The organism is Burkholderia sp. Ed8, assembly GCF_040761425.1.
GTDB classification, from domain to species: domain Bacteria; phylum Pseudomonadota; class Gammaproteobacteria; order Burkholderiales; family Burkholderiaceae; genus Burkholderia; species Burkholderia seminalis.
The window spans coordinates 1,528,010-2,450,755 of the sequence record NZ_CP142885.1; the positions used below are offsets into that span (position 1 = coordinate 1,528,010).

General features: G+C 67.1%; 804 protein-coding genes, 26 pseudogenes and 1 riboswitch (2 of these 831 only partly in view). Of the genes and pseudogenes, 398 read left to right on the forward strand and 432 right to left on the reverse strand.

Annotated elements, in window-relative coordinates; all coding sequences use genetic code 11:
• The 6 genes from VXM69_RS07065 to VXM69_RS07090 form a co-directional block, all read left to right on the forward strand.
• Positions 1-601, forward strand: the 3' portion of a protein-coding gene (locus VXM69_RS07065; RefSeq protein ID WP_069245929.1) for an alpha-E domain-containing protein. The gene continues 341 nt to the left of window position 1, outside the view; 601 of the gene's 942 nt are visible here — the last part of the coding sequence; its start codon lies off the left edge, out of view; the stop codon is at positions 599-601.
• An 8-nt stretch (positions 602-609) separates the two neighbouring features.
• Complete coding sequence (locus VXM69_RS07070) at positions 610-1,587, forward strand: transglutaminase family protein (RefSeq protein ID WP_034191645.1); 978 nt, start codon at positions 610-612, stop codon at positions 1,585-1,587.
• Positions 1,588-1,680: 93 nt separating this feature from the next.
• Entirely contained in the window at positions 1,681-5,094 is a 3,414-nt protein-coding gene (locus VXM69_RS07075; RefSeq protein WP_034191644.1) for a DUF2126 domain-containing protein, read from the forward strand.
• A gap of 199 nt (positions 5,095-5,293) precedes the next feature.
• Positions 5,294-7,900, forward strand: a complete 2,607-nt coding sequence (locus VXM69_RS07080; protein WP_034191643.1) for a circularly permuted type 2 ATP-grasp protein — start codon at positions 5,294-5,296, stop codon at positions 7,898-7,900.
• Positions 7,894-8,919: a transglutaminase family protein gene (locus tag VXM69_RS07085; protein WP_226227616.1), complete on the forward strand. Its 1,026-nt coding sequence runs from the start codon at positions 7,894-7,896 to the stop codon at positions 8,917-8,919. The genes VXM69_RS07080 and VXM69_RS07085 overlap by 7 nt, the downstream gene beginning before the upstream one ends.
• 180 nt (positions 8,920-9,099) lie before the next feature.
• The gene (locus VXM69_RS07090; protein WP_059556695.1) at positions 9,100-9,372 is read left to right on the forward strand and encodes a hypothetical protein; all 273 of its coding nucleotides are present in this window, start codon (positions 9,100-9,102) and stop codon (positions 9,370-9,372) included.
• Positions 9,373-9,439: 67 nt separating this feature from the next.
• Here the strand turns inward: VXM69_RS07090 and pip are convergent, their stop codons facing one another.
• Entirely contained in the window at positions 9,440-10,372 is a 933-nt protein-coding gene (gene pip, locus VXM69_RS07095) for a prolyl aminopeptidase (protein WP_124669410.1), read from the reverse strand.
• Positions 10,373-10,695: 323 nt separating this feature from the next.
• Between pip and VXM69_RS07100 the strand changes: the two genes are divergently transcribed.
• A complete protein-coding gene (locus VXM69_RS07100) occupies positions 10,696-11,847 on the forward strand; it encodes an acyltransferase (protein ID WP_049032984.1) in 1,152 nt (383 codons plus the stop codon).
• Positions 11,848-11,869: 22 nt separating this feature from the next.
• On the opposite strand, the gene VXM69_RS07105 is transcribed toward VXM69_RS07100, so the two are convergent.
• Positions 11,870-12,688, reverse strand: a complete 819-nt coding sequence (locus VXM69_RS07105) for a multidrug ABC transporter ATPase (RefSeq protein ID WP_226252081.1) — start codon at positions 12,686-12,688, stop codon at positions 11,870-11,872.
• 143 nt (positions 12,689-12,831) lie between these two features.
• Positions 12,832-13,644, reverse strand: a complete 813-nt coding sequence (locus tag VXM69_RS07110; RefSeq protein WP_367188335.1) for a DNA-binding transcriptional regulator — start codon at positions 13,642-13,644, stop codon at positions 12,832-12,834.
• A gap of 163 nt (positions 13,645-13,807) precedes the next feature.
• Between VXM69_RS07110 and VXM69_RS07115 the strand changes: the two genes are divergently transcribed.
• The 7 genes from VXM69_RS07115 to VXM69_RS07145 are packed head-to-tail and all read left to right on the forward strand — an operon-like array spanning position 13,808 to position 21,600.
• Positions 13,808-15,655, forward strand: a complete 1,848-nt coding sequence (locus VXM69_RS07115) for a bifunctional 3-(3-hydroxy-phenyl)propionate/3-hydroxycinnamic acid hydroxylase (protein ID WP_301743124.1) — start codon at positions 13,808-13,810, stop codon at positions 15,653-15,655.
• A gap of 1 nt (position 15,656) precedes the next feature.
• Entirely contained in the window at positions 15,657-16,610 is a 954-nt protein-coding gene (locus tag VXM69_RS07120) for a 3-carboxyethylcatechol 2,3-dioxygenase (protein ID WP_049032992.1), read from the forward strand.
• 4 nt (positions 16,611-16,614) lie between these two features.
• Positions 16,615-17,403, forward strand: a complete 789-nt coding sequence (mhpD, locus tag VXM69_RS07125; protein WP_059556408.1) for a 2-keto-4-pentenoate hydratase — start codon at positions 16,615-16,617, stop codon at positions 17,401-17,403.
• 17 nt (positions 17,404-17,420) lie between these two features.
• Complete coding sequence (locus VXM69_RS07130) at positions 17,421-18,368, forward strand: acetaldehyde dehydrogenase (acetylating) (RefSeq protein ID WP_034191634.1); 948 nt, start codon at positions 17,421-17,423, stop codon at positions 18,366-18,368.
• A gap of 15 nt (positions 18,369-18,383) precedes the next feature.
• Entirely contained in the window at positions 18,384-19,406 is a 1,023-nt protein-coding gene (dmpG, locus tag VXM69_RS07135) for a 4-hydroxy-2-oxovalerate aldolase (RefSeq protein WP_311767387.1), read from the forward strand.
• Between the two features lie 59 nt (positions 19,407-19,465).
• Positions 19,466-20,719 carry a 3-(3-hydroxy-phenyl)propionate transporter MhpT gene (mhpT, locus tag VXM69_RS07140; RefSeq protein ID WP_034191632.1) on the forward strand — a complete coding sequence of 418 codons (1,254 nt, stop codon included), beginning with the start codon at positions 19,466-19,468 and terminating at the stop codon, positions 20,717-20,719.
• Positions 20,720-20,733: 14 nt separating this feature from the next.
• Complete coding sequence (locus tag VXM69_RS07145) at positions 20,734-21,600, forward strand: alpha/beta fold hydrolase (protein WP_034191631.1); 867 nt, start codon at positions 20,734-20,736, stop codon at positions 21,598-21,600.
• Between the two features lie 182 nt (positions 21,601-21,782).
• On the opposite strand, the gene VXM69_RS07150 is transcribed toward VXM69_RS07145, so the two are convergent.
• From VXM69_RS07150 to VXM69_RS07180, 7 genes and pseudogenes are all read right to left on the reverse strand, one after another.
• Positions 21,783-22,847: a 2-aminoethylphosphonate aminotransferase gene (locus VXM69_RS07150; RefSeq protein WP_059556412.1), complete on the reverse strand. Its 1,065-nt coding sequence runs from the start codon at positions 22,845-22,847 to the stop codon at positions 21,783-21,785.
• The gene (gene aepY, locus VXM69_RS07155; protein ID WP_367188336.1) at positions 22,847-24,028 is read right to left on the reverse strand and encodes a phosphonopyruvate decarboxylase; all 1,182 of its coding nucleotides are present in this window, start codon (positions 24,026-24,028) and stop codon (positions 22,847-22,849) included. The genes VXM69_RS07150 and aepY overlap by 1 nt, the downstream gene beginning before the upstream one ends.
• Positions 24,025-25,710 carry a phosphoenolpyruvate mutase gene (gene aepX, locus VXM69_RS07160; protein WP_034191628.1) on the reverse strand — a complete coding sequence of 562 codons (1,686 nt, stop codon included), beginning with the start codon at positions 25,708-25,710 and terminating at the stop codon, positions 24,025-24,027. The genes aepY and aepX overlap by 4 nt, the downstream gene beginning before the upstream one ends.
• Entirely contained in the window at positions 25,707-26,474 is a 768-nt protein-coding gene (locus VXM69_RS07165) for a phosphocholine cytidylyltransferase family protein (RefSeq protein ID WP_034191627.1), read from the reverse strand. The genes aepX and VXM69_RS07165 overlap by 4 nt, the downstream gene beginning before the upstream one ends.
• 35 nt (positions 26,475-26,509) lie before the next feature.
• Positions 26,510-27,511: an HpnL family protein gene (locus VXM69_RS07170; protein WP_034191626.1), complete on the reverse strand. Its 1,002-nt coding sequence runs from the start codon at positions 27,509-27,511 to the stop codon at positions 26,510-26,512.
• On the reverse strand, positions 27,508-28,317 hold the full coding sequence (locus VXM69_RS07175) for a 2OG-Fe(II) oxygenase (RefSeq protein ID WP_034191625.1): 810 nt from the start codon (positions 28,315-28,317) through the stop codon (positions 27,508-27,510). Before VXM69_RS07175 ends, VXM69_RS07170 begins: the two co-directional genes overlap by 4 nt.
• Positions 28,314-28,993, reverse strand: a pseudogene (locus VXM69_RS07180) (CDP-alcohol phosphatidyltransferase family protein). Before VXM69_RS07180 ends, VXM69_RS07175 begins: the two are co-directional and overlap by 4 nt.
• Before the next feature lie 662 nt (positions 28,994-29,655).
• Between VXM69_RS07180 and VXM69_RS07185 the strand changes: the two are divergent.
• Complete coding sequence (locus tag VXM69_RS07185) at positions 29,656-31,170, forward strand: acetyl-CoA hydrolase/transferase family protein (RefSeq protein ID WP_059556415.1); 1,515 nt, start codon at positions 29,656-29,658, stop codon at positions 31,168-31,170.
• Between the two features lie 30 nt (positions 31,171-31,200).
• Here VXM69_RS07185 and VXM69_RS07190 read toward each other — a convergent pair whose 3' ends face one another.
• Positions 31,201-32,730, reverse strand: a complete 1,530-nt coding sequence (locus VXM69_RS07190) for a DHA2 family efflux MFS transporter permease subunit (RefSeq protein ID WP_034191622.1) — start codon at positions 32,728-32,730, stop codon at positions 31,201-31,203.
• Between the two features lie 135 nt (positions 32,731-32,865).
• Between VXM69_RS07190 and VXM69_RS07195 the strand changes: the two genes are divergently transcribed.
• From VXM69_RS07195 to VXM69_RS07205, 3 genes are all read left to right on the forward strand, one after another.
• A complete protein-coding gene (locus tag VXM69_RS07195) occupies positions 32,866-33,306 on the forward strand; it encodes a MarR family winged helix-turn-helix transcriptional regulator (protein WP_034191621.1) in 441 nt (146 codons plus the stop codon).
• A 242-nt stretch (positions 33,307-33,548) separates the two neighbouring features.
• The gene (locus tag VXM69_RS07200) at positions 33,549-33,974 is read left to right on the forward strand and encodes a helix-turn-helix domain-containing protein (protein WP_049029977.1); all 426 of its coding nucleotides are present in this window, start codon (positions 33,549-33,551) and stop codon (positions 33,972-33,974) included.
• Between the two features lie 98 nt (positions 33,975-34,072).
• Positions 34,073-34,864, forward strand: a complete 792-nt coding sequence (locus VXM69_RS07205) for a hypothetical protein (RefSeq protein ID WP_156444721.1) — start codon at positions 34,073-34,075, stop codon at positions 34,862-34,864.
• Between the two features lies 1 nt (position 34,865).
• Here the strand turns inward: VXM69_RS07205 and VXM69_RS07210 are convergent, their stop codons facing one another.
• Together VXM69_RS07210 and VXM69_RS07215 are read right to left on the reverse strand one after the other, a co-directional pair.
• The gene (locus VXM69_RS07210; RefSeq protein WP_069705274.1) at positions 34,866-35,747 is read right to left on the reverse strand and encodes a helix-hairpin-helix domain-containing protein; all 882 of its coding nucleotides are present in this window, start codon (positions 35,745-35,747) and stop codon (positions 34,866-34,868) included.
• 188 nt (positions 35,748-35,935) lie between these two features.
• Positions 35,936-37,471 carry a sigma-70 family RNA polymerase sigma factor gene (locus VXM69_RS07215; RefSeq protein WP_367188337.1) on the reverse strand — a complete coding sequence of 512 codons (1,536 nt, stop codon included), beginning with the start codon at positions 37,469-37,471 and terminating at the stop codon, positions 35,936-35,938.
• Between the two features lie 293 nt (positions 37,472-37,764).
• Here VXM69_RS07215 and VXM69_RS07220 point away from each other — a divergent pair, with 293 nt between their 5' ends.
• Complete coding sequence (locus VXM69_RS07220) at positions 37,765-38,190, forward strand: hypothetical protein (protein ID WP_034191617.1); 426 nt, start codon at positions 37,765-37,767, stop codon at positions 38,188-38,190.
• A 43-nt stretch (positions 38,191-38,233) separates the two neighbouring features.
• Complete coding sequence (locus VXM69_RS07225) at positions 38,234-39,046, forward strand: peptide-binding protein (protein WP_034191616.1); 813 nt, start codon at positions 38,234-38,236, stop codon at positions 39,044-39,046.
• A 126-nt stretch (positions 39,047-39,172) separates the two neighbouring features.
• Here the strand turns inward: VXM69_RS07225 and ilvD are convergent, their stop codons facing one another.
• The 5 genes from ilvD to VXM69_RS07250 form a co-directional block, all read right to left on the reverse strand.
• Positions 39,173-41,032 carry a dihydroxy-acid dehydratase gene (gene ilvD / locus VXM69_RS07230; protein WP_367188338.1) on the reverse strand — a complete coding sequence of 620 codons (1,860 nt, stop codon included), beginning with the start codon at positions 41,030-41,032 and terminating at the stop codon, positions 39,173-39,175.
• Between the two features lie 270 nt (positions 41,033-41,302).
• Positions 41,303-42,325 (reverse strand): Ldh family oxidoreductase, encoded by a 1,023-nt coding sequence (locus tag VXM69_RS07235; protein ID WP_034191614.1) that lies wholly within the window; start codon positions 42,323-42,325, stop codon positions 41,303-41,305.
• Positions 42,318-43,910 (reverse strand): aldehyde dehydrogenase (NADP(+)), encoded by a 1,593-nt coding sequence (locus VXM69_RS07240; protein WP_367188339.1) that lies wholly within the window; start codon positions 43,908-43,910, stop codon positions 42,318-42,320. The genes VXM69_RS07235 and VXM69_RS07240 overlap by 8 nt, the downstream gene beginning before the upstream one ends.
• A gap of 75 nt (positions 43,911-43,985) precedes the next feature.
• On the reverse strand, positions 43,986-45,611 hold the full coding sequence (locus tag VXM69_RS07245; RefSeq protein WP_367188340.1) for an APC family permease: 1,626 nt from the start codon (positions 45,609-45,611) through the stop codon (positions 43,986-43,988).
• A 231-nt stretch (positions 45,612-45,842) separates the two neighbouring features.
• A complete protein-coding gene (locus tag VXM69_RS07250; RefSeq protein WP_034191611.1) occupies positions 45,843-46,763 on the reverse strand; it encodes a dihydrodipicolinate synthase family protein in 921 nt (306 codons plus the stop codon).
• Between the two features lie 251 nt (positions 46,764-47,014).
• On the opposite strand from VXM69_RS07250, the gene VXM69_RS07255 reads away from it, so the two are divergent.
• The 7 genes from VXM69_RS07255 to VXM69_RS07285 all read left to right on the forward strand — a co-directional run bounded on the left by VXM69_RS07255 (position 47,015) and on the right by VXM69_RS07285 (position 52,018).
• Positions 47,015-47,947, forward strand: coding sequence for a 4-hydroxyproline epimerase (locus VXM69_RS07255; protein ID WP_367189229.1), 933 nt, complete (start codon positions 47,015-47,017; stop codon positions 47,945-47,947).
• Positions 47,944-49,071: an NAD(P)/FAD-dependent oxidoreductase gene (locus VXM69_RS07260; RefSeq protein ID WP_367188341.1), complete on the forward strand. Its 1,128-nt coding sequence runs from the start codon at positions 47,944-47,946 to the stop codon at positions 49,069-49,071. The genes VXM69_RS07255 and VXM69_RS07260 overlap by 4 nt, the downstream gene beginning before the upstream one ends.
• Positions 49,068-49,301, forward strand: coding sequence for a 2Fe-2S iron-sulfur cluster-binding protein (locus VXM69_RS07265; protein ID WP_012338331.1), 234 nt, complete (start codon positions 49,068-49,070; stop codon positions 49,299-49,301). Before VXM69_RS07260 ends, VXM69_RS07265 begins: the two co-directional genes overlap by 4 nt.
• Positions 49,298-50,566, forward strand: a complete 1,269-nt coding sequence (locus VXM69_RS07270) for an FAD-dependent oxidoreductase (protein WP_367188342.1) — start codon at positions 49,298-49,300, stop codon at positions 50,564-50,566. The genes VXM69_RS07265 and VXM69_RS07270 overlap by 4 nt, the downstream gene beginning before the upstream one ends.
• A 253-nt stretch (positions 50,567-50,819) precedes the next feature.
• The gene (locus tag VXM69_RS07275) at positions 50,820-51,170 is read left to right on the forward strand and encodes a helix-turn-helix transcriptional regulator (RefSeq protein ID WP_034191608.1); all 351 of its coding nucleotides are present in this window, start codon (positions 50,820-50,822) and stop codon (positions 51,168-51,170) included.
• Positions 51,160-51,594: a YeeE/YedE family protein gene (locus VXM69_RS07280; protein ID WP_049030563.1), complete on the forward strand. Its 435-nt coding sequence runs from the start codon at positions 51,160-51,162 to the stop codon at positions 51,592-51,594. The genes VXM69_RS07275 and VXM69_RS07280 overlap by 11 nt, the downstream gene beginning before the upstream one ends.
• Before the next feature lies 1 nt (position 51,595).
• Positions 51,596-52,018, forward strand: a complete 423-nt coding sequence (locus VXM69_RS07285) for a DUF6691 family protein (RefSeq protein WP_034191606.1) — start codon at positions 51,596-51,598, stop codon at positions 52,016-52,018.
• Between the two features lie 129 nt (positions 52,019-52,147).
• Here VXM69_RS07285 and VXM69_RS07290 read toward each other — a convergent pair whose 3' ends face one another.
• Positions 52,148-52,498, reverse strand: a complete 351-nt coding sequence (locus tag VXM69_RS07290; protein WP_069705283.1) for a hypothetical protein — start codon at positions 52,496-52,498, stop codon at positions 52,148-52,150.
• A 203-nt stretch (positions 52,499-52,701) separates the two neighbouring features.
• On the opposite strand from VXM69_RS07290, the gene VXM69_RS07295 reads away from it, so the two are divergent.
• Entirely contained in the window at positions 52,702-54,186 is a 1,485-nt protein-coding gene (locus VXM69_RS07295) for a PLP-dependent aminotransferase family protein (protein ID WP_034191699.1), read from the forward strand.
• Positions 54,187-54,267: 81 nt separating this feature from the next.
• On the opposite strand, the gene VXM69_RS07300 is transcribed toward VXM69_RS07295, so the two are convergent.
• From VXM69_RS07300 to VXM69_RS07310, 3 genes are all read right to left on the reverse strand, one after another.
• The gene (locus tag VXM69_RS07300; protein ID WP_034191604.1) at positions 54,268-54,543 is read right to left on the reverse strand and encodes a hypothetical protein; all 276 of its coding nucleotides are present in this window, start codon (positions 54,541-54,543) and stop codon (positions 54,268-54,270) included.
• A gap of 97 nt (positions 54,544-54,640) precedes the next feature.
• Entirely contained in the window at positions 54,641-55,954 is a 1,314-nt protein-coding gene (locus VXM69_RS07305; RefSeq protein ID WP_367189230.1) for a cytochrome-c peroxidase, read from the reverse strand.
• 68 nt (positions 55,955-56,022) lie between these two features.
• A complete protein-coding gene (locus VXM69_RS07310; protein ID WP_034191602.1) occupies positions 56,023-57,486 on the reverse strand; it encodes a metallophosphoesterase in 1,464 nt (487 codons plus the stop codon).
• Positions 57,487-57,646: 160 nt separating this feature from the next.
• On the opposite strand from VXM69_RS07310, the gene VXM69_RS07315 reads away from it, so the two are divergent.
• Positions 57,647-58,495 (forward strand): class I SAM-dependent methyltransferase, encoded by an 849-nt coding sequence (locus VXM69_RS07315; RefSeq protein ID WP_367188343.1) that lies wholly within the window; start codon positions 57,647-57,649, stop codon positions 58,493-58,495.
• Between the two features lie 98 nt (positions 58,496-58,593).
• On the opposite strand, the gene VXM69_RS07320 is transcribed toward VXM69_RS07315, so the two are convergent.
• The 5 genes from VXM69_RS07320 to VXM69_RS07340 all read right to left on the reverse strand — a co-directional run bounded on the left by VXM69_RS07320 (position 58,594) and on the right by VXM69_RS07340 (position 66,308).
• Positions 58,594-58,905, reverse strand: a complete 312-nt coding sequence (locus tag VXM69_RS07320; protein WP_034191600.1) for a hypothetical protein — start codon at positions 58,903-58,905, stop codon at positions 58,594-58,596.
• 61 nt (positions 58,906-58,966) lie between these two features.
• Entirely contained in the window at positions 58,967-60,988 is a 2,022-nt protein-coding gene (locus VXM69_RS07325) for a BCCT family transporter (protein WP_367188344.1), read from the reverse strand.
• 306 nt (positions 60,989-61,294) lie between these two features.
• A complete protein-coding gene (locus VXM69_RS07330) occupies positions 61,295-62,482 on the reverse strand; it encodes a porin (protein ID WP_367188345.1) in 1,188 nt (395 codons plus the stop codon).
• 106 nt (positions 62,483-62,588) lie between these two features.
• A complete protein-coding gene (locus tag VXM69_RS07335) occupies positions 62,589-65,009 on the reverse strand; it encodes a TIM-barrel domain-containing protein (protein WP_367188346.1) in 2,421 nt (806 codons plus the stop codon).
• A 27-nt stretch (positions 65,010-65,036) separates the two neighbouring features.
• On the reverse strand, positions 65,037-66,308 hold the full coding sequence (locus VXM69_RS07340) for an MFS transporter (RefSeq protein ID WP_034191596.1): 1,272 nt from the start codon (positions 66,306-66,308) through the stop codon (positions 65,037-65,039).
• A 468-nt stretch (positions 66,309-66,776) separates the two neighbouring features.
• Between VXM69_RS07340 and VXM69_RS07345 the strand changes: the two genes are divergently transcribed.
• From VXM69_RS07345 to VXM69_RS07380, 8 genes are all read left to right on the forward strand, one after another.
• Positions 66,777-67,721 (forward strand): MurR/RpiR family transcriptional regulator, encoded by a 945-nt coding sequence (locus VXM69_RS07345; RefSeq protein WP_049030772.1) that lies wholly within the window; start codon positions 66,777-66,779, stop codon positions 67,719-67,721.
• On the forward strand, positions 67,718-68,704 hold the full coding sequence (locus VXM69_RS07350) for an isoaspartyl peptidase/L-asparaginase family protein (protein WP_049030774.1): 987 nt from the start codon (positions 67,718-67,720) through the stop codon (positions 68,702-68,704). Before VXM69_RS07345 ends, VXM69_RS07350 begins: the two co-directional genes overlap by 4 nt.
• A gap of 27 nt (positions 68,705-68,731) precedes the next feature.
• On the forward strand, positions 68,732-70,636 hold the full coding sequence (locus VXM69_RS07355; RefSeq protein ID WP_034191593.1) for a dipeptide ABC transporter ATP-binding protein: 1,905 nt from the start codon (positions 68,732-68,734) through the stop codon (positions 70,634-70,636).
• 129 nt (positions 70,637-70,765) lie between these two features.
• A complete protein-coding gene (gene gsiB, locus VXM69_RS07360) occupies positions 70,766-72,328 on the forward strand; it encodes a glutathione ABC transporter substrate-binding protein GsiB (RefSeq protein ID WP_034191592.1) in 1,563 nt (520 codons plus the stop codon).
• Between the two features lie 67 nt (positions 72,329-72,395).
• Positions 72,396-73,316, forward strand: a complete 921-nt coding sequence (gene gsiC, locus VXM69_RS07365; RefSeq protein WP_034191591.1) for a glutathione ABC transporter permease GsiC — start codon at positions 72,396-72,398, stop codon at positions 73,314-73,316.
• Between the two features lie 7 nt (positions 73,317-73,323).
• Entirely contained in the window at positions 73,324-74,217 is an 894-nt protein-coding gene (gene gsiD, locus VXM69_RS07370) for a glutathione ABC transporter permease GsiD (RefSeq protein WP_034191590.1), read from the forward strand.
• On the forward strand, positions 74,217-75,299 hold the full coding sequence (locus tag VXM69_RS07375; RefSeq protein WP_367188347.1) for a P1 family peptidase: 1,083 nt from the start codon (positions 74,217-74,219) through the stop codon (positions 75,297-75,299). Before gsiD ends, VXM69_RS07375 begins: the two co-directional genes overlap by 1 nt.
• Entirely contained in the window at positions 75,296-76,123 is an 828-nt protein-coding gene (locus VXM69_RS07380; protein WP_034191588.1) for a M55 family metallopeptidase, read from the forward strand. Before VXM69_RS07375 ends, VXM69_RS07380 begins: the two co-directional genes overlap by 4 nt.
• A 35-nt stretch (positions 76,124-76,158) precedes the next feature.
• Here the strand turns inward: VXM69_RS07380 and VXM69_RS07385 are convergent.
• A pseudogene (locus VXM69_RS07385) lies at positions 76,159-76,937 on the reverse strand (alpha/beta fold hydrolase).
• Positions 76,938-77,079: 142 nt separating this feature from the next.
• Between VXM69_RS07385 and VXM69_RS07390 the strand changes: the two are divergent.
• Positions 77,080-77,859, forward strand: a complete 780-nt coding sequence (locus VXM69_RS07390; protein WP_034191586.1) for a helix-turn-helix domain-containing protein — start codon at positions 77,080-77,082, stop codon at positions 77,857-77,859.
• A 429-nt stretch (positions 77,860-78,288) separates the two neighbouring features.
• Here the strand turns inward: VXM69_RS07390 and pcaG are convergent, their stop codons facing one another.
• The 3 genes from pcaG to VXM69_RS07405 form a co-directional block, all read right to left on the reverse strand.
• A complete protein-coding gene (gene pcaG / locus VXM69_RS07395; RefSeq protein WP_034191585.1) occupies positions 78,289-78,882 on the reverse strand; it encodes a protocatechuate 3,4-dioxygenase subunit alpha in 594 nt (197 codons plus the stop codon).
• 3 nt (positions 78,883-78,885) lie between these two features.
• Positions 78,886-79,593, reverse strand: coding sequence for a protocatechuate 3,4-dioxygenase subunit beta (gene pcaH, locus VXM69_RS07400; protein WP_006489685.1), 708 nt, complete (start codon positions 79,591-79,593; stop codon positions 78,886-78,888).
• A 277-nt stretch (positions 79,594-79,870) separates the two neighbouring features.
• The gene (locus VXM69_RS07405) at positions 79,871-80,446 is read right to left on the reverse strand and encodes a YiiX/YebB-like N1pC/P60 family cysteine hydrolase (RefSeq protein ID WP_034191584.1); all 576 of its coding nucleotides are present in this window, start codon (positions 80,444-80,446) and stop codon (positions 79,871-79,873) included.
• Between the two features lie 120 nt (positions 80,447-80,566).
• On the opposite strand from VXM69_RS07405, the gene VXM69_RS07410 reads away from it, so the two are divergent.
• The 4 genes from VXM69_RS07410 to VXM69_RS07425 all read left to right on the forward strand — a co-directional run bounded on the left by VXM69_RS07410 (position 80,567) and on the right by VXM69_RS07425 (position 83,224).
• Positions 80,567-81,304 (forward strand): helix-turn-helix domain-containing protein, encoded by a 738-nt coding sequence (locus VXM69_RS07410; RefSeq protein ID WP_034191583.1) that lies wholly within the window; start codon positions 80,567-80,569, stop codon positions 81,302-81,304.
• A 77-nt stretch (positions 81,305-81,381) separates the two neighbouring features.
• Positions 81,382-82,368 (forward strand): pca operon transcription factor PcaQ, encoded by a 987-nt coding sequence (pcaQ, locus tag VXM69_RS07415; protein WP_034191582.1) that lies wholly within the window; start codon positions 81,382-81,384, stop codon positions 82,366-82,368.
• Positions 82,369-82,495: 127 nt separating this feature from the next.
• Positions 82,496-82,855, forward strand: a complete 360-nt coding sequence (locus VXM69_RS07420) for a type II toxin-antitoxin system RelE/ParE family toxin (RefSeq protein ID WP_124669396.1) — start codon at positions 82,496-82,498, stop codon at positions 82,853-82,855.
• 72 nt (positions 82,856-82,927) lie between these two features.
• Positions 82,928-83,224, forward strand: coding sequence for an XRE family transcriptional regulator (locus VXM69_RS07425; RefSeq protein WP_034191581.1), 297 nt, complete (start codon positions 82,928-82,930; stop codon positions 83,222-83,224).
• A 92-nt stretch (positions 83,225-83,316) separates the two neighbouring features.
• Here the strand turns inward: VXM69_RS07425 and VXM69_RS07430 are convergent, their stop codons facing one another.
• The 3 genes from VXM69_RS07430 to VXM69_RS07440 all read right to left on the reverse strand — a co-directional run bounded on the left by VXM69_RS07430 (position 83,317) and on the right by VXM69_RS07440 (position 89,914).
• Entirely contained in the window at positions 83,317-84,591 is a 1,275-nt protein-coding gene (locus VXM69_RS07430) for an APC family permease (RefSeq protein WP_034191580.1), read from the reverse strand.
• A gap of 141 nt (positions 84,592-84,732) precedes the next feature.
• A complete protein-coding gene (locus tag VXM69_RS07435) occupies positions 84,733-89,199 on the reverse strand; it encodes a DEAD/DEAH box helicase (RefSeq protein WP_367188348.1) in 4,467 nt (1,488 codons plus the stop codon).
• A 190-nt stretch (positions 89,200-89,389) separates the two neighbouring features.
• Positions 89,390-89,914 (reverse strand): metal-dependent hydrolase, encoded by a 525-nt coding sequence (locus VXM69_RS07440; protein ID WP_034191578.1) that lies wholly within the window; start codon positions 89,912-89,914, stop codon positions 89,390-89,392.
• A gap of 410 nt (positions 89,915-90,324) precedes the next feature.
• Here VXM69_RS07440 and ggt (VXM69_RS07445) point away from each other — a divergent pair, with 410 nt between their 5' ends.
• On the forward strand, positions 90,325-92,046 hold the full coding sequence (ggt, locus tag VXM69_RS07445; RefSeq protein ID WP_034191577.1) for a gamma-glutamyltransferase: 1,722 nt from the start codon (positions 90,325-90,327) through the stop codon (positions 92,044-92,046).
• A 256-nt stretch (positions 92,047-92,302) separates the two neighbouring features.
• On the opposite strand, the gene VXM69_RS07450 is transcribed toward ggt (VXM69_RS07445), so the two are convergent.
• Entirely contained in the window at positions 92,303-94,726 is a 2,424-nt protein-coding gene (locus VXM69_RS07450) for a right-handed parallel beta-helix repeat-containing protein (RefSeq protein ID WP_367188349.1), read from the reverse strand.
• Positions 94,727-95,205: 479 nt separating this feature from the next.
• The gene (locus VXM69_RS07455) at positions 95,206-96,129 is read right to left on the reverse strand and encodes an alpha/beta fold hydrolase (protein ID WP_200087469.1); all 924 of its coding nucleotides are present in this window, start codon (positions 96,127-96,129) and stop codon (positions 95,206-95,208) included.
• A 352-nt stretch (positions 96,130-96,481) separates the two neighbouring features.
• On the opposite strand from VXM69_RS07455, the gene VXM69_RS07460 reads away from it, so the two are divergent.
• Positions 96,482-96,931: a helix-turn-helix domain-containing protein gene (locus tag VXM69_RS07460; protein WP_226227593.1), complete on the forward strand. Its 450-nt coding sequence runs from the start codon at positions 96,482-96,484 to the stop codon at positions 96,929-96,931.
• A 21-nt stretch (positions 96,932-96,952) separates the two neighbouring features.
• On the opposite strand, the pseudogene VXM69_RS07465 reads toward VXM69_RS07460, so the two are convergent.
• Positions 96,953-97,137, reverse strand: a pseudogene (locus VXM69_RS07465) (ISL3 family transposase); the annotation flags it as partial.
• A gap of 8 nt (positions 97,138-97,145) precedes the next feature.
• Positions 97,146-98,561 carry a TolC family protein gene (locus VXM69_RS07470; RefSeq protein ID WP_367188350.1) on the reverse strand — a complete coding sequence of 472 codons (1,416 nt, stop codon included), beginning with the start codon at positions 98,559-98,561 and terminating at the stop codon, positions 97,146-97,148.
• Positions 98,562-98,839: 278 nt separating this feature from the next.
• Between VXM69_RS07470 and VXM69_RS07475 the strand changes: the two genes are divergently transcribed.
• The 7 genes from VXM69_RS07475 to ppk2 all read left to right on the forward strand — a co-directional run bounded on the left by VXM69_RS07475 (position 98,840) and on the right by ppk2 (position 106,426).
• Positions 98,840-99,016 carry a hypothetical protein gene (locus VXM69_RS07475; protein WP_006479216.1) on the forward strand — a complete coding sequence of 59 codons (177 nt, stop codon included), beginning with the start codon at positions 98,840-98,842 and terminating at the stop codon, positions 99,014-99,016.
• A gap of 225 nt (positions 99,017-99,241) precedes the next feature.
• Positions 99,242-99,427, forward strand: coding sequence for a hypothetical protein (locus tag VXM69_RS07480; protein ID WP_027791386.1), 186 nt, complete (start codon positions 99,242-99,244; stop codon positions 99,425-99,427).
• Between the two features lie 131 nt (positions 99,428-99,558).
• On the forward strand, positions 99,559-101,679 hold the full coding sequence (locus VXM69_RS07485) for a peptidase domain-containing ABC transporter (RefSeq protein WP_367188351.1): 2,121 nt from the start codon (positions 99,559-99,561) through the stop codon (positions 101,677-101,679).
• Complete coding sequence (locus VXM69_RS07490; protein ID WP_367188352.1) at positions 101,676-102,680, forward strand: hypothetical protein; 1,005 nt, start codon at positions 101,676-101,678, stop codon at positions 102,678-102,680. The genes VXM69_RS07485 and VXM69_RS07490 overlap by 4 nt, the downstream gene beginning before the upstream one ends.
• A 12-nt stretch (positions 102,681-102,692) precedes the next feature.
• Positions 102,693-103,988 carry an HlyD family efflux transporter periplasmic adaptor subunit gene (locus tag VXM69_RS07495; protein WP_226252101.1) on the forward strand — a complete coding sequence of 432 codons (1,296 nt, stop codon included), beginning with the start codon at positions 102,693-102,695 and terminating at the stop codon, positions 103,986-103,988.
• Between the two features lie 4 nt (positions 103,989-103,992).
• Entirely contained in the window at positions 103,993-105,387 is a 1,395-nt protein-coding gene (locus tag VXM69_RS07500; protein ID WP_367188353.1) for an OmpW family protein, read from the forward strand.
• 88 nt (positions 105,388-105,475) lie between these two features.
• Positions 105,476-106,426: a polyphosphate kinase 2 gene (gene ppk2 / locus VXM69_RS07505; RefSeq protein ID WP_034191570.1), complete on the forward strand. Its 951-nt coding sequence runs from the start codon at positions 105,476-105,478 to the stop codon at positions 106,424-106,426.
• A gap of 60 nt (positions 106,427-106,486) precedes the next feature.
• Here ppk2 and VXM69_RS07510 read toward each other — a convergent pair whose 3' ends face one another.
• Together VXM69_RS07510 and VXM69_RS07515 are read right to left on the reverse strand one after the other, a co-directional pair.
• Positions 106,487-107,074 (reverse strand): YigZ family protein, encoded by a 588-nt coding sequence (locus VXM69_RS07510; RefSeq protein ID WP_034191569.1) that lies wholly within the window; start codon positions 107,072-107,074, stop codon positions 106,487-106,489.
• A 354-nt stretch (positions 107,075-107,428) separates the two neighbouring features.
• The gene (locus tag VXM69_RS07515; RefSeq protein ID WP_059556698.1) at positions 107,429-108,286 is read right to left on the reverse strand and encodes a LysR family transcriptional regulator; all 858 of its coding nucleotides are present in this window, start codon (positions 108,284-108,286) and stop codon (positions 107,429-107,431) included.
• 130 nt (positions 108,287-108,416) lie between these two features.
• Between VXM69_RS07515 and VXM69_RS07520 the strand changes: the two genes are divergently transcribed.
• Both VXM69_RS07520 and VXM69_RS07525 read left to right on the forward strand, forming a co-directional pair.
• On the forward strand, positions 108,417-108,995 hold the full coding sequence (locus tag VXM69_RS07520) for a DUF4865 family protein (RefSeq protein WP_197423856.1): 579 nt from the start codon (positions 108,417-108,419) through the stop codon (positions 108,993-108,995).
• Positions 108,992-109,117, forward strand: a complete 126-nt coding sequence (locus VXM69_RS07525) for a hypothetical protein (protein ID WP_257786268.1) — start codon at positions 108,992-108,994, stop codon at positions 109,115-109,117. The genes VXM69_RS07520 and VXM69_RS07525 overlap by 4 nt, the downstream gene beginning before the upstream one ends.
• Before the next feature lie 65 nt (positions 109,118-109,182).
• Here the strand turns inward: VXM69_RS07525 and VXM69_RS07530 are convergent, their stop codons facing one another.
• The 3 genes from VXM69_RS07530 to VXM69_RS07540 form a co-directional block, all read right to left on the reverse strand.
• Positions 109,183-111,384, reverse strand: coding sequence for a glycoside hydrolase family 3 C-terminal domain-containing protein (locus tag VXM69_RS07530; RefSeq protein ID WP_034191695.1), 2,202 nt, complete (start codon positions 111,382-111,384; stop codon positions 109,183-109,185).
• 450 nt (positions 111,385-111,834) lie between these two features.
• The gene (locus VXM69_RS07535; RefSeq protein WP_034191566.1) at positions 111,835-112,893 is read right to left on the reverse strand and encodes a glycosyltransferase family 2 protein; all 1,059 of its coding nucleotides are present in this window, start codon (positions 112,891-112,893) and stop codon (positions 111,835-111,837) included.
• A 75-nt stretch (positions 112,894-112,968) separates the two neighbouring features.
• On the reverse strand, positions 112,969-114,225 hold the full coding sequence (locus VXM69_RS07540; RefSeq protein WP_034191694.1) for an oligosaccharide flippase family protein: 1,257 nt from the start codon (positions 114,223-114,225) through the stop codon (positions 112,969-112,971).
• A 488-nt stretch (positions 114,226-114,713) separates the two neighbouring features.
• Here VXM69_RS07540 and VXM69_RS07545 point away from each other — a divergent pair, with 488 nt between their 5' ends.
• The 7 genes from VXM69_RS07545 (at position 114,714) to VXM69_RS07575 (ending at position 124,652) form a co-directional block, all read left to right on the forward strand.
• Positions 114,714-116,564 carry an alpha/beta hydrolase gene (locus tag VXM69_RS07545; protein ID WP_034191565.1) on the forward strand — a complete coding sequence of 617 codons (1,851 nt, stop codon included), beginning with the start codon at positions 114,714-114,716 and terminating at the stop codon, positions 116,562-116,564.
• A gap of 192 nt (positions 116,565-116,756) precedes the next feature.
• Positions 116,757-117,164: a hypothetical protein gene (locus VXM69_RS07550; RefSeq protein WP_367188354.1), complete on the forward strand. Its 408-nt coding sequence runs from the start codon at positions 116,757-116,759 to the stop codon at positions 117,162-117,164.
• Positions 117,165-117,262: 98 nt separating this feature from the next.
• A complete protein-coding gene (locus tag VXM69_RS07555) occupies positions 117,263-118,471 on the forward strand; it encodes a polysaccharide biosynthesis/export family protein (RefSeq protein WP_367188355.1) in 1,209 nt (402 codons plus the stop codon).
• A 55-nt stretch (positions 118,472-118,526) separates the two neighbouring features.
• Entirely contained in the window at positions 118,527-120,794 is a 2,268-nt protein-coding gene (locus tag VXM69_RS07560; protein ID WP_034191563.1) for a polysaccharide biosynthesis tyrosine autokinase, read from the forward strand.
• A 61-nt stretch (positions 120,795-120,855) separates the two neighbouring features.
• A complete protein-coding gene (locus VXM69_RS07565; RefSeq protein WP_034191562.1) occupies positions 120,856-122,208 on the forward strand; it encodes a hypothetical protein in 1,353 nt (450 codons plus the stop codon).
• 108 nt (positions 122,209-122,316) lie between these two features.
• Positions 122,317-123,375 carry an acyltransferase family protein gene (locus VXM69_RS07570; protein WP_059556448.1) on the forward strand — a complete coding sequence of 353 codons (1,059 nt, stop codon included), beginning with the start codon at positions 122,317-122,319 and terminating at the stop codon, positions 123,373-123,375.
• Positions 123,372-124,652, forward strand: a complete 1,281-nt coding sequence (locus VXM69_RS07575; RefSeq protein WP_156444722.1) for a right-handed parallel beta-helix repeat-containing protein — start codon at positions 123,372-123,374, stop codon at positions 124,650-124,652. Before VXM69_RS07570 ends, VXM69_RS07575 begins: the two co-directional genes overlap by 4 nt.
• A 36-nt stretch (positions 124,653-124,688) precedes the next feature.
• Here the strand turns inward: VXM69_RS07575 and VXM69_RS07580 are convergent, their stop codons facing one another.
• Both VXM69_RS07580 and VXM69_RS07585 read right to left on the reverse strand, forming a co-directional pair.
• Entirely contained in the window at positions 124,689-126,251 is a 1,563-nt protein-coding gene (locus VXM69_RS07580) for a mannose-1-phosphate guanylyltransferase/mannose-6-phosphate isomerase (protein WP_034191560.1), read from the reverse strand.
• Positions 126,248-126,910 (reverse strand): GNAT family N-acetyltransferase, encoded by a 663-nt coding sequence (locus VXM69_RS07585; RefSeq protein WP_080288009.1) that lies wholly within the window; start codon positions 126,908-126,910, stop codon positions 126,248-126,250. The genes VXM69_RS07580 and VXM69_RS07585 overlap by 4 nt, the downstream gene beginning before the upstream one ends.
• A 239-nt stretch (positions 126,911-127,149) precedes the next feature.
• Between VXM69_RS07585 and VXM69_RS07590 the strand changes: the two genes are divergently transcribed.
• Together VXM69_RS07590 and VXM69_RS07595 are read left to right on the forward strand one after the other, a co-directional pair.
• On the forward strand, positions 127,150-128,367 hold the full coding sequence (locus VXM69_RS07590) for a glycosyltransferase family 4 protein (RefSeq protein ID WP_080288016.1): 1,218 nt from the start codon (positions 127,150-127,152) through the stop codon (positions 128,365-128,367).
• Positions 128,368-129,066: 699 nt separating this feature from the next.
• Positions 129,067-130,458, forward strand: coding sequence for a sigma 54-interacting transcriptional regulator (locus tag VXM69_RS07595; protein WP_367188356.1), 1,392 nt, complete (start codon positions 129,067-129,069; stop codon positions 130,456-130,458).
• Positions 130,459-130,518: 60 nt separating this feature from the next.
• On the opposite strand, the gene VXM69_RS07600 is transcribed toward VXM69_RS07595, so the two are convergent.
• The 6 genes from VXM69_RS07600 to VXM69_RS07625 form a co-directional block, all read right to left on the reverse strand.
• Positions 130,519-132,969 carry a glycoside hydrolase family 2 protein gene (locus tag VXM69_RS07600; RefSeq protein ID WP_367188357.1) on the reverse strand — a complete coding sequence of 817 codons (2,451 nt, stop codon included), beginning with the start codon at positions 132,967-132,969 and terminating at the stop codon, positions 130,519-130,521.
• A gap of 29 nt (positions 132,970-132,998) precedes the next feature.
• Complete coding sequence (locus tag VXM69_RS07605; RefSeq protein WP_034191689.1) at positions 132,999-134,054, reverse strand: DUF1839 family protein; 1,056 nt, start codon at positions 134,052-134,054, stop codon at positions 132,999-133,001.
• Positions 134,051-135,025 (reverse strand): amino acid--[acyl-carrier-protein] ligase, encoded by a 975-nt coding sequence (locus VXM69_RS07610; RefSeq protein ID WP_034191557.1) that lies wholly within the window; start codon positions 135,023-135,025, stop codon positions 134,051-134,053. Before VXM69_RS07610 ends, VXM69_RS07605 begins: the two co-directional genes overlap by 4 nt.
• Entirely contained in the window at positions 135,022-136,218 is a 1,197-nt protein-coding gene (locus tag VXM69_RS07615; RefSeq protein ID WP_034191556.1) for an acyl-CoA dehydrogenase family protein, read from the reverse strand. The genes VXM69_RS07610 and VXM69_RS07615 overlap by 4 nt, the downstream gene beginning before the upstream one ends.
• Complete coding sequence (locus VXM69_RS07620; RefSeq protein ID WP_006490451.1) at positions 136,215-136,466, reverse strand: acyl carrier protein; 252 nt, start codon at positions 136,464-136,466, stop codon at positions 136,215-136,217. The genes VXM69_RS07615 and VXM69_RS07620 overlap by 4 nt, the downstream gene beginning before the upstream one ends.
• Positions 136,467-136,633: 167 nt before the next feature.
• Positions 136,634-137,416, reverse strand: a complete 783-nt coding sequence (locus VXM69_RS07625) for a Crp/Fnr family transcriptional regulator (RefSeq protein WP_034191555.1) — start codon at positions 137,414-137,416, stop codon at positions 136,634-136,636.
• Between the two features lie 919 nt (positions 137,417-138,335).
• On the opposite strand from VXM69_RS07625, the gene VXM69_RS07630 reads away from it, so the two are divergent.
• The 5 genes from VXM69_RS07630 to polX all read left to right on the forward strand — a co-directional run bounded on the left by VXM69_RS07630 (position 138,336) and on the right by polX (position 144,476).
• Positions 138,336-139,118, forward strand: a complete 783-nt coding sequence (locus VXM69_RS07630) for a Crp/Fnr family transcriptional regulator (RefSeq protein ID WP_034191554.1) — start codon at positions 138,336-138,338, stop codon at positions 139,116-139,118.
• A 2-nt stretch (positions 139,119-139,120) separates the two neighbouring features.
• The gene (locus tag VXM69_RS07635) at positions 139,121-140,536 is read left to right on the forward strand and encodes an undecaprenyl-phosphate glucose phosphotransferase (RefSeq protein ID WP_367188358.1); all 1,416 of its coding nucleotides are present in this window, start codon (positions 139,121-139,123) and stop codon (positions 140,534-140,536) included.
• A gap of 285 nt (positions 140,537-140,821) precedes the next feature.
• Positions 140,822-141,862, forward strand: a complete 1,041-nt coding sequence (locus VXM69_RS07640; protein ID WP_226103918.1) for a glycosyltransferase family 1 protein — start codon at positions 140,822-140,824, stop codon at positions 141,860-141,862.
• A gap of 301 nt (positions 141,863-142,163) precedes the next feature.
• Positions 142,164-142,556 carry a TraR/DksA family transcriptional regulator gene (locus VXM69_RS07645; RefSeq protein ID WP_034191552.1) on the forward strand — a complete coding sequence of 131 codons (393 nt, stop codon included), beginning with the start codon at positions 142,164-142,166 and terminating at the stop codon, positions 142,554-142,556.
• Positions 142,557-142,709: 153 nt separating this feature from the next.
• Complete coding sequence (polX, locus tag VXM69_RS07650) at positions 142,710-144,476, forward strand: DNA polymerase/3'-5' exonuclease PolX (protein ID WP_367188359.1); 1,767 nt, start codon at positions 142,710-142,712, stop codon at positions 144,474-144,476.
• 53 nt (positions 144,477-144,529) lie between these two features.
• Here polX and ald read toward each other — a convergent pair whose 3' ends face one another.
• Positions 144,530-145,645, reverse strand: coding sequence for an alanine dehydrogenase (gene ald, locus VXM69_RS07655; protein WP_367188360.1), 1,116 nt, complete (start codon positions 145,643-145,645; stop codon positions 144,530-144,532).
• 284 nt (positions 145,646-145,929) lie between these two features.
• Here ald and VXM69_RS07660 point away from each other — a divergent pair, with 284 nt between their 5' ends.
• Positions 145,930-146,346, forward strand: coding sequence for a DUF3995 domain-containing protein (locus tag VXM69_RS07660; protein ID WP_200087458.1), 417 nt, complete (start codon positions 145,930-145,932; stop codon positions 146,344-146,346).
• 12 nt (positions 146,347-146,358) lie between these two features.
• On the opposite strand, the gene VXM69_RS07665 is transcribed toward VXM69_RS07660, so the two are convergent.
• The gene (locus tag VXM69_RS07665) at positions 146,359-146,943 is read right to left on the reverse strand and encodes an RNA 2'-phosphotransferase (protein ID WP_069705309.1); all 585 of its coding nucleotides are present in this window, start codon (positions 146,941-146,943) and stop codon (positions 146,359-146,361) included.
• Between the two features lie 610 nt (positions 146,944-147,553).
• Between VXM69_RS07665 and VXM69_RS07670 the strand changes: the two genes are divergently transcribed.
• The 4 genes from VXM69_RS07670 (at position 147,554) to VXM69_RS07685 (ending at position 153,414) form a co-directional block, all read left to right on the forward strand.
• Positions 147,554-148,294, forward strand: a complete 741-nt coding sequence (locus VXM69_RS07670; protein WP_034191685.1) for a gluconate 2-dehydrogenase subunit 3 family protein — start codon at positions 147,554-147,556, stop codon at positions 148,292-148,294.
• On the forward strand, positions 148,294-150,072 hold the full coding sequence (locus tag VXM69_RS07675) for a GMC family oxidoreductase (RefSeq protein ID WP_200087453.1): 1,779 nt from the start codon (positions 148,294-148,296) through the stop codon (positions 150,070-150,072). The genes VXM69_RS07670 and VXM69_RS07675 overlap by 1 nt, the downstream gene beginning before the upstream one ends.
• Positions 150,069-151,490 (forward strand): cytochrome c, encoded by a 1,422-nt coding sequence (locus VXM69_RS07680; protein WP_034191548.1) that lies wholly within the window; start codon positions 150,069-150,071, stop codon positions 151,488-151,490. Before VXM69_RS07675 ends, VXM69_RS07680 begins: the two co-directional genes overlap by 4 nt.
• A 208-nt stretch (positions 151,491-151,698) precedes the next feature.
• Entirely contained in the window at positions 151,699-153,414 is a 1,716-nt protein-coding gene (locus VXM69_RS07685; protein WP_034191547.1) for a cation:proton antiporter, read from the forward strand.
• Between the two features lie 78 nt (positions 153,415-153,492).
• On the opposite strand, the pseudogene VXM69_RS07690 reads toward VXM69_RS07685, so the two are convergent.
• The 3 genes and pseudogenes from VXM69_RS07690 to VXM69_RS07700 form a co-directional block, all read right to left on the reverse strand.
• Positions 153,493-153,849: pseudogene (locus tag VXM69_RS07690) on the reverse strand (SDR family oxidoreductase); the annotation flags it as partial.
• A gap of 139 nt (positions 153,850-153,988) precedes the next feature.
• Positions 153,989-155,881, reverse strand: coding sequence for a peptidoglycan D,D-transpeptidase FtsI family protein (locus VXM69_RS07695; protein WP_367188361.1), 1,893 nt, complete (start codon positions 155,879-155,881; stop codon positions 153,989-153,991).
• A gap of 421 nt (positions 155,882-156,302) precedes the next feature.
• Positions 156,303-156,647 carry a DUF3564 family protein gene (locus VXM69_RS07700; RefSeq protein WP_034191545.1) on the reverse strand — a complete coding sequence of 115 codons (345 nt, stop codon included), beginning with the start codon at positions 156,645-156,647 and terminating at the stop codon, positions 156,303-156,305.
• A gap of 648 nt (positions 156,648-157,295) precedes the next feature.
• Here VXM69_RS07700 and VXM69_RS07705 point away from each other — a divergent pair.
• Positions 157,296-158,507, forward strand: a complete 1,212-nt coding sequence (locus VXM69_RS07705; RefSeq protein ID WP_059556453.1) for an SDR family oxidoreductase — start codon at positions 157,296-157,298, stop codon at positions 158,505-158,507.
• Positions 158,508-158,556: 49 nt separating this feature from the next.
• On the opposite strand, the gene hpaR is transcribed toward VXM69_RS07705, so the two are convergent.
• Complete coding sequence (gene hpaR / locus VXM69_RS07710; RefSeq protein ID WP_034191543.1) at positions 158,557-158,997, reverse strand: homoprotocatechuate degradation operon regulator HpaR; 441 nt, start codon at positions 158,995-158,997, stop codon at positions 158,557-158,559.
• 152 nt (positions 158,998-159,149) lie between these two features.
• Between hpaR and VXM69_RS07715 the strand changes: the two genes are divergently transcribed.
• From VXM69_RS07715 to hpaI, 7 genes are read left to right on the forward strand one after another with little or no spacing between them, the layout of a single operon-like run.
• Positions 159,150-159,839 (forward strand): fumarylacetoacetate hydrolase family protein, encoded by a 690-nt coding sequence (locus tag VXM69_RS07715; RefSeq protein ID WP_034191542.1) that lies wholly within the window; start codon positions 159,150-159,152, stop codon positions 159,837-159,839.
• Positions 159,836-160,600, forward strand: coding sequence for a fumarylacetoacetate hydrolase family protein (locus VXM69_RS07720; protein WP_034191541.1), 765 nt, complete (start codon positions 159,836-159,838; stop codon positions 160,598-160,600). The genes VXM69_RS07715 and VXM69_RS07720 overlap by 4 nt, the downstream gene beginning before the upstream one ends.
• 22 nt (positions 160,601-160,622) lie before the next feature.
• A complete protein-coding gene (gene hpaE / locus VXM69_RS07725; RefSeq protein WP_034191540.1) occupies positions 160,623-162,086 on the forward strand; it encodes a 5-carboxymethyl-2-hydroxymuconate semialdehyde dehydrogenase in 1,464 nt (487 codons plus the stop codon).
• A gap of 42 nt (positions 162,087-162,128) precedes the next feature.
• Positions 162,129-162,977: a 3,4-dihydroxyphenylacetate 2,3-dioxygenase gene (gene hpaD, locus VXM69_RS07730; protein WP_059556454.1), complete on the forward strand. Its 849-nt coding sequence runs from the start codon at positions 162,129-162,131 to the stop codon at positions 162,975-162,977.
• A 44-nt stretch (positions 162,978-163,021) separates the two neighbouring features.
• Positions 163,022-163,414, forward strand: coding sequence for a 5-carboxymethyl-2-hydroxymuconate Delta-isomerase (locus VXM69_RS07735; RefSeq protein ID WP_034191538.1), 393 nt, complete (start codon positions 163,022-163,024; stop codon positions 163,412-163,414).
• 20 nt (positions 163,415-163,434) lie between these two features.
• Positions 163,435-164,238, forward strand: coding sequence for a 2-oxo-hept-4-ene-1,7-dioate hydratase (hpaH, locus tag VXM69_RS07740; RefSeq protein ID WP_049036266.1), 804 nt, complete (start codon positions 163,435-163,437; stop codon positions 164,236-164,238).
• A gap of 11 nt (positions 164,239-164,249) precedes the next feature.
• A complete protein-coding gene (gene hpaI / locus VXM69_RS07745; protein WP_367188362.1) occupies positions 164,250-165,056 on the forward strand; it encodes a 4-hydroxy-2-oxoheptanedioate aldolase in 807 nt (268 codons plus the stop codon).
• Positions 165,057-165,114: 58 nt separating this feature from the next.
• On the opposite strand, the gene VXM69_RS07750 is transcribed toward hpaI, so the two are convergent.
• A complete protein-coding gene (locus VXM69_RS07750) occupies positions 165,115-165,279 on the reverse strand; it encodes a hypothetical protein (protein WP_367188363.1) in 165 nt (54 codons plus the stop codon).
• 15 nt (positions 165,280-165,294) lie between these two features.
• The gene (locus VXM69_RS07755) at positions 165,295-166,095 is read right to left on the reverse strand and encodes a helix-turn-helix domain-containing protein (protein WP_049036262.1); all 801 of its coding nucleotides are present in this window, start codon (positions 166,093-166,095) and stop codon (positions 165,295-165,297) included.
• Positions 166,096-166,190: 95 nt separating this feature from the next.
• Here VXM69_RS07755 and VXM69_RS07760 point away from each other — a divergent pair, with 95 nt between their 5' ends.
• Complete coding sequence (locus VXM69_RS07760; RefSeq protein ID WP_034191534.1) at positions 166,191-166,442, forward strand: hypothetical protein; 252 nt, start codon at positions 166,191-166,193, stop codon at positions 166,440-166,442.
• Between the two features lie 46 nt (positions 166,443-166,488).
• Entirely contained in the window at positions 166,489-167,454 is a 966-nt protein-coding gene (locus VXM69_RS07765) for a zinc-binding alcohol dehydrogenase family protein (protein ID WP_367188364.1), read from the forward strand.
• Positions 167,455-167,595: 141 nt separating this feature from the next.
• Here VXM69_RS07765 and VXM69_RS07770 read toward each other — a convergent pair whose 3' ends face one another.
• From VXM69_RS07770 to VXM69_RS07790, 5 genes are all read right to left on the reverse strand, one after another.
• A complete protein-coding gene (locus tag VXM69_RS07770) occupies positions 167,596-168,687 on the reverse strand; it encodes a porin (RefSeq protein ID WP_034191532.1) in 1,092 nt (363 codons plus the stop codon).
• A 142-nt stretch (positions 168,688-168,829) separates the two neighbouring features.
• A complete protein-coding gene (locus tag VXM69_RS07775; protein WP_034191531.1) occupies positions 168,830-169,897 on the reverse strand; it encodes an ABC transporter ATP-binding protein in 1,068 nt (355 codons plus the stop codon).
• Positions 169,890-171,662 (reverse strand): iron ABC transporter permease, encoded by a 1,773-nt coding sequence (locus VXM69_RS07780; RefSeq protein WP_034191530.1) that lies wholly within the window; start codon positions 171,660-171,662, stop codon positions 169,890-169,892. Before VXM69_RS07780 ends, VXM69_RS07775 begins: the two co-directional genes overlap by 8 nt.
• Positions 171,663-171,775: 113 nt before the next feature.
• Positions 171,776-172,876, reverse strand: a complete 1,101-nt coding sequence (locus tag VXM69_RS07785) for an ABC transporter substrate-binding protein (RefSeq protein ID WP_034191529.1) — start codon at positions 172,874-172,876, stop codon at positions 171,776-171,778.
• Between the two features lie 216 nt (positions 172,877-173,092).
• Entirely contained in the window at positions 173,093-174,565 is a 1,473-nt protein-coding gene (locus VXM69_RS07790; protein ID WP_367188365.1) for a PLP-dependent aminotransferase family protein, read from the reverse strand.
• A gap of 103 nt (positions 174,566-174,668) precedes the next feature.
• On the opposite strand from VXM69_RS07790, the gene VXM69_RS07795 reads away from it, so the two are divergent.
• The 3 genes from VXM69_RS07795 to VXM69_RS07805 all read left to right on the forward strand — a co-directional run bounded on the left by VXM69_RS07795 (position 174,669) and on the right by VXM69_RS07805 (position 178,128).
• Complete coding sequence (locus tag VXM69_RS07795) at positions 174,669-175,904, forward strand: multidrug effflux MFS transporter (protein ID WP_059556459.1); 1,236 nt, start codon at positions 174,669-174,671, stop codon at positions 175,902-175,904.
• A 125-nt stretch (positions 175,905-176,029) separates the two neighbouring features.
• The gene (locus tag VXM69_RS07800) at positions 176,030-176,710 is read left to right on the forward strand and encodes a response regulator (protein WP_059556460.1); all 681 of its coding nucleotides are present in this window, start codon (positions 176,030-176,032) and stop codon (positions 176,708-176,710) included.
• Complete coding sequence (locus tag VXM69_RS07805; protein WP_367188366.1) at positions 176,707-178,128, forward strand: sensor histidine kinase N-terminal domain-containing protein; 1,422 nt, start codon at positions 176,707-176,709, stop codon at positions 178,126-178,128. The genes VXM69_RS07800 and VXM69_RS07805 overlap by 4 nt, the downstream gene beginning before the upstream one ends.
• A gap of 42 nt (positions 178,129-178,170) precedes the next feature.
• On the opposite strand, the gene VXM69_RS07810 is transcribed toward VXM69_RS07805, so the two are convergent.
• The 8 genes from VXM69_RS07810 to VXM69_RS07845 all read right to left on the reverse strand — a co-directional run bounded on the left by VXM69_RS07810 (position 178,171) and on the right by VXM69_RS07845 (position 186,268).
• Positions 178,171-179,037, reverse strand: coding sequence for an MOSC N-terminal beta barrel domain-containing protein (locus VXM69_RS07810; RefSeq protein ID WP_049029624.1), 867 nt, complete (start codon positions 179,035-179,037; stop codon positions 178,171-178,173).
• 89 nt (positions 179,038-179,126) lie between these two features.
• Positions 179,127-180,080 carry an ABC transporter substrate-binding protein gene (locus VXM69_RS07815; protein WP_367188367.1) on the reverse strand — a complete coding sequence of 318 codons (954 nt, stop codon included), beginning with the start codon at positions 180,078-180,080 and terminating at the stop codon, positions 179,127-179,129.
• Positions 180,081-180,114: 34 nt separating this feature from the next.
• Positions 180,115-181,299 carry a cytochrome c gene (locus VXM69_RS07820; RefSeq protein WP_367188368.1) on the reverse strand — a complete coding sequence of 395 codons (1,185 nt, stop codon included), beginning with the start codon at positions 181,297-181,299 and terminating at the stop codon, positions 180,115-180,117.
• Between the two features lie 50 nt (positions 181,300-181,349).
• Complete coding sequence (locus tag VXM69_RS07825) at positions 181,350-182,165, reverse strand: ABC transporter ATP-binding protein (RefSeq protein ID WP_034191522.1); 816 nt, start codon at positions 182,163-182,165, stop codon at positions 181,350-181,352.
• Positions 182,159-183,250 carry an ABC transporter permease gene (locus tag VXM69_RS07830; protein WP_069705320.1) on the reverse strand — a complete coding sequence of 364 codons (1,092 nt, stop codon included), beginning with the start codon at positions 183,248-183,250 and terminating at the stop codon, positions 182,159-182,161. The genes VXM69_RS07825 and VXM69_RS07830 overlap by 7 nt, the downstream gene beginning before the upstream one ends.
• Before the next feature lie 4 nt (positions 183,251-183,254).
• Positions 183,255-184,289: an ABC transporter substrate-binding protein gene (locus VXM69_RS07835; RefSeq protein WP_034191520.1), complete on the reverse strand. Its 1,035-nt coding sequence runs from the start codon at positions 184,287-184,289 to the stop codon at positions 183,255-183,257.
• A 30-nt stretch (positions 184,290-184,319) separates the two neighbouring features.
• The gene (locus VXM69_RS07840; RefSeq protein ID WP_034191519.1) at positions 184,320-185,159 is read right to left on the reverse strand and encodes a class II aldolase/adducin family protein; all 840 of its coding nucleotides are present in this window, start codon (positions 185,157-185,159) and stop codon (positions 184,320-184,322) included.
• Between the two features lie 23 nt (positions 185,160-185,182).
• Positions 185,183-186,268: an LLM class flavin-dependent oxidoreductase gene (locus tag VXM69_RS07845; RefSeq protein WP_049032552.1), complete on the reverse strand. Its 1,086-nt coding sequence runs from the start codon at positions 186,266-186,268 to the stop codon at positions 185,183-185,185.
• Between the two features lie 214 nt (positions 186,269-186,482).
• Here VXM69_RS07845 and VXM69_RS07850 point away from each other — a divergent pair, with 214 nt between their 5' ends.
• Positions 186,483-187,817 carry an acyl-CoA dehydrogenase family protein gene (locus tag VXM69_RS07850; RefSeq protein WP_226227573.1) on the forward strand — a complete coding sequence of 445 codons (1,335 nt, stop codon included), beginning with the start codon at positions 186,483-186,485 and terminating at the stop codon, positions 187,815-187,817.
• Positions 187,818-187,878: 61 nt separating this feature from the next.
• Here VXM69_RS07850 and VXM69_RS07855 read toward each other — a convergent pair whose 3' ends face one another.
• Positions 187,879-188,853: a LysR family transcriptional regulator gene (locus tag VXM69_RS07855; protein WP_185733047.1), complete on the reverse strand. Its 975-nt coding sequence runs from the start codon at positions 188,851-188,853 to the stop codon at positions 187,879-187,881.
• 17 nt (positions 188,854-188,870) lie between these two features.
• On the opposite strand from VXM69_RS07855, the gene VXM69_RS07860 reads away from it, so the two are divergent.
• Both VXM69_RS07860 and VXM69_RS07865 read left to right on the forward strand, forming a co-directional pair.
• On the forward strand, positions 188,871-189,437 hold the full coding sequence (locus tag VXM69_RS07860) for a cysteine dioxygenase (protein WP_034191515.1): 567 nt from the start codon (positions 188,871-188,873) through the stop codon (positions 189,435-189,437).
• A 99-nt stretch (positions 189,438-189,536) separates the two neighbouring features.
• On the forward strand, positions 189,537-191,162 hold the full coding sequence (locus tag VXM69_RS07865; RefSeq protein ID WP_367188369.1) for a rhodanese-related sulfurtransferase: 1,626 nt from the start codon (positions 189,537-189,539) through the stop codon (positions 191,160-191,162).
• Positions 191,163-191,205: 43 nt separating this feature from the next.
• On the opposite strand, the gene VXM69_RS07870 is transcribed toward VXM69_RS07865, so the two are convergent.
• Positions 191,206-192,348, reverse strand: coding sequence for a glycerophosphodiester phosphodiesterase (locus VXM69_RS07870; RefSeq protein WP_059556467.1), 1,143 nt, complete (start codon positions 192,346-192,348; stop codon positions 191,206-191,208).
• A gap of 374 nt (positions 192,349-192,722) precedes the next feature.
• Here VXM69_RS07870 and VXM69_RS07875 point away from each other — a divergent pair, with 374 nt between their 5' ends.
• Together VXM69_RS07875 and VXM69_RS07880 are read left to right on the forward strand one after the other, a co-directional pair.
• Positions 192,723-193,787, forward strand: a complete 1,065-nt coding sequence (locus VXM69_RS07875) for a phytoene/squalene synthase family protein (protein WP_367188370.1) — start codon at positions 192,723-192,725, stop codon at positions 193,785-193,787.
• A gap of 477 nt (positions 193,788-194,264) precedes the next feature.
• Positions 194,265-195,482 (forward strand): porin, encoded by a 1,218-nt coding sequence (locus tag VXM69_RS07880; protein ID WP_049034896.1) that lies wholly within the window; start codon positions 194,265-194,267, stop codon positions 195,480-195,482.
• A gap of 89 nt (positions 195,483-195,571) precedes the next feature.
• Here VXM69_RS07880 and VXM69_RS07885 read toward each other — a convergent pair whose 3' ends face one another.
• From VXM69_RS07885 to VXM69_RS07920, 8 genes are all read right to left on the reverse strand, one after another.
• Positions 195,572-197,062: an efflux transporter outer membrane subunit gene (locus tag VXM69_RS07885; protein WP_367188371.1), complete on the reverse strand. Its 1,491-nt coding sequence runs from the start codon at positions 197,060-197,062 to the stop codon at positions 195,572-195,574.
• 10 nt (positions 197,063-197,072) lie between these two features.
• Positions 197,073-198,227, reverse strand: coding sequence for an ABC transporter permease (locus VXM69_RS07890; RefSeq protein ID WP_059556470.1), 1,155 nt, complete (start codon positions 198,225-198,227; stop codon positions 197,073-197,075).
• On the reverse strand, positions 198,224-199,171 hold the full coding sequence (locus VXM69_RS07895) for an ABC transporter ATP-binding protein (protein WP_034191508.1): 948 nt from the start codon (positions 199,169-199,171) through the stop codon (positions 198,224-198,226). The genes VXM69_RS07890 and VXM69_RS07895 overlap by 4 nt, the downstream gene beginning before the upstream one ends.
• Positions 199,168-200,133: an HlyD family secretion protein gene (locus tag VXM69_RS07900; protein ID WP_367188372.1), complete on the reverse strand. Its 966-nt coding sequence runs from the start codon at positions 200,131-200,133 to the stop codon at positions 199,168-199,170. The genes VXM69_RS07895 and VXM69_RS07900 overlap by 4 nt, the downstream gene beginning before the upstream one ends.
• Entirely contained in the window at positions 200,130-200,828 is a 699-nt protein-coding gene (locus VXM69_RS07905; RefSeq protein ID WP_034191506.1) for a TetR/AcrR family transcriptional regulator, read from the reverse strand. Before VXM69_RS07905 ends, VXM69_RS07900 begins: the two co-directional genes overlap by 4 nt.
• Positions 200,829-201,038: 210 nt before the next feature.
• Complete coding sequence (locus VXM69_RS07910; RefSeq protein WP_049032703.1) at positions 201,039-201,458, reverse strand: cupin domain-containing protein; 420 nt, start codon at positions 201,456-201,458, stop codon at positions 201,039-201,041.
• A gap of 10 nt (positions 201,459-201,468) precedes the next feature.
• Complete coding sequence (locus VXM69_RS07915; protein ID WP_049032701.1) at positions 201,469-201,906, reverse strand: carboxymuconolactone decarboxylase family protein; 438 nt, start codon at positions 201,904-201,906, stop codon at positions 201,469-201,471.
• 94 nt (positions 201,907-202,000) lie between these two features.
• Positions 202,001-203,485 carry a PLP-dependent aminotransferase family protein gene (locus tag VXM69_RS07920; protein WP_367188373.1) on the reverse strand — a complete coding sequence of 495 codons (1,485 nt, stop codon included), beginning with the start codon at positions 203,483-203,485 and terminating at the stop codon, positions 202,001-202,003.
• 164 nt (positions 203,486-203,649) lie between these two features.
• On the opposite strand from VXM69_RS07920, the gene VXM69_RS07925 reads away from it, so the two are divergent.
• Together VXM69_RS07925 and VXM69_RS07930 are read left to right on the forward strand one after the other, a co-directional pair.
• The gene (locus VXM69_RS07925) at positions 203,650-204,567 is read left to right on the forward strand and encodes a LysR family transcriptional regulator (RefSeq protein ID WP_034191502.1); all 918 of its coding nucleotides are present in this window, start codon (positions 203,650-203,652) and stop codon (positions 204,565-204,567) included.
• Between the two features lie 121 nt (positions 204,568-204,688).
• On the forward strand, positions 204,689-205,438 hold the full coding sequence (locus VXM69_RS07930; protein WP_367188374.1) for an SDR family oxidoreductase: 750 nt from the start codon (positions 204,689-204,691) through the stop codon (positions 205,436-205,438).
• A 90-nt stretch (positions 205,439-205,528) separates the two neighbouring features.
• Here VXM69_RS07930 and VXM69_RS07935 read toward each other — a convergent pair whose 3' ends face one another.
• Positions 205,529-207,151: a glycoside hydrolase family 32 protein gene (locus VXM69_RS07935; protein WP_367188375.1), complete on the reverse strand. Its 1,623-nt coding sequence runs from the start codon at positions 207,149-207,151 to the stop codon at positions 205,529-205,531.
• A 163-nt stretch (positions 207,152-207,314) separates the two neighbouring features.
• Positions 207,315-208,898 (reverse strand): glycoside hydrolase family 68 protein, encoded by a 1,584-nt coding sequence (locus tag VXM69_RS07940; protein ID WP_034191500.1) that lies wholly within the window; start codon positions 208,896-208,898, stop codon positions 207,315-207,317.
• 187 nt (positions 208,899-209,085) lie between these two features.
• Between VXM69_RS07940 and VXM69_RS07945 the strand changes: the two genes are divergently transcribed.
• From VXM69_RS07945 to VXM69_RS07970, 6 genes are all read left to right on the forward strand, one after another.
• The gene (locus VXM69_RS07945; protein ID WP_124608386.1) at positions 209,086-210,099 is read left to right on the forward strand and encodes a substrate-binding domain-containing protein; all 1,014 of its coding nucleotides are present in this window, start codon (positions 209,086-209,088) and stop codon (positions 210,097-210,099) included.
• Between the two features lie 150 nt (positions 210,100-210,249).
• Positions 210,250-210,426, forward strand: coding sequence for a hypothetical protein (locus tag VXM69_RS07950; RefSeq protein WP_367188376.1), 177 nt, complete (start codon positions 210,250-210,252; stop codon positions 210,424-210,426).
• Between the two features lie 85 nt (positions 210,427-210,511).
• Complete coding sequence (locus VXM69_RS07955; protein WP_059556477.1) at positions 210,512-211,198, forward strand: type 1 glutamine amidotransferase domain-containing protein; 687 nt, start codon at positions 210,512-210,514, stop codon at positions 211,196-211,198.
• A 141-nt stretch (positions 211,199-211,339) separates the two neighbouring features.
• Complete coding sequence (locus VXM69_RS07960) at positions 211,340-212,449, forward strand: NADH:flavin oxidoreductase/NADH oxidase (RefSeq protein WP_124608385.1); 1,110 nt, start codon at positions 211,340-211,342, stop codon at positions 212,447-212,449.
• A 124-nt stretch (positions 212,450-212,573) separates the two neighbouring features.
• Positions 212,574-213,644, forward strand: a complete 1,071-nt coding sequence (locus tag VXM69_RS07965; RefSeq protein ID WP_034191496.1) for an AI-2E family transporter — start codon at positions 212,574-212,576, stop codon at positions 213,642-213,644.
• A gap of 212 nt (positions 213,645-213,856) precedes the next feature.
• Positions 213,857-214,231: a hypothetical protein gene (locus VXM69_RS07970; protein WP_034191495.1), complete on the forward strand. Its 375-nt coding sequence runs from the start codon at positions 213,857-213,859 to the stop codon at positions 214,229-214,231.
• 27 nt (positions 214,232-214,258) lie between these two features.
• Here VXM69_RS07970 and VXM69_RS07975 read toward each other — a convergent pair whose 3' ends face one another.
• The 3 genes from VXM69_RS07975 to VXM69_RS07985 all read right to left on the reverse strand — a co-directional run bounded on the left by VXM69_RS07975 (position 214,259) and on the right by VXM69_RS07985 (position 216,765).
• Positions 214,259-215,053 (reverse strand): SDR family NAD(P)-dependent oxidoreductase, encoded by a 795-nt coding sequence (locus VXM69_RS07975; protein WP_049029691.1) that lies wholly within the window; start codon positions 215,051-215,053, stop codon positions 214,259-214,261.
• A gap of 404 nt (positions 215,054-215,457) precedes the next feature.
• Positions 215,458-216,012, reverse strand: a complete 555-nt coding sequence (locus VXM69_RS07980) for an inclusion body family protein (RefSeq protein WP_034191493.1) — start codon at positions 216,010-216,012, stop codon at positions 215,458-215,460.
• Between the two features lie 120 nt (positions 216,013-216,132).
• Positions 216,133-216,765, reverse strand: a complete 633-nt coding sequence (locus VXM69_RS07985) for an AidA/PixA family protein (protein WP_226227561.1) — start codon at positions 216,763-216,765, stop codon at positions 216,133-216,135.
• 382 nt (positions 216,766-217,147) lie between these two features.
• On the opposite strand from VXM69_RS07985, the gene VXM69_RS07990 reads away from it, so the two are divergent.
• Both VXM69_RS07990 and VXM69_RS07995 read left to right on the forward strand, forming a co-directional pair.
• Entirely contained in the window at positions 217,148-217,705 is a 558-nt protein-coding gene (locus tag VXM69_RS07990; protein WP_034191491.1) for an inclusion body family protein, read from the forward strand.
• Positions 217,706-217,977: 272 nt separating this feature from the next.
• Positions 217,978-218,823: an AraC family transcriptional regulator gene (locus VXM69_RS07995; protein ID WP_367188377.1), complete on the forward strand. Its 846-nt coding sequence runs from the start codon at positions 217,978-217,980 to the stop codon at positions 218,821-218,823.
• A gap of 12 nt (positions 218,824-218,835) precedes the next feature.
• Here the strand turns inward: VXM69_RS07995 and VXM69_RS08000 are convergent, their stop codons facing one another.
• From VXM69_RS08000 to nthA, 4 genes are all read right to left on the reverse strand, one after another.
• A complete protein-coding gene (locus tag VXM69_RS08000) occupies positions 218,836-219,423 on the reverse strand; it encodes a LysE family translocator (protein WP_049031615.1) in 588 nt (195 codons plus the stop codon).
• Between the two features lie 184 nt (positions 219,424-219,607).
• Positions 219,608-220,810: a GTP-binding protein gene (locus tag VXM69_RS08005; RefSeq protein ID WP_367188378.1), complete on the reverse strand. Its 1,203-nt coding sequence runs from the start codon at positions 220,808-220,810 to the stop codon at positions 219,608-219,610.
• A 55-nt stretch (positions 220,811-220,865) separates the two neighbouring features.
• Positions 220,866-221,519: a nitrile hydratase subunit beta gene (gene nthB, locus VXM69_RS08010; RefSeq protein ID WP_034191488.1), complete on the reverse strand. Its 654-nt coding sequence runs from the start codon at positions 221,517-221,519 to the stop codon at positions 220,866-220,868.
• A gap of 43 nt (positions 221,520-221,562) precedes the next feature.
• Positions 221,563-222,162, reverse strand: a complete 600-nt coding sequence (gene nthA, locus VXM69_RS08015; RefSeq protein ID WP_034191487.1) for a nitrile hydratase subunit alpha — start codon at positions 222,160-222,162, stop codon at positions 221,563-221,565.
• A gap of 524 nt (positions 222,163-222,686) precedes the next feature.
• On the opposite strand from nthA, the gene VXM69_RS08020 reads away from it, so the two are divergent.
• From VXM69_RS08020 to VXM69_RS08035, 4 genes are all read left to right on the forward strand, one after another.
• On the forward strand, positions 222,687-223,583 hold the full coding sequence (locus VXM69_RS08020; RefSeq protein ID WP_034191486.1) for a transporter: 897 nt from the start codon (positions 222,687-222,689) through the stop codon (positions 223,581-223,583).
• A gap of 95 nt (positions 223,584-223,678) precedes the next feature.
• Positions 223,679-224,737, forward strand: coding sequence for a phenylacetaldoxime dehydratase family protein (locus VXM69_RS08025; RefSeq protein ID WP_367188379.1), 1,059 nt, complete (start codon positions 223,679-223,681; stop codon positions 224,735-224,737).
• A 55-nt stretch (positions 224,738-224,792) separates the two neighbouring features.
• The gene (locus tag VXM69_RS08030; protein ID WP_034191484.1) at positions 224,793-226,319 is read left to right on the forward strand and encodes an amidase; all 1,527 of its coding nucleotides are present in this window, start codon (positions 224,793-224,795) and stop codon (positions 226,317-226,319) included.
• Between the two features lie 144 nt (positions 226,320-226,463).
• Positions 226,464-227,504, forward strand: a complete 1,041-nt coding sequence (locus VXM69_RS08035) for a helix-turn-helix domain-containing protein (protein ID WP_367188380.1) — start codon at positions 226,464-226,466, stop codon at positions 227,502-227,504.
• A 78-nt stretch (positions 227,505-227,582) separates the two neighbouring features.
• Here VXM69_RS08035 and VXM69_RS08040 read toward each other — a convergent pair whose 3' ends face one another.
• The 6 genes from VXM69_RS08040 to VXM69_RS08065 all read right to left on the reverse strand — a co-directional run bounded on the left by VXM69_RS08040 (position 227,583) and on the right by VXM69_RS08065 (position 236,624).
• Positions 227,583-229,049: a heavy metal sensor histidine kinase gene (locus tag VXM69_RS08040; protein WP_367188381.1), complete on the reverse strand. Its 1,467-nt coding sequence runs from the start codon at positions 229,047-229,049 to the stop codon at positions 227,583-227,585.
• Entirely contained in the window at positions 229,046-229,741 is a 696-nt protein-coding gene (locus VXM69_RS08045; RefSeq protein WP_034191481.1) for a heavy metal response regulator transcription factor, read from the reverse strand. The genes VXM69_RS08040 and VXM69_RS08045 overlap by 4 nt, the downstream gene beginning before the upstream one ends.
• Positions 229,742-229,762: 21 nt before the next feature.
• A complete protein-coding gene (locus tag VXM69_RS08050; protein ID WP_034191480.1) occupies positions 229,763-231,262 on the reverse strand; it encodes an efflux transporter outer membrane subunit in 1,500 nt (499 codons plus the stop codon).
• Complete coding sequence (locus VXM69_RS08055) at positions 231,259-232,488, reverse strand: efflux RND transporter periplasmic adaptor subunit (protein ID WP_059556485.1); 1,230 nt, start codon at positions 232,486-232,488, stop codon at positions 231,259-231,261. Before VXM69_RS08055 ends, VXM69_RS08050 begins: the two co-directional genes overlap by 4 nt.
• A gap of 38 nt (positions 232,489-232,526) precedes the next feature.
• Entirely contained in the window at positions 232,527-235,694 is a 3,168-nt protein-coding gene (locus tag VXM69_RS08060; RefSeq protein WP_367188382.1) for an efflux RND transporter permease subunit, read from the reverse strand.
• A 186-nt stretch (positions 235,695-235,880) separates the two neighbouring features.
• Positions 235,881-236,624 (reverse strand): Crp/Fnr family transcriptional regulator, encoded by a 744-nt coding sequence (locus VXM69_RS08065; RefSeq protein ID WP_059556486.1) that lies wholly within the window; start codon positions 236,622-236,624, stop codon positions 235,881-235,883.
• A 168-nt stretch (positions 236,625-236,792) separates the two neighbouring features.
• On the opposite strand from VXM69_RS08065, the gene VXM69_RS08070 reads away from it, so the two are divergent.
• On the forward strand, positions 236,793-238,445 hold the full coding sequence (locus VXM69_RS08070; RefSeq protein WP_049030310.1) for an acyl-CoA synthetase: 1,653 nt from the start codon (positions 236,793-236,795) through the stop codon (positions 238,443-238,445).
• A gap of 32 nt (positions 238,446-238,477) precedes the next feature.
• On the opposite strand, the gene VXM69_RS08075 is transcribed toward VXM69_RS08070, so the two are convergent.
• The 4 genes from VXM69_RS08075 to VXM69_RS08090 all read right to left on the reverse strand — a co-directional run bounded on the left by VXM69_RS08075 (position 238,478) and on the right by VXM69_RS08090 (position 243,068).
• A complete protein-coding gene (locus VXM69_RS08075) occupies positions 238,478-240,460 on the reverse strand; it encodes a methyl-accepting chemotaxis protein (RefSeq protein WP_034191475.1) in 1,983 nt (660 codons plus the stop codon).
• 161 nt (positions 240,461-240,621) lie between these two features.
• Entirely contained in the window at positions 240,622-241,053 is a 432-nt protein-coding gene (locus tag VXM69_RS08080; protein ID WP_049031149.1) for a YqaA family protein, read from the reverse strand.
• Between the two features lie 61 nt (positions 241,054-241,114).
• Positions 241,115-242,290, reverse strand: a complete 1,176-nt coding sequence (gene kch, locus VXM69_RS08085) for a voltage-gated potassium channel protein (RefSeq protein WP_367188383.1) — start codon at positions 242,288-242,290, stop codon at positions 241,115-241,117.
• Between the two features lie 121 nt (positions 242,291-242,411).
• On the reverse strand, positions 242,412-243,068 hold the full coding sequence (locus VXM69_RS08090) for a LysE family translocator (protein ID WP_367188384.1): 657 nt from the start codon (positions 243,066-243,068) through the stop codon (positions 242,412-242,414).
• Positions 243,069-243,353: 285 nt separating this feature from the next.
• Here VXM69_RS08090 and VXM69_RS08095 point away from each other — a divergent pair, with 285 nt between their 5' ends.
• Positions 243,354-243,836, forward strand: a complete 483-nt coding sequence (locus VXM69_RS08095; protein WP_034191471.1) for an Lrp/AsnC family transcriptional regulator — start codon at positions 243,354-243,356, stop codon at positions 243,834-243,836.
• Between the two features lie 324 nt (positions 243,837-244,160).
• Here the strand turns inward: VXM69_RS08095 and VXM69_RS08100 are convergent, their stop codons facing one another.
• Positions 244,161-244,304 carry a hypothetical protein gene (locus tag VXM69_RS08100; RefSeq protein ID WP_167361898.1) on the reverse strand — a complete coding sequence of 48 codons (144 nt, stop codon included), beginning with the start codon at positions 244,302-244,304 and terminating at the stop codon, positions 244,161-244,163.
• Positions 244,305-244,536: 232 nt separating this feature from the next.
• Positions 244,537-246,195 carry an IclR family transcriptional regulator gene (locus VXM69_RS08105; RefSeq protein WP_367188385.1) on the reverse strand — a complete coding sequence of 553 codons (1,659 nt, stop codon included), beginning with the start codon at positions 246,193-246,195 and terminating at the stop codon, positions 244,537-244,539.
• 176 nt (positions 246,196-246,371) lie between these two features.
• On the opposite strand from VXM69_RS08105, the gene VXM69_RS08110 reads away from it, so the two are divergent.
• The 3 genes from VXM69_RS08110 (at position 246,372) to VXM69_RS08120 (ending at position 250,320) form a co-directional block, all read left to right on the forward strand.
• Positions 246,372-247,331, forward strand: coding sequence for an MBL fold metallo-hydrolase (locus tag VXM69_RS08110; protein ID WP_006482658.1), 960 nt, complete (start codon positions 246,372-246,374; stop codon positions 247,329-247,331).
• A gap of 179 nt (positions 247,332-247,510) precedes the next feature.
• Entirely contained in the window at positions 247,511-248,857 is a 1,347-nt protein-coding gene (locus VXM69_RS08115; RefSeq protein ID WP_367188386.1) for an MFS transporter, read from the forward strand.
• A gap of 86 nt (positions 248,858-248,943) precedes the next feature.
• On the forward strand, positions 248,944-250,320 hold the full coding sequence (locus VXM69_RS08120) for an MFS transporter (protein WP_367188387.1): 1,377 nt from the start codon (positions 248,944-248,946) through the stop codon (positions 250,318-250,320).
• Between the two features lie 54 nt (positions 250,321-250,374).
• On the opposite strand, the gene VXM69_RS08125 is transcribed toward VXM69_RS08120, so the two are convergent.
• The gene (locus VXM69_RS08125) at positions 250,375-252,159 is read right to left on the reverse strand and encodes a diguanylate cyclase (RefSeq protein ID WP_367188388.1); all 1,785 of its coding nucleotides are present in this window, start codon (positions 252,157-252,159) and stop codon (positions 250,375-250,377) included.
• A gap of 334 nt (positions 252,160-252,493) precedes the next feature.
• The gene (locus VXM69_RS08130) at positions 252,494-253,288 is read right to left on the reverse strand and encodes an SDR family oxidoreductase (protein WP_034191466.1); all 795 of its coding nucleotides are present in this window, start codon (positions 253,286-253,288) and stop codon (positions 252,494-252,496) included.
• A 136-nt stretch (positions 253,289-253,424) separates the two neighbouring features.
• Here VXM69_RS08130 and VXM69_RS08135 point away from each other — a divergent pair, with 136 nt between their 5' ends.
• Positions 253,425-254,384 (forward strand): GlxA family transcriptional regulator, encoded by a 960-nt coding sequence (locus VXM69_RS08135; protein WP_124608373.1) that lies wholly within the window; start codon positions 253,425-253,427, stop codon positions 254,382-254,384.
• Between the two features lie 65 nt (positions 254,385-254,449).
• On the forward strand, positions 254,450-255,598 hold the full coding sequence (locus VXM69_RS08140) for an epoxide hydrolase family protein (RefSeq protein ID WP_367188389.1): 1,149 nt from the start codon (positions 254,450-254,452) through the stop codon (positions 255,596-255,598).
• Positions 255,599-255,619: 21 nt separating this feature from the next.
• On the opposite strand, the gene VXM69_RS08145 is transcribed toward VXM69_RS08140, so the two are convergent.
• Positions 255,620-256,111 carry a 2,4'-dihydroxyacetophenone dioxygenase family protein gene (locus tag VXM69_RS08145; RefSeq protein WP_034191463.1) on the reverse strand — a complete coding sequence of 164 codons (492 nt, stop codon included), beginning with the start codon at positions 256,109-256,111 and terminating at the stop codon, positions 255,620-255,622.
• A 168-nt stretch (positions 256,112-256,279) separates the two neighbouring features.
• On the opposite strand from VXM69_RS08145, the gene VXM69_RS08150 reads away from it, so the two are divergent.
• Genes VXM69_RS08150 through VXM69_RS08160 form a run of 3 tightly spaced genes read left to right on the forward strand, consistent with a single transcriptional unit; the run spans position 256,280 to position 258,376 of the window.
• A complete protein-coding gene (locus VXM69_RS08150; protein ID WP_367188390.1) occupies positions 256,280-256,750 on the forward strand; it encodes a MarR family winged helix-turn-helix transcriptional regulator in 471 nt (156 codons plus the stop codon).
• Between the two features lie 37 nt (positions 256,751-256,787).
• The gene (locus VXM69_RS08155) at positions 256,788-257,123 is read left to right on the forward strand and encodes a hypothetical protein (protein ID WP_034191461.1); all 336 of its coding nucleotides are present in this window, start codon (positions 256,788-256,790) and stop codon (positions 257,121-257,123) included.
• Entirely contained in the window at positions 257,120-258,376 is a 1,257-nt protein-coding gene (locus VXM69_RS08160) for an MFS transporter (protein WP_034191460.1), read from the forward strand. The genes VXM69_RS08155 and VXM69_RS08160 overlap by 4 nt, the downstream gene beginning before the upstream one ends.
• A gap of 88 nt (positions 258,377-258,464) precedes the next feature.
• On the opposite strand, the gene VXM69_RS08165 is transcribed toward VXM69_RS08160, so the two are convergent.
• Positions 258,465-259,415 carry a LysR family transcriptional regulator gene (locus VXM69_RS08165; protein ID WP_049028381.1) on the reverse strand — a complete coding sequence of 317 codons (951 nt, stop codon included), beginning with the start codon at positions 259,413-259,415 and terminating at the stop codon, positions 258,465-258,467.
• 105 nt (positions 259,416-259,520) lie between these two features.
• On the opposite strand from VXM69_RS08165, the gene VXM69_RS08170 reads away from it, so the two are divergent.
• Both VXM69_RS08170 and VXM69_RS08175 read left to right on the forward strand, forming a co-directional pair.
• A complete protein-coding gene (locus VXM69_RS08170) occupies positions 259,521-260,876 on the forward strand; it encodes an aspartate aminotransferase family protein (RefSeq protein WP_034191682.1) in 1,356 nt (451 codons plus the stop codon).
• 48 nt (positions 260,877-260,924) lie between these two features.
• Complete coding sequence (locus VXM69_RS08175; RefSeq protein WP_059556496.1) at positions 260,925-262,442, forward strand: CoA-acylating methylmalonate-semialdehyde dehydrogenase; 1,518 nt, start codon at positions 260,925-260,927, stop codon at positions 262,440-262,442.
• Positions 262,443-262,556: 114 nt separating this feature from the next.
• On the opposite strand, the gene VXM69_RS08180 is transcribed toward VXM69_RS08175, so the two are convergent.
• The 3 genes from VXM69_RS08180 to VXM69_RS08190 form a co-directional block, all read right to left on the reverse strand.
• Positions 262,557-262,931 carry a hypothetical protein gene (locus tag VXM69_RS08180; RefSeq protein WP_049028502.1) on the reverse strand — a complete coding sequence of 125 codons (375 nt, stop codon included), beginning with the start codon at positions 262,929-262,931 and terminating at the stop codon, positions 262,557-262,559.
• Positions 262,932-263,214: 283 nt separating this feature from the next.
• A complete protein-coding gene (locus VXM69_RS08185) occupies positions 263,215-263,373 on the reverse strand; it encodes an EamA family transporter (RefSeq protein WP_367188391.1) in 159 nt (52 codons plus the stop codon).
• The gene (locus tag VXM69_RS08190; RefSeq protein WP_367188392.1) at positions 263,364-264,302 is read right to left on the reverse strand and encodes a helix-turn-helix domain-containing protein; all 939 of its coding nucleotides are present in this window, start codon (positions 264,300-264,302) and stop codon (positions 263,364-263,366) included. The genes VXM69_RS08185 and VXM69_RS08190 overlap by 10 nt, the downstream gene beginning before the upstream one ends.
• 147 nt (positions 264,303-264,449) lie before the next feature.
• Here VXM69_RS08190 and VXM69_RS08195 point away from each other — a divergent pair, with 147 nt between their 5' ends.
• Complete coding sequence (locus tag VXM69_RS08195; protein WP_320338949.1) at positions 264,450-265,841, forward strand: cytochrome P450; 1,392 nt, start codon at positions 264,450-264,452, stop codon at positions 265,839-265,841.
• A 172-nt stretch (positions 265,842-266,013) separates the two neighbouring features.
• Positions 266,014-266,319, forward strand: a complete 306-nt coding sequence (locus VXM69_RS08200) for a panthothenate synthetase (protein WP_367188393.1) — start codon at positions 266,014-266,016, stop codon at positions 266,317-266,319.
• Between the two features lie 72 nt (positions 266,320-266,391).
• Here VXM69_RS08200 and VXM69_RS08205 read toward each other — a convergent pair whose 3' ends face one another.
• Both VXM69_RS08205 and VXM69_RS08210 read right to left on the reverse strand, forming a co-directional pair.
• Positions 266,392-266,775 (reverse strand): hypothetical protein, encoded by a 384-nt coding sequence (locus tag VXM69_RS08205; protein ID WP_367188394.1) that lies wholly within the window; start codon positions 266,773-266,775, stop codon positions 266,392-266,394.
• A gap of 138 nt (positions 266,776-266,913) precedes the next feature.
• Positions 266,914-267,714, reverse strand: a complete 801-nt coding sequence (locus VXM69_RS08210) for a LuxR C-terminal-related transcriptional regulator (protein ID WP_034191454.1) — start codon at positions 267,712-267,714, stop codon at positions 266,914-266,916.
• 132 nt (positions 267,715-267,846) lie between these two features.
• On the opposite strand from VXM69_RS08210, the gene VXM69_RS08215 reads away from it, so the two are divergent.
• Both VXM69_RS08215 and VXM69_RS08220 read left to right on the forward strand, forming a co-directional pair.
• Positions 267,847-269,253 (forward strand): APC family permease, encoded by a 1,407-nt coding sequence (locus tag VXM69_RS08215; RefSeq protein WP_049028342.1) that lies wholly within the window; start codon positions 267,847-267,849, stop codon positions 269,251-269,253.
• A gap of 64 nt (positions 269,254-269,317) precedes the next feature.
• Positions 269,318-270,427 (forward strand): P1 family peptidase, encoded by a 1,110-nt coding sequence (locus VXM69_RS08220; RefSeq protein ID WP_049028341.1) that lies wholly within the window; start codon positions 269,318-269,320, stop codon positions 270,425-270,427.
• Between the two features lie 138 nt (positions 270,428-270,565).
• Here VXM69_RS08220 and VXM69_RS08225 read toward each other — a convergent pair whose 3' ends face one another.
• The gene (locus tag VXM69_RS08225; RefSeq protein WP_034191451.1) at positions 270,566-270,778 is read right to left on the reverse strand and encodes a hypothetical protein; all 213 of its coding nucleotides are present in this window, start codon (positions 270,776-270,778) and stop codon (positions 270,566-270,568) included.
• Between the two features lie 137 nt (positions 270,779-270,915).
• Positions 270,916-273,099: an FUSC family protein gene (locus VXM69_RS08230; RefSeq protein ID WP_034191450.1), complete on the reverse strand. Its 2,184-nt coding sequence runs from the start codon at positions 273,097-273,099 to the stop codon at positions 270,916-270,918.
• A gap of 189 nt (positions 273,100-273,288) precedes the next feature.
• Between VXM69_RS08230 and VXM69_RS08235 the strand changes: the two genes are divergently transcribed.
• Entirely contained in the window at positions 273,289-274,236 is a 948-nt protein-coding gene (locus VXM69_RS08235; RefSeq protein ID WP_034191449.1) for a LysR family transcriptional regulator, read from the forward strand.
• A gap of 111 nt (positions 274,237-274,347) precedes the next feature.
• Here VXM69_RS08235 and VXM69_RS08240 read toward each other — a convergent pair whose 3' ends face one another.
• Positions 274,348-274,650 carry a DUF4148 domain-containing protein gene (locus VXM69_RS08240; protein WP_367188395.1) on the reverse strand — a complete coding sequence of 101 codons (303 nt, stop codon included), beginning with the start codon at positions 274,648-274,650 and terminating at the stop codon, positions 274,348-274,350.
• Positions 274,651-274,856: 206 nt separating this feature from the next.
• On the reverse strand, positions 274,857-275,999 hold the full coding sequence (locus VXM69_RS08245) for a porin (RefSeq protein WP_367188396.1): 1,143 nt from the start codon (positions 275,997-275,999) through the stop codon (positions 274,857-274,859).
• Here VXM69_RS08245 and VXM69_RS08250 point away from each other — a divergent pair.
• From VXM69_RS08250 to VXM69_RS08260, 3 genes are all read left to right on the forward strand, one after another.
• On the forward strand, positions 275,998-276,171 hold the full coding sequence (locus VXM69_RS08250; RefSeq protein ID WP_154233832.1) for a hypothetical protein: 174 nt from the start codon (positions 275,998-276,000) through the stop codon (positions 276,169-276,171). The genes VXM69_RS08245 and VXM69_RS08250 overlap by 2 nt on opposite strands.
• A 166-nt stretch (positions 276,172-276,337) precedes the next feature.
• Positions 276,338-277,579, forward strand: coding sequence for a cytosine deaminase (gene codA / locus VXM69_RS08255; protein WP_034191446.1), 1,242 nt, complete (start codon positions 276,338-276,340; stop codon positions 277,577-277,579).
• A gap of 164 nt (positions 277,580-277,743) precedes the next feature.
• The gene (locus VXM69_RS08260) at positions 277,744-279,078 is read left to right on the forward strand and encodes a chloride channel protein (RefSeq protein WP_034191679.1); all 1,335 of its coding nucleotides are present in this window, start codon (positions 277,744-277,746) and stop codon (positions 279,076-279,078) included.
• Positions 279,079-279,349: 271 nt separating this feature from the next.
• Here VXM69_RS08260 and VXM69_RS08265 read toward each other — a convergent pair whose 3' ends face one another.
• From VXM69_RS08265 to VXM69_RS08280, 4 genes are all read right to left on the reverse strand, one after another.
• The gene (locus VXM69_RS08265) at positions 279,350-280,678 is read right to left on the reverse strand and encodes an MFS transporter (RefSeq protein WP_034191445.1); all 1,329 of its coding nucleotides are present in this window, start codon (positions 280,676-280,678) and stop codon (positions 279,350-279,352) included.
• Positions 280,679-280,899: 221 nt separating this feature from the next.
• Positions 280,900-281,832, reverse strand: a complete 933-nt coding sequence (locus VXM69_RS08270; protein WP_034191444.1) for a 3-keto-5-aminohexanoate cleavage protein — start codon at positions 281,830-281,832, stop codon at positions 280,900-280,902.
• Between the two features lie 35 nt (positions 281,833-281,867).
• A complete protein-coding gene (locus VXM69_RS08275) occupies positions 281,868-282,674 on the reverse strand; it encodes an SDR family oxidoreductase (RefSeq protein WP_034191443.1) in 807 nt (268 codons plus the stop codon).
• A gap of 58 nt (positions 282,675-282,732) precedes the next feature.
• A complete protein-coding gene (locus VXM69_RS08280; RefSeq protein WP_034191442.1) occupies positions 282,733-283,443 on the reverse strand; it encodes a GntR family transcriptional regulator in 711 nt (236 codons plus the stop codon).
• A 181-nt stretch (positions 283,444-283,624) separates the two neighbouring features.
• Between VXM69_RS08280 and VXM69_RS08285 the strand changes: the two are divergent.
• Positions 283,625-283,672 (forward strand): annotated as a pseudogene (locus tag VXM69_RS08285) (hypothetical protein); the annotation flags it as partial.
• Positions 283,673-283,852: 180 nt separating this feature from the next.
• Here the strand turns inward: VXM69_RS08285 and VXM69_RS08290 are convergent.
• On the reverse strand, positions 283,853-284,644 hold the full coding sequence (locus tag VXM69_RS08290; protein ID WP_367188397.1) for an IclR family transcriptional regulator: 792 nt from the start codon (positions 284,642-284,644) through the stop codon (positions 283,853-283,855).
• A 161-nt stretch (positions 284,645-284,805) separates the two neighbouring features.
• On the opposite strand from VXM69_RS08290, the gene VXM69_RS08295 reads away from it, so the two are divergent.
• The 5 genes from VXM69_RS08295 to VXM69_RS08315 all read left to right on the forward strand — a co-directional run bounded on the left by VXM69_RS08295 (position 284,806) and on the right by VXM69_RS08315 (position 289,197).
• The gene (locus VXM69_RS08295; protein ID WP_034191440.1) at positions 284,806-285,582 is read left to right on the forward strand and encodes an ABC transporter substrate-binding protein; all 777 of its coding nucleotides are present in this window, start codon (positions 284,806-284,808) and stop codon (positions 285,580-285,582) included.
• A gap of 88 nt (positions 285,583-285,670) precedes the next feature.
• Positions 285,671-286,327, forward strand: a complete 657-nt coding sequence (locus VXM69_RS08300; RefSeq protein ID WP_034191439.1) for an amino acid ABC transporter permease — start codon at positions 285,671-285,673, stop codon at positions 286,325-286,327.
• Positions 286,324-287,079, forward strand: coding sequence for an amino acid ABC transporter ATP-binding protein (locus VXM69_RS08305; RefSeq protein ID WP_301740878.1), 756 nt, complete (start codon positions 286,324-286,326; stop codon positions 287,077-287,079). The genes VXM69_RS08300 and VXM69_RS08305 overlap by 4 nt, the downstream gene beginning before the upstream one ends.
• Complete coding sequence (locus tag VXM69_RS08310; protein WP_367188398.1) at positions 287,076-288,386, forward strand: NAD(P)/FAD-dependent oxidoreductase; 1,311 nt, start codon at positions 287,076-287,078, stop codon at positions 288,384-288,386. Before VXM69_RS08305 ends, VXM69_RS08310 begins: the two co-directional genes overlap by 4 nt.
• A 79-nt stretch (positions 288,387-288,465) precedes the next feature.
• Positions 288,466-289,197 (forward strand): class I SAM-dependent methyltransferase, encoded by a 732-nt coding sequence (locus tag VXM69_RS08315; RefSeq protein ID WP_034191436.1) that lies wholly within the window; start codon positions 288,466-288,468, stop codon positions 289,195-289,197.
• 24 nt (positions 289,198-289,221) lie between these two features.
• On the opposite strand, the gene VXM69_RS08320 is transcribed toward VXM69_RS08315, so the two are convergent.
• Together VXM69_RS08320 and VXM69_RS08325 are read right to left on the reverse strand one after the other, a co-directional pair.
• Positions 289,222-290,643 (reverse strand): cytochrome c peroxidase, encoded by a 1,422-nt coding sequence (locus VXM69_RS08320; RefSeq protein ID WP_059556508.1) that lies wholly within the window; start codon positions 290,641-290,643, stop codon positions 289,222-289,224.
• A 95-nt stretch (positions 290,644-290,738) separates the two neighbouring features.
• Positions 290,739-292,412, reverse strand: a complete 1,674-nt coding sequence (locus tag VXM69_RS08325; protein ID WP_034191434.1) for an alkaline phosphatase family protein — start codon at positions 292,410-292,412, stop codon at positions 290,739-290,741.
• Between the two features lie 404 nt (positions 292,413-292,816).
• Here VXM69_RS08325 and VXM69_RS08330 point away from each other — a divergent pair, with 404 nt between their 5' ends.
• Entirely contained in the window at positions 292,817-293,674 is an 858-nt protein-coding gene (locus tag VXM69_RS08330) for an EamA family transporter (protein WP_367188399.1), read from the forward strand.
• Positions 293,675-294,132: 458 nt separating this feature from the next.
• Here the strand turns inward: VXM69_RS08330 and VXM69_RS08335 are convergent.
• Together VXM69_RS08335 and VXM69_RS08340 are read right to left on the reverse strand one after the other, a co-directional pair.
• Positions 294,133-294,761: pseudogene (locus VXM69_RS08335) on the reverse strand (T6SS effector amidase Tae4 family protein).
• Between the two features lie 399 nt (positions 294,762-295,160).
• Entirely contained in the window at positions 295,161-295,634 is a 474-nt protein-coding gene (locus tag VXM69_RS08340; protein ID WP_049032428.1) for an Lrp/AsnC family transcriptional regulator, read from the reverse strand.
• Between the two features lie 322 nt (positions 295,635-295,956).
• Between VXM69_RS08340 and VXM69_RS08345 the strand changes: the two genes are divergently transcribed.
• The 6 genes from VXM69_RS08345 (at position 295,957) to VXM69_RS08370 (ending at position 300,298) form a co-directional block, all read left to right on the forward strand.
• Positions 295,957-297,342, forward strand: a complete 1,386-nt coding sequence (locus VXM69_RS08345) for an amino acid permease (RefSeq protein ID WP_034191430.1) — start codon at positions 295,957-295,959, stop codon at positions 297,340-297,342.
• 45 nt (positions 297,343-297,387) lie between these two features.
• A complete protein-coding gene (locus tag VXM69_RS08350) occupies positions 297,388-298,590 on the forward strand; it encodes an amino acid aminotransferase (RefSeq protein WP_034191429.1) in 1,203 nt (400 codons plus the stop codon).
• Positions 298,591-298,760: 170 nt separating this feature from the next.
• Positions 298,761-299,159 carry a DUF488 domain-containing protein gene (locus tag VXM69_RS08355; protein ID WP_034191428.1) on the forward strand — a complete coding sequence of 133 codons (399 nt, stop codon included), beginning with the start codon at positions 298,761-298,763 and terminating at the stop codon, positions 299,157-299,159.
• 111 nt (positions 299,160-299,270) lie between these two features.
• Positions 299,271-299,561, forward strand: a complete 291-nt coding sequence (locus VXM69_RS08360; RefSeq protein ID WP_034191427.1) for a DUF1488 domain-containing protein — start codon at positions 299,271-299,273, stop codon at positions 299,559-299,561.
• A gap of 16 nt (positions 299,562-299,577) precedes the next feature.
• Positions 299,578-299,817 carry a hypothetical protein gene (locus VXM69_RS08365; RefSeq protein ID WP_034191426.1) on the forward strand — a complete coding sequence of 80 codons (240 nt, stop codon included), beginning with the start codon at positions 299,578-299,580 and terminating at the stop codon, positions 299,815-299,817.
• Positions 299,818-299,971: 154 nt separating this feature from the next.
• The gene (locus VXM69_RS08370) at positions 299,972-300,298 is read left to right on the forward strand and encodes a hypothetical protein (protein WP_034191425.1); all 327 of its coding nucleotides are present in this window, start codon (positions 299,972-299,974) and stop codon (positions 300,296-300,298) included.
• Between the two features lie 14 nt (positions 300,299-300,312).
• Here VXM69_RS08370 and VXM69_RS08375 read toward each other — a convergent pair whose 3' ends face one another.
• The 3 genes from VXM69_RS08375 to lhpI form a co-directional block, all read right to left on the reverse strand.
• Positions 300,313-301,089 (reverse strand): helix-turn-helix domain-containing protein, encoded by a 777-nt coding sequence (locus VXM69_RS08375; RefSeq protein WP_034191424.1) that lies wholly within the window; start codon positions 301,087-301,089, stop codon positions 300,313-300,315.
• A gap of 16 nt (positions 301,090-301,105) precedes the next feature.
• Positions 301,106-301,510, reverse strand: a complete 405-nt coding sequence (locus VXM69_RS08380) for a response regulator transcription factor (protein WP_034191423.1) — start codon at positions 301,508-301,510, stop codon at positions 301,106-301,108.
• 151 nt (positions 301,511-301,661) lie between these two features.
• On the reverse strand, positions 301,662-302,597 hold the full coding sequence (gene lhpI, locus VXM69_RS08385; RefSeq protein ID WP_034191677.1) for a bifunctional Delta(1)-pyrroline-2-carboxylate/Delta(1)-piperideine-2-carboxylate reductase: 936 nt from the start codon (positions 302,595-302,597) through the stop codon (positions 301,662-301,664).
• Positions 302,598-302,859: 262 nt separating this feature from the next.
• Here lhpI and VXM69_RS08390 point away from each other — a divergent pair, with 262 nt between their 5' ends.
• The 6 genes from VXM69_RS08390 (at position 302,860) to VXM69_RS08415 (ending at position 310,175) form a co-directional block, all read left to right on the forward strand.
• Positions 302,860-303,597 (forward strand): GntR family transcriptional regulator, encoded by a 738-nt coding sequence (locus VXM69_RS08390; RefSeq protein WP_034191422.1) that lies wholly within the window; start codon positions 302,860-302,862, stop codon positions 303,595-303,597.
• 126 nt (positions 303,598-303,723) lie between these two features.
• On the forward strand, positions 303,724-304,845 hold the full coding sequence (locus VXM69_RS08395) for a branched-chain amino acid ABC transporter substrate-binding protein (RefSeq protein ID WP_059556510.1): 1,122 nt from the start codon (positions 303,724-303,726) through the stop codon (positions 304,843-304,845).
• Positions 304,846-304,914: 69 nt separating this feature from the next.
• Entirely contained in the window at positions 304,915-305,922 is a 1,008-nt protein-coding gene (gene lhpH / locus VXM69_RS08400; RefSeq protein WP_059556511.1) for a trans-3-hydroxy-L-proline dehydratase, read from the forward strand.
• 173 nt (positions 305,923-306,095) lie between these two features.
• Entirely contained in the window at positions 306,096-308,672 is a 2,577-nt protein-coding gene (locus tag VXM69_RS08405; protein ID WP_367188400.1) for a penicillin-binding protein 1A, read from the forward strand.
• A gap of 79 nt (positions 308,673-308,751) precedes the next feature.
• The gene (locus tag VXM69_RS08410; RefSeq protein ID WP_367188401.1) at positions 308,752-309,621 is read left to right on the forward strand and encodes a PilZ domain-containing protein; all 870 of its coding nucleotides are present in this window, start codon (positions 308,752-308,754) and stop codon (positions 309,619-309,621) included.
• Between the two features lie 224 nt (positions 309,622-309,845).
• Positions 309,846-310,175 (forward strand): DUF4148 domain-containing protein, encoded by a 330-nt coding sequence (locus VXM69_RS08415; RefSeq protein WP_034191417.1) that lies wholly within the window; start codon positions 309,846-309,848, stop codon positions 310,173-310,175.
• Positions 310,176-310,275: 100 nt separating this feature from the next.
• Here VXM69_RS08415 and VXM69_RS08420 read toward each other — a convergent pair whose 3' ends face one another.
• From VXM69_RS08420 to VXM69_RS08430, 3 genes are read right to left on the reverse strand one after another with little or no spacing between them, the layout of a single operon-like run.
• Positions 310,276-311,169: a DMT family transporter gene (locus VXM69_RS08420; protein WP_051701101.1), complete on the reverse strand. Its 894-nt coding sequence runs from the start codon at positions 311,167-311,169 to the stop codon at positions 310,276-310,278.
• An 8-nt stretch (positions 311,170-311,177) separates the two neighbouring features.
• Positions 311,178-311,966 (reverse strand): DUF2182 domain-containing protein, encoded by a 789-nt coding sequence (locus tag VXM69_RS08425; protein WP_124608355.1) that lies wholly within the window; start codon positions 311,964-311,966, stop codon positions 311,178-311,180.
• Positions 311,967-311,989: 23 nt separating this feature from the next.
• A complete protein-coding gene (locus tag VXM69_RS08430; RefSeq protein ID WP_034191415.1) occupies positions 311,990-312,592 on the reverse strand; it encodes a DUF1326 domain-containing protein in 603 nt (200 codons plus the stop codon).
• Between the two features lie 325 nt (positions 312,593-312,917).
• Between VXM69_RS08430 and VXM69_RS08435 the strand changes: the two genes are divergently transcribed.
• Complete coding sequence (locus tag VXM69_RS08435; protein ID WP_367188402.1) at positions 312,918-313,322, forward strand: lysozyme inhibitor LprI family protein; 405 nt, start codon at positions 312,918-312,920, stop codon at positions 313,320-313,322.
• Positions 313,323-313,361: 39 nt separating this feature from the next.
• Here VXM69_RS08435 and VXM69_RS08440 read toward each other — a convergent pair whose 3' ends face one another.
• Positions 313,362-314,009, reverse strand: coding sequence for a response regulator transcription factor (locus tag VXM69_RS08440; RefSeq protein ID WP_006483707.1), 648 nt, complete (start codon positions 314,007-314,009; stop codon positions 313,362-313,364).
• Positions 314,006-316,120, reverse strand: coding sequence for a PAS domain S-box protein (locus VXM69_RS08445; protein WP_367188403.1), 2,115 nt, complete (start codon positions 316,118-316,120; stop codon positions 314,006-314,008). Before VXM69_RS08445 ends, VXM69_RS08440 begins: the two co-directional genes overlap by 4 nt.
• A 321-nt stretch (positions 316,121-316,441) precedes the next feature.
• Here VXM69_RS08445 and VXM69_RS08450 point away from each other — a divergent pair, with 321 nt between their 5' ends.
• The 5 genes from VXM69_RS08450 to VXM69_RS08470 all read left to right on the forward strand — a co-directional run bounded on the left by VXM69_RS08450 (position 316,442) and on the right by VXM69_RS08470 (position 321,919).
• On the forward strand, positions 316,442-316,912 hold the full coding sequence (locus VXM69_RS08450) for a universal stress protein (RefSeq protein ID WP_049030937.1): 471 nt from the start codon (positions 316,442-316,444) through the stop codon (positions 316,910-316,912).
• A gap of 307 nt (positions 316,913-317,219) precedes the next feature.
• Positions 317,220-317,726, forward strand: coding sequence for a cupin domain-containing protein (locus VXM69_RS08455; RefSeq protein ID WP_034191411.1), 507 nt, complete (start codon positions 317,220-317,222; stop codon positions 317,724-317,726).
• Between the two features lie 187 nt (positions 317,727-317,913).
• A complete protein-coding gene (locus VXM69_RS08460) occupies positions 317,914-318,939 on the forward strand; it encodes a DedA family protein/thiosulfate sulfurtransferase GlpE (protein ID WP_034191410.1) in 1,026 nt (341 codons plus the stop codon).
• 442 nt (positions 318,940-319,381) lie between these two features.
• Positions 319,382-320,764, forward strand: coding sequence for an amino acid permease (locus VXM69_RS08465; RefSeq protein ID WP_034191409.1), 1,383 nt, complete (start codon positions 319,382-319,384; stop codon positions 320,762-320,764).
• A 219-nt stretch (positions 320,765-320,983) separates the two neighbouring features.
• Positions 320,984-321,919 carry a universal stress protein gene (locus tag VXM69_RS08470; RefSeq protein WP_034191675.1) on the forward strand — a complete coding sequence of 312 codons (936 nt, stop codon included), beginning with the start codon at positions 320,984-320,986 and terminating at the stop codon, positions 321,917-321,919.
• 390 nt (positions 321,920-322,309) lie between these two features.
• On the opposite strand, the gene VXM69_RS08475 is transcribed toward VXM69_RS08470, so the two are convergent.
• Together VXM69_RS08475 and VXM69_RS08480 are read right to left on the reverse strand one after the other, a co-directional pair.
• The gene (locus VXM69_RS08475; protein ID WP_141727400.1) at positions 322,310-322,495 is read right to left on the reverse strand and encodes a hypothetical protein; all 186 of its coding nucleotides are present in this window, start codon (positions 322,493-322,495) and stop codon (positions 322,310-322,312) included.
• Positions 322,471-322,905 (reverse strand): hypothetical protein, encoded by a 435-nt coding sequence (locus VXM69_RS08480; protein WP_367188404.1) that lies wholly within the window; start codon positions 322,903-322,905, stop codon positions 322,471-322,473. The genes VXM69_RS08475 and VXM69_RS08480 overlap by 25 nt, the downstream gene beginning before the upstream one ends.
• 561 nt (positions 322,906-323,466) lie before the next feature.
• On the opposite strand from VXM69_RS08480, the gene VXM69_RS08485 reads away from it, so the two are divergent.
• Together VXM69_RS08485 and VXM69_RS08490 are read left to right on the forward strand one after the other, a co-directional pair.
• Positions 323,467-323,721 carry a DUF3562 domain-containing protein gene (locus VXM69_RS08485; protein ID WP_034191407.1) on the forward strand — a complete coding sequence of 85 codons (255 nt, stop codon included), beginning with the start codon at positions 323,467-323,469 and terminating at the stop codon, positions 323,719-323,721.
• A 244-nt stretch (positions 323,722-323,965) separates the two neighbouring features.
• The gene (locus tag VXM69_RS08490) at positions 323,966-325,765 is read left to right on the forward strand and encodes a methyl-accepting chemotaxis protein (RefSeq protein WP_034191406.1); all 1,800 of its coding nucleotides are present in this window, start codon (positions 323,966-323,968) and stop codon (positions 325,763-325,765) included.
• 28 nt (positions 325,766-325,793) lie between these two features.
• Here the strand turns inward: VXM69_RS08490 and VXM69_RS08495 are convergent, their stop codons facing one another.
• Entirely contained in the window at positions 325,794-326,831 is a 1,038-nt protein-coding gene (locus tag VXM69_RS08495) for a sigma-54 interaction domain-containing protein (RefSeq protein ID WP_367189231.1), read from the reverse strand.
• A gap of 381 nt (positions 326,832-327,212) precedes the next feature.
• On the opposite strand from VXM69_RS08495, the gene VXM69_RS08500 reads away from it, so the two are divergent.
• The 3 genes and pseudogenes from VXM69_RS08500 (at position 327,213) to VXM69_RS08510 (ending at position 330,323) form a co-directional block, all read left to right on the forward strand.
• Positions 327,213-329,201 (forward strand): ATP-binding protein, encoded by a 1,989-nt coding sequence (locus VXM69_RS08500; RefSeq protein ID WP_367188405.1) that lies wholly within the window; start codon positions 327,213-327,215, stop codon positions 329,199-329,201.
• A gap of 36 nt (positions 329,202-329,237) precedes the next feature.
• Positions 329,238-329,647, forward strand: a pseudogene (locus tag VXM69_RS08505) (BON domain-containing protein).
• Between the two features lie 52 nt (positions 329,648-329,699).
• On the forward strand, positions 329,700-330,323 hold the full coding sequence (locus VXM69_RS08510; RefSeq protein ID WP_124608348.1) for a DUF4142 domain-containing protein: 624 nt from the start codon (positions 329,700-329,702) through the stop codon (positions 330,321-330,323).
• 6 nt (positions 330,324-330,329) lie between these two features.
• Here VXM69_RS08510 and VXM69_RS08515 read toward each other — a convergent pair whose 3' ends face one another.
• From VXM69_RS08515 to VXM69_RS08525, 3 genes are all read right to left on the reverse strand, one after another.
• Complete coding sequence (locus VXM69_RS08515; protein ID WP_367188406.1) at positions 330,330-330,833, reverse strand: PRC-barrel domain-containing protein; 504 nt, start codon at positions 330,831-330,833, stop codon at positions 330,330-330,332.
• 30 nt (positions 330,834-330,863) lie between these two features.
• Positions 330,864-331,295, reverse strand: a complete 432-nt coding sequence (locus tag VXM69_RS08520; RefSeq protein WP_034191673.1) for a CBS domain-containing protein — start codon at positions 331,293-331,295, stop codon at positions 330,864-330,866.
• 338 nt (positions 331,296-331,633) lie between these two features.
• On the reverse strand, positions 331,634-331,882 hold the full coding sequence (locus VXM69_RS08525; protein ID WP_034191401.1) for a hypothetical protein: 249 nt from the start codon (positions 331,880-331,882) through the stop codon (positions 331,634-331,636).
• 143 nt (positions 331,883-332,025) lie between these two features.
• Here VXM69_RS08525 and VXM69_RS08530 point away from each other — a divergent pair, with 143 nt between their 5' ends.
• The 5 genes from VXM69_RS08530 to VXM69_RS08550 all read left to right on the forward strand — a co-directional run bounded on the left by VXM69_RS08530 (position 332,026) and on the right by VXM69_RS08550 (position 338,117).
• Entirely contained in the window at positions 332,026-332,325 is a 300-nt protein-coding gene (locus tag VXM69_RS08530) for a hypothetical protein (RefSeq protein WP_049028584.1), read from the forward strand.
• Between the two features lie 304 nt (positions 332,326-332,629).
• On the forward strand, positions 332,630-332,941 hold the full coding sequence (locus VXM69_RS08535) for a hypothetical protein (protein ID WP_034191672.1): 312 nt from the start codon (positions 332,630-332,632) through the stop codon (positions 332,939-332,941).
• Positions 332,942-333,145: 204 nt separating this feature from the next.
• On the forward strand, positions 333,146-334,027 hold the full coding sequence (locus tag VXM69_RS08540; protein WP_049028585.1) for a MipA/OmpV family protein: 882 nt from the start codon (positions 333,146-333,148) through the stop codon (positions 334,025-334,027).
• Between the two features lie 95 nt (positions 334,028-334,122).
• Positions 334,123-335,820: a VRR-NUC domain-containing protein gene (locus tag VXM69_RS08545; protein ID WP_367188407.1), complete on the forward strand. Its 1,698-nt coding sequence runs from the start codon at positions 334,123-334,125 to the stop codon at positions 335,818-335,820.
• Positions 335,817-338,117: an ATP-dependent DNA helicase gene (locus tag VXM69_RS08550; RefSeq protein ID WP_034191397.1), complete on the forward strand. Its 2,301-nt coding sequence runs from the start codon at positions 335,817-335,819 to the stop codon at positions 338,115-338,117. Before VXM69_RS08545 ends, VXM69_RS08550 begins: the two co-directional genes overlap by 4 nt.
• A gap of 24 nt (positions 338,118-338,141) precedes the next feature.
• On the opposite strand, the gene VXM69_RS08555 is transcribed toward VXM69_RS08550, so the two are convergent.
• Positions 338,142-338,912: an IclR family transcriptional regulator C-terminal domain-containing protein gene (locus VXM69_RS08555; RefSeq protein WP_034191396.1), complete on the reverse strand. Its 771-nt coding sequence runs from the start codon at positions 338,910-338,912 to the stop codon at positions 338,142-338,144.
• Between the two features lie 115 nt (positions 338,913-339,027).
• Here VXM69_RS08555 and VXM69_RS08560 point away from each other — a divergent pair, with 115 nt between their 5' ends.
• On the forward strand, positions 339,028-339,642 hold the full coding sequence (locus VXM69_RS08560) for a hypothetical protein (RefSeq protein WP_034191395.1): 615 nt from the start codon (positions 339,028-339,030) through the stop codon (positions 339,640-339,642).
• Between the two features lie 92 nt (positions 339,643-339,734).
• Here VXM69_RS08560 and VXM69_RS08565 read toward each other — a convergent pair whose 3' ends face one another.
• Entirely contained in the window at positions 339,735-341,036 is a 1,302-nt protein-coding gene (locus VXM69_RS08565) for a UDP-N-acetylglucosamine 1-carboxyvinyltransferase (RefSeq protein WP_034191394.1), read from the reverse strand.
• Positions 341,037-341,360: 324 nt separating this feature from the next.
• Here VXM69_RS08565 and VXM69_RS08570 point away from each other — a divergent pair, with 324 nt between their 5' ends.
• The gene (locus tag VXM69_RS08570; RefSeq protein WP_367188408.1) at positions 341,361-341,978 is read left to right on the forward strand and encodes an HNH endonuclease; all 618 of its coding nucleotides are present in this window, start codon (positions 341,361-341,363) and stop codon (positions 341,976-341,978) included.
• 33 nt (positions 341,979-342,011) lie between these two features.
• On the opposite strand, the gene shiA is transcribed toward VXM69_RS08570, so the two are convergent.
• On the reverse strand, positions 342,012-343,319 hold the full coding sequence (shiA, locus tag VXM69_RS08575; RefSeq protein WP_049028589.1) for a shikimate transporter: 1,308 nt from the start codon (positions 343,317-343,319) through the stop codon (positions 342,012-342,014).
• Between the two features lie 356 nt (positions 343,320-343,675).
• Between shiA and VXM69_RS08580 the strand changes: the two genes are divergently transcribed.
• Positions 343,676-344,803: a 4-hydroxyphenylpyruvate dioxygenase family protein gene (locus VXM69_RS08580; protein WP_034191392.1), complete on the forward strand. Its 1,128-nt coding sequence runs from the start codon at positions 343,676-343,678 to the stop codon at positions 344,801-344,803.
• A 263-nt stretch (positions 344,804-345,066) separates the two neighbouring features.
• Here the strand turns inward: VXM69_RS08580 and VXM69_RS08585 are convergent, their stop codons facing one another.
• The gene (locus VXM69_RS08585; RefSeq protein ID WP_367188409.1) at positions 345,067-345,732 is read right to left on the reverse strand and encodes a cation diffusion facilitator family transporter; all 666 of its coding nucleotides are present in this window, start codon (positions 345,730-345,732) and stop codon (positions 345,067-345,069) included.
• 373 nt (positions 345,733-346,105) lie between these two features.
• Between VXM69_RS08585 and VXM69_RS08590 the strand changes: the two genes are divergently transcribed.
• Positions 346,106-347,125: a DNA-binding protein gene (locus VXM69_RS08590; protein ID WP_367189232.1), complete on the forward strand. Its 1,020-nt coding sequence runs from the start codon at positions 346,106-346,108 to the stop codon at positions 347,123-347,125.
• A 131-nt stretch (positions 347,126-347,256) separates the two neighbouring features.
• On the opposite strand, the gene VXM69_RS08595 is transcribed toward VXM69_RS08590, so the two are convergent.
• A complete protein-coding gene (locus tag VXM69_RS08595) occupies positions 347,257-348,828 on the reverse strand; it encodes a hypothetical protein (protein WP_367188410.1) in 1,572 nt (523 codons plus the stop codon).
• A 295-nt stretch (positions 348,829-349,123) separates the two neighbouring features.
• Here VXM69_RS08595 and VXM69_RS08600 point away from each other — a divergent pair, with 295 nt between their 5' ends.
• The 8 genes and pseudogenes from VXM69_RS08600 to VXM69_RS08635 all read left to right on the forward strand — a co-directional run.
• Positions 349,124-349,744 (forward strand): TetR/AcrR family transcriptional regulator, encoded by a 621-nt coding sequence (locus VXM69_RS08600; RefSeq protein WP_034191388.1) that lies wholly within the window; start codon positions 349,124-349,126, stop codon positions 349,742-349,744.
• Between the two features lie 222 nt (positions 349,745-349,966).
• Positions 349,967-351,025, forward strand: coding sequence for an NADP-dependent oxidoreductase (locus VXM69_RS08605; RefSeq protein WP_367188411.1), 1,059 nt, complete (start codon positions 349,967-349,969; stop codon positions 351,023-351,025).
• A 93-nt stretch (positions 351,026-351,118) separates the two neighbouring features.
• Positions 351,119-351,418, forward strand: a complete 300-nt coding sequence (locus VXM69_RS08610) for a putative quinol monooxygenase (RefSeq protein ID WP_034191386.1) — start codon at positions 351,119-351,121, stop codon at positions 351,416-351,418.
• A gap of 134 nt (positions 351,419-351,552) precedes the next feature.
• A complete protein-coding gene (locus VXM69_RS08615; RefSeq protein ID WP_021162722.1) occupies positions 351,553-352,008 on the forward strand; it encodes a (2Fe-2S)-binding protein in 456 nt (151 codons plus the stop codon).
• 1 nt (position 352,009) lies between these two features.
• Positions 352,010-354,229 carry a xanthine dehydrogenase family protein molybdopterin-binding subunit gene (locus tag VXM69_RS08620; protein ID WP_034191385.1) on the forward strand — a complete coding sequence of 740 codons (2,220 nt, stop codon included), beginning with the start codon at positions 352,010-352,012 and terminating at the stop codon, positions 354,227-354,229.
• A 14-nt stretch (positions 354,230-354,243) separates the two neighbouring features.
• Positions 354,244-355,542 (forward strand): cytochrome c, encoded by a 1,299-nt coding sequence (locus VXM69_RS08625; protein WP_175027508.1) that lies wholly within the window; start codon positions 354,244-354,246, stop codon positions 355,540-355,542.
• Positions 355,543-355,692: 150 nt separating this feature from the next.
• Positions 355,693-357,138, forward strand: a complete 1,446-nt coding sequence (locus VXM69_RS08630; protein WP_367188412.1) for an NAD-dependent succinate-semialdehyde dehydrogenase — start codon at positions 355,693-355,695, stop codon at positions 357,136-357,138.
• Positions 357,139-357,427: 289 nt separating this feature from the next.
• Positions 357,428-357,865, forward strand: a pseudogene (locus tag VXM69_RS08635) (helix-turn-helix domain-containing protein); the annotation flags it as partial.
• Between the two features lie 187 nt (positions 357,866-358,052).
• Here VXM69_RS08635 and VXM69_RS08640 read toward each other — a convergent pair.
• Entirely contained in the window at positions 358,053-358,922 is an 870-nt protein-coding gene (locus VXM69_RS08640; RefSeq protein ID WP_367188413.1) for a LysR family transcriptional regulator, read from the reverse strand.
• Between the two features lie 138 nt (positions 358,923-359,060).
• Between VXM69_RS08640 and VXM69_RS08645 the strand changes: the two genes are divergently transcribed.
• Together VXM69_RS08645 and VXM69_RS08650 are read left to right on the forward strand one after the other, a co-directional pair.
• Positions 359,061-359,807 carry a glucose 1-dehydrogenase gene (locus VXM69_RS08645; RefSeq protein ID WP_034191381.1) on the forward strand — a complete coding sequence of 249 codons (747 nt, stop codon included), beginning with the start codon at positions 359,061-359,063 and terminating at the stop codon, positions 359,805-359,807.
• Between the two features lie 142 nt (positions 359,808-359,949).
• Positions 359,950-360,780 (forward strand): oxidoreductase, encoded by an 831-nt coding sequence (locus VXM69_RS08650; protein WP_367188414.1) that lies wholly within the window; start codon positions 359,950-359,952, stop codon positions 360,778-360,780.
• 124 nt (positions 360,781-360,904) lie between these two features.
• Here the strand turns inward: VXM69_RS08650 and VXM69_RS08655 are convergent, their stop codons facing one another.
• The 8 genes from VXM69_RS08655 to VXM69_RS08690 form a co-directional block, all read right to left on the reverse strand.
• Entirely contained in the window at positions 360,905-361,519 is a 615-nt protein-coding gene (locus VXM69_RS08655) for a hypothetical protein (protein ID WP_034191379.1), read from the reverse strand.
• Between the two features lie 63 nt (positions 361,520-361,582).
• On the reverse strand, positions 361,583-362,374 hold the full coding sequence (locus VXM69_RS08660) for a molybdopterin-dependent oxidoreductase (RefSeq protein WP_034191378.1): 792 nt from the start codon (positions 362,372-362,374) through the stop codon (positions 361,583-361,585).
• Positions 362,375-362,376: 2 nt separating this feature from the next.
• Positions 362,377-362,970 carry a cytochrome b/b6 domain-containing protein gene (locus VXM69_RS08665; protein ID WP_049031686.1) on the reverse strand — a complete coding sequence of 198 codons (594 nt, stop codon included), beginning with the start codon at positions 362,968-362,970 and terminating at the stop codon, positions 362,377-362,379.
• A 187-nt stretch (positions 362,971-363,157) separates the two neighbouring features.
• The gene (locus VXM69_RS08670; protein WP_367188415.1) at positions 363,158-363,352 is read right to left on the reverse strand and encodes a hypothetical protein; all 195 of its coding nucleotides are present in this window, start codon (positions 363,350-363,352) and stop codon (positions 363,158-363,160) included.
• 71 nt (positions 363,353-363,423) lie between these two features.
• Positions 363,424-363,624, reverse strand: a complete 201-nt coding sequence (locus VXM69_RS08675) for a hypothetical protein (protein ID WP_367188416.1) — start codon at positions 363,622-363,624, stop codon at positions 363,424-363,426.
• A gap of 29 nt (positions 363,625-363,653) precedes the next feature.
• The gene (locus tag VXM69_RS08680; protein ID WP_367188417.1) at positions 363,654-363,821 is read right to left on the reverse strand and encodes a hypothetical protein; all 168 of its coding nucleotides are present in this window, start codon (positions 363,819-363,821) and stop codon (positions 363,654-363,656) included.
• On the reverse strand, positions 363,803-364,204 hold the full coding sequence (locus VXM69_RS08685) for an acyl-CoA thioesterase (RefSeq protein ID WP_367188418.1): 402 nt from the start codon (positions 364,202-364,204) through the stop codon (positions 363,803-363,805). The genes VXM69_RS08680 and VXM69_RS08685 overlap by 19 nt, the downstream gene beginning before the upstream one ends.
• Positions 364,205-364,422: 218 nt before the next feature.
• Positions 364,423-365,907 (reverse strand): HD domain-containing phosphohydrolase, encoded by a 1,485-nt coding sequence (locus tag VXM69_RS08690; protein WP_367188419.1) that lies wholly within the window; start codon positions 365,905-365,907, stop codon positions 364,423-364,425.
• Positions 365,908-366,107: 200 nt separating this feature from the next.
• On the opposite strand from VXM69_RS08690, the gene VXM69_RS08695 reads away from it, so the two are divergent.
• The 9 genes from VXM69_RS08695 (at position 366,108) to VXM69_RS08735 (ending at position 374,357) form a co-directional block, all read left to right on the forward strand.
• A complete protein-coding gene (locus VXM69_RS08695) occupies positions 366,108-366,704 on the forward strand; it encodes a TetR/AcrR family transcriptional regulator (RefSeq protein ID WP_059556538.1) in 597 nt (198 codons plus the stop codon).
• A 49-nt stretch (positions 366,705-366,753) separates the two neighbouring features.
• Complete coding sequence (locus VXM69_RS08700; protein ID WP_124669318.1) at positions 366,754-368,235, forward strand: MFS transporter; 1,482 nt, start codon at positions 366,754-366,756, stop codon at positions 368,233-368,235.
• A 50-nt stretch (positions 368,236-368,285) separates the two neighbouring features.
• Positions 368,286-368,441, forward strand: coding sequence for a hypothetical protein (locus VXM69_RS08705; protein WP_367188420.1), 156 nt, complete (start codon positions 368,286-368,288; stop codon positions 368,439-368,441).
• An 11-nt stretch (positions 368,442-368,452) separates the two neighbouring features.
• The gene (locus VXM69_RS08710) at positions 368,453-368,593 is read left to right on the forward strand and encodes a hypothetical protein (RefSeq protein WP_367188421.1); all 141 of its coding nucleotides are present in this window, start codon (positions 368,453-368,455) and stop codon (positions 368,591-368,593) included.
• A 131-nt stretch (positions 368,594-368,724) separates the two neighbouring features.
• Positions 368,725-369,024: a hypothetical protein gene (locus VXM69_RS08715; protein ID WP_367188422.1), complete on the forward strand. Its 300-nt coding sequence runs from the start codon at positions 368,725-368,727 to the stop codon at positions 369,022-369,024.
• Positions 369,025-369,215: 191 nt separating this feature from the next.
• Positions 369,216-369,791: a DUF308 domain-containing protein gene (locus tag VXM69_RS08720; RefSeq protein WP_367188423.1), complete on the forward strand. Its 576-nt coding sequence runs from the start codon at positions 369,216-369,218 to the stop codon at positions 369,789-369,791.
• An 809-nt stretch (positions 369,792-370,600) separates the two neighbouring features.
• The gene (locus VXM69_RS08725; RefSeq protein ID WP_367188424.1) at positions 370,601-372,016 is read left to right on the forward strand and encodes a sugar porter family MFS transporter; all 1,416 of its coding nucleotides are present in this window, start codon (positions 370,601-370,603) and stop codon (positions 372,014-372,016) included.
• 55 nt (positions 372,017-372,071) lie between these two features.
• Complete coding sequence (locus VXM69_RS08730) at positions 372,072-372,800, forward strand: HAD family phosphatase (protein ID WP_034191368.1); 729 nt, start codon at positions 372,072-372,074, stop codon at positions 372,798-372,800.
• A 24-nt stretch (positions 372,801-372,824) separates the two neighbouring features.
• Positions 372,825-374,357: a mannitol dehydrogenase family protein gene (locus tag VXM69_RS08735; protein WP_367188425.1), complete on the forward strand. Its 1,533-nt coding sequence runs from the start codon at positions 372,825-372,827 to the stop codon at positions 374,355-374,357.
• A 132-nt stretch (positions 374,358-374,489) separates the two neighbouring features.
• Here the strand turns inward: VXM69_RS08735 and VXM69_RS08740 are convergent, their stop codons facing one another.
• A complete protein-coding gene (locus VXM69_RS08740; protein ID WP_367188426.1) occupies positions 374,490-376,451 on the reverse strand; it encodes an FUSC family protein in 1,962 nt (653 codons plus the stop codon).
• 100 nt (positions 376,452-376,551) lie between these two features.
• Entirely contained in the window at positions 376,552-377,649 is a 1,098-nt protein-coding gene (locus VXM69_RS08745) for a branched-chain amino acid aminotransferase (RefSeq protein ID WP_367188427.1), read from the reverse strand.
• Positions 377,650-377,832: 183 nt separating this feature from the next.
• Here VXM69_RS08745 and VXM69_RS08750 point away from each other — a divergent pair, with 183 nt between their 5' ends.
• The gene (locus tag VXM69_RS08750) at positions 377,833-378,291 is read left to right on the forward strand and encodes an Lrp/AsnC family transcriptional regulator (RefSeq protein WP_034191669.1); all 459 of its coding nucleotides are present in this window, start codon (positions 377,833-377,835) and stop codon (positions 378,289-378,291) included.
• A 301-nt stretch (positions 378,292-378,592) separates the two neighbouring features.
• Here the strand turns inward: VXM69_RS08750 and VXM69_RS08755 are convergent, their stop codons facing one another.
• On the reverse strand, positions 378,593-379,741 hold the full coding sequence (locus VXM69_RS08755) for a porin (RefSeq protein ID WP_367188428.1): 1,149 nt from the start codon (positions 379,739-379,741) through the stop codon (positions 378,593-378,595).
• Between the two features lie 660 nt (positions 379,742-380,401).
• On the opposite strand from VXM69_RS08755, the gene VXM69_RS08760 reads away from it, so the two are divergent.
• The gene (locus tag VXM69_RS08760) at positions 380,402-381,325 is read left to right on the forward strand and encodes a LysR family transcriptional regulator (protein WP_034191665.1); all 924 of its coding nucleotides are present in this window, start codon (positions 380,402-380,404) and stop codon (positions 381,323-381,325) included.
• A 30-nt stretch (positions 381,326-381,355) separates the two neighbouring features.
• Positions 381,356-382,672: a C4-dicarboxylate transporter DctA gene (gene dctA, locus VXM69_RS08765; protein WP_049034044.1), complete on the forward strand. Its 1,317-nt coding sequence runs from the start codon at positions 381,356-381,358 to the stop codon at positions 382,670-382,672.
• 40 nt (positions 382,673-382,712) lie between these two features.
• Here the strand turns inward: dctA and VXM69_RS08770 are convergent, their stop codons facing one another.
• The 3 genes from VXM69_RS08770 to VXM69_RS08780 form a co-directional block, all read right to left on the reverse strand.
• Complete coding sequence (locus tag VXM69_RS08770) at positions 382,713-383,495, reverse strand: substrate-binding domain-containing protein (protein ID WP_367188429.1); 783 nt, start codon at positions 383,493-383,495, stop codon at positions 382,713-382,715.
• A 52-nt stretch (positions 383,496-383,547) separates the two neighbouring features.
• On the reverse strand, positions 383,548-384,843 hold the full coding sequence (locus tag VXM69_RS08775; protein WP_034191358.1) for an MFS transporter: 1,296 nt from the start codon (positions 384,841-384,843) through the stop codon (positions 383,548-383,550).
• 255 nt (positions 384,844-385,098) lie between these two features.
• Positions 385,099-385,998: a LysR family transcriptional regulator gene (locus VXM69_RS08780; protein WP_200088405.1), complete on the reverse strand. Its 900-nt coding sequence runs from the start codon at positions 385,996-385,998 to the stop codon at positions 385,099-385,101.
• 111 nt (positions 385,999-386,109) lie between these two features.
• Between VXM69_RS08780 and VXM69_RS08785 the strand changes: the two genes are divergently transcribed.
• From VXM69_RS08785 to VXM69_RS08795, 3 genes are all read left to right on the forward strand, one after another.
• The gene (locus VXM69_RS08785; RefSeq protein WP_034191356.1) at positions 386,110-386,973 is read left to right on the forward strand and encodes an NmrA/HSCARG family protein; all 864 of its coding nucleotides are present in this window, start codon (positions 386,110-386,112) and stop codon (positions 386,971-386,973) included.
• A gap of 244 nt (positions 386,974-387,217) precedes the next feature.
• The gene (locus VXM69_RS08790; RefSeq protein ID WP_034191355.1) at positions 387,218-387,532 is read left to right on the forward strand and encodes a hypothetical protein; all 315 of its coding nucleotides are present in this window, start codon (positions 387,218-387,220) and stop codon (positions 387,530-387,532) included.
• Positions 387,533-387,886: 354 nt separating this feature from the next.
• Positions 387,887-388,033, forward strand: coding sequence for a hypothetical protein (locus VXM69_RS08795; RefSeq protein ID WP_154233829.1), 147 nt, complete (start codon positions 387,887-387,889; stop codon positions 388,031-388,033).
• Positions 388,034-388,064: 31 nt separating this feature from the next.
• Here the strand turns inward: VXM69_RS08795 and VXM69_RS08800 are convergent, their stop codons facing one another.
• A complete protein-coding gene (locus VXM69_RS08800) occupies positions 388,065-388,352 on the reverse strand; it encodes a hypothetical protein (RefSeq protein WP_080288006.1) in 288 nt (95 codons plus the stop codon).
• A 738-nt stretch (positions 388,353-389,090) separates the two neighbouring features.
• Between VXM69_RS08800 and VXM69_RS08805 the strand changes: the two genes are divergently transcribed.
• On the forward strand, positions 389,091-389,402 hold the full coding sequence (locus VXM69_RS08805) for a hypothetical protein (RefSeq protein ID WP_367188430.1): 312 nt from the start codon (positions 389,091-389,093) through the stop codon (positions 389,400-389,402).
• A gap of 231 nt (positions 389,403-389,633) precedes the next feature.
• Here VXM69_RS08805 and VXM69_RS08810 read toward each other — a convergent pair whose 3' ends face one another.
• Complete coding sequence (locus tag VXM69_RS08810; RefSeq protein ID WP_226252167.1) at positions 389,634-390,341, reverse strand: hypothetical protein; 708 nt, start codon at positions 390,339-390,341, stop codon at positions 389,634-389,636.
• Positions 390,342-390,848: 507 nt separating this feature from the next.
• Between VXM69_RS08810 and VXM69_RS08815 the strand changes: the two are divergent.
• The 5 genes and pseudogenes from VXM69_RS08815 to pal all read left to right on the forward strand — a co-directional run.
• Positions 390,849-391,184 (forward strand): annotated as a pseudogene (locus tag VXM69_RS08815) (DUF6597 domain-containing transcriptional factor); the annotation flags it as partial.
• 48 nt (positions 391,185-391,232) lie between these two features.
• Positions 391,233-391,340: pseudogene (locus VXM69_RS08820) on the forward strand (VOC family protein); the annotation flags it as partial.
• A 32-nt stretch (positions 391,341-391,372) separates the two neighbouring features.
• Entirely contained in the window at positions 391,373-391,951 is a 579-nt protein-coding gene (locus tag VXM69_RS08825) for a hypothetical protein (RefSeq protein ID WP_367188431.1), read from the forward strand.
• A 239-nt stretch (positions 391,952-392,190) separates the two neighbouring features.
• A complete protein-coding gene (locus VXM69_RS08830; protein WP_082744611.1) occupies positions 392,191-393,402 on the forward strand; it encodes a porin in 1,212 nt (403 codons plus the stop codon).
• 373 nt (positions 393,403-393,775) lie between these two features.
• On the forward strand, positions 393,776-394,267 hold the full coding sequence (gene pal / locus VXM69_RS08835) for a peptidoglycan-associated lipoprotein Pal (RefSeq protein ID WP_034191351.1): 492 nt from the start codon (positions 393,776-393,778) through the stop codon (positions 394,265-394,267).
• 139 nt (positions 394,268-394,406) lie between these two features.
• Here pal and VXM69_RS08840 read toward each other — a convergent pair whose 3' ends face one another.
• A complete protein-coding gene (locus VXM69_RS08840) occupies positions 394,407-395,018 on the reverse strand; it encodes a hypothetical protein (protein WP_367188432.1) in 612 nt (203 codons plus the stop codon).
• Between the two features lie 65 nt (positions 395,019-395,083).
• Between VXM69_RS08840 and VXM69_RS08845 the strand changes: the two genes are divergently transcribed.
• Positions 395,084-395,242, forward strand: coding sequence for a hypothetical protein (locus VXM69_RS08845; RefSeq protein ID WP_167361899.1), 159 nt, complete (start codon positions 395,084-395,086; stop codon positions 395,240-395,242).
• Positions 395,243-395,327: 85 nt separating this feature from the next.
• Here the strand turns inward: VXM69_RS08845 and VXM69_RS08850 are convergent, their stop codons facing one another.
• The 3 genes from VXM69_RS08850 to VXM69_RS08860 are packed head-to-tail and all read right to left on the reverse strand — an operon-like array spanning position 395,328 to position 400,152.
• The gene (locus tag VXM69_RS08850) at positions 395,328-396,587 is read right to left on the reverse strand and encodes a c-type cytochrome (RefSeq protein WP_367188433.1); all 1,260 of its coding nucleotides are present in this window, start codon (positions 396,585-396,587) and stop codon (positions 395,328-395,330) included.
• Complete coding sequence (locus VXM69_RS08855) at positions 396,584-397,276, reverse strand: (2Fe-2S)-binding protein (protein WP_069704748.1); 693 nt, start codon at positions 397,274-397,276, stop codon at positions 396,584-396,586. Before VXM69_RS08855 ends, VXM69_RS08850 begins: the two co-directional genes overlap by 4 nt.
• Complete coding sequence (locus VXM69_RS08860; RefSeq protein WP_367188434.1) at positions 397,273-400,152, reverse strand: xanthine dehydrogenase family protein molybdopterin-binding subunit; 2,880 nt, start codon at positions 400,150-400,152, stop codon at positions 397,273-397,275. The genes VXM69_RS08855 and VXM69_RS08860 overlap by 4 nt, the downstream gene beginning before the upstream one ends.
• A gap of 470 nt (positions 400,153-400,622) precedes the next feature.
• On the opposite strand from VXM69_RS08860, the gene VXM69_RS08865 reads away from it, so the two are divergent.
• Both VXM69_RS08865 and VXM69_RS08870 read left to right on the forward strand, forming a co-directional pair.
• Complete coding sequence (locus tag VXM69_RS08865; protein ID WP_069704746.1) at positions 400,623-402,170, forward strand: sensor domain-containing diguanylate cyclase; 1,548 nt, start codon at positions 400,623-400,625, stop codon at positions 402,168-402,170.
• A gap of 263 nt (positions 402,171-402,433) precedes the next feature.
• Positions 402,434-402,709, forward strand: coding sequence for a hypothetical protein (locus tag VXM69_RS08870; RefSeq protein WP_034191344.1), 276 nt, complete (start codon positions 402,434-402,436; stop codon positions 402,707-402,709).
• A gap of 208 nt (positions 402,710-402,917) precedes the next feature.
• Here VXM69_RS08870 and VXM69_RS08875 read toward each other — a convergent pair whose 3' ends face one another.
• Positions 402,918-403,973, reverse strand: a complete 1,056-nt coding sequence (locus tag VXM69_RS08875) for an aldo/keto reductase (protein WP_367188435.1) — start codon at positions 403,971-403,973, stop codon at positions 402,918-402,920.
• 81 nt (positions 403,974-404,054) lie between these two features.
• On the reverse strand, positions 404,055-404,636 hold the full coding sequence (locus tag VXM69_RS08880) for a flavodoxin family protein (RefSeq protein ID WP_034191342.1): 582 nt from the start codon (positions 404,634-404,636) through the stop codon (positions 404,055-404,057).
• Positions 404,637-404,754: 118 nt separating this feature from the next.
• Between VXM69_RS08880 and VXM69_RS08885 the strand changes: the two genes are divergently transcribed.
• On the forward strand, positions 404,755-405,660 hold the full coding sequence (locus VXM69_RS08885) for a LysR family transcriptional regulator (RefSeq protein ID WP_034191341.1): 906 nt from the start codon (positions 404,755-404,757) through the stop codon (positions 405,658-405,660).
• A gap of 77 nt (positions 405,661-405,737) precedes the next feature.
• Entirely contained in the window at positions 405,738-406,772 is a 1,035-nt protein-coding gene (locus tag VXM69_RS08890) for a succinylglutamate desuccinylase/aspartoacylase family protein (protein ID WP_034191340.1), read from the forward strand.
• Positions 406,773-406,889: 117 nt separating this feature from the next.
• On the opposite strand, the gene VXM69_RS08895 is transcribed toward VXM69_RS08890, so the two are convergent.
• The 3 genes from VXM69_RS08895 to VXM69_RS08905 all read right to left on the reverse strand — a co-directional run bounded on the left by VXM69_RS08895 (position 406,890) and on the right by VXM69_RS08905 (position 409,588).
• Entirely contained in the window at positions 406,890-407,828 is a 939-nt protein-coding gene (locus VXM69_RS08895; protein WP_367188436.1) for a PLP-dependent cysteine synthase family protein, read from the reverse strand.
• 47 nt (positions 407,829-407,875) lie between these two features.
• Positions 407,876-408,283 carry an MAPEG family protein gene (locus tag VXM69_RS08900; RefSeq protein ID WP_049030608.1) on the reverse strand — a complete coding sequence of 136 codons (408 nt, stop codon included), beginning with the start codon at positions 408,281-408,283 and terminating at the stop codon, positions 407,876-407,878.
• Positions 408,284-408,616: 333 nt separating this feature from the next.
• Positions 408,617-409,588, reverse strand: coding sequence for a GlxA family transcriptional regulator (locus tag VXM69_RS08905; protein WP_367188437.1), 972 nt, complete (start codon positions 409,586-409,588; stop codon positions 408,617-408,619).
• A 112-nt stretch (positions 409,589-409,700) separates the two neighbouring features.
• Between VXM69_RS08905 and VXM69_RS08910 the strand changes: the two genes are divergently transcribed.
• From VXM69_RS08910 to VXM69_RS08920, 3 genes are read left to right on the forward strand one after another with little or no spacing between them, the layout of a single operon-like run.
• Complete coding sequence (locus VXM69_RS08910) at positions 409,701-410,417, forward strand: GNAT family N-acetyltransferase (protein ID WP_367188438.1); 717 nt, start codon at positions 409,701-409,703, stop codon at positions 410,415-410,417.
• 25 nt (positions 410,418-410,442) lie between these two features.
• Positions 410,443-411,432, forward strand: a complete 990-nt coding sequence (locus VXM69_RS08915; protein WP_367188439.1) for an SDR family oxidoreductase — start codon at positions 410,443-410,445, stop codon at positions 411,430-411,432.
• 44 nt (positions 411,433-411,476) lie between these two features.
• Positions 411,477-412,400, forward strand: a complete 924-nt coding sequence (locus VXM69_RS08920; protein ID WP_049030612.1) for a recombination-associated protein RdgC — start codon at positions 411,477-411,479, stop codon at positions 412,398-412,400.
• Between the two features lie 96 nt (positions 412,401-412,496).
• On the opposite strand, the gene VXM69_RS08925 is transcribed toward VXM69_RS08920, so the two are convergent.
• Positions 412,497-413,567, reverse strand: a complete 1,071-nt coding sequence (locus VXM69_RS08925; RefSeq protein ID WP_034191334.1) for a double zinc ribbon family protein — start codon at positions 413,565-413,567, stop codon at positions 412,497-412,499.
• A 257-nt stretch (positions 413,568-413,824) separates the two neighbouring features.
• A complete protein-coding gene (locus VXM69_RS08930; RefSeq protein WP_049030614.1) occupies positions 413,825-414,226 on the reverse strand; it encodes a hypothetical protein in 402 nt (133 codons plus the stop codon).
• A gap of 528 nt (positions 414,227-414,754) precedes the next feature.
• Between VXM69_RS08930 and VXM69_RS08935 the strand changes: the two genes are divergently transcribed.
• Genes VXM69_RS08935 through VXM69_RS08960 form a run of 6 tightly spaced genes read left to right on the forward strand, consistent with a single transcriptional unit; the run spans position 414,755 to position 421,607 of the window.
• Positions 414,755-415,315, forward strand: coding sequence for a GNAT family N-acetyltransferase (locus tag VXM69_RS08935; RefSeq protein WP_034191332.1), 561 nt, complete (start codon positions 414,755-414,757; stop codon positions 415,313-415,315).
• 58 nt (positions 415,316-415,373) lie between these two features.
• Entirely contained in the window at positions 415,374-416,321 is a 948-nt protein-coding gene (locus VXM69_RS08940) for an ABC transporter substrate-binding protein (RefSeq protein ID WP_034191331.1), read from the forward strand.
• A 52-nt stretch (positions 416,322-416,373) separates the two neighbouring features.
• The gene (locus VXM69_RS08945; RefSeq protein ID WP_367188440.1) at positions 416,374-417,423 is read left to right on the forward strand and encodes an LLM class flavin-dependent oxidoreductase; all 1,050 of its coding nucleotides are present in this window, start codon (positions 416,374-416,376) and stop codon (positions 417,421-417,423) included.
• Positions 417,424-417,430: 7 nt separating this feature from the next.
• Positions 417,431-418,783 (forward strand): LLM class flavin-dependent oxidoreductase, encoded by a 1,353-nt coding sequence (locus VXM69_RS08950; protein WP_367188441.1) that lies wholly within the window; start codon positions 417,431-417,433, stop codon positions 418,781-418,783.
• A gap of 60 nt (positions 418,784-418,843) precedes the next feature.
• Positions 418,844-420,640: an amino acid ABC transporter permease/ATP-binding protein gene (locus VXM69_RS08955; protein WP_124609821.1), complete on the forward strand. Its 1,797-nt coding sequence runs from the start codon at positions 418,844-418,846 to the stop codon at positions 420,638-420,640.
• 34 nt (positions 420,641-420,674) lie between these two features.
• A complete protein-coding gene (locus VXM69_RS08960; protein WP_059556561.1) occupies positions 420,675-421,607 on the forward strand; it encodes an ABC transporter substrate-binding protein in 933 nt (310 codons plus the stop codon).
• 70 nt (positions 421,608-421,677) lie between these two features.
• On the opposite strand, the gene VXM69_RS08965 is transcribed toward VXM69_RS08960, so the two are convergent.
• Positions 421,678-422,772, reverse strand: coding sequence for an LLM class flavin-dependent oxidoreductase (locus tag VXM69_RS08965; RefSeq protein WP_343727145.1), 1,095 nt, complete (start codon positions 422,770-422,772; stop codon positions 421,678-421,680).
• A gap of 61 nt (positions 422,773-422,833) precedes the next feature.
• Positions 422,834-423,781: an ABC transporter substrate-binding protein gene (locus VXM69_RS08970; protein ID WP_049035346.1), complete on the reverse strand. Its 948-nt coding sequence runs from the start codon at positions 423,779-423,781 to the stop codon at positions 422,834-422,836.
• Positions 423,782-424,128: 347 nt separating this feature from the next.
• Here VXM69_RS08970 and VXM69_RS08975 point away from each other — a divergent pair, with 347 nt between their 5' ends.
• The 3 genes from VXM69_RS08975 to VXM69_RS08985 all read left to right on the forward strand — a co-directional run bounded on the left by VXM69_RS08975 (position 424,129) and on the right by VXM69_RS08985 (position 427,375).
• Entirely contained in the window at positions 424,129-425,046 is a 918-nt protein-coding gene (locus VXM69_RS08975) for an alpha/beta hydrolase (protein WP_367188442.1), read from the forward strand.
• Positions 425,043-425,474, forward strand: a complete 432-nt coding sequence (locus VXM69_RS08980; RefSeq protein ID WP_034191324.1) for a MarR family transcriptional regulator — start codon at positions 425,043-425,045, stop codon at positions 425,472-425,474. The genes VXM69_RS08975 and VXM69_RS08980 overlap by 4 nt, the downstream gene beginning before the upstream one ends.
• A gap of 455 nt (positions 425,475-425,929) precedes the next feature.
• On the forward strand, positions 425,930-427,375 hold the full coding sequence (locus VXM69_RS08985) for a sialidase family protein (protein WP_367188443.1): 1,446 nt from the start codon (positions 425,930-425,932) through the stop codon (positions 427,373-427,375).
• 69 nt (positions 427,376-427,444) lie between these two features.
• Here VXM69_RS08985 and adhP read toward each other — a convergent pair whose 3' ends face one another.
• Complete coding sequence (gene adhP, locus VXM69_RS08990; protein ID WP_059556564.1) at positions 427,445-428,473, reverse strand: alcohol dehydrogenase AdhP; 1,029 nt, start codon at positions 428,471-428,473, stop codon at positions 427,445-427,447.
• 401 nt (positions 428,474-428,874) lie between these two features.
• On the opposite strand from adhP, the gene VXM69_RS08995 reads away from it, so the two are divergent.
• The 3 genes from VXM69_RS08995 (at position 428,875) to otsA (ending at position 434,859) form a co-directional block, all read left to right on the forward strand.
• Positions 428,875-430,953 (forward strand): TonB-dependent receptor, encoded by a 2,079-nt coding sequence (locus tag VXM69_RS08995; protein WP_226227486.1) that lies wholly within the window; start codon positions 428,875-428,877, stop codon positions 430,951-430,953.
• 459 nt (positions 430,954-431,412) lie between these two features.
• A complete protein-coding gene (locus tag VXM69_RS09000) occupies positions 431,413-433,032 on the forward strand; it encodes a methyl-accepting chemotaxis protein (RefSeq protein WP_367188444.1) in 1,620 nt (539 codons plus the stop codon).
• Positions 433,033-433,452: 420 nt separating this feature from the next.
• Entirely contained in the window at positions 433,453-434,859 is a 1,407-nt protein-coding gene (otsA, locus tag VXM69_RS09005) for an alpha,alpha-trehalose-phosphate synthase (UDP-forming) (protein ID WP_034191319.1), read from the forward strand.
• A 15-nt stretch (positions 434,860-434,874) separates the two neighbouring features.
• Here the strand turns inward: otsA and VXM69_RS09010 are convergent, their stop codons facing one another.
• Both VXM69_RS09010 and ftsH read right to left on the reverse strand, forming a co-directional pair.
• Entirely contained in the window at positions 434,875-435,342 is a 468-nt protein-coding gene (locus tag VXM69_RS09010; protein WP_367188445.1) for an OsmC family protein, read from the reverse strand.
• An 85-nt stretch (positions 435,343-435,427) separates the two neighbouring features.
• The gene (gene ftsH / locus VXM69_RS09015) at positions 435,428-437,401 is read right to left on the reverse strand and encodes an ATP-dependent zinc metalloprotease FtsH (RefSeq protein WP_367188446.1); all 1,974 of its coding nucleotides are present in this window, start codon (positions 437,399-437,401) and stop codon (positions 435,428-435,430) included.
• A 479-nt stretch (positions 437,402-437,880) separates the two neighbouring features.
• Here ftsH and VXM69_RS09020 point away from each other — a divergent pair, with 479 nt between their 5' ends.
• The gene (locus VXM69_RS09020; RefSeq protein ID WP_367188447.1) at positions 437,881-439,545 is read left to right on the forward strand and encodes an acid phosphatase; all 1,665 of its coding nucleotides are present in this window, start codon (positions 437,881-437,883) and stop codon (positions 439,543-439,545) included.
• Positions 439,546-439,832: 287 nt separating this feature from the next.
• On the opposite strand, the gene VXM69_RS09025 is transcribed toward VXM69_RS09020, so the two are convergent.
• Together VXM69_RS09025 and VXM69_RS09030 are read right to left on the reverse strand one after the other, a co-directional pair.
• Positions 439,833-441,698, reverse strand: a complete 1,866-nt coding sequence (locus VXM69_RS09025) for a phosphoenolpyruvate carboxykinase (GTP) (protein ID WP_059556571.1) — start codon at positions 441,696-441,698, stop codon at positions 439,833-439,835.
• Positions 441,699-442,224: 526 nt separating this feature from the next.
• Positions 442,225-442,384, reverse strand: a pseudogene (locus tag VXM69_RS09030) (SDR family oxidoreductase); the annotation flags it as partial.
• A gap of 3 nt (positions 442,385-442,387) precedes the next feature.
• Between VXM69_RS09030 and VXM69_RS09035 the strand changes: the two are divergent.
• Positions 442,388-442,569 (forward strand): annotated as a pseudogene (locus tag VXM69_RS09035) (hypothetical protein); the annotation flags it as partial.
• 71 nt (positions 442,570-442,640) lie between these two features.
• On the opposite strand, the gene VXM69_RS09040 reads toward VXM69_RS09035, so the two are convergent.
• Complete coding sequence (locus tag VXM69_RS09040) at positions 442,641-444,227, reverse strand: isocitrate lyase (protein WP_034191313.1); 1,587 nt, start codon at positions 444,225-444,227, stop codon at positions 442,641-442,643.
• Between the two features lie 404 nt (positions 444,228-444,631).
• Between VXM69_RS09040 and VXM69_RS09045 the strand changes: the two genes are divergently transcribed.
• From VXM69_RS09045 to VXM69_RS09080, 8 genes are all read left to right on the forward strand, one after another.
• Positions 444,632-445,153 (forward strand): YbaK/prolyl-tRNA synthetase associated domain-containing protein, encoded by a 522-nt coding sequence (locus VXM69_RS09045; RefSeq protein WP_049034883.1) that lies wholly within the window; start codon positions 444,632-444,634, stop codon positions 445,151-445,153.
• A complete protein-coding gene (locus VXM69_RS09050; RefSeq protein WP_049034881.1) occupies positions 445,150-445,788 on the forward strand; it encodes a transcriptional regulator in 639 nt (212 codons plus the stop codon). The genes VXM69_RS09045 and VXM69_RS09050 overlap by 4 nt, the downstream gene beginning before the upstream one ends.
• 50 nt (positions 445,789-445,838) lie before the next feature.
• Positions 445,839-446,813: a threo-3-hydroxy-L-aspartate ammonia-lyase gene (locus tag VXM69_RS09055; RefSeq protein WP_059556573.1), complete on the forward strand. Its 975-nt coding sequence runs from the start codon at positions 445,839-445,841 to the stop codon at positions 446,811-446,813.
• A gap of 128 nt (positions 446,814-446,941) precedes the next feature.
• Complete coding sequence (locus VXM69_RS09060) at positions 446,942-447,190, forward strand: hypothetical protein (RefSeq protein WP_034191309.1); 249 nt, start codon at positions 446,942-446,944, stop codon at positions 447,188-447,190.
• A gap of 417 nt (positions 447,191-447,607) precedes the next feature.
• Positions 447,608-447,801: riboswitch (cobalamin riboswitch) on the forward strand.
• A gap of 214 nt (positions 447,802-448,015) precedes the next feature.
• Positions 448,016-449,944, forward strand: coding sequence for a TonB-dependent receptor (locus VXM69_RS09065; RefSeq protein WP_367188448.1), 1,929 nt, complete (start codon positions 448,016-448,018; stop codon positions 449,942-449,944).
• Positions 449,945-450,074: 130 nt separating this feature from the next.
• Positions 450,075-450,647 (forward strand): TetR/AcrR family transcriptional regulator, encoded by a 573-nt coding sequence (locus tag VXM69_RS09070; RefSeq protein WP_069704728.1) that lies wholly within the window; start codon positions 450,075-450,077, stop codon positions 450,645-450,647.
• 22 nt (positions 450,648-450,669) lie between these two features.
• Positions 450,670-451,665: an alpha/beta hydrolase gene (locus tag VXM69_RS09075; RefSeq protein WP_367188449.1), complete on the forward strand. Its 996-nt coding sequence runs from the start codon at positions 450,670-450,672 to the stop codon at positions 451,663-451,665.
• Positions 451,666-451,672: 7 nt separating this feature from the next.
• A complete protein-coding gene (locus VXM69_RS09080; protein ID WP_367188450.1) occupies positions 451,673-452,080 on the forward strand; it encodes a DUF6331 family protein in 408 nt (135 codons plus the stop codon).
• Here VXM69_RS09080 and VXM69_RS09085 read toward each other — a convergent pair.
• Positions 452,077-452,709 carry a LysE family translocator gene (locus tag VXM69_RS09085; RefSeq protein WP_367188451.1) on the reverse strand — a complete coding sequence of 211 codons (633 nt, stop codon included), beginning with the start codon at positions 452,707-452,709 and terminating at the stop codon, positions 452,077-452,079. The two genes, VXM69_RS09080 and VXM69_RS09085, sit on opposite strands and share 4 nt — an antisense overlap.
• Before the next feature lie 114 nt (positions 452,710-452,823).
• Here VXM69_RS09085 and VXM69_RS09090 point away from each other — a divergent pair, with 114 nt between their 5' ends.
• Positions 452,824-453,285, forward strand: a complete 462-nt coding sequence (locus VXM69_RS09090; RefSeq protein WP_367188452.1) for an Lrp/AsnC family transcriptional regulator — start codon at positions 452,824-452,826, stop codon at positions 453,283-453,285.
• Positions 453,286-453,405: 120 nt separating this feature from the next.
• Here VXM69_RS09090 and VXM69_RS09095 read toward each other — a convergent pair whose 3' ends face one another.
• The 15 genes from VXM69_RS09095 to VXM69_RS09165 all read right to left on the reverse strand — a co-directional run bounded on the left by VXM69_RS09095 (position 453,406) and on the right by VXM69_RS09165 (position 468,631).
• Entirely contained in the window at positions 453,406-454,725 is a 1,320-nt protein-coding gene (locus VXM69_RS09095; RefSeq protein WP_367188453.1) for a collagen-like triple helix repeat-containing protein, read from the reverse strand.
• A 280-nt stretch (positions 454,726-455,005) separates the two neighbouring features.
• Positions 455,006-455,353, reverse strand: coding sequence for a copper-binding protein (locus tag VXM69_RS09100; RefSeq protein ID WP_124669953.1), 348 nt, complete (start codon positions 455,351-455,353; stop codon positions 455,006-455,008).
• An 83-nt stretch (positions 455,354-455,436) separates the two neighbouring features.
• A complete protein-coding gene (locus tag VXM69_RS09105; RefSeq protein ID WP_367188454.1) occupies positions 455,437-456,228 on the reverse strand; it encodes a DUF2182 domain-containing protein in 792 nt (263 codons plus the stop codon).
• Entirely contained in the window at positions 456,225-456,869 is a 645-nt protein-coding gene (locus VXM69_RS09110) for a DUF1326 domain-containing protein (protein WP_049036321.1), read from the reverse strand. The genes VXM69_RS09105 and VXM69_RS09110 overlap by 4 nt, the downstream gene beginning before the upstream one ends.
• A gap of 167 nt (positions 456,870-457,036) precedes the next feature.
• On the reverse strand, positions 457,037-457,336 hold the full coding sequence (locus tag VXM69_RS09115) for a hypothetical protein (protein WP_034191297.1): 300 nt from the start codon (positions 457,334-457,336) through the stop codon (positions 457,037-457,039).
• Positions 457,337-457,552: 216 nt separating this feature from the next.
• Positions 457,553-457,801, reverse strand: coding sequence for a hypothetical protein (locus VXM69_RS09120; RefSeq protein ID WP_049036319.1), 249 nt, complete (start codon positions 457,799-457,801; stop codon positions 457,553-457,555).
• A 424-nt stretch (positions 457,802-458,225) separates the two neighbouring features.
• Positions 458,226-459,695 (reverse strand): efflux transporter outer membrane subunit, encoded by a 1,470-nt coding sequence (locus VXM69_RS09125; protein ID WP_367188455.1) that lies wholly within the window; start codon positions 459,693-459,695, stop codon positions 458,226-458,228.
• 6 nt (positions 459,696-459,701) lie between these two features.
• Positions 459,702-460,832, reverse strand: coding sequence for an ABC transporter permease (locus VXM69_RS09130; protein WP_367188456.1), 1,131 nt, complete (start codon positions 460,830-460,832; stop codon positions 459,702-459,704).
• A gap of 2 nt (positions 460,833-460,834) precedes the next feature.
• Complete coding sequence (locus VXM69_RS09135) at positions 460,835-461,749, reverse strand: ABC transporter ATP-binding protein (RefSeq protein ID WP_226227475.1); 915 nt, start codon at positions 461,747-461,749, stop codon at positions 460,835-460,837.
• A gap of 8 nt (positions 461,750-461,757) precedes the next feature.
• Positions 461,758-462,882 (reverse strand): HlyD family secretion protein, encoded by a 1,125-nt coding sequence (locus VXM69_RS09140; protein WP_367188457.1) that lies wholly within the window; start codon positions 462,880-462,882, stop codon positions 461,758-461,760.
• The gene (locus VXM69_RS09145; protein WP_367188458.1) at positions 462,765-463,979 is read right to left on the reverse strand and encodes an alpha/beta hydrolase family protein; all 1,215 of its coding nucleotides are present in this window, start codon (positions 463,977-463,979) and stop codon (positions 462,765-462,767) included. The genes VXM69_RS09140 and VXM69_RS09145 overlap by 118 nt, the downstream gene beginning before the upstream one ends.
• Positions 463,972-465,180: a phosphoadenosine phosphosulfate reductase family protein gene (locus VXM69_RS09150; RefSeq protein ID WP_367188459.1), complete on the reverse strand. Its 1,209-nt coding sequence runs from the start codon at positions 465,178-465,180 to the stop codon at positions 463,972-463,974. Before VXM69_RS09150 ends, VXM69_RS09145 begins: the two co-directional genes overlap by 8 nt.
• Positions 465,177-466,430: a hypothetical protein gene (locus tag VXM69_RS09155; RefSeq protein ID WP_367188460.1), complete on the reverse strand. Its 1,254-nt coding sequence runs from the start codon at positions 466,428-466,430 to the stop codon at positions 465,177-465,179. Before VXM69_RS09155 ends, VXM69_RS09150 begins: the two co-directional genes overlap by 4 nt.
• Before the next feature lie 705 nt (positions 466,431-467,135).
• Positions 467,136-467,387 carry a hypothetical protein gene (locus VXM69_RS09160; RefSeq protein ID WP_059556586.1) on the reverse strand — a complete coding sequence of 84 codons (252 nt, stop codon included), beginning with the start codon at positions 467,385-467,387 and terminating at the stop codon, positions 467,136-467,138.
• Positions 467,384-468,631 (reverse strand): alkaline phosphatase family protein, encoded by a 1,248-nt coding sequence (locus VXM69_RS09165; RefSeq protein WP_367188461.1) that lies wholly within the window; start codon positions 468,629-468,631, stop codon positions 467,384-467,386. Before VXM69_RS09165 ends, VXM69_RS09160 begins: the two co-directional genes overlap by 4 nt.
• A 401-nt stretch (positions 468,632-469,032) precedes the next feature.
• Here VXM69_RS09165 and VXM69_RS09170 point away from each other — a divergent pair, with 401 nt between their 5' ends.
• Positions 469,033-469,839: an alpha/beta fold hydrolase gene (locus VXM69_RS09170; protein WP_367188462.1), complete on the forward strand. Its 807-nt coding sequence runs from the start codon at positions 469,033-469,035 to the stop codon at positions 469,837-469,839.
• Between the two features lie 174 nt (positions 469,840-470,013).
• On the opposite strand, the gene infA is transcribed toward VXM69_RS09170, so the two are convergent.
• The 11 genes from infA to urtA all read right to left on the reverse strand — a co-directional run bounded on the left by infA (position 470,014) and on the right by urtA (position 479,220).
• Positions 470,014-470,277: a translation initiation factor IF-1 gene (gene infA, locus VXM69_RS09175; RefSeq protein WP_006483034.1), complete on the reverse strand. Its 264-nt coding sequence runs from the start codon at positions 470,275-470,277 to the stop codon at positions 470,014-470,016.
• Positions 470,278-470,744: 467 nt separating this feature from the next.
• On the reverse strand, positions 470,745-470,948 hold the full coding sequence (locus VXM69_RS09180; protein WP_006483056.1) for a cold-shock protein: 204 nt from the start codon (positions 470,946-470,948) through the stop codon (positions 470,745-470,747).
• 282 nt (positions 470,949-471,230) lie between these two features.
• Positions 471,231-471,392 (reverse strand): hypothetical protein, encoded by a 162-nt coding sequence (locus tag VXM69_RS09185; protein ID WP_367188463.1) that lies wholly within the window; start codon positions 471,390-471,392, stop codon positions 471,231-471,233.
• A 90-nt stretch (positions 471,393-471,482) separates the two neighbouring features.
• Complete coding sequence (locus tag VXM69_RS09190) at positions 471,483-472,508, reverse strand: aliphatic amidase (RefSeq protein ID WP_069704718.1); 1,026 nt, start codon at positions 472,506-472,508, stop codon at positions 471,483-471,485.
• 77 nt (positions 472,509-472,585) lie between these two features.
• Positions 472,586-472,921 carry an FmdB family zinc ribbon protein gene (locus VXM69_RS09195; RefSeq protein ID WP_069704717.1) on the reverse strand — a complete coding sequence of 112 codons (336 nt, stop codon included), beginning with the start codon at positions 472,919-472,921 and terminating at the stop codon, positions 472,586-472,588.
• 37 nt (positions 472,922-472,958) lie between these two features.
• Positions 472,959-474,197, reverse strand: a complete 1,239-nt coding sequence (fmdA, locus tag VXM69_RS09200; protein ID WP_049036105.1) for a formamidase — start codon at positions 474,195-474,197, stop codon at positions 472,959-472,961.
• Positions 474,198-474,258: 61 nt separating this feature from the next.
• Complete coding sequence (urtE, locus tag VXM69_RS09205) at positions 474,259-474,948, reverse strand: urea ABC transporter ATP-binding subunit UrtE (protein ID WP_367188464.1); 690 nt, start codon at positions 474,946-474,948, stop codon at positions 474,259-474,261.
• A gap of 34 nt (positions 474,949-474,982) precedes the next feature.
• Positions 474,983-475,726 carry an urea ABC transporter ATP-binding protein UrtD gene (gene urtD, locus VXM69_RS09210; protein ID WP_034191287.1) on the reverse strand — a complete coding sequence of 248 codons (744 nt, stop codon included), beginning with the start codon at positions 475,724-475,726 and terminating at the stop codon, positions 474,983-474,985.
• Between the two features lie 3 nt (positions 475,727-475,729).
• Positions 475,730-476,899 (reverse strand): urea ABC transporter permease subunit UrtC, encoded by a 1,170-nt coding sequence (gene urtC / locus VXM69_RS09215; protein ID WP_069704714.1) that lies wholly within the window; start codon positions 476,897-476,899, stop codon positions 475,730-475,732.
• A gap of 73 nt (positions 476,900-476,972) precedes the next feature.
• On the reverse strand, positions 476,973-477,890 hold the full coding sequence (gene urtB, locus VXM69_RS09220) for an urea ABC transporter permease subunit UrtB (RefSeq protein ID WP_034191655.1): 918 nt from the start codon (positions 477,888-477,890) through the stop codon (positions 476,973-476,975).
• 55 nt (positions 477,891-477,945) lie between these two features.
• The gene (gene urtA, locus VXM69_RS09225; protein WP_034191285.1) at positions 477,946-479,220 is read right to left on the reverse strand and encodes an urea ABC transporter substrate-binding protein; all 1,275 of its coding nucleotides are present in this window, start codon (positions 479,218-479,220) and stop codon (positions 477,946-477,948) included.
• 224 nt (positions 479,221-479,444) lie between these two features.
• Here urtA and VXM69_RS09230 point away from each other — a divergent pair, with 224 nt between their 5' ends.
• From VXM69_RS09230 to VXM69_RS09240, 3 genes and pseudogenes are all read left to right on the forward strand, one after another.
• A complete protein-coding gene (locus VXM69_RS09230) occupies positions 479,445-482,882 on the forward strand; it encodes an ATP-binding protein (protein ID WP_367188465.1) in 3,438 nt (1,145 codons plus the stop codon).
• 67 nt (positions 482,883-482,949) lie between these two features.
• Positions 482,950-483,888, forward strand: a complete 939-nt coding sequence (locus tag VXM69_RS09235; protein ID WP_034191654.1) for a response regulator — start codon at positions 482,950-482,952, stop codon at positions 483,886-483,888.
• Between the two features lie 248 nt (positions 483,889-484,136).
• A pseudogene (locus tag VXM69_RS09240) lies at positions 484,137-484,253 on the forward strand (transposase); the annotation flags it as partial.
• 319 nt (positions 484,254-484,572) lie between these two features.
• On the opposite strand, the gene VXM69_RS09245 reads toward VXM69_RS09240, so the two are convergent.
• The gene (locus VXM69_RS09245) at positions 484,573-484,656 is read right to left on the reverse strand and encodes a hypothetical protein (RefSeq protein WP_241012851.1); all 84 of its coding nucleotides are present in this window, start codon (positions 484,654-484,656) and stop codon (positions 484,573-484,575) included.
• Positions 484,657-485,238: 582 nt separating this feature from the next.
• On the opposite strand from VXM69_RS09245, the gene VXM69_RS09250 reads away from it, so the two are divergent.
• Complete coding sequence (locus VXM69_RS09250; protein WP_367188466.1) at positions 485,239-487,404, forward strand: hypothetical protein; 2,166 nt, start codon at positions 485,239-485,241, stop codon at positions 487,402-487,404.
• 224 nt (positions 487,405-487,628) lie between these two features.
• Here the strand turns inward: VXM69_RS09250 and VXM69_RS09255 are convergent, their stop codons facing one another.
• The gene (locus VXM69_RS09255) at positions 487,629-488,306 is read right to left on the reverse strand and encodes a hypothetical protein (RefSeq protein ID WP_080287996.1); all 678 of its coding nucleotides are present in this window, start codon (positions 488,304-488,306) and stop codon (positions 487,629-487,631) included.
• A gap of 750 nt (positions 488,307-489,056) precedes the next feature.
• Here VXM69_RS09255 and VXM69_RS09260 point away from each other — a divergent pair.
• Complete coding sequence (locus VXM69_RS09260) at positions 489,057-490,445, forward strand: DHA2 family efflux MFS transporter permease subunit (protein WP_049036097.1); 1,389 nt, start codon at positions 489,057-489,059, stop codon at positions 490,443-490,445.
• Between the two features lie 9 nt (positions 490,446-490,454).
• Here VXM69_RS09260 and VXM69_RS09265 read toward each other — a convergent pair whose 3' ends face one another.
• Positions 490,455-490,835, reverse strand: coding sequence for a DUF4377 domain-containing protein (locus VXM69_RS09265; protein ID WP_049036095.1), 381 nt, complete (start codon positions 490,833-490,835; stop codon positions 490,455-490,457).
• A 138-nt stretch (positions 490,836-490,973) separates the two neighbouring features.
• Here VXM69_RS09265 and VXM69_RS09270 point away from each other — a divergent pair, with 138 nt between their 5' ends.
• The 4 genes from VXM69_RS09270 (at position 490,974) to VXM69_RS09285 (ending at position 493,387) form a co-directional block, all read left to right on the forward strand.
• Positions 490,974-491,135: a hypothetical protein gene (locus VXM69_RS09270; RefSeq protein WP_241012848.1), complete on the forward strand. Its 162-nt coding sequence runs from the start codon at positions 490,974-490,976 to the stop codon at positions 491,133-491,135.
• Between the two features lie 105 nt (positions 491,136-491,240).
• Positions 491,241-491,405: a hypothetical protein gene (locus VXM69_RS09275; protein ID WP_226103898.1), complete on the forward strand. Its 165-nt coding sequence runs from the start codon at positions 491,241-491,243 to the stop codon at positions 491,403-491,405.
• 166 nt (positions 491,406-491,571) lie between these two features.
• Entirely contained in the window at positions 491,572-492,018 is a 447-nt protein-coding gene (locus tag VXM69_RS09280; protein WP_059556594.1) for a hypothetical protein, read from the forward strand.
• A 172-nt stretch (positions 492,019-492,190) separates the two neighbouring features.
• Positions 492,191-493,387: a tyrosine-type recombinase/integrase gene (locus VXM69_RS09285; RefSeq protein WP_367188467.1), complete on the forward strand. Its 1,197-nt coding sequence runs from the start codon at positions 492,191-492,193 to the stop codon at positions 493,385-493,387.
• Between the two features lie 70 nt (positions 493,388-493,457).
• On the opposite strand, the gene VXM69_RS09290 is transcribed toward VXM69_RS09285, so the two are convergent.
• The 7 genes from VXM69_RS09290 to VXM69_RS09320 all read right to left on the reverse strand — a co-directional run bounded on the left by VXM69_RS09290 (position 493,458) and on the right by VXM69_RS09320 (position 498,758).
• Complete coding sequence (locus VXM69_RS09290) at positions 493,458-493,676, reverse strand: YXWGXW repeat-containing protein (protein WP_049031193.1); 219 nt, start codon at positions 493,674-493,676, stop codon at positions 493,458-493,460.
• 57 nt (positions 493,677-493,733) lie between these two features.
• Positions 493,734-494,897, reverse strand: a complete 1,164-nt coding sequence (locus VXM69_RS09295; RefSeq protein WP_175027822.1) for a DUF1501 domain-containing protein — start codon at positions 494,895-494,897, stop codon at positions 493,734-493,736.
• The gene (locus VXM69_RS09300; protein WP_343727158.1) at positions 494,894-496,288 is read right to left on the reverse strand and encodes a DUF1800 domain-containing protein; all 1,395 of its coding nucleotides are present in this window, start codon (positions 496,286-496,288) and stop codon (positions 494,894-494,896) included. The genes VXM69_RS09295 and VXM69_RS09300 overlap by 4 nt, the downstream gene beginning before the upstream one ends.
• A gap of 254 nt (positions 496,289-496,542) precedes the next feature.
• Positions 496,543-497,046 (reverse strand): periplasmic heavy metal sensor, encoded by a 504-nt coding sequence (locus VXM69_RS09305; RefSeq protein WP_049031188.1) that lies wholly within the window; start codon positions 497,044-497,046, stop codon positions 496,543-496,545.
• Positions 497,043-497,462 (reverse strand): hypothetical protein, encoded by a 420-nt coding sequence (locus tag VXM69_RS09310; RefSeq protein WP_034191273.1) that lies wholly within the window; start codon positions 497,460-497,462, stop codon positions 497,043-497,045. The genes VXM69_RS09305 and VXM69_RS09310 overlap by 4 nt, the downstream gene beginning before the upstream one ends.
• A complete protein-coding gene (locus VXM69_RS09315) occupies positions 497,459-498,232 on the reverse strand; it encodes an RNA polymerase sigma factor (RefSeq protein ID WP_082744618.1) in 774 nt (257 codons plus the stop codon). Before VXM69_RS09315 ends, VXM69_RS09310 begins: the two co-directional genes overlap by 4 nt.
• Before the next feature lie 226 nt (positions 498,233-498,458).
• A complete protein-coding gene (locus tag VXM69_RS09320; RefSeq protein WP_034191652.1) occupies positions 498,459-498,758 on the reverse strand; it encodes a YXWGXW repeat-containing protein in 300 nt (99 codons plus the stop codon).
• 322 nt (positions 498,759-499,080) lie between these two features.
• Here VXM69_RS09320 and VXM69_RS09325 point away from each other — a divergent pair, with 322 nt between their 5' ends.
• From VXM69_RS09325 to yddG, 3 genes are all read left to right on the forward strand, one after another.
• Complete coding sequence (locus tag VXM69_RS09325) at positions 499,081-500,766, forward strand: purple acid phosphatase family protein (RefSeq protein ID WP_367188468.1); 1,686 nt, start codon at positions 499,081-499,083, stop codon at positions 500,764-500,766.
• 104 nt (positions 500,767-500,870) lie between these two features.
• Positions 500,871-501,152 carry a hypothetical protein gene (locus VXM69_RS09330; RefSeq protein ID WP_367188469.1) on the forward strand — a complete coding sequence of 94 codons (282 nt, stop codon included), beginning with the start codon at positions 500,871-500,873 and terminating at the stop codon, positions 501,150-501,152.
• Between the two features lie 184 nt (positions 501,153-501,336).
• Complete coding sequence (yddG, locus tag VXM69_RS09335) at positions 501,337-502,281, forward strand: aromatic amino acid DMT transporter YddG (RefSeq protein ID WP_367188470.1); 945 nt, start codon at positions 501,337-501,339, stop codon at positions 502,279-502,281.
• 69 nt (positions 502,282-502,350) lie between these two features.
• On the opposite strand, the gene VXM69_RS09340 is transcribed toward yddG, so the two are convergent.
• Together VXM69_RS09340 and VXM69_RS09345 are read right to left on the reverse strand one after the other, a co-directional pair.
• Entirely contained in the window at positions 502,351-502,983 is a 633-nt protein-coding gene (locus VXM69_RS09340; protein ID WP_034191268.1) for a LysE family translocator, read from the reverse strand.
• 118 nt (positions 502,984-503,101) lie between these two features.
• Positions 503,102-503,998: a LysR family transcriptional regulator gene (locus VXM69_RS09345; protein ID WP_034191267.1), complete on the reverse strand. Its 897-nt coding sequence runs from the start codon at positions 503,996-503,998 to the stop codon at positions 503,102-503,104.
• A gap of 274 nt (positions 503,999-504,272) precedes the next feature.
• Between VXM69_RS09345 and VXM69_RS09350 the strand changes: the two genes are divergently transcribed.
• Entirely contained in the window at positions 504,273-505,118 is an 846-nt protein-coding gene (locus VXM69_RS09350; protein WP_034191266.1) for a sulfite exporter TauE/SafE family protein, read from the forward strand.
• A 369-nt stretch (positions 505,119-505,487) separates the two neighbouring features.
• Here VXM69_RS09350 and VXM69_RS09355 read toward each other — a convergent pair whose 3' ends face one another.
• The gene (locus VXM69_RS09355) at positions 505,488-506,438 is read right to left on the reverse strand and encodes a LysR substrate-binding domain-containing protein (RefSeq protein ID WP_367188471.1); all 951 of its coding nucleotides are present in this window, start codon (positions 506,436-506,438) and stop codon (positions 505,488-505,490) included.
• On the opposite strand from VXM69_RS09355, the gene VXM69_RS09360 reads away from it, so the two are divergent.
• The 3 genes from VXM69_RS09360 to VXM69_RS09370 all read left to right on the forward strand — a co-directional run bounded on the left by VXM69_RS09360 (position 506,437) and on the right by VXM69_RS09370 (position 508,754).
• Positions 506,437-507,867 (forward strand): D-serine ammonia-lyase, encoded by a 1,431-nt coding sequence (locus VXM69_RS09360; protein ID WP_367188472.1) that lies wholly within the window; start codon positions 506,437-506,439, stop codon positions 507,865-507,867. The two genes, VXM69_RS09355 and VXM69_RS09360, sit on opposite strands and share 2 nt — an antisense overlap.
• 53 nt (positions 507,868-507,920) lie before the next feature.
• A complete protein-coding gene (locus VXM69_RS09365) occupies positions 507,921-508,175 on the forward strand; it encodes a hypothetical protein (RefSeq protein WP_027791787.1) in 255 nt (84 codons plus the stop codon).
• A gap of 279 nt (positions 508,176-508,454) precedes the next feature.
• Positions 508,455-508,754: a DUF4148 domain-containing protein gene (locus VXM69_RS09370; RefSeq protein WP_367188473.1), complete on the forward strand. Its 300-nt coding sequence runs from the start codon at positions 508,455-508,457 to the stop codon at positions 508,752-508,754.
• A 97-nt stretch (positions 508,755-508,851) separates the two neighbouring features.
• Here VXM69_RS09370 and VXM69_RS09375 read toward each other — a convergent pair whose 3' ends face one another.
• The 3 genes from VXM69_RS09375 to VXM69_RS09385 all read right to left on the reverse strand — a co-directional run bounded on the left by VXM69_RS09375 (position 508,852) and on the right by VXM69_RS09385 (position 512,657).
• A complete protein-coding gene (locus VXM69_RS09375; protein ID WP_124608848.1) occupies positions 508,852-510,627 on the reverse strand; it encodes a GGDEF domain-containing protein in 1,776 nt (591 codons plus the stop codon).
• Positions 510,624-511,754, reverse strand: a complete 1,131-nt coding sequence (locus tag VXM69_RS09380; RefSeq protein ID WP_034191651.1) for an extracellular solute-binding protein — start codon at positions 511,752-511,754, stop codon at positions 510,624-510,626. The genes VXM69_RS09375 and VXM69_RS09380 overlap by 4 nt, the downstream gene beginning before the upstream one ends.
• 180 nt (positions 511,755-511,934) lie before the next feature.
• Positions 511,935-512,657 carry a FadR/GntR family transcriptional regulator gene (locus VXM69_RS09385; RefSeq protein WP_069704699.1) on the reverse strand — a complete coding sequence of 241 codons (723 nt, stop codon included), beginning with the start codon at positions 512,655-512,657 and terminating at the stop codon, positions 511,935-511,937.
• Between the two features lie 266 nt (positions 512,658-512,923).
• Between VXM69_RS09385 and uxuA the strand changes: the two genes are divergently transcribed.
• From uxuA to VXM69_RS09415, 6 genes are all read left to right on the forward strand, one after another.
• Positions 512,924-513,985, forward strand: a complete 1,062-nt coding sequence (uxuA, locus tag VXM69_RS09390) for a mannonate dehydratase (protein WP_175028555.1) — start codon at positions 512,924-512,926, stop codon at positions 513,983-513,985.
• Positions 513,986-514,056: 71 nt separating this feature from the next.
• Positions 514,057-515,367, forward strand: a complete 1,311-nt coding sequence (locus tag VXM69_RS09395) for an MFS transporter (protein WP_367188474.1) — start codon at positions 514,057-514,059, stop codon at positions 515,365-515,367.
• A gap of 128 nt (positions 515,368-515,495) precedes the next feature.
• Positions 515,496-516,929 (forward strand): PLP-dependent aminotransferase family protein, encoded by a 1,434-nt coding sequence (locus VXM69_RS09400; RefSeq protein ID WP_343727165.1) that lies wholly within the window; start codon positions 515,496-515,498, stop codon positions 516,927-516,929.
• Positions 516,930-517,030: 101 nt separating this feature from the next.
• On the forward strand, positions 517,031-517,426 hold the full coding sequence (locus VXM69_RS09405; RefSeq protein ID WP_034191259.1) for a hypothetical protein: 396 nt from the start codon (positions 517,031-517,033) through the stop codon (positions 517,424-517,426).
• A 203-nt stretch (positions 517,427-517,629) separates the two neighbouring features.
• Positions 517,630-519,414 (forward strand): nitrite/sulfite reductase, encoded by a 1,785-nt coding sequence (locus tag VXM69_RS09410; protein ID WP_367188475.1) that lies wholly within the window; start codon positions 517,630-517,632, stop codon positions 519,412-519,414.
• Positions 519,411-519,866, forward strand: a complete 456-nt coding sequence (locus tag VXM69_RS09415; RefSeq protein ID WP_124669931.1) for a DUF934 domain-containing protein — start codon at positions 519,411-519,413, stop codon at positions 519,864-519,866. The genes VXM69_RS09410 and VXM69_RS09415 overlap by 4 nt, the downstream gene beginning before the upstream one ends.
• Positions 519,867-519,945: 79 nt before the next feature.
• Here the strand turns inward: VXM69_RS09415 and VXM69_RS09420 are convergent, their stop codons facing one another.
• The 7 genes from VXM69_RS09420 to VXM69_RS09450 all read right to left on the reverse strand — a co-directional run bounded on the left by VXM69_RS09420 (position 519,946) and on the right by VXM69_RS09450 (position 529,241).
• Positions 519,946-521,226: a virulence factor family protein gene (locus VXM69_RS09420; protein ID WP_367188476.1), complete on the reverse strand. Its 1,281-nt coding sequence runs from the start codon at positions 521,224-521,226 to the stop codon at positions 519,946-519,948.
• A complete protein-coding gene (gene mprF, locus VXM69_RS09425) occupies positions 521,223-523,817 on the reverse strand; it encodes a bifunctional lysylphosphatidylglycerol flippase/synthetase MprF (RefSeq protein WP_124669929.1) in 2,595 nt (864 codons plus the stop codon). The genes VXM69_RS09420 and mprF overlap by 4 nt, the downstream gene beginning before the upstream one ends.
• A gap of 494 nt (positions 523,818-524,311) precedes the next feature.
• Positions 524,312-524,650 (reverse strand): hypothetical protein, encoded by a 339-nt coding sequence (locus VXM69_RS09430; RefSeq protein WP_034191254.1) that lies wholly within the window; start codon positions 524,648-524,650, stop codon positions 524,312-524,314.
• On the reverse strand, positions 524,647-525,837 hold the full coding sequence (locus tag VXM69_RS09435; protein WP_343727170.1) for a hypothetical protein: 1,191 nt from the start codon (positions 525,835-525,837) through the stop codon (positions 524,647-524,649). The genes VXM69_RS09430 and VXM69_RS09435 overlap by 4 nt, the downstream gene beginning before the upstream one ends.
• A 15-nt stretch (positions 525,838-525,852) precedes the next feature.
• Entirely contained in the window at positions 525,853-527,292 is a 1,440-nt protein-coding gene (locus VXM69_RS09440) for a UbiA family prenyltransferase (protein WP_034191649.1), read from the reverse strand.
• A 516-nt stretch (positions 527,293-527,808) separates the two neighbouring features.
• Positions 527,809-528,243 (reverse strand): hypothetical protein, encoded by a 435-nt coding sequence (locus VXM69_RS09445; RefSeq protein ID WP_301740982.1) that lies wholly within the window; start codon positions 528,241-528,243, stop codon positions 527,809-527,811.
• An 83-nt stretch (positions 528,244-528,326) separates the two neighbouring features.
• Positions 528,327-529,241 carry a LysR family transcriptional regulator gene (locus tag VXM69_RS09450; RefSeq protein WP_034191251.1) on the reverse strand — a complete coding sequence of 305 codons (915 nt, stop codon included), beginning with the start codon at positions 529,239-529,241 and terminating at the stop codon, positions 528,327-528,329.
• Between the two features lie 95 nt (positions 529,242-529,336).
• Between VXM69_RS09450 and VXM69_RS09455 the strand changes: the two genes are divergently transcribed.
• Together VXM69_RS09455 and VXM69_RS09460 are read left to right on the forward strand one after the other, a co-directional pair.
• The gene (locus VXM69_RS09455; protein WP_069704690.1) at positions 529,337-529,780 is read left to right on the forward strand and encodes a heme-binding protein; all 444 of its coding nucleotides are present in this window, start codon (positions 529,337-529,339) and stop codon (positions 529,778-529,780) included.
• A 4-nt stretch (positions 529,781-529,784) separates the two neighbouring features.
• Positions 529,785-530,561, forward strand: coding sequence for an SDR family oxidoreductase (locus tag VXM69_RS09460; RefSeq protein WP_034191249.1), 777 nt, complete (start codon positions 529,785-529,787; stop codon positions 530,559-530,561).
• Between the two features lie 45 nt (positions 530,562-530,606).
• Here VXM69_RS09460 and VXM69_RS09465 read toward each other — a convergent pair whose 3' ends face one another.
• From VXM69_RS09465 to VXM69_RS09480, 4 genes are read right to left on the reverse strand one after another with little or no spacing between them, the layout of a single operon-like run.
• The gene (locus VXM69_RS09465) at positions 530,607-534,794 is read right to left on the reverse strand and encodes a molybdopterin-dependent oxidoreductase (RefSeq protein WP_367188477.1); all 4,188 of its coding nucleotides are present in this window, start codon (positions 534,792-534,794) and stop codon (positions 530,607-530,609) included.
• Positions 534,795-534,810: 16 nt separating this feature from the next.
• Positions 534,811-535,155 (reverse strand): nitrite reductase small subunit NirD, encoded by a 345-nt coding sequence (gene nirD, locus VXM69_RS09470; protein ID WP_034191247.1) that lies wholly within the window; start codon positions 535,153-535,155, stop codon positions 534,811-534,813.
• A 31-nt stretch (positions 535,156-535,186) separates the two neighbouring features.
• Complete coding sequence (nirB, locus tag VXM69_RS09475) at positions 535,187-537,772, reverse strand: nitrite reductase large subunit NirB (RefSeq protein WP_367188478.1); 2,586 nt, start codon at positions 537,770-537,772, stop codon at positions 535,187-535,189.
• 21 nt (positions 537,773-537,793) lie between these two features.
• Entirely contained in the window at positions 537,794-539,119 is a 1,326-nt protein-coding gene (locus VXM69_RS09480; protein WP_175028562.1) for an MFS transporter, read from the reverse strand.
• 608 nt (positions 539,120-539,727) lie between these two features.
• Between VXM69_RS09480 and cobA the strand changes: the two genes are divergently transcribed.
• The 7 genes from cobA to VXM69_RS09515 all read left to right on the forward strand — a co-directional run bounded on the left by cobA (position 539,728) and on the right by VXM69_RS09515 (position 545,690).
• Entirely contained in the window at positions 539,728-540,489 is a 762-nt protein-coding gene (gene cobA / locus VXM69_RS09485; RefSeq protein ID WP_049030155.1) for a uroporphyrinogen-III C-methyltransferase, read from the forward strand.
• A 120-nt stretch (positions 540,490-540,609) separates the two neighbouring features.
• Positions 540,610-541,206, forward strand: coding sequence for an ANTAR domain-containing response regulator (locus VXM69_RS09490; RefSeq protein ID WP_034191244.1), 597 nt, complete (start codon positions 540,610-540,612; stop codon positions 541,204-541,206).
• Between the two features lie 5 nt (positions 541,207-541,211).
• Complete coding sequence (locus VXM69_RS09495) at positions 541,212-542,264, forward strand: CmpA/NrtA family ABC transporter substrate-binding protein (RefSeq protein WP_034191243.1); 1,053 nt, start codon at positions 541,212-541,214, stop codon at positions 542,262-542,264.
• Positions 542,265-542,388: 124 nt separating this feature from the next.
• Positions 542,389-542,988, forward strand: a complete 600-nt coding sequence (locus VXM69_RS09500) for a uracil-DNA glycosylase family protein (protein ID WP_367188479.1) — start codon at positions 542,389-542,391, stop codon at positions 542,986-542,988.
• A gap of 61 nt (positions 542,989-543,049) precedes the next feature.
• Positions 543,050-543,832, forward strand: a complete 783-nt coding sequence (locus tag VXM69_RS09505; protein WP_367188480.1) for a YkgJ family cysteine cluster protein — start codon at positions 543,050-543,052, stop codon at positions 543,830-543,832.
• Between the two features lie 91 nt (positions 543,833-543,923).
• Entirely contained in the window at positions 543,924-544,865 is a 942-nt protein-coding gene (locus tag VXM69_RS09510) for a helix-turn-helix transcriptional regulator (protein WP_059556617.1), read from the forward strand.
• A gap of 126 nt (positions 544,866-544,991) precedes the next feature.
• Entirely contained in the window at positions 544,992-545,690 is a 699-nt protein-coding gene (locus VXM69_RS09515) for a fumarylacetoacetate hydrolase family protein (RefSeq protein WP_046548002.1), read from the forward strand.
• A gap of 55 nt (positions 545,691-545,745) precedes the next feature.
• Here the strand turns inward: VXM69_RS09515 and VXM69_RS09520 are convergent, their stop codons facing one another.
• The 4 genes from VXM69_RS09520 to VXM69_RS09535 all read right to left on the reverse strand — a co-directional run bounded on the left by VXM69_RS09520 (position 545,746) and on the right by VXM69_RS09535 (position 551,122).
• A complete protein-coding gene (locus tag VXM69_RS09520) occupies positions 545,746-546,291 on the reverse strand; it encodes a DUF4303 domain-containing protein (protein ID WP_034191238.1) in 546 nt (181 codons plus the stop codon).
• 124 nt (positions 546,292-546,415) lie between these two features.
• The gene (locus VXM69_RS09525; protein ID WP_367188481.1) at positions 546,416-547,627 is read right to left on the reverse strand and encodes an MFS transporter; all 1,212 of its coding nucleotides are present in this window, start codon (positions 547,625-547,627) and stop codon (positions 546,416-546,418) included.
• Positions 547,628-547,854: 227 nt separating this feature from the next.
• Positions 547,855-549,435 carry a trypsin-like peptidase domain-containing protein gene (locus VXM69_RS09530; protein WP_124669921.1) on the reverse strand — a complete coding sequence of 527 codons (1,581 nt, stop codon included), beginning with the start codon at positions 549,433-549,435 and terminating at the stop codon, positions 547,855-547,857.
• A gap of 214 nt (positions 549,436-549,649) precedes the next feature.
• Positions 549,650-551,122, reverse strand: coding sequence for a PLP-dependent aminotransferase family protein (locus tag VXM69_RS09535; RefSeq protein ID WP_367188482.1), 1,473 nt, complete (start codon positions 551,120-551,122; stop codon positions 549,650-549,652).
• Positions 551,123-551,303: 181 nt separating this feature from the next.
• On the opposite strand from VXM69_RS09535, the gene VXM69_RS09540 reads away from it, so the two are divergent.
• On the forward strand, positions 551,304-552,506 hold the full coding sequence (locus VXM69_RS09540) for a GNAT family N-acetyltransferase (RefSeq protein ID WP_301740990.1): 1,203 nt from the start codon (positions 551,304-551,306) through the stop codon (positions 552,504-552,506).
• A 29-nt stretch (positions 552,507-552,535) separates the two neighbouring features.
• Here VXM69_RS09540 and VXM69_RS09545 read toward each other — a convergent pair whose 3' ends face one another.
• Both VXM69_RS09545 and VXM69_RS09550 read right to left on the reverse strand, forming a co-directional pair.
• Complete coding sequence (locus VXM69_RS09545) at positions 552,536-553,015, reverse strand: DUF3331 domain-containing protein (RefSeq protein ID WP_367188483.1); 480 nt, start codon at positions 553,013-553,015, stop codon at positions 552,536-552,538.
• Positions 553,016-553,056: 41 nt separating this feature from the next.
• Entirely contained in the window at positions 553,057-554,268 is a 1,212-nt protein-coding gene (locus tag VXM69_RS09550; protein WP_367188484.1) for a CynX/NimT family MFS transporter, read from the reverse strand.
• A 589-nt stretch (positions 554,269-554,857) separates the two neighbouring features.
• On the opposite strand from VXM69_RS09550, the gene VXM69_RS09555 reads away from it, so the two are divergent.
• From VXM69_RS09555 to VXM69_RS09570, 4 genes are all read left to right on the forward strand, one after another.
• Positions 554,858-555,922, forward strand: coding sequence for a 2,3-butanediol dehydrogenase (locus VXM69_RS09555; RefSeq protein ID WP_367189233.1), 1,065 nt, complete (start codon positions 554,858-554,860; stop codon positions 555,920-555,922).
• 396 nt (positions 555,923-556,318) lie between these two features.
• Positions 556,319-558,193, forward strand: a complete 1,875-nt coding sequence (locus VXM69_RS09560) for a sensor histidine kinase (RefSeq protein ID WP_367188485.1) — start codon at positions 556,319-556,321, stop codon at positions 558,191-558,193.
• 142 nt (positions 558,194-558,335) lie between these two features.
• Positions 558,336-558,992 carry a VC0807 family protein gene (locus tag VXM69_RS09565; protein WP_034191647.1) on the forward strand — a complete coding sequence of 219 codons (657 nt, stop codon included), beginning with the start codon at positions 558,336-558,338 and terminating at the stop codon, positions 558,990-558,992.
• Between the two features lie 104 nt (positions 558,993-559,096).
• A complete protein-coding gene (locus VXM69_RS09570; protein WP_367188486.1) occupies positions 559,097-559,963 on the forward strand; it encodes a lysostaphin resistance A-like protein in 867 nt (288 codons plus the stop codon).
• Between the two features lie 35 nt (positions 559,964-559,998).
• On the opposite strand, the gene VXM69_RS09575 is transcribed toward VXM69_RS09570, so the two are convergent.
• The 5 genes from VXM69_RS09575 to VXM69_RS09595 all read right to left on the reverse strand — a co-directional run bounded on the left by VXM69_RS09575 (position 559,999) and on the right by VXM69_RS09595 (position 565,715).
• Positions 559,999-560,988: an aldo/keto reductase gene (locus tag VXM69_RS09575; protein ID WP_367188487.1), complete on the reverse strand. Its 990-nt coding sequence runs from the start codon at positions 560,986-560,988 to the stop codon at positions 559,999-560,001.
• A 145-nt stretch (positions 560,989-561,133) separates the two neighbouring features.
• Positions 561,134-561,814, reverse strand: coding sequence for a MarC family protein (locus VXM69_RS09580; RefSeq protein WP_034191227.1), 681 nt, complete (start codon positions 561,812-561,814; stop codon positions 561,134-561,136).
• A gap of 127 nt (positions 561,815-561,941) precedes the next feature.
• Positions 561,942-562,742, reverse strand: coding sequence for an enoyl-CoA hydratase-related protein (locus VXM69_RS09585; RefSeq protein ID WP_367188488.1), 801 nt, complete (start codon positions 562,740-562,742; stop codon positions 561,942-561,944).
• Between the two features lie 38 nt (positions 562,743-562,780).
• Positions 562,781-564,103, reverse strand: a complete 1,323-nt coding sequence (gene paaK / locus VXM69_RS09590) for a phenylacetate--CoA ligase PaaK (RefSeq protein WP_301740994.1) — start codon at positions 564,101-564,103, stop codon at positions 562,781-562,783.
• 55 nt (positions 564,104-564,158) lie between these two features.
• Entirely contained in the window at positions 564,159-565,715 is a 1,557-nt protein-coding gene (locus VXM69_RS09595; protein ID WP_367188489.1) for a 3-hydroxyacyl-CoA dehydrogenase, read from the reverse strand.
• Between the two features lie 549 nt (positions 565,716-566,264).
• Here VXM69_RS09595 and VXM69_RS09600 point away from each other — a divergent pair.
• Entirely contained in the window at positions 566,265-567,353 is a 1,089-nt protein-coding gene (locus VXM69_RS09600) for a calcium:proton antiporter (RefSeq protein WP_034187870.1), read from the forward strand.
• Between the two features lie 90 nt (positions 567,354-567,443).
• On the opposite strand, the gene VXM69_RS09605 is transcribed toward VXM69_RS09600, so the two are convergent.
• The 9 genes from VXM69_RS09605 to VXM69_RS09645 form a co-directional block, all read right to left on the reverse strand.
• Positions 567,444-568,577, reverse strand: a complete 1,134-nt coding sequence (locus VXM69_RS09605) for a transporter substrate-binding domain-containing protein (RefSeq protein ID WP_034187871.1) — start codon at positions 568,575-568,577, stop codon at positions 567,444-567,446.
• A gap of 20 nt (positions 568,578-568,597) precedes the next feature.
• The gene (locus VXM69_RS09610; RefSeq protein WP_034187872.1) at positions 568,598-569,368 is read right to left on the reverse strand and encodes a hypothetical protein; all 771 of its coding nucleotides are present in this window, start codon (positions 569,366-569,368) and stop codon (positions 568,598-568,600) included.
• Between the two features lie 136 nt (positions 569,369-569,504).
• Positions 569,505-569,750: a hypothetical protein gene (locus tag VXM69_RS09615; protein WP_367188490.1), complete on the reverse strand. Its 246-nt coding sequence runs from the start codon at positions 569,748-569,750 to the stop codon at positions 569,505-569,507.
• A gap of 247 nt (positions 569,751-569,997) precedes the next feature.
• The gene (locus tag VXM69_RS09620; protein WP_367188491.1) at positions 569,998-570,852 is read right to left on the reverse strand and encodes an amidohydrolase; all 855 of its coding nucleotides are present in this window, start codon (positions 570,850-570,852) and stop codon (positions 569,998-570,000) included.
• Positions 570,849-571,871 carry an NAD(P)-dependent oxidoreductase gene (locus VXM69_RS09625; RefSeq protein ID WP_367188492.1) on the reverse strand — a complete coding sequence of 341 codons (1,023 nt, stop codon included), beginning with the start codon at positions 571,869-571,871 and terminating at the stop codon, positions 570,849-570,851. Before VXM69_RS09625 ends, VXM69_RS09620 begins: the two co-directional genes overlap by 4 nt.
• Complete coding sequence (locus VXM69_RS09630; RefSeq protein ID WP_034187876.1) at positions 571,868-572,950, reverse strand: LacI family DNA-binding transcriptional regulator; 1,083 nt, start codon at positions 572,948-572,950, stop codon at positions 571,868-571,870. The genes VXM69_RS09625 and VXM69_RS09630 overlap by 4 nt, the downstream gene beginning before the upstream one ends.
• Positions 572,951-572,958: 8 nt before the next feature.
• Entirely contained in the window at positions 572,959-574,845 is a 1,887-nt protein-coding gene (locus VXM69_RS09635) for a TRAP transporter large permease subunit (RefSeq protein ID WP_082744620.1), read from the reverse strand.
• A gap of 3 nt (positions 574,846-574,848) precedes the next feature.
• Positions 574,849-575,880, reverse strand: a complete 1,032-nt coding sequence (locus VXM69_RS09640; protein WP_034187878.1) for a TRAP transporter substrate-binding protein — start codon at positions 575,878-575,880, stop codon at positions 574,849-574,851.
• A 276-nt stretch (positions 575,881-576,156) separates the two neighbouring features.
• A complete protein-coding gene (locus tag VXM69_RS09645; protein WP_034187879.1) occupies positions 576,157-577,065 on the reverse strand; it encodes a LysR substrate-binding domain-containing protein in 909 nt (302 codons plus the stop codon).
• A 113-nt stretch (positions 577,066-577,178) separates the two neighbouring features.
• Here VXM69_RS09645 and VXM69_RS09650 point away from each other — a divergent pair, with 113 nt between their 5' ends.
• Together VXM69_RS09650 and VXM69_RS09655 are read left to right on the forward strand one after the other, a co-directional pair.
• The gene (locus VXM69_RS09650) at positions 577,179-578,117 is read left to right on the forward strand and encodes a 2-hydroxyacid dehydrogenase (protein WP_367188493.1); all 939 of its coding nucleotides are present in this window, start codon (positions 577,179-577,181) and stop codon (positions 578,115-578,117) included.
• Positions 578,118-578,193: 76 nt separating this feature from the next.
• Positions 578,194-579,558: an MFS transporter gene (locus VXM69_RS09655; protein WP_343727189.1), complete on the forward strand. Its 1,365-nt coding sequence runs from the start codon at positions 578,194-578,196 to the stop codon at positions 579,556-579,558.
• A gap of 27 nt (positions 579,559-579,585) precedes the next feature.
• Here VXM69_RS09655 and VXM69_RS09660 read toward each other — a convergent pair whose 3' ends face one another.
• A complete protein-coding gene (locus VXM69_RS09660) occupies positions 579,586-580,554 on the reverse strand; it encodes a LysR family transcriptional regulator (protein ID WP_034187882.1) in 969 nt (322 codons plus the stop codon).
• A gap of 365 nt (positions 580,555-580,919) precedes the next feature.
• On the opposite strand from VXM69_RS09660, the gene VXM69_RS09665 reads away from it, so the two are divergent.
• From VXM69_RS09665 to VXM69_RS09680, 4 genes are all read left to right on the forward strand, one after another.
• Positions 580,920-582,095: an HPP family protein gene (locus VXM69_RS09665; RefSeq protein WP_367188494.1), complete on the forward strand. Its 1,176-nt coding sequence runs from the start codon at positions 580,920-580,922 to the stop codon at positions 582,093-582,095.
• 123 nt (positions 582,096-582,218) lie between these two features.
• The gene (locus VXM69_RS09670) at positions 582,219-582,632 is read left to right on the forward strand and encodes a MarR family winged helix-turn-helix transcriptional regulator (RefSeq protein WP_034187884.1); all 414 of its coding nucleotides are present in this window, start codon (positions 582,219-582,221) and stop codon (positions 582,630-582,632) included.
• A 20-nt stretch (positions 582,633-582,652) separates the two neighbouring features.
• Complete coding sequence (locus VXM69_RS09675) at positions 582,653-584,440, forward strand: chloride channel protein (protein ID WP_367188495.1); 1,788 nt, start codon at positions 582,653-582,655, stop codon at positions 584,438-584,440.
• 412 nt (positions 584,441-584,852) lie between these two features.
• Positions 584,853-585,188, forward strand: coding sequence for a hypothetical protein (locus VXM69_RS09680; RefSeq protein WP_367188496.1), 336 nt, complete (start codon positions 584,853-584,855; stop codon positions 585,186-585,188).
• Positions 585,189-585,275: 87 nt separating this feature from the next.
• Here the strand turns inward: VXM69_RS09680 and VXM69_RS09685 are convergent, their stop codons facing one another.
• Both VXM69_RS09685 and VXM69_RS09690 read right to left on the reverse strand, forming a co-directional pair.
• A complete protein-coding gene (locus VXM69_RS09685; RefSeq protein ID WP_006478890.1) occupies positions 585,276-585,596 on the reverse strand; it encodes a pyrimidine/purine nucleoside phosphorylase in 321 nt (106 codons plus the stop codon).
• A 173-nt stretch (positions 585,597-585,769) separates the two neighbouring features.
• Positions 585,770-586,672, reverse strand: coding sequence for a LysR substrate-binding domain-containing protein (locus VXM69_RS09690; protein WP_367188497.1), 903 nt, complete (start codon positions 586,670-586,672; stop codon positions 585,770-585,772).
• Between the two features lie 180 nt (positions 586,673-586,852).
• Between VXM69_RS09690 and VXM69_RS09695 the strand changes: the two genes are divergently transcribed.
• Positions 586,853-588,037 carry a M20 aminoacylase family protein gene (locus VXM69_RS09695; protein ID WP_175028121.1) on the forward strand — a complete coding sequence of 395 codons (1,185 nt, stop codon included), beginning with the start codon at positions 586,853-586,855 and terminating at the stop codon, positions 588,035-588,037.
• A 42-nt stretch (positions 588,038-588,079) separates the two neighbouring features.
• Positions 588,080-589,399: an MFS transporter gene (locus VXM69_RS09700; protein ID WP_069704662.1), complete on the forward strand. Its 1,320-nt coding sequence runs from the start codon at positions 588,080-588,082 to the stop codon at positions 589,397-589,399.
• A 620-nt stretch (positions 589,400-590,019) separates the two neighbouring features.
• Here VXM69_RS09700 and VXM69_RS09705 read toward each other — a convergent pair.
• The 9 genes from VXM69_RS09705 to VXM69_RS09745 form a co-directional block, all read right to left on the reverse strand.
• Positions 590,020-590,274 carry a PAAR domain-containing protein gene (locus tag VXM69_RS09705; protein WP_367188498.1) on the reverse strand — a complete coding sequence of 85 codons (255 nt, stop codon included), beginning with the start codon at positions 590,272-590,274 and terminating at the stop codon, positions 590,020-590,022.
• Positions 590,264-591,097 (reverse strand): tetratricopeptide repeat protein, encoded by an 834-nt coding sequence (locus VXM69_RS09710; RefSeq protein ID WP_367188499.1) that lies wholly within the window; start codon positions 591,095-591,097, stop codon positions 590,264-590,266. Before VXM69_RS09710 ends, VXM69_RS09705 begins: the two co-directional genes overlap by 11 nt.
• Positions 591,081-594,026, reverse strand: a complete 2,946-nt coding sequence (locus tag VXM69_RS09715) for a lytic transglycosylase domain-containing protein (protein ID WP_367188500.1) — start codon at positions 594,024-594,026, stop codon at positions 591,081-591,083. Before VXM69_RS09715 ends, VXM69_RS09710 begins: the two co-directional genes overlap by 17 nt.
• Before the next feature lie 59 nt (positions 594,027-594,085).
• Positions 594,086-596,590 carry a type VI secretion system Vgr family protein gene (locus VXM69_RS09720; protein WP_367188501.1) on the reverse strand — a complete coding sequence of 835 codons (2,505 nt, stop codon included), beginning with the start codon at positions 596,588-596,590 and terminating at the stop codon, positions 594,086-594,088.
• A 784-nt stretch (positions 596,591-597,374) separates the two neighbouring features.
• On the reverse strand, positions 597,375-598,478 hold the full coding sequence (locus VXM69_RS09725) for a porin (protein WP_034187891.1): 1,104 nt from the start codon (positions 598,476-598,478) through the stop codon (positions 597,375-597,377).
• A gap of 63 nt (positions 598,479-598,541) precedes the next feature.
• Positions 598,542-598,961 (reverse strand): DoxX family protein, encoded by a 420-nt coding sequence (locus VXM69_RS09730; RefSeq protein ID WP_034187892.1) that lies wholly within the window; start codon positions 598,959-598,961, stop codon positions 598,542-598,544.
• Between the two features lie 172 nt (positions 598,962-599,133).
• Positions 599,134-600,411: a c-type cytochrome gene (locus VXM69_RS09735; RefSeq protein WP_367188502.1), complete on the reverse strand. Its 1,278-nt coding sequence runs from the start codon at positions 600,409-600,411 to the stop codon at positions 599,134-599,136.
• A gap of 2 nt (positions 600,412-600,413) precedes the next feature.
• The gene (locus tag VXM69_RS09740; protein WP_034187894.1) at positions 600,414-602,033 is read right to left on the reverse strand and encodes a GMC family oxidoreductase; all 1,620 of its coding nucleotides are present in this window, start codon (positions 602,031-602,033) and stop codon (positions 600,414-600,416) included.
• Positions 602,033-602,539, reverse strand: a complete 507-nt coding sequence (locus VXM69_RS09745) for a sugar dehydrogenase complex small subunit (protein WP_049028374.1) — start codon at positions 602,537-602,539, stop codon at positions 602,033-602,035. Before VXM69_RS09745 ends, VXM69_RS09740 begins: the two co-directional genes overlap by 1 nt.
• Before the next feature lie 305 nt (positions 602,540-602,844).
• Here VXM69_RS09745 and VXM69_RS09750 point away from each other — a divergent pair, with 305 nt between their 5' ends.
• The 3 genes from VXM69_RS09750 to VXM69_RS09760 all read left to right on the forward strand — a co-directional run bounded on the left by VXM69_RS09750 (position 602,845) and on the right by VXM69_RS09760 (position 611,977).
• Positions 602,845-608,880 carry an alpha-2-macroglobulin gene (locus VXM69_RS09750; protein ID WP_367188503.1) on the forward strand — a complete coding sequence of 2,012 codons (6,036 nt, stop codon included), beginning with the start codon at positions 602,845-602,847 and terminating at the stop codon, positions 608,878-608,880.
• Positions 608,881-608,890: 10 nt separating this feature from the next.
• Positions 608,891-611,128 (forward strand): penicillin-binding protein 1C, encoded by a 2,238-nt coding sequence (gene pbpC, locus VXM69_RS09755; RefSeq protein ID WP_034187897.1) that lies wholly within the window; start codon positions 608,891-608,893, stop codon positions 611,126-611,128.
• A gap of 159 nt (positions 611,129-611,287) precedes the next feature.
• Positions 611,288-611,977, forward strand: coding sequence for a hypothetical protein (locus VXM69_RS09760; protein WP_301741008.1), 690 nt, complete (start codon positions 611,288-611,290; stop codon positions 611,975-611,977).
• Between the two features lie 22 nt (positions 611,978-611,999).
• Here VXM69_RS09760 and VXM69_RS09765 read toward each other — a convergent pair whose 3' ends face one another.
• Together VXM69_RS09765 and VXM69_RS09770 are read right to left on the reverse strand one after the other, a co-directional pair.
• The gene (locus VXM69_RS09765; RefSeq protein ID WP_034187899.1) at positions 612,000-612,521 is read right to left on the reverse strand and encodes a GNAT family protein; all 522 of its coding nucleotides are present in this window, start codon (positions 612,519-612,521) and stop codon (positions 612,000-612,002) included.
• Positions 612,522-612,538: 17 nt separating this feature from the next.
• Positions 612,539-613,786: a multidrug effflux MFS transporter gene (locus VXM69_RS09770; protein ID WP_301741009.1), complete on the reverse strand. Its 1,248-nt coding sequence runs from the start codon at positions 613,784-613,786 to the stop codon at positions 612,539-612,541.
• A gap of 295 nt (positions 613,787-614,081) precedes the next feature.
• Here VXM69_RS09770 and VXM69_RS09775 point away from each other — a divergent pair, with 295 nt between their 5' ends.
• The 3 genes from VXM69_RS09775 to VXM69_RS09785 all read left to right on the forward strand — a co-directional run bounded on the left by VXM69_RS09775 (position 614,082) and on the right by VXM69_RS09785 (position 616,526).
• On the forward strand, positions 614,082-614,615 hold the full coding sequence (locus VXM69_RS09775) for a hypothetical protein (RefSeq protein ID WP_049031138.1): 534 nt from the start codon (positions 614,082-614,084) through the stop codon (positions 614,613-614,615).
• Positions 614,616-614,905: 290 nt separating this feature from the next.
• Positions 614,906-615,766, forward strand: coding sequence for a DUF1989 domain-containing protein (locus VXM69_RS09780; RefSeq protein ID WP_124608809.1), 861 nt, complete (start codon positions 614,906-614,908; stop codon positions 615,764-615,766).
• Between the two features lie 85 nt (positions 615,767-615,851).
• Entirely contained in the window at positions 615,852-616,526 is a 675-nt protein-coding gene (locus VXM69_RS09785; RefSeq protein WP_034187904.1) for a GntR family transcriptional regulator, read from the forward strand.
• A 49-nt stretch (positions 616,527-616,575) separates the two neighbouring features.
• Here the strand turns inward: VXM69_RS09785 and VXM69_RS09790 are convergent, their stop codons facing one another.
• The 4 genes from VXM69_RS09790 to VXM69_RS09805 all read right to left on the reverse strand — a co-directional run bounded on the left by VXM69_RS09790 (position 616,576) and on the right by VXM69_RS09805 (position 620,822).
• Positions 616,576-616,974, reverse strand: a complete 399-nt coding sequence (locus VXM69_RS09790) for an ectoine synthase (RefSeq protein WP_034187905.1) — start codon at positions 616,972-616,974, stop codon at positions 616,576-616,578.
• 61 nt (positions 616,975-617,035) lie between these two features.
• Positions 617,036-618,376 carry an amidase family protein gene (locus VXM69_RS09795; RefSeq protein WP_367188504.1) on the reverse strand — a complete coding sequence of 447 codons (1,341 nt, stop codon included), beginning with the start codon at positions 618,374-618,376 and terminating at the stop codon, positions 617,036-617,038.
• A 23-nt stretch (positions 618,377-618,399) separates the two neighbouring features.
• Positions 618,400-619,902 carry an amino acid ABC transporter permease/ATP-binding protein gene (locus VXM69_RS09800; protein WP_226252237.1) on the reverse strand — a complete coding sequence of 501 codons (1,503 nt, stop codon included), beginning with the start codon at positions 619,900-619,902 and terminating at the stop codon, positions 618,400-618,402.
• 77 nt (positions 619,903-619,979) lie between these two features.
• On the reverse strand, positions 619,980-620,822 hold the full coding sequence (locus tag VXM69_RS09805) for a transporter substrate-binding domain-containing protein (RefSeq protein ID WP_367188505.1): 843 nt from the start codon (positions 620,820-620,822) through the stop codon (positions 619,980-619,982).
• On the opposite strand from VXM69_RS09805, the gene VXM69_RS09810 reads away from it, so the two are divergent.
• Positions 620,821-620,958 (forward strand): hypothetical protein, encoded by a 138-nt coding sequence (locus VXM69_RS09810; RefSeq protein ID WP_154233740.1) that lies wholly within the window; start codon positions 620,821-620,823, stop codon positions 620,956-620,958. The two genes, VXM69_RS09805 and VXM69_RS09810, sit on opposite strands and share 2 nt — an antisense overlap.
• Positions 620,959-621,317: 359 nt before the next feature.
• Here VXM69_RS09810 and VXM69_RS09815 read toward each other — a convergent pair whose 3' ends face one another.
• The gene (locus tag VXM69_RS09815; protein WP_049034956.1) at positions 621,318-622,214 is read right to left on the reverse strand and encodes a glutamate/aspartate ABC transporter substrate-binding protein; all 897 of its coding nucleotides are present in this window, start codon (positions 622,212-622,214) and stop codon (positions 621,318-621,320) included.
• Between the two features lie 423 nt (positions 622,215-622,637).
• Between VXM69_RS09815 and VXM69_RS09820 the strand changes: the two genes are divergently transcribed.
• From VXM69_RS09820 to VXM69_RS09830, 3 genes are all read left to right on the forward strand, one after another.
• Positions 622,638-624,293, forward strand: coding sequence for a S8 family peptidase (locus tag VXM69_RS09820; protein ID WP_124608806.1), 1,656 nt, complete (start codon positions 622,638-622,640; stop codon positions 624,291-624,293).
• Positions 624,294-625,009: 716 nt separating this feature from the next.
• Positions 625,010-627,775 (forward strand): magnesium-translocating P-type ATPase, encoded by a 2,766-nt coding sequence (mgtA, locus tag VXM69_RS09825; protein ID WP_034187994.1) that lies wholly within the window; start codon positions 625,010-625,012, stop codon positions 627,773-627,775.
• Positions 627,776-627,872: 97 nt separating this feature from the next.
• Positions 627,873-628,616 carry a transporter gene (locus tag VXM69_RS09830; RefSeq protein ID WP_367188506.1) on the forward strand — a complete coding sequence of 248 codons (744 nt, stop codon included), beginning with the start codon at positions 627,873-627,875 and terminating at the stop codon, positions 628,614-628,616.
• A gap of 68 nt (positions 628,617-628,684) precedes the next feature.
• On the opposite strand, the gene VXM69_RS09835 is transcribed toward VXM69_RS09830, so the two are convergent.
• Positions 628,685-628,969 carry a hypothetical protein gene (locus VXM69_RS09835; protein ID WP_034187995.1) on the reverse strand — a complete coding sequence of 95 codons (285 nt, stop codon included), beginning with the start codon at positions 628,967-628,969 and terminating at the stop codon, positions 628,685-628,687.
• Between the two features lie 73 nt (positions 628,970-629,042).
• On the reverse strand, positions 629,043-629,918 hold the full coding sequence (locus VXM69_RS09840) for a LysR family transcriptional regulator (protein ID WP_367188507.1): 876 nt from the start codon (positions 629,916-629,918) through the stop codon (positions 629,043-629,045).
• A 51-nt stretch (positions 629,919-629,969) separates the two neighbouring features.
• Here VXM69_RS09840 and VXM69_RS09845 point away from each other — a divergent pair, with 51 nt between their 5' ends.
• The 6 genes from VXM69_RS09845 (at position 629,970) to VXM69_RS09870 (ending at position 634,402) form a co-directional block, all read left to right on the forward strand.
• Positions 629,970-630,248, forward strand: a complete 279-nt coding sequence (locus tag VXM69_RS09845) for a hypothetical protein (protein WP_069704789.1) — start codon at positions 629,970-629,972, stop codon at positions 630,246-630,248.
• Positions 630,249-630,431: 183 nt separating this feature from the next.
• Positions 630,432-631,514 (forward strand): serine hydrolase, encoded by a 1,083-nt coding sequence (locus VXM69_RS09850; RefSeq protein WP_059556646.1) that lies wholly within the window; start codon positions 630,432-630,434, stop codon positions 631,512-631,514.
• Between the two features lie 42 nt (positions 631,515-631,556).
• Positions 631,557-631,790, forward strand: a complete 234-nt coding sequence (locus VXM69_RS09855; protein ID WP_034187913.1) for a hypothetical protein — start codon at positions 631,557-631,559, stop codon at positions 631,788-631,790.
• Positions 631,791-631,875: 85 nt separating this feature from the next.
• A complete protein-coding gene (locus tag VXM69_RS09860; RefSeq protein WP_034187914.1) occupies positions 631,876-632,319 on the forward strand; it encodes a MarR family transcriptional regulator in 444 nt (147 codons plus the stop codon).
• A 68-nt stretch (positions 632,320-632,387) separates the two neighbouring features.
• Complete coding sequence (locus VXM69_RS09865) at positions 632,388-632,951, forward strand: isochorismatase family protein (protein WP_069704652.1); 564 nt, start codon at positions 632,388-632,390, stop codon at positions 632,949-632,951.
• Entirely contained in the window at positions 632,948-634,402 is a 1,455-nt protein-coding gene (locus VXM69_RS09870) for a DHA2 family efflux MFS transporter permease subunit (protein WP_034187916.1), read from the forward strand. The genes VXM69_RS09865 and VXM69_RS09870 overlap by 4 nt, the downstream gene beginning before the upstream one ends.
• Before the next feature lie 36 nt (positions 634,403-634,438).
• On the opposite strand, the gene VXM69_RS09875 is transcribed toward VXM69_RS09870, so the two are convergent.
• On the reverse strand, positions 634,439-635,092 hold the full coding sequence (locus VXM69_RS09875; RefSeq protein WP_080287815.1) for a LysE family transporter: 654 nt from the start codon (positions 635,090-635,092) through the stop codon (positions 634,439-634,441).
• Positions 635,093-635,143: 51 nt separating this feature from the next.
• Here VXM69_RS09875 and VXM69_RS09880 point away from each other — a divergent pair, with 51 nt between their 5' ends.
• Complete coding sequence (locus VXM69_RS09880; RefSeq protein WP_069704650.1) at positions 635,144-636,010, forward strand: LysR substrate-binding domain-containing protein; 867 nt, start codon at positions 635,144-635,146, stop codon at positions 636,008-636,010.
• Between the two features lie 12 nt (positions 636,011-636,022).
• Here the strand turns inward: VXM69_RS09880 and VXM69_RS09885 are convergent, their stop codons facing one another.
• Positions 636,023-637,744, reverse strand: a complete 1,722-nt coding sequence (locus VXM69_RS09885; RefSeq protein ID WP_367188508.1) for a SulP family inorganic anion transporter — start codon at positions 637,742-637,744, stop codon at positions 636,023-636,025.
• Here VXM69_RS09885 and VXM69_RS09890 point away from each other — a divergent pair.
• Both VXM69_RS09890 and VXM69_RS09895 read left to right on the forward strand, forming a co-directional pair.
• Positions 637,743-638,039: a hypothetical protein gene (locus VXM69_RS09890; protein WP_367188509.1), complete on the forward strand. Its 297-nt coding sequence runs from the start codon at positions 637,743-637,745 to the stop codon at positions 638,037-638,039. The two genes, VXM69_RS09885 and VXM69_RS09890, sit on opposite strands and share 2 nt — an antisense overlap.
• Positions 638,040-638,240: 201 nt before the next feature.
• On the forward strand, positions 638,241-639,452 hold the full coding sequence (locus tag VXM69_RS09895) for a mechanosensitive ion channel family protein (protein ID WP_367188510.1): 1,212 nt from the start codon (positions 638,241-638,243) through the stop codon (positions 639,450-639,452).
• Between the two features lie 48 nt (positions 639,453-639,500).
• Here the strand turns inward: VXM69_RS09895 and VXM69_RS09900 are convergent, their stop codons facing one another.
• On the reverse strand, positions 639,501-640,922 hold the full coding sequence (locus VXM69_RS09900; RefSeq protein WP_034187921.1) for a PLP-dependent aminotransferase family protein: 1,422 nt from the start codon (positions 640,920-640,922) through the stop codon (positions 639,501-639,503).
• Positions 640,923-641,077: 155 nt separating this feature from the next.
• On the opposite strand from VXM69_RS09900, the gene VXM69_RS09905 reads away from it, so the two are divergent.
• Together VXM69_RS09905 and VXM69_RS09910 are read left to right on the forward strand one after the other, a co-directional pair.
• Complete coding sequence (locus VXM69_RS09905) at positions 641,078-643,402, forward strand: FdhF/YdeP family oxidoreductase (protein ID WP_367188511.1); 2,325 nt, start codon at positions 641,078-641,080, stop codon at positions 643,400-643,402.
• Between the two features lie 12 nt (positions 643,403-643,414).
• Complete coding sequence (locus tag VXM69_RS09910; RefSeq protein ID WP_034187923.1) at positions 643,415-644,335, forward strand: bestrophin family protein; 921 nt, start codon at positions 643,415-643,417, stop codon at positions 644,333-644,335.
• Positions 644,336-644,340: 5 nt separating this feature from the next.
• Here VXM69_RS09910 and VXM69_RS09915 read toward each other — a convergent pair whose 3' ends face one another.
• Complete coding sequence (locus VXM69_RS09915; protein ID WP_367188512.1) at positions 644,341-646,371, reverse strand: FUSC family protein; 2,031 nt, start codon at positions 646,369-646,371, stop codon at positions 644,341-644,343.
• 146 nt (positions 646,372-646,517) lie between these two features.
• Between VXM69_RS09915 and VXM69_RS09920 the strand changes: the two genes are divergently transcribed.
• The 6 genes from VXM69_RS09920 (at position 646,518) to VXM69_RS09945 (ending at position 653,636) form a co-directional block, all read left to right on the forward strand.
• A complete protein-coding gene (locus tag VXM69_RS09920) occupies positions 646,518-647,420 on the forward strand; it encodes a LysR family transcriptional regulator (RefSeq protein ID WP_069704645.1) in 903 nt (300 codons plus the stop codon).
• Between the two features lie 381 nt (positions 647,421-647,801).
• Entirely contained in the window at positions 647,802-649,361 is a 1,560-nt protein-coding gene (locus VXM69_RS09925; RefSeq protein WP_367188513.1) for a DHA2 family efflux MFS transporter permease subunit, read from the forward strand.
• Between the two features lie 179 nt (positions 649,362-649,540).
• Positions 649,541-649,870: a hypothetical protein gene (locus VXM69_RS09930; RefSeq protein WP_059556656.1), complete on the forward strand. Its 330-nt coding sequence runs from the start codon at positions 649,541-649,543 to the stop codon at positions 649,868-649,870.
• A 268-nt stretch (positions 649,871-650,138) separates the two neighbouring features.
• On the forward strand, positions 650,139-650,471 hold the full coding sequence (locus VXM69_RS09935; protein WP_034187928.1) for a sugar ABC transporter ATPase: 333 nt from the start codon (positions 650,139-650,141) through the stop codon (positions 650,469-650,471).
• 124 nt (positions 650,472-650,595) lie between these two features.
• Positions 650,596-652,185, forward strand: a complete 1,590-nt coding sequence (locus VXM69_RS09940; protein ID WP_069704644.1) for an ABC transporter substrate-binding protein — start codon at positions 650,596-650,598, stop codon at positions 652,183-652,185.
• Positions 652,186-652,382: 197 nt separating this feature from the next.
• Positions 652,383-653,636 (forward strand): hypothetical protein, encoded by a 1,254-nt coding sequence (locus tag VXM69_RS09945; RefSeq protein WP_367188514.1) that lies wholly within the window; start codon positions 652,383-652,385, stop codon positions 653,634-653,636.
• A 15-nt stretch (positions 653,637-653,651) separates the two neighbouring features.
• Here the strand turns inward: VXM69_RS09945 and VXM69_RS09950 are convergent, their stop codons facing one another.
• Both VXM69_RS09950 and VXM69_RS09955 read right to left on the reverse strand, forming a co-directional pair.
• Complete coding sequence (locus tag VXM69_RS09950; protein WP_367188515.1) at positions 653,652-654,959, reverse strand: Nramp family divalent metal transporter; 1,308 nt, start codon at positions 654,957-654,959, stop codon at positions 653,652-653,654.
• A 105-nt stretch (positions 654,960-655,064) separates the two neighbouring features.
• The gene (locus tag VXM69_RS09955) at positions 655,065-656,321 is read right to left on the reverse strand and encodes an oxalate decarboxylase family bicupin (RefSeq protein WP_367188516.1); all 1,257 of its coding nucleotides are present in this window, start codon (positions 656,319-656,321) and stop codon (positions 655,065-655,067) included.
• Between the two features lie 398 nt (positions 656,322-656,719).
• Between VXM69_RS09955 and sapR the strand changes: the two genes are divergently transcribed.
• From sapR to VXM69_RS10000, 9 genes are all read left to right on the forward strand, one after another.
• Complete coding sequence (gene sapR, locus VXM69_RS09960; RefSeq protein ID WP_367188517.1) at positions 656,720-657,619, forward strand: sap1 transcriptional regulator SapR; 900 nt, start codon at positions 656,720-656,722, stop codon at positions 657,617-657,619.
• Between the two features lie 17 nt (positions 657,620-657,636).
• Positions 657,637-658,200 (forward strand): D-alanyl-D-alanine dipeptidase, encoded by a 564-nt coding sequence (gene ddpX, locus VXM69_RS09965; protein ID WP_175027744.1) that lies wholly within the window; start codon positions 657,637-657,639, stop codon positions 658,198-658,200.
• Between the two features lie 61 nt (positions 658,201-658,261).
• Complete coding sequence (locus VXM69_RS09970) at positions 658,262-659,863, forward strand: ABC transporter substrate-binding protein (RefSeq protein ID WP_124608797.1); 1,602 nt, start codon at positions 658,262-658,264, stop codon at positions 659,861-659,863.
• Positions 659,864-659,873: 10 nt separating this feature from the next.
• Positions 659,874-660,944 (forward strand): ABC transporter permease, encoded by a 1,071-nt coding sequence (locus VXM69_RS09975; RefSeq protein WP_367188518.1) that lies wholly within the window; start codon positions 659,874-659,876, stop codon positions 660,942-660,944.
• A 65-nt stretch (positions 660,945-661,009) separates the two neighbouring features.
• Positions 661,010-661,924, forward strand: a complete 915-nt coding sequence (gene nikC, locus VXM69_RS09980; protein ID WP_124670990.1) for a nickel transporter permease — start codon at positions 661,010-661,012, stop codon at positions 661,922-661,924.
• Between the two features lies 1 nt (position 661,925).
• Entirely contained in the window at positions 661,926-662,819 is an 894-nt protein-coding gene (locus tag VXM69_RS09985; RefSeq protein WP_059556662.1) for an ABC transporter ATP-binding protein, read from the forward strand.
• Positions 662,816-663,592, forward strand: coding sequence for an ABC transporter ATP-binding protein (locus tag VXM69_RS09990; RefSeq protein ID WP_034187938.1), 777 nt, complete (start codon positions 662,816-662,818; stop codon positions 663,590-663,592). Before VXM69_RS09985 ends, VXM69_RS09990 begins: the two co-directional genes overlap by 4 nt.
• 129 nt (positions 663,593-663,721) lie before the next feature.
• Entirely contained in the window at positions 663,722-663,976 is a 255-nt protein-coding gene (locus VXM69_RS09995) for a GlsB/YeaQ/YmgE family stress response membrane protein (protein WP_034187939.1), read from the forward strand.
• A gap of 363 nt (positions 663,977-664,339) precedes the next feature.
• Complete coding sequence (locus VXM69_RS10000; RefSeq protein WP_034187940.1) at positions 664,340-664,675, forward strand: type 1 fimbrial protein; 336 nt, start codon at positions 664,340-664,342, stop codon at positions 664,673-664,675.
• Positions 664,676-664,711: 36 nt separating this feature from the next.
• Here VXM69_RS10000 and VXM69_RS10005 read toward each other — a convergent pair whose 3' ends face one another.
• The 3 genes from VXM69_RS10005 to VXM69_RS10015 form a co-directional block, all read right to left on the reverse strand.
• Positions 664,712-665,584 carry a LysR substrate-binding domain-containing protein gene (locus VXM69_RS10005; protein WP_034187999.1) on the reverse strand — a complete coding sequence of 291 codons (873 nt, stop codon included), beginning with the start codon at positions 665,582-665,584 and terminating at the stop codon, positions 664,712-664,714.
• Between the two features lie 107 nt (positions 665,585-665,691).
• Complete coding sequence (bla, locus tag VXM69_RS10010) at positions 665,692-666,591, reverse strand: class A beta-lactamase (protein ID WP_367188519.1); 900 nt, start codon at positions 666,589-666,591, stop codon at positions 665,692-665,694.
• A 210-nt stretch (positions 666,592-666,801) separates the two neighbouring features.
• Positions 666,802-667,653, reverse strand: coding sequence for a peptidoglycan DD-metalloendopeptidase family protein (locus VXM69_RS10015; protein ID WP_367188520.1), 852 nt, complete (start codon positions 667,651-667,653; stop codon positions 666,802-666,804).
• Positions 667,654-668,150: 497 nt separating this feature from the next.
• Here VXM69_RS10015 and VXM69_RS10020 point away from each other — a divergent pair, with 497 nt between their 5' ends.
• The 3 genes from VXM69_RS10020 to VXM69_RS10030 all read left to right on the forward strand — a co-directional run bounded on the left by VXM69_RS10020 (position 668,151) and on the right by VXM69_RS10030 (position 672,138).
• Positions 668,151-669,047 carry a LysR substrate-binding domain-containing protein gene (locus VXM69_RS10020; RefSeq protein WP_034187943.1) on the forward strand — a complete coding sequence of 299 codons (897 nt, stop codon included), beginning with the start codon at positions 668,151-668,153 and terminating at the stop codon, positions 669,045-669,047.
• A gap of 35 nt (positions 669,048-669,082) precedes the next feature.
• Positions 669,083-669,469 (forward strand): ester cyclase, encoded by a 387-nt coding sequence (locus tag VXM69_RS10025; protein WP_367188521.1) that lies wholly within the window; start codon positions 669,083-669,085, stop codon positions 669,467-669,469.
• Positions 669,470-669,966: 497 nt separating this feature from the next.
• The gene (locus tag VXM69_RS10030; protein ID WP_367188522.1) at positions 669,967-672,138 is read left to right on the forward strand and encodes a hypothetical protein; all 2,172 of its coding nucleotides are present in this window, start codon (positions 669,967-669,969) and stop codon (positions 672,136-672,138) included.
• 104 nt (positions 672,139-672,242) lie between these two features.
• Here the strand turns inward: VXM69_RS10030 and VXM69_RS10035 are convergent, their stop codons facing one another.
• Complete coding sequence (locus tag VXM69_RS10035) at positions 672,243-672,983, reverse strand: sulfite exporter TauE/SafE family protein (protein ID WP_367188523.1); 741 nt, start codon at positions 672,981-672,983, stop codon at positions 672,243-672,245.
• A gap of 114 nt (positions 672,984-673,097) precedes the next feature.
• Positions 673,098-674,099 carry an aldo/keto reductase gene (locus VXM69_RS10040; protein WP_034187946.1) on the reverse strand — a complete coding sequence of 334 codons (1,002 nt, stop codon included), beginning with the start codon at positions 674,097-674,099 and terminating at the stop codon, positions 673,098-673,100.
• Between the two features lie 142 nt (positions 674,100-674,241).
• Here VXM69_RS10040 and VXM69_RS10045 point away from each other — a divergent pair, with 142 nt between their 5' ends.
• Positions 674,242-675,153 (forward strand): LysR family transcriptional regulator, encoded by a 912-nt coding sequence (locus VXM69_RS10045; RefSeq protein WP_034187947.1) that lies wholly within the window; start codon positions 674,242-674,244, stop codon positions 675,151-675,153.
• 37 nt (positions 675,154-675,190) lie between these two features.
• Here VXM69_RS10045 and VXM69_RS10050 read toward each other — a convergent pair whose 3' ends face one another.
• Positions 675,191-676,345 carry a porin gene (locus VXM69_RS10050; RefSeq protein WP_034187948.1) on the reverse strand — a complete coding sequence of 385 codons (1,155 nt, stop codon included), beginning with the start codon at positions 676,343-676,345 and terminating at the stop codon, positions 675,191-675,193.
• 381 nt (positions 676,346-676,726) lie between these two features.
• Between VXM69_RS10050 and VXM69_RS10055 the strand changes: the two genes are divergently transcribed.
• Together VXM69_RS10055 and VXM69_RS10060 are read left to right on the forward strand one after the other, a co-directional pair.
• Entirely contained in the window at positions 676,727-677,824 is a 1,098-nt protein-coding gene (locus VXM69_RS10055; RefSeq protein ID WP_034188001.1) for an OpgC domain-containing protein, read from the forward strand.
• A 61-nt stretch (positions 677,825-677,885) separates the two neighbouring features.
• Complete coding sequence (locus VXM69_RS10060) at positions 677,886-678,821, forward strand: alpha/beta hydrolase (protein ID WP_367188524.1); 936 nt, start codon at positions 677,886-677,888, stop codon at positions 678,819-678,821.
• A 51-nt stretch (positions 678,822-678,872) separates the two neighbouring features.
• Here the strand turns inward: VXM69_RS10060 and VXM69_RS10065 are convergent, their stop codons facing one another.
• Complete coding sequence (locus VXM69_RS10065; RefSeq protein WP_367188525.1) at positions 678,873-680,087, reverse strand: FAD-dependent monooxygenase; 1,215 nt, start codon at positions 680,085-680,087, stop codon at positions 678,873-678,875.
• Positions 680,088-680,253: 166 nt separating this feature from the next.
• Here VXM69_RS10065 and VXM69_RS10070 point away from each other — a divergent pair, with 166 nt between their 5' ends.
• Complete coding sequence (locus tag VXM69_RS10070; RefSeq protein ID WP_034187951.1) at positions 680,254-681,198, forward strand: LysR family transcriptional regulator; 945 nt, start codon at positions 680,254-680,256, stop codon at positions 681,196-681,198.
• 140 nt (positions 681,199-681,338) lie between these two features.
• On the forward strand, positions 681,339-682,097 hold the full coding sequence (locus VXM69_RS10075) for an SDR family oxidoreductase (protein ID WP_034187952.1): 759 nt from the start codon (positions 681,339-681,341) through the stop codon (positions 682,095-682,097).
• 60 nt (positions 682,098-682,157) lie between these two features.
• On the opposite strand, the gene VXM69_RS10080 is transcribed toward VXM69_RS10075, so the two are convergent.
• The 14 genes from VXM69_RS10080 to VXM69_RS10145 all read right to left on the reverse strand — a co-directional run bounded on the left by VXM69_RS10080 (position 682,158) and on the right by VXM69_RS10145 (position 697,532).
• The gene (locus VXM69_RS10080) at positions 682,158-682,607 is read right to left on the reverse strand and encodes a Fis family transcriptional regulator (RefSeq protein WP_069704631.1); all 450 of its coding nucleotides are present in this window, start codon (positions 682,605-682,607) and stop codon (positions 682,158-682,160) included.
• Positions 682,608-682,629: 22 nt separating this feature from the next.
• Positions 682,630-684,105: a metalloprotease TldD gene (gene tldD, locus VXM69_RS10085; protein ID WP_069704630.1), complete on the reverse strand. Its 1,476-nt coding sequence runs from the start codon at positions 684,103-684,105 to the stop codon at positions 682,630-682,632.
• A gap of 12 nt (positions 684,106-684,117) precedes the next feature.
• On the reverse strand, positions 684,118-685,476 hold the full coding sequence (locus VXM69_RS10090; protein WP_367188526.1) for a TldD/PmbA family protein: 1,359 nt from the start codon (positions 685,474-685,476) through the stop codon (positions 684,118-684,120).
• A 42-nt stretch (positions 685,477-685,518) separates the two neighbouring features.
• Positions 685,519-686,742, reverse strand: a complete 1,224-nt coding sequence (gene trxA / locus VXM69_RS10095; RefSeq protein ID WP_367188527.1) for a thioredoxin — start codon at positions 686,740-686,742, stop codon at positions 685,519-685,521.
• A 79-nt stretch (positions 686,743-686,821) separates the two neighbouring features.
• On the reverse strand, positions 686,822-688,603 hold the full coding sequence (locus VXM69_RS10100; RefSeq protein WP_124608783.1) for an ABC transporter ATP-binding protein/permease: 1,782 nt from the start codon (positions 688,601-688,603) through the stop codon (positions 686,822-686,824).
• The gene (locus VXM69_RS10105) at positions 688,600-689,022 is read right to left on the reverse strand and encodes a biopolymer transporter ExbD (protein WP_080287816.1); all 423 of its coding nucleotides are present in this window, start codon (positions 689,020-689,022) and stop codon (positions 688,600-688,602) included. Before VXM69_RS10105 ends, VXM69_RS10100 begins: the two co-directional genes overlap by 4 nt.
• Before the next feature lie 13 nt (positions 689,023-689,035).
• Positions 689,036-689,770, reverse strand: coding sequence for a MotA/TolQ/ExbB proton channel family protein (locus VXM69_RS10110; RefSeq protein ID WP_367188528.1), 735 nt, complete (start codon positions 689,768-689,770; stop codon positions 689,036-689,038).
• Between the two features lie 22 nt (positions 689,771-689,792).
• Positions 689,793-690,539 carry an energy transducer TonB gene (locus VXM69_RS10115; RefSeq protein WP_238594131.1) on the reverse strand — a complete coding sequence of 249 codons (747 nt, stop codon included), beginning with the start codon at positions 690,537-690,539 and terminating at the stop codon, positions 689,793-689,795.
• A gap of 31 nt (positions 690,540-690,570) precedes the next feature.
• Entirely contained in the window at positions 690,571-692,919 is a 2,349-nt protein-coding gene (locus VXM69_RS10120) for a TonB-dependent receptor (RefSeq protein WP_167361913.1), read from the reverse strand.
• A gap of 352 nt (positions 692,920-693,271) precedes the next feature.
• A complete protein-coding gene (locus VXM69_RS10125) occupies positions 693,272-693,733 on the reverse strand; it encodes an Lrp/AsnC family transcriptional regulator (RefSeq protein ID WP_034188004.1) in 462 nt (153 codons plus the stop codon).
• 135 nt (positions 693,734-693,868) lie between these two features.
• A complete protein-coding gene (locus VXM69_RS10130) occupies positions 693,869-694,843 on the reverse strand; it encodes a DUF4880 domain-containing protein (protein ID WP_059556675.1) in 975 nt (324 codons plus the stop codon).
• A complete protein-coding gene (locus VXM69_RS10135) occupies positions 694,825-695,376 on the reverse strand; it encodes a sigma-70 family RNA polymerase sigma factor (protein WP_034187960.1) in 552 nt (183 codons plus the stop codon). The genes VXM69_RS10130 and VXM69_RS10135 overlap by 19 nt, the downstream gene beginning before the upstream one ends.
• 433 nt (positions 695,377-695,809) lie before the next feature.
• A complete protein-coding gene (locus tag VXM69_RS10140; RefSeq protein WP_367188529.1) occupies positions 695,810-696,691 on the reverse strand; it encodes a type 1 glutamine amidotransferase domain-containing protein in 882 nt (293 codons plus the stop codon).
• Positions 696,692-696,722: 31 nt separating this feature from the next.
• Positions 696,723-697,532 (reverse strand): SDR family oxidoreductase, encoded by an 810-nt coding sequence (locus VXM69_RS10145; RefSeq protein WP_059556676.1) that lies wholly within the window; start codon positions 697,530-697,532, stop codon positions 696,723-696,725.
• A gap of 508 nt (positions 697,533-698,040) precedes the next feature.
• On the opposite strand from VXM69_RS10145, the gene VXM69_RS10150 reads away from it, so the two are divergent.
• Positions 698,041-698,988: a GlxA family transcriptional regulator gene (locus VXM69_RS10150; RefSeq protein WP_367188530.1), complete on the forward strand. Its 948-nt coding sequence runs from the start codon at positions 698,041-698,043 to the stop codon at positions 698,986-698,988.
• A gap of 104 nt (positions 698,989-699,092) precedes the next feature.
• Here VXM69_RS10150 and VXM69_RS10155 read toward each other — a convergent pair whose 3' ends face one another.
• Together VXM69_RS10155 and VXM69_RS10160 are read right to left on the reverse strand one after the other, a co-directional pair.
• Positions 699,093-699,488 (reverse strand): hypothetical protein, encoded by a 396-nt coding sequence (locus VXM69_RS10155; RefSeq protein WP_034188006.1) that lies wholly within the window; start codon positions 699,486-699,488, stop codon positions 699,093-699,095.
• Positions 699,489-699,621: 133 nt separating this feature from the next.
• Positions 699,622-700,530, reverse strand: a complete 909-nt coding sequence (locus VXM69_RS10160) for a LysR family transcriptional regulator (protein ID WP_367188531.1) — start codon at positions 700,528-700,530, stop codon at positions 699,622-699,624.
• Between the two features lie 99 nt (positions 700,531-700,629).
• Between VXM69_RS10160 and VXM69_RS10165 the strand changes: the two genes are divergently transcribed.
• Both VXM69_RS10165 and VXM69_RS10170 read left to right on the forward strand, forming a co-directional pair.
• Entirely contained in the window at positions 700,630-701,022 is a 393-nt protein-coding gene (locus VXM69_RS10165) for a tautomerase family protein (protein WP_034187964.1), read from the forward strand.
• Positions 701,023-701,531: 509 nt separating this feature from the next.
• Positions 701,532-702,716 (forward strand): diguanylate cyclase, encoded by a 1,185-nt coding sequence (locus VXM69_RS10170; RefSeq protein WP_059556722.1) that lies wholly within the window; start codon positions 701,532-701,534, stop codon positions 702,714-702,716.
• 517 nt (positions 702,717-703,233) lie between these two features.
• Here VXM69_RS10170 and VXM69_RS10175 read toward each other — a convergent pair.
• The 5 genes and pseudogenes from VXM69_RS10175 to VXM69_RS10195 form a co-directional block, all read right to left on the reverse strand.
• A complete protein-coding gene (locus VXM69_RS10175; RefSeq protein WP_367188532.1) occupies positions 703,234-704,145 on the reverse strand; it encodes an alpha/beta hydrolase family protein in 912 nt (303 codons plus the stop codon).
• A 195-nt stretch (positions 704,146-704,340) separates the two neighbouring features.
• Positions 704,341-704,553: pseudogene (locus tag VXM69_RS10180) on the reverse strand (methyl-accepting chemotaxis protein); the annotation flags it as partial.
• A 614-nt stretch (positions 704,554-705,167) separates the two neighbouring features.
• On the reverse strand, positions 705,168-705,428 hold the full coding sequence (locus tag VXM69_RS10185; protein WP_034187966.1) for a GlsB/YeaQ/YmgE family stress response membrane protein: 261 nt from the start codon (positions 705,426-705,428) through the stop codon (positions 705,168-705,170).
• Between the two features lie 6 nt (positions 705,429-705,434).
• Positions 705,435-706,112 (reverse strand): YfdX family protein, encoded by a 678-nt coding sequence (locus VXM69_RS10190; RefSeq protein ID WP_367188533.1) that lies wholly within the window; start codon positions 706,110-706,112, stop codon positions 705,435-705,437.
• Between the two features lie 322 nt (positions 706,113-706,434).
• Positions 706,435-706,612: pseudogene (locus VXM69_RS10195) on the reverse strand (IS3 family transposase); the annotation flags it as partial.
• A gap of 456 nt (positions 706,613-707,068) precedes the next feature.
• On the opposite strand from VXM69_RS10195, the gene VXM69_RS10200 reads away from it, so the two are divergent.
• From VXM69_RS10200 to VXM69_RS10225, 6 genes are all read left to right on the forward strand, one after another.
• Positions 707,069-708,568 (forward strand): sensor histidine kinase, encoded by a 1,500-nt coding sequence (locus VXM69_RS10200; protein ID WP_367188534.1) that lies wholly within the window; start codon positions 707,069-707,071, stop codon positions 708,566-708,568.
• Positions 708,550-709,929 (forward strand): sigma-54 dependent transcriptional regulator, encoded by a 1,380-nt coding sequence (locus tag VXM69_RS10205; protein ID WP_124608775.1) that lies wholly within the window; start codon positions 708,550-708,552, stop codon positions 709,927-709,929. The genes VXM69_RS10200 and VXM69_RS10205 overlap by 19 nt, the downstream gene beginning before the upstream one ends.
• Before the next feature lie 331 nt (positions 709,930-710,260).
• Positions 710,261-711,991, forward strand: a complete 1,731-nt coding sequence (locus VXM69_RS10210; RefSeq protein ID WP_069704620.1) for a methyl-accepting chemotaxis protein — start codon at positions 710,261-710,263, stop codon at positions 711,989-711,991.
• Positions 711,992-712,025: 34 nt separating this feature from the next.
• Positions 712,026-712,556, forward strand: coding sequence for a chemotaxis protein CheW (locus VXM69_RS10215; RefSeq protein WP_367188535.1), 531 nt, complete (start codon positions 712,026-712,028; stop codon positions 712,554-712,556).
• Positions 712,553-712,990 (forward strand): hypothetical protein, encoded by a 438-nt coding sequence (locus VXM69_RS10220; RefSeq protein ID WP_141685029.1) that lies wholly within the window; start codon positions 712,553-712,555, stop codon positions 712,988-712,990. Before VXM69_RS10215 ends, VXM69_RS10220 begins: the two co-directional genes overlap by 4 nt.
• Before the next feature lie 383 nt (positions 712,991-713,373).
• The gene (locus VXM69_RS10225; RefSeq protein WP_034187971.1) at positions 713,374-713,643 is read left to right on the forward strand and encodes a hypothetical protein; all 270 of its coding nucleotides are present in this window, start codon (positions 713,374-713,376) and stop codon (positions 713,641-713,643) included.
• A gap of 209 nt (positions 713,644-713,852) precedes the next feature.
• On the opposite strand, the gene VXM69_RS10230 is transcribed toward VXM69_RS10225, so the two are convergent.
• Complete coding sequence (locus VXM69_RS10230; RefSeq protein ID WP_069704618.1) at positions 713,853-715,421, reverse strand: methyl-accepting chemotaxis protein; 1,569 nt, start codon at positions 715,419-715,421, stop codon at positions 713,853-713,855.
• A 516-nt stretch (positions 715,422-715,937) separates the two neighbouring features.
• Between VXM69_RS10230 and VXM69_RS10235 the strand changes: the two genes are divergently transcribed.
• Positions 715,938-716,354 (forward strand): hypothetical protein, encoded by a 417-nt coding sequence (locus tag VXM69_RS10235; protein WP_367188536.1) that lies wholly within the window; start codon positions 715,938-715,940, stop codon positions 716,352-716,354.
• Here the strand turns inward: VXM69_RS10235 and VXM69_RS10240 are convergent.
• The 8 genes from VXM69_RS10240 to VXM69_RS10275 form a co-directional block, all read right to left on the reverse strand.
• Positions 716,316-717,290: an endo alpha-1,4 polygalactosaminidase gene (locus tag VXM69_RS10240; protein WP_367188537.1), complete on the reverse strand. Its 975-nt coding sequence runs from the start codon at positions 717,288-717,290 to the stop codon at positions 716,316-716,318. The genes VXM69_RS10235 and VXM69_RS10240 overlap by 39 nt on opposite strands.
• Positions 717,291-717,296: 6 nt before the next feature.
• Positions 717,297-718,670 (reverse strand): exopolysaccharide Pel transporter PelG, encoded by a 1,374-nt coding sequence (gene pelG, locus VXM69_RS10245; RefSeq protein ID WP_367188538.1) that lies wholly within the window; start codon positions 718,668-718,670, stop codon positions 717,297-717,299.
• The gene (pelF, locus tag VXM69_RS10250) at positions 718,670-720,316 is read right to left on the reverse strand and encodes a GT4 family glycosyltransferase PelF (RefSeq protein ID WP_367188539.1); all 1,647 of its coding nucleotides are present in this window, start codon (positions 720,314-720,316) and stop codon (positions 718,670-718,672) included. The genes pelG and pelF overlap by 1 nt, the downstream gene beginning before the upstream one ends.
• Positions 720,313-721,347 (reverse strand): hypothetical protein, encoded by a 1,035-nt coding sequence (locus VXM69_RS10255; RefSeq protein WP_059556724.1) that lies wholly within the window; start codon positions 721,345-721,347, stop codon positions 720,313-720,315. Before VXM69_RS10255 ends, pelF begins: the two co-directional genes overlap by 4 nt.
• Before the next feature lie 64 nt (positions 721,348-721,411).
• Positions 721,412-722,872 carry a PelD GGDEF domain-containing protein gene (locus tag VXM69_RS10260; protein WP_367188540.1) on the reverse strand — a complete coding sequence of 487 codons (1,461 nt, stop codon included), beginning with the start codon at positions 722,870-722,872 and terminating at the stop codon, positions 721,412-721,414.
• 34 nt (positions 722,873-722,906) lie between these two features.
• Positions 722,907-723,404 (reverse strand): penicillin-binding protein activator LpoB, encoded by a 498-nt coding sequence (locus VXM69_RS10265; protein WP_080287820.1) that lies wholly within the window; start codon positions 723,402-723,404, stop codon positions 722,907-722,909.
• 171 nt (positions 723,405-723,575) lie between these two features.
• Positions 723,576-727,796, reverse strand: coding sequence for a tetratricopeptide repeat protein (locus VXM69_RS10270; protein ID WP_367189234.1), 4,221 nt, complete (start codon positions 727,794-727,796; stop codon positions 723,576-723,578).
• Positions 727,699-730,401, reverse strand: coding sequence for a sugar ABC transporter (locus VXM69_RS10275; RefSeq protein ID WP_367189235.1), 2,703 nt, complete (start codon positions 730,399-730,401; stop codon positions 727,699-727,701). The genes VXM69_RS10270 and VXM69_RS10275 overlap by 98 nt, the downstream gene beginning before the upstream one ends.
• 306 nt (positions 730,402-730,707) lie before the next feature.
• On the opposite strand from VXM69_RS10275, the gene VXM69_RS10280 reads away from it, so the two are divergent.
• A complete protein-coding gene (locus VXM69_RS10280; protein WP_367188541.1) occupies positions 730,708-731,079 on the forward strand; it encodes a hypothetical protein in 372 nt (123 codons plus the stop codon).
• 502 nt (positions 731,080-731,581) lie between these two features.
• Here the strand turns inward: VXM69_RS10280 and VXM69_RS10285 are convergent.
• From VXM69_RS10285 to VXM69_RS10295, 3 genes and pseudogenes are all read right to left on the reverse strand, one after another.
• Positions 731,582-731,950, reverse strand: a pseudogene (locus VXM69_RS10285) (2Fe-2S ferredoxin); the annotation flags it as partial.
• Between the two features lie 425 nt (positions 731,951-732,375).
• Positions 732,376-733,470, reverse strand: coding sequence for a potassium channel protein (locus tag VXM69_RS10290; RefSeq protein ID WP_034187980.1), 1,095 nt, complete (start codon positions 733,468-733,470; stop codon positions 732,376-732,378).
• A gap of 60 nt (positions 733,471-733,530) precedes the next feature.
• Complete coding sequence (locus tag VXM69_RS10295) at positions 733,531-734,865, reverse strand: NAD(P)/FAD-dependent oxidoreductase (RefSeq protein WP_367188542.1); 1,335 nt, start codon at positions 734,863-734,865, stop codon at positions 733,531-733,533.
• Between the two features lie 226 nt (positions 734,866-735,091).
• Here VXM69_RS10295 and VXM69_RS10300 point away from each other — a divergent pair, with 226 nt between their 5' ends.
• The 6 genes from VXM69_RS10300 (at position 735,092) to VXM69_RS10325 (ending at position 740,452) form a co-directional block, all read left to right on the forward strand.
• Positions 735,092-735,946, forward strand: coding sequence for a helix-turn-helix domain-containing protein (locus tag VXM69_RS10300; RefSeq protein WP_034187982.1), 855 nt, complete (start codon positions 735,092-735,094; stop codon positions 735,944-735,946).
• Positions 735,947-736,064: 118 nt separating this feature from the next.
• Positions 736,065-737,732: an ATP-dependent helicase gene (locus VXM69_RS10305; protein ID WP_175027766.1), complete on the forward strand. Its 1,668-nt coding sequence runs from the start codon at positions 736,065-736,067 to the stop codon at positions 737,730-737,732.
• A gap of 243 nt (positions 737,733-737,975) precedes the next feature.
• Positions 737,976-738,838, forward strand: a protein-coding gene (locus VXM69_RS10310; protein WP_367188543.1) for an IS5 family transposase whose coding sequence is annotated in 2 segments (ribosomal slippage) — positions 737,976-738,324 and positions 738,324-738,838 — 864 coding nt in all. Because the reading frame shifts where the segments join, the coding sequence is not laid out codon by codon here.
• A gap of 323 nt (positions 738,839-739,161) precedes the next feature.
• On the forward strand, positions 739,162-739,506 hold the full coding sequence (locus VXM69_RS10315) for a DUF6402 family protein (RefSeq protein ID WP_367188544.1): 345 nt from the start codon (positions 739,162-739,164) through the stop codon (positions 739,504-739,506).
• On the forward strand, positions 739,503-740,054 hold the full coding sequence (locus VXM69_RS10320; RefSeq protein ID WP_367189236.1) for a DUF6402 family protein: 552 nt from the start codon (positions 739,503-739,505) through the stop codon (positions 740,052-740,054). Before VXM69_RS10315 ends, VXM69_RS10320 begins: the two co-directional genes overlap by 4 nt.
• Positions 740,055-740,080: 26 nt before the next feature.
• Positions 740,081-740,452 carry a hypothetical protein gene (locus VXM69_RS10325; protein ID WP_226103996.1) on the forward strand — a complete coding sequence of 124 codons (372 nt, stop codon included), beginning with the start codon at positions 740,081-740,083 and terminating at the stop codon, positions 740,450-740,452.
• 72 nt (positions 740,453-740,524) lie between these two features.
• Here VXM69_RS10325 and VXM69_RS10330 read toward each other — a convergent pair whose 3' ends face one another.
• Positions 740,525-742,084, reverse strand: a complete 1,560-nt coding sequence (locus VXM69_RS10330; RefSeq protein ID WP_034187984.1) for a methyl-accepting chemotaxis protein — start codon at positions 742,082-742,084, stop codon at positions 740,525-740,527.
• Positions 742,085-742,315: 231 nt separating this feature from the next.
• Here VXM69_RS10330 and VXM69_RS10335 point away from each other — a divergent pair, with 231 nt between their 5' ends.
• A complete protein-coding gene (locus VXM69_RS10335; protein ID WP_367188545.1) occupies positions 742,316-743,830 on the forward strand; it encodes an MDR family MFS transporter in 1,515 nt (504 codons plus the stop codon).
• A gap of 59 nt (positions 743,831-743,889) precedes the next feature.
• On the opposite strand, the gene VXM69_RS10340 is transcribed toward VXM69_RS10335, so the two are convergent.
• On the reverse strand, positions 743,890-744,888 hold the full coding sequence (locus VXM69_RS10340) for a quinone oxidoreductase (protein ID WP_367188546.1): 999 nt from the start codon (positions 744,886-744,888) through the stop codon (positions 743,890-743,892).
• Positions 744,889-745,019: 131 nt separating this feature from the next.
• Between VXM69_RS10340 and VXM69_RS10345 the strand changes: the two genes are divergently transcribed.
• The 5 genes from VXM69_RS10345 (at position 745,020) to ilvA (ending at position 750,332) form a co-directional block, all read left to right on the forward strand.
• Positions 745,020-745,892 carry a LysR family transcriptional regulator gene (locus VXM69_RS10345; protein ID WP_367188547.1) on the forward strand — a complete coding sequence of 291 codons (873 nt, stop codon included), beginning with the start codon at positions 745,020-745,022 and terminating at the stop codon, positions 745,890-745,892.
• 88 nt (positions 745,893-745,980) lie between these two features.
• Positions 745,981-746,523: a GNAT family N-acetyltransferase gene (locus tag VXM69_RS10350; protein ID WP_034187988.1), complete on the forward strand. Its 543-nt coding sequence runs from the start codon at positions 745,981-745,983 to the stop codon at positions 746,521-746,523.
• A gap of 27 nt (positions 746,524-746,550) precedes the next feature.
• A complete protein-coding gene (locus VXM69_RS10355) occupies positions 746,551-747,399 on the forward strand; it encodes a MerR family transcriptional regulator (RefSeq protein WP_367188548.1) in 849 nt (282 codons plus the stop codon).
• Positions 747,400-747,522: 123 nt separating this feature from the next.
• Positions 747,523-748,503, forward strand: coding sequence for a sulfonate ABC transporter substrate-binding protein (locus VXM69_RS10360; protein WP_367188549.1), 981 nt, complete (start codon positions 747,523-747,525; stop codon positions 748,501-748,503).
• Between the two features lie 248 nt (positions 748,504-748,751).
• The gene (gene ilvA / locus VXM69_RS10365; RefSeq protein ID WP_367188550.1) at positions 748,752-750,332 is read left to right on the forward strand and encodes a threonine ammonia-lyase, biosynthetic; all 1,581 of its coding nucleotides are present in this window, start codon (positions 748,752-748,754) and stop codon (positions 750,330-750,332) included.
• A 57-nt stretch (positions 750,333-750,389) separates the two neighbouring features.
• Here ilvA and speB read toward each other — a convergent pair whose 3' ends face one another.
• On the reverse strand, positions 750,390-751,358 hold the full coding sequence (gene speB / locus VXM69_RS10370; RefSeq protein ID WP_175904016.1) for an agmatinase: 969 nt from the start codon (positions 751,356-751,358) through the stop codon (positions 750,390-750,392).
• 356 nt (positions 751,359-751,714) lie between these two features.
• On the opposite strand from speB, the gene VXM69_RS10375 reads away from it, so the two are divergent.
• The 5 genes from VXM69_RS10375 (at position 751,715) to VXM69_RS10395 (ending at position 756,988) form a co-directional block, all read left to right on the forward strand.
• Positions 751,715-752,386: a lysoplasmalogenase gene (locus VXM69_RS10375; protein ID WP_367188551.1), complete on the forward strand. Its 672-nt coding sequence runs from the start codon at positions 751,715-751,717 to the stop codon at positions 752,384-752,386.
• Between the two features lie 246 nt (positions 752,387-752,632).
• On the forward strand, positions 752,633-754,210 hold the full coding sequence (locus VXM69_RS10380) for a flavin-containing monooxygenase (RefSeq protein ID WP_367188552.1): 1,578 nt from the start codon (positions 752,633-752,635) through the stop codon (positions 754,208-754,210).
• A 21-nt stretch (positions 754,211-754,231) separates the two neighbouring features.
• Positions 754,232-755,170, forward strand: coding sequence for an SDR family oxidoreductase (locus VXM69_RS10385; RefSeq protein WP_200088559.1), 939 nt, complete (start codon positions 754,232-754,234; stop codon positions 755,168-755,170).
• Positions 755,167-756,072, forward strand: a complete 906-nt coding sequence (locus VXM69_RS10390; RefSeq protein WP_034189867.1) for a metal-dependent hydrolase — start codon at positions 755,167-755,169, stop codon at positions 756,070-756,072. Before VXM69_RS10385 ends, VXM69_RS10390 begins: the two co-directional genes overlap by 4 nt.
• Positions 756,073-756,076: 4 nt before the next feature.
• Positions 756,077-756,988: an alpha/beta fold hydrolase gene (locus tag VXM69_RS10395; RefSeq protein ID WP_367188553.1), complete on the forward strand. Its 912-nt coding sequence runs from the start codon at positions 756,077-756,079 to the stop codon at positions 756,986-756,988.
• Here the strand turns inward: VXM69_RS10395 and VXM69_RS10400 are convergent.
• Positions 756,943-757,503 (reverse strand): putative glycolipid-binding domain-containing protein, encoded by a 561-nt coding sequence (locus VXM69_RS10400; protein WP_367188554.1) that lies wholly within the window; start codon positions 757,501-757,503, stop codon positions 756,943-756,945. The two genes, VXM69_RS10395 and VXM69_RS10400, sit on opposite strands and share 46 nt — an antisense overlap.
• 256 nt (positions 757,504-757,759) lie before the next feature.
• On the opposite strand from VXM69_RS10400, the gene VXM69_RS10405 reads away from it, so the two are divergent.
• From VXM69_RS10405 to VXM69_RS10420, 4 genes are all read left to right on the forward strand, one after another.
• Positions 757,760-758,653 carry an urea transporter gene (locus tag VXM69_RS10405; protein ID WP_226253200.1) on the forward strand — a complete coding sequence of 298 codons (894 nt, stop codon included), beginning with the start codon at positions 757,760-757,762 and terminating at the stop codon, positions 758,651-758,653.
• Positions 758,628-759,404 (forward strand): class II aldolase/adducin family protein, encoded by a 777-nt coding sequence (locus VXM69_RS10410; RefSeq protein ID WP_367188555.1) that lies wholly within the window; start codon positions 758,628-758,630, stop codon positions 759,402-759,404. Before VXM69_RS10405 ends, VXM69_RS10410 begins: the two co-directional genes overlap by 26 nt.
• 57 nt (positions 759,405-759,461) lie before the next feature.
• Complete coding sequence (locus tag VXM69_RS10415; protein WP_124610038.1) at positions 759,462-759,650, forward strand: 4-oxalocrotonate tautomerase; 189 nt, start codon at positions 759,462-759,464, stop codon at positions 759,648-759,650.
• A 165-nt stretch (positions 759,651-759,815) separates the two neighbouring features.
• Positions 759,816-764,657 (forward strand): NAD-glutamate dehydrogenase, encoded by a 4,842-nt coding sequence (locus VXM69_RS10420; protein WP_367188556.1) that lies wholly within the window; start codon positions 759,816-759,818, stop codon positions 764,655-764,657.
• Positions 764,658-764,661: 4 nt separating this feature from the next.
• Here the strand turns inward: VXM69_RS10420 and VXM69_RS10425 are convergent, their stop codons facing one another.
• The 6 genes from VXM69_RS10425 to VXM69_RS10450 all read right to left on the reverse strand — a co-directional run bounded on the left by VXM69_RS10425 (position 764,662) and on the right by VXM69_RS10450 (position 769,655).
• Positions 764,662-765,522, reverse strand: a complete 861-nt coding sequence (locus VXM69_RS10425) for a class I SAM-dependent methyltransferase (protein ID WP_059557602.1) — start codon at positions 765,520-765,522, stop codon at positions 764,662-764,664.
• Between the two features lie 7 nt (positions 765,523-765,529).
• On the reverse strand, positions 765,530-765,880 hold the full coding sequence (locus VXM69_RS10430) for a glyoxalase/bleomycin resistance/extradiol dioxygenase family protein (protein WP_034189875.1): 351 nt from the start codon (positions 765,878-765,880) through the stop codon (positions 765,530-765,532).
• A gap of 1 nt (position 765,881) precedes the next feature.
• Entirely contained in the window at positions 765,882-766,058 is a 177-nt protein-coding gene (locus VXM69_RS10435) for a ribbon-helix-helix protein, CopG family (protein WP_034189876.1), read from the reverse strand.
• Between the two features lie 114 nt (positions 766,059-766,172).
• A complete protein-coding gene (locus VXM69_RS10440) occupies positions 766,173-767,006 on the reverse strand; it encodes an arylamine N-acetyltransferase (RefSeq protein WP_124671094.1) in 834 nt (277 codons plus the stop codon).
• A 133-nt stretch (positions 767,007-767,139) separates the two neighbouring features.
• Positions 767,140-767,829 carry a hypothetical protein gene (locus VXM69_RS10445; RefSeq protein WP_049030883.1) on the reverse strand — a complete coding sequence of 230 codons (690 nt, stop codon included), beginning with the start codon at positions 767,827-767,829 and terminating at the stop codon, positions 767,140-767,142.
• A 341-nt stretch (positions 767,830-768,170) separates the two neighbouring features.
• Positions 768,171-769,655 carry an amidase gene (locus VXM69_RS10450; protein WP_034189879.1) on the reverse strand — a complete coding sequence of 495 codons (1,485 nt, stop codon included), beginning with the start codon at positions 769,653-769,655 and terminating at the stop codon, positions 768,171-768,173.
• Between the two features lie 368 nt (positions 769,656-770,023).
• Between VXM69_RS10450 and VXM69_RS10455 the strand changes: the two genes are divergently transcribed.
• Both VXM69_RS10455 and VXM69_RS10460 read left to right on the forward strand, forming a co-directional pair.
• Positions 770,024-770,458: a universal stress protein gene (locus tag VXM69_RS10455; RefSeq protein WP_034189880.1), complete on the forward strand. Its 435-nt coding sequence runs from the start codon at positions 770,024-770,026 to the stop codon at positions 770,456-770,458.
• Positions 770,459-771,016: 558 nt separating this feature from the next.
• Positions 771,017-771,265 carry a hypothetical protein gene (locus VXM69_RS10460; protein WP_034189881.1) on the forward strand — a complete coding sequence of 83 codons (249 nt, stop codon included), beginning with the start codon at positions 771,017-771,019 and terminating at the stop codon, positions 771,263-771,265.
• A gap of 78 nt (positions 771,266-771,343) precedes the next feature.
• Here the strand turns inward: VXM69_RS10460 and VXM69_RS10465 are convergent.
• Positions 771,344-772,161 (reverse strand): IS5 family transposase gene (locus tag VXM69_RS10465; RefSeq protein WP_175908046.1). Its coding sequence is split into 2 segments (ribosomal slippage): positions 771,344-771,813 and positions 771,813-772,161, totalling 819 coding nucleotides; the frame shifts between segments, so codons are not numbered across the junction.
• 138 nt (positions 772,162-772,299) lie between these two features.
• Between VXM69_RS10465 and VXM69_RS10470 the strand changes: the two genes are divergently transcribed.
• Positions 772,300-772,773: a nuclear transport factor 2 family protein gene (locus tag VXM69_RS10470; RefSeq protein ID WP_034189882.1), complete on the forward strand. Its 474-nt coding sequence runs from the start codon at positions 772,300-772,302 to the stop codon at positions 772,771-772,773.
• A gap of 22 nt (positions 772,774-772,795) precedes the next feature.
• Here the strand turns inward: VXM69_RS10470 and VXM69_RS10475 are convergent, their stop codons facing one another.
• Complete coding sequence (locus VXM69_RS10475; RefSeq protein WP_226227949.1) at positions 772,796-773,737, reverse strand: BPL-N domain-containing protein; 942 nt, start codon at positions 773,735-773,737, stop codon at positions 772,796-772,798.
• A gap of 229 nt (positions 773,738-773,966) precedes the next feature.
• On the opposite strand from VXM69_RS10475, the gene acnB reads away from it, so the two are divergent.
• Positions 773,967-776,552, forward strand: coding sequence for a bifunctional aconitate hydratase 2/2-methylisocitrate dehydratase (gene acnB, locus VXM69_RS10480; protein WP_034189884.1), 2,586 nt, complete (start codon positions 773,967-773,969; stop codon positions 776,550-776,552).
• Positions 776,553-776,666: 114 nt separating this feature from the next.
• Here acnB and VXM69_RS10485 read toward each other — a convergent pair whose 3' ends face one another.
• The 17 genes from VXM69_RS10485 to VXM69_RS10565 all read right to left on the reverse strand — a co-directional run bounded on the left by VXM69_RS10485 (position 776,667) and on the right by VXM69_RS10565 (position 791,789).
• Positions 776,667-777,179, reverse strand: a complete 513-nt coding sequence (locus VXM69_RS10485) for a DUF4274 domain-containing protein (RefSeq protein ID WP_367188557.1) — start codon at positions 777,177-777,179, stop codon at positions 776,667-776,669.
• A 75-nt stretch (positions 777,180-777,254) separates the two neighbouring features.
• Complete coding sequence (locus VXM69_RS10490) at positions 777,255-777,668, reverse strand: PPC domain-containing DNA-binding protein (protein ID WP_367188558.1); 414 nt, start codon at positions 777,666-777,668, stop codon at positions 777,255-777,257.
• 76 nt (positions 777,669-777,744) lie between these two features.
• On the reverse strand, positions 777,745-778,296 hold the full coding sequence (locus VXM69_RS10495) for a GNAT family N-acetyltransferase (RefSeq protein ID WP_049032715.1): 552 nt from the start codon (positions 778,294-778,296) through the stop codon (positions 777,745-777,747).
• Positions 778,297-778,469: 173 nt separating this feature from the next.
• Positions 778,470-779,870 (reverse strand): MFS transporter, encoded by a 1,401-nt coding sequence (locus VXM69_RS10500; RefSeq protein WP_034189888.1) that lies wholly within the window; start codon positions 779,868-779,870, stop codon positions 778,470-778,472.
• A 27-nt stretch (positions 779,871-779,897) separates the two neighbouring features.
• Positions 779,898-781,142, reverse strand: coding sequence for an FAD-dependent oxidoreductase (locus VXM69_RS10505; RefSeq protein ID WP_034189889.1), 1,245 nt, complete (start codon positions 781,140-781,142; stop codon positions 779,898-779,900).
• Complete coding sequence (locus VXM69_RS10510) at positions 781,139-782,101, reverse strand: VOC family protein (RefSeq protein ID WP_034189890.1); 963 nt, start codon at positions 782,099-782,101, stop codon at positions 781,139-781,141. Before VXM69_RS10510 ends, VXM69_RS10505 begins: the two co-directional genes overlap by 4 nt.
• Before the next feature lie 18 nt (positions 782,102-782,119).
• Positions 782,120-783,610, reverse strand: coding sequence for an aldehyde dehydrogenase (locus VXM69_RS10515; RefSeq protein WP_034189891.1), 1,491 nt, complete (start codon positions 783,608-783,610; stop codon positions 782,120-782,122).
• 72 nt (positions 783,611-783,682) lie between these two features.
• On the reverse strand, positions 783,683-784,498 hold the full coding sequence (locus VXM69_RS10520; protein WP_034189892.1) for an aspartate dehydrogenase: 816 nt from the start codon (positions 784,496-784,498) through the stop codon (positions 783,683-783,685).
• A complete protein-coding gene (locus tag VXM69_RS10525) occupies positions 784,491-786,158 on the reverse strand; it encodes a thiamine pyrophosphate-binding protein (RefSeq protein ID WP_049030515.1) in 1,668 nt (555 codons plus the stop codon). The genes VXM69_RS10520 and VXM69_RS10525 overlap by 8 nt, the downstream gene beginning before the upstream one ends.
• Positions 786,151-786,948 carry an SDR family oxidoreductase gene (locus VXM69_RS10530; protein ID WP_049030514.1) on the reverse strand — a complete coding sequence of 266 codons (798 nt, stop codon included), beginning with the start codon at positions 786,946-786,948 and terminating at the stop codon, positions 786,151-786,153. The genes VXM69_RS10525 and VXM69_RS10530 overlap by 8 nt, the downstream gene beginning before the upstream one ends.
• Positions 786,945-787,802 carry an IclR family transcriptional regulator gene (locus tag VXM69_RS10535; RefSeq protein ID WP_034189895.1) on the reverse strand — a complete coding sequence of 286 codons (858 nt, stop codon included), beginning with the start codon at positions 787,800-787,802 and terminating at the stop codon, positions 786,945-786,947. The genes VXM69_RS10530 and VXM69_RS10535 overlap by 4 nt, the downstream gene beginning before the upstream one ends.
• On the reverse strand, positions 787,799-788,695 hold the full coding sequence (locus VXM69_RS10540) for an alpha/beta fold hydrolase (protein ID WP_034189896.1): 897 nt from the start codon (positions 788,693-788,695) through the stop codon (positions 787,799-787,801). Before VXM69_RS10540 ends, VXM69_RS10535 begins: the two co-directional genes overlap by 4 nt.
• Positions 788,696-788,713: 18 nt before the next feature.
• Entirely contained in the window at positions 788,714-789,241 is a 528-nt protein-coding gene (locus VXM69_RS10545) for a cupin domain-containing protein (protein WP_034189947.1), read from the reverse strand.
• Between the two features lie 29 nt (positions 789,242-789,270).
• Positions 789,271-790,041: an SDR family oxidoreductase gene (locus tag VXM69_RS10550; RefSeq protein WP_034189897.1), complete on the reverse strand. Its 771-nt coding sequence runs from the start codon at positions 790,039-790,041 to the stop codon at positions 789,271-789,273.
• Positions 790,034-791,104, reverse strand: coding sequence for an aromatic ring-hydroxylating dioxygenase subunit alpha (locus VXM69_RS10555; protein WP_034189898.1), 1,071 nt, complete (start codon positions 791,102-791,104; stop codon positions 790,034-790,036). Before VXM69_RS10555 ends, VXM69_RS10550 begins: the two co-directional genes overlap by 8 nt.
• A gap of 54 nt (positions 791,105-791,158) precedes the next feature.
• On the reverse strand, positions 791,159-791,470 hold the full coding sequence (locus VXM69_RS10560) for a recombinase-like helix-turn-helix domain-containing protein (RefSeq protein WP_034189899.1): 312 nt from the start codon (positions 791,468-791,470) through the stop codon (positions 791,159-791,161).
• Position 791,471: 1 nt separating this feature from the next.
• Positions 791,472-791,789, reverse strand: coding sequence for a non-heme iron oxygenase ferredoxin subunit (locus VXM69_RS10565; protein WP_006489883.1), 318 nt, complete (start codon positions 791,787-791,789; stop codon positions 791,472-791,474).
• A 446-nt stretch (positions 791,790-792,235) separates the two neighbouring features.
• Here VXM69_RS10565 and VXM69_RS10570 point away from each other — a divergent pair, with 446 nt between their 5' ends.
• Complete coding sequence (locus VXM69_RS10570) at positions 792,236-793,315, forward strand: porin (RefSeq protein ID WP_034189900.1); 1,080 nt, start codon at positions 792,236-792,238, stop codon at positions 793,313-793,315.
• 101 nt (positions 793,316-793,416) lie between these two features.
• Here the strand turns inward: VXM69_RS10570 and VXM69_RS10575 are convergent, their stop codons facing one another.
• From VXM69_RS10575 to VXM69_RS10595, 5 genes are all read right to left on the reverse strand, one after another.
• The gene (locus VXM69_RS10575) at positions 793,417-794,310 is read right to left on the reverse strand and encodes an IclR family transcriptional regulator (protein ID WP_367188559.1); all 894 of its coding nucleotides are present in this window, start codon (positions 794,308-794,310) and stop codon (positions 793,417-793,419) included.
• 269 nt (positions 794,311-794,579) lie between these two features.
• Entirely contained in the window at positions 794,580-795,059 is a 480-nt protein-coding gene (gene tecA / locus VXM69_RS10580) for a type 6 secretion system effector deamidase TecA (protein ID WP_049035372.1), read from the reverse strand.
• A 99-nt stretch (positions 795,060-795,158) separates the two neighbouring features.
• Positions 795,159-795,344, reverse strand: coding sequence for a hypothetical protein (locus tag VXM69_RS10585; RefSeq protein WP_059557587.1), 186 nt, complete (start codon positions 795,342-795,344; stop codon positions 795,159-795,161).
• 135 nt (positions 795,345-795,479) lie between these two features.
• Positions 795,480-795,686, reverse strand: coding sequence for a hypothetical protein (locus VXM69_RS10590; protein ID WP_034189904.1), 207 nt, complete (start codon positions 795,684-795,686; stop codon positions 795,480-795,482).
• A gap of 303 nt (positions 795,687-795,989) precedes the next feature.
• The gene (locus VXM69_RS10595; protein ID WP_034189905.1) at positions 795,990-796,586 is read right to left on the reverse strand and encodes an alpha-ketoglutarate-dependent dioxygenase AlkB; all 597 of its coding nucleotides are present in this window, start codon (positions 796,584-796,586) and stop codon (positions 795,990-795,992) included.
• 237 nt (positions 796,587-796,823) lie between these two features.
• On the opposite strand from VXM69_RS10595, the gene VXM69_RS10600 reads away from it, so the two are divergent.
• Complete coding sequence (locus tag VXM69_RS10600) at positions 796,824-797,411, forward strand: malonic semialdehyde reductase (RefSeq protein ID WP_069706392.1); 588 nt, start codon at positions 796,824-796,826, stop codon at positions 797,409-797,411.
• 49 nt (positions 797,412-797,460) lie between these two features.
• Here the strand turns inward: VXM69_RS10600 and VXM69_RS10605 are convergent, their stop codons facing one another.
• Positions 797,461-798,606 carry a metallophosphoesterase gene (locus VXM69_RS10605; protein ID WP_200088587.1) on the reverse strand — a complete coding sequence of 382 codons (1,146 nt, stop codon included), beginning with the start codon at positions 798,604-798,606 and terminating at the stop codon, positions 797,461-797,463.
• Positions 798,607-798,839: 233 nt separating this feature from the next.
• On the opposite strand from VXM69_RS10605, the pseudogene VXM69_RS10610 reads away from it, so the two are divergent.
• The 6 genes and pseudogenes from VXM69_RS10610 to VXM69_RS10635 form a co-directional block, all read left to right on the forward strand.
• Positions 798,840-799,448 (forward strand): annotated as a pseudogene (locus tag VXM69_RS10610) (LysR substrate-binding domain-containing protein); the annotation flags it as partial.
• Positions 799,449-799,544: 96 nt separating this feature from the next.
• On the forward strand, positions 799,545-799,838 hold the full coding sequence (locus tag VXM69_RS10615; RefSeq protein WP_034189907.1) for a hypothetical protein: 294 nt from the start codon (positions 799,545-799,547) through the stop codon (positions 799,836-799,838).
• Positions 799,835-800,884, forward strand: a complete 1,050-nt coding sequence (mdtN, locus tag VXM69_RS10620) for a multidrug transporter subunit MdtN (RefSeq protein ID WP_034189908.1) — start codon at positions 799,835-799,837, stop codon at positions 800,882-800,884. The genes VXM69_RS10615 and mdtN overlap by 4 nt, the downstream gene beginning before the upstream one ends.
• On the forward strand, positions 800,865-802,895 hold the full coding sequence (locus VXM69_RS10625; protein WP_367188560.1) for an FUSC family protein: 2,031 nt from the start codon (positions 800,865-800,867) through the stop codon (positions 802,893-802,895). Before mdtN ends, VXM69_RS10625 begins: the two co-directional genes overlap by 20 nt.
• Complete coding sequence (locus tag VXM69_RS10630) at positions 802,882-804,426, forward strand: TolC family protein (protein ID WP_367188561.1); 1,545 nt, start codon at positions 802,882-802,884, stop codon at positions 804,424-804,426. The genes VXM69_RS10625 and VXM69_RS10630 overlap by 14 nt, the downstream gene beginning before the upstream one ends.
• Before the next feature lie 307 nt (positions 804,427-804,733).
• Positions 804,734-805,441, forward strand: a complete 708-nt coding sequence (locus tag VXM69_RS10635; protein WP_006483946.1) for an MgtC/SapB family protein — start codon at positions 804,734-804,736, stop codon at positions 805,439-805,441.
• A gap of 42 nt (positions 805,442-805,483) precedes the next feature.
• On the opposite strand, the gene VXM69_RS10640 is transcribed toward VXM69_RS10635, so the two are convergent.
• On the reverse strand, positions 805,484-806,203 hold the full coding sequence (locus tag VXM69_RS10640; protein ID WP_034189911.1) for an autoinducer binding domain-containing protein: 720 nt from the start codon (positions 806,201-806,203) through the stop codon (positions 805,484-805,486).
• A 73-nt stretch (positions 806,204-806,276) separates the two neighbouring features.
• On the opposite strand from VXM69_RS10640, the gene VXM69_RS10645 reads away from it, so the two are divergent.
• The 3 genes from VXM69_RS10645 (at position 806,277) to VXM69_RS10655 (ending at position 808,354) form a co-directional block, all read left to right on the forward strand.
• Complete coding sequence (locus tag VXM69_RS10645) at positions 806,277-806,720, forward strand: DUF4902 domain-containing protein (RefSeq protein WP_034189912.1); 444 nt, start codon at positions 806,277-806,279, stop codon at positions 806,718-806,720.
• A gap of 209 nt (positions 806,721-806,929) precedes the next feature.
• A complete protein-coding gene (locus tag VXM69_RS10650) occupies positions 806,930-807,538 on the forward strand; it encodes an acyl-homoserine-lactone synthase (RefSeq protein ID WP_049035377.1) in 609 nt (202 codons plus the stop codon).
• A gap of 51 nt (positions 807,539-807,589) precedes the next feature.
• On the forward strand, positions 807,590-808,354 hold the full coding sequence (locus VXM69_RS10655) for a hypothetical protein (protein WP_367188562.1): 765 nt from the start codon (positions 807,590-807,592) through the stop codon (positions 808,352-808,354).
• Positions 808,355-808,529: 175 nt separating this feature from the next.
• Here VXM69_RS10655 and VXM69_RS10660 read toward each other — a convergent pair whose 3' ends face one another.
• Complete coding sequence (locus VXM69_RS10660) at positions 808,530-808,820, reverse strand: hypothetical protein (protein ID WP_367188563.1); 291 nt, start codon at positions 808,818-808,820, stop codon at positions 808,530-808,532.
• 353 nt (positions 808,821-809,173) lie between these two features.
• On the opposite strand from VXM69_RS10660, the gene VXM69_RS10665 reads away from it, so the two are divergent.
• On the forward strand, positions 809,174-809,503 hold the full coding sequence (locus tag VXM69_RS10665; protein ID WP_367188564.1) for a VOC family protein: 330 nt from the start codon (positions 809,174-809,176) through the stop codon (positions 809,501-809,503).
• Positions 809,504-809,524: 21 nt separating this feature from the next.
• Here the strand turns inward: VXM69_RS10665 and VXM69_RS10670 are convergent, their stop codons facing one another.
• Both VXM69_RS10670 and ribA read right to left on the reverse strand, forming a co-directional pair.
• A complete protein-coding gene (locus VXM69_RS10670; protein ID WP_367188565.1) occupies positions 809,525-810,091 on the reverse strand; it encodes a GNAT family N-acetyltransferase in 567 nt (188 codons plus the stop codon).
• A gap of 156 nt (positions 810,092-810,247) precedes the next feature.
• The gene (gene ribA, locus VXM69_RS10675; protein WP_034189918.1) at positions 810,248-810,898 is read right to left on the reverse strand and encodes a GTP cyclohydrolase II; all 651 of its coding nucleotides are present in this window, start codon (positions 810,896-810,898) and stop codon (positions 810,248-810,250) included.
• Positions 810,899-811,076: 178 nt separating this feature from the next.
• Between ribA and VXM69_RS10680 the strand changes: the two genes are divergently transcribed.
• Positions 811,077-811,535, forward strand: a complete 459-nt coding sequence (locus tag VXM69_RS10680; RefSeq protein ID WP_034189919.1) for a CBS domain-containing protein — start codon at positions 811,077-811,079, stop codon at positions 811,533-811,535.
• Positions 811,536-811,691: 156 nt separating this feature from the next.
• Here the strand turns inward: VXM69_RS10680 and VXM69_RS10685 are convergent, their stop codons facing one another.
• Entirely contained in the window at positions 811,692-812,021 is a 330-nt protein-coding gene (locus tag VXM69_RS10685; protein ID WP_034189920.1) for a DUF4148 domain-containing protein, read from the reverse strand.
• 514 nt (positions 812,022-812,535) lie between these two features.
• Between VXM69_RS10685 and VXM69_RS10690 the strand changes: the two genes are divergently transcribed.
• Positions 812,536-812,934, forward strand: a complete 399-nt coding sequence (locus tag VXM69_RS10690) for a GreA/GreB family elongation factor (protein WP_034189921.1) — start codon at positions 812,536-812,538, stop codon at positions 812,932-812,934.
• 179 nt (positions 812,935-813,113) lie between these two features.
• On the opposite strand, the gene VXM69_RS10695 is transcribed toward VXM69_RS10690, so the two are convergent.
• Complete coding sequence (locus VXM69_RS10695) at positions 813,114-814,229, reverse strand: porin (RefSeq protein WP_034189922.1); 1,116 nt, start codon at positions 814,227-814,229, stop codon at positions 813,114-813,116.
• A gap of 587 nt (positions 814,230-814,816) precedes the next feature.
• Between VXM69_RS10695 and VXM69_RS10700 the strand changes: the two genes are divergently transcribed.
• Positions 814,817-815,188 carry a YXWGXW repeat-containing protein gene (locus tag VXM69_RS10700; protein ID WP_034189923.1) on the forward strand — a complete coding sequence of 124 codons (372 nt, stop codon included), beginning with the start codon at positions 814,817-814,819 and terminating at the stop codon, positions 815,186-815,188.
• 293 nt (positions 815,189-815,481) lie between these two features.
• On the opposite strand, the gene VXM69_RS10705 is transcribed toward VXM69_RS10700, so the two are convergent.
• Positions 815,482-815,868 (reverse strand): helix-turn-helix domain-containing protein, encoded by a 387-nt coding sequence (locus VXM69_RS10705; protein WP_034189924.1) that lies wholly within the window; start codon positions 815,866-815,868, stop codon positions 815,482-815,484.
• Positions 815,869-816,200: 332 nt separating this feature from the next.
• Between VXM69_RS10705 and VXM69_RS10710 the strand changes: the two genes are divergently transcribed.
• The 3 genes from VXM69_RS10710 to VXM69_RS10720 all read left to right on the forward strand — a co-directional run bounded on the left by VXM69_RS10710 (position 816,201) and on the right by VXM69_RS10720 (position 819,626).
• Complete coding sequence (locus tag VXM69_RS10710; RefSeq protein ID WP_226227654.1) at positions 816,201-816,677, forward strand: nuclear transport factor 2 family protein; 477 nt, start codon at positions 816,201-816,203, stop codon at positions 816,675-816,677.
• A 128-nt stretch (positions 816,678-816,805) separates the two neighbouring features.
• Entirely contained in the window at positions 816,806-817,621 is an 816-nt protein-coding gene (locus VXM69_RS10715) for a helix-turn-helix transcriptional regulator (protein WP_226104071.1), read from the forward strand.
• Positions 817,622-818,000: 379 nt separating this feature from the next.
• Positions 818,001-819,626: an amidohydrolase gene (locus VXM69_RS10720; RefSeq protein WP_124671082.1), complete on the forward strand. Its 1,626-nt coding sequence runs from the start codon at positions 818,001-818,003 to the stop codon at positions 819,624-819,626.
• A 19-nt stretch (positions 819,627-819,645) separates the two neighbouring features.
• Here VXM69_RS10720 and VXM69_RS10725 read toward each other — a convergent pair whose 3' ends face one another.
• The 3 genes and pseudogenes from VXM69_RS10725 to VXM69_RS10735 all read right to left on the reverse strand — a co-directional run.
• Complete coding sequence (locus tag VXM69_RS10725) at positions 819,646-820,257, reverse strand: cysteine hydrolase family protein (RefSeq protein ID WP_034189928.1); 612 nt, start codon at positions 820,255-820,257, stop codon at positions 819,646-819,648.
• 175 nt (positions 820,258-820,432) lie between these two features.
• Positions 820,433-821,683 carry an MFS transporter gene (locus VXM69_RS10730; RefSeq protein WP_367188566.1) on the reverse strand — a complete coding sequence of 417 codons (1,251 nt, stop codon included), beginning with the start codon at positions 821,681-821,683 and terminating at the stop codon, positions 820,433-820,435.
• Positions 821,684-821,834: 151 nt separating this feature from the next.
• A pseudogene (locus VXM69_RS10735) lies at positions 821,835-821,978 on the reverse strand (MFS transporter); the annotation flags it as partial.
• Between the two features lie 33 nt (positions 821,979-822,011).
• On the opposite strand from VXM69_RS10735, the gene VXM69_RS10740 reads away from it, so the two are divergent.
• On the forward strand, positions 822,012-822,140 hold the full coding sequence (locus VXM69_RS10740; RefSeq protein ID WP_319001338.1) for a hypothetical protein: 129 nt from the start codon (positions 822,012-822,014) through the stop codon (positions 822,138-822,140).
• 27 nt (positions 822,141-822,167) lie between these two features.
• Positions 822,168-822,296 (forward strand): annotated as a pseudogene (locus VXM69_RS10745) (SDR family oxidoreductase); the annotation flags it as partial.
• A gap of 99 nt (positions 822,297-822,395) precedes the next feature.
• Here VXM69_RS10745 and VXM69_RS10750 read toward each other — a convergent pair.
• The 5 genes and pseudogenes from VXM69_RS10750 to VXM69_RS10770 all read right to left on the reverse strand — a co-directional run bounded on the left by VXM69_RS10750 (position 822,396) and on the right by VXM69_RS10770 (position 830,173).
• Positions 822,396-823,913, reverse strand: a complete 1,518-nt coding sequence (locus VXM69_RS10750) for a cytosine permease (RefSeq protein ID WP_069706364.1) — start codon at positions 823,911-823,913, stop codon at positions 822,396-822,398.
• Between the two features lie 197 nt (positions 823,914-824,110).
• A pseudogene (locus tag VXM69_RS10755) lies at positions 824,111-824,266 on the reverse strand (glutathione S-transferase); the annotation flags it as partial.
• A gap of 15 nt (positions 824,267-824,281) precedes the next feature.
• Complete coding sequence (locus VXM69_RS10760) at positions 824,282-825,793, reverse strand: efflux transporter outer membrane subunit (protein WP_367188567.1); 1,512 nt, start codon at positions 825,791-825,793, stop codon at positions 824,282-824,284.
• Positions 825,790-828,963 carry an efflux RND transporter permease subunit gene (locus tag VXM69_RS10765; protein WP_367188568.1) on the reverse strand — a complete coding sequence of 1,058 codons (3,174 nt, stop codon included), beginning with the start codon at positions 828,961-828,963 and terminating at the stop codon, positions 825,790-825,792. Before VXM69_RS10765 ends, VXM69_RS10760 begins: the two co-directional genes overlap by 4 nt.
• Before the next feature lie 13 nt (positions 828,964-828,976).
• A complete protein-coding gene (locus tag VXM69_RS10770; protein ID WP_367188569.1) occupies positions 828,977-830,173 on the reverse strand; it encodes an efflux RND transporter periplasmic adaptor subunit in 1,197 nt (398 codons plus the stop codon).
• A gap of 79 nt (positions 830,174-830,252) precedes the next feature.
• Between VXM69_RS10770 and soxR the strand changes: the two genes are divergently transcribed.
• Positions 830,253-830,732 (forward strand): redox-sensitive transcriptional activator SoxR, encoded by a 480-nt coding sequence (soxR, locus tag VXM69_RS10775; RefSeq protein WP_049036574.1) that lies wholly within the window; start codon positions 830,253-830,255, stop codon positions 830,730-830,732.
• 39 nt (positions 830,733-830,771) lie between these two features.
• Here the strand turns inward: soxR and VXM69_RS10780 are convergent, their stop codons facing one another.
• The gene (locus VXM69_RS10780) at positions 830,772-831,533 is read right to left on the reverse strand and encodes an SDR family NAD(P)-dependent oxidoreductase (RefSeq protein WP_367188570.1); all 762 of its coding nucleotides are present in this window, start codon (positions 831,531-831,533) and stop codon (positions 830,772-830,774) included.
• 108 nt (positions 831,534-831,641) lie between these two features.
• On the opposite strand from VXM69_RS10780, the gene VXM69_RS10785 reads away from it, so the two are divergent.
• A complete protein-coding gene (locus VXM69_RS10785) occupies positions 831,642-832,553 on the forward strand; it encodes a LysR family transcriptional regulator (RefSeq protein ID WP_034189937.1) in 912 nt (303 codons plus the stop codon).
• A 27-nt stretch (positions 832,554-832,580) separates the two neighbouring features.
• Here VXM69_RS10785 and VXM69_RS10790 read toward each other — a convergent pair whose 3' ends face one another.
• Positions 832,581-833,234: a TetR/AcrR family transcriptional regulator gene (locus VXM69_RS10790; protein WP_034189938.1), complete on the reverse strand. Its 654-nt coding sequence runs from the start codon at positions 833,232-833,234 to the stop codon at positions 832,581-832,583.
• 147 nt (positions 833,235-833,381) lie between these two features.
• Here VXM69_RS10790 and VXM69_RS10795 point away from each other — a divergent pair, with 147 nt between their 5' ends.
• From VXM69_RS10795 to VXM69_RS10805, 3 genes are all read left to right on the forward strand, one after another.
• On the forward strand, positions 833,382-834,674 hold the full coding sequence (locus VXM69_RS10795) for an NAD(P)/FAD-dependent oxidoreductase (protein WP_034189939.1): 1,293 nt from the start codon (positions 833,382-833,384) through the stop codon (positions 834,672-834,674).
• Between the two features lie 43 nt (positions 834,675-834,717).
• Positions 834,718-835,107: a DUF3331 domain-containing protein gene (locus VXM69_RS10800; RefSeq protein WP_034189940.1), complete on the forward strand. Its 390-nt coding sequence runs from the start codon at positions 834,718-834,720 to the stop codon at positions 835,105-835,107.
• Positions 835,108-835,285: 178 nt separating this feature from the next.
• Positions 835,286-836,320: a terpene synthase family protein gene (locus tag VXM69_RS10805; RefSeq protein ID WP_367188571.1), complete on the forward strand. Its 1,035-nt coding sequence runs from the start codon at positions 835,286-835,288 to the stop codon at positions 836,318-836,320.
• 59 nt (positions 836,321-836,379) lie between these two features.
• Here the strand turns inward: VXM69_RS10805 and VXM69_RS10810 are convergent, their stop codons facing one another.
• Together VXM69_RS10810 and ggt (VXM69_RS10815) are read right to left on the reverse strand one after the other, a co-directional pair.
• The gene (locus tag VXM69_RS10810) at positions 836,380-837,708 is read right to left on the reverse strand and encodes a dicarboxylate/amino acid:cation symporter (protein ID WP_034189942.1); all 1,329 of its coding nucleotides are present in this window, start codon (positions 837,706-837,708) and stop codon (positions 836,380-836,382) included.
• A 184-nt stretch (positions 837,709-837,892) separates the two neighbouring features.
• Positions 837,893-839,644, reverse strand: a complete 1,752-nt coding sequence (gene ggt, locus VXM69_RS10815) for a gamma-glutamyltransferase (RefSeq protein WP_367188572.1) — start codon at positions 839,642-839,644, stop codon at positions 837,893-837,895.
• 338 nt (positions 839,645-839,982) lie between these two features.
• Between ggt (VXM69_RS10815) and VXM69_RS10820 the strand changes: the two genes are divergently transcribed.
• Positions 839,983-840,861 carry a MurR/RpiR family transcriptional regulator gene (locus VXM69_RS10820; RefSeq protein WP_034189944.1) on the forward strand — a complete coding sequence of 293 codons (879 nt, stop codon included), beginning with the start codon at positions 839,983-839,985 and terminating at the stop codon, positions 840,859-840,861.
• Positions 840,862-840,888: 27 nt separating this feature from the next.
• Here the strand turns inward: VXM69_RS10820 and VXM69_RS10825 are convergent, their stop codons facing one another.
• The 3 genes from VXM69_RS10825 to VXM69_RS10835 form a co-directional block, all read right to left on the reverse strand.
• Entirely contained in the window at positions 840,889-842,238 is a 1,350-nt protein-coding gene (locus VXM69_RS10825; RefSeq protein ID WP_367188573.1) for an AAA-associated domain-containing protein, read from the reverse strand.
• 11 nt (positions 842,239-842,249) lie between these two features.
• Positions 842,250-844,004, reverse strand: a complete 1,755-nt coding sequence (locus VXM69_RS10830; RefSeq protein WP_034189508.1) for an ABC transporter permease subunit — start codon at positions 844,002-844,004, stop codon at positions 842,250-842,252.
• A gap of 101 nt (positions 844,005-844,105) precedes the next feature.
• Positions 844,106-844,333 (reverse strand): phosphate transporter, encoded by a 228-nt coding sequence (locus VXM69_RS10835; protein ID WP_367188574.1) that lies wholly within the window; start codon positions 844,331-844,333, stop codon positions 844,106-844,108.
• A gap of 257 nt (positions 844,334-844,590) precedes the next feature.
• Here VXM69_RS10835 and VXM69_RS10840 point away from each other — a divergent pair, with 257 nt between their 5' ends.
• From VXM69_RS10840 to VXM69_RS10855, 4 genes are all read left to right on the forward strand, one after another.
• Positions 844,591-845,535: a metallophosphoesterase gene (locus tag VXM69_RS10840; protein WP_367188575.1), complete on the forward strand. Its 945-nt coding sequence runs from the start codon at positions 844,591-844,593 to the stop codon at positions 845,533-845,535.
• A 19-nt stretch (positions 845,536-845,554) separates the two neighbouring features.
• Positions 845,555-845,896 (forward strand): plastocyanin/azurin family copper-binding protein, encoded by a 342-nt coding sequence (locus VXM69_RS10845; RefSeq protein ID WP_034189505.1) that lies wholly within the window; start codon positions 845,555-845,557, stop codon positions 845,894-845,896.
• Between the two features lie 92 nt (positions 845,897-845,988).
• Positions 845,989-846,450, forward strand: coding sequence for a cupin domain-containing protein (locus VXM69_RS10850; RefSeq protein WP_367188576.1), 462 nt, complete (start codon positions 845,989-845,991; stop codon positions 846,448-846,450).
• A 144-nt stretch (positions 846,451-846,594) separates the two neighbouring features.
• On the forward strand, positions 846,595-847,734 hold the full coding sequence (locus VXM69_RS10855; RefSeq protein ID WP_034189503.1) for a patatin-like phospholipase family protein: 1,140 nt from the start codon (positions 846,595-846,597) through the stop codon (positions 847,732-847,734).
• A 281-nt stretch (positions 847,735-848,015) separates the two neighbouring features.
• Here VXM69_RS10855 and VXM69_RS10860 read toward each other — a convergent pair.
• From VXM69_RS10860 to VXM69_RS10930, 15 genes and pseudogenes are all read right to left on the reverse strand, one after another.
• Positions 848,016-848,984: pseudogene (locus VXM69_RS10860) on the reverse strand (D-2-hydroxyacid dehydrogenase family protein); the annotation flags it as partial.
• 127 nt (positions 848,985-849,111) lie between these two features.
• A complete protein-coding gene (locus VXM69_RS10865; protein WP_367188577.1) occupies positions 849,112-850,287 on the reverse strand; it encodes an alpha/beta hydrolase in 1,176 nt (391 codons plus the stop codon).
• Positions 850,288-850,372: 85 nt separating this feature from the next.
• A complete protein-coding gene (locus VXM69_RS10870; protein WP_367188578.1) occupies positions 850,373-851,335 on the reverse strand; it encodes an MFS transporter in 963 nt (320 codons plus the stop codon).
• A gap of 25 nt (positions 851,336-851,360) precedes the next feature.
• Positions 851,361-851,873 (reverse strand): annotated as a pseudogene (locus tag VXM69_RS10875) (MFS transporter); the annotation flags it as partial.
• Positions 851,758-852,450 (reverse strand): HAD family hydrolase, encoded by a 693-nt coding sequence (locus VXM69_RS10880; RefSeq protein ID WP_069706345.1) that lies wholly within the window; start codon positions 852,448-852,450, stop codon positions 851,758-851,760. The pseudogene VXM69_RS10875 and the gene VXM69_RS10880, both read right to left, overlap by 116 nt.
• 84 nt (positions 852,451-852,534) lie before the next feature.
• Positions 852,535-852,846, reverse strand: coding sequence for a winged helix-turn-helix transcriptional regulator (locus VXM69_RS10885; RefSeq protein ID WP_226104046.1), 312 nt, complete (start codon positions 852,844-852,846; stop codon positions 852,535-852,537).
• 89 nt (positions 852,847-852,935) lie between these two features.
• Complete coding sequence (locus VXM69_RS10890; RefSeq protein WP_367188579.1) at positions 852,936-853,199, reverse strand: hypothetical protein; 264 nt, start codon at positions 853,197-853,199, stop codon at positions 852,936-852,938.
• 37 nt (positions 853,200-853,236) lie between these two features.
• Positions 853,237-854,538 (reverse strand): MSMEG_0569 family flavin-dependent oxidoreductase, encoded by a 1,302-nt coding sequence (locus VXM69_RS10895; protein ID WP_200088856.1) that lies wholly within the window; start codon positions 854,536-854,538, stop codon positions 853,237-853,239.
• Positions 854,539-854,594: 56 nt separating this feature from the next.
• Positions 854,595-854,879 (reverse strand): MSMEG_0570 family nitrogen starvation response protein, encoded by a 285-nt coding sequence (locus VXM69_RS10900; RefSeq protein WP_034189497.1) that lies wholly within the window; start codon positions 854,877-854,879, stop codon positions 854,595-854,597.
• Between the two features lie 9 nt (positions 854,880-854,888).
• Complete coding sequence (locus VXM69_RS10905; protein WP_367188580.1) at positions 854,889-856,073, reverse strand: MSMEG_0565 family glycosyltransferase; 1,185 nt, start codon at positions 856,071-856,073, stop codon at positions 854,889-854,891.
• Positions 856,070-857,056: a sll0787 family AIR synthase-like protein gene (locus VXM69_RS10910; protein ID WP_367188581.1), complete on the reverse strand. Its 987-nt coding sequence runs from the start codon at positions 857,054-857,056 to the stop codon at positions 856,070-856,072. Before VXM69_RS10910 ends, VXM69_RS10905 begins: the two co-directional genes overlap by 4 nt.
• The gene (locus tag VXM69_RS10915; protein WP_124607758.1) at positions 857,053-857,613 is read right to left on the reverse strand and encodes an MSMEG_0567/Sll0786 family nitrogen starvation N-acetyltransferase; all 561 of its coding nucleotides are present in this window, start codon (positions 857,611-857,613) and stop codon (positions 857,053-857,055) included. Before VXM69_RS10915 ends, VXM69_RS10910 begins: the two co-directional genes overlap by 4 nt.
• Before the next feature lie 2 nt (positions 857,614-857,615).
• A complete protein-coding gene (locus VXM69_RS10920) occupies positions 857,616-858,686 on the reverse strand; it encodes an MSMEG_0568 family radical SAM protein (protein WP_034189542.1) in 1,071 nt (356 codons plus the stop codon).
• Positions 858,679-859,701, reverse strand: a complete 1,023-nt coding sequence (locus VXM69_RS10925; RefSeq protein WP_343727514.1) for a Nit6803 family nitrilase — start codon at positions 859,699-859,701, stop codon at positions 858,679-858,681. The genes VXM69_RS10920 and VXM69_RS10925 overlap by 8 nt, the downstream gene beginning before the upstream one ends.
• A gap of 19 nt (positions 859,702-859,720) precedes the next feature.
• Positions 859,721-860,203, reverse strand: a complete 483-nt coding sequence (locus VXM69_RS10930) for an MSMEG_0572/Sll0783 family nitrogen starvation response protein (RefSeq protein ID WP_034189492.1) — start codon at positions 860,201-860,203, stop codon at positions 859,721-859,723.
• A gap of 382 nt (positions 860,204-860,585) precedes the next feature.
• On the opposite strand from VXM69_RS10930, the gene VXM69_RS10935 reads away from it, so the two are divergent.
• Entirely contained in the window at positions 860,586-861,977 is a 1,392-nt protein-coding gene (locus VXM69_RS10935) for a PLP-dependent aminotransferase family protein (RefSeq protein ID WP_367189237.1), read from the forward strand.
• Positions 861,978-862,111: 134 nt separating this feature from the next.
• Here VXM69_RS10935 and VXM69_RS10940 read toward each other — a convergent pair whose 3' ends face one another.
• Positions 862,112-863,170, reverse strand: a complete 1,059-nt coding sequence (locus tag VXM69_RS10940) for a porin (RefSeq protein ID WP_367188582.1) — start codon at positions 863,168-863,170, stop codon at positions 862,112-862,114.
• A gap of 449 nt (positions 863,171-863,619) precedes the next feature.
• Here VXM69_RS10940 and VXM69_RS10945 point away from each other — a divergent pair, with 449 nt between their 5' ends.
• Positions 863,620-864,354, forward strand: coding sequence for a helix-turn-helix transcriptional regulator (locus VXM69_RS10945; RefSeq protein WP_034189490.1), 735 nt, complete (start codon positions 863,620-863,622; stop codon positions 864,352-864,354).
• Between the two features lie 65 nt (positions 864,355-864,419).
• On the opposite strand, the gene VXM69_RS10950 is transcribed toward VXM69_RS10945, so the two are convergent.
• The 12 genes from VXM69_RS10950 to mdlC all read right to left on the reverse strand — a co-directional run bounded on the left by VXM69_RS10950 (position 864,420) and on the right by mdlC (position 880,122).
• Entirely contained in the window at positions 864,420-865,127 is a 708-nt protein-coding gene (locus VXM69_RS10950) for an ABC transporter ATP-binding protein (RefSeq protein ID WP_226253269.1), read from the reverse strand.
• Complete coding sequence (locus VXM69_RS10955; RefSeq protein WP_367188583.1) at positions 865,124-866,899, reverse strand: ATP-binding cassette domain-containing protein; 1,776 nt, start codon at positions 866,897-866,899, stop codon at positions 865,124-865,126. Before VXM69_RS10955 ends, VXM69_RS10950 begins: the two co-directional genes overlap by 4 nt.
• Positions 866,877-867,722 (reverse strand): branched-chain amino acid ABC transporter permease, encoded by an 846-nt coding sequence (locus VXM69_RS10960; RefSeq protein ID WP_124670334.1) that lies wholly within the window; start codon positions 867,720-867,722, stop codon positions 866,877-866,879. The genes VXM69_RS10955 and VXM69_RS10960 overlap by 23 nt, the downstream gene beginning before the upstream one ends.
• Positions 867,723-867,726: 4 nt before the next feature.
• Positions 867,727-868,911 (reverse strand): substrate-binding domain-containing protein, encoded by a 1,185-nt coding sequence (locus VXM69_RS10965; RefSeq protein WP_367188584.1) that lies wholly within the window; start codon positions 868,909-868,911, stop codon positions 867,727-867,729.
• On the reverse strand, positions 868,908-870,368 hold the full coding sequence (gene iaaH / locus VXM69_RS10970; RefSeq protein WP_226253272.1) for an indoleacetamide hydrolase: 1,461 nt from the start codon (positions 870,366-870,368) through the stop codon (positions 868,908-868,910). Before iaaH ends, VXM69_RS10965 begins: the two co-directional genes overlap by 4 nt.
• Positions 870,369-870,563: 195 nt before the next feature.
• On the reverse strand, positions 870,564-871,796 hold the full coding sequence (locus tag VXM69_RS10975) for an MFS transporter (RefSeq protein ID WP_367188585.1): 1,233 nt from the start codon (positions 871,794-871,796) through the stop codon (positions 870,564-870,566).
• Positions 871,797-871,929: 133 nt separating this feature from the next.
• Positions 871,930-872,982 (reverse strand): carbon-nitrogen hydrolase family protein, encoded by a 1,053-nt coding sequence (locus tag VXM69_RS10980; protein WP_049031827.1) that lies wholly within the window; start codon positions 872,980-872,982, stop codon positions 871,930-871,932.
• Positions 872,983-873,134: 152 nt separating this feature from the next.
• Positions 873,135-874,094 carry a helix-turn-helix domain-containing protein gene (locus VXM69_RS10985; RefSeq protein ID WP_367188586.1) on the reverse strand — a complete coding sequence of 320 codons (960 nt, stop codon included), beginning with the start codon at positions 874,092-874,094 and terminating at the stop codon, positions 873,135-873,137.
• A 68-nt stretch (positions 874,095-874,162) separates the two neighbouring features.
• Positions 874,163-875,302 (reverse strand): alpha-hydroxy-acid oxidizing protein, encoded by a 1,140-nt coding sequence (locus tag VXM69_RS10990; protein ID WP_301741092.1) that lies wholly within the window; start codon positions 875,300-875,302, stop codon positions 874,163-874,165.
• 113 nt (positions 875,303-875,415) lie between these two features.
• Positions 875,416-876,762 carry an MFS transporter gene (locus VXM69_RS10995; RefSeq protein ID WP_367188587.1) on the reverse strand — a complete coding sequence of 449 codons (1,347 nt, stop codon included), beginning with the start codon at positions 876,760-876,762 and terminating at the stop codon, positions 875,416-875,418.
• Positions 876,763-877,025: 263 nt separating this feature from the next.
• Positions 877,026-878,477, reverse strand: coding sequence for an aldehyde dehydrogenase (locus VXM69_RS11000; protein ID WP_367188588.1), 1,452 nt, complete (start codon positions 878,475-878,477; stop codon positions 877,026-877,028).
• Between the two features lie 55 nt (positions 878,478-878,532).
• Positions 878,533-880,122, reverse strand: coding sequence for a benzoylformate decarboxylase (gene mdlC / locus VXM69_RS11005; RefSeq protein WP_175028328.1), 1,590 nt, complete (start codon positions 880,120-880,122; stop codon positions 878,533-878,535).
• A gap of 309 nt (positions 880,123-880,431) precedes the next feature.
• On the opposite strand from mdlC, the gene VXM69_RS11010 reads away from it, so the two are divergent.
• Positions 880,432-881,343, forward strand: coding sequence for a LysR family transcriptional regulator (locus VXM69_RS11010; protein ID WP_034189481.1), 912 nt, complete (start codon positions 880,432-880,434; stop codon positions 881,341-881,343).
• A gap of 257 nt (positions 881,344-881,600) precedes the next feature.
• On the opposite strand, the gene VXM69_RS11015 is transcribed toward VXM69_RS11010, so the two are convergent.
• Entirely contained in the window at positions 881,601-882,593 is a 993-nt protein-coding gene (locus tag VXM69_RS11015; protein WP_367188589.1) for an IS5 family transposase, read from the reverse strand.
• 165 nt (positions 882,594-882,758) lie between these two features.
• Between VXM69_RS11015 and VXM69_RS11020 the strand changes: the two genes are divergently transcribed.
• A protein-coding gene (locus VXM69_RS11020; protein WP_088578745.1) for an IS3 family transposase occupies positions 882,759-883,900 on the forward strand; the annotation gives its coding sequence in 2 pieces (ribosomal slippage) (positions 882,759-883,011 and positions 883,011-883,900; 1,143 coding nt in all).
• A gap of 35 nt (positions 883,901-883,935) precedes the next feature.
• Here VXM69_RS11020 and VXM69_RS11025 read toward each other — a convergent pair.
• From VXM69_RS11025 to VXM69_RS11045, 5 genes are read right to left on the reverse strand one after another with little or no spacing between them, the layout of a single operon-like run.
• Entirely contained in the window at positions 883,936-885,138 is a 1,203-nt protein-coding gene (locus tag VXM69_RS11025; protein WP_059619758.1) for an L-dopachrome tautomerase-related protein, read from the reverse strand.
• A 30-nt stretch (positions 885,139-885,168) separates the two neighbouring features.
• Positions 885,169-885,459 (reverse strand): putative quinol monooxygenase, encoded by a 291-nt coding sequence (locus VXM69_RS11030; protein WP_059619756.1) that lies wholly within the window; start codon positions 885,457-885,459, stop codon positions 885,169-885,171.
• Positions 885,460-885,473: 14 nt separating this feature from the next.
• Positions 885,474-886,268 (reverse strand): SDR family NAD(P)-dependent oxidoreductase, encoded by a 795-nt coding sequence (locus VXM69_RS11035; RefSeq protein WP_059619754.1) that lies wholly within the window; start codon positions 886,266-886,268, stop codon positions 885,474-885,476.
• 56 nt (positions 886,269-886,324) lie between these two features.
• A complete protein-coding gene (locus VXM69_RS11040) occupies positions 886,325-887,158 on the reverse strand; it encodes a type 1 glutamine amidotransferase domain-containing protein (RefSeq protein ID WP_226112741.1) in 834 nt (277 codons plus the stop codon).
• 29 nt (positions 887,159-887,187) lie between these two features.
• A complete protein-coding gene (locus VXM69_RS11045) occupies positions 887,188-887,901 on the reverse strand; it encodes a type 1 glutamine amidotransferase domain-containing protein (RefSeq protein WP_069707189.1) in 714 nt (237 codons plus the stop codon).
• Positions 887,902-888,021: 120 nt separating this feature from the next.
• Between VXM69_RS11045 and VXM69_RS11050 the strand changes: the two genes are divergently transcribed.
• Positions 888,022-888,936 carry a LysR family transcriptional regulator gene (locus VXM69_RS11050; protein ID WP_059694766.1) on the forward strand — a complete coding sequence of 305 codons (915 nt, stop codon included), beginning with the start codon at positions 888,022-888,024 and terminating at the stop codon, positions 888,934-888,936.
• A gap of 187 nt (positions 888,937-889,123) precedes the next feature.
• Here VXM69_RS11050 and VXM69_RS11055 read toward each other — a convergent pair whose 3' ends face one another.
• Positions 889,124-889,978, reverse strand: a complete 855-nt coding sequence (locus VXM69_RS11055; RefSeq protein ID WP_059619746.1) for a LysR substrate-binding domain-containing protein — start codon at positions 889,976-889,978, stop codon at positions 889,124-889,126.
• A gap of 105 nt (positions 889,979-890,083) precedes the next feature.
• Here VXM69_RS11055 and VXM69_RS11060 point away from each other — a divergent pair, with 105 nt between their 5' ends.
• Positions 890,084-890,788, forward strand: coding sequence for a haloacid dehalogenase type II (locus VXM69_RS11060; protein ID WP_059619760.1), 705 nt, complete (start codon positions 890,084-890,086; stop codon positions 890,786-890,788).
• 708 nt (positions 890,789-891,496) lie between these two features.
• Here the strand turns inward: VXM69_RS11060 and VXM69_RS11065 are convergent.
• The 6 genes from VXM69_RS11065 to VXM69_RS11090 form a co-directional block, all read right to left on the reverse strand.
• The gene (locus tag VXM69_RS11065) at positions 891,497-892,213 is read right to left on the reverse strand and encodes an ABC transporter ATP-binding protein (protein WP_034186304.1); all 717 of its coding nucleotides are present in this window, start codon (positions 892,211-892,213) and stop codon (positions 891,497-891,499) included.
• The gene (locus VXM69_RS11070) at positions 892,213-892,989 is read right to left on the reverse strand and encodes an ABC transporter ATP-binding protein (RefSeq protein WP_034178806.1); all 777 of its coding nucleotides are present in this window, start codon (positions 892,987-892,989) and stop codon (positions 892,213-892,215) included. Before VXM69_RS11070 ends, VXM69_RS11065 begins: the two co-directional genes overlap by 1 nt.
• Positions 892,990-893,013: 24 nt before the next feature.
• On the reverse strand, positions 893,014-894,183 hold the full coding sequence (locus VXM69_RS11075) for an ABC transporter ATP-binding protein (RefSeq protein ID WP_034186305.1): 1,170 nt from the start codon (positions 894,181-894,183) through the stop codon (positions 893,014-893,016).
• 18 nt (positions 894,184-894,201) lie between these two features.
• Positions 894,202-895,152 (reverse strand): branched-chain amino acid ABC transporter permease, encoded by a 951-nt coding sequence (locus tag VXM69_RS11080; RefSeq protein ID WP_021156797.1) that lies wholly within the window; start codon positions 895,150-895,152, stop codon positions 894,202-894,204.
• 74 nt (positions 895,153-895,226) lie between these two features.
• The gene (locus VXM69_RS11085) at positions 895,227-896,579 is read right to left on the reverse strand and encodes a branched-chain amino acid ABC transporter substrate-binding protein (RefSeq protein ID WP_367188590.1); all 1,353 of its coding nucleotides are present in this window, start codon (positions 896,577-896,579) and stop codon (positions 895,227-895,229) included.
• Complete coding sequence (locus VXM69_RS11090; RefSeq protein WP_021156795.1) at positions 896,461-897,234, reverse strand: aldolase; 774 nt, start codon at positions 897,232-897,234, stop codon at positions 896,461-896,463. Before VXM69_RS11090 ends, VXM69_RS11085 begins: the two co-directional genes overlap by 119 nt.
• Positions 897,235-897,395: 161 nt before the next feature.
• On the opposite strand from VXM69_RS11090, the gene VXM69_RS11095 reads away from it, so the two are divergent.
• The 4 genes from VXM69_RS11095 (at position 897,396) to VXM69_RS11110 (ending at position 902,994) form a co-directional block, all read left to right on the forward strand.
• Positions 897,396-898,799: a PLP-dependent aminotransferase family protein gene (locus VXM69_RS11095; protein WP_042972937.1), complete on the forward strand. Its 1,404-nt coding sequence runs from the start codon at positions 897,396-897,398 to the stop codon at positions 898,797-898,799.
• Between the two features lie 329 nt (positions 898,800-899,128).
• Positions 899,129-900,538, forward strand: coding sequence for a DUF4147 domain-containing protein (locus VXM69_RS11100; RefSeq protein WP_059692650.1), 1,410 nt, complete (start codon positions 899,129-899,131; stop codon positions 900,536-900,538).
• 1 nt (position 900,539) lies between these two features.
• Positions 900,540-901,814: an enolase C-terminal domain-like protein gene (locus VXM69_RS11105; RefSeq protein WP_059692652.1), complete on the forward strand. Its 1,275-nt coding sequence runs from the start codon at positions 900,540-900,542 to the stop codon at positions 901,812-901,814.
• A gap of 61 nt (positions 901,815-901,875) precedes the next feature.
• Positions 901,876-902,994 (forward strand): tyramine oxidase subunit B, encoded by a 1,119-nt coding sequence (locus tag VXM69_RS11110; RefSeq protein ID WP_059620796.1) that lies wholly within the window; start codon positions 901,876-901,878, stop codon positions 902,992-902,994.
• Positions 902,995-903,268: 274 nt separating this feature from the next.
• Here the strand turns inward: VXM69_RS11110 and VXM69_RS11115 are convergent.
• The 3 genes and pseudogenes from VXM69_RS11115 to VXM69_RS11125 all read right to left on the reverse strand — a co-directional run bounded on the left by VXM69_RS11115 (position 903,269) and on the right by VXM69_RS11125 (position 906,228).
• Positions 903,269-904,479, reverse strand: a pseudogene (locus tag VXM69_RS11115) (IS3 family transposase).
• Between the two features lie 27 nt (positions 904,480-904,506).
• Positions 904,507-905,263: pseudogene (locus VXM69_RS11120) on the reverse strand (IS5 family transposase).
• A gap of 386 nt (positions 905,264-905,649) precedes the next feature.
• Positions 905,650-906,228 (reverse strand): hypothetical protein, encoded by a 579-nt coding sequence (locus VXM69_RS11125; RefSeq protein ID WP_367189238.1) that lies wholly within the window; start codon positions 906,226-906,228, stop codon positions 905,650-905,652.
• A 72-nt stretch (positions 906,229-906,300) separates the two neighbouring features.
• Here VXM69_RS11125 and VXM69_RS11130 point away from each other — a divergent pair.
• A protein-coding gene (locus VXM69_RS11130; protein WP_175907396.1) for an IS3 family transposase occupies positions 906,301-907,463 on the forward strand; the annotation gives its coding sequence in 2 pieces (ribosomal slippage) (positions 906,301-906,556 and positions 906,556-907,463; 1,164 coding nt in all).
• Between the two features lie 3 nt (positions 907,464-907,466).
• On the opposite strand, the gene VXM69_RS11135 is transcribed toward VXM69_RS11130, so the two are convergent.
• Positions 907,467-908,900, reverse strand: a complete 1,434-nt coding sequence (locus tag VXM69_RS11135) for an ATP-binding protein (RefSeq protein ID WP_367188591.1) — start codon at positions 908,898-908,900, stop codon at positions 907,467-907,469.
• Positions 908,901-908,985: 85 nt separating this feature from the next.
• On the opposite strand from VXM69_RS11135, the pseudogene VXM69_RS11140 reads away from it, so the two are divergent.
• Positions 908,986-909,287, forward strand: a pseudogene (locus VXM69_RS11140) (integrase); the annotation flags it as partial.
• 11 nt (positions 909,288-909,298) lie between these two features.
• Here the strand turns inward: VXM69_RS11140 and VXM69_RS11145 are convergent.
• Positions 909,299-910,332, reverse strand: a pseudogene (locus tag VXM69_RS11145) (YhcG family protein).
• Positions 910,333-911,369: 1,037 nt separating this feature from the next.
• On the opposite strand from VXM69_RS11145, the gene VXM69_RS11150 reads away from it, so the two are divergent.
• Both VXM69_RS11150 and VXM69_RS11155 read left to right on the forward strand, forming a co-directional pair.
• A complete protein-coding gene (locus VXM69_RS11150; protein ID WP_034189475.1) occupies positions 911,370-911,678 on the forward strand; it encodes a helix-turn-helix transcriptional regulator in 309 nt (102 codons plus the stop codon).
• 81 nt (positions 911,679-911,759) lie between these two features.
• The gene (locus VXM69_RS11155) at positions 911,760-912,821 is read left to right on the forward strand and encodes an alkene reductase (protein ID WP_034189474.1); all 1,062 of its coding nucleotides are present in this window, start codon (positions 911,760-911,762) and stop codon (positions 912,819-912,821) included.
• 18 nt (positions 912,822-912,839) lie between these two features.
• On the opposite strand, the gene VXM69_RS11160 is transcribed toward VXM69_RS11155, so the two are convergent.
• Positions 912,840-913,367, reverse strand: coding sequence for a GNAT family N-acetyltransferase (locus VXM69_RS11160; protein ID WP_367188592.1), 528 nt, complete (start codon positions 913,365-913,367; stop codon positions 912,840-912,842).
• An 87-nt stretch (positions 913,368-913,454) separates the two neighbouring features.
• Between VXM69_RS11160 and VXM69_RS11165 the strand changes: the two genes are divergently transcribed.
• Positions 913,455-914,066 carry a LysE family translocator gene (locus VXM69_RS11165; protein WP_226253282.1) on the forward strand — a complete coding sequence of 204 codons (612 nt, stop codon included), beginning with the start codon at positions 913,455-913,457 and terminating at the stop codon, positions 914,064-914,066.
• 51 nt (positions 914,067-914,117) lie between these two features.
• The gene (locus VXM69_RS11170; protein WP_367188593.1) at positions 914,118-915,074 is read left to right on the forward strand and encodes an alpha/beta hydrolase family protein; all 957 of its coding nucleotides are present in this window, start codon (positions 914,118-914,120) and stop codon (positions 915,072-915,074) included.
• Here VXM69_RS11170 and VXM69_RS11175 read toward each other — a convergent pair whose 3' ends face one another.
• Complete coding sequence (locus VXM69_RS11175) at positions 915,075-915,995, reverse strand: phosphatidylinositol-specific phospholipase C (RefSeq protein ID WP_367188594.1); 921 nt, start codon at positions 915,993-915,995, stop codon at positions 915,075-915,077. It abuts the gene before it with no gap.
• A gap of 6 nt (positions 915,996-916,001) precedes the next feature.
• On the opposite strand from VXM69_RS11175, the gene VXM69_RS11180 reads away from it, so the two are divergent.
• Positions 916,002-917,024, forward strand: coding sequence for a LacI family DNA-binding transcriptional regulator (locus VXM69_RS11180; RefSeq protein ID WP_049031765.1), 1,023 nt, complete (start codon positions 916,002-916,004; stop codon positions 917,022-917,024).
• Positions 917,025-917,056: 32 nt separating this feature from the next.
• On the opposite strand, the gene VXM69_RS11185 is transcribed toward VXM69_RS11180, so the two are convergent.
• The 6 genes from VXM69_RS11185 to VXM69_RS11210 all read right to left on the reverse strand — a co-directional run.
• Entirely contained in the window at positions 917,057-917,944 is an 888-nt protein-coding gene (locus tag VXM69_RS11185; protein WP_167361903.1) for a carbohydrate ABC transporter permease, read from the reverse strand.
• A complete protein-coding gene (locus tag VXM69_RS11190) occupies positions 917,914-918,783 on the reverse strand; it encodes a carbohydrate ABC transporter permease (RefSeq protein WP_034189469.1) in 870 nt (289 codons plus the stop codon). The genes VXM69_RS11185 and VXM69_RS11190 overlap by 31 nt, the downstream gene beginning before the upstream one ends.
• 34 nt (positions 918,784-918,817) lie before the next feature.
• The gene (locus tag VXM69_RS11195) at positions 918,818-920,056 is read right to left on the reverse strand and encodes an ABC transporter substrate-binding protein (protein WP_367188595.1); all 1,239 of its coding nucleotides are present in this window, start codon (positions 920,054-920,056) and stop codon (positions 918,818-918,820) included.
• A 195-nt stretch (positions 920,057-920,251) separates the two neighbouring features.
• Positions 920,252-921,460: a porin gene (locus VXM69_RS11200; RefSeq protein WP_367188596.1), complete on the reverse strand. Its 1,209-nt coding sequence runs from the start codon at positions 921,458-921,460 to the stop codon at positions 920,252-920,254.
• 166 nt (positions 921,461-921,626) lie between these two features.
• The gene (locus VXM69_RS11205) at positions 921,627-922,565 is read right to left on the reverse strand and encodes a helix-turn-helix domain-containing protein (RefSeq protein WP_034189533.1); all 939 of its coding nucleotides are present in this window, start codon (positions 922,563-922,565) and stop codon (positions 921,627-921,629) included.
• A 69-nt stretch (positions 922,566-922,634) separates the two neighbouring features.
• Positions 922,635-922,746, reverse strand: partial view of a DUF3156 family protein gene (locus VXM69_RS11210; RefSeq protein ID WP_034189466.1) — the 3' end only. It continues 476 nt past the right edge of the window; 112 of the gene's 588 nt are visible here — the last part of the coding sequence; the start codon falls outside the window, past its right edge — the gene reads right to left on this strand; its stop codon occupies positions 922,635-922,637.

Sequence of the window (922,746 nt, forward strand, 5' to 3'; positions counted from 1 at the left end):
GCTCGCGCTGCGCCGCGCGCTGGCGCAGCCGGTGCCGGAGAGCGAGCTGCCGGCCGTGCTCGACGAAGTGAAGCGCGAAACCGCGCTGATCCTCGGCAGCTTCTACAGCACGATGCTGCGCAACGAGATCTTCGATTTCGCGCAGATCGGCGCATTCATCGAGCGCGCGGACAACACCGCGCGGATCATCGACGTGAAGTACCACCTGCTGCTGCCGTCGGTATCGCACGTCGGCACGATCCTCGACAACTACCAGTGGGAGACGATCCTGCGCTGCGTCGCCGCGCACCGTTCGTACCGCTGGGTGTACGACGTGCAGTACAAGCCGATGAACATCGCCGACTACCTGATCCTGAACGGCCGCATGCCGCGTTCGCTGCGTTATTGCTACGGACGCGTCGTGTCGAGCCTGAACCTGCTTGCAAAGGATTACGGCGTGACACACCCGTGTCACGACACGGCCACGAAGATCCTGCAAATGCTGTCCGATACCTCGGTCGAGCGGATCTTCAAGAGCGGGCTGCACGAGTTCCTGACCGACTTCATCGGCCGCAACAACAGCCTCGGGCTCGAAATCGCCCAGGCTTACAACTTCGACTGAGACTTGCCATGCGACTCGCCATTCGACACATTTCGCGTTATCAGTTCGACGATCAAGCCACCCATGCGCTGCAACGGCTGCGGCTGCGCCCGCAGTCCGGCCCCGGGCAGACGGTGCGCGCGTGGCAGGTCACGATCGACGGCGTCGAGCCGTCGCTGTCTTACGCCGACGGGCTCGGCAACCGGATCGACCTCGTGCGTCACGACCGCGGCGCGAAGGCCGAGATCGTCGTCGTCGCGGCCGGCGTCGTCGAGACGCAGGACCGCGCGGGCATTCTCGGGAATCCGGAGGGCTATGCGCCGCCGTGGATCTTCGAGCGCGAGACCGCGCTCACGAAGGCGGGCGATACCGTGCGCGAACTCACGGAAGCGCTGCCGATCGAGCCGCACGGCCTCGACGCATTGCACTGGCTGATGACGGAAGTGCACGACCGCATCGCGTATGCGCCGAACCTGGCCGCCGACGTGCCCGTCGACGCGGAAACCGCGCTGCAAAGCGGCGAGGGCACGAGCCGCGACCATGCGCATGCGTTCATCGCGGCCGCGCGCGTGCTGAAGATTCCCGCGCGCTACATCTCGGGCTACGTGCTCGCCGACAGCGCGATGCAGCGCATCGCCGATGCGAAGCAGAACGCGGGCGACGTCGAGGAGGAGGAAGCGCTCGCGCTGCAGAGCGGCGAGGGCATGCAGCAGATGCTCGGCGCATCGCATGCCGCGCAATCGCAAGGGCTGCCGCAACCGGCGCTCGGCGCGCAGCCGCAGGCCGCCGCGCTGATGCAGCAGCCGGCCGGCCATGCATGGGCCGAGGCGTACGTGGAGGGGCTCGGCTGGGTCGGGTTCGATCCGTTCATGAACCGCTGCCCGGACGAGCGCTACGTGCGCATCGCGGTCGGCCTCGATTATCGCGACGCGCAGCCGGTGACGGGGCTCGGCGCGACGGCCGTCGGCGTCGAGATCAGCGTCGTGCAGTCGCCCGAGCTCGTCTGACCCCGCGCACGCTTTCGCCGAATCCGCCATGCCGGGCCGCCGCGTCGAGTGCGACGCGGCGCGCGCGGCCGGCCCAACCCGAACCGAGTTCCCATGTCCATCCACGTCGCGCTGCATCACACCACCCGCTATCGCTACGACCGGCTCGTCAACCTCGGCCCGCAGGTCGTGCGGCTGCGGCCCGCGCCGCATTGCCGGACGCCGATCCTTGCGTACTCGATGACGGTCGAGCCCGCGCAGCACTTCATCAACTGGCAGCAGGACCCGTTCTCGAACTATCTCGCGCGGCTCGTGTTTCCGGAGCGCACCGAGCACTTCGAGATCACGATCGATCTCGTCGCCGAGATGTCGGTGTACAACCCGTTCGACTTCTTCCTCGAAGCGAGCGCCGAGCAATACCCGTTCAGCTATGACGATGCGCTGAAGACCGAGCTCGCGCCGTATCTCGTGTGCGATCCGCAGACGAGCGCGTCGCCGTTGTTCCGCACGTATCTCGACGGCGTCGATCGCACGCCGGCCGGCACCGTGAACTTCCTCGTCGCGCTGAACCAGCAGCTTCAGCACGACATCGGCTATCTCGTGCGGATGGAGCCCGGCGTGCAGACGCCCGAGCAGACGCTCGAGCTCGCGTCCGGCTCGTGCCGCGACAGCGCGTGGCTGCTCGTGCAGCTGTGCCGTCATCTCGGCATCGCCGCGCGTTTCGTGTCGGGCTACCTGATCCAGCTCACGCCCGACGTGAAGTCGCTCGATGGTCCGAGCGGCACGTCGGTGGACTTCACCGACCTGCACGCGTGGTGCGAGGTGTACCTCCCGGGCGCCGGCTGGATCGGCTTCGACCCGACGTCGGGCCTGCTCGCGGGCGAAGGGCATATTCCGCTCGCCTGCACGCCGCAGCCGACGAGCGCCGCGCCGGTCGAAGGGCTGATCGACGAGTGCGAGGTGTCGTTCGAGCACGAGATGACCGTGACGCGCGTGTACGAATCGCCGCGCGTGACGAAACCGTATACGGAATCGCAGTGGGACGCCGTGCTGGCGCTCGGCACGCAGGTCGACGGCGCGCTGGCGGCCGGCGACGTGCGGCTCACGCAGGGCGGCGAGCCGACCTTCGTGTCGATCGACGATCGCGACGGCGCCGAGTGGAACACCGATGCGCTCGGCCCGACCAAGCGCGGCTACGCGACCGAACTCGTGCAGCGGCTGCGCGCCGAGTACGGCGACGGCGGTTTCCTGCATTTCGGGCAGGGCAAGTGGTATCCGGGCGAGCAGCTGCCGCGCTGGGCATTGTCGATCTTCTGGCGCGCGGACGGCCAGCCCGTGTGGCACGATCCGTCGCTGTTCGCCGACGAGCGCGAGCCGTCCGCGTACACGACCGACGACGCGAAGCGCTTCATCGATGCGCTCGCCGCGCGGCTGAACCTGACCGACGAATTCATCCAGCCCGGCTACGAGGATGTCTGGTACTACCTGTGGCGCGAGCGCCGGCTGCCCGTCAACGTCGATCCGTTCGACTCGCGACTCGACGACGAGCTCGAGCGCGCGCGGCTGCGCAAGGTGTTCGACCAGCAGCTCGACAGCGTGGTCGGCTACGTGCTGCCGGTCAAGCGCACGGACGATGCACCGGGTCTCGACGGGCCGCGCTGGCAGACGGGCCCGTGGTTCTTCCGTGACGAGCGGATGTATCTCGTGCCGGGCGATTCGCCGATGGGCTATCGACTGCCGCTCGATTCGCTGCCGTGGGCCTCGCGCGCCGACCATCCGTACCTGGTCGAACGCGATCCGTTCGCGCCGCGCAGCGCGCTGCCGGACGCCGCCGCGATCCGTGCGCGCTATGCGGGCCCGGCCGACGCGCCGCGCTACCTGTCCGGCGTGCATCGCGAAGCGCCTGCGCAGACGGTCATGCAGTGGCGTGACGACGGCACGGCCGCGGGCGGGCGCGCGTCAGCGCACGATCCGCAGCGCCGGCCCGAGCGCTTCGAATCGGCCGCGTGGATCACGCGCACCGCGCTGTGCGCCGAGGTGCGCAACGGCATCCTGTACCTGTTCATGCCGCCGCTCGCCGCGCTCGAGGATTATCTCGACCTGCTCGGCGCGATCGAGCTGACCGCGCACGCGCTCGGCGTGAAGCTCGTGCTCGAAGGCTATCCGCCGCCGCGCGATGCGCGGCTGAAGCTGCTGCAGGTGACGCCCGATCCCGGCGTGATCGAGGTGAACATCCATCCGGCCGCGAGCTTCGACGAACTCGTCGACCACACGGAATTCCTGTACGACGCCGCGTGGCAGTCGCGGCTGTGCAGCGAGAAATTCATGGTCGACGGCCGTCACGTCGGCACGGGCGGCGGCAACCACTTCGTGCTCGGCGGTGCGACGCCGGCCGACAGCCCGTTCCTGCGCCGCCCGGACCTGCTCGCGAGCCTGATCGCGTACTGGCACAACCATCCGTCGCTGTCGTACCTGTTCTCGGGGCTGTTCATCGGGCCGACGAGCCAGGCACCGCGCGTCGACGAGGCGCGCAACGACCAGCTGTACGAACTCGACATCGCGTTCGCCGAGATCCAGCGCAACAAGCTGCTGTTCGGGCAGGACATGCCGCCGTGGCTCGTCGACCGCGTGCTGCGCAACCTGCTGATCGACGTGACGGGCAACACGCACCGCAGCGAGTTCTGCATCGACAAGCTGTATTCGCCCGATTCGTCGACCGGCCGGCTCGGCCTGCTCGAGCTGCGCGCGTTCGAGATGCCGCCGCACGCACGGATGAGCATCGTGCAGCAACTGTTGCTGCGCGCCCTGGTCGCGCGTTTCTGGGCCGCGCCGTACACGACGCCGCTCACGCGCTGGGGCACCGCGCTGCACGACCGCTTCATGCTGCCCGAGTTTCTTCAGATGGATTTCGACGATGTGCTGGCCGAACTGCGCGAGGCCGGTTTTGCGTTCGATCCGGCGTGGTTCGCACCGCACTTCGAATTCCGCTTCCCGCTGTTCGGCCAGATCGCGGTGAACGGCATGCAGCTGTCGTTGCGCGGCGCACTGGAACCGTGGCACGTGATGGGCGAGGAGGGCGCGCCCGGCGGCACGGTCCGTTACGTCGATTCGTCGGTCGAACGGCTCGAGGTGCGCGTGACGGGGCTGAACGACAACCGGCACGTCGTGACCGTCAACGGCCGCGCGCTGCCGCTGCAGCCGACCGGCACCGTCGGCGAGTACGTCGCGGGCGTGCGCTACAAGGCGTGGTCGCCGCCGTCCGCGCTGCATCCGACCATCGGCGTGCATGCGCCGCTCACGTTCGACATCGTCGATACGTGGCTGCAGCGCTCGCTCGGCGGCTGTCGTTATCACGTCGCGCATCCGGGCGGGCGCAACTACGCGACGTTCCCGGTCAATGCATACGAAGCCGAGAGCCGCCGGCTCGCACGCTTCGTCGAGATGGGGCATACGCCGGGGCGGATGGATGTCGCGGCTGCCGCGCCGAGCCGCGAATTCCCGTTCACGCTCGACTTGCGGCGGCCGTGATCCAGTAACGACGGGGTGGACGACGATGCGCGGCTCGCGATCTCCCGGCGGCCTCGCCGGAATGCTAGGATGCGGGCAGATTGCGGCCGCGCGCCGAGGCTTGCCGCCCCGATGGCGGCGCGCGTGCGCGGCCGCACCCTGACGACGGAACGACATCGTGCCGCCCATTGATACCGACCATCTCGCCGCCCTCGACGCGATGCCCACGCTTTTCGATACCGGCGCGCAGCCGGACGCCGCCGAACTGGCCGCCGCGCTCGCGGCGCCGGCGGCCGCCGGCCGCTACGACGAACTGCGCGGCAGCGCGGCCGGCCTGATCGCGCCTGCGCTCGCGCCCGCGTGGCGCAGCTTCTTTACGTCGATCGGCAGCGACGGCGTGGCCGATCTCGATCGCCGCGCCGATGCGCTGCACCGGAGCATGCGCGAGAACGGCCTGTTCTACCAGCTGCACGAGCAGCGCGCCGGCGACGGCGCGGCCGGCCCGTGGTCGCTCGACCTGCTGCCGATGATCGTCACGCCCGACGACTGGGTCGCGATCGAGCGCGGCGTGCTGCAGCGCGTGCGGCTGCTCAACGCGACGCTGGCCGACCTGTACGGGCCGCAGACCATCCTGCAGCGCGGGCTGCTGCCGCCCGCGCTCGTCACCGGCCACCCCGGCTACCTGCGCGCGATGCGCGGCGCGCGCGTGCCGGGCGATACCTGGCTGCACGTCGTCGCGTTCGATCTCGCGCGCGGCCCGGACGGGCAGTGGCGGATCGTCGCGCAGCATACGCAGGGCGCGGCCGGGCTCGGCTACCTGCTCGAAAACCGCCTGATCGTGTCGCGGCTCTTTCCGCGCGGGTTTCGCGGGCTGCGCGTGCAGCGCCTCGCGTCCGCCTATCGCGCGCTGCTGCAGAGCATGCAGTCGCTCAGCCCGGCCCGCAAGAACTCGCGGATCGTGCTGCTGACGCCGGGGCCGCACAGCGCGACGTATTTCGAGCATGCGTATCTCGCGCGCTATCTCGGCCTCACGCTCGTCGAGGGCGGCGACCTGACCGCGCGCGACAACCGCGTCTTCCTGAAGACGCTGCGCGGGCTCGAACCGGTGCACGGCATCCTGCGGCGCGTCGACGACGCGTGGCTCGATCCGCTCGAACTGCGGCCCGATTCGATGCTCGGCGTGCCGGGGCTGCTGCAGGCCGTGCGCGCGGGCAACGTGCTGCTCGCGAACGCACCGGGCTCGGGCTTCCTCGAATCGCCGGCGATGCTCGGCTTCATGCCGCGCCTCGCCGAAGCGCTGCTCGGCGAAACGTTGACGCTGCCGGCCGTGCATTCGTGGTGGTGCGGCGAGGCGGCTGCCTGCGACGATGCGCTGCCGCAGCTTGCGCGCGGCATCGTGAAGGCCTCCTATCCACCCGAGGTGCAGGCCGGCGGCGCGTTCGAGCCGGTGATCGGCGCACGGCTCACGCAGGCGCAGCTGGCCGCATGGCGCGCCCGGATCCTCGCGCGGCCCGAACACTACACGGTGCAGGCCGACCTGCCGCTGTCGCAGGCGCCGACCTGGCCGCGGCCCGACACGCCCGAGGGCAACGGCAGCGCACGCATCGTGCCGAAGCCGCTGCTGCTGCGCGTGTTCGCGCTCGCCGACGGCGCGCAGCGCTGGCGGCTCCTGCCCGGCGGGCTGTCGCGGGTCGGCACGCGCGACACGCTGTTCAATGCGCCGATGCCGCACGGCGGCAGCACCGTCGATACCTGGGTGATGACCGAGGGCATCGTCGATTCGACGACGCTGCTGCAAACGCACCTCGGCCCCGACGACCTCGTCGAGCGACCGCGCGCGATCGCGAGCCGTGCGGCCGAGAACCTGTTCTGGCTCGGCCGTTACACCGAACGCGCGACCAACCTGATGCGCCTCGCGCGCGCCGCGCTCGAAAGGCTGCGCGGCGAAGACGACGTCGACAGCCCCGCGCATCTGGAACTGATCGATACGCTGTGCCGCGACACGGGCCTGATCGCGGCCGACGCGCCGAATGCCGTCGACGCGCCGCGCGCGTTCCAGCATGCGCTTGCGACGTCGCTGACGCGCGGCGCCGATCGCACGTCGGGCATCGCGTCGTGCCTGTTCGGGATGCGCGGCGCCGCCGCCGCGATCCGCGAACGGCTGTCCAGCGATCAGTGGCGGTTGATCGACGACGCGACGCAACTGTTCGCGGACAGCGCCGGGCAGCCGGAGGCCGAGGAGCAGATCGGTAACGAGGCGCTGCAGCTGCTGGAGCGCCTCGGCCTGCTGCTCGGCGCGATCACCGGTGCGCAGACCGACAACATGACGCGCGACGACGGCTGGCGCCTGCTGTCGATCGGCCGGCAGATCGACCGGCTGGACTTCCTGTGCAGCGTGCTGAAGTTCGCCTTCGAGGAGGGTGTCGTGCACCGGCAGGACGGTTTCGAACTCGTGCTCGAACTGTTCGACAGCACGATCACGTTCCGCTCGCGTTTCCAGCGCGGCTTCGACGTCGCGCCGCTGCTGTCGCTCGTCGTGCTCGACACCGACAATCCGCGTTCGCTCGGCTGGGTCGTGCAGGCGCTGCGCGGCCGGCTGACGAAGGTCGAGCGCAGCGAAGGCTATGCGCTGTCCGAGCTGGCCGAGACGATTCCGGACGTGCCCGCGTGGTCGCTGCACGAACTGTGCGAAACCGTTGACGGCGGCCGGCACGACAAACTGCTCGATGCGCTCGACACGACCGTGAAGGCGGTCTGGGAACTGTCGAACCGCATCGGCGAACGCTACTTCAGCCACGTGCGCGAGGCGGGCAGGACGCTATGGTGACGACGAAAGGCGCGGTGAAGGCGCCGTCCGGTGCAGGCAAGACACGACCGGCAGCCGCGCCGGCCGCCATGGCGCCCGGCCGGTTGCTGCGTGTCACGCACGACACCGAATACCGTTACGCGGCGCGCGTCGAATCCGCGCAGCACCAGGCACGCCTGCAACCGCTCGTGACGCCGCGCCAGCAGGTGCTGTCGTTCTCGCTCGACATCGAGCCCGTGCCGGAATCGGTCTGCACGGAGATCGACGCGTTCGGCAACGCGCGCGCGTCGTTCGCACTGAACCAGCCGCACGACGCGCTGCTCGTGCGCAGCCGCAGCACGGTGCGCGTGACGCCGCCCGTGTGGTCGCTTGGCGCCCGCGGCGAGCCGCCGCCCGCGATCGCGCATCCCGACGCAAGGCAGGCGACCGAATGGGAAGCCGTGCGCGACCGCTTGCGGTTTCGTGCGGGGCAGCCTTACGACGCGGCGAGCGAATTCCTGTTCGCGTCGCCGCACGTCGCCTGCGATCCCGAGCTCGCCGCTTATGCGGCCGCGAGCTTCACGCCGCGACGGCCGCTCGTGCAGGCCGCCTGGGACCTGATGCGGCGCGTGCACGCCGATTTCGCCTATACACCGAACAGCACCGACATCACGACGTCGGCGCTCGATGCGCTGCGGTTGCGCAAGGGCGTCTGCCAGGATTTCGCGCACGTGATGATCGGCGCGCTGCGCTCGCTCGGGCTGGCCGCGCGTTACGTCAGCGGCTACCTGCTCACGCAGCCGCCGCCCGGGCAACCGCGGCTGATCGGTGCCGATGCGTCGCATGCGTGGGTCGAGGTGTACGACCCGGCATGGCCCGAGGACAACGGCTGGCTGCAGCTCGATCCGACCAACGACCGCGCGCCGGGCGACGACTACGTGATGCTGTCGGTCGGTCGCGACTATGCGGACGTCACGCCGCTGCGCGGCGTGATCCGCGGCGGCGGTGCGGATCAGGAGCTGAAGGTGGGCGTGACGGTCGAGCCGCTCGATGCGCCGTAACGCGGGCCTTCCGTGAGGGCGGTTTCCGGTTTAAGTCTTCGTTAATACTGCACGCCTAGCATGGTGATGCCGGTGGACGGTCCGGACTCCGGTCCGGTGCGCCGGCGGCACGCGCGGGTGCGTCGACGTCACGGCGCCGCGCCGTCGCGCGTCGCCATTTCCTTGCAACGGCGGCAGACCATGATCAAGCACTTCGACTACACGCTCGGCGGCGAGACGATCTCGCTCTGCGCGAGCTTCGGCGCGGGCCCGGCATTCCGCCGCGTGCTCGTGAGCCGCGCGGATTCGATGGAGACGCTGGTGGTGCTCGACGCGCGCGGCCTGTCGGGCCTGCTGAAGGTGGCGACCGAAGAACCGGAGGGGCTGCTCGACGACGCAATTCGCAAGGTCGGCGACGAGCAGCTTGTCGAGCGCGCGATCAGCGGCAGGACGATCGTCGAAGCCGCGCTTTGATCGCGGCGGCGCCTAGGTGTGCCGGCAGGCATCGCAGCACGCACTGCGATGCGTTGCACCCTATGGACTACGCGGCGAACCGGTCCGTCGCCGCGATCAACGCTTCGAGGATCCCCGGCTCGTTGTAGGCGTGCCCGGCGCCGGGCACGATCTCGAACGTCGCCTCCGGCCACGCCTTCGACAGTTCCCATGCGGTGCGTGCTGGCGTCGCGACGTCGTAGCGGCCCTGCACGATCACGCCCGGAATGCCGGCGAGGCGATGCGCGTCGCGCAGCAACTGACCTTCCTCGACGAAGCCCTCGTTCACGAAGTAGTGGTTTTCGATTCGCGCGAACGCGAGCGCGTAGTGGCCGTCCGCGAAGTGCGCGGCGAGCGCCGGGTCGGGCAGCAGCGTGATCGTGCGGCCTTCCCAGATGCTCCATGCGCGAGCCGCCTCGAGCTTCGCGGCTTCGTCGTCGCCGGTCAGCCGGCGATGGTAGGCGGCCATCAGGTCACCGCGCTCGGCTTCCGGAATCGGCGCAACGAAGTCCTCCCACAGATCCGGGAACAGCCACGACGCGCCTTCCTGGTAGTACCACAGCAGTTCCGCGCGCCGCATCGTGAAGATGCCGCGCACGATCAGCGCGCTCACGCGTTCGGGGTGCGTTTCCGCGTACGCGATCGCCAGCGCGCTGCCCCAGGAACCGCCGAACACGAGCCATTGCTCGGCGCCGACCATCTCGCGCAGGCGTTCGATATCGGCGACCAGATGCCACGTCGTGTTGTTCTCGAGGCTCGCATGCGGCGTCGAGCGCCCGCAGCCGCGCTGGTCGAACAGCAGGATGTCGTAGCGCTCGGGGTCGAACAGGCGGCGATGGTCGGGGCTGCAGCCGGCGCCGGGGCCGCCGTGCAGGAACACGGCGGGCTTGCCGGCCGGGTTGCCGCAGCGCTCCCAGTAGATGCGATGGCCGTCGCCGGTGTCGAGGTGGCCGTGGGCGTAGGGTTCGATCGGTGGGTACACAGGCAGGCTCCGGATGAGGGTCGACTGGAGGCGGACGAGTGCGGGCCGGTATCCGTGCGGGGGCGGTACTTCGGATGTTGCTGCGCCGCAAAAACGTTGCGTGGGCATCGGTCCGGTCGTCGCCGGGCAAGGCTTGTCATTATGCCCATTCGCCGCGCCGGGCGCCGGCTCGTTCGGACGTGTGCGGCCGCAGCTGGCGGCGCGGCGATTTTTGAAGCAATTTCATTCCGATATTTTTCATACAAAATCCGGCGGCATATCGGCATGCCAGTCGGCGCGCCGGTCATCTCCTGTTTCTAACCCGTGCCAACGGAAACGAGCCGATGAACCATCGCGTCACGCAGTTGACCGGGTTGCGCGCCGTCGCGGTCGCGATGGTGGTGGTCGGGCACGCCGAACATGTGCTGCCGGGCGGCTACACGGGCTGGTATGCGCCGTTGCGGCTGATTGCCGACGGCCGGCTCGGGGTCCTGATCTTCTTCGTCCTGAGCGGTTTCCTGATCACCAACGTGCTGCGCGCCGAGTTCGCGCGCACCGGCGGCATTGCGTTGACGTCGTTCTACGTGCGTCGCGCGCTGCGGATCTGGCCGGCCTGCTACGTCTATCTCGCGGCCGTTGCGGTCGTCGCGTTCGCCGGCTGGTTCGACGTCGATCGCCGGCAGTGGCTGTATGCGGCGCTGCATCTGTGGAATTACTCGGCGTGGTTCGGGCTGACCGGCGACAACGCGCTGCATCCGGACGGCGCGTGGTATCTCGGTCATTTCTGGTCGCTCGCGCTCGAAGAGCAGTTCTACTGGTTCTGGCCGCTGCTGTTCGGGTTCGGCATGCGCCGCGCCGGCACGCGCTGGCTGGCCGCGTTGATCCTGATCGTGCCGCTGGTGCGCGCCGTCACGTATTTCGTTGCACCGGCGTTGCGCGGGCAACTCGGGATGATGCTTCACACCGGCGTCGATCCGATCCTGATCGGGTGTTATGCGTCGCTCAACCGGGAACGGCTCGAAGCGTGGATCGGCGCGTGGCGAGGCGAGGCGCGCATCGTGACGGCGATCGTCATCGTCGTGCTGCTCGGCATGCCGCTCGCCGAACACCGGCTCGGCGGCTTCTGGAACGCGACTTACGGCGTGACGCTCGAAGCCGCGTTGATCGCGATCGTGATCGTCGTGCTGAATTTCCGCGGCGAGTTCTGGTGCGCGCGCTGGCTGCGCGCGCGGCCGGTCGTGTTCATCGGCACGATCTCGTTCAGTCTGTATCTGTGGCAGCAGCCGTTCGCGAATCCCGATCTGCCGGTCGTGCATGCGTTTCCGCTCGGCATCGTGTGGGCGCTGCTGGCCGCGACGGCCAGCTACTTCCTCGTCGAGAAACCGTTCCTGCGGTTGAAGGATCGCTATACGGCACGCGAGGCGCGACGTGTGCGGGACGATGCGCTGCGGATGCCCGCGTCGGGCGACGGGATCGGGCCGAAGGTGGCGGAGTAGGCGGGCGCGGGCTGACGCGCCGTTACTTGAAGCGCTTCATCGCGGCGGGCGGATACCAGAAGTTTCGGAACATGTCGATGCCGTATGACTTGCCGTCGTAGCGGACGATCGTGCGTGCGGTGCGCTTGCCCGTCTCGGCGTATTCGTTGTCCTTGCGTTGGCTCTTCGTGATGCGTGCGGTGATCGACAGGTCTGCGAAGCCGTGGCTGGCGGTCTTTTCGACGGCGATCGTCATGTGGGCATCCTCGCTGATCGCGTCACCCATGCCGGCACCGCACGCCGCACCTTCGACGCTGACCCAGCCGTAGAGATTGGTGCCGAACACCGGGCGGATGCGGTTGCCTTCGCGCACCCACAGCGTCAATTCTTCGCTGGCGTCCGCATCCGGACAGCTCGGCCCGCGCGCGCTGCTCGTGAACACGACGCCAAATGCGCGGACCTCGGGCGACAGGCGGTACGGCGCCGTATCGATGCGATAGCTGTTCTCGCCGATCTCGGTCGCCGCATCCTCCTGAACCACCGACTTGTCGGCCGCGACGACCTTGTCGCCCTCGACGAGCGCGACGACCTGCAGCTTGTCGCTTTCGTCCGGATTCTTGCTTTTGGGCAGCGAATCGAACGCGACGGCCGCGATCGTCGTGCCCGGCGCGTTCGGCATGACCTTGCACGCGGACGCGACGACGAGCCGGTTCGCGTCGCGCGTCGCGATGCGTGCGCTCGCGATGCCGGCCCAACGGGCGACGGCCGTGACGGCAGCGTCGCTGCAAGGTTGGCTGTCGGCGGCGTGGGCGGTGGGTACGGCGGCGAGCGCCAGCAAGGGAACGAAGTGATGGATTCTCATGGTCTCGATGAAAAAACGGGTTCTTCCAAGCTCATTCGGGTGCGCGGGGGAGAGCGTCGATTGTCAGCCATGCTCGGCCGCCCGTCGCGGTCGGCACATCGTCATTCGCGCGTCCGTTCATGCCATTCAGCCTGTCTGGGAGACTACGTTGATGCGCGGGAACGAGCCGCGGGTTCCCGCCGCAATGCTTCGGCAATATCCGCTGCTGCTTTTTGCAGCTCGGGCACATAGCGGCGAGCGGCATCCTGGAGACTGACGGCGCGTGACAGGAAGACGACATTGAGGCTGGCGATCACGCGTTCGTCCGCGCTGATCGCGACCGCCACCGCACCGATTTTCGCCTGCGCGGTCCAGTCGCCGTGATTCGATCCGAAACCGTCCTCGCGCACCCGTCGGATCAGCTTGCGCACGAGCGCATCGTTTTTCGCGAACGCCTGTTGCTCTTCACCGCCGGCACCGGAGCGCAACAGTTCCAGAATATCCTCGCGCTCCTCGTCGGGGCACATCGCGAAGTAGGCCCGGCCAGCCGCGGTCAGCAAGATAGGCAAACGCCGCCCGACCATCGAGCGATGAAACGACAGCCGGCTGAAGCGATGTGTCGTCTCGCGGATGATCATTGCGTCGCCGTCGGGTGTGGTCAGATCGGATGGCCACGCGACGCGCTGCAGGAGCTGCCCCATGATCGGCGGCGCCACGGTGGCGATGCGCTCGGTATCGGTGAAGCCCTCGCTCAAGGAACGTACGGCGAGCGTCAGGCGGAAACTGTCGTCCGACGTGCTGCGGCGCACGAATCCTTCGTCCATCAAGGTTTCGAGCAGGCGGCGCACCGTGGTGCGATGCAGGCCGGTCAGATCGGCGATCTGCTGGCTCGTTGCACGCCCGTCTTCCATCGCATTCAGCGTCCGCAGCACCTGGAGGCCGCGCGCCAGTCCGCGCACGTTCGTGTAGGTTGTCACGTAAAAATCCCATTGAAATCAATCATGTGCATTCTATGCACATTCCGGAGATTTTGTTGAGGGTGTTTTCCGCCCTCCATAAACTGCGTGCATAAGTTGAACGATCGAGCGCCAGGCGCTTCGTCGGTTCAGCACATCGGACAAGCCCAGTCAGGAGACAAGCATGCGCCCCGCCTTTGAACCGGCGGCCGGCAACGGCCGCGCTCATCCTCACGAAACGACACATCGTTCGATCGACGCCGATGTCGCCATCATCGGCGCGGGCCCGGTCGGCCTGATGATCGCGAACCTGCTCGGCCTGCAGGGCGTGCGCGTCGTCCTCATCGAGAAGCTCGCGCAGATCATCGACTATCCGCGGGCGATCGGCCTCGACGACGAAGCGCTGCGCGTATTCCAGTCGGTCGGCCTGGTCGACGAACTGCTTCCGCACACCACGCCGAATCACTGGATGCGCTTCACGCTGAAAGGGAAGTGCTTCGCGTCGATCGAGCCGCGCACCGACGAGTTCGGCTGGCCGCGCCGCAATGCGTTCATCCAGCCGCTCGCCGATCGGATTCTGTACGGCGGTCTCGAGCGTTTCGAGAATGTGTCGACGCTGCTTGGCCACGGCGTCGACAGCTTCGCGCAGGACGAGTGCGGTGTGACCATAGAGGCGACAGACGCGCACGGTGCAAAGACGACGATCCGCGCCGCATACATGGTCGGCGCGGACGGCGGCAACAGTTTCGTGCGTCGCACGCTCGACGTGCCGTTCGAAGGCCGCACGAAGCCGAATCAATGGATCGTGATCGACGTGCGCAACGACCCGATCGGCTCTCCGCATGTCTATCTGCATTGCGACGCGCGGCGTCCGTACGTGTCGGCGGCGCTGCCGCACGGGATCCGGCGCTTCGAATTCATGGTGATGCCGGGCGAGACGGAGGAGGAACTGTCGAAGCCGGAGAACATGGCGGCGTTGGTGCGCGGGGTGGTCGACGACCCCGACAAGGTCGACTACATTCGTCAGCGGGTCTATACGCACAACGCGCGGCTCGCGAGCACGTTCCGCGTCAAGCGCATCCTGCTCGCGGGAGACGCCGCGCACATCATGCCGGTGTGGCAGGGGCAGGGCTACAACAGCGGCATTCGCGACGCGAGCAATCTCGGCTGGAAGCTTGCGATGGTCGTGAAAGGCACCGCGCGCGACACGCTGCTCGATACCTACACGATGGAGCGGCGCGCCCATGCACGCTCGATGATCCACCTCTCGGAAGTCGCGGGCGATATCTTCGCGCCGACGAGCTTCGTCGGATCGAAAGTGCGTGACGCGTTCGTGCGCTGCTTCGATGTGCTGCCCGCCATGCAGCGCTATTTCGTCGAGATGCGCTTCAAGCCGATGCCGCGCTATGAAGAAGGTGTCGTGCTGCTGGCGCGCCGCGCGCGGTCCGAAGGGCTGCTCGCGCGCATGATCGCGAAGCGCGGACACGGCGCGTTCGGGCGGCTGGTCGGTCTGATGAGCGAGAAACGTGAATCGCTGATCGGGCGGATGGTGCATGGCCGCGATGCGGAGGCTGGCACCCCCGTGGGCCGCATGTTCATCCAGCCGCGCGTGCGTCGCGTGGATGGCAGCATCGTCCGGCTCGACGATGCGATTGGCAACCGCTTCGCGATCGTGGGATGGGGCTCGGACCCGACGTTCGGCCTGACGCCCGAGGCGCGCCGCATCTGGACCGCGCTTGGGGGGTGTTTCGTGATCGCCAAGCCCGACCCGCAGCTCGCGTTCCACGATGACGTGCCCGAAGACGTGATCGCCATTGGCGATGTCGATTCGCGCCTGCGCGACTGGTTCGCGCGCGTGCCGGAATCGGTCGTGCTGTTGCGGCCCGACCGCTTCGTGGCCGGCATGTGCTCGCCGCAAAGCGTATCGGGTTGCGTGTCGCAGCTTGCGCAAAGGCTGTCGCTTGCCGTGACGACGGGCGCGACGATCAACGACGCGACGTTCCCGCATGCCGCCGACCTGGTAGGGGCCTGAAATGCCGATTCATCTCGAATGCATGTCGCACACGCCGCTGCACGGCTACTTCGATCCGGCGCCGGCGGTCGTCGCGGAAGTCGAGCAGGTGCAGCGCGCGGCGCGCGAGCGGGTCGACGCGTTCGATCCGGAGTTGGTGATCGTGTTCGCGCCTGACCACTACAACGGATTTTTCTACGACGTGATGCCGCAGTTCTGCATCGGCGTGAGCGCGACGGCCATCGGCGATTTCGGCAGCGCGGCCGGCCCGTTGCCCGTCGACCGCGATGTGGCGCTCGCGCTTGCCGATGCGACGCTCGCGAGCGATATCGACGTCGCCGTGTCGTATCGCATGCAGGTCGATCACGGCTGCGCGCAGGCACTCGAGGTACTCACGGGCGGCATCGACCGCTATCCCGTGGTGCCCGTTTTCATCAACTCGGTCGCGCCGCCGATGGCGTCGTGCCGCCGCGCGCGACTGCTCGGCGATGCGATCGGCCGTACCGTCGCGCGCATGAACCGGCGCGTGTTGCTGATCGGCTCGGGCGGCATTTCGCATGAGCCGCCGGTGCCGGAAATCGCGGGCGCGGACGATATCGTCGCGGAACGGCTGATCGCTGGGCGCAACCCGTCACCGGCGTCGCGCGATGCGCGGCAATCCCGCACCGTCGCGGCGGCCAAGGCATTCGCAGCGGGCGACAGCCGCCTGCATCCGCTCAATCCCGCATGGGACCACATGTTTCTCGAATGGCTCGAACGCGGTGAACTCACCGCAGCCGATGGCCTCACGAACGAAGCGATCACGCGCGATGCAGGCAAGTCCGCGCACGAGATTCGCACGTGGGTCGCCGCATTCGGTGCACTTGCGGCGAGCGGTCCTTACGCGGCTTCGATCGATTACTACCGCGCGATTCCGGAATGGATCGCCGGCTTCGGCGCGATGCACGCGCGAGAACAGGCCCTTTCCAGGAGATAGAACCATGTCGGATGACAACAGCATGCTTTCGATGGCCGCGCGCCTGCGTGAAGCGCAGGCCTCGCGCCGGACGATCGCGCCGCTGCGCGAGACGTGTCCCGAAGGCGACGCGACACTCGCCTACGCGATCCAGCAGATCAACAACGACTTGCGCACGGCGAACGGCGAGCGCGTCGTCGGCAGGAAGATCGGCCTGACTTCGCCCGCGGTGCAGAAGCAGCTTGGCGTTGATCAGCCCGACTTCGGCGCGTTGTTCGCGTCGATGGCGTACGGCGACAGCCAGCCGATGCCGCTCGCCTCGTTGATTCAGCCGAAGGTCGAAGCGGAGATCGCGCTCGTGCTCGAACGCGACCTGACCGCCGAAAAACACACCTACGCGGATCTGATTTCAGCGACCGCGTATGCGGTGGCCGCGATCGAGGTGGTCGACAGTCGCATCCGCGACTGGGACATCCGGTTTTTCGACACCGTCGCGGACAACGCGTCGAGCGCGCTGTTCGTGCTCGGCAGCCGCCCGGTCCTGCTGCGCGATATCGAGCTGACCGCTTGTGCAATGACGCTCACGCAGGACGGCGAAGTCCTGTCACGCGGCAATGGCGGCGCGTGCCTCGGCAATCCGCTGAATGCGGCGGCGTGGCTCGCGGACCGGATGGTTCGACTCGGCACGCCGCTGCGCGCGGGCGACATCGTGCTGACGGGCGCGCTTGGCCCGATGGTCGCGGTGAAGGCGGCCGGCACTTATACGGCGCATATCGAAGGGCTCGGCAGTGTGCGCGCCAGTTTCAGCGAATGACGGACGGAGACATTCCCATGGCAACAGAGAACACCAGGTGCAAAGCCGCGATCATCGGATCCGGCAACATCGGCACCGACCTGATGATCAAGATCATGCGCCGCAGCAGGCATCTCGAAGTCGCGGCGATGGTCGGCATCGATCCTGCCTCGGACGGCCTCGCGCGCGCCGCAAGGCTCGGGGTGGCGACGACGCATGAAGGCGTGGAAGGGCTGGCGCGCCTGCCCGTGTTCGACGAGATCGACTTCGTGTTCGATGCGACGTCGGCCGGCGCGCATGTGAAGAACGACGCGTTCCTGCGCGCGCTCAAGCCCGGCATTCGCGTGATCGACCTGACGCCCGCCGCCATCGGCCCGTACTGCGTACCGGTGGTGAACCTCGACGCGCATCTCGATGCGCCGAACGTGAACATGGTCACGTGCGGCGGACAGGCGACGATTCCAATGGTTGCCGCCGTGTCGCGGGTCGCAAGGGTGCATTACGCGGAGATCGTCGCATCGATCAGCAGCAAGTCGGCAGGACCCGGCACGCGCGCCAACATCGACGAGTTCACGGAGACGACGTCGAAGGCGATCGAAGCGGTCGGCCGCGCCGGCAAGGGCAAGGCGATCATCGTGCTCAACCCGGCCGAGCCTCCGCTGATGATGCGCGACACGGTCTATGTGCTGTCCGAGGCGGCAGACCGGGCGCTGATCGAAACGTCGGTTGGCGAGATGGCCGCTGCCATCCAGTCCTATGTGCCCGGCTATCGCCTGAAGCAGTCCGTGCAGTTCGACGACATCCCCTCCGACGCGCCGTTGCATATTCCCGGACTCGGCCATTTCAGCGGACTGAAGACCTCGATCTTCATCGAAGTGGAAGGCGCGGCCCATTATCTGCCGGCCTACGCGGGCAATCTCGACATCATGACTTCCGCCGCGCTGGCAACGGCCGAACGCATGGCCGCGTCGGTTGTGAACGCCTGAAGCAGGGAGCACCCGATCATGGACAAGAAACTCTATATCTCCGACGTGACGCTGCGCGACGGCATGCACGCGATCCGTCATCAGTATTCGATTCGGAACGTGCAGGACATTGCCCGCGCGCTGGACGAGGCGAAGGTCGACAGCATCGAGGTCGCACACGGTGACGGCCTGCAGGGTTCGAGCTTCAACTACGGCTTCGGCGCGCACAGTGATCTGGAATGGATCGAGGCGGTGGCCGATGTGGTCAAGCACGCGAAAATCGCGACACTGCTGCTGCCCGGCATCGGCACGATCCACGACCTGAAGGCCGCGTACGACGCGGGCGCGCGTGTCGTCCGTGTCGCGACCCATTGCACGGAAGCGGACATTTCGAAGCAGCACATCGAGTATGCGCGCAGCCTCGGCATGGACACCGTCGGCTTTCTGATGATGAGCCACATGACCACGCCTGACCACCTCGCGATCGAGGCGAGGAAGATGGAAAGCTATGGCGCGACCTGCGTGTACGTGGTCGATTCGGGCGGCGCGATGAACATGAACGACATCCGTGCGCGCTTCAAGGCGCTCAAGGCCGTGCTTCGCCCCGAGACCCACACGGGCATGCATGCCCATCACAACCTGAGCCTCGGCGTGGCCAACTCGATCGTTGCGGTCGAGGAGGGCTGCGACCGCATCGATGCGAGTCTGGCGGGCATGGGGGCGGGCGCGGGCAATGCCCCGCTCGAAGTGTTCGTCGCGGCGGCCGAGCGCCTTGGCTGGCATCACGGCACCGATCTATATCGCCTGCTCGACGCGGCCGACGATCTCGTGCGCCCGTTGCAGGACCGGCCGGTGCGCGTGGACCGCGAAACGCTCGCGCTCGGCTATGCGGGCGTGTATTCGAGCTTCCTGCGGCATGCCGAAATCGCGGCGAAGAAGTACGGCCTGAAAGCGGTCGACATTCTCGTCGAACTGGGCAAGCGACGCATGGTGGGCGGTCAGGAAGACATGATCGTCGACGTTGCGCTCGATCTGAAGAAGCGCGAAGCCAGCGCCTGAACCACACGCGTATGCCAGGCGCCGTGAAGAGCGCCGCATCGTTCAACCTGGAGACATCAATGAAAACGTCAACGGCTTCTCCCCCGCGCGCCGGCGGCGCCATCACCATCGGGCTGTGCCTCGCGGTTGCCCTCCTCGAGGGTCTCGACCTGCAATCCACCGGCGTCGCCGCGCCGCGCATGGCACACGAGTTCCATCTCGCCGTCGCGCAGCTCGGCTGGGCATTCGGCATCGGCGCGCTCGGCCTGTTGCCGGGTGCGGCGATTGGCGGCAGGCTCGCGGATCGCATTGGCCGCAAGCGCGTGCTGATGATGTCGGTCGCGCTGTTCGGGATATTTTCGATTGCAACGACTCAGGTGTGGGATCTGCAGAGCCTGCTCATCGCGCGTTTTCTCACGGGCCTCGGCCTGGGCGCTGCGATGCCGAACCTGATCGCGCTGTGCGCGGAAGCGGCGGCGCCCGGGCGACGCAGCACGGCGGTCGGTGCGATGTACTGCGGCATGCCGTTCGGTGCGGCGCTCGCGGCAGTGATCGGCATCGTCAGCCCGGGCGCCGAGGGCTGGCGGCACATCTTCTATGTCGGCGGGATCGGGCCGCTGCTGACCTTGCCGCTGCTGGCGATTTTCCTGAAGGAGTCGACGTACTTCGTCGCGGCAAGCCGGGGCGCGACCCGCGAGTCGAAGGACGGCATCGTGCGCGCGCTCTTCAGTGACGGGCGCGCGGCGACGACCCTCTCGCTGTGGATCAGCTATCTGGGGACGCTGATCGTGCTGTACTTCCTGATGAACTGGCTGCCATCGATGGTGCTCTCGCGCGGCCTCACGCCGGTACAGGCGAGCATCGTGCAGATGATGTTCAACATCGGCGGTGGTGTCGGCGCAATCGTGATCGCGGGGTTGATGGATCGCATTGGCAAGCGGCCGGTCGTGGTCGGCATGTACACGGGCATCGCGACTGCGTTACTGGCGCTCGCCAGCGCGACGGGCAGCGTGTCGATGGCATGGGGCGGCCTGCTGGCGGGGTTGTTTCTCGTCGGCACGCAGTCGGTGCTGTATGCGCTCGCCGGTGCAACGTATCCGACGCGCGTGCGCGGCACGGGTGTCGGCGCGGCGGTGGCCGTTGGCCGGGTGGGATCGATGGTCGGCCCGCTGATCGCCGGGCAACTGCTGGCGTTAGGCCAGAGCGCGTCGATGCTCGTGATCTCGAGCATTCCGCTCATCGTGATCGCGGCGCTCGGTGCGCTCACCGTGGTCGCGAAATCTCCGCGCGAGTCGACCAACGGCTCGCACACCCTTGGAACCGAATCGATCTGACGAAGGACATCGACATGACTGACACCGTGATTCATACCGAAGCCGCGACCAGCAAGTACATGAACGTGATGGAAGGCGGTAGGGAGCTGCGTGTGCACTACAACGACACCGGCGCGGGCGGGCAAGCGCTCGTTCTGCTGCACGGCTCCGGTCCGGGCGCGAGCGGCTGGGCGAACTTCCATCGCAATGTGGACGCGTTCGCGAATGCGGGTTATCGCGTGATCCTCGTCGACTGTCCCGGCTGGGGCAAGAGCGATTCGATCGTCTGTACCGGCTCTCGCTCCGACCTCAACGCGCGCGTGCTGAAGGGCGTGCTGGATGCGCTCGGCGTCGAGCGCGCGCATCTCGTCGGCAACTCGATGGGCGGGCATAGCGCGGTGGCCTTCGCGCTGTCGTATCCCGAGCGCGTCGGCAAGCTGGTGCTGATGGGCGGCGGCACGGGCGGTCCGAGCCAGTTTGTGCCGATGCCGACCGAAGGCATCAAGCTGCTGCAAGGGTTGTATCGCGCCCCGACGCTCGAGAACCTGAAGAAGATGCTCAATGTGTTCGTCTACGACGCGAGCACGATGACCGAAGAGCTGATGCAGACGCGGCTCGATAATATGCTCGCGCGGCGCGATCATCTCGAGAATTTCGTGAAGAGTCTGGCGGCCAATCCGAAGCAGTTTCCGGACTACGGTCACCGACTGAACGAGATTCAGGCGCCGGCGCTCGTGATCTGGGGACGCGATGACCGTTTCGTGCCCATGGATGTCGGGCTGCGGCTCGTTTGGGGGATGCCGAACGCCGATCTGACCGTGTTCGGGCGCTGCGGGCACTGGGCGCAATGGGAGCACGCGGAGCGATTCAACCGGATGGTGCTGGAGTTCCTGCACCAATGACAAAGGGTTGCATCGGTGCTGGCCGTTTGGCGTCCTCGCCCTCCTTTCGACGGGAGGGGGCGGTGCTTTGGAAGCGGCCGGCGTCGTACGACCGAGATGGGTCGACGCACGACACCCGTGGAATTCCTCGAACCAGAAAAAAGGCCCTTGCGGGCCTTCGATCGACGAGAAAGGGCGGCCGTTTAACGCGTCAGCGCCGTAAACCCTTCCAGCAACCGCTCGACGTCAGCCGCCTGAATCGCGCCCATCGTCGAGATCCGGAACAGTTCCTTCGACAGCCCGCCTTGCCCCGCGTAAATCACGAAGCCGCGCGCCTTCAGCCCGTCGTGCAGCGCTTCGTACGTGACGCCTTGCGGCAGCCGATACGCGCGCAGCACGACCGACGACGCGCCTTCCGGCAGCACCAGCGGCATCCCGCGCGCAGCGAGCCCGGCCTGCGCCTGATCGGCGAGCGCCTTGTAATGCGCATGGCGCGCACGCCAGCCGCCGGCTTCATCAAATTCGCGCAGCGCCTCGACGAGCGCATAGTACGCATGCACGGACGGCGTAAACGGCGTGTTCCGCTGATCCTGCAGCTTCGCGAGACGGCCGAGATCGAGATAGTAAGTACGGCTTGCAGCCTTCGCGAGCGCGCGGCGTCGCACGATCACGAACGCCGCGCCAGGCACCCCGTGCAGGCACTTGTTCGCGGTCGCGGCAACCGCATCGATGTCGCCACCGGCGAAGTCGATCGCTTCCGCGCCGAAGCTGCTGACGCCGTCGACGAGCATCTTCACGCCGCGCGCGCGGCAGACTTCCGCGATCGCGCCGAGGTCGTTCAGGCGGCCCGTCGTCGTTTCGTGATGGATCACCGCGACGTGCGTGTAGCCGCCCGCGTCGAGGCGCGCGGCAATCTGCGCGGGATCCGGGGCCTGCATCCATTCATGCTTCAGCACGTCGTGCGCGATGCCGTACTGCGTCGCGATCTGCGTGATCCGCTCGCCGTACACGCCGTTCTCGATCACGAGCAGCTTGCCGTCCTGCGGCACGAGCGCCGCGATCATGCTTTCGACGGCCGCCGTGCCCGAGCCCGTCATCAGCACGGCCGTCCATTCGGCCGGGTCGAGTTCGTACGCGGCGACGAGGCGCGCACGCGCCTCATCCTGCAGATCGAAGAATTCGCTTTCGCGGTGGCACAGATCGGGTTGCAGCAGGCTGCGGCGCACGCGCTCGGTGAGCGTGACCGGGCCGGGGTTCAGCAGCAGCATCAATGGGCTCCTTCAACGTGTGCTTCGGTCTGCGTGGCGCCGATGTGCCGCATCAGACGGGTCTTGACCTCGACCGGCGTGACGGTCGGGCGGGGCAGGCCGTCGGGCACGCCCGTGCGGATCGCGACGCGCACGAACCGCGCGCCGTCGCCCGATGCGGCCAGCGTCGCATCGAGCACGTCGAGCGTGTCGCCTTCGAGCGCCGACGCATAGCCGCATGCGGCCGCGACGCCCGCGAACGACACATGCTGCGACACGGTTGCCTGGCCGCCCGTCGATTCGTGCGCGCCGTTGTCGAGCAGCACGTGCGTGAGGTTGGCCGGGCCGTAGGTGCCGAGCGTCGCGAACACGCCCATGCGCATCAGCGCGGCGCCGTCGCCGTCGACGGCGACCACGCGCAGGTCGGGGCGCGCGAGCGCGAGGCCGAGCGCGAGCGGCGTCACGCAACCCATCGAGCCGACCATGTACAGCTGGTTCGGGCGATCGTCGAGCGCGTAGAGTTCGCGGCCGCAGAAGCCGGTCGACGCGAGCACGACGGTCGAATCGACCGGCGTGTGCGCGATCACGCGCCGCAGCGCGTCGTGGCGGGTCGGCCATGCATCGGCCGACACGGCGCGCGACGACGATTGCGCGGCGACATGCGCGCGCGGCTTGGCGGCCGGGTTCGCCTTCAGTTCATACGGCGCGACGCTGCCTTTCTGCATCACGAGCGCGTACGGGCGGCCCGTCGCGTCCATGTGCGCGATCGCGCGGTCGAGTGCCGGGCCGACCTGTTCGGGGTCGGTCGGGAACGTCTCCCACGGAATCTCCATCGTGTCGAGCATCGCGGGCGTGATCGGGCCCATCAGCGCATGCTGCGGCTCGTCGGCGACGCCCGGCTGGCCGCGCCACGTGACGATCAGCAGCTGCGGCAGGCGGAACGTCCAGGTCAGCGACGTGAGCGGGCTCACCGCGTTGCCGAGTCCCGAGTTCTGCATCATCGCGATCCCGCGCTTGCCGCCGAGCGTCGCGCCCGCGATCAGCGCGACCGCGTCGCCTTCGTTCGCGGCCGACACGTAGTTCAGCGTCGGGTCCTGCAGCACGTAGTTGATGAACGGCGTCAGGTACGAGCAGGGCACGCCCGCGTACCAGTCGAAGCCGCGTTCGCGCGCGGCCTCGACGAACTGGGCCGCTTCGATCATTGCGCGCCCCCGTTGCCGGCGCCCGGTTCGGACAGCGGCGTCTGGCCGTGCGCGAAGTCGCCCGCGCGGCGGAAGTCCTCGAGGTCGTTGACCCCGCGCCAGTGGCCGTGCACGTACTGCACCTCGATCTTCTCGCCGGCGGCGATCAGTTCGTTGAGCAGCGACGGAATGTCGAGCGTGTCGAAATCAGGGCGCGCCTGCAGCGTCGCGAGCATCGCCTTCAGGCGCTCGACACCGGCGCCGCGCACGTTCAGCAGGCCGATCCAGCGGCCGTGCGGCGTGCCCGCGGCAACGTCGCTCGACACGCGCTGCAGGTAGGTCTTCTGGCCGAACAGGCCGCGATCGTCGGCGGCCGAGCAGAGGGCGAAGTCGCGCACGCTCTGATTGGTCTCGGTGAGCGACGAATCGACCACCACGCTGAACTCGGCCTCGCTCTCCGCGAGGTCGCGCACGATGTAGCTGCGGAACAGCAGGTCGCCGTACGAGATCACGGTGTCGCCCGTCAGGCGTTCGGCCGCGCAGGCGAGCGACGCGAGCTCGCCGGTCTGCGCGTGGCGCTCGTTGACGACGAGCTTGATGCCCGACGTATCGATCGCATCGGCGCGATAGCCGCCAACCACGGTGATGTCGTTCACGCCGTGCGTCTTGAAGCCGTCGACGAGCCAGCGCAGCAGCGGCTTGCCGGCGACCGGCAGCATGACCTTCGGCTTGTCTTCGGTCACGGCTTCGAGGCCCTTGCCGCGGCTCGCGGCGAGCACGATCGCGGCATTCGACGCGCGCGACGACGACGACAGGTAGATACGCTCGGCCGCCGAGTACTCGTCGGCGTCCTGCAGGCGGAAGATCTCGTTGACCGATGCCACGCGGTCCTCGACGTTGATCAGCGTTTCGCTTTCGTGGATCTCGCGCGCGGTCGCCTGCATCGCGGATGCCGACGCGCGGATCAGATGATTCGCCCAGATCACGGTGCTGATGCCGGCTTGGCGGAACACGTCGGTCGGCGTGCTGTAGTACTTGGTCGGCACGATCACGAGCGGCGCCTTGCCGCTCCATTCGCGCGCGAACTGCAGGATCTCGTCCGGGCGCGACAGCTTGCTGTGGATCAGGATCGCGTCGGCGCCGGCCTCCGCATACGCGTTCGCGCGGCGCAGCGCCTCGTCCATGCCCCAGCCGGCGATCAGCGCCTCGACGCGCGCGACGATCGAGAAGTCGGGATCGGTCTGCGAATCCTTGCCGGCCTTGATCTTGCCGCAGAACTCGTCGATTTCCGCGAGCGGCTGGCGCTCGCCGCCGATGAAGCTGTTCGTCTTCGGGAACTGCTTGTCCTCGATGCACACGCCCGCGATGCCGCGCTGTTCGAGCTTCTTCACGAGGCGGCGCACGTTGTTGAAGTTGCCGTAGCCGGTGTCGCCGTCGAGCAGGATCGGCAGGTCGCTCGCGTCGGCCATGAATTCGAGCACGTCGACGACCTGCGTCCAGCTCGCTTCGTTGTTGTCGCGCACGCCGAACTGCGCGGAGATCGCGAGGCCCGACGCCCAGATCCCCTTGAAGCCGGCTTCGCGGACGATGCGCGCGGACAGGCCGTTGTGCGCTTCCATCAGGAATTCGAGGTCGCTGCTGACGAGCATGCGGCGCAGGCGCGCGCTGCGCGATTCGGTGAAGTTGGGTTCGCGTGCGTTCATCGTGCGGCTCCTGCGGTCGTGCGTTGAATCAGGGGGAGGATGTCTTGGGTCGCGCGGGCGACGTCGTTCGGGAAGTCGATCTCGATCCACGGCGAGCCGGTGACGTCGGCCACGTCGAACGAATGGCCGCCTTCGAGCAGCAGGTCGCGCACGGCTTCCTCGTGCGGCAGGTTCGCGCGGCCGCTGTCGACGTAGCCCGCGACGATCGTCGCGAGGCGGCGGGCGGTGCCTTCGGTGAAGCGGAAGAAGCCGACCGATTCGCCGATCGTGTCGTAGTCGAGGTCGACCGCGAGCTGCTTGCGCAGTTCGACCGGCACGCCGTTCTTCAGGCACAGCTTGACGGGCTCGTCGCCGGCCTCGAAGTCGCGGTCGATCAGCAGGCGGTCGACCGCCTGGTCGGCATCGGCCACCAGCGCATGCAGGATGTTCTCGTCGTACAGCACGTCCGCGTCCATCAGCAGCACGTCGCCGCCGCGCGTCATCGCATCGGCGACGGTATGCACGGTCAGCACGCTGCCGAGGTCGTAGCGGTCGTTGATCACGATCTCGGCCTGGCGGCCGAGGCGCTTCAGTTCCTGCTCGACCTTCTCGTGCTGAAAGCCGAGCCCGAGCACGATCTCGTCGACGCCCGCGGCGTCGAGTACGCGCAGATGGCGCTCGAGCAGCGACACGTCGTCGAAGCGCAGCAGGCACTTCGGGAACTGCGCTTCGGGCGGTTGTTGCAGGCGCAAGCCGAGGCCTGCCGCAAGAATGATGGCTCGCATGGGTTCTCCAACCAAAAAGCCGGCGATCTGAACGATCAGTCGGCGAGCGGCTGCGGCGCACGGCGCCGCTGCCAGTTTCTTTCACTGAAATGCAGATAGAGCAGCCCGGGCAGGCCGAGCGCGAGTTCACGCGCGCGCTTCGCGAGCGACAGCGCGAGCGCCGCGTCGGGCGGCAGTCCGACCAGCGGGGCGAGCAGCAGGTAGCCGCCTTCCTGCGCACCGAGCGAGCCGGGGATCGCGAAGGCCGCGCCGCGGATCGCCTGGCCGACGCTTTCCAGCAGCAGCGCGTCGAGCCAGCTCACCGGGTGCCCGAGGAAGTGCAGGGCGAGCCACACTTCCGCGGTGCCGACGATCCAGCCGACGAGGCTCAGCGCGAACGTCTTCGCGACCTTCGCGCGATCGCGGTACAGCGCGCCGACCGCGTCGTCGATCGCATCGGCGCGCGTGGCCAGCGACGACCAGTCGCGCGGGCCGAGCAGCTTCGACGCGAGGCGCAGGCCGCGGCCGAACAGCCCGCGCCGCTGCGCCGCGTAGAACAGCAACGCAAGCGCGCCGAGCACGCCGGTCGCGATCAGCGCGGGCGTGCGCAGGTGCGCGACCGACTCGTGCGTCGCATACAGGCTGAATGCGGCGACGCCGATCAACGCGAAGGCCATTTGGGCAAGCGCCTGCATCGTCGTGCTGACGGTCACGGCCGCCGCCGCGTCGGCCATTCGCGTGCCGCGCTGCGCGAGGTGGCGCACCATCAGCACGGGGCCGCCGATCTGCCCGGCGGGCAGCAGGCTGTTGACCGATTCGCCGACCCAGCGCGCGCGCAGCGCGTTGCCGAGATCGGCACCGGGCTGCCCGCGGCGGAACATGGCGGAGATCGCCGTCGCATCGATCACGAGCGGCACGACATGGAACGCCGCGACGAGCGCGAGACCCCAGCCGGCCGCGAGGAACGTGGACGCGACCGCGCCGATGCCCTGCCAGGCAAGGAGTGCGATGAAGAGTGCGGTCCCGAGGGACAGCAGGATGAGGCCCGCGCGCGTCATGACCCGGTCGTGCGTCGCGTCGCCAGTTGCTTGAACACCTGGCGGAAACCGAAATACGCGATCGCGTCCTTCATGTTCGAGATGAAGCGCTTCCACGGCCGCATGCCGGGGTTCGTCACGTATTCGAACGTGAGCGACACGCGCATCTCGTTCTGGCCGAGCGGCGTGATGCGGTGACGCAGCTTGTCGCCGTCGAACAGCACGATGCCGCCGTCGGCGATCTGCACCGAGCCCGGTTCGTCGGCGACGTCCGGGTTGCGCGTGTGCAGCTCGTAGTCGAGCCGGCACGACGATTCGTCGATCACGCCGATCAGCAGCGTGTAGCGACGGCCATCGTAGTACGACGTGTCGTAATGCCAGCCGATGTGGTCGCCGGGCTTTGTGTAGTAATACAGCGCGTACGCGTGCGGATCGTCGTCCGGCGACAGCATCAGCTTGTCGCCCGTGACTTTCTCGAGGAAGCCGATCAGCGCCTTCGAGCGATAGAGCTCGGCGATGTACGGCGCCTGCTCGTCGATCGTATGACGGCTCACGCTGCCGCCCTGCTTGTGGCCGGGCAGGTAATTGCGGTTCAGGCCGGCCTGCATCGCGCGGGCGGCGCTCGCGAGTTTCGCGTGCGCGTCGGCGGGCAGGAACGTGTCGAGGTACAGGAACGAGCCCTGGCGCGTGTAGTCGCCGCGCAGGCGGTCGAGGTCGAGCCGGCCGACGCGGTCGGCCACGGTGCGATCGGGGTCGGCTGCGGCCGCGCGCACGGGCGCGGGGCGTGCCGGGCTCAGCACGGAGTCGTCGCGCGTGCTAGGAGTCATTTGGAAGCCTGGATTTCGGTTGAATTCCGCGGAGCGTTGCCACGGCGGACGATGCGCCACCAGTCGATCACGACCCATGCGGCGAACAGCGGGGCACCGATCGATGCCGCGAGCAGGAACGGCTCGACGCCGTCGACGAGCGTCACGATCGGCAGCAGGTACAGCACGTCTTCGGTTTCGAAGCCGCCTGCGAACGCCTGCTTGGTGCCGGCCTTGCCGGCGATCGATTCGATCCGCATGCGCAGGAAGAAGATCAGCGCGACGGCCGCACCGGCCACCGCGCCCAGCAGCACCGGCGACGCGGCCATCTGGCCGCCCTGGGCGACGATGCCGAGCCCCATGCTGACGAACAGCGCGACCGTGACGAGCGCATCGGCCGCGAGATCGTAAAAATGACCGATCTTGCTGGACTTGCCGCTGATGCGCGCGAGTTCGCCGTCGGTGTGGTCGACGAAGTTCGACAGCACGATCAGGAACGCGCCGGCATTGCTCCAGCCGAAGCCGCCGTGCGCAAGGCACCAGGCACCGGCGAGGCCGATCAGCAGACGAAGGGTAGTCAGGTGATTCGGGGTGACCGGCGTATCGACGAGCGGTCGGACAAGCGAGCGCGCGAGCCGCGCATCCCAGGTGCGTGGCAGGGGGGCTCGGCGCGTGTGGCGGTTTTTCTTTGGTCCATCGGCGAAATATATACGGAATTGTAATTTGTTGCTTTTTATTCGATCAATGTCCTGACATGCGGGAGTGTTACCGCGTCTTGCACGTATCGGCCGGCCGAAGCCGGATGCGCGACAGGGCGGCCGATCGGGACGGCAGGCGGCGTCGCCGGGCCCGTCTTCCAGTGTGGTTCGCGTCACGCCGCTGTCAAGGACGGGCGGGCCTCGCGGGCCGATGCGGCGGAGATTTTCGCGCGCGGCGGCGAGCCGTGCGCAGCGCATGCGACGTTGACGTGCGTCAGGTCCGGCAAAGCATCATCGGGCGACAATCGGCCGCGCCGCGACTTCATCGGCCATTGCCGATATCGGGCGGCGAATTGCAATGGAAATCCGCCGATTGATGCGCGACGGTTGGCGATCGTCGTCCGGCCATTCGCTCCGATGCTTTCGCGCACCTTTCGGGTGCATCGGGCGGCGCGGATCGACTGTCACAGAACGGTCGTTCGATACCCGGCATATTCGGCAAGGATCTTTTGCATCCAGCGGACATTTCGCGGCGACGGCCTCTGCGATACTCCGGCCATGCCTGTGGTGCCGGCCGCCCCGCGCGGCCCCAAGGGCTTCATGTCGCTCAGGAGACACCCCCCGCGACGTCAACGACAGACCCCAGCGTCAGAAACCTGCCATGTCTTCATCACGCATCCTCGCTCCCGCCCTGCGTTCGCTCGTCCGCACCGCCGACGAAGCCGCCGCGCTGATCCGTCCCGGCATGACCGTCGCTATGAGCGGCTTCACCGGTTCGGGCTATCCGAAGGCCGTCCCGGCCGCGCTTGCCGCCCATATCGACGCGGCGCACGCGCGCGGCGAGGACTTCCGGATCAACGTGCTGACCGGCGCGTCGACCGCGCCCGAACTCGACGGCGCGCTCGCCCGCACCGACGGCATCTCGATGCGGCTGCCTTACCAGTCCGACCCGACGCTGCGCGACAAGATCAACGGCGGCGAAGTCGATTACCAGGACGTCCACCTGAGCCACGTCGCGCAGTACGCGTGGTTCGGGCTGTACGGCGATCTCGACGTCGCGATCGTCGAGGTCGCGGGCATCCGCGAGGACGGGCTGCTGATCCCGTCCGCGTCGATCGGCAACAACAAGACCTGGCTCGAACGCGCCAAGCACGTGATCCTCGAGGTGAATGCGCGCCAGCCGCTCGGCCTCGACGGGATGCACGACATCTATTACGGCACCGCGCTGCCGCCGCATCGCAAGCCGATTCCGCTGACGAAGAGCGACGACCGCATCGGCGAGCCGTACCTGCGCTGCCCGGCCGACAAGATCGTCGCGATCGTCGAGACCGACGCGCCCGATCGCAGCAATGCGTTCTCCGCGCCGGACGCGACGTCGAAGCAGATCGCGCTGCAGCTGATCGACTTCCTGCGCCACGAAGTGAAGCGCGGCCGCCTGCCGGAAAACCTGCTGCCGCTGCAGTCGGGCGTCGGCAACATCACGAACGCGGTGCTCGCGGAGCTCAGCTCGGCCGGCTTCTCGAACCTGACGGCCTATACCGAAGTGATCCAGGACGGCATGCTCGACCTGCTCGACGACGGCACGCTGAGCTTCGCGTCGGCCACCGCGTTGTCGCTGAGCCCGGCCGCCGTGCAGCGCTTCGCCGACGAAATCGCGACGTTCCGCGAAAAGATCGTGCTGCGCCCGCAGGAGATCAGCAACCATCCGGAGCTCGTGCGCCGCCTCGGCTGCATCGCGATGAACGGGATGATCGAGGCCGACATCTACGGCAACGTGAACTCGACGCACGTGATGGGCACGAAGATCCAGAACGGTATCGGCGGCTCGGGCGACTTCGCGCGCAACGGCTATCTGTCGTGCTTCATGTCGGCGAGCACCGCGAAGGGCGGCGCGATCTCGCGGATCGTGCCGATGGCGAGCCACGTCGACCATACCGAGCACGACGTCGCGGTGGTCGTCACCGAGCAGGGCCTGGCCGACCTGCGCGGCCTGTCGCCGAAGCAGCGCGCGCGCAAGATCATCGCGACCTGCGCGCATCCCGACTACCGGCCGATGCTCGAGGACTACTTCGAGCGCGCGTCGCGCGAGAGCTTCGGCAAGCACACGCCGCACCTGCTCGCCGAGGCGCTGTCGTGGCACGAGCGCTACGTGCGGACCGGCACGATGAAGGTCTGACGCGGCGTCGGACGGGCGCATGCGCGCCCGTCAGTCCATCGCCGCGTGCGCGACGTCGACGCTCGCCGTTTTCTGCGGCGGGCGGATCAGCAGCAACAGCGGGATCATCAGCAGCGTCGCCACGAACATCAGCTTGAAGTCGTTCAGGTAAGCGATCATCGCCGCCTGCTGGTTGATCGTGCGATCGAGCAGCGCGATGTCGAGGCGGCTGCCGGCCAGCGCCTGCACGGCCGGGTCGAACGGCGTGATGTGGGTCGCGAGGTCGGCATGCGCGACCTGCGTGTTGCGCGTCATCAGCGTCTGCACGATCGAGATGCCGATACTGCTGCCGATGTTGCGCATCAGGCTGTAGGTGGCCGTGCCGTCCGCGCGCAACTCCGGCGGCAGCGTCGAGAACGACAGCGCGCTCAGCGGCACGAACACGAGCCCCAGCCCGAAGCCCTGGACCACGCCCGGCCACACGATGTCCGATTCGGACAGCACGACCGTGTACTGCATCATCTGCCACAGCGCGAGCGCGGAAATCGCGAGCCCCGCGAGCAGCAGCATCCGTGCATCCACGTATTTCAGCAGCCTGCCGACGAGCAGCATCGCGATCATCGTGCCGGCGCCGCTCGGCGCGGTGACGAGGCCCGTCGTCGCGACCGGGTAGCCCATCAGGTTCTGCAGCATCGGCGGCAGCAGGGCGCGCGTCGCGTACAACACCGCGCCGACGACGAAGATGAACAGCGTACCCGTCGCGAAGTTCGGGTCGCGCAGCAGCTCCGACTTGAAGAACGATGCCTTGCCGACGGTCGCCGTATGCACGAGGAAGAACGCGAAGCTGAGCGCCGCGACGAGCGCCTCGATGCGGATCTCGTACGAACCGAACCAGTCGAGCTGTTCGCCGCGGTCGAGCATGGCCTGGAACGCGCCGATCGCGAGCGCCAGCGTCGCGAAGCCGAACGCATCGAATTTCACGTGCGGGCGCGGCGCGCGTGCCGGCAGGAAGGTCATCACGCCGGCGAGCGCGAACGCGCCGATCGGCACGTTGATGAAGAACACCCAGCGCCAGTTGTAGCTGTCGGTGAGCCAGCCGCCGAGCGTCGGGCCGAGGATCGGGCCGACCATCACGCCCATCCCCCAGATCGCCATCGCCTGGCCTTGTTTCTCGCGCGGGTTGATGTCGAGCAGGATCGACTGCGACAGCGGCACCAGCGCGGCGCCGAACACGCCCTGCAGCAGCCGCGCACCGACGATCTGCACGAGCGTCTCGGACAGCCCGCACAGCGCCGACGCCACCGTGAAACCCGCGATCGACACGATCAGCAGCCGCTTGACGCTCAACCGGTCGGACAGCCAGCCGGTGAGCGGCGTCGCGATCGCCGCGGCGACGATGTAGGAGGTCAGCACCCACGTGATTTCGTCCTGCGACGCGGACAGCGTGCCCTGCATGTGCGGCAGCGCGACGTTCGCGATCGTGCTGTCGAGGGTCTGGATCAGCGTGGCGAGCATGATCGACAGGGTCAGCATCGGCCGGTTCAGGGCGGGCGAGGCGGGGGCGTCGGCGGCGGGGTTCAAGCGGGTGTCTCCGTCGGGCGATCGCCGTGGGCGGCGATCCGGTATGGTTCAAATTATAAGCATGCTTATTATAAAGCCACTTATTGCCTGGGCGCGAGCCGCGGCCCGCCGGCGGCTTGACCCTATAATCGGCGGATGGACAAGACTTACGAGAACCGGATCGGTTACCTGATCGCCGACGTGGCTCGCCTGAACGGACGCCTGTTCGACCGGCGCGCGAAGCGCATCGGGCTGACGCGGGCACAAAGCCGCGTGCTCGCGTACCTGACGTGGAAGGGCGAGATGAACCAGGCGCGGCTGGCCGAATGGCTCGAGATCACGCCGATCTCGCTGACGCGCCTGCTCGACCGGATGGAAAGCTACGGCTGGATCGAACGCATCGCGAACGACGACGACCGCCGCGCGTTCGTGATCCGGTTGACCGACAAGGCGCGGGAGATCTTTCCGCAGATGCTCGAAGTGGGCGATACCGTCGCCGACGACGGGCTGCGCGGCTTCACGTCCGACGAGCGCGATACGCTGGTGCGGCTGCTCGGACGCGTGCGTCACAACCTGATCGATTGCGGCGGGGAGTGACGCGGGCGCCCGTTCGGGCGCACCGGCGGCCGGCTGAGCGAGCGCTACCCGGCGCGGCTCGTGTCATGCCGGGTGTTCAACGGACCGGCACCGCGAGCGCGAACACCGCGACCCAGGGACCCGCCCCGTACGATGGCCGTTGCGTGGCGCGGCGCAATACGGGGCGGTTTCATGGCGTTTCAGGCTTGCGTTCGCGTAGTCGAGTCACTATCTTGCAACTTCAAGTTCACTTGAGGTCAAGCATGAGCCGTCTGGACATTGCCGAGGTGGCGCGGCGCTCGGGATTGCCCGCGTCGACGCTGCGCTACTACGAGGAAAAAGGGTTGATCGTTCCGGTCGGCCGGCACGGGCTGCGGCGGCAATACGACGAATCGGTGCTGGAGCGTCTGGCACTGATCGCGCTCGGCCGCGAGGCCGGTTTCTCGCTCGACGACATCCTCGCGATGGTCGGCACGGACGGCCAGCCCGCGATCGATCGCGCGAAGCTCGACGGCAAGGCCGACGAACTCGACCGCACGATCCGCCGTCTCGGCGCCGTGCGCGACATGCTGCGGCACGCGGCCGTGTGCCCGGCGCCGAGCCACCTCGAATGTCCGTCGTTCCGGAAGCTGCTGCGCATCGCCGCGCATCGTCATCCGGCGCGTCGCACGAAGACGGACGGTGCGTAGGCCGTGAGCGCGCGCGATGCGCGGGTGGCAGTCGCAGTCCGGCGAAAGTCGAAAACGAACACGGAAAACAACGGGGTTGCCGCGTGTCGATATTGCTCGTGCCATTGCTTGTGCTTTATGTGCTTCCGGCCGCGTATGCGGCATCGAAGGTCGGGCCGCATTACGGGTTTCTCGCGGGGTGCGCGACGATGGCGGGGGTGCTGGCGGCGCAGACCATGCTGCTGACGTGGGGCGCCGCGGCGGTGAAACGGCGGCGTGGGGCCGGCGGGCAGCCTGGGGCGACCGTGCCGGCCGAACCCGCCGATGGCCGCGAGGCCGAGCCCGAAGACGAGGCGGCCGACGCGCCCGGCGTGCAGCTTCGATACGGCGAGCATGCGCGATTCAAGCAACTGGTTCTGATTGCCGGCGCCGCGCACAGCGGCGTCGCGCGTCGTTTCTACGACAAGGCGAAGCAGGCGATCGAAGCGTTCGTGGAAGTCGAGGCGGGGCGCGACGGTTCGGGCGCGGCGATGGTGCGGGCGGCCGACCTGGCGCCGGCGGACGGCCTGTCGCCGCCGGCGGACGAAACGCTGACCGTGTTCGTGTCGGACGACGGCGCGTGGTCGGGGTTTCGCGTCGGCGACGACAGCTTCCGGTTTCGCCACGGTGCGATCACGGGGCTGCGACTCACGATGGTGATGCCGGTTCGCTGGAACGGCGACTACATGGTGACGTTCCGGTTCGACGTGCCGAAACGGGGAGCGGTCGGCGCATACGTCACGCATTCGACGTGGTTCGATCTCGGCGTGGCACATGCCGAACGCCGGTCACGCGCGCTCATCCGTGCCTGTCGCGAGATCGCGTCCGTGCTCGACGTGGCGTTCGATGTCGACGAAACCTCGGACGACTGACTCATCCCGCGTAATACACGCGGCATTCCATCTCGCGCCCACGCACGATGCGCTTGCCGACGAGCGAGCCGTACGTTTCGGTGAAGACGGTGCGCTGGTGCTCGCGCTGCACGGCGTCGTAGAAATAGAGCGAGACCCAGTCCGTCGGGCGGTCGGCCTCCGGCGTGCGCATCGCGGCATGCAGGCTCAGCGCGGTGAAATGCCAGCCGCCCTTGGTCATGTGCATCACCGGCGGCGGCACATAGCCATCCGCGTTCAGGCGCCGGTGCGCGAGCGTCGGCAGCATGCCGGCGGCCGCCTTGTGGCGGTACTGGCGGTCGATGTAGAGCAGCAGTTCGACGGGCGGCTCCGTGCCGGGGCCGGCATGTTGCATGTGACCCTGCCAGCGCCGGCGCCGGCTCAGCACGTCGTCGAGCGCGGTGCGGATGCCGGCCGCGCGCCGCGGGCCGACCCCCGCGATCGTTTCGAGCTGGCCGTTGCGAGCCGCGCGTTCGAGTTCCTCGAGCGTATCGATGTGCAGCAGGTCGTGGATGCGCAGCGCGAGCGCATGGCCGATGCCCGGCACGGCTTCGAACGCGGACGCGCGCTGGGCGTCGCCGCACAGCCGGTCGAGCTGGCGCCAGCGGCCCGTCACCAGCAACTCGGCGATCGCCTGCGCGACGCCCGTGCCGATTTCGGGTAGCGCGCCGAGCGCGTCGATGCCGCCGGATTCGAACACGGTGCGGATATCGCGGTCGAGCGCCTCGACCGTCTCGGCCGACGCGCGGTAGGCGGCGACCCGGTAAGGATTCGCGCCCTGGTCGGCCAGCCGCTGCGCGGCCTCGCGCAGGCAGGTCGCGATGTGGCGGTTTTCCTCGAACGTTTGGCTGGCGGTCGTCTGCATGGCGAGGGACCTGGGGAAGCTCAAACGGAATGGACGCGGCGAACGATGCGCCGGTCGGCCTTTTCCACCATTGTCGCGGCACGCGACGAAGAAAACTTGATGCACGTCAATGGCAAACGTAGCACATGCGCGAAGCGCACGGTCGTGCCGGTTGGCGGCACGACCGTGCGGCGCGGGTGCGCTTACGCTTACGCGTCGAGGAACGACTGCGCGTTCTCGGCCTCGGCTGCCGTGCGCAGCGCGGCGAGCGCCCGTTTCTCGATCTGCCGCACGCGTTCGCGCGACATGCCCGCGTCCTGCGCGATCGCGTCGTACGTATCGGGCTCGGCGCCGCCGAGGCCGAACCGCCGGCTCAGCACGTCGGCCTCGGCCGGCGTGACCGACCGGAGCAGCGACCGCACGCAGTCGCGCATGCGGGTGTCGGCCAGTCGCTCGAACGGGCTGGCCGAGGTTTGATCCTCGATCAGTTCCACGAGCCCGGTGTCCGCGTCGGGCAGCGGCGTGTCGAGCGACACCGGTTCGGCCGGCAGGGCGAGCACCGCGCGCAGTTTGTCCTCGGCCAGGCCGGTTTCGGCCGCGAGCTCGGCAGGCGTCGCCCGCCGGCCCGTGCGCTGGCGAAAGCGCAGCGCATGCCGCTGCACGCGCTGGTACTGGTCGCCGACGTGTACCGGCACGCGGATCGTGCGCGAGCGATCGGCAACGGCACGCGTGATCGCCTGACGAATCCACCAGGTCGCATAGGTCGAGAACTTGAACCCGCGCCGGTATTCGAACTTCTCGATCGCGCGCATCAGGCCGAGGCAACCGTCCTGCACGAGATCGGACAGGTCGACGCCGCGGTTCATGTGCTTGCGCGCGATCGACAGCACGAGCCGCAGGTTTGCCTCGAGCATCGCGCGCGTCGCGTCGCGCACTTTCTGCTGGCCGTCGCGCAGCGCGGCCCCCAATGCCCGCCGCGCGACCGCGTCGAAGCGGGCGGCTTCGCCCGTCGCGGCGTCGTGCGGCGCGGTCGCGAGCGCGTGCACGGCGCGGCTGGCGTCGTCGATGGCCGGGGCCGCCCATGGCAGCGAACCGAGCAGGGCGGCCATGGCGTTGCGCGCGTCGCGATAGGCGTCGGAACGGAAGCCGTGCGCGTGCAACGCGTCGCGCAACGTCGAGACGGCTGCCTGCAGCACGTCGTAGCGGGCGGGTTCGGGCGTGTCGCCGTCCTCTTCGTCAACCGTGCCGGTGGCGGCGGCCGCACCCGTTGCCCGGTGACGCGCAAGCAGCGCGTCGACCGCCGCCGGATACCCCGCGATCGCGTGCAGCACCTGATGGCGCCCCGTCTCGATTTCGCGGGCGAGCACGATTTCGCCTTCGCGCGTCAGCAGCGGCACCGCCTGCATGCGCCGCATGTAGAGCGCGAGCGGATCGGTCGACGCACTCGTGCCGCGTGCGAGTTCGCCGAGCATGGCCCGGCCTTCGTCGAGCGTGTCGCGATCGACGTCGACCGGCGCCGCGGCGGCGAACGGTGCGGGCGCGGCCGGCTCGTCGAGCACGGCGATGCCGATGTCGGCAAGCGCGGCGCGCACGACGTCGAGCGCATCGGGGCTGTCGCTTTCGGGCGGCAGCGCGTCGACGAGGTCGGCGTGTGTCAGATAACCCTGTTCGCCGGCAAGCGCCAGCAACTGGATGATCGGATCGAGCGGTGTGTCCGCCCGGGAAGTGGGGCGTGGCGTAGTCATGTCGATGGCGGCGCGAGCCGCGTTCCTGTCGGGGCGGGCCGAAGCTCGCCGGTTTGCGGTGGCCGGTTGTTCGCGAACGCTCGTCCGCGCCGGTCAGCCTGACATCGTTCAAGTTGAGGGCATTTGCGCCAACTTCAACGTGGGCGCCGCGGACGAGCAGCACACCGCGTGCCCGCGCCATCCGGGCCAGGAAACAAAAAGTAACCGATCATACGCGCGGAAATCTGCAGGGGACGTAAGCTAGAGTCAGGCGCGCGCCCGGCGGCGGCGCGCGGATTCTGCCGGAGCACGAGATGAACCCGATTCCCGCCGCGAGGCCTGCCGTCATCGCGCTGGCCGCGCTGACGCTCGGCGGCTGCTACTACACGAGCCCGTACGGTTATGCGCCTTATTACGCACCGGCGCCCGCGACGGTGTCACAGCGTGAAATTCCGGTTGCGCCGGCCACGCCCGGTCCGGCCCCTTCCACGGTACCAGCCACCCCGGACTACGTCGAAGCGCCGGCGCCGGTATATGTCGCGCCGGCCTATGTGCCGGCGCCGTATCCATACTACGCCCCCGCGTATTACCCGGGCTGGTACGGGCCACCCGTCACGATCGGCTTCTGGGGCCGCTGGGGCGGCGGCGGATACTGGGGCGGGCGCGGCGGCTACTGGCATCGTCCGTGGGGCGGCGGGCATTGGGGTGGCGGCCACTGGGGCGGCGGCCATCGGCACTGATCGGCATCGGCCGGCGCGCGGCGGCACCGCGCGGGAGAGCATCATGAGAAATACGTTTGTCCGCAGCCTGTGTGTCGTCCTGGTGGGCCTGGCGGCCGCGCCGGGCATGGCCGACGCGCAGAGCAGCGCTTACACGAATTCGCCGGCCGAGCTGTTTGCCGGGCCGGCGCCCGATTATCCGGTGGTCGCGCAGATCCCGCCCGATACCGCGCTGGACGTATTCGGCTGCCTGAGCGATTACTCGTGGTGCGACGTCGCGCTGCCGGGCGTGCGCGGCTGGATCGATGCGCAGTTGCTCGAATATCCGTACCAGGGCAGCTACGTACCGTTGCTCGAATACGGCGCGATCATCGGGGTCCCGGTGACGGGATTCGCGATCGCCGCGTACTGGGATCGCTATTACCGGCACCGGCCGTGGTACCACGACCGCGATCGCTGGGCGCATCGTCCGGAGCCGCGGCTCGGCCCCGGCGGCATGCCGCCGGGACAAGGCCGTCCGCAGCCGGGCGGGCCGATGCAGGGGGCGCCGGGCGGCCCGCCGCCCGTGCACGACGCGCGGCCGTCGGCCGCACGCGGCGGCTGGAACGGCGCGATTCGCACACCGCCACCGGCAGCGCCGGCGCCTTCACCGATGCCGGGAGGCGCGGGCAACGCGCGTCCCGCCAACCCGCCGCCGGCCGTGGTGCGCCCGCAGCCCGCGCCGGGTGGCGAGGCGCGGCCGATGCCGCCGCCGGTGCGCCAGGGAGGCGGGGGCGGCGGCGGTTACGCGCGGCCTCAAGGCGGCGGAAACGGTGGCGGTAACCACGGCGGCGGAGGTGGCGGGGGCGGTGGCGGCCCCGAGGAATTCCGTCATTGACGTCGCCGGCGCCGCGGATCTCCCCGTGCGCCGGACGAAAAAAAGCCGCTCCGGAGAGCGGCTTTCGATTCGGGCTTGCGGTCGGTTGCGTGGCCGGCAACCGATCGCCGGCATGCGCCCGTTGCGTCAGTCGTCGAGCAGCGACAGATCGCGCACGGCGCCCTTGTCGGCCGACATGACCAGTTTCGCGTACGCCTTCAGTGCGGCGGACACCTTGCGCGGACGCGGCTGCGCCGGCTTCCAGCCCTTCGCGTTCTGCTCCTCGCGGCGGCGCGCCAGTTCCTCGTCCGACACCAGCACGTTGATCGTGCGGTTCGGGATGTCGATGCGGATCTTGTCGCCGTCGCGCACGAGGCCGATCGCGCCGCCTGCTGCCGCTTCCGGCGAGCAGTGACCGATCGACAGGCCCGACGTACCGCCCGAGAAGCGGCCGTCCGTCAGCAGCGCGCAGGCCTTGCCGAGGCCCTTCGACTTGATGTAGCTGGTCGGGTAGAGCATTTCCTGCATGCCGGGGCCGCCCTTCGGGCCTTCGTAGCGCACGATCACCACGTCGCCGGCCTTGACCTTGTCGTTCAGGATGTTTTCGACTGCCTCATCCTGCGACTCGGTGACATGCGCCGTGCCTTCGAACACGAGGATGCTCTCGTCGACGCCGGCCGTCTTCACCACGCAGCCGTCGAGTGCGATGTTGCCCGTCAATACAGCGAGGCCGCCTTCCTTCGAGAACGCATGCTCGTACGAGCGGATGCAGCCTTCGGCCCGATCGAGGTCGAGGCTCGGCCAGCGCGTGTTCTGGCTGAACGCGACCTGCGTCGGGATGCCGGCCGGGCCGGCCTGGTAGAACGTGCGGACCGTTTCGTCCAGCGTGCGGACGATGTCCCACTGGTCGAGCGCGTCCTTCAGCGTCGGCGCGTGGATGGTCGGCACGTCGGTGTGCAGCTTGCCGGCGCGGTCGAGCTCGCCGAGGATCGCCATGATGCCGCCGGCGCGATGCACGTCCTCGATGTGGTACTTGTTCGTGTTCGGCGCGACCTTGCACAGCTGCGGCACGACGCGCGACAGGCGGTCGATGTCCTTCATCGTGAAGTCGATGCCGGCTTCCTGCGCGATCGCCAGCAGGTGCAGGATCGTGTTGGTCGAGCCGCCCATCGCGATGTCGAGCGTCATCGCGTTTTCGAACGCCTTGAAGCCGACCGAGCGCGGCAGCACGCGTTCGTCGTCCTGCTCGTAGTGCTGGCGCGTCAGTTCGACGATGCGGCGGCCGGCACGCTTGAACAGCTGTTCGCGATCGGCGTGCGTGGCCACCACGGTGCCGTTGCCGGGCAGCGACAGGCCGAGCGCTTCGGTCAGGCAGTTCATCGAGTTCGCGGTGAACATGCCCGAGCACGAACCGCAGGTCGGGCAGGCCGAGCGTTCGACTTCGGCGACTTCGGCGTCGGAATACGACGGATCGACCGCGATCACCATCGCGTCGACGAGGTCGAGCTTCTTCACTTCGATGGCCTTGGTGACCGGGTTCGCGAGACGCGTCTTGCCGGCTTCCATCGGGCCGCCCGACACGAAGATCACCGGAATGTTCAGGCGCATCGCGGCCATCAGCATCCCCGGGGTGATCTTGTCGCAGTTCGAGATGCACACCATCGCGTCCGCGCAGTGCGCGTTCACCATGTACTCGACCGAGTCGGCGATGATGTCGCGGCTCGGCAGCGAATACAGCATGCCGTCGTGGCCCATCGCGATGCCGTCGTCGACCGCGATCGTGTTGAATTCCTTCGCGACGCCGCCGGCGGCTTCGATCTCGCGCGCGACGAGCTGGCCGAGATCCTTCAGGTGCACGTGCCCGGGCACGAACTGCGTGAACGAGTTGACGACCGCGATGATCGGCTTCGAGAAATCGTCGTCTTTCATGCCGGTGGCGCGCCACAGCGAGCGCGCACCTGCCATGTTGCGGCCGGCGGTGGAGGTTTTGGAACGGTAAGTGGGCATTGTGGTTGCTGAAGAAAGATCGCGGGAAAAGGGTGGAGGCACGGGAATAAAGGCCTCTCTCGCGCCCGTGCGAACAACCTCTTGAGCTGCGCCCTGGGCAAACCCATCGATTATCCCACAGCCGCCGCGGGCGTGGCGGCCATGAGCCGGCGACGGGCCGGTGCCGCGCGACGGGCGGGGCGGCGGCGTGCTGCCCGCCTGGCCGGTTCGGGAAGCGGCGCAGACGCCTGCGCGTCGACGACGAATGCGCGCCGCCCCCGTGCCCGGGCGTCAGTCGAGCAGCGTCAGGATCTCGTCGTACAGTGCCTTCGGAACCCGCACGCCGTTCGCGATGCTGCGCGCGCGGGCGTCGAAGCGCCGCTGCGACGGCAGCCGCGCACCCTGCGCGACGATCGACTCGAACATCCGTTCGCCGCGTGCGAGCCCCGCGTCGAGATCGTCGCCGAGGAACACCTTCGGGTCGAACGCGATCACGAGCTCGCCGTGGCACGGCGTCGCGCCGACGCCTTCGTCGAAATCCATCGATTCGCGGCTCGTCATGTCGCCGATCAGCGCGCCGCCGAGCAATTCGACCATCGCCGCGAGCGCCGAGCCCTTGTGGCCGCCGAAGGTGCGCATCGCGCCCTGCAGCGCGGCCTTCGGATCGGTGGTCGGCCGGCCGTCGGCGTCGATCGCCCAGTGCGACGGAATCGCCTTGCCCTGCTTGGCGTGCAGCTCGATGTCGCCGCGCGCGATCGCGCTCGTCGCGAAATCGAACACGAACGGCTCGCCGCCCGGGCGCGGCCACGCGAACGCGATCGGATTGGTGCCGAACACGGGTTCGCGGCCGCCTTCCGGTGCGACCCAGCTATGGCTCGGGTTCATCGCGATGCCGACCAGCCCTTCGGCCGCGATCGCCTCGACTTCGGGCCACAGCGCCGAGAAGTGGTAGCAGTGGTTGATCGTCATCGCGGCGATCCCGTGCTGCTTCGCCATCTCGACGAGCACCGGCAGCCCGGTTTCGAAGCTCAGCAGCGAGAAGCCGCGATGCGCGTCGACGGAGACGATCGACGACGACAGCTTGCGCAGCGTCGGCACGGCTTGCGGATCGACCTTGCCCTTTTTCAGCGAGCGCACGCAGACGAGCAGCCGGTACACGCCGTGCGAATGGCACTCGTCGCGCTGGCCTTGCGTGATCACGCTGGCGATGGCCCGCGCATGCGCGTCGGACATCCCGTGGTGCGTCAGCACGCGCAGCGCGAGCGCATGGACTTCAGCGAGCGACAGGACGACTTCGGCGGTTTGCTCAGTCATGATTCACCTCGCGCGGCGCGGGCACGCCGTCGATGCGCTGCGGCACGTGCAGCGGATTGCCGTCGCGCAGCGCGTCCGGCAGCAGCGCATCCGGCAGGTCCTGGTACGACACCGGGCGCAGGAAGCGCTCGATCGCGCGTGCGCCGACGGACGTCGTGCGCGTGTCGGACGTCGCCGGGAACGGGCCGCCGTGCACCATCGCGTGGCCGACTTCGACGCCCGTGCCGAAGCCGTTGACGAGAATGCGGCCGGCCTTGCGTTCGAGCGTCGGGCGCAGCGCGGCGAACAGCGCCGCGTCGCCGTCGGCCAGGTGCGCGGCGATCGTCAATTGGCCTTCGAGCGACTTCAGCACGCGATGCAGCGTATCGGCATCCGCGCAGCGGACGATCAGCGATGCGGGACCGAACACTTCGTCGCGCAGTTCAGGGTGCGCGATGAACGCGTCGGCCGAGGTCGCGAACAGCGCCGCACGGGCCTGATGGCGGCCGCCTTCCACGCCTTCGGCCAGCAGCTCGACCGCATCGTGATGGCGTAGCGCCGCGACGCCTTGCGCATAGCTCGCATGAATGGGCGGCGTCAGCATCGTCTGTGCGGCCGCCGTGCGCACGGCATCGGCCGCCGCGGCTTCGAACGCGCGCAGCGCGGGGCCGTCGACGGCGAGCACCAGGCCGGGGTTCGTGCAGAACTGGCCGGCGCCGAGCGTGAGCGATGCGACGAATTGCGGCGCGATCGTTTCGTGGCGCGCCTCGAGCGCGGCGGGGCACAGCAGCACGGGATTGATCGAGCTCATTTCCGCATAGACCGGAATCGGCTCGGGGCGCGCGGCCGCGATATGCATCAGCGCGACGCCGCCGCGGCGCGAGCCGGTGAAGCCGACGGCCTTGATGCGCGGATCGGCGACGAGCGCCTGGCCGATCTCGCGCGATGCGTCGAACAGCAGCGAGAACACGCCGGCCGGCATCCCGCATTCGCGGGCGGCCTGCTGGATCGCGCGGCCAACGCGTTCCGACGTGCCCGGATGCGCGGAATGGGCCTTCACGATCACCGGGCAGCCGGCCGCGAGCGCCGACGCCGTATCGCCGCCGGCGACCGAGAACGCGAGCGGGAAGTTCGACGCGCCGAACACGGCGACGGGCCCCACCGCGACGTTGCGCAGCCGCAGGTCGACACGCGGCAGCGGCTTGCGCTCGGGGCGCGCCGGATCGATCCGCGCGTCGAGAAACCCGCCGTCGCGCACGAGCGACGCGAACAGCGCGAGCTGGCCGACCGTGCGGCCGCGTTCGCCTTCGACGCGTGCGCGCGGCAGCCCCGTCTCGATGACGCAACGCTCGATCAGGTCGTCGCCGAGCGCCATGATGTGGCGGCCGATCGCGTCGAGAAACGCGGCGCGGGCGTCGAGCGACGTTTCGCGATAGATGTCGAACGCGTCGTCGGCGAGCGCGCAGGCCGTCTCCAGGTCGTGCAGGCTCGCGCCGCCGAAAGCCGGTTCGAGCGGTTCGCCGGTGGTGGCGGCGATCGCGTGGAGGGTGCCGTTCTGTCCGGTGACGGCGGACTGGCCGATCAGCAGTTGACCTGTGAGTTGCATGGTTTTCCTCGGAAAAAGCAGGGACCGGGCGTGGTGCGCCCGGCCGCGGGGAGCATGGAAAAGGGCGCGGGCGCGTCAGTCCTCGTCGTCGTCGAGCCGCAGCTTGTCGGCACGCACGCCGGTGCGGGCGCCCCAGTAGTAGATGACGAGCGCGACGGCCGCGACGACGGCCGTGTCGTACGGATGCGCGAGACGGCCCGTGCCGCCGAAGCCGCCGAGATACGACAGCACGATCATCGCGGCATAGAACGCGATCAGCCACGCCGACGAGCGCACTTGCTCGGCGAGGCTCAGGTGCGCGGTCGGCACCCAGCGGCGGCACGCGAGATAGATGACGAACATCGCGATCTGCAGGCCCAGCAGCCAGGACACGGTGCTCCAGCCCGACCAGTAGACGATCAGCGCGGCGATCACGAACGAAGCGGGGCCGGTGAGGCCGAATGCGCTCGCACGGAACGGCCGCGGCAGGTCGGGCGCGGTGCGGCGCAGCGCGGCGACCGAGACCGGCGCGACCGCATAGCTCAGCACGAGCGCGGCCGATACGATGTTGATCAGCGCTTCCCACGACGGAAACGGCAGCGTCCAGAAGATCGCGAGGCCGAAGGTGAGCCACAGGCCTGCACGCGGGATGCCCGACGCTTCGTCGACGCGCGTGAACACCTTGAAGAACGTGCCCGTCTTCGCCCAGCCGTAGACGACACGCGGCGTCGCGTTCATGTAGATGTTGCCGCAGCCGCTCGGCGAGATCATCGCGTCGGCGACGACCATCACCGCGAGCCAGCCGACGCCGAGCGCGAGCGCGATGTCGCGGTACGGCAGCGAGAACGCCTTGCTTACGTCGTGCCAGCCGGCGGCGAGCATCGCCGTGGGGATGCTGCCGATGAACGCGAGCTGCAGCAGCACGTAGATCAGTGTCGACAGCAGGATCGACAGGATCAGCGCGATCGGGATCGTGCGCTGCGGATTGCGCACCTCGCTCGCGACCGACACGATCGGCGTGAGCCCGAGGTACGCGAAGATGATGCCGCCGGCGGACACGGCCATCTCGATGCCCGGCAGGCCGAACGGCGCGAAGCCTTGCACGGTCAGGTTCGCGGGCTTGAAGAACGTGAACAGCACGCCGATCACCGCGAGCGGCACGATGAACTTGAAGATGCTGATGATGTTGTTCGCCTTCGCGAACGTCTTCACGCTCGAATAGTTCAGGTAAAAGAAGAAGCAGAGCAGCGCGGCCTGCACGAGCCAGCCGAGCGTCGTCGGGTCGCTCGAGCCTTCGGCCGTCAGGCCCGGAAACCACGCGGCCGCGTACTGGCGCGCGGCGACGACTTCGATCGCGATCAGGCTCGAAAAGGCGATCAGCGTGATGAAGCCCATCAGGTAGCCGAGCAGCGGGCCGTGCGAGAACACCGGATAACGCACGACGCCGCCGGCGCGCGGCAGCGCGGCGCCGAGTTCGCAGTAGACGATGCCGAGCAGCAGCACCGCGAAGCCGCCGAGCAGCCACGAGAAGATGCCGGCCGGGCCTGCGATCGTCGACACGTGACTCGCGGCGAACAGCCACCCCGAACCGAAAATGGCGCCGAGACCGATGAACGTGAGATCGGTCAGCGACAGCTGTTTCTTGAATTTGCCGTGACCCGCGTCGGGGGCCGCGGAACGGGAAAGCGGGACGGACGGGTGAGCGTTGCCTTGGCCTGGCATGGGCTTGTCTCCTGGGGGAAGGGCGGTGCCGGCGCGAGCTGCGCGCGCTCCGACGGAGCAGCGCGCACGCCGGCCGGCCGGCGTCGCCCGGTTCGAACGACCGGGGCGGGCCGCGGGCCGTTCACGTGCGGCGCGGGCGGGCGCCGGCGCAAACGGGCCCGCGGGCCAATGCCGGACCGGAGGCGGCGGCGTGCGGCCTGGGAAGCCTGCGTGCCGCCGCGGGGGCGTCGATCAGAGACCGACGTCGGGCAGTGCCGGGCGCGTGTCGAGCGCCTTCGCGACGATCGCCTTCACTTCGGCGAGCGTGTCGCCCTGCAGCGCGAGGCGCGGCGGACGCGTGATCGCGCTGCCGCGGCCGACCAGTTCTTCGCACAGCTTGATGCACTGCACGAGGTCGGGGCGGGCATCGAGGTGCAGCAGCGGCATGAACCAGCGGTACAGCGCGAGCGCTTCGTCGAAACGCTTTTGCTTCGCGAGGCGGAACAGCGTCTCGCCTTCCTTCGGGAACGCGTTCGACATGCCCGACACCCAGCCTTCGGCGCCGACCGCGATGCTCTCGACCACGACGTCGTCGAGGCCCGCGAACAGCACGAAGCGATCGCCGACCGCGTTGCGCAGGTCGATGAAGCGGCGCGTATCGCCCGACGAATCCTTGAAGCAGACGATGTTCTCGCAATCCTGCAGCGCGATCAGCACGTCGGGCGTCACGTCGTTCTTGTAGATCGGCGGGTTGTTGTAGACCATCACCGGCAGGTCGGTGCTCGTCGCGACCGCGCGGAAGTGCGCGGCGGTTTCGTGCGGCTTCGCCGAGTACACGAGCGCGGGCATCACCATCACGCCGTCGACGCCGACGCGCTGCGCTTCGCGCACCGTGTTGCGCGCGAATTCGGTGGTGAATTCGGCGATGCCGGCGATCACCGGGATCTTGCCGCCGGCCGCGTCGCGCGCGGCCTCGATCACCTGGAGCTTCTCGCTCGTCGACAGCGACGTGTTTTCGCCGACCGTGCCGCAGACCACGAGGCCCGACACGCCGTCGTTCACCAGGTTCTTGACCACGCGGTGCGTGGCGTCGATGTCGAGGGAAAAGTCCGGCTTGAACTGGGTGCTGACGGCCGGGAAAACCCCGGTCCACTGAATGGCTTTGCGGCTCACTGAAATCTCCTACGTTCGTATCGGTCGGCCGACAGGGGTGTCGGTGTGGCAACCAGTATCGCCGCGCAAACGCCCATCACGCTTGAGTCGTATCGCGGAGCAAAATGACGAAATCGGCACAGCGGCCGGCAGGGGCGCGAGGGGCGCGCCGCACTATGCCGATTTCGTCGTCGTCCTCATCGAAAAGCCACAAGCGGACGGACGCGCGACGGAGGAAGCTATGCTCCTTTCCCCACTTCGGACGGCTCATGATGAAGCGCATCCAGATCATCGATTCGCACACGGGCGGCGAACCCACTCGGCTCGTCGTGTCCGGTTTCCCGTCGCTCGGCAGCGGCACGATGGCCGAGCGCCGCGACGTGCTCGCGCGCGAGCACGACCGTTACCGCACCGCGTGCATCCTCGAGCCGCGCGGCAGCGACGTGCTGGTCGGCGCGCTGCTGTGCGAACCCGTGTCGCCGGATGCGGCGGCCGGCGTGATCTTCTTCAACAATAGCGGCTATCTCGGGATGTGCGGGCACGGCACGATCGGCGTCGTGCGCACGCTGCATCACCTGGGCCGCATCGCACCCGGCGTGCACCGGATCGAGACGCCCGTCGGCACCGTCGAGGCGACGCTGCACGACGACCTGTCGGTCAGCGTGCGCAACGTGCCCGCGTATCGCCATGCGCAGGGCGTCGCGCTCGACGTGCCGGGATATGGCCCCGTGAAGGGCGACATCGCGTGGGGCGGCAACTGGTTCTTCCTGATCAGCGACCACGGGCAGCGCGTTGCCGGCGACAACGTCGCGGCGCTCACCGCGTACGCGTCGGCCGTGCGCGAAGGGCTCGAACGCGCGGGCATCACCGGCGCGAACGGCGGCGAGATCGACCACATCGAGCTGTTCGCCGACGATCCCGAGCACGACAGCCGCAGCTTCGTGCTGTGCCCGGGCCTCGCGTACGACCGTTCGCCGTGTGGCACCGGCACCAGCGCGAAGCTCGCGTGCCTCGCGGCCGACGGCAAGCTCGCGCCGGGCGTCGTGTGGCGGCAGGCGAGCGTGATCGGCAGCGTGTTCCACGCCAGCTACGAGCAGGCCGACGGCGGCATCGTGCCGACGATTCGCGGCAGCGCGCACCTGAGCGCCGAAGCGACGCTGCTGATCGAGGAAGACGATCCGTTCGGCTGGGGCATCGGGTCGTGAGCGACACGAAGACCGACGTCGTCGTGATCGGCGCCGGCATCGTCGGCGCGGCGTGCGTGCACGAACTCGCGCAGCGCGGGCTGCGCGTGCTGGTCGTCGACGATGCGAGCGGCGGCGCGACCGGCGCGGGCATGGGCCACCTCGTCGCGATGGACGACAACGCGGCCGAGCTTGCGCTGAGCCATTACTCGATCGAACTGTGGCGGGCGTTGAGCGGCGAGATGCCCGAAGGCTGCGCGTACCGTGATTGCGGCACGCTGTGGCTCGCGGCCGATGCGCACGAGATGGATCTGGCACGCGCGAAGCAGGCGACGCTTGCCGCGCACGGCGTGGCCGGCGAGCTGATCGACGCGGCGACGCTCGCGCGACTGGAGCCGATGCTGCGCACGGGGCTCGGCGGTGCGCTGAAGGTTCCGGGCGACGCGATTCTCTACGCGCCGGTGACCGCGACCTGGCTGTTGCAGCGCGCACCGCGCATCACGTTGCGCCGCGACCGGGCCGTCGCCGTCGACGGGCCGAGCGTGACGCTCGCGAGCGGCGACACGCTGCGCGCGGAGCGTGTAGTGGTCGCGAACGGCGTTGCGGCGCGCACGCTGCTGCCCGAGTTGCCGCTGCGCCCGAAAAAGGGCCATCTGCTGATTACCGATCGCTATCCGGGCCACGTGTCGCACCAGCTCGTCGAGCTCGGTTATGCGGCAAGCGCGCATGCGAGCGACGGCACGTCGGTCGCGTTCAACGTGCAGCCGCGGCCGACCGGCCAGTTGCTGATCGGCTCGTCGCGCCAGTTCGACACCGAGGATGCGCGTGTCGAGCCGCCCGTGCTGGCGCGGATGCTGCGCCGCGCGGTGGGTTACCTGCCCGGTCTGGCCGACCTGAACGGCATCCGATCGTGGACGGGCTTCCGTTCCGCGAGCCCCGACGGCCTGCCGTTGCTCGGCGAGCACCCGGCGCGCCCGGGCGTGTGGCTCGCGGTCGGGCACGAAGGGCTCGGCGTGACGACCGCGCCGGGCAGCGCGCGGCTCGTCGCCGCGCTGATGGCCGGCGAGCGGCCGCCGATCGATGTCGAACCGTATTTGCCGGGACGTTTCCTGACGACGTCCCCCGTAGCCGGAGCGCTTTCATGATCATTCACCTGGACGGCCGCGCGCTGACGGTGGCCGACGGCGCGACCGTCGCGGCCGCCGTCGCGGCGAGCGGCGACGACACGACCCGCGTGTCGTGCACGGGCGCGGCGCGTGCGCCGTTTTGCGGGATGGGCATCTGCCAGGAATGCCGGATGACGATCGACGGCCGGCGCCGGCTGGCTTGCCAGACGCTGTGCCGCGACGGGATGCAGGTGGAGCGTACGCGATGAAACAGGAACGACTGAGCGTCGACGTCGCGATCGTCGGCGCGGGCCCGGCCGGGTTGTCGGCCGCACGGGCCGCCGCGCAAGGCGGCGCGACGGTCGCGATCGTCGACGACAATCCGCGCGCGGGCGGGCAGATCTGGCGGCAAGGGGCGGCGGCCGCGCCGGTGCCGGCCGCCGCCGAACGGCTCGCCGTGCTGCGGCAACCGAACGTCACGCATCTCGCGGCGACGCGCATCGTCGCCGAAACGCAGCCGGGCACGCTGCTGCTCGAGGACGACGAACGCGGGCTGCTGCTCGATTTCCGGACGCTGATTCTTTGCTGCGGCGCGCGTGAGCTGCTGCTGCCGTTTCCGGGCTGGACGCTGCCGGGCGTCACCGGTGCGGGCGGTTTGCAGGCGCTGATCAAGTACGGCCTCGACGTGCGCGGGCAGCGCACGGTCGTCGCAGGCAGCGGGCCGCTGCTGCTGGCGAGCGCGGCGACGGCCCGCCAGGCCGGCGCGCGCGTGTCGCACGTGCTCGAACAGGCCGCATGGGGCGACGTGGCCGGTTTCGGCGCGGGATTGTGGCGCTGGCCGTCGAAGCTCGCGCAGGCCGCGAAGCTCGTCACGGCCGTGTACCGGCCCGATGCGCACGTCGTCGAGGCGTTCGGCGACACGCGGCTCGAACGTGTACGGATCCGTCAGGGCGATCGCGCGTTCGACGTCGACTGCGACCGGCTCGCGTGCGGTTTCGGCCTCGTGCCGAATACGGTGCTGCCGAGCCATCTCGGCTGCCGGATCGAGAACGGCGCGGTGGCGGTCGATGCGCACCAGCGGACGAGCCGCGACGGCTGCTTCGCCGCCGGCGAGTGCACGGGCGTCGGCGGCAGCGAACTCGCGATGGTCGAAGGCGAGATCGCCGGGCTGGCGGCGACCGGGCAGACGGCGCAACTGGCCGCGCGCATCGCACGGCGCGCGCACTGGCAGGCTTTTGCGGATGCCGTGCGCGAGCGCTTTGCGATCCGCGAGCCGGTTCGCCGGCTCGCGCGGCCGGAGACGCTGCTGTGCCGCTGCGAGGATGTGTGTTTCGGCGCCGTCGCGCAGGCGCCCGGCTGGACGGCTGCGAAGCTGCAGTCGCGTTGCGGGATGGGGGCGTGCCAGGGCCGCGTATGCGGCGCGGCCGCGCAAGCGCTGTTCGGCTGGACGCCGCCGGTGCCGCGCACGCCGCTCGTGCCCGCGCGGGTCGGCACGCTGATGCTCGACGGCACGGCATCCTGCGACGGCGCGTGACGCTGCGCGTCGGGGTGGCCCGGTTCGCGCCGGGCCGCCCCGATTACTCGACCTTCACTTTCTCCCATCCGCCGACTTGCGGCGCCGCACGGGCGCGCAGGCACTCGATCGTGGTTCCGTGCTTTCTGATCGTTGCGATCGACGGGTTCGATACCGGTAAAGGTGTACGGCGAGGGTGTTAGCAGGCACGCGGTAGGTGTCAATAATATATAGATTGATATAATATTGATTCTTTAATTGATGTCCTGCCTCGATGAACGACGCGCTTCCCGCCGGGCTGCCCGAGCCCGATCAGATGCGCGCCGCCGCGGAATCGGCGTGCGCGCTCCTCAAGGTGCTGTCGAATCCCGACCGGCTGCTGCTGCTGTGCGAACTGTCGCAGGGCGAGCGCTGCGTCGGCGATCTCGAAACGCGGCTGGACATCCGCCAGCCGACGCTGTCCCAGCAACTCGGCGTGTTGCGGGACAACGCGCTGGTCCGGACGCGCCGTGACGGCAAGAACATTCACTATTCGCTCGACAGCGCGGCCGCGATCGCGGTGATGGGCGTGCTGTACGAGCAGTTCTGCGGTGCGGCCGCGAAGGAGAAGCGCGATGCAGCTTGATGCGCTTCATTTCACGCCATGGCTGTCGCTGGCCGGCGGCGCGCTGATCGGGCTCGCGGCCGCGTGGCTCGTCGCGTTCAACGGCCGGATCGCCGGCATCAGCGGCATCGTCGGCGGCCTGTTGACGGCGGGTTCGGGGGAGCGCGGCTGGCGTATCGCGTTCGTCGGCGGATTGATCGTCGCGCCGGTCGTGATGCACGTCGTCGGCGCCGGGCTGACGCCGCAGGTCGACGCCGGCTGGCCCGAACTGCTGGCGGCCGGCCTGCTGGTCGGAATCGGCACGCGGTACGCGGGCGGCTGCACGAGCGGCCACGGTGTGTGCGGGATGTCGCGCGGCGCGCTGCGGTCGGTGGTCGCGACGGCGACCTTCATGGCCGCGGGTTTCGCGACCGTCTTCGTGCGGCTGCACGTGCTGGGAGGCTGACATGCAGGCAGCATTCGCGTTTCTGGCCGGCCTGCTGTTCGGCGTCGGCCTCATCGTGTCGGGCATGGCCAATCCGCAGAAGGTGCTCGGTTTTCTCGACCTGGCGGGCCGCTGGGATCCGTCGCTCGCGTTCGTGATGGCCGGCGCGACGGGCGTGGCCGTGTTCGCGTTCGCGTGGGCGAAGCGCCGGACACGGTCGTGGCTCGGCCTGCCGATCCGGTTGCCGGCGCTGCGCGCGATCACCGTGCGCCTGGTCGCAGGCAGTGCGGTGTTCGGTATCGGCTGGGGGATGGCGGGGTTCTGTCCGGGGCCCGCGATCGTGTCGATCGGCTTCGGGTCGGTCAAGGGGATCGCGTTCGTCGTCGCGATGCTGGCCGGGATGGCGATGTTCGAATGGGTCGAGCGCCGCCGGAACGGCCATTGATGTGGCCGCCGCCGCATGCCGGGCAGGTTGCGGCGGTCGCAAGGCGGCATGGAGCCGAACGCGTCCTTCGGTCGGCTGCGATGATGGGGGATCTGCCAACCGCGTATCGAGGCGGGGCAGGTTCCGATATCAGGAATGCTCGCGCACGTGACGGCCACCACGCACTCGCCCGGACAGCCGGCGCAGGAGCCCGCGCCACGCCGCGCGCAAACCTCGCGGGCTCGAGGGCGCCACGACCGTCGTACTGACCGAGCCGGCCCCGCCGGCCGACAACGCCACGTGGCCGGCCGTGTCGAACGTCAGACACTCGCCTTCGTCGAGCACGCGACGGATGTATTGCGGCGCGTCGGGCAGCCACTCGAGCCCGTCGTGACGCAACGTGACCGCGAGCGCGCCGTCCAGCACGATCACCTGGCTGCCCTTGTCGAACCACGCAAAGTGGCTTTGTCCTGCGTCGAGTCGGATGTGTTGCGTCCGCATGGCGATTCCTTTTTCCCGGTTGCGCGGCCTCGCGATGGCGAAGCGATTGCGTGCAGTCAGGTTAGGGAAACGGGCGCAGGCGCGACAGATTCAGGGGACGGGAATCTGTTGCGGTGCAAGCGTCGATTTCGTACGGCTGTATCGGCGGTTTTTTCGCGGATCTGTATCTGGCGCGCGCTGGGCCGCGCGGGCACGATCGTTTGATGACGCCTTTCACCGACACCTCCCGTACGCCATTACCGCTGGGCGGCGAGCCGCTTTACGAACGGCTCGCCGAGCATTACCGGCGCATCATCGCGGCCGGCACGCTGTCGCCCGGCGACCGGATGCCGTCGGTGCGTGCGTTCATGGCGCAGCACGGCGTGAGCCTGTCGACCGCCACGCAGACGTATCGGCGGCTCGAGGATACGGGCTGGTGCGAGGCGAGGCCGCGGTCGGGCTACTTTGTGCGGCGCCGCGCGGCGGCCACGCTCGCCATGCTGCCGGAAAGCGACGGGCCGCCGTTGCGCGTCGAGCCGCCGTTCGCGGGCCTGCACGAACGCGTGTCGCGCGTGATCGATCGCGCGAACACGGTGCCCGACGCGTTGAATTTCGGCGGCGCATCTGCGCTCGCCACGTTGTATCCGGCCGAGCGCCTGCAGGCTCTGGCCATCCGGCTGCTGCGGCGCAAACCCACGTTGCTTACCGACGCGGGGCCTGTCGGCGGTTCGCCCGAATTCCGGCAGACGATGGCCAAACGCGCGCTGTCGTATGGCGTGACGGTGACGCCGGACGACGTGATGTCGACGAGCGGTGGCGTCGATGCCGTGAATCTCGCGTTGCGCGCGGTGGCGCGCCCTGGCGACACGATCGCGATCGAATCGCCGGCCTTTTTCGGTCTGATCCAGCTGCTCGAAAGCCTTGGCCTGCGTGCGCTGGAAATCCCGGCGAGCCCGACGACCGGGTTATCGATCGAGGCGCTCGAAGTGGCGCTGACCGTGTATCCGGATATTCGGGCCGTGGTCGTCGTGCCGAACCTGCAGAACCCGCTCGGTTGCGTGATGCCCGACGACCGCAAGGCCGCGCTCGTCGCGCTGTGCTCGCGCCAAGGCGTGGCCGTGATCGAGGACGAGCCGTATCGCGAGCTCGTCGAAGCGCCCTGGCCGGTCAAGCCGGTCAAGGCATGGGACCGCGACGGCACGGTGATCTACTGCCCGTCGCTCAACAAGGTGCTGGCTCCCGGGATGCGGCTCGGCTGGATGAGTGCGGGACGCTGGCATGCGCGCGTGAGGATGCTGAAGTTCGCGCATAGTCGGCACAACGCCGCGCTGTTGCAGGCCGTGGCGGCCGAATTCGTCGGCTCGGGTGCGTTCGACCGCCATCTGCATCGCTTTCGTGAGCAACTGCGTGTGCAGCGCGACGTGACGATCGATGCGATCGCACGACATTTCCCGGCCGGCACACGGATGAACCAGCCGCTGGGCGGGATGCTGCTGTGGATCGCCTTGCCGGACGGCGTGCGCTCCGAGGCGCTGTTCGATGCCGCGCTGGCGCGCGGGATCAGGATCGCGCCCGGGTCGATCTTCTCGAATTCCGACCGCTTCGACGGCTATATCCGGCTGGCCTGCACGCGCGTGTTCGATGCGGCGCACGAAGCGGCGTTCGAAACGCTCGGCCGCCTCGTCCGGGAAGCCACGGCGGCAGCATAGGCGCGGCGGCAACCGGCCGGACTGGCGAATACGCGAGCCCTCCGGCTTGCCGAGACGCCGCAGTGGCAAGCCGCCGCCATTTCATCGGCTGGCCGAATGTGTGGCGAGGTGCTGGCGGATCAGCGACAGGTAGCGATCGCCGACCGAGAAATCGCGTGCGGCGCGCGGCCGGTCGGCCTGACGCAGCGTGGCCGGCGCGCTCATGCCCAGATACCGGCACACGGCGGACGGAAAGGGCTTGCGCGTATGCCCGAGCTGGCGAGCCGCGCGCTCGACGCGGGCATCGCCGACCTGGGCGCGAAGCCATGCCAGCACTTGGCGATCGGCTTCGTTGACGATACGGACCAGATGTTCCATCTCGCACCTCACTGTTCATAAATACAGTACTGTAAATATAACCAGTGTTTGCGGTGACCGCAAGCGGGTGCGCGTGCGATTGGCCGTCCGGCCAGGGTCAACGCGCTGGCGCGGCGGTACGCGTCATCCGGGCAGCGGGCGCCTGGGCGGCCGCGACCGCCGTGTAGCGCGCGTCGGTCAGCGCGCCGAGGAACGCGACGATGTCGTCGATTTCCGCATCGGTCAGCGCGGGCGGCGTGCCGGGCCGGCGGTTCATCGGCGTCGAGTTGACGTTGATGTTGCCGCGATAGGCGGCCGGCACGTCGTCGAACGTGTTGGCGCCGTGATACCAGAAGCCGGGATCGGTCGAGCGCGTGTTGTAGAACGCGACCGCGTCGCGCAGTGTCGTGAACACGCCGTTGTGCATGAACGTCTGCTTGACCGCGACGTTGCGCAGCCCCGGCGTGCGCAGGTAGCCGCACCACTGCGTCGGCTCGGGCCAGCGCAGCCGACGGGCGGTGTCACACAGCCCGTTGTCGAAATGACGCGGGTCGCGGTTCGCCGGCAGCGCGCGGTTACGCGGCACCGCGATTGCGTCGTAGCCGAAATCGGTGAACAGCGAGCGTTCCGGGCGGCTCGACGTATCCGACAGCGTATGGCAGGTCATGCAGTTGCCCTTGTCCGGATTCCGGAACAGCGCGAGGCCGCGCATCTCGGCTGGCGCCAGCGGCGTGCGCGTGCGCAGGAACGCGTCGAAGCGCGACGTGAACGGCGCCATCTCGTCGCTCTGCAGATAGGCCTCGACGGCCGAACCCAGCGCGCGCACCAGTTGCCCGGGATCGCGCCGCACCGGCGCGCCGAAGCGCGCGGCGAGATCGGCCGCGAGTTCCGTCGCGTTGACCTTGCGCAGCAGCGCGGCCGGCGACCGGTTGTTCATCTCGTTCGGATCGAACAGCGGCCCGCGAATCTGCTCGGCGAGCGTATCCGCGCGGCCGTCACCGAACAGGCCGCCGAACGGCGACGGCGCGGGCGCATCGTCGTCCTGGTAGAAGTGGCGGCGCGGCACGTAGCGCACGTAGAGCAGGGACGGCGCGTTGCGCTGGCTGAAGCGCCCGGGCCGGCTGCCTTCCGGCACGCCGGGCCCGGCGAGCGACGCGGCCGACAGCGTCGGCGCGAATGCGCGGCCCGGATCGTGGCAGCCCGCGCACGACAGGCCGCGCGGCTCGGACAGCCGCGGGTCGACGAAGATCCGCCGGCCGAGCGCGACGAGCATTGGGTCGGGCGCGAAGCGCGCGGCGGCCGCATCGATCTTGCCGGTCACCTGCGGCGTGCCGGTGCCGATCGTGTCGACGACGCGCGACGGCGGCGCACCCGGGAGCAGTACCGTTTCGGCCGGCGCGGCATGGGCCGCGAGCGTCAGGCCGGCGAGCACGGCGACGGAAAGCGTGCGCAGCGCCTGCCGGCCGCGCACCACGCGGCCGTTACGTCGGACGGCTTCACTCACGGCGCAATGAACCCCGTCTTGTCGCAGGCGAGCGTCGTGCCGGACTGGTCGCACGACGCGAGCAGCTTGCCCGCCGCCGAATACGCATGGAACACCCAGCCCGTCGCGGGCGCCGCGCGGCGCTCCATGATCAGGAAGCCGAAGCTGTTGTTGTGCGACAGCCGCTCGATCACGGCGCCCGGTGCGGGCGTCAGGCCGGCCGGGAACGGATCGGGCAGCGCGACGTCGAGGTTGTCGCCGCCGTTGCCGGACACGATCGTCGCCGGGTGTCCGGACGAGAAGTTGATCGCCTGGAAGTCGTGCACGTGGCCGTGCAGCGCGACATGCACGCCCGGCGGATAGTACGCCTGCGCGTTGAGGCTCGACATGACCGACTGCAGGGCGAGGTTGCCCGGCGCGGGCGTGCTGCCGGCGATCGGCGCGAACGCGAGGATCGGATGATGGTTCGTGAAGATCGTCGTCGTCATGCCGGCCTTCGACGCGAGCGATGCGACCGTCTGGAACTGCTTCTGGTAAATGCCGAATTGCGCGTCGGTCGTCTTGAGCGGCGTGCGGCCGACCTTCGCGGTATCGAACACGATCACCTGCGAGCCGCCGCCGAGCGATACCGCGTAGGGTTCCGAATAGTTCGCGTTGTTGTCGTTGGCCGGATCGTCGCACGAGCGGGCCGCCGCATACGGACGCGGATCGAGGAAGCGGAACCAGCCCTGGCCCGCGCGCGCGCATTCCTCGTGGTTGCCCCGCACGACGACCCACGGCGCCTTCGCGAGCAGCGGCGCGGCCGGGCGGAACAGGTCGGCCTGCCACGTATCCCAGCCGTAGCCCCACGGGCTGTCCTTGCAGCCGGCGATGTCCGGCGGGCACGCGTTCTCGCGATAGTGGTAGTCGCCGATGTGCAGGACGAGATCGGGCGACAGCTTCGCGACGCTGGCCGCGATCGTGTTCAGCGGCCAGACCGTCGCGTCGTTGCACGCCTGCCATGCGTTGTCGGCCTTTTTCATCCGGCAGCCGGTGTCCGCGATGATCGCGATGCGCTGCGGCTGCGCTTTCGGCAGCGGCAGCGTGCGGCCTGCGACGCTCGCCGCCTGCGCGCCGGCCGGCAGCGTCGTTTCGCAGACGGAGACCGGGAAGCTCGACGGCTTCGAATCGGCCGGATCGCTGGCGGTCGGCCGCTGGGCCGGCGTTGCGGCGCCCGCGCGCAGCGCCATGCGCGACAGCTTGCCGTCGACGGTCAGTTGCGGGCACAGGGGCTCGCTGGCCGACGCGGGCGTGTAGTTCGTGATGACGCGCGCGATCGCCTGGTTCGCCTCGCCGATCTCGACCCAGGCGGCCTGGACGTTGGCCGAGGCGCTGGCCGGATCGTCCGGCGTATCGATGTGATTCGAGCACGCGGCAAGCGCGGCGAGGGCAACAACGGGAGCGCAGCGCACGAGCAGGGTGCGCGTGAGGAATCGTCGCATGAGAGGCACCGTAGGAAAGCCGTCAACGATACGCAGCGCGAATGTAAGAAATGTGAAAAGCAGGATGCGGCGGCGCGCGCATACCGGCGGGCCTTGACCTCAAGCCGGCTTGAAGCAGCACAGTCCGGTTCATCATTCACGAACCAGAAGGGAGTCGACGATGGAAACCAGCCGGCCCAACGAAGCGCAGTCCGCCCTGTGGAACGGCCCGTCGGGGCGCGCGTGGGTCGACGTGCAGGAAACGATCGACCGGATGTTCGCGCCGCTCGAGACGTTGCTTGCGGATGCGGAGGCCGTGTCATCCGGCAGCAATGTGCTCGACGTCGGCTGCGGCACCGGCGCCGTCACGCTCGCGATCGCGCGGCGGCTCGGCGCGAATGCGCACTGCACGGGCATCGATATCTCGGCGCGGATGATCGACGCCGCGCGGGCGCGTGCCGAACGCAGCGGCGTGCATGCGCGATTCGTGCGCGCGGACGTGCAGACGCATGCATTCGAGCCCGCGAGCGTCGACCTGATCGTGTCGCGCCTCGGCGTGATGTTCTTCGACGACCCGGTCCGGGCGTTCGCGAACCTGCGGCAGGCGGCGCGGCCGGACGCGCGGATGCGGGTCGTCGCGTGGCGCGGTGCGGCCGACAACCCGTTCATGACGACGGCCGAGCGGGCCGCCGCGCCGCTGCTGCCGAACTTGCCCGCACGGCAGCCCGGCGCGCCGGGCCAGTTCGCGTTCGGCGACCGGCAGCGGATCGTGTCGGTGCTGGCGGACAGCGGCTGGGCCGACGTGGAGATCGAGCCGGTCGACAGAGTATGCGTGCTGCCCGCGGCCGCGCTGGACGAGTACATCGCCCGGCTGGGTCCGGTCGGCCTTGCCCTGCTGGAGGCGGACGAAGCTACCCGGCGCCGCGTGGTCGACACGGTGCGTGCCGCGTTCGAGCATTACGTGCGCGGCGCCGAGGTGCGCTTCGATGCGGCGTGCTGGCTCGTGACGGCGCGCGCGCCGTCCGCGTAGCGTGATGGCGATAAAACGGAGCAACGCGCATCGGTGCCGGCATGGCCCGCTTGCGCGGCGCCGTTCACGCCTGAGGAAACCGCGCTGCGCGGTGCGTGTCAGGGTTTCCTCGCGCGCAGCATCAGCCACGCGCAACCGCCGGCCACCAGCGCGAGGCCGAGCAGGACCGCCTCGACGCCAAGCGCGAAACCGGGCGGCATTTCACCGGTGTCGGGCACGGGCGACAGGTTGCCGCCCATTGCGACGGCGCCGCCCGTCAGCAGTGCCATGCAGACGATCCAGTAGATCTTGCCGCGTGCTGCGGCCGCGCGGATTCGCCACAGCGCGATGCAGGCGCCGCCGAGATACAGCAGCGCGAGCGTGCCGAGCGCGACGAGGTCGGCGGAGCGGCTTTGCAGGAGCGCATTCATCGCGACGCTCCGTCGGGCGTGGCCGACCGGTACGGCGAAACGATGCGAGCCGCGTGCGTGCTCATTCGGCCTCCGTCGCATGTCCCGGCGCGCGGCTCAGCAGATGCGTGCGCTTGTCGGCGGCGAGCGACACGTAGCGTTCGTACTGGCGCAGCACGTCGGCGATCACCTCGTCGCCGCGCAGGTATTCGACGTCGTAGCCGAGCCGGCCGTCCTCGAAGAACGTGACGATCCCGTACACGTGCTCGCGTGCCGCATCGGGCTCGGCCGCCTCGCGCACGAGAAACGCCGCCGCGGATTTCGCCGTCACGCGCACGCCGTACACGAAGTCGCGATGCTCGGCGGTCGGCACGGTAAGCCGCACCGCATCGTCGCTGTCGCGCTGCACGTGCGCATCGACGCCGCTCGCGCGCAATTCGGCGGCCACCTTGCGCAACGCCGGCTCGACCGTTTCCGCGACGAACTGGCGCGCTTCGGCCTCGGTCGTCTGCCGCAGGATGTGCGTCAACCGATGGCGCCAGTGCTGGCCGGTCCAGAAGCTCGTTGCCGGCGCCACGTCCTGCGAATAGTGCGCACGATCGGCCGCGAGCCCGCGCCACAGCCCGTAGCACAGCGCGAGCATGATGATCGCGACCGGCAGCGCGGCGATCAGCGTCATCGCCTGCAGCGCGCCGAGCCCGCCCGCGACGAGCAGCACCGCCGCCGTCACGCCGAGCAGCACGGCCCAGAACAGCCGCTGCCACACGGGCGAGTGTGCGTTGCCGCGGGTCGCGATCTGGTCGATCACGAAGGCGCCCGAATCGGCGGACGTGACGAAGAACACGGCGATCAGCACGATCGCGGCGATCGACAGCAGTTGCGTCAACGGCAGGAAATCGAAGAAGCGGAACAGCAGCGCGTCGACGTTGGTGGCCGTCTGCGCAAGCGCGCCGGCCGCGCCGTGCGTATCGAGCCAGATCGCGCTGTTGCCGAACACGGTCATCCACACGAGGTTGAACGCGGTCGGCACGAGCAGCACGCCGATCACGAACTGGCGGATCGTGCGGCCGCGCGAAATGCGCGCGATGAACATCCCGACGAACGGCGACCACGACACCCACCACGCCCAGTAGAGGATCGTCCAGCCGCCGAACCAGCCTTCCTCGCGCGGCGACGCATACGCGTAAGTGCGGAACGACAGGTCGACGAGACTCGACAGGTACTGGCCGACGTTGTCGACGAGCGCGCGGAACAGGAACAGCGTCGGGCCGGCGACGGCCACGAAGGCGAGCAGCAGGAACGCGAGCAGCAGGTTCAGTTCGGACAGCCGCCGCACACCCTTGTCGAGACCGGTCGCGGCCGACACGCCCGCGAGGATCACGACGACCGCGACGAGCCCGATGCGGAATACGTTGCTGCCGGTGTCCCAGCCGACGACCGTATGCAGGCCCGCGCTCAGCTGCATCACGCCGTAGCCGAGCGTCGTCGCGATGCCGGCGACCGTGCCGACCAGCGCGAATGCGTCGACGGTGTGACCGATCCAGCCGTCGATGCGCTCGCGCAGCACCGGATACAGCCCCGAGCGCAGCGTCAGCGGCAAGTTGTAGCGAAAGCCGAAGTACGCGAGCACGAGCCCCATCAGCCCGTAGATCGCCCACGCGTGGAAGCCCCAGTGGAAGAACGTCATCAGCATCGCTTCGCGCGCGGCGGCGGGCGTGCCGGGATCGACGGTCGGCGGTTTCAGGAAATGCTGCATCGGCTCGCCGACGCCGAAATACATGAGGCCGATGCCCATGCCGGCCGCGAACAGCATGGCCGTCCACGATACGAAGCTGAATTCGGGTTCGGCATCGTCGGGACCGAGGCGGATGTTGCCGAAGCCGCTGGCGGCGATCAGCACGAGAAACACGAGGAAGCCGGTGACGGCGAGCACGTAGAACCAGTCGAAGCGTGCGATGACCCACTGCTGGCCGGCGGAGAACAACGCGCCGGCTTCGCTCGGGTGCAGCGCGCACACGACGAGCAGCGCGCCGATCACGGCGAGCGCGGGCAGGACGACTTGCGGCTTGAACGTCGTGCGGGGCGAGGGACGGGAATCCGGCATGGCGGGCATCCAGTTGTGGGCGCAACGAGGCGCAACGCCGCCCGGCGCGCGTGTCGCGCGTCGGACCCTGATACGGCGTGCGTCGAGTGTACCGCGGTGTCAGGACTGCAAGAAGGGGCATGCAGAAGGGATTAATCTGACGAATTGTAAGGTATCGGCGCGATCCGGCAAACCTGCGCCGTGGCGCGGCAGGCGGACGGGACGGGGAACACGGCGCGGCGGCCGGACATCGGGCGCCCGGACGGCGCATGCGGAATGCGCATCGTCCGGGGCGTCGGCAGCGCGCTGGAGGCGCTGCCGGCAGGTTCAGAACGTGACGGCGATGCCGGCCATGCCGACGAACTGGCCGTGCGTGGTCGACGGCGTGAGCTGCTGCGAATCGCCCACGATCGGCGCCGCGTCGACGATGTGGCCGGCGCCTTGCGCGCCGAGCGTCTGTCCGCTCGAATGCGTGTACGCCTGCAGCGCATAGAGCGTCGTGCGTTTCGACAGGCTGTACGACTCCTTCAGCGAGTACTGCTGGTAGCGGGCCGCGCTCGCGACGCCGTTCGCTTTCGACGCGAGCGTGTAAGCGAACGCGCCGGCCACCGAGAACGCCGGCGTGAAGCGGTACGCGGCAAGCGCGCCGTAGGTATTGAACACGGCCGTGTCGGTGAATGCCGAGCCGTTGCCGGGCAGGTATTTCACGTTCGAATAGTTGAGGCCCATCGTGAGGTCGCCGAGCGTGTAGTTGCCGGCCGCCGCGACCTGTTCGACGGCCTTCGCGGTCTGGTAGCCCTGGTTCAGCACGGACACCGCGAAGCTGCCCGACGCCGCGGTGGCCGGGTTCAGGAAGCCGGCCGACGAGCCCGAGCTGTTGATCCGGAGGTAGCCGGCCGCGATCCCGACCGGCCCGTTCGCATAGCGCAGCGCGGCGCTGAACGTGTTGCCCTTGCCGGTCGCGCCGGCGATGCCGCCGAATGCGTACATCGCGCTCGCGGACAGCCCCGAGAAAGTCGGCGACGTATAGGTGACCGAGTTGTTCACGCGGATCGTCGTGTCGAGGCCGTCGATGTCGCCCGGATGCGCGCCCGTCGCGCCGGTCAGCCAGCTGCTCGATGCGTACGGGCCGACGAACAGGAAGTAGGGCGTGTACTGGCGGCCGGCCGTCAGCGTGCCATAGTGATCGTTGCGCAGGCCGACGAACGCCTGGCGGTTGAACAGCGTGCCGGCGGCGGCCTGCGCGCCCGTGTTCAGGTTGAAGCCGGACTGCAGGTCGAAGATCGCGTGCGTGCCGCCGCCGAGATCCTCGTCGCCGCGCAGGCCGAACTTCGACGCATACAGGTTGCCGTCGCGCATGTAGATATTCGAATGGCCCTGCTGGTTGTTCACGTACGCGATCGAATCGTCGACGACGCCGTACAGCGTCACGCTGCTCTGCGCGTGGGCGGCGGTCGTGCCGAGCGAGGCGGCCGATAAAATCAGGATTGCATAACGGTTGACGGGTGCTTTCATTGTCGATCTCCAGGTCTCTTCATCTTTCCAACGGGGCGGGAGGCTGGGGTGCCTCCTCTGTGGCGGACTGCGGGCCGCGCGAACGGCCCGCCTGATCGGGCTTGCGTCAGTCGTCGAACGCGACGACGATGCGGCGCCATGCGCCGTCCTGCGCATCCTGCTCGACGCGCGCGCCGCGCACGGCGACGGGGCCTTGCAGCGACGCCGGCAGCAGGATCTCGACGCGCTCGGCCGGGCGGGCCGGGCGGCCGTCCCAGCGCACCGACACGCCGAGCGCGCCGGATGCCTCGCGGCCGGTTTCGATCCGCCACAGTCCGTATTCGCCGTCGCGCCAGGCTTCCGTTTCGCCGTCGTCCTCGACGCATTCGCCGGACGCGACACCGTCCTCGATGCGTGGCGCGACGAGGAAGCCGCGCGTGTCGCCGCGCGCGCCGAAGTGCTGGGCCGCGACGTTCAGCGGCAGCACGCGGCCTTCGCGCAGCAGCATCACGGGCGTGTCGAGCGGGGCGGGCAGCGTCACGCTTGCGCCGCCGTCGAACGCCTGCGCGCTCGCGCAGCACATCCAGCGCGCGCCGGACGGCAGGTAAACCGTGCGCGCCGTCTGGCCGGGATCGACGACCGGCGCGACGAGCAGCGCGTCGCCGAGCATCATGTCGTCGCAGGCGTCGTAGCAGCGCGCATCGCCGGGGAAATCGGCGAGGGTCGGTCGCAGCACGGGCTCGTAGCGCGTCGTCGACAGCCACAGCAGGTGGTAGAGGTAGGGCAGCAGCCGGTAGCGCTGCTTGATCAGCGACGCGATCTGCGCGGTGATCTCCGGATACATCCACGGCTCGTTGACGGTGCCGTCGTCGTTCCACGAATGGATGCTGAAGCGCGGCATGAAGATGCCGAACTGCACCCAGCGCAGCAGCAGCTCGGGCGACGGCGCGGGGCCGGAGAAGCCGCCGATGTCGTGGCCGACGTTCGACACGCCCGACAGCGCGAGCCCGAGACCCATCTTCAGGTTGTAGCGCAGCGTTTCCCACGACGTGTAGTTGTCGCCGGACCAGGTCTGCACGTAGCGCTGCATGCCTGCGCCGCCGGCGCGCGACACGAGGAACGGCCGCCGCGCCGGCGCATGCGCACGCTGCGCGTCGCGCGACGCGCGCATCATCAGCATCGTCTGCAGCACCTTCGCCTCGCGCGCCGGGAACGGCTGGCCGAAGCCGTGCGCGATCGCGTCGGGCGACCAGATCTCGTATTCGTTGTTGTCGTTCCAGGTCGATTCGATTCCATAGTCGAGCAGCGCCGAGGTGACCTGCTCGCGCCACCAGCGGTACGCATCCGGCTGCGTGAAGTCGATATAGGCGCCGACCTCGTCCCAGAACTGCACCCATGCGGGCTCGCCGGACGCCGAGCGGATCAGCAGCCCGCGCTTCGCGGCATCGTCGAACGCGGGATGGTCGCGCAGCAGGCACGGCTTGATGTTCGCGCACAGGCGGATGCCGTGGTCGCGGTAATGCTGCACGAAACCCTTCGCGTCGGGAAACTTGTCGCGATTCCAGTTGAACACGTAGCGCTTCGCGCCGATCGACGTGTAGCCCGACGACAGGTGGAACGAATCGCACAGGATGTCGTGCGTGTCGCACTGCTCGACGAACTGGTTCATCTGCTGCTGCGCGTCCGGCGCGTCGGTGTAGCTCATCGTCGAGCCCGAATAGCCGAGCCCCCATTTCGGCGTGCGCGCGGGGCGCCCGGTGAGCCACGTGAAGCGCCGCGCGGCCGCGAGCGGCGTGTCGGGCGAGGCGATGAAGTAGTAGTCGAGATCGCCGTGCTCGGCGACGAAATAGCGGTACGGGCCGTGATAGTTGTCGAGTTCGCGGCCCATGTCGAACGTGCAGTCCGACAGCGTGTCGTAGAACAGCCCGAAGCCCTGGCACGCGTCGGGCGACCACGTGATGTAGAACGGGATGTGCTTGTACAGCGGGTCCGTATGCTTCGCGCTGTAGCCCATCGCGTCGATGTTGCGCATCTCGAAGCGCGCGCCCGTGCGGTCGAGTTCGCCCGCGCGTTCGCCGAGGCCGAAGACCTTGTCGCCGCGTTCGCGCGCGACGTAGTGATACGCGCGATCGTCCCACCAGCCGAAGTTGTACGCCTGCGTCGCACGGTCGGCGAGCGCGACGCGCCAGGCGCCGTCCGCCCCGCGCATCGACCACGTGCAATGGCCGCCTTGCCGGCGTACCGCGAGCCGGATCTGCGCGGTTTCGACCAACAGGACGTCGTCGTCCTCGGCGAGGGAAAAGGCGGGCAGCGTGAAGCCGTCGAGGTCGAGGCGGTCGCGCCCGTCGAGCGGCACGTCGTCGAGGCCCGGCGCGATCGTCCACGTGCGCGGGTTGCGCGCGGTCGCGTCGGGCAGCACGCGCACCCGCACGATGTCGTCCTCGAGCACGAAGATCTCGACGGTGGCGCCCGTTTCGGACGCGAGCAGCACGCGGTTCGCGTGCGTGGCGGCGACGCGGAACACGGGCGGATGAAGAAGCGAAGTCATGGATACGATTCCTGGTGAGAGCGAATGTCAGGCGTGCTGCGCGAGCAGGCGTTCCTGCTTCGACTGCCCGCGGATCAGCACCGCGAGCAGCGTCACGCCGATGATGTCGAACAGGCCGAGGCACGCGAACAGCGGCGCGTAGCCGATCTTGTCGGCGAGCGCGCCGACCAGCAGCGAGAAACCGAGCCCGCCGATCCACGCGGCCATTCCCGCGAAGCCGCTCGCGGTGCCGACTTCCTCGGAATCGAACACGTCGGCCGACAGCGTGTTGACGAGCGCGGAGATCATCTGGTGCGCGAAACCGCCGACGCAGAACAGCGCGATGGCCGTGTACGGCGACGACACGAGGCCGATCATCGCGGGCCCGAGCATCAGCACCGCGCCGAGCGCGACGCCGGCGACGCGCGACCACACGAGCGGCAGCTTGAAGCGCTTCGCGAGATACGGCGACAGGTAGCCGCCCGCGATGCCGCCGGCGTCGGCCGCGAGGAACGGCATCCACGCGAAGATCGCGATCTGCGTGAGCGGCATGTGGCGCTCGGTCGCGAGGTACAGCGGAATCCAGAAGCTGAAGGTCTGCCAGGCGGGTTCGGCGAAGAAGCGCGGCAGCGCGATGGCCCAGAAGCGCCGCGCGGTGACGACGTCGCGGATACGGCGCTTCGACACGGGCGGCATCGTCGCCTGGCCGTCGCGGATCAGCGTGCGTTCCTGCGGCGAGATGCGCGGATGCTCGGCGGGCGACCGGTACTGCGTGTACCAGAGCGCGGCCCATACGAACCCGAGCGCGCCGGTGGCCATGAACGCGGCCTGCCAGCCGAACCGCATCGACAGGAACACGACGAGCGGCGGGGCGATCGCGGCGCCGAGCGACGTGCCTGCATTGAAGTAGCCGACCGCGACGGACTTCTCGCGATCGGGAAACCATTCGGCGACAGCCTTCATCCCCGACGGAATCGCGGCGGCTTCGAACAGCCCCAGGAAACCGCGCAGGATGCCGAGCGACAACCAGCCCGACGCGAAACCATGCGCGACGCCGACCACCGACCACAGCATCGCGAACAGCGCGAAGCCGAGCCGCAGCCCGATCAGGTCGACGATGAATCCGCATACCGGCTGCATGATCGTGTAGCCGATCTGGAAGGCCCCGACGATGTACGAATACTGTTGCGTCGAGATCGCAAACACCTGCTTCAGCTCGGGCGCGAGCACCGCGAGGGAATTCCGTGCGAGGTAGTTGAGGATCGTGCCGAGACACACGAGCACGATGATCCACCAGCGCAATGCCTTGACTGTTTTCACTGCTGTCTCCTGTTGGGCAGGGCGGGCATGCGACACCTGCCTTGAACCATGCGAGCCGTCCGATCAGGACGGCTCTTTCACCTTATTTGTACGATGTCTGATCATCTTGGACACCGGTTTCCATCGGTTTATATCGAAATCAAGCGGTTCGAGCGAACATTTCGTGACCGTCTGACGTCTTTGTTATCTGACGACTGATCATTTTCGAGCATCCTATGTTCGAATTCGAATCCGGTCAACGTGAATTTGCATTCGAACGAACATGATCGGGGTTTTCCCGATAAGCGGACGGCAGCGGCGCACGAAGACGGCCGCGGCGCGTGCCGAATGCCCGCGTGGCGGGGCTGTGCGACGGCTGGACGCGCGGCGCCCGTCGGATGGGGCGTGACAACCCTGATGAAAATTTATTTCTTTCCGGAATCTGGATTGTGTAAATTGATTTTCATCATCCTTGCAACGACCCTTCGCATGACGCCTCTCGTTCCGCCCGATGCCATTCACGACGAACCCGCGATCGCCGAGCGGATCGCGTCGGCGATGCCGTTGATGACGCCGATTCACCGGCGCATGGGCGAGTTCGTGCTCGCGAACCCGTTTCGCGCGGCGACGATGCGGATCGACGAGCTCGCGCAGGCCGTGAATGCGTCGATCGCGACCGCGAACCGCTTCGCGAAGGCGCTCGGTTTCGACGGCTATCCGGCGATGCGCGCGGCGCTCGTGCGCGGCTTCGAGGCGACGCTCGGGCCGGTCGAGCGGCTGCGTTCCGCGCAGGAGCAGGAGCCCGGCGTACGCGGCGCGGTATGGATCGACGCGGTATTCGACCAGGCCGTCGCGAACATCGGGAGCACGCGCGCGCAACTCGATGCGGCCGACGTCGAGGCCGCGGTCGAGGCGATCGTCGGCGCGCGGCGCGTGCTGATCCTCGGCGCCGGGTCGAGCGCGTTCCTGGCCGGGCTGATGGAGCACGGGCTGTCCGTGTGCCATGACAGCGTGCAGTCGCTCGCGCTGCTCGGCGGCCCTTCGCACGCGGCACGGCGCCTGTACACGGCCGATTCGCGCGACCTCGTGATCGCGCTCGCGTTTCCGCGCTACGTGAAGGACACGGTCGAGCTGGCCCGTCGTGCGGCGGCGCGCGGCGCGCGCGTGCTCGGCATCTCGGACGGTCCGCAATCGCCGCTGGCGCCGATCGCGTCGTTGAACCTGTACGTCAAGGCCGAACGGCGTTTCGCCGCCACGTCGGAAGCCGCCGTGCTCACGATGATCGAGGCGTTGATCGACGCGGTCGCGCTGCGTACGCACCGGTCCGCGAAATCCGCCGCCGAAATGACCGAATTCCTGCTGCCTTGGCTCGTGCAGCCGCAGGCGGCGTTGCCGGCCGTCAACCCTTCTTCCCCCGGTCCGAAAAAATCATGACTTCACCCGCGATCGTCGCGATTCACGGCGGCGCAGGCACGATCCTGCGCGAAGCGATGGATACCGACACCGAACGCCGATACCGTGGCGAACTGACCGCGATCCTGCAGGCCGCGCAGCAGGTGCTGGCCGACGGCGGCAGCGCGCTCGACGCCGTCACCGTCGCCGTGCGCATGCTCGAGGACTGCCCGCTGTTCAACGCCGGGCGCGGCGCCGTCTACACGGCCGAAGGCAAGCACGAACTCGACGCGGCGGTCATGGACGGCGCGACGCTCGGCGCCGGCGCGATCTGCTGCGCGACGCGCGTGCGCAATCCGGTGCTGGCCGCACGACGCGTGATGGAGGCGAGCGAGCACGTGCTGTTCGCCGGCGCGGGCGCCGATGCGTTCGCGGCCGCGCAGGGGCTCGAGCTTGCGGAACCCGGCTACTTCGACACCGAAGCGCGGCATGCGCAGTGGCTCAAGGCGCGTGCGACGGCCGGTGCGATGCTCGACCACGATGCGGCGACGTTCGCGTTCGGCAAGTCGCAGCCGGCCGAGCCGCTCGATCCGGACCGCAAGCACGGCACGGTCGGCGCGGTCGCGTGCGACCTGCACGGCCACATCGCGGCGGCGACGTCGACGGGCGGCATCACGAACAAGCAGCCGGGGCGGGTGGGCGATTCGCCGATCATCGGCGCGGGCTGTTATGCCGACGACGCGACTTGCGCGGTATCGTCGACGGGTACCGGCGAAATGTTCATCCGGCTCGCGACCGCGCACGACGTCGCCGCGCAGATGGCGTATCGCGGCGCGTCGCTCGCCGACGCGGCACACGACGTCGTGATGAACAAGCTGCCGCGCCTGGCTGGCCGCGGCGGGATCATCGCGGTCGATGCTCAGGGCAACGTCGCGATGCCGTTCAACACCGAAGGGATGTACCGCGGTTACGCGCGCGTCGGGGAGGCGCCGGTCGTCGGCATCTACCGCGACGATGCGGCCTGATTCCGGATCGCACGAGGAGAACCCCGCATGACTTCGAGCCGAACCCCATCCGGCCTCGTGCTGCCCGAACAGCGCGTGGTGGCCGTCGACGACCTGTCGGTCACGTTCCGCCGCGAAGGCGCGACGTTCGACGCGGTGCGCAACGTGTCGTTTCACGTCGACCGCGGCGAGACGCTCGCGATCGTCGGCGAATCGGGCTCCGGCAAATCGGTCACGTCGCTCGCGCTAATGCGGCTCGTCGAGCACGGCGGCGGCGCGATCACGGGCGGCCGGATCGCGTTCCGGCGCCGCGGCGGCGCGCTCGTCGATCTGGCGCAGGCGAGCGCCGCGACGATGCGCGGCATTCGCGGCGCGGACATCGCGATGATCTTCCAGGAGCCGATGACGTCGCTGAACCCGGTGTTCACGGTCGGCGACCAGATCAGCGAGGCGATCGCGCTGCACCAGTCGAAGAGCGCGGCCGAGGCGCGCGCGGAAGCGCTGAGGCTGCTCGATCTCGTGCGCATTCCGGAAGCGCGCCGCGTGTTCGCGCGTTATCCCCACCAGCTGTCGGGCGGGATGCGGCAGCGCGTGATGATTGCGATGGCGCTGTCGTGCCGGCCCGCGCTGCTGATCGCCGACGAACCGACGACCGCGCTCGACGTGACGATCCAGGCGCAGATCCTGCAACTGGTGCGCGGGCTGCAGGACGAAATGAACATGGGCGTGATCTTCATCACGCACGACATGGGCGTGGTCGCCGAAGTGGCCGATCGCGTGCTCGTGATGTATCGCGGCGAGAAGGTCGAGGAGGGCGAGTCGGACCGCATCTTCGCGGCGCCGGCGCATCGCTACACGCGGGCGCTGCTCGCGGCCGTGCCGCGGCTCGGCTCGATGCAGGGCACCGACGCGCCCGAGAAATTCCCGTTGCTGAAGGTGGACGCGAGCACGACGGCACCGGCGCCGGCCACGGCGCCCGCCGCGAACGACGATGCACAGCCGCCCGTCGATCGCGCCGCGCCGCCGATCCTGCGCGTGCGCGATCTCGTCACGCGCTTTCCGGTGAGAAGTGGCGTGTTCGGCCGCGTGTCGCAGTACGTGCATGCGGTCGAGCGCGTGAGTTTCGAGCTGCGCGCGGGCGAGACGCTTGCGCTCGTCGGCGAATCGGGCTGCGGCAAGTCGACCACCGGCCGTTCGCTGCTGCGCCTCGTCGAATCGCAGAGCGGTTCGATCGAATTCGACGGCCGCGACATCAGCGCGATGAAGGGCGCGGACCTGCAGGCGCTGCGCCGGAACATCCAGTTCATCTTCCAGGATCCGTTCGCGTCGCTGAACCCGCGCCTGACGGTCGGCTTCTCGATCATGGAGCCGTTGCTCGTGCACGGCGTCGCGAGCGGCAGCGAGGCGCAGGCGCGCGTCGACTGGCTGCTCGACAAGGTCGGCCTGCCGCCCGAGGCCGCGCGCCGCTATCCGCACGAATTCTCGGGCGGCCAGCGCCAGCGGATCGCGATCGCGCGTGCGCTCGCGCTGAACCCGAAGGTCGTGATCGCCGACGAGTCGGTGTCGGCGCTCGACGTGTCGGTGCAGGCGCAGATCGTCAACCTGATGCTCGACCTGCAGCGCGAGCTCGGCGTCGCGTACCTGTTCATCTCGCACGACATGGCGGTGGTCGAGCGCATCAGCCATCGCGTCGCGGTGATGTATCTCGGCCAGATCGTCGAGATCGGCCCGCGCCGCGCGGTGTTCGAGGCGCCGCAGCATCCGTACACGAAGAAGCTGATGAGCGCGGTGCCGGTGGCCGACCCCGCGCGCCGGCATGCGCCGCGCCAGCTCGCGGCGGACGAAATCCCGAGCCCGATCCGCGCGATCGGCGACGACCCGGTCGTCGCGCCGCTCGTCGCGGTCGGCCCCGATCATTACGTCGCGACGCATCGCGTCGGCGGCGCGTATTGAGCGCGCGGCAGGTTGCATATGGACCGCAGCTGCGCACGAGCGAGACAACGGCGTCTTTATCCCGAGCGGGTGCAGTCACGCCGCGATTTCCACCACGCGTTACCGAATCATCCACAGGAGCCCAGCAAGATGAACAAGCCGTATTCGTTCCCGATGTTCCGTCCGCGCGCGCTGTTCGCGGCGGGGGCCGGCGCGCTCGCGCTGTCGGTCGCGGTGCCCGCGTTCGCGCAGCAGAATGTCGTGGTCGCCGTGTACTCGACGTTCACGACGATGGACCCGTACGACGCGAACGATACCGTGTCGCAGGCCGTCGTCAAGTCGTTCTACGAGGGGCTGTTCGGTTTCGACCGAAACATGAAGCTCGTCAACGTCCTGGCGACCAGCTACACGGCGTCGCCGGACGCGAAGGTGTACACGGTCAAGCTGCGCGAGGGCGTGAAATTCCACGACGGCACCGACTTCAACGCGGCCGCGGTGAAGGCGAACTTCGATCGCGTGACCGACCCGGCGAACAAGCTGAAGCGTTACGGCCTGTTCCGCGTGATCGAAAAGACCGAAGTGGTCGATCCGACCACGGTGCGGTTCACGTTGCGCGAGCCGTTCTCGGCGTTCATCAATACGCTCGCGCACCCGTCGGCGGTGATGATCTCGCCGGCCGCGCTGAAGAAGTGGGGGCGCGACGTGTCGCTGCATCCGGTCGGCACCGGGCCGTTCGAATTCGTCGAATGGAAGCAGACCGACGACATGAAGGTGAAGAAATTCGCCGGCTACTGGAAGAAGGGTTATCCGAAGGTCGACACCATCGACTGGAAACCGGTGGTCGACAACAACACGCGCGCCGCACTGATCAAGACGGGCGAGGCGGATTTCGCGTTCACGATTCCGTTCGAGCAGGCGAGCGACCTCAAGAGCAACCCGAAGATCGAGCTGATCGAGTCGCCGTCGATTATCCAGCGCTACATCTCGCTGAACACGCAGCAGAAGCCGTTCGACAACCCGAAGGTGCGTGAAGCGCTGAACTACGCGGTCAACAAGGAAGCGCTCGCGAAGGTCGTGTTCGCCGGCTACGCGACGCCTCAGACCGGCGTGGTGCCGATGGGCGTCGAATATGGGACGAAGCTCGGGCCCTGGCCGTACGACCCGGCGAAGGCGCGTGCGTTGCTGAAGGAAGCCGGTTATCCGGACGGATTCGAATCGACGCTCTGGTCCGCGTACAACCATTCGACGGCGCAGAAGCTGATCCAGTTCGTCCAGCAGCAGCTTGCGCAGGTCGGCGTGAAGGTGCGCGTGCAGGCACTCGAGGCCGGCGAGCGGGTCGCGAAGGTCGAGAGCGCGCAGGATCCGGCAGCCGCGCCGGTGCGGATGTACTACAGCGGCTGGTCGGCATCGACGGGCGAAGCGAACTGGGCACTGACGCCGCTGCTCGCGTCGGCATCGGCGCCGCCGAAGCTCTACAACACCGCGTACTACAAGAGCAGTGCCGTCGACGACGATCTCGCGAAGGCGCTGGAGACGACCGACCGTGCGAAGAAGGCCGCGCTTTACGCCGACGCGCAGAAGCAGGTGTGGACCGACGCGCCGTGGATTTTCCTGGTGCAGGAGAAGATCGTCTATGCGCGCAACAAGCGATTGCACGGCATGTACGTGATGCCGGACGGTTCGTTCAACTTCGACGAAATCTCGGTGAAATGACGGCGGCTTGCCCGCCACGCGGTGCCGGCGGCGCAAGCCGCCGGTGCGCTGATTCGATCGGTGCCCCATGCTGAATTTCCTCGTCAAACGCCTGTTCGGCCTGCTGCCCACGCTCGCGATCGTCGCGGTGCTGGTGTTCCTGTTCGTGCACCTGCTGCCGGGCGACCCGGCGCGGCTCGCGGCTGGCCCCGAAGCCGACGACGCGACGGTCGCGCTCGTGCGTGCCGATCTCGGGCTCGACCGGCCGCTGCCCGCGCAATTCGTGAATTTCTTCGCGAAAATCGCGCACGGCGATTTCGGCACGTCGACGCGCAGCAAGCGGCCGGTCTCGACCGAGATCGGCGAACGTTTCATGCCGACGCTGATGCTGACGCTCGTCAGCATGGTGTGGTCGACGCTGTTCGGCATGGCGATCGGGATTGCGTCGGCGGTCTGGCGCAATCGCTGGCCCGACCGTCTCGGCATGACGATCGCGGTGTCGGGTATTTCGTTTCCGGCGTTCGCGCTCGGCATGCTGCTGATGGAAGTCTTCTCGGTGAAGCTCGGCTGGCTGCCGGTCGTGCCGGACGGCTCGTGGAAGAGCTACGTGCTGCCGTCGCTGACGCTCGGCGCGGCGGTCGCGGCCGTGATGGCGCGCTTCACGCGCGCGTCGTTCGTCGAGGTGCTGAACGAGGACTTCGTGCGCACCGCGCGAGCGAAGGGTGTGCACGAGCCGATGGTCGTGCTCAAGCACTGCCTGCGCAACGCGATGATCCCGGTCGTCACGATGATGGGGCTGCAGTTCGGCTTCCTGCTCGGCGGCTCGATCGTCGTCGAGGTCGTGTTCAACTGGCCGGGCCTCGGCCGCCTGCTCGTCGATGCGGTGACGATGCGCGACTACCCGGTGATCCAGGCGATCGTGCTGCTGTTCTCGCTCGAATTCATCCTGATCAACCTGACCGTCGACGTGCTGTACGCGGTCATCAACCCGACCATCCGGTTCAAGTGAGGCGCGCATGAACGCGACTGTCCAGACCGCGGCGCCGGCCGCATCGAGCGCGATCCGCACGCCGTGGCGCGAATTCTGGCGCAAGTTCCGCAAGCAGACCGTCGCGCTCGTCGCGGGCGGCTTCGTGCTCGCGCTCGTCGTGCTGGCGTTCGTCGGCCCGCACATCGTGCCGTTCGACCCGGAGAACTATTTCGACTACGACGCGCTGAACGCGGGGCCGTCGGCCGTGCACTGGTTCGGCGTCGATTCGCTCGGCCGCGACATCTTCAGCCGGATCGTCACGGGTACCCGCATCTCGCTCGCGGCCGGCTTCTTCTCCGTTGCGCTCGGCGCGGTGATCGGCACGTTCTTCGGGCTGCTCGCCGGCTACTACGAAGGCTGGTGGGACCGCATCACGATGCGTATCGCCGACGTGCTGTTCGCGTTCCCGGGCATCCTGCTCGCGATCGGCGTGGTGGCGATCCTCGGCAACGGGATGGTCAACGTGATCTGCGCGGTCGCGATCTTCAGCATCCCGGCGTTCGCGCGGCTCGTGCGCGGCAACACGCTGATGCTCAAGCACATGACCTACGTCGAGGCCGCGCGCAGCATCGGCGCGTCGGACTGGACGATCATCGTGCGGCACATCCTGCCGGGCACCGTGTCGTCGGTCGTCGTCTACTTCACGATGCGGATCGGCACGTCGATCATCACGGCCGCGAGCCTGTCGTTCCTCGGGCTCGGCGCGCAGCCGCCGACGCCGGAGTGGGGCGCGATGCTCAACGAGGCGCGCGCGGACATGGTGACGGCGCCGCACATCGCCATTTTTCCGAGTCTCGCGATCTTCCTGACCGTCCTTGCGTTCAACCTGCTCGGCGACGGGCTGCGCGACGCGCTCGATCCGAAGCTGGAGCGCCGCTGATGCGGGTGGCGCCGATGTGGAGTGCCACGTTGCCGGCCGGGCCGCGCGGCACGATCGCCGACGTGCCGGGCGTGACGGTCGGCCATTGCACGCTCGATGCCGGGGACGTGCAGACGGGCGTGACCGTCGTGAAGCCGCATCCGGGCGACGTGTACCGCAGCAAGGTGCCGGCGGGGGCCGCCGTGATCAACGGCTTCGGCAAGAGCGTCGGGCTCGTGCAGGTCGACGAACTCGGCACGCTAGAAACGCCGATCGCGCTGACCAATACGTTCGGCGTCGGCGCGGTGGCCCAGGCGCAGATCCGTGCGGCGATCGCCGCGAATCCGCGGATCGGCCGCGACTGGTCGACCGTCAATCCGCTCGTGTTCGAGTGCAACGACGGTTACCTGAACGATATCCAGGCATTCGCGGTCACGGCCGCGCATTACGACGACGCGTGCCGCACGGCCTCCCGCGACGTCGCACGCGGTGCGGTGGGGGCGGGGCGCGGGATGTCGTGTTTCGACCTGAAGGGCGGGATCGGCTCCGCATCACGCGTGGTGTTCGCGGCTGGCCGGCCCTACACGGTCGGTGCGCTCGTGCTCGCGAATTTCGGCCGACTGCCGATGCTGACGCTCGGCGGCGTGCCGCTCGGGCGCGTCGTCGCGCAACGGCGTGCGGCCGATGCCGCGCATGCGGCGCCGCCCGAGCAGGGCTCGATCATCCTGTTGCTGGCCACCGATGCGCCGCTCGACGCGCGGCAGTTGTCGCGCCTCGCGCGCCGCGCAGGCGCGGGGCTGGCGCGTACCGGTTCCGTCTACGGCCACGGCAGCGGCGATATCGCGCTTGCATTCTCGACGGCCTGCACGATCGCGCACGACGCAACGACGATCGCGTTGCCGGCTCTCGTGGCCGATGCGGCGCTCGATCCGCTGTTCATGGCCGCGGCCGAAAGCGTCGAGCACGCGATCGCCGACGCGTTGCTGCAGGCCGTGACGGTCGCCGGGCGCGACGGGCACGTGCGGCAATCGCTGCGTGACGCAGTGCCCGATCTCGACCGCTTGTTCAACGAAAATAACGAAGGGCATCCGACCCAGTCATGAAAATTCTGATCTCGACCGACATCGAGGGCGTCGCCGGCGTATTCGCCATCGAGCAGACGCGCGCGGGTAATCCGGAGTACGAACGCGCGCGCCGCTGGATGACCGCCGAGGCGAACGCGGCGATCGAAGGCGCGTTCGCGGGCGGCGCGCAGGCCGTGTGGGTCAACGATTCGCACGGCGGCTATCGCAACCTGCTGCCCGACGGGCTCGATGCGCGCGCCCGCGTCGTGCTCGGCAAGCCGCGCATGCTCGGGATGATGGCGGGCCTGGAACAGCAGCCCGACCTCGTGTTCATGATCGGCTATCACGCGAAGTCGCAGACGCGCGGCGTGCTTGCGCACACGATCAACAGCTTCGCGTTCACGCAGGTGTGGCTGAACGGCGTCGAGCTCGGCGAAGCCGGGCTGTACGGCGCGCTGGCGCACGAATATGGCGCGCGCGTCGCGCTCGCCACGGGCGACGACGTGTTCGCCGGGGAAACGCAGCCGCTGTTTCCGGATGCCCGTTTCGAGACGGTCAAGACGGCCGGCGGCGCATCGAGCGGTGATACGCTCACGCCCTCCGCGTCGTGTGCGCGGATCGCGGCCGCCGCGCGCGAGACGGTCGCGCACGCGCTGTCGGCGGGGTGGCACGCGGGTGCCCATCGGCCCGCGCCGGCTGCTTGCACGCTGCGCGTGCAGACGGCCGCGCAGGCCGACCTGTTCGGCGTGCTGCCGTCGCTCGAGCGCGTCGATGCGGTGACGCTGCGCTTCGACGGGCCGTCGGTCGAGCACGTGGTGCGCACGCTGAACAGCCTGTCGGCCATGTCGTTCATGCTGCGGTGATGCGCGCCGCCACGATGCCGCGTGCGTGCGGCCGGTCAGTCGACGACGGCGGGGCGGGCCATCGCGGCGAGCAGGAACGCTTCCATCGCCGCGACCAACGCGAGCGGCGTCTCGTTCATCGGATAGTGGCCCGCGTTGCGCAGCACGTCGACGGTCGCGAGCGGATAGCGCCGCAGGTAGGTGCGGGCCATCAGCGCCGCGTCGAACGCCGGATCGTGTTCGCCGATCAGCACTTTGACCGGATGCGTACCGGCGATCTCGCTGCTGAAATCCGTATCGGCCCACGCGCGGAAGTACGCGCCGAAAGCCTGCGCCGACGAACAGGCTGCCGAATACGCGGCTTTCCACTCGACCCAGGCGGCGGGCAGGCGGCTGCCGGTGCTGCGGTCGATGATGGTTCGGCGATCGGCGACGTGGTCGGCGGCGCGCTCGAATAACGCGCGTCGTGCGGTGTCGAACGGCAGGCCGCCGCACGGCACGGGCGCGATCGGCACCAGCGCGCGCACCCGGTCGGGCGCGATGGCGGCGATCTTCTCGATCGCCATGCCGCCCATCGAATGGCCGACGAGGCTGAAGGTCGGGAAGCCGAGCGCGTCGGCGAGCGCGAGCGTGTCGGCGGCGATTTCGTCGATCGTATAGTCGCCGCGTGCGTCGCGCATGCGGCCGTAGCCTCGGTAGTCCATGAAGACATAACTGAAATGCTCGCGCGACAGCCACGCTTCGACGGGGTCGAATGCGCGGGCGTCGCCGAACCAGCCGTGCAGCACGAGAACAGGGTGGGGCCCTCCCCCACGCGATGAAACGTATTCGGCATGTCCGCTCCGATGAGGTTGCAATCCGGCCGATCAGGCCGACGGGTCTTGCGGCCGAGAGGTCGCGCAACGGTGGAGCGGATCGTAGATCGATCGAAGGCGACCCGCCTTCGATATCGGGTCATTGATGATGGAATTCGGGCCGTGAGAAATACGCTGCTAGATCCCTACGAACACCTTCCGCGGAGCGTGGTCGTGACCGCCAACGACTATGCGGCCGGCACGACGTTTCCGGAGCACGCGCATGGGCGCGGGCAATTCGCGTTCGCGTCGCGCGGCACGATCAGCGTGTCGACGCCGCACGGGCGCTGGCTGGTACCGCCGCAGCGCGCGTGCTGGGTGCCGGCCGGCGTGCGGCACGAAATGACGATGACCGGGCCGGTCACGATGCTCAACACGTTCGTGTCCGCCGATGCCGCGCAGGCGGCCGGTTTGCCCGGGCAGTGCGGCGTCTATGGCGTGTCGCCGCTGCTGCGGCAACTGATCGACGACGCGATCGACCTGCCGGCCCTGTACGACGTCGACGGGCGTGCCGGCAAGCTGATGGACCTGCTGGTCGCGGAAATCGCGACGATGCCGCGCCTGTCGCTGCATGCGCCGCTGCCGTCCGATGCAAGGCTCGCGAAAGTGTGCCGGCACCTGTTCGCGTCGCCGTCGATCGCGGCCGATCTCGACCAGGTCGCGGCCGACGCGGGCGTGAGCCGGCGGACGTTCACGCGGCAGTTCCGCGCGCAGACGGGCGTGAGTTTTGCCGCGTGGCGCCAGCAGGTGTGCATGCTCGCGGCGATTGCCCGCCTGACCGACGGGCAGCCGGTGACGCGCGTCGCGCTCGATCTCGGGTATGCGAGCGCAAGCGCGTTCACGTCGGCGTTCCGCCGCATCCTCGGCGATACGCCGAGCCGGTATCTGGAGATTCGGCGCTAGCCGGCCGCAACCGCAAAAAAATACGCGCCCGCCAAATTCGGTCGGACGCGTTTAAAGGCACTCGGTCAGAAAAAAATGCGCGAACAACCCGTTGGGCCGTTTCGCGCATTACCTGTGTAATTGTTGCCTCTTCAGATTTAATCCTTGTTGCTCGTTGCAGATAACGAAGGATACGCCGCATAACGCGCAAACGATATCCCGTTGGTTCGACGATCCATGTGCGGTCGCAGCATGCGTTTCGATCACGCGTTTGAAGTCGGGGCAAGACGCCACGGCCAACAGGCATTCGCGGCCGCCACGCGCCACGATGCGACGCATCATCGAATGATGGCGACGGCGCATGAAAAACGCCGCGTGATGCGATGCCTGTCGGTATCGCGCCACGCGGCGGGCGGTTGCGTGCGACGCCGGCCTGTGCCGGCGCAAGCGTCAAACGTCGAAGAACACCGTTTCGTCAGGCCCCTGCATGCGGATGTCGAAGCGGTAGACGACCGGACGGCCCGGTTGCGCGTCGCGTTTCGCGACGAGCGTCGCGCGGCGCTCGGCCGGCACCGCGTTCAGCACGGGGTCGGTGGCGTTCGCCGCGGCTTCGTCGTCGAAGTACACGCGCGTGAACGCATGGGTGAGGATCCCGCGCATCATCACGGTCACGTTGATGTGCGGTGCCTCGTCGGCGGCGATGCGGCCCGGCTTCACCGTCTCGACGACGAAGCGTTGTTGCGCGTCGGTGCCCGTGCCGACCCGCGCGAAACCCGTGAAGCCGGAGGCCGCGATGTCGGCGCGCGAGGCCGGGTAGCGGCCCGCGCTGTCCACCTGCGTGAATTCGAGCACCGCGTCGCCGACGACGTTGCCGTCGCCGTCGAACACCTGGCCGACCAGCAGCACGTGCTCGCCTTCGGCGTGCGCCGCGGCGATCGTCGGCGTGAACAGGCTCTTCAGGTCATAGTCGTATTGCTGCGGGCACAGGCCGTACGCGAAGTACGGGCCGACCGTCTGCGAAGGGGTTTGCTTCAGCGTCGTCATGGTTCAGCGCTCCATCGGGGTGGCGTCGCGGCCGCGCAGCACGATGTCGAATTCGTAGCCGAGCGCATAGCCTTCTTCGGTGATGTCCATCGAGAAGCGCGAGATCAGGCGATCGCGCGCGGCCTCGGGCGTGCCCTGGAAGATCGGGTCGTACGCGAGCAGCGGATCGCCGGGGAAGTACATCTGCGTGACGAGACGCGAGCCGAAGTAATCGCCGAACAGCGAGAAGTGGATGTGATTCGGGCGCCACGCGTTCGGATGGTTGCCCCACGGATACGCGCCGGGCTTGATCGTCAGGAAGCGGTAGCGGCCTTCGTCGTCGGTCAGGCAGCGGCCGGCGCCGAGGAAGTTCGGGTCGAGCGGCGCGTCGTGCTGGTCGACCTTGTGCACGTAGCGGCCGGCCGCGTTCGCCTGCCACACCTCGACGAGCGTGTTGCGCACGGGCTTGCCGCCTTCATCGAGCACGCGGCCCGTGACGACCATGCGCTCGCCGAGCGGCTCGCCGTTCTTCACGGCGTTCTTCGTCAGGTCGTGGTCGAGCGCGCCGAGATCCTCGGCGCCGTAGACGGGCGCGTACTGGTCGCGCAGCTTCTCTTTCAGCGGGATCAGCGGGCGGGTCGGGCCGCGTTTCACCGACGAGCGGTACTCGGGGTGGACATAGGCCGGATGCGACGGCCAGTCGCGCGGCGTGAGGATCGTGGGGGAATCCATCGGGCGTCTCCTGTTAGGTTTTTCGCAAAGTGGATGGCATGACTTTAGCCAATCCGGAAAGTTATGCAAAATGACCTTTTTTCGTCGGACGCATAACCATTCGTTATGGACGACACGCCCATGAAAAATCCGCCGGACAGGATGCCTGTCCGGCGGATGAAAGCGATCGGGCTTCGCGTCGTCGATGACGACCCCGTGCACGGCCCTCCAGCCAGCCCGTCGCTATTTTTTGTCGTTTGTTCTTGTCGTTATGCGGTCTCCCTGAGCGCGCCCGTTGTCAGCGGCGGGCGGGATCGAACACGATCCCGTCGAATTCGAGCGACAGCGCGTCGCTGCGCAACAGCGCGGCCGGCGTCGCGGTCCGCTCGGCACCCAGCACGTCGAATACGTATTGCGCGCAGAATCCGCGCCGCACCCGCGGGTTGAAGCGATGGCCGAGCAGTGCGTCGATGCGCTGTTCGGCCATCGCGTGCGTCTGGCGCTGAGCGTCGGCCGACGGCGCCGCGATACGGCGCGCCAGCGCGATGCGCCCGCCTTCGGTATGGGCGACGAAGCGCGACAGCGGCGTGAGCTTCGTCCACGCCAATGCAGCGGATTCGGCGATCACCGGTTCGTCGCCCGACGTATCGACGACGATGCCGAAGCGGTTGGTCCACGCACCCGCCGAAGCCGTCGTGCCTGCCGCGTCGCTCGGCGCCCTTGCCGGCACGCGGATGAATACGAGATCGCCGACATGCGCGCCGGCGGCCAGCGTGCGGACGGTCGCAAGCGGCAACGTGCGATCGGTGTCGCGTGCCTCGCGCGGGGCTGTGTCATGCGGTGGGTACGCGGCGGTTTCGGTTCGGGTGGTCATTTCGGCTTCGTCGTCGAGTGACAGGACGGAGCGGATTATGCGGACAAGTAACGATAAGTGTTAATTTGCCTGTGCGAGTAGCCTAATATTCGACCTGAAGCATCATTTTTCGATACCAAAATGACCGAAACCGCCCAACTCATCGACACGCTGAAGCGCCAGTTGAAGGCGCAGGGCATGACCTACCGCGACGTCGCGCGGGCGCTCGACGTCTCCGAGACGAGCGTGAAACGGCTGTTCGCCAGCGGCCGATTCACGCTGGAGCGTCTGGCGGAGATCGCGCAACTGCTCGGCTATACGCTGGCCGAGCTCGTGCAGGAGGCGTCGGTATCGGCGCCGCGGCTGCACGTGCTGACCGAACAGCAGGAGGCGCTGCTCGTGTCGGACGAGAAACTGCTGCTCGTGGCCGTCTGCGCGATCAACTACTGGACCGTGCAGGACATCGTGTCGGCCTATCAGGTGACGAAGGCCGAGTGCGTGAAATACCTGCTGATGCTCGACCGGATGAACGTCGTCGCGCTGCTGCCGGGCGACCGGATTCGCGTGCGCGTCGCGCGCGACTTCGACTGGCTGCCGGGCGGGCCGATCCGCCGGTACTTCCATGCGCATGCGCTCGGCGATTTTCTCGACAGCCGCTTCGACGGCGCCGGCGAGACGATGACGTTCTCGCAAGGGATGCTGACCGAGGCCGCCGCCGCGGAGCTCGAACTGGAGTTGCGCCGGCTGCGCAACAAGGCGGCCGCGCTGCATGCGGAATCGTCGTCCGCGCCGCTCGGGCAGAAGCATGGCACGGGCCTGCTGATCGCGAAGCGGATCTGGGAGCCGGCGGGGTTCCACGCGCTGCGACGCGGCACGTGATATCGCGCCGAGTGCTTGGGGCTATCCGGAAAGTTATGCAAAATGGCATTTCATCGTCATCTGCATAACCGCCCGTTATGAATAATCGTATCGCCGACGGCCGCGTCAAGTTCCGGCACCTGCAGTGTTTTCTCGCGGTCGCGCAGTTGGGCGGCGTGCAGAAGGCCGCCGAAAGCCTGTCGATCACGCAGCCGGCCGTGTCGAAGACGATCGCCGAACTGGAGGCGATCCTCGGCGTGAAGCTGTTCGAACGCGGCCGGCAGGGTGCACAGCCGACCCGCGAAGCGCGGTTGTTCATGCCGCACGCGAACGCCTGCGTGCTGGCATTGCGGCAAGGCGTCGGGCTGCTCGCGCGCGAGGGCGGGGCCGCCGCGGCGACGCTCGAAATCGGCATGCTGCCGACCGTCGCGGCCTCGCTCGCGCCCGCGCTGATGAAGGCGCTGGCCGCACGCTGGCCGCGCGTCGTCGTGCGGATCGCGACGGCCGCGAACGCCGATCTGCTCGAGCGCCTGAAATCCGGCGCGATCGAGTGCGCGATCGGGCGCCTGTCGGAGCCGGAGCGGATGATCGGGCTCGCGTTCGAGCAGTTGTACAACGAGCCGCTCGTCGCGGTGGTGCGGGCCGGGCATCCGCTGCTCGCGAGCGCGGCGCCCGCTGCCGAACTCGCACGCTATCCGGTCGTGCTGCCGCCGTTCGGCACGCTGATCCGGCAGTCGGCCGAGCAACTGCTCGGCGCATGCGGCGCACCGCCGCTGGATTCGTTCATCGAGGTGCTGTCGGTATCGGTCGCCCGCGCGCTGGCGCTCGAGAACGACGCAGTCTGGTTCGTGCCGCTCTATGCAGCCGAATACGACCTGTCGGCCGGTGCGCTGGCGCGCCTGCCGCTGCCGTCCGCGGGCACCGACGAGCCGGTCGGGCTCGTGCTGCGTACCGATGCGCAGCCGTCGCCGGTTGCGCGAACGCTGATCGACGCGGTGCGCGACATCGCGCGGTCGCGGTTCGGCGAGGCGGGCGCGCACCGCGCGCCACGTCCCGCGCGCAAGCCAGCCCGCAACGGCGATTGATCCGTCGGGCTGCACGGGCCGTGCGATGCGATCCGTTTTCCCGCGGCCGGATCGGCCATTCGGCCAGTAGCGATCCACATGGTGCTTGGCATATCGTACCGTTTTTGGTACGATCGGCGACAAGACGATGGCGAGACAGCAGATCCAGGTCACGCTCGGCGTGCGGTTCTTCCGCACGGCCCGTGGCAACGAGCCGGTGCGCGAATGGCTCAACGCGCTCGGGCAAGCGGAGCGAAGGGCGATCGGCGAGGAGATCAAGACCGTGCAGCTCGGCTGGCCGCTCGGCATGCCGCTGGTCCGGAAGATGGCGAAGGATCTGTGGGAGATCCGGGTGATGCTGCCGGGGCGGAGTGCCCGCGTGCTGTTCACGGTCTCCGGCGGCACGATGGTCCTGTTGCACGGCTTCTTCAAGCAGTCGCGGGCCACGCCGCCGGACGATCTTGCCGTCACCGTCGCGCGCCTGAAAGCGCTGGCGCACGCCACCTGAATTCCCCGGTTGCGCCGGAATGCCTCGCCTCGACGGTCGGGCAGCCGGCAACGCCCTGCACTGGAGTACGACATGACGACCACGAACAACCCGTATATCGGCAGCGATTTCGACGCCTTCCTCGAGGCGGAAGGCAATCTCGAGGCGGCCACCGCGACCGCGATCAAGCGCGTGATCGCGTGGCAGATCGGCGAGGAAATGAAGGCGCAGCACATCACGAAAACCGCGATGGCGGCGCGGATGAAAACCAGTCGCGCCGCGCTCAACCGGCTGCTCGACGAATCCGACACGAGCCTCACGCTGGCGACGCTCGCGAGCGCGGCCGCCGCACTCGGCAAGCGGCTCAGTTTCGCGCTGGTGCCGGCCTGACCGGCGTGAAGTCGTCGCGCCCGGCGTTCGGGACGGCGCCCTTCGCAGGCGGCCGGCCACAAGCGGGCACGCGTCGGCCCGCTTGCCCCGGGTCATTTGCGTGACGCGGTCACCTGCAGATAAAGCAGCGCAGCGCCCGCGAGCAGCAGCGGGCACAGGAAATACCATCCGGTCGTGAGGAACAACCCGGCGACCGCGACCAGCGAAACCCACGCGCAGCGGTACGCGATCCCGCCGCGCGGCAACAACTTCAACGCGGCCGCGGCGCCAAGCCCGTACACCATCACGAAACATCCGGACGTGACGAGCACGAGCGGCTTGGGGCCGACGTCCGAGAGCGTCGTCGCGGCCAGCGCGACGGCTGCAAGCAAGGCGATCACGCCGAGGCTGCGGCGCGGCACGCCGCCGACCTGGCTGCCCTGCGCGAGCCAAGCGGGCAATGCGCCGTCGCGTCCGAGCGCCGCGCCGAGCTTGGCCGCGCCCGCGAAATACGCGTTCATCGTGCCGAGCGTGAGCAGCAGCGCGGCGGCCGCCGCCAGCACCTGCGCATGGCCGCCGATACCGCCCGCGATCAGCTCGGCGAGCGGCGCCCCTGATGCGCCGGCCGACGGCCCGAGCACCATCACGCTCGCGGCGGCGACCGACAGGTACAGGAACCCGACGACCACGACCGCGATACCGGCCGAGCGCGGCATGTCGTGCGCGGGCCGGCGGAATTCGGCCGCGAGATGCGTGATCGCTTCCCAGCCGGCGAAGCTCCATACCAGCAGCGCGGCGGCCTGGCCGACCGCGAGCCAGCCGTGCGGGGCGAACGGCTGCAGGTTCGCGGAGCGCGCATGCGGCGCGGACGCCAGCACCGCGGCGAGCAGCAGCGTGACGAGCAGCGCCGACAGCACGAGTTGCATGCGGCCCGATACGGTGACGCCGAAGGCGTTCGCGGCCGACACGGTCGCGATCAGCGCCGCGGCCGTGACGATGATCGTCGTGTGCCCGCCGCCCGTGACGGCCGCGACGTAGGCGCCGCCGAACATCGCGGCGGCCGGTGCGCCGGCCGGCACCGCGAAATAGAAGCACCAGCCGACGATGGCCGCGGCTTTCGGGCCGAATGCGCGCCGTGCGTAGGTCGAGACACCGCCGGAATCGGGATAACGTGCGCCGAGCGCGGCGAAGGTGGCCGCAAGCGGCCCCGACAGCACGACGAGTGCGGCCCATGCAAGCAGCGAGGCCGGGCCCGCGACCTCCGCGGCAAGCGCGGGCAGCGCGATCACGCCCGTGCCGAGCACGGCGCCGATATACAGCGCGGCGCCCTGGAAAATGGTCAATGAGCCCGCGTGACGAGCGGCGGGCGAATCGGCATGCGACGACATGAGCGGCAGTCTCCGGAAGGCTTGTTGTGTGCGGGTGATCGCGCGCAAAGCCCGCGCGGTCAGTCGCTCGATGCTACCGGAACGATCGCGGCAATGCGGCGTGGCGATCAGTAGTCCGTGTGACGTGCGTGTCAGCCGATGTCAGCAGTGGCGCGCGAGCCGCAGGCGCGCGTCCTCGCGCGCGCCGGGCGACAGGTCGGGCGCATAGTGGAACGTGCCCGACACGAGCGACGCGATGGGCACGCCGTCGCGGAACAGCACGCGATTGCCTGCCAGCGCCGGCACCTTGTCGCCGGGCAGCAGCGTGCCGGCGAGGTTCAGCGGGTCGGCGCCCGTCACGCACACGTATTGCCCGTCGCCCGGTTGCCGCCTGAGTTCGCGCAGGATCGGGATGGCCTCGGGCAGCGCGAACTGCTCGCCGGCGAGTCCGGCCACGAAACGTCCGCCGCGAATCTCGCCGCGCGCTTCGAGCCGTTGCAGCACGCGCACGAGTTCGCGCCAGCTCGGCAGCCAGTCGGCCTCGCGTTCGAGCAGCCGCCAGAACACGACGCCGTAACGGCGCAGCAGCGTCCAGACGATGTGTTCGAGTGCGTCGGGATCGGTCGTGGCCGGCCCGCGTTTCGGCGTGGGGCCGTCGACCGGCGGCGCGTGACGCTGCACGAGTGCCCAGCGGCCCGCGTCGTCCATCCCGCCGATCAGCGCGCCGCCGCGTCGCGTGCGCGGTGCATAGGTCGCGCCGCGCTTCACGGCCGGTTTCAGCAACGCGCGCAGGCCGGCGTAGCTGTCCGCGTTCACGAGGCCGGCCGACACGAGTTCGCCGAGCGCCTGCTCGAGCTCGACGGGCAGCATGTGCAGGTCGTCGAGCAAGGCATCGAAGAACATCGCGCCGTGCGCGGCGAGTGCCTCGCGTACCTGCGTGGCGCGTGCCGACAGCGCCGGTTGCGCATCGGGATCGCGCAGCGCCTGCCAGGCGGAAAGATGGCGGCGCGGCAGCAGCACGATCGGCGTCGTTTTCACGGGCGTGCCGGCCGCCCGTGCGGGTGCGCCGATGCGTGTCCAGACCAGCTTGCCCGAGCGGCACAGCTCGTCGAGGCCGCCGGCCATGTAGTCGGTCAGCCGCGCGGGCAGCAGCGCGTCTTCCCACGCGCTCGCCGCGGCCTCGTAGCCTTCGAGCTGTTCGACCACGGCCGCGAGTGCGTCGCGGCCCGTGCCGCGCGTGTCGGGTGTCAGGTGCTGCCAGTGGAACAGGAAGCGCATGAAATCGGCGCGTTCGACCGGTTCGATCTCGCGGCGCAGCCGCTTTACCGTATAGCGATGAATGCGCGCAAGCAGATGACGTTCGCACCATTCGTCGGTCGTCGCGCCGGGCGTGAAGCGGCCGCGCATCACGTAGCCTTCGCGCTCCAGCGCAGCGAGTGCCGTCGCGATCGCCGAAGCCGGCAGGCCGAGCGGTGCGGCGATCGCGTCGAGCGCGAGCGGCCCGAAGCCCGTGAGCCGTGCACGGGTCACGTCGACGAGGGCCGCATCCGCGTCCCATGGCTGTGCGCAGGCGGCCGGTACCTTGAGCGCCGGCGTCGGGCGCGCATCGGGATGCAGCGCGCGCACGCACACGAGCCGCTCGACCGGTACCCACAGCACGGCGCCGCCCGGCGTAACGAGCTTCGTCGCGCGGCGGCGTTCGGCGAGCGCCGCGAGCAGGTCGGGCCAGCCTGCGTGTGCGTGCGCTTCGCCGTCGGTGATGCACGCGAGCGTGAGCAGCGCATCGTGCATTTCATCGACGTCGCGCACGAGCGGCCAGGCTTCGTCGCGCACCGCGTCGATCGCGTCGGCGTCGAGCGCGCCGAGATCGTCGGCCGATTCGGGGTCGCTCCAGCGGCGCGACTGCACGGCCTGCGTGCGGCGCTCCTCGAGCGGCGCGTCGTCGAGGAACGCGTAGGGCTTCGCGTTCAGGATTTCGGCCGCGAGCGGCGACGGCGCGGGCAGGTCGCGCGCGACGAGCTCGATCGCGCCGCTTTCGATCCGGCGCAGCAGCGCGAGCCAGCCGTCGGTGTCCATTGCATCGTGCAGGCAGTCGTCGAGTGTCTGGTCGACGAGCGGGTGGTGCGGAATCTCGCGTTCGCCGACGATGTTCTCGAGGCACGCGACCTGATCGGGGAACACGGTCGCGAGCAAGTCCTCGCTCTTCATCCGCTGCAGTTGCGGCGCGGTGCGCCGGCCGCCGGTGAAGCGCGGGAGCGCAAGCGCGGTCGTCGCATTCCAGCGCCAGCGCACGCCGAACATCGGCGCGTCGAGCAGCGCCTGGACCAGCACGTGCTCGGCGCTGGCCGAACGCAGGTAGCGCCACACGTCGTCGAGCGCGAAGCTGTGCGCGAGCGACAGCGACAGGATGATCGCGTCGTCGGTCGCGGCGGCCTGCAGCTCGAAGTTGAAGCTGCGGCAGAAGCGCTTGCGCAGCGCGAGCCCCCAGGCGCGATTGATGCGGCTGCCGAACGGCGAGTGGATCACGAGCTGCGTGCCGCCCGATTCGTCGAAGAAACGCTCCATCACGAGCGTGTCCTGCGTGGGCAGCGCACCGAGCGCGGCGCGGGCACGGGCGAGGTAGTCGACGATCTGGCGCGCGGCGTCCGGCGACAGGCCGAGCGCGTCGACGAGCCAGCGCAAGGCGGGCGCGAGGCGGCTTTCGGCGGAGGAGAGCGCGGTGCCCGCTTCGGCTGTCGCATCGGGTTTCGCGTCGCTCGCGGCCTGGCCGGCCGCACGCTTGCGCCCACCGGCGCGGGCGCCTTCGCCGGCCAGCCGGTCGCCGTCGGCGAACAGCCCGTCGAGCCGCGCGCGCAGCCGGCCGACCGCCGCCGACAGTTCGTCGCTGCGCCCCGGCGCCTCGCCGAGCCAGAACGGAATGTTCGGCGACTGGCCTTGGGCGTCCTCGACGCGCACGCGGCCCGTTTCCACGCGAATGATCCGGTACGACTGGTTGCCGAGCTGGAACACGTCGCCGGCCACGCTTTCGATCGCGAAATCCTCGTTGACGGTGCCGACCTGGATGCCCTGCGGTTCGAGCAGGACCGCGTAGTCGGCCATGTCGGGGATCGTGCCGCCCGACGTGGTCGCGGTCATCATCGCATTGCGGCGCCCGCGCACGGTGCCGCCGACCACGTCGCGATGCAGGTACGCGCCGCGCACGCCGCGACGGCTCGTGAAGCCTTCGGCGAGCATCTTCATCACTTCGTCGAAGCGCTCGCGTGTCAGCCTTGCGTACGGCGCGGCACGCGTGAAGCTCGCGTACAGCGCGTCTTCCTGCCACTCCGCACACGCGACTTCGGCCACGATCTGCTGCGCGAGCACGTCGAGCGGCGCTTCGGGAATCCGCAACGCGTCGAGTTCGCCGCGTTGCACGCAGTCGAGCAGTGCCGCGCATTCGACGAGCTCGTCGCGCGACAGCGGGAAGAGGCGCCCCTTCGGCACGCCGCCGACGTGGTGCCCCGAACGGCCGACGCGCTGCAGGAACGGCGCGATGCCGCGCGGCGAGCCGACCTGGCAGACGAGATCGACGTCGCCGATGTCGATGCCGAGTTCAAGCGACGCGGTCGCGACGAGCAGCTTCAGTTCGCCGCGCTTCAGGCGTTGCTCGGCATCGAAGCGGTGTTCCTTGGCCAGGCTGCCGTGATGCGCGGCGATCGCATCCTTGCCGAGCCGGTCGGCGAGATGGCGCGCCATGCGCTCGGCGGTGCGCCGCGTGTTGACGAACACGAGCGTCGTGCGATGCGCGGCGGCGAGCCCGGCGATGCGGTCGTACACCTGTTCCCACACGTCTGTGGCCATCACCGGTTCGAGCGGCACGTTCGGCAGTTCGAGCGCGAGGTCGCGCTCGCGCGTGTGGCCGGTGTCGACGATCGTACAGTCGCGCGGCGCATCGGCCGGGCCGCCGACCAGGAAGCGCGCGACCGCGTCGATCGGCTTTTGCGTCGCCGACAGCCCGATGCGCGGCAGCGCGCGGCCGGCCAGCGCATCGAGGCGTTCGAGCGACAGCGCGAGATGGCTGCCGCGCTTGGACGACGCGAGCGCATGGATCTCGTCGACGATCACCGAGCGCACGTTCGACAGCATTTGCCGCCCGGAGGTGGACGACAGCAGCACGTACAGCGATTCGGGCGTGGTGACGAGGATGTGCGGCGCGCGCTTGCGCAGTGCGGCACGCTCGGCCTGCGTGGTGTCGCCGGTACGCACCGCGGTGCGGATCGCCGGCACCGGCAGGCCGAGTTGCGCGAGCGATTCGGCGATGCCGGCGAGCGGCGCGTCGAGGTTCACGTGGATGTCGTTCGACAGCGCCTTCAGCGGCGACACGTAGACGACCAGCGTGGCATCGGGCAGCGTGCCGTCGTGCGCCAGCGCATCGCGCACCAGATCGTCGAGCGCGCACAGGAACGCGGTGAGCGTCTTGCCGGAGCCGGTCGGCGCGGCGACGAGCGTCGACCGGCCGGCTTTGATGTGGGGCCACGCGAGCGCCTGCGCGCCGGTCGGCGCGGCAAACGTGCGGCGGAACCACGCGGCCACGGCCGGGTGGAACACGTCGAGCGCACGGGCGGCAGGGCGGGTAGCGGTGACGTCCATCGGAGCGTTGAAATGGGGTGCGAGTGCGCGGGCGAACCGCGCATGAATCGAATCGTCAGTGTGCCAGACGTCGCGGGTGCGTGCCGGGCAGGCCTATCGACGATTCATCTTCAGATGGGGGCTCGCGGCGCGCTTTCAACGAACCGAAAGTTGCGTGCCATTCTTCGCGTCGAATGGCGACGGATTGCAACTAAACGCGATGCAGCCAGCCGAGCCAGTGTTCGAGCAGCGGCGCGCGCGACCACAGCGATTGCGCGAGCCACAGCGTGCCGCCCCAGGCGGCGGCCACGACGATCAGGTCGCAATGCCCGCTGTTCCACAGGTTGAGCGAGTGACGCCGCCAGATCCACGGCACGCCGAGCGGGTTCGGCCAGTCGGCGAGCAGGTGCATCACGCCGCCGCAGGCGAAGCCGAACAGCGGTGCGGCCCACAGCGGATGCGGATGATGAGTCAGCCCGTGCCATCCGAGCGCAAGCAGCGCGACCCAGCCGATGCCCCAGTGCGTGACGGTGCGATGCGTGATCCACAGGCGGCGCTTGCGGGTCCACCAGGCGACTTCGAGCCAGTCGGGTGCGGTGCCGCCGGCGACGCCCGCGACGAACGCGGCGAGCATGCCGGTGTGCCAGGGGCCGGTGGCGCCGGTTTGCGCGACGAGGACGGCGGCGGCGACGCCGGCCGCGAAGCCGGACGCATGATGTGCGTTGTGTGATGCCATAGGGAGCGAGACAAGCAAACGTGAAGCGGCACGTGAACGAAACAGCGATGTCGTGCGAAAGCGGGGCGCTATCTTCTCAGATCGACCCGCGCTGCGGGAGGGGCGTTTGCAGATTTTTTTGCGTGTGCCGCGTGGCAGGCGGCGAGGTTCGCAACTTTTCGGTTTTGCGCGCTGCGTGACGGCGTGCATCGGGCGCGCAACGCATGCCGTTTCGACCGATTCGTTTGGCCGTCGCGGCGCTGCAATGTGACCGCGCGCACACGATCGGCATGCCGTCGTTGCATGCCGCGTGTTCGACCCTTATTGTCCCCCTATACTACGAAGCCGGCCGATCGCCGCCGGCGCGCCGGCGGTCATCGACGGATCAGGTGCCTTTCCTGCCTGAAGGAGATCCACATGGGGGACATGCAATGACTACGCTGAATCGCTTCAAATCATCCGCTGCCGTGCTTGCGACGATGGCCGGCATCGGGTTTATGCCGAACGCGCCCGCCTATGCGAAAGGGCCGCAGCCGGCGGTCCTGACGAGTTCGGCCGTCGCGGTGGCCGACAAGTACAGCGCGGATGCCGCGGAGCGGATCTTCAAGGAAGGCGGCAACGCAATCGATGCGGCGGTTGCGATCGCCTTCACGCTCGCCGTCACGTATCCGGAAGCCGGCAACATCGGCGGCGGCGGCTTCATGACGATCTACAAGGACGGCAAGCCGTACTTCATCGACTACCGCGAGCGCGCGCCGCTCGCCGCGACGAAGGACATGTACCTCGACAAGGACGGCAACGTCGTCAAGGGCATGAGCCTGTACGGTCCGCGCGCGGTCGGCGTGCCGGGCACGGTCGCCGGCATGTGGGAAGCGCAGAAGCGCTTCGGCAAGCTGAAGTGGAAGCAGGTGCTCGCGCCGGCGATCCACTATGCGCGCGACGGTTTCGTCGTCGACGAGCAACTCGCGCAGCGCGGCGTCGATGCATCGAAGGAATTCGGCGGCAAGACCAACTTCGACAAATACTTCTCCGGGCTGAAGGCCGGCGCGAACTTCAAGCAACCCGACCTCGCCGACGTGCTCACGCGCATCGCGAACGACGGCGCGGAAGGTTTCTACAAGGGCAAGACGGCCGAACTGATCGCCGCGTCGATGAAGACCGGCGACGGCAACGGGCTGATCACCACCGAGGATCTCGCGCAGTATCGTGCGGTGTGGCGCCAGCCGGTGCAGGCGAAGTGGAACGGCTACGACGTGATCACCGCGCCGCCGCCGAGCTCGGGCGGCATCGGCCTTGTGCAGTTGCTGAAGATGAAGGCCGACCTCAAGCAGGACTTCGAGGGCGTGAAGCTCAATTCGCCGCAGTACATCCACCTCGTCGCGGAAATCGAGAAACGCGTGTTCGCGGACCGTGCGCAGTATCTCGGCGATCCCGACTTCTACAAGGTGCCGATCGCGCAGTTGACCGACGACGCCTACATCGCGAAGCGGGCGGCCGAGGTCAACCCGAAGGAGCCGTCGGACACGAAGAGCGTGCAGCCGGGCCTCGGCACGACGATGCCGGAGAAGGCCGAAACGACGCACTTCTCGGTCGTCGACAAGTGGGGCAACGCGGTGTCGAACACGTACACGATCAACGGATACTTCGGCTCGGGCGTGATCGCCGACGGCACGGGCATCGTGCTGAACGACGAGATGGACGACTTCTCCGCGAAGCCGGGTGTCGCGAACATGTTCGGCGTGGTCGGCAGCGACGCGAACGCGATCGAACCGAAGAAGCGCCCGCTGTCGTCGATGTCGCCGACGATCATGACGAAGGACGGCAAGGTGTCGCTCGTGATCGGCACGCCGGGCGGCTCTCGCATCTTCACGTCGATCTTCCAGGTGATCAACAACATCTATGACTTCAAGATGCCGTTGAAGGAAGCGGTCGGCGCGATGCGCTTCCATCACCAGCTGCTGCCGCCGAACACGATCTTCTGGGAGCCGTACCACCCGATCGAAGGCGAGCTCGCGAAGCAGATCGAGGCGCGCGGCTACACGCTGAAGGGGCAGGATTTCAGCGGCGACATCCAGGTCATCAAGATCGACGGCAAGACGCCGGAAGCGATGGCCGATCCGCGCGGGCGCGGTGTGACGCGGGTTATTCGCTGACGGGAGCCTGTTGCGTGATCGCCGCGGCGGTCGCGCGAACGGCGCTTGACGTCGGGCAAGAGTCCGGCGCGGATAAGACGGTGAGCCCGATCCCCACCGAGCAGACTACGCCGAGTGGGGTCGGGCGATTTTGCGTTGCCGTCGCACTGCTGCTGTTCTGCCGGAACGGAACTTGCGTCGATCCAGACCCAAGGTGGGAGCGCGGTGTGTCGTATCCGGTCTGTACCCCCGCGTCAATCCCGCAGTCGCGTACGTGCTATTGCCCCAGTCTCGGAATCATCGTGACAGTGGGGGCGACGGTATAGGCCACCGTCATTGCGTCGCCCGACTTGAGATCGATCATTCCGTTCGTCAAGCCGCTCGCATAGGCGGCTTGCCCGTTTCGGGAGACATTGATTGACAAGACGGTGCCTCCGGCGATCGACATGCTGACCGCGCTCAGGTTGTTGTTCGTGAACGTCCACGGCGAAGCGCCGACTGTCGGAAAAACGAGATCCATCTGCACATAGGGAGCGGCAAACCCGTTTTGGGCGAAATTGTCTTCATTCCACGATATGTTGTTCCACGAAGCAGCATAAATAAAGTTGCCGACTGCTCGGGGATAATTGACCGGTTGAGCCAGATAATTTCCTCTCAATTTGAGGGATGCCCCTGCCGAGAGTGTTGCGATCGTGATAAGACAGCCAAATGCGTTGCAGCAACCGATGTTTTCTCCAATGTTGCTATTAATGTCCGTAGAATGCGAGCACGAACCATCGAAATAAATACCGTCCTTCGCGATACCGGATAGTTGATTATTCGAAACGATACACTCGCTAGTGGCAGACAGGAAGATTCCGGCGGATGTGCTCAATGAACCTGTTCCGGTGAATGTAATGGATGCGCCGTTTGCAATTCCGCTGCCGGTGAAATTGTTGGACAGCGTGACGGTCGGGCCATTTCCGTTACCGGAGACCGACGTCACGTAAGTGCCGACCGGGATATTCGTTCCGGATACGCCTTGTCCCACCGCACAGCCGCGTGCCGACGGATACGGTGTAAACGTCAGCGTATTGGTCCCTGCCGCCGCTGCGGCCGAGGTCGTGATCGTTTGAGATGTCGTGCAGACCATCGGCGTAAAGACGATGGATGCACCGCTCGCGACGGTGCCGGTCGTCGCCTTGCTGAGCGTCACCGAGGTCGCCGTCACACCAGTCACGAAGGTGCCGGCCGCGATGTTGGTCCCGCTGACGCTTTGTCCGATCGACACGCCTGTCGTTTCGTTGCCGGGCGACCCGAAACCGTAGTTGTCGTTATAGGTGACGCCGGTTGTCGAGGCGAATGTCAACGACGTAGCGGCACTCGCAGTGGAAGCGGTTGTCACGATCGTCGCACCGAACAGTCCGACACCGGAAAAGACCACGATTCCGCCACTCGGTACGGTTGCATTCTGGCTCAGCGTGACTGTCGATACACCTGCCGATACGACCGTGCCTATCGCTATGCTCGTCGATCCATTGAAATACCACGCCGTCATGCCGACCGCGACACCCGGGGTATTGGCGAAGTTCAGCGTCGTCGATGCCGAGGTCGCACTGATCGTCGTCAACGTGAATCCGTTCTTGTTGTTCGGATCCCAGCCATTGACTATCGCGTTCTGTGAAATGTTGACCTGAATGTGGGTGCCGCCGGATGCCCCTAAAAAGATCGGGTATCCCGCCGAATTCTTGATCGTGTTGTTGATGATTGAAATGTTGGAGTTGTTGGATCCATTGGCTGTGGTTAAATGCAACGCTCCGTAAGAATTTGGGGCGTTCGGAAGGTTGGGGCGGGCGACGATATCGGATGATATGCCGCACGTATCCAGGATGTTGTCGGTTACTCTTATATTGTCGTTGCCGTACGTTTGATAGCCGGATTCCGAGGCAATATAAATTCCCGCGCACTGGGAGTTATAAATATGGTTTCCGGAGACCGTTAGGTCTTGAGCGCCAACAATGGCAATGCCGCGTGCATATTTGGTCTGATCGACACGATTGTTTGCAATGATGATGCGGCGGGGGCGGGCACGATCGCTTTGATATCCGACAATAGCAAACGCGTCATCGCCACCATTGATCACTTCGTTGTTTACGATCGTAATGTCCGAACTTGCTCCGGTAACATGGAAGCCGTCGTGCCAGACATTGAGCACCGTATTTCCGAATACTTTCCCGTTCACACAGGCACGCATCATGATAGCCTGACTCGCGGCATTGTTGATCTGGCATCCGGATATCTCGAACTGGCTGCACGCTTCCAAATTGATTGGCCCGGCGTTTTCGTTGGCATAGTATCCGGTCGCGTTTTTCGAGAAAAACCGCAAATTCTGGATTTTTAAATTGCTGATGTTTTTCCAGTATATTGATGCATTTTGGCCTTGCGATGTAGTGCACTGGAGAACTGAATTCCAGCCGGCCCCGATAATCGATGCGGTTGCAGTCAGTGTATTGCTGTATAGATAGACGCCGGGAGGGAAATAAAGAGGCGTCCCGGCATTGAATGCTACTTGGAGCGCTGCTGTATCGTCAGTCACGCCGTCGCCCATGACGCCGAAGCGTCTTACACTCGTCGGAAGGTCGACCAACTCCTGTAAAAGCGTGCGCGGAATCAGTCCGGTTGCCGTGCCTACGATATAGGTTGCCGGGATTTCTGTTGTCATTGGAATACTCCTTGTTATCGCAATTAATCAACGGGAATTAAAATGAGATTTTTTTAATGATCGGCGGCCATTCCGATTGAATTCACCGTTTGAGCGGTACGGGAAAAATTGACCCTTGCAATGGAGTTCACCGATTCATTTTCGAGATTTCAAGATCGATACTCCGTTCATTTGATTAAATGAAAGGATGCGAGCAGTATTCATGATACGTCTTGAGTCCGAGGTGGGCGTGATTTCTTTGAGAACGGTGCGGAAGACAACAGATTATATTTCCGGGCGGAGCGGACGATTATATTTGCGGCGACTACTGGTCGCCTTAAACGTACGCCAGCATGACAATGGATGTCCGCTGTAATGGTACGTCGTCGACAGGCACCGAAAATTGCCCGGCGCGATTGGTGTCCGCACCAGAATCCAATCCGGTGAATGGTCGCCGGAAGGAAACGCGTTGCGAAGCTTGCTCCGGCGATGACCGGCGTTCAAGCGGTGGCCCGGATGAAGCCGGCGATCCGCTTGGCGATGGCGTCGGGCGCATCCTCGAAGCAGTAGTGCCCGACGCCCGCCAGCCGCTCGACGGGCGCGGACGGAAACAACGCGGTGAAAAGCGGCAGGAAGTGTTCCGCGCCGAGCGTCCGGTCGGCATCTCCCCAGAGCGCGAGCGCGGGTTTGCCGCGTATCGCGCGCAGTGCCGCCGCATCGGGCTCCTCGAACCGGTGCGCGCCGGCGGCAAAGCCGCGGGCCCAGCCGATCGCGCCGAGACAGTCGGCCGGTTGCGCGAACGGCGCTCCGTACGCGGCGATCCACGTGTCGGTGATGACCGCGTGGTTCTCGAACCCGTTCAGCTTCAGCGTGCTCAGGATGTTGAAGCCGAGCTGACCGAGCACCGTTTCGAGCGTATCGTCGGCCGCCGCGCGCATGATCCACTGGAACCACGGCGCCTCGCGAGCATTCGCATTCAGGCGCTCGACGAGATCGGGCTGGCCGAACGGCGTTGGTCCGTTCGCCGACACGATGCGCCGGATCCGGTCCGGATGACGTGCGGCGAGCCCCATGCCGACCGGGCCGCCGAAATCGTGCATCACGAGCGTGATGCGCTCGAGGCCGCGCGCGAGCACGAAGCGCTCGAGGTTGTCGATGTGGTCCTGCAGCCAGTAGCTGCGGTCCCGCGGCGTCGCGCTTTTGCCGAATCCCATGTGATCGGGCACGACGACGCGGTACGTCGGACGCAGCGTTGTCACCAGATGGCGGAACAGGTAACCCCACGTAGGTTCGCCATGCAGGCACAGGACGGTTTCGCCGTCGCGCGGTCCTTCGTCCACGTAGTGCATCCGGAAGCCGGATGCATCGTCGAAATGCGGGGCGAAGGGAAAGGTGCCGTCGAACGCGGCATCGGACCGGATCATCGAACGCTCCTTCGGTAGTCGAGTAGTTTGGTTTCAATGTGAAACCGAATGGAAGCGTAGGACATGAGGTTTCAAGTTGCAACCAGAAGCGCGATCCGGTCGATTGCCGCCGGGTGTCGTCGTTGATGCGTGGCGAAGCGTTGGAAAGCGATGATGGCGTGATTGACGAATCAATCGGCTTGAATCTCAGGCCAATCGGAGTCGAAACCTCCGCGCCGTTCGCCGATCGCGAACAGTCGGGTTCGCCCCATTGATCTTTGGGTGGACGGGTTTTATATTGCAACCATTCATTTCAATGGAAAACGACTGCCGCTCAGCCTGCCCACAGGGAACGGCGTAACCGCACGCACCGATGAACCGACGAACCACGCACGAAGATTCCCTTTGCGGCGTTGCCCGCCCGCTCGATGCGATCGGCGACGGGTGGTCGCTACTGATCGTGCGTGACGCGTTCGACGGGCTGAGCCGTTTCGGCGAATTCCAGAAAAACCTCGGCCTCGCGAAGAACATCCTGGCGGCTCGCCTGCGCAACCTGGTCGCGCACGGGATCATGGACATCGTGCCGGCCGCCGACGGCGGCGCGCATCACGAGTACGTGCTGACCGAGAAGGGGCGCGGGCTGTTTCCGCTGCTGGTCGCATTGCGGCAGTGGGGTGAGGATTTCTGCTTCGAACCGGACGAGGCGCACGTGCTGCTCGTCGACCGGAAAACCGGACTGCCGATCAGGAAGCTGGAGCTTCGTTCGCAGGACGGGCGCGTGCTCGGGCCGGAAGACACGGTCGTGCTGCCGCCGCCCGGCTGACATGCGGGATTATCCTTCCGGCTGCATGCTGGCCGCTTGAAGCGGCTTCTCGCAGGCCTCGGCGAAGCGCTTCGTCGCTCTGCGGTAGCGGCCGCGCCGCGCCGGTTTTTCCAGTCGGGTGCCGCCGCGGCATTCGCAGCGGACCCGCCGGCGAGGCACACGCGACACCAGCGGGTTTCGAACCGCGGCAGATCGCGCATGCATCGAACCGCCGTCAGCTCCGGTCGTTCGCCGCGTTGCTTTCGAGAAAGCTGTCCACCGCGATCAGCGACTGCTCGTCGAGCGTGCCGAGCACGCTTTTCAGCTTCAGTTGCAGCTTCAGCGCATCGAGGTAACTGTCGAACAGCTTCTGCCGGATACCCGAGATGTCCCGCCGCAGGTTCAGCGTTTCGTACGTCGTGCTGTAACCGACCTGATGCGCTTTCATCGACGAATCGTACGCGAGCCGCGCGGCCTGCAGCGACTGCTGCAGCGCGCGGATGCGCTTGCCGACCGATTCGAGCGCGGACAGCGCCTCGCGATGATCGGTGCCCAGTTGCTCCTCGACCTCGCGCAGCCGGTTGCGGTATTGCTCGGTCACGTGCTCGGCTTCCACCTGCCGGTAGTACACGCTGCCGCCGGAGAAGATCGGAATCGTCACCTGCACGCCGAACGCGCTCTGATGGAAGTCGGACCGATCGGTGAGCCCGCGCAGGTTCGGGTTGAGCCCGCGCGAATACGACGCGAACAGGTCGACGGTCGGCAAGTGCTCGGCGCCGACGCGCTTGGCGGCGAGCCGCGCGACCTGTACGTCGCGATACGCCTGACGGTACGCGGGGTTGTCCTGCGGCACGTAGTCGCCGGACGGAATGCGCGGCGACGACCCGCGCATCGCGAGCCGGGGCCAGCGCGTGAAGTCGATCGTCGAGCCGAGCAGTGTCTCGTAGCGTGCGCGCCGCGCGTCGACGTCGGTCTGCGCGAGCGCTTCGTCGGATTGGGCGAGGCTGCGGCGCGCCTCGATTTCGGCGGTGTCGCCGATCGTCTTCATCCCGAGTTGCGCCATGCGCCGCGTGTCGCTTTCGAGCCGTGCCAGCGCGCTGACCTCGTCGTCGGCCGACTGCAGTTTCTCGCGCGCGCTCAGCAGGTCGAAGCACGCGTTCGCGACGCGCAGGATCAGGTCCTGCTTCGCGACCTCGAGTTTCTGCTTCGCCGATTCCTCGTACTCGGTCGCGCGCCGCATGTCGTACAGGTAGGGCACGTTGAACAGGGCCTGCGTGATCTGGGCGGAACCGTATGCGGCATTGCTCGAGCCGCTGACGTCGATGCCGAACAGGTTCGCATGCGTACCGTAGCGCCCCCATTCGAGTTGCGCGGCGGCTTGCGGCAGCATCTGCGCGCGCGCTTCGGGGAATTTCTGGCGGGCCGCGTCGTATTCGCTGCGCGCCTGCAGATAGCGCGGATCGTGCACCGATGCGTACTGGTAGGCGGTGTCGAGGCAGAACGCGTGCGCGTTCGTGGTCGCACCGATAACCGTTACAGCGATCAGTGTCATGGTTGCAAGTCGGGGATTCCACCTAGTTGGAAATCTTGATAAGGAAATACCCGCATTCCGCGTTGCCGATCCGCCATTCGCGCGCCTCGTTTCAAACATGGTCGTCTCCGTCTCCTGCCCGTGCCGCAACGCATTGCGGCGGGATTTAAACGTTTTGAAATTGAAATTCAAAAAACATGAATGTCGCTTAGCCGTCATACATCGGAAATTGCGACTGTAAGAGTGTGTCCTCCATTGAATTCCGATGCGACCGCATGATAGCCTGATTTCGGCTGGTAATCGCGGTGATTATTAGATTAACAAGTCGCTAGGGATTAAAAGCCGTTTGTCTTTCAATGAAGGTTCTTTGCATCATCTTTATTTTTTACGAGGAGAGAATGATGAAGGTCATGACGACGGAACAGGTCAGGAATGTGCATGGCGGCGGGGCGATCAGCTCGCTGGGCAGCCTCGCCGTTGACGCCGCGCCGGTGGTGACCGCGCTCGGCCAGTTCCTGCCGAGCCTCGGCAATTACCTGCAGAACCCGAAGACGTTCAACAACACCGGCAAGTAACCGCCGTGCGCGGGGAGGCGCCCCCCGCGCGAGATGCCGCGAAACAGAAGGAAAAGAATCGATCGCCGCAGTGGCAATTAAGCGACTCCGGAATGCATTATTTCGGAATCGGGCGATTATCAGGAGGCAGGAGTGCCGGATTATCTCCGTAATAAAGTAAACGGCCATTGAGTTTTCGATTGGCTGACGGCTGCAGGCATTCCGACAATATAAAGGCCACAACAAATGCGAGACATCACGGAAGAACAGGCCCGCCAGATTCGTGGCGGCGCGTCGCTTTACTCCAATTCGGCTGCCTATACGGTCGATCTCGTCAACCAGTCGATCGGGACCACGCTGCAGGGCCTGATGACCCAGTACCAGACCCGCGCCGTCGAACAGTTCCGGATGTCGCTCGGCTCGTCGCGCTGAGCGGCCGGTAACACCGGTCTTCCGCCGCGGCCGGCAGTGCGCCGGCTGCGCCCATGCGTATCGCGCACGACCCGCCACGGGCCCGCACGGCAGGCCCGGGCGGCGTGTCGTCGCGCCCCGGGTGCCCGACCATGCTCTTCAATACGCGCAAAGTCCGTCCGGTCCTGCAGGACGAGGTGACGGAGTGCGGCCTGGCCTGCCTCGCGATGATCGCGTCGTGGCACGGGCGCGAAACGACGTTGCGCACGCTGCGCAACCGCTATCCGGTGCGGATCGATTCCGGGCTGTCGTTCTTCGACCTGATGGAGATCTCGAACGATCTCGGGCTGCGCGCGCGCGGGTTGCAGTTCGACGCGGGAGAACTCGACGCGCTCAAGACGCCGTGCATCCTGCATTGGGGGATGAACCACTATGTCGTGCTGACGAAGGTCGGCTACGGCAGCGTGCACATCGTCGACCCCGCGCTCGGCGAGACGAAGCTGCCGCTCGCGCAGGCGCTCACGCACATCACCGGTTATGCGCTCGAACTGAATCCGGACATCGGCTTCACGCGGGCGGGTCCGACCGACCGGATCCGGTTGCGCGACTACCTCGCAGGGCTGACGGGCATCCGCAAGAGCCTCGCGATCGGCATCGCGGGCGGCGTTGCCGCGCAGCTCCTGCTGCTGCTCGGCCCGTCGTACGTGCAGCTGACGATCGACGAGGCGCTGAAGAAGACCGACGTCGACATCCTGTACCTGCTGACGATCCTGTTCGCGATCGTGTTCCTGTTCGACACGCTGTACGCGAACCTCGTCGGCAACATCAAGAGCTACCTGCGCAACATCGTGTCGCAGCAGCTGTCGGCGAACATGGTCGGCCATCTCGCGCGGCTGCCGATCGGCTATTTCCTGTTCCACAACACCGGCGATTCGATTTCGCGCGTGTCGTCGGTGTCGGAGGTCGGGCGCTTTCTCGTCGACGGGCTGGTCGGCGGGCTGCTGAATATCGTCACCTGCACCCTGACGCTCGTGCTGATGTTGTACTACAGCCCGGTGCTGGCCGGCATCAGCCTCGCGGGGATGGTGCTGTTCGCGCTGAGCCGGCTCGCGATCCAGCCGCGGCTGCAGGACGCGATGTCGCAGATCCTCACGCGCGGCGCGCAAGCCGATGCGCTGCTGATCGAGAACATCCGTTCCGCGCATTCGATCAAGCTGCTGTCGGCCGAGACCGCGCGCAGCAGCCTGTGGGTCAATGCGTTCACGCAGAAGCTGCAGGCGATGCGCCAGCAGGAGCGGCTGCAACTGCTGTTCGATGCGATCTCGAAAGGGATCGTGCACGTCGAGCAACTCGTGATCGTCACGTACGGCGCGTGGCTCGTGATGCACGGACAGAGCACGATCGGCGTGATCTACGCGTTCATCCAGTACAAGAACCTGTTCGCCGACAAGTTCATCGATTCGATCCAGCTCCATGTGCGCCGCAAGGTGCTGCAGGTGCACATGGACCGCGTCGCCGACGTGCTGCAGACCGAGACCGAGGAGCCCGCGCCGGATGCGGTCGTACGGCCGGTCGGCGGATTCGACGGCGCGCTGTCGATCCGCGCGCTGTCGTACACGCCGAAGGGCGGCAACCGTCCGATCCTGCGCGACATCGCGCTCGACGTGCCGGCCGGCGCCAAGATCGCGATCGTCGGCCGCACCGGCAGCGGCAAGACGACGCTGTTGAACCTGATCTGCGGGCTCGTGCGCCCGGACCCGGGCACGCTGTTCGTCGGCGGCGTCGATCTCGCGGAAGTGAACCTGCGGCAGTACCGCAAGCATCTCGCGGCCGTCACGCAGTCCGACCAGCTGTTTCGCGGGACGATCCGCGACAACATCACGAACTTCGCGCCGGCGCCGCGGATCGGCGCGATGTTCGACGCGGCGAAGCTCGCCTGCATCCACGACGAGATCGAGCGGCTCGACCACCGCTACGACACGCCGCTCGGCGATACGCAGAAGTTCCTGTCGGCCGGCCAGATGCAACGGCTGCTGATCGCGCGGGCGCTGTATTGCGAGCCGCGCCTGCTGATCCTCGACGAGTTTTCGTCGAACCTCGACCAGGCGACGACGCACGAGATCTGCCGCAACGTGTTGACGCTGCCGTGCACGATCGTGCTCGTCACGCACGACGCGTCGATCCTGTCGATGGTCGACCGCATCTACCAGATGCACGACGGCGTATTGACCGACGCGACCGGCGCGTGGCACGCGGCCGAGGAGGCGCGGTGATGCTCGGACGGCTCTTCCTGCTCAATCCGTTCTCGTATGCGTTCCTGCTGCGCCGCGCGGTGCGTGCGGTCGCGCTGCGTACGTCGCCCGCGTTCGGGCTGCGGCTGATGCGCTGGTGCTCGGGCGCATGCCTGCGCTGCTTTCCGCCCATTCGCGAATCGATCGAACGCGCGGTCGCCTACATGCTGAGCGCACACCTGAACGACGATCCGCGGCGCGTGCGGGAAGTATCGGCCGCGATCTTGCGCGAGCTGTTCGAGGCCGAGTTCGCCGGACTCAAGCTGCGCACGCACAGCCTCGCGTCGATGAAGTCGATGATCGACGGGATGGCGTGCGAAGGCGACGATCAATTGCGCGCGGCGCTCGCACGCGGCGGCCCGCTGATGCTCGCGGGGCTGCACTTCGGCAACCTGATGCTGTTCGTCACGAAACTGCGCTTCATGATTCCCGACGACCGCAAGCTGATGGTGATCCTGCATCGCGACGCGCCCGGCGCGTTCTTCGACGATGCGCTGCGGCTCGTCGCCGAATACGGCGCGGGCGACGTCGAGTTCATCGACATCGAGGAGCGCGTGCATCTGCGGCGGCTGATCACGAGCCTGCGGCGCGAAGCGCCCGTGTTCCTGCTGTTTTCCGACCTGCACGGCAAGTTCGGCAAGACCAACCGCTGCCGGCTCGGCGGGCGCTGGGTGCGGATGGCCGGCGGCGGCGTGAAGCTCGCGGTCGAACAGGGGATTCCGCTGCTCGTCGCGTATGCGACGGGCGTGCCGTTTCGCGATCGCTGCGCGGTGCATTTCACCGGGCTCGCGGCCAGCCCGCTCGCGCCGATGCTCGGGGCGGACGACGACGCATCGCCGGTGCGCGCGACGCACCAGCGCATCGTCGACCGCCTCGAACAGGCGCTCGTGCGCCAGCCCGAGCAATGGCATTTCTGGGAACACTTCACGCCTTACCTGATGCCGACGCCGCTGCTCGATGCGGCCGCGCGGCGTCGCGCCTGACGAGCCTGCCCCATGCCGATCTGGAATTCCGCCCTCCAAGAACATAAGCCGTCGCGCAAGCTCGCGCGCGGCACCACTTTCGGCACCGTGATCCACGGCGTCGTCGACGTGCCGGTGTCGATGCGGTTTTTCTGCTACCTGTCGCTGGCGATGTTCGCGATGTTCGTGACGGCGCTCGTCGAACTGAGCTACGCGAATACCGAGAGCGTGTCGGGGATGCTGACGCCGCGCTCGGGGCTGATCGGCGTCGGCGCGCCGCCGGGCTGGGCGGTGCGCGACATCTACGTCGGCAAGGACCAGCAGGTGAAGGCCGGCCAGCGGCTGATGGCGGTGACGCGCGACACGAGCTTCGTCAGCCAGGCGAACAACGTGCAGGGCATGCGTGCGGCGCTCGACCGGCAACGCGTGGAGGTGACGCAGCAGATCGACGCGGCACGGCTCGAATACCGGTCGTCGGTGCAGCAGATCAACCAGCAGATCGCCGCGCAAGGCGAGAGCCGTGGGCTGATCGACCGGCAGATCCAGGACCAGAAGCGCATCGTCGACGAGTACGGCGAACGGCGCGCACGCGTGAAGCAGCTGCTCGACGAGCAGGTCGTGACGCTCGAACAGTACAACCAGGTCAACACGCAGTACCTGCAGGCCGGGCAGGCGTACCAGGACCTGCTGCTGCGCCGCGCCGAGCTCGCGAAGAACGCGATGAAGCTGCGCGGCGACCTCGACACGATGCAGAGCAAGTACGACGGCGCGAACGCGGAACTGAAGATCAAGCAGGAGGAGCTGAACGCGAAGGAATACAACATCGACGAGAACGTGAACCAGGTGCTGTACGCGCCGGCCGACGGGCAGATCGTGCGGCTCGACGTCGTGCAGGGCGGTGTGATCGACCCGCCGGGCACGCGCGTCGTCGAGATCCTGCCCGCGCAGGCCGACGGGCTGATCGCCGAGGTCTACATTCCGTCGTCGAAGGCCGGCTTCGTGAAGAAGGGGCAGGAAGTGAAGGTTGCGTACGCAAGCTATCCGGTCGAGAAGTTCGGCACCTATCGCGGCAAGGTGTTGTCGATCTCGCCGGTCGCGTTTTCGGCGAAGGAGCTGAACCTGCCGGGCGATGCGGCCGCGCCGCAGACCTACTTCAAGACCTGGGTCGAACTCGCCGATCGAACGCCGTCCTTCGAGGGGCGGCCGCTGTCGCTGCGGGCCGGGATGATGCTGAAGGCCGACGTCGTGCTGGAGCGGCGCAGCCTGCTCGAATGGCTGTTCGAGCCGCTGTACCGGATCCGCCAGCGCCTGTTCGGCGTGCCGGCCTGAGCCGATGGCGAATCGCGACATTACCCGCCGCCGCGCGCGGCCGGGCGCCGTGCGTCCGTTGTCGCGCTGGCTCGGCGCGACGCTGTTCGCGTGCGCGGCTGCCGCGCACGGCGCGCCGCAGCCGGACGGCGATGCCGCGCCGCGCTGGCAGGCCGGTGCCGACGGGATCGGCTTCTGGCCGGGCGGCGATGCGGACGGGTTCGACGCGAGCGCGTGGGCGACCGATGCAGGGCCGGCGCGCGGCGGGCGCGATGGCGCTGGGGCCGGCGTGTCGCCGCTCGACCCCGTCCCGTTGAGCGCACGCAAGATCACGCTCGGGCAGCGCACCGGTGAAGCGGGGCGCGCGTGCGCGGGAGCGCGCGACGATGGCGTTGACGGTATCGGCTTCGACGACAACGGCGCGGACGACGGCTGCGCGCCGGCCGCGCCGCGCGAGGCAACGGCGGATGACGCATCGGCTGGCGGCGTGGTCCACGCCGGCCGGATGCCGTACGAACTGCATCCGGTCGATCCGTCGCGGCTGCCCGATCTGCCGGCCGCGCAGGCGCCGCCGTTGCTCGAGCAGCTGATGGGCGACGACCGCAACATGGTCGGCCTTGGCTGGCACTTCGTCGGGACGACCGGCCGGTCGACGCCCGTGACGACGCATACCGACGCGCTCGGGCTGAACAGCTTCCAGAACGCCGGGTCGAGCCTGTCGCTCAGCAATACGAACACGCTGGCGTTCACGTTCACCCACTTTTTATCGGAGCACTGGGCGGCCGAACTCGGCGCGGGCATTCCGCCGGTGCTGACGCTGCGCGGGCACGGCAGCATCGCGCTGCCGCTCGAGCGCATCTTTGCCGGCGTCCAGGGGCGTTTTCCGCTGATCGACCTTGCGAACACGCAAAGCAATCCGCTCGCGACCACGCGCGCGTGGCTCGGGTCCGTCGTGTTCAAGTACTACCTCGGCGAGCGCGACGATCGCTTCCGGCCGTTCGCGGGCATCGGCGTCAGCTACACGCGCTTCACGAACACGAACCTGAACCCCGTGTTCCAGCGCAAGCTCGCGTCGCTCGGCGGGCTGCTCGCGGCAGGCGCGGACATCGGCAGCCTGCAGTCGCTGTTGCTCGACCCGGCGATGTTCCAGCGGATCTGGGATGCCGGCGGCGACCTGCTGCTGTCGGGGCGGACCAATGTATCGGCGAAGGTGAAGAGCGTGTGGGAGCCGGTGTTCACCGTCGGCGCGAGCTACCAGATCACGCGCCGGCTCTGGATCACGGGGATGGTCACCTATATCCCGCTGCGGACGAAGATCACGCTCGACATCAGCCAGCCGAACCGGACGCTTGCATCGAACACCTTCGATATTTCGGCCAATCCGGTGCTGGCCAGCGTGCTGCTGAACTTCCGCTTCTGACGGTCCCGGCGGCCGGTTTTCATCAATTTGACGCGCGACGCTGGGATAATGGCGAAGTTTGGCCGCGTCAATGATGGAAGGAGGCCCCATGGGCGACAAAGATACCCGCACCGAGACCGACAACCTTGCCGATTCGAGCTCGATGGAAGCGCGTCAGCGCCGCTTCGAGGAAGATCTCGTCGACGCATACGACGAAGAACTCGAAATGGAGCTCGACGACCGTCGCTTCGACGACGGCGACGACTTGCTGTTTTCGCAGGCGCGTCGCGAGGCACGCAAGCAGTATTTCCGCGAGCTGTTCCGGCTGCAGGGCGAACTCGTGAAACTGCAGGACTGGGTCGTGAGCACCGGGCACCGGCTCGTCGTCATTTTCGAAGGGCGCGACGCGGCCGGCAAGGGTGGCGTGATCAAGCGGATCACGCAGCGCCTGAATCCGCGCGTGTGCCGTGTCGCCGCGCTGCCCGCGCCGAACAACCGCGAGCGCACGCAATGGTACTTCCAGCGCTACGTCGCGCATCTGCCGGCCGGCGGCGAGATCGTGCTGTTCGACCGCAGCTGGTACAACCGCGCGGGCGTCGAGCGCGTGATGAATTTCTGTACCGACGACGAGTACGAGGAGTTCTTCCGGTCGGTACCCGAGTTCGAGAAGATGCTCGTGCGCAGCGGCATCCAGATCGTCAAGTACTGGTTCTCGATCACCGATCACGAGCAGGAAGTGCGTTTCCAGGCGCGGATCCAGGATCCGCTGAAGCAGTGGAAGCTGAGCCCGATGGACCTCGAAAGCCGGCGCCGCTGGGAGGCTTATACGGCCGCGAAGGAGGAGATGCTGCAGCGCACGCATATTCCCGAGGCGCCGTGGTGGGTCGTGCAGGCCGTCGACAAGAAGCGCGCGCGGCTGAACTGCATCCACCATCTGCTGGGCCAGGTGCCGTATCACGAGGTGCCGCACCCGTCGATCGACCTGCCGCCGCGCGAGCATCACGAGGACTACATCCGCCGGCCGACGCCGGACGACATGATCGTGCCGGATACTTACTGACGCAGGAATGCGCCTGGCAGCGTCAGGCAAAGCGGGGAAGGCAGGTGCCTTGCCCGCGCGTCACAGGTCCGGAAACCCCGAGCGCCCCTGGGTCAGGTCGAACAATTCGGCCCTCGCATCGGCCTCGGCGGTTTCCGGCAGCTTGATCACCAGTTTCACCGTCATGCCGTACGTGCTGTCCACCAGTTCGTATCCGGCCTGTTCGATCCAGCGGCGCACGCGCGCCTCCTCCGGGTAGCCGATCTCGATCGCGAGCCGCGTCTGGCGAATGCGCTCGATGCGCTCGGCATCGAGCAGCGCCGAGGCGATCGCATCCGTATAGGCGCGCACCAGTCCGCCCGCGCCGAGCTTCACCCCGCCGTAGTAACGCACGACCGCGCCGAGCACGCCGTCGAGATCGTGATGGCGCAGCACTTCGAGAATGGGCCGGCCGGCCGTGCCCGACGGCTCGCCGTCGTCCGACATGCCCGACTGGCCGCCGGCCAGCAGCGCCCAGCACACATGGGTGGCCGTCGGATGCGCGTCGCGCAGGCGTTGCAGCGCCTGCATCGCGGCATCGCGGTCGTCGACCGGGATCGCGAGCCCGATGAAGCGGCTCTTGCGGATCTCGAGTTCGCGGATATAGGTGGTGGCGAGCGTGTAACTCATGCGCCGCGAGCAACAGGTAAGGAAGTCAAGGTGATGATGGCCTGGCGATGCTGGGATATCGGCCCGCACGTGGATGGCACCTGCACGCGCGGACGGGACGAAACGGGAATTTTACCGTGGTGCGCATCGAAGCATTTCGATGCGGTCGAAACCCGGCTCGGGCGATGTGCCGGATACGAAGACGCAGACGAAGATGGCCACCGTGCGCGAGCATGCCGCCCGTCGAACGACCGTGGGCTCCCGAGGTCGATCGCGTGGATAGCTGAAGGGCGGCCCCGCGCTCGTTGAACCGGTCGCGCAGCGGGCGCATGGTTTTCCCCGTGAGAGGTTCGGAACGCACCCGTGCGTGCGACGTCAACGTACCCCGATCGACGACCGCAGCGCCGCGCCGAGCGTGCGCAGTGCCTGCCGGGCGCGCGCGTCGGTCAGGCTGGAATGGAGCACCACGTCGCGCGCCGGCAACGGCGGCAGCCCGTATCGCGTTCCGACGTCGACCGTGCCGGCGGGCGCCACGCGATGCCCGAGCGCCGCGACGGCCAGCCCCGCGGATACCGCCGCGCCGATCGTCGCGATACCGCCGCCGACGAACACCTCGGTCCACGGAACACCGGCCTCGTCCAGTGCGCCAACGGCCATGCGCCGCACGCTGCAAGGTTCGGCCTGCGTGGCCAGCCGCAGCGGTTGCGGCGGATGGTACTCGAAATCGGCTGCGGCCATCCAGCCGAACGATTCCGACAGGATGGTCTCGCCGTCGAGCCGCCGGCTGTCGTGCTGCAGCGCGACGGCCGCGTCGAGCTGGCCGCGGTCGAATGCATCGAGCACGTCGCGCGACGCCGCGACGCGGATCTCCAGCACGAGTGTCGGCTCCGCTTCGCTCATGCGTCGCAGCAGCATCGGCAGATCGGCGCCGACGACATGGTGGCTGACGCCGATCACCAGCCGCCGCTGGCCCGTGCCGAACGCGCCGATTGCGCCGTGGTGCGCGGCCACCAGCTCGCGCGCCGGCTCGAGGAACGCGGTGCCGTCGGCCGACAGGCGGACCTGCCGCGGCGTGCGCTCCAGCAGGCGGCGGCCGAGCCCCTCTTCGAGCCGCTTGATCTTCAGGCTCACGGCCGATTGCGTCGTGTCCATCGCTTCCGCGGCTCGCGTGAAGCTCTTGAGGTCGGCGGTCAGCACGAACGCTTGCACGGCTTCGATGTCGAGCGTTTTCATCGCGCACTCATCCATTTAAGAATCGAATCATTGAAATATGATGCCATCGTCTTTTCAAATGATTCAAGGTCTTCTACGCTGTTCGCACGTTTTCCTGAATGTCACCCGTTGCTTTCGCCAGGAGTCGACCATGCTGACCGCGTACTACGTGCACCGCCTGCCGGCGGACTACGACCTCGACATCATCCGCAACCGCGTGCGCGAACGCGGCGCGCTCTGGGACGACACGCCCGATCTGCTGTTCAAGGGGTTCCTGCTGCGCGAGGCCGGCCGTTACGGCGCGACGGAAAACGGCTATGCGTCTTTTTATCTGTGGCGTAACGAACAGGCGTTCGCGCGGTTCGTGACGGCCGGCCGCTATCGGGTCGTGACGGACAGCTTCGGGCGCGCGCCGATCGAAACCCAGGTCGTGCTCGAGGCTCGCAAGGGCCGTGCGTCGACGGGACGCTTCGCGCGTTTGGAAACCCTCGATATTCCGCCGGATGCCGACCTCGACGCGACGCTTGCAGGAGAGATCGCGCGCAATCGCGAAACGGCGGCACGGCAGGGCGTGGTGGCCGCTGTCGTCAGTCTCGACCCGCTGCGCTGGCGACTGACGCGGGCCGTCGTCACGGAGCACGAACCGGACGAGGGTGGCACGGGTACGGTGTATCAGGTCCTGCACCTGGCGCGGCCGTTGCTCGATACGCTGGAAGCGGGTGGTGCGTGATGGCCGGCATCGGGTCGCGATTGCCGGCCGGCCTGGTGGTTGCCGCGCATCTGGCCGGCGTGGCCGCGGCGATCGTCGCGATGGCCGCGCTCGCGGCGGTGCTGGCGCTGCTGCTCCGGTAACGCCGCTCGAACGATCGGCAAAGACGGGGAGCCGGGCACGCGGCTCCCCGCGGGTTCACCGGCGATCAGTTGCCTTGAAGCCGGATATCGCGCGACGACGCACCGACATACACCGTCCCGCCCGAGACGACCCGCCAGCCGTTACGCGACGTGTCCCACACGCTTTGCATCCGCGGCGACACGGTCACGCGCACGCGCCGCGCTTCGCCCGGATTCAGCCGGATCTTCTCCCAGCCGACCAGCCGTTTCGGCGGCTCGTCCTTGTACGGCACGCCGAGATAGACCTGCGGCGTTTCCGCGCCGGCGACACGCCCGTCGTTGCGCACCGTGAATGCGACGCTCAGCGAGCCGTCCCATTGTCTCGACACCGACAGTCCCGAGTACGCGAAGTGCGTATAGGACAGCCCGTAGCCGAACTCGAACATCGGCTTGATGTTGCGCGCGTCGTACCAGCGATAGCCCATGTTCAGCTTTTCCGCGTAGACGGGATCGTTGTCGAACGCGCCGTTTTGCCCCCAGGTCGGCGAGTCCTGATCGCGCGCCGGGAACGTGACGGGCAGCTTGCCGGACGGATTCACCGCGCCGAACAGCACGTTCGCGATCGCCTTGCCGCCGGCTTCGCCCGGATACCACGCCTCGACGATCGCCGATACGTTGTCCTTCCAAGGCATCAGCACCGGATTGCCGCTCTGGACGACGACGATCGTGTGCGGATTCGCACGCGCGACGGCTTCGACGAGCGCATCCTGGTTCGACGGATTCGCGAGGCTCAGGCTCTGCAGGTCGCCGAAATCCTCGCCGGCCGGTTGCGCGACCACGACGATCGCGACGTCCGAGCGGCCCGCGAGCGCCGCGGCCTGGTCGATCTCCTGCTGCGTGTACGCGCGGAACGGCGACTGCTGATCGCTGTTGCCCGCGTACGTGACCTGCGCGGCCGGCGCGAGCGCGCGAATGGCCGCGACGATCGGCACGTCGACCTTCAGCCACGGATTGCGCCACCAGCTGCAGCCCGTCGACGACCCGAACGTCAGGCCGCCGCAGCCCGCGAACGAACCCGAAACCGGATCGCGCGTGTTGCCGGAGCCGCCGCCGGACAGCACGGCCGCATCCGCGTGGCCGCCGATCACGGCGATACGCGACAGCGCCGCCGCGGCCAGCGGCAACTGGTTGCCGTCGTTCTTCAGCAGCACGATCGACTGCTCGGCGGCTGCCTGCGCGAACCGGTTCGCGGCCGCGAAATCGATCGTGCCGCCGCCCTTGGCCGGATCGTCCATCACGCCGACGCGGATCATCACGGCGAGCTTGCGGCGCACCATGTCGTCGAGGCGCGCGGTCGACACCGAGCCGTTCGCGATCGCCTGCTTGACGGCCGCCGGGGTGAGGTAGACGGTCGGCCCGACGTCTTCTTCCTCGTCGAGCCCGGCGTTGATCGCGGCCGCGGTGCTGTGCGCGGCGCCCCAGTCGGACTGCACCTGGCCCTGGAAGCCCCATTCGTTCTTCAGCACGTCGTTCAGCAGGTGAGGGTTTTCGCACGCATACGTGCCGTTCAGGCGGTTGTAGCTGCACATCACGCTGCCGGGGCGGCCGCGCTTCGCGGCGATCTCGAACGGCAGCAGGTAAAGCTCGCGCAGCGTGCGTTCGTCGATCTGCGTGTTGCCGCCCATCCGGCCGTGCTCCTGTTCGTTGCCGGCGTAGTGCTTGATCGTCGCGATGACCTTCTGCCGCTGCGTGGCGAGCGTGCGTTCGGCGAGCAGGTCGCCGGCAAGCAGCGGATCTTCGCCGAGATACTCGAACAGGCGGCCGCCGCGCGGCTCGCGCGCGAGATTGGTGCCGCCCGCGAGGCCCATGCCGAATCCTTGCGCGCGCAACTGGATCGCGACCTGCTTGCCATAGTCGTACGACAGCCGGCGATCCCAGCTCGCGGCGACGGCGATCGTCGCCGGGAACGTGGTGCTGGCCTGCGAGGTGCTGCCGGAGCCCGTCGCCGAATCCACCATGTTGAGATCGGGAATGCCGAGCCGAGGCACACCCTGGATGTAGCCGGCACCGCCGCCCGGCACCTTGGACATTTCGTATTGCGAATGAATGAACTGGAGCTTCTCGTCGAGCGTCATCTTGCGCACGAGCAGGTCGGCGCGCCGCTGCGCGGCGGCTGACGCGAATGCGTCGGTCGCGTCGCCCTGCGAATTGAAATCGGCGTTGCCGGCGTAGGCGGTGGTGCAGAGGGTCGCTGCCAGCACGACGGCCGGCCAGAGGGTGTCCCGCATGTTGCTCTCCATGATCGTATTGCCGGTTGTTCGAATGATGTCTGGAGCTGCGCACGTCCGATGGATTCGCACCGGACGTATTCGGCTGGCGATGCAGGGTGGTTGCGCGTCGGCATGCCAGGCCGGGCGGGGAATCGTTACGGCCGCTTGGGCCCGATCGAACATCGAGGACGGCGACGCGGACCGTCCGACACTGCCGAATCGGATGTAGCGATTCTCTGCAGCGACCAATCGTACGAATGTAGTTTGACTACAGCATCGGTGTTTGTACCGATACGTACGATCTTTTTTCGACGCGGTGGAGCGGTGGGAGGAAAAGGCGGTCAACGTTCCCGATGGGGATCGGATGGCGGGGTAAGAAGTACCTGGATACAGGTGTTTTCATGCGGCAATGCAGCGGTGCAGGAGACCCGTCTCGTTGCGCGTGCATCGAATTGACTCCAGCCGTCGCTAGCGGGCCGCGGTTCGCGGTTCGGTCGTCGGGCGAACGCGCGCGAGCGGATTCGCGATATAGCGAATCGCGCGGTCGCTGAGCGTCGACGATGGCAGCAGGCACGCGAGAGACAGGCCGGTGACGGCCAGTTTCTTGAACGGCCGCCAGAACGGATTGCGCAGCACGGTATGCCAGTAGCGTCCCGAATCGGACAGGAACCAGCGCCAGCGGCGCGCGAGCGGCGCGCGGTACAGCGTGCTCGCGAAGTGCGCCTTTTCGATCGAGAAGTCGAACGGTTCGCCCGGCAGCGCTTCGTGAAGCCGCGAGCCGGCAATGGCACGCAGCGTCGACCATCGGCGCGCCGCCTTCAACGCACCCGTGGCCGCATCTTCCGCATTGGCAAATGCAAGATCGGCCGTGTCGCGGTTGACTTCGCTATCGGCAGGGGTAGCCGGCCGATGAACACGATAGCCGCCGAGCGTCGCGTCGATCATGTGAATGGCACCGAGCAGTGCGATCCCGTAGATCGCATAGAAATCGGCGCCGTGCAGGTTGTCGGGCGTGACGGGTACCGGGAAGATGCGCCTGAGCGCGTCGCTCCGGTATGCGTTACCCGACGCAGGCGGCGACGGATAAAGCCAGCCCGCGCGCAGCAGGCGGCCGCAATCGGTGGCCACGCCCGACTGTGGGACCGTGACGCCCGTCGCGATGCCTTCTCGCGTCATCACGTCGAGCCGGAAATGCACCTTCACGAAGTCGCCGGAGGCGAACGCGGCCAGCACGCGGGCGGCCGCGTCGCGGTAGAGCAGGTCGTCCGCGTCGAGCAGCAGCACGTAAGGGGTCAGGACATGCTCCAGCGCGCGGTTGTAGGCGGCGACCTGGCCGCAATTCTCCTGGAAGACTGCCACGATGCGATCCCCGTACGAGCGGATGATGTCGCGGGAGTCGTCGGTCGAACCGTCGTCGACCACGAGGACGCGGATGTCGTTGGCGGTCTGGGCAAGCGCGGAGTCGATCGCGGCACGCAGATAGACGCCGTGGTTGTAGTTGCAGATTGCAATGGTCAGGTCTGCCATGAGCGGCTCCCGCGTGAATTCGGTTCAGGCATTTCGGCGCGGGGAACGGGTGCCACGCCATCGTGCGGCCGCGTGCTAGCGGCGCGCAATGGAACTGCCGGGCAGCGGAATGCCGGCACGATAGACGACGGCCGCGAGCGCGGCGGCGACTGCGGCCTCCGCGAGCAGAACGGCGGCCGCGGCACCCAGTTCCGCAAAGTACTTCGCGAGGACGGGAAGCAGCACGATGTTCAGGATGCCGGACGACATCAGGATACGCGTGAATGCCGTCTTCATGCCGAGTGGCAGCATGGTCTGCACGCCGAACAGGTCGGTCATGCCGGCCATGAACGGGATGAATGCCATCCAGCGCAGTACGTGAACCGTCGGCTCGTACGACGGGCCATACAGGATACGCACGGCCAGCGGCGCCCCGAAGAAAATCACGAGCGAGATGCCGAGCACCATCACGACCTGTACGACGAACAGTTTGCGCAGGAACGAGAACGCGTCGTTGCGCGCATGCCGCATCAGGTAGTTGATGCGCGGATAGGTGGCGGCCTTCAGCGGCTGGAGCAGGCTGAGCGCCGCGCGGATCAGCTTGTCGCCGGCCGCGAAGTAGCCGGCCGCGACGTTGCCCGACACGAAGCCGAGCAACACGGTGTTGGTCGACGCATAGAACGCAATCGACGTCGACGCGAGAAACACTTGCCAGCCGCCTTTCAGCGATTCGGCGATGTCGGCCACGCCGACGCGGACGAAGTCGATTTCGCGATGAAAGTACAGGTAGACGGCCAGCGCGATCGCCGATAGCACCGGCACAGCGGCGTTGACGATCATCGCGCGATCGATGTCCGCCGGGCTGTGTACGAGCGCGAACATCGCGGGCAGGCTCAACACCCGGCCGACGAACAGGATCACGCTGAGTGCGCGCAGCTTCTCCATGCCCTGGAAATACCAGCCGGGCGTGAATGCGACGCCGGCCACCATGCCGAAGCCGATCAGCAGCAGGTCGCGGTCATCGCCGAAGCGCCCGATCAGCAGGGTCAGCAGCACCAGCACGACGAAGCAGATGGCCGCGATTCCGATCTGCGCATACAGCGTCGCCCAGAAGATGCGTGAGCGCTCGGCGCGGTCGTCGCGTGCGAGTGCTATGCGCGGCGTGGCGGTCAGGTCGAAGCTGTAGCTCGTGCAGTTGGTGAGATACGCGATCACCGCCAGCGAGAACGCGAGCTGGCCATAGCCTTCCGGGCCCAGTGCGTGCGTCAGCAGCGGCGCGATCAGCAGCGGCACCGCATACATCGAAATCTGCAGCGTCAGCAGCAGCAGGAAGTTCTTCTTGAGGTTTGACATTCGCTCGGTCGGCGCCGTTGGGTATCGCATGGCGGCGGGTTGCGTGCAGCCGTACGGATGCGCGGCCGGTCGGCGCTGACCCGGCTGCGAGGATTCGCGAACCGTTCCGGTGCCGGTTTCGACCGGCGATGCCGGCACGGCCACATCGGATGGTGGCCATGATACGGGGCGAGCAACGCGGCATTGTTCGCGAGCCTACCGTTCGCGGATTCCGTTCGCATGACGGAACGAATCGCTAAAGGGGCACGGCGTTGCGTCGTGTCGGTGATGAATGCATTTGTAAGCTGGCGCACCGAAGCCCGATCGGGCCCAATGATCTAATCACACGCATGGAACACGGCAAGCGGGCCGCGCAGGGGCGCGGCGGATGACTGCGGCCGGTTCCTGCCAGCACCGGCCAGCGGCCGGAGTCGCGACATCGTGTATTCCGGTGTCGCCGCTGGCACGGTTGTGCACGGAATAACAAATACTGCTCCGAGGAGTACCGAGTGAAGCCGATAACGTTCGGCAGCTGCGTTGGGTGGCTGCACGAAGGACAGACGGCGCAGGGCGTGATCCTGTGCGAATCGCTGGGCCACGAAGCTGCATGGACGCACAAGCTCATGCGGGCCGTCGCGGAGCGTCTCGCCCGTGCGGGCGTGACGGTGTTGCGGTTCAACTATCCATGCGCCGGCGATTCGCCCGGCGACGACCTCGATGCCGGGCGGCATGCCGCCAGCATCGACAGCATTCATCGTGCGATCGACCTGTTGCGGGACGAAGCCGGCGTGACCACCGTGACGCTCGTCGGCATTCGGGCGGGCGCGCTGTTCGCGATGCTGGCCGCTGCAGGTCGGTGCACGTTGCCGCGCGTCGATGCGGTGGTCGCGCTGTCGCCGGTCGTGCGCGGCCGTGCGTACCTGCGCGAGCTGTCGTTCGTGCATCGTCAGTGGCTCGATACGATGCCGCCTGCGACCCGCGCCGCGCATCGCGACGAACCGTGCATGAACGTGCTCGGACATCGCTTCCCGGCCGAATTTGTCGATGCGCTGAAGGCCGTCGATCTGTGCGACGTCGTGCGCGATGCGCTGGCGCTGCCCGGCGCGATGCTGCTGATCCAGCCGGAGCAGGGCGACGGACCGGCGTTGCGCGACGCACTGCTGGCGCGCGGCGTGAACGTGACGTGCGAACCGTTCCGTGAATGGCCGACGACGATGCTGGACGGCACGCGCTCGCACCTGCCACACGCGGCGATCGACACGGTGGTGAACTGGGTCGTCGCGCGTGCTCCGGGCCGGGGCGTCGCTGCCGGCGTTCCGCTACGCGCCGCCCACGCATGGAGTGGTGAGTCGGCCGTTGCGCTCGACATGGGCGACATGACGGAGCAAGTCGTCGCGGTCGGCCCGGGCCGGCTGGTTGGCGTGCTGTGCCGCCCGGCCGACATGCCGCCTGCCACGCCGGTCGGTCCGGCGCTCGTGATCGCGAACACGTCGACGAATCCACGCAGTGGCGAAGGGCGCTTTGGCGTGCGACTGGCCCGCACGCTGGCGCGGGCCGGCGTGACGACGTTGCGGATCGACGTGAATGGTGTCGGCGACAGCGGGCCCGATGCACCGGACGACCAGTCGGGCGTCGTGTATTCGCCGCAGGCGATCGACGACGTCGCGGCAGCGGCGGACTGGTTGCGCGCGCTCGGTCATCCGGACGTCGTCGCGGCCGGCATCTGTTCGGGCGCCTATGCGGCGTTGCATGCGGCAGTGAAAACGGTATCGCTCGGCGGCGTGATCGCGATCAACCTCGCGCGTTTCGTGTGGCCGGCCGGGCTCACGCTCGAAGCGGCGCAGAAGCAGCGGATCAACTCGGTGCGCGGCTACTGGCTGTCGGTGCGTGACTGGCGGCGCTGGAAGCGGCTCGTCCTCGAACGGCGCGACGTGCGCCCGATCCTGCGCGCGGTGGCCGCCAACGTTATCGCGCGCGTCAGCGTGCCCGTGAAGACGGCGGCCGCGCGCGTCGGCTGGAAGCCGCGCGCCGGTACGCCGCGCGGCGTGATGCGCGAACTTGCGCAACGCAACGTCCGGACGATGCTCGTCTACGGTGCACTCGATCCCGGTATCGACGACGTCCGGCGTCACTTCGGCGCGGTCGAACATGCGTTTCGGCGCTCGCGCCACGTGCGCCTGCACCTGATGCCGCAGGTCGACCACGCCTTGTATGGCATTGCGGGAACCGCCGCCGTGATCGATCTCTGCACGCAGGCGTTGAGCGGCGACTGGGGCTGGATGGTAGTACGCGACGCCAATCCGTCGGCACCCGACACGGCCGATCGACCTTATGCGAACGTGTCGGTCAGAAGTTCCTGATGCGCGTCGCGCGACGCTGGGCGGTTAGCGGGGTGCGATCCTCGTTCGTATGAAGATCGGCTTTCGGTGGGCTTGATCACAGACGTGCCTGTCGCGCTGGTGTCCAATCCCGTATCGGCGCCCGAGCCATTGCGTCGGCGCGCGACGGGGCGGCTTCAGTTCGTGTCACCACGTTGCGTATAGGGCGAAGCGGTGTACGGCGATGCGTACAGCGTGCCGGTATCCCATGCGCCATCGCCGGGTGCGCTGGCCTCTTTCGGGCGGCCCGGCCGCTTCGGCGCGAGCGGCCGGCGCAGCGCCCCGCGGGCACGCGATTCCGGCTCCGCGTCGGCGTGGATGCCGGGAAGCGCAAGGCCGGGCGCAGCGGAATCGGAATTCGGCGTCGCGGAGCTGACCGTCGCCGTCTGGGCGGAACGTTGCCGGGGGATCGGCAGGGCCGGCAAGACTGCCCTCGGCGAGATGAAGGTCGACGTATCGGCCGGGTCGGGGTGCAACGATTGGGCATCGGCGGCGCAGGCGATGCCGGCCGACAGGATGCAGATGAGCGACGAAAGCGATAAAGAGCAGTTCATGACGAATCGTACGGAAGACGTGCGGTGACGAGGGGCGCGCGGCACCGCAATGCGAGCCGCGCAGGCAAGCGTAATGCCGGAACCTGTCGCATTCGGCGGGTTACCGCACAGTTTCGGAAGGACACCATGTCAACGACGACGCAAAGGCAATCGACATACGCGATGCGGCAGTCACGCACGCGCTGGCTGTCGCACGTGGCGCTGGCGGCGACCGTGTGCACGCTGAGCGCGTGTGCGCTTTCACCGGGCATGACGTATCACCCGCCGGCCGAACGCGACGCGAACGCGCGCGTGAGCGCCGACGCATCGGGCGCGGGCGGCCTCGACGGCGTGCAGAACGTGTCGAGCGAAGACCTGATCGAGATCACACCGGCATTCGTCGAGCAGCAGCATGCGGCACAGCAGGCGAACGTCGACGCCGAAATCCGCCAGTTGTTCGGTACGCCGAAGCCCTACGTGATTGGCCCCGGCGACGTGCTGAACATCGTCGTGTGGGATCACCCCGAACTGAACCTGCCGACGACCCAGACGACGGGCGGCGGCGATGGTGTGGGCGCGAGTTCGGTCGCGACCGGCTACACGGTGGACGCAAGCGGCAGCGTGCAATTCGCGTATGCCGGCCTCGTGCACGTGGCGGGGCTGACCGAGGCGCAAGCGCGCGCGGTGCTGACCAAGCGGCTCGGCGAGTACGTGCGCAATCCGCAGATCGCGGTGCGCGTTCAGGCGTATCGCAGCAAGCGCGTCTATCTCGACGGCGAAGTACGCACTCCGGGGCTGCAGATCGTCAACGACATGCCGATGACGCTGCCCGAGGCAATCGACCGCGCAGGCGGATTTACCGCGACGGCCGACCGCTCGCAGGTATCAGTGACGCGCGGCGACAAGACCGTGATGGTGAGCCTTCCGGCGATGCTGGCCGCAGGCATCAACCCGACGAACATCCTGCTGCGGGACGGTGATCTCGTGCGCGTGCGCGCGGCGAGCGACAGCAAGGTGTTCGTGCTAGGCGAAGTGTCGCGTCCGGCGACGCTGACGCTGACCGATGGCCGGATGAGCCTTGGCGAAGCGCTCGGCGACACGGGCGGCGTCAGCCAGTACACCGCGGATGCGCGGCAGGTGTTCGTGGTGCGGCGCGGGCCCGGCAACCGGCCGCAGGTCTATCACCTCGACGGACGCTCGCCGGCGTCGTTCGCGCTGGCCGACCGGTTCCCGCTCGAGCGCCGCGATGTGGTGTTCGTCGACGCGTCGTCGCTGGTGCGCTGGAGCCGCGTCGTCAACTTGCTGATTCCGTCGTCTGCGCAGGGTGCGCTGACGGCCAAGGCCATTTCGCCGTGAACCTCGTGACGGATCGCATAATCGCGATGCGTCGCGTCTACGGGACCGATCCTGTATGAACGCTCAGACTCTCCCCGACCCGCACGACGGACCCACGTTGCGGCCGTCCTATCCGTACCGCCGCTACTGGGCCATGCTCCATGGTGGGCGGCGGCTGATTCTGTGCACGGCGCTCGCCGGTGCGCTGGCCGGGACCCTCTATGCGCTCTGCGCGCGCCCGGTCTACCGGACCGACATCCTGTTTCAGGTCGAGCAGAGCCCGACCGAGTCGAAAACGAACTCGCCGCCCGGCGATCCGTCTTCGGTGTTCGACCTGAAAACCGATGCATCGACCGAGATCGAGGTGCTGAAATCGCGAGCGGTGATGGCGCGTGCGGTCGACGATACCAATCTGGCCATCGATGCGCGGCCGCATTACCTGCCGGTCATCGGCTGGCGGCTGGTGAACGCGGCCGACGGGCTGTCGTCGCCGCTGCCCGGCGGTTACGTGTATGGCACGGAGCGCATCGACGTCCCGACCTTCGACGTGCCGAAGCGTTTCGTCGGTAAGCGTTTCGCACTCGTTGTCGGCAACGGCGGCACCTATACGCTGCAGCGCACGGGGTGGCTCGGCAGGAGCGGGCCCGTCTGGCAGGGCAGGATCGGCCAACCACTGCACGTCGAAACACCGCAGGGGCCGCTCGACGTGTTCGTGCGCGAAGTCGCGGGCGAGCCGGGCGCACGCTTCGACTTGACGCGCTACGGCGACGAAGAGGCGACCGCGTGGCTGCAGAAGAACGCACTGATCTCGGAGCGCGGCAAGCAGTCGAACATGATCGGCGTGACGCTCGACGGCCCCGATCCCGTGCACGACAGCCGCGTGCTCAATGCGGTCGGCGACGCGTATCTGGCGCAGAACACGCAGCGCAAGTCCGAAGCGGCCGACAAGCTGATCCGCTTCATGGATGCACAGCTGCCGCAACTGAAGGCGCAACTCGAAAAGGCCGAAAGCCGCTTCAACGCGTTTCGCGCATCGCACGGCACAGTCAATACGAGCGATGAAGGGCTCGCGTTGCGTCAGCAGTCGGTCGACATCGAGACGCGCGTGCAGACGCTGCAGCAGCGCCGCGAGGAATTGCTGACGCGGTTCATGCCCAAGCATCCGGCCGTCGTGGCCGTCGATGCGCAGCTCGCCGATGCGCAACACTCGCTCGACACGGTGCGCAAGCAGATCCAGCAACTGCCGACCGTCGAGCAGGGCGTGCTGCAGCTGCAGCGTGACGTGGCCGTCGATACCGCGCTCTATACGAACCTGCTCAACACGCGTCAGCAGATGATCCTCGCGCGGGCTAGCAAGACCGGAACGGTGCGCATCGTCGATGCGGCAAGGATCGCCGAGACGCCCACCGGGCCGCATCGCGGGATGGCCGTGATCGCGTCGTTGCTTCTCGGCCTGCTGGCGGGCGCCGCGATCGTGATCGTGCGACAGCGCGTTGCCGGCACGATCGGTGATGCCGAGGAAATCGAATGGTCGACGGGCCTGACGGTGTTCGCGGCGGTGCCACACAGCCCGCCGTCTGGACAGAACCCGCCGCCGTCGAAGGCCGCGCGGCGGCGCAACGGGCGCCAGCCGTCACTGCCGACGGCACCGGAGGGCGCGGCCCTCGAAAGCCTGCGCAATTTCCGCACGGCGCTGCAACTGGCGATGCCCGACGCGCCGAATCGCATCGTGCTGATCTCAGGGCCGACGACGGGCGTCGGCAAGTCGTTCGTCGCGGCGAATCTCGCGTCGCTGGCGGGCGCCGCGAAACGGCGCGTGCTGTTGATCGACGCGGATCTGCGGAAGGGTTCACTGCACGAGCAGTTCCGCTTCAGTCGTGCGCCGGGCCTGTCGGATGTCGTGGGCGGCACGCACGGGTTCGACCAGGCGCTCAAGCGCGACGCGATGCCCGGTCTCGATTTCATGCCGATGGGCAACGTCGTGCCCGACCCGGGTGAATTGCTGCTCCAGCCCGCGTTCACCGAACTGATCGAGCGCGCCGCGTCACATTACGACATGGTCGTGATCGACGGTCCGCCGCTGCTGCCGGTGGCCGACGCGCTGGTACTTGGGCGCCTGGCTGGAACCGTGTTTCTCGTCGCGCGCAGCGGCGTGACGACGCTGACGGAACTCGACGAAAGCGCGCGACGGCTCGAGCACGCGCAAATCGCCGTACGCGGCGTGATCCTGAACGACTTCAAGGGCTCGCCGGGGCGGTACGACTACGGTTACACGCATGAGAACACTCATCAGGCCGCATCCGGCTACGCAGGCGTAATGGGCGCGCGCGGCCCGGCCCGCTGAGCGGCGGATGCGTGGCGTCGCCCGGCGAGGCGCATGTGCGTGAAGCAATGGAACGGACATCATGAACAAACGAGTGGCGGCCGGCTCGCGAGCGCGACTGCAGCGGCCGGCGAGGCGCGGCGGAGCGGCGCACACCGGCCGCGCGGCCGGTTACGCAGGTTACTGGTGGGAGGATCCGGCACGGCTCGTGCTGCTCTTCATCCTGCCGTTGTACGGGCTGCTTTCGATGAGCCTGCTCGGCGATCAGAAGTCGATCGCGCGCATCTATTTCGACGGGTATTCCGCGTTTGCGGGCGGCCTGTTCCTGCTGGTGCTGACAGCGGCCGCGTGGTTCGCGACGACCGATGCGCAGGTCCGGAAGGGGCCAGGCGACAGAGCGGCCGAGCTGTCGCCGCACGTGCTCGATTTCGTGTTCGCGCTCGCGCTGTTCGGCTATCTCGTGATGATGAGCGGCGTGCTTGCACATCCGGCCGTGCTGCTGTCGTTCCTCACCGGCACGGCGAACACGTTCGAGCTGATCGAACTGAAAGGGCGCGTCACGGGCCTGAGTTCGTTCACGCAGGCTACGGCACCGTTCGTCGCGCTCTATTTCTACGTATTCAGGACGCCGGTCAAGGGCTTCAACCGCTACAAGGCGTACCTGGCCGTGCTGGTCGTACTGACGCTGTTGCGCAGTTTCATCTTCGCGGAGCGGCTCGCGATCATCGAGGTTGCGCTGCCGTTCGCGCTGATGGTCGTGCGGTTCCGGCTCGGCCGCAAGCGGCTGCGACTGCTGGCGCTTGGGCCGTACGCGGCGATCCCGCTGCTGCTCGGCCTGTTCATCGTGAACGAATACAACCGGTCGTGGGAAACCTACTACATCAACATCTACGACAACATCCTCGATTTCGCACTCGAACGCCTGGGCCTGTACTACTCGACGTCGCTGAACAACGGTGCCGGGATCCTCAACGTGCTCGGCTGGGGCAGCGGGCATCCGATGTTCACGTTCGACTGGCTGTTGCACTTTCCGCTGATCGGCGCGACGCTCCAGCCGTGGCTCGACTCGGGCGACAGTGTCGACCTGTTCCTGAACAGCTATGCCGATCCCGAGTTCAACAATCCATCCGGCATCTTCGTCCACTTCTACGAGTGGGGCTGGTTCGGGCTGTTGAACGCGGCGTTCGCCGGCTGGGTGTTCGGGCGCGGCTACGCGGGGTGGCGTCGCGGGAGCGGATTCTGGTGCTGCGCGCACGCGGTGCTGTACGTGTCTCTGATGGAAATACTGCGGATTCCAAACCTGTTCAGTGGCCGGGACTTCGTGCCGATCGTGCTGCTGGTCGTCGTGTTCCGATACTTCGTAAAGCGGCCGGAACGGACATCGTCCGTGGCCGTACGCGGCGCAGCGATCCGGCACACGCCCGACATCGGTTAACTGTCGTCCAGCCCACAGTATTCCGCGGCGAGCGTGCATAGAGTGGAGCTTCTCACGACCATTCGCCACGCGAGCGGGCCCGGACGGGGCCGCGGCATCGACCTTTACATGAATACGACTGCACGCGAAACCAGCCTGGATGTCGCCCGCGGCGCCGGCATCATTCTTGTCGTATACGGGCACGTCCTGCGCGGCGCCGTTTCGTCGGGGCTCGTGCCGGCCGGCGTGCCCGATACCGTGTTTGCGTGGATCGACTACGTGATCTACACGTTTCACATGCCACTGTTCTTCTTCCTGTCCGGGCTGCACGTCTGCCACTCGTTGCGTGGCGCGCCGAAACGGTTCATCGGATCGAAAGTGCGCACGATCGTCTATCCGTACCTGTTGTGGTCGGTCCTGCAAGGCGGCGTGCAGATTGCGATGGCGTCGCGTGGCACCAATCATCCGTTCACGTTCGGAGACCTGCTCTCGATCGGATGGCGGCCGTTCGCGCAGTTCTGGTTCCTGTACGCGCTGATGCTATGCATGATCGCCGCGTGGCTGTTTGCACGATGGGTGCCGGTGTTCCCCCAGGTGCCGATGGCGCCGCGCATCCGTGGTGCGCTCCTGGCAAGCGCGGTGCTCGGGCTCGCGATCGGAACGGTGACGCAATGGGGCATCGTGTCGACCGCGCTGATGAACTGGCCGTTCTTCGTGGCCGGCGTCGTCGCGTCGCGTGCGTTGCCGGGCTGGCTCGAACGCAACAGCCATCCTGCGATGTGCGGGCTGACGGCGGTCGCCTTTGTCGCGGCAGTCGCCTTCGCGCACGGCGTCGGAAGCGCGACGAGCATTTGGGCCGTTCCCGCCGCGTTCGCCGGCATCACGCTGATGCTGCAGCTTGCATACCGCCATGCAGCGTCGTCCGCGCGTGCCGGCTGGCTCGCGGCGATCGGTTACGCGTCGATGCCGATCTACCTGATGCATATCCTGGTGATGGCCGGCGTGCGCATCGTGCTGATGCGCGTCGGCGTCGGCAGTCTCGCGACGCACCTCGTGCTCGGTACGCTCGCCGGCGTGGCGGTGCCGATGATGGCTTATCTGATTGCGCTGCGCACTGGCACCGCGCGTATCGCCGGCTTTCCGGCGTGGCCTGGGCGCGGCGCGGCGGCGCGTCCGCAACCGGCATGACACGCGTGGGCTTGACTCACAAGACCGGGCGCCGATGCCGTTCCCGTCTTTGCTGTGTGATGCTTGGTATGTGGATGATCACCGGTCCCACCGTCACGGTCCACGCTGGGACGGCATTTCAAACCGAACAGACGTCGATCGGCTCGGCCGTGCCGGATGCCCGTGTCGCCCCGGCGCCCGACGGCGCCGATCAGGCCGACGCACTGCAACGCGCGCTGGATGCGCTGCAGCCGGGCCAGCGACTCGTGTTCGCGCCGGGGCGCTACATCGTTGACCGCTCGCTCGTCGTTCGGCAGGCGCAGGTCGTGCTGTCGGGCTACGGCGCGACGCTGATCGCGACCGTGCCGGACGACCAGACGATCGAGATGCGCGGCACCGGCACGACGATCGCCGGATTCAGGCTGGTGGGAACGGGTACGACGCGGATGGGCACGCCCGGGTCGACCAAGATCGAAGTGACGGGGCACGACGTGCAGGTGCTCGACAACGCGATCGACGGTGGTGGTGGCGGCATCTTCGTATTCGGCGGAACGGACGTCGCGATCGTCGGCAACGAGGTGCTGTCGACGCTGGCCGACGGCATCCACATCACGCATGGCGCGCGTAACGTGCTGGTCAAGGGCAACCTCGTGCGCGGCACCGGCGACGACATGATCGCCGTGGTGAGCTACCAGGGCGACGGCGTGCTCAGCCGCAACGTGCTGATCACCGGCAACTCGCTCGAAGGTAACGCGTGGGGGCGCGGCATCACGGTGGTCGGCGGTGCCGACGTGACGATCGAGAACAACGTCGTGCGCAACGTGCAGGTGAGCGCGGGCATTCTCGTCGCGCAGGAGGACAGCTTCCGGACTTACGGCGCGTCCGGCGTGCTGGTCGAGAACAACGAGATTTCGGATATCCAGACCGCGGCCGTGCGTACCGATCCGCGCCCGCTCACGCAGCAGGCCGCGATCGACGTCAGCACGTGGTCGGGCTCGGTGACGCGCGTGGCCGTGATCGGCAACCGCGTGTCGCGCGCACGGTTCGCCGGCATTCGCGTGTGGGGAAACGTATCGCAGTACCGGATCGCGGACAACCGCTTCTCCGCGATCGGCGGCATGCCCGTGCAGGTAGGCGGGGGCGGAGGCTGCCCCTCGGGTGGCGCGCAGGCCGGGTCGTGCGGGGCGCAGGTTGTGCAGCAAGCATTGGCCGACAAGGTCGGGGCGGACCCCTCGGCGTTGCCGCGCGTGCGTGAAGCGCTCAGGCAGGCGCGCCCGTCGCGGCGCGGCATCGATTGACGACTCGATGCACGCGCCGGCAGGCGCGGCCCGCGATTAGCGGACGACGTCTCCCTCCACCACTTGCACGTTCGACACCGCGTGCCGTTCCGGCAGCGTGTCGACGACGGGGCGCCCGTACTGGTCGTCGAAGCGCACGATGTCGTCCTCGCCGAGATAGTTGCCCGACTGCACCTCGATGATTTCCAGCGGAATCCGGCCGGGATTCTCGAGACGATGGACTTCGCCGACGGCGATGTACGTCGACTCGTTCTCGCTGAGCAGAAAGGTCTCGTTGCCGCGCGTCACCTTCGCGGTGCCGCGCACGACGATCCAGTGCTCGGCGCGGTGATAGTGCATCTGCAACGACAGCCGCTTGCCCGGTTCGACGACGATCCGCTTCACCTGGAACCGCTCGCCGAGATCGATCGAATCGTAGTGCCCCCACGGACGCTGCACCTTGCGGTGCTCGCTCGCCTGCGGGCGCCGGTCGCTCTTCAGGCGCGCGACGATGTTCTTCACGCGCTGCACGTCGTGCTTGTTCGCGACGAGCACCGCGTCGGGCGTTTCGATCACGACGACATCCTTCATCCCGACGCACGCGACGAGACGACCCTCGGAGCGCACGAGGCTGTCCTGCGTGTCCTCGAACACGATCGGGCCGCGGGCGACGTTGCCGTGATCGTCCTTCGGCATGATTTCCCAGATCGCATCCCACGTGCCGACGTCCGACCAGCCGGCCGAAAGCGGCACCACGATGCCCTCGATGCCGAGTTCGCTGTGGTCGGCGAGACGCTCCATGACCGCGTAGTCGATCGAGTCGGACGGGCAGGCGTCGAAGGCCGCCGCGTCGATCCGGAAGAACGGATCCTCGGCGACGCCCGCTCGCCATGCCGACTCGCAGGCCGTGTGGATCTCGGGCGCCAGCGCGCGAATCGCGTTGAGCCAGACCGAGGCGCGCGTGACGAAAATCCCGCTGTTCCACCAGTAGTCGCCCGATTGCAGGTAGCGCTCGGCGAGCACCGCGTCGGGCTTCTCGACGAAGCGTCCGATCGAATAGCCGCCTTGACCGCCATGGCGGCTCGTCCGCGGCTCGCCCACCCGGATATAGCCGTAGCCCGTTTCCGCGCGGCGCGGCAGCACGCCGAGCGTGACGATCGCGCCTTCCTGCGCGTAACGCGCCGCGCGTGCGATCGCGTCCTGGAACGCGCCGACATCGGCGATCACGTGATCGGCCGGCATCACGGCGAGCACGGGATCGTCCGCGAGCGCGCTGGCGTCGAGCGCGGCGAGCGTGAGCGCCGGTGCCGTATTGCGCGCGGCCGGTTCGAGCAGGATGCGCGCGGGCGCCGCACGGTCGACCACTTGAGCGGCGCTCATGATGCGATGCTGTTCGCCGCATACCAGCAACAGCGTGTCGCCCAGCGCCGCGTTCGCGATGCCGTTCAGGCGGCGTGCGGTCGCCGACAGCGGCGATTCGTTCGACGTCAGTTCGATCAGCTGCTTCGGATACTGTTCGCGCGACAGCGGCCAAAGGCGCGTGCCGGAACCGCCGGCGAGGATGACCGGCAGGATGCGTGGCAGGTCAGGCTCGGGAACCGGGCGTAGGGTGCGGGTCATCGGTTGGCTCCGGTATCGGCGGGCAGCCGGTTGTGTACGCGGCCGTCGGCGCGCGCGTCTTCGGTTCGGGGCCGGGCGGTCGAAACGGCCCGGGACAGCAGCTGGCGCAACGCGCCGGCGGCGCGGTCGGCCGGCCGGATCATGCCGACGAACGGCGCGCCCTGTTCGAGATACGGTCCGTATGCCTTGCGGAATCCGAAACGTTTGTAGAACGCCTGGCGCGGCTCGGGAACGTGCATGCGCAGCGCGGCGTCCGGCCACGCGGCCAGCGCGGCGGTCAGGGCACGTTCGAGCAGGTGCTCGAGCGTATCGCCGTCGCGGCACGCTTCGCTCGTCAGTACCTTGTCGATCACGACGTCCGGATCGATGTCGTCGCCGGGCAGGATCCGTGCGTAGGCCGCGACTTCCGCCGTGTCGCCGTTGCACACGGTCGCATAGACGTGCAATGCGCCCGCGTCCTTGCCGTCGATGTCGAGATGGGTATGCGCATCCTCGACGACCAGCACGGCGTTGCGTGCGCGCAGGATTGCATAGAGATCGACGGCGCTCAGATGTTCGAATTCACAACAATGCCATTCCATGATGCGGTCCTCGTGTGAAACCTTCAGCACGCCGTGCCGCACGGACGCGTTCGTTCCGTGCGGTGTGGCGATGACCATGATGCGGATGGCGTGCGCGCCGGTCTGTTCGAAAGCGCACTCACGGTCCGGTTTGTCGTCCCGCTCGCAGTCCGGCAAACCGGACCGTGAACAGCACGACGGTTCCGGCGCGCCGACAGCAGCGCAATGTGCGATAGCACACATCGGTCGTGGCGGGGCTTTCCGATAATTGGCACGACATGGGGCCGTGTTGCGCGGCTGACCCATATCGAACGTCAATGAAGAATCGGGAGCGGTACTTGAAGATTGCGATCGTTCATGACTGGCTGGTCGTGCCTGGCGGCGCCGAACGCGTGCTGGCGCACATGATCGACTGCTTTCCGCAGGCCGACGTCTACAGCCTCGTCGATTTCCTCGAGGATCGTGACTGCCTGCGCGGCCGCGCGGTGCGCACGTCCTTCATCCAGAAGCTGCCGTTCGCGCGCACGCGCTACCGCAGCTACCTGCCGTTGTTTCCGCTGGCGATCGAGCAGTTCGACCTGTCGGCCTACGACGTCGTGCTGTCGAGTTCGTATGCGGTCGCGAAGGGCGTGCTGACCGGCCCGGACCAGTTTCACGCCAGCTACGTGCATTCGCCCGTGCGCTACGCATGGGACCTGCAGCACCAGTACCTGAACGAGGCCGGGCTCGCGCGCGGGCCGAAATCGGCGATCGCGCGGGCGCTCCTGCATTACATCCGCAACTGGGATGCGCGCTCGGCGAACGGCGTCGATCGCGTGGCCGCGAATTCGCACTTCATCGCACGCCGCATTCGCAAGACCTACCGGCGCGACGCGACGGTGATCTATCCGCCGGTCGACGTCGACCACCTGTCGCTGCGCCCGGACAAGGACGCGTTCTACCTGACCGCGTCGCGGCTCGTGCCGTACAAGCGGATCGACCTGATCGTCGAGGCGTTCTCGCGTACGCCCGAACGCCGCCTCGTCGTGATCGGCGACGGGCCGGAGATGGCGAAAATCCGCGCGCTGGCCGGGCCGAACGTCACGCTGCTCGGCTACCAGCCGTTCGACGTGCTGCACGACCACCTGCAGCGCGCGCGCGCATTCGTGTTCGCGGCGGAAGAGGATTTCGGCATTTCGCCGGTCGAGGCACAGGCCTGCGGCACGCCGGTGATCGCGTACGGGAAGGGCGGCGTGCGCGAATCGGTGCGCGCATGGCCGGGCACCGGCGCAACGGGGCTGTTCTACCGCGCACAGACGGTCGACGCGCTGCTCGACGCACTAGCCCGTTTCGAAGCGCTGCCGCGCGGGTCGATCGATCCGCATGCATGTCGCGCGAATGCCGAATTCTTCGGCTCGGCGCGCTTTCGGGACGAGTTTACGCGCTTCGTGATGGACGGCTATGCTGCGTTACAGGAGGAAATGGCCGGCCCCGCCGGTTTCACGCCGGGCGACGACGCATCCGCCGTGGACGGCATGCGCGACCGGCCGGTCCGGCAGGGCGAGACGGCACTGTGAGCCCGGGCGGCGATCGTGCCGGTTGATTACGGTATGTAACGGTCGGGCGACCCGCGCGCGGCACCGAGACGGCCCGGCCGGCCGGCGGCACGCACGATTATGCGGTACATGGAATGCGGTGCCGGTTTTTTTCTCGGATTTCGATGAAAATCACATCCAATCGACGGCGCCAATCTCGCGGAAAAGTAGTATTTGGCACTGATTGACGGGAATGCTCGTAGATAATCAAATCTCAGTGGCCAAAGGGGTGTCGCGCGGGGCGACCCGGCTGCGTAACCGCCTGATTCAGGATTATCTTTTGGTAACAAGACCATCGCGAAACGGGGTGTAAATTCACGAACGGATCACATGCGGCGGTCATTCCGCAAGCGGGTTGGCCGCCGTCCGGTTCAGCATCGGGCGCGACTGTCGTGTACGACGCGACGCACATGCGGACGGATGTTCCGTTTGCCGACGTGTCCCGCCTGACGGCGGGTCGCTTCAAAGCCGGAATGTCGCGGCTCCCGCAGCCGCGCGTTCCGTTCGAGTTCGATGACAACGAGGCCGGGTGACACATCCGGCTCGACCTCCGGGGGTTCTCGCCGTGTGCAGATTCGATCTTCGCCAAGACTGCGGCAACGCAGCGCGAAAAGGCGGCCATGCGCCGCCGGCCGCGGCGCACACGAACGGGTCACGGAGTGAAGAAAGTGATGGGTCGTTATGAATATGCCAATAACGCGCGATAAGAGCGCCGGCGCGGGGAGCGGTAACGGGCAGCGTCCGCTGATCTACTGGACGCAGTCGCCTTCCGTGATGCTGCGAAAGGAATTGTCGCGCCGCGACTGGAAAGTGTCGGTCGTCGCGCATGCGAACGAGTTCCGCGACACGTCCGGCGAAATCACCTGCGGCATCCTCGATCTCAGCGGCGGCCATGCCGATGCGATCGGCAGCATCGCGTCGACCTGCGCGTCGATGCGCGACGTCGTGTGGGTCGCGCTCGTCGACGTCGGCCAGACCGCGTCGCCGAACGTGCGCGCGCTGTTGCGCGACTATTGCTTCGACTACGTCACGTTGCCCGCGTCGCATCAGCGGATCGCCGATACGGTCGGCCATGCGTACGGCATGGAGTGCCTGTTTGCCCGCGACCGCGAACAGCTCGAATCGGAGGAGAAGGGCATCGTCGGCACCTGCAGCGCGATGCTGCGGCTGTTCGATACGGTGCGGCGTTTCGCGCGCACCGACGCACCGGTATTCGTGTTCGGCGAAACGGGCACCGGCAAGGAACTGACGGCCGTCGCGATCCATCGCCATTCGGAACGGCGCAACGGCCCGTTCGTCGCGGTCAACTGCGGCGCGATTCCGCCGCATCTGCTGCAGTCCGAGTTGTTCGGCTACGAGCGCGGCGCGTTTACCGGCGCGAACGCGCGCAAGATCGGTTATGTCGAAGCCGCGAACGGCGGCACGCTGCTGCTCGACGAAATCGGCGACCTGCCGCACGAGAGCCAGGCGAGCCTGCTGCGGTTTCTGCAGGAGCGTTCGATTCACCGGCTCGGCGGCAGCGATCCGGTGCCGGTCGACGTCCGGATCGTGTCGGCCACGCACGTCGACCTGCGCGATGCGATGGAGGAGGGCCGTTTTCGTGCCGACCTGTTCCACCGTCTGTGCGTGATGCGTATCGACCAGCCGCCGCTGCGCGCGCGCGGCAAGGACATCGAACTGCTCGCGCATCACATGCTCGAACGTTTCCGCGGCGACGCGCGCCATCGCGTGCGCGGTTTCTCGACCGATGCGATCACCGCGCTGTACAAGCACGACTGGCCGGGCAATGTCCGCGAACTGATCAACCGCGTGCGCCGTGCGGTCGTGATGACGGAAGGGCGGCTGATCACCGCGCGGGATCTCGAGCTCGAATACTGTCTCGATGCGGCGTCGCCGTCGGTGGCCGACATCCGCAAGTCGATCGAGCGCGAGGCGATCGAAACGGCGCTGCTGCGCACGCGCGGCCGCGTCGCGGCCTCCGCGCGCGAACTCGGCGTGTCGCGCGCGACGCTGTATCGCTGGATGGAGGCGTACGGCATCGAGCGGCCGCGCGGGACGGGCTCGTCCGACTGAGCGGTTCGATCGGGCGGGGATGGAACACGCTCGCGGCACACGGCGGCCGCGAGCGCCGCATCAACCGGCGTGCGTCGCGCGCACCGCGCGCGCGGCATTCACTGCACGGATGTCCACCGCAGGCGGCACGTCGTCGCTCGCCGGATTGTGCCCGGCCGATTGCAGCGGAACGAGCGCGACGCGCGCCGGCGTGCCCGGCGCGAGGTGGAACCAGTCGTCGCGCGGCATGAAGCCCGGTGCGTCGATCTGCACGTGGCGCGCGACGTGCCGCGTGTCGATGTCGACATGCCACGTGCCACCGGTGCGCGATACGCACGCCTCGATTCCGAGTTCGCGGCGCGCCAGTACGGCCGGATGGGTGCGGGACGGGAAATGGAACGCCTGCGACAGCAGGGTGCCGTCGTCGGTGCGCAGCGTCGCGACAACGGTGTCGTGTTCGCAGGGCCCGAAACGGTATGCATAGGTCCAGTCGAAGAAACGGCCGAGCAGGTCGGCCGAGCCGATCCGCATCGCGTCGTGCGCGGCGATCCGCACCGGGCAGCCGGCCCGCGCGACCGGCGTGCGGCCGTCGCGCAGCGCGACCAGCTCGATCGACGCCGACAGCGGCGCCGGGTGCTCGTTGACCACATGCACGTCGAGCCCGTTCAAGCCTTCGTCGACGAGCAGCACCTGGACTGGCTGCAGCACTTGCCGCAGCGCATACCACGCCGATTTCGGCCGGTGCGCGGCGTCGATCACCCCCCATCCTGCTCCGGGCATCACGTCCTGGAACTGCCACACGAGCGCGCCGGCGCAGCGCGAGCCGGTGCGCCGCCACTCCGAGAACGTTTCGCGCATCAGGTCGGCGATCACCGCGCGCGACAGCTCGAAGTAGCGGGCCGGATCCTCGCGCCGCAGCCGGTCGGGCGCGACGTCGTACAGCGTCCGCAGATAGTGGTCGCGGACATCCTCGAAATCCCACGACGTGCCGGGGTCGCGCGGCACGGCCGTCTTCCAGCGCGGCTCGTGCACGCCGGGCCAGCCGAGCTCCGCGAGCGTCGCATCGCACGGCACGTTCGCGAACGCGAGGCATTCGCTCGCGAAGCGCACGTCGGCGCGGCGCGCGTCGTCGAGCGGGCGCAGGTACGCGCCGACGCCGTAGTAGTGCGACACGCGTTCGCGCGGCGTGAACGGCAGCACGCCGCCGTCGGGCGAATCGGGCACGTACGGGACGTCGGGGCGGCGTGCGGCCGCGTGGCCGGCCAGCCGCTCGGCCGTCAGCTCGAGGAAGCGCTGCTTCGGCGCGAGTCCCGACATCGCGGCCTGTTGTGCGATCTCGCTGCCGCCGCACAGCACCGCCAGCGACGGCGAAGCGCCGCGGCGCGCGAGAAACTGATCCGCCTCGCGATCGACGTTGTCCGCGAACGCGGGATCGTCGAGCGCGTAGTCGAAGTTCGCGAACATGAAGTCCTGCCAGACCAGCAGCCCGAGCCGGTCGCACCATGCGTGGAACGCGTCGGCCTCATAGGTCATCGTGCCGCCGACGCGGATCATGTTGAAGCCGGCGTCGCGTGCGAGCCCGAGCAGGCGGCCGTAGGCCGCGTCGTCCGCGTGCAGCGCGAGCGGGGCGGCGCTGCTCCAGCACGCGCCGCGCGCGAACACCGGTACGCCGTTGATGCGCAACCCGAAGCCCTTGCCGTCGGCGCCGCCGTCAACCTCGATCGTGCGGAAGCCGGTCGAGCCGAGCGGCCGCCGTTCGTCGCCGATATGCAGCGTGATCTCGTAGAGTGCCGGTTCGCCGTGCGTATGCGGCCACCAGCGACGCACGCTGGGCACGGCGACGCTGGCGCGCAGGCGGTCGGTGCCGGTGCGTTCCAGCGTCGCATGATGCTCGCCGCACGACAGCCGCGCGGCGATGCTGTCGGGCAGCGGCGCGGCGAACGCCAGTTCCGCGTCGAGCCAGCCCGTGTCGCCTTCGATGCGCGCCTGCAGGCGCGCATCGACCAGGACGGGGCCGTGGGCCGGATCGAGCACCTCGACGGGCCGCCACGGGCCGGCCGGTACCGCCGGCGGAAACCAGCCCGGCATGTGCCCGAACAACGATGCGCGGACCGTGCGCAACGCGGCCGGCTCGGCGAGCCGCGTGCGCCAGCGCGCCCGGCGCGGCGCGCGCGCGTCGCGCAGCCGCGGCGCGAGCGCGCGAAAGCAGAGCGTCAGCCGGTGCGTGCCGTCGAGCGACACGGGTACGTCGTGCGTGACGAACATGCTGTCGGAGCGGAGGATCGGCGTGTCGTCGAGCCAGGCCTGCGCGAGCGTCGCGAGGCCGTGGAAGCGCAGCACGCGCGGCCCGTGCCCGCGCAGCTCGATCCGGTACCAGTGGTCGCGCTCGTCGAGCGAGCGCGCATCGTCGACCCGGCCGGCCAGCGTGAGCGCCTGCGCGACCGTGCCGGGCACGGGCGCCGCGATCCAGCCGGCGTCATCCGCCGGAAGGTCGCACGGTTCCCGCACGGCGCCCGTGGCCGTCGCGAGCATCGACCACGCGGGCAGGGCTCGCGCGCGCGTCACCGCATGACCGGCACGGGCGCCGCGTCGCTGCGCACGGGCGCGACATGTCGCAGCGGCGCGCCGATCTGCCGCGCGCAGGCGACGAGGTCGGCATACGCGGCCTCGATCGCCTCGAGCGTCGAGTCACCGCGTTCTTCCTTGCCGCGCGCGCAGGCGCGCGCAAGCCGGAATTCCAGCACCATCGCTTCCGACGCGATGCGATCGCACGCGGCGCGGATCTCGGCGAACGGCCCGACGCAGCCGCTGGCCTGCAGCCAGCGTGCGTAGTGGCCGAACAGTTCGAAGTTTGCGCCGAGCTGCCGCACCGAATTGAACGAGTACGCGTGGAAGTGCTCGAGCGGTGCATCGGCGAGGGTCCGTGCGTCGGTCTGCAACTGCCGCCGGAAGGCGGCGATCGGATTGACGACCGGCAGGCGCCGCAGGTGACGCTGCAGCGCGGCGAGCGATGCGTCGCAGAGCGCGCGCTCGTCGAGCGGCGTAAACCGCCGTTTCGCGCATTCGACGTACGGCGGCAGCGTCATCGGCGAACTGCCGCCGACGAGCCCGTTGTAGTCGAAATCCTCGGCCACGTAGTAACCGCTGTTATGGAAATAGCCGATCTGGTGCTTCACGCGGTCGATGGCGTCGATGCCGATCGTCGTCTTCGTGTGTTGTGTGCGATAGCTGCTGCCGCGCGTGTCGGGCAGGAACCACGCGTCGACCTCGACGATCATCAGGTGGCCGCGCGCGACCTGGGTCTCGATGTGCTGGTCGAGCGGTTCGTAGATCGAATGTTCCTGCACGACGATCCCGTAGAGCCGCTCCAGTTCGTCGTGCGGAAACTTGAAGAACGTGAACTGGTCGCCCTCGAAATCGAGCGCGATCGTAAACGGCAGCGCCGCGTACGGATTCAGGCCCCACCACCGGAGCACCTCGAGCCACATGTCGACGTAGCAGTTGGTCTGCTTCCAGACCATCTCCTGACTGTGCAGCGGGTGCGGCCGGTAGTGGCGTGCGCGGTGGCGCACGTCCTCGAACGACGCGTCTTCGCCGTCGCGGGAGACGAACCTCATCGCGCGCCCCACAGTACGTCGCGCACCTCGACCGGCCATGCGTCGATGTCGAAGCCGTGGTGGCGGAACAGCGCGAGCGTGAGCCGTTCGAGGCCGAAGCCGACGCAGCCGGTGTGCGCGACGTCGTCCGTTGCGGTGCGGATGTTCCACAGCAGGCCGAAATGGTCCATGTGGTAGTTGAAGCTCAGGCACGCGGTCTGACGGTCGTCGTGCTCGATCGGGATCAGCAGCTCGAACTTCAGGTTCTGCTCGCGCTGGCTGTTCGCGACGATCTTGCCGCCCCGGCCGAAGAACGGATCGTTGGCGAGATCGATCGCATTCGGAAGGCGCAGCGCCTCGATCATCCGCGTGCCGCGCTCGATCCACGTTTCGCGGAACGCGACGATCTGTTCGGGCGTGCCGATGCGCACGTACTCGCGCATCCGGAACAGCTGCATGCGGGTCGGGTCGAGCGACGGCTCGTGCCGGAAGCAGTACGAGAACACGTCGACGATCCGGCCGTCGGCGGGCAGCGCCCCCGCGCGCGCGACGACCGGATAGACCGGGTAGCACGCGGCCGGCGTCATCACGACGTAGGTCGGCTTCTGGCTTTCGGTCCAATCGTCGCCGCGATCGAGGCACTGCAGCACGCGCTGGTGCTGGTGTTCGTCGCCGCAGAACGCGTGCACGCTGCCGGCCAGCTGCGGGAAGCTCTTCATGTATTCGCTGCGCTCGAACTCGATGCGGCTCATCGCCGGCGGGAAGCGCAGCACTTCGGCTTGCTGGTCGGCGCCGACGCGCGTGACGAATGCGTCGAGCGCTTCGACGACGCGCTCGAATCGTTCGCTGCGGCCGAACAGGCCCTGGATGCCGGTCGAGACCAGCAGGCCCGCGTCGATCAGTTCGTCGCGCAGCGGGTTGACGCCCGCGCGGTCGAGCGGCGCGTCGGCGGGAGTGGAGGCGGCGGAGGGCACGGCGAGGCGATCGTTCACGTATGTTTCTCCAGCGTCGCAGGACGCAGCGCGAGCAGCAGGCTCGCAGTGTTGGCGGCAATGCGGTCGTTGCTGATCATCAGCGGCGCCGCGAGCAGGTCGCGAATGTGACGGCCGATGCTGAACGGCGTGCCTTGCTTGTAGCCGGCCATCCCGCAGATCATCATCGCCTGGTGCGCGACTTCGAGCGCGGTCGTCGACACGTAGGTCTTCAGCGTGTTGATCTCGGCGGCCCGGGCCATGCTGGCCGACCACGAGCTGGTCGACGCGTTCGCGTGGAGGCGCAGCACGGCGTCGACACGGGCCTGCATCGCCTGCATCAGCGCGAGCGATTCGGCGATGCGCCGCGCCGCGGGCGACGGCGCGCCGTCGGTCTGGCGCGCCTGTGCGCGGAAGAACTGGTGCGCGCGATGGAACGCGTCGCCGGCCACGCCGATCCAGACGGCGGCCCACAGGATGTGCGACACCGGCACCATCGTTTCTTCGGCGATCTTCGCGAACGGGACCGGCAGGCACTGGACAGCGGCGCCTTGCGCATCGAGCACGAAGCCGTTGCTGCAGGTGCCGCGCATCCCGAGCGTGTCCCATTCGCCGCGGCGCGTGAGCGTATAGCCGTCGCGCAGCAGCGTGACGAGCACCTGCTCGGAGGCCGGGGCGTCGGCGTCGCGGCGTGCGGTCGCGAGGATGCCGTCCGCATAGTCGCCGTACGAGATCGTCGGCGCGGATTTGCGCAGCCGGAACCCGCCGCCGTCGGTTTCGAGCGCGCACTGGCTCGCGCGCAGGTTGCCGCCGACGCCGTCTTCCGACGTCGCCGACGCGAGCAGCCACTGGTGGCGCACGAGCTGTTGCAGGAACAGCTTGTGCCAGCCCTGGTCGGCAGCATGGTCGACGATGCAGGCGACCTGGATCTGGTGCATCGCGAACACCATCGCCGACGACGCGCAGGCCTGGCCGAGGATCGAGCAGGCCGACGCGATATCTTCCAGCGACGCGCCCGCGCCGCCGAGATGGGTCGGCACCATCGCGCCGAGCAGCCGGCGCGCGCGCATTGCCTCGATCGCCTCGACGGGGCAGCGCGCGTCGCGATCGACCGCATCCGCGTGCTGCGCGGCGATCTGTGCGACGGCGTGCGCGGCCTCGTCGAGCCGATGCGATTCGCTGTCGGCCGCGAGTTCGGGAAGCGGCGCGCTCATGCGGAATGCTCGGTGCGTTGCAGGGTGGCGATCGTGTCCGCGAGTGCGTCGATGCTGCGGAACAGGTTGCGGTTCAGCATCTCGTCGGGAATCTCGATGTTGAACTGCTTCTCGATCGCGAGCATCAGCTGGATCGTGTCGAGCGAGGAGAGGCCCGCTTCGTAGAGGTCGTCCCCGTCGCCGATCGAATCGATCGCGGCTTCGAGGTGGGCGACGTGCTTGAGGATGGTTCTGATTTCGTTTTTCACGTGCTGCTCCGGCGTGCGTGGTGTCGTCCGCTCGGGCAGACGCGCGATGTGCGCTGACGTCCCCCCGGCAGTCCGGCATCAGTAGACCATTGGCAGGCACGGCGTTCTGTTCGCCACCCTACAATCGGCTGACCCGGCGTGCTCGCGGTGCCGGGCCGGTCCGTCGATCACGCGCGCGATGCGGCCGGCACGCCCGAGTCGGCCGACAGAATGCGCTTCATTTCGTCGCGCACGATCGCGCGGCAGCCACACGACATCCTTTCGAGGCCGTCGAGGTCGGCAAGCTCGATCGAGCTGCGGTATTGCCGGATCAGGCCGAGCTTCTGGATTTCGCCCGCGGCATCCGTGACCGTTTCGCGCCGCACGCCCAGCATCTGCGCGAGCATGCTGTGCGTCACCTGGATCTCGATGCTGCGCGTGCGGTCGTACGCGAGCAGGAACCATCTGCATAGCTGATGTTTCAGCACGTGATGCCGGCTGCAGAACGTGATCTGCGACACCTGCGCCATCAGCAGACGCACGCAGACGAACACGAGATGGCGGATCACCGGCGATGCGTCGAACGCGGCGGCGAATACGCGCCGGTCGAGCCGGTAGACGAAGCCGTCGCGGCAGGCCACCGCACGGCAGGGCATCCGGCCGCTGCCGCCGATCACGTCGTCGCAGACCACGCTCTCGCTGCCGATCTCCGCCACCTCCAGCGTCATGCCGCCGGACGACACGTACTGCAGCGAGATCGCCGTCGTGACCGGCAGGTACACCGCGGTGAGCATTTCACCGGGTTCGCACAGCACTTGCCCCGATTTCAGGTGAACGAGCTGCAGGTGGGGTGCCAGCGTGGCGAGTTCGTCGCGGTCGATGGCCGCGAGAAACCGGTTGGCATCGAAGCTGTGGGAAAGCTCGATCATGCCGTTCGCATAGGCGACGGCGTCGTTGGCCTGGAGAGTCACGGCACATCCTCGTAGGGTGGCGATCTCGCGTCGTCGTGGCGGTCCCGTGAAAACGGGATTCAGCACGATCGTGCGAATTTGTGTTCATCGAAAATCGAATGACGATGCTGCGAAAAGGCTAGCACGCGACTGAAATCGATCAATTGCACATTACGTCATCTTGCAAAGTTTGACGATTTTGGCTGAGCGCAAACGTTATGCGGATTTAATGATTCATTTCCGTCGAATTAATCATCCGGAAATGGAATGCCGAGCGGGTCCGTCATTCGATCTTGTTCGGGAATCAATCGGATGACGGTGTGCATCGTACGTGAAAATCATCGGGCGCACGTTGAACATTATTTGACAAATAAACGGGGCTCGCCTGAATGTCTATCAGAATCAATTGCTTGCATGCGATATGTGCGACAGGTAACAGAGTGCGGAATGCGTAAGTCGATTCAATTTTGAGACAGTTTCAAACGAGCGCATGAAGCACGGTGACGGCGGGAAGCGTCGTCCCGATCATCACGGAAACAATTGAAAATCGGCTGTAAGTGTTTGAACGACAAGCTTCGCGGCCCCGATCCGTTTGCCCCGGCTCGATGCAGAAGAATTGTTCAGTCAAATCAATTGCGGTGTCCGTCGCCGGAAGAGTGTCCGGAAATGAGACGCTTTTTATGGTGCGAGGCCGAATATTCGGGCGATCCAAATCGAGTGTGATTCATATATTAAGGATGGGCGGCTATTGGCACGTAAATCGCTTATTCGAATTCGCGTGTCGAAACGGGGCGGCCGACTCAATTCGGCGGTAACAAGTCGATGGTCGGTCGGAATCAGGGTTGTGGGCCGCAACCGTTGTCAACGTCCGGACGCGCATTGCGATAACGAGTTCCGTGCACGCGGCTGCAGGCGGTGCGGACAATAAAGGGATACAGACATGCTTCATCTTCACTCGAGCTACACGGCGAACGCCATCCTCGATGCACTCCCGGAGGACAGCATCCGCACTATCGCACCGCATCTCGAACTGGTCCGGATCAAGGCCGGCATGCTCGACCGGGTCGGCGAGCCGATGCGCCATCTGTATTTTCCGACGACGGCGATGATGTCGGTGCAGCACCTGATGGAGGACGGCGCGATGGTCGAGGTGGCGGTGGTCGGCCGTGAAGGCGTGGTCGGCCTCGGGACGCTGGTGGGCGGCATCGCGGCGTCGAACCGGGTCGAGGTGCGCATCGGCGGGATGGCGTATCGCGTGCCGAGTTGCGTGATGCGTGCCGAATTCGAGCGATCGCCGCAGACGTACCGGCTGCTGCTCAACTACTGCCAGGCGACGATGGCGCAGATCTCGCGCAGCGCGCTGTGCAACCGTCATCACTCGGTCAGCGAGCAGTTGAGCCGCTGGCTGCTGCTCGCGCACGACCGCATCGACGGCGACGAGCTGGCCGTCACGCAGCAGACGATCGCGAACATGCTCGGCGTGCGGCGCGAAGGCGTGACGGAGGCCGCCGGCAACCTGCAGGAAGCCGGATTGATCCGGCAGCGCCGCGGCCGCATCACGGTGCTCGACCGCGACGGGCTCGAACACCACGCGTGCGAATGCTACGACCTGATTCGCGCCGACTATCGCCGGTTGCTCGGGGCGCGCGGGAATGCGAGGCCGGCGCCGGTTCGCCCGCGCCTGCCGGAGGTGCATCGCGGATTCCCGGCACATGGTGCATGACGATGCAGTCGACGTCCGGTGGAACGAATGCGATGCGGCGTGCCGCGATCGCGGCGCTCGATGTCGTGCTCGTGCTGGCGGGGGCGCTTGCGGCGCAGGCCGCGTCCGGCCTCGCATGGCGTGAGTTGTCCGATGCGCAGCGCGGTGCGATCGCGCTGCTGTGCGTGCTGACGGTGGCGCTGCTGCCGCGCTACCTGCGCACCGTGCGTGGCGGCGTGGCGGTGCGGGGCGGCGCGCACGTGCTGACCCAGACGATGGTGGCGGTCGTCTGCGCGAGCGTGCTGACGGTGGCCGCCGCGATGTGGATCATGAATCGAGGCGGCACCGTCACGACACGCTGGCTCGTGCACACGGTGCTGGCCGGCGACGCGGCGTTGCTGCTCGGCCGCGCCGCGCTGCTGGCCGTCGTGCTGACACGCAACGACCCGCGTGCGCGGCAACGCCGTGTCGCCGTGGTCGGCGCAACGGCATACGGGCGCGTGGCGGTCGAGCGGATGCAGCTCGCGCCGAACGGCCCGTTCGTGGCGGCATGCGTCTTCGATGACGACGCACCGGCCGCCGCGAACGGCATCGGCGGCGTGCCGGTGATCGACGACTGGGCCACGCTGCGCGACATGATCCGCAACGGCGAGATCGACGAAGTGTGGCTCACGTTGCCGATGTCGCACGAATGGCGGATCCAGCGCATCGTGCGCGAGTTGCGCGACGAGTTCGTCGAGCTGCGGCTGCTGCCCGATGTGCGGCAGATGGCGGTCGTCGATCGCTCCGCGACCGACGTGCTCGGCATGCCGGCGATCAATCTCGCGACCACGCCGAGCTCGGCGCCGGAGCTGTGGGCGAAGTTCGCGTTCGACCGGCTGTTCGCGTTCGGCGTGCTGATTCCGTTGCTGCCGCTGCTGTCGATCCTGGCGATCGCGGTCAAGCTGTCGTCGCCGGGGCCCGTGCTGTTCAGGCAGCGCCGCAAGGGCGTGGACGGCCGCGAGTTCGACATCCTGAAGTTCCGGACGATGCGTGTGCATCGCGCGCAGCCGGGCGTCTTGCGGCAGGCCTCGCGCAACGACGCGCGCATCACGCGCGTCGGCGCATTCCTGCGGCGCACGTCGCTCGACGAGCTGCCGCAGTTCTTCAACGTGCTGTTCGGGCAGATGTCGGTCGTCGGGCCGCGCCCGCACGCGATCGAACACGACGACCTCTATCGGCAACTGATCGACTGCTACATGTACCGCTATCGCGTGCGTCCGGGCATCACCGGATGGGCGCAGGTGAACGGCTATCGCGGCGAGACGCGCAAGGTCGAGGCGATGGCGGCGCGCGTGAAATTCGATCTTTTCTACATGCAGAACTGGAGCTTCTGGTTCGACATGAAGATCATCCTGTTGACGGTCGTGCGCGGCTTCATCGGCCGCAACGCTTTCTGAGGATGGCGAATCGTCCGGAAAGCCGGGCGTTGTGCGGTCGAACGTACCGACCGGATCGGCGGCGGCGGACACACTGACGGCACAGCAGCATTCCGCTCAGCGGGGTGTCCGGCGGCGCCTCATCGTGCCGCAGCCATCGGAACAGTCACGATCATGTCAACGTCGATTCGGGAGCGCAGCGCACCGGTACTGCAGGAAGCGCGCGCGGAACGGGACGTCGGTGCCGCCGCGCAAACCGCGCGGTTGCGGCGCCTCGCAATCAACGGAAAATTCACGGCGCAGCGCATGACCGGCGTTCAGCGCGTGGCCTACGAACTGACGGCCGAACTCGCGCGCCTCGCGAATGCCGGTGACGAACCGTCGCTCGTCGTGCCGGTCGATCACGATCCGGCGGCCATGCCGGCCGGCGCACGGCCGCAGACCGTCGGGCGCCGGCACGGCGCGCTGTGGGAGCAATGGACGCTGCCGCGCACGACGCGCGGACGAACCCTGTTGAGCCTGTGCAACATCGGCCCGCTGGTGAAGCGCGATCAGCTGCTGATGATTCACGATGCGGCGGTCTTCGATCTGCCGGCCGGTTATTCGCTCGCATTCCGTCTGTGGTACCGCTTCGCGTTCTCGATCCTGAAGCGGCGCGCGCGTCATATCGTGACGGTGTCGCATTTTTCGCGGGCACGGCTGGCCGCCCGGCTCGGGGTACCGCCGGCGCGCCTGTCGGTCGTACCGGGCGCGGTGGATCACATCGACCGGATCGACGCCGATCCGGGCGTGCTGTCGCGCCTGAATCTCGAGACGGACGGCTATGTGCTGTTCGTCGGATCGCTCGCGCCGGGAAAGAATCTCGTGCGCGCACTGGCCGCGATCGCGTTGATGCGGGCGTCGCACCCGACGTTGCGCTTCGTGATCGCGGGCGGTGCCAATGCGAAGATATTCGGGGTACGGGAGGCAGGCCTGCGCGAGGACGATCCCTACGTCACGTGGGCCGGTTACGTGACCGATGGCGAACTGAAAGCGCTGTACGAGCACGCCGGATGCTTTGTTTTCCCATCGTTGTACGAAGGATTTGGCTTGCCGCCGCTCGAGGCGATGCGGTGCGGTTGCCCCGTCATCGTGTCGCACGAGGGCTCGCTGCCGGAAGTCTGCGGCGGCGCGGCGCTGTTCTGCGATGCCTATTCGCCGCCGGACATCGCCGCCGCAATCGCTCGCGTGATGGACGATCCCGAACTGCGGGCGCGGCTGCGCACGACGGGCCGCGAGCATGCGCGGCGGTACAGCTGGCAGCGCTCGGCGCGCGCGTTGCTCGATATCGTCCGCGCCGATACCTGACGGGCGGTGACGCGGTCCGACGCAACGGCTGGGTCGATCCCGGCGGCGTCTGCGTCGGACGAATCCGGCGACGCCGCGTTTCACATCCGTCCCCGATTTTCGGGCGTGCGGACGGCCTGCTGATTCCGGTCAACACACGCGTGTTCAATGGGTTTATCCTGCGTCGAATGCGTCCGGCGCTTCGTGCTGCCGGGCGCGTATCCGGACGCGCGGCGACGGCGGTCACGCAGTTTCGCCGCGCACCGGCGCGACACCGCGCGCCGTACGCTTTCGCGCGGAACCCGGAACAGGAGAGACGGCCATGGCGCTCGACCCACAACAACGGCAGACGCTGAAACAGCGGCTGAACGAGAGCGAGCAGGCGCTGCGTGCGGAGATCCGCGCGAGCGAGGACCAGCGCGCGTCGGAATCCTACGCGGACCTTGCCGGCGCGGCGCCGGACGAGGGCGACGAGGCGAACGCGGACCTGTTCGTCGACGTCGATCACGCATTGATCGGCATGAGGCTGACCGAACTGCGCGCGATCGGCCGCGCCCTGCAGCGGATGCGCGACGGCAGTTACGGCGAATGCATCGATTGCGACGGCGCGGTGGGCTACGAGCGGCTGCTGGCGCGCCCGGCCGCCGAGCGCTGCACGCATTGCCAGTCGATCTACGAGCGGCACTACGCGACGACCCCGCGCGCTTCCCTCTGACGTCGCGGCCGCAACGGCGCTGCACGCGATGCGCAGCGGGCGTACGATGAAGGACGGGCGCCCGGTGGCGTCGACCTGCGATGCCGACGGGCGGGCAGGCGCCGTGGCGCCAGTACGCGGCGCCATCCACGTGGAAGGGGAGCCACGCCGATCATGCCGATCCACAATGCCGAGTGCGCGGCCGTATTCGCCGAGATCGCCGACATGCTCGAGATCCAGGGCGCCAATCCGTTTCGCGTGCGGGCCTACCGCAACGCCGCACGGACGATTGCCGACTACGGTCGCGATATTCCGACGATGATCGCGAACGGCGACGATCTCGGCAAGATTCCGTCGATCGGTCCGGATCTTGCGTCGAAGCTGCGCGAGATCGCCGCGACCGGCACCTGCGAGCTGCAGCAAACGCTGCGCCATGCGTTGCCGGGTGCGATCGTCGAGTTGCTCGACGTGCCGGGGCTGGGCGCGAAACGCGTGAAGGCGCTGCATGATGCGCTGCACGTCGATTCGCTCGAACAGTTGCGTGCCGAAGCGAAAAACGGCCACGTGCGCGAGCTGCCGGGCTTCGGCGCGAAAACCGAAGCCCATCTGCTCGAAGCGATCGACGATCGCCTGCAGCGCGAGCCGCAACGCTTCCTGCTGCCCGACGCCGCGCGGTCGCTGATGCCGTTGCTCGACCGCCTGCGCGCGGTCGCGGGCGTCGGCAAGGCCGTGCCGGCCGGCAGTTTTCGTCGTCGCCGCGAAACCGTCGGCGATCTCGACATTCTCGTCACCGCACGCGACCCGGCCGCCGTCGCCGATGCGTTCGTCGGCCACGGCGATGTGGCGCGTGTGCTCGCGCACGGCAAGACGAAGTCGAGCGTCGTACTCGCCAACGGTTTGCAGGTCGACCTGCGCGTGGTCGATGTCGATGCGTTCGGCGCGGCGCTCGTCTACTTCACCGGATCGAAGGCGCACAATATTGCGCTGCGCAGGATCGCGCAGGCCGGCGGGCTGAAGATCAACGAATACGGCGTGTTTCGCGGCGACGAGCGGATTGCCGGCGACACGGAGGCCTCGGTCTATGCCGCCATCGGGTTGAACGAGGTGCCGCCCGAGCTGCGCGAGGATCGCGGCGAGATCGATGCGTCGCGCGCCGGCACGCTGCCGGCCCTGGTCGAACGCAGGCATCTCCACGGCGACCTGCATGCGCATACCGACGCGTCGGGCGGCCGCGACGGCCTGCGCGCGATGGCCGACGCGGCCCGTGCGCGCGGGCTCGCATATCTGGCGATCACCGATCGCGCCCCGCCTGCCGACGGCGGCCGCCACGACTTCGAGTGGCTTGCGCGACAGCTGGACGAGATCGATCGCATCAATGCGTCGTTCGACGATTTCGTGCTGCTCAAGGGCGTGGAGGCCGGTATTCGCGAGGACGGCAGCCTCGAGGTGCCCGACGCGATGCTCGGCCGGCTCGATCTCGTGGTCGGAGCCGTCCGCGATCACTTCGACTTGCCGCGCCAGGCACAGACCGATCGTCTGCTGCGCGCGATGGACCACCCGCATTTCACGATTCTCGCGCACCCGACCGGCCGCATGCTCGGCGAACGCGAGGCAGTCGAACTCGACGTGCCGCGCATGATTGCCCAGGCCGCGGCGCGCGGCTGCTTCGTCGAACTCGATGCACAGCCGCGGCGGCTCGATTTGCCCGACATCTGGTGCCGCGAGGCCGCGCGGGCCGGCGTGCGGGTCGCGATCGGTTCCGATGCGTACGGCACGGACGAATTCGACAATCTCGCGTACGGCATCGATCAGGCGCGACGCGGCTGGCTCACGCGGCGGGATGTGCTGAACACGTGCACGCTCGCGCAACTGCGGCCGCTGCTGGCACGGACGATGGGCGAGGGCGGCGGGACGAAGCGGAGCCGGTCGAAGGGGGGATGAACGCGGGCGGCAACGCATGCTGCCCGCCGTGCGTTCATGTCATTCCGGCACGGTCACGCGAGCATGCCGGTCGCCGGCACATAGGGCAGGCCGAGCGCCAGCGCGACCGCTTCGTACGTGATGTGCCCGTCGCAGACGTTCAGGCCCGCGCGCAGATGCGGATCGTCGGTCATCGCCTGCTTCCAGCCCTTGTCGGCGAGCGCGAGCGCATGCCCGAGCGTCGCGTTGTTCAGCGCGAAGGTCGACGTGCGCGCGACCGCGCCGGGCATGTTCGCGACGCAGTAGTGCACGACGCCGTCGACGACGAAGGTCGGGTCGGCATGCGTCGTCGCATGCGAGGTCTCGAAGCAGCCGCCCTGGTCGATCGCGACGTCGACGACGACGGCACCCTTGCGCATCGTCGCGATCATGTCGCGCGTGACGAGGCGCGGCGCCGATGCGCCCGGCACGAGCACCGCACCGATCACGACGTCGGCGTCGCGCACGGCTGCGTCGACCGTATGCGCATTCGAGCAGACGGTCGAAATCCGGTTGGCGAACACGAGGTCGAGCTGGCGCAACCGGTTGACGTTGTTGTCGAGCACGGTGACGCGTGCGCCGAGGCCGACCGCCATCTGCAGCGCGCCGGTGCCCACGACACCCGCGCCGAGCACGACGACGTGCGCGGCCGGCACGCCGGGCACGCCGGCCATCAGCAGGCCGCGGCCGCCGCGCGGGCTTTCGAGGTGGGTTGCCGCGACCTGGATCGACATGCGTCCGGCCACCTCGCTCATCGGCGCGAGCAGCGGCAGGCCGCCGCCGGGGCCCGTCACGGTTTCGTACGCGACGCAGACCGCGCCGGATTTCACGAGCGCGGCCGCCTGGTCGGGATCGGGCGCGAGATGCAGGTACGCGTAGAGGATCTGGCCGCGTCGCAGCATCGCGCATTCGGCCGGCTGCGGCTCCTTGACCTTGATGATCATGTCGGCGCGCGCGAAGACTTCGTCGGCGCCGTCGCAGAGCGATGCGCCGGCGGCGGTGTAGTCGTCGTCGAGCAGGCCGATCGCGGTGCCCGCGCCGCGCTGCACGAGCACGCGATGGCCGTGCCGCGTGAGTTCGTGCGCGCCGGCCGGCGTGAGGCCGACGCGATATTCGTGGTTCTTGATCTCCTTCGGCACACCGATCAGCATGAGTCGCCTCCATGGCCTTCGTTATCGTTGTCGTGCGGTCGGTACGATGCTGCGGCGTGCCGACCGCGGTACTGGAATAACAGGGTAGTAGCGCGCGAAGGGAAGTCAAGCGGCCGGCCCGGGCGACCGGCACGCGCACTGCATCGCACCACGTGCTGCCACGGGTTGCGACCGCAGGTCGCAATGCACGCGTCGCCGGGTTTCGGTATCGTCATGCGTGGCGCGGGCCGGGGCCGCGCGCCGGAACCCTTCCGGCAGAACAACGAGACAAGGACACGAACGACATGACCGGCGCGTATTTCAGCGTGCCGACGCTTTGCGCGATCGCGCTCGTACACGTCTACTGGGCGTTGGGCGGGCGGCGCGGCAAGCGTGCGGCGATTCCGGAACTGGATGGCGTGCCGCTGCTGCGGCCGACCGTGATCGGCACGCTTGCCGTCGCGGCGGCGCTGCTGGGCGGCGCATGCGTGGTGGCCGCACGTGCCGGCTGGCTGGGGCGTAACGCGTATCCCGGCACGATCGCGTTCGCGGTCGTTGCGCTCGCACTGATCTTCGCGGTGCGCGCCGTCGGCGATTTCCGCTACGTCGGCTTCTTCAAGCGCATTCGCGGGTCGCGTTTCGCACGGATGGACTCGCTGTATTACTCGCCGCTGTGCGCGGCGCTGGCGCTGTCCATCGCGTCGATGTTCTGGCCGCGGTGAGCGGCGGGCGGTTCAACCCGCGGGCGCATCGATCGGCGCAAGGCATTCGGCCGGCACGGCGTCGGTCAGCCAGACGCCGTTTTCGGCAATGAAGAACGTGCGGCCCTGCCGGTGCATGCGCTGCGCGTCGACCTCGAGAATCACCGGCACGCCGTAGCGCGCGCCAACCGCCCGTGCCGTCCCGATGTCGGCCGACAGGTGCACGTGATGCCGGGCGCCGGGTTTCAGTCCTTGCGCACGAATCGAATCGAGGAAGCGCGTCGCCGTGCCGTGATAGAGGCGCTCGGGCGGCTGCGCGGCCGGATAACGCCGCTGCACGACGGGCGTCGAATGGCCCTGCACCGCGCGAATGCGCTGACCGTCGTCGGAAAGCGCGAAGCGCTGCTTGTCGCTGGTTGCACAGACGCTTTCGATCGTCGCGCGATCGAGCCGGTGTCCGTGACGGGCGGCGCCGGCAATCAACCGACCGATATCGGCCCAGCCTTGCGCATCGAGTTGCAGGCCGATCGCCTGCGGCTCGTGGCGTAGCAGGTAGCTCAGATATTTGCTGATGCTGGTCGAATCGGGCGCCAGCGATTTGTTTTTCCGGGTGTTCATGAGCGGAGGAGGCTACCAGAGCACGGCGCGCTCCGACGCCGTCGCGTGGTGCCGCGTGGCTGGAAAGAGACAGCTCTCCGGGTACGTCCACCAGGCAACGAACGCCTGCCTGCCCCCTTCATCCACCTGCGATCGCGCGCATCCTTGCGCATTCCGGTTTTCAGATTTTTCAATTGTTGCGATTTTTGATGCATTGAATTGCATCGAACCCTGTAGCAATGGAACCGGTTCCAGCTATAATTCGCCGCACTCGTCGCCGGGCCCTAAAGAGGGTCGTGCACGTTGCGCTTGCCGTCGGCAAACGCGGCGCCTAAGTTGAACAAGGGTCATGGCGATGGCAGCAGATGCCGGTCGAAAGGCCGCTATTTGTCTGACGATAGGGTCCGTTAAGAGGTCGATCCGTGCAGCGCGCCGCCGTCGCCGGCGCGACGCGCGGCCGCATGAAGGCGTCACCGTGCATCGCGCGGCCGTTGCCCGCATCGAGGTTGTTCGCAACATATGAAGAACAGGCCGGCCAGCCGCATGCGGCACGGCTTCCGGCCGGCCACGCGGCATGCGGAATGCGGAATGCGCGTGGCCGGCGCCGATCCCCAACGATCAACATCCGACCATGTCCACGCCACCTGACAAACCCAACTCGCGCCGCCGTTTCCTGCGCACGTCGGTCGCGCTCGTGCCGATCGCGTCGGTCGCCGGCTGCGACCTGCGCTCGTCGTCGCCGTCCGCGACGACGGCCGGCAGCGCGCCCGCCGCATCGTCCAGCGCCGAGCGCGCCCCGTACAAGCCGACCTTCTTCGATGCGAAGGAGTGGGCGTTCGTCCAGGCCGCCGTCGACCGGCTTATCCCGGCCGACGCCGAAGGCCCCGGCGCGCTCGAATCGGGCGTGCCCGAATTCATCGACCGCCAGATGGAGACGCCGTATGCGCACGGCGCGACGTGGTACATGCAGGGGCCGTTCCAGCAGGGCGTGCCCGAGCTGGGCTACCAGTTGAAGCTGGTGCCCCGCGACATCTACCGGCTCGGCATCGCGGCCGTCAACCGTTATTGCGAAAAGGCGCACGGCAAGGCGTTCGCGGATCTCGACGCACCGACGCGCGACACCGTGCTCGGCGCGCTGGAGAAGGGCGCCGCGCAGATCGACGACGTCCCGCCCGGCGTGTTCTTCGGCCAGTTGCTGCAGAACACGCGCGAAGGTTATTTCTGCGATCCGGTGCACGGCGGCAATCACGACATGGCCGCGTGGAAGATGATCGGCTTTCCGGGCGCACGCGCGGACTTCATGGATTTCGTCAACCAGAGCGGCAAGCCCTATCCGTACGGGCCCGTCTCGATCAACGGGGAGCGCAGCTGATGGCCGCAGAGAAAAAGCCGCATGTCGATGCGGTGATCGTCGGCTTCGGCTGGACCGGTGCGATTCTCGCGAAGGAACTGACCGAAGCGGGCCTGAAGGTCGTCGCGCTCGAGCGCGGCGAATATCGCGATACGTACCCGGACGGCGCGTATCCGAACACGATCGACGAGCTGACGTACAACATCCGCAAGAAGCTGTTCCTCGACCTGTCGAAGACGACCGTGTCGATCCGCCACGGCCTGCAGGACATCGCGCTGCCGTACCGGCAGCTCGCCGCGTTCCTGCCGGGCGAAGGCGTCGGCGGCGCGGGGCTGCACTGGTCGGGCGTGCATTTCCGGATCACGCCGGAAGAGCTGCGCCTGCGCAGCCACTATGAAGAGCGCTACGGCCGGAAGTTCATCCCCGAAGGGATGACGATCCAGGATACGGGCGTGACCTACGACGAGCTCGAACCGCATTTCGACTTCGCCGAAAAGGTGTTCGGCACGTCGGGGCAGGCGTACAAGGTCGGCGGCAAGGTGGTCGGCGACGGCAACGTGTTCGAGGCGAACCGCAGCGACAACTTCCCGCTGCCCGCGCAGCTCAATACGTATTCGGCGCAGCGCTTCTTCGACGCCGCCAAGTCGCTCGGCCTGCATCCGTACCGGCTGCCGTCGGCGAACACGTCGGGCCCGTACACGAACCCGTACGGCGTGCAGATGGGCCCGTGCAACTTCTGCGGCTACTGCAGCGGTTACGCGTGCTACATGTACTCGAAGGCGTCGCCGAACCTGAACATCCTGCCCGCGCTGAAGCAGGCGCCGAACTTCGAGCTGCGCTCGAAGTGCCACGTGCTGCGGGTCGACCTCGACGACACGAAGAAGCGCGCGACCGGCGTGACCTACGTCGATCCGGCCGGGCGCGAAGTGCACCAGCCGGCCGATCTCGTGATCGTGGCCGCGTTCCAGTATCACAACGTGCACCTGCTGCTGCTGTCGGGCATCGGCAAGCCGTACGACCCGGTCTCGGGCGAGGGTGTCGTGGGCCGCAATTTCGCGTACCAGAACCTGTCGACGATCAAGGCGTTTTTCGACAAGGACACCTACACGAATCCGTTCATCGGCGCGGGCGGCAACGGCGTCGCGGTGGACGATTTCAACGCGGACAACTTCGACCACGGCCCGCTCGGCTTCGTCGGCGGTTCGCCGCTGTGGGTGAACCAGGCCGGCGTGAAGCCGATCAGCGGCATCGCGACGCCGCCCGGCACGCCGCAGTGGGGTTCCGCGTGGAAGAAGGCCGTCAAGGACAACTACGCGCACACGATCTCGATGGACGCGCACGGCACCAACATGTCGTACCGCGACGTGTATCTCGACCTCGACCCGACCTATCGCGATTCGTACGGTCAGCCGCTGTTGCGGATGACGTTCGACTGGAAGGACAACGACATCAAGATGGCGCAATACGTGACCGGGCAGATGAAGAAGATCGCGGAAGCGATGGGGCCGAAGGCGATCAGCGTGTCGACGCGCGAGTTCGGCAAGCACTTCGATTCGCGCGCCTACCAGACGACCCACCTCGTCGGCGGCGCGATCATGGGCACCGACCCGAAGACGAGCGTGCTGAACCGCTACCTGCAGTGCTGGGACGTGCACAACGTGTTCGTGATGGGCGCGTCCGCGCTGCCGCAGGGCATCGGCTACAACCCGACCGGGATCATCGCGGCGCTGGCCTACTGGTCGGCACGCGCGATCCGCGAGCAATACCTGAAAAATCCTGCCCCGCTGGTGACCGTATGAAGAGGACGATGAATTCCCTCGCCACGCGCCGCATGTCCTCGTGGTCGCGTGCCCTGGCGGCCGCGGCGAGCTGGGCCGTGTTCGGCCTCGCCGGCACGACGGCCGTCGCGCAACCGGCGGCGCCCGCCGCGGCTTCCGGCCCGGCGGCTGCACCGGTGGCCCGGTCGGCCGACGCGAGCCTGGTCAAGCGCGGCGAATACCTCGCGCGCGCCGGCGACTGTATCGCATGCCACACCGCGAGCGGCGGCAAGCCGTTCGCCGGCGGGCTGAAGTTCGACACGCCGATCGGCGGCATCTACTCGACGAACATCACGCCGGACCCGAAGACGGGTCTCGGCGGCTGGACTTACGAGGACTTCACGCGCGCGGTGCGCGAGGGCGTGCGCAAGAACGGCGACACGATGTATCCGGCCATGCCGTTCCCGTCGTATTCGCGCCTGACCGACGACGACATGAAGGCGCTGTACGCGTACTTCATGCACGGCGTCGCGCCCGTCGAGCACGAGAACCGCGCGGTCGACATCGTGTGGCCGCTGTCGATGCGCTGGCCGCTCGGGATCTGGCGCAAGCTGTTCGCGCCGGCGCCGAAGCCGTTCGATGCGGCGCCGTACACCGATCCGGTGGTCGCGCGCGGCGCGTATCTCGTACAGGGCCTCGGCCACTGCGGCGCGTGCCACACGCCGCGCGCGCCGACGATGCAGGAGCGCGGGCTGACCGATGCGGACGGCCCGGACTTCCTGGCCGGCGGCGCGGCGATCGACGGCTGGGTGCCGACGAGCCTGCGCGGCGAGCCGCGCACGGGCCTGGGGACGTGGAACGAAGCCGAGATCGTGCAGTTCCTGAAGACGGGCCGCACGCTGCGCACGGCCGCGTTCGGCGGGATGACGGACGTGGTCGGCCACAGCATGCAGCACATGACCGACGACGACCTGAACGCGATCGCGCGCTACCTGAAGACGCTGCCGCCGCGCGTGCAGGGCGAGCAGCCGCACGTGTACGACGCGGCCGCCGCGAAGGCGCTGCAGACGGGCGACGCGAGCAAGCCGGGCGCGGCCGTCTATCGCGACAACTGCATGGCCTGCCACCGCAGCGACGGCCACGGCTACACGCGCGTGTTCCCGGCGCTGGCCGGCAACCCGGTCGTGCAGGGGGACGATCCGACCTCGCTGATCCACGTCGTGCTGGAAGGCAGCGCGCTGGAGGGGACGCGCACCGCGCCGTCGACCTTCACGATGCCGCCGTTCGGCTGGCGCCTGTCGGACCAGGAAGTCGCCGACGTGTCGAACTTCGTGCGCACGAGCTGGGGCAACACGGGTGCGCCGGTGACGGCCGCGCAAGTCGCGAAGGTGCGCAAGAGCGTGCCGTCGACGCGGCCGGAGCCGCCGCCGGGCGCGCGGTTCCCGCAAGCGTCGCGCTGACGCGGGCGGCGGGGCGCCGGCCCCGCCGGTTCGACCCGTTTCAGGGCGCCGGCCGCGACGTGCGGCGCCCGTCGTTTCGCCGGGGTTGCACCCCGCAAAAGCGCGCGGCCGCGTGAATTTTTCGCGGCCGCGCGCCATTCTTCCGCCTCATCCCTTATCCTTTCACTCTTGAACCTTACTAAATAGTTACAAGAGCTTGGGAGGGGGGATGCCTCATGACGTCAGCCTGATTGCGTTGCTCGCGGCCGGTTTCGGTCTCGCGATGATCTTCGGTTACCTCGCGTCGCTGCTGAAAATGCCGCCGCTGGTCGGCTATCTGCTCGCCGGGATCGTGATCGGCCCCGGCACGCCCGGTTTCGTCGGCGACCTGTCGCTCGCGCAACAGCTCGCGGAAGTGGGCGTGATGCTGCTGATGTTCGGCGTCGGCCTGCATTTTTCGCTCGGCGATCTGCTCGCGGTGCGCAAGATCGCGCTGCCGGGCGCGGTCGTCCAGATTACCGTCGCGACGCTGCTCGGCGGCGGGCTCGCGCTCACGTGGGGCTGGAGCCTCGGCGCGGCGCTGGTGTTCGGGCTCGCCTTGTCGGTCGCGAGTACCGTCGTGCTGCTGCGCGCGCTGGAAGGACGCGGGCTCGTCGAGACGGTCAACGGGCGCATCGCGGTCGGCTGGCTGGTCGTCGAGGATCTCGTGATGGTGCTCGTGCTGGTGCTGCTGCCGCCCGTCGCGGGGCTGCTCGGCGGCACGCCGCCCGGCGATACGCATGCGGCGGGCGGCAGCGTGTGGGGCACGCTCGGCGTCACGATGCTGAAGGTCGCGGCGTTCATCGCGCTGATGCTGGTGGTCGGCAAGCGCGTGTTTCCGCGCATTCTGTGGCTCGTCGCGCGCACCGGCTCGCGCGAGCTGTTCACGCTGTGCATGATCGCGGCCGCGGTCGGGATCGCGTTCGGCGCGGCGAAGCTGTTCGACGTGTCGTTCGCGCTCGGCGCGTTCTTCGCCGGGATGATGATGCGCGAGTCGGAATTCAGTCGGCGCGCGGCCGATGAGACCTTGCCGCTGCGCGACGCGTTCTCGGTGCTGTTCTTCATCTCGGTCGGCATGCTGTTCGACCCGAAGGTGCTGCTCGAGGAGCCGCTGCACGTGATCGAGGTCGCGGCGATCGTGCTGGTCGGCAAGACGCTCGCGGCCGTCGCGCTCGTGATCGCGTTCCGCTATCCGCTGAACACCGCGCTGACGGTCGGCGCGGGCCTCGCGCAGATCGGCGAATTCTCGTTCATTCTCGCGGGGCTCGGGCGTGCGCTCGGGCTCTTGTCGGCCGAGGGGCAGAGCCTGATCCTGGCGGTCGCGCTGATTTCGATCGCGATGAACACGCTGCTGTTCGCGATGATCGACCCGGCGCTCGTGTGGATCCGCAAGCATTCGGCGTTCGCGCGCAAGCTCGAGGCGCGCGACGATCCGCTCGCCGCGCTGCCGATGTCGACGCCGCAGACCCACTTGACCGGGCAGGTCGTGATCGTCGGCTACGGCAAGGTCGGCACGCGGATCGCGCATGCGCTGGACGAGCGCGGGATCGCCTATGTCGTCGTCGAGCAGAATCGCGAGCTCGTCGAGAAGCTGCGCGCGGACGGCATCGCGGCCGTGTCGGGCGACGCGATCGAGCCGATCGTGCTCGTGCAGGCGCATATCGCGCGGGCCGGGATGCTGGTCGTCACGCTGCCCGACGTGTTCGACGTGCGGCAGATCGTCGAGATCTCGCGCACGCTCAACCCGACGCTCGAGGTCGTGCTGTGCACCAACAGCGGCGACGAGGCCGCGCTGCTGTCCAGCGAGGGTGTCGGCACCGTGTTCATGGGCGAGACCGAACTCGCGCGCGGGATGACCGAGCACGTGCTCGGCCGGATGGTGAAGCCGGTCGCGGCCGCGCATTGACGGCGCGCGGCATCGCGCCGCGCACCGGGCAGCGCGCGGCGGCCCGGGCGGCCGCCGGCCCTGCGGGCTTCGGTGTCGGTAGAACGTCTCGAGCGTCGGTTCCCGCGCCATCACCACGCGATTGCCGGCCAGCAGGCCGCCGCCCACCGGCAGCGCGACGCCGGTGATGATCCGAGCGGCCGGCGAACTCAGGAACGGCGCGGCCTGCGCGACGTCGTCGGGCGTCGCGAAATCGTCGGGCGGATACCCCTTTCTCGATTGCTCGAACACCTGCGGATTGCGCCGCACGCGCGCTTCCGACGCGGGTGTCTTCACCGTGCCGGGCAGCACGATGTTCGCGCGCGCGCCGTCGCGGCCCTATTCGATCGCCAGCGATTTCGTGTCGCTGATCAGCCCGGCCTTGGCCGCGCTGTAGGCCGGATGTTGTAGTCGGGCGCACCGGCAAGGCCGCCTGCGGCGCGCAAATATTGCAGGAGGACGCGGCGGGAACCCTCAAATGATGCGGGGCGTTCCTGGAACGTGGGATGAAAGCGGGGAGGGGCGACGCGCATCCGGCATCGCCCGGACGGCATCGTCAGCCTGCGGCAGCCTTCGCCGGCGCGGCCGTGCCGGATCGTGCGGCCGTCTCGAGCGGCGCGGATGGTTTCCGCGCGGCAGCCGTCCGGGCCGGCGAGGCCTTCGGCGCGCCTACCGTCTTCTGCGGCGCAGCCGCTTTTGCCGGCGCATTCTTCTCGGGCTCGACCGGCGCATCGGGCGGTACGCCGAGCAATTGCAGCGAGCCGCTCGTGACCGACGCGAACACCGGGCCGGCCACCGTGCCGCCGTAGTAGCCCTTGCCGCGCGGCTCGTCGATCATCACGGCGACGATCAGGCGCGGGTTACTCATCGGCGCCATCCCCGCGAACAGCGCGCGGTACTTGCCCTTTGCATAGGTCGCGCCGACCTGCTTGCGCGCGGTACCGGTCTTGCCGCCGATCCGGTAGCCGTCGACGCGCGCGCGGCGCCCCGTACCGCCTTCGCCGACCGCCATCTCGAGCATCGAGCGGATCGACGCGGCCGTTTGCGGCGACGTCACGCGGTGGCCGCGATGCGCGTCGATCGTCTGCTGATCGGTGCCGTTCTTCAGCAGCGACACCGGGTGCAGCGTGCCGTCGCCCGCATAAGCCGTGTAGGTCTGCGCGATCTGCAGCAGCGACATCGACAGGCCGTAGCCGTAAGCCATCGTCGCCTGCTCGATCGGCCGCCAGCGCTTGTAGCCGCGCAGCCGGCCCGACGCCACGCCCGGGAACGTCAGTTCCGGCGCGCGGCCGATCCCGTACTCCTGGTACTTGTTCCAGATCGTTTCGGCGGGCAGGTTCAGCGCGAGCTTCGCGAGCGCGACGTTGCTCGACTTCTGCAGCGCCTGCGAAACCGTCAGCGACCCGTGGTTCGACGTGTCGTGAATCACGGCCGGGCCGATCTTGTAGGTGCCGGGCGACGTGTTGATGATCGTGTTCGGCGTGACCTTGCGTTCGTCGATCGACAGCGCGACGACGAGCGGCTTGATCGTCGAGCCCGGTTCGAACGTGTCGATCACCGCGCGGTTGCGCAACTGCTGGCCGGTCAGGCGGGCACGATCGTTCGGGTCGAAGGTCGGGTAGTTCGCGAGCGCGAGGATCTCGCCGTTCTGCGCGTCGAGCACGACGACGCTGCCTGCCACCGCGTTGTTCTCGATCACGGCGGCCTTGAGCTGGCTGTACGCGAGCTGCTGGATGCGGCGATCGATCGTCAGTTCGATCGTCGCGCCGTGCTGCGCGGGGACGAGCGGGCGCGTATCCGACACGATGCGGCCGAGCCGGTCGCGGATCACCTCACGTTGCCCCGACGTGCCTTGCAGGCGTGCATTCGCCGCGAGTTCGACGCCTTCCTGGCCCTTGTCCTCGACGTTCGTGAAGCCGACCACGTGCGCGGCCGATTCGCCTTCCGGATAGAAGCGCTTCGAATCGGCGATCTGCGTGATGCCGTCGATCGCGAGCTTGTCGAGGCGGCCCGCGGTATCGGCGTCCACCTGCCGCTTGAGCAGCACGAAGGTCTTCTCGTTGCCCAGACGCCGCTTCACCTCGACGAGCGGCATGTCGAGCAGCTTGGCGATCTGCGGGTAGTCGGTATCGGCGACCTGTTTCGGGTTCGCCCAGATTTCATAGGTCGACAGGCTGACCGCGAGCATCGCGCCGTTGCGGTCGACGATGCGACCGCGCATCGCGTCGAGCTCGATCGTGCGCTGGTAGCGCTTCTGGCCCTGTCCGACATAGAAATCCTGGTTTGCGACCTGCACCCAGAAGGCCCGCGCGATCAGCGCGGCGAACGCGAGGAACACGACGATCACGATCAACCTCGAGCGCCACATCGGCAGGCGCGACGCGAGCATCGGATTCTTGGTCGCGGCCGCGTACGGATCGGCGGGGTGGGTCTTCTTTTTCACGCTCATGCAATGGCCGGTTCGGGCCGCCCGTCGGCGGCAAATCAGTCTGGATAATGCGATTGTAATAAATGAGTAAACGTCGTGTGGGGAAAGTGTGTTCCGGCCCCGTGAAAAAACGTCAAAACGGCGACTTGGCCGGACATGAAAAACGAAGGCAGCAAAAAAGCACGGCGAAAGCGGGCGGCCGACGTCACGGCAGGTAACGGGGGGATGCTCGGCAGGGGGGCGATCCGGGGAGGCGGATTCGGGTGCCGGTCGAGCGCGACCGCCGACGCAGCGCGATCAATTGCCCGGGCCTCGATTATTTCTTTATGCCCGAAAATGAGAAACGCCCCGAAAGGGGGCGTCGATAATCATGAATATCGAAATGAATATCACTGATACCGGAATAAACCCGAAAACCGCAGACGATTTACCTTGATGAATGCTATCGGGCAACGGAAATGAATTCCCGGTATTCCGGCTGGGTCGTGCAGCGATCGACCGCCTGCAGCCGCCATGCACCGGCGTGGTCGCCGGCGAGGACGGCAGGGCCCTGTTCGCGCTGCGTCGCGCCGAACGACAGCCCCTTCAGCTGGCACACGGCGTTGCCGCCATCGGCCGCGCAGAGCGCCATCGCGCCCTCGACGTCGCGGACCTTGCCCCAGGCCGGGAGATCGATGCCCTGATGTGCCTCGCGCGACCACAGTCCCTCGTCGGTATCGACCCATAGAACCGCGAAAGCGTGCCGGGTTGCCGATTCGCTGCCATTAATCCGAATGGTGAGGCGCATTGTGATCGTCTCCTGAAAAATTGACGCATTCGACCGTTTTGACTTGATCAGTCTAGATAGACTGGTGTGAAACGCAAGTGATAATCCTCAAACAATCCTTATTGAGTTCATTCCGGTTTCAGATGGAACGACGTCTGACGATTCATGGTCGTTTCGGAGGCACTTGCCATTACGGGCGTTAGCGGGGATCGCGGTGTCGAGAGGCGCGTCGAAGGCGGTCGGGAGATGGGATGACCCGCGCGCGGGGCGCGTCGATCTGTCGCGCGCGACCGGCCACCGAAACGGTGCCGACGGATGCGACATGGCGCAGTCGGGACACCGACCGGGCGGACGTTTCGTCGTGCCGACGGCGGGTCCGGCACGACACACTCCGACAATCGCGTACAAATCGGCACACTTTCACGAAACTTTCGGGACAGACTTGCATTCGGTCGGGCCCCACACTGGGAAGGTCCCGATCCTGTGCCGCGGACGCCCGTCCGCGGCGGCTGCCGCCATCTCGTGCCAGAGAGCGATCGACGCGATCGCAGGCCGCACGCCCGATCGGGACTGCCGGGGCCGCGTCAGCCCCGGCCCGGCCGGTGAGCCGTGCGCGGCCCGCAACCGCGGGCACCGCGCCGCCCGGCCGATTCTTCGAAGGAGACTATCGTGCTGATCTGGAAAACCGCGTTGTCGCTCAACTGGCGGACGAGCCTCGTGTCGCCGGCCAGCGCACCGGTCGCGGCGGCGAACGTCGGGCGCCTGGTGCTGACCGGCGCAACCGGCTTCATCGGCAGTACCGTGCTGACGGCGCTCGTCAATGCAGGGCTGCTCGAACGCATCGTGTGCGTCGTGCGCGCGCAGGATCGCGGCCACGCCGTCGCGCGGCTGCGCGAGGCGGCGCTGCGCGCGGGGCTTGCGCCGTACTGGGCGTCGCGCCTGACCGATGCGAACGTGATCGTCGGCGCGCTCGGCGACGTGTGGCACGGCGCCGATGCGCCACGCCTCGCCGGGGCGACGCACGTGATTCACTGCGCCGGCCATGCGTCGCCGGCCGACGGCGCGCATCTGCAGGCCGACATCGCCGATGCGGTGCATTTCGCCGAACGCTTCGCGCGCGCGCCGCGCCTGCAGCGTTTCGTGTACGTCGGCACGGCCTATGCGCACGCGGGCCGCGGCGGGATCGTGCAGGAACAGGCGGCGGGCGCTGCGGCGAACGACCCGGCGCACGACGACGAAGGCCTGCCGGGTGCGGTGCTCGCGGCCGATTATCTGCACGCGAAGGCCGAAACCGAACAGCGCCTGCGCGCGCTCGGGCTGCCGCTCGTCGTCGTGCGGCCGTCGCATGTGGTCGGTCATACGGTGCTCGGCACGCGGCCCGCGCCGAATTCGTTCTGGATGTTCCGGCTCGCGCATGCCGCGCGTCGCTTCACCGCGCGGCCGATGACGCGCATCGACATCGTGTCGGTGGACGACGTGGCGCGCGCGACGATGCTGCTGGCCGTGAAGCCGACGCTCGCCCACGACGTCTATCACGTGTCGGCCGGCGACGAGGCGCCGCAGGTCGCGCAGATCGTGCGGGCGATGGACGAGGCGGCGGGGATGACGGGTGCGCCGCGCTACGCGGCGTGTGCGCCGGCGGAACTGCCGCTCGTGGTGCGAGACGTGCTCGGGCGGGCCGATCCGGCACTTGAGCGCGTGATCGGCCGTGCATTGCAGCGCTGCGGGGAATTCGCGACGGTCGATCGCGTGTTCGACAACCGTCGCGTGCGCGACGAAATCGATTTCGAGCCGTTGCCGTTCATCGATTACGTCGAGGAGTGCATGCGCACGTCGCGCGGCGTGGCCGTGACCGAGTTGATGCGCGGCGCGTTGCACTGACTGCCCGCGCCGCACCCGTTCCCGCGCGCGGCGGGAGCGGGCGCTTTCCTTATGCGTTGCCGCCGAGTTCGATGAGCCGGTCGAGCGCGCGGTAGATGTCTTCCAGGCCGTCCTCGCCGAAGCGCGACTCGAGTTGCCGGTATTGCTCGTCGATGCGCGGACCGATCTCCGTCACCAGCTTCCTGCTTTGCGGCGTCAGGCTGACCAGCAGCCGGCGCTGATCTTCCTGCGCGCGCGTGCGCGTGATCAGGCCGTCGCGCTCCATCCGTTCCAGCACGCCGGTGAGGCTCGGGCTCAGGATGCAGCAGCGCCTGGCGATCTGTCCCGCCTCGAGCGCCTGCGCCGGTTCGCCGTCGAGCACGCGGATGATCCGCCATTGCTGTTCGGTCAACGCGAATTCCTTGAGAATGGGGCGAAACAGACCCATCAGCGTTTCGCGGGCCTCGAGCAGCAGCATGGCCAGGTTGCGATGGTCGAGCGTACGGTTCATCGGGGTGGGTAAAGGACGGGGACGTATCAATCTTAACAGCCGAAGGAGATGGATTTCGCGTATCAGGGTAATCGAGGTTGCCAGCGTGCGATTGTTTACTTAAGATATTAACTATTGACGATGCGCCGCGACGCGCGGCAGGGGAATGACGCATGGAGCTGTCTTGCACGACCGCCGCGGCGCCGCCGTTGCCGGTCGCCATCGGTACCGTCTATGGCGCACTGCTCAACGAGCGCGTCGCGCTCGACGCGCTCGGCGACGCGGTGAACGCGCCGCCTTACGGCCGCCCGCCGCAGGCGCCGATCCTGTACATCAAACCCGCCAACACGCATGCGGGCGACGGCGCCGCCGTCGTCGTGCCGGCCGGCGTCGACGCGCTGGAAATCGGCGCGTCGGTGGCCGTCGTGTTCGCCCGGCGCGCGACGCGCGTGCCGGCCGCGCAGGCGCTCGACTACGTGCACGGCTTCACGCTCGCGAGCGACGTGTCGGTGCCGCACCCCGATTACTACCGCCCGGCCGTGCGCTTCAAGTGCCGTGACGGCTTCTGCCCGCTGGGCCCGGCCATCGTGCCGGCCGCCGCGCTCGGCGACGTCGACGCGATCGGCCTGACGGTGCGGATCGACGGCGAACTGGCCGTGTCCGCGTCGACCGCCACGCTGATCCGCCCGGTGCGCGAACTGATCGCCGATGTGACCGCGTTCATGTCGTTCGATGCGGGCGACGTGCTGTTGCTCGGCGTCGCGGGCGGCGCACCGCGCGCCCGCGCGGGCAGCACGATCGAGATTTCGGCCGCCGGGATCGGCACGCTGCGGCATACGCTGATTGCGGAGGAAGCACGATGAAGACGGCGCGCGTGATCTACAACGGCGCACTGCATGCGGCCGAACCGGCCGGCGACGGCACGATCCGCCTCGATACGGGGCGCGTGGTCGCCGAGGAGGCGGTGGCGTGGCTGCCGCCCGTCGCGCCGCGCACGACGTTCGCGCTCGGCCTCAACTACGCCGACCACGCGAAGGAACTCGCGTTCAAGGCGCCGAGCGAGCCGCTGATCTTCCTGAAGGGACCGAACACGTTCATCGGCCACCGGTCGCGCACCGTGCGCCCGGCGGATGCGACGCACATGCACTACGAGTGCGAACTGGCCGTCGTGATCGGACGGCCCGCGCGCAACGTGAGCCGTGCGCAGGCCGTCGACTACGTGGCCGGCTACACGGTCGCGAACGACTACGCGATCCGCGACTATCTCGAGAACTACTATCGCCCGAACCTGCGCGTGAAGAACCGCGATACCTGCACGCCGCTCGGGCCATGGTTCGTCAGCCGCGACGAGATCGGCGACGCGGGCGACCTGATGCTGCGCACGACCGTGAACGGCCACGAGACGCAGCGCGGCAGCACGCGCGACATGATCTTCGACGTGCCGGCGCTGATCGAGCACATCAGCGGCTTCATGACGCTCGCGCCGGGCGACCTGATCCTGACCGGCACGCCCGAGGGGCTGGCGGACACGCAGCCGGGCGACGAGGTCGTGACCGAGATCGAAGGGATTGGCCGGCTCGTGAACACGATCGTCGGCGAAGCAGACTACTATCGCGCCGGCTGAGCCCGTCGCCCAAGGAGAGCACATGACCATCAAGCACTGGATCGACGGCCGCGAAGTCGAGAGCCGCGAGACCTTCACGACGCTGAACCCCGCGACGGGCGACGTCATCACCGACGTCGCGTCGGGCGGCGAGGCCGAGGTCGACGCGGCCGTGCGCGCGGCGAAGGCGGCGTTCCCGAAATGGGCGAACACGCCCGCGAAGGCGCGCGCGAAGCTGATGCGCAAGCTCGGCGAGCTGATCGAGAAGAACGTGCCGATGCTCGCGGCGCTGGAGACGCAGGACACCGGCCTGCCGATCGCGCAGACGAGCAAGCAGCTGATTCCGCGCGCCTCGGAGAACTTCAATTTCTTCGCGGAAGTGTGCGTGCAGATGAACGGCCGCACGTATCCGGTCGACGACCAGATGCTGAACTACACGCTGTACCAGCCGGTGGGCGTGTGCGCGCTGGTGTCGCCATGGAACGTGCCGTTCATGACGGCCACGTGGAAGACGGCGCCGTGCCTCGCGCTCGGCAATACGGCCGTGCTGAAGATGTCGGAACTGTCGCCGCTGACGGCCGACCAGCTCGGCCGGCTCGCGCTCGAAGCCGGCATTCCGCCCGGCGTGCTGAACGTCGTGCAGGGCTACGGCGCGACGGCCGGCGACGCGCTCGTGCGCCATCCCGACGTGCGCGCGGTGTCGTTCACCGGCGGCACCGTGACGGGCAAGCGGATCATGGAGCGCGCGGGCCTCAAGAAGTATTCGATGGAGCTCGGCGGCAAGTCGCCGGTGCTGATCTTCGACGACGCCGATTTCGACCGCGCGCTCGACGCGTCGCTGTTCACGATCTTCTCGATCAACGGCGAACGGTGCACCGCCGGTTCGCGGATCTTCGTGCAGCGCACGATCTACGACCGCTTCGTGCAGGAATTCGCGCGCCGCGCGAACAACCTGGTGGTCGGCGACCCGGCCGATCCGGGCACGAATCTCGGCGCGATGATCACGCGCCAGCACTGGGAGAAGGTGACGGGCTACATTCGCATCGGCGAGCAGGAAGGCGCGCGCGTGGTCGCGGGCGGCGCGGACAAGCCGGCCGGGCTGCCCGCGCATCTGCGCAACGGCAACTTCGTGCGCCCGACCGTGTTCGCCGACGTCGACAACAGGATGCGTATCGCGCAGGAAGAGATCTTCGGGCCGGTCGCCTGCATCATTCCGTTCGAGGACGAAGACGAAGGGCTGCGGCTCGCGAACGACACCGCGTATGGCCTTGCGTCGTATATCTGGACGCAGGACGTCGGCAAGGTGCATCGTCTCGCACGCGGGATCGAGGCCGGGATGGTGTTCGTGAACAGTCAGAACGTGCGCGACCTGCGCCAGCCGTTCGGCGGCGTGAAGGAGTCGGGCACCGGGCGAGAGGGCGGCGAGTACAGTTTCGAGGTGTTCGCGGAGATCAAGAACGTGTGCATCTCGATGGGTTCGCACCACATCCCGCGCTGGGGCGTGTGACGGTCGTTTCGCCGCGATAACGAACCAAACGGAGACTGAACGATGGGCAAACTGTCCCTCGCCGCGAAGATCACGCACGTGCCGTCGATGTATCTGTCGGAACTGCCCGGCAGGCATCACGGTTGCCGCGAGGCGGCGATCCGCGGCCACCAGCTGATCGGCGAGCGCTGCCGCGCGCTCGGCGTCGACACGATCGTCGTGTCGGACGTGCACTGGCTCGTCAATGCCGGTTATCACGTGAACTGCAACGCGCGGTTCTCGGGCACGTACACGAGCAACGAGCTGCCGCATTTCATCCGCGACATGACGTACGCGTATCCGGGCAACCCGGCGCTCGGCCGGCTGATCGCCGAGACGGCCACCGGGCGCGGCATCGCGACGCGCGCGCACGAGATCGACAGCCTGGAACTCGAATACGGCACGCTCGTGCCGATGCGCTACATGAACGGCGACCAGCATTTCAAGGTCGTGTCGATCGCCGGCTGGTGCATGTGGCATCAGCTCGACGAAAGCCGCCGCTTCGGCGAGGCGCTGCTCGAGGCGATCGAGAAGAGCGATTCGAACGTCGCGTTCCTCGCGAGCGGCTCGTTGTCGCACCGCTTCAACGACAACGGCAGCCCCGAGGAATCGATCCACCAGATCAGCCGCGAATTCTTCCGCCAGGTCGACCTGCGCGTGGTCGAGCTGTGGAAGCAGGGCGATTTCAAGACCTTCTGCGCGATGCTGCCCGAGTACAACCTCCATTGCCACGGCGAAGGCGGGATGCACGACACGGCGATGCTGCTCGGGCTGCTCGGCTGGGATCGTTACGACAAGCCGGTCGAGATCGTCACCGACTATTTCGCGAGTTCGGGCACCGGGCAGATCAACGCGATCTTTCCGCTCGCCTGAGCGCTGCCGCCTGCCAAGCAATCGAATCCGAACGGAGATTTGCCATGCCACACATCGTCGTCGAATACACCGCGAACATCCGCGACGACGCGCGCATTCCCGCGCTGCTGCGCACGATCAACGCGACGCTGATCGCGCAGGGCGGCGTGTTCCCGACCGGCGGCATCCGCTCGCGCGCGCTCGAACTGCAGGACTACTGCGTCGCCGACGGCACGGAGGACGACGCCTTCGTCCACGTGACGCTGAAGATCGGCTCGGGGCGTACCGACGCGCAGAAGAAGGCCGCGTGCGATGCGCTGTTCGATGCGATCAAGGCGCATTTCGCCGAGCTGTACGCGAAACGCTACCTCGCGCTGTCGATGGAACTGACCGAGTTCAGCGAAAGCGGCTCGTACAAGCACAACAACATCCACGCCCGCTACAAGCGGGCCGGCTGAACCCCATTCCCGATCCGACCATGCTCGAACCCGCCCTCATCGACCAGCTCGCGCGGCGTCTGCACGACGCCGAGCGCGAGCGCACGCAGATCCGCCAGATCTCGCTCGACCATCCCGACATCACGATCGACGACGCGTATGCGATCCAGCGCGCGTGGGTGACCCTCAAGCTCGCGGAAGGCCGCACGCTGAAGGGGCACAAGATCGGCCTCACGTCGAAGGCGATGCAGAACACGTCGCAGATCGACGAGCCCGACTACGGCGCGCTGCTCGACGACATGTTCTTCGACGACGGCGGCACGATCCCGACCGGCCGCTTCATCGTGCCGCGCGTCGAGGTCGAACTCGCGTTCGTGCTCGGCAAGCGGCTCTCGGGCCCGAACTGCACGATCTTCGACGTGTACGACGCGGTCGATTACGTCGTGCCCGCGCTCGAGATCATCGACGCGCGCAGCCAGTCCATCGACCCCGATACGAAACGGCCGCGCAAGGTGTTCGACACGATCGCCGACAACGCCGCGAACGCGGGCGTCGTGATCGGCGGCCGGCCGGTGCGGCCGCAGGACGTCGACCTGCGCTGGGTCGCGGCGATCATGTCGCGCAACGGCGTGGTCGAGGAAACGGGCGTCGCGGCCGGCGTGCTGAACCATCCGGCGAACGGCGTCGCGTGGCTCGCGAACCGGCTGTCGCGTTTCGGCGTCGCGCTGGAACCCGGGCAGATCGTGCTCGGCGGGTCGTTCACGCGGCCGTGTGCGGCGCGGCCGGGCGATACGTTCAGCGTCGACTACGGCCCGCTCGGGACGATCCAGTGCCATTTCGAGTGAGGTAGCGAACGATGCAGATTCCGTCGAATGTCTTCAAGGCCGCGCTCGCGCGCGGCGACGCGCAGATCGGGCTGTGGCTCGGGCTCGCGAATCCGTACAGCGCCGAGGTCGTCGCGGGCGCGGGATTCGACTGGTTGCTGATCGACGGCGAGCATGCGCCGAACACGGTGCCGACGATCCTCGCGCAGTTGCAGGCGATCGCGCCGTATCCGTCGCATCCGGTCGTGCGCGTGCCGTGGAACGATCCGGTGATCGTCAAGCAGGTGCTCGATCTCGGGGCGCAGACGCTGCTGGTGCCGATGGTGCAGAGCGCCGACGAAGCGCGCGCGGCCGTGGCCGCGACGCGTTACCCGCCGCACGGGATGCGCGGCGTCGGCAGTGCGCTGGCACGCGCGTCGCGGTGGAGTCGTGTGGGCGACTACCTGCATCGCGCGAACGACGAGATGGCCGTGCTCGTGCAGGTCGAGACACGCGCGGGGCTCGATGCGATCGATGCGATCGCGCGGGTCGAAGGCGTCGACGGCGTGTTCATCGGGCCGGCTGACCTGGCCGCCGATCTCGGGCATCTCGGCAATCCGGGCCACCCGGTCGTGCAGGCCGCGATCGACGGCGCGATCCGGATGATCAAGGCGGCCGGCAAGGCGCCGGGCATTCTGAGCGCGGATGAGGCGGCCGCGCGACGCTATCTGGACGCGGGCGCGCTGTTCGTCGCGGTCGGGGTCGATACGACGCTGCTCGCGAGGAGCGCGGAGCGGCTGGCGGCGCAGTTCAAGGGGAAGGGGGGCAAGGCCGCGGAGAAGGGCGACGGCACGTATTGAACGAAACGGACAGACCGTTTATAGAGGGCGATATCACTTTTCGTTTATTGCGAAAAAATCATGCCATCCAGAACCCCAGTTTGGAGCGCGCGATGCCCCACACCACGATGTCCGCTACGATCTGCCCGTCGAGCGCGAGATGCGGGCGGCTGTCGAAGGGCAGCGTGCCTACCGGACGATCATCTGAATTGAACCGGATTCCGCGAATCGTTTGACGTTTCAAGCCGGTCGCGTGTTGTTACCGTGCGTCGATTGTCGATGTCCCCCCGTTCTCCATATACCGTCCAGGCGTCGTCCCCAACGCCCGCCGGAACATGTCGATGAACGCGCTCACGTTGTCGTACCCGAGATCGAGCGCGATCGTCGTCACCGGCACGTCATCGGCGATTCTCTCCAGCGCCCGCAGCAACCTGGCCTGCTGACGCCACTGCGCGAACGTCAGCCCCGTCTCGGCGACGAAGCGGCGGCTCATCGTTCGCGCACTGATGCCGGCCCATGCGGCCCATTCCTCCAGCCGCCGGTTGTCCGCGAGATTCGTGGCCAGCGCATCGGTGATCTTCATCAGCCGCGCGTCTCGCGGCCGTACCAGTCCCAGTGCCTCGACCTCCGACGACGCGATTTCGTCCAGGATCACGTCGGCGATGCGCGTTTGCGCGGCATCCAGTTCCGAATCGCCCCAGCTTGCCGCGCGCTGCACGGCTTCACGCAGCAGCGGTGTCGTGCGGATCGCGCGCGGCGCGGCCGGCAGTGCCGCGCAGCGTGCTTCGGCGACGAACGCCGACCAGCCGGAAATCGGCCCGAACGAACGCAACGAATGCCGGCAATGCGGCGGAATCCAGATCGCGTGAATGGCCGGCACGACCCAGGCCTGGTCATCGAGGCCGATCGTCAGCAGCCCGCTCAGCGCGCCGACAAGCTGGCCGCGCGCATGCGAATGCGGCGCGGTCACGCGCGGGTCGCGTTGCGACAGCACGGCGGCGACCACGAACGGGCCGTCGTCGGACGTGACGAATCGGGCGGGCAGAAGCGGATCGGACATGGCCGGATATCGGTATCGAATGGCTGTTATACCGGAGATTGGCCGGCTTCGCACGCCTACACTGCATCCATCGATGACAACCGGAGTACGACGCGATGCGAGCCGAACAGATGCTTCCCGACCATGCCGACCGGATCGAAACCGGCGGAACGACAATCCGCAAGGGGACCGTCGGCGCGTTCCTGGTCAACGCGCGCGTGTTGACCGACCCGCACGCCGAGCCCGCCGACCGGGCGCGCGCGGAGGCCGACGCGATCGACGCATTGCCGGCGCTGCGCGCGCTCGGCCTGTTCGACGTGCTGGAAGTGCGCGATCCCGCGCTGCGCGCGTGGCTCGACGCACGCTGATGCGCAGCTGAACCGTCGATCGAGATCCCCGATTCAAGGAGTCACCATGAAAGCAGCAGTCGTGACGGGCGCCGGCGAGCGTCCCGTTCAGATGGAATTCGATGCGCCGCGCGCGATGCCGGGCCACAGCCTGATCGACGTGACGGCGTCCGCGCTGAGCCGGCTCGCGCAGGCGCGCGCGGCCGGCACGCATTACTCGTCGGACGGGCGTTATCCGTTCGTCGTCGGCGTCGACGGGGTGGGCCGCCGTCTCGACGACGGGCAGCGCGTCTACTTCTTCGGCGCACCCGCCCCGTTCGGCGCGATGGCCGAGCGCACGATCGCGCCCGATACGCGGTGCGTGCCGCTGCCCGATTCGCTCGACGACGTCACGGCGGCGGCGATCGCGATTCCCGGGATGTCGTCGTGGGCGGCGCTGACCGAGCGCGCGCGGCTCGTCGCGGGCGAGACGGTACTCGTCAACGGTGCGACGGGTACGTCGGGGCGGCTGGCAGTGCGGATCGCGAAGCATCTCGGCGCCGCGAAGGTGATCGCGACGGGCCGCAACGCAGCCGCGCTGCAGGCGTTGCCGAGCGCCGGTGCGGATGCGGTCGTGTCGCTGCAACAGGACGACGCACATCTGGCACGCGCGCTCGAACCGCATTTCCGCGAAGGTGTGGACGTCGTGCTCGACTATCTGTGGGGCGCCAGCGCGCAGACGCTGTTGCTTGCCGCCGCGAAGGCGACGCCCGACGGCCGCCGGCTGCGATTCGTGCAGATCGGCTCGATCGGCGGCGCGGACGTGCTGCTGCCGGGCGCGGTGCTGCGGGCGACCGCGATCGAACTGATGGGCAGCGGCATCGGCAGCGTGTCGCTGCCCCGCTTGCTGGCGTCGGTGCGCGGTGTGTTCGACGCGGCCGGGCCGGCCGGCCTCGCGATCGACACGCGCACGGTGCCGCTGTCGGCCGTGGGCGAACACTGGGGCGATACGAACAGTCTCGTGCGCCCGGTGTTCACGATGCTCGGCGAGTGAGCGGCGCATCGAAACGCAGCGCGCCGGACGTGACGCGAGGGGCACGCTGGGCGGCGGCGGCCGGCGGTTCGCCGCGATGCCGCCGCGCGTGGCCTGGCTGAACGGCGGTCGACCGACTGCCGCCGTCCGCCGGCCCGGGTGTCAGAACCGCTGCTGGATCCCCGCCGTGACGCCGACCTGGGTCGTGCCGTATCCCGCGAAATCGCGCGACACGCCAACCTTCTGGTCGTGTTTCGCGATCGCGAACGCGCCGGCCGCGTACAGCACCGTGCGCTTCGACAGCGCGTAGTTCGCGCGCATCGACACCAGCGTCGGATCGGCATCGCTGCCGCCCTTGATGTTCTGGTGATAGACGGCCGCGATCAGCGAGAACGCCGGCGTGAACTGATACGACCCGCCGAGCCAGTACGTGTCGCTCAGCTGGTTCGCCGCCGTGGTGCGGAACGTGCGTTTGTAGTTGCGGTAGCCGGCCATCGTCTTCAGGTTGCCGAAGTCGTAGCTCAGGCCGGCATGGACGCCCTGGATATAGTTGACCGTATCGGCCGGCGTGACGCTGTCGGCCGCGCCGTTCTGCCGGTCGAACGTGACGACCGCCGCGAACGGGCCTTTCTCGTAGCCGACCGCGAAGTCGTATTTCGAGCTGGTCTTCACGCTGCCCGGCACGTTGCCGAAGCCGTACAACGCGCCGAACTTGAAGCCGCTGAATTCGCCGTCGTAGCGCACCGCGTTCGACGAGCGCGTGAACATGCCGTCCTTGCGGCCGCCCGTCGCCGTCGACGCCGAGGCCCACGAGTAGTTCTGCGCGTAACCCATCGGGTCGAACGGCAGCATGTAGTCGTAGGTGACGGTGTAGTTGCGGCCGAGCGTCAGTTCGCCCCATTTGCTCTTCAGGCCGACCGTCGCGCGGCGCGCGAAGATCGAGTCGGGGCCGTCGTCGAGCGCGCCGTTCGCGAGGTCGATCCCGCTTTCGAGTCGGAACACGGCCTTCAGCCCGCCGCCGAGATCCTCGACGCCGCGCAAGCCCCAGCGCGAGGTGTTCTTGTTGCCCGACTTGAGCTTGACCGAACTGCCGCCTTCGGGCGCCGCATGGTTCGTGTATTCGATGCCGGCATCCATGATCCCGTACATCGTGACCGACGACTGCGCGTGCGCGGCGCCTGCCGCGAGTCCGGCGACGGCGGCCGATCCGGTCAGGACGGCGGCGCGAAGGGAACGCTCTGCGCGTGATTTCATTGGCGGTGTCTCCTTGGTTCTTGTGGGTTGGGTGAGTCGGTTAGGCGCGCATCCGCCCGCGGCGGACACCGGGAGGCGTCCGCCGGACGGGAGGTCCATGCGTGGCGGGATGCGCGGCGGCACGTGAGCCGCCGCGACCGGGTCAGCCCGCTTTCGCGAACGCCCAGCAGTCGTTGGTCGGGAATTCGATCCAGTGCTTGCCGGCCGCGCGCGGCACGTGGCCGAACGCGCGCAGGCGCATGTCGCCGCAATGGAACAGGTATTCCCAGCGGTCGCCGAGATACATCGACGTGACGAGGTCGGCCTGCAGCCGGTTCGCGCCCGGGCCGTCGGTGACCTGCACGCGTTCGAGGCGGATCACGGCCTGCGCGTCCTGGCCCGGCGCGAGCGTGTCGCGGGCCAGCGCCCGCAGTTCCCAGCCGTCGCCGGCGAGCGTCACGCATTCGCCGTCGATCGCGGCGACGCGCGCATCGATCCGGTTGTTGCTGCCCATGAATTCGGCGGTGTACAGCGAGCGCGGCGCGCCGTACAGCTCGGCCGGCGTGCCTTCCTGTTCGATGCGGCCGTTGCGCAGCAGCAGGATGCGGTCGGACATCGCCATCGCCTCGGTCTGGTCGTGCGTCACGCACAGGGCCGACAGCCCGAGCGACACGATCAGCTCGCGCAGCCACGCACGCGCTTCCTCGCGCAGCTTCGCGTCGAGGTTCGACAGCGGCTCGTCGAGCAGGATCACCGGCGGGTTGTAGACGAGCGCGCGTGCGATCGCGACGCGCTGCTGCTGGCCGCCCGACAGCTGGTGCGGAAAACGTTCCGCGAGATGGCCGAGGCCGAGCTGGTCGAGCGCGGTCTGCACGCGGCGCTTCTGTTCGGCCGGGGCGACGCGGCGCAGCTTCAGTCCGTAGCCGACGTTGTCGGCGACGGTGCGGTGCGGCCACAGCGCGTACGACTGGAACACGAGGCCGAGCGAGCGCTGCTCGACGGGCAGGTCGACGCGTTTCGCGCCGTCGAAGAACACGCGGTCGTCGAGCTGGATGCGGCCGTCGGACGGCTGTTCGAGGCCGGCCACCGCGCGCAGCAGCGTGGTCTTGCCGCTGCCCGACGCGCCGAGCAGGCACACGACTTCGCCGGCCTTCAGTTCGAACGACACGCCCTTGAGGATCGGATTGGCGCCGTAGCTGAGGTGCAGGTCGTCGACGATGAGCTTATCCATGAAGTTTCACTCCGAAGCGCAGGGCCACGCCGAGACCGGCGCCGACCATCGCGATGTTGATGACAGAAAGCGCGGCGACCTGGTCGACGGCGCCGGTCGCCCACAGCGACACGAGCAGCGCGCCGATCACTTCGGTGCCGGGCGACAGCAGGTAGACGGCCGTCGAGTATTCGCGCTCGAAGATCATGAAGATCAGCAGCCACGCGGCGAGCAGGCCGAAGCGCACGAGCGGCAGCGTCACGTCGAGCGACACGCGGCTGCGCGTCGCGCCGACGCTGCGGCCGGCTTCCTCGAGTTCCGGGCCGACCTGCAGCAGCGCGCTCTGGATGAGGCGCATCCCGTACGCGAGCCACACGACCGTGTACGCGATCCAGATGCTCCACATCGAGTTCTTCAGTTCGCGCAGGCCTGGCACGAACAGGAAGATCCACAGGAACGCGAGACCGGCGAGCAGGCCCGGCACCGCGCGCGGCAGCAGCACGAGGTAGTCGAGCAGCTTGGTCGCCCAGTCGGGGCGGCGGTGGCCGGCGAACGCGACGAGCGAGTAGAAGCCGATCGCGAGCGCGCCGCCGATCACGCCGATGCCGAGCGTGTTGACGATCGCGCGCACCAGGTTGTCCTGCTCGAACAGCTCGATGAAGTTCGACAGCGTCAGCACTTCGGCGAGCGCGACGCCTTCGCCCCAGTTGGTCACGAATGCGCGCAGCACGATGCCCGAGATCGGCACGATCACGGTCAGCATCAGCCACAGCACGACGATCGCGAGCGCGACCCAGCGCCACACGCCGAGCGGCAGCACCGTCGTCCGGCCGGCCTTGCCCTTCACGGTGACGAAGCGGTTCGCGGTCTTCAGCAGGCGGCGCTGCAGCAGCACGAGCGGGAACGTGATCGCGACGATGCACACGGCGACCGCGGCCATCAGGTGATACGACGGCACGCCGAGCTTGTTGGTCAGCTTGTACAGGTAGGTCGCGAGCACCAGGTGGCCTTCCGGATCGCCGAGCACGAGCGGCAGCCCGAACACTTCGAAGCCGAGGAAGAACACGAGCACGCCGGCGAACAGCAGCGCGGGCATCGTCATCGGCAGGCTCACGTCGAGCGCGACGCGGAACGGGCGGGCGCCCGCCACGCGCGCGGCTTCCTCGACGTCCGAGCCGAGGTTGCGCAACGCGGCCGACGAATACAGGTACACGTGCGGCACGTGCGTGAGGCCGACGATCACCGTGATCGCGAAGACCGAGTACACGTTCCAGGGGATGTTCTGTACCCCGAACAGTTCCTTGAACCACACCGAGTAGAAGCCGACCGGTCCGGCCGCGACCACGTAGCCGAACGCGAGCACCATCGGCGACACGAACACGGGCGTGAGCAGCAGCGGTTCGAGCCAGCGACGGCCGGGCAGGTCGGTGCGCACCATCAGGAACGCGAGGATGCCGCCGAGCGGGATCGAGATGAACAGCATCCCGCCGGCGATGATGAACGAGTTCTTCACGGCCGACCAGAAATCGGGATCGCTGAAGACGAAACGGAAGCCGTCGATGCCGAGCGTCTTGTTCGCGTCGAAGAACGGCGCGGACAGCAGGCTCTGGAACAGGATGAAGCCGAGCGGCAGTGCGACCGCGATGGTGAGTACCGCGACGACGATCCAGCGCAGCATGCCGGCGAGCGGCTGCAGGCTGTTGACCGGCAGCGCGGGAATCGCGTCGCGCGGGCCGGCGGCGGGTGGCGCGGCCGGTGCCGTGCCGGGGGTGCTGGTTGAAAGCATGAGTTCGCCCCTGCGGCCATCCGGATGGCCGCCTCAAGGAAGTCGGTAAGGGGAAGGGCCGCCCGCGCGACGTGCGGCGGGCGGCCGTGGGTCGGCCGGAGCCGGTCAGCGGATCAGCTCTTGATCGCCTGCTGCCATTGCTTCAGGAACGCGAGCCGCTTCGACTGGTCCAGATAGACGAGCAGGCCGGTGCCGATCTGGATCGGCTTCAGCGAATCGCCGAGTTCCTTCGTGAGGCTCGCGGCCGACGTCTCGCCGGTCACGTCCGTGCGGATCGCGTACAGGTTCGCCTGGTTCGCGATCATGGTCTGGCCGCGTTTCGACAGCAGGTAGTCCACCCACAGCTTGGCGGCGTTCGGGTTTTTCGCCTTCTTCGAGATGGTGGCGAGGCGGCTCACGATCTGCGTGTAGTCCTTCGGAAACACGTATCCGATGGACTTGTCCTTCTTCGCCTTCGCGTACGCATACGAACCGATGATGTTGTAGCCGATCAGGTTCTCGCCCGACGAGATGCGCTCCATCATCGCGCCGGTGCTCGACTGCAGCTTCGGGCCCGTCGCGCCGATCGCCTTCACGAGTTCCCACGTGACCTTCTCGTTCAGGTGCGCGTCCTGCGTCAGCGCGTTGAAGCCGACGCCGGATTTCTCGACGTCGTACGTCGTGAGCTTGCCCTTGAACTTGTCCGGTTGCGACGCGAGCAGCTTGATCAGCTCGGCGCGCGTCTTCGGCACTTCGTTCTCGGGGATCAGGCGCTTGTTGTAGACGATCGCGAGCGGCTCGAAGGTCGTGCCGTACGCCTGCTTCTGGTACTGCGCCCATTGCGGCACGTTCGGGCTTTCGGGCGAATCGTAGGCCGCCATCAGGCCGTCGTTGACGAGCTTGACCTGCAGGTCCATCGCGGAGCTCCACAGCACGTCGGCGCTGGTGCTGCTCGCCGCGTTTTCGCTGATGTAGCGGTTGTACAGCTCGGTGCTGTTCATGTCGTTGTACTCGACCTTCACGCCGTACAGGCTTTCGAAGTCCTTGATCAGCGGGCGCACGAGGCCCGTGTCGGTCGTCGAGTAGACGATCAGCTTGCCTTCCTTCTTCGCGGCGTCGATCACGCCCTGGTAATTACCCGGATACCCGGCCGGAACCTGCGCGACGGCGCCGCCGGCGGCAGTGCCCAGGACGATCGCCAGTGCGGCGGCAACGCGCTTCGGTGCAAACGACATGTCTTCCTCCAGTTATGCGTGGTGTTGTTCGAGTGACGCGGATGTTAATTGCGGGGCACTTTCAGCCTGCTTTCATTCCCGTTCACAATCGCGTCGTTTGCGTCATGGATTTCCCGAGGTCGCGGCGGCGGCCGCCGCGGGTTGCGCGGCGTGCGGCATGGTTCGGACGGGAACAGAAGCGGGGCCGGGCAGGCGCGGGAACGCCCGCAACGACCGCTAGGCGGAGGCCGCCAGCAACTGGCCGAGGATCCGGCCGCCATGCCGTGCATGCGCGGCCGTCAGCGCGGAATATCCGACGACGACACCCGCTTCACGCCGGGCGCTTCGGCAGAATTCGCGGATCGGCTGCAACGCGATGCCGGCTGCGCGGGCCCGGGCGATAACCGTCGCGTCGTCCGTCCCGGGCGGCAGCCACAGCACGAAATGAAAGCCCGCGTGCTCGCCGGATACCGCGAACCGTCCGCCGGCGTGCTTCGCCAGCTGCTCGAGCACGATGTCGCGCCGCTGGCGGTACGCGTGCCGCGCGGCGCGCAGGTGCTTCGCGAAATCGCCGCTGGCGATGAAGCGGGCCAGCGCCAGTTGCGGCGCTGCGCCGACCGCGCGCGCGGTCGCATGCCACACGGCCGACAGCGCCGGCCGCAGCGCTTTCGGTACGACCATGAAGCCGATGCGCAGCCCCGAGAACAGCGTCTTGTTGAACGAGCCGCAGTAGATCACGCGGTCGCACGCGTCGAGCGATTTCAGCGCGGGCAGCGGGGCGGTCTGGTAGCTGAATTCGCCGTCGTAGTCGTCTTCGACGATCCACGCGCGGCCGCGCTGCGCCCAGTCGAGCAGTTCGAGCCGGCGCGACACCGAGATCGTGACGCCGAGCGGTGCCTGATGCGCGGGCGTCACGTAGACGGCACGCGCATCGGGATGCCGGTGCAGCGACGCCGTGTCGATGCCTTCCCGATCGACCGGCACGTCGATCACGGTCGCGCCCGCGATCGTGAAGATCTGCCACGCCGACACGTAGCCGGGATCTTCCATCAGCACCGTCGAGCCCGGCGCGAGCACCGTGCGCGCGACGAGGTCGATCGAATGGCGGATGCCGGTCGTGATGAAGATGTCGCCGGCGTCGCACGGAATGCCGCGATATTCGCGCAGGTACGCGGCGATTTCGTCGCGGAGGCTGTCGACGCCTTGCGCGGGCGTCGCGCCGAGCTCGTTGGCCGTCGCGGCAAGCAGGCTCGCGCCGAGCGCCTTCTTCCATTGCTGCATCGGCATCAGGCCGGGATCGGCGAGCCGCGCGACGAACGGGACGCCCGGGCGCACGCCGTGTTCGGATTCGGACTCGTCCGGGCCGCCTGCCGGCTCGCGGTGTGCGTTGCCGGGACGAGGCTGCGCGGCCGCGCGCAGATAGCTGTCCGGCACCACCGCGCAGACGCGCGTGCCGGACCCTCGCGTGCGGGCGATGTAGCCCTCGGCGCACAGGATGTCGTACGCCGCTTCGACGGTGCCGCGCGCGATGTCCCAGCGCACGGCCAGCGTCCGGCTGGACGGCAGCGGGCTGTCGGCAGGCAGCAGGCGCTTCAGGATCGCGTCGCGAATCGTGTCGGCAATGCATTCCTGCTTCGACGACGGGCTGCCGGCCGACAGCCCGGAAGGGCGCGGCAGATCGAGCGGAATCGCGGCTTTGCCTCGCGGCATAGTGGTCCAGTCGGTGGTCGATTTAATGGTCCTTCAGCTTATATCACTTTCCCCTTAGATTGCTGTCGACCCTTTCTCCTCGGACCGGAAACGGACTTGCCGCATGAAGACACGCTCATTGCCCCAGCGGGGCTGGTTGTTCCTGTTGATGCTCGTCGTGTGCCTGCCGCGCGTCACGATCGATGCATACCTGCCGTCGCTGCCCGCGATGGCGGACGCGCTGCACGGCACCGACGCCCAATTGCAGCTCACGCTCACCCTCTACATGGTCGGCTATGCGCTGTCGATGCTGGTGTCGGGGCCGTTGTCCGACCGTTACGGGCGCCGTCCCGTGCTGCTCGGCGGTCTGTGCGTGTACGTCGTCGCGAGCGTGGCGTGCGCGCTGTCGAGCGGCGTCGCGGCCCTCATCGTCGCGCGCATCTTTCAGGCGCTCGGCGGCTGCACCGGCACGGTGATCGGCCGCGTCATCGTGCGCGAGCGCTTTCCGGCCGCGACGCAGGCCACGATGCTCGGCCATATCTCGGCCGGCATGGCGCTGTCGCCGGTGGTCGCGCCGCTGGCCGGCAGCGCGATCGCCGCGTGGCTCGGCTGGCGCGGCGTGTTCGGATGGCTCGCGGCGGGCGGGCTGGTCGCGACCGCGATGGTGCTGCGCGTGCTGCCCGAGACGCGCGAACAGGCCGCGCGGCCGGCGCCGGGCCCCGGGCTCCTGCGGACCTACGCCGGCCTGCTGCGCGAGCGACGTTTCCTGCGCTACTCGCTCGCGATCAGCTTCGTTTACTGCACGTACTACCCGTTCATCGCGGAATCGTCGACGCTGTTCCAGCGGCAGATCGGCGTGTCCGGCCCGGTCTATGCGGCGATCTTCGGCGTGACCGTGTTCGGCTACCTGATCGGCTCGAGCGCGTTCGCGCGGACCGGCGGGCGCTGGCAAGCCGATTCGGTCATCGCGGCGGCGGCCGCCGTGAATCTGGCCGGCGCCGCCATGCTGTGGGCCGGCGGCGCGCTCGCCCCGATGTCGGTGGCCGCGCTGGTCGTGCCGATGTTCGTCGTGATGATCGCGGTCGGGATCGCGATTCCGGCGTGCCAGTTCGCGGTGATGCAGCCGTATACGCAGATCGCCGGCACCGCGTCGGGGCTGTTCTTCTTTATCCAGATGGCGATCACGGCCGCGTGCGGCGGCGTGCTGGCGTGGCTGTCGGACGGCACCGCGCACCCGATGATCGTCGTGACGGCCGGCGCGAGCGTCGCGTTCGTCGCGGTGGTCGTCGGCCTTCGCGAGCGGCATGCGGCCGGCGATGCGCGCTTCGCGGCGCCCGGTCATCCCGCCGCGGAACGCTGAGCGGCGGCCGTCGGCGGCGCGCGCGGCGGCTTGGCGGCCCCCGCGCAACCCGTGTTTCCGCGAGGCGTCGACATGGAAAGGATCATGTAATGTAGCGGCCTGTCGCTGACCTTACCGGAATCCCCATGCGCGTGCTGCTCGTCGAAGACAATCCGAATCTGGCCCAGTCGCTGAGCGATGCGCTGAGCGCCGCGCGCTTCGCGGTCGATCACATGGCGGACGGCGAGGCGGCGGACCACGTGCTGCGCACGCAGGATTACGCGCTGGTGATCCTCGATCTCGGGCTGCCGAAGCTCGACGGGCTGGAGGTGCTGCGGCGGCTGCGCGCGCGCCGCAACCCGGTGCCGGTGCTGATCCTCACCGCGCACGGGTCGGTCGAGGACCGCGTGAAGGGACTCGATCTCGGCGCCGACGACTATCTCGCGAAGCCGTTCGAGCTGACCGAGCTGGAGGCGCGCGCCCGCGCGCTGATCCGGCGCAGCCTCGGCCACGAGCATTCGCGCGTCGAATGCGGGCCGCTTTCGTACGACAGCATCGATCGCAGCTTCCATCTCGCGGGCGAGCCGCTGTCGCTCACGCCGCGCGAGCGCTCGGTGCTCGAGGTGCTGATCCTGCGCAACGGCCGCGCGATCAACAAGGACACGCTGTCGGAAAAGATCTTCGGGCTCGACGAGTCGGTCAATGCCGATGCGATCGAAATCTACGTGTACCGGTTGCGCAAGAAGCTGGAGAACACGGGTGTCGCGATCGTCACGCTGCGCGGGCTCGGTTATCTGCTCGAAGCGAAGGCGGAGAACGACGAATGATTCGCCCGAACCTGCGCACGCAGGTCGCGCTGTGGCTGCTGCTGCCGCTGCTCGGGCTGCTCGCGCTCGACTCGTGGCTCACGTACCAGCGCGCGATGAACGCCGCGCACGTCGCGTTCGACCGTACGCTGTCGTCGTCGCTGAAGTCGATCCGCGAAGGCGTGCGGCTCAACGACGGCGAGATCGAGGTCGACCTGCCGTATCTCGCGCTCGAAATGCTCGAATCGAGCGACGGAGGCAAGATCTACTACCTGATCCGCGAGGACAACGGCCACACGATCACCGGCTACCCGGACTTGCCGCTGCCGCAGGGACGCGACGCGGGCGACGGCGAACTGTTCGTCACGCGCTACTACGACGTCGTGTATCGCGGCGAGCAGTTGCGGATGGCCGCGCTGCGCATCCCGGTGCACGACGTGCCGACCGCGCAGTCGCGCATCGTGTGGGTGATGGTCGGCGAGACGATCGAGGCGCGCCAGGCGCTCGCGCGCGAGATCCTGGTCGGGTCGCTGCTGCAGGAGGGCCTGCTCGTCGTGCTCGCGCTCGGGATCGTGTGGCTCGGCGTCGGGCGCGGGCTGCGGCCGCTGAACCGGCTGTCGGCCACCGTGGCCGCGCGCAGCGAGGACGACACGACGCCGCTCGATACCGGTGCGATGCCGAGCGAGCTCACGCCGCTCGTCGATTCGATCAACCAGTACATCGGCCGCACGCAGCGGATGCAGGTCGCGCGGCGCCGCTTCTTCGCCGATGCGGCCCATCAGCTGAAGACGCCGCTCGCGGCCGTGCAGGCCGGCGTCGAACTCGCGCTGCGGCCCGACGAGCAGCCGCGCGCGAACGGGCACCTGCGGCGTGCGAACGGCGCGGTGCGGCAGGCCGCGAAGATCGTCCAGCAACTGCTGTCGCTGTCGCGGCTCGATTCGGACAGCGGCCATGCGGTCGCGCACAAGCCGGTCGAACTGCACCGGCTCGCGCGCAGCGTGACACTCGACTGGTCGCCGGTCGCCCGGGCGCGCGACATCGATTTCGGCTTCGAGCACGAGGCCGATGTCGACGTGCTCGGGCAGCCCGATCTGCTCGGCGAGATGGTCGGCAACCTGATCGACAACGCGATCCGCTATGCGGGCGACCACGCGGTGATCACGGTGCGCGTGTCGCGCGACGGCGAGCACGCGCGGCTCGACGTGATCGACAACGGGCCGGGCATCCCGGCGGACGAGCGCGACGCGGTGTTCGAGCGTTTCCATCGCGGCAGCAAGACGCAGACGGTCGAGGGAACGGGGCTCGGGTTGTCGATCGTGCGGGAGATCGCACGCGTGCATCAGGGCAGCGTGACGCTGGCCGATGCGGCCGGCGGCGGACTGATCGTGACGATCCGGCTACCGGCGGCGGCGACCGAGGCGGTGCCGCGCGCCGCGTGATCGCGCGTGAGAACGCGGGACGGGAAAGGGCGGTGGTCCGGCTCAGTCGCCGAACCCGATCTCCGCTTCGACCGGCTGGCCGATTTCGAGCCACGCACCGGCGCCTTCGACGACGATCGCATTGATGCCGAACGTCAGCGCGTCGTCGTGGTTCGGGTTCGCGCGATAGGTCTGCAGCGTGTCGGTCGGCTCGTGCGGCCAGGCGGGGTCGGGCGCGCCGGTGGCCTGGTCGATCGTCGGCATCGGGCAGCGCGTGCACAGCTTCACGAGGCGCAGCCGCACCGGCGTGTCGCCGTCGGCGTCGAGGTGTTCGACGAAATCCTCCTCGTACGCGTCGAGATCCGACACGACGATGTTCGGGCGGAAGCGGTTCATCGGAATCGCCGGCGCGCCTTTCGCGGCGAGCCGCGCGTTCAGGTCGTCGAGCGACGACTGCCCGATCACGAGCAGCGGATAGCCGTCCGCGAACTGCGTGTGCGTTTCGATCTCGCCGGTCCATTTGCGGTTGCAGCCGCGGCGCGCGTCGGGCCCGAAGCGCGCGAGCTTCGTCGGCGTACCGAGGTATTCGGTGAGCCACGCGGCCGTGTCGGCGCCCGTGTCGATCGCGTCGACGGTGTCGCGCCAGACGGTCGCCGCCATCCCGGGCGTCGCGGGCGATGCGTCGCCGTCGAGCGGCGTGCGGATTTCCGGCATGCCCGGCGCGTTCAGCACGAGCGCGTCGTTGTCGAATGCCGTGCGGATCAGCGCGAGGCGCGGGTGCGTGCGCTGCGTGATCATCTGCCCGTCGGGATCGGTGATCAGCCAGTGGCGGTCGTACGCGAGGCCCGTTTCGAGCAGTTGCGCACGCGTCAGCGCGATGCCGGCGCAGGATTTGATCGGATAGACGAAGAGTTCGGTGATGGCTGGCATGACGCTGGCTGAACGCGGGATGGTCGAATCGCGATTGTGCCAGATCGTGCCGAAGCCGTTTGGGCCGTTGCACGCTGCCGCGCGGCCGTTCAGGCGAGCGGAAAGCCCGTATCGAACGTCGTGCGCACGTCGAGCGGCTGGCGCAGCAGCCCGGCCTTCAGGTAGAAGTCGGCCGTGCGCTGCTGTTCGGCGATCACCGTCGCGTCGATCGGCAGCCAGCGCGTGTTGCGGCGCTCGAACTGCAGCTTCGCGGCGGCCGGCGGAATGCCGATGATGCGCGCGAGCGCCGCCGAATACGCGTCGACGTGCCGGTACGACCACGTCTGCGCGCGCACGACGCGCCGCAGGAAATCGTGCAGCACGTCGCGCTTCGACGCGATCGCCGCGTCGGTCGCCGCGAGATAGCTGAGGCCCGACCACAGCCCGCGGCCGTTGACCAGCACGCGTGCGCGGCCGCTCGTTTCGGCGAGCGCCGTGTAGGGCTCCCAGGTCGCCCATGCGTCGATCGAACCGGTGGCGAGCGCCAGCATCGTGTCGGCCGGCGGCAGGAAGCGGAACGACACCGCATCGGGCGGCAGGCCGGCCGCGTCGAGCGCCTTCAGCGTGACGAAATGGCCGATCGAGCCGCGCGTGGTGCCGATGCGCTTGCCCTTCAGGTCGGCCGCGCCTTTCAGCGCCGCGTCGGGTTGCACGAGCACGGCCGTGCCGTACGGATCGGAACGGTTCGCGCCGATCACCTTGATGCGGGCGCCCGACGCGAGCGCGAAGATCACCGGCGCGTCGCCGATCGGGCCGCAGTCGACGGCCGCCGCGTTCAGGGCTTCGGCGAGCGGCGCGGCGGCCGGGAATTCGGTCCACGCGATGTCGTACGCGAGGCCGTTCAGTTCGCCGGCCGCTTCGAGCAGCGCGCGCAGCCCGCCTTTCTGGTCGCCGGCGCGCAGCAGCGGCCGTGCGCCCGATTGCGCGCGCAGTGCGGCAGGCGCCGCGGCGATCGTGGCGAGGGCGGTCGCCTGTGCGAGGAAATGGCGTCGGGTCGGATTCATCGTGGAGTTCGGTTGGAAGAACGGGTTCAGGGATTCAATGCGGGAGCCCGGCCTGCACGTCGCGCACGGGTTCGGTGTCGACGCGCAGCAGCAGGGCGGTCAGCGCGTCGCCGCCGGCGGCCGGCACGGTCGGTCGTGCCGCCGCACTCGAGCGGCACAGCAGGTCGGCATCCGACCAGCCGGCGCTGCCCGGCAACGCGCGCGCCCGCAGCCAGCCTCGGCGATCGGCGAGCAGTTGCGTGCCGCCGAGCGCATCGGGCGCGATGCCGGCAATCGTGGCGAACGCGCGCCACGTATCGGGCGTCGTCGCGACGCAGTTCGCGCGCGTGCCGATCGAGGGCGCCGCGACGGACGCGCCGCGTTCGGTGACGAGCAAGGTTTGCCAGCGCGCGTCTTCCGGCGGCGGCGTCGCGCCCGGCGCGAGCGCGACGATCCGCACGCGCTGGCCTTCGCGCCAGCGATCGAGCGGTTGCGGCGCGGCGTCGCCGCAGCGCACGTCGAGCGCCGGCAGCGGGACGGGCACCGGCCATGCGCCTTCCGCCTGCGCGCCGCTGCCCGCGGCCAGCGCCTTCAGGTAGTCGAGCACGGCCCACGTGTCCTGCGGGCCGAGTGTCGCGGCGAACCCGGGCATCGTCGACGCGCCGTGCTCGTCGCGTGTGCCGTGCCGCACGCGCCAGAACAGTTCGCCGTCGAGGCGCCGCGCGAGCAGCGTGCCGGCAAAGGTCGGCGGCCAGTGCGCGAGCGTGGCCGCGAGCGGCCCTTCGCCACGGCCGTCCGCGCCATGGCACGCGGCGCAGTGTTGCGCATACAGGTGCGCGCCGCGCATCACGCTCGATACGGAAAACGGCGCGGGATCGCGCTGGAAGCTCGTCGGCACGGCCGGCGCGAGCCACAGCGGCGAAGGCGGCCACGGCGCGAACCACGCGACGGCCAGCGCGGCGAGCGCGGAGGCGACACGCCGCCTGCGCGAAACGAGCGCGATGCAGGCGAGCACGACCGCCAGTGCCGTCGCTGCGCACGCGAACGCGAGTTGCCGCGTCAGTCCGGCATCGATGCGCAGCGTTTCGAGCGCGATACGGTGCGCCCATGGCCACGCGCCCTGACCGTCCGCGTCCGCCGTCAGGCCGAGCGCGTGCAGCACACGTGCCAGCGCGATTTGCGCGCGATACAGCAGTTGCAGGAACGCGATCGCCCAGTTGGAGAAGAGCGGTGCGTTCATCGCACGCGCCAGAGCCGGGCGGCGACCGGACGTCGAACGGCACCCGCCATCTACCAGCTCGCGTCGAGTCCGAGATGCCGCAGCGCGTCGTGGCGCAATTCGGCGAGGCGCGGGTCGCCGCGATGGCGCGGGTAGGGCAGGTCGACGTGCAATTCGGCGACGATCCGTGCCGGGCGGGGACCGAACACGATCACGCGCTGCGCGAGGAACAGCGCTTCCTCGACGTCGTGCGTGACGAGCAGCGCGGAGAAACCGTCGCGTTGCCACAGCGCGGTCAGCTCGGCCTGCATCGTGAGCCGCGTCAGCGAATCGAGCTTGCCGAGCGGCTCGTCGAGAATCAGCAGGCGCGGATCGTTGACGAGCGCGCGGGCGAGCGCGACGCGTTGCGCCATCCCGCCGGACAGCTGATGCGGGAACACGTTCGCGAAGTCCTGCAGCCCGACGCGCGCGAGCGCATCGTCGACGCGATGCTGCGCGGTGCGCGCCACGCCGCGCGCTTCGAGGCCGAGTGCGACGTTCGCGCGCACGCGCCGCCACGGGTACAGCGTCGGGTCCTGGAACACGACGATGCGCGACGGATCGGGGCGCTCGATCGGCACGCCGTCCTGCGCGATGCGGCCTTGCCGTGCCGCGTCGAGCCCCGCGACGAGGCGCAGCAGCGTCGATTTCCCGCAACCGCTCGGGCCGAGCAGCGCGACGAATTCGCCGGCCGCGACCGACAGCGTGACGTCGTCGAGCACCGGCAGCGCACCGCCGGGCCCGTCGAACGCATGGCTCACGCGGCGAATGTCGATGCGCGCGCCGCGTGGCGCGGTGACGGCGGGTGCGGCAACAACGGGGGAGTCCAGCACGGCGGCGCTTACCATTTGACGGTTCCTTTCTGCCACGCGAGCACACGGTCGCGCACCGCGAACAGCAGCGCGATCAGCCCGGAAAACAGCAGCGCCATCACGATCAGCGCCGCATACATGTTCACGTACGACGCCCAGCCCTGCGCCCAGCTCAGGTACCAGCCGAGCCCCGACTTCACGCCCATCATTTCCGCGACGACCAGCACCGTGAACGACGCGCTCAGCCCCATGAAGATGCCGACGAACACGTGCGGCAGCGCGGCCGGAATCGCGACGCGCAGCACGAGGAAGCGCGCGTTCGCGCCGAGCGTGCGCGCGACGTCGTAGTACTGCTTGTTGACGCTCGCGACGCCCGACCACGTGAGCACCGCGACCGGGAAGCCGGTGGCGAGCGCGATCAGGAACGCGGCGGCCGAATAGCTCGACGGGAAGAAGTAGAACGTGAGGGGCAGCAGCGCGGTGGCCGGCACGGGGCCGAGCACGCGCAGCACCGGATGCACCCAGTAGCCGATCCGGCGCGACCAGCCGATCGACACGCCCACCGCGAAGCCGACCGCGACGCCGTACGCAAACCCGAGCGCGAGCAGCCTCAGCGTATTGCCGGCGCTGCCCGCGAGTCGCGGCCAGTCGTCGACGTAGACCTCGATCAGCGCCTGCGGCGGCGCGAAGAACGGCGTCGGCAGCCAGCCGGTTTTCGCGGTGACGATCTCCCACGCGGCGAGCACGAGCGGCAACGCGACGAGCCACGGCCCGGCCGGGCGTACGCGGGCGAGCCGCGTGCGCGTGGCGGGGACGAGATGGCCGAGCGTCGCGGCGGCGAGCAGCAGTGCGGCGATCGTCCACGCGGCCGTGCCGAACGTGTCGGTGTACGCCCAGTCGCTGAAGCCGACAATGCGGTTCGGCCACAGTTGCGTGAGCGCGCCGAGCGCGGCCCACGCGAATGCGGCGACGATCCCGGTCGGCCAGAGGCGAGCGCGGCGCGCTTCGGCGGCCTGCGTGGCTTCGCAGGCCGTGCAGGCGACGCGCGCGGACGGGGCGGCACTGCCGCCGGCAGGTGCCGGCGCAGTGCGGGTGGCGGAAGCGTGTTCGATCGTCGACATCGCGTTACCCCAGTACGTTGGCGTAGACCTGCTGCGCGAAGCGCTGCGGGTCCGTGCTCTTCTTCAGCACGCTGATGCGGCGGAAGTCGTCCGCATAGAATGCGATCTCCTGCTGCAGGTCGACGTTGGTCGGGTGATGCGTATAGGTGAGCGTCGCGTACAGCTTGCGCAGATCCTCGGGGTCGATCTTCGGCGAGTATTTCGCGAACACCTTCGCGGCTTCGTTCGGGTTGTCGTGCGTGTATTCGGTGGCCTGCACGATCGAGCGCGCGAGTGCGGCGGCCGACGGCCGGTCGTTGCGGACGAGATCGCCGCGCGCGCCGATCACGCAGCACACCTTGCGCGCGTATTCGCCGGACAGGTTCGTCGCGAGTTCCGTGTACGCGCCGTTGCTGCGCTTCTCGAGCAGATAGAGGTTCGGGTCGCCGTCGGCGATCGCGTGAATCTCGCCCTTGTCGACCGCGACGCCGAGCAGGTCGGCCGGATACTGCCGCCAGGTGATGTCGCGCTCGGGATCGATCCCGTTCTTCGCGAGCAGGATCGAGAAGAAGTGCTTGCCGGGCGCGGCCAGATCGCTGACGCCGACCGTCTTGCCCTTCAGCGCCTGCAGCGTCGTGACGCCGGCCGCCTTCGCGCCGAGCAGCCGCACGCAACCGCCGTGCGAACTGCCGATGATCTTCACGTCGAAGCCGGCTTCGAGCGGCTTGAGCCAGCGGTGGATCATCCCGACCGCCGCATCGGCCTTGCCGGTCGCGATCGATTCGAGCAGCTGGTCGGTCGAGCCGCTGTAGTTGATCAGCTCGACCTTCAGGCCGTTTTTCTCGAAGAAGCCGCGCTCCTGCGCGACGACGATCGGCGTCAGGCAGAACGCGTTCTGGTTCCACGCGAACGTGAGCTTCTTCAGCGGCGGCGCGGACCATGCCTTGCGGCCGAGCGTGATCGCCGGCGCGGCGAGCGCGGCGGCGCCGGCCGCGCGCAGCAGCCGGCGGCGTTTGTCGTCGTGCGCGCCGGCGGGCGCGGGTGCGGTGGTGTGGGTCATCGTCTGGTCTCCGGTCTTGCGGAAAGGCGCTCAGTCGAGCAGGTCGGGTTCGTCGGCGAGGACGCGCGCGAACAGGCTGTCGAACGCATGCAGCGCACCGTCGGGGCCGCCGATCTGGCCGTGCGTGTGGCGCGCGGTGGCGTGATCGATCGGCTGCGGCGTGCCGGCCGCTTCCGCCAGCAACTGCGTGTGCGCGACGTTGTCGAGCGCGATGTACCACCATGCGGCGGCCTCGACCGTCGGGCCGGCCGTCAGGATCCCGTGGTTCTTCAGGATCACGCCCTTGTGCGTGCTGCCGTCCGGTTTCGCGAGCGCATCGGCGATCCGTGCGCCTTCGCTGGTATCGACGACCATCCCCGTGAAATCGTCGAACAGCGCGTGATCCTCGTAGAACACGCATGCGTCCTGCGTGAGCGGATCGAGCGGACGGCCGAGTGTCGACCACGCCTTGCCGTAGGTCGAGTGCGTGTGCGCCGCGGCGACGACGTGCGGATGGGCTTCGTGGATCGCCGCATGGATCGCGAATGCGGCCTTGTTCAGCGGCCGCGTGCCGATCGCGGTCTCGCCGCGGGCATTCACGAGCAGCAGGTCGGACACCTTGATCTGCGAGAAATGCACGCCGAGCGGGTTCACCCAGAAGTGATCGGGCAACTCCGGATCGCGCGCGGTGATGTGGCCGGCGAGGCCCGACGCGAAACCGAAGCGCGCGAACAGGCGGAACGCGGCCGCGAGCCGCTCCTGCCGGTGGCGGCGTTCGGCGGCGACGTCGGTGCGCGGCGCGGTCGGGTCGAACCAGAAATGCTGGCGTGGCGCTTCGGCGAGTTCGAGGCCCGATGCGGTGCGCACGGGCGAGGACAGGACGGCGGACATGATGAGGTATCGCTCCGTTGGGCTCAGGCGGCGCGACGTGCGGCGTCGCGGGCGGCGACGGCGCCGCGCACGCGCGGAATCAGTTCGCGGCCGTAGTCGATCGCGTCTTCCAGCGGGTCGAAGCCGCGGATCAGGAAGGTCGTCACGCCGAGGTCGTAGTAGTCGAGCAGCGCATCGGCGACCTGCTCGGGTGTGCCGACGAGCGCCGTCGAGTTCGAGCGTGCGCCGGTGAGCTTCGCGATCTCGGTCCACAGCCGCTTGTCGACGCGCGAGCCGCGATCGGCTGCGGCAAGCAGGCGGCGCGCGCCTTCACTCTGCTGCGGGCCGCCGGCGCCGAGGCCGGCCGCTTCGCGCAGGCGGCGCGTTTCGTCGAGGATGCGGTGCGCGCGCGCCCACGCTTCGTCTTCGGTCGCGGCGAGGATCGGGCGGAACGACACCGAGAAGCGCACCTGCCGGCCGTGCTTTGCGGCTTCGGCGCGCACGCGGGTGGTCAGGTCGCGCACCTGGTCGAGCGACTCGCCCCACAGCGCATAGACGTCCGCGTGCTTGCCGGCCACCGCGAGCGCGGCTTCCGACGCGCCGCCGAAGTAGATCGGCACATGCGGCTGCTGGAACGGCTTCACTTCCGAAAAACCCTGCGTGAACCGGTAGTGCGCGCCGTCGTGATCGAACGGCTGCGCTTCGGTCCAGATCCGCCGAAGGATGCCGAGGTATTCGTCGGTGCGTGCATAACGCGCGTCATGGTCGAGGAAATCGCCGTCGCGCTGCTGCTCGCTGTCCGAGCCGCCGGAGATGAAGTGCACGGCGAGCCGGCCGCGGCTGAACTGGTCGAGCGTCGCGATCTGCCGCGCGGCGAGCGTCGGCGCGGTGAAGCCCGGACGATGCGCGAGCATGAAATGGATGCGCTCGGTCGCGGCCGCGGCGAACGCGATCGTGAGCGTCGCCGACGGGCCGGTCGAATGGTGCGGCACGAGGATCCGGTCGAAGCCGGCCGTTTCGTGGGCGCGCGCGAAGTCGCGCACGTAGTCGGGATCGACCACGGGGCCGGACGCCGGGTGGATTTCCGACTGCTTCTGGCTCTGGATCATGCCGATGAATTCGACGCTCATCTGGGTCTCCGGTGCGGGGATGTCCCGGCGCACGGCCGGGCAGGAATGGAGCGCAGGTTAACGCCGGGATCATGCGGAACGGAAATAATCAATCCCGATTTGAATATCAGATTTGCATGGTTTGGGCCGGATTGCGTTACGCATACGCTGTGGGCTCGTGAATGATCGGGCGCGCGTTGGCGCCGTGTTTGCACTCCCCAGGGAATCCGTCTCGATGTCCGCTAGCCTTGCCGCTTCCTCGCCGTCACCGCAGCCTGCGCTGCGTCTCCTGCCTGCCGACCCGGCCGACGATGCGAACGACGCACGCGTCGCCGCGCTGCTCGACCGCCTCGCGCCCGACCTGGCCGCCGATGCGGCCCGCAACGACGCCGACGGCCGTTTTCCGCACGAGAACTTCGCGCGGCTGCATCGCGCGGGGCTGATCGCGCAGGTCGTGCCGCGCGAGCATGGCGGCGCCGGTGCAACGCTCGCGCGGGCGAGCCGGATCGTGGCCGCCATCGCGCGGGCTGATCCGGCGACCGCGCTGGTGCTGACGATGACCTATCTGCAGCATCGCGCGCTCGGCCGCGCCGACAACCGCTGGCCGGCCCCGGTGCGGCGCGCGGTGTTCGACAGCGCGGTTGCGCACGGCGCGCTGATCAACGCGCTGCGCGTCGAGCCGGCGCTCGGATCGCCGTCGCGCGGCGGGCTGCCGGCCACCATCGCGCGCCGCGACGGCGACGGCTGGCGGCTGTCCGGCCACAAGCTCTACAGCACCGGCATTCCGGCACTGCGCTGGCTGGCCGTGTGGGCGCGCACCGACGAACGGGAGCCGCGCGTCGGCGTGTTCCTCGTGCCGCGCGACCGTGACGCCGATGGCGAGCGCATCCGCGTGATCGAAAGCTGGAACCACCTCGGCTTGCGCGCATCGGGCAGCCACGAAGTCGTCTTCGACGACGTGCGGCTGCCGGCCGATCACGCGGTCGACGTGCGTGCACCGGGAGAGTGGGCCGTGTCGGCCGCGACCCATGCGGATGCCGACGCGCAGGCCGACCAGCAGGCGTGGATGGTCGTGCTGCTCGGCAGCCTGTACGACGCGGTCGCGCGGGCGTCGCGCGACTGGCTGGTCGAATTCGCGACGACGCGTGCGCCGAGCGGGCTCGGTGCGCCGCTCGCGACGTTGCCGCGCGTGCAGGAAGCGGTCGGCGAAATCGAGGGCTGGCTGCACACGAACCGCGTGCTGCTCGACGATCTCGTCGCGCGCACCGATGCGGGCAATGCGCCGTCGGTCACGACGAGCGGCCTCGTCAAGCGAACCGTGACCGAGCACGCGATCCGCACGGTCGAGCAGGCGTTGAAGCTGTCGGGCAATCATGGGCTGAGCCGCGCCAATCCGCTCGAACGCCACTATCGCGACGTGCTGTGCAGCCGCGTGCATACGCCGCAGGACGACGCGATCGCGGTGGCGGCGGGGCGGGCAGCGCTCGACGCGGCGAGCGCGAGCGACACGACGGCCGGGGCGGGCGCAGCGCCACGCGACGACGCCGAACGCGGTCGACCCGATGCGTGAGCGCGGCAGGGTTGCCGCGCAGGGAAACCGGGCGGCGCGCAGCAGGCGCCGCCCCGTCCGATCAAGCGGCCTTGCCGTGCGACTGCTCGGGTACCGCGAACGCCGTGCGCGCATGCGCGGCAACGGCCGCGAGCGGCGCGTCGAAGCGGGCCGCATCGTGCCGGCGCAGCAGCCACAGATCGATCTGCGGCTTGAAATCGGCGAGCGGCACGATGTCGAGCGCGTCGCGCAGCGGGCTGCCTTCGACGAGCGGCAGCGGCATCAGCCCGATACCGAAGCCGTTCGCGACGCTCTGCAGTTGCAGGTCGCGGCCGTAGGCGTCGAGCGTGACCGGCATCGGCAGGCCCTGCGCGTCGAGCGCGCGCCGCAGCCCCGCGCGAAAGCCGCAGCCGTCGGGATTGAGCACCCAGCCGCGCGCGTGGCAATCGGCGAGCCGGTAGCTGCGGCGCGGCCAGTCGCCCTTGCGGCCGACCGCGACGAGCCGCGTGGCCAGCAGCCGTTCGCCCTCGACGTGCGCCGGCAGCACCATCTCGCGTGCGAGGAACACGAGCGCCGCGTCGAGTTCGCGGCGCGCGACGCGCTCGACGAGCGCGCCGCCCCAGGCCGTCGCGACCTGGGTCGCGAGCGCCGGCCACTGCGCGGCGAGTTCGGCGATCAGGGCGGGCAGCATCAGTTCGCCGAGTCCCTGCGTGAGCCCGAGCCGGAATTCGCCGGCGGGCGGCTGCTCGCCGGCCGTCAGCTCGCGCAGCGCATCGACCTCGCGCAGGATCGCGCGACACTGCTCGAAGACCCGCCGGCCGATGTCGGTCGGGCGCGGCGGCTTCGTGTTGCGGTCGAGCAGGGTCACGCCGAGCGCTTCCTCGAGATTCTGGACGCGCCGCGTGATCGCGGGCTGCGTCATCCCGAGCTCGGCCGCGGCCTGGCTCAGGGTCTGGCAGCGGACGACCGCTGCAAAAGCATCGATATCGCTAATTTTCATGTTTGTTCTGCATGGTCTTTCGGGTGCATCATGACGATCCATCATATTCGGCATCATATTCGAGGAGACGGCCGATGAGTACGCTTTCGTTGCAGCAGACGCCGCTGCGTCCGTTCGTCGACGGTCTGGGCACGCTGCTCGCGTCCGGCGCGAACGAGGCGCGCATTCTCGACGAGGGCGGCGCGCTGCTCGCCGCCCTCGTCGAACACGACGACTGGTTGCCCGACGCGTTCGCGCAGCCCGATCCCGAGCGCTATCGGCAATACCTGCTGCATCTCGACCCGGACGAGCGGTTCTCGGTCGTCAGCTTCGTGTGGGGGCCCGGCCAGACGACGCCGATCCACAACCACACGGTGTGGGGGCTGATCGGGATGCTGCGCGGCGGCGAGTTCTCGCAGCCTTACCGGTTCGACGCGGCAGGCAAGCCGGTGCCGGCCGGCGACGCCGTGCGGCTGGCGCCGGGCGAGGTCGAAGCCGTGTCGCCGCGCATCGGCGACGTGCATCGCGTGACCAACGCGTTCGCCGATCGCGTGTCGATCAGCATCCACGTGTACGGCGCGAACATCGGCAAGGTCGAGCGTGCCGTGTTCCTGGACGACGGCACCGTGAAGCCTTTCGTGTCGGGCTATTCGAATGCCTGACGCGGAGCCCGTCGGCGCGGCCCGTGCGGGCATGCGCCGGCAGCACCCGGATCGACCCGTTTCGCTTTTTTCACCGACTTCAACGTTTTCAGAGACATCGTGACGCAATCCGCCGATTCCCTTTCCCGTTTTCCCGTCGCGTCGTACCAGGAGGTGCGCGCGCGGCTGCTGGCCCGCGACGAGCTCGCGCTGATCGACGTACGGGAGGAAGATCCGTACGCGCAGGGCCATCCGCTGTGGGCCGCCAATTTTCCGCTGTCGAAACTCGAACTCGACGCGTGGACGCGGATTCCGCGCCGCGATACGCCGATCGTCGTGTTCGGCGAAGCGGGCGGCGAGGATCTCGCGCCGCGCGCGGCCGAGAAGCTCGCGCAGCTCGGCTACACCGACGTGCGGTTGCTCGACGGCGGTCTCGCCGGCTGGCTGGCCGCGGGCGGCGAACTGTTCATCGACGTGAACGTGCCGAGCAAGTCGTTCGGCGAATGGGTCGAGGCCGAGCGTCATACGCCGTCGCTTTCGGCGCAGGAGGTGCAGGCGCTGATCGATGCGAAGGCCGACGTCGTGATCGTCGATGCGCGCCGGTTCGACGAATACCAGACGATGACCATTCCGACGTCGACGAGCGTGCCGGGCGCGGAGCTCGTGCTGCGCGTGCGCGCGCTCGCGCCGGATCCGGCGACGCAGGTGGTCGTCAACTGCGCGGGCCGCACGCGCAGCATCATCGGCACGCAGTCGCTCGTCAACGCGGGGCTGCCGAATCCGGTCGCGGCACTGCGCAACGGCACGATCGGCTGGACGCTGGCCGGCCAGACGCTCGAGCATGGCGCGGCGCGCCGCTTTCCGGACGAGATCGACGCGACGCAGCGCGCGCAAGCGCGCCAGGCCGCCCGGGCGGTGGCCGAACGCGCCGGCGTGCCGCGGATCGCGCTGGCCGACGTCGCGGCGCTCGACGAGCCGGGTCGCACGCTGTACCGCTTCGACGTGCGCACGCCGGAGGAATACGAGGCCGGCCACCTGCCGGGCTTCCTGAGCACGCCGGGCGGCCAGCTCGTGCAGGAGACCGATCATCACGCGGCCGTGCGCGGCGCGCGGATCGTGCTCGCCGACGACGACGGCGTGCGCGCGGACATGACCGCGTCGTGGCTCGCGCAGATGGGCTGGGACGTGCGCGTCGTGGAACCGGCCGGCGCGGCGGCGTTCGGCGAGCGCGGCCAGCCGCCGCGCGACGTGCCGGCGACGCCGCCCGCGACCGAGGTGTCGCCCGCGACGCTCGCGGGCTGGCTGAAGGAAGCGGCGCCCGGCGAACTCGCGATCGTCGACGTGACGGCCAGCGCGAATTACGTGAAGCGCCATGTTCCGGGCGCGTGGTTCGCCGTGCGTGCGCAGTTGCGTGACGCGCTTGCCGCGATCCCGCCGGCGAAGCGCTATGTGTTCACGTGCGGATCGAGCCTGCTGGCGCGGTTCGCTGCGGACGATGCGCGCGCGCTGCTGCCGGCGTCGGCCGGCATCTCGGTGCTGACCGGCGGCACGGCCGCGTGGATCGACGCCGGACTGCCGCTCGAAAGCGGCGAGACGCGTCTCGCGTCGCCGCGCGTCGACCGCTACCGGCGCCCGTACGAAGGCACCGACAATGCGGCCGCCGCGATGCAGGCGTATCTCGACTGGGAATACGGGCTGGTCGACCAGTTGAAGCGGGACGGCACGCACCACTTCAACGTGATCTGACCGATACGGTGCGACCGGGCGCGCCGCGCCCGGTTCGCGCGTGTCAGCGCTTGAACGTATCGACGGCCGTGCGGCCGACGGCCGGATCGTCGGTGAAGAAGCCGTCGATACCCGCGCGCAGGTACGCCTGGATCTCGCGCACCGAGCCCGCCGTGTTGCGCGTGGCCGGCGTGCCGCCATCCTTCAGCGACGCGGGCAGGAAGTTGTTCTCCGGGCGGAACGTGTACGGATGCACGACGAGGCCGGCCTCGTGCGCGTCGCGCACGTACGGTGTCGGCTGCTGCAGCGTGCCGTCCGCGGCGACCGCGATGATCGACGTCTTGTACGGCCCCACGCCGTTCGCATAGGTCGCGATCTCGCGCATGCCGTCGCGCGTCGACAGGTCGCCGTAGGTGCGCTTGTCGTTCGCCTTCACGAAGTCGTACGGGCGCTGGCCGGCTTCGTCCATCAGCTGCACGAGCTTCCAGTTCGGCTGGGTCGACTTGATCCGGTTGCGGATCGTCTTCAGGTTCGCGACCTCGAACGACTGGATGTAGACGGTCGCCGTGCGCGACGTGTAGGTATCCTTCAGCAGCGCGTCGACGAGACGGTCCTCGAGCGGCAGATTGATCGACTGGAAGTAGGTGGGATGCTTGGTTTCCGGATACAGGTGGATCGTGCGGCCGGTCTGCGCGGACATCTGCTTCGCAAGCGCGACGATCTCGTCGAACGTCGGGATCTCGAACTGGTCGTTGTACGCGGTGTTCGCGGGGCGCACCTGCGGAATGCGCTCGCGTGCGCGCAGCGTCTTCAGTTCGGCGAGCGTGAAATCCTCGGTGAACCAGCCGGTCAGCTGCGCGCCGTCGATCGTCTTGGTCGCCTTGCGGCTCGCGAACTGCGGCAGCGCGGACACGTTCGTCGTGCCCGAGATCTCGTTCTCGTGGCGCGCGACGAGCACGCCGTCGCGCGTCGACACGAGGTCGGGCTCGATCACGTCCGCGCCGTCCTCGATCGCCTTGCGGTACGACGCCAGCGTGTGTTCGGGGCGCAGCGCGCTCGCGCCGCGATGGCCGACCACCTGGACCTTCGCGGAAATCGGCTGGGCGGGATCGCGCGTCAGATCGTCGCCGCCGCACGCGGCGAGCAGGAACGCGGCGGCACAGGCGAACGGGACGTAGCGCGGAGAGGTCGGGCGCTTGAAGAGCATGTCGATGAACCTTCGAAACGGGAGTCGGAAAAGGGGCGGTCGGTCCGTCGGCGCGGCAGGGGGCCGTGCCACACGGGATCGAGCGGTGCGCGATCGTCGCACCGAATAATTACATATGTATTACTTCGACCTTTCCATTCTGCTTTTTCAGGTCGCGATGCGCGTGGCGGGGGCGTCGACGATGGCCTGGCGGGCGCCGCGATCCGGCCGCCGCCGGCGGCCCGCGCGCCGGATGCACTAAACTTGCGGGAATTTTGCATCGCCGCGCCGGGGCGGACGCCCGCCTGACGCGACGATGCGGCGACTCGCGGCCGGCGCGGGCGCCCGGCGCCCGTGGGCGTCCGGGGCCCGCGCCGGCCGATTTTCCCCGACCCATGACGACTCGAACCGATTCCGCCTTCCTGCTCGGCGACCTGCTGAAGAACGTTTCCCGCTCCTTCTACCTGACGCTGCGCGTGCTGCCCGACGGCATGCGCGACCCGGTCGGCCTCGCGTACCTGCTCGCGCGCGCGGCCGACACGATCGCCGACACCGCGCTCGTCGCGCCCGATCGCCGTGCGGCGCTGCTGACCGGCCTGCGCGACGAGATCGAGCGCCTCGGCGACGGCGTGGCGTTGTCGCGCGCGCTCGAGGACGTGACGCGGATGCAGACCGATTCGCACGAGCATGTGCTGCTCGGCTCGATGGTGCCGATGCTCGCGCTGTTGCGCGCGCAGCCGGATGCGGATCGCGCGTCGATCCGCAAGGTCGTCGCGACGCTCACGTCGGGGATGGAATTCGACCTGCGCACGTTCCCCGACGAGCAGTCGGGGCAGGTCGCGTCGCTGCCGACGCGCGACGCGCTCGACCGCTACACGTACCTCGTCGCCGGCTGCGTCGGCGAGTTCTGGACCGACATGACGGGCGCGCACACGCGCGCCGCGCGCGGCTGGGACCTGCCGGACATGCGCGGGAAGGGCATCCGGTTCGGCAAGGCGCTGCAGATGACCAACATCCTGCGCGACTGCGCGAAGGACCTGCGCATCGGCCGCTGCTATCTGCCTGACGACGTGCTGGGCGCGCACGGGGTGAGCGTGGCCGACCTGATGGAACCGGACGCGTCGGCGCGCGCGCGCGGCGTGCTGGTCGACCTGTTGCGCGTGACGCTCGACCAGTATCGCGACGCCTGCCGGTACACACTCGCGATCCCGCGCCGTTTCGTGCGGCTGCGGCTCGCGTGCCTGTGGCCGATCATGATCGGCCTCGAAACGCTCGAGCTGCTGGCCGGCCACGATGCCTGGCTCGATCCGGCCAAGCAGGCCAAGGTGCCGAGAAAGCGCATCTACCGGATCATGGCGTCGTCGCTCGCGCTGGTCGGTTCGAACGCGGCGATCCGGGCGCGCACGACCGCGCTGGCGGACGCGGTGGCCGCGCGGCTCGCCGGCCCGGCATCGCGCTGACACGCGCCGGCGCGGCGCGCCGGCATCCCCTTCGGCCCGCGTTCGCCGGGCCCGTCCTGTCCGATTTTCCCCACACGAACTGAAACGTTTTCATGATTTCGTTTCGCGAAACATGGGTGTCATGAACGTCAGCGATCCTGCGCGGCGGCGTGAATCGCGGCGTCAGCTGCGATCGCGCATTTGTAAGATGATTTTTTGCCGAAGGCGTCTGACAACATCGGACGGTCGTGTTGCACCAGTAAAAATGTAAAGCTAGGGTTTTCACCGGGAAATGCCGGAAAGGCCCACCGCGTAAGCGTTTTCAGGTGTTATGTAACCGCTTGGTGAACCCGCGCGTTGCGTCGATCATACGATGACCGACTGCACATGTTGGGAAACGATTGGTAATCCGTCAGAATCGCGTCGGCATGTACTCGCACATGTGTCAGTCATAAAACCACACCAGAAAAGAAATCATTCTTTGAGGACGGAGAATCAATGAAAAAGCGCGTCGCTTTCGCCATGACGGCAGTGGGCCTTGCAGCCGCTACCGCCGCCCACGCCCAGAGCAGCGTGACCCTGTACGGTATCGTCGACAACGGTATCGCTTGGCAGAACAACTCGTCGAGCACCGGCGCGGTCTCGGGTGGTCACTCGAAGGTGCAAATGTCCACGGGCGTGTGGGCAGGCAGCCGCTTCGGCCTGAAGGGCAGCGAAGATCTCGGCGGCGGCACGAAGGCGATTTTCCAGTTGGAAGCCGGCGTCAACACGGCTAACGGCTCGTCGCAGTGGACCAACGGCATCTTCACGCGTCAGGCATGGGTCGGGATGACCAACGCCACGTACGGTACGCTGACGGCCGGCCGCCAGTACACCGCGTACTACACGCTGCTGTCGCCGTACAGCCCGACGACCTGGCTGACCGGCTATTACGGCGCGCACCCGGGCGATATCGATTCGCTGGATACCAGCTACCGCGCGAACAACTCGCTCGTCTACATGTCGCCGAAGTTCTACGGCTTCACGGTCGGCGGTTCGTACTCGTTCGGCGGCGTGGCAGGCGCGACGAACCGCGGCTCGACGTGGAGCGCGGCGATCCAGTACCTGAACGGCCCGGCAGGCATCGCGGTCGGCTACCAGAAGGTCAACAACGCGACGCTGGGTGGCGGCGCGTGGGGCGCGAACTCGACGGTCCAGAACGGCCTGACGGCAACGGGCGACGGCAACCAGCCGGCAGTCTCGTCGATCAACAACGGCTACGCGACCGCGCAATCGCAGCAACGTGTCGCCGTGACGGCGGGCTACCAGTTCACGCCGGCATGGGACATTTCGGCGTCGTACTCGAACGTCCAGTACACGCCGGGCGTCGGTTCGTCGTTCCGCAACACGGCGATCTTCAACACGGCTGGCGCCGTGCTGCACTGGAAGGCAGCGGCTCAGTGGGACTTCGCGGCGGGCTACTCGTACACGGCGGCAACGCAGTCGAACGGCATCACGAGCTCGGCCAAGTACCACCAGGTCACGCTGTCGCAGTACTACAGCCTGTCGAAGCGCACGGGCCTGTACGCGGTCGAGGCTTACCAGCACGCCAGCGGCAACACGCTGAGCAAGACTGGCGGCGTCCAGGTGGCCACGACGTCGATCGGCGACGGCGTGGGCGCAGGTTCGAAGCAGAACCAGATCGGCGTCGGCGTCGGCCTGATCCACCGCTTCTGATGTCGCGCGGCGCGCGAGCGCCGCTTGCGGCATGCGGTACGAAAAAACCGGCCTTCGGGCCGGTTTTTTCATGGGTGCTGCCGTCTCGTTCATTTCACCGTCTCGTCCGTCCAGTTCCCCGCCAGCGCCTGGAACAGCGCCGCCGTATCGGCCAGCCGGTCGGCCTGCGCGCGCGTGCGGTCGAGCGCCGTCTGCAGCGCCTGCCGCTGTGCATCGAGCAGCTCGAACGTGCCGATCCCGCCCGCCATGTAGCGGTCGCCGGCAATCGCATGGGTGGCGGCCGCTTCCCGTGCGGCCGTGTCCCGCGCCTGCAAGGCGGCCGCATCGTGTTCGACCGCGCGCATCGCGTCGGCCACCTGTTGAAGCGCCAGCAATACGGTTTCCCGATAACTCGCGAATGCCGCGTCGTAGGCCGCCTCCGCCGCGCGCTTTCTCGCGCGCAGTTCGCCGCCGTGGAAAAGCGGCTGCGTGAGACCGAGGCCGACATTCCATACATTGAGCCCGCCGACGATATCCGCGATGCGCGTGCGCTCCGAACCGATTCCCGCCGAAATCGAGAAACGCGGATACAGGTTCGCGGTGGCCACGCCGACGTTCGCGCTCGCCTGATGCAGCACGGCTTCCGCCGCGCGGATGTCGGGTCGTTCGCGGGCGAGCGTCGACGGCAGCGCGACGGGCAGCGCGCGCGGCAGCGCCAGCGCATCGAGCGCGAGTTCGGGCAGCACGGCATCCGATGGCGCCGCGCCGAGCAGGATCGCGAGCCGGTGGCCGGCCTGCCCGAGGCGGGCCGCGAGCGGCGGCAGCGACGCCTGCGTCTGCGCGAGCAGCGCGCGTTGCGCGTGCACGTCGGCTTGCGACACGCCGCCTGCCGCATAACGCGCTTCGACGATGCGCAACTGCCGCGCCTGCGCGTCGACGAGCTGCCGCGTGAGCGCGACCTGTTGCGCGAGCGAGGCGCGCAGGATCGCGGTGGCGACGACGTTGCCCGCAAGCGTCAGCCGTGCGGCGTCGAGCGTGTAGGCCTGATAGTCGACCTGCGCACGCAGTGCTTCGAGCGCGCGCCGGTTGCCGCCAAACACATCGAGCGCGTACGACACGCTGACCGACGCGTCGTACAGCGTAAACGGCCCGGGGTTCGGCACGTTGGCCGGCAGCCCGAACGCGGTGGTATCGACTTGCTCGCGCGTGGCGGACAGGTTCGCGTCGACACGCGGCAGCATCGTCGCGCCGGCTTCGGCCGCATGGTTCTGCCGCGCTTCGTCGAGCCGCGCGCGGGCTTCGGCGAGCGTCGGACTGTTTTGCCACGCGGTGTCGACGAGCCGGTTCAACGGTTCGGAGCCGAACCGTGTCCACCAGCGCCGCGGCGTGTGGTCGGCCGACGAGAAAATCTGCGCGTCGCCGGCCGGGCCGCTGGCGGCGGCCGTCGTCGCGGGCAGCTCGCCGCGCGTGTACTGCCGCGCGGCCGGTGCGGCGGGCGGGCGGAAGTCCGGCCCGACCGCGCATCCGGCGACGAGCAGCGCCGCGGCGGCCAATGCGCAGCCGGCGGCAGTGCGGAAGGGGTGATGCGGGGCCGGTGTCATCGCATGCGGCCTAATCGAGCGTGCGCCGGTAGAAGCGCAGCGCGACGCCCATCACGACGACGGTGAACAGCGCGACCGGCCACACGGACGGCCACAGGTCGGCCCAGCCGTTGCCTTTCAGCAGGATGCCGCGCACGAGGCGGTTGAAGTAGGTGAGCGGCAGCAGGTTGCCGATGACCTGCGCCCACTTCGGCATGCCGGCGAACGGGAACATGAAACCCGACAGCAGGATGTTCGGCAGGAAGTAGAACACCGCGAGCTGCATCGCCTGCAACTGGTTCTGCGCGAGCGACGACAGCGTGATGCCGACCGTCAGGTTCGCGGCGATGAACAGCAGTGCCGACAGGTACAGCGCGAACACGCCGCCGACGAACGGCACGTCGAACACGAAGCGCGACGCGGCGACGATGATCGACACCTGGATCAGCCCGATCAGCACGTACGGGACGATCTTGCCCGTCATCACCTCGAGCGGCCGCACGGGCGTCGCGAGCAGGTTCTCCATCGTGCCGCGCTCGCGTTCGCGCGTGATCGCGAGACCCGTCATCATCACCATCGTCATCGTCAGGATCACGCCCATCAGGCCCGGCACGACGTTGTACTGCGTGATGCCTTCCGGGTTGTACAGCCGGTGCAGCACGACGTCGAACGCGGCCGGGCGGCCGTTCAGGTGCGCGAGCGGCCCCGTCAGGTCCTTGTTGGCGACCGGTTGCACGAGGCCCGGCAGCGCGCCGATCGCCGACGCCGTGGCGACGGGGTCGGTCGCGTCCGCCTCGACCAGCAGCGCCGGGCGCTCGCCGCGCAGCAGCCGCCGCGAGAAATCGGCCGGCACGCTCAGCACGAACTGCACGTCGCCGCGTGCGAGCGCACGGCGGCCGGCCGCCTCGTCGGGCAAGGTGTCGACGATGTCGAAGTACGCGGAATTGCGCATCGCGGCGATGAAGCTGCGCGCGAACGGGCTGCCGTCGGCGACGATCACGGCGGTCGGCAGGTGCTTCGGATCGGTGTTGATCGCGAAGCCGAACAGCGCGAGCTGGATGATCGGCACGCCGACGATCATCGCGAAGGTCACGCGATCGCGGCGCAGCTGCAGGAACTCCTTCAGCACGATGCTCCACCAGCGCGCGACCGAGAACGATTCACGCAGGCCCGCCCACGCGTTCATGGCGACACCCGGCCGGGCGGCGCGGACGCGCGGCCCATCATGTAGATGAACACGTCCTCGAGCCCGGTGTCGATCGGCACGACCTGCAGCGGCGTATCGCGGGCGACCTGTTCGAGCGTCGCGTCGAGCCGCGCGCGGTCGCGGCCGCTCACGTGCAGCGCCGAGCCGAACACGACCGTCTGGTCGACGCCCGGCATCGTGCGCAGCCGCGCGGACAATTCGGTCAGGTGCTCGCCGGCGATCGCGCGGGTCGCAAGCCCTTGCGATGCGACGATCTCGGCCGACGTGCCCTGCGCGAGCAGTTCGCCGTACGCGATGTACGCGAGCTTGTGGCAGCGCTCGGCCTCGTCCATGTAGTGCGTGCTGACGAGCACCGAGATCCCGCGCGCGGCGAGCCGGTGCAGCTCCTCCCAGAAATCGCGGCGCGCGGCCGGGTCGACGCCGGCGGTCGGCTCGTCGAGCAGCAGCAGCTCGGGCTCGTGCAGCATGCACGCGGCCAGCGCGAGGCGCTGCTTCCAGCCGCCCGACAGCGCGCCCGTGAGCTGGTCGGCGCGGCTCGCGAGGCCGAGCCCGTCGAGCGCGCGCGCGACGGCCGCCTTGCGGTCGCGCATCCCGTACACGCGGGCGACGAAGTCGAGGTTCTCGCGGATCGACAGGTCTTCCCAGTAGGAGAAGCGCTGCGTCATGTAGCCGACGCGCCGCTTGATCTGCGCGCTGTCGCGCACGATGTCGTAGCCGAGGCAGGTTCCGCTGCCCGCATCCGGCGTGAGCAATCCGCACATCATCCGGATCGACGTCGTCTTGCCGCTGCCGTTCGGTCCGAGAAAACCGAAGATCTCGCCGCGCGCGACGCGCAGCGACACGTCCTTCACGACGTGCTTGTCGCCGAACCGCTTGTTCAACCGGTCGACGTCGATCGCGTACGGGGCGGGCGGCGCGTTCATCGCACGCTCACGGCGACGGGCTGGCCCGGATGCAGCTTCGGCGCATCGGCGGCGGCGGGGCGCGCCTCGATCATGAACACGAGCTTGGTGCGGCTCTCGTTGCTGTAGATCACGGGCGGCGTGTATTCGGCCTCGCTCGACACATAGGTGATGCGCGCGGGCACGTCGGCCGCGCAGCCGTCGCAATGGATCGCGACCGTGTGCCCCGGCGCGAGCGAGGCGATGGCCGCTTCCGGCACGAAGAAGCGCACCTTCAGGTTCTGCGGCGGCAACATCTGCACGACCGGGTTGCCGGCCTGCACCCATTCGCCGACGCGGTACAGCGTGTCGTACACGCGTCCGGCGCCCGGCGCGGCAACGCGCTTCTGGTCGAGCTTCCATTGCGCTTCGGCCACGGCCGCCTGCGCGGCGTCGACCTGTGCGGCTTGCGCGGCGACCTGTTGCGCGCGGCCCGGCAGGCGCGCGACGTCGACCTGCTTTTGCAGCTCGCGCATCTGCGCGGCCGTCGTCTGCGCGGCCGTGCGCGAATCGTCGAGTTGCTGCTTCGACAGGCCGCCGGCCGCGTACTGGCGTTCGTCGCGCGCGAGTTGCGCGGCGGCCCGCGCAGCTTGTGCGCTGGCCTGCGCGAGCTGCGCCTGCGTGACGGCGATTTCCGGCGGACGCTTGCCGGTCTGCAGGTCGGCCAGCTGCGCGCGTGCGGCCTCGAGCTGATGCTGCGCCTGGCGCAGCGAGGCCGTTTCGCTGACGGCTTCGAGCGAGAACGCCGGCGTGCCGGCGGCGACGGCCTGACCCCGCTCGACCGCCAGTTGCGTGAGCGTGCCCGACTGCGACGACGACAGGTACACGAATTCGCCTTCGACATAACCCTGGTAGGTCGTGCCGCTACCCGTCGAGCGTTCGCAGCCGGCGAGCAGTGCGATCGCGGCGGCCAGCGCCGGCAGGCGCGAGCGGGTCGCGTTCACGATGGCCTCCGCGGCGACGGGCCGCGTGCGCGCGGCGCGGCCGCGGGCGGCTGCATGCCCGAGCCGAGCAGCGCGCGCACGTGCCGGTGCAACGTGTCGCGGTCGATCGGCGGCAGGCCGCGCGCGCTGTGCCACAGCTTCGCGGTGGCGAGCGGCAGCATCACGAGCGCGATGATCGAGTGGAACAGGAACGCCGGTTCGAGCGCCGGATTCAGCGTGCCGGCCTGCTGCGCGGCGCGAATGCGTTCGGCGAAGCCGCCGATATGGTCGAGCGGGATGCGCCGGACCATCCGCTCGCGCAGCAACCCGCCTTCGTGGACGATCTCGCGCAGCCAGATCGACGGCAGCCACGGCATGCGGTGCGTGACGTCGAAGAAGCGGTCGACGAGTTCGGCGACGAGCGCGAACGGATCGTTCTCGATCCGCGGTTCGGTCGGCCGCCACACGAACGCGATGACCTGCGCGAGCCGCTCCTCGACGATCGCGTCGAGCAACTGCTCGCGGTTCGTGAAGTAGTAGTGGACCATCGCCGACGTGACGCCGGCGGCCGCCGCGATCTGCGCGACCGTCGTCGCGGCGATGCCGCGCTCGGCGAACAACGCGATCGCGACGTCGAGCATATGGCCGCGCAGGTCGAAATCGTCCACCGACGGGCGGCGCCCGCGCGGCCTGGCGACGGTGGCTTTCGCGTTCATGAAATCGACGCTAATTGATGAGTTAGTTAATTTCAAGGAAGGGTTTTCGCCGCCCTTGATCTCGATCAGGCGTGCGTCGAATCCGGCCACGGACGCGCGGGGCGCCACGTCGCGGCACGCAGTGCGCCGCCGGTGGCATGTAGGGAGCAGTTAACGGGGAAAGGGCGAGCGGGCGCGCGCCAGCGGTAGCGCACGCGCCCCGCCAAGGGGTTACCGATCGATCGGCGACTTCAGCGGTTCGTGCTCGCCGGTCAGGCCGAACACGACGAGCTGCGCGGGCTCGGTCGCGCTTGCGTTGCGCGACACCGGGTGGCGCGAGCCGGGTGCCTCGTACCAGCCCTCGCCGGCGCGGTAGCGGCGCAGCGGGCCGTCGTTCACCTGCGACAGCACTTCGCCTTTCGACACGACGGCAAACACCGAGCCGAGGTGCCGGTGTGGGGCGGACGCCTGGCCGGGCGCATAGTCGACGGTCGCGACGACGACGCGCTTGCCGGGCGCTTCGGGCACGGCCTGCTGCATGATCGCGTGAACGCTGTCGCCGGCATCGTGCGCGAAGGCGGCGGCCGGCAGCGCGGCGCCGAGCACGAGCGCGGCGCCCAGAACGGTGCGATGGAGCGGGGAGCGGGTCATTGCCGGTTCCTTACTCGGGCATCTTGCGGAACGCGATCGCGAAGCGGTTCCACGTGTTGATCGTCGCGATCAGCATCGACAGGTCGAACAGTTCCTCGTCGGTGAAGTGCGGCTTGACGGCTTCCCAGACGGCGTCCGGCACGTGGTTGTCGGCCACCAGCGTCAGCGCCTCGGTCCATTCCAGCGCCGCGCGTTCGCGCTCGGTGAAGAACGGCGTTTCGCGCCACACTACGACGGTCGCGAGACGGCGGTCGGTTTCGCCGCCCTTGCGCGCGTCGGTCGTGTGCATGTCGACACAGAATGCACAGCCGTTGATCTGCGACGCGCGCAGGCGGACGAGTTCGGCGAGCGGCTTCTCGATCGAGCTCTTCGCGATGAAGTCCTCGGCGTTGCGCATCACCTTGATGGCGTTCGGGCTGGCGGTATAGAAGTTCAGGCGCGGTTGCATGGCAGGTCCTTTTGGTGGGTGGCGCCGGGGCGGCGCGACAGGACCCACTTTACGAAACCGACTGGCCTGCTTGAATAGCCAATTCCGTGGAAATTCAGGTAACCAGTGATGGTCCGCCGGCCCCGCCCGCGCCGAGCAGCCCGGCCAGTTTCGCGAGCGCCGTGTCGATGCGCAGCGCGTCGATCCCGCCATAGCCGAACAGCAGCCCCGCGCGCACCGGCACGCCGACGTGAAACGCCGAGATTCCGTACAGGCCGATGTCCTGCGCACGCGCCGCGCGGACCAGTGCCGCTTCGTCGAGGCCCGGCTTCAGGTGCGCGGCGAGGTGGATGCCGGCGGTCGGCACGATCGCGTCGAACCACGGCGCGAGTTCGCCGCGCAGATGCGCGATCAGCATCTTGCGTCGCGCGTCGTAGTGCTTCTGCACGCGCTTCAGGTGCCGGGCGAAATCGCCTTCGAGCATGAAGCGCGCGAGCGCCGCCTGCGTCAGCGTGCAGGTGTGCCAGTCGACGATCTGCTTCGCCTTGGCCAGCGCGCCGCGCAGCGCGCGCGGCGGAATCGCGTAGCCGATCCGCAGTTCGGGAAAGATCGTCTTCGAGAACGTGCCGACGTACGCGACGAGGCCCGTGCGGTCGAGGCTCTTCAGCGATTCGACCGGCCGGCCCTCGAAGCGGAATTCGCCGTCGTAGTCGTCCTCGATGATCACCGCGCGGCGGCGCTGCGCCCATTCGAGCAGCGCGATGCGCCGTTCCAGCGTCATCGGCATCCCGAGCGGGAACTGGTGCGACGGCGTCACGTAGACGAGCCGGGTTTCGTCGGGCAGGCGGCCGGTGACGAGGCCGTGCGCGTCGACCGGTACGCCGATCACGGTCGCGCCGAGCGATGCGAACGCGGCGCGCGCGGGCGGATAACCGGGATCCTCGACCGCGACCACGTCGCCAGGCCGCACGACGACACGCGCGAGCAGGTCGAGCGCCTGTTGCGCGCCGTGCGTGACGAGCACGTCGTCCCAGCCGCACGCGACCGCGCGGCTGAACGCGACGTAGCGCGCGATCGCGCCGCGCAGCTGCGGGTCGCCGGCCGGGTCGTGATACTGGCCGCGGCCGCGCGCCTGCTGGCGCAGCGCGTGATGCAGGCAGCGCCGCCATGCGTCGAACGGGAACAGCGTCTTGTCGGTCACGCCGCCGCGGAAGTCGAAGCCCGGCGCATCCTGCGGCGCGGGCATCGCGAGCGCGTCGGGCAGGTCGTTCCACAGCGCGCGGGCGTCGACCGCATCGACACGCGGCGTGGCGTCGACGATCGACGGCGCCGGCATCGCCGCCGCGTGCGGCACGCGCGCGAGGCCGTCCGCGACGAACGTGCCGTCGCCCGCGCGCGTAGTCAGGTAGCCCTCGGCGACGAGGCGCTCGAACGCGTCGAGCGTCGTCTTGCGCGACACGCCGAGCTGTTTCGCGAGATCGCGCGTCGACGGCAGCCGCGCGCCGCCTTCGAGGCGCCCGTCGACGATCGCCGTGCGCAGCTGCCGGAAGATCTGCCCCGTCAGGTCGTGACGGCCTTCGATGCGGATCGCGATGTCCATCGCAGTGGTTACCTCGATCGTGACGATTCAATGCCGATCAGGATACCGGAAGTCGGCGGACGGATCGGCAGCGTGCCGGCGCGAGCGCCGCCCGCATCGCGCGATTGGACCGCAGGCCGCCGCTGCCTTACGATCCACGACACCCTTACCCCTGGAGCGACCTCATGCTGTCCGAAGACGAACTGGCGCTGCTCGACGCGATCCGTGCCACCGGCAGCCTGTCGCGTGCGGCCGCGCGGCTCGGCAAGGCGCCGTCGACGGTGTCGCACGCGGCGCGCCAGCTCGAAACGCGGTTCGACGCGCTGCTGTTCGACCGGCGCGGCTACCGGCTGCAGCTCACGCCGGCCGGACAGGTGCTGGCCGACGAGGCGGCACGGCTGGCGCTGGACGTCGCGCGGCTCACGCAGCGCGTCCGGCAGATCGCGAGCGGCTGGGAGGACCGGCTGTGGATCGTCAGCGACGAGGTGCTGGAGTTCGACACGCTGCTGCCGGTCGTCCGCGCGTTCGACGCGCTCGATTCCGGCGTGTCGCTGCGCTTCACGCACGAAGTGCTCGGCGGCACCTGGGAAGCGCTGCGCGACGGCCGCGCGGACCTGGTGGTCGGCGCGACCAACGAGCCGCCGGCGATTCCCGGCTTCAAATGGTTCGAGCTCGGCGCGATGGAATGGGTGTTCGCGGTGTCGCCGCGCCATCCGCTGGCCGCCGCGGGCGGCGTGCTGACGCGCGACGCGATCGGCGCGCATCGCGCGGTCGTCGTCGCCGATTCGTCGCGGCGCGCGGCCGGCCGTGCGTACGGGCTGCTCGGCGGCCAGCCCGTGCTCGCGGTGCCGTCGATGCGCGCGAAGATCCTCGCGCAGCGCGACGCGCTCGGGGTCGGCTGGGTGCCGCGCCGGCGTGTCACGTCGCTGCTTGCGCGCGGCGAACTGGTCGAGAAACAGACGGCCGATCCGCGCGAGCCGAACCTGCTGTACGTGGCGTGGCATGGCGAGCGCGACGGCCGCGCGCTGCAATGGTGGCTCGAGCAACTGCGCGAGCCGCGCCTCGCGCAGCGGCTGCTCGACGGGATCGACGTCGTCGGCTGAAGCGGCCGCCCAAACATGTTCGATGTTTTCGAACATGTTCGTCGCGCCCGTCGTACGGCAAGGCCGCACGCCGGGCGCATCCTGTGTTCACGGTCAACTCACCGGTTCACAGGAGAACATCATGCAACGCTTCGAAGGAAAAACGGTCCTCGTCACGGGCGGCAACAGCGGCATCGGCCTGGCGGCCGCTAAGGCATTCGCGGCCGAAGGCGCGCGGGTCATCATCACCGGGCGCGACGCCCAGACGCTGGAAGCCGCCCGGCAATCGCTCGGCGAAGGCGCGCTGGCGATCCGCAACGAGGCCGGCAGCGTCGCGTCGGCGCGCGCGCTGGCCGACGCGATCGCGACGGCGGGCGCCCGGCTCGACGCCGTGTTCATCAACGCGGGCGTCGCGAAGCTCGCGCCGTTCGCCGACAGCGACGAGGCCATGTGGGACCTCGTGTTCAACGCCAACGTGAAGGGCGCGTATTTCCAGATCCAGTCGCTGGTGCCGCTGCTGAACCGCGGCGCGTCGATCGTGATCAACGGTTCGATCAACGCGCATATCGGGATGCCCGGCTCGTCGGTGTACGCGGCGAGTAAGGCGGCCGTCAATTCGTTCGCGAAGACGCTGTCGACGGAACTGTTGCCGCACGGCGTGCGCGTGAACGTCGTCAGCCCGGGACCGGTGCAGACGCCGCTGTACGGCAAGCTCGGGCTCGATGCGGCGACGCTCGACGAGACGGCCGACAAGATCAAGGGCCTTGTCCCGGTCGGTCGTTTCGGTACGCCGGAAGAAATCGCGTCGACGGTGCTGCACCTGAGCGCGGCGGAATCGGCGTTCATCGTCGGCGCGGAAATCATCGCGTCGGGCGGAATGGGCCTGCTCTGATCCGCGACACCGACGAAGGCCATTCGCCGGGCGCCGCGGCGCCCGGGCGGACAGCCCCGCCACGCGCGGGACGGAGCAGACGAACCGCGCCTAGCGGGCGGCGCAGGCGCCGGCTTCGAGCTGCCTCACCGTGAGCCCGGAGAATGTCGCGCGGCCGTGCTCGGCGAACACGGCGACGCGGTCCGCATCGAGCGGCGGAAAGACCAGGTCGGTCAGCGCCACGCGGCCGCCGTTCGCGAACACTTCGACCGAGCCGCGATCGACGACGATCTCGAGCCGCACTTGGCCGCGCTCGAGCGGCAGGTCCACGATGTGTTCGCGGCTGAACTTGTCGGCGAAATGCGTTTCGCCCGAGCGGGAACGGTCGAGCGTCAGCGTGCGTTTCGCCGTGTCGTAGACGATCCGGGTGCCGGTCGACCCGTCTGCGGAACCCCGGACGATCAGGCCGGCGCGCGCCGCTTGCCGCGGCGCCATCGTCACCGTGATGCGCTGGACCACGCCGCGCGTCGCGGCCGGCAGCACGCGCGTCGCGGAGTCGACCGTGAGGTCGCCTGCGTGCACGACGGGCCGGCTGTCCGCCCACGCATCGAATGCGGCGGCCGGCGTGACGAAGAGCGTCGGTTCGCCGTCGATCGTCTTCAGCGACAGTTCGCGCGGCAGGGTGGTCGCGCCGCGCCACGGCGCAGTCGGCGCTTTCGCCGCGTAATCCCAGTTGCTCATCCACGCGATCGCGACGGGCCGCGCGCCGGGCGCGCCCGAGAACGTGCCGGCCGCGTAGAAGTCCGCGCCGTGATCGACCCAGCGGAATTGCGCGGGATCGGAGCCGGCGGGCGCAATGTGGTCGGGCACGAACGTGCGGCCGTCGAAATCGCCGACGAAATACATCGCCCCGGAACCGCCCGCGATCGACCACGGGTTGACGTTGACGATCATGACCCACCTGATGCGTTGCGGATCGTCGTCGAGCGGCAGCGGCACGAGGTCCGGCATTTCCCACAGCGCGCCGTCGTGCGGCACGCCCGGCCGCGTGAAGTCGCTCAGGAAATTCCAGTGGATCAGGTCGTCGGAGCGATAGAGCTTCACGACGTGCGCGTCGGCGACGACCGTCGTCATCAGCCAGTAGCCGCCCGGCGCATACCACGACACTTTCGGGTCGCGAAATTCCTTCGATTCCGGATCGAGCGTGAGCACCGGGTTGTGCGCATACGGCTGCCAGGTCGTGCCCTGGTCGAGGCTGTACGCGAGCGACTGGGCCTGGACGCCCGGTGCGTGACCCGAGCCGGGCTTGTAGACGCTCGTATACAGCGCGACGAGCGGCGTGCGGCCCGGTTTGCCGAGACCGGACGTGTTCAGCGTGTCGGCGACGATCGAGCCGGAGAAGATTTCCTCCGATGCGTTCGCGCGCATCGCGACCGGCTCTTCGCGCCAGTGGACGAGATCGGTGCTCGTCGCATGGCCCCACGACATGTTGCCCCAGTCGTTGCCGAGCGGATTGTATTGATAGAACAGGTGATAACGACCGTTGTCGTAGACGAGCCCGTTCGGATCGTTCATCCAGTTGCGCTGCGGCGTGTAGTGAAGCGCGGGCCGCCATTGCGGCGTGCCCTGGCCGGCCGGTGCGTCGCACGGGGCGGCGGCGACCTGCGAGCACGCCAGGCAGGCGAGCAGCAACCGGGCGATCCGGAAGGTAAGGCGGAAAGACGTCGAATTCATGCGCGGTACCGTGCTTCGTCGGGCGAAGCGGGCAAGGGGCGCATGCCGCGTTCGACGGCGGCACGCGCGTGTGTTCGAAAAAAAAGGGAGGCGCACACGCGACACGCGCGATATGCGCCTCCTCGACCCCGGGCTTTACCGGCTTTCTTTGTGGTTGGTTATCCTAATTGACCTGGCTGCTGCCGTCGTTGTGGCCGGCCCCGGTTGCAGGCAGGTTCGCGGGGATGTCGCCGTAGCCGCCGAGCCCGCCGCTTCCGTAGGCGCGGTCGACCGCCGTCGACGTGCCGTTGATGCGCACTTTCACCGTCGGCGCGAGCGTGCCGCCGCGGCGCGGGCCGATCGCATCGATGAACGACTCGACGAGCCCGCCCGGCATCACGTAGTGCGAATACGACTGGAATTCGCGCGGGTTCTGGTTCGGATCCTGCGAATACGGCGCACCGGCCGGCGCGGAGAAGTCGGTCGGGTTGCCGAGCACGAGCCCGCTGCCGCCGTTCAGCGGCAGGAAGTCGCTGCGGATCCCGTTGCCGACGAAGCCGTACACGCCGTCCGGGCCGTCGACGCCGGCCGCCATCGTCGTGCGGTGACTGATCGTGAACAGGTAGTACTTGCCGTCCTTCAGGTAGATCTGCGGCCGCTCGGTCTGGTCGTCGACGCAGTTCGCCGACAGGATAGGCGGCAGGAACTTCCACTCGGTCAGTTGCGGGTTCGTGGCGATCGCGAGGCCGACATTGGCCTTTTGATACACTGCGCCCGAATTCATCACCGCGTTGAGATCCTCCTTGTACGGATCGTTCGCCGCGTAGCCCAGGTCGGCGTCGGTACAGGTGCGTGCGCCGCGCGGGCCGCCCGTGTTGCCTTCGAAGACCATGTAGGTCTTGCCCGGATGCGCGGGGTCGGTGAACACGAACGGATCGCGGAACGAGAAGTAGGTGTTCTGCTGGCCGGTCTGGTAGTACTTGCCGTCCGGCTCCAGCAGCGCCTTGTGATCGTCGAAGCCGCTGAACCACACGTGCTTGTCGTCGGCATGGATGTGGCCGTCGGTGCGCGTGATGATCGCCTGCGGCGGCGTGATGTCGGCGCCGCCGGGCGCCGAGCGGTTGAACGACGTCGCGGTGTAGTAGAGGCTGACGTTGTCGCCGTGCGTGAGGCGAGCCGAGCCCGACCATTCGGCGTTGTTGGTCATCGGCGCGGTGCCGAACACCCTGGCGCTTGCGCCGTCCGGGAACAGGTGGCCGCCCCAGGTCCAGCCGCCGTTCGCGGGGCGCTGCGACGCGGGGATGCCCGCGCGGCGGTAGAAGAAGCCGATGCGCGCATGGACGTGACGGTCGTCGAACGTGTAGCCCGCGTGCGGATCGGCGGTGAGCGAAAAGATCACCTCCCAGCCCTTGTAGCTGAGCTGGTTGGCGCGCAGGTCGGCCAGCGGCCAGGTGTCCCACACCCACACGTTCGAGTTGATCAGCGGGAAATCCTGCGGGATGTCCGGCATCGTCAGCGCTTGCGGCAGCGAGTTCCGGTCGGCGCCGGCGGTGTGCGATTGCGCGACGATCTGGCGGATGTCCGCGCGCGTCCAGCGCATCGTGAAGTTGCCTTCGGGATCGTAGGCTTGCTGGGAGTGAGGCGTGGGCATGGGCGCGCCCGTGCCGCCGGACTGCGCGTGCGCGACGGACGCGAAGGCGGCGAGTGCGCCGCCAGCGAGCAGCAAACGCCGGGTCGTCGCCGGGCGGAAAAAGGGAAAGTATGTCATCTCGTCGTCGTTTCCTGGGAAGGTGAAAGTGAACGGCTGAGTGGGCATCGATGTCCAAACCGGTTTGGATGCTATTTCAAACCGGTTTGGACGTCAAAAGATAATTATTTGACGGTAATCACTACCGACAGGAAACAATTGCCGCAAATCGGCATGCCGTGCGGCGCATGAAGGGCGAGGAACGACGGTGAAGGTGAATCTGAAGGCGCTATCGGATGCGCTCGGGCTGTCGCGCACGACGGTCAGCCGCGCGTTGAACGGTTACGACGACGTCAGCGAGGCAACCCGCGAACGCGTCGCGCGGGCGGCGCGGGAAATGGGCTACGTGGCCGATCCGACCGCGCGCCGGCTGGCGACCGGTCGAGCGGACATGATCGGAATCGTTTATCCGTTCGGTGCGGGCGATCTTGGCGATCCGCGTTTCGGCGAGGTTGTCGCGGGCATGACCGAGCGGCTCGCCGAGCGCAATCTCGATTTCATCATCGCGTCCGCGCGACCGAACGCGGAGCTGGAGACCTATCGGCGGATCGTCGACGGCAAACTGGTCGACGGGCTGATCGTCGCGCGCACGCTCGTCGACGATCCGCGCATCGCGTACCTGCAATCGAGCGCGTTTCCGTACGTCGCGTACGGCCGCACGCAGGCGACCGAACCGTACGCGTGGTTCGATTTCGACAACGAGGCCGGCGCGCGCGATGCGGTGCGCAGGCTGATCGCCTTCGGGCATCGGCGCATCGCGATGATCAGCGCGCCGCTGGTGCTGAATTTCGCCGCACAGCGGCGCGCCGGTTTTCTGTCGGCGTTGCGCGAAACGGGCATCGAACCCGATCCGGCGCTGCTCGTCGAGTGCCCGTTCACGCACGATGGCGGGTGGCAGGCCATGCGGGCATTGCTCGCGCGAGACGAGCGGCCGACGGCGCTGCTCGTCGACAACAACATCGCGGGCGGCGGCGCGTTCCGTGCGCTCGCCGACAGCGGGTTGCGCCTGGGCGCGGACATGTCGCTGATCGTTTATGACGGCGTGCCGCCGGACGTCACGCATCCGTATCGCGTGACGGCCGTCGTGCAGCCGACCGGGCATGCGTCGGGGCGCGCGCTGGCGGAACTCATGCTGCGGCTGCTGGGCGACGGCGTGCACGCGCATCGGCTCGAGGCGCCGGCCATCGAGGCCGGCGACACCGACGGCCCGCTGCGCGGCTAGCCGGACGGGAACGGTGCGGGGCGCGATCGGCCCCGCGCGCGTTGCCGGGCCGGGTCCGGCATCGGGCGTGATGGAAAGGCCATGACGGCGGCAGGGGCGAATGCCCGTTTTTCTAGACGACCGGTCTAATCCGGCCTATCATCTGGCCTCATGAATGCGACGACGTATTCGGGCGTGGACGACACGGACGCGAAAATGCCATTTCGTGCTGCGATGCTGTCCATGCGGCGAGACGCCGTCGTTTTATTTGGCTCGTTTCTAGACGACTGGTCTAATAAAGACGTGGTATTCGGCGCGATCGATCGCACGATGACGCGCCAGCGCTGACTAACCGACAGGCGTACCGCGCCGACCGGCCATCGCCGGTTGCGCGGCCCTGTTCCCCCGTTCATTTTCGAAGGAGTGTCCGATCATGAAGATTCTGGTTGTCCTGACCTCGCACGACACGCTCGGCGACACCGGCAAGAAGACCGGCTTCTGGCTCGAGGAACTGGCCGCGCCGTACTACGCGTTCAAGGATGCGGGCGTCGAACTGACGCTCGCATCGCCGAAGGGCGGCCAACCGCCGCTCGACCCGAAAAGCAGCGATCCGTCCGCGCAGACCGACGCCACGCGCCGCTTCGACGCCGATGCGGCAGCCAAGGCGCAGCTCGCGTCGACGCACAAGCTGACCGACGTGTCGGTGGACGACTACGACGCCGTGTTCTACCCGGGCGGCCACGGCCCGCTGTGGGATCTCGCCGAGGATCTGCATTCGATCGGCCTGATCGAGCGCGCGCTCGCCGCCGGCAAGCCGGTCGCGGCCGTCTGCCACGCGCCGGGCGTGTTGCGCCACGTGAAGAACCCGCAGACCGGCGAATCGGTGGTGCGCGGCAAGCGCGCGACGGGTTTCACCAACAGCGAGGAAGCCGCCGTCGAACTGACGGAAGTCGTGCCGTTCCTCGTCGAGGACATGCTGAAGACCAACGGCGCGGAATTCGAGCGCAGCGCCGACTGGGCGCCGCACGTCGTCACCGACGGGCTGCTGATCACGGGGCAGAACCCCGCGTCGTCGGCGCCCGCTGCCGAGGCATTGCTCGCCAAGCTCGGCCGCCGCTGACCGCATGGCGCCGGCCGGTCCGGCGCCGTTCCCGTTTCGTCGCCGGGCACGGCCGGCCCGCCGACGGCCCGTATCGTTCCGCCGTGCGCATCGCGCGGCGCGTTCCCTGTCGTTTTGCAGAACCAAGCAAAGGAGTCGTGGATGTCTGCCCTGTTCGAACCGTTCAAACTCAAGGATGTCACGCTGCGCAACCGTATCGCGGTGCCGCCGATGTGCCAGTACGTCGCCGAAGACGGCGTCGTCAACGACTGGCATCACGTGCATCTGGCCGGCATCGCGCGCGGCGGCGCGGGTCTCGTGATCGCGGAGGCGACGGCCGTGTCGCCGGAAGGGCGCATCACGCCGGGCTGCGCGGGGCTGTGGAACGATGCGCAGGCCGAAGCGTTCGCGCCGTCGGTCGCGGCGATCAAGGCGGCCGGCTCGGTACCCGGCATCCAGATCGCGCATGCGGGCCGCAAGGCGAGCGCGAACCGTCCGTGGGAAGGCGACGACCATATCGCCGACGGCGATCCGCGCGGCTGGCAGACCATCGCACCGTCGGCCGTGCCGTTCGGCGCGCACCTGCCGAAAGTGCCGCGTGAAATGACGCACGACGATATCGCCCGCGTGCAGGCCGATTTCGTCGCATCGGCGAAGCGTGCGCGCGATCTCGGCTTCGAGTGGCTCGAACTGCACTTCGCGCACGGTTACCTGGGCCAGAGCTTCTTCTCGGTGCATTCGAACCACCGTACCGACGAATATGGCGGCTCGGCGGAGAATCGCGGCCGCTTCCTCGTCGACACGCTCGCGGCCGTGCGCAAGGTCTGGCCCGAGCACCTGCCGTTGACCGCGCGCCTTGGCGTGATCGAATACGACGGCCGTGACGAAGAGACGCTCGCCGAGTCGATCGCGCTCACGCAGCGGATGAAGCGGGAAGGGCTCGACATGCTGAGCGTGTCGGTCGGCTTCTCGACACCCGCCGCGCAGATTCCATGGGGCCCGGCGTTCCTCGCGCCGATCGCCGAGCGCGTGCGCCGCGAGGTCGGGCTGCCGGTGTCGTCCGCATGGGGGATCGACACGCCGCAACTGGCGAACCGCGTGGTGGCCGACGCGCAGCTCGATCTCGTGATGGTCGGCCGCGCGCATCTGGCCGATCCGCACTGGCCGTACTACGCGGCCAAGCAGCTCGGCGTCGAGCGTCCGTCGTGGACGCTGCCCGCGCCGTACGCGCACTGGCTCGAGCGTTACCGGATCGCCGACAAGGCGGCCTGAGCCGCCTTCACGACACGGCGCGCGCATATTGCGCGTCGCCGATCCGGCGCCGATGGATAGAATGGCGGTTCATGCAGGCCGGTTGCCTGCGCGAACCGCCATTTTTCATTTCGACAGAGGTGCCATGGGCGCACATGTCCCGTCGTCTCCCGATTCCGCCGCACGGCCGCGCGCGCAGCAGATTGCCCGCGTCGTGCTGTATGCGGCGCTGCTGGTGCTCGCGCTGTGGATCATCCGCGACTTCATTCCCGCCATCGCATGGGCCTGCGTGATCGCCATCGCGATGTGGCCGCTGCTCAAACGCTTCGAATCGCATCGGCTGTTCCGTGACCGGCCGACGCTGATCGCGACCGTCATCACGGCCGCGATCTCGTTGCTCGTCGTGCTGCCGGTCGCGGTCGCGACCATCCAGGCGATCGGGCAGGCGCACGACCTGCGCGAGTGGTTGAAGTCGGTCCAGGACAGCGGCATTCCGTTGCCGGACGTCGTCAGCCGGCTGCCTTACGGCTCGGCGCAGATCACCGAATGGTGGCAGGCCAATCTCGGCCATCCGCTGCATGCGGCCAGCGCGATGCACGGCGTCAGCAGCGAGAAATTCCTCGCGTACGGGCGGCAGTTCGGCACGAAGGTCGCGCATGTGCTGCTCGAATTCGGCTTCATGCTCGTCACGCTGTTCGTGATCCTGCGCGCGGGCCACAAGCTGTCGGGCGCATTGCTGCAGGGCGCGCGGCGCGCGTTCGGGCACAACGGCGCGGAACTGATCGACCGGATGGTCAAGGCCGTGTACGGCACCGTGACGGGGCTCGTCGTCGTCGGGCTCGGCGAGGGTGCGCTGCTCGGCATCGCGTATGCGTTGGCCGGCGTCCCGCACGCGGCGCTGCTCGGCCTCGTCACGGCGATTGCCGCGATGCTGCCGTTCTGCGCGCCGATCGTGTTCTGCGGCGCGGCGCTCTGGTTGTTCGTGCAGGGTGCGACGGTGTGGGCCGTCGTGGTGGCCGTGCTCGGTTTCGTCGTCGTGTTCGTCGCCGAGCATTTCGTGCGGCCGGTGCTGATCGGCGGCTCGACGCGGCTGCCGTTCCTGCTGGTGCTGTTCGGCATCCTCGGCGGCGCCGAGACGTTCGGCCTGATCGGGCTGTTCGTCGGCCCCGCGCTGATGACGGTGCTGACGATGCTGTGGGCCGAGTGGATCGCGTGACGATGCGCGACGTTGTGCCGATTTGACGCATCGGCGCGGCGGGTTCGATGCGCGTACAAGCATGCGCGGGCCGCAACGACCGGGCTTGCGCGCGGGCATGACCTGCAGGGATTCGTATAAAGATCTCTACATTTCTTTTCGATCCGGACCCAAAGGTCGAGTAGCATGGGGCTTTCGATCACGCCGGCATGGCGCAGCAGATTTTCCCAAGCATGCGATTGATTCCGATGTCCCGTCCCGCAGCGATGCTGTCTCTGGCCGCAGGCTGCCTGATGTTGCACGGTTGCGCCTGGTTCGACGCGTGGCTGCCGTTCTCGTATTCGCGCACGCCGCTCGCGCGGGCCGCGTCGCGGCACGGCGCGACGCGCGCCGATGTCGTCCGCGCGGCCGGCAACCCGCGCAGCGTCTGGATGGTCCGTAACGGCAGCGGCGTCTGCTACAACTACTTCATCGAGCACGGCAACGATCACCGGACGTACTTCGTCGTGTTCGACAAGGCCGGCGTCGTCACGCAGTACGGCTTCGACACCTGCATGGACGCCGATCGCAAGGGCGCGCTCCAGCCGGGCAAGGCCGCTTCGCGCTAGTGCGCGGCGGCCCGCGGGCGCCGGCCGTTACGCAATCGTATCGACCACGCCGCCATCGACACGCAGCGCGGCGCCGGTCGTCGCCGAAGCCTGCGGCGAGCACACGTAGACCACCAGGTTCGCGACTTCCTCGGGCGTCGCGGGCCGCTGGATGATCGAGCTCGAGCGGTGATTGCGCACGAACTCCACGGCCACGTCGTCGACGCTGCGGCCGGATGCGTCGGCCGTTTCCTTCAGCATCGCGCGCACGCCGTCCGACATCGTCGGCCCCGGCAGCACCGAATTGACGGTGACGCTGGTGCCGGCCGCGAGCTTCGCGAGGCCGCGCGCGATCGACAGTTGCGCGGTTTTCGTGAACCCGTAATGAATCATGTCGACCGGGATGTTCAGGCCCGATTCCGACGAAATGAACACGACGCGCCCGGCATTGCGTTCGATCATCCCCTTCAGGTAATGCCGTGCGAGCCGCACGCCGGACATCACGTTCATCTGGAAGTAATGTTCCCACTCGGCGTCGTCGATCTCGAAGAACGCCTTCAGGCCGTAGATGCCCGCATTGTTGACGAGGATGTCGGCCTCGGGCGTGTGCTGCGTGATGCGCGCGACGCCGGCTGCGTCGGACAGGTCGGCGGCGACGCCCTCGAAGCTTGCGCCGGGCACTGCCGCGCGCAGTTGCGCGAGCGCCGATTGCACCGACGCGTCGCTGCGGCCGTTGACGACGACGCGCGCACCGGCGCGCGCGAGCCCTTCGGCGATCGCGAGCCCGATGCCGGCGGTGGAAGCGGTGACGACCGCGGTCTTGCCTTTCAGATCGATGTGCATGAGCGTGACGAGAGAGGAGTGAACGGGAACCGCCGCGTGTGCCGCGGCGGACGAAACTCAAAGCTTAGGAGAATTTCGAGCAACAGGCCATCCCGCCCGTGGGGCGGCGGCGTTGACGCACACACTCCGGATGCGGACGTGAAGCGCTGCCCGTTCGTGAGTCGCGGATGCGCGAGATCCCGGTCGGCTCAGGTTGGCTGAGCGCGAGACCGGGATCGCGCGCGTGCTTCGCCCGCGGGGAACCCCGCCAATGACGCGTTTGCGGGCTGCGATGGCGGCATGTGTGCATCCGGTGCGGATGGATCGGCGCCACAGCCGACGCTGGCGGATGTCGCGGATGCCGCCGGTCCGTCTCGTGCCCCTTGCTCGCAGCCTTTGCGAAGCACGCCAATGGCAGGCAAATATCACGAGCACATGACGAACCAGTCCCACCAGTAGTATCCCACCAGCTCCTGTGTACTTCGTTCCAGCGTATAGAGTCCGAAGCAGGCGCCAAGCGTTTCTATCCCGCTCGTTCGTGCCTTGGCACCGATGCTGACGAAAGTGTGCGACTTCTTCAGCGGCGGCAGGCCGTCGGACGTTTCAGGGTTCAGCTGCACGGCCGTCACTTCAAGGAAGTCCTGCGTGAACTGGTTGAAAACCTGCTGGCCGAAGAGGTGCGAAACCTGATAAACGAGCACGGCCTCGTCCGCGTTCCCATAGAGGGACACCGCCCTGAGTGAAACGGTGTCGCCCGGTAACAGCGTCAGACGTGATTCAGCGGCGCCATTTCCGATCGCCCCACCGCGTGCCCCGGTGTAAAGCAGGCGTACGGCGCGATGGTCGATGGCGGTCGGTGCCCCGGGCTGCTTGCTCGGATTCGGGTACCTCGTCTTGATGTATTCCGTGTCGATTACGGCCAGGATGTCGATTTGCTGCGCGGTCGGGTCGAGATTGATGCTTCCAAGATCGGCTGTCATACGTGGTGCTCCATTCGGGTTCTGTCGCGGAAAGGGGCGGCGCCCGGTCAGGCGCCGTGCAAGACTTGCCGGCTGGATCGCCTCCGTCCGGCTTCGGAGCGAGTGGCCGGGGCGCTTGCCTCAACTGGCGGTGGCTTGCCAGGTCCAGAAGAAGTAGCCGAACAACGTCTTCTTGTTTTGATCCCGCGTATAAAGTGCAAAACACGCACCGAGGTTCTCGGATCCGGAAGAACCTGCTACGGCATTGAGGCTTTGAAACGCCTGGGATTGCGCCGAGATCGCGATGACGTCGGGCGTTTCCGCGGCGCTCGGTGCGTCGGCCTCGACGATGTTGTGCACGGCAAACCGGCTGAAGACCCGATCCCCCGAGAAGTGCCGCACGTCGTAGATCACCGCCGCATCGCCCGAGTTGTCGGACAGCGACGTCCCCATCAGGGATACGCTGTCGTGAACCTGCAGCTTCAGGCCCAGCGTGCCCGTTCCTTCCGAACTGCTCACGCCCGGCAGGCGGCTGCTGAGCATGAACGCGGCATTGCTGGTGATGGCCGTCGGGGCGGATGCGTTCCTGCTCGGGTTGGGATAATGTGCCTTGACATAATGCGTGTCGATAACCGCAAGAATGTGAATGAATTGAGCGGTCTTTTCCAGGTTGATGCTGTCCAGGTCGACTTTCATTGGAATGCCTCCGTGGTAGGTCAATTGCCCGTTTGGTGCGAATGGCGCATCGGCGATGCGCTCTTTCAGTATCGTCAATTTATATTCATCTTTGTACCTGTCAGGTTTGATGGGGGATCTATTTTAGTAGCGCGTATTTTATTTAGGGGCGGGAGGTGGTTCTGGCGAGGTCGTGGAATCAACGTGCTGGCGGGGATGGTGTGATCCTTCCATTACGTGTTCGCGCGATATTGTTTGTGAGCAGCGCGCGGGTGCGCTTCGACTTGTGTAATTGGCTGTAATTGATTTTTGTGATTTTCCTGCTACCGGAAATTGGATTATTGATTGTGGGCTGCAATGATCGTTATCGTGTAATTGGTTGTAATTGATTGTTCTGGTCAAAATAAGGATATTGATCGTGACGCACTAATGACGTGTCGTCGGATTTCAATTACCAACGTTGAATGATTGGAGGTTAACCATGGCTTCCGAAGTCACCCTTGCATCAAGCGCGCAGGACATCAACATCATCGTGGTTATCGACACGGAATGGGTCAAGAGAACGTACCCGACTCCGAGCCAGAACCCGGGCAGTCCGACGGGCATCGCTCACAATGGCCAGTTCATGATTTGCACCGGCGCGCGCGGCATCAAGGGGCAGGGTACGGCCGACCTGGAAATCACCGCCTACCCGCGTGACCGCATCATGTTCACCGGCGTGTCGATCTACGACAACTCCGACGACGCCGTGATCATCTACGACATCAAGCACTACAAGGGTGATCAGGTGTTCAACCAGTTCAACTGCAACACGGTCGTCCGCAACGGTGCGGTGGAACCCGATCCGGAATCGCATACCCGAAATGGCCTCCCGGCCAAGCAGAAGCAGCTCACGTTCGCGACCTTCGACTCGTCGGTCAGGAACAGCGGCACCGAGTATTTCGGCGTTTGCTTCGCGCTTTACAAGCTCGTCGGCGGGCAGAAGCAGGAACTGTTCGGCTACTACTGGTGGGATCCGAAGATCTACGTTCCGGCCTGACCTCATCCGCTCGACTCGAGCGCGGGAGCAACGGGAAATGCGTGTCGACACCGGGCGAAGCGCGGGCATGTGGGAGCCGTGTCTTCGTCAGTGTCGAGGCGTCGGCTGAGGCAGGGTTGTGCCCACGGGAATTTCCGTGGGCACAATGCACGTTTGACGGCAGCCCGTTCGTTTTTGTTTGCCGCCGCGAATCCTGCAGGCGGGCGCAGGTTGCGCGGCGCCGCACAGTCTTGTACGGTGAGCGTTCGCCGTCCGAACCGGGAGCCCGCCGCGTGAGCCGTACCGCCAACCGATCCATCGATCCGTCGCCGTTCTGGCGCGATGCGGCGCTGCCGTTCATCGAAGCGCGCACTGTCGACGACGGCCGCGAGATCTGTTACGCGAAACATACGCACGACACGTTTTCGGTGGGCGCGATCGTCGGCGGCACGAGTACCTACGTGAACGGCGCGACGCACGCGCACGTCGGGCGCGGCGTGCTCGTCATCATCGATCCGGAACAGGTGCATGCGTGCAACCCGCACGGCCCCGACGCGTGGGCGTACCGGATGCTCTATGTCGACGTGTCGTGGCTCACACGGCTGCAGCATGCGCTGGGCCGTGATCCGAATGGCGATTTTCGCGGGTTTTCGCCGAAATTGACGGAACGGGGCGACCTGTTCGCGCAATTTGGCGGTTTCTATCGCACGCTCGTGTCGCCTTCCGGCGATCCGCTCGGCAAGGAAAGCGCGGCGGTCGAATTCTTCACGCAACTGCACGGCGCGCTCGATCGCGAGCCGCCCGACCCGCGGCCGGGCGACGACAACGCCAAGCTCGCGCGCGCGGCCGACTACATCGCGGCACATTGCCGCGAGGGCGTGACGCTCGATGCGATCTGCGCGGCCGCCGACCTGTCGCCGTCGTACCTGATCCGCGCGTTCAACGCGCGCTACGGGATGACGCCGCACGCGTTCCTGATCGATCGCCGTGTCCAGTACGGCCGTACCGAGCTGCGCCGCGGCCGGCCGATCGCCGAAGTCGCGCTCGACGCCGGTTTTGCCGACCAGGCCCATTTCCAGCGCGCGTTCCGGCGCATCGCGGCCGCGACGCCCGGACAGTACCGCAGCGCGATGCGCTGACCGGCGGCGCGGCTACACGTCGAGCAGGAACAGCGCGCTGCCCGCGAGCAGCAGCGCCATCAACCGGTTGAACACGCGCATGCGCCGCGCGTTCGCGAGCCGGTGCCGCAGCGACGCGCCCGCGTACGCCCAGCAGGCGATCGACGCGAAGCAGATCACCAGATACAGCGCGGCGAATTGCCAGACCTGTGCACGGTCGCCATCGGCCGCGTACGCGCCCATCGCGGCCACGCACGCGAGCCATGCCTTCGGATTGAGCCACTGCATCGCGGCGCCGGCCGCCGCCGACGGGCCGGCCACGTCCGGGTCGGCCGACAGCCGGCCGTCGTCGAGCGCGAGCCGCAGCGCCAGGTAGAGCAGGAACGCGATTCCCGACCACTGCGTGGCCGTCGTCAGCATCGGCCAGCGCGCGAGCGCGGCGTGCAGCCCGAGGCCGATCAGCAGGAACAGCGCGACGAAGCCGAGCGTCGCGCCGGCCGCATACCGCAGGCTTGCGCCGAGACCGTGGCGCGCGCCCGCGCTGAGCGCGACGATGTTGACGGGACCGGGCGTGATCGAGGACGCCAGCGCGAACGCGGCCATCGAAACCAGCATGCTCATTGATTGCCTCCATGCGAATGTCAAAGTCGCATCGAGACTAAAGAAGCCGCGCGTGCCGGTATTGAAGAAAACTGCCCTCGGCGGCGCTGCCGGAATTCGGGTAACGCCGAACCGGGTATAGCGCTCACCGGTGCTCGAAAGTCGTTGGACGCAGGCGTTGCAACCGAAGGCATCGCGTCTCACGTCACGGACGGGCGGCCGCCGCGAGCGCGTCGAACGCGTCAGCTTCCGGAAGGCGCCGCCATGACTCCGGGCCCGCATCGATTTCCTCGACCGTCAGCAGGCACGCATCGAGTTCGCGACGCAACCGGTCGTGATCGACCGACTGCCCGATGAACACGATTTCCTGCCGACAATCCCCTGCCGGCTCCTCCCATTTCTTCAGCACGCCGTCGCGGCGATAGTCGTCGTGCGGCCAGTCCGACTGCGGGATGAATCGCCACCATCGCCCGACGTAACCCCACTGGAACGCGCCGCCCGTCTGCACCAGCATGGCGATGTCGGTATACCGGTGCGCAGCCCAGACATAACCCTTGCAGCGCAGCAGCCGGCCGTTGTCCCACGGACGACGCAGCCAGGCGAGCAGGCGCGCCGGATGAAACGGCGCACGTTCGCGATAGGTCCACGACGCGATCGCGTACGCATCCGATTCCGACGGGCGTTCGTCGATCTGCATGCGCTGCATCCATCCCGGCGATTCGACCAGCGCCGGCAGATCGAAGCGCCGGGTATCCAGCACGTCCGACGGATCGACCTTGCCGTGCTGCATCGGCAGGATTCGCGCAGCCGGATTCAGCGACGCAAGCATCGCGCGCAGCCGGTCGAAACCCGCATGGCCGATCCGGTCGAGACGGCTCACGAGGATCACGTTCGCGTATTCGACTTGCTCGAGCAGCAGGTCCGACAGCTTGCGCGGCGGGCCGGAATGGCCGTCGTTCGCGAGCGCCGCGTCGTGCGCGACCGGTTCGGCCGATGCGATCATGTCCTCGAACGTCTCGCCGTCGACCACCGTGACGAGCGTGTCCAGCCGTGCCAGCTCGCTCAGGCTGAAACCGTCCCGATCGAGAAACGCAAACGTCTCCGCGACCGGCATCGGCTCCGAGATGCCGGTCGATTCGATCAGCAGATAATCGAAGCGGCGCTGCCGCGCGAGCGTGCTGATCTGCTCGAGCAGGTCGGCGCGCAGCGTGCAGCAGATGCAGCCGTTGCTCATCTCGACCAGTTCGTCCTCGCCTCGATGCAGCTCGACGTTGCGCCGCACGTCGTCGGCGTCGATGTTCACTTCGCTCATGTCGTTGACGATCACGGCGACCTTCAGTCCTGCGCGATTGCGCAGGATGTGGTTCAGCAACGTCGTTTTCCCGGCGCCGAGGAAGCCGGACAGCACGGTGACCGGAATCCTCGGGCCGGGGCGGCCGGCGCGCCTGGCGTCCCCGGCGTCGTCATGCGCTCGGCCCGGACGCGCGATCCAGGTAGCCTTCGAACAGGTCGACCACGACGTAGCCGTCGTCGGCGGCGTCGCCCCACAGATCCTTCACGCGGAACTCGACATGGTAGGTCGGCTGATGCGCGGCGCCGGTGTCGCCGTGGCCGATCGCGTCCGGGAAGGGCCACGATTCGGTCGTCCGGTGCAGCACGACGCCTTCCTTGCCGCGAACGTAGCCCGGCGCGCGGATGTGTCCGCTGACGTATTCGTCGCGAACGACGACACGCTCGCCGACCTCGAACCGCGTCGAGTCGGGCGGAGCCGCGCGTCCGCCGGATGTCGGCGGGTTGGCGAGCCGGAAATGCGAACCGAGCGCGCGGTCGAGTTCATCCTGCGTGAGCACGCCGGTTTCGACGAGCAATGTCGCCGTCGCGATCACGTAGCGCTCGTAGTAGCGCGTGCCGACATGCTGGCGTACATCGATGCGTTCGACCGCGTGACGTACCTCGTCGACGCTGAATTTTTTCAGTTGGTCCACGCCGACGAACATCAGGCTGTACGCGAGATGTTCCCAGTCTTCCTTGAAGACCGGCTTGTAGCCGAGACTGTTGATCGTATGCGGCACCGGGCCGAAACCCTGGAAGCCGCCGAGGTCGTGAAAGCCGTCCATATGTGATCTCCGAGATGAAGGACGAAAGCGAAACGGGGGCGAGTCAGTGCGCGCGCGGCAGCGCGACGCCGATCAGCACGTCCTTCGTGACGAGCGTGCGCAGTTGTTCCTCGCTCATCTGCTCGCTGCCGGCCGGCCGCACGGGCAGCACGAGATAGCGGGTTTCGGCGGTCGTATCCCAGACCTTCACGACGACGTCGTCGGGCAGGTCGGTGCCGAGTTCGCGCAGCACAGTGCGGCCCTCGCGGACGAGTCGCGCACGATATTCGAAGCCCTTGTACCACTCGGGCGGCAGCCCGAGGACCGGCCAGTTCGTGCATGAGCACAGGCTGCAGACGATCACGTTCTTCAGCGTGGGCGTGTCTTCGAGCGCGACGATGTATTCGCCCTGCGGGCCGGTGTAGCCGAATTGCGCGCATGCGGCCGTGCCGTCCTTCAGCAGCAGTTCGCGAAACGCCGGGTCGACCCACGCACGCGCGACGATGCGCGCGCCGTTGGCCGGATCCCAGGTCGTGGACATCAGCTCGGTCAGGCCTTCTATATAGCCGTCGGGGATCAGGTTCTTCTCTTTCATCACGCGAAACAGCGCCCAGGCACGTTCGCCGGGCGTCGAGACCGTTTCCGCGGAAGGGGTCGTACTCATCGTGGGGGCTCCTTGTGGTGGTTCGGGTTGACCGCCGCCACGGCGTCGGGACGGCCCTGGCGGGGGTGGCCGCGTGGTGTCGGTCACGCTCGACGAGCAGGGTAAGAAGAGAAAAAGCACGGTTCTTTGCCGGCACGGATCGGAAACTATGCTGAGACGGCCCCGTGGCGCGGCGTGGGGCCGGCGCGCACGGATGCACGGCGATGGGCGGCAATGGGCGGCAATGGGCGGGGCACCCGACACGAAAACCGTGGCAGCCGGCGCACGTTTTGCGACCGCTGCATGACATCGGAAGCGCAGGTCCGCCACAGCCAATTTCTTGTTCCGCCGGAAAACAGAACTGCGGATTTTGCCTTCCTATTCTCATCCTCAAGCGACGGCCGTTCGATGTCGCGAATCGCCGGCATCCCCGATGGACCGGCGGAACAACAGTCAGCCAGCACCCCCGCGATTCCACCATCCGGCGACGGTTCCCGTTCGTCGTGCGTCGAGCGTGGCGGTGTCTGCGCAACCAGGTGAGGAGCATGATGGACAACGTCAACAGAATGAAACTGAAGCGAATCGCGCGCTGGATCGGTTTGTCGCTGATCGCCGTCGCATCGCATTACGCGGGCGCGGTCGAGGTCGATCCCGGCGACTACGAGCAGTATCCGGCCGGCGCGACGATCGGCGTGCTGTACTACAACTATTCCGCGACGAACGCGTACTACGCGAACGGCCACCGGACGTCGGATTTCGACCTGCAGTCGAATGTCGGCATCGCCCGCCTGCTGCACGTGTTCCAGCTCACCGACAGGCTCACGATCGATCCGCAGGTGTTGCTGCCGTTCGGTCACATCAGCAGCTTTGGCAACGCCGGCGCGCTTGGCAGTACGAACGGTGTCGGCGACGTGATCCTGACCGCGCCGTTGAAATTCCGCCTCAACGACGCGAAGGACGTCGTCGCCGCGACGGTCTACGTCTACGCGCCGACCGGGAGCTACGACCAGAACCGCGGTCTCAATCTCGGCGCCAACCGCTGGTCGCTCGATTTCCAGGCGGCCTACATCAAGCACTTTTCGCCGCAGTGGGCGCTCGATCTCGTCGGCGACGCGATCTGGTACGGCAACAACACGTCGTACGGCGCGAGCGGCGCGACGCTGCATCAGCGGATGAGCTACAGCGCACAGGCGATGGTGCGTTACATGCCCGATCCGGGCACGTCGCTCGCGGTCGGCATCACCCAGCTCTGGGGCGGTGAAACGAGCGTCGACGGTGCGGACAACAACGACGCGCTTCGCACGACGCGCCTGCGGCTCACCGCGGCGAAATTCGTGACGAAGTCCGATCAGGTGCAAATCCAGCTCGGCACCGACCTGAGCGTGCGCAACGGCCCGAAGAACAGTGTGCTCGCGGGCCTGCGCTACGCGCACATCTTCTGACCGGCCGCATGCGCCGGGATACGCCCGGTGCATGTCGCTCCGTGTCCCCAACGTCGATACCTCGACACCCGATTCCCTTTCCAGAGAGGTCATGCATGGAATCCGCCATCGACAAACACCTGGTCTGCCCGCGGACGCTGTCGCGCCGCGTCGCCGATGACTACCAGCCGCCGTTCCCGATGTACGTCGCCCGGGCCGCCGAAGACCTGAGCCAGGTCGTGATGGGCTATTTCGGCGTGCAATACAGCGGCGCCGACAAGCGCGCGGCGGCGCTGGCCGCGTTGCGCCGGATCGTCGCCGATTTCGGCGTGCAGGACGGCCCGAACAACTTCGATCTGACGCAACACACCGACGACCAGGGTTACGAGAACCTGATCGCCGTCGGCTACTGGCGCGATCCGGCCGCGTATGCGCGCTGGATCGCGTCGCCGGCACTCGTCGAATGGTGGACCTCCGACGCGCGCCTCGCGGACGGCATCGGCTACTTCCGGGAAATCGTCGCGCCGCGCGCCGAGCAGTTCGAGACGCTCTACGCATTCACGAACGATTTCCCCGGCGTCGGTGCGATCATGGACGGCGTCAGCGGCGAGATCGAGGAGCACGGTTACTGGGGATCGATGCGCGACCGGTTCCCGATCTCGCAGACGGACTGGATGCGCGCGGACGGCGAGTTGCGCATCGTCGAGGGCGATCCGGCCCGCGGCGGCCGCGTGGTCGTGCTGGCGCACGACAACATCGCGCTGATTCGCTCCGGCCAGGACTGGCGCGCGGCCGAACACGACGAGCGCCGGCTGTATATCGAGGAGATCGAGCCGACGCTGCGCAGCGGAATGGACTTCCTGCGCGACAACGGCACGGACGTCGGCTGCTACAGCAACCGCTACGTGCGCTCGATCGATCTCGACGGCAACGTGCTCGACGAGAGCTACAACATCGGCCACTGGCGCTCGCTCGACCGCCTCGAACGATGGGCCGAATCCCATCCGACGCACCTGCGGATCTTCGTCACCTTCTTCCGCGTCGTCACCGGGTTGTCGAAACTGCGGCTGTATCACGAGGTTTCCGTCTTCGACGCGAAGCATCAGGTCTACGAATACGTGAACTGCCATCCGCGCACCGGGATGATGCGCGACGCCGTCGCCATCGCCCGCTGAATCCCGCCGGCACCGCCGGGGCCGGCGGTGCCGCTTACCGAACTGGAGAACGTCGATGGCCATCAAACGCCCGACTCGCGAACAACTGTCCGATATTGCAGCCGGCTTCGGCTTTCATCTCGATTCCCGCCAACTCGCCGACTACGACGATGCGCTGCAGGCGAACTTCGACGCCTACGATGCGATCGACGCGCTGCCCGACTATCTGCCCGTCGTCGCGTATCCGCGCACGCCCGGCTACCGCCCGGAAGGCGACGAGAACCGTTACGGCGCGTGGGCGCGCAAGAGCACGATCCACGGCGCCGCCGACGGCAAGCTGCGCGGCAAGACGGTGGTCGTGAAAGACAACATCTGCGTCGCCGGCGTGCCGATGCGCAATGGCTCGACCACGTTCGAGGGCTACGTGCCCGACGTCGATGCGACCGTCGTCACGCGGGTGCTCGACGCCGGCGGCACGATCGCCGGCAAGTCGACCTGCGAGTACTACTGCTTTTCCGGCGGCTCGCACACGAGCGCGTCGGGGCCGGTGCACAATCCGCGCAAGGCAGGGCACTCGTCCGGCGGCTCGTCGTCGGGCAGCGGCGCGCTCGTTGCGAGCGGCGAGGTCGACATGGCGCTCGGCGGCGACCAGGGCGGCTCGGTCCGGATCCCGTCCGCCTATTGCGGCATCTACGGGATGAAGCCGACGCACGGGCTCGTGCCGTATACCGGCGCGATGCCGATCGAGGCGACCGTCGATCATCTGGGACCGATGACGGGCAACGTGCTCGACAACGCGCTGCTGCTCGACGTGATCGCGGGCGACGACGGGCTCGATCCGCGCCAGCGGGCGCTGCCGCCGCGCGCCGATTATCTCGGCGCGATCCGCGACGGCATCGCGGGACTGCGGATCGGCATCCTGCGCGAGGCGTTCGGGCTCGCGAATTCGGAGAACGTGGTCGACGAGGCCGTGCGGGCCGCCGCGTACCGGTTGCACAAGCTCGGCGCGCGCGTCGACGAAGTGTCGGTGCCGCTGCATGCGGCCGGCACCGCGATCTGGCTGCCGATCGCGGCCGAGGGGGCGACGCAGCAGATGATGAAGGGCAACAGCCACGGTTTCAACTGGGGCGGCCTGTACGTGACCGGCATGATCGATCACCACGCGGGCTGGCGCGAGCGCGCCGACGAGTTGCCGGATACCGTGAAGGTGACGATGCTGCTCGGCGAATATTTCACGAGCCGGTATCGCGGGCGCTACTACGCGAAGAGCCAGAACCTCGCGCGGCGCTTGCGATCGGCTTACGACGCGGCGCTGCAGTCGTATGACGTATTGCTGATGCCGACCGTGCCGATGCGCGCGTCGAAGCTGCCGGCGCCCGGTTGCGCGATGTCCGAGTCGCTGACGCGGGCGTTCGAGATGCTCGCGAATACCGCGCCGTTCGACGTGTCCGGGCATCCGGCGATGTCGCTGCCGTGCGGGGTCGCCGACGACCTGCCGATCGGGCTGCAACTGGTCGGGCGCCGTTTCGACGAAGCGACGCTCTACCGCGTGGCGTATGCGTATGAACAGTCGTCCGACTGGCGTCGGACGACGTACGCGTGACATGCACGGCGCGGTAGCGCGCGGCCGCCGCGCCGCGTGCCGGTTCGACCGGCAACGCGGCGTGCGCGGTCATCGATTGGACAAGGCGCTTTTGAACGGGCACGCTATCGGCTGCGTGTTTGCCAACCCCTGTAGGGCACGATCATGACGATGCGTCCTCTCCCGCGCGCCGCAAGCGGCTACGCGCCCGGTCCGGCGTCCGGCAGCCCGCTGGACGAACGGACGAACGCGGCCATCGAGGTGCCGATCGACGGCTCGGTCAGCCAGCGTATCGAATTCTGGCGCGAGACGATTCTGCGCCTGTTCGCGGACGTGCAGATCGCCGCCGTGCAGAAAGCCGATTTCTTCGGCCGGGTGCGGCAGCGCAAGTGCGAAAAGATGCGAATCTCGGAAATCCACGCGAGCGAGCAGGCCGTGATCCGGCGTTATCGCCAGGCGCGCAGCGAGTACGAGGACAAGTATTTCGGGGTCTTGATGCTCGAGGGCAGCCAGTCGGTCGAGCAGGACGGCAAGATCGTCACGCTGCACCCCGGGGATTTCGCGATCTACGACGCGACACGGCCTCACCACCTGCAGTTCGGCCAGTCGTGGCGCGAGATCGTCGTCAGCATTCCCCGCGCGACCCTGAACCAGCTCGTCGTCGGGATGGAGCACCGCACGGCGTGCCCGACGCAAACCGGGGACGGCGTCGGCAGCGTCATGCGTGCGTTTCTCGAGCAGATGTCGTCGCAGATCCGCAGCGTGACCGAGGACGAGATGCGGCAGTTGTCGGATACCGCGATCTCGCTGATCGCGATGACGCTGGGGGGCATGCAGCGCAACGACCTCGCGCAGTCGAGGATGAAGGCGTTGACGCTGACGCGCGTGAAGCGGCATGTGCTCGAGCACCTGCACGACCCGGAGCTGAACCCGATGCTGATCGAGCAGTCGATCGGGATTTCGTCGCGGTACATCAACAAGCTGTTCGAGGCCGAGGAGACGTCGCTGATGCGTTACGTGTGGAACCTGCGGCTGGAACGGTGCGCGCAGGATCTCGCGAATCCGCAATGCGCGGCGCTGCGCGTGTCCGACGTCGCATTGCGCTGGGGATTCAACGACATGTCGCATTTCAGCCGCGTGTTTCGCGAGCGGTTCGCGATGTCGCCGCGGGCGTGGCGCGAGCAGGGCGGCAAGCCGCGCGCGTAATGCGTCCCGGGCCGGGCCGCGTTCGTGGCCGGCCAGCGCCGATCGGCGGCGGCCGGACGTCGACAGGCTCGGCCGACTTCAGTGCAGCGCCCGCGGCGCGTGCGCCGGCCGCGAATCGGCGGAGTCGACCACGCCGGTTGCACCGGTTGCGTCGCCCGCGCGCAGCGGTCCGCCCGCGCAGGGCTCCGTCGACACCGAGAAGCCGAACGTATTGACGCCGCCCGCGCACGCGACGAACACGCCGCCGCCGTGCATCTCGGCCACGGCCTTGACGATCGACAGCCCGAGCCCGTGGTTCTCCTTGCTGTTCGCGCGTGCTTCCTCGAGCCGGTAGAAGCGCTCGAACACGTGCGAGCGCTGCACCGGATCGATCGGCTCGCCGGGGTTCGACACGGCCATCTCGACGAGCGTGTCGCGGCGCGTGATCGTCACTTGTAACGTCGCGCCGGGCGCGGAATGCTGGATCGCGTTGATCAGCAGGTTCGTCATCGCGCGGCGGAACAGCGACGGATCGACGGCCGCGCGCGCATCGCCGTGCAGTTCGGCGTGCAAGTGCGCCTCGTCGAGCGGGATCTCGAGGAAATCGAGCATGCGCCGCACCTCGTCGGCGAGCGACACGTCCTTCAGGTCGGCCGCGCGTTCGCCGCGGTCGCTGCGCGACAGGAACAGCATGTCGTTGATGATCACGCGCAGCCGCTCGAATTCCTCGAGGTTCGACTGCAGCGTCTGGCGCATCCGGTCGACCGAGCGGTCACGGCTCGTCAGCGCGACCTGGGTCTGGCCGATCAGGATGCTGATCGGCGTGCGCAGCTCGTGCGCGACGTCCGCGTTGAACGCCTCGAGTCGCGCGTAGGTTTGCTGGATCCGTTCGAGCGCGCCGTTGAACGATGTCGCGAGATCGCGCAGCTCGGTGGGCAGCGCGTCGGTCTGCAGCCGCTGGCGGCGGTTCGTCGCGCTCACGCTCGCCGCGTCCTGCGACAGCCGGTCGAGCGGCGCGAGCCCGAAGCGCGCGACCGCGCGGCTCAGCAGCAGCGTGATGACGGTCGCTGTCGCGATCAGCGCGGCCAGCGTCCAGCCGAAGCGGCGCAGCATCCGCTGCGTGCGTTCGCACGAGGTCGCGACGACCAGCTGCAGCGTCGGCCGCTCGTCGGCGCCGGGCAGCGTGACGGTCTTGGTCATCACCGCGTAGCTGCTGTCGTTGAGCTGGTAGCGCTGGAACGCGCCGAACGGCGGGTCGAGCGGCACGCCGTCGACGGGGCTGCCGAAGCGGAACGCGGGGTTGTCGCTGACGACCTGATAATGCGTCGAACCGTCGGGCGGTTCGAGATCGGCGAGTTTTTCCTGCATCAGGCGGCCGCGCGCGGCCGTGGTCGCGTGCGACACGATCATCGCGGCGACCTTGGCGCGCGTGTCGAGCGTCGCGCGCAACTCGGCGAACAGCTGGCGCTCCATCATCACGAACAGCCCGCAGCCGACCAGCGTGAACACGAGCAGCGACACGATGCCGAACATCGCCGAGAGTCGCAGGATGATCGAGCGTTTCATGCCCGCCGCTCCGTGTCGCCGTCCTCGCGCGCCTCGAGCACGTAGCCCATCCCGCGGATCGTGTGCAGCAGCTTGTCCGCGAACGGGCCGTCGAGCTTCGCGCGCAGCCGCTTGATCGCCGTCTCGACGACGTTCGCGTTGCTGTCGAAGTTCACGTCCCACACCAGTTCGGCGATCGTCGTCTTCGACAGCACCTCGCCGCTGCGCCGGGCCAGCACGCCGAGCAGCTGGAATTCCTGCGCGGTCAGGTCGAGCCGCGTGCCGTCGCGCGTCGCGCGGCGGCCGATCAGGTCGACGCGCAGGTCGCCGATCGAGATCAGCGTCGACTCCTGCACGCGCGCGCGGCGTGTCAGCGCGCGCAGCCGTTCAATCAGCTCGAGGAACGAGAAGGGCTTGGTCAGGTAGTCGTCGGCGCCGCCGCGCAGCCCGCGCACGCGATCGTCGACGCGGTCGCGCGCGGTCAGCATGATGACGGGCGTCTGCTTCTGCGTGCGCAGCGCGCGCAGCACGCCGAAGCCGTCGAGCTTCGGCAGCATCACGTCGAGCACGACCACGTCGTAGTCGAATTCGACGGCTTTCCATGCGCCGTCCTCGCCGTCGAGCGCGGTATCGACGACCCAGCCTTCCTCGGTCAGGCCGCTCTTCAGGTATTCGACGACTTTCGGTTCGTCTTCGACGATCAGGACTTTCATAGGGTTGTCCGCCTAATCGGGTTAAGGGCCGACGCTCTCGGCGCGCGGCGGGGCCGCGGCCGCGACGTCGGACGGCGCGGCGCCGTCCCAGCCGCCGCCGAGCGCCTTCGCGAGAAACACGACGAGCGCCGCGCGCTGGCCCTGGATCTGCACGGCCTGGCGCTCGCTCGTCAGGAGTTGCTGCTGGGCCGTCAGCACGTCGATGAACGGCGTCAGGCCACCCGCGTAGCGGTCCTGCGCGAGCGACACGAGCTTGCGCGCGTCGTCGACGGCCGCCGATGCCTGCTGCGCGGCGTCGGCGAGCACCGACAGGCCCGTGACCGCATTTTGCACCTCCTGGAACGCGGTGAGCACGGTTTGCCGGTAGCTGGCCTGCGCGGCGACGTAGCCGGCCTGCGCGAAATCGACGCCGGCCTTCAGCCTGCCGCCTTCGAACAGCGGCTGGCTGAGCGACCCGCCGACCGACCACAGCAGCGCCGGCACGGTGAACAGGCCCGCGAACCGCGTCGCGTCCCAGCCGATGTCCGGCGACAGCGTGATGCGCGGGAAATACGCGGCGCGCGCGACGCCGATCTGTGCGTTCGCGGCGGCCATCGCGCGCTCGGCCGACGCGACGTCGGGCCGCCGCTGCAGCAGGTCGCTCGGCATGCCGGTCGGCAGCGCGGGCGCGTTGATCGGCACCACGCGCGGGGGCAGCGAGAAGGCGGGGGCCGGCGTGCCGACCAGCGTCGCGATCGCGGTTTCGACCTGCGCGCGCTGCTGGATCAGCAACTGCGCCTGCGTGCGCGTCGCGTCGAGCTGCGCGCGCTGCTGCAGCAGATCGAGACCCGACACCGCACCGAGGTCGTGGCGCGCGCTCACGTAGTCGAGCGCCTTCTGCTGCAGGTCGATCGACCGCTTGACGACGTCGATCTCGGTATCGAGCTCGCGCAGCGCGAAATAGCTCGACGCGAGATCGGCGCTCAGCACGAGGCGCGCGTTCGCGAAATCATCGCGCGCCTGCTCGGTGGTCGCCTGCGCCGATTCGACGCTGCGCCGCACGCGGCCGAACAGGTCGAGTTCGTAGCTGACGGCCGCGCCGACCTGGACGTCGTTCTGCACGGTCGACATGCTTTGCGTCGCGTAGTTGGTCTGCGGCCGGTCGGCGGAGATCTTGAAGCGCTGGCCGCTCGCGGTCAGGCCGACGGCCGGATACTGGGCTGACGCGACCGACGCGAGCGTCGCTTTCGCCTGGTCGTAGCGCGCGGCCACGGCCTTCAGGTTCTGGTTGTTGCGCAGCGCGTCGGTTTCGAGTGCGTCGAGTTGCGGATCGCCGAACGCGGTCCACCACGCGGGGTCGAGCGGCGCGCGGGCCGGCGCGGCCGGGTGCCAGTACGCGTCGGCTGGATCGAGCCGCCAGGCGGCCGGCGTGTCGACGGCCGGGCGCTGGTAGTCGGGGCCGACCGTGCAGCCGGCGAGGACGGTTGCCGCCGCGACGGCGGCGAGCGCCGCGGGCCGCACGCGTGCGCGCGACGCGATCACGACTTCGCTCCCGCGACGGAGGAGGCGGGCTGCGCGGCCGGTGCCTGCACGACGACCTTGTCGCCGTTCGCGAGCGCGTCGCTCGGGTTCGCGACGAGGCGGTCGTTCGGCGTGAGCGGGCCGTCGACTTCGAGCGTCTGGCCGATCGTGCGCACGACCGTCACCTGCTTCAGGTGGACCTGGCCGTTCGCATCGACGGTCGCGACCGTCGGGCCTTCGCCGCGGAACAGCAGCGTATTGGCCGGCACCTGCAGGCGGCCGATCGGCGTCATCGGCAGCGTGGCCTGCACGTACGCGCCGGGCAGCAGCCGCCCGTCGGGGTTCGGCAGCGTGATCTCGATCTGCAGCGAGCGCGTCGCGACGTCGATCGCCTCGGACGTGCGCGTGATCGTGCCGTCGAAGGTCCGGCCCGGCAGCTCGGCCTGCGCGACGCTCACGTGCTGGCCGACCTTCACCTGCTGCGCGTAGGCCTGCGGCACCTGGACGTACAGGCGCAGCCGGTCGGCCTGCACGACCGTGAACAGCGCACGGCCCGCGTTGCCGGAACTGACGAGATCGCCGACGTCGACGTTGCGCTGTGTGACGATCCCGTCGATCGGCGCGGCGATCCGCTGGAAACCCTTCAGCTCGGTGAGCCGGCGCATGTTCGCATCGGCCGCGGCGAGGTTCGCGGTGCCCTGGTTGAACGCGCCTTGCCGGTCGTCGAGTTCCTGCTGCGACACGGCATCGCGCTGGCGCAGCTGCTGCGCGCGGTCGAACGACGTCTTCGCGAGCGCGAGCGCGGCCTGCGCCTGCTGGCGTTGCGCGGTGGCCTGCGCGAGTTCCTGGTTCAACTCGGGCGTGTCGAGTTCGGCGAGCGTTTGCCCCTGCTTCACGTGCGTGCCGATGTCGGCCTGCCAGCGCAGCACGTAGCCGCTCGCCCGCGCATAGATCGGCGCCTCGACGAAGCCGCGCAGCGTGCCGGGCAGCGTCAGCTTGCCGCCGGTGGCCGCGTCGACCGGGTGCACGACGGTCACGTACTGGCGCGTGTTCTGCTCGGCGACAGCGTCGAGCCGGTGGCCGTTCAGCACGTTGACGACGATCGTCCGCGCGGCGCCGGCGGCCAGCAGCACGCCGATCACGATCAGGACGATGCGCCCGCGCCGCGACACCGACGTGCGCGTCGGCAGATGCATGCCGTGTTCGTCCACCTGGATGCCGACGGCGCTGTGATGTTTCTCTTCCATGAATTCAACCAATTCAACCGGGTAGGGGGGGACGAAAGTCAGTGTCCGGCCTGACGCGCACGTCGGCGGGCCAGCCGCGCATGCACGCCGCCGAACACGAGCGGCACGAACAGCAACGTCGAAACGGTCGCGAACAGCAGTCCGCCGATCACCGCGCGGCCGAGCGGCGCGTTCTGCTCGGCGCCTTCGCCGAGACCGAGCGCCATCGGCACCATCCCGATGATCATCGCGAGCGCCGTCATCAGCACCGGCCGGATCCGCGTCGCGCCGGCCTCCAGCGCGGCCGTGAGCGGCGGCGCGCCGGCCGCGAGGCGCTGGCGCGCGAACGACACGACCAGGATGCTGTTCGCGGTCGCGACGCCGACCGTCATGATCGCGCCGGTCAGCGCGGGCACGCTCAGGTGCGTGCCGGTGATGAACAGCATCCACGCGATGCCGGCGAGCGCGGCCGGCATCGCGCTGATGATGATCAGCGGGTCGAGCCACGACTGGAAGTTGACGACGATCAGCAGGTAGACGAGCACGATCGCCATCGCGACGCCCGCGCCGAGGCCGAGATACGACGTGCGCATCGTCTCGATCTGGCCGCGCATCGTCAGGTCGGTGCCGCGCGGCAGCGTCGCGCGCGCATCCGCCACGATGCGGTCGATCTCGCCCGCGACCGCGCCGAGATCGCGGCCCTCGACGCTCACGTACACGTCGATCGCGGGGCGGATGTTGTAGTGCGTGATCACGGCCGGGTTCGCGGTGCTGCGCACCTGCACGAGGTTGCCGAGCAGCTGCAGCGGCGTGCCCGTGCGGCCGCTCGCCGAGATCGGCGTGCCGAGCAGGTCGTCGACCGACGAGATGCTGTATTGCGGGGTCTGGATCTGCAGCGGGTACTGCACGCCGGTGCGCGGGTTGATCCAGAACGACGGCGTCGTCTGCGAACTGCCGGACAACGAGATCAGCATGTTCTGCGCGACGTTCTGCGCGGAGAGGTTGAGCTGCTGCATGCGCGTACGATCCATGTCGGCCAGCAGGGTCGGTTCGTCGTTGCGTTGCAGCACGTGCACGTCGACGGCGCCGGGGATTTGCCTGAACTTTTTCATCAGGCTGCTCGCGATGGTCATGTTACTCGCGAGATCGTTGCCGAGCACCTGCACGTCGATCGCGGCCGGCTGACCGAAGTTGAGGATCTGCGTGATGATGTCCGACGGCTGGAAGAAGAACTCGACGCCCGGGAAGCGCCGGGGCAGCAGCGTGCGCAGCGTCTGCACGTAGTGCTGGGTCGCGCGGTGGCCCGGTTTCAGCGCGATCAGCAGCTCGCCGTCGAGCGTACCGATCGTGCCGGCGTTGCTGTACGACAGGTTGATGCCGCTCACCGGCAGGCCGAGGTTGTCGACGATCGCGCCGAGCTCGTCGGCCGGCACGGTTTCGCGGATCACGCGCTCGACCTGGTCGGCGAGGCGCGCGGTTTCCTCGATCCGGTAGCCGGTCGGCGCGCGCATGTGCAGGCGGATGTTGCCGGAATCGGCGTTCGGGAAGAAGTCGCGGCCGAGCACGAAAACCAGGCCCGTCGACAGCACGCAGAAGCCGAGGAAGCACATCGCGTAGAAGCGGCGGCGCACCAGCAGGATGCTCAGCAGCACGATGTACCACGCACGCAGCCGCTCGAACGCGCGATTGAACGCGTGATGGATGCGCGCGAAGCGCGACGTCGAATGGTCGGGGCCGGTGCCCGCCTGCTGCGGGCGGAACAGCAGCATCGCGAGCGTCGGCACCAGCGTGCGCGACAGCACGTACGACGCGAGCATCGCGAACACGACGGCTTCGGCGAGCGGCACGAACAGGAAGCGCGCGACGCCCGTCAGGAAGAACATCGGCACGAACACGATGCAGATGCACAGCGTCGACACGAACGCGGGCACCGCGATCTCGCCCGCGCCTTCGAGGATCGCGTCGTGCAGGTTGGTGCCGAGATGCAGGTGCCGCTCGATGTTCTCGATCGTGACGGTCGCGTCGTCGACGAGAATGCCGACCGCGAGCGCGAGCCCGCCGAGCGTCATGATGTTGATGGTCTCGCCGAGCGCGGACAGCGCGATCAGCGACGTGAAGATCGACAGCGGGATCGAGATCGCGATGATCAGCGTGCTGCGCCAGTTGCCGAGGAACAGCAGGATCATCATCGCGGTCAGCACGGCGGCGATCAGCGCCTCGTGGATCACGCCCTGGACGGCCGCGTTGACGAACACCGACTGGTCGAACAACGGCGTGATCGTGAGCCCTTCGGGTAGCGTCGGGATCACCTTCGGCAGCAGCGCCTTCAGGTCCGACACGACCTTCAGCGTGGACGCGTCGCCGCTTTTCAGGATCGAGATGAGCACGCCGCGCTGGCCGTTCTGCCGCACGACGTTGGTCTGCGGCGCGAAGCCGTCGCGCACCGCCGCGACCTCGCGCAGGTAGGTCGTCGCGCCGTTGACGGTCTGGATCGGCAGGTTGCTGATGTCGGCGACGGTGTCGGCCGACGCGTTCGTGTCGATCCGGTATTCGGTCGGGCCCATCTTCGCGGTGCCGGTCGGCAGCACGAGATTCTGCGCGTTCACCGCGTTGACGATGTCGGCCGGCGTCAGGCCTTTCGCCTGCAGCGCCTGCGGATCGAGGTCGATCGCGACCACGCGCGTGCGGCCGCCGTACGGGAACGGGATCTGCACGCCGGGCACCGTGATCAGCTGCGGGCGCAGGAAGTTGAGCGCGATGTCGGCGAGCGACTGTTCGCTGAGCGTCTTGCTCGACAGCCCGAGCTGGATCACCGGGATGCTCGACGCCGAATAGGTGATCACGAGCGGCGGCGTCGCCCCCTGCGGCATCTGTCGCACGATCGCCTGCGCGGAGGACACCGTCTGCGCGATCGCCGTCTGCACGTTGGCGCCCGGCTGCAGGAACACCTTCACGACGGCGATGCCGGGCAGCGACGTCGATTCGACGTGCTGGATGTTGTTGACGGTCGTCGTCAGGATCCGTTCATGGACGGACGTGATCCGGTTGGTCATCTCCGTCGCGGAGAAGCCGCTGTAATTCCAGATGACGCTGATCACGGGGATGTTGATCGCGGGCAGCACGTCGACCGGTGTGCGCATCAGCGCCAGCGGGGTGGCCAGCACGATCATGATGGCCATGACGATGAACGTGTAGGGGCGCCTGAGCGCGAGATTGACGATCCACATGGAGGCGGCGGGACAGGCGGTGATCAGGCGTCGGTGAAGGGAACCCGAATGATAGGCGTCGGCGTGGAACGGGTTACTGTCGCGAAACTGGCGGAACTGTCAGGTTGGGGCGGGCGGGTGGTCGGCCGATTCCGCAGACGGAAGGCATGCGTCGCGATGGCGGCGGTTTCGTCGATCGTGCCGCGTTCACAGCTGCTCCATCCCGAAGCGCGCGAGCGCGCGCAGATCGACGACCTCGATCTGGTTGTACGCGAGCCGCAACGCGCCGAGCTTCTCGAGCTGCTGCAGCGCCTGGTTGATCCGTTGCCGCGACACGCCGACGAGCATCCCCAGTTCCTCCTGCGAGATCGACAGCGACGGGCCGGTGTCCGGATACAGGTCGGGGTTGAACAGCTGCGCGAGCGCCTGCGCGACGCGCGCGTCGACGTCGAGCAGCCGGCTGTTCTGGATCGACGCGATGAATTCGCCCATCCGGTTGTTCAGCTGATGAATCACGAAGCGCGTGAACGGCAGGCTGGTATCGAGCAGCGCGTGGAAGGTGTCGACCGGCACGAACAGCACGGTCGAGCGCTGGATCGCGACGACCTCGTACTTGCGCAGCTCGCGCTTGATCACGCTGCCTTCGCCGAACCAGCCGCCCGACGGCACGCCGGAAAACGTGCAGCCGCGCCCCGACACGTTGAAGATCGCGAGCTTCAGCAGCCCCTGGTGCACGCCGATCCAGTATTCGGACGGCGCGAGCCGGCGCGCGATCACGTCGCCGGCCTCGCATTGCTCGACGTGCGACTGCGCGAGCACGAGCGCCTGGTGCTCGGGCGCGAGCGTGCGGAACCACGCGCACTGGCCGAACAGCGTCGCCAGGGCGGGCAGCGGGCCCGGTTCGGGAAGCGGGTCGGCCGCGTCGGGCGGCGCTACGGGGTGATCGTGCATGGGTGCGGGTTTGCGAGGATAGGGATAACGCGCAGCGCTCGAAAGGCACTCTGTCGTTTCGATGACAGACGGCTCACAATAACGCCCGTTAGGCTGTCGGCAATTGAACCACATCAAAACGATCCGGGGTGCATGCACGCCGGTCGGCAGAATACGGGAGACAGGATCATGACGCAGATGTTCGAGGCCGGACTCGGCCGCCGCGACGCCAATTACGTGCCGCTCACCCCGATCGACTTCCTGGTCCGGACGGCCGAAGTCTACGGCGAGCGCGTGGCGATCGTGCACGGCGACGTGCGGCGCACGTGGGGCGAGACCTACACGCGTGCGAAGCAACTGGCGAGCGCGCTTGCGCGGGCCGGCGTCGAGCGCGGCGACACGGTCGCGGCGATGCTGCCGAACATCCCGGCGATGGTCGAGGCGCACTTCGGCGTGCCGATGGCCGGCGCGGTGCTCAACACGATCAACACGCGCCTCGACGTGCCGTCGGTGCTGTTCATGCTTCGTCACGGCGAGGCGAAGGTGCTGATCGTCGACACCGAGTACGCGGAGTTCGCGCATCGCGCGGCGCTCGAGGTGCCGGGCCTGAAGATCGTCAGCGTGGCCGACGCGATGCCGGCCGATCCCGAGCGGTTCGCGGGCGCGACCGACTACGAGGCGTTCGTGGCCGGCGGCGATGCCGACTACGCGTGGACGCCGCCCGCCGACGAGTGGGACGCGATCGCGCTGAACTACACGTCCGGCACGACCGGCGACCCGAAGGGCGTCGTCTACCATCACCGCGGCGCGTATCTCGCGGCGGTCAGCAACCTCCTCGAATGGGACATGCCGAAGCACGCGGTGTATCTGTGGACGCTGCCGATGTTCCACTGCAACGGCTGGTGCTTCCCGTGGGCGGTCGCCGCGCGCGCGGGCGTGAACGTGTGCCTGCGCAGGTTCGACGCGAAGACCGTGTTCGACCTGATCCGCCGCGAGCGCGTCACGCATTACTGCGGCGCGCCGATCGTGCAGAGCGCGATCGCGAACGCGCCGGCGGAATTCCGCGCCGGAATCGACCACACGGTGCACGCGATGGTCGCGGGTGCGGCGCCCGCGCCGGCCGTGATCGCGAAGATGAAGGAGATCGGCTTCGACCTGCTGCACGTGTACGGGCTGACCGAGGTCTACGGCCCGGCGACCGTCTGCGCGAAGCAGGCGCACTGGGACGAACTGCCCGACGAGGACCGCGCCCGGCTCAATGCGCGCCAGGGCGTGCGCTACCACCTCGAGGCGGGCGCGACGGTGCTCGATCCCGACACGATGACGCCGGTGCCGGCCGACGGCGAGACGCTCGGCGAGATCATGTTCCGCGGCAACATCTGCATGAAGGGCTACCTGAAGAACCCGAAGGCGACCGACGAGGCGTTCCACGGCGGCTGGTTCCATACGGGCGATCTCGCGGTGCTGATGCCGGACGGCTATATCCGGATCAAGGATCGCAAGAAGGACATCATCATCTCGGGCGGCGAGAACATCTCGAGCATCGAGGTCGAGGACGCGCTGTACCGCCATCCGGCCGTCGCCGTCGCGGCGGTCGTCGCGATGCCCGACCCGAAATGGGGCGAGGTGCCGTGCGCGTTCGTCGAGCTGCGCGAAGGCGCGAGCGCCACCGAGGCGGAGATCGTCGCGCATTGCCGGCAACTGCTGGCGGGCTTCAAGGTGCCGAAGGCCGTGCGCTTCGGCGAGCTGCCGAAGACGTCGACCGGCAAGATCCAGAAGTTCCAGCTGCGCAACGCGGTCGGCTCGGACAAGGCGATCGACCTGGCGGGCGACAAGAAGTAGGCGCGGCGCCGGGCCCGATCATCCGGCGTCCGTCACGCGTCGCGTTCGAGCCGGAACACGCTGACCGCGTCCGACAGCTGCGCGGCCTGGTCGCGCAGCGCGACGGCCGCGCGCTCGGCGTCCGAGATCAGCATCGCGTTCTGCTGCGTCGCGTCGCCGATCTGCGTGACGGCGAGGTTGACCTGCTCGATGCCGGTCGATTGCTCGCGCGACGCGGCGCTGATCTCGCCGATCAGCGTGCGGACCTGGTCGACCCGCGCGACGATCTCGCGCATCGTGCCGCGCGCGGCGTCCGCGATCCGGTAACCCTGTTCGACCGTCGTCGACGATTCGGCGCTCAGCGCGTCGATCTCCTTGACGGCGGCCGCGCTGCGCTGCGCAAGCGCGCGCACCTCGGCCGCGACCACCGCGAACCCCTTGCCGTGCTCGCCCGCACGGGCGGCCTCGACGGCCGCGTTCAGCGCGAGGATGTTGGTCTGGAACGCGATGCCTTCGATCGTACCGGTGATCTCGGCGATCCGGCGCGTCGCGCGGCCGATGTCGTCCATCGTCGCGGCCACGCGCTGCACCGCGGCGTCGCCGTTCGTCGCGGCGGCCGACGCGTCCGCGACCAGCATGTTGGCTTGCGCCGCATGCTCGGCGCTCTGCTGCACGGCGGCGGTGATCTGTTCCATGCTGGCGGCCGTCTGTTCGACGCTGCTCGCCTGCGTCGCGATCCGCGCGGCGATGTCGCCGCTGCCGGCCGCGATGCCGACCGTGCCGTGCGCGATGTCGGCCGAGCTGTTGCGTACCTGCGCGACGATCCGCGCGAGGCCGTCGCCGATGCCGTCGACCGCCTGCACGAGCCGGCCGATCTCGTCGTTGCCGGCGCTGCCGCGCGCGTGCGCGCCGTCGCGGATGCGCACGCTGAGATCGCCCGCCGCGTAGCGCTCGGAGGCGCGGGCGGCGGCTTCCAGCGGCCGGCTCACGACACGCCGCACGACGATCACGAACAGCGTCGCGAACGCCGCGACGAGCACCGCGCCGATCATCAGGAAGCGGTTGCGGGTGGCGCGCATGGCGGCGAGCAGTTCGTCGTCGAGCGCGATGCCGCCGACGAGCCACTGCCACTGCGGAATCGTCGTGAACGACACGAATTTCGCGGTCGGGCCGCTGTCGTGCGCGGCCGGGTCGGTCGACGTGTACGCGAGCCGCCCCTGGCCGGCCGCGAGCATCCGCGCATACGGCGCACGCGTGTCGTCGGCGGGTTGGCCGGCCGCATCGGGATGCACGACGAAGGTGCCGCGCGACGGGCCCTGCGACGCATCGAGCACGAAGTAGTAGCCGTTGTCGCCGATCTTCAGCGAGCGGATGCCGTCTTCGACGAGCTTGAGTTCGTTGCCGATGTCGAGGCCGACGAACAGCGCGCCGATCACGCGGCCGCTCGCGTCGGTCACCGGCTTGTACTGCGTGATGTACGGCCGGCCGAACAGCCTCGCGAGGCCGGTATAGCTGCGCCCGGCGACCAGCGGCGCATACGCGGGCCCGGCGCGGTCGAGCCGGGTGCCGACGGCGCGCGCGCCGTCCTGCTTCTTCAGCGACGTCGTGATGCGCACGAAATCGTCGCCGTCGCGCGCGAAGATCGTCGCGATCGCGCCGCTTTTCTTCAGGAACTGGTCGGGAATCGCGTAGTCGAGGTCGAGCGGCTGGCCGCCCGCGAGGAGGGTCGGCGCGGCGACGCCGCCGATGTCGACCGTGCGGGCCGCGTCGAGCGAGAAATCGGCCGGCAGGAAGCTCGCGAACAGCGTCATCGAGCGGTTCGCTTCGGCGGTCAGGGCCTTGTCGAACAGGTCGACCATCGCGCGGATCGACTGCTCCTTGTCGGCGATCCGCAGATGGGCTTCTTCAGCGAGCTGCTGGCCGGCGAAATGGGCGAGCGTCCACGCGAACACGGTAAACAGCAGGGCGACGAGCACGCACGCCAGCGCGGCCAGACGCGCGCCGACGCTCACCCGGCCCAATGGGGTCGATCTCATGAAACATCCTGAGTGGGGAGAGTGAGAGGGGCGGAACGCACGCGTCACCGCAGTCCGTAAGGAAAACGGCAGATTCGGCGAAATCTTTAGCGGGACGAAGCCGGCGGCGCCGCGAACGGGCGTTGCCGGAGGTCGGTGGCGCGCGTCGGCCGGTCAGCGGGTCAGTGCGTCACGAGCCACGCGACGGCCAGGTAGCGGCCGACTTTCGCGATCGTCACGATGACGAGAAAGGTCGGCAGCGGCTCGCGCAGCACGCCGGCGATCATCGTCAGCGGATCGCCGATGACCGGCGCCCAGCTGAGCAGCAGCGACCAGCGGCCGTAGCGCCCGTACCAGCGCTCGGCGCGCGCGAGCGCGGACGGCTTGACCGGAAACCAGCGGCGGTCGCGGAAGTGCTCGATGCCGCGCCCGAGCGCCCAGTTGATCGCCGAGCCGGCGACGTTGCCGATGCTCGCGACGAGCACCAGCGCCCACACGGGTTCGCGCCCGGCGAGCAGCAGGCCCGCGAGCACGGCTTCGGACTGGAGCGGGAACAGGGTCGCGGCGACCATCGACACGGCGAACAGGCCGCCGTAAGTGAGCAATTCGGACATCGCGCGATTGTACCGGCCGAATGCCGGCCGGCCCGGATCAGGCGATCACGGGCGCACGGTGCTAGGTGGCGCCGGCCGTGCCGAACAGCAGGTGCGAGATCAACGACTTGTCGACCGGTTCGTCGTTGAGCGTGCTGGCGAGCAGTTCGCCCGCGAGTTGCTGCGGCGAGAACACCATGTCGGGTTTCAGCAGGCGCAGCCGTTCGAGGTTGCGCTGCTGGTTCACGAGCGCGACCGTTCGCACCGTCGGCGCGATCTCGCGGATCGCGAGGATGACGAACGCGTTCTCGGCGTCGTCGGAGCGCAGCGCGAGCACGGCACGCGCGGTCGCCGCGCCGGCGCTTTCCAGCACCGCATGATCGGCCGCGTCGCCGACGATCAGGTCGGTCGAGGCCGCGTAGTTGTGCTCGACGCCGGCCGGCACGACGACGGTCACCGCGTAGCCGCGCTTGCGCAGCCCGTCATGTACTGCGTGCGCAACCGGCGTCGCGCCGACGATCAGGAAATGATGCTTGCGGATCACGTTCGACAGGCCTCCCTTGACGATCCGTTTCAGATTGCCGCCGATCACGGGGCCGACGACCGCGCTGATCGATGTCGCGAACACGGTGATGCCGAGCACGATCACCGAGGCGGTGAACAGCCGCGCGGTCGGCGCGTGCGGGACGATGTCGCCGTAGCCGACCGTCGACATCGACACGATCGAGAAATAGACGGCGGTGGCGAGATCGTGGACGGGCGGCGTGAATTCGTCGCCGAGGTACAGCACGCCGAAGGTCGCGTAGATCAGCAGCGACACGATGCTCAGCAACGCGAACAGGCTGCTCGCGGCGATGCTCGCGCGGTCGAAGTGCCGCCAGTAATAGAGCAGCGCGACGACCAGCACGGCCGTGTAGACGAACACCGCGTGGCTGCGATAGCCGCCGAGCATGCTGATCGCGGCGGCCGCGACCAGCAGCACGATCGACAGCACCCACGCGACGCGGGCGCGCAGCACGATGCCGATGGCCATCGCCGCGAGGCCGGCCGCGACGACGACTTGCGGCAGCACGACGAGCCCCGCGGTGTCGACGAGGTTCAGCGCATCGGCGAGCCACGCGTGATGCAGGCCGAGCCGCGCATGCTCGACGACGGGGCGCAGCACCATCAACGCATCGAGCGCGAGAAGGAGGGCGAGATACCAGTGCAGGCCGATCGGCGCGAACAGGCGCCGCAGGCGGGTAGTGACGTGCTTCATTCAGTCGCCCGGTGGCCCGGGCATGTCCAACGAACCAGCCGCTACCCTAAAGCATTCGGCGAGCGGCTGCTTTTTCGCGGGGCTCGACGGCGGCCGCGACGAAGCCGGCAGACCGGGCCGTTCAGTTCCACCCGACCATGATCGCGCCCATTCCGACGAGCAGCCCGCCCGTCACGCGGTTCATCGCGCGCATCCGCGTCGGCCGCTGCAGCGCGCGGCTCAGCCGGTGCGAGAACAGCGCCATCGACGCGACGCCGCCCGCGAACAGCAACGCGAACGTCGTCGCGAGCAGCAGGAATTGAAGGTTCAGGCTCCAGTCGGCATTCGGGCTGATGAACTGCGGAAAGAACGACGGAAAGAACAGCAGCGTTTTCGGATTCAGGCCGGAGGTCGCGACGCCGCGCCAGAACAGCGCGCGGTCGGTGTCGGTGTCCTGCCGGGCGATCGCGGCTCCGGCCGCGGCATCGGTGGACGGAGCGGATGCGTTGGCCGGCGCCCGGCTGAGCCATTGCCTGGCGCCGAGCCACACGAGATACGCGGCGCCGGCCCAGCGCAGCGCGGTCAAGGCATGCGCGCTGACATGCACCAGCGAATTCAGGCACAGCGCGGTCAGCGCGAGTTGCAGCAGCACCGCGAGCGTGCCGCCCCACACGCACGGCAGCGCGCGGCGCCAGCCGGCGCGCAGCGCCTGGTTCATCGTGAGCAGGTTGACGGGACCGGGGGCGTAGATCAGGACGACGGAAGCAGCGAGGAACGACAGATAAAGCTTGAACGACATGACGGGAGTGCAGGAACAGGGCCGCGGGCACCGGCCCTGCACGCGGTCGGATAGGCGTGCGGGCGGCGGGGAATCGCATGCCTGCGGCCCGGCACCGCAACTCGTGATTGCGGCCGTGCGTCCCGCTGCGAAGGGGTGGTCGCGGGGAGCGTGCCGGGCAGCAGGCATGGTGAAAATGTATCAAGCGGCCCGGTTAAAAGGCTTCCTGTTTTCCGGCTAAACGGGCCTGAAACCGGAATCCTGTTCAGCTAGAATGCTGATTTTAAGTAGAAGATTCTTTTCATCATGGCTACCCGCGAACGCACGCCGAGAACGCTCGACAACCAGGACCGCAAGATCCTGGGCGCATTGCAGAAAAACGCGCGCCTGTCGAACGCCGAACTCGCCGAACAGATCGGCATGTCGACCACCGCCTGCTGGAACCGCACGCGGCAACTCGAACTCGACGGCTACATCGACGGGTACGTCGCGCTGGTCAACCAGCGCATGCTCGGCTACGCGGACATCGTGATCCTCGAAGTCACGCTCGATCGCCACGAGGACGACGCGCTCGCGCGTTTCGGTTCGGAGCTGGCGGCGCTGCCGGAAGTGCTCGAGGCGTATCTGGTGTCCGGCGAGTACGACTACTGGATCAAGGTCGCGGTGGACGGCACGGCCGGCTACGAGCGCTTCCTGCGCGAAAAGCTGTACCGGATTTCGAGCATCCGCCACAGCCGCTCGATGTTCGCGCTGCGTTGCATGAAGGACGTGCCTTCGATCCAGGTGTGATGGGGTGCGGAGGGAGGCTGGCCGTCGTTGAAACGACGGCGCGTGCGGCTGCGGGCGGGGCGCGGAGAAAACCGCCAAAGGGCCGACAGGCAGGGCTCGCCGGCGGAGTCCGCAGGCGAGCGCGCAAAACGGATGAATCTTCCGGTGGCGGCGGTCCGGCGCAATCGTGCGCCGGCTATCGGCCTTGAAGCGGCCTCGAGATGACCTTCAAACGCTCGCGGCGCGGTGAGCACGGCCGGCCGGGACGAGCCCGGCCTGTTTCCACGCCGGCACCGCCATGTTCCGATGCCCGACGCAGCGGCCGCTGGCGGCCGGTCGGCCTGCTCAGCGCGGCAGGCGCGCGTGTGCTTGCGCGATGATTTCGCAGTTCTCGAGGTGGAGCGCCCACGCTTCTGCAAGCAGCTCGCTCACACGTGCGAGCCAGCCGGTGGATTGGGTGGAACGGTTGGAGACGTTGGACGTTTGCATGGTGAAGCCCCGTATAGGTGGCGAGTTAGGGATAACCCTAATCATAGCGGAGCATCACCGCCTTGTGAAATGCGATTTCGTTATATGAGAATTCCTGACACTTTATGTTGCTGCCGCGCAACATGCATGTCTGACCGCGTTTGCGTCGCGGACAGGCGTGCCGAGGCCGTCCCGGCCAGGCTTCGCGGGAAGCGGGACAGGGGAAGTCGAGCGTAGGGGAAACGGGGCGCGATTACCGGCCGATCCACCCGAACCGCCAGGACAGTCGCCGCGTCGCGGCGAGCAGCGCCTGTGCGAGGTCGCTGTCCGGCCCGCGCGGGAAGCCGCGCGACGAGCCGATGATCGCGATCACGAGCCGGATGCTGCCGGTGTGATCGAACACGGGCGCGGCGACCGTGCCGATGCCCGGCACCGGCGCGTCGAATGCGAAATCGAGTTCGTCCGCGCGAATCGCCGCGAGCCGCGCACGGAATGCGGCGTCGTCCGGCGCGGTGCGGCTGCCCGCGAGGCGCACGGGCTCGTTGGCGAGCAGGTCGGCCAGCACGTCCTCGGACATGCCGGACGCGAAGAGCCGGCCGATCGCCGTATTGACGAGCGACATCACGGTGCCGACCTGCAGGCTCACGTGCTGCGGCCGTGCCGATTCCTCGAGACGGATCACGGTCGGGCCGAGCGGGCCGAGCGTCGCGGCGGCGACGCTCATGTCGGTCGCGGCGGCCAGCGCGACGATCTCGGCTTCCGCGTCGCGCGTCGGCGACACGCGCTGCATCGCGATCAGGCCGAGCGCCTGCGCGAGCGGGCCGCCGTCGAAGCAGCCGGCGTCGTCGCGGCTCAGCAGGCCGATCTTCTGCAGGCTGACGAGATGGGGGAACGCCTTCGCGGCCGGCATGCCGGCTGCCGCCGCGAGATCGCGCAACGGCAGCGCGCGGCCCGCCGACACCAGCGCGAGCAGCAGGTCGCCGGTGCTGTCGAGCGCGTTGATCCCGCGTTGCGCCTTCGCGTCGTCGGCCAGTGCCGGTGGCACGCGAGCCGGGCCCGCTGCCGGCGCGGGCAGCGGTTCGGCCTGGTTCGCCCTTTCCGCGCCGAGCGACGCGGTGGCCTGCCGCGCTGCTTCGCGCAAGGCCGTCGCAATCGGGCCGTGCCAGTCGACATCGATCGACCCGCTCGAACCGATCACCGTCAACGCAAGCTGCAGACGCCCGTGCGCGTCGAGGACGGGCACGCACATCGCGCTGACGCCGGGGCTCGGCCGGTCGATGCCGCGCTCGATGCCGCGTGCGCGGATCGCCTCGCGTTCGGCCTGCTGCACGTCCGCGTCCGGCGCCGGCTGCACGCCCTCGGCGCCCGCGAGCGTCTCGCCCGCGCCGGCCTGGCTCGCCGCCATCGCGTCGAGCTGCGCGGGTTCGCCGAATGCGCGGAACACGCGGCCGGTCGCCGTCGTGTCGAGCGACATCACCGAGCCGACGTGCAGGTTCACATGCAACGGATAACCACCGTGCTCGATGCGCACGATCGTCGGGCCGAGCGCGCCCGGCACCGACAGCGCGACGCTCAGGCCCACGGCTTCGGCGAGTCGCACCGCGTGCGGCAGCGTCGCGCGGTAGGCCGGTTGACGCTCGATCGACATCAGCCCGAGCCGCAGCGACAGCGGGCCCGGCTCGTAGTTGCCGGTGATCGCGTCGCGCTTCACGAGCGCGAGCCGCGTCAGGCTGACGAGATAGGTATGCGCCTGCGCGGTCGACAGGTCGGCCGCCGCGGCCAGTTCCGACAGCCCGAGCGGCTTGCGCCGGCGCGCGAGCGCGTCGAGCAGCCGGCCGCCGACCTCGACACTCTGGATGCCGCGCTGCGCCTTGGGCGGCGCATCGTCCGCGCTGACTTCGTGGTTCTGCACGCGATGATTCTTCCTTGACGAAACCCCGCATGGTATCCGACGCCATTTATCGCGCCAGCCCGCAGGTTTACCCGTATTAGACAATAGCAAGCGACTTTGTCATTGACAAATATTCGATGCGGGAAGATGATCCGCTCACTCCCCTCAACACATGGCTCGCAGCCACGGAACGCAACATGGCCAAAGCATTCGCCTCCCAAGCCGATCTGGAAGAGAAGAAAGTCACCTGGACGAAGCTGTCCGAGAACGCCTACGCGTACACCGCCGAAGGCGACCCGAACTCGGGCGTGATCATCGGCGACGACAGCGTGCTGATCGTCGACACGACCGCGACGCCCGCGATGGCGCAGGACCTGATCGCGAAGATCCGCAGCGTGACCGACAAGCCGATCAAGCACGTGGTGCTGTCGCATTACCACGCGGTGCGCGTGCTCGGCGCGTCCGCGTATTTCGACGAAGGCGCGCAGCACGTGATCGCGAGCCGCGGCACGTACGAGATGATCGTCGAGCGCGGCGAGGCCGACATGAAGTCGGAGATCGAACGCTTCCCGCGCCTGTTCGCCGGCGTCGAGACGGTGCCGGGCCTGACCTGGCCGACGCTCGTGTTCGAGCGCGAGATCACGCTGTTCCTCGGCAAGCTCGAGGTGAAGATCATGCACGTCGGCTCGGGTCACACGAAGGGCGACACGATCGTCTGGCTGCCGTCGCAGAAGGTGCTGTTCTCGGGCGACCTCGTCGAGTACGACGCCGCGTGCTACTGCGGCGATGCGCAGCTCGAACAGTGGCCGGCCACGCTCGAGGCGCTGCGCGCGCTCGGCGCCGAGAAGCTCGTGCCGGGCCGCGGCCCCGCGCTGCTGAACCCGGCGGAGGTGAACAAGGGCCTCGACTACACGAAGGATTTCGTCACGACGCTGCTCGCGCAGGGCCGCAAGGCCGTCGAGCGCAATCTCGACCTGAAGGCGGCGATGGCGCTCACGCGCGAAGCGATGGACCCGAAGTTCGGCCACGTGTTCATCTACGAACACTGCCTGCCGTTCGACGTGTCGCGCGCCTTCGACGAAGCGAGCGGCATCGCGCATCCGCGCATCTGGACCGCGCAGCGCGACAAGGACATGTGGGCCGCGCTGCAGGACTGAGCGGCACACGACGGCGAGCGCTGACGTAGGCATCGCCGTTTCCCCGACGGTTGCGGCATCCGCGGCGGCAGTGCGCCGCGGTGCCGGCAGCCGGATCCGGTCTCACAAGAAAGCAGGGCGCACGCACGCCCTCGGAGACTGCCGCGCGCGCGAATCGCGCGGCCCGTTTGGAGAGAGACATGCCCCAATCGCTTCCCGCCGGAGCGACGCTCGCGCACGCGCATGCGCCGGCTTCGGTATCCGAATTCAGCGACGCGCAACTGTTCCGCAAGATCGCGTGGCGGATCGTCCCGTTCCTGTTCCTCTGCTACGTCGTGTCGTTTCTCGACCGCATCAACATCGGCTTCGCGCAGTTGCAGATGAAGCACGATCTCGGCTTCAGCGATGCGATGTACGGCCTCGGCGCCGCGGTGTTCTACGTCGGCTACGTATTCTGCGAAGTGCCGAGCAACATGCTGCTCGCGCGCTTCGGCGCGCGCCGCACGTTCATGCGGATCATGCTGCTGTGGGGTCTCGCGTCGACCGGGATGATGTTCGTGTCGCAGCCGTCGCACTTCTACGTGCTGCGCTTCCTGCTCGGCGTGTTCGAAGCCGGCTTCTTCCCCGGCATCGTGCTGTACCTGACCTACTGGTTCCCGGCGAACCGGCGCGCGGCGGCGATCTCGGTGTTCTTCGCGGGCGTCGCGGTGGCCGGCGTGCTCGGCGGCCTGCTGTCGGGCTGGATCATGCGCGACATGAGCGGCGTGCTCGGGCTGCACGGCTGGCAATGGATGTTCGCGATCGAAGGCGCGCCGGCGATCCTGCTCGCGTTCGTCGCGTTCACGTTCCTGGTCGACCGGCCGCAGGACGCCGCATGGCTCACGGCCGACGACAAGGCGCGCGTCGCCGCGCTGTGCGCCGAAGGCCGCGGGCACGGCAGCGCGCACGACGGGCGCAGCGTGATGGCCGCGCTCGCGAACCCGCGCGTGTACCTGTTCGCGTTCATCTATTTTTCGCTGACCTGCGCGTCGCTGACGCTCAACTTCTGGATGCCGCTGATGATCCGCGACTTCGGCGTGACCGATGTCGTCGCGGTGAGCCTCTACACGGTCGTGCCGAACGCGGTCGGCGCGGTCGGGCTGGTGCTGATCGCGCGCCGCTCGGACCGCACCGGCGAGCGTCGCAAGCACTTCGCGTGCTGCACGATCGGCGGCGGGCTCGCGCTCGCGGCGCTGACGCTGCACCTGCACAGCTTCGCCGCGATGCTCGCGTGCCTGTCGATCGCGGCGACGCTGATCTTTGCCGCGCTGCCGATCTTCTGGGCCGTACCGACCCGCTACCTGTCGGGCAACGCGGCCGCGGCCGGGATCGCGCTGATCAGCAGCCTCGGGATCACGAGCGGCATCGTCAGCCCGTGGGTGATCGGGATGATCCGCACGCGCACCGGCAGCATGGATCTCGCCGTGTACCTGCTCGCCGCGCTGCTGGTGGCCAGCGGCGCCGCGCTGATGCTCGGCGTGAAGGGCGAAAGCGCGCCACGCGGCTGAGCACGTGACGACCGGTCGCGGCCCGCGGGCGGCGGCGGCCGGCGCTTCCTCTTCGCCCGCACCCGAATCCATCGAGGAGACGATCGATGTCAGCCCCTCTTCACGCGCACGCCGCACCGGCCGCCGCGTCCGCCGCCGGTTCGACGGATGCGGCCGACGACGATGCGCTGTACCGCCGTATCGGCCTGCGGATCGTGCCGTTCCTGTTCATCTGCTACATCGTGTCGATCCTCGATCGCAGCAACATCGGCTTCGCGCAGTTGCAGATGCGGCAGGATCTTGGCCTGACCGACGCGATGTACAGCCTCGGCGCGGTGCTGTTCTTCGTCGGCTACGTGCTGTTCGAGGTGCCGAGCAACGCGCTGCTGCGCCGCTTCGGCGCGCGCCGCACGTTCGCGCGGATCATGTGCCTGTGGGGCGCGGTGTCGGTCGCGATGATCACCGTCGACAGCGCCAGGCACTTCTACGTGCTGCGCTTCCTGCTCGGGCTGTTCGAGGCCGGGTTCTTTCCGGGCGTGGTGTTCTACCTGACGTACTGGTACCCGGCGCGGCGGCGCGCGTCGGTGCTGTCGATCTTCTACGCGGGCGTCGCGGTGGCCGGGATGGTCGGCGGGCTGCTGTCGGGCTGGCTCATGCGCGGGATGTCCGGCGTGATGGGGCTGCACGGCTGGCAATGGATGTTCGCGATCGAAGGCGCGCCCGCGATCCTGCTCGGCGTGGTCGCGTGGTTCTGGCTGTGCGACCGGCCGGAGCACGCGCGCTGGCTGTCCGACGCCGAGCGCGAGCGGCTCGCGGCGGACCTGGCCGCCGACCGCGCCCGCACGGGCGCGCCGGCGCCGCATTCGCTGCGGCAGGTGCTGGCCGAACCGCGCACGTACCTGTTCGCGTTCATCTACTTCTCGTTGACCACCGCGCTGCTGATGCTGCTGTTCTGGATGCCGCTGATGATCCGCGAATTCGGCATTCACGACGTCGTGCAGATCAGCCTGCTGTCGGTCGTGCCGAATGCGATCGGCGCGGCCGGCCTGATCGCGATCGCGCGGCGCTCGGACCGCAAGCGCGAACGGCGCCGCCACTTCGCCGCCTGTGCGTTCGGCGGCGCGGCGGCGCTCGCGCTGCTGACGCTGCACCTGCCGAGCATCGTCGCGATGATGGCGCTGCTGTCGATCGCGGCGACGCTGATCTTCGCCGCGCATCCGGTGTTCTGGGCCGTGCCGTCCGCGTATTTCTCGGGCGCCGGCGCGGCGGGCGGGATCGCGCTGATCAGCAGCATCGGCGTGTCGAGCGGGATGATCACGCCCTGGCTCGTCGGGCTGATCCGTACGCGAACCGGCAGCATGGATCCGGCGATGCTGATGATCGCGGCGCTGCTGGCCGCGTGCGCGATCGCGATGCTGCTGGGCGTGCGGCGCGGCGAGGCGGGTGTGCGGGCGGCGCCGCGCCTTGACGGCGAGGCCGCGTGACCGGGCGGCGGCGGGATGCCGTCGTCCCGTTCCCGGCGGAAGCGGGCGCCGCGGCTACGCCCGATACACCTCGATCCGGTTGCGGCCGCGTTCCTTCGCGAGATAGAGCGCCTTGTCGGCGCGCGACAGCGCCTGGTAGGCACCCAGGTCCGATTCCCGCATCGCGTCGATGCCGATGCTGACGGTCAGCACGATCTGCTCGTCCTCGTGCGTGAGCTGCGTCTGCCGCGCGCGCTGCTGCACGCGCCGCGCAAAGGCCAGCGCCGTCTCGAGGTCCGATCCCGGCAGCACGATCGCGAACTCCTCGCCGCCGACCCGGCCCACGATGCAGTCCGGCCCGGTTTCCGCGAGCAGCAGCCGCGCGAAATGCCGCAGCGCGCGGTCGCCGAGCGGGTGGCCCCAGCGGTCGTTCAGCGCCTTGAAGTGATCGAGGTCGAGCATCAGCACGGCGGCAGCGTGGCCGGTCGCGCGTACGCCGCGTAGCGCCGCTTCGCTTTGCCGCATGAACGCATGGCGATTCGACAGTTGCGTCAGATGGTCGGTCGTCGCCATCCGGTGCAATTCGGCCTCGATGTGCTTGCGGTCGGTCGCATCGGTGATGAAGCCGTGCCACACGGTGCCGCCGTCGATCGTGCGCTGCGGGCGCGCATCGCCTTCGCGCCAGCGCAGGCCCTGCCCGGGCAGCAGCACGCGATACTCGAGACGCCACGGCGTCAGGTGCACCGACGATTCCTGCAGCGACTGCCGATAGGCGGCCAGGTCGGCCGGATGGATCCGCATCTCGACCGTGTCCGCCTGGCGGGCGAGCTGCTCGGACGTCAGTTCGTAGATGTCGCGGACACCGGCGCTCGCATACGAGAAGAAGCGGCGCCCGCCGGCGGTCTGCCGCAACTGGAATACGAGCCCGGGAACCTGGTCGGTGAGGTCCGTGACGAGCGCGGCCGAGTCGAGCAGCCGCTCGGCGAGCTCGCGCAGCGCGGTGATGTCGGTGGTCGTGCCGACCATCCGCAGCGCGCGGCCGTTGCCGTCGCGCGCGATCACCTTGCCGCGGCTGCGGATCCACTTGTACGTGCCGTCCTTGCAGCGGATGCGGTGCTCGACTTCGTAGCTGTCGGTCCGGCTCTCGAAATGGGCGAGCATCGCGGCCTTCACGTCGTCGGCGTCGTCCGGGTGCAGGCGTTCGTAAGCGTCCTCGATCCGGTTGCTCAGCTCGTGCGGCGCGTAGCCGAGCATCGCCTTCCACGCCGGCGAATAATGGATCTCGCCGGTTTCCACGTTGCGATCCCACACGCCGGTGCCGCTTTCGGTCAGCGCCAGCGCCGTCAGCGTGCTGTGCTCCTCGACGCGCGCCAGCCGTTCGCGCAACGCGGTTTCCGTGAGGGCGCGGGCCAGCGCGCGCTCGGCCACGACCGCGAGGTCGAGCAGCAGCGCGCATGGCGTGCCGTCGAGCGTCAGGGGGGTGTCGTTGGCGATGCACAGCGTGCCGAGCGTCGTGCCGTCGGCAGCGGTCAGCTCACAGGCCGCGACGATGTGCGGCGCGTGCGGCGGGCCGTCGTCGCATCGCAGGTCGTGTATGACGTAGCGTCTGCCGGCGGACGGGGCGCGTTCGACGTGCGCTGGAAAACAGTCGACCGGAAGCGGGTCGGGCACGGCTCCGTCGGCCGCCAGCACGCGTTGCGTGCCGCGGCCGGCGCGCGCGACGAACGCGCCGGCCGCGCGTGCATGCGCACGCGCAATACGGCAGACGGCGACGAGTTCGGGCAGCGCCGCAAGCGCCGGCTGCTTGTCGGCGGGATCGCGTGCGGCGGCCGGCGCGTCGCCGGTCTCGGTGATGAACATACGGAACCGCCTGGTCGAATTCCGCAACGGACGATTGCCCTCGTGATCGGACGGGGTTGCGTGGGGACTGCAATCGCAGAGCTTACTGTCGCGCGGAATGCGTGGCAAGCGTGTCGGAATCGATGGGTGGCACCGGTCATTTGTGCCGTCGGAGAACGAATTCGCGAGAGCGTTCCCGCAGACGAATCGAGCGTTCCGCGCCGGCCCGTCAACCTGCCGCCGAACGCCGGGCGACCGTCGGTCGAGTCGTCGCCGGGCATCGCCGTGTTCCGTCACGTTTGCCGGCGTTCGATCCGTTGGCCGGCCCCGCTCGGCGCGGGGCCGGCGCGATCGATCAGCTCGCGTAGCGCGGTGCGGGCGTATCGGACGACAGGTGCGGCGCCATCGTGCGGCGTGCGGTCTCGTATGCGTCCCATTCGTCGCCCGCGTGCAGCGACGGGATCGTCACGAGTTCGCCGCGATCGAAGCCGACGAGTGCCGCGTCGACCATGTCGGGCGCCGTCATCACGATTTCCTTCGGCAGGTGCTCGAGCGGCAGGCCGCCCGTCTGCCAGAAATCGGTGGCCGTCGCGCCCGGCAGCACGGCCTGCACCCGTACGCCCTTGTCGGCGAGTTCGTGATGCAGCGACTGGCTGAACGCGAGCACGAACGCCTTGCTGCCGCCATACACGCCGTTCAGCGTTTCCGGCGAGATCGCGACGATCGACGAAATGTTGATCACGGCGCCGCCGCCGCGCGCGACGAAGCCGGGCACGGCCGCGTAGGTCAGGCGCGTGAGCGCCGTCACGTTCAGGTCGATCATCCGCGTCATCGCGTCGACGTCGCTGTCGAGCAGCGGCGCATGCGTGCCGATGCCCGCGTTGTTCACGAGCAGCGTGATGCTCGCGTCCTGCTTGAGCTTCGCCTCGACGGCGGCGAGCGCCGCGCGGTCGTTGAGGTCCGCGTCGACGATCTCGACGCTGCGCTGCGTGTCGTTCGTGATGCGCTCGGCGAGGGCGCTCAGCCGGTCGCGATTGCGCGCGACCAGGATCAGGTCGTAGCCGCGGCGCGCGAGGCGGTCCGCGTAGACGGCGCCGATGCCCGACGAGGCGCCGGTAATGAGGGCGGTACCGCGATGTGCTTGCGTCATGATGTGCTCCGTTTCGGTGGGAATGGCCGGATGGCGTGAAGCCATTCTGGCGCCGAAGTGCGGCGACACAAATGACGTAGATGGGTATGATTCAGGACATCGGGCCGATGACCGCGCCCGGGACCGGAGAATCCTCATGCACCGAATCGGCTTTCTGATCAGCGACGGCTTCCAGATCATGGCGCTCGCCGCGCAGTCGGTGTTCGAGTACGCGAACATGGGCACGCGCGAGCCGTTCTACGTGATGGACAGCTATTCGGTCGACGGCGGCGACGTGCGCTCGTCGCTCGGGCTGACGGTCGCGACGCGCGCGCTGCGCGGGCGGATCGACGTCGATACGTGGATCGTCGCGGGCGTCAACGATCCGCTCGTCTCGCCGGCGCCGGCCGGCGTCGTCACCTACCTGAGGCGCGCGAATGCGCGCGCGCGGCGGATCGCCGGCATCTGCACGGGCGCGTTCGTGCTGGCCGAGGCCGGGCTGCTCGCGCAGCGCCGCGCGACCACGCACTGGGCGTTCGGCCGCGACATGCAGCGGCACTACCCGGAGATTCGCGTCGAGGAAGACCGGATCTACATCGTCGACGGGCCGATCTGGACCTCGGCCGGGATGACGGCCGGGCTGGACCTCGCGCTCGCGATGGTGGAAAAGGACCTGGGCGCCGACGCCGCGCGCTCGGTCGCGCACAAGCTCGTGATGCACCAGCGCCGCGGCGGCGGCCAGTCGCAGCATTCCGAAATGCTCGATCTCGCGCCGAAATCCGACCGGATCCAGAACGCGCTGAACTATGCGCGGCGCAACCTCGGCCGCGCGCTGACCGTCGAGGAACTCGCCGAAGCCGTCCACCTGAGCCCGCGCCAGTTCAGCCGGGTGTTCACGCTCGAAACGGGGCAGTCGCCGGCGAAGGCGATCGAACGGCTGCGGCTCGAATCCGCGCGGCTGATGATCGAGCAGAGCCGCCATCCGCTCGACGTGATCGCGAAGGAGAACGGCTTTCGCGACCGCCGGCACATGCGCGAGGCGTTCGTGCGCGGGTTCGGCGTGCCGCCGCAGGCGATGCGGCGCGACGCGCGGCTGGACGAACGGGAAACGGGCTGACGCGGGCGCCAGCGCGGCCCGGGAAAAGCGCGCAAAATCTCCGGCACCCTTCGTGAGGAGACACCGTGCCCGCCGAGCCGTTCCACATTGCGATACCCGACCATGCGCTGGACGACCTGCGCCGGCGGCTGCGCGACAGCCGCCCGCCGCTGCTGACACCCGCCGAGCCTTGGCAGCAGGGCGTCGACGGCGCGTGGCTGCGCGAACTGGTTGCATACTGGGCCGAAGGCTTCGACTGGCGTGCGGTGGAGCGTGCGCTGAACCGGTTGCCGCAGTTCGTTGCCGACGTAAGCGGGCAGCGCGTGCATTTCATTTACCGGCGCGGGGCGGGACCGAAACCTTATCCGCTCGTCATCACGCACGGCTGGCCGGGCTCCGTGTTCGAATTCGACGCGCTGATCGACCGCCTGTGCGACCCGGCGGCCTTCGGCGGCGATCCCGACGATGCGTTCGACGTCGTCGTGCCGTCGTTGCCCGGCTTCCTGTTTTCACCCGCGCCCGGGGCGCCGGGCATGGCGGCATTCCAGGTCGCCGACCGCTGGGCGGCGTTGATGTCCGGTCTCGGTTATCGGCGCTTCGGTGCGCAGGGCGGCGATCTCGGCGCGGGCGTGTCGATCGCGCTCGGCGCGCGACATGCCGACCGGGTGGACGGCATCCATCTGAACTACCTGCCCGGCAGTTACGAGCCGCCGGCCGACGCGGCGTTGCCGTTGACCGGAGACGAGCAGGCCTTCCTGACGCAGCGCGGCGAGTGGGCCGCGCTGGAAGGCGGATACGCCCATATGCACATGACCAAGCCGCAGACGCTGGCCGTCGCGCTCAACGATTCGCCGGCCGGGCTGGCCGCATGGATCGCCGAGAAATTCCGCGCGTGGAGCGATTGCGACGGCGACGTCGCGCGGCGGTTTTCGCACGATACGCTGCTGACCGGCATCTCGCTCTACTGGTTCACCGGCTGCATCGGCTCGTCGATGCAGATGTATTGGGAAAACCGGCTGCAGCCCATGCGCTTCGCGGCCGGGCAACGCGTGGCGGTGCCCGTCGCGTATGCGCGTTTCCCGAAGGAAATCGGCCGGCCGCCGCGCAGCTGGCTCGAACGCGTATTCGACGTCGTGCAGTGGACCGACATGCCGAGCGGCGGCCATTTTGCCGCGATGGAGGAGCCGGATCTGCTGGCCGACGACGTGCGGCGATTCTTCCGGCGGTTTCGGTAATGCGCGGCCGGGCTGTCTGGCTTACCGCGTGACGAACGGCGCGGCGTCGTCCGGTGCGGTGCGCGCATGCTTGCGCTGGCGCAGCAGCGCGACGCGGCAATTCTCGCGCGCGGTCTCGCGGCCGTCGTCGTCGAGCAGCACGAGGTCGCCGCGCATCACGTTCAGCGTGATCACGTCCTCGCCCGGCGCGCCGAGCGTTTCCGGCGTATGCACCGAGCCGGCCGGTTCGAGCACGGTCGAGCCGGCGTGCGCGACCCAGTCGTACTCCCGGTAGCGCCACGCACCCTGCAGCGTATGGACGAACACCTCGCCGTCGTGACGGTGGCGCGGCAGCGTGCCGCCGGCCGGCATCTTCAGCAGCGCGGTGAGCGTGTCCTCGGCCGCATTGATGTGCAGGTACTTGATCGCGAGCCCCGGCAGGTCGGCGCTCATCGGCAGCCACGGCAGCGCGTCGCCGGGCAGGCACGAGATCGGCGGCAGGTCGGTGGAGGGCGGGGCGGGCGGCTGCGTCATGGCGGGAGGCGGAGCGGAAATGGGGAGTCAGCATTATCGCAGAGCCGCTTCGCACGGCGGAACGCGGCTGTTCTCGGCGACGCGGGTCTGGCCGGGCCCACGATCCTGACAACCTGAAATATACAGTTAAACTGTACAGTTAAACTGCCGATGTGATATCGTGGCGCCATGAACACGCGATCGTCCCCCTCCGATGCGCGCCCGCTTGCCGGGCTCGCCGGCGAACTCCGCATCTCGGTCGGCAAGCTGATACGGCGCATGCGGGAGCAGACCCATCCGAACGACCTCACTTCATCGCAGAAATCGGTGCTGCTGCGGCTCGACCGCGACGGCCCGGCTACCGTATCGGCGCTGGCCCGTGCCGAAAGCGTGCGCCCGCAGTCGATGCGCGTGACGGTCGCGACGCTCGAGGCGCTCGGCGCCGTCAGCGGCGCGGCCGACCCGACCGACGGCCGGCAGACGCTGATCGCGCTCACCCCCGGGTTTCGCAAGATGCTGCAGGCCAACCGTGCAGCCAAGGACGACTGGCTGTTCCGCGCGCTGCACGCGCAGCTGTCGGCGGCGGAACAGGCCGAGCTCGCCGCTGCCGTGAAGCTGCTGCAGCGGCTCGCCGAATTCCAGGATCCCGCCCGCCCGTGAACCGCCTCGGCCCGCACGCCGAAAGGACCGCCCGACCATGAACCTCCTGCATCTCGTGTCGTACTTCTTCGGCGGCGCGTTTCTCGCGAACGTCGTGCCGCATCTCGTCAGCGGGCTGCGCGGCGAGCCGTTCCAGACGCCGTTCGCGAATCCGTCCGGCCGCGGGCTGTCGTCGTCCACCGTGAATGTCGTGTGGGGCGTCGTGAACCTCGCGATCGCCTACGCGCTCGTGTGCCGCGTCGGCGATTTCGATCTGAGAAGCACGGCCGACGCCGCGGCGCTCGGGCTCGGCATCCTCGCGCTCGGCCTGTTCCTCGCGTGGCACTTCGGCACCCTGCACGGCGGCAACGAGCCCGGCCGGAAGCGGCCATGAGCGTGCCGGCGGCGGGCGTGTTCCGCTCGCTTCGCAGCTTCAACTATCGGGTCTGGGCGATCGGCTCGCTGGTGTCGAACATCGGCACCTGGGTGCAGCGTACCGCGCAGGACTGGCTCGTCCTCACGCAACTCACGCATCACGACGCGTCGGCCGTCGGCACGGTGATGGCGCTGCAGTTCGGGCCGCAGCTGCTGCTGTTGCCGTGGACCGGCTACGCGGCCGACCGCTTCGACCAGCGCAAGCTGCTGATGACGACCCAGGCGCTGATGGGCGTGCTGGCGCTGGCGCTCGGCATGCTGACGGTCACGGGCGCCGCACGGCTCGAGCACGTGTACGTTTTTGCGTTCCTGTTCGGCTGTGCGTCGGCGTTCGACGCGCCGGTGCGGCAGACCTTCGTCGCGGAACTGGTCGGCGATCGCGAGCTGGCGAATGCGGTCGCGCTCAATTCGACGTCGTTCAACGCCGCGCGGATGATCGGCCCGGCGGCGGCGGGGTTCATGATCGCGTCGGTCGGCACGGGCTGGGCATTCGTTGCCAACGGGCTCAGCTTCTTCGCGGTGCTGGCATCGCTGCTGCTGCTCCGGGAGGACGAACTGCGCGCGAACCTGCGCGCGGGCCGCTCGCGCGGCGGGCTGCTCGACGGCTTCCGCTACGTGTGGCACCGCGAGGACCTGAAGGCGATCCTCGTGATGCTGTTCCTGATCGGCACGTTCGGGCTCAACTTCCAGCTGTTCATCTCGACGATGGCCGCCAGCGTGTTTCACGTCGATGCGCGCGGGTTCGGGTTCCTGTCGTCGATGATGGCGGTCGGCACGGTGTCCGGCGCGCTGCTGGCGGCCCGCCGCGAGCAGCCGCGCTTCGGGCATCTGTGGTTCGGCGCGGCGCTGTTCGGGCTCGGTTGCACGTTCGCCGCGCTGGCGCCCGGCTACTGGCTGTTCGCGGCCGCGCTCGTGCTGACGGGCGTCGCCGCGATCACCTTCATGAACTCGACCAACAGCCTGATGCAGCTGTCCACCGAGCCGGCGATGCGCGGCCGCGTGATGGCGCTGCGCCTCGCGGTCGCGCTCGGCGGCACGCCGATCGGCGCGCCGGTGGCCGGCTGGGTCGCGAACCATCTCGGCCCGCGCTGGGCGCTCGGCGTCGGCGCGGCGTCCGGTTTTGCCGCGGCGCTCGTCGCGACGCATTTCGTGAAGCGCAACCGCGACACGCTGCGCGCGGGACGCGCGGTCGAACAGCGCGACGCTGCGTGATGCACGCAAGGCGGCGGGCGGCGCGTCCGCCCGTCATGCGATGCCGCCGCCGGGAAACGGATTCGCCGGGATGACCCGCGCGAGCTGTCTACGCCGCCGGCCGCACGGCCGCATGCGCGGCTTCCAGGCACGACTGGAACAGCAGCGCGGCCCGCGACGGCCGCGGCGAGCGCCGCAGCAGGCTCACGAACCGGCACCGGTAATTGAACCGGTGCGGCGCGATCGGCTGCATCAGCCCCTTGTTTTCGAAACTTTCCGCGTAGTGGTCGGGCAGGAAGCCGAGGTAGCGGCCGGACAGGATCAGCGTCGCGATCGACTCCTGGTCCGACGCGGTCGCGCTGCGCGTGAGCTTCGCGCGATGACTCAGCTCCATGTTCGGTGAATGGAAGCCGAGCCCGGCGAACGCGTGGTCGCGGATCGTCGTCCACGTGAGCTTGCCGTGCGGCGCATCGAACAGCGGATGCTGACGGCCGCAGTAGAGCAGCATCCGTTCGTCGAACAGCTCCGCATACTCGAGGCTGCCCGAATTGCGGTGCGCGGGAATGATCCCGACCTGATAGCTGCCGTCGATGATCCCGCGCTCGACTTCGTTGATCGACGCGACATGCAGGTTCAGCGTGACGTCGGGCGCCTCGTCGGCGAATTGGCGGATCGCGTCGCCGAGGCGTGCATGCGGGTTGGTGGCCGTCTTGTCGAACACGGCGACGTGCAATTCTCCGCCCATCTTGTCGTGAATGCCGTCGATCCTGCTGCGAAATGCTTCCATCGACGCCAGCAGGCGCAGCGTCTCCTCGTACACCGTCTGGCCTTCCGGCGTCAGCGTGAAGCCGGCGCGGCCGCGCCGGCACAGCACCAGGCCGAGGCGCGTTTCGAGATCCTTCACGTGCCGACTGATCGTCGAGATGCCGATATTCAGTTCCAGTTCGGCCGCCGCCATCCCGCCGCACTGCACGACGCCCTTGAAGACCCGCAGCAGGCGCAGGTCCATGTCGCTGAGCTGCCCCAGCAGCGCGCGGCTCTTCGGTTTCTTTGCTTGCATTGTTGAGCAAGTGAACATTGATATTGCGATATTCAAAAGACTAATTGGCGTCCCGACAATGTGCAACATCATCACAAGGAAGAGGGGCGCGCCGCGCCGACCGACATGACCGACATCACCACCGCCCAGCACGACGACACGAACCTGCGCACCGACGCCGCGTGGCTCGACGCGCACTGGATGCCGTTCACGGCCAATCGCCAGTTCAAGGCCGATCCGCGCATGATCGTGTCGGGCAAGGGCGCGTATTACACGGACGCCGAAGGCCGCAAGATCTTCGACGGCCTGTCGGGCCTCTGGTGCACGGGCCTCGGTCACGGCCGCACGGAGATCGTCGAGGCCGTGAGCCGCCAGATCGCGCAGCTCGACTACGCGCCGGCATTCCAGTTCGGCCACCCGAAATCGTTCGAACTCGCGAACAAGATCAAGGAACTGACGCCGGCCGGCCTCGACTACGTGTTCTTCACGGGCTCGGGTTCGGAAGCCGCCGACACGTCGCTGAAGCTGGCCCGCGCATACTGGCGCGCGAAGGGCAAGGGCACGAAGACGCGCCTGATCGGCCGCGAGAAGGGTTACCACGGCGTGAACTTCGGCGGCATCTCGGTCGGCGGGATCGGGCCGAATCGCAAGCTGTTCGGCCAGGGCCTCGACGCCGATTTCCTGCCGCACACGCAACTCGCCGAGAACAAGTTCTCGCGCGGGATGCCCGAGCACGGCGCCGAGCTGGCCGACCGCCTGCTCGAGCTGATCGCGCTGCACGACGCGTCGAACATCGCGGCCGTGATCGTCGAGCCGTTTTCCGGTTCGGCGGGCGTGGTCGTGCCGCCGAAGGGCTATCTGAAGCGCCTGCGCGACATCTGTACCGCGCACGACATCCTGCTGATCTTCGACGAGGTCATCACGGGCTTCGGCCGTGCCGGTGCGATGACGGGCGCCGACGCATTCGGCGTGGTGCCGGACATCATGAACTTCGCGAAGCAGGTGACGAACGGCGCGCAGCCGCTCGGCGGCGTGATCGCGACGAAGGAGATCTACGACACGTTCATGGCCGCGGGCGGCCCCGAGTACATGCTCGAGTTCCCGCACGGCTACACGTATTCGGCGCACCCGGTCGCGTGCGCGGCCGGCGTCGCGGCGCTGGACCTGCTGGTGAAGGAGGACGCGGTGGCCCGCGTGCGCGATCTCGCGCCGCATTTCGAGGCGGCCGTGCACGGGCTGAAGGGCCAGCGCCACATCGCGGACATCCGCAACTACGGGCTGGCGGCCGGCCTGACGATCGCGGCACTGCCGGGCGAGCCGGCACGACGTCCGTACGAGATCGCGATGCGCTGCTGGGCGAAGGGCTTCTACGTGCGCTACGGCGGCGACACGATCCAGCTCGCGCCGCCGTTCATCGCCGAGAAGCGCGAGATCGACAACCTGGTCAACGCGCTGTCCGACGCACTGAACGAAGTGGACTGAGCCGCGGCTCGCCCCCGCGACAACCGCATTCACGAAAGAGCCTCAACGATGAAACACGACAGCAACGTCACCTCCACCATCGGCCACCTGATCGACGGCAAGCGCGTCGACGGCGGCCACCGCGTCCAGCCGGTGTTCGACCCGGCCACCGGCGAATCGGACAAGAGCGTCGCGCTCGCCGACAAGCCGACCGTCGAAGCCGCGATCGCGTCCGCGCAGGCCGCGTTCCCGGCGTGGCGCAACACGCCGCCGCTGAAGCGCGCGCGCGTGATGAGCCGCTTCAAGACGCTGCTCGAAGAGCATGCCGACGAGCTGTGCGCGCTGATCACGGCCGAGCACGGCAAGGTGCTCGCCGACGCGATGGGCGAACTGCAGCGCGGGATCGAGAACGTCGAATACGCGACGTACGTGCCCGAGCTGCTGAAGGGTGAGCACAGCAAGAACGTCGGCCCCGCGATCGATTCGTGGAGCGAGTTCCAGGCGCTCGGCGTCGTCTCCGGCATCACGCCGTTCAACTTCCCGGTGATGGTGCCGCTGTGGATGTGGCCGATGGCCGTCGCGTGCGGCAACACGTTCGTGCTGAAGCCGTCCGAGCGCACGCCGTCGTCGACGCTGCGCATGGCCGAGCTCGCGCTCGAGGCCGGCCTGCCGCCGGGCGTGCTGAACGTCGTGAACGGCGACAAGGAAGCGGTCGACACGATCCTGACCGACCCGCGCGTGAAAGCCGTGAGCTTCGTCGGCTCGACGCCGATCGCCGAATACATCTACTCGACCGGCTGCGCGCACGGCAAGCGCGTGCAGGCGCTCGGCGGCGCGAAGAACTTCGCGGTCGTGATGCCGGACGCCGACATCGGCAATGCGGTGAACGCGCTGATGGGCGCCGCGTACGGCTCGTGCGGCGAGCGCTGCATGGCGATTCCGCTCGTCGTCGCGATCGGCGACGAGACGGGCGACCAGGTCGTCGCGGGGTTGAAGGCCGAGATCGAGAAGATGAAGGTCGGCCCGGGCAACGGCGCGGGTGTCGACATGGGCCCGCTCGTGACGCGGCAGCACTTCGAGAAGGTGACGGGCTTCGTCGATGCGGGCGTCGCGGCGGGCGCGACGCTCGTCGTCGACGGCCGCGGCGTGAAGGTCGACGGCCACGACGGCGGCTACTACCTCGGCCCGTGCCTGTTCGACAACGTGAAGCCCGGCATGCCGATCTACCAGCACGAGATCTTCGGGCCCGTGCTCGGCGTGATCCGCCTGAAGTCGCTCGACGAGGCGATGGCGCTGATCGACGCGCACGAATACGGCAACGGCACGTGCCTGTTCACGCGCGACGGCGAGGCCGCGCGTTACTTCAGCGACAACATCCAGATCGGCATGGTCGGCATCAACGTGCCGCTGCCGGTGCCGGTCGCGTACCACTCGTTCGGCGGCTGGAAGCGTTCGCTGTTCGGCGACCTGCACGCATACGGCCCGGACGCCGTGCGTTTCTACACGAAACGCAAGACGATCACGCAGCGCTGGCCGTCGGCCGGCGTGCGCGAAGGGACGGTATTCAGCTTCCCGTCGAGCCGCTGACGCGCAAGCCGGCTGCACGCAGCCGGCGCGACGTGCCGAAGCCTGCCCCGGTCGACGATCGGGGCAGGCTTTTTTGCTTGTGCACGGATCGGGCGGAAGGCGGCGGAAGGACGCTTACGGCGCAACCACGTGCCACATGTTCTTGAAGTTGTCGCCGTTGCGGTCGCCCTGTTTCATGTCCTTCGAGAAGAAGTACAGCGGCTTGCCCTTGTAGGCCCATTGCGGGCTGCCGTCGTCGCGCTTGACGATCGTGTAGGGGCCGACCGGGACGTCGGTCGCGCTGGCCTTGTAGGGCGGCCAGAAGGATTCGCACTGGCCCGTGCAGGCGCTGGTGCCGGCATTGGGTTTGTCGTGGTCGAACGTGTAGACGGTCATCCCGTTGGCGGCGACGAGCGCGCCGTTTTCTTCCTTCGTGATGGAACCCTGGGCCGTAGCCGAAGCGGATGCAATGGCGAGCAGAGCGGAGCTGACGAGCAGCACGGCTTTCATGTGTGCCTCCTGATAGTCCGGTGGGCGGCCGCAACCGCGCGCACGGGCAAGCGTGCGCGACGATCGCGATGAATGGTGCCGGAACGCGATGCCGTTGCCGTTCGCGAGCTTGACGCGGGATCGCATGGCGGCAAACGGGGCGCCTTCTTCACGATAGGCGGTTTTGCGCGGGGCTGCGAGAAGATCGGGGGGCATATCGGCCGCGCGTAGGCATCGCGCAACGGCGCGGCGATTGCCTGCGCGCCGGTATTCCGTCCCCGAACGCGCGGCGCACGCCGACGCGTCAGCGTCTGGCGCGATTGGTCAGCGCGACGCCCGTGATCACGAGCACGCCGCCGGCCAGTATCGACGGCGACAGCGGTTTGCCGAGCAGCGCGACCGACGGCAGTACGCCGAACACGGGTACCCGGTTCGTGAACACGGCGGCGCGGGCTACACCCACAGCTGGTACATCCAGAACGATTCGTCGTCGGCGAAGCGCCGCACGAATTCGGTCGGCGCAAAGCCCGTGATGCGCCGCGTCGCGCGGCTCAGGTGGGCCTGGTCGGCAAAGCCTTCATCCAGCGCCAGCGCCGCCCAGTCGACCGGCTCGCCGGCTTCCTGCCGCGCCCGCGCGGCAAAGAACGCGCCTTCGCTGCGCACCAGCGTATGCCAGTCGCGCAACGAACGCCCGCTGTACGCCTTGATGCGCCGCTCGACCTGGCGCGCGCTGTGCGTGTGCCGCCATTCGCGTGCCTGCAGCGCGAGCCGTTCGGCCCAGCTGCGGCCCGCGTCGCGCAGCGACGACAGCGGCGTCGTGCCGCCGCGCAGCGCGCGCCAGCGCGGCGCCAGGTGGCGGTCGAGCGCGGCCAGCGCCGCGGCGTCGCCGTCCGCCTCGGCCAATGCGTCGAGCAGCGGCCGCCAGCCGTCGTCGAGCGCAATACGCGCATCGACGAAGCGGTCGTGAATCTCGGGCAGCCCGATCCCGAACAGCACGCGGGCCGCGTCGGCATGGAAGCAGACGATGCCGCCCTGACCGGTGGTCGGCGCCCAACTGACGGTCGGCGCCGACTGGCTGCCGGAGAGCGTAGCCGACGCGCCGAACGCGCGCCAGCGCGGGCCGTCGGGCGCGCTCTCGACGAGCCCCGCGTCGAGAGCGCGATACCACGCGAGACAGACGAGCGGTGACGCCGGGAAGTGCGTCAGCCGCTGCGCAGCGTCCAGCGCGAAGCCGCGCGTGTCGCGGCAGATGATCGCGACCACCGCGCCTTGCAACGCGGCCGGCGCCGGATACAGCCGCGCATGCGGCGCGCGGCCGCCGCGCAGCACGCGCGGCGCGCGCGCGAGCGGATCGGGGCATGGCGGCAGGATCGGGGGCGGGCCGGAGCACATGACGCCGGAGTATAGGGACGGCCTGCATGCGTGTCGATGTCGTTTGCGTTCAAGACCGCCGCCGCATCGCCTCGGACAATCCGCCGCATGAACCCGCGAACCTCCTCCCCATGTCCCTTCCATGCGGGCGCCGCAGCGCCGGCGCCCGTGCTTCACCCGCCCGGCGTATGGCCGCCGGGGCCGCGCGCCGGCCTGACGGGGTGGTCGTTGCTGCGCGCGATGTCGCGCGACCTGCTCGGCACGCTCGCGGGCTGGCAGCGCGAGCATGGCGACGTCGTGCACTTGCGCATGTGGCCCGAGCACGTGGTGGCCGTGACCGATCCCGCGCTCGCGCGCGAACTGCTGGTCACGCATCACGATGCGCTCGTGCGCTGGGAGCGCGGCATCCGCGTGTTCTCGCAGGTACACGGGCACAGCGTGCTGGTGGCCGAAGGCGACGCATGGCGCGACAAGCGGCACGCGTTGCAGCCGAATTTCATGCCGAAGCCGGTACAGGCGTTCGTTCCGGCGATCGCCGCGACGGCCGGCCATGCGCTCGCGCAATGGCCCGCGCACGACGCGCGTTGGCCGATCGAAAGCGCGCTGACGTCGCTCGCGATGGACGTGATCATGCGCACGATGTTTTCCGATGCGATCGGCGAGGATGCGCGCGTGGCCGAGGCCGCCGTGCGCACGGTGAGCGCCGTGTCCAATGCCGAGTTCTACCAGCCAGTGAGCGCACCGGACTGGATGCCGTGGAAGCGCGGCAAGGCGCGGGCGCTCGCGGTGCTGAACGGGCTGATCGACCGGCAACTGCATGTGCGTCTCGACCGTCCCGAGCACGGCTGGCCCGACGATCTGCTGTCGCGCCTGCTGCGGCTGCATCGCGCCGACGCGCGCGTCTGGCCGCTGCAGGCCGTGCGCGACGAATGCATGACGGCGTTCCTGGCCGGACACGAGACGGCCGCCGCCACGTTGACCTGGTGGGCGTGGAGCATGGCGGCGCATCCGGACGTGCAGGCTGCCGCGCGGGACGAGGTCGTGCGCGTGCTGGACGGCCGCGCGCCGAGCGCCGACACGCGCCCGGCATTGCGCTACCTGACGCAGACGCTCGAGGAAACGATGCGGCTGTACCCGGCGGCGCCGATCCTGATCAGCCGTCGCGCATCGCGGCCGGTTGCGCTGGGCGCCTGGCAGTTTCCCGCGCGGACGCTGTTCATGCTGCCGTTGCAGTTGATGCATCTCGACGAACGCTGGTTTCCCGAGCCGCATGCGTTCCGGCCGGCGCGCTTCGCCGACGACGCGCCGCCGCTGCCGCGCGGCGCGTACATGCCGTTCGGCACCGGCCCGCGCGTGTGCCTCGGGCAGCATCTGGCGATGACGGAGATGACCGTGGTGGCCGCGATGCTCCTGCAGCGCTACGTGCTGTCGGTTCCGCCCGGCATGGCGCCGCCGCGACCGGTGTTGAACGTGACGCTGCGGCCGCGGCAGGCGTTGCATCTGGCGATCGCGTCGCCGGGGCTGACGGCCGAGGCGGCCTCGGCACAAGGGCCGGCGTGACCGAGCCGGTCACGCGCGCATCGCGCGAGTGACGACCGTTCGAGCGATGCCGTGTCGTCGAATCGTCGGAACGTGAATGCATGCCGGCAACGGTGTTCGGCGCCCTGGCGCGGCGTCGCGCAGCACCTATGCTTGAAGGGCCCAGGCCGGGCGGACCCAACGGAGGACGGTCATGCGCATGCTTCTCAACATACGAATTCCTCACGAGCCGTTCAATACGCTGGTGCGCGACGGCAGCGTCGGCGACGTGATCTCGCGAATACTCGAGGCGGTCAAGCCGGAGGCCGTGTATTTCACGGAGCAGAGCGGCTGGCGCGGCGCGGTCGTGATCGTCAATCTGGACGACCCGTCGCAAATCCCGGCGCTCGCGGAGCCGTGGTTCCTGATGTTGAATGCGGACTGCGAGTTCCGCGTGGTGATGCTGCCGGACGATCTGCGGAACGCCGGGCTCGCGCAACTCGGCGCGAAGTGGCGGTAGCAGGATGCCGCGCATGGCCGTGCCCCTGCCCGACAACGGGGCGGGAGGCATGGCGCGGCGTTCGCGTGCCGACTATCGCGCAGGCGGCGACGGCTCGACGGGTGCCGCCGGCCGGTCTTTCGGCCTGCACAGCAACAGCAGGCCGCTCAGCGCCGCCGCGCCGAGGAAAACGAAAAAGCACCGCGCGTTCCATGCGTTCAGGCTGTCGGATGCCACGCCGCCGGCGTTTCCGGCCGTGGTGCCGGCTTCGAGCAGGAACGTGAAGACCGCCGGCACCGGCGCGGAGCCCAGGTAGGCGAGGAATGCGAACTGCAGCCGGCCGCGCGTCAGGATCGACCAGACGTCCTTGCCCATCAGGCAGGCGGCCAGCACCACGGGCGGCACGAGCACGATCGAAGCGGCGCTGACGGCACACAGCAGCAGCCAGCCAAGTCCGATGAGCGGAACGAGCGACATGAATCGGGTCTCCTGTATCGGGGCGGCCGTGTGGTCGGCGAAACCTCCGTGCCTGCTTCACCGGCCGATCACGGCGCGAATCGATGCACGGATAGTGCCCGATTCCGCGCCCGTTGCCATCTACCGCGATCGAGGCGTTCACCCGGCCGCATCTTCCCCGAGCGCCCGGATGAACCGCGAAAACAGCTCGGGCTGCGATGAAATCCCGAGCTTCGCGTACAGATGGCGCCGATGCACCTTCACCGTTTCGGGCGATATCGCCAGCCGCTCGGCGATCGCCTTCGACGAATTGCCGCGCAGCACCATGCGCGCGATCGACATCTCGCGGTCGGTCAGCACGCCCGCGCCGAAGCGCGCGAGCGCCTGCTCGACGCGCGCGCCGAGATCGGCGTCGGGCGTCGCGCGTGCGGCGTCGCCCACCAGCCGCCAGTGCTGCCGCATCGCCGCGAGCACCCACGGCATCGCGGCCGTCAGCTTGCCGAGCGGCTCGACGTCGAAGCGCGCGGCCGCGCCGAGCGACAGCGACAGCAGCGTATCGGCGTTCGGCCGCACGAGAATCTGGATCTCGTCGTCGCCGACCGCATCGCGGAAATAGCTGAGGAAATATTCGCTTTGCCGGAACAGGTCGGGCGCGACTTCCTCGAGCCGGTAGCAGCCGTCGGCGAGCCCGTCGTGCGCGGCCTGCAGGAACGGGTCGAGCAGATACACGCCGTTCAGGTAGAGCGGCACGGGCGATGCGTTGTCGGTGCCGCCGGTGTCGTATTCGTCGAGCACGAGCGGCACGCCGTCGCGGCCGACCGCGGTCGCGAGCGCGTTGTCGAACGGCACCATTTCGTTGAGCAGCAGCACCAGGAACCGCCAGAAGCGCGGCTGGCCGAGATGATCGATTGCGCGGCCAAGCGCCTGATGCATCGCGATTTCGGAAAAGAGACGATCCATACCACCACCGGAAGGGCGTAACACGAAGGGGGAATAGCGGTCCTGAAATTGGCTTCCTAGACTGCCACGCAATCAATCGGGCCCGAGTATGGGTGTTCAAAAATTGGCAGCAAAGGAGCACAGGAGAACGAAATGGCGATGATGTCGGAATCGACGGGTAGCCTGCAAGCGGCGCCTGCAACGGAAGACGCGCCGCGCGCGCTGTCGCAGACGCTCAGCGTGCGCGACGCGGTGATGATCACCGTATCGGGCGTGACGCCTGCCAGCTCGATCTTCGTGATCGCGCCGTTCGCGATCCAGCAGGCCGGCAGCGGTGCCGTGCTGTCGTTCGTGCTCGGCGGCGTGCTTGCACTGGCGTTCGCGCTTTGCTACGCGGAGCTCAGCGCCGCGCACCGCAGCGCGGGCGGCGAATACGTGATGGCCAAGCGCGTATTCGGCACGCTGCCCGGCTACCTGACCTTCATCACGGTGCTGTCCGTCAGCGTGTTCATCCCGGCCGTGCTCGCGAGCGGCGCCGCGCCCTACCTGAACAACGCGCTCGGCACGCACTTCGGCAACCAGTCGGTCGCGCTGACGATCGTGCTGCTCAGCTATCTGCTCGGCATGCTGAACATCAAGACGAACGCGTGGATCACCGGCGCGTTCCTGGTCGTCGAGATCGGCGTGCTGATGCTGATCGCGGGGCTCGGCTTCGGTTCGCCGCATCGCGGCGCCGACGTGCTGATCGCGCCGGTCGTCGCGAGCGGCAACGCGCTCGTGCCGGCGACGCTCGCGGCCATCGTGCCGGCGATCGGCACCGCGATCTTCTGCTACAACGGCTTCGGCTCGGCCGCGTATCTCGCGGAAGACCTGCGCGGCGGCAACCGCAACGTCGCGAAGGCGGTGATCTATTCGCTGCTCGTGATCCTCGTCGTCGAACTGGTGCCGCTCACCGCGATCGTGCTCGGCGCGCCGTCGCTCACGGAACTGACGAAGAGTGCCGACCCGATCGGCTATGTGGTGCGTTCGCTGAGCAACCCGGCCGTGTCGCGCGTGGTCAGCGGCGGGATCTTCCTGTCGGTGTTCAACGCGATCATCGCGATCGTGATCACGATGGGCCGCCTGCTGTACAGCAGCGGCCGGCATGCACTCTGGTCGCGCGCCTGCAACCGCGCATTCTCGACGATCCATCCGCGCCTCCAATCGCCGTGGCTCGCGACGCTCGCGCTGGCGGTGCCGTCGGCCGGGCTCGTGTTCGTGTCGAGCCTCGACGAGCTGACCGCGTTCACGGTCGACCTGCTGCTGCTGATCTACCTGGTCGTCGGGCTGGCCGCGCTCGCGAGCCGGTTCGTGCGTCGCGACGTCGAGCATCATTACCGGATGCCGCTGTGGCCCGTGACGCCGCTCGTCGCGGTGGCCGGCGCGGCCTACACGCTGTACACGACGCTGGCGACCGCGACGAAGTCGACCGACCTGATCATCATCGCGGGGCTGCTGGCCGCCGCACTCGTGATGTACGGGGTATGGGCGCGCCACAGCGAAGCGTTCCGCGCGCTCTGAGCGTCGGATCGACACCTTGCAGCATCGACATACCGAACCACGGAAAGACTGGAGGAACTGCATCATGCGCACGAGGGATCTCGGCATCCGCATCGGGCTCGGCACGCCGGGCCGCTTCAACGCGATCACGGACGTACCGGGCGTGCGGGTCGGACATTGCACGCTGAACGTCGAGAACGGCGACGCATCGATCCGCACCGGCGTGACCGTCATCGAGCCGCGCGCGGGCGCCGCGCACGATTCGCCGTGCTTCGCGGGCGTGCACGTGCTGAACGGCAACGGTGACGCGACGGGGCTCGAATGGATCCGCGAGGCCGGCCTGCTGACGACGCCGATCGCCTATACGAACACGCACAGCGTCGGCACGGTGCGCGACGCGCTCGTCGCGAACGAGCGTGCAGCGGCGGCCGGCCGCGTGTACTGGTGCATGCCGGTCGTGATGGAAACCTACGACGGGCTGCTGAACGACATCTGGGGGCAGCACGTGAGCGCCGCGCACCTGCAGCGCGCGCTGGCCGCCGCGCAGTCGGGGCCGGTCGCGGAAGGAGGCGTCGGCGGCGGCACGGGGATGATCTGCCACGAGTTCAAGGGCGGCATCGGCACCGCCTCGCGCGTGCTCGCGAACGATGCGGGCGGCTGGACCGTCGGCGCGCTCGTCCAGGCAAACTACGGCGTGCGCGAAATGCTGCGGGTGGCCGGCTACCCGGTCGGCGAGGTGCTGCGGCACGTGCATTCGCCGTTCCGCGACCAGGGCGCCAAAGGCGAGCCGGGCATGGGATCGATCGTCGTGACGCTCGCGACCGATGCGCCGCTTCTGCCGCATCAGTGCACGCGCCTCGCGCAGCGCGCGAGCGTCGGGCTCGCACGCGTCGGCGGCGGTACCGAGGATTCGAGCGGCGACGTCTTCCTGGCATTCGCAACGGGCAACGACGGCCTGCCCGCGGCGAACTACGGCAGCAAGGGCGCGCCGACCACCGATCTGAAGATGGTCAACAACGACCACATTTCCGCGCTGTTCGTCGCGGCGGCGGAAGCGGTGGAGGAAGCGATCGTGAATGCGCTGGTCGCGGGCGGCGACGTCGAATCGCGCGGTGCGCGGGTCGAGGGGCTCGGGCAGGCGCGCCTGCTCGATGCGTTGCGCGAAGTGGGGTGGCGGCCGGGGCGCGGCGCCTGAAACGGCGAGCGCCGCTTCAATCGAAGCGGCGTGGAACGGGGCGGCGATGCGGCGATCGGCCGGACCGCCGTCCGCCCGCGCATGCGATGCATGCCGTGCGGGCGATGCGGGCCTGGCCGTGACGACGCGGCGTCATGCTCAGCTGCCGAAGTAGATGTTGCAGAAGCTGACCGGGCCGACACAGGCGTTCGGGTCTTCCTGCTTCGATTGCGAACGATCGACACGGCCCGCGGCCTTGACGGCTTCGGCGCGGTTCGCCTGTTGCGGTGCGGCGTCCGCCGGCGCCGGCTGTGCGTGGGCGACAGCGGCGGTGAGCGACAGGGCAACGAGGGCGAGGTGCAGCGGCTTCATTTTGGGTTCTCCTGGGTGAGTGCCAGTCGCGCTGGCAGTGAGGAAACTATAGGCTCGCACTGCTTAAAGATTAATCACCGGGGCTGTAGAGCTTATTTCCATCCGGAACAAGGATCCCGTTGCGCACGCATCGATCCTCAATGGCGGCGCCGGTTGAACGGCGCATCCTTGTCGAGCAGCGCGGTGCGCATGAAGTGCAGGCAGCCGACGATCCGCTGCATGCTCCGGCGCGCATCGGGCACCGCGTACCAGGCCTGCAGTGTGTGCTGCGCCGCGCGGATCGCGAGATTCACCGATTTCAGCGTGCGTGCGTGATGGCCGGGCGTCGGGTCGTCGAAGAAGCGCGGCAGCTCGTGCAGCACCGCGTCGATCGAGGTGGTCCAGCGCAGCGTCTGCGGCGGTTTCGAGGCACTGAACGCGCGCAGCTCGTCGCGCAGGTCGATCACGGCGTGGCCGACCTCGAGCGTCGACAGCATCCAGCGCATGGCGTCGCGGTGCTGCCGGGTACGCCGCACGAGCAGCGTGCGCAGTTGCGCCATCAGGTCGTGCGTACTCGACTGGAAACGCTGCGCGAGGCCGACCGGCGCGCCTTCGCACGCGAGCGTGACCTGGCGGCGCAGGTCGTGGGCGATGCGGCCGGTGAGCCACGGCATGTGGGTCGGGAAGACGACCGCGAACACGAGCGAGCACGCGAGCATCGCGACGACGATCGCCAGCCCGTTGTTGATCAGCACTTCGGGCGTATACGCGATCGCGTTGTCGGGGCCGGCGAGCAGGCAGAAGAACACCGCGAAGCCGATCCCGTAGCCGGACAGGCCGGGCCGCATGGCCAGGAACGCGCCGAGGCCGAGCACCGGCGCGAGTGTCGCGCACAGCAGCGGGAAGCCGTCGATGTTCGGATACACGTAGCACAGGAACACGTAGCCGACGGCGGTCGCGAACGCCGCGCCGACGCTCATTTGCGCGACGAACTTCGGCGCGCGCGGCGACGTCGAGCTGAGCGCGCACGCGATCGCGGTGGCGATCACGGCGAGCGAGCCGCTCGGCCATTCGGACGCGATCCAGAACGCACTCATCGCGCCGACGGCCACTACCGTGCGCAGGAACGCGAAGCCGACGAAGAACGCATTGGTCTTCACTGCGTAATGCGTGACGGAGCGCTCGAACGCGTGATCGTCCTGGTCGAGCGACGCGTAGGTATCGGCGTAGCCGAGGTATTCGCCGATGAAGCGGTACATCAGCTCGATCGCGGTATCGAAGTCGAGCAGGCCGCCCGCGGCATGTTCCTCGATGGTTCGGCGCGACGCGCGCGCGGCCTTCGGCAATGCACCGTGGAAGCGGCGCAGTTCGAGCAGCGCGCCGGTGGCCGGCGTGATGCCGCGCGGCCGCTCGTCGCGCAGTGCCGCGAAGCGCAGGGCGAGCGCGTCGACGTGCGGCGCGAGCGCAGCGAGCACCGCGTCCGACTGGTTCGCGCGCAGGCGCTTGACGAGTTGGTGCAGCGCATGCAGCCGCGTGCAGGCATTCATGAACTCGCTGTTCAGCCGCGCAAGGCGGCGGCTGCGCGCGCGAATGTGCGGATCCTCGAACGACGCGAACGCGCGGTTGGCCTCGAAACCGACGATGTCGTCGACGAAATCGGCGAAGCGCCGCTCGAAATCGCCGCGCGCGACGTCGCCAGCCAGCGCACCGGCGGCGAACGCCGCGAATGTCGCATGGCGCGCGCTCAGCGAGCGCATCAGCGCCTTCGCGGAACTCAGCGGCAGGATCAGCGCGCTGACCGCGCCCGAGCAGGCGATGCCGAGCGCGACTTCCGCGGCGCGGGTGAGCGCGGACTGGAACAGCGTCTGCGGCGTCATCACGGCCGGCAGGCCGATCAGCGCGGCCGTGTAGCCGGCGAGCACGAAGCCGTACCAGCGGAAGTGGCGGTTGCGTACCGCGAGCGCGATACAGCCGCCGATCCACAGCGTGATGCCGGCCATGTACAGCTCGGGCTGCTGCGCGAACAGCCCGCCGAGCGCGAGCGCGGCGACGAGGCCGGCCGCCGTGCCGAGCACGCGATAGAAGCTCTTCGCGAACACCATGCCCGAGAGCGGCTGCATCAGCACGAACACGGTCGTCATCGCCGTGCGCGGCTGGGACATCTCGAGGCGCATCGCGATGCCCATCGCCAGCAGTGCCGCAAGCACGGTTTTCGCGAGATGCAGCCAGATCAGCCCGTCGCGGGTCGCCCAGTCGCGCGCGGCGTCGCCGAGCGGTTCGAGCCAGGCCCTCCATCGCGCGGGTTCGATGGAAGATTGCTCGATCGCAGGTGGTGGCTTCATGAAAAGAGGGGGCCGGGGCGGGGCCGCGGCGCATCCGAACGGGTCCGTTCGACTGGTGAGGCGCCGATTGTAGGAGTGCGGCGCGTGCGCATTAACGCAGCTCCGGGGAAACGATAGTTGCAGCCGGAGTAACAATCTGTCGCATCCAGTGGAGGAAAATAGCGGTTCCGCTACAGGTTGCTCACAGGAATGGATACCCTACAAAACATGCGGGTGTTTTCGCGCGTCGTCGAGACGGGCAGCTTCACGGCCGCGGCGCAATCGCTGAATTCGACGACGGGCGCGATGTCGCGCGCGGTGTCGGAACTCGAGGCGCGGCTGCGCACCCGTCTGATGAATCGCTCGACACGCCGTCTCGCGCTCACGTCGGCCGGCGAAAGCTATCTGCGGCGCTGCCGCCAGATCCTCGCCGACGTCGACCGTGCGGAAGAAGAAGCGAGTTGCGCGCACGAACGGCCAGCCGGCGTGTTGCGCATGCACAGCTTCGCGAGCGTCGGTCACCACTACGTATTGCCCGCGCTGACGCGTTATCACGCGCAGTTCCCGGACGTGTCGATCGAGCTGTCGCTGTCGCAGCGCATGCCCGACCTGTTCGACGGCACCAGCGACATGGCCGTCGTGACCGCGTCGTCACTGCCCGATTCGGAACTCGTGTCGCACCTGCTCGGCTCCACGTTCAGCATCCTGTGCGCGTCGCCCGACTATGTGAAACGGCACGGTGCGCCGGCCCGTCCGCAGGATCTCGCCGCGCATGCGTGCCTGACGCTGTGCACGCCCGCGTTCCCGACGCACGAGTGGGTGCTCGAGGGCCCCGAAGGCGTCGAGCAGATCCACGTCTCGGGGCCGGTGCAGACCAATACGGCCGAATCGCTCGCACTGGCGATCCGCGACGGCATCGGGATCGGCATGCTGCCGCTGTACGCGGCGATCGACGCACTGCGCGACGGGACGCTCGTGCGCGTGTTGCCCGCGCACATCCTGCAGAAGATGAACGTGTACGCGCTGTATCCGTCGCGCCGTTTCGTCGATGCGAAGGTGCGGACCTGGGTCGAGATGCTGCGTGCGCAGGTGCCGGGCATGATCGCGCGCGACGTCGAGATGCTGAACGCGATCGACCGCGAACCGCAGGCTGCCTGAAGGCCTGCACGCCGGGCGCACACGGGGGCGCCGTGTCCTGTCCGGCTTCTTCACGCATGCGCGAGACGCGCGTTGCCCGCGGAACATCCCTCGCGCGGGCGAGGCGCGTCGTCACGGCGCGGGCTTCGCCGCCGCGCCGGATTCGGTGGCCGGCTGGCCGGCCGGGCCGTACGCGGCCTGCCCGGCCTTGTGTTCCGCGAGGCGCTTCGCCTGCAGCCGTTGCTGCGCGGCCATGATGTCGTCCGGATAGTTGTCGGCTTCACCGCGCGCCGGGTTGTAACCGACCGATTCGAGATCGATCAGTTCCTGCAGCACCTGCGCGCGCGTGACGGGCGCCTGTGCCTGCTGGGCGAACGACAGGGCCGGTGCGGCAAGCAGGACGGCAGCGGCGGCGGTAACGACGAGCGATTTCACGGGGTTCTCCTGAATACGGGGTAGGTGGACGGATCGATGCGTGATGCATGACCCGAGCCTTCGACGCCAGTCTACGTAGCGGTCGCACGCACAAAAACCCCGATTCCCGGCAGGCTGCCTTCCAGATGGAACAACATTGGCGGCGCATCGCGCGTGGCGCACGAACCGATGTTCCGTGCGCCACGCGCGACGCGGCATCACGCCGTTCAGAAGCGCGTGCGCATGCCGATCGTGCCGACGACCTGGTTCGCCGTGCTCGATGCGCCGCCCGACGTGTTGATGAACGCCTGGTAGCCGCGGCCCGACGCGTGCTGAAACATCGCTTCCGCGTACAGGTCGGTGCGGCGCGACAGCTTGTATACGGCCTGCAGGTCGACCTGGTGCCACTTCGGATCCGAGCCGTGCTTGCTGTCGGGATTCGACACGCTGGCGTCCGTGTACACGTAGGCGACGCCGAGGCTGACCGCCGGGGTGACCGCGTAGCGCACGTTCACGTCGTAGTTGTTGAATGCGACCTGGCCGGTGGCGCCGAACGAGCCCGTGTTGTCGTACTGCGAGCGCGTGTAGACGAAGCCGACCGTCGCCGGGCCGAACACGTAGCCGACGCCGCCGCCGTAGGCGCGCATGCGGTCCGAACCGATCGACCAGCCGCCCTGGTTCACGCTCTTTGCCTCGGCCAAATCGGTCGCGCCGGGGCTCGCGCTCGTCGAGCCCTTCGTGCCGTTCATCTGCAGGTACGCGCCGGCCAGCTTGAGCGGGCCGTTCGTGTAGCTCGCCGCGACGCTGTACGCGCGGTTGGCGCTGAAGTTCGTCGAGTTCGAGAACGCGTACATCGCGCCGACCTTGAAACCGGCGAGCGAATCGCTCGTGTACTTGACCGCGTTGTTGATGCGCAGCGAGTGGTTCAGGTTGTCGTTGTCGAACGGATGCGCGAAGCCCGCATCGCCGAAATCGCCGGCCGTCGCGGACAGCGGCGCGACGAAGTCGACCATCGTGTCGTACTGGCGGCCGAGCGTCAGCGTGCCATAGCCGGCCTGGCTCAGGCCGACGTACGCGTGACGGCCGAACAGCTTGCCGTCTTGGCCGAGGCCGCCGTTGTTCACGTTGAAGCCGTTCTCGAGCACGAACAGCGCCTTCAGGCCGCCGCCGAGATCCTCGGTGCCGCGCAGGCCGAAACGGCTGCCGTTGACCGTGCCGCTGGCCATGCGCCACTGCGACGCGCCGTTCACGTTGTTGGTATAGGCGATGCCGGCGTCGATCAGGCCGTACAGCGTGACCGAGCTCTGCGCATGGGCGAGCGGCGCGAACAGGGCGGCCGCGCATGCACCGGCGATCAGGGTTTTTTTCATGGTGAAGCTCCTGCGTGTGGGACGGGAAACCAAAGTTCGGCGCAAGTATAGGAACGCCCTGCGCGCGCGCGGCCGCCGGCGCGGCGAGCGCACCTTTCCGGATCCGGCAAGAGTCCTTCACAAAACCGACATGTCGCGCGGCGTGCGCGCGAGGCCGGCGGTTTTCACGTGATCGCCGACGCCGGGCTTCCGTCCGGCCGTGGCCGGCTGTCGTGCCGACGCAACATGCGCGGCGCGTGCGCGCATCGATGTTTTTCATCCATACTGGTCACCGGGATCGCACGGCCGCCGGCGCCAATCGCGCGGCGCGCGTCATGCATACAACAAGGGGCCTCCACATGAATCTGTTCAACGTACGCTTGCGCGGCCGCGACGGCCTGTTCACGATCGGCATCGACGGCGGCACGATCGCGCGGATCGATGCGCAATCCGCGCCGATCGCGCCGGCGAACCCCGGCGATATCGACGGCGGCGGCCGGCTCGCGATTCCGCCGCTCGTCGAGCCGCATATCCACCTCGATGCGGTGCTGACGGCCGGCGAGCCGGCATGGAACATGAGCGGCACGCTGTTCGAGGGCATCGAGCGCTGGGCCGAACGCAAGGCGACGATCACGCACGAGGACACGAAAGCGCGCGCGCATGCGGCGATCGGCATGCTGCGCGACCACGGAATCCAGCACGTGCGCACGCACGTCGACGTGACCGATCCGACGCTCGCCGCGCTGAAGGCGATGCTGGAAGTGAAGGACGAGGCGCGCGGGCTGATCGACCTGCAGATCGTCGCGTTTCCGCAGGAGGGCATCGAATCGTTCGACGGCGGCCGCGCGTTGATGGAGCAGGCGATCGACCTCGGCGCGGATGTCGTCGGCGGCATTCCGCATTTCGAGAACACGCGCGAGCAGGGCGTCAGCTCGATCGGCTTCCTGATGGACCTCGCGGAACGCACCGGCTGCCTCGTCGACGTGCATTGCGACGAGACCGACGACCCGCATTCGCGCTTTCTGGAAGTGCTCGCCGAAGCCGCGCGCGTGCGCGGAATGGGCGCCCGCGTGACCGCGAGCCACACGACCGCGATGGGCTCGTACGACAACGCGTACTGCTCGAAGCTGTTCCGGCTGCTGAAGCGCGCGGGCCTGAACTTCATCTCGTGCCCGACCGAGAGCATCCACCTGCAAGGACGTTTCGATACGTTTCCGAAGCGGCGCGGCGTCACGCGCGTCGCCGAACTCGACCGCGCCGGGCTCAACGTGTGCTTCGGGCAGGATTCGATCAAGGATCCGTGGTATCCGCTCGGCAACGGCAACATCCTGCGCGTGCTCGACGCGGGCCTCCATATCTGCCACATGATGGGTTACGAGGACCTGCAGCGCTGCCTCGACTTCGTGACCGACCACAGCGCGACGGCGCTGCATCTCGGCGACGGCTACGGCATCGCGGCCGGGCGTCCGGCGAATCTCGTGGTGCTCGATGCGGACAGCGACTACGAAGCCGTGCGCCGGCAGGCGAAGGCCACGCTGTCGGTTCGCCACGGGAAGGTGATCATGCGGCGCGAACCGGAGCGCGTGACGTATCCGGACTGACGCGGAAGGCGGGGCGCACGGCCTCGTCCGATCGCATGTATTCATCGAATGCATGAGTCGATGCTAAAAATACGTTTGTCTCATGATCGGTGCGGGCCTACGATGCGGTCCTGACGACGGTGCGCGTGTTGCGCGCCGTCCTTTCGATCCCGTTCGCCGACCTCATGCGCCTCGATCTGCCGTCCGCTCCCGCATCCTCTCCGCCGCCTGCCAGCCCGTTCGCGCGGATGGCCGTCGTCACGGTCCTGACCGGTCTTGGCGCGGGCCTGGGCGGCATGCTGCTCGCGCTGCTGCTGCATGCGATCCAGCACATCGCGTACGGCTACAGCATCGCGCACGTGATCGGTTCCGAGAGCTTCCTCGGCGGGGTGACCGGCGCCGATCCGCTGCGCCGGGTCGCGGTGCTGACCGTCTGCGGAATCGTCGCCGGTGGCGGCTGGTGGGCGCTCTACCGGTATGGCCGGCCGCTCGTCAGCATCCGCCGCGCGGTGCGTGCGGCCGATCCGCGGATGCCGTTCGTCAGCACGACGGTTCACGCGCTGCTGCAGATCGTCACCGTTGCGCTCGGCTCGCCGCTGGGCCGCGAAGTCGCACCGCGCGAGATCGGTTCGCTGCTGGCAGGGCGGTTTGCGCACGCCGCGGGGCTCACGCCCGACGACTGCCGGCTGATGGTCGCGTGCGGCGCCGGCGCGGGCCTCGCGGCGGTCTACAACGTGCCGCTCGGCGGCGCGATCTTCGTGCTCGAAGTGCTGCTCGGCACGTTCGAGCTGCGTGCGCTGGTCGTCGCGGTCGTGACCTCGGCGATCGCGGCGGCCGTCGCGTGGATCGGCCTCGGCAACGAGCACCAGTACACGGTGCCGCCGTTCGTGCTGAGCACGCCGCTCGTCGCGTGGTCGATCGTCTGCGGGCCGCTGTTCGGTTTCGCCGCATACGGTTTCGTGCGGCTCACGACCCGCGCGCGGGCGAACGCGCCGAAAGACTGGCGGCTGCCCCTGTTCGCGCTGGTCAATTTCGTCGTGATCGGTGTGCTCGCGATGGGGTTTCCTCAACTGCTCGGCAACGGCAAGGGGCCGGCGTCGCTGGGTTTCGACGGCACGCTGACGATCGGCCTGGCCGCTGCGTTGCTCGTGCTGAAGGTGCTGATCGAGGCAGGCAGCCTGCGGGCCGGCGCGGAGGGCGGGCTGCTGACGCCGGGCCTGGCGAACGGCGCACTGATCGGCGTCGTGCTCGGCGGGCTGTGGAGCCTCGTGTGGCCGGGCGCGTCGATCGGCGGGTGTGCGCTGATCGGCGCGACCGCGTTCCTGGCCGCGTCGATGCAAATGCCGATCACGGCCGTGGTGCTGCTGCTCGAATTCACGCGCGCGAATCACGACAGCCTCGTGCCGATGCTGCTGGCCGTGGCCGGCTCGCTCGTTGCGTACCGGTTCGCGCAGCGGCTGGCGGAGCGACGGGCGAGTGCGGTTGCCGCCGTGAACGCGCCTGCGACGACGGCGCGCTGACGCGCTCGAGCGGCTGAGGGCGGGCCACGTCGTCTGTGTCGATTCGGCGCCGCTTACCGGGTCGCCGAGGTGTCGCGGCGCGGTGCGCGGGGTTCCTCGTGCTGCGTTTCGTGCAAAAGGGCCCGCGCTCGAGGTCATGGGATACGTCGTGACGACGCGCCAGTTTTCGGGCGCGGGGTGTGTGGCGCGGATGGATCTGTTCTGATCGAGCGGGGCGAGATCCGGGCGGCGTGCTCCGTCCGCATCTCGCCATCCCGGATCCGGCCCGCCGTCAGCCGTGCGATCGTGCGGCCCGGCGTTCGTGCCCGTGACGCAACGCGAGACTCGCGAACGCGGCGACGAGGAGCGCGGCGGCCAGCAGGGTCAGCCCGTTCTTCGCATTGCCGGTGGCCTGTTCGATCGCGCCGACGACGGTCGGCCCGACGAAGCCGCCGAGCAACCCGCACGTATTCACGAGCCCGAGTCCGCCCGCCAGTGCGCTACCGGCCAGCCGCGACGCGGGAAACGTGAAGACGATCGATTGCACGACGAAGAACATCGATGCGGCCACGCACACGCACAGGAGCCCCGCAACCGGCGACGTATGCGCCGCGCCGACCATCCCGGCCGCCATCACGACCAGCCCCGCGCACAGCATCCGGCGCGCATGCCGTGACTCGCGTGCAAAGCGCGGCAGCGTTGCGGCGCCGCATGCGGCGGCGAGCCAGGGCAGCGCGGTCAACAACCCCACCGCGAACGGCGAGAAGCGTCCCGAGGCGCCGATGATGCCCGGCAGGAAGAAAATCACCGTATAGATGGTCAACTGGTGGCAGAAGTACACGAAGATCGCGAGCCAGATCTGCGGATCGCGCAGTGCCGCGCCGAACGCATGCCCGCCGTGCGTGCCGACGCCCGCATCCTGCTCGGCGGCCAGCGTGCGTTCGAGTGCGCGTCCGGTCTCCGGGGCAAGCCACGGCGCGGTGCCCGGACGATCCGGCAACCGTGCCCACACGACGAAGGCGAGCAGGATCGCCGGAATCCCTTCGACGACGAACAGCCATTGCCAGCCGTGGAAACCGAGCGTGCCGTCGAGTTCGATCAGCGCGCCGGCCAGCGGGCCGCCGACGATGTTTGCGATGCACACCCCGAGCAGGAAGTAGCCGGTGGCGCGCGCACGCTCCTCGCGGCCGAACCAGTACGTCAGGTACAGCATCACGCCGGGAAACAGCCCGGCTTCGGCGGCCCCGAGCAGCAGGCGCATCACGTAGAACGACGTCTCGCCGCGGACGAACGCCATCGCGATCGACAGCGCGCCCCAGGTGATCATGATCCGCGTGATCCAGAAGCGGGCACCGACGCGATGCATGATCAGGTTGCTCGGGATTTCGAAGAGCGCATAGGTCAGGAAGAACAGCCCCGCGCCGAGTCCGTACGCGGCCGATGAAATGCCGAGATCGACTCCCATCGAATGTTTGGCGAACGCGATGTTGGTGCGGTCGAGAAAGCTGATCACGTATGCGGCGATCAGCAACGGCATGAGTTTGCGGAACAGCAGCCGGTTCAGCGACGCGCTCGCGTCGCCGGCGGCGGAAGGCAGGGCCTGGGCGTGATGAGTGGACATGCGGACGACTCCGGTAAGGGCGAACCGGCGCGCACGGCAAGCACGGTGCGCCGCGTTCGGCAAATGCCGCTGCGGGGCATGCAGCGGATGGGCAGACGACGGAGCCGCGCCGGCGGCGCTCGAACGGAGCGGGGCGATGATGGGCGTCCGGGCGCCGGCCGGCTCGGGCCGGCGCCTTGTCACTGCGCTTGCGGGTTCGGGGGTCGGGGTGCGACCCGCGGTCAGAAATTCACCGCGTCGCCGCCCTTGAGTGCGAGCATCGCGCGCGCTTCGGCCGGTGTCGCGATCTCCAGCGACAGGCCTTCGAGCACCTGGCGCATTTTCAGCACCTGCGCGGCGCTCGATTCCGCGAGCTTGCCCGGCGCGATCCACAGCGAATCCTCGAGTCCGACGCGCACGTTCGCGCCTTGTGCCGCGCCGATCGTCGCGAGCGGAATCTGGTTGCGGCCGGCACCGAGGATCGACCACACGTAGTCGCCGCCGAACAGGCGGTCGGCCGTGCGGCGCATGTGCATCAGGTCTTCCGGATGGGCACCGATCCCGCCGAGCAGGCCGAACACGCTTTGCACGAAGAACGGCGGCTTCGCGAGCCCGCGGTCGACAAAATGCGCAAGGTTGTACAGGTGCGAAATGTCGTAGCACTCGAATTCGAAACGCGTACCGTTCGCTCCGCAGCGCGTGAGGATCGTCTCGATGTCGGCGAAAGTGTTCTTGAACACCAGGTCGCGGCTCTTCTCGAGGTGTTCGCGTTCCCACGGATGCTTCAGCTCCCGAAAGCGCTCGAGCATCGGGTACAGCCCGAAGTTCATCGACCCCATGTTCAGCGAAGCGACCTCGGGCTGGAAATGCAGCGCGGGCTGCAGCCGTTCGTCGACCGTCATGTGCGGGCTACCGCCCGACGTGAGGTTGATCACCGCGTCGGTTTGCGCCTTGATGCGCGGCAGGAATTCGGCGAACACCGCCGGATCCTGGGTCGGCTTGCCGTCGGACGGATGGCGCGCGTGGAGGTGCAGGATCGCCGCGCCGGCCTCGGCGGCCGCGACGGCGGCCGTTTCGATCTCGTGCGGCGTCACGGGCAGGTACGGCGACATCGACGGCGTGTGGATCGCGCCGGTGGGCGCACAGGTGATGATGACTTTGCGAGCGTTTGCCACGGATGGATTCCTTTCGGTGAACGATGCCGGGTGCGTCACAGCACTTCGACGTTGCCGCAGACGGAGATGGCCTGCCCCGTGATTCCGTGCCCGCCCGGCGAGCACAGGAACAGCGCGGTCGCGGCGATTTCGGCCGGGTCGGTCATGCGCCGCAGCGAGATCTTCTCGAGATAGCGCTTCTCCATTTCGTCGTAACCGATGCCCAGTTGCTGCGCGCGTGCGTCGATCACGCGGCGCATCCGCGGGCCGCGCACGATGCCGGGCTGAATCGCATTCACGCGGATGCCGAGCGGGCCCAGTTCGATCGCGAGGCTCTTCACGAGGCCGACCACGGCCCATTTCGTCGCGGCGTACGGCGTGCGGAACGCGTAGCCGAGCCGCCCGGCGACCGACGACAACGCGATGATCGCGCCGCCATGTTTCGCGTCGCGCAGCAGCGGCACCGCACGGCGCGCGAACTGGAACTGTGCGTTCAGGTTGATCGCGACGGTTTGTTCCCACTGCACGGGGTCGATCTCGTCGATGCCGCCGGTCGGGCCGGCGATCCCCGCGTTGTTGACCAGCACGTCGAGGCCGCCGAGCGTCGCCGCGACGTCGTCGAACACGCGTTCGACGGCGGCCGGATCGGATACGTCCGCCAGCGTCGCGCTGATCGCACCGGCCCCGGCGCGCGGCGGCCGGTCGGCGAGTGCGGCCAGCGCGGCTGGCGACGCGTCGCACACATGCACGCGGGCGCCGCACTCGGCGAACGCGTCGGCGATGTCGAGGCCGATGCCCGATGCGCCGCCCGTCACGAGGACGCGCAGGCCGTCATAGGGTTTCAGCAGGTCGGAAGCTGTCATGCCGGGTTGTCTCCATCGTTGATGTTGTAGGATCGCAGCCGCCCGCGGCGGGCGGCCGCTACGGCTTTGCGTTCACGGTTCGCGGGGCCTGTTCGGCCCGCAAGGTTTCGGCGAGATCGTGTGCGGCGCCGCCGATGTCGAGCGCGATGCCGGCCCGCACGCCGGTGCCGTCGCGCCGTTCGAGGGCGTCGACGATCGCGCGGTGCGCGTCCATCGAGCGCCGCATGTGCGGGATGTCGAGCGCGACCATGTTCAGGAACGGCCCGACCCGCATCCACAAGTTCTCGACGATCGCGAGCGTGCTTTCGCTGGCGCCGTGCGCGTAGATCGCGCTGTGGAAGGCGAAATTGCTTTGCAGGTAAGCGCGCGAGCGGCCGGCTTCGACGTGCGCCTGCATCGTCTCGCAGGTCTTGCGCACGGCCGCGATCTGCGCGTCGCTCATTCGTCCGCACGCACGCTCGGCGATGCAGCCCTCGAGTGCGATCCGCACGTCGCGCAGTTCGTCGAGCATGTCGAGCGTCATCGGCGGCACGACGAGCGCGCGATTCGGGCCGTCGACCAGCGCGCGCTCGGCGCGCAGCCGCGTGAGCGCGGCGCGCACGGGCATCGTCGACGAACCGACCGCCTCGGCGACGCTGCGCAGGCTCAACGCCTGGCCGGGCGCGAAACGGCCGCTCATCAGCGCTTCGCGCAGTTGCTGGTAGACCTTGTCGGCCATCGTTTCCTGTTCGATGGCTTTCAGTGCGGGCGGGACGATACGAGGCGCCAAGGCGGGGTTCTCCTGGGTTTGATCTGCGATCTGTGATCACACTTGCGATAGGCGAAGTGTTGACGATGCGGCGGGCGGAGTCAAGACGAACGGGATCGGGGAAAACGCCGAGGAAGGGCAGACGAGGAGTTGACGGCCAGGTACCGATTCGGAGCATGCGCCGGACGTCATTCACGCACGGGTGGCGAAGCATCTGGCGCGGGATTATCGACATCCGGTCGTCGAAACGGATGTCGGCGACGTGAAGTTCGACTACCTGAAGTGCGTCGATCTGTACCACGGCAAAGCACGGGACGCCGCGGCGAAACAACGCGTGTGCACCCGAACGGTACCTATCGGACCAAGAAGCCGCAGAAGCCGCGCTGACGATCAAACGCCGTCGTACACCGCGCCTTCCGCGCCACGAACCCTACTCGAGCGTCCTGATCGAATTGCTGATGCCGCGCGCGCAGTCGATCACGGCCGGCGCGAGCTTGCGGCGCGCGTCGTCGAAGGTCCAGCGGCTCGTCGGCGCAACCACGTGCACGGCCGCCACCGGCTGCCCCTGGCTGCCGAGCACGGGCGCCGCGATCGACATGTCGCCGATGAACAGTTCTTCCTGGTTGGTGGCGTAGCCTTCGCGCCGCGCGCCGTCGAGCAGCACGACCAGTTCGTCGAGCGCCGTGACCGTGCGCGGCGTGTGCGGCGGGCGCGCCATGGCGTCGAGACGCGCGCGCGCGTCGCCGGGCGGCAGCGCGCTCAGGAATGCGCGGCCGCAGCCGGTGCAATACATCGGGATGCGGCTGCCGATCGGCATGTGGATCGGCACGAACTTCGTCGACACGAAACGCGCGACGTACACCATCTCGTCCTCGTCCGGCTCGGTGAGGTTGGTGGTTTCGCCGGTCAGGTTCGTGAGCTCCGACAGAAACGGATTCGCCACGTCGATCAGCGTATCGGCCGCGAGATAGTTGAAGCCGATCCGCATCACGTGCGGCGTGAGCTGGTAGCGCCGCGTGACCGGATGCTTGCGGATGTAGCCGAGCTTCTCGAGCGTATAGACCATGCGCTGCGCCGAGCTTTTCGTCATGCCCGCGGCGTCGGCCACTTCCGCCAGCGTCATCGTGCGCCGCTTCGCGCTGAACGCGCGCAACACGTTCAGCCCTTTCTCCAGCGACTGGTTGAACAGCAGGTCGTTTGACTGATCGGGCGACGTTTCCATGGGCAAGGGGCCGAATCGATTCGATAACGCATCATAGCGTATCGCATATCGATACTCAAAAATCTTTTCTCGATATTTTTGATTCGTTTTAAGATCGAGTCATCGTCGCAGTGTCGATCCGCGACCAGTCGGCGCACCGAAGTATTCGAGAAGGAGGCACCATGGTTTCGTTCATCAAGCGGTTCGGCGCACTGGCCGCCGGTTTCGCCACCTGCATCGCGCTCGGCGCGGCATCGCCCGGCGCCGCCGCGGCCGAGCCGACGCTGAAGGTCGGCGCGACGGCCACTGGCGTGCCGTTCACGTTTCTCGACGTCAAGAGCAATTCGATCCAGGGGATGATGGTCGATGCGATCACCGCGGCCGGGCAGTCGGCCGGCTTTCGCGTCGACGTGCAGCAGACCGTGTTCTCGGCGCTGATCCCGTCGCTCACCACGCAGAAGATCGACATCATCTCGGCCGCGATGCTGAAGACGCCGGCGCGCCAGCAGGTCGTCGACTTTTCCGACACGGTCTATTCGTTCGGCGAAGGCCTGATCGTGAAGGCGGACGACCCGGGCCGCTACACGTCGATGGACGATTTCAAGGGGCAGGTGGTCGGCGCGCAGGTCGGTACGGCGTTCGTCGACGCGCTCAACAAGAAGGGCATCTTCAAGGAAGTCCGGACCTACGATTCGATCGCGGACATCATGCGCGACGTCGCGCTCGGGCGCATCAAGGCCGGCTTCGCCGACCAGCCGATCGTCGCGTACCAGATCGAACACGGCGTCAACCGTCAGGTGCGGCTCGTGCCCGAATACCAGAGCGTCGTGAAGGGGCAGGTCTGCTTCATCGTGCGCAAGGGCGACACGGCAACGCTCGAGCAGCTCAACGGCGCGATCCGCAAGATGAAGAGCGACGGCACGCTGCAGCAGATCCTGCAGAAGTGGCACATGAGCTGAGCGCCCGTCCGGGAGGCCCGGACGATATCGCCCGCGTGTCGCGGGCACCCACTGCGGCGCGTCGCCAGGCCGTCGCATAGGAGACCTCATGTTTTTTCAGAACGCGATCGATTTCCTGCCGATCCTGCTGAAGGGCGCGGTGGTCACGATCGAGATCACGGCATGCGCGTTCGTGCTCAGCTCGGTGCTCGGGCTGATCCTCGCATTGCTGAAGGTGTCGCGCAACCGTGTCGTGGCGACGGCCGGCAGCACGGTCGTCAACGTGATCCGCGGGCTGCCGATCATCGTGCAGCTGTTCTACATGTATTTCGTGCTGCCCGATCTCGGCATCCAGCTGTCGGCGTTCCAGGCCGGCGTGCTCGGCCTCGGCATCGCGTACTCCGCCTACCAGGCGGAAAACTTCCGCGCCGGCATCGAGGCGATCGACCGCGGCCAGATCGAGGCCGCGCACGCGATCGGCATGCGCGGCCCGATGATCATGCGGCGCGTGGTGCTGCCGCAGGCGTTCCGCATCGCGCTGCCGCCGTACGGCAACACGCTCGTGATGCTGCTGAAGGATTCATCGGTCGCATCGACGATCACGGTCGCGGAGATCACGCGCGCCGGGCAGCTGATCGCGTCGTCGACGTTCCAGAACATGAGCGTCTATACGCTCGTCGCGTTGCTGTACCTCGCGCTGGGCCTGCCGCTGATGTTCGGCGTGAACCGGCTCGGCAAGCGGCTCTCGCTGAGGAGAAGCACATGATCCGGATCGATGCGATACACAAGCGTTTCCAGCAGCACGCCGTGCTGAAGGGCGTGAGCCTCGACGTGCAGCAGGGTGAGGTCGTGTGCCTGATCGGGCCGTCTGGCTCGGGCAAGTCGACCGTGCTGCGCTGTATCAACGGCTTCGAGACTTACGACGAAGGGTCGATCACGATCGACGGCGTGAAGGTCGATGCGCATTCGAAACGCATTCACGAGCTGCGGATGCGGGTCGGCATGGTCTTCCAGCGCTTCAACCTGTTCGCGCACCGCACGGCGCTCGAGAACGTGCTGGAGGGGCCCGTCCACGTGCGGCGCAGGCCGGCCGCGCAAGCGCGCGAGCAGGCCCGCGCGCTGCTCGACAAGGTCGGGCTCGCGCACCGGATGAACGCATACCCGTCCGAACTGTCGGGCGGGCAGCAGCAGCGCGTCGCGATCGCACGCGCGCTCGCGATGGAGCCGCAGGCGATCCTGTTCGACGAACCGACCTCGGCGCTCGACCCCGAACTCGTCGGCGAGGTGCTCGGCGTGATGCGCGGGCTCGCGCGCGACGGCATGACCATGGTGGTCGTCACGCACGAAATGGCGTTCGCCCGCGAGGTGGCCGATCGCGTGTGCTTCCTGCACGACGGCACCATCTGCGAAAGCGGCGCCGCGCGCGACGTGCTCACGCAGCCAAAGCATCCCCGCACGCAGGAATTCCTGCGTCGCCTGCTGGCGTCGGACGACGCCGCCAACCCGGATCGAACATGAGTGCAAGGAACGCGGCACCCGGATGGCCCGACACGCAGTGGCCCGATTCGCTGTGGGCGGCGACCGCCGCACCGGCGCCCGATACCCACGCGCTCGATGCGTCCGCGTCGTGCGACGTCGCGATCGTCGGCGCCGGCTTCACCGGCCTGTCGACCGCGCTCCATCTGGCCGAACGCGGCGTGAACGTGCGTGTGATCGACGGCGCGCAGCCGGGCTGGGGGGCGTCGGGCCGCAACGGCGGGCAGGTGATTCCGGGCCTGAAATACGATCCCGACGAACTGATCCGCCGGTTCGGCGACGAGGCCGGCGAGCAGCTTGCCGGCGTGGTCGGCGGGGCGGCCGACACGGTGTTCGACCTGATCGCGCGGCACGCGATCGATTGCGACGCGCGTCGCCACGGCTGGATCCAGCCGGCGCCGACCGCCGCGATGCTCGAGACGGTCGCGCGGCGCGCGCAGCAATGGGCCGCGCGGGGCGCGCCGGTCGAATTGCTCGGTCGCGACGACGTCGCGCGCCGGCTCGGCACCGGCGCCTACGCGGGCGGCTGGATCGATCGCCGCGCGGGCAGCGTGCAGCCGCTCAGCTATACGCGCGGCCTCGTGCGCGCCGCACAGGCGAGCGGGGCGGTCGTGCACGGGCTGACGCGCGCCGTCGGGCTGACGCGTGCCGGCGGTCGCTGGCAGGTCGCGACCGCCGGCGGCGCGACGGTATCGGCCGACCGCGTCGTGCTCGCGACCAATGGCTATACCGACGGACTGTGGCCCGGCTTGCGCCAGTCGGTGATCGCCGCGAACAGCTTCATCGTCGCGACGCAACCGCTCGCGCCGGAACTCGGCCGCGACATTCTCGCCGGCGGCGAAGTCGCATCGGATGCGCGGCGCCTGCTGCTGTACTTCCGGCGCGATGCGGCGGGACGCCTGCTGATGGGCGGTCGCGGCCCGTTCGCGGAACCGCGTGCGGCGAGCGACTGGCGCCATCTCGAGCGTGCGGCGACGCTGCTGTATCCGCAACTCAAGGGCGTCCGGTTCGAATACCGCTGGGCCGGACGCGTCGCGATCACCGCGGATTTCATGCCGCACGTGCACGAGCCGGCGCCGGGCGTGACGATCGCGCTCGGCTACAACGGGCGCGGCATCGCGATGGCGACGACGCTCGGCAAGCATCTGGCCGCGCACCTGTCGGGCGACGCGCAACTGCCGCTGCCGTTCCGCGTCACGCCGATCCGGCCGATTCCGTTTCACGGGCTGCAGCGCTTCTATATCGCGGCCGGCGTGGCCTGGTACCGGCTGCTCGACAGCCTGTCGTAACGCAGGCGGGAAGCAGGATCGCCAACCGTCGTCCGATCGGGCAGAATCGACACTCCCAGTTTCCGCCGACGGATGCCGCATGACCGATCCGAACGAATCGCCCGGCCGCCGCGCCTATGCGAGCTTCGCGCAACGCTACGCGGACATCGCGCCGACGAAGGCGCACAACGCGCTGTACGAACGGCCGGCGACGCTGGCGCTGCTCGGCGACGTCGACGGCCTGACGGTGCTCGACGCCGGGTGCGGCCCCGGCATCTGCAGCGAACACTTGGCGCACCGCGGCGCGACCGTGCATGCGTTCGACGTCACGCCGGAGATGGTCGCGCTCGCGCGAACGCGCTGCGACGGCCTCGCGGTCGACATCGTGGAAGGCGACCTGGAGGCGCCGCTCGCGTGGCTGCCGGATCATGCGGTCGACAAGGTGCTGTGCTCGCTCGCGCTCGACTACGTGCGCGATCTCGCGCCGACGCTGCGCGAATTCAGGCGCGTCGCGCGCCCCGGCGCGACGCTCGTGTTCTCGATGGCGCATCCGATGCGCGACTGGATGGACGAACGGACGCGCGGGGAAGGCACGTACTTCGACACGTCACGCTTCGGTTTCCACTGGTCGGGGTTCGGCGAGCCGAGGCCCTACGTCGAAGCCTGGCGGCGGCCGCTGGCCGACATCCTGAATGCGCTCGCCGACGGCGGCTGGCGGCTCGACCGGTTCGTCGAACCGAAGCCGCTGCCGGAGATGAGGGCGGCGTCGGAACGGCTCCACGCGGAACTGTCGCTGGCGCCGGCCTTCCTGTGCATCCGCGCGCGCCGCTGATGCGGCGCGACGCCCGAGCGGCGTTCAGTGCCGTGCCGGCTCGTCGTTCAGCGTGCCGAGAAACGCCTCGATGTCCTTGATGTCCTGCGCGGTCATCGCGGGCTTGTCGCCCGGCTTGCGGTCGAACGGCGCGTCGGTCACGTCGACGTTCGCGCGATATTTCGGCGGGAGGTCGTCGTACTCGTCGACCTTGCCGTCCGCGCCGCGCGAATAGAACTTCTGCGGCGAGATGCTGCGCTCGTTGTAGAACGCCATCACCTGGTCGAGCGTATGGAACACGCCGTTGTGGAAGAACACGCGGCGCGTCGCCGAGTTGCGCAGCGTCGGCGTCAGGAACATCCCGCAATACTGCGTCTGGTCCTTCAGGTCGTCGCGGAACGGTCCGCACACGCCGAGATCGTGGAACGCCGGGTTGCGGTTCTGCGCAAGCGCCTGGTTGCGCGGCGCACCGAGCGCCTCGTACTGGTAATCGGTGAACATCGGCGGCAACCCGTCCTTGCCGGGTTTCGACAGATGGCAGCCCGCGCAATTCGCCTTGTCCGGATCGTTGAACAGGCGCAGGCCGCGCAGCTCGGCCTGCGTGAGGCGCGCGCGGCCTTCGAGCCAGCGGTCGTACTTGCTGTTGTACGGATGGAACGACGGATCCTCGACCTGGTAGCGCGCGATCGCGAACATCGCCTCCGACACCGCGAGCTGCGGGCTGTCGAACACGCGCGCGCCGAACAGTTGCACCAGCTGCGCGCGGTGCGACGACTGCGCGAGCTTGCGCGCCACGTCGTCGATGCTCGCGTTCGCCATCTCGACCGGATTCAGCAGCGGGCCGAACGCCTGCTGCTGCAGCGTGTCGGCGCGGCCGTCCCAGAACATCCCGCCTTGCGGCACGAGCTGCGGCGCGGCCGACGTGCCGGCCACCTTCTGCGCCTTGACGACGCCGGCCGCCGACGCGGCCTGCTGCGCGACGCTCGGCGCGGCGTCGTTTTCGCCGGCATCCGGGCCGATGCTGAAGTTCGGCTGGCGGTACAGGTACATCAGCGACGGCGGCGGGCGATAGCCCTGCTGCGTCATCGCGAGGCCGCCCGGCTGCACGTCGAGCGCATTCGGCGGCCCGTACGCGTGGTCGGGGCTGTGGCACGACGCGCACGACTGCTTGCCCGACGCGGACAGCGACGGATCGTGGAACAGCGCGCGCCCGAGCTGCGCGACCGCCGACAGCGGCTGCGCGGCGGGCCGCTGCAGCACGACCGGATGCGGGTTCGCGCCGGTCCAGTCGGCGACGACGGTGCCGATGGCCGCCGGCACCCGCGCGGGAAACGCGATCGCGAACGCGCCGTAGCCGAGCACGGCCGCGCCGAACACGAACGCCGCGCGGCGCGGCAGGCGGGAAGGGGCGCGCGGCGCGGGGGTGCCGGAGGCGTCGGAAGAGGGGAACGCGGGTCGGGCTGTCATGCTGTCGATCGGAACTCGGGCGCCGCTCGACGCGGCGCGTTAAATGGAAACGGCCGGCGCGCGAGGCGCCGGCCATGCGGTCGGGCAGGCGACGCTCAGATCGCCGGTGCGGCGCTCAGTGCGGTGCCGAGCGTCGGGTCAAGGTACAGCGGCGTCGTGTTCGGCTTCGACGTGAAGTCGAACAGGTTGCGCAGGTCGCCCGCGGTCGCATCGAACGAACCGCCGCCGATGCGCTGCCCGCCGAGCCAGTTGTCCTCGATGAAGCGTACGACGGACGCCTGGTCGAGCATCGTGTGGTCGACGTAGTTCTGCTTCGCATACGGCGAGATCACGACCAGCGGAATGCGCACGCCCGGGCCGCAGCGGCCGTTCACGGTCGCGCCGTTCACGCCGGTGGTGCCGCCCGTGCCGCACTTGCCGGCGCCGTTGACCTGGTCGACCGGGTCCGACGATGCGTGCGTCGGCGCCGTGTACACGTGGTCGTACCAGCCGTCCGAGTCGTCGTACGTGACGATCACGGCCGTGTTCTGCCAGTCCGGCTGCTGCTGCAGGAAGTTGACGACCTTGGTCACGAACGCCTGCTCGTCGAGCGGATCCGAATAGCCCGCATGCCCGTCCTGCGCGGCCGGCGCCTTCAGGTAGCTGACCGACGGGAAGTTGCCGGCCTTCACGGCGGCGAAGAAGTCGTCCGTGTCGTACTGGTGGTTCGCCGGCTCGGCGGTCTTGCCGTCGGCCTGGAAGCTCGAACCGATCGCCGCGACCGAGCTCGGGCGCGTGTGCTGCGGGTTCGCGGTCGACGCGTAGTACTGGAACCAGTTGTGGTGCGGGATGTAGTCGGCCGTCGCGGCGTTCACGGCGGTGGCGACCGTGCTGCGCGCGCAGCCCGTCGTACCGTTGCCGTTCGTCGTCGACAGGTTGAAGCCGCCCATGAAGCCGCCCCACGTGATCTTCGCGCCGTTCAGCAGGTCGCCGATGTTCTTGCCCGTCATCATCGCCTGGTCGGTCGTGCTCGAGCACACGTCGAAGCCCGGGTCGACGTCGTTGATCATCGTGAAGCCGCCCTGGCCGTCATTGATGTAGTACGAGCTGGCCGCGAGCGTCGACGGCTGCTTCGACGTCTTGACGATCTGCATCCCGTTGGTCTGGCCGGATACCACGTTCAGCGCGCCGGGCGTCGACGGGCCGTAGACCGTCGTGAACGTGTTGTCGCTCATCGCGAAGCGCTGCGCGTAGTTCCACAGCGCGGTCACGGTGTTGCCGTCGAAGTAGCCCATCACCTGGCCCTTCGTGCCGAACGCGCCGGCGCCGCCGGACGAGCCCTTGCCGGTGTACTTCGGGAACAGGTCGGCGAGGCCGTTGTCCTCGGCCTGCTGCTCGGCCGTGTACGCGTGGTTCTGGTCGGCGGTCGCGGCCTGCGTGCGGTCGAGGCGGAACGGGTTCGCCGCGTCGGTGCCGTTGGCCGTGTTCGTGAAGTTCGGGTTCGCGGTCAGCAGCGTGCCCGTCAGCCCGTTCGACGTCGGCGTGCCCGCTTTCGCGGTGAACGCCGGTTCGCCCGACGGGTTCGTCGCGTTCGGATAGGTGCCGAAGTAGTGGTCGAACGAGATGTTCTCGCCGTAGATCACGACCACGTGCTTGATCGGCGTGGCGGTCTGCAGCGCATCCTGCGACGACACGGCGGGCGTCGACGTGGGATCGTCGCTGCCGCCGCAGGCGAACAGCGCCAGCGCCGCGGCTGCGCAGGCGGTGACGAGCAAGGCTTGACGGAACATCGGGAAACTCCAGGTAAGGTCTTCGAGGGTGGGGCGCGGCTCCGTCGCCGCGGCGTGTCGGTCGGCGCGGAGCGCGTGAGAGAGCACGCGCATTGAAACAGCAGCATATGAAGATATGGGGACGGAGTGGTTTCGTGACGGTTGCACCGCGGTATCGATTCCATTACGCCGGCACGAGGCGCGAAAGAGAACGGAAAGGGGCAGACCGCGTGCGGCCGCCGCGGCAGGTGCCGCGGCGCGGCGGGCCGCGGCCGCCGATGCCGCGCCGGGCGGGGCGGCGCACGGCCGGCGGGCGCGTTCGCGCCGCCGCGCACGCCGACGTTTTTGACAATCCGGTGACGGATTCATACGATGAACGCCCTGCGGCGACGATCGACGTCGGCGCGCGTCTGCGAGTATTCATCGTGCCGATTCCCGTCCTGTTTGCCGTGCTGTGCGCCGCGTTCCTCCATGCGGCGTGGAACGCGCTGGTCCGCGGCAGCGGCGACCGGCTGCGTTCGGCCACCGTGCTGCAGATCGCGATCGGGCTGTTCGCGCTGCTGTTCCTGCCGGCCGCCGCGCCCATTTCAGCGTCGAGCTGGTTGTGCGTCGTCGCGTCGGCGGTGCTGCACGTCGTCTACACGTTGCTGCTCGTGCGCGCGTACGAGCATGGCGACCTGACCGTCGCGTATCCGGTCGCGCGCGGCACCGCGCCGCTGCTCGTCACGCTCGGCGCGGCGGCGTTCGCGGGCGAGCGGCTGAACGTCGGCGCGCAAGGCGGGCTCGTGCTGATCTGCGCGGGCATCCTGGCGATCGGGCTGGATCGCGGGCGCGGCGCAACGCATCCGATCGCGAGGGTGCTGCCGACCGCGTTCGCGACCGGCGTGTCGATCGCGGCGTACAGCGTGGTCGACGGGATCGGCGTGCGCGAGAGCGGCAACACGGTCGGCTATACCGCGTGGATGTTCGTGCTGACGGGCGCGATGATGGCCGCGTACTACCGGCTGCGCGCGGGGCCGTTGCGGCTGACGCAGGCGGTCGGCGAAACGGCGAAGGCCGCATGCGGCGGGGTGTTCGCCGCGCTTGCGTACGGCATCGTCATCTGGGCGATGGACCGGGCGCCGATGGGGCCGGTGTCGGCGCTGCGCGAGACGAGCGTGGTGTTCGCGGCGCTGATCGCGCGCGTGTATCTCGGCGAGCGGCTGACGCCGCGCCGGGCGGCAGGGTGCGTGGTGATTGCTTGCGGGGCGTTGTTGATCAGTGCGTTCGAGGCAGTGCGGTGAGCATTGACGACAGTCGCAAGTTTAGGCGGTTGCAGACGAAATCGTCACACGCACCGATGTAACGGGCTGTCGCTTGACGGGGCGAGGCGGCGCACAAACTGCGTTGCGCCGCTCCGGTGATCCGGCCTAGCTGAAGAGACCTAGCGCAGGCGCCGCGTAGCTCGCGAGATGAAAAACGACGACGAATAGCGTAGCCATAACGAACACGTTTCCCCATCTACGCGACGACCAGCGCCGATAAGCGAACGCATTGATGACGGCAAAGAGGACCGAGGGCCACAACGTGAGTGCGAGCAGACCGACCACGAATACCGCCTGAGGAGCGCAGTGCTCCATGTCGTTGCAGCCGGTCGAATGTGACGGTGTAGTGGGCCAATGAATTCGGCTGAACGTGTAAAGGGATGCCCAGGTAACGAGCAAGCCCCATATGAATCCGCCGAGGGTGACGGCCAGCCGTTTCATTCAACTTCCCAGAAAAGGATTTCGTTCGAATTGGCGAGGTCCGAGTACCAGTTTCCGCGTCGGCCCCGAAGATAATCGAGCGGGTTAATCATGGACGGCACGCCAATGCGAAATCGCCAGAACGACGCAGCCGAGGGTGTGAGCGTGTCCTTGTTCCACAGATCGATATGTCCGCCGCTGAATGCGTCAGCCGAATCACCGTCCTGCCGCCAATAACCGAAGAAATAGACGATACCGGTTCGGCCTTTTACCTTGTCCTGCCAATCCTGTCCGGTGATATTTTCCGGCTTGCCCAAGCCAAGGAATGGGCGAAGCTTCGACCATTCGGCTAGTTCGTAGGCGCGGGTCGCAGTTGCCTTCCCATCCAGGATGAGGCGTCCGAGCGTTCGTTTTCCTGGCATGGGCTTCAATACTTTCTGAGAAAACGACTTCATGCCGCGATTGCGTGGAAAGTTACGCTCATCCGGATCGCGCATTGATTTTTATACTCGCCGGTCGGGTCATCATATGGATCCTTCTTCGGATATGCGTTCCAAAGCTCCCGAAATGTCAGTGTTTTGAGCTGTACCGTTTTTTGAGAATGCGGCGTGTCATTGGTGCGGACTTTCGTGGACGGGTTCGGCATCGGCTACGCCCCATATGTGGCGGCGATGACGAATCCGACGGAAGCGGTCGGATCGCTGGCTGTTGCTACGGCGGGTTGCATAGTCGATTCCTGATGCATTAAGGAATCGAAGACGATCGCTGATTAGAAACAAGTCGCCTATTAGACTTGTACGACTTTTCGTGGAATTTGCTACCGATTGATGGGCGTCCCATTAATCGGTGCCCTCGCACGATGCCGCAGTCGAACACGTTTTCCGGGCAATATCGATCACGACAGACATGCTGCGACAGCTACGCTGCGCAGGAAAGCGCAGCCTGTGGCCCTGCGAGCTGCTCAACGCCTGCCTGACGCAGCCGGAACCATGATGATGCCTGCGGCACCGGCGACCTTCGCGTGAACACCTCGCCCGCGCGGGTGTTACGCTTCCACCGGCATCGCGCTCGTACACTTGATTTCGTCGAGGCACACGCTCGAATGCACGCCGCTCACGCCGGGGATGCGCATCAGCGTCTCGAGCAGGAATCGCGACAGCCCCTTCAGATCGTGCGCGACGACTTTCAGCACGTAGTCGATGTCGCCCGTCACCGAGAAACATTCCTGGATCTGCGCGAGATCCGACACGAGTTTCTGGAACTTCGACAAATCGCGGATATGCCCGCGCTCCATCGTCACATGCACGAACGCGGTGACGCCGAAGCCGAGCGTGTCGGCGCAGAGCCGGGTTTCGTAACGGCGGATCGCGCCGATTTCCTCCAGCCGGCGATGGCGCCGCAACGTCTGCGCGGGCGACAGTCCCACGGCCTTCGCCAGATCGAGGTTCGACGCGCGGCCGTTCTCCTGCAGCACCGACAGCAAGTGGCGATCGATGCGATCGAGAACCGGGTCAGGCATTTTTGTTTCCTCATTCGTCTCCTGGATGCAATCTTATCTCATAATGTAGGGTTTGCATGAGCGGGTTACGCAACCCGATTTCGCGGTCGCGACGCTAAACTGACCCCGGATTTTCGTATGCGGCCGCGGCAGCGCGGCGTGGGCGGAGGAGTCGGCGGCCAGTGTGGCCGGCACGCCGACGCAAATCGGTTGCCGCCTCACGCGAAGATTGCAGTCCCCAACCCGGCGCCCCCACGAACGGTCGCCGGCACAGTAAAACAGCGCCCGGCACACCGAGGCGCGCCGCACCGCGTCAGGCGGAGGCGGACAGAGTGGAGAAGACATGGTTTCTGGTAACGAGAGCGACGGCCTGAAGCGCGGGCTGAAGAACCGGCACATCCAGCTGATTGCGCTCGGCGGCGCGCTCGGCACGGGGCTGTTCCTCGGCATCGCGCAGACGATCAAGATGGCCGGCCCGTCCGTGCTGCTCGGCTATGCGGTGGCCGGCATCGTCGCGTTCTTCATCATGCGCCAGCTCGGCGAGATGGTCGTCGACGAGCCCGTCGCCGGCTCGTTCAGCTTTTTCGCGAACAAGTACGTCGGCCACTTCACCGGCTTCCTGTCGGGCTGGAACTACTGGGTGCTGTACATCCTCGTCAGCATGGCCGAGTTGTCCGCCGTCGGGATCTACGTGCAGTACTGGTGGCCCGGCGTGCCGACCTGGGTGTCGGCGCTGGTGTTCTTCGTCGCGATCAACCTGCTCAACCTGGCGAGCGTGAAGTCGTACGGCGAGACGGAATTCTGGTTCTCGATCATCAAGGTCGCCGCGATCGTCGGCATGATCGGCTTCGGCGGCTGGCTGCTCGCGAGCGGCCACGCGGGGCCGGAGGCGAGCGTGCGGAACCTGTGGCAGCACGGCGGCTTCTTCCCGAACGGCGTGTCGGGGCTCGTGATGTCGATGGCCGCGATCATGTTCTCGTTCGGCGGGCTGGAGCTGATCGGCATCACCGCGGCCGAGGCCGACGATCCGAAGCACAGCATTCCTCGCGCGACCAACCAGGTGATCTACCGGATCCTGATTTTCTACATCGGCGCGCTCGCGGTGCTGCTGTCGCTGTATCCGTGGGAAAAGGTCGTCACCGGCGGCAGCCCGTTCGTGCTGATCTTCCACGCGCTGAGCAGCAACGTGGTCGCCAACGTGCTGAACGTGGTCGTGCTGACGGCCGCGCTGTCGGTCTACAACAGCGGGGTGTACAGCAACAGCCGGATGCTGTTCGGCCTCGCGCAGCAGGGCAACGCGCCGAAGGTGCTGTGCTCGGTGAACAAGCGCGGCATTCCGCTCGCCGCGCTCGGCGCGTCGGCGCTCGCGACCGGCGTGTGCGTGCTGGTCAACTACTTCATGCCGGGCAAGGCGTTCGAGGTGCTGATGGGCCTCGTCGTGTCGGCGCTGATCATCAACTGGGCGATGATCAGCCTGATCCACCTGAAGTTCCGCCAGGCCAAGCGCGCGGCCGGGGAGAAGACTTCCTTCCGCAGTCTGGGCTATCCTTTCACGAATTACCTGTGCCTGGCATTCATGGCCGGCATTCTCGTCGTGATGTACCTGACGCCGGATCTCCGCCTGTCGGTGTACCTGATCCCGGTATGGCTCGCGGTGCTCGCGATCGGGTATCGCTTCCGTCAGAAGAATGCAGGCTTTGCGATGCACGACGGCGCCTCCGCACGCTGACGCAGGCCACGACCGATCATTCTTCCAAACGAGACCGACATAGCCATGTTCGAACACATCGACGCGTACCCGGGCGACCCGATCCTGACGCTCAACGAGAACTTCCAGAAAGATCCGCGCGACCAGAAGGTCAACCTGAGCATCGGGATCTATTTCGACGCCGAAGGCCGGATTCCGGTGATGGGCGCCGTGCGCGAAGCCGAAACCGCGCTGCAGCGCGACAGCGGCCCGAAGCCGTACCTGCCGATGGTCGGCCTGGCCGCGTACCGCGACGCCGTGCAATCGCTCGTGTTCGGCGCCGATCACCCGGCCCGCGCGGCCGGCCGCATCGCGACGCTGCAGACGCTCGGCGGCTCGGGCGCACTGAAGGTCGGCGCCGATTTCCTGAAGCGCTATTTCCCGGATGCGCAGGTGTGGCTCAGCGATCCGAGCTGGGAAAACCACCGCTTCATCTTCGAGCGCGCCGGCTTCACGGTGAATACCTACCCGTACTACGACGAGGCGACGGGCGGCCTGAAGTTCGACGCGATGCTCGCGGCGATCGACGCGCTGCCGGCGCGCAGCATCGTGCTGCTGCATGCGTGCTGCCATAACCCGACCGGCGTCGACCTCGACGAAGGCCAGTGGGAGAAACTGATCGACGTGATCGAGGCGCGCGGGCTGCTGCCGTTCGTCGACATGGCGTACCAGGGCTTCGGCGCGGGTCTCGACGCGGACGCGTTCGCGGTGCGCGAACTGGCTCGCCGCGGCGTGCCGACGCTCGTCGCGAACTCGTTCTCGAAGAACTTCTCGCTGTACGGCGAGCGCGTGGGCGGGCTGAGCGTCGTCTGCGAAGACGCAGCCGCGGCCGAGCGCGTGCTCGGCCAGCTGGCCGGCGCCGTGCGCTCGAACTACAGCAACCCGCAAACCTACGGTGCGAAGGTCGTCGCGGCCGTGCTGGGCACGCCGGCACTGCGCAAGCAATGGGAAGAGGAGCTGTCGGCCATGTGCCGCCGCATCGCGCGGATGCGCCAGTCGATCCACGACGGCCTGCGCGACCACGTCGGCGGCGAGGCGCTCACGCGCTACGTGAAGCAGCGCGGGATGTTCACATACACGGGCCTGACCGAATCGCAGGTCGACGCGCTGCGCGAAGTGCACGGCGTGTACATCCTGCGTTCGGGCCGGATGTGCGTGGCGGGCCTGAACGACTCGAACGTCGGCATCGTCGCGGACGCGATCGGCAAGGTGCTGAAGAGCGGCGTCTGAGCGCGGCGCGCTCCGGCGCGCACCGAACGACGCAGGATGAGCCGGCTGTCCCCCGTCGCGGGGGGCAGCCGGTTTTTTCTTGCGCGGCGGCAACGTGCGCCGGAAGACAGACGCGACGGCGCGTGCGGCGGTACGATGCGGCATCGGACGCAACACGAAAAGGGAGCGACATGGGCATCCGGATCATCCGGCTCGGCACGCCGCGCGCGGCCGGCGAGGGGCTGCGGATCGGCACGGTGCGGCGGCCGCCGCGCGGCGTACCTAAGGCGGAATTCGCGTCGCGCGACTACTATGATGTATGGCTGCCGACGCTGTCGCCGAGTGCCGAACTCGTTGCCCAGGCACAGGCCGCCGAAACCGACGCCGAATGGAATGCATTCAAGCGCCACTTTCGCGCGGAGATGGCGCAGGGCGACCCGGCGAAGGTGCTGGACCTGCTGGCGGCGCTGTCGGCCACCACGGCGTTCTCGATCGGCTGCTACTGCGAAGACGAGCGCCATTGCCACCGCAGCGTGCTGCGCGAGCTGCTCGCGCAGCGCGGCGCGGCGATCGAGCCCGACGCGGGCTGAAGCCGCGTCGCGCGGCTGCACCGGGATCGTGCGGTGCAGCGGACCGCTTGACGTGGGTCAAGCGCGCGGCCGCGCGCGCCACTATGCTCTCGTCATGGAGCCATCACGACGATGACAGGCCGACCGATGCACATCACTTTTCCGCCCGAGCCGCCCGAATATTGCGCGCGCGACCTGGTCGTCGCGTTTTCGGCGCTGGTCGACGGACGTTGCGTACAGTGCGCGGTCACGGCCGAGGCGCTGGAAGACCATTTCGGCGCGCGGTCGCTGCTCGAAAGCGACCTGCTGACCGCATTCGACGGGCACCGCCCGGCGATCGAGGCGATGGCGCGACGGATGCTCGAGGAAATCGGCGGCCGGCCGGTGCTGCTGCACAGCGGCCACTTCCGGCTCGAAGGCTGATACCGCAGGAGGGCGCATGACACTGCAGGGCAACATTCACGAACGCGACTGGTCGGTCGAAGTCGAGACGCGACCGTGCGAATCGGGCGAGTTCCGCTGCCGCGTGTCCGTCGAGCACGGCGCCGGTGCCGCGCGGTTTCATCATACGTTCGAGCACAGTCACGCGTATCCGACCGAGCGCGAGGCCATGATCGAAGGGCTGCGCGCCGGCATGACCTGGATCGAGATGAAGACGTCGCAGGTCTTCAACGTATGAACGGACCCGCGCCAGGACGGCGCGGGAGGATTGTCGGCCGGGCCGCGATCGCAGAATCGCGCCACGCCACGGGAAACGCGTGCCGCCGCATCGTGTGCGGGCGGGCGCATGCAAGGCGGTCGACGAGCGGGCGGCCCCGTCGGGAGAGTAGGAGATGGGCGTGGGCATGCAGATCGCCTGCCGGGGATTCACCGGGTCCGCCGCGGTGGAAGCCGAGGCCGGCGCGCAGCTGGTGCGGCTCGAGCGGTTCCGCGCGCTGATCGGCGGCTGCCACCTCGCGATCGAATCGCGCGTGGCGACCGATGGCGTGCGGCTGTACGACGTGCGGCTCGACCTGGTGATGCACGACGCGGCGCTCAGGCCGCTGCCGCCATGCGCGGGAAACGACCTCGACGACGCGCTGCGCCGCGCATTCGCCCAGGCCGAGCAGGCGCTGATCGCGTGGCAGGCGAGCGGCGCAAGGGCGGCGCTGCGCCGATGATCCGGCGTCGCGCGTCAGACCTGCGCGAGCGCGTGCGCGTCGAGGATGCGCACGCGCTTGCCGCGCGTTTCGACCAGCGCGTCGCGATGGAACCGCGAGAACATCCGGCTGACGGTTTCGAGCTTCATCCCGAGATAGCAGCCGATTTCCTCGCGCGTCATCCGCAGGTTGAATTCGGTCGCCGAATAACCGCGCGCTTCGAAACGGGACGACAGGTTCAGCAGGAAATGCGCGACGCGCTGTTCGGCCGACATCGTGCCGAGCAGCAGCATCTGGCTCGATTCGCGAACGATCTCGCTGCTCAGCATCTGGTAGAGGAAGTGCTGCATCGGCTTGATCTCGCGGCAGGCGGCTTCGAGCGCGCCGAACGGAATGATGCACACGACGCTGTCCTCCAGCGCGATCGCGTCGCAGCAATGCTGGCCGCTGCCGATGCCGTCCATCCCGAGCGTTTCGCCGGCGATCTGGAAGCCCGTCACGTGCTCGCGGCCGTCGCGATGCATCATCACCGTCTTGAACGAACCCGCGCGCACCGCATAGATGCTCTGGAACGGATCGTCGATGCGGAACAGCGCGTCACCCTGGCGAACGTGCCGGGTCGTGCAGATGATCGAGTCGAGGCGGCCGTACTCGGCGGCCGTCAGGTGCGGCAGGCACATCGAGCGCATCGCGCAGGCCGAGCAGCGTGCGGCCGGATGTTTGGCGGCGTCGGCGCGCGCGGCCGCGCGCAGCGGAATCGTTGGCCGGGGTACGACGGAGACGTCGGCGGCGCAGGCGGTGGCTGTGGACATAAGTCACTCCGGCTCGTCAGGGGTGGTGCACACGAGCGTGCACCAGGGATTCGATGACACGGCATGCGGCGTCGAATTCGACGGTCTTGTCGAAGAAGTAGTCGGCTCCCGCCGTCGCGCATGCCTCTCTGAATGCCGGCGCCGAATGATTCGTCAGCACGATCGTGACGATGCGCGGTGCGACCTTCGACAGCATCCCGATGAGGGCGAGGCCGCTGCCGTCCGCGAGCCGCACGTCGACGATCACGACATCCGCCCGGCAACTGCGGATGTGCGTCCACGCGTCCTGGCCGTCTTCCGCTTCGCCCACGACGGCGACGCCGCGGATCGCGCCGACGAGCAGCGCGATCCGCTGACGGACGGCGACGGCGTGATCGACGAGAAACACCCTGAGCGCGGCGGGTGACAGGCTGGCATTCATGCCGGCAGTATCGTGTTGCGCCGCCGAAATTGAAATCGGCCGAATTGGAAGTTCGTGTAGGCCGCTTCGACGCGTTGTAGGGCGTTTCCTACAACGCGTCCGGGAAACCGCCGGCGCGGCTCCGATGTTGCCGCGATATGCCGGTACGCGGTCAGCCGGCGCCGCGTGCCTCGAGCGCATCGCGCGCCGTGCGGCACGCGGCGAGATCCCATGCAGCGCAGCCGACGCTCTTGAACAGCATCGGCCCGCCGCGCGCGAACGTGCCGTTCAGCACGTCGGCGAGCGACGCGACGTGCTGCCAGTCGACCTGCGCGACGATCAGGTCGCCGGCCTCGTGGCGCGCGCCGGCCGGATCGTCGACGACGAGCCGGCTGCCGTGCACGGTGTTCGCGCCGATCTCGGCGGCATCCGCGGTGAACGCGCCGACGCCGACCACGAGCCGGCCCTCGCGCGCGGCTTCCCGGTAGACGGGCGTGCGGCTCGTCGTCAGCGTGACGACGACGTCGATCGCGTCGGGAATCGCTTCGCCGTCGAGCGGTGCGAGCCGCGGCGCCTGCGCGCGATGCGCCGCGCAGAACGCGGCCGCGCTGTCGGCGCGCGTGCCGCGCACGTGGAGGCGCGCTTCCGGGAAGATCGCCGCGAGCGCTTCCGCGTGATTGGCCGCCTGCTTGCCGGTGCCGATCAGCAGGACGTCGCGCGGCGCGGCGCCATGCAGCGCCTCGATGCCGAGCGCGGTGACGGCCGCCGTGCGGCGGCCGGTGACCGTCGGGCCGTCGAGCGCGAAGCGCAGTTCGCCCGTGGTCGCGTCGTACGCGCTCACCTGGCCGAGGATCGTCGGCAGGCCGCGCGTGCCGTTACCGGGGCAGACGTTCACGAGCTTGTGGCTCGCGAGGTCGCGCGCGCTCGACGGCATCGACAGCATCACGCCGCCGGCCTGCAGCGGCACGACGAGGCGCTCGGGGCTGACGATCTCGCCCGCCGCATACTCGGCAACGGCTTGCCTGAGCGTGGCGAGCAGCGCCGGGTAGTCGAGCAATGCGGCCGTGTCGGCCGCATCGAAAACGGGAATCGGGGAAAGGGCGGTCATCGTGTACGTCGTATGCGTCGTGAGCGTGGACGGCGGGCGCATGCCGCGCCCGCCACGGGGCTGCCGGATACCGCGACACCAGGCAGCGTGGATCGAATCTATACCACTTTCTGGCGCACCCGCAACCCAGAAAATAAAGCGTCGAGCCGGTTTTGGTTCTAATATCTGTCCAGAAGGGTTGCCGTGGCGCGATACCGGCGCCGCTCCGGTATAGTGCGAACCCATTCCAGATCCACGCCCGCGACCGGGCAGGAGCCATACGATGATGTCCGCGCGTCCCGAATCAATCGAAGGCGGTTTCCGGCCGCTGCAGATCTACGAGCAGGTAGCCGAGAAGATCCGCGACGAAATCCGCGCCGGGCGCTACGCGGCCGAGTCGCGCCTGCCGTCCGAGCGCGAGCTCGCCGCGCTGTTCCAGGTCGGCCGGCCGGCCGTGCGCGAGGCGCTCGGCGCGCTGCAGAACGAAGGGCTGGTGTTCACGAAGCGCAATTCGGGCACCTATGTCGTCGCGGCGCCGCTCGACGTGCTCGCGCGGCGCGGCGACGCGCCGATGGCGTCCGAGGCCGACTTCAGCCCGACGTCGACACTCGACGTCCGGCTGATCCTGGAGCCCGCGATCGCACGTCTCGCGGCCGCCCATGGCCGCGCCGATCCCGGTGCCGAGCGTTATCTCGCGCAGATGGAAACCATCACCGACGTCGACGATCCGCACCAGCGCGCGCTCTGGAACGAGAGCGACCGGCTGTTCCACCGGCAGCTCGCGCTGATGACGGGCGACGCGCTGATGGTGAAGATCGCGGACGAAGTCGCGAAGACGATGGACCAGCCGCTGTGGAAACGGCTGAAGGACGACGGCATCTACGACGCGGGCCGGATCCGGCTCTACGTGTCCGAGCACCGGCTGATCTACGAGGCGATCGTGTCGGGCGATGCCGATGCGGCCGCGTTCTACGTCGAACAGCACATCCGCCGCGTGCGGCGCGACATCGCGCCGAAGTAGAACGAATCCGCGCGAATGCATTCTGGTCTTAAATATGACCAAAATTCCGAAATTATTTTGAAATTGCTTGCGGTGTGACCACGTGTGTCCTACATTGGTTTCACTCAAAACCAATCAGGAGACATCATGCGACACCTCGTTACCGCGCTCTCGGTGGCCGTTGCCGCCGGCGCGCTGACTTCCGCGCACGCGCAGGAAGTCGTGATGATCGGCCATTCGGCGCCGCTCACCGGGCCGCAGGCCGCGAACGGCAAGGACAACGAAAACGGCGCGCGGCTCGCCGTGGACGAACTCAACAAGGCCGGCATCAAGGTCGCCGGCAAGGCCGTCACGTTCAAACTGGTTTCCGAAGACGACCAGGCCGACCCGAAGGCCGGCGTGCAGGTCGCGCAGAACCTCGTCGACAAGGGCGTCGTCGCGGTGCTCGGACCGTACAACTCGGGCGTCGCGATCCCCGCGTCGCGCGTGTACTCGACTGCCGGCGTGCCGATCCTGCCGGTCGCGTCGAACCCGGCGCTGACGAAGCAGGGCTTCAAGAACATCTTCCGGATCGGCGCGAGCGACGAACAGCTCGGCGGCACGATGGCGACGTTCGCCGCGAAGACGCTGAACGCGAAGACGGCCGCCGTGATCGACGATCGCACCGCTTACGGGCAGGGCGTTGCCGAGCAGTTCATGAACGTCGCGAAGGCGAACGGGATCCGGATCGTCGACCAGGAGTACACGAACTCGTCGGCCACCGACTTCCTCGGCATCCTCACCAAGATCAAGGCCGGCAACCCCGACGTGATCTTCCTCGGCGGTTATGCGGCGCAGGGCGCGCCGATGGCCAAGCAGATGAAGCAGCGCGGGCTGCGCGCGAAGCTGCTCGGCGGCGACGGCATCTGCTCGGCGGACATGGGCAAGGTCGCGGGCGACGCGGCATCGATCGTCTACTGCGCGCAGGGCGGCGTCGCGCTCGAGAAGACGGCGGCCGGACGCGCGTTCCTGAAGAAGTACCACGACACCTATCACACCGATACGCAGGTCTATGGCGTCAACTACTACGACGGGATGAAGCTGCTCGCCGACGCGATGGTCAAGGCCGGTACGACCACCGACAAGGCGAAGCTGATCGCGCAGCTCGCGAAGTCGAACTATGCGGGCGTCGCGGGCACCTATTCGTTCGACGCGAACGGCGACCTGAAGGGCGCGCCGACGACCGTCTACGTGATCCGCAACGGCCTGCCGGAGCCGTACGCGAAGTAACCGGCGCCCACGCTTGCCACCGGACGGCGGCGCGGCCGCCGTCCTTCGTTTCAACGCATCCGATTCGACATGAAAATTTCCCGATCCCTTTCCACCGTCGAAGTCCATACGGGCGGCGAAGCGTTCCGCATCGTCACGAGCGGGCTGCCGCGCCTGCCCGGCGACACGATCGTCCAGCGCCGCGCGTGGCTCAAGGCGCACGCCGACGAGATCCGCCGCGCGCTGATGTTCGAGCCGCGCGGCCACGCCGACATGTACGGCGGCTACCTGACCGAGCCGGTCTCGCCGAATGCCGATTTCGGCGTGATCTTCGTGCACAACGAAGGCTACAGCGACCATTGCGGGCACGGCGTGATCGCCTTGTCGACCGCCGCCGTCGAGCTCGGCTGGGTGCAGCGCACGGTGCCGGAAACGCGGGTCGGCATCGACGCGCCGTGCGGCTTCATCGAGGCCTTCGTCCGGTGGGACGGCGAGCATGCGGGGCCCGTGCGCTTCGTCAACGTGCCGTCGTTCATCTGGCAGCGCGACGTGTCGGTCGAGACGCCGTCGTTCGGCACCGTGACCGGCGACATCGCGTACGGCGGCGCGTTCTATTTCTACGTCGACGGTGCGCCGTTCGACCTGCCGGTGCGCGAGTCGGCGGTCGAGAAACTGATCCGCTTCGGCGCGGAAGTGAAGGCCGCCGCGAACGCGAAGTACCCGGTCGTGCATCCGGAAATCCCGGAGATCAACCACATCTACGGCACGATCATCGCGAACGCGCCGCGCCATCCGGGCTCGACGCAGGCGAACTGCTGCGTGTTCGCGGATCGCGAGGTCGACCGTTCGCCCACGGGCTCCGGCACCGGCGGCCGTGTCGCGCAGCTGTACCAGCGCGGGTTGCTCGCGGCCGGCGACACGCTCGTCAACGAATCGATCGTCGGCACGGTCTTCAAGGGGCGCGTGCTGCGCGAAACGACGGTCGGCGACATCCCGGCCGTGATTCCGGAGGTGGAGGGCAGTGCGCACATCTGCGGGTTCGCGAACTGGATCGTCGACGAGCGCGATCCGCTGACTTACGGCTTCCTCGTGCGCTGAACGGCGGCGCCGATCAGCCGCCGTCGAGCCGTTTCCCGGTTGTCGTACCAGGTTTGGCGCGTCGTTCCCGTTGCGGGGCACGCGCCTTTTTTGCGTGCGCAACACGGGCGCAGCCGCGCGGCGCGCGCCCGCGCAACGCCGCCGCGGCCGTGGGGCCGCGCGAGTTTGGTACGATGCAGCCTTTTCAGCCGAGCTCCACCCGCGTGAATCGCCGAAACGTGTCGTCAGTGCGTGCCTTCTGTGCCAGATGGGTCGCGCGCGCCCAACCCGTCGCGGCTGCCGCCGTGGCGCGGGTCAAGCCTCTCGCCGCCACCGCGTGGCGCCATCTCCGTCACCCGACGCGCCGCGGCGTGCTCCTCACGGGCGCCGCCGTGCCGGCGCTGTTCGTGGCGTACGTGGTCGTGCTGATCCCGTTCACGCCGGGCATCGGCGACATCCGCAAGGCGCGCGTCGACCAGCCGGCGCAGGTGCTGTCCGCCGACGGCAAGCTGCTGGCCGAATTCAAGCCGTCCAACCGCGAGTGGGTGCCGCTCAAGCAGATCTCGCCGCACATGGTCGACGCGCTGATCGCGACCGAGGATCACCGCTTCTACGCGCATCACGGCCTCGACTGGAAGCGCACGGCATCGGCCGCGCTCCATACGTTCTCCGGCAGCCGCCAGGGCGGCTCGACGATCACGCAGCAACTCGCCCGCAACCTGTATCCGGACGAGATCGGCCGCGCGCCGACGCTCACCCGCAAGGTGAAGGAGGCGATCACCGCGCTGAAGATCGAGGCGGTCTACAGCAAGGACCAGATCCTCGAAACCTACCTGAACACGGTGCCGTTCCTGTACAACGCGTACGGCGTCGAGATGGCCGCGCGCACCTACTTCGACAAGTCGGCCGACGAGCTCGACGTGCTCGACAGCGCGACGCTCGTCGGGATGCTGAAGGGCAACAGCTACTACAACCCGGTGCTGAACCCGGAGCGCGCGCTGCAGCGGCGCAATACGGTGCTCGGCCAGATGGTGAAGTACGGCAAGCTGTCGCCGGCGCAGTTCGCGCAGCTGCAGCGCCGGCCGCTGCGCATCGATTTCGAGCGCCAGAAGGAGCCGCCGGGGCCGGCGCCGCACTTCGCGCAGCAGTTGCGCAAGTGGTTGATCGCGTGGGCCGACCGCAACGACTACAACATCTACTCGGACGGGCTGATCGTGCGCACGACGATCGACTCGCGGCTGCAGCAGATGGCGACGCAGGCGCTCACGCTGCAGGGTAACCAGTTGCAGGGCATCGCGAACGGCGCATGGAGCGGCCGCGACGGCTGCGGCACCGACAACGAGGTGTTCCGCACCTTCATGCGCGAGTCGCCCGAGTACAAGGCCGCGCAGGACGCCGGCAAGGACGACGCGGCCGCGATGAAGCTGCTCGCGGCCGACCGCGGCTTCATGCGCGCGCTGTGCAAGGCGAAGACCGACGTTCAGGCGGGTTTCCTCGCGATCGATCCGCGTGACGGGCAGATCCGCGCCTGGGTCGGCAGCCGCGATTTCGCCCGCGAGCCGTTCGACCACGTCGCGCAGGCGCGGCGCCAGCCCGGCTCGACGTTCAAGCCGTTCGTCTATGGTGTCGCGTTCGCGAAGGGAATGAAGCCGGACGACACGTTCATCGACCAGCCGGTCGAGATCCCGCTGAAGGGCGGCGAGATCTGGCGGCCGAACGACGACGTGCCGCCGACCGGCAAGCCGATGACGCTGCGCGACGCGGTCGCGCTGTCGCGCAACCGGATCACCGCGCAGGTGATGGAGCAGGTCGGGCCGGCCGCGGTCGCGCGGCTCGCGCGCGACATGGGCGTGCGCGAAAGCCCGCTCGAACGCGTGCCGTCGCTCGCGCTCGGCACGAGCCCGGTCACGCTCAAGGAGATGGTCGCGTCTTACGCGACGATCGCGAACGGCGGGCTGTACGTCGAGCCGCAGATGGTCACGCGCATCGAGAACCGCCAGGGCGAGGTGCTCGCCGAATACGCGCCGGCGCCGCCCGAACGGGCGCTCGACGCCGAAACCGACAAGACGCTGCTCGGCGTGATGCGCGACGTCGTGACGCGCGGCACGGGCGGCAGCATCCGCACGCGTTTCGGGATCCGCGGCGACGTGGCCGGCAAGACGGGCACGACGCAGGACAACGCGGACGGCTGGTTCATCCTGATGCAGCCGGGCCTCGTCGCCGGCGCGTGGGTCGGCTTCGACGACGGCCGCGTGACGCTGCGCAGCGACTACTGGGGGCAGGGCGCGCACAGCGCGCTGCCGATCGTCGGCGATTTCTTCCAGCGTGCGCAACGCGCCCGCCTCGTCGACGCGAAGGCGAAGTTCGATACCGAGCCGTCACCCGGCTGGTTCGCGTCGCTGCGCGAGCGTGTGACGGACCTGTTCGACACGTGGTTCCCGCCCGAATCGAAGAAGGCGTCCGCGCCCGTCAGGACACAGCGTATCGAGCGTCCGCCCGAGGTCGACGAAGGTGCGGCTTCGGATGCGTCGGCCGCATCGGCACCCGAGGCCGCGTCCGGCGGTCTCGTCGAGGAATGGGTGCCGGCGTCCGAAGTGGCCGCATCGGCCGCCGCGTTGTCGGCGGGCGCGTCCCAACCGCAGCCCGTGCAGCCGCCGGCGAGCGCCGGCACGACGAGCGGCGGCAGCGCGGGCCTTGGTGCGGCGCCTGCCGCCGCGCCGATGCAGCCGCCGGCGCCGTCCGCGCCCGACGCGAGCGGCGCTTCCCAGTAACGACGCCGTTCAGATTTCGCGCGATGCTGCCGTAATCAAGTTGTCACGACAGCTCGCGCGGTCGCTCCGCGCCTCTCCGATGCGGCTTTCCACCGACTACGTCGCACTCGCGCGCGACGATCTCCGCGCCGGCGTTCCGCTCGGCTTCGATCTCTACGATGCCGACGGCGCCGCACTGCTGCCGGCCGGCACGACACTGCGCGATGCCGCGCAGCACGCTTTCCTGTTCGACCATTTCCGGCCCATGCGCCGTCGCGACGACGCCGATCCGCGCGCGCAGGCCGCGATGCCGCCGGCCACGCGCATGGGACTGTCGGCGGGTGCCGCGATCGGCATCCGCCGCCGGGTCGGCACGACACGCGCGTTGCAGCGCTGCCGGCTGATCGGCGTCGCCGCATCGGGCGCGCTGTTCGTCGAGCCGCAGCCGGCGGCCGTGCTGGAATTCGCGCGCGGCGACGACATCGAGGCGGTCGCGATCGGCCGCGCCGCGGTGTCCCGTTTCGGTGCGACGATCGAGGCGGTGCAGGCGTCGGGGGCCGCGCCGTTCATGATCCTGTCGCCTCCCGGCTTCGTCGACCGGCTGCGCACGCGCGCGGAGCCGCGCGTGCCGGTGCGGATCGCGGCCTGCTGCGCGGGCGGAGCGGACCCTGCGGAAGGCATCGGGATGGTGCGCGACATCAGCCTGAACGGGCTGTCGATTGCCGTCGACCGGACGATCGCCGCAACCGGCGAGCCGTTGCGCGTGCTGCTCCCGTATGCGGCCGCCGACCGGGTCGAACTGCTGGCGCTCGACGGCACGGTGCGCGCCGTCCATGCCGATCCGGCGACGCCGGCGCTGACGCTGCATCACACGGCGTTCGGCGAACCCGCCGACGGCGACCGGGTCCGCCTGAAGGCGCTGCTGTTCGACCGGCTGATGGCGTCGGCGGATACCGATCGCCTGCGCTGACGGGCGGCCGGCGCACGGCGGACAGCGCATCGAGGTATTCGGTGCGTGAGCGCCGATAATCATCTGATGAATCGGCTTATTCCCGCGAGATTGTACGGTTTCCGTCAACAGTGAATTTGCGATTTAAGTATTTACCCTGATAGCCGCGACTCCTAGACTTCTACTCATGCGCAACGACCCCGAGTCCGAAGCGCCTGATAAAACAATCCTGGAGGTAACGCATCATGAAATCGCTGATCAAGGCAGTTGCACTGGCCGCCCTCGTGGCCGCACCGGTCGTCTCGTTCGCCCAATCGAACCAACAGCCGCTGACGCGCGCGCAAGTGCGCGCCGAGTTGGTCCAGCTCGAAAAGGCCGGCTACAACCCGAACGACTGGATGAACTACCCGGAAAACATCCAGGCCGCGCAAGCGAAGATCGCCGCAGCGCAAAACACCGGCGCGCAAGCCGACGCAACGGGCTACGGCGCGAATGCCGCCGCCACGTCGCAGTCGGGCCAGCGCGTGGTCGTGCCGGCCGCCGCCGATCGCTCGTCGGTGTACTTCGGCCACTAAGCCGGCAGGCGCCCGCGAGGGTGCCGGACTGGCCGCTTCCGCTGAACCCGCGCACGGTGTCCGCCGTGCGCGGGTTTTGCATTTGGGCGGCCGATCGGCATCACGACCCGGCGCCCGCATGGCGGGCACGGCTCGCGAGCACGGCGGCGACACCGCCGAGGATCGCGGCCGACGCGAGCGCGAGACGCCAGGTCGGCTGCTCCGACAAGAACAGCACGGCGCCGCACGCGGCGATCGGCGGCACCGACAACTGGACCGCCGCGGCGCGCATCGCGGTCAGGTGCCGCAGCGCGGCGTACCAGATCACGTAGCCGATGCCCGAAGTCAGCGCGCCGGACAGCACGGCGAGCGCGATGCCGGCCGGTGTCAGGTGAAGGCGGCCGGCGAGCGCGGCGCTCAACGCGAGTGCCAGCGGCGCGGCCCGCATGAAATTGCCGGCGGTCGCCGCGACCGGATCGGCGGTCCGACGGCCGCGTATCGAATAGATGCCCCATGCAATGCCGGCGACCGTCATCAGTGCGGCGCCGCCCGGCGTCGGCGCGGCGAGCCCCGGCGAGACCAGATACAGCAACCCGGCCAGCGCCGCGCCGAATCCGGCCCAGCCCGCGGGAGCAAACCGTTCGCCGGCGCGCCAGCCGGCCGCGAACATCGTCAGTTGCACCGCGCCGAACAGGATCAGCGCGCCGGTGGCGGCGCTGACGGTCAGGTACGCGAACGAGAAGCATGCGACATACGCGAACAGCATCGCCGCCGCAGGCCAGTCCGCCGGCTGGGCGGCCCGCCGCGCCCCCGCGCGTGCGACGAGCGCGAGCATCAGCGCGCCTGACACGAGGCGCACGGTGCCGAAGCTGGCCGCGTCGATCCGGCCGGCCTGCAGCGCAAGCCGGCACAGCAGCGAGTTCGATGCGAACGCAAGCATCGCGACCGACGTCAGCACGGCGGCGCGTGCGCCCGGCCGCACGTGCGACGCGAGTGCGGAGGCGGGCGGGCGCATCGCGGGCCTCACGCGTGACCGGCGACGATCAGCACGGCCGCGCCGAACAGCGCGGCACCGAGCGGCGCGGTGAGTTGCCGTCCCCACACGGCGTTCTTTTCGAGGGCCATCAGCGCGGCGAGCGACAGCATCCAGCCGAGACTGCCCGCACCGACGACGAACATCAGCAGCATCAGCGCCCAGCAGCAGCCGACGCAGAACAGGCCGTGACTGGCGCCCAGCGCGAACGCGTGCCGCAACGGCGAGCGGCCGCGCCAGTGGCCGATCACGAAACCGAGCGGCGTGCGGCAACGTTCGAGACAGCGCGCCTTCAGTCCGCTGAACTGAAACGCGCCGGCCAGCGCAAGGACGGCCGCGCCGATCAGCCAGCCGCGCCACGCCAGCGCCGGCACGTGCGCGACGCCCGCCAGCAGCAGCGCGTGCAGGCCATGCGCGACGAGACCGAAGCCGCTCCATGCCGCGACGTAGCCGAGGCCGACGAGTGCGAGCAGCCGCGCGCGGTCGGGGCGCCCCGCCACGACGCGTGAGAACGTGTCGAACAGCGTCAGCGTCGTCGGCAGCATCATTGCGAGGATCATCAGCGCCCAGGCGGCCGCGTCGAACGCGGCCGGCAGCCACAGCGCGCCGCCCGGCAGCGCGCGGCACAGCGTGCTGAACGGCAACGACGACGCGTTCTCGCCGTGCTCGAGATAGCGCCCGTACGGGCTGCGCGTCCATGCCCACAGCGTGACCCACGCGAATCCGACGAGACTCGCGAGCACGAACGGAAACAGTCGCCGGTGCAGCCGCGCGGCCATGGTCGGTTACGTGCGGCCGCGATTCATGCGTCGAACTGGAACGTGCTCTGCAGCGCGTTGTGATTCTTCAGATCGACGTCGATGCCGATCGCCGCGTTCTTCGACCGGTAGACGGGCGCCTTGCCGACGAACACGGGGGCGCCGGGTACCGTCGAGAACACGGTATCCGCCAGCGTCGTCTGCGCGCCGCTCGGGCCGAGATACGGTTCGAGTTCCGCGTGGTAGTCGGTGCCGATCGACAGCGTGCCGCGGGCGCCGACGACATCGAACGTGATCGGCGCGCGTTCGACCGACACGACCTTGCCGATCAGTTTCGCGAGCTCGGCGATCGGGCCGCCGGCCTGGCCCGTATAGACCTTGAGGAGCGCCTGCTCCTGCGCGTCGGATGCGGTGTCGCTCACGTAGATCGCGGCCGTCCAGTTGCCTTGCAGGATGTTGCCCGGCACGCGGCACACCGCGGCGATCGTGTTGCCGCCGACGTCGACGCCGTCGACGGTGCCCTTGTCGACGTGCCACGCGACGATGGTGTCGCAGACGCCGAAATCCGGATCCTCGCCGATCCAGCACGGGCAGAGTACGCGGCAGTTGCAGACCTCGAGCAGACGGCCTTCCAGGTGATAGCTCATGATTTCCTCCAGGGGAGCGACGGCGCTTGCGCGTTGTGCTGGGCGGAGGAAACCGGCTGACGAAACGTCACGCCCGCTCGGCGTCGCGAACGCGAAATGCGCTGAGGAATGCGGTGGAAGCGAAGACGGGATGGATGCGATAGCGCGGCCTGAAACGGCGTATCGATTTTCCAGTGTAGGCGTGCGGGGCCGATATGCAAGGCGCCGGCTGACAAGCGTCTGCGCGTGCGCTAGCATCGCGGACGGTGTCGCCGCGCGCCGAGGCGCGGCAGGGCAACCGGCCCGGCACCGGGTTCCGCATTTCAACGAACAACAAGGAGCATCCATGCGTGTCTTGACCGGTCTGTTGTGCTCGCTGGCGCTGCTGGCGAACGTCGCCCATGCACAGGCGAATTGTGCGGACGCGGCGGATCAGGTGGCGATGACGGCATGTGCCGATCGCGCGTACAGGAAATCCGACGGCGAGCTGAACCGGACCTACCAGGCCGTCACCGCGCGCCTGCGCGATGCGCGGCCGCTTGCCGACAAGCTCGTGAACGCGCAGCGCGCGTGGATTGCCTACCGCGATGCCGAATGCGGTTTCTCCAGCGCGAACGCGGAGGGCGGCAGCGCGTATCCGATGGTCGTATCGACCTGCCTCGACGATCTGACGAAAGTGCGTACCGAAACGCTGAAGGGTTATCTGTCCTGCGAGGAAGGCGATCTCGCGTGCCCGGTGCCCGGCAAGTAAAGGGCAGGCGCGGGCCCGGCCGGGCCCGCGATACGCCGGCTAGACGTCGTCCGTCTCGTCGAGCAGCTTGTGCCGCATCGCGTACCGCACCAGCGCCGCTTCGTGCGGCATCTGCATCTTTTCCAGGATTCGCGTCTTGTAGGTGCTGACGGTCTTCGCGCTCACGCACAGCGCGTTCGCGATCTCGGTCAGCGTCTGGCCGGCGGCGATCCGCCGGAACACGTCGAATTCGCGATCGGACAGCCGCTGGTGCGGCAGCGTCTCGGCCGGCTCGTTCAGGCTCTGCGCGAACTGCTCGGCCATCGCGAGGCTCACGTAGACGCCGCCCGACGCCACCTTCGTGACCGCGCCGACCAGCTCGGCGCTCGCGCTTTCCTTCGTCAGATAACCGGACGCACCCGCGCGGAACGCACGCACCGCGTATTGCTGCTCCGCGTGCATCGTCAGCACGAGCACGCGCAGCGCGGGTTTCTCGTCCTTGATCTGCTTGATCAGCTCGACGCCGTTGCGGCCCGGCATCGACAGGTCGAGCACGAGCACCTGCGCGGGCGTCGCGCGTACGAGCGCGATCGTCGACGGGCCGTCGCAAGCCTCGCCGGCCACCTCGAATCCGGTGGCGTTCTGGAGGATGTGCCGCAGACCGTCGCGTACGAGCGTATGGTCGTCGGCGATGAGCACCTTGATCATGTGATGAGCGTTTCCTGTTGAACGGTACTGAGCGGAAATGCGACGGTAATCGAGAAGCCGCGCGCGAGCGCGGTGTCGATCGTCACGGTGCCGCCGAGCATGTGTGCGCGTTCGCGAATCCCGATCAGGCCGAACGACTTGTCCTCGTGGGCCGGCGCGCCGTGGGCCGCGCGGCGGCCGTTGTCCGCGACGCGCAGCACGCAGAAGCCTTCCTCGATGTCGAGCCGCAGCGCGACGCGTGTCGCGTCCGCATGACGCGCGACGTTCGTCAGCGCTTCCTGGACGATGCGGAACAGCGTGGTCGCGCCCGCGCTGGTGAACGTGAGGCCGCCCGTTTCGATGTGGCGTTCGACATCGATTCCGTAGCGGTTCGTGAAATCGTTCGCGAACCATTCGATCGCGGGCACGAGGCCGAGATCGTCGAGCATCACCGGGCGCAGGTCGGCCGCGATGCGCCGCACCGACGCGACCGTCGCGTCGATCAGCCGCCGCATGCCCTGCAGGTGCGTCTGCACGCCCGCGTCGGGCTGCGCGCGGCCGGGCATCCGCAATTGCTGCTCGACGACCGACAAGTCCATTTTCAGCGCGGTGAGCTGCTGGCCGAGGTCGTCGTGCAGTTCGCGTGCGATCCGCGTCTTTTCTTCTTCGCGCACGTTCTGCAGGTTCGCCGACAGCTCGCGCAATTCCTCGCGCGACTGCTTCAGCGCGTTCTCGGCGCGCAGCCGCTCGGTGATGTCGCGCAGCATCACGGTATAGAGCTTGCCCGACGCGTCGCGGATCTGCGAGATCGATGCCTCGATCGGGAATTCCTCGCCGTTCGCGCGCAGCCCGAACAGCACGCGCTGGCGGCCCATCTGCCGTTCGGAGACGCCCGTCACGCCGAACTGGTCGACGTGCTTCGCGTGCGCGGCGCGGAACCGCTCGGGGATGAAGCGCGACAGCGGCGCGCCGATCGCCTCCATCGCGGACACGCCGAACACCTGCTCGGCCATCGGATTGAAGATCACGACCGTCTGCTTCTCGTCGATCGTGATGATCGCTTCCATCGACGAACGGATGATGCCCATCATCCGCGCCTCGTTGAGGATGCCGCGGCTGCTCGCGCCGGCATCGGCGGCCGCGCCGGCGCGGCCGCGCAGCAGCGCATGGACGAGCGCCGCGAACGCGAACGACGCGATCAGCCCCGCGGCGAGCACGGTGCCGGCCGCGCGCTGCGCGCCGGTCGCGCTCGGGCGGCCGTCCGCGGAATAGGCGAGCGACAGCGCGGTGCCGCCGAAATTCAGCACGTCGGTGCGCCGCATCAGGTCGGGCGATGCCGACGCTTCGTCGGTCGTCGACTCGACGCTGGCGATCGCGCGCGGATCGCCGCCGGCCGTCATCCGCAGGTCGATTCCGCGTTCCGCGTCGAGCGCGCGCTCGACCAGGCGCCGCGGGCTCAGCGCCGCGAACAGCACCCCGTCGACGCCGGCTTCGCGCGTGCCGGACGGCGTGACGGCCGCATGCGGCGAGGTGGTCACGGGCAGGAACAGCGTCAGCGTGCGGGCGTCGCGGGAGGTATCGTCGTCGACCGGGTGGACGCCGAGCGCGATGTCGCCGCTCTGCAGCGCGCGTGTGAGCGGCGCCGCGTCGGATGCGCCGAAGCGGACGACCGGCGAGTTCGAGGCGGGCGCGCTGAGCGCCGCGGCCGCGAGCGGGCCGGCCGGCAACGGCTTCGCGCCGGCGAGGGCGCCGCGGGCGGCGGGCGTCAGCGGCGCATAGCCGATCTGCCGGACCGGCGAGCGGGCGCTGTCGAGAGCGAGCGTCTCCGCGTACCGGCGCCATTGCTCGGGCGTCATGCCCGGGACGAGACCGAACGCGCCGCGCGCGCCTTCGAGCACGGCGACACCGGTCTGCAGCTCGTGGCGCAGCATCGCGCTCACGTGCGTCGTGCGGCGTTCGAAGCGCGCATGCACCGCGCCTTGCCACTGCTCGCGCACCAGCAGCGCGACGCACAGCGACAGCAGGGCGCCGGCGCACAGCGCAACGACGCCAGCCGCGAGCGGCTGGCGTAACATGGTCGGGAGGCGCGTGGGCCCTCGGGCGTCACGCGTCGGGGTTCCACTGGCGGTCATTCAATGGCCATGACTGTTGTTCGGGCTGCCCGGGGCACTCGGGCAGCGCAGCAAAACCGGGGAAAACTCGCACCGGTTGCGTGTAGCGTCTGTTTTCGAGATGAAATTGTGCGCGGTTTACGCATTTTTTGTAATAGGGTCACCTGAAATTGCGGCAGGCGGCGTGAAGCAGCGAGTCCGCCGGCCGCGCTTGACGCGCGTCAAGTGGCGCGTCGGCACGTGGGGCAGACTGTTCGGCAGGCCAGCCGGCACCGGGCCGGCTGGCGATAACGGGCCGCCGCGGCGCGATGCGCGACGCGTGCCCGGTCGGAGGGACGGACCATGTACAAGCGGATTTTCGTCGGGCTCGACGGCAGCCCGAGCGCGCGTCTCGCGCTGAACGAGGCGATCCGGATCGCGGCGGCGTCCGGCGGTGAAGTCACCTGCGCGTATGTCGTCGAGCACCGGCCTCAACTCGTCGACGTCGACGCGGGCTTCGCGGCCGAGCACGACGGCGATGCGGCCGCGACCGATGCCGTGACGCCGGTGCTCGACGACGCGAAAGCGGCGCTCGCGCAGCAGCGTGTGGCCGGCTCCGTGCGTGCGCTCGACGCATACGGCGAGGATGTCGCCACCGTGCTGATGCGCACGGCGGCCGAAGCCGACGCGGACCTGATCGTGATGGGCACGAGCGGCCGGCACGGCCTGCGCCGGCTGCTGCTCGGCAGCGTCGCGGAATCGCTGCTGCGCGCGGCCGACCGGCCCGTGCTGCTGGTGCGGCACGACGAGCCCGGTACGCCGGCGGCGGCGTAGCACGCGGTCCGGCGCAACTGCATGGGCTGCCGCGAACGGAACGCGGCAGCGCGCGTGCACCGGCAGTCTGTCCGCTGAAACGCTCGACGTCCTTGGCGGCGCATCGCGCGCACCCGAATGTCCGCGATTGCACGCGCACGGTTGCATCCCGACATGCAGTTCTGGCAGCATCGACCGGAGTCCGCTCGATCGCCGCGCGCATGGCCGCGGCGACGACGCAGGGGTATCCGGCTGGAACCGGTCGCACGGGCGATGAACCGGGCCGGCCGCCGGATGCCGGTTACCTACCTTACCGACGTCATCCGCCATGCCGATCTCCGCCCCCGACCTGATTCGCCAGTTCGACCTGCAGCCGCATCCCGAAGGCGGCTATTTCCGCGAAACCTACCGCGCGACCGATTCGGTCGTGCGGCCGGCCGACGGTGCGCCACGCGCCGCGTCGACCGCGATCTACTACCTGCTGTGCGACGGCGCGTATTCGTCGTGGCACCGGATCCGCTCCGACGAAGTCTGGCATTTCTACGCGGGCGATCCGATCGAAGTGTGGGTGCTCGACGCGCGCGACGGGCTGACGATTCATCGGCTCGGCAACCCGCTCACGCATCCGGGCACGGTGTTCCAGGCGGTCGTGCCGGCCGGGCGCTGGTTCGGCGCGCGCTGCGCGTCGCCCGAGCACGTCGCGCTCGTCGGCTGCACGGTGGCGCCCGGGTTCGAGTTTGCGGAATTCGAGCTGGCCGACGCGGCCGCGCTGGCGGCCGCGTTTCCCGATTACGCGGAACACGTCGCCCGGCTCGCGCCGCGCGCCGACGTGTGACCGTCACGGTTGTGCAACCATCGGCGCGAAGCCCGTGCCGACGGTGCGTGTTCCGCGCGAGCGCGGCCAAACCCGTTTAGAATGCCGGTGATGCACGTGGTCGGCTGCGGACGTGCCGCGGTGGCCGTTGCACTGCCGTACCGACGGCCCCCGTCGCGCGGCCCGCATGCTTTCCAGGAGCGCCGCCGTGTGGCACTTTCCCATCGCTATTCCATCGTCGCTCGGCCCGTGGGCCGTGTTCGCGAGCGTGTTGATCACGCAGCTCGGCGTGCCGGTGCCGGCCGTGCCGATGCTGATTCTCGGCGGGACGATGGCGGCCATGGGGCAGGCGTCCTGGGCCAGCATGTTCGCGGCGGCGATCGGCGCGACGATGCTGGCCGATTCGATGTGGTTCTTCATGGGCCGTACGCGCGGCCGGCGCCTGCTGAACGGCCTCGTGCGCTTCTCGCTGTCGCTCGACACGACGCTGCGCTTTGCCCGTAACGTATTCGAAAGATACGGTGCGCCGCTGCTGGTGCTGTCGAAATTCCTGCCCGGCCTCGGCCTCGTATCGGCACCGCTGCTCGGCACGACCGCGATCGGCGTCGGCGTGTTCCTGTTCTGGGATCTGGCCGGTGCATCGCTGTGGGCCGCGTTCTGGCTGGTCGGCGGCGCGGCCATTCACGACCAGATCGTCCAGTTCGTGCTGTGGGTGCGCGCGAGCGGCGGCACGATCCTCGATGCGTTCCTCGCCATCTTCATCACGTTCCTGCTGTACCGCTGGGTGCGCCGCGTGCAGTTCCGCCGCTATCTCGCGCAGGTGCGCATCTCGCCGCCGCAACTCGTCGAGATGATGACGTCGGACGAGCCGCCGCTGATCTTCGACGCGCGGCCGAAGGCGATCCGCGAGCGCGAGCCGTACCGGATCGCCGGCGCGGTGCCGGTCGATCTCGATTCGCCGGACCTGCTCGACCCGGAAATGCTGAAACGGCCGATCGTCGTCTATTGCGTGTGTCCGAACGAGGCCACGGCCAAGCGTCTGATCGCGAAGATGCAGCGCAAGAAGATGATCCACAACATCCGGGCGCTGAAGGGCGGCCTCGATGCGTGGGAAAAGCATGGTTATCCGGTCGAGCCGCTGCCGGCCGATCTCGATTCGTCGCGTTATTTCGTGCGGCCGGATCACGGTGCGCTCGAAGGCGAATATACGGTGCGGGCGACGTTATCGAAATAATGCGCGTGCCGTGACGCGCGTATTCAAATCCGACCACCGATTTCACGCGCCGCGATTTTTACGAAAATCGGCTGGCGCGAAACCTCCGATCCTCCCTATAATCCCGCCTGCATATTGCGTGCGCATGATCGCGCACATTCGACGCGTGTCCGTTCACGCCGAAAGCGATTGATCCCGTCGTCGCCCGCCACGCGCACAGCCGCGTCAGACGGGCCGCACGGGCGTATTCCGTGAAAGGCCCGATCCGTTTTCCGGATTGCTCCGGAGCATACGGATAATCCGCGGCGATTCCCATCGGATTGACGCAGTATCCGCGTCGTTTCTCATTCGGAAAATGACGGCGGAGATTATTTCGTTTTCGGTTGCCGAAATAGGCATGAATGGTCGCGCATTGACATCGACACAATGACGGCGGCCCGCTCGCGGCTGCCAGGAGACGGACTTGAAACAACCAGAAGACCAGTTGCACCGCGGGCTGGAGGAACGGCACATCAACCTGATGGCGCTCGGCGCGACGATCGGCGTCGGCCTGTTCCTGGGCTCGGCCACCGCGATCCGCACGGCCGGCCCGGCCATTCTGCTGACCTATCTGCTGGGCGGCATCGCGATCTTCCTGATCATGCGCGCACTCGGCGAAATGGCGATCACCAATCCGGTCGCCGGCGCGTTCAGCCGTTACGCGCGCGACTACCTGGGACCGCTCGCCGGCTACCTGACCGGCTGGACCTACTGGTTCGTGTGGATCGTCACCTGCATGGCGGAAATCACGGCGGTCGGCGTCTACATGCACATGTGGTTCCCCGGCGTGCCGAACTGGATCTGGGCGCTCGCGGCGCTCATGGCGATGGGCTCGGTGAACTTCATCGCGGTCAAGCTGTATGGCGAATTCGAGTTCTGGTTCGCGCTGATCAAGATCGTCACGATCGTACTGATGATCATCGGCGGCGGCCTGATGATCGCGTTCGGCATCGGCAACGGCGGGGTCGCGACCGGCATCTCGAACCTGTGGTCGCACGGCGGCTTCATGCCGAACGGGATCAACGGCGTGATCGCCGCGCTGCCTATCGTGATGTTCGCGTATCTGGGCGTCGAGATGCTCGGCCTCACGGCCGGCGAAGCGCGCAACCCGGAAAAGTCGCTGACGAAGGCCGTGAACTCGGTGTTCTGGCGCGTGCTGATTTTCTACATCGGCGCGCTGTTCGTGATCATGTCGCTGTATCCGTGGGACCAGATCGGCACGCAGGGCAGCCCGTTCGTGATGACGTTCTCGCGGCTCGGCATTCCGGCGGCCGCCGGCATCATCAATTTCGTCGTGCTGACCGCGGCGCTGTCGTCGTGCAACAGCGGCCTGTTCAGCACCGCGCGGATGCTCTACAACCTCGCGCAGCAGGGTCAGGCGCCGGCCATGCTCGGCCGCGTGAACCGCAACGGCGTGCCGGTGTACGGCGTGATCGTGTCGGTCGCGCTGTTGCTGATCGGCGTGCTGCTCAACTATCTCGCGCCGCAGCACGTGTTCACGTGGCTCACGTCGGTGTCGACGTTCGGCGCGATCTGGACGTGGTGCGTGATCCTGATCGCGCAGATGCGCTTTCGCCGCATGCTGTCGGCCGACAAGATCGCGCGCCTGCCGATCCGCGTGCCGTTCTATCCGCTCGGTTCGTTCGTCGCGCTCGGTTTTCTCGTGCTGGTCGTCGTGCTGATGGCGTTGACGCCCGATACGCGCGTCGCGCTCGTGATCGGGCCCGTGTGGATCGTGCTGCTTGGCGTCGCGTATGCGCTGTTCTACGCGAACCGTCCGGCCGCCTCGATACCGACGAAGCCGTAAGCGCCGGGGCAGGGAGCCGCGCGATCGTTGATCGCGATCATGCACCGGCGGGCGGGACGACCTATGCTGAACGAATCGCTTGTCCGCGCTTCGCGTGGCTATCCGCCGATCCCCGCGACCGCGGCGTCCACCCGGCCGCCGCGCGCCGCTGCCGCGCGAGGCTCCCGTCGTCGTTCCGCGACGACGCGCACGCACCGCGCACGCACGGAGGCCTTCGCCATGCAGCCTGCCCAGTCCATCCCGACGCTCGCGCGGATCGCGCTGGCCGTCGATCCCACGCCCGAATCGCTGTCCGCCGCACGCTACGTGCACACGCTGCTGCGTCCCGGCATGCGATTGCGCATCGTCTGCGTGATCGACAACCCGCGGCTCGTCCTGCCGGACATCCCGCGCATCGACGCGCTGCTGACCTCCGCGCGCGAGGAGATGATCGGCGAAGCGAACGCCATCAACGCGCGGATCGCGGCGCTGTTTGCCGACAGCGGCATCGAGGTCGAGCAGGCCGTCATCGATACATCGGTCACGGGCGGCACGGTCGCCGATGCGCTGGTGAACGACACGTCGGCGTGGCAGGCGGACGCGCTGGTGGTCGGTGCGAATCCGCACCACGGGCTGCTGCGGCTCGTCGAGGGCGCGATGTCGGACACGCTGTCGAAGCGTGCGCGCTGTGCGCTGCTGATCGTACCGGCTGCCTACGCCCGGCCGTCGGAGGGTGAGCTGCAACGGCTGATGTTCGCGGTCGACGGCAGCGAGCCGTCGCTGCACGCGGTGCGCGTCGGGCTCGGCTTCGCGGCACCGACGACGTTGTTGTACGCCGCCTACGTGATCGATCGCGCGATTCGTCTGACCGATATCGTGCCGGTGCGTGCGCTCGAGGATGCGTACCGTGCGGAGGGCGAGGAGGCGCTCGCGAAAGTCGCGCCGCTGTTTCATGCGACCGGGAATCCGACCAAGCGCGGCATCGTCGAAACGCGTCCGACCAGCGACGACGTGGCGCATGCACTGATGCGCGATGCCGTGCACTGGCGAGCGGAGCTGCTGGTGATCGGCACGCATGGCCGGCGCGGCATTGCCGCCTGGCTGATCGGCAGCGTCGCACGCCGTGTCGCGCATCTTGCCCAGGTGCCCGTGTTGCTCGTGCGGGGCGCCGCGTGAGTGGCAAGAACGATGCGACATCTTGCACGAAGCCGATGTCGATTGACCTGCATCAGAAACGGCATGCGCTTCGCGTGAGACAGTAATGGAACAACCGGCCGCGACGATGGTCTTTCGTGCATGGGCGACGACAGCCATGCCTGCATGACAAGCATCGAAATCGCCGATCCGGCCGGCCGCGTCGACGGCGCGTTCAAATCGTCGCAACCATTTCCGGAGCCGCGCCATCGACTGCATGGCGTGTCATCCGACCGAGAACTCTCTGGCACGAGGGTAGGCAGCCCGCGGCTGCCTTGGAGGACGGGCGGGGTGCACGCACCCCGTCCGCTTTCCGCCTGGCTGGCCCCGTCGGATCACTTTCCCCGCAGGTATTGTTTTGCATGCGGCCGTTCAGAACGGCACGTATGGGCGCGCGATGTCGAGGCCGATCGCGGCGAAGGTCGAGCCCGGCGCGGCGCCGCCGCATTCATGCGGCGGCAGCAGGCGCGGCGGAAGTGTCGCGGCGCGCAGCCATCGCACGGCCGCGTGCCGTGCATCGACTGCAGGCGTGTTCAGGTGGTGCGAAGAATCGAGCACAGGTCGTGCCGGCGGACGACGCCGCGTCGCACGTGCGAGCGCGGGTGCACGACGTGCATCGGCCCGCATGCGTTGCACGCGCGGCTGCGCAGCCGGTTCGCATGCGGCCAGCCGGGGCGAGCCTTGCGGCGCGGCTCCGATTCGTCCGGCGCGTCGCTCGCCTGTCGCGCGCCGAGCGCCGCGGCGAACCGCTGCAGCGCGAGGATCGACCCCGCGACGCTCTGGTACTTTTCGCGGCCGATCTGCCCGTCGAGCGTGACGAGCAGTCCGGCTTCGCGAGCGAGCGCGAGCAAGGTGTCGAGATCGTCGGACGGACGGTTGCCGGCCGATACGGTCCGGGCGGGCAGGGCGCGCGCGTTGCCCGACGCGCGCCGCTGGCCGTCCCGGCCCGGGAAGTTGCGATGTGCCATGGTTGGTCTCCTGCGCCAGGCCCCGCGTGCCTCGCTCGATGGCTGGCTGGGCGATGATCCGGCATGAACGCGTTGTTCATGGCATCAGTATCGTGTGGCGGCAGCAGGCTGCCAAGCGGCGCGCGCTGAAGTCGTTGTCAGGTATTGCGCGGCGCGTATCGGAATCCGCTGACACGCATCGCGGCCAATTGGCCGTTCGTCCGCCGGCCGTCGATCCGGCTCATTCGTTCCGATGAATGAACCGGGTGACGGGCGTCGCTTGACTCAGGTTTTCGGCCGGTCTATGGTCTGCCGTGCATCTGCGTCGAGCGGGGGACCATCGCCCGCCTGTCGCCGGTGTCGCGCCCCGGGGTGGCGTGGCAGCACGTCCAGTCTCGTTCGCGGGCCGTTTACGCCGCGAATCAAGCGCGGCCGGTTCGGGAACGGATCGGCACGGCGGCACGCAACGTGCCGTTGATCGCGCGCAAACACGCGCCGGCGCATCGCACGCCGCGCGGCCGACCCGTGTCTAAGCTTCCAGTACCGTCGTTTCTTTATTCCTCGACTGTCAGGAGTCTGTCGATGTCCAGGGACAATTTGCTCGATTCACTGAAGGAAATCGCCGAGCAGCGTGCGATCGGCGCGGATCAGTTGCGTGCGATGCTCGACGATGAGGTGCGTGTGTTGTCGTCCGGCGCACGCGTGCACGACTACATCCACGTGTTCGCGATCCGGAACCTGCGCGAACGGATGCGGCAGCGGGACGATTTCGACGCCGACACGCAGGCCCGCGCGGCGCCGGCGGAAGCCGATCCGCGCCCGAGCGTCCGCCTGTGACAGGCGATTGCCGCGGCTGACACGGACCGTCGCCGGCCGCGGCCGAATCGCGCTCGACCGCTTTCAAGCGGGGCCAGCCGCCTCGGTTTCGCAGCGCGCAACCTGACGATCCGCTGACAGCTGCCACCTCTTTCGCCATCCATTTCATTGAATTGTCACAACGGCCTCAAGTAAGTGGCGCGATTGCCGTTTACCCGGTGAATTCGTCCACCGGGCGTTCGCGCTCCCTTACCGAGTCGTTGCCATGTTTTCGTCCATCCGCGCCCGCATCCTTGCCGCGTGCGTCGCCATTGTCGTATTCGCGCTCGTCGCCAGCACACTGATCAACTACTTCATCGCGCGCTCGTACAACGACGACGCGATCGACCGCAACCTGACCTCCGTCGCGAGCGGCCACGTGGTCGGGATCGCCGACTGGGTCGCGACCCGGAGCCGGATGATCGCGTCGCTGCAGGATGCGGCGCTCGCGCCCGATCCGCTGCCGGTGTTCAAGCAGATGGCCACGGCCGGCGGCTTCACGAACGTCTACGCTGGCTATGCCGACAAGGCGTTCCGCTTCTCCGACCCGACCGGCATCCCGCCCGACTACGATCCGACCGGCCGCCCGTGGTACAAGCAGGCCGCGCAAGCCGGCAAGCCGGTCGTCACGCCGCCTTACGTCGATGCCGGCACCGGCAACCTCGTCGTCACGTTCGCGGTGCCGATCCTGCGTGACGGTGCGCTGAAGGGCGTCGTTGCCGCGGACGTCGCGATGGACAGCGTGATCGCCAACGTGAAGTCGATCCGCCCGACGCCCGCGAGCTTCGGGATGCTGGTCGACAGCAGCGGCCACGTCGTCGCGCATCCGGACCCGAAGCTCACGCTGAAGCCGGTCGCCGACGTGTCGCCGGAACTCGGCGCGACGGGCGCGGCGACGATCGCGGCCGCGACGGCCCCCGTCGAGGTGAGCGTCGGCGGCGACGCGAAGCTGGTGCGTGCGCGCCCCGTGCCGGGCACCGACTGGTATGCGCTGGTGCTGCTCGACAAGGCTGAGGCGACGGCCGGCATGCGCTCGCTGCTGACCGCGTCGCTGATCACGCTGGTCGTGATCGTCGGCGTCGCGTCGCTGATCATCGGCGCGATCACCGCGACCGCGTTCCGCCGCCTGTCGCAGGTCCGCCAGGCGATGGCCGCGATCGGCTCGGGCGCCGGCGACCTGACGCAGCGCCTGCCGGCCGAAGGCCGCGACGAAGTCGCCGACATCGCGCGCTCGTTCAACAGCTTCGTCGACAAGCTGAACGACGTGATGCGCGAGATCCGCGACGCGAGCGAATCGGTGCGCACGGCCGCGAACGAGATCGCGGCGGGCAACCAGGACCTGTCGTCGCGGACCGAATCGGCCGCGGCGAGCCTCGAGGAGACGGCTGCGTCGATGGAAGAGATCACCGCGACCGTCGGCCAGTCGGCGGCCGCCGCCGGCCAGGCCGACGAGCGCGCGGCGGCGGCCTCGCGGATCGCGTCGCACGGCGGCGTGGTCGTGTCGGACGTCGTCGCGACAATGGAGAAGATCGAGGAAGCGTCCGGCCGGATCGGCGACATCATCGGCGTGATCGACGGGATCGCGTTCCAGACCAACATCCTCGCATTGAACGCGGCCGTCGAAGCGGCGCGTGCGGGCGAGCAAGGCCGCGGCTTCGCGGTCGTCGCGCAGGAAGTGCGCAGCCTTGCGCAACGCAGCGCGCAGGCCGCGCGCGAAGTGAAGGTGCTGGTCGAATCGACGGTCGCGAGCGTGTCGGCCGGCTCCGGGCAGGTGCGCCAGGCCGGCGACACGATGCGCGAGATCGTGTCCAACGTGTCGAACGTGACGACCATCATCTCCGAGATCACGCATGCCGCGAACGAGCAGACGCGCGGCATCCAGGAAGTGAACCGCGCGGTCACGCAGCTCGATGAAATGGTCCAGCAGAACGCGGCGCTCGTCGAACAGTCGACCGCCGCGGCGACCGCGCTGCAGTCGCAGGCGAATGCGCTGGCGACGACGGTCGGGCGGTTCAAGGTCGCGTAACCGCGGCCGGAAAGCGCCGCCGCCGCGCTCAGGAGCAGCCGCCGTCGCGCATCAGCGCGAGCCGGTTGTAGAGCGTTTTCAGGCTGATGCCGAGCGCCTTGGCCGCGCGCGGCTTGTTGCCGTCGAAGTGGCGCAGCGTGGCGGCGATGAAGCGTTGCTGCGCATGGTGCAGCGTCGCGCCGAGCGGCAGCGCCATCGCGCCCTCCGACGTGCGGTCGGGCGGCATCGGCTGCTTCGGCAGCGTCACGTCGATGCCGTCGTCCGACAGGATGTACGCACGCTCGATCGTGTTGTGCAGCTCGCGCACGTTGCCGGGCCACGAGTATGCGCGAAGTGCCGCGATCGCCGCGTCGGTCAGCCGCTTGTGCGAGCGGTGCCGCGCATTCAGCGTGTCGACGAATTCCTGCGCGATCGTCTCGACGTCGCCGTCGCGCTGGCGCAGCGGCGGTACGTACAGCGCGAACGCGGCGAGCCGGTAGAACAGGTCCTCGCGCAGCCGGCCGTCGCGCACGGCGTCGGCCGGGTTGTGGCGCGTGGCCGACACGATGCGCACGTCGAGCGGAATCGGCTCGGTGCCGCCCACCCGCACGATCACGTTCGATTCGATCGCCCGCAGCAGCTTCACCTGCAGCGCCGCGGGCATCTCGGCGATCTCGTCGAGCAGCAGCGTGCCGCCGCGCGCGGCCTCGAAAAAGCCCTCCCGCTGCGCGATCGCGCCCGTGAAACTGCCTTTCTCGTGCCCGAACAATTGCGACTCGGCGATATCGGGTGGAATCGCGCCGCAATTCACGGGCACGAACGGGCCGTCGCGCCGCGCACTCAGATCGTGCAGCCGGCGCGCGACGATGTCCTTGCCGACCCCGCTTTCGCCGGCAATCATCACGCTGGCGCGGGTCGGCGCGATTTTCTCGATGCGGCCGAGCAGCGTGCGCATCGCGGAGGACCGGCCGGACAGCCGGCGGCCGTCTGCGCGCTGCTTCGACCGGTTTGCGGTTTCATTCATCGGTATAGGCGGGCCGTTTTGAAATTCGGCATCACGCGTTCCGTTCATTGCAATATTTATCATCGACAGCGAAACGGCCGCGAAGGTGCCGCGGAATAGTAATTTCCAATGTCCGCGACGGGGACGGAAGAATTCGCCCATCGGTGTCCGGGCTCACCGGGAAAGGCAGCTCGATCGAGGGTCGGACTCGCGCCTTTTTACAGAAAGCCGATGAAAAAAGGCGGTCGCGACCGCTTTCGGCCGAAGCAGCGGCCAGCCTGCATCGGCGCCGGACCGCCTGCGCTCATGCACCGTCCCGCCATCCTCGCCGGATCATCGCGTCACGCCCGTCCCGGGCACATGGCTTGCGGATGTCTCCGGGCCCGCCCGGCACGCTCGACGGTATCTCGGATGGCCGAACGGTACGACGCCGCACGACGGGAACCGGCGCGAGGCAAGGATGCAATGAAGACCCTGACCCATGAGCTGTTGCGGCAGGGTGCATGGGTCGTGCTGGCCGTCGGGCTGGCGTCCGCGCTGCAGGCGTGGGCGATTCACGCCGTCGGCGGGCACGCGCCATTTGCGCCGCTGCCTTTTTATGCGGGGGTTGCGGCTGCCGCATGGCTGACGTCGTTCGGTGGCGGCCTTGCCGCGGCCGTCGTGAGCGTGGCCGTGATGGGCACGCTGTGGTGGCGCGATGCGCCGCTGGCCACGCTGCTCGCGCAGGCCGGCGCGTTCGTCGCGATCAGCTTCGTCGAGTGCGTGCTGGTGGCGGCGGTGAAGCCGCTGATCGCGAACGATCGCCTGCACGCAGTCGACGACGATGACGACGCGAACACCGAAGCGCGCCCGCTGCATCGCGAGCCCGCGCCGCTCGCACGCGATCCCGACGACAGCCTCTTGCGCCGGGTGGTCGACGCGTCGCCCGATGCGATCGTCGGCGTCGACACCACGCGCCGGATCACGAGCTTGAACCCGGCCGCGCGCCGGCTCTTCGGGCTCGACGCGGCGCAGGCAAGCGGGCGCGACGTCGCCGAGATGATCACGCCGCGCTGGCTGCGGCGGCATCCGGTGCCCGCGACGTTCGCGAACCTGCATGCGCCGGTCGGGCCGCTCGACGTACTGTGCGTGCGGCGCGACGGCGGCCGTTTTCGCGCGACCTTCGCCGCGTCGCCGATCGTCGATGCGCAGGGCAACTGCACGGGCCTGTCGATGACGCTGCGCGAGGCGCGCGAACGCCGCCGCGGCGAGCGGCGCGATCTGCGCTCGTTGCGCGGCGCCCGCGACGCGCGTGCGCAGGCCGACACCGCGAACCGGCTGAAGGATGAATTGCTCGCCACGGTGTCGCACGAGCTGCGCACACCGCTGAACGTGATCTACGGATGGGTCGAGGTGCTGCGCAACGTGGACGGGCATGGGCTCGCGGAGCAGGCGATCGACGCGATCGATCGCAGCGCGCGGTCGCTGTCGCACATGGTCGGCGACCTGCTCGACGCGTCGTCGCTCGCGACGGGCCGGCTGCGTCTCGAACGCGTGCCGGTCGATCTCGTGCGCGTCGTGCGCGATGCAACGCGCGAGCTCGCTGCAACCGCGCAGGCGAACGGCCTCGAACTGTCGGCGGCGTACACGATGCCCGCCTGCGTGATTCCGGCCGATGGCGAGCGCGTGCGCCAGGTGCTGTCGAACCTGTTGTCGAACGCGATCAAGTTCACGCCGGCGGGCGGCCGCGTCACCGTATCGCTGACGCGTGCGGGCGAACGCGTGCGGCTGTCGGTCGCCGATACGGGCCAAGGGATCGCACCGGAATACCTGCCGCATCTGTTCGAGACCTTCAGCCGCCCCGAAGGCGCGTTCGCGTCGCCGAAGCGCGGCCTCGGGCTCGGCCTGTCGATCGTGCGCAACATCGCGCAGCTGCACGGCGGCGACGTCGTCGCGACGAGCGCCGGCCCCGGACGCGGGATGACCGTGACGGTCACGCTGCCGGCCGGCTGGGACGCCGACGACCCGGCCGAGAATCGGGCGCGCCGCGCAGGCGGGCCCGACTCGGTCGCGCTCGACGGCCAGCGCGTGCTCGTCGTCGACGACGACGCCACCTCGCGCGCGAGCCTCGCCGCGGCGCTCGAAACGATGGGCGCGCAGGTGTCGACCGCGCAGTCGGGGCACGACGCGCTCGACGCGGTGGCGCAGCATCCACCGAGCGTCGTACTGTCGGATCTTGCGATGCCGGACGGCGACGGTTTCTGGTTGCTCGACCGGATTCGCCATTTGCCGGGCGGCAGCGGGCACTTGCCGGTCGTCGCGGTCACCGCGCACGCCGGCAAGGCCGACCGCCACCGTGTGCTGGCCGCTGGCTTCGATGCGTATCTGTGCAAGCCGGTCGACATGCCGACGCTCGCGAGCGTGATCGTCGACGTCGCGCCGGACGATGCGCAGCGCGGGAAACGGCGCGGCTGAGCGCAGCCCGGCGACAACGGAACGAGGGAGGCATCGATGGATGCAGCGGAAACCAGGCGGTGCAACGGCGCGGGCAGCAAGCAGGCGCGGCGGCGGCGCATGCGGCCGGTCGTGTCGATCGCGAGCCTGCTGATGCTGTCGTGTTCATGGATCGCGACACCCCGTCATGCAGCGGCCGACGAGGGCGTCGGTGCGAAGCTCGCGAGCCAGGCGTCGGCCGTCGGCGGCCAGATCCGCGATGCGACGCTCGCGTCCCGCGTCAGGGCCGCGCTCGTCGCCGAACGCGGATTGGCGTCCGGCGACATCGACGTCCAGGTTCGTCATCGTGTCGCCGAACTGTCGGGCAGCGTGCCCGACGAACGGCAGCGCGCGACCGCGATCCGCGTGGCGCGCGACGTCGACGGCGTACGCGGGTGAGCGACAAGCTGCAGATCCGCCGGAAGTAACGTGACGCGCGGGCAGCGCCGGCCCGCTCCGTCGCGGCACACGGAGGTCAGGATGACCAGGAGCCCGAGAAAACGGCACGGTCGCCCGCGGGTGACCCTCGCGCTGGCTGCCGCCGTCGGCGTACTGGCGCTGGCGTATTCGCACGCGCAGACGCCGCCCGCGTCGTCGATACAGGTCGCGCCGGGCGTCGTCCGCCCCGGCACGACCGCCGACGAGGCCGGCATGACGCAGCGGCCCACCGGCATCGATGCCGAGTTCGTCGACAAGGCAGGCATGCTCGACAAGGTCGAACGGCAAGCCAGCCAGCTCGCGCTCGACCGTGCGTCGAATCCCGCCGTGAAGGCGTTCGCGCGCCGGATGATCGACGATCACGCCCGCATCGCCGGCGAATTGCGGCAGCTCGGCGCGCAAAAGGGCGTACCGGTACAGGCGCGGATGCTGGTCGATCCGGCGGTGACGGCGTTGCGGACGAAGGAGGGCCATGCGTTCGACACCGCATATGTCGCGCTGGCGGGCCCGCGAGCGCATGAGGAGGCGATCCGGCTGTACGAAGCCGAAGCGAGGAACGGCCGTGATCCGCAGCTTCGCGCGTTCGCGGCCGGCACGCTGGCGACGCTGAACGCGCATCTGGCCGCCGCGCGGCAACTCGCACGGACCGTCGCGGCCGCGCACTGACCGGCATCAACGGCGCCGCTTGGCGTCCTCGGGACCGTCCGGCGACGCCTCGTGCGGCGGCGAGTCGAGTGCCGTTTCGCCTTCCTCGATCAGCCAGTACGGCGCACTGCCGTAGTACGCATGCAGCGCCCCGGCCCAGTCCGGATCGGCCATCGCGGGCCAGCAGTCCGGGTCGAAGCCGGGCGCGTCGCGCACGAGTTCGGTCGCGACCGGCAGCACGAAGCATGTGCGCTCGACGTCGAGCTCCAGCATGCTCCACGGCACCGCGAGCAGCTTGCCGCCGAGCCCGCGCATGCCGCCCGACGCGACGACCGCGTAGGCGACGCGGCCGGCCCGCACGTCGAGCATGATGTTCGCCACCTGGCCGATGTCGTCACCTTCGACCGTCAGCACGCGATCGCCCGCGAGTGTCCGGGCGGCCATCACGTCAGGCCCCGGCCCGCGGCCGGTCGGGCGGCGATCGCCGCCCACGATGCGCGTGTCGCCGCGCGACGCTCTGTCCATAGTCATCGATCTTCTCCTGGTCGAAGCCGCGGGCGGTCAGCGCCGGCGCGGCAGCGACACGTCCTCGAGCGTATTGGCCAGCTCGTCGCGTTCGGGGCCGCCCGCGCGTGTCGCGATGTCGCCGAGCGACACGATGCCGACCACCCGGCGGTCGCGGTCGAGCACCGGCAAGCGATGCAGTTGCACGTCGGCCATCCGTTGCTGAACGTCGCCGACGCCGTCGTCCTCGACACACCACTGCACGGGCGCGGATGCGACGGCCAGCACCGGCGTATCGGGCGCATGGCCGTGCGACAGTCCGCGCACCGCCAGGTCGCGGTCCGTGACGATCGCGACGAGTTCGGTGCCGTCGCAAACGGGCAGCACGCCGATATCGAAGCGCTGCATCAGTTCGGCTGCATGGCGAATCGTGTCGGTCGGTGCGACGCACACCACGTCGCGCGACATGATCTCGTTGACGCGATACATGAACGCCTCCTTCGTGAGCAGGACGAAACGGGAGCAGATGCCGTGCCGCGCGCACTGCGCATGCGCCGGGCCTCGACGGCCGCGCAACGGAGAAATTTGCCAGCCCGCTTGTACATCTTCCACGGCGGCTGCCGCGACGGGCGGCGCGACACGTCAGTGGCCGACGCCCGTCATGACGACGATGGCCAGCACCACTGCGCTCTCGATGGCGGCCAGCGCGGCGACGCCGGCGGCGCCGCTGATCTCATGCCATCTGCGTTCGAGGTGTTTCATCAGATCGCTCCGAATGGGTCCGGCCCGCCGATGCGGCGGTGCGCATCGCGAGCCGGGTGCCGCCGTCAGCCGTGATCGCGGGGCGGGGAAGGGGCGTGCGGCGCGCGACGTTCGTGCTTGCCGGACGGCTTGGCGGGGTCGATACGGGTCGCGCCGCCGACGGCGGGCGGATCGCTGGCCGGAAACGTCTCCTCGAGCCCTTCGTCGATGCGTTCCTCCGTCTTGTCTTCGGACGGTGGGCGCGACGGGGCGAGACGGAACGGTCCGGCAGCCGGTGACACGGCGTCGCGGCGGCCGGTGGCGTAAGCGGTCATGGTCGAACCTCCTTGGTCATGGATGCACGCGCAAGCGCCGTGCCCGTGACGGGCCGACGGCACGACGCTTGCGCGCCGGGGAATCCGGACGCGCACGCGGGACATGAGCCGCGTGCCGTCCGCATGGACAAGAGGACATCGTGATGAATGCAACCAGGGAAAGGATACGTTACGACGCGAACGTCTGCGGCGGCGATTTCGCCAGCGTGCGCGCGCGATTCGCCGCGTGGAAGCGCGAATCGCTGGTCTATCGGCCCGAGCGGCGGATGTTCGACGGCAAGGACGAGGTACGCGAACTGAACGACACCGTCTACGACGGCCCCGAGCGTGCGCAGCGGGCGCTCGTCGCGCATTGCGCGCCGTCCGATCCGTTCGCGCTCGCGGTTCGGCTGAACGCGGAGGGGCGCATGATGTGGCTGGTGATGGCGGCCTATGACGACTGAGCGGCCGCATGCATGACGGGTAAGAGCGGGCACGCCGCTTGCGCGCGCTCGCGGCGCCATCGAGAGGCGCGCGCCGTCGCGCAGGAGAAACATGAAGACGCCATCCACGCTGCACCGCCCCGAACCGACGACCCCCGACGTCGACCCGCATCCGGTACCGCCCGGCCCCGACGATCCGGTCGACCCGCCCGTGCCCGACGGGCTGCCGCAGGGCGACCCGCCGTCGAACCCGCCGCCGATGCGGATGCCGGGCGGAAGCGGGGCGCCACAACCGGCCGCGCGAACACTGAAAAGGAGGACCGTCATGGACATTCACGTGCAATCACCCGACAAGCGCGCGATCGCTCAGGTGCTGGGCCGCTATTTCGAATCGCGTTCGCTGCGCTATCACATCGAGGAACTGCCGGGCGGCGTGCTGCAGATCGGCTTTCGCGCCAGCGGCCGCCCGGCCGCCGTCACCGTGTCGTTCGACGATGCCGCGTACGACGCTTATACGCACTGGGACGCCAGCCAGAAACAGCTGGCGCTCGGCCGGCTCGCCGACGGCTTCTCGCGAATGATGTCGTCGCGCAGCCCGGCCGCGCTGGCCGGCGACTATCACGTCGAGCGTTTCTGATTCCGCCATCCAACACCGGCGCGTGCCGGAATCCGGCAAAGTGCCCGCGCACAACGGGCGCTTTGCGTCTGCGCGCGTGTCGCGTAGGATGTCCGTTAATTCAGCGCACGCTACGTTCGCGCAGCACGCTGCCGTGCCGGTGCCGCCGCCGACGCGCGATGCGCTTTCCCCCAGGTTCGTTTCGCGCAACCGACGGAGACCACCTTGGCCACAGTTGCTCGCCTGTTGCTGTCACCCGGCACCCGCCGGTTCGTATCCGGTCTTTCGGCATTCGCGGCGCTCGCCGCGTCCGGCGCCCGCGACGCGTCGGCCCAGACGCCTTCGCCGCTCGGCGAATGGCAATACTCGGCGGGCGTGCCGCTCCAGAAACTGTTCGACCCGAACATTCCGACCTGGCAGGTCAGCCTCGGCGCCGCGATGACGCTGCAGCCCCGCTACGCGGGCTCGGATCGTTATCGCGTGATGGGCGGCCCGAACGTCGACATCCGCTACCGCGACCTGTTTTTCCTGTCGACGGGCGAAGGCCTCGGCGCGAACGTGCTGCGCGGGCCGAACTGGCGCGTGAGCCTGTCGGTCGGCTATGACCTCGGGCGCCGCTCGGCCGACGATCTCGGCCACCTGAACGGCCTCGACAACATCAATGCGGCGCCCGTGATGAAACTGGCGGCCGATTACGTGATCTCGAAGGATTTCCCGCTCGTGCTGCGTGCGGATGTCCGGCGCAGCATCGGCGGCTCGAACGGCTGGACCGGCGATTTCTCCGCGTACATGCCGATGCCGGGCAGCAACGAGAATTTCTTCTGGTTCGCGGGGCCGACCGTGTCGTTCGCCGACTCGCGCTACATGAACAGCTGGTTCGGCGTGAACCCGGGCGCCGCCGCGCGCTCCGGGCTGCCGGCCTATTCGTCGGGCGCGGGGATCAAGTCGGCCGGCGTCGGCGTGACGATGGTGTGGTTCGTGAACAAGCACTGGTTCGTCACGATGGACGGCGCGCTCGAGCAGCTCGTCGGCCGCGCGGCGCGCAGCCCGATCACGCAGCAGTCGACCAACGGCGTGTTCGACATGTCGGTGAATTACCAGTTCTGACCGCGCCGGGCCGCGGAGGGCCGATGCCGCACGCGGCATCGGCCGTCACATTTGATATGATTCCGACCTGTACAAACGTACAGTGATCGATCTCCGTGACGCCTGCTTCGCCGACGCCCCCGGCGTTTTACTACCTGACCAATTTCGAACGCGCGCTGGCCTGGCTCGGCGAGCGTTACGACGACCTGTTCGACGCGCACGAGCACACGTTCGTCCGGCAGTTCGCGACGCTGCCGCAGCCGTCGCGCGCGCTGCTCGTGCGGATGCTGATGCGCAGCGGGTCCGACTTCCGCGCGAGCAAGCTCGTGTACGACGAAATCGGCTGCACGCTCGACGCGGCCGCGCCGCTCGTCGCGCTCGACTGGGTCGACCCGGCGCCCGCGCTCACGCTCGACGCGCTGTTCGCGCTGTCGACCAAGGCCGACCTGCTGCACATCTTCCCGTCGCTCGCGGCGCATGCGGGCGAGCGCAAGCCCGAATGGCTCGAACGGCTGCGGGCCATGTACGACGACACCGCGCAGCCGCTCGACGCGTGGTGCGCGCAGGCCGGCGACCGTGTGCTGCGCGTGACGGTCGGCGCATTGTGCGACCGGCTGCGGCTGATGTTCTTCGGCAATCTCCATCAGGACTGGAGCGAGTTCGTGCTCGCCGATCTCGGCGTGTTCCAGTACGAAAGCGTGCCGATCGCGCCGTCGTCGCGCGCGTTCCAGCAGCGCGGCGACGTCGACGCGTATCTCGCGCTTCAGACGTGCCGCGACGCGCTCGATGCGTGGCCCGACGACGTGCCGTTCGACGACCTGACGCGCGCGATCGATGCGGTCGGCTGCGCGCAGCCATGGCTCGCGACGCGTCGCGCGAAACTGCTGTTCGCGCTCGGGCAGACCTGCGAGCGGCGGGCCGACTGGGACGCCGCGCTCGACGCGTATGCGCGCAGCGCGTGGCCCGGCAGCCGCCACCGGCGCATCCGCGTGCTCGAGCGCTGCGGGCGCGACGCCGACGCGCTCGCGCTGGCGCTCGATGCGCGCGGCCGCTTCGAGAGCGACGAGGAACGCCAGCGCGTCGAGCGCATGCTGCCGCGTCTGCTGCGCCGCGCCGGCCAGCGCGTCGAACGTGCGGCAGCCGCGGCCGACGTGCCGCGCGAGACGCTCGTGCTCGCGCGTCCCGACGCGTTCGTCAGCGTCGAATTCGCGGTGCGCGATCATCTCGCGCAGCCGGCGGCGCCGGTCCATTACGTCGAAAACACGCTGATCAATTCGCTGTTCGGCCTGCTGTGCTGGGAGCCCGTGTTCGCGGCGGTGCCCGGTGCGTTCTTCCACCCGTTCCAGCGCGGCCCGGCCGACCTGCACGCGCCCGATTTCGCCGTGCGCCGGGCGGACGCATTCGACGCCTGTTTCGCGCAGCTCGATTCGGGCGCGTACCGCGACACGATCCGCCGGCATTTCGCGACGAAGGCGGGGTTGCAGTCGCCGTTCGTATTCTGGGGCGTGCTGACCGACGCGCTGCTCGAAGAGGCGCTCGCGTGCCTGCCGCCCGAGCACCTGCGGCTGTGGTTCACGCGCCTGCTCGCGGATATCCGCAGCAACCGCTCCGGGCTGCCCGATCTGGTCAGCTTCTGGCCCGATGAGCGCCGTTACGAGCTGATCGAGGTGAAAGGCCCCGGCGACCGGTTGCAGGACAACCAGACGCGCTGGCTCGCCTACTGCGTCGCGCACGGCATGCCGGTGCGCGTCGTCGACGTGGCATGGGCCGGCGAGGGCGTGGCGCGCGCGGAAGCGGCGGGGCTGTCCGCATGAGCTACGTCGTCGCGGTGCGTGCGATGTGCGAGTTCACCGCGCGGCGCGGCGATCTCGACCTGCGCTTCACGCCCGCGCCGACCGCGCTCGAAGGCATCGCCGGCCACGGCGCGGTCACGTCGAAGCGCGGCGCGCGCTACGAAACCGAGATCGCGCTGACGGGCACGTGGGGCACGCTCACCGTGCGCGGTCGCGCGGACGGCTACGATCCCGTGGCGAACCGCATCGAGGAGATCAAGACCTATCGCGGCAGCTTAGACGCGATGCCGGCCAACCACCGCACGCTGCACTGGGCGCAGGCGAAGGTCTATGCGCACCTGATGTGCGACGCGCGCGGCCTGAAGGAAATCGACGTCGCGCTCGTGTATTTCGACATCGTGTCCGAGCGCGAGACCGTGCTGACCGAGACGCTCGATGCCGGCACGCTCGCCACGTTCTTCGCCGAGCAATGTGCATGCTTCGTCGGCTGGGCCGAGCGCGAAACGGCTCATCGCGCCGCACGCGATGCGGCGCTGCGTGCGCTGGCATTTCCGCACGGGCAGTTCCGCAGCGGCCAGCGCGAGCTGGCGGTCTCGGTCTATCGCGCGGCGCGCGACGCGCGCTGCCTGATGGCGCAGGCGCCGACCGGCATCGGCAAGACGCTCGGCACCGTGTTTCCCCTGCTGAAGGCGTGCGGCGAGGGCGAACTCGACCACGTATTCTTCCTGACCGCGAAAACGCCCGGCCGGGCGCTCGCGCTCGAAGCGGCGACGACGCTCGGCGCCGGCACGCGCGCGCTGCCGCTGCGCGTGCTGGAACTCGTCGCGCGCGACAAGGCGTGCGAGCATCCGGACAGCGCGTGCCATGGCGAATCGTGCCCGCTCGCGAAAGGCTTCTACGACCGGCTGCCGGCCGCGCGCGATGCGGCGATCGAGGCCGGGCTGCTCGATCGCGATACCGTGCGCACGGCCGCGCGGGCTCACGACGTCTGTCCGTACTACCTGTCGCAGGAACTCGCGCGCTGGTCGGACATGGTGATCGGCGACTACAACTACTACTACGACGGCAGCGCGATGCTGCATACGCTCGCGCAGCAGAACCAGTGGCGCGTCGGCGTGCTCGTCGACGAAGCGCACAACCTGCTCGACCGCGCGCGCAGGATGTACAGCGCGTCGCTCGATCCGTTCGCGTTCGCGGCCGCCCGCGAAGCTGCGCCGGCGGCGCTGCGCAAGGCGTTCGACCGGCTCGCTCGTGCCTGGGGCACGGTCAATCGCGCGCAGACCGAGCGTTATGCCGCGTATCCGGACGTGCCGGGCCCGATCGTGTCGGCCGTGCAGAACCTTGTCGCGGCGATCGGCGAACACCTGACCGACGCGCCGCGCGCGAACGGCGATGCGCTGCTGCGATTTCATTTCGACGCGATCCAGTTCGGCGTACTCGCCGAAGCGTTCGACAGCGCATCGATCTTCGACGCGACGCTGCATGGCGAACCGATGCCGCGCCAGCCGGCGCTCGATGGCGTCGCCTCGGCGAGCCGGCGCCGCCGCGTCCAGTCGACGCTGTGCGTGCGCAACGTGATTCCGGCCGGCTTTCTGGCCGCGCGCTACGACACCGCACGCGCGACCGTGCTGTTCTCGGGCACGCTGAGCCCGTTCCATTTCTATCGCGACACGCTCGGGCTGCCGAGCGATACCGGCTGGCTCGACGTCGACGGGCCGTTCCGCGCCGAGCAGCTGACGGTGCGCGTCGCGAGTCACGTGTCGACGCGCTGGCGCGATCGCGACCGGTCGCTCGAACCGATCGCCGACCTGATCGCCGCGCAATACGCGACGCGGCCCGGCAACTACCTCGGTTTCCTCAGCAGCTTCGACTACCTCGGGCGCGTGGTCGCGCTGATGCAAACGCGCCATCCCGACGTGCCCGTATGGGCTCAGGCGCCCGGCATGGCCGAAAGCGAGCGCGACGCGTTTCTCGCGCGCTTCGACGCGGGCGGGCGCGGCGTCGGCTTCGCCGTGCTGGGCGGGGCGTTTTCGGAAGGCGTGGACCTGGTCGGCGAGCGGCTGATCGGCGCGTTCATCGCGACGCTCGGGCTGCCGCAGGTCAACGACATCAACGAGCAGATGCGGCGCACGATGGAGGCGCGTTTCGGCAACGGCTACGACTACATGTACCTGTATCCGGGCTTGCAGAAGGTCGTGCAGGCGGCCGGGCGCGTGATCCGCACCGAGCACGACGAAGGTGTCGTGCACCTGATCGACGACCGGTATCGCAGGCGCGAAGTGCGCGACCTGCTGCCGCGATGGTGGCGGATCGGATGACGGAGCTGGTGGGGCTGCCCGCCGCTACAGCACGTTGAGCATCGCGAGTGCGGCTTCCTGCAGGTGCGGCAGCACGCGCCGCACGGCTGCGTCGGCCGTCTCCGCGCCGATCGGCATGTTCGTGCTCAGTGCGGCGACCACTTCGCCGTGACGGTTCTTCAGCGGCACCGCGATCCCGCGCACGCCGACCTGCAATTGCTGCTCGATCGCCGCGAAACCGGCGTCGCGCGCATGGTCCACCTGTTCGAGCAGCCGCGCCTTGTTGGTGATCGTATGCGGCGTGAACGGCGGCAGCTCGGTTTCGTCGAGCCACGCGCGCACGGCCTCGCGATCGGGGTGATGGGCGAGCAGCACGACCCCCGGCGACGTCAGCGGCGCCGGCACGCGTGCGCCGAGCACGAAGCCGGTCGTCATCACCCGCGACACGCCATTGCGCGCGATGAACACCAGTTCCCAGCCATCGAGCACGCTGACGTACGCCGATTCGTTCAGCGACGCGCTCAGTTGTTGCAGATAGGGCTGGACCGTGCGCGGCAGACGCGCCGAATCGAAGTACGACCAGCCGACCCGCAGCACGCGCGGCGTGAGGCCGTACAGCTTGCCGTCGGTGTACACGTAGCCGAGCGATTCGAGCGTCAGCAGGTAGCGTCGCGCGGCCGTGCGCGTGAGGCCCGTGCGGGCGGCGGCCTGCGTGGGCGTCATGCGCGCGTGCTGGCTGTCGAAGGCTTCGAGGATCATCAGGCCTTTTTCGAGGCCGGCTATCCAGTCGCGTCGGTCGAGCTCGGGCTTTTTCATCGGTGGATGGCGAAACGCGTGTGCGCGGTGAGCGCGCAGAATTGGGCGATTATCGCGCAGATCGACCGGGCTGGCGAAGCCGCGCTAGAATCGCCGCTCCGACTGGAACAGAACAATGAAAATCCGAGAATCCGCCCTGGCCGCGCTCGCCGCGGCCGTGCCGCTGCTTGCCGCGGCGAATCCCGCGACTGGCGACGCAACCCTCCCCAAACCGGCCGTCGACATCCGTGCGTGGCCCCGCATGGCGTCGCCGGCATTCGGCTGCTACGTCGAAACGACGTTCGGTTACCGCGACAAACGCTTCAATTGCGCGCTCAAGAAGTACCGGAACGCGGGCGACGCATGCAAGAACACGAAGGCGTACTACGAAGGCCCGGCGTTCCCCGACCGGCTCGCGGCCAGCGTGCATCCGCTCGCGACGAAGGTCGACCTGGACTGGGAGCATGGCAACCTGCAAATGGTCACGGTCACGCTGAAGGGAACGTGGAACGAAGCGGAGGTGCGCAAGGCATTCGGGCTGCCGCGTGCGGAGGGAAGCAAGCTGACCGAGGCGGAACTGCGGTCGCAGCCGGGCAATGTGATGGATACGAGCGTCCAGTATCCGTCGGCCGCGCTCGATGAACGCCTCGCGAAGCGGCCGAGCAACCCTGCACGCGGCACGACGGCCGTGATGCTCAATGGATTCGACCACATGGGCGCCGGCGACGCCGATTGCAGTGGCGGCGAGTAACGCGGGAAGGGGGCCTGGCAGAGGCCGGCGGCCGGTCAAAGCCGCCACGTGAACGCGGCGCCCGAATCGCGCGCGCCGCGTGCTTCAGCGCGTTACTCGCTGCTCGTCCACTCGACGTTCGCGCCGACGGACCGCAAGTTCTCGACGAAATGCGGATGCGCGCGGCGAATCGGCAGCGCGTTCATGATTTCCGAGCGGCCTTCGATGCTCGCGGCGACCATCAGCAGCGCGATCGCGACGCGGATGATGTACGGGCTCTCGACGCGTGCCGGCGTCAGTTGCAGCCCGCCGAACGTGATCAGCCGGTGCGGATCGGACAGCAGCACGTGCGCGCCGAACTTCGACAACTCGCCGGACCAGCCGAGCGCGCCGTCGTAGACCTTGTTCCAGAACATCGCGCTGCCTTCCGCCCGCACGCCGAGTGCGATGAAGATCGGCAGCAGGTCGACCGGCAGGTACGGCCATGGCGCGGCTTCGACCTTGGTCAGGATGTTCTGCGTGAACGGCCGGCGCACGCGCAGCGGGCCGTCGCGTTCCGCGCGCGACCAGCCGTCGCGGTGCGTGACGTTGACGCCGAACTTCGCGAACGTGCGATCGATCAGCGGGAAATGCTCGGGCGACGAGTTGCGTACCGTGATGTCGCCGCCGGTGATCGCGCCGAGCGCGAGGAACGTCGCGATCTCGTGGAAATCCTCGGCGAAGCGGAACTCGCCGCCGCCGAGCTTGCCGCCGCCCGTCACGCACAGCCGCGACGTGCCGATGCCCTCGATCGAGACGCCGATCATCGCGAGGAACTGGCAGAACTCCTGCACGTGCGGCTCGGACGCCGCGTTCATCAGCGTCGACGTGCCGCTCGCGGCCGTCGCGCACAGCGCGAAGTTCTCGGTGGTCGTCACCGACGCGTAGTCGAACCAGTGATCGTTGGCCGTCAGCGGGCCGTCGGTGCGAACGATCAGCGAATCGGGCGTGCGCTCGATGTGCGCGCCAAAGCGCTCGAATACCTCGACGTGCGGGTCGATCTCGCGCACGCCGAGCGTGCAGCCCTTCACGTCGTTCTCGAGGCGCGCGACGCCGAAGCGCGCGAGCAGCGGCGGAATCAGCATGATCGACGAGCGCATCGCCTCGGGCAGCCGGTGGACGGCCGGATCGAACCTGGTGTTGCGATGGTGGAGTTCGAGCAGGCCGGTCGTGAAGTCGACCGACACGTCGCTGCCGAGCGTGCGGAAGATGTCGAGGATCTTGCGCACGTCGGTGATGTCCGGCACGCCGACGAGGCGCAACGGCTGATCGGTCAACAGGGTGGCGCACAGAATCGGCAGGACGGCGTTCTTGTTCGCGGACGGCTTGATGTCCCCGCGCAGCGGAGTGCCGCCGTGGACGATGAGATTCGACATGATATGGGGGCGTATCGGTGACTGACGTAGGCCCATATGATGCCATTGGTCGGCCGGTGGCGTGGAATGTTCAGAGGGGAAAAGGGGGAATCGGGCGCGCGATTGACGGTGTTTGACGTTGGCCGCTGCTGACATTGGCATGCCGATGTTACTGGGATCGGATCGGTTTCTTATCTCGTAAAATCGAGACCGGAATTCCTAACACGGCCCTTCATGTCGACACCAACACCGCAATCCCTCCCAACTGACGACGTTTCTACGAGTGCCGATGGGCGGCCGTGGACGCCTGACGAACTTCGCTCGTCGGTCGACGAATATCTCAAAATGCTCGAGCGCGAGCGCTCGGGGCAGTCCTACGTCAAGAAAGCGGTGTACGACAGGCTGGCCGTGCAATTCAATCGCACGGCGAAAGCATTCGAGTACCGGATGCAAAACATTTCGTATGTGCTCGCGCTCATGGGCCGTCAATGGCTTCCTGGGCTCAAGCCCGCAAAAAACGTCGGCTCGAATGGCGTGTTGATCGAGCGATTCATCAACGAACTGGAACAGCGGTCGGCCGCTCCAATCGTGAAATTCGAACTCGACGTGCGCGACGCATTGAAAAAGCCGCAGATTGTGCCGCCTTTGGGCAACGCGAGTCCTGCGGTCACCAGTGCAACCGTGACCCAGATTCGCCGCGATCCGGCAGTCAAGGCTTGGGTGTTGGCGCAAGCGAATGGGATTTGCGAATGTTGCAACGAGCCCGCGCCGTTCAAGGGCGCCGACGGGCTGCCGTATCTGGAGGCGCACCACGTCCGCAAACTAGCGGAGCGGGGCCCCGATCTCGTGTCGAACACAGTAGCCGTTTGCCCGAACTGCCACCGCGAACTGCATTACGGCGAAGGCGCCCGGCACCTCGTCGAACGCCTCTACGCACAGCTGCCGCGCCTCGTTCGCGCGTAGCCGGCGACGCTCGCCGGCCACGCACTCATTCCCTCACCCCGCCGCGCGCATTCGCGCGGCGACCACCAGCGAGATCAGGCAGCCCACCGCGAGATAGCCTGCGACCAGGTGCCACGAACCGCCGGCCAGGCTGACGAGGCCGACCGCGATGAACGGCGTGAACCCGCCGCCGACGACGCTCGCGAACTGGTAGCCGACACCCGCGCCGCTGTAGCGGTACTCGGCGCCGAACAGCTCGGTGAACAGCGGCTGCTGGACGCTTACGACCATGTCGTGCGCGGCGTTCGCCAACAGGATCGAGAAGATCACGATCCAGGCGATCGACCGCGCCTCCAGCGCGACGAAGAACGGCACCGCGGACGCCAGCCCGATCAGCGCGCCGATCAGGTAGATCCGGCGCAGGCCGTAACGGTCCGCCAGCCACGCGAAGCACGGGATCGTCACGCAGCTCACCGCGCCGACCAGCAGGCCGATGTTCAGGAACAGGTCGCGCGACATGCCGAGGTTCGTCGTCGAATAGCTGAGCGCGAACGCGGTGACGATATACATCGTGAACAGTTCGGCGAGCCGCAGCGCGATGATCAGCAGGAACGCCTTCGGATGGCGCGTCAGTGCTTCCAGCACCGGCAGGCGAAGCTTGCGATTGCCGTGCTCGACCTTCTCGACGAACTCCTGCGACTCGTCCATGTTCTTGCGGACCCACAGCCCGATCAGCACCAGCACGATGCTGAACACGAACGGCAGGCGCCAGCCCCACGACTTGAACGCGGCCTCGCCGAGCGTATGACTCAGGATCGACACGATGCCCGTTGCCAGCACGAGGCCGACACCGTAGCCGACCTGCACGCCGCTGCTGTAGAACGCCTTCTTTTGCTTGGGCGCGCTCTCGACGGCCATCAGCGCCGCGCCACCCCATTCGCCGCCTACCGCGAAACCCTGGATCGCGCGCATCAGCACCAGCAGCACGGGCGCCCACCAGCCGATCGTCGCGAATGTCGGCAGCAGGCCGATCGCGACCGTCGACAGCCCCATCAGCATCACGGTCAGCACCAGCATCCGCTTGCGCCCGAGCCGGTCGCCGTAGTGACCGAACACGACGCCGCCGAGCGGCCGGAACAGGAAGCCGACGCCGAACGTCGCGAACGCCGCGAGCGTGCCCATCGTCGGGCTGACTTTCGGGAAGAACTCGGAATTGAATACCAGCGCGGCGACGATCCCGTACAGCAGGAAGTCGTACCAGTCGACGACGGCGCCGACGAAGCTGCCGATCGCGGCCTTGCGGGCCTGGTTGCGGGCTCGGGCGCCGGCCGCGGCGTCGAGGGTGTCGAAGGTTGGGGTCATGGCGGTGTCTCCTGGCACGGCGCATCGTGGAATCGTGGCGGCGCCGCGTTCGATGCTGCATTGAAGTCGATGGGTGAACGGAGAATAGGGTGCGCGCCGCATGGCGGCAATTGGCCAAACGGACGAAATGCGCGATTATCGTTCAAATTCGTGCGATTATCGAACGCTTTTCGGGTTTGCACTAGGCGTCGTGACGATATCCCGTTCGGCCAGGGTGTGCCGTCGTGAACGATCTGGTTAAAATCTGCAGCATCGACAATTCGCCCGTTCGGCGCGGATGCGTGGTCCACCATCAGCCGCGCACGCCGCACGCGACGGGCGCCATCCCCATCGACCGCATGCCCCCGGAGACTGGAATGCCCGGCAATTCCCACCCCCTGCCCAGCGATACGCCGCCCGTTGCCGATCCGGCCGCCAATCCGCTCGGAATGGCCGGCCTCGAATTCGTCGAATTCGCTGCGCCCGTGCCGGAGGCGCTCGCGCAGCGCTTCGAGCAGCTCGGGTTCAAGGCGATTGCACGCCACGTCAGCAAGAACGTCACGCTGTACCGGCAGGGGCAGATGCACTTTCTGATCAATGCCGAGCCTGATTCGTTCGCCGCGCGCTATGCGGAGGAATACGGGATGGGCGTCTGCGCGATCGGGTTGCGGGTGGCGAGCGCCCGGCGCGCGTTCGAACGCGCGATCGAGCTCGGCGCGTGGGCGTTCGAGGGTGAAAAGGTCGGCGTGGGCGAGCTGAAGATCCCGGCGATCCAGGGCATCGGCGATTCGCACCTGTATTTCGTCGACCGCTGGCGCGGGCGGGGCGGCCAGCGCGGCGGCGTCGGCGACATCTCGATCTTCGACATCGATTTCCGGCCGATCGACATCGCCACCGCGCACACCGATCTCGACTGCGTCGGCGTCGGCCTGCAGCAGGTCGACCACTTCACGCAAACCGTCGGCGCCGGGCGCATGCGGGAGTGGCTGGATTTCTACCATGACCTGCTGCATTTTCGCGAGATCCACGAAATCGATGCCCACTGGCATGTGTCCGAGGAATCGCGTGTGATGGTGTCGCCGTGCGGCGCGGTGCGGATTCCGGTCTACGAGGAAGGCACGCGGCGCACCGAGCTGATGCACGCGTATCTGCCCGATCATCCGGGTGAGGGCGTGCAGCACGTCGCGCTGGCCACCGACGACATCCTGTCGTGCGTCGATGCGCTGCGTGCGAACGGCGTCGAATTCATCGAGCCGCCCGCGCGCTATTACGACGACGTCGATGCGCGGCTGCCGGGGCACGGCGTCGATCTCGATGCGCTGCGCCGCCGTGCGGTGCTGGTCGACGGCGAGATCGGCAGCGACGGCGTGCCGAAGCTGTTCTTCCAGACCTTCGTGAAGCGCCGGCCCGGTGAGATTTTCTTCGAGATCGTGCAGCGCCAGGGGCACCACGGGTTCGGCGAAGGAAACCTCGCGGCGCTCGCCCGCGCGCGCGCCGCCGGCTGAGCGGTCAGGCGCCGGAGCACACGGCGCGTACGCACCCGCGCGCGCTCTTTTCGAAGGCGGGTGTCACGCGGCAGGCAACGCTCATGCGGATTCCGCTCGGAAGTGCGGTGCCGCTCGGGTAAGTGGCCAAGCCATCGGCATTGGGCGAGGCATCGTGAATTGCGCGGTGGCGACGGCATTCTGCAAAAGAGGCTCGCACCGTGCGAGCCTCTTCTTCATGCCGTGCCGCCGAGGGCATGTATCGGACGTTCACCCCGCCGCGTTCACGATCCGCGCGTCGATCGATTCGCCCACCCGACGAGCGCCGGCCATTGCGCGCAGCCGCGCCGGACGAACCCGGCGCCCGTGCGGATCACGAGCGCGCCGATCGCGAGCGCGGCCACGTCGTCAAGGCGGGCGAAGCCGACCAGCGCCGCGCTCATCGCGAGCGCCGCCAGCAACGACGACAGCGCATCGGTACGCACATGCCAGCCGGTTGCCTCGAGCAGCGCGGAACCGGTCTCGCGCGCCTTGCGCAGCATCCAGTGCGACAACGTGGCCTTGCCGACGAGCGTGACGGCAACGAGCGGGAGCGTCGCCGCACCCGGCTGCACGACGGGCGGCGCATCGAACCGGTTCATCGCCTGCCAGATCATCTGCGCGCCGGTCGCGACGAGCAGCGCGCCGAGGCCCGCGAGCGCGAGCGGTTCGTAGGTCGGACGCCGCTCCGGCGGCAGGCGTGCGTCGAGCCGGCATGCGACGAGGATCAGCGCATCGGCCGCGAGGTCGATCGCGGCATGCGCGACATCCGCGAGCAGCCCCGACGAATGCGCGGACCACGCCGCGGCCGTCTCGGCGGCGAGCAGCATCAGGTTGATCGCGAGGCTGACGGCGAGGGCGCGCGACGTGGCCGCATAAAGGTGGGGCGTGGCGCGAGACGTGCGCTGCATGGCGGATTCGTCTGTCGATAGCGTGGGTCAGCCCCGAACGCTACCGATCGACGGTGGCAGATCCATGACAGTCGATGCGGCATCAGCGGTCTGCACTGCGCGCGCATCGGCCGGGTTCCGCGATCTTCGGTTTTTCAGTTGACACCGCAAGGCAGGGCGGCCGGCTTTCCAGCGCAGCTGTAGCAGCGTGTTTGCCATGCAGCCTGGGGCAAGGCGAAAGCGAGGCAGTCGATCATGTGCCGCGATATCGAACAGGAGAGCGACGCCCATTGAATTCAACATTATAGAAATAATGTCAAATTAAAGTCCGTGATTGATTGGATATTTAATGGTTTACGTTATATTATTTACAAAATTCCCGACGAACACCGCCATGTCCGACTTCGCTGCCGACGAACCACGCCTGACCGCCGAAATCGAGCGCCTCAAGGCCGACTTCCCGAAAACTCGCGAGCTCTACCGCGAAGCCTGCGCGCTGCTGTTCTTCCGCTTCGGCATCACGCCTACGGCAAACCGCCTGTATCAGCTCGTCCGCAAGGGCAGCATGAGCACGCCGACGGCCGTCCTCGGCGAGTTCTGGGCCGAGCTGCGGGAGAAGAGCCGCGTGCGCATCGAGCATCCCGATTTGCCGGCCGATCTGCAGGCGGCAGCCGGCGAGCTGGTCGCCGCACTATGGAGCCGGTCGAGCACCGATGCCGCTGCCGCGCTTGATGCGCTGCGCGCGGAAGTCGAAGCAGAGCGCGCCGCGGCGAAAGCGGAGGTCACGACGCGGCAGGCCGAGCTGGCCCGCACCGAAACCGCGCTGGAGCAACGCACGGCTGCGTTGCTGGCTGCGCAGGTACGCATTCAGGAACTGGAGCAGGCGAGGGCGGCCGACGAAGCCTCGCGGCAAGCGCTGCAAGCGGATATCGAACGCCTGAAGGCCGACAACACGGAAGCCGACCGCGCACTCGCGCAGGCACGTGCGGATTTCACGACCCAGCTCGACCGGTTGCGCGACGACGCGGGCCGCGCCGAGGAACGCCTGCGCGCGTCGGAAAAACGGGCGCTTCAGGAGATCGATCGCGAGCGGCTCGCGGCCGCGCGATTGCAAAAGGAACTCGACGCGACCGCATCGCGCATGGAGCAACGCGATGCGCGGCACCGAAAGGACATCGCCGACCTGCAGACGCAACTCGGCGACGCGCTGCATCGTTGCGGCGTGCTTCAGGGGCAACTCGACGGCGCGCAGGCGACCGATGCGGCACGCGTCAAGGAACTGGATACGTTGCGGCGCGAGATGGCGGTACTCGCCCGCCGGGCGCCGCTGCGCGGCGTCAAGACGGCACCTGCCGCGCAGCGGGAAGAGCGGAAGGCCCGCACGAGAAAGCGCACCGGCGAAGCGGCGGGTTGACCGCCTACCCGCGAGCATGTGCCGACCGATGTCGACGCACGCCTCGAGCGCCGACCGGCAGCCGGCCCGCCCCGACGCAACGCAACGCAACGCAACGCATTCGAACGCGAAACGGCTCGCTCCGACTCCGCTCAACTCGTCACATACCGAGACGGCAACGGCGGCGCATCGGCCGGAATCGTCACGAGCGACGTATTCAGCCAGCCCTGCGGCGTACCGTTCGACTGCGCATAGGCGCCGACGTACGGCATCATCCGCGTCGTCTGGTAGACCTGCGGCGTCCAGCCGGCCGGCGCGAGGAAGATCGACGTCGCGCGCTTCTCGCTGTACGCGGACGCGCCGTACGTCGAGATGTTCCACAGCGTCTGCTGATACGTCGCGTAGTCGGCGTTGTGACGTGAGCCGCCGGCCTGCCATCCTTCGAGCTGGATGAACGTGTTGTACGTACCGGCACCCGCGAGCAGGTTGTTCACGGTGCGCCCGTACAGGAACGACAGGATCAGCCCGCAGTTCACCGGCGCGAAATCGTTGCCGACGCTCAGGTAGTAACGGCCCGTCGTGTTCACGACCGACGCATAGTGCGAATTGCCGATATCCGTCGACGTCGTCAGCCCGCTCGCGCCCATGAAGCTGTCGAACGCCTGCATCGTGACGCCCGCCGGCAGATCGCTCGTCGCACTGATCGCGACGAGGTGCGAACCGGCCGCCAGCAGTGTCAGGAACGCGGACAACGTCGCCGCGACCCAGTTGCCCTGCGCGTCGACGAACGGAAACGCGCGATAGCCCGTCAGCGAGAAAACCGCCGGATCCGTGCCGGCCTGCCACGCGATCTGCGGCACCCACATCGTCAGCGGGCCGGCGTTCGACGCGCTCGACACGTACTGCTTCAGCGCATCGACGAGCTGCGCATCGGCGCCGGGCAGCACGGTGTACGACGCGCCTTTCTGCCAGCGCTGCACCCATTGCGAGACGAAGCCCGCGAGCTGGCCGCCGGTGAAGTCGGCAGGCGGCACATAGCCGAGCGGCCCGGTGCCCTGGTACGCAGACTGGATGGCCGCGGCTGTGCGCACGCTGCTGCCGAACATGCTGTTCGCGAAATCCTGGCAGTTGTTGGACGGCGGCGTCGCGAGTTGCGCGAGCGGGACGACCCATGCGCCGTTCGCGGTCGCGACGCCGCGATACAAGGTGAGATTCGCGACCGAGTCGTGGCCGGGAAACGTCGCGGCGTCGGCGCCCGACACGTAGCCGGCCGACGGCGTGACGCCGACGGTGGTCGGCTGCGAGCCGAACGGATGCGTGTAGGCAATCGCGAACGACGCGTCGCCGCCGGCGAGGCTGAACGACCCCGTGCAATCGCCCCAGCTGTTCGATGCGCGGACGGCCGTCGATTGCCCGGTTGCGACCAACGCTTGCGATGCCTGCGGCGTCGAGCCGCTCTGGCTCGCCGCATTGCCGAACGCGAGCGACGTCGACGGGATCGCATTGGTGACGTTGATCGTGATCGAGCGGTCGGCGATGCCGTAGCTGCGCGCGGCCGGATTCGCGCCGCCGGTCGCGGCCAACGACGACGCGGATGTCGTGTTGCCGTCGCCGCCGCAAGCGGCCAGCGTGCCGACGAGCGGCGACAGGGTCAGCGCGGCGCCGCGCTGGATGAAGCGCCGGCGGGTCGGCGCGGGCGGGCGAGCGGGTTTCGAGGCGGTCATGGGGCGTTCCTGGTCACGGGTTCGAGAGGAGGCAACGACGATCCGGCGCATTGCACACGTGTGCAATGCCGGCTGCTGTTGGGCCACCGCCGGCACTTGCGCCGCGCGTATTTAAGCGGGAGATCGATGAAACGCCTGCGACGAAACCGAGTCGCCCGTGTGACGCCGCGCACGCCGTGGCGGGGGGGGCGCCGCCGGGCATTGGGCGCGCGCCGGGGATCGGGTAAAGTGCCGCTCAACATGCCGGTTCGACGTCGCTAGACGACCGGTCTAATCGTTGCTACCATACGCCATCATGAATGCATCTTCAGGCGCGGAAGTTCGCCAGCACATCCTGAATATCGCGAAGCCGATCATGCTCCACAAGGGGTTTTCGGCGGTCGGTCTGAACGAGATTCTCGCTGCGGCGGGCATCCCGAAGGGCTCGTTCTACCATTACTTCGGCTCGAAAGAGGCATTCGGCGAAGCGCTGCTCGAATCGTATTTCGAAGGCTATCTCGCGCATCTCGACAACCTGCTCAAGCAGCAGGCCGGCACCGGCGCCGAGCGCCTGATGACGTACTGGGGCAACTGGCTGCACACGCAGTGCGCGGACGATCCGGAAGGCAAGTGCCTTGCGGTGAAACTCGGCGCGGAAGTGTCGGACCTGTCGGAGGCGATGCGTGCGGTGCTGCGACGCGGCACGAGCCAGATCATCGAACGGCTCGCGGGCGGCATCGAGGCCGGGCTGGCCGACGGCTCGCTGCGCGCGGTCGACGATCCGGCGTACACGGCCGCGATCCTGTACGAGCTGTGGCTGGGCGCGACGCTGCTGGAAAAGATTCACCGCAACCGCCAGCCGCTCGAAAGAGCGATGGTCGAAACGCGGCGCATGCTGAACCTGCCGCCGGCCGCGCAGGGCGGTGCGCCGTCGTAAACCGGGCGCGCTTCCGCGCGCCTTGTTTTTGCCCTGATTCTAGACGACTGGTCTACTCAAATCCGCATGACGAATGCTTCACGCCGCGTTACGCTGTCCCGATTGTCCCAACCGCCCGTGTGCGCCCACGCCGGCGTGAACGCCGGCGCGCATCTTCTGCTGATCCACCCCTGATCCGATCGTGCTCACGAAGCACCTTCATTCCTGTCGACGGAGGCCCACATGCCGCAAAGCAAGACCACAAACCGCCAGATCATCCTGAATTCGCGCCCGGTCGGCGCCCCGACACCGGACAACTTCCGCGCCGAAACCGGCGACGTGCCGACGCCGGGCGCCGGCCAGGTGCTGCTGCGCACGATCTGGTTGTCGCTCGATCCGTACATGCGCGGCCGGATGAACGACACGCCGTCCTACGCGCCGCCTGCCGAGCTCGGCCAGCCGATGGTCGGCGGCACGGTCAGCCAAGTCGTAACGTCGAACCTGCCTGCCTTCCGCGAAGGTGATCTCGTCGTCGCCGGAGCCGGCTGGCAGGACTATGCGCTGTCGGACGGACGCGACCTGATCCCGCTCGGCCGCGATTTCGCGCATCCGTCGTTTGCCCTCGGCGTGCTCGGCATGCCGGGCTTCACCGCGTACACGGGGTTGCTGAAGATCGGCGAGCCGAAAGCCGGCGAGACGGTGGTCGTCGCGGCAGCGAGCGGCGCGGTCGGCGCAGTGGTCGGCCAGATCGCGAAGCTGAAGGGCTGCCGCGTGGTCGGCGTCGCGGGCGGCGCCGACAAGTGCGCGTACGTGACCGGCACGCTCGGCTTCGACGCATGCGTCGACCATCGCGATCTGGCGTTCGCCGCGAAGCTGAAGGACGCGTGCCCGAACGGCATCGACGTCTATTTCGAGAACGTGGGCGGCGCGGTGTTCGACGCGGTCTGGCCGCTGCTGAACGACCATGCGCGCGTGCCCGTCTGCGGGATCATTGCGCATTACAACGACACGGCATACGACGACAAGGCCGTGTCGACCGGCCGCGATCGCGTGCCGGCGCTGATGGGCACGATCCTGCGCAAGCGCATCCGGATGCAGGGTTTCATCATCCTCGATCACTATGCGACCGGCTATGCGCCATTCCTGAAGGACATGAGCGAGTGGGTCGCGCAGGGCAAGGTGAAGACGCGCGAGGACGTCGTTCCCGAGCTTGCCGACGCACCGGAAGCCCTGATCGGCTTGCTTGCCGGCAAGAATTTCGGCAAGGTCGTCGTGCGCGTCGGCCCGGACGAACTGGCTTGATCTCGCGGTACGACCACCCGCATGCGTTGCACGCTGGCGTCGCGCGCCGCCAGCTTGTGGCATGCTCGATTCCGTTTCCAAAGGAGTGACGACATGGCGCTTCACGTAATCGCTTCGCTGTTCGTGAAACCCGAACATGCGCAGGCCGCCGAGGCCGAACTGCGCAGCATGGTCGCGAAGACGCGTACCGAACCGGGCAACCGGCGCTACGACCTGTTCCGCGAACAGGACGGCTCGCCGAACCTGCACCTGTACGAGATCTACGACGACCAGGCCGCGTTCGACGCGCACCTCGCGAGCCCGTATTTCGGCGAATTCCGTGTGAAGTCGGCCGACTGGTTCACGGCGCCGCCGGTCATCAAGGTGCTGTCGGGCATCGACGTGGCCGAGTAACGATGCAGTACCCCCACGCGGCTCGCCCCCATCAGGGCCGCGCGGCATCCGTTGCGCACCGCGCAGCGGACATGAAGAAAACACGGCGCAACGTCGTTCGCGCCGCTTCCCCAATACACCGGCCCGGAGGCTGAATGGTCACCCTCAACATCAACGGCGAAACCCGCACGGTCGACGCCCCCGACGACATGCCCTTGCTCTGGGTACTGCGCGACGTCGTCGGCCTGACCGGCACCAAGTTCGGCTGCGGAATCGCGCAATGCGGCGCGTGCACCGTGCATCTCGACGGCGTCGCCGCACGTTCGTGCGTCCTGCCGGTCGCGGCCGTCGCGGGCCGCAAGATCACGACGATCGAAGCCGTCGGCGCGACGCCGGCCGGCCACAAGGTCCAGCAGGCATGGCGCGAGCTCGACGTCGTCCAGTGCGGCTACTGCCAGTCGGGGCAGGTGATGGCGGCCACCGCGCTGATCGCGTCGAACCCCAACCCGAGCGACGCCGACATCGACGCGGCGATGGCCGGCAATATCTGCCGCTGCGGCACGTACAACCGGATTCGCGCGGCCGTGAAGCAAGCCGCGAAGGAGGCCTGACATGTCGCGAGGATTGATCGAAGCAGGTCGGGCCGGCGCGGGCGTGTCGCGCCGTTCGTTCCTCAAACTCGGCATGTCGCTTGGCGCGGCGGCCGGCGGCGGATTGCTGCTCGGCTTCAGCCTGCCGGCGGCGGGCGACGATGCGCGGCGCTCGGTGATCGGCGGTGACGCGGCCGAACCGGCGCAGCCCGGCGTGTTCGCGCCGAACGCGTTCGTGCAGATCGACCGTGCCGGCAAGGTCACGCTGGTGATGCCGAAAGTCGAGATGGGGCAGGGTGTCTATACGGCGCTGCCGATGCTGATCGCCGAGGAGCTCGAAGTGCCGCTGTCGAACGTGACGCTCGACCACGCGCCGCCGAACGAGAAACTGTTCATGGATCCGCTGCTCGGCGGCCAGCTCACCGGCGGCTCGACGTCGGTGCGTTATGCGTGGGAACCGATGCGCCGCGCGGGCGCCACCGCGCGCACGCTGCTGGTCTCGGCGGCCGCGAAACAATGGAACGTCGATCCGGCCACCTGCCGCGCGGCGAACGGCGAAGTGCAGCATCCGCCCAGCGGCCGGCGCGCATCGTACGGCCAGTTGGCCGACGCCGCGGCGAAACTGCCGGTGCCGAAGGACGTCGTCCTGAAGAAGCCCGAGGATTTCAAGCTGATCGGCACGCCCGCGAAGCGCCTCGACTCGCCGGAGAAGGTCGACGGCACCGCGCAGTTCGGGCTCGACGTGCGCCTGCCCGGCATGCTGTACGCGGTGATCGTGAACAGCCCGGTATTCGGCGGCACGGTCGCGAGCGTCGACGATACGGTCGCGAAAAAGATTCCCGGCGTGCGCCAGGTCGTGCGCGTCGACAACGCGGTCGCGGTGGTCGGCGATCACACGTGGGCCGCGAAGCGCGGCGCATCGGCACTCGTCGTGAAGTGGAACGAGGGCGCGGGCGCGAAGGTGTCGACCAAGGATCTGTTCGCGGATCTCGCGCAGGCGGCGGCGAACGGCAAGGGCGCGGTCGCACGCAAGGAAGGGGACGTCGGCAAGGCATTCGCGAACGCGAAGACGCGCGTCGACGCCGTCTACGAACAGCCGTTGCTCGCGCACGCGACGATGGAGCCGGTGAACTGCACGGTGCATGTGCGCGGCGACGGCTGCGAGATCTGGGTCGGCACGCAGGTGCCGACGCGCGCGGTTGACACCGCGCAGCAACTCACGGGCCTGTCGCCCGACAAGATCGTCGTGCACAACCATCTGCTCGGCGGCGGCTTCGGGCGTCGGCTCGAGACCGACATGATCGGCCAGGCCGTGAAGGTCGGCAAGCAGGTCAACGCGCCGGTGAAGGTGATCTGGACACGCGAGGAAGACGTTCAGCACGACATGTACCGGCCGTGCTACTACGACAAGATTTCGGCCGGCCTCGACGCGAACGGCAAGCCCGTCGCATGGCAGCACCGGATCGTCGGTTCGTCGATCATGGCACGCTTCGCGCCGCCCGCATTCCAGAACGGCGTCGATCCCGACGCGGTCGAGGTCGCGGCCGAACTGCCGTACGACCTGCCGAACCAGCTCGTCGACTACGTGCGCCAGGAGCCGCGCCACGTGCCGACCGCGTTCTGGCGCGGCGTCGGGCCGACCCGGGGCACGTTCGTCGTCGAGAGCTTCATCGACGAACTCGCCGCGCAGACCAAGACCGACCCCGTGCAATATCGCCGCGCGCTGCTCGACAAGACGCCGCGCGCACGCAACGTGCTCGACGTCGCGACGAAGGCGGCCGGCTGGGGCGCGTCGTTGCCGAAGGGGCAGGGGCGGGGCGTGTCGGTGATGCACGCGTTCGGCAGCTTCTTCTCGATCGTCATCGACGTCGCGGTGGACGGCGGCGAGGTGCAGGTCAAGCGCGCCGTGTGCGCGGTCGATTGCGGGATGGTCGTCAATCCGAACACGATCGAGGCGCAGGTGCAGGGCGGCATCATCTTCGGGATCACGGGCGCGCTGTACGGCGAGATCACGATCGAGGACGGCCGCGTGATGCAGAGCAACTTTACCGACTACCGGATGATGCGGATCAACGAGACGCCGCCGATCGAGGTCCATCTGGTCAAGAGCGGCGAAGCGCCGGGCGGGATCGGCGAGCCGGGCACGGCGGCGACGGCGGCGGCGCTGTCGAACGCGATCTTCGCGGCGACCGGCACGCGGCTGCGCAAGCTGCCGGTCGGCAACCAGCTGAAGACGGCTTGAGGGAGGGGACGACCATGCGAAACCTCACCCTGAACACGCTCAGCGCATCGCTGCTTGCATTGTCCGTGCTGCTGGCCGGCACGATCGCGCATGCCGCGGAAACGGCACCGACCGACAGCGCGCTCGTCGCGCGCGGCGCCTATCTCGCGAAAGCCGGCGACTGCGTTGCGTGCCACACCGCGCCGCGCGGTACGCCGTTCGCGGGCGGCCTGAAGATGGTCACGCCGATGGGCGCGATCTACACGACCAACATCACGCCCGATCCGGAGACGGGCATCGGCGGCTATACGGAAGCCGAGTTCGCGGGCGCGCTGCGCAAGGGCGTCGCGAAGGACGGCCACAACCTGTATCCGGCGATGCCGTATCCGTCGTACGCGAAGCTGAAGGACGACGACGTGAAGGCGCTGTATGCGTACTTCATGCACGGCGTCGAGCCGGTCAAGCAGGCGAACCGGCCGTCCGACATTCCCTGGCCGCTCAACATGCGCTGGCCGCTCGCGCTGTGGAACATGGTGTTCCTCGACTCGACGCCTTATGCCGACAAGCCGGACAAGGACGCGATGTGGAACCGCGGCGCCTATCTCGTGCAGGGGCTCGGGCACTGCGGGTCGTGCCACACGCCGCGCGGTGTCGGCTTCCAGGAGAAGGCACTCGACGAACGCGGCTCGGCGTTCCTGTCGGGTGCGTCGATCGACAACTGGTTCGCGTCGAACCTGACCGGCGAGCACAATACGGGGCTCGGCCGCTGGAACGAGGCCGAGGTCGCGCAGTTCCTGAAGACCGGCGCGAACCGTCACGCGACCGCGTTCGGCTCGATGGTGAGCGTGATCAACCACAGCACGCAGGCGTTGACGGACGACGACCTGGCCGCGATGTCGCGCTACCTGAAATCGCTGCCGGCCGCAGGCGGCACCGGTGCGCCGCCGTACAGCTACGATCCGAAGGCGACGCAGGTGGCGCTGGGCCGGCCGGCAGCCGATCCGGGCGCGAAGGTGTATAACGCTTACTGCCTGCATTGCCACGGTGCGGACGGGCGCGGTTACGCGCCGCTGCTCGCGCCGCTCGCCGGCAATCCGAACGTGCTCGAGGCCGATGCATCGTCGCTGATCAACGTGACGCTGAACGGCAGCGACACGCTCGTGATCGGCGGTGTGCCGTCCGCCTATCCGATGCCGGCGTTCTCGAACCAGCTGAACGACCAGCAGATCGCCGACGTGCTGACGTTCATGCGCGCCGGCTGGAACAACGGCGCGCCGGCCGTGCAGGCGGCGGACGTCGCGAAACTCCGCAAGGCGACGGCGGCCGCGCACTGAGCGCGGCGCGATGCGGGACGACGGCGGGCCGCGCCTGTCGTCGACACCGCCGGGTGCGTGCCTGCCCCGGCGGCCTGGCTCTTTCTGTCAACCGGCGCGCGGCTGTTCGCGGCAGCGCGCCTTCAATCGACGCAATGTAGGGGTGTCTGGATGGCTAACGTGACTTATACGGATACGCAACTGCTGATCGACGGCGAGTGGGTCGACGCCGCGAGCGGCAAGACGATCGACGTCGTGAACCCGGCGACCGGCAAGCCGATCGGCAAGGTGGCCCACGCGGGCATCGCCGATCTCGACCGTGCGCTCGCCGCCGCGCAGCGCGGTTTCGAAACGTGGCGCAAGGTGCCCGCGCACGAGCGCGCGGCGACGATGCGCAAGGCCGCCGCACTCGTGCGCGAACGCGCCGACGCGATCGCGCAGCTGATGACGCAGGAGCAGGGCAAGCCGCTCACCGAAGCACGCGTCGAAGTGCTGTCGGCCGCCGACATCATCGAATGGTTCGCGGACGAAGGCCGCCGTGTGTACGGCCGGATCGTGCCGCCGCGCAACCTCGGCGCGCAGCAGACGGTCGTGAAGGAACCGGTCGGCCCGGTTGCCGCATTCACGCCGTGGAATTTCCCGGTCAACCAGGTCGTGCGCAAGCTGAGCGCGGCGCTCGCGACCGGCTGTTCGTTCCTCGTGAAGGCGCCGGAAGAAACCCCCGCGTCGCCGGCCGCGCTGTTGCGCGCGTTCGTCGACGCCGGCGTGCCGGCCGGCGTGATCGGCCTCGTGTACGGCGATCCTGCCGAAATCTCGTCGTACCTGATCCCGCACCCGGTGATCCGCAAGGTCACGTTCACCGGTTCGACGCCGGTCGGCAAGCAGCTTGCCTCGCTGGCCGGCCTGCACATGAAGCGCGCGACGATGGAGCTGGGCGGCCACGCACCGGTGATCGTCGCGGAAGACGCCGACGTCTCGCTCGCGGTGAAGGCCGCCGGCGGTGCGAAGTTCCGCAACGCAGGGCAGGTCTGCATTTCGCCCACGCGCTTCCTCGTGCACAACAGCATCCGTGACGAATTCACGCGTGCGCTGGTCAAGCATGCGGAAGGGCTGAAGGTCGGCAACGGTCTCGAGGAAGGCACGACGCTCGGTGCGCTCGCGAACCCGCGCCGCCTCACCGCGATGGCGTCGGTCGTCGACAACGCACGCAAGGTCGGTGCGCGCATCGAAACCGGCGGCGAGCGGATCGGCTCGGAAGGCAACTTCTTCGCGCCGACCGTGATCGCGGACGTGCCGCTCGAAGCGGACGTGTTCAACAACGAGCCGTTCGGCCCGGTCGCGGCGATTCGCGGCTTCGACAAGCTCGAGGACGCGATCGCCGAAGCGAACCGTCTGCCGTTCGGGCTGGCCGGCTATGCGTTCACGCGTTCGTTCGCGAACGTGCATCTGCTCACGCAGCGCCTGGAAGTCGGGATGCTGTGGATCAACCAGCCGGCAACGCCGTGGCCGGAAATGCCGTTCGGCGGCGTGAAGGATTCGGGCTATGGGTCGGAAGGCGGGCCGGAAGCGCTCGAGCCGTACCTCGTCACGAAGTCGGTCACGGTGATGGCCGTCTGACGCGTGTCGCGTGTGCCCGCTACGGCGGGCATTTTTTCAGGTTTCGCGTGTCACCGGGCGCATGCCATGCACGGCATGCGCCCGATAATTGCTTAAGCGCTTTGTCGGAAGGATTTATCACGATCGAAGATCGTCGGGACGTGCGGGAAAACGGGGTAGCCGTCATCCAATATTTGATTTTACATAACGTGAATTATCGACAGTTTGGATTGTAGTGGCTAGATTGAAATGTCCGCTTTCGTGCCGCGTAAGCTGTCCGGCCGCCGGGTGTCCGGCGCCGGAGGCTGCGATGGCTGCAACGGGGCGGATCACGATGACGATGCGCGAGCTGGACCGATTCAAGGTCATTCAGGACGTGGCGGATGGCAAGCTCAAGCCGTGGCGTGCGGCGGAACGGCTGGAACTGACGACCCGGCAGATTCGCCGGCTGGTCGCCCGACTTCGGGAACATGGCGCGGCGGGTTTGGTATCGGGACACCGATCGAAGCCCGGCAACCGTCGGCTGGACCCAGGAGCCGCCGACCGGGCGCTATCGGTCATCCGTGATCGCTACGCCGATTTCGGACCGACACTGGCTTGCGAGAAGCGCTGGGAATGTCACGGCATTCGGCTGGCCAAGGAGACGGTCCGGAAGCTGATGACGGAGGCTGGCTTGTGGATTCCGCGCCGGCAGCGGCCGCCGAAGGTTTATCAGCCGCGAGCGCGTCGGGCGTGCCTGGGTGAACTGAGCCACGCCGTTTCAGGCGGCAGACATGGATGCCGCAATTCTGCAGGTTACATCTCGAGCGGAATCGAACCAGCGGTCCGCCAAGGCCCGTGGATAAACGCAAGCGCCCTGCTGCTTCAGGCTCGGTGCTTCAACGCTGAATGACGCAAAGGCCGATGAAACATGCGACATCTGTATTGAGCTGGCGCTACGGCATCTGAATCCGGGATTCGCTCAGCATCGTATCGGCGATATCGAGCATCGCGCGCAAGCGATCCATATGCCGAAGGTCATGGTGATAACCCACCCATATGTCTCTGGACGGTGGCGGCTCCGGCGTTTCGATGCGCAGCAGTGCCGATGTCGCGTCGCCCAGCGGCCGTGGCAGGACCGCCATGCCCATGCCTGCCCCACACATCCTGGCCTGAACGGCGCGGCTCGTGCTGGTGAAGACACGCCGCGACCGAGGGAACCTGTCGAGCAGCCAGGCGACATCGGGGAAGTGAGATTGCGCCGTGTTCATCACGATCAACCCCACCGAAGCAGGATCATGCCGCAACGCACGTACGGTTTCGGCCGTGCCGTAAAGACCGTACGGAACGCCCATCAGGCGGCGCTGAACGATGTCCGGTTCGGTGAAAGGAACGATCCGGAAGGCCAGGTCGGCCTCGCGGCGTGACAGGCTCAGCAATCGGTAACTCGCGATCACTTCCGGCACCACGGCCGGATGACGGCGCGCCAGTTCCGCCAGAACCGGCGCGAGCACGTAGCCGGCGAACCACTCCGCGCACGATATACGCAAGATGCCTTCGAGGCGGTCTTGATTACCGGCCAGACGCCGTTCCATGGCCAGCGCCGCGTTTTCCATGGCTTCGGCCAGGCTCAGCACGGTATCCCCGGCGTCCGTGAGCACGAGCCCATCCGCGGTCCTGCGAAACAACGCCTGCCCGGCTTCATCCTCGAGTGCCTTGATCCGGCGGCCGATCGTCGGATGGCTCACGCCCAGGCTTCGGGCTGCCGCACCGAAAGATCCGCCCCGCTTGACCGCCAGAAAGACCCGGACATCACTCCATTCCATTGCGATGGATCGTCGTTCAAAAATGTACGCCAAATATACAAGAACGACCATTCACAAACAATTGTGTGAGCCTCACGATGGTGACTTTCATCAACCGAACCGCCCCGCCGGGGGCCAACGTCTGCGGAGCGTGAAGTCATGGACAAGTTGAAGGGCAAGGTCGCGATCGTGACGGGAGCATCGAAAGGAATAGGCGCAGGCATCGCGCGCCAGCTGGCGGCCGACGGCGCACAGGTCGTCGTCAACTACGGATCCAGCGCGAGCGGTGCCGACAAGGTCGTCGCGGACATTCAGGCCGCCGGCGGGCAGGCATTGGCGGTGCGCGCCGACGTGACGAACAAGACGGAGGTCGAGGCGCTCGTCAACGTAGCCGTCGACCATTTCGGACGGTTGGATATCGTGGTGAACAACGCCGGCGTCTATCAGTTCGCCAGAATCGAGGAGACCACCGAGGCGCGCTACCGCGAGCAATTCGACATCAACGTTCTCGGCCCGCTGCTGGTCGTCGGGGCCGCGGCGCCGCATCTCGGCAAAGGCAGCAGCATCGTCAACATCGGTTCCAACGTGACGCGCGTCCTGCCGGCCGAAAGTGCGATCTACAGCGGCACGAAAGGCGCCATCGACGCCATCACCGGCGTGCTCTCGCGGGAGCTCGGCCCGCGCGGCATCCGGGTCAATGCCGTGAACCCCGGCCTGGTGGAAACGGAGGGCACCCATGCTGCCGCGGTGATCGGCTCGGACTTCGAAACATGGAACGCGGACCAGACACCGCTTGGCCGTATCGGCCAGGTGCGGGACATCGCGCCGATCGTTTCGTTTCTCGCGTCGGACGACTCGGGGTGGATGACGGGCGAGATCGTCCTTGCGTCGGGCGGCATGCGCTGACGCGGCCTGCTCGCGGGCATGCACGCCGTGCGCAACAGACATGAGCGCTTCCACGGGAAACATGTCGGTTCCGCACCGGCGCGCATGTTGGCATGCCCCGTCGAGCGAATCGAACCACAGCATCGAATGAAAGGAGAAACGCATGAACAAAACCTGGTTGATCACCGGCTGCTCCGGCGGCTTCGGCCTGCATCTCGCACGCACGGCGGCCGCGCGCGGCGACCACGTGGTGGCAACGGCGCGTGCGCCGGAAACGCTACGCGATCTCGCTCGGCATTACCCGGACACGCTGCGTGTTGCAGCGTTGGACGTGACGAAGCCGGAGACGATACAAGCGGCCATTGCCTTGACTGCCGAAACGTTCGGCAGGTTGGACGTGCTGGTCAATAACGCCGGGCATGGATTCATGGGGGCGATCGAAGAAGGCACCCCGGAGGAATACCGGCCGTTATTCGATGTGAACGTCTTCGGACTCGTCGAGACGACGCGTGCGGCATTGCCGCTGATGCGACGCACCGGAGGTGGCAGGATCGTAAACCTGTCGTCCGGTGCCGGTATCGCCGGTTCGGGTGGCCGCGGCTATTACAACGCGACGAAGTTTGCGGTCGAAGGCCTGTCCGAGGCACTCGCGCAGGAAGTCGAACCGATGGGCATTCGCGTGATCATCGTCGAGCCGGGTCCGTTTCGAACCGAATTCCTGGGGCGCTCGATCGCGGTCGCCAGGCAGCAGATCAGCGACTATGCGGCAACCGCCGGCTCCGCGCGCAGCTACCGCGACAGCAACGACGGACATCAGGCAGGCGATCCTGCCAAAGCCGCCGCGGTAATGATTCAGGCAATCGACTCGGACGATCCGCCCTTGCACCTGCCGATCGGGCCGAACGCTCATGCCATTGCGGAGCGCAAGCTGAAGGCGTTCCGCCAGGACATCGACGCGTGGCGTGCGCTGTCCATCGCAACCGACTTCGATTGATGGCGCCGGGCCGACGTGACGGTCGGCCCGAACACGGAATCGCGGACGCGCCGCCCGGTCCTCGCACATCGGTTCGATCGGGTTGCACGCCGGCGAACGACGTGTCGCCCGCCGGGCGGCCGGCTTACATCGGAGGTGCGACGCCATCCTTCTCGACCACGATCTGGCGTCCGTCGTAGGCCCCGTCCTTGCCCGGCGTGGCCACGACGAAGATCTTCTTGCCCGTCGACAAATCGGCGCGCGTCGCCGGGACGAGCGTCACGACCGGTGCGTCGGGCGGCACCGTGATCGTGTTGCTGCCGCCCTTGTACGACAGCTTGAGATCGCGCCCGCTCGTGCCTTGAACGACCGTATCGACACTGGCGTTCGTCATCGTGCTGTTCGCGGCGAGATCCCATGCATAGTGGCCTTCACCCATGCCGCGCGCGGCTTCGGGGAACACGAGCACTTCCTTCGCGATCAACTTGCCGTTCTCGCCCGGCATGGCCGCCGCGCCGACATAGGAACCGGGTTTGATATCGGAAAGCTGAATCGCCTTCACCGCGTTCACGTTGGCCGACGGTGCGACATTGATGAGCACGGTCTCGCCGCTGCGGCGGTGTACCTTCAGGCTGCTGCCGGAAAACGAGACGATGTCGCCGCGAATGCGCTCGGGCTTGCTCGCAGCGGATTGCGCGAGCGCACTGCCGGCCAGCGTGGCCGCGACGACGGAAGCGACGAGTTTGAGTCGAATGGACATGAATGCTCCTTTGAAGAGGTTGCGATCGAGAATGTCACCGGCGCGATATCCAGGGCCAAGGGCTCAGGAACCGCCAAACCAGTTGTATCCCTGGTTTTCCCAATAACCGCCCGGGAATGCGTTGGTCACCGTGATGGCGACGATATGTTTGGGATTCTTGTATCCGAGCTTGGTCGGCATGCGCAGCTTCATCGGGAAGCCGTACTTCGCCGGCAAGACACTGCCGTCATAGGTGAGCGTCAGCAGCGTTTGCGGATGGAGCGCAGTCGGCATGTCGATGCTCGTCCAGTAGTTGTCGGCGCAATGCAGCGCGACGTACTTCGCGGTGGTGTCGGCGCCGGCGCGCAACAGGAAGTCCGAAAATCGCACGCCGCCCCACTTCCCGATCGCGCTCCACCCTTCGATGCAGATATGCCGCGTGACCTGGCTTTCCTGCGGCAGCGCACGGAGTTCGTCGAGCGTCCACGCACGCTTGCCTTTGACCAGTCCGCCGACCTGGAGCCGATATCTCGCCGCATCCACGTCCGGCACCTGATCGATGTCGTAATACGCATTGAACGGGAAAGGCCGCGCGATCATCGACTCCGGATAGGTCGGCGCAAGCTTGCGCGGATCGAACAGCAACGCCTGCACGTCGTCGTTGAACGACGACACGCGGCGCAGCATCGTGTTCACTGACTGGTCGTCGGTCAGCTCGCAGCCGGAAAGCAGCATCAGTCCGCCGAGCGTGAGGATTCGCTTGCCGAACAGGCGGCGTTGCGTCGACTGGAGTGCGTTGCGCGCATCCTTGACGATCGCATCCGCATCGAGCTGCGAGACGCGATCGGCGTGGGGGGAACGTTTTGGCTCATGCATGATCAGCGCCCTCGAATCATCGTCAGCAGTGAGCGCGGAACGAGCGCGACCATCACGATGTGAACGGCAAAAAAACCGACGATCACGCTCATGGCGACGAAATGAACGACGCGCGCGTTGTCGAATCCACCCATCAATGTCCGCAGGACCGGGAACTGCACCGGTTTCCAGATAGCGAGCCCCGACAGCACGAGCAGCCCGATATCGAGGAGCACGCCGAGATACGCGAACTTCTGCACGGCGTTGTACCGTGCCGGATCGTCATGACCCAGCTTTCCGCGCAGCGCGGCGGCGAGGTCGGAAAAGACCGCCCGCATGCCGAGCGGCAGCAGCTTCCTGCGCAACCGCCCGGTTGCAATGCCGAGCACGAGATAGGCGAACAGGTTGCCGGCCAGGATCCACATCGCCGCGAAGTGCCACAGGAGCGCACCGCCCAGCCAGCCGCCAAGCGTGATGGAAGGCGGAAACGTAACCGTCCTGAAAATCGGCGATGCGTTGTAGACCTGCCAGCCGCTCAGGCACAGGGCGATGACTGCGGCGGCATTGAGCCAGTGGAAAAGACGAACCCACAGCGGATGAATCGTCGAGCGCTTCAAAGCGAACGTCCTCGTAACCTTGCGGATGGTGCGCGGGCCATGCCGTGGTGACATGGGCGTGACGAGAAGGATCGCAATTGCCGCGACGCGCCGGTATCGGTCGAACGACCGACCCCGGTCGGACTCCTGCCGAGCCGATGTACAGGCGGCCGGCCGGAACAACGGCGGCAGGCCGCCGAGGGACGCGTCAGCGCGGGCCGACCAGCCGCAGGTACGCTTCGACGTCGAGCACGCTCAGCCCCTCGCGCGTATTGAAGGTGGCGGATTTATCCCGCCACATGCCGTCACCGTGCCCGAAAGCGACCCGATAGCGCGCCATCACGTCGTCGGGGGCGGCGGCCAGGTCGGCGTTCAGTGTGTCGAGACTCCATGCCGTCTTCACGAAGACGCGCCGGTGACTCGCTCGACGGGCTCAGCCAGGCGGCGCCGGCACCTGGACGCCTTTGTTGACGCTCAGGGGTTCGTGAGCAGGACCCGGATGGTCAGCTTGTCCGCGTCTTTGGGGGGCGTGGCGGTCACCCTCGTGTCCCAGCTGCCGAACGCATGCACCGCGCCGCAACCGAACTGCCCTGCCCCCGGGACGATCATGTCGTCGGCCACGCCGACCGCCATACTGCCGGCGCCGACGAAGGCCATGGCGACCGCTGACAGCATGTCCGCACCCGGCTACGCATCGCGGTGCGTCAGGTTTGCAGGACCGATTCCGCACGCACCGTCATCCCGCCCTCGGCCCGGCTCCATTGCACGACCCATTCGGGCAGATCGGGCGATGGCTGGGTCACGCCGATCCGCGCCAGTAGTTCGTCGGTCGGCACGGTGCCGCCGCCGCGCTTCAGGAACCGCGTTCGCACGACGCCGAGCGCGACCTCGGCCCCGCCACGCCACGCCTGAACCCCTGCTCCAGAAACACATGTTTTTCGTCCCAACCGATCACACGCGTCGTGACGTCGTAACGCTCCCACAAATGCAGCGATCGATGAAATCGTATCGTCTCGAGCGTGACGACGGGATACCACTTTTGCGCATTGACGCGCGGCCACACGCGCGAGCGCAGCAACAGATCGACCCGCCCCAGATCGAGAATGGCGAAGTAGCGGCCATTCGTCATGTGGCGCAGCACATCGAGGTCATTGGGCCACACGCGGAACGGCGTGACGCAGGTGTCGAGGACATGCAGTCGCCGACGTCGCCGGCTCAGCAGGAACGTAACGCACAAACGCAACAGTAGATTCATGAATGGTGGGGGTTGACGGTGCCGGGGCAGCGCGCGCGTCGCGGCATTCGTACCGAAGGGGAAGCCATCGAAGCGCCCCAGATTACGCGACGACCCATGCCACGCGTATCGGTCGAGTGACCGATACGGCTGGAGTGACCGCCCGGCGCTGGCGGCCCGCTCGCGCGACGGCGACATCGCCGAATCACGATACGTTGCGACCGGGCAAGGCTCTATCGCTACAGCAGCCCCATCGCCGACGCCTTGAGTGTGGCTGCCGCGCGCGTCGAGCAATCGAGCTTACGAAACATGCTTTCGACGTGGGTGCGCACGGTGCTCGGGCTCATCGCGAGCGCGCGCGCGGCTTCCTTGTTGCTCGCGCCGCGCGAGATCACGCGCAGCACGTCCATCTCCCGCGCCGACAGCCGCGCCCCCTGCGTGGCGCGTTTCGCGAACCGTCCGCCCGTGGGTGCCGGCTCCACGATCGCATCGACCGCTTCGTTGCTCAACCGGCCGCGCTCGACCTCTTCGCGCAACACCTGCCTGGCGGCTTCGGCCGACAGCGCGTCGCGCCAGGGCCGTGGCGAACGCAGCGCCACCCACGCTACCGAGGCGGCCAGCACACGCGCCTCGAGCGTCAACGCACGGCCGGCTGCCCCGCGGAAGTATCCCGATCCGTCCTGCCGCTCGTAAGCGTGGGAAGCGAGCTCGGCGGCCTCGGCGAGGGCCCCGGTTTGCCTGCCGGCGCGCGCCGTCCAGTACGGCACCAGCCGAATCTTTTCCCACGCGCTGGCCGGCAGCGTCTCGCGCTGATTCCACACCGCGTTGGGGACGGCGGCACGGCCTATACCGTGAATCAACGCAGCCTGGTAGACGCGCGCCTGCGCCGTTCGATCGAGTGCAAGCCGCTCGCAGCTTGCCGCCGCGGTCGTCGCGACCGCACGCGAAAAGCCCGTCATCCAGGGCAACTTGAGATCGATCACATCGGCGATCAGTTCGGCCGAGGTCATCCGTTGCATGTCGGGCGTGATCAGCGCGGCGTCGAAATCGTCGAGCGTCGCACGCCCGACCTCCTCCAGCCAGCCGCTTGCGTTCCTGACGGCCGTTCCGACGAGATGGGCCGGATATCGAATGTCGGAACGCTGCTCGATGAGCTCGAGCGCCCGCTCGATGCCATAGGTACGACCGAAAACCTCCAGGTCGCCCGCCAGCGCGACCACAAACACGGGCATCGGCACCGCGTCGCGAGCCATGTTCGCGGGAAACCCCGCGCCATCCCACGTTTCGAAGATGTGACGGAGCGACGTTGCCGTCATGCCGGACAGGCCCGACATGCTCGCAATCTCTCCCGATACCTCGCAGTGAGTCTGCGCGAGCGGCAACATGACGGACGCTGCGCCACCCAGCGCCTCCAGCGGCGCCGCCCAGTCGGATCGTCCCTCGAGCATCGCCAGCCTGATCGCGATGTCGTCGCCGAACACGTCGGCGAAGCCCGCCGCGTTCGCGGTGCAGCCCGACCAGCGCAGCAGCGCCACCTCGCGCACCGTATCGCAAGTCTGCGAATCGAGCCCGGCCGCGCGCGCGAGTCGCGCCGCCAGCCATCCGGTGCGCAATGAATGGTCGGTCGGCTGTCCCATGCTGAGGTCGCCGACGAACGCGAGCGCTCTTACCGAATCGAACACCCGCAGCGTGTTCTGGTTTGCATCGACGTCGAACGTGGGCATGGACACGGAAAATCGTGGAGATCACCGCAGATCATACGCGAGGCCTACGATGCGATGTACGCGGCGCTTCGCCCCCCGCGACGGTGCGCAGCGTCCGCGTGAACAGGCACCCTGCCGTTACATGCGCATTGACATCGGAACCGATCGGTCCATATAATGAAGGCCACTTTCAAGCACCGCATCATTTGCGATACTGACCGATGGCAAATCCGGCTGGCGTGGGCCGCCCCCGCGAATTCGAACTTGGCGATGCCGCGCGCGACGCGATGGACGTTTTCTGGGACCACGGCTATGAAGGCGCGTCCCTGCCCGACCTGATGGCCGGCACCGGCTTGTCGCGCGGCAGTCTCTACAAGGCATTCGGCGACAAGAAGGCGCTGCTGCTGGCAGCGCTCGACCTGTACATGGCCGACGGGCTCAAGGCGACCGCGGACATCCTGTCGCAACCCGGCCCCGTGAAGGATGCGATTCGCGACTCGCTGCTGCGCTATGCGCACCTGTCCGTCGGCGAGGCGGGCCGGCGGGGGTGCCTCGCGGTCGCGATGACCACCGAACTGGCCGCGCGCGACGCGGATGTCGCGGAGCGCACGGGGCGCATGTTCCGGCGCCTGCAGCAGCTCTATGCGGGCGCGATCGTCCGCGGCCAGGCGAGCGGCGAGATCGCCGAGCAGGACGAACAGGTGTTGGCGCGTCTGCTCGTCTGCCAGGTCGAAGGCATGCGCGTGCTGGGGAAAACCGGCGTACCCGAGCGCGACATGCTCGCGCTGGTCGACCGCACGATGCGCCTCCTCGACTGAATTTTTTTACCCAATTTGGAACCAATCGGTTCCGTATGGAGAGCCGTTGATGTCACAAAATGATCCCGTCTCGCCCGACCCGCGTCGCTGGGCGATGTTTTCGGTCCTGCTCGTCGGCGCGTTCCTGCCGCCGCTGGACTTCTTCATCATCAATGTCGCGCTGCCGTCGATCCGCGCGGAGCTGGGCGCCTCGTCGTCGGCCGAGCAACTCGTCATTTCGTCGTATGCCGGACTGTACGCGGTGACGCTGATCACCGGCGGGCGGTTGGGCGACCTGTTCGGCCGCGGTCGCATGTTCTTTCTCGGGTTGATCGGATTTGCGACGGCCTCGATGCTGTGCGGCCTCGCCAGCTCGCCGTGGACGCTCATCGTCGGTCGCGCATTGCAGGGCGTGACGGCCGCGATCATGGCGCCGCAGGCGCTCGCCTCGATCCAGGCGATCTTCCCGGAAGCGGAGAAGCCGCTCGCGCTCAGCCTGTATGGCGCGGTGTTCGGCCTCGCCGCCGTGGTCGGGCAGGCGCTGGGCGGGATCCTGATCTCGCTGAACCTGCTGAACCTGGGTTGGCGCACGATCTTCCTCGTCAATCTGCCGCTGGCGATTCTGGTCGTGCTGTTCGGGATTCCGCTGTTGAAGGAAACGCGCGCGCAGCATGCGCGCAAGCTCGACCTCGGCGGCACCGCGCTGTCGATGCTGACGCTGGGCGCGCTGATCGTGCCGCTGATCGAGGGACGCGAAGCGGGCTGGCCCGTCTGGGCATGGGTGTCGCTGCTCGCGGTGCCGGCCCTCGCCGCGTGCTTCTGGCGCTACGAGCGTCGGCTGGGCAGCCGCGGCGGCGCACCGCTGCTCGATCCGGCCGCGCTGCGCGCGCCAGGGCTGGGACGGGCATTGCTGATCGCGCTGCTGCTGTATGCGATCGGTGGGTTTTTCCTGCTGTTTTCGGTGTATCTGCAAAACGCGTTGCACGTCGACGCGCTGAGCGCGGGCCTCGTGTTCTTGCCGTTCGGCGTGGGGTTCCTGCTCGGGCCGTTGTCGACGCCTTTCTGCACACGTGTCATCGGCGCTTACGTCAATCCGTTCGGCATGGGGCTGGAGGTCGTCGGGCTCGTCGGCCTCGCGTGGTTGATCGATGCCACGCCGATCGGGATGCCGCTCGCGTCGGTCCCGCTCGCCGCCGCGCTGTTCGTCATCGGTTTCGGACAGGGGCTCGCGCTGCCCACGCTGATGCGCATGGTGACCGGGCGCGTCGCACCGGCGCTTTCCGGCATGATCGCCGGCATTGCCAGTTCGACGCTGCAGGTCAGCACGTCGCTCAGCGTCGCGATCATCGGCGGAATTTTCTATACGGTCCTCGGCACGCGCCAGGATCCGGCCGCCATTGCGCACGCGTTCATCGTCGCGCTTCTCTCGATTTCGTTGTTCCTCGCCGCCGGCGCCGCGCTGGGCATCTCGCTCGCTCGCGCGCCCGCCGCGCCGACCTCGGTGCGGGCGGCCGCCCGGCCGGGCTTCGGCCCTGAACGCAATCGGCCGTAGTCGCCCGTCTCGACATTCATCGTTGCATCAGTCCAACCTGGAGAGGCCTCATGTATTTCGTCGTTTCCTATCGCCGAGCCGCGGGTACCCGGTTCGATGTTCGCTACTACGTCGAGCAACACATTCCGCTGGTGGAGAAATCCTGGAAACGGTACGGGCTCGAATATGTCGATGCCTTCTTCCCCTCAGAGAGGACAGCGAACTGATCGTCGTGGCGATGTGCCGCTTCGCGGATCGGGCCGCGCTGGACGCCGCGTTCGCGTCGGCGGAGGCGGCGGACGTCATGGCCGACATCGACGCGTTCACCGATATCGCGCCCGATCGGCACATCACGGATGTCGTCTCGTACGCGCAGTAACGGCGGTTGCGCGCCGCCATGCGTCAGTTCTGGCCGGCTCCATCGGTTATTTGTCCGATGGCCCCCGCGAACGGCCGGATGCCAGGATAGGCAACCGTCACGCGAGTGACCGAACCGTGAGGGCGGCCGCCATGTCGGAACGTCAGCGCTTCATCGTTGCATTGGCGAGCGGCCTGCCCCGGGCGCTCGGCGTATTTGCCGTGCTGTCGGGGGTGCTGCGGATCGGCATCGCCGTGGCGCGCCGGCGAGATGCCGATACGTCATGGCGAACGATCTTGGCCGGCGCGCGAACGGCACTGGCCGGCGCGCTGCTTTCCTGCGAAGCGATGGGTGCCGTCTACTTCGCGATCGCGGCGCTGAGCGACCGATGGGCGGACGCCGGCGCGCCTGCGCCAGATCGCCCGGCACGAGAGAACGACGGGCCGACCTGAACGGCACAACCGTCATTGTCGATACGCGAGATACCCTGCATCGGCCTGGGCAACCGCCGAACCTTCACCATCGGACATCCGACCGATAGCGGCAGCCCCCGACGATTGAGATACTCGGCGCATTGGAGATCCGGTCAGCTGCGCCCCTGCCCGCCGACCGGCACGATGATTCGATATACAAAGGAGTACAAATGGTTAACAGCCGCCCCGAATTCCATGCTCCAGCCGACGGTCGATGGCTGAAACGGTACTACTTTTCCAGGGCGATATTCTCGCTGATCTGGGTCGCGCTGGCGTTTTCCGTCGGGCGGCAGAGCGCGGCCTGCGCAGCGATCCTGTTGGTCGTTTATCCGGCCTGGGACGCGCTCGCCAATTTCGTCGACCTGGCTCGCAGCGGCGGGACGGCAGCAAATCGTACGCAGGCGGTCAACGTCGCGATCAGCGCCGTCGCGACCCTGGCGGTATTAGCGGCGTTGAATGCTGGCATGCACGCGGTACTCACGGTGTTCGGCATCTGGGCCATTCTCTCCGGTGCGCTTCAGCTCGGCACCGCCGTGCGTCGTTGGAAGCATATCGGCGCGCAGTGGGTGATGGTCCTGAGCGGTGCGCAATCAGCGCTGGCCGGTTTGTTCTTCATTGTCCAAAGCCACGCATCCATGCCGCCCGCGATCGTGAAGATCGCAGGCTACGCGGCGATCGGCGCCCTCTATTTCCTGATATCGGCCGTTTGGCTGCAGGTGCGGCGGATGCAGCGCAGCAAGTCGTGAGCACCGGATAAATCTCCGTGCACCCGCAGCGCCCTCCCATGCTCAACGCATGGATCAGCGGCGTCTGGAATGACCTCGGAGGCGCCGCGCGCGGATCGGTGCGATCAGATCCGCGAAGGTGGCGGTATCGACGGCCGCGAGCCGAGCAACGAGAAATGTGCCGCCCCGACTTTCACCCACAGCTTGCCGCCAGATTGCGGGCATGTGGCCCACATGATTTCGTAGACTTGATCTTTTGCTCCTTTTCTGGATAATTGTTCATGACTCGGGCGACAAGCTCCTTGTAGATTTCGCCACGAGACCCTAGCCCGCCAGCCTCCCTCGGCTGGCATCCCCTTTTCGGCACCTCATTGTTGGGTCCGCCGAAATACCCTCACGACTCCAGCCGGCAACGGCGGAATCGTTCGCCTGCCACGCAGGCCGTGAAGCGCCAGAGGAGACACTGGCGCCTTGCTCCAAAGTGCGGCTCCAGATCGTGCTCAACCAGAGGAATCGTCACGCCCTCGATCCAAACCGGTTTGGATGGGCCGCGAACGGTTTCCACACTCGGTGACCGACATGACCAGGCAATCCCCCCGGGTACAAACCGGAAGTCCACCCTATCGGCGCGTTCCATTTGCCCGACGCGGCGGCATGCCGCCCGGCCACGTCCACGCGCTCACCTGAGCGTCCGTCTGCGCCGTCCTGCTCCGCGACTTCAGTGAAGCGTTGCCACTCGTGCGGCGGCGCCTTTTACCGGAGCGGGCGCATGTCGTCACGTTACGCGTTCGTTCACCCCGCGCGACGCACGCATTACAAGGAAAACCGTCATGGCTTCTGATTCTGCCTTTCCCGGCACACCCGCGGCCCGCCCCCGGCCCACCCCGTCCGCCTACATGCGTACCGTCGCATCGATCGCGGCGATCGCCGGCGGGCTCTACGGATACGACACCGGCATCATTTCGGGCGCCCTGCCCCTCATCGCGCGTGAGTTCGAGCTCGACTACCGCGCTCAAGAGCTCGTCGCCGCGGCGATCCTGCTCGGCGCAGTGATCGGTGCACTGGCCGGCACCCGCATGTCGGCCGCACTCGGACGCCGCAAGACCATCACGATCGTCTCGGCGATCTATGCGGCCGGCGTGCTGGCTGCCGCACTATCGCCCGACGTGTGGTCCCTTGCCGCATCGCGGCTCGTGCTCGGATTCGCGGTCGGCGGCTCGACGCAGATCGTGCCGACCTACATCGCGGAGCTCGCGGAGCCGGACAAGCGAGGTCGCCTGGTGACCTACTTCAACGTATCGATCGGCATCGGCATCCTGCTCGCAGCATTGATCGGCGTCGCAGGCAACGACCTGTTTCCTTGGCGTGCGATGATCGGCATCGCCGTCGTCCCGTCGGTGATCCTGATGTATGGCATGACCAGACTGCCGCGCAGCCCGCGCTGGCTCGTCGAGCAGGATCGCATCGCCGACGCGCATGGCGAGTTGTCGAAGGTTCGGGAATCTCAAGCAGCCGTCCGGCACGAGATTGCCGATATCCGGGATGTGGTCGAGCGACAACAGCACAGCGCAACATCGGGCTGGCGCACGATGCGCGAGCCCTGGGTACGCCCCGCCCTCGTTGCCGGCCTCGGCGTCGCCGCGTTCACCCAGCTCAGCGGCATCGAGATGATGATCTATTACACGCCGACGTTCCTGCGCGACGCGGGATTCGGGGCGTCGGCATCGCTCTGGGCCGCACTCGGCGTCGCGGTCACCTATCTCGTGATGACCTTCATCGGCAAGCTGATCGTCGACCATGTCGGCCGCCGCACGCTCAGCCTCGCGACGCTGCCCGTCGCGGCAGCCAGCCTTGTCCTGCTTGGCTGCCTGCTGCGCGGCGACGTCGTTTCGCCCATGCGGCAACTGTGGATCGTCGCGTGCCTGATCGCGTTCATGGTGTTCAACGCCGGCGGTATCCAGGTGATCGGCTGGCTGACGGGCGCGGAAATCTATCCCGTCGCGATTCGCAACCAGGCCACCGGCGCGCACGCCGCGATGCTGTGGGGCTCGAACCTGCTGCTGACCGGAACTGCGCTGACCGTGACCAAATGGCTCGGTGTCGGCGGCGCGATGTGGGCATACGCGGGTCTCAACGCGCTCGCATGGGTGTTCATCTACTTGATGGTGCCGGAAACGCGCGGTCGCAGTCTCGAGGACATCGAGCGCGCATTGAAGCGCGGAACCTTCGGACCGCGCCATTCATGATCGCCCCCAGTCAAGACAGTCGCATCGATCCCGTCCTCCCATCACGGAAACCGACATGAACGAACTTACTGCCACTCGTCGACTTTCGGACTATGCGCTCATCAGCGATTGCGATGGCGTGCTCGTCAACAGCGAGGCAATCGCCGAACACATCATCGTGACTCGCCTCGAGCACCGGTGGGCGCTCGCCGGCCTTCGCGACGTCGTGCGCCCCATGCTCGGCATGCGCGCCGAGCAACTGCTGCGCGCCGTCGCAACCATCGTCGATCGGCCTCTCGACGACGACACGGTCGAGGCGATTCGCATGGACGTCCACGCAAGCGCGGTGAATGCGCCGGCCATCGACGGCGTGCGCGACGCATTCGACGCCATTCCGCTCGTCAAGGCGTGCGCGAGCAACAGCGATCTTTCCTACGTGCGCAGCGTGGTCGACCGGATCGGCCTGGCCGACATTTTCGGCGAACGATTGTTGACGGCCGACCAGGTGCCCTCGCCGAAGCCCGCCCCCGATGTCTATTTGGCCGCCGCCGTTCGCATGCACGTCGCGCCCGAACGCTGCATCGTCATCGAAGACAGCGCGACGGGTACCGCAGCCGCGATCGCCGCCGGCATGACCGTACTCGGTTTCGTGGGCGCCGCGCATGCGGCACGAACGCAAACGGACAAATTGCGCGCTGCAGGTGCGTCCGTCGTTTTCGACGACATGGCCGCGCTGCCGTCCCTCGTCGAACGCTGGCTGCAACAGATGCACGAAGCGACGCCCGATTTGCGCGTGCGCGCCTGACCTCCCTCGACCAGGAAACACCCCATGATCATGAATGACAACGCTTCCATGCTGGAGCGCGAGGATGCCGCGCTCCAGCCGCTCTCCCATGCCACCATCGGACGGGCCGCGCCGCACGTCGCCGTTCCTGGATACGATCATCATCGCCTGACGGCGGGCATCGCGCATATCGGTGTCGGCAATTTCCACCGCGCACATCAGGCGCGCTACATCGACCATCTGCTGCATCTGCCCGGTCACGAAAACTGGGCAATATGCGGAATCGGGCTGGGTAACAGCCGGTCCTCGATCGCAAAGGCCGATGCGCTCCGCGCACAGGATTGCCTCTATACGCTGACGGAGTTCTCGAGCGACGGCACGACAACCGTGCGCGTCATCGGTGCCATGATCGAGTATCTGCACGCACCGAGCGATCCCGAGGCGGTACTGGCCAGGCTTGCCGATCCAGCGATCCGGATCGTATCGCTGACGATCACGGAAGGCGGTTACAACCTCGACGAGACGACCGGCGCATTTCGGTTCGATGCGCCCGACGTCGCATACGATCTCCTGGGTGGGCCACCCCGTACCGCGTTCGGGTTTATCGTCGAAGCGCTCAGACGGCGCCGTGCCGCGAACGTACTGCCCTTCACCGTGATGTCCTGCGACAATCTGCGCGGTAACGGCGATACCGCACGACGCGCGGTGCTCGATTTCGCGCGTGCGGTCGACGTCGATCTCGCTGCCTGGATCGAGCGTTACGTCGCGTTCCCGAACAGCATGGTCGATCGGATCGCGCCGCAGGTGACGGACGCGGTTCGCCTGCGCGCCAACCGGTCGTCAGGCATTGACGACACGGCGCCCGTCGTTGCCGAAACGTTCTCGCAATGGGTGGTCGAGGACAGTTTCAGCGCTGGACGCCCGGCATTCGACGCCGCGGGTGTCGAATTGCGCGACGACGTCCATGCGTACGAGGCAATGAAGGGGCGCATGCTGAACGCTTCTCACATGTTGCTCGCTTATCCGGCGATTCTGTTGGGACATCGCTTCGTCCATGACGCAATGGCTGATCGCGATCTCGCCGCGCTGCTCGACACCTTCCTCACCCGGGACGTCGGCCCGATCCTCACGCTGCCGCACGGCGTGTCCGCGCGCGCCTATGCTCAAGATACGCTCGCGCGCTTCCGCAACGCCGCACTGGGCGACCAGTTGCTGCGCGTCGCGCACGACGGCACGTCGAAGATCCCGGTGTTTCATGAAAAGACCATCGGGGCACTGATCGCGCACAACGGCGACATGCGCCGTGAAGCACTGCTGCTGGCTTGCTTTCAGCATTACCTGAAGGGTATCGACGATCTCGGCCGCCCGTTCGCCGTCAGCGAACCGCGGTTCGATGCAGCGGATCTCGATCGCGTGCAAAGCGGCGATCCGCTTGCGATCCTCAACTCGAAGCCGTTCGCCGCTCTGGGCCTCGATGCCCACGCGAGATTCATCGAGCCATTCCGCACGATGCAGGCCGCCGTGGCACGAGGCAGGACTCGCGATGCGATCCGGCTCGCGCTCGATCCGGATGCTTGAACGACGTATCGCGACCAGAACATCGGTCGCGCGAATGCTCCCGTCCGGGCAATGCGCTGGACGATCGTCCGAATGATCTGCGGATAGCGGGTACCGCCGACGACGGCATGTCGGCGCCCCGCCCCGGCGAGATCAGCCGGTTCCGGCCGCACCCGCACTCGCGTCGGCGAGCAAGGGGGGAGTGATGCGAGAGCCGCAGTTGTCCCGACCATCGTTCCTTGCCCGGCTCTTTCCGAACAGCGCGTCCTCGAATACCCGATTGAGTTCGATCAACTTCGCGTCGAGCCGGGCCAGGTCCCGCTGGGGCGGTAACGGATGATCACCGGACATTGAGAGCGGCCCGTGCGCGACGTGCGCGGCCGCATCGAGTCGAATCGAGCCGCTGCGATCCAGATCGCGCATCAACGCATCGATTCGTGTAACGATGACCGCGCGCGCATGCCGCTCGAATGGGACCACCGGGTCATCGGCATCAACAGGCAGGCGTGTCGCTACGATTCGGCCATACAGCCAGCAGTAGCGCAGCGTGTCCGACAACCGTCGCGCATCGCCGGATACACGGCGCATGCGCCACGCGGCCAGCGGCCTGATGGCCAGGCGCACCTCGTGAAAACGGCGATCGGCCGCGCGCGTCTGCGCCGTCCCCGGCCGCGTGCCGTCGTCGCGTTCGTGCACGAGTTCGCGCAGCGCCGCCAACAGGCTGTGCGAGCGCGTCGCAATGTGGCGCGACGCCGCCAGCGGCATCACCAGCATCGCCGCCGCGAGCGACACCGCACAGCCGATCAACACCTCGCCGATACGCAGTTCGGCAAGCGGGCCGATCTCGAACCCCAGTTGCGCATAGACGAGGCCGATCAGCACCGTGAGGAAAAAAACGCCGCGCCCATATGCATGCAGGATGTGGTACGCCCAGGCAAACACACAAACGCCCATTACGATGACCACGAGTGCATTCGCATGATGAATGGCACCAACGACGAGTACGCTCGCGAGCGCGCCGGCGAGCGTACCGGCGACACGTTGCGCGCCGCGATAGATCGTGTCCGCGCACGAATACGTACCAAAGAACACGACGAATGTGCTGAGCACCGCCCACATCCACCGCTCCGACGACAGCGTCTCGCCGATCAACATCGCGGCGAACGCAGCCGCCGCGGCGCGGATCGCCGGCAACCATGCGAGCGTGCGCCATCCGGCGATCCACGGAACCACGGGCGCGCGCTGCGGCGTCACGGGCGGACGTGTGACGGTCATGCGCGCCACCACTTCGCCGGCTACGGTATCGAAGCGAGCAATCGCGGCGCGTAGCGCCGCGGCGGCAACGTCGGTCCGATCGTGGTTCAGCACGCGTCGAGCCGCCGCGATCTCCAATGCGACGAGCGCGGCGTGCAACGCGTGCGCGTCGCCTTCATCGAGTGTCGATGCGTGATGCTCGAGTGCGATGGCGGCCTCGTTCAGCGCCAGTAAATGCGCCATCGCGTCCAATGCGCCGGCGGCCGGCACGTCACTCCGTGCGATGCATGCCGCTTGCAGCGATACCGAGCGCGCGATGAGCCGGGGCGTGCGCGCCGCATGCATCGGCAACAGCGTCCGGCAGACGAATACGACACTCGCGAGGCCTGCGATCGACATCACCAGCATGCGGCCGACCTGTGGCGCGATCGGATGCAGATAGAGACCGAGGTAGTACATGGCAATCGCCAGGAACGCGCATCCGATCGTGCGCGGCCCCCGGGTCTGGCACAGCATCGAACAGAACAGGACGAGCACGAAACCTGCCTTGCCAACGGCTGGCCAAGCGCTCACGACGGCGGCCGCGGCGAAACTCGCGCAGGCGACGCCGTACTGCCATGCAAGCGATTCATACCAGTCCAGCCGATGAGCATCACGCAGGAAAAGCGGTGCGATCATCGCAAAAAGTATTCCAACGGCGCCGGTGGTGATCGCAAAACCGAGGTGAAGCGCCAGTGCAATGCCGAACGCGCCGGCGAGCAAGCTCGCCAGCGCGGCGCGCACACCGCCCAGCAGCCGATGAAGACCGGGGTCGACAATAAACAGGCGGTCAATGGCACGCGACAACGAAACAGCTGACATGATCGAAGAATTCCAAGAGGCAGCGCGGCTGTTTCCGGCCGAACGCCGGCCGCGGCTTTCATGACGGCCCTCGCGAGTCGTGAGGGCCGCGTTGCCGAACTCAAAACACGCGGTCCACCCAGCCGTGGCGATCGGCTTCGCGCCCGTTCTGGATATCGAGCAGCGCCGCCTTCAGGCGCAATGTGACCGGCCCCGCGCCACCATCGCCGATCGTGAAGTCGTACGCACGGCCCTTCACCCGGCCGATCGCCGTCACGGCCGCCGCCGTGCCGCATGCGAACGCCTCGACCAGACGGCCGCTGCGTGCATCCGCCTGCCACTGCTCGATCGTGTAGCCCTCCTCCCGCACCGTGTAATTCATATCCCGGGCCAGCGTGATCAACGACGCGCGCGTGATGCCTGGCAGAATCGTTCCGTTCAGCGGCGGCGTCTGGATCGACCCGTCGTCGAACACGAAGAACACGTTCATCCCCCCCAGTTCCTCGACCCAGCGGCGTTCGACCGCATCCAGAAACACCACCTGCTCGCAGCCTTCGCGGATCGCCTCCGCCTGGGCAGCCAGGCTGGCTGCATAGTTGCCGCCGCATTTCGCGTCGCCCGTGCCGCCCGGTGCCGCCCGCGTGTAGTGTTCCGACACCCACAGCGTCACGCCCGACGCGCCGCTCTTGAAGTACGCGCCGACCGGCGTCGCGATCACGCAGTACAGGTACTCGGGCGACGGCTTCACGCCGAGCACCGCCTCCGTCGCGATCATGAACGGACGCAAATACAGGGCCGCCCCGTCGAACGCCGGAATCCAGTCACGATCGACCCGGACCAGCGCGCGTACCGATTCGACGAACATCGCCTCCGGCAACGGTGCCATCGAGAGCCGCTCGGCCGAATGGCGAAAGCGCCGCGCATTCGCATCGGGACGGAATAAGGCCGCGCCGCCGTCCGGCAACCGGTAGGCCTTCAAGCCCTCGAAAATTTCCTGCGCGTAGTGCAGCACGAGCGTCGCCGGATCGAATCGAAACGACTCGCGCGGCCCGATTTTCGCGTGATGCCACCCTTGTTCCGCCGAGTACCGGATCGTCACCATGTGGTCCGTGAAGACACGGCCGAAACCGGGATTGTCGAGCAGCGCGGTGCGCTCGGCGGCCTCGACAGGGTGAGGATTTCTTTCGAATTCGAAGTCCTGGACAGGACTGGCGCTCATCTTTTGCTCCTTGATCGGCAGCGGGACCGTTCCGGCTGCTACGGACAAAAATTTATCGTAGAAAAAATAATTTCCGGTTGCGTGTTCGACCTAAGATGAAACCGGTTTGGCAATTCAATGCTTCAAAAGTCGAACATTCAGGCATCGTGTGCCTCAATCGAACAAGCTGGGTCAATGGCCGTGATCGAACTGGACGAAATGGACCGTCGCATTCTGAGAGTGCTTCAGGAAGACGGGCGAATCCAGAATGTGGAACTGGCGCAGAAGGTGGGCTTGTCGCCGTCGCCGTGCCTGCGTCGAGTCAAGCAGCTGGAGCAGGCCGGCGTCATCGAGCGCTACTCGGCGCTGCTCGACGCATCGAAGATCGGTGCGGGGCTGACTGTCTTCGTCCGCATCTGGCTGACAAGCCAGGACGCGAAAACCGTCGACCATTTCACCGAGGTGGTCCAACGTCTTCCACAGGTTCTCGAATGCCACTTGATGGCGGGCGATTGCGATTGCCTGCTGCGCGTCGTGACCGCCAATATCGACGCCTATCGGAAATTCCAGATCGATCACCTGACCCGGATCGACGGCGTGCAGAGCGTGAAAACCGAGATTCCGATGCAGAAGATCAAGCAGACTTCCGTGCTGCCGCTTTGATCGCGCACGCCGCTGCGAAAGTGAATCGATACCGCCCCGGGCCGGCAGTGCATGGAGATCCACGAAAGCGACGATCGATGGGGCGCGTCATGGCGAGCGCTTGGCCCGTGATGCGGACACCGTCAGGCAGTTTCGCGCGCGATGCGGCACGCGGCGGTTGGCAGTGTATCGCCGACGACAGCGGGTCGGTAACCCGCCGCAGCAAGATCGGTCGGTTCCTGTCGAACCGGAACTCGTGTCGGCGATTGAGGGGTGAGATGGGGGGCGCGGAGGCTGCATGACTCCGCGAACGGCATTGGTGTCAGAAATGATGCAGCAGCGCGATACGCGCGACATATTGATTCGGGCCTGACGAGATATCGGCGGCGCCCGGAATGTACGCGTAGTCGAAGTCGGTTCCGGTGTGCGCGTTCATCGCATGCTGATAGACGCCCTCCACAAATACCGATGTGCGTTTCGACAAGTCGTAATTCAACTTCGTGCTCAGTTGATGCCACTTCGGATTGAACGCGCCGACCGTCGACGCGACGCGGGCCTGAGTGTACGTATATGCCGCGCCGATGTAGAACGCGGTCGTGAAGTGATAGAGGCCGTTCACCTCGAAGTTGTCGAACTTCCACGATTTCCACGCACCGCCCGCCGGCTGCGTCGTACCGGTGAAATACGCGTTCGAAGTCGGATCGTAGACGTCGACGTGCGAATACGTGAATCCCACCAGCGCGTTCGAGAACGCATAATTCACGCCGATGCCGATGTTCTGCTGCGACGATGCATCGAACGTATTGTCGCCGGTGATCGCGCCGGTCGAATCGGCATTGCTTGCGTGATTGATCTTCAAATACGACGCGCCGACCGTCAGCCCGCCCTGCTGGTATTGCAGCGCGGCGCCATACAGGCGGTTGTTCGCGAAGCCACCCGCCTGATTGCTGAATCCATACATCGCCTCCGCGGTGACGCCGTGCCACACCGGCGACACGTACTTGACCGCGTTATTCACGCGAAACGAGTAGTCGGTGTTGTCGTTGTCGTACGGATGCGAGAACAGGTAGCCGGTCCAGTTGCCGTTGGCGGTGAGCGGCGAGAAGATGTCGACGCTCGGATCGTACTGGCGACCGAACGTCAGGGTGCCGTACCGATCCGACGCGATGCCGACGAAGGCTTGGCGGCCGAATTCCCGGCCACCTTGGTTCATTTTGCCGGTGTTGACGTCGAAACCGCTTTCGAGCGTGAAAATCGCTTGGTAGCCTCCGCCAAGATCTTCCGTGCCCTTGATACCCCAGCGGCTGCCGTAGTCATAGCCGCTTTGCAATTGCACGGTTCCGTGGCTGCGTGCGTTGCTCGTGTAGTTGATACCGTCCTCGATCTTGCCGTAGAGTGTCACGCTGCTCTGCGCATGCGCGGTGGCAGCAAGCAAGGTGGCGGGTGCGATGATCCCCCAACGCATTCTCATGACGATTTACCCCCAGGTCTTTCGTTTTCCGGTCGTAACGCTTCCGCGCTCCGTATATGCCGCGTCGAGGCTGCTCGGCGATGCGACGGGCGCAGTGTAATGAGCCGATTTTTTTCTGTTAGCCCCTCGCGGTGGGAAGGTGCTCTCCAGAATGGGGGATATTTGTCGGCGCGAAATAGGGCTAGCGGGCTGGTGGAAAGTGGACCGGCCCCCGCCACGACAGCCGTGATCTCGTGAGAAGCGCGTGATCTATCAACCGCATACGATGCGTAGCCAGCCGCCGCGGAGACGCGAAGCGGCGGTGCGCCCGCAGCTGGCTCGAACGAGCGCTTGCCGCGGCCGCGCCACTTTCCGTGCGACCGCCCCCTTTCTGCCGGCAACGCCTTGCCGTCACCTCCGTGGACCGTGCCGCATCTTCCTCACCATCGCATCGAACAGCTTGATCGCGAACCGGTCATGGCGGATCAACTGCGCCGCAAGCTCCGAACAGCGCGCCTTGATCGCATCCGCCAGTTAGGAAGCGCCTCAAGGAAGATCGGTTCGCGGCGCGGCCGGGCAGCACGCCGCGCCGCGTTATCGTTGCCGCGTGGACAGCGGGACACGCATGGCGCGAGCGGAATCATGCACAATGCTCGCCATTAGCGTGGTGGAGACTTGTGCGTGGCGATCAACTTCGATTTAACCGACTTGCAGGCATTTCGCGCCGTCGTGGAAACGGGCAGCTTCCGAAAGGCCGCGGACGCCGTCAGTATTTCCCAGCCGGCCCTGAGCCGCCGGATCGACAAGCTCGAGGAAGCGCTCGGCGTGCGGCTCTTCGAGCGCACCACGCGCAGCGTCTCGCTCACCACCGTCGGTCGCGTGTTCGCGCAGAGTGCCGAACAACTGCTGGACGACCTCGATGCCGCGCTGCTCGGCATTCGCGACGTGTCATCGAGCCGCCTGGGTCATGTGACGATCGCCTGTGTGCCGTCGGTCGCCTACTACTTCCTGCCCGCCGTCATCGCGCGCTATCATCAGCGCTTTCCGCGCATCAGGGTGAAACTGCTCGATGCAAGCGCCAACGAGGTGCTCGGGGCCGTCATCAGCGGCGAGGCGGATTTCGGCGTGAGTTTCATCGGCAGCCAGGAGGCGGAGATCGAGTTCAAGGTGTTGCTCCAGGAGCGGTTCGTTGCCGCCTGTCGCCGCGACCACCCGCTCGCTCGCAAGAAGCGCGTGACCTGGAGCGAGCTTTACGAGCACGATTATGTGTCGGTCGACAAGACTTCCGGCAACCGTCTGCTGCTGGACCAGGCGCTGGCTGCCGTCGCGCCGCGCACGCCGAGCGTCTGCGAGACACGCCACGTGACGACCCTGCTCGGCTTGATCGAAGCGGGGCTCGGCGTCGCCGCAGTGCCTTCGATGGCGATGCCCGGGCATGACCACCCTATACTCACGAGCGTGCCGCTCGTCGAACCGGTCGTCAAACGACGCGTGGGCATCGTCAAGCGGCGCGGACGCCCCCTCACGCCGGCCGCCGAGGCATTCCATCAGATGGTCATCGAGGCCAGGCGTGGCGGTATCGCCAGCAGCGGCGCATCGGCATAACGACCACAGAGAGACACGAAGGAACGGATGGTGAGGTTGGCCAGACTGCTTGGATCGCTTTACGTGCAGGTTCTGCTCGCGATGTTGCTCGGCATCGGCATCGGTCACGCATGGCCGGCGGCGGGCGCGATGCTCAAGCCCCTCAGCGATGCATTCGTCGGCCTGGTGAAGATGACCATCGCCCCGATCGTCTTTTGCACGATCGTCTCGGGCATCACGTCGCTGGCGGACGGGAAGGCCATCGGCCGCACGATCGTGCGGGCGCTGGCGCTCTTCTATCTGTTGACCGCCGCCGCGCTCGCGTTCGGGCTCGTCACCGCATACGTGCTGCAACCGGGCGCCGGCATGCACATCGATGTCCACCACCTGGACGCGAGCATCCTCGCTCCGTATGCGAAGCATGCGGAGCCGCGCGACCTCGTGGCGTTCGGACTCGGCATGATTCCGGACACGATGCTCGGCGCGTTTGCGAAAGGCGAAGTGTTGCCGGTGCTGCTGCTGTCGCTGTTGTTCGGTTTCTCGCTGAATGCGCATCCGCGGGCCGGCCGGCCCGTGCTTGCGCTGATCGACGGTGTCGCCCAGGTCGTCTTTCGCGTGCTCGGGATGATCATGCGGCTCGCGCCGCTCGGCGCATTCGGCGCGATGGCGTTCACGGTCGGCCGATTCGGCATCGGGTCGGTCGGCTCGCTTGCGAAGCTGATGGCGTCCTTCTACGTGGCCTGCGTGCTGTTCGTCGTGCTGGTGCTCGCACCGCTCGCGCGACTGCACGGTTTCGCGCTGTGGCGGCTTCTGCGCTACATGCGCGAAGAGTTGCTCATCGTCCTCGCGACATCGTCCACGGAGCCGGTCCTGCCGCGTCTGATCGTCAAGCTGGAAGCGCTCGGCTGCGAAAAAGGCGTCGTGGGACTCGTGCTGCCGGCGGGTTATTCGTTCAATCTGGACGGAACCGCGATCTATCTGACGCTCGCGGCATTGTTCATCGCGCAAGCGTGCGACGTGCCCCTCTCCGCGTCGCAGATCGCGACGATGCTCGCGATCATGCTGCTTACCTCCAAGGGAGCAGCCGGCGTATCCGGCAGCGGGCTCGTCGCGCTGGTCGCGACGCTCGCCGTCATGCCCGACCTGCCCGTCGCCGGGGTCGCGCTGCTGGTCGGCATCGATCGCTTCATGTCCGAGGCGCGAGCGCTGACGAGCGTGATCAGCAATGCCTGCGCGGTGATCTTCGTGTCGTCGTGGGAAGGCGCGTGCGATCGGACACGCCTGGCGCAGCGGCTCGCCATGGCCGGGCCGGCCTCCCCTGACGGGCCCGATCAAAACACGGCCACGCCAGATGCCGGCCGGCGGTGACGGGAAGGCGGTCTGACGCAGGCCTTCCCGCCGATCGGGCTCAATGAGCGGATGCGGAATCCAGCCCGGTCGATTTCACGTCGGCCTGCACGTCGGGCGACGCAAGATAGTCCAGTAGCGCCTTCGCTTCCTTCGGATGCTGCGCACCGACGGGGATGCCGGCAGCGAAGCGCGTGACCGACTGCAGCGATTCGGGAATCTTGCCGACGAAGGTCGCACCGGGGACGGGCAGCAGCTCGCTGACCTGCTGGAAGCCGATTTCATAGTCGCCGTTCGCGACGACCGACGCCACCGGAATCCGCGGGATCATCTTCGCCTTCAACTTCACCTGCTCCTCGATGCCGAGCTTCTTGAACAGTTCGCGTTCGATATACACGCCGCTCGCGCTGTCCGAATAGGCGATCGACTTCGCGTGCAGCAGCACCTGCTTGAGACCTTCTGCGGTGCTGATGTCCGGCTTTGCCGCGCCGTCGCGCACCACCATGCCGATGCGCGAGTCGGCCAGCTCGACGCGGGAGCCGGGGATGACCTTCCCTTGCTTGATCAGTTCGTCCAGCGCGTAGCCGACCATGATGACGGCGTCGGCGGGCTCGCCGCGCGCGAGCCGGTTCGGAATCGCCTGGGGCGCCTGGCCCATCGACGGGCCGAGCGCGGTGTCGAGCGTATTGCCGGTCGCGGCCGCGAAACGGGGGCCGAGCAGTTTGTAGGCGGCGGTGAAGCCACCCGAGCTCATCACGTGGAGCTCGGCCGCCTGTACGTTGGCAGCAAACGCCGAGGCGGCGACAAGCGCGGTGACGCAAAATTTCAGGAGCGGATTTCTCATGGTCGTGGTCATGCGAATTCGTGTGTGAGTGAAGTTCCGGATGGGCCGGACATCAATGCGCCGGCGTGAGCGTCGCCGTGCGGTGACGATAGAGCGCGAAAGTCGCAAGCAGCGCGCACACCGCGGCGAAGCTCATCCAGTAGCCCGGCGCGGCCTTGTCGCCCGTCATGTGGATGAGCGCGGTCGAGATGGCCGGCGTGAAGCCGCCGAATACGGCCGTCGCAAGGCTGTAGGCGAGCGAGAAGCCCGCGACGCGCACCTGCACCGGCATCACTTCGGTGAGCGCGACGACCATCGCACCGTTGTAGATCCCGTACATGAACGAGAGCCAGAGCAGGACGAGCAGCATGTTGACGAACGACGGCGCGTGAGCCAGCAGCGAGAGCGCCGGGTAGGCGGTCACGACGGTGAGCATCGTCATGCCGACCAGCAGCGGACGGCGGCCGATCCGGTCGGACAGCGCACCGCCGATCGGCAGCCATACGAAATTCGACACACCGACGCAAAGCGTCACGAGCAGGCTGTCGGCGGTGCTCAGATGCAGCACCGTCTTGCCGAAGGTCGGCGCGTACACCGTGATCAGGTAGAAGCTCGTGGTGGTCATCGCGACCAGCATCATGCCGGCGATCACGATGCCCCAGTTCTGGACCAGCGTACCGAACACTTCCTTCATGCCCGGACGATGCTTGCGAGCCTTGAACTCCTGGGTTTCCTCCAGGTTGCGGCGCAGCATGAAGATGAACGGGACGATCATGCAGCCGACGAAGAACGGCACGCGCCATCCCCACGATGCGATCGCCGATGCGCTCAGCCACTGGTTGAGCGCGAAGCCCAGGCCCGCCGCGACGACGATCGCGACCTGCTGGCTGGCCGACTGCCAGCTCGTGAAGAAGCCCTTGCGGCCGGGCGTCGCCAGCTCGGCGAGATAGACCGATACGCCGCCCAGCTCGGCACCCGCGGAGAAGCCCTGCAGCAGCCGCCCGATCAGCACGAGCGCGGGCGCCAGCAGGCCGATCGTCGCGTAGCCCGGCACGAACGCGATCAGGATGGTGCCGCTGGCCATGATCGACAGCGTGACGATCAGGCCCTTGCGGCGGCCGACCTCGTCGATGTACGCGCCCAGCACGATGGCGCCCAGCGGCCGCATCAGGAAGCCGGCGCCGAACACGGCGAAGGTCATCATCAACGACGCGAACTCGCTTTGCGCGGGAAAGAAGACATTGGCGATCTGCGTGGCGTAAAAGCCGAACAGGAAGAAGTCGAACTGCTCGAGAAAATTGCCGGCCGTGACGCGAAAGATCGCAGCGGCCTTCGAACGTTCGGCCGGAAGGCTGGACGAGGGGTGCATCTGGGTGTCTCCTGAAAAACCTGAAATACGCGGGAGGGGATGGTGGATTGTCGTTTTGTCGAATGTTCGCCCGGCATCGATCAAACGATAAGTGCGATTTTTGGAAGGATTGATGCAACAAGGTTATCAATCGGCGTGGCCTCGCCGGTTTCGGTCAGCGCCTGTCCGCCGAACGTCGCGCCGCACGGAGGCGGGACGTCACGATCCCTCGCTCGCCTCGTGCGGCAAGGCGTGCGAGCCGAGGCCGGCGCCGTTTCACCGCGCCGGTTCGGTATAGGCAGCCAGTTCTTCCGGCTTTCCGGACGGGAACGCATCCTTCAGGTGATCGAGAAATGCGGAAACGCGGACGCTCAGCAATCGCCGGGACGGATACAGCGCCCACAGCGCGATTTCGGGGCCCGGTACGTCGCCCCAGATGACGAGCGTGCCGGCGGCCAGATCGCCGCTCACGAGCGATACCGGGAGGCAAGCCGCGCCCAGTCCCAGACGTACCGTGTCGCGCACCATGGCCACCGACGACAGCCGGGCCACGGGCTCGATCGCGATGCGTGATGCTCCGGCGGGCCCCGTGACGTCCCATGCGGTGCGCCGGCCGTCGCCCCCGCGCACGACGGCCGGTACGGGTGCCTCGCCGGTGGGCCGCGCCAGCTCGGGCCTCGCGACGACGACGAGCCGGTCGCGCAGGAACACGCGCCCGATCAGGCTTTCGTCGGGGTCCGGGTTCACGCGGATCACGAGGTCGTACCCTTCCTCGATCATGTCGACGGGCCGGTCTTCCGTCGTCACCTCGAGCCGGATCTCCGGGTATTTCAGCGCGAACGTCGCCACCAGCTTCCCCATCGCGAACTGGGAAAAAAGCATCGGCGCGCTGATGCGCAGCCGGCCGCGCGGCCGCTCGCTCCCCGACGCAATCGCCGACGCGCTGTCCGCGAGCTCCGCGAGCAGCGTGCCCGTCCGCTCGTAGAGCGCGCGCCCTTCCTGCGTGAGCTTCACGCCGCGCGAGCCGCGCTCGAACAGGCGCAGCGACAGACTGTTCTCCAGCTCCGCGACGCGGCGCGACAGCGTCGCCTTCGGGCGCCCCGCCACCCGCGCGGCTTCGCCGAAGCTGCCATGACGGGCGACGAGATTGAAATCGGCGAGCGCAAGGAGGTCCATGTGTTCCACCAGTGAGACGATACGTCTATTTACCACACCTTCCGGATCGTTTGTGGATCACCTACCTTACGTGGGCAGGTCAACCCAACCGAAATTCCAGGAGCGAACATCATGACCATTCTCGTAACCGGCGCCACCGGCCGTGTGGGCCGCCAGGTCGTCCGTCAACTCGTCGATCGCGGCGTCGACGTGCGCGTGCTGGTACGCGATCCGTCCCGAGCCGACTTCCCCGCCGCGGTAACCGTCGCGCAGGGCGACATGCTCGACATCGACGCGCTTCGCACGGCCTTCTCCGGCGTACGCACGCTGTTTCTGCTCAACGGCGTAGCGGGCGACGAATTCACACAGGCGCTGATCGCGCTGAACCTCGCCCGCGAATCGGGGATCGAGCGCGTCGTCTATCTGTCCGTCCTGCACGCCGACCGTTTCGTGAACGTGCCGCACTTCGCGGTGAAATCCGGCGCCGAGCGGATGATCGAGCAGATGGGCTTCAGCGCGACGATCCTGCGGCCGGCGTATTTCATGGATAACGAATCGATGGTCAAGGACGTGATCGTCGAGCACGGCATCTACCCGATCCCGATCGGCAGCAAGGGCGTCGCGATGGTCGACGTGCGCGACATCGCGGAAGTGGCGGCACTCGAACTGATCCGCCGCCACGACGCGCCCGGCAAGCTGCCGGTCGAGACGCTCAACCTGGTCGGGCCGGACACGCTGACGGGCCCGCAACTGGCGGCCGTCTGGTCGGACACGCTCGGCCGCCCGATTGCCTACGGCGGCGACGATCCCTCCCCGTTCGAACACAACTTCGCGCAGTTCATGCCGAAATGGATGGCCTACGAAATGCGGCTGATGGCCGAGCGGTACGTCAGCGACGGCATGGTGCCGGAAGCAGGCGATGTCGAGCGGCTGACCGCGATCCTCGGCCGCCCGCTGCGGACGTATCGCGACTTCGCGGCAGCCCTCGTCCGCTGAGCGCGATACCGGGCCTTCAAGCTCCGTGCGGCCGTGCGAGCTGTTGCACGCGGGGAACCGGTCGCCGTGCCGGGCCGGTTCCCCGCGACCGCCATGCTGTCGGCGCCTCGGCAGCGGCCCGCCTCGTCAGAAATCGCCTCTGCCGGACTGTCTCGCGGCACCCGCGGCCATCGCACGACATGACCGATCTTCGCCGGATCGTCGCGCGGCGTTAGAATAGCGCCCCTTCTCATGGGAGACGACAATGTCCTGGTTCGTTTACGAAGTGCCCGAATATCACGAAGACGCTGCGCGCGTCGAGCCCTTCAGCGATCTGCGCAGCCGTGTGCTGGAAGTCGGTGGCTTCCCCATGGCGGACGAACTGGAAAGCGTGCGCGAGAACGCCGCGGCGACAGCGGACACGCCCGAGCGTCCCCTGCGGACGCCGGAAAATCCGCAGGTCTTTCCGATTCCCTACGCCGAATCCATGATCCTGGTCGGGTTCATCTTCGATCTGAAGCGCGAATTCCGGCAACTGGTCGTGTCGCCCGTCGAAATGCCCTGGCTGAAAGACGCGTAAAAGGCGGCCGGCGCGGAAACCGACGGGAGCGTCTTGTCTGCTCTGGCGCCCGGCCCGTCCGGATATCCAGCCAATGTTGCCGAATACCGCGCGTTGGGACGGGCGGCTTGCTCGTTGGCCTGAATCGACGCGCGATCGCGATGCCCGAAGACACCGGCGGAAGCGCCGGACGCGTACCCGAAATCAGTTCGACGATTGAGTGTGGCGACGACCGTTTGAATCCGCCCGGTACACCCGTCAAGGCTTCCGGTCGCTACTCGGGCAAGCGGCCATTACCTGTAGCACGAACCGTCGACGCGGTTGCCGGGGCAATGCCGCCGTGGGCGGTTTGTTAGCACCCCGAAGATCGGGCGCATGAACCGACGCGTCTATCGCGCGCGTGACGCAGCGCGTGCCGGTGTATTCGACTACATCGAGCGCTTCCGCCATCCGCACCGTCGACGGTCGACGCCGAACTTCGTCAGCCCGGCTCAGTTCGAGCGACGTATGACGGGCGAGTGAACCCGTCCGGGAGAACGGGGAAAGACCGCTTTCAGAAATCCACGACCGAAGCCCCGCTCACCTTCCCGTCGATGATGTCCTTGCCTTGCTGTCGTGCCGCACGCCGTGCCACTCCGAAATCGGAGAACGTGTGCGGCTGGTTCAGCCGGAAAACGCGGCTTGCGGGGGAGCTTGCTATCGAGGACGGACGGCATATGCGCACCGCAATGTCATACCCTTCGGCATAACGCGAATGCCTGTCGAAGCGGATGAACGTGCGGGCGAAGACAAGAGGATGAAGTTCGTACCCCTTGTAGAGAAGAAGCGGATATGTCGGCATGTTGGTGACTCCACAAGGGGAGACCCACTATACACGGAACAGGTAGCGCAGGGTGACGCAGATTTTCGAAGCGCGCCGACTGCAGGTACCCGCGCCCGCCGCGCGATGGTCGCGCTCTGGCGTGCCCGTGACATCGAGCCGAAGCTGCCCGGTCGCCTCTCGACGTGATGAGAAAACATCGAGCCCGCACGCCTCGTCGCGGCCGAAATAAAACGGTTGCGCGCCCGGCGATACGCGTATGATGGGTTCATCCGGGCCGTATGCGCGAACCGCCGACTCCCCCCTCCAGCTTGGGCCTTGCCATGGCTTGGGCACCGTATTTCCCAATCTCTTCAACTCGTCGCGCCGTGCGGCAGCTGCACCGCACAGAACCGGTTCTTGTACCGCTTTTCGGAATCCACGTGTTCTCGCCGGGCATCAAGTCGAGATGCAAATCTTAATCAAAAGGCGGCGAACATGAACTGGTACTGCGATGTGGAACGCGAGCTGGTCCATATCAGGCGAGCCATCGGGCTGCTTGAACGAGCACAGCACGCCTTCATCAACAAATCGTCTGTAAGCGATCCTGCATATTGGCGAGTCAGGCTCGACAAACTCCGCAGGCAATCTGATCGAAACAAGGTCCTTGAACTCCAAGTGGACGAGCTGCTAGGGCGCCTCGCGGGAATTCAAGGGGCGCGCTGCGGCAAATAGGCCCCTGTTTCGTCACCCGCCGACTTCAAACTCGGGAGCAACATCATGATCGACGCCAGCCCAAGCAACACGTTTCGACATCTCCCACTCTCGCCGGAGCAGGACACGGAAATCCGGCACTATATCAAGCGGAAAAAGCAAAGGGGCGAGCAATGGGATACCCCCGAGCTGGCAATGATGCTCGGAGACATGCTTGCCCCTCCGCCAAGCGACGATGATGCGCCGGAGCGTACCTTCGAGGAAACGAAACTGGCCTGCGAGTTTGCATTGGCATCGATCGACGAAGCCATGGAATCCGTTTCTGCAAGCGAGGAACGGCTCGCCGCGGTGGAAGCCGAGGAAATGAAGCACCGGTGACAGCGGTTTGCCGGCGCTCACGCGCCGTGCCAGCGGCTGGTCGATCACTCGCTGCGGCCCGAAGTCAGGTATGCCTTGATCCACGACGCCACGAGCGACGATTCGTGAAATCGCCCGGGCGTCGCCCTCCGGTGCGCGACCGGCGACTTTTGACCCATTTCGTCATCACCTCGAGCATGCGCGAGCTTGATCGATTCCAGTCGACCGCTCACATCCGCTTGTCCCCGCGCGTCAACACGGCACCCGCCCGCCAACGCCATTGCCCATCATCGTGCACCAGCGCTGGGTCTCTACCTGCGGCTGCGGATACGGCAATCCGGTCCGCGGATCGATCGAGTCGAGCGGATTCGGTCCCGGGGGATGGTTTGCCGCGTGCCTCGCGGCGGTCTCCGCCATCTGTTTCGCGGTCTCCGCACGTTGTCGAGCGAGGTCCGCCTTCTGCTCGGCATCCACTTTCTTCGTCATGGTCACCAGCCGTGCGAACTGCGGATCGCGAACATCCTGAAGCGGCGGGAAAGGCGGCGCAACCGGCATGAAGAGCACCGGACCGTCATATCTCGGCACCGCCAGTTTCGACGGCTTGCCGAAATCCGCGGCCATGCTGATCTCCCACATGCCGACGTTCATGCCGAGCGCATGCTCGTAGTGCCGGTTCACGTCCGCGATACCGAGCGGCCCGGACGGCGCGGGCAACGGCTGAAGAGCGGGCGGCAGCGTTTGCCGGGCGGCAGGATACATCGCGCGCACCCAGCTCACCGCGGCGACCGAGTATTGATAGAGCATCGCGTCGTACTTTTCCAGCACTTGCGCGCGACTATAGCCGCCGGGATTCTCGAACAACGGCTTGTACGCCGCGAGGCTATCGAGGTACCGCATGTTGTCGTTTCGCTGCTGGGCAACGAACTGCTGCTGAGGATCGGCCGGAGCGGACGAAGTCACGGCAGCGCATCCGGTGAGCAGGCTGGCGACGAATGCGACGCTCGCCGTCGTTCGTGGTGCCGACCGGGGTCGACGCAAGATATTGGGCATCGGGAACGCAGTGAAGAGTAGTGGAATTGTCGTGAACCGGCGATCTGCCGACGCCGGCGCGGCAGTCGCCGCGCTCGCCCTATTCTGCCCCGCCCCCTCGCCGTTCCCGGTGGATTTGCGTCTCGTCCTGGTGGATTCCGGCCTCGGGATCGCGGGCGCATGGGCATCCGCCGTTCGTCGAGCGGCACTGACATTCCCGCGAACGGTCTGGCATCAAGCCCGAACCCGCGGCTTCCTCCGTCCGCAGGCGCCGTCGCATCCGCGGCGCGCCTCCCGCCGATGGCGTCAATCCATGCCTCCCGGCAACGCCGACAACGTCGGCGTCCATCCGCCATCCGCAGTAGAATCCGCGTGATCAGCACCGAACGGCTTGGCCGCGCATCCCGCGCGCCGTGCCGCCGACGATCACGGGAACCCATGATCCTCAGCCGCCGCCCCGGCGGATATCTGCGGCGCTTCATCGACTCGGTGTGGGCCTCGTATCCGCCGTTTCCGATCCGAAACGAACATTGCCGCGAGCGCGTGCTGCCGACCGGCGCGGTCCACCTCGCGATCCGGCTCGACGCGGATCCGTTGCGCCTCTTCGATCACGCCGCCGACCAGACCGGCCGAACGATCGGCGTCGCCGTGATCGGCGGCCCACGGGCGGCCCCGTATATCAAGGACGTCGCCGTTCCGGTACCGACCGTCGGCGCGCTGATTCGGCCGGGCGCGGTCCGGCTCGTCACCGGTGTACCGGCATCGGCTCTCTACGGCCTGCACCTGTCGCTCGACGATTTGTGGGGCGCCGCCGCTTCCGGCCTACGCGACCCGTTCGGTTACGACTGATTGATCGGACAGACGATCGAAGCGGTCGAACCCGACGAAATGCAGCGGCGTTACACCGCGCTGCTGTCGGGCGATCAGTAGCAGGTTTGCGCCGCCCCCGCCCGACATTCGCGATGCACTGCCACCCCGGCGACATCAGCCGGTTTTTCCTGTGCGTGCCGACGTTGCACTTGAACCGCCCTGCGCCGGCCGAATCGTTCCTGGCTGCTGCCGTCGATGCCGGCTACGAACTCGGGCATGTGCTGCGCGACTACCCGCGGGTTCGCTATCGGCCGCTCGACTTCCACTCCCTGTGCCGGCAAAGCCTGTCCGTGCTCGACGACACGCTGCCGGCCGACCTGACGGGCGACATGCCGCTCGGATGGCGCGGCGCGCACTGGGCAGCCCTGCTGATCGCGCTATCGGGTGACGCGCGCTATCTGCCGCATCTGGACGAAGCCAGGCGCCATCGCGGTGTCGAATGGGCAGGCGAGCTTGCCGAGGCCGCGTCGTGCCCCGATGCGCGATCGTCGGCCTTCCGTTGCTGCCGATCGATCGTGCAGTTGCGCAACCAGCTCGCCGCGTTGCCGCGCGTCACCGTCCGGCTGCGACGCGGACTCACGCCCGACGCGCTCGAAGCCCGGGCGAGCGCCGTGCGGGCCGCGTATCGGAATGGCGGCCTCGACACCGCGCTGGCGATGGCCCGCCGTTAAGCGTTCGACGAACGATCACGCGCCCCCGGCTCGAACCGCCGGACGCCGCGACACACGTCCCGCTCCGGCCTGAATCCCCGCAGCCGCCCCCGAGATTCCATTCGATTTCGCAGAGGACCTTTCCTGTGCAACGCCTTAATCGACGGCCGCACGATCTCCAATAATGGCCGCTCGATCCGTCGGCCGGTACGCCGATGCGACCCGCCGGCCATCGCGCCGGATCAACGATAAAAACTCCTATGCACTCCTACCAGATGAACAAGCATGCCGGCGCATGCGTCGCGGGGACCGTCATTGCCGCCTGCCTGACCGGCATCGCACCGGGCATCGCGCACGCCCAGAGCAGCGTGACGCTGTACGGCCTGATCGATACGTCGATCACCTACGCGACCAACCAGCGCACGCAGGGCGCGGGATCGCCCGGCAGCGGCACCGTCGCGCTGACGAGCGGCGCACTGAACGCATCGCGCTGGGGGCTGCGTGGCCGCGAGGACCTCGGCGGCGGGATGGCCGCGGTCTTCGCGCTCGAGAACGGCTTCTCGGGCACGAACGGCAAGCTGTCGCAGAAAGGCGTCGACCTGTTCGGCCGTCAGGCCTGGGTCGGCGTGAGTTCGAAGACGGCCGGCACGTTCACCTTCGGCCGCCAGTACGACCTGATTCTCGACTTCGTGACGCCGCTCGGCGCGTCCGGCCCCGGCTGGGGCGGCAACCTCGCGGTCCACCCGTACGACAACGACGATTCGAACCGCAACATCCGCATCAACAACGCGGTGAAGTACACGAGCCCGACGTACCGCGGGCTGACGTTCGGCGCGATGTTCGGCTTCTCGAACACGGCCGGCCAGTTCTCCAACAACGCGGCATGGAGCGCGGGGGTGTCGTATGCGAACGGGCCGTTGAAGCTCGGCGCCGGCTACCTGAAGATCAGCCGCGACCGCAATGCGCCGAACCCGGACGGCGCACTGAGCACGGCCGACGGCTCGGCGACGATCACGGGCGGCAACCAGCAGATCTGGGCGATGGCCGGACGTTATGCGTTCGGGCCGCACTCGGTCGGCGCCGCGTGGTCGCACTCGACCACCGACGGCGTGACGGGCGTGCTTCAGGGCAGCAACATCGCACCGCTGAAGGGAGAATCGCTGGTGTTCGACAACTTCACGGTCGACGGCCGCTACTTCGTCACGCGTGCGCTGAGCGTCGCCGCCGCATACACGTACACGATGGGCCGCTTCGACACACGCACGGGCCAGACGCGCCCGAAATGGAACCAGGTCGTCGCTCAGGCCGACTATGCGCTGTCGAAGCGCACGGACGCCTATCTCGAAGGCGTCTACCAGAGCGTGAGCGGCGGTAACGGCAATCCGGCGTTCAATGCGACCGTCTGGACGCTGACGCCATCGGCGAACAGCAACCAGGTGGTCGTCGCGCTGGGGCTGCGGCACAAGTTCTGACGAGGCGGCGGCGGACGGCATCCCGCACGCCCGATCGCCGTGAGCCGCGCGATCAGGCCGCACAAAAGCGCGACCTGATCGCTGTGGCTCGGCTCACCGCGCGCGGCGGGCGGGAACAGGAATGCCGCCCGACTGTCGCGTTTGCGCAAAAAATGCGAAGAAACTGGTCACGATGTGACATTTTTCCTAATCTGTTTGCAGCGACGCCGTATTTCGGCGTTCCGGCCGCAACACTCTTTCATCTGGCGCACCACCGGCTTACGAACCTGCATCACGTCGACGAAGCCGACCCTTTCGCGCCATGGCGGCCGGACAGCTGCGTGCAGCCCGCACGCGCCGCGCTTTCAACGCAGTCAACCGCTGGAGACGAACGATGAGCAAAATGAACCGATTTGCGGTCCTGTCAATTTTCGTACTGCTGGCGGGTTGCCACAACGCGGCGAAAACGCCCGAGAATGCCGGCGCGGCGCCCACGCCTTCGAGCGAAGCCGTCGCGACGGTGTCTGCCGACGAGCTCGACAATCCGAACGGCCCGCTTGCCAAGCGCAGCATCTACTTCGATTTCGACCAGTACACCGTGAAGCCCGAGTTCCAGTCGCTGCTGCAGGCGCACGCCGACTACCTGCGCAGCCATCCCGCGCGCCGCGTGCTGATCCAGGGCAACACCGACGAACGCGGCACGTCCGAATACAACCTCGCGCTCGGCCAGCGCCGGTCGCAGGCCGTGTTCAGCGCGCTCCAGACGCTCGGCGTCCCGGCCACGCAGCTCGAGGCCGTCAGCCTCGGCAAGGAAAAGCCGGTCGCGCTCGGTCACGACGAGGATGCGTGGGCGCAGAACCGCCGCGCCGATCTCGTCTATCGTTGATCCACCGCCGCGCGGGCGGCATTCGCGCCAAGCGAAGGCAACGCACGCCGCCGGCCGCAGTCGCGGCCGCGTGGTGCCGTCCGGCTTGCCCGGCTCATGCGCGTCACCGCGCAGGCGCCCGTCGCGCGGCACGTCGCCTTCAACGCCGCCGTTCGAGCCGCCGGTGCAGCCAGTGCGACATCACCGCCGACGTCACGATCGCATCGAGCGTCGCGATCGCGTTGATGTCGCCCACCTTGTCGGCCTTGATCATCCAGGCCACGAGCAGGACATAACCGATCATCGCGCCGGCGCCCACGATCGTGCCCAGCAACACGAACCAGCGCCGCCGGACCTGTGGGCCGATCGCGCCCATGATGCCGCCGGTCGCCATCGCCGGCAGGAAGTAGCCGAACACGAACGACGCGAAGAAAATCAGCGGCACCATGCCGGCGCTGACTGTCAGCACGTGCCATGACGGGCCGTCGATCAGCGACCATGCGATCAGCATCACCGCCGGCCAGACGAGCGACGCGACCAGCGGGCCGCCGATGGCAAACGACAGACAGCCGAATACGGCACGGCGGGACAGGCGCGAGGAATGGCGCGGCGGGCGCTCGACGGTAGCACTCATGGTTCTTGTAGTCGGAATCGGAATGGCGGCGTGCCGGAGTGTACCAAGGCGACGCCCGCCGCCGTCGATCCGGCCGCTTCGCGCACGGCGATAGGCAAAAACCATGGAATAAACGCCCCGCCCGACGCGTTTCGTCATCGCGCAGACGCGTGGTTCATGCGAACCGGCCTGTCCGGCAGCCTGCGCGCTGCAAGGAGATCGCGATGAAATCGGCAACCTTGGCCGCGATGCTGATCGCGGCGCTGATGCTTGTCCTGTCGGCGGGATGTACGTCGTCGGGCAGCGGCGTGTCGCAAGGACCCGGCATGAGCCGCTATGGCGGCTCGGGAGGAAGCGGAGGGGGCGGCGGCGGCGGTTATTGAAACGCCGCCGGAAAAGGGGCGGGGCATCGCGCGCGAGCGCCGGAAACCGGCTGCCTCGCGCACGATGCCCCGCCCCGGGCACGACTTAACGCATCGCCTTCACGTCGGCCGGCGTGACGCTCGCGGGCTGGCCGCCCCACGTCGCGCGCAGGTAGTTCGCGAGCTGCGCGAGCTCGTCGTCGCTGAGCGTACGCGCGAAGCCCGGCATCGCCTGCAGGTTTTCGAAGCCGGCGAACTTCTGCTCGTCGATGCCGTCGAGCATCGCGACCAGCAGGTTGCGCGGATCGCCCTGGCGCACCGTCGAGTTGCCGTTCATCGGCACCGCGACGTGCGGCTTGCCTTCGCCGTTGAAGCCGTGGCACCCCGCGCAGACCGCCAGATACACCGAGCGGCCCGCCGCAAGCTGCGCGGCATCGGCGGACACCGGCTTCACCGGTTGCGGCGCAGGCGGCGTATCGCCGAGCAGGTACACCGACAGCGCGCGCAGGTCGTCCTTCGTCATGTATTGCGTGCTCAGGTGCACGACCGGATACATCTCGCCGAACGCCGAGCCTTGCGGCGCGATGCCGACGCCGAAGAACGTCTGCAGGTCGGTGCCCGTCCAGCCGCGCGCGGCAAGGCCGGCCGGCGTGATGTCGGGCGCGGCCACGCGGCCGAGCGCCGCGCCGGCGAACGGCTTCGCACCGTCGAGCTGGCCCGTGAACGCACGCGGCGTATGGCATTCCGCGCAGTGGCCGAGCGCGCCCGCGAGATAGCGACCGCGCTGCCAGTCGGCGGATTGCCCGACCGACGCGTCCGGCAGGCTGTCCTTCAGGAACACCATGTCCCAGAAGACCATGCCGAAGCGCAGGTTGTACGGGAACTTCAGGTCGTGCGCGCGGTTTTCCTGCGCGACGGGCTTGACCGTCATCAGGTACGCGTACATCGCATCGGCATCGGCGCGCGTGAGCTGCCGGTACGACGTGTACGGCATCGACGGATACAGGCGCTTGCCGGGCGCCTTGCCGTCGTGCAGCGCGGCGTAGAAATCGTCCGCGCTCCAGCTGCCGATCCCGTGATCCTTGTCGGGCGTGATGTTCGAGCCGTAGAACGTGCCGAACGGCGATTCGAGCGCCGCGCCGCCGGCGAACGGCGCGCCGTCCTTCGCGGTGTGGCACGCCGCGCAGTCGGCGGCCTTGACGAGATAGCGGCCGCGCGCGACCTGGTCGGCGCCGGGCGCGCCGGTAGCCGCGCTCGGGACCGGCGTGTCGTGGCCGCCGCACGCCGCGAGCAGCAGCGCGCAGGCCGCCGCGAGCGCGGGCAGGCCCGCGGCCCGCACGACACGAAAAGCGAATGTGCGTTTCATGCGGCGTCCTTCACGAGTCCCGGCGTCGTCAGCACCACGTCCTTGACGGCTTCGTAGTAACGGACATAGCCCGTGCAGCGGCAGATGTGCGCGTCGAGCGCCTCGGTGATCGTGCGCTCGACGTCGGCCTTCGCGATCGGCTCGCGCTTCAGGCGTTCGATCAGCACGGTCGCCGCGTTGACGAAGCCCGGCGTGCAGTAGCCGCACTGGAAGCTGAAGTGCTCCAGGAATTTCTGCTGGACCGGCGACAGCTCGACCACTTCGCCGGCTTCGTTGCGCTTCGCGTGGCCTTCGATCGTGCGGATCGAACGGCCGTGGAAGAAGTGCGCGCCGGTGATGCAGGTGCGCATCTCCTCGCTGGTGCCGTCCGGCTTGTCGACGATCACGACGCATGCGTGGCAAATGCCCTGCCCGCAGCCGAGCCGCGAACCGGTGAGACCCGCGTACTCGTGCAGGAACTCGATCATCATCAGCCCTTCCGGCACCTGCATCGGGCCGACGGACTTGCCGTTGATATTGACCGACAGCGGCTTCTGCTGGAACCGGACGAGCGGCCGCTCGACGGCGGCCGGCGCAGCCGGCGCGGCGGCAACGGATGCCGGTGCGGCCGAAGCCGCGGCCGGTGCGGAAGCGCCGGTCGCAGCCGCGCCGGCGCTCGCGGCCGAAGCCGCGGTTTGGGCGGTCGTCATGCGAGCACCTCCTGAATCTTTTGCGGGGTCACCGGCAGGTCGGTGAAACGATGGCCGATCGCGTGCGCGATGCCGTTCACGATCGCGCCGACGACGGGAATCATCACCACTTCCGCGACGCCCTTCGGCGGATCGGTCTCGGACAGCGGCGGCAGCACGTCGCCCGTTTGCGTCCACACGGCGACGTCCGACGCGCGCGGCAACTGATAGCGGTTGAAGTTCCACGTGCCGTTGCCGGGGCCGTCCTCGTAGAGCGGCAGGTACTCGTGCAGCGCATGGCCGATGCCCATCGCGAGGCCGCCCTGCAACTGGCCCGACACGAGCTGCGGCGAGATCTGGTTGCCGCATTCCATGATCGAGTGGTGCGTGAGCAGCTCGACCTTGCCGGTCGCTTCATGCACGGCCAGCTCGACGAGCGTGCCGACCGCCGTGTAGTACGTGACGGCCGCGTTGTTGCGGCTCGTCGGCGGGATGAACACGCGCTTGCGGTCCAGCACGCGATAACCGTTCGCCGTCGGCGCCAGCGTGCCGTGCATCGCGGTCGCGCCGGCCGGCGCGGCGGTGCCCGGCACCGGGCCGCTGTCGGCGCCCGTCTTCGGCGCGCCGACACGCAGCGACAGCCCGTCGATCGGCAGACGTTCAACCGTGCCACCCACTTCGAACTCGGCATCGGTCCACTGCCAGCGATTGAACACGTGCACGACGGCGCCGGTCGGCAGGCCGAGCGCATGCGCCTGCTTCGCGAGCTGTTCGAACGTCAGCGGCTCGAGGCCGTCGGCGGTCAGCTTGCCGTCGACCCAGCGCGCGTCCTCTATACGAATCGTGTACGGCGCGGCCTGGCCGCCGCCGAGGCCGCGCGTCCAGATCGACATCGCGGCCGGCCACAGGCCGTAGCGGAACACCGCACGTGCGGCTTCGCGCGTGCTGTGCGTGAAGTAGTACGCCGAGTTCGTCGCGCTCGACGGCGACGCGTAGCCCGGCGACCAGCGCGGGTTCGCGCTCAGGCGATCCTGGTCGGCCTGCGACATCAGGTACGGACCGCCGCTCGTCTCGACCGGCAGGTCCGGCCATTCGGTCACGGCCACACGCACGTCCGTCGCCGGACGACCGAGCCATTTCGCGACCGCGACGGCCTGCGACGTCGACATCCCGGTGCCGATCTCGGCCGCCGTGTGCTGCAGCGACACCTTGCCGTTCTCGTCGAACTCGACCTTCGCGAACGACGCTTCCGCGCCCGTGCCGAAATCCTTCTGCACGCATGCGAAGCCGACGCCGTAGCGCTGGCCCGGGTGCGCCGCCTCGAATTCGGCCTTGCGCGCGACGCGACGCGTCCACAGCGGATGCTGCCTCGCGCGCTCCAGCACCTCGTCGACGCGCAGCGCGCCGGCGGGAATCGCCCCCTGCGTGTTCTTCATCCCCGAACGCAGCGCGTTGCGCAGACGAAAATCGATCGGATCGATGTTCAGCTGCGCGGCGATCTCGTCGACGGCCATCTCGGTCGCGGCCATGCTCTGCAGCGTGCCGTAGCCGCGTGCGGAGCCGGCGTCGATCGCGCGCGACGCGATCGCGACGGCGGCGAGGTCGCTCTTCGGGAAGTAGTAGATCGATTGCGCGGCCGTGGCGCCGACCATCGCGACCGACGGCGAGAAGTTCGAGCGCCCGCCGCCGTTCGCCTCGAAGTCGCCCTTGAACGACTGCAGCAGGCCCGTGTTGCGGTCGACCGCGATCCGGTAGCGCATCTTGAACGCGTGACGCTTCAGCGACGTCTGGAACTGCTCGTAGCGATCGTTCGCGAAACGCACCGGACGCCCGTCCGCGTACAGCGCGCAGACAAGGCCGTAGAACGGCACGTTGAAGTGATCCTTCGAGCCGTAGCCGACCGTGTAGCACGGATGCACGAACAGCTTCTTCACCGGGAAGCGGCATTTCGCGACCATCGCGGCCGCGTTCTCCGACACTTCGAGCGGCGACTGCGTCGGCACGACGAGGTGCAGCGCCTGCGTCGCGGCGTCGTACCAGCAGTTCGCGTTGTCGGGTTCGAGCGCGGCCGTGTCGACCGACTGTGTGTTGTATTCGCGCTCGAACACGAGCCAGTCGGCCGACGGATGGTCGAGCTCGCCGGCGATCTGCCCGGCCAGGAACATGCCCTGCTCGTCGAGCTTGCCGTGCTCCTTGCCGTCCGGCCACACCGGCAGGTGCTTGCGCATCATGCTCGGGAAGATCGGCGCGTCCTTCAGGCTCGAATAGACATCGTCGTCATAGGCCGTCTTGCCGCCCACGCGCACGTAGCGGAAGGTCCCCCACGGGTCGCGCTCGAGCGGGCCCGTGACCGCGCCGTAGCGGATCACGTCGTCGCGGAACTTGAGCGCGTTCTTCGCGAAACGGAAGCGCGCGAATTCGTGATAGATGAGGATCGCGACCGCATGACCGAGGTACGCGGGCGTCTTGCCGGCCGGCAACAGCATGTCGTCGCCGTAGAACGCCGGGAACGCGACGCCGTCGCGCGCGAGATCGTCGGCCGTGACCACGCGGTCCGGCTTCAGGTCGTCGCCGAGCAGCGACAGGTCGAAACCCTCGTACGCACGGTCGGCCTGCGTGACGCGGAGGATCAGCGCATGCGACTGCTGCTGCGGCCAGTGCGGCATGTCGGCGGCGCGCACGTCGCGGGCGAACACTTTCGCGCCCGTGACCTTCGCGATGCCGTCGATGCGGAATTGGGGGATGCCGGTGACGCTATCCCATTTGACAGGGGTGAGGAGTTTTTCTTCGAAGAGCGCCGCGAATGCGCGGCTGCCGAGGGGCGCGACATACACCGCGACGCCCGCCAGCACGCTGGCTTTCAGAAAACCCCGCCGTGACAGGCCGTGGTTTTTCATTGGGGGGAACCTCCTGATGCGGCTCGGACGGCGATCGGGTGTCGCGACGTTCGGAGCGGCGCGCATTCTGGCATTGTTTTAGATATATCGCCTATAGTATTTCCCGCATGAAATACTTATTGAATTTCTTATAACGGGATTCAGCCGGACTGTGGCGGGCGGTCGCGGCGCACATTCGTCCGCGTCGACCGCGGGTTCGCTCCGGCCCCGGCCATCCTGGCGGCATGCGGCAAGCATGCGCGATGCATCGTTCCGCTCGCAGCGATGCGGCCCGCGCGCCGGCGAATGCGCAAGACTTTCGCAGGCAGCGCTGACGCCCCACCTCCGACGCGGTGCGCGGTGCTGCCGGCCGGCCCGCATCGCGCATTTTTCATGGTAATGTCGTGCGCATCCGGCACCGGCCGGTGCTTCCGCCACGTGCCGTGCGGGCACCGCCAGCCATCGCGACATCGTGTCGAGGTAAAAAGACCATGGCAGTCAGGACATCCCTCCTGAACTCCGTTCTCGCCACTCCTCCCTCCGGCAACCACCGCGTGACGGCCGCGCTGCGCCCGTCGATGCTCGTGACGTTGTTCGAGGACGTGCGCCCGATGGCGCTGTCCGGGCTCGCGAGCAGCTTCGTCGCGGCCGTCGCCCTGCTTCGGCTGCAGCAGCTCTGGTGCCTCGCCTGGCTCGTCGCCGACTTCGGCCTGCTCATCGCGCGGCTCGCGATCGCACGCGCGTACGCCGTGCGGCGCGATGCCGGCGACGACCGCGCCGAATACTGGGCGATGCGCTACGCGCCCGTCTCGCTCGTCGCGTGCTTCGTGCTCGGCCTCGGCGTGATGGGCTGCGTGCAGGCCGTCGACGTCGAGCTCGGCACGCTGTCGGTGATGGTCGCCGGCGGCGTGTTCGGCGGGATCGCGTCGCGCAATTCGGCGCTGCCGCGGCTCGCGATGACGCAGGTCACGCTCGGCGTGCTGCCGATCGGCGTCGGCGCCCTGCTCGCCCACCGGTCGGGCGCCTGGCTGCTGGTGCCGCCGCTCGTGATCTACCTCGCCGCGATGCGCACGGTCGTCCAGCGACACTACCGCGTGCTCGTCGCGCTGATCGCCGCACGCCAGCGCAACGCCGAACTCGTCGCGCGCTTCGACGCCGCGCTCACCTATATGCCGCACGGCCTGTGCATGATCGACGGCGACAGCCGCGTGATCGTCGCGAACCGGCGCACCGCGCAGCTGTTCGGATCGCCGCGCGAGATCATGCTCGATGCGCCGTTGCCCGACGTCGTTGCCGCGCTCGGCGCGAACGCCGTGGCCGATTCCGGCGCCGGCCTCGCCGCGCAGTGCAACGCGTGGCTGCGCCGCGCCGAACCGGAGCCGTTCGACATCGCGCTGGCCGACGGCCGCCAGCTCGAACTGACGCGCCATCGCGTGCCGGACGGCAATGCGGTGATCATCGTGGAGGATGTCACCGCGCGCCGCCAGACCGAACAACATATCCGCCACCTCGCGCGGCACGATGCGCTGACGGGTTTGCCGAACCGCCACGAACTGCATGCGGAGCTCACGCGACGGCTCGCACGCCGGCCGCGCCTGCCGGGCCCTGCCTTCGCCGTCATGTATCTCGATCTCGACGGCTTCAAGGCGATCAACGACCGCTTCGGCCACCAGGCCGGCGACGAAGTGCTCACGCAGGTCGCCGAGCGGCTCGGCAAGACGCTGCCGCCTGGCGAGCTCGCGGCGCGCATCGGCGGCGACGAGTTCATCGTCGCGATCGACGACACGACGATGCAGGCGTGCTCGGTCCTCGCCGCGCGCATCATCCGGCAGGTCTCGGCGCCGTACGCGCTGTCGATCGGCGAGACCGTCTGCATCGGCATCAGCATCGGCATCGCGCTCGACGACGGCCACGGCTCGCCCGACGAACTGATCCGGCAGGCCGACAGCGCGCTGTACGACGCGAAGTCCGCCGGCAAGGGCATCTACTGCTTCTACTCGAGCGGCAGCCGCCGCGTGGTGCCGGCCGCCGCGAGCTGACCGGGCAGCGCCTGCGCCGCCCGCCGCCTCACCGTCCTTTCCCTGCCCGTCGTATCGTCCCGATGAGTCAATTCCGAAACGCATGACGGGTTCGCGCGTGACGTCGCGCATTCGCGTGTCACGTGACATGTTCCGTAACATCGCCGCTTGCCGCGCATCATGTTGACGGCAGAAGCCGGCACGTTCGACGCAGTGCAAGGCTTTTCATGGTTGGCACCCTTATTGCTCCCTGTCAGGGAAACAGGTTGTCAGGGAGACCCAACATGAATACCGTCGAAGTCCTCAGCCGCAGCGAAACCATCGACGAACTGGATGTGATCGACGGCGCATCGCTGATCCGCCGACTCGTGTCCGAGCGCCGCATGCCGGCCGCGCGCGAAGCCGCCTGCGTCGACAATCCGCCGCTGACACTGTACGGCGCGTTTCGCCAGGGCATCGCCGATCACGGCACGCGACGCGCGAATCCGTATCGCGCCGGCAGCCGTTTCTGGGCACTGTGGGAAGAAGGACGTCTCGAAGCTGAAACATCGGGCCGATAAGCCGGTCGCACGTGCCGGCCCCTGTCGCGACAAGGGACCGGCGCGAAATTCGATGCCCGGATGCGGCCCGCCACGCGCCGCATGCATTCAACGCTGCAACATCCGCGCGATCTCGCGTTGCCGTTCTCGTCGATCGAAATGAACCTGTCGCGGTTGACGAAGCAACGAGGTCGCCTCGCCCGCTCGAACGCCCGCGAGGCGTGCCGGCTTATTTCGACGCGACGCCCGTAAAAGGCCGCGGCACCCTGCTCGCGTCCTGACGATCGATCATCCAACCCGGATAGGCGGGCGGCAACGCGCTCACGGCGTCCAGGCCGGCCAGTTCATCCGCGGTCAGGACGACGTCGACCGCGCCGAGATTGTCTTCGAGCTGCTCGATCCGTTTGGCGCCGACGATGACGCTCGTGACATGCGGCTTCGCCAGCAACCAGGCCAGCGCGATCCGCGCGACCGAGACCCCGTGCGCGTCGGCGATCGAGCGCATCGCGGCGACGCACGGCCACGCGCGCTCGAGGTCGACCGGCGGAAAGTCGAAATGACTGCGTCGCGAGCCGTCCTCGGCGGACGCACCGGGACCGAACTTCCCCGACAGCAACCCGCCGGCAAGCGGCGACCAGACCAGCAACCCCATCTGCTCGTCGATCGCGAGCGGCACCAGTTCGCGCTCCACGTCGCGTCCGGCGATGGAATAGTAGGCCTGCAGCGTCTCGAAGCGCGTCGCATGGAGCCCCTGGCTCAGGCCAAGCGCCTTGCCGATTTTTCCCGCGCGCCAGTTGGAGACACCGACATGGCGAACCAGTCCCTGGCGCGTCAGATCGTCAAGCGCGCGCAACGTCTCCTCGACCGGCGTGACGGAATCGCTGGCGTGTATCTGGTAAAGATCGATGTGGTCGACCTGGAGGCGTTCCAGGCTGCGCTGCACGGCGTCCATGATGTGGCCGCGCGACGCGCCCTGGTCGTTGGGCTTCGGGCTCATCGCGCCGGCCGTCTTGGTCGCCAGCACGATCTCGTTGCGCGGGACGCCGATGTCCCGCAGCGCCTGTCCGACGAGGCGTTCGGACTGGCCGAACGAGTAGACGTCGGCGGTATCGATGAAGTTGATTCCCGCGTCCAGCCCGCGGGCAATCAGCCGGGTCGCGTCGCGTTGATCCAGTGCGCCGATCGCCGCCCACATGCCGGCATCCGCATTGCCGCCCAGCGTCATCGTGCCGAGACACAGCTCCGAGACATACAGGCCGGTGCGGCCCAGTCGCTTGTATTTCATGGTCGTTTTCCTTCAGGATCGGCTGAAAAAACGCGGCGGCGTCCTGCCGGACGCACCGCGCATGCAAGGACTTCGGATGACTCAGCGCTGCCCGGTCCGAAACCGTCCGGCGATCGTCGCGACGCGCGCGCCGTAGCGGCGGGCGGTCTCGAGATCCCCCGGCGACATCTCGTCGGGCGACGCGTCGGCCGGCGTCTGCGCCATCGGCGCGATATAGGAGCCCATGCGGTTCAGGTCGTCACGTGCCGATGCCTTCAGGTTCGCCGGCTTGATGTCCATGCTCACCCAGATGCCGCCGTGCTGCCCGGCCAGCAGAACGAAGTATTCGAGCGTATTGAGCTTGTCGCCGTTGATGCTCGCGCTGTTGGTGAAGCCGCCGAAGATCTTGTCGCGCCACGCGCCGTCGAACCAGGCCTTCGACGACGCATCGGCGAACTTCTTGAACTGCCAGCTGGGGCCGCCCATGTAGGTCGGCGAGCCGAACAGGATCGCGTCGGCGCCGGCCAGCGTGTCCCACGCGTCCTCCGCGATGTTGCCGTCGGCGTCGATCGCGACGAGTACGGCACCGGCGCCCTCGGCGACCGCCGCGGCCAGCCGTCGAGTATGGCCATAGCCGGAGTGGTAGACCACGGCCGTCCTGGCCGGAGAAACGTGTTGCGTCATGGTGGTGCCCTTCCATCGAGGTCGTCGTCGGGTGACGACGTCGGAAAGCACTCTACTGAGTCGCAACTGAGTTATAAATGATGGCCGATTGAACGTTCTGTTACTCCGTGAGTGAACAATGCAAAACCTCGATGCGCTGTTGATCTTTGCGCGTGTCGCCGAAATGACGAGCTTCACGCGGGCGGCCGAAAGTCTCGGCATCCAGAAAGGCCGTGTCTCGATGGTGATCCGTCAACTCGAGCGCGACGTCGGCGTGGCGCTGCTGCATCGAACCACGCGCAGCGTGCAGCTGACCGACGACGGCCGCGCGTTCTATTCGCGCGCACGGGACCTGCTGGCCGACGTCCAGGAGCTGCAATCGATGTTCGCCGCCGACGGCGCCCGCCTGCGGGGAAGGTTGCGCGTCGACATGCCGACCGAGCTGGCGCGCAGCGTCGTGGTTCCCGCGCTCCCGCAACTGATGGCGGCACACCCGGAGCTGGAACTGGAGCTGTCGAGCACCGATCGGCGCGTCGATCTCGTGCAGGAAGGATTCGATTGCGTGATCCGCCTGGGTCCGATCGTCGACGAGACGCTGATCGCCCGTCCGTTGGGCCGGCTGCGCATGATCAATGCGGCAAGTCCCGGTTATCTGGCGCGGTATGGCGTACCGCATACGCTCGACGACCTGCTCCGCGACGGCCACCGGATGGTCCAGTACTCGCTGACGCTCGGCGCCCGGCATGCCGGCTGGGAATATCCGAGCGGCGACGGTTATGCGACGCTTGCGCTGCCGAGCGCGATGCAGGTCAACAACGTGCAGACCTATCATGCGGCCGGGCTTGCCGGCATCGGGTTGATCCAGGCCGGTTATTCAGGGGTCGCGACTCACGTCGCCAGCGGCGCGCTGGTGGAAGTGCTGCCCGACCTGCGGCCGGAACCGCTCGCCGCGTCGCTCGTCGTGGCCCATCGGCGCAATCTGTCGCCGCGCGTCCGGGCGTTCATGGATTGGATCGAACGGGTACTGGCGCCGTATTTCGATTGAGGGCACGTGGAGGTTCGGCGCGGCACACCGCCGTTTCCCGATAAGATGGCAGATTCCGTTCATCGAACGAAGCTGCCATGACCGCCTCCTCTTCACACCGCAACCCCATTCACTGCGAAATCGATCTCGACGCGCAAGGCAAGCACGCGGGCTACCTGCGGCTGCCGCATTCCGTGCACCGCTCGGCATACGGCTGGCTGCCGATCCCGATCGCGTCGATCCGCAACGGCGACGGCCCGGTCGCGCTCGTGATGGCCGGCAACCACGGCGATGAATACGAAGGCCAGATCATCGTGTCGCAACTGATGCGCGAGATCGAACCCGAGATGGTGAGCGGGCAACTGATCCTGCTGCCGATGGCGAATTTCCCGGCGGCCGATGCCGGCCTGCGCGTGTCGCCGCTCGACGAAGGCAACCTGAACCGCAGCTTCCCCGGCGACCCGACCGGCACGCCGACGCAGATGATCGCCCACTACATCGAGCATGCGCTGCTGTCGCGCGCGCAGTACCTGGTCGACCTGCATTCGGGCGGCAGCTCGCTGCTGTACCAGGGCGGCAACATGCTCGCGATCGATCCGCTCGACGCCGACGAGGCCGCGAAGCTCAACGGGCTGCTGGTCGCGTTCGGGTTGCAGAATGCGCTGCTGCATGCGCCGAATCCCGTGCATTCGGCGTCGGCCGCGCGCCGGCAAGGCGCGATCTCGATCGTGACCGAACTCGGCGGCGCCGGCATGGCCGATCCGTCGCTGATCCGGCTCGGCCGCCACGGGCTGCTGCATTACCTCGGTTATATCGGCCTGCTGCACGGCGCGCTCGTGCCCGACGCGCCGCCGACCGTCACGCGCTTCATGCGTGTCGACGGCGATCGTCATTTCGTCTATGCGTACGAGCGCGGGCTGTACGAGCCGCTCGTCGAACTCGGCGACCAGGTGAAGGCCGGGCAGCCGGCGGCATGGGTGCATTTCCCCGATACGCCGTTGCGCGAACCGGTGCTGCACCGGTTCAAGGGCGATGGCGAGGTGGTGTGCAAGCGCGTGCCCGCGCAGGTGCAGCGGGGGGATTGCATGTTTCAGCTGGCGGAGTTGTCGACGCCGCCGCGTGTCGTCGAGTGATCGACGCGACGGGCGCACGGGGAAGTCGCGGATACCGGATGGCCTGCCCGCGACCCGCGCCGCGAATGCGGGCGGTTGCCGCCCGGTGCAAAACGATGCGGCGCCGATGCATGGCCGTCAGGCGAGCGTTTGCGCGAACGACTTCAGGTACTTCATGCCCGTGTCGCACATGATCGTCACGATCGTGGCGTCCGGGCCGAGCCGTTCGGCAACGCGCAATGCGTCGGTTACGTTGGCGCCGGTCGACGTACCGCAGAACAGCCCCTCCTCGGCCGCCAGCCGGAACGCCATCGCTTTCGCGTCCTCCGTGGACACCCGCTCGAGTTCGTCGGCGATGCCGTCGCGCCAAAGCGGCACGACATAACCCGCGCCGATCCCGTCGATCCTGTGCGCCCCGGTCGCCCCGCCCGACAGCACCGCGGATTCGGCCGGCTCCACGCCGGCGATCCGAATGCGTGCATCGTGTTCGCGCAAGCGCCGCGATATCCCGCGCAGCGACGCAGCCGTACCGACACTCTGGACGAAGCCGTCGAGACGCCCGCCGGTCTGCTCCCAGATCTCGTCGGCCATCTTCGTATAGGCATTGAGCTGATCGGTATTTTCCATCTGCGCAGTGATGTATGCGCCCGTCTCGCCGGCAATTCGATGCGCTTCGCGAATCATGTCCTTCGTCAACTTCTCGGTTTGCCTGCCGTTGTCGCTGGGAACGAGCGTCAGCTTCGCGCCGAGCAGACGCATGTGATCCAGTTTCTCCCTCGAGAACGCGTCCGATGACACCAGATGGAGCGGATGCCGCTTGACGGCGCACACCAGCGCAAGCGATACGCCCGTGCTGCCGCCGGTGTATTCGACCACCGCACCGCCGGGCTTCAAGCGCCCATCGCGTTCGGGCGCTTCGATCATCTCGAGCGCGATCCGGTCCTTCATGCTGCCGGTCGGATTCTGACTTTCCAGCTTGACGAAAAGGCGCGCGCCGTTCTTTGGAACAACGTTGCGCAACGGGACGAGTGACGTGTTGCCAATCGTGTCGAGGAGATTGCTCGGCGTCGATTTCATGGTGACCTCTGAAAGAAGCGAACGGGTAAAACGCAAACAGGCGGCGGTTAGCTCGCGTGTCCGAGCAACACCACGGCGAACGTGAGCGTCGCCGCGAAGCCGGCAAGGAAAGCGATCGTGCGCACGACAGGAATGCCTGCGGCGTAGACAACGTAATGAATCAGCCGAGCGCCCAGATAGAGCCTGGCCGAGAACACCGTCGCCGGGCTGCTCGCCCCCGTCATCGCGCACATCAGCACGAGCGGGGCGAACACGGCGAGATTCTCGATCGCGTTCGCATGCGCGCGCCGTGCACGTTCTGCCCACGGCGGGCCGGGCGGAGCGGACGGGTCGGGATTGTTCAAGGCCGCCATCAGGCCATGCGTCGCGATTCTGGCCAGCATGTAGGGGATCCACATCAGCAACGTCGCGATCGCAGTAAGCGTCAGCAGGTGGAGTTCGGGCGAGCGTGTCATCGGATGGGCCCTGTCGGACTGAAGGTGCAGGACAGATCTGCGGTTGCCGGAAATGCTTCGCAGTCTAGACGCGCGACGAGGCCCTCGCCATAGTCATAAATGACATTAATAGCGACAATCGCGACATCCCATCGATATGGAATTCACCCGTCTTTTTGATCGGGACGATGCATCGGCGAAACGTCGCGCAAACGGCCACGCGTCGCCCATCGGATTCATTCAGGCCGTACGCGACACCAGCTTGCCCGGGACCGGGCCCAGTGGGACATGACCGCGCAGGATGTATTCAGGATTGCTTTCGAGATTGATCCAGCCTTCGTCGACGCCTCACGGTCAACGACCCAGCCGGCTGTTGGCCCGGAGCTCCCGCACCCCACGGCCGAGCCTGCGGCGCAACAACGCCCGCAACGTCGCCGCATCCGCATAGCCGACCTCGCTTGCGATCCTTTCCAGGTCGTACCCCATCGACACGAGATGCTGCGCCCGTTCGATCCGGATATCCTGGAAAAACGCCAAGGGCGACTTCCCGAGTACCGCCTCGGTACGGCGCTGCAACGTGCGCGGCCCGACGGCCAGGGCGGCGGCGGCCGTCTGAAGCGAAAAACCCACGGAAAGATTCTCGCGAGCCCATCGCTCGAATCGAGCGACCAGCGGATCCGCGTGCGCAAGGTAATCCGGAATGACGTATTCGGCCTGTGACGAACGCTTGTCGATCAGCATGAAACGCGCAACGAGCGTGGCCAGTTCGGGACTCGCTTGACGCAGCAACCAGAGCGCAAGGTCGAGATGCCCCATTGCCGATCCTGCCGTCACCAGACGATCCGCAGCGACGACCATGCGCGAATCGTTCAGGTCCACGGCCGGATAACGTTGACGAAAGAACGGCGAGAGCGACCAGGTGGTCGTCGCCTCGCGATGATCCAGAAGCCCGGCTTCCGCCAGCACGAACGTACCGATGCAAGCGGCGGCGACGCCGACGCCATCGGCATGCCACGCCCGAAGGTGCGCCATTGCATCGCGCACATCCGGACGCTCCAGTGCCTCGATCAGGCGCTCCGGCTGTCTGATGCCAGGCGCGGGCACGACCACCCAGTCGACGTGGCGTACGCTGCTTGCCGGCTCCGCCAGCATGGACAGTCCGTGCGCGGTCCGGACGCGTCTGCGTACGCCCACTACCCCGACGTCGAAGGGCGGCACGGCAAAGCCCCGGGCAGCAGCCAGTTCATTGGCCATCGCGAAGGTATCCAGAAGCACCGTAAGGCCGGTGTCGAATAGCCCTTCAAGGGCCAGAATGGATAATCTCATGTCGTAAACACATCCATTAATGTCATTTACGACTATAGCCCGCTTTCCGGGGAAAACCTAGACTGCACAGCGTTGCAGCGAAGATTCCAGCTGCCTGGCAAAGGGGAAAAGCATGAGCGGTTCGGAACCTGTCGGCCTCGACCATCCCGTCTGGTTGGCCCTCACGACGAAGCAGGCGCACCTCGGACAAGGTGACGCGCTCGCGCGTCGATACCATCCCGATGTGGCGCCTTTTGCCGCGCTGGCCGCCGAAACGCCCGCCGCATACCGGGCGCTCCAAGCCCTCTTACGGCCTCGCGAGCAACTCGCCTTGCTATCCGTCGAACCGATTGGCCCGGTCGACGGACTTCAAACAGAGCAGGCGGGCGTGATCCATCAAATGGTCGCCTCGCCTCTCGATGCGGGAAGGAGCGATAACGAGGCAATCGTTCGGTTAGGCGCCGCCGACGCGAACGATATGCTCGAACTGGCCCGGAGAACCAAGCCGGGACCTTTCGGCAAGCGGACCGTCGCAACGGGCAATTACATCGGCATTCGCGAACGGGGGCGTCTTGTTGCGATGGCCGGCGAACGCATGCGCATCGCCGGATACGTCGAGATCAGCGCCGTTTGCGTGGATGACGCGCATCGCGGCAACGGACTCGCCGGGCGGCTCGTGAACGTCTTGCGGCGGGAAATCGGGCAGCGCGGCGAAACACCGTTTCTGCACGTATTCAGCGACAACGTTTCCGCGATTCGGCTGTATGAGGGCCTGGGGTTCCAATTACGTCGCACGTTTCATCTCAACCGCATCGGACAGGCTCACGCCGATTCGGTTGCGGCTCTCTAACCTTGCTTGCTGGAAAACACTCGACATGTCCAAAACCATTCTGATCACCGGCGCCAGCAGCGGCTTCGGCCGCGATACGGCGGAGACGCTCTCGGCGGCCGGGCACCGCGTATTCGCGTCGATGCGCGACATCGCCGGCCGCAATCGGCCGCATGCCGACGCCCTTCGGGCAACAGGCGTGCACGTCGTCGAACTCGACGTGACGGACGACGCGTCCGTCGAGCGCGCCGTCGCTTCCGTGCTGGACGATGCCGGGCATCTCGACGTCCTGGTCAACAACGCCGGTATCGGATCGGCGGGTATTTCCGAGGCGTTCACGACGAAGCAGGTACAGGCACTCTTCGACGTGAATGTATTCGGCATCCAGCGAACGTCGCGGGCAGTACTTCCGACTTTCAGGAAACAGGGCGAAGGCCTGATCGTGAACATCGGCTCGATACTCGGCCGCGTGACGTTTCCGTTCTTCGGTCTCTATGGCGCATCGAAGTTCGCGCTTGAAGCGCTGACCGACAGCTATCGTTACGAGTTGTCGACGTTGGGCATCGACGTCGTTCTCGTTCAACCCAGCAACTATCCGACGAATATCTTCGCGAGCGCGCAACGGCCCTCCGACGCCGCGCGCGCCCCCGGCTACGGTGAAGTCGGTGCGATTCCGGACAAGATGGTGGAGACCCTGATGACGCTGTTCGCGAGCGACGACGCGCCGAATCCGCACGACGTCGCCGAAGCGATCGTGCAGTTGGTCGAACAAGCAAACGGTACGCGCCCACCGCGTTGGGTCGTCGGACAGTCATTCGGTACGGACGCCCTCAATGCCCAATCGGCCTCGATTCAGGCGCAGGTGCTCGACGGCCTCGGACTGGCGCACCTCGCCGAGCCGAAAGACGATCCGCGGCGGCTTGAGGGTGCGGCCGACGCAGAAGCCCATATCGCCCAGCGGCACTGCCCCCGTCAGCTTCGCGCCGGCCGACGGCCGTCATTTCCGTCGAGGGCGATGACGGCTACTCACTGCTGAAGCCGTCCCTGTCATATAGAATGACGCGCTTTGCCCGTACACCTATGTGGTTCAAGAACCTTCAGCTTCATCGTCTTCCGGCGCCCTGGGCCGTTACCCCCGATCAGATGGAAAAATGGCTGGCGCCCCACGCGTTCCAGCCGGCCAACAGCCTCGAGATGCAGCGCCACGGCTGGGCGTCGCCGCGTGACGACGGCGCGCTCGTGTATTCGATCAACCGGCAGATGCTGCTGGTGTTTCGCGCCGAAAAGAAGCTGCTCCCGGCATCCGTCGTCAACCAGGTGACCAAGGCGCGGGCGCTTGAAGTCGAGGAACAGCAGGGCTTCAAGGTCGGGCGAAAGCAGATGCGCGAACTCAAGGAGCAGGTCACCGACGAGCTGCTGCCGCGCGCGTTCACCATTCGCCGCGACACCCGCGTGTGGATCGATACGGCGAACGGCTGGCTCGTCATCGATGCGGCAGCACAGGCGCTCGCCGACGACGTGCGCGGCCTGCTCGTCAAATCGATCGATCAGTTGCCGCTCGCCGGCGTTCAGGTGGCGCTGTCGCCGGTCGCCGCGATGACGGATTGGCTGCTGTCGGGGGACGCGCCGGGCGGATTCACCGTGGACCAGGACGCCGAGCTGCGCTCGACCGGCGAAGGCGGCGCCACCGTGCGATACGTCGGCCACGCGCTGGAAACGAACGACATGCGCCGGCACATCGAGGCCGGCAAGCAATGCATGCGCCTCGCGATGACCTGGAACGACAGGATCTCGTTCGTGCTGACACCGTCGCTGACGATCAAGCGTGTCACGCCGCTCGACGTGATCAAGGAAGCCGCGGATCCCACTGCCCAGAACGACGACGAACGCTTCGACTCGGACGTCGCGCTGATGACCGGTGAACTCGCGCGGATGTTGACCGATCTCGTCGATATCCTGGGTGGCGATCAGCAGGACGCGATTCAACGGGCGGCCGCGGCCTGAACGCCGTCGCGGGGCGACGCTCGTCGGCCGCGCGCCGAAGCAGCCGCCGGCCGGCGTCGGCGCCGCTGCGATTGCGGGTTGCCCGCATGCCGGCCGTCAATCGGACGACGCCGGCGACGCGTTTCCCTGCGGCGCACCGCACTGATGACAATGCGGGAAGAAATAGAAATTCCGGCCGCCGCATCCGCATACGTTGAAGAGCCGCAATCCGCAATGCACGCAGAACGTGGCATCGTCGCCGCCGAGATTCCATTGCTTGTCGCATGACGGGCAGCGCTTTTTCTCGAGCGAGCGAACGGCCTTTTCGTATCCGATCGTCCGTGCACGTTCCCCCTGGTCCTGCTGCAGTTCGAGCCGCTTGCGTTCGGCATAACGCTGAAAGGCCTTCATCATGTAGAGGCCGGCGAATACCGTGAGCACAATGCCGACCAGGACCCGGACGTAGCCACCGAAATTCGGCAGGTACGGGACCAGTTCGATGAAAAACGCGCTCAGCGCGAACAGGCCGAAACCATAGACGAAAGGCCAATAGCGCGCGTTGCGGTAGCGGATGAACAACCCGATCGCGATCAGCAGGATCGGCAGCGTCAGCGCCAGCCGCAGTCCGAACACCTGCAACTCGTAATGCCGGGTCGCCGCGTCGAAGCGTTTTTCGGCTGCGGCGTCCGCGTCGGCGATCTGCGTGTCGACTTCAGTCTGCCGCGATGCCAGTGCCCGTTGCTGGTCGCCGATCGCGTCGATCTGATGCTGCCAGTTGGTCACCACCGCCTGGAGCGTATCGAGCTTGCGGGTTCTCGCCAGAATGTCCGGGTCCCTCGCACTGTCTCCCGTCGCCGAGCGGGTTGCCAGCCAGTTGCGGAAGCTTTCCTTCTCGGCCGCGTACGCCTTCGCGGCGCGGCCGCGCGCCACTTCCATCGTGCTCGCCTGCTCGGCGAGCGCGTCGCGCCGGGCCTGCAGATCGCGCCGCGCCGCGTCCAGGCGCGCTTTCGTCGGCGCATCGGCGAATTGCTCGATGACGGGCGGCCCGCCGCTCGGGGCGAACGCCATGTCGCGAATCACGAGACTGCCGAGCATGTTCAGAAAAACGGCGAAGACGATTGCAATCACCCATGAAGCGAGTCGCAGCAGCCGCGCTGGACGGGTCAGGCCATCGCTCGAAATCCTCATTGTTTTGCCCTTGTTGGAATGGTCATGACCGGATTTGAGTCAGCCCTTTCGGCTGCGCCGGTATTGCCGCCACGTCTTGTACAGGGACGGACGGCACGCGCGCTGGCCGATCATCCGCGCGCGACGGCCATTGAAGAATATCGCATGTTCAAGCGGCCCCTGAACGCCGTTCGGACCGGCACGGCAGCCAGGTAGCCGTGTCGTCAGGTCGGCGCCGCTCCGCTCGGCCGGGCAGGTTCGGCATGCCGGCGCGCAAGCTATCCGAAAACGCGCGCCCAAATCGCACGAAGGCGTCGCGCGCGGTCTTCGAGGAGATAGGAGGCTGCCAGCGCCAAGAGCCCTGAAATGACGCCCGTCAGGATGTGCTCGACATAGGGGATGCGGTAGTGACTCGTGTGCGAATACGCGTCGCCCAGCGTCGTCAGGATGCCGACGACCAGCGCGTTGCCGAATCGGTGCGCGTAGAGTTTCGCCGCGGGCGTGAAAGTCAGGAGGACGGCCAGGAGTCCGGTAAGCAGGCCGGTATGAAAGGCAATGGTCCAGTGGGCAACGCTCATGATATTGCCCCAGCTTCCCGGCATGCAGGTCATGCATGCGCTGGTAGGCTGCCAGAAACGCTGCGCAAACAGTCTGACGCGGTGCTTCCACTCGGATGCCATGATGCATTCCCGTCAATGCCGTTGTCCCGGCCCACGCCACCACACGTATCGTCGAAACGGTTTGTTGACCTTCAAAGAGCTTGCCGCCCTCGTCACGGATGGGTTGGCCGTGCGCCGTAGAAGCCGGGCGATAGCGGGAGCATGGGGCAATACTACCGGCAAGATCGGCGCCCGGAAAGCCGATCGCGGCGAAACGCCACCTGCTCCTGTCGGCAAATCCCCCACCTTCCTGTTCGTCGGTCACCCGCCAAACGGCCGTGGCTTCGCGCAGCACCCGGTTGCCCCACCCCACGCCGGTTGCGAGCCTTCTGACGCCGCCTGCGAAATCCTTATCGAAATTGCTTCGTTCGCCTTTGCCCGTCCCGCCGCTAACGTGTTCGAAACGGCGGCGGCGCGCCCTCGGCATCGCAGGATGCGCAGCAACCGCCGCCATCACGACAACCGCGCCGCGATAACGGAACAGACCGGACGGGCCGCGTGCCCGCACCCCGCCAGGAACGTCCGCATCGCGCGCCCTTCGCGATGCCCATGGCCACGAACGACCGCATCATCGACACGACGCCGCTCGACGTCCGCGCGCAACCGCTGATCGACGCGCTGATCGACGAGTATTCGACCCGTTACGACGCATACCGCCCGGACAGCCGCGCGTCCGCGCGCGACGAACTCGCGCGCTACCCGGCCGACCTGTTCGCGCCGCCCGAAGGCGCATTCGTCCTGCTGCTGCGCGACGGCGAGACGATCGGCGGCGGCGCGTTCAAGCGCTACGACGCGCAGACCGCCGAACTCAAACGCATCTGGACGCGCACCGACCTGCGCCGCCAAGGCCTCGCGCGACGCATCGTCGAAGCGCTCGAACTGCGCGCCGCGCGGCAGGGCTACCGCCGCCTCTACCTGACCACCGGCTTTCGCCAGCCCGAAGCGTGGGCGCTGTACGACCGCACCGGCTATACGCGGCTGTTCGATGCGTCGATCGACCCGGAAGCGTATTTCCACCTGCGCTTCGGCAAGGATCTCGTCGATCCGTCGCGCACCTCGACGCTCGCCGACCTGTGGGCGCCCGTGCCCGAACCGGTGCTGCCGCGCTGACGGCGCCGCGCCGGACACCTCATTTCTCGCCTTCCGCCTTCCACCACAGGACGTTTTCATGCACCGAGCCGTACCGCTTTCTTCCCGCACCGTGCGCACGCTGGCCGCCGCGCTGATCGGCCTCACCGCCTTCGCTGCCGCGGCAGCCGCCGCGACGTTCGACCTGAGCCCCGAGCAGCGCGGCCGTCCGCGCGGCACGGCCGACGCGGCGGTCGAGCGCGCGGTGCCCGCGTCGTTCAAGTTCGCGGAGCCCGGCACGCTGACGATCGGCATCGCGCCGAGCCTGCCGCCGATCAGCTCGTATGCGACCGACGCGCGCACGGTGATCGGCTTCGACGCCGACATCGGCCAGCTCGTGTCCGACAGCCTCGGCCGCAAGCTGAAGATCGTCGCGCTCGCGTGGGCCGACTGGCCGCTCGCGCTCGAATCGGGGAAAGTCGACGCGGTGATCTCGAACGTGACCGTCACCGAGGAACGCAAGCAGAAGCTCGATTTCTCGACGTATCGCAAGGATCAGGTCGGCTTCTACGTGCGCAACGACAGCAAGATCCAGGCGATCCGCGAGCCAAAGGACGTCGCCGGCCTGCGCATCGTGACCGACGCCGGCACCAACCAGGAAAAGATCCTGCTCGCCTGGGATCGCGAGAACGTCGCGCACGGGCTGAAACCGGTGCAGATCCAGTACTACGACGACCAGGCGATGCGCATCGTCGCCGTGCAGTCGGGCCGGGCCGATGCGGTGTTCAGCGTGAACTCGGTGCTCGCGTACCAGAGCGCGCAGCAAGGCAAGACGCGGCTCGTCGGCGCGATCAGCGGCGGCTGGCCGCGTACGGCCGACATCGCGATCGCGACGCGTCGCGGCAGCGGCCTCGCCGATCCGCTGACCGTCGCGCTGAACGGGCTGATCAAGAACGGCCGCTACCAGCAGGTGCTCGATCGCTGGAACCTCGCGTCCGAAGCGATCGACCAGTCACGCACGAATCCGCCGGGGCTGCCGAAGAGCTGAACACCGCGCGCCACCACCGCCCATCCCCGCTCACGCAGGAACGACGCCCATCATGTCTTATTCGCTTTCGCTGCTGGACAAGAGTCCGATCGCCGACGGCGCGACCGCCGCCGACGCGCTGCGCTTCACCACCACACTCGCGCGGCGCGCCGAACAGCTCGGCTACGCGCGTTTCTGGGTCGCCGAGCATCACGGCACACCGGGCTTCGCGAGTTCTGCGCCGGAAATCGTCGTCGCGCACCTGCTCGCGCATACGTCCCGGATCCGGATCGGCTCGGGCGGCGTGATGCTGCAGCACTACAGCCCGTTCAAGGTCGCCGAGACGTTCAAGCTGCTGGCCGCGCTCGCGCCCGGCCGCGTCGATCTCGGCATCGGCAAGGCGCCTGGTGGCCTGCCGCTGACCACACGCGCGCTGCAGTGGTTTCACGACAAGGCGCGCAAGCCCGACTTCGCGGGCCAGCTCGCGGAGCTCGACGCGTTTCTCGGCTGGGGCGTCGCCGAAGATCATCCGCTCGCCGGCGCGGTCGCGATGCCGGTGGCGCCGCAACCGCCCGAGCGCATCCTGCTCGGCGGCTCGCCGGAAAGCGGTGCGCTCGCCGCGCGCAACGGCTGGCGCTTCTGCTACGCGGGCCATTTCAACGGCGACGATGCGAATCTCGAACGCTCGCTCGATGCATACCGCGGCGCGGGCGGCACGAAGCCGCTCGTCGCGCTGTATGCGGTCGCCGCGCCGACGCGCGACGAAGCCGAGCAATTGATCGGGCCGCTGAAGATCTTCAAGCTGCAGTTCGCGGGCGGGCAGAGCTTCAACCTCGCCAGCGCGCAGGCGGCCGCCGAATTCGCGCGGCAAAGCGGCGCGTCCGACTACCGGATCGACGAACTGCGCCCGACCGTGCTGGCCGATACGCCCGAGCGCATCCACCGCGCGCTCGACGCGTTGAGCCGGCGGCTCGACGTCGATGCATTCGTGATCGATTCGCCGGTGACCGACTACGCGGCGCGGCTCGCGTCGGCCGAATGGCTCGGCGGCGCGCTGTCGGCCACCCCGTTGCGGGCGGCCCTCGCGGCCGACCGCGCCCTCTCCCCTGACCAGAACGCGTGACGCTCCCATGACGACCCGACGATCGATCCCCTTCGGCCTGATGCTGCAAGGCGCAGGCAGCCACATGAACGCATGGCGGCATCCGAGCAACCCGCCGGACGCGAGCATCAACCTCGACTTCGCGATCGGCGTCGCGCGCAAGGCGGAAGCCGCCGGCATCGCGTTCGCGTTCGTCGCGGACGGCCTCTACATCAACGAGAAGTCGATCCCGCACTTCCTGAACCGCTTCGAGCCACTGACCGTGTTGTCGGCGCTGGCGGTCGCGACGAAGAAGATCGGGCTCGCGGGCACGATCTCGACGTCGTACAGCGAGCCGTTCACGGTCGCGCGCCAGCTCGCGTCGCTCGATGCGATCAGCGGCGGCCGCGCGGGCTGGAACGTCGTGACGACGCCGCTCGAAGGCACCGCGAGGAATTTCGGCAAGGCGCATCCCGATCACGAACTGCGCTACGAGATCGCCGACGAATACCTCGACGTCGTGCAGGGCCTGTGGGACAGCTGGGACGACGACGCATTCGTGCGCGACCGCGCGACCGGCCGTTTCTTCGATCGCGACAAGCTCCACACGCTCAACCACCACGGCCGCTTCTTCCAGGTCGCGGGGCCGCTGAACATCCAGCGCTCGCCGCAGGGGCAGCCGGTGATCTTCCAGGCCGGCTCGTCCGACACCGGGATCGGACTCGCGGGCAAGTACGCGGACGCCGTGTTCACGCATTCGCCGTCGATCGAGGAAACGGCCGCGTTCACGCGGCGCGTGAAGCAGAGCGCGCTCGAGCACGGGCGGCAAGCCGGCGACGTGAAGATCTTCCCCGGCGTCGGGCCGATCGTCGGCCGCACGGCCGCCGAGGCGGAAGACAAATACCAGGCGATCCGCGACCTGCTGACGATCGACGAGGCGCTCGCGTACCTCGGCCGCTATTTCGATCACCACGACTTCACGCAGTACGCGCTCGACGCGCCGTTCCCGGAACTCGGCGACCTCGGCCGCAACAGCTTCCGCTCGACCACCGACCGGATCAAGGCCGACGCGAAGCGGAAAGGCCTGTCGCTGCGCGAAACCGCGCTCGCGGTCGCCACGCCGCGCCCGAACTTCATCGGCACGGCCGAGCATGTCGCCGACGAACTGATCCGCTGGCACGACGCAGGCGCCGGCGACGGCTTCATCCTCGGTTTTCCGGTGCAGGCGCAGGGCGTCGACGATTTCGTCGAACTCGTGATTCCGGTGCTCGAGGCGCGCGGCCGCTACAGCCGCGACCTGCCCGGCGCGACGCTGCGCGACCACCTCGGCCTGCCGCGCAAGGCAAGCCGCCATGCGGCGCCCGGCGCGCCGCACGAAACGGCGGCCGAAGCGCACGCCTGACGCCGCCGCGCCGCCCGTGCGCGGCGCGCCCTGCCCGACGAATCGAGGATTTCCAACGACATGAGCGACACGACCCATCTCGGCGGCGCACTGCCGCCGCTCTCTTCCCCCGGCGCGCGCGACGCCGGCACGCGTTTGCGGATCGTGCCCGCGCGCCACCGGTCGCGCACGGCCGGCACCGTGCTCGCGCTGGTGCTGATCGCGATCGCGCTGCATTCGATCCTCGGCAATCCGCAATGGGGCTGGCCGGTGTTCGCCGAATGGTTCCTGTCGCCGCCGGTGCTGTCGGGGCTCGCGCGCACGCTGCTGCTGACGCTGCTGGGTGCGGTGTTCGGCTTCGCGCTCGGCGCGTTCGTCGCACTGGCCCGGCTGTCGCGTTCGCGCCTGCTGTCCGCCAGCGCCTGGACCTTCGTGTGGCTGTTCCGCTCGATTCCGCTGATCGTGCTGCTGCTGATCCTGAACAACCTCGGCTACCTGTACGAACACGTGCGGCTCGGCGTGCCGTTCACCGACATCGTGTGGTTCGAGGCGCCGACCACCGACCTGATCAGCCCGTTCCTCGCGGCCGTGCTCGGCCTCACGCTGAACCACGCGGCCTTTTCCGCGGAAGTGATACGCGGCGGCATTCTCGCGGTCGACCAGGGGCAGCTCGAGGCAGCGGCCGCGCTCGGGCTGCCGCGCGGCCGCCAGACCACGCGGATCGTGCTGCCGCAGGCGATGCGCGCGATCCTGCCGACCGCGTTCAACGACCTGATCTCGCTCGCGAAAGGCACGTCGATGGTGTACGTGCTCGCGATGCCCGAGCTGTTCTACACGGTGCAGGTGATCTACCGCCGCAATCTCGAAGTGATTCCGCTGCTGATGGTCGCGACCGTCTGGTACCTGATCATCCTGACCGTGCTGTCGGCGATCCAGGTGCAGGTCGAGCGGCACTATGCGCGTGGTGCGCTGCGCAATCCGCCGCCGTCCGTGCTCACGTTCGCGCTCGCGCGCATCGGCGTGCTGTGGCGGCGTGCCGCGGCGCGCCGCGCGGCGGCGATCGCGCCGGCCGCAAGTGTTATCCGCGAAGATGTCGCTGCCGACGCCGCGCCGCGCACCGGCGGCGAAGTGGCCGTGCACGGTGTATCGAAGCAGTTCGGCATGCAGCGCGTGCTCGACAACGTGTCGTTCGTCGCGCCGCGCGGCAGCGTGACCGCGATCGTCGGGCCGTCCGGCTCAGGCAAGTCGACGCTGTTGCGCACGATCAACCATCTCGAACGCGTCGACGACGGCTACATCGACATCGACGGCGAACTGATCGGCTATCGCCGCGACGGCGACGTGCTCCACGAGCTGAAGGAGCGCGATGTGCTGAAGCGGCGCACGGCCGTCGGCATGGTGTTCCAGAACTTCAACCTGTTCCCGCACCTGACGGTGCTCGAGAACCTGATCGAAGCGCCGGTTGCCGTCGGCGGCGTCACGCGCGACGATGCCGAACGCACCGCGCGCACGCTGCTCGCGCGCGTCGGCCTCGCCGACAAGGCCGATGCGTACCCGCGCCAGTTGTCGGGCGGCCAGCAGCAGCGCGTCGCGATCGCGCGGGCGCTCGCGTTGCGTCCGAAGGTGCTGCTGTTCGACGAACCGACGTCGGCGCTCGATCCCGAACTCGTCAACGAAGTGCTCGACGTGATCAAGGAACTCGCACGCTCGGGCACGACGCTCGTGATCGTCACGCACGAGATCGGCTTCGCGCGCGAAGTCGCCGACAACGTGCTGTTCATGGAGCGCGGGCGCATCGTCGAGGCCGGACCGCCTGCCGCCGTGCTCGATGCGCCGGCCCATCCGCGCACACGCGCGTTCCTGTCGCGGGTGCTGTGATGCGCGCCGCGTCCCCCCTGCAAGGAGCCGCACGATGACCGACCGGCGCCAGTTCATCACCGCCGCGCTGGCCGCGGCGACCGTCCTGCCGTGGCAGGCCGCGCACGCGGCGGCGGCCACCGCCGATCTCGACCCGCGCCAGGCCGGCCGCCTGCGCGCGGACCGCGACGACGCGGCGATCCGCGCGGCGGCCGCCTACCGCTGGGTGCGCGACGGCGCATTCACGGTCGCGATTTCGCCGCACGCGCCGCCCGTGTCGACCTACGCGACCGACGCGCGCACCGTCGTCGGCGCCGATCCCGATTACGCGCAGCTCGTCGCCGACGCGCTCGGCCGCACGCTCGTGCTGGTGCCGATCGCCTGGGCCGACTGGCCGCTCGGGCTGACGTCCGGCAAGTACGACGCGGTGATCTCGAACGTGGGCGTGACCGAGAAGCGCAAGGAGAAATACGACTTCACGACCTACCGGCTCGGGCTGCACGGCTTCTACGTGCGCACCGGCAGCCCGATCGCGAAGATCGCCGAGCCGAAGGACGTCGCGGGCCTGCGGATCATCACCGGCGCCGGCACGAGCCAGGAGCGCATCCTGCTCGAATGGAGCAAGCGCAACGTCGCGCAGGGGCTGAAGCCGGCCGAACTGCTCTACTTCGACGACGATGCGACGGCGCGCGTCGCGCTGCTGTCGGGCCGCGCCGATGCGGAGCTGAACCCGAACGCGTCGCTCGCGTACGAGGCCGCGCGCAGCGGCAAGATCCGCCGCGTCGGCGTCGTCAACGCGGGCTGGCCGGCCAATGCCGATGTCGCGATCGCGACGCGTCGCGGCAGCGGGCTCGCACCGGCGCTGACGCTCGCGACGAATGCGCTGATCGGCAGCGGTCGTTACGGGCAGGCGCTCGCGCGGTGGGGGTTGCAGAGCGAGGCGATCGCGCGCGCGGAAACCAATCCGCCGGGGTTGCCGTCGTTCTGAACCGCCCATGCAATCGCCCCGGCATGCCGCGAGGGACCTGCCGGGGCGATTCGATGTGCGGGCTGTTCGTCTATGCCGGCACGGCTGCCTGATGCCGGTCGAGTTCCGCAACATGCGCGTGAATCGCCGGAATCAGGTCGCGCCCGTAGGCCAGCGCATCGTCGAGCGGATCGAACCCGCGAATCAGGAACGTCGACACGCCGAGCCGGTAATACGCGCCCAGCGCCCGCGCGACCTGTTCCGGCGTGCCGACCAGCGCGGTCGAATTCCAGCGCGCGCCGGTCAGGTTCGCGACCCCCATCCACAACCGCTCGTCGAGCACGTCGCCCTGTGCGGCCGCTGCCATCAGCCGCTGCGAGCCCGCATTCTGCGGCGCATGCCCGGCAATCGGCTGGCCGTTCGCGACCCGCGCCGCGCGCACGCGCGCGCGGATCGCCTCGGCCTTCTCCCAGGCGGCCGCCTCGGTATCGGCAACGATCGGCCGGAACGACACGCTGACACGCGGTGCACGCCCGAACGGCGCGGCGGCGGCCCGCACGCGCGCGATCTGCTCGCGCACCGCTTCGAGCGGCTCGCCCCAGGTCATGTAGACGTCCGCATGCTCGCCCGCGACCGCCAGCGCGGCCGGCGACGACCCGCCGAAATAGATCGGCACATGCGGCCGCTGCGAGCCCTTCACGAGCGGCGACGCGCCGCGCAGCCGGTAGAACGTGCCGTCGTGATCGACCGGCGCGTCGGCCAGCCAGATCCGCTTCAGCACGTCGAGATATTCGCCGGTGCGGCGGTAGCGCGCATCGTGCGGCACGAAATCGCCGTCGCGCTGCAGGTCCGCGTCGTCGCCGCCCGACACGACATTCAGCGCGAGCCGGCCGCCGCTGAACACGTCGAGCGTCGCGATCTGCCGCGCGGCGGCCGACGGCACGATCACGCCCGGCCGATGCGCGAGCAGGATGCGGATGCGCTCGGTCGCGGCGGCCGCGAACGACGCGACGATGAAGCCGTCCGCCGCGTTGCTGAAATGGCCGACCAGGATCTGGTCGAAGCCGGCCGCCTCGTGCGCCTGCGCGAAGCGGCGCACGTAATCGGGCTGGACGGCCGCGCCGCCCGGTACGTCGACCTCCGCGCCGGGCGTCGCGGTGATCATGCCGATGATGTCGACTGGCATGTCGGAATGTCCTTGGGTGGATCGATCGGGAATCGGGAAAATCGCCGGAATGGCCGGACGGTCACTGCGCGGCGGCCGTCTTCTGCGCGGGCACCGCGAATGCGCCCGCATACGAGCGGTCGAGCAGTTTCGACGTGTCGTATGCGACCGGAATCACGCCGGCCTTGTGCAGGAAGTCGGCGGTATTCTGCGCGTCCTTCGCGGCCGTTTCGTCGACCGGGCCGACGCGCTGCTTCGCGTTGTTCAGCCAGCGGTACGCGACGTCCGGTTCGAGCTTCGCGCGCTTCGCCCATAGGTCCGCGTACTCGCGCGGATGGCTGTCGACCCACTGACGCGCGGCCACCACGCGCCGCAGGAAGTCGGTGATCTCGGCGCGCTTGCCCGATGCGGCCTGCTCGTTCGCGGCGACGAAACTCAGCGCGGGCATCAACCCCTGCGCGGTCGTCACCGTCCGCGCGCCTTGCCGCAGCGCGAGGGTGCTGACGAACGGCTCCCACAGCGACACGGCGTCGACCGAGCCGTTCGCGAGCGCGTTGGTCGCATCGATCGGCATCAGGTACGCGTACTTGACCGAATCGGCGCGCAGGCCCGCGTGTTCGAGCGCGCGCAGCACGAGCTGCTGGCTCCACGCGCCGCGCCAGACGGCGATGGTCTTGCCCTGCAGGTCGGCCACGGTGCGCACGGGCGAATCCTTCGGCACGAGGATCGCGACGCCGTCGAGGCTTTGCCGCGATACCGCGACGACCTTGACCGGCGCGCCGCGCGCGGCCAGCGTCAGCAGCGCGGAATCGCCGAGGAAGCCGACGTCGATCGCATTGCCGTTCAGGCTTTCGGCGACGGGAGCGGCGGCCTGGAAGTGCTTCCACTCGATCGTGTAAGGCAGGTCCTTCAGCGCGCCGGACGCCTCCATCGACGCCTGGATGTTGAAGTAGTTCTGTTCACCGACGCGCAGCGTGACGGTGTCCTTGGCAAAGCCCGGCTGGGCGGCAAGCGCCAGCAAGAGCGCCATGACGATTCGGCTCGACAACGTGATCTCCCGGAAGGTTGGCAGGCGGCCCCGCGAAGGCGGCGCCGCGTCGTCCGCCGAGTGCTACGAAAGGCGGACCGGATGAAACCGGTGACGATACGTCGATCTGCTTTATGAGACAAACGCAATATTCTTCTTTGTAAAGATGCAAATATTTTATGAAGCGAGTGCAATCGCACCGGACTCGCCCCGGACCGCCGCCGTTCGCCGTTCGCCGTTCGCCGTTCGCCGTTCGCCGTTCGAATGATTACTCGATAGATATTTCGTGCGCGAAATAAATCCGGGACTATATTTCGTATGCGAAACAACTACCCGGAACGAGCACGGCCATGACCTCCCAACCCATCGAGTTTTCCGCCGCCGACGGCTACACGCTGCGCGGCACGCTGTGGTCGCCGGACGCCGCGCCGCGCGCGCTGGTGCTGATCCATCCGGCAACGGCCGTGCCCGAACGGCTGTATGCGGGCTTCGCGCGCTTCCTGACCGAACGCGGCTTCGCGGCGCTGACCTACAACTACCGCGGCATCGGCGCGTCGCGGCCCGCGCGCCTGGCCGCGCTGCGCTCGCGCATGCGCGACTGGATGGAGCTCGACGTCGGCGCCGCGACCGCATGGGCGCGGCAGGCGTACGAAGGGCTGCCGCTGCTGGCGGTCGGCCACAGTGTCGGCGGGTATGCGATCGGACTGTCCGCCGCGACGCCGCACCTGCGCGCGGCGGTGCTCGTCGCCGCGCATGCGGGCAGCACGCGGCTGATCGCGCGGGCGGCCGAACGCGTGAAGGTGCGGCTGATCCTGCGCGTGCTCGGCCCGCTGACGTCCATGTTGCTCGGCTACGTACCCGGCAAGCGGCTCGGGCTCGGCGAGGATCTGCCGGCCGGCGTGTTCCGCGAATGGAGCCGCTGGACGACGCTGCCGCATTATTTCTTCGACGATCCGACGCTCGGCGCGGCCGAGCGCTTCGCGAAGCAACGGTTGCCGATTCTCGCGCTCGGCTTCGACGACGATCCGTGGGCGAACCCGGCCGCGATCGGCCTGCTGGTAAGCTATCTGACCCGCGCACAGGTCGAACGCCGCCAGATCGATCCGCACGCGGCGGGCAGCGGCCCGGTCGGGCACATGGGCTTCTTTCGCAGCCGGCCCGGCACCGTGCTGTGGCCCGACGTGGCCGACTGGCTCGCGCGGGCACTCGACACGCCGCGCACCGCGGGCCGTCCCTCCCTTTCCATTGCAGCCGGGAACCCAGCTTGAGCGAAGACCGACGACTCTTTTTCATGTTGAACATCGGCCAGCGGCGCGTGCAGCGCTGGATCGACCGCAAGGCCGAAACCGAGACGCGCGCGAGCGCCGCGCAGGCCGGCGCGCTGTTCTGTCTCGCGAAGCAGGACGGCGCGCTGATCGGCGAAGTCGGCGCCGCGCTGCAACTCGCGCCGTCCGCGATGACGGGCCTCGCCGACCGCATGGCGAAGGCCGGCCTCATCGCGCGTCACGCCGACTCGGACGACGGCCGCGCAACGCGGCTGTACCTGACCGACGACGGCCACGCGGCGCTCAAGCGCGCCCGCGTACTGCTGCGCGAACTGAACGGCAAGCTGTGCGACGGGTTTTCCGACGACGAACTCGATGTCGTCGCCCGCTGGCTGCACGCGTTGCAGGACCGGTTTCCGGCCGAGCGCTGAACGGCGCGCTCCCCGTCCGTCACCGGGCCGCACCGGCATCAATCGAAGCAATTGCGATTCGCGTTATCGATTCGATTTCCATGCCGTCGCGACGGCAAATTTTGCGTTGCCGGCACACGCCGCCGGCAACGCTTTCCGGCTACTTACTGTTACAAAAAACTGCCTGTCGGGCGGCATTCGAATCACCTACATTGCAATCCACCTCGACACATTCGTCGCATGCCCGGACCGGCCTTCCCGCCGAGTCGACCTCCCAGGCACACCCGACAAGCAATGAAAATGAAGAGGAGTCTTAACCGATGTGCTGGCGGATTCCAGCGCACGCGGATCGCGATGACTGAAGCGGCATCCTGAACGGCACGCAGCGGCGGGCGCGGCACGATTCGCCGCGCCCCGGCTCGCGTGGCCGTGCGCGCGCCATCTCGTCGCCACCGCCCGTCAACGAGGAGCAGTCCATGCGACGCACGATCGTGTCCCCTTCGCTTGTCACCCGCCTGTCCGCCGCGATGGCGATGGCCGCCGCTGCCGCGGCGCACGCCGAGCCTGTCGTCGTGTCCGGCCCGAGCCCGTTCGTCGCGTGCACCATCGGCGGCCCCGGCACCAACTACGTGAATGCCGAAGTCGAGCCGTGGCTCGCGGTCAACCCCGCGAACCCGACGAACATGATCGGCGTGTGGCAGCAGGACCGCTGGTCGAACGGCGGCGCCCACGGGCTCGTCGCCGGCTACACGTTCGACGCGGGCGCGACCTGGGCCCGCACGCCGCAGCCGTTCAGCGCATGCGCGCCGGGCGGGCTGAAGTACGAGCGCGCGTCCGATCCGTGGGTATCGTTCGGGCCGGACGGCACCGCGTATTCGGTATCGATCTCGTTCAACCAGTCGAACAACGCCAACGCGGTGGCCGCGTCGGCATCGACCGACGGCGGACAGACGTGGAGCAGCCCGGCCGTGCTGATCGCGAACGACGAGCCGACGACGCAGTTCTTCAACGACAAGGAATCGGTGACGGCGAACCCCTTGAAGGCCGGCACCGCCTATGCGGTGTGGGACCGCCTCGAGCTGCCGAACGGCAACCCGTACGCGAACCTACATACGCAAGCGTTCCGCGGACCGACGCTGTTCTCAAAGACGACCGACGGCGGCAAGACATGGAGCGCCGCGAAAGTCATCGTCAACGTGCCGTCGCGTCAGCAGACGATCGGCAACCAGATCGTCGTCGATCCGAAGAGCGGCACGCTCTACGACTTCTTCGACCTGATCCAACCGCCGTTCAGCAAGGCCGCCGGCAAGGTCGCGTTCATCCAGTCGAGCGACGACGGCGCGACGTGGACGAAGCCACGGGTGATCGCGGGGCTGCAGACGGTCGGCGTCACCGACCCGAACACCGGCGAGCCCGTGCGCACCGGCGACATCATTCCGGAACCCGCGATCGATCCGGCCTCGGGGCAGCTCTACGTGGTGTGGCAGGACAGCCGCTTCAACGGCGGCAAGTACGACGAGATCGCCGTCTCGACGTCGAAGGACGGCGGCGCGACGTGGAGCACGCCGCAGCAGTTGAACACGCCGACCGGGCGCCCCGCGTTCAATCCGTCGGTGCGCGTCGACAACACGGGCGCCGTGATGGTCACCTACTACGACTTCCGCGATCTGCAGGCCGGCAACACGACGACGCTGCCGACCGGCTTCTGGCGCAAGATCTCGCATGACGGCGGCACGACGTTCGCCGACGAGCGGCGCGTCGGCGGCCCGTTCGACATGAAGCTCGCCCCCAACGCCGAAGGATTCTTCATCGGCGACTACCAGGGGCTCGACGTGCTCCCGTCATCGTCGTTCCACCCGTTCTTCGTGCAGACCAACGCGGGCAACCTGACGAACCGCACCGACGTGTTCTTCGCACCGTGATGCGAGGCTGACCGCCGCGCCGCCGCACGATGCCGGTCGGCGCGCGGCGGCACGCGCAGGATCACGGCCTCACTGCATGTCGGTCAGCACGATGCGTCCGTCGACCTTTCCTTCCCGCAGCTTCGCGAATACGTCGTTGATGTTGGCGAGCCGGTCGCGGTGGATGTGCGCGCGCACCAGGCCATCCGCCGCGAAATCGAGCGACTCCTGCAGATCGCGCCGCGTGCCGACGATCGACCCGCGCACGGTGATGCCGTTCAGCACGGTCGAGAAGATCGGCAACGGGAAATCGCCCGGCGGCAACCCGTTGAGCGCCACCGTGCCGCCGCGCCGGACCATCCCGAGCGCCTGCGCGAACGCGCTGCGCGACACGGCCGTGACGAGCACGCCGTGCGCGCCGCCGATTTCCTTCTGGATCACTTTCGCGGGGTCGTCGACCGACGCATCGATCGTCAGCTGCGCGCCCAGTTGCCGTGCCAGCGCGAGCTTGTCGGGCGAGATGTCGACGGCCGCGACGTGCAGGCCCATCGCACGCGCGTATTGCACGGCCACGTGCCCGAGACCGCCGATGCCGGAGATCGCCAGCCACTGGCCCGGGCGCGTATCGGTGACGCGAATGCCCTTGTAGACCGTGACGCCTGCGCACAGGATCGGCGCGATCTCGTCGAATGCCACCTGCGCGGGCAACTGGCCGACGTAATCGGGATCGGCCAGCACGTATTCCGCGTAGCTGCCGTTCACCGAATAACCGGTGTTCTGCTGGCCGTGGCACAGCGTTTCCCAGCCCGTGCAGCAGTACTCGCAATGGCCGCATGCCGTGTAGAGCCACGGTACGCCGACGCGGTCGCCCTCGCGCACGTGCGTGACGCCCGCGCCGACCGCGGCAACGATGCCCACGCCTTCATGGCCCGGAATGAACGGCAGCGACGGCTTGACCGGCCAGTCGCCGTCCGCCGCGTGCAGATCGGTATGGCAGACACCCGACGCCTTGATGTTGACGAGAATCCGGCCGGGCCCCGGCGCAGGGATCGGGACTTCCTCGATGCGCAACGGCTCGCCGAACGCGTGTACCACGGCCGCTTTCATGGTCTGGGTCATGCGTTGCTCCTGTCTGGTCGATGAGCGACCCAGTATCCGGTTTCGGCGTCGGAGCACGTTGATACGGGTCAACGCATCGGGACGGATGCGTCGACCGGCGCGGATTCGCCACGGTCGCAGCGGGGACGAGGCTCGCAGCGGCGGACACCGCCCGCTCGCCGCCGCCCTCCCGGCGATCGGGCTGAAGCCCCGCGACGACAGCCGTTCAGCTTGGATTTTGTAATGATATAACATATCATTTCGCGAACTCGTCCGCCCGACGCCATCCCGCGTTGAGCGACCGGGCCTCGTCGAGCCATGTTTCAACGGGTCACTGCGCGTCATTGACGCAACAATATATCGTATCCAGACGTGATCCGCATCGCTCGTTATCCGATCCGATTCCAACCGATTCACCGACCATGCGCGACCTCCCTCGCTTACCGCTTCGCCCGCTCTCGTCCCTGTCGCTGATGGTGTTCGCCGCCGTCGCCCACGCGCAGACCGATGCGCCCGCTTCGTCCGGCACGCCCGCCGCCGCCCCGCTCGCGCCGATCTTCGTGACCGCGAACCCGCTCGGCGACACCGAACTGATCGCGCCCACCGTCCAGCTTTCCGGCGATGCGCTGACGCGCCGCCAGGCCGATTCGCTCGGCGAAACGCTCAACGGGCTGCCCGGCGTGTCGACCACGACTTACGGCCCGATGGTCGGCCGCCCGATCATCCGCGGGATGGACGGCGACCGGATCCGGCTGCTGCAGAACGGCGTCGCGGCCTACGATGCGTCGTCGCTGTCGTACGACCATGCGGTGCCGCAGGATCCGCTGTCGATCGAACGCGTCGAAATCGTGCGCGGCCCGGCCGCGCTCCTGTACGGCGGCAACGCGGTGGGCGGCGTCGTCAACACGATCGACAACCGCATTCCGCGCGAAGCGATCCAGGGCGTGACGGGTGCGCTCGACGCGCGCTACGGCGGCGCGAATTCCGTGCGCGCGGGCGCCGCGCAAGTCGAAGGCGGCAACGGCCGCTTCGCGTTCCACGTCGACGCGTTCGACCGAGAAACCAGCAAGCTGCGGATTCCCGGCTACGCGCGCAGCAGCCAGCAACGCGCGATCGACGGCCCCGACACGCCGCAGCCGGAAGGCAGCGTGCCGAACAGCGACGGCCGCGTGCACGGCGGCGCGGTCGGCGCGTCGTACACGTGGGCCGACGGCTTCGCGGGCCTGTCCTATAGCGGCTACGAATCGAACTACGGTTCCGTCGCGGAAAGCGACGTGCGGCTGCGCATGCGCCAGGAACGCCTGGCGCTCGCATCCGAGGTGCGCAACCTGAGCGGGCCGTTTACGAAGCTGAAGTTCGATTTCGCGTACACCGACTATCGCCACAAGGAAGTCGACAACGGCGAGACGGCGACCACCTTCCGCAATCGCGGCTACGAGGCGCGCATCGAGGCGCGGCATCGCAAGATCGGCCCGTTCGAAGGCGCGATCGGCGTGCAGTTCGGCCAGAACACGTTCTCCGCGCTCGGCGACGAAATGCTCGTGCCGTCCACGCGCACCAACAGCGTCGCGCTGTTCGGCCTCGAGGAATGGCAGGTCGTCCCCGCGCTGAAGCTGAGCCTCGGCGGGCGCTTCGAGCACGTGAAGGTCGATCCCGATCCGGCCGGCGTCGAGAAATTCGCGGGCGCGCAACCGCGCGACTTCAACGCGGGCAGCCTGTCCGCCGGCGCGCTGTTCTCGCTGACGCCGGTATGGTCGGTCGCGGCCAACGTCGCGTACACCGAACGCGCGCCGACCTTCTACGAGCTGTATTCGAACGGCCCGCACGATGCGACCGGCCAGTTCCTGATCGGCAACCCGAATGCGTCGAAGGAAAAAGCCGTGTCGACCGACCTGTCGCTGCGCTACGCGAGCGGCCCGAACCGCGGCAGTGTCGGCGTGTTCTACAACCGCTTCTCGAACTACCTGACCGAGTACAACACCGGCCGCGTCGTGGACGACGACGGCGACCCCGTCGCGCCCGGCACCGACGGCTCGCTCAACGAGGCGATCTATCGCGGCGTGCGCGCCGAGTTCTACGGCGTCGAGCTGGACGGCAAGTGGCGCGCGTTCTCGCGGCGCGGCCACACGGTCGACCTCGAACTGACGGCCGACTACACCCACGCGCGCAACGTCGACACGGGCCAGCCGCTGCCGCGCATCGCGCCGCTGCGCGCGACGCTCGCGGCCGACTACGGCTACGGGCCGTTCGGCGCGCGCGCGCAGGTCACGCACGCGTGGTCGCAGCATCGCGTGCCGGACAACGATTTTTCGACGGACGGCTATACCTCGCTCGGCGTGATGCTGACCTACAAGTTCCGCGTCGGCCCGACGCACTGGCTCGCGTACCTGCGCGGCGACAACCTGACGAACCAGGACATCCGCTATTCGACGTCGGTCGTGCGCGGCTTCGCGCCCGAAGGCGGGCGCAGCGTGATGGCCGGATTGCGCACCACGTTCTGACCCTCCCAAGGCTCGCGGCGTCCGCCGCGGGCCGCTCCGGCGCGCCTGCAGGGCGCGCCCGTTTCCGTTCACCCGCCCATTGCGCCAATCAAGCGACGCACACCCGGATCGGCGCTCTCCCCGATTTTCCGAAAACGAAATTCCGTTATTCACCCGTAAATCGAATCAAAATCGTCAGACGATTGCAAATAAAATAGAAGTTTCTTGTTTCACCAATAAAACCGGTTTCAAATTCCATGTATAAACCCTTGAATCACGGGCGATCCGCGTTTTTTTGATCTGGATCAAGAATCCCCTCCGGACAACGCTTCCAGCGCTAAAAAAACGAATATCAGGGTTTTCGAAGGGTAAAGAATCATCCGGTATACCCGTTAATGCCGGCACGAGCCCGTATCTGGTCGAACAATAAATTCCATTTGCCAACTACTCACGCAGGGGCACAACGTGAAAATCGCCAGAATGAGCATCAAGACAAAACTCCTTGGCGGCTTCGGCCTGCTCGCCGCGGTCGTCGTGATCGTGTCGGGCATGGCCCTCAAGGCACTGTCCGATACGAACGCCGAGTTCTCCCGCTACATGCACGGCATCAGCGCGCGGGCGAACCTGTCCGCGCAAATCCGCACCGCGGTCGACCGTCGCGCGATCGCCGCGCGCAACCTCGTGCTCGTGACCAAGCCGTCCGACGTCGAAGCCGAACTCGCCGAAGTGAACCAGGCGCACAAGGACGTCCAGGAACGTCTCGCGAAGCTCAAGGACATGATGGCGAACGCAACCGATACCTCCGATCGCGCACGCGAACTGGTGGGCGACATCGTGCGCATCGAGGGCAATTACGGGCCCGTCGCGCTGCGCATCGTCGGGCTCGCGCAGGCCGGCAAGAAGGACGAGGCGACCGCCGACATCGACGACAACTGCCGCCCGCTGCTCGCGCAGCTGGTGCGCGCGACCGATGCGTATGCAACCTATACGCATGAACGCGAACTCGCGCTCGCGCAGCAGTTCGCGGACCGCTACGCGATGGAGCGCAACCTGCTGGCCGGCATCTGCCTGATCGCGGTTGCGGTCGCCGTGGCCGGCGGTCTGTGGCTTACGCGCAAGATCACGGTGCCGATCGGCTCGGCGGTGGACGTCGCACGCACGGTCGCGAACGGCGATCTCGGCAGCCGCATCGAGGTCAGCGGCAACGACGAAACGCGCGACCTGCTCGACGCGCTGCGAACGATGAACGAGCGGCTGATCGGCATCGTCGGGCGCGTGCGCGATTCGTCGAACAGCATCGCGCACGCGGTGAGCGAGATCGCGTCGGGCAACCTCGACCTGAGCCAGCGCACCGAGGAACAGGCCGCGTCGCTGCAGGAAACCGCCGCGACGATGGAGGAATTCACGTCGACGGTGCGGCTGAACGCGGAGAATGCGCAACAGGCAAGCACGCTCGCCGCGAATGCATCGGACGTCGCGCAGCGCGGCAGTTCGGTGGTCGGCCGCGTGGTCGACACGATGACGGAAATCGGCCAAAGCTCGTCGAAGATCGCCGACATCACGGGCATCATCGAGGGCATCGCCTTCCAGACCAACATCCTTGCGCTGAACGCGGCTGTCGAAGCCGCACGCGCGGGCGAACAGGGTCGCGGCTTCGCGGTCGTCGCGAGCGAGGTGCGCAGTCTCGCGCAACGCTCGTCGACGGCAGCGAAGGAAATCAAGGAGCTGATCTCCGCGTCGGTGCAGACGATCCAGGACGGCTCGGCGCTCGCGGGGGAAGCCGGCAAGACGATGTCCGACGTCACGCAGGCCGTCGCGCGCGTGACGGACATCATGGGCGAGATCGCGGCCGCCTCGGCCGAGCAGAGCCGCGGCATCGACCAGGTGAACCTGACGATCACGCAGATGGACGAGACGACGCAGCAGAACGCGGCGCTCGTCGAGCAGGCCGCGGCCGCATCGAAGTCGCTCGAGGCGCAGGGCCGCGAACTGTCCGAAACGGTCGCCGCATTCCGGATGCCGTCCGGTGCGCATGTGACGTCGCACGGCGTACATGCGCACGAGGCCGACATGCGTCACTGGCAACCGGCCGCCGTGTAACCCGCCGTATAGCCGATACGCCCGGGAGACGACGACGCGCACGCCGTTTCGCGCGTCGCCGGTCCGCGCCGCGCGTTCACGGCACGCATGCGGACGGACGCTCCGCATGGCATGACGCGCGCCGCATGGGCCGTGTCGCGCAAGTTTCGATCCCGCCCGCCTGGTGCGCATGGCCATTCCGCCATCATGGAAATCGCGCTGCATTGCCTCCCGCGCCGCTCGTCGATGGAGACTTTTAAAACGAGCGAATGACGAGTATCCTAAAAAGAGCACCCTCGACCGGACGGCGAATCGCATGCCCTGACTCCCGCCCGATCGCACTGCGGCCCCATCGCATCGCGCACGGCGCGTCGATGGCGGCGTCAGCTTCTCGCGCCTCGGCCGCACGAACCTTTCCCCCAACAATCGTCAGGAGAGCTGGTGAGCCGACTCGTCGTCGTATCCAATCGCATCGCAGATCCCCGTAAAGCCGCGGCCGGCGGCCTCGCCGTCGCCGTGAAAGACAGCCTGCAGGAAACCGGCGGCGTATGGTTCGGCTGGAGCGGCAGGCTACGCGGCGACGAGGATCAGCCGGCGCACGGCGACGACGTGCAGATCCAGAACGTCGGCGGCATCCAGCTCGCGACGATCGATCTCGATCCGCAGGATTACGACGCTTACTACCTCGGCTACTCGAACAACGTGCTGTGGCCGGTGTTTCACTACCGGCTCGATCTCGCGCAGTTCGACCGGCGCTTCGCCGACGGTTACCGGCGCGTGAACCAGTTGTTCGCGCGCAAGCTGCGCACGCTGCTGCGGCCCGACGACACCATCTGGGTCCACGACTACCAGCTGATTCCGCTCGCGGCCGAGCTGCGCGCGATGGGCTGCACGAACCCGATCGGCTTCTTCCTGCACATCCCGATGCCGCCGCCGCCGATCATGGCCGCGATCCCGGAACACGAATGGCTGATGCGCTCGCTGTTCGCGTACGACCTCGTCGGCTTCCAGACCGAATCGGATCTGCTGCACTTCGAGCATTACGTCGAAGCGGAAGCCGGTGCCGCGCGGCTGCCGGACGGCCGCCTGCGCGCGTTCGGCCGCACGTTGTCGGCCGGGGCATTCCCGATCGGCATCAACGTCGACGAATTCGAATCGCTCGCACGCGATCGCGACGGCCTCGACATGTTCGACCGGATGCGCGACGAATATTCGCGCCGCCAGTTGCTCGTCGGCGTCGACCGGCTCGATTACACGAAGGGATTGCCGCAGCGCGTGCATGCGTTCCGCCAGTTGCTCGAACGATATCCGGAGAACCGCGATCGCGCGACGCTGATCCAGATCGCCGCGCCGAGCCGCGAGAATCTCGGCGCCTACGACGACCTGCGGCGCGAAATGGACAGCCTGTGCGGCGCGATCAACGGCGACTACGGCGAACTCGAATGGATGCCGATGCGCTACATTCACCGCACGGTTGCGCGCAAGCGCCTGCCGGGCCTCTATCGCGCGAGCCGCGTCGCGCTCGTCACGCCGCTGCGCGACGGCATGAACCTCGTCGCGAAGGAGTTCCTCGCCGCACAGGACGCAACCGATCCGGGCGTGCTCGTGCTGTCGCGCTTCGCCGGCGCGGCCGAGCAGTTGAAGCCGGCGCTGCTCGTCAATCCGTACGACACGCAAGGCACCGCGCAAGCGATCCAGCGCGCGCTCACGATGCCGCTCGAAGAGCGCCGCCAGCGTCACTCGGCGCTGATGGCGATCGTGCGCCAGACCGACGTGCACTGGTGGCGCACCCGCTTTCTCGACGCGCTCGCCGAAGCGGCCGAAGTCGCGGCCGCGACCGAATCGTGACGCACTGACACACCGTCACGCCTTGGTCGCCGCGCATTCCAGCGTCGTACCGTTCGCGTCGCACACGTCGACCGAAATCGGAATGCCCGCGCGCATGCGCTCGGTCACCACGCAATACGCATCGAACTGATCGAGCTCGCGCGTCGCCGCCGCGAGATCGGCCCATGTCCTGCCGATCGACAGCCGCACGTTCATCGCGCCCACGCGCACGCACCCTGCTTCGTTCCGCACCATGGCGACGTCGATATGCGCGGCAATCGGCTGCGGATTGACGTGCTGCTTGTTCAGCGCGAACAGCAGGCTCGCCGCGCGACAGCTCGCGACCGCCGTGGCCAGCCGCCGGACCGGGTTCGGCCCGCGCCTGTCGCCGAGCGGGGGCGGCTCGTCGGTGAGCACCGGCGACGGCGTCGTGCCGGCAAACCTGACTTCGAAGCAAAAGCGCGCCTGCTGCGCGACATCGACCGATACGTGCGCCTCGCTCATGGCGGCTCCGTGTCTGGAAAGGGGAACAGGAAGACCGGCGCATCGCCGCAGCGGCATGCACCGTTCGCGGACCCGCGACGCGCATTCAGCGTTCGGGTTCGCGCGGCGGCCCGCACGCGACGAAATCGCGCTCGACCGCCGACGCCTGCTCCGGCGCGAGCGCATCGCCGCGCGGTCCGGCGGCGCCGTCGGGCGCTGCTGCCGGCGGCGGCGGTTCGCTGCGCCCGTCGATCAGCGCCTGCAGCGCGTCGCGCTCGAGCACCTCGCATTGCAGCAGCCGTCGCGCGATACGCTCGAGCGCGTCGCGGCGCTCGCCGAGCGTCGCGACCACCCGCGCATGTGCGTCGGCCAGCAACATGCGCACCTCGTCGTCGATCATCCGTGCCGTATGCTCGCTGCAGCGACCCGCGCCTGTCTGCCACGCACCGGGCATGCCCTGGCGCGCCTCGCCGTCGTCGAACGTCGCGAGCCCGATCTTCTCGCTCATCCCGTACTGCATGACCATGTGGCGTGCCATCGCGGTCGCGCGTTCGAGATCGTTCTGCGCGCCGGTCGAGACATCGCCGAACACGAGCTCTTCCGCGACACGCCCGCCGAGCAGCGCGTCGATCCGGTCGAGCAGCTCGCTCCGGCGCAGCACGTAGCGATCCTCGGTCGGCACTTGCTGCGTGTAGCCCAGCGCGGCGACACCGCGCGGAATGATCGACACCTTCTTCACCGGGTCGCAATGCGCGCGGCTTTCCGCGACGAGCGCATGACCGGCTTCGTGATACGCGATGGTCAGCTTCTCCTGCGCGTTCATCACGCGGCTCTTGCGCTCGAGTCCGGTCAGCGCGCGGTCGATCGCCTCGTCGAAATCGGCCATGCCGATCGCCGGCTTGCCGAGTTCGGCCGCGTGCAGCGCGGCCTCGTTGACGACGTTCGCGAGATCGGCGCCGACGAAGCCCGGCGTGCGCGACGCGAGTTCGCCGAGGTCGACGTCGGCCGCGAGCTTCACGCGCTTCACGTGCACGCCGAGAATCTGCCGGCGGCCGTTCACGTCGGGCCGGTCGATCGCGATGTGGCGATCGAAGCGGCCCGGCCGCAGCAGCGCGGGATCGAGGATCTCGGGGCGGTTCGTCGCGGCCATGATGATCACGCCCGAGCCTGCCTGGAAGCCGTCCATCTCGACGAGCAGCTGGTTGAGCGTCTGCTCACGCTCGTCGTTGCCCGACATCGGGCCGACGCCGCGCACCTTGCCGAGCGCATCGAGCTCGTCGACGAATACGATGCACGGCGCCTTCTGCTGCGCCTGCTCGAACAGGTCGCGCACGCGCGCCGCGCCCACGCCGACGAACATCTCGACGAATGCCGACCCGCTGATCGAGAAGAACGGCACGGCCGCCTCGCCGGCCACCGCGCGCGCAAGCAGCGTCTTGCCCGTGCCCGGCGCGCCGACGATCAGCACGCCCTTCGGGATCTTGCCGCCGAGCCGCTGGTAGCGATCGGGATTGCGCAGGAACGCGACGAGCTGCTGCAGCTCGGCCTTCGCCTCGTCGATGCCCGCGATATCGTCGAACGTGATGCCGGTTTCCTGCTGCACGTACGCGCGCGCGCGGCTCTTGCCCATCCCCGTGAAGTCCTGCAGCCCGCCGCGCCTGCGCAGCATCATGTTCCACACGAACACGAGCAGCACGAGCGGCAGCAGCCAAGACGCGAGCGCGGCGATCCAGCCCGTGTCGGGCGTGCCGTGATAGCGGATGCCGGCGGCGGTCAGCGTGTCGGTCAGGTGCTCGTCGGTCACGCGGTTGGTCGTGAAGCGCCACGGCGCGCCGGCCTGCTGCACGGCCGCGGCTTCGGATGCCGGCAGCATCGCGCCGGCCCGCGGCATCTTCAGCGTGCCCGAGATCGACGCGGGGCCGACCTCGAGATCGTCGACAAGCCGCGCGGCGACGAGCTTGTGGAAATCGCTGTATGCAATCGGCGCCGACGCCGGATGCAGCATCAGCAACTGCGCAGCGAACAGCACGAAGAAGCCCGCCGCGATCAGCAATCCCGGATAGTCGAATTTCCTGTCCATGACATCGGGCCGGCCTCGTGCGTTGCGCGGCGTGCGCTCACGCGGACACGCGCGCGCAACCGGCACGCGGCATCGGCAGCCGTGCGAACACGACGGCCATTCGCACCATCATCGCCTCGCTGGGTCGCCTCGCTGCATCGGATCGACGACGCCGCGACGACGCCGTCGGCCGGCGCCGCCGGGCGATCGTCACCCGGGCGGCACGCCGCGCCACGACGCGCCGCCCCTGAATCCAGTCTAGCTCGCGCGCGGGCGTCCCGCATCGCCTGCCGCGCGCGTCGACGCGTCCGACAAACGGCTTTCATTCGCGGCACTCGGCGCGGTATAGTCGCATTCGTGACATTTTTATGACAATTCGGTCACCTGCGCTTTCCGCGCCACGACCGGCAATTGCCTCCCGTCACGCATCGCGGCAGCCCGAGCGACGCCGCCGCGCATAGAACGACACCGCCCACCCGCCCAATCGAGGAGCCCACGACGTGACCGATACCCCCGATCGCCCCGACGACCTTCCCGCCGACCCCGACCGCCGCCGCTTGCTCGGCGGCCTCGCCGCGCTCGGCGCCGGTGTCGCGCTCGGCGGCTGCGAAACCACCGCGGGCACCGCGCCGCGTTCGGCCGCCGACCTGCGCATCGACGAGGCGTTGCGTCAGCGCGTGCGCCACATCGTCGTGATCTACGCGGAAAACCGCAGCTTCGCGAACCTGTACGGCGATTTCCCCGGCGTCCAGTACCCGCTCAGCGACGTGCGGCCCGAACACGCGCAGCAGCTCGATCGCGACGGCAAGACGCCGCTGCCGGTGCTGCCGAAGATCTGGGGCGGGCTCGTGCCGCAGGCGCAGGAAGTGGACGGCAAGCGCTATGCGATCGCCGAGCGCGACATCGACCGGCTGCCGAACGCGCCGTTCCGGATCGCCGACGCGCAGGGCCGGCCGCTGCCGAACGGCGTGATCACGCGCGACCTGTGGCACCGTTTCTACCAGAACCAGATGCAGATCGCGGCCGGCCGCAACAACCAGTTCGCCGCGTGGGCCGATTCGGGCGGCCTCGTGATGGGTCATTACCGCAACTCGGCCGATTCGTTGCGGCTGTGGAATCTGGCGCGGCAATACACGCTGTGCGACAACTTCTTCATGGCGGCCTTCGGCGGTTCGTGGATGAACCACATGTTCCTGATCTCCGCGCAGCCGCCGCTGTATCCGGACGCGCACAAGCACCCGCATGCGGCAAAACTACTGTCGAAGGTCGAAGGCGACGATCCGGCCGGCACGCGCCTGAAGCTCGCCGACGATTCGCCCGCGTCCGCGCTCGACGGCCCGCCGAAGTTCGCGGCCGACGGCCCGCTGACGCCGGACGGCTACGGCGTGAACACGATGGCGCCGCCGTACCAGCCGAGCTACGTGCCGCCGCCCGACCCGGGCAACGCCGCGTATGCGGACCCGGCCGACCATCGCGTGATGCCGCCGCAGGGCTATGCGACGATCGGCGACCGCCTGTCGGAGAAGAACGTCGACTGGGCGTGGTACAGCGGCGCGTGGCAGTACGCGCTCGAGCATCGCGAAACGGGCACCGTGCCCGATTTCCAGTACCACCACCAGCCGTTCAACTACTTCGCGAACTATGCGCCGGGCACCGAAGCCCGCCGCCGGCATCTGCGCGACGCGGGGCTCGGCGACGATCCGTCGACCAATCACTTCATCGCCGACATCGACGCGGGCCGCCTGCCGGCCGTCACGTTCTACAAGCCGCAAGGCAACCTGAACATGCATGCGGGTTACGCGGACATCGAATCGGGCGACCGTCACATCGCGACCGTGATCGACCACATCCGGCGCGGTCCGCAATGGGAAAACACGGTGATCGTGATGACGCACGACGAGAACGGCGGCTGGTGGGATCACGTCGCGCCGCCGGTCGGCGACCGCTGGGGCCCCGGTTCGCGGATTCCGGCGCTCGTGATCTCGCCGTTCGCGAAGCAGGGCTTCGTCGATCACACGCTGTACGACACGAACTCGATCCTGCGTTTCATCAGCCGCGTGCACGGGCTCGCACCGCTCGACGGCGTGGTCCTGCGCAACAACGCGTTCGCCGCACGCGGCGCGACGCCGCCGGGCGACCTGACGAACGCGCTCGACCTCGGCTGAAGGCTGGCGATAGTCTGCGACGAGAACGTGGGCGTCGCCGACTGTTTCGCGGCGATCGTTCACAGAGCCGGCAACCCGCGGAACGTACCCCGCTCGACCGCGAGCATCCGCGGTTGCCCGATGTCGCGATCTACACGGGGCGCGGCGACGTGCAATGCGCGGTCGACGAAGTCGTCGCGCATTGCAGCGCGCAGCAAGCGACGCGGATGCAAAAACGTCCCGCCGCCGGCGAGGCATGCCGGCGGCGGGACGTCAGCGCTGGTACGTCGATACGACGATCCGGATCGTTACACGCCGAGGCGCGCTTCGATCTTCTTCATCGTGTCGGTCATTTCAGCGGGCAAACGCAGCTTCAGCGTGTCGAACAGCGCCGCATGCAGCTTCAGTTCCTCGCGCCATTCGTCCGCGTTCATCGACGTCACCGCGTCGAACTGTTCGCGCGTGAAATCGAGGCCGTCCCAATGCAGGTCTTCATACGCCGGCGAGACGCCGAACGCGTGCTCGCCGCCGCCGCCCGTGCCTTCGAGACGATCGAGCATCCACTTCAGCACGCGCATGTTTTCGCCGAAGCCCGGCCACACGAACTTGCCGTTCGCGTCCTTGCGGAACCAGTTCACGCAGTAGATCTTCGGCAACGTGGCGCCCGCGGCTTCGAGCTGCTTGCCGAGCTTGAGCCAGTGCGCGAAATAATCGCTGACGTTGTAGCCGCAGAACGGCAGCATCGCGAACGGATCGCGACGCACGATGCCCTGCTGGCCGACCGCGGCGGCGGTCGTCTCCGAGCCCATCGTCGCGGCCATGTACACGCCTTCGATCCAGTCGCGCGCCTCGGTCACGAGGGGCACCGTGGTCGAGCGTCGACCACCGAAGATGAACGCGTCGATCGGTACGCCGGCCGGGTTCTCCCAGTCGTCGTCGATCGACGGGCACTGCGCGGCCGGCGCCGTGAAGCGCGAATTCGGATGCGCGGCCTTGCGGCCCGTCTCCTTGCCGATCTCCGGCGTCCACGGATTGCCCTGCCAGTCGGTCAGCTTCGCGGGCGGCGTATCGGTCAGCCCTTCCCACCACACATCGCCGTCCTCCGTCAGCGCGACGTTCGTGAAGATCACGTTCTTCGTCAGCGTCGCGATCGCGTTCGGGTTCGTCTTCACGCCGGTGCCCGGCGCGACGCCGAAGAAGCCGGCTTCCGGATTGATCGCATACAGGCGGCCGTCGCGGCCGGGCTTCAGCCACGCGATGTCGTCGCCGATCGTCGTGACCTTCCAGCCGTTGAAGCCCTGCGGCGGAATCAGCATCGCGAAGTTGGTCTTGCCGCACGCGGACGGGAATGCGGCCGCGACGTGATACTTCCTGCCGGCGGGCGACGTCACGCCGAGGATCAGCATGTGTTCCGCGAGCCAGCCCTGGTCGCGGCCCATCGTCGACGCGATGCGCAGTGCGAAGCATTTCTTGCCGAGCAGCGCGTTGCCGCCGTAGCCCGAGCCGAAGCTCCAGATTTCGCGCGTTTCCGGGAAATGCACGATGTACTTGACCGGGTTGCACGGCCACGGCACATCCTGCTGGCCCGCTTCGAGCGGATGACCGACGCTGTGCACGCACGGCACGAATTCGCCGTCCTCGCCGAGCACGTCGTATACGTCGCGGCCCATGCGCGTCATGATCCGCATGTTCACCGCCACGTACGGGCTGTCGGACAGTTCGACGCCGACGTGCGCGATCGGCGAGCCGAGCGGGCCCATCGAGAACGGCACGACGTACAGCGTGCGGCCGCGCATCGAGCCGCGGAACAGCCCGTTGAGCGTCTCGCGCATTTCGGCCGGCTCGATCCAGTTGTTGGTCGGGCCGACGTCGTCGCGCGAGGCCGCGCAGATGAACGTGCGATCCTCGACGCGCGCAACGTCCGACGGATCCGACTGCGCGAGATACGAGTTCGGGCGCTTCGCCGGGTTCAGGCGCGTGAGCGTGCCCTGGTCGACCATCGCCTGGCACAGCGCGTCGTATTCTTCCTGCGAACCGTCACACCACACGACGCGTTCGGGCTCCGTGAGCGCCGCGATGCGCGACACCCAGTCGATCAGCTTGCGATGTTTGACGAAAGCCGGTGGAGCGATCAGCGGCCCGTGCGTCGCTTCGGCCATGGTGTTTTGCGACATGGAAATGTCTCCAGATTATTGGGCGAGGATGGGGGATGCGGGCGAGCCCGCGAGATGAGGGATGCGATCGGCGCGCAGGTCGCAGCAACGCGCGACGCGGAGCACGCGCGCGGGGCGCGTGTCGATGCCGCGAGGCGGGCGAGAGGATGTGATGTCTCGTTAGAAGATGCGAACGCGAGTTTCGCCATGCATGCAACCTGCCTTACAACTTCCATGCCGGTCAGCATACCATCGCCGATATTGGGCGGGCGTTGCGTTGCAACAAGAAACAATTGTGACGATGCGCGGGTACATGCGTTGCCGGCAGGTCATGCCGGCTGCGCCGGTCCGAGCACAGCCGGGGACGAATCGCACGAAACGTCCGTCGGGCAAGGGTTTGATGAAAACGGAACAAATGGCCCGCTGGCCGCGCACATGAAAAACGCGCATGCAGGCCCGGCGAATTCGCGTTTTCGCTACTCAGGCAAACCCTGAATTAGGTTGCGCACACAAACATCCCGGTCGAATGCCCGGCGCACGCCCCTGCTCAAAACGGCGCGCCCGGCAATCCGGGGTAATACGCGCCCGCCGCCATCCCGTCGTCGACGGCCAGTCCGGCGCCGTTGCGATACGACACGTCATCACGCGCGAGGAACAGCGTCGCGCGCGATTTCGTCCGGCAAGCCGACACGCTGCAGCGGCACGTTCGCAACGTGTGGCACGGTCATCACGCGCGCGTCGCGATCGATACGCCGGACAATTTCCGCTACGTGCGGAACGTCGCCGTTCCAGCGCAACGTGGCTGACATGATGGACAGCTGCGGACGCTTCGTCGATTTCGACCAGATCGATGTAGTGGACGAGCCAGTACGTCTTGAAGGCCGTGCGCGGCCAAGGCGCGGGAATCGAGCGAATAAAAAAAGCCAGCCCCGAAGGGCTGGCGTCGTGCTGCGGGACCGGCGATTACGAGAACTGGTTCATCGTGTTGTCCTTGCCTGCCGCCTTCAGCGCCGCTTCGCCGCTGAAGTATTCCTTGTGGTCGTCGCCGATGTCCGAACCGGACATGTTCTGATGCTTCACGCAGGCGATGCCCTGGCGGATTTCCTTGCGCTGCACGCCGGCCACGTAGCCGAGCATGCCCTGGTCGCCGAAGTATTCCTTGGCCAGGTTGTCGGTCGACAGTGCGGCCGTGTGGTACGTCGGCAGCGTGATCAGGTGATGGAAGATGCCGGCTTCACGCGACGCGTCGGCCTGGAACGTGCGGATCTTCTCGTCGGCGAGCTTGGCCAGTTCGGTCTCGTCGTACTCGACGCTCATCAGCTGCGCACGGTCGTAGGCCGACACGTCCTTGCCTTCGGCCTTCATCGCGTCGTACGCCTGCTGACGGAAGTTCAGCGTCCAGTTGAACGACGGGCTGTTGTTGTACACCAGCTTCGCGTTCGGGATCACCTTGCGGATCTCGCTGACCATGCCGCCGATCTGCGCGATATGCGGTTTTTCGGTTTCGATCCACAGCAGGTCGGCGCCGTTCTGCAGCGACGTGATGCAATCGAGCACGCAACGCGCTTCGCCCGTGCCGGCGCGGAACTGGAACAGGTTGCTCGGCAGGCGCTTCGGACGCAGCAGCTTGCCGTCGCGCTTGATGACGACGTCGCCGTTACCCAGTTGATCCGCCGACAGCTCTTCGCAATCGAGGAACGCATTGTATTGGTCGCCCAGGTCGCCCGGCGTGGTCGTCACGGCGATCTGCTTGGTCAGGCCGGCGCCCAGCGAGTCGGTACGCGCGACGATGACGCCGTCGTCCACGCCCAGTTCCAGGAACGCGTAGCGGATCGCGCGGATCTTCGCGAGGAAATCCTCGTGCGGCACCGTGACCTTGCCGTCCTGGTGGCCGCACTGCTTCTCGTCGGACACCTGGTTTTCGATCTGGATGCAGCAGGCGCCGGCTTCGATGAACTGCTTGGCCAGCAGGTAGGTCGCTTCCGCGTTGCCGAAGCCCGCGTCGATGTCGGCGATGATCGGCACGACGTGCGTCACGTGGTTGTCGATCTTCTCCTGGATCGCGGCCTTGGCAGTCGCGTCCTTCGCCGCATCCAGCTCGCGGAACAGGCCGCCCAGCTCACGGGCGTCGGCCTGGCGCAGGAACGTGTACAGCTCGCGGATCAGCGCGCTGACCGAGGTCTTTTCGTGCATCGACTGGTCCGGCAGCGGACCGAACTCCGAGCGCAGCGCGGCGACCATCCAGCCCGACAGATACAGGTAGCGGCGTTCGGTGCTGTTGAAGTGCTTCTTGATGGAGATCATCTTCTGCTGGCCGATGAAACCGTGCCAGCAGCCCAGCGACTGCGTGTACTTGGCCGGGTCGGCATCGTACGCGGCCATGTCGGCGCGCATGATCTTCGCGGTGTACTTCGCGATGTCCAGGCCGGTCTTGAACTTGTTCTGGGCACGCATGCGGGCGGCATACTCGGGACTGATGGCGTTCCACGCGCTGCCGTGGTTCTCCTTCAAGCCAGCCACTGCCTTGATGTCGTCTTGATATTGGGACATGTCTATCTCCTGGGAACGAAGCGCATTTGAGTAAAGGGTTCAGCGTGCCCGCTTCGTGTGACGAAGCGAACTGCATGGACTCAATATTAATCCTGTCCGGCGCGCTTTCGGCCAACTCTTATATAAGACATAAGATATAAATTTTCCTTGTTTTTCAATGAGATAGCAGATCGATTTTGCGATGCAAAACAAGTTTTCAAGCGGCGGAAAGGCGGCGCGACGGGAACTTCGCGGAGATTTCGCAATACGAAACGGCCTTTCGCAGTTGGAGAAAGACCCCGCACGGGCGCACCCGCTGTTGCCCTATCTCATGACAAAACGTCTATACTTGGACAATCCATCGATAGCGAGCGGCACGCTCGCTCCCCGCGCGCCGCGATGCGCGCCTTCCCGCCCGGAGCGACATGAACGACTCTCCCGTTTTCGACACGCTGTGCGATCTGCTGAATACGTCCGGTGCACGTTTCCGCGTGCTCGAACATCCGGCGGAAGGTAAATCCGACGTGATCGCCGCGATCCGCGGCACGCGCCCCGAACAGGGGGCGAAGGCCATGCTCTGCACGTTCAAGGACGGCGGCGACGCGACCGCGCTCGCCGTGATCCCGGGCCACCTGAAGATCGACTTCCGCAAGGTTGCCGAGGCAGTTGGCCGCCGCAAGGCGACGCTCGCGTCGCCCGATGTCGCGGCCGCCGTCACGCGCTGCGTGATGGGCGCCGTGCCGCCGTTCGTATTCGACGCGAACGTCACGCTCGTCGTCGATCCCGCGCTGGTCGAACGCAACGCGGAGATCGCCTTCAACGCGGGCCGCCTCGACCGCTCGGTCGTGCTCGACTCGGCCGACTACGTGCGGATCGCCCGGCCGCTGCTGGCCGACATCACGCGGCCGGAAACGGCCGACGCCCCGTCGCCCCGGGAAAACGCATGAGCACGCGCCGCACGCCACCGTCGTCCGAACAGGCGTCGCTGATCGAACAGGTGCAGCGCATCGCCGAAGGGCTCGGCGAGATGTTCGCGCCGTTCACCGAGGTCGTCGTGCACGACCTGCGCACGCCGGAACACGCGATCCTCGCGATCCACAACAACCTGTCCGGGCGCGCGGTCGGCGATCCCGCGACCGAACTCGGCCTCGCCCGCATCGCCGACGACGATTTCCCGCAGGTGCTCGCGAACTACCCGAACCGCTTCGCGGACGGCCGCACCGCGAAAAGCACGTCGATCGGCATCAAGGATTCGACCGGGCGCTACGTGGCCGCGCTGTGCCTGAATGCGGACGTCACGCTGTTCCGCGGCTTCCAGGGCATGCTGAACCAGTTCTGCCGCACGGACGGCGAGGCCGTCGTCGACACGCTCGATCCGGCCGGGGCGGACGCGATCCGGCAGCGCATCGACGCGTTCGCGACGCGCCTCGCGACGACGCCGCGCGAGTTGAAGACCGACCAGCGCCGCGAGCTGCTGCAGACGCTGAAGGCCGACGGCTTCCTCGAGGTGCGCCGCGCGATGGAGATCGTGTCGCAGCATCTCGGCGTCTCGCGCGCGACCGTCTACAACGACGCGAAGTGACGCGGGGCCCTGCTTTCCAGTTGACTGACCTTTCCGACTCTCGAGCAACCATGAACTCTCCGACCCTCCCCACGTACGACGACGTCGCCGCGGCCGCGGCCCGGCTCGAAGGCCATGCGCACCGCACGCCGGTGATGACGTCGCGAACGATCGACGAAGCGCTCGGCGCGCAGGTGTTCTTCAAGTGCGAGAACCTGCAGCGCATGGGCGCCTTCAAGTTCCGCGGCGCGTTCAATGCGTTGTCGCGTTTCAACGCCGAACAGCGCCGCCACGGCGTCGTCGCGTTCTCGTCCGGCAACCATGCCCAGGCGATCGCGCTGTCGGCGCGCATCCTCGGTATTCCCGCGACGATCGTGATGCCGCAGGATGCGCCGGCCGCGAAGATGGCCGCGACGCGAGGCTATGGCGGCAACGTCGTGACCTACGATCGCTACACCGAGGACCGCGAGCAGATCGGGCGCGATCTTGCCGAACGGCACGGGCTCACGCTGGTGCCGCCCTACGACCATCCGGACGTGATCGCCGGCCAGGGCACGGCGGCCAAGGAACTGTTCGACGAAGTCGGCCCGCTCGACGCGGTGTTCGCGCCGCTCGGCGGCGGCGGGCTGCTGTCGGGCACCGCGCTGTCGACCCGCGCGCTGTCGCCGCACGCGAAGTTGTACGGTGTGGAACCCGAAGCCGGCAACGACGGCCAGCAATCGTTCCGGTCCGGTGCGATCGTGCGGATCGACACGCCGCGCACGATCGCCGACGGCGCGCAGACGCAATACCTCGGCAACCTGACGTTCCCGATCCTCCGCCGCGACGTCGACGACATCCTGACCGCGACCGACGCGGAGCTGATCGACTGCATGCGCTTCTTCGCCACCCGTATGAAGATTGTCGTCGAGCCGACCGGCTGCCTGGCGTTCGCCGCCGCGCGACGGATGAAGGACGCGCTGCAGGGCAAGCGCGTGGGCGTCGTGATCAGCGGCGGCAACGTCGATCTCGAGAACTTCTGCGCACTGGTGTCGACGCCGGCCTGAGCGTCGCGGCGCACATGAACATCCTGTCATCCGTGCGCCATGGCACCTTCACGACGCGTTAAGTTTCGCGCCCTAGACTGATGACGTTGCCCGCAGTCAGTCGCGCAGTCAGTCGTGAAGGAGCCACCATGAACACGCACGCGATCGTCGCCGCCGCCCTGGCGGTCGCCTCCCTTCCGGCGTTCGCCCAACCGGGCGCGACGTCATCCGGTTTCCCCGCCGCATCGCCGCACGACGTCGTCGCGCAGGCGATGCACCGCTCGCCCGGCGCGTTGCCGCACGCCGGCTTCGTGCTCGCGAAGATCGATCAGAACAATACGCCGCCCGATCGGGGCGGCGACCCGGGCGGCCGCGCGCACGCCGGCACGCACATGTAACGGCGCGCGCCGGGCGCCGCTGCCGCGCCCGGCCCCGCCGGCAATCAGAACGCCGGCAGCGACGGGTCGCGTGCGGCGAGGATGTCGTCGGTGCGGGCTGTTCCGCGTGCAGCTGTTCGGCTGGCCGATCGTGCAACCGCGGCGACCGACCGGCATGCGGCTCGACGATCCACGCCGCGACGACGCGGTGCCGCTGCCCGGGCTGTTCAACGCGCCGGCTGACGTCGGCCGGACAACCTACGGTTTCGCGTTCGATACGACGCGGCTCGCATGTCGCTTGCCCCTCCCGATTCATTCATCAGACGAGAAACGCGACACCAACACACAAGCGAAAGGATTCGGAAAGCGCTTGCCGGAGAATGACGTTTTTTCGCACCCTCGCGCGGCGCGGCAATTGACGTGCGGGAGCGCACGCCATTACCCTTGCGCGCTGATGGTTCCCAGGGATGGGATCAAAAGGGAACGCAGGACGGGCAACGACTCGAATCTGCGGCTGCCCCCGCAACTGTGAGCGGCGAATCCGTGCGACTGCGCGCCACTGGGAAACCGGGAAGGTCCGCACGGATGACGACCCGCGAGCCAGGAGACCTGCCATCGACCCGAGGTCCAGCAGCCGCACCGGGCGGGGTGTCCCGATGCGCAAGCGCCGCCGTTGGCGGTCGCCCGTTGCATGGACGACCCGACCTCAGGATCCGTCAGATGTCCTTCGTTCCCGAATCCGCTTCCCTGCCGCAAGCGTCGCGCCGACACGCCGTCGGCATGCGCAACCTGCCCGCCCTTCGCTCGCGACCGCCCTACGCGCCACACGCTTTCTCTCGCTGTCTGATGAACCTTCGTTACCTGCTCGCCACGTCCGCCGCCACCGCGCTGCTCACCCCGCTCGCCCATGCCGCCGGCGATACCGCGCTCCAGCCGCCCGCCCAGCCCGCGGAAGGCGCCGATCTGCCGACGATCAGCGTGACCGACACGCGGCACCTGCCCGAATCGTTCGACCGGCGCTATGCGTCGACGCAGGTGCTTACGCGAGAAGATCTCGACCGGCTGTCGTCGACCGACCCGAGCATCACGCAGGCGCTCGCGACGCTGCCGGGCGTGACCGTCTCGCAGAGCGGCGGCCCCGGCTCGTCCGCGTCGGTCAGCATCCGCGGCTCGTCGGCCAGCCAGGTCGCCGTGTTCATCGACGGGATCCGGATCGGCTCGCCGACCACCGGCATCGCGCCGTGGGCCGACCTGCCGGCCGACGCGTTCGAACGCGTGGAAGTGATTTCGGGCCCGTCCGCCGCATCATTCGGCAGCAACGCGATGGGCGGCGTCGTGCAGCTCTTCACGCGCCGCGCCGCCAACCGGCCGAACCAGACCACCGTGTCGTTCGGCGGCGGATCGAACAAGACGTTCGACACGCAGTTCCGCACGTCGGGCACCCTGCCGTCGACAGGGCCGCTGGCCGCGCTCGGCGGTGTCACCTACTCGCTGGGGCTGCACGACTACAACACGGCCGGCATCGATGCGACGCGGCCCTTCTTCTACGGTCACGAAGCCGGCCGCAATCCGTATCACGCGCAGGATCTCGATGCGCGGCTCGGCTATGCGCGCGACAACTGGTCGATCTCGACGTTCGCGCTGTATCACCGCTCCGACCTGTCCTACGACAACAGCGGCTATGCGAATCGCGAGCTCGATCACCAACTGACGACCGGCATCGCATTTCATCTCGACATCACGCCCGATACGCAGTTCGACCAGTCGTTCGGTTATGCGAACGACCGCCAGTTCATCTACGCGGACAATCCGGCCCTCGCGACCGACCAGATCAATTCGCAGCGCATCAGCACGTCGACGTCGCTGACCCATCAGGCGCACGGGTTCCGCCTGTTCGGCCTGCCGCTGTCGGGCGAAACGAAGCTCGCCTACGATTTCACGCGCGAACAGGCATTCCTGCCGATCGACGCGCCCGGCGGCATACCGACGCGCAACGACTCGGCGTTTTCGCTGCATCAGTCGGCCACGCTCGGCAGCGTGACGCTGTTCCTCGCGGGGCGTCGCGAGATCATCGCCGGGCAAGGCGTGAACACCGGCAACGCCGCGCTGTCGTGGGCGATCACGCCGGTCTACACCGCGCGCGTGTCGTACGGCAACGCATTCCGCCTGCCGAGTTTCAACGACCTGTACTACCCCGGCTACGGCAATCCGAACCTCAGCCCGGAACGCAGCACGTCGGTCGAGGCCGCGCTCGACGCGAACACGTCGTACGGCACGTTCTCGGCGGCGGTCTACGACACGCACGTCAACAACCTGATCGCGTACAACCCGGCAACGTTCTCGCCGATGAACATCGGCCGTTCGCACATTCGCGGCATCGACCTGTCGTACAAGGGGACGATCGGCCGCTCGACGCCGGTGAGTCTGGCCGTCGGCCTCCTGAATCCGCAGGACGAGACCAACCAGACCTGGCTCAACCGCCGGCCGCGTCAGACGGTCAGCCTCAGCGTCGACCACACGTGGGACGAACTGAAGCTCCACGCGCTGAGCACGGGCGCATCGCTGCTCTACGGCGGCACGACGTTCGACGATCCGGCCAACACGACGTATCTGCCGTCGTACCTGACGGTGAGCCTGCGCGCGTCGTACCGGATCAATTCGCACCTGACGGTGTCGGCGTCGCTGTCGAACCTGTTCGACCGGCAATACATGACCGCGTACGGCTACAACACGCTCGGCCGCACCGCGTTCGGCAAGATCACCTACACGTTCTGACGGCCGGTCGCCCCGGCGCCTGCGTCGCGGGCGCCGGGGCGGATCGGCATGGCCGGCACCGTACGGGAAATTGACTTCGCGGCAAAAACTAATAGAATTAGTTTTTTGACTAATTTCCATAGTATTCGTCATGGCGCGTGCCGGCATTACCGTAGACAGACTCGTCGAAGCCGGCGCGCGGCTCGCCGACGAAACCGGCTTCGAGCCGCTCACCGGCGCGGCGCTCGCGCGGCATTTCGGCGTCAAGCTGGCCAGCCTGTATTCCCATGTCCCGAGTTTCGACGATCTCAAGAGCCGGATCGCGCTGTTCGCGCTGCAGGAGTTGGCCGATCGCGCCGCCGATGCGCTGGCCGGCCGCACCGGCAAGGATGCGCTGACCGCGCTCGCGAACGTCTATCGCGACTATGCGCGCGCACACCCCGGTCGCTTTGCGGCCGCGCGCCATCCGGTGAGCCCCGAGCGCGCCGCCGAAAGCGCGGGCGGGCGGCTCGTCAGGATGACCTCGGCCGTGCTGCGCAGCTACGACCTGCCGGAAGCCGAGCAGGCCCATGCGATCCGCCTGCTCGGCGGCTTCTTCATGGGCTACGTGACGCTCGAAGGCGCCGGCGGTTTCTCGCACGGCACACCGGATTCCGACGCATCGTGGTCGCGCAGCCTCGATGCGCTCGACGTGATGCTGCGCCACTGGCCTTCGGCCGCATGACGGGCCTGATGGAATTCAAGCGATGAACGACAAACCCGATGGCGTCGTGCTGCCGAGCCGCGTCGTGCCCTTCCCCACCTCGATCAGCGACGAAGCGCGAGCCGCGTTGCAACGCCTGGTCGGCGACGACGGCGTGCCGCTGAATGCGCTGCACGTGATGCCCGCGCCGGACGATGTCGACGCGTGGATGCGCGTGAAGGCGGCCGCCGACGCGCATTACACAGCCGCGGTCGGGCAACTGGCCGGCCATCTGCGTTCGAGCGTCGAGACGATCCGGGCCGGCGATGCGGACCTGCACGTCGCGACGCCCGAAGCGGCCGCTTCCGACGAATGCGCGTACATCGACCTGCATGGCGGCGCGCTGGTCGTCGGCGGCGGCGCCGCATGCCGCGCCGGCGCGCAGATGCATGCCGACCGCCTGGGCGTTCGCTGCTACGGCGTCGATTACCGCATGCCGCCCGAGCATCCGTATCCGGCCGCGCTCGACGATTGCATCGCGGCCTATGCGTTCGTGCTGGCGCGCCACGCGCCGGAAAACATCGTCATCGGCGGCCGCTCGGCCGGCGGCAATCTCGCGGCCGCGATGGTGCTGCGTGCCCGCGACGAAGGCTTGCCGCTGCCGGCCGCGCTCGTCCTGCTGTCGCCGGAAGCCGATCTGACCGAATCCGGCGACAGCTTCGAGACCAACCGGCTCGTCGACGTCGTGCTGCCGGCGTCGCTGATGCCGAACAACCTGCTCTACGCCAACGGCGCCGATCTCGCGCATCCGTATCTGTCGCCGCTGTTCGGCGATTTCTCGGCCGGCTTCCCGCCGACGTTCATCCAGAGCGGTACGCGCGACCTGTTCCTGTCGAACGCGGTTCGCCTGCACCGCGCGTTGCGGCGCGCGCAAGTGCCGACCGAACTGCATGTGTTCGAAGGCATGCCGCACGGCGGGTTCATGGGCGCGCCGGAGGATATCGAACTCACCCGGGAGATCGCACGCTTCATGCATGCCCGTTTCCGGGCCTTGAATTGAGCCGGCGATGAACGGAAAACCGCACAAGGGCGACATCAGCATCGGCAAGGATCGCTGGATCGAAGTCGGCGATCTGGCGGGCGGCCAGGGGCGCGCGGTCGAAATCGACCCGCATCTGACCGCGGTCATGCCGTTGCTCGATGCGCTGGAGACGAACTGCGTCGCCGGATGCTGCGGCATCGACGCGTTCGGTTTCTGGCCGGACGAAATCGCCACGGCGCTCGACCGGTGGCCGCCCGATGCGCCGGCTCGGCTCGCCGACGATCTGTTGTCGGTCCAGCGTGCGATCGACGCGTTGCCGGCCGATGTCGTCGTCAGCACGCGCATGAACCAGTACTTTCGGAAAACGGTGATGCTCGAACTGCTCGCCCATATCCGGACGACGATCGACGCCATCCGGTCGAACGACGCCTAGATCATCGCGCGCGCGCCTGCGACCAGTTGGACCGCGCCGAATACCGCGATGACGGCCGCCGATACGCGCGACAGCCCGTGCATGAACGCGAGCGACAGCTTCGTGCGCAGCGCGGCGGTCGCGCTGCTCAAGCACAGCCACCACGCGGCGGAGCCGACGAACACACCGGTGACCATCCACGCCACGGCAGGCCCGACCGAGCTGCCGGGCGTGCCCGACAGCGGGCCGAGCGCCGCGAAAATCCCGACGAACGACAGGATCGTCATCGGGTTCGACAGCGTGAGGCCGAACGTCGTCAGGAAATCCCGCAGCACGGTCGTGCGCGGCAGGTCGCGCTGCAGCGCCGCCTCGGCCGGCGGCTGACGCAAGATGGTCCACGCGAGCCAGACGAGAAATGCGCCGCCGCCGATTTTCAGGCCGACGGTCAGCATCGGGAACGCGGTAACGATGCCTGCAATGCCCAGCGCGCCGAGCAGGCCGTAGATCGCGTCGGCGCACGCGGCGCCGATGCCCGTCGCGAACCCCGCCCGAAAACCCCGGCTCAGGCTGCGCTGAATGCACAGCATGCCGATCGGGCCGACCGGCACCGCGATCGACAGCCCCATCACGACGGACTTGATGAACAGCATCGCCTGCTCCTTGTGGCATCCACGGGTTGAACAGGCATCGTAGGGAAAGTCCGGTCACCGCTGAATGCGGTTTTTAAGGAAAAATGGCGGCTCTACCTTAAAAACTCCGCCGCGATGGACGATCTGGACTGGAAGGTACTGTCGCTGCTGCAGGCCAACGGCCGCATCAGCTATACGGAACTGGCGCGCCAGGTACACCTGTCGGTGCCGGCGGTGACAGAGCGCGTGAAGCGCCTCGAATCGGCCGGCGTCATCGAGGGTTATACGGCGCGGATCAATCCGGCCGCGGCCGGCTACCCGGTGAGCGCGCTGATCGGCATCACGGTGCCGCAGCCGGCGAAAGCGAAGTTCCTCAAGCTGCTGGAGACGATTCCCGAAGTCGTCGAGTGCCATCACGTGACGGGCGCGGATTCGTATGTGATGCGGCTCGTCGCGATCGGCATGACCCATCTCGAACAATTGATCGAACGCATCAACCTGTACGGCGAAACGCGCACGTCGATCATAATGTCGACGCCGGTGCCGGCGCGCGGGCTCGCACGACCGCCATCGAAGCTCGGCGACACGCGCGGATGATGCGTCGATCAGGGCCAGACGACCGGCCGCGCGTCGAACGCCATCGACCGGTCACCCGTGGCGCCAGCCGGCCCGTCAATGACAGGGCGGCTGTCCGCCGCCGCGATCGACGCACACCGGCTACTTGCCGGCCAGGCCGCCGAGCAGGCCTCCGACCAGCGACGTCACCGGCGCAAGCGGATTGGCGAGACCACCCGCCGGTGTGCCGGTCGCGGGACCATCGTGCACGGTCGCCGGGATGCCGCCGACCACGCTCGTCACCAGCCCGGAGATCGGCACCGCACCGTTCGCGCCGCCCGGATTCACGAGGCCGCCCACGTTGGTAACCGTGTTGCCGACCGCCCGGACAAGGGTGCCGACGCCGCCGACGAGCGGCTGAGGCGACGCGGCGCTCACCTTCCATCCGGCCGACGTGACCGCCGCGCCGACCTGCCCGAGCAGGCCGGCCACCGGCTGCCCGAGGCCGGTGGCGGTGCCGACCTGCTGCGTGAGCTGGCCCGCCGTCGTCACGAGCGGCGTGATCGCCGTGCTGATCGCCTGCGTCGCCTGCTGGACCGGGCCCGACGACAACGCCGCGCCGAGCGTCGTGCCGCCCGTTCTCAAACCGCTGGACACCGTGTCGAGCAGCCCGCTGATCGGTGTCGTAAGCGGTGAAAGCGGCGAGAGCGGGCCGGTACCGAGCGCCTTGACGGTTTCGCTGAGGCCGCTGACGGGGTTGCTGGTCGACGCAACGATGTTGCCGAGGCCGGCGACCGTCGTGCCGACCGGGTTCGGTACGATGCCGATCTGGCCGAGACCGGCACTCACGACGTTCGACGTCTGGCTGATGATCGTGCCGACACCGGTCACCGTGTCGGCAGGCCCGACGGTGACGCCCCTGCTGACGCCGGGGAGGGTCACGCCGGCAAGCGTGGTGCCCACGTCCATCACGATCCCGCCGACGGAGCTGATGATGCCGTTCGTGCCTGGCGCGCCGCTCGTGCCGCTACTGCTCGTGCCGCTACTGCTTGTGCCGCTGCTGCTCGTACCACTGCTGCTCGTGCCGCTACTGCTCGTGCCACTGCTGCTTGTGCCACTGCTGCTCGTACCACTGCTGCTCGTGCCACTGCTGCTCGTGCCACTGCTGCTCGTGCCACTGCTGCTCGTGCCACTGCTGCTCGTACCACTGCTGCTCGTGCCGCTGCTGCTCGTACCACTGCTGCTCGTACCACTGCTGCTCGTGCCACTGCTGCTCGTACCACTGCTGCTCGAACCGCTGGTACCACCGCTGCTCGAACCGCTCGACCCACTGGTACCGCTGGTCGTCCCGCTGGTACTCGTCCCGATGGTGTTGCCGGCCAGCGGCGGTGCCGTGATGTCTCCGCCACCACACGCAGCCAGCGTGCATGCCGCGACAATGGCGGCGAACGCGACATTCGCCTTGATGAATGGATGTTGCATGGAAGCCCCCGTCTGCTATTCAGCGCGATCCTTCCATCAAGCATCTACCGTGCCATTTCCGTCGGCCCCGTTCACAGTCTTTCGATCGGGACGCGATGACCTGCCGGCGGCGCGTTCGGGTACGGCGCATCGCTTCGGCGCCGGCTCGACCTTGCCGATCCGCACCTGCGTCCCGGCAACGCGGACGTAACATCGGCCTTGCGTTACGTAGCATGAATGGCGAAAGCATGCCGGGCCGCGCATCGTCGGCCCGCGGCGAACCTGTCCGCACCGCCCGTCGTCACGGACCCTTCACCAGCTTCACGATCGTGAGCACGCCGTCCACGCGCTCGATCCGGACCCTGACCTTGTCGCCGGCGCGCAGCGCCCCGATCGTCACCGCATCGCCGGCCTTGAACGCCATCGTCATCGCCGGCATCCCGACGTTGTCGAGCGCGCCGTGCCGAAGCGTGACCATCCCGCGCCCGGTGTCGACCTTCTTCACCTCGGCATCGGTCAGCGCGGCGTCCGGTGCCGCCATCTTCCTGCCGCCCATGTCCATGCCGGCCATGTCGCCGGCGGCCAATACCGGCATCGCAACAGTTGCCACCGCACACAAGACGGCAGCGGCATGAAAGCGGATCTTCATCGATCGTCTCCCGTTGACGACTGCGTTGCCGGTGCGAGCACCATCACGGCCGGTGCACGGCCGCTGGCGCCAGCCGCGGACGATCAGACCAGCAACGTCGCGCCGGCCCACACGATCAGCACGACGCCGAGCGCGCGGCCGACACGTTCTCCGCCTGGCAGGATCTTTTCCGCAAACACGAACAGCGACAACGCGGCAATCCACACGACGTTCATCACGCCGCCGACGAACAGCAGCGCCATCAGGAGCCAGCAGCAGCCCACGCAGTACGCCCCATGGCGCGCACCGAGCAGGAAACTGCCGGCGACGCCCGGACGCCAGTGCGCGACCAGGAACGCGGCCGGCGCGCGGCATTGCCGCAGACACGCGCGCTTGAGCGGCGAGAACTGATAGAGCCCGGCCAGCGCCAGCACGAACGCGGAAAGGGCCGCGCTCTTCGACCACAGCACCATCGCGGAGATCAACCCCGCCGGCTGCAGCAGTGCCTGAAGCCACGCCGCGCCGATCGAAAACGCGAGCCAGGCCGTCAGATAACCGGCCAGCAGCGACATCGACGTGAACGCCGAGCCCGCTTCCCCGTTGCCGCGATGCCGCAACACGCGCCGGTACAGCATCACGAGCGGCGCCGCACCGGGCGTCATCATCGCGATCATCATCACCCACCACATCACGATCACGGTCGGCAGCGACGGCTCCATGCTGCCCGGGTCGTCCGCGAGCCGATGCGGAAAGAGCGCGACCGTCGTCATCTCCAGCGCCGACATGCCGGTACCCGCGCCCGTCCACAGGTAGAACCAGCACACGGCGACGAGCGCGGCCATGCCGAGCAGCGTGATGACGCGCTCGCGCCCGAGCCAGATGCCGAGCGGAGTCATGCCGCGACGCGATGCCGGATCAGTCCGTGATTGTTCAGGTGCAGCCGCGCGAACTGCGCATAGGTGCCGTCGAGATTCAGCGCGAGGTTGCCGTGCGAGCGCCCCGTGCCCGAACCGATCTCGGCCAGTTCGTATTCGAAACCGTGCGGCAGGTCGATTCGCACGCGATGCGCGTCGCCCGTCACCGGATTGCGGATCGGGTCGCCCGCGAGGTCGAACACGCCATCGACGTGAATTCGGCCGCGCCGGGCATCGACATCCACGTCGAAATCGATCTTCGCGAAGATCGGATCGAACGCGTGCTCCAGCGTCGACGCGTACACCGAGAACATCGTCGCGAACGGATCGGTATCCTGACCGGTCATGATCTTCAGCACGGCATCGCGCTGCGCCAGGCTGGCGCGTTCGTCGACGATCGGCTGGCACTTTCCGTGACCTTCGTGGACGGCGCCCGGCCAATGGAACACGACCGCGATCCGGACGCCGTCGAGCACCACGTCGCCGTAGTGACCGCTGTCGATCGAAATCGCGCCCATCGCCTCGCAGTTGCCGTTGGTCGGCAGCGCATTGAACTGGCATGGGCAACCGTATGAGCAATTGCAGCTGATCATTTCGGTGCCCTGAATCTCCCACGGCGTCATGGCTCCACCTCGCGCTCTGTGACACATGAACGCTTCGAATCTAGTGCACGCTATCGGGGAAATCAAAGCAGGAATGCCCGCGTTAAATCGGTGTTTCCGCGCCTCATATATGACTTATCGAACCGCGTGCGCATCGGCATTCCGGTCGCTGTCTCCGCCCCGTCGCGTCACACGAGCAACGACGCGACGATCGCACACCACACCGCGCTCGCGCCGCCCAGAAACGCGCGCCGTGCGACGAGCATCCGCGACTCGTCACCGGGGGTCTTCATCGGCGAGGTGGCGAGAAACGGCACGCACGCGAGACAGGCGAAGCCCGCCAGCGCGAGCACCACGACGACATAGTCGCCGAACCGCCAGGGCAGCGGTTCGTGCAATCCCCAGTAACCGAGAAACAGCATGCCCATCGAGAACATCGTCGCGGAGGCCGAGCTGAGCGCGACCACCGATCCCGTCGGAAACTGCATGGGAACCTCCCTTCGCGCAGCGCGCGATGCAACGCTTCTCGCCAGGGATCACCACGATCGCGCCGGCTATCGACCGGTCACGGATTCATGACCCGCTCGAAAGGACGAAGCGCGCCCCCGCTGCCGCTCGACGAATACGCGTTGTCACGGATTGACAGATTCAGCCAGACAAGCCGACATTTCGTACCGATCCAATCGGGCACGTACGTCACGCCGCTACTCCGGCTTCTTCGCGACCTGCGCGACGGAAATCCAGCCCACCACCGCCGCGGCGACCCAGCAGCACGTGACCAGCAAGTCGAGATTCATCCAGCCTTCGAAATTCGCACTGTTTTCGAAACTGCAGCGCTGACGGCCCCTGACCCACATGCAGCCGCTGATCAGCTGGTCGATGTGCATGTAGACGCTGTATACCGCAACAGCCGAGGCGATGACGGCGACCCGCAGGCTCATGCTTTTTTTCATTGGTGCTGGACGCGTGTGATGAACTCCTGTCGATCTTAAGCCAATGGCGATGCGTGACGCAATCGCCCGGGTATCGTCCCGATTGACCGGTACGCGTGAAACAGTGTCGACCGGGTAACCACAACGGGGAACGCTCATGACGAAACAGAACACGATCGCGCTGATCGTCGATCCCGGAAGCGGCGAGCGGATTCGCGACGTCGCCGCGCACGCCCGGCATACGTGGGTCGTCACGAGCGACATCGAGGATCTCGTCGTGCCGATCATGGACGCGCCGATCCGCCCCGACCGCGATGCGCTGACGCGGGGGGATGGTGTAACGGAGGTCCTTGCCCTGTCTCGCCTCGGCATTGACGCGGGACGGAACCGCCCGGCCTGCATCCCGGCGGTCACCCACTCCGACGCCCGCTCGGCGCACGGGCAGTCAATCCCGACGATACGCATCGCCACCGACGGCGGCAAAGAAGGAAACCGTACTGGCCATCCTGGCCGCACGAACGCGAATCATCTCGAGCCGCGCCAGATCATATGCATACTCGTCGCGCAGCACATGAAGCCGATCCGAACTGCCGTTCTCGAACTGACGCCGGGTCATCTCCAGAACGGTCCGTTGCCGTTGCGCGACCGCTCGACGCGCTTGCAGCGCGATCACGTCGCGATCGATTTCGGTCATCGCATCGGCGACGCTCTGCAACGCGCCCAGCACGACCGTCCGATAGTCCTCGAACGTGGCATCGTAGGCGGCGATCGCCGCATCCCGTGCGGCACGCAATTCTCCACCGCGAAAAACCGGTGCGCCAAGCTGGGCACCGATATTCCAGATCGTCGCGCCGCCGGCAAACAACTGACCGAGCGCCAGCGGCGACGACCCGATGCTCGCCCCCAGTTCGATCCGCGGGTAAAGATTGGCCGTGGCGATGCCGGCCAGTTCGCCGGCAATATGCAGGCGCGCCTCCGCTGCGAGAATGTCGGGCCGTTGCCGCACGAGCCCCGACGGCACCGTCGACGGCAAGTCTTGCGGCAATTGCAAGTCGTCCAGGCGAAACCGAGGCAGCGACTCGGGCGATGGAACACCGGCATAGGCCGCGAGTTGAAACCGGATTTTCAGCAGTTCCGCATGCAATGCCGCCCGTTCCGCTTCGATTCGATCGACGTCCGAATCGCCATCGATCGTTTCCCGATGCGCGACGCTGCCGATTTCATGCCGTTCGCGCAGCATCTTCCCAACGGCTCGCCGGTTCCGCAACACTGCGTCGTTCACGTCTATTTCGTCACGCAGCCGCCCTTCCCGGACCACCGCAGCGATGATATTGCTGACCAGTGTCAAGCGCGCGGCGTCGGCCTGATGCCTTCTCAGCGCTGCTTCATACCGTTTCGCCTCGACCCGATGGCGCTGTGCGCCGAAGAAATCGAAATCGTATCGAACGCTCACGTTCGTGTTGTACAGCATGAACGGGGACGGGTTGGGAATCATCGGCAGACCGGCGGCCGCAGTATTCAACTGCTCCCTTTTGGCTGACGCGCCGACGTCGACCTGCGGATAGCGACTGGCACCCTGTTGTCCCGCAAGATACTTCGTCGCCTCGATCAACCGCGACTCCGCGCTCCGTATCGACGGACTGTCCCGCATCGCCTGCTCGACGAGCGCATCCAGCGCCGACGAACCAAAGTGCCGCCACCAGCGCGGGTCGCGTTCGACAGGCATGCCGGCCTCGTCGCGATCGGTCGAGCGGACGCTCATCCCCATGAAGGTGGCCGGCAATGCCAGGTCGCTCGTGGATCGGGGGACAAACGCAGGATGGCTGCACCCCTGCCCCGCGACGATGACGACCGCGATCGACAGAACCGCAATCGCGCGGCAGGCACGGCGGCGTGGATAGGTTCGTTGTGCCATCGTCGTTCAATCGAGCGTGGTGCGGTACGCGAGCAGGCCGACCGTCATTGCAACCAGAGCGCACACGACCATCGTCGCGGCATCGGGCCATATTTCGTTCCATCCGCTCCCCTTCAGGAGAACACCGCGAATGGCCCGGTTGAAATAGGTCAGCGGCAATCCGTTGCCGAGCAGCCGCGCCCAGCCTGGCATGCCGGCAAACGGAAACATGAATCCGGAGAGCAGGACGCTCGGCAGGAAATAGAAGAACGTCATCTGCATCGCCTGCAACTGGCTCCGCGCGACCGACGATATGGCGATGCCGACCATCAGGTTCGCGACGATCAGCAACGATGCGAGGCAGTAGACCGTTACAGGATTGCCCTCAAACGGCACGCTGAACACGAACCGGGCCGCCAGCAGGATGATCGTGCACTGCAGGAGCCCGATCAGGATGTACGGCACGATTTTTCCGCAGATCACCTCGATCGAGGTTGCCGGCGACGCGAGGATGTTCTCGATCGTTCCGCGTTCACGTTCGCGCGTAATCGCGAGGCTCGTCATCATGACCATCGTCATCGACAGGATGACGCCCATCAATCCGGGGATGATGTTGTACTGCGTAATGCCGGCGGGATTGTAGATCCGGTGCACCCGGGCCGAGAATGCTTGCGGAGGCGCGGTTCTCACCAAGGCTCCGATCAAATCCTTGTTCAACACCGTCTGCGTCATCGTATTGAGAGCGGCGATCGCATTTCCCGTTGCGGCGGGATCGGTCGCATCCGCCTCGACCAGAATTTCCGGATGCTCGTTGCGCACCAGCCGTCGCGAGAAGTCGTGCGGCACGCTGACCACGAACTGCACGATGCCCTTTTGCAGCGCGTCACGGGCCGCGCGTTCGGAAAACAGGCTGCCCTGGACGTCGAAATACCCCGTGTTGCGCATGCCGGCGACGAGCGATCGCGAAAATTCGCTTGTGTCGTCGGCGAGCACGATCGTCGGCAGATGCCTGGGATCACTGTTGATCGCAAAACCGAACAGCGCCAGCTGCACGATCGGCAACACGGCGATCATCCCGAGCGTCACGCGATCGCGGCGGATCTGCAAGAACTCCTTCGTCACCATGCTCCACCAGCGGGAAATCGAGATGCGGATCATGATCAGCCGGACTCCCCGGATGTGCCCTTCATCAAATGCAGGAAGACGTGCTCGATATTCGTCTCGATTCTGCGAATCTCGACACCCGCGCCGCAAACTGCTGCGAGACTCGCTCCAAGCACGGCCTCGTCACGTCCCGATACGTGCAGTGCACGACCGAATGCAATCACCTGCTCGACGCCCGGCCGGCCCTTGAGCCGGTCGTTCAGCCGGACGAGGTCGCCACCGGACACCGACCAGGTGTGGAGCGCATGCCGTCGCACGAGATCACCGGCCTCGCCGTGGGCCAGCAGCGTGCCGTACGAGATGTAGGCCAGCTTGTGGCAACGTTCGGCCTCGTCCATATAGTGCGTGCTGACAAGCACGGAAATACCGCGGGCTGCCAGACGGTGCAATTCCTCCCAGAACACCCGGCGCACGCCCGGGTCGACGCCAGCCGTCGGTTCGTCGAGCAGCAGCAGTTCGGGCGACTGCAACAGCGCAGCGGCAAGCGCCACCCGTTGCTTCCAGCCGCCCGACAATGAGCCGGTCAGCTGGTTCGAGCGCGACTCCAGGCCCATCTCGGCGAGGATCCGCGCGACGCGTTCCTTTCGCGCGTCGATCTCATACAGTCGCGCGACGAAATCGAGGTTCTCCCGCACCGTCAAGTCTTCCCAGTACGAAAAACGCTGTGTCATGTAGCCGACTCGGCGCTTGATCTCCCGGCATTCCTTCAGGATGTCGAATCCAAGGCAGGTCCCGCTGCCTGAATCCGGTGTCAGCAGTCCGCACATCATGCGCAACGAGGTCGTCTTGCCGCTGCCGTTCGGTCCGAGAAAACCGAATATCTCGCCCCGGCCGACCTGCAGGCTCAGGTTCTTGACGACGTGCCGTGTGCCGAAATGCTTGTTCAGATCGCGCACATCGATCAGCGGCATCGCATGACTCATCGCGTCACCTCGATCGGCAGGCCGGGGGGCAGGCCACGCGCGGCAACGGTATCGGGCTGCGCTTCGACGAGAAACACCAGCTTCGAGCGTGCGTCGTTGCTGTAGATGACGGGCGGCGTATATTCTGCGTCCGACGCGATATGACTGATCGTCGCCGTGTAGCCGCGTTCGCAACCGTCGCATGCGATCCGCACGACACGGCCGACGCGGAAATTGGCCAGGGCGGCCTCGGGCACGAAGAAGCGAACCTTCGTATTGAGATCGACCAGGATCTTCACCACCGGGGTGCCGGCGACGACCCACTCGCCCGGCGTGAAGAACGTATCGACGACGACGCCCTTGCCGGGAGCCTGCACCGACAGTTGCCGCAATTGCGTCTGCAGCCGTTCGTATTCGGCCTGCTGCGCGTCGGCGCTCTGTCGTTGCGATTGCAGTTGACCGTCGCGTGCCGGCAGGCGCGCCGTCTTCAGTTGACTGGCGAGTTCGCTGACTCGTGCTTTGTCCACCCGGGCCGCCGCACGTTCGCGTTCGAGCTGATCGAGCGAGATTGCCTGTATCGCGTAGTCGGCTTCCGCGCGGGCGAGCCGTTGCGCGGAAAGCTCGGCGTTCGCCCGGGTCTGTTCGAGCTGTGCGTTCACCGTATCGATTTCCGATGAACGCTTGCCCTGCTCCAGGTCGCCGAGCACGTCCAGCGACGATTGCCACTGGTGATACTGACGCTTGATTGCCTGTTCCAGGTCCGGCGCACCGATTTCGAAAACGACCGTGCCCGCTTCGACACGATCGCCGCGTGTCGCGCGCAAAGTCTTCAGATTTCCCGAATACGGTGCCGACAGATAGGAAAACTGCCCTTCGACATAACCGTGATACGTTTCCGGCGACTTTGTACAGCCCGCGGCGACGAAGCTCGCGCAAACGAAGCCGTACCCGGCCCACCTGGGCATGAGCGTGATGCGTTCCATAGGGAAGAAGCCGAATGTGGCGTGGTTGTATGCGACGACCGTCAGACGGTCGGCAAGCGACGGTCCGACTGGCATCGGCCGCCGATCCGCTTCGTATACGCGTCGAGAAACTCGGCGGCCGCCGCACGCCGGATTTCGGTCACGTATTGCGTACAGCAATGGTCTCCGTCGGCGAACAACGTCAGCTTGACACCGTCGGTTCGGCCGAGCTCGTTCAGGGTATCGCGCAGCCATGTCTTGTCCGCGACCGACACAAGCGGATCGCGGCCGCCGTGTACGATGTGGACGCGGGCGCGAATCTTTTCGAGCATCGCGACGTCGCGGATGGAAAAGGAGTCGACAGAATGTCGTGCGTCGTCAAGCGACGTTATGCCGAGAATCTGGCAAAACTTGCTTTTCAGGAAAAAAGGTAGCTTGTTGAATTCGCGCGCATCGACTGGGCCACCCAGATCGAGAATCGCGCCGACGCGCGGGTCGGCTGCTGCGATCTTGTAAGCCCACATGCCACCCCAACTTATGCCGGCCACGGCATAGCCTTCCGTATCGATCTGCGGATAGGCGCTCATCGCGTCGACGGCCGCTACGATCGCGTCGTCGAAATTTTCCGGCCACGTCGTGCCATCTATCAAAAAGGCTTCGCCTTGCCCCGGTCCATCGATGCACAGCACGGCAAACCCCGCTTCGGAAAACAGCAGCTCGCTCGCGAGATGCTCCTCCTTGACGTCATCCATGCCGTGCACGATCACGACCAACGGAATCTTCCCCGACGATAACGGGGCGGCCGGCAAATGCAGGTTAGCCCACATCGGATTGTGTCTCCAGTCGACGCGCAGACGGGTGAATCGCGCACCAAATGCACGGCGCTCAGCCTCGACGTAGAAATCACGACACCACCGATAGGCAATCGTCTTCGTATCCGAAAGCGGCAGGCATCCCCATTGGACCAGGTGAGCAAGGAATGATAGCCGCCGGTAGTGCGCAATGGCCTCGTCGTCGGACATCCCTGGCAGCATCGCCTCGACCTGTCGAATCTCGCCATGCAGGAATTCCATACCCTTCGTCGGCCAGTCCGCAAGGCCGTGCATTGCGGCAAGAAATCGATCCAGCGTATTCTGATCGAACAGGGCCGCCCTCCAGCGATTCCAGAACGGTCGCGTGATGTTCTTCACTCCCACGACGCGCGACAACGCGAAGACGGCGCGGCTCAGGATGTGATCGGTAAAGGAATAGGTCTCGGTTTCGCTCAGGTTACGCATCGTGGTTGCCTTTTTGAATCTTCACGCCAAGTTCGTCGGTCTCCTGCTCGGTCAAACCGAGCATCGTTGCACCAAGACGCACGATGGCCGGATCGGGTGAGCCGGACGCAGCCCCATCCGGGGCGTGCCCGAGCCGGCGTTCGTTCGCGTCGATCACCTGGTACAGGTCGAAACCGAATCTCGAACGCATGACCGCCCGACCCAACTCGTTGATCATGCAGTTCGAACTGCAGGCGCCCGTATTTTTCGGAAGGATCCAGCCATATCGCTCGATATGGGTGATCTGTATCTCCCGCTCAGGCTTACGCACGATCTCGTAGAACGGCACCAGCACGGTCGGAAACCGGACATTGTCGGGATCTGCGTCCAGCAAAGCCGCGTGATCCGGAATCGCTTTCCGGAACGGGTGCACGAACTTGGCGACGAGATCGTTGACTTTCGGTAAGGCCCGCGCGGACAACACGCCCGCCCCCTCCAGATTCAACCGGTTCTGGCCTTTCTGCGTGCCGATGAAACAGAGCGGAATGCGATGACGATTCGCGAAAGCGCTCGCACTGACAGCAATCAACGAAAAACAGGGCCAGCACGCTGAGCCGTACGTCATCGCCCCTTTCTGCAAATCCACATCCGAGTTGTCGTCGATCGAGAATCCCGTTCGGAACAATGCATCCGTAAGCGCTCTATCCGGGCGCTCGACGACGAGCGGAATACCGAGCGTCTCGGTCACACGTCGTGCACTCTCGAGCGTTTGCGGCGACTGATAACCGGGATCCAGCATCCACGCGCAAACGTTCAAGCCTTTCTCGGCCAGTTGAACCAGCATGTAGGTGCTGTCCTTGCCCCCGCTGTAAAGCACCATCGCGGAATAGACTGAACGCTCGTTGCGCGGCGGAATCGAATCGAGCATGGCGGCGGCGGTCCCGAGACTGCCGTCGCCTACGATCGGCAGGCGTTTCGCGAGCGAAAGGGCCTTGTGACGCCAGGTACGCTCGCCGTCGGCTGCCGAAATGATCGCGTCAAGCAACCATTCGTGATCGGCATCCGCTCCGGGTTCCTCGCGCCGGCCGGATGGCATGCCCGAGCAGTGTGCGCATAGCCCTGATGCCATCATCTCATCGGCGTCGATGCCATTCATCAGCGCGTCGTAGTGCAACGGCATCCCGCAACGATTACATCCGCGGTGGATCGGTATCGCTTTCACGAACGATCTCCCCACACGCCGGACGGTCCAGCCGCATCCCGCAGAAATCGGCGGAACGCAGCAACATCCAGCACATGCTTTCCGCATTGGAGCGGCGGGATTCCAAATTTCATGTCATCGAACGCCTGCTCGTACGCGAGCAGTTGCGTCACATCGGCCTCACCGATATTGCTCACGAGGTGCGGCAAACTGGCACGCAACAACCCCTCGGCAAGGCACGACCATGAAACCGAACTCCCATGACCGACGTCGTCGGCGAAATCGAACGGGAAGAACGATCGGTATGCAATTTCGCGTACATCGACAAGCCCTGCGTCGCAGGGAAGGATGTCGCCACGTGCCCGCACGCGTGCCCACGCTGCATCGCGATCCCAACAATAAGGCTGGCTGTCGTCGATCAGAATCGTGCCCGCGCGCACGAGATCGATATCGAGAATGGATGGTGTGCTGACCGCGCTGACGATTACGTTGGCATCGCGATAGCAACGGCTGTCGTCCGGCAACGCGTGACGCGTCGGAAGCACCTCGACCGATACCCGCATCGACGAACATGCCGACACTTCGCCTGCAATGGCGCGAAGCCTGTCCTGCTGTTGCTGTGTGTCGACGAGGATCAGTTCCGCAGGTCGCGTAGCCGATGACGAGCGCCCCAGCAGCCGGGCCACTCCCGCACCAACACTGCCAACGCCAAGAACGGCGAGAGCGACGTCGCCCCCATTCAATCCCGACTCGGACAGTGCCTTGTCGACCTGCCGGACGATCGATACCGATGTCACCGCATGGCCGGTCGTCAATTCGATATCGAGTTCCTTCGAGCGCGCTTCGATGCGGCGGCCATAATGGCTCAGTGCTCCTGTCAATCCGCCCAGGCAGACATGGCGCGCCCCCATCGTCGCCGCCTTGTCGAGCCCCTCCTTCTCCATGCGGCTACGGCTGGATGCACGCTTTCTCGGATCAATCATGTCTTGCGCGAGAATCGGCAAAAAGAGGATGCCGATATTGATGTCCTTCGCTTCGATGATCTCGCCGTAGACGGGTTGCAGACAATCGAGCAGGTCGGCAAGTGCATCCCCATCGAGCATGCCGGCCCATGGAAACATCCGGACGACATCTGCTCGATCGCGCGGATGCGTCAGCAAAACGACGTCGATATTGAGCGGCACGCCGCGTCTCATCCATTTTTGTTGTGCAGATGGACCCAGGTAGACTTTCGATTGCGTTTCCGTAGGAAGCAGTTGTTTTTCAGCCATGGGAGCAATTCCATCGTTTCAATTTGAATAACATGGCCGACCCATATCAAATGGGTCGGCCAATTCCATTTCACCTGAAGATTTCAGATCCGGAAAATTCTCGACTACAAAATATCCACAACGACCTCTTGCGACATTGATTTTTAATACGGCGACCGCTCCACACAAATCTCGTCAAAGTATTTTCACGAAAGAACCGATACGGCGATGAATTCTATTTTTTTGCCATCCGATTCGTCAACGCCAAATTCATCGCTTTAATTTTTAATTTTGATATTGGATCGTTATTTTTCAATTCGAAACAAACAAAATGCTAGTACCAGTACTAAGCAGGAATGCAAATACCGGAAATGCCCCGATACGCTGCATGAGCAGCGCCAACCAATATTGTGGCTAAGGGAAATCCGCATTGCCGACCGCGACACCACTGTGCCAAGAGGGGAAAATCCGCCCATTCGACGGATGTCCTTGGCACGGGTAGTGGCCAGGCGGAGGACAAGGCCGCAACACGTCGCGCAGACAATGGCAACGTGACACGACCCAACGGTTACCGCCAGTACGCTGTCAGCCGGTCGGCGCAGGCTCGCCGAACCAACATGTGGCGGGGAAAAGTGTCGTGCCCGATTCGGGCCGTTCGAACTGGCCGCACTCATCGAGCGCCGCAGCGTGACCCTTCTGCCTCTCCGTACGTCCCGCTTCCCCCGCTCAACGATGCTTCCCGCCATGCTTGCGCGCCCGATGCTCGGCACGCTTGTGCAGCAGCACCGGCATCAGTTCCTCGATGTACCGCCGCGCCTGCCCGCGCGTGACGATCTCGCTGAAGCGTTGATGCGCCTGCTCCTGTCCGACGAGCGCCGCATGCGCTTTCCTCAGGATGTGCAGATACGCGATCAGGCTCGTGCCGTCGCGCACGGGCAGCGCATCGCGCGGGTCCGGAGTCGGGGTGGTGGTACTCATGTTCCGATCCTTTGCGGACAATCCGTCCGGCACGTAGGCGTCACGAGCGCCAGCAGGTCGTTGGCGATGCGGTCGCGATCGGTCAGCGGCGCGAGGCCGAACAGCCGCTCGAGCGTCGCGGCGACCGATGCATGGTCATACGGCGTGTGATCGACGTGCCCGGCCGCGACCCACGGCGAAATCACGATCGCCGGCACGCGCACGCCGTACACGTCGAAGCCGAAGCCGCTCGCGTTCAGCGTCGCGGGCGCGCCGTCGTTCGGCGGCGGCGCGGCGCCCGGCCCGACCGAATCGTAGAAGCCGCCGTGCTCGTCGTAGACGATCACGAACAGGCTGCTGTTCCACACCGGCGAATTGCGGATCGCGTTGTACACGCGCGCGGCGAGCTGGTCGCCGCCGGCGAGACCGTCCATCGGATGCTGCGAGCTGCCGTTCTGATAGGTACCGTGCACGATGTCGCCGTAACCGGGCTCGATGAACGTATAGCGCGCCGTGTAGCCGGCCGCGAGATCGGCGTCGAAATGCGCGAGATCGTCGATGTCGAAGAAGCTGATGCCCTTCAACGACGCGACCTGCGGCACGTGGCCGAGCGGGTCGCCCGTCTGGTCCTGGTAGATGCGCCAGTTGTCGTCGCCGAGCGCGCTGAAGATCGAACCCTTCGGATACGGAAAACCGTCGAACCCGTCCCATCCCAGCATTTCCTGCTTGGTCGGCGAATGGTCGAGCCCGGCCGACGACGCGCCATGCAGGAAGAAGCGGTTCGGCCAGGTCGGCCCCGGCATCGATGCATGCCACGCATCACACAGCACGAACGCGTTCGCGAGCGCGTAAAGCGACGGCGCCTGCGTCGCGACGTCGACACCCTGCATGATCTTGCCCGCATCGACCGGCCGCGGCGGCGTGCCTTCGGAACGCGACGTCGCGTAGTTCGACACGAAACCCGAATTGGTGATGGACGGATAGGCCTGCCCTTTCACGAACGGTACGCCCGCGCCGCACAGCTGTTCGAGCACGTCGGTGAATTCGTGGCACGGATCGGTCGGCATCCGGTCGGGCGCGCCGCCGCCGAACGGATAGACCGCGCCGCCGTACGCGTTGCTGTTGCCCGGCGACGCGGCGACGATGCCGGCAATGCCCGACAGTGCAAACAGGTGATCGAAGGAACGGTTCTCAAGCATCAGCACGAACACGTGCCGGATGCGGTCCTGAACGGACGGGGATGCGGGGGCTGCGTCTGCACTCATGGCGCCTCCTGGCGTCGCGCGACGAATGTCCGGCTGGCACGATCGTCGGCCCGCTGAAAGCCACCGAAGGAATGGCAAGCCACGCGCGCGGGCCGCGAATTGCCGACGAGTGTACGGCCGCGCCGCCCCGCGCGTAAAGCGTCGTGCGCACCGCCTCGCGGCATGGACGGCCCCCGGCCGCATAGGCGAGCCCGACGATATCGGTCAGTGATCGCGTCGCTGCCGTCGGACGACAACCGCCGGGCCGATGCGCAGCGCATCGAGGTGTCGGGCGGAAAGGCACGTCGGGCCTTGACTTTCGCCGATCGGCCCGATACGATCGATGCACTTTCAAGACGCCCTCCCGGTCCGCCGGGAGGGCGTTTCGTTTTGGTTCCCCAACCAGACGGAAACGACTTGAAATGAACCCCATCGACACCTCCTCCGCCCGCCCGACCGGCAACCACGACGGGCTCGGCTACCTGCGGCATGGCGCCGGCCCCGAATGCGTGATGGTCCTGCACGACTGGCTCGGCGACCACACGAACTACACGGCAACGCTGCCGTATCTCGACGAAACAGCCTTCACGTACGTGTTCGTCGACCTGCGCGGCTACGGCGCGTCCCGCCACCTGACCGGCGCATGCACCGTCGACGAAATTTCCGCCGATTGCCTCGCGCTCGCGGATCGTCTCGGCTGGCAGCGCTTTCACGTGATCGGCCATTCGATGACCGGCATGGCGACGCAGCGGCTCGCAGCCGATGCGCCGTCACGCATCAAGAGCGCGATCGCCGTGTGTCCGGTATCGGCGGCCGGCAACCGCCTGAGCGCCGACGCGCGCGCATTCTTCGCGAGCACGACGGTCGACGACGATGCGTTTCGGCGGCTCGTGCGATTCGTGACGGGTGGATTGTCGGCGCGCTGGGCCGACCTGAAGTTGCGGCAGAACCGCGAACGCGTGGCGCCGGGTTGCCGACTCGCGTATCTCGACATGCTGACGGGCGCGGATTTCGTCGACGACATCCGCGGGCTCGACACGCGCTTTCTGGTAATCGTCGGCGACAAGGATCCGGGAATCGACGCAGCGGCGATGCAGGCGACCTTTCTCGCGTGGCACCCGGGCGCGCGGCTCGTGACGATACCGAATTGCGGGCATTACCCGATGCAGGAATGTCCGCCGTACTTCGCGATGATCGTCGAGGATTTCCTGCGGGACGCGGCCGCCTGAGCGTTGCGCACGCGCGGCGGCCGGTGAAGGCGGTGGGGACCGCCGCGGCATGACGGCGCCGCCGGCGACCGACGAACGGCATGCAACGCGTCGTTCATCCGGTGCGTCCGGCCGCGTGGCCGGACGGGTTTCGACCCGGTGCGCGAGTGGCCGCGCCGCACCGGTCGAGGCCGCTTAACGACGCGGCTGGCCGCTTCGCGGCGGACGCGGGGAATTCGCGTCCTTGTGACGGAAGTTGATGCGGCCCTTCGTGAGGTCGTAGACCGACAGTTCCAGCGTCACGCGGTCGCCCGCGAGAATCCGGATGTGGTTCTTGCGCATGCGGCCCGACGCGTACGCGCCAACCACGACGCCGTTTTCCAGCGTCACACGGTATTTGCTGTCCGGCAGCACTTCGTCGACGATTCCGTCGAGTTCCAGCAGTTCTTCTTTTGCCAAACCAATTCCTCCAGACAAGGTGATAGACCGCGGCCGCGGCGATCTGCCCGGCGCGGCATCCCGTAACGGGACGGCCGCCGGCAGGCTGCCGGGGATCGGTTCGTTCAGACGGGCCACAGGCCTGTCTTGCGATCGGAGCCCGGCGCGTTGCGGCGTTCGGGCGGTCGGTGGCGGCGGCGGGATGAGCGCCGCGCAAGTCGGGACCGCGCCGGCTACGACATGGCGGCGGTCTGCTCAGGTTGATGCGTTGAAGCGGTGATGCGCTCGCGAAGCGGCGAGCGCTTTGCGAGGGCGTTACGTCGCACGCCGTTCAGGCATGCGAGGAGGGAGGCGTCACGACCGATGCATCGTGAATGTCGCGATGCATCGGTCGTGCGCATCGGAACGCGCCGGCGCCGCCAGGGCGGCGCCTCGCGCGAAACTCCATCCGGCAACGGCCACCGACTGGCGGCCGCTGCCGTTGCGGCTTACTGCGGCGTGATGTTCGACGCTTGCAGACCCTTCGGGCCGCGCTTCACTTCGAAGCTGACCTTCTGGCCTTCGGCCAGGGTCTTGAAACCCGTGCCGCGAATTTCCGAGAAATGGGCGAACAGATCGTCGCCGCCGTTGTCCGGGGAGATGAAACCAAAGCCCTTGGTTTCGTTGAACCACTTGACGGTACCGGTATCCACAAATACTTCCTTAATACAAATAATTGAACATGCGCCCGCGACGGGCACAGAAAGAATCAAAGAGGGAGAGACCAACGACTGCCGCACGGAGCGCGGCCAATGATGAGCAATCGAACTTCTTGAACACTTCGACCATGGACACTACGCCGTAGTGGCCATTTCGTCAAGCCATTTCGATGCAGTGCAGCATGCGATCGCCGCGTGCGCCTTGCGTGGCGGGCGTGACCGGCCGACGGCGCACATTCCGATGCGCCCCCGTTTTCGGGCGGCCTGCCCGTCTTTTTACCGCGGCTCGAACACGTGATGCGGCGCCGGCAGCTCGCCCCCGTCGCGAATCCGCGTCTCGAACGCCTTGCGCGCGACGCTCGCCGGCCGCACGTCGGCCATGTCCATGGTAGAACCGCGAGTCGGCTGCCCGTTGCCCTGCCCCGTCAGCTGCGTCACCTGGTGGTCCTCGAACAGGTTCCCGAAACAGTCGATCGGCGCACGGTGCACGGTCGCAAAGTGCGCGCACGAAGCCGGGAACGCACGCGCTCAGTCTTGATGCGGAATACCTTCGATCGGGCACTCCGGCGTGCCGGGCGTTGCGCGCGTAAGCGCTTCGACGCGGCGACGCGTGGCGTCGGGATCCGCGATCCAGTCGCGATAGAACCCGAATGGACAGTCCGCGACGCCATTCGCGCCATCGCCAGAATTGATCGTGCCGGTATAGCCGCGATGCAGCAGCTTGTACAGATGATTCTGCGACTGCATGTTACGCCGCGCGTCGCGAATCATCCCGAGCGACAGCTCCGCATACTGCACGCCCATTTCCTCCTCGCCGCATTCGCCGAGCGTGCGCCCGTCGAACCCCACGATCGCGGAATGGCCGAAGTACGAATACACACCGTCCCAGCCCGTGGCGTTGGCCACTGCCACGTAGGTATTGTTCATCCACGCCATGGCCTTCGCGACCATCACCTGCTGTTCTTTCGCCGGATACATATAGCCCTGGCAGCGCACGATCAGCTCCGCGCCGTTCATCGCGCAGTCGCGCCAGATCTCCGGATAATTTCCGTCATCGCAGATGATCAGGCTGATCTTGAGACCCTTCGGCCCGTCCGTCACATAGGTCCGGTCGCCCGGGTACCAGCCTTCGATCGGCGTCCACGGCATGATCTTGCGATACTTCTGCACGATCTCGCCGCGATTGTCGATCAACACGAGCGTGTTGTACGGTACCTTGCGCGGATGCGCCTCGTGGCGCTCGCCCGTGATCGAGAACACGCCCCACACGTTGGCCTTGCGGCACGCCGCCGCGAAGATGTCGGTCTCCTCGCCGGGGATCGTCGACGCCGTATCGAACATCTCCTGGCGGTCGTACATGATGCCGTGGGTCGAATACTCGGGGAACACCACGAGATCCATGCCTGGCAAACCCTGTTTCATGCCGACCACCATGTCGGCGATGCGGCGCGCGTTGTCGAGCACCTCCGCCTTCGTGTGCAGACGCGGCATCTTGTAGTTGACTACCGCGACACCCACACAATCGCGGCTGCTCGAAATATCACCATGTCGCATGACGCTTCCTCCTCGAACACGTTGACGCCGCGCGCGACGGCCGCTGCTTCCGGGCATCGGCTCGCGCGCGGCACACCTTAGTGGCTGATCATCCAGGGCCGTCCCGCCGGCCGCTTGAGGCCGTCCGACGCCGTGCCGGCAAGCTTCGCCGCGCCGCCCGAGCAGCAACTGCAGCCGGCGCGATGGTGCAGCGGCGGCCCGTCGTCGGACTGACGCGGCGCGTGCGCGGCACGCTCGTTGGTCGCGTGCGCGGCGCGGCGCGCCCCCGTCATCAGCGCCAGCGATGGCGCGCCGATCACGCGCCCGCCTTGCGCGCCGCACTCGGGACAACGGCACGGTTTTTCGCGATCCGCGATGCGGCGCATGACCGAGAACGGCCCGCAGCTTGCGCACTCGAAGTCGTAGATGGGCATGACAGCCTCCTTTTCCTGCGTCATTTCAGTGTGCCGCTCACGCCTTCGCGAGATCCGGCGAACACGGCAGATCCACGCCGCCCTGGATGTGCCGGATCGGGCCGTCGGCATTCGGGCGAATGTCGAAATCGAAGATCTGCGTGGGCAGCCACAAGGTCGCGCACGCGTTCGGAATATCCACCACGCCGCTGATATGCCCCTGCACCGGCGCGCAGCCGAGCAGCGAATACGCTTGCGCGCCCGAATAACCGAATTTCTTCAGATACTCGATCGCGTTCAGGCACGCCTGGCGATACGCGGTGGTGACGTCGAGATAATGCTGGCCACCCTGCTCGTCGACGGAAATACCTTCGAAAATGAGGTAATCGTTATAGGTCGGCGTGATCGGGCTGGGCTGAAAGACGGGATTGCGAATCCCGTATTTCGCCATGCCGCCCTTGATGAGATTCACGCGCATGTGCACCCAGCCGGCCATTTCGATCGCGCCGCAGAACGTGATCTCGCCGTCCCCCTGGCTGAAGTGCAGGTCGCCGACCGAAAGGCCCGCGCCATCCACGTAGACCGGGAAAAACACCTTCGAGCCGCGCGACAAATCCTTGATGTCGCAATTGCCGCCATGCTCGCGCGGCGGCACCGTGCGTGCGCCCTGCGCGGCGGCCTTGTCGCGCGCCTCGCCCGCGAGCTTGCCCATGTGGGCGGTGGCCGCGAACGGCGGATTCGCGAGCGGCGGCACGCGATCGGGCGCGGTGGCGATCAGGCCGGTTTCACGCGCATTCCAGGTCTCCAGCAATTTCGGATCGGGCAGGCAGCCGATCAGGCCCGGGTGAATCAGGCCCGCGAAATTCACGCCCGGAATATGGCGCGAACGCGTATAGACACCGTGAAAATCCCAGATCGATTTTTGCGCGCTGGGGAAATGATCGGTCAGAAAGCCGCCGCCGTTGGTCTTCGAAAAGAAGCCGTTGAAGCCCCACTGACTGTCGGCCTTCGCGCCGATGTCGAGCAGGTCGACCACCAGCAGGTCGCCGGGCTCGGCGCCTTGCACGCCCACCGGGCCGGAGAGAAAGTGCACGATCGACAGGTCGATGTCGCGCACGTCGTCGGCGCTGTCGTCGTTCTTGATGAAACCGCCGGTCCAGTCGTAGGTTTCGAGAATGAAGTCGTCGCCGGGCTTCACCCAGCAGGCCATCGGAATGTCGGGGTGCCAGCGGTTGTGTACCTGTTCGTTTTCGTAGGCCGACTGGTTCAGATCGACCTTGATGAGAGTCTCGGGCATGGCATTGGCTCCTGGGTTCGCGGATTGACATACGGCGCGGCGCGCGAACGCCGCGCCGCGCTCAGACGGAGAGGTATTCGCGGATGCGGTCGGTGTCGCCCGCGTCACGCGTGCTTTGGTGCACGAAGCGGCCGCCCTCGATCACGAACAGGCGGTCGGCCACGTCGAGCGCGAAGCTCAACACCTGCTCCGAGACGACGATGGCGATATTGCGGCTCGTGCGAATCTGGTTGAGCGCCCTGGCGATGTCCTTGATGACGGACGGCTGGATGCCTTCGGTCGGCTCGTCGAGCAGCAGCACTTTCGGGTCGGTTGCAAGCGCGCGCGCAATCGCGAGTTGCTGTTGCTGACCGCCCGAGAGATTGCCGCCCTTGCGCTTTCTCATGTCGAACAGCACGGGAAACAACGCGTAAAGTTCGTCGGGCACCTGCTGGCTCTGCGCGTTTTCGAGGCCCGTCCGAATGTTTTCCTCGACGCTCAGCGACGCGAAGATCTGCCGGCCTTGCGGCACGTAGCCAATGCCCCTCGACACGCGGCGGTAGCTCTCGTCCTTCGAAACGTCGGCGCCGGCCACGCGCACCGTGCCGCGATTGGCGGGCAGCATGCCGATCAGCGCCTTGAACAACGTGGTCTTGCCCATGCCGTTGCGGCCCATCACGGCCACGCTTTCGCCTTGCGCAACGGAAAAGCCGATGCCGTGCAGCACTTCGCTCTGACCGTAGCTGACGACGAGATCGTCGACTTCCAGCATGATGTGTTCTCCGTGTTGTCGTTCGATTGCCGACTCAGTGGCCGAGGTAGACGTCGATCACGCGCGGATCGGCCTGCACCTGCGCCATCGGCCCTTCCGCGAGGATCTTCCCCTGATGCATGACCGTGACCTTGTGCGCGATGCGTTCCACAAACGCCATGTCATGTTCGATCACGATCATCGAGCGGTTGCGGCAGATGCGGTCGAGCAGGTCGGCGGTCAGTTCGCGCTCGCGCACGCTCATGCCGGCAATCGGCTCGTCGAGCATCAACAGTTCCGGATCCTGCATCAGCAGCATGCCGATTTCGAGCCACTGTTTCTGGCCGTGCGAAAGCAGCCCCGCTTCCAGATCGAGCGCGCCGGCGAGGCCGATTTCACTGGCCACGTCGCGCACGCGATCGGCCACTTCGGTGTCCTCCCGATAGGCGAGCGCGCCAAACACGCTGCGACCGCGCGGAAACGACACTTCGAGGTTCTGCGCCACGCTCAGGTTTTCGTAAATCGACGGCGTCTGGAACTTGCGGCCGATCCCTTGACGCACGCGGCGGAATTCCGCGAGCTTCGTGATTTCCTCGTTGCGGAACTTGATGCTGCCCGCCGTTTCCCTGGTCTTGCCGCAGATGAGATCGAGCAGCGTGGTCTTGCCCGCGCCGTTCGGGCCGATCACCACGCGCAACTCGCCGCGTTCGAGATAGAGATTGAGCGAATCGATCGCCTTGAAGCCGTCGAACGACACGGTCAGGTCTTCGATCGCGAGCAGAAAGTCGGTATTGCTCATGCTTCACGCCTCCTTGTTCGCCGCGCCGAGCAGACGTCTCACGCGCGGGCGCACATGCTCTTCGTACAGACCCGCCAGCCCGTTCGGAAACACCATCACCACGCCGATGAACATCGCCGCCATCAGATAGAGCCAGAGGTTCGGAAAGCTCTCCGAGAACCAGCTCTTGCCGAGATTGACGAGAATCGCGCCGTACACCGCGCCGACCAGCGACATGCGCCCGCCGATGGCCGCGTAGATCACCATTTCGATCGACGGCACGATGCCGACGAACGACGGCGACATGAAGCCCACCTGCAGCGTGAACATCGCGCCGCCGACGGCCGCGAGCATCGCCGCGAGACAGAACGCGAACACCTTGAACATGGCGACGTCGTAGCCCGAGAAGCGCACGCGGTCTTCCTTGTCGCGCATCGCGAGCAGCAGCGTGCCGAGCTTGCTGCGCTGAACGTAGCGGCAGGCGAGCAGCGCGCCGATCAGCAGCGCGGCGTTCACGAAGTACAGGATCAGCTTCGCGTGATCGGTGCGGATGTCCCAGCCGAGCAGCGTGCGCAGGTCGGTGATGCCGTTCACGCCGCCCGTATAGCCTTGCTGGCCGATGATGAGCACCGAGAGGATCAGCGCAACCGCCTGCGTGATGATCGCGAAGTAGACGCCGCCCACGCGCCGCTTGAACATCGCGTAGCCGATCACGAACGCGAGCGCCGTCGGCACGACGAGCACCGCGAGTATCGAGAACGGCAATCCATGAAACGGTTTCCACCATGCGGGCAGCGCGGTGAGCTGGTTCCAGTCCATGAAGTCGGGAATGCCCGGCGTGGTCTGCGTGCGTGTGGCGGCCGGATCGGACGCTTCGAGCTTGAGAAACATCGCCATCGCGTAACCGCCGAGGCCGAAGAACACGCCCTGGCCGAGACTGAGCACGCCGCCGTAGCCCCACGCGATCACGAGGCCGATCGCCACGAATGCGTAAGTCAGGTACTTGCCCATCAGGTTCAGACGGAACGTGTCGAGCACGAGCGGAAACACGACCACGATGAGCAGCGCAAGCAGCACGATGCCCGCGTAGCCCGACGCGTCGAGCCGCGCCGCGCGAGCCCGCCAGCCGGCCGGCGGCGCGCCCGGGCCGGATCGCGGCGATACGCCGCCCGCCGTGGGTTGGATGGGTTCCATGTCCATCTCTCCATACGAATGAAGCTGTGAATGAGGCTTGCGCATGAACGCGCGCTGACGTGAGCCGCTGTGCTTAGACTCGCCTCACCTTCGAGGCGAACAGGCCCTGCGGACGCAGCATGAGAATCACCACGACGGTGAGCAGCGTGAGCACGCGCGCAATCGAGCCCGAGAGAAAGAACTCGCTGATCGACTGCATCTGCGCGATGCCGAATGCCGACGCCACGGTACCGAGCAGGCTAGCCGCGCCGCCAAACGTCACGACGAGAAACGAATCGACGATATAGAGCGAGCCGCTCGTCGGCCCCGTCGAGCCGATGGCCGTGAAAGCCGCGCCCGCCACGCCCGCGATACCGCAGCCAATCGCGAAAGTCATGCGGTCGGTACGCTGCGTGTTGATGCCCGCCGCGTTCGCCATCGGCCGGTTCGCGACCGTGGCGCGCACGCGCAAGCCCCAGCGCGAGCGATAAAGCGCGAGCAGCAGCCCGCCCGTCATCAGCAGCGCGAGGCCCATCACGAACATGCCGCTCACCGGAATGTCGAGGCCGGGCGTGGGCTCCCACGAACCCATCAGCCAGTCGGGCAGCGCCGGACTCACCTCCTTCGGCCCGAAGGTCGACCGGAACACCTGCTGCATGCCGAGGCTCAGGCCCCAGGTGGCGAGCAGCGTGTCGAGCGGGCGCTTGTACAGATGGCGAATCAGCGCCCATTCGGCGAGCCAGCCCGCCGCGAAGGCCAGCGCGAACGCCGCGAGAATCGCGAAGAAGAAATACACGGGCGTGAGCGCGTGCCAGACGTTCTGCGACAACCACGAAAACATGTAGACCGTATAGGCGCCGATCGTCATGAATTCGCCGTGCGCCATGTTGATCACGCCCATCTGGCCGAAGATCACGGCGAGCCCGAGCCCCATCAGGAGCAGGACGCTGAAGAGGCTCAGACCGGCGAAGCCCTGCATCAGCGTGATGTTGAAAATATCGGTAGCGGACATCGAACGCTCCTCGCGCGGCGGCATCATGGCCCGCCGCGCCGCTGCGGTTGACGGATTACATATAGCCCTTCGGGAACGGATTCGGCTGGATCGGCTGCTCCGACTGCGCGACGACCTTGAACTGGCCGTTCGCCTGCCCTTCGCCGATCAGCGAGCGGCTCCACAGGTGGTGGTTCGCATCGACCTTCGCGTACCCTTGCGGCGCGTTCGCCACCTCGATGCCGGCCGAATGCGCGACCACCTTGTCCACGTCGAAGCTGCCCGCGCGCTCGCACGCCGCCTTCCAGATCCACGGGCCGAGATAGGCGGCCTGCGTCACGTCGCCGATCACCGACTTCTGCCCGTAGCGCGCCTTGAACGCCGCGACGAACTTCTTGTTGTTCTCGTTATCGAGTGACTGGAAGTACTTCATCGACGAATAGAAACCCGCGAAGTTGTCGCCGCCGATGCCGAGCACTTCGTCTTCGGTCACCGACAGCGTCAGCAGGAACTGCTTCTGCGGCGTGATGCCCGCGGCCTTGAGCTGCTTGTAGAACGCCACGTTCGAGCCGCCCACCACGGTCGCGAAGATGCAGTCCGGACGCGCGAGCTTGATCTTGTTCATCAGCGACGCGAACTCGGTGGTGCCGAGCGGGTAATACTCCTCGCCCGCCACCTTCGCATGCAGATGCTGTTCGATATGACGGCGCGCGATCTTGTTCGAGGTGCGCGGCCAGATGTAGTCGGAGCCGATCAGAAAGAACGTCTTGGCCTTCTTGGTGTTCGAGGCCCAGTCGAGCGCCCAGAGAATCTGCTGGGTCGCTTCCTGGCCCGTGTAGAACACGTTCTTCGACTGTTCGAGGCCTTCGTAGAAGGTCGGGTAATAGAGCAGGCCGTTATCCTTCTCGAACACCGGCAGCACCGCCTTGCGCGAGGCCGAGGTCCAGCAGCCGAACACCGCCGCGACGTGGTCGTTCTCCAGCAGCTTCTTCGATTTTTCGGCGAAGGTCGGCCAGTCGGAGGCGCCGTCTTCCTGAATGATCTGCACCTTGCGGCCGAGCACGCCGCCCATCGCGTTGATCTGCTCGATGGCGAGGCGTTCGGCCTGGATTGAGCCGGTTTCGGAAATCGCCATCGTGCCGGTGGCCGAATGAAGCTGGCCGACCGTCACCGTCGTGTCCGTGACCGCGAGGCCCGTGGTATTGACCTTCGCCGTGGGCGGCGTTTGCGCAAACGCGCCGCGCGGCAGGCCCAGCGCCATCAGCGGCGCGGCGGCCAGGCCGCCGAGCATTTTCCGGCGCAGTGGCGAAGGCATCCGGGCATCGTCATCGAGTCGATCGTCTGCGGACATCACGTTCTCCTTATCGGGTGCCCGATGCGGGTCGCTGCGGGCTGGGTCGAGGTTGGACGCAATGTAGAAAGCCAATTTGACGATCGAAATACGTCAATCGACGTATTCCCGGCGCGCGTGCTGGAATGTAATTTGCATTGCAGGGCGATCCTGAGCGGTGTGGTCCGCCGTGACGCCGTTCGCGCCCCGCTCGTGCCGCTTTCGCACCATTTCGGATCATCTTCATGTCCCAGAGTCACCCGTCAGTGGGCGCGCCCGGTACGCAACGCATCGTCAAGGTGCGCCGCGACTACAACGCCTGGGTTGGCGACGAAACCCTCGAGGACTACGCGCTGCGCTTCACACCGCGCTCGTTCCGGCGCTGGTCGGAGCTGCGGGTGGCCAATACGGCGATTGGCGCGGTGTCGTTTCTGGTGCTGGAGGCGATAGGCGGCAGTCTCGTCGTCAACTACGGCTTCACGAACACGCTCTGGGCCATCGCGGCCGTGTCCGTGCTGATCTGGCTCACCAGTTTGCCCATCAGCTATTACGCGGCGCGCTACGGCGTGGACATGGATCTGCTCACGCGCGGCGCAGGCTTTGGCTATATCGGCTCGACGGTCACCTCGCTGCTGTACGCGGTGTTCACGTTTATTTTTTTCGCGCTCGAAGCGGCCATCATGTCGCTTGCGCTCCAGCTGTATTTCCACATTTCCCTGGCGATCGCCTACGTCGTGAGTTCGCTCGTGGTGATTCCGATCGTCATGTTCGGCATCACGCTGATCAACCGCCTGCAAAGCTGGACGCAGCCGCTGTGGCTCGTCTTGTTCGTGCTGCCCTACGCAGCCGTGCTGTGGCACCATCCCGACCTGGTCGCGCAGTGGACCACCTTCGCGGGTTTCGCGCCGCAGGGCCGCGCTTTCAGCCTGATTGCCTTCGGTCAAGCATCGACGGTCGTGTTCGCGCTGATCGTACAGGTGGGCGAACAGGTGGACTATCTGCGCTTCCTGCCGCCGCTCACCGCGAAGAACCGCACGCGCTGGTGGTTCGCGCTGCTCTCGACGGGGCCGGGCTGGATCGTACCCGGCGCGCTCAAGATGCTGGGCGGTGCATTCCTCGCCTTCATTGCGCTCCAGTACGAGGTCGATGCGAGCCACGCGACCCAGCCTACGCAGATGTACCTCGTCGCCTATCATCTGCTGCTCGATCCGTTGGGGCTCGCGAGTTGGGCGCTGCCCGCGATGACGCTGTTCGTGATCGTCTCGCAGTTGAAGATCAACGTGACCAATGCCTATGCGGGCTCGCTCGCCTGGTCCAATTTTTTCGCGCGGCTCACGCACAGCCATCCGGGCCGCGTGGTATGGCTCGTGTTCAACGTCATGATCGCGTTGCTTCTCGTGGAAATGGGCGTGTTCGATGCGATCGCCAAGGTGCTGTCGCTCTACGCGAACATCGCGATTGCGTGGATCGGCGCGTTGTTCGCCGATCTCGTCATCAACAAGCCGCTTGGCTATAGCCCGCGACATATCGAGTTCAAGCGCGCGCATCTCTACGATGTGAATCCCGTGGGCGTCGGTGCGATGCTGATCGCAGCCGCCGTCGCGATGCTCGCGCATAGCGGCCTGTTCGGCGTGCTCGCCAAGGCGATGTCGTCGTTCATCGCGTTCGGTGCGGCGTTCGCGTGCGCGCCCGTGCTCGCGGTACTCACGCGCGGGCGCTATTACATTGCCCGTGCCGCGCAACCGACCGGCGACGCCACCTCGCTGCGCTGCGCGATCTGCGAAAACACCTTCGAACCGGACGATACGGCGTACTGCCCGGCCTATGGAGGCACGATCTGCTCGCTGTGCTGCTCGCTCGACTCGCGCTGCCACGACCGCTGCAAACCGCACGCGCGCTTCGCCGCGCAGGCCGACCGCGCGCTGCACCGCGTGCTGCCGGGCGCGCGACTCGGCCCCGCCGCGCTGCGCCTCATTCACTATGCGAGCCTCGTGCTCGCCATGCTCGCGGTGCTGGGCAGCGTGCTCTATCTGATCTGGTCGCAGAGCGCGACTTCGATGATCGCCGCCGGACCATCGATCGGCCGCGCGCTCTCGGGTAGCTTCCTGAATATTTTTCTCTCGCTCTCGCTGGTGGGCTGCATCGCGGCCTGGTGGTTCGTGCTGGAGCGCGAAAACCGCCGCGTCACGCAGGAAGAGTCGCAGCGGCAAAACGAATTGCTGATGCTTGAAATCGACGCGCATCAGAAGACCGACGCGGCGCTCAAGCGTGCGACCGCCGCCGCGGAATCGGCCAATCAGGCCAAAAGCCGTTACGTCTCCGGTTTGAGCCACGAGTTGCGCACTCCGTTGAACAGCATTCTCGGCTACGCGCAATTGCTGCTGCAGGCGAAGGAAGAACTCACGCCGATGCGCTACAACGCCGTGCGCACGATCCATCGCAGCGGCGAGCATTTGCTCGCGCTCGTCGACGGGCTGCTCGACATCGCGCGCATCGAGGCAGGCAAGCTTCAGTTGAACATTGCCAAGGTATCCCTCGCCGATTTCGTCGCCCACCTTACGTCGATGCTGCGGCCACAGGCGCTCGAAAAGGCACTCGCATTCGACGTGCAGACGGTCGGTCGGCTTCCCGCCACCGTGCGCACGGACCAGAAGTGCATGAGTCAGATCCTCACCAACCTGATCGGCAATGCGATCCGCTTCACGTCGAGCGGCACGATCACGCTGCGCGTGAGTCATGTGCTCGATACACTCAAATTCGAGGTGATCGATACCGGCCCCGGCATCCCGCCCAGCGAACTGGAGCGCCTGTTCCTGCCGTTCGAACGCGGTGAAGCAGCCCATGCGTACGATCACGGCGCCGGTCTCGGGCTCACGATCTGCCGCCTGCTCACGCAAGCGCTCGGCGGCAGCCTGGAAGTGGACAGTGAAGTCGGGCATGGCACGCGCTTTGTGGTCCGCCTGTTCGCCCCCGCCGTTGACACGGCAGCCGAAACACGCACCGAACTCGCGTCGATTCGCGGCTATACGGGGGCGCGCCGCACCATTCTCGTCGTCGACGACCTCGACGACCAGCGCGACATCGTCGTGCAGTTGCTCACGCCGCTTGGCTTCGATGTCGCTGAAGCGGCCAGCGGCACCGATGCGCTGCGCTGGCTTGCCATGCACACGGCGGACGCCATCATCATGGACATTTCGATGCCGTTGATGGACGGCTACGAAACCAGTCGCCTGATCTCCGAGAATCAGTTGTCGAACGCGCCCATCGTTCTGCTCTCCGCCAACGCGTTCGCCGATGACCGCGATCGCGCAAGCGCGACCGGATGCAAGGATTATCTGGTCAAGCCGCTGCAGGTGAATCTGCTGCTCGACAAGCTTGCGCAACTGCTTGCACTCGACTGGATTGCGTCCGATACCGAAGCGAGCTCACTTCCGGCGGCAAACGCACCGGCCGCGACGCAGCCGCTCGCGCTCGCCGTGTGGCCGCGCGAACTCATCGAACACCTGCATGCGCATCTCGAAGTCGGCTACGTACAGGGCGTGATCGAACAGCTCGACGCCGCGCGCGAGACCTGGCCCGAGTTGCGGCATCAAATCGACGCGTTGCGCTCGTTGGCGGAACGTTTTCAGCTAAGGGAACTCGAGCATGAACTTGACCGACTCGCGCGCGGCTCGAACGCGTGACGCACGCACCACCATCGCGGCCTCCCCGCTCGCCGACAACCCGGCCGCGTGGCTGCACGAACGGCCCATGATACTGATCGTCGACGACACGCCGGAGAACCTCGCTTTTCTTTCCGATACGCTGCAGGCGCACGGCTACACGGTTATCGTTGCCCTGTCCGGCGAGGATGCGCTTAAACGCCTCGCGCGCGTGACGCCCGACGTGGTATTGCTTGATGCAATGATGCCCGACATGGACGGCTTCGAAACATGCCTGCGTATCAAGCAGGACGGACGGCACGAGCATCTTCCCGTCATCTTCATGACCGCATTGACGGAGAGTGAGCACGTCGTACGCGGCTTTCGCGTGGGCGGCATCGATTACGTGACCAAACCGGTGCAGCCCGAGGAGTTGTGCGCGCGCATCGGCGCCCACGTACGGCGTTCACGTGCGCAGTTGTACGCGGAGGCGGCACTGTCGCTCGACACACGCGCGGCGCTGATCGTCGGCGCGGACGGCACGATTCGGTGGCAGAGTCCGCAGGCTGCGCATCATATCGCCGCATACGCGACTACGCATGACGGCCCCGCCGATGCCGGGCAAACCAAGAACGCACGCGGGTCCGATGCGCCACCGACTCTGCCTGCCCCGCTGCGCATGTGGTTCATCGACTGGCTCGCGCGCGGCGCCCAAGGGGACGCCGTGCACGAAGTCAGCACGGGCCAGATACGTCGCTCGGCCAGTGCGACGCTCGGTCCGGAACCGGGCGAATGGATCGTGATCCTCAAGGAAAGAGACGACACGGCGCATTGCAATGCGCTCGCCGAACGCTTCGGCCTGACCATACGGGAAGCCGAAGTGCTGCTGTGGGTGTCGCACGGCAAGACAAACCGCGATATCGGCGACATTCTCGGCATAGCCCCGCGCACGGTGAACAAGCATCTTGAACACCTGTTCCGCAAGCTACATGTCGAGACCCGCGCAGGCGCAGCCGCCGCAGCGATCAAAATGCTCGAACGTGCCTGAAGAGCGTCAATTCCGGACTCGTCCTTCGTCTACACCGATACCGTGCCTCTCGCCCTGGCGAACGGTACGTGCGGCGCTATCCCGTAGCGCGGCGCGCCAGCCGCCTGCGCCGCGGCTCCGTCGTGACGACACCAACGCAAACGCGCCGAAGAGACAGCTTCGGCGAATGAGGCGAGCCCGCAACACTGTCCCAGTTGACAGTGGAAAATTCCGGCATGACGTTGTCATTCAGACCAGGAGGTCATGCCGTGAAGAAGAGCAAGTTCACCGAAGAGCAGACCACATACGCGTCGAGGCAGGCCGCGCGGGGCACGCCTGTCGCGGAGGTCTGCCGCAAGACGGGGATCAGCGACGCGATTTTCTACATCCATGGACTGCTCCCAACAGCAAACGGAAGTTGACAGACACGGAAGTCGATTGTGTCCCTCCATCCGGCGTCAGGGCATCGCCCAGCGCCCAACCGGAATTCCACGCGTGCGGGCCTCGACAACTGGCAGACCTCAGGGACCGTTATAAGAGCCTGGTTCCCTGCTCGCCCGGATCGACCGGAGCGCAACTCGTCAATTCGCCAACGCATCGCTGGTGACGTTGCCACACTGATTTCCGATACGACCGGCCGACCAGATCACACATGCAATCTTGTTCGCGATCGCAACCATGGCCCGATTGGCGCGTCGTCTGGCATTACGATGCGAGAGCCCAGGCGTGCTTCTTGTCATGTCTGGTTGGTGCGGTTCGGAGTACCGCGCGAGCACCGTGTATGAGCAAGGTACGGAGATGTCGGTCGCCTCGCTTGCCGATACGAATGTGTGTTCCCTCGTACGGGTTGCAGGAACTTCATCATGTAAATCGCTGCGAACGAAGCGCGCTCCGCCGCAGTCCAGCGGAGATCGCGAACTGCGTTTGATCATGCATCGCAATCGGCCATGCAATCGAAGCCGCTCATCCGTTCCAGTTGCTCACTGCACAACCCTGTTCCCTGTTGTGGCGAGCCTTTACCGATGACAGCTCGACTCATCGCATAGCTAGGTTTAACTACCCACTACACAAATTTCAATAAGTCAAATATGCGGGATACAAACTGGCGACCATGTAGTCAACAGTCATTTCGTTTAACTAAATACTTTAAAGGTTCACATTCGTTGACGATTCGACAATGAATATGCTACCGTTCCCCTACTTCACGAGGTCGAGAATCACGACGTCCTCTCTCTGCACGCAGGCGGCAACCGAACCGCCGCTCCCCGCATCCGCTCCCGTTCCCCGGTACGCCGGGTACCCGCACGTCCGCCAGTTCGTCGCCGATTGCACTGGCCGCACGTGACACCGTTACTGTCCTACGGAGACGCGATGACACCTCGAATCGACCGACGAGCCTTCCTGATGTACAGCGCATGCAGTGCAGTGCTGCCGCTGCTCGCCGCGTGCGGCGGCGATGACGGCACGCCATCGGCCCGATCGCGCGCGATCGCCTCGGGGCTCGAGGGAAATGCCGCCCCGCCCGTCCATGCTTTCGATGAAAACGACTTGCTGGTTCCCGGCTTCAAAATGAAGCTCGGCGAAATCAAGACCCAGATCGAGCAATACCAGCCGGCGACAATCGCAATCGTGGATATCGTCAATGCAGCGTTGTCGACCAATACCCTGCCGGGGCTCATCGCATTCGGCGAAGTCACGATCAAGGCGCTCGCATCGTTCATTCCGGCCGCCGGGCCGCTCGTCGGCGAAGTGTTGAACCTGTTGTTCAACCACCTGAATACGCTATTCGAGCGCGGGCCGGATGAGGAAACGATAATCCGTCGCATCGCGACGGACGAGATTTCGAAAAACAACGTCGAGATCATGCGTCAAACGCTGGCGGGCATCAACGACGACTTGCACTTCCTCGTCGAATTCGTGCGAAGAAACTCGCCGCCCTATTCGGCGTCGATGGTGGACGCCATCACCGCGAAGTTCGCCGCGTTCTGGAGCGGTTGCACGATGCTCACGCCGATGTTCCTGATCAAGGGTTCCGAATATCAGGGGTTGACGATGCACGCACTCGCCTGCGGCGCGCAGGTTTCGATGTACGGCGTGTACCTGTCGATGCGCGACCAGCTCTCTCTTGCGCCCGACACGGTCGCCGCGACACTGGGCGAGATGCGCGAGAAGATCTACCAGTACCAGAATGCCATGCAGAAAGTGCTCGCCGGGCACCTGAACTCGCTTTCCGATCCGGACAAAAAGAACGACTACGTCCGCAACTTCTATACGCTCGGTCATGCGAGGTTTCTCGAATCGGCGAAGAGCTACTTCACGGCTACGCACCGGAAGAAGATCGACTTCCGCAACTCGATGGAGATCTACACGCACGACGTCGTACGCAGCACGGCTGACGCAACGCTGCCGTCTCGCACGTCGTACGTGACGGATCTGCTCGCAATCTGCCATTGCGGTTACGGCGGCGATCCGTGCGTCGTCCGCATGAATCAGACATTCGTCGACGGCGCAGGCCGATCGACACACATCGACGCGCAAGGTTGCACCGGCGGCTTCGACGGCGTGTCGGGCAGCCTGCTCGCGATTCGGCACTCGTTCGCCGCGAATCAGTCGGCGGGCGAGTTGACGGATGGTCTCGGCTGCATCTGGAAAGCGTCCGTGCGGGGGGCGAACTTCTTCCGTAACGAAAACCAGTTTCTCTATGCGCTGCAGGTGCAGGACGGCACCGGCACGCGCTATTCGGCGGCAACCGACGGATACGGCAACGTCCTCGATCTGGTCGACAACCCGGATTACATCCAGTCGTATACACCCGGCAACGCGGCGAAACTCGAGCCGGGTTATTTCGTTTCGGCGTTCCTGACCGCACCGGGCACCTATTCCGACAAGACGTGTCGCGAGGATTCGGGCCGCAGCGTTCCATATGCCGGCATGGCACTGCGACACTACTCGTCCGCGTCGCAACTCGCGGAATTGCATGGCGCCGACGTCGGGCTCGAACTCGACTTGACCTGCGGTTTCAGCCTGGCGGATTCGTCGACACTCGGCTCGCCGGCCGCTTATCCGGACGTGATGATCGGCAAGTCGATCCTGGTCGGCAAGCATCTGACCTTCGTCGTGACGAACCGCACCGCGGCACCGATCGCCTGCCGCCTTGTCCCGTTGCTGGCAGACGTGAGGACGACCTCGGACACGTTCGTCAATCTGACGCTCACGGCGCATATTGGGCAACGCGTGCTCGCCACCGCCGCATTGGCCTCGCGCGAAGGCAGCCCCGCGCTGCTCGGCGAGGATGGTCGAGCCTTTCACTATTACGAGACAAACGACGTCTTTCCGTTCGCGCCCGGCGTCAACTACGTGCGGATCGCACGCAACGCTGATCTCGGCGACAACGACTTTCGCTTTGCCAGCCTGTTCATCGTGCCACGTGAACCTGTGGTGCCCACGGCAGGAATCGCAGCGCGACAGTCCGCTCGTCCTCGCCATGAAGTCACCGTTGAAGCCGTCGAGATCGGTTCCGACGTCACGAACCTGTAGAAGGGCGGCTTGGTGTCCGTGCAGTTCAACGTGGCATGCGGCCGCTGCGCGATATGCAAGGCGCGGGGCAGGCGCGTATGTCCGACCGTGATTCACGCTCAGGGCGCGCGCAGTTACGTCGACATGGGCGGCTGACTCGCAATCAGCATATAAAACGCAAATAGCAAAAAACCCGTAACCACAAGGGTTCTTTTCCACTAGTTACGATTTCTCAAAACAAGTCGCTAAAACCGGTACGAAATCCCGATCTGCAAGACCGGATACCACCGGTATCGCGACATCACCTGTCGCAGTTGATCAAGCCCGCTCGCGACCAGGATCTGGCTCTTCGCCGGTCCGGCCGCGGCGGCCAGTTCCGGCGACAGCGAGTACGAACATTTCGGAATCCCGTACGCGACGCCGATATCGGCGACGAATCCGAGCCCTTTCGACGCCGGCCGGTGCCCGTAGCCGATTCCTACGTACGGCATCACGGTCGGATAACGCGCTTGCGCGACCGCATACATCCCCGGCAACGCCGGATAGCGCTTGCCGCCGAACACGTACGTGCCGTTGGTCGGTACCGACACGCCGCGAAGCTCGTCGTCGTTGAAGCGCAACCCGAGCGTCGCGCGGAAGCCGCTGCCGCGCCACGGAAAGATGTCCGCGTACAAACCGCCCTGACGCAGCTTCAGGTCGTCCTGATAGCGATTGCCGGCCACCGTGAAGTCATGCGAAAGATCGATCGCATTGAAATCCGCATGCGCGCCCAGCATCGAATTGAAGCTGACGGCCGCACCGATGCCGACGCCCTGCGTACCGCCCTGCAGGTAGATTTCCTGCGCGTGCGCACTCGCGGCAAACACCACCGCGATGAATGCCCATTGGTTCACTGTCGTTTTCATGGGCGCCTCCCCCGACATGTGCCGGGCGCGACGCCCCGCCGCACGCGGCCTTCGTCGCGATGCGCGGTGCGAACCCCGGCACGACACCCTGCAAGCAAGCTTGCTGTTCGACGGATCGGGAACGCGTTGCCCCGTGCGCATGACCGATACGACATGCGCGGCGCCTGCGTCGCGGCACACGACGCCCCGCGCCCCGATCCGATCCCCGGTTTGTTTCGATGTCGTTACATGCCGCCGATGTGCAATCGTTCTGGCGAATCCGTCTGCACCGGCGGCACCGGGTCAACCGCAAGCCACGTGCCATGCGGCGCAAATCGAAGCGGGGAAAGCGTGACCGGCGCGCACGGGCGGCAACGCGGGTCGCGATGACGGGAAAATGTTTCAGGAACGTATCCGTATTCGGAGCGCCAGGCCGAAAGACGCGATTGACGGTCTTGCACGCCGATCGCGCGATGCCTGTGAAACGAGGCCGGACGGCCGTCAGCGCACGCGCGTCGCCATGGCGATCAATCGTGTGCAGAGGAATGCGCTGGAAAAACGTTGCAAAAGTGTGCCCTCGAAACGGGCGCAAACGACGCCGATGCCACTCCGCACATGGCGAGGCAGGGTGAATACCGATGCGTGCGCATGCATCTTGTCCGTGGAGACGGACGCGGCCATCGGGCCGGGCACGCGCGGACGGCTTCCCGACAGCCGCCGGAATCGGTACCATCGAACGCCTGAAGGCCGGCACGACGCCGGCCCGGCCGTCGTACCCTGCCTTTCGCCATGTCCCGGGAACCCACACACTCCGCGCTGCTCTGGATCGTCGCCGCTGCGTTCTTCATGCAGTCGCTCGACACGACGATCGTCAACACCGCGCTGCCTTCGATCGCCCAAAGCCTGCATGCGTCGCCGCTCGCGATGCAGCCCGTCGTGGTCGCCTACACGCTGATGATGGCGATGCTCACGCCGGCGTCCGGCTGGCTCGCCGACCGGTTCGGCACGCGCCGCGTGTTTTCGGTCGCGATCCTCGTGTTCGTGCTCGCGTCGATCGGCTGCGCGGCGTCCCATACGCTCGGCCAGCTCGTCGTCGCGCGCGCCGTGCAGGGCATCGGCGGCTCGATGCTGCTGCCGATCGGGCGGCTCGCCGTGCTGCGTCGCGTGCCGGGCGAACAGTACGTCGCGGCGATCGCGTTCGTGTCGATCGCCGGCCAGCTCGGCCCGATCGTCGGGCCGACGCTCGGCGGCTGGCTCACACAGGCGATTTCATGGCACTGGGTGTTCATCGTCAACGTGCCGGTCGGCGTGGTCGGCTTCATCGCGGTACAGCGCTACCTGCCGCACGACCAGGCGACGCAGCCGCCGCCGTTCGACTTCGTCGGCTGCGCGCTGCTGTCGGCCGCGATGATCGCGCTGTCGCTCGCGATCGACCCGCCGATGCCTGCACATCGTGCCGCGTGGGCGGCCGGGCTCGCCGTGGTCGGCCTCGCGAGCGCGCTCGCGTACCTGCCGCATGCGAGGCGGCGCGCGCAGCCGCTGTTCCGGCTCGGACTGTTCCGCGAGCCGAATTTCGGGTCCGGGCTGCTCGGCAACCTGCTGTGCCGGATCGGCACGAGTTCGGTGCCGTTCCTGCTGCCGCTGCTGATGCAGGTGCAGCTCGGCTATACGCCGCTGCAGTCGGGGTTGATGATGCTGCCGGCCGCGATCGCGGGCGTGATCGCGAAACGCTGGATCGCGCCGCTCGTGAAGCGGTTCGGCTATGCGGCGTTTCTGGTCGTGAACACGGCGATCGTCGGCTGCGCGATCGCCGGATTCGCGCTGGTATCGGCACGGCCCGCGCCGGTGCTGGAAGGCGTGCTGCTGATCGTGTTCGGCACGGCGAACTCGATGCAGTTCGCGGCGATGAACGGCGTGACGCTCAAGGGGCTGTCGCATGCCGACGCCGGCAGCGGCAACAGCCTGTTCACGATGATGCAGATGCTCGCGATGGGCCTGGGCGTGTCGATCGGCGGCGGGCTCGTGAACCTGTTCGCCGCCGGTTGGGGCTCGATGGCGCACGGGTTCATGCTGTCGTTCGCGTGCATGGGGGCGGTGACGCTGCTGTCGTCCGCCGTGTTCCGGCGGATCGATACGGCCGCGCCGCCGGCCGGTGCGGCGGCGCGGCCCTCGGCATGAACGCCGCCGTCAGTTCGCCTGACGGCGTTCGACGACGCGCTTGAGTACCCAGCGGATCGACGAGCCGTCGGCCGGCGGCTGCGCGACGCGGTATTCGTCGATTTCGAGCGTGTACAGGTAACCGGGCTGGTACGCGAACCCTTCGATGCCGGCGTACCACAGGCTCCACGGCTCGCTCGGACTGCCGCGCACCTGCAGGCACTCCATCGGCGCGACGCCCGTGCAGCGCGCGGACTGCGGCGCGACGTAGACGGTCTTGGTCACGGGCCTGGCGTCGGGCGCGCGGGCAGCACCGGATGCCGTGGCGGCCGCGTCGGTCTGGCATCCGGCGAGGAGCGTGCTGCCGGCAATGACGGCCGCGCCGAGCAGCGTTCGGGTCTTGTGAATCATCTGAGGTTCCTCTGGGAGCATTGGAGGGCCGATTAGACGACCCGCGCGGCGAGAAAGTTCACAATTACCTTACAAAACGCATCTGACCACCCGCATTTTGCCTCGGACGAGATCTTCGCCGAATGCGACGGCCCGCGCGTGCGCGGCGGCACGCCCGAAGCGTCGTATCCGCTGGAGGACCGCAAGCGGCAGAAGCTGATCCGCCAGGTGCGCGCGGAACGCACGGGTGTCATCACGCTATCGGTCGCGCACGCGATTGCGGTGTCGCGCCCGTCCGGCAAGCCCCTCTCGGCGTGCTGATCCGGGCGGTACGGTTGAGCGAGTGGTCCGGGGACGATCCGCGCGGGCCGGCGCGCGATCTTCATCCGCGATGCCGAGCGCAAGTCGCAGACGCCGCACGACGTCGTGCGCAAGCCGTTCGACCTCACGCCGGCCGAGACCGTGCTGGCGCTCGCGATCAGCAAGAACACCGCGCGCCCGTACCTGCGTGCGATCTTTTCGAAGACGGGCATCACGCGGCAGGCAACGCTGGTGCGGATGTCGTTGAACAGCGGGCTGTCGCTGGGGTGACGCGCACGATGGCCGCTGTACCGCGACCGGCATGCCTGAAACACGTTGCATGCTCGTTCCGCGTGGCCCCATAATCGGCCGGCACAAGCCAACCCGACAGCCGAAACCGGCGCGGGCGACAAGAGCCGCCGCATCGGCCGGCCAATCCGATTCGAGGGCAAACGAGATGGCACTCCGAACGATCAGACGTTCGATCTTTGCGGAACGGATGCCCGGCGCGACGCTGGGCGCGTGGCTGATGCTCTTCGTCGTGTGGTGCATCACGAGTTTCAATGCGGCACGCGGGATAATCGACACGATTCGACACCCTGAAGTACTCCTTGCGATTCACGTCAAGCCCATGTTCTGGGCAGGCATCGCATGGATGCTGCCGATGGTCGCCGCTCCCGCGATCGGCGGGATCTTGCTCTTCAACCTGGGCCGTCAAAGGCGCTGGGCCAGAACGTGGACGCTCGGATGGATCTCGCTCAGCCTCGCACTCAGCACGCGCTCGATGCTTGAACACGCACCCGGCTCCACCCTTCGATTGGCGGATTGCCTGCTGGTCATCGCCGCGCTGCTGCTATTGACGCCGAACAGCAGGAAGTGGTTTGGGGAACGGCGCCCGCTGTAGGCCGTGCCCGTCACCCGGTCGACCAGCTGACCGGGATCATCGCGATCGGTACTCGCCGCTTTCTTTGCCGCGCCCCGTTCAGGTACCATCGGCGCTTCCCGATACGCTTTGACGCGTTGCCATCGTCCGCCCGGCCAGGTCCGCGCGGTTCGCGCAACGCGCCGCCCCTCGCATGCCCTCTCCCGTTCCGTCCGACGCCGTGCTGCGCCCGCTGCCGATCGATGCGCTGACCGTGCCGGCGGCGCTCGATGGCCGCACGGGCACCAACCGCTCGGGCAACGCGCATCCGCAGATCGCCGCAACCCATGATCTCGACGCCGTGCGCGCGTGGCTCGCGCGCTTCGTCGACACGCCGACCACGTTCCAGAACTACCGCAAGGAAGCCGAACGCCTGCTGCTGTGGGCCGTGATCGCATGCGGCAAGCCGCTGTCGTCGCTCACGCACGAGGATCTCGTCGTCTACCGGCAGTTCCTGCTCGCGCCGGCACCTGCCGAGTTGTGGTGCGCGAACGGCGGCCGCAAGCATCCGCGCGACGATCCGCGCTGGCGGCCGTTCTACGGGCCGCTGTCGCCGGCCAGCCAGCGGCAGGCGCTGGTGATCCTGAACGTGATGTTCTCGTGGCTCGTGCAGGCCGGCTATCTGGCCGGCAATCCGCTCGCGTTGTCGCGGCAGCGCCAGCGCCGTCCCGCGCCGCGCGTCACGCGCCATCTCGGGCAGCCGCTGTGGCAGTCGGTCAAGGAGGCGATCGCCGCGATGCCGCGCGACGATGCGCGCACGCGCTTCCATGCGGATCGCGCGCGCTGGCTGTTCACGCTGCTGTATCTCGGCGGGCTGCGCATCACCGAAGCGGCCGACACGACGATGGGCCAGTTCTTCTGCCGGCGCGACGCGAACGGGCACGATCGCTGGTGGCTCGACGTGACGGGCAAGGGTGGCCGGCAGCGGCTCGTGCCGGCCACCGACGAGATGATGGCCGAGCTGGCGCGCTACCGGCGCGCCCACGGGATGCCGGCGCTGCCGTCCGACGGCGAACCGACGCCGCTCGTGCTGCCGGCCGGCCAGGTACGCAAGCCGCTCACGCGCGCGGCGCTGCACCGGATCGTGAAGCAGGTATTCCGGCAGGCGGCCGACCGGTTGCGTGCGAACGGCGCAGCCGGCGACCACCAGGCGCGCGTGCTCGAACAGGCGTCCGCGCACTGGCTGCGTCACAGCGCGGGCTCGCACATGGCCGACGGCCGCGTCGACCTGCGGCTCGTGCGCGACAACCTCGGCCACGCATCGCTCACGACGACGAGCCAGTACCTGCACGCGGACGACGACTGGCGGCATCGCGAAACGGAGGAGAAACACCGGATCGGGTGGGACTAGGCGGCGTGCCGCCGCGCCAATACGCGCCCCCGCTTCCCGGCCTCCCCGTCGCTCGGCACGTCACGCGAGGTCAGTACACGGCCACCCAGTGCCCGGGCACCCACGCCCAGTGATTGCCGGCCCACCGGTAATGCCCCTTCGCCCAACGATAACCGGGCGCCGGTGGCGGCGGCGCCACTTCGACGACGGGCGCCGGCTGCGGCGGCCGCACGGGTTCGACCACGCAGGCGGACATCAGCACGGCACTCGCGCTCACCAGCATGGCCAACGAAACGGTCCGGATCTTCATCATCAATTCTCCCTGTTATGTCATGGTCCAGCGAGGACGAGCGCGGCCTGGGCCGCGTCATGCCGCACCGCGAATCAGGCCGGTCATCGGCCGCGTCGCGCCGCTTTCCGCGAACAGCGCGGATGCGGTGCGGCGCGGATCGAGCCGCAGGCTTTCGGCGGCCGCGCCGGCGATCAGCGCGTCGAGCGACGCGGTCGGCTTCAGGTCGCGCCCTTCGTACAGGTCACCCGGCCGCAGCCCCGGCCAGTCGGCGATCACACGGCCGCCGGCAACCGCACCGCCCGCGAGCATCGCGACCGACGCCTGCCCGTGATCGGTGCCGCCCGTGCCGTTGACCGCCGCCGTGCGGCCGAACTCGGTCGCGACCAGCACCGTGGTCTGCTGCCACGCGGGCCCGAGGCCGTCGCGCAACGCGGCAAGCATCGTGTCGAGCGCTTTCAACTGGTTCGCGAGTCGCGCGTTCTGCGCGCTGTGCGTGTCCCAGCCGCCCGTCTCGATCATCGCGATCCGCGGGCCGTCGTCGCGCGCGAGGAACGTCGCCGCGAGCTTGCCGACGCCGGCAGGATCCTGCCGCGCCTGCGCATCACCGGCGAGGCCGCGCGCGTCCATCGCCGACTGCCACAGCGGGCCGAGCTGCGCATCGGCCTCGTAGAGCGACGACACGCGCGCGAGCAGGTCGTCCGGCGCGGCCGGCAAACCGGATGGCGCATACGACGCGGCCTGCACAGTGCCGCGCAACGCGAGCGGCACGGTCGGCGCGAACGCGATCGCGCTTTCGCGCGTCGCGGGCAGCAGCGCGGCAAGCCGGTTCAGCCAGCCGTCCTTCACCTGGTACGGCGCACGGCCGCCCGTTTCGAGCACGTTCTGGCCGTCGAAATGCGAGCGGTCGCGGTACGGCGACGCGATCGCATGAACGAACAGCGCCTGCCCGTCGCGGTACAGCTGCGCGGTCTGCGCGAGCGACGGGTGCAGCGCGAACGTGCCGTCGAGCCGCGTTGCTGCCGCCGTGTCGATCGCGAGCGGACCGCGCAGCGACGCATACGCGGGCTCCGCATACGGGACGACGATGTTCAGGCCGTCGGCCGCGCCGCGCTGGATCACGAACACGAAGCGGCGGTCGGTCGCGACGTTCGCGAACACGATCCGCGGCGCGACGAGGATCGCACCCGCGCCGGCGGCGGCAACGCTCAGGAATTGTCGGCGTGACAGGGCCATGGTCATCTCCGTTGGAAATCGGGCGAGACGAGCAGCAACGCGAGCGATGTCGTCGCGCTTTCCGCGCGCGACAGTGCGGTCGCGGTCGGCGTGCTCATCGAACCGGCGAGCAGCGTGTTGCCGAGCGTGCGCGGATCGAGCCGGTCGCCCGTGCGCGCGGCCAGCCGCTGTGCAATCTCGACGCGCCGCACGAGCGCGTCGGGCGCGGCCCAGCTCGCGGCGACGTCGTCGTAGCCGGCCGGCGAGCCCGGCCGCCACACCGGCTGGCCGAGCTGCGCGAGCAGCGGCGCGGCCTTCAGGTCGCCCGTGTCGCGCCAGCCGAGCCCGCGCAGCGACGACACGGCCCACTCCCACGGCGTCTTGAACTTGCGATTGACCGGCGACCACGCGTCGGGCGCATCGACGAGCGCGCGATAGACGGTCGGCAGGTCGCCGCCGCTCGCATCGAACGCGCGGGCCAGCCGGTCGGTCAGCGCGGGCGGCGGATTGTCGGCGACGAAATGACGGGCGAGCTGGAACGCGATGTGCCGGCCCGTCGCATCCGAACGCGTGAGGTCGTGCAGGATCGCGCGTGCCTGGGCTTCGCCCGGCTGGTCGTAGGTGCGCCCCATCACCGTGCGCGTGCCCGGTTCGTGCAGCTTCGGGCGAAACACGAACGCACCGGGCGCGGCATCGCCCGGCTGCGGCCCTCGCCCGCCGGCGATGCTCCAGCCGGTCAGCGCACGCGCGAATTCCGTCACGTCCGCTTGCGTGTAGCCCGTGCGCACGCCGAGCGTATGCAGCTCCATGATTTCGCGCGCGAGGTTCTCGTTCAGCCCGCGCCTTGCCGACGGGTTGCGTGCCTCGGCGCGCAGCGCGGCCGGGCTGTCCGGGCCGACCGAGCGCGCCTGGTCGAGGAACACCTGCATCGCGGGATGCTGCTCGACGGCGACGAGCATGTCCTCGAAACGACCGAGCACGTGCGGGCGGATCGCGTCGCGTTCGAACGCGCCCGCATATGCGGCCACCTGCCCCTTGTCGACCGACACCGCGAAATGGTTCGCCCAGAAATGCACGAGATGTTCGACGAATGGCGTGGACGTGTTCAACGCGCTGTTCATGCGTGCGGTGACGGCACTGCGATACGCGTCGTAGCCGTCACGCCGGATCGACTGCGCGGTCGCGCGTTTCGCAGCCGCGTCGTCGCCCGTCATCGTGTTGCGCGCGTTCGCGAAGCGCGTCGCGAGCGCAACCGCATCGGGCTCGCCGGCCCACGCGGCGGGCCGCGCATCGTAACGGTCGAATTGCGCGACGAGCGCCGCCTTCGGGTCGGCAGGCGGCGCTTCGTCGGCGCGCGCGCCGAGACCGAAGCGGTTCAGCGCGATCGCGGCCGGCGTAATGTCGTTCGGGTGGTCCATGACGGGCTCTCTCGCGGTGCGTACCCCTGTTCAACGCGGGCGCACCGGGAAATCCGTCGCGGGAATCGCAAATAAATATCGATCGGGGAACGCGGGCGCAGTGACCGGCGGAAGGCTCGTCGCACGGCAGCGCACGTCACGAATGAACGAACAACGACGATGACGACGCAAGCCAGCGGAAAGGCGCACGCATTGCACGTGCCCGAGCGCGCGTGACGGCGACACGCGGATCGCGCGCCGCCGTCACGCAAGGCTCACTGACTCGCCGGCGGGTCAGGCTTCTTCTGCAGCTTCGGCGGCAAGCGCCAGTTGCCGCTGTGCTGCAACCCGTCGACGAATTTCATACGCTCGTCGGGCGTCAGCGTCGCCGCGAAATCGACGACGCTGCGCTCGACCTGCGCACGCATCGCGGTATCGGCCGCGCGCGTGCGATCGAGCGCGGCGTCGATCGCCGCGCGATCGAGTTGCGGCGCGGCGAGCAGGTCCAGCACGGTGATCCGGCCGTCTCGCCCTTCGCGTGCAAAATCGCGGCCGGTCTTGCGCGCCGCCTTCAACGCGGCGGCGAATTCGCGCTGTCGCGCCTCGGGCAATTCGTCCGCCGCGAAACGCAACGCGGTGCGCGATGCCGGTGCGCCCGCCGCATGCAGGTCGCGATGCGTCGAGAACCACTGATAGGCACCGCCGCCGATCGCGCCGAGCATGAACACGTTCAGCACGACCGAGCCGACGAGGATGAATTTCCAGCCACGTTCAGTCATTCATCGCTCCAATCGATGCTCGGACCGCCGAACGTCGTCGTCAGATAGCCCGATTCATGCTGTGACGGCGGCGCGCTGCCGAGCATCAGCATCGACACGGCCACCGCGCCCGCGAGCGCACCGGCCAGGCCGACGCCCGCGAACGCCGCGCCCGACCACCACACATTGCCACGCCGGCGCGCGCGCCGCGGCGCGGGCGCCGTCGCGACGATACGCTCGACCAGCGACGGCGCGGGCGGTGCGACCGTGTCGCACGCGAGCCACGCATCGAGGTCGGCCGCGTCGTCCAGCGCCAGCAGCGCTTCGCGCGGGTTCGCCTGCGCCCATGCTTCGGCAGCCGCTCGCTCGCCGGCCGGCCAGCGCCGCGCGTCGGAGCCGTACGCGGCGACGATGGTACGAAATCGTTCGGGTGTCATCGCTTGTCCTCGCTAGGTGGGTCGCCGGCCAGCTGCGCGCGCAGGTTGCGCCTCGCACGGGCAAGCAGGCTTTCCAGCGCATCGACGGTGATGCCCATCAGGTTGGCCGCTTCCACATTCGACATTTCCTGATAGTACTGGAGCACCAGCGCTTCCCGCTGCCTCGGCGGCAACGCGGCCAATGCCTGCCGCACGCGCGCGTCGCGCGAACGCAACTCCGCATGCGCGGCCGGCTCCGGTTGCGTGTCGGGCACGTCCGGCAGCGTATCGACAGGCTCCTCGCGGCGGCCGCGCAACCGGTCGTAGCAGAGATTCAGCACGACGCGATGCAGCCACGTATCGAAGCGCGCCTCGCCTTCGCGCCAGCGCGGCGCATGGTTCCAGATTCGCAAGAACGTCTCCTGCGCGACGTCCTCGGCTTCGTTCCGGTCGCCGAGCATGCGCGTCGCCAATGCGAGCAGCCGCGGCAGCTTGCGCGCGACCAGCACGCGCACTGCCGATGAATCGCGCGCGCCGACGCGCGCGACGAGTTCCGCGTCCGGATCGCGGTCGTCGCGATCGTTCAACGCCGCCCGCTCCGTCTCGCGGCGCGCGGGCGCCGCCCTGTGCCGGCAGGGATACCCGCCGCCCGGCTGAAGCTCATCGTCGTGCTCTCCTTGCATGCGTCGGGCCATCACCGGACGGCGCCACGCCGACTGTTCGTCGACGCCGCGCGCATCGCACACGGCGTCGGCCACGTCCGCTTCATCGACATCCGGTTCGCGCGGCATATCGATCCTGTCTGCCGGCCGCGCGACCGGCGGCCAGCGCGCTCAATATACGACGACCGGCGCGGGCCGGTAATACACCGGTCGGGCCGGCACCAAGACGCAGCCGGCCAGCACCACGGCTGCGGCCGCCAGGATCACGATGGTTCGGAAAGGCATCGCTTCGACTCATGATGTTGCATGAAGAATCCGTCGCGCCGGCACGGCGTGCCGCGCGACGTCGTACGCATCAGGCCCAGTGGCCGGGCACCCAGCGCCAGGCCGGCCCGCGCGCGGCCCAATGCCCCGGTACCCAGTGATAACCGACACGCACCACTTGCCAGTGGCCCGGAATCCACACGTAGCGCCCTTGCCGCCAGTGCCAGTGCCCCTGGTCCCAGACGTAGCCCGCACGCGGCGCGGGCATCACTTCGACGCGTGGCGGCGGCGGCGCGACAGGCGCGACGATCACGGCCTGCGCGAACGACGCGGATGCCGCCAGCGCGGCCACGCAGGCCACGGCAAATCGCAATGGAACGGAAAGTTTCATGAAAGACTCCGAAGTAACGGGCATCGACCGGTTGCGGCCGTTCATGCGTTAAACGGCGCGGGCGAAGCGATTCCGTCGCGGAATCCGCAAATAAATTCCAGACGGACCGAACGGGATTCGGCGCGGGTCGGACGCCACGCCGCGCGATCGCGCGTATCGGCTGCCGCCCAGCCGGGTTGCGGCGCTGTCACAACGCGGCAAAACTGCCCTTCGACAATGCATGCGACCGGGATCCCGCTCGTTTCCGGCCCATGCCCCGGCCGCGCTCGCGCACGGCCCCACGGTTCCACCTCTCGCGTCCCCACCCACGAAAACACCGACCATGTCGAACCAGGACACTCTCCCTGATCAGCCGAACGAGCCGGCCGCTTCGGTATCGCGTCGCGGCTTCCTGAAACTTGCCGGCGTCTCCGGCCTCGCCACCGCCGCCGGCGGCCTCGCAGCCGCGCGCGCCGCCGCGTCGAATCCGGACGGCACGCCCGAACAGGTCCACCTGACGTGGGGCAACGACCCGGCGTCCGAGGTCGTGATCTCGTGGGCGTCGCTCGCGCCGGCCGTCAATCCGCGTGCGCGCATCGTCGCCGACGGCGAGCCGCCGCGTACCGTGCACGGCGTCCAGCGCCTGTACACCGACGGCCTGAACGGCGAAACCGTGTTCACGTACCACGCGCGCGTGCACGGGCTGAAACCCGATACGCGCTACCGCTACGAGATCACCGCCGACAACGACGGCAACGCCGCGCAGCCGTTCTCCGCCAATTTCTCGACGGCGCCGCGCGGCCGCGCGCCGTTTCGCTTCACCAGCTACGGCGATCTCGCGACGCCGAACGGCGTGTGGGTGCTGTCGTCGCCGCAAAGCCGGTTCGCGGTGCAGGCCGTCGAGCAGTTCCAGCCGCTGTTCCACCTGCTGAACGGCGACCTCTGCTACGCGAACCTGAACCCCGCGCACCAGCCCGAGGTGTGGCGCGATTTCGGCAACAACAACCAGACGTCGGCCGCGAATCGCCCGTGGATGCCGTGCCCGGGCAATCACGAGATCGAGTTCAACAACGGCCCGCAGGGGCTCGACTCGTATCTCGCGCGCTATTCGCTGCCGGAGAACGGCACGCACTTCCCGGGCCGCTGGTACAGCTTCCGCGTGAGCTCGGTGCTGTTCGTGTCGCTCGACGCCGACGATGTCGTGTACCAGGACGCCGCCGCGTTCGTCGGCGGCCCGGCGCCGCTCGTGCCGGCTGCGAGCACGGGCCGCCCGCCGATCGAACCCGGCACGTCGTTCTACGTGCGCGGCTACAGCAACGGCGAACAGACGCGCTGGCTCGAACGCACGCTGCGTCTTGCCGCGCATGACGACGACATCGACTGGATCGTCGTGCAGATGCACCAGGACGCGCTCAGTTCGTCGAAAACGGGCAACGGTTCGGACAAGGGCATTCGCGAAGCGTGGCTGCCGCTGTTCGACCGCTACGGCGTCGATCTCGTGCTGTGCGGCCACGATCACGACTACGAGCGCAGCTACCCGGTGCGCGGCTGCAATCACCGCGCGGGCGTCGACGCGACCACCGGCGAAGTGGTCGAGACGCTGCAGCCGCGTCCGGTCGGCTCGAACGACCCGGACCGCACCCGGTTCGACACGAGCCACGGCACGATCCACCTGATCCTCGGCGGCGGCGGCACCAGCGCGCCGCTCGACGTGTACGGCGAGAATCCGTCGACCGGCTTTGCGCGTGCGAAGGTGTTCACGAAGCCGAACCGGCCGGTGCCGGGCACCGCGCCGAACACGTTCGTGCGCCAGCCGGCCGATGCGCTCGAGGATGCGATCTGGTCCGCGCGCCGCGACACTGGCACCGGCTACGGGATCGCCGTGTTCGACCATGACCCGGGCAAGCCGGGCGGCCACACGACGATCACGATGCGCTACTACCACGCGCCGGGCGCCGACCAGCACCCGAGCGCGCAGTACGAGCTGTTCGAAACGATCGAACTGAGCAAGAAGCGGCACGAACGGTGATCGTGCGGGGCGCCTGCCGTGGCGGGCGCCGGTTGCACGGCCATCGAGGGACGGGATGCCACGGCACGGGTTAGACTGCGCGGCTCGCCCCCCGGCCCACGAAGATGAGTTTCGAATACCGCATCCACACGATCCCGTCGGCTAACGCATTCGATGCCATCGCGAATGCGCTGCGGCAAGCGCATCGCGGCATTGACATCGATCGCAATCGACAACGGCTCGAGGTTCGGAGCGACACCGCCGGCTGGCCGCTGATCGGCCTGACGACCGGCGAAGAGGGATTCTTCCTCGTCACGACGCTCGGGCCGACACGGGATGCGATGCTCGACTCGATCGGGCGCGCGTTGTCGGCGATCGGCGCCGCATGGCGTATCGGCGACGCGTGATCGACTCGCGCACCCGAATCGGCCGTACACGCCAGTCCGGCTGCATCGCCGCAACGGCATCGCCCTGTTAAAATGCGCGGTTCCGTCGAAATCCCCCCATTGCATCGCCGCGCGCGATGACGGCGCGCGCGAGCGGCCTCGTATCATCCGAAATCGAATTGGCATGTTGAAACAGGCAGGACGCATGAAACGCAAGAACAGGGCAACGCTCGCCGGGCTCGGCGCGGTATTGTTATGGGCCTCGGTGGTCGCGCTCGTTCGCGGCGTCAGCGAAAGCCTCGGCGCGACCGGCGGCGCCGCGATGATCTATACGGTGGCGTCCGTGCTACTGGTGTTTTCAATCGGCTTCCCCGACCTGAGCAGGTTCCCGAAAAGCTATCTGCGCTGGGGCGGCCTGCTGTTCGTGTCATACGAGCTGTGCCTCGCGCTGTCGATCGGCTATGCCAGCAACGGGCAGCAGGCGATCGAAGTCGCGATGGTCAACTATCTGTGGCCGAGCCTCACGCTGGTCGCCGCCATCGTATTCAACAAGCAGCGCGCGAACCTGCTGGTCGTGCCGGGTGTCCTGCTGTCGATGCTCGGCATCTGCTGGGTGCTCGGCGGCGACCGCGGCCTCGATCCGGCCGGCATGCTGCGCAACGTCGCGGACAATCCGCTGAGCTACGGCCTCGCATTCGTCGGCGCGCTGATCTGGGCAGCCTATTGCACGGTGACGGCGCGCCTCGCCGACGGCAAGAACGGCGTCACGCCGTTCTTCATGCTGGTCGCCGCGGTGCTCTGGATCAAGTTCGCGATCGAAGGCGGCGGCGGCATGACGTTCAGCTTTCACGCGGTCCTGTATCTCGTGCTGGCAGCGTCGGCGCTGGGGTTCGGCTATGCGGCCTGGAACACCGGCATCATGCATGGCAACGTGACGGTCATCGTCGGTGCGTCGTACTTCACGCCGGTGCTCGCCGCCGCGCTCGCCGCGACGCTGCTGCATGCGCCGCTGTCTGTCGAATTCTGGCAAGGCGCGTTGATGGTGTGCGGCGGATCGATCCTGTGCTGGCTCTCGACGCGCAGCCGACGCACCGACAAGGCCATGCCCGTTCGGGTCGGCAAGAAGGCCGAAGGCAATTGCCACGGTTGATGCTGCCCGGCGCGATCGGCGCAAGGCCGGCCGGCAGCCGGCCGTTCCCCAAGCGCCCGCCTTCGCGCGCTAGCTTCGCGACTCCAGCGCGATCCGCACGGCGAGTCCGGCCAGCACGGTACCCATCAACCAGCGCTGGGCCGACGCCCAGAGCGGCCGCCCCGCGAGAAAGCCCGCGATCGAACCGGCCATGCACGCGATCAGCGCGTTCACGCTGACGCTCACCGCGATCTGCACGCAGCCCAGCACCAGCGATTGCGCGAGCACGCTGCCGTGGCCCGGCGACATGAACTGCGGCAACAGCGACAGATACATCACCGCGATCTTCGGGTTCGCCAGGTTCGTGACGAAACCCATCGCGAACAGCCTGACGCGGCTGTCGTGCGGCAATTGCCGGACCTGGAACGCGGAGCGGCCACCGGGTTTCAGTGCCTGCCACGCCAGGTACGCCAGATACAGCGCGCCGGCGAAGCGCAGCGCGTCGTATGCGTACGGCACGGTCATCACCAGCGCGGTGATGCCCAACGCCGCGCACAGCATGTAGAACACGAACCCCAGCGCGACGCCGCCGAGCGACACGAGCCCGGCGCGGCGGCCCTGGCAGATCGAGCGCGACACCAGGTAGATCATGTTCGGTCCGGGCGTCAGCACCATGCCGAGCGACACGAGTCCGAATGCAAACAGGGTGGGCAAGGCCGGCACGGCAATCTCCTTCGGCGCAACGATGACGAGGTCCGATCAATGTATTGCATTCCGGCAATCATAGGCATGAATAAAATGCAAGTTGCCCATGCATGCCGTTCATCGCACCGGCTGCGCGCTATCGGCCCTTTTTCGCGCGTGCGTGGATCGCCTTCCCTGCCTTCGCACGTTGTGCGTCGACGAGTTTCACGAATTCATCGGTTACCGCGTTGCCGGCCGTATTCCAGGCCAGCCGCACGGAACGATGCAGCCGCGGCGACAGTTCCAGCACGCGGCCGCCGAACGGCGTGTACGTGAGCGTGATGCGCGGCACGATCGATACGCCCATGCCGGCCTCCGCCATCGACAGAATGGTGCGCATCTCGACCACGTTGAACGCGGCCCGCAGCGGCGCGCCGCCGCGCGCGAAGTAATCCGCGATCAGCGGCCCGCACCCGGCCTTCGAAAAAATGAACGGCGCCGCGGACAACTGCCTGGCCGACACGCGCTTGCGGCCGGCGAACATACCGTCCGCCGCCACCGCGACGAAATCCTCGTCGAGCAGCGGCAGGTTGTGCGCGAACGTCTTCGTGCCGGCCACCACGCCGACGTCGGCGGTCCCGTCGTCGATCCATCCCTCGACTTCGCTGTCCGTGCCTTCGAGCAGCACCGCCGATACGCCTTCGTGCAGGCCCTTCAACGCCTCGAGCGCGGGGACGACGAACGCCAGCGAGACGCTGGGCAGCGACGCGACCACCAGCCGCCCCTCGAGCTTGCCGCGCGACAGGCTGAACTGCTGGCGCAGTACCTGCGCTTCACGGACGACGCGCTGGACGTAGGGCCACAGGCGTTCGCCCGCCGCCGTCAGGACGACCGGCTGCCGGTCACGCCAGAGCAGCTTGACCTGCGTGAGATCCTCCAGCTCGGTCAGCGCATGACTGATCGCGGACTGGCTGCGGCTGAGCCGGTCCGCAGCGGCCGTGAGCGACCCGAGTTCGACTACGGCCGCCAGGGCCTGCAACTGGGCTAGCGTCATCGGATTTCCTTGTTTCCATGACATGTACTTGCTGCATGAAGCGGCAATTCCTCATGAATTATATTGAATCGCGTCCATCGTACGGAACACCGTGCCCGCGCCACGCCGCGGTCGAGCCGGACATCGCCGGCAGCGCTCGGGTAAGATGTCCGCGCGACTCGCCGTGCCCTTGCATGCGCACCGGGCGGCAGTCGATTAGCCCGGTTGAACCACGCCGCCGCGTTGCTCATGCTCGCCGGCGCGACCTGCCGGAACGGCCCCGACATGCCACGCCATGATTCATTTCAATCTGACTGAAGGTGTACTGGTTTCCAGCCTGCAGGCGCTGTCCGTGCTCGACCTGGCCGGCATCGCCGTTGCGTTGCTGCTGGGCGGGATGGCCAAGGGCATCACGGGAATCGGCGTGCCGCTGATCGCGATGCCGATCCTCAGCCAGTTCCTGCCGATCCGGCAGGCGGTGCTGCTGCTGTCGATGCCGATCATCCTCGGCAACATTCCGCAGGCGCTGGAAGGCGGCCAGGTACTGGCGACGGCCAGGAAAATCGCCGCGCCGATCGCAGGCACCGTGATCGGCAATATCGTCGGCGTCGCAATCCTGCTGTCGCTCAATCCGGGACACGCGCAGGCGGCATCCGGTGCGCTGCTGATCGTGGCCGCGGCGCTAATGCTCGCCGCGCCGAAACTCAACCTGCCGGAAGCGTGGCAAAAACCCGTCGGGTTCGCGCTCGGCTTTGGCGCCGCGCTGATGGAAAGCATCGCGTCGGTTCCGGGGCCGCTGCTCGCGACCTACCTGATCTCGGCCGGCGCGACCGGGCGCGTGTTCACGAAGCAGATCGCGATCATCCTCGTGGTGTCGATCGTCACGCTGATCACGACGTTCAGCGGCGCCGCGCATGCGAGCGGCGCCGACCTGGCGATCTCGGCGGCGGCCAGCCTGCCGGCCATCGCCGGCATGTGGCTGGTTCGCCCGCTGCGGGACAAGATGTCGCCGAAGATCTTCCGGATGGTCGTCCTGCTGTTCGTGCTCGTCGCGGCCTCGCAGATGATCTGGAAATCGGGCGTGTTCCGGCCCGGCTCGCCTGTCGCCCAGGGCGACCACGCGCGCGCGGTCCGGCAATAGCGGGCGGCGCGCCGTCATCGATCGCGCATGCGTTCTGAAAGCTGCAAGGCGTAGTATTCGCGGACCCGGCGTATCGCCCCCACCGTCAATGCCGACGATACGCTGCCGACTGTGCTGTACGCGCGCCGATGCCGACATCCGCGCCGCCACGTTTTCAGAGGCACGAAATGGAAACCTATGTGTTGCTGGGCTGCGGGTTGGGCCTCGGCCTGTTGATCGCGATCTGGGGCATCTGGTCGCTCGGATAAGGTAACCGGGCCCGTCCATGCGCAAGCCATCCGTATGCCGCCGGACGGGAAACCGTCATTTTCAGCAATACCACCACCGTCGATTTCTTCGCACTCCGATCGAGTTATCCGGCGGCATCGTTCATGCAGGCCGCCCCGTCTTCGGCGACACGCTCGACCGGGCCTCGCCGAAACGCACGCATTCGGCCTTGAGCCAGTCCGAAAACGCGGCGGTACGCGGATCGTCCGGGTTGCGTGACAGCAGCATGTAGCGCGCCGGCGCACGCACATGCACGCCGAACACATCGACGAGCCGTCCGCTCGCAAGCTCGTCGTGCACGAGCGCCGCGCGCCCCATCGCGACACCCTGATGGTTCAACGCGGCCGTGATCGCCAGGCTGGAAAAATTGAACTGCGGCCCATCCAGATGCCGGAGCCACGCCGGCCGGACGGCCTCCAGCCATGTACGCCACTCGACGAACTCGGAAGCGCCGACCCACGGTGCGGCATCGTGCAGCAACACGACGCCGTCCGGCGACTCGCCGCTGGCGAATGCCGGATGCCGCGCCAGATACGCCGGCGTGGCGACCGGGAACAGGATTTCGTCGAGCATCACCTCGGCGTGCAGCCGACCGTATTGCACCGGGTCGTAGCGCACGGCCACGTCGATGTCGCCGGTCTCCATCGCCTCGCGATCCAGCACCTGGAACTCGGCCTGCACACGCACCGACACGTTCGGCTGTTGCCGGTGAAACGCGGTCAGGCGCGGCATCAGCCACTGCAATGCCAGCGATGGCAGGCAACTGACCCGCAGCGGCGCGTCCGACATGCCGAGCGCCTGAAGCGTGCGCTGGATATCGCCGAACGCACTCGACATCGTCCCGAGCAGAATCGCGCCCTTCTCCGTCAGCCTCAACCCGCGCGCCTGTCGCACGAACAGCGGATAACCCAGCCGGTCCTCCAGATTCCGGATCTGCTGGCTCACGGCGCTTTGCGTCAGGTTGAACGCCTGCGCCGTCTTCGTGAAGCTCAACAGCCGGCCGGCCGTTTCAAAGCAGTGCAACGCACCGAGGATCGAACCGTCCAGTCGCATGTGTATAAGTCCAGCTAATACATTGATTAGAAATCGGCGCTTTTGCGCGGTCGCCTTGAATCGTAGCATTCCAGCTCTGAATCTCGCTCAACGAACGCAAGGCCGCCCCGTGACCGCCACACCTCAACCCGACGATCTATTAGCCAGACTGCAATCCCGTCAACCGCTGCTGTGGCTGAACCCCGAAGCCGGCCGGCCGTTGCCGCAGGACGCGCCCTCACCCGACGCCATCGCTGCGGCCGAAGCGAGACTGGCGCGCTGCGCGCCGCTGATGGCCGAGCTGTTTCCCGAGCTCGCGGCCACGGCGGGAACGATCGAATCGCCGCTGATGCCGGCGGACACCTTGCGGCGCGCGTTGTCGCACGCGGACGACGCGCACGGCGCCTGGTTCATCAAGCGCGACGATGCATTGCCGGTCGCCGGTTCGATCAAGGCGCGCGGCGGTTTTCATGAAGTGCTCGCGCTCGCCGAGTCGATCGCGATCGAACACGGGTTGATCGCCCCCACTGGCGACCGGCGGATCCTCGCGTCGGCCGCCGCCCGCGCGTTGTTCGCCACCCATACCGTCGTCGTGGGCAGCACCGGCAATCTCGGCCTGAGTATCGGCGTGATGGCCGCCGCGCTGGGGTTCGAATCGGTCGTCCACATGTCGACCGACGCAAAGCCGTGGAAGAAGGCGCGCCTGCGACAACGCGGCGTCCGCGTGGTCGAGCACGACGGCGATTACGCGCAGGCCGTCGCCGCGGGTCGATCGCAGGCGCGCGCTCAACCGCGCTGCCACTTCGTCGACGACGAAGGCTCGCTGATGCTGTTCCTCGGCTACGCCGCGAGCGCCCGGCATCTGGCCGCGCAGCTCGCCGAATCGGGCCGCCGCGTGGACGCCGCGCATCCGCTCTTCGTCCATCTGCCGTGCGGGGTCGGCGGCGCGCCAGGCGGCATCACGTATGGCCTCAAGGCGCTGTTCGGCGAGCACGTGCACTGCTTTTTCGCCGAGCCCGTCGCGGCGCCGTGCATGCTCGTCCAGCTCGCTGCCGGTGCGGGCACGCCGGTGTCCGTCTACGACATCGGGCTCGACAACCGGACCGAGGCCGACGGCCTGGCGGTCGCGCAAGCGTCGCATCTGGTCAGCCCGCTGATGGCGTCGCAACTGTCGGGCGTCTTCACGGTCGGCGACGCGCAGCTCTACGCGCAGTTGCGCGCGGTTCAACGCGCCACGGGCGTGGAACTGGAACCGTCGGCCGCGGCCGCCGTCGGCGGGCCGGGCTGGCTGGCCCGGTCGGCGGCCGGCAGGGACTACCTGCGCCGCCACGCGATCGACATGCGCGCGTCCACGCACGTCATCTGGGCAACCGGCGGCTCGCTCATTCCGCCGGAAGAACACCGTCGCTTCCAGTCTCACGCGGAGGCGCTCGCCGCCGCCGGCGCGTGACGCGTTCCGCCCGGCGCCCAGCCCGGTTCCCGAAGACCGGGTAGACTGTCCGGATGGAACAATGCCGTTATTGCCAGAGAATCCGCGATGAATGGGATTGCCACGGCGACGAATGCCGCCGGGCAATCGCCAAGGCGCTGCGCCGGCAGCGTGCGGGCCTGCCGATGGTGCCCGATCGCATCCGCAACGAACTCCCGTCCGGCGCGCCGACCCAGCAGGTGATCGCCGTCCTGTCGCGGCAGCGCCTGCGCGCGCGCCGCGGCAACGAGGAACGCCGCGAGCGCAAGGAAATCGACGACGACGTCTGAGCCGGCCGCCTCGCAGCCTGCCCGCACCGTTCCCGCTTCCCGCTGCCGCCGGGCGCCCGCCCGTACGTGCCATCCACGCCGCACCCCGGTCGCCTTTCCGTTGCACACCCGGCAATACACAATGGGGACGGAAGATATTTTTCGCGGAATTATTGCCTCGCCTGCAACGATCTTTCGCTGAAACTCACGTTTACCCTAGGTCGACCGGCGCCTACGATGTAATCAACCGCTTACGACATGGTGTCGAACGCGGAAAGCCAATAAACATCGGAGGTCATCATGAAATCGCTCGTTTCCGCAGTCGTTGCCGCTGTCGCCCTGTCCGCTTCGTTCGGCGCATTCGCCCAAAGCACCGTGACCCGCGCCCAGGTGCGCAACGAACTGGTCCAGCTCGAACAAGCCGGCTACAAGCCGGGCCTGTCGAGCCCGTACTACCCGGCCGACATCCAGGCCGCCCAGGCCCGCGTGCGCGGCGCCGACAACAGCGGTTACGGCGCACAGCCGGCCGCGACCGTCCAGGGCGGTGCACCGGCCGCGAAGCCGCAAAGCGCGCACGACTCGGTCTACTTCGGCCACTAAGCCTGCCGCTGCGCGCATCGCGCGCAGTGCGGCCATGCGACGAGCCCGTCCCTGACGGGCTCGTCGCGTTTGCAGCCCCAGTTTCGCCGCCCGATCGTCAGCGGCTGCCGCCCGATGCGACCCGGTCGCCTGCGTCCGTCGCGACGCCGCCTCGGACCAGATCCTGATAGCGCACGCACACGCACTGCGGGCACGCCTTCGCCGCGTACATCGCCGCATCGGCCTTGACGAGCAGTTCCTCGGCCGACGCGCCGTCGGCCGGATACTCGCTGACACCGATGCTTGCACCGACCGCCACGCGCCGATCGCCGAACTCCAGCTCCTCGGCCATCACGATCTGGATGCGCGCCGCGACGTCGCCGATCACCGCCGGCGAACGCACGTCCGCGATCAGCACGATGAATTCGTCGCCGCCGAGCCGCGCGACCATGTCGCCGCTGCGCAGCGCACGGCTCAGCCGCTTCGCGACCGCGACGAGCGTGCGATCGCCGGCCGAGTGCCCGTGCTGGTCGTTGATCTGCTTGAAGCGGTCGAGATCGACGAACATCACCGCCAGCCCTTCGCGTACCGCCGCCGCATGCCGGATCGCAGCTTCGAGATGCTCCATGAACAGCAGGCGGTTCGGCAGCGCGGTCAGCGGGTCGTGGCCGGCGAGGTGCGCGAGTTCCTGCTGCTTCGCACGCAGCATCGCGACCTGCGTGCGGATCTCGACGCGCATGCTGTCGAAACAGCGCGCGAGTACGCCGATCTCGTCGGCGCGCGCGGTCGGCAGCCGCTCGGCGGCCGAATCGTCGAACACGTGGGTCGCCGCACGCGCCAGCGTCTGCAGCGGCCGCGTGATCGCACGCGCGAACAGGATCGCGAGGATCGCCGCCAGCAGGCTCGACACGAGCACCATCCGGACGATCCGCTCGCCGAGCACGCCGGCCGGCGCCAGCACGTCCGCGAGCGGGCGCGCCATGCCGAGCACGACGAAGCGGTTGCCCTCGTCGTGCCCGAACGGCGTGCGCGCGAACGCGAACATCTGGCCCGGCGCCTCGTCGGGCTGCGCGAGTCCATTGAGCGTCACGTTCGTTTGAGCGTGGTCGAACAACGCGCGGGTGGCGGTGAAACGGTCCTGCATCAGCACGCGCCGGCCGCGGTCGAAACCGAACGTCTGCGCCGGATCGGGATGCACGAGAAAATCACCCCACTCGTTCGCGAGATAGACCGCATAGTCTTCCGGCAGGTCGCGCTCGAGCCGGTCGAACACGCGCGACAATTCGACGTCGACGACGAGCGCGCCGACCGTGCGGCCGGACATGTCGACCACCGGTGTCCCCACGCGCAGGATCGGCAGCCCCTCGGCCTCGTGCGATCCCGTCTCGTGATTGATCACGATCGGTGACAGGTAGATGTGGCCGGGCGCCATCGCGAGCGTGTCGAATACGTAGGAAAACTGCCCTTTCTCCTGGAAGGCGCTTTCGGGCAGCACGACGATGCCGCTCGCATCGCGAACGACACGGATACGTTCGATCCCGAAATGCCCGCTCGCGATCAGGCGGATCTGCAGGTACTCCGGATGATTTGTCATGAAGCTCCGGTACACCTGCTCGAGCCGCGTGCGGCGTGCGATGTCCGGCTTGTCGTCACCCGCGACGAACGCGGACGACGGCAACTGCGCGAGCACGAGCGCGTCGTCGGCAACATCCGCCAGCGCGGTCGTGAAGCGTTGCCCGAGCAGTTGCGTCGACATCAGCAGGCTGTGCTGCGCTTCCTGCACGAGCATCGCGCGATTGGCGCGATACGCGTAGTAGCCGGTCGTGCCGGACGCGATCACGCCGATGCAGGCGAACAGCACCGACAGCTTCGACACGAGCCCGAGCCGGATCATTTTCCGAACCGCTCCGGCCGGTCGCCCGACACGATACGGCTCCACAACGATTCGCGGCGGGCGATGTTCTCGACGGGCTGGAGCCACACGAGATGCTGGTGCCCGGTGTCGAGCCCCGACGGCGGCTCGAGCGTATTCGCGAGCCCCTGGCGCTCGGTCAGCAGCGCGCCGATCGCCGGTTCGAGCATGTAGTTGATCCACGCGAATGCCAACCCGGGGCGTTGCGCGCCGCGCGTGACGGCCCAGCAGTCGAGCCACGCGAGCGCGCCTTCTTCCGGGATCACGTAGCCGACGTCCGCGCCCGCGCGCCGCAGCAGTTCGACCTGCTGCGTGCCGTAGTTGCCGAACATCAGTGCCGCGCGATGCTGGACGAACAGCGCGGTCGCCTCCTCGGGCAGCGTGTAATACGTCAGCAGGTTGCGGCGCAGGTCGATCAGCTTGCGCGCGACCGCGAGCGTCTGCGCGGACGACAGCCGGAACGGATCGGAATAGCCGAGCGCGAGCGCGGCGAACGAGAAATTGTGCTGCGCGCTGTTGAAGTCGAGCACCTTGCCGCGGTAGCGCGGATTCCACAGCTCGCGCATCGAGCGCGGCGCGGCCGGCACCTGCTTGCGGTCGTAGATCAGCCCCATCGACGAATACGTGAACGGGATCGCGTAGGTCGTGCCGTCCTGCACGAGCCCGCCGATCGTCGCGACCTGCTGGAAGTTCGGCAACTGGCGCCGCCGGTTCGGAATGCGCTGCAGGTCGATCGGCGCGAGCAGGCGTTCGCGCGCATAACGCTGGATCTCGGCCGTATTCGCGGCCAGCACGTCGTACGGCGGCGGCGACGCGCTGTGCATCCGCGACCACAACGCTTCGTCGGAGTCGACGAACGTCACTTCGACGCGCGCGCGAAACTGCGCCTCGAACGCGCCGACGATGTCGCTGTCCGCATAGCCGGGCCACGCGAGCACGCGCAGCACGTTGTCGTTGACGGTTTCGGGAGAGGCGGAGAACGCCGGCACGACGGGTGCCAGAAAGCCTATCGTCAATATGATGAGCAGGCTGCGCACGGCGCCGCGTGCACGCTTGCGTGCACCGATTCCCCTGATCAATCGGACCCCGCGTGAATCGCCCGGCTGCATTCGACTGTCCTTTTTCGAGTCGATGCGATATCCCGCAACGAGACCATAAATCGGACGGTCGCGCAATTGGAAGAAGCCGTACGCGGCGCGCATGTTCGCCGGCACCGGCACCGGCGACGGCGGCGACATGCGGCATGCGGCGCGGCTACAGCGGCCCGCGTCGCGCCGCGGAAACCCGCGTCAGCGCCAGGCCTGCGTGAACTCCGCGATCACGCGCGACAGGTGTGCACGCATCGCGTCGCGCGCACCTGTCGCGTCTCGCGCCATGATCGCCGCGAAGATCCGCTGGTGATCCTCCTGCGACGCCTCGCGCAGCGCGGTCGAGTGAAAGTGCTCCTCGATCTTGTCCCACAGCGGATCGCTGCGGGCGCAGTCCCACATCGCCGTGACCATGTGCAGCAGCACCGTATTGCCGGTCGACTCCGCAATCCGCAGATGAAACTGGCGGTCGGCCGCGTCGTACGCGGCCTTGTCGGCCATCTGCTCGCGCATCGTCGTCAGCGAGAGAAACAGGCGGTCGAGATCGGCGTCCTTGCGTTCGGTCGCCGCGAGCGCCGCGACTTCCGCTTCGATCAGCCCGCGCGCGCGCAGCGTCTCGATCGGCCCCGGGCCGCGCGGCACCTCGAACGTCACCGGCCGTGCGGCGTCGGCCGCGGACACGTAGATGCCGGAGCCGATCCGCACTTCGACGATCCCCTGCACCTCGAGCGCGATGATCGCCTCGCGCACCTGCGTGCGACTCACGCCGAACTGGTCGGCCAGACTGCGCTCCGACGGCAACCGCGCGCCGGCTTCGAACGCGCCGGCGGCCACCATCGCGTGAATCTGCCGCGCAAGACCGATATAGGAGCGGTCCGCGGCATCGGTGTCGCGGCTGGCGGGCAGGCTGGAAAGATCGGTCATCGAAAGGCTCGCAACAGGCTGGCCGGCGCCGTCGCGGCACCGGATCCTCAAAATGGTACACCAATTTCAACCCGCACCTGATTCGGCTTGTCGGTCCTTCCTGCCGCGCAATCGCGGATGCTGTCTGTTATCCATGCGATAACCTCACAACTGGTAAACCACTATCCCGCCTAACTGGCATACCAATCATAATCCGCTCACCGGCACCGGGCCGCACGCTGCGGCCCGGTCGTCCGTGCATGAACCGCCAGCCAGGAGCCGCTCCAGTGAAGATGTCTTTCCGTTGGTACGGCGAGTCCGATCCGGTCTCGCTGCAATACATCCGCCAGATCCCGGGCGTCACGCATATCGTGTCCGCGATCTACGACGAACCGGTGGGCGAAGTCTGGCCCGCGCACAAGATCGAAACGCTGAAAGCAACGATCGAGCGCGCCGGCCTGCGGTTCGAAGTCGTCGAATCGGTGCCCGTGCACGAGGACATCAAGCTCGGCAAGCCGGGGCGCGATCGTCTGATCGACCACTACCGGCAGACGATCCGCCATCTCGGCGCGGCCGGCATCCGCGTCGTCTGCTACAACTTCATGCCCGTGTTCGACTGGACGCGCACCGAGCTGTCGAAGACGCTCGCCGACGGCTCGACCTGCCTCGCATTCAGCACCGACGCGGTCGACCGGATCGATCCGAACGACGGCATCGCGCTGCCCGGCTGGGATTCGAGCTACCGGCCCGAACAGCTGCAGGCCCTGCTCGCCGACTATCGCGACGTCGACGAAGCCGCGCTGTGGGCGAACCTCGAGTACTTCCTGAAGGCGATCATCCCTGTTGCCGAGGAAGCCGGCGTGAAGATGGCGATCCACCCGGACGATCCGCCGCGCCCGATCTTCGGGCTGCCGCGCATCGTGAAGAACCGCGACGATCTCGCGCGGATCCTGCGCATCGTCGACACGCCCGCGAACGGGCTGACGCTGTGCTCGGGTTCGCTCGGCGCGGGCCCGCAGAACGACGTCGAGGCGCTGGTGCGCGAGTTCGGCGCGATGGGCCGCATCCACTTCGCACACATCCGCAACGTGAAGGTCGACGCGAACGGCGATTTCGAGGAAACCGCGCACCTGTCGCGCTGCGGCTCGCTCGACATCGCCGCGATCGTGAAGGCGTATCACGACACCGGCTTCACCGGCTACGTGCGCCCCGACCACGGCCGCATGATCTGGGGCGAAACGGGCAAGCCCGGCTACGGCCTGTACGACCGGGCGCTCGGCGCGGTCTACCTGAACGGCCTGTGGGAAGCGCTCGCGAAGTTCGACCGCACGCCGCACGCGTCGCGGTAATCCGCCCATCGAGGCAGCCGGCGCAGCGGATCGCCGGCCGCCCGTCACGACATTCCGCACGGAGACACCGCATGCCACGCATCCGATGGGCCATGATCCTGATGTGCTTCCTGGCCAACGTCATCAACTTCATCGACCGCGCGAACCTCGCGATCGCCGCGCCCAGCATCCGCGCCGACCTCGGCTTCGACGCGGTCGGCATGGGGCTCGTGCTGAGTGCGTTCTTCTGGACCTATGCGTTCCTTCAGCTGCCGGCCGGCTGGTTCATCGACAAGGTCGGCGTACGCGTGAGCCTCGCGCTGGCCGTCGGCTGGTGGTCGGTGTTCACCGTCGCGACGGGCGCCGCGCGCGGCCTCGCGCAACTCGTGGGCGTACGGCTGATGCTCGGCGTCGGCGAAGCGGCCGCGATCCCGTCGTTCGCGAAGGTCGCGTTCAACTGGTTCCCGCGCAGCGAGCGCGGGCTCGCGAGCAGCATCTTCGACAGCGGCTCGCGTGTCGGCTCCGCGCTGTCGCTGCCGCTCGTCGCGTGGCTGATCTCGATCGTCGGCTGGCGCGGGTCGTTCGTGATCACGGGCGGCATCGGCATCGTGTGGGCACTCGCCTGGTGGTTCGTCTATCGCGACCCCGAACGCTACCGCGCGATCGCACCCGATGCCATCGATGCGCTGCTCGCGCAACGCGGCGCACCGGCCGTTGCGGCCGCAACCGATGGCCCGACCGTATCGTGGCTCGACCTGTTCCGCTATCGCACCGTGTGGGGGATGATGATCGGCCTGTTCTGCCTGAACTTCGCGATCTACTTCTTCATCACGTGGTTCCCGAGCTACCTGCTGCAGTCGCGCGGCTTCTCGCTCGCATCGCTCGGCACGTGGGGCATGCTGCCCGCGCTGCTCGCGATTCCCGGCGGCTGGCTCGGCGGCTACGTGTCGGACAGCCTGTTTCGCCGCGGCTGGAGCGCCACCGCCGCGCGCAAGACCTGCCTCGTGCTCGGGATGCTGCTATCGTCGTCGATCGCCCTGTCCGCGCTCGTCGAAAACACGTGGGCGTGCCTCGGACTGTTCGCCCTCGCGTATGCCAGCCTGTCGTTCGCCGGCGCCAACGTGTGGACGCTCGTCGGCGAAATCGCGCCGACGCCCGCGCACGTCGCGTCGATCGGCGGCATCCAGAACTTCGCGGGCAATCTCGCGGGAATCTTCATCACGACCTTCACGGGCGTGATGCTGTCGATCACCAAGGGCTCGTTCGTCGTGCCGCTCGCGGCGGCCGGCGCGCTGTGCGTGGTCGGCGCGCTGTCGTACCTGTTCGTCGTCGGCAAGGTCGAGCCGCTGCCGCCGCTGCGCGGCCGTGCGAACGGGCGGAATGCGGCGCCGAACGCGGCCTGACACTGCCGGAACGCGCGGCCGGTGCCCCGCGCTTTCCTTTTCGGGCCGCCCGTCGGACAATGGCCCGCGCCCGCCGGCGCGGCGCCACTCCGGCCCGCGCGCGGCGACGCCGCGCCCCGCCCACGCCGATGAAACGCTACGAAACCCTCGCCCATACGATCGCCGACGACATCCGCAACGGCAACCTTGCCGTCGGCACGCGCCTGCCGTCGCTGCGGCAGATCATCGCGCAGCACGGCGTGAGCCAGTCGACGGTGTTTCGCGCGTATTACCTGCTCGAACAGTGGGGCTTGATCCGTGCACGCGAACGCTCGGGCTATTACGTCGCGCCGGGCGCCACGCCGGCGGCGAACCCCGCCGCGAAGCGCCGCGCGAACCGCGCCGGCGCCACGCGCAAGGTCGACATCAGCAGCCTCGTGTTCTCCGTCCTCGACGCGGCCACGCAGCCCGGCATCGTGCCGCTCGGTTCCGCGTTCCCCGCGCCGCAGCTGTTTCCGCTGCCGCGCCTGGCGAAGTCGCTCGCCCAGGCCACGCGGCTCGTGAGCCCGTGGAGCACGGTCGTCGACCTGCCGCCCGGCAACGAGGCGCTGCGCCAGCAGATCGCGCGCCGCTATCTCGCCACCGGCATCTCGCAGCCGATCGACGAGATCGTCGTCACGAACGGCGCGCTCGAGGCGCTGAACCTGTGCCTGATGGCCGTGACTCGGCCCGGCGACGTCGTCGCGGTCGAAGCGCCCGGGTTCTATGCGGCGCTGCAGGCGATCGAACGGCTCGACCTGCGCGCGGTCGAGATTCCCGTCGATCCGCATACGGGCCTCGATCTCGATGCGCTGGCAAACGCGCTCGACCGGCACGCCATCCGCGCGTGCTGGTTCATGACCAATTTCCAGAATCCGACCGGCGTCACGCTGTCCGCCGAAAAGAAGCGTGCGCTCGTCGACCTGCTCGCGGCGCGCGAGGTGCCGCTGATCGAGGACGACGTGTACGGCGAGCTGCATTTCGGCCCCGACTATCCGCTGCCCGCGCGCGCGTTCGATCGACACGGCCTGGTGATGCACTGCAGCTCGTTCTCGAAGACCCTCGCGCCCGGCTACCGGATCGGCTGGGCCGCCGCCGGCCGCTTCGCCGAGAAGGTGCAGCGGCTCAAGCTGATGACGACGCTGTCGGCCAGCATTCCCGCGCAGGCCGGCATCGCGAACTATCTCGAGCACGGCGGCTACGACCGCCACCTGCGCAAGCTGCGCGGCGCGCTGCACGCTCAGCTCGACCGGATGGACGACGCGTTGCGGCGCTGGCTGCCGCCCGGCGTCGAATGGGTGCGGCCCGACGGCGGATACTTCCTGTGGCTCGCGTTTCCCGACGCGATCGACGCGATGGAGTTGCACCGCCAGGCGATCGCTCGCGGCATCAGCGTCGCGCCGGGACCGCTGTTTTCGGCCGCGCACGGCTTCGAGCGCTGCGTGCGCGTGAACTTCGGCCATCCGTGGAGCCGCGACATCGAACGTGCGATCCGCGTGCTCGGCGAACTGGTCGCGCAGCCGCCGGTCCGCAAGGCAGGCTGATCGTTCACGGTACGCGCGGTGCATGCCGCGCGCATCGCGGCCATGCAGGCAATCCGCGCGCGGGTTACATTGCGGATCCCGCCGCACCTTCACGATCTCCCATGAGCCAACTGCCTTACCTCGATCACGCCGCCCTGTTGAAACTGACGGCCGAAGCGGCGCACGTCACGCAATCGTGCACGTGCACGAAGACGTCGCTCGCCGGATGGACGACCCTGCCGCTGTCGCTGCAGGATGCGCAACTGACCGAAATCGCCACGCTCGTGCCGCCCGGCGACGCCGAGCCGACCTATGCGGAGCATCACCCGGCCGGCACGCGCTACGCGTCGGACGACGCACCGATCGCCCTGCGCCATTTCCCGTACAACCGCTGCAGCGTCAGCCGCTGCCGCTCGTGCGGCCGCTTGTTCCTGCGCTATCAAGAAGGCGGCGGCTACTTCATCGACCAGCGCATCCGCGCGCTCGATCCGGCGCTCGTCGTCGACGCCAGCGTTTGATCGCGCCGCGGGCATGGCCGCATGCCCGGTCTCCCGCGCCGGCGCCTGCGTGTCGCGCCATCTGCTGCGCCTTTTTCGTCCCGTTCTGCTGCTTGTCCCGCCGCACCGCGTTCCCTACGCTGTCTCCCGTTGCCTGACATCCGTCGCAACGCCTGTCCGAGCCGCGCGCAATCCGCGCCGCGGCGCTTCTCGCGTATCACGTCATGTACCGATATACCGATTTCGACCGGGCGCTCGTGCACAGCCGCGCCGCCCAGTTCCGCGACCAGCTCGAGCGCTGGCAGCACGGCACGCTGAGCGAAGACGCGTTCCGGCCGCTGCGGCTGCAGAACGGCTGGTATGTGCAACGCCACGCGCCGATGCTGCGCGTCGCCGTGCCGTACGGCGAGCTGTCGAGTGCGCAGCTTCGCGTGCTGGCGCGAATCGCGCGCGACTACGACGTGCCCGACGACGCCACCTACCGCGCCGCATGCGACGCGCAGGCGCTGCTCGGCACGTCGCGCCTGCCGACCCGCAGCGCGCACTTCACGACACGCACCAACGTGCAGTTCAACTGGATTCCGCTCGCGAAGGCGGCCGACGTGATGGACCTGCTCGCGACCGTCGACATGCACGGCATCCAGACGAGCGGCAACTGCATCCGCAACATCTCGTGCGACGAGCGCGCGGGCGTCGCGCCGGACGAGATCGCCGATCCGCGCCCGTTCGCCGAAGTGATGCGCCAGTGGACGACGCTGCATCCCGAATTCGCGTTCCTGCCGCGCAAGTTCAAGATCGCGATCACCGGTGCGACCGAAGACCGCGCGGCAACCGACTGGCACGACGTCGGGTTGCAGCTCGTGCGCGACGACGCGGGCGAACTCGGCTTTCGCGTCAGCATCGGCGGCGGAATGGGCCGCACGCCGATGATCGCGACGCTGCTGCGCGCGTTCCTGCCGTGGCAACACGTGATGAACTACATCGAGGCGATCGTCCGCGTGTACAACCGCTACGGGCGCCGCGACAACAAGTACAAGGCACGCATCAAGATCCTCGTGAAGACCGAGGGGCAGCGCTACATCGACGACGTCGAGGAAGAGTTCCGCCAGATCGTCGTCCTCGACGGCGGCCCGCACACGATCCCGCAGGCCGAATTCGGTCGCGTGGCCGCGTCGTTCGTCCCGCCGCGGCTCAAGCCCCGCACGCTCGATCTCGCCGGCGCGCAGGCACGCGTATCCGCACAGGCGGCCCGTCATCCGGCGTTCGCGCGCTGGCTCGCCCGCAATGTCGCCGCGCATCGCGATCCGGCGCTGCGCATCGTCACGTTGTCGTTCAAGCGCCGCCTGCAGGCCCCGGGCGACGCCTCGCCGGACCAGCTCGACGCGCTCGCCGATCTCGCCGACCGCTTCTCGGCCGGTGAGGCGCGCGTCACGCACACGCAGAACGTCGTGCTGCCGTGGGTGCATGTCGACGATCTGTTCCTGCTGTGGGAAAACGCCCGCGCGATCGGGCTGGCGAGCGCGAACGTCGGGCTGCTGACCGACATGATCGCGTGCCCGGGCGGCGATTTCTGCGCGCTGGCGAACGCGCGCTCGATCCCGATCGCCGACGCGATCACCGAGCGCTTCCAGGATCTCGACCTGCTGCACGACATCGGCGACCTCGACCTGCACATCAGCGGCTGCATCAATTCGTGCGGCCATCATCACAGCGGCCACCTCGGCATCCTCGGCGTCGACAAGGACGGCGCGGAGTGGTACCAGGTGACGCTCGGCGGGTCGGACGGCTCCGCCGCGAGCGGCCCAGCGCGGCCGGGCAAGGTGATCGGCCCGTCGTTCTCGGCGGACGAGATCGTCGATGTCGTCGATGCGATCGTCGGCGCGTACCTCGACGCGCGGATCGACACGAACGGCCGCAGCGAACGATTCATCGACACCGTGCGCCGCATCGGCGCGGAACCCTTCAAGGCCGCCGCGAACGACGCGCGCCACCGGGCGGAGCACGCATGAACCAGGAAACCTCCATCGCACACGCACGCATCCGCCTGCTGACGCCGGCCGACCACGCCGACGACACGCAGCCGCACGACGACGCGACGCTGACGATCGGCAACGACGAGGAACTGGCGCCGCTCGCCGCGCAAATCGCGCAAGCCGCCCGCATCGACCTGCAGTTTCCGTCGTTCACGGACGGACGCGCGTACAGCCAGGCGTACCTGCTGCGCAAGCGCTTCGGCTTCGCCGGCGACCTGCGCGCGACCGGCGAGGTGCTGGTCGACCAGTTGTTGCTGATGGAACGCACGGGGTTTTCGAGCGCGGTGCTCGCCGACGACACCGAAATCGCGGCCGCACGGCGGCAACTCGACCGGTTCCCGGGCTTTTATCAGCGCGACGCGAGAACGGCCACGCCGCCGCACGACACGGCGGCGACAGCGGCGACGGCGGCAGCGGCCGGAAAATGAAACGGGCGGCACGCTGGCCGCCCGTACGATGAACCGGCAGGATTCCGGCCGGTGCCCGCGGCAACGCGGGCGCCAGCGTTCAGCGCGCCGCCACCGGCTTGCCGAACCCGCCGAGAATCTTCTTCTCGAGCGCGATGTAGTCGCGGCCGAAGTGGTGATCGCCCTGCGTCTTGATCACGTCGGCGCCCGTGTTCGCGAGCGCCGGGCACATCGTGTCCTTCTCTTCCGCGCCGTAGAAGCACTGCACGAGCTGCGGCGGCACCTTCGCGATTTCCGGCGCGACCTTCAGCGCCTTGTCGCTCGCGGGCATTCCGAGCCAGCCCGTCACGCGGATCTGGAAATCGGCGGACGGCGCAAAGCCGAGCAGCGACATCACCGCGACCTTGTCGCGCAGGTCGGCCGGCAGCCGGTTGTACGCGAACGGCATCACGTCGGCGCCGAACGAGTAGCCGATCAGCGCCACGCGGCTTGCATGCCAGCGCGCCATGTACGTGCGCATCACGCGTGCGAGATCGCGGCTCACTTGCGCGGGCGGCTTCTCGCTCCAGAAATAACGCAGGCTGTCGATGCCGACCACCGACACGCCGTCGCGCTGCAGCGCCTCGGCGATCGTCTTGTCGAGATCGCGCCAGCCACCGTCGCCCGAGATCACGATCGCCAGCCGGTCGCTGCCGCCCTTGGCCGGCAGTTCGACGAGCGGCAGATCCGACACGTCGAGTTCATCGCCGCTACCGCTGTCGCGCAGGTGCGACGTGACGAGCGAGACCAGCTTCGTGTTGTCGCCCGCGGCCGCCGTTTCGACGAAGCCCGGCATCGCGCGGCGCACGATCGTCGGATCGGGCGGGCACGGCTTGAAGCGCGGATCGAGCTTTGCGGCCGGGGCGACCGACACGACGCCGGCGATCGTGTTCTCCGGCGCCATCGACAGGATCTGCTTCGCGATCGCGCCGCCCTGGCCCACGCCCGCGACGATCGGCGTGAAATAACGCGACGACTGCGCGAGACGTTCGAGCTGATGGCTGACCGCCTCGGCGTCGCCGTCGAGGTGGTGGCAGGTCTCCTGCTTCGCGGCGAGATTCATCGCGTAGCGCTCGGTATCGACGCCGACCGTCATCGCACCGGCTTTCGCGAGCGCGTCGGCCGCCTGCTGATCGGCGGCATTCCAGCCGGCCTCACGCGAGAACAGCACGACGAATCCGCGCAGCGGCCCGCTCGGTTTGGTCACGGTAACGGGCCCATAACGGCCGCCCGACACGGTTTCGGCTTTCACGGCGGCCGGCTGCGTGGCGCACGCGGCGCCGGCCAGCATCATTCCCGCGCAGGCGGCTGCCGCCCGCGCGATTCCCTTCTTCAAACTCATGAGCGCCGACCTCCAGCCAGCAATGACAGATCCGCCAGCGTGACGAACACGCCGACCGAGCCCGAGGCCGCGAGATAACGCGGCTCCCAGTGCGGTTCGAACTTGCTCTTGAAAGCGCGCAAGCCGCGGAAGTTGTAGAAGCGGCCGCCGAAGCGCCAGACCATCAGGCCGAGCCGGTGCCACGGCGACGGCATCTTCGCCGCCCCCATTCCCGAGAACGGCGCGATGCCCAGGCTCAGCTTGCGGAAACCCGCTTCCTTCAGATGCAGCGCGAGCTGCGTGAACAGATACTCCATCGCGTACGGCGACGCGTCCGGCAGATGGCGCATCACGCCGACCGTCGCCTCGGTGTTGAGATCGGTCGTCATGAACGTGACGAACGCGATCGGCTTGTCGGCCTGCCGCACGAGCATCACCGACTGCGTCGCGAGATAGCCGTCGTGGAACGCGGCCACCGAGAAGCTTTTCTCGCGCGCATCGCGGCTATCGAGCCAGCCGTCGGAAATGTCGCGCAGCGCCGGCAGCGCGGCCGGCACGTCGCCCGGCGCGATCACCTCGACCGTCAGCGCGTCCTTGTCGCCGCGGCGCAGCGCGTAGCGCAGGTGGGAGCGGTTCGAACCCTTCAGGTCGAACCGGTCGAGCGCGATATGCGCTTCCTCGCCGAGTTTCATCAGCGTGAGGCCCGCGTCGAGATACAGCGGCAGCGCGTTCGCGCGCACCTGGTAGAACGCCGCGCGGCCGCTGTGCGCGTGTGCGAGCGCGATGAACTTGCTGATCAGCGCCGGCCATTCTTCACGCGGCCCGACCGGGTCGTGCAGCGCGGCCCACGTGCGGCCGTTCTTCGCGTACATCAGGAACGCGCGGCGCGATTCGGAAAACAGGAAGGACTTGTCGCCCATCAGCGCGAGGCCCGCGTCGCTGCATTCCTGCGCGCGGATGATCTGCTCCGCGTCGATCAGGTCCTGCTCCGCGGGTTTCACGAAACGCCCGGGCGCCGGACGCAGCAGTTGCCACAGCGCGAACAGCGCGACGAACACGCCGGCCGCGAGCGTCGCGCGCAGCGCGCGCGGCGCACGCGCATCGAACGAGAAATGCGACCACAGCTCGCGCGTGTACGGTACGTCGCGGAACGCGAAGAACAGCACCCACACGGCCAGCATCAGCACCATCGTCACCGACACGAACCAGCTCACCGTGAAGCGCTCGGCGAGCAGCGACGAATGACGGTTGAAGCGTCGGCGGCTGACGAGCAGCAGCACGAGCAGCGTGCCGAGCACGCCGGCCTCGACGAACGCGAGACCCTTCGCGAGCGACAGCGCGAGGCTCGCGAGCGTCAACGCGAAGGTCATCCACCATGCGCCGTCGAGCCGCCGCAGCAGCCCGCGCGCGACGAACAGCAGCGCGACGCCGAGCACGCTGCAGATCACCTGCGAGCCTTCGAGCACCCACAACGGCACGATATGACGCAGGATCGCGATCCGATGCCAGAACGCCGGCGTCGCGCTCGAGATCACCAGCATCCCGCCGACCGCGAACGTCACGAGGCTCAGGAACACCGGTGCGAGCTGCGACACGCGCACGGCCTGCCGCGTGACGAGCCGGCGCCGCAGCGCGCGGCCCTCGAAACCGGCCAGCAGGCCGGCCGACAGCACGAGCGGCACGCCGAAATAGATCGCGCGATAGGCAATCAGCGCGGCGACCATCGCGTGCGCGGGCACTTCGCGGCCGAGCGTGAACACCATCGCGGCTTCGAACACGCCGATCCCGCCCGGCGTATGGCCGATCATCCCGAGCAGCAAGGCGGCCGCGTAGACGGTGATGAAGGTCGGGAAACCGACCGGCGCGGCCGGCAGCAGCACCCACAGCGTCAGACCTGCCGCGACGACGTCGAGCACCGCGTAGACGACCTGCGCGACGAGATCGCGCCGCGCGGGCACGTCGAACGACAGCCACTTGAAGCGCGTGACGACCGGGCGCGCGGTGTGGCCGCACATCGCGACCATCGCGGCCAGCACCACGAGCAGCGCGGCACCGGTCCACGTGAGCACGCCGGGCGCCACGTGCAGCATCGCGGCAAGGGCCTCCGGCACGCAGACCATGCCGACCGCCGTCATCAGCACCATCGCGAGCGCCAGCGTGCCGCTCGTGAAGACGGTCATCCGGCCGATCTGCGCGGGCGTCACGCCCGATACGCCGTACACGCGCGCGCGAACCGCGCCGCCCGTCAGTGCGCCGAAACCGGTTGCGTTACCGAGCGCGGAGCCGGCGATCGCGCCGATCCACAGCGCGACGCGCGGCACTTTCGCGGCGACATAGCGCAGGCCGACCGCGTCGCGGGCGACGAGCGCGAGATAACTGAGGGCCGTCGCGGCGAGCGACGCGCCCCACTCGCCGGCGGACAGGTGACGCAGTTGGCGGATCACCGACCGGTAGTCGACGGATTCCGACAGATGCTGGAAAACCACGATCAGCAGCAGGCCGATGCCGAGCGCGAGCAGCGGCGACAGCACGCGCTCGTTGCGGATCAACGCCCGGGCACGGGCGATCACCGCCGCGGCGCGGCCGGGCGAACCAGAGTGGCGGGAAGACATAAATTGTTCAGTGGTGGTGCATAGCGTGTCGCGGCGCAGGCAAGCCAAGCGGCGACGTATCTGGTTGTTCTGCGTGGGCGGTCGGCCGAAGACGGGGCCCGGCGGCGCCTGGATCAGAACTTACGAGTATACGGAATTTATATTACAGAATCTTTCAGGTTCGCATTGTGCGCTTTTGTGGCTCGCCGGGCGAGCTGACAACACATAAAAATCGTGCACCGCACAAACGCAAGGTGCGCATCATACCGGGAACACGGGCAGTTTTTTCATCGGATGAATGACTTGTGATGCATTTGGGAAAAATCTGCCGGACGGGGCGCGGAGGGCGAGGACGAATTTGTCGGGGAGTGGGCGCTGCTGAAACGGGGCCGGGTCATCTGACGTGCCGCCCGTCGCTTGAAAGGTTGCAATCCCGGCTTCGACGATTGGCCGGTGATGCAGTCTGTACCACGTGGCGACAACGGTGGTACCCCGAACGCCAGGCCATTTATGATTTACGCGTAACGCGTGACCATCCAGACACCGATCAGGATGACCAGTGCACCGACTGCCTGCATCGGTCGCAACAGATGCTCATGCAGCGCCGTGAACCCCAGCACGACGAGCATCGAGATCGCAACCATGGTCGGATACGCAACGCCGAGCGAAGTCTTGCGCAGAGCGACCGCGTAGAGCACGAACCCGATACCATAAGCCCCTACCGCCGCGCCGCGCACCATCCACGGCAATACGCTCGACTCGCCAAGCGCAATCCCCTTGAGCGCCGCCACTCTGAGCAGCAGGCTGGCCAGCCCGCCGAAAGCACCACTCGCGATCACAATCAGCCAATTCATCTCGCGACCTCCGTCACCGTGGCAACGTCGGGCCGACGACCGGACCGGACACGAACGCCGTCCGGCTCGCCGGCGCCCCCGCCAAAGATCGCATTGAACCGATTCGCGCCATGGAGAGCGATCAACACGATCGCAGGAAAGACGACCGAGAAGTTTCGCGCCTCGTCCCGATAACCGAAAAAGCAGAACAGCAGCAGCACCGGAAGGAACGCCGCAAGGAAGTAAGCTCGATAACGTGCGGGCGTCGCTCGCCAAGCCGCCCGGAAGAACACCGCAAGCGGCACGAGCATCAACGGGTTTTCCAGGCTCGGCGTAAAAATTCCCTTGCCGACGAGGTTATAGAACGACAAGTAGGACACCGGATTCAGCCAGAACTTAAGGTTGTCCCATATATGATATTCAACGAAGCCGCCCGCGTTCCCGCCATAACCGCTCATGACGAAATGCCGGGTCACCGCGCAAATGCCCAATTGCACAACCAGCCATGCAACGCGCCTCGACAACGCGACGTCGCGTTCATGCAGGAAGAAAAATGCGAGCGGAACCAGGAAGAACGTCTCCTTGTTCAGCGAGAAAACGGCAATCGTCAGCGTGCAAGCCAGCAGGCGCTTCGTCAATACGAAGTAGCACGCCGCCAGCACACCCAGGAGTTCGAAGAAATCGTAGTAGTAGCCGCCCTGCTGAAATGTGAGCGGGTAAACGAAACTGAACGCCGCCAGAAATCCGACGGAATGCCCGAAGCTCAACCCATGCAGCCGGGCCAGCCTGTACACCATCCACAGCGCCAGCAGCGTCGACAGTACGATCGCAATGTAGGTCAGGTGATAGACAAGCGCCACGACCGGTGTCCAATACTTGTCCGGCACGTTCGTGAAATAGGCGTTGCGCAGCGAATCATGGCGGATGATCGATTTGAACAGCCTGTCCTGCCTGGCTTGCCCGAGGCGTTCGACCATCCATTTCGCGGCTTTCGGAAATGATGAACGATAGACAAAGGGTTTCGGCGCATCGCCGTTCATCATTCCCACGAGACTGTAGCTCGTTGCAAAATCGCCTTTCTGATCGTCACGGAACCCCCACTTCAACAACATGCTGTTGGTGATGTTACCGGCGCACACGAAGAGCAACACGTAGACGATGGCGAAGCGGCAGAATGCCCGCACGCGGTTTCGGTTCATTTCCGTCATAGGGATCCGCGCTACTTACAGCACGGGCAGAAAGTGAGCAGCCAGCACGAGCGCCACCATGACGCAAAGCATGCCGAGACTACCCCGGTTTTCGAGAATATGGACGATTGGATCGTCGTGCATCGCGCCACGCACCGTTGCGATCCAAAGTCGGCCGAACAAGTAGATCAGGCCGATCTGAACGAACCAGAGCAGATGGGGAATCGTGTAACGGGCGGCCGTTTCAGGCGCATTGATAAACAAGCCGAACACGACCACCGCGGCAAGCGACGCGCCGATCCCGAACGGCCAGAGTACTTCGAGATCACTTACACGATAGTCACGGCCCGCCGATACGGGTTTTCCGTTCTGGCGGAGGAACACCAGTTCCGAGCAACGCTTCACGAGCGCCAGGCTGAGAAAGGCAAACACGGAAAACGCGAGAAGCCAGCGGCTGACCTGGATTTCAGCTGCAACCGCTCCCGCGACGATCCGGTGCGTATACAGCAGCGACAACGCCACCACATCGAGCAGCACGACGGATTTCAGGCTCCAGCTGTATGCGGTCGTCAATATCAGATACAGCACGAACATTCCCGCAAACTCGGACGACACCGCGAATGCCAATGCAAGCGCGATCACGAGCAGTAGCGCGGCACCCCCGATACCTTGGGCGATCGACAACGTGCCGTTCGCGAACGCGCGATTGCGCTTGCGCGGATGGCGCCGGTCGTTGTCCAGATCCCACAGATCGTTGGCAATGTACGTTGCGGATGCCCCCAGTGACATCGACAGAAACGCGAGCACGAGCGTGGCAACCTTGGCGACGTCAAAGAATGCAAAGGCCGTCAACAGCGGGACGAACAGCAGCAGGTTCTTCAACCATTGATGGACTCGCAACGCCTTGCACCAGGTCAGGAACCCGACAGGCTCGTTCGGAAACTCGCGTTCGACTGGAATGTTGCTCCGGACGTCCGCGGCAATACCGGGGGCGACGCCCGCCAGAATGGCGCCCTTCGCATTCGCCCAGATCGGGATGTCGGCCTTGCTGTCTCCGGCGTAGACGAAATCGTCGCCGACTTGTTGACGAATGCCGGCAAGCTTCGTCTCGCTTTTCAGGTTCGTATCGCCATGGGTTGCAATGACGAGGTCGAACAAACCGAGATGAGCATCCACCTGCTCGGCAATCGAACGATGGGCCGCCGTTGCCAGCACGATCTTGCGACCACTTTTACGCTCGTGGGCCAGATAATCGACAAGCGACTCGCGGTAGGGAAGCGTCTCGGCCCGAAAACCAACCTGTTCCGCGACCTTGCCCTTGAATGCAGCGCGGCCGCCCACGAGCCAGAAAGGCAATTTCAGCAGGTTTGCAGGTTGATGCTTGACGACGCGTATCACGGATTCCATCAAGGTATCCGACGTCGTCAGCGTGCCGTCGAGATCGACGACAAGCGGCAATTTTCTGGTCTCTCGCATCATGTGTGATTCATTTCCGTTTGACATCGACGCCAAACTGGTCAATCCGTTCCTTGCGCCAAATTTATCGGTAGAAAGCGATATCGGCGTTCTTTTTTATTTACACCAGCCCCGACTTCATTGTGAATACTTTTCAAATCGCGGGATCTTACCAGAAAACGGGGTCCGATAAGCCGAACCCGCAACAATACGACCACTTTTGTCCCGTGTCGCCCTTGTCCGCATGATCGCGTCAACTACAGACGCCCCCACTCACGATAACGTGACGGGCGGCAGGCAGCCATTTCTATTATTTTTTAAAGAATGTCACCAAATGGCGACTCTCTCCAAAACATTCCACGTTATTCCGTCACGCTCAATGCGCAATGCATTTACGAAGACACATAATCCCCCGGCTCCCTCCAGGACAAAATCGAAAGGCACTCGCCTCAATTCTGTTCCGGCCATTTCCCGGCTGAATTTCGACACGGTCGATACCGGACGATATCGCGGGACCACGACACGCCGGATCACGCTTCACCTCCCCCGCTCACGCTCCCCCAACGCGATCGCCTTGTAGTCGTAAGTCGGATAGAACTCCGTCCGATAGGCGCCCCACGCCGTATCCTCGAGCACGCGATTGACCTCGCGCAGCCGCGACGCCGGCAGCCGCAGCACGACGATCTGCCCGATCCCCATCGTCACGGTCCAGCTCACCACTTCGACGCCCGGCGGCGGAAACGCCTTGTAGAACCCCTGCTTCGCGAGTTGCGCATTCAGCTCGGCGAGCGGGCGCGCCTGGTCGTGTTTCAGGAAAACCGTCAGGAGTATCGCGTTATCCGGCGTCGCAGCGGCCGAGCCCGCCGGCACGGTCGACGTCTGGCCGACGGCCGGCGCGCTACCGGTCGCGGCACCGGCCAGCGCTGCGGCGATCACAAGGGTTCGAATCGGGAAAAACCGGGCTGCCGTCATGACGCGACTCCGTGGCTTCGTGGCTGGAGCCGCCATCATGCGCCGCCTCGGCCAGCGCTGCAGTCAGCCGGCCGCTGCGGCAATCACGCGGCGTCCGCGCCGTCTCGCTCGCGCAACACGTCGATGAGCGCGCGCAGCTTGGCCGGCACGTGCTTGCGATTCACGTAGTACAGCCACATCGGCGGCAGTGTGCGGCACACGCCCGGCAGCACCTCGACGAGCGAGCCATCAAGCAGATCCTGCTCGATGCGCTCGCGCATGAACGCGAATGCAATGCCGACACCCGCGCGCGCAGCATCGATCACCGCGTCGGCATCGTTCGTCACGAACACGCCGTCCGGATCGAGGTCGACGTCGCGCGGCCCGTCTTGCAGCAGCCATTTGTGCAGGCGTCCGCTTTCCGAGAAACGGAACCGGATGCACGCATGACGCCCGAGCGCCGCAATCGACGCCGGCACGCCATGCCGTGCCAGATAACCGGGCGACGCGACCAACGCACACGTCAGCGCCGGCGCGATGCGCACGCCGATCATGCCCGGCTGCAACCGGTCGGCCAGCCGGATTCCCGCATCGAACCCGTCCTTCGCGATGTCGACCAGTTCGTTCTCGTAGCGGATCTCGAGCCGGACTTTCGGAAAACGCTCGCGAAACGTGGCGAGTACGGGCGCGATCACGAGCGAGCGCGCCAGCGGCAGCGCGGTCACGCGCAACACGCCGCTCGGCTCGCTGCGCGCGTCCTTCAGCTCGTCGCGCGCCTGCATGACCTGCCGGTACGCGGGCTCCGTCTGCCGCCAGTAGCGCTGCCCGGCTTCCGTCAGGCTCACGCCGCGGGTGCTGCGGTTGAACAGCTTCACGTTCAGCTCGCCCTCGAGCTGCCCGATCGCGAGACTGACGGCAGCCGGCGTCAAGCCGAGCGCGGCGGCGGCCCGCGTGAAGTTGCCGGCCGTCGCGACGGTCATGAACACGTGCAGCCCGGCCATCGGATCGCGTCTGCCCATCATTAGAAAAACTTGAAACTCTTTCGAGCGGAATGCGGATTCTCCCATATACCGCAACTGCCTACACTGACGCTGTCGTCTCACCGGAGCTTCGCATGTCACCCGTTACCGCCGCGCTGCCGCTCGCAGCCGCCCGTCACGCGATCGACGCGGCCCTCGCGCACGCCGCGTCGCTGCAGGTCGACGGCGTCGCCATCGCCATCGTCGATGCCGGTGCAAACCTGCTCGCCTTCGTGCGCACCGACGATTGCTTCCTCGGCGCGATCGATCTCGCGCAGCGCAAGGCGCTGACGGCAGTCCGCTTCCGTGCGTCGACCGATGCGCTCGGCGCGATGTCGGGCGACGGTCCGCTGCACGGCATCGAGCACAGTCACGGCGGGCTCGTCACGTTCGGCGGCGGCGAACCGCTGATCGACGGCAACGGGCGCTGCGTCGGCGCGATCGGCGTCTCGGGCGGCAGCGTCGATGAAGACACCGCGATCGCGCGACACGGCCGCGACCGCTTTCCGGCAACGCTCCACCTCCCAACCACAGGGTAAGCCCATGACACAGAAGCGCATCCTCATCACCGGCGCAGGCACCGGGTTCGGCCGCGAGGTCGCCTTACGGCTCGCCGCGCGCGGTCACGACGTGACGGCCGGCGTTCGCGTCACCGCCGAAATCGACGCACTGACGGCCGCCGCCGCGCAACGCGGCGCCGCGCTGCGTGCGATCAAGCTCGACGTCACGTCGGCGCACGATCGCGCCCGCGCGGCGGAACTCGACATCGACGTGCTCGTAAACAACGCGGGTGTCGGCGAGGCCGGTGCGCTCGTCGACCTGCCGGTCGAGATCGTCCGCGAGCTGTTCGACGTCAACGTGTTCGGTCCGCTCGAACTCACGCAGCAGATCGCGCGCGGCATGCTCGCGCGCGGGCACGGCAAGATCGTGTTCGTGTCGTCGATCGCGGGCCTGATCACGGGGCCGTTCACGGGTGCGTATTGCGCGTCGAAGCACGCGGTCGAAGCGGTGGCCGAGGCGATGCAGGCGGAACTGGCGCCGCACGGGATCCGCGTCGCGGTCGTGAACCCCGGCCCGTACCGCACGGGCTTCAACGACCGGATGATGGAAACGACGCGGCGCTGGCGCGATCCCGCCGTGCATACCGTGACGCCCGAGCGGCTGACGTTCCCGCTCGAACAGCACGACCCGGAGGAAATGATCGCGAAGATGGTCGACGTGATCGACAGCGACGGCGGCGCGTTCCGCAACCTGCTGCCGGAATCGTCGGAAGCATTCGTACGCGCCGAACAGGCGCGCGCATGGGAACGGCAGCAATGACGAGCCGGGCGGCAGGCGCCGGACGGCGCGCCGCCGCTCGCGCGGTCAGTACACGTCGCGCATGTAGCGCCGAGCCTTCGCGAGCCGCGCGACATAGTCGTTCGCGGCTTCGTCCGACATCCCGCCGTGCTCGGCAACGACGGCCTTCAGCGCCGCATCGACGTCCCTGGCCATCCGCGCGGCGTCGCCGCACACGTAGAAGTGCGCGCCTTCCTCCAGCCACGCGAACAACTCGGCGCCCTGCTCGCGCATCCGGTCCTGCACGTAGATCTTGTCGGCCTGGTCGCGCGAGAACGCGAGATCGAGCCGCGTCAGGAAGCCGCTGTCGTGCATCGCACCGAGTTCGTCGCCGTAGTAGAAGTCGGTCTGCGCGTGCTGCTCGCCGAAGAACAGCCAGTTGCGCCCGCGCGCGCCGCGCGCCTGCCGCTCGTGCAGGAACCCGCGGAACGGGGCGACGCCGGTGCCGGGGCCGACCATCACGATCGGCACGTCGCCGTTCACCGGCGGCCGGAAATGCGCGGACTTCTGCACGAACACCGGCACGCGTCCATCGTCCGCGCGATCGGCGAGGAACGTCGACGCGACGCCTTTGCGTGCGCGACGGCCGTTGTGATAACGCACGGCCGACACGGTCAGGTGAATCTCGCCCCGGTGCGCGCTCGGGCTCGACGCGATCGAATAGAGGCGCGGCTGCATGCGCTTGAGCATGCCGACCAGCTCCGTGCCCGACAGATCGACCGGAAACGCGTGCAGCACGTCCGCGAGCTGCTGCCCCCACAGCCATTGCTTCAGGTCGCCCTTGCGATCGTCGCCGAGCAACGCCTTCAGCGCACCGTTCGCGCTGCGCGACGCGATGAACGCGAGCGTATCCGGATGCGGACGCGTGATGTCGAAGTGGCGCGCGAGCGCGTCGCCGAGGCGGATCTCGCCGACGCCCGCCACCGACACCGGCGCATCGGCCTTCAGCGCGGTCACCGACAGCAGTTCGTCGACCAGTTCCGGGCAGTTGGTCGGCCACACGCCGAGCGCGTCGCCGGTTTCGTATTCGAGGTTCGCGCCGTCGGTCGACAGCGACACGTAGCGCGTGTCCTTCGCGGCGCCCGGGCGATTGAGCCGCACGTTCGCGACGAGCTTCGACGGCGCCGGCTGCGCCTTCGTCGGCAGCAGCCCCGGCGGGCTCATCCCGCCGGACGGCACCGCGTGCAGCGCCGCGTCGGCCTCCTTGATCCGCGCGACGACGCGTTCGAGCCACTGGTCGGCATCGTGCTGGAATTCGACGTCGCAATCGACGCGCGCGCACAGGCGCGCCGCGCCGAGTTCCGCGAGCCGCGCGTCGAGGCGGCGGCCGTGGCCGCAGAACTGGTCGTAGTTGCGGTCGCCGAACGCGAGTACCGCGAAATGCACGCCGTCGAGCCGTGCCGCGCTGCCGGCACGCAGCGCGTCCCAGAACTCGCTGCCGTTGTCGGGTGCGTCGCCGTCGCCGAACGTGCTCGTCATCAGCAGCACGTATTGCGGACCGGCAAGCGACGCGACCGGATAGTCGGACATGCACGCGCTGCGGATCTCGAAGCCCGCGTTCATCAACCGCGTCGCGTAATCGTCGGTCAGCGATTCGATGTTGCCGGTCTGCGACGCCCACAGCAGCACGACCTTCGGTCGCGTGCGCACGATCCGCACGCCGCCGGATGCGGTGGTCTCGGCCGGCAGCGCAGCGGTGGCGGTAACCTGCGCATGCGCAGGCAGCGAGCGGCTGAACAGGCCCGCGAGCATCCCGTCGAGCCAGAGCCGCACCGGCGGCGTCAACGGCGCGGCGGCCGGCAGCACCGGCACACCGCCCTCGCGCCGGCCGGCGCTGGCCTTCAGCCCGCTGACGAGGCCCGCCACATACAGCCGTTCGGTATCGGTCAACGGCGGCGGCGCGAGATCGGCGACGCCGAGCGCGGCCGCGAAAGTGTCGATGTCTGCCATGTCGGATTCCTGTGAAGCAGCAGCCTGCACCGGCGCCGGCGCGGGCCCCGCGTCGTCGGCGCATGCATCGGGTTGCGCCGCGTCGTCATCGGCGGACGCGAACGCATCCGTGTCGACACGCCGCAGCGCGACCGCGCAATATTTCAGTTCGGGTTGCTGCGATTCCGGATCGATCGCGTCGTTCGTCACCGCGTTGACGCACAGGTCGTCGCCGTACACGTCGTTCCAGTGCATCGGCGCGAAGCAGTTGCCGCGCCGCACGCGTTCGGTCACGACGGCCGGCAGCACCGCGCGGCCGCGCGCCGAACGGATTTCGACGCCGTCCTTCGCCGCAATGCCGAGCGCGCGCGCATCGTCCGGATGCAGCTCGACGAACGGGCGCGGGTTGAGCTTGTTCAGCATCGCGACCTTGCCCGTCTTCGTCATCGTGTGCCACTGATGCTGCAACCGCCCGGTGTTCAGCACGATCGGGAACGTGTCGTCGGGCAGTTCGGCCGGGTCGACGTGCGGCCGTGCAAAGAAGCGCGCCTTGCCCGACGGTGTCGGGAATGCGATGCGCGGCGCATCGCCGCCGTCGGCGGCCGTGCGCGGCGTCTGGCTCACGCCGTCGTTCAGGTAGCGGACCGGATGCCGCTCGCGCGCGGTGCCCGGCGCGACCGGCCATTGCACCGGGCCGTCGCGCAGCGCCGCATGGCTCGCGCCGCGCAGGTCGTAACCGGTCGCCGGATTCGAGAAGCGCACGATCTCGTCGAACACGTCGGCCGCCGACGCATAGTCGAAGGCCTCGCCGAAGCCCATCGCACGCGCGACTTCCGCGACGATGCGCCAGTCGGGCAGCGCGTCGCCGGGCGGCGCGACCGCCGCGCGCATCAGCGTCATGTTGCGCTCGGAGTTGACCATCACGCCGTCGCCCTCGGCCCACAGCGCGCCGGGCAGCAGGATGTCCGCGTAGCGGTTGGTCTCGGTGTCGAGGAACGCGTCCTGCGCGATCACGAGCTCCGCGGCCTGCAGACCGGCGATCACGTTCCGCCGGTTCGGCACGGTCGCGACCGGGTTCGTGCAAACGATCCAGCACGCCTTGATGTCGCCGGCCGCCATTCGCTCGAACAGGTCGACCGTGCCCTTGCCGGCGTCCTTGCGCAGCGTGCCGGCGGGCACGCGCCACAGGTCCTCGACGAAGCGGCGGTCGTCGTCGGACAGCACCGAGCGCTGGCCCGGCAAGCCCGGCCCCATGTAGCCCATCTCGCGCCCGCCCATCGCGTTCGGCTGACCGGTCAGCGAGAACGGGCCGCTTCCGGCGCGGCAAATCCTGCCGGTTGCCAGATGCAGGTTGCAGATCGCGTTGGTGTTCCACACGCCGTGCGTGCTCTGGTTGAGCCCCATCGTCCAGCAGCTCATCCATTCCTGCGCATCGCCGATCCATTGCGCGGCCGTGCGCAGGTCGGCTTCCGCGAGCCCGGTGATCGCGGCCACGCGTTCGGGCGTGTAGTCGGCGAGAAACGCGGGCATCGCGTCCCAGCCTTCCGTGTATGCGTCGATGAACGCGGCATCGGTGCGGCCGTTCGCATGCAGCAGATGCAGCAGCCCGTTGGCGAGCGCGAGATCGGTGCCAGGCCGGATCTGCAGGAACAGGTCGGCCTTGTCGGCGGTGCCGGTGCGGCGCGGATCGACCACGATCAGCTTCGCGCCGGCCTTCACGCGGTCCATCATCCGCAGGAACAGGATCGGGTGGCAGTCGGCCATGTTCGCGCCGATCACGAAAAACAGGTTCGCGCGATCGAAGTCCTGGTACGACCCGGGCGGGCCGTCCGCGCCGAGCGACTGCTTGTAGCCGGTGCTCGCGCTCGCCATGCAGAGACGCGAGTTCGACTCGATGTTGTGGGTGCCGACGAAACCCTTCGCGAGCTTGTTGACGAGGTATTGCGCCTCGATCGACATCTGCCCCGACACGTAGAACGACAGCGCGTCGGGGCCGTGCGCATCGAGCACCGCGCGCAGCCGGCGCGCGGTTTCGGCGATCGCGTCGCGCGCCGGCAGCGGTACGAGGTCGTCCTCGCGCGCGCGGCGCACGAACGCGCGGTCGAGCCGTCCCGAGCGGCGCAGCGCCACGTGCGCCGACGATCCCTTCGTGCACAGCCGCCCGAAGTTGGCCGGATGGTCGGCGTCGCCGGAGACCTTGACGACTTCGCCGTCCTCGACGTGCAGCACCATTCCGCAGCCGACGCCGCAGTACGGGCACACGCTCTTGACGGGGGTGGCGGTCATGCGCGCTCCGGGACGGTCAGGCCGCGATCCATACGAAACCGTCCTCGACCCGCGACGGATACGCATTCACCGACTGCTCGGGCGCCTCCAGGCATTCGCCGGTGCGCAGGTCGAAGTGCTGCTTGTACAGCGGCGACGCGACCACGATGCGCTCGCCGAGGCTGCCGATCAGCCCGCGCGACATCACGGCCGCCTGCGATACCGGATCGACGTTGTCGATCGCGAACACGCCGCCGTCGGCATGCGCGACGTGGAATACCGCGACCTGCGCGCCGTTGACGAGCGCGCACACGCCGGTGTTCGGCACGATGTCGTCGAGCGCGCACACGCGGGTCCAGGATGGCGAAAGACGATCGTTCATGACGGGCTCCTTGAAGTGATGCGGATATCGGTCAGGCGGTTGCCGGTTCGGTCGCGCTGTCGGCCACGACGGGAATCGGCACGCGCTTGCCGCCCGCCCGCTCGCCGGGTGTCGCGGGCCGGATCTGGCCGCGCGTCTCGACGAATTCGATGGTCGTGTCGGGCGCGTCGCTGTTCACGAAGTGGCGGAAACGCTTGCGCGTATCCGGATCGGTGACGGCCCGCTTCCATTCGCATTCGTAGGTGTCGACCACGTGCTGCATGTCGGCTTCGAGTTCGGCCGCGATCGCGAGCTTGTCGTGCACGACGACGTCGATCAGGTAGTCGAGACCGCCTTCGAGGTTGTCGCGCCACACGCTGGTGCGCTGCAGCCGGTCGGCGGTGCGAACGTAGAACATCAGGAAGCGGTCGACGTAGCGGACCAGCGTGTCGCGGTCGAGGTCGGACGCGAGCAGCTCCGCATGGCGCGGTTTCATCCCGCCGTTGCCGCACACGTACAGGTTCCAGCCCTTTTCGGTCGCGATGATGCCGACGTCCTTGCCCTGCGCTTCCGCGCATTCGCGCGTGCAGCCGGATACGCCGAACTTGATCTTGTGCGGCGCGCGCAACCCCTTGTAGCGATGCTCGAGGTCGATCGCGAGACCGACCGAATCGCCGACGCCGTAGCGGCACCAGGTCGACCCGACGCACGATTTCACCGTGCGCAGCGCCTTGCCGTACGCGTGCCCCGACTCGAAGCCCGCCGCGATCAGCTCCTCCCAGATCGACGGCAACTGCTCGACGCGCGCGCCGAACAGGTCGACGCGCTGGCCGCCGGTGATCTTCGTGTACAGGCCGTACTTCTTCGCGACCTGACCGACCGCGATCAGCCCTTCCGGCGTGACTTCGCCGCCCGGCATGCGCGGCACGACCGAGTACGTGCCGTCGCGCTGGATGTTCGCGAGGTAATAGTCGTTCGAATCCTGCAGCCCCGCGTGCGCCTTCTTGAGCACGAACTCGTTGAAGCACGATGCGAGAATGCCCGCCACGGCCGGCTTGCACACGTCGCAGCCGAGCCCGCGGCCGTGCTTCGCGAGCAGTTCGTCGAAGGTCGTGATGCGCTCGACGCGAATCAGGTGGAACAGCGCCTGACGCGAATACGGGAAGTGCTCGCACAGATGGTTGTCGACCGCGAGGCCCCGCTTCCGCATCTCGGCCTTCATGATCTGCGTGACGAGCGGCACGCAGCCGCCGCACGACGTGCCGGCGCCCGTGCACGTCTTCAGCGCGCCGAGGCTCGTCGCGCCGTCGGCGACCGCCGCGCAGATCTGCGACTTCGACACGTTGTTGCACGAGCAGATCTGCGCGGCCGCGGGCAGCGCGTCGACGCCGATCGCCGGCTTCGCCGCGCCGTCCGACGACGGCAGGATCAGGAATTCGGGCGACTCGGGCAGCTCGATGCGGTTCAGCATCATCTGCAGCAGCGTGCCGTACTCGGCCGCGTCGCCGACCATCACCGCGCCGTGCAGGAACTTGCCGCAGTCGGATACCACGAGCTTCTTGTAGACCTGGCGGCGCTCGTCCGCATACTGGTAGGTGCGGCTGCCGGCCGTCGTGCCGTGCGCGTCGCCGATGCTCGCGACGTCGACGCCCATCAGCTTCAGCTTCGTGCTCATGTCGGCGCCCGCGAACGCGGCTGCGGCCCCCGCGCCGACCTCGCCGCCAAGCTGCGTCGCGACCACGCGCGCCATGTCGTAGCCGGGCGCGACGAGGCCGTACACCATGCCGTTCCAGGCCGCGCATTCGCCGATCGCGTAAATGTCGGCGTCGCTCGTGCGGCACGCGTCGTCGATCGCGATGCCGCCGCGCGGGCCGGTGTCGAGCCCGCACGCACGGGCCAGTTCGTCGCGCGCACGGATGCCGGCCGAGAACACGATCATGTCGGCGTCGAGATGCGTGCCGTCGGCGAATGCCATCCGGTGCGCGCCGTCCTCGCCGTCGACGATTTCCAGCGTGTTCTTGCCCGTATGCACGGTCACGCCGAGCGCCTCGATCTTCGCGCGCAGCATCCGGCCGCCACCGTCGTCGACCTGCACGGCCATCAGCCGCGGCGCGAATTCGACGACGTGGGTGTCGAGCCCCATGTCGCGCAGCGCCTTCGCGCATTCGAGGCCGAGCAGCCCGCCGCCGATCACGACGCCGCGCTTCGCGTGCGCGCCGCACGCCTGCATCGCCTCGAGATCCTCGATCGTCCGGTACACGAAGCAGCCTGCGCGATCGCGCCCCGGCACCGGCGGCACGAACGGGCGCGAGCCCGTGGCGAGCACGAGCTTGTCGTACGCGAGCGTTTCGCCCGACGCAAGCGTGACCGTATGCGCGGCGCGGTCGATCGACGCGACCTGCGCGTTCAGCCGCAGGTCGAACTGCGGATGACGCTCGAAGAAGCCCGGCTCGACCAGCGACAGGTCGTGCGCCGACTTGCCCGCGAAGAACTCGGACAGGTGCACGCGATCGTAGGCCGGGCGCGGCTCCTCGCCGAGCACGGTGACCTGCGGCGCGCCCGCCGCGCCCGCTTGCGCCGCGACGCATTCGAGGAACTTGTGGCCGACCATGCCGTGGCCGATGACGATGAGTTTCATGGTGAAGGTTCCTTCGCTCGATCAGTTCGCGGCGTTGGCGGCGGCCAGCGCGCGATCGCGCAGCTCGGCTTCGCGTGCCTTGTGTTCTTCGCTGAAGCGCACGGCCATCGCGCACAGCGCGGTCGCGGTCACGACGAGGCCGAGCAGGCTCAGCGTCTGCTGCACGTCGCCCACGCCCTTCAGCAGGAAAGCCGCCGCCACCGCGCCGACGTTGCCGCCCGCGCCGACGATCCCCGCGACGCCGCCGAGCGCCTTGCGGTCGATGAACGGCACCAGCGCGTAGGTCGCGCCGCAGGCCATGTGCGTGAACAGGCCGAAGGCCAGCATCGCGACGAGTGCGACGCCGACGCTTTGCGCATGCGAGAACCAGATCAGCCCGAGCCCTTCGCCGACGATCAGCGCGCACAGCAGCGCCGCGCGCACGTCGAGGCTGCGGCGCGCGGCGATCTTGTCGGACAGCCAGCCGCCGAGCGCGCGGGCGAACAGCGCGAGCAGCCCGAACAGGCCGACCGCGAAACCGGCGTCCTTCAGCGACAGGCTGAAGTGATTGACGTAGTACAGCGCGGCGATGTTGTGGATGAATACCTCGACGCCGAAGCACGCACCGTAGGTGACGAACAGCATCCACACGCGATAGTTCGCGCATGCGGCGACAAAGCTCGCCCAGCCGCCCTTCTTGCCGCTGTCGACCGTCACGCCTTCCTTGCGCAGCGCGATGATGTCGCCTTGCGGGCAGTCCTGCGTGAAACGCCAGTACGCCCAGGCCATCACGAGCATCGCGACGCCCGGCACGACCAGCGCGACGCGCCATGACGAATCCTCGCCGAGGCCGAGCATCAGGCCCGCGGCGACGAGCAGCGGCATCAGCGCCTGCGTCGCGCCGGCACCGGCGTTGCCCCAGCCCGCCGTCGTCGCGTTCGCGGTGCCGACGACGTTCGGCGCGAACATGACCGACGTGTGGTACTGCGTGATCACGAAGCCCGCGCCGATCGCACCGATGCCGAGCCGGCAGATCAGGAACGACAGGTAATCGTGCGTGAACGACACCGCGAACACGGGAATCGCGCCGAGCAGCAGCAGGCCGACATACACGCGGCGCGGGCCGAAGCGGTCGCACAACGGCCCGACGAGCAGCCGCACGGCGATCGTCGCGGCCACCGCGGCGATGTTGATGTTGGCGACCTGAGCCGCCGTCAGGTGAAATTCGCGTGCAATGAGCGGCATCAGCGGCGCGCATGCGAACCACGCGAAGAAACAGACGAAGAACGCCATCCACGTCATGTGGAACGCGCGCATCGGCGCGGTGCGGAAGCTGAAGAGATCGATACGGGTAGCTTTGTCGGTCATGTCATCCGCCAAACGAAAAACGGCGTCCTGCGCACCCGGTCTCGTCGAGACCCGATGCGTAGGACGCCGTTGCCCAAGAAGCCCGTTGCCGGGCGCGTCGGTAATCGGTACTGCGGACGAATCGCCGTTGATCCGCCCGAATCGGCTTACGCAAACGCCATGCCATGTTGCCGCCAATCGGGCCCGCAGCCGCGCCGTACAAGGCTCGCCGGCCGGCATGCGGCGCCCGGTGACGCGCGGCGGACGCTGCGCGGTGAGGCAGCGAGGCACAGATGTGGTGCGCTGCAGCACTGTCGCCGTGCGACATCGCGGTGCGCACACGTGGCGCGCGACGCACGCGATACGGCATGGCGGCAGCCCGCGCGCGGTGCGTGCCGGGCCGTGCACCGGTTGGCCCGGATATTGCTCGATCTCGTGCGCGACACCGGCAACGGCGCCGGTGGGCAGTTCCCGCAAACCCTTGCCCGCCCTTCGGGACAGGCTCCCCCAGGACAACGGCGTCCCTCCCGTGCGCGGCACGGCGGATGCCGGTGCGTTTCGATCGCCCGCCGCCACCGCGCAGACCGTTATCGACCGCCGCACGCACGCATGCGGCAATGGAACACGACATGACGACTGGCAAAGTCACGCTGCTGGGCGCCGGCCCCGGCGATCCCGATCTCCTCACGTTGAAGGCCGTAAAGGCACTCGCCGCCGCCGACGTGCTGCTGCTCGACGACCTCGTCGCGCCCGGCATCGCCGAACTCGCGCCGCGGGCGCGCGTGATCCGCGTCGGCAAGCGCGGCGGCTGCCGCTCCACGCCGCAGGCATTCATCGAGAAGCTGATGCGCCGCTACGCGCTGCGCGGCGCGCACGTGGTGCGCGTGAAAGGCGGCGACGCGCTGCTGTTCGGCCGCGCCGGCGAAGAACTCGCGACACTGCGCGCCGCCGCGATTCCGGTCGAGATCGTCAGCGGCATCTCGTCGGGATTCGCGGCCGCCGCGAGCCTCGGCGTCTCGCTCACGCACCGCGCGCACTGCCAGGGCGTCACGTTCGTCACCGCACACCGCCAGGATCACGGCGAACCCGACTGGGCGCGGCTCGCGGCGACCGGCACGACGCTCGCGATCTACATGGGGATGAGCCGCATCGACCGCATCGCGTCGGGCCTGCTCGCCGCGCTGCCGGCGTCGACGCCGGCGGCTGCCGTGCAATGGGCCGGCACGCCCGACGAACGCCGCTGGACCGGCACGCTCGGCACGCTTGCGCACGGCATCGACGCCGCGCGGCTCGGCAGCCCGGCCGTGATCCTCGTCGGCGGCGCGATCGGCGAAGCCGCCGCGCAGGATGCGGATGCCGCGGTCGGCACGGTGTTTTCGCGGGCCGCCTGACATGCGCGGCTTCGCACGGCTTCGGCCGCTCTCCGTTCCCGCCGCCAACGGCCACGCGCGCGGCCTGCATGCGTCGTTCGCGCGCGGCCCCGCGGCTTCACCGCTCCTGTCGCCTGCCTCATGAGTTCGCCTGCCCAGCCCCCCCGCCTGCGCGTGCTGCTCGTTACCGACACCGACAAGCCGATCGGCGAGCTCGGCGACGCGCTCGCGCGCCTCGGCTACGAGATGCTGAACGACGTCGCGACACCCGCGCGCCTGCCGGCAGCCGTCGAGGAGCAGCGCCCCGACGTCGTGATCATCGACACCGATTCGCCGTCGCGCGACACGCTCGAACAGCTCGCCGTGATGCACACGACCGCGCCGCGCCCCGTGCTGATGTTCAGCCACGACGCCGACCAGGAGCTGATCCGCGCGGCGGTCGGCGCGGGCGTCAGCGCGTATCTCGTCGAAGGCTTGTCGGCCGAGCGGCTCGCCCCGATTCTCGAAGTCGCGCTCGCACGCTTCTCGCACGACGATGCGCTGCGCCGCCGGCTGGCCGACGTCGAGCGCGAACTCGCCGAACGCAAGCTGATCGACCGCGCGAAACGCGCGCTGATGGACCAGCGCAAGCTGTCCGAGCACGATGCGTACGCGGCGCTGCGCAAGCGCGCGATGGATCAGGGCCTGCGCATCGTCGACGTCGCGCGCCAACTGCTCGACGCCTCACCCCAGTCATGAGTGCCATGGATACCTCACCTCCCGCCGCGCCGGAACGCGCCCATCTTCGCCTCGGGTTCGTCGCGCTGAGCGACGCGGCCCCGCTGATCGTCGCGCAGCGCCTGAACCTCGGCGCGCGGCACGGCCTCACGCTCGAGCCGAGCCGCCAGCCGTCCTGGGCCGCCGTGCGCGACAAGCTGCTGAGCGGCGAACTCGACGCCGCGCATGCGCTGTACGGCCTCGTCACCGGGCTGCAGCTCGGCATCGGCGGCCCGCAGGCCGACATGGCCGCGCTGATGGTGCTGAACCGCAACGGCCAGGCGATCACGTTGTCGCGCGGCCTCGCCGACGCGTTCCGCGACACCGGCAGCCTGCGCGACACGTTCGCGACGCTCGGCCGCAAGCCGCTGCTCGCGCAGACGTTCCCGACCGGCACGCACGCGATGTGGCTGAACCACTGGCTCGCGTCGCACGGCGTCGATCCGCTGCGCGACGTGCGCAGCGTCGTGATCCCGCCGCCCGAGATGGTCGCCGCGCTCGCCGGCGGCGAGCTCGACGGCTTCTGTGCCGGCGAGCCATGGCACGCGGTGGCCGACGCATGCGGCGCGGGCCGCACCGTCGCGGTCACGAGCGAGATCTGGCCCGATCATCCGGAAAAGGTGCTGGCGGCACGGCGCGACTTCGTCGCGCTGTATCCGGCCACCGCGCGAGCGCTGATCCGCACGCTCGTCGATGCGTGTGCGTGGCTCGACAGCGCCGCGCATCGCCGCGAGGCCGCCGACTGGCTCGCGTCGCCCGACGCGCTCGGCGTGCCGGCCCGCTTGATCGCGCCGCGCCTGCTCGGCGACTACGGCGCCGGGCCGTTCGCCACGCCGCCGCTGCCGATCCGCTTCCACGACGGCGGTACCGTGAACCGGCCCGATCCGCTCGAAGGCCGCTGGTTCCTGTCCCAATACCGGCGCTGGGGGATGCTCGACGGCCCGCACGACGATGCGGCGATCGCCGCGGCAATCGCGCAGACCGCGTTGTATGATGCTGCGGTCGCCGAAGGCGGCGCATCGGGCCCGTCGCGCGCGTAATGCGCGCGCCTGAAGCCGAAGGCGCGCTCCCGGGCCGCGCCACACCGCTCCGGGCCACCCGGCGGCGGCCGACAGGCACCGCCCGGGCGACACCGCATGACCACTCCGTCCCCGATCCGAATCGATGCCGAAACGTACGCGCGCGCCGCTCGACGTGCTGCTCACCGAAATCCGCGCGTGCCGTGCCTGCGAAGCCGACCTGCCGCTCGGCCCGCGCCCCGTCGTGCGCGCCCATCGCGACGCACGCATCCTGATCGTCGGGCAGGCGCCGGGCGCACGCGTCCACGCGAGCGGCATCCCGTGGGACGACGCGAGCGGCAAGCGGCTGCGCGGCTGGCTCGACGTCGACGCCGACACCTTCTACGACGAAGCGCGCTTCGCGATCGTGCCGATGGGTTTCTGCTATCCGGGCCGCGGCGCGAGCGGCGACAACCCGCCGCGCCCGGAGTGCGCGCCGCTGTGGCTCGACCGGCTGCTGGCCGAGCTGTCGTCGATCCGCCTGACGCTGCTGGTCGGCCAGTACGCGCAGCGGCATTTCCTGCGCGACACGCGCCAGGCGACGCTGACCGACACCGTGCACGCGTGGCGCGACTACGGCCCCGGCGTGGTGCCGCTGCCGCATCCGTCGCCGCGCAACCAGGCGTGGTTCAAGCTCCACCCGTGGTTCGACGCCGAAGTCGTGCCCGAACTCCGCCGCCGCGTGGCACCGCTGCTCGGCCGATGAACGCAATCACCGGCGGCTTCGCCACGCCTCGCGTCCCGCCCGATGTCCCCGCCATCCCCTCATGAATACCACCTCGACCGACCTCGACTTTGCCTGCACCGGATGCGGCGCATGCTGCCGCGACCTGCGCATTCCGCTGACGCTCGACGAGGCGATCGCATGGCTGCAACGCGGCGGCCACGTGGAACTGCTGTGCGACGCGATGCCGTGGCCCGTCGAACCCGAGCCCGGCGACGCGTTCGCTGCCTACAAGCGCGCGCGTTCGACGCCCGCGACGAGCGGTTCGCTGCCCGTGCGCATCACGGCCGTGCTCACCGCGTCGCATGCCGGCCCGTGCCCGAACCTGCGCGACGACCTGCGCTGCGGGATCTACGACGAACGCCCGCTCGTGTGCCGGATCTATCCGGCCGAAGTCAATCCGTTCGTGCCGCTGATGCCCGGCGGCAAGCAATGCCCGCCCGACGCGTGGCGGCACGCGCCGCTGGTCCGCGGCGGCATGCTCGTGGACGCGGCAACGCACGAGACCATCGCACGCTCGCGCGCGGCGAGCGAAGCCGAGACGCCGTTGCGCGCGCGGCTGTGCGCGGCGCTGGGCATCGACACCGCGGCCGTCGTCAACGAAGGCTTCATGGTTCATGCGCCGCCGGCCGCCGCGTTGCTCGCCGCGCTGACCGACCTGCGCACCCCGTTGCCGGCCGAAACCGGCGCCGCAATCGAATGGACGCTGGTGTCGAACCGCGCGCCCACGGTGGAAACGCTCGTGTCGGTCGGTGCATCGAGCATGCTCGCCGCCCGCGGCACGGAGCCGCACGCCCGCTATCTCGGCTTCCATCCGGACGCCTGATCGCCGCGCCGCCACGCGCCCGCACGTTCCGGCCGCGCCCGGTTCGCTGTACCATCGCGGCTCAACCGCGTCATCCACAGCAGAATCCCTCATGCCCTCCACCGCCCCGCCGCGCCTGTACGGGATGCCCGAACGCAGCGACCGGCTCGACTTCTACATCCGCGACCAGGCGTCGCGGCAGGCGATCACCGAGCCGCACCGGCACGCGTATTTCCAGATCCAGTTCAACCTCGGCGGCGACACCGAGCAACGGATCGGCGGCGTCACGCGGCCGTTTCCGCGCGGCGCGCTCGCGTTCGTGCTGCCGCACCGCGAGCACCTGATCCCGCATCCGGACGGCGCGCATTTCATCGTGATCAATTTCAGCCAGGCGTTCCTGCGCGCCGATCTCGACGTCGATCCGCTCGATCTCGAGGACGTGCCCGCACACCGCTTCCCCGAGCTGACGCCGTTCCGCTTCCAGGAGCATCTCGACTTCATCCTGACCGGCGACACGTTCGACGAGGCACGCCGCCTCGCGCTGTGCATGCTCGACACCGATCGCGTGCGCACGTTCGGCTCGACCACGTTGCTGCGCGGCTATCTGCTGCAGCTGATCGGGCTCGTCTGCACGCAGTATGCGGGTGCGCTCGACAAGCTCGCGCAGCGCGGCGCCCAGCGCGCGGGCCGGCGCGACGCGCTCGCGCGCGTGCTGCGGCACGTCCGCGCGAACCTGACCCGCGAGGACCTGACGCTCGCCGCGACCGCCGAGGCCGCGTTCCTGTCGCCGAACTATCTCGCGCACCTGATCCGCAAGGAAACCGGCAGCACGTTCACCGATCTCGTGACCGAGCGCCGGATCGCGCTCGCGCAATCGCTGCTGGCCCACACGAGCCGGCGCATCGCGGACATCGCGCGCTCGGTCGGCTTCCGCGACGAAGGGTATTTCGCGCGGCGCTTCCGGGCGCGCGTCGGCGTGTCGCCGAAGGCCTACCGCGACGCGAACGCCGCGCTCCCGGACGGCGACGATGCGCCGGCGGCCGCCGACACGTAGTTTTGTCCCGGTAAAACGCAGTTGCGTCGCATCCGGCCGGCCGCGCGTCGGGTATCGTTGCACGCATGCCGACCCGTGCGCCGCACGGGCACCGGTATCCGTCTTCCCACCGAACGAGGCCATCCGATGTCCGCCTATGTCATCGACGCCGCCGAGCGTCCTTCCGTCGAAGTCGACCAGTCGTCCGCGCGCTTTCCGGTGCGCCGCGTATTCTGCGTCGGCCGCAACTACGCCGACCATGCCCGCGAAATGGGCGCCGATCCCGACCGCGAACCGCCGTTCTTCTTCACGAAGCCGGCCGACGCGATCGTCCCGGCCAGCGGCACCGTCGCCTATCCGCCGCTGACGAACGACCTCCATCATGAAATCGAGCTGGTGGTCGCCATCGGCAAGGATGGCCGGTCGATCGACCCGGCCGACGCGCTGTCGCACGTCTGGGGCTACGGCGTCGGTGTCGACCTCACGCGCCGCGACCTGCAGGCCGAGGCGAAGAAGCTGAGCCGCCCGTGGGACTGGGCGAAGGGTTTCGACGCATCGGGCCCCGTGACCGCCCTGCGCGCGGCGTCGGCCACCGGCCACCCGGCGACGGGCCGCATCTGGCTCGCCGTGAACGGCGACACGCGCCAGCAAGGCGATCTGGCCGACATGATCTGGGCCGTGCCCGACGTCATCGCCTACGTGTCGCGTTCGGTCGAGCTGAAGGCCGGCGACCTGATCTTCACCGGCACGCCGGCCGGCGTCGGCGCGCTGCAGCCGGGCGACCGCGTGACGGGCGGCGTCGACGGCGTCGCGACGTTCGAATTCGTGGTGGGCGCGAAGCCGTAATGCGGCACGCACGGCGGCCGCCCGTCCGGGCCGCCGTGCGGTATCCCGATGCCGGTCAGCCGTAACGGCGCAGGAATGCGTCGGCGACGGCCGGCGGATTCAGCGCTTTCGCCGACGCGTTTTCCAGCGCCTCGGCCGCGTCGTCGTCGCTGATCGACACGAACAGCGTGATGGCCGCCCTGTCCTCGCCCGTACCGAACAGGCCCTCGCGGTCGAGCAGCCGCAATGCCTCGATCATGTCGGTCTGCAGTTGCCGCGAGAATGCCGCGAATCGCGACTGGACGAACCGCGGGCTCAGCACTTCGTCGGCCAGCCTGCCGCAGATCGCGTTGAACGGCGAGGCCTCCGCCGCCTCGTACGCCCATTCGGCGGAGCCCCACGTGCACCACGGCGCCGGATCGTCGTCCGCGATCGCCCGTTGCGCGCGGATCCGGCGCAGCCCCTCGATCGAATTGGCGGCCGGCACCACCGTCATCGCGCCGCTGTCCGTATAAAGCGCGAACGCGTAGAAATGTTCGTCGGGGTGCAACGCCCGCAGCGCCTTGAAGGTCGCCCTCGCGGCATCGGCAATGTCCCGCTGGAAATCTGAAAAATCGCTCATCGCTTCCTCGCCCAGGCACCGTTCGCGCGTCGGCGAATACGGCTCGCGGAAGGTGCATCGTCTCCCGGTATTCGACGGATTGTCCGCCAATCGACCGCGCCACGGTACCGGGCCGCACCCGCGGTCAGCGTGCGGCGTCCCGCGCATCGAATATCCTCACGCAGATCGCGGCCGCCAGCGCGATCGCCGTCGACAGCAGCATCATCGCGAGCGGCGCGTAACCCGCGTTGCCGGCGGTCAGCACCGCGCCCGTCAGCGACGACCACGCGGCGCCGCCGGCGATCGTCATCGCACCGGCCAGCCCCGACGCGGTGCCCGCCAGCTCCGGGCGCACCGACACCGCGCCGGCATGCGCGCCGGGATTCGTCAGCCCGTTGCCGATGCCGACCAGCACGCACGGGCCGAACCACGCGAGCGGATGCGTCGCGCCGCCGAACACGAGCGCGAGCGCGATCAGCGGCCCCGCACACGCGACGACGCGTCCGCACAGGATCGTCGTGGCCAGTGCGTAGCGGCGCGCGACGCGCGCGGCCAGAAAGCTGCCGCCGACGAAACCGGCCGTGATCGTCCCCATGCAGAAGCCGATCTCCGCCGGCGGGATGCCGAACAGCGTTTTCGCGGCGAGCGGCGCGCCGGCCAGGAATGCGTAGAACGCGCCCGTCGAGAACGCCATGCAAAGCGCATAGGCCCAGAAACGGCGCGCGCGCAGCAGCGCCGGATAGGCACGAAGCTGCTGCCGGAAGCTCGATGAACGCTGCGTATGGGTTTCGACGAGATCGAACGCGCACCAGCCGAACAGCGCGATGCCGGCCGCGCCGAGCAGCCAGAAGCTCGCCCGCCAGCCGGCCGCCTGGTCGAGCGCGCCGCCGAGCGTCGGGCCGAGCATCGGCGCGAACGCGGCCGCCATCGCCGCATAGCCGATCCGGCTCGCCGCGCGCGCGCCGCCGCCGGTATCGCGGATCGTCGCCATCGACACCGGGTAGACCGACGTGATCGCCGCCTGCATCACCCGGCACGCGAGAAACACGCGGACATCGGCCGCCATCGCGCAGCCGAGCGAACCGAGCGCGAATATGCCGACGCTCGTCAGCACGACCGGCCGCCGCCCGAACCGGTCCGACAGCGGTCCCATCACGAACTCGAGCGACGCGGCCACCGCCGCGTAACCGCCGAGCGACAGCGCGACGAGCGCATAGTCGGTGCGCAGGTCGCGCGCGATCGCCGGCAACGACGGCAGGAACAGGCTCAGCGGCAGCACCGAGAGCGCGCACAGCAGGATCAGCGTCGCCTGTCGCGGCGACGCCGGGGCGGAATCGATCGGCAGGTTCGATGACAAGCGGATGTCCTCCATGCACGTGCCCGACGGCCGTGCGCAATGCAAAAAAAAGCCCCCGAGCGAGTCGGGGGCGCATGGGTGCCGGCGCGGTGCCGCTACCGGACCCTGCGCCTGTGGACTACGACGATGAAGCAAGCCGTTTTCATGCCGAATGGCTCCTGAATGCCGGGCAGACCGCCCGTGATATCGGACGATGTTAGGCGGACGACGCCGGCCGCGTCAACGCCCTAACGCGCGCGCACCGACACGAACTTCCGCGCGTTGTTGCGCTGGATCAGCACGGCGATCACGTTGCCGCCGCTCGCTTCGAGCGACTGCACGTCGTCCGGCGTCTCGAGCAGCGTGTCGTTGAGTTCCAGGACGACGTCGCCCGGCTGGATGCCCGCGCTCGCGGCCGGCCCGTGCACCGCGTCCACCATCATCCCGACCGCGAGCCCCGTCGAACGGCGCTCGTCGTCGCTCAGCGCGTGCATCGTCAGTCCCAGCCGGTCGCCCCGGTCGCCCGCCCCCGGGCCCGATCGTGCCGCAGCCTTCGGCGCGGCCATGCCCGCCGTCGCGGCCGGTGCGTTCCCGGCCGCATCATCGGCGCCCGTGATCGTCAGCATCACCGGCGCGCGGTTGCGGATCACGCGCAGCGGCGCCTTCTCGCCGGGCGGCAGCGCGGCGGCCAGGTCGTTCAGTTCGGCCGAGCGGCCAATCGCCTTGTCGCCGAACTTCACGATCACGTCGCCGGGCTTCAGACCGGCCGCGGCGGCCGGCGAGCCCGGCGCGACGCCGTTGACGAGCGCGCCCGCCGGGCGCGGCAGCCCGAATGCCGCGGCCAGCCCGACGCCGACGTCCTGCACGTCGACGCCGAACGCGTTGCCGGACGACGCCCCGGGCGCGGACGCCTGAACCTGTTGCGCCTGCATCTGTGCCTGTTGTTGCGCCTGCCACTGCGCGCGCACCTTTGCCGCGAATGCGATCGGAATCGCGAACGTCATGCTCGCGTAGCGATCGTTGCCGGTGTAGACCTGCACCGCGATGCCGATCACGTCGCCCGCGCGATTGAACACGGGGCCGCCCGAGTTGTCGGGATTCGGCGAGATGTCGGTTTCGAAGAACGGGAACGTGCTGCCGTCCGGCAACCGGTGCGACGTCGCGCTGACGATGCCGGCCGTGACCGTGTTGCCCGCCCCGTCCGGCGCGCCGATCGTCATCACCGGCTCGCCCGCGCGGACCTTCGACGCATCGCCGATGCGCACGAACGGCAGTTTCGTCGCGCTGACGCGCAGCAACGCGACATCGCTTTGCGGATCGACGGCCAGCACGGTCGCCTTGAATTCGCGGCGGTCGGTCAGCCGCACCGTCACGTCGGTCGCCTCGTCGACCACGTGGGCCGACGTGAGGATCAGGCCGTCGGCGCTGACGATGAAGCCCGAGCCGCTGCCCGACACCGCACGCGGCGCCGTGTCGGGTGCCGGCGTCTGCGGCGCCTGCGCTCCCTGCGCGGGCGGCGGCGCGTCGTGCCGGAAAAATGCGGCGAGCGGATCGTCGGGATCGAGCATCGCGAAGGACGGACCGCCCGTTTGCTGATCGGGCGCGGCAGCCATGATGGTCACGACGGCCGGACCGTAGCGGTCGACGATCGCCGGAAAATCGACCGGCATCGCGTAAGGCGCGGCGGGCGCCCGCTGCTTCATCGCGCGTGGCGCGGCGGGCGGTGCGAGGGGGGCGGCAACGGCAGCGGGCGGCGGCGAAAAAACGGCAAGCACGCCCCCGATCAACGCGGTGCGAAGCACGGCGCGAGCAAGCGTCTGGCAAACCACGGTGCACCTCCCCGGCAGTCGCGGCGCCGGCCTGCGCGAAACGCGCAGGCGCCCGACAAGCACCGGTACACGCATCCATTTATAGTCCACGCGGCCTGTTCGAACAGATGAATCGAAACCCGTATGCCGGATGGGGCGGCGGGCGCGGAGCCGCGATGGCGTTCGTTCCGGACAAAGTGCGCGGTTCGTCAATCCGCACAAGTCCGGCAACGAATCAACTCCCGGCCACCCGCTCCGCGAGCGCCGACAGCATCCTCAACATCGGCTCGAACGCATCGGCCGACGTATTGCCGAACCCGAGCACGAGCCCGTTGCCCGCCCGCCCCGCGTCGATCGAAAAGCCCGACAGCGGAAACGGCCCGATGCCGTGCGCGCGGGCCGCGTCGACGATCGCGCGGTCGCGATAGCGCGCCGGCATCCGCAACGCGAGATGCAGCCCGCACGGCCCGCCCTCCACCTGGTGCGGCACGCCGAGGCTGCTGTCGAGCGCGGCGAGCAACAAACGCCGCCGGTCGCGATACAGCCGGCGCATCCGCCCGAGATGCCGGCCGTACTCGCCGGTCTCGATGAAATCGGCCAGCGCGAGCTGCACGTGACGCGTCCCGCCGCGCAGCATCTCCGGCAGCGCCGGCCGCACGGCGGCCAACAGCGCCTCGGGCAGCACGAGAAAACCGATCCGCAACGCCGGAAACATCGTCTTGCTGAACGAACCGAGATAAACGACGGGCGAATCGGGAGCAAGCCCGTGCATCGCGCCGATCGGCTCGCCGGTGTGACGGAATTCGCTGTCGTAGTCGTCCTCGATGATCCACGCGCGATGCCGGCGCGCCGCATCGATCAGCGCGAGCCGGCGCGAAATCGACAGCACGGCGCCGGTCGGGAACTGGTTCGACGGCGTCGTGTAGACGAGGCGCGGCATCCGCTCGCGCCAGTCGTCCGCTTCCGCGCGCAGTCCCTCCGCGTCGACCGGCATCGGCACGACCTCGAGATCGGCCGCCTGCATCGCCGTACGCGCGCCGCGATAGCCGGGCTCCTCGACCCACACCATGTCGCCCGGATTGGTCAGCAGCTGCGCGCATAGCGCGATCGCGCCCTGCGCGCCTTCCGTGATCACGATCTGCTCGGGATCGCAGCGCACGCCGCGCGTCACGGCCAGATGGCGCGCGATCGATTCGCGCAGCGCGCGCTCGCCGAGCGGGTCGCCGTACGCCAGCAGGTCGCGGCCGGCACGGCGCAATGCGCGGTCGATCGCGTGCCGCCACGCGTCCACCGGGAAATGCGACAGCGCGGGCACGCCCGGCCGGAACCCCTCCGACTCGCCGGCGCCGACGAGGCTCGGACGAATCCGGCCGAGCCGCTGGGCGACGGCCGGCGGCGCCGCTCGCCGGCGCGGCGGCGCCGGCCGCGACAGCCCGACCACGCGTGTGCCGCGACGGTCGGACTGCAGGAACCCCTCGGCGACGAGCTGCTCGTAGACGGCGGCCGTCGTGTTGCGCGACACGCCGAGCGTCTCCGCCAGCGCGCGCGTGCCAGGCAGCCGCGTGCCGGCCGGCATCGCTCCGCCGAGAATCGCGTCGCGCACGCGGCGCAGCAACTGGCGCTGCAGCGAAGGCGCGCCCGGTGCGCGCGCCAGCGGTGCGTCGAGCGGCAGCAACGGCGCGTCGCCGGAAGGAAAGGCAGTCGTCATCGGAACATCGCAGCGTGAAAATGTCGGAACGTGGCGCGCGGCGAGTGGCGCGAAGCCGGCGGCCGCCAGATCGTGGCACCATAAATTTGCCGATCCCTGGCGCTTCTCATGGTACCTCGCCGGGACTACGATCGTCTGCATGCCGGCATGTCGCCGGCCGCCAACCGAAGCGAGATCGACCTTGTCCACGCTCACCAACGCCTTCCAGCAATCCATCGGCCACCCCGTCCCCGACTGGTCCGCGCGCCCGCGCCCGGAGCGCATCGCGCTCGAAGGCCGCTACTGCCGGCTCGAACCGCTCGACGCCGAGCGCCATGCGGCCGACCTGTACGCCGCCTACGCACAAGCGCCCGACGGCAGCGACTGGACCTATCTCGCGCACGGCCCGTACACCGACGAGGCAAGCTACCGCGACTACGCACGCGGCGCGCAGGCGAGCGCCGATCCACTGCACTACACGGTGATCGATCGCGCCACGGGCCGCGCGGTCGGCACGCTCGCGCTGATGCGCATCGATCCGGCCAACGGCGTGATCGAAGTCGGCTCCGTCACGTTCTCGCCGCTGCTCAAGCGCACGCCGGTCTCGACCGAAGCGCAGTTCCTGCTGATGAAGTACGCGTTCGACACGCTCGGCTACCGGCGCTACGAATGGAAGTGCGACGACCTCAACGAACCGTCGCGCAAGGCGGCCGCGCGGCTCGGCTTTCGTTACGAAGGCACGTTCCGGCAGGCGATCGTCTACAAGGGCCGCAATCGCGACACCGCCTGGTTCTCGATCGTCGACGGCGAATGGCCGGACGTGCGCGCCGCGTTCGAAGCGTGGCTCGCGCCGGACAACTTCGACGCGCAGGGCAACCAGCGCCGCTCGCTCACCGCGATCCGCCACGCGCAGGCCGACGCGCGCGACGCGGCCAGCCGTGCGAACGACGCCACGCGCGTCACGGTACGCCCGCTCGTCGCCGCCGACGAAGCCGCGTGGCGCCCGCTGTGGCAGGGCTATCAGAAGTTCTACGACACCGCGCTGAGCGATGCGGTATTCGCCACGACGTGGGCACGCCTGATGGATCCGGCCGAACCGATGTTCGTGCTGGGCGCCTTCGACGCGTCGGGCAAGCTGGTCGGGATCGTGCATTCGATCTACCACCGTTCGTGCTGGACCGAAGGGCCGTACTGCTATCTGCAGGACCTGTACACGGCCCCCGACGCGCGCGGGCAAGGCGCGGGCGGCGCGCTGATCGAGGCCGTCTACGCACGCGCCCGCGAAGCCGGCGCGAGCCGCGTATACTGGCTCACGCACGAAACCAACACGACCGCGCGCGCGCTGTACGACAAGCTCGCGAACAATGCGGGGTTCATCCAGTACCGGCACGACCTGAAGAAGTAACGCGGATCCACGGCCGGCCGGCGTTCCGCTCAGTCGAGCACGTCGGCCGAGTCGTGCGCGTCGTCGTGCCCCGGGGCCACGTCGCGCGTCGCGGCGGCCGTGCCCGGCACCGACGCCGGGCAGATCATCTCGTCGCCATTGGCCGGCACGGGCCGCCGCACCGGCCGGAACACGGGCTCGCCCGGCGCGATCGGCTGCCCCGAGATCGCGCAGCGGCCCGGCTGCAGCGCGACGCGCAAACGCCAGCGTTGTTCGCCGTAATGGCAACGGCCGCTCTCGACCCATCGAATCAGCAGGCCGTCGTCACCGGCCTCCAGCACCGTGACGAACAGTTGCGGACGCAACGGCGAAACCGCCGCCACGTGCTCCGGCCCCGACGCACGGTCGATCGTCACGAACGGTTGGGCGACGACGCCATCGCGCGGCGGCCTCGCTTCGTGCTCGCCATATGCAGGCGCGTCGCACGACACGTCTTCTTCGCAGGTCGGGCTTTCCAGGGTGTTGAGCATGCTTGACGAATTTCCGTGCAGGTTGAACGGCACCGGCGCACTCAGCGCCGGCCCAGCGGTTCGCGCAGCAACGCCACGCCGATCGCCGCACCGGCCGCGGCGGCCGCGAGCATCAGCCCGATGCCGCCAGGCCAGCCGAACGCACCGACGATCGCGCCGATCGCCAGCGGCCCGATCACCTGGCCAAGATAGTTGCCCTGCACGACCCAGCCGATACTGAGCGGCGCCAGCGACGGCGAAGGCGCGGAACCCGGCGCACAGGCGAGAATCGTCGCGGGCAGCATCCCGGCCAGGGCCGAGAACGCGAAGCCCAGCGCGACCGCGAGCGGCGCGGGCGTCGCCGCGCCGAAGAGCCCCGCGCCGGCCGCACCGATCGCAACCGACGTCGCGGCCATCACGATTCCCGGCCGCGCACCGCGTGACAGCAACCAGCCGGCCGTCAGGTTGCCGATCACGCACGCGGCGACGATCGCCGCACTGATCAGCCCCGCCGCGCCGACCGTGACGCCGAGGCGCTGCATCAGGAACACCGGCAGGAACGTCATCACCGCGAAGAACTGCACGTTGTAGGTCGCGAAGCCCAGCGCCAGGAGCGTGGTCGAGCGCGACCCGAGCACGTCGCGCAGCGCGGGCCCGATGCGTGTCGCAGCCGCCTGACGCGACGGCGTGCCGGCCGATGTCGTCACGGGTACCGCGGCCGCCGCGACGAACGTCGGGACCGCGGCCGCGAGCCAGCCGTTGCGCCAGCCGCCGAGCAGCGGCCCGACGAGCATCGACAGCGCCATGCCGGCCGGCATGAACGTGCTCCACAGACCGAACGCGAGATTGCGCCGCTCGGGCGGCGTCACGCGATTCAGCACGGCCGGCGCGGCAACAACCACGATCACGAAACCGAGCCCTTCGGCGAAGCGCGTGGCCAGCAGCAGCGCGAAGCTGCCCGCCCACGCGCCTGCGACGCTCGACGCCCCGAGGAAAACGAGGCCCGTCGTCAGCAACCGCCGGTCGCCCCAGCGCCGCACCAGCAACCCGGCCGCGATCCCGCCGAACACGCCGACGAACGGAAACACCGACATGATCCCGCTCAGCGATGCAAGCGAGCCACCGAACTCGTGTTGCAACGACGGTAACGCGATCGTCGCCTTGCCGACGTGCAGCGCCGCTACGATGCTCGCCAGCACGACGTTCGCGACGGCGGCCCGGTAACCGCGCGACGGCAGCGCGGCGGCATCGGCCGCGACAGGCGATTCGGTCATCTCCACCTCCGTTGAAGCGGGCGCGTGCAACGGGATGTCTCACGCGCCCGCAGTCGGACTGGCGCACATGATACAAATTGAAGTTAACTTCAAGTAAAGAGGTAACTTGCGCAACGATGCGTTTCGGGGACCGTGGCAATCGGTCGGCACACCGGCCGCGACCGGGACCGGTCAGCCGCGGCATCGTGCCGCCGGCGTCACGCCGCTCGCGTCGGTCGCGGCGGACGAAATCGTCGCCTGAGCGCGTATCGACGCCCGCCACGCGCCGCCGTTCGTCTCGCCATTCGTCTCATTGCATTGAGACGAATGTCCCGGCGTCTCACGCAATCCTCCGTTTCGCGGGTGCAGCAAATTCCGCGCACGCTTCCGGTCGGATCATCCGCGGTCAATGCACGGAAACATACCGCACCGCACACCTTCCCACTTGTCGGCACACCGTAACGGGCACCGATCCACGCTGGCCCCGTTCCTGCATATCGGTCGAGCGCGCATTCGCGCGACGGGCGCCGCGGCAGCCATGCCACGCGCCCGACGACAACCTGACGGAGACAGCAACGTGAGTACACCGGCACCGATCACCGCCCGCAGCATGAAAGCCGCCGTCTGGCGCGGCCGCCACGACATCCGCGTCGAAGAGGTTCCCGTTCCGCAGCGCCCGCCGGCCGGCTGGGTCACGATTCGCGTGCACTGGTGCGGCATCTGCGGCTCCGACCTGCATGAATACGTCGCGGGGCCCGTGTTCATCCCGGTCGACGCGCCGCATCCGCTGACGGGACTGAAAGGCCAGTGCATCCTCGGCCACGAGTTCAGCGGCGAGATCGCCGAACTCGGCGAAGGCGTCTCCGGCTTCGCGGTCGGCGACCGCGTGACGGCCGATGCGTGCCAGCATTGCGGCACCTGCTGGTATTGCCGGCACGGGCTGTACAACATCTGCGAGAACCTCGCGTTCACCGGGCTGATGAACAACGGCGCGTTCGCCGAATTCGTCAACGTGCCGGCCGAACTGCTGTACAAGCTGCCCGACAACTTCCCGACCGAGGCCGGCGCGCTGAGCGAGCCGCTCGCGGTCGGGCTGCATGCGGTGAAGAAGGCCGGCAACATCGTGGGGCAGACCGTCGTCGTGGTCGGCGCGGGCACGATCGGCCTGTGCACGATCATGTGCGCGAAGGCCGCGGGCGCCGGGCGCGTGATCGCGCTGGAGATGTCGGCCGCGCGCAAGCAGAAGGCGCTGGAAGTCGGCGCGAGCGTCGTCATCGATCCGAAGACGTCGGACGCGGTCGCGGAAGTCAAGGCGCTGACGGGCGGTTACGGCGCCGACGTGTCGTTCGAGTGCATCGGGCACACGGCCACCGCGAAGCTCGCGATCGACGTGATCCGCAAGGCCGGCAAGTCGGTGATGGTCGGCATCTTCGAGGAGCCGACGCCGTTCAACTTCTTCGACATCGTGTCGACCGAGAAGGAAGTGATCGGCTCGCTCGCCTACAACGGCGAGTTCGCGGACGTGATCCGTTTCATCGCGGACGGCCGCATCGACGTGCAGCCGCTCATCACCGGGCGCATCGCGCTCGGCGACATCGTCGCGCGCGGGTTCGAGGAACTGGTCAACCACAAGGACCGGAACGTGAAGATCATCGTGCAGCCCGCCGTTTCCTGATAGCACGCGCCTCACCGCTTCATGGCCGACCGTCGCCCGATTCCCGGGCGACGCATCCGACCGCCTTCTCCCGATTTCCCGCTGCCATCGTCCGAAGCGAACCACATCTCGTTTCCAGACGCGGACACGGTTTCGAATAAACTTCGTTATCCATACAATCAAGCACAACGCGCCACCTGCCTGACACGCGATCAGGGTTTCTCCCGATCAACCATGTTTCACCCGGTATCGACAGGACCGTGGCGCAAGGCGATCCTGTGCGACGCGCGATGCGGCTTCCCGGCCGCGATCGGTGCCGCCGCGAAACGGCGGCGCCCCTGTTGAACCTCACGGTGCAACGGCGCCGACAGGCCGACAATACGGCCTACCCGGGATAGCTTGCAAACATGGTGTGTCATGACCCTCTCGTTCCATCGGGATCACGCAAACAACGTTCGAACGCTGACGATCCAGCAGAAGACCCATATCGGCTTCGCGCTCGTCACCACGCTGCTGGCCGTGCTGTGCGGCACGATCATCTGGGGAAGTTTCCGGCAATACCGGCAGGAAAACGCCGACCTGCAAAGCTTCGAATTCATCCACGGCACGATGGTCGCCGCCAACCTGCTCTCGGCCGAGCGCGGCCCGACGAACGACCTGCTGGTGCGCCCGCAGAACGACGACACGACGAAACTGCGCAACCTGCTCGCCGCCCGCGACCGTTCCAACCAGGCGCTCGCGCGCTTGCGCACCGCCATCGGGCAGGCGGCCGCGCTCGCCGATGCGCGCGCGGAAGTCGACGCGCTCGCCGCCCGACCGCTCGCGTCACGCACCGTTCGCGATATCCAGCACGCGCAGGCGCGCCTGTTCCGTGTCGTCGACACCGTGTCGCGGCTGATCGACGGCGCGATGGCCGACACGGCGATGCGCGATCCGCGCACGTCTGGCGCGATCCTGCTGGCGCGGCTCCTGAGCGATCTCCGGGAATACGCGGGCCGCACGGGCTCCGTGCTCATCGCGCCGATGTTCAAACGGCAGGCACTCGATCGCGCGCAGTTCGCGGACATCATGCTGATGCGCGGGCGCATCGAGCAATTGCGCGCCCTGATCGACGGCGCGATCGGCGCACAGCTCGACGATGCCGACGTCGCGCGCGAGTACGCGCAGCTCGACGCGGCGTTCGACACTCACCTGCTCCCGCTCGTCGACACGATCGTCGCGAGCGGCCGGACCGGCACTTATGCGATGAGCGCCGCCGACTTCTCGAGGACGATCGTCCCGTATTTCCGGCCATGCGAACTGCTGCGCGACCGCGTCATCGACGTCGCCCGGCGTCAGGCCGTTTCGGACCGCGACACGGCCCGGATCAAGGTCGCGATATCGGCGCTCGCGACCGCGCTCAGCGTCGCGATCCTGATCTCGCTCGCGCGCGGCACGCAGCGGCTGCTGTCGAAACCGCTCGATGCGCTCGGCCGCCGGATCGTCGCGCTCAGCGACGGCGATACGGCGCACGTCGCGATGCCGCGCGGCATCGGGCCCGAGATCGCCCGCATCCACGATGCGCTGGAGACGTTGCGCCACGCGTATGTCCGCCGCGACATGCTCGAGCGCCAGCGCAACGACATGCTGACGCTGTTCTCGCACGACATGCGCGCGCCGCTGACGTCGCTGATCATCCTGATCGACGCGCAGGAAGACCACGCGCGCGATGCACGGACGAAGCAGCAGTTCGCGAGGATCGCCAGGATCGCGCGGCACACGCTGGCGATGGCCGACGGTTTCGCGCAGCTGTCGCGTGCCGAGGCCGGCGAATACGAACACGTGCCGGTCAATCTCGCCGACCTGATGAACGAGGCCCGCGACGCGGTGTGGCCGCTCGCGCACCGCAAGCACATGTCGATCGACGACGTGCCCCGACGCGACGATACGGTCGTGCCGGGCGACCCGGCCCTGCTGTCGCGCGCGCTGATCAACCTGCTGGACAACGCGATCAAGTACAGCGCGTCGCTGACGAGCGTCGAATGCCGGGTCGAGCCGGGCGCCGACGGCAAGACGGTACGCTGCACGATCCGCGACAGCGGATGCGGAATCAGCAGCGCGGACCAGACGCGGCTGTTCGAGCGTTACCGGCGCTTTCGCACCGCCGGACAACCGGAAACCAGCGGCGTCGGGCTCGGCATGGCGTTCGTCAAGGCCGTCGTCGAGCGGCATGGCGGCACGATCCAGGTGGAAAGCGCAGTGTTGCAAGGCACCGCGGTCACGATCACGCTGCCGTCGGTCGCCAACGCGTGACGCAACCGGACGCGGCAGACGGCGATTGCGGCGCCGCAGCCGCGCACGATTCTTCGATATACTGGACCGAACCCCTTTCGGGGCAACCGCGGGCCACCCCGTCCGTCGCGCGTTCGCCCCAACCTGCGTGGAATGGCGCACCGTGAAACCGCGAGCCGGACTGATACTCGAACTCTTCGTCAACCTCGTGCTGCCGTGGGTGGCCTACCGGGTCGCGCAACCGCATTTCGGCGAAACCGGCGCGCTGTACGCGTCGGCAGTCCCGCCGATCGTCTGGTCGATCGTCGAATTCGTCCGCTCGCGCCGCGTCGACGCGGTGGCGGCCATCGTGCTGCTCGGCATCGCGCTGTCGATCATCGGGATGGCGCTCGGCGGCAGCCCGCGCACGCTGCTGATGCGCGAATCGCTCGCGTCGGGCACGATCGGCGTCGTGTTCCTGCTGTCGCTGTTCCGCACACGCCCGTTGATCTTCTATCTCGCCCGCGCGACCGTGGCCCGCGAGATGGACGGCGGCGCCGCACATTTCGAAGCGGTCTGGGCCGCGCAGCCGGGGCTGCGGCAGATGCTGCGGCGGATGACGTTCGTGTGGGGCGGCGTCATGACGCTGGAAATGCTGCTGCGCTGCTGGATGGTGATGACCTGGCCGGTCGAGCGCGTGCTCGTCGTGTCGCCGATCGTCGGCTACACCGTGTTCGGCTGTCTGCTGGCGTGGACGTTCTGGTACCGGCGGCGAATGCGCGTGCGCAACAGCGTCGACATCCCGGGCCGCAACGGCGTCACCGAGACCGCCGGCCGCTGACGCCCGGCCCGCTGCCGGCTCCACCCGTTCGTCGCGCGCCGGCGACAGTCGCGACGGCTGCTGTATGATGCGCGGCGTCTCGTCCGACCCAAGCCTGTCCCGTCATGTCCCTTTCGCTCCTTCCGTGTGCCACGATCTGGCTCGCCCTGTTCGCGGCCGCCGCATTCGCCTGGCATCGTCCGCTGCACGGCCTGAGCATCATCCTGGCGACGTTCGGCTATGCCGTCGCGCTGGCGTTCGGCAAGCTCGGGGCGCTCGCGCTGGCGCCGCTCGCGCTGCTGGCCGCGGCCGCGTGGGGCGTGCTGCCCACACGTCCGCGCGCGGTGCGGATCGCCGCGCACGCCGTGTTTGCCGCGCTGGCGATCGCGCTGAGCCTGCACCTGATCCCCGGGTTCCACAATCCGCTCGTGATCGGCCCGACGCGCTTCACGCCGGACGCCGTGCCGTTCACGATGTACCTGAATCTCGACAAGCCGCTGGTCGGCCTGTGGCTGCTGTGGGCACTGCCGTGGGTCGCGCCCGACGTCACCCTGCCGCGCGCGCTGCGCACCGGCGCGATGGCGGCCGTCGCGACGGCCGCCGCGTGCCTGGCCGGCGCGCTCGCGTTCGGCATGGTCGGCTGGGCGCCCAAGTGGCCGGCGTCGGGCTGGCTGTGGCTCGTGAACAACCTGTTGCTCGTGACGCTGGCCGAGGAAGCGCTGTTCCGCGGCTACGTGCAAGGCGGGCTGACGCGCGCGCTCCGCGCGTTCTCGTGGGGCCCGTGGGCCGCGCTCGCGACCGGCGCCGTGCTGTTCGGCGCCGCGCACGCGGCCGGCGGCTGGCAATGGATCGTGCTCGGCACGCTGGCCGGCGCCGGCTACGGCCTCGCGTGGCGGCGCGGCGGCCTGCTCGCAGCCGCCATCGCGCATGCGGGGCTGAACGTCGTCCACTTCGGCCTGTTCACCTACCCGATGCTCGCCGCCGCGCGCTGAACGCGGTGCGCGGCGGCGCCAGCGGGGCCGCTCGGTCAGTTGAACCCGGCGACCGCGTGCGGCACGTACGGGCGCTCGAGCGTGGCGATTTCGTCGTCGGTCAGCTTCAACTCGAGCGCGCCGAGTGCGTCGTCCAGCTGCTGCGGCTTCGAGATGCCGACGATCGGCGCGGTCACGCCGCGCTTCTGAGCCACCCACGCCAGCGCGACCTGCGCCCGCGGCACGTTGCGCGCGGCGGCGATCGCCGCAACGGCGTCGACGATCGCCTTGTCCGCCTTGTCCGCCTCGATCGTCGCGTCGTACAGCCGCTGGCCGACGTCGTCCTTCCGCTGCCGTTCCGACGATTCGTCCCAACTGCGCGTCAGCCGGCCGCGTGCGAGCGGGCTCCACGGAATCACCGCGATGCCTTCGTCCTCGCACAGCGGCAGCATTTCGCGCTCCTCTTCCCGATACAGCAAGTTCAGGTGGTTCTGCATGCTGACGAAGCGGGTCCAGCCGTTCTGTTTCGACATGTGCAGCGCCTTCGCGAACTGCCACGCGAACATCGACGATGCGCCGATATAGCGTGCCTTGCCGGCCTTCACGACGTCGTGCAGCGCCTCGAGCGTCTCCTCGATCGGCGTGCCGTAGTCCCAGCGGTGGATCTGGTAAAGATCGACGTAGTCGGTGCCGAGCCGCTTCAGGCTCTGGTCGATGTCCGTCATGATCGCCTTGCGCGACAGGCCGGCGCCGTTCGGCCCCGGGCGCATCCGGTAGAACACCTTGGTCGCGATCACGACGTCGTCGCGCTTCGTGAAATCGCGCAGCGCACGGCCGACGATCTCCTCCGACGTGCCGTCCGAGTACATGTTCGCGGTGTCGAAGAAGTTGATGCCGGCTTCGACCGCCCGCTGGATGATCGGGCGGCTTTCCGCTTCCGGCAGCGTCCATGGGTGCGTGCCGCGCAGCGGCTCGCCGAACGTCATGCAACCCAGCACCAGCTTCGACACGTCCAGCCCGGTCGACCCGAATTTCACGTATTCCATTGCACGCCTCGCCACTCAAGTTGGGATTGCGGCGACATGCGCGTCGCGCATCCGCCGGACGTCGCATGGTATCCCGCACCGCGCGAACGCGTACGGCACGCGCACGCGTGCAGGCTGCGTGAAAGGATGAACCGGGACGATCCGGTTACTTGGCCTGGTCGGCGATCGGCTGCAGGAACGCGGAGAAGCCGGTCAGCATGATCTGTACGCCGATGCACAGCAGCAGGAACGCCGACACGCGCTTCGCGACCTTGGTCCCTTCGCTGCCGAGGTAGCGCGCGAGCAGCGCGGAGCGGCTATAGACCTGCCAGATCACGACCGCGACGAGCACGGAGACGGCGATCGACACGATGCTCGACAGCATGAACTCCGACAGCTTGTGCGTGCGGTTCGCGTTCAGCGCGATCGCGGTGGCGATCGAGCCGGGGCCGACCGTCAGCGGCACGGTCAGCGGGAAGAACGCGCGCGTCATGATCGCGTTCGCGTCGATCGGCTTGACCGGCGTGTCGCCGCCGCCCGGGCCGCCAGGCCCGTCGGGCTCGTTCAGCATCTGCCAGCCGGCCACCGCAACCGCGAAGCCCCCGCCGATCCGCAGCGCTTCCATCGAGATGCCGAAGAAATGCAGCACCGGCGTGCCGGCGAAGAACGCGACCAGCAGCACGACGAACGAGTTGAACGCGACCTTTCTCGCGAGCAGGTCGCGCTCGTGCTCGGTGAGCGCCTCGGTCCGTTCGAGAAACAGGAACGCGATGCCGATCGGATTGATGATGCCGATCAGGCCGGTGAAGCCAAACAGGATCTCGGAGATAAGGCGGTTGACGATCATCGTGCGAAGCATCGGTCGGGGCTGGGCCGGCAGCGCGCCGGGGGTCACGCATTGTAGAGCAAGCGCCCGCGCCCGAGACGCAATTCGCGGACCGGCCCGTTTCGCCGCCGATCGGGGTCGCGCCGCCTTACTCGGCGCCCGCCTCCCAGGCCGGCGGCCGCTTCGCGAAGAACGCGGCGAAGCCCTCCTTCGCTTCCGGCGTCGCCCGCACGCGGGAAATCGTCTGCGCGGTGAATGCCGCACGCTCGTCCGACGGCGGATACTCGCCGATCGCGTCGAAGAAGCGCTTGATCTCCATCAGCGCGTGCGGGCCGTTGCGGCCCAGTTCGGCGAGCGTGCGGTCGAGCGTTTCGTCGAGCGCATCGAGCGGCACGGCCTGGTGGATCAGGCCGATCGCGACGGCTTCGGCGGCGGCGAGCTGCGTCGCGGTCAACGCGAGCCGGCGCGCCTGGCGCTGGCCGACCGCCTCGACCAGATACGGGCCGATCACGGCCGGCAGGATCCCGAAGCGCGCCTCGCTGATCGAAAAGCGCGCGTGGTCGCTCGCAATCACGATATCGCAGGCCGCGCACAGGCCGACACCGCCGCCGAACGCGTGGCCCTGCACGCGTGCGACCGTCGGTTTCGGGCACTGCCGGATCGCGCGCATCATCGCGGCGAACCGCTCGGCATCGCGCAGGTTCGCGGCCGCGTCGTTCGCGCTCGCCCGCTGCATCCACTGCAGGTCGGCGCCCGCGCAAAATGCGCGGCCGTCCGAACGCAGCACGATCGCGCGTACGTCGTCGCGCCGGCCGAGCGCCGTGAACGCATCGGTCAGCTCGGCGATCATCGTCTCGTCGAACGCGTTGAGCACGTCGCCGCGCTGCAGCGCGACGGTCGCGATGCCGCGCGCATCGACCGTGACGGCCAGGGTCTTCAATCCATCCATCGAACAGGTTTCCTCGGGGTGAACGGCAAATATCGGCATCAGGCGGCCTGGCGACGATCGATCACGCGACGCGCCTTGCCGGTCGCGGTGGCGGGAATGCCGCCGGCCGCCAGCACCGTCACGCCGGACGACACGCCGACCATCGTCTTGATCCGGTGCTGCAGCTCGTGCGCAAGCGCCGCGCGATCGCCGTCGGTGACGGACGCCGCCACCTCGGAGCGCAGCTCGACCGCGAGGTCGAGCCGGTCCATGTGACCGTCGCGCGACAGCGTGATCTGGAACTGGCCCGACAGCTGCGGCAGCGCGACGACGATCTCCTCGATCTGGCTCGGGAACACGTTCACGCCGCGCACGATCAGCATGTCGTCGGAGCGGCCCGTGATCTTCGCGAGACGGCGCATCGCGCGCGCGGTCGGCGGCAGCAGCGCGGTGAGGTCACGCGTGCGGTAGCGGATCACCGGCATCGCCTCCTTCGTCAGCGACGTGAAGACAAGCTCGCCCTGGCTGCCGTCGGGCAGCACTTCGCCCGTGACGGGATCGATGATCTCCGGATAGAAATGGTCTTCCCAGATCACCGGGCCGTCCTTCGTCTCGACGCATTCGCACGCGACACCCGGGCCCATCACTTCCGACAACCCGTAGATATCGAGCGCGTCGATGCCCACGCGCGTTTCGACCTCCTCGCGCAGCGCCTGCGTCCACGGCTCGGCGCCGAAGATGCCGATCTTCAGCGACGATTCGGCCGGGTCCATCCCCTGCCGCACCATCTCGTCGATCAGGTTCAGCATGTACGACGGCGTGACGAGGATGATCCTCGGCTCGAAATCGCGGATCAGCTGCACCTGCTTCTCGGTCTGTCCGCCCGACATCGGCACGACCATGCAGCCGAGCCGCTCGGCACCGTAGTGAATCCCGAGACCGCCCGTGAACAGGCCATAGCCGAACGCGTTGTGCAGCGTGTCGCCCGGGCGGCCGCCGGCCGCGCGGATCGAGCGCGCGGTCACGTTCGCCCAGGTGTCGATGTCGCGCGCGGTGTAGCCGACCACCGTCGGCTTGCCGGTCGTGCCGCTCGATGCATGGACGCGCACGACCTGCTCGCGCGGCACCGCGAAGAGCCCGAACGGATAGTTGTCGCGCAGGTCGTTCTTGGTCGAGAACGGGAATTTCGCGAGATCGGCGAGCGACTTCAGGTCGTCCGGATGCACGCCGGCCGCGTCGAACGTGCGGCGATAGTGCGGGACGTTGTCGTACGCGTGGCGCAGCGACCACTTGAGGCGCTCGAGCTGCAGCGCCTGCAGTTCGTCGCGGCTGGCGGTCTCGATCGGTTCGAGGGCGGCGGCGGGATGCGTCGGGTGAGTCATCGGGGTGCTCCTCCAATGGAGTGATGTCGTTATCGTGTTCGAAATGGCAAGACGATCACGACCGGAACGTCCGGCCGGCCGCGTGCAGCGCGGCGATGCGCGGCGACACGCGATAACGGTCCTCGCCGTAGCTCGCCGCCAGGTTCGACAGCACGCGAAACACGCGGCCGATGCCGATCGCATCGGCCCACGCGAGCGGGCCGCACGGGTAGTTCACGCCCTTTTCCATCGCGAGATCGAGATCGGCGGGCGAGCACACGCCCTGGTTCACCGTGTCGGCCGCCTCGTTCGCGAGCATCGCGACGGTACGCATCGCGACCATCCCCGGCACGTCGGCGACGCCGACGACGCGAAAGCCCGCCTGCTGGAACAGGCCTACCGCATCCGCATAGGCCGCGTCGCCGCACTGGAGCGCGCGCGTCAGCGCGACGAGCCCGGCCTGCGCGTAATCGCGCGCGAGGTCGACGAGCACGAGATCGGCCACGCCCGTCTGCGCGGCGCGCGCGGTGGCGGTGCGGCCGTCGGTCAGCGCGATCGACGCGCGGCCGGCCGTCGCGAGCAGGTCGTCCTGCTGCATGCCCGCCTGCCGGGCACCCGGGATGCGTTCGGCGAAGCGCGCATGCAACACGGCGGCCGGGCCGTCCTGCGCGAACAGCACGACGTCGGCCGGCGCGGCGCGCGGCGGTTCGAGATCGGGCGCGGGCGTCGTCGCCCCATCCGCATACGAATAGAAGCCGCGCCCCGACTTGCGCCCGAGGAAGCCCGCGTTCACGAGTTCCTGCTGGATCAGCGACGGCGTGTAGCGCGGATCGTTGAAGTACGCGCGGAACACCGATTCGGTGACCGCAAAGTTCACGTCGTGGCCGATCAGGTCCATCAGCTCGAACGGCCCCATCCGGAAACCGCCGGCCTCGCGCATCACCGCGTCGATCGAGGCCGGTGCGCCGCCCTGCTCGTTCAGCACGCGCAGCGCCTCCGCGTAATACGGCCGCGCGACGCGGTTCACGATGAAACCGGGCGTCGATTTCGCCATCACGGGCCGCTTGCCCCATGCGGCGGCAGTCGCGTAGAGCACTTGCGCCACATCGGCAGCGGTCGCCAGCCCGCTGACCACTTCGACGAGCGCCATCAGCGGCGCCGGATTGAAGAAATGCAGGCCGGCGACGCGCCGCGGCACGCGCAGCCCGGCCGCGATCGACGTGATCGAAATGGACGACGTGTTGGTCGCCAGCATGCAGGCGTCGTCGACATGGCGTTCGAGCGTCGCGAAGATCTCGCGCTTCACGTCGAGCCGCTCGGCCGCCGCCTCGACCACCAGCGCGGCGCCCGCGAAGTCGGCCAGCGCGCGCACCGGACGGATCCGGTTGCCCGCCGCATCGGCGTCCGCCGGTTCGAGCCGGCCTTTCTCCGCGAGTCGCGCGAACTGTGCGCGGATGCCCGCGAGCGCCTTGTCGCAGGCCGCTTCGCTCAGGTCGTACAGCAGCACCGTGTGGCCGGCCGCGGCCGCGACCTGCGCGATGCCCGCCCCCATCGCGCCGGCGCCGATCACGCCGACGACGGCCGACGGCGCCAGCGCACCCGAGTTCACCGATTGTGCAGAGGAAACAGCCATCGCTTGCGATCCGTCATGAAGTGGAGGTGCGAGCGATTATAAACCGACCGGTCGGTAGATTTATGTCAGGGCGTGCCCGAATGTGTCGTGCAAGAGACCGTTACGGAGACTGCAAAGATAAAAAATCGAAAGATCGGGGCACTTTTTGTGAACCGAAAGGTCAACGTAAGGGTTCGAATATGAGATAGTGACCCCGGAACGCCTGATAAAATTCGACAAACCGCCGGATTTCAGGGGGAAACCGCGTGTCACGCCGCCACCGCCGTCCATCGCCGGCCACCCTTGCGGGGTCGGAACCGGGCCTACGGCCCGCGCGTCGTCCCGTGGACTCGCCTCGCCGTCCGCGGCCGGCCGCCTTGAACCGTTTCATCCAGCGACGGGCTTCGGCCCGCCCGCGCCCCTCGCCGCCTCACCGCGGCGAACCCAGGGCAGCGCATTGCGCACTGCCCCCCTTCGGTTTCATCGTCCTCGTTCGGCGGATAGTACGGCCGGGCTTCGTCAACCCGTGACGGCGCGTCGCGCGCCGCCACTCGCACCAGGAAACCCTCCATGCCGCTCTCGTCCAACCAGCTCCCGCGCTGGACCCTCTTGGCCCCGCTTGCCGCCTGGCTGGTACTCGCGCTGTCGCGCGTCGTGCCGGCCGAAGGCCTCGTCATCGCGGTGCTCGCCGCCGCGCTCGCCGGCGCCGTGTTCGCCGCCGTCCATCATGCTGAAGTCGTCGCGCATCGCGTCGGCGAGCCGTTCGGCACGCTCGTGCTCGCGGTCGCCGTGACCGTCATCGAGGTCGCGCTGATCGTGTCGGTGATGCTCGGCGCGGGCCCCGAGAAATCGGGCCTCGCACGCGATACCGTGTTCGCCGCCGTGATGATCATCTGCAACGGCATCGTCGGCATCTGCCTGCTGGTCGGCGCATGGAAGCACGGCGAGCAGGACTTCCAGGGGCGCGGCGCGAGCAAGGCGCTCGCGGTACTCGCGTCGCTGTCGGTGCTGTCGCTCGTGATGCCGAACTACCTGAACGCCGCGCCGGGCCCGTTCTTCTCGAAATCGCAGCTCGCGTTCGCCGGCGTCGCGTCGCTCGTGCTGTACGGCGCGTTCGTGTTCGTGCAGACCGTACGCCACCGCGACTACTTCCTCGCCGCGCACGACAGCGCGAACGAAGCGGTGCACGCGGCAGCGCCGAGCAACCGCACCGCGGTGACCAGCATGATCCTGCTGTTCGCGAGCCTCGTCGCGGTCGTGCTGCTCGCGAAGCTGCTGTCGCCGGCCGTCGAGCATGCGGTCATGAAGCTCGGTGCGCCCGAGGCCGCGGTCGGCATCGTGATCGCCGCGCTCGTGCTGCTGCCGGAAGGGCTCGCGGCCGTCACCGCCGCGCGCGCGAACCGCCTGCAGACCAGCATGAACCTCGCGCTCGGTTCGGCGCTCGCGAGCATCGGGCTCACGATCCCGACCGTCGCGGCCGTGTTCATCTGGGTCGGCCAGCCGCTCACGCTCGGCATCGGGCCGATGGAAACCGTGCTGCTCGCGCTCACCTTGCTGGTCAGCACGCTCACGCTCAGCCAGGGGCGCACGACGGTGCTGCACGGCGTCGTTCACCTCGCGCTGTTCGCCGCGTACCTGTTCCTGTCGATCACTCACTGACGCCCGAAAACGCGCGGCCCGGCGGATCACCTCCGCCGGGCCGCGCTCGTTTACGTCCCTTCACCCGCCCGCGTTCACGTCACGCCATCGTTACCGGACCGGAATCACGAGATGCTGGCCCGCCAGGATCAGGTTCGGATTGGCAAGGTTGTTGCGGCGCTGGATCTCGCGATAGCGCTGGCCGCTGCCGAGCTTGCTCGCCGCGATCATGTTCAGCGTGTCGCCCGCCTTCACCACGTACGTATGTTCGCCCGATGCGGCCGCGGTCGTCACCGTCTGGTCGCTGACGAAGTATTTGCGCAACAGGTCGAGATACTGCGGCGACTGCTTGAGCTTCGCGATCGCGGCGTTCAGGTAGATCAGCAGATCCTGGTCGTCGGCGCGCACGCCGATCTTGTACGCGATGCTCGAGCCGTCGAGCTTGGTCACCGCGAATTTCAGGTCGGTATTCCTGATCGAGCTGACCGCGAACGGATAGTCGTAGATGAACGCGTCGACCGTGCGGCCGTCGATGCTCTTCGCGATGAACGCCGGATCGGAATCGTCGACCTCGACGAAGTGCACGTTCGGATACTGGCGCGTGACGAACGCGCGCACGTCGGGGTCGCCCTTCAGGATGCCGACCGTCTTGCCGACGAGATCGTCGGTCGAGCGGATCGCCGAGCCTTGCCGCACGATCAGCGAATAGCCGAAATCGTCGACGTACGGCACTGAATAAACGACGCCGGCCGGCGAGTTGTCCGGGAACGTCAGCCCGTCCATCGCGACGTCGACCACGTGGTTCCCCTTCGCGTCGGTATCGAGCAGCTGTTTCGGCACGCCCGGGTACGTGTCGACCTCGTGGCGCGTATCGACGACGACCGGCTTGCCGCCGCGCGAGAACGACGGATCCGCGAACAGCAGCCGCGCGAATTCGACGTTGAAGCCGTGCGGTGCCCCCTTGTCCTCGCCGAAGAACGGCTCGCTCGGGTTCTGCACCGAGATTCGCACGATGCCGTTCTCGGCAATCGATTTCAGCGTGCTGGCCTGCGGCGTGAAGCCGGCCGGCAGCACGTTCGCCGACGGCGGTGTCTGCGCGGACTGCCCGGTGTCGACATTTTGGGCGGATGTCGAGGACGATGCCGCGTCATGCGCGGGAATCAGCGTCGACAGGCCGCCCTGATGCACGATCCATACGCCGACGAGCACGACCAGAAACGCGATTGCGCCAAGAAGTTTTTTCATGGTTGAGGGCCTGCGGGAAATTATTGTTGTTTGGACGGCAACTGCGCGGGGTTCGCCGCATCGAGTCCGGGCGCGCGGCCGCCGTTCAGCACCGCCTGCTGCTGCGCCTGCTTGACCTCGGGGTTATCCATCAGCGACGTCTCCATCTCGGAGAACGCCTTGTTGACCGAGCGCATCACCGAATCGACGGCCACGTCGGTCTTGATCTGCTCGAACGTATCGGACGCCTGCCGGCCCGCGAGCTTGTTCATCTTCTGCGCCGCCTGCGACATGTCCCACATCGCCTTCGCGCGGTCGATCGCCGCCGCGAAATTCTTCAGTTCGACCTGCACCTGCTTGTAGCGGCCCTCGCGAAACGCGAGCAGCTGCTTCATCGTGTCGAGCTGCGCGCGAAAGCGTGGCGCGTCGTCCGGGTACTGCTTCTCGAACAGTTCCGTCTTGCCCTCGAAGTTCTTCACCTCGGTACGAAACGCGGTGATGCTGTCCGCGAACTTCTGCGCGTCCTGGCGCTTTTCCGCGAGCTGGTTGATCAGCGTCTCGATCGGATTCGACTGCGCCTCCTCGACGATCATCTTCACCTTCTGGTTCGCGAGCTTCATCGCGACGACCGGCGCCAGATAAATCGCGCCGAGACCGATCACGCCCGCCGTGACCAGCGCGATCACCCCCTTCAGGATGAACAGCGCGGCCGGTGCCGCGATCGCGACGCCGGCGACGATGATCGCCCACTTGATCAGCTTGACCTTGCCACTCCCCGAACTGCCGTTTGCTTCATTCGAAAGCTGCGACATGAGTTTTTCTCCTGGAACCTCGAACCGAACTGCGTACGTGTGCTTTTTCAAGCTCAATCGAAATGCTTCGGACTCCGGTGCCGCCCGGCAGACAGGCAAGCCGGCGGCGCAATGCAAGGATGGGCGCGTGCGGACGTCACGAGACGCCGGTGTAGGCGCCGTTCGGAATGCGGTGATCGGGGGCGGCGGGCGACGGTGCGATGCGGCAGGCCGAACCGGCGCCGTTCATCGTCGCGGCCCGTGCGCGGACGGGAAAGTGTACCGACGTGCGGTACGAAACGGGATGACGGATACGTGACGCGGCGGGCGTCGGGTGAAGCGTCGTCGCGGCGCGCGAACGGATGCGGCGCCGGTATTCCGGTACGAGGGCGTAAAGGCTCATCGTTGTTCTTTTGCGTGTCGCGGGTGCAGGAACCGCGCGGCCGGCGCGTCCCGCTCCAAATGCACGAACGTATCCTGCGCCGACCGGCATTCAGCGTCAAGCGGTCGGCATGGCCCGTGGCTTTCCCGATCGAAAGCGTGCACCGCACGTCAACTTTCAACGCCGTAAGCATGTTGCCGGCACGGCAAGCGCCCGTGCCCGGTCAGGATTGCTTGGCATCGTCCCGCAGCCTGCGGCCGGCCGGCAGCTACGTCGCGGCGTCGGGCGAGGTGCGCGCATCGAACCCGTAGAGCGCCGCCGGATTGTCGACGAGAATCGTACGGGCCGCCGCGTCGTCCGCGGCACAGGCGTACAGCCAGCCCAGCAGGTTTGCATCGTCGGGCACTGGCGACGCATTCGGGTGCGGCCAGTTGCTGCCCCACACGCAACGCGCCGCGTGCTCGCGCGCGAGCACCGCGGCGAGGCGCGCGACGTCGCCGTAACCGGGCGCACCGGACTGCGACGTTTCGTAAGGTGCGGACAGCTTCACCCACACGTGGCCGCGATCGAGCAGGCGCCGCAACGCGACGAACGCCGGCGCCTCCGTTTCAACCGGCGTCAGGAACTTGCCCGTGTGATCGATCACGACACGCGCCGGCAACGACGCCAGCATCGACCCGACGTCCGGCAGCGTCCGGCCGTCGAGCTGCACGTCGACGTGCCAGCCGAGCGGCGCGATCCGCGCGGCCAGGCGTTCCAGTTCGTCCCAGCGCGCGACGCCGCCTGCGAGCGTCATGAAGCGCACGCCGCGGATACCGGCCGCATGCAGCCGCTCGAGCTCGGCGTCCGGCACGTCGACCGGCACCGTCGCGACGCCGCGCGCCTGCGGGCCGAACGCGGCCAATGCGTCAAGCGTGCAGCGGTTGTCGAAGCCATAGCCGGTCGGCTGCACGACGACCACACGTGTGAGACCGAGCGCCTGTTGCATGCGCCGATACGCGTCCACCGGCGCATGCGGGGGACGGAAGGTCGCCGTCGGCGCGAGCGGATACGCATCGTCGTAGATATGGATATGGCAATCGCACGGGTTCGGCGGCCGACCGCCCGTCGTGTCGTGCGTCATCGCACGCCCCGTGCGGCAGACGCGACGGCCGAACGCCAGCGCTCCAGCCGCGTCGCCTGCGCCGCGTTGACGGCGCCGGTCGGCACGCGCCCATCGAGCAGCGCGGCGAGCTGGTCGACCGTCTCCAGCGCCTGATGCTCGATCGCCGGCAGCGTCAGCCCGCCGATGTGCGGGGTCGCGATGACGCGCGGATGCGCGGCCAGCGCGGGCGTCGGCATCTGGTCCGCCGCGCGGCCGACGTCGAGCGCGCAGCCGGCCAGCCGGCCGCCGTCGAGCGCGTCGGCCAGCGCCTGCTCGTCGACGAGTTCGCCGCGGGACGCATTGATGAAGCACGCGCCCGGCTTCATCGCGGCGAATGCCGCCGCATCGATCAGGTTCGCGGTGGCCGGCGTGGCCGGGGCAAGGCAGACGACGTAATCCGCGTCGCGCAGCAACGTGGCGGAGTCGACCTGTTCGAGCGGCCGCGCATCGACCTGCACGTACGGATCGCTGACGAGCACGCGCATGCCGAGCGCCGTCGCGATCGGTGCGAGATGGCGCGCGATCTGCCCGTAGCCGATCAGGCCGAGCGTGCTGCCGCGCAATTCGCGCCCCATCCGGGGCGCGGGCGGCGCGCCACGATGGTACGCGTCCGCGTAGCCACCGATCCCGCGCGCGAGGTCGATCATCGCGCCGACCACCCATTCGGCGACGGCCGGCCCGAAGCCGGGGCTCGCCTGCGTGACCAGCACGCCGAACGCGCTCGCCGCGGCGACGTCGACCGTGCGGATGTCGACCGCGCAACGCAGGAACGCGGCGAGTACCGGCAGCCCCGCGAACAGCGCGCGCGGTGCCGGGGTCTGCCGGTACGCGACGATCGCGTCGCATCCCTGCGCGGCGGCAATCAGCTCGTCCGTGTCGAGTTCGCGATCGTGCGGGTTGCAGGCGACATCCGCGATCGCGCGCAGCGCGTCGAGCGCCCTGGCGCCGAAGTAGTGGTCGATCATCCCGACCGGATGCGTGACGTAGACGCGCGTCATGCGCGGCCTCCGCTCGTGCCGGCCGCATGCGGCGGCGGCGCCACCGACGCGCGCTCGACGAGCGTCACGTCCGCGAACACGCATTGCCCGGCGGCCGACGGCGCGTCGCCCTCCTGCCGCATCACGCGCCGCACCATCTCGCCGGCCATTTCGGTAACGGGCAATTGCACCGTGGTCAGCGCCGGCCACGAGATCGCCGACAGGAAATGACCGTCCATCCCGACGACGGATACATCGTCCGGCACCCGCAACCCGCCGTCGCGCAGCCCCGCCATCAGGCCGAGCGCGAACAGGTCGTTGACCGCGACGATGCCGGTCGGCCGTGCGGGATCGGCCGCGAGCTCGACGCCGAGCGCACGCCCGACATCGACGATCACCGAATCGCCGTATTCGTTGGCGGGGCCGCCGTCGAGCACGCGCGCCTGGGTGGCGCCGCCCGCCTCGCCTGCCACGGCGAGAAAGCCGCGGATCTTGTCGCTGCGGCTCACGGTGATGCCGGCCACCGTCGCGAACGCGAGCCGCGTATGACCCGCCTCGACGAGGCGGCGCGTCGCGAGCCGCGCGGCCGCCTCGTTGTCGGCCGTCACATGGTCGACCTTCGATGGCTCGCCGGGCGTCGCGCGGCGGTCGTAGCTGACAACCGTCATCCCGCGTTCGGCCGCGCGCTCGAGGTGACTTTCGTCGGCGAGCGACGAGATCACGATCACGCGCCGCACGCCATGCGCGTAGAGATCGTCGAAGAACGACGCCTCCTTGCGCGCGTCGCGATACGTGTTGCCGATCAGCACGCGATGACCGTACTGTTCCTGCGCGCAGGCCTCGACCTCGCGCGCGATGTAGCCGTACATCGGGTTCGCCATCGACGGCACCAGCAGCCCGACGAGCGGCGTCTGCCCCGTCTTGAGCTGGCGCGCGAGCGTGCTCGGCCGGTACCGCAGCGCGTCCATCGCGGCCTTCACGCGTTCGAGCGTTTCCGGCTTCATCTGATCGGTACGGCCGTTGAGCACGTTCGAAACCGTGCTGACCGAAACGGCCGCATGACGGGCCACGTCCTGAATCGTACTCATGTCGTCTTGCATGGAACGGGCTACAGGCCGAAACGGGCCGGCAGCCACAACGAAAACGCCGGTGCGAAGATCAGCGCCACCAGGGCGACGAACAGCACCAGCAGGTATTTCACCATCGGCCGGGCCACGCGCCCGACCTCGGTGCCCGTGATCGCGCACGTCGTGAACAACCCGAGGCCGACCGGCGGCGCGAACAGCCCGAACCCCATCGCCACCACCACGACCGTACCGAAATGCAGCGGGTTGATGCCGAGCTGCAGCGCGATCGGCGCGAGCAGCGGCCCGAAGATGATCAGCGCGGGCGCGCCTTCGAGCACGGCGCCGAACACGATCATCAGCAGCGCCGACAACAGCAGGAACATCGTCGCGCCGTACTGATGGGCGAACGCCGTCATTGTGCCCGAGACGAGCGCCGGAATCTGCTCGATCGACAGCGCGAACGACACGCTCGACGCCGCCGCGACGATGAACAGGATGCCGCTCGCCATCGATGCGGCGCGCACGAACACGCGGCCGACCGAACGCCACGTCAGTTCGCGGAACGCGAGCCAGCCCACGACGAGCGCGTAGACCACCGCAAACGCGGACACCTCGGTCGACGTCGCGACACCCGACGTCACGCCCTTGCCGATCATCGCGACCATGACCAGCGCGACGAGCGCGCCGCCCGCGAGCGGCAGCCACGCGCGACGCTCGACGAACACCTCGGCCACGTCGATCTTGCGCCCGGTGATCACCGTCACGACCGCGAGCGACGCGGCCAGCACGGCCGCCGGCACGATCCCGGCGACGAACAGCCCGGCGATCGAGATGTTCGCGACGAAGCCCATGATGATCATGTTCACGCAGGGCGGAATCGTCTCGGCCATCACCGCGCTGCACGCGAGCAGCGCGGCGGTTTCGTTCGGGTCCTGCCGTGCGCGGCGCACGGCGGGCATCACGACGCCGCCCACCGCCGCGATATCGGCCAGCTTCGAGCCCGACACGCCGGAAAAACACGCGGTCGCGAAAATCACGATCAGGCCGAGCCCGCCCCGCACGCGTCCGAACATCCGCAGCAGCAACTCGACGAGCCGCGCGGACATGCCGTTGGACTCCATCAGCAGCCCCGCCAGCACGAAGAACGGCACCGCCAGCAGCACGAAGTGATCGGCACCGGCCATCACCTGTTGCGAGTAGACGAGCAGCGGCAGCGTCGGATCCGCGAGGAAATACAGCAGCGCGGAAAACGCCAGTACGAACCCGATCGGCACGCCGAGCACCAGCCCGCCGACGAAGCCCGCGACGAGCAGCGTGCCCGGCGCGACCGCATGCGCGGGCCACAGTGCGTTCCAGCCGTACACGGCGACCGCGAGCGCCGCACAGCACGCGAACGTGCCGATCACACGGCGGCGCGGCGCGTTCAGCGCATTGGCGAGTGCGAATACCGTCATGAACAGCGCGCCGAACATCATCGGATACCCGTTGATCCAGCCCGGCAAGCCGCCCGTCGTCATCTGGTCGTACGAATCCGCGAGCAACTGGCACGACGACACCAGCAGGTTCAGCGCGACGGCCGCCACGATCCAGTGACCGACCTGGATCAGCGCGCCCTGCCAGCGTGCCGGCAGCCGGCCGCGAAACACGTCGATGCCGACATGCTGGCTGCGCCCCAGCACCGTCGCCGCGCCGAAGAACACCAGCACGATCATCAGCGCACTGGCCACTTCCTCGGCCCAGTCGACCGGGTCGTGCAGGAAATAGCGGAACACGACCGACACGAACACGACGAGCACGTCGACGGCGAGCACCGCCGCCGACAGGATTTCAATCCAGCGCAGCGCCGCATCGAGCACGCGGGCGGCGCGATGCGCCGGTTGGCCTGCAGCGGGCGCCGACGCGGCACCCGAGACGGAATGCATGTCCATCGCTCAACCCCGCGCGGCGGCGATCGCCGGAAACAGCGGCGCGGTGGCCGGATACTGCTTCGCGAACGCGACATACAGGCGGTCGCGCATCGTCTGCCGCAGCACCGCGCGCTCGGCATCGGCCAGCGGATAAAACGACATGCCGCGCTGCTTCAGCGCCTGCTCCGCCTGCGCGGCCTTCTGCGCGGCAATCGCACGCTGCTGCACGGTCGCGTCGGCCACCGCGCGCTCGAACGCCGGCCGCAGATGAGCCGGAATCCGGTCGAGCGCACGCCGCCCCATCACGACGGTCATCGCCGCGAACACGTGGTGCGACTGCCAGCACGACTTCACGGTCTCGTCGAAGCGGCTCGCGAGCACCGTGGCGGGATCGTGTTCCAGACCGTCGACGACGCCCGTCTGCACGGCCATGTACAGCTCGCCGAACGGAATCGGCGTCGGCACCGCGCCCATCGCCTTGAAGGTGTCCATGAACGCGGGCGTCGGCAGCACGCGCAACTTCGTCCCCTTCAGTCCCGCCAGCGCCGTCACCGGCTGCTTCGTGAACACGCAGCGGCCGCCGAAATGCGAGCCCCAGGTCAGCACCGAACATCCGGCGCGCTTTTGCAGCAGCGTGTTCAGGCTCGTGCCGACCGGCCCGTCGAGCGCCTTCGCGACATGCGCGTAGCTGTCGAACAGGTAGCCGAGATCGAGCATCCCGAGCTCCGGCGCGATCGTGGCCCAGATCGACGAGCCCGCGATCATCATGTCGATCGCGCCGATCTTGACCTGCTGCACGACGTCGTTTTCCTTGCCGAGCTGGCTGTTCGGAAAGTAGTCGACCCGGATCGCATCGCCCACGCTCGCCTTCAGGTTCGCGGCGAGACGCTCGTACCACACGTAGTGCGCGGCGTTCCGGTCGGCCGGCATCGACGACGAGCAGCGCAGCGCGACGACCGGCTGCTGCGCGCGCACGCTTTCCGGCAAGCCGCCCGCGGCCGCGAGCGTGGCCGCCGACACCGTCTGCAGGAAGCGCCGCCGGGTGTAGGTATTCATGAGCCGTCTCCTTTGCAGTGCGCCTCGCGACGTCACTGTATCGATTTAGTGTATCGATACAGTAATACGATGACCGATAAGGAAAAATGAGGGTTTCCCCTGCCTAAAATGAAAACCAAGGGGGCGTGCAGCGCGTTTTTTCGCGAAAACCGGACAAAAATTGGCCGCTTGCCGCGCATTTTCGGCCGCAGCCGAAATAATTCGAACGGCGGATCGAATCGTCAGACGACAGACTTTTCGGCACACGCCGGCGCCCGCTCGTGCGAGCAAACGCCGCTAGACGCCCACGTCGTCCGTGCTCTCGGTCAGAAACCGCTCGACCATCGCGTTGAACACCGGCAGCGCCGGATTGTCGTTGTCCGCCCGCCACGCGAGATACAGCTCGGCCGCGACATTGACGCCCGCCAGCGGCCGGAACACCACGCCGTCGACATGAAGCTCGCGCGCCGATGCCGGCACCAGCGCCGCGCCGAGCCCCGCGCGCACGAGGCCGAGGATCGTATGCGTCTGCCCCACGTAATGCAGGTAGTTCGGCAGCCGCCCGGCGCCCGCGAACATCCCCGAGATCATGTCGTGGAAGTACTTCCCCTCGTTCGGCGAGTACGCGATGAACGGCTGCCGGTCGAGCTCGTCGGGGCCGATCTGCTCGTAGCCGGCGAGCGGCGCGCCTTGCGCGACCGCGACGAGCATCGGCTCGCGCTGCACGAGCCGGTATTCCAGCGGCTGGCGCGCCGCGCGCTGGCGCACGAAACCCGCGTCGAGCATCCGCGACGCGAGCGCGTCGATCTGCACGGTCGACACCATTTCGCGCAATTCGACGTCGACGTCCGGCAGCGCATGCGCGGCGTGCGCGAGCAGCACCGGAATCATCCGGTACGCACTGACGGCCGTGAAGCCGAGCGTGATGCGGCCGGCCCCGCCGTGCGCGACGCGCTGCGCGGCCTGCTCGGCCCGTGCCGAGAATTCGAGGATGTGCCGCGCATCGCGCAGGAAGCGCTCGCCGGCCGCGGTCAGGCTGACCTGCCGGCTGCTGCGTTCGAGCAGCGCGATGCCGAGCGCGTGCTCGAGCAGCTGGATCTGCCGGCTGAGCGGCGGCTGGGTCATGAAGAGCCGCTTGGCCGCGCGGCCGAAATGCAGTTCCTCGGCCACCGCGACGAAGCAGCGAAGCTGGTGTAGTTCAATCATCCAAATCTTGAATCAATCGATAGTCTTTTGATGTTAGAGCGATATCGATGCGATTCCTATACTCGGTTCCACCTGATGCACGGCCCGCGCCGAACACGACGACCGAGACCTTCATGACCATCGACATCCTGCTGACCCAGCCGCTCCCCGACACCATCGACGCCGAACTGTCCGCCCGTTACGCGGTGCACCGGCCGTATGCTGCCGCGCAACCCGACGCGCTGCTCGATCGCGTGGCCTCGCGCATTCGGGGTGTCGTGACCGGCGGCGCGAACGGCCTGTCCGCCGCGCTGATGGACCGGCTGAGCGCGCTCGAGATCGTCGCGATCAACGGCATCGGCACCGATGCGGTCGATCTCGATCGCGCCCGCGCACGCGGCATCCACGTGACGACGACACCCGACGTGCTGACCGACGACGTGGCCGACATGGCGCTGGGGCTGATCCTGATGACGCTGCGCGACCTCGGCGCCGGCGAGCGGATCGTGCGCGCCGGCCGCTGGGGCAAGACGGCCCAGCCGCTCGCGACGCAGGTCACCGGCAAGCGGCTCGGCATCGTCGGGCTCGGCCGCGTCGGCCGCGCGATCGCGCAGCGCGCGCAGGCGTTCCGGATGCCCGTGAGCTACTTCGGCCCGCGCGAGCACCGCGACAGCAGCTATCGCTACGTGCCCGATCTCGCCGCCCTCGCGCGCGACAGCGACGTGCTCGTGATCGCGGCATCGGCCGATCACGGCAACGTGCTCGTGACGGCCGACGTGCTCGCCGCGCTCGGCCCGCAAGGATTCCTGATCAATGTCGCGCGCGGCAAGCTGGTCGACGAGGCCGCGCTCGTACGCGCGCTGGCCGACGGCACGATCGCCGGCGCCGGCCTCGACGTGTTCGCGAACGAGCCGCACGTCCCGGCCGCGCTGCTCGAACTCGACCGCGTCGTCGTGCAGCCGCACCGCGCGAGCGCCACGCACGAAACGCGCGAAGAGATGGGCCGGATCGTGCTCGCCAACCTCGCCGCGTGTTTCGCGGGCCAGCGCCCGCCGACCAGCGTCACCGGCTGACCGCGGCGCGGCCGTACGGCCGGCATCCTCGATACGACAACCGATGCCTCCGCCCGACGGAGGCCAGGAGACACGCATGCCCAATCGATCCAGCGGCGCCGCCCTCGCCGCCTCCCCCGCCGCGTCGCGCACGATCGGCCGCGTCCGCTACACGGTCCTCGCGCTGATTTTCGCGGTCACCGTCATCAACTACGCGGATCGCGCGACGATGTCGATCGCCGGCACCGGCGTCGCGCACGACCTCGGGCTGACGCCCGTGCAGCTCGGTATCGTCTTTTCCGCGTTCGCCTGGGCCTATGCGATCGGCCAGGTCCCGGGCGGCTGGCTGCTCGACCGCTTCGGCGCGCGGCGCGTGTACGGCCTGAGCCTGCTGCTGTGGTCGGTCTTCACGATGCTGCAGGGCACGGTCGGCTGGCTCGCCGTGCAGGGTGCGGGCGCGACGCTCGCGCTGTTCGTCATGCGCTTCATGCTCGGCCTCGTCGAATCGCCGGCCTTCCCCGCCAATTCGCGGATCGTCGCCTGCTGGTTCCCGACCGCCGAACGCGGCACCGCGTCGGCGCTGTTCAATTCCGCGCAGTACATGGCCGTCGTGCTGTTCACGCCCGCGATGGCCTGGCTCACGCACGCGCTCGGCTGGGAGCACGTGTTCCTGTGGATGGGGTTGCTCGGCATCGCGCTCGCGGCGCTGTGGTTCGCGTGGTATCGCGAACCTCACGGCCACCCGCGCGTGACCGATGCGGAGCGTGACTACCTGCGCGCACACGGCGCGCTCGTCGATCTCGAGGCGAATCGCGTGCGCCACCGGCCGCGCGTGTCGTGGCACGACGCATCGCAACTGTTCCGCCACCGGAACCTGTGGGCGATCTATATCGGCCAGTACTGCATCACGGCACTCACGTACTTCTTCATCACGTGGTTTCCGATCTACCTGATCAAGGGGCGCGGGATGACGATCATGGAAGCCGGCTGGGTCGCCGCGCTGCCGGCGATCTGCGGGTTCACGGGCGGCGTGCTCGGCGGCGTGCTGTCGGACTGGCTGATCCGGCGTGGACTGCATCCGTCGAAGGCACGCAAGACGCCGTTCGTCGCGGGGATGGCGATGGCGACGCTGCTCGTGCTCGCGAACGGCGCGTCGTCGAACGCGATCGTGATCGCGCTGATGACGATCGCGTTCTTCGGCAAGGGGCTGGCGGCGGTCGGCTGGGCCGTGCTCGCCGATACGGCGCCGGAAGGCATGGTCGGGCTGAGCGGCGGCGTGTTCAACGGCCTCGGCAACATCGCCGGGATCGTCACGCCGCTCGCGATCGGCTACTTCGTCGCCAGCACGGGTTCGTTTGCCGGCGCGCTGTGGTTCGTCGCCGCGCACGGGCTGATCGGCATCGCCGCATACACGTGGCTCGCGGGCCGCTTCGAGCGGATCCGCATCACGCCGGCCGCGTGAACGCCGCCGCCGCGCGCAGGCGCGCCGTCACGCGCGCTTGCGGCCGCCCGGAGCCGGTTCGATCGTCAGCCGCTCGAGCTCGCGCAGGTCGTTCTCCAGCGCAGGCGTGAGCGTCGTGCGCAGGTGATCGAGGAAGGTGCGGATCTTCGCGTCGAGATAACGGCGCGTCGCATACACGGCGTACACGCTCACCGTCTGCAGCCGATACTCGGGCAGCACGCGGATCAGCCGCCCTTCGCGAATGTCGTCGAGCACCGTGTACAGCGCGACGCACGCGATCCCGCGCCCGGCGCGCACCGCGACGCACAGCGCGTCCGGCACGTTGACCTGGAACGGCGCCGGCTGCAGTTCGTAGACCGCCTCCTCGCCGTCGCTGCGCTCGAGCCGCCATTCGCCGGCCGGCGACGCCGGCGTGTCGAGGCGCAGGCACACGTGGTTCGGCAGTTCGTCGGGCGTCTGCGGCGTACCGTGCCGCGCCAGGTATTCGCGCGACGCGACGAGCACGCTGCAGCTCGTGCCGCAGGTCTGCGCGACATAACCTGAATCGGGCAGTTGCGACGCCGTCACGATCGACACGTCGTAACCCTCCTCGACGAGATTCGGCATCCGCTGCGCAAGCGTCAGTTCGACCGACACGTCGGGATTGTCCTCCTGGTACCGGACGATCGACGACACGACATGGCTCTGCCCGAGCCCCGTCATCGCATGGATGCGCATCTTGCCGCTCGGCCGCAGCAGCGCGTTGCGCGCCTCGGCGTTCGCGTAGTCGATTTCCGCGAGGATCGACTTCGCGCGCTCGAAATAGCGTTCGCCGCTTTCGGTCAGACCGAGGTGGCGCGTCGTGCGATGCAGCAGGCGCGTCTGTACGTGCGCTTCGAGGTTCGAGACCGCGCGCGACACCTGCGCGGTGGTCGCGTCGATTTCCTTCGCGACCGCAGTAAAACTGCCGGCTTCGACAACGCGCACGAACAGGCGCATGTTTTCGAGCATGTCCATTGGATTGGCTTGGGGAGAGTCAGTGGGGAGGCGTCGGCGGCGCTCGCGTCAGAGGGGAAACGGAACGCGGCCGCGAACCACGTCGAATCGATCAGCGAGCCGGGGAAAAGGCGGGAGAGCGGGCATCGCGTACGTGGTTCTGGCATGACGGGGGATTCAGTGGCCGGAATTGTACGCCGCCGCAGACAAATTTGCGCGATTGTCCGCCCCCGAAGCTTTCATCGGACGAAAGGTTTTCGCAAGACTCGGGCTCCCCCCGTGCGCAACGGCTTGATGCCGCGCGGCAATTTATATCACAACACGATATAATTCCGCTCTCGTCACCGCGCGCGCACCGCGCCGTCACTTTTACCGCTCGCCCGTTCATGTCACCAGGCTCCCCTCCATCGCGCCGCACGTTGCGGCAATGGCTGCACGGCTTCCTTCCGCATCCGATATCGCTTGGCTGGCGCGAACGCCTGCGTTCGTGCACGGGTGCGCTCGTGGGAATCGCGACGGTCGGCGCGACGATGCGGCTGCTACCCGGCGGGCCGGGCCTCGTGCCGCTGCTCGTCGCGCCGATGGGGGCATCGGCGGTGCTGCTGTTCGCGGTGCCGGCAAGCCCGCTCGCGCAGCCGTGGTCGATCATCGGCGGCAATCTCGTCGCGGCGACGGTCGGCGTTGCCTGCGCGCAATGGATCGCCGATCCGGTCACCGCCGCCGCGGTCGCGATCGCGTGCGCGATCGGCGGCATGTTCGCGCTGCGCTGCGTGCACCCGCCGTCGGGCGCCGTCGCGCTCACAGCCGTGGTCGGCGGCCCGGCCATCCACTCGCTCGGCTTCCGTTTCGTGCTGGAGCCGATCGCGCTGCAATCGGCGATCCTGCTGTCGGCCGCGCTCGCGTATCACGCGCTGACCGGGCATCGCTACCCGCATGGCGGCGTACATCCCGAAGCGAAACCGCGGGCGGGCGGCGCCGTGCCGGCGCACGGCGGCTTCACGCGCGGCGATCTCGACGCGGTGCTGAAGCGCCGCGGCGAATGGCTCGACATCGATCCGGACGATCTCGAAACGCTGCTGCGCGAAACCGAGATGCAGGCCTATACGCGCACGTTCGGCCAGCTCACTTGCGCCGACCTCATGACGAAACACGCGATCGAGGTCGCACCGTCGACGTCGGTAACGGCCGCGCTGACACTGCTCGACCGTCACTGCGTGAAGGCACTGCCGGTGGTCGATGGCGAAGGCCGCCTGACCGGCATCGTCACGCGCGCCGACCTCACGCGCCAGCCGCGCCGCCCGGCCCCGCTGTGGCAACGCCTGTTCGCGCGGCTGCCGCAATCGCTCGGCGGCCGGCCTGCGAGCGTCGCCACCGTGATGACGCGCGACGTCGCGTGCGTGCCGGAAACGATGCCGCTCACCGCGCTCGTGCCGCTGTTCACGCATTCGGGCCACCACCACATTCCGGTCGTCGATGCGTCGCGCCGGCTCGTCGGGATCATGACGCAGACGGATCTCGTGACGGGCCTTTATCGGCAGACCCAAATGCTCGAGGCCGCGTAACGCACGTGACGCCACAAAACGGCTGACGCAGCGCGGACCGTCTCCATTCCGCCCAATATCGTTCACTTATATCATGTTGTGATATATTTGACGCCACCGAAACCGCCCGTACGACCGACCTCGATGAACGATACCCGACGCGCGCTGAACAAGAGCGATTTCCAGCAACTGTCCGAGTTCCGTTACCAGATGCGCCGCTTCGAGCGCTTCTCCGAACGCGCCGCGCAAAGCGAAGGCGTGACGCCGCTGCAATACCTGCTGCTGCTGCACATCAAGGGCTATCCGCATCGCGAATGGGCGACCATCGGCGAGCTCGCGGAACGCCTGCAGGCGCAGCATCACGGCGTCGTCGCGCTGGTGACGCGCTGCGAAGCGCTCGGGCTCGTGAAGCGCAAGCCGAGCGAAGCCGATCGCCGCCAGGTCGAGGTCCACCTCGAGCCGGCCGGCGAAACGCTGCTCGCCCGCCTCGCGGCCATGCATCGCGCCGAGCTGAAGTCGCTCAAGGACACGTTCCAGGTGCCCCGGATCGATTACTGACCCTTGCCCTTGCCACGCCGATGAACGCACCACACAAACGCGATTTCGCGCCCAACGAACGCCTGCCCGGGATCGCGTTGCTTGCCGCCGGGATCGGCCTGCTCAGCACGCTCGCCGCGTTCGTGCTGTCGAGCCTGATCCACCTGTTCACGAACCTGTTCTTCTTCCAGCAGCTCTCGTTCGCCGACCGCTCCCCGGCGAACAACACGCTCGGCGCATGGGTGATCGTGATCCCGGTGATCGGCGGGCTGATCGTCGGGATGATGGCGCGCTTCGGTTCGCGGAAGATCCGCGGCCACGGCATTCCCGAAGCGATCGAGGCGATCCTGTTCGGCAAGAGCCGCATGTCGCCGAAGGTCGCGATCCTGAAGCCGCTGTCGTCCGGCGTCGTGATCGGCAGCGGCGGCCCGTTCGGCGCCGAAGGCCCGATCATCATGACGGGCGGCGCACTCGGCTCGCTGGTCGCGCAATGCGTGCACGTGACCGCCGCCGAGCGCAAGACGCTGCTCGTGGCCGGTGCGGCCGCCGGCATGACGGCCGTGTTCGGCACGCCGGTCGCCGCGGTGCTGCTCGCGGTCGAGTTGCTGCTGTTCGAATGGCGTCCGCGCAGCTTCCTGCCGGTCGCGCTGGCGTGCGCGGTGGCCGGGTTCGCACGCGCGGTGTGCTTCGGCGTCGATCCGCTGTTTCCGCTGACGACGGCCGTGCCGACGCCCGTCGCGCTGCTGTCGTGCATCGTCGCCGGCCTGCTGTCGGGCATGCTCGCGTGCGGCCTGTCGGCGGCGCTCTATCGCGTCGAGGACACCTTCGCGAAGCTGCCTGTGCACTGGATGTGGTGGCCCGCGCTTGGCGCGATCGCGATCGGCATCGGCGGCTGGCTCGAACCGCGCGCGCTCGGCGTCGGCTACGACGTGATCGGCGATCTGCTTCATCAGCACATCGCGTTGAAGATCGCACTTGCGCTGCTGGTCGTGAAGGCCGTGATGTGGGTGATCGCGCTCGGCTCGGGCACGTCGGGCGGCGTGCTGGCGCCGCTCCTGATGCTCGGCGCCGGCCTCGGCACCGTGCTGTCGCCGATGCTGCCGGGCGGCGATCCGGCGCTGTGGCCGCTCGTATGCATGGCCGCGACGCTCGGTGCCACGCTCGGCGCTCCGCTGACCGCGATCGTGTTCGCATTCGGCCTCACGCACGACGCGAACGCGCTGCTGCCGCTGCTCGCGGCGACGCTCGTCGCGCACGGTTTCTCGACCATCGTGATGAAGCGTTCGATCATGACGGAGAAGATCGCGCGTCGCGGCTATCACATCTATCGCGAATACGGTGTCAATCCGCTCGAGCGCCATGACATCGGCGAAGTCATGACGTCGGCCGATCGGGTCGTCGCGATCGACGGCGCGACGACGCTCGCTACCGTCGAGTCGCGCTACTTCGGCGCGAAGCAGACGCATCGCGCGTACCCGGTCGTGCAGCACGGCCGCCTGCTCGGCCTCGTCGATCGTGCGACGCTCGATGCGCGGCGCGCAGAGGCAGGCGCCGAGTCGCCGATCTCCGATGCATTCGCCAACCGCGTGCCGGTCGTCGCGCTCGCGCACGAAACGTGCCGCGTCGTCGCATCGCGACTCGCGATGCTCGGCCTCGAACGCCTGCCCGTCGTCGACGACGAGCAATCGCTGCGCGTCATCGGCATCGTGTCGCGCAGCGACCTGATCAAGCCCGCGCGCCAGCACTTCGACGACGAACAGAAGCGCGAGCGCTTCCGCCCCATCGTCCCGGCCAACCTGCGCGACGCAGGCACCCGCGAGGCGGGCTGATGCCCCCGCGTGCTGCATCGCATTCGGTCGCGTCCCGCGTTTAAAGTTGGTTAACAGTTCGACGGGCGAAAGTTTGTCATGATGGTGTCCATGCGACGGGGCCATCAATCAGCCATTCCACTTCGCCATCTGATAAAGAGTCGCGGCACGGCATGCACGCACATGCCGTTTGCCGCGGCCGTCACGACACCACACGACCGGACCGCGCGCCGACCGGGCAACACATGACGTCGAGTCGCAGACGACGCATGCCGCATCGCAGCAACGCTGCACAGCACCGGAGCCGCCATTTGGCAAGCGCGTTAACAACTTGTTTCGGAATAGCCGGAACCGTGCTCGCCCGATGCGATCTCACTAGCACGCAGTACTACTGCGGATCCCACCTAATCAATCACGACTCGAGGGAGATAACGTGAACGCGAAATACTTACCGCTCATCGCATTGACCGTGGCATTTTCTGCTCATGCAGCCGATTCTGCCCTGCAGAACGTGGGACAAAGCCAAAAGCCCGCCGACCAGGTCGCGCAGTGCATCGCCAAGACGTGGGCCGACAAGTCGCAACAGCAAGTGACGTCGCAGTACGAACTGGCGAACGGCCTCGCCATGGCCGTTTATGCACCGGACCAGCAGCCGCCGAACGGCGCTGCCGCCGTGGTGCGCCCGGCCAACGCCGCGAACGCGAAAACCTGGGTCGGTTTCCGCGGCGGCGATGCCTCGTCGGCCGGCGACATCAACGCCTGCCTGTAAATCGAACAGGCGCTCCGGATGGCCTTGCGCCATCCGCTTGCGACAAGCCCCGTTTCGACGGGGCTTTTTCTTTTCTGCCGCCCGCGCTTACAGGTAGCTGCAGACGTAATCGAGCGTCTCGAGCACTTCGATGTCGAAGCGGCTCTTGCCCGGCACCGAGAACGACTCGCCGGCGCCATAGGTTTGCCATTCGCTGCTGCCGTCGAGCTTCACGCGGCACTTGCCGGCCTGCACTTCCATCAATTCGGGCGCGTCCGTACCGAAGTTGAGCGCGCACGGCAGGATCACGCCGAGCGTCTTGCGCGTGCCGTCCGGGAAGAGCACGGTATGCGACACGCACTTGCCGTCGAAATAGACGTTCGCGCGTTTGACGACCGATACGTTGTCGAATTGGGTTGCACTGGTCATGTGATGCCTCTGATTGCTGGATGCCGGATAGTGATGGATTGGAGGCCGGCCGGAGCGGCGGGCCGGCCGATATCATACCGGCTCGCGCGGCATACGTCGGAACGGCCGGCCGCCGGTCGCTTGTCAGGGTGATCATCATCAGGATGACTACATGATTGCCGTGGAACTCGGGTTCACCGCAACCCCTTGCGCCGCGCGGAATCGCGCAGGCAGTCGAGCAGCATCGCCGCGGCCGGCGTCAGCGGGCTGTCGCGGCGCGTGACGACCTGTACCGAGACACCCGGCAGCCGCTCGCGGATCGGCAACACCGCGAGCTGGTCGCGCGCCCACTCGCCCTGCAGCAATTGCTCGGGCATCGATGCGATCAGGTCGCAACCGGTCATCAGGCTGTGTGCGAGCCCGAAGCTCGGGCATTCGACGACGCGCGCCGGCACCGGCAGCCCGTACGCGACGAATGAATTGAACAACACCTGCGTCGAGCTTTCCGGCGACGGGTTCATCAGCCAGTCGGCGTCGACGAGATCGGCGAGCGACGTGGCCGACGCGAGCGGATGCCCCTTGCGCGCGACGATCAGCGAGCGGCTCGCGTAAAGCTCCGCATGGTCGAACTCGGCCGCCAGCAGTTCGGGGACGACGACCGCCACCGCGAAATCGAGCGAGCCGTCGTGCAGGCGCGGCAGCGCGACGCCCGGAAACCCTTCGATCAGGGTGACGCGCGCCACCGGGAAGCGGCGCCGGAATGCCCGAAACGCGTCGGGCAGGATCGTCACCGCGGCCGCCGGTGTGATCGCCGCCGACACGGAGCCCGTCATCGCCCCCTGTGCCTGCTCGATGTCGTCGCGGGCGCGCTGCATTTCGGCGACGATCAGCCGCGCGCGCACCTGCAATTGCTGGCCGAACGCGGTGAGTTGAACGCCGCGCGCGGTACGCACGACGAGCGACACGCCGAGCGCGATCTCGAGTTCCTTGACCGCCTTCGTCAGCGCCGCCGGCGACACGTTCAGGCGCCGTGCGGCCGCACGGATGCTGCCTTCTTCGGCAACGGTGACGAACGCTTTCAACTGATGGTATTTCATGGCGGCAACGCGTGATCCGTGGAAACCCCGTGCATCGCGGCGTTACCGGCTCAGGGTATTCCCGAGCGGCAACCGGTGGTGTGCACCAAAGCAATTTATCAGCTTCTGGTACGCAAAAGAAATTTATATGCTTGCTCGTCATATACGCGTCAAACGCCCTTCGGCCCCACTGGAGACCCCATGCTGCAAGCCGTGAACCCCGTCATCCCCGGTATCGCCGCGATCGCCCCCGAGCTGGTCGAGGTGCGCCGCCGCATCCACGCCCATCCCGAGCTCGCGTTCGAAGAGACGCTCACGAGCGACCTCGTCGCCGAGCTGCTCACCGGCTGGGGCTATGAAGTGCATCGCGGCATCGGCAAGACGGGGGTCGTCGGCGTGCTGCGCGAAGGGCAAGGCACGCGCACGGTCGGGCTGCGCGCCGACATGGACGCGCTGCCGCTCGCCGAAGCCACGGGCCTGCCGTACGCGAGCCGCCATGCGAACAAGATGCACGCGTGCGGCCATGACGGCCATACCGCGATGCTGCTGTGCGCGGCGCGTCACCTCGCGGCGACGCGCCAGTTCTCCGGCACGCTGAACCTGATCTTCCAGCCGGCCGAGGAAAACTTCGGCGGCGCGAAGGCGATGATGGACGACGGCCTGTTCCACCGTTTCCCGTGCGACGCGATCTTCGCGATCCACAACATGCCGGGCCGCGCGGCCGGCGACATGGCCTTCCGCACCGGCGCCGCGATGGCGTCGGCCGACCGCGTGACGATCACGCTGCGCGGCGTCGGCGGCCACGGCGCGATGCCGCATTTCGCGCGCGATCCGATGTCGGCCGCGGGCAGCATCATGGTCGCGCTGCAGACGATCGTCGCGCGCGAGGTCGACGCCCAGCAGGCGGCCGTGATCACGGTCGGCAGCGTACAGGCCGGCGAGACGTTCAACATCATTCCCGAGACCGTCGTGATGAAGCTGTCGGTACGCGCGCTGAACGCCGACGTGCGCGCGCTGCTCGCGCGCCGCATCGAAGCACTCGCGAGAGGCCAGGCGGAAAGCTTCGGCGTGAGCGCGGAAGTCGACTACGACTACGGCTACCCGGTGCTCGTCAATCACGCGGAACCGACCGCGTTCGCGGCCGACATCGCGCGCCAGATGCTCGGCGCCGAACGCGTCGAAACCGAAGCCGCACCGCTGATGGGCAGCGAGGATTTCGCGTTCATGCTCGAAGCGCGCCCCGGCTGCTACGCGTTCATCGGCAACGGGATCGGCAGCAAGGGCGGCTGCATGGTGCACAACCCCGGCTACGACTTCAACGACGACATCCTCGCGATCGGCGCCAGCTATTGGGTGCGCGTCGCCGAAGCCTGGCTCGCCGCCTGACGGCCCTTCATCACGCAGTTTCGCGCTTATCGGGGGAACCCCATGGAAACGTCTGCACTTCCGTTCGCCGGTACGCCGGTCGATGCCCGCGCCGCCGCGAAGAAACGCCGGCTGATAGCGGCCGCCGCCGTCGGCAACGCGCTCGAGTTCTACGACTTCACGGTCTACAGCTTCTTCGCGATCCTGATCGGCAAGCTGTTCTTTCCCGTGCATTCGCCGTTCGGGCAGTTGATGCTCGCGGTCGCGAGCTTCGGCGTCGGTTTCGTCACGCGTCCGCTCGGCGGGCTCGTGATCGGCATGTACGCCGACCGTGCCGGCCGCAAGAACGCGATGATCCTCACGCTGCTGCTGATGGCGCTCGGCACCGCGACGATCGCGGTTGCACCGACCTTCGCGCAGATCGGCATCGCCGCACCGCTGCTGCTCGTGCTCGCGCGCCTGCTGCAGGGGTTCGCGTCGGGCGGCGAAGTCGGCGCGTCGACGACGCTGCTGCTCGAGCAGGCGCCGCAGCATCGGCGCGGCTTCTACGCGTCGTTCCAGTTCTCGAGCCAGGGGCTCGCCGCGCTCGCCGGCGCGCTCACCGGCGTTGCACTGACGTCGACGCTGAACGCCGCGCAACTCGAAAGCTGGGGCTGGCGCGTGCCGTTCATCATCGGCACGCTGTTCGTGCCGCTCGGCTACTGGCTGCGCCGCACCGTCGAGGAGGTGCCGGCCGCCGCACCTGCAGCCGCGCACGACGAGCCGGTCGCGTCGCTGCCGCTCGCCGACGTGCTGCGCCATCACGGCAAGGCGGTGTTCGCGGGCCTCGGCGTGACGATCGGCGGCACGTCGATCCACTACATCATCGTGTTCTACATGGCGATCTACGGCGTGCAGGTGCTGCATCTGCCGACCTGGCTGTCGATGACGGCCGGCTGCGTCGCCGGCGCGATCCTGATGCTCGTGACGCCGATCGGTGGCCACCTGTCCGACCTGTTCGGGCGCAACCGGATCGTCTGGTGGACGCGCATCGCGCTGATGGCCGCGATCTACCCGGCGTTCATCGCGCTGAACCGCTGGCCGGGCGCCACGTCGCTGCTGTCGATCATCGCCGCGCTGTCGATCGTGCATGCGATCAACATTGGCGCGACGGGGGCCATGCTCGGCGAGTTGTTCCCGCGTGCGGTGCGGGCGACGGGCGGTGCGCTGGTGTACAGCGTGGGCGTCGCGATCTTCGGCGGCTTCGCACAATTTTTCGTCACGTGGCTGATCGCGGCAACCGGGAATCCGAATGCGCCGGCGTGGTATGCGATCGGATGTGGCGCGATGACGTTGCTCGCGATTCGTTGCATGGATGAAAAGGCGGGGAAGGCGTTGGACTGAGCGGTGGGGGGATGCCCGGTGTGTGAAGCGTCATTGACGCCGCGCGCATCGGACATCATTGACCAATACACAACACCACGATCACCCTTTCGACGACCACACGCACGATCGCCTTCGGCGGGCTCGTGCGGCAAGTGCGCGCAATATCGTAGCGTCACCGATTCCCACAGGCCCCACCGGTTCCGGACGGGGTCTTTTCGATTCTCCTTCTGCATCGGCCACTCAGGAGAAACGTAATGTCCCACACCGTCTCCCCAAAACGAGCGCTGCTTTCGCTCAACATGCAGGCGGGATGTTCCACGATTCCGATCGTCCGCATGGCAGCGAACGCTTGCTGGCCAACGTCAACCGGTTGACCTGTCGTGCACACGACGCGAGTGGGTCGATGTTCGCCGTGAGTCGCACCGGGTCCGCCGGCTCGCCGATCGCTCCCGACTCGCTGTGCCGTTGCCGAAACTTGCGATCGATAAGGCACGCGATATCGTATTCGACAAGACCCGATCGAGTTGCTTCGTGGGCACGCGGTCGACATCAGCGAAATCGTGATTCTGGGGGTAAAGACGCAATACTGCATGGACACGCCCGCATCAATGGCCAGGTTTCCCACTGCCGTTGTAGCGTCACCCGAGACTCGAAATCAGATGACAGCCGCATGTCGCTCGATGACCGTGTCGCGCAACCGGAATGCCGTCGTCCTTCATCGATTCGTCGCCTTCCTCGATAACGTTCGGCGCCACCTCCGGATGCTGCGGACACGATACGCGGTCGCCTTTACGCGCGACGTAGCGGCCATCGAATTTCACTGATGATGAACCAGTTTCGACTTTGCCTCCGTGATCAGTGGAATCTCCGATACGAATGATATCAATTGACATATCTCTCTTGCGCTCTCGACGGAATCTTTGAAGCATTACCTGATCTATTCATCAAGTTAACATACCTCTTATATGCTGCACGCCCCTTCTCGACATCCCCCCTGCTCCAGTACGAATCGGCAATATTAAGCCACGCAACAGCTCGATTCGGCACAACGGATAACACAGTCAGAAAAACAGGAATGACCTCATCATCTCGATTATTTAATTGAAGGGCGTATGCATAATCATTAAGAGACGAAATCAATATATCACGCGTAACTCGATCGCCCAACCAATTTTTCTGGTATGCCTCAGCATACGGGGCGAGAACTTTAGCAGCATCTTTAGGACGATCATTTTTCAAAAAAAGAATAGCCTCTTGATGAACCATATCAAGATAATAAGCATACTTTTCCCTTAAACCACCCCCTTCCGTTACTATTTTATAATTTCCAGTGAAATCTATATCATCCGCACACATCCCCGCAACGTTTGCATCCATTACTTCAATAATCGACTTTTTTACCCTTGCAAAGACACGATGACCCGCAACACTCTTCTCGCCAATATTCGCAATTCCGTTGTGAATAGGCGCGAACTCTCCATCAAGAGAGTCACTCTTTAACTTTATCTCTCTAGATTTAACGTAACAATCCGCCGAAGTAGATGCACCGGCTGGCGGGGCGCCACCTGATAGCGTTAACGTATACAGGTCATCAACTTTGACCAGGACCGCATCCGCTCCTTGAGTTTCATAAAATTTGACAAAACCCTCGGAGTGCGCAAGCAGTGTTGTGAAAGTGAAAAATCCACCAATAGATAAATTAATAATCTTTTTCATTAGCAAGCTCATGTTGCGCCTTCGCCCTCTCCGAAACAAACCTCTTTGCAACATTTTCTTGCCCATGAGACGACGAATGAATAAATCGAACAAGTTTCCCATCCGAATTTTTCCTACCCCTCTCTGCATAGATGGCATCAATCAACTTCACGTCGTAGTCTCGCGTCTCCGTCGGTGGCTCGAGAGAACTCATTGCCGTTGTAATAACATCGGTTGACGGCCCATGTTGAACGCACGTTGACCAAATGACATCATTCAGCGCATGAGAATGGTACCTCATGTCAACACGCGCAAAAACCTCAATTGTTTTAATCTGGATGTCGTAGTGAGTTTCTCTCGTGAACTTATGCTCTGCATCATGAAATTTAGATTCATCTGACTTCACAAGCTCTCGCCATTTATCAGAGAACTCCAACGATCCCGGCGTTAATCCTTCAAAGGCGTTTGGCCAGGGAAATCCAGACCATGAAACAAACTCCTTTACTCTACCGCCAATGATGGGCTCACCATGCTTCTGTCGCGTTTGGCTCGTAAACTGATACGATCCGTACGAAACTCCCCCGGGGTCTCCTTGACCACCAGAGATGGCAATTGGCCCTCGGCCACCCGTTTCGTAATATGTCGACAACCCTCCAAGATCGTAATCCCGTCGTTTTCTGACAGTGGCGAGGAAATTCCCCAGCAACCCAATCGGATGGAAGTGCCAAGGCGAGAGGTCCGTAGGAAAGCCATCAACTCCCTTGACTTGTTCCCACCACTGAAGCTTGGCAAGCCGATCAAGTTCCGTCTTCCACATCTCGGTCTGCTTCTTCATGAGCGGGGTGAGTTCCTCCCACTTGCCCATACCGCCACCCCATTCGGTTTCATTGCGCACAACAAGGTGCGAAACCGCTTCAGCCATCCACCGCGTTTCCAGCGCATGCTTCAGTTCCTGTGCAGTCACCTTCCCGTCGTGGTTCGTATCGATCGCCGTTTCAAGTTTCGTGATGAGTTCGCCAGCGTTGACCTTCCCCGCCGCGCCCTTGAACTCGGTACCTTCCTCATCCGCCAGATATTGTTCGGTCGTATGGATATGGCGTTTGAACATGTCGGCAGGGCTGACGCTGCCGTTGTCGACCAATTCGAAACCCGGCCATTCCCAAGGGCTACGCAACTGCACGCCGTCATGACCGGTATCGCATACCCATCCCTGTCGTGCGGAACCGTCCTTCGAACCAATCGTGATGTTCCACCAGTGATGCCCCTTGTCGTCGATCGCGACATTGTCCGCCCCAAGCTTGTCGAGACCCGTACGGCGGAGCACATCCCGGAAATCCGCTCCCGGCCCGCTTGCCTTGGAAACGTCCAGCGGAAAGTTCTGCCATCCCGCGACATTCGACGTGCTGATCGTGTTCGCGAGACTGCTTTCAACCCACATCGGGTTCCCAACGTCCGCGAAGGTTTGTTTGGCCTTCTGCTTGCCTTTCGCGGGCACAGTCATCACGCTCTTTGGCTGCACCTTGATCCAGCGCGAACCCTTTGCGTCGCCTATCGGTACAAGCTTCAATCCGGATTGGGTCAGTTTCTGATCCGGCGCGGGCACTTCGCTGACCAGCTTGGCCCCCGGCTCGATTTCCAGAAGCGGTTTGTTTTTATCGTTCAATTCTTTCGCATGCGCACGGCTTTGATCGATGAAGTCTTTCAGGTCCGGCCCCGCGAACACTTCGAGATGCAACATCGGATAGTTCGGCTTCGGCGGTATCGGGCTCGCCTTACTGGGCCATTGATACTGGCCGACATGCGCGACGACTTCGCCTGCCTTGACGCGCTGCGGCTCCTTCAGGATCACTACCGTATCGAGCGGTTTCGGATCGACAACAGCGTCCAGGTCCCCTTTGAACACGTAGCTCCACGGCGCTTGGGGGGACACCGGCTTACCGACTTCGGCAGACAAAACCGTGCCCGATTTAATGGACTTGATCTTGATCCAGTCCAGGTGCGTGGGATCGCCTTCGCCCGCAACGATTTCGGCCCCGATCGGTAATATCCCGATAATCTTGCTCTTTCCGTTCGGCAACTCTCGAATGTGCAAGCCTGTCTCCGGCGCTGGAGGAGTGGCATCTTGACCGCTATCTGCGGGCGGAGGCTCGTTCTGGTTCGTGTTGTTGACAGGCAGATCGTCGGCACCATTGATCCGCTTCGCGGATGGCTGCGCAGGCGCCTTCCGCTTCGGAACGGTTTGCTTGTCCTTCGCCTTGCCGCCCACTCGATAGTAGCGATCGCCTTCCCAATACGACATCGGTACCGGAAGCGCCGGGTCAGGCTTCGGGTTCGATTTCGCCTGTTCAATTGCTTTCTGATAGCCGGCCCAATCCATCGTGTGCATGTACAGGCTGAAGAACACGAGGGATTTGTCGTTCGCCGGTTTACCGTTGGACGGCGCGTTATTGGCAGGGGCGGTTGTCAGGGGCGCGGTATCAGTCGATGCAGGCGCGGGGGCCGATGCGGGAGCCGATTTCGCGGATTCCTTCGCGGCCGGCTTCGGCGGCAACTTCAGTTCGTGGCGGACCAGTACAAAGCCGGTCGAGTAGTGCGCCCGACCAGCATTGTTCGGGTACGTCGTTTCCTCGTATTTCGCGTTCAGCCGATACGCCACGATTTTGCCGTCCGCAATCGCGCGCACGCCGCTGTCCTGCTTCAGCATTTCCGCGCTGCCGTCGGCGAAGTGCACGCCACCGTGCCACATGCCGCTGACGCCGAGCGGATAAAAGCCGTTTTCGCACTTGGCCAGCGCCCTGAAATAGGTCATCGGGTCGGCCGCGTCGTTCTTGCCCACAGGCGTGAACGGGTAGGCCCAGCTCAGTGCCGTATCCGCCGGTTCCGCAGGTTTGGCGGCCGATTTTGGGGCGGACGCCGGATGGTGCTTCTTTTTGGGTGTTGTCTTGCTCATGATTCCCGACTCGGATTCGGTTTCAGGATTTTTGTATTGGAACGAGCCCGCCGCGCGGTTTAACCGGAGAACACGGTGAAACGACCGCCGTCGGCCGATACCGGCGACGAATGCAGCGGGTTTCGCAGCGCGCCGCTTGCCGCTCCCGCTTTCTCCCAATCCGCACACTTTTCTACAATCTGGCCGGAGGTTGCGTTCTCGATCATGTTCGCCGTCAGTTTGATGTACGAACCATTTGCGCCGATCCAGATTTCGTCAGCCGACAGATACATCCTCTTGCCCGCCGTAATTTTCACGTCTTGCGATGCGGCCAAGCTCATCGAATCGTTCTGCGCCTGAAGGTCTATCGGCCCGCTCCCCGCGTAGATCTTGACACCGAGTTTTTCCGCAAAGAGGCTGATTCGCTCCAGCACACTGGCGAGCAATGCTCGCCCGGCCGCGAGGTTGATGTTCTCGCCGGCAACCACATTGGCTTGCTTGTTTGCCGTAACGTGTGCCGACCCTTGTGTCGATACGGCAATGCCTTCCGGACTCGACAGCAGCATGATCGGCTTCGCGAAGCCGTTCGCGTTGCCCGTGCCACCGCCTGCCGTGCGCCCCCCCTTGATCGTGCCGGCCACCGGGTGCCGCGTTGCGTCCGTGAAAGTTTTCAGTGCATCGTGGCCGTCTTGCTGACTCTGCGCCCGATTCGTCTGGCTCGCCTGCGACGTCGTCGCCAGCATCGCTTCGGCGCGAGTAAGCTGTTCGGATGCCGCCGTCGCACGCATCGGTTGCGTGGCTGCCGGTTGCGTCGACACATAGAGCCCTTGTTCGGCCCGCACCGCACCGTAGCCCAATGACTTGAGGTCGAAGCCCTGTCCGATGAATGCACCGCGCGTGTTGCCCGAATGCTGGATCAGGTAGCCCAGGTGCAAATGCGAGCTGTAACTCGTCGAATACAAGTGCACGCGGTTCTGCCCGCTGGCGTCGTCCATCATCAGCTGGTTATAACCTTCACCCCCGTATTCGCGCGACAACAAGCCCGAGGTCAGCCCGTGCGTGTGCCATTCCGGCATGCTTTCGCCACCGTGCATTCTCGACAGAATCACGGGGCGATCGCAATCACCGTTAACGAAGCCGATCAGGACTTCGTCGTTCTTGCGCAGCGGAAACATGCCGCCGCGCTTGTGGCCCGCATCGGGCATCGCCGCGCGTATCCACGCCGAGACGTTCTGGTCGCCGTCATTGAGTCGATCGGATGTCAATCGAACCTTCGCTCGCAACATCGCATCCGTATGGATTTCCTCGCTGCCCGGTCCGCCGACAATGCCGGTCTGAAGCTGCATGACGGGCCTCTTGTGTTCGAACGGACTGCGAAACGCGACGCGACGCCGCTGCGCTTCGATTTCGACGTGGAAAAATCCAACGCCACCGTCGGTATGGCGCACCACCGAACCTGCACCATTCGTACGCACTTGCTCGACCTCCGCGCGCACGCTCTTGCGAAAGCGCATCAGGTTTTCCAGCCCCGGCACGTTATTCTGGATGAGCCAGCTCACGGAAAGAATCGCCATCTCGCGATCCTGTTCCAACTGCGCATCGTGCACCGGGTGCCCGGTCAGCAGGCCATAGCGACCCGGCCATGCGCAACGCAGCGCACCCGCTCCGTAGAAGCGCTGAGCGCGTGAGCGCCATTCCTCGGCGATAAAGTTCGCTTGAGCCTCGCCCATGTCGCGATCCGACCACGTGTGCGACCCCGTGTATTCGTATTGCTCGCCCAAGCCTGGAACATCGTCGAGATCGAATGCGGGCATCGTGACGTGTTTGGAAAGATCCGGACGCTTGTAATCGAACGTGCCCGTGTCGAGTTCGGCGGACTGGATTTCTTGCGAATCGATCCATTCGCTCAGGCCGTCGAATTCCTCGTCCTGCACCGAACCGCTAAACGAGATGGTCCTGCGCTTCAATTCGGGAACTGAAAAAAGGTCGTCCATGATGACGACCCGATGCGACTTGCCGTCCGGTGCAATGTCGAAACGCGGAAACAGGCCGAGTTCCTCAAACGTGCGGTGGACGTAGTTCCAGTCGGATTCCCATTGCATGCGCTGAGAATACGAACGTAGCGCTCGGCGCAATTGCCAGGTCACGTTACCGGATGCCTGCGGATACTTTGCGAGCACGTCGGACACGGTTTGCTGTGCGGGCGCCTCGATCCAGTCCCGACGGTCGCTGCCCAGCCGAAGCAGCGCGAGGAACGAATTGAACCGAAGCTGGTAGTAGGTGTTGGCACCGTCCGCGCCCAAGCGACTGAACGCAGTCACATAACCGTGAATCGGCATTTCGCTCCCGTCCGTCTGCCGAATCCACAGCGTCACGGATTGCCGAATCAGGGCCTTGGCCTGAATCAATTCGAGCCGGGTCGAGGTTGCATCGATCGTGAATTCAAAGTCTCGCCCCAAGCACGCACGCCCCCGGACATAGAGCGGGATCAACCGGTCTTCGCCAAGCGGCGTGTCAAGACGGACAATCCGTCCGTGTTGCGTGTATTGCGCGCGCAGCGCCTTGTTCAGCAAATCGGAAACCATCAGGCTACCCCGTACCATGTAGTAACAGAAACGACCGCCGGGCAACGCCACGAGCTGATTGCTATCTCGTCAAAAGAGGAAAAGGCCCGGAATTGCGACCACTGGTGAGAATCTTCGGGCACCGGCGCGATTCAAACCACTGAATCGGACCGAATCGGCATTCACCGCATCCAATCGTGATCGGTCCCGTCGTACGCTGATGATGCTTTCCCATTCAGCGTCGCAACGCGTCGGAATGAATCCCGCACAACTTACATCCTGCTTTCGATTGCGGCAATGTCGCGGGAAGCATCGGCTCGCGACTGGTCGAGCAACTGCATTCGGCAGCGTCGGCAAAGTCGTGATTGCCGGGATGAAGATGGACATGGCATGCCGTACGGGCGCCAGCCTCGGTTTTCGTGCGGTAATGGTCGCCGGTGCACGATCTTCATGGACACGTCCGCGCTGTCGGCCGAACGGATCGAATAGTGGCGATATCAGTTGATAGCGACGAATCGCGGATCCGTTATCTGCTTCGGATTTCCGGACCGTAAACGTTGCGGAGTGTGAATCCATCGAGTGCGCATCACCGGCAGCGCACTACTCAGGTACACCATACGCTATGAGCGAACCGATGGCCGCTCGATGTACGGCAGCGATATAACAGCCGTCCCGGCTCGCAAGATGCATTCGAATTCCGCGTCGACACCAATATGCTCGCCGCAATCATCTTCGCAGTCGCCGTAAACGCAAAAAAAGCACGGGTGCGACCACCCGTGCCTTTTACGTATCTGCCGTTGCCCGCTTAGAACGTATGCATCATCCCCACATACGCCCCCGTCTGCGACTCGCCCGCCAGCGGGCTCGTGCCCGACGTCGCATCGCGCGGCGTCGCGAGCAGCGAGAAGTTCGAATTCCCGCCGTTGCGCACATACGCGACCGTGCCGTACAGGAACGTGCGCTTCGACAGGTTGTACGTGGTGCCGAGCACGTACATCATCGCGTGCCCCGACGGATCGTGCGATGCGTCGCTGCCGCCGTCGCCCACCTTCACGTAATAGCCGCCGGCCGTCACGGCCCATTGCGGATTCGCCGCATAGGTCGCGCCGAGCCAGTAGTGATCGGCGCGATCGGCCACGCCGGCCGGGCTGTCCGGCGCCTGGTAGTGCGTATACGCGCCCTGGATCTTGAACTTCTGCACCTTCACGTTCGCGCCGACGAAATACTCGCGCGACGCGGTGAAGATGTTGCTGAACTTGCCGTTGTTGTCGCGCAGTTCGTCGTAGATGCCGCGTACGTCGAGCACCGGCGAATGGTACGAGATCATGATCCCGTCCGAGCGGCCGAAATCGTCGGCCGCGCCGTAGTTGAAGCCGCGCGACTGGTTGCCGAACGCATACTGCGCCTGCACGTCGAAGCCGCCGATCACCGGGCTGTGATATTCGATGTTGTTGCTGCTCTGCTGCCAGTTGCGGCCACGCACGAGCGACGCCGACGAAAACGCCTGCTGAACGAACGGGTCGAATTCCCACACGCCGTCGCTGTCGATGAACAGGTTGCGGCCGGCCTGCAGCTGGCCCCACGTGTTGCTCTTCAGCCCGACATACGCGCGGCGGGACCACATGCGACCGCCGCCCGTCGTGCCGTTCATCACCTGGAACGCGGTTTCCAGGTTGAAGACCGTCGACAGCCCGCCGCCGAGATCCTCGACGCCCTTCAGGCCGAACATGCTGGTGCCCCAGTCGCCGCCTTCCGCGCTCCAGCGCGACTTGCTGCCGTTCGGCGTCGCGATGTGATTCAGGTATTCGATGCCGCCGTCGATCCGGCCGTACAGCGTCACGCTCGTCTGTGCAAAGGCGGCCGCCGGTGTGGCGGCCGCGATCAGCCATGCGAAATGTTTAAGTCGCAAAATGATGCCCCCTCGGAGTCTCGACCTTCCCGCGCGCGCCCCATGCGCGCGCCCAGGGTCCGTTTATCCGCGATCGATCGAATATCGGCCGGGGCCCGCTGCGCACAGTGCAAGCAAGCCGCCCGCGATCGCGATGTTCTTGTAGAAATGAATCATGTTGTTGATCTGCTCGCCGCCCGTCATCGTCCAGTAGTGGTGGCCGATGATGCCGGTGCCGATCGTATAGAGCGCCAGCAGCAGCGCGAGCGGGCGCGTCTGGAAGCCGACCAGGATCGCGATGCCGGCGAACAGCTCCATCACGACGGAGATCGCCGCGGACACGATCGGCGCGGGCGCGCCCTCCGAACCCATGAACGCGATCGTACCGGAGAAGTCGACGATCTTCTTCCAGCCGAACATCACGAACAGGATCACGAGCAGGATTCGGGACAACAGCAGCAGCACATCGCGCTGGGACGCGAGAAACGGTTGATTCGGTGTCATGGTCTCGATCAACGAAAGCGATGCACGGTCTACGCGCACCGGATTGCCAACGATCCAGGACGGGCGGCCGCCTGCGCCGCCCGCCCCGCTCTGCAACAACCGGCATCGGGCCCGCCCGATGTGCTGTGCGCCTCCTCTTGTCTATTGTTGCCCTGCTTCGCCGCGCGCCGCGTCAGCGCAGCTTCGCGACGTCCTGCTCGGTCACCTTCGCGGCCGGATTGCCGAACTGCCCGGTCAGGTAGTTCGTCAGCGCGGCGATCTGCGCGTCCGACAGCTCGTGACGGAATGCCGGCATCCCGACATCCTCGCTGCCGGCCTTGCGCTGCACGCCGTTCAGGATCACCTGCACGAGGTTGGTCGGATTCGGCGCGCCGACCGTCGAGTTGTGGAACAGCGGCGGGTAATAACCGTCCGGCGTGCCCTTGCCCTGCATCTGGTGGCACGTCGCGCAGTTGCCGAGGTACAGCCGCGCCGGATCGATGCCCGACGACGCGAGCGCGACGCCGCGCAGCTTCAGCCCGTCCTCGGCCGGCTTGCCCCACGACGAGCGCGACTGCTTCGCGTCGCCGCTGGCCACCGCCGGCACCGTGCGGATGTACGTCGAGATCGCGCCGATGTCCGCTTCCGTCATCTTCCAGAAGCTGTGCTCGATCGCCTCGGCCATCGGGCCGGCCGCCTGCGCGAGGCCCGGCACGCTGCCGGTGCGCAGGTACTGGACGAGCTGCTGCTGCGTCCATCCGCCGATCCCCGCGTTCGGGTCGGACGTGATGTTGTAGCCGTCCCAGCCTGCGAGTACCGAACCCGACAGGAAGCTGCCGCCGGTTTCGTCGAGCGATTTCTCCTGCATCGCGATGCCGCGCGGCGTATGGCACGTGCTGCAGTGCGCGAGGCCCTGCACCAGATACGCACCGCGGTTCCATTCGGCGCTCTGCGCCGGCTTCGGCTGGTACACGCCGTCCTTCAGGAACAGCCAGTTCCAGACCTTCAGCGGCCAGCGCATGCTCAGCAGCGCGGGGATCTCGTTCTTCGGCGGCGCCTGCTTGACCGGCTCGACGCCGTGCATGAAGTACGCATACAGCGCCTGCACGTCGTCGTCGTTGATCTTCGCGTACGACACGTACGGCATCGCCGGGTACAGGTTGTCGCCGTTCTTCGAGACACCGTGGCGAACCGCGCGCTCGAAGTCGTCGAACGTCCAGTTGCCGATGCCGGTATCCGGATCGGGCGTGATGTTGCTCGTATAGATCTTGCCGAGCATCGGCACCGGCATGCCGAGACCGCCCGCGAACGGCTTGCCGCCCTTCGCGGTGTGGCACGCCATGCAGTCGCCCGCGATCGCGAGATATTCGCCGCGCTTGACCTGCGCCGGATCGGCCGAGTCGGCCGCGCGTACGAGACCCGGCAACGCGAGGCAGCCGGCAAGGAGGAAGGTGAGAGTAGATTTCCGCACGGTCAGACTTCCTTCTTCAGCGTGTCCGACATCCGCAGCGCAAGCGCCGCGATCGTCAGCGTCACGTTCACCGTACCGACGGTCGGCATCGTCGAGCTGCTCGAGATGAACAGGTTCGGATGGTCGAACGTGCGGCAGTCCTTGTCGACGACCGAGTCGCGTGCATCCGCGCCCATGATCGTCGCGCCCGTGATGTGGTTGTTCGGCGCGAACTCGTCGTTGAAGACGACTTCGGTGCCGCCCAGCACCTTCGCGGCCGTCGCGTAGACCTCGCGCGTGTGCACGGCGCCGCGCTTCACGTAATCGTCGATCGCGTACGTGATCTCGGGGCGCGGGATGCCGATCGCGTCGGTGGCCGTCTTGCTCGGCACGATGCGGTTCTCGGGCTGCGGCAGGATTTCGTGGAAACAGTCGAACTGCACGTAGCGCGCGGAGCGGTCGCGGATCTGCGCGTCGAGTTCCGCGGGCTTCATCAGCTTGCCGGCCTTGAAGATCTTCTGCGTCTCCTGGTTGATGCGCGACATGTTCGACAGGTGGATCTTCTTCGCGGCTTCGGTCGCGCGGAACGGGCCGTCGCGGAAACCGATCAACGAGGTCATCTCCTGCGGGCCGCGGCCCGGCCACAGCTTCTCGTTCGCGTAGAACGACACGCCGGTGCCCGGATGGTCCATCAGGTTGCGGCCGACCATGTCGGAGCTGTTCGCGACGCCGTTCGGGAAATCGCGGTTCGCCGACATCAGCAGGATCTTCGGCGTCTCGATGCCGTTCGCGGCCACGACGAAGTACTTGCCCTCGACGCGATGGTCGGCACCCGTCTTGTCCTTGTAGATCGCGGCGACGATGCGCTTGTCCGGCCCGGTCTCGAGCTTGTAGACGACCGCGCTGTCGATCAGCTTCGCGCCGGCCTGCTCGGCCTTCTCGACGTGAACGATGCCGTTGTACATCGCGCCGATCGGGCAGATCGGCATGCAGTTGTTGTTCCCGCAACAAGTGGGCCGGCCGTCGTACGGGCGGCTGTTGCGCGCGACGGGTTCGGTCACCACGTGGAACTTCGGGTCGTAACCGTTGAGCGCGCTCTTGATCGTCTGCTCGTTGAACGACAACGGCAGCGGCGGCATCGGGTACGGCGCCTTGCGCGGCGAGTACAGGTCTTCCTCGGGGCCCGGGCCCCACACGCCGAGTTCCTCCTCGGCGCGCTGGTACCAATGCTCGAGGTCGTCGTACTGGATCGGCCAGTCGCGGCCGACGCCGTACACGGTCTTCATCTTGAAGTCGTTCGGGATGAAGCGCCACGCCGACGCGGCCCAGTGCCACGTCGTGCCGCCCACCGCACGGATGTACTGCGAGTTGAACTTGTGCTCGCCCTTCAGGATCAGGTAGTCGTTCGGCGGGCCGTATTCCGGATGCGGCGCCCATGCGCTCGACGGGTACGGCGCCATGAAATCGGTCTTGTCGACCTGGTTGCGAAAGCGCTCGACGATGTCGCCGCGCGGCATGCGCGGGCCGGCTTCCAGCAGGATCACGGACTTGCCGGCCATCGCGAGCTGGTGGGCAACGATCGCGCCTGCGACACCCGATCCGACGACGACGACGTCGGCTTTTTGCGTATCGGTATCGGCCATCAGGCTTGCCTCTCGATCGGTTTTTCGGCCCAGAAGCCGGGTTTGTTGGGGCAATACGAGGGAATCACGAGCGTATCGGAGACGACGCTGAACATTAATGCTTCTTCGTAGGTAATCACGACGTTGTCGACGATGCCGAGATACCACGCTTCAAGAATCTTCAGCGCGAGCGCTTCCTGATCGGGGTTCAGCGAACCGGACGCAAGTGCGCCGGCGAGTTGCGGCAGGCTGTCGGCCGTCTTGAACGAGCCCTTCTGCAAGGCCTGCAGGAAGCGTTCGCCGAGCACGCGGCTCAGCCCCTTCTTGCCGGTCAATGCTTCCGAGAGCGTCATGAACGTATCGAGCGGCGCTGTGCCGGGATCGTCGGCCAAGGCCCGCAACGCCAGCGAGCCGGTGAGGCCCGCCGCCGTCAGCGCCAGTGCGCCCTGCAGCCATTGACGCCGTGTGATGCCGCTTGCGGTTGCGTCGCTTTCGCGACGCGAGTGGGGAGTGTTGTCGTTGTGCATGTTTCCTTCTCTCGAACACCGGATTCGGGAAAACCACGCTTGATATTTCTCAAACATTGGCGCGGACCTGAAATGTACGCGCACAAATCGGATCGAACAATCTTTTTATAGTCCATTTAATGTTCCGCAATCCGAGACAATCGAAATTTCGATGCATTTTTGTGTCGTCGGCGCGACAAATCTGCGGCGCGCAACCCCGGTGTCGCATGCCGGCGACACCCCGCGCGCCGCGATGCGCGCGCATGACGGTCGGTTAGAATCGCGTGCAATCAAACAGAAAGCTTCCCTCCGAGGGCAATCGAGCGATGAAGCAGCACGACAAACACAACAAAGCCGATCGAACCGACCGCACCATCCGGCTGCTCTGGCGCATCGGCGCCGTCGCGGCGCTCGGCGGCGCAGCGGCGCTTTCGCTGCACGCGGGCGCGGCGCGCACGGTGAGCGTGTCGCCGCAAGGCACCGTCACCGAAGTCCGGCAGAGTGTCGTCAAGTTCGACGAACCGATGGTCGCGTTCGGCTCGGCCTCCGCGCCGAACCCCGCCCGCGTGACCTGTAACGACTCGACGGCCGCGCGCGGCCAGGGTCACTGGCTCGACGACAAGACCTGGGTTTACGACTTCGAAAACGACCTGCCGCCCGGCGTGCGCTGCTCGGTCGCGCTCAACGACACGCTGCGCTCGGTCGCCGGCAATGCAGCCAGCGGCCCGCGCCGCTTCACGTTCCAGACGGGCGGCCCGTTCCCGGTGTCGGTGCGCCCCGGCTCGCGGGAAATCGAGGAACACCAGGTTTTCGTGTTGAAGCTGAACGGCCCGGCCGAGCCGCGTTCGGCGCTCGCGAACATCTGGTGCGAAGCGGCGGGCATCGGCAACCGCATTCCGGTCACGGCCGCCGACGACGATACGCGCAACGCGCTGCTCGATCATTTCGGGTTCAAGAAGGAAGCCGCGCGCGTGCTGACGCTGTCGTGCTCGCAGGCGCTGCCGGCCAGCGCGAAGATGCAGCTCGTCTACGGCAAGGGCGTCGCGAGCCCGAGCGGCATCGCGAACGAAACCGAACGCCGCTTCGATTTCACCGTACGCGCGCCGTTCGCCGCGAGCTTCTCGTGCGAACGCGAGAACGCGAAGGCGCCCTGCACGCCGCTGCGCCCGCTCACGCTGTCGTTCAATGCGCCGATCTCGCGCAAGAACGCCGAAGCGATCAAGCTGCGCGGCCCCGACGGCGCGCTGAGCCCGACCTTCGCGGCCGACGACCACAGCGAGGAAGTGACGACCGTCACGTTCAACCCGCCGCTGCCCGCGCAGGCCGGCCTGACGATCGAACTGCCGTCGGGCCTGCGCGACGTGACCGACCGCTCGCTGTCCAACGCCGACCTGTTCCCGCTGGCGACACGCACCGCGCCGATGCCGCCGCTCGCGAAATTCTCGTCGGGCACGTTCGGGATCGTCGAGCGCTTCGCCGAACCCGACACGCCCGCGCTCGTGCCCGTCACGCTGCGCAACGTCGAGGCCGACCTGCATATCGCGGGCCTCAACGCGGGCGGCGCGCAATTCGCGAACCTGAAGGTCGAGAACGATACGGCGATCCGCCAGTGGATGCGCACCGTCGACCGCTTCGACAACTGGTCGATGACGGCCGGCTCGATCGACAGCCAGATTCCCGGCCTGCTCGACCGCAAGGGCCAGCACCCCGTCTACGTGCCGCTCGAAGCCGGCGAAAAACAGCCCGCGCCGAAGAATCGCCGCATCGACGTGCGCTCGCTGTCGCTGCTCGAGGGCGAGCCCGGCGCGCAAACGCTGACGCTGCCGCAGGCCGATCCGAAGGCGCTGCGCCCGTTCGAGGTGATCGGCGTGCCGATCGACAAGCCCGGCTTCTACGTGCTCGAACTCGCGTCGCCCGCGCTCGGCCGCTCGCTGCTCGCGAAGCCGTCGAGCATGTACGTGCGCACCACCGTGCTCGTGACGAACCTCGGCGTGCACCTCAAACAGGGCCGCGAGAACAATCTCGTCTGGGTCACGACGCTCGACAAGGGCAAGCCGGTGCCGAACGCGCAGATCCGCGTGTCGGACTGCAACGGCGACGAAATCGCGGCCGGCACGACCGACGCGCAGGGCCTGCTGAAGATCGACGGGCCGTTCGAGCCGAAGCGCGCATGCAGCTCGTCGGAGCAGCGCTTCGACGACTACTTCGTGTCGGCGCGCGTCAACGATCCGAAAACGGGCCCCGACATGGCGTTCGTCAGCTCGGGCTGGAACCGCGGGATCGAATCGTGGCGCTTCAACGTGCCGACCGACACCGACAGCGCGCCGACCGTGCGTGCGCATACGGTGTTCGACCGCACGCTGCTGCGCGCCGGTGAAACCGTGTCGATGAAGCATTTCATCCGCACCGAGACGCTGCAGAGTCTCGCGTTCCCGTCGCAAACCCCGACGCGTGTGACGATCCGCCATCTCGGCACGGGCCAGACGTACAAGCTGCCGCTCACGTGGGCGGCCGACCATAGCGCGGACACGCAGTTCACGCTGCCGGCCGCCGCGAAGCTCGGCGAATACAGTGTCGAACTCGAAGGCGGCCCGGAAGATGCACCGACCGCCACCTACTACAGCGGCAGCTTCCGCGTCGAGGCGTTTCGCCTGCCGGTGCTGAAAGGCTCGATCGGCGCGCGCGACGCGCAGAAGAGCCCGCTCGTCGCCGCGAAGGAGGCGCCGCTCGCGGTGCAGATCGACTACGTGTCGGGCGGCGGCGCATCGAACCTGCCCGTGCAGGTGTCGGCGCTGATGAAATGGGCATCGCCGCCGTTCGCCGATCGCTTCGAGGATTTCAGCTTCACGCCGTACCGTCCCGACTCGAGCGACGGCAACGCCGACGACGATTCGCAGGACGGCGACAACGCGTCCTCGTCGAACCACGATCCCGACGCGACGAAGCTGATCGCCGACAAGCTGCCGCTGACGCTCGACCGCAACGGCGCGGGCTCGGTCACGCTCAAGGGTCTGCCCGACGTCGACGCGCCGAAGCGCATCGCGCTGGAAGCGACGTTCGCCGATCCGAACGGCGAAGTGCAGACGATCCGCGGCGACACGATCCTGTGGCCGGCCGCGGTGGTGGCCGGCATCAAGGCCGGCCGCTGGGTGTCGGTCGGCCAGCGCGTGCCGGTGCAGGCACTGGCGGTCGATTTGCAGGGCAAGCCGCGCGCGTCCGTGCCGATCGAGATCAAGGGCGTCGCGCACATCACGACCTCGTCGCGCAAGCGGATGGTCGGCGGCTTCTATGCGTACGACAACAAGAGCGACACGCGCGAGCTCGGCGTGCTGTGCTCGGGCAAGACCGACGACAAGGGCCGCATGGCCTGCGACGCGACGCTCGAACAGGCCGGCAACGTGCAGTTGATCGCGGTCGCGAATGACGGCGACGGCCGCACGTCGAATGCGTCGACGTCGGTGTGGGTCACGCGCGAGGACGAACTCTGGTTCGGTGGCGACAACACCGACCGGATCGACGTGATCCCCGAGAAAACGTCGTACGAACCGGGCGAAACGGCCCGCTTCCAGGTGCGGATGCCGTTCCGCTATGCGACGGCGCTCGTCGCGGTCGAACGCGGCGGCGTGATGGAAACGCACATCGTCGAACTGAACGGCAAGAATCCGACCGTCGACCTGAAGGTCGGCGATTCGTGGGGGCCGAACGTGTACGTGTCGGTGCTCGCGCTGCGCGGCCGGATTCGCGAGGTGCCGTGGTATTCGTTCTTCACGTGGGGCTGGAAAGCGCCGGTCGAATGGGCGCGCGCGTTCTGGCGCGAAGGCCGCCACTATGAAGCGCCGACGGCGTTCGTCGACCTGTCGAAGCCCGCGTTCCGCTATGGTCTCGGCGAGATCAAGGTCGGCACGGGCGTCCATCGCCTCGGCGTGACCGTGACGACCGACGCGACGCGCTACACGGTGCGCGGCAAGGCGCAGGCGCACGTGAAGGTCACGCTGCCGAACGGCCAGCCTGCACCGGCCGGCACGCAGATCGCGGTCGCGGCCGTCGACGAGGCGCTGCTCGAACTGATGCCGAACAACAGCTGGGACCTGCTCGACGCGATGCTGCGCCGGCGCGCGTACGGCGTCGAGACGGCCACCGCGCAGATGGAGATCGTCGGCCGCCGCCACTTCGGCCGCAAGGCCGTGCCGGCCGGCGGCGGAGGCGGCAGCGCGCCGACGCGCGAGCTGTTCGACACGCTGCTGCTGTGGAATCCGCGCGTGACGCTCGATGCAAGCGGCAGCGCGACCGTCGAGGTGCCGCTGAACGACGCGCTCACGCGCTTCCGGATCGTCGCGATCGCGGCGGTCGGCCCCGACCGTTTCGGCACGGGCAGCACGTCGATCCGCAGTACGCAGGATCTGCAGCTGATCTCCGGCCTGCCGCCGCTCGTGCGCGAAGGCGACGCGTTCCGCGCGCAGGTCACGCTGCGCAACACGACCGACCGCGCGATGCAGGTCGTCGTGACGCCGCGCGTGACGGGTCTCGACGTTGCGCCGCAAACCGTGTCGCTCGCGGCCAATACGGCAACCGAGGTGGCCTGGACCATCACCGTGCCCGAGCAAGCGCTCGATGCGGCCGGTGCGCTGAACTGGCGCATCGAGGCGGCCGAGCAAGGCGGCAAGCGCGCGTCCGACGCGCTGGCGGTCGCGCAGAAGGTCGTGCCGGCCCTGCCGGTGACCGTGCAGCAGGCCACGCTCGCCCAGGTCGACGGCACGCTGACGGTGCCCGTGTCGGCCCCGGCCGGCGCCGTGAACAACGCGCAGGGTTCGCCGCGCGGCGGCATCGCCGTCTCGCTGCAGTCGAAGCTCGCCGACGGCCTGCCCGGCGTGCGGCGCTGGTTCGAGCGTTATCCGTACCGTTGCCTCGAACAACAAACGTCACGCGCGATCGGCCTGCGCGACCCGGCGCAATGGCAGGCGCTGATCGCCCGCATGCCGGTCTACCTCGACGGTGACGGGCTGGCGAGCTATTTCCCGCCGTCGTCCGACGATTCGCACCACGGCAGCCCGACGTTGTCGTCGTACCTGCTCGTGGTGTCGGACGAAGCCAGCCGCCTCGACCCGCGCTTCGCGCTGCCGGAAGACCTGCGCACGCAGCTCGAGGCCGGGCTTGCACGCTTCGTCGACGGCCGCATCGAGCGCAACGCGTGGGCGCCGCGCCAGGATCGCGACCTGCGCAAGCTCGCCGCGATCGAGGCGCTGTCGCGCTTCGGCGCCGCGCAGGGCCGCATGCTCGGCTCGATCGAGATCGCGCCGAACCAGTGGCCGACGTCGGCGGTGATCGACTATCACGCGATCCTGACGCGCGTGAAGGACATCCCGCAGCGCGACGAGAAACGCGCGCAGGTCGAACAGATCCTGCGGGCGCGCCTGACGTACCAGGGCACGCAGCTCGTGTTCTCGACCGCACGCGACGACGACCTGTGGTGGCTGATGACCAGCAACGAGACCAACGCCGCGCGTCTCGCGCTGGAATTCGCGGGCGACCCGGCATGGAAGGACGAGATGCCGCGGGTGACGGCCGGCCTGCTCGCGCTGCAGCGCCAGGGCGCATGGCAGACGACGACGTCGAACGCCCTCGGGCTGCTCGCGGTCGAGCGCTTCTCGCGCACCTACGAGAGCACGCCGGTCGCCGGCGCGACGAAGGTCGCGCTCGGCGGCGACGAGCGTTCGATCTCGTGGTCGCAGGCGCCGGCGCCTGCCGACGCACCGGTGTCGGCCACCGCCGCGACCCGCGCCGCCGCCGCGCGCAGCGTGATGCTGCCGTGGCCGCGTGCGTCGCAGGGGCCAGCCACGCTGTCCGTCACGCAGGACGGCACGGGCCGCCCGTGGGCGACGGTCGAGAGCCTCGCGGCCGTGCCGCTGCGTGCGCCGTTCGCGGCCGGCTACCGGATCACGAAGACCGTCACGCCCGTGTCGCCGGCCGTCAAGGGCGTGCTGACGCGCGGCGACGTCGTGCGCGTGCATCTCGACATCGATGCGCAGAGCGACATGACGTGGGTCGCCGTCAACGATCCGATCCCGGCCGGCGCGACGATCCTCGGCTCGGGCCTCGGCCGCGACTCCGAAGCGGCAACGCAGGGCGAGAAGACGCCGGACGGCGCATGGCCGGCATTCATCGAGCGCGATTTCGACGGCTACCGCGCGTACTACGACTATCTGCCGAAGGGCAAATTCTCGGTCGAGTACACGGTGCGGCTGAACAACGTCGGCACGTTCGGGCTGCCGCCGACGCGCGTCGAGGCGCTGTACGCGCCGTCCGTCCACGGCCTGTGGCCGAACCCGCCGATGACCGTGAAGGCGCCCGACGCGGGCAAGTAACGAGACCGTGATGATCGATCTGGCATGGCCGCGGCCGGCGCGTTTCGCCGGCCGCGTATTCGTCGCCGTCGTGCTGGCCGCGCCGCTGGTTGCACATGCGCTGCCCGGCTACGACGACGTGCGCCGCAACTGGCGCAGTTCCGACTGGGTGCTGCTCGCGCGCGACGGCACGCCGTTGCAGCGCACGCGCGTCGACCTCGCCGAACGGCGCGGCGACTGGGTATCGCTCGCGGATGTCTCGCCCGCGTTCCGCGAGGCGATCGTCGTGTCCGAGGACAAGCGCTTCTACGAACACAGCGGCGTCGACTGGCGCGGGATCGCCGGCGCCGCGTGGGGCAACCTGTGGAACGAGCGCACGCGCGGCGCGTCGACCGTCACGATGCAGCTCGCCGGGCTACTCAGCGATTCGCCGCGCCGCTCGGGCCAGCGTTCGCTGCCGCAAAAGGCCACGCAGGCGATGAACGCGCTGCTGCTCGAACGCGGCTGGCGCAAGGACCAGATTCTCGAGGCCTACCTGAACCTGGTGCCGTTCCGCGGCGAGACGGTCGGGCTCGGCGCGCTGTCGCAGGTGCTGTTCGGCAAGGCGCCGTCGGGCCTCGACGCGCGCGAGGCGGCGATCGCGGCTGCGCTCGTGCGTGCGCCGAACGCGGCGCCCGCGAAGATCGCCGAACGTGCGTGCCGGATCCTGCGCGACATGCACGCCGAACCGGCGTGCGCATCGCTCGACGGTTACGTGCAGCTCGTCGTTGCGCGCCCCGCCAGCGCCGTGCGCGATGACGGCGCCGCCCTCGCCCCGCACTTCGCGCGGCGCATCGCGGCCGAGGTCAAACCGGCGGCCGGCGCGCAGGTCCGCACGACGCTCGATGCGCCGCTGCAGCGCTTCGCGCGCGACACGCTGATGCGCGCGCTGACCGAACTCAATGCGCCCGCGCACCGGCGCAACGTGCAGGACGGCGCGGTCGTCGTGATCGACAACGCGACCGGCGAGATTCGTGCATGGGTCGGGTCGTCGGGCGCACTGTCGAGCGCGCGCGACGTCGATGCCGTGCTCGCGCCGCGCCAGGCCGGCTCGACGCTCAAGCCGTTCCTCTATGCGCAGGCGCTCGACGAGAAACGGCTGACGGCCGCGTCGCTGCTCGACGATGCGCCGATCAACCTCGCCGCCGGCGGCGGCCTGTACATTCCGCAGAACTACGACAAGGATTTCAAGGGCTGGGTGAGCGTGCGCAGCGCGCTCGGCGGCTCGCTGAACGTGCCGGCCGTGCGCACGCTCGTGCTCGTCACGCCGCACCGCTTCGCGCGCACGCTGACCGCGCTCGGCCTGCCGCTCGCGCAGGAAGGCGACTACTACGGCTTCAGCCTCGCACTCGGCAGCGCCGACGTCACGCTGCTCTCGCTGACCAACGCCTATCGCGCGCTTGCGAACGGCGGCGTCGCGCGCAAGGTCGTCGACCTGCCGGCCGCGGCACCGGCATCCGGCGCATCGACGCCCGCCGGGACGAATGACGGCACGCGCGTGTTCAGCGAGGCGGCCAGCTTCATCGTCACCGACATCCTGTCCGACAACAACGCGCGCGTGCGCACGTTCGGCTTCGACAACCCGCTCGCGACGCGCTTCTTCTCCGCCGTCAAGACCGGCACGAGCAAGGACATGCGCGACAACTGGACCGTCGGCTACACGTCGCGCTATACGGTCGGCGTGTGGGTCGGCAATGCGGACGGCTCGCCGATGTGGGACGTGTCGGGTGTCACGGGCGCGTCGCCCGTGTGGTCGGCCGTCGTCGGTTATCTGCACCGCGACCTGCCGAGCCGCGCGCCGCGCGCGCCGGCCGGCGTCGAGACGCGCCGCATCGCGTTCGAGCGCGACATCGAGCCTGCACGCAACGAGTGGTTCCTCGCCGGGACGGCGGTCGACACGATCCGGCTCGCGGCGCCCGTCGCGCCGGGCAAGGACGGCGCGCGCGCGCCGCTGACGATCGGCGCGCCGACCGACGGCACGATCTTCGCGATCGACCCGGACATTCCGCCGAGGAATCAGCGCATCTGGTTCGAGCGCTCGGCCGGGCGCGCGACGAAGTTCGCGTGGCGGCTCGACGACAAGGTGATCGGGCATGCCGACCGTATCGCATGGCTGCCGTGGCCGGGGCGGCACCGGCTCGAGCTCGTCGACGCACGCGGCAACGTCGCGGATGCGATCAGCTTCGAGGTGCGCGGCGCGTTCGCGAAAACGGCCGCGCGCAAGCCCTGAGCACGTGAACCGGCCAACCCCGGTGCAGAGGCATGTGCGTCGCTGTCGTCGCGACCGGGTCAAACGAGCCAGCAGCGCGCCGATCCGGGGCCTAGAATGAGAACAGCGCCGCCTTCCCGACGCGCACCGGTTGCCCCATTCTTCCGATCGTCCGCGACCATGAACATTCGCCACGAACGCTTCACCCGCCCCGCGCTGGGCGTCTTGTGCGTCGCAACGCTCGCCGCCCTCCAGGCGTGCAACGGCGATGCCTGCTTCGGCGTCGATGTCTGCTTCAACAACAATACGCAAACCGTCGCGCTGTCGGGTACGGCCGCGACGGGCGGCGCGCTCGCGAGCGCGCAGGTGACGGTCAGCTGCGCGGCCGGCTTGGCGACGACGCTGACGGACGGCGGCGGCAACTACCGCGTGACGCTCAACGCGACGCTGCCGTGCGTGATCACCGTGGCGTCGGGCGGCACGCGCCTTCATTCGCTCGCGTATGCAGGCGGCACCTTCAATACGACGCCCGAGACCGAGTTGATGCTGGTCTATCTCGCAGCCCAGCTCGGCACGAACACGGCCGGGCTGATCGGTCATTTCCAGGGCAGCCTGCACGATCAGCAGGTGATGAACGACCCAAACGCGGTCCAGGCCGCGCAATCGGCCGTCGTGTCGAACCTGCAGCAGCGCTATGCGGTCACGCTCGCGGCGCCGGCGTTCCTGACCACATCGTTCGTGGTCGGGCAACCGGGCGTCGACAGCGACCTCGTCGCACTGGCCAAGGCCGGCGCGATCGACTCGAACGGACAGCCGGATCCGGTTGCCGTTTCGCTGTTGCAGCAGGCCGGCGCCGCGCATCCGCTGTAACGGGCGCGACGGGAATCAGCCGTCAGGTGCCGGCTTCGCGCGCGTCGTCCGCCAGCAGCGCCCAGCGCTCGTGGTCGCGCCATTCGCCGCCGATGCGCAGATAGCGCGGCGAAAAGCCCTCTTTCGCGAAGCCGAGCCGCCGCACCAGCGCGATCGACGCGTGGTTGCCGGGCTGGATGTTCGCTTCGAGCCGATGCAGTCCCAGCTCGCCGAATGCGACGGCGATCGCCGCGCGCAGCGCATCCGTCATCAACCCCTTGCGGCTGAAATCCGCCATCCCGTAGTACGCGAGATACGCGCTCTGGAACACGCCGCCGACGATCTCGTTGAGGTTCACGACACCGACCACCGCGCCGGACGCCTGCTCGCGGGCGACGAGGCCGACGTTCGGCCCCGTCAGGCAGCGGGCGAACCATGGGTCGAAACCCGCCTGATCGACGAACGAGTCGACCCACGGCAGATGATGATTGCGGCTTGCGCGATTGGCGGCGATCAGGTCGGCGGCGTCGGATCGGGCGACGCGGTTCAGCAGGATTCGGCTCATGGGTCGGCCGGCCGCGCTTACGCGGCCTCCCCGCGCCCGCAAACGACCGGCGCGGCCTGTTGCTGCGACAGGTAGCGCAGCAGCTTCGTCACCATCCACACGACGATGAACGACAGCGCGACGAAGAACACCGCAAGCGGCGTCAGCACATGGATCGACACGAAGCCGGCCAGCCCCATCATCGCGGACGACACGAGCAGCAGCGCGCAGCCGAGGATCGCGCTCGTCAGCCCGGCGATATGCGGAAACAGCGAATTGCCCTTGGCCATCAGCGTCGGATACATCGCGCCCGCGCAGAAACCCATCACGAGCACCGGGGTCGCGAGCGTCCACACGCGCAGGCCGACGGTCAGCGCGAGCACCAGCATCGTGACCGATGCGCCGGCCATCACGCACGCGCCGATGCGCAGCCGTTGCTCGGCGCTCGGCAGCCCGCGCCCGTGAATCCGGTTCGACAGCCCGCCGAGGAAATACATCAAGCCGATCCCGAGCGCGAGATAACCGAAGAAGGTCGGCGGCTTGTGCAGCGTCGTCTGCACCATGAACGGCCCGACGATGTTGAACACGAGGAGGATGCTGTAGCACAGCCCCTGGGCGAGGAAGCAGCTCTGGAACACCGGGCTCGCCAGCACCTTGCCCGCGTTCGTCATCAGCGTGCGCGGCTCGAGATGCACCGGCTTCGGCAAGGTTTCGCGGTAGTGCCACAGCAGCGCCCACATCACCAGCGAGTAGACGAGCAGGAACACGAGGCACGCCCGCCAGCCGAACCATTCCTGCAGGTGCGCGCCGATCACCGGGGCGATGATCGGTGCGAGCCCCCACGCGATCGACATGTACGTGAACGCGTGCATCAGCGCCTGGCCCGAGAACGAATCGGTGATGATCGCCTTCGCCAGCAGGTTGGTGGTCGCGATCCCGAAGCCCTGCAGGCAGCGCGCCAGGATGAACGTCTCGAGGTTCGGCGCGCCGAGCGACAGCAGGCAGCCGATCGTGTAGATCACGAGCCCGAACGCGAGCACGCGCTTGCGCCCGTACGCGTCCGCGATCGGGCCGAAGATCAGCTGGCCGAGCGCATAGGCCGCCATGTAGCCGGACACGCTCGACTGGATCGCCTGCGGCGTGGTCGCGAACGAGCGCGCCATGTCCGGCAGCGCGGGCACGTAGATGTCGATCGCGAGCTGGCCGGCGGATGCGAACAGACAGATCAGGAACAGCAGGAAGCGCGGCGAATTCGACTCGCGCGCGGGAGTGAGCGTGGCGTTCATGACGACTGGGAAGGAGATCGGGCAGCGGTGCCGCACCGTCGATGTTCGAATGTCGAACAGGCGTGCGATCGTGGCGAATCCCGTATTGTGCCTGTTGTGACGCCAGGCGACCGGATTCCCCCTGGCGCGGGCGAGGTTGAATGCCGCGCGGCCCTTCCGGAAAGGCGCTGACCGGGGCGGCCGGCCGCGGTTTTAATGTTGATTTAAGCCGACGGCGGCATTGTCCCGGATGGCTCACTCCGTGAGCCGCACGTCATTGTTGATTCGATCAGTCTCGTTTGATGGAGATACGAAGATGCGATTCCGTTCGTACATGGCGGCGGGCGCGCTGGCACTGGTGCCCGTGCTCGCCTTGGCCGGCCAGGCCGGCGCGGCAGCCGCCGCCCAACCGATGTTCGTCGACGTCGACGGGCAGGCCGTGCCCGTGAAAGCCGAAACGCGCGTCGTCCAGACGGCCGTCGGCCCGATGAAGGTCAGCACGTGGAGCTGGCACGGCCCGCAAGGCGGCGCGAGCTTCGAGATGCAGACGTCGTCGTCGGGCGGCATGCCGCCTGCGGCAGCGTTGCGGCAGATGCAGGCCGCGCAGTACCGGATGCAGGCAGCCCAGGCGCAGATGGTCGCGATGCAGCAACAGATGCTGGCACTCCAGCACATCGCGCTCGCCAACGCGTTCGCCATGCCGATGCCGCAACCGGTCGGGTTCGCGATGCCGGCGTGGGCCGTGCCCCAACCGGTGCTCGTCATCGTGCCGGCGCGGCCTTCGGTGCCTTCGGCGGCGCCGTCGGCACCGGCCCGGCCGGCTGCGCGCGGGCCCGAAATCAAGGCCTGACGCGCGACGCCGGCGCACGAGCGACCGGGCTGCAAAGCAAAACCGCCGGCATGTGCCGGCGGTTTTTCATGTGCGGCGCCCGACGTGTCGCCAGAGGCGGCGCGCGCGCCGCCGCCCCGATCCTCCGGACTTTCCTCCGATTGACACACCTCCCCGCCTTCCCCCTATACTCCCCGGAGCGCCAATCAATTGTTGAACAATCAATTATGCGAATTGACGCCTGACCGGCCACCATAAAGGGTTACAGCCGGATCGACGCATCTGCCAACCTTTCCCGAGAGTACCGCGTCATGTCGAACTATCCCGCTGCCTACCAGGTCACCAAGGGCTCCGTCCTGAACGTCGACGAAGCCTTTTATTCCGCGATTGCCCGGCGCCAGGACGCGCGCGAACGGATTGCCTCGCACGTCGTGCCGATCCGCAGCGGCTTCGCTTGGACAGTGCCGGCCGGCCACGTATTCCGGATCGTCACGCTCGAGGGCCCGCAAGTCGCGGATTTCAACATCTGGAACCTGCACAATCCGCGCGAACGCATGTGGGCGTCGCGCACGCGCCAGTTGCAGGCCGCGCACGTGACGACGTTCGACCGGCTCTGGTCGACACTGCCGTATCTGCGCCCGATGGTCACGATCACCGACGACACGCTCGCCGGTTACGGCGTCGACGGCGACGGCGGCCGCGTGCACGACCTGCTCGGCACGCGCTGCGACCCGTACGTGAACAAGCTGCTGACCGGCGAGGATTTTCATTTCCACTGCCACTCGAACCTCGTGCGCGCGGTCGCGCCGTACGGGCTCACCGAATTCGACGTGCACGACGTGCTCAACGTGTTCCAGTGCACGGGCCTGAACGACGACGACAAGTACTTCATGAAGGCGTGCCCCGCGAAACCGGGCGACTACCTCGAATTCTTCGCCGAAATCGACGTGCTGTGCGCGATGTCCACCTGCCCCGGCGGCGATCTGTCGGTGCCGATGTGGGGGCCCGGCGCGCGCGATCCGATCGACGTGTGCCGGCCGCTCGGCGTCGAGGTGTACCGGCTCGCCCCGAGCCTGCTCGAAGGCTGGTCGTCGCCGTCCGTCGCGCCGTACCGCGGCCAGCACGGCATGCAGCAGCCGCAGGCCGACTGGCAGCACGGCGAAACGGCGTAACCCGAGCCGCAGCCCGTAGAATGGCGAAACGCCGCCGGCCGGCCACGCCGGCGGCGCACGATCAGGAGAGGAGCGAACGAACGGAATGGCAAGCGAAAAAGCGAGAGGACAGTCGGTCGCCGACCGGATCAGCCATCAACTGCGCGAGCACATCATCAGCGGCAAGCTGCCGCCCGGCACGGCGCTGATCGAGATGGACCTCGCCGCCGAATACGACACGTCGCGCAACTCGCTTCGCGAAGTCCTGCATCAGCTCGGCCGTGAAGGGCTCGTCACGTTCGTGCGGCACAAGGGCGTCGTCGTGCGCACGCTCAACCGCCAGGACGTGCGCGATCTCTATGTCGCGCGCCGAACGCTCGAACTGCATGCGCTGAACACGGCCGAACTCGCCCAGCCGGCGCTGCTCGAAAAGATGCAGACCGCCATTCGCGCGGCCGAGCGGGAACTCGACAAGGAAAACTGGCAAGCCGTCGGCACGCACAGCCTGCGGTTTCACCAGCACATCGTCGCGCTTCAGAAGTCGGCGCTGCTCGACGAATTCTTCCGGACCATCTCGGCGCAGTTGCGTCTCGTCTTCGCGGCCGATCCCGACGAGAAGCGCGTGCAAACGCCTGACTGGATCCAGCGCGAATACCAGATCTACGACCTGCTCACGCAGAACCGCCGCAGCGAGGCCGTTACCACGCTGGCGCGTTATCTCGACGATTCCGAACGGATGCTCGTCGAAGCGATCAAGCGCGGCCATCGCGACGCAGCCTGACGCCACGCACCGCACGATGCGGTGCGCAACGGCCCGACCGCACACGGGGTCAGGCTTGCCGTTCAGCCGGAAGCGCGTAGCTGCCGTCTTCCCGATGCGTCTCGAGCCCCGTCAGCGGCGGATTGAACACGCACACGAGATGCAGGTCGCCGCGCGTCGCACGCAGGATATGCGGATCGTTCAGATTCAGCGCATAGATCGTTCCGGGCGTGATCCGATGCACGGTGCCGGTCGCCGTGTCGACCACCTCGCCCTCCCCGGCCACGCAGTAGTTGGTCTCGAAGTGGTTCTTGTAATGCAGATGCAGTTCCGCGCCTTCATGCACGCGCGTTTCGTGGACGGAGTAGCCAACGCCGTCCTGCCTGACGATCATGCGCTTGCTGTCCCAGCCCGGGCCGCGCGCATGGCGTTCGGTATTGGCAATATCGGCCGATCTCACGACGATCATAAGTACCTCTGAATAGTGACGATGAAAGATGACAAGGCGATCCTTGCCGCGGGGAAACGCGTCATGCGAAACCGGTCAGCGTCCGTTCGACCGTGGTCGCGACATCGAAGAGCCATGCGTCTTCGCCGCGGCGCCCGGTGATCAGCAAGCCGACAGGCTGCCTGTTCCGCAGGTCGCCCGGCACACTGATGCTCGGCAGATCGAGCCGGTTGGCGAATTCGGTCAGCCTGAACGCCCGCGCATTCTGTGCGAGATACACGGCTTCGTCGGCCAGATCGGCCAGGCGCGGCGGCAGCATCGGCACCGTCGGCGTCAACACCGCATCCGCGTCGCCGAGTTCGGCGTGGTATGTATCGGCAAGCGCGGCGAGACGCAGCAAAGCCGCCGCGTAGTCGTGCGCGCGCACGTGCTCGCCCGCCGCGATGCGCGGCCCGACCAGCGGATCGTAGCGGTCCGCGGCCGTTGCGAGGCGCGCGCGATGCAGCATGAACGCCTCCGCGGCGATGATGCCGCCCGTGCGGGCGACGGCACCGGCCTCGGCCACGCAAGCGAGCCGCTTGCGCAGGATGCGCGCACCCTGCGCGGACAGCCGGGACAACCATCCGTCGAACGCGCGGCCGACCACGGGATCGAGGTCGTCGGTCGCAAATGGCTCGGGCACGATGAACGTGAAGTCGCGAATGGTTGCCGGCGCCGCCCGTTGCAGGCCGTGTCCGTGCAGCACCGCGTCCGCACGCCGGCACAGGCGGACCGTCGCGGCCAGCAAGCCCGGTACGTCGAAGCTGGTCGACAGAAGCTGCATGCCGCCGGTCGCATAGCGTCCGCGCGACGGCTTGAATCCGGTCACACCGCAGAATGCGGCTGGAATGCGCGCGGAACCGCTCGTATCGGAACCCAGCGACAGCTCGGCCGCGCCGAGCGCCAACGATACGGCCGCGCCCGAACTCGATCCGCCGGCGACCCGCTCGCGCCGTGCATCGAGTGGCGTCATCGGCGTGCCGTACGCGTGGTTCACGCCGAGCGCGCCATACGCGAACTCGGTCATCGCCGTCTGCGCCACCACGACGGCACCGGCACGGCGCAGCGCCGCTACCGGTGCGGCGTCGGCGCGCGCCGGCAGCGCGTCCGCCAGCACGCGCGAACCCGCATGCGTGACCCAGCCTTCGCAATCGAAACAGGCCTTCACCGCCAGTACGACCCCGGCCAGCGGCGCATCGGCCGTCCCGGCGCGCAACGACGCGTCCATTGCCCGCGCTTCGCGGGTCGCCGCGTCGTCACGACGCGCGAGCCATGCCGTTTCGATGTCGCCGGGATGCGCGTTCGCGCGTTCCAGACAGGCGAGCAGTCGCTCGGCACACGCATGATCGTGCATGTCGCTCAGCCGGAAAGCCGTCGGGTCCATTCCTGCTCCGATCCAGTGGTCCGTCATGCAAAGTGAACGTGCTTCAGAAAATCCTTCACGCGCGCGTCCGCGCTGCCGCGGATCCGCTCCGGCGGCACGTCGTACAGGATGCGTCCGTTCTCCATGAACACGATCCGATCGGAAACCTTGAACGCGAAATTCATTTCGTGGGTCACGATGACCATCGTCATCCCTTCTGCTGCCAGCGTCTCGACGACCTTCAACACTTCACCGACGAGTTCGGGATCGAGCGCCGATGTCGGCTCGTCGAACAACATGATCGACGGCCGTGTCGCGAGCGCACGCGCAATCGCGACACGCTGCTGCTGGCCACCCGACAACTGGTGCGGATACTTGTTCGCATGTTCGAGCATCCCGACCTTCGACAGCAGCGACAGTGCCTGCAGCCGGACCGCCGCCGTATCGGCCTGCCGGTGATAGCACGGCGCCATCGTCACGTTCTGCAGCGCGGTGCGATGCGGAAACAGGTTGAAGCCCTGGAACACCATGCCGATATCCAGGATGCGCGCGTCCGACACGCGCGGCGGATGCGAAGCGGACGCGCGGATGAACGATACGCCGTACAGGTCGATCTCGCCGGCACTCACCGGCGCGAGGCCGTTGATGGTACGGATCAGCGAGGTCTTGCCGGAGCCGGACGGGCCGATGATCGACACGACCTGCCCGGGCGCGACGTCGAGATGAATATCCTTCAGCACCTCGTGGCGGCCGTAGCGCTGCTGCACGCCTTTCACGCGCAGTGCGAATTCCGCGCTCGCCCGCGGTCTGGGCGCGACAGCAGGCACCGACAGCGGCAGTTCGAGATCCGCGTGGCCTGACTGCGCGGGCGTGCGGCGGCTGACGTCGAGGTGCCTCTCGAGATAACCCAGCAGCCGGCTGAACACCGTGACGATCAGCACGTAGTAGAACGCGACGGCCAGCATCGTTTCGAACACAAGGAAGTTCTGCGTGTAGAGCCGTTGTCCGACGAGCAGGATCTCGGCAAGCGATATCACGGACACCAGTGACGTGAGCTTGACGATCGTGATGAACTCGTTCGCGAGCGCGGGCAGCGCAATGCGGATCGCCTGCGGCATCACGATCAGCCGCTGGATGCCGGTAAAGCGGATCCCGAGCGCGCGCCCCGCCTCGATTTGCCCGGGCGGCACCGACAGAATCCCGCCGCGATGGATTTCCGCGAAATACGCGGTTTCGCTCAGCACCATCGCGATCAGGCCGGCCGTGAACGGATCGGACAGCACCACGCTGGTCGCGGGGAAGACCTGCGGGAGGTTGTAGATGAAGACCAGCAGCACGAGCAGCGGCAGGCTGCGGAAGAACCAGATGTACCCGGCCGCCGCGCGCTTCAGCAGCGGCCGGTGCGACTGCCTCGCGAGCGCCACCGGAAACCCGAGCAACACGCCGAGCCCCCACGTGGCGACACTGAGTTCGACGACCACGACGCACGCGCGCCAGAAATCCGTGTCCCGCAACAGTTGAAACGCATAGTGCCAATCGAACTGCATCGAAGACTCCTCAACCCCGAAGGGCGATGCGGCCGCACCGAGCGGCACGCGATGGTCGGGTCGTGCCTGCTTCGCGCTTATTTCGCGGCGCCCAGCGCCCCGGCAACGTCGGCCGGCGTGGGCTCCTGCAACCCGTATTTCTTCACGAGGCTGCCGTATTCGCCGCTGCGTTTCGCGTCGCTCAGCGCGCCTTCGAGCGCGCCCTGCAGGCCGCTGTCGCCCTTCGTCACGCCCAGGCCGATCACGATCGGATACAGCAGCGTCGTCGAGCTGATTTCGATGCGCTCGTTCGTCTGCTTCGTGATCCCCTGCGCCACGGCCGCATCCTCGATCTGGACGTCGACCGCCTTTGCCATCAGCGCGGACGTCGCTTCCGGCGACGTCGGGAACTCGAGGATCGCGATCTCGCCGCGACCGGCCGGCTTGCAGGTGTCCTGCGAGACCGCGCGCAGCTTCGGCGTCCAGGACGCGCCCTTGATCGAGCCGACCCGCTTGCCGCACAGGTCCTGCGGCGTCTTCGGCAGAAATGCGCTGCCTTTTGCGACGAGCAGCGACGCGCCCGTCTTCAGGTACGGCACGAAATCGACCTGCTTCACGCGATCGGGCGTCACATAGAGCGCGGACGCGACGACATCGAAGCGGCGCGCCTTCATCCCGAGGATGAGGTCCGGAAAGCGTGTATCGAGGAACACCGGCTCCAGTTGCAGGTGGTGCGCCAGCATCCGCGAGAACTCGGCGTCGAAGCCGGCGGGCTTGCCGGCATCCAGGTACGCGTACGGCGGATACGTGAGATCCGATCCCACCAGCAGCGTGCCGGGCCGCACCGTCTGCAGCGGCGACGCCGCTGCGAGCGAGCACGCGAAGGCCAGCGGCACAAGCGCGCCGCAGAGGAAACGTCGAAGCGGAAGACGAGCGGACATGGCGAAGCTCCTGGGTTATTCGGCTCCCGCGCTGAAACGCCACAACGCCTCCCGCACGCCGCCCTGCGCGGCTTTCCGGGATTTTTCGCCGAAGATTGTTGAACAATTTCGGCCGATTCTGACCAGTTCAAATTGAAATCTGAATTCGGGTTTACGCGGCACACGGCGTCGGCGGATACGCCACCGGCGTGCACGCACCGCCGGTCGCCCGGCGCATGGAACGGGTCATCAAAAAGGAGCAAGGAACTCGCACGGACGAGGCCCGGGACGGCGTCCGTCGAGATACGGCGCCGCGGGCACGATGCGTGTTGCGGGGATCAGGAGGCGGGTTTCGGCATCCGGCACGGACGGCGCCGAGCGGGTTCGCGGCCTCCGACGCCGCTGCTTCGCAGGCCGGGAAGCCAGCGGATCCGGGCACCGGGGCTGCAAAGCAAAACCGCCGGCATGTGCCGGCGGTTTTTTCATGTGCGGCGCGATACCGCCACGATGCGGCGATCAGTACTGCGCCTGGTCCGTCGGATTCTTGAACAGCTGCTTCATCTCCGGCGACAGCGGATAGTTGAGGCTCACGCCCTTCGGCGGAATCGGCTGCATGAACCACTGGTCGTAGAGCTTCTCGGCCGCGCCCGACGTCTGCATCTTCGCGATCACGCCGTCGACGACCCGCTTGAACGCCGGATCGTCCCTGCGCATCATGCACGCGTAGTTTTCGTGGACGAGCGGCGTGCCCGACACCGTGTACGCGCCCGGGTTGCGGTCCTTCGCGATCTCGCCGTACAGCAGCGGCTCGTCCATCACGAACGCCACCGCGCGCCCGGTCGTGACGTTCATGAACGCTTCGGCGTGATCCTTGGCGCTGATGATCGTCATGTTCATCGCCTTCTCTTCGTTGAGCTTGCGCAGCAGGCGCTCGTCCGACGTGCCGGCCGTCGTCGCGACCGTCTTGCCGGCCAGGTCCGCGAAATCCTTCACGCCCGAGTCCTTGCGCGTGCTGAAGCGAATGCCGTACAGAAAAATGCTGTTCGAGAACGCGGCCTGCTTCTGCCGTTCGAGCGTGTTCGTCGTCGACCCGCACTCGAAATCGATCGTCCCGTTCTGCAGCAGCGGAATCCGGTTCTGCGACGTGATCGGGATTTCCTTCACCGTGAGGTTCGGCGCATTCAGATCCGTCTTCAGTTGATCGATGATGCGCGACGCGATGTCCCGCGAGTAGCCGATGTTCTTCTGCTGGTTGTCCGAATACGAGAACGGCACCGACGACTCGCGAATGCCGAGCGACACGACGCCCGTCTCCTTGATCTTCTTCAGCGTACCGGTAAGGGCCTGTGCGTGCGCGGCGCCCGCCAGCGCGCAGGACAGCGCGACAGCCAGCCAACGGAAACGGCGATCCATGCGTATCTCCTGACGAAACGTTGATCGAACCGCGATCGTACGCCCGACAATATTCGCGTCACATCAGGGCAAGCGTAAGCGACTTTCAACACCGGCCGGACCGTGAAAGAGGTTTTCCGTGCCGCGCCAATCGCTTCCGCGCCGCACGGTCACCCCGACCGGCCTCGCACGGGCTCGCCCCCGCCCTTTGTGCCACCCGTTCCAAACGCGCGTTCATGCTGCGCCGCACCGACGAAATCGTTTGCGGCCCCCCCTGTTTTTCTCGCGAAACGCACTCAAGAAGCCGCCGCGCACGCCGTTACCCAGTGCATGGCGCGTCGCAGCAACCCTGCTGCAACCGTCAGACAAAAAAGACTAGGTCCGGATCAGCCGGACCAGCGCCACCGCCGGCACGACGGTTATCTACGAGGATCGAGTTTCAACATGAGAGCCAAACGTTTCAATTCTGCGCTGGCGCGCTCCGCACACGCGCGCATGCTCGCCGGCATGCTATCCGCCGCCGCCCTCCTGCCTCTCGCCGGTTGCGGCGGCGGAGGCGGCGGCGACGGCAGCAACCCCTCCTCCTCCAACGCTGCACCGGCGCCGACGCCGACGCCGGCCCCCACGCCCACGCCCCCCGCGACCCCGCCCGCCTCGTCAGGCGGCAATGCATGCACCACGCAGCAGGCCGCCGTGCAGATGGCTGCGCAGACGGCACCGGCCGAGCCGCCGGTCGATCACCTGATCGTCAAGCTGAAGACGCTGACGGCCACGCGTGCGATGTCGGCCATCGACAACGGGACGCGGCTCGACGCGGTCATCCAGCGCGCGATGACGCGCTGGACGGCGCCGGTGGCCGGCAGCGCGCGCGCCTATGCGAGCACGGTCGCGCAAGCGCCGGTGAACGTGCAGGTCGAACGGACGATCTCGAACGGCGCGGCCGTGCTGTCGCTCGGCCAGCGCATGGCGGCCACCGACGCAGCCGCACTCGCGCAGGCATTCGCGGCTGACAGCGATGTCGACTACGCGGAACCGGATCACCCGATGCAGGTTCGCGACACGCCGAGCGACCCGCTCTACAACCAGCAGTGGTACCTGTCCGACCCGACGGCCGGGATCGACCTGCCGCCCGCCTGGAACGTGAGCAAGGGTTCACCGACCGTCGTCACGGCCGTGCTCGACACGGGCTACCGGCCGCACGCCGACCTCGTGGGCAACCTGCTGTCCGGCTACAGCTTCATCAGCAACGTCAACACCAGCAACAACGGCATGACGCGCGGCCCCGACGCAACCGATCCGGGCGACTGGGTCACGCAGCAGGAACTCGACAACGCGAACGGCCCGTACTATCACTGCGCGAGCCAGCCGAGCGACAGCAGCTGGCACGGCACGCGCGTGATGGGCGTGATCGGCGCGACCGCCAACAACGGCACGGGTATCGCGGGCGTGTCGTGGCTCGGCCAGATCCTGCCGGTGCGCGTCCTCGGCAAGTGCGGCGGCGTGACGAGCGACATCGCGGACGGCATGCGCTGGGCAGCCGGCATTGCGGTGAACGGCGTCCCGACGAACCCGCGGCCCGCGAAGGTCATCAACCTGAGCCTCGGCGGCGTCGGCGCATGCAGCACGACGTTCCAGCAGGCGATCGACGACGTCACCGCGAAAGGGGTGACCGTGGTCGTCGCGGCCGGCAACGACGGCCTGTCGACCGGCCTCGACCAGCCCGCGAACTGCCGCGGCGTGATCACCGTCGGCGCGACCGACGCGACGGGCCGCCGCGCATCGTTCAGCAACTTCGGCGCCGATGTCTCGCTGAGCGCACCGGGCGTCAACATCCTGTCGACGTCGAACACCGGCACGACGACGCCGGGCACGGACACCTACGGCCCCGCGAACGGCACCAGCCTCGCGACGCCGCAAGTGTCGGGGGTCGCCGCGCTGATGCTGTCGGTGAACGGCAACCTCACGCCCGCGCAGATCCAGCAAAAGCTGCAAGGCGGCACGCGCGCGGCGAAGCTGGCAGCCGGGACGTCGTGCACCGCGATGCCGGCAGGCTCGGGCATCCTCGATGCGGGGGCGGCCATCGCGTCGGCGAACCAGTAACCGGCGCGCTGACCGACGCGGCCGCGCGCATGCCCGCATGGCGTGCGCGCGGCCGTTTCGTTGCCGTCCGTCCGGCGATTCCGCGCACCCACGCCGGCCCGGCCAAGCATCTCGAAATAACGCCTGACAAAAGGGTTGACGCTTCGCACGACGAGCCATTACCATCGCTCCCGTCTCAATACATGGAGTGTTCTGTGAACACCGATGCGAGTTGTAGTTGGTGCTCGACCAACTTGACTGCTGCCTGAGGAAAACGCGCAGAGCCTCGTCTTCTGCCGCATCCCGGGAAGCAGGATGCGGCGTCCTTCCGGCCTGACTACCGGCCCGATCTCCCGCCGAATTTTTCGATATCGTCGAATGCACGCGACGCGCCATTGCGCGCGTGCGTTCGCGTTGCGCGCGGCGCCAGCCGCGCGCGCTCTCCGTTCGCGTGCCGTCCGGCCGTGCGCCTCGTTGCGCGCGTCTCCGCCGATCGCCCGTGCCGATTATCCGCAACCGACAGGAGTGCAGATGAACTCAGACGACAGTAGTCGATTACCGCTCGCCGGTGCGACGCCGCGCATCGACACGCCGACCGCTTCACGCGCGCCGGCGAGCGTTCCCGCCTTTTCCGATCCACAGCCGATCGCGCCTGACGCGACGCGGCGGGGAGCGCTCGTGCGTCGATAACGTCACGGTCGCTCCCCGCCCGCCGCCTCGTGCGCAAGGAGCGACTCATGACAACACGACACAACACATCGCAGAAGAAACAGCGCGGCTTCATCAAGAGCGGCGCCGGCCAGCAGAACGCGCCGCGCATCATGCGCGCGGCACAGGAAGCGGCCCGCCCGCTCGAGGACACGCTGAAGACGCTGCACACCAGCACGCGCGGCCTCACCTACGACCAGGCCGCCGACCGCCTGCAGCACTACGGCCCGAACGAGATCGCGCACGACAAGCCGCCGCACTGGACCCGCCAGTTGCTGCTCTCGTTCCACAATCCGTTCGTCTACGTGCTGCTGGTGCTCGCCACCATCAGCTTCTTCACCGATGTCTACTTCGCGGCGCCCGACGATCGCGACTATGTCGGCATGACGATCCTGCTGACGATGGTCACGATCAGCGCGCTGCTGCGCTTCGTGCAGGAATTCCGTTCGTTGCGCGCGGCCGAGAAGCTCAAGGCGATGGTCCGCACGACGGCCACCGTGCAGCGCGCGATGACCGACACGTCCGAGCCGACCCGGCGCGAGGTGCCGATGCGCGAGGTCGTGACCGGCGACATCGTGCACCTGTCGGCCGGCGACATGATCCCCGCCGACGTCCGCCTGCTCGCATCGCGCGACCTGTTCATCAGCCAGGCCGTACTGACCGGCGAAGCGCTGCCCGTCGAGAAGTACGACACGCTCGGCGCGGTGGCCGGCAAGTCCGCGGGTACACCGGCCGCCGGCTCGGCGCCCGACGCGTCGGCGTCGCTGCTCGATCTCGAGAACGTCTGCTTCATGGGCACCAACGTCGTCAGCGGCACGGCGACGGCCGTCGTCGTCGCGACCGGAGAAGACACGTACTTCGGCTCGCTCGCGCGCAACGTCGTGAGCCACAAGCGCATCGAGACGAGCTTCGACCGCGGCGTCGCGAGCGTGAGCTGGCTGCTGATCAAGTTCATGTTCGTGATGGTGCCGATCGTGTTCATGATCAACGGGCTGACCAAGGGCGACTGGCTGAGCGCGCTCACGTTCGCGCTCGCCGTGGCCGTCGGCCTGACGCCCGAGATGCTGCCGATGATCGTCAGTGCGAACCTCGCGCGCGGCGCGGTGGCGATGGCACGCCGCAAGGTCGTGGTCAAGCGGCTGAATTCGGTGCAGAACTTCGGCGCGATGGACGTGCTGTGCACCGACAAGACCGGCACGCTCACGCAGGACAAGATCATCCTCGAACATCACCTCGACCTGTCCGGTCACAAGAACGAGGAAATCCTGCGGCTCGGCTGGCTGAACAGCTTTCACCAGAGCGGCCAGAAGAACCTGATCGACATCGCGGTCGTCGCGCGCGCCGACGAGATCGGCGAACGCGTGAAGCCGCAGGGCTACAAGAAGATCGACGAGCTGCCGTTCGACTTCGTGCGGCGCCGCCTGTCGGTCGTCGTCGAGGACCGGCACGGCACGCACCTGCTGATCTGCAAGGGTGCGGTCGAGGAAATGCTCGCCGTGTCGACCCACGTGCAGGACGAAGACGGCGTACGCCCGCTCGACTTCGTCGCGCGCAAGCGGCTGCTCGAACAGGCGACCGCCTACAACGAGGACGGCTTCCGCGTGCTCGTGCTCGCGACGCGTACGATTGCACGCGGCGACGAGCGCGCGCAGTATCGCACCGCCGACGAACACGATCTCGTCGTGCGCGGCTTCCTGACCTTCCTCGATCCGCCGAAGGAATCGGCCGCGCCGGCCCTCGCCGCGCTGCGCGAAAACGGCGTCGCGGTGAAGGTGCTGACGGGCGACAACCCGACCGTCACGATGAAGGTGTGCCGCCAGGTCGGCCTCGAACCCGGCAAGCCGATGCTCGGCACGGAAATCGAAGCGCTCGACGACGCGACGCTCGCGCAGGTCGTCGAACGCACGACCGTGTTCGCGAAGCTCACGCCGCTGCAGAAGGCGCGCATCGTCAAGGCGCTGCAGGCGAACGGCCACACGGTCGGCTTCCTTGGCGACGGCATCAACGATGCGCCCGCGCTGCGCGACGCCGACGTCGGCATCTCGGTCGACAGCGGCGCCGACATCGCGAAGGAAACCGCCGACATCATCCTGCTCGAAAAGAGCCTGATGGTGCTCGAGGAAGGCGTGATCAAGGGCCGCGAGACGTTCGGCAACATCCTGAAGTACCTGAACATGACCGCCAGCTCGAACTTCGGCAACGTGTTCTCGGTGCTCGTCGCCAGCGCGTTCCTGCCGTGGGAGCCGATGCTCGCGACCCAGCTGCTCGTGCTGAACCTGATCTACGACACGTCGCAGATGCTGCTGCCGTGGGACCGGATGGACCCCGAGTTCCTGAAGAAGCCGCGCAAATGGGAAGCCGGCAACATCAGCCGCTTCATGCTGTGGGTCGGGCCGACGTCGTCGGTATTCGACATCACGACGTACGTCCTGATGTGGACCGTGTTCGGCGCGGGCGCGCTGTATCACCTGAACGGCGGCACGGGCGGCCAGGTCGTGATGAACTCCGGCTGGTTCATCGAGAGCCTCGTGTCGCAAACGCTCGTCGTGCACCTGCTGCGCACGCAGAAGATCCCGTTCCTGCAGAGCACGGCGTCGCTGCCGGTGCTGCTGTCGACCTTCACCGCGATCGCGATCGGCTGCTGGCTGCCGTTCTCGCCGTTCGCGGAAGCGATCGGCTTCATGCACCTGCCGGGCACCTACTGGCTGTGGCTCGCCGCGACGATGATCGGCTACATCCTGCTCGCGCAGATCGTCAAGACGATCTACGTGCGCCGCTACAAGCAGTGGTTCTGATCCGTTCCGGATCGGTACCGGTTCCGTCCGGATAACGACGTGCCGGCCCGCGCCACGCCGCGGGCCGGCACACTCACGACGCTCCACGGGTAATGTGATGAAAAGAATCCTTCCGCTCGCCGCCGCGAGCGCCCTTCTTGCGCCCCTCGAAGCCCATGCCGCCCATCCGCTCGTCAGCGACGACACGGGCACGCAGGGCAACGCGAACTGGCAGGTCGAGTTCAACGGCGAGGAAACCTCGAAACAGGAAGACAGCGGCCGCCACCAGTTGTGGAACGCGACGCTCACGCGCGGGTTCGGCGAACACGCCGACGTGTACGTCAACGCGCCGTACACGCATCTGCAAACGCGCACCGACGAGAACGGCGCCGGCATCGGCGATGTCGAAATCGGCATGAAATGGCGCTTCTTCGAACGCGGGCCGCTGTCGCTCGCGCTGAAGCCGAAAGTGACGATGCCGACCGGCAACGACAGCCGCGGGCTCGGCACGGGCCGCGTCGGCACCGGTGCGACGTTGCTCGCGCAGGCCGACGTCGCACGTGTCTCGCTGCTCGCGAACGCGGGCATCGCGTACCAGCCGAATCGCCAGGGCGACCTGACGTCAGCCTGGGCCGTGTCGGCCGCCGCGATCTACAAGGCGACCGACCGGCTGCAACTCGTGGCCGACATCGGCACGTCGCGCAACACGGAAACCACCACCGGCGCGAATCCGGCATTCGTGCTCGCGGGCGCGATCTATTCGCCGACGCGCTGGCTCGATCTCGACATCGGCTACCGGCGCGGGCTGAACGACCAGACCTATCGTCATTCGGTGATGGGCGGCGTGACGGCGCGCTGGTAATACGCGGGATGGCGCCGCGCACGCGCGGGCCGCCATTCGACGGGCCGCATCGGCGGCCCGTTCTTCATTCACGGGCCATCGTTCGCGCCGAACAGTTGCGCGCACACCGCGCGCCCTTCGTCGGTCAGCGCGGCGCCACCGGTGCCGTCCTCGTTCAACGTCGTGGCGCTCAGGCCCGCGGCGTCGAGCTGCGTCAGCACGCGGCGCAGCGTACTCATCGGCAGTTGCGTGCGCTTCGCGATCTTCGGCAGCGACCACGTCTTGCCGGCCGGATCGCTCGCGGCCTCGTGCAGCGTCGCGAGCGTCGCAACGAGCGCGGGATCGAGCGGGGATTCGTCGGATTCTGAAGTCATCGGTTCGGGTGCGTCGGCCGGCGCCGGGCCGGCCTTCATTCAGGAAAGGCGATCGCGGATACTATACGCCGCGTCACGCGCCCTTGAGCGCGGTGCGCATGAACGACACGAAACGCGTGGTGACGGGATCGTCGCGATCCGACAACCATGCGAGCCCCACGCGCCACTTCGCGTCCCGGCCGTCGAGCGGTATCACCGTCGCATCGCGCAGCAGATATCGCGCGCTCGACGGGATGAACGCGACGCCGACGCCGGCCGCGACCGACGTCAGCACCGACTGCACGTCCTCCGCTTGCTGCATCACGTACGGCACAAAGCGGCGCTCGACGCACCACCGGTCGATCTGGGCGGCCAGCCCAGGGCCGCGCGCACGCTGCAGCGCGATGAAGCCGATCTCGTTGAGCACGTCGAGGTCGGCCGGCACGCGTTTGAAGCCGAGATGCGGCGGCACCGCGAGCGCGAGCGCTTCGTCGACCACCTTGAACGACGACAATCCTTCGTCGGACGGCAAACGCAGAAACCCGACGTCGAGCTTGCCCGCGCGCAGCCGGCGCGTCTGCTCGGACGACGACAGGTCGCTCAGCGTGACGGCAATGCCCGGATTGCGCCGCCGGAACTCGGCGATGAGCTTCGGCACGAGCATCAGCACCGACAGGCAGATACCGAGCCGCAGATGCCCGCGCTGCCCGCTGGTCGCTTCCCTCGCGCGCGCAAGGATCTCGTCGGCGTCTCGCACGAGCGCCTGCGCATCGGGCAGGAAGCGTTCGCCGAACGGCGTCAGCTCCGCGCCGCGCCGGCCGCGCTCGAACAGCTTGCCGCCCAGGATCGCCTCGAGCGCGCCGATCTGCTTGCTCAGCGCCGGCTGGCTCATGTGCAGCGCATCGGCCGCGCGGCTGAAATGGCACAGCTCGGTCACCGTCAGGAACGTGCGCAGCAGTTTCAGTTCCATTCTTGAAAGGAATCGGATCGATTGAAATATTCATTTTACTGATTGAACGCGGTGACGTTCAATACGGACATGCCCTTCCCGGAATTCACCGTCATGTCTTTCGATCAAGCCGTTGATTGTGTGGCCGAGCCGTCATGCGACGGTGCGGACGCAAACGAACACGCTGCCGCAACCGATGCGCGCGCACCGAAACGTCGTGCCGAACGCGCCGACGGCCGCACCCGGCGTTTCCGCTTCGGCGATGCGATCGAAGACCCGCCGCCGCGCACCATGACGGGCTCGATCGCGATCGGTTTCGCGGTCGTGTCGCGACGGAACTGGCCGCGCTGAACGGCTTTCACCCCGCGCGCCGCGCCGACGGGCGGCACGAAAACGATCGGAATCCGCCCACATCACGCGTCATTGCGACTCGTCCCCTCTCATCGCCACGCGATCGACCGTATAATTTCCCGCACCCGCCGACCGCCCACTCATTCCGCGCAGCCGCATTGCGCGTGAAAAGGAGACTTTCGCTTGACCGGCCTCATCGCGCGCCTGCCTCGCGCCCGGACCTCCCTGATCCTCGCCCTCTCGTTCCTGCTGCTCGCGTTCGCCGCGAAGGCGTCCGCGCAGCACGTGCAGCCGCATCGCACCGCACACGCCCAGGCGCACGCGCACTCGAAGGCCGTCAAGAAGAAGCCTCACCGCACGAAAAAGGCCGTCAAGCACCGTCGCCCGCGCGTCAAGCATCAAGCCGTCAAGCGTCACGCCGCACCCGCGCCGCAACAGCGGCGCGCGCAGCGCACGACCGCGGTGCGGCCGCGCCCGGCCGCGAAACCCAGGCTGCTCGCCAGTTGCGGCTACACGCCGCGCGCGGTCAGGGCGCTGCATTCACGCGCGGCCTACGTGCTCGACGTCGACTCCGGCACACCGCTGCTGGCTCGCAACGCGCGCGCCGTGCGGCCGATCGCGTCGATCTCGAAGCTGATGACGGCCGTCGTCGCGCGTGACGCCGATCGCCCGCTGAACGGCGTGCTGCGCGTCACCGCGCACGATCGCGACACGATCAAGTTCACCGGCTCGCGCCTGCAGGTCGGCTCGGCACTGTCGCGCCGCGACATGTTCCATATCGCGCTGATGTCGTCGGAGAACCGCGCGGCCGCCGCGCTGAGCCGCGACTATCCGGGCGGGCGCGCCGCGTTCGTCAACGCGATGAACCGCGAAGCGCGCCGGCTCGGCATGCGCCATACGCACTTCCGCGAGCCGACCGGGTTGTCGCCGCACAACGTGTCGACGGCGGAAGATCTCGCCCGGCTCGTCGGCGCGGCCGCACGGGATCCGCTGATCCGCTATTTCTCGACGGACACGTCGACCACCGTGCGCCCCGGCGACGGCGAACTCGTGTACGTGAATTCCGACCCGCTCGTCCGCTACCGCCGCCTGCCGATCCGGCTGCAGAAAACCGGCTTCATCAACGAATCCGGGCACGGGGTCGTGATGCGCATGCGCGTGAAGGGCCGCCGCGAAACGGTCGTGCTGCTCGGCGCGCCGACGCGGGCCGGCGTCTCGAGCGACGCGCTCAAGATCCACCGCTGGCTGTCCTGCTCGATCCAGTAAGCGCGCGGGCAGCCGGCGCGCCCAACCGACGGGAGCGACGCCATGCAGGACGAATACCGCTTCAACGCCTTCGGACGGCTGCTCGCCGTCGTACGCAAGAACGACTGCTGGGCCGTGTTCGATCTCGGCGCCGAAGGCAAGCGGCGCCCCGCCGGCCTGCATGTCCCGTCCGCCCTCGGCGCGGACGAACTCGCGCAATACCTCGGCGACCTGCTGCACGAGAGCGCGACCCCGAAATACAACGAAGTCGTCCCAATCGCGCCGCGCGACGCGTAATCGCGCGCCGGCGCGCGCTGTCGTCTCGCGGATAATTAAACAGTTAAACTTGCAAGTTTTCCTGTCGTATTCTAAGATTCGCCGCATGAACCCGCCACGCAAACCCGGCGCTTCCGCCGAAACCGTCGCCGCCGACCTGACCCTCGCGGTCGGCCAGCTCATCCGCCGTCTGCGCTCAGGGATCGAATCCGATGGGCTCGGCATGTCCCAGACGAGCGCGCTCGCGCGGCTCGAACGGCACGGGCCGATGACGACCGCCGATCTCGCGCGCGCCGAGGCGATGAAGCCGCAGTCGATGAAGGCGATTCTCGCGAGCCTGGAGGAAGACGCGCTCGTCGAGCGCGAACCGCATCCGACCGACGGCCGCCAGATCCTGTTCAAGCTGACCGCGGCCGGCCTCGACGCCCGGCGCAAGCGCAACGCCGCGAAACACAAGTGGCTCGGCGCCGCGATCGAGAAGCTCGAGCCCGCGGACATCGACACGCTCGCCGCCGCGATCCCGCTGATCCGCCGCCTCGGCGAGCAATGAATCCCGCCGGCGCGCCGCGCGGCATCCGCGCGTCCGGTGTTCCCCGCCCTTTCCCACGGAGCCCCATCATGAGCGCAACCCGCCTCGACACGAACACGGCACTGGTCGTCATCGACCTGCAGAAAGGCATCGTCGCCCTGCCCACGGCCCACCCGGTCGCCCCGGTGATCGCACACGCGCGCACGCTGCTCGACGCATTCCGCAGCCGCGGCCTGCCGGTCGTGCTCGTCAACGTCGCCGGCGGTGCGCCGGGACGCACGCAGCAGCCGGCGCGGCGGGACGCGCTGCCCGCCGACTGGACCGAGCTCGTGCCCGAGCTGAACCGGCAACCCGGCGACCATGTCGTGACGAAGAAGACCTGGGGCGCATTCACCGGCACGGATCTCGACGCGCACCTGAAGGCCGCCGGCGTCACGCAGATCGTGCTGACCGGCGTCGCGACGAGCATCGGCGTCGAATCGACCGCGCGGCAGGCCCACGAACTCGGCTACAACGTGACGCTCGCGGTCGATGCGATGACCGACCTCAACGCGGACGCACACGTGAACAGCATCGAGCGCCTGTTCCCGCGCCTCGGCGAGACCGGCACGACGCAGGACATCGTCGCGCTGCTCGACCGGCGCGGCGCGTGAGCGACGAACGCGCGCAGCCGGCGCCGGGCCTCGCGGCGGGCCGGCTCGATCCGTCGATCTGGAAGGTCAGCGCGGTCGCGACGCTCGGTTCGCTGCTGTCGCAGCTCGATGCGACGATCGTCAACGTGTCGCTGTCGAACCTCGCGACCGATCTGCATGCCGGCCTGTCGACGATCCAGTGGGTGACGAGCGGCTACCTGCTCGCGCTGACGCTGGTGCTGCCGCTGAACGGCTGGCTCGTCGACCGCATCGGCGCGAAAGCGCTGTACCTGTGGTGTTTCTCGGCGTTCACGCTCACGTCGGCGCTGTGCGGGCTCGCGTGGTCCGCGCCGTCGCTGATCGCATTCCGCGTGCTGCAAGGCGTCAGCGGCGGGCTGCTCGCGCCGATGGCACAGATGATGATCGCGCGCGTCGCCGGGCAGCAGATGGCGCGCGTGATCGGCTACGCGGCGGTGCCCGTGCTGCTTGCGCCGATCCTCGGGCCGGTCGTGGCCGGCGCGATCCTGCAGCACGCGTCGTGGCGCTGGCTGTTTCTCGTGAACCTGCCCGTCGGCGTGCTCGCACTCGCCCTGGCCGTGCGATTCCTGCCGGGCGACCACGACGATGTCCAGCCGCGCGCACTTGATTGGATCGGCCTCGCGTTGCTGTCGCCGGGCCTCGTGCTGTTCCTGTACGGCGCCGAACGAATCGGCTCGGCACCCGGCATCGCCGCGCTCGCGTGCTCGGCGCTGCTGCTCGCCGCGTTCCTGCGCTTCGAGCGCCGCCAGGGCGAGCACGCGCTGATCGATCTCGCGCTGTTTCGCTCGCGCGTGTTCGGCGCGGCGGCCGGCACGCAGTTCCTGTCGAACGGCGCGATGTACGCGGGCCAGATGCTGATTCCCGTGTTCCTGATCCAGGCGTGCGGCCGCTCGCCGGGCGAGATGGGCTGGCTGCTCGCGCCGCTCGGGCTCGGCATGCTCGTCACCTATCCGTCGATGGGCGCGCTGACGGGCCGGTTCGGCGTGCGCCGGCTGGCCGCCGCCGGCGCGTTGCTCGCGCTGGCGGCGACGCTGCCGTTCGTATTCCTCGCGCTGACCGGCTACGATCCGCTGGTGCTCGTGCCCGCGCTGTTCCTGCGCGGCATGGGCCAGAGCGCGATCGGCGCGCCGTCGATCTCGGCCGCGTATGCATCGGTCGAACGCCGCAACCTGCCGATGGCGACCACCTCGCTCAATATCGTGCAGCGCCTCGGCGGCCCGACGTTCACGACGATCTGCACGCTGTTCCTCGCGTGGCGACTGCAGGCCGAATCGATGTCGCCCGGTGGCACGCCGGCCGTCGCGTATGCATGGGCGTTTGGCCTGCTGTGCGCGCTGCATGCGGCGAGCTTCGTCACGACGCTGCGGCTGCCGTTGAGGTCGAGCGCTGCCGGGGGCCAGCCTGCCGGCGCCGCGCGGGCCGGCTCGCGCTGAACCCGGGGCGCGTCGCGCGACAGGCGCGGCGTCCCGCTACGGCAGCCACATCGGCACGATCGACATCACGAGCAGCAGCCCCAGTCCCGCATTCAGGCAACGCCACTGCCGCTCGGTGCGCAACACGCGTGCGAACAGCAGCCCGGCGAAACACCATAACGACAACGACGCCATCGCGGCCACGCCGAATGCCAGCCCGAGCAGCACGCCAAGCCGGGCCGGGCCGGACGCGAGCGCGGCAAACGACGCGGCCGCGCCGAGCGTCATCGCCCAGCCTTTCGGGTTGTGCCACAGCATCCACACCCCGCTGACGAACCCTTGCGGCCGGTGCACGGCGGCGTCGAGCCGCGGCTTGCCGCCGCGCCCGATGCGGACGGCCAGCCACACGAGGTACAGCGAACCGGCTGCTTTCATCGCAAGCTGCAACGTCGGCAGCGCGAGCAGCACACTGCCGAGCCCGGCCGCCGCCGCGGCCGCCATCGACGCCAGGCCGGCCGCGATCCCGGCCATCAGCGGCAGCGATCGCCGGTAGCCGAAATGGGCGCCCGACGCGGTCGCGAGCGTCGTCGCGCCGCCCGGCGTCACGGTGGACACGATCACGAACAGCATCAGCGGCAGGTAGTCGTGAAGCGGCACGGCGGCTCCCGGTTGTCGTCGTCGAAGCCCCGTTTTTACCCGCGATTCCTCCATTACGACAGCGAAAGCTTTTTATGCCAACCATTAGCATTCATAATGTGACGCATGGCACGCAATCTCGACATCGCGCTGTTGCGCGCATTCGTCTCGGTCGCCGATCATCGCAGCATGACGGCGGCCGGCCACGCGCTGCACCTGACGCAAGGCGCGATCAGCCAGCAGGTCGCGCGGCTCGAGGCGCTGTCCGGCCCATTGTTCGTCCGCGAGCATCGCAACCTGCTGCTCACGGCGGCCGGCGAGCGACTGCTCGAACAGGCGCGCCGGCTGCTCGCCGTACACGATGCGCTGCTCACCGACATGACGGCGGGCGCCGTGGAAGGCGCGGTCCGTCTCGGTGCGCCGCAGGACCTGGTCGGCACCTGTCTCGCGCCGATCCTGAAAAACTATGCGCAGGCGCATCCGCAGGTCGCGCTCACGCTCGTGTGCGCGGCGTCGCCGGAACTGCGCCGGGGGCTCACGCGGGGCGACCTCGACGTCGCGCTGATCGAGGCGCCGGTCGGGTCGTCGCGCGGCGAGTGCATTGCCGTCGACCGGCTGGTCTGGGTCGGCGCGAAAGGCGGCACCGCGCACCGCAACACGCCGCTGCCGGTGTCGATGGTCGCGCAGACCTGCGCGTTCCGCCCGACCGTGCTCGACGCGCTGCGCGGCTGCGATCGCGCCTGGCGCACCGTGTTCGAGAACGGCAGCTTCGATGCCACGGCCGCGACCGTGCGCTCCGATCTCGCCGTGACCGTCTGGCTCGCGTCCACCGTCCCGACCGACCTCGATATCCTGCCGGCCGGCAGCGGCCTGCCCGCGCTGCCGAACTTCTCGATCGACCTGCATGTGCCGCGCGGCCAGCGCACCCCGGCCGCGACGGAACTGGCCCGCTATCTGCGCAACGGGTTCGCGCGCTTGCGCGCGGCCGCCTAGCGCCCGTTCGCGCTACACCGTGCCCGGCTCCTGCGGCGCCGGCGGCGTCGTGCCCGCCGCCTCCAGCGCCTGATGCAGCGTCGCGAAGATGCACGATGCGCCGACGACGTCGGTGATCCCGTGGCGATCCATGTCCGCGCGCAGGTAGCGGTTCACCCGCCCGAACAGCACGCCGATCCCGCGCGCGTGCAACGTCTTGACGAGATCGGTCAGCGTGCGCGCGGCCGAATAGTCGACATCGGTGATCGCCCCCGCATCGATCACGAACCAGCGCGGCGGCACCGGCGCCGTGTCGACGAGTTCGGTGATTTCGCCGGCGAACAGATGGTCGTTCGCGAAGAACAGGTCGGAACCGAACCGGTAGACGATCAGCCCCGGCGCCGTCATCGCACCGCGCCGCGTGGGCACCGGCAGCCAGCGCCCGTTGCCCGCGACAGGCTCGAGCACCATCGTATGCGGCTGGTAGCTGTGGCGCACGTGCCGCATCAGCGACAGCGCGACGGCCAGCAGGATGCCGTGCTCGACACCGACGGTCACGACGGCCGTGGCCGTCACGAGCGCGAGCGTGAATTCGCCGGGGCTTTCCTGGCGGATCGCCGCGAGGCTGCGCACGTTGATCAGCCCGAGCGCGATCGTGAACACGATGCCGGCCAGCACCGCATGCGGGAGGTACTGCAGGAACGTGCTGAAGAACAGCAGCACGACGGCCACCACGGCGGCGAACGCGAGATGGCCGATCTGGCTGCGCACGCCCGCGCCATCCGCCATTGCCGTCTGCGTCGGGCTGCCGTTGACGACGAACGCGCCGCCTACCGCCGCCGCCGCGTTCGCGGCCGCGAGGCCGAGGATATCGGCGTTGGTGTCGACGTCTTCGCCGTACTGCTGCGCGAACACCCGCGCGGCGGCCGCGCTCTGCGCGATGATCATCACGAAACACGAGGCGGCGACCGGCACGAGATCGAGGAACTGCTGCCACGTGACGGACGGCCAGCGCAGCGACGGCAACCCGCCCGCGACGGGCCCGAGCACCGCAACGCCCTGCGCGGCGAAGTCGAACGCCGCGCTCGCCGCGATGCTCCCCACGACGACGATCATCGGCATCGGCACGCGCGGCGCGAACCGCTTGCACGCGAGGATCGCGGCGACCACGAGCGCCGCGAGCGCGAGCGTCGGCCGGTTCGCGTGGACGAGATGCGTGACGACGTAGTCGAGTTGCGCAAGGCTGCGCGACGCCGGGTACGGCACCGACAACCCGAGCATGTCGCCGAGCATCGCGATCGACACCTGCACGCCGACGCCGGCGAGAAAGCCGACCAGCACCGTGCGCGACAGGAAATCGGCGAGAAAACCGAGCTTGAAGATGCGCGCGAGCAGCAGCATCGCGCCGGTCAGCAGCGCGACCATGCCGGCCAGTGCCGCATATTCCGCGCTGCCGGCAGGTGCCATCGACGACAGCCGGCTCGCGAAGATCGTCGCGGTCGCGGAGTCGGCGGCGACGACAAGATGGCGCGACGCACCGAAGCACGCGAATGCAATGAGCGGCAGGAACACCGTGTAGAGGCCCGTGACGGCCGGCATCCCGGCGATGCGCGCGTAGCCGAGCACCTGCGGGATGTCCATCGAGGCGAGCGAGAGGCCCGCGAACACGTCGCGGATGGCGCCTGCCCGGCGGATCGGGAGCAGGCCTTTCAACAGCGGCACGCCCGACGGGCGGTTTTCGTTGGAATCTTGCATGCGTGAAATGCGTGAGGTCGAAGAAGTGGCGAGGATCGCGAAGCCGTTCGCGCATCGTGCCCCGGGCGGGCCTTGCCTGGCAAGTGCGCGAACGCGGCGCGCGGCGCTCACCGTTGACGCACCGCTCGCACGCCGGCGCGTGCGGCATGCCGGCAACACCCGCGACGCTCGCATGATTGCATGGATCGCCGACCATGCGCGTCGACGCGCGAAGGCCCTCCACGCCGGGTTCGAGCCGATCGCAGCCGTGCGTGCGAGGCATCCGGCAACAGACTCGCGCACCGGCGTGCGGTGACGCGGATTCACCGTCCGCCCTCACTTCGATGCGAAGGACACCTGCACAATGGTGAGCGTATTCGGGAGCCGTTCGACCCGCCGTCACCCCACGCGTCCGGAACCCGATGGCACAATCACGGTCCCTTTCATGTGCCCTTCACCGGGCGCGCGCCGCGTCGCGGCGCCGATTCAACGCACAAGAAGGTCCCTGTTTTCCGCCATGACACTGAACGAATCCTGGTTGACGCCGCTCGTCGGCATCCTCATTCTGCTTGCCACCGCCGGCGCGATCACCGCCGCCGTCCATTTCCTGCTGTTTCGCGTGGTCGCGCGCCTCGCGCGGCTGTCCGCCACGCGCATCGACGACGCGCTGTTCGAGTTCGGCGCCTTCAAATGGCTGAACCGCATCGTCCCGTTCGTCGTGCTCAAGCTCGGGCTCGACGCGGTGCCCGGCATTCCGGAGCGCGTCACGCAGGTCGCCGACAAGGTGCTGTTCGCGCTGATCGTGTTCCTCGTGACGATGACCATCAGCGCGACGCTGTCCGCGCTCGAGCACACCCACCGCACGCACCAGCGCGACCAGCCGCGCCTGTCGCTGAAAGGCGCGATGCAGCTCGTCAAGCTCGTGATGTTCATCACCGCCGCGCTCGTCGTGATCGGCGATGCGACCGGCAAGCAGATCGGCCTGCTGCTGTCCGGCATCGGCGCGATGTCGGCGGTGCTGATGCTGATCTTCAAGGACACGCTGCTCGGCCTCGTCGCCGGCGTGCAGCTGTCGTCGAACGACATGCTGCGGATCGGCGACTGGATCACGATGCCGTCGGCCGGTGCGGACGGCACCGTCATCGACATCACGCTGAACACCGTCAAGGTCGCGAACTTCGATCACACGATCATCACGGTGCCGACGTGGAAGCTGATCACCGAGAGCTACCAGAACTGGCGCGGGATGACCGAAGCGGGCGGCCGCCGCATCAAGCGCGCGCTGTTCGTCGACGCGACGAGCGTGCGTTTTCTATCGAACGACGAGATCGAACGGCTCGAACGCCTGACGCTGCTGAAGGATTATCTCGAGGACAAGGTCGACGCGATCGAGCAATGGAACAGCACGCTCGGCGCGGCCGGCGACTGCCCGGCGAACCGCCGCCAGCTGACGAATCTGGGCACGTTCCGCGCGTACGTCGCGAACTACCTGAAGGGTCATCCGCGCATCCGCCGCGACATGACCTGCATGGCGCGGCAGTTGCCGCTCACCGCCGAAGGCATTCCGCTCGAACTGTACTGCTTCACCGATACGACGACGTGGGTCGACTACGAGGCCATCCAGGCCGACCTGTTCGATCACCTGATCGCGGTGCTGCCGGAGTTCGGGCTGCGCGTGTACCAGCATCCGTCGGGTTTCGACATGCGGCAGATGGTCCGCGCGGCGTAAGCCGGCGCGCGGGCACCGCGGACGGGTCGATGCGCGACGCGGCCGCGCCTATCGCGCCGCGCACTCCGATGCGAGCCGCCCGAGCACCTTCAAGGCGTCCTCGATCTGGCGCGACCACGGATAGCTGTAGTTGAGCCGGATGAAATGCCGGTAGTCGGTGCCCGCCGAGAACATGTGGCCGGGGCCGACCGTGATCCGCTGCGCGAGCGCGAGCGTGTACAGCTTCATCGCATCGACCTGCCGCGGCAGCTCGACCCACAGCACATACCCGCCCTGCGGCTGCGACAGCCGTGTGCCTTCCGGGAAGAACCGGCGCACCATCGCGCTCATCAGGCTCGCCTGCTGCGCGTACAGCTTGCGCATGCGCCGCAGGTGGAAATCGTAGCCGTCGTATTTCAGGTACTCGGCGATCGCGAGCTGCTCGATCGCGGGCGTCGCGAGCGTGTTGAGGAATTTCAGCTTCTCGACCTGGTCGCGATAGCGGCCCGGCATCGCCCAGCCGATCCGGTAACGCGGCGACAGGCTCTTCGTGAACGACGCGCAATGCAGCACGAGGCCGTCACGGTCGAACGATTTCAGCGCGCTCGGGGTCGTGTCGCCGAAATGCAGCTCGTGATACACGTCGCTCTCGATCGCCGGCACGCCGTGCTTCGCGAGCAGTTCGACGAGCGCGCGCTTGCGCGCATCGGGCATCTGGAAGCCGAGCGGATTCTGGAAATTCGGCATCACCATGCACGCGGCGATGCGCTCGCGCTCGAGGACCCGTTCGAGCGCGTCAAGATCGATGCCGTCGCCAGGGTGCGTCGCGACTTCCAGCGCGCGCATGCCCATCCGCTCGATCGCGTGCAGCATCGCGTAGAACGTCGGCGACTCCACCGCGATCGTGTCGCCCGGCTTCGCGACGGCCTGCAGGCACAGGTTGATCGCTTCGGTCGCGCCGATCGTCATCACGATCTCGCCCGGCTCGACGGCGACCCCGCGTTCCGCGTAGCGCCGCGCGATCTGGCGGATCAGTTCCTGGTTGCCCGGCGGCAGGTCGTCGATCACGCCCCAGCGCGTGCGGCGTCGCCCGATCGTCTGCGCATAGCGTGCGAGACGCTGCACCGGAAACTGCGACGCGTCGGGATACGGCGAACCGAGCGGCACCGCGTCGTCGCGCGCGATCGAGCGCAGCGTCGACAGCACGAGCCGGCTCACGTCCACCGCCGACGGCTCGGCCGTCGGCGCCGACGTATGCAGCTCGGCCTCGGCCGGCGCCGCCGCGCGTGCCCGCACGAAGTAGCCCGACTGCGGCCGGCTTTCGATCAGGCCGCGGCTTTCCAGCACGAGGTAGGCGCGCAGCACGGTCGTCACGCTGAGCTGCTGCTGCCGGCTCGCCTGCCGCACCGACGGAATCCGTTCGCCCGGCCGGTACACGCCACGCTCGATCTGCGCCTGGAGATCGTCGGCCAGTTGTTCGTAACGCTTCACGCGCCTCCCTTTCAACTTCCCTTCAACAACACAGTGGCGATCCGCACCGTGCGAATGGCCGAAACTGTACTCTTTTTTGAAGCGAACAGGTGTACACACAGCGGCACGGGTGCCGCGCGTACTCTGCACCCATCGACCCCGACACCCGCTGCACCATGAAAAAGAAATCCGCCACCGCGCGCATCGAACCGTACACTCACCCGGCCGCCGGCTGGGGTGCGCTGAAAGCCGTCACGATCAACCTGATCAAGGAAAAGGTCGCCGGCGGCAACTACCGTACGCTGCTGCGCCAGAACCAGCCGGACGGCTTCGACTGCCCCGGCTGCGCGTGGCCCGACCGCCAGCACGCATCGACGTTCGAATTCTGCGAGAACGGCGTGAAGGCGGTGGCCGCCGAGGCGACGAGCAAGCGCGTGACGCCCGAATTCTTCGCCGCGCACACGGTCACCGAGTTGCTCGAACAGTCGGATTTCGAACTCGAACAGCACGGCCGCCTCACCGACCCGATGGTGTACGACGCGCAAACCGACCGCTACGTGCCGATCGCGTGGGACGACGCGTTCGACCTGATCGCGCGCCACCTGCGCGTGCTGCCCGACCCGAACCAGGCCGCGTTCTACACGTCCGGCCGCGCGAGCAACGAAGCGGCGTTCCTGTACCAGTTGCTGGTGCGGCTGTACGGCACGAACAACTTCCCCGACTGCTCGAACATGTGCCACGAGGCGACGAGCCGCGGGCTGCCGGCCTCGGTCGGCGTCGGCAAGGGCACCGTCACGCTCGACGATTTCGAGCACGCGGACATGCTGCTGATCTTCGGCCAGAACCCCGCGACCAACCACCCCCGGATGATGGGCGAGCTGCGCGAATGCGCGAAGCGCGGCGCGACGATCGTGTCGATCAACCCGCTCAAGGAGCGCGGCCTCGAACGCTTCGCCGATCCGCAAAGCCCGATCGAGATGCTGACGATGTCGGGCACCCGGATCGCATCGACGTTCATCCAGCCGACGATCGGCGGCGATTTCGCGCTGATCAAGGGGATGGCGAAGCGGGTGCTCGAACTCGACGACGCCGCGCGCGCCGCCGGTGCGCCGCGCGTCGTCGACACCGCGTTCATCGCCGAGCACACGGCCGGTTTCGACGCCTTCGCCGACGACCTGCGCAACGAAAGCTGGTCCGCGCTGACCGCCGAAAGCGGCGTGCCGTACGAGCAGATCGACAGCCTCGCGCAACGCTATGCGCGCAGCGAACGCGTGATCGCGACGTGGGGCATGGGCATCACGCAGCACAAGCATTCGGTCGCGACCGTGCAGATGCTGACGAACCTGATGCTGATGCGCGGCAACATCGGCCGCCCCGGCGCCGGCCTATGCCCGGTGCGCGGCCACTCGAACGTGCAGGGCAACCGCACGGTCGGCATCGAGGAAAAGCCGTCGCAGGCGTTCCTCGACCGCCTCGGCCACGTGTTCGACTTCGAACCGCCGCGCCACCACGGCTACGACGTCGTCGAGACGATCGAGGGGATGCTCGAAGGCCGCGTGAAGGTGCTGATCGGCCTCGGCGGCAACTTCGCGATGGCGACGCCCGATACGCCGCGCACGTGGGAAGGCATGCGACGCTGCGACCTGTCGGTGCACATCACGACGAAGCTGAACCGCAGCCACCTGATCCACGGCCGCGACGCGCTGATCCTGCCGACGCTCGGCCGCACCGAAATCGACCTGCAGGACAACGTCGCGCAAGGCGTGACGGTCGAGGATTCGATGAGCATGGTCCACGTGTCGTACGGGATGAACAAACCGGCGTCGCCGAACCTGATGTCGGAGCCCGCGATCGTCGCGCACATCGGCCATGCGCTGTTCGGCAGCGGCAAGATCGACTGGCTCGCGTACAAGGACGATTACGCGAAGATCCGCGATGCGATCGAGGCGACGCTCGACGGCTTCTACGACTACAACACGCGCATCGCGCGGCCGGGCGGCTTCCACCTGCGCGTCGCGTCGCGCGATCGCGAGTGGCTCACGCCGACGGGCAAGGCGAACTTCATCGCGCACGCGTTGCCGACCGACACGCCGATCCAGCGCGCCCGCGCGCTGCACGGCGAACGGCTGATGACGCTGATGACGACCCGTTCGCACGACCAGTACAACACGACCGTCTACGGGCTCGACGACCGCTATCGCGGCGTGTTCGGCCAGCGCCGCGTGGTGTTCGTCAACCGCGACGATCTCGCGATGCTCGGCCTGAAGGCCGGCGAATGGGTCGACATGGAAACCGTGTGGCACGACGGGATCGAGCGGCGCGCGGACGGCTTCCTGCTCGTCGAGTACGACATCCCGCGCGGCTGCATCGGCGCGTATTACCCGGAAACCAACCCGCTCGTGCCGCTCGACAGCGTCGGCGACGTGTGCAACACGCCGACGTCGAAGTCGGTGCCCGTGCTGCTGCATCGCGCGGCCGCGCCGGCCTCGATCGCCGCCTGACGGAGCGCGACGATGATCGTTCGTCCGCGCGAGCACTGGCTGCGGATGCTGCTCGTGTGGAACGGCTCGGTGCTGCCCACCATCCTGCCGCAGCTCGTGCTGACGCTCGCGATCAGCCTCGTCGCGGTGTGGGGCGGCGGCCGCGTGCTCGGCGAGAAGGTGCCGCTGAACCCGACGCCATTCACGCTGATCGGGCTCACGCTGGCGATCTTCGCGGGGTTTCGCAATAACGCGAGCTACGAACGCTACCGCGAGGGCCGGCAACTGTGGGGCGGCGTCCTGACCGCCGCGCGCACGCTGGTCTCGCAGGCGCTCTGCTACGGTGCGGTCGACCGCGACGACGCATCGCGGCGCGCCTTCGTGCGGCAGGTCGTCGCCTTCGTCTATGCGCTCAAGCATCAACTGCGCGGCACCGATCCGGCCGCCGACCTGCGCGGGCTGCTCGACGAGGCCACTCATGCGCGTGTCGCCGGCTCCCGGTTCCGTCCGATCGTCATCGTGCACGCGCTGCGCGAAGCGTTCGCCGCACGCGCCGACGCGGGCCGCCTCACCGATACGCGCCTGTGGATGCTCGACGCGCGCCTCGACGATCTCGTCGCGATGGTGAGCGGCTGCGAACGGATCGCGTCGACGCCGATCCCGTTTTCCTACGACGTGCTGCTGCACCGGACCATCTACGCGTACTGCGTGCTGCTGCCGTTCGGCCTCGTCGACTCGATCGGCGCGGCGACACCGTTCGTCACCGTGTTCGTCGCCTATACGCTGATCGCGCTCGACGCGATCGCGCATGCGATCGCCGAGCCGTTCGGCGACGGGCCGAACCATCTCGCGCTCGATGCGATGACGCGCCAGATCGAACGCACGCTGCTCGAACTGAACCGCGAGCCGCTGCCGGCCGAAGTGACGCCCGGCCGCGCATACCGCCTCACCTGAACCGCTCAGTCGCCGAGGCCGCGCAGGAAACGGCCGTGCTCGGCGGCTGCGTCGGCGATCCGCCGCACCAGCACGACACCGCGCAGCATCGCCTGCGCGGCATCGCCTGCGCGACCGGCCGCGTGCCGCCGCAGCACGCGCGCCGCCGCGTCGCAGGTCCGGTCGAGCCGCGCGAATTCCGCCCGCGCGACGCGGCCGCGCACCACGGCCGCCGCGCGGCGCACGGTCGGCTCGCGCGAGGCCAGTGCGGCGAGCGACAGCAGGCTGTCGCCGATTCCCCAGATCGCGAGCAGGTCGCGCATGTCGCGCTCGATCAGCGTCTGCGGCAGGCTGCCCGCGAAACCGAGTTCGCGCGCGAGACGGTCGGCCGTCCGGCTCAGCCACACGCTCTCCGACCAGGCACGCGGGTCGCGTGCGATGCCGGCCAGGTCGCGGCGCACCGCACGATGCAGCCGCCGCCGGCTCGTGCCGGGATCGCCGGGAAACACCAGCGCGAAGATCAGCGCGCCGAACGCGATGCCGAGCATGGTGGCGAGCGCGCTGTTCAGGAACGCGGCATCGCCGATGCGCGCGGTATTGTCCGGCGACGTGAAATTCCAGAAGAAGATCGCGAATGCGCTGCCCATCGCGGCCGTGCGCGGATGACGCATCGCGACGCCGTTGGCGACCAGGAACACGCCGAGGATGGTCGCGAGCATCTCGAAGCCCGACACCGCGGGCAACAGGACGAAGTTGCAGACGACGCCGGCCGCCGCCGCGCATGCCGTGCCTTTCAGGAAACCGACGGCCGCGCGCACCGAGTTCGGCCGCGTCGAGAACAGCGCGCCGACCACGGCCGTGATCGCGACGAAGCCGGCGCCCGACGGCCACGCCGTGACGATCCAGATCGCCGATGCGGCCAGCACCGCGATGAACGCGCGGATCCCGTTGTGCCACGCGAGCACCGGATCGTGGTGAAAGGCATAGCGCACGCGCGAAGGCGGCGGCTCCGGCCGGTCGAGCAGCGCCCGGCTCGCGAACGCGCGCTCGAACCCGGCGAGCAGCGCCGCCAGCCGGTCGAGCGTGAGCAGGCGCGACGTGTCCGGGCCGCGCTGCGCGGCGGCCGCCGCGTGCAGTGCGTCGTCCACGCGCGCGCGCAGCGCCGCGATCGCGTGCCCCGGGGTGTCCGATGCAGCGACGCCGTCCAGCACGCGCGCGACTTCGTCGATCAGCGGATCCGGCGCGTCGCCGGCGCGCGCCGCATGCTCGCGGATCGCCTGCCCGGCGGCCTGCGCGGTGAGCACGCCCAGCGCCGCCGCGCGCAGATGGCCGATCGCGTTGCGCACCGACGGTGCGCCGGCCGCGGCATACTCGGCCGCCGTGTCGAGTTCGAGCGCATCCGCGAACAGGCGGTGCACGGCCGCCCCGTTCGGCTCACGGCGCAGCGCGCCCGCGCCGAGCGTCACCGCGCGGTCGAGATAGCGCGCGAGCCGCGTGCGGACATCGTTCAGCGGCGCGCCCGGCGCAAACACCGTTTCGAACAGCGCGCCGCACAGGATGCCGACGACCACATACAGGAATCGCGCCACCGCGATGTCGAACGCATGCAGCGGCGCGGACACCGCATCCATCGCGATGATCGCGGCTGTATAGCCGGCGAGCACCGCCGCATATGCGCGGAAATTCCGCTGGAACGTCGCGACGCCCGCGCACAGCCCGATCCACGCGGCGAGCGCCGGCAGGAACAGCTCGGGCGTCTGCGCGAACGCACCGGTCAGCGCGAGCGCGACGGCCGCGCCGATCGCGGTGCCGAGAATCCGGTACTGGCTCTTCGACAGCCCCATCCCGCGGCTGCTCTGCGCGACGATCCACACGGTCGACGCGGCCCATTTCGGATCGTCGAGATTCATCCGGAACGCGATATAGAGTGCGAGCAACGACGCGGCGGTATTGCGCAGCGCGAACGCGAGCGCGCCGGGCGACAACATCGGGCGCGCGTCGCGCAGCGCGGCCCGGACGGCCGCGAACGGCGGCACGCTGGGGAAAGCGAATTTCATCCGGCGAGCATACGATCGCGCGCGGGCAGCCACTACGGGGCGGCGGCGGGATGCGTTATTGCACCGGGCAGGATAATCGGCACGATCCGCTGCGATCCGGCGCGCGACGGTAAGATGCGCGCAGGCCGAACCCTGAAACGCCCCGTATGGACCTCGAAAGCATCCGGATATTCTTGCGCGTGGTGGAACGCGGCAGCTTCACCGCCGCCGCCACGCAACTCGACATGCCGCTCAGCCGCGTGAGCCGCAAGGTCAGGCAGCTCGAGGACGATCTCGGCGTCCAGCTGCTGTACCGCACGACGCGCCGCGTGTCCGTCACCGAAGCGGGGCGCGACTATTACGAACGCTGCCTGCGCGCCGAGGAAATCCTGCTCGACGCGGACCGCCAGGCGCGGGCGCTGCGCACCGAGCCCGAGGGCACGCTGCGCGTGCTGGTGCCCTACGCGATCGGCCTGCTGGAACTGGAGCCGGCGCTCGCCGAGTTTCGCCGGCGCTACCCGCTGGTGCAGCTCGTGCTGATCTACGACAACAGCGCGCTCGACCTCGTCGAGCACGGCTTCGACGTCGCGCTGCGCACGGGCGTGCTGACCGATTCCGGCTATGTCGCGCGCTCGCTCGGCTGGTCGCACGCGAAACTCGCGGCCAGCCCGCACTATCTCGACCGTGCCGGCCGGCCGCAGACACCACAGGACCTCGCCGATCACGACATCCTGTTCGTCGGCCGCGACACGCCCGGCCTGACGCTGCGGCTCACCAACGCGGCCGGCGACGTGGCCGATGTGCCGGTGCGGCCCGTGCTGATCTCGAACGAATCGGTCACGGTGCTGCGCCAGGCCGCGAGCGGCGGCGGCATCGCGTTGATCTCCACGCACTTCACCACGCGGCGGCTCGCGAACAACGAACTCGAAATCGTGCTGCCCGACTGGCACCGCACCGACGACGTCGAACTGCACGCGCTGTATCCGAAGCGCGCCACGCTCGACAGCAAGGTGCGCGCATTCGTCGAATTCCTGACGGAAGTCTTCACCGCGTGGCGCGCGTCGCCGTAACCGGCATCGCGCGACCGGCCATCGAGGCGGGCCGGCTGCATTATTGCGGCGCACGAAAGGAATTAATGAGCGCGCGAGCGTTGATCGCCGTTCGCCGCATCGTTAGCCTGTGCCCATGAAAAATCGCCACACACGCTACGGCAGCCACGCGAGCGCTGCCCGCCGCCGCGTCACGCGCGTCGCGCCTTCCTGACCGGCCTGCCCGCGCCCCGAAGCCCGTCATGGCTTCGCCGATCCGATCGAACGCCTGAACCGCACGCCGCGCGCGGACGGCCCCGTTTGCCGGGCCGCCCGCGCGTGGTGCATCGCGCCGTCCGCTTCGCGGCCCGCCCGCACACGCGGCGCGCGCCGCCCGGCCACCTTTCATCACGCAGGAACACCATGTCATCTCCGTCACCCCAGGCGCCGCTGTCGGGCGGCAAGCTCGCGATCGGCACGATCGCGGTATCGCTCGCCATGTTCATGAACGTGCTCGACTCGTCGATCGCGAACGTCGCGATCCCGACGATCTCGGGCGACCTCGGCGTCTCGGTCGACGAAGGCACGTGGGTGATCACGATCTTCGCGGCCGCGAACGCGGTGTCGATTCCGCTGACCGGCTGGCTCACGCAGCGCTTCGGCCAGGTGCGCCTGTTCGTCACGTCGATCCTGCTGTTCGTGTTCGCGTCGTGGCTGTGCGGGATCGCGCCGAACCTGCCGACGCTGCTCGCCGCACGGATTCTGCAGGGCGCGGTCGCGGGGCCGCTCGCGCCGCTGTCGCAGGCGCTGCTGCTTGACGCCTGGCCGCGGCAGAAATCGTCGAGCGCGCTCGCGCTGTGGTCGATGACCGCGCTCGTCGGCCCGATCGCGGGGCCGTCGCTCGGTGGCTGGATCACGTACGACTACAACTGGTCGTGGATCTTCTACATCAACATTCCGGTCGGCTTCTTCGCGGCGGCCGTCACGTGGATCGTGTTCCGCGACCGCGAATCGGCCACGCGCCGCCTGCCGATCGATACGGTCGGCCTGCTGCTGCTCGTGCTGTGGGTCGCATCGCTGCAGATCATGCTCGACAAGGGCAAGGATCTCGACTGGTTCAACTCGCCCGTCGTCGTCGCGCTCGGCATCGTCGCGCTGATCGGCTTTGCGTTCTTCCTCGTGTGGGAGCTGTACGAGGCCAACCCGATCGTGGACTTGCGGCTGTTCACGCAGCGCAACTTCGCGGGCGGCACGATCGCGATCTCGGTCGCGTACGGGATGTTCTTCGGCACGCTCGTGCTGCTGCCGCAATGGATGCAGGGTTATCTCGGCTACCGCGCGGTCGATTCGGGGCTCGCGACCGCGCCGCTCGGGCTGTTCGCGATCCTGCTCACGCCGGTCATGGGACGCCTGCTGCCGCGCACCGACCCGCGTTATATCGCGACGCTCGCGTTCGTCGGCTTCGCGGTCGTGTTCATGATGCGCACGACGTTCTACACCGACGTGTCGCGCTGGGACCTCGTGCTGCCGACGCTGCTGCAAGGCATTCCGATGGCGATGTTCTTCGTGCCGCTGACGTCGATCATCCTGTCCGGGCTGCCGCCCGAAAAGATCCCGGCCGCGGCCGGCCTGTCGAATTTCGGCCGCACGTTCTGCGGCGCGGTGGGCACGTCGCTGATCAGCAACGCGTGGAACGACCGCACGATCCTGCATCACGTGCGGCTCACCGAACAGGCGAGCGTCACCAACCCGGTCTTCACGCAACAGGTCGACACGACACGCTCGCTGCTGCACCTGAGCCCCGATTCGGCGCTCGCGTTCTTCAACGCATCGGTCGATTCACAGGCGGCCGTGATGGGGTTGAACGACATCTTCTACGTGTCGGCGATCATCTTCATCGCGATCATCCCGCTCATCTGGATCACGAAACCGGCGCGCTCGGGCGGCGGCGATGCCGATGCGGCGGCGGCCGGCGCGCATTGATCCGCGGCCGTTGCGGCCGACCCTCGCGCCACGCACGCCGGGGCCGGCCAGCTCCCCCTGCGACGTAATAAAGACTTGCAATCGATACAGGCGGAAACGTCAACAGCCGGCACCCGTACCGCGTTTTTCGTCATGCGCCGCTCCTCCAGAGGGACGGCGCAACGACAGGAGAAAACACGATGCGAGCCCTGACCCGTCAAATCGCGATTGCCGCCACCCTGATGTCGGTCCTGACCGGCACCGCGTTCGCCGAAACGCCGTGGCAGCAAGCGCATCCGCGCCGCGAAGCGGTCAACCGGCGCCTCGCGAACCAGCATCGCCGCATCCATCACGAAGTGACGGAAGGCGAGATGTCGCACGCCCGGGCCGCGCGCCTGCACCGTGACGACCGCAAGATCCGCCGGGAAGAGCGGGACATGGCCGCGCAGGATCACGGCCACATCACGAAGAGCGAAAAGCACGTGCTGAACCAGCAGGACAATGCGGTCGGCAACAAGATCGGCCAATAACAGCGACAACACCGGCAAGCGCCCATTCGCCATCACCTGAAACGCCCGCTGCCGCGATGCGGCAGCGGGTGCTTGTTCGATCGGCTGGTTGTATCGAATCGTTTCAACGCGCGAACGGCGTCAGATGCTGCGGGTATACTCCGTCGTCAGCCGCCTGTCGCATCGTCGTCCGTCAAAAACGGCCCGATTCCGGGCGGTTTCGTCGCGAAGCTTCGCGTTTCGCCTACCCCGCGCCCCAGCCTCGATACGAGACACCCGACGACCGACCATGAAACGATTCCTGCTGCTCCTTCCCGCCGCCCTGCTCGCCGCCTGCGGTTCCGCGCCCTCGTCCGACTCGGCCTCGTCGGGTGCCGCACCGATGATCTACGTGTCGTCGCAACGTCCGGCCTACGCCATCGCGAACTGCCTCGACAGCCGCCTGTCGGGCACCGAGCAATCGCAGCACAACGGCGTGACCGATATCGCCGTCGGCTCGAATTCCTACTTCGTCACGCTGACGCCGTCGGGCAACGGCTCGGTCGTCAAGGTCGTGCGCGGCTCGGGCAACGAACCGGCCGAGGAAGCCATGCGCTTCGCGATCGCGCGCTGCGCGATCTGACGCCCCCCGCGCCGGGCACCCGCCCGGCCGACTGCCGCGCGCCGCACCGCGCGCGCCGAATATTTTCATCCGGACGGCCGTCGATGAGAGAATCGCACCACGATTCCCTCTCGATGGAGCCCGCATGAAGCACCTGCTGTCCCGGCTGTTCGTCAGCGCCGCGCTCGTCGCGCTTGTTCCGGCGCTGCCGGCGCAGGCTGCCACGCCGCCCGGCATCTTCGTCGTCGCCACGCAACTCGGCGAATTCACGACCCTCGACCCGAGCGGGATCTACGAGCTGGTGCCGTCCGAATACGTGGCGAACACCTACGAGCGGCTGGTGCGGGTCGACCTGAAGGATCCGACGCGCTTCGACGGACAGATCGCGCAATCGTGGACGGTCGGCGCAGACGGCACGACCTACACGTTCAAGCTGCGCCCCGGCCTCACGTTCCATTCCGGCAACCCCGTCACCGCCGACGACGTCGCATGGTCGCTGCAGCGCACCATCCTGCTCGACAAGGGGCCGGCCGGCGTGCTCGCCGATCTCGGCCTCACGAAGGCGAACGTGATGCAGAAGGTGCGCGTGGTCGATCCGCAGACCGTCGTGCTCGAAACCGACCGCAAGTACGCGCCGAGCTTCGTGCTCAACGTGCTCAGCGCGTGCCCGGCCTCGGTGTTCGACAAGAAGCTGCTGCTGTCGCACCAGCAGGGCAACGATTTCGGCAGCGCCTGGCTGCGGACCAACGATGCGGGCTCGGGCCCGTACCAGCTCGTCAAGTGGACGCCGAACGAGAGCATCGTGCTGCAGCGTTTCGAGAAATACCGCACGCCGTACCCGATGAAGCGCGTCGTGCTCCGCCACGTGCCCGAAGCGTCCGCGCAGCGGCTGCTGCTGGAGAACGGCGACGCCGACGCCGCGCGCAACCTGAGCCCCGACAGCCTCGCCGCGCTGTCGAAGGCCGGCAAGATCAAGGTCGCGTCGTGGCCGGTATCCGCGCTGCTGTACCTGAGCCTGAACACGAAGAACCCGAACCTCGCGAAACCCGAGGTGCAGCAGGCGATGAAATGGCTCGTCGACTACGACGGCATCCAGCGCAACATCGTCAGCACGACCTACAAGGTGCATCAGACCTTCCTGCCCGAAGGCTTCCTCGGCACGTCGAACGCGCGGCCGTACAAGCAGGACGTCGCGAAGGCGAAGGCGCTGCTCGCGAAGGCCGGCTTGCCGAACGGCTTCGACGTGACGATGGACATGCCGAACGACTATCCGTACCTCGAGATCGCGCAGGCGCTGCAGGCGAACTTCGCGCAGGGCGGCATCCGCGTGAAGCTGATCCCCGGCGATGCGAAGCAGGCGATCGGCAAGTACCGCGCGCGCCAGCACGACATCTTCATCGGCGAATGGTCGCCCGACTACATGGACCCGAACAGCAACGCGCGCGGCTTCGCATGGAATCCGGACAACTCGGATCAATCGCCGACGAAGATGCTCGCGTGGCGCAACAGCTGGGATATTCCGCAACTGACGAAAGACACCGAGGCCGCGCTCGTCGAGCCGTCGCCCGCGAAGCGCGCGCAGCGCTACGAAGCGCTGCAGAAGGCCGTGCTCGCGAACTCGCCGTTCATCATCATGTTCGAGAAGGTCGTGCAGGTCGCGACGCGCCCCGGTGCGACCGGGCCGGAAATCGGGCCGATCAACGACCTCGTGTCATACCGCACGCTCGCGAAATAATCGCGGCGGCCCGCGTGCCCGGCCCTGCCGGCGCGCGGGTAATCGCCATGGGCCGCGGCGCCGGCGCTATGTCGCGCGGCGGCGCCGATCTACAATGACCGGGGCCGGCGGCGCCCGGCGGTGATCCACGTCACCGGATTCGCGTCACCAACCAGGACAGGATGCGCACGCCCGAGTGCGCACAACGGGAACCGAACATGCATCCGAGCGAGCACGCGGTCTGCGTAGCGATCAACGACAACAACCGCGCGTGGTACGAAATGCTCGTGCCGTTCCTGCTGTCGCTCCGGCAGACCGGCTACGACGGACGGATCGCGGTGATCGGCTACGGGCTGTCCGAGCGCAAGCGGCAGATCCTCGCGAGCCAGTCGGTCGACGTCATCGACGCGTCGGACGCGTATGCGCTGCCGGTCGGCCGCTTCATCGAGGCGGCCGGGTATTGCGCGCGCAACCCGCAGATCCGCAAGCTCGCGCTGTACGATGCCGACATCTGGTTCTGTGCGCCGCAATTCGACCTGTTCTCGCGGATCGGCGACGACCGGATTCACGTGTGCCCCGACCCGCTGTTCTGCACGTTCGTCGTCACGCCGCTGATCGGCGAGCGGCGCGACCATCACTGGCGTCTCGTCGTCGACGCGGTCACCGCCCGCCACGGCGGTGCGCTGCAAGCCGGGCTCGTGGCCGGGACCGCCGACGCATGGGCACGCTATGCCGCTCACCTGCGCGACTGCCTCGCGCGCGTCGGCACCGATTTCCAGGCGTGCTTCGGGATCGACACGACGTTCCTGCATCTGTGGAGCGCCCAGGGCGAAACGGCGCTGCTCGACCCGGTCCAGAACTTCGTCAGCAAGTACGGCATTCACGAATCGTTCGACGCGGGCAGCGGTACGACGACGCTCCGTTACCAGGACGAACCGATCCGCGCGCTGCACATGACCGGCGACATCCGCTTCCTCGACCGGTGGCGCTACTACGCGAACCACACCGACGCCGCGCTGCGCGACGGCGCGCCGTTCGCGCTGTCGGACGGCACCCCGGTGCCCTCCGGCGCGGTCGCCGCACGCATCGCCGCGGCGGACTACGTGCGATCGGCCGGGCTGACCGTTTCGTCCGCCGCGATCGAGGGCAGCGCGGGCGCCTACCTGCAGGCGATCGACGAACCGGGCGGCACGATGCTCGTCGGCAGCGGCAACCACGAAGTCGTGTTCACCGCGATCCGCGACATCGCGCGCCTGAACGTCTACGTCACGCACCCGTCCGGTTCGCCGTCGCCGCTGCGGTGCGAAGTGCTGGTCGACGGGCAGGCGCAGCGCAAAGGCACCGAGCTGATGGCGCATTTCTGGTATCAGGTCGCCGCCGGCACCGTCGTCACGCTACGCGCGACGAGCCTCGGCGGCCAGCAGTGCAACGCGATCTGGCGGCTGCGCGAGGCGCCGGACATGCAGCAGTAGCCGCCCCGCCGCCGCTCAGTCGAACGCCGCCCACACCAGGTACGCATTCAACCCGACGATCACGACCGTCGCCGCGCCGGCGACGATCCGCAGCGGCATCCGCATCGCATAAGCGCCCATCACGTCCTCGCGCGCCGACAGCATCAACAGCGCGATCATCGGTATCGGCAACACGAAACTGAGCACGACCTGGCTCGCGACCATCGCGCGCGTGACGTCGCAGCCGAGTGCGACCACCGCGAACGCGGGCGCGATCGTCACCGCGCGGCGCCCCCACACCGGCAGGCGGCGATGGATGAAACCCTGCATCACGACCTGCCCGGCCATCGTGCCAACCACCGAGCTCGACACACCCGACGTCAGCAGCGCGACGAGGAACAGCGCGCCGGCGGCCGGCCCGAGCACCGGGATCAGCGTGTGATACGCGTCGCCGATGTCGGTCATGCCCGGCGCATTCGCATGGAACGCCGACGACGCCATCATCACCATCGCGAGATTCACGAACCCGGCGAGCCCGAGCGCGACGACGACCTCGCGGTTCGAAAAACGCACGAGCCGCCGCCGTTCCACGTCGTCGCGCGGCGCGGCGCGATCCTGCGTCAGGCCCGAATGCAGATACAGCGTGTGCGGCATGATCGTCGCGCCGATGATCCCGACCGCGATCGTCAGCGCCGCGTGATCCGGAATCTGCGGGACGACCAGATGAAACGCCGCGGCATGCCAGTCCTGCGGCGCGATCAGCAGTTCGCCGAGATAACACGCGCCGATCACGCCGACCAGCGCCGCGATCGCGGCTTCCAGCGGCCGGAAGCCGCGCTTCTCGAGTGCGAGGATCGCGCAGGTCGCCAGCGCCGTCGCGATCATCCCGGCGAACAGCGACAGGTGGCACAGCAGCCCGAATGCGAGCGCACCGCCGAGGAATTCGGCGAGATCGGTCGCCATCGCGGCGATTTCCGACGCGATCCACATGCCCAGCACGACCGGCGCGGGGAAACGATCGCGGCACAGCTCGGCGAGGTTGCGGCCGGTCACGATGCCGAGTTTCGCGGACATCGCCTGGAACAGCATCGCGATCGCGTTCGCGGCCAGCACGACCCACAGCAGCCGGTAGCCGTACGCGGCGCCGGCCTGGATGTTGGTCGCGAAGTTGCCGGGGTCCATGTAGCCGATCGACGCGATCACGGCCGGGCCGACGAACGGCAGCAGCGCGGCGATACCGGTGCGGCGGCCTTCCAGCGCGGCGCGCGCCGCGCCGTCGATGCGTTCGGGAGACGCGCCCGGCAGCGCGAAGCCGCCGGCGGTTTTGCTCGTGACGGGAATCATGGTGAGGTTCCGTTCGGATAGGGGCTTACGTGGAAGTGGAAGTGGAAGTGGAAGCGGACGCCACGGCCGGCCTGCCGCCCGCCGGCCGCGGCGGCGCCGGCCGCGTTACAGCGGCACGACGTCGGGACGGTTGCGCGGAAACCGCGCGATCACGTCGGGCGCGACGTTCAGGTGCGCTTCGACGAGCTTCGGCGGCGTATGCGCGAGCCAGTCGGACAACGACACCTCCGCATACCGGTCGGTCTTGAAGATCTCCAGGAACACGAGATCGGTCTTGCCGGTGTTCTGCACGTAGTGCCCGAGGCTCTTCTTCACGTAGCCCACGTCGCCCGCGCGGAAGTCGGCCGTCTGCGCCTTCGGCCCCGTGTCGAACACGGTCATCCGCGCCTCGCCCTGCAGGTAGTACTGCCATTCGTCCGCGTTCGGATGCCAGTGCAACTCGCGCATGCCGCCCGGATGGACCGTGACGAGCGCCGCCGCGACCGTCATCGAAATGTTGAAGTTGGTGCTGTCCGCGATCCGCACTTCGCCGCCGCGCGTCTTCTTGACGGGTTTCATGTCGCCGAGCGAGAAGATGAACGGATGCGGCGGCGCGCCGGCCGACGAGGCCGATGCGCGCTGCGCGTCCGCGAGCGGGCCCGGTTCGTCGCCCTGGAAGATCCACAGGTTGTCGAGCGGAATGTTCCTGAACGCGTCGGCCGGCACGCCGAAGTTGAGCGCGAGCACGTCCGGCGGCGTATGCGCGACCCAGTCGGTCAGCAGCAGCGTATTGAATTCCGATGCACGGCCGTTATCGAACGCGAGCAGGAATTCGGCGCCGTCGGTGCCGAGGCCCTGCAGCGAATGCGGCAGGCCGGGCGGGAAATACCAGAGATCGCCGGTCTTGACGTCCTGCACCGACGGCCGCCCGAGTTCGTCGAGCACGGTGATCCGGCAGCGGCCGTCAAGCATGATTGCCCACTCGGCCTGCTGGTGCCAGTGCATCTCGCGAATGCCGCCGCGCGTGAGGCGCATATTGACGCCGGAAATGGTTTCGGAAATCGCAAAATCGTCCTGCGTGACCTCGCGCGCCCACCCGCCGTTTTGAATGCGTTTATGGGCATTATTGAAAGACGCCCAGAATAACGGCATCCCGTTGATATCGGTGGCAGGCGGATCCTGAAAAGACGGGAATTGATTCGCCAATGCGGGATTTTGTGGCCCCGGGTCGGTCAATCCCTGTTTGTTGCGCGCGTTGATCGCCCCTTCCGGCGGACTGTCCGGATTGCCGAACGACGCGGCTTTGGCCGTTACGGCAAGGCCTGCGGCGGCAATGGCGCCAGCCGTATTCGCCAGCATCTTGCGTCGAGAAAGATTCGTCATGATTGCCTCTTCATTATTTCGATTGAGCGAATTCCCATTACGGAATACATGCCGTTTTCGGATTATCGAAAATCGAACATCCCGTCACGCAAGTTAAATCCAAATCGACGCAAAACTTAAATGAATTATTGACCTGAATTAATGACTTAATGTGATTCGCTTTAATTTTGTAATGATCGCGATACCGCGGGACACGACTGGCGGAACGGCTCACCGCGACATTCAAGGCGAACGATCTGCCAATCGATCGGCGATTCAGGGTTGGGCCGTGCGAACGCCGGTCCGTCACGCACCTATCACCCATCCCCACACCATAGTTTTTATCCGCTGGCGCGAATGATTTTGGCTTTGTCAGATAGATGACATTCGATCACCAAACGACAACGATCTAACAGCCGATGACTTGCGCGTTCGCCCGTACCGTCGAATCCCGCTACGCGGAGCTGACACCGACCGCCAAGCGCATCGCGAGCTACATGCTCGCGAACCTCGACCGTCTGGGGCTCGAGACTGCCGACCAGATCGCGCAGCAGGCCGGCACCAGCGGCATCTCGGTCGGGCGCTTCCTGCGCAGCGTGGGCTACCGCAATCTCGACGACCTGAAGCGCGAGCTGCGCGGCGGCAGCGATCGTCCGTGGATGATCACCGACCGGCTCGACGAATACCGCCGCACGGTGGGCACGCACTCGGTCGACGGCGATGTCGGCGGCAACGACGGCGCCCGCCGCGGCGAACGCGCGCTCGCGTCGTCGCTCGAACGCGAGCTCGATGCGATCCGCCACGTGTACCGGCTCGCCGAAGGCCCGGTGTTCGCGCAGGTCGCCGACCGGATCGCACAGGCCGACGCGGTGTTCATCCTCGGCATCCAGTCGACGCGCGGCATCAGCAACGCCTTCAGCAGCTACCTCGAATACCTGCGCCCGCGCGTGTTCTATTCCGATGGCCAGTCGGGCTCGTACGTCGATTCGCTGAACTCCGAATTCGAGCGGCCGTACTGCATCGTTACCGATACGCGTGCGTATTCGCGCGGCGCGCGCCGCTATTGCCAGGCGGCCGCCGAGCGCGGGCAGCCGTTCGCGCTGGTCACCGACCTGTCGTGCCCGTGGGCGCGCGACTGGCCGTCCGACCTGCTGCAGGTGAAGACCGATGTCGGCCAGTTCTGGGATTCGCTCGCGCCGCTCACCTGCCTGTTCAACCTGCTGATCACGGCCGTGGTCGACCGCCTCGGCCCCGCGATCGACCGCCGCGTCGAACGCAACCGCGAACTGCAGCGCACGTTCGACCAATTCGAATCCTGAGCGAGACCGCCCTGCCGATGAACGATCACCGCCTCGTCGAAATCACGCCCGCCACGCATCGCGTCGACATCGATCTCGTCTACGCGACCGACCGCAACCTGACCGGCAAGCCGATCTACCGCCAAGCGCACTGCCTGCTGCTGGCGCCGGCCGAGGCCGCGTTGCGGCGGGCGGTCGACATCGCGGCGCAAGCCGGCTTCACGCTGCGCATCTACGACGCGTACCGGCCGCCGCAGGCGCAGCAGGTCCTGTGGGATTTCCTGCCCGACCCGAACTTCATCGCCGATCTCGGCCGCGGCTCGAATCACAGCCGCGGCACCGCACTCGACCTGACGCTCGTCGCCGCGAACGGCGAGCCGCTCGACATGGGTACCGGTTTCGACGAGATGGTCGCCGCGTCGGGTCACTTCCACGCCGGGCTGCCTGAAGCCGTGCAACGCAACCGCCTGCTGCTGCTCGGCGTGATGCACGCGGCCGGCTTCGCGCACATCGACAGCGAATGGTGGCACTACGAACTGCCCGGCTCGCACGCGCTGCCGCAGATCGACGACGCGGCAAGCGGCCCGTGGCGCCTGATGTAACGACGATGCACGTCCCCCTCACCGTTCACGTTCAACGACTTCAACGACAGATGGAGCGCCCATGAAATTCCCGACATCCCGACTCGTCGCGGCGCTGGCCGCCGCGGCCGTTCTCGCCGCCGTTCCGCTTTGCGCCGCGCATGCGGAAACACCGAAGGACATGTTCGTGATGGCCACGCTGCTCGACGAATTCACGACGCTCGACCCGGGCGAGATCTACGAACTGGTGCCGGAGGAATACGTCGCGAATACCTATGACCGGCTCGTGCGCGTCGACCTGCGCGATCCGTCGAAATTCAACGGCGACGTCGCGCAGTCGTGGACGGTGAGCACCGACGGCCTGACCTATACGTTCAAGCTGCGCCCGGGCCTCAAGTTCCACTCGGGCAATCCGCTGACGGCCGACGACGTCGCCTGGTCGATCCAGCGTGCGGTGCTGCTCGACAAGGGCCCGGCCGCCGTGCTGACCGGCATCGGCCTGACGAAGGCGAACGTCGTCGCGAACGTGAAGAAGCTCGACGACCAGACGATTGCCGTCACCACCGACCGCAAGTACGCGCCGACGTTCGTGCTGAACGTGCTCGGCTCGTGGCCCGCGTCGGTGCTGGACAAGAAGCTGCTGCTGTCGCATCAGCAAGGCAACGACTTCGGCAATGCGTGGCTGAAGACCAACGAAGCCGGCTCCGGCGCGTACAGGCTGGTCAAGTGGACGGCCGGCGACAGCCTCGTGCTGCAGCGCTTCGACGGCTACCGGTTGCCGCTCGCGATGAAACGCATCGTGCTGCGCCACGTGCCCGAGGCCGCGAGCCAGCGCCTGCTGCTCGAAAACGGCGACGTCGACGCGGCGCGCGACCTGAGCCCCGACGATCTGGCGTCGGTCGTGAAATCGGGCAAGGCGAAGGTATCGGCTTCGCCGCAGGCGACGCTGTTGTATCTCGGCCTGAACACGAAGAACCCGACGCTCGCGAAGCCCGACGTGCAGGAAGCGCTGAAATGGCTCGTCGACTATGCGGGCATCCAGGGCAACGTCGTGAAGACGACCTACAAGGTGCACCAGACCTTCCTGCCCGAAGGCTTCCTCGGCACGTTGAACGCGAACCCCTACAAGCTCGACGTCGCGAAGGCGAAGGCGCTGCTCGCGAAGGCCGGCGTGCCCGACGGCTTTTCGGTGACGATGGACGTGCGCAACGACTATCCGTACACGGAAATCGCGCAGGCGGTGCAGGCGAACTTCGCGCAGGCGGGCATCAAGGTGCAGTTGATCCCCGGCGACAACAAGCAGACGCTCGCGAAATACCGCGCGCGCCAGCACGACATCTACATCGGCGAATGGTCGGCCGACTACATCGATCCGCACAGCAACGCGCAGGGTTTCGCGTGGAATCCGGACAACTCCGACAAGTCGAGCTATAAAATGCTGGCCTGGCGCAACAGCTGGGACATCCCGCAACTGACGAAGGAAACCGACACCGCGCTCGCCGAGCCGACCGCCGCGAAACGCGCGCAGCGGTATCAGGCGATGCAGAAGGAAGTGCTCGCGCACTCGCCGTTCGTGATCATGTTCGAGAAAGTCGCGCAGGTCGCGACACGGCCCGGCGTGAGCGGGCTCGAGGTCGGGCCGATCAACGATCTCGTGTCGTACCGCAACCTGAAGAAGCAATAAGATTCGCCGCATGTCGACTCCCGCCTCCTCACTCGAAGCACTGCGCACGCTGCCCGCGCGTCGCCCGGCCGTGCGCTGGGCGCTGCGCGTGCTGCGCTGGGCGCTCACGCTCGCCGTCACGTTCGCGGGGCTGCTCGCGCTGACGTTCGTGATCGGCCGCAAGGTGCCGATCGATCCCGTGCTCGCGATCCTCGGCGATCGCGCGTCGGCCGACGCATACGCGGCCGAACGCATCGCGCTCGGGCTCGACAAGCCGCTCGCCACGCAATTCATGATTTACGTGCGCGACGTGCTGCACGGCAATCTCGGCGTGTCGCTGCTGACCGCGAACCCGGTGCTCGACGACATCCGGCGCGTGTTCCCGGCCACGCTCGAACTCGCGACGATCGCCACGCTGATCGGCATCGCGATCGGCGTGCCGCTCGGTGTCGCGGCCGCCGTGAAGCACAACCGGCCGATCGATCACATCGCGCGCTTCGTCGGGCTGATCGGCAATTCGGTGCCCGTGTTCTGGCTCGGGCTGATGGGGCTGCTGCTGTTCTACGCGCGGCTGCACTGGGTCGGCGGGCCCGGCCGGCTCGACCCCGTGTACGACGGGATGGTCGACCCGCGCACGGGCAGCCTGCTGATCGCCGCCGCGCTCGCCGGCGAGTGGGACGTGTTCCGCAACGCGGTGTCGCACATCGCGCTGCCGGCCGCGATCCTCGGCTACTACTCGGTCGCGTATCTCAGCCGCATGACGCGCTCGTTCATGCTCGACCAGTTGAGTCAGGAATACATCGTCACCGCGCGCGCGAAGGGCTTGTCGGAACGGCGCGTGATCTGGCGGCATGCGTTCGGCAACATCGCGGTGCCGCTGCTGACCGTGATCGCGCTTACGTACAGCAACCTGCTCGAAGGCTCGGTGCTGACCGAGATCGTGTTCGCGTGGCCGGGGCTCGGTTCGTACCTGACCGGCGCGCTGCTGAACGCCGACATGAACGCGGTGCTCGGCGCGACGCTCGTGATCGGCGCGATGTTCATCACCGTCAACCTGCTGACCGACGCGCTCTACCGCGTGTTCGATCCGCGTGCGCGCTGAGGGCTACGCCGACATGACCGCTTTCCCCCGCTTCTTTCATCGCCGATGCCGAAGGTCGTCCAATCATGAACACCGAGCGCCTCACGCCGCGCGCGTGGCTGCTGTCCGATGCGCCCGTGTCGCGCTCGCAGGCCGCACTCGGCCTCGCGTACCGACGCTGGCGCCGGTTCGCCACCAATCCGCTCAACCTGTTCGGGCTCGCGATCCTCGTCGCGCTGATCGTCGTCGCGATCATCGGCCCGCTGATCATGCCGCACGACCCGCTGCGCCAGGTGCTGTCCGACCGGCTGCTGCCGCCCGGCTCGCCGTCGCACTGGTTCGGCACCGACCAGCTCGGCCGCGACATCCTTTCGCGGCTGATCGCCGGCTCGCGCCTCACGCTCGGCATCGCGCTGCTCGTCGTCGTGATCGTGGTGCCGATCGGCCTCCTGATCGGCACCACGGCCGGCTATTGCGGCGGCTTCGTCGACAGCGTGCTGATGCGCATCACCGACATCGCGCTCGCGTTCCCGAAGATCGTGCTCGCACTCGCGTTCGCGGCCGCGCTCGGGCCCGGCGTGATCAACGCGGTCGTCGCGATCTCGATCACCGCGTGGCCCGCGTATGCGCGGCTCGCGCGCGCGGAGACGATCCGCATCGCGCAAGCCGACTACATCCACGCCGCGCGGCTGCAGGGCGCATCGGGCCCGCGCATCCTGCTGCGCTACATCATGCCGCTGTGCATGTCGTCGGTGATCGTGCGCGCGACGCTCGACATGGCCGGCATCATCCTGACCGTCGCGGGCCTCGGCTTTCTCGGCCTGGGCGCGCAACCGCCGAGCCCCGAATGGGGCTTCATGGTCGCATCGGGCCGCAACGTGCTGCTCGACGCGTGGTGGGTCGCGACGCTGCCCGGCATCGCGATCCTGCTCGTGAGCCTCGCGTTCAACCTGCTCGGCGACGGGCTGCGCGACGTCTTCGATCCCCGCCATGGAGCATGACATGCCGACGAATACCGCCCCCGCGCCCGCCCCGCTCTGCGAGATCGACGGGCTGAAGATCGGCTTTCGCGGCCACGACGGCGTCGTCACCGACGCCGTGCGCGACCTGTCGCTGACGCTCGCCCCTGGCGAACGGCTCGGCATCGTCGGCGAATCGGGCTCCGGCAAGTCGCTGACGGGCCGCGCGCTGCTCGGCCTGCTGCCCGACGCCGCCCGCTGGTCGGCGCGCACGATGCGCTTCGCGGGCCACGACCTGCTCGCGATGTCGCCGCGCGAGCGCCGGCGGCTGTGCGGCAGCCAGATGGGCATGATCCTGCAGGACCCGAAGTATTCGCTGAACCCGGTGATGACAGTCGCGAAGCAGATGGGCGAAGCGTTTCGTCTGCACGAGCCCGGGCTGCGCGGCCGCGCGCTGCGCGAACGGATCGTCGACGCGCTCTCCGCCGTGCAGATCCGCGACCCGGCGCGCGTCGCCGATGCGTATCCGCATGAATTGTCGGGCGGCATGGGCCAGCGCGTGATGATCGCGATGATGGTGTCGACCGGCCCGCGCCTGCTGATCGCCGACGAACCGACGTCCGCGCTCGACGTCGCGGTGTCGATGCAGGTACTCGCGGTGCTCGACGCGATGATCGCGCGCCACGGCACGGGCCTGATGTTCATCAGCCACGACCTGCCGCTCGTGATGTCGTTCTGCGACCGCGTCGCGGTGATGTATGCGGGCCGCGTGGTCGAGACCTGCGCCGCGCGCGACCTGCGCGACGCCTCGCATCCCTACACGCGCGGGCTGCTCGCGGCGACCCCGCCGCTCGCGAACCCGCCCGACGAACTGCCCGTGCTGCGCCGCGATCCGGCGTGGCTCGAGCCCGCCGGCCGACAGGAGGCAGCACGATGATCGACGTCGATCACGCATCGATCCGTTTCCCGACCCGCACGGGTCACGTCGACGCCGTGCGCGACGCGAGCTTCGCGGTGCGCGACGGCGAAGTGTTCGGGCTCGTCGGCGAATCGGGTTCCGGCAAGTCGACGCTGTTGCGTGCGCTGACGGGCCTGGTGCCGCTCGCGTCCGGCAGCCTGTCGATCGACGGACGGCCGGTCGGCGGCACGCCCGATCGCGCGTTCCGCCGCCACGTGCAGATGGTGTTCCAGGATCCGTACGCGTCGCTGCATCCGCGCTTCACGGTCGACCAGACGTTGCGCGAGCCGCTGTCGATCCATGCGATCGGCGACGCCGATGCGCGCATCGCCCGCGCGCTGTCCGAGGTCGGCCTCGGCCCCGCGTTCCGTTTTCGCTATCCGCACCAGTTGTCGGGCGGCCAGCGGCAGCGCGTCGCGATCGCGCGTGCGTTGATCGTCGAACCGCGCGTGCTGCTGCTCGACGAACCGACGTCCGCACTCGACGTGTCGGTGCAGGCAGAAATCCTGAACCTGCTGCGCCGCCTGCATCGCGAACGCCAACTGACGATGATCCTCGTGAGCCACAACCTCGCGGTGATCGGCTTCCTGTGCCAGCGCGTCGCGGTCATGCAGCACGGCGAGATCGTCGAACAGCTCCGTGTCGAGGACGTGCGGGCAGGACAGGTCGCACGCGACTACACGCGCACGCTGCTGAACGCGACCGAAGGCTACCGCCGTCTCGACCCGGTGGTTGCAACACCGGCGAACTGACATCCGCGCGACGCGCCGGCGTGCGATACTCGGCACGCCACGCGCCGGCTGGCCGTTGCATGGAACCCTTGCGCGCCACGCGGGTCCATTTCCTTTCATCAACAGCTCAATCGCAATAGGGAGGCGTTCATGCTGCAATTCATCGAAACCCTGGTCGTCGGGCTCATCGTCGGCCTCCTCGCCCGCGCGCTCAAGCCCGGCGACGACAAGATGGGTATCCTGATGACCGTCGTGCTCGGCGTCGTCGGCTCGCTGATCGCCGGCTACGTCGGCCGCGCCGCCGGCTGGTATGCGCCGGGCCAGGGCGCCGGCTGGATCGCGTCCATCATCGGCGCGATCGTGCTGCTCGTGGTCGTCGGCGCGATCCGCAAGCGCACGGGCTGAACACCGCGCTCGCGTCGTGTCAATGCAAAACGGCCGCTCGTCAGAGCGGCCGTTTTGCTTGTGGCGAGCCGGAGACCGGGTAACTACCGACTCGTTGGCTTCGCAACGATTCAACGGCACGCTCCTCCATCCGCCAATGGTCTTCCAGCGAGCGTACGCGACCGGCGAATCCCCGACTTGCGGGCGCGCAAATTTGAGATAAATTGATTGAAGGAATAACGCGCGGTTTGCTTATTCCCTTTATTTCCATTTTTCGATTCAAGAGGTCCGATGGTTTTGCCGTTTACGCATACAGCATCGCAGCGTTGACGGACTGCCACCCGAGCGGCCCCGCTGCGACGCGCTTCCTCTCTGGAGCCTGTCATGAAGCATCGCCTGTTCGCCGCCTCGTTCGTCCTGGCTGGCTCGCTTCTGGCCACGTCCTCGTCCTTTGCCGGCGGCACGTCCGGCATCATTCACTTCTCCGGCATGATCGTCGAGCCGCCCTGCTCGTTCGCGCTCGATACGGCCGATGTCGCCCACGCACACGTGCGCCCCGACTGCCCGCGTCCGGCAAGCGGACAAGTCGCGTTCGTCGACGCGGCCAGCCTGCGCACGATCAAGACCACGACCTTTACGCAGGCCTCGCGCGCAATCGTTTTACCTGAGCGTACGGGCAGCAATCATGCGCCGATGATCGCCGTCGTGACCTATCAGTAAAATCCGCCGCCAGGCGCCCGCCGCCGTGGCCGCCCGTCAGTCGCGATGACGCGCGATCCAGTCGCTGAAAGCGCGGATCTTCTGCTGGCTGCCGATGGTTTCGGGATACACGAAGAAGTAGCGCGCGCCGGTTTCGAGCACGATGTCGAACGGCCGTTCGAGCCGGCGCGCGCTGACGTCGTCGTCGACGAGCGTCACGTCGCCGATCGCGACGCCGAAACCCTGCATCGCCGCGTTCGTCGCGAGATCGAGCGTGTCGAACGTCGGCCCGCGCGCGGGATCGACGCCGCGCTCGCCCGCATGGTCGAGCCACGCACGCCAGTCACGATGGTCGCGCGTCGGATGGAGCAGCGTATGGCGCGCGAGATCGCCGACCGTATCGAGCGGCGACGCCTGCCGCAATTCGGGCGCGCAGACGGGCGTCAGCCGTTCGTCGAACAGCGGCAGCGCGAATACGCCGGGGCCCGGCGACGTGCCGTAGACGACCGCCGCATCGAACGGCTCGGTCGAGAAATCGACGACGTGCTGCCACGCGGTCGTGATCTGCACATGGAGATCGGGGTGCTCGCCCTGGAAGCGCATGATGCGCGGCAGCATCCAGCGCATCACGCAGGTCGGCACCTTCAGCGCGAGATCGGTGCGCTGCCGCGTGAGCTTCATCGAGATGTCCTCGATCCGCGCGAAGCTCTCGTTGACGACCGGCAGCAGCTGCTCGCCCTCCGCCGTCAGCGTGAGCCCCTTCGCATGCCGCTTGAACAGCGGAAAGCCGTAGTGCGCCTCGAGCGTCTGGATCTGCCGGCTCACCGCGCCCTGCGTGATGCACAGCTGCTCGGCCGCGCGCGTGAAGCTGCGGTGGCGAGCCACCGTCGAGAAGATCTGCAACGCGTGCAGTGGCGGAAGTCGGCGCATGGCGAACGGGAAACGGAAATACGGCGCGAAAGGGCCGCGCGCCGACACCGGCGCGCACAGACCGACACGATAAGCCAAACGTGCGCGTTGCGCGAGACGCCGGACGGTCAGGCCGTCGCGGTCAACGCACCCGCCGCGATGCGCGCCGCCGACGCGACGACGTCCGCGCGGGCCGCCGCGTCGGCCCGCTGCTGCGTGAACGACACGGCCATCACGATCGGCGCGCGCGACGGCGGCCACAGCACCGCGACATCGGTCGTCGTGCCGTAGCCGCCCGTACCGGCCTTGTCCGCGACGCGCCAGCCCGGCGGCACGCCCGCCGCGATGCCGGTCGCGCCGCGCGCGCCACCGGCCATCCATTCCGTCAGCTGCGTACGCTGCGGCTCGTGCAGCGTATCGCCGAGCAGCAATCGCTGCAGCGTGTCGACCATCGCGATCGGCGTCGACGTGTCGCGTTCGTCGCCGGGCGCGGCCCGGTTCAGTTCGGGCTCCCAGTGGTCGAGGCGGAACGTCGTGTCGCCGCTCTCGCGCGCGAACGACGTGACGGCCTGCGGGCCGCCGAGCACGCCCATCAGCAGGTTCCCCGCCCCCTTGTCGCCGGCCTGCAGCATCGCCTCGCACAGCTGCGCGATCGTCATGCCCGTGTCGACGCGGCTTTCGGTAATCGGCGAGCCCGACACGACTTCATAACGACGATACTGGATGCGGCGCGGCAGCAGCGACGCATCGAGCGACCCGCGCGCGAGCATCGCGGCGGCCGCCATGACCGCGTAGGTGCCGCACAGCGGGAAGCGTTCGCGCGCGTGATGGGCGATGCGCACGCCATTCGACGTATCGAGCGCGGCGACGCCGAGCCGGCCGTTCGAGGCTTTTTCGAGCGCGGCCAGTTCGGCCTGCGCGGTATGGGCGCGCCCCTGGTCGGCGACCGGCGCGGACGTGCACGCGGCGACGAACGGTGCGGCAACGGCGGCAAGCAACAGCGAGCGGCGTGTCGGAGAATGTTCCATGAATGCGGTGTGTTCTGTCGGAAACGGTGGCACGAAGCAACGCGGGCGCGCTTCGACGAAGCGCGCCGGTTCATGCCGACGGCCGGCCCGCGACGGCATTCGCCGCGCATCCCCGAATGACGCCCGTCGGCCCCGCCATGCGCGGGACGCGCATGAACAGCCCCTAGCGTAGCAGCGAGCGCCGCCACGTTCCAGCAAAACGGCCCCGCGTCACCCTTGCGACGAAGGCAGGTACGGCATCGGATTCACCGGCTTGCCGTCGCGCCGCACCTCGAACAGCAGCGCGACGCGCGAGTTGTCGAGGTCGCCCATCTCGGCGATCGCGTCACCCTGGCGCACGATGTCGCCCGTCTTCACGAGCAGCTTGCGGTTGTGCGCATACGCGGTCAGGAAATCGGCGTTGTGCTGGACGATGATCAGGCTGCCGTAATCGTTCAGGCCGGTGCCCGCATACATCACGCGGCCGTCGGCCGCGGCGCGCACCGGGTCGCCCGGTCGGCCGGCGATCTGGATGCCGCGGTTCTGCCCCGGCCGGAACCCGTCGACGATCTTGCCGTTGGCAGGCCACTTGAGCGCGACCCCGCCCGCATGCCGTTTCGTTTCCTTGACGACCTGCCGGTCGCTCGCGTTCGACGCGGCGCTCTGCGACGTTGCCTGACTTCCCGCGGCCCCATTGGCCGCCGCGGTTTGCGTGCCGGCCGCGCCGGCCGGCGGCAACGGCTGCTGTTTGACGATGCGCAGTACCTGCCCCATGCGCAGCCTGCCGTGCGCGGGCAGTTTGTTCCAGGTGCGCAGGTCGGCAACGCTGCAGTCGTTCGCGGACGCGATGCCCGTCAGCGTGTCGCCGCGCTTCACGACGTACTTTTGCGCGACGAGAATCGGCGCCGGCGGCAGCGCGGCGGACGTGGCCGCCGACGGAGCGGAAGCCGGCTGGTTCGACGTGGGGCCCGCGAGCGTGTCGCTCGGCGGGACGGACTGCGTACTTGCACAACCGGCCATGACGAGCGCGGCTGCCAGGCCCGGCAGCCACGCCGCGTTGCGGTGAATCTCGCGCGTTTTCATGGACGATCCGACTCCGGTTTGACAATCTTTCAAGCATCTCAAAAACGGAACGGCCGACGTGTAACCGGATGCAAACAATGATGACAAACGATCACGAACCGGATGCCGGCCGGCATTCGATACCGGTAATACGGTCCGATTCGGAAAAACTTGATGGTCTTTTTGCAGGAAAGCGGAAGAATTTTCGTTTCAAAAAACTATGAAGGATCAACCTCGATAGGCACTCGATTCAACGCAACCATCCGACGAATTCGGCACAGGCCCACGCGATGCCGATGCACAGGAACAACAGATGCAGCGCGATCTTGAACGACACGCCCCATGACGAATCGATTTGCATGACAGGCTCCCCGGTTGATGTGCAGCCATGATCGGCCATCGATCGCGCCCCGGAAATGCGGAACCGTCGAAGCAGGCCTCAGGCTGCGCCTGAGACCGGCGCGGCGGTTCCTGCTAACTTATCGGCCATTCGACAACGTCCTTACGCCCCGCCCATCATGCGCTTCGACCTGACCGACCTGCGGCTCTTCCTGAACATCTGCGAAGCCGGCACGATCACGAGCGGCGCGGAGCGCACGCACATCACGCTGCAGGCCGCGAGCGAGCGCATCCGCGGCATGGAGGACGAGCTCGGCGTGCCGCTGCTGCACCGGACCAAGTCGGGCGCGCAGGCGACCGACGCGGGCCGCGCGCTCGAACACCATGCGCGCACCGTGCTGCAGCAGATCGACCACATGCGCGGCGAACTGCAGCAATACGGCCAGGGGCTGCGCGGCCATATCCGGCTGCTGTGCAACACGGCATCGTTGAGCGAATACCTGCCCGACGCACTGGCCGATTACCTGCCGCATCACCCGAAGCTGTCGGTCAGCGTCGAGGAGCGCTCGAGCCAGGAGATCGTGCATGCGATCCGCAACAAGACGGCCGAGGTCGGCATCGTCGCCGATTCGGTCGGGCTTGGCGGGCTCGAACAGAAGCCGTTCCGCGAGGACTGGCTGATCGTCGTCGTGCCGGCCGCGCATCCGCTCGCGTCGCACGAGAAGGTCGCGTTCGACGCGATCGCCGGCGAGGATTTCATCGGCCTCACCGACGGTAGCGCGTTGCAGGTGCATCTCGCCGACCAGGCGCGCGCGCTCGGCAAGCGGATCCGTTATCGCGTGCAGTTGAAGAGCTTCGATGCGATCTGCCGCGTGATCGCGAGCGGCGTGGGCATCGGCATCGTGTCGCGTCATGCGGCCGAGCGCGCGATGCAGACGATGGACGTGCGACTCGTCGAATTGTCCGATCCGTGGAGTCACCGGAAACTGACGCTCTGCGCGCGCTCGTTCGACGCGCTGCCGAAGTACACGCGCGAATTCGTCGCATTCTTGTCCGGCGAGGCAGCGTCGCGGTGACGCATGCGGTCTCGTCGATACTCGGAGCCATGACCATGACCGACACCGATCTCGCCACCCGCTATCGCGCCTATATCGACTGCCTGAACCGGCAGGACTGGCAGGCGCTCGGCGAATACGTGGCCGACGACGTGATCCACAACGACCGCCCGCTCGGCCTCGCCGGTTACCGCGCGATGCTCGAACGGGACTACCGCGACATTCCCGATCTCCGCTTCGAGATCCGGCTGCTCGCGTGCGAGCCGCCGCGCGTCGCGTGCCGGCTGCGTTTCGCCTGTTCGCCGCAAGGAACGTTCATGGGGCTGGCCGTCGACGGCCGCAAGGTCACGTTCGCCGAGAACGTGTTCTACGAGTTTCATGACGGCAAGATCCGCCAGGTCTGGTCGGTGATCGACAAGGCCACGATCGAGGCACAGCTTTAACCCCGTCGCGGCAGCCGCTGCCGGTCGGGATCGGCGATCCGATTTCCCGCCTGATGCACTTCGGCCCTTAAGGATAACGTTTTCTCTCATGACTGGCCGAGAGCGTGCCGTCGTTCAGCCTTGCCGTTTGCCACGCCACCGCCCGCACCCAGGATGAAACGCGCTCGCCCATCGGCAATATCTTGCGTGATTTTCGCGAAATTCTGATTCGCGCACCTGTCCGATCATTCCCACCATCCGGGTTTTCACCGGCGCCTCCGACGTGAAAGTTCATTGACATCGCACCGCGCGATGCCTAAATTTGGAAAACGTTTTCCCCTTCATCGGTGCGACGTCGGCCACGGTCCGCGCAGGGGAAACGCTTGCGCGCTCGAATTGTGATTCAGGCCGTCCGCCTTCAGGGATCAGGGTTGCAAGGCGACGGTCAGGTACGGGCATCGAGCGCGGCAACGGCCACACCCGCCCGTCCTTCATCACTATTCAAAACTGGAGACACAATGCATCCGCGCAGCAGATTCGCGCTCGGCGCCGCGCTCAGCGCCCTTTCCGTCGTGTTCGTCAGCGCGTGCGGCGGCAACGACGTGACCGATACGCCGCCGTCATCGCCGCCCCCGTCCACGTCCACGCCCCCCGCGCTCGCGACGAACTCGCTGCAGGCGCTCGTCTACGGCGCGCCCGACACCAGCGTGCCGGCCGGCACGAACGTGCCGGTCACGATGATGGGCCAGATGCGCGCGCTGTTCGACCTGATCCGGAAATCGCCCGACTTCACGCAGGTCGTGATGGATCTCGGCGACGGCACGCCCGTCCACGTGCTCGACACGAACACCGGCGACAAATTCCTGCCCGGCAAGCTCGCGCTCGGCCTGTCGTACATCCTGATCGACATGAAGTCGAAGAACGACCCGCAGTATGCGAGCTACCTCGCGACCTACCAGACGATCACGACCGCGATGATGGCGCAGTCGGGCGGCAACTACACGTACGCGAACACGTCGTGGGGCGAGTACTACTATCTCGTCGCGCTGAACAACCTGAAGGCGCACGGGATGCTCAACGAAGTCTTCAGCGACGCGATGCTCTCGACACTGCAGCAGCGCCTCACCTTCTGCGACATGTTCGGCCCCGATGCGAGCGGCAAGACCAGTACGTGCCCGGCCGCCGGCACGCCGATCGACATCGCGTCGCTCAACACCGCGCAGAATTACTATGCGGTGTCCTACGGCATTGCCGGGCTGCGCCAGAAACTCGGCTGGAGCAGCCCATCGTTCGCGTCGAAGACGGATCCGTCCGTCGCGGCGATGGGCGCGCGCGATGCGCTGCTGTACACGCTGACGAACCACATCCGCAACGATTCTTCCGGCGGCTTCTCCGATGAAGCGTCGAACACGCACACGACCTACTACGACCAGGCGCGCTTCGACCGCTACAGCACGCTGCTGATCGGCGAAGTGGTCGAGCGCACGTTCGAGATGGACAACGTGGCGAATCTCACGCCCGAACTGAAGGGCTATTTGCGCAAGTCGGTCGACCTGATCCTGCCGCAGCTGAACGCCAGCGGCCAGGGCTTCAACTACGGCCGCTCGATCGGCCCGTACGGCGATTCCGCGTTCATGGAAGTGCTGACGGCCGCCGCCAACGCCGGCGTGCTGACCGACCAGGAGAAGCGCGTCGCGTACACGTTCATCTACCAGGCCGCGCATCGTTTCGACACGTACTGGTATGACCCGTCGCTGCCGACACCGTCGGTGAACATGTGGGTCAAGGGCCGCGGCACCGACGCGTATCGCGGCAAGCCGCGCGTGATGGGCGAGAACTTCAGCCTGCTGCACCAGTACCTGTACGTGAACGCTTGGTGGAACAAGCTCGGTTTCGGCGGCAAGGCGCCGATGGCCGATGCGGACTACGGCGCATGGCTCGACGCGCTGCCGCGCTATACGCTGACCTGGTACAACCAGCCAACCGACGCCGCGCATCCGTACAGCGCCGCGCTGCTCACCGTGCGCGACGGCCGGCGCGTGATCAACCTGAACCTGAGCCAGGCGCCCGACTACAACTCGTACACGCCGTACTACCCGGTACCGTTCTCGGACAAGCTGATCTACGGCACGACCGACCTCGGCTACGCGCTGCTGGTGCCGCAGGTGACGTACAACGCGAAGACGTACATTCCCGTCACGTACTACAAGAACCTGAACGTGCAGCAAGCCAACGGCCAGGTGATCGTGTCGTTCGATACGACGAAGTTCCGCCTCGCATCGAAGAACGCCGCCTACACGACGGATCTCGACCTGCAGGTGCATACGGTGCTGACGTTCGCGCACGGCACGATCTCGCGCAGCGATACGCTCAGCTCGGGTACGCTCACGGGCAACCTCGCGGTCGAGACGGACTTCACGTCGTTCGCGGATTTCGCATCGACGCAAGCCAACGGCGATGGCGTGTCGGTGACGTACGCCAACAGCGCCGCGACCGGTTATGCGGCGTCGGGGTTCGACACCTGCGCGCTGTCCGCCTTCGACACGGCGAACGGCACGACGAACCCGCTGTCGACGACACCGATCGGCCAGCTGCACTCGAACTTCGCGTGCACGACGAAGCCGTTCGCACTCGGCGCGGGCACGACGCGCACGTTCGGGTGGTCGCTGAAGTACGCCGACCCGGCCTGAACCGTGTGATTCGCGCCACGTGAACGCGCCCGAAGCCGGCCGCTTGAGCCGGCTTCGGGCGCTTCAGCAAGGGGCAGCGCCCACGCGCGGCGCGTGGTACCCGTTCACAGCCACCCCGCAACGGCCATATACGCGCCGAGCGCGATCAGCCCGACGAAGAAGCAGCGCTTGAACGCCGTTTCGCTCATCACCCGTCGCGCATACTGCCCGCCGGCCATCCCCGCCAGGGCCGGCACGAGCGCGAGTGCCGACACGCCGAGGTCGACCGTCTGCAACGCACCCGATACGCGCAACTGCAGGCCGAGCGCGATCGTCGATGCGGTAAACGACAGCCCGAGCGCCTGGATCAGGTCGTCCTTCGACAACCGCAGCGCCTGCAGATACGGCACGGCCGGCACGACGAACACGCCGGTTGCCGCCGTCACGACGCCCGTCAGGTAACCGACCACGGCGGACAGCCATTTCTCGCGGCGTCCCGGCGCGGGCAGCCGCGCGGCGGCCAGCCCCCACCCCCCGTACAGGATCAGCACGACACCGAGCGCCGCGTGCGTCCACGTGCTGCCGGCCGCGAGCGCGGGCAGCCCGCCCGTCAGCGTGCCGATCGTGAGGCCAGCGAGCAGCGGCCACAGCCGGCGCAGCAGCGGCCCGAACGACGGGCCGAGGCCCAACTGCCACACGTTGGTGATGAACGACGGCACGAGCAGCAGGCTCGCCGCGGCCGACGGCGGCATCGCGAGCGTCAGCAGCCCCATCGCGATCGTCGGCAGCCCGAGCCCGATCATGCCCTTGACCGCGCCGGCCAGCAGGAACACCAGCACGATGATTGTCAGCGTATGAATTTGCATGGAGGCGGTTCCATCCGGTCGAGTACGGCGCCGATGGTGCCGCTCCGCCACGCAGCCCGCCATCTGGTTTTGCCTGAGGCTGGCTAGGCCCCGCCGGACGGGCCGGCCCCTGGCTCACCCCCGTCCGTGCTCGCTGTCGAGGTGGGCCATCTGGGCGGCGGGATAACGCTCGCCGGCAGCCGACCCGGCGGGTACCGCCGCTTCGATGCGGTCGACATCATTGACCGTTAGTTGCATTTTTGTCGCCAGCAAACCGTCCTGCAGCTGCGTGCGCTTGCGCGCACCGACCAGCGGCACGATGTCGGTGCCGCGCGACAGCGCCCACGCGATCGCGACCTGCGCCGGATTGCTGCCCTTCTCGTCGGCGATCGCACGCAGCGCGTCGACGAGCGCGAGGTTGTGTACGAGGTTGTCGCCCTGGAAGCGCGGGCTCGCCGCGCGGAAGTCGCGCTCGCCCTGCCGTGCCGCGCTCCAGCGCCCGCCGAGCAGCCCGCGCGACAGCACGCCGTAGGCCGTCACGCCGATGCCGAGCGCGCGACAGGCCGGCAGGATGTCGGCTTCGATGCCGCGCGACAGCAGCGAATACTCGATCTGCAGGTCGGCAATCGGCGCGACGGCCGCCGCGCGGCGGATCGTGTCGGCGCCGGCTTCGGACAGCCCGATATGGCGCACGTACCCGGCTTTCACGAGATCGGCGATCGCGCCGACCGTGTCCTCGATCGGCACGGCCGGATCGACGCGCGCGGGCCGGTAGATGTCGATGTAGTCGGTACCGAGCCGCTTCAGCGAATACGCGACGAAGTTCCGGATCGCGACGGGCCGTGCGTCGTAGCCGGCAAACCCGCCGGCCGGATCGCGCAGCGCGCCGAATTTCACGCTGATCAGCACCTGGTCGCGCGCGCGGCCGCGCAACGCATCGCGGATCAGCATCTCGTTGTCGCCCATCCCGTAGAAATCGCCGGTGTCGAGCATCGTGATGCCGTTGTCGAGCGCCGCGTGCAGCGTGGCGATGCTCTCGTCGCGGTCGGCCGGCCCGTACAAGTCCGACATACCCATGCAGCCGAGCGCGATCGCCGATACCTGCGGGCCCGTGCGGCCCAGTTGACGCGTGTCCATGCCCGTTTCCTCCGAAGGGTGAGTGGATGGAACGGATTCTGGGCGCACGACGCCGCGCGATAAACGCGAAACGCGCCACCAAACCATTCGACGCTGATTAACAATGGAGCCTGTTCTCCTCCCCGCCCAGGCTTCCGCCCGCATGGACCATCTGCAAGCAATGCGCATCTTCGCGCGCGTCGCCCATCTCGGCAGCTTCACGAAAGCGGCCGAGCAGTTGCACCTGCCGCGCCCGACCGTCAGCAACGCCGTCCAGTATCTCGAAAAGCACCTGAAGATCCGCCTGCTGCAACGCACGACGCGGCGCGTCGCGCTGACGGCCGAAGGCGCGACCTACTACGAACGCTGCGTGCAACTGCTCGCCGATCTCGACGATGCGGAAACGCTGTTCGAGGACGCCGGCGCGTCGCCGCGCGGCGTGATCCGCGTCGACCTGCCCGAACGCTTCGCGCTGAACCAGGTGATTCCGGCGCTGCCGGATTTCCACGCACGCTACCCCGACCTGCGCGTCGTGATCGGCACGACCGACCGTTTCGTCGATCTCGTCGCCGACGGCATCGACTGCGCGGTACGCGTCGGCGTGCTGTCCGACACGTCGCTCGTCGCGCGGCGCATCGGCGAGCTGGCGCAGATCAACTGCGCGTCGCCCGCGTATCTGGCGCGCCACGGCACGCCGCGCTCGCCGGACGAGTTGCCGGACCACGTCGCGGTCGGCTATTTCTCGAGCCGGACGGGCCGCGAGCTGGACTGGGAATACGCGGACATGGATTCGGGCGAGATGCACGCGGTGAAGATGCACAGCGTCGTGTCGGTCAACAGTTCGCAGGCGTATCTCGCCTGCTGCCTCGCGGGCCTCGGGCTGATCCAGGCGCCGCGCGAGGGGCTCGCGCCGCTGCTCGCCGACGGCTCGCTGGTCGAAGTGCTGCCGGAATGGCGTGCCGGGCCGCTGCCCGTGTCGGTGGTGTTCCCGTACGGCCGGCACCTGGCGCCGCGCGTGCGGATCTTCGTGGACTGGCTTGCCGACACGCTCGGCGGCACCCACCTGGCGGACTGACGCGGGCCGACGCCGGGGCGCCGGCCCCGCCCGCCGATCAGAACTTGTGGCGAATCGCGGCGCGCACCGCGAACTGGTTCGACGACGCCGACGGGCCGTCGGTCCCGACGACGTAGCCGCCATCGGCCGCCGTGCCGGTCTTGTCGCCGGCCACCTTCTGCCACGCGCCCTGCAGGTACACGTCGGTCCGCTTCGACAGGCTGTAGTCGGCCATCAGGCCGACCGTGTGGTACTTCGGCTTGAACGAGCCGGCGGCCGCATCGAACTTCCCGTCGGTGTACACGTACTGCGCGCCGAGATAGAAATCGGGCGTGAGCTGGTACTTGCCGTTGATCTCGATGTTCTGGAACTTGGTCGCGGTCAGCCCGAGGCCGGCGAACGTCGAGGCCGGCAGGTAGACGGTCGACACCGGGTTCTTCACGTCCGTCTTCGTGTAGACGACGCCGACCGTCGCCGGGCCGAACGTGTAGTTCACGCCGCCGCCGAAGATGCGCAGGCGGTCGGCGACGAAGTTCGCGTCGTCGGCCGCGATCGCGCCCGCGTTGCCGATGCCCGGATTGTTCGCCTGCAGATAGGCGGCCGCGACCTGCAGCCCGGCCAGCGAATACTGCGCGCCGATGCTGTACTGGCGGTTGTTCGAGAAGCCCGTGCTGTTGCTGAAGCTGTACGTGCCGCCCAACGTCAGGCCGTTCCAGTCGGGACTCGCGTACTTGACCGTGTTGTTGACGCGGAACGAGTTGTCCGTGTTGTCGTTGTCGAACGGGTGCGAGAACAGCGTGCCGCCCCAGTTGCCGTTCGCGGTCAGCGGCGCGAGATAGTCGACGACGGCGTCGTACTGGCGGCCGAAGGTAAGCGTGCCGAAGCGCGACTGGCTCAGCCCGACGAACGCCTGGCGGCCGAACATGCGGCCGCCCTGGCCGAGCCGGCCGTTGTTGACGTCAAAACCGTTTTCCAGCGTGAAGATCGCCTTCAGCCCGCCGCCGAGATCCTCGCTGCCCTTCAGCCCCCAGCGGCTGCCCTGCGCGTAGCCGCTCGCGAGCTGGTAATTCGTCTTTCCGACCCCATTGACGTTGACGTTGTTCGTGTAATTGATGCCTTCATCGATCAGGCCGTACAGCGTCACGCTGTTCTGGGCAAAGGCCGGCGCGGCGAATGCAGCGAGCGCGGCGGCAAAAATGGCGTGCTTCTTCATGACGTATCTCCGGAGCCGGGGGCCGGGCGGGCCGAGCGCCCGGCGAATGTTTGGTCTGTTGTATGTGTGGCCCGCAGGGCGGACGACGCGGTGTGCGGCCGCGTGAGGATAAAATGGTGTCACGTCGGAAACCGTCCGTCCATCGGGGGGGCGTCGCCGTGCGCAAAGCGTTGCGCTCGTCCAACTGCCCGGTTGCGCCGACCGCCTGACCGGGCTTATCGGCAGCGGCAGGCGGGCCCGCCATCCGCGTAAACCCGGTGGGTGTCGCATCGGTGGCACAATGCGCATCCGTTCGCCATTTCCTCACGAAGTCATGCTTCACCCCGACTCATGCGCGGCCCGTGCCGGCCGCGCCCGCGGCGCGCGCCGGGCGGCGGTCCGATGACCGCGCCTGCCCGGGCCGGCCGCTACGCCGAACTCGATTTCTTCCGCGGCCTCGTGCTGCTCGTCATCGTCGTCGACCATATCGGCGGCAGCATCCTGTCGCGCGTGACGCTGCATGCGTACGCGCTGTGCGACGCGGCCGAGGTGTTCGTGTTTCTCGGCGGCTTCGCGACCGCCATTGCCTACAACTCGCTCGCCGAACGGCACGACGAGGCCGCCGCGCGCCAGCGCTTCATCCGGCGCGCGTTCGAGATCTATCGCGCGTTCCTCGTGACGGCCGGGCTGATGCTGCTGATCACCGCCGCGCTGAACGCGTTCGCGATCGACGGCCCGAACATGCCGACCAACGACCTCGACGGCCTGCTGCACAAGCCGCTCGCCGCGCTGCGCGACATCCTGCTGTTCCGCCGCCAGCCGTACCTCGCGTCGGTGCTGCCGATGTATGCGTTCTTCGCGCTGCTCGTCCCGCTCACCCTGCCGCTGGCGCGCACGCAGCCGTGGCTGCTGCTCGCGTTCAGCGGGTCGCTCTGGTACGCGGCGCCGCACGTCGCGCGCTTCTTGCCGACCGTCGAAGGCGTGCCGTGGGACTTCAACCCGTTCGCGTGGCAGTTCCTGTTCGTGCTCGGCGTGATCGCGCGCTGCCAGCCCGTCTACCAGACACTCGCTCCCCGCCCGCAGGGCTGGCTGCTGACGGCCGGCTCGCTCGCGATCGTCGCGGCCGGCGCGTACTACCGGCTGCGCATCGAGCCGTTCCCGACCGATCCGTCGATCAAGCAGAACCTCGGCGCGCTGCGGCTCGTGAACTTTCTCGCGATCGCATGGCTCGCCGCGAAGCTCGTGCACCTCGGCTGGATGAAGAAGGTCGCGCACGCGATGCCGTGGATCGGCACGATCGGCCGGCAGGGGCTGCTGTGCTTCGTCGCGGGCACCGGCATCTCGCTCGCCGTCGATTCGCTGCTCTACCAGGCGACCGAAGGTTATCTGAACGTGCCGCTCGGCCTGGCCGCCGACGCCGTCGCGATGGGCCTGCTGTATCTCGTCGCCAAACTCTACGGGCCGCTCGTCGCGCGGCTGCCGTTCCGTTCGCGGCGATGACGCGCCGCGCCGTCACGCGCCGCTGCTACGATAGCCGGCGCCTCTCCTGAAACGCTTCGCCATGCGCCGACTCGCCCTTCCGTTCGCCATCGCCCTGATCGCCGGCTCCATCGCCACCGCCGGTGCCACGCCGGCCGCGCCGCCGGTCTCGCCCGTGCCGCCGCCCCCGGCCGTCCAGACCGCCACGACACCGTCGAGCGCCCAGGAACCGCCGGTCAACCCGGGCAGCAGCGTCGTGCTGCGCACGTTCCGGTCGGCGTCGCTGAAGCGCGACTGGTCATACACCATCTACCTGCCGCCCGGCTACAACCCGGAAGGCGCGCGCTACCCGGTGATGTACCTGCTGCACGGCAATGCCGGCAACGCGAACGACTGGGTCACGCAAGGCCGCCTGCAGGCCACCGCCGACACGCTGATCGAGCGCCGCGAGATTCCGCCCGTCGTGATCGTGATGCCGCAGGGCGGCACCGACTGGTACGTCGACCGCAAGGAGAAGATGCAGAGCGCGTTCCTCAACGACCTGCTGCCGGAGGTCGAGGCGCACTTCGCGGTGTCGAACCAGCGTGCGGGTCGCGCGATCGGCGGCGTGTCGATGGGCGGCTTCGGCGCGCTGCGCTTCTCGCTGCTCGAGCCGGGCCTGTTCTGCGGCGCGATGCTGCTGAGCCCCGCGATCTATGCGAACGAGCCGCCGCTCAATTCCGCCGCGCGCTACGTCGGCGTGTTCGGCGACCGGCAGTTCGATTCACGCGTGTGGCACGAGCTGAACTACCCGGCGCTGCTGCGCGGCTATTTCGCGCGCAGCTGGCGCGTGCCGATGTTCATCGCGGCCGGCGACGACGACCTGACGATCCAGGCGGAATCGAGCGTGCTGTACACGCACCTGCGCCGCGCGCAGAATCCGGCCGAGCTGCGCATCGTCGACGGCGGGCACACGTGGGACGTGTGGCGCGGGGTGCTCGGGCAGGGGTTGAAGTACGCGCTGGAGTGCGTGAAGTGACGACCGGCCGATAACCGGCGAACGCAACACCTGTCGCGTCCGCCATCGGGCTCAAAGCCAGGTACCGCCCTGCCGCTCGCTCGGCTCATCGTCGAGCGCGTCGAAGTCGTGAATCCAGTCGAGGTGCTGCAGCACGCGATCGCGGTCGGCCAGACGCGCGTTGCGCGCCTGCGCGGCCGGCCCGTCGGGCAGGTGCAGCACGTCGGCCGCGGAGATCGATGCGTATTGCACCTTGCGCGTGCGGCCGCGACGCAACCGCTCGTAGGCTTCCTGCGCCTCGCGCCACTTCCCGGGCCCGGCCTTCGCGAGCTGTGCCGCCAGCACCACCGCATCCTCGATCGACTGGTTCGCGCCCTGCCCGTGGTGCGGCACCAGCGCATGCGCGGCATCGCCGATCAGCGTCACGCGCCCGCGGCTCCAGCGGCCGAGCGGCGGACGGTGGAACAGCCCCCAGCGCTGGCTGATCGGTACCGCGGTGATCATCTGCACCACGGCCGGGTGCCAGTCGCCGAACACGCGCAGTTGCTCTCCCTCCTGAGCCGGCATGACCCAGTCGCGCGACGGCCACGGCGACGGATGCCGCTCGACCAGCAGGAAGTTCTGGTCGCCGTTGTCGCCGATCGGATAGTGCAGCAGATGCCCGTGCGGCCCGACCCAGAACTGGATCGTGTCGGGATCGGGCAGCAGGTCCATGCGTGCGGCCGGCACCACGCCGCGAAAACCCGAGCAGCCCGAATACAGCGCATCGTCGTAGCCGAGCATCCAGCGCCGCGTGATCGAACGCGCGCCGTCCGCGCCGATCACGAGATCGGCGTCGACGCGCGTGCCGTTGTCGAACGACAGCGTCACGCGATCGGGATGCTGCGCGAGATCGACCAGACGATGGCCGAGATGGATGCAGTCGGGACCGACCGCGTTCGACAGCACCGCCTGCAGATCCGCGCGATGCACGCCCCAGTACGCGCCGCCGAATTGCAGGCGGTAGTCGGGCTCGCCGCGATGATGGCCGATCACCGCGCCGCTGCGCCCGTCGCGATACACGAGCCCCGGGATGTCCGCGCACACCGCATCGAAGGCCGCGCGCAAGCCCATGCGTTCGTAGAAGCGCGTCGCATTGGCCGACAGCGCGACGGCCGCGCCGACTTCGCGCAATTCATGGGTCTGCTCGTAGAGCTGCGCGTCGATGCCGTGCTCGCGCAATGCGAGCGCGAGCGTCAGGCCGCCGATGCCGGCGCCGACGATCGCAATCTTCAGATTCGTCTGCATGATGAAGGTGTCTCCGATATTTCCGTGTGGGGCCCGCGCCTTGCGCAGCGGCCATGTCGAGTGCATGGGCCGTATCGGTATTTTCAGGAGTGGACTTTCATCCCGCAATAAAATGAAATGAATCTGCTTCATCACGGAATGCAATGAACCGGGCACCGCGAAACCCATGGAACTGAGCGAGATCGACCTCAACTTGCTGCTGCTTTTCCAGCGGCTGATGCAGGAGCGGCGCGTGTCGAGCGTCGCCGAACAGATGAACATGAGCCAGCCGGGCGTCAGCAACGCGCTCGCGAAGCTGCGCCGCCGGCTGGGCGATCCGTTGTTCGTGCGCGGGCCGGGCGGCGTCGTGCCGACGCCGTTCGCGCTGCGCCTGGCCGAACCCGTGTCGCATGCGCTGGCGACGCTGCACGCCGCGCTGAATCCCGAGACCGGTTTCGATCCGCTGCGCGCCACGCGCACGCTGACGATCGGCATGACCGATATCGGCGAAGTCGTGTTCCTGCCCGCGCTGCTCGAACACCTCGCGCGCGCGGCGCCGGGCATCGCGCTCAATACCGTGCGCAACACGAGCGTCAACCTCGGCGACGAAATGGCCGACGGCCGCGTCGATCTCGCGATCGGCCTGCTCCCGCAGCTCAAGGGCGGGTTCTATCAGCGCCGGTTGTTCGATCAGCGCTACGTGTGCCTGTTCAGGCGCGGCCATCCGCTCGAGGAAGCGGCGCTGACGGTCGACGCATGGCGCGACGCCGAACATCTGGTCGTGGTGTCGGCCGGCACCGGTCACGGGCAGGTGGACGAATGGCTGCAGCGGCGCCGCGTGAAGCGCCGGGTAAGGCTGACGGTGCCGCATTTCATGAGCGTGGGCTACATCCTGCAGCGCACCGACCTGATCGCGACGGTGCCCGAGCATCTCGCGCAGCAGCTCGCCGCGCCGTTCTCGCTCGGCTGGCGTGCGCTGCCCGTCGCGCTGCCCGGCACGCCGATCCACATGCTGTGGCACACGCGCGTCAATCAGGATGAAGGCAACCGCTGGCTGCGCGACGTCGTGGTCGACCTGTTCGCGGAGACGGGCGCACGAGCACGGAAGGCCGCGACTGGCCGGAAGAAATGATCGCCTTCGCCGCGTGGTCGGACACGAGTGCCGATATCGCTCGAATCCGTGCGCCGCGCATTTCGACTACATTGCCGAAGGGCTGACGACATCGAACCTCGGCCGCCTCGTTCCTCACTCAACCCGCAGGAAATCAAGCCATGTCTGTCTCGAAGAAATTCGCCGCCGTTACGGGCGCCGGCTCCGGCATCGGTCGGGCAGCAGCAATCGCGCTCGCGCAGGCCGGCTTCACCGTCGCGCTGCTCGGGCGCACGGAGGCCTCGTTGCGAGAAACGCAGGACACCATCCGCGCCGCCGCCGGCGACGCGCACGCGTTTCCCGCCGACGTCACCGACGAGGCGTCGGTCGACCGCGCGTTCGCGCAGATCGCGCAGCAATTCGGCCGGCTCGACGTCCTGTTCAACAATGCCGGACGCAACGCCCCGGTCGTATCGCTCGACGAATACGACCTCGACGTGTGGAACAGCGTCGTCGCGACGAACCTGACCGGCGTCTTTCTGTGCGCACGGGCCGCGTGGCGCGTGATGAAAGCGCAGACGCCGCAAGGCGGCCGGATCATCAACAACGGCTCGATCTCGGCGCACGCGCCGCGCCCCGATACGATCGCGTACACGGCCACCAAGCATGCGGTGACCGGGATCACGAAATCGCTGGCGCTGGACGGCCGCCGGTACAACATCGCATGCGGCCAGATCGACATCGGCAACGCGGCGACCTCGCTCACGGAACGGATGACGCAAGGCGTCCCGCAAGCGGACGGCAGCCTCGCGCCCGAGGCGCGGATGGACGTCGCGCATGTCGCGAACGCAGTCGTCCAGATGGCGAACCTGCCGCTCGACACGAACATCCTGAACATGACGATCATGGCGACCGCGATGCCGTTCGTGGGGCGCGGATAGCGCGCGCTGCGGGCGAAGGCGCGTTGCGCGCGCCGCACCGGCCGATTCTTCGGAACCCGATCACCGGGTCGCCGTGCAGTATCGCTGCAGGCGCTTCGCGACTTCGTCGATCACCTTGACGGGGGCGACTTCCAGCTGCAAATCATGCGTTGTCAGCACCCTCGCGAACAGATGGAATGCGTCGCCGTCGAAATGGAAATGCCCTTGGCAACCCGAGGAAAACGCGTGGTTCGCGATCTTTTCCAGGTCCTTGTACGAAGCGTCCTCGACATCCCCGTAGCCGTATTCGCACAGGATGCCCGTGGCGATCACGGTCCTCATCAGGACCTGAAGCGCGACAAGCGACCCCACCCCGGCATGCAGCGCTTCGAGCTGAAGGTGATACTCCAGCGACAAGGCATCGCGTATCGGCCTCGGCAAGGGCAGCAGTTCCGTTTTCGCCTCGCGTTGCGTGCGGCTGGACTGACTGAGACGATGAGCCCATTTATTCACGTTCCATTCCACCGGCAATGCGCCGCCTCGACGGCCATGACTATGCGGTGCCTCCGACGGTCATTTCATCCACCCTCACGGTCGGTTGGCCCACGCCCACCGGGATCGACTGCCCCGCCTTGCTGCACGTCGCCCTGCCGGGATCGCAGGCGAGATCGTTGCCGACCAGGCTGATGTTCCGGATGGTGTCGGGGCCGTGGCCCGTGATCGTCGCGCCCTTGACCGGCGCGGTGATCCTGCCGTTTTCGATCAGGTAGGCCTCGGATGCCTCGAAGACGAACTGACCGCTCGTGATGTCGACCTGCCCGCCCTCGAGACCCGACACGTAGATACCGTTGCGTACCGACTCGATGATTTCCTGCGGCTCGTGGTCCCCGTTCAGCATGAACGTGTTCGTCATGCGCGGCATGGGCGGCGACGCGTAACCCTCGCGGCGGCCGTTTCCGGTCGGCTCCATTCCCATCAACCTCGCGCTCAGCGCATCCTGCATGTACGCGCGCAGCACGCCGTTCTCGATCAAGGTCGTGCGCCGCGTCGCGCACCCTTCGTCGTCGATATTCAAGGAACCGCGGCCCCCCTGGAGCGTTCCGTCGTCGACGATGGTCACGTTCCCGGACGCCACCTTTTCGCCGAGGCGTCCCGCGAAGGCGGACGTCCCGCGGCGCACGCCGTCGGCTTCCAGTCCATGGCCGACCGCTTCGTGCAGCAAGACGCCATTCCAGCCCGGGCCGACCACCACCGTCATTTTTCCGGCCGGCGCCGGCCGCGCCTGCAGCTTCGTGAGGGCGGCCGTCACACGCTCCCGCACGAAGGTACGAAGTTCGTCGTCATCCCACGTCCGGATGCCATAGCGCCCGCCGATCCCTCCGCTCGCGCTCTCCACGCGCGCGCCGGACCTGACGCGCACGTTGATCCACAAGGCCAGTTGCGGACGCACGTCGCCGCCACTCAGGCCGTCGCATCGCGCGATCCAGATCGTTTCATGCACGGCGCTCAGCACGGCATGCACTTCGATCACGCGCGGGTCGGCGGCCCGGGCGATCTCGTCGAGCGTCTTCAGCAGCGCGATCTTGTCCGCTCCCTCCATCGTCCGCAACGGATGAGCCGGGTCGTAGAACGATCGTGCCGTTGCAACCGGCCTGCGCTGCATCGCTGCCGAGCCGTCACGCGACATGCCGCTTCCGGTTTCGCTAAGTCGCGACGCAACATGCCGGAGCGCCATCGCGTCGATGCGTTGCGAACTCGCCAGCGTCGCCTGCTCTCCCTTCAACACGCGCAGTCCGAAGCCGCTATCGCAACGATACGAACTCGCGCGCACGGCCCCGCCTTCCAGCGACCAGGATTCCGCGGTCGTTTCCTTGAGGAAGACATCCGCAAAGTCCCATCGCTGGCCGAGGGCGATGCCCATCGCGGAAAAAAGCGCCGTTTCGTCGATGCCATGCCGGTCCAGCAGCGCGTGCCGCGCCAGCGTGCGGATCTCCTCGCGGGCAGGCCGCAATACCTGCCGCTGCTTCATGTCACTCATGTTTCAAGCTCCCCCGATCTTCATTGCATCGATCAGCCACGATCCGGAGGTCGCCCATCCCCTCGTCAACGCGTCGCTGCCGATCGCCTGTAGTCCGCCGAACATCCGGCGGAGATTCGACGCTATCGTGATACCGCTCACCGGGAAGCGGATCTCGCCGTCTTCCACCCAGAACCCCTTGGCGCCGCGGGAGAAATCGCCGGTCAGGCGGTTCACGCCGCCGCCGACCATCTCCGTGACCAGAAGTCCGCGATGCAGCTTCCTCAGCATCGCGGCGAAGTCGTCGCCGGGCTGGGTCCGTGTACTGCGCATGTCGAGGTTGTGAGGCCCGTAGCCGTTGCCGGTGGGCGTCAGGTTCAAGCGGCGCGCCGCATAAAGCCCGAGAAACAGCCCGCGCAGGCGGCCGTCCTCCACCACCTTGCGGCGCCCGCCCGGAATGCCGTCGCTGTCGAAGCAGCGGCTGGCCATCCCGCGCCTGACGAATGGATCCTCGTCAAGCTGGACATGCGGCGGAAACAACGGCGCGTCGATGTCATCCTTCAGGAACGATCCGCTCCGGTACAGCGCATCCCCCGATGCCGAGGACACCAGTTCGGCCAGCAGCCCCAGCGACGCCGACGGCTCGAACAGAACCGGGCATTGCTGCGTGGGGACTTGCGTCGCGCCGAGCGCGTCGATGGCTCGCCTGGCGGCCAGCGCCCCGACCTCCTCCGGTTTCGCGAGATCGTCGAATGCGCGACTTGCATGGCCCCAGAAACCGATCTGCTTCTCGCCGGTGCCGAACGCGACGGGCGCACATGCGATCGAATGGATGGACCACGGCGCCGTCGCATGGAACCCCGCCGACGTGGCCAGCAACGACGTGCCCGACATCGTTCTCACCGTCACGCCCTTCGACGCCTTGATCGACGGGTCATGTGCGAACGCCGCATCCTCGGCGCGTTGCGCATGGGCACCGATATCGTCGAGCGACCAATCCAGCGGGTGATGGAGATCGAGATCGGGAAAGTCCCTGGCCAACTGGCTCGAATCGGCGAATCCGGCCGCGGGATCGGGCTCGGTTGCGGCGGTACTCTCGATCGCCGCGCGAACGATCTTTTTCAGCCCGTCGTCCGACAGGTCCGACGATTTCGCGAAAGCGCGTTTTCCGTCGCGCAACACCGTCACCGTCATCTCCAGGGTGCCGCAAAAACTGCGTTCCGTCTGTACCCGGTTCGTCACGGTCACGGCGCTCGATTCGGCGGCCTCGATCTCCACGCGCGTCCCCTCGGCACCCGCCTGCCGCGCGAACGCGATCACACGCTCCGCCGAACTCGCCAGTTCAGCGGCAACGGTTTGCAACTGCGTACTGCTCGATTGCATCAGCCTGCTCCTCCGCCATGCGGCATCGTGTCGTCGAATGCGTCAGGTGGTCTGCCCGGTGAGCGCGATCAGCATGTCGCCGATCGCGCTGCCCCGCTCGGCCGCGGCAAGATGGCCGTCCTCGTAATAAGACAGGAAACGCCCCACGAGTTGAGGATCGACCTCCGCCACCCGCTCCATCAGCGCGCTGCCCCGCGGCGGCTCGACGCCGGCGTCGATTGCCTGCTTGAAGACCCCTTCCGCCAATTGATTCAAGCGCGCATCGTCCTGCGCGCCCCAGTTGCATTTGACCTGAAGCCATTTCCGCACGGAGCTGCAAAGTGAAAAGACGAATTCCTTCAAGACGTCCGGATTCCGGGCCAACGACGACGAAGCGGCCTCCAGCACCTCGGCGGCCACGGCAGCACTCCCGTCGCCGAGTTCGGCCGCCGCCGCCCTGGATGCCTGTCGGACGTCCGCCCAGTTCGCGTCCGCCACAGGAGCGCCGTCCGTTTCCGCCGCGTGCAGCGAAACCAGCTCGTCACGAATCGCCAGCAACCTCGATTCTCCCTCCAGCGTGTCCGAGACGATCCGGCTCGACAGGATCGACACCAGCAGCCGGCCGGGCAGCGTCGAGAGATTCGCGCCGACCGGCACGCTTTCCAGCCAGTCCGCCACGAACAGCGCCGCCTTGAAATGGGTGCCTCGATAGCTCGACAGGACCGTCACCGCCTCGACCACATCGGTCGGCATGCCCAACACGGATGCGCACTCGTCCGGATCATGCGAGTCGGCGACGAATTCCAGTGCGCCGCTGATCTTGTCCGGCCACATGGGGGTGTCCAGCGCGGCTTGCTTGTGATCCAGATAATCGCGCAACCGTGCGATGCGCGCCGCTTTCACCTGCGGATCACCGCCGAACGCGCGAAGCGTCACTTCGGGCCTGGCCAGCTGCGTGACGGTTCCCAGGTGCGCATCGAGATAACTCGCCAGTTGCGTGGCCGACCGGGGGCCCACGATGCGGCCCGCCTCGTGGCCGCCGTTCATGAGCACCAGGGCGGGAATGCCACGCACACCGAAACGCTCGCGCAAGGACGGATGCTCGTCGACGTTGACCTTGACGATGTCGACCTTGCCGTCGAAGTTCCGCGCCACCTTCTCGAGCGTCGGCGCCAGCGCCTTGCACGGCCCGCACCATTCGGCCCAGAAGTCGACCAGCACCGGACGGCTGTTCATCATCACGTCGGCCTCGAAGCTCGCGGCGGTCACACTTTTCAAATCGCTCATTTCACGTTCCTGTCCATCAGTTCGGTTTTGTCGGAGCTTGCCCCCGGTGAGGTGCAAGCGTCCTGACGGGATCACGGTGTCATGCCGGGCAGGCAGACGAAGCCGGGCCGGTCAGGCCGGCCGCGACCGCGGATGCCCGTTCCGGCGAAAAGTCGAGGGTCTGCTGATGAAAGGCCAGCAATGCCTGTCGATGCGCGACGCTGAGGATCGTGGCCTGAGGTAGCCGGTCGATCAGCAGTTGGTAGAGCGTTCGCTCGCTCTCGGTGTCGAGCGCCGACGTGCATTCATCGAGAAATATCGTGGTCGGGCGGGCCAGCAACACGCGTGCGAACGCCACCCGCTGCTGCTCTCCGCCGGAAAGCCGGTCGCTCCAGCGATCGGCGTCCAGCATCGATGCAACGTGCGCATCGAGGCCGCATGCGCGCAGGACGTCCGCGCATTGGCCGTCGGTGTACGTCGATTCCTCGTGCGGATACGCGATCGCCGCCTTCAACGTGCCGACGGGAATGTAGCTGCGCTGCGGAACGAACATCGTTCCTTCGGCACCGCAGGTGACGATGCCCTCGCCGTAGGGCCAGAGGCCCGCGAGCGCTCTGAGCAGCGTGCTTTTCCCGCTTCCGGAGCGCCCGCGGATCAGACAGCGCGAACCGGGTGCGAGCGAGAAGTCGGGCACGCGGGCAATCTCCGCGCCGGCTGCGTCGCGCAGAACCAACCCGTGGGCGCCTACGGCTCCGCGCTCGCCGGCGGTCAACACGACGTTTCCCCGCGAATCCAGCGCGTTCACGTAGAGAAATTCCCGAAGCCGGTTCGCTTCGGCGCGCCACGCGGTGAATCCCAGATAGGCCTGCGGAAAGAACGCCAGGGAACTGGACACGGAACTGAATGCTGCGTTCGATTGCATCAGCCCGCCCAGCGTCAGCCCCCCCGTTATCAGTTGCGGCAATACCAGCAACGTGGGCACCACGGGCACCACCGAGCTGAATTGCCCGACGATGTTGGTAAACAGCGAGACCCGCGTGTTGACCCAAAGCAGCGCATAAAGATTCGAAACGACCTGGCGAAAAGCCCCGTTCAATCGCTTGCCTTCCGCGCCGCTTCCATCGAAGAAGGCGATCTGCTCGGCGAATTCGCGCACCCGCACCATCAGCACGCGGAAGTCGCCCTCCACGCGGTTCTGCTTGGCATTGAGGGTGATCAAGCGTCGGCCGAGCAGGTGCGTGGCCCAGAAAAACAGGCCTTGATAGAGAAAGACGGCATAGACCAGGTATCCGTGGATGCTGTACGTGTGTCCACCGATATCGAGATCCAGGGAATGGCCGATCGACCACAGGATCACGCTGAAGCTCACGATGCTCACCGGCACCTGAAGCACGCCCATCGACAGCTGCAAGGTGTCCTTGACGAACTGCTTCGCATCCTCCGCGATACGCTGATCGATGTTCTCGAGCGCGCGGTCGCGCTCGATGCGGTAGTAGGTATGGCGGGCCAGCCACTGATCGGCCAGCCAGGTCGTCAGCCATCGCCGCCAGCGAATCTCGACGATCGATTGCATCACCACCGTGGACACCGTCAGCGCGGCGGCGGCCATGGACACCAGCAGGAACTGCAACAGCAGGTTCGGCAGCGCCTGAAACCTCCCGGATCCCACGGCGTCGTAGAACGTGCCGGTCCATCGGTTGAGCCACACGGCGATATAGGTGTGGCTCCAGCCCGCCCCAAGCACGTAGGCGAGCATCAATGCCGACAGCATGCCCTCCCTGGTGGTCCAGTACGGCGTGATCAACTTCCAGACGGAAGGAAAGTGACGCCTGGCATCCCGATCCTCGGCGCGATCCGTCGGGAATGCCCGATTCCTGATCATTGCTGGCCCTTGTCCGGTTGCATGACGAAATTGATCTTGTTCAGCCCGCCGCCCTGCAGCGCCGCGAGTATCGCGGCGACCTTCCCGTATTCGACGTGCTCGTCGGCATTGATGTTGACGGCCGGTGGATCGCCCTGCTTCGACGCCGCCTCGACACGCAGCTTCAGCGCCGCGTCGTCGACCACATCCTTGTTCCACAGCACGGTCTTGTCAGCCGTGATCGACAGGTCGATGTCCTGCGTTTTCGACTGGGCGGGCTGAGCCGCGGCCTTGGGCAGATCGACCTTCACCGCCTTGTTGATGACCGGCAGCGTCACGATGAAAATGATCAGCAAAACCAACATGACGTCGATCAATGGCGTCATGTTGATGTCGTTCATCACGCCTTCGTCGTTGTTGCCATCCATGAGAATCGACACGATAGGCTCCCGGTCAGGCGGCGGCGTTGACGCGCTTGCTCGTCGTCGGCGCCGCGGGCACCGGGCGAACGTCGCAGCGGGCCTTGGCGCCCGTCACGAAGTACACGTGCAACTCGTGCACGAACCGGTTCAGCCGATGGCTCACCCGCTTGTTGCCTCGATTGACGTAGTTGAATCCGAGCACGGCGGGGATCGCCACGAACAGGCCGATCGCCGTCATGATCAGCGACTCGCCGACCGGGCCCGCGACATGATCGAGGCTGGCCTGTCCCGACACGCCGATGGCCATCAGCGCGTGATAGATGCCCCACACGGTCCCGAACAGGCCGACGAACGGCGCGGTACTGCCGATCGACCCGAGAATGGCCAGGCCGTTCTGCAGGCGGGCAACCTCGTCGTCGAACGCGTTGCGCAGGCCGCGCGCCACCCATTCGCTGCTGCTGAGGCTGCCTTGCAGCGACGCGTCGCCGCCGGCCTGCTGGTCGTTCGCCTCGCGGCCGGCAAGGGCCACGGCGCGATACGGATTGTCGGTGCCGTCGCCCAGCGCCTCGATGCCGTCATCGAGCGACGGCGTGGACCAGAAGCGCGTCTGCGCACGCTTGCCCATGACCTCGAGACGTCGATTCGCCAGGCCCTTGGTCACGATGACGAACCACGACACGATCGACATGCCGAGAAGAAAGACGAAGATGAACCGGGTGATGAAGTCGCCCTGCTGCCAGACGTTGGCGATGCCGTACTGTTCCATTTTTTGCTCCGTAGATTCCAGGTCAATCATTCAGGTTGAAGGCGATCGGCTGCTCGGCCTCTACGGCACGGGCAATACCGGCGGTCGTGTAGGGCTGGCAATGGCCGGCTTCGATCGCCGCCAGCGCGGCCGCATCCAGCAGCGGGTAGCCGCTGCTTTGCGCAACCCGCGCCGTCTTCACCACACCGTCCACGCCGATGTTCAGCCTCACCACCACCGTGCCTTGCTGCTCCAGCCGCCGGGCCTTCGGCGGATAGTCCGGCCGCGGGATACGGCAACCGAGCTGCTTGAGCTCCGCGCTGCTGATCTGCTTCGGGCTATCGAGCAGTTGGGGGCCCGGCGCGGGTGCGGGCGGTGTCGCAGCGGAGGGCGCGACCGCGCTGGGCACCGGTACCGGCGGCGCCGGCTCGACCGGTTTGACGGGCTCGGTCTTGGCTGGCGCGACGGTCCGGGCAGCAGGAGCCTCCGAGGAAAGCAAGGGTGCCGTCTTCCGCACCACGGGCTTTTCGACGGGCTTGGGTTCCGGCTTCCGCTGAGGCTCCTGCTTGGGCTTCGGTTCCGGCCGCGCGACGGGCTCGGGTGTCGGCGCGGCAACGAGCCTGACCTGAACCGACGCACCGGAGGCCCGGTCGGCCTCCAGCCTGATCAGGTCCACGCTGCGATGAACGATCAGATACAGCCCCAGTGCGTGCGCCAGCACGACCGCGCCCCCGATCGCCGCGCGCCGCCATCGCGCCCGCGAATGAGTGATGCGCTCAGGATTCGACATGCCGCCGCTCCACGGCCGAGTCTCGAGGGTGTCAGAAATCATAGGTACCGGTGAGCATGACGGTCCGCTCCGGTCCCATCGGGATCAAGGAGGGCGTCGTGCTGCTGTAGTAGAGCTTGCGATTGAATACGTTCTTGACCGAAAGATTCAGGCCGTAACCCTTCTTCCGATAGAACACGCCGAGATCCGTCTCCACCTGGCTGGGGATGCGATACGCCGAGCCCGTGCCGATGTACTGCCCGCTCGCGAAGAACAACCCCGCGCCGACACCGAAACCCTGGAGCTTCTCGGAGCGGAAGTTGTAGGTCGCCCACAGGCTGGCGCTGTTCTTGGGCAGGTTCACCGCCAGCTTGCTGTTCGGCGGCTGCACGAAGTCGTTGTACGTGTAGCTACCGATCAGGTTGACGCCGGGAAGCGGCTGGCCGCTGATCTCCGCTTCGAATCCGCGACTCACGGCGCCGCCGGCGGGAAGATAGAAGCCGCGATGGGCCGGGTCGGCAACGTTGTAATTGCTGAACGAGGTGCGGTAAGCCGAGGTCGTGATGGCCAGCTTGTCGTCCAGCAGGTTGAACTTCATGCCCACTTCGACCTGCTGGCTGGTTTGCGGGGGGAGCACGCCGCCGCCGAATTCAAGCGCCGTGCCCGGCTGAAAGCCACGGTTGTAGCTGGCGTAGGCGGCAACCTCGGACGTCAGTTCGTAGAGCAGGCCGAGGCTCGGGCTATACGCATTCTGATGGTTTCCCGGGGGTGGGTTACCGGCGTAGGTCGCATGTGTCAGATAGGTATCCCGGCGCACGGACGCGAGTGCATGGAAATTCTTGTAGGAGAACTGATCTTGTAGATACAAGCCGGTTTGGGTGAAGTAGGTAGTCCCATTCGGCATCAGGTTTCCCGTGTCGGACGACGGAAGCGTAAATGAGCCGAAGACATTCGGAATGGAAATGAATTTCGATGTCGTGGTGTCAAACTGATGCTGGCTGTAGCGAAGAACGTCCCAGCCAGCAATCACCGTATTTTTCGCAGCGCCGACATTGAACTTGGCGCGCAGGTAGTTCTGGAAGCTCCAACTGTAGAAATCCGAGAGCGAATCGAAATTGTGGAACAACACGCCGTTGGTCGCCGAGAGCGGCGTGGCCGTGGTCCAGGCTTGCTGCGTTTGTTGGGTCCGCGTATAGGAACCCTTGCTCACGAAGGTCAGCGCCGAGCCGAGCTTTTGTTCGAGATGAATGAAAATATTGTCCGTTTGCGCGCCGAAATGGTCGGACGGCGTGCCAAGCGGCTTGTCGATATAGTTTCGATAGATATCGCCGGCAGCATGGCCGAGCGTGAACTGGGGAACCGGCTCGCGGTAGACCGTGCGCTCATAGCCGACCGTCACATCCGTGGTCGAGTCCTTCCATTGCACAGTCGGCGCAAAGTAGAAATTTCTCTTGCCGTCATATCCCATCGAATTCTGGCCGACCCGTTCACCCGAGATGATGAAGCGATACCGGAGTTTCTTGTCGGCGGTGATCGCGCCCGTGCTGTCCAGCGCGATCTGGGTGTCGCCGTACGATCCGTAGCCCACCTGGATTTCATGAAACGGATCGGCCTGCGGCGTCTTCTTGACGAGATTGATGACGCCTCCCGGCGGACTGTTGCCATTCACGATGGCCGAGGGTCCCTTGACCACTTCCACGCTCGAGATGGCGATCGTCGGCGTAACGTTAGGGGCCGTCCCGACAGTCGACAATCCATCCGACGTGAGGTTTTGCGCTACAAACCCGCGAATCGTGTAATTCGGCACGCCCAGCGGCCCCGGCCGCGTGACGACACCGGAAGCATTCCTCAGCACATCGGAGAGCGACTGAGCACCCTGGCTCTGGATCACCGCGGCATTGATGACGCTGACCGATTTCGGCGTCTCGCTCAGCGGCACATCCGAGCGCGCATAGGTGGAGGACGATTCCGCGACGAAGCCGGTACCGCCTGAATCCCGGCTGGCCGCCACGCTGATGAGGGGCAAGGTGGTGTCCACCTGCGCCGTGGTCGCCGCGGCTGCGGCTGCGGCAGCGGCCGGCGCCGACGAAACCCCCTTGGCATCCGCCTTGACGTGAGCCAGCGTATAACCGCCGTTCGCCGTCGGAACCAGGTCGAGGCCCGTGCCCTGCAACGCCTTGCGGATCGCGGCCTCGGCCGAATACGTGCCGTCCACCGGCGCCGATTTGAGCGACTGCACCAATGACGCGTCATAGCTCAACGGAAGCTGCGCGACCCGGGCGATCTCCACCAACGTGCGATCCAGCGGACCGCTCGGCAGATGATAGGTGTGTTGTTCCGCCTGCTGCGCATACGCCGCGGACACCATGAAAGTCTGGGCAACCGCCATTGCGATCGCCATTGCCGCAACGTTGCGGGCCATACCCTTGCCGTCGAACTTGATCCCCACGATGCACCCATCCCTAGTCGGTTGTATTTCGGCAAAACGCCTGTCTTGTCCCACACGATCGAGAAGTCAGGAAGCAGCGGCCAACCGCAACGGCATGCCTTCCCCCTTCACTCCCGGCTTCGCTCGAGGCCGCCGGCCCCGGCAGGCTTGCCGGCTCCTCATCCACATGAAAAAGTCTAGCGATCCTGCCCGGAATACTTTTTTGAAAGAATTCGTCGTTCGCGCCATTTCCGGTTTTTTATTCCCACCGACCGCGCCGTCCTTGAAAATTCAATCCAGCAGGCGGAATCCGCAGACAAGAAAATCAGCAAACGTAATCGAGGGGCAACCTCGTCGTATGCTTGATGGTCTCCATCGAGAAACTCGAACTCACATCGAAAATTTCCAGCTCGCTGATCAAGCGCTTGTACACGCCGTCATACCCGGCAATGTGCGGAACGACCACCTTCAGCAGGTAGTCGATATGACCGCTCATGCGGTACACCTCGATCACCTCGGGGATGTCGGCGACCACGTCGCAGAAGCGTTTGAGCCAGGCCGCGGTATGCTGCGCAGTCCTGATTTCGACGAGCACGGTCACGCCGACATTGAGCTTGTCGGCGTCGAGCAGGGCAACCCGGCGGGCGATGACGCCGTCCTGCTCGAGCTTCTGTATGCGGCGCCAGCAAGGCGTCGTCGACAAATGCACGCGATCGGCGATTTCCGCCACTGAAAGCGTGCTGTCCTCTTGCAGGACTGTCAGGATGGCCTTGTCGATATGGTCGATCACAGTTCCCCCCTTCGGGACAAGGTAAGCGTCGCAGGCATTCGGACGCCTTCATTCACCTTGTGCAACGAAGCGGGAAAAGTGACACCGGGAAAGAAAAATTTTTTTCGCGCCCCGGCTGAACGGGGCGCGGCGTCAAGCCTCGGAGGCGACGGCCAGAACCTTGCCATACACGGCCAGGGAGAGTCCCAGGCCGTTGGCGAGCTGGTGCAGCGCCGCCTCGGCGTCGTTGAGCGGGAACACGCCGCTGACCCGGCGAGCGAGCGCGGCCTGCGGAAACCGGATATAGCCGCCGTAGTAGCGGCCCAGCGTCTCGAGGATGTCAGGCAGCGGCCGATCCAGGACGACGAGCGTGCCGCGGCTCCAGGCGAAGATGTCGGCGGCCGTCTCCGGCATGCGGGCAATGCGCCCCGGCGATAGCGACCAGACCGAACCATCGGCGATGCGGACGCTACCGCCGCGTGGCGTCGCAAGGGTTGCATCGCCGCCCTGCACCGCGACCACGGTGTGATAACGCAATGCATCGACGCTCAGGCGGGCGCGGCTCGTGATTGCCGTCCCGTCCCGCGTCCTCACGGCGAACGGCGAGCGGTTCGTCGTGGCGGGACTCGACAGGATCTGGCCGGACGCAAGATAGACGTCGCCGCGCGCGCCGTCCCGCGTCCAATAAACACGCGCCGATGCCCCGAGGACGATCGGCGTTCCGTCTTTCAGCGCCACGGCCTGCGGCGTCAGATCGCCATTGTGATAATCGGCGTCGAGCGAATAGGCCCGGACCAGTTCTCGTGTCCCGATCGCGGCCAGCGCCAGCGCGCCCACCCCGGCGCCCGCCTTCAACATGCGGCGCCGCGCACGGGACGGCTCGTTCAGCGCGCTTCGCACCGCCGAGCCGGGCGCGTTCCGCAGCGACGCAAACCGTGCCAGCCCCTCCTGGAGCCGTATCCACGCCGCTTCGTGCGCGGGATCGGCGCGGCGCCATGCCTCGAAGCCATCGCGATCCTGCTGCGTGGCGTCCTCGGCACGCAACCGGACCTCCCACTGAATGGCTTCCTCCGCGCACGAATCGACCGTGCCGGCGCCGCGCGCGGCATTCAACTGATCAGAAAGCATCGGGTAAGCGCCTGGGCGATGTATTTGCGAACCATGCTTGTCGAAACGCCGAGTCGAGCGGCAATCTCGGAATAAGTGAGGCCGTCGATCTGGCTGTAGATAAAGGCACTTCTCGCTTTCGGAGGCAATCCATCGAGCGCCTGATCGATCAGGAACAATGCCTGGGAAATCTCGACGATCGATTCGGCGGACGGCGCGAGGGGTTCCTCGGCATTGAGGAGCGCCTCATGATACGCGCGCTCGAGATCCCGGCGGCGCCACATCTCGAAGGTGAGACGCTGGGCGATGACGGTCAGCCACGCTCGAGGCTCGCGAATACCCGGCGGGTCATCGACGCCGGCAAGCGCCTCGAACGACGACGACGCCAGATCCTCGGCATCGGCCGGCGATCCGACACGCCGCATCAGCTTCGCCTTCAGCCATCCGTAGCTGGCCCGAAACTCGTTGGCGAGCCAAACCGAGCGGGAACGAGCCGACTCGTCGTCGCTCCTTTCCAGTTTGTCGAGAGGCTGTGCTGCCGGGCCAGTGCTCATGTACCAATTTCCAAAGCGATGGCGCGATGGGCGTGCACTGCAGGATGCCAATCATCTGCCGAAATGCAACGTCATGCCCCGCTAGATCGGTGTCGTAGTATGCCATTTCAAAATCGCCGCGTGCCGGCGCGATATCAATCCAGAACCCTGATGTCCGGGGCAGTCGTCCTTGACGCCGGGACGGCAAGGACGCCCCGATCACGTCGCCGAGCCGCAGGCCGCCCCGAATCATGCGCGCTCGACCGGCTGCGAGATATCGCTGCGGCGATTCGCCCGTGGATCCGTCGGAACATGACGACGCGCGCGCTGGCGCCGCGATACCCGAGATCCATCGCCACCGGCTCGCCTGCGTCAAATGCCGCCCATTGCCCGATCCATGTCGAGTCGGCAGCGAAGTCGAAGCGGCCGGGCGCAACATGCCCGGCCGCTGCCGTCACGGACGAACTCCGTTCGCGCGCGCCGTCAGTTTCGCCACGAGGACGTCGCCGAACTCCGGCGCCGACATCGGCTGCTGCCCCGTGATCAGCTCGCGATCGACGATGACATTGCCGTGCCAGTTCGCCACCGTATCGACGTGGGCGCCGGCTTCGGCCAGCGCGTTCACCGGATAGAACGGCACGTTGCCGCCAAGCCCGTTCGGCCCCTCGAGCTGCTGCTCCTCGCCCGTCGAGAAGACCGTCATCCGGTAACCGGCATACGGCCAGCCGGCCGCGAAGGCATTCGCCTTGCCGTCGTTGGCGGTCATCGATGCAACGAAGGCATCCGGATCGTGCAGCGTCGACAACAACACGATCGGCCCGTGACAGATGATCCCGGTGGGACGGCCGCTGTCATGGAAGCCGACCAGGATCTTGCCGAGATTCCGATCCTTGAGCAGGTCGACCATCGGCGCATGGCCGCCGGGGATAAACAGGCCGACATAACCGTCGGTCCCCTCGGAGACGACGGACGCGAGCGTCTTCGGATGCTTCAGTTGCGCGATACCCTGCGCGTATTTCAGTGCATCCGCGCGCGCGGCATCGTCTCCGCCGAAAAACAGCTTGTTGTTCGAGTTCGCGTCCATCACCGGCATGTCGCCATTCGGATTGGCGATCACCGGCTCGTAGCCCGCCTCGACGAGCTTGCGGTACGGCACGACGAATTCGTTGAGGTAATAACCGGTCGAATATGTCTTGCCGTCGCGCAGATCGAGCGCGTGAGCGCTCGACATGACAACCAGCACCTTGCCGCGCGACTGCGCCGACGCGCCCACCGGCAATGCAAACGCGGCCGACGTGGCGAGTACGGCAGCACCGATCTTGAGGATGTTCATCATCAAACCCTTCCGAAAAAATGAGTGAGCCGGTTCAAGCGCCGGCCTTGGCATCCGCCGCGTAGCGCGGAGCGGCCTTGGCGTTCGCGAATTTCGGCGTGAGTGCGCGGCGGGCCGCTTCCCATTGCGTCCAGCCGTCGCCGTCATGCAGCGTCGGGATCGTCACGAGCTCGCCCTGATCGAGGCCCGCGAGCGCGGCATCCACCAGGTCGTCGGCCGTCATCGTGCTGGCCGCCTCCTTCTGCTTCGCGTAGCCGGCCACATCCCAGAACTCGGTCGCCGTCGCCGCGGGCAGCACCGTCTGCACGCGCACGCCCTTGTCCGCCAGGTCGCGTTGAAGGGCGTGACCAAAGCTCAGCACGTACGACTTCGACGCGCTGTACACGCCGTTGAGCAGTTCGACCGCAATGCCAACGACGGAGCCGATGTTGACGATGGTGCCCGTGCCCTTGCCGGCGAACACCGGGGCGACGGCGTAAGTCAGGCGGGTGAGCGCGGTGATGTTCAGATTGATCATCGACTCCATCGTGTCGACGTCGCCGTTGAGAATCGACGCGACCGAGCCAATTCCCGCGTTGTTCACCAGCATCGTGATGCTGCTGTCCTCGCGCAGAATGCCTTCGATCTTCGCGAGCGCGGCCTTGTCGTTCAGATCGGCGGCAACGGTCTCGACCGAGCGGCCGGTTTCGGCCGTAAGGCGGCCCGCCAGCGTATTCAGACGATCCTGATTACGCGCCACCAGAATGAGGTCGTAGCCGCGTTTGGCGAGGCGGTCCGCGTAAATGGCGCCGATGCCGGCCGATGCGCCGGTGATCAGCGCGGTGCCTTTCGTGGAAGTGCTCATGTCTGTTCCTTTCCGTGGATTGAGCCGACCGGATGTCGGTTCGTGGAATGAATTCTGGTTTCGACCACGCTCTCCCTCAATGTCATAGATGCAATGATTTCTGCCATCCGTGCATTGACCGGAAACCTTGCGGATTCGTCCTTTGCAAGTGACGCCCGGTTACTCAAAATCGGCCCTGCAGGGGGTGCCGCGCGGTGCCTTGCCCCCTCCGAAGACGGCCGACAGGACGACCCTGGAAAAAGACAGCGGGAAAACCGGTGAAGATAGGCATCCTGATTGAATCGAGGCCACACGAAACGCGCGTCGCGCGATGCCCGAAACGGTCGCGCAGTCCGTTGCGCCACGCCATCGGGTGGCGCCTCGACGACATCGACGGGCATGCCGGCGAAAGCGCGGCAGCCCCGGATCGGGCCGCGCACAAGGTCATGGGTGACGCGCCACCGCAGCCCGCGGCGATGTCCGTTTTATGCTAGATTCAAATAATCAGGCCATCCACCTGGCGGACGTCATGCACACCGTAGGACTCGTTGTTTACCCAAATTTCCAGTCGCTCGCGCTCGCGGTGGCGAGCGTGTTCGAGTACGCGAATCTGCTCCGCGGCGAGGCGGTGTACCAGTTCCGGATCGTGTCCGAGCACGGCGGAGCGGTCGTGTCGTCGCAGGGGTTTTCGGTCAACACCGAGCCACTGGCCAACGACGGCTATGACACGCTGATCGTCGCCGGCGACAACGAATGCCGGCTTCCGTCGGCGACGCTGGTGGACTTCCTGCGTCGCGCGCCCTTCCACTCGCGGCGCATTGCGTCGATATGCACGGGCGCCTTCGTCCTCGCGGCCGCCGGCCTCCTCGACGGGAAACGGGCCACGACGCACTGGTATCACGCGCGGGATTTCAGGAAGCAGTATCTGGACGTGCAGCTCGACGAAGACCGCATCTTCGTCGTGGACGGCCAGGTCTGGACTTCGGCCGGAATGAGCGCCGGGGTGGATCTCGCGCTCGCGATCGTCGAAAGCGACTTCGGGCTGGAAACGGCGCGCATGGTCGCGCGCAAGCTCGTGCTGTACCAACGGCGCGGCGGCGGGCAGTCGCAATTCTCGACGTTGCTGGAACTGGACGCGCGATCGGACCGCGTGCGAATGGCGCTGACCTATGCGAGCGAAAACCTGGCGAGCGATCTGTCGGTGGAACGACTGGCGGAGGCGGCACGTTTGAGCCCGCGCCAATTCAGCCGCGTGTTCCGGGAGGAGACGGGGCAATCCCCCGCCAAGGCGGTCGAGCGGCTGCGCGTCGAGGCCGCGCGCCTGATGATGGAAACGACGCGCCACCCGATCGAAATCATTGCGAGAGAAACCGGATTCGGCGACCGCGAGCGCATGCGCCAGGCGTTTCTGCGCGCGTTCGGGCAACCCCCGCAGACCATCCAGCGAGCCTCGGGAGTCGCGCCGCTCGTGAACTAGGACTTGTTGAACCAATAGGCGAGGTTTGCGCGGTCTTGCCTGCCCAAACCCTGAGCGCCGACCACCGGCAGGCCTGCAGGCAGCCAGCCGTGCAAGCGGACGATCTATTGCTCGCCGGGGCCCCACTCCGGGCTGTAACCGCCCAGCGCCGGGTGGTACATCTCGTCGCCGGAATGCTGCGTGAATTCGACATTGAGCCGGTCCTCACGCAGGCCGAGAATCTCCACGCAGTGCGCGCAAAGCGCCTGCGCCACTTCCATGCGCTGCTCGGGCGGGCGCCCCCGCCGGATATCCAGCATCATCACGGCGACCGGGACCGGCGCTTTGCCCGCCTCGGCAATGCGCCAGACACCGCCTTGCCCCAGTTCCCGGATCGCGACGCTGATACGCCGAATATCGACCGACATCATCCGCGCATAGGTCTCGCTCATTCTGGCGGCGAGCAATTGCTTGGCTTCCACCGAATAGTGGTCGTTCACGTCCAGTTGCAGATAGGGCATGGTGGTCAGGATTCCAGGTGATTGATCGAACTCGTGCGGCATCGGCCTGTGCGTAGGCTGCCAGCCGATTCTGGCACCCGGCTCGCCGCCCTCGCCATGTCGGATAAGCAATGATTCCGGACACAGCGCGTCGCTACTGCCCAATGGCCTGTTGCTCGAAGGAGGCCGCCACCGACTCCGCGAGCACGTCGACCGCGCGCCGCAGATTGCCTAGCGCGCGCGGAAACACGAGCCACACGTCCAGCGCCAGCGCAAAGCCGCCGACCTCGACGACGCTGAGCTGCGAACGCCACGGGCTCGCGCGCAACACGTCCGTCGGCACGAGGCCAAGCCCGAGCCCGCTGGCCACGAGCCTGAGTTGCATGTCGGTTCCATAGGTGTCGATGCTCAATCGAAAGCGCTGCCCCCGATTGGCCATCGCACGCTCGAGCGCGGCGCGATAGCCGCAGCCGTCAGGGTTGAGTATCCACCCGTGGGCGGACAGCGCTTCCACCGTCGCGCGCGCATCGACGACCGGCTTCGACGCGCTCTGCACCACCTTCACATCGAATCTCGTGACGAGGCTGCAGCCGAAGTCCTCCGGCAGCGAAGCCCCCGCCGGCAACATCAGCAACGCGACGTCGGGCGATCCGTTTTCGACCATGCGCTGCAAACCGACGCTCCAGTCGGTAAGCAACCTCACGTCCAGCGCAGGAAACCGCGCCTTCATGGTCATGACGGCGTCGAACAGCACGATATCCGCGACGGCCTGCGGCAAGCCGAAGCGCAGCGTCCCCGACGGCGGAGAATCTTCCCGGGCAATGTCGTGAAGCTGGTTCAACGCGCGCAGAACCGGCACGGCCTGTTCGTAGACCCGGCTGGCAAGCGCCGTCGGCCGCGGCGGCTTGGCGTTTCTGTCGAACAACGTGGCGCCCAGCCCCTCCTCGAGCCGCTGTATGCGCTTCGATATCGTCGATTGCGACACGCACAGCTGATCGGCCGCGCGGGTCAGCGAAGCCGCGTCGACTACCGCGATGAACGATTTCAGTTCTTCAATCATCATTCCGATTCGTCAACATTTCAATGAAAAACATTCGTTTGTGGAAACTTGTGCACTAGCCTACTCTCAACCGCAATCGCACACCAGTCCACGGAGAATGAAATGCCCCTCGTACGAATCAATCTGTCGAAAGACGCATCGCCCGAAGTCGTCAAGGCTGTCAGCGACACGGTCTACGAAGCGATGACCACGGTCGCCAACGTCCCGGAGAACGACAAGTTCCAGATCATTTCGCGCCATGCGCCGGACGAGCTCGTCTATCCGGCCGACGGATATCTGGGCGTGACTTACACGTCCGGCATCGTGTTTATCCAGGTCACCTGGAACGCGGGGCGCACGATCGACGTGAAGAAGGCCTTCTACCGCGCCGTTGCGGACGGCATCCACGCGAAGGCCGGCGTGCGCAAGGAAGATGTGTGGATCAGCCTCGTTGACGTCGCGCGCGAAGACTGGTCGTTCGGCAACGGCGAGATGCAATACGCGCCGAAGGCGTAACTCCGCCGCCCCAACTCCTGCGTCACTCGCGCCATCGGACGGTCGGTCACGATGCGCTTTGCCGACATCACGCCGAGCGGCCAGCCGACCGTGTCGCCGGTATCGGCGGCGACACGGCCTACTGGCCGGAGCACGGCCGGGTGTGCCGGGGATAGGGTCGAACCGGGCGTGATCACCGGCAACGCCAGCGCGATGGTTTCGCCGTTCCCTCCTCGATCGAGACGAACCCAATTCCCGGCCATCGAATCGAAACGTCATCCCCGAAAGCGAATCCAACCCGTTTCAGGATCAGTCAAGCAGCCTGGCGGCACAAATTTGACTCAACGTTCTGTTGGCTGCGCCGCAAAGTACTGCGATTGAACTTGCAAGAACAGGAGGCCAGAACAGTTTTTGAAACGTAAGGATCGCCATTTCCCCGTCTATTCTCAAGAATTGTTAGTATCTGCCGTTATTGCAGGTTTGTCGGCAACCTCTTCCTCGTCGTGGCGGCGACGTGCTTTATAACGACGATGAAAGTCGATCTTGCTACCCTCTACCTTTTAGCGATCGGAACCTTGTTGGCCAGTTCCGCCATGACATATTGGGAGCACGTATCGCATCCCAAGCGCAGCAACGAACTGCGAATGCTGGCGGCCGGCTATGCGACGCTAGGGGTCGGTTGCGCGGTGGCTGCGTTTCGGCTTGAACTGCTGGGCTCCGCTGGCGCTGCTATAAGCAATCTCGTGATTCTGGGCGGCTATCTCCTGGTTTTGCACGCTGTGGCGATGTTCAACGGCCGGCGGCATCTCGCAAGCTCGATCGGTCTGCTTCTCCTGATGGGGCTTACATGGGCGGCGGCCGGTGCGCGCTGGCAGGCCGCAGTATGGCTCTATGCCAGCGCGATACCCATCGCGCTCGTTTCCGCAATGACAACCCTCGAACTGACACGACGTGACGCGATGCCGGCCGTTCAATCTCGACGCGTCGCTGTGGCGGTGACGGGAATCCATGCATTGTTCTACGCTGCCAGAGCCATTGTCCTGCCATGGCTGGTCTCGATTTTTGGGACGCAAGCATTGTCAATTTCGAGCAAAATCACGATGTACGAGGGTGTCCTCTATTCCGTCATTTTGCCGATGACGCTACTCCGGCTCACCCGGGAGGAAGTTCATGGCGAACTCCTGCAAGAGTCCCGTACGGATTACTTGACCCGCCTGGGAAATCGCAGGCTGTTTTTTGAAGAGGGAGAGCGAGTGATCGACGATTGCGCAATACGTCGACGCCCCGTCACGCTCCTTGCGTTTGATCTCGACCACTTCAAGAGAATTAACGATCGCTATGGTCACAAGGCCGGCGACGAGGTATTGAGGTCGTTCGCGAGCGTGGTTCGCGCCAGTACCGACGCGAATACGATTCTGGCGCGCATCGGCGGTGAAGAATTTGCTGCCCTGCTGCCTGACCACGATAGCCATCGCGCGAAAACAGTCGGAGAAATCATTGCGAGCCAGTTTGCCAGGATGGTTCACAGCGCCGACGGTCATCGAATTCAAGCAACCGTCAGCATTGGCCTGGCGACATCGAATTCGGAGATGATTGCACTCACCGATCTGCTCGCAGCTGCAGATCAAGCACTATATCTGGCCAAGTCCCAAGGTGGCAGTCAGCTGGTTCATCACGCCCGAGGACAAGAGCGCGACGAGACCGCACGTGCGTAGCATCGCGAATAAGTCAACTGTGAGCGATCGATAAACGACGCCCCTCGGTCATCAAACGTGCAAGAACGCTCTAATAGCTTTCGCCTCTCATTCTGACTGACCAGGAGCAGTGACATGCGTTGGATAGTGCCTCTCGTACTGGCGATCGTATGTACGCGTTCCGCGCTGGCTGATCCGGCCGCTTTTAACGCAGGGGTAATCCGGCTCTGCCGCTTTCAATCCGGTGATCTTTTACCCTACGCGTGAGCGTGAGGTTCCGTGGCAAGCGGGCCCGGTCACCGTTGAGGCGACGCGTGATGCTTCGCCTGTCCCGGATGGCCGCTTCCCCGTTGTATTGATTTCACATGGACGAGGCGGCGGTCCCCTCAGCCACCGTGAATGGGCCAAGGCAACGGAATCGGCCGTGGCTACTAGTCGACTTTGAAGATAGACACTACTGCTTTCAGGCTTTCCGCTTGGTCGGCCATCGACCACGCCGCGTTGCTTCCCTGGAGCAGGTCAGCTCAGTCTGGATGACTTATAGATTTGCGCGTAGGAAGTCCACGACCTCATGGTCGATCTGGCGATGAATCTCCACACGATCGATCCCGGGCGCATCCTGACAGATCAGTGCCGCACTGGCTGCGACCGAGGCCGGACAAGGATCAATGAAAACGAAGTGGTTGCCTGGCACGATGTGGACTGCGGGCGGTGTGGGCAAGCCTGACACAACTCCAAGAGCGTTTCTCGCAGAACCAAGATAGCTGTCGTCCCGCGGTCGATAGAGCATCGTCGGTACGCGCACGGCGGACAAGCCAGATGCTTCAAACATCATCGCCAGCGGATCCATGAGCACCAAGGCCTTCAGGCGGCGATCAACGGGCGGTTGCCAAGCTACCAGGTCAGCGGGTACGGCCGCTTTGCCTTGGGTGCCGTGCGCACCATTGCTGGTTGCTGGACGCGGACACGATCCCGGATCATCGTGATCTGCGCAGTACGCACCGGCATACGCAAAATCGGGTTTCGCTCCGGCCAGAATCAGCGCAGTGTAGCCACCGGCTGAGTATCCGATCATGCCAATTCGGCCGACATCGGCGCTCGCGGAAAACCGTGGATCCGCGAGGACTGCATTGAGCGCGGCCTCTGCCTGCCGGGGGCGATCAATCAGAATCTGGGCTTGGGACGGCGCGCGGGGATAGCCTGAAGCGTCCCCAACGTGCGTCGGCAAGACGACGATAAATCCGGCGCGAGCCAGAGTTGTGGCCAATTCACGGTGGCTGAAGGGACCGCCGCCTCGTCCATGTGAAATCAATACAACGGGGAAACGGCCATCCGGTACAGGCAAAGCATCGCGCGTCGCCTCAACAGTGAACGGGCCCGCTTGCCACGGAACCTCGCGCTCACGCGTAGGGTAAAAGATCACCGTGTTGAAAGGGGCAGCTTCGTTCACCCCCGTGAGCCGGATTATCCCTGCGTTAAAAGCGGCCGGATCAGCCAGCGCGGAACACGGACATACGATCGCCAGTACGAGAGGCACTATCCAACGCATGTCACTACTCCCCTGGTCAGCCAGAATGAGAGGCGAAGGATATCAGAGCGTTCTTACACGTTTGATGACCGAGGGGCGTCGTTTATCGATCGCTTGCGATCGGACGATCTCCTCCATTGTCGCTCCAGCGTTCGAAACCGGATTTGAACCCGCAGCGACGTGAGATACCGATGTTCCGATGAGCTCGTTGATTTCCTTCGCCGCTACCGCACTTCGTTGTGCCAAGGTTTGGACTTCACCTGCGACAACCGCGACGCCTCGTCCCTGCTCATCCGCACGCGCCGCGTCGACCGCTGCGTTGAGCGCAAGGAATGCGGTCGGCTTCCTGTGCCATATCTTGCTGAGCAGTGAGCAACGCCAGATTCCGGATGGCGATTGCGCGATCCTGTATTGATGAGCATAGTGGGTTTGCCAACCGTGCTTCCGTATTGCTTACTCGCGTAATAGCGTCAAGTTGATGGTTCAATTGCCACAGTCCGTAAAACGCGGTCACGGCTATTGCCACCGGTAGGACCGTCAATAACCCGAATCCGATAGTCAGGCGGCTAGATCCTTACCTATTTCTCATAGAGGTTCCCGAGGCGATGATGAATGGTCCATACAAGTTGTTTACGAAAAAATGCAAACTTGCGGAAGGGAACTCGTGATCGACGGCATTGGGAACCCCGTGCTCCATCGCGCGGGACCGTCATCGTCGATCTGCGTGCGGCTCCGGACGCGCGATCCCGATGCCGCGGGGCGCACAGCAGAAAATGCCGGAGCCCCCTCTACAAACGCCGCGCGCGTACTTTTAGGGGGGGAACTTGAAGGCGCATGCAGGATTCTCGCCCTGTAACATCCTCAGTTGCCTGACGATCGTCGGTTGCAGCGCGGCGCGCGACGACAATCGGTGTATCGAGCGTATCAGCCGCTTGCGCGCCAGACTAGGTCTTGCGCAATTGACGCATTGCGGCGAGTGCGACGAGCGCACCCGCCGTGGAGGTGACAATGTCGAGAAACACGCTGTTGGCTACCGATAAATCTAGGACATGAGCAATACCTGAGACCACGCATGCGCCCATGACGCCCAGAACGATATCGCGAATGATCTGGTACGGGCGTCCACGCCAGACCACCCCGGCAAAGCAGCCTGACGCACCGCCGATGAGAATCCACGTCAGCAGGCTATGGGAGGTATCGCTCACGATGGTTTATCCGCGGGTGGCCGGCACGGCATTAATATCGAGTTGATCGAAGCGCTGGCTGTCCTGCACGTGGTGCAGGACGACACCTGCTTCGTAATACTTGCCCGCGTTCAGCAGTGCCGACGCCTGATCGATACGCTCGGCGGTTTGGTCGAGTGGAACGACGTCGACGGTATAGGCGACATTGACGTCAGCAAGTTTCAGCGCCTTTATCGCCCCTTCGCGGTCCCCCTTCTTCAAGGCCGCGTTGGCGTTGGCGACTGCCTTGGCCTTGACCGGCTGGGCGGTAAAGTCATCCAGTACGGTCATGTCACCGCCGACCGGCAGCCATGCCGTAACCTGATTGCTCGTAGCCGTGTTGGCGTGTGCACCGGCGGCGTCGCTCAGCGTCGATTCGGCCTTCATGAAGGCCGAGTTGTCGGACTTCGCCGCCTGCATGGCCGTCTTGGCGTCGGCCAGCAGATGGGTGGCCGCCTCAGGATGGCCGTCGAAGAGCGCAGATCGGGCAATCATGACATCAATCATGGCCCGATTCCCGGCATGCGACAGTTTCGTGAAATCCTGGTTGACGGCCTTTGCCTGGGTGACGGCCGCGACCGCATAGCCGGCAGGCACAGTACCGCAGACCAGCAATGCGACCGACATCACGCAGAAGGCTACTTTCTTTCTGTTCAGGGTGGACATGTCGAATTCTCCTTCTCTGATCGTTGTTGTTCCCGTAGGGCGGACTGGACATCACGCAGTTGCATCATTCACGCGCCCTGAACACAAGATACGAAGGCGGACTTAAAAGAAACTTAACCCTGGCGGTCAACACGAGATTTCACCACCCCATCTGGCGCGCAGTGGGAAGCCTCTCGATGGAAATCAACACATGAGTTGATTCGGATTCCGCAGAATGGAGGGCTTCATGTCCCGGTGGATGCGCGGAGCATGTTCCATCCTGACGAGACCTTTACCGAGGCCGGCCTGAAAAAATGGAACCGACAGACTCCCTCGTCCCATTAACGTTGCGCTCCACGGCCTTCAGCCGTTCGCGTTCGTCAGTGGTCACGCCATCACGCTCGCCATGATCGACCTGGTTTGCCCAATGCGAGCGGCGTCTGCGCCGTACAGCCCATCATCGGCGCCATTGACTCGACCGCCGCTCGCGTCGACGAATGTTCGCTACGCTGCTCGCGCAAACTTGCCGAGGTGGGACTTCCACACGCGCGGCGTGCCGGTGCGGACGCGAGACCGCATTGCTTTTTATTGATCGCGCACATACGCAAACGATTGCGCACAGGACGAAAATAAAACGTTTCTGTACCATTCAGATAATAAGGATCACTTCCGGATACGACCACGAACCGGCCTGACACATTGATTTCACAGCCGGAACGTGTCGCATTTCAGAAGCTGTTGTCTGACAAAACCTGCCAATCGAGCGATGCGAGCGCGTGCGTACCGCATACATCGCATGCTTCAAACAAGAATGGCCCGCCACATCGTCCCCACGGCCACCCCATTATTCTCGACCGAACGTCGACGCAGACGCGAACGCGATTGCCCTGCATTGTGCAGACCATTTCCATGAGCACCGACGTAGCACCGTTCCAAGCAAGACCATGCCGCTAGTCAGACCGAGGTTTTCAACGCAATTGTCGCTACTCAGGGCACTTGCTGCGGCGTTGTGCGCATCGCTGGTCGCAATCGTCTGGTTAATGGCCAGTTGCACCGAAGGCCACCGGATCGCATCCGCCAGGCAGCGCGCGAGCGACGCGTGCGACGCGATTGCTTCCCACTACACGCTGTCGTTACCTCACGCGACGGAGCCGAGCGTTCAACTGTTGCGCGACGTACTCAACGCGGCCCTTGCCGCATCCGCGGGTATCGAAGGTGGCTTCTGGCACGCTGGCGCGTTGCATTCCGCGCCGTCGGCGAATGCGCCCGAGCGTGCCGGTGGATTTCTGGCTTACGCGTTTCCGTCGTACCCCGGCAGCGGCATCAAGCGCGACATTCCGGAAGCGGAAACGCCGCTGATCCTGAGCGCGCTCTCGGCAGCGTCCACCGGCGTGCACTCCGCCGCCGAAATAGCGGGAAGGCACCACGACGCAGTCATCGCGATCGCGTGCCCCGTGAACGGACATGCCGGGCTCTATGCATGGACCCTTGTGCGTGCGCAATCGATGTTGGTCCGTCAGGGCGACGCCATCGTAGCAACGTTTGCCGTCGTTCTGGCGCTTCTGTTCGCCGTTTCCCTGTATCTCGCCTTCGCACTGCGCGCATGGCGCGACAAACTCGTGCGGCTCGACACGGCGCTCTCGAACGACGACGCCGATTCCGCCGGCAGCATCCCCTGCCCGGGCGAGCCGGAACTGGATCGGATCGCGCATGCATTCAACCGCTGTACTGCGCGTACCCGCAATGCTCGCGAACACGCGAGCGAACTGGAAATACGCCTCGCGCAAGCACATCGTGTCGCGCTGCTCGGCACACTGGCCGCCGAGGTTGCGCATGAAATTCGCAATCCGGCTGGCGCGATGCGATTGAAAGCCGAGAACGCGCTGGCCGGCGATGCCTGCCGGCAGCAATCGGCGCTGCGCTCGATACTCGGCCAGATCGAGCGCATCGAAATCCAGGTGTCCAGGCTCCTGGCGCTCACCCAGCCCGTTACGCCGCGCCTGGAGCCGGTCGATCCGGCCACGTGGCTTTCGGAAAGCGTGCAGACACACGACGAGCTCGCGCGCGGCAAGAATGTCGCGCTGACGGTGGCCTGCAATATGCCGACGGCCTCCACCAGCGACACGACCGATCGCCCCGTATTCGACCCTGCCCAGATGCGTCGTGCGCTCGACAATCTGATCGTCAATTCGCTGGCGCACGTTCGCCCGGGCGGCAAGGTTCACGTCGAGGCCAGCCGCCGCGCTTCACCATGCGGCGCACGCTTCGTGCTCGAAGTCGCCGACGACGGCCCCGGCGTTGCCGAAGCCGAGCGCGCGCGCATCTTCGAGCCCTTCGTCAGCGCGCGGCCCGGCGGCTGCGGGCTCGGTCTCACCCTGGTTCGAGAGATCGCAGCGTCGCACGGCGGCAACGCCTGTCACGCCGCCACCCCTACTACTTGCTTTGTCATCGATATCCCATGGCGACCATCCTGCTGATCGACGACGACGATGCCTTCTGCGAAGGATTGTCTGAAACGCTGACCGATCTGGGTCACGAAACCCTATGCGCCGGCACGGGCGAGCACGCGCTCGCCCGCGTCGACCGAGGTCTGCAACCCGCCTGCATATTCCTCGACATCCGGTTGCCCGACATGGACGGCATTGCCGTGCTCGCGAAACTGCGGCGCGTCCCTCGACTCGCGACGGTCCCCGTCGTGGTACTGACCGCCTATGCCCGTAGCGGCAACACGATCGCCGCCATGCGCCTCGGCGCATTCGACCACCTGACGAAGCCGGTCGGCCGCGACGATATCGCGAGCCTGCTCGAGCGGATCTTCGCGGCCCATCCTCTGTCCGATGCCGCTCCCCATGCGCAGGCGAACGTCGACGCGTTCGACGAACCTGCCGGTGCGGAGCCGCGCTTGCTCGGCATCAGCGCGGCGATGCGCGAAGTACAGAAATGTATCGGCCGCGCGGCAGCGTCGGACGCGACCGTTCTCATCACCGGGGAAACGGGAACCGGCAAGGAAGTCGCGGCCAGGGTGCTCCACGTCGAGTCGTCGCGTAGCGCCGGCCCGTTCGTTGCCGTGAATTGCGCGGCGATTCCTCATGAGCTGCTCGAAAGCGAGCTTTTCGGCCATTGCAAAGGTGCCTTCACGGGCGCCACGGCCGCCCGGACCGGCCGAATCGTCGAAGCCGATGGCGGCACGCTTTTTCTGGATGAGGTCGGCGACATGGCGACCTCCATGCAAGCCAAGCTGCTGCGGGTGCTGCAGGAACAGCAAGTCACCCCACTCGGCGTCAACCGGTCCATTTCGGTGAACGTCCGCGTGATTGCGGCAACCCATCGGGACCTGCGGACCATGGTCGCGAACGGAACGTTTCGCGAAGACCTGCTTTACCGACTCAACGTCATCCCCATTCATCTGCCGCCGCTGCGCGAGCGGCTGGCCGACATCCTGCCGCTCGCCGTCCATTTTCTCGACACGACGTCGGCCTCGACTACGACGAAGCGGCTGTCCGTGCAGGCGGAGCGCCGCCTGATCGCGTATGCGTGGCCGGGCAACGTACGCGAACTGCGCAACGCGATCGCGCGCGTGAATGCGCTCGCGCCCGGCGCCGTCGTCACCGGATGCGATCTCGCGTTCCTCGACGAACCGGGTGTTCCTTCGCGCGACGCGCTGCTGCCTGCCGCGATGCTCAATCGTCCGCTGTCGGAAGCACTCGCCGCCGTCGAGCGCGAGATGATCCTGCGCACGCTCGGACTCACCGGCGACAATCGCGCGGAAGCAGCGAAGCGGCTCGGCATCAGCCGCCAGTCGCTGTACACGCGCATGGCACACCTCGACATCGGCTAGCGTCGGATTGCCGGACACGCGTGTCCGGATGCGTTGACAGTCTCGCTGCCGCGCTGCCCGCAAAGCCTTGTCCGACAGTCCCCTTTATGTGGCACACCGCTTGCATGTATTGCCCGGAGCGATCTCGCGGATCGCACCGGGCAGGCGGCGCTCATCCTTCGCGAAACAGCACGCGAAGACATCGAAGCCGGTACCGGTCCCTGCGTGATCGTGATTTCAACGACGGGACGCGGATGAGCGTCGACGCATGTCGATGCCTTCCCGACCCGACGTTCATAACAAGCACAACGACAACCGCTCGACCAGGGCAAACGACAGGGGAAGACTAAACATGAGCTTCGGACAATTGACCGTGCGAGCGAAACTCGCGCTGACCTTCGGCATGATGGCCGCGCTGGTGGTTCTGGTTTCGGTGATCGCACTCGGTGCGCTCGGGGATGCGAACGACAGTTTCGCCAACTACGTCGACGGTGCGCGTGCGCGCGCGGAATTGACCGAAAAAGTTCGTGCGGCGGTACTTCGTCGCGCGGTCGCCGTCCGTAATCTGGTGCTCGTGACGAAGCCCGACGATATCGAAACCGAACGCGTTGCGATGACGCAGGCGCACGACGAAGTGCAGGCACGGCTTCGCCAGCTGAACGAAGCCATCGCCACCAACCCCGACGTGACGGCGAAAGGCCGCGCGCTGGTGGCCGAGATCAACCGCATCGAGTCGCGATATGGCCCGGTGGCCGTCGCGATCGGCGACGCTGCGTTGCACGGCCAGCGAGACCAGGCGATCGCGATGATCGACGATCAATGCCGGCCGCTACTGAAGGAACTCGTCGCAGCAGCCGACACCTACGCCGGCTTCGCAAGCAATCGGGCGGCCGAAAGCAAGCAGGCGTCCGCGCAACAGTACGACAGACACCGCGCGCTGCTGATCGGCATCTGTCTCGCCGCCGTCGCCGCCGCCGTCGTTGCGGCGCTCCTGATCACGCGCAGCATCACGCGCGCGCTCGGCGCGGAACCCGGCGCCCTGAGCGACATCACACGCCGCGTCGCGGCGGGCGACCTCGGCACCGTGGACGGCGCCGCGGTCGCGCCGCAGGGCAGCGTCCTGGCATCGATGGGCGAGATGCAGGCGAGCCTCGTCCGGCTGATCGGGCAAGTCCGTACCGCCGCGGACAGCATCGCGACGGGATCCAGCCAGATCGCGTCAGGCAACCAGGACCTGTCGTCCCGCACGGAGCAACAGGCGGCGTCGCTGCAGGAGACGGCATCGAGCATGGAACAGCTCACCGCTACCGTGCGTCAGAACGCGGAGAGCGCGCAACAGGCGAGCGCCCTGGCCAACGGTGCGTCGGACGTCGCGCACAAAGGCAGCGCGGTGGTGAGCCAGGTCGTGGAAACCATGACCGACATCAGCGACAGCTCGTCGAAGATAGCCGAGATCACCGGGATCATCGAGGGCATCGCGTTCCAGACCAACATTCTCGCGCTGAACGCCGCCGTGGAAGCTGCCCGCGCGGGCGAACAGGGTCGCGGCTTCGCCGTCGTGGCGAGCGAAGTGAGAAGCCTCGCGCAGCGTTCATCGAGTGCAGCCAAGGAAATCAAGGCGTTGATCGGCGCATCCGTCCAGAAGATTCGGGACGGCTCGCGTTTTGCCGACGATGCGGGCCATACGATGGCCGACGTGACGAAGGCCGTGGCACGCGTGACAGACATCATGGGTGAAATCGCCGCGGCGTCCTCCGAACAAAGTCGCGGGATCGAACAGGTCAACATCGCGATCACGCAGATGGACGAAGTCACGCAACAGAACGCGGCACTGGTGGAAGAAGCGGCGGCCGCGTCGAAGTCGCTCGAAGATCAGGGCCATCGATTGACCGAGGCCGTCTCGTTCTTCCGTGTCGGGTCCGTGGATAGCCATGCCTACGACCAGCCGGCGACGCGCCGGGGTGCGGCCACCACGGCGGCCGTGTCACGGCCGGTGCGACCGGGCCGCACGCCCGTGACGGAGGCAAGCGCGCCGTCACCCCGTGCCGCGATGGACGCGGCAGCAGACTGGACCGCCTTTTGATACGGCACGAACCATCCATTTTCTGGAGCATGACATGACGGAAGCAGTTGAAATCGCGGAGAGCATACCCGTACGCGAAAGCGCCGGCGACGCGACCAAGCAGGTATTTGTCGCTTTCGTGCTCGGCGACGACGAATACGGCATCGATATCATGAGTGTCCGCGAAATTCGCCCCTATGTAGAACCGACGCCCGCCGCCGATGCGCCGCCGTTCGTCAAAGGCACGATCAACCTGCGCGGCCTCGTCATGCCGATCGTCGACCTGCGCACGACGTTCTCGCTGGACCCGATCAGCGACACCGTACCGACCGCCATCATCGTACTCGACGGTGCGGAACAGGCGATCGGTTTGATCGTCGACTCGGTGAGCGGCGTGGTCGATATCGATCTCTCCGCTCGCCGCCCCGCGCCGGAGGTCGGGACCGCGATGCAAACGGAATGCGTCACGGGCCTCGCCATCCATGAAGGGGACGACGGCGAACAAATGCTGACCCTGCTCGACATCGATCGACTGATGGAAACGATCGATGTCGGCGCGCGCCGGAACCGGCCGAGCGAAGCTTGATCGACATTCAACCGATGACGAAGGACACGCAACGGCCGCCGGTATGGCGGCCCATCGAGTTTTTGCCGATCCTGTTTTATCTGGTCGACATTCAAGTGGACGAAGCGCGGGCGACCTTCGACAAATTGACCCGGCACACGACGGAAGGACGCATGGCCGATCCTGCGATGCGCGAGCGAGTCACGCATTACTACATCGGGCAACGGAAGCTGTTGCCGATTCAATACGAGCAATTCATGCGTTGGCAATGGGAAGCCACGACTACGGAACAACGGGAAATGCTCAGGCGGATCGGCGAGCGCGCCGACCACCTCGCCGCGCTGTACGATTCGATCATCGCGTGGCTCGACGAATCGTCCCGGGCAACATCCGGCGTCAAGCAGCCGAACGATTCGTCGACGTTCGCCCGACCTCGATTCGAGCCATCGCCATGATGGTTATGCGCACTGGCTTTGCGTCAACCCGCCGTGCGAATGAACGGTATCGGCGATGTAACCGGTATCGCCTCCCTTTCCAAACTATTTCGGTTGATTGACGACAATAAAACAATACCCACATCAACCTCGATCGGCGTCTAATTCGTTGACGCCGGTGTATCGATTGATTGACACATCTGATTGTTCGCTGTTGGGAGTGCCTTTGTCCGGCATAGGCCTTGACGTGGCACGTCGCTTGCATGTTTCGCGCGAACAGGAAGCGGCCCATGCAACGGTGGACGTAGTCGAAAGCGGACCGGATAGCGCGGCATGCTCGCCTGACCGTCACGCTGCCCCTATGCGCGGCGACATACCGTATGGTCTTCAAACAGGTGCCAAGGATGAACATGCTACCGATCGAGAGCACGCTGCCCGTTTTGACGGATGCGGGCACGCTGCAATTTTCCGCTTATGGATTCGGTTGGGGATATCGCTCGTTTTCGTTATTGCGCGAGACCGTCCGCACCTGCCTCGGCGCCCGGGATACGAGCGAACAGCAGATTCGGCTGGCCTTCGAACTGAATCGGCATCGGATCCTTCGCGCGGTTGGACCGTTCTCGGCGATACCGTATCAAGGCGAGACGATTCCCGTTCCGGTCGAGAACCTGTAGAAAGCTTGCGCAGACATTCATCCACGCTTGAAGAGGGGCGAAACGACATGCGGGCATGACGTGGTCGCCACACGGAAGCGCGATACGGCCGGCGCTCGGTTCACCGAACATCCTGCGACAAACTGCCTCGATCCACGAAAGCATCGCCACGCGAGCGACTCGGCGCCTCGCGCATCGACTTCGAGTGGAGCACCGGGATTCGGGGGGCGTCAGTGCGCGAGCGCGCGACCGATCCTGAATACCCCGACCACCTCGCGCAGCGTGGTCGCCTGCTGCGCCATCGCCTGCGCGGCCGCCGATGCCTGCTCCACGAGCGCCGCGTTCTGCTGCGTGACCGAGTCCATCTGGCCCACGGCGACGTTGACCTGCTCGATACCCGTTCCCTGTTCGTCCGACGCCGATGCGATTTCATTCATGATGTCGGTCACTCGCCGCACGGACTGCACGATCTCCGACATGGTGGCGCCCGCGCGTTCGACCTGCTGCGACCCTTGGGCCACGCTTTCCACCGAACCCGTGATGAGATCCTTGACTTCCTTGGCCGCGTTCGCGCTGCGTTGCGCCAACGTGCGCACTTCGCCGGCCACCACCGCAAATCCGCGCCCCTGCTCGCCCGCACGCGCGGCCTCGACTGCCGCATTCAGCGCGAGGATGTTCGTCTGGAACGCAATCCCCTCGATCACGGCGATGATTTCGGCAACCTTGCCCGAACTGCTCGAAATGGCGCGCATGGAGTCGACCACCTGGTTCACCACTTCGCCGCCGCGCATCGCGACCTCGCACGCGCTGCCCGCGAGCGCATTCGCCTGCCGGGCGTTTTCCGTATTCTGACGAACCGTCGCGGTCAACTGCTCCATGCTGGCCGCCGTTTCCTCGAGCGAAGCCGCCTGCTCCTCCGTTCGCTGCGAGAGATCCAGGTTACCTTGCGCGATTTCGCCAGCCGAAGTCGTGATCGATTCCGCGGTCGACTGGATTTCCGACACGATGCCGCTCAGTTGCCGCCGCATCGATTCGAGCGACGCCATCAGGCTGCCGCGATCGTTCGGCGCGACCGGCACAGGTGCTTCGAGATTGCCTTCGGCAATACGCCCGGCCACGACCGCGGCGTCGGCGGGCTCGCCCCCCAGCGACCGCATGATTCCGCGCGTGATGACGGTTCCCAGCACGATCGAGAGGACGACGGTGATGACGCCTGCTGCCGCCAGCGTCAACTTGGTCAACGCAGTCAAGCTAGCCACTTCCCCTGAGCGCTGATCGAGCAGCGACTGCTCGGCCTCGTTCAGCTCGGCGGCCACGGCTCGATAGCGATCCATGAACTGCTTGTCGTTGCCCTGCTTGAAGTAGTCGATCAGCACGTTGGCCGGCTGCGTACCGGCATTGACGTCACGCCGCATCGCGATCAGCTTGTCATCGATCTCCGCCACCTTCCGATGCATGTCGCGCAGTGTCTCGAGACGACGCTGCTGCGCCGCGTTGTCCGCGGTGAGGCCGCGAACGACATCGAGCGACGCGGCGAACTGCTTGACGCCTGCCTTGTAGGGCTCCAGAAACCGGTCATCCCCCGAGGCCACGTAGCCGCGCACGCCCGTCTCCATGTTGACCATGCTGGTCAGCATGTCGTCGTTCGCTCGCAAGACCTGGTAACTATGAACGTTCCAGCCGTTCGCCTGATTCAGCTTCAGAAAATTGACGATCGAGATCGCGCTGCCGATCAACGATATAAGTACGACGATACCGAATGCAACGCCCAGCTTCCTGCCGACTGTCATGGAGCCCATGCTTGCTTCCCCCCGTGTGTTGTTGTTCGTTATGTCGGCACGCAGGCAAACTTCCTGTAACTCATGCATTCCTCGCCTGAGGAAACCTTTCGCGAGATGGTCGGATATATCGGTCGGCTTGCCCTGACACGCCTGCGCCTCAGGTGACTATCCGTCCTCGCAAACGATCACGGGCGTATTATCTTTTTATCGATTGCCGCGAAAAACGTCGCGTCGGCCGTGATGAAAATGCAGGACGCCCTCGTCACTGGGGAAACGGGAAACGGGAAACGGCAGCGCGGCCGCATCGTCGCGTACCGCGACGAGTACGGATTTCCATACATCGGTGTCACGAACCGTTGACACATGGGTTTCAGCCCTGCCGGCCAACCCTTGCCTGATCGAGCGGACCCGATGGCATACCGATTGCATGTATTGCGCGGTCGATGTCCAGCCAGTGGCTCAATACCGGCGCGCGCAGCGTGGGGGACTCTCGACACAGATCGACAAAACAGTCATCCCGGCGGATTTCCAACGATGAACGACACCACGCGACAAGCGCCGGCATGGCGACCGATCCGGTTTTTGCCGACCTTCCTTTATTTGTTCGACGCTCAACTGGACGAAGCGCGTGGGATACAGGTCAAACTGACCACGCACAAAATGGAGCCGCACGTGCTGGACGGCGCGATGCTTGGACGAATCCGGCATTACTACGCCCGGCAACGAAAAACGTTACCGATTCAAGACGAGCAGTTCATGCGCTGGCAAGCAGAGGCCACGACCGCCGAGCAGCGAGAAATGCTTGCTCGCGTCAGTGTGCACGCAGACGAACTCTCCGGGCTGTTCAATTCGATCATTGCGGCAATCGACGCGCTGTCTCGAGATACGCTCGACAGCAGTAGGCCGAATGCGTCAATCTCCGCCGAACCTCGCGTCGCGGCATCGCCATGATGCCGTCGCATCGGGGCCCGTGCCGACGGTGCGCAACGCTCCGTCCGTCACATACGGAATGAGACCCGTCGCGCGAATCTTCGCGGCGATCGTGTCGCGGCACGCCGCGTCTTCCGGCGGGCAATAGTCGATCGAGACCACCGGTAGCGCATAGCGCGCTTCAATCGCCTTTGCTTGCGCGAGCAACCAGTCGCGATCCGCCGCGGGGACGGCGCCGTAACGCCGGTTGCGCTGATCCCAGTTGCCGAACAGCGATTCGAATGCAACCGCGGCGATCGCGTCATGCACCTTCGGCAAGATCTCGAAGCCGCGGTTCAGGATCAGTTGCGCAGTCGGATAGCGCGATTTCACGGCGTGGATCACGGCGACCAGGCCAGCCTCCTGCTTCGCGCGCGCCGCTTCCGTCTTCGCGACGAGCTGGTACGAATCCAGCGTGTCGAAAAAGAAGCCTCGGTACCCACGCGCCCACAGCGGCGCGATCACCTGTTCGACGAAAAACGACGGCCACCCCTGCGCCGACTGATCGACGACCGCCGACGCCCATGTCGTATTACGCCCGAACAACCACCGTTTCGGCATCCTGCGCGCATAGTCGCGCTCCTGCGTGACTTCGCCGACGCTCACATAGGCGAACCACGCGGGGCGTTGCATGTCTTGCGCACGTGGATCGAAGCCGCTGTCGGGTTCGACGACAACGACATCGAACTTCTCCAGCTGGCGAACCGGCACGTCGTTGCCGTAGAAGAACGCGACGGAATGCGCACGCATCGCATCGGCCGGATCGCACGCGTCAGGCGACGATACGGGCGGTGCGGGTTGCGCATAGCCTGCCCGCCCGCACAGCGCACCCAAGATGACGACTGCGATGGCAGCCGCGGCCGACGCCAGCGCCATCATCGGCCGCCCGTGCGGCCGACGGATTCGGAATGAAAACATATCTCCTCAATGACGCAACATATAGGTTTCGTATTCGAGGCGGCCGAACTTGCGGTCGAGCAGCAGGACCGCCGCGACATCGAGAACGAGCAGCGCAAGCGCGAAGCCATAGCCGTATGCATCCGGCGTCATCCATAGCGTGATGCCGGTCAGCACGCCGTTGAGCGCGACAAAAGCCGTCGACAGCGCCACGACCAGCCGGCGCGCGTCGAGATAGAAGAATACGTTCAGCAAACCCAGCAGCAGCACCTGCAGACTCGCGGCGATCACGTCGACGAGCAGAAGCGGAAGGTACAGCGTCGAGATATGCAGGGCCGCCAGCAGCCAGTGACCGAATGCGACGATCAGCACCAGCACGGCGGCCTGCACCTTGATGATTTCATACAGTCCGGCGCGCACGCTGCCGACCATCATGTCGCGCATGTCGTTGATGTGCCGCAGCGTCGCACCGCTGCGCACGGCTTCGTAGAACCCATCGTAATACTCGACGAAGTCCGCCTCGATGCGTACCAGGAACGTCGCCATCCCGGGCATCACGCAAACGTACGCGATGAACACGGGTATGTCGTAGATCACCGATGCACGCAACGGCCCGATCACCTGTGCACCCGTGCCCGGTGCATACCAGAACATGAACTTGTCGAGCCATACGCCGAGATTGAACAGCAGTCCGACAAGCGCGAGCGTCGGATACGCGAAGCGCCGGTCGAGCATCTCGAACGAGACGAAGCGATCGCTGCGGTAGTTTCGGTAGATCAACCCCGAAAGCCCGGTAAGCAAGACGAGATGCCCGGCGACGAAACCGCCGAGCAGGCCGCAAATGCCCTGCCGGTTCAGCATCAGCGCGAACGCGACCGTGCAGCCGTATCCGACCAGGAATACCGCGAGAATCTGCCGGTACTGTTTCACGCTGGACAAAAAGATCACCGCGATCCAGATATTGCTGACGATGACGAATCCCGCGACCATCAGCAGCCGATACAGCAGCGGCTCGCCGCGAAATCCCGACGCCACCGCGATGAAGCCGGCACATCCCGATGCCGCCGTGGCAATCAGCGCCACACCGTTATAGTTCGACAGCACGAGATCGTCGCGCTTCTCGAACAGCCGGTCGGAGATGAAGCGCGTGAACGACAATTGCAGCGGGCCGGTCAGAATCAGACTGCACGCGATCAGGTAAGTCACCGACACCTGAAACTGGACGATCGCATATTTGGGTATCACGAACGCGACGCTCATCACGCCGATGATCAGAATTCCGAATATCGACAGAATCAGCGGCCCGGAGCTGATCAGCCCCGCATACGCGTATGCGCGTGCGACGCCGAAGAGCGTCTGTTGCCGCAGGATCTTGCGCAACTCGAAGCCGATGCCGGCCATCAGCGGCCCTCCTTGCGCGAGCCGGATGCAACCACGCCCGCACCTGCATGGTGTACCGGGCAGCCGGCTTCGAACGGCCGCCCGCGGCGCATCCGGTCGGGGGCGATCGCGAGCGCATCGTACAACGCCCGATACCGGTCGATCATCTGTGCACGCGTGTAGAAGCGTCGGACGCGGGAGAGGCCGGCTTGCTGCGCGGCCTGCCAGCGCTGCGCGTCGCCGAGCAGGTCGAGCGCCGCCTGCGCGAACGCGGCCGGATTCGCGATCGGCACGACCGCGCCGGCGGGCCCGAACGCGCGGTCATCCTCTCCGAGCCCTTCGATCAGTTGCCGGCACGACCCGACGTCCGTGGTAATCGACGGCACGCCGGCCGCGAAGCCTTCGAGCACGACGAGCGGGAGCGCCTCGCTGATCGAGGTCAGCGCGATCACGTCGACTTTCGGCAAAATGTCGTGCATCCGCTGGAAGCCGAGAAAGCGCACCGTCGTCGCGAGCCCGAGGCTCTGCGCGAGCGCCCGGCATTCCAGCGCGTACGCGGGATCCTCTTCTTCCGGCCCGACGATCCAGCCTTCGATTTCCGGCATCGTCCGCGATGCGATGAACATCGCGCGGACGAACGTCTTGATGTCCTTGATCGGCACCACGCGGCCGATCAGCGCGACGACGCGGCGCGGGCCGCCGTCCCGCTTGTCCAGCAGCGGCGCGAAGCCGTCCACGTCGACGCCGTTCGGAATGTTGCGCGTCCGGGCGGCATCGGCGCCGTCGGCGATCTGACGGTGCCGATTGGCCTCGTAGAGCGCGACGATCTCGTCGGCCGCGTCGTAGGCGAGCTTGCCGAGTGCTTCGAAGAAACGCACCCACAGCGCGCGAAAATAGCTGATCGCCGATACGTCCCGCTCGAACGCACCCCGGTTGTCGCGGATCCACTCGCTTTGCAGCAGATCGATCTTGCGTTCCTTGGTATAGATACCGTGCTCGGAAACGAGTAGCGGCCGGCCCGTGCGGTAATGCAACAGCGCACCGAGAAAGCCCGCATAACCCGTCGATACGGTGTGATAGACGCGCGCCGGCGGCAGTCCGCGTGCGATCCGCGCAAGCTGCCACAGCGGCTTGTGCATGATCCGTACCGTCCAGAAGTAGTCGGTGAAGGACGGGTCCGTGCAGTAGCGGCGATAACGCTCGACGATGAAGTCCCACGCCGCGCGGCTGGTGGAAAACTGCCGCTCGTTCAGCGGTCCGTCGTCGTCGATCAGTTGGACCAGGTCAGCCATCAGCGCAGCCGGATTCGCCACGACGCCGTCCGCATCCCGCCCGCGCCACGCATCGTGCAGCGCAGCCGAACGCCTGAACGCTTCGGCGTCGCCGGGAATCTCCCGTGCGCTGCCCGTATCGGCGGGCACGTCGCCATACAGATAATGGGACTCGAAGTGGACGACGTTGTCGGGCAATGCGTACGCGGCGCCATGATAGTCGTCTTCCCGGCTGCCGATGAACACGATCGCGAAGTGCTTGTGCGGGTAGGCACGAATCATCTCGTTGACCCAGCTCGATACGCCGCCTCGCACATACGGGAACGTGCCCTCGAGCAGCAGGCAAACGTCGATCGCGGTCGACGGACCGGCACGGCGGTGAATGGACGGTTTCATGACGACCAGTAACGAACGACGGGATTGAGAACGGGCAGCGCGGCCGCGTTGCCGAGCGACGCGAGCAGTTCGGCCGTGCGCGGATACTCGCCACGCAGGAATGCAGCCTCGGCAAGCCACGGCACGAGACGCTCGCGCGGAAAGCCCCATTCGAGCGCACGGCTCATGTATTGCACGGCCGCGTCCGCGTCGCCGGTCGCGAGTGCGAGGCGGCCGCGAACGAGCCACATCGCCGCGTCGCCTGCGTCGATCGCGAGCGCGGCCTGCGCGTGGCGGTCGGCCTGTTCGCGCGTGTGCCCGTGCACCGCACCGAGCACGAGATTCTGATAGACCAGCTCGAAGTACAGCTCGGCAAGCCGGCGATGATTCGCCTGGCGCGTTGCATCGTCGTCGGCGGCATCGAGCGTCTGCTGCGCACGGAAGATGTTCTGCGCGATCTCGTTCTCGGCGCGGTCGAGCGTGCCGTATGCGATGAGCCGCACGTCTTCGAGAGGATCGGCGAGCAGATCGCGCAGCAGCGTGCCGGTCGTGCGCGTCGGCATGCTCTGGATCGCAACCAGCGCGGAGAGCCGATCCGACGCGGCCACCCGCGTATTCACGAGACGCGCCTGCAGACGCGCACCGCCGCCGTGCGAGACGCGCGACACGAGATAGGTGACGAACTCGGGCAAAGGCACGTCGGCGTATGCGTCGTCGCCCTGCTTCGCGGGCCAGCAAGCCGCCCACGCACAGCTGGCCAGCACGACGAGGCCGCCGCCGACCGGCACGAACGTACAGGCGAGCCAGAGCGCCGCGAGCGTCCCGTTGCGTTGAGTTCGGTAACGTTGCGGCAGCAACTGCCGGTACAGCACCGCCTGCGCCGCGCCGCCTGCCACCATCGCCCCGAACACGGGCCACAGGGGGTCAACCGACGGTGCCAGGACGGTCATCGCCGCCCCCACCCGGGCGGACCCGCCGAACTGCACGAGCACGGCATACTGCAGCGCCGCGACGATCGCAATGCCGACGCACGACGCGAGTGCGGCCAGCATCGACGCCGGCGGCACGCGCAACGCGCGCCGCTCGAGACCGGGCGCCCGCGAACCGGATCGCGGCCTAGACATGAACGCCGCATCCCTTCAGCAGGCGCTGCAATGCCGCCCCCGGTTCGAGGCTGCCCAGATGCAGCGTATGCACGCCGATCCGCGCGCCTTCGAGATCGAGACCGAACTGCGCCGCGAAGCTCGCCTCGATGCGCGCGAGATAACCGTCGACGCCGGCCGTATCGGTCGCCGGCATCAGGTTCACGAGCACCGATTGCGTCGGCGTCTTCAGCGGCCATATGAGATCGAGCGAACGGCGCCCGCGCATCACGTGCTCGAACAGCGAATCGTCCGCCTCGTCGTGCTGGAACACGAGCGCGACCAGCGACGACGCGATCCCCGACTCGCGCTGCAGGCGCGTCAGACGCGCGATGTCGAGTGCGAATTCGTACGGGCATGCCGGTACTGCCGCCACCACGTCGCGCACGCACGCCGCATGCTCGACGCCGTCCGCGTAAAAGCCGAGCAGCACCAGCAGCAGTTGCAGATTATCGAAGTTCAGCGACAGAAACGGCATGCGCTTGATCGCGAGCAACGCGATCAGGCGACCGTCGGCGCACACGACCGGCGCGGCGACCAGCAGCGCCGTATTCGGCGCCACGTCGCCGCCGCTCTTCGGATGGGCGATGCATTTCGTCTCGAGCGTGCGGGCCACGAGGCCGTCGCGCGGGTCGAAATCAAATGCATCGCCGAGCCGCGCAACCGGTTCGCACACGATTCTGGGCGACTGCGTCGCGCCTTCGACCGGATACAGCGCCGCCACCTCGATCTGACATGCCTGCGCGACGAATTCGAGCAGCGCGTGCGCACCGGGTAGCCGCACCGTGCTCGCCACACCCTGCGGAGGCGCATCGAATCCGTGCGCGAGCGACAGACGGCGCAGTTCGGTGATCGAATCCCGCAGCGTGGTCGGCTTCGACAGCAAATCCTTTTCCAGCCGCTCGTGCGACAGACGCATCAGGTAGTGGCTCTTCGTGATCGCGACGAGCCGGTCGTTCAGATAGTCGTTGAGCGCGTTCGCCCGAGTTGCGCGAGCGCCCCACGTGTCGCCGAAATGGCCGACGACGATCGTCTGCAGCAAGCCGCCGGCGAAGCGCTGCAGCGGCCACACTTCGCCGGCCGCGGCAGGATGCAGGTGGCCGACGCATTGCCATGCGCCGATCATCAACGCGTTCGCGAACAACCCGAGCAGCGTCCCGTAACGCAGCGCGACGACGAGCGGGCCGAACCACAGCCATGGAAAATCCGCATGCAGCAGCAGCGGATCGCTTCGGTCGAAGTGCCACGCAAGCGCGAGCACGATCAGCATGAACACGATCGTTTCCACGACCGAAATCGGCCGCGCAGCGGCCGGCGCGACGAGACGGCGTATCCTACTCAGGTGCCCGAACGGATTCGTCTGGCGCGATCGAGGCGACGCCGATGCAGGGCCGCTCCCGCCGTGAGGGTTATCGGTAGCGTTCGCGGAGCTCATGGTCGTCTTCCGGTGCAGTCGTGTCGAGCACGCATCACGAGCGCGGACGCAACGGCGCGAGCAGGCGGCCGACCAGCGCATTCGCGACGCTCGACAGGCTCGAACGGCTCCAGCCGCTGCGCGTACCCGCGGCGCTCCAGACGACCCGGCCCGACTCGACGTCGACGAGTTCGAAGGTCAGGCCGGCGACCGGCTCGCCGTCGACGCCCACCTTGTAGCGCCACTCCTCGACGGCGCCGGCCAGCACGTACTTCACGTGATGCTCGCGCGCCCACGCGAGCCGACGCTCGCCCGTGTCGCGCTGCGCGGTGTCGAACATCGCGTTGCCGTCTCCGTCGGCCGGCGCGAGACGCACGTCGGCCAGCCCGTTCGCGCGCAACACGGTCGCCGCGAGCGCCGCGGCGCTCCCGCCCGCCGCGGGCGTTTCGGTGAAGTTCGCAATCGGCGCGATCGCCACCGCATCGCTGGCCGCGAGCGTCGGCGCAGCAGTCTGGCGCATCGAGCCGCAGCCCGCGAGCACCGCCGCCGACATCGCGATCGCCGCGCCCCAACGGACGAGCCGGGCTGCCTCCGGGCAGCGCAACCATCCGGACCGTACAGCCGCTTCGTTCATCTCGTTCATCGAACCACTCCCTACTCACTTCGTTGTATGCATCATCGTGTGCGTCGTTCCGTTCGCGCCGCGCAACGACGGAAACCGGAATCAATAAAACCAGCGGTATTGCGCGCCGACCACCGTCACAGGGGTACCGAGGCGTGATACACGCTGGTGCTGGATGAACAATGCCGCGTGGTCCCCGCCGAACACCGAACCCGCCATGCCGGCATCGATGGCCGCTCCGCCGCCCTGAATCGAATCGTGCACGACGCCGACCTCGAGAAACGGCCGCCACCGATGCGTGTACCGTTCGCGCAGATCGGTCCCGAACCCCGCGAACAATCCGTATTGCGTGTACGTGGCCGGCATGAAGTTTCCGGCGGAGGCCGACCGGCTCGCGGCAGGCAGAAGCGACGAAATCAGCGTGTCCGCCCGCCCCCCCGCACCGTAAGCGCCGTGCGTGCCGACGACGCGGATCGTATAGTCCGGGTAGGCCGTACGAATTCGGTAGCTCACCTGCGCGGTCGACAGCACGCCGCTACCGAGATAGGTGCGCGCCTGGCTGTAGAAGCGGTCCATCTCGACACTGCCGGACACCGTCACGCATTCGTTCGCCTGCCAGTTTCCATCGGCGATCAGGTTGTCCTTCATCCCGCCGATGCGCAACGCCGGCAGCTCGTCGGCGACCTGATCGCGACCCGCACGTATGCCGAACCGCAGCGGTCCGTCGCGTCCGAATTCCGCGCCGAGTCCGAGCGTATAGAAGGTGTCGAGTCCTTCGCGGCGGCCCGCACTCACCGTGAACGCATCGTCGCGCGTCTGTCGACGGGCATGGACCACCAGCGAGCGGTCCGCCGACGGCACGTTGACCAGTTGCGATGCGTCCGTCGATCGCTGGAGGTCCAGCGTGGCGGTCATGCCGATCAGGTAATGCCCGGCGATCTTGCGGCTTGCCGCGATCGTCTGCTCGCTGTAATCGAGCGGACGTTCGGCGTAGGTCGTCATGCTCGCGTCGAGCGACTGCGGCCACGCGAGCGCGGTTTCGACGAAACGCCGATGCATTTCGCTGTCGTCGGGCGCGCCATCGAGGCCGTCGAACGCGAGCGTTTGTGCTTGCGCCGGCCGGTCGACGGCTTCGGCCGCATCGATACGGTCGTAGCGCGGCAGGTGCACGCCCTGATCGAGCAGACGTTCCATCGTCCCGATGTCGCCGTCGGCTAGCGCGACGGTCAATTGCGCGGACGCCGGCCGCGCGAATAGATTCGCCGCCTGCAACGCGAGCCACCGCTTCGCCAGCGGATTCGCCTCGTGCGACAGCGCCCAGCTAATCGCCACCTCCTGCGCGACCGCGGCGTACGCACGGCGGTCTTTTTCCAGCATGTCCCGTGTCGATTTCGGGCTGCCCCGCGCCGACGATTCGAGCGGCGAAAGACCGCGTGCATCGCCGAGCAAGGTACGGCGTTCGCTGATGAAATCGGCAGCCGCCGAGCCGTCCTTCAGCAGTTCGTCGAGCAGCGCGACCGCGTGGTCGGCATTCGAATATTGCGCAGCCAGATCGACGCCGCGGCTGCGCAGCTCCAGGTGCGTCTCGATGTCCTGCGACGTACGTGCCGGAACACCGCGTTGGATGGGTTGCGACGCTTGCCGCTCCTGCGTCGTCCGCCGCGGCGGCGAGGACCGTGCGTCCCGTTCCCGCGGCGTCTGCCAGGCCTCTTTCCGGCCGAATGCGCCGATCTGCAGCCACACCTTGCGACGAATCGACCACGCGAGATCCGGACGTCCTGCCATTTCCTGCGCATCGGCGTACGTGATCAGCCACAGCGGATCGTGCGACATCATCACGGCCTGACGGCGCAGATATTCGAGCGCATCGACGGGCCGGTTCAGACGGAGTTCGGCCGCGGCGTACGGTCCCCACAGCGGCGCGTCAGCCGAAGCCTTGTCGCGCCAGCGCACGAGCGCCGCATGCAACTCGGCATCCGTGCCGTAATCGACCAGCGTCCACAATAGCGCCGCATTCAGATCCACCGATGCGCCCGGCAGATCGACCGCACGCTGCAGATCGTGCAACGCGTCGAGCGGACGGCCCGCTTGCCGCTCGTACTCGGCGCGCACGCCGAGAAAACCCGGCGACGCCTCGGCTGCCTCGTGCTCCTGCGGCGTGAGGCTCGCGAGCAGCGCGTCGATGCGTTCCATCGCGCCGGCTGCGGTGTAGTAGTAAACCGCCTGCTGCAGCGCGCGCACGGTATGGTCGCGCCGGTAGTGCAGCACCGAGATGCGGCCGGCGTCGATCGGGTACGCATCGTAGAAGTACGACATGTCGGCCAGATCGTCGGGCGTTGCCGCATCGCTCGCCAGCAGATGACGATACGCGTCGTGCGCCGCGTCGTCACGTTGCAGCAGGCGCGCGAGTTCGCCGTAGTTGCGCCAGAACGCCACTTCGCCGTCCTGCGCGTAACGGCTCGCATTCGTCATTGCATCGAGTGCGCCCGCGTAGTCACCGTCGCGATACAGCACATTGGCGGTGTGCAGCGCGTAGCGCGGATTGCGCGGCTCGCGCCGTTGCAACCGACGGTAGATCGCGAGTGCCTCGTCATCGTGGCCGGCACGTTCCGCGAGCGCACCGGCGCGCTCGTCGAGCGCGTTCGCTTCACGGCCGTGCGGCAGACCGTCGAGGAACGCGATCGCGTCGTCCGGCCGCCCGAGACGCTCATACGTTGCGGTGACGGAATCGACGAGCTTGAGATCGTCGGGCGTCGCCCGTGCCGCGTACAGCAAAGCGGCCAGGTAGGCGTCGTCGTCGTCCAGCATCGGGGCGATGCGCCGAACGTTCCGCCAGCCGACGGGGTCGCCCGTTTGTCGCGCATAGTCGAGCCACGACTTCAGCGCGAGCTGCGACGCCCCGTTCCATTCGGCCACCTGTGCAAGGCGCTTGCGCCACAGCGCCGAATGCGGTTCCTTGGCGAGCTGCGCGAGCGCGACCTTCTCCGCATTGGCGGGATCGGCGGACTCCAGGAACGACTGATAGAGAAGATCGGCAATGTCCGCCCCATCGGCAGCCGGCGGCGACGGAAGTTGCACGGCTCTCGCATGATTCGATACCTGCGTCGCGTCGACGAAGCGCATCATTGCGTCGCGCCGTTGCAGCGCGACCTTCACGATGTGCGCCCGCGGTTGCGTCGGTGCGGTGACTTGCGCTTGCGCCGCATCGATGAACGGGCCATGGCCGTCATGGCCTGCCCGGAGCTGCCGCGCGACGCGACCGCGACGTGCGCCACCCCAGACCATCGGACCGTCCAGATAGGCGTACGCCTGCTGCGTCGAACCCGACCGGTGAACCGCCGGCATGGCGAGCACGCGCTCCGCGCGCCTGCTCCGATAGGCAATCCCGCCGATCCCCGCGCGCCGCGCCAACGCCTTCGCATACCGCTCGATCAGGTCCGGCCGCTGCGCCGCCCGTGCGAGATCGAGCAACGCGACAAGCGTCGGCTGATCGTCGATGAACGCGTCGTTCTGGCGCTGCGCAACCGCGATTGCATCGGCGGTCAGATTGCCGGCCTGCAGCACACGAATGCCGGCGATGAAGCAGCGACGCTGCGCGCCGAGCGTCGTCGCGTTCTGCTGACGCCGGAACCAGCTGTCGGCCGCCTCCTGGTAGTCGCCGATCTGCAACGCGTAGCGCGACACGTATCCGTCCCACTTGTCGCGATGTGCGGTGTCGCGCCGTGCGAGGCGCACATAGAACCGCAGCGCGAGCGCGGGGGCACCGACCGATGCGGCGGATTGCGCGAACCATTCGAGATCGCGATCGGACCAGTCGAGCGCGGCAGCATCGGAAATCTGCCGGCGCAGTGCGGCAAGCGCAACGGAACGGCGCGGATCGTCGGCCTGCATCTCGTTCGTGCGTTGCTGCGCGATCGCGAGCTGCAGCTTCATCGCGGCCTGCCGCAGGGGCGGGGAAGCCGCCTCGTCCATCCGTTGAACGACCCGCCCCGCATCCGCGAGCCGGCCCAGCGACACATATTGCTCACCGAGCATCGCCAGTAGCGCTTCGTCGCGCGGCCGCACTTTCAACCATGCTTCGAGATACGCCGCGCTCAGATCGCTCGGGCCGCCCACCGCGGCCATCCGCTCACGCAGCCCGTCATGAGGTGCAACCGCATAGCCAGCCAGCAGCACGACGCCTGCCAGCACCAGCACGAGCCATGGCGGCGCGATACGCGGGCGATTACCGGTCACACGCAATCTCGACCGGCTGGTAGCGCATCGGCAGACGGACGTCGGCCGCCGTTTCGAAACGGAGAACCGTTCCGTCGCGCCGTGCATCGATCGGTCGGCCCGCGATGCGCACACGGCAGCGCTGCGCGTCGGCAAGCTCGACGAACGGCTGGTAGTAGCCGCCGAACTCGAACGACATCCCGTCGGCGGTACGGTGGAAGTGCCGGACGAATCCGTTCGCTTGCGCGATGTACGGTGTCCCGCCCGGGCCATGCGATTGCGCTCCGCCGCGCAGTCCGCTCTCCGTGGCGCGCTCGAACACGACACGTGCGGCGCCGTCGGCAATATGGATATAGAGGCCGTCCGGGCCGGGCGCATAACCTGTCACGCCCTGCGATGCACGCAGGTCCGGCACGTCGTTGCGCGGCCAGTGCAACTCGCGCACGTCGCCGTTGCCGCGCACGACCCATGCGCCGCCGGCCATTTCACGCGCGACCGCGAAATCGCGCCAGTCCAGCACCTTGTGCGTGTAATCGGTGATGTAGACGGGCAGCACCGGCTGCGTCAGCACGGTCGAGTAGATCTGATCCAGCGCGCGCAGCGACGCGATCTTCGTGCCGCTGTACATGTGGTAGTACACGTCGATCGGTTTGAAGCGATACGGATGCTCCGTCATGTCGTAGGTTTCGAGTACCTGCGTGAAACCATAAAACGGGCCCTGCCAGTCGTTCGTGTAAACGTTCTCGTCCTGGTCCGGCGCGTATACCTGGTAAGCGCCCGGCCCTTTGTCGATGCCGAGCGGCGCGATATGGGTCCAGCTGTTCACCGACTTGCGGATGATCGTGTCGCCGCCGTTGATGTTCTGCACGCCGGCCGCATAGGCCTTGCGCACGGCGATCGCGGGCGGCTCGCAGTCGCCCGGCCATTGCAGCACTTCGGTACGCTTGCCCGGCGGCGCGAGACGCGAGTCGATGTAGGCGATCGAGCCGGCGATCTCGCGGTCGAGATCGAACGTGTAGCCCGGGATATCCAGCGAGAACGCCGTATCGCCGCCGTTGCCGCGCTCGACGTTGTTCCGGTGGTCGACGCGTGCGCCCGTCGTCGCATCGAGGTCGGCCATCTGGAACGGATGCGAGTAGGTGTGCGAACCGATCTGCACCCACGGCAGCGCGAACATCTGCCGCGCGAGCGCCTCGAGGCGCGGCGACAGTTTCGGATACAGGCCTGTCGGCCCCACTTCGCCTTCGATGACCGACAACGTCATCGGCACTTTGTAGCGCGTGAAGATACGTCGATAGAGTGCGTCTCCCGAATAATCGGCACCGGGGAATTCCGCGCGCGACGCATAGCCGTCGCCGTCGACGTGCGTCATGAACAGGCGGCGGCCGTTCTCCGTCGTGACGCTCGGCGACGGCATCCGCACGAGACGCAGCGCGTCGGTCACGAACGAGATCGGCTGGATCGCCCAACGCGTCTGCCCGATGCCGTTCAGCGAAACGACCGTGTACGGACTCAGCGTATAGCCGCCCCACGGCGTGATCGCGGCCGCGTCGATGTTCGTGCCGGCCGCCGCGAGCCGCAACAGCACGCGGCTGCGCGAGCCGACCCGCATCCCGACGAGATCGCGCGCATCCGGCCTCGGATCGATCTCGAAGTGCATCATCGGATCGCGCGTCACGACGCTGAGCGGCGCCGTGAACGGGCCGGGTACCGGCTGCAGATCGAGCGCCGCGCCCTCTTCCTGCGCCGCGTCGAAACCGAACTGTCCCATGAAGGCGACCGGCACGTGATCCGCGATGCGCGCATCGATCCAGCGCCGCCATCTCGCCGGGTCGGCGGGCTCCGCGCCTTCGATCCAGGCGACGACGCCCGCGTAACGGTCCGGGGTGATATCGGCCGGCAGCGGCGCGTCGAGATCCGCGTATTCGACGTCGTAGCCGAGATAGTTGAGCGGCATCGCGAGGTCGCGCACGCCGCGCGTTTCGTCCACCGGCGTATCGGCGTCGCGGTTCTGCACGATCAGCACCTTGCGAGGCAGCACTTCGATCGCACCGATGCCGACGACGTCACGGCGGGCGTCCGTCACGTACGGCGTCACGCCGGTCGCGACGACCTGCGCGGCCGTCGCGCGTGCACATGCACGGTCGGTGCGCTCGCAGATCTCGATCGACAACACCGGCACGTGCGTCTCACGCATGAAAATCCGTGCCGCGTCGACGCGTGCGGCACGGTCTGCAGCGGCGACGTCGCGTACCGTACCCATATCGTCGCCGTCCACGAAACCGCGTACCAGCGGCGGACCGAGTACCGCGTAAAGCACATTCGCATGCGATTGCGCCGCACGCAGCGCATCGTGGCCGCCGACGATCAGCCGCGCGTCGGGATAGGCCGCATGAATTGCCTCACTCGATGCGATCGCCTCCGGCGTGTCGAGCAGGAAGCCGCGATAACCGCGCGCCCACAGCGGCTCGATGCGCTGCGAGACAAACGCAGCCGGCCCAAGGGCCGAGCCCGACGCGTCATGCGGTACGTGCGCGATCCAAACGGTGTGCGCGAGCGGGTGCGTTGCCGGATCGAAGCCTCGGGCCGGATCGAGCACCACCGCGTCGAACGCTTGCAGCAACGCCTCGGGCGGCTGCGCGCCGTCGAAAAACGCGACGTTCGCACGTAGTGCGCCCGACGAGGATGGAACTGCCGGGGTATCGGCCGCCATGACGTGCAGCGAAACGAACGCAAGCGCCGCGCTGCACAAGATCGCGGCCACGCTGCCGCGGACAGCGAGCACGGAGGCCGCGCTTGCTCTGGGTGGGTGATTCAATTCGTGTCGTTCCGGACGTAAAGCAATGCCGGCGCACGCCGCCCCGGCACAGCACAGCACAGGTAAGACCTAGCGGATGGTGTCGAAAGTCGACAGACGTCCGTCCATCTGCACGCGGCCGTCGCGCTCCATCGGAGCACGTGCATGCAGCAACCAAGATGAAGTGGAGGTCGTTTGCGCACTCATCGTTTGCCGACGCCCATGCCTGCGATGGCCCGCGTCCGTGATACGCGGTATCTGCAAGCGCGTGGCGATTCTGAAACCGGCGGCCTTGTCGGCAGCCAGTACGAGGGCGGCTTGAAGTGCGCCCATGCCGTGTATGTCCGAGCAATATTCGAAGCAATCCGTGCTCTCGGCCTTCGCCCCGGACGGCACCACTTCGCCTCGATAGGCGACGAAAAACAGCACGTGATTGCCAGCACACTCAAGACCCGCACCGCAAATGGCTGCAAGCGCAGCGCAATGCAGCCATTGATCGCGGAAGAGCCGATGAAACTAGCGACAAGCATCAACCCGGATGCTTTTTCCGACTTGGCCATACTTATTATTTCCCCGTTTGTTCTTCTTTTTTAAATTACCATGCCCATTGATAAATTTTATGTTCTTACATAAATTTATGTTTTGATGCGACATCGTAAAGACGACGAAGGCATTTCGACGGACATTCGCGGCGAGATCGGATGACGCCGTTGCCCAATCGAACCGGAGCCACATACCGAGATCGAAATCACCGGCGGAGTTCCTGGATTATCCCGGCCCAAGATGACCTGCGTATGGCATTCGACTCCCTCGATGCGTCGCAACAGGCGTGACGCGCACCATGGCCGCACACGTTTGCAGTGCCGCGCTGCCATGGGTACCGATTGCTTTGAATACCGAATTCGATTGCCTTACAGCCTGCCTTTAACCGCGATTTATCCACGCCGCGGCACATGCGACTGGCGTGCCTACGCGCGAGCACGCCCGCATTCGCTTCGATCGATAAAATCGCCGATCGGGCGCGATCTGGCCATCTCGTCATCGCGTATCGGGCATATCGATGCCGCTGGCGGCCCTCGGCATCACCGCGGCAACGCTACCGGCCGACACGGTCGGCCCAGCCCCGGCAGAACGCGCGGTACTTGAGCACGAGCTTGTCGTATTTGCCGTACGCACCGCAGCCGTCCGGCTTCATCCCGTTCCAGATCTTGACGTCGTACCCCGAGGCCTGCCGGGTCTGGAGCCCGAACAGCAGGTAGTCGGTCGCGCGGCGCAGGACGCCGCCCACCCTCTTGATGGAGATCAGCATGTGCATGACGTTCTTGCCGTCGCTCACCGGCGTCACGCACCGGAGCAGCTTGTACTTGACGTCTCCGTCCAGCGCGACGGTCATCACGCACCCGCCGGGGTAGCCGTCGAAGTGCAGGTTCATCTGCGACATGTTCAGGCCCAGCGCGCGCGTGACCTGCGGCGGCGACAAAAGATCTCGCATCTTGTGCCGCTCTAACCACGTCAACAGCTCTTTGCCAGCGACAGAAGCATTGCCAACGTCGATTGGGAATCGATTTGCATCGTGCAACGGCTGTACCAACGTCTCCTACATGGGAGGTGGGGCTATACAGTTGGCAATCGCTTTAACCACATCAGATATCGAGACGTAACCCGGATGTAAATGGATTGGTCAAGTTATCAAGATCGTTGAAAAACATGCTGCTTCGGACTGACGGCCGTCGAACCCGATTCGGAGGCATCGATTCCACGAGGATCTACGTAGACCGATGTCACTCCCGAATGCCTACACGACGCCTACACAATGACAAAAACGACACGCCATCTTGAAAAACAACCACAACCCATTGAATTAATTGAATTTACAGTAACAATCAATCATCAAACATCCGGATCCGGAATCCGCGCCGACTGAATCACCACCAGCGTATCGCCCGCCTCGATCCGGCACGGCGGATCCTCGTAGAACGACTGGATCTTCCCGCAGCGATCGAGCCCGACCACGATCGCGCCCGGCACGACGTTCGTCATGCAGCCGATCTCGTGCGGCAGCGCCTCGCGCTCGATCAGCGTCGCCCGCCCGCGCGTCGACAGCATGTCGTTGACGAACGGCACGATGTAGCGGCTGTGCACCGCGTCCGCGAGCAGCAGCGCGCCGATCTTCGTCGACGACACGATCACGTCCGCGCCGGCCTGCCGCAGTTGCCGCTGATACAGGTTCTCCTGGATCCGCACGACGATCTTCGTATCGGGCGCGATGCTGCGCACCGACAGCGTCAGCAGGATCGCGGTCGGATCGTCGGTCACCGAAATGATCACGGCCTTCGCCGCGCGCACCTGCGCCTGCTGCAGCAGATCCTCATGGGCGGGATCGCCGAGCAATCCCGTCACGCCGAGCGACGTCGCGGCCTCGAGCGCCTGCTGCTGCGAGTCGATCACGATGATCGTCGCCGGATCGACGCCGCTTTCCAGCAGCTCGCGCACCGCGATCGACCCCGACAGGCCGTAACCGCACACGACGATGTGATCGGACAGTTGCTTTTGCAGGCGTTTCATGCGGAATTCCTCGATGACGCGCTGGATCACGAACTGATAGGCCGTGCCCAGGAAAATGAACCAGATGACGATGCGGATCGGCACGATGAAGAACGCATCGAGCAGGCGCGCCCGCTCGGTGACGGGCACGATGTCGCCGTAGCCGACCGTCGCCACCGTCACCATCGTGAAGTACACGAGATCGGCGACGGTCATCGGCGTGCTCTTGGTCGAATCGCGCAAGCCGTCGCGATCGAGGTACAGCACGACGAACGCGAGCGTGCACAGCAGCGCGACCGCGCCGATGCGGAACAGCAGCGTGCGCCGCGGCGACGTCGCGGGACGCGTGAACAGCGTGCGCGCACGCGGCGCCTGCCACGGGTTGCGGGCGCGACGCAGGCGCATGCGCAACGAGCGGCGCTGGTCGGAGGGCGTTGCCAACGGGGATTCTCCTGAAGGATGCGGGCTCGATTCTACGACGGGAACGCGCGCACCCGGCCGTCACAGCATGCTGCGCGGCCGCACCATCGTGCCGTCGACGAAGCGCTGCGCGCGAAACGCCGACAGGTCGAGCGACGGCGCGCCCGTGTCGATCCATTCGGCGAGCAGCCGGCCGACGATCGGCCCCATCGCGAAACCGTGCCCGCAGAACCCCGTTGCGATCGCGAGCCCCGCGGGCGTGCCCGGCGCGTCGATCACCGGGATGCCGTCGGGCAGCACGTCGATCAGGCCGGCCCACGCCTCGACGATCTGCGCATCCTTCAACGCGGGGAAGATCGCCTTGAGCTTCGCGAGCGCGCGCGGCGCATGCGCGCGGTTCGGCTGCGGCTGCGGATCGCGCGGCTCGATCGGCCCGGCCGCGCCGTTGATGCGTGCAAGCCCATCGCGCCACGCCGCCGCATTCACGTGCAACCGGAATTTGTCGCGCTGCGACCAGAACTCCGGCCAGAACAGGCTCAACCCGCGCAAATGGCCGAGCGTCAGGTCCACGTCGACCTGCATGTCGTCGGCGAGGTTGATCGCGCCGTTCTTGCGCTGCCGGATGCCGAGGCCATGCCCCCACACCGTCGCCGCCGATACCGACGGCACCACGTTGGTGCGCATGCAGGTGCCGCGCACGGCCTGCTGCGGGAGCCGGATGCCGACGCCGTCGAGCAGCCGGAAGCTGGTCGCGCCGGCCGCGCAGATCACGCGCCGCGTGCGGATCGTGCCGCGCTCGGTCGCGACGCCGACGACCGCGCCGCCGGCCGTCTCGATCGCCGTCACGCCGCAGCCTTCGAAGAAACGCGCCCCGCCCTCGGTGGCGCGCGCGGCGAACGCGGCGGCCACGCGACGCGGCTCGGCCTGCCCGTCGGTCGCGGTATACAACCCGCCGAGCGTACGCGCCTGCGGCGAAAGGCCGCTGACGCGTTCGTCGATCTGCGCGCGGGTGAGCGTGCGCGTGTCGAGCCCGTGCTCACGCGCAATGGCGAGCCACGCGTTGAACGACGACCAGTCCGCTTCGTTGTCCGCAATATAAAGACAGCCGCCCTGCCGCCATTCGAGATCGAAACCGAGGGTTTCCTCTAACCCTTCCCAGATTCGCATGCCGGCCATCATCAGCAGCACCTCGGCCGACTCGCGGCCCTGCTGCCGCACGAAGCCCCAGGCGCGTGTCGACTGCTGCCCGGCGATGCGCGACTTGTCGAGCACGACGGCCTTCAACCCGCGCAGGCTCAGGTAATACGCGGCGGCGCAGCCCATGATGCCGGCGCCGGCGATCACGACGTCGGCTTCGGCCGGAAACGCCGTTTCGGCGCGGGTCAGGGCATCGTGCAGCGGATAGGTTGTCGTCATTGCTTCCTGTCAAGCGTTAATCCATACGAGATGAGGGGGCGCGGCGGTAACGTCGTGACACACCTTTCACACAAACGCACCTTACGCGACACTGAATGACGACCATTTTGCGGTAAAGTTATCTTTTCCGCGCGTGGCCGGTCGGCTCGCCATTGGACGTCATGAAGACTGTCCGTCGAGACTGCCGCAAGGCGTCGTTCTGAACGTCACGATCCGTTCCCGTAGCATGACCACTGAAGCAATCACCACGGATTCCCTCGCGGTTGCCGAGCGCGTGCGCGAGCTGATGACCCGCAACGGCATCGGCAAGCGCCAGCAGACCACCGAGCTGTGCCGCATCCTCGACCTGAGTTTCTCGCAAGGCCATCGCAAACTGCGCGGCAGCAGCCCCTGGACGCTCGCACAGATCAAGAAAGTCGCCGAAGCGTACGGCGAACCCGCCGCGCAGCTGTTCGGCGCGCAAACGCTCGACCCCGGCATGGTCGGCGCCTATTCGCAGGAGGCCGTCCTGTATGCGGGCGTCGCCGAGATTCCGTGCACCGCATGGATCGGCGCGCCGCTCGAGGCCGGTGCGCGCCCCGAGTTCGTCGCGTACGAACAGAACGGCCGCTGGCGCGTGCTGCGCCACACCGGCGTGCTGTATCAAAACGCGTACGACGTGCACAAGATCGAAATCTATCCGCGCCGCGCGGAGAGCGACAAGCTCGTCGTCGCGGTGATCGACCCCGACCGCGTGAGCGCGACCGAGCTATGCCGCTACCTCGAACGGCAGGGTTTCTCGACGGCCTCGTTCGACGGCCTCGCGCCGTTCGTCGACGCGCTGCAGGGCCAGGCGTTCGACGCCGTGCTGACCGAATGGCTGTTCGACGACAGCACGGCCGCCACCGCGATCAAGGCCGTGCGCACGTCCGACAACCCGGGCGCGCCGATTTTCGTGCTGACGGGCGACCTGCTCACCGGCCGCGCGAGCGAGGCCGACATCAGCGAAGTGATCCGCGCGTTCGACGTCGTCTGCTACGAAAAACCCGCGCGCATGGCGATTCTCAGCGCCGATCTCGCGAAACGGCTCGCGCGCGGATAACCTCCGCCCGGCCGCCCTTCGAGCGGCCAACGCACGCGCGGCGCCGCGGGCATGAACAGGTTCATCAGTACAATAGCCGCACCTGTTCACGCCCACGCCGGCATCCGCCGCCCACGCCATGGCCCGCCTCATCCCCGACGACTGGAAAAGCCTCGCCGCGACCGGCGCGGCCGAACGCGAGCGCGAAACGCTCGCCGCGCTCGAACACGCGCTGCCCGACAGCTACACCGTGTATCACGGCGTCCACTGGACGCGCGCCGACCAGGCGTTCTCGGTATTCGGCGAAGCGGCGTTCGTCGTCGTGAGCCCGGCCGGCCGCGTGCTGCTGATCGAGCAGAAGGCCGGCTTCCTGCGCGAAACGCCCAAGGGGCTCGTGAAGGTCTACCTGCAGAAAGAGCGCAATGTCCCGATCCAGCTTGCGCGCACGCAGGAGACGCTGCACCGGCGCCTGACGGCCGCGCTCGGCGCGGGCGTCTACGGCGTCGAGGCGCTGCTGTACTGCCCCGACTACTCGATCCGCGATGCGTCGATCGCGGGCGTCCCGGCCGACCGTATCGTCGACGCATCGCGCAAGGCCCAGCTCGCGCACGTGATCCTGCAGATCCTGCCCGAGGACGACGAGCCCTTTCCGAACGCGCCGAAACTCCACCATTTCCTCGCGGACGAACTCGCGCTCACGCCCGACACGAGCGCGCTCGTCGGGCAGGCCGGCACGCTCGTCACGCGGCTGTCGGGCGGGCTCGCCGCGTGGGCGCGCCAGCTCGAATTCGCGCCGTTCCGGCTGCGCGTCACCGGTACGGCCGGCTCGGGCAAGACGCAGCTCGCGGTGCAGGCGATGCGCGACGCCGTCGCGGCCGGCAAGCGCGTGCTGTACGTGTGCTTCAACCGGCCGCTCGCCGACTACATCGCGCGCATCGCGCCGCCCGGCGCGAAGATCGCGAACTACCACCAGCTGTGCGACTGGGTCGCGCGCGACGGCGGTTATACGCCCGACTTCCAGGCGCCCGGCGAATTCGAGCGGCTCGAAGCGCGTTTCGCGGAAGCGCCGATTCCCGAGCGTTGGCGCTTCGACGTGCTGGTCGTCGACGAAGGGCAGGATTTCCACGCGCCGTGGGCGGCCGCACTGGAGCGCTTGCTGGCGCCGGACGGCGCATGGTGGTGGCTGGAGGATCCGCTGCAGAATCTGTACATGCGCGAGCCCGTCGCACTGCCCGGCTGGGTCACGCTGAAGGCGCTGACGAACTACCGCAGCCCGCGCGACCTGCTCGAATTCGTGCGCGACGTCGTCGGCCGCGTCGAGCCGCTCGCGGCCGAGCTGCGCTCGGGCAGCCCGTTCGACGGTTCGGATCCGTCGGTATCGGCATACGGGGAACCAGGCGCGTCGGCCGACGCATTGGCGGAAGCCTGTATCGACGCGACCAAGCGTGCGGTCACGCAGGCGCTGTCACTCGGCTTCCGCAAGCAGGACATCGCGGTACTGTCGTATCGCGGCCGCGAAGGCTCGGTGCTCGCGCCGCTCGACCAGCTCGGCCCGCACCGGATCAAGAGCTTCACCGGCAAGTACGACCTGTTCGGCAACCCCGAATATCGCGAAGGCGACGTGCTGCTCGATTCGATCTATCGCTTCAAGGGCCAGTCGGCGCCGTGCGTGATCCTCACCGAGGTCGACTTCGACACGCTCGACGCGCGTGCCGCGCGCAAGCTGTTCGTCGGCGCGACGCGGGCGACGATGAAGCTGCTGATCGTCGCGTCGTCGCGCGCGGCCGCGCAACTCGCGGCGGGATAACGCGGCGGGACGGCGCGCCCGGCTTGGGGACGATCTCCGACATGACGGTCGCCGACACAATCGGGCACATTTCTTCCTGCTTCGCCCTCTTGCCCCCCCGCGTTTCGCCCTGTTTCGGCCACTGATGATGGTTTATCCGCTTGCCGCCGGCTTTTAGAGGCCAGTTCAAAAACTCCGGAGAGGGGTTGTTTACTTCCTCGGCAAGCTGTTAACCTTGGGCATCAGAACAAGGGAAGTCCAAGGATGGAAGCGCCAATCATTGACGACGAACTGTGGATACTGATCGAACCATTGCTGCCACCTGCGAAGCTTCGCGCGAAGAGCGATCCTGGTCGTCCGCGCGTGTCCGATCGTGCGGCGCTCAACGGTATCCTGTTCGTGTTCAAAACGGGAATTCGTTGGAACCACTTGCCGACTCGTCTGGGCTTTGGCTCGGGCGCCACTTGCTGGCGGCGATTGAGCGGCTGGCAAAAGGCTGGTGTATGGGACCAACTGCACGAGTTGCTGCTCGACAAGTTGCGTGCGACCGGCCAAATCGATCTGTCATACGCTGCGGTCGATTCGTCGTCCGTGCGCGCCGTTGGGGCGGGCGAAAAACTGGCCCGAACCCCACGGATCGCGCGCGACCCGGTTCCAAGCACCACATCCTCGTAGACGCCAACGGCGTTCCTCTCGTTGCGATCCTGACTGGCGCGAACACCAACGACGTCACGCAGTTGCTGCCGCTCGTTGATGCGATCCCACCCATCCGCGGCGTTCGTGGCCGACCGCTTCAGAAGCCCGGCGTCGTCTACGCCGATCGCGGCTACGATTGCACCCGACATCGTCGCGCGTTGCGCGAACGCGGTATCAAGCCGGTGATCGCCAAGCGCCGGACCGAGCATGGCAGTGGTCTGGGCAAGTATCGTTGGGTGGTCGAACGTACGCATTCCTGGCTCCACAATTTCCGTCGCCTACGCACTCGCTTTGAGCGACGTGCCTACATTCACGAAGCATTCCTGAAACTTGGCTGCTCGCTCATCTGTTGGAACATCTTCCGACGAGCTGAGCAGGGGTTTTTGAACTGGCCTCTTACGATGCCCGGCTATTCGTTGCAAACGGGATAGTCCATGGCCGACGTAAAAAAGGTGGCTTACTACAAGCCGAAAAAGGGATGGTTCGGATCGGAGCTGAAGGAATACAAGGGTTCCCAAGGGTGTATTCCGCTTGATACCCAAAGGGGTGTCTCGCTCGACCGGCTCGCACCGGGGAAAAGCCGCCACCGCCTCCCAGGCCGATTTCCAGGCCCTCGACTGCTCCCAAGCCCTCTGCGGCCCCCCAATCGCCGCCGCAAGCCGATCAACCAACAACCCAAGGATCGCCGAGACAGGCGGAATCGGACGCTTGCGAAAACCCGCCGCCTTTCGATCTCCAGGACGTACCAATCGCGATGGACAATTTGGGCTGGAAGGTTTCAGCCAAACTTGCGCGAATCTGGTTTGCGGGTGATGCGCATATTTACAACGATGACCCGACATCAACCCAGCCGCTGAACGACAATGTCGTTACTCTCGACTGGGCATTGAAATTCGGAAGTGTCAAAAGAAAATACGAAAAACTTCTGGCAAGCGACATCTATAGCGAGCGATCCATCCGGACGGCATCAGACATCACAAAATCCTTCCTCAAGAAACTCTTTTCGAAAGAAATCCAACGTCCGACTTCAGTACCACTCCATTTACATCCAATTTACAGAAATTTCACAACGATTGGCAATTTCAGCTGGCGCCAATAGACAACTGGGACACCCTGGAAAATCTCGCCCCAACCGATCTCACAGGAGCGCTGGCGAACTTCAATATTTATGTCGCCATCGGAAAAGTTGAAATTTCAAGCGAAAAATATTTCAAATACGAGAAATCGGGAAATTATTACTGCCTTGACGTCGCCGGAAAAGTCACCCACATCTATGCATATGTGAAAGACAACTATTCATTCAACGGAAAGCAATACTTGGGGCACTGGAACAAGCACGGAGTCATCATTGCCCCCGGATCGATTCTCACTGGATCAAGCTCTCCAAAACGAGATTCCGACATCGGCATTTGGTCGAGAAACATCAACAAACCTGTAGACACGCGAAGGGGTTGGATCGGAAAATTCAGAAATTCCGATGTTTACTTTCCAATCCACAATGCAGACTACAGCCGCTGGCGTGAGAAACATCACCGAGGCAGAGACTTCGTGATATATTCAAACCCAGTTTATTTGAAGTTGAAAAAACCAATCGATCTCAATCTTGGCGAAATATGCAGAATAGAGCCATCAGATACATTGGCCTAGCCTTTAGCATTTACATAGCCGCAGGCTTGATCATTCATTTCAGTCGCCCCACCTACGGGCGATGCGATTTCTACGACCATCCGGAGACACTGGACGGCGGCGTAAAGAACATGAATGGCGTTCCGTACCGATTCAAGATGTGCGGCACCGGCGGAAACGACCAGGACGCAGCGAACGACAATATAGAGCTAAGAGTATTCAGCGAAGACGGCGAGCTTCTCGCTCGACGATATTTCTCCGTCAACTGGCATCACGGAAACGTCTTCCACCCGCCCCTGGATTACGAGGGCAACCTGGTTCGCTACATCGATTTGACCGGCAAATCGCGTTACGAAAAACATCTGACGATTCCGCCATCCAGGTGGGATTGGCTTCGCGCCAGATTGCCCCTGTTTTAAAGGCACGCCAGAAAATCGCGGTTTATAAAAGAATAAAGCCCCGTTACCGGGGCTTCACTTCTCGACGGGCCCTCAAGCCACCCGGAACGCGCCCACCGCGCGACGCAACCCGTCGGCCTGCTCCTCGAGCGACGCCGCGGCGGCCGCAGCCTGCTCGACGAGCGCGGCGTTCTGCTGCGACACCTGATCCATCTGCGACACCGCGCGGTTCACCTGCTCGATCCCGTCGCGCTGCTCGCCCGATGCGGCCGCGATCTCCGTCATGATGCCCGTCACGCGCCCGATCGCCTGCTGGATGTCCTGCATCGTCGTGCCGGCCATGCCGACGAGCCGCGAGCCGGTCGCGACGCGTTCGACCGATTCGCCGATCAGCGTGCGGATTTCCTTCGCCGCGGACGCCGAGCGCTGCGCGAGCGTGCGCACCTCGCCCGCGACCACCGCAAAACCGCGGCCCTGCTCGCCGGCGCGCGCGGCTTCGACCGCCGCATTCAGCGCAAGAATGTTGGTCTGGAACGCGATGCCCTCGATCGTGCCGATGATGTCGGCAACCTTCTGCGAGCTCTGGTCGATCTCGTTCATCGTGCCGATCACCTCGCCCACCACGGTCGCGCCGCGCGTCGCGATCTCGCTCGCACTGTCCGCGCAGGCCTGCGCCTCGAGCGCGTGGTCGGCGTTCTGCTTCACGGTCGCCGTCAGCTGCTCCATGCTCGCGGCCGTCTCCTGCAGCGCCGATGCCTGCTCCTCGGTGCGCTGCGACAGGTCGGTGTTGCCGGCCGCGATCTGGTGCGTCGCCGTCGAGATCGCTTCGGAACCCTGGCTGACCTGGCGCACCGTATCCGCGAGGCTGCGCTGCATGCCCGTCACGCCCTTCACCAGCTCGGCCATTTCGTCGTGCGACGACCAGCGCACTTCCGACGTCAGGTCGCCCTCCGACAGGCGGCGGAAATGCGACAGCAGCCGGTTCACCGGCTGCGTGATCGCGAAATGCAGGCCGATCGCGCAGCCGAGACACGCGGCCAGGCCGAACGCGATGCCCGCGATCGCGCCCATGCGCATCCAGCCGTAATAGGTCTGCGCGGTGTCGTACACGTCCTTGCCGCGCGCGACCTGGTATGCGTCGAGCGCATCGGTCGCCTGCGTGAGCGCGACCGACAGCGGCGGCGCAACCGACATCAGCAGCCGGTCGGCCTCGTCGCGCCGGCCTTCGCGGATCGCATCGATCAGCGGCTTCAGTGCCTGCCCGATCAGCGCCTGGCGCGCGGCGTCGAGGCGGCTCGCAAGCGGGCCTTCGTCGCCGTCGTGCGGCATCGCCGCGTAGTTGCGCCAGGCCGCGTCGGCCTTCGCGAGATAGTTCTCGGCCTTCTTGACGAGATCCGGCACGTCCGGCGCTTCCGGATGCAGCAGCGCGCGATCGAGCGTCGTGCGCACGATCGTCAGGTTCAGGCTCGCCGCGGACAGCGCGGTCTTCGCAGCCAGTTGCTGCGTGTAGGCCTCGTCGAGCGCGCGGTTCGAGCTCTGCATGCCGGCGAGGCCGATCAGCCCCGAGACGACGAGCAGCAGGGCAACGAGGCCGAGCGTGGAGAAGATCCGCGTACGGATCGAGAAGCGGGAAAACAGGGCGTTCAGGTTCATGACGGCACGTGAGCGGTGAAAAGTGCCGCGGCAATCGGTCCGCGGCACTCTGTATTACGGTTTGCCTGCAAGAAACTTGAGTCCGCCCCCGTTTCTCGTCTGATCCCGGTCAATTTTTCGTGCCGGCAATCTCCTGTTACGCCTGCAACATATCAAGGCTGGGCAGAAATTGACTAGGCAATCATCCATGGCTATATTTCGATTCAATTCCCTGCCATGGCAGACATATCGATGACAAGCGACACCCTCCTCACTCCTCCGGCCGTCGAAACGGTGCGCCGCGACGCGCCGACCGGCCTGATCGTCGCCGCGCTGCTGCTGGTCATGCTGCTGTCCGCGCTCGACCAGACGATCGTGTCGACCGCGCTGCCGACGATCGTCGGCGAGCTCGGCGGGCTCGACCAGCTGTCGTGGGTCGTCACCGCGTACCTGCTGTCGTCCACCGTCGTGCTGCCGCTGTACGGCAAGCTCGGCGACCTGTACGGCCGCAAGATCGTGCTGCAGGCCGCGATCGTGCTGTTTCTCGCGGGCTCCGCGCTGTGCGGCGTCGCGCAGGACATGACGCAGCTGATCGTGCTGCGCGCGCTGCAAGGACTCGGCGGCGGCGGCCTGATGGTCGTCACGATGGCCGCGATCGGCGATCTGGTCCCGCCCGATCGCCGCGCGCGTTACCAAGGGATGTTCGGCGGCGTCTACGGCCTCGCGACGATCGTCGGCCCGCTGCTCGGCGGCTTCCTGGTCGAGCACCTGTCGTGGCGCTGGATCTTCACGATCAACCTGCCGCTCGGCTTGCTCGCGCTCGCGGTGATCGGCGTGGCGTTCCGGCCGCACACCGCGCACGTGAAGCACCGGATCGACTACATGGGCGCCGCGTTCCTCGCGACCGCCCTCACCTGCGTGATCCTGTTCACGAGCGAAGGCGGCTCGCTGCTGCCGTGGACGTCGCCGCAACTGTGGATGACGCTCGTGCTCGGCGTCGTCGCGATCGGCGGCTTCGTCTACGAAGAGCGCCTCGCGGCCGAGCCGATCATGCCGCTCGAACTGTTTCGCCATCGCACCTTCGTGCTGGTCAGCCTGATCGGCTTCGTGGTCGGTGTCGCGCTGTTCGGCTCGGTCACGTTCATCCCGCTCTACCTGCAGGTCGTGAAAGGCTCGACGCCGTCGCAGGCCGGCCTGCAGTTGCTGCCGATGATGGGCGGAATGCTCGTGACGTCGATCGTCAGCGGCCGGCTGATCTCGCGGCTCGGTTCGTACCGGATGTTCCCGATCGCGGGGACGCTGATCGGCGGCGTCGCGATGGCGCTGCTGGCGACGCTCACGCTCGACACGCCGCTGCACACGATGTATGCGTACATGGCGCTGCTCGGGATCGGGCTCGGCATGGTGATGCCCGTGCTCACGCTCGCCGTGCAGAACACGGTCGAATTCCGGCACATGGGCGTCGCGACGTCGGGCGCGACGCTGTTCCGCTCGATCGGCGGCTCGCTCGGTGTCGCCGCGTTCGGCGCGCTGTTCTCGCACGGGCTGCAGTCGCGGATGATGCACGCGCGGCCGGCCGGCACGGCGTTGCCGCCCGCGCTCGGCCCGGCCGCCGTGCACCAGTTGCCCGGCGCGGTGCGCGATGCGTATCTGCACGCGTTCGCCGGGTCGCTGCATGTCGTGTATCTGTCGGCTGCGACGGTGATCGCGATCGCGTTCGTGCTCGCGTGGTTCGTCGAGGATGCGCCGCTGCGCAAGCACCACTGAGCGTTCGGCGAATCACGACGCGACCGGCGGGCCGCCTCGCGATCGGCGCGCGACCGCCGTCATGGCAGCAGCACAACACCGCCCGTCGTCGCGCGCGACTCCAGCAGCCGGTGCGCGTCGGCCGCCTGTTCGAGCGGCAGCCGCGCGCCGATCTCGACATGCATGCCGCCGGCCAGCCGGTCGAGCGTCGCGCGCGCGGCGTCCCGATATCCGTCGACGTCGCGCGCGATGAAGCCGAGCACGCTCGGCCGCGCGAGCGCGATCGAACGGGCCGGGCCCAGTTCGTCGAGATCGAACGTCTGCCGCGTGCCGATCGCGGCCACCTGCCCGATGCTCGCGACCATCCCGAACGGACGGACCGCGCCGAGCGTGCGCGTCAGCACGTCACCACCGATTCCGTCGATCGCGTAATCGACCCCCGCGCCACCGCCGAACGCACGCGCCGCCGCGACGAAATCCTCCTCGCGATAATCGACCACCGCGTCGGCGCCGTGCGTGCGCACGAGCGCGGCCTTCGCGGCCGACCCGACCGTGCCGATCACCCGCGCGCCGAGCGCGCGCGCCCACTGCGTCGCCAGCAGCCCGACGCCGCCGGCCGCCGCATGCACGAGCACCGTGTCGCCGGCGCCGACCTGGCGGACGCGATGCATCAGCATGTAGACGGTGATCCCCTTCAGCAGTCCGGCAGCGGCGGCTGCGTCGCTCAGGTTGTCGGGAATCGGCAGTACGCGGCCGGCCGGCATCGTGCGCAGGTTCGCATAGCTGCCGGTCGGCATCCCCGCGTACGCGACGCGCTGGCCGGGCACGAGATTGGTCACGCCCGGCCCGACCGCGTCGATCACACCGGCCGCTTCGACACCGAGGGCGTCCGGCAGCGCGGGCAATGCGTGCGCCCCCGTCCTGAAATAGATGTCGACGAAGTTCACGCCGATCGCGGTCTGGCGAATCCGCACTTCGCCGGCGCCGGGCGGCGCGACGGGCGCATCGACGCGGCGCAGTACGCCGGCGTCGCCGTAACGGTCGATCCCGATCCGGATGGCATGGGCAGTCTGGGTCATGACGTTCCTCGCTTTCGAATGATGTGATGCGATCATCCCATCGTGCATAATCGAGCGGAATTCACGTTAATCGCCCATTTACTGTGCAAAATTCGACCGATCCGGATTCCGCCCCGGCATCCGCGCTGCCGATGAGCTGGGACGACGTCCGCTACTTCCTCGCGGTGATGCGCGGCGGCAGCCTGTCGGCCGCCGCGCGGGCGCTGCAGGTCCAGCATTCGACGGTCGCGCGGCGCATCGACGCGCTGGAGTCGGCGCTCGGGATCCGGCTGTTCGACCGGCTGCCGCGCGGCTGGCCGCCGACCGACGAAGGGCTGCACCTCGCCGAACACGCCGCGCGCCTCGAAGCCGACGCACATGCGTTCGCGCGCGCCGCGCAAGGGGCTGCGGCGCTCGACGGTGTAGTGCGCGTGTCGGCGTCGCCCGTGTTCGCCAGCCATTTCCTCGCGCCGCGCCTGGCCCGGGCACAGCGTGCGTGGCCGGCACTGCGGATCGACCTGCTGGGCGAGATGCATGCGGCGGACCTGTATGCGCGCGAGGCCGATCTCGCGGTGCGGCTGTCGCGGCCGAGCGAGCCGGGACTCGCCGCGCGCCGGCTCGGCACGATGCGTTTCACGCTGTGCGCGGCGCCGGAATGGGCCGACGCGCCGCCCGACACCTGGCCGTTCGTCGGCTACGACGACGCGCTCGCGCAAACGCCGCAGCAGCAGTGGCTCGAACGCTTCGCGGCCGGGCGCCGTTTCGCGTTCATCGCCAACGACCTCGCCGCGCAGCATCGTGCGTGCGCCGCCGGGGCCGGCGTCGCGCTGCTGCCGAGGTTTCTCGTCGACGATCCGGCCGCCCGCGTCGCTGCGCCGCTCGTCGAGCTGACCGACGCCCCGCGTTGCGACATCGAGCGCGAGATCTGGCTCGTCGTTCACCCGGACGTGCGCCGGTCGCCGCGCGTGCAGCGCGTCGCCGAAGCGATCGCCGATGCGGTTCACGCGGCGGACGGACGGCTGTAGACAGCCGACACCGTAATTTGCCCGACAGCTTTGCCAAGCCGCACGGCGAGCGGCATAGTAACGTTTTCATTTCTCCGCCGCCTCCGCCATGTCCACTGCTCCTGCCTGCGTCGTTCGCGACGCCGTCGACACCGACCTCGATGCGATCCACGCGATCTATGCGCACCACGTGCACCACAGCGTCGCGTCGTTCGAGGAAACGCCGCCCGACGTCGCCGAACTGCGCGCGCGTCGCGACGCGGTGCTGCGCCAAGGACTGCCGTATCTCGTCGCGGAATGCGACGGCCGCGTGGCCGGCTACGCGTATGCCACGCCGTACCGCACGCGCAGCGCGTACCGCTTCGCGATCGAGGATTCGATCTACATCGACGATGCGCAGCGCGGGCGCGGGATCGGCCGCGCGTTGCTCGCGGCGCTGATCGCGCGCTGCGAGCAAGGCCCGTGGCGGCAGATGATCGCGGTGATCGCCGACGGCGGCACCGGCGGCTCGACCTCGCTGCACCACGCATTCGGCTTCGAACCGGCCGGCGTGCTGAAAGCGGTCGGTTTCAAGCACGGCCGCTGGATCGACACGGCGCTGCTGCAACGGCCGCTCGGCGGCGGCGCGCACACGCTCCCCGCCTCGCCCTGACCCGCCGCGTCGCGCTAGAATGCCCGCATGTCAAAACAGACTCATTCCACGCCCGACGAGGCTGCGCCGGATTCCCGCAACGAGTACACGGTCGACGAACTCGCGCGCGTGTCCGACACCACCGTGCGCAACGTCCGCGCGTACCAGGATCGCGGCTTGCTCGCGCCGCCGGAGAAACGCGGGCGCGTCGGCATCTACGACGATACGCACGTCGCGCGCCTGAAGCTGATCAACCATTTGCTCGCGCGCGGCTACACGCTGTCGAACATCCAGGACCTGATCAAGGCGATCGACGAAGGCCACGACCTGCGCTCGATCCTCGGCCTCGAAAACGCGATCGGCGGCCGCTGGTCGCACGAGTTGCCGAAGACCTATTCGCTCGCCGCGCTCGCGCAGATGTTCGGCCCGCAGGCGACCACGCAGCTGTCGCGCGTGACCGAGCTCGGGCTGCTCGAACGGCGCGGCCTGTCGTTCGTCGCGAAGAGCCCCGCGCTGCTCGAGGCGGCGGCCGCGATGACGAAGGAAGGCATTCCGCCGCGCGAGCTGCTCGACGTGATCAGTCTCGCCCGGCCGCACTTCGACGCGATCGCGCGGCTGCTCGTCGATCTCGTCGTGAAGCGGCTCGACCGCTACGACGCCGGCACGCTGCCGCCGGCCACCGACGTGCCCGAACTCGTCGACGCGATCTGGCGCCTGCGCCCGCTCGCGGCCGTGTTCGTCGAAGGCGAGACGAACCGCGCGCTCGAAACCGCGGCGGGCGCGTATCTCGGCGGCCGCGTCGCGACGATCCTCGACAAGAAACTCAGCGACGAAGCCGCGCGGCAGTCCGGCAGCCCGGATACATCCGATCCCGCACGCGACGGCGACAAAGCATAGGACCGCCGCCGTCATATTCATATCGGCAATGCTTCGTTTGCGGGCACGAACGCCCATGCGACGATTCTTCCAACCGAGCGGCACCGGCCGCTCCCCGAAGACGTTTCGCATGGAGTCCGTTCGATGATTCGTTTCACCCGCTGGATCACCCGCACCGCCGCCGTCACACTCGTCGCGCTTGCCGCGACGTCCAGCTTCGCCCAAGGCGCCGCCGACAAGGTCGTGCGCATCGGCTATCAGAAGGCCGGCCTGTTGTCGGTCGTCAAGGCGCAGGGCGCGCTCGAATCGCGCCTCAAGCCGCTCGGCTACGACGTTCAATGGTTCGAATTCCCGGCCGGCCCGCAACTGCTCGAGGCGCTGAATGCGAACAGCATCGATTTCGGCTACACCGGCGCGCCGCCGCCCGTGTTCGCGCAGGCGGCCGGCGTGCGCTTCGTGTACGTCGGCGCGGAGCCGCCGTCGCCGCACAACGAGGCGGTATTCGTGAAGGCCGATTCGCCGATCCGTTCGCTCGGCGACCTGCGCGGCAAGAAGGTCGCGCTGCAGAAGGGTTCGAGCGCGAACTACCTGTTGCTCGAGGCGCTGAAGAAGGCCGGCGTGCGCTACGACGAAATTCGCCCGGTGTACCTGCCGCCGGCCGACGCGCGCGCCGCGTTCGAGAGCGGCAACGTCGATGCATGGGCAGTCTGGGATCCGTACTACGCGGCCGCGCAGAATTCGCTGAAGATTCGCACGCTGTCCGATTACACGGGTCTGACGCCGGCGAACAACTTCTACGAAGCAACGCGCGATTTCGCGCAACGGCATGCGGACGTGGTCGGCGCGATCCTGAAGCAGGTGCGCGAAACGGGCCTGTGGGTCAATGGGCATCCGTCGGAGACCGCCGCGCTGATCGCGCCGAAGGTCGGCCTGCCGCTGCCGCTCGTCGAGACGTGGATCAAGCGCGTGCCGTTCGGTGCGGTGCCGGTCGACGAGAAGATCGTCGCGGTCCAGCAAGGGGTGGCCGATGCGTTTTATGCGGCAAAGCTGATTCCGCAGAAGCTGAGCGTGCCAGAGAACGCGTGGACCGACAAAAGCGTGGCGAGCGCGCTGGCGGCGAAGTAACGCGCGCACCGCGGCGCGAAGTGTCGGCGATCGGCCCAGGCACCCATTCGCTCCGTACGGTTGACAACTGCCACTGCAATGGTTGATGCTTCAAGACATGAGCCACCGAGCATTCGCCATCGCGCTGATTATTCGCACCATTCTTCGAATGGTGGGTTAGCGCGCATCCGGCTCAATGACGACAACCCGCCCCTGAGGCGGGTTTTTCATTTCCGCCCAGGGCATGTCAAACCCGCCCTCGAAAGGAAATGACCGTGTCTTTGTATCGCAGCTCGCCCGACGCCTGCGTCGCACCTGTCAAGCAGGCCCGACCACCGATCGACTACGTCAAGAAAATTCTCACGGCCCGTGTGTACGACGTCGCACGCGAGACCGAACTCCAGCCGGCCCGCAATCTGTCGGCCCGCTTGCACAACACCGTTTACCTGAAGCGCGAGGACAACCAGCCGGTGTTCTCGTTCAAGCTGCGCGGCGCGTACAACAAGATGGCGCACATTCCGGCGGACGCGCTCGCGCGCGGCGTGATTACGGCGTCGGCCGGCAACCACGCGCAGGGCGTCGCGTTCTCGGCGGCCCGGATGGGCATCAAGGCCGTGATCGTCGTGCCGGTCACGACCCCGCAGGTGAAGGTCGATGCCGTACGCGCGCACGGCGGCCCGAGCGTCGAGGTGATCCAGGCGGGCGAATCGTACAGCGATGCCTATGCGCACGCGGTCAAGGTGCAGCAGGAACGCGACCTCACGTTCGTCCACCCGTTCGACGATCCGTACGTGATCGCCGGCCAGGGCACCATCGCGATGGAGATCCTGCGCCAGCACCAGGGCCCGATCCACGCGATCTTCGTGCCGATCGGCGGCGGCGGGCTCGCGTCCGGCGTCGCCGCGTACGTGAAGGCCGTGCGCCCGGAGATCAAGGTCATCGGCGTGCAGGCCGAGGATTCGTGCGCGATGGCGCAGTCGCTGGACGCCGGCGAGCGCATCGAGCTCAGCGAGGTCGGCCTGTTCGCCGACGGCACCGCGGTGAAGCTCGTCGGCGAGGAAACCTTCCGGCTGTGCCGCGCATTCCTCGACGGCGTCGTGACGGTCAACACCGACGCGCTGTGCGCGGCGATCAAGGACGTGTTCCAGGACACGCGCAGCGTGCTCGAACCGTCCGGCGCGCTCGCGGTGGCCGGCGCGAAGCTGTACGCGGAACGCGAAGGCGTCGAGAACCAGACGCTCGTCGCGGTCACCTCCGGCGCGAACATGAACTTCGACCGGATGCGCTTCGTCGCCGAGCGCGCGGAGGTCGGCGAGGCGCGCGAAGCGGTGTTCGCGGTCACGATCCCCGAGGAGCGCGGCAGCTTCAGGCGCTTCTGTTCGCTCGTCGGCGACCGCAACGTCACCGAGTTCAACTACCGGATCGCCGATGCGCAATCCGCGCACATCTTCGTCGGCGTGCAGATCAAGCGCCGCGGCGAATCGGCGGAGATCGCCGCGAACTTCGAGTCGCACGGCTTCAAGAGCGTCGACCTGACGCACGACGAACTGTCGAAGGAACACATCCGCTACATGGTCGGCGGCCGCTCGCCGCTCGCGCTCGACGAACGCCTGTTCCGCTTCGAATTCCCCGAGCGGCCGGGCGCGCTGATGAAGTTCCTGTCGTCGATGGCGCCGGACTGGAACATCAGCCTGTTCCACTACCGCAACCAGGGCGCGGACTACAGCTCGATCCTCGTCGGCATCCAGGTGCCGGAAGCGGACCGCGCGGCATTCGATCACTTCCTGTCGACGCTTGGCTATCCGTCCATCGAGGAAGGCGACAATCTCGCCTATCGCTTGTTCCTGTAGGACCGAAAGCGCATGCCGACGGCGCACACGACGCGCCGGCGGCATGCCCCCGCTCTCCTACTTCCCCGCGCCCGCCACCTTCTTCTGCCGCCACAGACACAGCAGATCGCACGCGACATGCGCGGCCGCGATCGCGGTGATGTCCGCGTGATCGTACGCAGGCGCGACCTCCACCACATCAGCGCCAATCAGATTCACCGCCCCCAGCCCGCGCACGATCGCCAGCGCCTGCGCGGACGACAACCCGCCCGCGACCGGCGTCCCCGTCCCGGGCGCGAACGCCGGATCGAGACAGTCGATATCGAACGTCAGATACGCGGGCCGCGACCCGACGATGTCGACGATCCGCTCGACCGCCGCACGCGAACCATGGTCATGCACCCACGCGGCATCGAGCCGCTCGATCCCGAGAAAATCGTCGTTCCACGTACGGATCCCGACCTGCACCGATGTCGCCGGATCGATCAGCCCTTCCTTCACGGCCTTGTAGAACATCGTCCCGTGATTGAGGCTGTCCGGCTCGTCGTCGGCCCACGTATCGCAATGCGCGTCGAAATGGATCAGCGACAGCGGTTTGCCGTAGCGCTCCGCATGTGCAACCAGCAGCGGATACGTGATGTAGTGGTCGCCGCCGAACGTCAGCATCTTCGCGCCGGACCGCAGGATCGTGCGCGCATGCTCGATGATCGCGGGCTTGATCGACAGCGGGTTGTGCGCGTCGAACCAGCAGTCGCCGTAGTCGACGGCCGCGAGATCGTCGAACGGATCGAAGCCCCACGGATACGGATTGAGCTCGGCCAACTGCACGCTCGCCGCGCGGATCGCGGCCGGCCCGAGCCGCGCGCCCGACCGATAGGTCGTCGCGAGATCGAGCGGCACGCCGGAAATCGCGACGTCGACGCCGTCGAGCGTGCGCGAATAGTTGCGGCGCATGAACGACAGCACGCCCGCATAGGTGTTTTCGATCGAGGAGCCGTACGGCGTCGTGCGACGGATCGCGCCGTCGCCGTGGAGAAGTTCGGTCATGGGTCGGACCTGTTTTCGTGGGGAGCCGGCGCCGCCCTGCTCCCTGTGAGCGCACGGGTCGGGCACGGCAGGGATTCATCGGGCACGCACCGGCTGCGCAGCCAGTCGCGCGGCCGGGCGGAACAGCGACAACGGCAATACCGCGGCGATCATAACAAGCCGAATTGAAGTCGTTGCCCCGGTTCAACCGGGGCAACGCGCCGAGAAATCCGGCGGCGGCATCGCCGCCGGCCGCCATCGATTCCTAGAAGGATTCGCCGGTTTTCGCCCGCGCATTCTTCCGGATAATGGCCGGCAGCCGCGCCCTCGTCGGCGCGCCGTCCACCGCGGACCACGACACACCGGAGACCCCCGCCTTGCTCGCCACGCTTCCCGCCACCTACCGCCGGCTCTGGCCGCTCGCCATCGCCGCCGCGCTGCTGTACGGGCTGTCGCTCGCCGCCGCGCCCTATCCGGGCCAGGCCGCCGCGAAGGCCGCGATGGGCATCCTGCTGCTCGCGGCCGGCGGCACCTGCGGCGCGCCGCGCGAACGCGCGTGGCTGTGCGCGGCGCTCGCGACCGCCGTACTCGGCGACGTCCTGCTCGCGCTGCCCGACTGGCCGCTGTCGTTCGTCCTCGGCCTCGGGTCCTTCCTGCTCACGCACGTGTGCTACTGCGCGATCTTCTTTCGCTGGCGCGCGCGGCCGCACGGCTGGCGCATCGTCGCGCTGATCGGCCTGTGGATCGCCGCGCCGGCGTTCTACGCGGCGTTCTTCCCGCATCTCGGCGCGCTGCTCGCGCCGGTGGCCGTCTACATGCTGGTGCTGTGCGTGATGGCGAGCTTCGCGCTCGCCGCCCGCACGCACGGCGCGCTCGTCGCGATCGGCAGCCTGATCTTCGTCGGCTCCGATACGCTGATCGGCGTCGGCCGGTTCCTCGGCGGTTTTCCGGGTATCGACTACTTGATCTGGAGCCTCTACGCGCTCGCGCAGGTCACGATCGTGGCCGGGGTTTTCCATGAGACGACCGCCCGCCCGATCCGTCCCTGATACTGTTTCAAACAGGCCGCCGCGCGCCGGCGGTCTCGTCCATCGCCGGTCTCGTCCTGTCGACGGCCCTTTCCGCCGATCCCGCGGCGCGGAAAACGAACCGTTCCAAACCGCGCTCAGCCTTTTCCCGCCTGGCTTCCGGCCCTTAGAGCGCCGCTTCTAGCCTCTTGCGGTTTCCGGGTTCACCCACTATCGTTACATCAAACAATGTAACATTCAAAAATGAGCCAAATCGGAGACACCCGGATGAATGCTCGCACGTTGCCTTTCGGTCCACCCGGCCACGACGGCCAGGACGAAACCATCGACATCGCCATCATCGGCACCGGCTTCGCCGGCCTCGGGATGGCGATCCGCCTGCGGCAAACAGGCGTGACCGACTTCGTCGTCCTCGAGAAGGCCGCGTCGGTCGGCGGCACGTGGCGCGACAATCATTACCCCGGGTGTGCATGCGACGTGCAATCGCACGTCTATTCGTTCTCGTTCGCGCCGAACCCGCGCTGGACGCGCATGTTCGCGCCGCAGCCGGAGATCCGCGCGTATCTCGAAGACTGCGTGCAGCGTTTCGGCGTCGGCCCGCACCTGCGCATGAACCACGAGCTGCAGCGCGCCGAATACGACGAGGCCGCGCAACGCTGGCGCCTCACGTTCGCGAACGGCAAGCGGCTGTCCGTGCGCGTGCTGATCTCGGGGATGGGCGGCCTGTCGCGCGCCGCGCTGCCGGCGATTCCCGGCGTCGAGCATTTCCAGGGCCGCGCATTCCATTCGCAGCAGTGGGATCACGACTACGCGCTCGAAGGCAAGCGCGTCGCGGTGATCGGCACCGGCGCGAGCGCGATCCAGTTCGTGCCGCAGATCGCGCCGCGCGTGAAGACGCTCGCGCTGTTCCAGCGCACGCCGCCGTGGATCATGCCGAAGCCCGACCGCAACCTCACCCGCTTCGAGAAATGGCTGTTCCGCACGCTGCCGTTCACGCAGAAGGCCGTGCGCAGCGGCATCTACTGGATGCTCGAATCCCGCGTGCTCGGCTTCGCGATCCATCCGTCGCTGATGAAGAACGTGCAGAAGCTCGCGCTGCGCCATATCCGCAAGCAGATCCCCGATCCCGAGCTGCGCAAGACCGTCACGCCGAACTACACGCTCGGCTGCAAGCGCGTGCTGATCTCGAACGACTACTACCCGGCGCTGTCGCGCAAGAACGTCGACGTGATCACCACCGGCATCGACCACATCGAAGCCGACGCGGTCGTGACGACCGACGGCCGCCGCCATGAAGTCGACTGCCTGATCTACGGCACCGGCTTCCAGGTCGCCGATCCGTATCCGCGCGGCGCGATCATCGGCCGCGGCGGGCTCGACATCGTCGACGCATGGCGCGACGGCGCGCATGCGTATCTCGGCTCGACGCTGCCCGGCTACCCGAACTTCTTCATGATCGTCGGCCCGAACACCGGCCTCGGCCACAACTCGATGGTGTTCATGATCGAGTCGCAGATCGAATATATCCTCGGCGCGCTGCAGGCGATGCGCCGCGAGCGCGCCGAGGCGATCGAGGTGCGCCCGCTCGTCGAGGCGCAGTTCAACAGCGACCTGCAGGGCAAGCTGAAGAAGGCGATCTGGTCGACGGGCGGCTGCAAGAGCTGGTATCTCGATCCGCGCACCGGCAAGAACACGACGCTGTGGCCGGGTTTCACGTGGCGCTTCCGCCAGGCGACCGCGCACTTCTCGATCGCCGATTACCACGCGTATCGCGCACCGCAACACGACACGGCCGCGCGGCCCGCCGCCGCGCCCGCCGCTTCCACGTCCGCCGAAGCGGCCTGAGCCAGACAAGGAGTCACCGACATGAGAGATTTCGCCAACAAGGTCGCCGCGATCACGGGTGCCGGTTCGGGCATGGGCCGCGCGCTCGCGGTCCAGCTCGCGCAGGCCGGCTGCCACGTGTCGCTCGCCGACAAGAACGGCGTCGGCCTCGCCGAAACCGAACGGATCGTCCGCGCGATCGCGCCGAACGTGCGCGTATCGACGCGCGTGCTGGACGTCGGCGAGCGCGACGCGATGTTCGCGTGGGCCGACGACACCGCGAAGGAACATGGCAAGGTCAACCTGATCTTCAACAACGCGGGCGTCGCGCTATCGAGCACGATCGAGGGCATGGAATACAGCGATCTCGAGTGGATCGTGAACATCAATTTCTGGGGCGTCGTGCACGGCACGAAGGCATTCCTGCCGCACCTGAAGGCATCGGGCGACGGCCACGTGATCAACACGTCGAGCCTGTTCGGGATCTTCGCGCAGCCGGGCATGAGCGGCTACAACGCGACGAAGTTCGCGGTGCGCGGCTTCACCGAATCGCTGCGCCAGGAACTCGACATGATGAAGTGCGGCGTGTCGGCGACCTGCGTGCATCCGGGCGGCATCCGCACGAACATCGCGCAGGCGAGCCGCGTGTCGAAGAACATGGTCGGCTTCATGGTCGCGAGCGAGCAGCAAGGCCGCGACACGTTCGAGAAGTTCTTCATCACGACCGCCGACGACGCCGCGCGCACGATCCTCGCCGGCGTGCGCAAGAACAAGCGCCGCGTGCTGATCGGCCGCGACGCGAAGGCCGGCGACTGGATGGCCCGCGTGCTGCCCGCCGCGTACCAGGCGCTCGTTGTGCTCGCGACACGCCGCGAGGCCGCGCGGGCCCGCCGCGACGCCGCGCGCGGCACGCCGGCGCCCGCGCCGCTGCACGCCGCCACCTACAACAATGCAGGCAATCAGGGAGGAGAACAATCATGACGACCCCGAACATGATGCCCGTGCGGCGCGACGTCCGTTTCGCGCTGCCGCCCGAACGCGCACGCGACTGGCACGTTCAAGGCGTGCCCGTCACGCACTTCATGAATGCGCTGTCGCTGCTGTTCCCGGCCGGCGAGCGTTTCTTCATGGATTCGGTGCGCAACTACCGCGACCGGATCGAGGATCCCGAGCTGAAGAAACAGGTGCTCGGCTTCATCGGCCAGGAAGCGATGCATACGCGCGAGCACATCGAATACAACGACCTGCTGCAGGCGTCCGGCCTGCCCGCGCACAAGCTCGACAAGCGCCTGTGGACGATCCTCGGCTGGTTCAAGAAGGTGCTGCCGCATTCGATGCAGCTCGCGATCACGATCGCGCTCGAGCACTACACGGCGATCCTCGCGAACCAGCTGCTGTCGGGCCACGAGCACCGGATCGACGGCTCGGTCGAAGGCTACCAGCAGATGTGGATGTGGCATGCGATGGAGGAAACCGAGCACAAGGCGGTGTCCTACGACGTGTGGAAGACCGTGATGAAGCCGGGCCTCGGCAGCTACCTGCTGCGCACGGGCACGATGCTGACGACCACCGTATTCTTCTGGACAATCGTGTTCGACTTCCACGTTCGGCTAATGCGCGCGCACCGTCGCGAACACGGCAAGTTCGGCGGCATGTGGCGCCTCGTGAAGTATCTGTACGGCCCGAAGCACGGCGTGTTTCCGAGCATCGCGCGCGAATGGCTCGACTACTTCCGCCCGGGCTTCCACCCGTGGGACCACGACAACCACCAGTACCTGCAGGGGCTCGACTCGCTGCTCGAGAACATCGACGCGACCAACGCACGCTACGCGGCGCAAGCCGCCCCGCGCCGCGTGCCGCTGCACCCGGTCCCGCAGGCATGACGCCATGGCGCGCGCCCACGAGATGCTGACCGTCCAGTCCGGCGACGTGAAACTCGCCGTCTACGTCAGCGGGTCGCGTCGCGCGCCGCCGCTGATCCTCGTGCACGGTTACCCCGACTCGGCCACCGTGTGGGCGCCGATCCGCGCGCGGCTCGCGAAGCGCTACCGCGTGATCGCATACGACGTGCGCGGCGCCGGCGCGTCCGATGCGCCGCGCCGCCGCGCCGACTACACGCTCGAGCGGCTCGCCGCCGATCTGAAGGCGGTGGCCGACGCGACCTGCGGCGGCCGGCCGTTCCATCTGGTCGGCCACGACTGGGGCTCGATCCAGTGCTGGGAGGCCGTGACCGATCCCGCGTTCCGCGGCCGGATCGCGTCGTACACGTCGATCTCGGGCCCGTGCCTCGATCACGTGTTCCGCGCGAAGATGCGGCTCAGGCAGAGCCTGAAGTCGTGGTACATCGCGTTCTTCCATCTGCCGGTCGTGCCGTCGCTCGTCTGGCGGCTCGGCGGCGCGGCGCTGTGGCCGCGCTGGCTGCAACTGACCGAGCGCGTGCGTGCCGAGCGCGATCCCGTGCAACTGAAGAACGCGCTGAACGGGCTGCAGCTGTACCGCGCGAATTTTCTCGCACGGGCACGCAAGCCGCGCGAACGATACGCGCAGGCGCCGGTGCAGATCCTCGTGCCGGTGCGCGACCGCTACGTGACGCCCGAGATGTCGGTCGACCTCGACCGCTGGCTCGGCGACCACGTGCGCGAGGAAATCGACGGCAGCCACTGGGTCGTGCTGCGCCACCCCGACATCATCGCGTCGCGGATCGACCGCTTCGCGTCCGCGCAGGAGCGGCCGTCGGTCGCGAACGCGGCGGTTCAGCGGCCCGCAAGCGCCGGCAGGCGCCTGAACAGCGTCTCGTAGTCGCCGACGAGGCCGTCGTCGTCGATATCCATCTCGGCCGTGAAATTCCGGAAGATCCCTTCGTAGCGGTAACGCCGGCCCGGCTCGATGCATGCGTAGGCCTGCTTGACCGGCGTGACCTTCAGGTCCGGCGTCGAGATGTACGCGACGTCGATCGGCCGCCGCTCGCCGCGCGCGAGCCCCAGGCGGCCGATCGGCAGCGAATTCGTGAACGGCGTCGCCGCGATGTCGATGTCGACGCAACCGTCGAGCTCGGACAGTGCGCGGCCCGAGCCGTCGCGCCAGTGGCCGGCACCATCGCCATGCAGCTCGAGCGTGCCGCCGCCCATCACCTTGAGCACCGCGTAGGTCACCCGCCATTGCGGATCGCACTCGACGCGATACGCGAGCCCGTACGCGCGGCCGTACCGCTGGCCGACCACCGCGCTTTCGACGACGATCGCGCCGCCGCTCCGGTCGAACGTCAGATGTTCGACCCCGTCGCCTTCGAGCGACGCCCAACGCACTTCACGCATCTTTTCCCCTCCCGGTTGCCCGATGCCGGGCATCGTCGCACGAATTCGCCGGCGGCAACGCCAGCGAAGGCCGCCATTCGCCCACCACGCGGATTTCGTATCAAAAAAACGTTCATGCAGCGCCGGTACGACAGGGTCGCTCCGCCTCATTCCCCACCTCGGTGCATCGGCGACAAATCCTGACTATCCAGAATTCCCTATTCCGGTGCATGGGATTGTGTCCTATGCTCGCGGCTCGTCCTGCTACGCCACCATCATGCCTACCGCCCGCCCCGCCTCGCCGTCGATCGACCTGCGTACCCTGCTGCGCGGCATCGGGCAGATCGTGCTGCAGGCGAACGCGTTCACCGGCGCGCTGCTGCTCGTCGCACTGGCGCTGACCGACCTGCGGCTCGCGAGCGCGGCGCTGGTCGGTTCGGCCGCCGCCAGCATGACCGCCGTGCTGACGGGTGCCGAGCGCCGCGACGTCGAACAGGGGCTACACGGCTTCAACGGCGCGCTCGCGGCGCTGATCGCCGTGCTGTTCGCGCCCGGTCAGCTTGCGGCCGTCGCGCTGGTGCCGCTGGTCTCGATCGGCGCGGCGCTCGTGCAGCGCGCGACGCGCGGGCCCCTCGCCCGGTTGCACCTGTGTCCGTATTCGAGCCCCTGTCTCGCCGTCACCGCGCTGTGGCTGCCGTTTGTCGCGCTGCAGCATGCCGCCGGCGCGGCGACTGCCCCGGTGCCGACGCTTGCGTCCGCTGCCGGCGCATTGCTGTCGGGCGTCGCGCAGACCGCCTTCGCGCAAGGCGTCTGGCCCGGCGTATTGATCGTCGCCGGCCTCGCCGTCGCATCGCGCCGCGCGGCCGCGTTCGCGCTCGTCGGCGCGAGCGTGTCGACCGTGCTGCTGGTCGCGCTCGGCGCGAACGGCGCCTGGTTGGCCGACGGCCTGCTCGGCTTCAACGGCGCGCTCGCCGCGCTCGCGCTGATGTCGCGCGGCCCGCGCGCCGCACTGGCCGCCGCCGCACTCGCCGCGCTGATCCAGTGGCTCGCGATGCGCGCGGGCGTCCCCGCGTTCACGGCCCCGTTCGCACTCGCGTCGTGGGCAACCGTCGCCGTCGCGCGCCGCTTCCCTCTCGGAGAACCCGATGTCGTCATTCGCACACCGTCCTGATGCCGTGAAGCCCGGCGGCCCCGTCTCGGACGCCGAGCGCCGGATGCGCGTCGATCTCGCCGCCGCGTACCGGCTGGTCGCGCTGAACGGCTGGGACGACCTGATCTACACGCACCTGTCGGCGACCGTGCCCGGCGAGCCCGGCCACTTCCTGATCAACCCGTTCGGCCTGACGTTCGACGAGGTGCGCGCGTCGAACCTCGTGAAGATCGACCTGGCCGGCAACCGGGTCGGCGACGGCGCGCACGCGGTCAACGTGACGGGCTTCGCGCTGCACGCGGCCGTGCATGCCGCGCGCGCCGACGCCGTCTGCGTGATGCATCTGCACAATACGGCCGGCATCGCCGTGTCGATCCAGCGCGACGGGCTGCTGCCCGCGTCGCAGCATGCGCTGCGCTTTCACGGCGACCTTGCCTACCACGACTACGAGGCGCTCGCGTTCTCGCCGGCCGAAGGCGTGCGGCTGACCGCGAGCCTCGGCGCGAAATCCGCGATGCTGCTGCGCAATCACGGCACGCTGACGGTCGGCCGCACCGTGGCTGAAGCGTATGTGCTGATGGATACGCTGATCAAGGCCTGTGACGTCCAGGTGCGTGCGCAGGCAGGCGGCGGGCCGCTCGTGCTGCCCGACCCGGCCATCGCCAATCGCACCGCCGAACAACTGCGCGACGGCGGCGCGATCGAAGGCGAACTGGAATGGCCGGCGCTGCTGCGCCGCCTCGACCGGATCGACCCGTCGTATCGCGACTGATGCCGCGTGCCTCATCCTCGTCCTGCCGAATCGTTCAACCTCAACCGGAGCATTGCCATGCCGACTTTCAATATCCAGCTGTTCGAAGGCCGCAGCGTCGACCAGAAGCGCGCATTCGTCGAAGCCATCACGCGCGTCACATGCGAGACGCTCGGCTGCACGCCGGGCTCGGTCGACATCATCCTGACCGACGTGAGAAAGGAGAACTGGGCGACGGGCGGGAAGCTGTGGAGCGACGAGGGCTGAGCATCGGCGGCGCCGCTTCGGCACCGCCCACCCCGCGTTGATTCACACGCTGCGGCCGCCTCGGGCCGCCCCGCGTTGTGCGCCCGCACATCGCTTTGTCACGCATTCGGCGCCATAATGCCGGACAGACGCAGCAGCCAATGGCCACCCGACGAGGAGACCGCCATGGAAGCGAAGAACGAGGAAGTCGTCGCACACCTGCTCTCCGATGTCGTCGAATTCGCGCGCGGGCGCCTGCCCGAAGCCACCTTCCGGATCGTCGAACCCTTCCTGCGTCACTACTACGATTTCGTCGACGCCGACGATCTGCAGAGCCGCGGCATCGCCGACCTGTACGGCGCCGCGATGGCGCACTGGCAGACCGCGCAGAAATTCGTGCCCGGCAGCGAGCGGCTGCGCGTGTACAACCCGATCCTCGAACAGCACGGCTGGCACTCCGATCACACGGTGATCGAGATCGTCAACGACGACATGCCGTTCCTCGTCGACTCGGTCACGATGGCCGTCAACCGCCTCGGGCTCGCCCTGCACTCGGCGCTGCACCCGGTGTTCCGCATCTGGCGCGGCGCCGACGGCGGCATCGCGCGTGTCGACGCGGGCGGCGCGACGCCCGGCGACGGCCAGTCGCAACTCGCGTCGTTCATCCATTTCGAAGTCGACCGCTGCGGCGACGCCGCGCTGCTCGACACGCTGCGCGCGGACATCGCGCGCGTGCTCGGCGACGTGCGCGCGTCGGTCGAGGACTGGCCGAAGATCGTCGACATCGCCCGGGCGACGATCAAGGAAATGAAGGCGCGCGAATCGACCGCGGAAGACATCGAGGCGCGCGCGTTCCTCGAATGGATGGCCGCCGATCACTTCACCTTCCTCGGCCAGCGCGACTATGCGCTGGTCTCGGACGGCACGGGCTTCGGCCTGCGCGGCATCGCGGGCTCGGGCTACGGCATCCTGCGCGAATCGCTGCGCACGTCGGGCACGCCCGACGTGACGCCGCTGCCGCCCGCCGCCGCCGACATCATCACCGGCGCGTGGCCGATCTTCCTGACCAAGGCAAACTCGCGCGCGACCGTGCACCGGCCCGGCTATCTCGACTACGTCGGCGTGAAGCTCGTCGGCGCGGACGGGAAAGTCACCGGCGAGCGCCGCTTCATCGGGCTCTACACGTCGACCGCCTATTTCGGTTCGTACACCGAGATCCCGATCGTGCGCCGCAAGTGCGCGAACATCGTGCGGCGCGCGGGCTTCCTGCCGAAGGGGCACCTCGGCAAGTCGCTCGTGACGGTGCTCGAAACCTATCCGCGCGACGAACTGTTCCAGGCCGACGAAGACCGGCTCTACGACATCGCGCTCGGCATCCTGCGCCTGCAGGAACACCAGCGCACGCGGCTGTTCGTGCGGCGCGACCGGTTCGACCGCTTCGTGTCGTGCCTCGTGTTCGTGCCGCGCGACAAGTACAACACCGACCTGCGCCGCCGCATCGCGAAGCTGCTTGTCGACGCGTACAACGGCGTGAACGTCGAATTCACGCCGCTGCTGTCGGAATCGGCGCTCGCGCGCATTCATTTCGTCGTGCATGCCGAACCAGGCACGATGCCCGACGTCGATACACGCGAGCTCGAAACGCGGCTCGTGCAGGTCACGCGCCGCTGGCAGGACGATCTCGCCGATGCACTGCTCGACGCCTTCGGGGAAGAGCAAGGCAACCGCCTGCTGCAGCGCTATGCCGATTCGTTCCCGGCCGGCTATCGCGACGACTACCCGGCCCGCACGGCCGTGCGCGACATCGAGCTGATCGAGCGCGTGAAGGACACCGGCCAGCTCGCGATGAACCTGTACCGGCCGATCGAGGCCGAGCCGCGTGCATTCCGCTTCAAGGTCTATCGCGCGGGCGACCCGATCGCGCTGTCGCGCAGCCTGCCGATGCTCGAGCATCTCGGCGTGCGCGTCGACGAGGAGCGGCCGTACCGGATCCAGACGCAGGACGCGACGCACGCATGGGTGCACGATTTCGGCCTCGAACTCGCCGACGATACCGAGTTCGACATCGAGCGCGTGAAAGGCCTGTTCGAGGATGCGTTCGACCGGATCTGGACCGGCCGGATCGAGAACGACGACTTCAACCGCCTCGTGCTGCGCGCGCACCTGAGCGCACGCGAAGTGACGATCCTGCGGGCGTACGCGAAATACCTGCGGCAGGTCGGGTCGACGTTCAGCGATGCCTATATCGAACGCGCGCTGACCGGCAACCCGGCGATCGCGCGGCAGCTCGTCGAGCTGTTCCTGCTGCGCTTCGACCCGGCCACCGGCGATTCGCGCGACGTGCAGGCCGAACGGCTGCTGAAAGCGATCGAAGGCGCGCTCGACCAGGTGCCGAACCTCGACGAGGACCGCATCCTGCGCCAGTTCCTCGGCGTGATCAACGCGACCGAGCGCACGAACTACTTCCTCGCCGATGCGAACCGCGAGTCGAAGCCGTATCTGTCGTTCAAGTTCAATCCGGCGAAGGTACCGGGCCTGCCCGAACCGAAGCCGATGTTCGAGATCTGGGTGTATTCGCCGCGTGTCGAGGGCGTGCACCTGCGCGGCGGGCGCGTCGCGCGCGGCGGCCTGCGCTGGTCGGACCGCCGCGAGGATTTCCGCACCGAAGTGCTCGGGCTGATGAAGGCGCAGATGGTGAAGAACGTCGTGATCGTGCCGGTCGGCTCGAAAGGCGGCTTCGTCGTGAAGAACCCGCCGCCGCCGAGCGATCGCGAAGCGTGGATGCGCGAAGGCGTCGCGTGCTACCAGACCTTCCTGCGCGGGCTGCTCGACCTGACCGACAACCTCGTCGGCAACGCGATCGTGCCGCCGCCCGGCGTGGTCCGCCATGACGCCGACGATCCGTACCTGGTCGTCGCCGCCGACAAGGGCACGGCCACCTTCTCCGACTACGCGAACGCGATCTCGCACGAATACGGCTTCTGGCTCGACGACGCGTTCGCGTCCGGCGGCTCGGTCGGCTACGACCACAAGAAGATGGCGATCACCGCACGCGGCGCGTGGGAATCGGTGAAGCGGCACTTCCGCGAGATGGGCATCGATACGCAGACGACCGACTTCACGGTGGTCGGCGTCGGCGACATGTCGGGCGACGTGTTCGGCAACGGGATGCTGCTGTCGCCGCATATCCGGCTCGTCGCCGCGTTCGATCACCGGCACGTGTTCCTCGACCCGAACCCCGATCCCGCGGCGAGCTTCGCGGAGCGCGCGCGCCTGTTCGCGCTCGAACGCTCGAGCTGGGCCGACTACGATCCGGCCGCGATTTCGCCGGGCGGCGGCGTGTACCCGCGCACCGCGAAGACGATCCCGCTGTCGCCGGCCGTGCAGGCGGCGCTCGGCATCGACGCGCATGCGCTGCCGCCGACGGAGCTGATCCGCGCGATCCTGCAGGCGCCGGTCGACCTGCTGTACAACGGCGGCATCGGCACCTACGTGAAGGCCGCGCGCGAAACCCACCAGCAGGTCGGCGACCGCGCGAACGACGCGGTGCGCGTGAACGGCGCGGACCTGCGCTGCAAGGTGGTCGGCGAAGGCGGCAACCTCGGCTGCACGCAGTTCGGCCGCATCGAGTTCGCGCAGCGCGGCGGCCGCATCAACACCGATGCGATCGACAACTCGGCCGGCGTCGATTGTTCGGATCACGAAGTCAACATCAAGATCCTGCTCGGGCTCGTCGTGTCGGACGGCGAGATGACCGAGAAGCAGCGCAATGCGCTGCTCGCGGAAATGACCGACGAAGTCGGGCTGCTCGTGCTGCGCGACAACTACTACCAGACGCAGGCGCTGTCGATCGCCGGCCGCCATGCGGTCGAGCTGCTCGACGCGGAGGCGCGGCTGATGCGCTGGCTCGAACGCGCGGGCCGGTTGAACCGCGTGATCGAATTCCTGCCGACCGACGACGAAATCGCCGAGCGGCAAGCCGCGAAGCTCGGCCTCACGTCGCCGGAGCGCGCGGTGCTGCTCGCGTACAGCAAGATGTGGCTCTACGACGCGCTGCTCGAATCCGACGTGCCCGAAGACCCGCTCGTCGCCGCGATGCTGGTCGATTACTTCCCGAAACCGCTGCAGCAGCGTTTCAGCGAACCGATGGGCCGCCATCCGCTGCGCCGCGAGATTCTCGCGACGCACCTGACCAATGCGCTCGTGAACCGTGTCGGCTGCGCGTTCGTGCACCGGCTGATGGAGGAAACCGACGCGCAGCCGGGCGATATCGCGCGTGCATGCATCATGGCGCGCGACGTGTTCGATCTCGATGCGGTCTGGCGCGACATCGATGCGCTCGACAACCGCGTGGCCGACGACGTGCAGGCGCGCATGTTCGTCGACGTCGCGCGGCTGCTGGAGCGCGCGGCGCTGTGGTTCCTGCGGCATCTGCAATCCGGCGCGGTGGCCGACGGCGGCGTCGCCGAACTGATCGCCCGCTGCCGCGACGCGGCGCAACGGCTCGCCCCGCAACTGCCGGCGCTGCTGCCGGCCGACGATCTCGATGCGCTGTCCGAGCGGCAGCGCGTGCTGGTCGAAGCCGGCGTCGACAGCGCGCTCGCGGTGCGCGTCGCGAGCGGCGATATTTCGGCCGCGCTGCTCGACATCGCCGAGGTGGCGGCCACCTGCAACCGCAGCCTCGAACTCGTCGCGGGCGTCTATTTCTCGCTCGGCACGCTGCTCAATTACGGATGGATCAGCGAGCGAGCGGCGACACTGCCGACGCCGACGCACTGGGACATGCTCGCGCGCGCCGCCGCACTCGCGGAAGTCGCGCGCCTGAAGCGCACGCTGACGACCAGCGCGCTCGCGGAATCACCGGATTCGACGACGCCGGAGACGATCGTCGGCGCGTGGCGCGAGCGCCGCGACGCCGCGCTCGCGCGCTACGCGCACCTGCTGGCGGATCTGCGCGCGTCGGGGGGCGCGAGCCTGGCGGTGCTGCTCGTGGTCGTGCGGGAAATGGCCGTGCTCGAACGCGCGTGACGGTTCAGACCGTCGCGACCAGCAGCTCTTCCGCGTTGTTCGGCGGCCGCAGGCCGTCCGCGCGATCGGCGAAATAGCGGCGCGTCAGCTCCGCGGCCGATACATGCACGGCCTTCGCAAAACCGGCCTCCAGCGCGAGCGCCCGGATCTGCGCCGGCATGAAGAAGCTGATGAACGGCGTGCCGCTCGCGCGCGCGCCCTTCGCGGCCATGTCGAGCGCCGGACGCACATCCGGATCGGCGTTCTCCAGCGGCAACAGGAACGTCATCGCGAGCGTCGAGCCCGGCGCGAGCGACGCGACCTCGCGCAGCGCGGCCGCGTTCGCCTCGCGCGTCAGGTACATGCTGACGCCGGTCGACACCACGACGGCCGGCTTGCCGGCATCGAACCCCGCGCCGACGAGCGCGTCGCGCCACGACGCTTTCGCCTCGAAATCGACCGGCACGAAACGCAGCCAGTCGGGCACGCCGAAACCGAGCTCGGCCAGACGGCGCTGCTTCCAGGCCTGCGGCGCCGGCGGATCGACTTCGAACACGGTCACGCGCGACGCCATGTCCGGCCGGCGCTGCGCGAAGCTGTCGAGGCCCGCGCCCAGGATCACGTACTGGTTCACGCCGCGTGCGGCCTGCTCCGTCACGAGATCCTCGATGAAGCGCGCCCGCGCGACGATCGACGCACGAAACGGCCGCGTGAACTGCGGATCCATGTCGCCGCGCTGTTGCCAGCCCGGCGGCGGCGCGAGCAACTGGAGCCCGACCTCGTCGGCCAGCACGTGCGGTGGCGCGTCGAGCCGCACGTGCAGCGCGCGCCACAGCGCGACGCGGGCGGCCGTGCTGTCGGGGGCGTCTTCGCGGATAGCGGTCATGCCGACCTCACGCACCCTGCTTGCCCGGCGCCTGCAGGCGCCACACGCGGCCGTCGGGGTCGCGCACGGTCATGTCGCGCGTGCCCCAATGCGTGTCCTCGAACGGCGTGACGACGTCGACGATCGGTTGCGGCCGCACCGACTGCTCGTCGGGCACCTTGAGCACGACCTGCATGTCCGGCGTCTCGCTCGGCGGCACTTCGGCGATGAACAGGAACGGACCGTCGCCGCTGCGCAGCTGGCCCGACTGGTGATCGGTTTCGAATTCCAGCCTGAAGCCCAGCGCCTGGAAGAACTTCGCCGACTTGCCCCAGTTGTGCGTCGTCAGGTACACGGCTTCGATTCGCTCGGATGACATGTCACGGCTCCTTGATGGACGGTTCCGCGCCGGGCGGCGGCGCGGCGAGATACGCACGCAATGCGTCGGCCACCAGCGCGGACAGCGATTGCTCCGTTTCGATGGCGCGATGCTTCACCTGCCGGATCAGGCCGAGCGGCAGGTACACGTTGAACTGCTTCACTTCTTCGTCGGTCATGGATACTAGTATGCTAGCAATCTAGCAAATGTCAATCGCGCAAGCGGCGGGATCGACGATGAAAGCCGGAAGCGGTCCGCGCACGGGCCGCCCTGCGACGATCGTGCGTTCGCGTTATTGCGCGGCGGCACGCGCCGCGAGCCGCGCAAACAGCGCGTCGAGATCGAATCCGTCGGTATTGACGCCGATGGTGTCGCGCAGGCACGCGCTCCACTCCGCCGCGTTGTCGAACGTGACGGCGCGCCCCGCGCCCGCTGCGTCGCGCAGCGTCAGCGTGGTGTTGCGCAGCGCGGCGCGGCCTTCCGGCAGCACGCGGCACGCGATCAGGTCATGCAGGAAGATGGAGTCGGGATAGGTCGACGTGAACCAGTTGGCGGCGTCGTAATCGATCCATTCGACCGGCTTCGGCAGGAAGCGGTACGTGGTCTGCCAGCCGTCCGGCGTCTCGAGCTGCACGTCGAATTCACCGTCGACCGGCGCGGCGACGATACGAAACGCGCCGTGCGGCGTCGGTTGCCGCTCGTCGGGCACGAAACGCAGCGGCGCCGTCAGCGTCGCGCTGCCGAAACCGATGTCCGCGAGCCACGCCGCGCCGTCGAGGTCGATGCGCAGCAGCATGTGCGTGTGCGCGGCAGGCACCTCCGGCGGCCGCATCCAGCGCACGCGCGCGATCAGCGGCGTCACGCGAAAACCGATCGTCGCGAGTGCGGTGTAGAACAGCTTGTTGAGTTCGAAGCAGTAGCCGCCGCGGCGGCGTTCGATCACCTTGTCGACGATCGACGGCAGGTCGAGCGCGACCCGCGCGCCGGTCAGCGGGTTGAGGTTTTCGAACGGGATCGCCTGCGGATGCAGCAGATGCAGCCGGCGCAGCACGTCGAGCGTCGGCTCGGCCGGGCCGTCGTAGCCGATGCGGGAAAAATAGCGCGAGAGGTCGAACGAATCAGTCATGAACCGACACCGATAACAGGGACACGCCACGATAGCATCGTGCGACATCCCCATGTTGGGCGGGGCGATCGTTCATCGCCGCACCCGATGCCGATGCGTCCACGCCCGCACCCGAACCCGCAACCGCACGACGTTACGGCAGCAGCTTCAGCGCGGACGATGCGACCGACGGCACCGAAATGCCCTGGCTCGTCGCGAACTGCACGGCCTGGCTGAGCGTCGCCGCGAGCGACTGCAACTGGCCCGGCGCGCTTTGCGCGATATACGACGCGGCCTGCATGTTCTGCGGGTTCAGGCCCGACTGCAGCAGCGACGCCGCGCTAGTCGAACCGAGATTGCCGAGCCCCGACTGCAGTTGCGAATACTGCGTGAGCCCCTGCCCGAGCGACGCGAGGCCGTTGCTGAACGCCTGCTTGTCGATCGGGCCGTGCGTCGCGCCGCCGCTCGCGAACGCCTGGCCGAGCGCCTGCGACACCGATTGCTGCGCGCCGCCCATCTGCGACAGCGCGGCCGGCGTCAGCGCATTGCCGCCGGACAGCTGACTCGCGGCCTGCTGCGCCTGCCCGGCCGCACCGGTCAGCCCCATCGCCGACGCGAGCGACGACTGGCCGGTCAGCACCTGCTGGTTCGCGCCGACATAGGCTTGCAGCAACTGCGCGACACCGCCGCCCTGCGCGGGGGCCGCCTGCTGCTGCCCGCCGCCGAGCAGCGATGCGCCGAGCGATTGCAGGTCGAGTTGTGCGTGCGCGGCACCGCTCGCCAGGATGCCGAACGCGATGCCTGCCGAGGCCAGGTACCGGCCGGTCGCGCGAATGTGCTTCATGTGTTTCCCTCGTGCCCGAATGGTCGAGGCGATATTGTCGAAGCGCGTCGCGCCGTACCGCAACGACTGAAACACATCGAAACGAAATCGCGGTGCGTAGCCGCTTGCCATTCCGCGACCGGTGGACGTCGTTGCTCGGATTCGTCCACGTTTGCCGTTCGATCTCACGCGCGCACCGGCATTCGTTCTTCCGTTGCGTCAATGCGGGCGGAGTCAAGCCTTGCATGCAGCAGGGCAACACGCATCGCCGCCGGGCGTCGCGTTCGGCGGTCGGAACAAAACGGGCGGCTCGCCGCCGCCCGTTTCATCACCCCGATACCGGCCGTCGGCCGGCCGCGCCATTACGCGGCCATCCACGCCGGCAGCCGCCGGCCCACCCAGTCGGCCGCCTGCTCGTAGCCGCGCGCGAGTTGCAGCACCGCGAGATCGGCACGCGGGCGCCCGATCAGTTGCATGCCCATCGGCAGCCCCGCGTCGTTGAAGCCGACCGGCACGTTGATCACCGGGCAGCCGGCCAGCGTCCACGGCACGACCGTCTCCATCCAGCGGTGATAGGTGTCCATCGCACGGCCGGCGATCTCCTTCGGCCAGCGCTGGTCGACGTCGAACGGGAAGACCTGCGCGGTCGGCGCCGCGATGAAATCGTAGCGCTCGAAGAAGCTCAGCACGGCCTGATGCCACGCGGTGCGCTCGACGCTCGCGTCGAACACCGCCGCGCCCTGCATCGCGAGCAGCCCCTCGACTTCGTAGATCGCCTCCGGCTTCAGCAGCGCGCGGCGTGCCGGGTCGCGATAGTGCGCGAGCAGCCCGCCGCCGGACAGCAGATGCCGGTGCGCGAGCCACAAGCGCCAGATGCGGTCGGGGGCGAACGCCGGCAACGCGGCGTCGACGTCGCAGCCGATCTCGCGCAGCACCGCGAGCCCCTGCTCGCACTGCGCAAGCACGCCGGCCTCGGTCGCGAGATAACCGTTCCAGTCGCCGACCCACGCGATGCGCTTGCCCCGCAGGTCGGCGTCGAGCGGCCGCGCGAACACGGCCGGATCTTCCGCGAGCGACAGCGGATCGTTCGCGTCGTAGCCGGCCTGGATCGCAAGCAACTGCGCGACGTCGCCGACGGTGCGGCCCATCGGCCCTTCGATGCCGAGCTGCTGGATGAATACGTCGACGCCCGGCCAGCGCGGCACGCGACCCTGCGACGGACGCAAGCCGTAGATGTTGCAGAACGCGGCCGGGTTGCGCAGCGAACCGCCGAAATCGCTGCCGTCCGCGACCGGCAGCATCCGCGCCGCGAGCGCCGCCGCCGTGCCGCCGCTGCTGCCGCCCGCGCTCTTCGTCAGGTCGTACGGGTTGCGCGTGGCGCCATAGACCTCGTTGAACGTGTGCGAGCCGAGCCCGAACTCCGGCGTGTTGGTCTTGCCGATGAAGATCGCGCCGGCCGCGCGCATCCGCGCGACGCCGACGGAATCGGCCTGCGGCACGTTCTCGCGGAAGATCGGCGAACCGTAGGTCGTCCGCAGCCCCTTCGTCATCGCCAGATCCTTCGGCGCCTGCGGCATCCCGTGCATCCAGCCGTGGTACTCGCCGCGCGCCAGTGCGGCATCCTTTTCCGCGGCTTCGGTCAGCAACGCATCGCGCTCGCGCAGCGCGACGATCGCGTTGACCGCACCGTTCACTCGCTCGACGTGATCGAGATACGCACGCATCGTCTCGACGCACGAGACCGCCTTGCTGCGGATCGCCGCGGCGAGCTCGCCGGCCGACAGGCGCACGATCGGATCGACGGAAATGGAAGCGGGAGCGAGAAGCTGCGGGGCGCCGTGCGGCATGCGGGGTCTCCTGGAATCGCAATGGAATGGCGGGCCGCGAGGCGGCGGTCGCTCCCGGCCGGCCGGAAGGGGCCGCCGCCGCGGCTGATGCTCTACTCTACGCGACGCCGGATCGGCGACCTCCGATATTTTCCGTCGCGATTCATTGCGGATCCGACTAAATCGGCGCGTGGCGCGTCGGGCCATGCACACGGTCCCGGCCAGTGAAACCGTTTATGCGCATAAACTTAAATTTCTTATATTTCTAATTAGGCACGTCACACGACGACGCGCGTTAACGACATTTTTACGCGGCCGCCCGATCTCTTTAGATCGCCCGCCGCGGCCGCACGCTACGCTGGAAGCATCTCGTTTCCTGGACATCGTTCATGCTCAAGCTGCTGGTTCCGGTCGGTCACTCGCCCCGCTCGCTGCAGGCGGTTCGCCATGCGACATTCCTGTATCGCGAACGGTGCGCGTCGGAGATCGTGCTGATCAACGTGCAGGCGCCGCTCGAATCGACGCGGCTCGAGGCCTATTACCCGCTGTCGCGGCTGCGCTCGATCGAGGAGAAGTTCGCGTCCGACGATCTGGCGACGGCGGAGCGGATCCTGCGGGAAGCCGGCGTCAAATACACCGTCGTGATGAAGGTCGGCCCGGTGGCCGACACGATCGCAACCGCGGCAGCCGAGACCGGATGCGACGAGATCGTGGTGGTCGCGCCGCGGCACGATCCGCTGCATGCGCTGATGTCGGTGTTTCGCCGCAGCGTGATGGGCCGGCTGGTGCGGATTTCGAATGTGCCGGTGACGGCCGTGCAATGACCGGCATCGGGCGCGGGGATGCCCTTGACGCCGGTCGCGTGACGGGCCGCGGGCTTGCGCCGTCGGCCGTCGAACGCGCGGCGAGGACGTGCGCGCACGGTGCGTCGCGCACGTCCTGTCATCGAGCGGCGTTCAGTCGATGACCTTGCGCCAGAACACGAAATAGGCGGCGGCGGACGACGCCAGCAGCAGGATGGCCCACATCGGGGCGAGACTGAGCAGGACGGAAGAGACGTTAAGCATTTGGATTCCTCACTATTTCGACAGCGATATTCGACATGCACCTGCTTGCCGGAACCGGGGCATTGATCCGCCATCGCATTCCGTCAAATCATGTGTTCATGCTATCGCCTCGAGCGGCCGCGCAACCGCCGCCGCCCGTCCGCACCCTGACATTCGTCAAACTCGCGCGAATCACCCGCGCGCCGGCGCGGCGACGTTAGACAGGGCGGGATCACACCGCCCCCGCCGCCGTTTTCAGCAGATGTTTACCGGGGGAAGCCCCAAGTGCTTCGTCAGACGTATCCGCGTTACGCTGCAGCGACGAGGAGACGAATCATGAGACGAACCGTACATATCGCCGTATTCGCGCTGCTGGCCTATCTGATCGGCGATCGCGCGATCCTGCATGCACAGGGCCGCGACGCCAGCCCGCTCGCGTGCGAGCAAGGCGCCGCGCAGGTGAAGGCCGACGCGCTCGGCCGCGGCTTCGGCGAGGCCGCCGCCGGCAGCCAGAGCGAGGCCTACATGTCCGGTTGCCTGGTGACCGGGCGAGACGAGCGGGACGTCACGATGGCGAATCGTTGACGCGCATCCTGTAACATGCCGGCCGCGGGCGAAACCGCCCGCTCACGCCGCTCGGCGCCATTTTCCTTAGAGGCCAGTTCAAAAACCCTGCTCAGCTCGTCGGAAGATGTTCCAACAGATGAGCGAGCAGCCAAGTTTCAGGAATGCTTCGTGAATGTAGGCACGTCGCTCAAAGCGAGTGCGTAGGCGACGGAAATTGTGGAGCCAGGAATGCGTACGTTCGACCACCCAACGATACTTGCCCAGACCACTGCCATGCTCGGTCCGGCGCTTGGCGATCACCGGCTTGATACCGCGTTCGCGCAACGCGCGACGATGTCGGGTGCAATCGTAGCCGCGATCGGCGTAGACGACGCCGGGCTTCTGAAGCGGTCGGCCACGAACGCCGCGGATGGGTGGGATCGCATCAACGAGCGGCAGCAACTGCGTGACGTCGTTGGTGTTCGCGCCAGTCAGGATCGCAACGAGAGGAACGCCGTTGGCGTCTACGAGGATGTGGTGCTTGGAACCGGGTCGCGCGCGATCCGTGGGGTTCGGGCCAGTTTTTCGCCCGCCCCAACGGCGCGCACGGACGACGAATCGACCGCAGCGTATGACAGATCGATTTGGCCGGTCGCACGCAACTTGTCGAGCAGCAACTCGTGCAGTTGGTCCCATACACCAGCCTTTTGCCAGCCGCTCAATCGCCGCCAGCAAGTGGCGCCCGAGCCAAAGCCCAGACGAGTCGGCAAGTGGTTCCAACGAATTCCCGTTTTGAACACGAACAGGATACCGTTGAGCGCCGCACGATCGGACACGCGCGGACGACCAGGATCGCTCTTCGCGCGAAGCTTCGCAGGTGGCAGCAATGGTTCGATCAGTATCCACAGTTCGTCGTCAATGATTGGCGCTTCCATCCTTGGACTTCCCTTGTTCTGATGCCCAAGGTTAACAGCTTGCCGAGGAAGTAAACAACCCCTCTCCGGAGTTTTTGAACTGGCCTCTTATCGACGCTTCGACGGACGTCATGGTCCGCCCCTTCGCCACGCCCCACGATGAGTCATCCGAACACCGAACTGATCCAGCGCTTCTACACGGCCTTCCAGCAGCGCGACATCGACGCGATGCTCGCCTGCTATGCCGACGACGTCATCTTCAGCGATCCCGCGTTCGGCGAACTGCGCGGCGACCTCGCCCGCGACATGTGGCGCATGCTGGTCGCGCGGGCGCAGGAATTCTCGTTGACGTTCGGCGACGTGGCGGCGGACGAACAGGCCGGGCGTGCCGCGTGGATCGCGCACTACCGGTTCGCCGCGACCGGCCGGATGGTGGGCAACCGGATCGACGCGCGGTTCCGGTTTCGCGACGGACGCATCGTCGAGCATCGCGACAGTTTCGACCTGTGGCGCTGGGCGCGTCAGGCGCTCGGGCTGAAAGGCGCGCTGCTCGGCTGGACGCCGTTCATGCAACGCGCCATCCGCGCGCAGGCGCGGAAAAATCTCGACGCGTACCGGGCGAAGCGGAAATAAGTCACGCGCCGCAACCGCGCCGCTACGGCGCCATCGTCGCGCGAATCAGGTCATCGGCCATGTCCGGCAACACGCCGTCCGGGTTCCTGAGGCCGTACCGGCGATACCAGCTTTCATCGGCCTCGGGATGCGGGCCGGCGAGCCCGACGCGCCCTCTGCCGTAGCGGTACGTCGCGGCGGCGATATCGCGGTTCGGATACGTCGCCAGCACGACACCGCCCGAGCCGGCCGGCACGGCCGGGAGCATCGCGCCGTCCTGATAGTAGATCCAGCGCCTTTTGCCGCGCCAGACGACCGGCGTGACCGTGTCGGCGATGCCGTGAAGCGCCGAGCCCGGCCGGCCGACCTCGGAATCGATCTCGCCGTCGACCAGCCGGAAACCGTGTTCGCCCGCCAGGTACGCGCCCATGCAGAGCCCCAGGTAACGCCCGCCGTTCGACACGTAACGCCGCACGGCCCTGATTGCATTTTTCCCGATGCTGGCCGCCGCGCCGGAAATGTCCTGCCCCCCGCCGGGCTGCACATACAACGCCGCACCGGCCAGCGCGGCGGGCGTGATCTTGAGTTTTTCCGCCGGGCCGACGTAGATCACCTTGAACTTGTCGTCCGATTCCCGCAGGCGGCTGGCGATCGCCTCGGGGCAGCCATCGCACGCGGCGGGGCCGCGATAGACGAGCGCGACGGGCCGGCTCGCCTCGCGACGCGTTTCGTCGCCGGTCGCCGCCGCATGAACGACCGACGACACGACGAGCGACATCGCCAGGAAAATCGAGTCTCTGGATCGCATGGTCCTGAACACCGGAGTAAGAGAATAGCCGCCGACGGGGACGAATCGGCGGGCACGCGCCAATTTCCGCCTCGCGCTGTCACAACCCGATCGCAAGCTGCGCGACAGGAAGCGTAGCCGCGCGAACGCGCCGCGTGTGTGCCGTTTCCCGCGTACTTGTGCAGAAATGTGCGGCACCGGCAACCTGATCCGGGCTCGCCGGCCGCCCACCGGGCCACGCCAGACAAGGCCAGCTCGGCCATGCAGCCCCGATGCCCGGCCTTTCGCACATCAACTCTTATATAAGACATAAGACATTTGACGTTCCAGACCATTGAGATTAGAATCCCGCTCAAAGCAGTGCCTGGAATCGCCCCGGAGTGCCGGCAAGGCCTTCCCCTCAAACGCAATATCAGCAGGTCTCCCCATGCTTGAAAACTTTCGTGCTCACGTGGCCGCCCGCGCCGCGCTCGGTATTCCTCCCCTGCCGCTGACGGCTCAGCAGACCGCCGAACTGGTCGAATTGCTGACGAACCCGCCGGCCGGCGAAGAGCAGACGCTGGTCGACCTGATCACCCATCGCGTGCCTGCCGGCGTCGACGAAGCCGCCCGCGTGAAGGCCGGCTTCCTGGCCGCCGTGGCCAAGGGCGAAACCGCCTGCCCGCTGATCTCGCGCGCACGCGCCACCGAACTGCTCGGCACGATGCTGGGCGGCTACAACATCCAGCCGCTGATCGAGCTGCTGTCCGACGACGCGGTCGCGGCCGTCGCGGCCGACGCGCTGAAGAAAACCCTGCTGATGTTCGACCAGTTCCATGACGTGAAGGAACTCGCCGACAAGGGCAACGCGCACGCGAAGGCCGTGCTGCAGAGCTGGGCCGACGCCGAATGGTTCACGAGCCGTCCGGAAGTGCCGCAAAGCCTGACCATCACCGTCTTCAAGGTGACGGGCGAGACCAACACCGACGACCTGTCGCCGGCGCCGGACGCCACCACCCGCCCGGACATCCCGATGCACGCGCTGGCGATGCTGAAGAATGCGCGCCCGGGCATCACGCCGGAAGAAGACGGCAAGCGCGGCCCGGTCAAGTTCATCGAATCGCTGAAGGAAAAGGGTCACCTGGTCGCGTACGTGGGCGACGTGGTCGGCACCGGCTCCTCGCGCAAGTCGGCCACCAACTCGGTGCTGTGGTTCACCGGCGAAGACATCCCGTTCGTCCCGAACAAGCGCTTCGGCGGCGTGTGCCTCGGCGGCAAGATCGCCCCGATCTTCTACAACACGATGGAAGATGCCGGCGCGCTGCCGATCGAGCTCGACGTGTCGCAGATGGAAATGGGCGACGTGGTCGAACTGCGCCCGTACGAAGGCAAGGCGCTGAAAGATGGCAAAGTGATCGCCGAATTCCAGGTCAAGTCCGACGTGCTGTTCGACGAAGTGCGCGCCGGCGGCCGCATTCCGCTGATCATCGGCCGCGGCCTGACCGCGAAGGCGCGTGAAGCGCTCGGCCTCGCGCCGTCGACGCTGTTCCGCCTGCCGCACCAGCCGGCCGACAGCGGCAAGGGCTTCTCGCTCGCGCAGAAGATGGTCGGCCGCGCATGCGGTCTGCCGGAAGGCCAGGGCGTGCGTCCGGGCACGTACTGCGAACCGAAGATGACCTCGGTCGGCTCGCAGGACACCACGGGCCCGATGACCCGCGACGAACTGAAGGATCTCGCCTGCCTCGGCTTCTCGGCCGACCTCGTGATGCAGTCGTTCTGCCACACCGCCGCGTATCCGAAGCCGGTCGACGTGAAGACGCACCAGACGCTGCCGAACTTCATCAGCACGCGCGGCGGTATCGCGCTGCGCCCGGGCGACGGCGTGATCCACTCGTGGCTGAACCGCATGCTGCTGCCCGACACCGTCGGCACCGGCGGCGATTCGCACACGCGCTTCCCGATCGGCATCAGCTTCCCGGCGGGCTCGGGCCTGGTCGCGTTCGCGGCCGCCACCGGCACGATGCCGCTGGACATGCCGGAATCGGTGCTGGTCCGCTTCAAGGGCAAGATGCAGCCGGGCGTCACGCTGCGTGACCTCGTCAACGCGATCCCGCTGTATGCGATCAAGCAAGGCATGCTGACGGTCGCCAAGCAAGGCAAGAAGAACATCTTCTCGGGCCGCATCCTCGAAATCGAAGGCCTGCCCGACCTGAAGGTCGAGCAAGCGTTCGAGCTGTCGGATGCGTCCGCCGAGCGTTCGGCCGCCGGTTGCACGGTGCACCTGAACAAGGAACCGATCATCGAGTACCTGAACAGCAACATCACGCTGCTCAAGTGGATGATCGCGCAGGGCTACCAGGATCCGCGCAGCCTGCAGCGCCGTATCGCGGCGATGGAACAGTGGCTGGCCGACCCGCAACTGCTCGCGCCGGATGCCGACGCCGAGTACGCGGCCGTCATCGAGATCGACCTCGCCGACATCCACGAGCCGATCGTCGCCTGCCCGAACGACCCGGACGACGTGAAGACGCTGTCCGACGTCGCCGGTGCGAAGATCGACGAAGTGTTCATCGGCTCGTGCATGACCAACATCGGTCACTTCCGTGCCGCGTCGAAGCTGCTGGAAGGCAAGCGCGACATCCCGGTCAAGCTGTGGGTCGCGCCGCCGACCAAGATGGACCAGAAGCAGCTGACGGAAGAAGGCCACTATGGCGTGTTCGGCACGGCCGGCGCACGCACCGAAATGCCGGGCTGCTCGCTGTGCATGGGTAACCAGGCTCAGGTGCGCGAAGGCGCGACGGTCATGTCGACGTCGACCCGCAACTTCCCGAACCGTCTCGGCAAGAACACGAACGTGTATCTCGGCTCGGCGGAATTGGCGGCGATCTGCTCGCGTCTGGGCAAGATCCCGACCAAGGAAGAGTACATGGCCGACATGGGTGTGCTCAGCGCGAACGGCGACAAGATCTACAAGTACATGAACTTCGACCAGATCGAAGACTTCAAGGAAGTGGCCGACACCGTGCAGATCTAAGCACGCAGTCGGGCTGCGGCGGGTGGTCGACGCCGCAGCGCACCGAAAGGCGCCGCGGGCCGAATGGCTGCGGCGCCTTTTTTTGTGCGCCGGCGACCGGGCGCGAATGCCCGGTCAGTCGTACAGCGCGTGCAACTGCTCGACCACGTCGAACGGCAAACCCTCGTCATACCCGTCCGCTTCTTCGAGATCAACGTACTCGCGGCCGTCAGTCGGCTGCAGCATCAGCGCCGGCACGGGCCGCGCGACCGGGACGTCCGGATAATCGTTCGGCCCCGCGCCATCGAAGTCGTACGGATCGAACCAGATTCCGTGATCGGCGTAATAGCCGTCGGCGTACCGTTGCTCGATTTCACGAAGCAGCCGGAACGTATCGCGTTGATACGACGCGTGGCCCAGATCGCTTTCGTTCGCGTACTGCACGAACCACGCAGCGCCGAGATTCCAGTAGATCAGCAACGCGGTCGCGCGATCGACGTTGCGGTTGTCCAGCAGCCAGCGCAACGCGCGGCGGTTGCCGTCGTAATTGGAGCGTGCGGCGAACCGGTGCCACTGCTCGGGCGTCGCGCCTTCGAGCCAGGCCCGGACGAGGTCCCACGCCTTCTGTTCGATGTCGGAGTCGTTCATGAATCGTATCTTGCGGAATGAGCGGTAACGAGAAGGGCTCGAATGATCGGCCATGCCAGCGCCGCGGCGCGACACTCATGCGGCGCCGCCACCCTGCCCTCGCCGGATGACCAGTTCGTTGAAGCCGGTGCCCGCGTCGAGCTCGCGCGAGAACCGGTGCGCGGGCAGCAGCACGAGCAGAATCTCGGCCGTCGTGCGCACCACGCAGCCGCTCGACACATGGCCGCCGGACACGCGACCATGCGCGTCGGAAACGGACATGTGCAGGTGCGCGCCGTCAGGCGACACCGAGCCGGCCAGCGTCAGGATTTCGAGGTCGCCGCGCAGTTCGGTCGGCGCGTCGACACCGGCGAGGCGCAGTTGCGCGACGCTCAGGCTGCCGACGCCCTGGATGACGAAGGCGGCGTGCGATTCGCGCTGGCGTAATGCCGTCTCGATGGCGCCGCGCAGATCGTCGCCGGGGGACAGACGCAGGGGATGGGCTTGCATGGACGAGAACCCGCTGGTGGACCGTGGTATCGACAAAGCGTACGTTCGTCTCGCGAATCGGGCAAGTCACACCGGCTCACCCGCGCCGATCGCTCGCCAGCAACCCGTACAACGCGCTGTCCGACACTTCGTCGCCGACGATCCAGCGTTCGCGCAGCAGCCCTTCCCGCGCGAAGCCGAGGCTTTCGAGCAGCCGCGCCGACGCGACGTTGCGCGGATCGATATCGGCCTCGATCCGGTTCAGCTTCAGCACGCCGAACGCATGCTCGATCACGGCCGTCGCCGCTTCGCGCATGTATCCGCCGCGCCAGAACCTGGGCCGCAGGCTGAAACCGATCTCGGCGCGCCGGCATTGCTCGTGCGCATGGAACAGCACGCATTCGCCAAGCGCCTCGCCGGTTTCGCGCAGTTCGAGCACGCAGATCAGGTCCTGCCCGCTCGCGGACGTCGTCAGGTTGCGCGCGACGCGCTCCGCGGCCTGCTCGATCCGCGTCATCGGCGAGAACGAGAAATAGCGCATCGCTTCGGCATCCGACCAGATCTCGAAGAACGCCTGCGCGTCGGCTTCGCGAGGCGGCCTCAGGACGAGGCGGGAGGTATCCAGCGTGACGGGTTCGAACAGGGGCATGGCAATGGTCTGACGAAATGGCGACCGTGAATTAGAACACGCCAGCCGTCCGTCAACAATTGCGCACCCGAGCGGCCAACCACGCGACACGACCGGGTCGCCCCGAAACAAGAAGGCCCGGGAAACCTCACCCGGGCCCTTCCGTTCACTTCATCCGCCATCGCGGCATGCGCTCACGCCTCCAGCGCCTCCAGCACCTTCCCCTTCGTCTCGATCCCGACGAAATGCACGGTCACCGCCGCGATCAGCGGCACGATGCCGATCAGGTAGAACGCGGGCGCGAGGTTCCCGCCGATGATCGCGTGCGGCACGACCATCGGCGCGACGAACGACGCGATCTTCAGCCATGCGCTGCCGAGCCCGCAGCCCGACGCGCGGATGCTCGTCGGATATTGCTCCGGCGTGTAGACGTACGCGGTGATGAACCCCGACGCCATCAACCCGAGCGACAGCGAGCAGAAGATCGCGACGACGTACACCGACGACGCGTGATAGACACCCGCGAGCGCCAGCGACAGCGCGCACAGCACGAACGACCACACGATCACCGGCTTGCGGCCGAGCTTGTCGACCAGCAGCGCGGAGGCCAGCGAGCCGAGCACGCCCATCACCGAGCCGATCACCGCGAGATTCAGCGCGAGCTGCAGCGGTGCGTGATAGAAGTTCTTGTAGATCGTCGGCAGCCACGTCGACAGCCCGTACTGGATGAACCCGCAGGTCGCCCACAACGTCGCCACCGCGAGCGTGCGCTTGCGATACGCGGCGCGGAACAGGTCGCTCATCCTGCGTTTCGGATGCTGGCGCACCATCTCGTCGAACGCGGCCGTCTGCGTGACGGGCGGCAGATCGCCGCGCACCGACGCTTCGAACGCGCTCGTCGCGCGCCCGGCTTCCGCGAGCCGCCCGCGCGACGCGAGCCAGCGCGGCGATTCCGGCACGAGGCGCGTCAGCACGAGCGCCAGGATCAGCGGCAACCCGCCGACGAAGTACATGATTTCCCAGCCGAAGCGCGGCACGAGCCACGCACCGAGCGCCATCGACACGAGCAGCCCGATCGGGAACACGATCTCGTACAGCAGCACGAAACGGCCGCGGCCATGGGCGCGCGTGATCTCGTTGATGTACGTCGCGGCGACCGGCAGCTCGCCGCCGAGCCCGAGCCCCTGCAGGATCCGCAGCAGCACGAACACCTCGAAGGTCGGCGCGAAGCCGCACGCGATGCTCGTGATGCCGATCACGGCCGAGCTCCACGCGATCGCCTTCACGCGACCGTGTTTTTCCGCGAGCGCGGGAAACAGGAACGCGCCGATCAGCTGGCCGATCGCGCCGGACGCGATCAGCATGCCGATCTGCGTCGGCGACAGCCCCCATTTGTGAATCAGCAACGGCAGCGTCGCCGCGATCGTGATCACGTCGAAGCCGTCGAAGAACGTCGCGGTGCCGATCAGCACGCGCGCGCGGATCTGCATCGCGTTGGCCGGAAGCCGCTCGAGCCGCGCGATGATCGCGCCGGGCGTGGAGGCGGCAGCTTCCATCGTGGCGCGACCGGCCACGACGTTGTCGAAAGTGCTCATGCGGGGGATCTCCTGGTCTTTCGCCGGTCAGGCAAGCGCTTGGGTTGTGTCTGCCAGGGCTTCCGTATCCACGGCCCGGCCCTGGTTCATCCACTTGCGCGCGAGCTTCAGCTCACGTGCGTTGTTCACGGCGATGACACCTCTCACCTGCCCATCGCCCACGAAAAACAGCGTCGCACGGCGCGCGGCGAGCTCGCCGCGCACGACGAGCTGCGCATCGGCCGGCAGATCGCCGAGAATCTGCAGGTTCACGTCGTACTGATCGGACCAGAACCACGGAATCTCCGCGTACGGCGCGCGCACGCCGAGCACGGCCTTCGCCGCCGCGATCGCCTGGTTCTGCGCGTTGGCCCACGATTCGAGCCGCACGCGCCGCTTCAGCCAGCCGTTGTGATGGTTCGCGACGTCGCCGCACGCGAAAATCGCCGGGTCGCTGGTCGCGCCGAATTCGTCGACGACGATGCCGTCGTCGACCGCCAGCCCCGCATCGCTCGCGAGCGACGCGTTCAGCGCGAGGCCGATGCCGGCCACCGCGAAATCGGCGTCGATCGTCGTGCCGTCGGCGAGCGTCGCGCGTACCTTCGATGCGTCGTCCGGCTGCGGGTCGAGCGACGCGAGCGCCGCGCCCGTGCGCACGTCGACCCCGTTCGAGCGATGCAGGTCGAGCAGGAAATCCGACACGATCTGCGGCACCGAGCGGCCGCACAGCCGCGGCGCGCCTTCGACCACGACGGCGTCGACGCCGAGCTTGCGCGCGGTCGCCGCGACTTCGAGGCCGATCCAGCCGCCGCCGATCACGAGCACGCGCCGGCTCGCACGCAGCTTCTCGCCGAGCGCGGCCGCTTCGTCGAGCGTGCGCAGGTAATGCAGATTCGGCGTCCTGACGATCGAATCGGGCAGGCGGCGCGACGTGCCGCCGGTCGCGATCACGAGCCGGTCGTATTCGATCTCGCGCCCGCTCGCGGTCGTCACCACGCGTCGCGCACGGTCGATCGAGGCCGCGCGTTCCGGCTGCCACGCCTCGACGTTCAACGCGTCGAATTCGTCGGGACGCACGACGCGCACGGTCTCGATGTCGGCGTCGCCGGCCAGCACGGCCTTGGACAGCGGCGGACGCTCGTACGGCAGGTGCGGCTCGTCGGCGATCATCACGAGACGGCCCGCGTAGCCTTGCGCGCGCAGCGTCTTCAGCACCCAGCCGGCGGCCTGGCCGCCACCGATCACGACGACCGTGCCCGGCGCGGGCTGCGCGGACGTATTCGCTTCGGTCATGATTTGCGCTCCGTCATGAACTTGCCTTCCGGCGCCTGCGCGTGCTTCTGCCGGCGCGTGTTGCCGTCGAGGCCGCCGTCGACGGCCCATTCGGCGAACACGGTCGGGCCCGGCTCGAATTCGCGCGGCTGCCATTCGGGCGTCAGCATGTCTTCGTCCGCGTAGTACTCGATCAGACCGCCGGCGGGGTTCTGGAAGTACCAGAAGTACGCGGACGACACGGGGTGCCGCCCCGGACCGAGTTGCGTTTCCCAGCCGCAGCGGTCGATGTGCATGCCGCCGCCGAACACTTCATGGATGTCGCGCACGGTGAACGCGACGTGGTTCAGGCCACGCTTGCCCGTCGGCAGCGCGAGCAGGAACAGGTCGTGGTGGCCGCCGTGCGGCGCGCAGCGCATGAACGCGCCGCGGCCCGGGTAGCGGTCCGACGTCTCGAAGCCGAGCAGTTCGTGATAGAACTTTTCCTGCGCGTCGAGGCAGTTCGTGAAGAACACGACATGCCCGACCTCGACCGGCTCCGCGCGTGCATAGATCGGGCTCGGCTGGTCGACGCGCAGCGTCCGGCCCCACACGTTCGACGGCGAGCCCGTGATGTCGAGGGCGCGCTTGCGCGTGACTTCGATGCGGATCGCCATGCCGTTCGGGTCGATACAGCCGACCGCATCGTCCTGCGCGTAATAGCCGGGCTGGCCGGCGAGTGTCGTGCGCAGCGCGTCGAGTTCGCCCTGCGTCGCGACGCCCCACGTGACTTCCCGCAGCGTCGGACCCGCCTCGAATGCCGGCGGCAGCGCCGGATCGTCGGCCTTGACGGCCAGCACGGTGCAGCCGTTCAGCGTCTCGAAACGCGCACGCGTGTCGTCGTACGCGATTTCCTTCAGCCCCCAGTCGGCGAAAAAGCGCCGGCAGGTCGCGAGATCGTCGACGCCGTACGTGATCTGCTCGATTCCCAAAATGCTCATTGCGTCATTCCCCTTCGCTCAGTTCGCCCACGGCAGCGGCGCGTCGTTCAAGCCCCAGTAGAGGCTCTTCTGCTGCATGTACTCGCGGATGCCGAGACGCCCTTTCTCGCGCCCCATTCCGCTCTCCTTCCAGCCCGAGAACGGCGTGGAAATCGAAAACAGCTTGTACGTGTTGATCCATACGGTGCCCGTTTCGAGCGCGCGCGCGATGCGCCAGGCGCGCTTGTAGTCGCGCGTCCAGATGCCGGCCGCGAGGCCGAACACGCTGTCGTTCGCCTGCGCGATCAGCGACGCTTCGTCGTCGAACGGCATCGCGACGAGCACGGGCCCGAAGATTTCTTCCTGGCAGATGCGTGCACTGTTCGGCAAGCCTTCGAGAATCGTCGGCTGATAGAAGAAGCCGTTCTCGCGCCCGTCGCCCGACGGCCGCTCGCCGCCGCACAGCAGGCGGCCGCCTTCCTCGAGACCGAGCGCGACGTAGCGCTCCACCGATTCGCGATGCTTCGCGGTGATCAGCGGCCCCATCTGCGTGTCGGGCCGCGTCGGGTCGCCCACGCGCAGCTTGCGGGCGCCGGCCACCAGGCGCTTCATGAATTCGTCGGCCACCGCGCGCTGCACGAACAGCCGCGAACCGGCGATGCACGCTTCGCCCGACGAGCTGAAGATGCCGTACAGTACGCCGTTGACCGCGTGATCGAGATCGGCGTCGTCGCAGACGATCGTCGGCGACTTGCCGCCGAGTTCGAGCGACACCGGCATCAGCTTCTCGGCCGCGAGGCGCGCGATGCCGCGGCCCACTTCGGTGCCGCCCGTGAACGACACCTTCTTCACCAGCGGATGGCGCACGAGCACGTCGCCGATCACCGAGCCCTTGCCCGGCAGCACGCTCAGCACGCCCTTCGGCACGCCGGCTTCCTCGCAGATGCGCGCCAGCGCGAGCGACACGAGCGGCGTGACTTCGGCCGGCTTGAGCACGACCGCGTTGCCGCCGGCGAGCGCCGGCGCGAGCTTCTGCGCATCGGACGCGATCGGCGAATTCCACGGCGTGATGGCCGCGATCACGCCGATCGGCTCGTACACGCTCATCGTCAGGTAATCGCCGCGCGACGGCGTCAGTTCCTCGTCGAGCGTCTCGAGGCACGCCGCGAAATAGCGGAACGTGTTCGCCGCACTCGCCACCAGCACGCGCGTCTCGCCGATCGGCTTGCCGTTGTCGCGGCGCTGCAGATTCGCGAGCGCCTCGTGGCGCTGCATGATCAGGTCGGCAATGCGGTACAGCACCTGCGCGCGCTGGTGCGGCTTCAGCCCGGCCCAGTCGGCGCGACGCCAGGCGGCGTCGGCGGCCTCGACGGCTTCGGCCGCGTCTTCCGCGTTCGCCGTCGACACTTCCATGTTCAGCGACTGGTCGGCCGGATAAATGCTCGCGTAGGGCGCGCCACGGCCGCGCCGCCACTCGCCGCCCACCAGGATGGTGCCGTCGGGTACGAGGCTGGTATCGAAAGGAGTCATGTCACAAGTCCCACAATTCTGTGTCTGCGCGTCCGCCCTCGCCGTGGCGCGGGCGGACGGTCCAAGGCCCGGTCAGATCACGCAGCGGGCCGCGCGGTTGCGCAGCGCGCGGATCGCGCTGTACGCCGTCAGCGCGGACGTCTTCGGGTTGTCGGGCAGCGGCTTGCCGCTCATTTCGAGCGACATCTCGCCGAACGCGCCGCGCGCGGTGATGCGGTGCACGTTGCGCTCGACCGCCGGATCGGCGATCAGCCGCACGTGCGTCGCGTCGAGGCCGAGGCCCGCGAGCGCCACGGTTGCCGCGACGTTCGCGTTCTTCGGATACAGCCGCGCGGCGTCGCGCGCGGTGCCTTCGAAGATCACCTTTTCCCCGGTCATCGCATGCAGGTCGCACAAGGCCTCGGCCGGCGTACCGAGCCAGCCGAGCGGCGGCTTGCGGCCGACGTACAGCACTTCGTCGAGGCCGCCCTGCTTCGCGGACGCCAGCGCGTCGATGCCGCCGATCGCGCCCGACAGCAGCGTCACCGTCGTGCCGCCTTCGTCGGCCGCTCGCGACAGCAGGTCGAGCAGCGCGAGATCGGACAGCGCGCCGATCGAGGCGACCGCGCAGTCGGTGCCGGCCTTCAGCAGCGGCACGACGTGATCGACGAGTGCGCCGTGGCCCGCGCATTCGAGCGCGAACTCGGGGCGGCGGGCCAGTGCGTCGACCGACGACACGACCTCCACCGCACCGCCGAGCACGCGCTGTACCTCCGCGCGCTGGTGTTCCGGCACGATCACGTGCGCGACGCGCAGCGACGCATCGTGCTCGACCGCGCGGTACACGGCCGCGCCGATCGCGCCGAAGCCGATCATCGCGACGTCGACGGGTGCGTGCGCGTTACGCATACTGGCGCTCCGTCGGCGCTTCCTTCTTCACCGGCGGGCCCGCGAACTGCGACGCGAACGTGCCGACCGACAGCATGTCGACTTCGACCATCACCGGCCCTTCCTTCGCCAGCCCTTCGCGCACGATCGCCTCGGCGTCGTCGAGCGACGTGATCCGGTAGTGCGTGAGGCCGAAGCTCGCGCAGAACTGCGCGAAATCGGGCTGGTGCAACTGCACGAAGCAGCGGCGGCCGCCGTAGTGCGCGTCCTGGATGTTGCGGATCACGCCGTAGCACTGGTCGTTCATCAGCACGATCATCACGTTCGCGTTTTCCTGCACGGCCGTCACGAGTTCGCCGACGTTGACCATCAGGCCGCCGTCGCCGACGAGGCAGACCGTCTTCGCCGCGGCGCCCGCGAGCGCCGCGCCGATGCCCATCTGGATGCCCTGGCCGATGCCGCCGCCGAGCGCATGCACGCCCGAGCGCGGCTCGAAGATCTTCAGCAGGCGGTTGCCCCACGTGCTGTTCGAGATCGTCACGTCGCGCACCCAGTTGTAGTCGCGGCCGACCGCGCCCTGCAGCGTGTCGACGAGCTTCTTGTACGGCCCGAGGCCCTTCGACACGTCGGCCACCGCCTGTTCGCGGGCCGCCGCGAGATCGGCCGCGAATTGCGGATCGACCGACAGGCGGCCTTCGAGGCGATCGGCCAGTTCGGCCAGCACGCGCTTCGAATCGCCGTGCACGAACAGTTCGTTGCGGTAGCCGCGGTTGTCGGCGAGCGCATCGGCGTCGACGCGGAACAGCGGCTGCGGCAGCGCGAGCTTGTACTTCAGCGTCTCGTTGCCGCGCAGGCGCGAGCCGACGACGACGAGCGCGTCGCAGGTCTTGTAGAACGCCTCGACGGACGCGTGCACGTTGAACGCGCCGAGCGTCGCCGGATGATCCTCGGGCAGCACGCCGCGGCCCTGCACGCTCGTCACGACGCCGAAGCCGAGCTTCACGAGGCGTTCGACTTCCTCACGTGCGTGGCGCGCACCGCCGCCGAGCCACAGCAGCGGGCGGCGCTTCGCCGCGAGTGCGTCGGCGAGCTTCGCGACGCGCGCGGTGTCATGCTCGCGCACCGTGACGTGCGCCGGTGCGAGGTCTTCCGGCCATTCGATTTCGGCTGCCTGAATGTCGATCGGAATCTCGACCGACACGGGGCCCGTCGGCGCCGTTTGCGCGATGCGCACGGCTTCGCGGATCGTCGGCAGCACGGTTTCGACGGTGCGCACGCGGAACGCGGCCTTCGAGATCGAGTCGAGCATCGACAACTGGTCGGGCGCTTCGTGGATGTACGCCAGATCCTGGTCGAGGTAAGGCGTCTCGATCTGTCCCGTCACGTGCAGCAGCGCGGTGCCGGCCGTCAGCGCCTCGACCATCGCGCCGGCCGCATTGCCGGCCGCGGTGCCGGTGCTCGTGAACGCGACGCCGAGGCCGCCCGACACGCGGGCCAGCCCGTCGGCCATGTTCAATGCGCCCGCTTCGCCGCGCGCGCCGACATACCGGATGTTGCCGCGCGAGTTGATCGCGTCGAGGATCGGCATGTTGTGGATCGAGATGACACCGAATGCGGTTTTCACGCCGCACTGCTCGAGAAAGGCGGCAATCAGCTCGCCAACCGTGGTTTTTTTAGACATGGCGTGCAAAGCCTCCAGAAACGTCGATATGGCTGCCCGTCGTGTACGACGACAGATGCGTTGCGAGATAAAAGAGTGCCCAGGCGGCCTCGTCAGGCTTGCCGAAGCGGTTCAGCGGAATGTTCTTCTTGCGGGCGAGCGCGCCCGTCCAGTCGTCCCAGCTTTCGCCGGGCTGCGCCTGCGTGTCGTAGCGACGGCGCCACTGCCCCGACTCGACGATGCCGATCAGGATCGAGTTCACGCGGATGCGCTGCGGCGCCAGTTCGGTCGCGAGCGACTTCACGAGGCTCAGCACGCCCGCGCGCGCCGACGACGTCGCGACCATGTGCGGCTCCGGCTGCAGCGCGAGCAGCGAGTTCACGCACGTGATCGTCGGCGCCTGCGCGTCGCGCAGCAGCGGCAGGAACGCGCGCGTCGGGCGGATGATGCTGAAGTACTTCAGCTCGAGTTCTTCGCGCCATGCGTCGTCGGTCGTATCGGCGAAGGTCGACACGCGACCCTGGCCGGCGTTGTTGACCAGCATGTCGGCACGGCCGAAGCGCGCCGATACCGCCTGCGCGAATGCGGCCACGTCGGCTTCGTCGAGCACGTTGCAGCGCGCGGCGAGCAGTTGCGCGCCCGGGTATTTCCCGCCGAGCATCGCTTCGGCGCGCGCCAGGCGGTCGCCGTCGCGGCCGCAGATTGCAACCGACGCGCCCGCTTGCAGGAACCGTTCGGCCGTCGCGAGGCCGATGCCGGACGAACCGCCCGTCACCACCGCGACCTGCCCGGTCAGATCGATCTGAATCATCGGAGTCCTAAAGCCTTCAGAAACGTGTGCTCGTCATCCGAGCGGTAATTGAGCCGCCGCGACAATTCCGCCGCCGCGCGCTGCACCTTGTCGATCAGCCCGTCCGCGATCAGCGCCGCGTCAATCTCCGGACGCGGCACCGTCACCGTGATGCACGCGACGATCTTCTGCGTCTCGTTGCGCACCGGCGCCGTGACCACCGAGATGCCGCGCTCGAACGACGAATTGCTGACGCCGTAGCCGCGCAGCGCATCCTCGCGGATCACGTCGTACAGGGCGTCGACCGTTTCCGGCGTCGCGCTCGTCATCCGGGTCAGCGCGCCTTCCGGATACAGCGCGTGCAGTTCCTTCAGCGACAGGTCGCCCATCAGCACGTGGCCGTGGGTCGTCGCATGCGCGGGCAGGCGCGTGCCGACGTTCACGCGAATCGAGCTGAACACCGGCGACTGGCTCTGCGCCTTTGCGACGAACACCACGTCGCGGCCGTCGCGGATCACGATGTGCGTCGTGAAGCCGGTCGCATCGCGCAGGCTTTCGATCACCGGCAGGCCGAGATCGGTCAGCTCCAGCGAGCTCAGGTATTCGAAGCCGAGCCGCAACACGGCGATGCCGAGCTTGTAGTTGCGATCCTTGTCCGCACGCTCGAGAAAGCCGAGCGATTCGAGCGTCTGCAGCAGACGGAACACCGTCGTGCGCGGAATGCCGAGCCGCTTCGACAGTTCGGGCGCGCCGAGCACCGGCTCGCGCGGCGAGAATTCGGCCAGAATCCGCAGCCCGCGTTCGAGGCCCGGCACCACATAGTTCGCGTCGGCCTTCGCGTGTTCGGATGCCGGTCGTTGCAGCGGTTCGCTCATGCCAGCCCCCGCTGTGGGTCGCATTGACGGCAGAAACCGTCGATCAAGGCGGAATAAACGGCCGGCGCTTCCACGTAGCCGGCGTGGCCTGCTTGCGGAATCACCTGCAGCGCGACGTGCGCGGCCGCGGCGATCCGCTCGCACGCGGCGGGCGGCGTGATCGCGTCGTGCGCGCCGACGGCCACGGCCGTGCGGCCGCGAAAGCCGGCGAGATCGGTCGCGAGATCGGCATTCGCGAGCAGGTGCGTGGCCTGCGCGTAGCCGGCCGGCACGATGCGCGCCATGTTCCAGCGCACCCACGCCTTCGCTTCCTCGTTCGCGAAACCGGACAGCATGTTGCCGCTGCGCTGCTCGGCGAGCCCGGCCGGGCCGAGCGCCGCGAGCATCGCGAGCCGCGCGTCGCGGCGCGCGTCGCGCGTATCGGCCGGCGCGCTGCCGTAACCGCCCGCGGGCGATACCAGCAGCAGGCCGGCGATCCGCGCAGGCACCGCGCGGGCGAGACCGCCCGCGACGATCGCGCCGAGCGAATGACCGACCAGCACGCAGCGTTCGATGCCGAGTGCCTCGAGCCACGCGTTCAGCGATGCCGCGTAATCGGCGGCATCCGGCGACGCGCCGTGCACGGGCGTCGACACGCCGTAACCGGGCGCATCCCATGCGAGCACGCGCCGCGACGCGCCGAGCGTGTCGAGCTGGCGAACCCACGATGCGGCGCCCGAGCCGATCCCGTGCAGCAGCACGACGGGCAGCGCGCGGCCCGCATGCTGCGCGCCGGCCTCGCGGTAACCGATCGTGCCCGCCGCGCCGGCCGCGCAACGCTGCTCGGGAAACTGCCCGAGCAGCGCGGCGAACGCCGCGGTGCGGTCGCGTTCACGTTTGTCGATGACACTCATTGCTTCACCGGCTCCGTCTCAACGCTTGATCTTCGCGAGCGGCGAATCGGGCGGATACGTCGGCGTGATCGGCTTCGGTGACCCGAGCATCACGCACATCAGCGCATCTTCCTCGCCAACGTTGATTTCCGTGCGATACACGCCCGGCGGCACCGAGATCAGGTCGCGCTCGCCGAGGATCGCTTCCCATGTCTCGCCGTCGCGCTCGCAGATGACCTTCATCTTGCCGCGCAGCACGAAGAAGATTTCCTCGACGTCGGTGTGGATGTGGCTCGGGCCGATGTTGCCGGCCGGAATGACCATCGTCGAGAACGTGAAGCCGCCGGCCGGCACCGTGTTGACGTCCTTCGCGACGCCCGTGCCGCCCGTGCCGACGTAGCGCATCTGCGCGCGGCGGTACTTCGGGTCGTAGTCGGCCTGGAACTTCAGCGCGTCCCAGTCGTAGCGCCGCGTCGCGTAACGCGCGACACGCCCTTCCATCCAGTCGTTGAAGCTTGCGCCTTCCGGCTGGTCCCACGACTTGCGTTCGAGATCGGCGTCCGCCATCGTCCACTCCTTCATTCAGTGTGAAAACATCAATTCATTACGAAGCCGCCGTTCACCGGCAGCAATTGACCCGTCACGAAGCGCGCGCCGTCCGACAGCAGGAACAGCACGGGGCCCGTCACGTCGTCGGGCACCTGCGCGCGCGTCAGCGCACGGCCCTGCAGGTAGAACGCGTGACGCTCGGCCGGCACGTAGGCGGTCGCCTCGACTTCGGTGAGCCCAGGCGCAATCGCGTTGACCGTCACGCCGTGCGCACCGAACTCGCGTGCCTGCGCATGCGTCATCGCGATCACCGCGCCCTTGCTCGCGACGTACGCGAGCAGCTTCGGCGCGCCCCACAGCGCGGTGTCCGATGCGAGGTTCACGATCGCGCCGCGGCCCGACTGCGCGAGGTGCGGCAGCGCTGCATTGCTGACGAGCCACACGCCGCGCACGTTCACGTTCATCACGGCGTCCCACGTCGACACGTCGAGCTCCGTCGACAGCTTGCCGCCCGAGTTCGTGATCGCCGCGTTGTTGATCAGCGCATCGATGCCGCCGAGCGCCGCGGCACCTTGCGCGACGAACGCGTCGATGCTCGCCGGATCGGCCAGGTCGAGCGCGAGGAAATGCGCGGCGTGGCCCGCTTGCGCGAGTTCCGCGGCCAGCGCGCGGCCCTCTTCGACGAGCACGTCGCCGAACGCGACCTGCGCGCCCGCGGCGGCGAGCGCCCTCACGAACGCCGCACCGAGACCGCGTGCGCCGCCCGTGACGAGCACGCGGCGCCCCGGCAGCGGCACGACCGGAGCGAGCTCAGCCATTCGCGGGCTCCGAAGCGGCGTGTGCCGCGCGATGCGCATCGAGTGCGGACAGGTGTTCCTGCGCACGCTGGCGCAGCATCCGGCGCACGCGCGTGATGCCGACGTCGTGCTGGTACAGGTATTCGTGATCGCGCGCGTGCGGCGCGAGGCTTTCGAGGACGTAGCGGTCCTGCTCGAGCACGTCCCAGTGCAGGCCCTCGAGACGGTTGCGGTACATGAAGCGCCACACGTCGCGCTGCCAGCCGCCGACCTTGCGCGTCCGCCAGAAATAGACCTGGCAGTTGTCGCCGTCGACCGGCGTCGCGAAGCCGATGATCCCGAAGTTGCCGCCCGGGCCGAACTTCTGCTTGTACGGAATCGCGAGGCGCATCCACAGGCAACCCGTTTCGCCGAGCTCGACCCAGTCGAAGTTCACGTCGCGCTGGCCGGTCTTCTCGAACATCAGGCCCGTTTCCGTCTTGCGCACGCGCATGTCGGCCTGCTTGTCGCCTTCGGCCATCGAGTGCGACGTCGCGTGCAGGTACGCGCCGTGCATCGGGTCCATCACGTTGTCGATCGCGTACTGGTAATTGCACTTCCAGTTCGACACGCACAGGAAATGGGCGTACTCGTCGGCGACCAGTTCCTCGGGCAGGTTCAGCGGCGCCGGCTCGCCGTGCGCTTCGTCGCCGAACCACAGGAAGATCGCGCCGGCCTTCTCTTCCACCGGGTACGACTTCACGCACTTCGTGCCTTCGAGCGGACAGTTCGATACGGCCGGCACGCGGTTGACGGTGCCGCCGCCGTCGACTTCGATGCCGTGATACCAGCACGCGATGCTGCCGCCGAGGTTCCAGCCGAGCGACAGGCGCGCGCCGCGGTGCGGGCAGCGATCCTCGAGCGCGTGGACCTTGCCGTCGTGATCGCGCCACAGCACGATCTGCTCGGACAGGCGCGTGAGGCCGACGGGTGCATTCGACACCTGCCAGCTGGGTGCAACGGGATACCAGTAGTTCTTGATGCCGCGGTCGAGATAGTCACGGACCGGGTCGTGTTGGACTGCGTGTTGTACGGGGGACGTCATCAGTGTGCTCCGGATGCGGTTGTCGTCGGGTCGGCGTTCACGCGCGCGGCGCGCTCATTCCGCCAGCGCGGCCATTTCGGCGCGGAAACGTTCGGCGGTCCACGCAGTGCCGTCCGGTGCGCGGAAGCCGATGCGGTTCAGGCCCGCGACGACGTCGTCCAGCTCGGTCGCACCGGCTTCGAACACGCGCTCGAGCGCATCGCCGAGATCGTTCTCGTACTGCGTCGGCGCGGCCTTACGGTTCTGCCAAACCTGGTTCTCGACCTGGCCGGGGATCTCGATCTGCCCCTTGCCCGCGACGTTGTTCGGCTGCGGCGCCACCCACGGCTTCAGGAAGGGATTGAAGTTGACGGTCGCTTCTTTCATGTCATTCCACCTTGATCTGGATTTCCTCGCCGGCGAGGCGCACCGCGTACTGCTTCAGCGCGCGCCCGCCCGGACCCTTCAGGCATTCGCCCGTCTTGATGTCGAACACGGCCTCGTGCAGCGGGCATTCGACCGTGCCTTCGTCGACGAACCCCTGCGTCAGCAGCGCGTACGCATGCGGGCACACGTTTTCGAGCGCATACACGTCGTCGCCGACGCGATAGATCCCGATTTCGACGCCGTCGGTCCGCTTGAACTCGATCGGCGTGTCTTCCGACAGCGCGCCGGCGTGACCGGCGCAAATCCATTGCTCTGACATCTCGCACCCTTCCTTCTGATCGACTCTCGGTTTGTTCCGATTTGTTCCATATCAGGAACATCAGTTTATGGATGGTGATTATAGGAGCGACCTTCCGTGAGTAAAATAAAAAGCTGCATGTCCTAGGGAAAACACTGACCGTGCGATCGACGATCACCTTCGATCACCTTGTCAAATGTAATTTTTTGTTGTGTGACGGGCATTTATCGTCATTTTCGGGGCATCACGCACCGATGCCGGGCATCGTCGGAAAACCCTTCCGGCCCGAAAAATTTATTTTTGATACGGTGCTTGACGACTCTATACTCCATTCCATCAGAGGCACACTGTTCCTTATATGGAACATAAAAATGCCCACCAAATGGCGAACCCCTGTGCGACGGCCGGCCGTCCCCGCACATGCCGCCATGGCACGTTTTCATCAGGTTGGAGATTCAGGAGATCAAATGGTCAAGCATGCGGTAGCAGCAGCAGTGGTCGGATTGGGCGCCGCGTCGGGCGCGTGGGCGCAGAGCAGCGTGACGCTGTACGGCAGCCTGGATGCGGGCGTCGCATACGTGAACAACGTCGGCGGCCATGCAAAGTGGGCGATGATCCAGGGCAACACCCAGCCCGACCGGTGGGGCCTGAAGGGCAAGGAAGATCTCGGCGGCGGCCTGTCGGCGATCTTTCAGCTCGAAAACGGCTTCTATACGAACAACGGCCAGTTCGCGACCGCGAACACGATCTGGAACCGCGCGGCATTCGTCGGCCTGAGCTCCGACCGCTACGGCACGCTGACGCTCGGCCGCCAGACGCCGCTGTCGTTCGACTATCTCGATCCGCTCAGCACGGCCTACCTCGCGTTGAGCTGGTACGCGTTCCACCCGGGCAACATCGACGGGCTCGCCGCGACCGGCAACGTGCCGTACAACAACGCGGTCAAGTACCGCTCGCCGACCTTCGCGGGCTTCTCGGCCGCGGCCACGCTGGCGCTCGGCAACACGACGAACTTCTCGACCGGCAAGTCGGTCGGCGTCGCGCTGAACTATGCGAACGGACCGTTCAAGGCGTCGGCCGTGTACTCGAACGAGCACGACCGCTCGATCCTGATCAGCCAGACCGGCATTACGTCGTTCCAGGGGCAGAACACCGCGAACGGCTATCTCGCGAACAAGGTCGAGAACATCGGCGCGGGCGCGTCCTACCAGTTCGGCGATTTCCTCGTGCATGGCCTCTACACGCGCACGAAGATGCAGTCGAACGGCTATTCGGATACGTTCCAGAGCTACGACGCGGGCGTGAACTACCGCAGCAGCGCGTTCAACACGATCGCGGGCGGCGCGGCGACCACGACGCTGGCCGGCCGCCGCTGGACGCAGGTCGAGCTTGGCGACATCTACGCGCTGTCGAAGCGCACGCAGCTCTATGCGAACGTGCTCTACGAACACGGGTCGGGCGGCGCGAAGGCCGCGTTCTTCACGGCCGGCGTGTCGAGCACCGCGAACCAGGTGATCGTCCTGACCGGGATCCATCACTCGTTCTGAGCGGTGCCGGGCGTCCGGCGCCTGAAACGAAAAGAGCGGCCCGCGGGCCGCTCTTTCTTCTGTGCGCGGCCGCGTGCGGCGGCCTGCCCGAAGCGTCGATGTCAGAACATCGCGACCTTGTGGCGCGCGTGCGCGAACGTCGGATCGCTTTCGAGCGGACGATAGTTCAGCCGCTGCGACAGGTCGACCGCCGCGCCGCACACGGCTTCGACGAGCCGTTCCTTCTCGCCGGCCTCGCCGATCTCCGAACGCGGCACCGTCGCGGTGATCGCCGCGACGATCGAGCCCGACTGATCGCGCACGGGCGCGGTCACCGCCGAAATGCCGCTCTCGAACGCCGCCTCGCTGACCGCGTAGCCGAGCCGCGCGTAGTGGCGCACGCGTTCGTACAGCTCGTCGACGCTGCCCGGCGTGCGCTCGGTGAACTGCTCGAGTTTTTTCTCCGGATAGAGCTGACGCAACGCGTCGCGCGTGAGGTCGCCCATCAGCACGTGGCCGTGCACGGTGGCGTGCGCGGGCAAGCGCGTGCCGACGTGTACCTTCACCGAACCGAACATCGACGTATTGCTCTGCGCCTTCGCGACGAACACGACGTCGCGCTGGTCGCGGATCAGCAGATGCGTCGACAGGCCGGTCGCATCGCGCAGCCGTTCGAGCACGGGCGTGCCGAGATCGGTCAATTCAAGCGAGTTCAGGTATTCGAAACCGAGCCGCAGCACGCCGACGCCAAGCCGGAAATAACGGTCGCCGTTCACGCGCTCGAGGAAGCCGAGCGCCTCGAGCGTCTGCAGCAGGCGGAACGTGGTCGTGCGCGGAATGCCGATGCGCTTCGACAGTTCCGGCGCGCCGAGCACGGGCTCGCGCGCGGAGAATTCGGCCAGGATCCGCAGCCCGCGTTCGAGCCCCGGCACCAGGTAGGACGACGCGCCGCCGGACGATTCGTCGTCGCCGAGCGTCGCCGGATCGGGTGCGCCGCTCATCGTTGTCTTGACCATGTGGACATGGACGAAAGGAAATCAGTCACGAAACAGGTCATGGATCATCGTGGATATTCAGTCATGCTACCTCAGCGCGCGCGCCGGATCGCACCGGCACGCACGCCGCGACGCAACATGCGCATCCACACCGCGATGCGGTGTCATTCAAGGTCGAGAGGATAGCAGCGTTGGACGGCGCGACGCCATGCGGGAATCGCCGAACGGCGGGCAGCCGGCCGCACCGCCGAGGTGCGGCCGCCCGTGTCCGGCGTGGCGCGCCGGATCGCCTACAGGCGCGACAGGTAGACGCGAATGTTCGCGCGGTCGTAGGTGAAGCCGCCGGCCGGATCCGGCTCCAGCACCCGCGCGAGATCGACCGCATACATCCAGCCGCTGCCCAGCAGGCCGCCGTTGATCGCGCGGATCCGGCTGCCGCCGACGGCGATCGCCGCATGAAACACGTTGCCGTTTCTGGAGAAGCCGACCGCGGTGCCCGCCGGAATGCTCGCGCGTCCGTCCCATTGATCGCCGGTCTCGAAGTTGAACCGAGACTTCCACAGCTGGCCGATCGTGTCGAGCAGCGCACCGGGCGCGATCAGCGCGTCGGCACGCAGCAGATACCGGACATAGGCCGCGGCGTCGTAGCAGACGCCGCCGGACACGTACTCGTTGATGTTGGCCATCCCGAACATCAGCGCCTGCGCGTGTTTTTGCCTTTCGCCGAGGCCGGATTGGGCGACATGCCCGCCTAGCTGGGTCAGTTGCATGGATAGCTCCTTGTGAGGAAAACGGACGCCGTCGTCCCGCCGGCGCGATAACCTCATATCTTATTACGATATCCGCCGGCGCCGACCCTGCTCCCGGTGTCACGGCGTGCGCGCCGCCGCCAACGTGTCGGGATTCGGCGCGAGCCGCGGGCGCACCCGCAATGGCTGCGGCATGTCGGGCCGCGGCTCCGCCAGCGGGCCGGTCATGAGCAGTTGCCGCAGCGTCGCATCGGCACCGGGATCGCCGAGCGACACGAACTCGACGCGCGTGACGACGTCCCGCATGCGGTGTCGCGCGATGCGCGCCGCGCGGCGGACAAAAAGCTGAAAACGGAAAGGAATCGGGCAAGCACCGCCCGGCAGCGGGCGGCGAAAGGGGGACGGCGAGAGGCGATCCTCGGGCGGACCGCCGCGACGGCGTCAGGCCGTCACGGCTGCGTCATATTCGGCGCGGGCAAGCTGGCCGGCGGCGTACGCCTCGGCCTCGCCGCGAAAGCCTTCCTGGCTGAACGCAACGACTTTCACACCGACGCCGGTCGCCCGCTTCACCGTCAGCGCCCATTGCCATCCGCCGTCTTGCTCGAAGACGTGCAGCGAGGGTTCGAAGGAAGGGTCGAGTACGGTCACGCGTTTTGCTCCTGCCCCTTGCGCGCCGCATAGGCCACACTCGAGGCATGTCGAAAGGGTCGCGCCGGTGTGCCGACGCGCTTCTGCCATTCGACAGTCTAGTCAATAATTGTTGCGACGCACCATCAGAGGTTTCACTCATCTATCGGAACCGGCCGGTCGATCGAAACTGACTGAAACCCATACGGCACGGGCTTCCGCACCGCGCCGGGCGATGCGGCATCGCATTCGTGCGGCAACGTGCCGCACACGCGAACGATTGCTTGCGTCGGCCATTCGTGGATCGCATAAACGGGGCGCGACCTATCCGGCGGACATCACGCGCCGAAAAGTCAGGTTGACGCGCTCGCCCTGCACACCCGGCGCCTTCGGCACGCGGTGCTGCCATTCCGCCTGCGTGCGCCCGCGCATCACGAGCAGGCTGCCGTGCACGAGGCGATACGCATGCGTGATGCCGGTCGCGCGGTGGCGCAGATCGAACACGCGCATCGCCCCGAGGCTCACCGATGCGATCACCGGTTCATCCCCGAGCGCCGGCTCGTTGTCCGCATGCCAGCCGAGGCCGTCCAGCCCGTTCCGATAGCGATTGAGCAGCACGCTGTTGAAGCGCGTACCGCACGTCGCCTCGACCGCCTGCTTCAGGTCGAGCACGGCCGGCGTCCACGGCGCGGGCACGTTGCGGATCCCCGAGTACACGTAGACGGCATCCGGCTCGCCCTGCCACGCGGTCAGCCTCGGCAACGGAATGCGGCCGCGCGGCGTGCGGATCGTGTCCTGCCGCCAGGCGACCTCGCCGATCAGCGCGGCCAGCGCGCGATCGGCATCGGGTTGCGCGAGCCAGTCGGGATACCAGTCCACGTCGGGCACGGGCGTGTCAGCGAAGAAATCGGGGGTCGACATGTCGGAAGGAACGGGCGAGAAACGGAACGAACGAGGCCTGTCTGCATACTAGCCAACGGCGCCCCGCCCCGCCATGCGCTGTCATTCGCCGATGAAAGGAAGCGGCCGCGTGCCGCGATGCGCATTCGCGCATCACGCTATCATCGCGGCGTGTCGCGGCACGCCCCGCCGAGGGGCGCCGCTTTTCTCCGCCATGCCGGCCGGCGCGACCCGGCCGCATTCTTCCCGGATCCCATCATGACGACGCTCTCCGATTCCGCCCTCGATCAACTGTTTCGCTCCGCCCGCACGCACAACGCGTGGCAGGACAAACCCGTCGACGACGCGCTGCTGCACCGCCTGATCGACCTGACGAAATTCGGCCCGACGTCGGCGAACTCGAGCCCCGCGCGCTTCGTGTTCGTCAAGTCGCCCGAAGCGAAGGCGCGCCTGAAACCCGCGCTGTCCGAAGGCAACCTCGCGAAGACGATGGCCGCGCCCGTCACCGTGATCGTCGGGATGGACTACGCGTTCCACGAGCACCTGCCGCGCCTGTTCCCGCACGCCGACGCACGCAGCTGGTTTGCCGGCAACGATGCGCTGATCGAGGCCACCACGTTCCGCAACGCGTCGCTGCAAGGCGCGTACCTGATCCTGGCCGCACGCGCGCTCGGCCTCGACGCGGGCCCGATGTCGGGCTTCGACGGCGCGAAGGTCGATGCCGAATTCTTCGCGGGCACCGCGATCAAGAGCAACTTCCTCGTGAATCTCGGCTACGGCGATCCGGCCGGCCTGTTCCCGCGCAGCCCGCGCTTCGATTTCGACGACATCGCACGCATCGAATAACGGTTGCGAGCGCGGGCCCGTTCACGCCGATAACGGGCTTGCGCCGGCCTCAACCACGCGTCAAGCGGATCAGCGCGATCTCGGACGGCACGCCGAAGCGGTTCGGCGGCCCCCAGTATCCGGTGCCGCGGCTCGTATAAAGCCACATGTCGCCGAAGCGGTTCAGCCCGCCGATCACCGGCTGCTGCATCCGTACGAACGGCGGCCACGGCAGGAACTGGCCGCCGTGCGTATGGCCCGACAGCTGCACGGTGTAACCCGCGCGATTCGCCGCTTCCGCGCTGCGCGGCTGATGCGCGAGCAGGATCTTCGTGCCGACGTCGCGCGGTGCACCCGCCAGCGCCTGCTCGGGGTCGCTGCGATGCGCGGGATCGAACCCGCCGGCCGTGAAATCGGTCACGCCCGCGAGCACCGCGCGCGCGCCGTCATGCTCGATCAGTACGTGCTCGTTCAGCAGCACCGTCAGCCCGATGCGGCGGAATTCGTCGATCCACTCATGCGCGCCCGCGTAATACTCATGGTTGCCGGTCACGAGGAAGCTGCCGTGCCGCGACCGCATCTGGCCGAGCGGCGCCGTGTGGTCGCGCAGGCGCTTGACCGAACCGTCCACCACGTCGCCGGTCACGACCACCAGGTCGGCGTCGAGCGCATTGACCGCACGCACGATCCGTTCGATGTACGGCCGCTTGATCGTCGGCCCGACGTGAATGTCGGACAGCTGGACGATCGTCAACCCGTCGAGCGCCGCCGGCAGCCCCGCCACCGGAATCGACACGCGCTTGACCGCCGCCGTGCGGCGCGCGCCGACGAACCCGATCGCGGTAACGAGCACCGCGGCCGCCAGCACGCCGAGCGCCGTGTCGGTCGCGGCGCCGCGCCACGCGCCGTCGTGCCCGAGATACCGCCACGCGACCACGCCGAGCAGCACGAATTCGCGCAGCAACGTCAGCACCAGCAGCGACGAAAAAAAACCCATCACGAGCGCGCCGGCCCAGCCGACCAGCGTCGCCGCCCAGCCTTCGTCGAAGCGGCGCGAGAACATGCCGACCGGAATCAGCACGACGAAACTCGCCAGCACGAGCGCCGCGATCGCGCGCGCGACCGGCGACGCGAATGCATCGGGAATGATCCGCATCCCGACGTACAGATGGAACAGCACGCCGATTGCAATGAACCGGACAAAGAAACTTCGCATGGAACACTCACCTTCGTTGCGATACCGCTTCCGCGACGCGCGGCACGGGGCTGTCCCGTACCGCACGTCGCGCCATACGCACGATGGTACACAGATCCCGCCCGTGACGACCGGTCGCGGCCGCGGGTGGAGGGCCGCGCGGCTTCACGCGACGGTCGGCCGTCCTCGCGCCGTGCTGTCCGTGCGCTGTAGCGCGTCGACCTCGAGCGCTTCACGCCCATCGCGGAGGCGGCCTGCCGGTGCCGGCAGCCAGCATGCGCATCGAGAATCTCGAAGAGCAGATCGTGACGAGCCCGCTGAGCCGCACGAGCCAGGGCGTCACGCCGACCGCGCCCGGCGAGGCGCTGCTTGCGCATGCACGCCGCGTGCCGCGCGACTATCTCGTCAACTACCCCGACGTGACGATCGACACGCACGAGCGGCCGAGCCCCCACCTCGTGCGCGCGGTGCAGGAAGGCGTGGCCGACATCGGCATCGTCGCGGACGACGTGCGCACCGACGGGCTGCAAGCGATACCGTATCGGCGCGCCCGCCTCGCGCTCGCGGCCACGCCCGGCCGGCAGGACCGGCCGGATTCGCGTACGGCCAGGCAGCAATCGATCGTTTCCACCGTCATTGCCCTGCATCGGCATGGCAAAAGCGCCTCCCTTCTTTCATCTGACGATCCTTTACAGTCCGTTAGCAACCCTACGCGAGCGTGCACTGGCAGAATCGCGGCGGGCCAGCCGTCGTTGCGGAAACGCGCGGCCGGACGGACCGGCACGACCGTCGGCGCGTCCGCGAGCGCGCACCGCCCGTGCCGTGCACGCGCGCCGGATGGCTGGCGATCCGCATCGCGCTGATTTATGATCGGCTCCGTACCCTGGAATCGTCGTCGCGGCGACGATCCGCATTGCGCCGCGCCCGGCATCCACCCCCAACGTCGAGCTCGTCACACCATGAGAAAAACAATGCCGCGCGCGCCCCTGCGCGTTGCCGCCGCCCTGGCGCCCGCCCTGCCGCTCGCGGGCTGCGCGTCGCGAGGCGCCCCGTCGTACGTGCTGTTCGGCGCGTATTTCCCGCTCTGGCTCGTCAGCGCGATCGTCGGCGTCATCGGCGCGATCGTCGCGCACCGCGTGTTCGTCGCGACCGGCTGGGCCGCCACCGTGCCTTACCAGCTCGCCGTCTGCACCGCGATCGGGCTCGTGGTCGCCGTGATCGTCTGGCTCACCGGCACGGGGCCGTTCGCATGAAGGCCGCCGGACTCCCCCGCCCGTCCGTGAAAGGCCGCGTGATCGCGCTCGCGATCGTCGCGCTCGGCATCGCCGCGCTCGTGTATGCGTACTACCGCACGACGGCCTACCCGTCCACCGACGACGCGTCGATCGACGCGGACGTCGTGCACGTCGCATCGCCGGTCGGCGGCCGCATCGTGCAACTCGCGGTGCACGAGAACCAGCGCGTCGCGAAGGGCGACCTGCTGTACGAGATCGATCCCGTGCCGTACCGGCTGTCGGTCGCGCAGGCGCAGGCCGACGTCGAACTCGCGCGCGCATCGCTCGACACGCGCCGCCGCTCGCTGATCGGCGAGCGTTCGAACGCGGCGGTCGCCGCCGAGCAGGTCAAGCGCGCGACGCAGAACTACGATCTCGCGACGCGCGACGTGAACCGCCTCGCGCCGCTTGCCGCGCAGGGCTACGTCAGCGCGCAGCAGTTCGACCAGGCGAAGGTCCGCCAGCGCGACGCGTCCGTGTCGCTCGCGCAGGCGCAGGAACAGCAGCACGCATCGGCCCGGACGATCGGCGACGAAGCCGACGCGATCGCGACGCTGCATGCGCGCGAAGCCGCGCTCGCACGCGCACAGCATGCACTCGACGATACGGTCGTGCGCGCGCCGCACGACGGGCTCGTGACGGGCCTGACCGTGCTCGCCGGCGAAACCCTCGCGCCGAACCAGTCGATCTTCACGCTGATCGACGCGCGCGAATGGTTCGCCGTCGGCAACTTCCGCGAGACGGCGCTGAGCCGCATCGCGGTCGGCGATTGCGCCACCGTCTATTCGATGATCGACCGCAGCCGCCCGCTGACGGGCAAGGTCGTCGGCATCGGCGCCGGCATCGCGGACAGCGCGCGCATCAACCTGCCGCGCTCGCTGCCGATCGTGCAGAACTCGGTGAACTGGGTGCACGTCGCGCAGCGCTTCCCGGTGCGCGTGAAGCTCGACGAGCCCGACGCCGCGCTCGTACGCGTCGGCGCCAGCGCGATCGTCGAGGTCCGGCATGGCACTGCCTGCCGCTGACGTTCGCGCGCCGGGCCCGCGCGAAGTCCTGCGACTGCTCGCGCCGTTTCCGGGGCGCACGGCCATCGCCGTGCGCGTCGCGCTCATCTGCGCGCTGACCGCGCTCGTGACGGCCGCGAATGGCACGCCCGAAGCCGCGCTGTCCGCGTACGTCGTGTTCTTCATGATCCGCGCCGACCGCGTGACGAGCATCGTGCTCGCGGCCGCGCTGCTGCTAATCGTCACGATCGTGATCGGGCTCGTGCTCGGCATCGCGATCTTCAGCATCGACTATTCGATCCTGCGGGTCGCCTGCATGGCCGTGCTGTCGGTCGCCCTCCTCTATCTGACTTCCGCCAGCAAGCTGCGCCCGGTGGGCGCGATCCTCGCGATGATCGTCGGCTTCGGGCTCGACCAGCTCGGCCTCGCGCCGTTCGGCGAGGCCGCGACGCGCGCGTTGCTCTACATCTGGCTGACGATCGCGATCCCCGTCGGCGTGGCGATCGTCGTCAACCTGCTGATCGCGCCGTCGCCGCGCAAGCTCCTGCACGCGCAACTCGCGAAGCGGCTGCGGCTCGCCGCGCGACGACTGCGCGGCGGCGACGATACACGCGCCGCGTTCGACGCGAGCCTGCGCGAAGGCGACAAGCAGTTGCTCACATGGCTCAAGCTGTCGAAACTCGAAGGCTCGTCGAGCGCCGCCGACGTCGCGGCGCTGCGGCAGGCCATCGCGTCGAGCACCGCGCTGATGGTCGGCGTCGCGCTGGCCGATCGCGAACCGGACGCACGGCTGCCCGATGCGTTCGCCGCGCCGATCGCCGCGACGCTCGACGACATGGCCGCCATTCTCGAACGCGGCGGCTACCCGGTCGACGTGACGCTCGCGCTGCCGCCCGCCGACGCGCTGCCGCCGCTCGCGCGCATCGCCGCGACCGACCTCCATGCCGCGATCACGCGTTTCGCGGAGCCGGGCGCGACGGCCGATGCCGCGCCCGCCGCCCCTGCCGCCATACCCGAAGCCCCCGCGCCGGCCGCACGCGGCGGCTTCTTCCTGCCCGACGCCCGCACCAATCCCGACCACATCCGTTATGCGCTGAAGACGACCGCCGCGGCGATCTTCTGCTACCTGCTGTACTCGCAACTCGACTGGTCGGGCATCCATACCTGCGTCGTCACCTGCTACATCGTGTCGCTCGGCTCGACGGCCGAGACGGTCGAGAAGCTCACGCTGCGGATCGTCGGCTGCATGGTCGGCGCGCTGCTCGGCACCGCCGCGCTCGTGTTCGTCGTGCCGGCGCTGTCGTCGGTCGGCCACCTGATGGCGCTCGTGTTCGCCGGCGCGTGGCTGTCCGCGTGGATCGCATTCGGCTCGCCGCGCATCGCGTACGCGGGTTTCCAGATCGCGTTCGCGTTTTTCCTGTGCGTGATCCAGGGCGCCGGCCCCGGCTTCGACCTGACGATCGCGCGCGACCGCACGATCGGCATCCTGCTCGGCAACGTCGTCGTGTATCTCGTGTTCACGCGCATCTGGCCCGTCAGCATCGGCAAGCAGATCGACGTCGCGCTCGCCGCGCTGCTCGACCAGTGGCGGCGGATCGCGCGGATCGCGCAGCCGGCCGAGCGACGCACACTCGCGGCCGAAGCGTTCGCGCGCCATGGCGCGATCACGCAGGAGCTCGGCCTGGTCCATTACGAACCGTCGTGGGTCCGACCGGCCGCGACGTGGCTGGCCACGCGGCGGCGCGCGCTCGCGGAACTCGGCGCGCTCGAAGGCCCGCTGTTCCTGCTCGCCGAACGCCAACCCGGCGACATCGCGATCGACGCGCAACTCGCGCGCGTGACCGAACCGGGCGGCGACAACGCCGTGCCCCGTCCGGACGCCCGCGCACCCTCGGCCGCGCCGCCGGGCGCCGCCCCCACCGACCCCGCACGCGACGCGCTGCTGAACCTGATCGACACGCGGCTCGCGCAGATCGCCGACGCCGCCCGTCCAGCCACACCGAAGGAGCCTGCCCCCCATGCGTCGACCTGAACCGCCGGCCGCCTCGATCGCCGTAGCCGCCCTCGCGACCGCCGTCGCACTGGCCGGTTGCGCGACGTCGTCGATCGACCTGGCGCCGGAGGCATCCGACCGCCCGTGGCAGCCGCAAACGTCGGCCGCGGGCGACATCGTGCCGGGCCCGCCGCGCGCGTCCGCGCCAGGCGCGCACGACTACACGCTGCCCGCGTCGCCGGCGCTCGCGTCGGTCTCGCCGCCGGCCGCGCTCGATGCCGCGCATCCGTACACGCTGCCCGAGCTGATCGATCTCGCCGAATCGGCGAACCCGCTCACCCGCATCGCATGGAACGACGCACGCAATGCGGCGCTCGCGGTCGGCCTCGCCAAGGCCGCCTACCTGCCGCGCCTGTCGGCGACCGCGATGGGCGCGTACCAGACGAGCCACGGCTCGACGTCCACGATCCTCGGCGATTCGTCGAGCGACACCACCGTGCACGGCACGATTTCGGCGCTGTCGCTGCAATGGCTGCTGTTCGATTTCGGCGGCCGCGCGGCGCGCGTCGAAGCGGCCGAACAGGCCTCGATCGCGTCGAACGTCGCGTTCACGGCCGTGCACCAGCAGGTGATCCACGACGTGACGGTCTCGTACTACCGTTACGAAGCCGCGCGCTCGCGCGCCGTCAGCGCCCAGCAGGGTCTCGCGAACGCGGACGCGATCCTCGCGGCGGCGCGCGCGCGGCTCAAGCACGGCGTCGGCACGGTCGTCGAGCTCGCGCAGGCGACGCAGAACCGCGCGCAGGCGAACCTCGCGCTCGTCCAGGCAAACGGCGCGGAAAGCGACAGCTACCTCGCGCTCGTCTCCGCGCTCGGCATCTCGCCGCTGTCGAAGCCGACGATCGCCGCGCTGCCGAAGCGGCCGCTGCCACCCGCGCTCGGCTCGTCGGTCGATGCAATCGTGTCGGATGCGATCGCGCGCCGCCCCGACCTGCAGGGCGCGTTCGCGCTCGAAAAGGCCAATCGCGCGAAGATCAAGGCCGCCGAAGCCGCGTTCATGCCGAAGATCTTCCTGTCCGCGTCGACGTCATACGCGAGTGGCGGCACGGCCATTTCCGCGCTACCGGCGATCGGCGACCAGGCGCCGACCGTCAACCTGAACGGCAGCCGCTACGGCGGCGGCGTGTTTCTCGGCGTGACGATCCCGCTGTACGACGGCGGCCTGCGCTCGGCCGTGCTGATGCAGGCGCGCAACGATGCGGAAAGCGCGTCCGCGCGCCTCACGCGGACCAAGGAGGAAGCCGTGCGGCAGGTCGTCGCCGCGCAGAACGCGGTGCAGACGAGCCTCGCGTCGCACGACGCGGCCAAGGCGCTCGTCGATGCCGCGCAGACCAGCTACGACGCGGCGCTGACCGCGTACCGCAACGGCGTCGGCTCGGTCACCGATGCGACGATCGCGCAGAGCCAGCTGCTCGCGGCCCGAAACGCGGAGGTCGACAGCTATGCCGGCGCGCTATCGGCCGCCGCCGCGCTCGCGCTCGCGACGGGCACGATCGGCGCCGCGCAGTAGCACGGCCGCCGCAAGGCGGTTGACGCCTGCGCGCGCCGCCCACTAGAATGCCGCCCATTCTTCCTTCAGGAACCATCGTGGACAGTTGCAGCACTCCGTTGCGTGCGCCGCTTGCCGCCTGAACGCCTGTCCGACGCAGTTCTCCTGCCCCGGCTCGCGTTCCGCGAGCCCGCACGCCCCCCGTTACACACTGAATGACGCATTCGCGCGGTACAGTACCGCGCGATGACGGCCGTCCATGCGTCGCCCATGGCCTTGCGCCGCGGCGACGACGGCCGGCGCGCGCTTCTTGCACGGCAGGACAACCATGACTTTCGATTTCGCACTCCGTCTTTTCACCGCGTTCGCCTGCGGCGTCGCCATCGGCCTCGAGCGCCAGATGCGCCAGCGCACGGCCGGCCTGCGCACCATCACGCTCGTCGCCAGCGGCGCGTGCCTGTTCGTCACGCTCGGCGTACTGACCGGCAATGGCGTCGCGGGCGTCACGCAGATCGCCGCGTACGTCGTGTCGGGCGTCGGCTTTCTCGGCGGCGGCGTGATCATGCGCGACAAGGGCTCGATCCAGGGCATCAACACGGCCGCGACGCTGTGGTGCTCGGCCGCCGTCGGTGTGCTGGCCGGCTCCGGCCATTACGTGCCCGCACTGGCCGGCACCGGCGTCGTGCTGCTCACCAATACCGTGCTGCGCGGTGTCAGCCAGGCGATCAACGCGACGCCCGTCTCGAACGCCGATCTCGTGCGCGAATACCAGATCACGGTGATCTGCCTGGCCGCCGACGAAGTGCACATCCGCACGCTGCTGTCGAACGCGATGTACGCGAAGCCGCTGTCGTTCCAGAGCCTGACGAGCGAGGACGTACCCGATCAGCCGGACCGGCTGAAGGTGACCGCGACGTTGAAGCTGCATCCGAAGGATCAGCAGAAGCTCGAACAGATCGCGAGCCGGATGAGCATGGAGAAGAGCATTTCCAGCGTGAGCTGGACCGCGAAGGAAGCGGAACCGATGATGGAGTGAGCGGCGTGGCGGCCGCCGCATCCGGCGCCGCCCTCGCCTGCGTCACGGCGCGTCGATGAGCCCGGCCGAAATCGCCTTCACGACCGCCTGCACCTTGTTGGTCGCGCCGAGCTTCTCGAGGATGTTGTTGACGTGGAAGTTGACCGTCCGCTCCGAGATGCTGAGGATCTGGCCGATTTCGCACGCGGTCTTGCCCTCGGCCGTCCAGCACAGCACCTCGCGCTCGCGCGCGGTCAGCGTGACGCCCGCCGCGGGCGACAGCTTCGGCACCATGAAGCGGCTCATCAGCGAATGCGACAGGTTCGCGAGCCAGTTCGTCTGCAGCGTCAGCATGTTGATTTCGGCAGGCGTCAGCCGGTCGGCATGGCGTGCGATGCTCAGCAGGCCGAACGCGCCGCGGGCCGCCCAGCTCGACTGCGCGACGCCCACCGACAGCCCGAAATCGCGCGCGTCCTGCCACAGCGGGCACGGGTCGATCCGGTCGACATCCGGCCAGACGATCATGTTGGTGCTCAGCGCGCCGTCGCGAACCGTCGAATCGATCTCGATGTAGTTTTGCGCCTGGTAGTGCGCCATCCAGCCGTCGGGATAGGTATTGAAGATGGCGACCGACGGCTTCGATACGGGCAGCGGTACGCGAATGCCGTAGCAGCAGTATTCGAATCCCAGCCGCCTCGAATAGGCGGCGATCCGCTGGAAGAGCTGCTGCTCGTCTTCCGCGGCGCTGAATTGTTGATAGGCATCCTGCCAGCGCAGTTCCATTCGTTCTCCGACAACGTCACGCTGTCATACTTGTCAGGTTCCAGCACCCGTTCGAGGCTGATACATTCCGCGCATGACCTCACCTTTGCTGCACCCGGTCCCCGGCCCGTCCCCGGACGGCTACGTACGCCTGTCAAAAGACGCACTGGCCGTGCTTGCACTCGACCATGTCTCGAGCGGCCTCGACGCATCCTTGCTGGCCGAACTGCGCGACAGCGCGATCGACGCACGCCTCGCCGGCTACACCGAATGGCACCGCGCGGCCGGCGCCGGCGCCCCTTACGTGACGGTCGGCTGGGACTGGTACCTCGAACGCGCGACGGGCACGTTCGTGATCGCGGGCGGCGACGTCCGCAGCAACGTGATGGTCGTCGATGCCACCGGCGCCGACATCGGCATGGTCCGCACGGCCGCCGCGCTCGCCGCGCGACTTGCCGGCATGGACTGGCCCGCCGCGGTCGCGTCGGCCGTGCTCGGTCGCAACGACGCCTATCATGCCGGTCCCACGCTCCAGTGACAACCTGCCGCGCATTCCTCTGATCATTTCGCAAGACTGGCGCTCTTTATAAGCAAAAGCCGTCCAGTTTTCAATCCCGTCGATCAAGAAACCGTTACCACGCCGCAAATGGCGCCTTTGGGCCGCCACCCTGTAAGAGTTACCAGTTACAGCCCCCTCGTGCCGCGCGATGTAATGCACGCATACAAAAGCACAGATCCGAGGACACCATGCGGACCTTCGTTCACGAGGAAGGGCGGTTGCCACACGAACTTGCAGCGGATCTAGGGCGCTATCGGCGCCGCGTATTCGTCGAACAGCTCGGTTGGGCGCTTCCGTCGGCGAACGAAAGCTTCGAGCGCGACCAGTTCGATCGCGACGATACCGTCTACGTGTTCGCGAGGAACGCCGGCGGCGACATGTGCGGATGCGCGCGCCTGCTGCCCACCACGCGCCCGTACCTGCTGAAGTCGCTGTTCGCCGACCTGATCGCCGAAGACATGCCGCTGCCGCAATCGGCCGCCGTCTGGGAGTTGTCCAGGTTCGCGGCGACCGACGACGAAGGCGGCCCGGGCAACGCCGAGTGGGCCGTGCGCCCGATGCTGGCCGCGGTCGTCGAATGCGCGGCGCAGCTCGGCGCGCGCCAGCTGATCGGCGTGACGTTCGCGAGCATGGAGCGGCTGTTCCGCCGGATCGGCATTCACGCGCACCGCGCAGGCCCGCCGAAACAGGTGGACGGTCGTCTGGTGGTCGCGTGCTGGATCGACATCGATCCGCAAACGTTTGCCGCGCTAGGAATCGAGCCGGGGCAGGCAACCCGGCAAGCCATCGCCGCCTGAGCCGGAACGCGCGTGTCCGTCCGGGCGGCATCGTAACGAAGGAGAACCAACGTGGACCAGTCTCAGGTCTTTCGCGCGATGATGCCCGGCTTGACGAGCGCCGGCGGCGCCCGCATTGCGGTCGCCTATCCGTCGTTTCCCAGGCCGCTGCCGCTCGTGCGGCTCGACCGCCGCGGGCTCGTGTTTCGCGCCGCCGGCGCCGCGCCGCTCGTCTGCGGGCTGCCGCGCCCAGCGACGCTGCTGGTCGCGGACGAGCCGCTCTGCTCGCTGCGCCTCGTGATTCGCGGCACCGCCCCGGCCGGAGGCGGCCAGCACGACCTGACGATGCAGCCGTCCGGCGCCGCCGGCGACGAGCTGCTGTGGCATGCGCTGCGCGATCGCGCACCGTACCGGCACATTCGGCACCCGCTGGCGCCCGTCGATACGGCCCGCGCCGCCGACAGCGCGCCGCTCGCACCGGCCGGCGAGGCCGCCCCGCGCCCGTCGCGCAGCACGGCCTTTCGCCTGCCGTGCCACAGCGACGCGCTGTTCTTTGCCGACTGGCTCGAATATCACTTCGACGAGCTGCGTGCGCTGTCGCAGCAGCACGGACCGCAACTGCAGCTCAATCAGCTCGAGCGCCAGGTGGCCGACGACGAGGTCGGCGTACGCTTCGTCTACGACATCGACGGCCATGCGACGCGGCATGCGCTGACCGACTGCGCACGCGAGGCCTGTGCATGGATCGAGACGGAAATGCGCGACAAGTACGCGCTGCCCGTCGCGCAGGAGCGGTTCGGCGCGTTTGCGGCACATGCGCGGGCCGGCGGCATGTGAATGGATCACGCGGCTGCCAGTTGCATGGATACAACTAGCGCTTGCAAACGTCCGGGTTTTCCCTTAAATTGACGTCTGTCTCCTCCATGTCTCCAAACATGGATTCAGCCCGCTCAAGCAGCGGGCTTTTTTATTGCCTGCGCGGATCTCGGGGCCACATCATTTTCCGCTCCGGCTAACCCGCCGGACGTGCGCCGGCCGGGTGCAGCCAGTAGTGATGCACCACGAATATCAGCGCGAGCGCCACGACCAGGATCAACAGCAGGGATAGCCAACCCTTCCTGGTCGACGGCAGGTCCGTCACGGCGCCGACGTCACCCGTCAGTGCCATCAACGCGACCATCGCCAGCCCGGCCAGTACCAACGTGCCCTTGGCCACCCATCCAAAGGCGGCCTCCAGTCCGGCCGCCCATCGCGATTGGCGATAAGGTCCGGCAACCGGCCGACGCAGATCGGGCTTACTCATTCCTCATCTCCCGTCCGACCTGCACGAATCCGCACGTCGAACAGCAGGCTGCTGCGGAAGGCCGGGATTTGAGGGCTCCGCAGACATGCGGCGGCCGCGGTGCACATACTGAATCTGAAGCGTCATGTTTGTTGTACTTGAGCGAGTCGGGAGTCGACCCTCCGCTTCGTTTGGCCGAAACGAATCGATATCGTTCGATACGACGAGCATGCGCCGCGACGCGATCCGCTCGCGTCACGCAATCCCGATCGGTCCGCTTATCATTGACCGGGCCTGCCACTCTTCGCCGAGGTCATCTTGCACGCCCATCTGCGCATTGCCCGCCGGTCAGCAACCTCGCCCGCACCGAGCGCATGTATCGCGACGCCCTCGACCTGTCGGTCCTCGCGCGTTTCGACGATCACGACGGCTTTTCCGGCGTGATGCTCGGACGCGAAGGCCTCGACTATCACTTCGAATTCACGCACTGCCCGGATCATCCGATCGCGCCGTCGCCCACACCCGAAGACCTGATCGTCTTCTACCTGCCCGATCGACCGGAATGGGAAGCCGCGTGCGAGCGCGCCGCCGCACATGGCTTCATGCCCGTGACGTCGTTCAATCCGTACTGGGAAATATCCGGCCAGACCTTCGAGGATGCCGACGGCTACCGAATCGTGCTGCAGAACGGCACGTGGCACTGACACGCGCAGACGCGTGAGCCGTTACGCGCCGGCAACCCCGCCGGCGCGCGCGACATACACGACGTGCGGCCGCAGCGGATGCCCGTCCGGCAACGCGGGATGATCGAAGTCGCGCGCGGATTGGCGCAGCATGCCGATCTGTTCCATCACACGCCGCGACCGCACGTTGGTGTCGGCCGTCCACGCGAAGATTTCGCCGAGCCCGGCCCGGCCGAACCCGTCGGCCAACGCGGCGGCAGCCGCTTCGAGCGCGTAGCCCTGCCCCCACGCGTGGCGCGCCTGCCGCCACATGATCTCGACGCTCGGCGCCATCGGATGGGTTGCACGCGCTTCATGCGACAGACCGCAAAGCCCGAGCAGCGTCGCGTCGGCACGACGTTCGACCGCCCACACGCCGAAGCCGTGTGCATCGAAATGCGCGTCGAAGCGCGCGATGAGGTCGCTCGCCTCGTCGACGGACATCGGGCCGCGCGCGAGCCACGCGATCACGTCCGAATCGGCATGCATCGCCGAAAGCGCACCCGCATCCGACGCACGCCAGCGACGCAGCGTCAGGCGTTCGGTTTCGATCTTCGAGAGGGTGGACATGGGTGATGAGGATCGCACGGGCGGCAGCGGAACGCTGGTGACATCACGAACCCGAAGGCGGGGCGGCTGACGAAGGAGGAAGCTCGATCGTCGCGTCTGGGCACGACGATCGATGGAACAAACCACGAGAAACGGGCACGGGTGCGCCCATCGTGATTACTCGTTTTCCTCGAAGTAATGCCCGAACTTCGTCTGCTTCGTGCGGATATAACGCTCGTTTTCCTCGCGCACGGGCACCGCCAGCGCCACGCGCTCGCAGACCGGAATGCCGTGCTTCGCGAGCGTGTCGAACTTCTCCGGGTTGTTGCTCATCAGCCGCACCGACGTCACGCCGAGGATCCGCAGGATCGCGGCGGCCGAATCGTATTCGCGGGCATCGTCGGGCAGACCGAGGTCGAGGTTCGCCTCGACGGTGTCGCGCCCCTGCTCCTGCAGCGCGTACGCGCGGATCTTGTTGCTCAGGCCGATCCCGCGCCCTTCATGACCGCGCAGGTACAACAGCACGCCGCGGTCTTCCGCCGCGATGTAGCGCAACGCAAGGTCGAGCTGCTCGCCGCAATCGCAGCGATACGAGCCGAACACATCGCCGGTCAGGCATTCGGAGTGCAGCCGCGTCAGCACCGACTGCTCGCCGGCCACGTCGCCCATCACGAGCGCAAGATGTTCGGCATCGCTGCCCGATACGCGAAACGCGTATGACTTGAACGTACCGTAACGCGTAGGCAGCGACGCGGTGGCGACGAGTGTCACGCACTCGTCAGCCTGGTCATTGCCCGGCGCGGGCGATTGGGGACGCGAAGACATCATGAATTGAATCGAAACGTTCAGGAATGTAGGAGTTGTGTGGATAGTGCGTGACGGGAGTTTACCGCTAATCTGGAAACGTCACGCGACTGCCACTGCGCGCCCGGCTATACTGGGCTCAACGGGTGTCGCGCACCAACGCCCTGCCTTCCCTGTATCGACCTGCACACGGAGAAAGCGAATGAGCACGACTGTCGCGCAGATTCTCAAGGCCAAGCCTGATTCGGGCCGCACGATCTACACCGTCACGAAGACCGATTTCGTCTACGACGCCATCAAGCTGATGGCGGAAAAGGGGATCGGCGCGTTGCTGGTCGTGGACGGCGACGACATCGCGGGTATCGTCACCGAGCGCGATTACGCGCGCAAGGTCGTCCTGCAGGACCGTTCATCGAAAGCGACCCGCGTCGAGGAAATCATGACGGCGAAGGTACGCTACGTCGAACCGTCGCAATCCACCGACGAGTGCATGGCGCTGATGACCGAGCACCGGATGCGCCACCTGCCCGTCCTCGACGGCGGCAAGCTGGTCGGCCTCATCTCGATCGGCGACCTCGTGAAGAGCGTGATCGCCGATCAGCAGTTCACGATCAGCCAGCTCGAACACTACATTCACGGCACGCCGGTCGCTTCGACCTGATCCGCGCAGCAAAAAAGGCCCAAACGCGTCAGCGTCTGGGCGGAAAGCCGCCGACATGCGGCGACGGAGGTTCTGCTCCAGCGGGCGAACGACGCGCGCAAACGGCGCGCGTCTCGTCGTTTGAATGGTGCGCTCGGGCAGACCGGGGACGTTCGATTAGTTGCCGAAGTAGACCGAATTCACCGGATTCGGTGCTTCCCGCGTCACGCGGCGGCCGGCTTGGCCCGCGCCCGTCGCGACGGCGCCGTAGCCGCTCGTATCGGCCTGCGCGAGCATCGGCTGGTTCGGCTGGATCCGCTGTTCGGCTGCCTGGATGTTGCTCGGGTACTGCGCATCGCTCGCCAGCGGCTTGTAGCCGTTCTGTTCGAGTTGCACGAGTTCGGCCTTGACCTGGTCGCGCGTCAGCCCCTGTTCGGACTGTGCAAACGATGCGATCGGTGCGGCAAGGACGGATGCGGCGATGGCTGCGTAGATGATCGACTTCATGATTTACCTCCGGAATATGTTCTCTTTTGACGTCGCCTCGGCAGGACTCTGTCTGAAGCGAATGAATCCAGTGTAGTGCGCGTCACTCCAAGGGGAAACCCTTAGTTGGAACATACAGCGTTGCAATTTTGGAAAAAATCACCAAATATTTCCGCACACAGCCCGCGCAACTTGCGTTATATGCACAACAATCGCTGACGAAACGCCAACAGCCGGATCACATATCCCGAAGGTTGTGTTGTAGAATCGTAAGGTTTTAATCGCCAGCCGATATTCCATCCACCATGTACGCGCTCACGCTCCTTTCGGTTTCGCCGTCCGGCCCGGCCGGCGTGCGCGCGCACGCCGGCCATCCGGCGCATCCCCTCGCTCGACGCACGGCCCAGGCACCGCTCGCCCCTGCCCGGCGCCTGATCTGACGGCTCGGTCTCCTCCCGGAGCCAGGTTAGACAGGCTCCGGGCGATCCCCATAGGCACGCCACGCCTGCCCTTGCCGATCATTTGGAGAACTGCCATGAAACAACGCCTTTACCAGTTGACCGAACTCGACGTTGCTCGCCTCGAGAAGCACGCCGAACAGAACCCGCGCTTCCAGACCATGCTCGACACGCTGCTCGAGCGTGCCGACATCGTGCAGCCCGACGCCATCAAGGCCAATGTCGTCACGATGAACTCGCAGATCACGCTGCTCGACGAAGCGACCCAGGAACAGGCGACCTGGACGATTGTTTATCCGGACGCCGCCAATCTCGAACTCGGCCGCCTGAACGTCTTCTCGCCCGTCGGCATGGCGCTGCTGGGCACGCAGCGTGGCCAGATGGTCAAGGTGATGCAGCCGAGCGGCGCCGAAAAGCAGATGAAAGTCTCCGCGATCGTGTTCCAGCCGGAAGCCAACGGCGAGTACACGCGCTGACGTCACCGGCGGCCAGTGCCGCGCGCAACACCGACGCACAACGAAAAAAAGCGAGGCACGCGCCTCGCTTTTTTGCATCCGGACGACGCGAATCGTCGACATCACATTCCGCAGACAAAAAAAAGGCGCCCGAAGGCGCCTTTTTTGATGCTGCGAAGCGGGTTACCCCGCCGTCACGCTTAGAAGCGGTGACGCAGACCAACCGTTGCTGCGGTTTGGTTGATCGACGAGCTCGGCAGCGTGCTGACGTCGCCGTTGTAGATCGATGCGCCGATGCCGTTCTTCGCTGCACGCTGGTACACAGCTTGTGCGTAGACGTCCGTACGCTTCGACAGTGCGTAGTCAGCTTGCAGGCCGAACTGGTTCCAGTGCGTGCTGCCGTTGTTGATCTTCGCGTTCGTGTACGTGTAAGCAGCACCCAGGCCGAGAGCCGGCGTCAGGTTGTACTTTGCGTTGACTTCGTAGTTGTCGGTGCGCAGCGTGCTCACACCAACAGCATTGTTGTCGAGACGCGCTTGCGTCCACGCTGCGCCGACTTGCGCCGGGCCGAATGCGTAACCAGCAGCAGCGCCGTACGTACGGACGCGGCCTTGGCTAGCGATGCCACCGATCGCCGACGACGTTGCGCCGTTTGCGTTCGTGCCGTCACCCAGGTTCGCTTGCGAGTATGCAGCTGCGAGCTTCAGACCTTGGAACTGGTATGCAGCGCCCGCGCTGTATGCACGGTTGTTGCCGAAGTTCGTGTTGTTCGAGAACGAGTACGTGCCGCCGAATTGCAGGCCAGCGTAGTTCGCGCTCGTGTACTTGATCGTGTTGTTCTGTGCGACGTCACCGTTCGTGCTCAGACGGTCGAGGTTCAGCGGGTGCGCGAAGTACGTGCCGCCCCACGAGCCCGTTGCCGTCAGCGGCGCCAGGTAGTCTTGCGTTGCGTCATACTGCTTGCCCAGCGTGACCGTGCCGTACTGGCTCGACAGGCCGACGAAAGCCTGGCGGTTGAACATGCCGCCGTTGCCGTTCGCGAAGCGGCCGTTACCGATGTTGAAGCCGCTTTCCAACGTGAAGATTGCCTTCAGGCCGCCACCGAGGTCTTCCGAACCACGCAGGCCGAAACGGCTCTGGTCAATGCCCGAACCCATCGACCAACGCGACTTGCCAGCTTGGCCCAGTGCCGGTTGGACGTTGCTTTGGTAGGTGATGCCTGCGTCCAGCACGCCGTACAGCGTGACGCTGCTTTGCGCGTGAGCGACGGTAGCGAACGATGCTGCAGCTGCTGCAACGATCAGAGTCTTGTTCATTCGTGGAGCTCCCTTCTAAAAAGAGGCAGGTCTCGCGACCTTGTTCATAAACGGTCTTCAACCGCCCGGGAGTGCCATCGGTCCTGCTGGCCACGCCCGGATAGTTGCCCGTTTGGGAACCGTGAGTTTAGGGGTGTACCCTAGGGGAGCGATCCGCAAATAAAGAAATAAGCTTTTCCAGAACTAGAAATAATGAAAGTGGGGACCAGTCATAAGTATTTGTTTTAACGCTTGTTTTTGACCTCTTGACGACAGCATTTTGGAGGCCTTCATCGCACCATTCTTACATGTCATCGTCTTGACGGTTGCATAGAAACAACAAACGGATCCGGCCAAGCGCCCCAAAACAGTAATTTTTACCTGATTTGATCTCGATCTTCTGGCGTCGGGCGCCTAAAACACTGGCAACCATCGGTAAACAGAATGCAGCTGCCGCGTCGCGGGCGACATCCCCGTCAGCCGGCAGAAAGGAACAGGCGGTTTGCGCCTGCCGTGACACGCAGTAACAGCCTTAACCGCTCACGTAACCCGGCGGGCGTACCGGCAGGCTAATGTAAGGCAGCCTTCAATACTGCACAGGACACGCCATGAATCGACGCTCGTTGTTGCGCGCCATCGGATTGACCGCCGCATTTGCCGGGACCGGCTGGCTGCGCGCCGCCTCGGCCCAGCCCGCACCGCCCGTGTATCGGCCGTCCGGCCCGAACCGCGTACCCGGCGGGCCGCCGTACGACGATCGCCCGCATCTCGCGCCGCCGGCGGCCCGGCACGACCGCCGGCCGCCGCCGCCCCGGCCGCACGGCTATATATGGACGGATGGCTACTGGCGCTGGCAGCGCGGCCGCTATATATGGGTGTCCGGCCGCTGGGTCGCACGACGCCCCGGACGTCGCTGGGTACCCGGCTACTGGCGCCGCCAGGGGCCGGTATGGGTCTACGTCGACGGCTCGTGGCGATAGGCCGCCGCGCGGCGCCGGGCGACGACGGTCCGGCGCCGGACGGCACGCGGGAAGCGGCGCCGTTCGCGCCGTCGCATCAGGACGCGTGGCCCGCCATCAACGCACCGTCCCGCCCACGCCCGGACACCTTCGCGACACATACATCGACGCATCGTCCCGGTCATTCATCCTGACGGCACCGTTCGGATAACGAAATCAATCGATGCCGATGCAAACGCATCCGGTCGTGCGTCACCCCATCGCGCACCTTCCGCGGCACGCCGTGCATCGACGCAACGGTCCGTGCATTCCGCTCAACGCCCGCCACCGTCCAGTTCTCGCGCACGACGGCGCGCCGCGCAGATCGCGCGATGATGTTCGTCGGCCCACCGGATCATCGCCTGCATCGGCGTCAGGAACGAGCGCCCGAGCTCGGTCAGCGCATATTCGACGCGCGGCGGCACTTCGGCGAACAGCGTGCGGCTGACGAAGCCGTCCTGCTCGAGCCGCTTCAACGTACGCGACAGCATCTGGTTCGACACATCGCCGATCGCGCGGCCGAGTTCGTTGAAACGCATCGTTCCGCCGGACAGCGCCTCGAGCACGAGCAGGCTCCACTGGTCGCCGATGCGATCGAGGACATCGCGGATCGGGCACGGCTGATCGAGTTCGACGGATTCGTCGGCGGACGGCAACGGCATGACTGGACTCTCTTTCACGGGCAACGCATGGTCATCGCGGTGTGACCTGTTCACACCGCGATGACTTCTTGTGACGGGTTCGCGGCAACTGTACCATTCGATCGCCCCGACAACTGCCGGGATTCGCCAGTTCAACGAAACATGACGATGGCGCGGCGCCGCCGTATCGGCCGCAGTAACGATGCATGCGTTGCGTCCGATCGCCGCGCATCGGCCGGCATGCGTGCCGGCGGTTTCGCGCGACCGACCGTCGTCGATCGTCACGAGCGTCGCCCCCGCAGTCGCGCATCACATGCGCGCATCCACGAACCGTCAGACAAGGAAATCGCTACATGTCATCGTTCCGCTCCCTCGCTCGCGTCGTTGCCGCATGCGTGTTGCTGGCCGCATCGGCGGCTGCGCCGGCTGCCGCCCCGGCTCCCCGCGACCTGGCCGCCGAGGAGGCCAACCGCCAGCTCGTGCTGACGTTCTACGACCGCTTCTTCAACAAGCATGAAGCGGTCGAGGCCGCCACCGTCGTCGCGGACGACTACAAACAGCACAACCCGCACGTGCCCGACGGCAAGAAACCGTTCGTGTCGTATTTCGTCGGCGCATTCCAGAAGAACCCCGCCTCGCGCGCACGCATCGTCCGCAGCGCGACCGACGGCGACCTGGTGTACCTGCACGTGCACGCGACCGAGCGTCCGGGCGATCGCGGCGAAGCGGTGGTCGACATCTTCCGCGTGAAGGACGGCAGGATCGTCGAGCACTGGGACGTGATCCAGCCGGTGCCCGAAACGGCCGCGAACCGGAACACGATGTTCTGACGCGCGGGCGGCGGGCAAGCGCGGGTGCCCTGCGCGCGCGAAGTCCCCTACAATCGTGCTTCGCCGCCGCTCCGGTGCAGGCGAAGCACGGCCCGCCAAGGCGGCCGTTCGCGAAGACGGTGTCAACGATGAACCCCGCCCATATCTCCCTGAGCAACGCCGGCGACCTGGTCGCCAGCCTCGGCAGTCCGCAGTTTCCCGCCCGGCTTTGGGCGTGGCTGCGCGAAACCGTCGATCCGCAATCCCATTACAGCGTCGCGACGCGTTACCGGCGCGACGCGCCGTCCCACTCGGTCAACAGCGTCGACGTGCTGTTCTTCGCCGGCGGCGACGATCCCGACGGCACGCGCCACGCACTCGATCTGTATACACAGGGCGACTGGCGCGACGACACGCTGCTCCCGCATATCGAGCGCGCGACCGATTCGCAGCTCGTGTTCTCCTGCAATGACGAAATCGACACGGCGACCGAGTACGGCCGCCAGTTCGCGCTCGGCGACCTCGGCGAGGACTGCACGCTGCTCGGCAGCGAGCGCGACTATGTCTATGCATTCTCGCTGTTCCGCCGGCGCGGCCAGCCGTCCTATACGCTGGCCGAACTGGCGCTGCTGCGGCAGCTCGGCGATTTCGTGCTGCCGCTGCTGATCCAGCATGCGCGGCTCGCCCGCCTGACGCCGCGCTCGGACGACGGCGCGCTGCTGCTGCGCTTCGAACAGCGGCTGTCGGCCAGCGGCGCGGCGCTGTCGCAGCGCGAGCGGCTCGTCTGCCGCGCGGTGCTGCAAGGCCGGCCCGTCCCGCAAATCGCCGACACGCTCGCGCTCAAGGCCAGCAGCGTGCGCACCTATCTCGGCCGCGCGCTCGCGAAGCTCGGCGTCGCGAACCGCGCCGGGCTGTTCGCGTGGTGCGTGACCGAAGACGAAGCGCAGGAAGACCGCAGCCGGTAAACGCCGCCTTTGTCGCACGTTGTCCTCAAAACGACGACAGACAGCCGGCCGCCCCGCTCCTAGTATCTGACTCACCCGACGGCAGCAACGCGTCGGATACCACGGAGACACGGCATGCCGATTACCGGATCGACGCCGGCCTGCACGGCCGCAAGCGCGTCGCTCATCGATTCGCCGATACGGGCCCGTCGGCGAAACCGGCATGACGCTCCGGCAGCCGTTGCCGACCTTCGCCACGGCGCAGCAGCGCCGCCACGCGGCGCCGGCACGTAACCCCTCTCATCCCGTTCCACCCCGACCGGGCGCACGCGACCGGACGAGCCGCACGGCCCGCCCGCCGGACACGCGCGCCCGTCGATCCCCTACCCGGAGGAGACACATGCAACACGCCGATACCGTCTATCTGAACGGCCTGCTTTACACGGGCGACGCGCAGCGCCGCTTCGCGCAGGCGCTCGCCACCCGGGACGGCAAGATCGTCGCGGTCGGCCGCGACGACGACATCCGCCCGCTGGCCGGCCCCGCGACGCGAAGGGTCGATCTCGCCGGCCGGCTGATGCTGCCGGGCCTCATCGACGGTCACGTGCACCCGCTCGAAGGCCATCAGATCCTCGGCGACTTCGACCTGTCCGGCATCAACGATCCCGGCACGATCCTGCAGCGTATCCGCGCGTGCGCCGATGCGACGCCGAACGAGCCGTGGGTCTATCTCGGCGGTGCGAACCTCGCCGCGTTCGGCACGTATCCGACCCGCGAACTGCTCGACCAGATCGTGCCCGACCGGCCGCTGCTCGTGGTCGGCTTCGACGTGCACAGCGGCTGCCTCAACACGAAGGGACTCGAAGCGGCCGGCATCCGGGCCGATACGCCCGATCCGTCCGGCGGCGTGATCGAGCGCGACGCCTCGGGCGCGCCGAACGGCGTCGTGCACGAAGCGGCGTTCTACCGCGTGTGCCCGCTCATTCCGCAACTGAGCCCGGCCGGCTACCCGAAATCGCTCGCCAAGGCGCACGCGATGGCGCACGGCTACGGCATCACCGGCTGGTTCGATGCACGCGTCGACGAAGCCGAGCTCCAGGCCTATGCCGACGCGCAGCGCGCGGGCACCCTGAAGGCGTACATGAGCGCGGGGCTCTACGCAAACCCGCGCCGCGACCCGCGCGAGCAGATCGAGCGCTTCGCCGCGTGGCGCCGCGAATACGAGCGCGACAACCTGCGCCTGCACACGGTGAAGATCTTCGTCGACGGCGTGCCGGAATCGAAAACCGCCGCGCTGCTCGAGCCGTATGCGGGCACCGACGACTGCGGCCTCGCGCTGTGGAGCCAGGACGCGCTGAACGAAATCTGCCTGCTCGCCGATACCGCCGGCTTCGACCTGCACTTCCACACGCTCGCCGACCGCGCGGTGCGCATGACGCTCGACGCGCTCGAACATGTCCAGCGCCGCAACGGCATGCGCGACCGGCGCGCGCAGCTTGCGCACCTGCAGCTCGTCGATCCGGCCGACATGGGCCGCTTCAACCGGCTCGGCGCGATCGCAAGCGTGCAGACGCTGTGGACGGCCGCCCGCGAGGAGCAGCAACAGCTCTATCGCGACCTGCTCGGCGCCGAGCGCACCGCGCGCAACTATCCGTTCCGCAGCCTGCGCAACGCGGGCGCGATGCTCGCGGCCGGCTCCGACTGGTCGGTCAGCACGATGGACCCGATGCAGATCATCCAGACGGGTGTCACGCATCGGCTGATCGACCAGCCCGACAGCCCGCCGTGGAACCCGCACGAACGGCTCGACCTGCTCACGATGCTCGAGGCCTACACGGTGAACACCGCCTACGCACTGCGTTTCGACGACTGCACCGGTTCGCTCGAAGCGGGCAAGGACGCGAGCTTCGCGATCCTCGACCGCAATCCGTTCGCGCACCCGGTCGAGACGTTCGCGCAAACCCGCGTGATCGAGACGTGCTTCCGCGGCGAAGTCGTGCACGCGGTGCCCGGCTGGGCCGACTGAGCGCCGGCCCGCGCCGTCGTCAGGCGACGTCGAGCGCCAGGACCTGTTCGGTCGTCAGCACGTCGCCGAACGTGTCCGACAGCGCGGCCAGCGTCGCGCGATGGAGGTCGCGGTGCGGCACCGTGCCGCCGTCCGCGACGTCGAGATCGCGCGTCGCGCACGCGTCGTCGACGACGATCACCGCATAGCCGAGCGGCACCGCATCGCGTGCCGCGCCGGCCACGCACGCATGCGTCATCAGGCCCGTGACGATCAGCGTGTCGACGCCGGCCGCCTTCAGGCGCGCGTCGAGGTCGGTCGTCGGGAACACGCTCACCGACGTCTTCTTCACGACCGCGTGGTGCGGCGCCGGCTGCAGGTCCGCGTGGAAGCGAAACCCGTCGCTGCCGTCGGCGAAGATCGGGCTGTCGGCCGCATCGACATGCTGGACGTGAAATACCGGAATGCCCGCGCGGTCGGCGAACGCGATCACGCGCCGCGCATTGCCCAGCGCGCGCGGCCCGTCCGGAATCGGCAGGCGGCCGCTGAAGTATTCGTTCTGGAAATCGATCACCAGCAGCGCGCTGCGGGCGGCGTCGATCGACGTCGGCGCGGTCGCGCCGGCCAGGGTACGGATGGTCGGGTGTTGCATGGGTCGCTTCCTTTCGGTTCGCATATTGACGAGACGGCGCGTCGGGCCGGCCGGCGCCGCCGGACGCGGCCCGATCCTTCCGCGGCCGCGAGGCGCCAGTGTCGGGCCGCGCGGCCTCGCGCGACAGCCGCACACGGGACAACGTCCGACAGGATCGGGCCAACGTGCGTGCCGCTTACGACAGCGCGGCCGTCCGGGCGCCCGGCCGCGTCCGCCCGTACGCGGCCATCATCACGAAGCTGAGCAGGAAGCCCGCGCCGCCGATCAGCAGCAGACCGGTCTCGCCGAACACGGGCAGCAGGTTGGTCAGCGCGCCCGTGACGACCCACGCGACAGCCATCACCGAGCCCGCGACGCCGAGCGCCCAGCCCTGCCGGTCTTCGCTGACGGCGTCGGAGAACGCCGTATACATGGTCGTGTACGCCACCATGTCGAAACAGCCGACGACCATCGCGAGCGCCCACAGCACGGGTTCGTGCGGGAACCATGCCGACAGGATCTGGCCCAGCCCGGCGACGAGCAGGCCCGTCTTCGCGATGTCGATCACGCGCCACACGCGCAGCATCAGCCGCACGACGAACAGCAGGCCGAACACGAAGCAGATGCCGATCACGCCGCTGAACAACCCGAGCCGCGCGCTCGTATAGCCGAATTTCGCCTGCAGCAGCAGCATGATGGTCTGCAGGTACAGCCCGTAGCCGACCTGCATCAGGAAGAACACCACCGACAGGAACGCGACGTTGCGCTGGCGCGCGGCTTCCCAGATGATCCGCAGCGGCAGCAGCGGATCGATGCGCGTATCGCCGCGCGGCGCGGCCGAGTCGCGATACGATGCCCAGGTCCAGCACGCACAGACGAGCGACAGCGCGGCGACCAGCACGAACGGCGTGCCGTAGTCGAACAGCGGCGAGATCGTCCGGTCGGACGTGACGCCACCGAGCACCGGGCCGACGATCACGCCCGCGCTGAACGCGAGCGACATGATGCTCATGTTGTACGCCTTGTTCTCCGGCGTGCTCAGGTCGGTGATGGCCGCCTGCGCGATGCCCTGGCAGCCGGCCATCAGGCCGGTGAGCCCGCGGCCGGCCAGCAGCAGCGCAACGCTGGCGTGCCACGCACCGGCCGCCATCATCGCATAGCCGGCCGCGAGGCCGAGCACGCACAGCAGCAGGATCCTGCGGCGGCCGTAGCGATCGGACAGCTCGCCCATCAGCGACGAGCCGAAGAACATGCACAGCGGGTAGATCCCGTAGCCGAGACCGAGATAGAAATTGCGCAGATGCGCGCCGGCGTCGGCCGGCAGGATGCCCGCGCGCGGATCGCTGAAGATCGCGGACATCATCGGGTAGACGAGCCCGAATCCCATCGCGTCGAGCGCGATGGCGAGCAGACAGGGGCCGAGCAGCGTGTAGTCGAGCCGGGACATGGCGACCTTCCGGAAGGAGTGGATGACCGCCCAAGCGTAATGACCGGGCGGCGGCCGCGGTAGGCCGCCGCCCGCGATGCTAACCATCGGCTGCGCCGCTACCCGGCACGGCGCCCGCGCCGATGGGTCACCGGGGCGCGGCCGCCGGCCGCTACCTGGCGCTCAGCGGTTCGCCCTGGAATTGCCGGCGTGCGACCACGCACGGCGCGCCGTCGCGCATGAACACGCTCGCGAGCAGCCCGAACGATGCCGCGAACAGCACGTACCAGGCGGGCGCGACGGGCGAGCCGGCCGCGTGCGCGACCTGTTCGCGCACAAGATCGCGCTCATGCCGCTCCCCGGCCCCATGATCCGCCAGACGATCGGCCTGAGCTTCCTGCACCGCCACGAACGCGATCCGAACCAGCTCGCGACCGCGTGCCGGCGGCTGGCGGTCAAGGGGCCGACCGCACGGTAGCACGTCGATCGCCACGCAGCCCTTGCCGCGCGCATCGGCGAGCCCGACGAAGCGGGCAGCCTCGTGCTGTTCCTCGCGTCCGACGAATTCGCGTATTGCACGGGGTCGGAATTCATCGTCGACGGCGGGATGCTCGCGGGCTGCACACTCGACTGATCGGCCGCGCTGCCGGAAACGGAAACGCCAACGCCGCCAGCGGCTCGACCCGCGCGGCGGCGTTGGCGCTTCAGGACATGGAGCAAGAGGCCACGCCGCTCAATACCCCTTCGGCTGGATCGCCGGCGCACCGGCACCGCGCGCGCCGTGCCTGCCGCCGCGCACGAAGCGGCGCCCGCGCGGGCCGTACACGCCGTCCGGCTCCGGATACAGTGTCAGCAAGACGAAGTACAGCATCCCGCCCACCGCCAGCGACACCGGCACGCTCAGGTCGAGCCCGTCCGCGAGGTGGCCGAGCGGCCCGACGAACTGGCCCGGCAGGTTCACGAACGCGAGCCCGACCAACGCGGCCGGCAGCCATGCGCCCATCGCGCGCAGGTTCCAGCCGTGCGTAAACCAGTAGTGGCCGCCGCGCAGCCCGCGATTGAACACCTGCAGGTCGTCGGCGAGATAGTAGCCGCGGCGCGTCACGTAGCCGATCACCATGATCGCCATCCACGGGCAGCTGAACGTATCGATCAGCGTCGAGAACGTCGCGACGCTTTCGACGAGGTTGAACCAGAAGCGGCCGACGAAGATGAACGCGATCGCGATCGTGCCGATCAGCAGCGTCGCGCGGACGCGGTTCAGGATCCGCGGGAACATGCTCGAGACGTCGAGGCCGGTGCCGTACAGCGCGGTCGTGCCGGTCGACATCCCGCCGATGATCGCGATCAGGCACATCGGCAGCAGGAACCAGCGCGGCGAGATCGCGAGCAGCCCGCCGACGTAGTCGTTCGACGCAATGAACGCGGGTGCCTTCGACGCGATGATCGTCGCGGTCGCAAGGCCGAAGAAGAACGGCACGAACGTCGCGACCTGCGCGGCGAACACCGCGCCCATCACGCGATGCCTCGGCGTGTGCTGCGGGATATAGCGTGCCCAGTCGCCGAGCGTCGACGCGAACGACACCGGATTGCTCAGCGCGACCAGCACCGCGCCGACGAACGCGGCCCAGAAACCCGTGCTGCCCCGTTGCAGCGTGCCCGCATAGTTCATGTCGAACAGGCCGGCGAACGCGAACAGGCCCGCGACGAACAGCACGCTCGCGGCCCACACGGCGATCTTGTTGACCCACAGCATGAAACGGAAGCCGTAGATGCAGACGATCAGCACGAGCACCGCGAACACCATGTACGCCGCGCCGAGCGTGAAGCCGTTGACGGGCACACCGACCATGTCGTGCGCGCCGCCGACGAGCGCGTCGCCGGAGCTCCACACCGCGAGCGAGAAGAACGCGATCGACGTGAGCAGCGCGAGGAACGAGCCGACGATCCGGCCGTGGATGCCGAAATGCGCACCGGACGACACGGGGTCGCTCGTGCCGTTGCGCGGGCCGAACAGGCTCATCGGCGCGAGGATGCACGTGCCGGCGAGCACGCCGAGCACGATCGCGCAGACACCGGCCTTGAACGACAGCCCGACCAGCACCGGAAAGCTGCCGAGCACCGATGTGGAAAACGTATTGCAGCCGCCGAACAGCAACCGGAACAGATCGATCGGCCGCGCATAGCGCGATGCATCGGGAATGCGCTCGAAACCGAACGACTCGACCTGCGTAATCCTGCCTTCACCCATGTTGTCTCCCACTCCTCTGGTGCGCCTGTAAGGCTCTGCGGCCATACGACGCATCGTCATCGATTCGCGGCCACTCTAAACCGGATCGGCGGCCGCAAATATCACGCATTCGAGACGTTTACGACGAAGGAGAGCAATGTTTCCCGGCGGGCAGGCGGCCGGTGCCCGCGCCGTCCGTACGGCGCGGGCGATGCGAATCAATGCGCCGCCACGGCCGCCGGCGCGCGGCAGGCGATCAGGCCCCGCTGAACGGCCGGCCGCGCGGCGATGTCGGCCAGCCAGCGTTCGACGTGCGGGAAACCGGAAACGTCGAGATCGAGCCCGGCCGCCGTACGCAACCACGGAAACGCCGCGCCGACCGCCTCGCGCTACTTCCCCGACTGCGCAAGCGGGCCTTGCGCCCCCTGCCCCGTGCCCGACGGCCAGCCGCCCGCGAGCGCCTTGTACAGCGCGACCGTCGACGCCGCGCTGCGCATCCGGCCGTCGGCCGCCGCGTCCTGCGCCTGCAGCAGCGTCCGTTGCGCGTCGAGCACTTCGTAGTAGTCGATCGCGCCGGCCGAAAAGCGGGTCTGCGCGAGCTGCGCGGCGCGCGCGCTGTCGTCGGCCGCGCGTATGAGGTGCGCGGTCTCGTCGCGCGTGCGGGCAACGCGCAGCAGCGCGTTCTCGGTTTCCTCCAGCGCGCCGAGCACGGTCTGCCGGTACTGCGCGAGCTGGCCGGCCGCTTCCGCGTCGCTCGCGGCGATCCGCGCGCGCACACGGCGGACGTCGAGGAACGACCAGTCGATGCCGAGCGCGATCAGGTTCGTGTCGCTGCCCGCGCGGAAGAACCCGTAGCTGCTCGTCGCGCTGCCGAGCAACCCCGACAGCGTGAAGCGCGGAAACAGGTCGGCCGTCGCGACGCCGACGCGCGCGGTCGCCGCGTGCAGCCGCGCCTCGGCGGCCGCGACATCGGGACGCCGGCGCAGCAGGTCGCCCGGCGTGCCGGGATCGAGGTCGGCGGCCAGCGCCGGGAGCGGCACCGGCGTGCCCGGCGACGCACCGGTTTTCGGCGGACCGAAGCGGCCGATCAGCGCATCGGGCGTCTGCCCGGTCAGCACCGCGAGCCGGTGCTCGTCGACGCCGATCGCGGCTTCGTACACGGCGATCCGCGACGTCGTCGATTCGTACTGCGCACGTGCTCGCGCCGCATCGAGGTCGGAGCCTCGCCCCGCGCCGACGCGCGCATTGATCAGCGCAAGCGTCTGCTGCTGGTTGTCGGCGTTCTCGCGTGCGATTCGCAACCGCTCCTGCGAGCCGCGCAGATCGACGTACGTGCTCGCCACTTCGCCCGCGATCGCGACGCGCACCGCGCGCACGTCGGCCGCGCTCGCGGCCGTTTCCGCGCGCTGCGACTCGATCGAGCGCCGCACGCGGCCGAACAGGTCGAGTTCCCACGCGGCGTTGATGCCGATGTTCGACGTCGGCGTGTCGCGCTGGCTGCGCGGCGCGCCGAATGCCTGATCCTTGCTCATCAGCTGATGGCCGATCTGGCCGCTCGCGGTGATCGTCGGATAGCGGTCGAACGTTGCTTGCGACAGCAGCGCGTTCGATGCGTCGTAGCGCGACACGGCCACTTGCAGGTCCTGGTTCGCCGCGAGCGCCGCATCGATCAACTGCGTCAGCACCGGATCGCCGAAGCCGCGCCAGAACGCGGCATCGGCGGCGGCCGACGCATCGGGCGGCATATCGGGCGGCGACGCGTCGCGCGGCGTCGCCGGATGGCCGTCGCGCGCGAACCGTGCGGCCGTAGCCATATCGGGCCGCTTGAAATCGGGGCCCACCGCGCACGCGGCAAGCGTCAACGACATCGCGAGCGCGGAAAGTCGAAAAGCGGCGCTCATCGGTTTTCTCCTTCGAGGGTGCCGTGCTGTTCGCTCCAGACGGCCGGCGTGCCGCCCGCGAGCTTGCGGATCGCCACATAGAACACGGGCGTCAGGAACAGCCCGAACAGCGTGACGCCCAGCATCCCCGCGAACACGGTAATGCCGGTCGCCGCCCGCACCTCGCTGCCCGCACCGCTGCCGATCAGCAACGGCACCGAGCCCGCGATGAACGCGACCGACGTCATCACGATCGGGCGCAAGCGCAGCTTGCATGCGTCGAGCGCCGCCTCGATCACGCCCTTGCCCTGGATTTCGAGTTCGCGCGCGAATTCGACGATCAGGATCGCGTTCTTGCACGCGAGCCCCATCAGCACGACGAGACCGACCTGCACGAACACGTTGTTGTCGCCGCCCGACAGCCACACGCCGAACAGCGCCGCGCACATGCACACGGGCACGATCAGGATCACCGCGAGCGGCAGCGTCCAGCTCTCGTACAGCGACGCGAGCACGAGAAACACGAGCATCACCGCGAGCGGGAACACGACGATCGCCGCGTTGCTCTGCGTGACCTGCTGATAGCTGAGGTCGGTCCATTCGAGCGTGATGCCCGGGGGCAGCACGTCCTTCGCGATCTGCTGGAGCTGCGCGATCGCCTGCGACGACGACATCATCTTCGGATCGGCATCGCCGATCAGGTCGGCGGCCGGATAGCCGTTGTAGCGGACGACCGGGTCGGGCCCATACGCGGGCCCGACCGTCACCATCGAGCCGATCGGCACCATCTCGCCGTTCGCATTGCGCGTGCGCAGGTTCGCGATGTCGGCGGCCGTCTGCCGGTGGCCCGCGTCGGCCTGCGCCATCACGCGATACACGCGGCCGAAGAGATTGAAGTCGTTCACGTACATCGAGCCGAGATACACCTGCAGCGTATTGAACAGGTCCGTCAACGCGACGCCTTGCGCCTTCGCCTTCAGCCGGTCCACCTTCACCTCGAGCTGCGGGATGTTCGCCTGGTACGAGCTGACGGGATAGCTCATCCCCGGCGTCTTCGCGACCGCGGCCTGGAACGCGGACAACGCCTTCTGCAACTCGCCGTAGCCGAGCCCGCCGCGATCCTCCAGGTACAGCGCGTAGCCCGAACCGTTGCCGAGACCCTGGATCGGCGGCGGCATCAGCGCATAGGTCATGCCGCCGTCGATCGCCGCGAAGCGCGCGTTCAGGTCCGCGTTGATCTGCGCGGCGCTGCGGTGACGCCGGTCGAACGGCTTCAGGATCACGTACGAGTTCGTGATGTTCGGCGTGTTCACGCCCTGCAGCGCGTTCAGCCCCGCGAACGCCGGCACCATCTCGACGCCGTCGGTGCCGAGCGCGATCTTCGTCATCTGCTCGGTCACCGCGCTGGTGCGCGCGAGCGATGCGCCTTCCGGCAGCTTCGCGCCCGCGAACAGGTACAGCTTGTCCTGCACGGGGATGAAGCCGCCCGGCACCGCGTTGAACAGCAGCGCGGTCGCCGCGAGCAGCGCCGCATAGACGGCGAACACCACGCCGCGCCGCTTCAGCGTGCGGCCGACGACGCCGTGATAACGATCGGAGCTGCGCTCGAAGAACCGGTTGAACGGATGAAACAGCCAGCCGAATGCGCGATCGAGCGCGCGCGTCAGCGCATCCTTCGGCGCGCCGTGCGGGCGCAGCAGCTTCGCGGCGAGCGCCGGCGACAACGTCAGCGAGTTGATCGCGGAGATCACCGTCGAGATCGCGATCGTCACCGCGAACTGCTTGTAGAACTGGCCCGTGACGCCCGACATGAACGCCATCGGCACGAACACCGCGCACAGCACGAGCGCGATCGCGACGATCGGCCCCGACACCTCGCGCATCGCCTGGTGCGCGGCATCGCGCGGGCTCAGCCCCTGCGCGATGTTGCGCTCGACGTTTTCGACGACGACGATCGCATCGTCGACGACGATCCCGATCGCGAGCACGAGCCCGAACAGCGTCAGCGTGTTGATCGAATAGCCGAGCAGGTAGAGCCACGCGAACGTGCCGACGACCGACACGGGCACCGCGACGAGCGGAATGATCGACGCGCGCCATGTCTGCAGGAACAGGATCACGACGAGCACGACCAGCACGACGGCCTCGATCAGCGTGTGCTGCACCGCGCGGATCGACTCGCGCACGAACACCGTCGGGTCCCACACCGGGCGGTACGCGACACCGGGCGGAAACCGCTTCGACAACGCGTCGAGCTTCGCATACACGGCCTTCGCGACATCGAGCGCGTTCGCGCCCGGCGACAGGAAGATGCCGACCACGGCCGAATGCCTGTCGTTGAAATACGAGCGCAGCGTGTAGTCGCCCGCGCCGAGCTCGATGCGCGCGACGTCGGACAGCTTCACGACCTGGCCGTCGTCGCCGTTGCGCAGCACGATGTCGCCGAACTCCTGCACCGTGCGCAGGCGGCCGCGCACGTTGATCGACACGAGGAAGTCGTTCCGCTTCGGCGACGGTTCCGCGCCGAGCTGGCCGGCCGACACCTGCACGTTCTGCTCGCGCACGGCCGCGATCACGTCGCTCGCGGTCAGCCCGCGCGACGCGAGCCGGTTCGGGTCGAGCCACAGCCGCATCGCATAGTCGCCGGAGCCATACACGCCGACGTCGCCGATGCCGGTGAGCCGCGACAGCTCGTCCTTCACATGCAGCGTCAGGTAGTTGCGCAGGTACAGCGAATCGCGGCTGTTGTCCGGCGAGTAGAGGCTCACGTACATCAGCGGTGTCGGCGACTGCTTCTGCGTGGTCACGCCGTACTGGCGCACCTCGTCGGGCAGGCGCGACAACGCCTGGCTCACGCGGTTCTGCACGCGCACGGCGGCCGTGTCGGGATCGACGCCCTGCAGGAACGTGACGACGACCTGCAGGCTGCCGTCCGATCCCGCCACCGACTTCATGTACATGATGCCTTCGACGCCGTTGATCGCTTCTTCCAGCGGTTCGGCGACCGATTCGGCGATTTCCTTCGGGTTCGCGCCGGGATAGGTCGCCCGCACGACGACGCTCGGCGGCACGACTTCCGGATATTCGCCGGCCGGCAGCATCGGAATCGAGATCAGGCCGATCGCGAAGATGACGATCGACAGCACGACCGCGAAGATCGGCCGGTCGATGAAGAATCGGGAGAAATCCATTGCGTCGCTCCCGTCAATGCGCGGCAGGCGTGCCGGCGTCGGCCACGGCCTGCGCGGCGCGACCGGCCTCGGCGCGCGCGGGCAGCGCCTTCGGCTTCACCTGCGCGCCCGGATAGTAGATCCGCTGCACGCCGTCGACCACCACGCGGTCGCCTGCCTGCAGCCCCTTCTCGACGATCCGCTCTCCCTCCAGCTCGCGGCCGATCGTCACGTCGCGGCGCAGCGCCTTGTCGCCCGGGCCGATCACGTAGACGTACTTGCGGTCCTGGTCGGTCAGCACGGCCTTGTCGTCGACGAGCAGCGCATCCTCGTCGCGGCCGCTGACGAGCTGCACGCGCGCGTACAGGCCCGGCGTGAACGTATGATCCGCATTCGGCAGCCGCACGCGTGCGCGGATCGTGCCGGTCCGCGGATCGAGCCGGTTGTCGAGGAAATCGACGGTGCCAGCGTGCGGGAAGCCCGTCTCGTTCGCGAGGCCCACGCGCACGGGATCGGCGCCGATCGCGCGATGCTTCGGATCGGCGCGGCGCGCGTTGTAGCGCAGGTAGCTCTGCTCGTCGCAGTCGAAATACACGTACACGGGATCCTGCGACACGACGGTCGTCAGCAGCGTGTCGTCCGCGCGCGCGAGGTTGCCGACGGTCGCGACCGCGCGGCCGACACGCCCGGCGATCGGCGCGCGCACTTCGGTGAAGCCGAGATTGAGCTTCGCGTCGGCGACGGCCGCATCGGCCGCCTGCAGGTCCGCGCTTGCCTGCTCGGCGGTCGCGCGCGCGTTGTCGAGTTCTTCCTGCGACGTCGCATGCGCATCGATCAACGTCTGCACGCGCTTGAGCTGCACCTGGGCGAGGCTCGCGGCCGCACGGGCGCGCTGCTGCTGCGCGCTGGCGCGGTCGAGCGCGATCCGGTACGGGCGCGGGTCGATCTCGAACAGCAGCGCCCCCTGCGCGACCGCGTCGCCTTCCTTGTACGCGACACGCTGCAGATAGCCGCTTACGCGCGGCCGCAGTTCGACCGCATCGACCGCTTCGACGCGCCCGTTGAACGCGTCCGCGAGGCGGACCGTGCGCGGCGCGACCGTGGCGACGCCGACTTCGGGAAGGGGCTGGGCCGACGATGTGCCTTTGCCGTCGTGACAGCCCGACAACGCCAGCAACAGTGCGCAGGCGGCGCTCAAAGGCGACGTCCTGCGTAGGGATAAGGAGAGCATGATGCCTCGCGACGGGTTAAACTGCCGCGTAGCATAAAAGTTGAAGTTAACTTCAAGTCAAGCTTTCCCGGAGGACATCATGGGTATCCAGGAAACCCCGCAATGGCCGCTGATGTCGATCCGCGAAGTGGCCGCGCGCAGCGGCGTGCCGGCGTCGACGCTGCGCTTCTACGAAACGCGCGGGTTGATCAGGTCGCACCGCAACGGCTCGAGCCACCGGCACTATTCGCGCGCGGTGCTGCGGCTGATCGCGTTCATCGTGTTCGCGCAGAAGATCGGTTATTCGCTCGACGAGATCGCCGAGCAGCTCGTCAGCCTCCCCGAGGACACCGCGCCGAGCAACAAGGACTGGCAGCGGCTGTCGCGCGGCTGGAAGCAGCGCGTCGCGAGCCGGATCGAGGAGTTGCAGCGGCTCTACATCAACCTCGACGAATGCATCGGCTGCGGCTGCCTGTCGCTGAAGCGCTGCAAGCTGACCAATCCGGAAGACCGCGCGGGCCGCAACGGGCCCGGCGCACGGCGCTGGCTCGGCGACAAGCCGCCGACGGATGCCGAATGACCGGCGGCGCCCCCGCGCCCGCGGCGTGCGCCGTGTGCGTCACCCGACGCGCCAGCCGCCGTTTACCGCCACTGTCGCGCCCGTGACGAACGACGTGCGCGGCCCGGCGAGCCACGCGACCGCATCGGCGATGTCGTCCGGATGTCCGGCGCGGCCAACCGGCGTCTGCTCGCGGATCGCCGCCGCGATGGCCGGCGCGACGCCGCCGTCGCCGAAGAAACGCGTGTCGGCGATATAGCCGGGCGCAACCGTATTGACCGTTATGCCGCGCGGCCCGAGTTCGCGCGCGAGCGCAACGGTGAACCCCTCGACACCGGCCTTCGAGGCGGCATAGGCAAGGCCGCCCGGCAGCAGGCTGCCGGCGCGCGCCGCGATCGAGCCGATGTTGACGATCCGCGCGTCACGGTCGGCCAGGTGCGGCAGCACGGCCATCGTCGTCAGGAACAGGCTTTTCAGGTTCGCGTCGAGCACGGTATCCCACACGGCTTCGGCCTCGCCCGCTTCGGTATCCGAACCGACGCGGCCGGTCAGCCCCGCATTGTTGACCAGCACGTCGATGCGCGGCCACCGCGCGACGATCGCGGCGACCGCCGCCGCCGCGTCGTGCCGCACACTCAGGTCGCCCGCCTGCCCGATCGCCGCGCCGCCCAGGCGCGCGACGGCCGCCTCCAGCCGCGCGAGGTCGCGCCCGACGATCGCGACCCGATACCCGTCCTGCGCCAGCCTGCTCGCGATCGCGAAGCCGATCCCGCTCGATCCGCCCGTGACGATCGCCGTACGTTGCTGTTCGCTGCCCGTCATGACCTGCCCTCCTGACTGTCGACGTGGGTTGACAGGGACATTCTGGGCAGCGCAGGGTGATAGGTAAAATACGAATTCGATGACCTACTGATACACGGACGGTATCGCATGATCGATCTGCGCCAGTTCAGGCAATTCGTCGCGGTCGCCGAGACGCTGAGCTTCCGGCGTGCAGCCGAGCGGCTGCACATGGCGCAGCCGCCGCTCAGCGCGGCGATCCGCAAGCTCGAGGACGCCCTGGGTGTCGCCCTGCTCGAACGCGACAACCGTGGCTCGCGGCTCACGCCGGCCGGTGACGCGTTCCTGCTCGAGGCGCGGCGCGCGCTCGAGCAGGCCGAGCGCGCGGTGGCCGTGGCCCGCCGCACGGGCGCGGGTCTCGGCGGGACGCTGCGGCTGCGCTTCGTCGACAGCACGGTCAACGCACTGCTGCCGCTGATCCTGCGCGCCTTCCAGGAGCGGCATCCGGACGTCGATTTCCAGCTGGAAGAAGGCACGACCGCCGAGCAGGTGCTCGCGCTGCGCCAGGACCGCACGGACGTCGGCCTCGTCGTGCTGCCGGTGGCCGAGGCCGGCGACGTGCGCGTCGAGCCGCTGCTGCGCGACCGGATGGTGGCCGCGCTGCCCGACGGCCACCGGCTCGCGCGCCGCAAGCGCATCGCGCTCGCCGAGCTGGCGGACGAACCGTGGGTCATGTTCGCCGCGCACCATGGGCCGGGCATGCATGCGCTGATCGTCACCGCCTGCGCGCAGGCCGGTTTCGCGCCGCGCGTGGTCCAGCAGCCGCGCCAGATGCAGACGACGGCCGGGCTCGTCGCGGGCGGCATCGGCGTCGCGCTGATGCCGCGCCTGTTCGTGCCGATGCAGCCGCCAGGCATTGCGTTCTGCGAACTGAAGGAGGCGGGCAGCCCGCTGGCGTACGAGCTGGCGATCGCCTACCGCACGCCGTCGCCGCTCGTCGATGCGCTGCGCGAGACCGCGCGCAACGCGGTCGGTGAACTGGGGCTGGTTGCGGCGACGTGACCGCGCGCATTGCGCGCGCGGCGGCCGTCAGTCGCCGACGACGCCGAACACGACGTCGAGCACGGCCTGCCGGAACGCCTCCGGCCGCGTCGGCAGCGACGTGAACTCCAGCATCATGTGGCTGTACGACACCGTCATGCCGATCGCGCTCGCGATCATGAAGAACAGCATGTTCGGATCGACCGGGCGGATCGTGCCCGCCTCGACCGCCTCCGCCAGCAGCGGAAACATCGCATCGTGATACGGGCGCACGAGCCGCTCCTGCAGCCGGTCGAGCCGCGCGCCCTCCTCGGTCGCCGCGGTCGAGAAGAACATGCCGATATCCGGCTCCGCGAACTCGTGATCGACGCACAGCTCGAGCGCGCGCCGCACGCGGTCGCGATGCGGCAGCGACGACGCGCGCAGCGCGCGCAGCGCATCGAACAACGGCGCGGCCAGCTCGACGATCTGCTCGACCACGGCCAGCCACAACGTTTCCTTCGCGCCGAAATGATGGGCGATCAGCGCCGCGTCGATGCCCAGTTCGCGCGCGACCTCGCGCACGCTCGTCGCATCGTAGCCGCGCTTCGCGAAGGTGCGGCGCGCGGCCCGCAATATCACGTCCGGACCGACGGACGCATCCGCCAGCGGCCGCCCGCGCGTACGCCGCTTCGACGGCACGCGCTCAGTGACTTCAGCCACGTTTTCCTGCTCCCCTTGATTGGTTCGAATGCCTGTGTTCGGGCCCCGGTTTCACGTCCCGTAACGAGGCTGCCCGCCCGACTCCGTTGACACGCGGAGCCGGGAAGCGCTAGGATCATACCTTATTCATCACGTGATGATTTATCCATGACAACCCCTACACGCATCGTCATCGTCGGCGGCGGGATCGCCGGGCTGCAGCTTGCGACCCGCCTGGGCGAGCGTCTCGGCCGGTCCGGGCGGGCGCAGGTCACCGTCGTCGACCGCAGTCCGACGCACATCTGGAAGCCGATGCTGCACACGATCGCGGCCGGCACGCGCGACGTCCAGCAGCAGCAGGTGATCTTCCTCGCCCATGCCCGCGACCACGGCTACACGTACCAGCCCGGCGAACTGAAGGGGCTCGATCGTGCGCGCCGCCGCGTGCAGCTTGGCGAGATCCGCTCGCAGGACGGCGCGGTGGTGATCGAGGCGCGTGAACTCGAATACGACGTGCTGATCCTCGCGCTCGGCAGCCAGGCCAACGATTTCGGCGTGCCGGGCGTGCGCGAGCACTGCTACTTCATCGACAGCCAGCAGCAGGCCGAGACCTTCAACGAAGCGTTGCGGATGCGCGTGTTCCGCAGCATCGCGCGCGACGAACCGTTTCGCGTCGCGATCGTCGGCGCGGGCGCGACGGGCGTCGAACTCGCGGCGGAGCTGAGCCGCCTGCTGGAGGTCGCGCAGGCCTATGGCGACGAGACCGTGCGCGAGCGGCTGCAGCTCACGCTGCTCGAAAGCGGCCCGCGCATCCTGAACGCGTTTCCGCCGCGGATTTCCGCGTCCGCGCAGCGGCGGCTCGAACAGATCGGTTTTCACGTGCTGACGTCGACGCGCGTCACGTCGGCCGATGCGAACGGATTCCACTACGGCGACGGTTCGTTCGCCGAAGCGGACCTGATGGTCTGGGCAGCCGGCGTGAAGGCGCCGGATTTCATGCAGGCGCTCGGCGGGCTCGACACGAACCGCGCGAACCAGGTCGTCGTCGGCCCGACGCTGCAGGCCACGGGCGACGAACGCGTGTTCGCGATCGGCGACTGCGCGAGCCTGTTGCCCGACGGCCACGAGCGGCCGCTGCCGCCCACCGCGCAGGTCGCGACGCAGCAGGCCGAACATCTCGCGAAGCACCTGCCCGCGTGGCTCGACGGCACGCCGATGCCGCCGTTCGCGTTCCACGATTTCGGCGCGCTCGTATCGATCAGCGACTACGACGCGTTCGGCACGCTCGGGCAGTTCGGGTTCTTTCGCGGCGGCTTCATCCAGGGGCGTTTCGCGCAGTTCAGCCACCTGATGCTCTACCGGCGGCACCAGCAGGCGCTGCACGGCTTCTCCAAGGCGACCCTGCTGTGGATCGCCGAACGGATCAACGGCTGGGTGCAGCCGCGCATCCGCCTGTCGTGATGCCGCGCGTGGCGGCACCACGTAACGTTTCGAGGGACATGACATGAACAACCCTGCAGCGCCCTGGCTCATGACCGTCGCCGCGATCGGCAGTTTCGACATGCCGTCCGTCTCGTGGGGCGGCCCGCGGCGGCGCACCGTCACGCGCGACCGGTTGCCGTCGTGGGACGCCTCGAGCAAGCCGGCCATCAGCGTGCTCGAGCGGCCCACGGCCGACACCGTGATGATTTCGTGGCGCGACGCGTGCACCGGGCATTACGGCTACCAGAAATGGCGGCTGTTCACGACGCGCAAGCGCGGCGTATGCGCGCTGTCGGGGCGAGCGATCGAAATCGGCGACAGCGTCTACGCGCCGCAACTGCTCGGCTCGACGCCGGGCAACGCCGCCGCGATGGTGCTCGCGGCGTGCATCGACACGGTGGAAGCCGTGTGACGTGCGGGCCGCCCGTGTTTGCCCGCATCGTCGCAACAGCGCACGGGAATATTTCGAATGCCGATGCAATGATGCTGACAGGCACGCTTGCCTGAACGACGCGCTTGCATCCCGGGCACGATTCACTAGTATCTGAACACGCATCCGCGCCCGGCTCGACGCTCCTGGAGTGTGCTCCATGCCCAACGTGCATTTCGCCCTTCCCCGCCTGTCCGATGCCCGCCACGACCCGAGACGCTTCGACGCGGGCGACGGCGCATGGTTGAAACGCATGGGCCTGCAGACCAGCGACGACGAAGCCGCCAAATGCATACTGCAGATCGGCGGCCCGTCGTTCGCGGCACTGACCTGGCCCAACCTGCCCGAACGCGCGGTGCAGCTGGCAGCCGACTTCGTCACGCTGATGGGCCTTCTCGAAGATACCTGCGGGCTGGTCGCGAAAAGTCCGCAGCGTGTCCGCGATTTCCTCGCGCCTTACTTTGCGTTGACCTGGGATCCGGACGACCGGTCCGTCGCGCGCGACACGCCGCTGATTCGCGCCTTTCTCGACATCTGGCATCGCGCATCGCACGACATGTCGGAACACTGGCGCCGCCGCGCGCAGGAACACTGGCGCCAGTTCTTCAACGGCTGGCTCAGGGAAGCGGACTGGCATGCCGCCGGCCGGTACCCGAGCCTGTATACCTTCTGGGAACCCCGTCGCGAATCGGTCGGCGCCCGCGTGCTGCTCGATCACCTGGAGGCGACCTGCGGATACGAAATCGCTCCGCGCACGATTGCCCATCCGGCGGTACGCCAACTGGGCGATCTCAGTCTCGACACCGTGTTTCTCGTCAACGACGTCTTCTCGTACGAGCGCGAAAAGCACCTGGGGGAAGTCCACAACTTCGTGATGGTGCTGGAGCGGGAGCGCGGGTGGCCGCTCGATCGCGCCATCGACGAATGCCGGCGCCTGGTGGACGATGCCTATCGGGAATTCACGCGTCAGCAGCACGCGCTACGGCAAAGCGACGTGCTGCCGGCCGCCGCCGGCGAACAGGAATGGCGGCAGCTCGAGCACTACGTCGGAATGTGGCACGACCTGATGCGCGGAAACTACGACTGGCACATCTTCATGTACGAAGACGGCGGACGCTATATCCGGGACGATCTGGCCAACACGTCGTATCTCGAGCACGTTCCCGTCGGGGCGGGTACGGCAGCCCGCCCCTGAAGCGGGGAAACCTCCCCCGATCGCGGCCCGACGGCGGCCGTCGGGCCGTCCAAGGCCGGTCAGGAACCGATCGCCGAGCCGGCCGGCGTGCGCGGATCGCCGTTCTGCCGCTCGAGTTCGGCATCGAGATGCGCGGCATGCGCCAGTGCTTCGGACTCCGACATCAGCTCGCCCTCCCACTTCGCGACCACCGCGCTGGCAATCGAATTGCCGACCGCGTTCGTGGCCGAGCGCCCCATGTCGAGGAACGTGTCGACGCCAAGAATCAGCAGCAGCCCGGCTTCCGGGATGTTGAACTGGTGCAGCGTCGCGGCGATCACGACGAGCGACGCGCGCGGCACGCCGGCCATCCCTTTCGACGTCAGCATCAGGACCAGCAGCATCGTGACCTGCGTGCCGAGCGACAGGTGGATGTTGTAGGCCTGCGCGATGAACAGCGACGCGAACGTGCAGTACATCATCGAGCCGTCGAGGTTGAACGAATACCCCATCGGCATCACGAAGCTCGAGATCTTGCGGCGCACGCCGAATCGGTCGAGCGCATCGAGGATCTTCGGGTACGCGGCTTCCGAGCTCGCGGTCGCGAACGACAGCATGAACGCTTCCTTGATCAGCACCAGCAGCCTGAACACCCGGCGGCCGAGGAACAGCAGCCCGGCGGCGACGAGCGTCGTCCACAGCAGCATGAGGCTCATGTAGAAGTCGCCCATGAACACCGCGAACTTCAGCAGGATCGACAGCCCGTTGACCGCGACGGTCGACGCCATCGCGGCCATCACCGCGAGCGGCGCGAGCTTCATCACGTAGCCGGTGATCTTCAGCATCACGTGCGCGAGCTGGTCGATCGCGGCGACGAGAATCTTGCCATGCTCGCCGAGCGCCGACAGCGCGACGCCGAAGAACATCGAGAACACGACGATCTGCAGGATCTCGTTGTTCGCCATCGCCTCGGCGATCGATTTCGGCACCATGTGGCCGACGAAATCCTTCAACGTGAACTTGGAGGTCGCGAGGTGCGCGGACGCGCCGATATCCGGCAGCGGCAGCCCGAGGTTCTCGCCGGGCCGCAGCAGGTTCGCCATCAGCAGGCCCAGCAGCAGCGAGACCAGCGACGCGGTGACGAACCAGCCGAACGCCTTCACGAACACGCGCCCGACCGACGACGCGTCGCCCATGTGCGCGATGCCGACGACGAGGGTCGAGAACACCAGCGGGCCGATCACCATCTTGATCAGCCGCAGGAACACGTCGGACACGAGCGAGATGTAGCCGGCGATTTCCGCGGCCGACTGCTTGTCCGGAAGCTGCGTGTAGATCAGGTAGCCGATGAAGATGCCGGCCGCCATCGCGAGCAGGATCCAGCCTGCCGCTGACATTCGTTTGTTCATGACGGAGTCCGTGCACGGTAAAGGGGTTGACGGATAAAACCGCGCGCAAGCCGTGCCGTGCCGCGGGGCGCGCGTGGCAAGCCGGTCGGGCTTGCGAGTGTCCGCGAACGGACCTGCCGCCGCCGCGACGGCATTCGCGGGAAAGCGAACACCGGCGGCGGCCGTTCAGCGGAATGCGACCGGCTCAGTAGCCGATCGCCGAACCGGCCGGACGGCGCGGATCGTTGTAGCCGTAGATGAAACCGGGCCGCACGTTGCCGGACACCGACGAATCGTTCCCGGAACTCTGGCGGCTCGCCGCTTCGGTGCCCGGCAGGCCGACCAGGATCAGCTCGGCGGCCCCCCAGGGCGTCTGCTCGACCATCTTGTAGCCCATGTTGCGCAGGATCGCGAGCGTATCGGGCGACAGGCCGTAGGTTTCGTAATAGACCTCGTCCGGCAGCCACTGGTGATGGATGCGCGGCGCCGCGACCGCGTCCTGCGGCGTCATCCCGTAGTCGATCACGTTCAGCACGGTCTGCAGCGTGATCGTGATGATGCGCGAGCCGCCCGGCGACCCGACCACCATGAACACCTTGCCGTCCTTCTTGACGATGGTCGGCGCCATCGACGACAGCGGACGCTTGCCCGGCGCGATCGAGTTGCGCGTGCCCTGCACGAGACCGAACAGGTTCTGCGCGCCGACCTTCACCGTGAAGTCGTCCATCTCGTCGTTCAGGAAGAAGCCCGTGCCCGGCGCGATGACCACGGCGCCGAAACGGCCGTTGACCGTATAGGTCGTCGACACCGCGTTGCCGTCGTGGTCGACGATCGAGTAATGCGTCGTTTCCGGCTTCTCGTGCACGCCGACACCGGGCTGCACGTCGACCGACGGCGTGGCCGTGTCGGCATGGATGCTCTTGCGGATCTGCGCCGCGTATTCCTTGCTCGTCAGCTTCTCGACCGGGTTGTCGATGAAGTTCGGATCGCCGAGCAGCGTGTTGCGGTCTTCGTATGCATGGCGCATCGCTTCGGTCATGTAATGGACCGCAGCGGCCGAGTGATAGCCGAGCTTGCGCAGGTCATACCCTTCGAGGATGTTCAGCGTCTCGCACATCGTCACGCCGCCCGAGCTCGGCGGCGGCGCCGAGACGAACTCGTAGCCGCGATACGTGCACGTCAGCGGCGCCATGTCCTGCGCGCGGTAGGACGCGAAGTCGGCGGCCGTGATCACGCCGCCGCCGCGCCTGGCGGCCGCTTCGACGATCTTCGGAATCTCGCCGTGATAGAACGCGTCGGGCCCCTGCTCCGCGATGCGCTCGAGCGTGCGGGCCAGGTCCTTCTGCACCAGGCGGTCGCCCGGCTGCAGCGGCGTGCCGTCCGGGCGCAGGAAGATGCGCGCGGCTTCCGGGTCCTTCCTGAAGCGTTCGACCGTCGTATCGAGAATGTCCGTATCGCCGCGCGTCAGCACGAAGCCGTCGCGCGCGAGCCGGATCGCCGGCGCCATCACCTGCTTGCGCGTGAGTTTCCCGTACTTGCGCTGCGCGAGATCGAGGCCGGCCACCGTGCCCGGCACGCCGACCGCGCGATAACCGTACAGGCTCTGCTCCGGAATGACGTTGCCCGCCGCATCGAGATACATGTTCGCGGACGCCGCGGCCGGCGCGGTCTCGCGGAAATTGATGAAGCGGTCGCGGCCGTCGGCCAGGTGGAGCGTCATGAAACCGCCGCCGCCGATGTTGCCGCAGCACGAATTCGTCACGGCCTGCGCATAACCGACCGCCACCGCCGCGTCCACCGCGTTGCCGCCCGCCTTCAGGATGTCGACGCCGATCTGCGACGCGAAGTGCTGCGACGACACGACCATGCCGTTCTTCGCTTCGACCGCCGGGTCCGATGCGGCGAACGCGCACACGCTCATGGCCGACAACAGGGTGAGTACTACGAGCCGCCTCATGACGGAATCCTCCAGACAAATAAACCGGACCGGGCCGGCATGCGTCGCTCGACAACCATGTAATAAACGATACATTTCAGCGAGGCGCGATCATAGCACTCGTTTTTTTGGGCCAAAACCTAGGGTTATCACTGAATCCAAGGCGGTGATTCGTCAATAAAAATCCCTTCACATGTTTATTTCATTACACTCATGCACGCGCCATCGGAACAGGCGAGACGTCCCTCCCATATCGGGACGGTCGCGGCCCGCCGCCCGTCGATCGGCTAACATGCGCGGAGTCGCCTGCAGACCCAGGTCTGCCGTTTGTCATTCAGATAAGAGAGCCGGAGTGCCCGATGGGGACGAGCATCAGGGCGTTGCTGCTATCCCAGATGGATAGCTTCACGCCGTCGGAACAGAAAGTCGCGCAGGCGTTGCTGGATCGCTATCCCAGTCTCGGGCTGGGGCCCATCGCGCAGTTCGCGAAGCAGGCGGAAGTCAGCGACCCGACCGTATTCCGCTTCGTCGTCCGCATCGGTTTTCCGAACTACTCGTCGTTCCAGCAGGCGCTGCACGACGAGATCGACACCGCCATGAATTCGCCGCTCGCGCGGATGGACGCGTTCCACTCGGAAACGGGCATGCGCGACAGTCATGCGGCGATTTTCGAGCGGCTGTCCGGGTCGCTCGCAGCCACGATCGACAAGCTCGACGCGGCGGCATTCGACGCCGCGGTAGCGGTGCTGGCCGATCCGGGCGTGCGCGTCTTCTGCGGCGGCGGGCGCTATACGGCGCCGCTCGCGTCGCTGTTTTCGTTCACGCTGGCCTACGCGCGGCCGCATGTCCACCATGTCGAGCCGAACGTGAATCTCGCGTCGGCCGCACTGGTCGACATGGGGCGCGACGACGTACTCGTGATCTTCGATTTCCGCCGTTACCAGAAGGACAGCATCCGCTTCGCGCAGGCCGCGCACCGGCTCGGCACGCGCATCCTGCTGATCACCGACGAATGGCGCTCGCCGATCGGCGAATTCGCGGAAATCGTGCTGCGCATCCAGGGGCGCCCGTTCGCGATGCTGCAGACCAACGTGCCGGCGCTGGCGCTCGCCGAAGCGCTGGTGATCGGCGTGACGAACCGGCTGCCGGAACTCGCGCGGCAGCGGATGGAGAAGATCGAGCGGCTCAGTACCGGGGGGATCGAGCAGGATACGAATCAGCGGGATTTGCCCGAATGACGATCGCTCGCCATCCGGGCCCGGCCCTCAGCTCTCGACATCCTCGAGACTGAACACCTCCGTCTTGTCGTTGTACGAAAAGACTTCGCCGTAACGGCCCCAGTCGATCACCGCATCGAGCGTTTCCTCGGCTGCTTCGTCCGACAGGAAATCCTCCAGTTCCTGCTCGAAGCGCACGCGCGGCGCGCGATGGCCCGGGCGCTCGTTCAGCACCTTCTTGATCCGTGCCGCCAGCGGCACGTGCTTCAGCAGGTGATCGGCAAACATCAGCTTGCGCTCCTGCGTGCCGAATTCCGCGAACACGCGTGCGGGCGGCGTCAGGAACACGTCGCCTTCGCGCACGTCCGCGAAACCGAGGTGCTGCAGCACTTCGGCGATCGGGAACAGTTCGTCGACTTCCAGATGCAGCGTACGCGCGATTTCCGGCATGTCCGCGCGGCCGTGGTACGGCGCCATCGCGAGCGTCTCGATCAGGCCGGCCATCAGGTTGGTCGACACGCGCGGCATCCAGCTGCCGAGTTCGAGCCCCTTCTTCGTCGCCTCGCCGGTCTGGCGCGCCGTCATCTTCGCGTAGATGTCGTCGACCAGCTTGCGGAAATCGGTATCGAGCCGGTTGCGCGGATGCTTGAACGGCACCTTGATCTCGGCGATCACGCGGCCCGGGTTCGACGACAGCACGAGGATCCGGTCGCACATGAACACGGCTTCCTCGATGTTGTGCGTGACGATCAGCACCGACTTGATCGGCATGCGGCCCTGCGTCCACAGATCGAGCAGGTCGGTACGCAGCGTTTCGGCCGTCAGCACGTCGAGCGCCGAGAACGGCTCGTCCATCAGCAGGATCGTCGGGTCGACCACGAGCGCGCGCGCAAAACCGACGCGCTGGCGCATGCCGCCCGACAGTTCGCGCGGGTACGCGTTCTCGAAGCCGTCCAGACCGATCAGGTCGATCGCGGCCAGCGCGCGCTCGCGCCGCTCGCGCGCGCCGACGCCGAGCGCCTCGAGGCCGGCTTCCACGTTCTGCAGCACGGTGAGCCACGGGAACAGCGCGAAGGTCTGGAACACCATCGCGACGCCTTCGGCCGGGCCGGTCAGCGGCTTGCCGAGGTAGGTCACCTCGCCGCCGGTCGGTTCGATCAGGCCGGCGATGATGCGCAGCAGCGTCGACTTGCCCGAGCCGGAACGGCCGAGCAGCCCGACGATCTCGCCTTCGCGCAGCGACAGGTTCGCATCGTCGAGCACGAGCAGTTCGCCCTGCGTCTTGTTGAAGCCGCGGTTGACGTGCTCGACGCGCAGGATTTCCTCGCCGAGACGCGGCGGCTGCAGCGGCTGGGACGTCTTGGCGGGTGCGTTGATAACGGTCGAATTTGGTTGCATCGCGCTTACTCTCAATCGAGACGGAGCCGGGATTCCGCGTAGGCGTACATCGGACGCCACAGCAGACGGTTGAACAGGGTGACGAACAGGGACATCACGGCGATGCCCAGGATGATCTTCGGGAAATCGCCGGCGGCGGTGGTCTGCGCGATGTACGCGCCAAGGCCGTGCGCAACGACCTTCGTGTCGCCCCACTGCACGAACTCGGACACGATGCTCGCGTTCCATGCGCCGCCCGACGCGGTGATCGCACCGGTCACGTAGTACGGGAAGATGCCGGGCAGGATCGCCTGCCGCCACCACTGCCAGCCGCGGATGCGGAAATTCTTCGTCGCTTCCTTGTAGTCGTTCGGATAGGACATCGCGCCCGCGATCACGTTGAACAGGATGTACCACTGCGTGCCGAGCACGATCAGCGGCGACAGCCAGATGTCCGCGTTCAGGTGGAAGTGGACGATCACGATGACGAATACCGGAAACAGCAGGTTGGCCGGGAACGCGGCGAGGAACTGCGCGAGCGGCTGGATCTTCTCGGCCAGCTTCGGACGCAGCCCGATCAGCACGCCGAGCGGCACCCAGACCAGCGACGCGATCGCGATCAGCACCAGCACGCGCAGCAGCGTGATGAGCCCGAGCACGAGCACGTGGCCGACCTCGCCCATCGTCACGCCGGTCGCGACGAAGCTGACGACGCGCCACGCGACGTACGCCGTCAGCAGGATCACGAACGCGCCCCACACGATGTCGCCGAGGCGCGATGCGCGGCGCGACGATGCGCCGCGCGAGCGCGCGCCCTTCCGCGACGGCACGCGCAGCGGAATCCGCGCGGCCTGCGACAGCAGCCAGCCAGCCGGCACGAGCAGCTGATGGATCAGGTGCGTGCGGCGCATCATGTCGAGCAGCCAGGATTGCGGCGCATCGCCCGACGCGGTGTTCTCCATCCGGAACTTGTCGGCCCATGCGACGAGCGGCCGGAACAGGAACTGGTCATAGGCAAGGATCACGACCGACATCGCGACGATCACCCAGCCGACCGCGCCGAGGTTCTTGTCCGAGATCGCCTGCGCGAGATACGCGCCGATGCCCGGCAGCGTGATCGTCTGGTTGCCGACCGTGATCGCCTCCGACGCGACGACGAAGAACCAGCCGCCCGACATCGACATCATCATGTTCCAGATCAGGCCCGGCAGCGAGAACGGTACGTCGAGCTTCCAGAACCGCTGCCACGGCGTCAGGTGAAAGCCGCGCGACACTTCGCTCAGGTCGCGCGGCACCGTGCGCAGCGACTGGTAGAAGCTGAACGTCATGTTCCACGCCTGGCTCGTGAAGATCGCGAAGATCGCCGCCAGTTCAGCGCCGAGCACGCGGCCCGGAAACAGCGCGAGGAAGAACGTGACGGTAAACGAGATGTAGCCGAGCACCGGCACCGACTGCAGGATGTCGAGGATCGGGATCAGCACCATGCCCGCACGGCGGCTTTTCGCGGCGAGCGTGCCGTAGACGAGCGTGAACGCGAGCGACGCGACCATCGCCGCGAGCATCCGCAGCGTGGTGCGCAACGCGTATTCGGGCAGGTTCGACGGGTCGAGCGAGATCTTCTGCGTCTGCAGTACGCCGATCGGCGCCATCGTCTCGTGAAAACCGACGATCGCCATCGCGAGGATGCCGATGATCAGCGGAAACGCGACGGCGTCCCAGCGATTGGGGAGCACGCGCCACGCGGACGCGTTGGCGGTGCGATTCGGGTCGAAGAAACTGAGATCCATCGGTAGCGTGTTGTGTCGAATTGAAAGTCGATGGGTCCGGCCGCCGGTCTCGCGGCCAGGCGTCGCGCCCCGCGGCGCGAATCAGGACAGCCCGTGTGCAGTCATACCGGTAGCCCGTACGCGCCGGCCATCCCGGCCGTCAGCCGCGCGACGAACAGCAGCAGGAACGGCGGGACCGTGCGTTCCTTGACGGGGCTCGGCTCGGCATCGGGATGAACGCCGACATGGGCGATGCCGCAGGCAACGATCAGAAAGAACCGCACGAGGCGGGTCGTGCGCGTGCGGCGGCCGACCGCGCCGCCCGTTTCCGTTGCCGCGAGGTTCGGCATGAAGGGGCTCCGGAGAGAGGTGATTCGGAGTCGCAGGCTATCGGTCGGCCGTGACGCAAATATGACGTGTCACTTACAGGACATTGACGGGCCATCCTCCCGGCATCGCGCGGCGCCCCGGAAGCCGCGAACACGGGGGGTCGACCGCGTCGCGCGCGGGAATAAATCCGCCGCTTCGCCGGTATCGCATCCGAAGGCGCCGGCTTATTCCAGGACGATCCGGCCGTCCGGTTTCGTCACACGATTGCGAGGCTCCCATGTCTTCATCGACCCCTACCCGCCCGTCGCGCCGCAAGGCCCTGCAATGCATGGCCTTCGGCGGCCTCGGCACGCTGTTTACGCTGTCGGGCGGCATCCTGACGCCGTTCGACCTCGCGCTCGCGCAGACCGGCGATGCGCGCCCGGCCGACGCGGGCAAGCCGCTGTTCGTGCAGATCAGCGATACGCACATCGGCTTCAACAAGGACGCGAATCCCGATGTATCGGCCACGCTCAAGCAGACGATCGAACTCGTCAACGGGATGCCCGCGATGCCGGCGCTGGCCATCCATACGGGCGACATCACGCACCTGTCCAAGCCCGAGGAGTTCGACCACGCGTCGCAATTGCTGGCCGCGCTGCGCGTGCCGGAACTGCACACGGTGCCCGGCGAGCACGACGTCACCGACGGGTCGGGCGCCGAGTATTTCGGCCGGTTCGGCAAGGCGTCGGACAACCGCGGTTATTACAGCTTCGATCACGCGGGCGTGCATTTCATCGGCCTCGTCAACGTGATGCACTTCAAGCCGAACGGGCTCGGCAGCTTCGGCGACGACCAGCTCGCATGGCTCGCGCAGGACCTGAAGGGCCGCTCGTCGAGCACGCCGATCGTGGTGTTCTCGCACATGCCGATGTGGACCATCTACGAACCGTGGGGCTGGGGCACCGGCGACGCGCCGCAGACGATGGCGCTGCTGCGCCGCTTCGGCTCGGTCACCGTGCTGAACGGGCACATTCACCAGATCGTGTCGAAGGTCGAGGGCAAAGTGACGTTCCATACCGCGCGCTCCACCGCGTTCCCGCAGCCGACGGCCGGCAACGGCCCGGGCCCCGTGCCGCTCACGGTGCCGCGCGACCGGCTGCCCGCGATGCTCGGCGTGACGACCGTCGAATTCGCCGGCCATCCGGTTGCGTCGTCGCTTCACGACACGACGCTGGCCTGATGAAAACAAGGAGAACGACATGATCCGCTTCATGCCAACCCGCACCGTCGCCGCGCTGATCCTGTGCGCGGCCGCCGCCGGCACGCCGCTCGCCGCGTTCGCGCAGGGCCCGACCGGCCCGCTCGTGACGATCCGCAATTTCATGTTTTCGCCGATGTCGACCACGATCAAGGCCGGCACGACCGTCACGTGGAAGAACCTCGACGGCGAACCGCACACCGTCGTCAACGATGCCGGCATCTTTCACTCGGCGGCGCTCGACCAGGGCGACACCTACTCGTTTCGCTTCGACAAGCCGGGCGTCTACAAGGTGTTCTGCGGGATTCACCCGTACATGAAGGAGACGATCACCGTCGAATGACGCGGCCCGCCAAACGACGCGAACGAACGGCGGGCGGCATCGGCCTACAATGATCGCCGTCCCATTCGCCCGCGTGGCAGACGGAGCCGCCCATGCCCAGGATCGACCTCGGCGCCGTGCCCGAACGCCGCGGCAGCGGCTATCCGCGGCCGTTCGACGCGCCGTGCGCGCAGCGCGTCCGCCAGCGTCTCGGCGACGCGGGCGGGCTGCGCGACTTCGGCGTCAACCTGATGCGCGTGCCGCCGGGCGGGTGGTCGGCCCAGCGGCACTGGCATTCCGACGAGGACGAATTCGTCTACGTGCTCGAAGGCGAGCTCGTGATGATCAAGGACGGCGGCGAGACCGTGCTGCGCGCGGGCGACTGCGCCGCGTTTCCGAAGAACTCGGGCAACGGTCACCACCTGGTCAACCGGTCGGACGCGGTTGCCGTCTATCTCGAAGTCGGCTCGCGTTCGCCGGACGACGTGATCACCTGCCCGGACATCGACCTGATGAGCCCGAGCCGCGACGGCCGGTTCCTGCACAAGGACGGCACGCCTTACCCGGACGCGTGACGCCGGCCGCGCCAAAGGGTCGGACGCGAGCGGCAACGCAAACGCGGGCCGCCGTCGCGCGGCGGGCGACGCCGCGCGATCGATCGCCTAAACTGAATCGAACTGTTCGGATCCGACCCACCGTCATACGCAGCGAGGCAAGCCATGACCGCGAGCCAGCCGGCACGAATGGACCTCCCCGGGCAAGTCGTGCTCGTGCTCCAGGGCGGCGGCGCACTGGGCGCGTTCCAGCTCGGCGTGTTCCAGGCAATGGACGAAGCCGGGATCCGGCCCGACTGGGTGGTCGGCACGTCGATCGGCGCGATCAACGCGGCGCTGATCGCGGGCAATCCGCCGGAGCAGCGCTACGACAAGCTGTCGGCGTTCTGGCGGCGCGTGACCGAGCGGACCCGTTTCGACGTCCCGCCCCTGGTGCCCGGCTGGGACCGGATGCTGGCCGAGCTGATGATCATCGGCGGCGGCATCACGGGCTTCTTCCAGCCCAATCCGGCGTCGTGGTTCGGGCCGCTGGCGCGCCTCGGCGTCGATCGCGCGTCGTACTACCGGATCGCGCCGCTGCGCGACACGCTCGCGTCGCTGGTCGATCCCGACTTGCTGAACGCGGGCCATCCGCGCCTGACCGTCAGCGCCGTCAACGCGTGTACGGGCACGATGCGCTATTTCGATTCACGCGATACACGGCTCGGGATCGAGCACATCATGAGTTCGGGGGCGCTGCCGCCCGCGTTTCCGGCGATACGGATCGACGGCGCGCCGTACTGGGACGGCGGCGTATATTCGAATACGCCGGTCGAGGTCGTGCTCGACGACAACCCGCGCCGCAGCTCGATCATCTTCTCCGTGCAGATGTGGAATCCGGCCGGCCCCGAGCCCGAGAGCATCTGGCAGGTGTCGGAGCGACAGAAGGACATCCAGTACGCGAGCCGCACCGACAGCCACATCGCGCGCCAGCAGCAGATTCACCGGCTGCGCCACGTGATCCGCGAGCTGGTCCGGCACGTGCCGGAAGCCGACCGTGCGTCGCCCGCGGTGCGCCGGCTCGCCGCGTGGGGATGCGAGACGACGATGCACCTGATCAAGCTCGCCGCGCCGCGGCTCGACGGCGACAATCAGTTGAAGGACATCGATTTCACGCCGGCCGGCATCGCGGCGCGCCGACAGGCCGGCTACGACGCGGCGAAACGGGCGATCGCCGCGCGCCCGTGGGACGTGCCGACGGATCCGACGGAAGGCTTGACGGTGTACGATCCGGACGCAGCGCCGGTCGCCGAAAAAACGGCATGACGCGCGGACGGCGTGGCCGCTCGCCGCTCGCCGCCCGCCCCGCACGCTCAGGCGCGCGCGGCCCGGACACGGGCGCGGCCGGCTTCGCTCACTTCGACCTCCGCCACGCCGCCGGGCGCATGGTGCCGGACCACGTAACCGCGCGCGCACGCCTCCTCCCAGACCGGCAGGCGCGGGCACGACGTGCGCCATGCGTCGATCACCTCGTCGTACGGCCGCGCGCCGGGCCCGATCCATTCGAGCAGGTCGAGGATCAACGGCTCGATCGATGCCGCTTCGTGCGCGAGCACGTCCGGGTTGACCACGTGGATCGGCTGTCCGGCCGCATAGGACACGATCTGGTCGAACACATCCGAGAACTGCGTTTCGTATTCGTCCTCGGTCACGTAGCCGATATGCGGCGTGCACACGACATTGGGCAAACGCAGCAACGGATGCCGCGGGTCGCGCAGCGGCTCGGTCTCGTACACGTCGAGCGCCGCCATCCCGGGCCGGCCGGCCTGCAATGCCGCCTCGAGCGCGCCCGCGGCGACGAGGCCCGCGCGGCTCGTGTTCACCAGCAGCGCATCGGGTTTCATCCGGCCGAGATCCTCGGCCGTCACGATGCCGCGCGTGGCGGGCACGAGCCGCATGTGCAACGAAAGCACGTCGCAGGTTTCGAAGAAGGTGCGCTTGTCCGGCGCCGTGTGCCAGCCGTCGTCGCGGGCGCGCTGCCGCGACGCTTCGCGCGCCCAGACCCGCACGTTCATCCCGAACGCGGCGCCGTATCGGGCGACCTCCGCACCGATCCGGCCGTAGCCGTAAATGCCCAGCGTGCGCCCGCGCAGCGTCCGGCCCACGCCGGTTTGCCAGTGGCCGGCCTGCAGCGCGCGCATCTGCTGCGGAATCTGGCGCATCGCGGCCAGCACGAGGCCCCAGGTGAGTTCGGCAGCCGCATAGGACGGCGTGCCGGCATGCTGGTTCGACGACACGATCACGCCGTGTGCGGTGCACGCGTCGATGTCGATATGCGGATACACGCTGCGCTGACTGATCAACCGCAGCTTCGGCAACCGGGCGATGAGCGGCGCGCGAATCTGCGTGCGCTCGCGAATCAGCACGAGCACCTCCGTATCGCGCAGGCGTTCGGCCAGCGCGTCGACGTCCTGCACATGGTCGTTCCAGATCGTGACCGCCTGCCCGTCCAGCTTGCGAAAGCTCGGCAGCGTGCGCAGCGTGTCGAAATAATCGTCGAGGATCGTGATGTTCATGGGGACGCTCCTGGGAACGCCGTCATCCTGAACCGCGAACGCCGCGCAGGGAAATGAATTTATGTCGCCGATTCCTGCATTTTTCTGATCGATCGATTCTCGCCGCGCGCGCACCTCGCTCGCCCGCTCACGGCCCTGCCGCCCGCATCGCCGGCGCGGTGCCGGCGACGACCGGACACGATTGCGGCAAGGCCTGCCCGAACAGCACGGCCAGCCCGCAAGCGGACGTGAACATGCCGAGACCGTCATGCCCGACGCCCGGGACTTCGACGACCTGCTGCGCGAGATCGTCCGGGTGCCGCTTCTTCAGGTAGTCGAAATACGCGAGCCCGCGCGCGAGCCGGTACGGGCCCTGCGCCATCGCCGCGCACGAACGGTCGATGAAATGCGTGTACGGATTCGTATCGGCTTGCCCGAGCAGGTACACGACATCGCGCGCCACATAACGCGTTTCGAGTTCGCGCCCATCCTGCGACGCGACGTACGGCGGCGCCGACTTCAGCCCGTACTTCCATTGCGTCGCGTGCGGGCAGATGCCGCCCGCGATCGCGTCGGCATTCGGCCGTTCGTCGTCGAAATACAGGTAGCTCGACGGGTTCGCGACCACGTAGCGCACGGCGACGCCGCCACGCGCCAGCGCGTCGCCTTCATGCCCGGCCACGGCGTAACGCTGCAGCAACTGCGCGCCGGCGGAGTGACCGATCACGACGACCGTCGTCAGCGACGGGTACAGGCTGCGGTCGGCGAAATGCGCGAGCAGCGCGTCGAGCGCCGCGAACGAGCTGACCGGCCCCGGCTGGCGCGCCGGTTCGCCGCCCTTCCAGCCTTCCTGCGTCCACGCGAGTGTCGATGCGGGCAACGAGAATGCGCGCGTATCGGCACGCGTCAGGAACTGCGGCGCGACGACCATCGTGCCGCTGCCGGCCGCGCCGGCCTTCTCGACGACCTGGCGCCCCGACGCGTAATACGTGTCGGCGTTGCGAAGCGTGCCGTGAATCACGATGAAAACACGCACGACGTCGGGCGCGGGCTGATCGAGCGGATGGTCGGCATAGACGGGCAGCGCCGCGCTGCCCTGCGGCGTCGCGACGGCCACGCGCTGGTCGGCGACGGCCTTGACCGGTGCTTCGAGACGTTCGCGCTGGGTAGGTGTCGCGGCTTCGGCCGAACGCACACTGCCCGCCATGCCGATGACGCCACCGGCGATCGAAACCGAGAGCGAAAGTGCGAACGACAGCGCACGGGCGGCCGACCGCGCGTGCGCGGGCCGGATGCTGGCAAAGGCGACGGAAATTAGGGACATGGCAGCGGATCGGGTTGCGGACAGGACTTTAACGGCGATGGTCGCAGAATCCGTCGCGCGCTGCCGGCCCGTTGTGCAATACGGCTCAGTCGGCCGGCTCGGACACCCGCCCGGCGTCGGCACGGGTTGCGCCCGCGTCGCCGCGCGCCGCATTCCCGCCCGCTGCCGACGGCGGCAAGCCGCCCGCCGTCGCGGCCAGCAGCGGGCGCTCGGGATGCACGAACAGCCACAGCACCGCGCCGCAGGCCGCCGCGGCACCGATCACGACCATCCCGCTGCCCCAGTTGCCGGTGATCTTGACGACGAGCGCGAGCGCCATCGGCCCCGCGACGTTCGACAGTGCGCCCCACACGTTGGTCCAGCCCGACATCACCCCGGCGAACGGCCGCCCGAGATCCTGCGCGGCCGACCACACGACGACCTGCACGAATCCGACGGCCGCGAACGACAGGCACAGCAGCGCGATGACCGCGGCCATCGCCTGCGCGCGCGACGCGGCGACCAGGGCCAGCGCGCTCACGACGAATCCCGCGATCGCGACCGGCGTGCGCGCCCGGTAGATCGAACCCGTTTTCCTCAGCAACCGGTCGCTGACGGTACCCGCGACGAATACCGCCGCGAACACGGCCACCCACGGCAGCGACGCGTACAGCCCCATTGCCTTCAGCGACAGGCCGCGCGCGCGCATCAGGTAGGTCGGCAGCCACGTCGTGTAGAAGCTCTGGATCAGCACGAGCAGGAAGTACTGGATGCCGAAGACCCAGAAACGCCCCAGCCGCAGGCAACGCGCGAGCGAACCCGACACGGCCGTCTGGCCGGGCGGCTGGCCGGCCGCGATGTAGTCCGCCTCGGCCGGCGTGATCAGCGGATGGGACGCCGGCGCATCGCGGTAGCCGAACCACCAGATTGCGCCGAGCAGCAGGCCGAGCGCGCCGAATCCATGGAAGACGGCATGCCAGCCGAAATGGACGATCGTCCAGGCCGTGAGGGGCGCCGACACGATCGGGCCCAGATACAGCCGCGAGCAGCACCGCGTTGCCTTTCGCACGCTCGCCGGCCGGAAACCAGCGCTTGAGCGCGACGACGCTGCTGGACCAGTCTGCCGACTGCGCGCCGCCAAGCACCAGCCGGCAACCGAACAACCAGGCGAACGAACCGCCGAGCGGCGTGACGATCATCATCAGCGACCACAGCGTGCTGGTGCCGAACAGCACGCGGCGCGACCCGAAGCGTTCGGCCGCGCGTCCGGCCGGGATCTGGCCGAGCGCATAGGCCCAGAAGTAGATCGTCAGGATCATCGACATCTCGACGATCGACAGGCCGAGTTCGCCCTGGATCGCCGGAGCGGCCACGGCCATCGCCGCGCGATCGAGCGTCATCACGAAGGTCAGCGGCGCGACCAGAAACGCGACGATCTTCCAGCGGAGATGGTTCACGCGGCGCGGCATCGTGCGGCTCCCGAAACCGGCGTCAGACGCCGTGCGGGCCGGACGCCCGGCCTGGCTCGTGCTGCATCCGCCGCACGATCGCGGCCAGTTCGCCGATATGCGCCGGGACCGCCTGCTTGCCCGCGCGCGCCCACGCATCGAACGACGTCATGCCGGTCACCGCGCCGACGAACGGCACGCCCGCGCGCTCGGCCGCCTGCGCGTCCACCGCATGGTCGCCGACATAGATCGCGGCGGCGGCAGGCAAGCCCAGCCGCGCCAACGCCAGCACGAGCCCTTCGGGATCCGGCTTGTGACGTTGCACGTCTTCTCCGCCGATCAACACGTCGACCAGCGACTGCAAGCCGTTGCGCTCGAGAATCGCCTCGATCCGGTAGCGAAACTTCGACGACACGATCGCGACGGCGAGCCCTTGCTCGCGCAGCCGTGCAAGCAGCGGCGGCACCTCGGGATAGATGCGCGTGCCGGGCACCATGATCTCGTCGGCACGCGCGACGAAGTGCCGCGCGAACGCATCGGCCCGCGCCGCTTCGGTCTCGCCCGTCAACGAACGGAACATCTGCGGCAGCGTCAGACCGATCACGGCGCCGATCTGCGCGGGTGTCGCGCGTGCCGCGCCAAGCCGATGCAACGCGTATTCCGTGCATTCGACGATCGCCGCGGACGAATCCGCCAGCGTCAGATCGAAGTCGAATATGACGGCCCGAACAGGCATGAATGGACTCCGCGAACGAAAAATGGATCACGCTCGACGCGTGACCTGGAATGACGATGCGACCGCACCCGCGCACAGGAGCGGTCAGCGCGCCTGACCGGCTTGTTCGCGATCGGCCGCGTCCAGCCCGTCCGGGTCGCGCTTCGCCCACTCTCTTGCCCACCCCAGCAACGGCTGCAGCGCCGCTTCGAGCCGGCGGCCTTCGGCGGTCATACGATAGCCGCCCTCCCCGTGCTCGACGAGGCCCGACGCCTTGAGCTCGGCCAGCCGCGTGTTGAGCAGACGCGCGTTCGTTTCGCAGGCTTCCTGCAATGCGCGGAACGTGAGCGGCGAGCCGCGCAGCTCCCACAAAATGCGCAGCGCGGTGCGGCGCCCGAGCAGATCCAGCACGACCATGATGGGCCGCCCCGTCGTCGATCCGCGAACGCGTTGTCCGATTCTTGGCGTGGTCATGCTTTACTTTTTAAAGCAATCGTCCGGCGGAGTCAATTGACTGAATCGAGCTTCGTTTCGGTTTGACTTTCCAACGCGCAATCGTAGACATCGTTATAGGCGAGATTGTCGGCGTAGTCCGACGCGCCGAAACCGGCGAGCATCGGCACGATCGTCGCATGGGCATGCTGCCGCCCCTCGTCGAAGAACCCGGGGTCGTCGCGGCACGCACGCGCGGCCGGCGCATCCCGGCGACGCTGCCTGCACGCGTCGCCCGGCCAGTCTTCCGCGAGCCTCGCGTGCGCGCGTCGCGGCATGCCGGCTCGATGGCGATGGATGGCGTATGCAGCGGCGTCAGGCAGCCACGCTTTCGGATGAGCGCCGCGGCGCCGTCATCTCGGCCCGGATCTGGTCGACGATATGGGCGGCATCGCGCGCAACGCCGGAGAATCGCCCCGATCCCCACGTGTGCAGCCACGGCAGTCCGACGAAGTAGAGCCCCGGAACCGGCGTCACGCCGCGCCGGTGCGCGGGATAACCGCGGCCGTTGAAGACCGGCGCATCCAGCCAGCTGAAATCCGGGGTGAAGCCGATGCACCAGATGACCGATGCGATGCCGCTCGCCGCGAGATCGAGCGCCGTGCGCTCGCCGGCCGGACGCCACACGGGCGCGTAGCGCGTCGCAGGGGGCGCCGCGATTCCGTTCTTCTCGATATGGGCATCGATGCCGGCGTTGATCCGGTTGTACGTATCGTCCGCGCTGTCGAGCCGCGCCGCCAGATCTGCGGAGAAGCGCAACTGTCCGCCCGTGAAATCCTCCAGCCGGCCGTACAGTTCCATCCCGTCGGCGGCAAAGCGGCGCAGATCGATATCGCGCCCGCCGTCGCGGCCGGTCACATAGTGGTTGGTGTTGTCGCGCACGCCTTCGCGCAGCGGATGCGCATCGACCGGCATGTCGTAGTACTGCATGTCGGCCAGCCAGTCGACGACGTCCCTGCCCCGGTAGAAACGGGCGCAGCGAGGCGCATCGCCCACCGCGAGGAACACCTTTCGGCCGGCGAGGTGGAGGTCCTCCGCGATCTGCGCACCCGATTGTCCCGATCCGACCACGAGAACCGGTCCGTCCGGCAACGCGGCCGGATTCCGGTATTCCGACGACTGGATCTGCACGATCGTGGCCGGAAACCGCTCGGCCATCCGCGGCACGATCGGCCGATGGTAGCCGCCCGATGCCACGACGACCCGATCCGCCGTGTACGTGCCGCGCGACGTCGCGATGCGATAGCGTCCGTCCGCGTCGCGCGTCACACGCTCGACGGCGGTGTGTTCCAGCACCGGGGCATCGACGCTGCGGATGAATCCGTCGAGATACTCGACGATCTCGTCCTTCGTCATGAAGCCGTGCGGATCCGCACCGCGATACGGATAGCCCGGCAGCGCACACTGCCAGTTCGGCGTCACGAGACAGAACGCGTCCCAGCGCTGCGTGCGCCACGTGTGCGTCACGGTCTCCTTTTCGAACACGAGATGATCGATACCTGCCTGCTTCAGGTAGTGGCTGATCGACAGTCCTGCCTGCCCGCCGCCGATGACCGCTACGCCGAGACGGGAATCGATATCCGGGAGGCTGGATGAAACAACGGGTTCGCTTGACATGATGCAGTCCTGAATGTGTGTTGAAGACGACGGTGGATTGCCGCGTGCCGGACGCCCTAAACGAGCTCGATGACGGTCACGGTCGCATCGCCCTGCGGAGAAAATCGTTGCGCGTGCGCTTCGATCCGTGCCAGTTCATCCATCGCGGCCGAGCACGCGAACCCGTATTTCTCCCGTACGCGCTCGGACCCGATACCCAGGGCACGCCGGGCTCGTTCGACGAAGTCGTCGAGCGCGTATTGCGTGCCGGGCGTGAAAAATTCCGACACCACGGTCGAAGGCGAATAGCAATTGGTTTCCGACTGGTCGGGCCAACGGACCCGAAAATGCATGACCGGCATGATGCCTCCTCACTTGGCGGACGATGCTTGCGCACGCTGCGCCAGCCTGTCCTGGTAGATGTCCAGATGCCTGCGTGCACTCGCTTCCCATGTGAAGCGGTTCATCAGCGCAGGCACGGCACGTGCGAAATCGGGAGCACGCCGTCCCGATAGCGCGTCGCGCAGCGCGCCGGCGATCGAATCCACATCGGCGGGATCGGCCCACACACACACGCGCTCGTCCAGATACTCGGTAAAGGGTTCGATTTCGGATACGACCACGGGCTTTCCGCAAGCAAGCCCCTCGAGCACGACCAGGCCGAATCCCTCCCGGATCGACACCATCGACACCACGTCGGCGCAGTGCATCAGCGCGACCAGCGCCGCATCGTCGAGCGGCCCCGTCGACACGACGGTTTCGTCGACGCCGATCCCCAGCCCCAGTGCGGCGGCGCGCGCGACGAAGCGGCGCGCGTAAGCATCGTGATCGAGCAGACTCGCGCCGCCCCCGATCACGAGCCGTGCGTCGGGCATCGTGCCGCGCAGCCGGGCGAACGCCTCGAGCAGCGCGATCGAGTTTTTCCGCTGCTCGATCCCGCCGATCGCCAGGACGACCGGCGCGCCGTGCAGGCCGAACCGCTGCCGCACCGCCTGCACGGCCGCCCGATCCGCCCGAGCGAACCGGGAGACGTCCACGCCGTTGGGCACCACGCTTGCGTCGACCCCGAACGTCCCGCGCATCGTGGCCGCCCACGCAGCGCTCACGCACAGCACCTGGTCCGCCGCTCGCCACGCGCGCGCCTGCCAGCGTTCGAGCTGCGGGTCGTCGAATACGTCGAGGTGATGCACGGTCCGTACGAAGCCGTCTATTGCACCCGACTGCTTCAGGTCGGCCAGCGCATTGCCCGTGATGCTGTCCTGGGCATGCAGCACGTCGAAGCCGCTTGCATCGTGCTCCAGCAATGCATGCCTGATCGCGACAATCCGCGCGCGCACCATGTCCGCGACGCTGCGCGGATGGCCATCGACGCGCGCCAGCACGACGCGGCACCGGACGTCGCGGAACATTCTCTCGTCCGGCGCGGCCGGTGCGAACACGGTGACGTCGCTGCCCGCATCGTGCAGCGCACGGGCGAGTTCCAGCGCGTGCACGACACCGCCGCGCGGATTGACCGAGTGGGTGAGCAGTGCGATGCGCAACGTATCGGCGCTCATCGCACATCCCCAACGGTGCAGGTGATGAACGGCTCGACCCGGAAATCCCACAGCACCGCCGTTTCGCCCGCTTCTTCGACGACGACCTCGCACGAGGCGTCGATATCGCCGATCACCGCGCACGCGAGCCCGCGCGCCGCGAAGCGTTCCGCGATCGCGTCGGCATGCGCCGGCCGCGCCGCCATCACGAACCCATAGCTCGGAAAGGCCGTCAGCCAGCGATCGAAGTCGACGCCTGGAGGACGCGGGATCGCGTCCAGCGCGATCCGCGCACCGACGCGCGAGCATTCGGCGAGCATCAGCGCCGTCCCGAGCACGCCGGCCATCGAGATATCCTTCGCGGCGTCGCACAGCCCGGCTTCGGCCAACGTCGGCAGAATCTCCAGATCGCCGCGTAGCCGGGCCGGCGGCGCGCCGACCGACGCATTCCAGAACGGATACGGCGCCTCGAATGCGCCGCGCAGGTCGACCGCCATCATCAGGCGATCGCCCGGCCGCGCGCTGAAGCTCGACAGCAGCGCGCGGGCCCGGCCCAGGACCGATACGGCCAGTTGCCCCTGCACGCTGCGCGTGTTGCTGTGGCCGCCGACGATCGGCACGCCGTACGCGGACGCCGCCGCGGCCATCCCGGCGAGCACCGGCCGCGCGGCGTCGATTCCGTCGCTCCACAATGCATCGACGACGGCGATCGGCCGCCCGCCCATCGCGTAGATGTCGCTGACGTTCGCCATCACGCCGCTGTACCCGGCAAACCACGGCATCGACTCGACGAAATCGCCGACCATCCCCTCGATCGCAAACAGCAGGTAGCCGTCCGCGTCGGGAATCGCCGCGCAGTCGTCACCGAGCGCGACGGCCTGTGCGAGGTCCCGTTCTCCGTTCGGTAATGCGCCCGCGAGCGACGCAACCACGCCGGCGATGTCGTGCTTGTGCTGGAAGCCGCGGCTCGCGCGCAGCGTCGCGATGCGATCCTCGACACTCATTGCGCCCCCTCTAGCCGCAGGACGAAACCCTCGAATGGCGTGCCGCACGGCGGATAGTGTTCAAGCTGGGCCTGCATCAGTTGATGAGGACGTCCGAACAACGTTTCCTCGCCGAGCGCATCCCAGTGAAGCCGAAGAAACAGCGGCACGTTCTGCGATTGCACGTGTGCGACGAAGCGCCGGCAACCTTCGGCATGCGCACTGCTGACGGCCAGCGCGATCAGCATCGAGCCGATCCTGCCTTGCCGCCGGAATGCCGGATGCACCGCGAGCCGCGAGCCCATCCAGGTTCCCGGCCCGGTTTCGTGAATCCGCACCGTGCCGACCACCTGCTCCGGCAGACCCGCGCAGCAACTGACCGCGACCAGCAATTGCGCGTGGCGGTCGATATCGTCGCGATCGTCGCCGGCGAAGATGCCCTGCTCGATGCAGAACACGGCCCGGCGCAGCTTGTATGCCTCGTCGATTTCCCAGGGAAGCGCCGCCCATTTGATCCGGTATTCGGCTGGCCGGTACGGGCTGCTGCTGTCGGCCAGTCCCATCTCTGCGCAGTACATGGTCATACCTCGTAGGTCGACAGCGACGAGCAGGCACCGCACTTTCCGCAGCCTGCCTTGATGTCGGCGGAGCGCATGCCGGCATCGCGCAGCATGGCGCCGAGCGGTTCGAGCACCGCCCGCATGAAGTCCGGCGACGGCGCGGGATGACTCTCCAGCGGCGTGCCGCTGATCGGCACGAACGGCACGACGAACGGATACACGCCCAACCCGATCAGTTCGCGCGACATGTCGAGGATCGCGGCCGCGCTGTCGCCGAGCCCGGCGAGGATGTAGGTGCTGACCTGTCCGCGGCCGAACACCGCGACGGCCGCGCGGAATGCCGCCATGTAGCGGGACAGCGGCACGCTCGCCTTGCCGGGCATGATCCGTTCGCGCACGGCCGGCGTCACGGCTTCCAGATGCATGCCCAGCGTATCGATCCCGCTTGCCTTCATCCGCTCGAACCAGCCGTCGTCGTCGGGCGGCTCGCATTGCGCCTGGATCGGGAGATCGACGGCCGCCTTGATCGCGAACGCGCTTTCGCAGAGCACGCGCGCGCCGCGGTCGGGCGTCGGCGGTGTGCCGGTCGTCAATACCATGTGCTTGACGCCGTCGAGCAGGACCGCCGCGCGCGCCACCTCGGCGAGTTGCTCAGGCGTCTTGCGGGCGATCGTCCTGCCGGCTGCAAGCGACTGGCCGATCGAGCAGAACTGGCAGGTCTTGCGCCGGCTCTCGTAGCGAATGCAGGTCTGCAACACCGTGGTCGCCAGCACGTCGGCACCGTGCAGCGTCGCGATGTGCGAATACGGCACGCCCTCCAGCGTCTGCAATGCGTAGAAGCGCGGGTTCGACGGAAAGCTGATGCTCGCGATCGGGATGGTGCCGCGCGAGAGCTGGCTGACGCCCGCCGCATCGGGCGCCCCCGCGACGAACGGCGAATCCCACGCGGTGCTCGTGTGCACCGGCACCATGATGGTCACGCCGTCGACCGTCACGGCCTTGTGATCGGACGGCCCGGCGCCGCCGCGCCGGCTCGCGGCGCCAACCCGCGGATCCGCGAGGCGCAGCCCGACCGACTGCAGTTCAGTCATCAATTGCCGGCTCTGCACCGACGGTTTCGCGTTCACGCTCATGGCAGTTTCCCTCGAAGTCAGGGGCGGCCGACCCGTTGATCCCCATCGGGGTCACCGTCGCCGCCGGCCGATCGTTGATGGCAAGGCTCAGCAGTTCCGGCCGCGCATAGTGGCCGACCGAGTCCATCATTCGCTTGCGCTTGGTGATCAGCGACATGTCCAGGTCGGCGATCACCATCCCTTCGCCGGCACGCAACGGCTCGGCCAGGTGCTGCCCCTCCGGGGACACGATCGCGGTATTGCATCCGCCGCGCAGGGCCTTCTGCAGATTCGGATCGCCCGTGATCGACTCGATCTGGGCATCCGTCAGCCAGCCGGTCGCATTGACGACGAAGCAGCCGGACTCCAGCGCGTGGTGGCGGATCGTGACCTCGATCTGGTCCGCGAAGATCGGGCCGACCAGCGATCCGGGGAACTGGCTGCAATGAATTTCCTCGTGCTGCGTCATCAGCGCATAACGGGCGAGCGGGTTGTAGTGCTCCCAGCACGCGAGCGCACCGATCCGTCCGGCACCGGTCCGCACGACCTTGAGTCCGGCCGCATCCCCCTGCCCCCAGATCATCCGCTCGTGAAACGTCGGCGTGATCTTGCGGCGCTTCAGCGCGAGGCGCCCGTCGCCGTCGAAGATCAGCTGCGTGTTGTACAGGCTGCCGTGGTCGCGCTCGTTCACGCCGAGCACGACCACCATCCCGTGCAGGCGCGCGCGCTCCGCGACCGCATGCGTCACGGGCCCCGGCACCGTCACGGCCTGCTCGTAGAGCCGCATGTGATCGGCGCCGGACGCGACCGGCGTCCGCACGAACGAGAAGTACGGGTAGTACGGCACGAATGTTTCGGGAAAGACGATCAGCTGGACGCCCTTGCCGGCGGCCTCGTCGATCGCCGCGCAGACCTTGTCGAGCGTGCCGCCGGCGCGTTCCAGATCGGGCGCGATCTGGACGGCTGCCGCCCGGACGATGCGTTTGTCGGACATGATGGCACCCGTGATTCGATCAAACGGTCCAGGTATGGATGATCAGCGCGTTCTCCTTGCGGTGAAGCAGCTGGATATCGAGCACGTCGAGCGGGTTGATCGGCCGGATGCCCTCGATCAGCGACGCTTCGCCATGCCCGTAAAGTGCCTGCAATGCAAAGCGGCACGCATAGACTTTCCCGCCTTCCTCCATGAACTTCACGAGTTGCTTGTTGAAGTTCAGATGGCCGGGAAACGCCTCGTCGCCCAGTGTCGGGAACCCGCGTTGCAGGCCGAGCGTCACGCCGGGGCCGTAGAGCAGCACCGACGTCTCGAACCCCTTGCGCTGCAGGCGGGTCGCCTGCAGGAGGTTCACGAAGCCGATCGACCCCTCGAACGCAACCGTGTGGAACGTCACGAGCGCCTTCTCGCCCGCTTCCGCCTTGACGTCTTCGAATACTTTTTCCTCGTAGTCGACGAGGAAATCTCCCTTCTTGTGCAGAGGCTGATTGACTGCGGGCATGGCACGCTCCGTCTGGAAATGAGTTGAATGAGATTCCCGAACGCTTTCGAATCCGGGCGAACTCATTAACGCAACGCATATGCCAACCGGGCCGCAACCCGATGCAATCACTCTGCAATCATTCAATCCAAAAATGCCGCTGCAGTCGGTTCGATCCTTGCGTGCCCCAATCCGGATCCAACTGAAAACGGCCCGTCCGGGCCGAACGGCGCACCTGACTGATGCAGCACGCATGAACCGGTGCGCGCCCGGCGTGCATCGATGCATCAATCCGATACACGATGCAATCAATGCAATCAGTCGGCTTCCACGGCGCGATATATATATTTTTCGATTAATGCGCCATGCTAACGTTTTGATGAATCGTCAAATGGAAACAGGTATGGATTACGCAATCCATCATTGGTCGAAGCGCTTGCTGGAAAGCAGGAAACCGGCCTATCAGCTGATCCCCGACCTCATCGAGGAAGATCTTGCGGCCGGCCGGCTGAAACCGCGCGACCGCCTGCCCGGGCTGCGCGATCTCGCCGGGGCGCTGAACCTGAACTACACGACGGTCGCCCGCGCGTATGCGGAAGCCCGCCGACGCGGCTTGCTCGATACGCGGGCAGGAAGCGGCACGTTCGTGCGCGGCCCGACGCAAACGGTCCAGTTGTCGGGCGGGAGCAGCGTCGAGATGTCGATGAACATGCCCCCTGAACCGGCCGAGATGGTCGGCCGGCTGCAACAATCGGCGGCGGCATTGTTCGCCGCCGCGGACCCTTACCAACTGATGCGATATCAGGATTTCGGCGGCACACCGGCGGATCGCGCCGCCGGCCGCGCATGGCTGGCCCATCGCCTGCCCGGCTGCAGCAGCGATACCGTGCTCGTTTGTCCGGGAATCCACAGCGCGCTCGTCGCGCTCGTCTCCCGGCTTGCGCGCCGCGGTGATTCGATCTGCCTCGATTCACTCGCGTACCCCGGCATCAAGGCCATCGCATCGCAACTGGGCGTCCAGTTGCAGCCGCTGCCGCGGGACGACGACGGGCCGTTGCCGCATGCGTTCGAATCGCTCTGCCGAAGCGGACAGCCCGCGGCGCTGTACTGCAACCCGACCCTGCAGAATCCAAGCACGCTCACGATACCGTTCAGGCGCCGCGAAGCGCTGGCGGATATCGCGATGCGCTACAACGTGCCCATCATCGAGGACGACGCGTACGCGATGCTGCCGCAGAGCGCCCCGCCGCCACTGGCGTTGCTGGCCCCCGAACTGACCTACTACGTGACCGGCATGTCGAAGAACCTCGGCGCCGGGCTGCGAATCGCCTACCTGCTGGCGCCGACGGTGCGCGAAACACAGCGTATCGCGGGGGCATTGCGCGCCACGACCGTGATGCCGAGCCCGTTCACGATGCTGCTGTCCACCCAGTGGATCAACGACGGCACGGCAAGCGAGATGCTGGCCGCCATCCGATCCGAGGCGCATTCACGGCAGGCGATCGCCAGCCGCGTTCTCGGCGCATGGCCTTTCGACGCGCATCCCGACGGTTTTCATCTCTGGTTGCCGATTCCCGGCGAGTGCCAGTGGACAGCACCGGATCTCGCGCAATATCTGCGAAGCCGGAGTGTCGCCGCCGTGGCAAGCGCGGCATTCTCGACCGACGGCAACCCGCCGGACGCGATTCGCATCTGCCTCGGCGGCCCGCAGGATCAGGAGCGCTGCCGCGACGGCCTGCAGCTTGTCGCCGACGCACTGACCGACGCACATCATCTTTACAGTGCCGCGATGTAGCCGCGCCGGGTAGCGGACGGATCGCACGAACCGGACGCCGCGCGACGCATCCACTCACATGCGCATCGTATTTCGACGCACGACCAAGCGCTGCCGGCCCGCCCCTGCACCACCGGCACGTGCCGCCGCACCAGTCAGAACTTGTGCCGAATGCCGATCCTCGCCGCGGTCTGAAAACTCGTGCTGGACGGCGATCCGAGCGCTGCTTCGATTTGAGCGCCGTGCGCATGATCATGCGCGAGCGCCCCGACGAAATACACGTCCGTGCGTTTGGAAATGAAGTAATCGGCCCCGATGGTCGCCTGATTCGCGCTGCCGACCCCGTTGTTGCGCTGCTGGAACTGGAACCCGGCGCCGAGCGAGAGGTCGGGCCTGACAAAGTAAGTCACGCCGCCGTCATAGGTCAGCGCGCGCGCTTGGGTGCCGCTGCTCAACTGGACATCGGTCACCACACCGAATATCTGCGCTTTCCCCAGGCTGTATGTTGCACCGCCGGCGTATTCCGTCAAATTCGCGGAGCGGGTCGCGTTATGCTGCTTGAAATACGACAGCGATGCGGCGAGCCCGCCCCGGTTGTAGTTCAGCAGGAAGTTCATCGCGCTGTTGGTGCCCAATGAGCCGGCCACATTGCCGAAACCGTACATGGCACCGACACTGAAGCCCGAAATCGTCGGCGAAAGATACTTCACCGAGTTATTGACGTTGTCGCCCCACAGTCGGTTATCCAGCGTATACCCGCCAGCCGCATACGCCGGAATGCCCCACGCGAGGATACCCGCGGCCGTGTTTCCCGCGATCGAGTACGCGGGGAAAATATCGCCGATGAAGTCGTATTGCCGCCCGAGCGTCAGCGTCCCGAACCGCCCGTCGAGGCCGACGAAGGCCGCGCGGTTGAACAACAGCCCGCTCTGCGCCAAGGCCCCGTTGGAAAGTTGAAAACCGCTTTCGAGCGTGAAGATCGCCTTGAGCCCGCCACCCAGGTCCTCTTTGCCCGTCAGCCCCCAACGATCTCCCTGCGACGACCCGGACGTGAACTGCACGAGCGCGCCATGTCCGGTGCTCGACGTTGCATTGTTCGTGTACGTGATGCCCGCATCGACCAGCCCGTACAGCGTCACTGACGACTGCGCATGTGCCACGCCGCACCCAACCGCGGCGCACACCACCATGCTTCGCTTGATGATCCTTTTCATATCGCTATCCTAATTTTATGGCGTAGTTTTCGTTGACGAAAATGGCTGAGGAATACGTCCCGCTGAAAATGCGCTGAAATCGTTTGATCAATGGGCAGGCGTCTGCGGGTAAACCTCCAGCTTGCCTCCACGACGAACGGTCTCAACACGTCCGCTTCCCACTGCGCGTCCACTTTATGACCGGCGTTTTTTGAGCCCCATCGTCAGAAATGTCGATGCGGAAATCCCGGTCAGTGGCGGCGGCATTCAGGGTCCGCCGCGGGCATCCCTTTCGGCCCGAAAACAGGCGGCGGATGCGACTGCGGCATGAATACAACGGACCGGCAAAGGCCGCACGTTCGTTGCTGATCGGGATTTTTTACGCTGCTATGATTGATGCGTAATGCGAACCAGTCTTCCAAGACTGTCGCGCGTGCCGTCTCCCGACTCCTCCTACCGATGAGGCCCCCTTGAAGCCACCAGTTCACGATCTCACGCTCGACGAACTCCGACTTTTCGGCGACATCATCGGGCGGCTCGAAGAGCTCGGACCGATCGTGGATGTCAGACGTGTCGTTTTGTCAGACTTGACCCGGTTGTTGCGATCCGATTTCTGCGTCTCCTACAACTGGGATGCCGAGAAAGGGACCTACGTCGACCCGATTGCGGTCAACGTCGACTCGGATCACGTGCGTCGCTACACAAGCTGGTACCAGCACAATGACCCGATGACGGCGCAGCTCTGCAGGATGCGCCGGGCCACGTTCGTGGAGGAGGTGATGGACCGGCCTGCCCTGGAGAAAAGCGAGTTCTATAACGAGTTTCTCGCGCAGGATGGTTTGCATCACGGGATCAACGTGTTCGTTTTCGACGGCGAACGCCAGCTCAGCGACCTGAGAATCTGGCGAACCAGGAATCGGCCTGAATTCGAGCTGCGCGACAAACTCGTGCTCGATGCGATCGAGCCGTTCCTTTGCCGCGCCATCAAACGTCGGGCAGGCAGCGCGACGGGGCTCACGGACCGTGAGAGCGAGATCGCCCAGCTCGTCGCAAAGGGTTGTACCGATCAGGATATCGGCCGCCTTCTCTGCATCAGCTTGTCGACCGTACGCACCCATTTGCGACGGATCATGGACAAGAAGGGATTCTCCAACCGTGCGGAGCTAGCTGCTTCCGTCGCCGCGGCCGGAACGGCCGCGCCGTGACGACGATTGAACGGCGTGGTCGACGCTCAGGTACGCACAAACGGCGAATCGCCTGACACGCTAGCCTAAACGGCCAATACGGCTTCGAGCCGGTCGCGCGACATATCGATCGAGTCGCCCGACAGCACGATCTCTCCATGATCCAGACCGATGAAATGGTCCGCGATCGACGTGAGAAACGTCAGATTCTGTTCGACCACCACGAACGCCGCGCCTTCCTCGATTCGAGACCGGATAACGGATGCCATCCGCTCCAGGTTCTCCTGCTGAACGCCTTCCGACGGCTCGTCGATCAGCGTGAGCGGCGAACGCTCCGCGATGATCCTGGCGAAGGAAAGCAGCTTCTTTTCACCCCCGCTCAGTTTCCCGGCTGCCTGCGGCAACCGCTCTTTCAGACGCGGGAAAATCTCGAACAATTCTTCGTATGCTTCCAGGCTTCTTGTCCTGAATCCGAGGGTCAGGTTGTCTGCAACGCTCAAATTGTCGAAGACAACCCGTTCCTGCGGCGCATAGCTCATCCCCAGACGTCGCCGTTGGTGCGACGGTACTTTTCCTACTTCACCGCCGTTGACCGTGACTGCCCCGGAAGTGGGCTGGATAACACCTGTCAGGGCGCGCATCAGTGTCGACTTGCCGACACCGTTGCGGCCAAACACCCCCAGGACATTACCCGCGGCCACCTCGCCACTGATTCCCTTGAGCACCATCGTGTCGCCGTAACCCGCGACGATCGACGAAAACCTCAACACGGCTTCCCGCCGGCGTTCGCTCACTTTCTTCCTCCCGAGTAGACGGCCTTGACGTCTGCCGACATCTTGATCTGCGACAGCGATCCGACCGCGAGGCTTCTTCCCTGATGCAGGACCACCACGTTGCCGGCGATCTTTTCGAGTGCGCTCATGTCATGCTCGATCACGATGGCTGACGCCTCCAGTTCGCCCACGGTCGACGTGATCGCGTCCATCATGTGACGGGTTTCGTGCGCCGAGAGGCCGGCGCACGGTTCGTCGAGGAGCAAAAGACGCGGCTCGGTGATCGCCACCATCGCAAACTCCAGCATCTGGCGCATCCCTTGAGACAGATCGCCCGCACGAACCGCCAGATTCGATTCGAGACACCCGAATTTCCCGAGCGTGCGTACGCGTTGAACCGAGTTCCAATGCAGCGGCGCCGCGCTCAGCATCTCCCGAGGACGTATCCGGTTCGCCCACAGGGCGATCTGAAGATTCTGGTCGACCGACAACCGGGCAAACACCGCGGGAATCTGAAACTTGCGGCCGATGCCCAGTCGGGCGACCTGCCACGCCTGAGAGGACGAAATCTCGGTCCCGCGAAAGTGAATTTCACCTGAACGGACCGGCAAGCGGCCCGTCATTGCGTTGAATGTCGACGTCTTGCCGGCGCCATTCGGGCCAATGAAACAATGGATGACCCCGGCTCCCACCTCGAGATCGAGCCCGTTGAGAATGTTGACGCCCCCCTGGCTGACTTCCACCTTGCGGAAACTGAGCAACGCGGATTGAGCCGGCCGCCTGTCGATCGTCGCGATCTCGTGAGCATCTAGCCGTTTCTCCGGAATGACGTTCGCGACGCGCAGACCCGCCATCCGGGCAAGCGCGGCGGCCGCGCCGGCCAGGCCATCGGGAAACAGCCGCACCACACCGATGAAAATCAGCGCGACCAGCACTTCCCAATAGGTGAACAGATCGCGCCAGGTCGCGGCGAGCAGCCCGATCACGACGGCACCGAGTTGCGCACCCAACGGACTGCGCTTCCCCCCGACGGCTGCCCAGATGACGAACTGCGCCGACAACGCGACGCCGACCGCCTGAGGGCCGACGAGACCCTCGTGAGGCGCATACAGCGCGCCGCCCAGACCCGCGATCGCGCCCGAGAGGCCGAAAGCGGCCGCCTTCAGCCGGTGCGTCGCGAATCCAAGGAACTGGAGGCGATCCTCATTCTCCGAGAGGGCGGCCCAGAGCGTCCCGATGGGGCGACGACTCAACCAGGTGATCCCCGCCGTGACGACAACCGCGGCCACGGCGATCACGTAATACAGGTTTCCATACCGGTCGGTCATCGGCAGGTCGGGAATATCGGTGAGCCCGTTGAAGCCGCCGGTGACGCTGCTCCATTGATTGGCCAACAGAAATCCCAACATGCATGACGCAAGGGTAATCAGCGAAAAAAACGGCCCGCTGTCGATCCGGCGCGCAAAGACGATCAATCCGATGGCATAGGCCAGGGCCGCCGGTACCGCGACTGCAAGCGGAAGCAGGACGATCTGCCATTCGCCGCCGGCCGCGGCCGCGGCGCGCAATACCAAGGCGCTGACATACGCGCCCAGCCCGAAGAACAGGCTTTGGCCCAGCGGCAAAAAGCCCGCATTCCCCCAGCACATCGCAACGCCTTGCGTTGCCATTCCATACAGCAACAGAAGCCCGATCTGGTTTGCACTGTAGTCACCGGCCCACAGCGGCAAGCTCAGAAGAACCGCAGCCGTGACAACCTGGAGGGCCGTTTCAACGGCGCGAGACGAGGCCATTCGGGCGACTCCACAAGAAATAGATGGACAGGATCAGAACGGCGGTATAACCCGACGTCTGATCGATGAAACTCGACACCGCGACCTGCGTTCCGCCGATGACGAACGTGCCGACCGCGAGACCGAGCAAGCTGCCGAGGCCGCCGACCACGAGCACGAAAAACGAATTGAGCAGATAGTCGAGGCCCATGTACGGCTCGACCCGCACGATCGGCGCGAGCAACACCCCCGCCAACCCGGCCAGCACCACCCCCGTGATGAACGTGCCGCTGGCCAGCCGGGTCGTATTGATGCCGGCCGCCCTGGCAAGAAGGGGATTCGCGACCATGCCCCGAATCCGCGCGCCCGTCTGGCTGCGGCCGTACCATGCCGCGAGCGCGGCGAATGCCAGGCCCACCGCGAGCATCATCGCAAGCCGGAATGCCGGATACGGGGTGCCCAGGACATCGATCGATGCGCCATCCGCGCCAGTCACGTCCTGGTAACCCTTTCCGAACAATGCGGCCACCCCTTCGCGCAGCAGGATCGAAACGCCCCAGGTGGCGAGCAAGGTATCGAACGGCCGCTCATACAAGGGACGAACCAGCACGCGTTCGACGATCCAACCCACGGCAGCGCATACGACGATCGCCACGGGTATGGCAAGCAAAGCGGGTAATCCGAAACGCTGCACGACGACCACCGAGTACGCGCCCAGCATGATGAACTCGCCATGCGCCATGTTCAGCACGCCCAGCAGCCCGAACACGATGGCCAGACCGATCGTCGTGAGCGCGAGGGCCGCACACGCGTACCCGAGATTGAGAAGATGGGAAAGCAGCATGACGTCAACCCGCACCCGCTCCGCTCGCACAGGTCTCGGCCGAGCCAAGCTGCGAGAACGTCTTGACGATGTCGTATCGCACACCTGATGCCCTGGCGAGGAAGATGTCGGCCATCACGTTGCGGGACTTCATCGTGACCACGCCGCGCGGGCCTTTGTAGCCTGCCCCGTCGGAAGCCTTCGTCAGATCGCCGATCGACGCGGAATTCGCCTTCCTGGCCATCGCGTCATACATCAGGACGCCCTCGTACGTCGACTCGCCGATGCTGCTCAAAACCGCCGACGCGCCGAACCGCTTGTGATAACGCTCCAGAAACGGCGCGGACGTTGCGGTCGGCGTCGCGAAAAAGCCGGACGCCGAGTAGAGGTTCCTGGTGTTGGACGCACCGATCCCGATCAACGTGTTTTCCTCGATCATCGTGCCGAAGCGGATCATCCTGTCGCCGAGACCGAAGCTCGCAAAACTTCTGTTGAACGTGACGGCCGACCCGCCCACCAGCGTGATGAACACCGCATCCGCCTTGCTGTCGCGAATTTTGCCCAGTACCGCGTCGAAGTTGTCGACGTCGAACGGAACGTACTCTTCGCCGACCACGGTCGCGCCGGAACCCTGAATCGCCTTTTTCGCCACTTCGTTCGACTTGCGCGGCCAGACGTAGTCGTTGCCGATCAGGAACCAGCGCTTGACCTGGTGCTGGGCGGTCAACCACGGAATGACCGGCGTCAGTTGCTGCGCGGGCGTCTCGCCAACGAAGAACGTGCCCTTCGCGCAATCGCCCCCTTCGTACATCGGGGTATAGACGTAAGGCACCTGGCCTCGGAACAGACTTTCCAGCGCCGTGCGGACAGCACTATCGTGCGATCCGACAAAGACCTCCGCCTTGTCGCGCTTCCACAGGCGCAGCGCCGTCTGCGCGGACTCGGAAGGCGCGGCGCCGGCATCTCCCACCAGCAACTCGAGCGGGCGCCCCAACACGCCCCCGCGCGCGTTGATCTCGTCGATCGCCATCGCTGCGCAGTTTTTGCAGGCTTGACCGAAAAATGCGGCCGGCCCGCTCATCGGCGCCATCAGCGCCAACTTCAGCGGCTGGTTTGCCGCGCGAACCGACACCGGAACGAGCCCCCCGGCGCCCACCGCGGCACTGGCGGCACCGAGCGCAATACTTTTCAGGATATGTCGACGATTCATTTGCTTGCCTTCCTCGTTAAGCCGTTGCCGGATGATTGAACGTGTGCGTCGAGACGCGGGAACGTCGCCGCACACAGGACACGCTCCATTTCCTTGCCGATCTGCAGGATTCGCTGATCCGAATACGGCGCACCGTCCAGCGCCAATCCAACCGGGAGGCCGTCCCGGGTCAGGCCTGCGGGAACGGTGATGCCGGGTACCCCTGCGTTGCTGCCCGGTTCGGTATTTCGTGTGTATGCGGCAAAGACATCGAGCGCTTCAGACCCGACCGCCACGGTTTCGGCGCCGATGCGGCAAGCGGGAATCAGCACGGTGGGAAACAGCAGCGCATCTGCCTCCACTTCGCGAAGACACGCCACGTAGGACGTGCGGGACCGCTCTCGCGCGAGGAGCGCTTCGGCGTATTCGGCCGCGGAAATCGCACCGGCCCCCAGGATGTCGCCGACGATCCGGATCACATCCGGGCTCCTGATCTGGGCAACGATCTCCGGGAACGTCACGGCCACGCCGCCTGTTTCCAGATAGCGGCCCACGGCGCCGCCGAACTCGAAAAAAGGAATGGTTGCGTTCTTCTTCGCACGAAAAAACGGATAACGTCGCAGGTCCACGTCAACCAGCTCGAAGCCCGCATCCTTCAGCGTCTGCAGCGCACGTTCGAGTACCGGCCGTGCGTCGGGCGACAACCCCTCCCACAACGTCGAGTACGGAACTGCCAGGCGAACGTCACGTGCATCGTCGGCAGCGGGCGGCGCTGAACCCCTTCCAGACAGGATCGCGTCCAGCAACATCACGTCGGCGACGGTGCGAGCGATCGGGCCGACCGTGTCGCGCGTGGGCGATATCGGCACGACGCCCTCGGACGGATAACGTCCGTGCGTGGGACGAAAGCCGACCAGCCCGCACAGCGCCGCCGGGATGCGCACCGATCCGCCCGTGTCGGTGCCGAGCGCCGCCGGCACCGCCCCGCTCGCCACCAGCACGGCCGACCCACCGCTGCTTCCGCCGGGAATTCTGGACGGGTCATACGGGTTGCGGGCCGGGCCAAAAAATCCGTTGTCGTTGGTGCAGCCGAAAGCGAGTTCGTGCATGTTCGCTTTGCCGGCGACCAACGCCCCCGCCTCGACCACACGCGCCACGACTGGCGCCTGCGCTCGAGGAACGGCGTGGCGAAGCGCGGCCGTTCCAGCCGCTGTCGGCATGCCCGCGCAGTCGATGTTGTCCTTGATCGCCAATGGAATGCCGGCAAGTGACATCCGGCCTGTCCGGGCTGCGAGCGGTTCGTCGTGGGCTCGCGCCGATTGCAACAACGTCTCGGGGTTGAAATGCGCGAACCCGTTCAGCGACTCGGTGTTGGCCTGTTGATCCACCAGCGCCTGTACGTATTCCAGGCAGGAGATCTCGCGTCGATCGATCGCGCCTTTTGCGTCGACGACTGAAAGCTGCGGCAGGGTGGGCATCTACGTCTCTCGTACATTGCGGTCTTCGTAGATTGCGCGTCGGCCTTTTTGTCGCGCATCGTCAGAAATGACGACGCAGTCAACCCTGACAGCGTCGCTTCACCGCCCCTGGTACAGCCCCGCGACCGACGTCAGTGGCCCTGGTCGCGCGAGTCCGCGCAACGGTCCGACATCCGCCTGCCCGTTGCCGAACGGTCAGGCCGCGTCGATGGTCGAGACGGCATGCTTCGACGTCGCCGCGGGCACCGTTTCATCGAGAAACATTCCCACGAGCGCGCTCACCAGCGACACGCCTCCGACGATCAGCATCGGATAACCCAGACCGAACGTGTCGGCGAGCCCGCCTGCCACCACCGGCATCAGGACCCCGCCAATCAGTTCACTGACTGCGGTGGGAACGCCCACGGCCGAGCCGGTCAGCGTGGACGGGACGGATTCGCAGGGAATCACGGCAAGAAAGAGCGGTGCGATGCCGAAGCCGCAAATCCCGGCAGCAAAGAGGTTGGCGAACATGACGATCGGCGACGCGTGACAAAGAACAAACGCCAACATCAGGATGCCGTAACAAGCCGCGGAAACGACGAGCACGATCCGCCGCCCGAGCCGATCCGATATCGCCGGAACGGCGATCATCCCGATAAACCCGCCGAAACCCCATCCGGATATGATCAGGCCGACCGTGCCGAGACCGAGGCCCACGACTTTGGTCAGATAGAGCGCGACGAACGTCGAGAACACGAACAGGCCCGTCTGGAACAGCGATCCGATGACCGTGGTCAGCCAGATGTTCTTGTATCTCAGCACGGTCAAGGGGCCACCCGATGCCGAGCGGGCCTGCGTGTCGCGACCGGCCTCCGTCTTTCGCATGGTCCGGCCGATCAGGAACGTCAGCAACAGCCCCGGAATGCCGAGCACGAAAAACACCCACTCCCAGCGCATATGCATCACGAGTTGGGTCGCGATGATCGGTCCGAGGCCGATACCCAGAAGAGGGAAAAACGACTGGTGGACGCCCAGATTCAGGCCGCGCCGGCTCGGCGTCGATATTTCGTCGATGGTCGCGACGCTGGCGCTGAACACGCCCCCCTCGCCCACGCCAAGAAGGCCTCGCACGAGCAGCATGCCGTGGAACGACTTGGCGACGCCGGTCAAGGCAGTCATCACCGAGAAGAAGATCGACGACCCGAGCAGAATCTTGCGGCGCCCGTGGCGGTCGGACAGGCTCCCGAGCACCCATGTCGAAATGGCCCAGGTCAACGCGAGCACCGAGGCGATGGCGCCTGCCTGCGTGTTGTTCAGTTTCAGCTCCGGCAGCAGAACCGGAAACAGGTACACGATGACCAGACGGTCGAGACCCACGATGCCGAACAGCACCGCAAGAAAGATGACCATCTTCCATTCGTAGTCGCTACTTTCCTTGTATTTCATATCGCCATCCTAACTATATCGTCGTGACTGAATGACCGTTGATTCGAAGAAAAACCGCCAAGCCCACCGGGCCGCGAAACGAAAACCTCCGGCCGGCCCGCCATGACACGACATGGCGAGCCCGATGGTCCCGCTACCGATCTCCGCCGCTGCCCGCAAGCCCGGGCGGGCAGCCGCCGTCTGATGAGGCTAGATCGTCGGCGGCCGTCTCCGCCGGCGTTCCGTCGAGTATTTCGGCGACAGGGGGGCGCGGTCGCCGGTCGATCAGCAATCGCAGCACGTCGGGCCGCGAGTAATGCCCCGCGGGATCGAACACGCACTTCGACAGCGATTGCGTGCCGAGATCGATATTGGCGTAGAGCAGGCCTTCCGCGGTTTCGTCGATCTTGTCGAACAACTCCGCCCCGTCGGGCCCGTATCCAACGCTATGGCCACCGCCCGCCCGCAACAGCTGACGTTTGTCCTCGGTGTCGCAAAGATGCTCGACCATCTCCTCGGTGACGACGGTCGACGGCGCGAGGACGAAGCACCCGCCTTCGACGGCATAGGTACGCGAAACCGCGTTGTTCACCTGGTGGCTCAATGCGCTGGCGAATTCATAGAGGGAAAAGCTCGGCCACGCGGCAACATGGACCTGTTCGCCTTGCGCATACATTGCGGCTTTTGTCAAAGGCTGCACGTGTTCGGCACAACACAGCGCGCCGAGCTTGCCCAACGGACTGTCGATCACGGTCAGGCCGCTGCCCTCCCCGTCACCGAAAACCGTCCGCTCGAGGTGGGTGGGTTTGAGTTTCTGCCGTTGCAGCAGGGTCTCGCCGTCGGGGCCGATCATCCATTGGGCGATATACAACGAGTGGCCCTTGCGCTCCGAGAGGCCCATCACGACCGTGATGCGGTTTTTCCTCGCCGCGTCCCTCAGTGCATCGGCTTCCGGACTGTCGTAGCTCAGCGAGTTGTCGAAGTAGCGCTGAACATAGCCCTTGCTCATATACCAGGCCGGTGTACCGAGCCAGACGTAGAACGGATAGCCCGGCAGCCACACTTCAGGGAATGCGATCAGCGCGGCGCCGGCCCGCGCCGCCTCTTCAATCAAGCGGATGGACTTTTCGATTCCGGCCTGAAGATCGAGGAAGGCCGGGGCGGCCTGCACGACAGCCGCTTTGAACTGGGGATGATTGAGCGCCAAGATACTCCTCCACGACTCGCGGGACGGGACGCCCGCAACGTTGTAGACGAAGTGTCCGGGGCCAATATGGTGGACGCTTGACTCTGACAGAACAGGATTTTTGCTTATGCTGCCAGCACGCGCGATTGACGTGCAGCCCGCTCAGCGGCGATTCAGACAGCGTCGCGATGCGTCGCACGGTAGTCGCGCGCGGACATGCCGAAGCGACGTCGAAACGTGCGACTGAAATGCGATGCGTTATTGAAACCCCACGCCATCGCAATATCGGTAATCGAGCGGTTTGCGTAGGCGCGTTGCCGAAGCCACTCGCCGCATCCGTCGAGTCGGGCCGTACAGATGATCTCGCCGATCGACTCTCCGACCTCGGCGAACAGCCGGTAAAGATAACGGCTGGATACCCCCAGTGCATCGGCGATCTGTTCGGGTCCCAGTTCCGGTTCGCGAATACGGTCACGGATCAACGCACGTGCGCGGAGCAGATGCATCTCTTTCACGTTGGATTTGGGCAGCGGGACCGTGTTGAAATAATCCGCCAACGCCAGCGCGACCAGGTTCGCGGACACGTCGCCAAGCCGCTCGCAACCGGTCGTGGCGCCTTCGTCCGACGAAAGCGCCCGGTGCAGGGACGCGATATGGTCCGCGGCGATCCGGCGGATCCCGGTGGCCGCGGGAATCCTCACCGCGGTGTGCTGCCGGCCGCACGGCACCCATTTCTCCAGCGCCTTGCGGGGAAAGCGGATCGTGTAATGCTGCCCGGAGAAATGCCAGACGAAACTGCGCGACGAATCGAACAGCACCATGTCGGCAGGGCCGACGAACGCGGTGCGGGCATCCTGCTCGATCGCGCCTCGCCCTTCGGTCTGGATCGCCACAAGCAGGTAGTCGTCCGCCGTGCGCCGCACTTCGTCCCAGTCATGCGCCGCGACGTGATCGACCGCCGAGATCCGCGACACACACACGCCGTCGGTGTTCACGCTCGAAATCTCGCCATGAAACCCCTGATCGGACTCGGTCCGGAAAACCATCGGGACGCAGCTGGCCCGAACCTGATCCGCCCATGCCTGAAGCCTGTCGTCGCGATGGTAATGATCCGTGGTCGTCACTTGATTCATGGCACGAGGTTCCGGCGGCAGATACGCGAGAGCGTTATCCCGGACCATTACGCATCCAAAATCCGGCGTCAATGCGCAATACCCCCGGACGGCCGCTTCGAAACGTAGCTGCGATCGAGCGCCTCCACCGAGCGACAACCGATGAGGGCAAGCGTCCGGTCCGTTTCCCGTTTGATCATCTCGATGACGTCGCTCACGCCGGCTTCCCCTCTGGCCGCCAACCCGTATAACGTGGCGCGCCCCAGCATCACGGCCTGGGCCCCCAGCGCGATCGCCTTGACGACGTCGGCCCCCGTCCGTATGCCGCTGTCGAGCATGATCGTCGCGCCCGCGATGCGCTCGACGATGTCCGGCAGCACGTCGGCTGTCGCCGGCAGGGCGGCGAGTTGCCTGCCGCCATGGTTCGAAACGATGACGCCGTCCGCGCCGAGCTCGACGCACCGCGCGGCATCGTCGGCCGTCACGATGCCCTTGACGAGGAGCTTGCCCGGCCATTCGTCCCGCAGGCGGCGCAGGTCGTCCCAACCGAAACTCGCATCCATCTGTCGGCGCAGGATCGCGGCCTGCGAGGCCGTGTCCGATGCATCGTCCGTCGCGAAATTCTTGAGCTCGGGCATGCCGTTCATCAGATAGGACCAAAGCCAGCGCGGGTGCGACAGTCCGTCGACCGCCGCACGTGCACTGGCCTTGAACGGCATCGCGAAACCGTTGCGAAGATCGCGTCGGCGAAAGCCGTTGACCGCGACATCGGTGGTGAGGATCAGGGTCGAATAGCGCGCCGCGCGGGCACGATTGACCAGGCTCTTCGCGAGGTTGCGATGAACGACGTACAGCTGAAACCACAGTTCTCCGTCGGCCCCCTTTGCCACCTCCTCGATGGACATGTTGGAAGCCGTCGACAGCGCGAACGGAATACCGGCCTTGCCCGCCGCGCGCGCAAGGGCGAGGTCGCCCTTCGGCCAGAAAGCGCCATTGAGGCCCGTTGGCGCGATCACCAGCGGTAACGGGTTCCGCCGGCCCAACAACGCCACGGACTGCGCGCGTGTGCTGACGTCCGACAGCCGGCGCGGCAACAACTGCAATGTATCGAACGCCGAACGGTTATGCGTCAGCCCCGATTCATCGTCCGCCGCGCCTTCCAGATAGTCGAACACCATGCGTGGCAGCCGCCGTCTGGCTTCGTCTCGATAGTCGCTGACGGAGAACATGCCGGGAAATCCTGTTGTCATGATCGGGGTACTGTCGGAGTCAATCGTGATGCAAAAAAACGCGGCGCGCCGGCGTGCGGTTTCGCGCGCCGCTGTCGACCGGACGAGCGAGATCAACCGCCATTGATGGGCGGAATATGGCGACGCACGATCATCAGGCAGATGAACACCATCGCCATCGCGGCGCCCAGCATGCCCAGGTATGCGGACGCACCGCCCTGCGTGATCACGAATGCCCCCGCGAACGCGCTGAGAATCGCGCCAAGCCGCCCGAACGCGAGCGCGGACGCGGTCCCGGTCGCGCGAATCTCGGTGGGATAGACGTACGCGCAAAGGGCATACATCGTCGACTGGACCGCGTTCACGAAGAGGCCGTGCAGACCGATTCCGAACACGAGCAACGTCGTGTGGGCGGACACGTCGAGACCGCGCAGGAACAGCGCGCTCGCGGATGCCATCAGGCAACAGACAAGCAAAGGCCAGCGCGATCCGAACCGACCGATTGCCAGCGCGCAGCCCATTGCGCCGAATACGCCGCCGAGGTTGTAGGCGGTCAGACCGGAACCGGCCACCGACGGGCTGAGCCCCTCGCCCGCCAGCATCGTCGGCAACCAGCTGAATGCGCTGTAGACCGCGACCAGGTTCATGAAGAATGCGACCCAGATCGCCACAGTGTCACGGCCCTGATGGTCCGCGAACAGCGCACGAAAGCCCGGGCGCGGTCCCGCCTTCTGCTCCTTCTGATCGGCGAACACGGCGTCCGGCTGAATCGAGCGGGACATGCGGGTCAGCAGGTGACGCAATTCGTTCCAGCGTTCGTGACGGCGGGCAAGATAACGCGGTGATTCCGGCATGACGAAATACAGCAGCAGCGCCAGTGCCACGGGAAGCGTGCCGCCGATCAGAAAGAGTCCCCGCCAGCCGTAATGAGGCAGCACGACGCTCGCGAACAGCCCCGCCAGCATGCCCCCGAGCGGTACGCAAACGATGGTGGCGGTCACGGCGAGCGTGCGCCGGCGTGCGGGCGTGAATTCCGCCGTCATGGTCGTCGCGCTCGGCAGCGCACCGCCGATACCCAGTCCCGCGAAGAAGCGCAGGATCGCGATGGTCGTGACGTCCGGCGACAGCGCGATCGAACTCGTCGCCAAGCCGAATACCAGCACGCTCCCGATGATGGCCCAGCGCCGGCCGAACCTGTCCGCGAACAGCCCGGCGAACGCGCTGCCGATCCCCATGCCGACGAGGCCGGCTGCGACGGCGGGCGCGAATGCGTTGCGCGTGATGCCCCATTCCTTGATCAGGCTGGGAATGGCGAACCCGATGAGTTGCCCGTCGAATCCATCCATCACGATCGCAAGCGCGGCGAGCAGGACGACCGTTCGCTGGAAAGCCGAGAACGGTCCATCGTCGAGGGTACGGCCGATGTCTACCGTCGGCAGAAGAGGATTACGATCGTTCATTTCGCTCTCCCCGCCAGATCGGTCAAGTCTGAATCGCATCGCCGGGTAATCCGTGTTCCGACGTGACGGTCAAGCTCGAACCGGATGCGATCGAGCGACAACTCGAAATTGACGACAGGCATTGCAGTCTCCTTGTGCCGATCGCTCGTCGTTCGAGGAGCGAAGGCTACTCACCGGTATATCGTTGTTGTTTTGTTCGCGTCCACGATCCGGAGGCCCGTCTCTTCCACCATGAAAAAGACGCGCCCCGACCGCGGCAACGATCAGAACGGGTAGTGACGAGGCGTCGTTTGCACGGTGATCCAGCGCAAATCGGTAAATTCCGCGACTCCGGCTTTGCCGCCGAAATGCCCGAAACCACTGGACTTCATCCCGCCAAACGGCATTTGCGCCTCGTCGTGAACCGTCGGCCCGTTGACGTGGCAAAGCCCGGACTCGATACGCCGCGCGACCGTCAACGCGCGCGCGACATCACGGCTGAAGACCGCCGCCGACAGACCATATTCATTGTCGTTCGCGCATGCGATGGCCGCTTCGTCTCCATCGACGCGGACGATCGCCTTGACGGGCCCGAACGACTCCTCCCGGTAGATATGCATGTCCGCCGTCACGTGATCGAGCAACGTGGCCGGCATCAGCGTGGTATCGGATTTCCCTCCGCACACCAGGGTCGCGCCTTTCGCCAGCGCGTCGTCGATCAGGTCGTTGCATCGCCTGACGGTCGCCATGTCCACGACGGAACCGAGGACGGCCGGGCCCTTTCTCGGATCGCCAAGCGGCAGGCTCTTGGCCTTCTCGGCCAGACGCGCGACGAATTCGTCGGCGATCGCCGTGTCGACGACGATGCGTTCGGTGGACATGCAGATCTGGCCGGAATTGGCGAACGCGCCGAATGCCGCGCCTTGCACGGCAGCGTCGAGGTCGGCATCGTGAAGCACCAGAAACGGCGCCTTTCCGCCGAGTTCAAGTACCGAAGGCTTCAGATACTTCGCGCACTGGGTCGCGATGATGCGGCCGACGCGCGTCGAACCCGTGAAGTTCACCCGCCTGACCGCGGGCTCGGCAATCAGCGCTTCGACAATGTCGCCGGCATTCGCCGGCGCATTCGTGACGAAGTTCACGACGCCGCGCGGCAGTCCCGCATCCTGCAATGCCTCGATGATGAGGCCGTGGGTCGCGGGGCAAATCTCGGAGCCTTTGAGCACGACGGTATTGCCGCACGCCAGCGGCAACGCAACCGCACGCACGCCCAGGATGACGGGAGCGTTCCACGGTGCGATCCCGAGCACGACGCCGGCAGCCTGCCGAACCCCCAGCGCGAGACTGCCGGGTACGTCCGACGGAATCACTTCGCCCGAGATCTGCGTGATCATCGCAGCGGCTTCGCGCAACCCGTCGGCCGCAAGCTTGACGTTGAAATCGGCCCACAGGCGGGACGCGCCCGTTTCGGTTGCGATTGCCAGCGCGAAAGCGTCGCCCTTTGCCTCGAGTGCCTCCGCCGCTCGATTCAGCAACGCGCGTCGCTCGCCCGGCCCCATCGTCGACCATGCGGGAAACGCGGCGGCCGCGGCATGCACCGCGGCTTGTGCATCGGCGACGGTCGCGGCCGGCGCCGTCGAGGCGACCGTGTCGTCGAGCGGGTTACGGCGCTCGAATGTCGCCCCGTCGCGAGCCATCGTGCGCTCGCCATTGATCAGCATCGCTACCTGATTCACTTCCGTCTCCTCGAATATGTTTGACATGCCGGCCTGCCGAATCGCCGATTCACGGTCAGGCCACGACGATTTCCACAAGGCGCGTTTCACCCGACGACAACGCATCTTCCAGCGCGGACTTGAGCAACCGTGCGTCGCTCACCCGAACCCCCTTGCAGCCCATGCCGTGGGCCAGAGACACGAAATCCAGCCCAGGGAGATCGGTGCCCTGCACCGGATCCGACGCGGAAAAGCCAAATACGGGCGCGAATTCCTGCAAGGCGGCGTAGCGGGAATTATTCAGGATGACGAATGTGATCGGGAGAGCGAGCTGGACCGCGCTGTAGATCGCTTGCGGCGAATACATCGCCGAGCCGTCGCCGATGAGGCCGATCACGCGGCTGCCCGGTTTGCCCAAAGCCACGCCCACCGCGGCGGGCATGCCGTAGCCCAGACCGCCGCTTGCCATCGTGTAGAACGTCTGACCGCGCGTGAACGGCAGATACCGTTGCATGACGGGGCGCGAACTCGGCGCCTCCTCGACCACGATATCGGCTGCATGGCGGACCTCGGACAGCGTCTGCAACGCATAGGCGACCGACATGACCGCCGTGGGCTCGGCGCGCTCGACGGCCTCGCGAGGCGCCGGTAGCGGCCGACCCCGCGGCGCCGGACGGGCGAGCAGGTCCGCCAGCCCCAGGCGAATGTTCGCCACCACCGACGTACCGGCCGGCGTCCACGCCGCGGTGGCCGGATCGTCGATGAGCTGGTACAACGCCGCACCGTCAGGCACATGCGGCCCACTGCCTTCGACGTGATACGCGAACGCCGGCGCCCCGACGACGAAGATCAGGTCATGCCCGTGCAGAATCCGGACGATTTTTTCGCGCATCGCCGGAAGGAATCCGGCGAAGAGCCGATGATCTTCAGGGAAGCTGCAGCGCGACGACATCGGCGCGACGTAAACCCGCGCGTTGTGGCGCTCGGCGATCTGGATAACCTCGCTCCAGGCATCGGCGCGATCGAGTTCCGCGCCGACGACGATGGCCGGCCGCTGGCAGCTGTCCAGCGCGTCGCCGATCTCCGCGATCCGTTCCGGATCGGGACGGAACCGGGTGCTGACCCGTGTCGCCTCGACGAAGTCGGCCGGCTGATCCCAGTCGTCGACCGGAATGGAAACGAACACGGGGCCACGCGGCTCCTGCATCGCCACGTGGTACGCACGGGCGAGCGCCAGCGGCACATCCGCGGCACGAGCCGGTTCGATGCTCCATTTCACGTAGGGGCGCGGCAACTCGGTTGCCTGCGACGCCGACAGAAACGGATCGAACGGCAGGATCGAGCGGGCCTGCTGGCCGGCAGTCACGATCAGCGGCGTGCGGTTCTTGAACGCCGTGAAGATGTTGCCCATCGCATTGCCGACACCGGCCGCCGAATGCAGGTTGACCAGCGCGGCGTTGCCGGTCGCCTGCGCATACCCGTCCGCCATGCCGACAACGACCGCTTCCTGCAAGCCCAGCACGTACCGGAAATCCTCCGGGAAGTCGCGGAACATCGGTAGCTCGGTCGAGCCGGGATTGGCAAACACGGACGTCATGCCGAGGCGCCGCATCAAGTCCACGACGGCGTCGCGAACGGTCGGCTGCCCACTTGTGTTTCGTTGCATCTCGAATCCTCTGCGGTTCGCCACTCGGGCTGGCGGTGATGGGATGAGCCGCAGTATGGGATTCGATACCTTGTTTGAAAATTGCCAAGAATGCTCAAAGTCATTACATTCATGCATGACATCGCCGAGTGGCCTGACGGGTCCATTCAGGCCGGAAGCCTTACCGGGCGGGGCTGAGCGCCGCCAGCACCGGTTTTCCGGCAGCCGCCGCGAGCGTACGCGGCGGTTCCTTTCAGGGAAGACACCTAGCGCCATCCGACTCGGGATCTTGTTCGCCCCCTTTATTCCCTTTCAATCAGGTTCGCCGCGATGAGTTTCAATCTGCAGCAGTTGACGATGTTCACGACGATCGTGTCCGCCGGTAGCCTGGGACGAGCCGCGACGCTGCTCGACATGACCCAGCCCGCGCTGAGCAGATCGATCAAGCGGCTCGAGGAATCGGTCGGGGCGCCGCTGTTCGAGCGCCACACGAAAGGGATGCAGCTGACCGCGCTGGGCGAGGCGTTGATGCCGCATGCCATGTTGCTGCAAAGGGAAGCCGAGCAGGCGCGCGAGGAACTGGACGCGATGCGCGGCCTCGCGAAAGGCGTCATCAAGGTGGGCGCGGTGGGCAGCATCGCGAGCCTCGTGCTGCCGATGGCCATCGCGTGCGTGCTCGATAAATGGCCCAACCTGCGCGTCGAGGTGATTGAAGGCGTGTGGGACCGTCTCGTCGAGGGTTTGCTCGCTTACGAGATCGACCTGGCGCTCTGCACCTCGGGAATCGAAACCGACGAGGTCGCTGCGCTCACCGATTGTTCATGGACCGACCGGAGTTTCGTGGTCGCGGCGACCGATCATCCGTTGCGCTCGACGCGCGGCCTTCGGCTCGAGGACACGCTGACACAACGGTGGGCCATCACGCCCAAGGGAACCGGACCTTATGCCCATATGCAAGAAACCTTCGAAGCCCGAGGCCTCCCGATGCCGGCCATTGCCGTCGAGACCCGGTCGGTCACCGTGCTCAAAAGCCTGGTAGCACGATGCGGCTTCGTCTCATGGATGGCCGAGCCGATGTACGACACCGAAAGCAAGGCCGGCGTCATTGACGCGCTGGACATCGAAGGCCTGGATGCGCAACGCACGTTGACCGCGTTTCGGCGCCGGCGCGGCACGCTACCCACACCCGCGGTCAAGCTGCTGGACGAATTGCGTCAACTGACCGGATCGTTGCGCAAGTGAGCAGGCGGCCGGCGAGAGGCTTCGGCGTTCCGCCCCCTTCTTCCGGCCGTAATCCTTTTGTACGCCGATACCTATTGTAGATGCACATAAATGTCCGTACCTGAATTGCCAGCCAATACAGAGGGCAGCAATTCCCTAAGGAAACACTGATCAATGAGCCTATCGCAGCCGGATCGGCACATACGGCGCGCAATTTTTAAACTGGAAGGCCGCCGCAGTGAATTTTGGGCATCTGCGCGACCACGTCCCAGCATTTTTCACACACCAGACGGACTGCTCCCATGGCATGGCCACAGCCGCTTTCGTGCCATCACCAGGTTCGCCAGTGCAAACAGGCTGAACAGTTGCGCCGTGTTCCGGGCCAGCCCCCTGTAGCGCACCTTGCGATGTCCGAACAGATTCTTGACGACATGGAACGCATGCTCAACCCGCGCACGAATCTGCGCCTTGGTCCGCTCGACCGCAATCACCAGATCCTTGAGCATGCCCTGGGGCATCGTCTTGATCTTGCTGCGCCTGAACGCCACGTGCCACTTCAGTGCCCGCCCCTTCATCTCCTCGCGCTTGTCCACGCCGGTGTAGCCTGCATCGCCGAACGCTTCAGGCTCGTGGCCGTGCAGCAGCGCGTGTGCCTGCGATACATCCGACTCATTGGCGGCCGTGGTGATCACGCTATGCACCATCCCCGCGTCAGCGTCCATCCCGATGTGAGCCTTCATGCCGAAATGCCACTCGTTGCCCTTCTTCGTCTGGTGCATCTCGGGGTCCCGGCTCTTTTCGGCATTCTTCGTCGACGGCGGGGCCTCGAAGATCGTCGCATCCACCAGCGTGCCTTCCTTCATCATCAGCCCGCGCTCGCACAACTCAATGCCGATCTCATCGAACAGCTTTCGCGTCAGTTCGTGCTCCACCAGCAGGCGCCGGAACTTCAGCAGCGTGGTAGCGTCCGGCATATCCTCGCGCGCCAGCGCGATGCCCGCGAAGGCGCGCATCGCGATGCTGTCGTACAGAGCATCCTCAAGCCCTTCGTCAGACAGGCTGTACCACTGCTGAAGAAAGTAGATCCGCAGCATGCGCTCAAGACCGATCGGCGGCCGACCCCGTTCACCTTTCGGGTAGTACGGCTCAATCACCGACAGCAGGCGCCGCCACGGCACCACCGTCTCCATTTCCGCAAGGAAGCGCTGTCGCCGGGTCACTCGCTTCTTGCCCAGGTTTTCCGCTTCTGCAAAACCAATCTGCCGTTTCATCGTCGTGGGACCGTTCCGTGAGCTTCTTTCTACAACGCCCTCGGCTTCGTCAGCGATGACCGCCAAGCCGAATTGATCAGTGTTTGACCCTGACCCAAGAAATAGTCCGGTGCAAAAGTAGAGAAATTCGGCATGATGTGTCCAAGCGGACACGAAGGCCATGCCATGAAGACGAGCAAGTTTACGGAAGAGCAGATCGCATTTGCCCTGAAGCAAGCCGAGCTGGGTACGAAGGTCGAAGAGATCTGCCGCAAACTCGGAATAAGCGAGGCGACTTTCTACAACTGGAAGAAGAAATTCGGAGGGTTGGGGCCTTCTGAGCTGCGCCGCTTGCGCCAGCTCGAAGAGGAAAACGCGAAGCTGAAGCGGCTCGTGGCGGACCTGAGCCTGGACAAGGCCATGTTGCAGGACGTACTCGCAAAAAAGCTCTGAAGCCTGCCCGTCGGCGCATGTTGATCGATGAATTGCGTGATCGCTATCGAACCAGCCTGACGAAGACTTGCGCGTTGTTTGGCATGTCTCGTTCGCTGTATCGGTATCAGTCGGTTGCGCGCGATTCGTCGGCGCTGCTCATGCGTATCAAGGAAATCACCGCCACGCGCGTGCACTATGGGTATCGGCGCGTTCACGTGGTCCTGCGACGGGAAGGCTGGCGAGATAACTGCAAGCGCGTCTACAGGCTGTATCGGGCGGAGGGCCTTTCACTGCGGCATAAGCGACCACGACGTAACAAATCGGCTCGGCTGCGACAGCCCAAGCATATCGTGACCGCGATCAACGAAATTTGGAGCATGGATTTCGTTGCGGATGCACTGTTCGATGGGCGACGCCTTCGGACTCTGACCGTCGTCGACAACTACACACGGGAATGCCTGGCCATCGAGGTTGGACAAAGCCTGAAGGGAGAGCATGTGGTCGAAGCGCTGACGCGTATCACCGCCATGCGCGGGCACCCTGCCACGATCAAGGTCGACAACGGCAGCGAGTTCATCTCGAAGGCAATGGATCGCTGGGCGTATGAACATGGCGTCGAACTGGATTTCAGCCGGCCGGGCACGCCTACTGACAACGCCAAGGTCGAAAGCTTCAACGGGCGCTTCCGGCAAGAATGTCTGAACGCGCATTGGTTCTTGTCATTGGCCGACGCGCAGAGCAAAATCGACGACTGGCGCACGTACTATAACGAGGTGCGTCCCCACTCTGCATTGCAGTGGATGACGCCCGCCGAATTCGCCCGTCAGGCAAGGGAATCCGCCTCGCCTGACAACTCAACCAAGCCGGAAATCTCCACTTCCGACCGGGACTAATTCTGGTTCAGGGTCAATGCAGCCCCGACTCCCAATTACTTGCCGCCGATCGATATCCGCCATAACTCGTAGCGCTCGTGACCGTTTGGGACCAGACCTGCGACATGGTCACTCAGCGCGCTCGACGTGAAGACGAGATCGCCGGTCGGAAGCAGAGCCGGAGTGTCCGGCCAATGCACGCCATCGTCGGATGCGATCAACGACATCGATTTCGTGCCCGGTTCGTACTTTACGATGCCATTGTGCGTGACATCGGTAATGTAGAGCACACCGTGCGAATCCGTCACGATTCCGTCCGTGTTGCCACCGACAGCACCAAGATCACGAATCTCCGTGGCGATCTTCTCATCTGTCGCACCGTGCAGCCTAAGAACGGCGGTCGAAACCGAACGTGCGCGTGTTCCTGTCGTCACGGTCCAATACAGCGTCGCACCGTCCGGCGACAGCGCGATACCATTGATACCTATCAGCAGCGGCTTTTCCGGCCATACTTCAACTCCATGGGAGACGACCTTTACCCCAGCTTCGACCTGCAAATACGGATGCCCATCCAGCACACGTCGCGCCGTGCCTGACGCAAAATCGGCGACGATCAGTCCGACCTTGTTATGCGGTGAACTGCGAGAGCCACTGTCGGAAACATACGCGATGCGCCTGTGTTCGTCGACGACGATGTCGTTGAGGAAGCTGCCGGCACGATCGGCCACACCGTCGAGGGCGATGCGCTTCACGATTCGTCCGGATTTCAAATCGAACACCACGATTTTCTGGGCTCCAGCAGGTGCCTCCGATTCCCCGGCAACGAACCCCATGTCAAGTGCCCAGAGCCAGTCGTTTTTCCGATCGACGTAGAAGCCCAGCACGTTGCGCAAATGCTCGCTCGGAGCAGTTGCTGTGGAATTGCCTTCCATTGACGGAAATGGCGTCAGTCGCGCCGGGCCGGTAGTTGCCCGAGTATCCAGCCTGCTTAGCGTCGCCGGTGTCGACGCGGCGACGAACCGCGGGGTACTCACATATGCGGTACCGCGTGCGTCGAAATGAAGCCCGGCAATCGGCGCATTGACCGAGCCTGCGAACGGCGCGGGATCCCCACCGTCTTTCGGAATCTCCCAACTTACTCCGGCGTAGCTTCGCCAGCGTTCAAGCCGGGTATCGGCCACCGCAGTCGCTGCGGTCGCGCAACTGATGAAGGCAATTGCGAAAGCAAATGGCGTAACTCGACTCAAGCGCTCGAACATGATGAAGGATGGTGAATTCGTTAGATGCGGTTATGCGACTTGATGCAGATGCAGCAATTTGAAGGTTTCGATCCATTGACCGGCGGTCGCGCGGAATGCGTCCATCAGCGGGCTGCGCATGTGGTACTCCCACGACGCGCGGTCTGCCCATTGCTCAAAAAAGACGACCATCCCCGGCTGATCCAGCGATTCATGCAGTTCGTAACTGAGACAGCCGGGCTGGTGGCGCGCCATCTCGACGAGTTCCTGTTGGGCTTGAACCAGCACCGCTTCGCAACCGTGCTTCGCCTCTACGAGTGCGACAATGACGTGGGCAGACATATCGAGGCACCTGTTCACAGAATCGACCGAAAAGTGCCGCCTTCGACGCGCACCGCAGCACCGTTGGATGCGGCACCCAAAGGACTGACCAGCAACGCCACTATGGCGGCAATCTCGTCGGCCTCGATCATGCGGGCGATCAGTGAGCTCGGACGATACGTGTCGAAGAAGTGGGATTCGATTTCCGCATCGGTCATATCGGGTCGTGGCGCGGTCTGCCGCAAATACGCGACGATGCCTTTGGAGCGCGTAGCGGACGGCAGTACGCTGTTGACGGTCACACCCGTACCCTTCGTCAGTTCGGCCATTCCGCGCGAGACCGCGAGCTGGGCCGATTTGCTGACACCGTAGTGCACCATGTCCGGCGGCGTGAACGCCCCGACTTCGCTGGACATGAAGATGACACGCCCCCAGTTCTTCGCAAGCATGCGAGGAAAGTAATGACGTGACAGCCGTACGCCCGACATGACGTTGACATCGATCATTCGCAGCCATTCGTCATCAGTGATCTCGGCGAAGGCCCTGGCTTCGTAGTAGCCAAGGTTATTCACGAGAATATCCGTATCCGGCTGCGCTTCGATCAGTTCCGCGACACCTCGCTTGCCGCTCACATCGGCGACGATTCCGCGCACGCTGCCGCGATGCGCGGTAGCGGATATCTCGGCGACGGCGGTGTCGAGTTTGTCACGCTGACGCCCGGTGATCGTGACCGACACACCTTCGCCGGCCAACGTTCGTGCAATGGCCATGCCGATGCCAGCGGTGGCGCCGGTGACGATGGCAGTTTTACCTTCAAGTTGCAGATCCACCGTTTGCTTCTCCCTTGCTCGTCGAAGGACCGGCTACGCCGGTCCATTGCGTGGCATTACTTCAGCCGCTTCAGCATCTCGCCCGCGACGTCGAGTGCGGAGGCCGGATTCTGACCGGTGATCAATTCGCGGTCGGTCACCATGTGCGCGGTAAATGGCACCTCGTTGCTGCTATAGATGCCGCCGGCCTGCTGCAGCGCGGTCTGCGGATAGAACTTCATCACTCCGCCGCCAAGCAGTCCTTTTGCCTGCTCCTCTTCCGCGTTGCTGATCACCGTCATGCGGTAACCGGAATAGATCCATTTCGGGTAGCTGCCGCTCGCGTTCCCCGAGGCGAGCTTTCGTGCAAAGCCCTGTGCATCGGACAGGGTCGACAGCAACGCAATCGGACCATGACAAACGAGCGCCGTGGTCTTGCCGCGCGCGTGAAAATCGGCCAGCAGTCGGCCCACTGCGGGGCTGGTCAGAAGATCCTGCATCGGCGCGTGGCCGCCGGGAACATAGACGGCATCGAAGTGCTCGTAACCGATCTGCTCCACCCGCGACAGACTGATCACGGGAGAGTGCGAGCGCGACGTGATTTGCAGCTTGTCGAGCAAAGCCTGGTAACCGCGCATCGCCTTTTCGTCGCCGTTGAAGTACATCTTGTCGGCAGACGTCGCATCCATCGTGGGCGCGTTGCCCTCGGGCGTGGCGAAGGTCACCTGGTGGCCGGCATCAAGCAAGGCCTTCACGGGCTGCATCAGTTCGTTCAGGTAGAAGCCCGTCGCGAAGACCTTGCCGTCCTTCAGATCGAGGTGATCGGAATCCGACAACACCACGAGCACGTTGGCCGCGTGAGCGCTGTACGCTGCAATGCCGAGCATGGCGGCAACGGCGAGCTTGCGCATCGAATGCATAGCGTTCTCCATGGGGAATTTCAGGCCTGCCCTGAATGATTCAGCAACAGATAACGGATCGCCGCGCCAACGCCGGAAGCCGACTGCGGGTTCTGGCCGGTCACGAGACGTCCGTCGACGACGACCTTCGCCGTCCAATTCGGTACGGGATGGTGATGCGCGCCGCGCTGTGTCAACGTGCTCGCGAGCAGGAAAGGCACGACGCGATCGAGTTGAACCGCGCGCTCCTCTTCATCCGTGAATGCGCTGAGGTTCTTGCCGGCGACCAGGTACGTTCCGTCGCCGAGGGTCACATCCACCAGCGCGGCGGGGCCATGACATACCGCGCCGACCACACCGCCTGCCTCATAGACCGCGCGAGTCACCTTTTGCACGTCGGGATTGCCCGGAAAATCCCACATCGCACCGTGGCCGCCTGCAAAGTAGACAGCCGCATATTTCGACGCGTCGACATCGCCCAGTCGCTGCGTGTGGCGCAGCGCGTCGCGGAAAGCACTGTCGTTCCAATAGCGCGCGTTGACTTTGTCCGTCAGGTCAAGCCCGTCGACGGGAGGCTCGCCGCCCAGAATCGACGCGAATTCGACCGGGATGCCGGCCGCGTCGAGTTCGGCAAGCGGATGCGTCACTTCGCCGAGATAAAACCCGGTCGGCTCGCCGGTCGAGCCTTTCGTCGCGTGGCTCGTGAGTACGAACAGCACGGACAAGTCCTGCCGGTCGCGATGTTCACTATTCATGGTTCGCTCCTCGATATCAGTGGGTGACCCGACGACGGATCACAATGCGCCCACTTTATTTGGCTCAACGGAGGAGATAAACTGAGTCAGAAGGAAATCTTCTGTTCTCTGGAGGACAAGATGGGGCGAAGATTCGACCATCTCGGTGATGTGGAAGCGTTTGTCACGGTAATTGAAAAAGGCTCGATGACCGCCGGCGCGGTGGCCTTGGGCAGCACACCTTCGGTTCTGAGCCGAGCTATCACGCGCCTGGAGACTCGGCTGGGTGTGCAGTTGCTGCGTCGTTCGACCCGACGGTTGAGCCTGACGGAGCAAGGCAGGCTCTATCTGGAACAATCGCGCGCAGCGTTCTTGTTGATCGACGATGCCGAGCGCGCCATTCAGGGGCAGGACGGCGCGCTGACAGGTCATGTCCGGCTCAGCGTACCGACGACGTACGGACACTATCGTCTGCCACCGCTGCTTCGGAAGTTCACGCAGCAACACCCGCAGGTTCGCGTGGAGTTGAATATCGCGAACCGGAACGTCGATCTGGTGGCCGAAGGTTTCGATCTGGCGATCCGGCTAGGCGCATTGCCCGACAGTGGACTGGTCGCGCGCAAGCTCGAAGATGCAGCGTTATGCCTGGTAGCGTCGCCCGATTACATCGCCAATGCTGGCATTCCGGAAAACGTGGCCGCTCTGGAGTGCCACCTTTGCTTGCCTTTCATGCTGCCCAGCAGCGGCCGTATCGCACCGTGGGTGTTCCAGGACGGCGGTCAGGACATCGACTGGCTGCCGCCTTCGAACATCGCGGTCTCCGACGATGTGCTGGGTGTCGTTTCAATGGCGCAGAGCGGCGCCGGCATCTGCCAGACCTATGATTTTATTGTTCGGGACCGGATTCAGGCCGGAACTCTCGTCGAACTGCTGCCCCACCTCCGTGGCCGCACACGGCCGTTTTCTGTGATTTATGCGCCTCATCGTCGCTTGTCTGCGGCATCACGGGCCCTGATCGACATGCTTGTCGCGTCTACCCCCGATTCATCCAAATGAAAGCAGAATGATGGTTGATGGACTCTCAGCGCTCAGCACGGGTTCGGGAAATTCGAACGGCTCACTGATTGCCACGGTTGAACGACACCAATGAATGCAAGTGGCGTAGCGACTTCATGCAACGATTCGAAGCACGTTGAAATCAGCCTGAAGCCGGCATGTCTTAAGGCTTTTCGTATTCGGGCGGTTACGCGCGTTTGATTTGCTTGATCAAAAAATCGACCATATCTCGCTGTGCGTTGTCAAGAATATCGCCGGTGCCGACTAGCGCAAGCTCTGACGGTGGCAATGGAGGCAAATCGGTGCAGACTCGATGCTCCGGCAAGATCGCAGACTTCGGTAGCACCGAGATAGCCAGACCTGCGGCGACCGCTGCCTGAATCGCAGTAAGGCTTTGGCTGCCAAACGCTATGCGCCAGGCACGCTGCGCCTTGTCGAGACTGCGGATCGCCCGCTGACGGTAAATACATCCGTGGGGAAAAAGCGCAAGCGCGATCGGCTCATCCGAATCCGGCTTCGGGGGATCAGCATCCCGCCCCCGCACCCAAGCAAGCGACTCTGGCCAAGCCGCGAAGCAGTCGCCTCTGCCGGGTTCCCGCTTGACGAGTGCGAGGTCTATTTCCCTCGCGGCAAGCTTGCCTTGCAAATCCGCGCTCATACCCGCCGACGTTTCAAGCCTCACATCCGGTCGGACCTTCAGAAAACCCGAGAGTATTGCCGACATGCGCCGCGCATCGAAGTCCTCCGGGACCCCGATTCGAACCGGCGAAAGCTTGACGTCGCGCTGGAGCACCTCGCGGGCTTCCTGCGACAACGCCAGCAGCCTCCGCGCGTACTGCGCGAGCAAGACACCGTGTTCGGTGGCAACGACATGATTCCCCGAACGGTCCCTGAGCAGCAGCGGGCGACCTACCGACTCTTCCAGCTTTCGCACCTGCTGGCTAACAGTCGACTGCGTGCGATGAACACGTTCGCCTGCACGAGTGAAGCTGCCTTCATCAACGACGCAAATCAGCGTCTTCAGTAGCTCGAGATCAAACATGGTCAGTCATTTGAAATTTAAATATCAATGATTTTATTATCTAATTTCTAAATATGAAACCTTCTGCCTATGATGCGAATGTCTTCTAGCCAAACAGGAACAATGATGTCACTGAAAGATACGAGTCGGCCACAATGGCTGACATTCGACTGCTACGGCACGCTCATTCAATGGGACGAAGGTTTGCTGGCAGCGGTACGCGAGATTCTTGGAAAACGGCAGGCAACGGAGGTCGACGCATCCAGATTCATCGACGTTTACGACCGGTATGAACATGAGCTCGAGCAGCAATCGCCCCACCGCACCTTCCGTCAGGTTTCCGGCCAGGGCCTTCGACTTGCGCTGGAGGAATTCGGGCTTGCCGGGAGCGAAAGCGACGCCGCAGTGCTGACTTCGAGGATTGCGGCGATGCCACCGTTTCCCGAGGTCGTCGGCACGCTAGGGAAGTTGAAAGCAATGGGATACCGTCTGTGTATTGTCTCGAATACGGACGACGACATTATTGCAGGCAACGTAGCACAACTTGGCGGCTATATCGACAGGGTCATTACTGCACAACAGGCCGGGGCCTACAAACCAGCACGTCGGCTGTTCGATTACGCGCACGAACAGCTTGATGTATCGAAGGACGACGTTGTTCACATTTGCGCCAGCCCGCATCTGGACCATGCAGCGGCGCGAGACATCGGATTTCGTTGCGTGTGGATTGATCGAGGCACCGGTCGAAAATTGCTGCCGGACTACACTCCAGACGCGACGTTACAGACGCTGCACGAAGTACCGGAACTCTTTGCTACGCTCGACTGGTAGTCCATTGTCCCGTTACCCCGATCACGGCTTGCCCAAGTGCATGCAATATTGCCGGAAGACGCGACGCGTTCCGATCGGGGTACATCACACACGCTTCTCATCATCGACATACTGATCGCGGTCCGGCACATAAACCCTGATCCCAGAACGACACGTAACGATTTGCATCCGGTGACCCGAAACGTCGACGCTGAATCCCGACGCAAATCAGGATGACTCTCGCTCCAGGACTGCCCCGCTCCACCACCCATCTTGCTCCGCTTCCGACACCGGCAAGAACCCGTTGGTTTCCCAAGATCACTGGTCGGACCGGCCGCTGAAAAACTTGATCGGCATGGTGCCGGTCTACTTGGTAAGGCGACTGAGACTTCTCTCTTTGAGCCGTTGAAGGGCGCTCAGGTCGGATCCTCTTGCTCCCGATGCCAAAGGTCGTGGATGCTTTGTTTGCAACGCGCTCCAACTTCCAACGATGGCCTCAAGCTCAGTGCGCTCCAGCACAAACGCATTCTGCCGACTCATGCGGCTGGATCATCTGCATGATTGGTCCCGGTACTGGCCTCGACACATCCGATCGCAATCAGTCGGTTCGGTCGATGCGAGTGTCCGGACTTTAAGGACACGAAGGCGTGAGAGTCAAGTCGTGCGATACCACTCCCTGCATTGCTCGTTTCGACCAGTATCGTCGGCTTGCCGCACTTGTTCACGAGGTTACTCACCCAGATACGCGGCGCGCACCTTCGGATCGTCGAGCATCTGCTTCGCGTCGCCTTCCATCGTGACCGTGCCCGAATCCATCACGTAGCCGCGGTCGGCCGCCTGCAGCGCGAGGCGCGCGTTCTGCTCGACGAGCAGCACCGTGATGCCCTCCTTCGAGATCTCGCGCACCACTTCGAAGATCTTCTCGACCATGATCGGCGACAGACCCATCGACGGCTCGTCGAGCAGCAGCAGCTTCGGCTTGCTCAGGATCGCGCGCGACATCGCCAGCATCTGCTGCTCGCCGCCCGACAGCGTGCCCGCGAGCTGCGACGCACGCTCCTTCAGCCGCGGGAAGAAGCCGAACATCCGGTCGACGTCCTTCTTGATCTGCTCGGTGTCGTTGCGCAGGTACGCGCCCATCTGCATGTTCTCGATGATCGACATCCGCGCGAAGATCCCGCGGCCTTCCGGCACCATCGCGAGGCCGCGCTTGAGCAGCTCGTGCGGCGGAATGCCCTTGATCGACTTGCCGTCGTACTCGATGTCGCCCGCCGAGTACGGCTTCAGGCCCGTGATCGCCTTCATCGTCGTGGTCTTGCCCGCGCCGTTCGCGCCGATCAGCGTCACGAGCTCGCCCTGACGGACTTCCATGTCAACGCCCTTGACGGCCTGGATGCCGCCGTAGTTGACCTGCAAGCCCTTGATTTTCAACATTGCCGCTGCCATCAGTGCACCCCTGCGCCGAGATATGCCTCAATCACCTTCGGATTCTTCTGCACGTCCTGCGGCAGACCCTCGGCGATCACCTTGCCGTAATCGAGCACCGTCATCCGGTTGCACAGCCCCATCACGAGCTTCACGTCGTGCTCGATCAGCAGGATCGTGCGGCCGTCCGAGCGGATCTTGTCGAGCAGGCGCGTGAGTTCGACCTTCTCGGTCGCGTTCATCCCGGCCGCCGGCTCGTCGAGCGCGAGCAGCTTCGGATCGGTGGCCAGCGCGCGCGCGATCTCGAGACGGCGCTGGTGGCCGTACGACAGGTTGCGCGACGTGTAGTCCGCGTACTGCAGCACGCCGACGTATTCGAGCAGCTCGATCGCGCGTTCCTTGATCTCGCGCTCTTCCTGGCGCTCGGCCGGCGTCTGGAACACCGCGCCGAGCAGCCCGTGCTTGGTGCGCACGTGGCGGCCCACCATCACGTTCTCGAGCGCCGTCATGCCGCCGAACAGGCGGATGTTCTGGAACGTGCGCGCGATGCCGGCCTTGGCCACCTGGTGCACGGCCGTCGGCGTGTAGTTCTGGCCGTCCAGCTTGAAGTCGCCGGAATCCGGCGTGTAGAGGCCCGTGATCACGTTGAAGAACGTGGTCTTGCCGGCGCCGTTCGGGCCGATCAGGCCGTAGATCTCGCCTTCCTTGATCTGCAGGCCGACGTCTGACAGTGCCTGCAGGCCGCCGAAGCGTTTGTTCACGCCCTGCACGGACAGTCGGATTTGCTTGTCGCTCATGTGTATATCCCCTGTGTCCGTCGATTAAGCGCGCACCGGCTTCTTGCTGTTGCGCTTCGCCAGTTTCGCGATCTTGTCCTCATGCTTCGGCGCGGGCCACAGGCCTTCCGAGCGGTACAGCATGATGACGACCATCGCGAGGCCGTACAGCGCCTGACGGATCACTTCCGTATCGACGATGTCGTGGCCGAACAACGCATGCTGCAGCGGGCTCATCGTCGAGCGCAGGAACTCCGGGAAGATCGCGAGCAGCACCGCACCCAGGATCACGCCCGGGATGTGGCCCATGCCGCCGAGCACCACGCAGGCGAGCACCACGATCGATTCCCAGAACGTGAACGATTCCGGCGACACGAAGCCCTGGAACGAGCCGAACATCGCGCCCGACAGGCCGCCGAACGACGCGCCCATCGCGAACGCGAGCAGCTTCACGTTACGGGTGTTGATGCCCATCGCCTTCGCCGCGATCTCGTCTTCGCGGATCGCTGCCCACGCACGGCCGATACGCGAGTGCTGCAGGCGCGTACAGACCCAGATCACCAGCAGCGAGCACAGCACGAACAGGTAGTAGTACATGTAGACCGACGGCAGCTGCAGGCCGAACAGCGAGTGCGTCTGCGACAGGTTGAAGCCGCCGACATGCACCGGATCGATGCCCGTGATCCCCTTCGGGCCGTTGGTGATGTTCACCGGACGGTCGAGGTTGTTCATGAAGATCCGGACGATTTCACCGAAGCCGAGCGTCACGATCGCCAGGTAGTCGCCGCGCAGGCGCAGCGTCGGCGCGCCGAGCAGGATCCCGAAGGTCGCCGCCAGCGCCATCGCGATCGGCACGATGATCAGGAACGGCACGTGCAGGCCGTTCGGCGCGAGCGCCGCGATCCACTCGAACTGCGAGGTCAGGTGCGGCGAGCTCAGCAATGCCGCCGTGTATGCGCCCACCGCGTAGAACGCGATGTAGCCGAGGTCGAGCAGGCCGGCGAAGCCGACCACCACGTTCAGGCCCAGCGCGAGCATCACGTACAGCATCGCGAAGTCGAGCACGCGGACCCAGTAGTTGCCGCCGGCCGAGCCGATCACGATCGGCGCCGCGATCACGAGGACGGCGGTCAGCAGGCCGATGACGATGGTCTTGGCGGTGTTGCGCTCTTCGACGAGCGACGTCGAGGATTCGATCGGTTGAATGGATGTCATGTTGTTTGCTCCCTTCCGTTACGCGCGATCCGCGACCCGTTCGCCCAGCAGGCCCGACGGACGGAACACCAGCACGATGATCAGCACCACGAAGGCGAACACGTCCTGGTAGTTGCTGCCGAATACGCCGCCCGTGAGGTTGCCGATGTAGCCGGCCCCGAGCTGCTCGATCAGGCCGAGCAGCACGCCGCCGACCATCGCGCCGCCGAGGTTGCCGATCCCGCCGAGCACCGCGGCGGTGAACGCCTTCATGCCGGGGATGAAGCCCATGTAGAAGTGCACGTTGCCGTATTCAGAGGCGATCATCACGCCGGCCAGCGCGGCGAGCGCGGAGCCGATCATGAACGTCGCGGAGATCACGAAGTTCGGGTTCACGCCCATCAGGCTGGCCGTATTCGGGCTTTCGGCGATCGCGCGCATCGCGCGGCCGAGCTTGGTCTTGTGCACGAGCAGCAGCAGGCCGCCCATCACGATGAACGCGACCGCGATGATCACGATTTCAGTCACGGAGATCACGGCGCCCGGCGTCGTGTCGGTGGCCTTGATCACGTTGATCGGATCGGTCGGCAGCAATTGCGGGAACGGCAGCGGGTTGCGCGACCAGATGATCATCGCGGCCGTCTGCAGCAGGATCGACACGCCGATCGCGGTGATCAGCGGCGCGAGGCGCGGCGCGCGGCGCAGCGGCCGGTACGCGACGCGCTCGATCGTGAAGCCGACGAACGCGCAGACGACCGCGGCGATGCCCAGGCCGATCGTCAGCGTCGCGACGTTGCCGAGTCCGGGAAAATGGTTCTGCAGCACGGTGATGGCCGACAGCGCGACCATCGCGCCGATCATCAGCACGTCGCCGTGCGCGAAGTTGATGATGCCGAGAATGCCGTACACCATCGTGTAGCCCAACGCGATGATGGCGTAGACACTGCCGAGCACCAGCCCGTTCAGAATTTGTTGGACAAAAATGTCCATGTCACTCCCAAGAGTTGATTACTATTGGATCGGCATGCGAGAACGCCGATTACTCGTCGTTCTCGCTCGAAGTATCACTGCGTCGGACTGAGGTTATCGCCCGACACTTTGTACACGGTCACCGGCGCATCAATCCAGTCACCGTTCTTGTCGAACGCGACCTTTCCGACCAGCGTCGAGAACTGGATTTGCTTGAGCATCGGAACGAACTTTTCGGGGTCCGTCGAATTCGCCGCCTTCATCGCCTGCGCGACCACCATCGTGGCCGAATAGAATGCCGGCGAGTAAACATCGTTCTTCACACCGAATTGCTTTTCATACCGCGCCGCGAATTCCGGACCACCGGGCAACGTCGCGAGCGGTGCGCCGCCTTCGGCGCAATACCCCCGCCCATTCAGCGTTCCGGCAGCCAGCTTCGGCATATCGACCGAGCAGATCCCGTCCCCGCCTAGCACCGGGACCGCAAGACCCAACTGCTTGGACTGTCGCCCGATGGCGGCTGCCTGCGCGTAGTACCCGCCGTAGAAGATCGCGTCCGGGCGCTGAGCCTTGATGTGCGTCAGAATCGCGTTGAAGTCCGTTGCCTTGTCGTTGGAATATTCCCTGGCGACGACGTCGATACCGTTCTTCTTCGCCGTCGCGGCAAACACGTCAGCTACGCCTGATCCGTATGCCGTGCGATCGTCGATCACCGCCACGCGTTTTGCATGCAATACCTTTGCCGCATATTCGGCCATGCGTGCGCCCATCACGTTGTCATTGGCCGCAAGCCGGAAGACATACGGGAAGCTCTGCTGCGTGATCGCCGGATTTGAAGCGGCGCCGGTAATCATCGGAACACGCGCATTGTTGTAGATGCGGGACGCGGGAATGGTCACGCCGGAGTTGTAGTGGCCGATGACCGCCTTCACACCCGAATCGACGAGCTTCTGAGCGACAGAGACGCCCGTTTTGGGATCTGCAGCATCGTCCTCGGACAGCATTTCGAACTTGATGGATTGACCGTCGACGACGATCGGCGTCCGATTCAGCTCTTCAATCGCCAGCCGCACGCCTCGCTCATCGTCCTTGCCGAAATTCGATTGGCCGCCCGTCAACGGGCCCGCGACACCGATCCTGACAGTCTGATCCGCATGCGCGGCAGAAATCAATGCGGGGCTGATTCCCCCGAGCAACAGGGTGGCGATGGTGAGTTTGTGACAGTACTTCATGTGAAACCTCCGTGGCGTGGGCAAATTGGGTAGTCGACATGGTTGCAGCGTCAGGAGCGCGGGCACGAGATGGCCGATTTCGCTTGACGTGGGATAGTCAGTCCCGCCAGTGCGGTTCTGCAGATTCCAGAAGCCGCTTGAGCGAGCGAAAATGAAGTCGTGCATATTCATCTCGATCACGGGCGAATTCACGAGAAGTCCGACGAGCCAGTTCATCGCTCACGCGCTTAAGCGGACGCCCGCTCGACATCGCGAGGATTTGGACCTGGGCGGCTCGTTCGAGGTAGTAGAGATCGTCAAGTGCCGCGGCAATCGAAGGGCCCGTGACTATCACGCCGTGGTGCTCGAGCATCAGGACACGCTTGGAAGACAACGCGGCGGCAATCCGGTCTCCTTCCTGTTCGCTGAGTGCAAGTCCTCCGTATTCCGACTGATCACGGTCGTATGCAATGCGATCGAAAAAGCGAAGGCTGTTCTGATGGCACATTTCGAGGCAAAAGCCGTCGAGCGTCGTCAGTGCCGTGGCATAAGGCATGTGCGTATGAAGTACGCATGCGGCATCAGGCGAGGCGCGATGAACTCGGGAATGGATGTTGAGCGCGGTTTTCTCGACTCGTCCGACTCCGTCGATTACCGAGCCGGCGGAATCGACGAGCAGCAAATCAGCCGGTCGGATCTCTTCGAAGCTGAGTCCGAACGGATTGATCAGATACGTTTCCCGACTGCCCGGGAGCAAGAGACTGAAATGGTTGCATGTGCCCTCGTGGAAGCCGAGGCGCGCGGCGATGCGAAATGCCGCGGCCAGATCGTCGCGAGCATTCGCGAGCTCATCGGTCTTCGATCCAGGAAAAAAATCGGTGGCGTGTGCCATGGGGTCGTCCAGTGCAAGTATGCGTATGCGATTCCCCTTCAATGTAGTGAATCAAACCTGCACGGATACATGTACACTTTAAAACGAGGGTGACTAACTGTATTGGGTTCGTCGCCTGCACGGTTATATGGGCCGGTATTTTTGATGTGATAGGTGCGGCGATGAAACCGATACTGACGCTCGATCCCCAGGGGGAATCGTCCCTGGTTCAACAGATCGTGGCCGGGCTGACGGCAACGGTGAACGAAAGAACCTGGCGGTCCGGGGCCAAGGTTCCGAGCATCCGCGTATTCGCCGAGGCACATGGCGTGTCGACATTTACGGTCGTCGAAGCATACGATCGCCTGGTGGCGCAAGGCGTCTTGATGGCACGACGTGGATCCGGCTTTTATGTCGCGGATCGAAGCCGTAGCGAGATACCTCCGACCATCGAGAAACTCAACGAGGAATTCACGAATGGATGGTCGCTGCGTAACGTTCTGGAGGGAACGGAAGGCACGATTCACGCGGGCTCGGGATGGATTCCGGAGGCATGGTTCGACGCGGACGGCCTTGGGCGGGCGCTAAGACAGGTAGCGGCGCAGCCGCGATCGCTATTGGGGTATGGGCACGCAAAGGGGTATGAGCCGTTGCGTGAGCAAATCGTGCGGCAACTTGCGGAACACGAGATCGAGGCAAGTTCCACGGGCATCGTCACTACGCTGGGTGCCAACCAGGCGCTGGATCTCGCCATTCGTCACCTTACGCGCGAGGGCGATACCGTGCTGGTAGACGAGCCCTGCTACAGCGATCTGCTCGTTGCATTGCGATTGCGCCGGATCAAGGCAGTCGGGATTCCGATGACACCCACCGGTCCGGACGTCGTTTCGATGGAGCAGGCGTTCGAGACTCATCGCCCCAAAGTGTTCTTCACCAATACGCGGTTGCATAATCCGACCGGTGCAAGCTACAGCTCGGCATCGGCATTCAAGGTCCTGAAGCTTGCCGAGCGCTACGACTGCATCATCGTCGAGGACGACGTCTCTGCCGGTCTGGTGTCCGGAAATTCAGTCGCGCTCGCGTCCATGGATCAATTGAAACGAGTGGTCTATGTCGGCAGCTTTTCAAAGACCATCGGTGCCGGCCTGCGCGTGGGATTCGTGGCCGCGGAGCCCGCGCTTCTCGAGGGCCTGCTTTACCAGAAGCTGGTGTCCGGAATGTCGACACCGACGATCACGGAGCAGCTGGCACATGCAGTGCTGTCCGAAGGACACTTCAGGAAGCAGGCCGAGCAATTGCGTGATCGTCTCGCTACCGCTCAGGAACGGACCTGTCGCCGGCTTGAATCGATCGGTTTTGAAGTGTTCTGCGAACCTCGATCCGGAATGTTCGTATGGGCACGGCCCGCGGGAATCAATTGCGATTCGGCCGAACTCGCTGTACGTGCTGTCGACCACAAGATTCTTCTGGCGCCAGGCAATCTTTTCTACGCCACCAATCCAACCAGTAGTTGGCTGCGATTCAATGTTGCGCACTGCAACTTCGATCGTCTTTATGCGTTTCTGGCGCATGCCATTGCACACTGACCCGGTCTCGTCACTAAGCCGCCAGGGAATCGGTGTCGCACAACGCACCGGTGATCTCTCGAACCGCTCGAGTCGGCGCGCGCATGTGCGTCGGGCATTTTTACGGGTGTTCATCCGGCCGGTTTTCAGAACAATCGACACGGCCTGCTGAAACTTCACGGCTGGCGTCCACGCCGTGCGCGGATCCAACTGTGCAGGCAACAAAGCCTCTACAGTTATCTAACGATCCACCGCAGTGTGCATGTATCTGTTTAGCTCGATTGCATAAATTGACGGACAACACGTCGCCCATGACTTCGATGCGGCGGTAACTCCGATCAATTTACAGCATGAAAAAGATACGAAATTACGAAGTACTCCTCTCGAATGGCGTCGTTTCGTCACGGCAGATCGTACTCGAGATCGCGGACCGGACACTCGACAGGCTCGACAGCTACCAGCGCATTCGAAGCATCATGCGCATGGAAGGTAGCGTATTGCATATCGGAACGCGCTCGTGGGACCTTTCGCGCAAGCGAAACGTCTATCTGATTGGCGCTGGCAAGGCTTGCAACCACATGGCAATGGCAGTCGACCATGTGTTGGGTGATCACCTGACGCACGGTATTGCCATCGTGAAAATCCGGGAAGAATCGGACCGTTTCAACAAGACCGAGGTGTTCGTCGGCGGGCATCCCCTCCCGAACGAAGAAGGCCATCGGGCATCGAAGCAAATCATCGAACTCGTCGATCAGGCCGGACCAGACGACTTGTTCATCGCGGTGATCAGCGGCGGAAGTTCGGCGCTCATGTCCTGTCCGATCGAAGGCATCAGCCTGCAGGACGAGATCGATACCACGGACGTGCTGCTGAAATCCGGTGCAGGCATTTACGAGATCAATGCCGTGCGCCGGCACATCTCGGCCTTGAACGGCGGAATGTTGGCGCAGCGCATCCAGCGCACGGGTGCCGAACTGATCGGCTTCGGCATCAGCGACGCGGTCGGATCGCCTGCCACGGGTGACATTTCAGTGCCCTACGCAGCCTACAAAAGCACGCCGATCGGTCCCGACATGACGACCCTGGACGACGCTCGCGCCACGATCATCAATCGCAACGTGGCCGATCGCCTGCCCAAGAGCGTTGTCGACTATCTGATGAACGCAGGCCCCGACGCGGAGACCCCGAAGGCCTTTCCGGACAATACCTACTTCCTGCTCAACACGCTGCCCGACTCCTGCATTTACGCCAAGGCAGTCTGCGAGGAGATGGGTATCCCCGCAATGATCGTGTCGTCGTTCCTTGAAGGAGAAAGTCGCGACGCCGGCACCTTCCTCGCGTCGATGGCGCGCGAAATCCAGACGTACGGCAATCCGATCAAACCGCCTTGCGTGCTTCTCAGCTCCGGTGAGGTCACGACGCTTATCGACGATAACAGCGTGATCAAGGGGCACGGCGGGCCCGGCCAGGAAATGGCCGCAAGTTTCGCTATCGCGGCGGCCAAAACCACGGGTGCCTGCCTGCTGTCGATCGACAGCGAAGGCACGGACGGCACGGCGACGGTGGCGGGAGGCATGACGGACTCGACCAGCTTCACCGCGGCCGCCGCAAAGGGAGTCAACCTCTATCAGGCACTGCGCGAGCACAGCTGCTTCGAAGCACTCGAGTCGATCGACTCCGCCGTTTTCACCGGCAACACCGGTACCAACCTGTGTGACTTGAACATCCTTTATGTTCCTGAACCGAACGGGAGCAAGTGACATGGAAGACAAGATCACATCCGTCCGGGCACTTCAGATCATCGATTGCAAGTGCCGGCCCGCAGTCGAAGTCGAGGTGCGCACCCAAAGCGATGCGGTTGGTCGAGGTGCGGCACCCACCGGCACTTCCGTCGGGATGCACGAATCATTCGTTCTGCGGGACGGCGATCCAGCGACCTACGGCGGGCTCAGTGTTCATAAGGCCGTCGACAACGTGGTCGATGTAATTGGTCCGGCGCTGATCGGCATGAACGTGTTTGATCAGCGAGCGATCGACGAAAAAATGATCGCGCTCGATGGCACACCCAATAAGTCCCGCCTCGGCGGAAACACGATTTACTCGGTATCCATCGCGGCATTCCGTACGGCGGCGAATGCCCGATCGATTCCGCTGTACGCTCACATCGCCGGCCGCGACATCAGGACCGTGCCGGTCCCATGCTTCAACGTGATCAACGGCGGACGATACGATGGGCTCACCCAGCCGTTCAACGAGTTCCTGATCGTGCCGTACGGCACTGACAGTGTCGACTTCGCCATCGAAATGGCGGTGGCCGTGTTTCAGAAGCTTGGCCATGTACTGACCGAATATCTGGGCCACAAACCTCAAGTCGCCAGTTCCTATGGCTACGCCGCCCCTTCGGATGACCCGGAAGTCGTGTTGACGCTGATGCAAAAGGCCATCGACGCCTGTGGCTATACAGGCCGGATCGCGTTTGCGCTCGATTGCGCGTCAAGCGAGATGTACGACAAGGAAACCCGCACGTATCTGCTGAAAGGCAAACGGGTGTCCACCTCCGAACTCATTGCCTATGCCCGCTTCCTGACCGAGAAATTCAATTTGGTCTTCATCGAGGATTTGCTCGATGAAAACGACTGGGAAGGTTACAGCACGGCGGTTCGAGAAATTCGACGATCGATCATTCTGGGCGACGATCTCACGGTCACCAGTCTCCCGTTACTTGAGCGGGCTTTCGAGACTCGTGCCGTGGACGGGTTCGTGTTGAAGCCGAACCAGGTCGGAACGATCACGGAGGCGATGGACGCCTATCGATTTGCGCTGCAACACGGAATGATCGCGGTGCCCTCGGGCCGCTCCGGTGGTGTCGTGGATGACGTCGTGATGGATTTTTCGGTCGGCCTCGAAGTTCCGCTCCAGAAGAATGGCGCCCCCCGTTCCGGCGAGCGGATCGAAAAGCTCAACTTTCTGTTGCGGGCAAATGCGCGAAGCCCGGGTTGCCGCCTCTACGACATTTCACCACTTCTCCGATTCTGACCACTGAGTCGGGATCGAAGCTTGACACCCAACATCTTCCTTTTTCGACGAGGTCTGCACCATGTATCCCAAAATCGACTTTCTGTACCTTTCCGAGCCGGACATGATCGCAGTTGGCGTGCTGGATGCCGCGCGCTGCGTGTCCGTATGCGAGGAGACATTCGGACTCCTCGGCAGAGGCGACTATCTGATGGGTGGCGCCAATCACAATAACCACGGAATGAACATCGTCTTCCCGAAAGAGACGAAGTTCCCGAACATGCCGGTTGCCGGTCCGGACCGCCGCTTTGCTGCAATGCCCGGTTATCTGGGCGGTCGCTTCGACGTGTGCGGCAACAAATGGTACGGATCGAATCACGCCAATGCCGAGAAAGGCCTGCCGCGCTCGATCTTGACCATGATGCTCAATGACAAGGACACGGGCGCGCCTCTGGCGCTGATGTCGGCGAACTTGTTGAGCGCGGCCCGAACCGGAGCCGTGCCGGGAGTGGCGGCAAAGTATCTAGCCAACCAAGATGCGAGAAGTATGTCTGTTATCGGTTGCGGCCCGATCAACAAGGCGTGCTTCACCGCGATCATGACCCAGCTCGGCTCGATCCAGCACGTCGTCTGTTTCGACGTCTTCCTCGACAAGGCGAACGAGTTCGCCGGTTGGGTTCAGCAAACGTACGGGATTTCCGCCACCGGTACCGATGAGGCCGAGAAAGGCTTCCGTGATGCAGATGTCATCACCGTGGCAGCGTCGCGTCTGAAGCCGCTTTATTTCAAGGACGAATGGATCAAGGAGGGCGCGACCATTCTCGTCTCAGGCCCGTTCAATACCGACGAGTCGTTCCTGACCGGCGCCAGGGTCGTATACGACCATACCCCGCTGCAGGAAGCCTATGTCGAGGACGCAATCGCATCGGGCAATAAGGAAAGCTACTACAGCAGCGTCATTGGCGGCCCGTTCTTCCGTCTGATCGATGCAGGCAAGCTGCCCGCCCTGCCTGACTCGACCAGCCTCGGTCATGTCGTGAATGGCGACAAGCCGGGCCGGGAGAGCACGAAGGAGCGTGTCATCTTCATAGCATGCGGGATGGCGGTTTTCGACATCAGCTGGGGGACGGAGCTCTATAACAACGCGCGGGAAAGGAAGATCGGCACGCCCCTCAATTTGTGGGAAAAGCCGGCTCTCTGATCGGGTCACCGTGAATCGCGCTCCCGGCAATTGAGCCGCCTGGATCCCCCTGGAAGGTGCCGAGCGCCAGTGTCGGGACTTTCCTGAGCCTTCGGCCATAGGCCGAAGGCTCAGGCCGGGCGAATGCTGGCAAGCGTCGAGGTTTGGGACCGCTTGCACCAAGTGAAGCTGACTGGATAAAGCGTTCAGCCTTGCCGTTAGTCTGCCGACGATGCGCCCGCGGAAGTTTGTATAGGCGCTCACTGGAGTTGACCCTGTAATACCGGACACAGCATCACACTAAGGTTGCTGAATCCATCGAGCGCCGGAACTCGCGAGGCGAGCGGTATTTCAACGCGCTATGGGGATGCTTCTCGTTGTAATGCTCGAACGCGATGGCCAGGTTGCGTGCAGCAGTCGCTGCGTCCGGCTTCGGCATGAAGGCGACGTAGTCGCGTTTCATCGTCTTCACGAAGCTCTCGGCCATCCCGTTACTTTGCGGGCTGCATACCGGCGTGGTCAATGGCTTCAGGCCGATGGCCACTGCGAACCGACGCGTGTCGTCGGCCGTGTAGCCCGAACCGTTGTCGCTCAGCCACTCGATTTCGGACGGCGTATGCAGCTCGTTGCCAAACCGATTTTCCACTGCAGCCAGCATCACGTCGCGCACGATGTCGCCGCTGTGGCCTGCCGTCGTAGCCGCCCAGCTCATTGCCTCACTGTCACAGCAATCCAGCGCGAACGTTACGCGCAGCGGCTCGCCGTTGTCGCAGCGGAACTCGAAGCCGTCCGAGCACCATCGCTGATTGCCGCGCGCTACGGCTACCTTGCCGTCGTGTCGACGTTGGGGCCGAGGTGGAATCGGTCGGCGCTGCATCAGCAGCCCATGTGTGCGCATGACGCGATAGATTCGCTTGGCATTAAACGGCGCCAGTCCGACTGCAACGCGCTCGTTGCGCAAGATGCCCCAAACCCGGCGATAGCCATAGCTGGGCAAATCGCCAATGACCCGGCGGATCTCCTCGATCGCGGCCGCGTCGTCAGTCTGCCTCGATTGACGGCCATCGCGCCACGTCGCCGGACGCGACAGCCGTGCCGATACGTTCGAGCGCGACACGCCGAGAACTTCACAAACCAGTTTCACTGGTCGTCCTCCGGCAGCGAGGGCGAGTGCGCTATCCATTTTTTTGCCCGACCGTACTCGACTGCTTCGCGGAGAATCTCGTTCTCCATGGTCTTCTTGCCGAGCATCCGTTGCAGCTCACGAATCTGCTTGAGCGCATCGGCCAGTTCCGAGGCCGGAACCACCTCCTCGCCAGCTTTAACCGCTGACAGGCTCCCATCCTGATACAGCTTACGCCAGTGGAACAGTTGGTTCGGATTCACGCCGTGCTGGCGCGCGACCATCGAAACCGATTTCCCCGGCTAGAAACTCTCGCGAACCATCGCCAGCTTCTGCTCCGCCGTCCGGCGCCGCCGGCGCTCCGGGGCCGTCAACACTTCCATCACTTCCTGCCTGGTGTTAGGTCCTGTTCACATTCTCACCAGCGGTCCAAAGGCGCAAGCAAGCACCGCGAAGGCGAGATAGTTACCGGCGAGCTTGTCGTAACGAGTGGAGACACGACGAAAATGTTTGATGCGATTGAAGAAGCGTTCGACGATGTTCCGAGTTCGATACAGCACGCGGCTGTACCGACGTTTGGTCTTTCGATTCGAACGCGGCGGGATAACGGCCTTCGCGCGCGTAGCGCGGATGGTGTTCACGAAGGCGTCCGAGTCGTAACCTTTGTCAGCAATCACGGCGCCCGTGCGCAGATGCTCGACCAATTCGTGCGCACACGAAATGTCCGAGACCTGTCCTTGCGTGACAATCATTCGCAGCGGCCGCCCGGCTTCATCAACGGCCAGATGCAACTTGGTCGTCAATCCTCCTCGTGAGCGGCCGAGCGCTTGCGGGCCGCTTTTTTCGGGCGCCTGCCGAATGCTGGTGTGCTCGCACGATGGTCGAGTCGATCAGCACGCGTTTGATTTCCGTCTCGTCGGATACCGCATGTGCCACGCGTTCCCACACGCCTTTGCGACGCCACCGGGAGAAGCGCATGTACACCGTATGCCATCGGCCGAATTCCTTCGGCAAGTCGCGCCACGGACAACCCGTGCGGCCGATCCAGAGAACGGCCTCGACAAACCACCGATTGTCGGCTGCCGTTCGCCCCGGGTCGCCTTCCTTGCCTGGCAGGACATACTCGATTCGTGCCCATACCTCGTCGCTCAGTAATGTTCGGACCATCTTGCCTTGATCGTGCAAAAAACAAGATGTAAACACATTTCATCGAATGTAAACAGACCCTAGTCAAAAACACAGTCTTATGCCTACCCGTTATTGTAAGTGGGTGACTGTGTCCGGCGTTTCAGGGGGCTGCTCCACTCACAATTAGCGCTAGCAGTGTTCACAGGCGCGCTAGCTAGTATGTTGCTGTCTATAAATCAACCGTGGGTTTCCAGTTCGGTGCCGCGACCGCGACGGGGTACGGCCACAAAAGCGACCTCGCCTCGGTCGTTTCCCCTGCGTAGGAAATGTTCGACCCGTCCCTACATCAAGCGACCACGAATGTTTCAACTGATGCTCGACACACTGGACGAGCGTCATTGCGCTGTGCGCGTGGGGGCACGTGCTCAGGCCGATGCTTCGTCGGCCGCGGGTGCTGCGCTTAGCTCCGATTCCGCGTCCGAATCTTCAGTCTCGAACACGCCCTCGAGGTAGGCTGCGTAACGCTGTTGCAGGTATTTGAGCGAAGCGTCGCGATCGACCTGTACGTCCAGATGGTCCTGGAAGAACTTCAACCGAGCACGGTTTTCGTCGAGCACTTGCGCCCACGTCTTAGCGTAGATGTTGACGTTCGGCTTTTCGAGAATCAGGCCGGTTTCGTCCTTCACCAGTTGCTCGGTGTATGTCGCGAGTTGGTCGCTGATAGCCCAAAAATTCCACGTCACCCCAACTTTAGAAAAACGTGGGTCCGCCATAACGGAAAACGCATAGCCTTGGATCTGCGTCACCTCGTCCGAACCGATCGGCACCTTCGGCGCTTTCAGCTCGACGACGAGGTGCGACAAACGGTTCGCCCGATATTGCTTCGTCGCCCTCGAAAGCATCAGGTCCACGATGCCCCGTGTCTGTGAGATGTGCTTCACCGGCTCGTCGATCACGATCTTCGGATCTAGCGCCTTCTTGTGCTCAATCAGAACCTGAGTCAGGGACTGATTGTAGTGGTCTAATGAACCCGGACACTGATTTAGGCGAGAATGCTCGCCATGAAGAGGTGTCTAATGACCAAGCGACGTCGTACGTTTTCCCCGGAGTTCAAACAGCAAGCCGCGTGTCTGGTGCTCGACCAGGGCTATAGCCATATGGAGGCGAGTCGCTCGGTCGGCGTCGGCGAGACGGTACTGCGCCGCTGGGTGCACCAGCTTCAAATGGAGCGTCAGGGTGTCACGCCGCAGGGCAAGGCAATCACGCCGGATCAGCAACGCATTCAGGAACTCGAGGCGCGTATCGAACGCCTCGAGCGTGAGAAGGCCATTTTAAAAAAGGCTACCGCGCTCTTGATGTCGGAAGGCATAGAACGTACGAAGTAATTGATCAGATCTGCGCAGGCGAATCAGTCGAACTGATGTGCGCGGTATTCGACGTATCGCGGTCCTGTCTGTATGCGTACCGGGAGCGTGCCCAGCGCGTAGATGCCGAGCGTATGGCGTTGCGCCACCGGGTGCACGAACTGTTCGTCGAGAGTCGAAGCTCTGCTGGCAGCCGCAGCATCATGGGCATGATGCGCGAGGAAGGCACGGCGATTGGCCGCTTCAAGGTAAGTCGCTTGATGGAAGAGCTGGGGTTGATCTGCAAGCAGCCCGGCAGCCATGCGTACAAGCAAGCTACGGTCGAGCGGATCGATATTCCGAACCATCTCAACCGTCAGTTCGAGGTTGATGCGCCGAATCAGGTCTGGTGTGGCGACATCACGTATGTCTGGGCGCAAGGCCGTTGGCATTACCTGGCCGCCGTACTTGATTTGTTCACGCGCCGAGTCGTCGGCTGGGCGTTCTCGACACGCCCGGATGCCGATCTGGTCGTGCAGGCGCTGGACATGGCCTATGAGCAGCGTGGTCGGCCACAAGGGTTGCTATTCCACTCGGATCAGGGCGGTCAGTATGCGAGTCGGAAATTCCGTCAGCGCCTGTGGCGCTATCGGATACAGCAGAGCATGAGCCGTCGCGGAAACTGTTGGGACAATTCTCCGATGGAGAGGCTGTTCCGCAGCTTCAAGACAGAATGGCTGCCGTCAGTGGGTTACATGTCGGCGCAGGAAGCACACCGGGATATCAGCCACTACCTGATGCATCGGTACAACTGGATACGGCCGCATCAGTTCAATGACGGACTGGCGCCGGCTGTTGCGGAAGAAAAACTTAACGCAGTGTCCGGGGTTGGTTGACCACTACAGATCGTCTACGGACAGGCTAAACTCTTCACCAAAGAGCCAACAGTTTTGAGCGATGATGCGATGCAACTGTGATCGTTCTTTCAAGCGCTTCTTCGGTTCCGGGTCGAAGAGCACGGCCTCCAAACCGTTTAGAAACTTCAAGCGGTCAGAGACTACCTTAGCAGCACCGATAATCGACGAGAGTGTCGTGTCGCGCAGGAGTTGCGCAAGCTCTTCCTGTTGCCGTTTCGGCAGTCGAAGCACTTCGTCCAGAATGACTTGCAAGTCTTCTGGACTACGCTCGATTGCTTGGCGCAACATCCGAAGTTGAAACGCCTTGTTCTTACTTTGCGTCGTACTGAAGTCCGGCAGATGTCGCGCTACGTTGACAGCCACAATGTCGAACACTTGACGTTCGACCTTCTCGACCGTCGTCACCGGCTCGCCTGCGAACGGGTAGACCTCCTCGTCCTTCCACTCATCCACTACCGTTCTCGCCTGCTCCGCCGCTCGGGTGCGGAAGTAGTCCTTGATCGTCTGCTGCGCCTGCGTGATGGCGTCAACGACTGCAGTCTGCATTTCCGCGAGATCGACCATCCCTTCCTTCTGCGCGAGATCGAAATACGGCGAGGACAGGTAGCCAGAGAACGTAAAGTTGCCGATGTGGAAGCGACGGTCTACCTGCACAAGAGGGAAACGCTGCTGATTGCAAAGGTACAGCGCGCGGTTGCCGGCGGCCCTCCATTCGACGACGTGCAAACGTACCCAGTGCTCTTTGCCGTCGAACTCGATGTCGTCGAGGTTGAAGTTCTTCCGGCCCACGATGGCCGATGCGGGATCGATGGATCGACCGTCCAGAACTATTTTTGCGCTTTCCTCGTAGTCCGCTAGATATAGCGCAAAAATCTCGGTCAACTCCTGACGTCCTTCATCCGAAGTGAATGCCCTGAAATCCTTGCTGGGTTCACGAATGGTGAGTGTCACACCTGGCTGCGCATCGTCATTAACTTGCGCCTCGTCGCTCACGTTGACGTGGCGGATGTCGAGCGCAGTCATACGAATGGTGTAGGACCAGCACTTGCCATCCTGCCGGTAGATCACCGCCCATTCGGCGACGTTGCCAAGCGCGAACGCCTTGAAACGCCCACGACCTTCCTGCCCATGTAGGAACCGACCGGACGCAGTGTGCGATTTGGACTTTTTCCACGAGCCGCCGAGAAAACGGAAAAATCCCGGGGCGTCCGTCCGGGCAATTCCCGCTCCGTTATCCTTGACAACGATGGCGTCTAGCGACCCTAGGTCGTTATACTCGAACGAGACGTCCACGACTGTGGCGTCGGCGTCGAACGCGTTCCAAATTAGTTCAGCGAGCGCCGGGATGGGGCGAGCGCGCGTGATCTTCTCGAGAAAGTCCGATTGCACCTCAACTGGATACTGTTCTGCCGCCATGCCCCTTCTCCCGTCTTGTCGTCCTGCGCCGGCTGCTGCGTTGCCTTTTCATTCTACCGTCAGCGCTGCTGGACGCCCATTGCCACTGGCCCGGACCGTACTCGACCAGTATCTCGTGCAGCGCGGTCAGCTAGTTTCGCGTGAGTGCTGGAATCCGGCGTCACCGCTTATTGCGAGCCTTGCGGAAGACGGCACCGGCTTCGTGAGCACGTGACTGTGGCGCGTGATGAGGCGGTTCTTAGTACTGGCCACCGAAGCGATCTAGTACGAGCGGCGAGAAATATCGGAGAGGTTGCGTCGCGCCAGTCCTCATCGCATGCGCTGGCGCGGGGTGCCAAGTTAATCTCGGTGCGCGTTAGCCTTCGCTCTGCGCGAATTTCGACGACAAGGCACTGTCATCACGACTCGCGTTTATCATCAAGTCGGGCGCGTGCCGCTGCGATCGATTGGTGCAGCTTCGCCTGCAACGTCTCGCGTGGCGGTAGCACCGTGAGGTACTCAGCGACGTGAATGCCACTTTTGCCAAGCTCAAGCAATTCGATCTGTTCTTGCTTTTTTCCGCACACAGGATGATGCCGATCGGCGGCGCTTCATCCGGCTCCTGCTCGTGCTTCGCGAGCCAGCGCAAGTACAGCTCCATCTGACTCTTGTATTCGGCCTTGAAGGATCCGAGCTTCAGTTCGATGGCAACAAGACGTTTGAGCTTGCGGTTATAGAACAGCAGATCAAGATAGAAGTCGTCGTCGTCGATTGGCAACCGCTTTTGGCGAGCAACGAACGTGAAGCCTGCGCCGAGCTCCAGTAGGAACTGTTCCATCTCGCGCAGAATCGCATCTTCGAGATCGCGCTCGAGGTAGTGATCGTTGAGGCCAAGAAAGTCGAGGATGTACGGATCTTTCAGCACGAGATCGGGCGTCATCTGCTGCGCGTCGCGGAGGTGCGCCACTTCGCGCCGGATCACTTCGTCGGGTTGCCGCGACAGCGCGCTGCGCTCGAACAGCATCGACTGCATCCGCTCCTGCAACTGCCGCGACGACCAGCGCTCCAAGCGGCAGAGTTCAATATAGAAGTCGCGCTTGAGCGGGTCGTCGACGTACATCAGCATCTTCAGATGGGTCCAGCTCAATTCTCTCCGCAGTGCGGAGAGAATTGGTTCATCCGGAAACACTTCGGCCGCGCGGATGCAGTGGCGCAATTGCTGCTCGCTCCAACCCCGGCCGTACTCAGCTCGCAGTTGTCGTGCGAGCGCGGGGAGGATCTGTTGTCCGTAGCCCGCGCGCTCCCCGCCCAGCACATCATCTCGGATGCGACGACCAACCTGCCAATAAAGTAGGGTCAGTTCCGCGTTGACGGCCGCAGCCGCCCGGGCGCGCGCCGAATCAATCATGCGGCGGATGTCGGTCAAGAGGGATGCGGGGACGAGTTCGGTCATCTTGTTGGGAATGGAGGAATCGGCGGGCCGGCGTGCGCCAGCAGTGGCCACGTTACCGGAATCTCAGCGACGGCGGAACCCTGCTGGGCGCTCCTAATTCTCTCCGCACCGCGGAGAGAATCCGGCCATCTTCCCGCCGAAGCCCTCGCCCCCTCACCGCGCCAACTGTGGGTGCGCGCAATTGAACTTCGGCGTCGCCAGAGAAGAAGCCACCCTCCAGTCGCCCGGCCCGGATCGAAGAACCTCCAGGCCCGCGTGTGACGCAATGCCCAATGAACCCACCCACCGGCACGACATCGCCCGCACCAAAAATACAGGGGCGCCGAGACGGTGGCAGCAGCGTTTTTCGATCGCGGCGGCGGTGGCGCTCGATACCCTTCGGACAGGGTGCCGCGCCCGCGCGGGCGTCGTCTATGTCCCGAAGTGAAGGGTAACATAGCCCTTACTATGTTCCCCTTCAGTTCTCGCGATTGAGCGCCACAACGTCGACGAGATGTCACGCGGTCCTATAAGTCTGCCGTCGCCGCAAAAAGGGCCTATGTTGAGCCACCCGTGCAGTCGGCGCGGCGTTCGTCCGTGGTCCTCCCTTGGTCTTCTGTCACCCGCAGGGAAAGCGCCAACCTCAGGTCATTCAGCCGACTCGCATTGAGTGGATTCCCACCTCAATTTGAAAGCATTATGAAATGATATCGCTTTCCCTTGCCACAGCGACCTAGTACACACATTAACTTAGAAATACTAATCAATTTTCTTGGCGGGAAACTTTTGCACGCCCCTGCTGACTCCCCAGGCCCCTAACGCAGCAGAAAATAAAGGTGATTGATATCAACCAGTTATCCCGCCTTTTTACATAGTGAAATACGAGGTGTGGCCTTTTTTGAACATTTCCGCCCCCTTTTCATAAGTGCGACCTTTTTTGTATGTCGACACCTATCAACCCCATTGGCAGCAGTGCTTTCAATCATATCGTTAAATTACGATATATGATTCGCTCATCGACGATACCCGTTTGCCGAACCGACACGCCAAGCCCTTCCATGCCGACCGAAATCGACATCGACGCAATCCTGAAAGCGCTCTCGAACCCCGTGCGCCGGGAGATCCTCGTCTGGCTGAAAACGCCCAACGAGCATTTCCCGCAACAGACGCTGCCGTACGAACACGGCGTCTGCGCGGGCCAGATCGACGCGCGCTGCGGGCTGTCGCAGTCGACCGTCTCCGCGCACCTCGCCACGCTGCAGCGCGCGGGGCTCGTGACGTCGACGCGGATCGGCCAGTGGGCGTTCTTCCGGCGCAACGAGGCCGTCATCGACGCATTTCACGACGCCATGCGCCGCGAACTCTAACCATCGGCCCAACCGGCCATGCGGGGCGCCATCGCACATGACGCGCCGGCTTCCCCGCCTTTCGAGAAGAGGTTATCTGCCATGCCTACACTGTTCGACCCCGTTACCCTCGGCGACCTGAGCCTGCCGAACCGCATCGTGATGGCGCCGCTCACCCGCGCCCGTGCGGGCACGACGCGCGTGCCGAATGCGCTGATGGCGCGCTACTACAGCGAGCGCGCGTCGGCCGGCCTGATCATTACCGAAGCAACGTCGGTCACGCCGCAGGGCGTCGGCTATGCGGACACGCCGGGCATCTGGTCCGACGAGCAGGTCGAAGGGTGGAAGCAGGTGACGCAGGCCGTGCATGCGGCCGGCGGGCGCATCGTGCTGCAGCTCTGGCACGTCGGCCGGATCTCCGATCCGGTGTTCCTGAACGGCGACCTGCCGGTCGCGCCGAGCGCGATCGCTGCGGGCGGCCACGTGAGCCTCGTGCGTCCGCAGCGTCCGTACGTGACGCCGCGCGCACTCGAGCTCGACGAAATCCCGGGTATCGTCGCCGCCTACCGCAAGGGTGCCGAGAACGCGAAGGCCGCCGGCTTCGACGGCGTCGAGATCCACGGCGCGAACGGCTACCTGCTCGACCAGTTCCTGCAGGACAGCACCAACCACCGCACCGATGCGTACGGCGGCCCGATCGAGAACCGCGCGCGCCTGCTGCTCGAAGTGGTCGACGCCGCGATCGACGTGTGGGGCGCCGGCCGCGTCGGCGTGCACCTCGCACCGCGCGGCGACGCGCACACGATGGGCGATTCCGATCCGGCGGCCACGTTCGGTTACGTCGCTCGCGAGCTCGGCCGCCGCAAGATCGCGTTCATCTTCACGCGCGAATCGTATTCGGGCGACCACCTGAGCCCGCGCCTGAAGGAAGCGTTCGGCGGCCCGCTGATCGCGAACGAGCAGTTCACGCTCGACACCGCGCAAGCCGCGCTCGCCAGCGGCAGCGCCGACGCGATCGCCTGGGGCAAGCTGTTCATCGCGAACCCGGACCTGCCGCGCCGCCTCGAACTCGGCGCACCGCTCAACCAGCCGGTGCCGGAGACTTTCTACGCGGAAGGCGAAACGGGTTACACCGACTATCCGGCGCTGAGCGACGCGGCCTGACGGCCGGACAGCACGTGTTCAGGCGCGCACGTCCGCGCGCATGAACACGCGCCGCGTTTCGTCAAGGCCGAGCGCGACGTGGTGCGCGCGAATCGCGCGCAGCGTATCGTCGAGCGATGCGTCGTCGACGATGTCGAAACCGAGGCGCGCGTAGTACGGCGCATTCCACGGCGCATCGCGAAACGTCGACAGCAGCACCTGCTCGACGTGCTCCTGCACCGCGCGCGCCCTCACCTGTTCGATCAGGCGCGCGCCGATCCGCTGTCCGGCATGCGACGGCGCGACATCCAGTTCCTCCAGATACAGGCGCCGCGCGTCGAGCAGCCGGTGGAACGCGAACCCGACGCACGTCCCCTGCTGATCGACCGCGACATACGCTCGGCCGGCGTCGATGCGCGCGAGCACGGCGGCCGCGTCGGTCGGCTCGCCGTCGGCGATGTCGGCCATGCCGATTTCGCGAAACCGCTGCGCAGCCGCGACTTCCACGGCGGCCATCGCGGCCGCGTCCTCGCGCGTGGCGGGACGAATCAGGATCGATGCTGTCATGACGGCAATTCAGGCAGGCTGGCTGGAACGGCCTTCACTATAATCGATACTTCATACGTTTCGAACGTCCCACTCCCGAGGCCCGCCATGACGCTGTCCACGCTCGCCGTCTTCGCCTTCGCCCTGCTCGTCACCGCGGGCACGCCCGGACCGAGCGTCGCCGCGCTCGTCGCGCGCGTGCTGACGAACGGCATCCGCGACGTTCTGCCGTTCCTCATGGCAATGTGGCTCGGCGAAGCGCTGTGGCTCACGCTCGCGGTCGCGGGGCTGTCGGCGTTCGCGCGCACGTTCGCAACGGGCCTGTTCGTGCTGAAGCTGCTTGGCGTCGCGTACCTGCTGTTCCTCGCGTGGAAAATGTGGATCGCGCCCACCGACACGGGCGCGGACGACCTGCCGCGCGGCCAGTCGCCGTGGCGCATGTTCGTCGCCGGCATGCTCGTGACGCTCGGCAATCCGAAGATCATGGTGTTCTATCTCGCACTCCTGCCGACCATCGTCGATCTCGCGCATGTCAGTGTCGCTGCGTGGGCCGAACTCGTCGGCACGATGCTCGCCGTGCTGATTCTTGCCGACTGCTTCTGGTCGCTGCTCGCATCGCGTGCACGCACGTTCCTGACATCGACGCGTGCGAAACGGATCGCGAACCGCACGAGCGCGACCGCGATGGCCTCCGCGGCAGTGGCGATCGCGACGCGGTAAGCGCTTCCGTCCGGCGCGTATCGCGGCGCCCGCCCTTGCCCGGGATTGCACATGAAAACCTGGCTATCGGCCGTCCTGCTCTGCCTGTCCGCCACGATCGCGCATGCGGCCGGCGTCAAGTTCGTCACGATTCCGGCCGACACCCGCGGCCCCGCGGTGCGGGCGGCCATCTGGACACCCTGCGCCGCCCCCGGCCGGCCGCTCACGATCGGCCCCTTCGTGCTGCAAGGGCAGCGCGACTGCCCGACCGCCGGCGACAAGCTGCCGCTCGTCGTGATCTCGCACGGCCACGGCGGCACGTTCCTCGGCCATCACGACCTCGCGGAAACGCTTGCCGACGCGGGCTACGTCGTCGCGGCGATCAACCATCCGGGCGACACGTTCTCCGACATGAGCCGCGCGGCCGATCTGAGCGACTTCGTCGAGCGTCCGGCCGACATCAAGCGCCTGGTCGACTACATGCTGGACAAGGCGCCGGATGCCGCACGAACCGACCCGACCCGCATCGGCTTCTTCGGTTTTTCGCGCGGCGGCTACACGGGCCTCGTGCTGGCCGGCGCCAACCCGGATTTCGTGCATGCGGCGCTCGCCTGCCCGGACCCGGCATGGCCGATCTGCCGGCAAATCCGCGACGGTGACGTGCCGAAAGCGCCGCTGACGCACGATCCGCGCATCAAGGCCTACGTGCTCGCCGATCCGTTCGACGCATTCCCGAGCGCCGACACGCTGAAGGACGTGCATGCGCCGATCCAGCTCTGGGCCTCCGAGGCCGGCGGCGACGGCGTGGTGCCGGAAATGGCGCCCGCGCTGGCGGCCCTGCTGCCGCAGCGGCCGGAATTCCACGTCGTGCCGAATGCCGCGCATTTCGCATTCCTGGCGCCGTGCCCCGAGCAGCTGGCGCGCGACGCGCCCGACATCTGCACCGACGCAAAGGGCTTCGATCGCGCGGCCTTCCACCGGACACTCGACGCGAAGGCGCTCGCGTTCTTCAACGCGAACCTGCGCTGACTAACAGCGAAACGCCTTGCGCCAGACGCCCTGCTCCGGCACGTGGTCGTTGCATTCGATCAGCGCGCGCACCAGCGCCCAGTCGTCGTCGTCGCAGAAATCGAGCAGCATCGCGCCATGCGGGCCGCGCTGCGCATGCAACCGCTCGGCCAGCCTCGCATGAATGCCGGGCACCCTGCCGTCGCCGTGCGCCACCACGGACGGATTCGCGCCCATTCCCGTCCCGCTGCAGAAACTGATCGCCCAGCGGCCGCTGTCCGGCACCGGCAGGTGCGCCAGCAGCGCGTCGATCGCGCGCCACTTCCACGCGATCGATGCGGCCACCGGCACGCGATATTCGTCCTGGATCACGAACGCGCCGTCCGGATGATCGATCGTGAACGTCGCGTTGTCGGGCCACGCAGTCAGGTCGATGCCGAGCGGCCGGCCGCTGCGAAAGCGCCGCAGCAGCACGATCGCGCCGCGCACGTCGCCGAGCGCGGGCAGCGTGCCGCCGGCATGCCAGCGCAGCCGCGGATGCCGCGCGCGATGCGCGTCGAACGTCGCGTCGAACCCGCGCGTGCACGCCTGTGCCGGCCACTCGTCCTTCACCGACATCACGATGCATTCGCGCGGATGCGCGTCGAGAAAGCGCGCACAGCTTGCCAGCACGTCGTCGAACGTCATCCCCAGCGCGATACCGCCGTGATGAATGTCGAACGCGTCGCGCACGTGCCGGCAGCGGATGTCGAGCAGCCGCACGCCGTGCGCGAGCTGCGCGTCGAGCGGCGCGCGCTGCGTGCGCACGAGCGCATCGTCGACCGTATACGCACAGGTGTCATGGCTGCCCGGTAGGGTCAGCGTATGCAGCAGCCGCGCATCGTCGAGCGCCGACATCCAGTCGGCGAGCGGCATGCACGTTTCGTGGCGCGAAGGGATCATGAATCGATGAATGACAAGGAAAGAAAACCGTGGGTAACGGCGTCGGATGTCGCGGCGCGGGCCGGCGTCTCGCGCTCCGCGGTGTCGCGCGCATTTTCGCCGACGGCGAGCATCGCACCGCAAACACGCGAACGCGTGATGGCCGCCGCGCGTGCGCTCGGCTACCAGGTCAACCTGATCGCGCGCGACATGATCACGCAGCGCAGCAGCATGATCGGCGTCGTCACGGCCGGGTTCGAGAACCCGTTTCGCGCGCGGCTGCTGTCGGACCTGATGGCCACGCTCGGGCAGCGCGCGCTGACGCCGCTCGTGACCAATGCGGAGGATCCGCGCCAGGTCAGGCAATCGCTCGAACAGCTGCTCAGCTACCGGATCGCGGGGCTCGTGATGACGTCCGCGTCGCCGCCGCTGTCGGTCGCGCAGCAGTACCTCGAACACCGGATTCCGGTCGTGATGATCAATCGCGAGGCGAACCTGCCAGGGGCCGATGTCGTCGTCAGCGACAACGCGGCAGGCGCCGTCCAGGCGGCGCAGCGGCTCGTGCGGGCCGGCGCGCGCCGGCTCGCGTTCGTCGGGCCGCGCGGGGCCAGCTACAGCGCGCGGTCGCGCGCCGCGGCATTCGAGCAGGCGCTCGGGCGAGGCGACGCGTTCGGCGCGACGCTCGCCCGCGTGCTCGACACGCCGTCCGATACCCATGCCAGCGGGATCGACGCGGCGCGGCAACTGTTCGCCGCGAGCGAACGGCCCGACGGCGTGTTCTGCTCGTCCGACCTGCTCGCGCTCGGCGTAATCGACGTCGCGCGCAGCGAATTCGGCTTGCGCGTGCCGGACGACCTGTGCGTGATCGGCTTCGACGACATCCCCGCCGCCGAATACGACGCGTATCGGCTGACGACGCTCCGGCAGGACACGCGCGGCCTCGCGCACGCGGCGATCGACCTGCTCGCCGACCGCATGCAGACGTTCGACGGCCCGTCGCGCACGCGCGTCGTGCCGGTCGCGCAGGTGGTGCGGGACAGCTGCGCGTGACGGCGTGACATCGGGCGCGGCGCGGCCGCGCGTCACTTCAGCCCGCCCGCAAACCCGCGCAGCAGATAGCGCTGCACATAGCCGGCCACGGCCAGCGTGGGCAGCGACGCCATCAGCCCCGCGCTCATCAGGTCGCCCCAGTCGATGCCGTTCTCCGTCACGTAGCCGGCAATCGCGAGCGGCAGCGTGAAGCGGCTCGGCGTCGACACGAACAGCAATGCGATCAGAAACTCGTTCCATGCGGCGATGAACACGAAGATCGCGGTCGCGATCAGCCCCGGCGCGCACAACGGCAGCACGATCTGCACGAGCCGCCGCGCGAGCCCCGCACCGTCGATGCAGGCCGCCTCTTCGTACTCGATCGGCACTTCGCGAACGAACGCGAGCAGCATCCAGATCGCCATCGGCAACGCATAGATCTGGTACGCGAGCATGAGGCCGAACGTCGAATCGAGCAGGTGCAGCCGCTTCGCCAGTGCGAACAACGGCACCGCGATCGTGATCGGCGGCATCAGCTTCAACGCCAGCACGAGCACCAGGAACAGCAAGTCGAGCCGCGCCGGAAACCGGAGCCGCACGAGCGCATACGCGGCCGGAAACGCGAGCGCCAGCGCGAGCAGCGTCGTGCCGAAGCCGACCAGCAGCGAATTGAGCAGCGGCGCACCGATGCCGTTGGACCACACCGACGCGAAATGCTCGAGGGTCGGCGCGGCCGGCCAGATCCGCAGCGGATGATCGAGGCGTTCGAGCGTCGGCATGAAGGCCGCGCCGGCCATCCACAGGCAGGGCAGCAGCAACAGCGCGAGCGCGACGACGCGCAAACCCCACGGCACCGCGCGACCGAATGCGGCGCCCGTGCGTGGGCCCCTGACGCGTGCGGGATGCACCGTCATGCGCGCCGCTTGCGAACCGTCTGCCATACGTACCCCGAAACCAGCACCGCGGATGCCGCGAGCATCAGCACCGACGCGGCGCTGGCCGGGCCGACGTTGAAGAAGCGGAAGCCCGTGTCGTAGATATAGGTCGACAACGTCTGCGTCGCATTGCCGGGGCCGCCGCCCGTCAGCGCATAGACCTTGTCGAACAGCTTGAACGTATCGATCGAGCGCAGCAGCAGCGCGAGGCCGATCTGCGGCGCCGCGAGCGGCAGCGTGATGTCGCGCAGGCACTGCCACTCGCTCGCGCCGTCGGTGCGCGCGGCCTCGTACAGCTCCTGCGGAATCGACTGCAGCCCGGCCAGCACGATCAGGAACGCCATCGGCGTCCACTGCCAGACGTCGACGAGCGCGAGCGACCAGAGCGCGAGATGCGGATCGGACAGCCAGCGCACGCCTTCGATGCCGAACGCCGCGAGCAGCGTGTTCAGGAAGCCGTCGAAGTTCAGCCAGTTGCGCCAGATCGCCGAGCACACGAGCGTCGACAGCATCATCGGCAGGATCGCGAGCGGCAGCGCGATGCGCCGGCCCGGAAACGCCCGCACGAACAGCAGCGCGAGACCGAAGCCCAGCGCGACTTCGGCGAGCGACGCGACGATCGTGAAGCGCAGCGTGTTGCCGAAGCCGGCCGCAAACGCGTCGTCGCCGAGCACCGCGCGGTAGTTCGCGAGCCCCGTGAACGCGCGGCGCCCGGCCGAGTAGTCGACCTGGCAGAACGAATCGATCAGCACCTGCGCGACCGGATACAGCGCGAGCGCGGCGAGCACCAGCAGCGCGGGCCCGAGCAGGGCGACGAACGGCAGGCTGCGGCCGAAGGACTTCATGCGCGACCTCCGGCCACCGGGTTGACGCGGGCGGTCACTTGCCGGCCGCGGCCGTCGCCTGAGCGATCTTCTGCTGTGCCTGGCGCAGCGCGGCGTCGGGGGCGGCCTGCCCGGTCAGCGCGAGCTGCAGCTGGTCGCCGAGAATGCTCTCGACCTGCTGCCAGTCCTTCACGCGCGGCCGTGCGCGGCCGGCTTCGAGCGCCTTCAGCTGATCGGGATACCAGCGGTACTGGCGCACCAGCGCCGGATCGTTGAACACGCTGCGGCGGGTCGGCGGAATGCCGATGCCGGCGAGGCGCGTCTGCGTATCGCGCGCGGTCAGGTAAGCGAGGAAGTCCTGCGCGAGCTTCGCGTGCGGTGCGTCCTTCGGAATGCCCATCTGCCAGATGCCGAGCATCGGCGCCGGGCCGGCGGTCTGCCCGGGCGGCGGCTGCAGCGCGATCTGCCCGACCACGCGCGACTGCTTCGGATCGTCGAGCGCCGGCACCCACGCCGGCCACACCTCGATCGACTGCGCGGCCGTCCCGCGCTGCAGCGCGTCGCGCACTTCCGCGGCGCCGTACACGTCGACGTCCTTCGGTGCGGACGCCTTCAGCGCGAGGAACGTCTTCAGCGCGGCCTGCGCTTCGCGCGAATCGATCGTCACGTTGCCGGCTTGGTCGAACACGTCGCCGCCGTACGCCCACAGGATCGGCAGGAAGCCCGTCACGACGGGATTGCCCTTGGTCCCGCGAAACACGACGCCCGACACGCTCTTGTCCGCGCCGCCGACGGTCTGCGCGATCTTCAGCACGTCGTCCCAGTTGCGCGGCGGCTGCAGCTTGTATTTCGCGAGCAGGTCCTTGCGGTACGCGAACATCTCGACGTTGCCGACGATCGGCAGCGCGTACAGCGCACCGGCCGCGTTGCGGCCGAGCGCGACGGCGGACGGCACGAGATCGGCGTCCGCGAGCGATGCCGGCAGCGGCTTCAGCCAGCCGTTGCCGATGAATTCGGGCGCCCACGTGTCGTCCATCATCACGAGGTCGTACGTGCCGGTGCCTTCGCGCATCGACAGCTTGAGCTTCTGGTACAGGTTCGTGTTCGGCAGCTTGAGCAGCTCGATCTCGGTGCCCGGGTGCAGCTTGTTGAAGCCGGCGACAGCGTCGGCCAGCCCCTTGCCGTAAATGTCGTCGCGGCCCGCGATGACGAGATCGGCCGCAGCGGCGTGCGTGGCGGCGAAGGAAAGCGCAAGGGCGGCGGACAGCGCGCGCAGGCGGCTCAGCAAGGTCATGAGGTCTCTCTCGTTCGGCGTGGTGGCGGAGCGGCCAGGCGTTGCACACGTGTGCAACGCGGGTGACGCGGCTGGCCGCCGGATGCGAACGCCATTGTTCACGCCGATCGTTAAGAATTTGTGGCACACGGCGGGAACGGCCGCCGCCGCACCCGGCTGCCCCGCCCCGCCTGCCGCTCCGCCCCTGCGCCCCGGTCAGAAGTTCACGCGGATCCCGGCCATCACGGCCAGTTGCCGGCTCGCGTTGCTGTTCGCGAGCACCGGGATCTGCGCGTAGTTCACCGCGTTGCCGTTCGCATCGGTGCCGAGCCCCGTGCCGCTGGCGATCTGGCCGATCGCGACCGCGTACAGCGCGGTGCGCTTCGACAGGCTGTAGTTCGTGCCGACATTCACCTGATGAAAGCGCGTCGTACCGCGCCCGTCGGTATGGGCCGCGTTGAAGATGTACGCGACGCCGCCCTGCAGCGCCGGCGTGAACATGTACGTGACGTTCAGCTCGCCGATGTCGAACGTGAACGCCTGCGTGCGCGGCTGCGCGGCGGTCGAGAAATAGCGGCTGTCGCCGAGGCGCGTATGCGTGTACGTCAACGCGACCGTCGCCGCGCCGAGCGCGACCGAGCCGCCCGCGCCGAACGCGCGCATCGAGCCCGCATCCTGCAGCAGGCAGTACATCGCGCCCGCGTTGCTGCACGCGAAATCGCCGATGTAGCCGCTCGCGCCGCCGAGCGCCGCGTCGAGCGGCTGGTGCAGGTCGAGATAGCCGACCGAGAACGCCACCGGCGCACGCGTGTACGTCGCGGCCACCGCATAACCGCGCTTCGCGGAAAAGTCGCCGGCCTGCCCGCCGAAGCTGAACGTGCCGCCGAACGTGAGCCCGTGGAAATCGGCGCTGGTGAACTTCACCGCGTTGTTGAAGTTGAATGCGGCATTCAGGTTGTCGACGTCGCCGAGATGCGAGCCGTACGGCGTCGCCCAGTTGTTGCTCGACACGTACGCGCCGAGCATGTCGGTGTACGAGTCGTACTGGCGGCCGAGACCGAGCGTGCCGATGCCGTCCTGGCGCAGCCCGACCCACGCCTGCCGGCTGAACGCCGTGCCGCCCTGCAGCGCCTGCCCGTTCGCGGACAGGAACTGCTGCTCGAGCGCGAACACCGCGTCGAGCCCCCCGCCCAGCGGCTCGGCGCCCTGGAAACCGAAGCGGGACGGCACGAGGTTGCCGCCGCCCATCTGCCACGCATGGCCGCCGCCCGTGCTGCCGTCCGCACGCGTGAACTGCTGGTTCGTCGAGTAGATGATGCCGGTATCCACGGTGCCGTACAGCGTCACGCTTCCCGAGGTCTGCGCGTGTGCGTGCATGCAACCCAGCGTCGCCGCGGCTGCGGCCAGTCGTCGTCCGATTTTCATGTCCCGCCCTCTGTGTTCATCGATTCGCAGTGCAAATCGATGGCGTTGTCGATATGGGTGACGGGACTCTATCCAGCGAAAATTCAGGACCTCTATCGCAAATCGGCAAACGGTGGATTGCGCTGCCCGCGACGCTGCCCGGCGGCGCCGTCGCGGGCAGCGCGCATCATTCGGGGCGCGTCGTCTGGGAAGGCAGTTCGCCGAACAGGTCGCGATACTCTCGCGCGAAATAGCCGAGATGCGTGAATCCCCAGCTCGCGGCGGCCTCGCCGACGCCGAGCTGCTGCGCCGACGTCGTGCGCAGCATGCGGCGCACCGCGTTCAGCCGGATCGTGCGCAGGTAGCCGACCGGCGTGACGTCGGCCACGCGTTGAAAACTCGTCTGCAACGTCCGGCGGCTGCAGCGCAGCGCGCGGCACAGTTCGAGCACGGTGACGGGTTCCTCGGGCCGGTCGCGCAGATGCTTCTCGCAACGGCTCACGATATCGCTGTAGGTGGCATGCGTGATGTCGCGGCGCTCGACGCCGATACCCTGCTCGAGGGCATCGAGGAACATGCCGAGCATCGCATCGCGGAACATCTTGCGCGTGGCCGCGTGCTCGAGGTGGCCCGGGTTGCGCTGCGCGTCGTCGATCAGCGCCGACAGCCGCACGCCGAGCGCAACGCCCTGTTCGTCGGACAGCCGCGTCACGTGCCGCAGCTTGCGCGCGCCGGCCGCGCCGAATTCGGCCTCGCACAGCTCGTCGACCATGTCGGACGCCGCGCTGATCCCGACGAGCCCCATTCCTTCCGGCGTGTGGAATTCGAAATCCTCGCCGGCGCGCAGCGCGAGCAGCGCATAACCGTCGACCGGCTGGCCCTGGAAGGTACCCGCGAGCGGGACGGACAACGGCACCGCGAGCGACGTGCGCCCGGCCGGCGCAAGCCCGGTTTGCGCGACGCGCCGGTTGGTGGTTTCGCGAAAGAAGTGGAAATCGTCGTACAGCACCTGCGTGACGGTGCCCTTGAAGGGGCCGGGCGTCATCTGGCGGTAGACCTGATGCCAGCCCGCGATCGCGAGCCCGTGATCGTGCACGTCTTCGTGTGAGCGTGACTGGAACAGCATCGGCATCTCCGGTAAAACCCTTGGTCCTGGATGCGGCCGCCGGATTCGCACGGCACGCAGCGCCACAGCTTACCCTCGCAAAATCCTGCGTAGTGCGGTTTCGAACGCAAGCAAGGCCGCCGACAGCGCGGCGGCCTGCTCGCCGGTCAGCCGGACGTAGCGGCGAAACGACGGCATCCGG

Coding starts and splice junctions, on each gene's coding strand:
- VXM69_RS11150 (WP_034189475.1), top strand. CDS start 911,370: ATGCCGACCGAAATCGACATCGACGCAATCCTGAAAGCGCTCTCGAAC.
- nikC (WP_124670990.1), top strand. CDS start 661,010: ATGAACACCGAGCGCCTCACGCCGCGCGCGTGGCTGCTGTCCGATGCG.
- VXM69_RS07965 (WP_034191496.1), top strand. CDS start 212,574: ATGGGCGCACATGTCCCGTCGTCTCCCGATTCCGCCGCACGGCCGCGC.
- VXM69_RS08420 (WP_051701101.1), bottom strand. CDS start 311,169: ATGCGCCCGCCCGCCTCCGCACTCGCGTCGCACGTGCGGCCGGGCGCA.
- VXM69_RS09230 (WP_367188465.1), top strand. CDS start 479,445: ATGTCCCAGAGTCACCCGTCAGTGGGCGCGCCCGGTACGCAACGCATC.
- VXM69_RS09415 (WP_124669931.1), top strand. CDS start 519,411: ATGAACCAGGAAACCTCCATCGCACACGCACGCATCCGCCTGCTGACG.
- VXM69_RS08300 (WP_034191439.1), top strand. CDS start 285,671: ATGTTTTTTCAGAACGCGATCGATTTCCTGCCGATCCTGCTGAAGGGC.
- VXM69_RS09645 (WP_034187879.1), bottom strand. CDS start 577,065: ATGATTGAACTACACCAGCTTCGCTGCTTCGTCGCGGTGGCCGAGGAA.
- VXM69_RS07885 (WP_367188371.1), bottom strand. CDS start 197,062: ATGACACCGGCCCCGCATCACCCCTTCCGCACTGCCGCCGGCTGCGCA.
- VXM69_RS09080 (WP_367188450.1), top strand. CDS start 451,673: ATGAACGGAAAACCGCACAAGGGCGACATCAGCATCGGCAAGGATCGC.
- soxR (WP_049036574.1), top strand. CDS start 830,253: ATGGGTATCCAGGAAACCCCGCAATGGCCGCTGATGTCGATCCGCGAA.
- VXM69_RS09820 (WP_124608806.1), top strand. CDS start 622,638: ATGAGAGCCAAACGTTTCAATTCTGCGCTGGCGCGCTCCGCACACGCG.
- VXM69_RS10135 (WP_034187960.1), bottom strand. CDS start 695,376: ATGAGCACTGGCCCGGCAGCACAGCCTCTCGACAAACTGGAAAGGAGC.
- VXM69_RS09640 (WP_034187878.1), bottom strand. CDS start 575,880: ATGAATACCTACACCCGGCGGCGCTTCCTGCAGACGGTGTCGGCGGCC.
- VXM69_RS09125 (WP_367188455.1), bottom strand. CDS start 459,695: ATGGCACAACGAACCTATCCACGCCGCCGTGCCTGCCGCGCGATTGCG.
- VXM69_RS10825 (WP_367188573.1), bottom strand. CDS start 842,238: ATGCAACCAAATTCGACCGTTATCAACGCACCCGCCAAGACGTCCCAG.
- VXM69_RS07815 (WP_367188367.1), bottom strand. CDS start 180,080: ATGAATCCGACCCGACGCCATTTCCTCGCACAGGCGACCGCCCTCGCC.
- VXM69_RS08490 (WP_034191406.1), top strand. CDS start 323,966: ATGTTTTCGTCCATCCGCGCCCGCATCCTTGCCGCGTGCGTCGCCATT.
- hpaE (WP_034191540.1), top strand. CDS start 160,623: ATGACCATCAAGCACTGGATCGACGGCCGCGAAGTCGAGAGCCGCGAG.
- VXM69_RS08455 (WP_034191411.1), top strand. CDS start 317,220: ATGCCGATCTCCGCCCCCGACCTGATTCGCCAGTTCGACCTGCAGCCG.
- VXM69_RS07980 (WP_034191493.1), bottom strand. CDS start 216,012: ATGACAGCCGATCTTGGAAGCATCAATCTCGACCCGACCGCGCAGCAA.
- VXM69_RS10710 (WP_226227654.1), top strand. CDS start 816,201: ATGTCATCGTTCCGCTCCCTCGCTCGCGTCGTTGCCGCATGCGTGTTG.
- VXM69_RS10115 (WP_238594131.1), bottom strand. CDS start 690,539: ATGTCGAATCCTGAGCGCATCACTCATTCGCGGGCGCGATGGCGGCGC.
- VXM69_RS07935 (WP_367188375.1), bottom strand. CDS start 207,151: ATGAATTCGACGTCTTTCCGCCTTACCTTCCGGATCGCCCGGTTGCTG.
- VXM69_RS08830 (WP_082744611.1), top strand. CDS start 392,191: ATGCACTCCTACCAGATGAACAAGCATGCCGGCGCATGCGTCGCGGGG.
- VXM69_RS07765 (WP_367188364.1), top strand. CDS start 166,489: ATGAAAGCAGCAGTCGTGACGGGCGCCGGCGAGCGTCCCGTTCAGATG.
- VXM69_RS07405 (WP_034191584.1), bottom strand. CDS start 80,446: ATGACCACCCGAACCGAAACCGCCGCGTACCCACCGCATGACACAGCC.
- VXM69_RS07775 (WP_034191531.1), bottom strand. CDS start 169,897: ATGGATAAGCTCATCGTCGACGACCTGCACCTCAGCTACGGCGCCAAT.
- VXM69_RS09740 (WP_034187894.1), bottom strand. CDS start 602,033: ATGGCCGATACCGATACGCAAAAAGCCGACGTCGTCGTCGTCGGATCG.
- VXM69_RS07600 (WP_367188357.1), bottom strand. CDS start 132,969: ATGCTCGCGACGGCCACGGGCGCCGTGCGGGAACCGTGCGACCTTCCG.
- VXM69_RS10805 (WP_367188571.1), top strand. CDS start 835,286: ATGCCCAACGTGCATTTCGCCCTTCCCCGCCTGTCCGATGCCCGCCAC.
- VXM69_RS09255 (WP_080287996.1), bottom strand. CDS start 488,306: ATGTCGGGGGAGGCGCCCATGAAAACGACAGTGAACCAATGGGCATTC.
- VXM69_RS08135 (WP_124608373.1), top strand. CDS start 253,425: ATGCACCGAATCGGCTTTCTGATCAGCGACGGCTTCCAGATCATGGCG.
- VXM69_RS07930 (WP_367188374.1), top strand. CDS start 204,689: ATGCAACGCTTCGAAGGAAAAACGGTCCTCGTCACGGGCGGCAACAGC.
- VXM69_RS09380 (WP_034191651.1), bottom strand. CDS start 511,754: ATGCAGCCGGGCGATTCACGCGGGGTCCGATTGATCAGGGGAATCGGT.
- VXM69_RS09800 (WP_226252237.1), bottom strand. CDS start 619,902: ATGCAGTTCGATTGGCACTATGCGTTTCAACTGTTGCGGGACACGGAT.
- VXM69_RS09605 (WP_034187871.1), bottom strand. CDS start 568,577: ATGAAAAAACTTCTTGGCGCAATCGCGTTTCTGGTCGTGCTCGTCGGC.
- urtB (WP_034191655.1), bottom strand. CDS start 477,890: ATGTCCGCTACCGATATTTTCAACATCACGCTGATGCAGGGCTTCGCC.
- VXM69_RS07475 (WP_006479216.1), top strand. CDS start 98,840: ATGATGAAGGTCATGACGACGGAACAGGTCAGGAATGTGCATGGCGGC.
- VXM69_RS08840 (WP_367188432.1), bottom strand. CDS start 395,018: ATGACGAAACGCGTCGGGCGGGGCGTTTATTCCATGGTTTTTGCCTAT.
- VXM69_RS09875 (WP_080287815.1), bottom strand. CDS start 635,092: ATGGAGGAATCGCGGGTAAAAACGGGGCTTCGACGACGACAACCGGGA.
- VXM69_RS10925 (WP_343727514.1), bottom strand. CDS start 859,701: ATGTCCGACAAACGCATCGTCCGGGCGGCAGCCGTCCAGATCGCGCCC.
- VXM69_RS07645 (WP_034191552.1), top strand. CDS start 142,164: ATGGCGCTCGACCCACAACAACGGCAGACGCTGAAACAGCGGCTGAAC.
- hpaI (WP_367188362.1), top strand. CDS start 164,250: ATGCAGATTCCGTCGAATGTCTTCAAGGCCGCGCTCGCGCGCGGCGAC.
- pcaH (WP_006489685.1), bottom strand. CDS start 79,593: ATGGATTCCCCCACGATCCTCACGCCGCGCGACTGGCCGTCGCATCCG.
- VXM69_RS11155 (WP_034189474.1), top strand. CDS start 911,760: ATGCCTACACTGTTCGACCCCGTTACCCTCGGCGACCTGAGCCTGCCG.
- VXM69_RS10595 (WP_034189905.1), bottom strand. CDS start 796,586: ATGTCGACCCCCGATTTCTTCGCTGACACGCCCGTGCCCGACGTGGAC.
- VXM69_RS07450 (WP_367188349.1), bottom strand. CDS start 94,726: ATGACAACAGAAATCCCGGCAACCTATATCGTAGGCACGGCAACCGGA.
- VXM69_RS07700 (WP_034191545.1), bottom strand. CDS start 156,647: ATGCGCCTCACCATTCGGATTAATGGCAGCGAATCGGCAACCCGGCAC.
- VXM69_RS11045 (WP_069707189.1), bottom strand. CDS start 887,901: ATGAATAGTGAACATCGCGACCGGCAGGACTTGTCCGTGCTGTTCGTA.
- VXM69_RS09880 (WP_069704650.1), top strand. CDS start 635,144: ATGGCACGCAATCTCGACATCGCGCTGTTGCGCGCATTCGTCTCGGTC.
- VXM69_RS11065 (WP_034186304.1), bottom strand. CDS start 892,213: ATGGCAGCGGCAATGTTGAAAATCAAGGGCTTGCAGGTCAACTACGGC.
- mgtA (WP_034187994.1), top strand. CDS start 625,010: ATGACAACACGACACAACACATCGCAGAAGAAACAGCGCGGCTTCATC.
- VXM69_RS09615 (WP_367188490.1), bottom strand. CDS start 569,750: ATGAGCCTTTACGCCCTCGTACCGGAATACCGGCGCCGCATCCGTTCG.
- urtA (WP_034191285.1), bottom strand. CDS start 479,220: ATGTCCGCAGACGATCGACTCGATGACGATGCCCGGATGCCTTCGCCA.
- VXM69_RS10585 (WP_059557587.1), bottom strand. CDS start 795,344: ATGCGGGACGTCGTCACGCGCGTCGAGTTCGTGTCGCTCGGCGATCCC.
- VXM69_RS08210 (WP_034191454.1), bottom strand. CDS start 267,714: ATGGATCGTCTCTTTTCCGAAATCGCGATGCATCAGGCGCTTGGCCGC.
- VXM69_RS10415 (WP_124610038.1), top strand. CDS start 759,462: ATGCCGACTTTCAATATCCAGCTGTTCGAAGGCCGCAGCGTCGACCAG.
- VXM69_RS07560 (WP_034191563.1), top strand. CDS start 118,527: ATGAACGCTCAGACTCTCCCCGACCCGCACGACGGACCCACGTTGCGG.
- VXM69_RS08220 (WP_049028341.1), top strand. CDS start 269,318: ATGCGCACGAGGGATCTCGGCATCCGCATCGGGCTCGGCACGCCGGGC.
- VXM69_RS07760 (WP_034191534.1), top strand. CDS start 166,191: ATGCGAGCCGAACAGATGCTTCCCGACCATGCCGACCGGATCGAAACC.
- pbpC (WP_034187897.1), top strand. CDS start 608,891: ATGATCGATCTGGCATGGCCGCGGCCGGCGCGTTTCGCCGGCCGCGTA.
- VXM69_RS07515 (WP_059556698.1), bottom strand. CDS start 108,286: ATGAAAACGCTCGACATCGAAGCCGTGCAAGCGTTCGTGCTGACCGCC.
- VXM69_RS07845 (WP_049032552.1), bottom strand. CDS start 186,268: ATGAGCGTCGAATTCATCGGCATGATCCAGAGCCAGAAGCAGTCGGAA.
- VXM69_RS07255 (WP_367189229.1), top strand. CDS start 47,015: ATGAAGCGCATCCAGATCATCGATTCGCACACGGGCGGCGAACCCACT.
- VXM69_RS10700 (WP_034189923.1), top strand. CDS start 814,817: ATGAATCGACGCTCGTTGTTGCGCGCCATCGGATTGACCGCCGCATTT.
- VXM69_RS09250 (WP_367188466.1), top strand. CDS start 485,239: ATGACACCTCGAATCGACCGACGAGCCTTCCTGATGTACAGCGCATGC.
- VXM69_RS08960 (WP_059556561.1), top strand. CDS start 420,675: ATGACCGACCGGCGCCAGTTCATCACCGCCGCGCTGGCCGCGGCGACC.
- VXM69_RS09905 (WP_367188511.1), top strand. CDS start 641,078: ATGAAAAAGAAATCCGCCACCGCGCGCATCGAACCGTACACTCACCCG.
- VXM69_RS10705 (WP_034189924.1), bottom strand. CDS start 815,868: ATGCCGTTGCCGTCCGCCGACGAATCCGTCGAACTCGATCAGCCGTGC.
- VXM69_RS07570 (WP_059556448.1), top strand. CDS start 122,317: ATGAATACGACTGCACGCGAAACCAGCCTGGATGTCGCCCGCGGCGCC.
- VXM69_RS08555 (WP_034191396.1), bottom strand. CDS start 338,912: ATGAAAAAGCCCGAGCTCGACCGACGCGACTGGATAGCCGGCCTCGAA.
- pelG (WP_367188538.1), bottom strand. CDS start 718,670: ATGGCCGGCATCGGCTTCGAGTTGCGCAAGATCCTGCGGCAACAGACG.
- VXM69_RS07195 (WP_034191621.1), top strand. CDS start 32,866: ATGGACAAGACTTACGAGAACCGGATCGGTTACCTGATCGCCGACGTG.
- VXM69_RS10725 (WP_034189928.1), bottom strand. CDS start 820,257: ATGCAACACCCGACCATCCGTACCCTGGCCGGCGCGACCGCGCCGACG.
- VXM69_RS08940 (WP_034191331.1), top strand. CDS start 415,374: ATGCACCGAGCCGTACCGCTTTCTTCCCGCACCGTGCGCACGCTGGCC.
- VXM69_RS08875 (WP_367188435.1), bottom strand. CDS start 403,973: ATGAAATACAAGCGACTGGGCCGCACCGGCCTGTATGTCTCGGAGCTG.
- VXM69_RS11135 (WP_367188591.1), bottom strand. CDS start 908,900: ATGGCGGCAGAACAGTATCCAGTTGAGGTGCAATCGGACTTTCTCGAG.
- VXM69_RS09600 (WP_034187870.1), top strand. CDS start 566,265: ATGCCGCTCTCGTCCAACCAGCTCCCGCGCTGGACCCTCTTGGCCCCG.
- VXM69_RS09575 (WP_367188487.1), bottom strand. CDS start 560,988: ATGGAATACGTGAAATTCGGGTCGACCGGGCTGGACGTGTCGAAGCTG.
- VXM69_RS10275 (WP_367189235.1), bottom strand. CDS start 730,401: ATGGCGGCCGATACCCCGGCAGTTCCATCCTCGTCGGGCGCACTACGT.
- VXM69_RS09550 (WP_367188484.1), bottom strand. CDS start 554,268: ATGACCGAATCGCCTGTCGCGGCCGATGCCGCCGCGCTGCCGTCGCGC.
- ppk2 (WP_034191570.1), top strand. CDS start 105,476: ATGGGCGACAAAGATACCCGCACCGAGACCGACAACCTTGCCGATTCG.
- VXM69_RS08295 (WP_034191440.1), top strand. CDS start 284,806: ATGGTTTCGTTCATCAAGCGGTTCGGCGCACTGGCCGCCGGTTTCGCC.
- VXM69_RS09285 (WP_367188467.1), top strand. CDS start 492,191: ATGCCCTCTCCCGTTCCGTCCGACGCCGTGCTGCGCCCGCTGCCGATC.
- VXM69_RS09325 (WP_367188468.1), top strand. CDS start 499,081: ATGTCGAACCAGGACACTCTCCCTGATCAGCCGAACGAGCCGGCCGCT.
- tldD (WP_069704630.1), bottom strand. CDS start 684,105: ATGAAGCAGCGGCAGGTATTGCGGCCTGCCCGCGAGGAGATCCGCACG.
- VXM69_RS09170 (WP_367188462.1), top strand. CDS start 469,033: ATGAACCCCATCGACACCTCCTCCGCCCGCCCGACCGGCAACCACGAC.
- VXM69_RS09560 (WP_367188485.1), top strand. CDS start 556,319: ATGACCCTCTCGTTCCATCGGGATCACGCAAACAACGTTCGAACGCTG.
- VXM69_RS09580 (WP_034191227.1), bottom strand. CDS start 561,814: ATGATCGTCAACCGCCTTATCTCCGAGATCCTGTTTGGCTTCACCGGC.
- VXM69_RS09190 (WP_069704718.1), bottom strand. CDS start 472,508: ATGCGACATGGTGATATTTCGAGCAGCCGCGATTGTGTGGGTGTCGCG.
- VXM69_RS09300 (WP_343727158.1), bottom strand. CDS start 496,288: ATGGACCACCCGAACGACATTACGCCGGCCGCGATCGCGCTGAACCGC.
- VXM69_RS09940 (WP_069704644.1), top strand. CDS start 650,596: ATGAAGCACCTGCTGTCCCGGCTGTTCGTCAGCGCCGCGCTCGTCGCG.
- ilvD (WP_367188338.1), bottom strand. CDS start 41,032: ATGCCCACTTACCGTTCCAAAACCTCCACCGCCGGCCGCAACATGGCA.
- VXM69_RS08725 (WP_367188424.1), top strand. CDS start 370,601: ATGGCTTCTGATTCTGCCTTTCCCGGCACACCCGCGGCCCGCCCCCGG.
- VXM69_RS08915 (WP_367188439.1), top strand. CDS start 410,443: ATGTCCAAAACCATTCTGATCACCGGCGCCAGCAGCGGCTTCGGCCGC.
- VXM69_RS08890 (WP_034191340.1), top strand. CDS start 405,738: ATGACCGCCTCCTCTTCACACCGCAACCCCATTCACTGCGAAATCGAT.
- nthA (WP_034191487.1), bottom strand. CDS start 222,162: ATGAGTACGACCCCTTCCGCGGAAACGGTCTCGACGCCCGGCGAACGT.
- VXM69_RS07510 (WP_034191569.1), bottom strand. CDS start 107,074: ATGAGTTACACGCTCGCCACCACCTATATCCGCGAACTCGAGATCCGC.
- VXM69_RS08655 (WP_034191379.1), bottom strand. CDS start 361,519: ATGTCCATTCGACTCAAACTCGTCGCTTCCGTCGTCGCGGCCACGCTG.
- VXM69_RS10695 (WP_034189922.1), bottom strand. CDS start 814,229: ATGAACAAGACTCTGATCGTTGCAGCAGCTGCAGCATCGTTCGCTACC.
- VXM69_RS08570 (WP_367188408.1), top strand. CDS start 341,361: ATGCTCGAGCGCGAGCGCTCGGGGCAGTCCTACGTCAAGAAAGCGGTG.
- VXM69_RS07440 (WP_034191578.1), bottom strand. CDS start 89,914: ATGGCATCACACAACGCACATCATGCGTCCGGCTTCGCGGCCGGCGTC.
- VXM69_RS07830 (WP_069705320.1), bottom strand. CDS start 183,250: ATGTCGACGATCGAACACGCTTCCGCCACCCGCACTGCGCCGGCACCT.
- VXM69_RS10165 (WP_034187964.1), top strand. CDS start 700,630: ATGCCCCTCGTACGAATCAATCTGTCGAAAGACGCATCGCCCGAAGTC.
- VXM69_RS10210 (WP_069704620.1), top strand. CDS start 710,261: ATGAGCTTCGGACAATTGACCGTGCGAGCGAAACTCGCGCTGACCTTC.
- VXM69_RS09320 (WP_034191652.1), bottom strand. CDS start 498,758: ATGAAACTTTCCGTTCCATTGCGATTTGCCGTGGCCTGCGTGGCCGCG.
- VXM69_RS07275 (WP_034191608.1), top strand. CDS start 50,820: ATGAACGACGCGCTTCCCGCCGGGCTGCCCGAGCCCGATCAGATGCGC.
- VXM69_RS07175 (WP_034191625.1), bottom strand. CDS start 28,317: ATGACTCCTAGCACGCGCGACGACTCCGTGCTGAGCCCGGCACGCCCC.
- VXM69_RS08650 (WP_367188414.1), top strand. CDS start 359,950: ATGAACAAAACCTGGTTGATCACCGGCTGCTCCGGCGGCTTCGGCCTG.
- VXM69_RS08200 (WP_367188393.1), top strand. CDS start 266,014: ATGCGCATGCTTCTCAACATACGAATTCCTCACGAGCCGTTCAATACG.
- VXM69_RS10930 (WP_034189492.1), bottom strand. CDS start 860,203: ATGCCCGCAGTCAATCAGCCTCTGCACAAGAAGGGAGATTTCCTCGTC.
- VXM69_RS10520 (WP_034189892.1), bottom strand. CDS start 784,498: ATGCGTAACGCGCACGCACCCGTCGACGTCGCGATGATCGGCTTCGGC.
- VXM69_RS08155 (WP_034191461.1), top strand. CDS start 256,788: ATGAACCTCCTGCATCTCGTGTCGTACTTCTTCGGCGGCGCGTTTCTC.
- VXM69_RS08075 (WP_034191475.1), bottom strand. CDS start 240,460: ATGAGATCGACCCCATTGGGCCGGGTGAGCGTCGGCGCGCGTCTGGCC.
- VXM69_RS08530 (WP_049028584.1), top strand. CDS start 332,026: ATGAATGCAACCAGGGAAAGGATACGTTACGACGCGAACGTCTGCGGC.
- VXM69_RS09440 (WP_034191649.1), bottom strand. CDS start 527,292: ATGCGAGAGACCAGAAAATTGCCGCTTGTCGTCGATCTCGACGGCACG.
- VXM69_RS10975 (WP_367188585.1), bottom strand. CDS start 871,796: ATGAAATACAAGGAAAGTAGCGACTACGAATGGAAGATGGTCATCTTT.
- VXM69_RS08640 (WP_367188413.1), bottom strand. CDS start 358,922: ATGGAATGGAGTGATGTCCGGGTCTTTCTGGCGGTCAAGCGGGGCGGA.
- VXM69_RS09830 (WP_367188506.1), top strand. CDS start 627,873: ATGAAAAGAATCCTTCCGCTCGCCGCCGCGAGCGCCCTTCTTGCGCCC.
- VXM69_RS07580 (WP_034191560.1), bottom strand. CDS start 126,251: ATGACCCGCACCCTACGCCCGGTTCCCGAGCCTGACCTGCCACGCATC.
- VXM69_RS07115 (WP_301743124.1), top strand. CDS start 13,808: ATGCGCCCCGCCTTTGAACCGGCGGCCGGCAACGGCCGCGCTCATCCT.
- VXM69_RS09935 (WP_034187928.1), top strand. CDS start 650,139: ATGAAACGATTCCTGCTGCTCCTTCCCGCCGCCCTGCTCGCCGCCTGC.
- VXM69_RS08340 (WP_049032428.1), bottom strand. CDS start 295,634: ATGCCTGACCCGGTTCTCGATCGCATCGATCGCCACTTGCTGTCGGTG.
- iaaH (WP_226253272.1), bottom strand. CDS start 870,368: ATGCCCACCCTGCCGCAGCTTTCAGTCGTCGACGCAAAAGGCGCGATC.
- VXM69_RS11175 (WP_367188594.1), bottom strand. CDS start 915,995: ATGATCCCTTCGCGCCACGAAACGTGCATGCCGCTCGCCGACTGGATG.
- VXM69_RS07070 (WP_034191645.1), top strand. CDS start 610: ATGCGACTCGCCATTCGACACATTTCGCGTTATCAGTTCGACGATCAA.
- VXM69_RS10110 (WP_367188528.1), bottom strand. CDS start 689,770: ATGGAACAGTACGGCATCGCCAACGTCTGGCAGCAGGGCGACTTCATC.
- ilvA (WP_367188550.1), top strand. CDS start 748,752: ATGACCGTGTCTTTGTATCGCAGCTCGCCCGACGCCTGCGTCGCACCT.
- VXM69_RS07235 (WP_034191614.1), bottom strand. CDS start 42,325: ATGACTGAGCAAACCGCCGAAGTCGTCCTGTCGCTCGCTGAAGTCCAT.
- VXM69_RS08450 (WP_049030937.1), top strand. CDS start 316,442: ATGTACAAGCGGATTTTCGTCGGGCTCGACGGCAGCCCGAGCGCGCGT.
- VXM69_RS09780 (WP_124608809.1), top strand. CDS start 614,906: ATGTCGAACTATCCCGCTGCCTACCAGGTCACCAAGGGCTCCGTCCTG.
- VXM69_RS09350 (WP_034191266.1), top strand. CDS start 504,273: ATGATTCATTTCAATCTGACTGAAGGTGTACTGGTTTCCAGCCTGCAG.
- VXM69_RS08470 (WP_034191675.1), top strand. CDS start 320,984: ATGCAGCCTGCCCAGTCCATCCCGACGCTCGCGCGGATCGCGCTGGCC.
- VXM69_RS07875 (WP_367188370.1), top strand. CDS start 192,723: ATGACGACTCGAACCGATTCCGCCTTCCTGCTCGGCGACCTGCTGAAG.
- VXM69_RS10635 (WP_006483946.1), top strand. CDS start 804,734: ATGACTTTCGATTTCGCACTCCGTCTTTTCACCGCGTTCGCCTGCGGC.
- VXM69_RS10690 (WP_034189921.1), top strand. CDS start 812,536: ATGAAACAACGCCTTTACCAGTTGACCGAACTCGACGTTGCTCGCCTC.
- VXM69_RS09545 (WP_367188483.1), bottom strand. CDS start 553,015: ATGCTCAACACCCTGGAAAGCCCGACCTGCGAAGAAGACGTGTCGTGC.
- VXM69_RS09700 (WP_069704662.1), top strand. CDS start 588,080: ATGGAAACGTCTGCACTTCCGTTCGCCGGTACGCCGGTCGATGCCCGC.
- urtD (WP_034191287.1), bottom strand. CDS start 475,726: ATGAGCAATACCGACTTTCTGCTCGCGATCGAAGACCTGACCGTGTCG.
- VXM69_RS10935 (WP_367189237.1), top strand. CDS start 860,586: ATGGATTACGCAATCCATCATTGGTCGAAGCGCTTGCTGGAAAGCAGG.
- VXM69_RS09710 (WP_367188499.1), bottom strand. CDS start 591,097: ATGAAAAAGATTATTAATTTATCTATTGGTGGATTTTTCACTTTCACA.
- VXM69_RS10505 (WP_034189889.1), bottom strand. CDS start 781,142: ATGACCGAAGCGAATACGTCCGCGCAGCCCGCGCCGGGCACGGTCGTC.
- VXM69_RS08770 (WP_367188429.1), bottom strand. CDS start 383,495: ATGAGAAATCCGCTCCTGAAATTTTGCGTCACCGCGCTTGTCGCCGCC.
- VXM69_RS09430 (WP_034191254.1), bottom strand. CDS start 524,650: ATGAATTGGCTGATTGTGATCGCGAGTGGTGCTTTCGGCGGGCTGGCC.
- VXM69_RS09365 (WP_027791787.1), top strand. CDS start 507,921: ATGGAACAATGCCGTTATTGCCAGAGAATCCGCGATGAATGGGATTGC.
- VXM69_RS09670 (WP_034187884.1), top strand. CDS start 582,219: ATGAACGATACCCGACGCGCGCTGAACAAGAGCGATTTCCAGCAACTG.
- VXM69_RS09805 (WP_367188505.1), bottom strand. CDS start 620,822: ATGTCCGCTCGTCTTCCGCTTCGACGTTTCCTCTGCGGCGCGCTTGTG.
- VXM69_RS10570 (WP_034189900.1), top strand. CDS start 792,236: ATGGTCAAGCATGCGGTAGCAGCAGCAGTGGTCGGATTGGGCGCCGCG.
- VXM69_RS07435 (WP_367188348.1), bottom strand. CDS start 89,199: ATGGACGTCACCGCTACCCGCCCTGCCGCCCGTGCGCTCGACGTGTTC.
- VXM69_RS10390 (WP_034189867.1), top strand. CDS start 755,167: ATGACGACCCCGAACATGATGCCCGTGCGGCGCGACGTCCGTTTCGCG.
- VXM69_RS09860 (WP_034187914.1), top strand. CDS start 631,876: ATGAACCCGCCACGCAAACCCGGCGCTTCCGCCGAAACCGTCGCCGCC.
- VXM69_RS08180 (WP_049028502.1), bottom strand. CDS start 262,931: ATGAAAGCCGTGCTGCTCGTCAGCTCCGCTCTGCTCGCCATTGCATCC.
- VXM69_RS07290 (WP_069705283.1), bottom strand. CDS start 52,498: ATGCGGACGCAACACATCCGACTCGACGCAGGACAAAGCCACTTTGCG.
- VXM69_RS07960 (WP_124608385.1), top strand. CDS start 211,340: ATGTCTGCCCTGTTCGAACCGTTCAAACTCAAGGATGTCACGCTGCGC.
- VXM69_RS07850 (WP_226227573.1), top strand. CDS start 186,483: ATGTCCGCTAGCCTTGCCGCTTCCTCGCCGTCACCGCAGCCTGCGCTG.
- VXM69_RS09260 (WP_049036097.1), top strand. CDS start 489,057: ATGTCCCGGGAACCCACACACTCCGCGCTGCTCTGGATCGTCGCCGCT.
- VXM69_RS10750 (WP_069706364.1), bottom strand. CDS start 823,913: ATGGGTGAAGGCAGGATTACGCAGGTCGAGTCGTTCGGTTTCGAGCGC.
- VXM69_RS09555 (WP_367189233.1), top strand. CDS start 554,858: ATGAAAGCCGCCGTCTGGCGCGGCCGCCACGACATCCGCGTCGAAGAG.
- VXM69_RS10830 (WP_034189508.1), bottom strand. CDS start 844,004: ATGGATCTCAGTTTCTTCGACCCGAATCGCACCGCCAACGCGTCCGCG.
- VXM69_RS10340 (WP_367188546.1), bottom strand. CDS start 744,888: ATGACCCAGACTGCCCATGCCATCCGGATCGGGATCGACCGTTACGGC.
- VXM69_RS08970 (WP_049035346.1), bottom strand. CDS start 423,781: ATGGCGCTCTTGCTGGCGCTTGCCGCCCAGCCGGGCTTTGCCAAGGAC.
- VXM69_RS09695 (WP_175028121.1), top strand. CDS start 586,853: ATGCTGCAAGCCGTGAACCCCGTCATCCCCGGTATCGCCGCGATCGCC.
- VXM69_RS08870 (WP_034191344.1), top strand. CDS start 402,434: ATGAATACCGTCGAAGTCCTCAGCCGCAGCGAAACCATCGACGAACTG.
- VXM69_RS07595 (WP_367188356.1), top strand. CDS start 129,067: ATGAATATGCCAATAACGCGCGATAAGAGCGCCGGCGCGGGGAGCGGT.
- VXM69_RS08165 (WP_049028381.1), bottom strand. CDS start 259,415: ATGCAAGCAAAGAAACCGAAGAGCCGCGCGCTGCTGGGGCAGCTCAGC.
- VXM69_RS09975 (WP_367188518.1), top strand. CDS start 659,874: ATGTCGACTCCCGCCTCCTCACTCGAAGCACTGCGCACGCTGCCCGCG.
- VXM69_RS10820 (WP_034189944.1), top strand. CDS start 839,983: ATGGGGACGAGCATCAGGGCGTTGCTGCTATCCCAGATGGATAGCTTC.
- VXM69_RS08120 (WP_367188387.1), top strand. CDS start 248,944: ATGTCAGCCCCTCTTCACGCGCACGCCGCACCGGCCGCCGCGTCCGCC.
- VXM69_RS09890 (WP_367188509.1), top strand. CDS start 637,743: ATGCGTGAAATGCGTGAGGTCGAAGAAGTGGCGAGGATCGCGAAGCCG.
- VXM69_RS09720 (WP_367188501.1), bottom strand. CDS start 596,590: ATGGTTTCCGATTTGCTGAACAAGGCGCTGCGCGCGCAATACACGCAA.
- VXM69_RS11015 (WP_367188589.1), bottom strand. CDS start 882,593: ATGAAACGGCAGATTGGTTTTGCAGAAGCGGAAAACCTGGGCAAGAAG.
- VXM69_RS10670 (WP_367188565.1), bottom strand. CDS start 810,091: ATGTCCACCCTCTCGAAGATCGAAACCGAACGCCTGACGCTGCGTCGC.
- VXM69_RS07635 (WP_367188358.1), top strand. CDS start 139,121: ATGCAGTCGACGTCCGGTGGAACGAATGCGATGCGGCGTGCCGCGATC.
- VXM69_RS10360 (WP_367188549.1), top strand. CDS start 747,523: ATGATTCGTTTCACCCGCTGGATCACCCGCACCGCCGCCGTCACACTC.
- VXM69_RS08020 (WP_034191486.1), top strand. CDS start 222,687: ATGATGGACAACGTCAACAGAATGAAACTGAAGCGAATCGCGCGCTGG.
- VXM69_RS10405 (WP_226253200.1), top strand. CDS start 757,760: ATGCCTACCGCCCGCCCCGCCTCGCCGTCGATCGACCTGCGTACCCTG.
- VXM69_RS07105 (WP_226252081.1), bottom strand. CDS start 12,688: ATGAGAATCCATCACTTCGTTCCCTTGCTGGCGCTCGCCGCCGTACCC.
- VXM69_RS08920 (WP_049030612.1), top strand. CDS start 411,477: ATGTGGTTCAAGAACCTTCAGCTTCATCGTCTTCCGGCGCCCTGGGCC.
- pcaG (WP_034191585.1), bottom strand. CDS start 78,882: ATGACGACGCTGAAGCAAACCCCTTCGCAGACGGTCGGCCCGTACTTC.
- polX (WP_367188359.1), top strand. CDS start 142,710: ATGCCGATCCACAATGCCGAGTGCGCGGCCGTATTCGCCGAGATCGCC.
- VXM69_RS07575 (WP_156444722.1), top strand. CDS start 123,372: ATGACACGCGTGGGCTTGACTCACAAGACCGGGCGCCGATGCCGTTCC.
- VXM69_RS07240 (WP_367188339.1), bottom strand. CDS start 43,910: ATGCAACTCACAGGTCAACTGCTGATCGGCCAGTCCGCCGTCACCGGA.
- VXM69_RS07200 (WP_049029977.1), top strand. CDS start 33,549: ATGAGCCGTCTGGACATTGCCGAGGTGGCGCGGCGCTCGGGATTGCCC.
- VXM69_RS09535 (WP_367188482.1), bottom strand. CDS start 551,122: ATGACGACTGCCTTTCCTTCCGGCGACGCGCCGTTGCTGCCGCTCGAC.
- VXM69_RS07270 (WP_367188342.1), top strand. CDS start 49,298: ATGAAACAGGAACGACTGAGCGTCGACGTCGCGATCGTCGGCGCGGGC.
- VXM69_RS08620 (WP_034191385.1), top strand. CDS start 352,010: ATGTCGCGAGGATTGATCGAAGCAGGTCGGGCCGGCGCGGGCGTGTCG.
- VXM69_RS11160 (WP_367188592.1), bottom strand. CDS start 913,367: ATGACAGCATCGATCCTGATTCGTCCCGCCACGCGCGAGGACGCGGCC.
- VXM69_RS08795 (WP_154233829.1), top strand. CDS start 387,887: ATGAACCGACGCGTCTATCGCGCGCGTGACGCAGCGCGTGCCGGTGTA.
- VXM69_RS10555 (WP_034189898.1), bottom strand. CDS start 791,104: ATGACGTCCCCCGTACAACACGCAGTCCAACACGACCCGGTCCGTGAC.
- VXM69_RS08585 (WP_367188409.1), bottom strand. CDS start 345,732: ATGCAGCGCACGTCTCGCGCCACGCCCCACCTTTATGCGGCCACGTCG.
- VXM69_RS09810 (WP_154233740.1), top strand. CDS start 620,821: ATGGCGAAGCTCCTGGGTTATTCGGCTCCCGCGCTGAAACGCCACAAC.
- VXM69_RS10420 (WP_367188556.1), top strand. CDS start 759,816: ATGGAAGCGAAGAACGAGGAAGTCGTCGCACACCTGCTCTCCGATGTC.
- VXM69_RS09375 (WP_124608848.1), bottom strand. CDS start 510,627: ATGATCCGGCTCGGGCTCGTGTCGAAGCTGTCGGTGCTGTTCGCCTGC.
- VXM69_RS08600 (WP_034191388.1), top strand. CDS start 349,124: ATGAATGCATCTTCAGGCGCGGAAGTTCGCCAGCACATCCTGAATATC.
- VXM69_RS09625 (WP_367188492.1), bottom strand. CDS start 571,871: ATGACGCGCGTCTACGTCACGCATCCGGTCGGGATGATCGACCACTAC.
- urtC (WP_069704714.1), bottom strand. CDS start 476,899: ATGGAACCCATCCAACCCACGGCGGGCGGCGTATCGCCGCGATCCGGC.
- VXM69_RS07420 (WP_124669396.1), top strand. CDS start 82,496: ATGGCGAGACAGCAGATCCAGGTCACGCTCGGCGTGCGGTTCTTCCGC.
- VXM69_RS07330 (WP_367188345.1), bottom strand. CDS start 62,482: ATGAAAGCACCCGTCAACCGTTATGCAATCCTGATTTTATCGGCCGCC.
- aepX (WP_034191628.1), bottom strand. CDS start 25,710: ATGAACGCACGCGAACCCAACTTCACCGAATCGCGCAGCGCGCGCCTG.
- VXM69_RS08560 (WP_034191395.1), top strand. CDS start 339,028: ATGAAAATCCGAGAATCCGCCCTGGCCGCGCTCGCCGCGGCCGTGCCG.
- VXM69_RS07940 (WP_034191500.1), bottom strand. CDS start 208,898: ATGACATACTTTCCCTTTTTCCGCCCGGCGACGACCCGGCGTTTGCTG.
- VXM69_RS07735 (WP_034191538.1), top strand. CDS start 163,022: ATGCCACACATCGTCGTCGAATACACCGCGAACATCCGCGACGACGCG.
- VXM69_RS08910 (WP_367188438.1), top strand. CDS start 409,701: ATGAGCGGTTCGGAACCTGTCGGCCTCGACCATCCCGTCTGGTTGGCC.
- VXM69_RS09330 (WP_367188469.1), top strand. CDS start 500,871: ATGAGTTTCGAATACCGCATCCACACGATCCCGTCGGCTAACGCATTC.
- VXM69_RS08660 (WP_034191378.1), bottom strand. CDS start 362,374: ATGCATGAGCCAAAACGTTCCCCCCACGCCGATCGCGTCTCGCAGCTC.
- VXM69_RS07615 (WP_034191556.1), bottom strand. CDS start 136,218: ATGAGCGCGCCGCTTCCCGAACTCGCGGCCGACAGCGAATCGCATCGG.
- VXM69_RS07355 (WP_034191593.1), top strand. CDS start 68,732: ATGACTTCGAGCCGAACCCCATCCGGCCTCGTGCTGCCCGAACAGCGC.
- VXM69_RS09345 (WP_034191267.1), bottom strand. CDS start 503,998: ATGACGCTAGCCCAGTTGCAGGCCCTGGCGGCCGTAGTCGAACTCGGG.
- hpaD (WP_059556454.1), top strand. CDS start 162,129: ATGGGCAAACTGTCCCTCGCCGCGAAGATCACGCACGTGCCGTCGATG.
- VXM69_RS10065 (WP_367188525.1), bottom strand. CDS start 680,087: ATGCAGACGAATCTGAAGATTGCGATCGTCGGCGCCGGCATCGGCGGC.
- VXM69_RS08955 (WP_124609821.1), top strand. CDS start 418,844: ATGAGCGACACGACCCATCTCGGCGGCGCACTGCCGCCGCTCTCTTCC.
- VXM69_RS11030 (WP_059619756.1), bottom strand. CDS start 885,459: ATGTCTGCCCACGTCATTGTCGCACTCGTAGAGGCGAAGCACGGTTGC.
- VXM69_RS07480 (WP_027791386.1), top strand. CDS start 99,242: ATGCGAGACATCACGGAAGAACAGGCCCGCCAGATTCGTGGCGGCGCG.
- VXM69_RS08305 (WP_301740878.1), top strand. CDS start 286,324: ATGATCCGGATCGATGCGATACACAAGCGTTTCCAGCAGCACGCCGTG.
- VXM69_RS10685 (WP_034189920.1), bottom strand. CDS start 812,021: ATGAAGTCGATCATCTACGCAGCCATCGCCGCATCCGTCCTTGCCGCA.
- VXM69_RS10140 (WP_367188529.1), bottom strand. CDS start 696,691: ATGATGAACATCCTCAAGATCGGTGCTGCCGTACTCGCCACGTCGGCC.
- VXM69_RS09765 (WP_034187899.1), bottom strand. CDS start 612,521: ATGAGCCGAATCCTGCTGAACCGCGTCGCCCGATCCGACGCCGCCGAC.
- VXM69_RS09075 (WP_367188449.1), top strand. CDS start 450,670: ATGAACGACAAACCCGATGGCGTCGTGCTGCCGAGCCGCGTCGTGCCC.
- VXM69_RS08925 (WP_034191334.1), bottom strand. CDS start 413,567: ATGAGGATTTCGAGCGATGGCCTGACCCGTCCAGCGCGGCTGCTGCGA.
- fmdA (WP_049036105.1), bottom strand. CDS start 474,197: ATGCCCGAGACTCTCATCAAGGTCGATCTGAACCAGTCGGCCTACGAA.
- aepY (WP_367188336.1), bottom strand. CDS start 24,028: ATGATCGAAGCGGCCCAGTTCGTCGAGGCCGCGCGCGAACGCGGCTTC.
- VXM69_RS07185 (WP_059556415.1), top strand. CDS start 29,656: ATGTCTTCATCACGCATCCTCGCTCCCGCCCTGCGTTCGCTCGTCCGC.
- VXM69_RS10965 (WP_367188584.1), bottom strand. CDS start 868,911: ATGAATCGTCGACATATCCTGAAAAGTATTGCGCTCGGTGCCGCCAGT.
- VXM69_RS09060 (WP_034191309.1), top strand. CDS start 446,942: ATGAACACGCACGCGATCGTCGCCGCCGCCCTGGCGGTCGCCTCCCTT.
- VXM69_RS09505 (WP_367188480.1), top strand. CDS start 543,050: ATGAATACCACCTCGACCGACCTCGACTTTGCCTGCACCGGATGCGGC.
- VXM69_RS08975 (WP_367188442.1), top strand. CDS start 424,129: ATGACCTCCCAACCCATCGAGTTTTCCGCCGCCGACGGCTACACGCTG.
- VXM69_RS07090 (WP_059556695.1), top strand. CDS start 9,100: ATGATCAAGCACTTCGACTACACGCTCGGCGGCGAGACGATCTCGCTC.
- VXM69_RS09295 (WP_175027822.1), bottom strand. CDS start 494,897: ATGACCATGGCCCTGTCACGCCGACAATTCCTGAGCGTTGCCGCCGCC.
- cobA (WP_049030155.1), top strand. CDS start 539,728: ATGACGACTGGCAAAGTCACGCTGCTGGGCGCCGGCCCCGGCGATCCC.
- VXM69_RS10680 (WP_034189919.1), top strand. CDS start 811,077: ATGAGCACGACTGTCGCGCAGATTCTCAAGGCCAAGCCTGATTCGGGC.
- VXM69_RS10455 (WP_034189880.1), top strand. CDS start 770,024: ATGCTCAAGCTGCTGGTTCCGGTCGGTCACTCGCCCCGCTCGCTGCAG.
- VXM69_RS07350 (WP_049030774.1), top strand. CDS start 67,718: ATGACTTCACCCGCGATCGTCGCGATTCACGGCGGCGCAGGCACGATC.
- VXM69_RS08630 (WP_367188412.1), top strand. CDS start 355,693: ATGGCTAACGTGACTTATACGGATACGCAACTGCTGATCGACGGCGAG.
- VXM69_RS08480 (WP_367188404.1), bottom strand. CDS start 322,905: ATGGCACATCGCAACTTCCCGGGCCGGGACGGCCAGCGGCGCGCGTCG.
- VXM69_RS07380 (WP_034191588.1), top strand. CDS start 75,296: ATGAAAATTCTGATCTCGACCGACATCGAGGGCGTCGCCGGCGTATTC.
- lhpH (WP_059556511.1), top strand. CDS start 304,915: ATGAAAATTTCCCGATCCCTTTCCACCGTCGAAGTCCATACGGGCGGC.
- VXM69_RS09465 (WP_367188477.1), bottom strand. CDS start 534,794: ATGACCGCCACCCCCGTCAAGAGCGTGTGCCCGTACTGCGGCGTCGGC.
- VXM69_RS08755 (WP_367188428.1), bottom strand. CDS start 379,741: ATGAGAATGCGTTGGGGGATCATCGCACCCGCCACCTTGCTTGCTGCC.
- VXM69_RS09950 (WP_367188515.1), bottom strand. CDS start 654,959: ATGATTCCCGTCACGAGCAAAACCGCCGGCGGCTTCGCGCTGCCGGGC.
- VXM69_RS09420 (WP_367188476.1), bottom strand. CDS start 521,226: ATGAGTTTGAAGAAGGGAATCGCGCGGGCGGCAGCCGCCTGCGCGGGA.
- VXM69_RS08315 (WP_034191436.1), top strand. CDS start 288,466: ATGACCGATCCGAACGAATCGCCCGGCCGCCGCGCCTATGCGAGCTTC.
- VXM69_RS11190 (WP_034189469.1), bottom strand. CDS start 918,783: ATGAAGTCCTTCGGCCGCAGCCTGCCGTTCGTCGCCCTGCTCGGGCCC.
- VXM69_RS08370 (WP_034191425.1), top strand. CDS start 299,972: ATGGGCGTGGGCATGCAGATCGCCTGCCGGGGATTCACCGGGTCCGCC.
- VXM69_RS07790 (WP_367188365.1), bottom strand. CDS start 174,565: ATGCCGCGAGGCAAAGCCGCGATTCCGCTCGATCTGCCGCGCCCTTCC.
- VXM69_RS08445 (WP_367188403.1), bottom strand. CDS start 316,120: ATGACCGCCAGTGGAACCCCGACGCGTGACGCCCGAGGGCCCACGCGC.
- VXM69_RS07120 (WP_049032992.1), top strand. CDS start 15,657: ATGCCGATTCATCTCGAATGCATGTCGCACACGCCGCTGCACGGCTAC.
- VXM69_RS10255 (WP_059556724.1), bottom strand. CDS start 721,347: ATGCTGGCCGCACTCGCGTCGTGCGTCGGCATTGCGATCGTCGCGGCG.
- VXM69_RS08740 (WP_367188426.1), bottom strand. CDS start 376,451: ATGTCAGCTGTTTCGTTGTCGCGTGCCATTGACCGCCTGTTTATTGTC.
- VXM69_RS09915 (WP_367188512.1), bottom strand. CDS start 646,371: ATGAAATTCGCTTTCCCCAGCGTGCCGCCGTTCGCGGCCGTCCGGGCC.
- VXM69_RS08485 (WP_034191407.1), top strand. CDS start 323,467: ATGTCCAGGGACAATTTGCTCGATTCACTGAAGGAAATCGCCGAGCAG.
- VXM69_RS10560 (WP_034189899.1), bottom strand. CDS start 791,470: ATGAAAGAAGCGACCGTCAACTTCAATCCCTTCCTGAAGCCGTGGGTG.
- VXM69_RS07975 (WP_049029691.1), bottom strand. CDS start 215,053: ATGCACATCGATCTGAAAGGCAAGACCGCGGTCGTCACCGCTTCCACC.
- VXM69_RS09985 (WP_059556662.1), top strand. CDS start 661,926: ATGCCGACGAATACCGCCCCCGCGCCCGCCCCGCTCTGCGAGATCGAC.
- VXM69_RS07145 (WP_034191631.1), top strand. CDS start 20,734: ATGACTGACACCGTGATTCATACCGAAGCCGCGACCAGCAAGTACATG.
- VXM69_RS10515 (WP_034189891.1), bottom strand. CDS start 783,610: ATGACTCCTTTCGATACCAGCCTCGTACCCGACGGCACCATCCTGGTG.
- urtE (WP_367188464.1), bottom strand. CDS start 474,948: ATGCTGGAAGTCGACGATCTCGTCGTCAGCTACGGTCAGAGCGAAGTG.
- VXM69_RS09495 (WP_034191243.1), top strand. CDS start 541,212: ATGGATACCTCACCTCCCGCCGCGCCGGAACGCGCCCATCTTCGCCTC.
- VXM69_RS11055 (WP_059619746.1), bottom strand. CDS start 889,978: ATGTTTGATCTCGAGCTACTGAAGACGCTGATTTGCGTCGTTGATGAA.
- VXM69_RS07585 (WP_080288009.1), bottom strand. CDS start 126,910: ATGGTCATCGCCACACCGCACGGAACGAACGCGTCCGTGCGGCACGGC.
- VXM69_RS10810 (WP_034189942.1), bottom strand. CDS start 837,708: ATGAACAAACGAATGTCAGCGGCAGGCTGGATCCTGCTCGCGATGGCG.
- VXM69_RS10120 (WP_167361913.1), bottom strand. CDS start 692,919: ATGGCGATCGCAATGGCGGTTGCCCAGACTTTCATGGTGTCCGCGGCG.
- VXM69_RS10000 (WP_034187940.1), top strand. CDS start 664,340: ATGAAGCATCGCCTGTTCGCCGCCTCGTTCGTCCTGGCTGGCTCGCTT.
- VXM69_RS07855 (WP_185733047.1), bottom strand. CDS start 188,853: ATGATGCCGAATATGATGGATCGTCATGATGCACCCGAAAGACCATGC.
- VXM69_RS09930 (WP_059556656.1), top strand. CDS start 649,541: ATGCGAGCCCTGACCCGTCAAATCGCGATTGCCGCCACCCTGATGTCG.
- VXM69_RS10850 (WP_367188576.1), top strand. CDS start 845,989: ATGCCCAGGATCGACCTCGGCGCCGTGCCCGAACGCCGCGGCAGCGGC.
- VXM69_RS10150 (WP_367188530.1), top strand. CDS start 698,041: ATGCACACCGTAGGACTCGTTGTTTACCCAAATTTCCAGTCGCTCGCG.
- VXM69_RS09685 (WP_006478890.1), bottom strand. CDS start 585,596: ATGACCAGTGCAACCCAATTCGACAACGTATCGGTCGTCAAACGCGCG.
- mdtN (WP_034189908.1), top strand. CDS start 799,835: ATGAAGGCCGCCGGACTCCCCCGCCCGTCCGTGAAAGGCCGCGTGATC.
- VXM69_RS10030 (WP_367188522.1), top strand. CDS start 669,967: ATGCATCCGCGCAGCAGATTCGCGCTCGGCGCCGCGCTCAGCGCCCTT.
- VXM69_RS10530 (WP_049030514.1), bottom strand. CDS start 786,948: ATGATTCAGATCGATCTGACCGGGCAGGTCGCGGTGGTGACGGGCGGT.
- VXM69_RS09595 (WP_367188489.1), bottom strand. CDS start 565,715: ATGGCTGTTTCCTCTGCACAATCGGTGAACTCGGGTGCGCTGGCGCCG.
- VXM69_RS08160 (WP_034191460.1), top strand. CDS start 257,120: ATGAGCGTGCCGGCGGCGGGCGTGTTCCGCTCGCTTCGCAGCTTCAAC.
- VXM69_RS08290 (WP_367188397.1), bottom strand. CDS start 284,644: ATGGAAACGTCGCCCGATCAGTCAAACGACCTGCTGTTCAACCAGTCG.
- VXM69_RS07915 (WP_049032701.1), bottom strand. CDS start 201,906: ATGCAACCGCGCCTGAACTTCTATACCGCCAGCCCGAACGCCATCAAG.
- VXM69_RS07410 (WP_034191583.1), top strand. CDS start 80,567: ATGACCGAAACCGCCCAACTCATCGACACGCTGAAGCGCCAGTTGAAG.
- VXM69_RS08850 (WP_367188433.1), bottom strand. CDS start 396,587: ATGAAACGCACATTCGCTTTTCGTGTCGTGCGGGCCGCGGGCCTGCCC.
- VXM69_RS08700 (WP_124669318.1), top strand. CDS start 366,754: ATGTCACAAAATGATCCCGTCTCGCCCGACCCGCGTCGCTGGGCGATG.
- VXM69_RS07345 (WP_049030772.1), top strand. CDS start 66,777: ATGACGCCTCTCGTTCCGCCCGATGCCATTCACGACGAACCCGCGATC.
- VXM69_RS11080 (WP_021156797.1), bottom strand. CDS start 895,152: ATGGACATTTTTGTCCAACAAATTCTGAACGGGCTGGTGCTCGGCAGT.
- VXM69_RS10440 (WP_124671094.1), bottom strand. CDS start 767,006: ATGACTGATTCGTTCGACCTCTCGCGCTATTTTTCCCGCATCGGCTAC.
- VXM69_RS10395 (WP_367188553.1), top strand. CDS start 756,077: ATGGCGCGCGCCCACGAGATGCTGACCGTCCAGTCCGGCGACGTGAAA.
- VXM69_RS07335 (WP_367188346.1), bottom strand. CDS start 65,009: ATGACTTCGCTTCTTCATCCGCCCGTGTTCCGCGTCGCCGCCACGCAC.
- VXM69_RS07165 (WP_034191627.1), bottom strand. CDS start 26,474: ATGCGAGCCATCATTCTTGCGGCAGGCCTCGGCTTGCGCCTGCAACAA.
- VXM69_RS07840 (WP_034191519.1), bottom strand. CDS start 185,159: ATGTCCGCCGTCCTGTCCTCGCCCGTGCGCACCGCATCGGGCCTCGAA.
- VXM69_RS09370 (WP_367188473.1), top strand. CDS start 508,455: ATGAAATCGCTCGTTTCCGCAGTCGTTGCCGCTGTCGCCCTGTCCGCT.
- VXM69_RS08035 (WP_367188380.1), top strand. CDS start 226,464: ATGACGATGCGTCCTCTCCCGCGCGCCGCAAGCGGCTACGCGCCCGGT.
- VXM69_RS08345 (WP_034191430.1), top strand. CDS start 295,957: ATGGTTTCTGGTAACGAGAGCGACGGCCTGAAGCGCGGGCTGAAGAAC.
- VXM69_RS10910 (WP_367188581.1), bottom strand. CDS start 857,056: ATGAGTGTCGAGGATCGCATCGCGACGCTGCGCGCGAGCCGCGGCTTC.
- VXM69_RS09795 (WP_367188504.1), bottom strand. CDS start 618,376: ATGGACCCGACGGCTTTCCGGCTGAGCGACATGCACGATCATGCGTGT.
- VXM69_RS08145 (WP_034191463.1), bottom strand. CDS start 256,111: ATGACGCAGCCGCCCGCCCCGCCCTCCACCGACCTGCCGCCGATCTCG.
- VXM69_RS10835 (WP_367188574.1), bottom strand. CDS start 844,333: ATGCCGAACCTCGCGGCAACGGAAACGGGCGGCGCGGTCGGCCGCCGC.
- VXM69_RS08150 (WP_367188390.1), top strand. CDS start 256,280: ATGAACACGCGATCGTCCCCCTCCGATGCGCGCCCGCTTGCCGGGCTC.
- VXM69_RS09405 (WP_034191259.1), top strand. CDS start 517,031: ATGAGCCAACTGCCTTACCTCGATCACGCCGCCCTGTTGAAACTGACG.
- VXM69_RS09665 (WP_367188494.1), top strand. CDS start 580,920: ATGTCACCAGGCTCCCCTCCATCGCGCCGCACGTTGCGGCAATGGCTG.
- VXM69_RS09655 (WP_343727189.1), top strand. CDS start 578,194: ATGCCCAATCGATCCAGCGGCGCCGCCCTCGCCGCCTCCCCCGCCGCG.
- VXM69_RS07310 (WP_034191602.1), bottom strand. CDS start 57,486: ATGCGACGATTCCTCACGCGCACCCTGCTCGTGCGCTGCGCTCCCGTT.
- VXM69_RS10985 (WP_367188586.1), bottom strand. CDS start 874,094: ATGAATCAAGTGACGACCACGGATCATTACCATCGCGACGACAGGCTT.
- VXM69_RS08100 (WP_167361898.1), bottom strand. CDS start 244,304: ATGCAAACGTCCAACGTCTCCAACCGTTCCACCCAATCCACCGGCTGG.
- VXM69_RS08410 (WP_367188401.1), top strand. CDS start 308,752: ATGCGGCTTTCCACCGACTACGTCGCACTCGCGCGCGACGATCTCCGC.
- VXM69_RS11185 (WP_167361903.1), bottom strand. CDS start 917,944: ATGGCAGACGGTTCGCAAGCGGCGCGCATGACGGTGCATCCCGCACGC.
- VXM69_RS11205 (WP_034189533.1), bottom strand. CDS start 922,565: ATGCTGTTCCAGTCACGCTCACACGAAGACGTGCACGATCACGGGCTC.
- VXM69_RS08110 (WP_006482658.1), top strand. CDS start 246,372: ATGGCCAAAGCATTCGCCTCCCAAGCCGATCTGGAAGAGAAGAAAGTC.
- VXM69_RS09195 (WP_069704717.1), bottom strand. CDS start 472,921: ATGCCCATCTACGACTTCGAGTGCGCAAGCTGCGGGCCGTTCTCGGTC.
- VXM69_RS09750 (WP_367188503.1), top strand. CDS start 602,845: ATGAAGCAGCACGACAAACACAACAAAGCCGATCGAACCGACCGCACC.
- VXM69_RS08520 (WP_034191673.1), bottom strand. CDS start 331,295: ATGTATCGCGTCAACGAGATCATGTCGCGCGACGTGGTGTGCGTCGCA.
- VXM69_RS08780 (WP_200088405.1), bottom strand. CDS start 385,998: ATGGACCTCCTTGCGCTCGCCGATTTCAATCTCGTCGCCCGTCATGGC.
- VXM69_RS08375 (WP_034191424.1), bottom strand. CDS start 301,089: ATGTCCACAGCCACCGCCTGCGCCGCCGACGTCTCCGTCGTACCCCGG.
- VXM69_RS10665 (WP_367188564.1), top strand. CDS start 809,174: ATGTATCGCGACGCCCTCGACCTGTCGGTCCTCGCGCGTTTCGACGAT.
- VXM69_RS07265 (WP_012338331.1), top strand. CDS start 49,068: ATGATCATTCACCTGGACGGCCGCGCGCTGACGGTGGCCGACGGCGCG.
- VXM69_RS07970 (WP_034191495.1), top strand. CDS start 213,857: ATGCGATTGATTCCGATGTCCCGTCCCGCAGCGATGCTGTCTCTGGCC.
- VXM69_RS11200 (WP_367188596.1), bottom strand. CDS start 921,460: ATGAAAATCGGACGACGACTGGCCGCAGCCGCGGCGACGCTGGGTTGC.
- yddG (WP_367188470.1), top strand. CDS start 501,337: ATGAAACGCAAGAACAGGGCAACGCTCGCCGGGCTCGGCGCGGTATTG.
- VXM69_RS10215 (WP_367188535.1), top strand. CDS start 712,026: ATGACGGAAGCAGTTGAAATCGCGGAGAGCATACCCGTACGCGAAAGC.
- VXM69_RS10500 (WP_034189888.1), bottom strand. CDS start 779,870: ATGAGCACTTTCGACAACGTCGTGGCCGGTCGCGCCACGATGGAAGCT.
- VXM69_RS11040 (WP_226112741.1), bottom strand. CDS start 887,158: ATGCGCAAGCTCGCCGTTGCCGCCATGCTCGGCATTGCAGCGTACAGC.
- VXM69_RS10190 (WP_367188533.1), bottom strand. CDS start 706,112: ATGTCCACCCTGAACAGAAAGAAAGTAGCCTTCTGCGTGATGTCGGTC.
- VXM69_RS08685 (WP_367188418.1), bottom strand. CDS start 364,204: ATGAATCTACTGTTGCGTTTGTGCGTTACGTTCCTGCTGAGCCGGCGA.
- VXM69_RS10260 (WP_367188540.1), bottom strand. CDS start 722,872: ATGAGCTCCGCGAACGCTACCGATAACCCTCACGGCGGGAGCGGCCCT.
- VXM69_RS11105 (WP_059692652.1), top strand. CDS start 900,540: ATGGAAGACAAGATCACATCCGTCCGGGCACTTCAGATCATCGATTGC.
- VXM69_RS09660 (WP_034187882.1), bottom strand. CDS start 580,554: ATGGACATGCTCGAAAACATGCGCCTGTTCGTGCGCGTTGTCGAAGCC.
- VXM69_RS09885 (WP_367188508.1), bottom strand. CDS start 637,744: ATGCAAGATTCCAACGAAAACCGCCCGTCGGGCGTGCCGCTGTTGAAA.
- VXM69_RS07670 (WP_034191685.1), top strand. CDS start 147,554: ATGTCCACGCCACCTGACAAACCCAACTCGCGCCGCCGTTTCCTGCGC.
- VXM69_RS10090 (WP_367188526.1), bottom strand. CDS start 685,476: ATGCAATCGAGCAGTACGCAGTTGCAAACCGTTGCCGCTGAACTGGCG.
- VXM69_RS10335 (WP_367188545.1), top strand. CDS start 742,316: ATGACAAGCGACACCCTCCTCACTCCTCCGGCCGTCGAAACGGTGCGC.
- VXM69_RS10740 (WP_319001338.1), top strand. CDS start 822,012: ATGCCGCTCCCCGGCCCCATGATCCGCCAGACGATCGGCCTGAGCTTC.
- VXM69_RS09160 (WP_059556586.1), bottom strand. CDS start 467,387: ATGAGTACCACCACCCCGACTCCGGACCCGCGCGATGCGCTGCCCGTG.
- paaK (WP_301740994.1), bottom strand. CDS start 564,103: ATGACTCACCCGACGCATCCCGCCGCCGCCCTCGAACCGATCGAGACC.
- VXM69_RS10660 (WP_367188563.1), bottom strand. CDS start 808,820: ATGAGTAAGCCCGATCTGCGTCGGCCGGTTGCCGGACCTTATCGCCAA.
- VXM69_RS08265 (WP_034191445.1), bottom strand. CDS start 280,678: ATGTCCACTCATCACGCCCAGGCCCTGCCTTCCGCCGCCGGCGACGCG.
- VXM69_RS08860 (WP_367188434.1), bottom strand. CDS start 400,152: ATGAAAAACCACGGCCTGTCACGGCGGGGTTTTCTGAAAGCCAGCGTG.
- VXM69_RS09715 (WP_367188500.1), bottom strand. CDS start 594,026: ATGAGCAAGACAACACCCAAAAAGAAGCACCATCCGGCGTCCGCCCCA.
- VXM69_RS08060 (WP_367188382.1), bottom strand. CDS start 235,694: ATGTGGATCGTCAATCTCGCGCTCAGGCGCCCCTACACGTTCATCGTC.
- tecA (WP_049035372.1), bottom strand. CDS start 795,059: ATGCAACTGACCCAGCTAGGCGGGCATGTCGCCCAATCCGGCCTCGGC.
- VXM69_RS10770 (WP_367188569.1), bottom strand. CDS start 830,173: ATGCTCTCCTTATCCCTACGCAGGACGTCGCCTTTGAGCGCCGCCTGC.
- VXM69_RS10490 (WP_367188558.1), bottom strand. CDS start 777,668: ATGCAAGCCCATCCCCTGCGTCTGTCCCCCGGCGACGATCTGCGCGGC.
- gsiB (WP_034191592.1), top strand. CDS start 70,766: ATGAACAAGCCGTATTCGTTCCCGATGTTCCGTCCGCGCGCGCTGTTC.
- VXM69_RS08855 (WP_069704748.1), bottom strand. CDS start 397,276: ATGACGACCGCCCAAACCGCGGCTTCGGCCGCGAGCGCCGGCGCGGCT.
- VXM69_RS08310 (WP_367188398.1), top strand. CDS start 287,076: ATGAGTGCAAGGAACGCGGCACCCGGATGGCCCGACACGCAGTGGCCC.
- VXM69_RS08865 (WP_069704746.1), top strand. CDS start 400,623: ATGGCAGTCAGGACATCCCTCCTGAACTCCGTTCTCGCCACTCCTCCC.
- VXM69_RS11195 (WP_367188595.1), bottom strand. CDS start 920,056: ATGACCTTGCTGAGCCGCCTGCGCGCGCTGTCCGCCGCCCTTGCGCTT.
- VXM69_RS07485 (WP_367188351.1), top strand. CDS start 99,559: ATGCTCTTCAATACGCGCAAAGTCCGTCCGGTCCTGCAGGACGAGGTG.
- VXM69_RS07640 (WP_226103918.1), top strand. CDS start 140,822: ATGACCGGCGTTCAGCGCGTGGCCTACGAACTGACGGCCGAACTCGCG.
- VXM69_RS09455 (WP_069704690.1), top strand. CDS start 529,337: ATGTCACCCGTTACCGCCGCGCTGCCGCTCGCAGCCGCCCGTCACGCG.
- VXM69_RS08905 (WP_367188437.1), bottom strand. CDS start 409,588: ATGAGATTATCCATTCTGGCCCTTGAAGGGCTATTCGACACCGGCCTT.
- VXM69_RS10020 (WP_034187943.1), top strand. CDS start 668,151: ATGCGCTTCGACCTGACCGACCTGCGGCTCTTCCTGAACATCTGCGAA.
- VXM69_RS08355 (WP_034191428.1), top strand. CDS start 298,761: ATGGGCATCCGGATCATCCGGCTCGGCACGCCGCGCGCGGCCGGCGAG.
- VXM69_RS09490 (WP_034191244.1), top strand. CDS start 540,610: ATGAGTTCGCCTGCCCAGCCCCCCCGCCTGCGCGTGCTGCTCGTTACC.
- VXM69_RS08365 (WP_034191426.1), top strand. CDS start 299,578: ATGACACTGCAGGGCAACATTCACGAACGCGACTGGTCGGTCGAAGTC.
- VXM69_RS08730 (WP_034191368.1), top strand. CDS start 372,072: ATGAACGAACTTACTGCCACTCGTCGACTTTCGGACTATGCGCTCATC.
- VXM69_RS09010 (WP_367188445.1), bottom strand. CDS start 435,342: ATGAGCGAGGCGCACGTATCGGTCGATGTCGCGCAGCAGGCGCGCTTT.
- VXM69_RS09835 (WP_034187995.1), bottom strand. CDS start 628,969: ATGACTTCAGAATCCGACGAATCCCCGCTCGATCCCGCGCTCGTTGCG.
- VXM69_RS09520 (WP_034191238.1), bottom strand. CDS start 546,291: ATGAGCGATTTTTCAGATTTCCAGCGGGACATTGCCGATGCCGCGAGG.
- VXM69_RS10355 (WP_367188548.1), top strand. CDS start 746,551: ATGTCAAAACAGACTCATTCCACGCCCGACGAGGCTGCGCCGGATTCC.
- VXM69_RS07820 (WP_367188368.1), bottom strand. CDS start 181,299: ATGAACGCACCGCTCTTCTCCAACTGGGCGATCGCGTTCCTGCAACTG.
- VXM69_RS09165 (WP_367188461.1), bottom strand. CDS start 468,631: ATGAGTGCAGACGCAGCCCCCGCATCCCCGTCCGTTCAGGACCGCATC.
- VXM69_RS09040 (WP_034191313.1), bottom strand. CDS start 444,227: ATGTCCCAATATCAAGACGACATCAAGGCAGTGGCTGGCTTGAAGGAG.
- VXM69_RS07555 (WP_367188355.1), top strand. CDS start 117,263: ATGTCAACGACGACGCAAAGGCAATCGACATACGCGATGCGGCAGTCA.
- VXM69_RS09085 (WP_367188451.1), bottom strand. CDS start 452,709: ATGCTGTTCATCAAGTCCGTCGTGATGGGGCTGTCGATCGCGGTGCCG.
- VXM69_RS10730 (WP_367188566.1), bottom strand. CDS start 821,683: ATGTCCCGGCTCGACTACACGCTGCTCGGCCCCTGTCTGCTCGCCATC.
- VXM69_RS08945 (WP_367188440.1), top strand. CDS start 416,374: ATGTCTTATTCGCTTTCGCTGCTGGACAAGAGTCCGATCGCCGACGGC.
- VXM69_RS10890 (WP_367188579.1), bottom strand. CDS start 853,199: ATGCCGCGACGCGCGCACGCGAGGCTCGCGGAAGACTGGCCGGGCGAC.
- VXM69_RS08030 (WP_034191484.1), top strand. CDS start 224,793: ATGGCCATCAAACGCCCGACTCGCGAACAACTGTCCGATATTGCAGCC.
- VXM69_RS10885 (WP_226104046.1), bottom strand. CDS start 852,846: ATGGTCGTGCTGGATCTGCTCGGGCGCCGCACCGCGCTGCGCATTTTG.
- VXM69_RS08645 (WP_034191381.1), top strand. CDS start 359,061: ATGGACAAGTTGAAGGGCAAGGTCGCGATCGTGACGGGAGCATCGAAA.
- VXM69_RS10045 (WP_034187947.1), top strand. CDS start 674,242: ATGGACCATCTGCAAGCAATGCGCATCTTCGCGCGCGTCGCCCATCTC.
- VXM69_RS08565 (WP_034191394.1), bottom strand. CDS start 341,036: ATGTCGAATCTCATCGTCCACGGCGGCACTCCGCTGCGCGGGGACATC.
- VXM69_RS09630 (WP_034187876.1), bottom strand. CDS start 572,950: ATGCAAGACGACATGAGTACGATTCAGGACGTGGCCCGTCATGCGGCC.
- VXM69_RS07905 (WP_034191506.1), bottom strand. CDS start 200,828: ATGAACGCGAAAGCCACCGTCGCCAGGCCGCGCGGGCGCCGCCCGTCG.
- VXM69_RS08055 (WP_059556485.1), bottom strand. CDS start 232,488: ATGGAAGAGAAACATCACAGCGCCGTCGGCATCCAGGTGGACGAACAC.
- VXM69_RS09855 (WP_034187913.1), top strand. CDS start 631,557: ATGCAGGACGAATACCGCTTCAACGCCTTCGGACGGCTGCTCGCCGTC.
- VXM69_RS09970 (WP_124608797.1), top strand. CDS start 658,262: ATGAAATTCCCGACATCCCGACTCGTCGCGGCGCTGGCCGCCGCGGCC.
- VXM69_RS10240 (WP_367188537.1), bottom strand. CDS start 717,290: ATGTTTTCATTCCGAATCCGTCGGCCGCACGGGCGGCCGATGATGGCG.
- VXM69_RS10765 (WP_367188568.1), bottom strand. CDS start 828,963: ATGGATTTCTCCCGATTCTTCATCGACCGGCCGATCTTCGCGGTCGTG.
- VXM69_RS07460 (WP_226227593.1), top strand. CDS start 96,482: ATGAACCGACGAACCACGCACGAAGATTCCCTTTGCGGCGTTGCCCGC.
- VXM69_RS10630 (WP_367188561.1), top strand. CDS start 802,882: ATGCGTCGACCTGAACCGCCGGCCGCCTCGATCGCCGTAGCCGCCCTC.
- VXM69_RS09090 (WP_367188452.1), top strand. CDS start 452,824: ATGGACGATCTGGACTGGAAGGTACTGTCGCTGCTGCAGGCCAACGGC.
- VXM69_RS07675 (WP_200087453.1), top strand. CDS start 148,294: ATGGCCGCAGAGAAAAAGCCGCATGTCGATGCGGTGATCGTCGGCTTC.
- pal (WP_034191351.1), top strand. CDS start 393,776: ATGAGCAAAATGAACCGATTTGCGGTCCTGTCAATTTTCGTACTGCTG.
- VXM69_RS07500 (WP_367188353.1), top strand. CDS start 103,993: ATGGCGAATCGCGACATTACCCGCCGCCGCGCGCGGCCGGGCGCCGTG.
- VXM69_RS09945 (WP_367188514.1), top strand. CDS start 652,383: ATGCATCCGAGCGAGCACGCGGTCTGCGTAGCGATCAACGACAACAAC.
- VXM69_RS10025 (WP_367188521.1), top strand. CDS start 669,083: ATGACCGACACCGATCTCGCCACCCGCTATCGCGCCTATATCGACTGC.
- ftsH (WP_367188446.1), bottom strand. CDS start 437,401: ATGGACAGGAAATTCGACTATCCGGGATTGCTGATCGCGGCGGGCTTC.
- ggt (WP_034191577.1), top strand. CDS start 90,325: ATGACTACGCTGAATCGCTTCAAATCATCCGCTGCCGTGCTTGCGACG.
- VXM69_RS10295 (WP_367188542.1), bottom strand. CDS start 734,865: ATGACGACAACCTATCCGCTGCACGATGCCCTGACCCGCGCCGAAACG.
- VXM69_RS07215 (WP_367188337.1), bottom strand. CDS start 37,471: ATGACTACGCCACGCCCCACTTCCCGGGCGGACACACCGCTCGATCCG.
- VXM69_RS08380 (WP_034191423.1), bottom strand. CDS start 301,510: ATGAATGCCAGCCTGTCACCCGCCGCGCTCAGGGTGTTTCTCGTCGAT.
- VXM69_RS08610 (WP_034191386.1), top strand. CDS start 351,119: ATGGCGCTTCACGTAATCGCTTCGCTGTTCGTGAAACCCGAACATGCG.
- VXM69_RS07800 (WP_059556460.1), top strand. CDS start 176,030: ATGCGCGTGCTGCTCGTCGAAGACAATCCGAATCTGGCCCAGTCGCTG.
- VXM69_RS07825 (WP_034191522.1), bottom strand. CDS start 182,165: ATGGTAAGCGCCGCCGTGCTGGACTCCCCCGTTGTTGCCGCACCCGCC.
- VXM69_RS09290 (WP_049031193.1), bottom strand. CDS start 493,676: ATGAAGATCCGGACCGTTTCGTTGGCCATGCTGGTGAGCGCGAGTGCC.
- VXM69_RS10070 (WP_034187951.1), top strand. CDS start 680,254: ATGGAACTGAGCGAGATCGACCTCAACTTGCTGCTGCTTTTCCAGCGG.
- VXM69_RS11090 (WP_021156795.1), bottom strand. CDS start 897,234: ATGGCACACGCCACCGATTTTTTTCCTGGATCGAAGACCGATGAGCTC.
- VXM69_RS07495 (WP_226252101.1), top strand. CDS start 102,693: ATGCCGATCTGGAATTCCGCCCTCCAAGAACATAAGCCGTCGCGCAAG.
- VXM69_RS10445 (WP_049030883.1), bottom strand. CDS start 767,829: ATGAAGCACATTCGCGCGACCGGCCGGTACCTGGCCTCGGCAGGCATC.
- VXM69_RS10625 (WP_367188560.1), top strand. CDS start 800,865: ATGGCACTGCCTGCCGCTGACGTTCGCGCGCCGGGCCCGCGCGAAGTC.
- VXM69_RS09145 (WP_367188458.1), bottom strand. CDS start 463,979: ATGCGTAACCTGAGCGAAACCGAGACCTATTCCTTTACCGATCACATC.
- VXM69_RS09450 (WP_034191251.1), bottom strand. CDS start 529,241: ATGGGCAGACGCGATCCGATGGCCGGGCTGCACGTGTTCATGACCGTC.
- VXM69_RS07630 (WP_034191554.1), top strand. CDS start 138,336: ATGCTTCATCTTCACTCGAGCTACACGGCGAACGCCATCCTCGATGCA.
- VXM69_RS08950 (WP_367188441.1), top strand. CDS start 417,431: ATGACGACCCGACGATCGATCCCCTTCGGCCTGATGCTGCAAGGCGCA.
- VXM69_RS07455 (WP_200087469.1), bottom strand. CDS start 96,129: ATGATCCGGTCCGATGCCGCGTTCGACGGCACCTTTCCCTTCGCCCCG.
- VXM69_RS10915 (WP_124607758.1), bottom strand. CDS start 857,613: ATGTACTGCGCAGAGATGGGACTGGCCGACAGCAGCAGCCCGTACCGG.
- VXM69_RS07835 (WP_034191520.1), bottom strand. CDS start 184,289: ATGACCCACACCACCGCACCCGCGCCCGCCGGCGCGCACGACGACAAA.
- VXM69_RS08250 (WP_154233832.1), top strand. CDS start 275,998: ATGGTGAAGCTCCTGCGTGTGGGACGGGAAACCAAAGTTCGGCGCAAG.
- VXM69_RS07920 (WP_367188373.1), bottom strand. CDS start 203,485: ATGGACATCGCGATCCGCATCGAAGGCCGTCACGACCTGACGGGGCAG.
- VXM69_RS09130 (WP_367188456.1), bottom strand. CDS start 460,832: ATGATCCGCATCTCGATTTCCCGCTGGTGGAGCATGGTGACGAAGGAG.
- VXM69_RS08500 (WP_367188405.1), top strand. CDS start 327,213: ATGAAGACCCTGACCCATGAGCTGTTGCGGCAGGGTGCATGGGTCGTG.
- VXM69_RS08625 (WP_175027508.1), top strand. CDS start 354,244: ATGCGAAACCTCACCCTGAACACGCTCAGCGCATCGCTGCTTGCATTG.
- VXM69_RS07780 (WP_034191530.1), bottom strand. CDS start 171,662: ATGCTTTCAACCAGCACCCCCGGCACGGCACCGGCCGCGCCACCCGCC.
- VXM69_RS08965 (WP_343727145.1), bottom strand. CDS start 422,772: ATGCCAGTCGACATCATCGGCATGATCACCGCGACGCCCGGCGCGGAG.
- VXM69_RS09280 (WP_059556594.1), top strand. CDS start 491,572: ATGGCACTCCGAACGATCAGACGTTCGATCTTTGCGGAACGGATGCCC.
- VXM69_RS08245 (WP_367188396.1), bottom strand. CDS start 275,999: ATGAAAAAAACCCTGATCGCCGGTGCATGCGCGGCCGCCCTGTTCGCG.
- acnB (WP_034189884.1), top strand. CDS start 773,967: ATGCTTGAAAACTTTCGTGCTCACGTGGCCGCCCGCGCCGCGCTCGGT.
- VXM69_RS09135 (WP_226227475.1), bottom strand. CDS start 461,749: ATGCCGCTGATCGATGTGCGCGATCTGAACAAGCATTTCGGCACACGG.
- VXM69_RS07755 (WP_049036262.1), bottom strand. CDS start 166,095: ATGTCCGATCCGCTTCTGCCCGCCCGATTCGTCACGTCCGACGACGGC.
- VXM69_RS08790 (WP_034191355.1), top strand. CDS start 387,218: ATGTCCTGGTTCGTTTACGAAGTGCCCGAATATCACGAAGACGCTGCG.
- VXM69_RS07315 (WP_367188343.1), top strand. CDS start 57,647: ATGGAAACCAGCCGGCCCAACGAAGCGCAGTCCGCCCTGTGGAACGGC.
- VXM69_RS08070 (WP_049030310.1), top strand. CDS start 236,793: ATGACGCAGATGTTCGAGGCCGGACTCGGCCGCCGCGACGCCAATTAC.
- VXM69_RS08525 (WP_034191401.1), bottom strand. CDS start 331,882: ATGACCGCTTACGCCACCGGCCGCCGCGACGCCGTGTCACCGGCTGCC.
- VXM69_RS09920 (WP_069704645.1), top strand. CDS start 646,518: ATGGACCTCGAAAGCATCCGGATATTCTTGCGCGTGGTGGAACGCGGC.
- VXM69_RS09435 (WP_343727170.1), bottom strand. CDS start 525,837: ATGACGGAAATGAACCGAAACCGCGTGCGGGCATTCTGCCGCTTCGCC.
- VXM69_RS10280 (WP_367188541.1), top strand. CDS start 730,708: ATGCCTGCGATGGCCCGCGTCCGTGATACGCGGTATCTGCAAGCGCGT.
- VXM69_RS07150 (WP_059556412.1), bottom strand. CDS start 22,847: ATGCTGCTGCTGAACCCCGGCCCGGTCACGCTCACCGAGCGCGTGCGC.
- VXM69_RS07720 (WP_034191541.1), top strand. CDS start 159,836: ATGAAGACGGCGCGCGTGATCTACAACGGCGCACTGCATGCGGCCGAA.
- VXM69_RS09705 (WP_367188498.1), bottom strand. CDS start 590,274: ATGTCAATTGATATCATTCGTATCGGAGATTCCACTGATCACGGAGGC.
- VXM69_RS07220 (WP_034191617.1), top strand. CDS start 37,765: ATGAACCCGATTCCCGCCGCGAGGCCTGCCGTCATCGCGCTGGCCGCG.
- VXM69_RS08425 (WP_124608355.1), bottom strand. CDS start 311,966: ATGGCCGCGCGGCTGCACCGGCGACTGTTTCCGTTCGTGCTCGCGAGT.
- VXM69_RS08885 (WP_034191341.1), top strand. CDS start 404,755: ATGCAAAACCTCGATGCGCTGTTGATCTTTGCGCGTGTCGCCGAAATG.
- VXM69_RS08205 (WP_367188394.1), bottom strand. CDS start 266,775: ATGTCGCTCGTTCCGCTCATCGGACTTGGCTGGCTGCTGCTGTGTGCC.
- VXM69_RS07895 (WP_034191508.1), bottom strand. CDS start 199,171: ATGAACGCGCCGCCCGCCCCGTACGCGATCGACGTCGACCGGTTGAAC.
- VXM69_RS09990 (WP_034187938.1), top strand. CDS start 662,816: ATGATCGACGTCGATCACGCATCGATCCGTTTCCCGACCCGCACGGGT.
- VXM69_RS09360 (WP_367188472.1), top strand. CDS start 506,437: ATGTGTATAAGTCCAGCTAATACATTGATTAGAAATCGGCGCTTTTGC.
- VXM69_RS09315 (WP_082744618.1), bottom strand. CDS start 498,232: ATGCCGCGCGAACCGGATGTCGATGAAGCGGACGTGGCCGACGCCGTG.
- VXM69_RS08590 (WP_367189232.1), top strand. CDS start 346,106: ATGTCCGACTTCGCTGCCGACGAACCACGCCTGACCGCCGAAATCGAG.
- VXM69_RS09400 (WP_343727165.1), top strand. CDS start 515,496: ATGAAACGCTACGAAACCCTCGCCCATACGATCGCCGACGACATCCGC.
- VXM69_RS09000 (WP_367188444.1), top strand. CDS start 431,413: ATGAGCATCAAGACAAAACTCCTTGGCGGCTTCGGCCTGCTCGCCGCG.
- VXM69_RS08360 (WP_034191427.1), top strand. CDS start 299,271: ATGACAGGCCGACCGATGCACATCACTTTTCCGCCCGAGCCGCCCGAA.
- VXM69_RS08995 (WP_226227486.1), top strand. CDS start 428,875: ATGCGCGACCTCCCTCGCTTACCGCTTCGCCCGCTCTCGTCCCTGTCG.
- VXM69_RS08845 (WP_167361899.1), top strand. CDS start 395,084: ATGAAATCGGCAACCTTGGCCGCGATGCTGATCGCGGCGCTGATGCTT.
- mprF (WP_124669929.1), bottom strand. CDS start 523,817: ATGTCTTCCCGCCACTCTGGTTCGCCCGGCCGCGCCGCGGCGGTGATC.
- VXM69_RS08260 (WP_034191679.1), top strand. CDS start 277,744: ATGCGCCTCGATCTGCCGTCCGCTCCCGCATCCTCTCCGCCGCCTGCC.
- VXM69_RS07300 (WP_034191604.1), bottom strand. CDS start 54,543: ATGGAACATCTGGTCCGTATCGTCAACGAAGCCGATCGCCAAGTGCTG.
- VXM69_RS10650 (WP_049035377.1), top strand. CDS start 806,930: ATGCGGACCTTCGTTCACGAGGAAGGGCGGTTGCCACACGAACTTGCA.
- VXM69_RS11095 (WP_042972937.1), top strand. CDS start 897,396: ATGAAACCGATACTGACGCTCGATCCCCAGGGGGAATCGTCCCTGGTT.
- VXM69_RS09865 (WP_069704652.1), top strand. CDS start 632,388: ATGAGCGCAACCCGCCTCGACACGAACACGGCACTGGTCGTCATCGAC.
- VXM69_RS09055 (WP_059556573.1), top strand. CDS start 445,839: ATGAACTCTCCGACCCTCCCCACGTACGACGACGTCGCCGCGGCCGCG.
- lhpI (WP_034191677.1), bottom strand. CDS start 302,597: ATGACCGCCCTTTCCCCGATTCCCGTTTTCGATGCGGCCGACACGGCC.
- VXM69_RS09995 (WP_034187939.1), top strand. CDS start 663,722: ATGCTGCAATTCATCGAAACCCTGGTCGTCGGGCTCATCGTCGGCCTC.
- VXM69_RS10205 (WP_124608775.1), top strand. CDS start 708,550: ATGGCGACCATCCTGCTGATCGACGACGACGATGCCTTCTGCGAAGGA.
- VXM69_RS09955 (WP_367188516.1), bottom strand. CDS start 656,321: ATGACGAATCTTTCTCGACGCAAGATGCTGGCGAATACGGCTGGCGCC.
- VXM69_RS09515 (WP_046548002.1), top strand. CDS start 544,992: ATGTCCGCCTATGTCATCGACGCCGCCGAGCGTCCTTCCGTCGAAGTC.
- VXM69_RS08040 (WP_367188381.1), bottom strand. CDS start 229,049: ATGAAACGCTCGATCATCCTGCGACTCTCGGCGATGTTCGGCATCGTG.
- VXM69_RS08435 (WP_367188402.1), top strand. CDS start 312,918: ATGCGTGTCTTGACCGGTCTGTTGTGCTCGCTGGCGCTGCTGGCGAAC.
- VXM69_RS07375 (WP_367188347.1), top strand. CDS start 74,217: ATGCGGGTGGCGCCGATGTGGAGTGCCACGTTGCCGGCCGGGCCGCGC.
- VXM69_RS10880 (WP_069706345.1), bottom strand. CDS start 852,450: ATGCCTGTTCGGGCCGTCATATTCGACTTCGATCTGACGCTGGCGGAT.
- VXM69_RS09115 (WP_034191297.1), bottom strand. CDS start 457,336: ATGCAGTTTCCGACGGGATCGGTGGTCGCGCTCAGCTCGGCCTCCGCG.
- VXM69_RS07910 (WP_049032703.1), bottom strand. CDS start 201,458: ATGACCCGCTCCCCGCTCCATCGCACCGTTCTGGGCGCCGCGCTCGTG.
- VXM69_RS07605 (WP_034191689.1), bottom strand. CDS start 134,054: ATGAGGTTCGTCTCCCGCGACGGCGAAGACGCGTCGTTCGAGGACGTG.
- VXM69_RS08745 (WP_367188427.1), bottom strand. CDS start 377,649: ATGAGCGCCAGTCCTGTCCAGGACTTCGAATTCGAAAGAAATCCTCAC.
- VXM69_RS10040 (WP_034187946.1), bottom strand. CDS start 674,099: ATGGACACGCGTCAACTGGGCCGCACGGGCCCGCAGGTATCGGCGATC.
- VXM69_RS08080 (WP_049031149.1), bottom strand. CDS start 241,053: ATGTCCGAATTGCTCACTTACGGCGGCCTGTTCGCCGTGTCGATGGTC.
- VXM69_RS08900 (WP_049030608.1), bottom strand. CDS start 408,283: ATGACACGCTCGCCCGAACTCCACCTGCTGACGCTTACTGCGATCGCG.
- VXM69_RS10795 (WP_034189939.1), top strand. CDS start 833,382: ATGACAACCCCTACACGCATCGTCATCGTCGGCGGCGGGATCGCCGGG.
- VXM69_RS08690 (WP_367188419.1), bottom strand. CDS start 365,907: ATGCCCACGTTCGACGTCGATGCAAACCAGAACACGCTGCGGGTGTTC.
- VXM69_RS09025 (WP_059556571.1), bottom strand. CDS start 441,698: ATGTCGCAAAACACCATGGCCGAAGCGACGCACGGGCCGCTGATCGCT.
- VXM69_RS10895 (WP_200088856.1), bottom strand. CDS start 854,538: ATGTCAAGCGAACCCGTTGTTTCATCCAGCCTCCCGGATATCGATTCC.
- VXM69_RS08130 (WP_034191466.1), bottom strand. CDS start 253,288: ATGACGCAAGCACATCGCGGTACCGCCCTCATTACCGGCGCCTCGTCG.
- VXM69_RS10495 (WP_049032715.1), bottom strand. CDS start 778,296: ATGCCCCTGTTCGAACCCGTCACGCTGGATACCTCCCGCCTCGTCCTG.
- VXM69_RS10535 (WP_034189895.1), bottom strand. CDS start 787,802: ATGAGCGAACCGCTGCAACGACCGGCATCCGAACACGCGAAGGCCGAC.
- VXM69_RS09460 (WP_034191249.1), top strand. CDS start 529,785: ATGACACAGAAGCGCATCCTCATCACCGGCGCAGGCACCGGGTTCGGC.
- VXM69_RS10955 (WP_367188583.1), bottom strand. CDS start 866,899: ATGGCCTCGTCTCGCGCCGTTGAAACGGCCCTCCAGGTTGTCACGGCT.
- VXM69_RS07470 (WP_367188350.1), bottom strand. CDS start 98,561: ATGTTTGAAACGAGGCGCGCGAATGGCGGATCGGCAACGCGGAATGCG.
- VXM69_RS11110 (WP_059620796.1), top strand. CDS start 901,876: ATGTATCCCAAAATCGACTTTCTGTACCTTTCCGAGCCGGACATGATC.
- VXM69_RS09265 (WP_049036095.1), bottom strand. CDS start 490,835: ATGATTCACAAGACCCGAACGCTGCTCGGCGCGGCCGTCATTGCCGGC.
- VXM69_RS09445 (WP_301740982.1), bottom strand. CDS start 528,243: ATGACGGCAGCCCGGTTTTTCCCGATTCGAACCCTTGTGATCGCCGCA.
- VXM69_RS10300 (WP_034187982.1), top strand. CDS start 735,092: ATGACCACTGAAGCAATCACCACGGATTCCCTCGCGGTTGCCGAGCGC.
- VXM69_RS09770 (WP_301741009.1), bottom strand. CDS start 613,786: ATGAACGCCACGCTCACTCCCGCGCGCGAGTCGAATTCGCCGCGCTTC.
- VXM69_RS10100 (WP_124608783.1), bottom strand. CDS start 688,603: ATGATCAGGAATCGGGCATTCCCGACGGATCGCGCCGAGGATCGGGAT.
- VXM69_RS07990 (WP_034191491.1), top strand. CDS start 217,148: ATGGCTTCCGAAGTCACCCTTGCATCAAGCGCGCAGGACATCAACATC.
- VXM69_RS08615 (WP_021162722.1), top strand. CDS start 351,553: ATGGTCACCCTCAACATCAACGGCGAAACCCGCACGGTCGACGCCCCC.
- VXM69_RS10460 (WP_034189881.1), top strand. CDS start 771,017: ATGAGACGAACCGTACATATCGCCGTATTCGCGCTGCTGGCCTATCTG.
- nthB (WP_034191488.1), bottom strand. CDS start 221,519: ATGGACGGCTTTCACGACCTCGGCGGCTTCCAGGGTTTCGGCCCGGTG.
- VXM69_RS08880 (WP_034191342.1), bottom strand. CDS start 404,636: ATGACGCAACACGTTTCTCCGGCCAGGACGGCCGTGGTCTACCACTCC.
- VXM69_RS07325 (WP_367188344.1), bottom strand. CDS start 60,988: ATGCCGGATTCCCGTCCCTCGCCCCGCACGACGTTCAAGCCGCAAGTC.
- VXM69_RS08515 (WP_367188406.1), bottom strand. CDS start 330,833: ATGACTATGGACAGAGCGTCGCGCGGCGACACGCGCATCGTGGGCGGC.
- VXM69_RS07075 (WP_034191644.1), top strand. CDS start 1,681: ATGTCCATCCACGTCGCGCTGCATCACACCACCCGCTATCGCTACGAC.
- VXM69_RS10800 (WP_034189940.1), top strand. CDS start 834,718: ATGAACAACCCTGCAGCGCCCTGGCTCATGACCGTCGCCGCGATCGGC.
- VXM69_RS08325 (WP_034191434.1), bottom strand. CDS start 292,412: ATGTTCCGTCAAGCCTTGCTCGTCACCGCCTGCGCAGCCGCGGCGCTG.
- VXM69_RS10995 (WP_367188587.1), bottom strand. CDS start 876,762: ATGAACGATCGTAATCCTCTTCTGCCGACGGTAGACATCGGCCGTACC.
- VXM69_RS10005 (WP_034187999.1), bottom strand. CDS start 665,584: ATGCGCCGACTTCCGCCACTGCACGCGTTGCAGATCTTCTCGACGGTG.
- VXM69_RS10015 (WP_367188520.1), bottom strand. CDS start 667,653: ATGAAAACGCGCGAGATTCACCGCAACGCGGCGTGGCTGCCGGGCCTG.
- VXM69_RS07660 (WP_200087458.1), top strand. CDS start 145,930: ATGACCGGCGCGTATTTCAGCGTGCCGACGCTTTGCGCGATCGCGCTC.
- VXM69_RS09065 (WP_367188448.1), top strand. CDS start 448,016: ATGAACCTTCGTTACCTGCTCGCCACGTCCGCCGCCACCGCGCTGCTC.
- VXM69_RS10865 (WP_367188577.1), bottom strand. CDS start 850,287: ATGTCCCTAATTTCCGTCGCCTTTGCCAGCATCCGGCCCGCGCACGCG.
- VXM69_RS08705 (WP_367188420.1), top strand. CDS start 368,286: ATGTATTTCGTCGTTTCCTATCGCCGAGCCGCGGGTACCCGGTTCGAT.
- VXM69_RS10640 (WP_034189911.1), bottom strand. CDS start 806,203: ATGGAACTGCGCTGGCAGGATGCCTATCAACAATTCAGCGCCGCGGAA.
- VXM69_RS11070 (WP_034178806.1), bottom strand. CDS start 892,989: ATGAGCGACAAGCAAATCCGACTGTCCGTGCAGGGCGTGAACAAACGC.
- VXM69_RS09585 (WP_367188488.1), bottom strand. CDS start 562,742: ATGGATGGATTGAAGACCCTGGCCGTCACGGTCGATGCGCGCGGCATC.
- VXM69_RS07225 (WP_034191616.1), top strand. CDS start 38,234: ATGAGAAATACGTTTGTCCGCAGCCTGTGTGTCGTCCTGGTGGGCCTG.
- VXM69_RS09925 (WP_367188513.1), top strand. CDS start 647,802: ATGTCATCTCCGTCACCCCAGGCGCCGCTGTCGGGCGGCAAGCTCGCG.
- VXM69_RS08495 (WP_367189231.1), bottom strand. CDS start 326,831: ATGATAAATATTGCAATGAACGGAACGCGTGATGCCGAATTTCAAAAC.
- ald (WP_367188360.1), bottom strand. CDS start 145,645: ATGCTGATCGGTGTGCCGAAGGAGATCAAGAACCACGAATATCGCGTC.
- VXM69_RS07130 (WP_034191634.1), top strand. CDS start 17,421: ATGGCAACAGAGAACACCAGGTGCAAAGCCGCGATCATCGGATCCGGC.
- VXM69_RS10720 (WP_124671082.1), top strand. CDS start 818,001: ATGCAACACGCCGATACCGTCTATCTGAACGGCCTGCTTTACACGGGC.
- VXM69_RS10960 (WP_124670334.1), bottom strand. CDS start 867,722: ATGCTGCTTTCCCATCTTCTCAATCTCGGGTACGCGTGTGCGGCCCTC.
- VXM69_RS09480 (WP_175028562.1), bottom strand. CDS start 539,119: ATGACCGACAAAGCTACCCGTATCGATCTCTTCAGCTTCCGCACCGCG.
- VXM69_RS10840 (WP_367188575.1), top strand. CDS start 844,591: ATGTCTTCATCGACCCCTACCCGCCCGTCGCGCCGCAAGGCCCTGCAA.
- trxA (WP_367188527.1), bottom strand. CDS start 686,742: ATGAGCGATTTGAAAAGTGTGACCGCCGCGAGCTTCGAGGCCGACGTG.
- VXM69_RS09635 (WP_082744620.1), bottom strand. CDS start 574,845: ATGGACATGCATTCCGTCTCGGGTGCCGCGTCGGCGCCCGCTGCAGGC.
- VXM69_RS08320 (WP_059556508.1), bottom strand. CDS start 290,643: ATGACAGCCCGACCCGCGTTCCCCTCTTCCGACGCCTCCGGCACCCCC.
- VXM69_RS10550 (WP_034189897.1), bottom strand. CDS start 790,041: ATGGCTGAGCTCGCTCCGGTCGTGCCGCTGCCGGGGCGCCGCGTGCTC.
- VXM69_RS10155 (WP_034188006.1), bottom strand. CDS start 699,488: ATGCCCTATCTGCAACTGGACGTGAACGACCACTATTCGGTGGAAGCC.
- VXM69_RS11050 (WP_059694766.1), top strand. CDS start 888,022: ATGGGGCGAAGATTCGACCATCTCGGTGATGTGGAAGCGTTTGTCACG.
- VXM69_RS07925 (WP_034191502.1), top strand. CDS start 203,650: ATGCTGTCCGAAGACGAACTGGCGCTGCTCGACGCGATCCGTGCCACC.
- VXM69_RS10345 (WP_367188547.1), top strand. CDS start 745,020: ATGAGCTGGGACGACGTCCGCTACTTCCTCGCGGTGATGCGCGGCGGC.
- VXM69_RS09910 (WP_034187923.1), top strand. CDS start 643,415: ATGATCGTTCGTCCGCGCGAGCACTGGCTGCGGATGCTGCTCGTGTGG.
- VXM69_RS07540 (WP_034191694.1), bottom strand. CDS start 114,225: ATGTCAAACCTCAAGAAGAACTTCCTGCTGCTGCTGACGCTGCAGATT.
- VXM69_RS10435 (WP_034189876.1), bottom strand. CDS start 766,058: ATGACCGACGAAGAAGTGAAGCAGTTCAACGTGTACCTGCCGCTCGGC.
- bla (WP_367188519.1), bottom strand. CDS start 666,591: ATGGAACATTCTCCGACACGCCGCTCGCTGTTGCTTGCCGCCGTTGCC.
- VXM69_RS09690 (WP_367188497.1), bottom strand. CDS start 586,672: ATGAAATACCATCAGTTGAAAGCGTTCGTCACCGTTGCCGAAGAAGGC.
- VXM69_RS08675 (WP_367188416.1), bottom strand. CDS start 363,624: ATGCTGTCAGCGGTCGCCATGGCCTTCGTCGGCGCCGGCAGTATGGCG.
- VXM69_RS09790 (WP_034187905.1), bottom strand. CDS start 616,974: ATGATCGTCGTGAGATCGGCCGATATTGCCAATACCGAACGCCATGCG.
- VXM69_RS08350 (WP_034191429.1), top strand. CDS start 297,388: ATGTTCGAACACATCGACGCGTACCCGGGCGACCCGATCCTGACGCTC.
- shiA (WP_049028589.1), bottom strand. CDS start 343,319: ATGACCCCAACCTTCGACACCCTCGACGCCGCGGCCGGCGCCCGAGCC.
- VXM69_RS08115 (WP_367188386.1), top strand. CDS start 247,511: ATGCCCCAATCGCTTCCCGCCGGAGCGACGCTCGCGCACGCGCATGCG.
- VXM69_RS08775 (WP_034191358.1), bottom strand. CDS start 384,843: ATGCACCCCTCGTCCAGCCTTCCGGCCGAACGTTCGAAGGCCGCTGCG.
- VXM69_RS10225 (WP_034187971.1), top strand. CDS start 713,374: ATGAACATGCTACCGATCGAGAGCACGCTGCCCGTTTTGACGGATGCG.
- VXM69_RS11100 (WP_059692650.1), top strand. CDS start 899,129: ATGAAAAAGATACGAAATTACGAAGTACTCCTCTCGAATGGCGTCGTT.
- VXM69_RS09095 (WP_367188453.1), bottom strand. CDS start 454,725: ATGCAACATCCATTCATCAAGGCGAATGTCGCGTTCGCCGCCATTGTC.
- VXM69_RS08695 (WP_059556538.1), top strand. CDS start 366,108: ATGGCAAATCCGGCTGGCGTGGGCCGCCCCCGCGAATTCGAACTTGGC.
- VXM69_RS09105 (WP_367188454.1), bottom strand. CDS start 456,228: ATGACTCCGCTCGGCATCTGGCTCGGGCGCGAGCGCGTCATCACGCTG.
- adhP (WP_059556564.1), bottom strand. CDS start 428,473: ATGACCCAGACCATGAAAGCGGCCGTGGTACACGCGTTCGGCGAGCCG.
- VXM69_RS10170 (WP_059556722.1), top strand. CDS start 701,532: ATGAAAGTCGATCTTGCTACCCTCTACCTTTTAGCGATCGGAACCTTG.
- VXM69_RS08510 (WP_124608348.1), top strand. CDS start 329,700: ATGACCAGGAGCCCGAGAAAACGGCACGGTCGCCCGCGGGTGACCCTC.
- VXM69_RS08535 (WP_034191672.1), top strand. CDS start 332,630: ATGGACATTCACGTGCAATCACCCGACAAGCGCGCGATCGCTCAGGTG.
- VXM69_RS07210 (WP_069705274.1), bottom strand. CDS start 35,747: ATGCAGACGACCGCCAGCCAAACGTTCGAGGAAAACCGCCACATCGCG.
- VXM69_RS10940 (WP_367188582.1), bottom strand. CDS start 863,170: ATGAAAAGGATCATCAAGCGAAGCATGGTGGTGTGCGCCGCGGTTGGG.
- VXM69_RS09730 (WP_034187892.1), bottom strand. CDS start 598,961: ATGACACCGAATCAACCGTTTCTCGCGTCCCAGCGCGATGTGCTGCTG.
- VXM69_RS09510 (WP_059556617.1), top strand. CDS start 543,924: ATGCCCTCCACCGCCCCGCCGCGCCTGTACGGGATGCCCGAACGCAGC.
- VXM69_RS07880 (WP_049034896.1), top strand. CDS start 194,265: ATGAAAAAGCGCGTCGCTTTCGCCATGACGGCAGTGGGCCTTGCAGCC.
- VXM69_RS09815 (WP_049034956.1), bottom strand. CDS start 622,214: ATGGATCGCCGTTTCCGTTGGCTGGCTGTCGCGCTGTCCTGCGCGCTG.
- VXM69_RS08215 (WP_049028342.1), top strand. CDS start 267,847: ATGGCGATGATGTCGGAATCGACGGGTAGCCTGCAAGCGGCGCCTGCA.
- VXM69_RS07100 (WP_049032984.1), top strand. CDS start 10,696: ATGAACCATCGCGTCACGCAGTTGACCGGGTTGCGCGCCGTCGCGGTC.
- VXM69_RS07890 (WP_059556470.1), bottom strand. CDS start 198,227: ATGAACGCGTGGGCGGGCCTGCGTGAATCGTTCTCGGTCGCGCGCTGG.
- VXM69_RS11180 (WP_049031765.1), top strand. CDS start 916,002: ATGAATGACAAGGAAAGAAAACCGTGGGTAACGGCGTCGGATGTCGCG.
- VXM69_RS07715 (WP_034191542.1), top strand. CDS start 159,150: ATGGAGCTGTCTTGCACGACCGCCGCGGCGCCGCCGTTGCCGGTCGCC.
- VXM69_RS10050 (WP_034187948.1), bottom strand. CDS start 676,345: ATGAAGAAGCACGCCATTTTTGCCGCCGCGCTCGCTGCATTCGCCGCG.
- VXM69_RS08025 (WP_367188379.1), top strand. CDS start 223,679: ATGGAATCCGCCATCGACAAACACCTGGTCTGCCCGCGGACGCTGTCG.
- VXM69_RS08785 (WP_034191356.1), top strand. CDS start 386,110: ATGACCATTCTCGTAACCGGCGCCACCGGCCGTGTGGGCCGCCAGGTC.
- VXM69_RS07430 (WP_034191580.1), bottom strand. CDS start 84,591: ATGTCGTCGCATGCCGATTCGCCCGCCGCTCGTCACGCGGGCTCATTG.
- VXM69_RS11010 (WP_034189481.1), top strand. CDS start 880,432: ATGAGTTTCAATCTGCAGCAGTTGACGATGTTCACGACGATCGTGTCC.
- VXM69_RS09050 (WP_049034881.1), top strand. CDS start 445,150: ATGAGCACGCGCCGCACGCCACCGTCGTCCGAACAGGCGTCGCTGATC.
- VXM69_RS08580 (WP_034191392.1), top strand. CDS start 343,676: ATGCCCGGCAATTCCCACCCCCTGCCCAGCGATACGCCGCCCGTTGCC.
- VXM69_RS10330 (WP_034187984.1), bottom strand. CDS start 742,084: ATGAACCTGAACGCCCTGTTTTCCCGCTTCTCGATCCGTACGCGGATC.
- VXM69_RS07860 (WP_034191515.1), top strand. CDS start 188,871: ATGAGTACGCTTTCGTTGCAGCAGACGCCGCTGCGTCCGTTCGTCGAC.
- VXM69_RS07285 (WP_034191606.1), top strand. CDS start 51,596: ATGCAGGCAGCATTCGCGTTTCTGGCCGGCCTGCTGTTCGGCGTCGGC.
- VXM69_RS09070 (WP_069704728.1), top strand. CDS start 450,075: ATGGCGCGTGCCGGCATTACCGTAGACAGACTCGTCGAAGCCGGCGCG.
- kch (WP_367188383.1), bottom strand. CDS start 242,290: ATGAAGCACGTCACTACCCGCCTGCGGCGCCTGTTCGCGCCGATCGGC.
- VXM69_RS08170 (WP_034191682.1), top strand. CDS start 259,521: ATGACCGACATCACCACCGCCCAGCACGACGACACGAACCTGCGCACC.
- ddpX (WP_175027744.1), top strand. CDS start 657,637: ATGAACGATCACCGCCTCGTCGAAATCACGCCCGCCACGCATCGCGTC.
- pcaQ (WP_034191582.1), top strand. CDS start 81,382: ATGAATAATCGTATCGCCGACGGCCGCGTCAAGTTCCGGCACCTGCAG.
- ggt (WP_367188572.1), bottom strand. CDS start 839,644: ATGAGGCGGCTCGTAGTACTCACCCTGTTGTCGGCCATGAGCGTGTGC.
- VXM69_RS08175 (WP_059556496.1), top strand. CDS start 260,925: ATGAAACACGACAGCAACGTCACCTCCACCATCGGCCACCTGATCGAC.
- VXM69_RS09235 (WP_034191654.1), top strand. CDS start 482,950: ATGATACTGATCGTCGACGACACGCCGGAGAACCTCGCTTTTCTTTCC.
- VXM69_RS09895 (WP_367188510.1), top strand. CDS start 638,241: ATGACACTGAACGAATCCTGGTTGACGCCGCTCGTCGGCATCCTCATT.
- VXM69_RS07955 (WP_059556477.1), top strand. CDS start 210,512: ATGAAGATTCTGGTTGTCCTGACCTCGCACGACACGCTCGGCGACACC.
- VXM69_RS07425 (WP_034191581.1), top strand. CDS start 82,928: ATGACGACCACGAACAACCCGTATATCGGCAGCGATTTCGACGCCTTC.
- VXM69_RS07665 (WP_069705309.1), bottom strand. CDS start 146,943: ATGAACACCCGGAAAAACAAATCGCTGGCGCCCGATTCGACCAGCATC.
- VXM69_RS09410 (WP_367188475.1), top strand. CDS start 517,630: ATGTACCGATATACCGATTTCGACCGGGCGCTCGTGCACAGCCGCGCC.
- VXM69_RS08715 (WP_367188422.1), top strand. CDS start 368,725: ATGTCGGAACGTCAGCGCTTCATCGTTGCATTGGCGAGCGGCCTGCCC.
- VXM69_RS08225 (WP_034191451.1), bottom strand. CDS start 270,778: ATGAAGCCGCTGCACCTCGCCCTCGTTGCCCTGTCGCTCACCGCCGCT.
- VXM69_RS08395 (WP_059556510.1), top strand. CDS start 303,724: ATGCGACACCTCGTTACCGCGCTCTCGGTGGCCGTTGCCGCCGGCGCG.
- VXM69_RS07795 (WP_059556459.1), top strand. CDS start 174,669: ATGAAGACACGCTCATTGCCCCAGCGGGGCTGGTTGTTCCTGTTGATG.
- VXM69_RS08605 (WP_367188411.1), top strand. CDS start 349,967: ATGCCGCAAAGCAAGACCACAAACCGCCAGATCATCCTGAATTCGCGC.
- VXM69_RS07320 (WP_034191600.1), bottom strand. CDS start 58,905: ATGAATGCGCTCCTGCAAAGCCGCTCCGCCGACCTCGTCGCGCTCGGC.
- VXM69_RS11025 (WP_059619758.1), bottom strand. CDS start 885,138: ATGTTCGAGCGCTTGAGTCGAGTTACGCCATTTGCTTTCGCAATTGCC.
- VXM69_RS10845 (WP_034189505.1), top strand. CDS start 845,555: ATGATCCGCTTCATGCCAACCCGCACCGTCGCCGCGCTGATCCTGTGC.
- VXM69_RS10600 (WP_069706392.1), top strand. CDS start 796,824: ATGACGACGCTCTCCGATTCCGCCCTCGATCAACTGTTTCGCTCCGCC.
- VXM69_RS07695 (WP_367188361.1), bottom strand. CDS start 155,881: ATGAGCGTGAAAAAGAAGACCCACCCCGCCGATCCGTACGCGGCCGCG.
- VXM69_RS10230 (WP_069704618.1), bottom strand. CDS start 715,421: ATGGGCTCCATGACAGTCGGCAGGAAGCTGGGCGTTGCATTCGGTATC.
- VXM69_RS10265 (WP_080287820.1), bottom strand. CDS start 723,404: ATGTCGGCGGCGGTGCTCGCGGGCTGCGGCTCGATGCGCCAGACTGCT.
- VXM69_RS10410 (WP_367188555.1), top strand. CDS start 758,628: ATGTCGTCATTCGCACACCGTCCTGATGCCGTGAAGCCCGGCGGCCCC.
- VXM69_RS10645 (WP_034189912.1), top strand. CDS start 806,277: ATGACCTCACCTTTGCTGCACCCGGTCCCCGGCCCGTCCCCGGACGGC.
- VXM69_RS09745 (WP_049028374.1), bottom strand. CDS start 602,539: ATGCACAACGACAACACTCCCCACTCGCGTCGCGAAAGCGACGCAACC.
- VXM69_RS10385 (WP_200088559.1), top strand. CDS start 754,232: ATGAGAGATTTCGCCAACAAGGTCGCCGCGATCACGGGTGCCGGTTCG.
- VXM69_RS08415 (WP_034191417.1), top strand. CDS start 309,846: ATGAAATCGCTGATCAAGGCAGTTGCACTGGCCGCCCTCGTGGCCGCA.
- VXM69_RS10315 (WP_367188544.1), top strand. CDS start 739,162: ATGGACAATTTGGGCTGGAAGGTTTCAGCCAAACTTGCGCGAATCTGG.
- VXM69_RS07685 (WP_034191547.1), top strand. CDS start 151,699: ATGCCTCATGACGTCAGCCTGATTGCGTTGCTCGCGGCCGGTTTCGGT.
- VXM69_RS09395 (WP_367188474.1), top strand. CDS start 514,057: ATGCCACGCATCCGATGGGCCATGATCCTGATGTGCTTCCTGGCCAAC.
- VXM69_RS08000 (WP_049031615.1), bottom strand. CDS start 219,423: ATGAGCATGCTGGTTTCGATGGCCGCGTTCGCGCTGGCGTCCTCGATC.
- VXM69_RS09310 (WP_034191273.1), bottom strand. CDS start 497,462: ATGACACCCGAACGATTTCGTACCATCGTCGCCGCGTACGGCTCCGAC.
- VXM69_RS09305 (WP_049031188.1), bottom strand. CDS start 497,046: ATGACTGAACGTGGCTGGAAATTCATCCTCGTCGGCTCGGTCGTGCTG.
- VXM69_RS10575 (WP_367188559.1), bottom strand. CDS start 794,310: ATGGTCAAGACAACGATGAGCGGCGCACCCGATCCGGCGACGCTCGGC.
- VXM69_RS08235 (WP_034191449.1), top strand. CDS start 273,289: ATGGATACCCTACAAAACATGCGGGTGTTTTCGCGCGTCGTCGAGACG.
- VXM69_RS10270 (WP_367189234.1), bottom strand. CDS start 727,796: ATGCACGGCGCGACGGAACGGTTCTCCGTTTCGAAACGGCGGCCGACG.
- VXM69_RS08430 (WP_034191415.1), bottom strand. CDS start 312,592: ATGAGCTATCACCTGGAAGGCCGTCTGCTCGAGGTCTGCAACTGCCGC.
- VXM69_RS07950 (WP_367188376.1), top strand. CDS start 210,250: ATGAATGCGACGACGTATTCGGGCGTGGACGACACGGACGCGAAAATG.
- VXM69_RS08720 (WP_367188423.1), top strand. CDS start 369,216: ATGGTTAACAGCCGCCCCGAATTCCATGCTCCAGCCGACGGTCGATGG.
- VXM69_RS10160 (WP_367188531.1), bottom strand. CDS start 700,530: ATGATGATTGAAGAACTGAAATCGTTCATCGCGGTAGTCGACGCGGCT.
- VXM69_RS08595 (WP_367188410.1), bottom strand. CDS start 348,828: ATGACCGCCTCGAAACCCGCTCGCCCGCCCGCGCCGACCCGCCGGCGC.
- VXM69_RS10055 (WP_034188001.1), top strand. CDS start 676,727: ATGACCGCGCCTGCCCGGGCCGGCCGCTACGCCGAACTCGATTTCTTC.
- VXM69_RS10780 (WP_367188570.1), bottom strand. CDS start 831,533: ATGACGGGCAGCGAACAGCAACGTACGGCGATCGTCACGGGCGGATCG.
- VXM69_RS11085 (WP_367188590.1), bottom strand. CDS start 896,579: ATGAACTGGCTCGTCGGACTTCTCGTGAATTCGCCCGTGATCGAGATG.
- VXM69_RS10425 (WP_059557602.1), bottom strand. CDS start 765,522: ATGACCGCTATCCGCGAAGACGCCCCCGACAGCACGGCCGCCCGCGTC.
- VXM69_RS08550 (WP_034191397.1), top strand. CDS start 335,817: ATGAGCTACGTCGTCGCGGTGCGTGCGATGTGCGAGTTCACCGCGCGG.
- sapR (WP_367188517.1), top strand. CDS start 656,720: ATGACTTGCGCGTTCGCCCGTACCGTCGAATCCCGCTACGCGGAGCTG.
- VXM69_RS10145 (WP_059556676.1), bottom strand. CDS start 697,532: ATGAGCACTTCCACGAAAGGCACCGCGCTGATCACCGGCGCATCGGCC.
- VXM69_RS10350 (WP_034187988.1), top strand. CDS start 745,981: ATGTCCACTGCTCCTGCCTGCGTCGTTCGCGACGCCGTCGACACCGAC.
- VXM69_RS09045 (WP_049034883.1), top strand. CDS start 444,632: ATGAACGACTCTCCCGTTTTCGACACGCTGTGCGATCTGCTGAATACG.
- VXM69_RS10485 (WP_367188557.1), bottom strand. CDS start 777,179: ATGAACGACTCCGACATCGAACAGAAGGCGTGGGACCTCGTCCGGGCC.
- VXM69_RS10905 (WP_367188580.1), bottom strand. CDS start 856,073: ATGAGCGCCGATACGTTGCGCATCGCACTGCTCACCCACTCGGTCAAT.
- VXM69_RS08805 (WP_367188430.1), top strand. CDS start 389,091: ATGATCGACGCCAGCCCAAGCAACACGTTTCGACATCTCCCACTCTCG.
- VXM69_RS10060 (WP_367188524.1), top strand. CDS start 677,886: ATGCGCCGACTCGCCCTTCCGTTCGCCATCGCCCTGATCGCCGGCTCC.
- VXM69_RS10450 (WP_034189879.1), bottom strand. CDS start 769,655: ATGCCGCACGGCGCCCCGCAGCTTCTCGCTCCCGCTTCCATTTCCGTC.
- VXM69_RS07785 (WP_034191529.1), bottom strand. CDS start 172,876: ATGTCGTTTGCACCGAAGCGCGTTGCCGCCGCACTGGCGATCGTCCTG.
- VXM69_RS08405 (WP_367188400.1), top strand. CDS start 306,096: ATGCAGCCTTTTCAGCCGAGCTCCACCCGCGTGAATCGCCGAAACGTG.
- VXM69_RS08825 (WP_367188431.1), top strand. CDS start 391,373: ATGCACTGCCACCCCGGCGACATCAGCCGGTTTTTCCTGTGCGTGCCG.
- VXM69_RS08935 (WP_034191332.1), top strand. CDS start 414,755: ATGGCCACGAACGACCGCATCATCGACACGACGCCGCTCGACGTCCGC.
- VXM69_RS09100 (WP_124669953.1), bottom strand. CDS start 455,353: ATGAAGATCCGCTTTCATGCCGCTGCCGTCTTGTGTGCGGTGGCAACT.
- VXM69_RS08895 (WP_367188436.1), bottom strand. CDS start 407,828: ATGAAATCGACGCCGAGCAATCTCCTCGACACGATTGGCAACACGTCA.
- VXM69_RS10855 (WP_034189503.1), top strand. CDS start 846,595: ATGACCGCGAGCCAGCCGGCACGAATGGACCTCCCCGGGCAAGTCGTG.
- VXM69_RS09110 (WP_049036321.1), bottom strand. CDS start 456,869: ATGACGCCGTGGGAGATTCAGGGCACCGAAATGATCAGCTGCAATTGC.
- codA (WP_034191446.1), top strand. CDS start 276,338: ATGAATCTGTTCAACGTACGCTTGCGCGGCCGCGACGGCCTGTTCACG.
- VXM69_RS09675 (WP_367188495.1), top strand. CDS start 582,653: ATGAACGCACCACACAAACGCGATTTCGCGCCCAACGAACGCCTGCCC.
- VXM69_RS09760 (WP_301741008.1), top strand. CDS start 611,288: ATGAACATTCGCCACGAACGCTTCACCCGCCCCGCGCTGGGCGTCTTG.
- VXM69_RS08985 (WP_367188443.1), top strand. CDS start 425,930: ATGCGACGCACGATCGTGTCCCCTTCGCTTGTCACCCGCCTGTCCGCC.
- VXM69_RS11060 (WP_059619760.1), top strand. CDS start 890,084: ATGTCACTGAAAGATACGAGTCGGCCACAATGGCTGACATTCGACTGC.
- pelF (WP_367188539.1), bottom strand. CDS start 720,316: ATGAAACCGTCCATTCACCGCCGTGCCGGTCCGTCGACCGCGATCGAC.
- VXM69_RS08095 (WP_034191471.1), top strand. CDS start 243,354: ATGGCTACCCGCGAACGCACGCCGAGAACGCTCGACAACCAGGACCGC.
- hpaR (WP_034191543.1), bottom strand. CDS start 158,997: ATGAACCGTACGCTCGACCATCGCAACCTGGCCATGCTGCTGCTCGAG.
- VXM69_RS08065 (WP_059556486.1), bottom strand. CDS start 236,624: ATGCACGATCACCCCGTAGCGCCGCCCGACGCGGCCGACCCGCTTCCC.
- ribA (WP_034189918.1), bottom strand. CDS start 810,898: ATGATGTCTTCGCGTCCCCAATCGCCCGCGCCGGGCAATGACCAGGCT.
- VXM69_RS09570 (WP_367188486.1), top strand. CDS start 559,097: ATGTCCCTTTCGCTCCTTCCGTGTGCCACGATCTGGCTCGCCCTGTTC.
- VXM69_RS10545 (WP_034189947.1), bottom strand. CDS start 789,241: ATGGCGGACGCCGATCTCGAACGCAAGTCGTGGGACCAGCCGGAAGGC.
- VXM69_RS07245 (WP_367188340.1), bottom strand. CDS start 45,611: ATGCCAGGCCAAGGCAACGCTCACCCGTCCGTCCCGCTTTCCCGTTCC.
- VXM69_RS08800 (WP_080288006.1), bottom strand. CDS start 388,352: ATGCCGACATATCCGCTTCTTCTCTACAAGGGGTACGAACTTCATCCT.
- VXM69_RS10990 (WP_301741092.1), bottom strand. CDS start 875,302: ATGTTCTCCGTCAGCGACTATCGAGACGAAGCCAGACGGCGGCTGCCA.
- mhpD (WP_059556408.1), top strand. CDS start 16,615: ATGTCGGATGACAACAGCATGCTTTCGATGGCCGCGCGCCTGCGTGAA.
- gsiD (WP_034191590.1), top strand. CDS start 73,324: ATGAACGCGACTGTCCAGACCGCGGCGCCGGCCGCATCGAGCGCGATC.
- VXM69_RS09385 (WP_069704699.1), bottom strand. CDS start 512,657: ATGACCGATCTTTCCAGCCTGCCCGCCAGCCGCGACACCGATGCCGCG.
- VXM69_RS07870 (WP_059556467.1), bottom strand. CDS start 192,348: ATGCTCTTCAAGCGCCCGACCTCTCCGCGCTACGTCCCGTTCGCCTGT.
- VXM69_RS09785 (WP_034187904.1), top strand. CDS start 615,852: ATGGCAAGCGAAAAAGCGAGAGGACAGTCGGTCGCCGACCGGATCAGC.
- hpaH (WP_049036266.1), top strand. CDS start 163,435: ATGCTCGAACCCGCCCTCATCGACCAGCTCGCGCGGCGTCTGCACGAC.
- VXM69_RS08230 (WP_034191450.1), bottom strand. CDS start 273,099: ATGAAGCCACCACCTGCGATCGAGCAATCTTCCATCGAACCCGCGCGA.
- VXM69_RS10615 (WP_034189907.1), top strand. CDS start 799,545: ATGAGAAAAACAATGCCGCGCGCGCCCCTGCGCGTTGCCGCCGCCCTG.
- VXM69_RS08440 (WP_006483707.1), bottom strand. CDS start 314,009: ATGATCAAGGTGCTCATCGCCGACGACCATACGCTCGTACGCGACGGT.
- VXM69_RS07565 (WP_034191562.1), top strand. CDS start 120,856: ATGAACAAACGAGTGGCGGCCGGCTCGCGAGCGCGACTGCAGCGGCCG.
- VXM69_RS10605 (WP_200088587.1), bottom strand. CDS start 798,606: ATGCGAAGTTTCTTTGTCCGGTTCATTGCAATCGGCGTGCTGTTCCAT.
- VXM69_RS07520 (WP_197423856.1), top strand. CDS start 108,417: ATGCTGACCGCGTACTACGTGCACCGCCTGCCGGCGGACTACGACCTC.
- VXM69_RS09650 (WP_367188493.1), top strand. CDS start 577,179: ATGACCATCGACATCCTGCTGACCCAGCCGCTCCCCGACACCATCGAC.
- VXM69_RS07770 (WP_034191532.1), bottom strand. CDS start 168,687: ATGAAATCACGCGCAGAGCGTTCCCTTCGCGCCGCCGTCCTGACCGGA.
- VXM69_RS09610 (WP_034187872.1), bottom strand. CDS start 569,368: ATGTCGCAGCTTTCGAATGAAGCAAACGGCAGTTCGGGGAGTGGCAAG.
- VXM69_RS10235 (WP_367188536.1), top strand. CDS start 715,938: ATGAACGACACCACGCGACAAGCGCCGGCATGGCGACCGATCCGGTTT.
- VXM69_RS08710 (WP_367188421.1), top strand. CDS start 368,453: ATGTGCCGCTTCGCGGATCGGGCCGCGCTGGACGCCGCGTTCGCGTCG.
- VXM69_RS10430 (WP_034189875.1), bottom strand. CDS start 765,880: ATGTCATCCGAGCGAATCGAAGCCGTGTACCTGACGACGCACAACTGG.
- VXM69_RS07080 (WP_034191643.1), top strand. CDS start 5,294: ATGCCCACGCTTTTCGATACCGGCGCGCAGCCGGACGCCGCCGAACTG.
- VXM69_RS07535 (WP_034191566.1), bottom strand. CDS start 112,893: ATGGCAGACCTGACCATTGCAATCTGCAACTACAACCACGGCGTCTAT.
- VXM69_RS11075 (WP_034186305.1), bottom strand. CDS start 894,183: ATGACATCCATTCAACCGATCGAATCCTCGACGTCGCTCGTCGAAGAG.
- VXM69_RS11165 (WP_226253282.1), top strand. CDS start 913,455: ATGACGCTGTCCACGCTCGCCGTCTTCGCCTTCGCCCTGCTCGTCACC.
- nirB (WP_367188478.1), bottom strand. CDS start 537,772: ATGAAACTCATCGTCATCGGCCACGGCATGGTCGGCCACAAGTTCCTC.
- mhpT (WP_034191632.1), top strand. CDS start 19,466: ATGAAAACGTCAACGGCTTCTCCCCCGCGCGCCGGCGGCGCCATCACC.
- VXM69_RS07530 (WP_034191695.1), bottom strand. CDS start 111,384: ATGCGGGACACCCTCTGGCCGGCCGTCGTGCTGGCAGCGACCCTCTGC.
- nirD (WP_034191247.1), bottom strand. CDS start 535,155: ATGAACGATCGTCTTTCGCCATCCTGGACCCGCGTGTGCGCGCTCGAC.
- VXM69_RS09620 (WP_367188491.1), bottom strand. CDS start 570,852: ATGACGCACGACACGACGGGCGGTCGGCCGCCGAACCCGTGCGATTGC.
- VXM69_RS10075 (WP_034187952.1), top strand. CDS start 681,339: ATGTCTGTCTCGAAGAAATTCGCCGCCGTTACGGGCGCCGGCTCCGGC.
- VXM69_RS10920 (WP_034189542.1), bottom strand. CDS start 858,686: ATGACTGAACTGCAGTCGGTCGGGCTGCGCCTCGCGGATCCGCGGGTT.
- VXM69_RS10900 (WP_034189497.1), bottom strand. CDS start 854,879: ATGCCGGTCATGCATTTTCGGGTCCGTTGGCCCGACCAGTCGGAAACC.
- VXM69_RS09840 (WP_367188507.1), bottom strand. CDS start 629,918: ATGGAACTGAAACTGCTGCGCACGTTCCTGACGGTGACCGAGCTGTGC.
- VXM69_RS09355 (WP_367188471.1), bottom strand. CDS start 506,438: ATGCGACTGGACGGTTCGATCCTCGGTGCGTTGCACTGCTTTGAAACG.
- VXM69_RS09155 (WP_367188460.1), bottom strand. CDS start 466,430: ATGGCTGAAAAACAACTGCTTCCTACGGAAACGCAATCGAAAGTCTAC.
- VXM69_RS10380 (WP_367188552.1), top strand. CDS start 752,633: ATGAATGCTCGCACGTTGCCTTTCGGTCCACCCGGCCACGACGGCCAG.
- VXM69_RS08190 (WP_367188392.1), bottom strand. CDS start 264,302: ATGTGCTCCGGCCCGCCCCCGATCCTGCCGCCATGCCCCGATCCGCTC.
- VXM69_RS09775 (WP_049031138.1), top strand. CDS start 614,082: ATGCGATTCCGTTCGTACATGGCGGCGGGCGCGCTGGCACTGGTGCCC.
- VXM69_RS08390 (WP_034191422.1), top strand. CDS start 302,860: ATGATGTCCGCGCGTCCCGAATCAATCGAAGGCGGTTTCCGGCCGCTG.
- VXM69_RS07805 (WP_367188366.1), top strand. CDS start 176,707: ATGATTCGCCCGAACCTGCGCACGCAGGTCGCGCTGTGGCTGCTGCTG.
- VXM69_RS10510 (WP_034189890.1), bottom strand. CDS start 782,101: ATGAGCATTTTGGGAATCGAGCAGATCACGTACGGCGTCGACGATCTC.
- VXM69_RS10715 (WP_226104071.1), top strand. CDS start 816,806: ATGAACCCCGCCCATATCTCCCTGAGCAACGCCGGCGACCTGGTCGCC.
- VXM69_RS07170 (WP_034191626.1), bottom strand. CDS start 27,511: ATGACGCGCGCGGGCCTCATCCTGCTGTCCCTCGGGACCGCACTCTTC.
- VXM69_RS10035 (WP_367188523.1), bottom strand. CDS start 672,983: ATGCAAATTCATACGCTGACAATCATCGTGCTGGTGTTCCTGCTGGCC.
- VXM69_RS11170 (WP_367188593.1), top strand. CDS start 914,118: ATGAAAACCTGGCTATCGGCCGTCCTGCTCTGCCTGTCCGCCACGATC.
- VXM69_RS10470 (WP_034189882.1), top strand. CDS start 772,300: ATGAGTCATCCGAACACCGAACTGATCCAGCGCTTCTACACGGCCTTC.
- VXM69_RS09500 (WP_367188479.1), top strand. CDS start 542,389: ATGCCGAAACGTACGCGCGCGCCGCTCGACGTGCTGCTCACCGAAATC.
- VXM69_RS10525 (WP_049030515.1), bottom strand. CDS start 786,158: ATGTCTAAAAAAACCACGGTTGGCGAGCTGATTGCCGCCTTTCTCGAG.
- VXM69_RS07295 (WP_034191699.1), top strand. CDS start 52,702: ATGACGCCTTTCACCGACACCTCCCGTACGCCATTACCGCTGGGCGGC.
- VXM69_RS10540 (WP_034189896.1), bottom strand. CDS start 788,695: ATGAGTGTCATCGACAAACGTGAACGCGACCGCACCGCGGCGTTCGCC.
- VXM69_RS07280 (WP_049030563.1), top strand. CDS start 51,160: ATGCAGCTTGATGCGCTTCATTTCACGCCATGGCTGTCGCTGGCCGGC.
- VXM69_RS07085 (WP_226227616.1), top strand. CDS start 7,894: ATGGTGACGACGAAAGGCGCGGTGAAGGCGCCGTCCGGTGCAGGCAAG.
- VXM69_RS10130 (WP_059556675.1), bottom strand. CDS start 694,843: ATGCTTTCTGATCAGTTGAATGCCGCGCGCGGCGCCGGCACGGTCGAT.
- VXM69_RS07810 (WP_049029624.1), bottom strand. CDS start 179,037: ATGCCAGCCATCACCGAACTCTTCGTCTATCCGATCAAATCCTGCGCC.
- mdlC (WP_175028328.1), bottom strand. CDS start 880,122: ATGCAACGAAACACAAGTGGGCAGCCGACCGTTCGCGACGCCGTCGTG.
- VXM69_RS08275 (WP_034191443.1), bottom strand. CDS start 282,674: ATGACAGCTTCCGACCTGCTGAAACCCTATGACGGCCTGCGCGTCCTC.
- VXM69_RS10400 (WP_367188554.1), bottom strand. CDS start 757,503: ATGCGTGAAGTGCGTTGGGCGTCGCTCGAAGGCGACGGGGTCGAACAT.
- VXM69_RS10305 (WP_175027766.1), top strand. CDS start 736,065: ATGGCCCGCCTCATCCCCGACGACTGGAAAAGCCTCGCCGCGACCGGC.
- VXM69_RS08045 (WP_034191481.1), bottom strand. CDS start 229,741: ATGAAAGTCCTGATCGTCGAAGACGAACCGAAAGTCGTCGAATACCTG.
- VXM69_RS10760 (WP_367188567.1), bottom strand. CDS start 825,793: ATGAGCGCCGCTTTTCGACTTTCCGCGCTCGCGATGTCGTTGACGCTT.
- VXM69_RS08125 (WP_367188388.1), bottom strand. CDS start 252,159: ATGTTCATCACCGAGACCGGCGACGCGCCGGCCGCCGCACGCGATCCC.
- VXM69_RS07680 (WP_034191548.1), top strand. CDS start 150,069: ATGAAGAGGACGATGAATTCCCTCGCCACGCGCCGCATGTCCTCGTGG.
- gsiC (WP_034191591.1), top strand. CDS start 72,396: ATGCTGAATTTCCTCGTCAAACGCCTGTTCGGCCTGCTGCCCACGCTC.
- VXM69_RS10785 (WP_034189937.1), top strand. CDS start 831,642: ATGATCGATCTGCGCCAGTTCAGGCAATTCGTCGCGGTCGCCGAGACG.
- VXM69_RS08090 (WP_367188384.1), bottom strand. CDS start 243,068: ATGTCGTTCAAGCTTTATCTGTCGTTCCTCGCTGCTTCCGTCGTCCTG.
- speB (WP_175904016.1), bottom strand. CDS start 751,358: ATGACCGAACTTCTCCACGGCGACGGCGCGATCCGTCGCACGACGCCG.
- VXM69_RS09120 (WP_049036319.1), bottom strand. CDS start 457,801: ATGAAAAAAAGCATGAGCCTGCGGGTCGCCGTCATCGCCTCGGCTGTT.
- VXM69_RS10565 (WP_006489883.1), bottom strand. CDS start 791,789: ATGTCAGAGCAATGGATTTGCGCCGGTCACGCCGGCGCGCTGTCGGAA.
- VXM69_RS08930 (WP_049030614.1), bottom strand. CDS start 414,226: ATGGCATCCGAGTGGAAGCACCGCGTCAGACTGTTTGCGCAGCGTTTC.
- VXM69_RS08735 (WP_367188425.1), top strand. CDS start 372,825: ATGATCATGAATGACAACGCTTCCATGCTGGAGCGCGAGGATGCCGCG.